The sequence below is a fragment of the Zobellia nedashkovskayae genome (assembly GCF_015330125.1).
Lineage (GTDB): Bacteria > Bacteroidota > Bacteroidia > Flavobacteriales > Flavobacteriaceae > Zobellia > Zobellia nedashkovskayae.
Genome location: NZ_JADDXR010000002.1, coordinates 2,133,847 through 3,056,592, shown reverse-complemented (window position 1 = coordinate 3,056,592; position 922,746 = coordinate 2,133,847). Strand labels below are relative to the sequence as shown.

The 922,746-nt window shown below is 37.1% G+C and carries 751 protein-coding genes, 13 tRNA genes, 4 rRNA genes, 1 other RNA gene and 2 riboswitches (2 of these 771 cut by a window edge); of the genes, 358 read left to right on the top strand and 411 right to left on the bottom strand.

What is annotated here, in order from left to right; translation table 11 throughout:
* Positions 1-394: the final stretch of a sulfatase gene (locus IWB64_RS12790; RefSeq protein WP_317171975.1), read on the top strand. 1,007 nt of this gene lie to the left of the window's left edge; only the last 394 of its 1,401 coding nucleotides appear in the window; its start codon lies off the left edge, out of view; it ends in the stop codon at positions 392-394.
* A 12-nt stretch (positions 395-406) separates the two neighbouring features.
* On the opposite strand, the gene IWB64_RS12785 is transcribed toward IWB64_RS12790, so the two are convergent.
* The 5 genes from IWB64_RS12785 to IWB64_RS12765 all read right to left on the bottom strand — a co-directional run bounded on the left by IWB64_RS12785 (position 407) and on the right by IWB64_RS12765 (position 4,992).
* A complete protein-coding gene (locus IWB64_RS12785; protein WP_226975876.1) occupies positions 407-1,396 on the bottom strand; it encodes a L,D-transpeptidase in 990 nt (329 codons plus the stop codon).
* Between the two features lie 53 nt (positions 1,397-1,449).
* A complete protein-coding gene (locus tag IWB64_RS12780; RefSeq protein ID WP_194534362.1) occupies positions 1,450-1,848 on the bottom strand; it encodes a SpoIIAA family protein in 399 nt (132 codons plus the stop codon).
* 116 nt (positions 1,849-1,964) lie between these two features.
* Complete coding sequence (locus tag IWB64_RS12775) at positions 1,965-2,639, bottom strand: ABC transporter ATP-binding protein (protein WP_194534361.1); 675 nt, start codon at positions 2,637-2,639, stop codon at positions 1,965-1,967.
* A gap of 11 nt (positions 2,640-2,650) precedes the next feature.
* The gene (locus tag IWB64_RS12770) at positions 2,651-3,913 is read right to left on the bottom strand and encodes an ABC transporter permease (protein WP_194534360.1); all 1,263 of its coding nucleotides are present in this window, start codon (positions 3,911-3,913) and stop codon (positions 2,651-2,653) included.
* Positions 3,910-4,992 carry an efflux RND transporter periplasmic adaptor subunit gene (locus IWB64_RS12765; protein ID WP_194534359.1) on the bottom strand — a complete coding sequence of 361 codons (1,083 nt, stop codon included), beginning with the start codon at positions 4,990-4,992 and terminating at the stop codon, positions 3,910-3,912. The genes IWB64_RS12770 and IWB64_RS12765 overlap by 4 nt, the downstream gene beginning before the upstream one ends.
* A gap of 212 nt (positions 4,993-5,204) precedes the next feature.
* Here IWB64_RS12765 and IWB64_RS12760 point away from each other — a divergent pair, with 212 nt between their 5' ends.
* Positions 5,205-7,712 (top strand): cation-translocating P-type ATPase, encoded by a 2,508-nt coding sequence (locus IWB64_RS12760; RefSeq protein WP_194534358.1) that lies wholly within the window; start codon positions 5,205-5,207, stop codon positions 7,710-7,712.
* 39 nt (positions 7,713-7,751) lie between these two features.
* On the opposite strand, the gene upp is transcribed toward IWB64_RS12760, so the two are convergent.
* From upp to trxA, 3 genes are all read right to left on the bottom strand, one after another.
* Complete coding sequence (gene upp / locus IWB64_RS12755) at positions 7,752-8,405, bottom strand: uracil phosphoribosyltransferase (RefSeq protein WP_194534357.1); 654 nt, start codon at positions 8,403-8,405, stop codon at positions 7,752-7,754.
* 220 nt (positions 8,406-8,625) lie between these two features.
* Positions 8,626-9,624, bottom strand: a complete 999-nt coding sequence (locus IWB64_RS12750; RefSeq protein WP_194534356.1) for a Tll0287-like domain-containing protein — start codon at positions 9,622-9,624, stop codon at positions 8,626-8,628.
* Between the two features lie 31 nt (positions 9,625-9,655).
* A complete protein-coding gene (trxA, locus tag IWB64_RS12745; RefSeq protein WP_194534355.1) occupies positions 9,656-9,955 on the bottom strand; it encodes a thioredoxin in 300 nt (99 codons plus the stop codon).
* A 169-nt stretch (positions 9,956-10,124) separates the two neighbouring features.
* On the opposite strand from trxA, the gene IWB64_RS12740 reads away from it, so the two are divergent.
* The 10 genes from IWB64_RS12740 to IWB64_RS12695 all read left to right on the top strand — a co-directional run bounded on the left by IWB64_RS12740 (position 10,125) and on the right by IWB64_RS12695 (position 19,126).
* Positions 10,125-10,973: a universal stress protein gene (locus tag IWB64_RS12740; protein ID WP_194534354.1), complete on the top strand. Its 849-nt coding sequence runs from the start codon at positions 10,125-10,127 to the stop codon at positions 10,971-10,973.
* Positions 10,974-11,036: 63 nt separating this feature from the next.
* On the top strand, positions 11,037-11,876 hold the full coding sequence (locus tag IWB64_RS12735; RefSeq protein WP_194534353.1) for a universal stress protein: 840 nt from the start codon (positions 11,037-11,039) through the stop codon (positions 11,874-11,876).
* Positions 11,877-12,022: 146 nt separating this feature from the next.
* Complete coding sequence (locus IWB64_RS12730; RefSeq protein ID WP_194534352.1) at positions 12,023-12,928, top strand: mechanosensitive ion channel family protein; 906 nt, start codon at positions 12,023-12,025, stop codon at positions 12,926-12,928.
* Positions 12,929-12,961: 33 nt separating this feature from the next.
* Entirely contained in the window at positions 12,962-13,801 is an 840-nt protein-coding gene (locus IWB64_RS12725) for an ATP cone domain-containing protein (protein WP_194534351.1), read from the top strand.
* 3 nt (positions 13,802-13,804) lie between these two features.
* Positions 13,805-15,175 carry an MBL fold metallo-hydrolase RNA specificity domain-containing protein gene (locus IWB64_RS12720; protein ID WP_194534350.1) on the top strand — a complete coding sequence of 457 codons (1,371 nt, stop codon included), beginning with the start codon at positions 13,805-13,807 and terminating at the stop codon, positions 15,173-15,175.
* Positions 15,176-15,257: 82 nt separating this feature from the next.
* The gene (locus tag IWB64_RS12715) at positions 15,258-15,680 is read left to right on the top strand and encodes a hypothetical protein (RefSeq protein WP_194534349.1); all 423 of its coding nucleotides are present in this window, start codon (positions 15,258-15,260) and stop codon (positions 15,678-15,680) included.
* Between the two features lie 148 nt (positions 15,681-15,828).
* Positions 15,829-16,464: a hypothetical protein gene (locus tag IWB64_RS12710; RefSeq protein WP_194534348.1), complete on the top strand. Its 636-nt coding sequence runs from the start codon at positions 15,829-15,831 to the stop codon at positions 16,462-16,464.
* A 149-nt stretch (positions 16,465-16,613) separates the two neighbouring features.
* A complete protein-coding gene (locus tag IWB64_RS12705) occupies positions 16,614-17,042 on the top strand; it encodes a DUF1801 domain-containing protein (RefSeq protein WP_194534347.1) in 429 nt (142 codons plus the stop codon).
* A gap of 6 nt (positions 17,043-17,048) precedes the next feature.
* Positions 17,049-17,630 carry a YdeI/OmpD-associated family protein gene (locus IWB64_RS12700; protein ID WP_194534346.1) on the top strand — a complete coding sequence of 194 codons (582 nt, stop codon included), beginning with the start codon at positions 17,049-17,051 and terminating at the stop codon, positions 17,628-17,630.
* Positions 17,631-17,689: 59 nt separating this feature from the next.
* Positions 17,690-19,126, top strand: coding sequence for a nucleoside hydrolase-like domain-containing protein (locus IWB64_RS12695; protein ID WP_194534345.1), 1,437 nt, complete (start codon positions 17,690-17,692; stop codon positions 19,124-19,126).
* 5 nt (positions 19,127-19,131) lie between these two features.
* Here IWB64_RS12695 and IWB64_RS12690 read toward each other — a convergent pair whose 3' ends face one another.
* The 32 genes from IWB64_RS12690 to IWB64_RS12535 all read right to left on the bottom strand — a co-directional run bounded on the left by IWB64_RS12690 (position 19,132) and on the right by IWB64_RS12535 (position 68,405).
* The gene (locus IWB64_RS12690; protein ID WP_194534344.1) at positions 19,132-20,295 is read right to left on the bottom strand and encodes an alpha-hydroxy acid oxidase; all 1,164 of its coding nucleotides are present in this window, start codon (positions 20,293-20,295) and stop codon (positions 19,132-19,134) included.
* Between the two features lie 66 nt (positions 20,296-20,361).
* Positions 20,362-21,681 (bottom strand): L-fucose:H+ symporter permease, encoded by a 1,320-nt coding sequence (gene fucP / locus IWB64_RS12685; protein WP_194534343.1) that lies wholly within the window; start codon positions 21,679-21,681, stop codon positions 20,362-20,364.
* A gap of 8 nt (positions 21,682-21,689) precedes the next feature.
* On the bottom strand, positions 21,690-22,475 hold the full coding sequence (locus IWB64_RS12680) for an SDR family oxidoreductase (protein ID WP_194534342.1): 786 nt from the start codon (positions 22,473-22,475) through the stop codon (positions 21,690-21,692).
* A 16-nt stretch (positions 22,476-22,491) separates the two neighbouring features.
* Positions 22,492-23,346: a fumarylacetoacetate hydrolase family protein gene (locus tag IWB64_RS12675; protein ID WP_194534341.1), complete on the bottom strand. Its 855-nt coding sequence runs from the start codon at positions 23,344-23,346 to the stop codon at positions 22,492-22,494.
* Positions 23,347-23,400: 54 nt separating this feature from the next.
* Complete coding sequence (locus IWB64_RS12670) at positions 23,401-24,177, bottom strand: SDR family NAD(P)-dependent oxidoreductase (protein ID WP_194534340.1); 777 nt, start codon at positions 24,175-24,177, stop codon at positions 23,401-23,403.
* 7 nt (positions 24,178-24,184) lie between these two features.
* Positions 24,185-25,510, bottom strand: a complete 1,326-nt coding sequence (locus IWB64_RS12665; RefSeq protein ID WP_194534339.1) for an L-fuconate dehydratase — start codon at positions 25,508-25,510, stop codon at positions 24,185-24,187.
* Positions 25,511-25,814: 304 nt separating this feature from the next.
* On the bottom strand, positions 25,815-27,656 hold the full coding sequence (locus IWB64_RS12660) for an arylsulfatase (protein WP_226975875.1): 1,842 nt from the start codon (positions 27,654-27,656) through the stop codon (positions 25,815-25,817).
* Between the two features lie 67 nt (positions 27,657-27,723).
* The gene (locus IWB64_RS12655; RefSeq protein WP_194534338.1) at positions 27,724-29,229 is read right to left on the bottom strand and encodes a RagB/SusD family nutrient uptake outer membrane protein; all 1,506 of its coding nucleotides are present in this window, start codon (positions 29,227-29,229) and stop codon (positions 27,724-27,726) included.
* 16 nt (positions 29,230-29,245) lie between these two features.
* Positions 29,246-32,389: a SusC/RagA family TonB-linked outer membrane protein gene (locus IWB64_RS12650; RefSeq protein WP_194534337.1), complete on the bottom strand. Its 3,144-nt coding sequence runs from the start codon at positions 32,387-32,389 to the stop codon at positions 29,246-29,248.
* A 410-nt stretch (positions 32,390-32,799) separates the two neighbouring features.
* Positions 32,800-34,209 (bottom strand): sulfatase-like hydrolase/transferase, encoded by a 1,410-nt coding sequence (locus IWB64_RS12645; RefSeq protein WP_226975874.1) that lies wholly within the window; start codon positions 34,207-34,209, stop codon positions 32,800-32,802.
* A gap of 49 nt (positions 34,210-34,258) precedes the next feature.
* Positions 34,259-35,854 carry a sulfatase family protein gene (locus tag IWB64_RS12640; protein ID WP_194534336.1) on the bottom strand — a complete coding sequence of 532 codons (1,596 nt, stop codon included), beginning with the start codon at positions 35,852-35,854 and terminating at the stop codon, positions 34,259-34,261.
* 91 nt (positions 35,855-35,945) lie between these two features.
* Positions 35,946-37,760, bottom strand: coding sequence for an alpha-L-fucosidase (locus tag IWB64_RS12635; protein ID WP_226975873.1), 1,815 nt, complete (start codon positions 37,758-37,760; stop codon positions 35,946-35,948).
* A 54-nt stretch (positions 37,761-37,814) separates the two neighbouring features.
* Entirely contained in the window at positions 37,815-39,155 is a 1,341-nt protein-coding gene (locus IWB64_RS12630) for an alpha/beta hydrolase family protein (RefSeq protein ID WP_194534335.1), read from the bottom strand.
* A gap of 262 nt (positions 39,156-39,417) precedes the next feature.
* Complete coding sequence (locus IWB64_RS12625; protein WP_194534334.1) at positions 39,418-40,287, bottom strand: AraC family transcriptional regulator; 870 nt, start codon at positions 40,285-40,287, stop codon at positions 39,418-39,420.
* Between the two features lie 31 nt (positions 40,288-40,318).
* Positions 40,319-41,794, bottom strand: coding sequence for a sulfatase-like hydrolase/transferase (locus tag IWB64_RS12620; RefSeq protein WP_194534333.1), 1,476 nt, complete (start codon positions 41,792-41,794; stop codon positions 40,319-40,321).
* A gap of 32 nt (positions 41,795-41,826) precedes the next feature.
* Positions 41,827-42,591 (bottom strand): SDR family NAD(P)-dependent oxidoreductase, encoded by a 765-nt coding sequence (locus IWB64_RS12615; RefSeq protein ID WP_194535883.1) that lies wholly within the window; start codon positions 42,589-42,591, stop codon positions 41,827-41,829.
* 32 nt (positions 42,592-42,623) lie between these two features.
* Entirely contained in the window at positions 42,624-43,454 is an 831-nt protein-coding gene (gene kduI, locus IWB64_RS12610) for a 5-dehydro-4-deoxy-D-glucuronate isomerase (RefSeq protein WP_194534332.1), read from the bottom strand.
* A gap of 19 nt (positions 43,455-43,473) precedes the next feature.
* Positions 43,474-44,787: a sugar porter family MFS transporter gene (locus IWB64_RS12605; RefSeq protein ID WP_194534331.1), complete on the bottom strand. Its 1,314-nt coding sequence runs from the start codon at positions 44,785-44,787 to the stop codon at positions 43,474-43,476.
* A gap of 6 nt (positions 44,788-44,793) precedes the next feature.
* On the bottom strand, positions 44,794-46,002 hold the full coding sequence (locus IWB64_RS12600; protein WP_194534330.1) for a DUF4861 family protein: 1,209 nt from the start codon (positions 46,000-46,002) through the stop codon (positions 44,794-44,796).
* 30 nt (positions 46,003-46,032) lie between these two features.
* Positions 46,033-46,770, bottom strand: coding sequence for a DUF6250 domain-containing protein (locus IWB64_RS12595; protein WP_194534329.1), 738 nt, complete (start codon positions 46,768-46,770; stop codon positions 46,033-46,035).
* 66 nt (positions 46,771-46,836) lie between these two features.
* The gene (locus tag IWB64_RS12590) at positions 46,837-47,661 is read right to left on the bottom strand and encodes a 3-keto-disaccharide hydrolase (RefSeq protein WP_194534328.1); all 825 of its coding nucleotides are present in this window, start codon (positions 47,659-47,661) and stop codon (positions 46,837-46,839) included.
* Positions 47,662-47,819: 158 nt separating this feature from the next.
* On the bottom strand, positions 47,820-49,262 hold the full coding sequence (locus IWB64_RS12585) for a sulfatase (protein WP_194534327.1): 1,443 nt from the start codon (positions 49,260-49,262) through the stop codon (positions 47,820-47,822).
* Positions 49,263-49,395: 133 nt separating this feature from the next.
* On the bottom strand, positions 49,396-50,841 hold the full coding sequence (locus tag IWB64_RS12580) for a sulfatase family protein (RefSeq protein WP_194534326.1): 1,446 nt from the start codon (positions 50,839-50,841) through the stop codon (positions 49,396-49,398).
* Between the two features lie 296 nt (positions 50,842-51,137).
* Positions 51,138-52,361 (bottom strand): putative glycoside hydrolase, encoded by a 1,224-nt coding sequence (locus IWB64_RS12575; protein ID WP_194534325.1) that lies wholly within the window; start codon positions 52,359-52,361, stop codon positions 51,138-51,140.
* Between the two features lie 10 nt (positions 52,362-52,371).
* Positions 52,372-55,182 (bottom strand): hypothetical protein, encoded by a 2,811-nt coding sequence (locus IWB64_RS12570; RefSeq protein WP_226975871.1) that lies wholly within the window; start codon positions 55,180-55,182, stop codon positions 52,372-52,374.
* The gene (locus IWB64_RS12565) at positions 55,183-57,120 is read right to left on the bottom strand and encodes a heparinase II/III family protein (RefSeq protein ID WP_226975870.1); all 1,938 of its coding nucleotides are present in this window, start codon (positions 57,118-57,120) and stop codon (positions 55,183-55,185) included.
* A gap of 302 nt (positions 57,121-57,422) precedes the next feature.
* Positions 57,423-59,408 carry an alpha-L-fucosidase gene (locus IWB64_RS12560; protein ID WP_194534324.1) on the bottom strand — a complete coding sequence of 662 codons (1,986 nt, stop codon included), beginning with the start codon at positions 59,406-59,408 and terminating at the stop codon, positions 57,423-57,425.
* A 16-nt stretch (positions 59,409-59,424) separates the two neighbouring features.
* Entirely contained in the window at positions 59,425-61,797 is a 2,373-nt protein-coding gene (locus tag IWB64_RS12555) for a PDZ domain-containing protein (protein ID WP_194534323.1), read from the bottom strand.
* Positions 61,798-61,811: 14 nt separating this feature from the next.
* Positions 61,812-64,631, bottom strand: coding sequence for a heparinase II/III domain-containing protein (locus tag IWB64_RS12550; protein ID WP_226975869.1), 2,820 nt, complete (start codon positions 64,629-64,631; stop codon positions 61,812-61,814).
* Positions 64,632-64,675: 44 nt separating this feature from the next.
* A complete protein-coding gene (locus tag IWB64_RS12545; RefSeq protein WP_194534322.1) occupies positions 64,676-66,196 on the bottom strand; it encodes a sulfatase family protein in 1,521 nt (506 codons plus the stop codon).
* A 19-nt stretch (positions 66,197-66,215) separates the two neighbouring features.
* Positions 66,216-67,088 (bottom strand): alpha/beta hydrolase, encoded by an 873-nt coding sequence (locus IWB64_RS12540; RefSeq protein ID WP_226975868.1) that lies wholly within the window; start codon positions 67,086-67,088, stop codon positions 66,216-66,218.
* Positions 67,089-67,211: 123 nt separating this feature from the next.
* Positions 67,212-68,405 carry a glycoside hydrolase family 88 protein gene (locus tag IWB64_RS12535; protein WP_194534321.1) on the bottom strand — a complete coding sequence of 398 codons (1,194 nt, stop codon included), beginning with the start codon at positions 68,403-68,405 and terminating at the stop codon, positions 67,212-67,214.
* A 742-nt stretch (positions 68,406-69,147) separates the two neighbouring features.
* Here IWB64_RS12535 and IWB64_RS12530 point away from each other — a divergent pair.
* Positions 69,148-72,417 (top strand): SusC/RagA family TonB-linked outer membrane protein, encoded by a 3,270-nt coding sequence (locus IWB64_RS12530; RefSeq protein WP_194534320.1) that lies wholly within the window; start codon positions 69,148-69,150, stop codon positions 72,415-72,417.
* Positions 72,418-72,459: 42 nt separating this feature from the next.
* Entirely contained in the window at positions 72,460-74,256 is a 1,797-nt protein-coding gene (locus IWB64_RS12525; protein WP_194534319.1) for a RagB/SusD family nutrient uptake outer membrane protein, read from the top strand.
* An 85-nt stretch (positions 74,257-74,341) separates the two neighbouring features.
* Here IWB64_RS12525 and IWB64_RS12520 read toward each other — a convergent pair whose 3' ends face one another.
* Entirely contained in the window at positions 74,342-78,496 is a 4,155-nt protein-coding gene (locus IWB64_RS12520; RefSeq protein WP_317171974.1) for a hybrid sensor histidine kinase/response regulator transcription factor, read from the bottom strand.
* 295 nt (positions 78,497-78,791) lie between these two features.
* On the opposite strand from IWB64_RS12520, the gene IWB64_RS12515 reads away from it, so the two are divergent.
* Together IWB64_RS12515 and IWB64_RS12510 are read left to right on the top strand one after the other, a co-directional pair.
* The gene (locus IWB64_RS12515; RefSeq protein ID WP_194534318.1) at positions 78,792-79,169 is read left to right on the top strand and encodes a hypothetical protein; all 378 of its coding nucleotides are present in this window, start codon (positions 78,792-78,794) and stop codon (positions 79,167-79,169) included.
* Between the two features lie 81 nt (positions 79,170-79,250).
* Positions 79,251-81,548 (top strand): TonB-dependent receptor, encoded by a 2,298-nt coding sequence (locus tag IWB64_RS12510; protein ID WP_194534317.1) that lies wholly within the window; start codon positions 79,251-79,253, stop codon positions 81,546-81,548.
* 84 nt (positions 81,549-81,632) lie between these two features.
* Here IWB64_RS12510 and IWB64_RS12505 read toward each other — a convergent pair whose 3' ends face one another.
* The 8 genes from IWB64_RS12505 to IWB64_RS12470 form a co-directional block, all read right to left on the bottom strand.
* Positions 81,633-81,839, bottom strand: a complete 207-nt coding sequence (locus tag IWB64_RS12505) for a YgaP family membrane protein (RefSeq protein ID WP_194534316.1) — start codon at positions 81,837-81,839, stop codon at positions 81,633-81,635.
* 18 nt (positions 81,840-81,857) lie between these two features.
* Complete coding sequence (locus tag IWB64_RS12500) at positions 81,858-82,163, bottom strand: hypothetical protein (protein ID WP_194534315.1); 306 nt, start codon at positions 82,161-82,163, stop codon at positions 81,858-81,860.
* 12 nt (positions 82,164-82,175) lie between these two features.
* Complete coding sequence (locus tag IWB64_RS12495; protein WP_194534314.1) at positions 82,176-85,409, bottom strand: efflux RND transporter permease subunit; 3,234 nt, start codon at positions 85,407-85,409, stop codon at positions 82,176-82,178.
* Positions 85,410-85,548: 139 nt separating this feature from the next.
* Positions 85,549-86,631, bottom strand: coding sequence for an efflux RND transporter periplasmic adaptor subunit (locus IWB64_RS12490; RefSeq protein WP_194534313.1), 1,083 nt, complete (start codon positions 86,629-86,631; stop codon positions 85,549-85,551).
* Positions 86,632-86,674: 43 nt separating this feature from the next.
* Positions 86,675-87,976: a TolC family protein gene (locus IWB64_RS12485; RefSeq protein ID WP_194535877.1), complete on the bottom strand. Its 1,302-nt coding sequence runs from the start codon at positions 87,974-87,976 to the stop codon at positions 86,675-86,677.
* A 169-nt stretch (positions 87,977-88,145) separates the two neighbouring features.
* The gene (locus tag IWB64_RS12480) at positions 88,146-88,340 is read right to left on the bottom strand and encodes a DUF6132 family protein (RefSeq protein WP_194534312.1); all 195 of its coding nucleotides are present in this window, start codon (positions 88,338-88,340) and stop codon (positions 88,146-88,148) included.
* Entirely contained in the window at positions 88,340-88,477 is a 138-nt protein-coding gene (locus IWB64_RS12475; protein ID WP_194534311.1) for a hypothetical protein, read from the bottom strand. Before IWB64_RS12475 ends, IWB64_RS12480 begins: the two co-directional genes overlap by 1 nt.
* Before the next feature lie 57 nt (positions 88,478-88,534).
* The gene (locus tag IWB64_RS12470) at positions 88,535-89,989 is read right to left on the bottom strand and encodes an NAD(P)/FAD-dependent oxidoreductase (RefSeq protein WP_194534310.1); all 1,455 of its coding nucleotides are present in this window, start codon (positions 89,987-89,989) and stop codon (positions 88,535-88,537) included.
* Positions 89,990-90,467: 478 nt separating this feature from the next.
* Between IWB64_RS12470 and IWB64_RS12465 the strand changes: the two genes are divergently transcribed.
* On the top strand, positions 90,468-93,707 hold the full coding sequence (locus tag IWB64_RS12465; protein WP_194534309.1) for a ligand-binding sensor domain-containing protein: 3,240 nt from the start codon (positions 90,468-90,470) through the stop codon (positions 93,705-93,707).
* 302 nt (positions 93,708-94,009) lie between these two features.
* Complete coding sequence (locus IWB64_RS12460; protein ID WP_194534308.1) at positions 94,010-94,642, top strand: CPBP family intramembrane glutamic endopeptidase; 633 nt, start codon at positions 94,010-94,012, stop codon at positions 94,640-94,642.
* Between the two features lie 338 nt (positions 94,643-94,980).
* Here the strand turns inward: IWB64_RS12460 and IWB64_RS12455 are convergent, their stop codons facing one another.
* Positions 94,981-95,400, bottom strand: coding sequence for a winged helix-turn-helix transcriptional regulator (locus IWB64_RS12455; protein ID WP_194534307.1), 420 nt, complete (start codon positions 95,398-95,400; stop codon positions 94,981-94,983).
* An 87-nt stretch (positions 95,401-95,487) separates the two neighbouring features.
* On the opposite strand from IWB64_RS12455, the gene IWB64_RS12450 reads away from it, so the two are divergent.
* The 7 genes from IWB64_RS12450 to IWB64_RS12420 all read left to right on the top strand — a co-directional run bounded on the left by IWB64_RS12450 (position 95,488) and on the right by IWB64_RS12420 (position 101,988).
* The gene (locus tag IWB64_RS12450) at positions 95,488-96,183 is read left to right on the top strand and encodes a hypothetical protein (protein ID WP_194534306.1); all 696 of its coding nucleotides are present in this window, start codon (positions 95,488-95,490) and stop codon (positions 96,181-96,183) included.
* Between the two features lie 311 nt (positions 96,184-96,494).
* Positions 96,495-97,664, top strand: a complete 1,170-nt coding sequence (locus IWB64_RS12445; RefSeq protein ID WP_194534305.1) for a DUF3095 family protein — start codon at positions 96,495-96,497, stop codon at positions 97,662-97,664.
* A gap of 110 nt (positions 97,665-97,774) precedes the next feature.
* Positions 97,775-98,344: a Crp/Fnr family transcriptional regulator gene (locus IWB64_RS12440; RefSeq protein WP_194534304.1), complete on the top strand. Its 570-nt coding sequence runs from the start codon at positions 97,775-97,777 to the stop codon at positions 98,342-98,344.
* A 57-nt stretch (positions 98,345-98,401) separates the two neighbouring features.
* Positions 98,402-98,824 carry an SRPBCC domain-containing protein gene (locus IWB64_RS12435; RefSeq protein WP_194534303.1) on the top strand — a complete coding sequence of 141 codons (423 nt, stop codon included), beginning with the start codon at positions 98,402-98,404 and terminating at the stop codon, positions 98,822-98,824.
* A 258-nt stretch (positions 98,825-99,082) separates the two neighbouring features.
* Positions 99,083-100,693, top strand: coding sequence for a hypothetical protein (locus tag IWB64_RS12430; protein WP_194534302.1), 1,611 nt, complete (start codon positions 99,083-99,085; stop codon positions 100,691-100,693).
* Between the two features lie 246 nt (positions 100,694-100,939).
* Positions 100,940-101,401, top strand: a complete 462-nt coding sequence (locus IWB64_RS12425) for a mobile mystery protein A (RefSeq protein WP_194534301.1) — start codon at positions 100,940-100,942, stop codon at positions 101,399-101,401.
* Positions 101,392-101,988 carry a mobile mystery protein B gene (locus tag IWB64_RS12420; protein ID WP_194534300.1) on the top strand — a complete coding sequence of 199 codons (597 nt, stop codon included), beginning with the start codon at positions 101,392-101,394 and terminating at the stop codon, positions 101,986-101,988. Before IWB64_RS12425 ends, IWB64_RS12420 begins: the two co-directional genes overlap by 10 nt.
* Before the next feature lie 32 nt (positions 101,989-102,020).
* Here the strand turns inward: IWB64_RS12420 and IWB64_RS20440 are convergent, their stop codons facing one another.
* A complete protein-coding gene (locus tag IWB64_RS20440) occupies positions 102,021-102,350 on the bottom strand; it encodes a Crp/Fnr family transcriptional regulator (RefSeq protein ID WP_317171973.1) in 330 nt (109 codons plus the stop codon).
* A gap of 198 nt (positions 102,351-102,548) precedes the next feature.
* Between IWB64_RS20440 and IWB64_RS12410 the strand changes: the two genes are divergently transcribed.
* Genes IWB64_RS12410 through IWB64_RS12395 form a run of 4 tightly spaced genes read left to right on the top strand, consistent with a single transcriptional unit; the run spans position 102,549 to position 105,622 of the window.
* Entirely contained in the window at positions 102,549-103,499 is a 951-nt protein-coding gene (locus IWB64_RS12410) for an SDR family oxidoreductase (protein ID WP_194534298.1), read from the top strand.
* Between the two features lie 33 nt (positions 103,500-103,532).
* Positions 103,533-104,138 carry an SRPBCC family protein gene (locus tag IWB64_RS12405; RefSeq protein WP_194534297.1) on the top strand — a complete coding sequence of 202 codons (606 nt, stop codon included), beginning with the start codon at positions 103,533-103,535 and terminating at the stop codon, positions 104,136-104,138.
* A gap of 58 nt (positions 104,139-104,196) precedes the next feature.
* A complete protein-coding gene (locus IWB64_RS12400; RefSeq protein ID WP_194534296.1) occupies positions 104,197-104,709 on the top strand; it encodes a hypothetical protein in 513 nt (170 codons plus the stop codon).
* 1 nt (position 104,710) lies between these two features.
* Positions 104,711-105,622, top strand: a complete 912-nt coding sequence (locus IWB64_RS12395) for a helix-turn-helix domain-containing protein (RefSeq protein WP_194534295.1) — start codon at positions 104,711-104,713, stop codon at positions 105,620-105,622.
* Positions 105,623-105,657: 35 nt separating this feature from the next.
* On the opposite strand, the gene IWB64_RS12390 is transcribed toward IWB64_RS12395, so the two are convergent.
* The 5 genes from IWB64_RS12390 to IWB64_RS12370 form a co-directional block, all read right to left on the bottom strand.
* Positions 105,658-106,290 (bottom strand): Crp/Fnr family transcriptional regulator, encoded by a 633-nt coding sequence (locus IWB64_RS12390; protein WP_194534294.1) that lies wholly within the window; start codon positions 106,288-106,290, stop codon positions 105,658-105,660.
* 13 nt (positions 106,291-106,303) lie between these two features.
* Positions 106,304-106,498 carry a YgaP family membrane protein gene (locus IWB64_RS12385; RefSeq protein WP_317171999.1) on the bottom strand — a complete coding sequence of 65 codons (195 nt, stop codon included), beginning with the start codon at positions 106,496-106,498 and terminating at the stop codon, positions 106,304-106,306.
* 116 nt (positions 106,499-106,614) lie between these two features.
* Positions 106,615-106,884 carry a heavy-metal-associated domain-containing protein gene (locus IWB64_RS12380; RefSeq protein WP_194534292.1) on the bottom strand — a complete coding sequence of 90 codons (270 nt, stop codon included), beginning with the start codon at positions 106,882-106,884 and terminating at the stop codon, positions 106,615-106,617.
* A 53-nt stretch (positions 106,885-106,937) separates the two neighbouring features.
* On the bottom strand, positions 106,938-107,282 hold the full coding sequence (locus IWB64_RS12375; protein ID WP_194534291.1) for a rhodanese-like domain-containing protein: 345 nt from the start codon (positions 107,280-107,282) through the stop codon (positions 106,938-106,940).
* Between the two features lie 161 nt (positions 107,283-107,443).
* Positions 107,444-108,859 carry an MBL fold metallo-hydrolase gene (locus IWB64_RS12370; protein WP_194534290.1) on the bottom strand — a complete coding sequence of 472 codons (1,416 nt, stop codon included), beginning with the start codon at positions 108,857-108,859 and terminating at the stop codon, positions 107,444-107,446.
* Positions 108,860-109,276: 417 nt separating this feature from the next.
* Here IWB64_RS12370 and IWB64_RS12365 point away from each other — a divergent pair, with 417 nt between their 5' ends.
* The 9 genes from IWB64_RS12365 to IWB64_RS12325 all read left to right on the top strand — a co-directional run bounded on the left by IWB64_RS12365 (position 109,277) and on the right by IWB64_RS12325 (position 117,552).
* The gene (locus IWB64_RS12365) at positions 109,277-109,564 is read left to right on the top strand and encodes an EF-hand domain-containing protein (RefSeq protein ID WP_226975867.1); all 288 of its coding nucleotides are present in this window, start codon (positions 109,277-109,279) and stop codon (positions 109,562-109,564) included.
* Positions 109,565-109,606: 42 nt separating this feature from the next.
* Positions 109,607-110,608 carry a YHYH protein gene (locus IWB64_RS12360; protein ID WP_194534289.1) on the top strand — a complete coding sequence of 334 codons (1,002 nt, stop codon included), beginning with the start codon at positions 109,607-109,609 and terminating at the stop codon, positions 110,606-110,608.
* Positions 110,595-111,248: a hypothetical protein gene (locus tag IWB64_RS12355; protein ID WP_194534288.1), complete on the top strand. Its 654-nt coding sequence runs from the start codon at positions 110,595-110,597 to the stop codon at positions 111,246-111,248. The genes IWB64_RS12360 and IWB64_RS12355 overlap by 14 nt, the downstream gene beginning before the upstream one ends.
* 94 nt (positions 111,249-111,342) lie before the next feature.
* Complete coding sequence (locus IWB64_RS20435) at positions 111,343-111,711, top strand: EF-hand domain-containing protein (RefSeq protein ID WP_226975866.1); 369 nt, start codon at positions 111,343-111,345, stop codon at positions 111,709-111,711.
* 136 nt (positions 111,712-111,847) lie between these two features.
* On the top strand, positions 111,848-112,846 hold the full coding sequence (locus IWB64_RS12345) for a YHYH protein (protein WP_194534287.1): 999 nt from the start codon (positions 111,848-111,850) through the stop codon (positions 112,844-112,846).
* An 8-nt stretch (positions 112,847-112,854) separates the two neighbouring features.
* The gene (locus IWB64_RS12340; protein WP_194534286.1) at positions 112,855-113,460 is read left to right on the top strand and encodes a hypothetical protein; all 606 of its coding nucleotides are present in this window, start codon (positions 112,855-112,857) and stop codon (positions 113,458-113,460) included.
* A 374-nt stretch (positions 113,461-113,834) separates the two neighbouring features.
* On the top strand, positions 113,835-114,644 hold the full coding sequence (locus tag IWB64_RS12335) for a universal stress protein (RefSeq protein ID WP_194534285.1): 810 nt from the start codon (positions 113,835-113,837) through the stop codon (positions 114,642-114,644).
* Between the two features lie 55 nt (positions 114,645-114,699).
* Positions 114,700-115,065 carry an arsenate reductase family protein gene (locus tag IWB64_RS12330; protein ID WP_194534284.1) on the top strand — a complete coding sequence of 122 codons (366 nt, stop codon included), beginning with the start codon at positions 114,700-114,702 and terminating at the stop codon, positions 115,063-115,065.
* 114 nt (positions 115,066-115,179) lie between these two features.
* Positions 115,180-117,552 (top strand): glycoside hydrolase family 15 protein, encoded by a 2,373-nt coding sequence (locus IWB64_RS12325; RefSeq protein ID WP_194534283.1) that lies wholly within the window; start codon positions 115,180-115,182, stop codon positions 117,550-117,552.
* A gap of 225 nt (positions 117,553-117,777) precedes the next feature.
* On the opposite strand, the gene IWB64_RS12320 is transcribed toward IWB64_RS12325, so the two are convergent.
* From IWB64_RS12320 to clcA, 3 genes are all read right to left on the bottom strand, one after another.
* Positions 117,778-118,311: a hypothetical protein gene (locus tag IWB64_RS12320; RefSeq protein WP_194534282.1), complete on the bottom strand. Its 534-nt coding sequence runs from the start codon at positions 118,309-118,311 to the stop codon at positions 117,778-117,780.
* 46 nt (positions 118,312-118,357) lie between these two features.
* Positions 118,358-118,885, bottom strand: coding sequence for a general stress protein (locus IWB64_RS12315; RefSeq protein WP_194534281.1), 528 nt, complete (start codon positions 118,883-118,885; stop codon positions 118,358-118,360).
* 205 nt (positions 118,886-119,090) lie between these two features.
* Positions 119,091-120,422, bottom strand: coding sequence for a H(+)/Cl(-) exchange transporter ClcA (clcA, locus tag IWB64_RS12310; protein WP_194534280.1), 1,332 nt, complete (start codon positions 120,420-120,422; stop codon positions 119,091-119,093).
* A 195-nt stretch (positions 120,423-120,617) separates the two neighbouring features.
* Here clcA and IWB64_RS12305 point away from each other — a divergent pair, with 195 nt between their 5' ends.
* The 11 genes from IWB64_RS12305 to IWB64_RS12255 all read left to right on the top strand — a co-directional run bounded on the left by IWB64_RS12305 (position 120,618) and on the right by IWB64_RS12255 (position 131,865).
* Complete coding sequence (locus IWB64_RS12305; protein WP_194534279.1) at positions 120,618-121,394, top strand: MlaE family ABC transporter permease; 777 nt, start codon at positions 120,618-120,620, stop codon at positions 121,392-121,394.
* Positions 121,394-122,176 carry an ABC transporter ATP-binding protein gene (locus tag IWB64_RS12300; protein ID WP_194534278.1) on the top strand — a complete coding sequence of 261 codons (783 nt, stop codon included), beginning with the start codon at positions 121,394-121,396 and terminating at the stop codon, positions 122,174-122,176. Before IWB64_RS12305 ends, IWB64_RS12300 begins: the two co-directional genes overlap by 1 nt.
* Before the next feature lie 3 nt (positions 122,177-122,179).
* Entirely contained in the window at positions 122,180-123,160 is a 981-nt protein-coding gene (locus IWB64_RS12295) for an MlaD family protein (protein ID WP_194534277.1), read from the top strand.
* Between the two features lie 188 nt (positions 123,161-123,348).
* Positions 123,349-124,620, top strand: a complete 1,272-nt coding sequence (gene eno / locus IWB64_RS12290) for a phosphopyruvate hydratase (protein WP_194534276.1) — start codon at positions 123,349-123,351, stop codon at positions 124,618-124,620.
* A 92-nt stretch (positions 124,621-124,712) separates the two neighbouring features.
* Positions 124,713-125,165, top strand: coding sequence for a pyridoxamine 5'-phosphate oxidase family protein (locus IWB64_RS12285; RefSeq protein WP_226975865.1), 453 nt, complete (start codon positions 124,713-124,715; stop codon positions 125,163-125,165).
* A 484-nt stretch (positions 125,166-125,649) separates the two neighbouring features.
* Positions 125,650-126,921: a TolC family protein gene (locus IWB64_RS12280; protein ID WP_194534275.1), complete on the top strand. Its 1,272-nt coding sequence runs from the start codon at positions 125,650-125,652 to the stop codon at positions 126,919-126,921.
* A 19-nt stretch (positions 126,922-126,940) separates the two neighbouring features.
* Positions 126,941-127,867, top strand: a complete 927-nt coding sequence (locus tag IWB64_RS12275; RefSeq protein ID WP_194534274.1) for an HlyD family secretion protein — start codon at positions 126,941-126,943, stop codon at positions 127,865-127,867.
* Between the two features lie 22 nt (positions 127,868-127,889).
* Positions 127,890-128,819 (top strand): ABC transporter ATP-binding protein, encoded by a 930-nt coding sequence (locus IWB64_RS12270; protein WP_194534273.1) that lies wholly within the window; start codon positions 127,890-127,892, stop codon positions 128,817-128,819.
* Complete coding sequence (locus IWB64_RS12265) at positions 128,806-129,573, top strand: ABC transporter ATP-binding protein (RefSeq protein ID WP_194534272.1); 768 nt, start codon at positions 128,806-128,808, stop codon at positions 129,571-129,573. Before IWB64_RS12270 ends, IWB64_RS12265 begins: the two co-directional genes overlap by 14 nt.
* A 35-nt stretch (positions 129,574-129,608) precedes the next feature.
* The gene (locus IWB64_RS12260) at positions 129,609-130,724 is read left to right on the top strand and encodes an ABC transporter permease (protein WP_194534271.1); all 1,116 of its coding nucleotides are present in this window, start codon (positions 129,609-129,611) and stop codon (positions 130,722-130,724) included.
* 25 nt (positions 130,725-130,749) lie between these two features.
* The gene (locus IWB64_RS12255; RefSeq protein WP_194534270.1) at positions 130,750-131,865 is read left to right on the top strand and encodes an ABC transporter permease; all 1,116 of its coding nucleotides are present in this window, start codon (positions 130,750-130,752) and stop codon (positions 131,863-131,865) included.
* A gap of 143 nt (positions 131,866-132,008) precedes the next feature.
* Here the strand turns inward: IWB64_RS12255 and IWB64_RS12250 are convergent, their stop codons facing one another.
* From IWB64_RS12250 to atpD, 9 genes are all read right to left on the bottom strand, one after another.
* The gene (locus IWB64_RS12250; protein ID WP_194534269.1) at positions 132,009-132,899 is read right to left on the bottom strand and encodes a F0F1 ATP synthase subunit gamma; all 891 of its coding nucleotides are present in this window, start codon (positions 132,897-132,899) and stop codon (positions 132,009-132,011) included.
* A gap of 18 nt (positions 132,900-132,917) precedes the next feature.
* Positions 132,918-134,447, bottom strand: a complete 1,530-nt coding sequence (locus IWB64_RS12245; protein ID WP_194534268.1) for an alternate F1F0 ATPase, F1 subunit alpha — start codon at positions 134,445-134,447, stop codon at positions 132,918-132,920.
* Between the two features lie 16 nt (positions 134,448-134,463).
* The gene (locus IWB64_RS12240; RefSeq protein ID WP_194534267.1) at positions 134,464-135,234 is read right to left on the bottom strand and encodes a F0F1 ATP synthase subunit B family protein; all 771 of its coding nucleotides are present in this window, start codon (positions 135,232-135,234) and stop codon (positions 134,464-134,466) included.
* Between the two features lie 10 nt (positions 135,235-135,244).
* On the bottom strand, positions 135,245-135,511 hold the full coding sequence (locus IWB64_RS12235) for a F0F1 ATP synthase subunit C (RefSeq protein WP_158976526.1): 267 nt from the start codon (positions 135,509-135,511) through the stop codon (positions 135,245-135,247).
* Positions 135,512-135,584: 73 nt separating this feature from the next.
* Positions 135,585-136,310, bottom strand: a complete 726-nt coding sequence (locus tag IWB64_RS12230; protein WP_194534266.1) for a F0F1 ATP synthase subunit A — start codon at positions 136,308-136,310, stop codon at positions 135,585-135,587.
* 1 nt (position 136,311) lies between these two features.
* Positions 136,312-136,614, bottom strand: coding sequence for an ATP synthase subunit I (locus IWB64_RS12225; RefSeq protein ID WP_194534265.1), 303 nt, complete (start codon positions 136,612-136,614; stop codon positions 136,312-136,314).
* Complete coding sequence (locus IWB64_RS12220; RefSeq protein ID WP_194534264.1) at positions 136,607-136,939, bottom strand: AtpZ/AtpI family protein; 333 nt, start codon at positions 136,937-136,939, stop codon at positions 136,607-136,609. Before IWB64_RS12220 ends, IWB64_RS12225 begins: the two co-directional genes overlap by 8 nt.
* Positions 136,936-137,325, bottom strand: a complete 390-nt coding sequence (locus IWB64_RS12215) for a F0F1 ATP synthase subunit epsilon (RefSeq protein ID WP_194534263.1) — start codon at positions 137,323-137,325, stop codon at positions 136,936-136,938. Before IWB64_RS12215 ends, IWB64_RS12220 begins: the two co-directional genes overlap by 4 nt.
* 17 nt (positions 137,326-137,342) lie before the next feature.
* Complete coding sequence (gene atpD, locus IWB64_RS12210) at positions 137,343-138,812, bottom strand: F0F1 ATP synthase subunit beta (protein ID WP_194534262.1); 1,470 nt, start codon at positions 138,810-138,812, stop codon at positions 137,343-137,345.
* Positions 138,813-138,988: 176 nt separating this feature from the next.
* On the opposite strand from atpD, the gene ppsA reads away from it, so the two are divergent.
* From ppsA to glk, 6 genes are read left to right on the top strand one after another with little or no spacing between them, the layout of a single operon-like run.
* Positions 138,989-141,397: a phosphoenolpyruvate synthase gene (gene ppsA / locus IWB64_RS12205; RefSeq protein WP_194534261.1), complete on the top strand. Its 2,409-nt coding sequence runs from the start codon at positions 138,989-138,991 to the stop codon at positions 141,395-141,397.
* Between the two features lie 20 nt (positions 141,398-141,417).
* Positions 141,418-142,407: a 2-hydroxyacid dehydrogenase gene (locus tag IWB64_RS12200; RefSeq protein WP_194534260.1), complete on the top strand. Its 990-nt coding sequence runs from the start codon at positions 141,418-141,420 to the stop codon at positions 142,405-142,407.
* Positions 142,408-142,414: 7 nt separating this feature from the next.
* Positions 142,415-143,104 (top strand): 2,3-bisphosphoglycerate-dependent phosphoglycerate mutase, encoded by a 690-nt coding sequence (locus IWB64_RS12195; RefSeq protein WP_194534259.1) that lies wholly within the window; start codon positions 142,415-142,417, stop codon positions 143,102-143,104.
* A 31-nt stretch (positions 143,105-143,135) separates the two neighbouring features.
* Positions 143,136-144,089: a 1-phosphofructokinase family hexose kinase gene (locus tag IWB64_RS12190; RefSeq protein WP_194534258.1), complete on the top strand. Its 954-nt coding sequence runs from the start codon at positions 143,136-143,138 to the stop codon at positions 144,087-144,089.
* A gap of 10 nt (positions 144,090-144,099) precedes the next feature.
* Positions 144,100-145,146 (top strand): class I fructose-bisphosphate aldolase, encoded by a 1,047-nt coding sequence (locus IWB64_RS12185; protein ID WP_194534257.1) that lies wholly within the window; start codon positions 144,100-144,102, stop codon positions 145,144-145,146.
* A 12-nt stretch (positions 145,147-145,158) separates the two neighbouring features.
* The gene (gene glk, locus IWB64_RS12180) at positions 145,159-146,232 is read left to right on the top strand and encodes a glucokinase (protein ID WP_226975864.1); all 1,074 of its coding nucleotides are present in this window, start codon (positions 145,159-145,161) and stop codon (positions 146,230-146,232) included.
* 106 nt (positions 146,233-146,338) lie between these two features.
* On the opposite strand, the gene IWB64_RS12175 is transcribed toward glk, so the two are convergent.
* The 3 genes from IWB64_RS12175 to IWB64_RS12165 form a co-directional block, all read right to left on the bottom strand.
* Positions 146,339-146,770, bottom strand: coding sequence for a hypothetical protein (locus IWB64_RS12175; RefSeq protein WP_194534256.1), 432 nt, complete (start codon positions 146,768-146,770; stop codon positions 146,339-146,341).
* A gap of 56 nt (positions 146,771-146,826) precedes the next feature.
* Positions 146,827-147,612: a universal stress protein gene (locus tag IWB64_RS12170; protein ID WP_194534255.1), complete on the bottom strand. Its 786-nt coding sequence runs from the start codon at positions 147,610-147,612 to the stop codon at positions 146,827-146,829.
* A 138-nt stretch (positions 147,613-147,750) separates the two neighbouring features.
* Complete coding sequence (locus IWB64_RS12165; RefSeq protein WP_194534254.1) at positions 147,751-148,410, bottom strand: WG repeat-containing protein; 660 nt, start codon at positions 148,408-148,410, stop codon at positions 147,751-147,753.
* A gap of 307 nt (positions 148,411-148,717) precedes the next feature.
* Here IWB64_RS12165 and IWB64_RS12160 point away from each other — a divergent pair, with 307 nt between their 5' ends.
* The 12 genes from IWB64_RS12160 (at position 148,718) to IWB64_RS12105 (ending at position 164,604) form a co-directional block, all read left to right on the top strand.
* The gene (locus IWB64_RS12160; RefSeq protein WP_194534253.1) at positions 148,718-149,065 is read left to right on the top strand and encodes a carboxymuconolactone decarboxylase family protein; all 348 of its coding nucleotides are present in this window, start codon (positions 148,718-148,720) and stop codon (positions 149,063-149,065) included.
* Position 149,066: 1 nt separating this feature from the next.
* Positions 149,067-151,049 carry an ATP-dependent zinc metalloprotease FtsH gene (gene ftsH, locus IWB64_RS12155; RefSeq protein WP_194534252.1) on the top strand — a complete coding sequence of 661 codons (1,983 nt, stop codon included), beginning with the start codon at positions 149,067-149,069 and terminating at the stop codon, positions 151,047-151,049.
* A 272-nt stretch (positions 151,050-151,321) separates the two neighbouring features.
* Complete coding sequence (locus IWB64_RS12150; protein ID WP_194534251.1) at positions 151,322-151,708, top strand: hypothetical protein; 387 nt, start codon at positions 151,322-151,324, stop codon at positions 151,706-151,708.
* A 14-nt stretch (positions 151,709-151,722) separates the two neighbouring features.
* On the top strand, positions 151,723-153,405 hold the full coding sequence (locus IWB64_RS12145; protein ID WP_194534250.1) for an ABC1 kinase family protein: 1,683 nt from the start codon (positions 151,723-151,725) through the stop codon (positions 153,403-153,405).
* A gap of 28 nt (positions 153,406-153,433) precedes the next feature.
* Complete coding sequence (locus IWB64_RS12140) at positions 153,434-154,705, top strand: MgtC/SapB family protein (protein WP_194534249.1); 1,272 nt, start codon at positions 153,434-153,436, stop codon at positions 154,703-154,705.
* Positions 154,706-155,066: 361 nt separating this feature from the next.
* Entirely contained in the window at positions 155,067-156,668 is a 1,602-nt protein-coding gene (locus tag IWB64_RS12135) for an oleate hydratase (protein WP_194534248.1), read from the top strand.
* 63 nt (positions 156,669-156,731) lie between these two features.
* On the top strand, positions 156,732-157,295 hold the full coding sequence (locus IWB64_RS12130) for an HdeD family acid-resistance protein (RefSeq protein ID WP_226975863.1): 564 nt from the start codon (positions 156,732-156,734) through the stop codon (positions 157,293-157,295).
* Between the two features lie 131 nt (positions 157,296-157,426).
* Complete coding sequence (locus IWB64_RS12125; protein WP_194534247.1) at positions 157,427-159,367, top strand: oleate hydratase; 1,941 nt, start codon at positions 157,427-157,429, stop codon at positions 159,365-159,367.
* A 305-nt stretch (positions 159,368-159,672) separates the two neighbouring features.
* The gene (locus IWB64_RS12120; RefSeq protein WP_194534246.1) at positions 159,673-160,149 is read left to right on the top strand and encodes a Dps family protein; all 477 of its coding nucleotides are present in this window, start codon (positions 159,673-159,675) and stop codon (positions 160,147-160,149) included.
* Positions 160,150-160,170: 21 nt separating this feature from the next.
* Entirely contained in the window at positions 160,171-161,454 is a 1,284-nt protein-coding gene (locus IWB64_RS12115) for an Lcl C-terminal domain-containing protein (RefSeq protein ID WP_194534245.1), read from the top strand.
* A gap of 186 nt (positions 161,455-161,640) precedes the next feature.
* Positions 161,641-163,257, top strand: a complete 1,617-nt coding sequence (locus IWB64_RS12110) for a carbohydrate-binding domain-containing protein (protein ID WP_194534244.1) — start codon at positions 161,641-161,643, stop codon at positions 163,255-163,257.
* 15 nt (positions 163,258-163,272) lie between these two features.
* The gene (locus tag IWB64_RS12105) at positions 163,273-164,604 is read left to right on the top strand and encodes an Lcl C-terminal domain-containing protein (RefSeq protein WP_194534243.1); all 1,332 of its coding nucleotides are present in this window, start codon (positions 163,273-163,275) and stop codon (positions 164,602-164,604) included.
* Between the two features lie 52 nt (positions 164,605-164,656).
* On the opposite strand, the gene bglX is transcribed toward IWB64_RS12105, so the two are convergent.
* The 5 genes from bglX to IWB64_RS12080 form a co-directional block, all read right to left on the bottom strand.
* A complete protein-coding gene (gene bglX / locus IWB64_RS12100) occupies positions 164,657-166,930 on the bottom strand; it encodes a beta-glucosidase BglX (RefSeq protein WP_194534242.1) in 2,274 nt (757 codons plus the stop codon).
* Between the two features lie 255 nt (positions 166,931-167,185).
* Positions 167,186-167,551, bottom strand: a complete 366-nt coding sequence (locus tag IWB64_RS12095; protein ID WP_194534241.1) for a hypothetical protein — start codon at positions 167,549-167,551, stop codon at positions 167,186-167,188.
* Between the two features lie 184 nt (positions 167,552-167,735).
* A complete protein-coding gene (locus IWB64_RS12090) occupies positions 167,736-168,143 on the bottom strand; it encodes a hypothetical protein (RefSeq protein ID WP_194534240.1) in 408 nt (135 codons plus the stop codon).
* Between the two features lie 85 nt (positions 168,144-168,228).
* Positions 168,229-168,999, bottom strand: a complete 771-nt coding sequence (locus tag IWB64_RS12085; protein ID WP_194534239.1) for a sigma-70 family RNA polymerase sigma factor — start codon at positions 168,997-168,999, stop codon at positions 168,229-168,231.
* 170 nt (positions 169,000-169,169) lie between these two features.
* Entirely contained in the window at positions 169,170-169,676 is a 507-nt protein-coding gene (locus IWB64_RS12080; RefSeq protein WP_194551020.1) for a hypothetical protein, read from the bottom strand.
* Positions 169,677-169,836: 160 nt separating this feature from the next.
* On the opposite strand from IWB64_RS12080, the gene IWB64_RS12075 reads away from it, so the two are divergent.
* Genes IWB64_RS12075 through IWB64_RS12065 form a run of 3 tightly spaced genes read left to right on the top strand, consistent with a single transcriptional unit; the run spans position 169,837 to position 170,750 of the window.
* Positions 169,837-170,166: a YtxH domain-containing protein gene (locus IWB64_RS12075; RefSeq protein ID WP_155597202.1), complete on the top strand. Its 330-nt coding sequence runs from the start codon at positions 169,837-169,839 to the stop codon at positions 170,164-170,166.
* A gap of 6 nt (positions 170,167-170,172) precedes the next feature.
* On the top strand, positions 170,173-170,523 hold the full coding sequence (locus tag IWB64_RS12070; RefSeq protein WP_194534237.1) for a phage holin family protein: 351 nt from the start codon (positions 170,173-170,175) through the stop codon (positions 170,521-170,523).
* Entirely contained in the window at positions 170,520-170,750 is a 231-nt protein-coding gene (locus IWB64_RS12065) for a DUF6327 family protein (protein ID WP_194534236.1), read from the top strand. The genes IWB64_RS12070 and IWB64_RS12065 overlap by 4 nt, the downstream gene beginning before the upstream one ends.
* Before the next feature lie 20 nt (positions 170,751-170,770).
* Here IWB64_RS12065 and IWB64_RS12060 read toward each other — a convergent pair whose 3' ends face one another.
* The 8 genes from IWB64_RS12060 to IWB64_RS12025 all read right to left on the bottom strand — a co-directional run bounded on the left by IWB64_RS12060 (position 170,771) and on the right by IWB64_RS12025 (position 180,560).
* The gene (locus IWB64_RS12060) at positions 170,771-171,838 is read right to left on the bottom strand and encodes a response regulator (protein ID WP_194534235.1); all 1,068 of its coding nucleotides are present in this window, start codon (positions 171,836-171,838) and stop codon (positions 170,771-170,773) included.
* Positions 171,816-175,094 carry a PAS domain S-box protein gene (locus tag IWB64_RS12055; protein ID WP_194534234.1) on the bottom strand — a complete coding sequence of 1,093 codons (3,279 nt, stop codon included), beginning with the start codon at positions 175,092-175,094 and terminating at the stop codon, positions 171,816-171,818. Before IWB64_RS12055 ends, IWB64_RS12060 begins: the two co-directional genes overlap by 23 nt.
* A 242-nt stretch (positions 175,095-175,336) precedes the next feature.
* Entirely contained in the window at positions 175,337-176,113 is a 777-nt protein-coding gene (locus IWB64_RS12050) for a patatin-like phospholipase family protein (protein ID WP_194534233.1), read from the bottom strand.
* A gap of 69 nt (positions 176,114-176,182) precedes the next feature.
* Complete coding sequence (gene cls, locus IWB64_RS12045) at positions 176,183-177,619, bottom strand: cardiolipin synthase (protein WP_194534232.1); 1,437 nt, start codon at positions 177,617-177,619, stop codon at positions 176,183-176,185.
* Positions 177,620-177,652: 33 nt separating this feature from the next.
* Positions 177,653-178,243, bottom strand: coding sequence for a DUF6134 family protein (locus IWB64_RS12040; RefSeq protein ID WP_194534231.1), 591 nt, complete (start codon positions 178,241-178,243; stop codon positions 177,653-177,655).
* 338 nt (positions 178,244-178,581) lie between these two features.
* On the bottom strand, positions 178,582-179,016 hold the full coding sequence (locus IWB64_RS12035; protein WP_194534230.1) for an Hsp20/alpha crystallin family protein: 435 nt from the start codon (positions 179,014-179,016) through the stop codon (positions 178,582-178,584).
* Between the two features lie 496 nt (positions 179,017-179,512).
* Complete coding sequence (locus IWB64_RS12030) at positions 179,513-180,022, bottom strand: nicotinate-nucleotide adenylyltransferase (protein ID WP_194534229.1); 510 nt, start codon at positions 180,020-180,022, stop codon at positions 179,513-179,515.
* 133 nt (positions 180,023-180,155) lie between these two features.
* The gene (locus IWB64_RS12025) at positions 180,156-180,560 is read right to left on the bottom strand and encodes a hypothetical protein (RefSeq protein WP_194534228.1); all 405 of its coding nucleotides are present in this window, start codon (positions 180,558-180,560) and stop codon (positions 180,156-180,158) included.
* A 91-nt stretch (positions 180,561-180,651) separates the two neighbouring features.
* Between IWB64_RS12025 and IWB64_RS12020 the strand changes: the two genes are divergently transcribed.
* The 5 genes from IWB64_RS12020 (at position 180,652) to IWB64_RS12000 (ending at position 186,061) form a co-directional block, all read left to right on the top strand.
* Positions 180,652-182,163 carry a sensor histidine kinase gene (locus IWB64_RS12020; protein ID WP_194534227.1) on the top strand — a complete coding sequence of 504 codons (1,512 nt, stop codon included), beginning with the start codon at positions 180,652-180,654 and terminating at the stop codon, positions 182,161-182,163.
* 5 nt (positions 182,164-182,168) lie between these two features.
* Positions 182,169-183,221 carry a response regulator gene (locus IWB64_RS12015; protein WP_194534226.1) on the top strand — a complete coding sequence of 351 codons (1,053 nt, stop codon included), beginning with the start codon at positions 182,169-182,171 and terminating at the stop codon, positions 183,219-183,221.
* 95 nt (positions 183,222-183,316) lie between these two features.
* Positions 183,317-184,153, top strand: coding sequence for a universal stress protein (locus IWB64_RS12010; protein ID WP_194534225.1), 837 nt, complete (start codon positions 183,317-183,319; stop codon positions 184,151-184,153).
* Positions 184,154-184,351: 198 nt separating this feature from the next.
* On the top strand, positions 184,352-185,194 hold the full coding sequence (locus IWB64_RS12005; RefSeq protein WP_194534224.1) for a universal stress protein: 843 nt from the start codon (positions 184,352-184,354) through the stop codon (positions 185,192-185,194).
* 18 nt (positions 185,195-185,212) lie between these two features.
* Positions 185,213-186,061 (top strand): universal stress protein, encoded by an 849-nt coding sequence (locus tag IWB64_RS12000; RefSeq protein WP_194534223.1) that lies wholly within the window; start codon positions 185,213-185,215, stop codon positions 186,059-186,061.
* Between the two features lie 66 nt (positions 186,062-186,127).
* On the opposite strand, the gene IWB64_RS11995 is transcribed toward IWB64_RS12000, so the two are convergent.
* Positions 186,128-186,454: a hypothetical protein gene (locus tag IWB64_RS11995; protein ID WP_194534222.1), complete on the bottom strand. Its 327-nt coding sequence runs from the start codon at positions 186,452-186,454 to the stop codon at positions 186,128-186,130.
* Between the two features lie 242 nt (positions 186,455-186,696).
* Between IWB64_RS11995 and IWB64_RS11990 the strand changes: the two genes are divergently transcribed.
* The 5 genes from IWB64_RS11990 (at position 186,697) to IWB64_RS11970 (ending at position 194,918) form a co-directional block, all read left to right on the top strand.
* On the top strand, positions 186,697-187,536 hold the full coding sequence (locus IWB64_RS11990) for a universal stress protein (protein WP_194534221.1): 840 nt from the start codon (positions 186,697-186,699) through the stop codon (positions 187,534-187,536).
* Positions 187,537-187,697: 161 nt separating this feature from the next.
* Complete coding sequence (locus IWB64_RS11985; protein WP_194534220.1) at positions 187,698-188,534, top strand: universal stress protein; 837 nt, start codon at positions 187,698-187,700, stop codon at positions 188,532-188,534.
* A 424-nt stretch (positions 188,535-188,958) separates the two neighbouring features.
* Positions 188,959-190,269: an NAD(P)/FAD-dependent oxidoreductase gene (locus tag IWB64_RS11980; RefSeq protein ID WP_194534219.1), complete on the top strand. Its 1,311-nt coding sequence runs from the start codon at positions 188,959-188,961 to the stop codon at positions 190,267-190,269.
* A gap of 307 nt (positions 190,270-190,576) precedes the next feature.
* On the top strand, positions 190,577-193,600 hold the full coding sequence (locus IWB64_RS11975; protein ID WP_194534218.1) for a PKD domain-containing protein: 3,024 nt from the start codon (positions 190,577-190,579) through the stop codon (positions 193,598-193,600).
* A gap of 61 nt (positions 193,601-193,661) precedes the next feature.
* Positions 193,662-194,918, top strand: a complete 1,257-nt coding sequence (locus tag IWB64_RS11970; protein ID WP_194534217.1) for a hypothetical protein — start codon at positions 193,662-193,664, stop codon at positions 194,916-194,918.
* A 321-nt stretch (positions 194,919-195,239) separates the two neighbouring features.
* Here the strand turns inward: IWB64_RS11970 and IWB64_RS11965 are convergent.
* From IWB64_RS11965 to IWB64_RS11955, 3 genes are all read right to left on the bottom strand, one after another.
* Positions 195,240-195,317, bottom strand: a tRNA-Pro gene (locus IWB64_RS11965).
* A gap of 75 nt (positions 195,318-195,392) precedes the next feature.
* A tRNA-Ser gene (locus IWB64_RS11960) sits at positions 195,393-195,481 on the bottom strand.
* 184 nt (positions 195,482-195,665) lie between these two features.
* On the bottom strand, positions 195,666-197,714 hold the full coding sequence (locus tag IWB64_RS11955; protein WP_194534216.1) for an HD family phosphohydrolase: 2,049 nt from the start codon (positions 197,712-197,714) through the stop codon (positions 195,666-195,668).
* 121 nt (positions 197,715-197,835) lie between these two features.
* On the opposite strand from IWB64_RS11955, the gene IWB64_RS11950 reads away from it, so the two are divergent.
* Positions 197,836-199,008 (top strand): acetyl-CoA C-acyltransferase, encoded by a 1,173-nt coding sequence (locus IWB64_RS11950; RefSeq protein WP_194534215.1) that lies wholly within the window; start codon positions 197,836-197,838, stop codon positions 199,006-199,008.
* Between the two features lie 25 nt (positions 199,009-199,033).
* Positions 199,034-199,786, top strand: a complete 753-nt coding sequence (locus IWB64_RS11945; RefSeq protein ID WP_194534214.1) for a C40 family peptidase — start codon at positions 199,034-199,036, stop codon at positions 199,784-199,786.
* Positions 199,787-199,863: 77 nt separating this feature from the next.
* Here IWB64_RS11945 and IWB64_RS11940 read toward each other — a convergent pair whose 3' ends face one another.
* Together IWB64_RS11940 and gyrA are read right to left on the bottom strand one after the other, a co-directional pair.
* Positions 199,864-201,126, bottom strand: coding sequence for a tetratricopeptide repeat protein (locus IWB64_RS11940; RefSeq protein ID WP_194534213.1), 1,263 nt, complete (start codon positions 201,124-201,126; stop codon positions 199,864-199,866).
* Positions 201,127-201,169: 43 nt separating this feature from the next.
* The gene (gyrA, locus tag IWB64_RS11935) at positions 201,170-203,710 is read right to left on the bottom strand and encodes a DNA gyrase subunit A (protein WP_194534212.1); all 2,541 of its coding nucleotides are present in this window, start codon (positions 203,708-203,710) and stop codon (positions 201,170-201,172) included.
* A gap of 245 nt (positions 203,711-203,955) precedes the next feature.
* On the opposite strand from gyrA, the gene IWB64_RS11930 reads away from it, so the two are divergent.
* Positions 203,956-206,502: an ATP-dependent Clp protease ATP-binding subunit gene (locus IWB64_RS11930; protein WP_194534211.1), complete on the top strand. Its 2,547-nt coding sequence runs from the start codon at positions 203,956-203,958 to the stop codon at positions 206,500-206,502.
* Positions 206,503-206,704: 202 nt separating this feature from the next.
* Positions 206,705-207,106: an STAS/SEC14 domain-containing protein gene (locus IWB64_RS11925; protein WP_155597345.1), complete on the top strand. Its 402-nt coding sequence runs from the start codon at positions 206,705-206,707 to the stop codon at positions 207,104-207,106.
* An 82-nt stretch (positions 207,107-207,188) separates the two neighbouring features.
* Here the strand turns inward: IWB64_RS11925 and IWB64_RS11920 are convergent, their stop codons facing one another.
* Positions 207,189-208,742 (bottom strand): NAD(P)H-hydrate dehydratase, encoded by a 1,554-nt coding sequence (locus IWB64_RS11920; RefSeq protein ID WP_194534210.1) that lies wholly within the window; start codon positions 208,740-208,742, stop codon positions 207,189-207,191.
* 377 nt (positions 208,743-209,119) lie between these two features.
* Here IWB64_RS11920 and thrA (IWB64_RS11915) point away from each other — a divergent pair, with 377 nt between their 5' ends.
* The 3 genes from thrA (IWB64_RS11915) to thrC are packed head-to-tail and all read left to right on the top strand — an operon-like array spanning position 209,120 to position 213,785.
* Complete coding sequence (gene thrA / locus IWB64_RS11915) at positions 209,120-211,564, top strand: bifunctional aspartate kinase/homoserine dehydrogenase I (protein ID WP_194534209.1); 2,445 nt, start codon at positions 209,120-209,122, stop codon at positions 211,562-211,564.
* Positions 211,565-211,566: 2 nt separating this feature from the next.
* Positions 211,567-212,490, top strand: coding sequence for a homoserine kinase (locus IWB64_RS11910; protein WP_194534208.1), 924 nt, complete (start codon positions 211,567-211,569; stop codon positions 212,488-212,490).
* A complete protein-coding gene (gene thrC, locus IWB64_RS11905; protein WP_194534207.1) occupies positions 212,490-213,785 on the top strand; it encodes a threonine synthase in 1,296 nt (431 codons plus the stop codon). Before IWB64_RS11910 ends, thrC begins: the two co-directional genes overlap by 1 nt.
* 41 nt (positions 213,786-213,826) lie before the next feature.
* On the opposite strand, the gene IWB64_RS11900 is transcribed toward thrC, so the two are convergent.
* On the bottom strand, positions 213,827-215,440 hold the full coding sequence (locus tag IWB64_RS11900; RefSeq protein WP_194534206.1) for an aminopeptidase P family protein: 1,614 nt from the start codon (positions 215,438-215,440) through the stop codon (positions 213,827-213,829).
* A gap of 127 nt (positions 215,441-215,567) precedes the next feature.
* Between IWB64_RS11900 and gcvT the strand changes: the two genes are divergently transcribed.
* The 5 genes from gcvT (at position 215,568) to IWB64_RS11875 (ending at position 219,624) form a co-directional block, all read left to right on the top strand.
* Positions 215,568-216,653, top strand: coding sequence for a glycine cleavage system aminomethyltransferase GcvT (gcvT, locus tag IWB64_RS11895; RefSeq protein ID WP_194534205.1), 1,086 nt, complete (start codon positions 215,568-215,570; stop codon positions 216,651-216,653).
* A complete protein-coding gene (locus IWB64_RS11890) occupies positions 216,653-217,567 on the top strand; it encodes a glutaminase (RefSeq protein WP_194534204.1) in 915 nt (304 codons plus the stop codon). Before gcvT ends, IWB64_RS11890 begins: the two co-directional genes overlap by 1 nt.
* Positions 217,568-217,570: 3 nt before the next feature.
* Complete coding sequence (locus tag IWB64_RS11885; protein ID WP_194534203.1) at positions 217,571-218,392, top strand: sugar nucleotide-binding protein; 822 nt, start codon at positions 217,571-217,573, stop codon at positions 218,390-218,392.
* Between the two features lie 92 nt (positions 218,393-218,484).
* A complete protein-coding gene (locus IWB64_RS11880; protein WP_194534202.1) occupies positions 218,485-218,772 on the top strand; it encodes a 4a-hydroxytetrahydrobiopterin dehydratase in 288 nt (95 codons plus the stop codon).
* Positions 218,773-218,913: 141 nt separating this feature from the next.
* Positions 218,914-219,624: a YebC/PmpR family DNA-binding transcriptional regulator gene (locus IWB64_RS11875; RefSeq protein WP_194534201.1), complete on the top strand. Its 711-nt coding sequence runs from the start codon at positions 218,914-218,916 to the stop codon at positions 219,622-219,624.
* Between the two features lie 77 nt (positions 219,625-219,701).
* On the opposite strand, the gene IWB64_RS11870 is transcribed toward IWB64_RS11875, so the two are convergent.
* From IWB64_RS11870 to IWB64_RS11835, 8 genes are all read right to left on the bottom strand, one after another.
* Positions 219,702-224,228 carry a BspA family leucine-rich repeat surface protein gene (locus IWB64_RS11870; protein WP_194534200.1) on the bottom strand — a complete coding sequence of 1,509 codons (4,527 nt, stop codon included), beginning with the start codon at positions 224,226-224,228 and terminating at the stop codon, positions 219,702-219,704.
* Positions 224,229-224,449: 221 nt separating this feature from the next.
* Complete coding sequence (locus IWB64_RS11865; protein ID WP_194534199.1) at positions 224,450-225,478, bottom strand: hypothetical protein; 1,029 nt, start codon at positions 225,476-225,478, stop codon at positions 224,450-224,452.
* Between the two features lie 121 nt (positions 225,479-225,599).
* Entirely contained in the window at positions 225,600-226,133 is a 534-nt protein-coding gene (locus IWB64_RS11860) for a 1-acyl-sn-glycerol-3-phosphate acyltransferase (RefSeq protein WP_194534198.1), read from the bottom strand.
* A gap of 83 nt (positions 226,134-226,216) precedes the next feature.
* On the bottom strand, positions 226,217-227,344 hold the full coding sequence (locus tag IWB64_RS11855) for an iron-containing alcohol dehydrogenase family protein (RefSeq protein ID WP_194535871.1): 1,128 nt from the start codon (positions 227,342-227,344) through the stop codon (positions 226,217-226,219).
* A 6-nt stretch (positions 227,345-227,350) separates the two neighbouring features.
* Positions 227,351-228,052, bottom strand: coding sequence for an HAD family hydrolase (locus IWB64_RS11850; protein ID WP_194534197.1), 702 nt, complete (start codon positions 228,050-228,052; stop codon positions 227,351-227,353).
* Complete coding sequence (kdsB, locus tag IWB64_RS11845; protein WP_194535870.1) at positions 228,043-228,756, bottom strand: 3-deoxy-manno-octulosonate cytidylyltransferase; 714 nt, start codon at positions 228,754-228,756, stop codon at positions 228,043-228,045. The genes IWB64_RS11850 and kdsB overlap by 10 nt, the downstream gene beginning before the upstream one ends.
* Before the next feature lie 100 nt (positions 228,757-228,856).
* Entirely contained in the window at positions 228,857-229,426 is a 570-nt protein-coding gene (locus IWB64_RS11840) for a DUF4126 domain-containing protein (RefSeq protein ID WP_194534196.1), read from the bottom strand.
* A 107-nt stretch (positions 229,427-229,533) separates the two neighbouring features.
* A complete protein-coding gene (locus IWB64_RS11835) occupies positions 229,534-230,973 on the bottom strand; it encodes an ATP-dependent DNA helicase (protein WP_194534195.1) in 1,440 nt (479 codons plus the stop codon).
* Between the two features lie 101 nt (positions 230,974-231,074).
* Here IWB64_RS11835 and IWB64_RS11830 point away from each other — a divergent pair, with 101 nt between their 5' ends.
* From IWB64_RS11830 to IWB64_RS11820, 3 genes are read left to right on the top strand one after another with little or no spacing between them, the layout of a single operon-like run.
* Positions 231,075-231,728 (top strand): hypothetical protein, encoded by a 654-nt coding sequence (locus IWB64_RS11830; protein WP_194534194.1) that lies wholly within the window; start codon positions 231,075-231,077, stop codon positions 231,726-231,728.
* Entirely contained in the window at positions 231,703-232,536 is an 834-nt protein-coding gene (locus IWB64_RS11825) for a DUF3822 family protein (protein WP_194534193.1), read from the top strand. The genes IWB64_RS11830 and IWB64_RS11825 overlap by 26 nt, the downstream gene beginning before the upstream one ends.
* Complete coding sequence (locus IWB64_RS11820; RefSeq protein ID WP_194534192.1) at positions 232,536-233,084, top strand: RsmD family RNA methyltransferase; 549 nt, start codon at positions 232,536-232,538, stop codon at positions 233,082-233,084. Before IWB64_RS11825 ends, IWB64_RS11820 begins: the two co-directional genes overlap by 1 nt.
* 16 nt (positions 233,085-233,100) lie before the next feature.
* Here IWB64_RS11820 and rnpB read toward each other — a convergent pair.
* An RNA gene (gene rnpB, locus IWB64_RS11815) (RNase P RNA component class A) lies at positions 233,101-233,411 on the bottom strand.
* Between the two features lie 125 nt (positions 233,412-233,536).
* Between rnpB and IWB64_RS11810 the strand changes: the two genes are divergently transcribed.
* Complete coding sequence (locus IWB64_RS11810) at positions 233,537-235,366, top strand: DNA polymerase III subunit gamma/tau (protein WP_194534191.1); 1,830 nt, start codon at positions 233,537-233,539, stop codon at positions 235,364-235,366.
* Here the strand turns inward: IWB64_RS11810 and IWB64_RS11805 are convergent.
* From IWB64_RS11805 to IWB64_RS11775, 7 genes are read right to left on the bottom strand one after another with little or no spacing between them, the layout of a single operon-like run.
* Positions 235,355-235,717 (bottom strand): transmembrane 220 family protein, encoded by a 363-nt coding sequence (locus tag IWB64_RS11805; protein WP_194534190.1) that lies wholly within the window; start codon positions 235,715-235,717, stop codon positions 235,355-235,357. The two genes, IWB64_RS11810 and IWB64_RS11805, sit on opposite strands and share 12 nt — an antisense overlap.
* Complete coding sequence (locus tag IWB64_RS11800; protein WP_194534189.1) at positions 235,714-237,093, bottom strand: alkaline phosphatase family protein; 1,380 nt, start codon at positions 237,091-237,093, stop codon at positions 235,714-235,716. The genes IWB64_RS11805 and IWB64_RS11800 overlap by 4 nt, the downstream gene beginning before the upstream one ends.
* A gap of 3 nt (positions 237,094-237,096) precedes the next feature.
* Positions 237,097-238,290 (bottom strand): metabolite traffic protein EboE, encoded by a 1,194-nt coding sequence (gene eboE, locus IWB64_RS11795; protein ID WP_194534188.1) that lies wholly within the window; start codon positions 238,288-238,290, stop codon positions 237,097-237,099.
* A gap of 1 nt (position 238,291) precedes the next feature.
* Entirely contained in the window at positions 238,292-239,452 is a 1,161-nt protein-coding gene (locus IWB64_RS11790) for a 3-dehydroquinate synthase (RefSeq protein ID WP_194534187.1), read from the bottom strand.
* A 33-nt stretch (positions 239,453-239,485) separates the two neighbouring features.
* Positions 239,486-240,388 (bottom strand): UbiA-like protein EboC, encoded by a 903-nt coding sequence (eboC, locus tag IWB64_RS11785; protein WP_194534186.1) that lies wholly within the window; start codon positions 240,386-240,388, stop codon positions 239,486-239,488.
* Positions 240,388-241,296 carry a TatD family hydrolase gene (locus IWB64_RS11780; RefSeq protein ID WP_194534185.1) on the bottom strand — a complete coding sequence of 303 codons (909 nt, stop codon included), beginning with the start codon at positions 241,294-241,296 and terminating at the stop codon, positions 240,388-240,390. The genes eboC and IWB64_RS11780 overlap by 1 nt, the downstream gene beginning before the upstream one ends.
* A gap of 1 nt (position 241,297) precedes the next feature.
* Positions 241,298-242,155 carry an EboA domain-containing protein gene (locus tag IWB64_RS11775; RefSeq protein WP_194534184.1) on the bottom strand — a complete coding sequence of 286 codons (858 nt, stop codon included), beginning with the start codon at positions 242,153-242,155 and terminating at the stop codon, positions 241,298-241,300.
* Positions 242,156-242,332: 177 nt separating this feature from the next.
* Between IWB64_RS11775 and miaE the strand changes: the two genes are divergently transcribed.
* Positions 242,333-242,914 (top strand): tRNA-(ms[2]io[6]A)-hydroxylase, encoded by a 582-nt coding sequence (miaE, locus tag IWB64_RS11770; protein ID WP_194534183.1) that lies wholly within the window; start codon positions 242,333-242,335, stop codon positions 242,912-242,914.
* Between the two features lie 61 nt (positions 242,915-242,975).
* On the opposite strand, the gene ppk1 is transcribed toward miaE, so the two are convergent.
* The 9 genes from ppk1 to rpsA form a co-directional block, all read right to left on the bottom strand.
* Positions 242,976-245,078: a polyphosphate kinase 1 gene (gene ppk1, locus IWB64_RS11765; RefSeq protein WP_194534182.1), complete on the bottom strand. Its 2,103-nt coding sequence runs from the start codon at positions 245,076-245,078 to the stop codon at positions 242,976-242,978.
* A complete protein-coding gene (locus tag IWB64_RS11760; protein ID WP_194534181.1) occupies positions 245,079-245,564 on the bottom strand; it encodes a SixA phosphatase family protein in 486 nt (161 codons plus the stop codon).
* A gap of 63 nt (positions 245,565-245,627) precedes the next feature.
* Positions 245,628-246,275, bottom strand: a complete 648-nt coding sequence (pdxH, locus tag IWB64_RS11755) for a pyridoxamine 5'-phosphate oxidase (RefSeq protein ID WP_194534180.1) — start codon at positions 246,273-246,275, stop codon at positions 245,628-245,630.
* Positions 246,276-246,345: 70 nt separating this feature from the next.
* Positions 246,346-247,251, bottom strand: a complete 906-nt coding sequence (locus IWB64_RS11750; protein ID WP_194534179.1) for a ribonuclease Z — start codon at positions 247,249-247,251, stop codon at positions 246,346-246,348.
* Between the two features lie 5 nt (positions 247,252-247,256).
* Entirely contained in the window at positions 247,257-247,730 is a 474-nt protein-coding gene (locus IWB64_RS11745) for a DUF3291 domain-containing protein (RefSeq protein ID WP_194534178.1), read from the bottom strand.
* On the bottom strand, positions 247,727-248,059 hold the full coding sequence (locus IWB64_RS11740) for a ribonuclease Z (protein ID WP_194534177.1): 333 nt from the start codon (positions 248,057-248,059) through the stop codon (positions 247,727-247,729). The genes IWB64_RS11745 and IWB64_RS11740 overlap by 4 nt, the downstream gene beginning before the upstream one ends.
* Positions 248,060-248,066: 7 nt before the next feature.
* Entirely contained in the window at positions 248,067-248,993 is a 927-nt protein-coding gene (locus IWB64_RS11735; protein ID WP_194534176.1) for an aspartate carbamoyltransferase catalytic subunit, read from the bottom strand.
* A gap of 2 nt (positions 248,994-248,995) precedes the next feature.
* Positions 248,996-249,535 (bottom strand): bifunctional pyr operon transcriptional regulator/uracil phosphoribosyltransferase PyrR, encoded by a 540-nt coding sequence (pyrR, locus tag IWB64_RS11730; protein WP_194534175.1) that lies wholly within the window; start codon positions 249,533-249,535, stop codon positions 248,996-248,998.
* Between the two features lie 194 nt (positions 249,536-249,729).
* The gene (rpsA, locus tag IWB64_RS11725; protein ID WP_194534174.1) at positions 249,730-251,559 is read right to left on the bottom strand and encodes a 30S ribosomal protein S1; all 1,830 of its coding nucleotides are present in this window, start codon (positions 251,557-251,559) and stop codon (positions 249,730-249,732) included.
* A gap of 266 nt (positions 251,560-251,825) precedes the next feature.
* Between rpsA and IWB64_RS11720 the strand changes: the two genes are divergently transcribed.
* Positions 251,826-252,206 (top strand): LysM peptidoglycan-binding domain-containing protein, encoded by a 381-nt coding sequence (locus tag IWB64_RS11720; protein WP_194534173.1) that lies wholly within the window; start codon positions 251,826-251,828, stop codon positions 252,204-252,206.
* Positions 252,207-252,268: 62 nt separating this feature from the next.
* Here the strand turns inward: IWB64_RS11720 and cmk are convergent, their stop codons facing one another.
* The 3 genes from cmk to IWB64_RS11705 all read right to left on the bottom strand — a co-directional run bounded on the left by cmk (position 252,269) and on the right by IWB64_RS11705 (position 260,891).
* Positions 252,269-252,961, bottom strand: coding sequence for a (d)CMP kinase (gene cmk / locus IWB64_RS11715; protein ID WP_194534172.1), 693 nt, complete (start codon positions 252,959-252,961; stop codon positions 252,269-252,271).
* Positions 252,961-255,411 (bottom strand): endopeptidase La, encoded by a 2,451-nt coding sequence (gene lon / locus IWB64_RS11710; protein WP_194535869.1) that lies wholly within the window; start codon positions 255,409-255,411, stop codon positions 252,961-252,963. The genes cmk and lon overlap by 1 nt, the downstream gene beginning before the upstream one ends.
* A gap of 248 nt (positions 255,412-255,659) precedes the next feature.
* On the bottom strand, positions 255,660-260,891 hold the full coding sequence (locus tag IWB64_RS11705) for an Ig-like domain-containing protein (RefSeq protein ID WP_194534171.1): 5,232 nt from the start codon (positions 260,889-260,891) through the stop codon (positions 255,660-255,662).
* Positions 260,892-261,205: 314 nt separating this feature from the next.
* On the opposite strand from IWB64_RS11705, the gene IWB64_RS11700 reads away from it, so the two are divergent.
* From IWB64_RS11700 to IWB64_RS11685, 4 genes are read left to right on the top strand one after another with little or no spacing between them, the layout of a single operon-like run.
* The gene (locus IWB64_RS11700; protein WP_194534170.1) at positions 261,206-261,760 is read left to right on the top strand and encodes an RNA polymerase sigma factor; all 555 of its coding nucleotides are present in this window, start codon (positions 261,206-261,208) and stop codon (positions 261,758-261,760) included.
* A gap of 1 nt (position 261,761) precedes the next feature.
* The gene (locus tag IWB64_RS11695; protein WP_194534169.1) at positions 261,762-262,322 is read left to right on the top strand and encodes a hypothetical protein; all 561 of its coding nucleotides are present in this window, start codon (positions 261,762-261,764) and stop codon (positions 262,320-262,322) included.
* Positions 262,303-263,394 carry a hypothetical protein gene (locus tag IWB64_RS11690; protein WP_194534168.1) on the top strand — a complete coding sequence of 364 codons (1,092 nt, stop codon included), beginning with the start codon at positions 262,303-262,305 and terminating at the stop codon, positions 263,392-263,394. The genes IWB64_RS11695 and IWB64_RS11690 overlap by 20 nt, the downstream gene beginning before the upstream one ends.
* 33 nt (positions 263,395-263,427) lie before the next feature.
* Positions 263,428-264,150 carry a head GIN domain-containing protein gene (locus IWB64_RS11685; protein ID WP_194534167.1) on the top strand — a complete coding sequence of 241 codons (723 nt, stop codon included), beginning with the start codon at positions 263,428-263,430 and terminating at the stop codon, positions 264,148-264,150.
* A gap of 32 nt (positions 264,151-264,182) precedes the next feature.
* Here IWB64_RS11685 and IWB64_RS11680 read toward each other — a convergent pair whose 3' ends face one another.
* The 4 genes from IWB64_RS11680 to glgB all read right to left on the bottom strand — a co-directional run bounded on the left by IWB64_RS11680 (position 264,183) and on the right by glgB (position 270,827).
* Positions 264,183-265,520, bottom strand: a complete 1,338-nt coding sequence (locus IWB64_RS11680; protein WP_194534166.1) for an MFS transporter — start codon at positions 265,518-265,520, stop codon at positions 264,183-264,185.
* Between the two features lie 61 nt (positions 265,521-265,581).
* A complete protein-coding gene (locus IWB64_RS11675) occupies positions 265,582-266,391 on the bottom strand; it encodes a M48 family metallopeptidase (protein ID WP_194534165.1) in 810 nt (269 codons plus the stop codon).
* Positions 266,392-266,427: 36 nt separating this feature from the next.
* Positions 266,428-268,827 carry a glycoside hydrolase family 31 protein gene (locus IWB64_RS11670; protein WP_194534164.1) on the bottom strand — a complete coding sequence of 800 codons (2,400 nt, stop codon included), beginning with the start codon at positions 268,825-268,827 and terminating at the stop codon, positions 266,428-266,430.
* 101 nt (positions 268,828-268,928) lie between these two features.
* Positions 268,929-270,827, bottom strand: coding sequence for a 1,4-alpha-glucan branching protein GlgB (gene glgB / locus IWB64_RS11665; RefSeq protein ID WP_194534163.1), 1,899 nt, complete (start codon positions 270,825-270,827; stop codon positions 268,929-268,931).
* 189 nt (positions 270,828-271,016) lie between these two features.
* On the opposite strand from glgB, the gene IWB64_RS11660 reads away from it, so the two are divergent.
* The 5 genes from IWB64_RS11660 to IWB64_RS11640 all read left to right on the top strand — a co-directional run bounded on the left by IWB64_RS11660 (position 271,017) and on the right by IWB64_RS11640 (position 274,756).
* Entirely contained in the window at positions 271,017-271,562 is a 546-nt protein-coding gene (locus IWB64_RS11660; protein WP_194534162.1) for a hypothetical protein, read from the top strand.
* Between the two features lie 170 nt (positions 271,563-271,732).
* A complete protein-coding gene (msrB, locus tag IWB64_RS11655) occupies positions 271,733-272,230 on the top strand; it encodes a peptide-methionine (R)-S-oxide reductase MsrB (protein WP_194534161.1) in 498 nt (165 codons plus the stop codon).
* 51 nt (positions 272,231-272,281) lie between these two features.
* The gene (locus IWB64_RS11650) at positions 272,282-272,809 is read left to right on the top strand and encodes a DUF1572 family protein (protein ID WP_194534160.1); all 528 of its coding nucleotides are present in this window, start codon (positions 272,282-272,284) and stop codon (positions 272,807-272,809) included.
* Between the two features lie 165 nt (positions 272,810-272,974).
* The gene (gene lpdA, locus IWB64_RS11645) at positions 272,975-274,366 is read left to right on the top strand and encodes a dihydrolipoyl dehydrogenase (RefSeq protein WP_194534159.1); all 1,392 of its coding nucleotides are present in this window, start codon (positions 272,975-272,977) and stop codon (positions 274,364-274,366) included.
* A 102-nt stretch (positions 274,367-274,468) separates the two neighbouring features.
* The gene (locus IWB64_RS11640) at positions 274,469-274,756 is read left to right on the top strand and encodes a DUF3817 domain-containing protein (protein WP_194534158.1); all 288 of its coding nucleotides are present in this window, start codon (positions 274,469-274,471) and stop codon (positions 274,754-274,756) included.
* Between the two features lie 23 nt (positions 274,757-274,779).
* Here IWB64_RS11640 and IWB64_RS11635 read toward each other — a convergent pair whose 3' ends face one another.
* From IWB64_RS11635 to IWB64_RS11625, 3 genes are all read right to left on the bottom strand, one after another.
* Positions 274,780-275,298, bottom strand: a complete 519-nt coding sequence (locus IWB64_RS11635) for an outer membrane beta-barrel protein (RefSeq protein WP_194534157.1) — start codon at positions 275,296-275,298, stop codon at positions 274,780-274,782.
* A gap of 181 nt (positions 275,299-275,479) precedes the next feature.
* Positions 275,480-275,896: a type II 3-dehydroquinate dehydratase gene (aroQ, locus tag IWB64_RS11630; RefSeq protein ID WP_194534156.1), complete on the bottom strand. Its 417-nt coding sequence runs from the start codon at positions 275,894-275,896 to the stop codon at positions 275,480-275,482.
* A gap of 94 nt (positions 275,897-275,990) precedes the next feature.
* Positions 275,991-276,578: a porin family protein gene (locus IWB64_RS11625; protein ID WP_194534155.1), complete on the bottom strand. Its 588-nt coding sequence runs from the start codon at positions 276,576-276,578 to the stop codon at positions 275,991-275,993.
* A gap of 241 nt (positions 276,579-276,819) precedes the next feature.
* Here IWB64_RS11625 and xerD point away from each other — a divergent pair, with 241 nt between their 5' ends.
* Positions 276,820-277,716, top strand: a complete 897-nt coding sequence (xerD, locus tag IWB64_RS11620) for a site-specific tyrosine recombinase XerD (protein ID WP_194534154.1) — start codon at positions 276,820-276,822, stop codon at positions 277,714-277,716.
* 10 nt (positions 277,717-277,726) lie between these two features.
* Here the strand turns inward: xerD and IWB64_RS11615 are convergent, their stop codons facing one another.
* Together IWB64_RS11615 and IWB64_RS11610 are read right to left on the bottom strand one after the other, a co-directional pair.
* Positions 277,727-278,230, bottom strand: coding sequence for a hypothetical protein (locus IWB64_RS11615; RefSeq protein WP_194534153.1), 504 nt, complete (start codon positions 278,228-278,230; stop codon positions 277,727-277,729).
* Between the two features lie 113 nt (positions 278,231-278,343).
* Entirely contained in the window at positions 278,344-278,853 is a 510-nt protein-coding gene (locus IWB64_RS11610; protein ID WP_194534152.1) for a hypothetical protein, read from the bottom strand.
* A gap of 222 nt (positions 278,854-279,075) precedes the next feature.
* Here IWB64_RS11610 and IWB64_RS11605 point away from each other — a divergent pair, with 222 nt between their 5' ends.
* Positions 279,076-280,770 (top strand): glycoside hydrolase family 13 protein, encoded by a 1,695-nt coding sequence (locus IWB64_RS11605; RefSeq protein WP_194534151.1) that lies wholly within the window; start codon positions 279,076-279,078, stop codon positions 280,768-280,770.
* Here the strand turns inward: IWB64_RS11605 and IWB64_RS11600 are convergent.
* Positions 280,755-282,077 (bottom strand): NAD(P)/FAD-dependent oxidoreductase, encoded by a 1,323-nt coding sequence (locus IWB64_RS11600; RefSeq protein ID WP_194534150.1) that lies wholly within the window; start codon positions 282,075-282,077, stop codon positions 280,755-280,757. The genes IWB64_RS11605 and IWB64_RS11600 overlap by 16 nt on opposite strands.
* A gap of 321 nt (positions 282,078-282,398) precedes the next feature.
* On the opposite strand from IWB64_RS11600, the gene IWB64_RS11595 reads away from it, so the two are divergent.
* Positions 282,399-282,893, top strand: coding sequence for an RNA polymerase sigma factor (locus tag IWB64_RS11595; RefSeq protein WP_162524545.1), 495 nt, complete (start codon positions 282,399-282,401; stop codon positions 282,891-282,893).
* 12 nt (positions 282,894-282,905) lie between these two features.
* Entirely contained in the window at positions 282,906-283,553 is a 648-nt protein-coding gene (locus IWB64_RS11590) for a hypothetical protein (protein WP_194534149.1), read from the top strand.
* Here IWB64_RS11590 and IWB64_RS11585 read toward each other — a convergent pair.
* Entirely contained in the window at positions 283,550-284,365 is an 816-nt protein-coding gene (locus IWB64_RS11585; protein ID WP_194534148.1) for a lysophospholipid acyltransferase family protein, read from the bottom strand. The genes IWB64_RS11590 and IWB64_RS11585 overlap by 4 nt on opposite strands.
* A 25-nt stretch (positions 284,366-284,390) precedes the next feature.
* Positions 284,391-285,035 (bottom strand): NUDIX hydrolase, encoded by a 645-nt coding sequence (locus IWB64_RS11580; RefSeq protein WP_194534147.1) that lies wholly within the window; start codon positions 285,033-285,035, stop codon positions 284,391-284,393.
* On the opposite strand from IWB64_RS11580, the gene IWB64_RS11575 reads away from it, so the two are divergent.
* Positions 285,034-285,744: a peptidylprolyl isomerase gene (locus tag IWB64_RS11575; protein WP_194534146.1), complete on the top strand. Its 711-nt coding sequence runs from the start codon at positions 285,034-285,036 to the stop codon at positions 285,742-285,744. The two genes, IWB64_RS11580 and IWB64_RS11575, sit on opposite strands and share 2 nt — an antisense overlap.
* A 14-nt stretch (positions 285,745-285,758) precedes the next feature.
* On the opposite strand, the gene IWB64_RS11570 is transcribed toward IWB64_RS11575, so the two are convergent.
* Positions 285,759-286,376 (bottom strand): trimeric intracellular cation channel family protein, encoded by a 618-nt coding sequence (locus IWB64_RS11570; protein WP_194534145.1) that lies wholly within the window; start codon positions 286,374-286,376, stop codon positions 285,759-285,761.
* A gap of 78 nt (positions 286,377-286,454) precedes the next feature.
* Positions 286,455-287,171 carry an RDD family protein gene (locus IWB64_RS11565; protein ID WP_194534144.1) on the bottom strand — a complete coding sequence of 239 codons (717 nt, stop codon included), beginning with the start codon at positions 287,169-287,171 and terminating at the stop codon, positions 286,455-286,457.
* Between the two features lie 32 nt (positions 287,172-287,203).
* Between IWB64_RS11565 and IWB64_RS11560 the strand changes: the two genes are divergently transcribed.
* From IWB64_RS11560 to IWB64_RS11510, 11 genes are all read left to right on the top strand, one after another.
* Positions 287,204-288,163, top strand: coding sequence for a stage II sporulation protein M (locus IWB64_RS11560; RefSeq protein WP_194534143.1), 960 nt, complete (start codon positions 287,204-287,206; stop codon positions 288,161-288,163).
* A complete protein-coding gene (locus IWB64_RS11555; RefSeq protein ID WP_194534142.1) occupies positions 288,160-289,029 on the top strand; it encodes a hypothetical protein in 870 nt (289 codons plus the stop codon). The genes IWB64_RS11560 and IWB64_RS11555 overlap by 4 nt, the downstream gene beginning before the upstream one ends.
* A gap of 2 nt (positions 289,030-289,031) precedes the next feature.
* The gene (locus IWB64_RS11550) at positions 289,032-289,772 is read left to right on the top strand and encodes a DUF4129 domain-containing protein (RefSeq protein ID WP_194534141.1); all 741 of its coding nucleotides are present in this window, start codon (positions 289,032-289,034) and stop codon (positions 289,770-289,772) included.
* Positions 289,765-290,988 (top strand): DUF4350 domain-containing protein, encoded by a 1,224-nt coding sequence (locus IWB64_RS11545; protein ID WP_194534140.1) that lies wholly within the window; start codon positions 289,765-289,767, stop codon positions 290,986-290,988. The genes IWB64_RS11550 and IWB64_RS11545 overlap by 8 nt, the downstream gene beginning before the upstream one ends.
* Positions 290,978-291,976: an AAA family ATPase gene (locus tag IWB64_RS11540; protein ID WP_194534139.1), complete on the top strand. Its 999-nt coding sequence runs from the start codon at positions 290,978-290,980 to the stop codon at positions 291,974-291,976. Before IWB64_RS11545 ends, IWB64_RS11540 begins: the two co-directional genes overlap by 11 nt.
* Positions 291,977-291,978: 2 nt before the next feature.
* On the top strand, positions 291,979-293,310 hold the full coding sequence (locus IWB64_RS11535) for a DUF58 domain-containing protein (RefSeq protein WP_194534138.1): 1,332 nt from the start codon (positions 291,979-291,981) through the stop codon (positions 293,308-293,310).
* A 295-nt stretch (positions 293,311-293,605) separates the two neighbouring features.
* On the top strand, positions 293,606-294,139 hold the full coding sequence (locus tag IWB64_RS11530) for a hypothetical protein (protein WP_194534137.1): 534 nt from the start codon (positions 293,606-293,608) through the stop codon (positions 294,137-294,139).
* A 165-nt stretch (positions 294,140-294,304) separates the two neighbouring features.
* The gene (locus IWB64_RS11525; RefSeq protein ID WP_194534136.1) at positions 294,305-295,324 is read left to right on the top strand and encodes a DUF3500 domain-containing protein; all 1,020 of its coding nucleotides are present in this window, start codon (positions 294,305-294,307) and stop codon (positions 295,322-295,324) included.
* Positions 295,325-295,339: 15 nt separating this feature from the next.
* A complete protein-coding gene (locus IWB64_RS11520; protein WP_194534135.1) occupies positions 295,340-295,849 on the top strand; it encodes a DinB family protein in 510 nt (169 codons plus the stop codon).
* Between the two features lie 110 nt (positions 295,850-295,959).
* Positions 295,960-296,193, top strand: a complete 234-nt coding sequence (locus IWB64_RS11515) for a putative signal transducing protein (RefSeq protein WP_194534134.1) — start codon at positions 295,960-295,962, stop codon at positions 296,191-296,193.
* 69 nt (positions 296,194-296,262) lie between these two features.
* A complete protein-coding gene (locus IWB64_RS11510; RefSeq protein ID WP_194534133.1) occupies positions 296,263-299,673 on the top strand; it encodes a HEAT repeat domain-containing protein in 3,411 nt (1,136 codons plus the stop codon).
* A 61-nt stretch (positions 299,674-299,734) separates the two neighbouring features.
* Here the strand turns inward: IWB64_RS11510 and IWB64_RS11505 are convergent, their stop codons facing one another.
* Both IWB64_RS11505 and mnmA read right to left on the bottom strand, forming a co-directional pair.
* The gene (locus IWB64_RS11505) at positions 299,735-300,676 is read right to left on the bottom strand and encodes an NAD(P)H-dependent flavin oxidoreductase (RefSeq protein WP_194534132.1); all 942 of its coding nucleotides are present in this window, start codon (positions 300,674-300,676) and stop codon (positions 299,735-299,737) included.
* Between the two features lie 27 nt (positions 300,677-300,703).
* A complete protein-coding gene (gene mnmA, locus IWB64_RS11500) occupies positions 300,704-301,894 on the bottom strand; it encodes a tRNA 2-thiouridine(34) synthase MnmA (protein ID WP_194534131.1) in 1,191 nt (396 codons plus the stop codon).
* 224 nt (positions 301,895-302,118) lie between these two features.
* Here mnmA and IWB64_RS11495 point away from each other — a divergent pair, with 224 nt between their 5' ends.
* On the top strand, positions 302,119-303,480 hold the full coding sequence (locus tag IWB64_RS11495) for a fasciclin domain-containing protein (RefSeq protein WP_194534130.1): 1,362 nt from the start codon (positions 302,119-302,121) through the stop codon (positions 303,478-303,480).
* 399 nt (positions 303,481-303,879) lie between these two features.
* Here IWB64_RS11495 and yidC read toward each other — a convergent pair whose 3' ends face one another.
* The 3 genes from yidC to IWB64_RS11480 all read right to left on the bottom strand — a co-directional run bounded on the left by yidC (position 303,880) and on the right by IWB64_RS11480 (position 307,761).
* Entirely contained in the window at positions 303,880-305,733 is a 1,854-nt protein-coding gene (gene yidC, locus IWB64_RS11490) for a membrane protein insertase YidC (RefSeq protein ID WP_194534129.1), read from the bottom strand.
* 119 nt (positions 305,734-305,852) lie between these two features.
* On the bottom strand, positions 305,853-307,469 hold the full coding sequence (locus tag IWB64_RS11485) for a CTP synthase (protein ID WP_194534128.1): 1,617 nt from the start codon (positions 307,467-307,469) through the stop codon (positions 305,853-305,855).
* 58 nt (positions 307,470-307,527) lie between these two features.
* Positions 307,528-307,761: a DUF3820 family protein gene (locus IWB64_RS11480; protein WP_194534127.1), complete on the bottom strand. Its 234-nt coding sequence runs from the start codon at positions 307,759-307,761 to the stop codon at positions 307,528-307,530.
* 50 nt (positions 307,762-307,811) lie between these two features.
* Here IWB64_RS11480 and IWB64_RS11475 point away from each other — a divergent pair, with 50 nt between their 5' ends.
* Entirely contained in the window at positions 307,812-308,681 is an 870-nt protein-coding gene (locus tag IWB64_RS11475) for a hydroxypyruvate isomerase family protein (RefSeq protein WP_194534126.1), read from the top strand.
* A 31-nt stretch (positions 308,682-308,712) separates the two neighbouring features.
* Here IWB64_RS11475 and IWB64_RS11470 read toward each other — a convergent pair whose 3' ends face one another.
* Together IWB64_RS11470 and IWB64_RS11465 are read right to left on the bottom strand one after the other, a co-directional pair.
* Positions 308,713-309,459 (bottom strand): LytR/AlgR family response regulator transcription factor, encoded by a 747-nt coding sequence (locus IWB64_RS11470; protein ID WP_194534125.1) that lies wholly within the window; start codon positions 309,457-309,459, stop codon positions 308,713-308,715.
* A 7-nt stretch (positions 309,460-309,466) separates the two neighbouring features.
* A complete protein-coding gene (locus IWB64_RS11465; RefSeq protein WP_194534124.1) occupies positions 309,467-311,542 on the bottom strand; it encodes a tetratricopeptide repeat-containing sensor histidine kinase in 2,076 nt (691 codons plus the stop codon).
* Positions 311,543-311,783: 241 nt separating this feature from the next.
* Between IWB64_RS11465 and IWB64_RS11460 the strand changes: the two genes are divergently transcribed.
* The 4 genes from IWB64_RS11460 to IWB64_RS11445 all read left to right on the top strand — a co-directional run bounded on the left by IWB64_RS11460 (position 311,784) and on the right by IWB64_RS11445 (position 314,101).
* Entirely contained in the window at positions 311,784-312,473 is a 690-nt protein-coding gene (locus IWB64_RS11460) for a hypothetical protein (protein WP_194534123.1), read from the top strand.
* A 29-nt stretch (positions 312,474-312,502) separates the two neighbouring features.
* The gene (locus tag IWB64_RS11455; RefSeq protein WP_194534122.1) at positions 312,503-312,787 is read left to right on the top strand and encodes a hypothetical protein; all 285 of its coding nucleotides are present in this window, start codon (positions 312,503-312,505) and stop codon (positions 312,785-312,787) included.
* A gap of 108 nt (positions 312,788-312,895) precedes the next feature.
* Positions 312,896-313,384 (top strand): hypothetical protein, encoded by a 489-nt coding sequence (locus IWB64_RS11450; RefSeq protein ID WP_194534121.1) that lies wholly within the window; start codon positions 312,896-312,898, stop codon positions 313,382-313,384.
* A gap of 186 nt (positions 313,385-313,570) precedes the next feature.
* Positions 313,571-314,101: a hypothetical protein gene (locus IWB64_RS11445; RefSeq protein ID WP_194534120.1), complete on the top strand. Its 531-nt coding sequence runs from the start codon at positions 313,571-313,573 to the stop codon at positions 314,099-314,101.
* Positions 314,102-314,157: 56 nt separating this feature from the next.
* Here IWB64_RS11445 and IWB64_RS11440 read toward each other — a convergent pair whose 3' ends face one another.
* From IWB64_RS11440 to guaA, 4 genes are all read right to left on the bottom strand, one after another.
* Positions 314,158-314,643, bottom strand: coding sequence for a DUF922 domain-containing protein (locus IWB64_RS11440; RefSeq protein WP_194534119.1), 486 nt, complete (start codon positions 314,641-314,643; stop codon positions 314,158-314,160).
* Between the two features lie 29 nt (positions 314,644-314,672).
* Positions 314,673-315,077 carry an OsmC family protein gene (locus tag IWB64_RS11435; protein WP_194534118.1) on the bottom strand — a complete coding sequence of 135 codons (405 nt, stop codon included), beginning with the start codon at positions 315,075-315,077 and terminating at the stop codon, positions 314,673-314,675.
* Between the two features lie 95 nt (positions 315,078-315,172).
* Positions 315,173-317,344 carry a LysM peptidoglycan-binding domain-containing protein gene (locus IWB64_RS11430; protein WP_226975862.1) on the bottom strand — a complete coding sequence of 724 codons (2,172 nt, stop codon included), beginning with the start codon at positions 317,342-317,344 and terminating at the stop codon, positions 315,173-315,175.
* A 2-nt stretch (positions 317,345-317,346) separates the two neighbouring features.
* Positions 317,347-318,879 carry a glutamine-hydrolyzing GMP synthase gene (gene guaA, locus IWB64_RS11425; RefSeq protein WP_194535868.1) on the bottom strand — a complete coding sequence of 511 codons (1,533 nt, stop codon included), beginning with the start codon at positions 318,877-318,879 and terminating at the stop codon, positions 317,347-317,349.
* Positions 318,880-319,476: 597 nt separating this feature from the next.
* On the opposite strand from guaA, the gene IWB64_RS11420 reads away from it, so the two are divergent.
* Entirely contained in the window at positions 319,477-320,223 is a 747-nt protein-coding gene (locus tag IWB64_RS11420) for a carboxypeptidase-like regulatory domain-containing protein (protein ID WP_226975861.1), read from the top strand.
* A gap of 190 nt (positions 320,224-320,413) precedes the next feature.
* Positions 320,414-320,959 carry a pyridoxamine 5'-phosphate oxidase family protein gene (locus IWB64_RS11415; RefSeq protein WP_194534116.1) on the top strand — a complete coding sequence of 182 codons (546 nt, stop codon included), beginning with the start codon at positions 320,414-320,416 and terminating at the stop codon, positions 320,957-320,959.
* 10 nt (positions 320,960-320,969) lie between these two features.
* On the opposite strand, the gene bshC is transcribed toward IWB64_RS11415, so the two are convergent.
* A complete protein-coding gene (gene bshC, locus IWB64_RS11410) occupies positions 320,970-322,571 on the bottom strand; it encodes a bacillithiol biosynthesis cysteine-adding enzyme BshC (protein ID WP_194534115.1) in 1,602 nt (533 codons plus the stop codon).
* 151 nt (positions 322,572-322,722) lie between these two features.
* Between bshC and IWB64_RS11405 the strand changes: the two genes are divergently transcribed.
* Complete coding sequence (locus IWB64_RS11405) at positions 322,723-325,188, top strand: M14 metallopeptidase family protein (protein ID WP_194534114.1); 2,466 nt, start codon at positions 322,723-322,725, stop codon at positions 325,186-325,188.
* A 133-nt stretch (positions 325,189-325,321) separates the two neighbouring features.
* A complete protein-coding gene (locus IWB64_RS11400; protein ID WP_194534113.1) occupies positions 325,322-326,362 on the top strand; it encodes an MBL fold metallo-hydrolase in 1,041 nt (346 codons plus the stop codon).
* 59 nt (positions 326,363-326,421) lie between these two features.
* Here the strand turns inward: IWB64_RS11400 and IWB64_RS11395 are convergent, their stop codons facing one another.
* Positions 326,422-327,030: a DUF4337 family protein gene (locus IWB64_RS11395; RefSeq protein WP_194534112.1), complete on the bottom strand. Its 609-nt coding sequence runs from the start codon at positions 327,028-327,030 to the stop codon at positions 326,422-326,424.
* 213 nt (positions 327,031-327,243) lie between these two features.
* Between IWB64_RS11395 and IWB64_RS11390 the strand changes: the two genes are divergently transcribed.
* The 9 genes from IWB64_RS11390 (at position 327,244) to IWB64_RS11350 (ending at position 334,153) form a co-directional block, all read left to right on the top strand.
* A complete protein-coding gene (locus IWB64_RS11390) occupies positions 327,244-327,759 on the top strand; it encodes a GNAT family N-acetyltransferase (RefSeq protein ID WP_194534111.1) in 516 nt (171 codons plus the stop codon).
* 162 nt (positions 327,760-327,921) lie between these two features.
* A complete protein-coding gene (locus IWB64_RS11385) occupies positions 327,922-328,854 on the top strand; it encodes a DUF6929 family protein (protein WP_194534110.1) in 933 nt (310 codons plus the stop codon).
* Positions 328,855-328,954: 100 nt separating this feature from the next.
* Positions 328,955-329,284: an ArsR/SmtB family transcription factor gene (locus IWB64_RS11380; protein ID WP_194534109.1), complete on the top strand. Its 330-nt coding sequence runs from the start codon at positions 328,955-328,957 to the stop codon at positions 329,282-329,284.
* A gap of 47 nt (positions 329,285-329,331) precedes the next feature.
* Positions 329,332-329,799: a DUF6428 family protein gene (locus IWB64_RS11375; RefSeq protein ID WP_194534108.1), complete on the top strand. Its 468-nt coding sequence runs from the start codon at positions 329,332-329,334 to the stop codon at positions 329,797-329,799.
* Between the two features lie 30 nt (positions 329,800-329,829).
* Complete coding sequence (locus tag IWB64_RS11370) at positions 329,830-330,447, top strand: arsenate-mycothiol transferase ArsC (RefSeq protein ID WP_194534107.1); 618 nt, start codon at positions 329,830-329,832, stop codon at positions 330,445-330,447.
* 2 nt (positions 330,448-330,449) lie between these two features.
* Positions 330,450-331,499 carry an ACR3 family arsenite efflux transporter gene (gene arsB / locus IWB64_RS11365; RefSeq protein WP_194534106.1) on the top strand — a complete coding sequence of 350 codons (1,050 nt, stop codon included), beginning with the start codon at positions 330,450-330,452 and terminating at the stop codon, positions 331,497-331,499.
* Positions 331,500-331,689: 190 nt separating this feature from the next.
* Entirely contained in the window at positions 331,690-333,150 is a 1,461-nt protein-coding gene (locus IWB64_RS11360; protein ID WP_194534105.1) for a potassium/proton antiporter, read from the top strand.
* A gap of 46 nt (positions 333,151-333,196) precedes the next feature.
* Entirely contained in the window at positions 333,197-333,565 is a 369-nt protein-coding gene (locus tag IWB64_RS11355; RefSeq protein WP_194534104.1) for a hypothetical protein, read from the top strand.
* Positions 333,566-333,667: 102 nt separating this feature from the next.
* Positions 333,668-334,153 carry a hypothetical protein gene (locus tag IWB64_RS11350; protein WP_194534103.1) on the top strand — a complete coding sequence of 162 codons (486 nt, stop codon included), beginning with the start codon at positions 333,668-333,670 and terminating at the stop codon, positions 334,151-334,153.
* Positions 334,154-334,228: 75 nt separating this feature from the next.
* Here IWB64_RS11350 and IWB64_RS11345 read toward each other — a convergent pair whose 3' ends face one another.
* From IWB64_RS11345 to rimO, 4 genes are all read right to left on the bottom strand, one after another.
* The gene (locus IWB64_RS11345; RefSeq protein ID WP_194534102.1) at positions 334,229-335,227 is read right to left on the bottom strand and encodes an SMP-30/gluconolactonase/LRE family protein; all 999 of its coding nucleotides are present in this window, start codon (positions 335,225-335,227) and stop codon (positions 334,229-334,231) included.
* Between the two features lie 34 nt (positions 335,228-335,261).
* Positions 335,262-336,584 (bottom strand): GntP family permease, encoded by a 1,323-nt coding sequence (locus IWB64_RS11340; RefSeq protein WP_194534101.1) that lies wholly within the window; start codon positions 336,582-336,584, stop codon positions 335,262-335,264.
* 68 nt (positions 336,585-336,652) lie between these two features.
* On the bottom strand, positions 336,653-337,810 hold the full coding sequence (gene dgoD / locus IWB64_RS11335) for a galactonate dehydratase (RefSeq protein WP_194534100.1): 1,158 nt from the start codon (positions 337,808-337,810) through the stop codon (positions 336,653-336,655).
* Positions 337,811-338,027: 217 nt separating this feature from the next.
* On the bottom strand, positions 338,028-339,329 hold the full coding sequence (rimO, locus tag IWB64_RS11330) for a 30S ribosomal protein S12 methylthiotransferase RimO (RefSeq protein ID WP_194534099.1): 1,302 nt from the start codon (positions 339,327-339,329) through the stop codon (positions 338,028-338,030).
* A 121-nt stretch (positions 339,330-339,450) separates the two neighbouring features.
* Between rimO and IWB64_RS11325 the strand changes: the two genes are divergently transcribed.
* Positions 339,451-340,551, top strand: a complete 1,101-nt coding sequence (locus tag IWB64_RS11325; protein ID WP_194534098.1) for a serine hydrolase domain-containing protein — start codon at positions 339,451-339,453, stop codon at positions 340,549-340,551.
* Positions 340,552-340,557: 6 nt separating this feature from the next.
* Here IWB64_RS11325 and ftsY read toward each other — a convergent pair whose 3' ends face one another.
* From ftsY to recR, 11 genes are all read right to left on the bottom strand, one after another.
* On the bottom strand, positions 340,558-341,514 hold the full coding sequence (gene ftsY, locus IWB64_RS11320) for a signal recognition particle-docking protein FtsY (protein ID WP_194534097.1): 957 nt from the start codon (positions 341,512-341,514) through the stop codon (positions 340,558-340,560).
* Between the two features lie 178 nt (positions 341,515-341,692).
* On the bottom strand, positions 341,693-341,845 hold the full coding sequence (locus IWB64_RS11315) for a DUF4295 domain-containing protein (protein WP_194534096.1): 153 nt from the start codon (positions 341,843-341,845) through the stop codon (positions 341,693-341,695).
* Between the two features lie 37 nt (positions 341,846-341,882).
* Complete coding sequence (rpmG, locus tag IWB64_RS11310; protein ID WP_038234759.1) at positions 341,883-342,065, bottom strand: 50S ribosomal protein L33; 183 nt, start codon at positions 342,063-342,065, stop codon at positions 341,883-341,885.
* 11 nt (positions 342,066-342,076) lie between these two features.
* Positions 342,077-342,313, bottom strand: a complete 237-nt coding sequence (gene rpmB / locus IWB64_RS11305; protein ID WP_155597461.1) for a 50S ribosomal protein L28 — start codon at positions 342,311-342,313, stop codon at positions 342,077-342,079.
* Positions 342,314-342,379: 66 nt separating this feature from the next.
* Positions 342,380-343,630: a competence/damage-inducible protein A gene (locus IWB64_RS11300; protein WP_194534095.1), complete on the bottom strand. Its 1,251-nt coding sequence runs from the start codon at positions 343,628-343,630 to the stop codon at positions 342,380-342,382.
* Complete coding sequence (locus IWB64_RS11295; RefSeq protein ID WP_194534094.1) at positions 343,630-343,968, bottom strand: Hpt domain-containing protein; 339 nt, start codon at positions 343,966-343,968, stop codon at positions 343,630-343,632. Before IWB64_RS11295 ends, IWB64_RS11300 begins: the two co-directional genes overlap by 1 nt.
* On the bottom strand, positions 343,968-344,579 hold the full coding sequence (locus tag IWB64_RS11290) for a fumarylacetoacetate hydrolase family protein (RefSeq protein WP_194534093.1): 612 nt from the start codon (positions 344,577-344,579) through the stop codon (positions 343,968-343,970). Before IWB64_RS11290 ends, IWB64_RS11295 begins: the two co-directional genes overlap by 1 nt.
* A gap of 19 nt (positions 344,580-344,598) precedes the next feature.
* Positions 344,599-345,375: a 3'-5' exonuclease gene (locus IWB64_RS11285; RefSeq protein ID WP_194534092.1), complete on the bottom strand. Its 777-nt coding sequence runs from the start codon at positions 345,373-345,375 to the stop codon at positions 344,599-344,601.
* Positions 345,376-345,461: 86 nt separating this feature from the next.
* Positions 345,462-346,739 (bottom strand): hypothetical protein, encoded by a 1,278-nt coding sequence (locus IWB64_RS11280; RefSeq protein ID WP_194534091.1) that lies wholly within the window; start codon positions 346,737-346,739, stop codon positions 345,462-345,464.
* Positions 346,740-346,903: 164 nt separating this feature from the next.
* Complete coding sequence (locus tag IWB64_RS11275; protein WP_194534090.1) at positions 346,904-348,268, bottom strand: dihydrolipoamide acetyltransferase family protein; 1,365 nt, start codon at positions 348,266-348,268, stop codon at positions 346,904-346,906.
* Between the two features lie 83 nt (positions 348,269-348,351).
* Positions 348,352-348,972 (bottom strand): recombination mediator RecR, encoded by a 621-nt coding sequence (gene recR / locus IWB64_RS11270; RefSeq protein ID WP_194534089.1) that lies wholly within the window; start codon positions 348,970-348,972, stop codon positions 348,352-348,354.
* 57 nt (positions 348,973-349,029) lie between these two features.
* On the opposite strand from recR, the gene IWB64_RS11265 reads away from it, so the two are divergent.
* The gene (locus tag IWB64_RS11265; RefSeq protein WP_194534088.1) at positions 349,030-350,523 is read left to right on the top strand and encodes a sodium:solute symporter; all 1,494 of its coding nucleotides are present in this window, start codon (positions 349,030-349,032) and stop codon (positions 350,521-350,523) included.
* Between the two features lie 47 nt (positions 350,524-350,570).
* Here IWB64_RS11265 and IWB64_RS11260 read toward each other — a convergent pair whose 3' ends face one another.
* From IWB64_RS11260 to IWB64_RS11245, 4 genes are all read right to left on the bottom strand, one after another.
* A complete protein-coding gene (locus IWB64_RS11260) occupies positions 350,571-350,930 on the bottom strand; it encodes a CoA-binding protein (protein ID WP_194534087.1) in 360 nt (119 codons plus the stop codon).
* A 208-nt stretch (positions 350,931-351,138) separates the two neighbouring features.
* Positions 351,139-352,146 (bottom strand): 3-oxoacyl-ACP synthase III family protein, encoded by a 1,008-nt coding sequence (locus tag IWB64_RS11255; RefSeq protein ID WP_194534086.1) that lies wholly within the window; start codon positions 352,144-352,146, stop codon positions 351,139-351,141.
* A gap of 111 nt (positions 352,147-352,257) precedes the next feature.
* Positions 352,258-353,568, bottom strand: coding sequence for an ABC1 kinase family protein (locus IWB64_RS11250; protein WP_194534085.1), 1,311 nt, complete (start codon positions 353,566-353,568; stop codon positions 352,258-352,260).
* Between the two features lie 32 nt (positions 353,569-353,600).
* On the bottom strand, positions 353,601-354,260 hold the full coding sequence (locus tag IWB64_RS11245; RefSeq protein WP_194534084.1) for a TetR family transcriptional regulator C-terminal domain-containing protein: 660 nt from the start codon (positions 354,258-354,260) through the stop codon (positions 353,601-353,603).
* Positions 354,261-354,682: 422 nt separating this feature from the next.
* Between IWB64_RS11245 and htpG the strand changes: the two genes are divergently transcribed.
* Together htpG and IWB64_RS11235 are read left to right on the top strand one after the other, a co-directional pair.
* Positions 354,683-356,575 (top strand): molecular chaperone HtpG, encoded by a 1,893-nt coding sequence (gene htpG, locus IWB64_RS11240; protein ID WP_194534083.1) that lies wholly within the window; start codon positions 354,683-354,685, stop codon positions 356,573-356,575.
* A 395-nt stretch (positions 356,576-356,970) separates the two neighbouring features.
* Entirely contained in the window at positions 356,971-357,345 is a 375-nt protein-coding gene (locus tag IWB64_RS11235; protein ID WP_194534082.1) for a hypothetical protein, read from the top strand.
* Positions 357,346-357,399: 54 nt separating this feature from the next.
* On the opposite strand, the gene IWB64_RS11230 is transcribed toward IWB64_RS11235, so the two are convergent.
* Entirely contained in the window at positions 357,400-358,209 is an 810-nt protein-coding gene (locus tag IWB64_RS11230; RefSeq protein ID WP_194534081.1) for an inositol oxygenase family protein, read from the bottom strand.
* A gap of 44 nt (positions 358,210-358,253) precedes the next feature.
* Entirely contained in the window at positions 358,254-359,852 is a 1,599-nt protein-coding gene (locus IWB64_RS11225) for a solute:sodium symporter family transporter (protein WP_194534080.1), read from the bottom strand.
* Between the two features lie 333 nt (positions 359,853-360,185).
* Here IWB64_RS11225 and IWB64_RS11220 point away from each other — a divergent pair, with 333 nt between their 5' ends.
* The 3 genes from IWB64_RS11220 (at position 360,186) to IWB64_RS11210 (ending at position 362,097) form a co-directional block, all read left to right on the top strand.
* On the top strand, positions 360,186-361,007 hold the full coding sequence (locus IWB64_RS11220; RefSeq protein ID WP_194534079.1) for a hypothetical protein: 822 nt from the start codon (positions 360,186-360,188) through the stop codon (positions 361,005-361,007).
* Positions 361,008-361,105: 98 nt separating this feature from the next.
* Complete coding sequence (locus IWB64_RS11215) at positions 361,106-361,747, top strand: MOSC domain-containing protein (protein WP_194534078.1); 642 nt, start codon at positions 361,106-361,108, stop codon at positions 361,745-361,747.
* Entirely contained in the window at positions 361,744-362,097 is a 354-nt protein-coding gene (locus tag IWB64_RS11210) for a DoxX family protein (RefSeq protein ID WP_194534077.1), read from the top strand. Before IWB64_RS11215 ends, IWB64_RS11210 begins: the two co-directional genes overlap by 4 nt.
* 68 nt (positions 362,098-362,165) lie before the next feature.
* On the opposite strand, the gene IWB64_RS11205 is transcribed toward IWB64_RS11210, so the two are convergent.
* Positions 362,166-362,750 (bottom strand): hypothetical protein, encoded by a 585-nt coding sequence (locus tag IWB64_RS11205; RefSeq protein WP_194534076.1) that lies wholly within the window; start codon positions 362,748-362,750, stop codon positions 362,166-362,168.
* Between the two features lie 215 nt (positions 362,751-362,965).
* Between IWB64_RS11205 and IWB64_RS11200 the strand changes: the two genes are divergently transcribed.
* Both IWB64_RS11200 and IWB64_RS11195 read left to right on the top strand, forming a co-directional pair.
* The gene (locus IWB64_RS11200) at positions 362,966-363,853 is read left to right on the top strand and encodes an AraC family transcriptional regulator (RefSeq protein ID WP_194534075.1); all 888 of its coding nucleotides are present in this window, start codon (positions 362,966-362,968) and stop codon (positions 363,851-363,853) included.
* A complete protein-coding gene (locus IWB64_RS11195) occupies positions 363,853-364,452 on the top strand; it encodes an alpha-ketoglutarate-dependent dioxygenase AlkB family protein (RefSeq protein ID WP_194534074.1) in 600 nt (199 codons plus the stop codon). The genes IWB64_RS11200 and IWB64_RS11195 overlap by 1 nt, the downstream gene beginning before the upstream one ends.
* Before the next feature lie 186 nt (positions 364,453-364,638).
* On the opposite strand, the gene IWB64_RS11190 is transcribed toward IWB64_RS11195, so the two are convergent.
* Positions 364,639-365,409 carry a S1/P1 nuclease gene (locus tag IWB64_RS11190; RefSeq protein WP_194534073.1) on the bottom strand — a complete coding sequence of 257 codons (771 nt, stop codon included), beginning with the start codon at positions 365,407-365,409 and terminating at the stop codon, positions 364,639-364,641.
* 106 nt (positions 365,410-365,515) lie between these two features.
* Between IWB64_RS11190 and IWB64_RS11185 the strand changes: the two genes are divergently transcribed.
* The 4 genes from IWB64_RS11185 to IWB64_RS11170 are packed head-to-tail and all read left to right on the top strand — an operon-like array spanning position 365,516 to position 370,166.
* Positions 365,516-367,771, top strand: a complete 2,256-nt coding sequence (locus IWB64_RS11185) for a transglycosylase domain-containing protein (RefSeq protein ID WP_194534072.1) — start codon at positions 365,516-365,518, stop codon at positions 367,769-367,771.
* 35 nt (positions 367,772-367,806) lie between these two features.
* Positions 367,807-367,974 carry a DUF4177 domain-containing protein gene (locus IWB64_RS11180; RefSeq protein WP_194534071.1) on the top strand — a complete coding sequence of 56 codons (168 nt, stop codon included), beginning with the start codon at positions 367,807-367,809 and terminating at the stop codon, positions 367,972-367,974.
* 40 nt (positions 367,975-368,014) lie between these two features.
* Positions 368,015-368,818, top strand: coding sequence for a Cof-type HAD-IIB family hydrolase (locus IWB64_RS11175; protein ID WP_194534070.1), 804 nt, complete (start codon positions 368,015-368,017; stop codon positions 368,816-368,818).
* Between the two features lie 31 nt (positions 368,819-368,849).
* Entirely contained in the window at positions 368,850-370,166 is a 1,317-nt protein-coding gene (locus IWB64_RS11170) for a DUF819 family protein (RefSeq protein WP_194534069.1), read from the top strand.
* Between the two features lie 34 nt (positions 370,167-370,200).
* Here IWB64_RS11170 and IWB64_RS11165 read toward each other — a convergent pair whose 3' ends face one another.
* From IWB64_RS11165 to rpiA, 3 genes are read right to left on the bottom strand one after another with little or no spacing between them, the layout of a single operon-like run.
* The gene (locus IWB64_RS11165) at positions 370,201-371,166 is read right to left on the bottom strand and encodes an aldo/keto reductase (protein ID WP_194534068.1); all 966 of its coding nucleotides are present in this window, start codon (positions 371,164-371,166) and stop codon (positions 370,201-370,203) included.
* Positions 371,167-371,176: 10 nt separating this feature from the next.
* Positions 371,177-372,745 (bottom strand): protein adenylyltransferase SelO, encoded by a 1,569-nt coding sequence (locus IWB64_RS11160; protein ID WP_194534067.1) that lies wholly within the window; start codon positions 372,743-372,745, stop codon positions 371,177-371,179.
* Between the two features lie 51 nt (positions 372,746-372,796).
* Entirely contained in the window at positions 372,797-373,471 is a 675-nt protein-coding gene (rpiA, locus tag IWB64_RS11155; protein ID WP_194534066.1) for a ribose-5-phosphate isomerase RpiA, read from the bottom strand.
* 206 nt (positions 373,472-373,677) lie between these two features.
* On the opposite strand from rpiA, the gene IWB64_RS11150 reads away from it, so the two are divergent.
* On the top strand, positions 373,678-374,379 hold the full coding sequence (locus IWB64_RS11150) for a DUF4369 domain-containing protein (RefSeq protein ID WP_194534065.1): 702 nt from the start codon (positions 373,678-373,680) through the stop codon (positions 374,377-374,379).
* A gap of 44 nt (positions 374,380-374,423) precedes the next feature.
* Here the strand turns inward: IWB64_RS11150 and IWB64_RS11145 are convergent, their stop codons facing one another.
* From IWB64_RS11145 to IWB64_RS11075, 15 genes are all read right to left on the bottom strand, one after another.
* On the bottom strand, positions 374,424-374,693 hold the full coding sequence (locus tag IWB64_RS11145) for a hypothetical protein (protein ID WP_194534064.1): 270 nt from the start codon (positions 374,691-374,693) through the stop codon (positions 374,424-374,426).
* Positions 374,694-374,775: 82 nt separating this feature from the next.
* The gene (locus tag IWB64_RS11140; RefSeq protein WP_194534063.1) at positions 374,776-375,738 is read right to left on the bottom strand and encodes a type I phosphomannose isomerase catalytic subunit; all 963 of its coding nucleotides are present in this window, start codon (positions 375,736-375,738) and stop codon (positions 374,776-374,778) included.
* Positions 375,739-375,770: 32 nt separating this feature from the next.
* Positions 375,771-376,178 (bottom strand): 6-pyruvoyl trahydropterin synthase family protein, encoded by a 408-nt coding sequence (locus tag IWB64_RS11135; protein WP_194534062.1) that lies wholly within the window; start codon positions 376,176-376,178, stop codon positions 375,771-375,773.
* Complete coding sequence (gene idi / locus IWB64_RS11130) at positions 376,162-376,707, bottom strand: isopentenyl-diphosphate Delta-isomerase (RefSeq protein ID WP_194534061.1); 546 nt, start codon at positions 376,705-376,707, stop codon at positions 376,162-376,164. Before idi ends, IWB64_RS11135 begins: the two co-directional genes overlap by 17 nt.
* A 187-nt stretch (positions 376,708-376,894) precedes the next feature.
* Entirely contained in the window at positions 376,895-387,034 is a 10,140-nt protein-coding gene (locus IWB64_RS11125) for a DUF6923 family protein (RefSeq protein ID WP_194534060.1), read from the bottom strand.
* 317 nt (positions 387,035-387,351) lie between these two features.
* Positions 387,352-388,260 carry a PorP/SprF family type IX secretion system membrane protein gene (locus tag IWB64_RS11120; RefSeq protein ID WP_226976038.1) on the bottom strand — a complete coding sequence of 303 codons (909 nt, stop codon included), beginning with the start codon at positions 388,258-388,260 and terminating at the stop codon, positions 387,352-387,354.
* A gap of 50 nt (positions 388,261-388,310) precedes the next feature.
* Positions 388,311-390,338, bottom strand: coding sequence for a T9SS type B sorting domain-containing protein (locus IWB64_RS11115; protein WP_194534058.1), 2,028 nt, complete (start codon positions 390,336-390,338; stop codon positions 388,311-388,313).
* Between the two features lie 20 nt (positions 390,339-390,358).
* Positions 390,359-394,582, bottom strand: a complete 4,224-nt coding sequence (locus IWB64_RS11110; protein ID WP_194534057.1) for a hypothetical protein — start codon at positions 394,580-394,582, stop codon at positions 390,359-390,361.
* A gap of 100 nt (positions 394,583-394,682) precedes the next feature.
* Positions 394,683-400,040 carry a beta strand repeat-containing protein gene (locus IWB64_RS11105; protein ID WP_194534056.1) on the bottom strand — a complete coding sequence of 1,786 codons (5,358 nt, stop codon included), beginning with the start codon at positions 400,038-400,040 and terminating at the stop codon, positions 394,683-394,685.
* Positions 400,041-400,583: 543 nt separating this feature from the next.
* Positions 400,584-405,044, bottom strand: coding sequence for a Calx-beta domain-containing protein (locus tag IWB64_RS11100; RefSeq protein ID WP_194534055.1), 4,461 nt, complete (start codon positions 405,042-405,044; stop codon positions 400,584-400,586).
* A 341-nt stretch (positions 405,045-405,385) separates the two neighbouring features.
* A complete protein-coding gene (locus IWB64_RS11095) occupies positions 405,386-409,705 on the bottom strand; it encodes a lamin tail domain-containing protein (RefSeq protein ID WP_317171968.1) in 4,320 nt (1,439 codons plus the stop codon).
* 262 nt (positions 409,706-409,967) lie between these two features.
* Positions 409,968-415,493, bottom strand: coding sequence for a hypothetical protein (locus tag IWB64_RS11090; RefSeq protein ID WP_194534053.1), 5,526 nt, complete (start codon positions 415,491-415,493; stop codon positions 409,968-409,970).
* 325 nt (positions 415,494-415,818) lie between these two features.
* Positions 415,819-417,756, bottom strand: coding sequence for an OmpA family protein (locus IWB64_RS11085; protein WP_194534052.1), 1,938 nt, complete (start codon positions 417,754-417,756; stop codon positions 415,819-415,821).
* Positions 417,757-417,766: 10 nt separating this feature from the next.
* Positions 417,767-418,726: a PorP/SprF family type IX secretion system membrane protein gene (locus tag IWB64_RS11080; RefSeq protein WP_194534051.1), complete on the bottom strand. Its 960-nt coding sequence runs from the start codon at positions 418,724-418,726 to the stop codon at positions 417,767-417,769.
* 14 nt (positions 418,727-418,740) lie between these two features.
* A complete protein-coding gene (locus IWB64_RS11075) occupies positions 418,741-422,517 on the bottom strand; it encodes a T9SS type B sorting domain-containing protein (protein WP_226975860.1) in 3,777 nt (1,258 codons plus the stop codon).
* A 398-nt stretch (positions 422,518-422,915) separates the two neighbouring features.
* On the opposite strand from IWB64_RS11075, the gene IWB64_RS11070 reads away from it, so the two are divergent.
* Positions 422,916-424,505 (top strand): peptide chain release factor 3, encoded by a 1,590-nt coding sequence (locus IWB64_RS11070; RefSeq protein ID WP_194534050.1) that lies wholly within the window; start codon positions 422,916-422,918, stop codon positions 424,503-424,505.
* A 68-nt stretch (positions 424,506-424,573) separates the two neighbouring features.
* On the opposite strand, the gene IWB64_RS11065 is transcribed toward IWB64_RS11070, so the two are convergent.
* The 25 genes from IWB64_RS11065 to IWB64_RS10945 form a co-directional block, all read right to left on the bottom strand.
* Positions 424,574-424,885 carry a DUF3467 domain-containing protein gene (locus IWB64_RS11065; protein WP_194534049.1) on the bottom strand — a complete coding sequence of 104 codons (312 nt, stop codon included), beginning with the start codon at positions 424,883-424,885 and terminating at the stop codon, positions 424,574-424,576.
* A 55-nt stretch (positions 424,886-424,940) separates the two neighbouring features.
* Complete coding sequence (gene rpoC, locus IWB64_RS11060) at positions 424,941-429,239, bottom strand: DNA-directed RNA polymerase subunit beta' (protein WP_194534048.1); 4,299 nt, start codon at positions 429,237-429,239, stop codon at positions 424,941-424,943.
* A gap of 54 nt (positions 429,240-429,293) precedes the next feature.
* Positions 429,294-433,103, bottom strand: coding sequence for a DNA-directed RNA polymerase subunit beta (rpoB, locus tag IWB64_RS11055; RefSeq protein WP_194534047.1), 3,810 nt, complete (start codon positions 433,101-433,103; stop codon positions 429,294-429,296).
* Between the two features lie 143 nt (positions 433,104-433,246).
* The gene (rplL, locus tag IWB64_RS11050; RefSeq protein WP_155597509.1) at positions 433,247-433,621 is read right to left on the bottom strand and encodes a 50S ribosomal protein L7/L12; all 375 of its coding nucleotides are present in this window, start codon (positions 433,619-433,621) and stop codon (positions 433,247-433,249) included.
* 52 nt (positions 433,622-433,673) lie between these two features.
* Positions 433,674-434,189, bottom strand: a complete 516-nt coding sequence (gene rplJ, locus IWB64_RS11045) for a 50S ribosomal protein L10 (RefSeq protein ID WP_155597510.1) — start codon at positions 434,187-434,189, stop codon at positions 433,674-433,676.
* 28 nt (positions 434,190-434,217) lie between these two features.
* Entirely contained in the window at positions 434,218-434,907 is a 690-nt protein-coding gene (gene rplA, locus IWB64_RS11040) for a 50S ribosomal protein L1 (RefSeq protein WP_194534046.1), read from the bottom strand.
* A gap of 20 nt (positions 434,908-434,927) precedes the next feature.
* Entirely contained in the window at positions 434,928-435,365 is a 438-nt protein-coding gene (rplK, locus tag IWB64_RS11035; protein WP_155597512.1) for a 50S ribosomal protein L11, read from the bottom strand.
* Between the two features lie 67 nt (positions 435,366-435,432).
* Positions 435,433-435,984, bottom strand: coding sequence for a transcription termination/antitermination protein NusG (gene nusG / locus IWB64_RS11030; RefSeq protein ID WP_194534045.1), 552 nt, complete (start codon positions 435,982-435,984; stop codon positions 435,433-435,435).
* A 9-nt stretch (positions 435,985-435,993) separates the two neighbouring features.
* Positions 435,994-436,182: a preprotein translocase subunit SecE gene (secE, locus tag IWB64_RS11025; RefSeq protein WP_194534044.1), complete on the bottom strand. Its 189-nt coding sequence runs from the start codon at positions 436,180-436,182 to the stop codon at positions 435,994-435,996.
* Positions 436,183-436,203: 21 nt separating this feature from the next.
* A tRNA-Trp gene (locus IWB64_RS11020) sits at positions 436,204-436,276 on the bottom strand.
* Positions 436,277-436,345: 69 nt separating this feature from the next.
* Positions 436,346-437,533: an elongation factor Tu gene (tuf, locus tag IWB64_RS11015; RefSeq protein ID WP_194534043.1), complete on the bottom strand. Its 1,188-nt coding sequence runs from the start codon at positions 437,531-437,533 to the stop codon at positions 436,346-436,348.
* Positions 437,534-437,588: 55 nt separating this feature from the next.
* A tRNA-Thr gene (locus IWB64_RS11010) sits at positions 437,589-437,660 on the bottom strand.
* A gap of 69 nt (positions 437,661-437,729) precedes the next feature.
* A tRNA-Gly gene (locus tag IWB64_RS11005) sits at positions 437,730-437,802 on the bottom strand.
* 56 nt (positions 437,803-437,858) lie between these two features.
* Positions 437,859-437,940, bottom strand: a tRNA-Tyr gene (locus IWB64_RS11000).
* A 27-nt stretch (positions 437,941-437,967) separates the two neighbouring features.
* Positions 437,968-438,041: transfer RNA gene (locus IWB64_RS10995), tRNA-Thr, on the bottom strand.
* Positions 438,042-438,142: 101 nt separating this feature from the next.
* A complete protein-coding gene (gene hpf, locus IWB64_RS10990; RefSeq protein WP_194534042.1) occupies positions 438,143-438,445 on the bottom strand; it encodes a ribosome hibernation-promoting factor, HPF/YfiA family in 303 nt (100 codons plus the stop codon).
* A 40-nt stretch (positions 438,446-438,485) separates the two neighbouring features.
* Positions 438,486-439,376, bottom strand: coding sequence for a tyrosine-type recombinase/integrase (locus IWB64_RS10985; protein WP_194534041.1), 891 nt, complete (start codon positions 439,374-439,376; stop codon positions 438,486-438,488).
* Between the two features lie 150 nt (positions 439,377-439,526).
* Complete coding sequence (rpsU, locus tag IWB64_RS10980; protein WP_155597518.1) at positions 439,527-439,721, bottom strand: 30S ribosomal protein S21; 195 nt, start codon at positions 439,719-439,721, stop codon at positions 439,527-439,529.
* 137 nt (positions 439,722-439,858) lie between these two features.
* Positions 439,859-441,028, bottom strand: coding sequence for an acyl-CoA dehydrogenase family protein (locus tag IWB64_RS10975; protein ID WP_194534040.1), 1,170 nt, complete (start codon positions 441,026-441,028; stop codon positions 439,859-439,861).
* 11 nt (positions 441,029-441,039) lie between these two features.
* On the bottom strand, positions 441,040-441,936 hold the full coding sequence (locus tag IWB64_RS10970; RefSeq protein ID WP_194534039.1) for a ComEA family DNA-binding protein: 897 nt from the start codon (positions 441,934-441,936) through the stop codon (positions 441,040-441,042).
* A 21-nt stretch (positions 441,937-441,957) separates the two neighbouring features.
* The gene (locus IWB64_RS10965; RefSeq protein WP_194534038.1) at positions 441,958-444,030 is read right to left on the bottom strand and encodes an amino acid carrier protein; all 2,073 of its coding nucleotides are present in this window, start codon (positions 444,028-444,030) and stop codon (positions 441,958-441,960) included.
* A gap of 109 nt (positions 444,031-444,139) precedes the next feature.
* Positions 444,140-445,153 carry a potassium channel family protein gene (locus IWB64_RS10960; protein ID WP_226975859.1) on the bottom strand — a complete coding sequence of 338 codons (1,014 nt, stop codon included), beginning with the start codon at positions 445,151-445,153 and terminating at the stop codon, positions 444,140-444,142.
* Positions 445,150-445,377: a PspC domain-containing protein gene (locus IWB64_RS10955; protein WP_155597522.1), complete on the bottom strand. Its 228-nt coding sequence runs from the start codon at positions 445,375-445,377 to the stop codon at positions 445,150-445,152. Before IWB64_RS10955 ends, IWB64_RS10960 begins: the two co-directional genes overlap by 4 nt.
* Positions 445,378-445,451: 74 nt before the next feature.
* Entirely contained in the window at positions 445,452-446,726 is a 1,275-nt protein-coding gene (locus tag IWB64_RS10950) for a DUF2851 family protein (protein ID WP_194534037.1), read from the bottom strand.
* Between the two features lie 164 nt (positions 446,727-446,890).
* A complete protein-coding gene (locus IWB64_RS10945) occupies positions 446,891-447,202 on the bottom strand; it encodes a rhodanese-like domain-containing protein (protein ID WP_194534036.1) in 312 nt (103 codons plus the stop codon).
* Positions 447,203-447,362: 160 nt separating this feature from the next.
* Here IWB64_RS10945 and IWB64_RS10940 point away from each other — a divergent pair, with 160 nt between their 5' ends.
* The 11 genes from IWB64_RS10940 (at position 447,363) to IWB64_RS10890 (ending at position 456,546) form a co-directional block, all read left to right on the top strand.
* Positions 447,363-447,812: a MarR family winged helix-turn-helix transcriptional regulator gene (locus tag IWB64_RS10940; RefSeq protein WP_194534035.1), complete on the top strand. Its 450-nt coding sequence runs from the start codon at positions 447,363-447,365 to the stop codon at positions 447,810-447,812.
* A 36-nt stretch (positions 447,813-447,848) separates the two neighbouring features.
* Positions 447,849-448,424, top strand: coding sequence for a YceI family protein (locus IWB64_RS10935; RefSeq protein ID WP_194534034.1), 576 nt, complete (start codon positions 447,849-447,851; stop codon positions 448,422-448,424).
* 240 nt (positions 448,425-448,664) lie between these two features.
* Positions 448,665-450,062 (top strand): anthranilate synthase component I family protein, encoded by a 1,398-nt coding sequence (locus tag IWB64_RS10930; RefSeq protein WP_194534033.1) that lies wholly within the window; start codon positions 448,665-448,667, stop codon positions 450,060-450,062.
* A gap of 2 nt (positions 450,063-450,064) precedes the next feature.
* The gene (locus IWB64_RS10925) at positions 450,065-450,628 is read left to right on the top strand and encodes an anthranilate synthase component II (RefSeq protein WP_194534032.1); all 564 of its coding nucleotides are present in this window, start codon (positions 450,065-450,067) and stop codon (positions 450,626-450,628) included.
* A gap of 57 nt (positions 450,629-450,685) precedes the next feature.
* Positions 450,686-451,681: an anthranilate phosphoribosyltransferase gene (trpD, locus tag IWB64_RS10920; protein WP_194534031.1), complete on the top strand. Its 996-nt coding sequence runs from the start codon at positions 450,686-450,688 to the stop codon at positions 451,679-451,681.
* 23 nt (positions 451,682-451,704) lie between these two features.
* Positions 451,705-452,487, top strand: a complete 783-nt coding sequence (gene trpC, locus IWB64_RS10915; RefSeq protein WP_194534030.1) for an indole-3-glycerol phosphate synthase TrpC — start codon at positions 451,705-451,707, stop codon at positions 452,485-452,487.
* 82 nt (positions 452,488-452,569) lie between these two features.
* Positions 452,570-453,196 (top strand): phosphoribosylanthranilate isomerase, encoded by a 627-nt coding sequence (locus IWB64_RS10910; protein WP_194535864.1) that lies wholly within the window; start codon positions 452,570-452,572, stop codon positions 453,194-453,196.
* A 37-nt stretch (positions 453,197-453,233) separates the two neighbouring features.
* On the top strand, positions 453,234-454,418 hold the full coding sequence (gene trpB / locus IWB64_RS10905) for a tryptophan synthase subunit beta (protein ID WP_194534029.1): 1,185 nt from the start codon (positions 453,234-453,236) through the stop codon (positions 454,416-454,418).
* A 91-nt stretch (positions 454,419-454,509) separates the two neighbouring features.
* Positions 454,510-455,274, top strand: coding sequence for a tryptophan synthase subunit alpha (gene trpA, locus IWB64_RS10900; RefSeq protein WP_194534028.1), 765 nt, complete (start codon positions 454,510-454,512; stop codon positions 455,272-455,274).
* 25 nt (positions 455,275-455,299) lie between these two features.
* Positions 455,300-455,527: a hypothetical protein gene (locus IWB64_RS10895; RefSeq protein ID WP_194534027.1), complete on the top strand. Its 228-nt coding sequence runs from the start codon at positions 455,300-455,302 to the stop codon at positions 455,525-455,527.
* 47 nt (positions 455,528-455,574) lie between these two features.
* A complete protein-coding gene (locus IWB64_RS10890) occupies positions 455,575-456,546 on the top strand; it encodes a carboxypeptidase-like regulatory domain-containing protein (RefSeq protein ID WP_194534026.1) in 972 nt (323 codons plus the stop codon).
* A gap of 62 nt (positions 456,547-456,608) precedes the next feature.
* On the opposite strand, the gene IWB64_RS10885 is transcribed toward IWB64_RS10890, so the two are convergent.
* The 3 genes from IWB64_RS10885 to IWB64_RS10875 form a co-directional block, all read right to left on the bottom strand.
* The gene (locus tag IWB64_RS10885) at positions 456,609-459,155 is read right to left on the bottom strand and encodes a phosphoenolpyruvate carboxylase (RefSeq protein ID WP_194534025.1); all 2,547 of its coding nucleotides are present in this window, start codon (positions 459,153-459,155) and stop codon (positions 456,609-456,611) included.
* Between the two features lie 406 nt (positions 459,156-459,561).
* Positions 459,562-460,227: a uracil-DNA glycosylase family protein gene (locus tag IWB64_RS10880; RefSeq protein ID WP_194534024.1), complete on the bottom strand. Its 666-nt coding sequence runs from the start codon at positions 460,225-460,227 to the stop codon at positions 459,562-459,564.
* Positions 460,228-460,243: 16 nt separating this feature from the next.
* Positions 460,244-463,696: a pyruvate carboxylase gene (locus IWB64_RS10875; protein WP_194534023.1), complete on the bottom strand. Its 3,453-nt coding sequence runs from the start codon at positions 463,694-463,696 to the stop codon at positions 460,244-460,246.
* A gap of 194 nt (positions 463,697-463,890) precedes the next feature.
* Between IWB64_RS10875 and IWB64_RS10870 the strand changes: the two genes are divergently transcribed.
* Complete coding sequence (locus tag IWB64_RS10870; protein ID WP_081889188.1) at positions 463,891-464,019, top strand: 30S ribosomal protein THX; 129 nt, start codon at positions 463,891-463,893, stop codon at positions 464,017-464,019.
* Here IWB64_RS10870 and yaaA read toward each other — a convergent pair whose 3' ends face one another.
* The 3 genes from yaaA to IWB64_RS10855 form a co-directional block, all read right to left on the bottom strand.
* A complete protein-coding gene (gene yaaA / locus IWB64_RS10865) occupies positions 464,020-464,781 on the bottom strand; it encodes a peroxide stress protein YaaA (protein WP_194534022.1) in 762 nt (253 codons plus the stop codon).
* Positions 464,782-464,888: 107 nt separating this feature from the next.
* Positions 464,889-465,914: an RluA family pseudouridine synthase gene (locus tag IWB64_RS10860; protein WP_194534021.1), complete on the bottom strand. Its 1,026-nt coding sequence runs from the start codon at positions 465,912-465,914 to the stop codon at positions 464,889-464,891.
* A gap of 3 nt (positions 465,915-465,917) precedes the next feature.
* The gene (locus IWB64_RS10855) at positions 465,918-466,505 is read right to left on the bottom strand and encodes a PASTA domain-containing protein (protein ID WP_194534020.1); all 588 of its coding nucleotides are present in this window, start codon (positions 466,503-466,505) and stop codon (positions 465,918-465,920) included.
* Between the two features lie 94 nt (positions 466,506-466,599).
* Here IWB64_RS10855 and IWB64_RS10850 point away from each other — a divergent pair, with 94 nt between their 5' ends.
* From IWB64_RS10850 to IWB64_RS10830, 5 genes are all read left to right on the top strand, one after another.
* Positions 466,600-467,583, top strand: a complete 984-nt coding sequence (locus IWB64_RS10850) for a D-alanine--D-alanine ligase (protein ID WP_194534019.1) — start codon at positions 466,600-466,602, stop codon at positions 467,581-467,583.
* Between the two features lie 45 nt (positions 467,584-467,628).
* Positions 467,629-468,084, top strand: coding sequence for a pantetheine-phosphate adenylyltransferase (gene coaD, locus IWB64_RS10845; RefSeq protein ID WP_194534018.1), 456 nt, complete (start codon positions 467,629-467,631; stop codon positions 468,082-468,084).
* A 204-nt stretch (positions 468,085-468,288) separates the two neighbouring features.
* Positions 468,289-470,142, top strand: coding sequence for a PAS domain-containing protein (locus IWB64_RS10840; RefSeq protein ID WP_194534017.1), 1,854 nt, complete (start codon positions 468,289-468,291; stop codon positions 470,140-470,142).
* Positions 470,129-470,533, top strand: a complete 405-nt coding sequence (locus tag IWB64_RS10835; protein ID WP_194534016.1) for a response regulator — start codon at positions 470,129-470,131, stop codon at positions 470,531-470,533. The genes IWB64_RS10840 and IWB64_RS10835 overlap by 14 nt, the downstream gene beginning before the upstream one ends.
* Positions 470,534-470,567: 34 nt before the next feature.
* Positions 470,568-472,343, top strand: coding sequence for a M14 family metallopeptidase (locus tag IWB64_RS10830; protein WP_194534015.1), 1,776 nt, complete (start codon positions 470,568-470,570; stop codon positions 472,341-472,343).
* 3 nt (positions 472,344-472,346) lie between these two features.
* Here the strand turns inward: IWB64_RS10830 and IWB64_RS10825 are convergent, their stop codons facing one another.
* Positions 472,347-472,934 carry an NUDIX hydrolase gene (locus IWB64_RS10825; protein ID WP_155597546.1) on the bottom strand — a complete coding sequence of 196 codons (588 nt, stop codon included), beginning with the start codon at positions 472,932-472,934 and terminating at the stop codon, positions 472,347-472,349.
* 7 nt (positions 472,935-472,941) lie between these two features.
* Here IWB64_RS10825 and pyrE point away from each other — a divergent pair, with 7 nt between their 5' ends.
* Positions 472,942-473,583: an orotate phosphoribosyltransferase gene (pyrE, locus tag IWB64_RS10820; RefSeq protein WP_194534014.1), complete on the top strand. Its 642-nt coding sequence runs from the start codon at positions 472,942-472,944 to the stop codon at positions 473,581-473,583.
* Between the two features lie 7 nt (positions 473,584-473,590).
* The gene (locus tag IWB64_RS10815) at positions 473,591-473,983 is read left to right on the top strand and encodes an SRPBCC family protein (RefSeq protein WP_194534013.1); all 393 of its coding nucleotides are present in this window, start codon (positions 473,591-473,593) and stop codon (positions 473,981-473,983) included.
* Here the strand turns inward: IWB64_RS10815 and IWB64_RS10810 are convergent, their stop codons facing one another.
* A complete protein-coding gene (locus tag IWB64_RS10810; protein WP_194534012.1) occupies positions 473,984-474,715 on the bottom strand; it encodes a biotin--[acetyl-CoA-carboxylase] ligase in 732 nt (243 codons plus the stop codon).
* A gap of 93 nt (positions 474,716-474,808) precedes the next feature.
* On the opposite strand from IWB64_RS10810, the gene rsfS reads away from it, so the two are divergent.
* The 6 genes from rsfS to IWB64_RS10780 are packed head-to-tail and all read left to right on the top strand — an operon-like array spanning position 474,809 to position 479,600.
* Positions 474,809-475,192 carry a ribosome silencing factor gene (rsfS, locus tag IWB64_RS10805; protein ID WP_194534011.1) on the top strand — a complete coding sequence of 128 codons (384 nt, stop codon included), beginning with the start codon at positions 474,809-474,811 and terminating at the stop codon, positions 475,190-475,192.
* Between the two features lie 9 nt (positions 475,193-475,201).
* Positions 475,202-477,205: an ATP-dependent zinc metalloprotease FtsH gene (ftsH, locus tag IWB64_RS10800; RefSeq protein WP_194534010.1), complete on the top strand. Its 2,004-nt coding sequence runs from the start codon at positions 475,202-475,204 to the stop codon at positions 477,203-477,205.
* A gap of 58 nt (positions 477,206-477,263) precedes the next feature.
* Positions 477,264-477,878 carry an LUD domain-containing protein gene (locus tag IWB64_RS10795; RefSeq protein WP_155597552.1) on the top strand — a complete coding sequence of 205 codons (615 nt, stop codon included), beginning with the start codon at positions 477,264-477,266 and terminating at the stop codon, positions 477,876-477,878.
* A gap of 4 nt (positions 477,879-477,882) precedes the next feature.
* Positions 477,883-478,686 carry a phosphatidate cytidylyltransferase gene (locus IWB64_RS10790; protein WP_194534009.1) on the top strand — a complete coding sequence of 268 codons (804 nt, stop codon included), beginning with the start codon at positions 477,883-477,885 and terminating at the stop codon, positions 478,684-478,686.
* The gene (locus IWB64_RS10785) at positions 478,676-479,359 is read left to right on the top strand and encodes a phosphatidylserine decarboxylase family protein (RefSeq protein WP_194534008.1); all 684 of its coding nucleotides are present in this window, start codon (positions 478,676-478,678) and stop codon (positions 479,357-479,359) included. Before IWB64_RS10790 ends, IWB64_RS10785 begins: the two co-directional genes overlap by 11 nt.
* Positions 479,334-479,600, top strand: coding sequence for an acyl-CoA-binding protein (locus tag IWB64_RS10780; protein WP_194534007.1), 267 nt, complete (start codon positions 479,334-479,336; stop codon positions 479,598-479,600). The genes IWB64_RS10785 and IWB64_RS10780 overlap by 26 nt, the downstream gene beginning before the upstream one ends.
* 31 nt (positions 479,601-479,631) lie before the next feature.
* Here the strand turns inward: IWB64_RS10780 and IWB64_RS10775 are convergent, their stop codons facing one another.
* The 4 genes from IWB64_RS10775 to IWB64_RS10760 form a co-directional block, all read right to left on the bottom strand.
* A complete protein-coding gene (locus IWB64_RS10775; RefSeq protein WP_194534006.1) occupies positions 479,632-480,393 on the bottom strand; it encodes a creatininase family protein in 762 nt (253 codons plus the stop codon).
* Between the two features lie 74 nt (positions 480,394-480,467).
* Positions 480,468-481,736: a sterol desaturase family protein gene (locus IWB64_RS10770; protein ID WP_194534005.1), complete on the bottom strand. Its 1,269-nt coding sequence runs from the start codon at positions 481,734-481,736 to the stop codon at positions 480,468-480,470.
* 78 nt (positions 481,737-481,814) lie between these two features.
* On the bottom strand, positions 481,815-482,408 hold the full coding sequence (locus IWB64_RS10765) for a hypothetical protein (RefSeq protein WP_194534004.1): 594 nt from the start codon (positions 482,406-482,408) through the stop codon (positions 481,815-481,817).
* Between the two features lie 470 nt (positions 482,409-482,878).
* Complete coding sequence (locus tag IWB64_RS10760) at positions 482,879-485,509, bottom strand: valine--tRNA ligase (protein WP_194534003.1); 2,631 nt, start codon at positions 485,507-485,509, stop codon at positions 482,879-482,881.
* 199 nt (positions 485,510-485,708) lie between these two features.
* Here IWB64_RS10760 and IWB64_RS10755 point away from each other — a divergent pair, with 199 nt between their 5' ends.
* The gene (locus IWB64_RS10755; RefSeq protein ID WP_194534002.1) at positions 485,709-486,095 is read left to right on the top strand and encodes a DUF1573 domain-containing protein; all 387 of its coding nucleotides are present in this window, start codon (positions 485,709-485,711) and stop codon (positions 486,093-486,095) included.
* A 48-nt stretch (positions 486,096-486,143) separates the two neighbouring features.
* Here the strand turns inward: IWB64_RS10755 and IWB64_RS10750 are convergent, their stop codons facing one another.
* Positions 486,144-487,436, bottom strand: coding sequence for a PDZ domain-containing protein (locus IWB64_RS10750; RefSeq protein WP_194534001.1), 1,293 nt, complete (start codon positions 487,434-487,436; stop codon positions 486,144-486,146).
* Between the two features lie 177 nt (positions 487,437-487,613).
* Between IWB64_RS10750 and IWB64_RS10745 the strand changes: the two genes are divergently transcribed.
* The 9 genes from IWB64_RS10745 to IWB64_RS10705 all read left to right on the top strand — a co-directional run bounded on the left by IWB64_RS10745 (position 487,614) and on the right by IWB64_RS10705 (position 496,613).
* A complete protein-coding gene (locus tag IWB64_RS10745) occupies positions 487,614-488,804 on the top strand; it encodes a pyridoxal phosphate-dependent aminotransferase (RefSeq protein ID WP_194534000.1) in 1,191 nt (396 codons plus the stop codon).
* Positions 488,804-489,820 (top strand): UDP-N-acetylmuramate dehydrogenase, encoded by a 1,017-nt coding sequence (gene murB, locus IWB64_RS10740; protein WP_194533999.1) that lies wholly within the window; start codon positions 488,804-488,806, stop codon positions 489,818-489,820. The genes IWB64_RS10745 and murB overlap by 1 nt, the downstream gene beginning before the upstream one ends.
* A 210-nt stretch (positions 489,821-490,030) precedes the next feature.
* Positions 490,031-490,597, top strand: coding sequence for an RNA polymerase sigma factor (locus IWB64_RS10735; protein ID WP_194533998.1), 567 nt, complete (start codon positions 490,031-490,033; stop codon positions 490,595-490,597).
* A gap of 4 nt (positions 490,598-490,601) precedes the next feature.
* Complete coding sequence (locus IWB64_RS10730; protein ID WP_194533997.1) at positions 490,602-491,360, top strand: anti-sigma factor; 759 nt, start codon at positions 490,602-490,604, stop codon at positions 491,358-491,360.
* Between the two features lie 86 nt (positions 491,361-491,446).
* Complete coding sequence (locus IWB64_RS10725; protein WP_155597563.1) at positions 491,447-491,665, top strand: membrane or secreted protein; 219 nt, start codon at positions 491,447-491,449, stop codon at positions 491,663-491,665.
* 25 nt (positions 491,666-491,690) lie between these two features.
* Positions 491,691-492,245, top strand: a complete 555-nt coding sequence (locus IWB64_RS10720; protein ID WP_194533996.1) for an RNA polymerase sigma factor — start codon at positions 491,691-491,693, stop codon at positions 492,243-492,245.
* Positions 492,246-492,399: 154 nt separating this feature from the next.
* Complete coding sequence (gene lipA, locus IWB64_RS10715) at positions 492,400-493,275, top strand: lipoyl synthase (protein WP_155597565.1); 876 nt, start codon at positions 492,400-492,402, stop codon at positions 493,273-493,275.
* Between the two features lie 102 nt (positions 493,276-493,377).
* On the top strand, positions 493,378-494,388 hold the full coding sequence (gene gap / locus IWB64_RS10710; RefSeq protein ID WP_194533995.1) for a type I glyceraldehyde-3-phosphate dehydrogenase: 1,011 nt from the start codon (positions 493,378-493,380) through the stop codon (positions 494,386-494,388).
* A complete protein-coding gene (locus IWB64_RS10705; protein ID WP_226975857.1) occupies positions 494,385-496,613 on the top strand; it encodes a tetratricopeptide repeat-containing hybrid sensor histidine kinase/response regulator in 2,229 nt (742 codons plus the stop codon). Before gap ends, IWB64_RS10705 begins: the two co-directional genes overlap by 4 nt.
* Here the strand turns inward: IWB64_RS10705 and lpxK are convergent.
* Complete coding sequence (gene lpxK / locus IWB64_RS10700) at positions 496,603-497,601, bottom strand: tetraacyldisaccharide 4'-kinase (RefSeq protein ID WP_194533994.1); 999 nt, start codon at positions 497,599-497,601, stop codon at positions 496,603-496,605. The genes IWB64_RS10705 and lpxK overlap by 11 nt on opposite strands.
* Before the next feature lie 47 nt (positions 497,602-497,648).
* Between lpxK and IWB64_RS10695 the strand changes: the two genes are divergently transcribed.
* The 3 genes from IWB64_RS10695 to IWB64_RS10685 all read left to right on the top strand — a co-directional run bounded on the left by IWB64_RS10695 (position 497,649) and on the right by IWB64_RS10685 (position 500,049).
* Complete coding sequence (locus tag IWB64_RS10695) at positions 497,649-498,743, top strand: Nif3-like dinuclear metal center hexameric protein (RefSeq protein ID WP_194533993.1); 1,095 nt, start codon at positions 497,649-497,651, stop codon at positions 498,741-498,743.
* 5 nt (positions 498,744-498,748) lie between these two features.
* Positions 498,749-499,528 (top strand): zinc ribbon domain-containing protein, encoded by a 780-nt coding sequence (locus tag IWB64_RS10690; protein ID WP_194533992.1) that lies wholly within the window; start codon positions 498,749-498,751, stop codon positions 499,526-499,528.
* Between the two features lie 125 nt (positions 499,529-499,653).
* Positions 499,654-500,049, top strand: coding sequence for a DUF4174 domain-containing protein (locus tag IWB64_RS10685; protein ID WP_194533991.1), 396 nt, complete (start codon positions 499,654-499,656; stop codon positions 500,047-500,049).
* On the opposite strand, the gene IWB64_RS10680 is transcribed toward IWB64_RS10685, so the two are convergent.
* Both IWB64_RS10680 and IWB64_RS10675 read right to left on the bottom strand, forming a co-directional pair.
* Positions 500,046-501,386 carry an FAD-dependent oxidoreductase gene (locus IWB64_RS10680; RefSeq protein WP_194533990.1) on the bottom strand — a complete coding sequence of 447 codons (1,341 nt, stop codon included), beginning with the start codon at positions 501,384-501,386 and terminating at the stop codon, positions 500,046-500,048. The genes IWB64_RS10685 and IWB64_RS10680 overlap by 4 nt on opposite strands.
* 334 nt (positions 501,387-501,720) lie before the next feature.
* Entirely contained in the window at positions 501,721-502,269 is a 549-nt protein-coding gene (locus IWB64_RS10675; RefSeq protein WP_038234982.1) for a ClpP family protease, read from the bottom strand.
* Positions 502,270-502,677: 408 nt separating this feature from the next.
* On the opposite strand from IWB64_RS10675, the gene IWB64_RS10670 reads away from it, so the two are divergent.
* The 3 genes from IWB64_RS10670 to IWB64_RS10660 all read left to right on the top strand — a co-directional run bounded on the left by IWB64_RS10670 (position 502,678) and on the right by IWB64_RS10660 (position 506,801).
* Positions 502,678-505,110 (top strand): gliding motility-associated C-terminal domain-containing protein, encoded by a 2,433-nt coding sequence (locus IWB64_RS10670; protein ID WP_194533989.1) that lies wholly within the window; start codon positions 502,678-502,680, stop codon positions 505,108-505,110.
* A 10-nt stretch (positions 505,111-505,120) separates the two neighbouring features.
* Entirely contained in the window at positions 505,121-506,026 is a 906-nt protein-coding gene (locus tag IWB64_RS10665) for a PorP/SprF family type IX secretion system membrane protein (RefSeq protein WP_194533988.1), read from the top strand.
* A 94-nt stretch (positions 506,027-506,120) separates the two neighbouring features.
* Complete coding sequence (locus IWB64_RS10660; RefSeq protein WP_194533987.1) at positions 506,121-506,801, top strand: hypothetical protein; 681 nt, start codon at positions 506,121-506,123, stop codon at positions 506,799-506,801.
* A gap of 3 nt (positions 506,802-506,804) precedes the next feature.
* Here IWB64_RS10660 and IWB64_RS10655 read toward each other — a convergent pair whose 3' ends face one another.
* The 4 genes from IWB64_RS10655 to IWB64_RS10640 form a co-directional block, all read right to left on the bottom strand.
* The gene (locus IWB64_RS10655) at positions 506,805-507,959 is read right to left on the bottom strand and encodes an MFS transporter (RefSeq protein WP_194533986.1); all 1,155 of its coding nucleotides are present in this window, start codon (positions 507,957-507,959) and stop codon (positions 506,805-506,807) included.
* A gap of 127 nt (positions 507,960-508,086) precedes the next feature.
* The gene (locus IWB64_RS10650) at positions 508,087-509,151 is read right to left on the bottom strand and encodes a M12 family metallopeptidase (RefSeq protein WP_194533985.1); all 1,065 of its coding nucleotides are present in this window, start codon (positions 509,149-509,151) and stop codon (positions 508,087-508,089) included.
* Between the two features lie 193 nt (positions 509,152-509,344).
* Positions 509,345-510,616: a kynureninase gene (kynU, locus tag IWB64_RS10645; RefSeq protein WP_194533984.1), complete on the bottom strand. Its 1,272-nt coding sequence runs from the start codon at positions 510,614-510,616 to the stop codon at positions 509,345-509,347.
* A 56-nt stretch (positions 510,617-510,672) separates the two neighbouring features.
* Positions 510,673-511,140: a GNAT family N-acetyltransferase gene (locus IWB64_RS10640; protein WP_194533983.1), complete on the bottom strand. Its 468-nt coding sequence runs from the start codon at positions 511,138-511,140 to the stop codon at positions 510,673-510,675.
* Positions 511,141-511,208: 68 nt separating this feature from the next.
* Between IWB64_RS10640 and IWB64_RS10635 the strand changes: the two genes are divergently transcribed.
* A complete protein-coding gene (locus IWB64_RS10635) occupies positions 511,209-511,850 on the top strand; it encodes an O-methyltransferase (protein ID WP_194533982.1) in 642 nt (213 codons plus the stop codon).
* Here the strand turns inward: IWB64_RS10635 and IWB64_RS10630 are convergent.
* The 7 genes from IWB64_RS10630 to IWB64_RS10600 form a co-directional block, all read right to left on the bottom strand.
* Complete coding sequence (locus tag IWB64_RS10630; RefSeq protein WP_194533981.1) at positions 511,816-512,388, bottom strand: phosphatase PAP2 family protein; 573 nt, start codon at positions 512,386-512,388, stop codon at positions 511,816-511,818. The two genes, IWB64_RS10635 and IWB64_RS10630, sit on opposite strands and share 35 nt — an antisense overlap.
* Before the next feature lie 2 nt (positions 512,389-512,390).
* The gene (locus IWB64_RS10625; RefSeq protein WP_194533980.1) at positions 512,391-512,729 is read right to left on the bottom strand and encodes a Sec-independent protein translocase subunit TatA/TatB; all 339 of its coding nucleotides are present in this window, start codon (positions 512,727-512,729) and stop codon (positions 512,391-512,393) included.
* Positions 512,730-512,812: 83 nt separating this feature from the next.
* Positions 512,813-515,125, bottom strand: a complete 2,313-nt coding sequence (locus IWB64_RS10620) for a M1 family metallopeptidase (protein WP_194533979.1) — start codon at positions 515,123-515,125, stop codon at positions 512,813-512,815.
* Between the two features lie 60 nt (positions 515,126-515,185).
* Positions 515,186-515,692 (bottom strand): DUF6702 family protein, encoded by a 507-nt coding sequence (locus IWB64_RS10615; protein WP_194533978.1) that lies wholly within the window; start codon positions 515,690-515,692, stop codon positions 515,186-515,188.
* A 50-nt stretch (positions 515,693-515,742) separates the two neighbouring features.
* Entirely contained in the window at positions 515,743-516,567 is an 825-nt protein-coding gene (locus tag IWB64_RS10610) for a peptidase associated/transthyretin-like domain-containing protein (protein WP_194533977.1), read from the bottom strand.
* A 60-nt stretch (positions 516,568-516,627) separates the two neighbouring features.
* Positions 516,628-517,404 (bottom strand): carboxypeptidase-like regulatory domain-containing protein, encoded by a 777-nt coding sequence (locus tag IWB64_RS10605; RefSeq protein WP_194533976.1) that lies wholly within the window; start codon positions 517,402-517,404, stop codon positions 516,628-516,630.
* Complete coding sequence (locus tag IWB64_RS10600; RefSeq protein WP_194533975.1) at positions 517,391-518,140, bottom strand: hypothetical protein; 750 nt, start codon at positions 518,138-518,140, stop codon at positions 517,391-517,393. The genes IWB64_RS10605 and IWB64_RS10600 overlap by 14 nt, the downstream gene beginning before the upstream one ends.
* Before the next feature lie 329 nt (positions 518,141-518,469).
* On the opposite strand from IWB64_RS10600, the gene IWB64_RS20545 reads away from it, so the two are divergent.
* The 8 genes from IWB64_RS20545 to IWB64_RS10560 all read left to right on the top strand — a co-directional run bounded on the left by IWB64_RS20545 (position 518,470) and on the right by IWB64_RS10560 (position 535,033).
* On the top strand, positions 518,470-522,078 hold the full coding sequence (locus tag IWB64_RS20545) for a beta strand repeat-containing protein (protein ID WP_262893344.1): 3,609 nt from the start codon (positions 518,470-518,472) through the stop codon (positions 522,076-522,078).
* A gap of 5 nt (positions 522,079-522,083) precedes the next feature.
* Positions 522,084-523,238 carry a gliding motility-associated C-terminal domain-containing protein gene (locus IWB64_RS10590; protein WP_194533974.1) on the top strand — a complete coding sequence of 385 codons (1,155 nt, stop codon included), beginning with the start codon at positions 522,084-522,086 and terminating at the stop codon, positions 523,236-523,238.
* A gap of 451 nt (positions 523,239-523,689) precedes the next feature.
* The gene (locus IWB64_RS10585; RefSeq protein ID WP_194533973.1) at positions 523,690-530,445 is read left to right on the top strand and encodes a hypothetical protein; all 6,756 of its coding nucleotides are present in this window, start codon (positions 523,690-523,692) and stop codon (positions 530,443-530,445) included.
* Between the two features lie 4 nt (positions 530,446-530,449).
* Positions 530,450-531,610: a hypothetical protein gene (locus IWB64_RS10580; RefSeq protein WP_194533972.1), complete on the top strand. Its 1,161-nt coding sequence runs from the start codon at positions 530,450-530,452 to the stop codon at positions 531,608-531,610.
* Between the two features lie 77 nt (positions 531,611-531,687).
* Positions 531,688-532,845, top strand: coding sequence for a gliding motility-associated C-terminal domain-containing protein (locus IWB64_RS10575; protein WP_194533971.1), 1,158 nt, complete (start codon positions 531,688-531,690; stop codon positions 532,843-532,845).
* Positions 532,846-533,088: 243 nt separating this feature from the next.
* Positions 533,089-533,823 carry a M15 family metallopeptidase gene (locus IWB64_RS10570; protein WP_194535861.1) on the top strand — a complete coding sequence of 245 codons (735 nt, stop codon included), beginning with the start codon at positions 533,089-533,091 and terminating at the stop codon, positions 533,821-533,823.
* Between the two features lie 37 nt (positions 533,824-533,860).
* Entirely contained in the window at positions 533,861-534,625 is a 765-nt protein-coding gene (locus IWB64_RS10565) for a M48 family metalloprotease (RefSeq protein WP_194533970.1), read from the top strand.
* Between the two features lie 240 nt (positions 534,626-534,865).
* Positions 534,866-535,033: a DUF6747 family protein gene (locus IWB64_RS10560; RefSeq protein ID WP_194533969.1), complete on the top strand. Its 168-nt coding sequence runs from the start codon at positions 534,866-534,868 to the stop codon at positions 535,031-535,033.
* Positions 535,034-535,141: 108 nt separating this feature from the next.
* Here the strand turns inward: IWB64_RS10560 and IWB64_RS10555 are convergent, their stop codons facing one another.
* Positions 535,142-535,534, bottom strand: a complete 393-nt coding sequence (locus tag IWB64_RS10555) for an ankyrin repeat domain-containing protein (protein ID WP_194533968.1) — start codon at positions 535,532-535,534, stop codon at positions 535,142-535,144.
* Between the two features lie 345 nt (positions 535,535-535,879).
* On the opposite strand from IWB64_RS10555, the gene gpmI reads away from it, so the two are divergent.
* From gpmI to IWB64_RS10540, 3 genes are read left to right on the top strand one after another with little or no spacing between them, the layout of a single operon-like run.
* Positions 535,880-537,397 carry a 2,3-bisphosphoglycerate-independent phosphoglycerate mutase gene (gene gpmI, locus IWB64_RS10550; protein WP_194533967.1) on the top strand — a complete coding sequence of 506 codons (1,518 nt, stop codon included), beginning with the start codon at positions 535,880-535,882 and terminating at the stop codon, positions 537,395-537,397.
* Between the two features lie 33 nt (positions 537,398-537,430).
* On the top strand, positions 537,431-538,249 hold the full coding sequence (gene map / locus IWB64_RS10545; protein ID WP_194533966.1) for a type I methionyl aminopeptidase: 819 nt from the start codon (positions 537,431-537,433) through the stop codon (positions 538,247-538,249).
* Positions 538,250-538,291: 42 nt separating this feature from the next.
* Positions 538,292-539,062, top strand: coding sequence for a class I SAM-dependent methyltransferase (locus IWB64_RS10540; protein ID WP_194533965.1), 771 nt, complete (start codon positions 538,292-538,294; stop codon positions 539,060-539,062).
* On the opposite strand, the gene IWB64_RS10535 is transcribed toward IWB64_RS10540, so the two are convergent.
* The 8 genes from IWB64_RS10535 to IWB64_RS10500 form a co-directional block, all read right to left on the bottom strand.
* Positions 539,059-540,069, bottom strand: a complete 1,011-nt coding sequence (locus tag IWB64_RS10535) for an FAD:protein FMN transferase (protein ID WP_194533964.1) — start codon at positions 540,067-540,069, stop codon at positions 539,059-539,061. The genes IWB64_RS10540 and IWB64_RS10535 overlap by 4 nt on opposite strands.
* Positions 540,062-540,430 (bottom strand): Na(+)-translocating NADH-quinone reductase subunit F, encoded by a 369-nt coding sequence (locus IWB64_RS10530; RefSeq protein ID WP_194533963.1) that lies wholly within the window; start codon positions 540,428-540,430, stop codon positions 540,062-540,064. Before IWB64_RS10530 ends, IWB64_RS10535 begins: the two co-directional genes overlap by 8 nt.
* 112 nt (positions 540,431-540,542) lie before the next feature.
* Entirely contained in the window at positions 540,543-541,850 is a 1,308-nt protein-coding gene (nqrF, locus tag IWB64_RS10525; protein WP_194533962.1) for an NADH:ubiquinone reductase (Na(+)-transporting) subunit F, read from the bottom strand.
* A 2-nt stretch (positions 541,851-541,852) separates the two neighbouring features.
* Positions 541,853-542,590 (bottom strand): NADH:ubiquinone reductase (Na(+)-transporting) subunit E, encoded by a 738-nt coding sequence (gene nqrE, locus IWB64_RS10520; RefSeq protein WP_194533961.1) that lies wholly within the window; start codon positions 542,588-542,590, stop codon positions 541,853-541,855.
* Positions 542,591-542,611: 21 nt separating this feature from the next.
* Positions 542,612-543,259, bottom strand: coding sequence for an NADH:ubiquinone reductase (Na(+)-transporting) subunit D (locus IWB64_RS10515; RefSeq protein ID WP_194533960.1), 648 nt, complete (start codon positions 543,257-543,259; stop codon positions 542,612-542,614).
* A 1-nt stretch (position 543,260) separates the two neighbouring features.
* The gene (locus IWB64_RS10510; protein WP_194533959.1) at positions 543,261-544,010 is read right to left on the bottom strand and encodes a Na(+)-translocating NADH-quinone reductase subunit C; all 750 of its coding nucleotides are present in this window, start codon (positions 544,008-544,010) and stop codon (positions 543,261-543,263) included.
* 2 nt (positions 544,011-544,012) lie between these two features.
* Positions 544,013-545,287, bottom strand: coding sequence for an NADH:ubiquinone reductase (Na(+)-transporting) subunit B (locus tag IWB64_RS10505; protein WP_194533958.1), 1,275 nt, complete (start codon positions 545,285-545,287; stop codon positions 544,013-544,015).
* Between the two features lie 3 nt (positions 545,288-545,290).
* Positions 545,291-546,643, bottom strand: coding sequence for a Na(+)-translocating NADH-quinone reductase subunit A (locus IWB64_RS10500; protein ID WP_194533957.1), 1,353 nt, complete (start codon positions 546,641-546,643; stop codon positions 545,291-545,293).
* A gap of 152 nt (positions 546,644-546,795) precedes the next feature.
* Between IWB64_RS10500 and IWB64_RS10495 the strand changes: the two genes are divergently transcribed.
* The 5 genes from IWB64_RS10495 (at position 546,796) to IWB64_RS10475 (ending at position 552,066) form a co-directional block, all read left to right on the top strand.
* Positions 546,796-548,040, top strand: a complete 1,245-nt coding sequence (locus tag IWB64_RS10495) for a type IX secretion system plug protein (protein ID WP_194533956.1) — start codon at positions 546,796-546,798, stop codon at positions 548,038-548,040.
* Positions 548,041-548,070: 30 nt separating this feature from the next.
* Positions 548,071-549,198 carry a DUF3667 domain-containing protein gene (locus IWB64_RS10490; protein WP_194533955.1) on the top strand — a complete coding sequence of 376 codons (1,128 nt, stop codon included), beginning with the start codon at positions 548,071-548,073 and terminating at the stop codon, positions 549,196-549,198.
* Between the two features lie 11 nt (positions 549,199-549,209).
* Positions 549,210-549,596, top strand: a complete 387-nt coding sequence (gene apaG / locus IWB64_RS10485; RefSeq protein WP_155597605.1) for a Co2+/Mg2+ efflux protein ApaG — start codon at positions 549,210-549,212, stop codon at positions 549,594-549,596.
* Positions 549,597-549,805: 209 nt separating this feature from the next.
* Positions 549,806-551,434, top strand: a complete 1,629-nt coding sequence (gene pruA / locus IWB64_RS10480) for an L-glutamate gamma-semialdehyde dehydrogenase (RefSeq protein WP_194533954.1) — start codon at positions 549,806-549,808, stop codon at positions 551,432-551,434.
* Positions 551,435-551,553: 119 nt separating this feature from the next.
* On the top strand, positions 551,554-552,066 hold the full coding sequence (locus tag IWB64_RS10475; protein ID WP_194533953.1) for a DinB family protein: 513 nt from the start codon (positions 551,554-551,556) through the stop codon (positions 552,064-552,066).
* Positions 552,067-552,598: 532 nt separating this feature from the next.
* On the opposite strand, the gene rsmG is transcribed toward IWB64_RS10475, so the two are convergent.
* Positions 552,599-553,234 (bottom strand): 16S rRNA (guanine(527)-N(7))-methyltransferase RsmG, encoded by a 636-nt coding sequence (rsmG, locus tag IWB64_RS10470; RefSeq protein WP_194533952.1) that lies wholly within the window; start codon positions 553,232-553,234, stop codon positions 552,599-552,601.
* 107 nt (positions 553,235-553,341) lie between these two features.
* Here rsmG and IWB64_RS10465 point away from each other — a divergent pair, with 107 nt between their 5' ends.
* Both IWB64_RS10465 and IWB64_RS10460 read left to right on the top strand, forming a co-directional pair.
* The gene (locus IWB64_RS10465) at positions 553,342-554,445 is read left to right on the top strand and encodes a fatty acid desaturase family protein (RefSeq protein ID WP_194533951.1); all 1,104 of its coding nucleotides are present in this window, start codon (positions 553,342-553,344) and stop codon (positions 554,443-554,445) included.
* A gap of 92 nt (positions 554,446-554,537) precedes the next feature.
* Complete coding sequence (locus tag IWB64_RS10460; RefSeq protein WP_194533950.1) at positions 554,538-555,746, top strand: pyridoxal phosphate-dependent aminotransferase; 1,209 nt, start codon at positions 554,538-554,540, stop codon at positions 555,744-555,746.
* 81 nt (positions 555,747-555,827) lie between these two features.
* Here IWB64_RS10460 and IWB64_RS10455 read toward each other — a convergent pair whose 3' ends face one another.
* The 3 genes from IWB64_RS10455 to trkA all read right to left on the bottom strand — a co-directional run bounded on the left by IWB64_RS10455 (position 555,828) and on the right by trkA (position 561,148).
* Positions 555,828-557,978, bottom strand: coding sequence for a reprolysin-like metallopeptidase (locus tag IWB64_RS10455; protein WP_194533949.1), 2,151 nt, complete (start codon positions 557,976-557,978; stop codon positions 555,828-555,830).
* A gap of 330 nt (positions 557,979-558,308) precedes the next feature.
* A complete protein-coding gene (locus IWB64_RS10450; RefSeq protein WP_194533948.1) occupies positions 558,309-559,799 on the bottom strand; it encodes a TrkH family potassium uptake protein in 1,491 nt (496 codons plus the stop codon).
* On the bottom strand, positions 559,799-561,148 hold the full coding sequence (gene trkA / locus IWB64_RS10445) for a Trk system potassium transporter TrkA (RefSeq protein WP_194533947.1): 1,350 nt from the start codon (positions 561,146-561,148) through the stop codon (positions 559,799-559,801). The genes IWB64_RS10450 and trkA overlap by 1 nt, the downstream gene beginning before the upstream one ends.
* Before the next feature lie 215 nt (positions 561,149-561,363).
* Between trkA and ubiE the strand changes: the two genes are divergently transcribed.
* Together ubiE and porT are read left to right on the top strand one after the other, a co-directional pair.
* Positions 561,364-562,092: a bifunctional demethylmenaquinone methyltransferase/2-methoxy-6-polyprenyl-1,4-benzoquinol methylase UbiE gene (gene ubiE, locus IWB64_RS10440; protein ID WP_194533946.1), complete on the top strand. Its 729-nt coding sequence runs from the start codon at positions 561,364-561,366 to the stop codon at positions 562,090-562,092.
* Positions 562,093-562,171: 79 nt separating this feature from the next.
* Entirely contained in the window at positions 562,172-562,891 is a 720-nt protein-coding gene (porT, locus tag IWB64_RS10435; protein WP_194533945.1) for a type IX secretion/gliding motility protein PorT/SprT, read from the top strand.
* A gap of 6 nt (positions 562,892-562,897) precedes the next feature.
* Here porT and IWB64_RS10430 read toward each other — a convergent pair whose 3' ends face one another.
* Positions 562,898-563,620, bottom strand: coding sequence for a TrmH family RNA methyltransferase (locus IWB64_RS10430; protein ID WP_194533944.1), 723 nt, complete (start codon positions 563,618-563,620; stop codon positions 562,898-562,900).
* Between the two features lie 184 nt (positions 563,621-563,804).
* Here IWB64_RS10430 and tamL (IWB64_RS10425) point away from each other — a divergent pair, with 184 nt between their 5' ends.
* From tamL (IWB64_RS10425) to IWB64_RS10410, 4 genes are all read left to right on the top strand, one after another.
* Positions 563,805-566,417 (top strand): translocation and assembly module lipoprotein TamL, encoded by a 2,613-nt coding sequence (gene tamL / locus IWB64_RS10425; protein ID WP_194533943.1) that lies wholly within the window; start codon positions 563,805-563,807, stop codon positions 566,415-566,417.
* A gap of 182 nt (positions 566,418-566,599) precedes the next feature.
* Positions 566,600-567,667, top strand: a complete 1,068-nt coding sequence (gene fbaA, locus IWB64_RS10420; RefSeq protein ID WP_194533942.1) for a class II fructose-bisphosphate aldolase — start codon at positions 566,600-566,602, stop codon at positions 567,665-567,667.
* A gap of 41 nt (positions 567,668-567,708) precedes the next feature.
* Entirely contained in the window at positions 567,709-568,584 is an 876-nt protein-coding gene (accD, locus tag IWB64_RS10415; RefSeq protein ID WP_155597803.1) for an acetyl-CoA carboxylase, carboxyltransferase subunit beta, read from the top strand.
* On the top strand, positions 568,581-569,066 hold the full coding sequence (locus IWB64_RS10410; protein WP_194533941.1) for a hypothetical protein: 486 nt from the start codon (positions 568,581-568,583) through the stop codon (positions 569,064-569,066). The genes accD and IWB64_RS10410 overlap by 4 nt, the downstream gene beginning before the upstream one ends.
* A 155-nt stretch (positions 569,067-569,221) precedes the next feature.
* On the opposite strand, the gene IWB64_RS10405 is transcribed toward IWB64_RS10410, so the two are convergent.
* The gene (locus IWB64_RS10405; RefSeq protein WP_226975856.1) at positions 569,222-570,142 is read right to left on the bottom strand and encodes a DUF302 domain-containing protein; all 921 of its coding nucleotides are present in this window, start codon (positions 570,140-570,142) and stop codon (positions 569,222-569,224) included.
* Between the two features lie 251 nt (positions 570,143-570,393).
* Here IWB64_RS10405 and rpsO point away from each other — a divergent pair, with 251 nt between their 5' ends.
* From rpsO to IWB64_RS10350, 11 genes are all read left to right on the top strand, one after another.
* Positions 570,394-570,663 carry a 30S ribosomal protein S15 gene (gene rpsO, locus IWB64_RS10400; protein WP_194533940.1) on the top strand — a complete coding sequence of 90 codons (270 nt, stop codon included), beginning with the start codon at positions 570,394-570,396 and terminating at the stop codon, positions 570,661-570,663.
* A 194-nt stretch (positions 570,664-570,857) separates the two neighbouring features.
* Complete coding sequence (locus IWB64_RS10395) at positions 570,858-573,086, top strand: polyribonucleotide nucleotidyltransferase (protein WP_194533939.1); 2,229 nt, start codon at positions 570,858-570,860, stop codon at positions 573,084-573,086.
* A gap of 163 nt (positions 573,087-573,249) precedes the next feature.
* Positions 573,250-574,113 carry a sigma-70 family RNA polymerase sigma factor gene (locus IWB64_RS10390; RefSeq protein ID WP_155597623.1) on the top strand — a complete coding sequence of 288 codons (864 nt, stop codon included), beginning with the start codon at positions 573,250-573,252 and terminating at the stop codon, positions 574,111-574,113.
* Positions 574,114-574,347: 234 nt separating this feature from the next.
* The gene (locus IWB64_RS10385; protein ID WP_194533938.1) at positions 574,348-574,587 is read left to right on the top strand and encodes a VF530 family protein; all 240 of its coding nucleotides are present in this window, start codon (positions 574,348-574,350) and stop codon (positions 574,585-574,587) included.
* Between the two features lie 8 nt (positions 574,588-574,595).
* The gene (locus IWB64_RS10380) at positions 574,596-575,048 is read left to right on the top strand and encodes a tRNA (cytidine(34)-2'-O)-methyltransferase (protein ID WP_194533937.1); all 453 of its coding nucleotides are present in this window, start codon (positions 574,596-574,598) and stop codon (positions 575,046-575,048) included.
* A gap of 134 nt (positions 575,049-575,182) precedes the next feature.
* Positions 575,183-576,202 carry an adenosine deaminase gene (locus IWB64_RS10375; protein ID WP_194533936.1) on the top strand — a complete coding sequence of 340 codons (1,020 nt, stop codon included), beginning with the start codon at positions 575,183-575,185 and terminating at the stop codon, positions 576,200-576,202.
* Positions 576,203-576,298: 96 nt separating this feature from the next.
* Entirely contained in the window at positions 576,299-576,979 is a 681-nt protein-coding gene (rpe, locus tag IWB64_RS10370) for a ribulose-phosphate 3-epimerase (RefSeq protein ID WP_194533935.1), read from the top strand.
* On the top strand, positions 576,958-577,938 hold the full coding sequence (locus tag IWB64_RS10365; RefSeq protein ID WP_194533934.1) for a YpdA family putative bacillithiol disulfide reductase: 981 nt from the start codon (positions 576,958-576,960) through the stop codon (positions 577,936-577,938). The genes rpe and IWB64_RS10365 overlap by 22 nt, the downstream gene beginning before the upstream one ends.
* 101 nt (positions 577,939-578,039) lie before the next feature.
* On the top strand, positions 578,040-578,534 hold the full coding sequence (locus IWB64_RS10360; protein WP_194533933.1) for a hypothetical protein: 495 nt from the start codon (positions 578,040-578,042) through the stop codon (positions 578,532-578,534).
* A 79-nt stretch (positions 578,535-578,613) separates the two neighbouring features.
* Positions 578,614-580,533, top strand: a complete 1,920-nt coding sequence (locus tag IWB64_RS10355) for a tetratricopeptide repeat-containing sensor histidine kinase (protein ID WP_226975855.1) — start codon at positions 578,614-578,616, stop codon at positions 580,531-580,533.
* Positions 580,523-581,167, top strand: a complete 645-nt coding sequence (locus IWB64_RS10350) for a response regulator (RefSeq protein ID WP_194533932.1) — start codon at positions 580,523-580,525, stop codon at positions 581,165-581,167. The genes IWB64_RS10355 and IWB64_RS10350 overlap by 11 nt, the downstream gene beginning before the upstream one ends.
* Here the strand turns inward: IWB64_RS10350 and IWB64_RS10345 are convergent, their stop codons facing one another.
* The 3 genes from IWB64_RS10345 to IWB64_RS10335 all read right to left on the bottom strand — a co-directional run bounded on the left by IWB64_RS10345 (position 581,168) and on the right by IWB64_RS10335 (position 586,210).
* Positions 581,168-581,677, bottom strand: coding sequence for a hypothetical protein (locus IWB64_RS10345; RefSeq protein ID WP_194533931.1), 510 nt, complete (start codon positions 581,675-581,677; stop codon positions 581,168-581,170).
* 24 nt (positions 581,678-581,701) lie between these two features.
* Entirely contained in the window at positions 581,702-584,083 is a 2,382-nt protein-coding gene (locus tag IWB64_RS10340) for an outer membrane beta-barrel family protein (RefSeq protein ID WP_194533930.1), read from the bottom strand.
* A 135-nt stretch (positions 584,084-584,218) separates the two neighbouring features.
* Positions 584,219-586,210 carry a heavy metal translocating P-type ATPase gene (locus IWB64_RS10335; RefSeq protein ID WP_194533929.1) on the bottom strand — a complete coding sequence of 664 codons (1,992 nt, stop codon included), beginning with the start codon at positions 586,208-586,210 and terminating at the stop codon, positions 584,219-584,221.
* 575 nt (positions 586,211-586,785) lie between these two features.
* On the opposite strand from IWB64_RS10335, the gene katG reads away from it, so the two are divergent.
* From katG to IWB64_RS10295, 9 genes are all read left to right on the top strand, one after another.
* Positions 586,786-589,056 carry a catalase/peroxidase HPI gene (gene katG, locus IWB64_RS10330; protein WP_194533928.1) on the top strand — a complete coding sequence of 757 codons (2,271 nt, stop codon included), beginning with the start codon at positions 586,786-586,788 and terminating at the stop codon, positions 589,054-589,056.
* A 219-nt stretch (positions 589,057-589,275) separates the two neighbouring features.
* Positions 589,276-590,331, top strand: coding sequence for a YHYH protein (locus tag IWB64_RS10325; RefSeq protein WP_194533927.1), 1,056 nt, complete (start codon positions 589,276-589,278; stop codon positions 590,329-590,331).
* Positions 590,332-590,404: 73 nt separating this feature from the next.
* Positions 590,405-590,953 carry a hypothetical protein gene (locus IWB64_RS10320; RefSeq protein ID WP_194533926.1) on the top strand — a complete coding sequence of 183 codons (549 nt, stop codon included), beginning with the start codon at positions 590,405-590,407 and terminating at the stop codon, positions 590,951-590,953.
* Between the two features lie 234 nt (positions 590,954-591,187).
* Entirely contained in the window at positions 591,188-592,519 is a 1,332-nt protein-coding gene (locus IWB64_RS10315; protein ID WP_194533925.1) for a cytochrome ubiquinol oxidase subunit I, read from the top strand.
* Positions 592,520-592,522: 3 nt separating this feature from the next.
* Entirely contained in the window at positions 592,523-593,596 is a 1,074-nt protein-coding gene (gene cydB, locus IWB64_RS10310) for a cytochrome d ubiquinol oxidase subunit II (RefSeq protein WP_194533924.1), read from the top strand.
* Positions 593,597-593,607: 11 nt separating this feature from the next.
* Positions 593,608-593,907, top strand: a complete 300-nt coding sequence (locus IWB64_RS10305; protein ID WP_194533923.1) for a hypothetical protein — start codon at positions 593,608-593,610, stop codon at positions 593,905-593,907.
* A 144-nt stretch (positions 593,908-594,051) separates the two neighbouring features.
* The gene (locus tag IWB64_RS20540; RefSeq protein ID WP_262893343.1) at positions 594,052-594,177 is read left to right on the top strand and encodes a hypothetical protein; all 126 of its coding nucleotides are present in this window, start codon (positions 594,052-594,054) and stop codon (positions 594,175-594,177) included.
* Positions 594,178-594,274: 97 nt separating this feature from the next.
* Positions 594,275-596,839 carry a glycoside hydrolase family 3 protein gene (locus tag IWB64_RS10300; RefSeq protein ID WP_194533922.1) on the top strand — a complete coding sequence of 855 codons (2,565 nt, stop codon included), beginning with the start codon at positions 594,275-594,277 and terminating at the stop codon, positions 596,837-596,839.
* 525 nt (positions 596,840-597,364) lie between these two features.
* Positions 597,365-598,147: an SPOR domain-containing protein gene (locus IWB64_RS10295; protein WP_194533921.1), complete on the top strand. Its 783-nt coding sequence runs from the start codon at positions 597,365-597,367 to the stop codon at positions 598,145-598,147.
* A gap of 62 nt (positions 598,148-598,209) precedes the next feature.
* Here IWB64_RS10295 and IWB64_RS20430 read toward each other — a convergent pair whose 3' ends face one another.
* Positions 598,210-598,902, bottom strand: coding sequence for a helix-hairpin-helix domain-containing protein (locus tag IWB64_RS20430; protein ID WP_226975854.1), 693 nt, complete (start codon positions 598,900-598,902; stop codon positions 598,210-598,212).
* A 217-nt stretch (positions 598,903-599,119) separates the two neighbouring features.
* Between IWB64_RS20430 and IWB64_RS10285 the strand changes: the two genes are divergently transcribed.
* A complete protein-coding gene (locus IWB64_RS10285; RefSeq protein WP_194533920.1) occupies positions 599,120-600,082 on the top strand; it encodes a tRNA dihydrouridine synthase in 963 nt (320 codons plus the stop codon).
* A gap of 157 nt (positions 600,083-600,239) precedes the next feature.
* Here IWB64_RS10285 and IWB64_RS10280 read toward each other — a convergent pair whose 3' ends face one another.
* The 16 genes from IWB64_RS10280 to mraZ form a co-directional block, all read right to left on the bottom strand.
* Complete coding sequence (locus IWB64_RS10280; protein WP_194533919.1) at positions 600,240-600,563, bottom strand: hypothetical protein; 324 nt, start codon at positions 600,561-600,563, stop codon at positions 600,240-600,242.
* A gap of 247 nt (positions 600,564-600,810) precedes the next feature.
* Positions 600,811-600,884, bottom strand: a tRNA-Arg gene (locus tag IWB64_RS10275).
* A gap of 4 nt (positions 600,885-600,888) precedes the next feature.
* Positions 600,889-601,335 carry a GatB/YqeY domain-containing protein gene (locus IWB64_RS10270; RefSeq protein WP_194533918.1) on the bottom strand — a complete coding sequence of 149 codons (447 nt, stop codon included), beginning with the start codon at positions 601,333-601,335 and terminating at the stop codon, positions 600,889-600,891.
* Between the two features lie 99 nt (positions 601,336-601,434).
* Positions 601,435-603,402, bottom strand: coding sequence for a cell division protein FtsZ (gene ftsZ / locus IWB64_RS10265; protein ID WP_194533917.1), 1,968 nt, complete (start codon positions 603,400-603,402; stop codon positions 601,435-601,437).
* Between the two features lie 37 nt (positions 603,403-603,439).
* Entirely contained in the window at positions 603,440-604,777 is a 1,338-nt protein-coding gene (gene ftsA / locus IWB64_RS10260) for a cell division protein FtsA (RefSeq protein ID WP_194533916.1), read from the bottom strand.
* Positions 604,778-604,780: 3 nt separating this feature from the next.
* Complete coding sequence (locus tag IWB64_RS10255) at positions 604,781-605,500, bottom strand: cell division protein FtsQ/DivIB (protein WP_194533915.1); 720 nt, start codon at positions 605,498-605,500, stop codon at positions 604,781-604,783.
* Positions 605,490-606,842 carry a UDP-N-acetylmuramate--L-alanine ligase gene (gene murC / locus IWB64_RS10250; RefSeq protein WP_194533914.1) on the bottom strand — a complete coding sequence of 451 codons (1,353 nt, stop codon included), beginning with the start codon at positions 606,840-606,842 and terminating at the stop codon, positions 605,490-605,492. Before murC ends, IWB64_RS10255 begins: the two co-directional genes overlap by 11 nt.
* 20 nt (positions 606,843-606,862) lie before the next feature.
* Positions 606,863-607,966, bottom strand: coding sequence for an undecaprenyldiphospho-muramoylpentapeptide beta-N-acetylglucosaminyltransferase (murG, locus tag IWB64_RS10245; protein ID WP_194533913.1), 1,104 nt, complete (start codon positions 607,964-607,966; stop codon positions 606,863-606,865).
* The gene (locus IWB64_RS10240; protein WP_194533912.1) at positions 607,953-609,152 is read right to left on the bottom strand and encodes an FtsW/RodA/SpoVE family cell cycle protein; all 1,200 of its coding nucleotides are present in this window, start codon (positions 609,150-609,152) and stop codon (positions 607,953-607,955) included. The genes murG and IWB64_RS10240 overlap by 14 nt, the downstream gene beginning before the upstream one ends.
* A 13-nt stretch (positions 609,153-609,165) precedes the next feature.
* On the bottom strand, positions 609,166-610,500 hold the full coding sequence (gene murD, locus IWB64_RS10235) for a UDP-N-acetylmuramoyl-L-alanine--D-glutamate ligase (protein WP_194533911.1): 1,335 nt from the start codon (positions 610,498-610,500) through the stop codon (positions 609,166-609,168).
* A 1-nt stretch (position 610,501) separates the two neighbouring features.
* On the bottom strand, positions 610,502-611,722 hold the full coding sequence (gene mraY / locus IWB64_RS10230) for a phospho-N-acetylmuramoyl-pentapeptide-transferase (protein WP_194533910.1): 1,221 nt from the start codon (positions 611,720-611,722) through the stop codon (positions 610,502-610,504).
* A 36-nt stretch (positions 611,723-611,758) separates the two neighbouring features.
* Positions 611,759-613,222 (bottom strand): UDP-N-acetylmuramoyl-L-alanyl-D-glutamate--2,6-diaminopimelate ligase, encoded by a 1,464-nt coding sequence (locus IWB64_RS10225; RefSeq protein WP_194533909.1) that lies wholly within the window; start codon positions 613,220-613,222, stop codon positions 611,759-611,761.
* Positions 613,219-615,225, bottom strand: coding sequence for a penicillin-binding protein (locus IWB64_RS10220; RefSeq protein WP_194533908.1), 2,007 nt, complete (start codon positions 615,223-615,225; stop codon positions 613,219-613,221). Before IWB64_RS10220 ends, IWB64_RS10225 begins: the two co-directional genes overlap by 4 nt.
* Positions 615,225-615,551 (bottom strand): FtsL-like putative cell division protein, encoded by a 327-nt coding sequence (locus IWB64_RS10215; RefSeq protein WP_194533907.1) that lies wholly within the window; start codon positions 615,549-615,551, stop codon positions 615,225-615,227. Before IWB64_RS10215 ends, IWB64_RS10220 begins: the two co-directional genes overlap by 1 nt.
* A 38-nt stretch (positions 615,552-615,589) precedes the next feature.
* Positions 615,590-616,495: a 16S rRNA (cytosine(1402)-N(4))-methyltransferase RsmH gene (rsmH, locus tag IWB64_RS10210; RefSeq protein ID WP_226976018.1), complete on the bottom strand. Its 906-nt coding sequence runs from the start codon at positions 616,493-616,495 to the stop codon at positions 615,590-615,592.
* On the bottom strand, positions 616,473-616,946 hold the full coding sequence (mraZ, locus tag IWB64_RS10205; protein ID WP_194533906.1) for a division/cell wall cluster transcriptional repressor MraZ: 474 nt from the start codon (positions 616,944-616,946) through the stop codon (positions 616,473-616,475). Before mraZ ends, rsmH begins: the two co-directional genes overlap by 23 nt.
* Before the next feature lie 254 nt (positions 616,947-617,200).
* Here mraZ and IWB64_RS10200 point away from each other — a divergent pair, with 254 nt between their 5' ends.
* Together IWB64_RS10200 and yihA are read left to right on the top strand one after the other, a co-directional pair.
* On the top strand, positions 617,201-617,965 hold the full coding sequence (locus IWB64_RS10200) for an alpha/beta fold hydrolase (RefSeq protein ID WP_194533905.1): 765 nt from the start codon (positions 617,201-617,203) through the stop codon (positions 617,963-617,965).
* 38 nt (positions 617,966-618,003) lie between these two features.
* Positions 618,004-618,621, top strand: coding sequence for a ribosome biogenesis GTP-binding protein YihA/YsxC (gene yihA, locus IWB64_RS10195; protein ID WP_194533904.1), 618 nt, complete (start codon positions 618,004-618,006; stop codon positions 618,619-618,621).
* On the opposite strand, the gene IWB64_RS10190 is transcribed toward yihA, so the two are convergent.
* On the bottom strand, positions 618,618-618,998 hold the full coding sequence (locus tag IWB64_RS10190) for a GTPase (protein ID WP_194533903.1): 381 nt from the start codon (positions 618,996-618,998) through the stop codon (positions 618,618-618,620). The two genes, yihA and IWB64_RS10190, sit on opposite strands and share 4 nt — an antisense overlap.
* Positions 618,999-619,047: 49 nt before the next feature.
* Here IWB64_RS10190 and bla point away from each other — a divergent pair, with 49 nt between their 5' ends.
* Together bla and IWB64_RS10180 are read left to right on the top strand one after the other, a co-directional pair.
* A complete protein-coding gene (gene bla, locus IWB64_RS10185) occupies positions 619,048-619,800 on the top strand; it encodes a subclass B1 metallo-beta-lactamase (RefSeq protein WP_194533902.1) in 753 nt (250 codons plus the stop codon).
* Positions 619,801-619,830: 30 nt separating this feature from the next.
* Positions 619,831-620,544, top strand: coding sequence for a pirin family protein (locus IWB64_RS10180; protein WP_194533901.1), 714 nt, complete (start codon positions 619,831-619,833; stop codon positions 620,542-620,544).
* 9 nt (positions 620,545-620,553) lie between these two features.
* Here the strand turns inward: IWB64_RS10180 and gldC are convergent, their stop codons facing one another.
* On the bottom strand, positions 620,554-620,886 hold the full coding sequence (gldC, locus tag IWB64_RS10175) for a gliding motility protein GldC (RefSeq protein WP_194533900.1): 333 nt from the start codon (positions 620,884-620,886) through the stop codon (positions 620,554-620,556).
* Position 620,887: 1 nt separating this feature from the next.
* Positions 620,888-621,871: a gliding motility lipoprotein GldB gene (gene gldB / locus IWB64_RS10170; protein ID WP_194535857.1), complete on the bottom strand. Its 984-nt coding sequence runs from the start codon at positions 621,869-621,871 to the stop codon at positions 620,888-620,890.
* A 71-nt stretch (positions 621,872-621,942) separates the two neighbouring features.
* Here gldB and nadE point away from each other — a divergent pair, with 71 nt between their 5' ends.
* A complete protein-coding gene (gene nadE / locus IWB64_RS10165; protein WP_194533899.1) occupies positions 621,943-622,731 on the top strand; it encodes an NAD(+) synthase in 789 nt (262 codons plus the stop codon).
* Between the two features lie 168 nt (positions 622,732-622,899).
* The gene (locus IWB64_RS10160; protein ID WP_155597664.1) at positions 622,900-623,529 is read left to right on the top strand and encodes a response regulator; all 630 of its coding nucleotides are present in this window, start codon (positions 622,900-622,902) and stop codon (positions 623,527-623,529) included.
* Positions 623,530-623,616: 87 nt separating this feature from the next.
* On the opposite strand, the gene dnaG is transcribed toward IWB64_RS10160, so the two are convergent.
* Together dnaG and IWB64_RS10150 are read right to left on the bottom strand one after the other, a co-directional pair.
* Positions 623,617-625,596 carry a DNA primase gene (gene dnaG / locus IWB64_RS10155; RefSeq protein ID WP_194533898.1) on the bottom strand — a complete coding sequence of 660 codons (1,980 nt, stop codon included), beginning with the start codon at positions 625,594-625,596 and terminating at the stop codon, positions 623,617-623,619.
* A 67-nt stretch (positions 625,597-625,663) separates the two neighbouring features.
* Positions 625,664-626,935 carry a PQQ-dependent sugar dehydrogenase gene (locus IWB64_RS10150; RefSeq protein ID WP_194533897.1) on the bottom strand — a complete coding sequence of 424 codons (1,272 nt, stop codon included), beginning with the start codon at positions 626,933-626,935 and terminating at the stop codon, positions 625,664-625,666.
* 223 nt (positions 626,936-627,158) lie between these two features.
* Here IWB64_RS10150 and IWB64_RS10145 point away from each other — a divergent pair, with 223 nt between their 5' ends.
* On the top strand, positions 627,159-627,584 hold the full coding sequence (locus tag IWB64_RS10145) for a hypothetical protein (RefSeq protein WP_194533896.1): 426 nt from the start codon (positions 627,159-627,161) through the stop codon (positions 627,582-627,584).
* Between the two features lie 58 nt (positions 627,585-627,642).
* A complete protein-coding gene (locus IWB64_RS10140) occupies positions 627,643-628,251 on the top strand; it encodes an SIMPL domain-containing protein (RefSeq protein ID WP_194533895.1) in 609 nt (202 codons plus the stop codon).
* 116 nt (positions 628,252-628,367) lie between these two features.
* On the opposite strand, the gene IWB64_RS10135 is transcribed toward IWB64_RS10140, so the two are convergent.
* The 29 genes from IWB64_RS10135 to IWB64_RS09995 form a co-directional block, all read right to left on the bottom strand.
* Positions 628,368-629,345, bottom strand: a complete 978-nt coding sequence (locus IWB64_RS10135; RefSeq protein ID WP_194533894.1) for a polyprenyl synthetase family protein — start codon at positions 629,343-629,345, stop codon at positions 628,368-628,370.
* Between the two features lie 185 nt (positions 629,346-629,530).
* A complete protein-coding gene (gene rlmN / locus IWB64_RS10130) occupies positions 629,531-630,571 on the bottom strand; it encodes a 23S rRNA (adenine(2503)-C(2))-methyltransferase RlmN (protein WP_194533893.1) in 1,041 nt (346 codons plus the stop codon).
* 86 nt (positions 630,572-630,657) lie between these two features.
* A complete protein-coding gene (queA, locus tag IWB64_RS10125; protein WP_155597669.1) occupies positions 630,658-631,707 on the bottom strand; it encodes a tRNA preQ1(34) S-adenosylmethionine ribosyltransferase-isomerase QueA in 1,050 nt (349 codons plus the stop codon).
* A 171-nt stretch (positions 631,708-631,878) separates the two neighbouring features.
* Positions 631,879-633,108 (bottom strand): 3-phosphoshikimate 1-carboxyvinyltransferase, encoded by a 1,230-nt coding sequence (gene aroA / locus IWB64_RS10120; RefSeq protein ID WP_194533892.1) that lies wholly within the window; start codon positions 633,106-633,108, stop codon positions 631,879-631,881.
* A gap of 104 nt (positions 633,109-633,212) precedes the next feature.
* Positions 633,213-633,539 carry a nucleotide pyrophosphohydrolase gene (locus tag IWB64_RS10115; protein WP_194533891.1) on the bottom strand — a complete coding sequence of 109 codons (327 nt, stop codon included), beginning with the start codon at positions 633,537-633,539 and terminating at the stop codon, positions 633,213-633,215.
* The gene (locus tag IWB64_RS10110) at positions 633,505-635,568 is read right to left on the bottom strand and encodes a DUF3857 domain-containing protein (protein ID WP_194533890.1); all 2,064 of its coding nucleotides are present in this window, start codon (positions 635,566-635,568) and stop codon (positions 633,505-633,507) included. The genes IWB64_RS10115 and IWB64_RS10110 overlap by 35 nt, the downstream gene beginning before the upstream one ends.
* Positions 635,569-635,599: 31 nt before the next feature.
* The gene (locus tag IWB64_RS10105; protein ID WP_194533889.1) at positions 635,600-637,510 is read right to left on the bottom strand and encodes a DUF3857 domain-containing transglutaminase family protein; all 1,911 of its coding nucleotides are present in this window, start codon (positions 637,508-637,510) and stop codon (positions 635,600-635,602) included.
* An 80-nt stretch (positions 637,511-637,590) separates the two neighbouring features.
* Positions 637,591-638,043: a D-aminoacyl-tRNA deacylase gene (gene dtd, locus IWB64_RS10100; protein WP_194533888.1), complete on the bottom strand. Its 453-nt coding sequence runs from the start codon at positions 638,041-638,043 to the stop codon at positions 637,591-637,593.
* A 35-nt stretch (positions 638,044-638,078) separates the two neighbouring features.
* The gene (gene rsgA, locus IWB64_RS10095; protein ID WP_194533887.1) at positions 638,079-639,032 is read right to left on the bottom strand and encodes a ribosome small subunit-dependent GTPase A; all 954 of its coding nucleotides are present in this window, start codon (positions 639,030-639,032) and stop codon (positions 638,079-638,081) included.
* Between the two features lie 235 nt (positions 639,033-639,267).
* Positions 639,268-640,350: a bifunctional 3-deoxy-7-phosphoheptulonate synthase/chorismate mutase type II gene (locus IWB64_RS10090; RefSeq protein WP_194533886.1), complete on the bottom strand. Its 1,083-nt coding sequence runs from the start codon at positions 640,348-640,350 to the stop codon at positions 639,268-639,270.
* Complete coding sequence (locus tag IWB64_RS10085) at positions 640,350-641,210, bottom strand: prephenate dehydrogenase (protein ID WP_194533885.1); 861 nt, start codon at positions 641,208-641,210, stop codon at positions 640,350-640,352. The genes IWB64_RS10090 and IWB64_RS10085 overlap by 1 nt, the downstream gene beginning before the upstream one ends.
* Positions 641,211-641,233: 23 nt before the next feature.
* Positions 641,234-642,379: a pyridoxal phosphate-dependent aminotransferase gene (locus IWB64_RS10080; protein WP_194533884.1), complete on the bottom strand. Its 1,146-nt coding sequence runs from the start codon at positions 642,377-642,379 to the stop codon at positions 641,234-641,236.
* Positions 642,376-643,203, bottom strand: a complete 828-nt coding sequence (locus tag IWB64_RS10075) for a prephenate dehydratase (protein WP_194533883.1) — start codon at positions 643,201-643,203, stop codon at positions 642,376-642,378. Before IWB64_RS10075 ends, IWB64_RS10080 begins: the two co-directional genes overlap by 4 nt.
* A gap of 561 nt (positions 643,204-643,764) precedes the next feature.
* Positions 643,765-644,232, bottom strand: a complete 468-nt coding sequence (locus IWB64_RS10070; RefSeq protein ID WP_194533882.1) for a hypothetical protein — start codon at positions 644,230-644,232, stop codon at positions 643,765-643,767.
* Positions 644,233-644,343: 111 nt separating this feature from the next.
* Positions 644,344-645,585 carry a serine hydrolase domain-containing protein gene (locus tag IWB64_RS10065; RefSeq protein ID WP_194533881.1) on the bottom strand — a complete coding sequence of 414 codons (1,242 nt, stop codon included), beginning with the start codon at positions 645,583-645,585 and terminating at the stop codon, positions 644,344-644,346.
* Positions 645,586-645,668: 83 nt separating this feature from the next.
* The gene (locus tag IWB64_RS10060; protein WP_226975852.1) at positions 645,669-646,487 is read right to left on the bottom strand and encodes a head GIN domain-containing protein; all 819 of its coding nucleotides are present in this window, start codon (positions 646,485-646,487) and stop codon (positions 645,669-645,671) included.
* A gap of 13 nt (positions 646,488-646,500) precedes the next feature.
* The gene (locus tag IWB64_RS10055) at positions 646,501-647,565 is read right to left on the bottom strand and encodes an acyloxyacyl hydrolase (protein ID WP_226975851.1); all 1,065 of its coding nucleotides are present in this window, start codon (positions 647,563-647,565) and stop codon (positions 646,501-646,503) included.
* A 103-nt stretch (positions 647,566-647,668) separates the two neighbouring features.
* Positions 647,669-648,622 carry a methylenetetrahydrofolate reductase [NAD(P)H] gene (gene metF, locus IWB64_RS10050; protein WP_194533880.1) on the bottom strand — a complete coding sequence of 318 codons (954 nt, stop codon included), beginning with the start codon at positions 648,620-648,622 and terminating at the stop codon, positions 647,669-647,671.
* Between the two features lie 144 nt (positions 648,623-648,766).
* The gene (locus IWB64_RS10045) at positions 648,767-649,009 is read right to left on the bottom strand and encodes a hypothetical protein (protein WP_194533879.1); all 243 of its coding nucleotides are present in this window, start codon (positions 649,007-649,009) and stop codon (positions 648,767-648,769) included.
* A gap of 1 nt (position 649,010) precedes the next feature.
* The gene (metH, locus tag IWB64_RS10040) at positions 649,011-651,725 is read right to left on the bottom strand and encodes a methionine synthase (RefSeq protein ID WP_194533878.1); all 2,715 of its coding nucleotides are present in this window, start codon (positions 651,723-651,725) and stop codon (positions 649,011-649,013) included.
* A gap of 83 nt (positions 651,726-651,808) precedes the next feature.
* Positions 651,809-652,813, bottom strand: a complete 1,005-nt coding sequence (locus IWB64_RS10035; protein WP_194535854.1) for a homocysteine S-methyltransferase family protein — start codon at positions 652,811-652,813, stop codon at positions 651,809-651,811.
* A gap of 132 nt (positions 652,814-652,945) precedes the next feature.
* Positions 652,946-653,053: riboswitch (SAM riboswitch) on the bottom strand.
* A gap of 153 nt (positions 653,054-653,206) precedes the next feature.
* On the bottom strand, positions 653,207-654,268 hold the full coding sequence (locus tag IWB64_RS10030) for an NAD(P)/FAD-dependent oxidoreductase (protein WP_194533877.1): 1,062 nt from the start codon (positions 654,266-654,268) through the stop codon (positions 653,207-653,209).
* 2 nt (positions 654,269-654,270) lie between these two features.
* Positions 654,271-655,068 (bottom strand): uroporphyrinogen-III C-methyltransferase, encoded by a 798-nt coding sequence (gene cobA / locus IWB64_RS10025; protein ID WP_194533876.1) that lies wholly within the window; start codon positions 655,066-655,068, stop codon positions 654,271-654,273.
* Positions 655,069-655,070: 2 nt separating this feature from the next.
* Positions 655,071-657,161, bottom strand: a complete 2,091-nt coding sequence (locus IWB64_RS10020; RefSeq protein ID WP_194533875.1) for a HEPN domain-containing protein — start codon at positions 657,159-657,161, stop codon at positions 655,071-655,073.
* Positions 657,162-657,286: 125 nt separating this feature from the next.
* Positions 657,287-658,534 (bottom strand): sulfate adenylyltransferase subunit 1, encoded by a 1,248-nt coding sequence (locus tag IWB64_RS10015; protein WP_194533874.1) that lies wholly within the window; start codon positions 658,532-658,534, stop codon positions 657,287-657,289.
* 79 nt (positions 658,535-658,613) lie between these two features.
* On the bottom strand, positions 658,614-659,528 hold the full coding sequence (gene cysD / locus IWB64_RS10010) for a sulfate adenylyltransferase subunit CysD (RefSeq protein WP_317171998.1): 915 nt from the start codon (positions 659,526-659,528) through the stop codon (positions 658,614-658,616).
* Positions 659,529-659,588: 60 nt separating this feature from the next.
* Positions 659,589-660,212, bottom strand: a complete 624-nt coding sequence (locus IWB64_RS10005; RefSeq protein ID WP_194533872.1) for a phosphoadenosine phosphosulfate reductase domain-containing protein — start codon at positions 660,210-660,212, stop codon at positions 659,589-659,591.
* Between the two features lie 7 nt (positions 660,213-660,219).
* The gene (locus IWB64_RS10000; RefSeq protein ID WP_194533871.1) at positions 660,220-660,483 is read right to left on the bottom strand and encodes a DUF2061 domain-containing protein; all 264 of its coding nucleotides are present in this window, start codon (positions 660,481-660,483) and stop codon (positions 660,220-660,222) included.
* Between the two features lie 179 nt (positions 660,484-660,662).
* Entirely contained in the window at positions 660,663-661,073 is a 411-nt protein-coding gene (locus tag IWB64_RS09995) for an RrF2 family transcriptional regulator (protein WP_194533870.1), read from the bottom strand.
* Between the two features lie 414 nt (positions 661,074-661,487).
* Here IWB64_RS09995 and IWB64_RS09990 point away from each other — a divergent pair, with 414 nt between their 5' ends.
* The 4 genes from IWB64_RS09990 to IWB64_RS09975 all read left to right on the top strand — a co-directional run bounded on the left by IWB64_RS09990 (position 661,488) and on the right by IWB64_RS09975 (position 664,599).
* Positions 661,488-662,126 carry a hypothetical protein gene (locus tag IWB64_RS09990; protein WP_194533869.1) on the top strand — a complete coding sequence of 213 codons (639 nt, stop codon included), beginning with the start codon at positions 661,488-661,490 and terminating at the stop codon, positions 662,124-662,126.
* A gap of 338 nt (positions 662,127-662,464) precedes the next feature.
* Positions 662,465-662,893, top strand: a complete 429-nt coding sequence (locus tag IWB64_RS09985) for a hypothetical protein (protein WP_194533868.1) — start codon at positions 662,465-662,467, stop codon at positions 662,891-662,893.
* Between the two features lie 61 nt (positions 662,894-662,954).
* On the top strand, positions 662,955-663,815 hold the full coding sequence (locus IWB64_RS09980; protein ID WP_194533867.1) for an alpha/beta hydrolase: 861 nt from the start codon (positions 662,955-662,957) through the stop codon (positions 663,813-663,815).
* Between the two features lie 262 nt (positions 663,816-664,077).
* The gene (locus IWB64_RS09975) at positions 664,078-664,599 is read left to right on the top strand and encodes a hypothetical protein (protein WP_226975850.1); all 522 of its coding nucleotides are present in this window, start codon (positions 664,078-664,080) and stop codon (positions 664,597-664,599) included.
* Positions 664,600-664,641: 42 nt separating this feature from the next.
* Here the strand turns inward: IWB64_RS09975 and IWB64_RS09970 are convergent, their stop codons facing one another.
* From IWB64_RS09970 to IWB64_RS09935, 8 genes are all read right to left on the bottom strand, one after another.
* Positions 664,642-665,409, bottom strand: a complete 768-nt coding sequence (locus tag IWB64_RS09970; RefSeq protein ID WP_194533866.1) for a helix-turn-helix domain-containing protein — start codon at positions 665,407-665,409, stop codon at positions 664,642-664,644.
* A 45-nt stretch (positions 665,410-665,454) separates the two neighbouring features.
* Positions 665,455-666,597, bottom strand: a complete 1,143-nt coding sequence (locus tag IWB64_RS09965) for an MFS transporter (RefSeq protein ID WP_194533865.1) — start codon at positions 666,595-666,597, stop codon at positions 665,455-665,457.
* A 209-nt stretch (positions 666,598-666,806) separates the two neighbouring features.
* Positions 666,807-667,970, bottom strand: coding sequence for a trans-sulfuration enzyme family protein (locus IWB64_RS09960; RefSeq protein WP_194533864.1), 1,164 nt, complete (start codon positions 667,968-667,970; stop codon positions 666,807-666,809).
* A 53-nt stretch (positions 667,971-668,023) separates the two neighbouring features.
* On the bottom strand, positions 668,024-671,410 hold the full coding sequence (gene thrA / locus IWB64_RS09955) for a bifunctional aspartate kinase/homoserine dehydrogenase I (RefSeq protein ID WP_194533863.1): 3,387 nt from the start codon (positions 671,408-671,410) through the stop codon (positions 668,024-668,026).
* A 75-nt stretch (positions 671,411-671,485) separates the two neighbouring features.
* A complete protein-coding gene (locus tag IWB64_RS09950) occupies positions 671,486-672,760 on the bottom strand; it encodes an O-acetylhomoserine aminocarboxypropyltransferase/cysteine synthase family protein (RefSeq protein WP_194533862.1) in 1,275 nt (424 codons plus the stop codon).
* A 122-nt stretch (positions 672,761-672,882) separates the two neighbouring features.
* A riboswitch (SAM riboswitch) is annotated at positions 672,883-672,995 on the bottom strand.
* Between the two features lie 76 nt (positions 672,996-673,071).
* Positions 673,072-674,328: a methionine adenosyltransferase gene (metK, locus tag IWB64_RS09945; protein WP_194533861.1), complete on the bottom strand. Its 1,257-nt coding sequence runs from the start codon at positions 674,326-674,328 to the stop codon at positions 673,072-673,074.
* Between the two features lie 266 nt (positions 674,329-674,594).
* Positions 674,595-677,273 carry a carboxypeptidase-like regulatory domain-containing protein gene (locus IWB64_RS09940; protein WP_194533860.1) on the bottom strand — a complete coding sequence of 893 codons (2,679 nt, stop codon included), beginning with the start codon at positions 677,271-677,273 and terminating at the stop codon, positions 674,595-674,597.
* A gap of 48 nt (positions 677,274-677,321) precedes the next feature.
* The gene (locus IWB64_RS09935; RefSeq protein WP_226975849.1) at positions 677,322-678,176 is read right to left on the bottom strand and encodes a GLPGLI family protein; all 855 of its coding nucleotides are present in this window, start codon (positions 678,174-678,176) and stop codon (positions 677,322-677,324) included.
* Positions 678,177-678,372: 196 nt separating this feature from the next.
* On the opposite strand from IWB64_RS09935, the gene IWB64_RS09930 reads away from it, so the two are divergent.
* Positions 678,373-678,987, top strand: a complete 615-nt coding sequence (locus IWB64_RS09930) for a deoxynucleoside kinase (RefSeq protein ID WP_194533859.1) — start codon at positions 678,373-678,375, stop codon at positions 678,985-678,987.
* Between the two features lie 7 nt (positions 678,988-678,994).
* Here IWB64_RS09930 and IWB64_RS09925 read toward each other — a convergent pair whose 3' ends face one another.
* Positions 678,995-680,002, bottom strand: coding sequence for an App1 family protein (locus IWB64_RS09925; RefSeq protein ID WP_194533858.1), 1,008 nt, complete (start codon positions 680,000-680,002; stop codon positions 678,995-678,997).
* A 188-nt stretch (positions 680,003-680,190) separates the two neighbouring features.
* Here IWB64_RS09925 and IWB64_RS09920 point away from each other — a divergent pair, with 188 nt between their 5' ends.
* Positions 680,191-680,895 (top strand): energy transducer TonB, encoded by a 705-nt coding sequence (locus tag IWB64_RS09920; protein WP_194533857.1) that lies wholly within the window; start codon positions 680,191-680,193, stop codon positions 680,893-680,895.
* Between the two features lie 49 nt (positions 680,896-680,944).
* On the opposite strand, the gene IWB64_RS09915 is transcribed toward IWB64_RS09920, so the two are convergent.
* The 4 genes from IWB64_RS09915 to IWB64_RS09900 all read right to left on the bottom strand — a co-directional run bounded on the left by IWB64_RS09915 (position 680,945) and on the right by IWB64_RS09900 (position 687,857).
* Positions 680,945-683,320, bottom strand: a complete 2,376-nt coding sequence (locus IWB64_RS09915; protein WP_194533856.1) for a sodium-translocating pyrophosphatase — start codon at positions 683,318-683,320, stop codon at positions 680,945-680,947.
* 108 nt (positions 683,321-683,428) lie between these two features.
* Positions 683,429-683,956: an inorganic diphosphatase gene (locus IWB64_RS09910; protein ID WP_194533855.1), complete on the bottom strand. Its 528-nt coding sequence runs from the start codon at positions 683,954-683,956 to the stop codon at positions 683,429-683,431.
* 206 nt (positions 683,957-684,162) lie between these two features.
* Positions 684,163-686,664, bottom strand: a complete 2,502-nt coding sequence (locus IWB64_RS09905; protein ID WP_194533854.1) for a DUF5686 family protein — start codon at positions 686,662-686,664, stop codon at positions 684,163-684,165.
* A 215-nt stretch (positions 686,665-686,879) separates the two neighbouring features.
* The gene (locus IWB64_RS09900) at positions 686,880-687,857 is read right to left on the bottom strand and encodes a pyruvate dehydrogenase complex E1 component subunit beta (RefSeq protein WP_194533853.1); all 978 of its coding nucleotides are present in this window, start codon (positions 687,855-687,857) and stop codon (positions 686,880-686,882) included.
* Positions 687,858-688,031: 174 nt separating this feature from the next.
* Between IWB64_RS09900 and IWB64_RS09895 the strand changes: the two genes are divergently transcribed.
* The 8 genes from IWB64_RS09895 to IWB64_RS09860 all read left to right on the top strand — a co-directional run bounded on the left by IWB64_RS09895 (position 688,032) and on the right by IWB64_RS09860 (position 695,568).
* Positions 688,032-688,772, top strand: a complete 741-nt coding sequence (locus tag IWB64_RS09895; protein WP_194533852.1) for an electron transfer flavoprotein subunit beta/FixA family protein — start codon at positions 688,032-688,034, stop codon at positions 688,770-688,772.
* A gap of 107 nt (positions 688,773-688,879) precedes the next feature.
* Positions 688,880-689,848: an electron transfer flavoprotein subunit alpha/FixB family protein gene (locus IWB64_RS09890; RefSeq protein WP_194533851.1), complete on the top strand. Its 969-nt coding sequence runs from the start codon at positions 688,880-688,882 to the stop codon at positions 689,846-689,848.
* Positions 689,849-689,933: 85 nt separating this feature from the next.
* Entirely contained in the window at positions 689,934-690,563 is a 630-nt protein-coding gene (locus tag IWB64_RS09885) for a bifunctional nuclease family protein (RefSeq protein WP_155597711.1), read from the top strand.
* Between the two features lie 18 nt (positions 690,564-690,581).
* Positions 690,582-692,030, top strand: a complete 1,449-nt coding sequence (locus IWB64_RS09880; protein ID WP_194533850.1) for a NupC/NupG family nucleoside CNT transporter — start codon at positions 690,582-690,584, stop codon at positions 692,028-692,030.
* A gap of 107 nt (positions 692,031-692,137) precedes the next feature.
* Complete coding sequence (locus IWB64_RS09875) at positions 692,138-692,962, top strand: thymidylate synthase (RefSeq protein ID WP_194533849.1); 825 nt, start codon at positions 692,138-692,140, stop codon at positions 692,960-692,962.
* 74 nt (positions 692,963-693,036) lie between these two features.
* Complete coding sequence (gene egtB / locus IWB64_RS09870; RefSeq protein ID WP_194533848.1) at positions 693,037-694,197, top strand: ergothioneine biosynthesis protein EgtB; 1,161 nt, start codon at positions 693,037-693,039, stop codon at positions 694,195-694,197.
* A 49-nt stretch (positions 694,198-694,246) separates the two neighbouring features.
* Positions 694,247-695,218: an L-histidine N(alpha)-methyltransferase gene (gene egtD, locus IWB64_RS09865; RefSeq protein ID WP_194533847.1), complete on the top strand. Its 972-nt coding sequence runs from the start codon at positions 694,247-694,249 to the stop codon at positions 695,216-695,218.
* Positions 695,219-695,286: 68 nt separating this feature from the next.
* Positions 695,287-695,568: a DUF427 domain-containing protein gene (locus IWB64_RS09860; RefSeq protein ID WP_194533846.1), complete on the top strand. Its 282-nt coding sequence runs from the start codon at positions 695,287-695,289 to the stop codon at positions 695,566-695,568.
* A gap of 124 nt (positions 695,569-695,692) precedes the next feature.
* Here the strand turns inward: IWB64_RS09860 and IWB64_RS09855 are convergent, their stop codons facing one another.
* Both IWB64_RS09855 and IWB64_RS09850 read right to left on the bottom strand, forming a co-directional pair.
* Positions 695,693-695,992 (bottom strand): isoamylase early set domain-containing protein, encoded by a 300-nt coding sequence (locus IWB64_RS09855; RefSeq protein WP_194533845.1) that lies wholly within the window; start codon positions 695,990-695,992, stop codon positions 695,693-695,695.
* 169 nt (positions 695,993-696,161) lie between these two features.
* The gene (locus IWB64_RS09850) at positions 696,162-697,250 is read right to left on the bottom strand and encodes an aminotransferase class V-fold PLP-dependent enzyme (RefSeq protein ID WP_194533844.1); all 1,089 of its coding nucleotides are present in this window, start codon (positions 697,248-697,250) and stop codon (positions 696,162-696,164) included.
* Positions 697,251-697,308: 58 nt separating this feature from the next.
* On the opposite strand from IWB64_RS09850, the gene IWB64_RS09845 reads away from it, so the two are divergent.
* Both IWB64_RS09845 and IWB64_RS09840 read left to right on the top strand, forming a co-directional pair.
* Positions 697,309-697,698 carry a 2TM domain-containing protein gene (locus tag IWB64_RS09845; protein WP_194533843.1) on the top strand — a complete coding sequence of 130 codons (390 nt, stop codon included), beginning with the start codon at positions 697,309-697,311 and terminating at the stop codon, positions 697,696-697,698.
* On the top strand, positions 697,695-698,195 hold the full coding sequence (locus IWB64_RS09840) for a dihydrofolate reductase (RefSeq protein ID WP_194533842.1): 501 nt from the start codon (positions 697,695-697,697) through the stop codon (positions 698,193-698,195). The genes IWB64_RS09845 and IWB64_RS09840 overlap by 4 nt, the downstream gene beginning before the upstream one ends.
* Here IWB64_RS09840 and murI read toward each other — a convergent pair.
* Together murI and pafA are read right to left on the bottom strand one after the other, a co-directional pair.
* Positions 698,184-698,972 (bottom strand): glutamate racemase, encoded by a 789-nt coding sequence (murI, locus tag IWB64_RS09835; RefSeq protein WP_194533841.1) that lies wholly within the window; start codon positions 698,970-698,972, stop codon positions 698,184-698,186. The genes IWB64_RS09840 and murI overlap by 12 nt on opposite strands.
* Before the next feature lie 9 nt (positions 698,973-698,981).
* Positions 698,982-700,643 carry an alkaline phosphatase PafA gene (pafA, locus tag IWB64_RS09830; RefSeq protein ID WP_194533840.1) on the bottom strand — a complete coding sequence of 554 codons (1,662 nt, stop codon included), beginning with the start codon at positions 700,641-700,643 and terminating at the stop codon, positions 698,982-698,984.
* A 112-nt stretch (positions 700,644-700,755) separates the two neighbouring features.
* Here pafA and IWB64_RS09825 point away from each other — a divergent pair, with 112 nt between their 5' ends.
* Both IWB64_RS09825 and IWB64_RS09820 read left to right on the top strand, forming a co-directional pair.
* Positions 700,756-701,496: an MlaE family ABC transporter permease gene (locus IWB64_RS09825; RefSeq protein ID WP_194533839.1), complete on the top strand. Its 741-nt coding sequence runs from the start codon at positions 700,756-700,758 to the stop codon at positions 701,494-701,496.
* Complete coding sequence (locus IWB64_RS09820) at positions 701,493-702,260, top strand: ABC transporter ATP-binding protein (RefSeq protein ID WP_194533838.1); 768 nt, start codon at positions 701,493-701,495, stop codon at positions 702,258-702,260. The genes IWB64_RS09825 and IWB64_RS09820 overlap by 4 nt, the downstream gene beginning before the upstream one ends.
* A gap of 12 nt (positions 702,261-702,272) precedes the next feature.
* Here the strand turns inward: IWB64_RS09820 and IWB64_RS09815 are convergent, their stop codons facing one another.
* The 3 genes from IWB64_RS09815 to IWB64_RS09805 form a co-directional block, all read right to left on the bottom strand.
* Positions 702,273-703,754, bottom strand: coding sequence for a DUF389 domain-containing protein (locus tag IWB64_RS09815; RefSeq protein WP_194533837.1), 1,482 nt, complete (start codon positions 703,752-703,754; stop codon positions 702,273-702,275).
* 9 nt (positions 703,755-703,763) lie between these two features.
* A complete protein-coding gene (locus IWB64_RS09810; RefSeq protein ID WP_194533836.1) occupies positions 703,764-704,846 on the bottom strand; it encodes a mannose-1-phosphate guanylyltransferase in 1,083 nt (360 codons plus the stop codon).
* Between the two features lie 96 nt (positions 704,847-704,942).
* On the bottom strand, positions 704,943-705,545 hold the full coding sequence (locus IWB64_RS09805; RefSeq protein ID WP_194533835.1) for a SprT-like domain-containing protein: 603 nt from the start codon (positions 705,543-705,545) through the stop codon (positions 704,943-704,945).
* Positions 705,546-705,673: 128 nt separating this feature from the next.
* Here IWB64_RS09805 and eutB point away from each other — a divergent pair, with 128 nt between their 5' ends.
* Positions 705,674-707,989: an ethanolamine ammonia-lyase subunit EutB gene (gene eutB, locus IWB64_RS09800; protein ID WP_194533834.1), complete on the top strand. Its 2,316-nt coding sequence runs from the start codon at positions 705,674-705,676 to the stop codon at positions 707,987-707,989.
* A 2-nt stretch (positions 707,990-707,991) separates the two neighbouring features.
* Here eutB and IWB64_RS09795 read toward each other — a convergent pair whose 3' ends face one another.
* The 6 genes from IWB64_RS09795 to porV form a co-directional block, all read right to left on the bottom strand.
* Positions 707,992-708,672: an SDR family NAD(P)-dependent oxidoreductase gene (locus IWB64_RS09795; protein ID WP_194533833.1), complete on the bottom strand. Its 681-nt coding sequence runs from the start codon at positions 708,670-708,672 to the stop codon at positions 707,992-707,994.
* On the bottom strand, positions 708,672-709,721 hold the full coding sequence (locus tag IWB64_RS09790) for a M28 family metallopeptidase (protein WP_194533832.1): 1,050 nt from the start codon (positions 709,719-709,721) through the stop codon (positions 708,672-708,674). The genes IWB64_RS09795 and IWB64_RS09790 overlap by 1 nt, the downstream gene beginning before the upstream one ends.
* Positions 709,722-709,811: 90 nt before the next feature.
* Positions 709,812-711,437 (bottom strand): pyruvate dehydrogenase complex dihydrolipoamide acetyltransferase, encoded by a 1,626-nt coding sequence (locus tag IWB64_RS09785; protein ID WP_194533831.1) that lies wholly within the window; start codon positions 711,435-711,437, stop codon positions 709,812-709,814.
* 9 nt (positions 711,438-711,446) lie between these two features.
* Positions 711,447-712,442 carry a pyruvate dehydrogenase (acetyl-transferring) E1 component subunit alpha gene (gene pdhA, locus IWB64_RS09780; protein WP_155597729.1) on the bottom strand — a complete coding sequence of 332 codons (996 nt, stop codon included), beginning with the start codon at positions 712,440-712,442 and terminating at the stop codon, positions 711,447-711,449.
* A 157-nt stretch (positions 712,443-712,599) separates the two neighbouring features.
* Positions 712,600-713,082, bottom strand: coding sequence for a cytidine deaminase (gene cdd, locus IWB64_RS09775; RefSeq protein ID WP_194533830.1), 483 nt, complete (start codon positions 713,080-713,082; stop codon positions 712,600-712,602).
* A gap of 75 nt (positions 713,083-713,157) precedes the next feature.
* Positions 713,158-714,309 (bottom strand): type IX secretion system outer membrane channel protein PorV, encoded by a 1,152-nt coding sequence (gene porV / locus IWB64_RS09770; protein WP_194533829.1) that lies wholly within the window; start codon positions 714,307-714,309, stop codon positions 713,158-713,160.
* A gap of 465 nt (positions 714,310-714,774) precedes the next feature.
* On the opposite strand from porV, the gene gldJ reads away from it, so the two are divergent.
* Together gldJ and IWB64_RS09760 are read left to right on the top strand one after the other, a co-directional pair.
* Positions 714,775-716,445, top strand: a complete 1,671-nt coding sequence (gene gldJ / locus IWB64_RS09765) for a gliding motility lipoprotein GldJ (protein WP_194533828.1) — start codon at positions 714,775-714,777, stop codon at positions 716,443-716,445.
* 70 nt (positions 716,446-716,515) lie between these two features.
* Complete coding sequence (locus tag IWB64_RS09760) at positions 716,516-717,793, top strand: UDP-N-acetylmuramoyl-tripeptide--D-alanyl-D-alanine ligase (RefSeq protein WP_194533827.1); 1,278 nt, start codon at positions 716,516-716,518, stop codon at positions 717,791-717,793.
* Positions 717,794-717,859: 66 nt separating this feature from the next.
* On the opposite strand, the gene IWB64_RS09755 is transcribed toward IWB64_RS09760, so the two are convergent.
* The 5 genes from IWB64_RS09755 to IWB64_RS09735 form a co-directional block, all read right to left on the bottom strand.
* Positions 717,860-718,684: a mechanosensitive ion channel family protein gene (locus tag IWB64_RS09755; protein WP_194533826.1), complete on the bottom strand. Its 825-nt coding sequence runs from the start codon at positions 718,682-718,684 to the stop codon at positions 717,860-717,862.
* A gap of 20 nt (positions 718,685-718,704) precedes the next feature.
* Entirely contained in the window at positions 718,705-718,890 is a 186-nt protein-coding gene (locus IWB64_RS09750) for a hypothetical protein (RefSeq protein ID WP_155597736.1), read from the bottom strand.
* Between the two features lie 5 nt (positions 718,891-718,895).
* Positions 718,896-719,468 (bottom strand): RNA polymerase sigma factor, encoded by a 573-nt coding sequence (locus tag IWB64_RS09745; RefSeq protein ID WP_225901914.1) that lies wholly within the window; start codon positions 719,466-719,468, stop codon positions 718,896-718,898.
* 261 nt (positions 719,469-719,729) lie between these two features.
* Positions 719,730-720,026, bottom strand: coding sequence for a hypothetical protein (locus IWB64_RS09740; protein ID WP_194533825.1), 297 nt, complete (start codon positions 720,024-720,026; stop codon positions 719,730-719,732).
* A gap of 548 nt (positions 720,027-720,574) precedes the next feature.
* Positions 720,575-720,649: transfer RNA gene (locus tag IWB64_RS09735), tRNA-Val, on the bottom strand.
* A 445-nt stretch (positions 720,650-721,094) separates the two neighbouring features.
* Between IWB64_RS09735 and IWB64_RS09730 the strand changes: the two genes are divergently transcribed.
* Positions 721,095-722,465, top strand: a complete 1,371-nt coding sequence (locus IWB64_RS09730) for a c-type cytochrome domain-containing protein (protein WP_194533824.1) — start codon at positions 721,095-721,097, stop codon at positions 722,463-722,465.
* Positions 722,466-722,609: 144 nt separating this feature from the next.
* On the opposite strand, the gene IWB64_RS09725 is transcribed toward IWB64_RS09730, so the two are convergent.
* The 7 genes from IWB64_RS09725 to IWB64_RS09695 form a co-directional block, all read right to left on the bottom strand.
* Positions 722,610-722,687 (bottom strand) — tRNA-Val (locus IWB64_RS09725).
* 58 nt (positions 722,688-722,745) lie between these two features.
* Positions 722,746-723,957: a bifunctional folylpolyglutamate synthase/dihydrofolate synthase gene (locus IWB64_RS09720; RefSeq protein WP_194533823.1), complete on the bottom strand. Its 1,212-nt coding sequence runs from the start codon at positions 723,955-723,957 to the stop codon at positions 722,746-722,748.
* Positions 723,954-724,895: an energy transducer TonB gene (locus IWB64_RS09715; protein WP_194533822.1), complete on the bottom strand. Its 942-nt coding sequence runs from the start codon at positions 724,893-724,895 to the stop codon at positions 723,954-723,956. The genes IWB64_RS09720 and IWB64_RS09715 overlap by 4 nt, the downstream gene beginning before the upstream one ends.
* Positions 724,895-725,281: an ExbD/TolR family protein gene (locus IWB64_RS09710; RefSeq protein ID WP_155597740.1), complete on the bottom strand. Its 387-nt coding sequence runs from the start codon at positions 725,279-725,281 to the stop codon at positions 724,895-724,897. Before IWB64_RS09710 ends, IWB64_RS09715 begins: the two co-directional genes overlap by 1 nt.
* 10 nt (positions 725,282-725,291) lie before the next feature.
* Positions 725,292-725,984, bottom strand: a complete 693-nt coding sequence (locus IWB64_RS09705) for a MotA/TolQ/ExbB proton channel family protein (RefSeq protein WP_194533821.1) — start codon at positions 725,982-725,984, stop codon at positions 725,292-725,294.
* 51 nt (positions 725,985-726,035) lie between these two features.
* Positions 726,036-727,373, bottom strand: a complete 1,338-nt coding sequence (gene nhaD / locus IWB64_RS09700; protein ID WP_194533820.1) for a sodium:proton antiporter NhaD — start codon at positions 727,371-727,373, stop codon at positions 726,036-726,038.
* Positions 727,374-727,384: 11 nt separating this feature from the next.
* The gene (locus tag IWB64_RS09695; RefSeq protein WP_194533819.1) at positions 727,385-728,617 is read right to left on the bottom strand and encodes a Glu/Leu/Phe/Val dehydrogenase; all 1,233 of its coding nucleotides are present in this window, start codon (positions 728,615-728,617) and stop codon (positions 727,385-727,387) included.
* 274 nt (positions 728,618-728,891) lie between these two features.
* Between IWB64_RS09695 and IWB64_RS09690 the strand changes: the two genes are divergently transcribed.
* From IWB64_RS09690 to IWB64_RS09675, 4 genes are all read left to right on the top strand, one after another.
* Positions 728,892-730,034, top strand: coding sequence for an acyl-CoA dehydrogenase family protein (locus tag IWB64_RS09690; protein WP_194533818.1), 1,143 nt, complete (start codon positions 728,892-728,894; stop codon positions 730,032-730,034).
* Between the two features lie 314 nt (positions 730,035-730,348).
* Positions 730,349-734,857 (top strand): glutamate synthase large subunit, encoded by a 4,509-nt coding sequence (gene gltB / locus IWB64_RS09685; RefSeq protein ID WP_194533817.1) that lies wholly within the window; start codon positions 730,349-730,351, stop codon positions 734,855-734,857.
* A 9-nt stretch (positions 734,858-734,866) separates the two neighbouring features.
* Complete coding sequence (locus IWB64_RS09680) at positions 734,867-736,333, top strand: glutamate synthase subunit beta (protein ID WP_194533816.1); 1,467 nt, start codon at positions 734,867-734,869, stop codon at positions 736,331-736,333.
* A gap of 110 nt (positions 736,334-736,443) precedes the next feature.
* The gene (locus IWB64_RS09675) at positions 736,444-737,301 is read left to right on the top strand and encodes a DMT family transporter (RefSeq protein WP_194533815.1); all 858 of its coding nucleotides are present in this window, start codon (positions 736,444-736,446) and stop codon (positions 737,299-737,301) included.
* 8 nt (positions 737,302-737,309) lie between these two features.
* On the opposite strand, the gene IWB64_RS09670 is transcribed toward IWB64_RS09675, so the two are convergent.
* The 3 genes from IWB64_RS09670 to IWB64_RS09660 form a co-directional block, all read right to left on the bottom strand.
* Positions 737,310-738,431 (bottom strand): ThuA domain-containing protein, encoded by a 1,122-nt coding sequence (locus IWB64_RS09670; protein ID WP_194533814.1) that lies wholly within the window; start codon positions 738,429-738,431, stop codon positions 737,310-737,312.
* 21 nt (positions 738,432-738,452) lie between these two features.
* Positions 738,453-739,298, bottom strand: coding sequence for a sugar phosphate isomerase/epimerase family protein (locus IWB64_RS09665; RefSeq protein WP_194533813.1), 846 nt, complete (start codon positions 739,296-739,298; stop codon positions 738,453-738,455).
* Positions 739,299-739,502: 204 nt separating this feature from the next.
* Positions 739,503-740,384: an AraC family transcriptional regulator gene (locus IWB64_RS09660; RefSeq protein WP_194533812.1), complete on the bottom strand. Its 882-nt coding sequence runs from the start codon at positions 740,382-740,384 to the stop codon at positions 739,503-739,505.
* Between the two features lie 303 nt (positions 740,385-740,687).
* Between IWB64_RS09660 and IWB64_RS09655 the strand changes: the two genes are divergently transcribed.
* From IWB64_RS09655 to IWB64_RS09645, 3 genes are all read left to right on the top strand, one after another.
* Positions 740,688-743,888 (top strand): PVC-type heme-binding CxxCH protein, encoded by a 3,201-nt coding sequence (locus tag IWB64_RS09655; RefSeq protein WP_194533811.1) that lies wholly within the window; start codon positions 740,688-740,690, stop codon positions 743,886-743,888.
* A gap of 560 nt (positions 743,889-744,448) precedes the next feature.
* Positions 744,449-747,619 carry a SusC/RagA family TonB-linked outer membrane protein gene (locus tag IWB64_RS09650; RefSeq protein WP_194533810.1) on the top strand — a complete coding sequence of 1,057 codons (3,171 nt, stop codon included), beginning with the start codon at positions 744,449-744,451 and terminating at the stop codon, positions 747,617-747,619.
* A 21-nt stretch (positions 747,620-747,640) separates the two neighbouring features.
* Positions 747,641-749,149: a RagB/SusD family nutrient uptake outer membrane protein gene (locus IWB64_RS09645; RefSeq protein WP_194533809.1), complete on the top strand. Its 1,509-nt coding sequence runs from the start codon at positions 747,641-747,643 to the stop codon at positions 749,147-749,149.
* A 575-nt stretch (positions 749,150-749,724) separates the two neighbouring features.
* On the opposite strand, the gene rrf (IWB64_RS09640) is transcribed toward IWB64_RS09645, so the two are convergent.
* The 7 genes from rrf (IWB64_RS09640) to IWB64_RS09610 form a co-directional block, all read right to left on the bottom strand.
* Positions 749,725-749,834, bottom strand: a 5S ribosomal RNA gene (gene rrf / locus IWB64_RS09640).
* A 118-nt stretch (positions 749,835-749,952) separates the two neighbouring features.
* Positions 749,953-750,062: ribosomal RNA gene (rrf, locus tag IWB64_RS09635) — 5S ribosomal RNA — on the bottom strand.
* Positions 750,063-750,223: 161 nt separating this feature from the next.
* A 23S ribosomal RNA gene (locus IWB64_RS09630) occupies positions 750,224-753,059 on the bottom strand.
* Positions 753,060-753,261: 202 nt separating this feature from the next.
* Positions 753,262-753,338, bottom strand: a tRNA-Ala gene (locus tag IWB64_RS09625).
* A 123-nt stretch (positions 753,339-753,461) separates the two neighbouring features.
* Positions 753,462-753,535 (bottom strand) — tRNA-Ile (locus IWB64_RS09620).
* Between the two features lie 145 nt (positions 753,536-753,680).
* A 16S ribosomal RNA gene (locus IWB64_RS09615) occupies positions 753,681-755,206 on the bottom strand.
* Together the 16S, 23S and 5S rRNA genes with 2 tRNA genes alongside form the textbook arrangement of a ribosomal RNA operon.
* A gap of 970 nt (positions 755,207-756,176) precedes the next feature.
* The gene (locus IWB64_RS09610) at positions 756,177-758,177 is read right to left on the bottom strand and encodes a putative porin (RefSeq protein ID WP_194533808.1); all 2,001 of its coding nucleotides are present in this window, start codon (positions 758,175-758,177) and stop codon (positions 756,177-756,179) included.
* A gap of 249 nt (positions 758,178-758,426) precedes the next feature.
* On the opposite strand from IWB64_RS09610, the gene IWB64_RS09605 reads away from it, so the two are divergent.
* The 5 genes from IWB64_RS09605 (at position 758,427) to IWB64_RS09585 (ending at position 765,717) form a co-directional block, all read left to right on the top strand.
* Positions 758,427-759,026 carry a ribonuclease HII gene (locus IWB64_RS09605; RefSeq protein ID WP_194533807.1) on the top strand — a complete coding sequence of 200 codons (600 nt, stop codon included), beginning with the start codon at positions 758,427-758,429 and terminating at the stop codon, positions 759,024-759,026.
* 229 nt (positions 759,027-759,255) lie between these two features.
* Positions 759,256-760,596 (top strand): OmpA family protein, encoded by a 1,341-nt coding sequence (locus IWB64_RS09600; protein WP_194533806.1) that lies wholly within the window; start codon positions 759,256-759,258, stop codon positions 760,594-760,596.
* A gap of 18 nt (positions 760,597-760,614) precedes the next feature.
* Positions 760,615-761,313: a TapB family protein gene (locus IWB64_RS09595; RefSeq protein ID WP_194533805.1), complete on the top strand. Its 699-nt coding sequence runs from the start codon at positions 760,615-760,617 to the stop codon at positions 761,311-761,313.
* A gap of 71 nt (positions 761,314-761,384) precedes the next feature.
* Positions 761,385-762,776: a S8 family serine peptidase gene (locus IWB64_RS09590; RefSeq protein WP_194533804.1), complete on the top strand. Its 1,392-nt coding sequence runs from the start codon at positions 761,385-761,387 to the stop codon at positions 762,774-762,776.
* 238 nt (positions 762,777-763,014) lie between these two features.
* Positions 763,015-765,717 (top strand): CHAT domain-containing protein, encoded by a 2,703-nt coding sequence (locus IWB64_RS09585; protein ID WP_226975847.1) that lies wholly within the window; start codon positions 763,015-763,017, stop codon positions 765,715-765,717.
* A 3-nt stretch (positions 765,718-765,720) separates the two neighbouring features.
* Here the strand turns inward: IWB64_RS09585 and IWB64_RS09580 are convergent, their stop codons facing one another.
* Positions 765,721-766,461, bottom strand: a complete 741-nt coding sequence (locus IWB64_RS09580; protein ID WP_194533802.1) for a tetratricopeptide repeat protein — start codon at positions 766,459-766,461, stop codon at positions 765,721-765,723.
* A complete protein-coding gene (locus IWB64_RS09575; protein ID WP_194533801.1) occupies positions 766,461-767,030 on the bottom strand; it encodes an RNA polymerase sigma factor in 570 nt (189 codons plus the stop codon). The genes IWB64_RS09580 and IWB64_RS09575 overlap by 1 nt, the downstream gene beginning before the upstream one ends.
* A gap of 484 nt (positions 767,031-767,514) precedes the next feature.
* On the opposite strand from IWB64_RS09575, the gene IWB64_RS09570 reads away from it, so the two are divergent.
* Together IWB64_RS09570 and IWB64_RS09565 are read left to right on the top strand one after the other, a co-directional pair.
* The gene (locus IWB64_RS09570; protein WP_194533800.1) at positions 767,515-769,236 is read left to right on the top strand and encodes a hypothetical protein; all 1,722 of its coding nucleotides are present in this window, start codon (positions 767,515-767,517) and stop codon (positions 769,234-769,236) included.
* Positions 769,237-769,352: 116 nt separating this feature from the next.
* Positions 769,353-770,009 (top strand): collagen-like protein, encoded by a 657-nt coding sequence (locus IWB64_RS09565; protein ID WP_194533799.1) that lies wholly within the window; start codon positions 769,353-769,355, stop codon positions 770,007-770,009.
* A gap of 28 nt (positions 770,010-770,037) precedes the next feature.
* Here IWB64_RS09565 and lipB read toward each other — a convergent pair whose 3' ends face one another.
* The 3 genes from lipB to IWB64_RS09550 are packed head-to-tail and all read right to left on the bottom strand — an operon-like array spanning position 770,038 to position 771,686.
* Entirely contained in the window at positions 770,038-770,754 is a 717-nt protein-coding gene (gene lipB, locus IWB64_RS09560) for a lipoyl(octanoyl) transferase LipB (protein ID WP_194533798.1), read from the bottom strand.
* A gap of 27 nt (positions 770,755-770,781) precedes the next feature.
* Positions 770,782-771,519, bottom strand: a complete 738-nt coding sequence (locus tag IWB64_RS09555) for a hypothetical protein (protein ID WP_194533797.1) — start codon at positions 771,517-771,519, stop codon at positions 770,782-770,784.
* 11 nt (positions 771,520-771,530) lie between these two features.
* Positions 771,531-771,686 carry a YqaE/Pmp3 family membrane protein gene (locus IWB64_RS09550; RefSeq protein ID WP_081889202.1) on the bottom strand — a complete coding sequence of 52 codons (156 nt, stop codon included), beginning with the start codon at positions 771,684-771,686 and terminating at the stop codon, positions 771,531-771,533.
* A 218-nt stretch (positions 771,687-771,904) separates the two neighbouring features.
* On the opposite strand from IWB64_RS09550, the gene lysS reads away from it, so the two are divergent.
* Positions 771,905-773,596, top strand: a complete 1,692-nt coding sequence (gene lysS, locus IWB64_RS09545; RefSeq protein WP_194533796.1) for a lysine--tRNA ligase — start codon at positions 771,905-771,907, stop codon at positions 773,594-773,596.
* Between the two features lie 191 nt (positions 773,597-773,787).
* Positions 773,788-775,218 carry an SLC13 family permease gene (locus IWB64_RS09540; RefSeq protein WP_194533795.1) on the top strand — a complete coding sequence of 477 codons (1,431 nt, stop codon included), beginning with the start codon at positions 773,788-773,790 and terminating at the stop codon, positions 775,216-775,218.
* A gap of 99 nt (positions 775,219-775,317) precedes the next feature.
* Here IWB64_RS09540 and IWB64_RS09535 read toward each other — a convergent pair whose 3' ends face one another.
* Positions 775,318-775,725, bottom strand: coding sequence for a hypothetical protein (locus IWB64_RS09535; protein ID WP_194533794.1), 408 nt, complete (start codon positions 775,723-775,725; stop codon positions 775,318-775,320).
* A 462-nt stretch (positions 775,726-776,187) separates the two neighbouring features.
* On the opposite strand from IWB64_RS09535, the gene IWB64_RS09530 reads away from it, so the two are divergent.
* The 5 genes from IWB64_RS09530 to IWB64_RS09510 all read left to right on the top strand — a co-directional run bounded on the left by IWB64_RS09530 (position 776,188) and on the right by IWB64_RS09510 (position 780,599).
* Entirely contained in the window at positions 776,188-778,683 is a 2,496-nt protein-coding gene (locus tag IWB64_RS09530; RefSeq protein ID WP_194533793.1) for a zinc-dependent metalloprotease, read from the top strand.
* 267 nt (positions 778,684-778,950) lie between these two features.
* Complete coding sequence (locus tag IWB64_RS09525) at positions 778,951-779,106, top strand: hypothetical protein (protein ID WP_194533792.1); 156 nt, start codon at positions 778,951-778,953, stop codon at positions 779,104-779,106.
* Between the two features lie 174 nt (positions 779,107-779,280).
* Positions 779,281-779,724, top strand: coding sequence for a hypothetical protein (locus IWB64_RS09520; RefSeq protein ID WP_194533791.1), 444 nt, complete (start codon positions 779,281-779,283; stop codon positions 779,722-779,724).
* Between the two features lie 84 nt (positions 779,725-779,808).
* On the top strand, positions 779,809-780,336 hold the full coding sequence (locus IWB64_RS09515; RefSeq protein WP_226975846.1) for a MepB family protein: 528 nt from the start codon (positions 779,809-779,811) through the stop codon (positions 780,334-780,336).
* A 23-nt stretch (positions 780,337-780,359) separates the two neighbouring features.
* Positions 780,360-780,599, top strand: a complete 240-nt coding sequence (locus tag IWB64_RS09510; RefSeq protein ID WP_194533790.1) for a DUF1059 domain-containing protein — start codon at positions 780,360-780,362, stop codon at positions 780,597-780,599.
* 17 nt (positions 780,600-780,616) lie between these two features.
* Here IWB64_RS09510 and hemL read toward each other — a convergent pair whose 3' ends face one another.
* The 4 genes from hemL to IWB64_RS09490 all read right to left on the bottom strand — a co-directional run bounded on the left by hemL (position 780,617) and on the right by IWB64_RS09490 (position 784,062).
* Positions 780,617-781,897 carry a glutamate-1-semialdehyde 2,1-aminomutase gene (gene hemL / locus IWB64_RS09505; RefSeq protein WP_194533789.1) on the bottom strand — a complete coding sequence of 427 codons (1,281 nt, stop codon included), beginning with the start codon at positions 781,895-781,897 and terminating at the stop codon, positions 780,617-780,619.
* Positions 781,898-782,752, bottom strand: a complete 855-nt coding sequence (locus IWB64_RS09500) for a glucosaminidase domain-containing protein (protein ID WP_194533788.1) — start codon at positions 782,750-782,752, stop codon at positions 781,898-781,900.
* Positions 782,749-783,660 carry a 1-aminocyclopropane-1-carboxylate deaminase/D-cysteine desulfhydrase gene (locus IWB64_RS09495; RefSeq protein ID WP_194533787.1) on the bottom strand — a complete coding sequence of 304 codons (912 nt, stop codon included), beginning with the start codon at positions 783,658-783,660 and terminating at the stop codon, positions 782,749-782,751. Before IWB64_RS09495 ends, IWB64_RS09500 begins: the two co-directional genes overlap by 4 nt.
* Positions 783,661-783,732: 72 nt before the next feature.
* Positions 783,733-784,062, bottom strand: a complete 330-nt coding sequence (locus tag IWB64_RS09490; protein WP_194533786.1) for a hypothetical protein — start codon at positions 784,060-784,062, stop codon at positions 783,733-783,735.
* A 206-nt stretch (positions 784,063-784,268) separates the two neighbouring features.
* Here IWB64_RS09490 and IWB64_RS09485 point away from each other — a divergent pair, with 206 nt between their 5' ends.
* The 4 genes from IWB64_RS09485 (at position 784,269) to IWB64_RS09470 (ending at position 788,259) form a co-directional block, all read left to right on the top strand.
* The gene (locus tag IWB64_RS09485; RefSeq protein ID WP_194533785.1) at positions 784,269-784,427 is read left to right on the top strand and encodes a DUF5522 domain-containing protein; all 159 of its coding nucleotides are present in this window, start codon (positions 784,269-784,271) and stop codon (positions 784,425-784,427) included.
* 75 nt (positions 784,428-784,502) lie between these two features.
* Positions 784,503-785,060: a DUF4136 domain-containing protein gene (locus IWB64_RS09480; protein ID WP_194533784.1), complete on the top strand. Its 558-nt coding sequence runs from the start codon at positions 784,503-784,505 to the stop codon at positions 785,058-785,060.
* Positions 785,061-785,201: 141 nt separating this feature from the next.
* Positions 785,202-786,965 carry an aromatic amino acid hydroxylase gene (locus tag IWB64_RS09475; RefSeq protein ID WP_194533783.1) on the top strand — a complete coding sequence of 588 codons (1,764 nt, stop codon included), beginning with the start codon at positions 785,202-785,204 and terminating at the stop codon, positions 786,963-786,965.
* 37 nt (positions 786,966-787,002) lie between these two features.
* The gene (locus IWB64_RS09470; RefSeq protein WP_317171962.1) at positions 787,003-788,259 is read left to right on the top strand and encodes a glucuronyl esterase domain-containing protein; all 1,257 of its coding nucleotides are present in this window, start codon (positions 787,003-787,005) and stop codon (positions 788,257-788,259) included.
* 17 nt (positions 788,260-788,276) lie between these two features.
* Here the strand turns inward: IWB64_RS09470 and IWB64_RS09465 are convergent, their stop codons facing one another.
* The 5 genes from IWB64_RS09465 to IWB64_RS09445 form a co-directional block, all read right to left on the bottom strand.
* A complete protein-coding gene (locus IWB64_RS09465; RefSeq protein WP_194533782.1) occupies positions 788,277-788,891 on the bottom strand; it encodes a DUF4230 domain-containing protein in 615 nt (204 codons plus the stop codon).
* A 50-nt stretch (positions 788,892-788,941) separates the two neighbouring features.
* A complete protein-coding gene (locus IWB64_RS09460) occupies positions 788,942-789,913 on the bottom strand; it encodes a GSCFA domain-containing protein (protein ID WP_194533781.1) in 972 nt (323 codons plus the stop codon).
* Between the two features lie 62 nt (positions 789,914-789,975).
* Positions 789,976-790,404, bottom strand: coding sequence for a DUF3995 domain-containing protein (locus IWB64_RS09455; RefSeq protein WP_226975845.1), 429 nt, complete (start codon positions 790,402-790,404; stop codon positions 789,976-789,978).
* 82 nt (positions 790,405-790,486) lie between these two features.
* Positions 790,487-791,041, bottom strand: coding sequence for a Crp/Fnr family transcriptional regulator (locus tag IWB64_RS09450; protein ID WP_194533780.1), 555 nt, complete (start codon positions 791,039-791,041; stop codon positions 790,487-790,489).
* 24 nt (positions 791,042-791,065) lie between these two features.
* The gene (locus IWB64_RS09445; protein ID WP_194533779.1) at positions 791,066-791,737 is read right to left on the bottom strand and encodes an NAD(P)H-binding protein; all 672 of its coding nucleotides are present in this window, start codon (positions 791,735-791,737) and stop codon (positions 791,066-791,068) included.
* Positions 791,738-792,313: 576 nt separating this feature from the next.
* On the opposite strand from IWB64_RS09445, the gene IWB64_RS09440 reads away from it, so the two are divergent.
* The gene (locus IWB64_RS09440; protein WP_194533778.1) at positions 792,314-795,577 is read left to right on the top strand and encodes a ligand-binding sensor domain-containing protein; all 3,264 of its coding nucleotides are present in this window, start codon (positions 792,314-792,316) and stop codon (positions 795,575-795,577) included.
* 360 nt (positions 795,578-795,937) lie between these two features.
* Here IWB64_RS09440 and IWB64_RS09435 read toward each other — a convergent pair whose 3' ends face one another.
* Complete coding sequence (locus IWB64_RS09435) at positions 795,938-796,249, bottom strand: hypothetical protein (protein ID WP_194533777.1); 312 nt, start codon at positions 796,247-796,249, stop codon at positions 795,938-795,940.
* Between the two features lie 273 nt (positions 796,250-796,522).
* Here IWB64_RS09435 and IWB64_RS09430 point away from each other — a divergent pair, with 273 nt between their 5' ends.
* On the top strand, positions 796,523-797,083 hold the full coding sequence (locus IWB64_RS09430; RefSeq protein WP_194533776.1) for a hypothetical protein: 561 nt from the start codon (positions 796,523-796,525) through the stop codon (positions 797,081-797,083).
* A gap of 497 nt (positions 797,084-797,580) precedes the next feature.
* On the opposite strand, the gene alaS is transcribed toward IWB64_RS09430, so the two are convergent.
* Entirely contained in the window at positions 797,581-800,196 is a 2,616-nt protein-coding gene (alaS, locus tag IWB64_RS09425) for an alanine--tRNA ligase (RefSeq protein ID WP_194533775.1), read from the bottom strand.
* Between the two features lie 101 nt (positions 800,197-800,297).
* Between alaS and IWB64_RS09420 the strand changes: the two genes are divergently transcribed.
* From IWB64_RS09420 to IWB64_RS09395, 6 genes are all read left to right on the top strand, one after another.
* Positions 800,298-801,275 (top strand): M23 family metallopeptidase, encoded by a 978-nt coding sequence (locus IWB64_RS09420; protein ID WP_194533774.1) that lies wholly within the window; start codon positions 800,298-800,300, stop codon positions 801,273-801,275.
* Positions 801,275-801,604: a MerR family transcriptional regulator gene (locus IWB64_RS09415; RefSeq protein ID WP_194533773.1), complete on the top strand. Its 330-nt coding sequence runs from the start codon at positions 801,275-801,277 to the stop codon at positions 801,602-801,604. Before IWB64_RS09420 ends, IWB64_RS09415 begins: the two co-directional genes overlap by 1 nt.
* Before the next feature lie 84 nt (positions 801,605-801,688).
* On the top strand, positions 801,689-802,288 hold the full coding sequence (locus IWB64_RS09410; protein ID WP_155598241.1) for a LemA family protein: 600 nt from the start codon (positions 801,689-801,691) through the stop codon (positions 802,286-802,288).
* 3 nt (positions 802,289-802,291) lie between these two features.
* A complete protein-coding gene (locus IWB64_RS09405; protein ID WP_194533772.1) occupies positions 802,292-802,729 on the top strand; it encodes a TPM domain-containing protein in 438 nt (145 codons plus the stop codon).
* The gene (locus tag IWB64_RS09400; protein WP_194533771.1) at positions 802,710-803,510 is read left to right on the top strand and encodes a TPM domain-containing protein; all 801 of its coding nucleotides are present in this window, start codon (positions 802,710-802,712) and stop codon (positions 803,508-803,510) included. The genes IWB64_RS09405 and IWB64_RS09400 overlap by 20 nt, the downstream gene beginning before the upstream one ends.
* A 59-nt stretch (positions 803,511-803,569) precedes the next feature.
* Positions 803,570-803,797, top strand: coding sequence for a hypothetical protein (locus IWB64_RS09395; protein ID WP_194533770.1), 228 nt, complete (start codon positions 803,570-803,572; stop codon positions 803,795-803,797).
* A 291-nt stretch (positions 803,798-804,088) separates the two neighbouring features.
* On the opposite strand, the gene der is transcribed toward IWB64_RS09395, so the two are convergent.
* From der to IWB64_RS09375, 4 genes are all read right to left on the bottom strand, one after another.
* Positions 804,089-805,393, bottom strand: coding sequence for a ribosome biogenesis GTPase Der (gene der / locus IWB64_RS09390; protein WP_194533769.1), 1,305 nt, complete (start codon positions 805,391-805,393; stop codon positions 804,089-804,091).
* Positions 805,394-805,537: 144 nt separating this feature from the next.
* Entirely contained in the window at positions 805,538-807,070 is a 1,533-nt protein-coding gene (locus IWB64_RS09385; RefSeq protein WP_194533768.1) for a choice-of-anchor I family protein, read from the bottom strand.
* 107 nt (positions 807,071-807,177) lie between these two features.
* Positions 807,178-808,062, bottom strand: a complete 885-nt coding sequence (gene era, locus IWB64_RS09380; RefSeq protein WP_194533767.1) for a GTPase Era — start codon at positions 808,060-808,062, stop codon at positions 807,178-807,180.
* On the bottom strand, positions 808,049-809,413 hold the full coding sequence (locus tag IWB64_RS09375; RefSeq protein ID WP_194533766.1) for an alanine/glycine:cation symporter family protein: 1,365 nt from the start codon (positions 809,411-809,413) through the stop codon (positions 808,049-808,051). Before IWB64_RS09375 ends, era begins: the two co-directional genes overlap by 14 nt.
* 192 nt (positions 809,414-809,605) lie before the next feature.
* Here IWB64_RS09375 and IWB64_RS09370 point away from each other — a divergent pair.
* The 12 genes from IWB64_RS09370 (at position 809,606) to IWB64_RS09315 (ending at position 833,270) form a co-directional block, all read left to right on the top strand.
* A tRNA-Met gene (locus tag IWB64_RS09370) sits at positions 809,606-809,678 on the top strand.
* A gap of 565 nt (positions 809,679-810,243) precedes the next feature.
* Positions 810,244-813,045 (top strand): helix-turn-helix and ligand-binding sensor domain-containing protein, encoded by a 2,802-nt coding sequence (locus IWB64_RS09365; protein ID WP_226975844.1) that lies wholly within the window; start codon positions 810,244-810,246, stop codon positions 813,043-813,045.
* A gap of 238 nt (positions 813,046-813,283) precedes the next feature.
* Positions 813,284-816,430: a SusC/RagA family TonB-linked outer membrane protein gene (locus IWB64_RS09360; protein ID WP_194533765.1), complete on the top strand. Its 3,147-nt coding sequence runs from the start codon at positions 813,284-813,286 to the stop codon at positions 816,428-816,430.
* Positions 816,431-816,449: 19 nt separating this feature from the next.
* The gene (locus IWB64_RS09355) at positions 816,450-817,952 is read left to right on the top strand and encodes a RagB/SusD family nutrient uptake outer membrane protein (RefSeq protein ID WP_194533764.1); all 1,503 of its coding nucleotides are present in this window, start codon (positions 816,450-816,452) and stop codon (positions 817,950-817,952) included.
* Between the two features lie 18 nt (positions 817,953-817,970).
* Entirely contained in the window at positions 817,971-820,034 is a 2,064-nt protein-coding gene (locus IWB64_RS09350; protein WP_194533763.1) for a PKD domain-containing protein, read from the top strand.
* Between the two features lie 10 nt (positions 820,035-820,044).
* Positions 820,045-821,715, top strand: a complete 1,671-nt coding sequence (locus IWB64_RS09345) for a family 16 glycosylhydrolase (RefSeq protein WP_194533762.1) — start codon at positions 820,045-820,047, stop codon at positions 821,713-821,715.
* A gap of 143 nt (positions 821,716-821,858) precedes the next feature.
* Positions 821,859-823,181, top strand: coding sequence for a glycoside hydrolase family 2 TIM barrel-domain containing protein (locus IWB64_RS09340; protein ID WP_194533761.1), 1,323 nt, complete (start codon positions 821,859-821,861; stop codon positions 823,179-823,181).
* A gap of 468 nt (positions 823,182-823,649) precedes the next feature.
* Entirely contained in the window at positions 823,650-826,418 is a 2,769-nt protein-coding gene (locus IWB64_RS20580) for a helix-turn-helix and ligand-binding sensor domain-containing protein (RefSeq protein ID WP_194533760.1), read from the top strand.
* A gap of 305 nt (positions 826,419-826,723) precedes the next feature.
* Positions 826,724-829,798: a SusC/RagA family TonB-linked outer membrane protein gene (locus tag IWB64_RS09330; RefSeq protein WP_194533759.1), complete on the top strand. Its 3,075-nt coding sequence runs from the start codon at positions 826,724-826,726 to the stop codon at positions 829,796-829,798.
* Between the two features lie 11 nt (positions 829,799-829,809).
* The gene (locus IWB64_RS09325; protein WP_194533758.1) at positions 829,810-831,414 is read left to right on the top strand and encodes a RagB/SusD family nutrient uptake outer membrane protein; all 1,605 of its coding nucleotides are present in this window, start codon (positions 829,810-829,812) and stop codon (positions 831,412-831,414) included.
* Positions 831,415-831,518: 104 nt separating this feature from the next.
* On the top strand, positions 831,519-832,307 hold the full coding sequence (locus IWB64_RS09320; RefSeq protein ID WP_194533757.1) for a glycerophosphodiester phosphodiesterase: 789 nt from the start codon (positions 831,519-831,521) through the stop codon (positions 832,305-832,307).
* Between the two features lie 75 nt (positions 832,308-832,382).
* Complete coding sequence (locus tag IWB64_RS09315) at positions 832,383-833,270, top strand: glycoside hydrolase family 16 protein (RefSeq protein ID WP_194533756.1); 888 nt, start codon at positions 832,383-832,385, stop codon at positions 833,268-833,270.
* Between the two features lie 431 nt (positions 833,271-833,701).
* Here the strand turns inward: IWB64_RS09315 and IWB64_RS09310 are convergent, their stop codons facing one another.
* The 18 genes from IWB64_RS09310 to IWB64_RS09225 all read right to left on the bottom strand — a co-directional run bounded on the left by IWB64_RS09310 (position 833,702) and on the right by IWB64_RS09225 (position 866,271).
* Positions 833,702-836,008, bottom strand: a complete 2,307-nt coding sequence (locus tag IWB64_RS09310) for a family 20 glycosylhydrolase (RefSeq protein WP_194533755.1) — start codon at positions 836,006-836,008, stop codon at positions 833,702-833,704.
* Between the two features lie 44 nt (positions 836,009-836,052).
* Positions 836,053-837,354 (bottom strand): alpha-L-fucosidase, encoded by a 1,302-nt coding sequence (locus IWB64_RS09305; RefSeq protein WP_194533754.1) that lies wholly within the window; start codon positions 837,352-837,354, stop codon positions 836,053-836,055.
* 39 nt (positions 837,355-837,393) lie between these two features.
* Positions 837,394-839,058 (bottom strand): glycoside hydrolase family 172 protein, encoded by a 1,665-nt coding sequence (locus IWB64_RS09300; RefSeq protein WP_226975843.1) that lies wholly within the window; start codon positions 839,056-839,058, stop codon positions 837,394-837,396.
* 6 nt (positions 839,059-839,064) lie between these two features.
* Entirely contained in the window at positions 839,065-841,416 is a 2,352-nt protein-coding gene (locus tag IWB64_RS09295; protein WP_194533753.1) for a GH92 family glycosyl hydrolase, read from the bottom strand.
* Between the two features lie 21 nt (positions 841,417-841,437).
* Complete coding sequence (locus tag IWB64_RS09290) at positions 841,438-842,937, bottom strand: sulfatase family protein (protein WP_194533752.1); 1,500 nt, start codon at positions 842,935-842,937, stop codon at positions 841,438-841,440.
* Complete coding sequence (locus IWB64_RS09285; protein WP_194533751.1) at positions 842,934-844,790, bottom strand: family 20 glycosylhydrolase; 1,857 nt, start codon at positions 844,788-844,790, stop codon at positions 842,934-842,936. Before IWB64_RS09285 ends, IWB64_RS09290 begins: the two co-directional genes overlap by 4 nt.
* Before the next feature lie 3 nt (positions 844,791-844,793).
* Complete coding sequence (locus IWB64_RS09280) at positions 844,794-845,582, bottom strand: SGNH/GDSL hydrolase family protein (protein ID WP_194533750.1); 789 nt, start codon at positions 845,580-845,582, stop codon at positions 844,794-844,796.
* A gap of 11 nt (positions 845,583-845,593) precedes the next feature.
* Positions 845,594-848,284 (bottom strand): glycoside hydrolase family 3 protein, encoded by a 2,691-nt coding sequence (locus tag IWB64_RS09275; protein WP_317171961.1) that lies wholly within the window; start codon positions 848,282-848,284, stop codon positions 845,594-845,596.
* Between the two features lie 10 nt (positions 848,285-848,294).
* Positions 848,295-849,665, bottom strand: coding sequence for a sulfatase family protein (locus IWB64_RS09270; RefSeq protein ID WP_226975842.1), 1,371 nt, complete (start codon positions 849,663-849,665; stop codon positions 848,295-848,297).
* A gap of 17 nt (positions 849,666-849,682) precedes the next feature.
* A complete protein-coding gene (locus IWB64_RS09265; RefSeq protein WP_194533749.1) occupies positions 849,683-851,977 on the bottom strand; it encodes a glycoside hydrolase family 95 protein in 2,295 nt (764 codons plus the stop codon).
* A 79-nt stretch (positions 851,978-852,056) separates the two neighbouring features.
* A complete protein-coding gene (locus IWB64_RS09260) occupies positions 852,057-853,559 on the bottom strand; it encodes a sulfatase family protein (protein WP_317171960.1) in 1,503 nt (500 codons plus the stop codon).
* 124 nt (positions 853,560-853,683) lie between these two features.
* Entirely contained in the window at positions 853,684-855,312 is a 1,629-nt protein-coding gene (locus IWB64_RS09255; protein ID WP_194533748.1) for an alpha-L-fucosidase, read from the bottom strand.
* Between the two features lie 24 nt (positions 855,313-855,336).
* Complete coding sequence (locus tag IWB64_RS09250; protein WP_194533747.1) at positions 855,337-856,836, bottom strand: sulfatase-like hydrolase/transferase; 1,500 nt, start codon at positions 856,834-856,836, stop codon at positions 855,337-855,339.
* Positions 856,837-856,866: 30 nt separating this feature from the next.
* Entirely contained in the window at positions 856,867-858,513 is a 1,647-nt protein-coding gene (locus IWB64_RS09245; protein WP_226975841.1) for a sulfatase family protein, read from the bottom strand.
* A 236-nt stretch (positions 858,514-858,749) separates the two neighbouring features.
* A complete protein-coding gene (locus tag IWB64_RS09240; RefSeq protein WP_194533746.1) occupies positions 858,750-860,474 on the bottom strand; it encodes a RagB/SusD family nutrient uptake outer membrane protein in 1,725 nt (574 codons plus the stop codon).
* A 15-nt stretch (positions 860,475-860,489) separates the two neighbouring features.
* Entirely contained in the window at positions 860,490-864,077 is a 3,588-nt protein-coding gene (locus IWB64_RS09235) for a SusC/RagA family TonB-linked outer membrane protein (RefSeq protein WP_194533745.1), read from the bottom strand.
* Between the two features lie 151 nt (positions 864,078-864,228).
* The gene (locus IWB64_RS09230) at positions 864,229-865,431 is read right to left on the bottom strand and encodes a FecR family protein (protein WP_194533744.1); all 1,203 of its coding nucleotides are present in this window, start codon (positions 865,429-865,431) and stop codon (positions 864,229-864,231) included.
* 183 nt (positions 865,432-865,614) lie between these two features.
* Positions 865,615-866,271: an RNA polymerase sigma factor gene (locus tag IWB64_RS09225; protein ID WP_194533743.1), complete on the bottom strand. Its 657-nt coding sequence runs from the start codon at positions 866,269-866,271 to the stop codon at positions 865,615-865,617.
* A 581-nt stretch (positions 866,272-866,852) separates the two neighbouring features.
* On the opposite strand from IWB64_RS09225, the gene IWB64_RS09220 reads away from it, so the two are divergent.
* Positions 866,853-867,974: a methyltransferase gene (locus IWB64_RS09220; RefSeq protein WP_194533742.1), complete on the top strand. Its 1,122-nt coding sequence runs from the start codon at positions 866,853-866,855 to the stop codon at positions 867,972-867,974.
* A gap of 121 nt (positions 867,975-868,095) precedes the next feature.
* Here IWB64_RS09220 and IWB64_RS09215 read toward each other — a convergent pair whose 3' ends face one another.
* The 4 genes from IWB64_RS09215 to IWB64_RS09200 all read right to left on the bottom strand — a co-directional run bounded on the left by IWB64_RS09215 (position 868,096) and on the right by IWB64_RS09200 (position 870,222).
* On the bottom strand, positions 868,096-868,743 hold the full coding sequence (locus IWB64_RS09215) for a hypothetical protein (RefSeq protein WP_194533741.1): 648 nt from the start codon (positions 868,741-868,743) through the stop codon (positions 868,096-868,098).
* Between the two features lie 65 nt (positions 868,744-868,808).
* A complete protein-coding gene (locus tag IWB64_RS09210) occupies positions 868,809-869,195 on the bottom strand; it encodes a hypothetical protein (protein WP_194533740.1) in 387 nt (128 codons plus the stop codon).
* A gap of 13 nt (positions 869,196-869,208) precedes the next feature.
* A complete protein-coding gene (locus tag IWB64_RS09205) occupies positions 869,209-869,559 on the bottom strand; it encodes a YciI family protein (RefSeq protein ID WP_226975840.1) in 351 nt (116 codons plus the stop codon).
* An 81-nt stretch (positions 869,560-869,640) separates the two neighbouring features.
* A complete protein-coding gene (locus tag IWB64_RS09200; RefSeq protein ID WP_194533739.1) occupies positions 869,641-870,222 on the bottom strand; it encodes a Crp/Fnr family transcriptional regulator in 582 nt (193 codons plus the stop codon).
* A 246-nt stretch (positions 870,223-870,468) separates the two neighbouring features.
* On the opposite strand from IWB64_RS09200, the gene IWB64_RS09195 reads away from it, so the two are divergent.
* From IWB64_RS09195 to IWB64_RS09175, 5 genes are all read left to right on the top strand, one after another.
* Positions 870,469-872,313, top strand: coding sequence for a PLP-dependent aminotransferase family protein (locus tag IWB64_RS09195; RefSeq protein WP_194533738.1), 1,845 nt, complete (start codon positions 870,469-870,471; stop codon positions 872,311-872,313).
* Between the two features lie 56 nt (positions 872,314-872,369).
* On the top strand, positions 872,370-873,152 hold the full coding sequence (locus IWB64_RS09190) for an arylamine N-acetyltransferase family protein (RefSeq protein WP_226975839.1): 783 nt from the start codon (positions 872,370-872,372) through the stop codon (positions 873,150-873,152).
* A 63-nt stretch (positions 873,153-873,215) separates the two neighbouring features.
* Entirely contained in the window at positions 873,216-873,437 is a 222-nt protein-coding gene (locus IWB64_RS09185; RefSeq protein ID WP_194533737.1) for a hypothetical protein, read from the top strand.
* A gap of 216 nt (positions 873,438-873,653) precedes the next feature.
* Entirely contained in the window at positions 873,654-875,654 is a 2,001-nt protein-coding gene (locus IWB64_RS09180; RefSeq protein ID WP_194533736.1) for a DUF4962 domain-containing protein, read from the top strand.
* Between the two features lie 120 nt (positions 875,655-875,774).
* Positions 875,775-877,142, top strand: coding sequence for a DEAD/DEAH box helicase (locus tag IWB64_RS09175; RefSeq protein ID WP_194533735.1), 1,368 nt, complete (start codon positions 875,775-875,777; stop codon positions 877,140-877,142).
* 23 nt (positions 877,143-877,165) lie between these two features.
* On the opposite strand, the gene IWB64_RS09170 is transcribed toward IWB64_RS09175, so the two are convergent.
* Complete coding sequence (locus IWB64_RS09170; RefSeq protein WP_194533734.1) at positions 877,166-878,137, bottom strand: bile acid:sodium symporter family protein; 972 nt, start codon at positions 878,135-878,137, stop codon at positions 877,166-877,168.
* A gap of 376 nt (positions 878,138-878,513) precedes the next feature.
* Between IWB64_RS09170 and IWB64_RS09165 the strand changes: the two genes are divergently transcribed.
* Both IWB64_RS09165 and IWB64_RS09160 read left to right on the top strand, forming a co-directional pair.
* Entirely contained in the window at positions 878,514-880,238 is a 1,725-nt protein-coding gene (locus IWB64_RS09165; protein ID WP_194533733.1) for a purine-cytosine permease family protein, read from the top strand.
* 13 nt (positions 880,239-880,251) lie between these two features.
* Entirely contained in the window at positions 880,252-881,736 is a 1,485-nt protein-coding gene (locus IWB64_RS09160) for a mannitol dehydrogenase family protein (RefSeq protein ID WP_194533732.1), read from the top strand.
* Between the two features lie 41 nt (positions 881,737-881,777).
* Here IWB64_RS09160 and IWB64_RS09155 read toward each other — a convergent pair whose 3' ends face one another.
* Positions 881,778-883,709, bottom strand: a complete 1,932-nt coding sequence (locus IWB64_RS09155; RefSeq protein WP_194533731.1) for an endonuclease — start codon at positions 883,707-883,709, stop codon at positions 881,778-881,780.
* A 208-nt stretch (positions 883,710-883,917) separates the two neighbouring features.
* Positions 883,918-884,907 carry a 2-hydroxyacid dehydrogenase gene (locus IWB64_RS09150; RefSeq protein WP_194533730.1) on the bottom strand — a complete coding sequence of 330 codons (990 nt, stop codon included), beginning with the start codon at positions 884,905-884,907 and terminating at the stop codon, positions 883,918-883,920.
* Between the two features lie 321 nt (positions 884,908-885,228).
* On the opposite strand from IWB64_RS09150, the gene IWB64_RS09145 reads away from it, so the two are divergent.
* The 11 genes from IWB64_RS09145 to IWB64_RS09095 all read left to right on the top strand — a co-directional run bounded on the left by IWB64_RS09145 (position 885,229) and on the right by IWB64_RS09095 (position 894,411).
* Entirely contained in the window at positions 885,229-886,134 is a 906-nt protein-coding gene (locus IWB64_RS09145; RefSeq protein WP_194533729.1) for a YihY/virulence factor BrkB family protein, read from the top strand.
* Positions 886,135-886,287: 153 nt separating this feature from the next.
* A complete protein-coding gene (locus IWB64_RS09140) occupies positions 886,288-887,031 on the top strand; it encodes an SDR family oxidoreductase (protein WP_194533728.1) in 744 nt (247 codons plus the stop codon).
* Between the two features lie 23 nt (positions 887,032-887,054).
* The gene (locus IWB64_RS09135; protein ID WP_194533727.1) at positions 887,055-887,294 is read left to right on the top strand and encodes a DUF7218 family protein; all 240 of its coding nucleotides are present in this window, start codon (positions 887,055-887,057) and stop codon (positions 887,292-887,294) included.
* Between the two features lie 25 nt (positions 887,295-887,319).
* Positions 887,320-888,348 carry an AI-2E family transporter gene (locus IWB64_RS09130; protein ID WP_194533726.1) on the top strand — a complete coding sequence of 343 codons (1,029 nt, stop codon included), beginning with the start codon at positions 887,320-887,322 and terminating at the stop codon, positions 888,346-888,348.
* A gap of 154 nt (positions 888,349-888,502) precedes the next feature.
* Positions 888,503-889,108 (top strand): nitroreductase family protein, encoded by a 606-nt coding sequence (locus IWB64_RS09125; protein WP_194533725.1) that lies wholly within the window; start codon positions 888,503-888,505, stop codon positions 889,106-889,108.
* 56 nt (positions 889,109-889,164) lie between these two features.
* Positions 889,165-889,806 carry an NADPH-dependent F420 reductase gene (locus IWB64_RS09120; RefSeq protein WP_194533724.1) on the top strand — a complete coding sequence of 214 codons (642 nt, stop codon included), beginning with the start codon at positions 889,165-889,167 and terminating at the stop codon, positions 889,804-889,806.
* A gap of 116 nt (positions 889,807-889,922) precedes the next feature.
* The gene (gene hpf / locus IWB64_RS09115) at positions 889,923-890,222 is read left to right on the top strand and encodes a ribosome hibernation-promoting factor, HPF/YfiA family (protein ID WP_194533723.1); all 300 of its coding nucleotides are present in this window, start codon (positions 889,923-889,925) and stop codon (positions 890,220-890,222) included.
* 37 nt (positions 890,223-890,259) lie between these two features.
* A complete protein-coding gene (locus IWB64_RS09110) occupies positions 890,260-890,421 on the top strand; it encodes a hypothetical protein (protein ID WP_194533722.1) in 162 nt (53 codons plus the stop codon).
* A 42-nt stretch (positions 890,422-890,463) separates the two neighbouring features.
* On the top strand, positions 890,464-892,293 hold the full coding sequence (locus IWB64_RS09105; protein WP_194533721.1) for an SLC13 family permease: 1,830 nt from the start codon (positions 890,464-890,466) through the stop codon (positions 892,291-892,293).
* A gap of 9 nt (positions 892,294-892,302) precedes the next feature.
* The gene (locus tag IWB64_RS09100; RefSeq protein WP_194533720.1) at positions 892,303-893,202 is read left to right on the top strand and encodes a mechanosensitive ion channel family protein; all 900 of its coding nucleotides are present in this window, start codon (positions 892,303-892,305) and stop codon (positions 893,200-893,202) included.
* A gap of 108 nt (positions 893,203-893,310) precedes the next feature.
* Positions 893,311-894,411: an AI-2E family transporter gene (locus IWB64_RS09095; protein WP_194533719.1), complete on the top strand. Its 1,101-nt coding sequence runs from the start codon at positions 893,311-893,313 to the stop codon at positions 894,409-894,411.
* 57 nt (positions 894,412-894,468) lie between these two features.
* Here the strand turns inward: IWB64_RS09095 and IWB64_RS09090 are convergent, their stop codons facing one another.
* Complete coding sequence (locus IWB64_RS09090) at positions 894,469-894,654, bottom strand: hypothetical protein (protein ID WP_194533718.1); 186 nt, start codon at positions 894,652-894,654, stop codon at positions 894,469-894,471.
* Positions 894,655-894,878: 224 nt separating this feature from the next.
* Here IWB64_RS09090 and IWB64_RS09085 point away from each other — a divergent pair, with 224 nt between their 5' ends.
* From IWB64_RS09085 to IWB64_RS09025, 13 genes are all read left to right on the top strand, one after another.
* Positions 894,879-895,949, top strand: a complete 1,071-nt coding sequence (locus IWB64_RS09085; protein WP_194533717.1) for a DNA topoisomerase IB — start codon at positions 894,879-894,881, stop codon at positions 895,947-895,949.
* A gap of 186 nt (positions 895,950-896,135) precedes the next feature.
* A complete protein-coding gene (locus tag IWB64_RS09080) occupies positions 896,136-896,585 on the top strand; it encodes a ferritin-like domain-containing protein (protein ID WP_194533716.1) in 450 nt (149 codons plus the stop codon).
* Between the two features lie 74 nt (positions 896,586-896,659).
* Positions 896,660-897,400 (top strand): SOS response-associated peptidase family protein, encoded by a 741-nt coding sequence (locus IWB64_RS09075; protein WP_194533715.1) that lies wholly within the window; start codon positions 896,660-896,662, stop codon positions 897,398-897,400.
* Positions 897,401-897,567: 167 nt separating this feature from the next.
* Positions 897,568-897,729, top strand: coding sequence for a DUF1328 family protein (locus tag IWB64_RS09070; RefSeq protein WP_013992452.1), 162 nt, complete (start codon positions 897,568-897,570; stop codon positions 897,727-897,729).
* 27 nt (positions 897,730-897,756) lie between these two features.
* Positions 897,757-897,948, top strand: coding sequence for a hypothetical protein (locus IWB64_RS09065; RefSeq protein WP_194533714.1), 192 nt, complete (start codon positions 897,757-897,759; stop codon positions 897,946-897,948).
* 299 nt (positions 897,949-898,247) lie between these two features.
* Positions 898,248-898,811, top strand: a complete 564-nt coding sequence (locus tag IWB64_RS09060) for a helix-turn-helix domain-containing protein (protein ID WP_194533713.1) — start codon at positions 898,248-898,250, stop codon at positions 898,809-898,811.
* 9 nt (positions 898,812-898,820) lie between these two features.
* The gene (locus tag IWB64_RS09055; protein WP_194533712.1) at positions 898,821-899,267 is read left to right on the top strand and encodes a response regulator; all 447 of its coding nucleotides are present in this window, start codon (positions 898,821-898,823) and stop codon (positions 899,265-899,267) included.
* A gap of 5 nt (positions 899,268-899,272) precedes the next feature.
* Complete coding sequence (locus IWB64_RS09050) at positions 899,273-902,269, top strand: PAS domain-containing protein (protein ID WP_194533711.1); 2,997 nt, start codon at positions 899,273-899,275, stop codon at positions 902,267-902,269.
* Positions 902,270-902,476: 207 nt separating this feature from the next.
* Entirely contained in the window at positions 902,477-902,623 is a 147-nt protein-coding gene (locus IWB64_RS09045; protein WP_194533710.1) for a hypothetical protein, read from the top strand.
* Between the two features lie 43 nt (positions 902,624-902,666).
* A complete protein-coding gene (locus tag IWB64_RS09040; RefSeq protein ID WP_194533709.1) occupies positions 902,667-903,695 on the top strand; it encodes a helix-turn-helix domain-containing protein in 1,029 nt (342 codons plus the stop codon).
* A gap of 188 nt (positions 903,696-903,883) precedes the next feature.
* A complete protein-coding gene (locus tag IWB64_RS09035) occupies positions 903,884-904,477 on the top strand; it encodes a TetR/AcrR family transcriptional regulator (protein WP_194533708.1) in 594 nt (197 codons plus the stop codon).
* 65 nt (positions 904,478-904,542) lie between these two features.
* Complete coding sequence (locus IWB64_RS09030) at positions 904,543-905,001, top strand: hypothetical protein (protein ID WP_194533707.1); 459 nt, start codon at positions 904,543-904,545, stop codon at positions 904,999-905,001.
* A 2-nt stretch (positions 905,002-905,003) separates the two neighbouring features.
* A complete protein-coding gene (locus IWB64_RS09025) occupies positions 905,004-905,318 on the top strand; it encodes a DUF3817 domain-containing protein (RefSeq protein ID WP_194533706.1) in 315 nt (104 codons plus the stop codon).
* 60 nt (positions 905,319-905,378) lie between these two features.
* Here the strand turns inward: IWB64_RS09025 and IWB64_RS09020 are convergent, their stop codons facing one another.
* Positions 905,379-905,873 (bottom strand): YciE/YciF ferroxidase family protein, encoded by a 495-nt coding sequence (locus tag IWB64_RS09020; RefSeq protein WP_194533705.1) that lies wholly within the window; start codon positions 905,871-905,873, stop codon positions 905,379-905,381.
* Positions 905,874-906,090: 217 nt separating this feature from the next.
* On the opposite strand from IWB64_RS09020, the gene IWB64_RS09015 reads away from it, so the two are divergent.
* Positions 906,091-906,591 (top strand): Dps family protein, encoded by a 501-nt coding sequence (locus IWB64_RS09015; RefSeq protein WP_155598174.1) that lies wholly within the window; start codon positions 906,091-906,093, stop codon positions 906,589-906,591.
* 89 nt (positions 906,592-906,680) lie between these two features.
* Here the strand turns inward: IWB64_RS09015 and IWB64_RS09010 are convergent, their stop codons facing one another.
* The 6 genes from IWB64_RS09010 to IWB64_RS08985 form a co-directional block, all read right to left on the bottom strand.
* A complete protein-coding gene (locus tag IWB64_RS09010; protein ID WP_194533704.1) occupies positions 906,681-907,121 on the bottom strand; it encodes a BLUF domain-containing protein in 441 nt (146 codons plus the stop codon).
* 214 nt (positions 907,122-907,335) lie between these two features.
* On the bottom strand, positions 907,336-909,657 hold the full coding sequence (tamL, locus tag IWB64_RS09005; protein WP_194533703.1) for a translocation and assembly module lipoprotein TamL: 2,322 nt from the start codon (positions 909,655-909,657) through the stop codon (positions 907,336-907,338).
* A 1-nt stretch (position 909,658) separates the two neighbouring features.
* Complete coding sequence (locus IWB64_RS09000; RefSeq protein WP_194533702.1) at positions 909,659-914,665, bottom strand: translocation/assembly module TamB domain-containing protein; 5,007 nt, start codon at positions 914,663-914,665, stop codon at positions 909,659-909,661.
* Positions 914,666-914,820: 155 nt separating this feature from the next.
* The gene (locus IWB64_RS08995; protein WP_194533701.1) at positions 914,821-915,576 is read right to left on the bottom strand and encodes an alpha/beta fold hydrolase; all 756 of its coding nucleotides are present in this window, start codon (positions 915,574-915,576) and stop codon (positions 914,821-914,823) included.
* On the bottom strand, positions 915,577-916,020 hold the full coding sequence (locus IWB64_RS08990) for a hypothetical protein (RefSeq protein WP_194533700.1): 444 nt from the start codon (positions 916,018-916,020) through the stop codon (positions 915,577-915,579).
* 174 nt (positions 916,021-916,194) lie between these two features.
* Positions 916,195-916,704, bottom strand: a complete 510-nt coding sequence (locus tag IWB64_RS08985) for a peroxiredoxin-like family protein (protein WP_194533699.1) — start codon at positions 916,702-916,704, stop codon at positions 916,195-916,197.
* 245 nt (positions 916,705-916,949) lie between these two features.
* On the opposite strand from IWB64_RS08985, the gene IWB64_RS08980 reads away from it, so the two are divergent.
* The 6 genes from IWB64_RS08980 to IWB64_RS08960 all read left to right on the top strand — a co-directional run.
* Positions 916,950-917,768 (top strand): SDR family oxidoreductase, encoded by an 819-nt coding sequence (locus IWB64_RS08980; RefSeq protein WP_194533698.1) that lies wholly within the window; start codon positions 916,950-916,952, stop codon positions 917,766-917,768.
* 44 nt (positions 917,769-917,812) lie between these two features.
* Complete coding sequence (locus IWB64_RS08975; protein WP_194533697.1) at positions 917,813-918,631, top strand: SDR family NAD(P)-dependent oxidoreductase; 819 nt, start codon at positions 917,813-917,815, stop codon at positions 918,629-918,631.
* Positions 918,632-918,672: 41 nt separating this feature from the next.
* Complete coding sequence (locus IWB64_RS08970; RefSeq protein ID WP_194533696.1) at positions 918,673-919,149, top strand: hypothetical protein; 477 nt, start codon at positions 918,673-918,675, stop codon at positions 919,147-919,149.
* Positions 919,150-919,157: 8 nt separating this feature from the next.
* Complete coding sequence (locus IWB64_RS20535; protein ID WP_262886101.1) at positions 919,158-919,289, top strand: hypothetical protein; 132 nt, start codon at positions 919,158-919,160, stop codon at positions 919,287-919,289.
* A 1,293-nt stretch (positions 919,290-920,582) separates the two neighbouring features.
* On the top strand, positions 920,583-921,365 hold the full coding sequence (locus tag IWB64_RS08965) for a polysaccharide biosynthesis/export family protein (protein WP_194533695.1): 783 nt from the start codon (positions 920,583-920,585) through the stop codon (positions 921,363-921,365).
* Between the two features lie 5 nt (positions 921,366-921,370).
* Positions 921,371-922,746: the 5' portion of a GumC family protein gene (locus tag IWB64_RS08960; RefSeq protein ID WP_194533694.1), read on the top strand. 856 nt of this gene lie beyond the right edge of the window; only the first 1,376 of its 2,232 coding nucleotides appear in the window; it begins with the start codon at positions 921,371-921,373; its stop codon lies off the right edge, out of view.

Here is a 922,746-nt window from a genome sequence, read left to right as displayed (position 1 = left end):
TACAAAACCTCAAAGCAAAGCTAAACTTCTTGATGGTGTAAATCTTGAGCCTATTTTATATGGAGGCCAACTCGCTGAACGCAACCTCTATTTTCACTTCCCTATTTACCTTCAAAAGTATGACCAATTAAAAGACCAAGGCAGAGACCCTCTTTTTAGAACCCGCCCAGGTTCCGTAATCATTTCTGGAGAATGGAAATTACATGAATATTTTGAAGACGGAGAACTCGAACTCTATAATTTAAAAACTGGTATAGGTGAGAAAAATAACTTGGCAGAACAAAACCCAACTAAGACCAAACAGCTATACAAAGAATTGAATAAATGGAGAACGCAAACGAAAGCTCCAGTTCCTACTAAAGCCAATGAGGCCTATGACCCTACTAATTTATAGGAATAGTCATAGCTACTTCTCTACTCCATAAATATCTTTCAAAACAGAGACCACCGAGCCTTCAAAATGCGTATCAAGGTCATACCGTATTCTTACTTTCGTACCTAACGGAGCGTAGTAATAAATTACCCAAGCATCACCTTCGGCAGTGCCAATGCATCCATTGGAGTATGCTTTGCCCAAACTCTTGGGATTCGTGGTAGGATGAATCATTTGTCCGTTTCGGATGCCATTAATTTCGGTTTCCATCCATGGTATTTGTGGCATTTGTGTAAGTTTTCCATCATCACGATGTGTGGTATAAAATTGTTGTCCGTTTACAGGGTTATAAAAATCAGGATGTTTGGCATGTCTAACAATCATACCCTCTCCTGTTTTTGTTCTTAAATCCGTGACCCGTTCACCCATTTTCAGGTATCGCTGTTTGTCCTGTCCTACCCTTACGGTAAACTCATCCTTCAAAATAGAATCTTGATATATACGCAGCTTAAATTCCGGGATGTTCACATCAATCTCGGTATGGGCTAAATTGTCCAGTATACGGCAGGCTTTTGTAGAGTCCGGAAGATGTAAGACACTTCCTTTTGGCAGTGCGATCATTTGTCTTTGGTCATATACAAATGAATCTCTGGCCATCATACGGTAGTAATCCGTATTGGCCAGCGTATCTATGATCCAAGGATTGTTGCGCACTAACAAATGTTCGGATAGCGGATAGGGCACTACAGAATCATAACACACCACCAAAGAGTCTATATATTTAAAATACTCCGCTATTCTAACGATTCGGGATACGTTGATATCCTCGTATGTTTTTGGTTTTTTAATGGGTGAAGGAGCAGCTTCTTCTTCTTGGACTGGTTCTTTTTCAGAAACCAACTTGGCTTGGTCTTTGCACGACCCTATTCCTAAAAACACCATCGCTATAAAAACAGTATATAATAGCGCTTTTCGTTGTTGAAAGAAATTCAGCTTTTCCGGGGACTTTAAGATACGTAGCATGTTGTTATGACTATATGTAACTGGGTGATTTAACACCTAACTTTACTGTGATTCTAACTGGGTTCATATTCGTTAGGAGCTACAAATTGAAATGCCTCTTCTAGCTGTGTAATATCAAAATAACGTTCTTGATATCCTTTTTGTAGCCTTTCGAAAAAAATATTGTCAATAGGAATTAGGGCTTTTAAAATCTTAGAGTGTGCTACAATAGCTATATTTCCTATTTGCCTATAGTTTCTTAGAATCCAGATGATGTCTTCCATGAATACTTTTGTTTTACTCTTGCTTACATTTAGTTCGTCTAGTTTAACCAGAACATTCACGTAGTCAAACCCTTCTTCTACTTTTTCCTTAAAGAACTTTTGGGCCAGTTTTTCGTCTGTTCCCGTGAATTCATCTATGACTTCTAACGTAAGTGTATTTCCTTTGTACGTTTTTATTTTTTCAATCATGTCCTTAATTTTAAATGTACGGAAATTAGTCTAAACGGACTATTATAAACACATCAAAAGTAAGGGCTAAAATTCACCCATACCATGACCTGAGTCAGCAGAAAATAAAAGAAGATTTAAGAAATAATTTTACCGTCTTCCATCTGAATAATGCGATCGGTACGTTTGGCAAAATCCTCATCATGGGTTACAATCAATAGGGAAAGACCTTCTTCTTCTTTCAACTTTTTAAAAATATTGAACACGTTATCTGCATTGTGGCTGTCCAGATTTCCTGTAGGTTCATCTCCCATAAGAATTATAGGATTATTGATCAAAGCCCTGGCAATGGCCACCCGTTGCTTTTCACCACCCGAAATACGAGAAGCCCGTTGTTTGGCAAGATGATCTATTTTTAGCATTTCTAGCTTTTGCATGGCGTCTCGTTCAATATCTGAGTGCGATTTCTCATTTAGTTTCTTTGCAGGGAGCATTACATTTTCCAAAACACTGAATTCCGATAACAAATAATGAAACTGAAATACAAAGCCAATATGCTTGTTCCGGATGCGAGAAAAATCTTGATGCGGTTTTCCGGTAACCAATTCATGGTTCAGATACAATTCGCCCGTATACTCCGTATCCATCGTAGAAAGAATATAGAGTAAAGTAGATTTCCCCGATCCGGATTTGCCCATAATAGAGGCGAACTCCCCTACTTTTACTCCAAAAGAAATGTCTTTGAGCACATGAAAGTCTTTGGGCTTATAAAAATGTTTATTGATATTTTTTGTTTCAAGAACATACTCCATTGCTTCCTTCTTTAAGTTCCACGAATTATACGAACAGGGTCTATTCGCCTAGCTTTTGCGGACGGAAACCAACCAGCAATAAAAGTAGAGAGCAGCGCAAAAACGATTCCTATTACATAATACCCAATATTATAACTTATAGGGTATGTGGTTATCGTAGGCAATGCAGACGTTTCAAAAGCTACGTTATCTATTAGACGAGCTAATCCATACCCTACCACCAAACCCATAACACCACCAACCAACCCAATAATCATAGCTTGGCTTATAAAAATGAGCTGTACGTCCAAACCTGAAAATCCTATTGCTTTTAAAATGGCAATATCCTTCATTTTCTCATAAATAAGCATGTTCAGAATATTATAAATTCCAAACCCGGCCACAATCAATAAGGTAATGGAAACGGCATAGGTAATGAGATCTCTTATGTTAGAACCTGTCTCAAACTGTGCGTTGGCTTCATTAATATCCGTAGCCTTTATCGTGAACTGTTTTTGAAGGCGTTTTGCTAAAGCGGGGGCTAACGTAATATCATAAAGTCTAATATTAATATCCGTTATATAATTCTGTGCTTCGCCCATAATACGCTGTACTGTCTTAAGGTTGGCATAACTTTGAATGTTGTCTACATCTGCCACCCCACTTTGGTAAATTCCAACAATCTTGAGTGGAAAAATATCTCCGCCAACTGTACTTATCTGAACTCTTTCCCCAACCGATAAAGACATTTTTTTGGCAAGACCGGAACCTAATATAATTCCGTTATCGGTATTTTTGAGTGCCTCTGGAGTTCCTTGAGTAATATAATCACCCATACTGGTAAGCCTTGTTTCCTCCATAATATCCACACCCACCAAATTACCGCTTAAATCAATAGAACCGGACAAGTAGAAAATTTGCGCTCGTAGCTGGGGTGTTGCCCCTTTTACTTCTTTATCCTTTTTTAGGTACTTTAAAATGGGCAAGGCATTATGAATTTTCTTTTGGCTTTGCCTAGGCTTGATCGAGTGTACGATGTTGAAGGAATTTTTAAATTCATCATAAAGCGATACGGGTTGCGTTTCGCTAGGTTCAATTTCATTATACAGGTGAATATGCGGAGTTTGGCTCAAAACCATACCATCTAACATCTCATTAAGTCCGGTCATAAAACTGATCAGCGTAATATAAGCTCCAATACCAAAAGTAACGCCCAATGCAGCTGTTGCCGAGGACTTCATTTTTGTTACCAAATGGGTTTTGGCAATGTTCAATATGACGCTCCAATTGATCATTGTTCTGGTTTTAAAAGCTCGGTCTCTTCGCTAATACCTTTTGTGATTTCTATACGATCTAAGTTGTATAAACCCGTAGTTACCTCTACTGTACCATTGGCGGTCTCTACCTTGTTCCCATCAATTAGATAGTCTTTAGGAATAGTCAGTACATCCTTTCTTTTAGCAATGACAATGTTGCCCTCGCCTGCCAAACCGGGATATAGAATTTTTGGCGGATCGTCAAAACTGGCTTCTATCGTAAAAGTCTGTGAACGTTCATCTTTACGGGGAAAGATTTTATCTACCGTAGCCATAAAAACTTTGGATGGATAAGCATCTAGTGTAATCAACGTTTTTTGACCGAGGCTCAATTTTACAATATCTACCTCGTCTACCAACATTTTAATTACGAATACCGAATCGCTTCCAACTGCAGCAATGGGTTCCATAGTGCTTACGATTTCTCCGGTTTCTTTTAGAAGTTCATAGACCTTACCGTTTATTTTACTAGTTACCGTAAAGTCTTTGGTATTTATCTGCGCAGATTCATAATTGTTACGCGCTTGGCTCAATTGGGTCTTTAGTTCGTTTTTGGTACGGTCATATTTACTTTGTAACAAGTTTAAATTATTACGGGAAAGCTCATAGGCCAGTTTACGATTATCAAAATCTATTTTTGAACCTATTTCTTGTTCCCACAAACGTTTCTGTCTGTAGAAATTAATGGAATCATTATGAAAAGATAGTGTCGCTGCTTTTATTTCATCTTCTAAACCCGTGAGTACAGCGGCACTTCCGTTATAGTTTTCCTGTGCCAACTTCAGTGAAAGTTTCGCATTTTCCGTATTCAGCTTAGGTGTATTATTAATAATTTGAAGTAATGGCGTTCCCTTTTTAACCAAATCTCCTTCTTCCACCAAATTGCGGTCTAAAATTCCGCCTACGGCCGCATATACTTTATACAGGCTGTCTGGCTGAACGATGGCAGACGCATATACAGATTCCGTTAATTCTGTTTTTTGAGGAAATACCTTCTCTTGCTCGTCACCACAAGACTGTAATGCGATTATGAAAACTAGTATGAATAAATAGCGCATAGTATAAAATTAGCCAGTATTCAAAATAAAATGAAAATCAATTCATAGCATATGAGATAAATCATGTCAAAAACTATTGTAAAAGAATAATTTGTAATCCTAATTTTTAGCTATAGAAACCTCCGGAGATAACAGGCAAAAACTATTCTTATAAACTTATGTAAATCAGCTTAATAAATGTTATTTGATTTATTTTTATAAAAACTATACGCATGGCTGTCGAAAATTTTGGCATTAAGGGGTTGACCGATGAGCAAGTCGCAAATTCAAGAAAGGTTCATGGTGCAAATTCATTTACTTACAAAAATGAAAATGGATTTTTAGAAGCCGTAAAAAGCATCCTTAAAGAGCCTATGATTTTAATATTGTTGGTAGCCTCTTCCATCTATTTCATCACCAGAAATTTTGGAGACGGCATCTTTATGGTTGCAGCAATTATATTGGTTGGTTCTATATCTCTATACCAAGATTCTAGAAGCAGAAAAGCATTGGCAAAATTAAAGAACCTTACCGAACCCAACAGCAAGGTTATTCGGAATGGGGTAACTATGGAAATTCCAAGTGAGGAACTGGTTGTTGGAGATAGCCTTATGGTAGAAGAAGGAACCATGGTTCCTGCCGATGGTGCTATCGTACATTCCAACGATTTCTCCGTAAACGAATCCATCCTTACGGGGGAGTCGCTTTCCGTCTTTAAAGATGCCTCTTCTGCGAATAACTCTATTTTTAGTGGCACCACCGTAGCCAGTGGTTTGGCCATAGCCACAATTACAGCTATTGGTAACCATACCCAACTTGGCAAAATTGGTGATAGTCTAGATAACATTGAAGATGAGAAAACTCCCTTAGAACTACAGATTGCCAATTTTGTAAAGCAAATGGCCATTTGGGGAGGCATTACTTTTTTAATGGTCTGGGGAATTAATTATTTCAATTCTCATGATATTCTGGATAGTCTGCTCAAAGCCTTAACGCTTGCCATGAGTATTCTTCCAGAAGAAATCCCCGTAGCCTTTACCACTTTCATGGCCTTGGGAGCCTGGCGTTTAATGAAACTGGGAGTTGTGGTAAAGCAAATGAAAACCGTGGAAACTTTGGGTAGCGCCACCGTTATATGTACGGATAAAACCGGAACGCTCACCCAAAATAAAATGAGCCTCGCCAGATTATTTTCCATTAAAACTGGAAAAATAACTTCTACCGAAGCTATACTTGAAAATGAAGAAAAAGAGCTTATAACCATTGCCATGTGGGCTAGTGAGCCCATACCTTTTGACCCCATGGAAATTTCTCTGCATGACGCTTACGCAAAACATACAGATGTGGACGAAAGGCCAAAGTATCATATGATTCATGAATACCCTTTAGGTGGGAAACCGCCTATGATGACCCATTTGTTCGAGAATGAATCTAGGCAACGTATCATTGCCGCTAAGGGTGCTCCAGAGGCTTTGATACAACTCTCCAATCTGACTGTTGAAGAAAAAAAATCTGTCTACGCTACCATAGATGAACTTGGTAAGCAAGGGTTTCGCCTATTAGGTGTTGGTCAGGCTGTTTTTGAGGGAACCGATTTCCCAAAATACCAACAAGATTTTCCTTTTCAATTTAAAGGGCTCGTAGCCTTTTATGATCCACCAAAAGAAAACATTAGTCAAGTTCTTAAAGATTTTGATATGGCTGGGATAAATGTAAAACTGGTAACAGGAGATAATTCTGCCACGGCCGTAGCTATTGCCAAAGAAATTAATTTTATAGGGTACGATAAATGTATGTCCGGTGATGAATTGATGCAGCTTACCGATACCGAATTACAGAAGAAAGTGATAGATACGCAAGTATTCAGCCGCATGTTTCCAGAAGCCAAACTCAGAATTATAAATGCGCTAAAAGCAAATAATGAAGTAGTAGCCATGACAGGCGATGGCGTTAATGACGGCCCTGCGCTAAAAGCGGCACACATTGGTATCGCCATGGGAAATAAGGGTACGGAAATCGCCAAGCAAGCTGCCTCTTTAATTTTAGTAGATGATGACCTTTCTAAAATGGTAGATGCCATTGCCATGGGCCGGAAGATATACACCAACCTAAAAAAAGCGATTCAATATATCATCTCTATTCATATTCCTATTATACTCACGGTGTTTATTCCTTTGGCTTTACGGTGGATTTACCCCTCCATATTTTCGCCATCACATGTCATTCTATTGGAACTCATTATGGGACCTACCTGCTCTATCATCTACGAAAATGAACCCATGGAGAAAAATACCATGAACAAAAAACCAAGGCCGTTTACTACTACATTCTTTAAATTTAATGAGTTGTGGACCAGCATCATACAAGGTTTGGCTATTACTTTGGCTTCATTATCTGTTTACCAATATGCCGTAGGACAGGGTTTTGTTGAAGATACAACCCGCACAATGGTCTTTATGGTATTAATAGTTGCCAATATCTTTTTAACCTTAGTAAATCGTTCTTTTTATTTCTCTTTATTTACGACCTTAAAGTATAAGAATAATCTAGTAGGGCTTATTATAGGTACTACCGTTGCTTTGGCCGCTCTCCTACTCTTTATTCCGCCATTGACCGACTTCTTTGAGTTTAATACTTTGAGTGTAAATCAATTGCTTGTTAGCCTATTTGCAGGAAGTATCTCCGTGCTTTGGTATGAAGTCGTAAAATGGGGACAAAGAATAAAAGCCAAAAAAAGCTAATATAGATATGTAATGTTAAAATATAAAGCCAAAGACTTCCTAAAGCTTTTCGCCGTAGGCCAAATCCCCTGCATCTCCAATACCAGGCATAATGTACCCTCTTGCATTAAGTTCCGGGTCTATTGCAGAAATCCATAAATGGGTGTTTTCAGGGAATACCTTTTGTACGTGATCAATACCCTCTTGCGCTCCAATAACAGACACAATATGAATCTGAGAAGGTGTACCATGTTTTTTAAGTGATTTTAGTACATTTTCTAAAGTGCGTCCGGTAGCTAACATTGGGTCTGTGAGTACTAGTATTTTCCCTTCTAAGGAAGGTGCAGCAAAATAATTTACGATAACTTCAAAAGCATCCTCGGCTCCCTTGTGATGTCTATAAGCAGATATAAAAGCATTTTCCGCCTCATCAAAATAATTCAATAGTCCTTGGTGTAATGGCAATCCAGCACGTAAAATGGAACACAACACTATTTTATCCGTTGGCAGAGACATTTCTTTAGTACCTAAAGGAGTGGTTACCTCACTACTTTCATACTGAAACGATTTACTCATTTCATAACCCAGCACTTCCCCAATACGCTCAACATTCCGTCTGAAGCGCATCGCATCTTTTTGGATGTTTACATCTCTAATTTCAGCGATAAATTTGTTCATGAGCGAATTGCTTTCGCCAAGGTTATGGACTGTCATAGAATGAATCTGATTTGAATTATGGTTATAATTTATAACAAAAGTATGTTACTTTTTAAATATGCTCAAAAGGTACATCTAAATGGTAAACCGAGAAAAATTTAGCAATAAAAAAAGGGTCTTGTAGATTACAAAACCCTTTTTTCAACCATCTAAAAATAGATTCTGAAGAACTACCTATTTACTAATTATCTGTATTATACAATTGCTATTAATACAATTATTTATCACTATAAAATTCAATACTCCACATACCGCGTACTTGGTTTACATCGTAACCAAGTGCCATATCATTGGGGTACAGTTTATTCAATGCCGTCATGGTTTCTGGCAATACTTGTTTATTTGGTGTGCCATGACATTGTAAACAAAGTGCGTTGGTTGTGATCGGATAATAAAAAGACACTTCGCCATCTTTGGTTTCAACAACAGGTTCAATTTCATCACCAGATGCCACAACTTCTTTAAACCAGTCTATATATTCCAATTCCTTGGGTGTAGCTTTATTTTTAGGATTTCTTAATTTATCTGAAACTCTCTTAATAACGGCATTTTTCATCAAAGAAACGCTGTCCGTAATTTGCATAGCTTCAAGATTACAAAACCCAATAGCCCCAACAGTTCCTTTTTCCTGAATAGCTTTTGTTAGGCTTTGACCCAGTGCTTTCTTGGCTTCTTTTGCATAGGCCATGCCAATGGTTCCATACACTTTTTCCGGTCCTGGGCTCTCATAACAGTTACAATCTTCCAAACCCGTTCCTACCTTGTGCGAAGATTTAAAATATTCCTCAAAACCTTCGGGACGTTCCAATTCATTGTTGTAAATGTAATCTGCTATCTGGATCAAAGCATCCTCTCGATTTGGCAAATACGGCATTGGCCCAAACTCTTTGTGTGCTGCAGGTATCTTGGTTTCTGTTTCCGGATCATTTATCCACTTGATTAAAGCCTCCGTAAATTCCTGCTGTGAAACAGTAGAGTCTATGTAATGCCTTTTAATGGCTTCCATAGGTGGTGCAAACCTATCTGCCATTTTTGCCTTAGGATTATGGCACAAATAACATTCGCGCTCCATGATTACCTTTCCAGGGTGCGGTTCTTGAGTTTTAGCATTTTGGGTTACTTCAATGTTTTGGGCAGATTCAATTTTACCCTTCTGGTTTTCTTTACAACTAGAAAAGAAAATTACAATCAGTAAAAAAATGGAATATTTTTTCATATTTGGTAAGATTAGATACGATTAAATCGAATTAAGAATTCGACTTTACAATTTGTACGATGTCATTTTTTTGTAAAACACCAGATTGTCTCCAAACTTGTTTTCCGTTTTTAAATAACATCATAGTAGGCACACCACGTACATTATACGTGCTGGCCAAGGGCTGATTTTTATCCACATCTATCTTTACGATTTTTATGCTATCTCCCAGTTCTTCTTTTACTTGCTTTAAGATAGGCGCCAACATTTTACAAGGTCCACACCAATCCGCAAAAAAATCTACCAATACGGGTGTATCAGATTCTATTATAGTATTAAAACTGCTTTTCATTTTTCTTATTTAGATTTATAAAATTACTAAAAATTGACCTTGATTAAACTGACGTAAGTCATGGTTTTTAATATTCTTCTCAATTAACTTTATATATGGATCTTAAATTAAAAAGGCACTTCCGGAATAGTAATGTTTATAAGGATTGCCCAATTATAAAACAAACAAGATGAAAAATATATTGGTCGCCACGGACTTTTCAAACAATGCATATTGTGCTCTTTTTTATGCCACGCAAGTATTGAAGTCAATTAAATGCAACTTTTACCTTGTAAACGTGTATAATGACCTCACTCCTTTAATTGGAGGGAAATCAGAATTTTTGGTAGGTCAAAAACTACTGAACGAATTAGCTGCTACCTCTAAGGAAAAAATTACAGCTCTTAAGCATAGAATTACTTTAGACAATGAAAATCCTTTACACAAATTCGAGACCATTTCTAAAAAAGGGAATCTAATTAAAACCATACACCAAATGCTGAATGCATTTGAAATTGATTTGGTAGTTATGGGTAGTAAAGGTTATACGGGAGCTAAAGAAATTTTCTTTGGCAGCAATACCATTCAGCTGGCCAATACCATAACCCAATGTCCTGTTTTGACCATTCCAAAAGAACTAGATTTTGTAGCACCTACGGACATTGCCTTTGTAACCGATTATAAAAAAGGGTGTACAAAAAAAACTACAGCACCTCTTTTGTTCATTGCAGAACTCTTTAATGCCAAAATTAGGGTCATGCACATAAATGAAGAAGAGGAGCTAAGTAAAGAACAAGAGTCGCACAGAGAAATGCTTGAGCTATGTCTTAAAAATACAGAGCATAGTTCTCACTGGGTACAGGCTTTTGCTGATAAGGCCATGGTTATTGATGATTTTCTAAATAATAAGGGCGTAGATATGTTTGCTATGGTACATTATAAACACACCTTTTTTGATCGCGTATTACGTGAGCCTGTGGTCAAGAATGTAAGCATGTACTCTAATATACCATTTCTAATATTACCCTTTAAAGGCTAATTAACAGCCCAGTAAAAAAACTATTCAGGAATTACATTTAATACTCACTTAAGAAATAATATTATGTACAAAAGAATATTGGTACCTACAGATTTCTCCAAAAATGCCCTCAATGCGGTGCGGTACGCACTTGATTTATACGCAAAGTTAAATTGCGAATTTTATTTTTTGAATGTTTTTAAGCTAGAAAACTACACTACTGATACGCTCATTATACCCGAACCGGGCAGCGCGGAGTTTGAGGTTGCAAAAGCCAAATCAGAAGAAAATTTCGTGAAATTATTAGATATGCTTGCGCTACATCATGACAACCCAAAACATATCTACCACACCATACCAACTTTTACTTTTCTATCTGCTGCGATTAAAAAAACCATTTCAAATAAGGATATTGATTTGGTGGTTATGGGTACCAAAGGGGCATCTGGTGCCAAAGGTGTTATTTTTGGTAGTAATACCGTAAAGACTATGGAAATTGTTTCTGAATGTCCGGTTTTGGCGGTACCTAAAGAGGTACGTTTCACTTCCCCTAAAGAAATTGTTTTCCCAACAGATTTTAAATCGGTCTTTAAAAGGAGGGAGTTAAGATACCTCATTGAAATTGCAAAAATGCATGAAGCAACTGTTAGGGTACTTCATATTTCAAAAAAACCATTTCTAAAACCTGAGCAAGAAGAAAACAAACAATTGCTAAGAGATATTTTAGATGAAGTTGCCCACAGTTTTCATACGCTGACCGAAAAAGATGTAGCAGACGGAATTACCGCTTTTGTGGAAAGTAGAGATAGCGATATGATTGCTTTTATTAACCACAGACACTTTTTCTTTGAGAAAATATTTACTAAACCATTAGTCAAAGAAATAGGGTATGATGCTACTGTCCCTATTTTGGCATTGCATTAAAAGAACCTAACAATGAATTAAATAGGAACTTGGGTAAAGAAGAATACTTACAGAACCACTATTTTTTTTTAATATCTCAACCGTGGTCTTTGTATGATAAAAAGCTTCTCAATATCTCCGTATTATCAGTTTTATAAAAAACATTCATGGACGCACTACTCAATTTTCTAAAGGACCCACTAGCCGCAAAGGTTTTAAAACTTTTGTTATGGATTATCTTTATTGTTTTCTCCATTGGCTTTCTAAGGAAGCTGCTTAAGAAACGTATTAGTGATGTAACCATTAGGTACAAGGCTCAAAAGGGTGTTGAGCTGGTAGGTTACTTTTTGATTTTCTTTTTAATATTGATTTCTTTTACCGTAAAAAGTATAGCGGACTATACTATTATCATCGGTCTGTTTACTGCGGGAATTACCTTTACGTTACAAGAACTTATCTTGAGCATAACAGGCTCATTTTACATCTTTTTTGTCCGTGTTTATAAACCTGGTGATAGAATTGAGATTAACGGTATAAAAGGCGATGTAATTGATATTGATAGTATTTACACGACCCTTATGGAATTGGGCGAATGGGTAAGTAGCGATAACTATTCTGGGCGAATTGTAAAAATCAGTAATTCTTTTGTTTTTAAAGGTCCCATTAAAAACTACTCCATGGATTTTCCCTTTCTATGGGATGAGCTAAATATTATGATTACCTATGAGTCTGATATTGCATTAGCGAAAAAAATTATATTGGATGATGCTACAGAGCTACTTTCTGAATACACCAAAAACTCATTGACAAAATGGAAAGAAATGGTCGCCCATTATTATATTGAAGACGCTACTCTAGAACCAACCGTAGCACTAAAAATTACCGATAATTGGATTGAAATTAACCTAAGGTATATAACGGATTATAAACGACGACGCATTACAAAGAATCAACTTTTTGAGCGTATTCAACAATCAATATTCGCCTCTAACGGCAAAGTTGTGTTAGCCTCTACTACGCTACAATTACTAAAAATTCCAGACGTAAATGTTCAGGTAAAGAGCTCAGTGTAAAATAGATTTCATCCCCCTTTAATAACTCAACTTATGAAAAAGGAAATCGATATAATAAAATCATCAGGTGTAAAAGCCCATTTTTCTATGGATAAGCTTCGCAACTCCCTAAAACATACTGGGGCAAATCATGAGTTGGTTGAGCATATTGTCGATCAAGTACGCGATGAACTTTATGAAGGCATATCTACCAATGAAATTTACAACCGGGCCTTTGCCTTATTGAAAAAAAAGAAATCTGTTTTTGCTTCAAAATATAAGCTGAAAAAGGCTATTTATGAGTTGGGTCCAACGGGGTTCCCTTTTGAACGTTTTATAGGAGCCCTCTTAACGTATTCCGGCTATGAGACCAAGGTTGGTATCGTAATGGACGGTATTTGTGTTACTCATGAAATTGATGTAGTTGCCGAAAAAAATGGAACCGTAACTATAATAGAATGCAAATTTCATAGCGAAGAAGGTCGCAATTGCAATGTTAAAGTACCGCTCTATATACACTCGCGCTATAACGATGTAAAAGCACATTGGAAAACAAAAAAAACGGAGACCAAAACCCTGAACCCCGGTTGGGTAGTGACCAACACACGTTTTACTTCAGATGCCATAAAATATGGTAAGTGCGTTAATTTATACCTTTTAAGTTGGGATTACCCTTTAAACGATGGTATTAAAGACCGTATTGATAGGCTTAAGTTATATCCTATTACCGTTTCTACCATATTGACCAATCGTGAAAAACAATTCTTGCTGAGTAGAGATGTGGTACTCTGTCGTGAACTATGGAAAGAAAAATTCTTGTTGGACCATTTGGGAGTTTCTAATACGCGAAAGGCAAAAATATTAAGCGAGGTTGAACAACTCTGTAATCTTTAAGCTATGAACAAAGTAAAAATTCACTTTTTGGGAGCCTCCGGCACCGTAACCGGATCTAAGTTTTATTTAGAAACACCAGAACTTAATGTTATGGTAGACTGTGGTATGTACCAAGGCTTAAAAGAATTACGGCAATTGAACTGGGAACCCTTGCCTATTGATGTCTCAAAAATTGACGTAGTGTTACTAACACACGGGCATCTAGATCATACAGGATATCTTCCTAGATTGGTCATGCAAGGCTTTAATGGAAAAATAATTGGTACGCCCCCAACTTTGGCCATAACCGAGATCATTCTTTTAGATAGCGCTAAAATTCATGAAGAAGAGGCTGAACGTGCTAATAAAGAAGGGTATAGCAAACACGATCCAGCAAAACCTTTTTATACGCTTCGCGAAGCGGAAAGGGCAATAGACCTATTTTCTTCGGAAGAAAAAGATGAATGGATATCTCTTTCTGAACATGTTCGTTTCAGGTTCAATTTTAACGGACATATTATAGGCGCCACTTTTATAGAACTGGAGATTTTAGGAAAATTATTTGTTTTTTCAGGTGATATAGGTAGAGAGCATGACCCCCTATTGGCTCCTCCCGAGCATCCAAAATGGGTAGATTATCTTTTTATTGAAAGTACATACGGAAACAAGTTACATCCACAGGAAGATGTAGAACAAATCTTGGTTGACCTAGTTACTGAAACCATTAATCAAAGAGGAAACCTGATCATTCCATCTTTTGCTGTAGAACGTCTACAATCCCTTATGTACCTCTTATGGCAATTGTTCAAAAAGAATAGAATACCCAATATTCCTATTTTTATTGATAGCCCCATGGGCAATAATGTGCTGTCTGTTTTTCAACAATTTCCTGAATGGCACAAACTCTCAAGTAAGGAATATGCGGCCATGTACAGACATTTTAATATCATAAGTTCATATGCAGATACCTGGAAAACAATTGATGATACCAGACCAAAAATAGTTATTGCCGGTAGCGGTATGGTTACTGGCGGAAGAGTACTCACTTATTTAAAACAGTTAATGGGGCGTTCTTCCACAACGGTCTTAATGGTAGGACACCAAGCAGAAGGTACTAGGGGCAAACAACTATTAGAAGGCGCTTATGAATTGAAACTATTCGGAAAGTATTATCCTGTAAAATCAAAAATATATCACTTAGAAAGTCTCTCCGGTCATGCAGACCAAAAAGAGCTATTACATTGGATGCAAGACATTAAGAACATACCCGAAGAAGTTTTTCTTGTTCATGGAGAACCCTCTTCACTAGATGCTTTTAGAGTTAAGATTCGCGATGTATATAATTGGAATGTACACATTCCAAAACTAAACGAAATTAAAGAAATTATCTTATAATTCTGTAACTGACCCAAGTCATTGCCTACCATTCTAACCTGCCTTAATTTTAAACTATATAACGAGAGCTATGGTAACAAAAATGGAAACAGAAAAATTAAATTGGACAGGACAGAAAAATGAAGATGACCTCTATAAGGAAACTGAGCAATGGAAATCAAGCCTTAAATTTGCCGATAATGCAATTCTTTTTGTAGAACGTTTATTGAATTCGTATGTTTTTGAACCAGACACTCCTGATCTTTTTGAGTGGTTGCAAAACCACAAGATTAGATTACACAGGGTAAGAGCGGCAAAAAAAGAAATTCAAGAAGAAATCAGTCAACACAAAAATATGTTGGCCGGAATTTTAGAATCCGCTGCCGATTCTTGCGATATCAGTTTCCTTAGAAGACATGCCGTATTAAAGCAAAAAGTAAATGCGTGTACTAAGGATTTTAAGGACCTAAAGGCAGATGTATTTAATTATGCAGGAGCTATTCTTAGGAAGAAACGTAAACCTTAAATGTAATTTCACCTTATCTTAAGCTCTTTAAGAAATGACTATTGTCATTTTAATTTACCCTGATATATCTTACCTTGCGCCCAACTCTTATTGGGCGCAACTGCAAATAAGCGCAATTAAGAATAAGTTGAAAACAAAAAATAAGATTATGAAAAAACTCTCTGCACTACTCTTATTAGTTGTTTTAAGTTGTTCGTCAACAAGTTTGGTCGAAAATTGGAAAAACCCCGATATCGTATTGTTCGATGCTCAAAAAGTTCTTATTGTAGGTATGACCCAAAACCAAGATGCTAGGGAAAGTTTTGAAGCCCAACTACAAAAAGAGTTTACCAAAAGAAATGTAGAGGCCATGCAAAGCCTAGATGTTTTTGATGTATCCTTTACCGATAAAAGAAAAACAGAAAAAGAGCTGGATGATGTAGAGGAAAGTTTATTGGATAAAGGCTTCGATGCTATTTTATTTACCAAGATTACCGGTTCTGAAAACAGAGAAAGTTTTTTAAGTGCTATTTCTAGACTAGATAACCACAAAGGACGCTTCAATGATGATTATCTAGACAATCAAGATATTTATTACGATGATAATTACTACGATGATTTTAATGTTTACCATGCAGAAACTACGCTATACTGTATTTGTGCCGGTAAAGATAGGTCTATGATTTGGAGAGGCAGTATAGATATCTCGGATCCAAAAAACATAGAAAAGTCCGTAGATGATTACATTCAGCTTGTTGTTACCGCCATGGAAGAGCAAGACTTAATCTTTAGAAAAGAAAAATAGCTTTCTTTAAGTCGATTTTTTTTATCACTATTTTAGAATAGACTTGTTAAGGTTCTACTCTCCTACCAAGCTCTATTTTATTTCCCGATTGTATTTCCTAAATTTAGCTACTTGAATGACAAACCTGCCGTTCTAAATTCTAAAAATCCATGGAAGATTTGCAGCTAAAAATCAATCCTGAAGTAGCATTGGTTTTTAATAAATATCCAGAGACTGTTCGGAATCAAATGCTGACTTTACGAAAATTAGTAATTGAAACAGCTAAAAAAATTGATGGTATTGACCAGTTAGAAGAAACGCTAAAATGGGGCGAACCTAGTTACTTGACCAAAATAGGCAGCACGCTCCGCATGGATTGGAAAGCCAAATCTCCCGACCAATATGCCCTCTATTTTAAGTGTACTAGCAGATTGGTAGAAACCTTTAAAATCGTTTTTAAAAACACCTTTGACTTTGAAGGAAAAAGAGCAATTGTTTTTAAGCTAGATAGTGAAATCCCTACCGAAGAACTTACCTATTGCATAAAAGCTGCCCTAACGTATCATAGAGTAAAACACCTGCCTACATTGGGTATTTAAGAAGCTATGGCAAAAACGGAAATAGACAGCTACTGCCCTAAAAACCCTAAAGAGTGGCGGACATGGCTAGAAAAAAACCATATACAAGAAGACTCCGTTTGGTTGGTCATTCATAAAAAGAATACTGCTAACACCAATTTATCTTGGAGTGAAGCGGTTGACCACGCACTTTGTTTTGGTTGGATAGACAGTACGAAAAGAACGATAGATTCGGAGAAGTACAAACAGTATTTTTGCAAACGAAAAGCAGTAAGCAATTGGTCCAAAATTAACAAAGAGAAAATAGCGGATCTTATAAAAAAAGATCTAATGACCAATGCTGGCCACAAAAGTATTGCTATAGCAAAAACCAATGGTTCGTGGTCTATTTTGGATACAGTTGAAGCTTTAGAAATTCCACCAGATCTGGCGGAGGAATTGCAAAAAAGAAAAGGTGCCGAAGAATTCTTTACTATGTTAAGCAAATCTGCAAAAAAAATCCTGTTATATTGGGTAATTTCTGCCAAAAGAAAAGAAACACGCGCAAAACGAATTTTAGAAATTACAGTGAATGCCAGTAAAAACTTAAAACCAAAGCAGTTCAGGTAATACAAAAATAGCTACTTTTAAAATTCTAGTGGTTATCTCTACAACCAATATGCGCTATTATGAAAAAACTATTTTTCCTATTGTTATTCCTATTGAACTTTAGTGTTCTAACTGCACAGCAAACTCTTCAAAAAAATAGGGTAATTATATTAACTGATATTGAGGCAGACCCTGACGACGCCCAATCATTAGTCCGTTTGCTAGTATACTCCAATGAAATAGATATTAAAGGCATTGTTGCCTCCACCTCCTGCTGGCTCAAAAATAGCGTACACCCAGAATCTATAATCAGAATACTCCATGCCTATGCCAAGGTACAACCTAACTTAAAGGAACATCATCCGGATTTCCCTGAGGCAAGTAATTTGTTGGCCGTAGTAAAAACAGGCCTACCTGTATACGGTATGTTGGGTGTTGGAGAAGGAAAAGATTCCGAAGGCTCCGACTGGATCATTAAAAACCTAGAAGAAGATGATGAACGCCCGTTATGGATTTCTGTTTGGGGTGGTTCTACCACTCTGGCACAAGCGCTATTCACAATAAAAGCCACAAAAACTATAAAAGAACAAAAACGACTAATTTCTAAACTTCGCGTATATGCCATTTCTGACCAAGATGATAGTAGCATCTGGATCAGAGATAACTTTCGTGACCTCTTTTACATTGTTACTCCAGGAGACGATTATGATCGTGCCACATGGAACGGTATTAATAGTGTTGTCTCAGGCATTGACAATACTGAAATCAGCAACTCGTGGCTTGCAGAAAACATACAACAAGCACATGGGTCTCTTGGTGCCGCCTATCCCGATGTTGCTTACGGAATGGAAGGAGATACGCCTGCTTTTCTTTCTCTTATTCCTAACGGATTAAATTCCTCTGAACATCCCAATTGGGGAGGTTGGGGTGGTAGATACGAATTTTACAAACCTTACTTTTCTGGTCGAAAGCAAGGGAAATCCGGTGTGCCATTTGAGGTTGAAACCAGAAAAATATGGACCAATGCCGAGGACAGTTTTACGCCTTTTGTTACAAATGAATATGGAAGAACTATAACTTCAGATACTTTAAATTTCACAAGTGATAAGGTATCATTATGGCGCTGGCGAGATGATTTTCAAAATGATTTTGCCGCCCGGATGGATTGGTGTACGCTACCTTATGAAGAAGCCAATCACGCTCCAATTATTGTGCTAAACCATCCTGAGAACATTACTATTGAATCTGGTAAAAGTATCACTTTTGATGCCGCTAATTCTACTGATCCGGACGGAGATAACTTAAGTTATCTGTGGTTTAATTATCCTGAAGCCGGTACCTACGAAGAACCTCTATCTATTAACGGTGCAAAGAATCTACATTTCGCCAAAATCAATACACCAAGACTTAGGGAAGAGGTAACCGCTCATTATATTCTAAAAGTAACCGATAAGGGCGAACCTGCATTATCTAGTTACAAGCGAATTATTGTTACGATTAAACCCAAGGTTTATTAGCGTATTTATTTTTTAATCAAATGGTTTGGAAAATCTGAAACACGTTCACAACAAATCTGTTCCATTACCTGCTGTAATTCGGTTTTAAGTAATGATATGGTGTGGTTTCCGCCGTTGTTTCCTAAGGCACTTACACCGTACATAAACGAGCGTCCCATAAAAGTGAATTTAGCACCACTGGCCAAAGCTCGGGCTACATCAGGACCGGAACGTATACCGCTATCCATCATTACCGTTAGTTGATTACTATATTTCTCTGCTATTCTGCATAATGGTTTTATGGTAGATTCTCCCGCATCTAACTGTCTACCTCCATGATTGGAAACAATTACGCCATCTATACCTAACCTAACCGCTTTTTCGGCATCGGCTTCATTAGCTACTCCTTTCAGAACCAACTTGCCTTTCCACATATCCCGAATCGGTTTAATCTTCTCCTCATTCAATCTTCCCGAAAAAGTCTGATCCATAAACTTACCTAATTGTTTTAAATCCAATCCTTTGGGCATATAGGGTTTTAAGGTTTCAAAACTAGGTTGTCCGTGAATAAGCGTTTTCATTGCCCATTCTGGTTTGCCCATAATCTGAAGTATGTTTTTAACGGACATTTTAGGAGGCATTGCCAATCCGTTTCTAATATCTCGCGGTCTAAAACCAAAAGTAGGCACGTCACAAAGAATAACAAGAACTGGACATTCTGCAGCGGCAGCCCTTTTGATAATATCATCACGTAACGAATTTTCCGCTGGGTGATATAATTGAAACCAAGCATTACCTTCTGTTATCTCAGAAATTCGTTCAATACTACTGGTGCTTACCGTACTTAAAACAAAAGGGATATTATGCTCAAAAGCAGCTTTCGCTAAAATTTCAGGAGCATTAGGCCACATAAGTCCTTGTAGACCAACAGGTGCTATACCAAAAGGAGCATCATACGTGTGACCAAAAAGTTCCGTTTTCATTACAGACTCCGTATGCTTGCTTAGATAATAAGGCAAAAGTTCCACCTCTCGTATTTCAGCTGTGTTCTTACGTAAATTGACATCTTCGTTGCATCCTCCATCCAAATATTCGAAAGCAAATTTTGGAATCTTTTGCATCGCTTTATTCCGCAAATCATCAATAGAAGGATACCGAGGATCCAATCCTGTTTTAGATTTTTTTCCCATTGTAGTAAATTATAGGTAAAACAGCACAAATTAAAAGGTGCCGTTTAAATTTTATCAAAATAAATTCTATTCTAAATCGTATTTTTTATACGCTCTGTGACCATAAAAGGCTACCACAAAAAAGCAAAGCATAGGAAGTATAAACGAAAAGTTCACCTCTGGAACTCCTAGTATACGCACATCGCTATATCCAGTTCCACCAATATCTAATATTAAGCCTTGTAACATGGGCATAAAAGCACCACCTACTATAGCCATTACTAAAAAAGCAGAAGCAGATTTGGCATCATCTCCCAATCCTGTTAATGCAATCCCATAAATAGTTGGGAACATCAAAGACATACAGAAAGAAACCATAACCAGGGAATAAAGGCCACCTATACCTTCTATAAAAATCGTACCCGCACAGAAGACAATTGCTAATAAGGATAGCATCATTAACAGTCTTCCAGAATTGATGAACTTCATAAGATATGTACACAAGAACCTACTGACCAGAAAAATCACTAAGGCAGCATAAGCATAGTTAACGGCATCTCTATTGTTAATGCCAATGTTTTCTGCATACTGGTAAATGTACGTCCAGCACATAATCTGAGCACCTACATAGAACATTTGCGTAAGCATTCCGCCTACAAAACGTTCCTTTTTAAATATCCTCTTTATAGATTCTCGTAACCCTACTTGGTTTTCCGTCTTGCCCTCTGGCATTTTTACCATGGCAATCACCACTAACATGAAGATCACGAAGAGCCCCAGCCCTACGTAAGGGTTTCTAATCACCATTAAATCCGAAGTCTTAACAGCTGCTTTTGCAGATTCTGACAGGGTTTCATAGATATAAGAACCGTCTGGTGCCACATCATCTGATTGTAATGCTCCCAGTATAAAAAACTGTGCTACAAAAAGACCAGAAAGAGCTCCTAATGGATTAAAAGCCTGAGCAAGGTTCAATCGTAAAGTTGCTGTTTCCTCTGCTCCCATGGCCAAAATATATGGGTTAGCCGTAGTTTCTAAAAACGCAAGACCAAAGGTTAGTACATACAAGGCCAAAAGAAAGAATATATAACTTTCCATAGCTGCTGCGGGATAGAACATAAGCGCTCCCACTGCGTATAATGCAAGTCCGACTAAAATACCCACTTTGTAACTAAATTTCTTTACCACATAAGCTGCTGGCAATGCCATAGTAAAATAGCCGCCATAAAAGGCAGCTTGCACCCAAGAAGCTTGCGTATTATTAAGCTCCAAAATTCTTTTAAATGCTGCTACCATGGGGTTGGTGATGTCATTAGCAAAACCCCAAAGCGCAAATAAAGAGGTGATTAATATAAATGGGAAAAGTAATTCTTTAGCTACTACTGGTATTTTTTGTTCGGTTTTCATATGTAATCTTAAACTGTTATTGCCCTATCTAAATGTGTATATCCTCCATCTACAAAAAGTAATTGTCCTGTAGTATGGCTAGATAGTTCTGACAATAGAAAAACAACCGTATTGGCTATTTCTACAGCTGTCGTCATACGGTTACCTAATGGAATTTTATCCGTAATGGATTTCATTTTTTTCTCAGGTTCCGAAAATGTATTGATCCACTTTTCATACAGAGGGGTATAACATTCCGCAACTATTAAGGCATTCACCCTAATCTCGTAAGGCAAAAGTTCTACTGCCCATTCTCTGGTCAGAGCATTTCTTCCTCCATTGGAAGCTGCGTAACCAGATGTTCCCCCTTGGCCCGTAAAAGAAGTTTTGGAGCCTATATTTACAATGGCTCCTTTGCTCTTTTTAAGTTCTGGAAGGGCATACTGAGCCATAAGATAATAATGGACTAAACTTTTTTGAAGGGAAGCCATAAAGTCTTCGTAATTGCCATTTTCCAGACCAACCCCATCATTTACACCGGCATTGTTTACAAGACCGTCAATTCTACCAAAAGTAGCGATGACGTTTTCTACGGCTGCTTTACATTGCTCTGGATCTGTTAGCTCTGCAAAAGCGAAGCCTACTTTACCACCCGTTTTTTTAATCTCTTCTACCACCGCTAAGATACTGGGCTTGTTCCTGCCAATAATAAAAGGAATTGCCCCCTCTTGCAATAAAACCTGGGTAATACCAAGGCCTATACCTTTTGATCCACCAGTAACGATAATGACTTTATCCTTTAAGTTTAAATCCATATTTGTTTTGTGCTTGCTAATATGCTTTTGCCAGTTGTTTTGAACTTCCCAATCCTTCAATACCAAGCTCTACAACATCTCCTGCCTTTAAATATTTAGGCGGATTAAAACCTAAACCAACACCTGAAGGCGTACCTGTTGAAATAATATCTCCCGGTAATAGGGTCATAAACTGACTTATATAACTTATAACTTCTTGTATATTGAAAATAAAATCTGAAGTATTGCTATCTTGAATTTTTTCTCCATTTAACTTCAACCATAAATTAAGATTGTTTGGATCTTTAATTTCATCTGCAGTAGCGATAAACGGCCCTAAAGGAGCAAACGTATCACATCCCTTTCCTTTACACCATTGGCCTTCTTTCTCTATCTGAAAAGCACGCTCACTATAATCGTTATGCAAAACATAACCGGCTACATGGTCTAAAGCATCTTTTTCTTCTACATAGGAAGCTTTCTTACCAATAACAACGGCAAGCTCAACCTCCCAATCCGATTTTTCACTATTCTTTGGAATGATAACATCGTCATTTGGTCCTACAATAGCAGAAGTAGCTTTAAAAAAGAGTACAGGCTCCTTTGGAATTGTCATACCACTTTCTGCAGCATGCTTGGCATAATTTAGCCCCACACATACAATTTTTGAAGGGCGTACCAATGGCGAACCTAAACGCACATCATCAGAAACTATTGGACAATTTCTTTCGTTCTTTTCCAACCAATCACTCAATTCTTGTATGCCGTTACCTCCAAAAAATGCTTCATTATAATTTGCTGACACAAATTCAGAAACATCCAACCGTGTGCCGTTATCTAATTGTACTCCTGGCTTTTCTTCGCCTATACTCCCAAATCTTATTAATTTCATAGGTACTTTATATTTTAATACGTCTGTATATTTATTTTAAAAATCTTGTTTGTGCTACGAACCGTTCAAGGTAACAAATCCACCATCTATTGGGAAATTAGTTCCTGTGATAAATGAAGCTTCCTCTGAGCAAAGGTATACCGCTAAATTTGCGACTTCTTCTGGTTTACCCATTCTTCCAATAGGCTGAGTTTTGGATAACTTTTCAAAAATCTCTTTCTCTCTACCCGGGTAATTCTTATTGATAAATCCATCTACAAAAGGCGTATGTACCCTACCAGGAGAAATACAATTACACCTAATACCATCTGCCAAATAATCTTTGGCTACGGAATACGTCATAGTTAATACCGCACCCTTGGTCATGGAATAGGCGAATCTATCATTGATTCCTACTGATGATGCTATAGACGCCATATTTATAATTACGCCTCCTGTCTCTTTCAATGATCCAATACTAGCGTGCATGCAGTTGTAAACCCCTTTGATGTTCACATCATATAAACGGTCTAAATCTTCTTCTTGACAAACTTCCAAATTACCTATATGAGCAATACCGGCATTATTAATTAGAATATCGATTGGATTTTTTGCTGTTATGGCTTCAAATGCCGCACGAACTTCTTTCCGCACAGCTACATTGCAACTATAAGTGGAGGCAGTACCTCCCATATCTTCAATAAGTGATGCGGTCTCTTTTGCATTTTCTTCATTCATTTCTAGAATGTGAAGAATCGCACCTTGCTCTGCTAGCGCTAAGCAAATGGCTTTACCTATACCACTACCACCGCCAGTAACCACAGCTGATTTATTCTTTAAACTAAATTTCATAGGTGTTTTATAATGTTGTGCATAATTCCTTTTCCCAATAACTCCCGTTCGGAAAACTGTATTCCGCTAACGATTCAGGTTTCATTGTTATACTATACCCAGCCATACTTGGTGGCATATACGCACCATTTTCAATGACCACCGGATCAAAGAAATGTTCGTGCAAATGGTCTACATATTCAATAATACGATTTTCTAAAGAACCACTTACAGCAATATAGTCGATCATTGATAAATGCTGTACATATTCACAAAGTCCAACGCCACCTGCATGTGGGCAAACAGGTATATTAAATTTTGCCGCCATGAATAAAATGGCCAATATTTCATTGACACCTCCTACCCTACAACTATCTATCTGACATATTTCTATGGCGCCAGCTTGCATTAATTGTTTGAACATTACCCTATTCTGACAATGCTCTCCTGTTGCTACTTTAATAGGTGCTACTGCTTTTGCTATTTTGGCGTGCCCTAAAATATCATCTGGACTTGTAGGTTCTTCAATCCAATATGGGTTGAATTTTTTCAATTCGGCCATATTATCTATAGCTTCGTCCACATCCCATTTCTGATTGGCATCCATCATCAACCGAAGGTCATCACCAATTTCTTCGCGAATAATAGCAGCACGGCGCATATCATCTTGCAAATCCGAACCTACCTTAATTTTCATATGGTCAAAACCAGCCGCTTTTGCCTCTCTACAAAGCCTACGCATCTTATCATCCGAATACCCCAACCAACCGGCCGAAGTCGTATACGCTGGATAGCCATCTTGCTTTAGTTTAGCAATACGTTCTTGTTTTGAACTTTCTTTTTCCTTTAACATAGCCAATGCTTCTTGAGGAGTGATAGCATCTGTTATATAGGTAAAATCAACACAACGAACCAACTCTTCTGGAGTCATATCGGCCAGTAATTTCCATAGTGGTTTCCCTTCGGCTTTGGCGTATAAATCCCAGACGGCATTTACCATTGCTCCAGTAGCCAAATGAATAACTCCTTTTTCAGGACCTAACCAGCGTAACTGACTATCTCCTGTAATCATTTTCCAAAAGGCACCCATATCGGCCGTAAAGCTTTCCAACGTTTTTCCAACCACTAACGGGGCTAAGGATTGAATCGCTGCGGCACATAATTCATTACCCCTACCAATGGTAAAAGTCAATCCGTGACCTTCTAGTCCGTTGTCGGCATCAGTCTTTAATATTACATACGCCGCGGAATAATCTGGGTCTGGATTCATTGCATCCGAACCATCTAAGGACTTACTCGTTGGAAAACGGACATCTTTAATTTCAACACCCGTAATTGTTATTTTCTTTGACATAAATTCTTAATTAACAGTACAAACTTAAAACTTCACATTTTTCAAAACCACCAGATATTGCACCCAAAATGATACTTTTTTTGCCTTTAGGCATCTGTAGTCTATTTTTTAATCTAAAATCTATCAAAAGTAGTTATGCATCGACCTTATAGATTTGAAAATGTATTTTTCGAAACAGTACTTTTTTGAGATAAAAGGCTACTATATAAATTTCCCTATTATTCTTCCATAAACTAAAAACGTCACGGTCCAATCGAAATTGAACAGAAACATTTTCAGATTTATTTTTGTTCAGATTTAATTTTTACAACTTTTCTATATACACGTAATAGGCAGGATGCACCCTTTTGTCTTTGTCGATTAATTGCGCTTCCATATCATATTTACCTGCAGAAACCTTAGCGGTAAAGGACACTTCTTTTTGGCCTTTTTCAATTCTAGCGGTCTTTTCTAAGTCAGCTACATAAATATAGGCTTCTTCAAAATCGGATTTTGTACTCGCCGGCATAGCTCTTTCCAGTTCTATCCTTTGTTTTTCTGCAGGAAAGGTTGCGTTTATGGCCAAACCACTTTCCCGTGGAAAACGGCACAAGCTAATTTTATAATCGCCATCTTCTACAAATTCAATTTTCCAATTTCCTGAGGCTTGTGCTCCACTAGTTGCACCATATTGATGCCACATATGGCCGAATTTACCCGTCATCATATCATGTGATGAAATACGACTAGGATTATCTTCTGGCGAGCCAACTTTAATATAAGCGTAACGCTCATTAACGTTTTCATCCATGATGGACTGCCACCATTTTTCATAACCTACAGCCAACCTTTCCGCTACCTCAGGATGTTTGTCAAATACATTCGTAGTCTGACTGCGATCTTTATTCATATCATAAAGCTCCGTCCCATTTACCAAACGCCAGTTATCGTCCATAACAGAGTACTTTCTATATTTCACCAAATTCTGTAAGCGCTGGGTATCCATATATAAAATTCTATTTGGCCATTCCTCGGCTTCCTCATAAAGCAAAGGTTTTAGACTTTTTCCGTCCAATGGCTTCACCGGATTAAAATCAAAACCTAGAAGATCAACGAACGTAGGCAACAAGTCATAGTGTGCAACCAATTTATCTATATCCTTACCTCCTGTAAGTTCCCCATTTGGCCAACGGATTAGCAAAGGAACACGATGACCACCTTCGTACTCACTACCTTTACCTCCTCTTAAACCAGCGTCAAAAACTTTATTTCCACCAGCGGTACCATTATCTGTTGTAAAAATTAAAATGGTGTTATCTGCAATATCCAAAGCAGCTAACTTATCTTCCAAAAGCTTAAAATTGTCGTCTATATTGGTAATCATTCCGTAGAACCTTTGGAATTTTTCCTCCAATCCGTCTACGTCTTTATACATATCCATATACTCTTTTGGCACGTTCAAAGGGCCGTGAGGCGCATTGGTGGCGATATAACAAAAGAAAGGTTTATCCTTGTTGGTTTCTATGAAGTCCAATGCTTCCGAAAAGAAAACATCGGTACAGTAGCCTTCGTATTTTTCAGTTTTTCCATTATGCCAATACGTATCATCAAAATAATCATTGTTCCAATAATCAGGACCTTGGGTAATTCCCCCGCCTCCATGACGGACAACTTCATGAAAACCTCTGTCTTCCGGACGGTACGGATAATTATCTCCCAAGTGCCATTTACCGAACATGCCATTTGTATATCCGTTCTGCGCAAATATCTGTGGTAGTATTACCTCATCTTCAAAAAGTAATGAGCGTCCCGTAATGGTATGAAAAACATTTAACCTGTTGGTATGACGCCCACTCATTATAGCCCCTCTACTAGGTGCACAGGTTGTAGAAACATGATAATTGTTAAACCGTACGGCATCTTCATAAAAGGTGTCAATATTCGGGGTTTTGACATAGGGGTTTCCGTAACTTCCCAAATCTCCCATACCTTGGTCATCCGTGATTACGACAATTACATTCGGTTTTTCCTTGGATTTACTTTGTGCCGTCATTACTGCGGATGACGTACAAGCCAAAATCATGAAAACCGAAAGGCTCTTTGCTACAAAGCCTTGCTTATTTTGGTTGCCGAGCTTTCTATTGCTTTTAAATAAATTATGTTTCATTTTTATTCCCAGAGTTAAGTATTAGTTTTATTGAAAATATGACGATTTTTAAAAAGCTATCGCGTCATTAATATCCAGCATTTTGAACAAGATTCTCATTGTTACGAAGTTCATCCGTAGGTATAGGAAACAATAGTTCACGTTCCGTTAATGTTGGGCCATATGCAAATTGATGACCTACGAAATCTTCAAAAGTTCCCGTGGTAACATTAAATCCTTTTTTAAGCCTAACCATATCAAACCAAGTGACATTCTCATAACTAAGCTCGTGCCATTTTTCCTTCCAAATAGCTTCACGAAACTGGTCTTTGCTTAGTCCGGCCAAATCAGGAAGCTCCGCTCTAGTTCTAATTCCGTTTACAGCGTCGTATGCTGCTGCTGTAGGACCTGAAACCTCGTTGGATGCCTCGGCATAAATCAATAAGACTTCGGCATATCGAATCAAATCCCAATTTAAATCACTGCTTGCCGTATCAAGATTAGCAACAATATCAAAATGCTTATAGAGGAAGTACCCACCTAGAACAATAGTTTCATCCCTATCAAATTTTGAGGTATACGTGGTATAGTAAAATTCCTTTTCTGCTATCCTTTTATCTCCTTCATCATATGAATTTATAAAATCCAGATTGGCATAAATAGCACCTGTCTGTTCCGAATAAGCAGAAATATTCATGTTATACGGTATTACCAATGGCTGCCAATCAGAAGGGTCTACAAAAGCTTCATATTGAACCATAAAAATGTTCTCACCAGTATTATTCTGTTCAGGGTCATGTAAATCCGCATACGTAGGGAATAAGCTATATTCTGCCGAATCAATAACTTCCTTGGCTTTGTCCGCTGCTTTTTGATAGTACTCGTTACCCAATTGTAGAGGGTTACCAGCCATAGTCAAATACACACTAGATAGCAGCGATTTAACTGCACCTAAAGTTACTTTTCCGGTACCATCATTAAACGGAAGACCCGATGCCTCTGCTGTAGTTAAATCCTCAACGATTACCGCATAAATATTCTCAACCGTTTCTTGGGTGGCATATAGGTTTTCCGAACTCAAATCAATAGGGTCAGTAATTAAAGGAACACTACCAAAAATCCTTACAAGATTATAATAGTAATAGGCTCTTAAAAACCGAGCTTCTCCCAATAGTTGATTTTTTTGGCCTTCATCCATAGCTATATCCGGAATGTTAGCAATAGCCAAGTTCGCATTGGCTATACCTTGGAAACTACTATCCCAATATGATTTACCATAGGCATTATCTGACGTATTGGTCAAATTCCGAATGATATTGCTATTATCTGCCTGACCCAAATCACTATCTGCTAAACCTGTAGCAAATTCCAACATCAGCCAAGGACTACCGCCGTATGACCCTCCGCGGACGCTTCTGAGATTGGAATAGATGGAATAAACTGAAGTTTCTGCGTGCTCCGCAGTTTTAAAATAACTATCTGCAGTAATATTAGATGGATCGGTTTCTTCAAGAAAATCCGAACACCCCACTCCTATGATTAGCGAGAATCCCATCAAGACTACTTGAATTCTGGTTTTAATTATATTTTTCATGTTTGTCATTTTTTGTTTAGAAAGTTGCGTTCAACCCAATCATAAATACTCTAGGCTTTGGATATTGATCAAAGTTTACCTCTCCTTGTCCAAAAGTGTTATCACTAGTTTGCACCTCTGGATCATAACCTTCATATTTTGTACTTACAAAGAAATTTTGGGCCGATGTGTATATCTTTAACCTGCTTAACTTTAATTTCTCAGCTATATCCGGTGAGAAATTATATCCCAACAATAAATTTCTACCTCTAATGAATGACCCATCCTGAATCATGTGAGAGGTATCTAAATTATCATAACCGGCAGATACGGGTCTCCATTGAGCAATTTCCGTATCCTGATTTTCTGGAGTCCAAGCATCCAATACGGTAGCAAGACTGTTTGCAATACCTTGGCGATTCTCTTGCGGACGGGTAGTGATGTACATGATATCATTACCATACTGAAACTGTAAATCCACCAACAATTCAAAATTCTTGTAGCGGAAGGTGTTTATTAAGCTTCCGTAACCATCAGGAATTCCTTTACCAATAATAGTTCTATCGGCCTGATTGATAACCCCATCATCATTTCTATCTTCAATCTTAACATCACCCGGTAATCTAAAATATGTTGCGGCTTCATCGGCTTCATCGGTTCCCCATGTTCCCAGATTAACAAGGCCAAAGAATGAACCTACAGCCTCTCCTTCTCGAATTATAGTTCTACTAGAAAAAATATCACTTCCTCCAGAAAGCGCAACTACCTCATTTTTATTTATTGCAATGTTGAAATCGGTGTCCCAAGAAAAATTATCGGTTGTAATATTCTTAGTGCTCAAGGAAAACTCAATTCCCTTATTTTCCATACTCCCTATATTTCGGAATACAGAAGCATAACCACTGCTTGTAGGTACAGGTGAGTTCAATAACATATCTTCTGTTAACTTACGGTAAAGATCTACCTCAAAGGAAATTCTTCCATCAAATAAGCCAACTTCAATTCCGGCATCTACTTGATTTGTTTTTTCCCATTTTAAATCAGGGTTAGCCAAGCGGTCAATACCAATACCATTTACAACTGAATTATTAACCACATAAGCATAGTTTCCTAAACCCGGTAATGCTCCGTATGCAGGTATTTCCGAATTACCCGTAACACCGTAACTAGCTCTTAATTTAAGATTGGATATTGTTTTAGATTCTTTCAAGAAATTCTCTTCGGAAACTTTCCAAGCCAAAGCCGCTGAAGGAAAGAAAGCGTATCTATTGGTATCTCCAAATTTTGATGATCCATCTACACGACCTGTAACGGTCAGTAAGTATTTATTTTGAAGTCCGTAATTGATCCGTCCAAAATAAGAATTTAGGCCATAAGCAAAAGCACTTGACGTTGGATTGCCTACCACTGAACCCGCTCCTAAATTATCGAAGCTAAAAAAGTCATCCGAGAAATTTTCCGCTCGGGCACTAAATGCCGTATTATTTATATGTTGCCACGAAATACCCAATAACCCTGTTATTGAATGAGTTTCCGCTATTTCTTTTGAATAGGTCAAGTAATTTTCAAATTGCCAAGAAGTATACTCATTTGCTTCCCTAACAGCATAACCGTTTGTATTCGTTCCAATAAAACTTAGTTCACGGCCAGCATATTCATCCGTTTTTTGCTCTACGTTATTTACGCCTATGGAAGTTCTAAAATCCAGTCCTTTTGCTAAGGTTATATTAGCGAATATGTTTCCTAGTATGGTATTGGTGCGCAAGAATTTCTTGTACTCTTCCCCTACCCTAACTGGGTTTGGGCCTCCTTCCATTCCTGGATAATCTGCATTACTAGCCCAGCTTCCGTCAGGATATTTAACTGGAACAATTGGAATATTCTCGATCATATTTCTACCTACCCATGAGGCGTGAATGACTCTTTCTTTTTGATTATTATAACTAAGACTACCGCCTACTTTCATCCAATCCCTAATATTGGAATCAAAAACAAAACGACCAGAATATCTCTTTAACCATGAATCTTTCATGATACCTTCCTCGTCCATATAACCAAGAAACGCACCATAACTACCTTTCTCTGTTCCTCCGGTAAATGACAGTTGATGGTTCTGTGTGAAGGCCGCTCGGGTTACCTCATCTTGCCAGTCCGTATCATAAAGTGGATTGCCGTTGGCATCAAAAAGTTTTGGGTCGTTTCTTTTTAAAGCAGGGTCTGTATACTTGCCATTGGCAAAGCCCACTGCATCATATTTTTCTGCATTCTGATAGGCGACCTCTTCTATCATCAAAAATTGTTCGGAATTCAGTACGTCTACTTTTCTAGAAAGGTTTCCTAAACTGTAATAGCTATCATAACTAATTTTCCCTCCTGAGTTACTTCCTCTTTTGGTAGAAACCAGAATAACACCATTAGCACCCCTAGAACCATAAATTGCCGTTGCAGAAGCATCTTTTAGAACTTCAATTGAAGCAATATCATTAGGGTTGATATAATCTATTGGGGAACTGTTATTGCCTAATCCCGATGAGACCAATATGATTCCATCTACTACATACAAAGGATCATTAGAAAGGCTAACCGAAGAATTTCCTCTAATTCTGATATTGGATTTTCCTCCCGGTCTACCTGAATTAATAGATACGCTTACACCAGGCATTTTACCGGATAAAGATTGCGTAAGAGAAGCGGCCGGACGCTCTTGCAATTCTGCTGACGACACTGAACCAACGGCTCCTGTTAAATCACTTTTCTTTTGGGTACCGTAACCAATTACAACCACCTCATCTAAACTTGCGGCGTCTTCCTCCATGGTTACATCTATGCTACCAGATGCGCCAACCGTTAGCGACTGAGTTTTCATACCAATGTATGAAAAGACCAATACATCTCCGGAACTTGCAGCAATAGTATATTTCCCATCAAAGTCCGTTTGTGTACCTGTTGTTGTGCCGTCTATTAGAACATTCACACCTGCAAGTGGTATCCCCGCATTATCCAATACAGCACCGGTAATTTGCTGTTGAACATCTTCAAAATCAAGTTCTGAAGTTATGGGAGCGCTGCTCGCCTGAACTTCAGAGATTAATGCTGGCAAAAGGAATGCACAAAAGCAAACCTTTAAAACCTCCTTTGGGATAATTCCAAAGGGGTAAATTTTGGTTGTCCGTTTTTTCATTTTCTAGTAATTAAGTTAGTACGATTGGTTGGCGACTGCGAATTAAGTATATCGCAATAATGGCGTCTCAAAAAATTAATATAGCATATCAAAAAACTATATATTATCATTTTAATAAAATGACACAGCCAAAACTAAGAATGTAAAAAAGCTCTCACCACCAAAAAAAATACCAGATTCGATACTTTTTTTGCATAAACTGTATTACTTGCAGCTTTTTAATACGGTTTTCACTACTCTTTAATTTGATGAAATTCAATATTTTAAATACTTAATCCCATAAATACCTGAAAATTTCACTTCCATATTTTGTAGGTTCTGATACATCATTATTATAAAAAAAGCTCCACGTATGGAGCTCTCTTATTCGTATGAAATTGTACAATGATTCAATTCACTTTCTCTTGTAATTATTCATTTGTGGAACCTATTGAATTTCTTTCTTCTGAAAATGAATTAGCAGGTGGACTTGTTGGTAAGGATTTTTCGAATGTTTTGAACTTATCCATTAGTTCTCTCTTCTTTTCTGGATTTTCTGCCGACACATCTTTCTGCTCTGCCCAATCCGTAGAAATATCATATAATTCCGCTCTTCCTAGTTCTTCATTTGCCAGCAACTTCCAATTCCCTTCTTGTACACCTTCACTTGGCCAAAAATCAGGTCGATCATTGGGAAAACGCCAATCCCAAAAAATCGGCTTTTGTCTTTCAAAAGGTTTTCCCATAATAGCTGATACTATACTTACCCCATCAGGTTCATAATTTGCAGGATAGGTTGTATTCGCTAATTCTAAAAATGTGGGTAGCAAATCTACCGTAGCCAATTCTGTAGTTCTATCAACCACACCAGATGGAGTTTTACCAGGCCAGCGCACTAGAAACGGTATACGCACACCGCCTGCGAATAAAGAACGCTTACGACCTTTGAGTCCCCCTTCTCCTACAGAATAATAAGTTCCCATACCAGGGCCTGTAGAATTATCATCGGTAGTTTTAATTTTTCCAGTTATTTCCGGTCCGTTATCCGAAGAAAAAACTACCAATGTATTTTCATCTAAACTTAAATCTTTCAAGGTTTTAAATAACTCACCAATGCGAGCATCATACTCCGCTATCACCGCTGCATAAACCTGTTGTTGCTCCTTTAGATGAGCAAATTGCTGCATGTACTTTTCTTTGGGGTAATGCGGGGTATGCGTAGCGTGAATCCAAGCATTTACAAAAAACGGTTTGTCTTTGTTCCGTTTTACGAAATTAATCGTTTTATATAAGGTTGAGTCTGCCTGCATTTGATGTAGGTCACTTGGTAAATTAAATGCACCGTACTCATCATAACCGTATTCCAACGGACTCGGTGCATCTTTAACATGGGTATTGGAAAGATGCCATTTTCCAAAATGAGCAGTGGCATAGCCCGTTTCTTTTAGCATTTTTGGAAGTAAAGGTGCTTCAGGGTTTAACCAATCCGGCATGCCTCTTTTTATATGTGATTCCACAGATGCAAAGTGACCGTGTACACTCTGCCTTGCCGGAAATTGCCCTGTCATTACGGCAACTCTACTTGGCGAGCAAACTGGGTTTACCACAGAGAAATTTTGAAAATCGATGCCCTCTGCGGCCATTTTATCAAGGTTTGGGGTTTCACAAAAGGTACTGCCGTGAATACCTAAATCACCATACCCCCAATCATCGGCAAAAATGAATATGATATTGGGCCGCGTATCCTGTTCAACCGCTATCTCCTTTTTAGCTTCTTGTTTTTCTCCACACGAAAGAATCATCAAAGTGCTAAAAAGCAAGAGTCCTATTCCTATTTTCATTTCTTGTTTTTATTTGGTTCAGTAGTTGTCATATTCCTCCTATTTTGAGTTATGACTTTATCCAATCCGGAATGTCCCAACCTTCTTTTACATAAGATTGAGGTGTACCAGGTGTAGTTCTACCCTCTTCAATAATTTTGGTGATTTTCTGAGTAAGTCTTTTTACTACGTCCGGATTATCAAAATAAAGATTTGTAGTTTCTCCTGGGTCTTTCTCCATATTGTATAATTCGTATAGGGCTTCACCTTCTTTTGGCTCAATAATTTTAGGTTTTAAAGAACCTCCAGAGTCCCTAAACATATTTAGTTTCCATTTCCCTTCTCTAATCGCAAAACGACCCGAAACGGAATGATGAATTACAGCTCCTCTTACCGTTTTATCATAACTAGCCCCTTTTAGTATTGGTATTAAACTATAACTATCCTCACCTGCATTATCCGGAAGTTCTACCCCAACAATATCGGCAATGGTAGCCAAGTAATCCGTCTGGCAAACGGGCACATCTGACTTTTTCCCTGCTTGTATGCCGTTAGGCCAACGCATAAGAAAAGGAACCCGATGGCCACCTTCATAAATATCACGCTTGCCTCCTTTAAAATTGAAACTACTATAGTGTCCATATTTTTCTCGCTGATTAACGTAGTTGGTCTCCGCTCCGTTATCCGATGAAAAAATAACCAAAGTATTGTCTTCAATTCCATTTGCCTTTAAAGCCTCAAGCACTTGTCCAATCCTATAATCGGTTTCTTCCATAAAATCGCCATAATTTCCGCAATTACTCTGCCCTTGAAAATCAGGATGCGTACAATGCGGTAAATGTGGACTGGTCAATGGCAGGTATAAAAAGAACGGTTTACCCGCTTTGGCCTCCGTTGCAGATTCGCTAATATAATCCACAGCTTTATCAGCAAATGTTTTTAAGACCAACTCATCGTTAAATGAGGGTGCCACTTCTACCCAGCCACTTGTGCCTTCTTTACGCTCACTTATATAGGGTGGTGTCATTCTATACCCTTTCGGGTCAATACTATCACTAAATGCACGTGGTCTTTTATCCGCTTTCTTTTTAGTCCATAATACAGGAGGATCTAACACCTTGTCATTTTCCAAATACGTTAAAATGCCATAATTCATAGATGCCGGAATACCAAAATAATAATCAAATCCCTTCTCTATTGGACCATCTGTAAAGGGCTTTGACCAGTCACGGTCTTTCCCTAAGCTTCCTTCAAATTCCATTTGAAGATGCCACTTTCCTATCATGGCCGTTTTATAACCATTTTCTTGAAGTAAAGAAGCAATGGTCATCCTATCCTTTTCTATTAAACAAGGCCCATCAGCTCTTAAAACTCCTTCTTTTAAAGAGGTCCGCCAACTATAGCGCCCGGTTAGCAAAGAGTATCTAGATGGTGTACATACCGCATCACTGCTATGCCCATCTGTAAAAATAATGCCTTCATTGGCCAATTTATCCATATTTGGCGTATTGAATTTAGCATCGGGATTAAGTGCGCCAACATCTCCATAACCTTGGTCATCTGTATAAATGACAATTATATTGGGTTTCTGGATGTTTTGAGCACCTAGGGTCATTGAAAACAATAATAATAAAGTTCCAAGAGTTTTATGTTTCAATATTTTCATAATCAGTTTCTTTATTAGCTCTTTGAGCTTTTCTTTATACACCATCCATCCCATTTTTAGACATGAGGCACGGAGAGGGCTTTTTAAAGTATTACTCCATGCTTCCTTCTGGTGTCAACCGTATTTCTTTTAGACTTGCGTTGTTCTTTTTACCATCTACCAAGGAAACAGTTATAGTATGCTTTCCGGGTTTATTAAACTTTATAAGTCCCATTTCATAATAATTATATACCGCTGATGAATTTTGCTGATTCTGAACCACAACTCCCTCATCTGAAGTTATATTCCAAACTAAACGGCCTTCCCCTGCATAATTTAGTTCGGTTTGATAATAGCCTGGATCTTTAACTTCTATTTCCCAAGTCACTGTACTTCCTTCCTTCCAATCTTGAGCTTGCTCAATATGTTTCCATTCCCCAAATTTTTCCATCCATCTTTTCTCGGCAATGGCACAGCCTTCGGCCGTAGCAAAATCAACCGGCAGTACCGTAGAAAAAACAGGGTCTATACTATTGGATATAGCCACCTCAGGGCTACCCTCTATTTCTAATTCTATAACAGATATTAATTTTTCGTTCCGTCTTGCTGGTAATGAAATAGCTACCCAACCAGCATGTGTCGTGGTTTCCAATTTTTGACCTTTTCCATCCACTAATAAATCAGCAGACTTAATCGTATTCTTTAATCCTGGAAGCCATAGTTTACCATCTAACGGCCATTTGTAAACACAAAGGTTCAATTTGCCATCAGCCGCTATGGTTGCATCACCCCAAGGTAGTGCATGACCCCATGGTGAAGACCCAGTTTTATATATTACCTGAGGATACTTGCTAATCCATTCCCCTGAAGTTTTTAGCGATTCTTGGGCCTCCGCAGGAATTGTTCCGTCTGGTGCAGGCCCCACATTTAGCATATAAGTCCCTCCACGAGCCACAGTAGAAATAATACTTTTTAAAATCCGTTTTGGGCTTTTCCAATTTTGGTCGTACCAAGCGTATCCCCAAGAATCGTTGGTAACGTCAACAGTTTCCCAAAGTCCACCAATATTTTTTATGGGAATGTTCATATCCCCTAAAGATTTATAATCGCCTAAACCATGACCGGCCCGTCCAGAAATCATGGCATTAGGTTGATGTTTACGAACAACCTCAACTAATTCTTCCACATATTTTTTCTCCATATTACCTGGCGTATCGAACCACACCATGGCGATATCTCCATATTGGGTTACAATTTCTTTAACCTGCGGAAGACACTTTTCCTTGAAATAATAATCAAACCCAACTTCTTTTCTTTTCTCGTTTACCTTTGGTCCTCCGTTGCCTCCAGGAAATGTCCAATCTTGATTGTGCGAATAATAAAAGCCAAAACCAAGGCCCAGTTCCTTACATGCTTTTGACAGTTCCTTCATAGGGTCTCTGGCAAAAGGCGTGGCCTTTACAATATTGAAATCATTGCTTTTGGAATTGTACATCGCAAAGCCATCATGGTGTTTGCTGGTAACTACAATATATTTCATTCCGGCATCTTTGGCCAGTTGGGCAATTGCCATAGCATCAAAATTTACAGGGTCAAAAGTTTTTGCTTCTGCCATATACTCATCCACCGGAATATTTGCACGTCTAGGGTTCATTATCCATTCGCTAATGCCATAATACGTACTGTCTTTCCATGTATTGGCAATCTTTGAATAGATACCCCAGTGAATGAACATGGCGTAATTACCATTATCAAATAATTTTGTTCTAGAGTCCGGTGCGTTGGCTCCCAATGAATTTTGATGCCCCCACATCTCGTCCATATTTTCTCCTTTTTCTTTCTTTTGGCTGAATACAGAACCACTTTGAAAGAGGAACATCACAAATAATATCAACACTGTATTTACCTTGGTATTCTTAAGTTTCATTGGTTTGGACTTTAAATTGAATTCGATTAATTATAACACCTATTACTGACAAGTTTACGGACGATTACCATCCACTATTCTCATGGGTGAACTATACATTCTACCTTCTGAATTGATAATATTTATGAAATAAGCAACTGCTTCGTCAGGCAGCTTTGCTGAAATTGTTTTATTCGTATTAGATACATCTGCAGTGGTTTCGACCCACTGGTAACTGTCCTTTCCCCAATCACTAGTATCTGTGGTATAATACAAATACCCTTTATCTACTTTTCCTTGATATTGATACAACAACTTCTTGTTTTTGTTTTGGATGAGTTTTGGTAATTCAGGTGCAGTACCATTGTTTGTTATATACTCTGCAAACGTGTAAATTGACTCCGGTGCCCATCCTGCTTGATGACCATGTTTCATATTATGCCCAATGGATAGATATTTTTCGTTAGGGGAAGCTTCGTAGGTTTTAGTGAAGCTGTTCATAGTAAAGTGGAAATCATTGGTGCCATTTACAAAAAGTGTGGGTTGTTTTTGAAGTGGTACATATAATGAAGGTTCCCACGTATTCAAATAAAACGCTTGTTGTTCATTGTTCAACTGACCTAATAGATTACTATAATTAGGAGTTTCCTGTAAAAAACCACAACCGTAAACCGGTACAGCAAATGCATAGCGATTATCTACACCTGTTATGACATTAGTTAGAATACCTCCCCAAGAAATACCGGTAATCCCAATGTTATTTTCGTCTACATTTGGTAAGCTCTTCAATAAGCTTGTAGCTAGCATCACATCTGCAACTGCGTGAAAAAACCATTGATCTTCCAATTTTTCTACAATTACATCCTCAAAAAAACCTTGTCGCTTGGGTCCGGAATACTCAAAGGTCTGATACTCCTTTTTTTCATTCTCTCCGGTAATTTTATCTCCAGGAATTTGACCTTCCAAGGCTATTGCTATTGCAATGTATCCCCTGTTGGTCCATTCTTTGACCCAATCAACAAATGCGGTACCTCCACCTCCATGCACTAAGACTATTGCAGGGACTTTATCATTTTTAGTTAGGTTTTCGGGTACTCCGTACCAACTAAACACTTTTGTTGGTTTTCCTTTATAAGGTAGACCTTCATAAAAAATCCCCTTTATATTATCTTCTGATTTTTCAGCATCAAACTCATTGGTAAAATTGTACTTGGGGGTTTCTAATACACCACTTTCGATCAAAGTAGTTTTAACCCAGAAAGGACCTTCAGTACTATTTTCTAATAGAATTGTTTGCTTTTCAATTGTAGAAGTTTTGCTTTGTCCATTTAAAAATATAGCACTCACAATAAGCAAAGCACCTGTCAAAAAGCCTTTTGCATTAGATTGAAAAAATTTGAATTGATCTACCCGCATTTTAAAATTATGAAAAAGAATTTGTTTCGTACCACTCCTAATCCGAACACTATTTACAGTAATCGATTTAAAGTAAGATCAACTTGGACAAGGATTCTAAATAAGAAATACTTAATTAAATAAGCAAACAATTAGAATTACTTAAATAATTAGAGTGTTTATTATCAATATTATAATGTGGTTAAAACTAATAATCTATCGTGTGGTCAACTACCAAAAAAAATACAATTTCTGATACTTTTTTTGCACGCAAAGGCATTTTCTAGTTGTTTGAAGAATAATATTTTAAATAAGCAGAAGGTGCCATACCATGAATGGTCCTAAACTGTCTATTAAAATTAGAGATATTGTTAAACCCGGATAAGTACGCGATGGAAGTAATACTTTCCTTGTTTTCTAAAAGAAGTCTGCAGGCGTAGCCCACCTTTATTTCATTAAGATATCTGGTAAAAGATTTACTATGGGCTTTCTTGAAAAATCTGCTGAATGCAGATTTATTCATACCCGTCATTTCAGCAACATCGCTAGCGCTAATGCCATCATTGAAGTTTTCAAACACGTAGGCATATATTTTATCCATTCGCGAGTTATCTGCTTTTTGAAAAGCATTTACAAAGCTTGTACTTGATAATAACTGATAATTTTCTTGCTTTGATAAAGCAACCAAAACCTCAATAGTTTTGTATACACGCGTAGTTGTATCGTAGTTTTTTAGATTCATGATTTGACCTACCAGATCACTACTCAGTGTATTGAACTTAATACCTCTATTTGCCCGAATTAAAAGGTCGGAAATTTGTTTCATTTCTGGAATATCAAAGAAACCTTTTCCTAAAAAATCTCTAGTAAAGTGTATGGCCAGAGCCTCTGCCTCTAGTTTACTTTCTGGCTGAAAATAAACCTCATCGTTCAACCACATATGCGGAACGTTTTTGCCAATAAGTACCACTTCTCCCTCCTGAAATTTTTCTATACTATCCCCTATAAAACGTGTTCCAGAACTTTTTAGAATTACCACCAATTCAATCTCTGGGTGATAATGCCAAACCCTTAAAAAATTAGGGTACAGATTATGGTTGACCGAAAATGATCGGTCAGCTACAGATGCCCTATTTAATAAATGAAGTTTCATGTATTACTCTACTATTTATAAAACTGGAATCCTATTTTGCCGGTTGGTCCCAAAGCCTATAAGGGTCTTCATATGCTTCCATTTCAGTTAATAACAATGCTTCCATTTCTGCCAATTTATCGGCATACTTCGGGTTTTCGGCCAAATTGGTCAGCATTTCGCCTTCTTTCTTGTGTTCTTTTAAATATTCATTCGGATTTTCAGCCAGATCGAAAAGTTGTGTTTCGCGTACTGCACCATCCATTACATCATACTTGATTAATTTCCAGTCGCCTTTTTTAACCGTACGCATGCCTGGTTTTGTTCCTCCACAATACACACCATACATAACATCTCTAACAGTTTCTTTTTCACCTTCCAATACAGGTCTAAAACTTGTTCCCTCTACGGTTTCCGGAATCTCTATTCCTGCCAAATCACATAATGTAGGTAAGACATCCAATAAATAAACATTCCCTTTTGTGCGTTTACCGGATGGAAGTCCTGGTCCTTTAATAATCATGGGTACACGCCATGTATGCTCATATAAGTTTTGTTTCCCCATAAGTCCGTGTCTACCAATAGACATTCCGTGATCGGAAGTGTAAACGATATAGGTGTTGTCCAACTCGCCCATGGCTTCCAATTTTTTAAGCACTTTGCCCAACTGGATATCTATATTTTCTGAACAGGCATATTCTCTACCCAGCTCATTCCTTACGGTCTGCTCATCTCTATTTTTCCAAACCCCACTTACGCGTTCTTCATCACGAAGCTCAGGGTGACCATGGAAAAAAGGATGCGCTTCTAAATAATTATCTTGAAGCGGTGGTTGTTTATCATTAGCCGGAGGAAGACTATTCTTGTCTGTATGATTTACCGCTCCATATTTTTCCAATAACTCTGGAGTGCCATCCCGGGTATCATGTGGATGGGAAAATCCAAAATAAATGAAAAAAGGATTTTCTTCTTTAACTTTCTCACGATCTCCTAAATATTCTAAAACTTGTTTGGAGTGCCATGCACTTCCTGTCTCTTCAGTGCCCCCTCTTTTTACAGCATCGTGTACAACCGTAAACTGTTCGTTCGCTCCAGGATATGAGTTCCCTTTTTTACAAGTTCTCATAGTATTATAACCTGCTCTATTGAAAACAGCCCCAATGGTCTGCTTATCCAATTCATGAGGAGCCGTATTTTTTTGAAATTCTGCGCTAGGTGGCAAATGCCATAGCGTACGGCCTGTCATTATCATATGTCTGGAGGGTGTACATACCGCACCGTTCATAGAACCCATATGGTGGGCAGCTTCTATAACCGTACCTTCAGACGCTAATTTAGAAATTACAGGGGTTTCTAATATTGATTTTGGATCATACACCTGCAAATCGAAAGGCGACTGATCGTCAACCAAAACAAACAAAAAGTTTGGTCGTTTTTTAGTCTCCTTGTTTTTCTCTTGGCCATAGGCCGAAAAAGAAAGTGATAAGGCAATAAATACCAACGTGAAACCCTTGTAATCTATTTTCATTTCTAGCGTCTTTAAAGTTTGGTTATGTTTTGTTATCTGCCCATCCAGCCTCCGTCAACTAACATCACGGTACCTGTCATATAATTTGATGCTGGGGAAGCCAAGAAAACAATAGGTCCTTTAAAGTCTTCTGGTTCGCCCCATCTTCCTGCAGGAATCCGTTGTAAAATAGAAGTGCTTCTATCCGCATCTTTACGCAAAGCTTCCGTATTATCCGTTGAAATATAGCCCGGTGCAATGGCATTTACCTGTACACCTTTAGATGCCCATTCGTTAGATAATGCCATTGTTAATTGACCTATTGCCCCTTTTGAAGCGGCATAGCCTGGCACGGTAATACCACCTTGAAATGTTAATAAAGATGCTGTGAAAATAATCTTCCCGCTTCCTCTATTTACCATTTCCTTACCTATTTCCCTAGACAGGATAAACTGGGCATTTTGGTTTACTTCAATAACCTTGTCCCATAGTTCATCTGTATGCTCAGCTGCAGGTTGTCTTAAAATAGTACCTGCGTTGTTTACCAAGATATCTATCTTAGGATTTTCACTTTTTACTTTTTTAATAAAAGCATACAAAGCTTTTCTATCACTAAAATCACATTGATAGGCTTTAAAGCTTTTATTCAATTCCGTTATTCGCTTTTCTATTTTAGAACCGGAAAGTTCCAAAGTTGCGGAAACCCCAATAATGTCAGCACCGGCTTCGGCCAAAGCTTCGGCCATAGCAAAACCAATACCACGCTTACAACCAGTTACTAAAGCTGTTTTTCCTTTTAAATCGAATTTATTCAATATCATATTCGTTCTTCCTTGTGTTTGTTAAAATCTTAAAGTACGCCCTGTAAAGGTTCGCCATCCATATCTGTAAAAGCCTTGTTTTCTCCTGCCATTCCCCAAATAAATCTGTAATTACTGGTACCCGAACCTGAGTGAATAGACCATGGTGGAGAAACTACCGCTTCAAAATTTTTCATAGCAACGTGGCGTGTTTCCTGTGGCTGTCCCATATAATGCATTACGATATTATCACCAGGAATATCAAAATAGAAATAAACTTCCATTCTACGCTCATGCGTGTGCGGTGGGAATGTGTTCCAAACGCTTCCTTTTTTCAATTCGGTATATCCCATTACCAACTGGCAGCTTTGAATACCGTCTTCATGAATGTATTGGTACAATGTTCTTTCGTTACTAGTTTCAACAGCACCTAATTCCACTATATTAGCATCTGAGCGCGTTGCTTTTTTAGTTGGATATTCTTTATGCGCCGGAGCTGAATTCAAATAGAATTGTGCAGCATCAGAGCCATCTGCACTTGTAAAACTCACCTCTTTAGAACCTTTACCTACGTATAAGGCTTCTAAGTTTCCAAGTTCAAATACCTCACCATCTACGGTTACGGTACCTTTACCTCCAACATTAATGATTCCCAATTCTCTTCTCTCTAAGAAATAATCGGCTTTCAACTCCTCGTAAGTTGGTAATGAAAGACTTTGGGATTTAGGAAAAGCGGTACCATATATAAAACGGTCATAATGCGTATAGATTATTTTTATAGCATCTTCGCCCATTAGGTCTGAACTATGAAACTCTTTTCGAATTCTTTGTGTGTCGTATAATTTGGCATCATCAGGATGCACAGCGTACTTAACTTCCATATTTAAATTTTAGATTTTATTATTTTGTTATCATTTTCTGTAGTTCTTCTAAGGTCTTTCCTTTGGTTTCGGGCATCATAAATATGACGAATAGTAACTGTAGTACCATCATGCCGCTAAAAAAGAAAAACACGATTCCAGGGTTATCAAAACTACCCATGGCTATTGGCATAAAAAGCGTAATCAATGCAGCTAATACCCAGTGGGTAGAGCTACCAAACGACTGCCCTTGTGCTCGTAAATTCGTTGGAAATATCTCAGATATAAAGACCCAAATTACCGCTCCTTGCCCAATAGCGTGAGAGGCTATAAAAAGAAACAAGAAAATAGGCACCATTAGGCCTTGCCATTCTAATGTGAAAGCTACACCTACCATAGTCAATGATATAATATAGCCAATAGAACCAATATACATGAGTACTTTACGACCTACTTTATCAATTAAATAAAGGCCCAACAAAGTAAATATCAAGTTGGTTACACCAATACCAATACTGCTCAATAACGCGGTATTTTCTCCTAAACCTGCAGAACTAAATATTCGCGGTGCGTAATACAAAAAGGCATTAATACCTGACAATTGATTGAAAAAAGCAATTAAAAATGCCAGCATTAAAGGGAATTTGTATTTCTTGACAAACAAGGCAGATTTCTCTGTTTGTTCAACTTTTAGTTGCTCAATGACCGACTCATCCAATTCTGTTCCGGTAAGTTCCAATTGAATTCTTTTTGCCCCCTCTAAATCGTTTTTCTTTTCTAACAACCATCGTGGACTTTTAGGAACACCTATCATAGCTACAGTATAGATTAATGCAGGAAGTGCTTCTATACCAATCATCCAACGCCAAGGTTCTGATCCAAAATCTTTCAATAAATAATTGGATACGAAGGCGATTAAAATTCCGAAAACAATATTGAATTGATACAATGCTACCAATCTACCACGGCTTTTGGCCGGTGCTATTTCAGAAACATACGTTGGTGCGGCAACAGTTGATGCCCCTACTCCAAGACCTCCAAGAAAACGGAAGAAAGAAAATAAATAGGGATCATCTGCCAAACCTGAACCCAATGCTGATATAAAGTAGAGTATACCTATCCATAAAAGGGTGTTTTTTCTTCCTATTTTATCACAGGGAATGGATGCAAAAATAGCTCCCAAAACCGTACCCCATAATGCCATTGACATAATGAACGTACCATGAAAAAGGTCTGAAGTACCCCATAAAGTCTGTAATTGTTGGTCTGCACCAGAAATTACGACAGTATCAAAACCGAATAAAAATCCGGCTAAAGCCACCACAAAAGATGTAAAAAGCAACTTAGTTTTCATAGCGCTTTATTTAGATTTTTTAACTGAAACAGACAATGGACTAGACAAAACCTGAGACTGTTGTTTCAGTATATTTTCCCAATCTTCTAAAGAACTAACTTGTCCACTTTTATCCCAAGCGAAACCTGCATAATACGTCAGTTTTTCTTGAGGTTTGGTTATGATTAAAAGGTTGCTCTGATCTACAGCATCGGATTTGTAGATTATGGCATTTTGTACTATTGTAGGGTCTAAAACAATACCCTCTCCTACTTTAGAACTATCAATAGTCTCCCAGTGACGGAACCAGCCTTCTTCTTTATTTATAGCTCCTTCTCCCTCATTTTTATGTAACGTGATTCCCACCGTGTAATTAGGTACTTCTTTGTCCGAAGAAAGACCAATTTCGAACTTAGAAAAATTGGAACCCAAATCTAGAGTTACACGTTTCGTTTCTTTAATCCCATAAGGGCTCCACGGAGCATAATCTAATTCAAATACGGTTCGTAAAGGACCATCTGCCAAAGTTCTAGATGCTGTAAAATTATTGGAAACCAAAAGACTATCATTTTCCCAGACTCCTATGCCACCTGTACCTCTACTACCTCCAACATGATACGGGTCATAACCCTCTCCGCGATCTTTATGGTAAGCACCAGGTTTAGTTTCATGTGCCTTGTACCATTTGTTAATAATAGCTTTATCTGTTCGTTTTAACCACAAATCTATACCACTAGAAAGTGTGCTGCCAGACACACCTGCCAAGGCTTCTTTTTCTCCTGTAGGACCATACGTTCTAAAAGCTACTTTATCATTCTCCCACGTATAATCATCCGTTCTTTCCGGTACGAGACGAGAATAAGCAATGACGTCACTCTCTTCTGGTACTTTTATACTGTCTATAAGTATAGTGAACTCAGAACTACCATTAGCGGCAACCTCAGCTTGAAAAAGCAATTCGTCATTTGAACCGTCTTGATCATTGTCTACCCATTGGGTCCGTAAATAATCTTGTGCTCCAACTTTTTTAAGTCGGAGGTGTTTCTCATCAGTATTTTTAAGAACTCCGGACAAATCTCGAATGTGTACGCCCACGACTTCATTTCTAGGGAAATCAAGATTGTTTTTAACCTCTATAGAAACCGTTTCATTCTTAACTGTGGGCTCACAAGAAGCCATCAAACAGAGCGCGGATAGACAGGTGAATTTTAAAGGATGTATTAAGTTGATTTTCATTATTTTAAATTTAGTGTTACCGTGTCATTTTTATTCAAGACTATATACCTTGAAATTATCTATAGTCATGTGGTTGTTTACGGTTCTAAAACCGAAATAACCAGATGAATACGCGTTAGGATCATTAAACTCTACTATTAAATTTCCATCTCTGTAATATTTTATAATTCCGTTGTAGGCAATGATTTTAATTTGAGTCAATGTATTTGGCGTAATCAAATATTTCTCTTTTGATAGATCATTTTGCGGTAATAATGGTCGTTCTCCATCTCCGCTATACCTCCGGAAACGTGTTTTGGTATTATCGTGACCACCAACACCCATGTAGTACAGTCTAAGATGATCGTAATTGGAAAACTTGCCGCCTCGTTTAACCGAATTAGCAAAAAAATCATCAGGGTTTTCCATGTCCTTTGCCATCCAAAAGCAATTTAAATCAGATACACGATCCTGGGGACCACCTTCATCTATTACATAAGCTTCATAGGTTATCATAAGTGGACCTGTAAATTCCTTATTTAACCAAACCGTACAACCGGAAACATCTGTAATTTCCATTTTTCCATCTTTCAAGCCTACTGTACCACCCGGCATTTGCTCTACTTTCCAATTTTCAAGTCCCAATTCAAAAGAATCTAAATACATTAAACTTGCTTTAGCCGTAAATGTATCATTGATTTTAACCTGCTCTTCCTGTGCCCTAACAATCATGGAAACTGATATTAGGACTAAGCTTGCTACTATTTTACTTTTTATTTTCTCTATCATACTACATGCTATAGGCCCTACTTGTTTAAGGCTTCTTTCTCATTCAACGTCTCTAATTACTAAATCTTAATTTTTTAGAAATTTCTTTATTGCAATTGACTTATCTAATTCCTTTATCTTGATATTTCTGTAAAATATTTCGGCTGTTTCAGATTGAAATCCTATTATCCCTTCACTTACAGAAAGGTTTGTGGCCATATTTACAATCTTTCCGTTTAGCTTGTGAATAGTGTATTCATCTCCCATCACAATTATCTCACACTTATTCCATTCATCATTTAAAGCATTGTATTCCGCCTCTTTAGAAGCATGAAGTTCATTTTTACTTTGTTCCTTTTTCTTCCCTCCATTCTTTGGAGCACTAAAAGTTTCACCATCTGCAGAATACCAATCTAGAGTTGTACCTGCAGCCCAGAAATCTCCTGTATGATTTCTTTCTGTTAAATGGTTATACCGTACTTGATATTCAATGCCCTTAGGCCATACACTATCATCAAATACGTGATAATAACAACCGGCATCATATTGCCACTGATCAAAATTGTTCGTTATTTTCTCACCCCACTTATATTCAAATCTAAGAATATATTTACTATATTTTTTATCGGTATAAAAGAGGCCATGCGTGCCATTATCACCTGTATTAAGATTTAAACTATCTGGAGAATCTTTGAAAACATGTACCATTCCATCTTCAATAGCGTACACTTTTTGAGCCATTTCAGCATCTCCATTTCTTAACTTAAGATGCCATCCATTCCAATCCTTACCATTAAAAAGATCTACAAAACCTTTATCGCTAGATTTCTGAGCCTGTAGATTACAGAGTGTTACCATACAGGTAAAAACTACAATAAGTTGCAGATTAAAAATACTTTTTTGATCTTTCATTTTCTAATATTCTCGTTGTTTAGTTATTTATATGCTATTTCTACTGTGTTGAATTTCCTCTACAGTCTTTCTAGACTTACAAAATATGCCTCAAGAATTTCTTCCGCATCCAAAGTAAACCATGTCTGTAATTCTATTTTTACTCATCAAAAATTCTCTCATTTAGTAGCAAATATAAATGCCTTTTTTCCCATTTTGGCCACCATTTTATCCTTTAGTTGCTTCACCACCTCCGGGTTTTCTTCTGAAATATTAACTTGTTCCGCTGCAGCTGTTTGATGATCATATAATTCAACTTCACCGCCCTTATGTTGAACAAATCTGTATTGATTGGTTCTTATTGTTGTTGCATGAGATTTAAATGCAACTGCTTCATGGCCTTCTGCATCGGCATTTTCTACAATGGGTTTTAAAGATGTGCCTTGTGCAAAATCAGGAATTGGCAATGTGGTCATTTCACATAAGGTAGGAAATACATCTACAGATTCTACTATGGCATCCGTCATCTGTCCTTTATTATCCATAATTGGGTCATATATAATCAATGGAGATTTAAGCGATTCTTCAAATAGGCTGTGCTTTCCCCAAATAGCATGCTCGCCCAAATGCCAACCATGGTCTCCCCAAACTACAATGATGGTATTTTTATCGGCACCGGTTTCTTTCAGTTTCTTAATTATATCACCTACATGTTTATCGGCATAACTCACACAAGCTGCATAATACTTTTTAAGCTCTAATGCGAAATCTTTATCCTCGCGAGGGTCTTTACCCCAACGGTTATAGCCCATAAATTCTCCCGAATCATGCCAAGTGGTGACTCCTTCAGGCTTTCCAGGATGTAAAGCTGGTGGAATCTCCGCATTTTTATAGCGGTCTAAATAGCGTTTTGGAACCCCGAATGGCAGGTGTGGCTTTATAAGCCCAATGGCTAAAAAGAAAGGCTTATCGCCTTTTGCCAATTCACCTAGTTGTTTCAGCCCTTCTTCAGCTATATGTCCATCTGGATAACTTTTATCGTTTGCATCAACTGTCTCCAGCACATCTCTATCGTTGGCCGTCCGTACTTTTCCAAAGGACAAACCATGCATAGCGCCTTTTGGGGTTTCCCATTCAGCAACGGGCATTAAATGCTTATCCCAGGCATTGGGCATTTCAGGAATGTTCTGGTCATCCCAATTCTCACCACCTCTTCCTCCTGGGTGATGTGATACCTTCCCAACTGAAACCGTAGTATACCCATTGTTCCTAAACCATTCTGGCATACTAGCAGCTATACTTGCATTTTTTTCTTCAATTGCCTCCGCTCTTTTGAATAACGATTGATTGGATGCTCCTCTGTATTCCAACCCATACTGCCCAGTTAGAAAAGCATATCGTGAAGGTCCACAACTGGGAGAATTTACATAATGACGACTAAATGCACGTCCCACAGATGCTAGGCTATCTATATTAGGGGAGTGTACATAACTTGCCCCGAATGAATTGAGTTCCGGACGAAGGTCATCTACGCAAATAATAAGTACATTTTTTTGCTGAGCGACAACAAAGTTGCTAACCATCAACAGCAAAGTAAAAATCGTTATTAAGTATTTATGCATTAAACTGCTTCTTTTAATTTTAAAGTAATTATTTCTATTTTTTAGTACGAAAATGTTTAAAACACCAATTAGTGCCATAAAATAAAACCATACTCCATTTTCTGTTTTCAAATAGGCTCATTCCTTACTCTAGTTATTCGGTACTGTCCCAAATGTGACTTTCTTCTAAAAGAGCTTTATACTCTGTTTTAAGCAAAGCTTTCATTTTATTGAAAACCATAGGATTATCAACAACCAGATTGGATGACTCTTTGTTATCCACCTTTAAATTATATAGCTCAAAATCTGCCAATTCACTACTTTTAATCAGCTCTTCATTGCCTTTGTATATATTGTTCATATTTGGCAGATACTCCCCGTCCTTCTTTAATCTTGCCAGTATTTTATAATCACCATGACGCATAGCTACCTGGTGCTCATTTAAAGCATTATAAAAACCCCATATCAAGGGTTTCTTTCTTGTAAATTTCCCTTCATTAATAAGGGAAACAAAAGATTCACCATCAATTTTATTATCGGGTAGTTTGGCCCCTGTTAATTCACAAAGGGTAGGTAGAATGTCCAAAGTAGAGACAACGGCATCCGTAGTACCGTTATAGGTATCCTTGCCAATCCATTTTACGATTCCAGGAACACGAAAACCGGCTTCGGTGGTCCAAAGTTTTCGACCTTTTAGTCCGCCTGTTCTTCCAAAGGTCCTTTTAGCACCAGGATAGCGAGCTAAAGTTTCAGGGCCATTATCGGAAGTAAAGATGACCAGTGTATTATCTTTTCCATTTTCATCTAAGTATTTTAATAATCGGCCTACTGCTTTATCTACATTGGCCACATTAGCAAAAAATTGGGCCTCTGCTTCATTGTTCGCATATGGTAAATATTCCGCAACCAAATCTTTTGGTGATGCAATAGGTTCATGCGGTTCGTGAAAAGTTACTTGTAGGTAAAATGGATTATCATCTTCTCTTTTGTCTAACCAACTCATAGCTTCATCCACTACAATCTGACAACTGAAACCCTCTATTGGCCCCACATTCTCCCCATTCCTGACGAAATTTTTAGGGTTTTCATGACTAGGCGATGCATTGTTATGAGTAGCGAACCAATAATCAAATCCAAAATAATCTGGCTGCGGTTGAGCGGGATTATTAAAAAGTGAACTACAGTGCCACTTCCCCGCCAATGCCGTTGAATAGCCAACAGTTTTTAAACGCTCAGGTATGGTTTCTTCTCCTTTTTGCAAATGTACCAAATGACGTAAATCTTCGCTTTTTTTAGGACCAGGTATAAAATCATAGATACCTGCTTTATTTGGACTCCTTCCTGTCAACAATCCCACCCTTGATGGTGAACATACTGGTGCAGCTGAATAGAAATCGGTCATTTTAATACCGGTCTCCGCCAACTTATCAATATTCGGTGTTTTTATGGTTCTATGGCCATATGAAGACAAATCTCCATATCCCAAATCATCACATAAGAAAACTACAATATTAGGCTGAGAAGGTTCTTTCCCATCCTGTGCTTCAGTAGATATCACGGAAATTAGCAATACTATAAAAGAAATAAAACGAAGGTTCATTTCACTTAAAATTTATAAAGTTATATTTCAATGGCAATGTAATTCTAGTGATAGAAATAGCATATAAATTATATGCCCAATACTATAACTCATGATTTTTTTCCGTAAAAACGGGGTTATATAAGGTTTTGAAATTCTTAAGGAGTTTAGTTCTATATCCAAAATCCTAAAAACAAGAATTCAGCATAAAACTAACCTTTTATCTTTGCTCAACTGTCATGTACTCTCATGGTTTAGGCAATAAAAGTATTACTCAAAGCTATTAACACCCCTAAAAACTTTATTAGGACCATAAATTAATGCCAGGTTATTTTTGCCTTCCTTGCCTCAGTATCTACCCATACACTTGCATGTTCAAATTCACGGGTAAATTCCCACCCTTCCGGGTTTACACGTTTAAAAGCCCCTTTGGGTTTTCCTAATGGTTTTTGTAATGAAGGATAATCTACCAGATTACCATCTTCCAGGTTCCAACCCCAATTCCACTGAAAATAAGAATAAGGTTGAGCGCCGATAAGGTAACAGGCTTGATGAAATTCTAATTGATCATGAGACCTTTTCTCTATTCCATCGGTTTTTGTCGCTCCTGTTGTGATGTCATTTTTCCCTTTTCCTTTGGCTCCAAAACGATAAATTGAAATTTTCCCAGCCTTGGCAACGCGTTCCATAACGCCCCATTCTTTCAGTAGATTTTCTTTATTCGTAACAGAGGCATTATAATGCTCAAACATAAAGGCATCACAATATGGAAAAACCTCTTTTGTAGTGGCCGCATTGTTACCTACCAATATTTTATCCGGTCCCATTTGTTCTCTAAGAGCTGCCATCATTTTACCTTTGGCTTCAGCTAATGCAGTTAAATCATCCACCGGATAATTTGCATTCACGTCCACATTCATACGATCAATGAAAATACCGTCTGCACCTGAAATTTTAATACCTTCAACAGCCGATTGCACCCACCATTCACGAAATTCTGGATTCATAGCATCAAAATAGTATGAAAATGCCGGTCCTCTTGTTTTTTCCAAGAGTTTTCCAGTTTTAGGATCACGTGCCAAAAATTTGGTCAATTCTTCGTTTTTCGCAATGCCATCTGGTGTGAATTCTTTATTAAATCGTGGAAAGGGCCATGCCACATACGAATTGTAGTAGAACAACACTTTGATTTCAGGCTTTACTTCATGAAATGCTTCCACCTCATGCTTTGTACCCAATACCTGGTCACCAAGCAGATTGTATGCATGTGATTTCTCCATACAGATAAAATCGGTTCTATCTGAAATAAACTTGACTTCTTCAGGTTCTAAAACACGGTCAATATCACCAAAATGATAATACATTGGGGTCGTTTCCCAGCTAAATTTTGGAAAATAGGACTGCGCTTTAAAATCAGAACCATCACTTATAAATAATGATGATTGTTCCTGACCGCTGGAATGCAAGCAAACCAGAAATAGACTATATATTGTACATAATGCTTTGATTGACTTGGCCTGAAATCTTATTTTATTTTTCATTTTTCTTATTTTATTCTATTACAATTTTTCGCAATGTTCCGGTATCAAATTTCTTCTCTAAATTTTTATGCCTAATGCTAACCGGCACTTCGTTATTTAATAGCAGCTCACCTTGTTTTAATTCCAATACTACATTCCCAATTTCAGAAGCCAAAATAGTGTAACCTTTAGCCGAAACCTCTTTTCCGTTTCCTATAAAAACTACCCAATCTCCGTTCTTTTCAATCCCGACTAAAGTATAGGTGGCATCACTAGACATTGCTTTATAGTTTACTTTCTTGTGATTTCCAGAAGAGAAAACCATATCCTCACGACCGGATTTATGTATAATGTTCAGCCCCACGAATTCGGTATTTCCGTTTTCGTCATCGAAGCCTGAAATCTTCTCTATACTTTTCCCTTCGGCGGAAGTAAAAGGTTCATAGACCGAAACGAAAGGTTTTTCCCATGCAGGGCCATGTTGTCTGGCCGCAAAGGTCAAGTAAGGTTCTTCGTCTACTTCATACGGCAGGCCATGATTATTTTTAAACGCTTTGTTCGGCGGAGATTTTATGGAGAATACCTCACGCCCCTCCGTACCCTTCATCCATAAATTCATAAAAACATCATCCTCACCTTCGGGCATATCTATTTTCCATTCGGCTTGGTAATCTTCTTCTAGCTTTACCGATTTTTTATCCCACATGTAATCCAAGGCATAAAGGTGGCCGCCAGCGAACGCCATTTCTTCAATTTCGGTTAACTTCAGCGGATTTCCACCAACATCCATCACCTGCATACTTTGCCCTAGGTTATGGTAGTAATAGTCATGAAATTTATCGCCTTTGCGCTGTTTTTTAGAACGAAAAACATCAATATAATATCCGGTAGTTTCGCCTGTTTTAACAATACCTACCAACCTACTTTGATCACTTTGGGTTTCCGGTTCTAAAAAGTAAACCTCTGAATAGGTGATACCTTCGTAAAAACCGTCTTTCTGCTCCGATTTTGGGTATTCTCCCAGAACATCAAAGCCATGATAGCTCAACATTTCGGTGTACGAAGAAGCTCCATCTACCATTACCGTGTTATGAGCAGGAAACTGAGAATAGTATTCTAAATAGATAGGTTGCAAATAGTTAGCTCCCTTACCCGGGTCTGCACCTTGAACGAAGCCTTTTCCATAGAGTTCCATATTGATGCCATTAGCATGCATATGGTTTCCTAAAGAGCCATTTAAAGAGGCCATCATTCCATTTGTACCAGTGCCCATACGCTGCACATGCCAGCTAACACTTGGTGCATTAAAGGTCTGTGTGATATAATCTTTTATGTCATGCTGCTTATATTTTGGATTTAAAACTAACGGCTTGGCAGCAAAAAAAGAAGAGATACTTTTGTCTTTTCTACCGCTATTTTTACCTGATTGCTCATTGTCTTTTGCAAACAAGCGATACAATCCCGTAAAATCTTCTTCTAACTCATCGTCCCCATTTTTCTGGGCAATTCTAATCATATCCCCTATTGCCTCGGTACTTATAGGTCCGTAGTAAGAATCTCCAAATGCTACAATTTGATTGTTTGGAAATAAATACTGTGGCATCATTTTCACCGCTTTACTCATTACAGGAGTATACGGAAGAATATTATGATCAAATGTGTTATCGAAATCACGAATAAATTCGGTAAGACTACTTGTTACCCCGAGTGAATAACTAGGACATTCGTTCCAAACCCCATTACTTTCATCATAGCCGTAATCAATAAACTTTGATAGCGACCACTGCCTAGCGGAAGTAACATTTAAGATGTAATTAATATAATACTCACGTCCTTTTTTATCCTCATAATTTTCATCGTCTTGCAAAACCATGGCTGCTTTTAAGATGATGTTGGCTTGATGCAAATTCCAATTGTTCTGTGGTACTCCGTTTTTAATAACTTGATCTGTCCATCTTTTAATAGTCTTATCATACATCGCAATATTTTCTGGATGGTTGGCTTCTATATATCCATGTAAAAAATCATACAAAATGGATACTTCTCTCAAAGCTCTTTCATGTATCACCTGAAAATGTGTAAAACCAACAAGTGTTTGTATATGACCGTTTAGCAAGTCGATAGGCTCACTTCGATACGACATACCTTCCATATAGGTATGGAAAATATCATAAGCAAACTTTGCAAAATTTTCGTCATTCTCTAACCAATACAGAAAGGCAGCATCTCTAGCCAAACCAATAATATCTTCGTTAATAGAAACAATTATATTACCGGTTTCGGATTGTTCTGCCCATTCAAAAGGATGTCCTTCTTTTGTTTTATTCGGTAAATACAAACCTCTGGGGTCATCCATATACGGTTGTATATCTTCTAACTTAGGCTTAGCATATGGCGTGGCAGAATTACGAGAACCTGTAAATCGAACTGTCGGAACCGGAGCTTCACCGTCTGCATGAGAATAATCTACCCCATTTATATATATATTGGTTGATTTCGTTTTCCAGTACATCTGAAGACGAGATACCATCCATTCCGAATCAGATACATGACGCTCTACGTGTTCGTCAACTTCATCATGTAAACCTGCTAAAACATTTTTTGCCCACGCTTCTTTTTTGATGGTTTTCTGAAGGTCTTTCTTTTCAGCATTAGTGATGTACAACCTTGGGTACCCTTGCACCAAGTTTTCCGGTAATGGGATATCTGATGAGTTTTGAGCTGATATATAAGTGGTGAACAAATAGAAACCCAATACCACAGTGAATGTTCTATTGACAATTATTGATATTCTACTGTTTCTTGTCAACATTTCGGTCACTTTCTGTATATAATTATTCATCTATAATGGTGTATAGGTAATAGTTAATTTCCCTTCTTCAACTTGTGTTTTAGCATCAATTCCTATTCTGTAGGCAGGTCCGCCTTCTCTTAAATGCGCTACAGGAACAACCACGTCATTTATACTAATTTCAAAACCTTCACTCTTAATTTCAGCTTTTACTTTGTGATTTTTAGATGTTAGAATAACCGTAGTATCATCTATGATTTCATAAGTATTCAATGTCATTATTGCAGAACCGAAACTAACTGGTTCCGTTGCTATAAACTGATCTTCAATTGTTATACTACCCAAACCAGATTTATCATTAACCATAGTTCTTGTCAAAGTCTGTAACATAGGTAGTTCATAAGCTGGCATAATATTCATAATTACCTTGTCTTTATCTTCTTTAAATTCAGTTTCAATGATGATACCATTAAATTCTATTCCATTAAATTGTAAAGTGTTATTTATTATTGGAACAGGATGCCCCCAAGAACTTCTTGCTTTATTATCCGGCGAAAATGAACCTGCTCTGTAGGAAGGTGCGCCAATATCTCCTGTCATAATCTCATCATCTAGCACCAAGGTGTACGTGCCCACATCACTATGATTATGATTTTCTGCATTGTGCCCTGCTTTTACCGCAATAGAAAATGGAGCTTCTTGTTTACCTCTTGAAATCACCATTCCGAATTCATTGAAAAAAGTATGATTAGGCAATTCTGATGTAGTTGCCGTTTCCGCTACTTGAAACATATCTGTATTTTGCCAAGCTATTAGTTGTTCGGCGGCTTCTTCCATTCTGATTTCTGTGGGAGGAATAGCTCCATAATGTTTTGCCGATAGTACATTGGCAAAATTGCTTCCCTTGCTTGAAATAGACGAGACCCCATCTGAAAAAGGAGAACAGACCTTGTTCTGAATTTCAAAACCTTCAGGAAAATTGCCTACATTTTTCATTTTATCTGCATTATTAAAAGCAAATAAATCAATTTGACCATCTGTATAATCATGCAGTATTTGAGCTAAATACAAGTAGTGCCCAAAACCATAGCCCCAATATCCCAAACCTTCAGAGCAATAACCATCATCACCAAATCCACTTAAATAAAAAACCATGCTATTTAATGCCGAACCTACCGTTGCTAATCGTTCCTTATAATTTTCAGAACTCGTTATAGTGGTTAAAACTGTACCACTGGTACACACGGAATTCCAATTGCTTGTGCTTTTAATCCATTTGTTGTTCTCGTCTAAAAACTGAGTGCTTTTCAGATAGGTGTCAATAATTCGGTTTTGAAGGTTCTCATTGATTCTATTCTTTAAATCTACTGAGAGTTTATCTTCTAAAAGTGATTCGGCCAAGGCCAATACCGACCCAAATTTCCGCGCTCCCAAATCAATGGTCATACGTCTCCCTTCCAACACTCCGTTATCATTATCATCATGATTGGGATGTAACCATGATTTCATATCCATAATGGCATTACTGTAGCTGATGATTTGGGGTAAAAACCGACCATAATTCTCTAGACATTCGCCTAAAATAAAATGTTCAAGATGGTCCATAGTTCTATAATACCTTGGTTTATAAATTCCCCTGTTTCCATCTTTATTGGCCAAACGGTAAATACTATCAGTTATAGGCACTTCAGGTTTTTTGTCCAGTAATTCATTCGCTTTTACTAAGTAGTCTTGACCTAATTCAGAGTTTGCAATCGCATCCCAATAAGCTCTATCCGATATTTTTGGCGCTGGTTGAAAAGCTTCTTTAGGCATTACCTTTTTAAGCATTTCTATTTGTTCAGAAGACGGATAGATGATATCACTATCTGCCAGTTCTAGGTAAGTGGAAATATCTAAATGCCCAGAAGAAGTTTGCCCTAAAACATCTTGATTGAGAACAACCATCATTGTAAAGCAACACATAAATTGAAGTATTTTTTTCATCATATAGAATTAAGTATTGCCCTATGCCTAAGAGGACAAACTATAACATTGCCGATGGTTTTCATAAAAAAGCCAAGAACCAATTACATTACAATGTTATCAGTTCTTGGCTATATATAATATAATATAGTATTCAGGACATATAAATTATAGCCCATTACTTATATAATGGGCTATAAAGAGGTTATTCAAAATAAAAATCGATTGTTATTCTTATCAAAATTTCAATAATTTTTATACCTCTATTTTTTATATGACAGCGATTTTATATTTGCTTCTGCAAAATAATATTAAACTGTAGACTTCTATTTCTTCTTCATTGCTTTGGCAATAGCTTCCTTCACGAGTGGGGCCATAACATTATATCCATCAAGGTTTGGATGCACACTATCTCTACCATACTCGCTTTTTAAGCCTTTCTGTGCATCTACCATCGGCGTATAATAATCTAGGTAGACTATATTGTTTTTATCCGCATATGCCTTAATTTTTTTGTTCAGTTCAACTATCTGATCAGCAGGTGAAATAGACGGACTCCAAGAGTAACTATTAGCTGGTAATGCCGATGCCAGAACCACTTTAATACCATTCGCTTTGGCTAACTGAGCCATTGAGAATATATTCTTCGCAATCTGGTCCATACTGATGGGACCACGGTTACCTGCAAGATCATTAGTTCCTGCCAATATAACAACAGCCTTAGGGTTCAAATCAATAACATCTGGACTAAAACGCAACAACATTTGTTGTGTTACCTGGCCGCTTATTCCCCTATTGATGTATGATGGATTTTTTTCAAAAAACTCAGGATTATTTTTGCCCCAGCCTTCAGTAATAGAATTCCCCATAAAAACAACACGGTTCTCTTTTTTAGCAGGTGCTTTCAACTGCTCGTTTGCAGCTTTATATTTTCCAAAATTTGCCCAATCATCCTTAGACAGCAAAGTCATTTTAATGACGGTAGCGGCAGCGTCAAGTGCTATTTTTGGCAACTGAATGGTTAAACCTTTATCGGTAAGTCCTGCTTTTAATTTAGTTCCGTCTGCCAATAAAGTGGCTCTCTGTAATTTAATGTCGCTATTAATAACTAGGTTGCCATCTTCTGGCCAATCAAAAACATGAGCATAAAGAATATCATCCTTAATTGTATAACGGCCCCATTCAGGTCTATCATAAGGACTAGCACTACTTCCATAAATGGCTTCACCGTTTACCTCCGTCCAGTCTCCCATAGCTTTTAATCGCTCTACGCTCTCCGGTGGAAACTGACCAAGACCGTCAGGACCTATATTTAAAAGGAAATTACCTCCTTTGGATACGATATCAACCAAATTTTGAATTAGCTTTTCACTGCTCTTCCAGTTATCATCAGATGGTTTGTAACCCCAAGACCCGTTCATAGTCATACAAGACTCCCAATCAGAATCAATTCCCGTAGCTGGTATTTCTTGTTCTGGAGTACCAAAATCACCCGCAAAGTTCCCTTCTCGGTCCATACCTTCCATTCCCATACGGCCCTTATCTACTCTATTATTGATGATGGTATTGGGTTGAATTTCTCGGATAAAATCATACATTTCCTTACCCATTTCGGTGGTGTAATCCGCAATCCAATCTCCATCAAACCAAACTACTCCTATATCACCATAATTGGTCAATAGCTCTTTAACCTGTGGTTTTAGATAATCTTTAAAGTATTCTGGAAATTCAGGATTTACAACGGTTTGGTCTTTTTGACCTGCATTGTAATTAGGGAATAAATTGCCCTGTGCCTGAGGATGGTGCCAATCTACGATCGAATGATAAAAACAGAAAACAATATCTTGTTTTTTACATGCATCCGATAATTCTTTAATGACGTCTCTTTTAAAAGGAGACGAATCCATAATATCGTAATCAGATACTTTAGAATCCCACAGACCAAAACCATCATGGTGTTTTGATGTGATTACGATATACTTCATCCCGGCATCTTTGGCCATCGCTACCCACTCATCAGCATCAAACTTTACCGGATCAAATACGGGAGGTAATTTTTCATATTCTTCAATAGTGTAATCCAATTTGTCCATGATCCATTCGGCGCCACCACCGCAAACTTTTCCGTTTCTTTCACCACCCGGAATAGAATACACACCCCAGTGTATGAACATTCCAAATTTGGCATCACGCCACCATTCCATACGTTCATCATCCGACAGTTTTTTCACTTCTTTATCTTGAGCTAATCCTTTGCCCAAAGTCAACATCGCAACAAATGCGAACAATACCACTTTCATTATTACTTTCATTTTCTCGTACTTAAGGTTACTTCGTTCTAATAGATAATTTATGTTCAGATTGATTTCTAACTACAATAATGTCTAATTTCTCTTGTGTTTTAGATTCCAAAACAACTTTAAAAAAGTCTGTAATGTCTTTAACTTTTTCACCGTTGGCCTGTACTATTACATCCCCCATTTTTAGTCCGTTGTTCTGCACGGCAGGGCTTTCTGTCCAAACACTAAGTATAATTATGCCTTCGGTCGTATTTAAACCGTAGGCCGACTGTTCTTCTTTTGAGGATACATTTTTTAGTTTATTTCGCAACCAAGTCACAATTGGTGTAGTTTCCGTTTCCTTGTTTGATTCGTTCTTCAACACAGGTACTTCAGGTGTTTTAGCAAGAGCTTTCAATTCTGGTTTTTGCACGCCAAATTTGTCCATAGGGAAATTTTTAAATCCTATTTTTAAAGCAGGTGAGTTTTTAGTAACGGAAAAGTCAAGATGTAAAGGGTCCTTGAATAATGGATCCCCATAGGTACTGTTAAAATCCCTGTCATATACTCTAGATTTCATCAGGGTCACTTCATTAGGAAACAGATTATAGTCCAATTCCTTTCCCCAACCATCTAGTCTTATATCTTGATATGCCTTTTGTACAATATTGTGCCGAAACACATCTTGGCTATTTTTGAACCATACATGAGGGTGCAGTGAATTATTGACCATAATGTTATTTTCTGCGACCCTAGCAAATCCTTCCCTTAATTTAAGGCCGTTATTCAATAGCAAATTATTGTAGATATGGTAATTGGAAGACCCATCGTCTAAATCAATATCCCAACCGTGATCACAACGAAAACGGTTATTACGGATGATGGTAGTATGCACGGCATCCCATTTCCACATATCGGGGTTTGCATCAGTTAAACTATCCATTACCCCTCTTTTGGGATGCCAGAACCTATCTCTTCCCCATGAATTGAAAGACCCATGATCACTGGTCTCCAATACGGTATTGAACACATCATTGTATTCCAAAATATGTCCGCCCCACGTTCCGTCACCAATATTGATACCCGCCCTAGGCACATCATAAATGCTATTATGCCGAACGGTAATATCCATAGCCATGGAAATTTGAACGCCAGCAGTTTGCTTTTCTATTCTACCTATTCTGTAAATTAAGTTGTCCTCTACCAAGCATTCCCTTGGGTACAGTTCGTTTTTAGGACCTGATACGGTATCCATTTCGGTTACCGGAACGAACTCTTTATAATTAAAAGATGGAGACCTCACTGCCGAAGGGTCACCTATAAAAGAAACAGCACTAGCACCAGAATCATGAATATGATTTCCTTTGATTTGAAGGTTTTTATTATACTTACTTGCCAAGATTACATTGCCACCAAGGTTTGTAAATTCGTTATTGGTCACCATGCAATTCTCCGTTCCTTCAAAAAAAACGGCTCCACCACGGTATATCATCCAATCGCTTCTTAAAAGAGGCTCGTATTCGTCCATAAAAGTGCGTTGGGAGTTTTCAAATTTTAACCCTTCTATAGTTACATTTTTTACTGGATTCTCCAATGTACCCGTAACTTGAATTAGATTTTTCAAAACAGAAACCTCAAGTTTAGCTGTATTCAAATCCGTACCCTCCAAAGGCCAATAGTAAAGCTTCTTTTCCTCCGCATTCAAGTACCATTCTCCTGGGCTATCTAGTTCCTCAAAAATATTCTCCACCATTCGAAATTCTTTATGCGGCTCGGACGCCCTATTGTTTTGATGACCACCATCAAAAATTGGATTCCCATCGGTATCAAGACCTGTAATACGAAAATGGAAACCACCCCATCTACCGCCATGTAAGGCGTGAAAATAAGTTCCAATCGGGTTTTTCCATGATGCCACACGTTCTTTGGACAAAGCATCTTCGGCAAAGCCTTGCCAATACTGCGCGGCTTCATCGTAATTGGGGTATCGGGCTAATATCTGTGGTTTGCCGTTAACCACAAATTGGTCAAAACCTGAGGCTTGGTCCACATTGGCTACATAAATGTTGTCTTCATATTTCCTCCAATCTAAATGTATGGGTGCAGCTCCTTTTAAAGTAACTTCCGACGCACCCAAACCCTTGATGGTCAAATTACTCAACGAGGCAGGTATGGTAATGGGTTTAGTCAAATAATAAGTTCCTGGAAGGATATTGATAATTACATGAGCTTCCGGACTATCTTGTTTTAATTCCGATGCTTTTAGAATTGCTTCTTCTACGGTCTTATAACTGAGCTCACCTGCCTTATCATTTTCTGCAGCTTTAGAAACATAAATCTCTATGGGTTTCTCTTCTTGAGTACACGAAAAAAGAAGAGCCATAAAGCCGACCAGAAATAGTATTCTATTCAATTTTTGCATTTTATTCGGTCTTTTTAATACGTAATTAAAACCTTGTCATACACCTTGGACAGTTTAAACACGACTTGATTTGGGTTGTTCCTGTTGGTTGTTCCTTTTCGGCTTGCTATGAGTTTACCGTCTTTGTACAACTGTATTCCAGGTTGGCTCCCCTCCTTTGGTAGGGGCATATTGATGGTTATAGGATTGTCATTACTTACCGCATACCCATTCGTAGTTTTTTCAAGCGAAAATGAAAATGGTTTGCCCGATGAAACGATATCCCATCCATGCGATTCAAATTTTTCCATTCCCGATAAAAACATAAATTCTATATCAGCCTCATTATTAGTCAACCGTAATATAGACAGCAACCCTTTTTGATAGAAACCTTCTGTAGCTGCAATATCACTTTCCGAGGCATTTAAAACTGTACGATCTAAAGTGACTTTATCACTTAGTAAAACATCAATAATCTGTGTGTTGGGATATTCCTGTAAGGATGAAAAAGACACATTGGCTATGGGATTAGCTTTCCCTTCCATAAAAGGATTAAATATTACCGTAAAAGGATTTTCCCAAGCTGCTTCCTCTCTTTTTAAAATTAATGTAGGTACGGGTTTTTCAAGAATTTCTTTGGGAGCGGTACCTTCAGTAAGGGCATTAGATTTTGGTGAATTGACTTTATATATATTTTGGTCTTTGTTTCCTTTTACCCATAATTTCATGAAATTATCGGCCTTTTCACTGCTTTTTAACGTAAAAACAGCCTGAATATCACCAGAATTGATCACTTTACTTTTATCCGTAAAGTAATCATAGCCTTTTAAATCTCCCTTTTGAGAAGATAAATCATCGGTTAAAACTGTATTTAAAAGATTCTTTTTTGCATCAAAAATGTCTAATGATTGCCCTAAATTATGATAGATATATTCATGTTTCTGCTTCCCTCCTTTTTGTTTTTTAGAGCGAAATACATCAATAACATACGGTTTTTGGTTATTTGAAGCGATCACTGCCGTAAAACGCTGCTGATTCGAAATCGTCTTTGGTTCTACAAAGGATACGTTTGAAAAAGTTACTTTATCAAAAAAAGGTCTTTCTCCTGATTTAGGAAATACATTTTCTAGCTTAAAAGGAAAATACGTCCGCATTGCCGCATAATCCGATTTACCGTCTACGACTACCGTATTATGAGCAGGAAACCGTGAATAAAACTCCCTATGATTTGGATGCCAGTAACTAGAACCACGACCCATATCTGTACCTAACACATAATTGTTCGCATACAATTCCAATGAAATACCATTGGCATGAGCGTGATTACCAAAAGAACCCACTGTAGAAGCCATTACCGCATTATCAGCCTCTCCCATTCGTTGGTTAACCATACTAACGTTAGGCGCATAAAAAGTTGGAGATATGAGATCATCTGTATTTATATCTTCCGTAGGACCACCATCAATTAAATTGTCCGTGTAGAAAAACAACTCAAAGAAATCTTTTGCTTTTCGGTCGTACGAACCATCATTTACCATTCGCGATAAAAGGCCTGATATCAACTTTTCTTTATCCTTTTGACCGTACTTTTTATAGTTCGAAACTAAAAGCTCAAAATTTTCTGGGGGTAATATTTTATGATGTGAATCTCCAAAACCAACCATATAACCACTTGGAAACAAATACTGAAAAGAGGCTAAAGCCGCCCTTTCTACTATAGGATAATTAGCAAACTCATTGGCATTTGTAGCATGATCTAACAAAGTGAAGATTCGTAAAAAGGTAGTAATGACATGCACGGAATATGAGGCGCACTCTGGCCACATGGCGTTTTCTTGGTCGTAGACTAATAAGCTTTCTTTGATAGCGATTTGCCTATCTGTAGAAATATTAAAGGTGTGGTCTAAAAAATATTCTTGCCCTTTTCCGTTTTTGTAATTTTGGTTTCCCTCTAAAACCAAACCAATATAGGTAAGAAACCTAGCTTGGAATAAATTCCAATTATTATCAGGAATTCCCTTATTGATTATTTGGTCTCCCCATTTCTGAAGTACGGCTACCGAAGTGTCTAGTTTCTTATTATTCGCCTTAAAATAATTAAAGAGAAAATCATAGGTAGTAACCAGCGAGACTACAATGCCTTCATGAATAACTTCAAAGGTGGCGAGGCCAGAAATATTGTCTTGTGCCGATTTTTCCAAATCTATAGGAGCATCCCTATAATACATTCCCTCCATATAGGTAAAGAAAACGGGAGCAGCAAAATCGGCATACTTTTGTTCACCAGTAAACCAATGCAAAAAAGCGGCATCTTCCACAAGTTCCAAGATTTGCTCATTGATCTTATCAATTGCAAAACCTGATTTGGAAGGATGTACCCATTCCATTTTTCCTGTTTGTTTATGTTTTAAATATAAGCCGCGAGGGTCATCAGAATAAGGTTGTACATCCTCTAACTTGGGACGCACATAATCCGTTGCCCAATCTCTTGTGCCAGAATACCTAACCGTAGCCACAGGAGCTTTTCCTTCTGAATGCGAAAACTCACCTCCCTTTAGAAAAACTTTAGTGTGTTTGGTGTTCCAATTCATTTGAAGTCTTGAAACCAACCATTCTGGGTCATTTTCCCAATAGGTAATATACTTTTCTAAACGCTCCTTCTTTTTACTAACAAGTTCCTTTTTCCATTCAACATTTTCTACCGACTTTACAAAAACTTCCTTTTCTTGGTCAGTGACATAAATTCTTGGGTGATCTGTTGTTTGCCCAGTTACCATAATCGAAACAAATAAAACGCATGCCGAAATCCATAATTCCCTCCTTTTCATTTTAAGCATCGTCTTTCTAAAATTCATGCATATTCTATACTGTTTAACCAATTAGTTCAAAGTCTTTTAAATTAATATTGATTAGGGTGTTCGTAATCCCCTATTCTATGGTATACATTCCTTTTTAAAGGTATCTGCATTCCATCGCTATTTTCTAACCAATCATAAAGACTATTGGCAAAATCCTTTATCATGGGTTGTAATTCCGGCTTGTCTATAAGGTTGACTATTTCGTTAGGGTCATTCTCTATATCATAGAGTTCATTCGTATCCCAAATACCGTTATAGCGTATGTATTTATACTTATCTGTTCTCACTCCAAAAACTGTTGGTGTCATGGGAAAATCATACTCAAAATAATATTCGTAGAATATCTTATCGCGCCAGTTGTTTTCATCCCCTTTTAACAATTGAACAAATGATTTACCCGGCATATAATCTGGCTTTTCCAGTCCTGCACACTCTAAAATAGTGGGTGCTATATCTACATTCTGTACCATGCGTTCTATAGTCTGTCCTCCTTCAAAAATTTCTGGACAACGCACTAACATTGGCACTTTAACCGACTCTTCGTAAAAATGACGCTTGTCTATTAAACCATGTTCACCCCAACTAAATCCATTATCACCCATATAAATAACCATAGTAGACTCATCAAGACCATTGGCTTTTAACCATTCCATAACGGTGCCTACACTTTCATCAACACCCATTAAAGTTTCGCAATAGCGTTGCACCAAATCATCAAAAGTGCCATCTGCTGTGCCATGATACATATAATCTACACCATGCCAGCTATCCCGCTGTTTTTTAACCCATTCCGGCCAGTTCAACTTTTTATAGGCGCTACCAATAGTTTGGGTATACGAGTCTGGTTTTTCTATTTTTTTACCCGCATACATCCCCTCATGCCTCTTGGCAGGCTTAAACATAGCATGAACCGCTTTATGAGATAGATACATGAAAAATGGTTTTTCGGCATCTCTATTATCCAACCAATCAACTGCATGCTCTGTCAACAAATCAGTTACGTAAGTCTCCTTATCGTACTGTGTATTTTTTCCGTTGATGTTAAGGTTGGGCGCATAGTAATCTCCTTGACCAGCAAAGCTTTCCCAATGATCAAAGCCAGGTCTTGGGCTATCATTATGATCACCCATATGCCATTTTCCAAAAAAAGAAGTCTGGTATCCGGCCTTTTGAAGGTACTCCGGAAAGAAAGTCAAGTTCCCAGGATTAGGCGCTACATTATCTACAATCGTGTGCACATGAGAATATTCTCCCGTTAAAATACTGGCCCTACTTGGCGAACATAAAGACGTTGTTACAAAAGCATTTTTCATGTGTGCCCCTTCTGCTGCCATTTTATCCATATTTGGAGTCTTTAGCCACGGCACCTTACCTGTAAAGCCCATAAAATCATAACGGTGGTCATCTGTTAAAATAAAGATGACATTCCTTTTCTTTTGCCCTTTAACCTTCTTTAAATTGAGGTTAGTGGTTTTAACTTTTTGAGGTTGTTGAAATCCAAAACTAAGGTTTGGGGCTAATAACAACAGGGTAATAACAAAGACGACTATTTTATTTTTCATATGTAGACACTTAATATTTTTAGATTTGAGTTTTCCCTTTTAAAAATCCGATAGATTGCAAAAACTTATCTGCTTCCCTGGTAGTTTTAATATAAAACTCTCCGTTATTTTTAGATTTATTAAAAAAACCATGGATTTGATCTTCGTACAAAAAGAGGTCGCATCTGCTTCCTACCTCCTCCATTTTTGCTTTATATTTTTCCATTGTGGATACTGGTATTAACGCATCTTTTGTTCCTAGAAAAATTATGGTAGGCGCAGTACCTTTCTTTATATTATGCTTTGGTGATATCTCCATATGGCGGCCGTTCATTCGTTTGTATTCAAACCCATCAGGTCCATTATCGATTACCGGATTGTAAAGCACCAAGGCATTAGGTTTTGCACTTATAGAAAGGTCGTCTGTAGATTCATCCAATCCGTCTAAAGTTGCCGTTGCAGCAGCCAAATGTCCTCCAGCAGAACCCCCTGAAGCTATAATTTTATTAGGATCTATTTGAAATTTATCAGCATTACCCCTTACAAACCTCATGGCCGATTTTGCATCGCTTACGGATTCAAAGGGTGTAGTCTGGTGTCTGGATTTGACACGGTAATCAACCAAAAAACCAACCATGCCCCTAGTTGCGAAGTACTTTGCTTGGTCCTCAAATTGCTTTGTAGTTCCACCATTCCACCCACCACCAAAAAAGAATACTATTGCAGGGTATTCTTTCTTTGGTTTCATTTTATCAGGATATATCACTTGCATTTTTAAAGTATCACCGTCAATGATTTTATAGATAATCTCATTAGGCAAGGATGGAATGGGAGTATCTCTTTTTTGGCTGGTTGCTGTGGCCAAAACCAAAAACATTAATACAGGTAAGACTTTACTTTTAAAATTTTTCATTCGGTTTTTATTTTATAATTCACACCTCCCGTTAAATGTAGCAGCTATTCTTAACATAAAAGACCAATTTGTACTTCTACTTTATTTTTTTTGTTAGATAGAACCTCTAACACTTCATTACATTTATTTAGATGTTTCAAGTTTTTTCAACCGTAACAAGGCTTCCATATAGTAATAATCCGCATAAACAATAGGGATATCTATTTCGGAGTTATTTGGGTGATGCCCTGTAGAATGCAAAAGAAGAGATTGATTTGTATCACCACTATAATAAGGTTCACTAGATAATTTCTCTAATATTTTTTTTGCTGCATCAACATACTTTTGTTTTAAAACTGAATCTTCAACTAATTCAGAAAGCTCTAAAAAGCCACAAGCAGCCACAGCGGCGGCTGATGCATCCTTTGGTGAATTCGGAATCTTAGGATCATCAAAATCCCAGTAAGGAATGCCATCTTTGGGCAAGCGCTCTAAAAAATGATCCGATAGTTTGATTGACGTGTTTAAAAAATCTTTGTTACCCGTCTCTCTATAGGCCATGGCAAAACCGTAAATACCCCATGTCTGCCCTCTGGCCCACATAGAGTCATCTGCATATCCTTGGTGAGTCATCCCTTTTAGAAACTCTCCTGTTTCACTATCAAAAGATCCTAAATGAAACATAGAGCCATCTTCTCTAACTAGATAATCCATAGTTAACTGTGCGTGACTTTCAGATAGGTCATATAAATCTTTACTACCTCCATTCTTAGCCGCCCAAAAGAGCAGTTCCAAATTCATCATATTATCTACTATCGTATTATGATCAAATTCGCTTTTCTTAATAGGCCATGATAAAATACTACCCACTTTAGGGTTGTAAAGCGTAGCCAAAGTATCGGCAGCTGCCAACAATACCTTTTTATAATCTTCGTTACCCGTTAATCTATAGCCATTACCATAACTACAATACAACATAAAACCAATATCATGGTTTTCTGCGGGGCTATAAGCTATTGGTTTTAATGCCTCTGTAGATTTTATGGCACTCTCCTTTAATTCCGAATCGTTCGATTGCTCATAAGCGTACCAGAGTACACCGGGCCAAAAACCGCTACACCAATCACGAACACCCACCATTTCCCAATTGGTCTGCCCTTTTGGAATATTTCTAGGAAATTGATCTACGCTTTTTACCGTTTCTTGTACTTCCTTAATTTTCTTTACATTTTCGTCAAGCACCTTCTCGGCAGAGAATTGGACAACTTCCTTTTTTTTGGAAGCACATGAAAACATTAAAAACGAAACAAATAAAATTAAATGTAGCCTTACTCTCATCTGATATATTTTAGATATCCTGAGGATATCATTAAAGTTGATTTTTTAAAACGAAAAATTCTGAAACCATTAAACCCGGAATAAACTTACTTGGGTTTTTAGGTGGAATTTTAGCTCTGTACAATTTTACCGAGAATGATTATAAAGACTCATAAATTATGATTCATAAGCTATAAAATAATAGCCTTTTGTATCTATTAGGAGAGATATTTATGTACTAAGCATAAATATCTGTGCAATTTCATATGTTTTTTAAATTGCTCTATTTTAAGTTGAAAAAAGACTTTTTAACCTTAAAATTTTTTCTTGGCTTTTTGCAGTGATTAGATTTTAAGCATCCAAATATTTTAATTTCATATTCCGTTAGAATATCTCGCTACCCAAGAAAACAGTCCTATTTATAGTGCGTGCGAGCTAATCAAGACCGCTATAATTTAGACTTACCCATTTTACCTCTTCAAATACTATTTAAAATTGCATGGAATTTAACCTTAAAATGATGTAATCCTTGCACAACTCTTCGCTCTAGTAATTTGAAGTTTTCTACCCGCAATTTTTACGAATACCCTATTTTAAAGTCATTCAAACTGATAATGAACAATAATTTATAATCAATGAATGATAATTTATCGATACGGGCTTCAATTATTTTTAACATTGGCTTAACAATTTTTGAGTACACATAATCTACAGTATGAGTCCAAAAAAATTAATTCAACAAAAACTATTAAATAACACTTTTATGACCACTGAAAAAAGAAAACAAACCAACTTAAAGTATGTAGCTGGTCTATTAGGAATCTTAGGGTTTCTAATAAGCGGCGCATGTACAAATTTATACGCTGTAACAAGCAGTAGTATTAACCTGAACATTACAGATGTTCAAGATTTAACTATTACCGGTACTGTAATAGGTTCTGATGATGGTATGCCAATTCCTGGTGCAAACGTCATCGTAAAAGGAACTACAACAGGTACAACAACAGATTTTGATGGAAACTTCTCCATAAACGTAGCTTCTTCTAACAGCATATTGGTATTCTCTTCAATTGGGTTTGCTGCTAAAGAAGTGACCGTAGAAAATAACACAACAATAAACGTGTCACTAGATATGGATGTCGCCGCTCTTGATGAAGTGATTGTAGTGGGTTTCGGTACGGCTAAAAAAGAAACCTTAACAGGTGCTGTTGAACAAATTAGTTCTGAAGTTTTTGAAGATCGTGCGGTTAGTAATGTGGCATTAGCTTTACAAGGACAAACGCCAGGTCTTACTGTTAATAGATCTTCTTCAAGACCAGGTAATGAAAATGTTAATTTACAAATTAGGGGTGTTACTTCAATTAATGGTGGAAGCCCATTAATTGTAATAGATGGTGCGCCAGCATTTGACGACAGTGAATTTTTTCAAATGAACCCAGATGATATTGAAACTATTAGTGTTCTTAAAGATGGTGCCGCATCTATATATGGTTCTAGAGCAGCAAATGGTGTCATTTTAGTTACTACCAAAAAAGGTAAAGGTAAAATGAAAATTGAGTTCAATTCTAATACTAGAATGAATTTTCTAGGCTTGAAACCACCTTTTCCGTCATATCAAGAATACGGGCAATTATGGCTAGATACAGCAGAACAAGATTTAGCTGCAACTGGTGTTGCTAATTATTGGAACTGGGGAGAAGAAGCTTTACAAGGTATTGCATCTGGACAAGCTGGCTATTACGCAACTCCAATAGTTGACGGCTGGGGAGAAGGCGGATTCTTATATCTAGCGCCTGCAGATCGTTATGAAGATTTGTATGGATCTAACATAGGTCATCAACAAAGTTTGAGTCTTTCTGGAAGTTCAGACCAAGCAAGGTATCGATTATCTATGGGCGTATCTGAATCACAAGGTGCATTAAAAACTGCTTATGATGGTATAAAACAATTTTCGGTACGTTTAAATACAGATTTTGATATTACAGAAAGACTAAATTTAGCCACTAACATTTCATTACAAAAAAACCGTACATCTAGTCCTTCTTCAGGTTTTGGACGAGGCTTAGTTGGACAAGATGCCCCCATATTTCCTGCAAAAAATTCTCTTGGTCAATGGTATGGCAATTTTGGTCGATATTCTACAAATTCCATAGCCGCTACTAGTGAAGGTGGTAGAGACGATTTGGAAGAGAATATAGCAAAAATCTCTTTAAATCTTAAGTATGATCTTGGGTCTGGTTTTAGTGTAAATGCTACTGGAACATATAACCATGTAAATAGTAGACAAGATATTACTCAATTAACAGTACCAGTATTTGGTTGGGAAGGCGAAAGTTATAATGAAGCAGTAAATTCAACGTCAAGTATTGAAACTATACATCTCACTAATGAATATCAAACCTATGGTGGTTTCTTAAACTACGAGACTAAATTAGGTAAGCATAATTTTAAAGCTATGGTAGGCATGACAGCTGAACTAAATGAATTTGAAGGGCTTAGTGCAAAAAGAACTGATATTGTAAATGAAGGTGTGTTTGATTTAGCAGTTGCTTCAGGAGTTCCGACAATTGGCGGGGCTGGAAACAACAACAGCAGAGGCCAAGACCATGATGGCCTATACTCTTATTTAACAAGACTTAATTATGATTATAATGAGAAGTACTTGGTAGAATTAGTAGGTAGACGTGATGGTTCTTCTAGATTTGCTCCTGGATTTAAATTCAATAATTATGGAAGTGCATCAGTTGGTTGGAACATTCACAAAGAGAGTTTTTTAGAAAATCTTGAAAGTTTAAGTAATTTAAAGCTTAGAGCTAGTATTGGTTCTAGTGGTAATCAAGCAGGTATAGGTAGGTACGATTATGTGTCTACAATATCTCAAGGCACTGAACTTTTTGGTGAGGGAGGAACATTAAGTAATACTGCATCAGTTGCTGGTATAACAACTACACAACGCTCTTGGGAAGTTGTTACAATCAAAAATATCGCTATTGATTTTGGACTTTTTAACAACAAGCTATCTGGTACTTTTGAGACCTATGAAAGAGAAAACAAAGATATGCTTTTAGGCAGATCTTATTCTGCACTATTAGGTGGAGACGCCCCAGAAACAAATATTGGAAATTTAAAAACCACTGGTTGGGAAGCCATGTTAAACTGGAAAGATCAAAAAGGAGATTTCTCCTATAACATTGGTGTAAATATGAGTGACAACACAAATGAACTAGTTAACCTAGAAGGTGGCGGAGGCTCAATACAAGCAGGTTATAATGAGTTGGTTGAAGGTTTTCCTTTAAATTCCTATTTTGTATTTGAAACCGATGGCCTCTTCCAATCACAAGCAGAAGTAGATGCCTACAATGCCTTATATGATAAAGATGGCTCTTCAGTGCCTAATGGAGGAAACGCTCTGCGTGTTGGTGATACTAAAATAGTAGATTTAGATGGAGACGGTAGTATTAACGCAATAAACCAAGACAATGAAAAGGGTCAAGGTGATATTAAATATGTAGGAGATGCACAAACACACTATGTTTTTGGTATCAACCTAGGAGCAAAATATAAAGGTTTTGATTTTACCGCCTTTATGCAAGGTGCACTACAACAAAATGTACTTAGACAAGGAGTTAGTGCTTTTCCTTTTAATAATCCATGGCCTAACCAAACAAACGCTTATAATGGCCTTACTTGGACTCCAGAAAATACAGGTGCAACATATCCTAGATTAACAGCTCAGCGAACTCTTGCCCGATGGAACTGGTCTAACACAGATACATTTATTCAAAACAACAAATATATACGTCTTAAAAATATTGTTATAGGGTATTCATTACCTGCAGATGTTTTAGACAAGTTAAATATGGATAAAATACGTATTTATGTTTCTGGAAATGATCTTTTTGAGCTCAGTTCTTTGGTTGATGGTTATGACCCTGAAGACGGGAACGTTCCAACAGTTACCGAATCTAATGTACAACAATCAGTATACCCATTTCAACGAACTGTTGCTATTGGAGTTAATTTGGCATTTTAATCTTACCAAAAGACCACATTTAATTACTAAAAAAATATACAAATGAAAAAATTAATAATCCTATTTTCAGCAGCCGTATTCCTATTGATGAGCTGTGAAGATAAATTTCTAGATTTACAAGATTTAGATAGTGTTACGGAGATTGTCTTCTTTGACAATCCGCAAGATTTTGAAGATGGTGCTAACGATTTTTACAGTGGGCTACATTCGCCAAAAGCATCAAACCCTGGTACTGGAGACAATGACGGTTTTGCAGAAATTTCAGATTACGGCACAGAGTTAAACGGGTATGCGCAAGACTTTGGACAAGGAGTTAATAACCCAACATTTGAGGACTTGTATTGGAAAAATGCATACTGGTACCTTAGAGATATAAATACTTTAATTAAAAAAGGAGAAGAGTATGTTGCTAATGGCGGTAGTGCATCAGAGATAAGTGAATCTATTGCAACGGCTTACTTTTTTAGAGCATACCATCACTTTAGATTATTAAAACGTTTTGGTGGCGCTCCTATTATGACCGTAGTAGCTGGTCTAGATGATGAAGTTTTAGATTCTCCAAGAAATAGCAGGTATGAACTTGTAACACAAGTTTTAGCAGACTTAGATCTGGCTATTGCAGGTTTACCGGAAACAGCTGTGGGCCCTGATCTTGGAAAAATTAGTAGTATTGCCGCAACAGCGTATAAAGCTCGTGTACTTTTATTTGAAGGTACTTGGGAAAAATACGTAGGTACTGTTACCGACTTTGAAGGATCTGGTGGACCAACAGTTACCGCAGATGCTTATATCGCACAGGCAGTTACAGCAGCAAAAGAAGTTATAGATAGTGGTGCTTTTGAGATTTGGAACCAAAATGCAGACCCACTAATGGAAAATAATTCATATAAATGGTTGTTTTCTTTAGAAGGTGCAGATTCAAACCCTGGGGGCTATACCAAAGCATCAAATAAGGAATTCATAATACAAAGTATATTTGACCATGCAGCAAACGATCAAATACGTTCTCAATTTACGCAAATAAATGAAAGTAGAAACTCGGCTACACAAGTTGCGCTAGATATGTATTCGACTACAGATGGGTTACCACTAGTTGATAAAAATGATGTAGCAATAAATAGCCCTCTATTTGAAGGTTACGCTAAGCAATCAGACCAATTTGAAAATAGAGATCGAAGAATGTGGGCTAATTTTGGAGGGGGAACAGCACCCGTTGAAGGATCAAATGCAATTTTAGCAATTTCAAATGTTAATAATTCTAATTTATCCAATCAAAAATTCACTACTTGGAATAAGTATAGAAGTGTTCGCGAAGAATCTTATAATTATCCTCACTTAAGATATGGTGAAATATTACTTACCTATGCTGAAGCATTGTTTGAGCGTGATGGTTCTATTTCTGATGGTGATTTAGATTTATCTGTTAATCTACTTAGAAATAGAGCAGGCATTGCTCCTTTAACTAATGCATTGGTTACTTCCAATGACTTAGATATGTTAGATGAGATTAGAAGAGAAAGAACCGTTGAATTGTACATGGAAGATAACAACCATTGGAATGATATTCGACGATGGAACACAGCGGTAGATTTACTTAGTAACAACATAATCGGAGCTGTTATTGAAGGAACTGAATACGAAACTAATAGTGATCTTTTTGATCCATCCACCGCTATTTATGGCTTTGTAGATGATTACCCTTCTGGAGTAGGACCAGTACGTGCTTTAATAATTGACCCTGCAAGTTTTAGAACATATAATATTAAAAATTACTTGTGGCCATTACCATTAGAAGAACTTGTTTTGAGCCCAAGTTTGAAACAAAACCCTGGGTGGTAGTTTTACAATGATAATTATTTGAGTTAGTTTTGAGTTAGTTAGTCTGAAAAGCAGTTGTATTTATATACAGCTGCTTTTTTTATTTCTATTCGTTTTCTTGTTGCTCGGTAAATTCTGTTGGGGTTACTTTAAAAAGTTCGCGGAATGTTTTACTGAAGTACGCGGTAGAATTAAAGCCTGTCATATAAGATATTTCCTTTATTGAATATCTATTCTCTTTAAGTAATTCAGCAGCACGTCTTAAACGTACCGTACGCATATAATGGCTAGGATTTTTACCCGTTAAAGAGTTTATTTTTCGATATAACTGAGACCTTCCAATACCTAATTCTTTTAAAAGGTTTTCTTGCTTGAAGTCCATATCACCAACATTGTCCAGAATAGTTTTTGTGACCTTATCCAAAAACACTTCATCCATAGTATTGGTAGTAACTTCACTTGCGGGGAAAATACCTCCTATCTCGGAAAATCGTTGTCGTAGTCTTTTCTTTGTTTCCAATAAATTATTTATTCTAGCGATTAAAACCCTAGTAACAAAAGGTTTTGACAAATACCCATCTGCTCCACTATGATACCCCTCTACCCTATCGTCATCCAAGCTTTTAGCAGTTAATAATAACACAGGAATATGACAGGTTTCAAATTCATTTTTAAGTTTTTTGCAAAGTTCAAAACCATCCATTAAAGGCATCATTACATCACTTATGATAATATCTGGCAAATGCTTTTTGGCCATTTTTAAACCCTTCTCTCCATTCGCGGCCTGCTTTACTTGATAAAACTCTCTAAGGTCATTGACCAAATGCGTTCGTAACTCCTTATTATCTTCTACTACAAGAACTGTTGGGCGGTCTTTATCTCCTGTCTGTTCTTGAAAATCTTTGCTCGTCACCAACTCATTGGTCGTAAGCATTTCATACTCCACCGCTTTCATGGAATTAATACGGAACTCGTTCTTAATATTTTCGGTCTCCGTGGCTTCCTTATCAAGATTTAAAGGCAACCTAACTATAAATTTGCTTCCTTTTTTAGATTGACTTTCAACAGAGATATCGCCACCGTGCATTTCTACTAAAGCTTTACTAAAATTCAGCCCTATACCTGTTCCTGTCTTTGATGGATCTAAATTGTAGAACCTAGAGAAAATATTCTTCAATTGTACCTTATCTAGTCCTCTACCACTATCTTTTACCACAATTTCTACATAATCTCCCATCTTCTCTTTAGAAAAAAAGAGCGAATCGTATGTTGTTACTTTTTTAGTGACCTTATTTATGGATACGACAATAGTTCCTTCTGGCGGAGTGAACTTTATGGCATTAGAAATTAAGTTGGTTATTATTTTTTCGACTTTGTCTAAATCAAAATGAGCTTGTATTTTCTTTGAATCTGCCGTAAACGTGTAACTCAGCTCCTTTTGATCTGCCAAATCTTTGAATAGCATAAAAATATCCTCAGAAAACTTAACAATGTTACCTTTTTCTAATTGCAAAGGCATCATTCCAACATCCATCTTTCTATAGTCCAAAAGTTGGTTTACCAAATGCAATAATCTTCTGGCACTACGCTGTATGGTCTGTGCCGAGTTCATCATAGGACTGGACTCATTAATGCCAGAAAGTATCTTGTCTACAGGGTTTAAGATTAAAGTTAGAGGGGTTCTAAACTCATGTGAAACATTTACAAAAAACTGAAGTTTCATCTGATCCAGCTCGTGCTTCTGATCTTCCCTAACCTTTTGTGTGTAGTAATACATTATGGCCCAAAGAAGGAAACCACCGGTTATAGCATAAATAAAGTACATCCACCAAGTTTTCCAAAAAGGAGGCAGAATCTCAATATTCAATTTGGCAGAACCGGCATTGGCCCATTTTCCATCAACAGAAGATTTTACTTCAAATATATAGTCTCCCGGCTCTAGATTGGAATGGTTTACGACCCTATTGCTTCCTATGTTAACAAAGTCATCATCAAGCCCGTGCATTTTATATGCGTATTGCACTTGTTCTGGATTCTCAAAATTCAACGCCACAAACTCAAAAGAGATATAGTTTTCATCGTATTTCAATTTGATATTTCCAATAGAATCCAATGCACTGTTAATCAACACACGTTCATTTATAGAGTCGCCTTTGACTACTTTTTTGTTGTTGAGCTTAAAACTTGTAATTAATGGTTTCAACTTTACATCTGCAGGTAACTTTATATGATCTGGATGAAATATATTGAATCCGTTAAGCCCCCCTGCCAAGATTCTACCATCCTTGGTCTTATCTATAGATTTCGTTTGAAATTCCGTTCCTTGAACCCCATCATGGGCATTGAAGTTTCTGATCTCATTGGTTTCAGGGTTAAGAAAGGAAAGTCCACTTTTTGTAGTTATCCAAAAATTATGATTATCGTCTTCCTCTAAACCAACTACCAGATTATTGGGCAAGCCGTCATTAGAAGAATACGATTTAATATTTTTTAATTCATTATTAAGAACAATTATTCCGGAATCCGTACCCAACCAGATGTTATCGTTATGGTCTTCGGTTATATAATTTATCCTGTTTCCCTCTACACCAATTTCATTTACCCTTTCAAAATTTATTTCTTTTGGAGCAAACTCTTGAAGCTTATCTAGCTCAACCACATTTAGCCCAAGGGTAGTGCCTATTAACAAGCGTTTTTTAGAATCTACATAGAGATATAGGATAATATTACTAGTTAAACCTATATCCTTTAGAGACGTATTCCTGTAACTATTAAATATTCCCGTTTTAGGGTCTAAAAGATTTAGACCATCTGTACGCAAGCCTATCCAAATTCTTTTTTCAAAATCTTCCAAGCCTGCCCATACGGAGTTTTGACCTATGGATTTTGGGTTAAACACGTCATTTTCATACCGTTTAAAAACTTCCGTTTCAGGGTCAAAACTATTAAGGCCACCATCTAACGTACAAATCCATATTTTACCATCAGATGATTCAAACGTGTATAGGATTTTATTGGAAGAAAGCGAATTTTCATTCCCTGGAATATATTTATAATGCTTGTACGATTCATTTTGTTCATCAAATAAATTCAGCCCGCCATTGTATGCTCCCAACCATATACGCCCCTTAGCATCTTGCAGTACAGATTGTACTATCTTTTCACTAAGACCTTGGTCATTATTGGGTTGATGATAATAATGCCCAAAGGAATACTTTGATGGATCTAATTTACTTACCCCCTTATCATAACTTCCTATCCATAAAATATCATTTCGGTCCTCATATATTATAGAAGGCTTGTTATTGGCCAGTGAGAAGGGATCAAAAAGGTTATTTACAATCTGTTGGGTTATTTTTCCCTTTTTCTTATCATACAAATAAATGCCATGGCCATCTGTTGACAACCAAAAAATACCGCTCTCATCTTGATAGATATTGCTTACAGGAATATGGAAATCTACCAAAGAAAGATGCTCAAATTCGTTTTTGTCTCGAATCCAAAATATCATGTCAGACAGGTCATTTCCTATTAAAAAATCACCGTCGCTATCAATAAATACTCTTTTAGGTATATGGTTAAGTTCGTACGGATTTCCGCTATCAATAAATACTCTATCAAAATCATCCTTAGATCTATTGTATTTATTAAGATATTGCCCATCTGTTGTAATCCATAATTCTTCCTTATGGATTAGAATAATATTTACATTGTTAGAATCTAAAGATCTATCATTCGTACTATCGTTTAAATAGTATGAAAATTTTAAGTTCTGAAGCGTATCTACATTCGTAAGTTCAATTTTAATTACGCCATTTTCAGTAGCCACCCAAATAGCGTTCCCAACAGCGTCATACGCTACATCGTTTATAATTTTTCTTGGGCTAGTTGACAAGGATAACGGACCATAAAGGTCAATAAGCGTAAATTTATTGGTTTGTTTATCATAGACATTTAAACCATTATTGGTTCCCACCCATAATTTACCATGCCTATCCTCCGTAATGGTATTTATTCTATTATTACTAATGGAAGTAGTATCGTTTAAAACCGACCTAAATATTTCAAATTCATACCCATTATACCTATTTAGCCCGTCTATAGTTCCAAACCAAAGAAAACCTTCTTTGTCCTGAAATATCTCCGAACACGTACTGCTAGACAACCCTTCTGGGGTTTCAAAATTCTCGAACTTTAGCGTATTAAATTGCGCACTCAATGTTGTTGAGAGAAGTAAAAGGAATACATAAACAGGTTTCACGGTAACCATTTTTGAATTGGACTTTATTGTGTGCGTAGACAACAAATATAATTTAAGTGGAAAATCTACGAAAAGATGAGCTAGAACCACAGTGAAAAAGAGAATAATTTTAAGTAAACGGTAACATTATCCGGATATTTAGTGAGAATAAGATAGCATCTTCATATTGGATGGAAGCGTTAAAAATGAAATGGATTTTTATAAATCGGACTTTTTTATCCAATTATTTTCAAAAACTGACCATAAGGTGACTTTTGTCACATTCTAGATCAAAAGTTGCACTTAAATTTGCCCTGTGAAACCATCGCAACTGATCATATCAATACTATTCTTAGCCATAACCCTGGCAAGCAGTTTAAAGATTGCTGGGACTATTGGCTACTATACTTTGTTTACCGAGGATTTTATTGAAACCCTTTGCGAAAACAAGAACAAACCAGAATTACATTGTAATGGCAAATGTGCATTATCTCAGATAATTGGTCAAGATGGTCAAGAAAACAACGACCCCTTAAATCTTGATTTTCTAAAAATTGAAACCGTACTTTTTCTGCATTCCCTTTCTGAAGTGAGGTTTCCATCTGTCCTGACCGTACATAGTTTTGATTTAATCCATACGGATAATTATAACTTTCGTTTTTCAGACCGCATCAAGCATCCTCCCAGAGTCTAAAACTATACTCCACTTTCTTATTCCGAATGCTGACAACCGCATTCGATAGTATTTACACGTATAATTTTAAAGATTCCAATTATGAATTTCAAATATCTATTGGCATCCCTACTGTTTACTATTGGGCAATTAAGTATGGCCCAAAATTTCAACGGAAAGGTTTTAGATGGCCAAAATAGCAGTCCCCTCCCTGAAGCACATGTCATTGCTCAAAATGGTAAAGCTACCTACACAGACGCTGATGGAAATTTCCAACTCTCAATTCCTGAAAAAGGTACTACCGTTACCATCTCCTATATGGGATATAAAACCATACAACAATTTATATCTCCTTCTGATACCGTTAACCAATTTCTTATGGAAGAAGAACCCTTTGAAGTAAATGGGGTAATGGTAACCGGTAACGCAAAAATAGATCCCGTATTTGCCGTAGTAACCAATGACTACGTTAAGAAAATAGTGCAACCTAGAAATGTTGCCGACCTGTTCAATGACCTCAACGGTTTTTCCTTGATAAAACGTGGAAACTATGCTATTGACCCCTCATTTAGAGCTAGTCAATATGAACAATTAAATGTGCAGTTTGATGGTGGCACCAAGACAATGCATGCATGCCCGAACCGGATGGACCCAATTACTACCCATGTTATTCCGGAAGAAATAGAAAAAATAGAAATTATTAAAGGTCCTTATACCGTACGCTATGGAGCTACGTTTGGTGGTATAGTTAATTTGGTGACTCAAAAACCAGGGGTTGAAGACTACGGCATTAGCGGAAGCGTGCAGGGTGGTTATGAAACCAACGGAAACTCACTGGTTTCTATGGCACGGTTACAACAGGCCACAGAAAAATATGATGTGGTAGGCAACGTAGGCTTTAGAGATTTTGGTAATTATGAAGATGGTGATGGTGTAGAAATTCCTTCGTCTTTTAGGAGTTTGGATTATGGATTACGCGTGGGCTATAACTTTTCCGAAAACCAAAGGCTGCAAGCGCATTGGCGTCAATCATTCGGAAGAGACGTTCTACATGCCGGACTTCCTATGGATACAGAAACGGACGATAGTTCTATCTTATCTTTGGATTATAACTTAAATGGCCTAAGTGGTGTACTCAAAGGGTTAGACGCCAAAGTCTATTACAGTTATGTGGATCACTTAATGAACAATGCGCAGCGCCCAACTTTTATGATGGTAGATGCCGTATCTTCTGTAGATGCCGTAACCGCAGGAGGGAAATTGGAATTGGAGCTCAAACCTTCTGACAAACTAACCTTGTTTACCGGTATTGATATGCTTCATATTGCTAGAGATGGACAACGTACCAGGTTGGTGAAACAAAATGCTATGGGCACCTTGGTTACACCGATGGAATTTACCGATAAGGTTTGGCAAGATTCATATATCAACGATTTTGGATTGTTCGTAGAAGGAAAGTACCCTATCAGTCCTAAGACTATTTTAACGGCGGGTTTACGTTACGATGGAGTGATATCCGATATAAAAGATCCTGAAGCGGATTTTTCTGCATTATATACTGATTTAGACAAACGTACAGAACATAATATAAGCGGTACGGCATCTATTAAGTATGCCCTATCCAGTCAGTTTTTAATGGAGGTTGCCTATGGTAGAGGCGTACGTTCCGCAAGCATGGTTGAGCGTTTTATCAATCATTTTAGCGTTGGGCAAGATTCGTATGAATACATTGGCAATCCTAACCTTGATGCGGAGGTAAACAATCAATTCGAGGTTGGTTTTAAAGGGAAAATACCTTTGGAGGCCCATGGTTTGGACCAGTTTAATTATGGTAGTTCTTTCTACTATTCTTTCTATGAGAATTATATTGTGGCCGTAATAGATCCTACCCAAACCCGAAAGTTCATGCCTACGCAAGAACCCACAAGCGTAAAGGTTTTTAGAAATTTGGATGAGGCCTATAAAACTGGCTTTGAAGTAAATGCCGGAGTAGATTTTTTAAATAATTTCAATTTTACTACAGAGCTATCTTATGTCTACGCCAAAAATAAAGACTTAAACGAATCTTTACCCCTTGTACCGCCTTTGGTAACAAGATTTAAACTAGGTTTTGAAAAAGAAAAATTCTGGGCGAACGCCAATTATACCTTAACATCAAAACAAGATAACATTGCTGTTTCTTTTGGAGAAACTGTAACTGATGGGTATGATATTTTGGATGTACGCTTAGGCGTGGTTCCTTTTAAAAATGTAACTATTGGGGTTGCAGCTTTAAATGTGTTTGATAAAACATACAACAACCACTTAAATTTCTCTTACAACAATCAAGCTGATTTTGATAGTGTACCGATAAATGACCCCGGAAGAAATCTATCGGCTTTCGTTCAGTACAGGTTTTAATCTTATTATTAAACTAAAATGCCCCGTTGAACATAACCTTCAGCGGGGCATTTTTTATTTGATATGCCGTAAAGGTTCAGTAGCTTAAATACTACAACCTTTCCCTTCTTTCTTAACGCCTAACTTCACAAGGATAGTTTCTAACAAGCACCACTTTGTAAATGCCGATTGTATTAGGTTTACCCCTATGAATACCGTAAACCATAACCAATTTATACTTACGTATACGGCTAGAACAACGCTTAACAAAACCATTATACCAACGATAACTCTAAAATATGTATTTAGCATTTTCATTATTTTTTTAAATTAAATATACCTTTCAATAGGCACTACAGCTCCCTTAATAGGATTACTAGTTTTCAAGGTGGTATTGAATTCTCTGATCAGTATAAAAAGAGTATCAATTTTATCTTCTTCAACAAAAGAAAAGAACAAACTAGATTCTACTCCTTCTTTTTCGCTGGGAAACCAACTGGCCGCCCGTAACACTTCGGTATGATTTTTATACCCATCAATACCTGAACTGCTAAAGCTATCAATACCAGCTTTTTTGAATAGCCGCAGGACATCCTTTTCAAATTCCTCTACGACAGTTACTATAAGTAGTTTCATTTTTATCTTCTTTTAGTCCGCAATCTTATCTGTTGTTTCTTCTATTTTTACTTCAGGGTAATTCTTACGCTCTATTAGATAATAGACCAAAGGCACCACTAGCAAGGTCAATACGGTAGAGACAATTGTCCCACCCATTAAAGAAATTGCCAGACCTTGAAAAATTGGATCGAATAAAATAACAAAAGCTCCGATAACCACGGTTCCCGCGGTTAACAAAATAGGGGTTGTACGTACGGCACCAGCTTCAATTGCTGCTTGTTTTAAGGGAACACCCTCGTCAAGACGTAAGTTTATAAAATCGATCAGCAATACGGAGTTCCGCACCATAATACCCGCTAGGGCTATCATTCCAATAAAAGAAGTGGCGGTAAAGAACGCACCCATAATCCAATGGCCTAAAATAATTCCTATTAACGATAAGGGTATGGCTACCATCATTACAATAGGGGCTTTAAAGTTCTGGAACCATCCTACAATCAAGATATATATCAAAATTATGGCGCCTAAAAAGGCAATTCCCAAATCTCTAAATACCTCTAACGTAATCTGCCATTCTCCATCCCATTTTACGGTATAATCATCTTCAAATTCCGGCTGACCTAAATACATTTCGCTAATGGAATATCCTTGTGGGAGGGCTATCTCTTTTAGCTTTTCTTCCATTCCTAAAATAGCATATGCGGGACTCTCCAATTCTCCTGCCATATCGGCCATTACATACACCACTCTTTTTTGGTTTTTACGGTAGATACTCTTGGCGCTTGTTGTCTCGGTAATATGTACCAAGTCAGATATAGAGACCATATTCCCCTGTTTAGAGGTTACTTTTAATTGCGAAATATCAGCAATAGTAGATTTTTCCTTTTCGTCCAAAGCCAAAACCAGACCTACTTGGTCGGTCGCATCGGCATCGTATAGATTAGTTATCGCTCTATTGGATAATGCCATATTCATTGTGTAGGCAATTTGCTGCGGCGCAATACCATATAACATTGCTTTTTCCTTATCGATTTCGAATTGAAATTCGGTTTGGTCAGCTTCTACCATCCAGTCAATATCCACTACATCGTCCGTATTTTTTAAAATATTTTGAACGCTGTTAGCAACTTTAATCTGTTCCTCATAATCAGGTCCGTAAACCTCAGCAACAATAGTAGACAATACCGGAGGTCCCGGTGGAACTTCTACCAATTTTACGTTGGCATTATATTTGGCCGCAATTTTCTGAATATCAGGTCGTAGTAATTTTGCAATATCATGACTCTGGGCAGAACGTTCGTCTTTTCCAATAAGATTTACTTGAATATCTGCCATATTACTACCACCGCGCAAATCGTAATGACGTACCAAACCGTTAAAGGTTATAGGTGCTGAAGTACCCACATAATTTTGATAGTTCACCACTTCTGGTCGTGTAGAGAGGTACTGCGCAATTTCTTGGGCTACCACTCCCGTACGTTCAAGTGTAGTGCCTTCGGGCATATCTATAACCACTTGAAATTCGTTCTTGTTATCAAAAGGCAGCATTTTTACGGCTACCGATTCTGTAAAGAACAAGGCCATGGACCCTAAGAGCAACAAGAATGTTAATCCCAGAAACATCCAACGTTTGCCTTTGTTTTCAATAAGCGGACGCTCAAATTTGTTATAAACCCTATAGATGTAGGTATCTTCCAAAGGTTTTTGTGGCTTCTCTACTTGTCCTTTTTTGTCTTTTTCCCTTAAGAAAATATAGCCCAAATAAGGTGTGATCGTCAAAGCCACGAACAAAGACAAAATCATAGCAATAGATGCGCCAATAGGCATCGGAGCCATATACGGCCCCATTAGCCCAGATACAAAAGCCATAGGCAACACAGAGGCTATTACCGTAAAAGTTGCTAGAATAGTAGGATTACCTACCTCGTTAATGGCATACAATGCCGCTTGCTTAAAAGGCAGGCGTTTCATCTTAAAATGCCGGTGCATATTCTCGGCAATAATTATGGAGTCATCTACCACAATACCCGTTACGAAAACCAAAGCAAAAAGCGTAATTCGGTTTAAGGTATAATCCAGCATATAGTAGCTCAATAGTGTTAAGGCAAACGTTATGGGTACGGATAAAAATACCACCAAACCACCACGCCAGCCCATGGCCAACATCACCACAAGGGTTACGGCAATGATAGAACCTATAAGGTGTAACAATAGTTCAGACACTTTATGAGATGCCGTTTCCCCATAGTTTCTGGTAATTTCTACATGTACGTCATCAGGAATCAATGTACTGCGTAAATGCTCTACCTTATCGATTACGATATCGGCAATTTTCATCGCATCAGCACCCTTTCTTTTAGCTACCGAAATGGTAACCGCAGGGTATTCAGATTTGTAATCCGTTACCTTATCACTCGCCTGGCCAAAACCTAAGGATACATAACTCTGTGGAATTTCAGGACCATCAATAATACGGGCAATTTGCTTTAAATAAATGGGTTGGTTCTGTTGTACACCCACCACAAGATTCTCTACATCGGTTACCGATGCCAGAAAACTACCTGTATTCACCAAAAATTCGGTATCGTTTTTATCAAAACTTCCAGAACTTAATTGCGCATTGTTCGCCTTGATCATTTCAGAAACCGATAAGAAATCCAAGCCGCTAGCAGCCAGTTTATCCTTATCCAAAACCACACGCAACTGGCGGTCTTGATTACCAATTTTATGGGTAACCGCCACATCGTTTACTTTCTTAATCTCACTTTCTAGCTCCTGCGCCATTTGGCTCAACTGGTAGCCGTCATAATTTTCACTCCATAGGGTAAGGCCCAACATAGGTACATCGTCAATAGCCCTGGTTTTTACCAACGGAAACGTAACACCCTGCGGCATCTCGTCCATGTGCTTATTGATTTCATTGTACAATTTCACGAACGAGCGTTCAATATCCTCACCCACATAAAACTGCACGATCACCATGCCCTGCTCCTTCATGGAAGTGGAGTACACATACTCCACGCCTTTGATATTCGATATTAATTTCTCCAAAGGCTTTATCACGCGCGACTCTACCTCAGTAGGACTTGCACCGGGATATCCAACAAAAATATCGGCCATAGGCACGTCTATCTGGGGCTCTTCCTCCCTTGGAATCAAAAACGAACTGTACACCCCAATGACCATAAAAACAACCATTAACAACACTGTTAATTTGCTGCCTATGAACATTTTGGCAATTTTACCTGCTAATCCTTCTTTCATTGCTTTGTATCTTATATGGGCGTTCGGGCGGGCTTTTCACTTCTACTCCTCGCATTCTTTATCTGTAAGCAGATCAAGAACACTGTGGGGTATCCGTTGCAATCCCTAACGCAACCGCTCGTTATCTTTTGATTCTTATTTACTGTATGCTAACCTTTGCTCCGTTAAACAATTTTCCGTCAGAGGAAAGAATGTATTTTTCATCTTGGGACAGGCCGGATAATACTTCAACCTTATCGCCAAAAACACGTCCCAAACGCAACCAGCGTAATAAAGCCTTGTTGGTTTCACTTACCGTATACACACCGCTTAATTGTCCGTTTTCAACCAAAGCCTCCGTAGGAATCATAACCGCAGTTGTATTTGCTTTTCTTTCCACAGGAAACTGTACCGTAGCATACATACCGGATAAAATTTTGGCATCAGAAGCTTCCAACATTACTTTTACCAGATATTGACCACCTGTATTCTTTGCTGACGTACTTACTTCTACTACCTTTCCTTTTACGGATTTACCCAAGGATTTTACGAGTACACTTACTTCTGTATTGGGTTGGATTTCCAAAATCTCGGATTCAGGCACACTAGCCAAAACTTGATGTTTCCCAGGCGATTCTACCTCCAACAAAGGCATTCCCGGGTTGGCCATATCTCCCGCGCTTATAAATTTGCTGGTAACCACTCCGTTAAAAGGAGCGCGGATATTCGCATACCCCATCTGGGCATTTACACCGTTCTTCATTTGTTTAGCGCTCTCCAAACGGGCTTTGGCCATATTGTAATTAGCGGTTATATCATCCAATTCCTTTTGCGAAGCACTATTCTCATTGAACAAGTTCGTAAAGCGTTGGTAGTCTTTCTCTGCATTGGTATAGGCTGCTGTGGCTTCCGTAATTCCTGCATTTACCTGAGCTAATTTTGCAGAAACATCTGCATTGTTTACACTCAACAAGAGTTGACCGTTTTTTACCTTATCCCCTACTTTCACGTAAATCTTATCTACATACCCCATCATTCGGGTACTGATATTGGCACTTTTGGCCGCCTCGATTTTTCCGCTGGCCGTTACAAATGAATTTTCTGTATTTTCAGCAACTGCACGTACTTGAACAGGTACTGCCGGAGCGTTGTCCGCAACTGCTTTCGTTTCTTTTCCGCCACAGCTCGCCAAGGCAAGTGTTAAAGTTAAAACTGCTGCTATGCTATAATTTTTGTTTCTCATCGTTTTAGAATTAGGTACTAGGTAAAAAAGTATTCGTAGTTTGTTATCGGGTCAAAAATTGTACGTAAGCCAAGGCATAATTGTGTTGGAAAATAGTGCTGTAATATTCCAGTTGCTTTTGCGCATATTGGGTCTCGGCCATTAATAAATCCGTTGTTTTCTCCAAGCCTTGTTGAAAACGGTTGGTACGTATGCGCAAAGATTCTTTGGATTGTTCTAGGGCAAGGGCCGTAAGCTCCAAGTTGTTCTTGGCATCTTGGAGCGAACGTTTAGCCCTATTCAGCTCTACCTGACTTTCAGCTGTATATTGCTCTAATTGTATTTTTGATTTCTCGTATTCCGCTTTACTTTTTTGTGCTTTTCCAAAGCGCTTGCCGCCTTCTAGAATATTCCATTTTAACTCGGCACCGAACAAATAGCCGTTGGAAGCTCCTTGAAAAATTTCATCATCATGAAGTTCATAAGTTCCAAAGGCATTCAAGCGTGGTAAAAAACTCATTTTATCTGCCTTGTTCATTTGGCGATAAGCTTCACTTGCCGAAGTCATAGCTTGAATATCCGCTCGGTTTTCAGAAAACTCTTGTTGCCCTAAATCATTGACCGTTACGGTAAGTGAATCTGTAGGTTGCAAAATGGCATACGTGGTATCATCCATCAATACCGACAAATAATTTGAAGCATTTTCTATGTTACTTTTTGCATATTGCAACTGGTTTTCTATTTCACCTACACGCACCTGCACGGCAAGAACATCTGATTTCTGTAAATATCCTTGCTTAAAACTATTGTCTGCAATACGTTTGTTCTCTACTGCAGCTTCTTTTGCTTTTTCTAAAACCGCTACCGTTTTATAGGCCAACTGCAGTTGCATATAAGCCTTGTCTATTTCCAAAGACATATATTCCTGTGTACGTTCCGATTGAAATCTGGTAGCATTGTATTTGGACTTGGCCGCCTTTCGTTGAAAGATGCCATCAAAATTTATAAGTGGTTGCTGTACTTCCACCCGTGTAGCAAAATCTTCAATCTGACTAGGATTGTTTAACAAGTCCGGAGCAAAATCACCTGAAGTCAAAATAGATTGATTCAGTTTCGAACCAAAAGCCATTAACGGGTTGGTGGTTGCTATTCCCGTATGTGAAATTCCAATATTGGGCAACAGCGTAGCATTGGTTTGTTTATAGTCACCCAAAGCTACCAGAACATCCTGCTCCGCCATTTTAAGGGTGTTGTTATTTTCATTTGCCTTTGCAATAACCTCGGCTTTTGAAATGAGTATGGTTTCTTGCGCTTGTGCGGAAAAGGAACCTCCCAGAAAAATCAGTATCCAAAAAATATACTTCATCATTAATTTATTTTCTACAAAATTACAGTCAGCTTAATCGCTCCACAGTAACCTTTGTTACCATTCAAAAAAAGTAATGCATTGCTCAATTCTGCTAATAAAAAAAAGACCCTTCGTTTACCGAAGCGCCTTTCATTTACTTACCTATATAATCTAATCAATAACCGTTTTATTTCTTAGGAGATTTTACGAACATATTAAATACTAATCCTCCCATAAGAGCCCCATACAATGTACTGTTCAGAGGTTTAGAAGTGATGGCACAAGTACCAGAAACACAACCAATTTCCGAATAATACATATACCCGGCAATTGCTCCCACAGCAATACCAAGCAATGTTAGCCAAACTATTTTTCTTGTCATTAGGATGTTGTTTTTCGGGTGCCACCATGGCCTCCGGCCACAACAATCAATATCTTTAAACTCAACCAAATGAACTTGAAGAATTGAATAATGGGATTCCTCATAATGAATCGTTTTGATTTTGATATTCTTTTCATCTTTTTCTATTTTTAATTAAAACTCTTGCCAATAATAAATAACCGCTCACCTAATTTCTATTCAGGAATGAGCCACCAGAACGGCTTCATTTTGGCCTTATACATAAAGGCATAATGCAAGGCTAGTTTCAACCAATGACCAGCTAGGCCAATTTCTCCAAAAGTCTTGCCCAATTTTCTGCCGTGGGTATCCGGGTACTTTTCAAAATCGGGTACAATTGGGAAGGTGGTAATGCTTATTCCGCTTCCTTGGGTCATACCATACCCTGCAGAAGCAATACATGCCGCACCCATATTACCCATAGATCCTTTGTGCTGTAATTCTTTTTTTCCTTTAATAACATCTATAATATTATCCGCAACCAACTTGGCCGTAATTCCGGATGGCATTCCCGTACGTGGCGGTGCCGGAGAAATAGATGTTCCGTTTTTGCTTACCCTTGGTTTAGAAATGGCATGTGGTGGCGCAAAGGCAATACCTGGTGCGAATATATTTTTATATGACGGATTCTGATACGTTTCCGGCCAATCTTGCACGCTCCAATCTTCATAAGGTTTTGGCGTGTAATCTGCATCTACCAACATAAAGCCTTTAAAAAGTTTATCCGTAATCTCTACATTATTTTTATCGTAAGCCTTAAACCCATGACCTGAAAAAGCAGGAATCAGCATAGCAAAATCATAGGTTTCGGATTTTTGCTCGCCCTCCAAATTTTCATAGTGGGCTATGCCGTCTTCAATTTTATTTACTCCGGCGCCTAGAATCCATTTGATTCCTCGGTCTTCAAAAACCATTTCCACCATTTCGCTAGACTTCATAATGTTACTGCCATAGCTTAACAACACGCCATCCATACCAAAATCGCCCAATTGATATTCGTTCGAAATCCAAGTAATTTCAGCCATATCCCGCACATTATGTTTGTGAAGTTCTTTTTCCACATTTAAAATATACTCAAAAGCAGCTCCTTGGCATGTTGCCTTGGCATGGCCCGTACCTATTAATATTTTTACTTTTTCTCCCTTCTTCATTCTTTGAATGAGTTCGTCCAATCCTTGCCATGCATGCTCTGCATGGGTGTAGGTACAAATTGAATAGGTCTTATTGGTTGCGGGCAAAAGCCCTTCTGTTTGATCAAAAGCCAATTTTGGACCTGTTGCATTAATTAAATAGTCGTAGGTTACTTTTTCCGTCCTGCCTTGATCTTCCTTAAGAACGTACTGTATGTTTACATAAGGTTTTAAAGTTTCGGTATCTCCTTCTGGATGAAAAGTGGTCACCTTGGCCCTTTTGAAGTCAATGCCTTTTTTCTTATATAATGGTGTTAGGGGAAAAAGAATATCTTCCGATTTCATCCTGCCCACACCTACCCATATATTAGAAGGTATCCATTGGTAATTTCCGTTAGGAGAAACAACGACCACTTCATGTTCTTTTGACAACTTTCTCCTTAGGTGAGTAGCGGCCACATGACCCGCTATGCCAGCTCCCAGTATAACTATTTTAGACATTTTGTTTGGATTTTTTGTATGAAGTTTGTCCTCAAAAACAATAACCAACCAGATTATTATTGCCTAAGACCAACAACTCTAACACTGTAAATTTCAGTATTTCACTAGGCGCTCACAGCAACATTTGTTACAGAAACAATTGGTAAGGAAAGATATTTTTGTAGACTTATATTAACCGTTTCAATTCAAAATCTTTCATAAACATTACAGCATTCTGTAAGAATCAAATGACATTGTTATTTATATTGCCGTTATAGTCTTAACTTGGGTAGACTTGACAGAATAAAAAGCCTAATAGGATTATAAGTGAATTACAAATTTTAACAATACTAGAATTATAGAAAATGCAGGCGCATTTTATACCTCTTGAATTGGAAAAAGAAGTAATAGTAAAAGATACTATTACTTCTTAAAAAGAGTTTTAATTTTTGTATTGGGTCTTGTACAGGATGATTATACAGTGAAAAATAATTAATAAATGCAACGTTCTCTCCCTAGGGTATTATTAACCTCAGCGTTATTGCTCCTAATAACACTAGGAGTTAATGCTCAGTCTGATAATCAGTTTTTAGAGAAAATTGGCATTGAAAAAGGACTTTCCTCTAATTACCCTACTAGTCTTATTGAAGACTCTAAAGGGTTTATTTGGATTGGCACCAATAATGGATTGAACCGATACGATGGTTACAAACCAAAAGTATTTAAGTATGACCCAAACAATAGCAACACCATATCAGAAAATTGGATTACCAGTCTATTAGAAGATTCTAATGGCAATATATGGATTGGAACAGAAGGTGGCGGCCTAAACCTTTACAATACAACTACAGGCGCTATAACTAGATTTACCCATAAAAAAAATGATTCCTCTTCTATCAGTAGCAACGTAGTACACAGAATATACGAGGATAGTAAGTCCAGACTATGGATTGCCACAAAAAATGGATTGAATTTACTAAATCGTTCCAAAAAAAACTTTCAGCATTGGAAACAACCTAAAGCATGTCAAAATTGTGACTATTCTGTAAAATCGTTGACTGAAGATGACAAAGGAAATCTTTGGGTTGGTGACGAGTTTCAAGGGCTTTACTACTTTATCCCCTCTAGTGGTAAATTCACCAAAACTCCTTTAAGCGCTTCCAATGAAAATGCACTTCCTTCAGAATTTATAAATGATTTGTATTATTTAAATGGGTTGTTATGGGTTGGTACGGACAACGGGTTAGCAGTATTGAATACACGTACTGAACCGTTTAAAAAAATACCACTAGATGTAACTGATACATATTCCATTAACAAAATGTGTATATGGAGGATTTATAATGACCATAATGGTAGTATTTGGTTATCTACAAATGGTAGCGGCTTATTGAATTACAACATAGAAACCCACGAATTAAAAATATATAAGTCCGATGGAAACTCTGCATACAAAATAGGAAGTAATTCCATAGAGGATGTCATCGTGGATAAATCCAAAAATATCTGGATGGCTACCACAGGAAACGGCTTAAACAAATTTGACTTAAAAAATCTGAACTTTAGTCATTGGGAAAAAGACAACCATAATAGTAATTCATTGGTCCATAATGGCGTACGGGCAATGTTGCAAGATTTAGACGGTACTATATGGGTAGGAACCAACAATGGTCTAAGCCGGTTTAACCCAAAAACCAAGCTATATAGAAATTATATAAAGGATTTTAATTACAGAGGTGATGTTAATATTCCAAGAATCCGTGTTATTGAACGTTCAAAAAATAATGACATATGGGTAGGCACGCAAAGTGGTGGCCTCTATAAATACAATCCAAAGCAAGATAGATTTATCTTAGAATTGGGTTTTGTAAAAAACAGATTGGCAAATAGAATAGGGCATGTTCAAAGTATTTATGAGACGGAAGATAATATACTATTAATTGGAACTATAGGAGCTGGTATGGTTACCTACAATACAATTACAAATGAAATTAAGAGTATATACTCAAAAGATAACCCCAATAAAATCTTAACGAGCTTAACTGCATATTGCGTACTAAAATCTTCCAACTCAGAAATATGGATAGGTACTGACGAAGGGTTAATTTTGCTCAACACCCATACTTTTGAATTTAAATTATGGGAAAACAAGGAAGCTTGCGACAACTGCATTGTTGGAAATAAAGTTCGTTCCTTGTATCGTGATAGCAACAATAGCATATGGATTGGAACTAGAAGTGGCTTAGCTATATTTGACCCGGAATCTGAAAAATTTGAGCAATATACCGTAGCCGATGGCCTTCCCAGTAATATCATATTTGGAATTCTACATGGCGGGGATGGTAATATTTGGGTGACAACCCCCAATGGGCTGTCTAAAATAAACCCGCTTACCATGCAATTTAAAAATATTGCCATACCCGGAAATAATATTCTAGACATGGGAGGGCATGCTCAAGGCTTAGATGGGAATTTGTTAGTAGGAGGCACATCTGGGTTTACAATTTTTAACCCAAAGGATATCAAAAGCAATCCATACATCCCTAGCGTAGTTTTTACAGATATTAAAGTTAACAATGAATCTATAGCGTTTGATAAAAACGTTTCCGAATTGGATTCCATAGACCTATCCTATGACCAAAATAATTTAACCTTTGAATTTTCTGCTTTAGAATTTACAAATTCCAATAGCAATGCATACAAATACAAATTAGAAGGGTTTACTGATAATTGGATTGAGTATGGCAATAAACATGATCTTACTTTTACCAATTTAGATCCAAAAACATATGTGTTAAAAATTAAAGGCTCCAATAATGAAGGGGTTTGGAATGAACAAGAAACATCATTGACTATTAACATAAAACCACCTTTTTGGAAAACACTGTGGTTTAGAATACTTAGTGTTTTACTAATTCTCGGGTCTCTTTTTACAGCCTATTATTTACGGATTGATAGATTGAAAAAAACAGAAGCCATGCTTCAAAAAGAGGTCTCTAAACAAACAAAAGAGCTAGTAGAGAACAATAAAAAACTAGAGGAACTAGATAGAGAAAAGGACGGAATCATTGGGATTATGGCTCATGACCTTAGAGGTCCTCTTAATAACATTCAAGGTCTTAGTCAGCTTTTAGAAAGTAATGAGAACCTAGATAATGAACAAAAAACATACATTGGGTACATTCATAAATCTGTTAGAAATGGTAATAGCTTAATCACAAATTTGCTCTTTATGAGTAATGTTAATCACCCCGAAAAAACAATTGAATTAAAAGACATTGAACTTTCTGAATTTATAGAAGAATGGGAAAAAAGCTATATAACCAGGTTAAATGAAAAAGAACAAGAACTAAGGAAGTTTATTGATAAAAAACCACTCCTAATTCATTCGGACCAAAAATTGGTTACCCGCATTTTTGATAATTTAATGACCAACGCAATTAAGTTTTCAAACAAAGGAAATAAAATTGACCTATCCGTAAAATCCAGTAACGACTCCATAGTGATTTCATTTAAAGATTATGGCCCAGGCATGTCTGAAGCTGATAAAAATAAAGCATTTAAAATGTTTCAAAAACTCTCCGCACGACCAACCGATGGGGAAAGTTCCCATGGATTGGGCTTAGCTATTATTAAAACATTGGTTGAAAAGCTAGAGGGTTCAATTAAAATTGAAAGTGAACTGGGGCAAGGCACTGCGTTTATTCTCCGTTTACCTAAAGGTAAAAATGTAACCTAAGCTTAAATCATCAATTATAACTACAACAATTTCTTATGACTTTTTGGCTATATCGGAAGGTCTAAGATATTCTAATCTGCGAGTTCAGTTCTAGTTTACATATACAACTGTTGAGGGTATGCTGGGACTTTAATCACGGCTATTTTGTATTTGCCAACTTTACTACTTACTTTAGATAACTACACATAACTAGGCATATATTCCAAAAGTCACAGCAATCCTCCACTCGGGAGGCTGTGCCTATCGGCAGGTATACCCGGACCGTTAGTAAACATTTAAAATTAAGCAGCCAATCCAATTAAATGACCAAAAGGAATATCGTAATTGCATCCCCATTTTTCATTATTGCAACGAACTTTGGAGTTGCTTTTATTTTTGGAGAAATTATTGGGAAATGGGCATTTATACCAATGGTTCTCCTAGGATGGATTCTTTGGTTATTCTTTATTTTAAAATACGGAGGAGTCGACTCCATTAAAAAATGGTTAAAAAAATCGACTGGAGCATTCGGTTGGAATATTCTGGCAATATTTATTGGACTAATTCCCTTACCATTGTTTTTGATGCATTACGAGCTGCTAGACACATGGCAAATATGGCTGCCGTGGATTTTACTAGCATTAATTAATCCATGGATTGAGGAATTTTATTGGCGTGGACTTCTTTTGGATTACATGAAAGACTGGCCCAGTTGGACTTCAATCTTATATACTGGCATACTATTCTCCATAAATCACGCGGCATTCGGAATAAATTCTAACGTAAATAGTGGTTTAGAATTAGTTATTTCAACTCTAATTATTGGAGTTGTTTGGGCAATCGTTTACAAGAAAACAAAGAGTTTACGGTGGACAATATTTGCACATTTTCTTGTTGATTTTCTAGGAGTTTCTACTGCCGCTTTTTTGGATTTATATGAAAAAGGTAGCTGGTAGCAGAACGTAAATAAAAACTTTTTCCAATAAAACCTCCTATTAAATGCTCTTATCCAGACCCCTAAAGTTTATAAATATTCTCTTTTACCCTTAGTCACCTTACTTTGCTTTCATATATCTTGCCCACCCTCCTACTCGTAAGTAGTACTAATCATGAAACAAACACAACCATTCAATAAATATTATACATTTTGTAGGAATCAAATGGTATGAATATTTACATTTCAGGCATAATCTGAATGTATGTACACTTAACAGAGTGGTTTTTATTCCCTAGTATTTAGAGAGATGTACACTAATGTACATGTCCAATTGTAATTTGCCATTTAAAGTCAACCTTAACGGAAATTAATCGCCATAGAATTATAACTATCTTGAACTGATCTAATGATGGAAGACTTGTCTGAATCCAAGCCTTCTATATCATCTATTTTATTAAACTCTCGCATATGGTCATTGCCCCATAAACTGAATTCAATGATTATCGGGGTTAAACTAATTCCTTTTTGTGTTAACAAATAAATATTCTCTTTTTTGTTTTCAGGAACTTTTGTTTTAAATATCAACTTATAAGATTCTAATAGTCTTAATCGTGCAGATAAAATACTTGGTGCAATCTTTTCGTCCGAATTGGATATTTCCTTGAAGGTCTTTTTATGCTTAAGGAGCATATCTCTAATGATTAACAAAGACCATTTATCACCAATAACATCTAGTGTAGATGAAATTGGACAGCCTGAGCGAAATTCTTTTTTCATTTTGAAATTTATTACTATTAAATCGATAGTAATTGTTATTTTTGCTATCAAATTGATAGCAAAAATACGAATATTAAGATAGAAATTATGTTAGCAGGACATTTTACAACGGCATTAATAGCAAAACAAAAATTCCAAAAAGGAGCTTTGCTTTATTTTTTAATCATATCCCAATTACAGGATTTATTATGGTTTACCTTTCATTATTTAGGACTTGAACCTACCGACCCAAGTGATGCTTTTGATGCAACTTTACATAATATGGCTGTTGATATGCTTTATAGTCACGATTTGTTGCCTCTATTATTTTGGTTAGCTTTTGTATTTTCAATCGGAAAATTGTTATTCAAAAGCACACAAATAGGATTAGTAAGTATGGCTTTAGTCTCTATCCACTTTGTTTTAGACTTCCTTTCTGGTCATATGCATCATCTGTTTGGTGCTAATACAATGGAAGCTGGTCTTGGTTTGTATGCTTCTAGCCCCTATTTAGCAATTTTTATAGAAGCTATATTTAGCATTGTAGTACTTTGGTATTTCTTTAGAGAAGAAGCAAAAAAGGGAATTATACGAACCACTAAAAATAAAACAGCCATTATTTCTGTTTTCGCTTATGGAATAGTTTTTATGCTACTCATTGCAACACGTTCTTTTAGAGACCTATTTAATATTCCAGAATTTGATTTAGGCTTTAATACCAATATGCCTACGCTCATTTTTACTTATGGAACAATGCTTTATTGTTTGAACTATTTTGTACCTAAATTTAAGACCATAAAATAGTTACGATAATGAGAGTAAAAACGGCATACAAAAATGGTTATAATTAATGCGCGTTTTGGTACTTAACCCAAAGTTAAGTACTTTAAATAAAGTCTACGAAATCTTTTAGATTTAGCTGTACACTAAAAGGTGAAAAAATAAGGTTTTGGCTAAGTGCTTAATTAAAAAATCAGTTCTTTTTAATCTTGCACTAATCATAGCCCTGTGGTCAGACACAATTAAAAAACAAAATTTTCTTAATTAAATTTTCTTGAAAACACTTCTACAACCAAAATATTGTTTTACCCTAATGGTTCTCAAATAAGTATATTATGAAAGATACTTTATTTTATACAAATCTTGAAAATCACAAAGCCCCCGTAAATAAAATACTTTCCGAGGCTACCCTATTCAAAAAAATCCCTGATGACTGGCATATTGTAGTTACAGATATAAAAGGTTCTACAGCATCTGTAGAAAACGGATTTTCTGAAATAGTAAATTTAATAGCAACAGGAAGTATAATTGCTGCATTGAATATCGCTTCAAAACATACTATAACTATTCCTTTTTTCTTTGGTGGAGATGGAGCTACACTACTAATTCCATCTATTTTACTACCAGAGATCATGGACGCTTTGACTTTGCATAAAGAAAATATTCAAAAAGAATTTGATATTTATCTAAGAGTTGGGAGTGTTCCTGTTTCTCATGTATACAAAAACAACCAAGAATTAAAAATTGCCAAGGCAAGTATTACCAAATTACACACAATACCAATAGTTTTAGGCAACGGTCTGCATTTTGCGGAAAAGGAAATAAAATCTAGAGATAAAATTCTAGATCAAGCACATGCAAAAAAGACTGCTTTAGATTTAGATGGCATGGAATGTAGGTGGAACAAAATTCCACCACCAGAAAACTCAAATGAAGTAGTTTCATTATTGGTTAACGCCTTAATTGAATCAAAACAAGCTTCTATCTTCCAAGAACTGTTAGAAAAAACAGATGAAATATATGGTTCACTAAGTAATAGAAACCCTATTTCTGTACCTAAATTAAAATTGAAATTAAAATTTAATTATCACCAGATTAGAACAGAACTGAAAGCGAGTAATAAGAAATTTGGAGTTATAAACTTTTTGAAGGTATGGATAACTGGCTTATTTGGTAAATATTATTATTTGCCCAGTGCAAAAGGTAGAAAATATCTAAATGAGTTAACGCAATTATCCGATATTCTAGTAATTGACGGGCGTATTAATATGGTTATCTCCGGTACTACAAAGCAAAGACAACGGTTAACTGAATATCTAGATGAGTTAGAAAAAAAGGAACTGATTGTTTATGGTATTCATGTTAGTAATACCAGTATAATGTCTTGCTATGTTCGCAATAGAAATGCCAAACATATCCATTTTGTGGATGGTGGTAGTAGTGGGTACACCAGAGCTGCCAAGGTACTAAAAGAGAAAATACACCATATACAATTAAGTCTGTAAGAGCATGGGCAACTCAGATAAGAGTTCGTTTATACCCAAATATGGAGCGTTATTTTTGCTTATATTCATAATTCACCCGGTGTTTTTAATATTGAAAAAACCTCTGAAAATTGACAGAATTACAGAAATATATTACTTCCTACTTTGGAATCACCAATGAAAATATGGACCAAATAACTTCATTGTTCACAGAATCGGAACTCAAAAAAGGGGAATATTTTACAAAAACTGGTCAATATTGCCAAAAACTGAGTTTTGTTCGAAGTGGTTTTATACGAATTTTTGCAAATGCCAATGACAAAGAAGTTACGCAATGGATTTCTACAAAAGGTTATTTCATAACCGACTTGTACAGTTTTAGCTTTAAACAAAGAGCAAGATGGAATATTCAAGCATTAACGGATTGTGAACTCTACACAATCAATAAGGAAAACTATGCCCTTTTGAATAGTGTTGTTCCAAATTGGGCAGAAATGGAAAAACAGTTTATTGCAGGTTGTTTCGTTCAATTAGAAGAAAGGGTTTTTAGCCATTTATCCCTTAGTGCCGAAGAACGCTACAACCAACTTTTCGAGAATAATAAAGCACTTTTTAATCAAGTTCCGTTGCAATATCTCGCGTCAATGTTGGGAATGTCTCCCGAAACATTTAGCAGAATTAGAAACAAAAAGATTTCTTGATTTTTGTCAAGAGCAAAAACTCGGTTTAAGCCGAGCTTTGCCATATAAATTACTATTATGACAAAGCAGATTAAAACATCTATTACAATAAGCGCTAGTAAAGAAAGAATTTGGCAAGTCCTTACCGCCTTTGACAAGTATCCTGAATGGAATTCATTTATTAAATCAGTTTCTGGAGACGTAAAAGTTGGAAACCAAATTCAAATAAAATTGCAAGGAATGACTTTTAAACCCTTTGTATTGACCTTGACTGAAAACACAGAGTTAAAGTGGCTTGGTCATCTTTGGTTTAAAGGTCTGTTTGACGGAGAACACCTATTTAAATTGACAGATAACGGAGATGGAACTACTCATTTTGAACAGAGCGAGCATTTTAGCGGAATTTTGGTTAAGCTGTTTTCAAAGAGTTTAGACAAAGACACCAAAAATGGATTTGAACAAATGAACAAGGAATTAAAGTTACGTGCGGAAAAGCACTAAGCACAACAAAACCTCCCTGCCGTTCTCTAAAGCTAATTCGTGTTTTTTTAGCTTTCTCAAGCTTAAACATAAAATGACAACTCTTCAATAAATATTACGCCCTTCTGTAAGAATAAAATGACGCGAATATTTATATTGCAGGTACAATCTAAATCTGGGTAGACTTAATAAAGTTGTGTTATATTCAAGTATTAGTAGACATCCGTGCTGTTGTACATATACTATTGTTGTACTTCATTAAATAAACATCCCGAATAATTGAAAAACAGAAAAAAGATAAGCGATTTTGAGAGTAGAAATCCTCTTTCATTATTTTATGAATTTGGAATGTCTCCTGATGAATTAAAATCCGAAATCATAGAATGTTTTTCAACCTATTTTCAAAATAAACAAAGACTAAAAAAACATTCGTCAACTGACCTAGTTAATAATTGGCTCTCTTTCCTCCTAGTTCAAAATGATTTTCCAGAATCAATAAAAAATATTGACGTTATACTTCAAATATTTAATGATTCTAAAAATAGAAACTTAGAAAAAACACTTGAAGCATACAACTCTTGGTTACCTGAAATTAGCCAAGGGATTTCAAGATTTTGGACCTTATACAATAATCAAATAGACATTAAAAGTCTCTGTATTGAGGATTATTTAGAAGAATCTTTAAGAATAATTGGACAGACTATTGAAGGTATTTCTAAACCTTTTATTAAGTTAATATTTCATTTAAACAGAATAAAACGAAATAAACAGTCCGATTTTGCTAAAATCCAATCGATAGATTTAGGTGATATAATTGATGAATTAATCTCAACAACTGACTTAGATGATTTATTAATAATCTCCAGTCACTCAATCAGATTAAATCAATGGAGAAATATTGCTTATCACCACAACTCCAAAATTATTGATGGTAAAATTATTTGTTGGTATAAAAAAAGTGGAATAAATGAAGAGTTTCAAATATCAAAAGATGAACTATTTGAAACTTTAACTAAGGTCTTATTAACGTTTAAACTAATTCGAATTTCAGAAACTATTTTTTGTTTTGACAATATAAACGAAATACAGGAATTAAGAGACTCTATTGAAAAAGAGCCTTTAAGTATTAAAGATGAAGCAAAATTATTAGACTTTAAATCATCTTTAAGTCTTCAAGGTTTTAAAATAAAAAAACTAAAAACTAAAAATGATTCTTCAGTATTAAAATTAGTTGATTTGCAAGAATATGGGGATTTCCAAAAAAGAGCAATTCATTCTTCTCAATTTTTATATAATCTCTGGCTACATACAAACTCAAAAAAATTAACTGTAGAATATTGTGTATTTAATGGTGATAAGTTTTTAGTTTCGGAAATAGACTCTTCTGTATTTGCAAATCATACAGATGGCGATTTGAAATTATCTGAACTATTAAAAGATATTAATTTTTCTTTTATTTCAAAAAATTACACTCAAAACAAAGACCCTTTTGAAAACTTAAAACTAACAAAGGAAATAAAAGAGTATCCTCAGGAATTTTATTCTCAACAAGGAGAAAAACTTACAATCGAGGAATTTTCAAAGAAATTCATATTAAGCATATTTGCAAACTACTTAGTTTTCATTTCAGAAAACTATAACAAAAATGACATTCAAATTAACATTGGTTCGGACGGTTCAATGGCAATAGCAGATAAGAAAATATTATTAAATGTTCCTGCAACAATTAAAAATAAAGCATATCAATTAAAACTAATAGAATTGCTAGAACACGTAATTGACCTATACTCTACTGGTGAATTAAAACGTGAAATTGTTGAAGATGCTAAAATGAACAATAAATATTATTTCAAAAAGTCGTTAGTTAAAGACCAATTGAAAAACAAATAACGAAAGCACAACACCATATATAATTTATTACTAGTTTTAGCCTACTTACGAAAATCCTCGCAACTAATCATGCACAAACACGTTGACGGTAATTTAAAATCGCAATTTCACTAAACTTAATCATACATATTTGTATCTTTTTTAATACAAAAGAATACATATAAATATTCTTTTATTTTGTTTTTTATATGTATTTGTATACTTTTGGTGTTATTTACATACATATATGTATAAAAATGGTATCAAATGAGAAACAAGAAAAAACTCCTCATAGAACAATTAGATAAAAAATTAATACATTTTAAAGATGTAGCAACGGTTCTGGTTCCACAAAAAGGATGGGTTAATACCATAAGAACCAGTCTTAATATGACGAGGGAACAATTAGGAATCAAACTTGATTTAACTAAAGGGGCTATCCAAAAAATTGAAGAACGTGAGGCAACAGGTCAGATAACCATAAATAAACTAAAGGATGTTGGTAATGCTTTAGATATGAAATTTGTATATGGTTTTATTCCAAAAGATGGATCCATTGAAAATCTAGTCAATTTAAAAGCCGAAAAACTAGCCCGAAAAATAGTTTTAAGGACTAATCAAAATATGAAATTAGAGGACCAAGGAATTGGAGATGAAAAGATAACTGAAACCATAAAGGAGCTTGCTGATGAAATTAAGCGAGAGATGAAAAAATCATTATGGGATTAGAATTCGATTATAAAGATGGACAAACACCTTTAGACGAAGAAGAAAAGGAAGGTCTTAAAATAAAGTCTATCACTACTCAAGGAGAACTAGATGAATTTGAGCAATTAAACATTGAAAAAGCAGTTGAATGGACTATTCATTCAAAATTTAAGGTTGAAAATATTTTAACTGAAAAGTTCATTAAAAACTTACATAAAAGAATGTATAGTGATGTTTGGAAATGGGCAGGACAATTTAGAAAGACTGAAAAAAACATTGGAATTCCTTGGACACAAATTGGGCTTGAATTAAAAAATTTACTTGACGACACTAAATATTGGATAGATAACAACACTTTTCCACCTGAAGAAATAGCTATAAGATTTAAACATCGTATAGTATCCATTCATTGCTTTCCAAATGGAAATGGAAGACACTCTAGAATGATGGCTGATATTATCATGGAATCAATATTTGGAAATGAAATATTTAACTGGCACCAATCAAATATGGTTAAAGCTAACGAAACAAGAAAACAATATATAAAAGCCTTAAGAGAAGCTGATAATGGTAATTTCAAAAAGCTAATTAAATTTGCAAAAAACTAATGCCAAAACATTACACACATTTAACCCCCACTCTACAACTCAATAAGTTTTATATGGTACCGGTTTAGTTTTACCTTCCCCATATTTTCAAGTTTTTTGAGCAATCTAGATATTACTACGCGAGAAGTATGTAGTTCATAAGCAATTTCCTGGTGGGTACTATTAATGGTGGTGCTGCCCGTAACCCGAGATTTATTTTTCAGGTATTTTAATAGACGTTCATCCATATTTAAAAATGCGATGCTGTCTAGCGTTTCCAATAATTCATTAAGCCTATTATGGTAACTTTCTAGAATAAAATTACGCCAGCTTGGGTTGTTGGCCATCCATTCTTCTATTAAACCAGGGAACAACAGGATCAATAAGTCCGAATTAGAAAAATAGGGAAAAGAAAACCTAAATCTCAAAATACGATATGGTAATGAACAACCTTTCAAGGTTGAACAAATACCACTATCTCCCCAAAAAGTATACAAGATTCGAAAATGTGTGTAAGTAAGTTGGTGGCCCTCCATTTTACCTTTGTCCTACTCTATTGGATAGTTAAAAAATAGGATATAATGAATACAACACAATTTGGCGAACAAGGGTGGACACCCGATAGAATTATAAGTCTTAAAGGCAAAACATTCGTAATAACAGGTACTACAAGCGGTACAGGTTATGAAGCTGCAAAAATATTATTGAAAAAAGGAGCAACCGTGGTTATGTTGAACCGTAACCTAAAAAAGGCTACCGTTACCATAGCAACCTTAAAGCAAGAATTGGGTAATGCAATACCTATAACCAACATAGAAATGGACTTAGCATCCTTGACTTCTGTTAAAAAAGCTGCAGAAGAGGTGCTTAAAACTGTAACACAAATAGACGCGTTGCTATGTAATGCCGCCATAGCTCAAGTACCCAAACAAACCTTTACCGAAGATGGTTTTGAAAGTCAGTTAGGGGTAAACCATTACGGCAATTTTTTACTGCAAGCATTACTTTACCCTCGTATAGAAGAATCTAAGGGTCGTATTGTAACCGTTGGCAGTATGGGGTACACTATGGGAATTAAGACCATAAAGTTCGATGATATGAACTGGGACAAGAACTATGGTCCTAACGATGTATATAGCCAAAGTAAACTGGCGCAGATTATGACAGTTTATGAATTACAGGATAAATTAAAAGAGGCGGGTAAAACAACTGTAAAAGCATATGCCTGCCACCCAGGGGCATCTTCAACATCACTAATAAAAACCAGTGGAAGCTTATTGACAAGATTCATGTGGCAAATCATGAAATTGACACCAATGGTACAATCAGCAGAAAAAGGTGCGTATCCAGAATTAATGTGTGCTACAGAACCAGATTTGGCCCAAGAAGGTTTTTACGGCCCAACAGGAAAAAATTATTGGACCGGTCCGGTAGGAGAATGCAAGCTAGAGCCACACGCAAAAGATAAACCCATAATGGAAAAGCTCTGGTCAGTATCAGAAGATGCTGTTGGTTATGAATGGAATGTTTAACAGTTGGGTTCCAATAATTGAAATCTAAGAGAAATGAAGCGCATAAAATACATAAGAATAGTTGTTATATTATTAACGTCCATCAACGCTTTTGCACAAAGCCGAAACTATAAAACGAAAACCGCTAAAGATGGCAGGACTACGGTAAAATATGAACTGGTCAAAGAAGAGGAAGGAACCCATTTTTATTACGTTGCCCAGACCACAGCCAACATTACCTTAGATGAACTAGATGCCTATTTTTCCAATACGAACAATCATAAAAAATTCTTGAAAAGAACACCTGTTACCCAAGAAATAGAAAAAATATCGGGGAAGGAATGGTTGGCATATTATTATTTTGATGCACCATGGCCAATGGCAGATAGCGATATTGTCATAAAAATTGATCGGGTCAAAAAAGATGACATACTTATTTTTACAGCAACGGCAGTTTCAAACGATTATAAACAAGAAGATGTTAAGAGAATGGCTAACTACAAGGTTGTTTATGAATTTAAGAAAGTAGATCCGGACATAACCAAAATTACCTATACTGCAGATTATGTACCAGTGGGATATGTACCTAATCTTTTGGCTAAAATGTGGTTTCCAGAAGGTCCAGCAAATATTGTAAACAATATTGGGACAACGAAATAAGTATAAAAACCCAGTATAAATTTTAATTTAGTAGAATAGATTATCTAAAACATCAGCTATGGATATTTTAAAAGCAGCTACTGATTGGGCTAAGGCCGAAGTTTTTTCTACTCCGTTTTTCATGCTCTTCGGAATGGTATTTTTAGTGGCGAGTGTTGGGTTCTGGCAACTGGGAAAGACAGATATGGCAAGAGCCTACATTATACCAACATTGGTAGCAGGTAGCTTACTTCTGATAATTGGTTTGGGCTTATTTTTTACCAATAAATCAAGAATAACACAATTTGAAAAGGCGTACCATACAGATGCAGCTGCTTTTGTAGATGCCGAATTGAAGCGAGCCGAAGCTACCTTAAAAGAATATGACACTATAGTCTTTACCGCAATACCGATAATCATTATTGCCTGTGCATTGGTTCTATTGTTGGTTAGCAGCCCAATTTGGAGAGCGAGTATGATTACAACAATAGCGATGTTGGTCTCCATTTTGTTGGTTGACGGTACCGCACATGCCAGAATAGACGGTTACAATAAACAATTACAGTTGGCAGCAAAAGAAATGAACAAGTAATATGCAGCACTTTAAAACTTTATCGGCATTTTTGGAGTATTTAGAACTCCCTGGTCCAGAACACCCCATGTTAAGTGTGTTTTCTGCCACGGAAGATGGTTTTTTACCTTGCCCAAAAGAAAGTTCACCACCCATTACCAACGATTGCTATACGATTAGCTTTAAGAAGATTGTAAAGGGCGATTTAAACTATGGCAGAACAACATATGATTTTACCAATGGAGCTTTATTTTTCATAGCCCCTAGACAAGTATTACAGTGGGATAGTAGCGCAGTTTTTGAGCAAAATGGTTTTTCAATCAACTTTCATGAAGACTTTTTAAAAGGGACGGAGTTGGCGCATCAGATCAAGAAATATGGTTTCTTTTCGTATTCGGTGAACGAGGCACTGCACCTTTCGCCAAAGGAGGAAAAACAGATGGCATCAATTGTGGAGAATATTGAAATAGAATATCAAAACAATCAAGATGAATTCAGCAAAGACATTATCATATCGCAGTTAAGTACCTTATTGAAATATGCCAATCGTTTTTATGAAAGACAATTTTTGAATAGAAAAGAACTCTCTACTAGCTTGCTAGAGCGGTTTAACCTGCAAGTATCTCAATTTTTCGAAACTGGTCAATTACAGAAAAAAGGTATTCCTAGCATAGAGCAAATTGCAGCTAAAATATCCGTTTCTCAACGCTACCTCAGCGACACTTTAAAAAAGGAAACCGGTAAAACTACTACAGAGCATTTGCAATTACTATTAATTGATGAAGCGAAGAACCTGTTGTTACAACCCAGTAAAAGCATAGCAGAAGTAGCTTATGAATTGGGTTTTGAATATCCGCCCTATTTTTCAAGACTGTTCAAAAAGAAAGAAGGTATCAGTCCTACCGAGTACAGAGAAAAATATAAATTGAATTAAGCTATGGCAAGCTTTGCACGGACACAGAACTTAAATTACAACTCCACAAGTTTTATATGGTACCGGTTTAGTTTAACCTTACCCATATTTTCAAGTTTTTTAAGCAACCTAGATATTACTACACGTGAAGTGTGTAGTTCATAAGCAATTTCCTGGTGAGTACTGTTAATGGTAGTACTTCCCGTAACCCGCGATTTATTTTTCAGGTATTTTAGTAGACGTTCATCCATATTTAAAAATGCGATGCTGTCTAGCGTTTCCAATAATTCATTAAGCCTATTATGGTAACTTTCTAGAATGAAATTACGCCAGCTTGGGTAGTTGGCCATCCATTCTTCCATTTTACTAATGGGCACCATAATTAGTTTTGCTTCGGTTTCCGCCACCGCCCGTATTTCACTCTTTCTGTGACCTACACAGCAGTTCAATGTCATGGCACATGTATCGCCATGTTCAAGAAAATAAAGCAATAGTTCATCGCCTTTGGCATCTTCCCTTAACACCTTTACAACTCCTGATACCAACAACGGCATAGATTTAATGAACTCCCCTATTTCAATAAGTTGAAATCCTTCCGGTATTTCCTTAAACGTGGCAACATTATCGATTTCTTGAAGAAGTTCATCTTCAAAAATATGTCCGTAATTATCTTGTAATGGCTGGTTCATCTTAAAAATTTAATCACTCTTTAATTTTACAGGTTTTAAACCCAAAAATCGTGTATAACGGACAGAAACTTATAAAACTTGTTATAATAAAAATTGCAGCTACGGCTAACAGTACGTAAGCTAAAGTACCCCCTATACTACCTTGCCAAAATAAGAATCCTACAATAGCAGCAAATATAAATCTGATAATGCGGTCTGTACTACCCATATTTTTTTTCATAATATTCAGAATTTAGTTGATGATGGTTTTGTCTTAAAATACACTTAGGCTAACCTACTTTTTCATACCTTTTAATTTGTATCAACAGCCATTGCCTGTCTATACTATTTAGACATTTTTCCGCTTACACAGCTAGCAAAAGAAATTGCTTTTGAAACCATAGAATTTTCGCTATCGATAGACGGGTAACCCAATACTTTTAGTTTCTCCTTAACCATAAGTGCATCGTTCAAATCTTCGTGCATAAAAGATACCATAGAGGTTTCTACATCTACCGAAAGGTTGGATATGTTCTCTATTTCCGATACTCTAGAGGTAATAGTTTTGGCACAACCGCCACACTTTAAATTTTGTACTATAATACTTGTTTTCATATCACTGGTTTAGTTGGTTATACAAACGTTTAACCCATTTCTTATTTAGTAACTTATGACCACCTTGAATAGCCGCCTTTTAAATCAAAGATTTGCGTAAAGCCCATATCTAAAAGCTTTCTTGCTGCTTTCTGACTTCTTGCTCCTGAACGACAATACACGTAAACCGGTTTTGTCTTATCTAGGTTTCCAAAGGATTTTTCAAAATTTGCCTGATTAAAAAAATCGATATTCTTGGCGCCTTTAATATGACCTCCGCTAAATTCATTAGCCGTACGAACATCTACCAATTGCACTTTGCTACCTGAAATAGCTGTTGCGTACTCTTTTTTATCCAAGATTACTATTTTATCAGAGGCTTCACTTTTACTACCAAATATTGAACTTAAGAATGACATAGTTTTTATGTATTAAAGGAAGGATTAAAAAAAGGAAACGGTCTAATTAGCCCTGACCGTTTCCCCATAAATAACCAACCAAATTTTAATATTATTTTTGTTTTATCGCCAGAAATCCCATCTATTATTACAATAGAACTACTGGTGTTATAGCTTTTATTTTAAAGTAGTGTGGTAGGACAAACGTAGTCCGATACTTTTATGCCCGTATTTTTAATTTCTGCAAAGCCACCTTCTACATCCACAAAATTATCCCAACCTCTTTGTTTTAATATAGACGATGCAATCATACTACGATACCCGCCTGCACAATGCACCACAAAAGGTTTTTCTTTAGGAAATTGAGCCAAATGTTGGTTAATTTCGTTAAGCGGTACGTTAATAGCACCTATTACATGTTCAGAGTCAAATTCGCTTTTTTTACGCACATCTATAACCAATGGTTTTTCTGATGCATAGGCTATCTCTAATTCTTTAGGTGTGATACGATTAACGGTCTCTACCTCTTTCTTGGCTTCTTTCCAGGTTTTAAATCCTTCTTTTAAATAACCAATGGTATTGTCATAACCTACACGTGACAATCTGGTAATAGCCTCTTCCTGTTTACCGGGATAGGTAATTAAAAGGATTTCCTGTTTAACATCTGGAATCATCTCGCCTACCCATTGGGCAAAGCTTCCGTCAAGACCTATATTAACGCTATTTGGAACAAACCCTTTTGCGAAATCTTTGGCATCTCTAGTATCCAATAGCAGTGCTCCCGTTTCATTTGCAACCACTTCAAAAGCTTCTGCTGATAAAGGTTTTTTTGCACGGTCCATAACCGTATCCAAGCTATCGTATCCTTTAATATTTATCATAACATTCTGTGGAAAATAACTGGGAGGCGTGGTCAAGCCCGTCAATAGCTCTTTAATGAACTCTTCCTTGGTCATATCTGCTCGCAACGCATAGTTGGTAGCTTTTTGGTGACCCAAAGTATCCGTAGTTTGCTTACTCATCTTTTTCCCACAGGCAGAACCTGCACCATGGTTAGGAAATACAATTAAATCATCGCTAAGAGGCATAATTTTGTTTCGTAAGGAGTCATATAGATAACCTGCCAACTTCTCTTCCGTTAAATCTGCAACTACATGTTGTGCTAAATCCGGTCTACCTACATCGCCAATAAACAATGTATCTCCGGTAATGATTCCATACTCTTTTCCATTTTCATCTATTAGGAGATAGGTTGTACTCTCCATAGTATGACCAGGCGTATGAATAACTTTTATTTTATAATCACCTACATTAAAAACTTGTCCATCTTCTGCTATTATAGCATCATAACCAGGTTTTGCCGTTGGACCAAAAACAATCTCTGCTCCCGTTTTCTTTTTTAGGTCTAGATGCCCACTCACAAAATCTGCATGAAAATGGGTCTCGAATACATATTTAATTTTAGCATGATCATTAATTGCCCTATCTATATAAGGTTGTACCTCACGTAGTGGGTCAAAAATAGCCGCTTCACCATTACTTTCTACGTAGTAGGCCGCATGTGCCAAACATCCTGTATAAATCTGTTCTATTTTCATTATGCTTTGCTTTATTTGATTAGGGTAAAATTACAACGACTTGAAAATCTGCGAAGTAACTTTAGTTACAAAGCTCATAAACTTTGAGACATTTAAGAATGATATTCGTCAGTTTCAAAAAATAAATAACAACGCTTTAGGGTCATAAAAAGAATACGGATAATACCATTATCCGTTCTTCAAAATAAATTCAGATTGCACTTTATTTTTTTCCATGACCTAAATCATGATATCATTTTTCTTGCTACAATACCTTTACAACCAAGAAATTGCATATATCTATAGCATGCGTTAAACATTTTACAGTTCTATGGAGTCCATTCACTGAGAACTTCCGTTGATTCACTTAAAGTAGCCATTTCGTATGAAACCATTTCTAATATTTGTAATTGTAAAAATGAATCTAAAACTAAAAATATGAGTGCAAAAGCAATGTTGATAGGTGTAACCACTATCGCGATATTCGCAATGTCATGCAAGAGCCAACAAGCTAACAGTGAACCTGCAAAACAAGGTCCACCTTCTGTTGATGCAATTTTCACTAAAATGGATTCTAATAAAGATGGTCTTCTTTCTAAAACTGAAGTGAACGGTCCTTTAAAAGAAACGTTTACAGAGATTGATACCAACAAAGATGGTTTCTTAACAAAAGAAGAAGTGGAAAAGGCTCCAAAACCATCAGGAAAGAGACCTCAAAGACAATAAGCATTTAAAATAATCTCACTTATAATTTAAAATCTCCTTATCATGAAAAATACACTTTACATTACTTTAGGCTGCTTTGCTTTTCTATTCTCTTTAAATAGTTGTAGCAGTGATTCAGATGACGAATCTATTGACGATAGTGTTGATGAAGAAGTATCTACGGAACTTGTAGTAAATGTAGATCCTGACTACTTCACAACAGATAATTTAACCATAACAACCGTACCCTGCACCCTATCTGACGGTACAGAAACAGATTGTTACCAGATAGTAACCAGTAGCACACCTACTGATCATGAAATGGGTCCTTGGTGTCCTGATAATATTACGGACAATGCAGAGGCTGGAGGTATATGGTTGGATAGCGGAGAAGTTTACGATGTAGATGGCGCCTTTATTCAGAACATGGCCAATTTTTATAATGATGAGAAATGGCAGATGTATGATGATAATGGTGACATTTATGTTACAGAAACAGAGGATGATTGTATAAATGCCGCTAACCCAGATGTTGGTACGGAATATGAAAACTTCTGTGTAGAATGTATTCCTTCTTACATCACTGATCTTACGCAAACTTGGTTAATACCTATTACCCCTGTTTTACAATCCGAAAATGCCTATTTCTCTACAGGTGGTGGCGGTCCAATGACTGCAAGTACAATCCCATCTACGCGTGGTGTTGCACTTAACGGAATAGAATATTCAGCGCCAGCTCCAGTAAATAATATTTTAAGTGCCTATACCCTTGCTCCTTTTGATGATGCAGGTGGTCATATTAACGTACACCAAGGATACCATTATCATGCTGCTACAGGTTATAGCACTACCATAGACCAGGATGATGACCATGCACCATTAATAGGGTATGCAATGGATGGTAATGGAATTTATGAAATGTTAGATGCAGACGGTAACGAGTCTACAGATTTAGATGATTGTAGAGGTCACTCAGATGACACTAGAGGTTACCATTATCATATTGATGCTGCAGGAAACAATAACTTTATTAACTGTTTAAAAGGTGCTTATGTCATTGAATAAATCCAGCAAAAAAAATGGGTTGCTTGTAGCCTTCTTATGGCTACTGCTCCCCATGGTGGCCTTTGCCCACTCCCCTTCACAATCAAGTACCATTTTAGTGGAGGGTAAGAATGGCGTTTGGACGCTTCAAATAAGAGCTTCCCTTACGGCTTTTGAACAAGTGGTTCATGCGGAATACACAGCTGAAGGTTATAAAACACCAGAAGAATTTCAAGATTTAATGGGTACACTTTTATCAAGAAACCTACATCTGAATATTGATGCTAAAGAGATAAACCTTGCTGAACCTATAATTAAATTAGGACATGAAACCATTGTGGTCTATAAGTTTGTTCCCCCGGCAAACTTTGAAACCGTGAAGTTGCAAAATACGCTGTTCCAAGATATAAACAGAAGTGCCAGTAGCTTTATGGTATTGAAAAATGGCTCCAAAAGAAACTTGTTTTCGTTGGATAAAAAAAACCAATACGCAGCTCAGGTACATTTTGAAAACAATGAATTTGTACTTCAGGAAAAATCCATTGGTTTAGCTGGTATCTCTGTCAATTGGTATGTACTTGGTTTTGTATTGATACTCGGAGCTTTTGGTATGGCGAAGAAATTTAAATCGAAGAAAAAATACCCTTTTGCCAGCAATTAAATAATAAACGGCTCACTTTGGTTTTGATTATTAAGCTAAAATCTAGCTTATAATTTTCAAAATCTATCAGTTTAAGTTGATGTAAAATAAGTTTATGAAATATAGAAGCATCCTGAAAATCGGAATTATAACCCTTGGGTTGGCAGTATGTACAGCTTGTGGTTCAAAACAGAAGAAAGATCAAATTGAGCATAACCAAATTAATCAAAAACAAAATGAAAAACGGCCAAGCGAAGGAAGGGACGAAAAACATCAAAGACCTTCTTTAAAAGAAATGTTCGCAGAAATGGATAGCGACAAGGATGGCAGATTGTCTGAAAGCGAAGTGAACGGCCCATTAAAAAACGATTTTTCAAAAATAGACACCAATAACGATGGTTATATCGGAGAAGAGGAATTAAAAAATGCTCCAAAACCAGAACGTGGTCCATCACACGGTAAACCTCCAAGAAGTGCTGAGTAGTACGGAAAAATAGCACTTGACCTAGTATTCCTCTGCAGTGTTATTTAACCCTATGCTAATTGTAATAAACATATAACTTTAAAATGCCTTTGCGGTATTGAATCCGTACTAATTAATCCAATTAAAATAAATAATCATGATTAAATTCAATTACATCTTTGGATTCTTGACAGTTATTTCACTCAATTTTGGTTCATGTAGTTCTGATGACACTACAGATAGTGATACAGACACGGAAACCGACACAGAAACATCTACGGACAGTGGTGATTATTTAATTACAGAAGCGGCATTCAACAGCACCTCTCTAGTATCTTTTGAGACAGTTACCGCTACCCTAGAAGATGGTACAAGTGCAGAATGCTTTCAATTAACTTTTTCAAGCAACCCCGTAGAGAGTGGCCCTTTTTGCCCGGAAACTATCAATGATATTGGTGGCCTAGGAGTTTATGACGGAGATACAAATCCCGGTTTTCAAGTAATGAAAGCAGAATTGTTCAATGCTATGGAAGCAGATGGTTATGACATTGTGGATGACGAGGGCAACATTAATATTGATGATTTTGCTTCAGGGCCTGTTGATGGTGATTTATCCTATTGTTTGGAAGCTGCACCAGATAACAACCTGCAATTAACATTTTTGATTCCAACAACACCAAAATTGGCCTCTTCAAATAATGATATTGATACAATTGAGTTGGTCGGTGTTTCAATAGATGGTGCTCCTATTAACGGTGCCCCTCCTTCTGTAGCTAACCCAGGTAGAGAAAAAGCAGGTAACATTCCTTCTCTTGACCCTTGTGGCGGACATCATGATCCTGCGGGATATTACCATTGGCATTTTGTAGCAGAAACAATGAACCAGGTCTTGGAGGCTAATGACATAGCAGACGTTTCATGTACGTTGGTCGAACAAGTGGTTGACACCAAATTAATAGGTTTTGCAAAAGACGGTTTCCCAATCTATGCCTATGGGGTGGAACCAGACGATTTAGATGATTGTGGCGGAAGAACCGCAGCCACAACAGATTACCCAGATGGTACCTATCACTATGTTGCTAGTAATACAGATGCTCCAAACGTTCCAAAATGCCTTAAAGGCGTAGCGGCAAGCAATAACTTTAGTTACCAATAATAAGCGTTATGAAAAAGATTTTTATTTTTTGCTTACTTACTTTACTGACCATAAAAATGGCGTACGCCCACAATCCATTGTCGGCTACCTACTATTTAGAGGTCAAACAAGAATTGGGAATATTGAACGTTAGTGTGAGCCAAGCTGGTTTTCAAGAAGCGCTGAACAAACATTACCCAGAGGTTGAATTCGATAAACTATCAGCTATTGAATACAAGAAATTAGCAGTAGATTATATAAAAGGTAATTTTAATTTAACGGTTAACGGTAATCAGGTGCAGCTTTTAAATGGCGGACTAAAACTGGGAGACCATCAGACCGACCTTAAATTTATAACCTCAGATTTACCTGACGCGTTCAACACCTTAGCTATTAATATTGATGCTTTCAAGGAAAATGAACACCATCAAACGGTTTTTTCCTTATCTCTAAATGGCGTATCCGACAAGGTTATATTATCCGAAAAAAATAATTACGGTACTTCGGTTGAATTTGAAGACAGTAAAATGATAGCCAAAAAAGAAAGCTTCAACACAAAATATTTGTGGTTTTTTACTGCGATTCCTGTTATTATTGTGGGTAAAAAATTGTTCTCGTCTCAGAAGGATAGCTAATACGTAGCTATACAATTCATTTTTAATTCAATACCAAAAACAGCTATGCAATCTAAGATTGCATAGCTGTTTTTTTTATTTTAACGCAGATAGCGAATTTCCTTTCTACCACTATCCGTTCTTAGATTATAGCCGCCTTTCACCACCTTATTTTCTTTCATGACCTATGTCATAGTCAGTATTATCTTACTATAATATCTTTAGTATCTAGAAAACAAACTTGTAACGTTGGTAAAAACGCTAATAAGCATTGCAAAATGGCTTTTAAAATCGCGAAGCTTGTAATTAATAGTAAAGAAAGAACAGAAAACCTCAAATTAACAACTGGGATAAATAGCAACCTAAAAAAATTTAGACCTGAATAATTCTATAAAATGAAAAAAATTATAATTCCTACCGATTTTTCAGCAAATGCACAAAAGGCTATTGATTATGCGCTCCTTCTTTTCAAAAATGAGACTTGCACATTCTATATCCTACATGCTTATCATGATGCGCCTTCTGCCCCAGGGTCTAAAATGACCTTTCAGGAAGATTTAAATAAACTTGTGAAAGTATTACAAGCTCAAAATACGACCTACAATCATCGTTTTGAGGCTATCCTTGAAACCGATTCAGTTTTTAGCTTGACCAAGCGTACTGTTTTTAGCGAGAAAGCAGATTATATCTTTGTAGGAACAAAAGGGCTGTCTTCGCTCCGCGAAGCTTTTATAGGGACCAATACGCTTCAGCTCATTAGAGATATTACTAATTGCCCTATAATCTCCGTACCCTCTGTCTATACTATTAATAGTCTAAAGGAAATTGTTTTTGCAACTGATTTCAAACATACCTTCAAAACTGAAGAGCTTGCCCCTATTGTCCAAATGGCCCTAATCTGTAATGCCGATCTGAACATAGCTCATATTAAAACCGAAGAAAACTTGAGTGACGAACAAAAAATAAACAAAGAAGTATTGAGAAACGGGCTCAAGGGAGTAAAAGGTCATTTTTTTGAAATTGATCTTCAAGATTCTGTAGCCAATACCTTGGTTCAAATAAAAAAAACAAATCAAAATGTAGGTATGCTATCCATTTTAAAGACCAAGCACGGTTTTTTTCAAACCTTAACACGTGAGAACATCGTAAAAAGTATCGCTTTTAAAACTGAGGTGCCATTTATGGTTTTGCCACAAATTGAATAAAACAAATTATTTAGAAGAAGAAAACATTAAATAAATAGGTCTTAAAATCTAGGATATGGGGGAAATAGCTACATCAAAAAGACAGATTACATTTTACTATAGCTCAAAATCAATGCGGGCAAAACAAGCTTTGGCCTATGCTAAAGCAGAAGGGTTACCCATAGAAGAAATTGATCTTCTCAAAAATAAACTTACCGGAACACAAATCTTAGAACTAGCAGAACGACTACAATTAGAAGTGGCGGACTTGGTAAATAAAGAGATTGCAGCCTATAAAAAACACTTTGAGCAGTATAGTTTATCTACAGATGATTGGATAAAAATGATACGGTACAATCCTCAAATTATAAAACAACCTATTGCCCTACGTGGTAACAAGACCATTTTGGTCAAAACCCCTACAGATATAACTAAACTATAAATCCTACTGCATATAACGTCTACAATTAAATAGAATGGTATTGATATAACATTAAGAAGAGAGCGTACAAATGAAGCAGGAATAATTGAATATCAATAAATTACAATTTAAAATATGTCTCAGCAATCAGAGGCGCCCGGCGCACCAGGAATGGAGGCTAGATGGACTTCTAGTACAAAAACAGGAATAGGCAAAGCCCTTAATTTCGCATCAGATGTTACTTTTACCCTTAGTCACGGTATTCTTAACGAAGCTTACTACCCAAGAGAAGATATTGCGTGCATACGTGATATGGGCTTTGTTGTTACCGATGGCCATGAGTTTTTTTCAGAAGAGAAAAGAGATACCGAACACTTTATAGAAACACTTAAAGATGGTATTCCCGCATACCGTATGATAAATACGGACAAGTTCAATAAATATCAAATCACTAAAGAGGTCATTGTTGATCCATTTAGAAATACTATTCTCCAACATATAGTTTTTGACCAGAAAGACCCGGAAATTCCTTTACGGCTATTTGCATTACTGGCTCCTCACCTAAACAATGAGGGCGGCCACAACACCGGATGGGTTGGCCAATATAAAGGGGTTGAAATGCTATTTGCCCATAACGGAAACATTGCATTGGCTATGGCCTGTTCCTCAAAATGGGTGAAACGTTCCGTGGGGTTTGTAGGAGCGTCTGACGGTTGGAGAGATATTCGCCAACATGGAAAATTAGAATGGGAATATGATCTTGCCACTAATGGGAATGTTGCACTTACCGGAGAAATAGATCTTACAGAAAAAGATTTTGTTTTGGCTATAAGTTTTGGAAGAACCTATTTAGAGGCTGCTAATCACGCAAGGGCAAGTATTTTAAATGGTTTTGAAACTGCAAAAAGAAAATATATACAAGAATGGCAAACCTGGCAAGACACCCTACCAAATATACCTGCCTCAAATTTTAAAATGAGTGCTGCGATGTTACGTATGCACGAAGCCAAAAATTTTCCTGGAGGTATTATCGCTAGTCTTTCCATTCCCTGGGGAGGTACAAAAGGAGATTCGGACAAAAGCGGATACCATGTAGTTTGGCCAAGAGATTTGATAGAAACAGCGGGCGGATTTAACGCGCTGGAAACAAAAGCAGATGTATCCCGTATCGTAAACTATTTGATGTCTACCCAAAATGAAGATGGTAGTTGGCCACAGAATATGTGGTTACAAGGAGAACCTAATTGGGATGGTCTGCAGATGGATCAAATTGCCCTACCAATTCTGGAAATCCTCAAAGGTTACTTACGTAATACAATGGGAATAAACCGAATGAAAAGATATTGGCCTTTGGCAAAAAAAGCGATTACATTTCTTTTAAAGAACGGACCGTATACCAGTCAAGACCGTTGGGAAGAAGAGGGTGGTTTTTCTCCCTTTACGATGGCCACAGAAATTGCCGCCTTATTGGCCGGAGCCGAACTTGCAGAAATAAGTAACGAAAAAGATTTTGCCATCTATTGCCGGGAAACTGCAGATAGTTGGAACGATACTATAGAATACCGTACCTATGTTACGGGTACTCCCCTGGCCCAAAAACATGGTGTAGAAGGGTATTATATTCGTATAAATCCTTTTTCAGATATTCCTGCAACGGAACTGGGTGATCGAACTATTAAACTTAAAAACCATCATGCTGATTATGGAAAAACAAAACTAAGCGAACTGATCAGTGTAGACGCCTTGGCATTAGTTAGGTTTGGTCTTCGGGCAGCCGATGACCCAAAAATACTGAACACATTAAAAGTTATAGATGCGGAATTAAAGGTTGAAACTCCTAATGGAGATTGCTGGTACCGTTATAATAATGATGGTTATGGCGAGCAAGAAAACGGAGACCCTTATGATGGTACAGGAATAGGTCGTGCGTGGCCGTTGTTAACCGGAGAAAGAGGTCATTATGAAATAGCGGCAGGTAATATAGAAGAGGCTACTAAGCATTTAAAAGCTATGGAGGCTTTTGCAAACAACGGTTTATTACCCGAACAGATATGGGACAAAGCTGATATTCCCGAAAAAGGATTATTCTTAGGCGAACATACAGGTTCTGCCATGCCTTTAACTTGGGCGCATGCAGAATATATTAAACTCTGCATTTCTATACAGCACAATAATATTTTTGATATGCCCAGCCAAACTTTTGAACGTTACCAGAGGCGAAAAAAGAAATCAGATCATAAAATATGGCGTTTTGACAATGGAGCCAGAACACTTCCAAAAGGAAAAACATTACGAATTGAGACCTTAACGGAATGTACGGTGCATTGGACAGATGACGACTGGAAAACCACCTTTATCACAGAGTCCCAAAATATGAAATTTGGCATTTTCGTTACCAATATTATACCTACGACCACCCAGTCTACCTCATTACAATTTACATTTTATTGGAAAGAAGAAGACAAGTGGGAACAGAGAAATTATTCTGTGATCGTAGCAAATGAATAATGAAAGGTTGATGATTATGAAAACTCATTAAACCGTAGAATAATAAGATTACTCTTTAAAAAAAGTAGACATGCAGATGTCTACTTTTTTTTTGTTCTATATCATACATATTCAACAAAAAACAGGCAGTAGAAAGTGATATTCACCTCTGCTGCCTGTCTTCCAATTACCAACCAACTCTAAAAAATACCACTGTCTTAAAAAGCCACTGGTGTTTTTCTTATACTAAGCTTTTTTATGGTGATTTAAAATTTTGCCTTTTGCATTCGTATGCACATGTATTTTTTTACCATGGTTTTCTAGGATAACTCTATAACGTTTTTTTGCTTTTCCATTGCCCAATTGAACCATGTCGTAAGAATCTTTTTCAAATTTCCAATTTGGATATTCTTTTGCAATAGATCTGCTTACGGCATATGGTAGTGCTACATTTTTAAAATGCTCTGTAGTTTTAAGAAGGTTACCATCTCTGTCATAAGTAGCTGTCAGTTCTTTTCCTTTCTCTTTCATTATTATTTGAAAGGTATCGTAATCTGCATTAGAATCTATATTTGGGTTAATGTAAACATCTCCCTCTACATATTCTACAGGCAACGCATTGTACTCCACAATTGAGAAACCCGGAAAATCTTCTTCCACTGCGGTTACTACTAACTCGGGTACTTCTTCTACTTCTAATCTGGCTCTAAAGAGTAGGTCTTGTGCATTAGATTGAAAAGCCAATCCCATTAAAATAGCACTTAATATTACTGTTTTCATCTTTTAAAAATTTAATATAGATTTCAGTTAAAATTATTTTTAATACTTAGGCAGATACAGCTTCTTTTGAGTGAATATCTACCTCATCTGCAGATGAATCGGACATTATTTTTTTTGCTTTTTCCAAATCCTCAGAAGATCCGTGAGCAATAACTAAAAACTTATCTGCCTTTAAAGCGGTCTCGTACCGTAGCACACTATCCTTGGGTACTCCAATACCAAAAAGAGCTCCGCCAAGAGCAGATAGTCCACCAACAACAACTGCGCCTTCAAGACCACCTATTAATGATGATACGATTGGACCTGCCAACATAACTGGTCCTATGCCTGGTATTAAGAAAAAACCGGCGCCAAAAACAAGGCCCCAAATACCGCCCCAGAAAGCACCTGCAGATCCCCAGTTTTTCATTCTATCACCGGTATTGTAAAACCCGATAACTTTGTCTTCCTCGTGATAATCTTTACCAACGATAGAAAGTTTTTTCATATCAAAGCCTGACTGTTGTAGTTCTTTGACCACCTTTTCGGCTTTCTGATGCGAATCGCATATAGCGACTGTTACTCCATTTTTCATATGCTTCTTTATTTAGTTATGAATTAAATTTTAAATACTTATCATCTTTTGATAGGTCAAAATTATCTTGATTGATAAGCGATACGAATGACCTAGATCAGTTACCCTAGGTTTTAGCCTTTTTTTAACAAAGCAGTAATTTATTTTTGAGATTGATACGAGCCAGACAAACGAGGTTTCATATAGAAATAAAGAGTTACAATTTCTAAAGGGAGGTCTCTTCCTTATTCAAAATACGTTTAAGTAAAATGGAATAGATCGGTGCATTACCCAACATTGTGGTAAAGACGGAAGCTGTAACCGCAGTGAAAATCAATGGTAATATCAACTCATAATTTGCCGTCATTTCTACCGAAAGCGCCAAACCTGTAAGTGGAGCCCTAATGGTTGAGGCAAAGATGCCCGCCATACCGGCAACACCAAAAATAGCTGGATCAGGCACCAGATCTGGGAAAAAATGTTGTGCTACACCGCCAAAGAGCATCCCTAAAATGACCCCTAAAGTTATTAAAGGAGTAAAAATACCTCCTGGCACTCCTGAGCCGTAACTAAGAACAGAAAGAATAAAACGGACAACAAACAGCGCTAAAAGAAATTTCAACGTAAAAGAACTATTGTGAACATGTGAAATGGTGGTGTAACCTGCCCCGATCATATCTTCTGAATACAAACCTACCGCAGTAATGATTAAAGCCATACACAACGCAATGGTAACATAGCTTACTTTCATTTTTTTGAATAAATCCAAAGACCTAATCAATAACTTATTAAACATAATTCCAACAACACTTAGCACAAGTCCCAACAATACAAACAACCATATCCCGGATAATTCTTCAAAAGTGAAAATGGTTGTTTTAAGAATAGGTCCGCTCCCAACCAACAACCGTACTACCATATCTGCAGAACCGGCGCCGATCATAAGTGCTGCTAATGAATAAAAATTAAACTTAAAATGGCCGTTCATCTCTTCAATAACAAAAATAATACCTGCAAAAGGAGCGTTAAAAGCACTTGCCAAACCTGATGCCGCACCCGAGCTAATTAAAGGGTTGTCCTCTTCTGCAGATTGCTTAAAAACGTCTTCTGCCATCTTGCCCACGTTAGCACCTATCTGCACGGTTGGCCCTTCACGACCCAATAACAAACCACTACTTAAGGAAAATATAGAAGCGATAAATTTAATGGGCAAAACCCTGCGCCATCTCACCGGTCTTAAACCATCTAGTGCGCCTTCAATTTCTTGAATTCCACTACCAGCGGTTTCAGGAGCGTATTTCTTGACCAAGAATATTGAAAACCAAATACCAAAAAAAGTGAAAAGCGTAGGCCAGAGCCAATTTTGCCAAGCCTGATTAATCTCTCCTATTTGAAAAGTTGTCCTAAGCGCAGCTAAACGAGCAAGAATCAGCCTAAAAACAGAGCTCAACAATCCGGTAACCAAACCTACCAAAAGCGCATTAAACAAAAGTCTATAGTTACTGACATCTAAATCCACGAACCTATAGCCTACACGGCTTATTTTTCTATTGTTCATTGGTTATGCTAAAACTGTTTCCAAATTAAATATGGTGCTACAAAATTAGATGGTGCACACTGCATCTAGTATGACACAGATCAGTTGTTAAAGCACTATTTTTTATTTTTTTAGATATGACCCAAGTCATTCCTATTTGGTTGAAGGTCGTTTAATTTTGGGGGTCGCATACAACTACAAATTCAACAAATAGATTTGAAAATCAAGACTCCAAATAAGATAAGGCAATCCATAAATGAAATAGGGGAACTCTCCTATTTTGCAGGTCGTTTCTTTAAGGAAGCGTTACGGCCACCTTTTGAATTCAACGAATTTTTAAGGCAATGTTATCAAATTGGGTATAGATCACTAACCTTGGTCTTGGTAACGGGTTTCATAATAGGGTTGGTTTTGGATTTACAATCACGTCCTACAATGATTCAATTTGGTGCGGTTTCTTGGATGCCCAATATGGTGGGTATTTCTATCGTACGGGAGTTGGGCCCTGTTATAACGGCTTTGGTCTGTGCGGGACGTATTTCTTCGGGAATAGGTGCTGAATTAGGTTCCATGCGCGTTACAGAACAGATTGATGCCATGGAAGTATCTGGCACCAACCCTTTCAAATATTTAGTGGTTACAAGGGTTATGGCGGCTATATTAATGCTTCCGTTACTCGTAGTTGTAAGTGATGCCGTATCCCTTTTTGGTTCGGCTTTAATAGAAAACATAAAGGGAAACGTTTCTTTTCAATTGTATTTCAATACTATTTTTGACGCCCTGTCCTATACCGATTTAATACCCGCGCTCATTAAAACATTCTTCTTTGGTTTTGCTATTGGACTGGTGGGTTGTTTTAAGGGGTATTACAGTAAAAAAGGAACGGCAGGTGTTGGTGTAGCAGCAAATACGGCGGTAGTAATGACCTCTTTACTTTTATTCGTTATAGATTTTGTGGCAGTTTTTATATCCAACATATTTTTTGATGTGTAATGAAAGATCAAAAGAACATAGACGTAATGGAAAAGACTTCGGACCAAAAAGAAGTCATCATAGAAATTAAAGATCTCTATAAAAGTTTTGGTGACCATAAGGTGCTTGACGGATTTCATATGAAACTGTACAAGGGTGAAAATCTTGTAGTTATGGGTAAATCCGGCTCTGGAAAATCTGTCATGATAAAATGTCTAGTGGGTCTAATGCAACCAGATAGTGGTTACATTTCTGTTCTGGGAAAGGAAATAAAGAATTTAAATCGTGAAACCTTAGATGTGCTAAGGTCCGATATTGGATTTTTATTTCAAGGAAGTGCGCTTTATGATTCCATGACCGTACGGGAAAACTTAGAATTCCCAATGCGGCGTCACAAAGAAAAATTTGGCAACATAAAGGATACTACGCCACTAGTAATGGATGCCCTGGAAAGTGTTGGTCTTGCACATACAATTGACCTTATGCCAGAAGAATTGTCTGGTGGAATGCAACGTAGAATTGCCTTGGCCCGCACCTTGATTTTAAAACCTAAAATCATTCTCTATGATGAGCCTACAACCGGATTAGACCCAATTACATCCAAAGAAATTATTGAGCTAATGCGCAACATTCAGATAAAATATGGCACATCTTCATTAATCATAACACACGATGTGGATTGTGCTAGAGTCATTTCTGATCGGATGATCTTATTGGTAGATGGTATAAATTATGCAGAGGGCAAATACAGGGATTTGATACAATCAAAAGACCCTAAAATAGAGGCCTTTTTTAAAAAATAGATCATGGAAAAATCAGCATCGGAAAAATTTAGACTAGGAATTTTTGTTCTCATTGGATCGGTATTGTTAATAATAGTCATCTATATGATTGGGAACAAACAAAATATGTTTGGGAACACCTTTACCCTTAACGTTACTTTTGACAACATACGTGGGCTACAGAACGGTAATAATGTTCGTTATGCGGGTATTAGCATTGGTACGGTAAAAGATATTGAAATGATCAATGATACCACCATACAGGTAGGTATGCTTATTGACAACAAAATGCAAAAGCATATCAAAAACAATTCGATTGCCAATATTGGTTCAGATGGTTTGGTAGGTAGTATGATTATTAACATCGTTCCTGGTACCGGTGAAGCACCTTATGTTAAATCTGGCGATGAAATTAAGTCTTATAGCAACGCTGCCACATCAGACATGATGAATACCTTAAACGTAACCAATGAAAATGCCGCGGTATTAACAGAGCAATTGCTAACTATTACACGCTCCATAAATGACGGAAAAGGTACACTGGGCCGTTTAATTAATGATACCATTATGGGTCATAATTTAAACCAAACATTGATCAATCTAAAATACACCACTAATGATGCCCAAGAGACCATGCAAAAATTAAACGCACTTGTAGAAAGTTTTGATACCAAAGAAAGTGTGGTTGGAACTTTATTGAGTGATCCGCTCTCCGGAGAAAAAATACGTAACGTTCTTACCCATCTTGAGAATTCTTCCATAGAAATTGAAAAAACAGCTGAAAATCTCAACACTGTAGTTGATCGCATTAATGGTGGTGATGGGGCTATCAACTATCTAGCTACAGATACTACATTGGTACATCAGCTTCAAAATTCAATGAAAAATGTAGATGAAGGTGTGCTAAAATTCAATGAAAATATGGAAGCATTAAAACATAATTTCTTGACCCGTGGTTATTTCAAAAAACAAGAAAAGCAGAAAGAAAAAGTACAGAAAGAATAGCCTAAAACATAATCAGTTTGCTTTAAATTCATGCATTCATGACTTGTATCATACATCATTTTTGAATACTGTAATACCTTCATACCCTCAAAACAATTACAAGGAAGAAATTAGTGCTTCTCCCAATTGATTGCGATGTATATTTTTTTTACATAAAAAGGATAAAGTATCACTATATATTGAATAAAATGAATTCAAAAATCACATCTATTTCGGCTCTCGAGATATTGGACTCTCGAGGAAACCCTACATTAAAGGCGTATGTTACTTTAGATGATGGAACAAAAGCTTCTGCCTCAGTACCATCAGGAGCATCAACCGGTATGAACGAAGCGTTGGAACTACGTGATGACGAAAAACGCTACAGTGGAAAAGGTGTTCAAAAAGCCGTGGAAAACGTTAATAAAAAAATAGCTGCAGCCCTAATAGGAATGCATGCAGTTGACCAAAAAGATATTGATTATACCATGATAGAATTAGATGGTACCGAGAATAAATCTCAGCTTGGTGCCAATGCTATTTTGGGCGTTTCCATGGCAGTTGCTAAAGCAGCGGCCGTATCATCTAACCTGCCGTTATATAGATATTTAGGCGGATCCAATACCTTGCGTGTTCCCGTGCCGTGCATGAATATCCTAAACGGTGGCGAACATGCAGATAATAGTGTAGATTTTCAAGAGTTTATGCTCGTGCCGCACGGCGCTCCAAATTTTAAAGAGGGGCTTCGTTACGTTGCGGAAACTTTTCATGTACTAAAAAAACTATTGAAAGATAAAGGCCTGGCTACCAGCGTTGGTGATGAAGGCGGGTTTGCACCTAATTGCGCAAGCAATGAAATTGCGATAGAATTTATTATTGCAGCAATTGAAAAAGCAGGGTACCAACCTGGCAAGGATTTATCCGTTGCCATTGATAGTGCGGCCAATTCCTTTTCTCCTAATTTAGATAACAAATATAACCTTACCAAGTCCGGTGCGGGTAAAATGACAACTGATGAGCTTATTCACCTTTCTGGCGAATGGTTAAAAAAATACCCGATTATCTCTTGGGAAGACCCTCTTTCTGAAGGTGATTGGGACGGGTTTGCTAAATTCACTAAAAAATTTGCAGATAAAATTGAAGTAGTTGGTGATGACATTTTTGTTACCAACAGAAAATATATTCGTAGAGGAATTAGCGAGAAAACCGCTAATTCAGCGCTAATTAAATTAAATCAGATAGGTTCGGTAACAGAAACCATAGAAGCGGTGCGTATGTGCCGTGAAGCAGGATGGCGTTATTTTCTGTCTCACCGATCAGGAGAAACCGAAGATACTTTTTTAGCAGATTTTGCCGTGGCTATGGATGGTGGACACTTAAAAGCAGGTTCCGCATGTAGAGGCGAACGTGTTGCCAAATACAACCGTTTGTTAGAAATAGAACATGAGCTTAAAGGGCGCTCGGAATATTGTTGGAAATAAATAAGTATCTTATCAAATACAAGAACATTTCTTGGAAGTAAATGCTATATTTATATAGTTTAGATCATGCATTTTTATAATAAATTAGAATTATGATGGACATATCAGTTAGCGAAAGTACCCGCGTTCTTAGAAATAATTATAACGGTTATCTCTCCTATATTGCAGATGAAAAACCTTATGTGATTCCTATCACCTACTTTTTTGATGCTGAAGACAATAGTATCATAAGCTATACAGCAGAAGGGCATAAAATAGATGCCATGCGGAAAAATGATTCTGTTTCTGTACTAGTGGAACAAGTACATTCTATGGTTAATTGGGAATCCACTCTTATTCACGGTACTTTTGAAGAGCTTGATGGTTCTACAGCTAAGCAAAAATTACATTTGTTTACAGAAGGTATTAAAGCCATTATACATCGAAAAGAACATAAAAACCCTGAGTTCATCAATGAATTTTCTAGTAAGTCCTATACTAGAGGAAACCCTATTGTATACAAGATAAATATCCTTGAGATTACCGGTAAGCGTCGGGAGACTTAGAAAAAAATTTAAAAAATTAAATTGAATCAATTCTTGATGTTGATAGTTATCAAAAACTGTTTTAAAATGTGTTACGGTATTAAAACTCGTGATTCATTTTAAAACAGTTTTTTTATACCCAATCCTATTACCTGCCCTTCTTTATAGCCGTCAAAACGGACCTTATAATATAATAAATCTTTATTATTCTTCTCTGCGCATTGTGTGTCTTTTATCCATTTAGTATTCTCACTAACTAACCATTTAGCACAAGTCTTATTCCGTGTAACAAAGAGATCTTTTTAAAAGAAAAAACATAGAAAAAAGTGATATTTAAATAAGAAATAACTTACTAAAAATCATCGTAACTATTTAATAATCAAAATTATATAAATAATATTCTTCTGCATGATTTGTATCATAAATACAAATCATACTACCTCCTACTTTTGTATAAAATTAAGGCCGTCATCAGTAAAGATGGTTCGTACTAAAAGTCTATATAATGAAACGTTGCTCAATAATTTTACTAGCTATAATGCTCTTACCAATAAGCTGGGCCTATTCTCAAACTTTAGAATTAGACTACTGTCAAGAGAGAGCCAGATCTCTTAGTCCTATTAAAAAACAAGAGCTATTATACGAATCCCAAGCAAATTTGAATATTAAAAATTTGAATACTCTAAACCTACCGCAATCACGTTTAAATGGTACGTATAATTACCTATCGGATGTATTGGATATTGGTATTGATATTGCAGGATTGGATATTGCAGAAATCCCTCAAAATCAATACACCTTAACATTAGATATATCTCAAAAAATTTATGACGGGGGTTATGTAAAAAACGCCAAAAAAATGCAAGAAGCACAATTAGCTGCCAACGTAAAAGGAATGGAGGTTGATTTGTTTGAGATAAAGGGAATGATAAATACGCTTTATTTCAATGCATTGGTCTATCAAGAAAATGAAAAATTACTGGGAACTGTAGTTGATGAGTTGAATGGACAACTTAAAAAAATAATGTCTGCGGTAGAAAATGGTGCTATGCTTAAAACTAACGCCAATATTCTTAATCAGCAAATATTAAAAATTCAACAACAAATATTAGAAGTGCAATTAGGCCGTAAGGCGGTGATTGATATGTTAAGCGATTGGATAGGAGAACCTATTTCTCCTGATGCGGAATTTGCACTTCCCCTCATAGCAGACCAGGATTTAAGCCAAGATATAAGTAGGCCAGAACAGCAATATTTTGATTTGATGGAGGAAAATCTAGAGTCTCAAAAGAAAGTACTTAATGCCCAAGTTTTACCTAGTCTATCTGGTATAGCTCAATTAGGGGTTGGGAGCCCAAACCCTTTAAATTATTTTGAAACAGATGCCACAGAATATTATGTGGTTGGAGCAAGTTTGAAATGGAATTTTTGGGATTGGAAACAAACATCCCGAAAAAAGAAAGTATTAGAAATCAATAAAGAAATTCTCTCCAGCAAAAAAGAAGACTTTGAAAAGAAAATCAACATAGCATCAATTCGTGATAAATCTAGCATTGATACCTATAACCAACTTATAGAAAAAGACAAAAAGATATTAGAACTACAGGAAGATATCGTTAGAAAAAGCTATTCCCAATTTCAAAATGGTGTAATCACATCAACAGAATACATCATAGAAGTTAACAAAAGAACTGAGGCCCAATTGAATCTTCAGATACATGGAATTCAAAAAATACAATCAGAAATTAATTACCTGACCACTAAAGGAAATTTATAACAATTAAATAGATAAGAAAATGAAATATTTTATAGGTGTTATCATTTTATGCTTTGGACTTATAAGCTGCTCTGGCGAGAAATTATCGGATGCTTATGGGAATTTTGAGGCCGATGAAGTGATTGTGGGCTCTGAAGGCCAAGGCAAAATACTTTCTTTTAATGTAAAAGAAGGAGAGCAAATAAAGGCGGGTACAATAGTGGGTTATATTGATACTATGCAACTATCCCTTAAAAAACAACAGCTGATTGCCAGCATCAATTCGGTCACAGCTCAAACCATGGATGTTCAAAGTCAGTTAAACATTTACAGAGAACAGAAAAACAATATTCTACGAGAACAAAGAAGAGTAGAACATATGTTAAAGGATGAGGCCGCTACCCAAAAAGAATTGGACAATATAACTGGAAATATAGAGGTAGTAGACCGCGAGATTGAGGCGGCCCGTAAAAAACTGGAAACCGGTAATAGAGGCATTCTCAGCCAAATAGAGCCCATAGAAAAACAAATAGATCAGATTAATGATCAAATAAATAAGAGCCTAATTATAAATCCTGTTTCCGGAACGGTTCTTACCAAGTATTCCGAAGAAATGGAACTTGCTGGCTATGGAACTCCCCTATATAAAATTGCAGGTTTAGATAAAATAACGCTTAAGGTTTATGTAAGTGGTGACCAACTATCTCATATAAAAATAGGGCAAGAAGTAGAAGTGCTGATCGATGATACTAAAAAGGAAAACCGCTCTTTAAAAGGAACTATTAAGTGGATTGCTTCTGAGGCAGAATTTACGCCAAAAATTGTTCAGACCAAAGACGAACGTGTAGATATGGTTTATGCGGTTAAAGTGCTTGTATTAAATGATGGGTACTTAAAAATTGGTATGCCTGGAGAAATCAATTTCACGAGTAATTCCGAAAAAAACTCATCAGTTGAGAAAAAATAAATATAACAGTTAATACATAACGATGACTCCAATTTCAGCAAAAAATATTGTAATGAATTATGGTAAGGTCAAAGCACTGGACGCTGTTTCCCTAAAAGTGGAAAAAGGAGAGTTGTTTGGGCTTATTGGTCCTGACGGTGCTGGAAAAACCAGTCTTATTAAAATTCTAGGCACACTACTATTGGCAACTAGTGGTACTGCTGAAATAGAAGGGATGGATGTTGTAAAACAATACCAAAATATACGCCGACAAATTGGGTATATGCCCGGCAAATTTTCGCTGTATCAAGATTTAACGGTTGAAGAAAATCTTAACTTTTATGCCTCTATTTTTGGAACGACTTTAGAAGAGAACTACGACCTTATTAAGGATATTTATCAACAGATCGAACCTTTTAAAAAGCGAAGAGCGGGCAAACTTTCTGGCGGAATGAAACAAAAACTAGCACTTTCATGTGCCTTGATTCACAAGCCTAAAGTGCTGTTTTTAGATGAGCCAACCAGAGGTGTAGACCCTGTTTCCAGACAAGACCTTTGGGATATGCTTCAAAGCTTAAAGAAAGATAACATTACAATCTTGGTTTCTACCGCCTATATGGAAGAGGCCCTTCTCTGTGATCGAATATCCCTTATGGATCATGGTAAAATATTGGCTACGAACAGCCCTGACGGACTCATCGCGAATTTTGATAAGCCTTTGTATGCCATACGTTCTGGAAATTCCTTTAATATAATTAAAAAGCTAAAGGCTTATGAGCATGCCAACTCAGTTTATCCTTTTGGAGATTGGGTACATTATACGGACAAGCGTGATATGATTGATCCATTGGAAATAAAAACTTATCTGGAGAATAACGATACCCCCAATGTAGAAATAAAACAAATAAAAGCAAGCGTTGAAGATTGTTATATGTCACTTACCTCTAAAAACCAAAATTATGAGCCAGCCTGAAAAAACATATAGCATTAGTGTTGAAAATCTGACCAAAAAATTCGATGATTTCGTGGCAGTCGATAAAATTACATTCAATGTACAAAAAGGCGAAATATTTGGATTTTTAGGAGCTAATGGTGCCGGTAAAACAACTGCTATGCGTATGCTCATTGGGGTGTTAGAACCTACTAGTGGTAAAGGCCAGGTAGCAGGTTATGATATCTTTAAAAATTCTAGGAAGCTCAAAAAGCACATTGGCTATATGAGCCAAAAATTCTCTTTATATGATGATTTAACAGCAAAAGAGAACATGCGTTTTTTTGGTGGAATCTACGGTCTTACAAATAAAGAAATTAGTAGCCGAACCAAAGAATTACTAACCCATTTTGGAATGGAACATATTGAAAAAGAGCGCGTAAGCTCCTTACCCTTGGGTTGGAAACAAAAACTTGCGTTCTGTACAGCTTTGATGCACAAGCCGGATGTTGTCTTTTTAGACGAACCAACTAGTGGTGTTGACCCTTCAATAAGAAGACAATTTTGGGAAATGATATATGAAACCGCAGAAGGCGGTGTAACCGTTTTAGTAACTACCCATAATATGGATGAAGCTGAATATTGTCATCGAATATCAATGATGGTAGCCGGAAAAATGATAACAGTAGATACACCCCAAAACTTAAAAGATAAATATAAGCTTGAAACAATGGGAGAAGTATTTCTCCATTTGGCAAGAGGTTATGAAAAAGAACATGCAATTACTGCAAGCTGATCTGGCTTAAGTCATTGAAGTTATAACAAAGTAAAATGAAAAATTTCAAGATATTCAAAGGACTTGTTCGTAAGGAGTTTCTCCATATCCTAAGAGATTGGCGTTCCTTAACGATGCTATTGGGCATACCCATAGTCTTGGTACTGCTATTTGGTTCTGTAATGACCATGGAAATCAAGGATGCTAATATTGCAGTTGTAGATCATGCCAAGGACCACGATTCAAAAGAATTGATCAATTTAATTAGCACTTCTGAATTTTTTAAATTGGTAAAATACCTGGATACCTCTGATGAAATTGATGAAGAATTTAAAAAAGGTACCATTCGTATGGCCTTCGTTTTTGATAAAGACTTTGGCTATAAATTACACCACGAAGGTCATGCACAGATACAATTAATTGCTGATGGATCCAAGATATTGACCTCCCCTAGCCTTATCTCCTATGGTAAGATTATAATCAATAAACATATTGCAAGTAAAAATCCGCCAAGCAGAGCCGGATACTACATTATACCCACAGTACGTATGATGTATAACAAGAATCTTAATGGTAGGTATATGACGGTACCTGGTATTATGTCTACGGTCATTTTACTCGTAGGAGCATTAATGACCTCGTTATCAATTACTAAAGAAAAAGAGTTAGGTACTCTGGAGTTACTTTTAAGTACGCCTATAAATAGATTTCTAATCATGTTCGCTAAAATAGTTCCGTATTTAATAACCTCTTTCATTAGCGCATTATCCATTATTTGGGCAGCAAAATATGTATTTGAAGTACCTGTTTCAGGGAGTATGGGACTCTTATTATTAAATACTGTTCTCTACATTCTTACAGCTCTTGCCTTGGGGTTATTGATATCTACTTTCGCAAATTCCCAGCTAACAGCTATGATGATTACTATGACTTTGTTGATGTTGCCCACAGAAGTTTTATCGGGAATGACTTTCCCTACAGATAGTCTTCCGGTGGTATTACAATGGTTAGGGAAATTATTGCCTTCAACGTGGTTCAATATCATAAGTAAGGGCATCCTGCTTCAAGGTGCTAAGGGGGGTAGTCTTTTCTTTGAAACTGCCATGCTTGTAATCATGGTAATGGTGTTTTATTTCTGGAGTGTCATACGGTTTAAACCAAGACTCCAATAAGAATTAACATTTAAAATACAGAAAGATGCGTATCATAAGATTCATCATCGTTAAAGAATTTATCCAAATTTTCAGGAATCCGCTGTTGGTACTCATTATTTTGTCTCAACCTTTTATCCAAGTTCTCTTATTGGGTACAGCTGGAGGTGACATTAATTATGCTAGTGTTTATGTAGTAGACGAGGATCTATCATCTACCTCTAGAGAAATTATTTCTAAAATGAAGGGTTCAGATTTCTTTGATATCCGAGGGGCTGCTCTAACCATGGATGAAGCCTATAAGGTAATGGAGTACAAAAACATAAATCTGATTGTACATTTTCCACCAAATTTTGAAAAAAAACTTATTAAAGAACATAGTAGTAAAGTTCAACTAGTTACTAATGCCATTGATGCTATTACTGCCAGTCTTACCTATGCTTACTCCAGCGAAATCATAGGCGCGGTAAACAAAGATGTTGCCATAAAATGGAGTAAAAAAAGCCTGTCCAATAAAGCAGCAACAGTTAGTATTCCGTATTCTTACTGGTATAATAGAGCGCTGATCAGTCAGTATATCATGGTGCCGGCTATGTGCGTGGCAATGGTTGTTATGATTACAATACTATTGTCAGGAATGAATATCGTAAAGGAAAAAGAAATAGGCACGATGGAACAGTTAAATGTGACTCCCATGAGAAAGACTCATTTTATTATGGGCAAAATTATTCCTGTTTGGATTATTAACATTGTACTTCTTGCTATTGGTTTAATTTTAAGCAGCCTTGTATTTCACGTACCTGTAGTAGGAAGTCTGTGGCTTGTTTTCTTTTTATCCGGTGTTGTAATGTTTCTGCTTTTAGCAGTAGGCGTATTAATTTCGGTAATTTCAAATACCCAACAACAAGCCATGTTCTTCACCTTTTTCATCATCATGATATTTGTGATTTTTGGTGATTTTATAACGCCTATTGACAATATGCCCTCATGGGGTAAAGCAATGGCTGAATTAAACCCACAAGCCTATTATTCCAGAATGATTCACTTGGTAATTACAAAAGGTAGTGGTATAAAGGATATTTTACCTGACCTGTTAAAAGTATCTGGTTTAACCTTTGCTACCCTAGCTGTTTCACTATGGATTTTTAATAAAAAAGACTAAAGATGATAGGCTTAAATTTATGCCTCTACCACAATTACATCAAGAAAATCTTTAGATAAAATTGAAAATATAAACGCAAAAAATAAAGCAATCGTAATTAACGATTACCCTATTTTTTTTTTCTTATTAGAAGGAATTAATTCTTAATCTTTCTTTAAGGCCGTAAAACCAGAGACTACATCAAAAAGCTCTTCGTCTATGGAACTTTGTCTTAAACGGTGGTAGGTATTGCCAATATCATCTAACAGTTCTTCAATGTTTTTTTCTGCACGTTGCATGGCATTCAACCTACTTAAGTTTTCACTAGCTAATGATTCCGTACAGGTCTTATAAAGCGTTACAAAGAGATATTCTCTAATTAAACGGCGTATAAGCTTACTACTATCACCAATAACTTCAGGTTGTTTTTGAGTAGGCCATTTTAGCTGTGCTTTTTCCTGGCGCCATTCTGCATCTAGCGGAAATAGGCGTAATTTTTCTTGTTCGTAAGACCCTTCGTTTACCAAGTGATTATGGAAAAGGTAATACTCATCCACATTTCCATTTTCTTGGTTTTCCTCTACCTGTACCAAAATTGAACCAATAAGAGCGGTAATGGCATTTATAGAATTTGGAAGGTTAAACTGTTTGGTCACGGTCATTCCCATATCCGCTAGTAATAACGGTACCCGTACGCCAACGGTCCAGATTTCTAATTTACCTCCGTGAGTAGATAAAGATTCTTGGACGTATTCTGAAAGGGAGTCATTAAACTGCCCAACAAAACCTTGGTCTGATCCAAAAACAATAGCGCAAATAGACTTTTCTCTTTTAATACTGTTCTCGTTCTGTCTAGAATCCTGTTTGTCCAAACCAATAGCTTTTAAATAAGCTACAAGTCCTAAAGACACATTGGTCCAATAATCATCCAAAGATTCCATGGCCCTTTCATATTGACCAATATTAGCGGCAGCCATAGCCTTCATAGTACGCACTATGGAGTTTAGCTCTTTGGCTCCGGTAATCTGTCTTGTTAAGCTTTCCAACGAATCCATAGCTATTCTTTTTAGGAGTTACTCTGCCTTTTGAAATTCCTTGAGTGCAGTTTTTGTAGCCGCCAACATACTTTCTCGGCCCGTATCATCCAATCCTTTATTGGAATACAGACTTTTTTGAATAGCTTCTGGTAAAGTGCCTATACTTTTTATCACCGCCTTTTCTGCTTCGTGCATATTTTCAATTGTAATCGTATCAAAAAGACCTTGGGTTAGCGTTAGAAGTACCCCTATTTGTTCTACTACGGACAACGGTTGTAGTTCATTCTGTTTAAGAATCTCCCTAATACGTTTACCGTGTTCAATAACATTTTTTGTTTCTTCATCTAAATGAGAGCCAAAACGAGCAAAAGTTTCCAATTCTTCAAACTGTGAAAATCCTAGTTTTAAATCACCCGCAATGGCTCGGTAGGCAGGTAATTGTGCCTTACCACCAACACGAGAAACCGATTTACCAACCTCAACCGCAGGTAAAACACCTAACTCAAATTGTTTAGGCGACAGATAAATCTGCCCATCCGTAATTGAAATTAAATTGGTAGGGATATAAGCTGACATGTTCTGCGCTTCGGTCTCAATTATGGGAAGAGCGGTCAATGACCCGCCTCCAAGTTCTTCGCTTAAATGCGTAGAACGCTCCAATAATCGGGAATGGATGTAAAATATATCCCCAGGAAAAGCCTCTCGACCTGGCGGTCTTTTCAACAAAAGAGAGAGTTCACGATACGCCCTAGCATGGTTCGTTAAATCATCATATACAATGAGTACATCTTTACCTATTTGCATAAAATATTCTGCAATACTAGTGGCTGCATAGGGAGCAATATATTGTAATCCCGGAGAATCGTTTCCTTCTGTAACCATTACGATGGTATACTCCATTGCCCCATTTTCCTTTAAATCCGCAATAACTTTAGCTACCGCAGAAGCCCTTTGCCCAATAGCACAGTAAACACAGATAACATCTTTATCTTTTTGATTAACTATGGTATCCAATGCAATAGCGGTCTTACCCGTTTGGCGGTCACCTAAAATCAATTCCCGTTGTCCGCGTCCTATTGGAATCAATGCATCAATAACTTTAATACCTGTTTGCAACGGCATACTTACTCCGGAACGATCCATAATAGGTGTAGCGCTCCGCTCTATAGGCAATCTTTTCTCATAAGAAATAGCACCTTTATCATCCATAGGCTCTCCCAAAGGCCCAATTACCCTTCCAAGAAGTGCTTTGCCCACAGGTACATCCATCACGCGATTTGTACGTTCTACAAGGTCTCCTGCATTTAAATCGGAATCTTCTCCCAAGAGAATAGCGCCTATTTCGTCTTCTTCAATACTAAAGGCTATACCATACAAATTGCCAGGGAATTTCAATAGCTCCTCATAACCTACGTTTGGTAAACCTGACACCTTTACCACACCGGCAGAAACACTGGTAACACGGCCCACTTCTTTTGGCGCCAGATTAAACTCGTGATCTTTCGTATGTTTTGCAAGTTCATCAAACGTATCGTTCACTAAACTTTTATAATCCGTTGCGCCCATTTCATTTATATTTCGATTATTCTTTCGCTTCTATTTCAACCTTTTTATCTGCTTCAATATCTTCTTCAAAAGATTTCAAATAGTCCGTAACACTCCAAGATAATTTATAACCATTGGTTAAAACTTCAATACCTGTAATCAATTCCGGCCTAGTTTTAAACTCGTAGGTATTCTCGGTCTTCAATAACCCACTTATCGTTTTTTGAATGGAACCCTGTTGATTGGCAGAAAGGGCAAAAGCACTTTGTACCAATACGGGCTTACCTCCTTTTAGAGCCTCAGAAAATTTTGCTTTCTCCTGGGCTTGTAGGTCATTTATTTTTTTCAAAAAGACATCTACTGTTTGCCCTTCTAAGCTAACAGAAGAGAGGTCTGTCAATGTTTTTCTTGCTATGTCAAGAACCTCCCCTTTTAACCTTTTAGCCATATTATTATTTTTGATAGCTTGATCCTCGGCAAAAGCTTTTTCTAATCTATCTTTAAGCTCATTAGCCTCGTTTCTAGCATTTTCCTTTAGCTTATCTCCTTCGGTTTTGGCTTCCGCAACGGTCTTCTTCATTAATTCATCCTTCTCTTTATTGAAAGTTTCGTTTTTATGGTTGAATTCTTCTTTGGCTTGTGCTGCTTCTTTTTTCTGAGATTCAGCATCCAATAGTTTGTTCTTTATATTAGTTTCCCGTTCATCTATTGAAGATAAAATAGGTTGATAAAGAAAACGTTTCAATAACCACATTAACACCAAAAAATTGATGATTTGAGCTATAACAGTAAACCAGTCGATTTTCATATTTTAGGTATTAGGCGATGAAATGGTTCCAGAAAGGATTTGCAAAAATCAAGATCATTGAAATCACAAAACAATAGATTGCCAATGATTCTAGCATGGCCAGACCCACAAAAAGGGTACGCGTAACGGTCTGACTTGCATCTGGCTGCTGGGCCATTGAACTTAAAGCTGTTGAAATAGATTTACCCTGACCCAAAGCAGGTATCATACAGCCAATTCCTGTTGTTATTCCGGCTGTAATGATTGACACCATTGCGATTATTGTAGCATTGTCCATAATATTAAATTTTGTTGTTATACCAATTTTTAGTTTTGAATTAAATTTTGAAAAGGGATTTCTTCCCTCCTTATTAAGCTTCTATTACTGTTTTAGATTTATGATTTACTTGTTCCTTTCTTACTTTCTTTTTATCCGATTCTTCAGTTGCCGCAGCTATGTATACCGTTGCTAAAATGCTAAATATATAAGCCTGTATAACACCTGTTATAAGTCCTAACACGGTCATTAGCACCGGAAAAAACAATGGCGCTATACTCAAGAGAATGGTAACAATTAGACCACCGCTCATAATATTACCAAAGAGACGAACCGCCAAAGCCAACGTACGCGATATTTCGCTTATAATATTAAAAGGCAGCATAATGAATGTAGGCTCTATAAATGTTTTTAAATATTGAAAAACACCATTTTCTGCAATACCGAAAATGGGAGTTGCTAGAAAAACACATAGGGCCAAAGCTGCTGTTGTAGATAATGAACTCGTAGGAGGTTCATAACCTGGAAAAATGATACACAAATTAGCAAAGGCTATAAAAATGAAGAGCGTTCCTATAAAACCCAGAAATTTTTCGGATTTCTTTAGTCCAACCTCTTTTATCTGCTCGTTCATACCGGTCACTAGCATTTCTAAAATGCATTGCCACCGTGATATTTTTAAATCGGTACGTAGTTTTCTGGTTACCAAAACGGACACAAGCACCAATACAAACATTAATACCCAAGTGGTAACCAATGTAAGGTTGATGGTTATAAAGCCATTTTGCCAAAAAATCGTTTCGTCAGGACTTAGTTCCATCTTAATATTCTTTATCTAGTTTTATTGGTTTCATCTCTTTGATTTTAGTCATACGAATAACAATAAAACGAGTGACTATAAAACCTAAGAGACAAATCAACATATACTTAAAATTGTTTTGGCCCATGTAGTAAAAACCCAAAAGAGTAAGCCCCACTCTTATGAACAAACTTCCCAAATACCATAATACCGGCTTTTTGGAGGATAACATCTTTTTTGAAGTAAACCAGAGTCCTCCAAAAAATAGAAAACCCAAGCAAGAGCCGCCAAACAAAACCAATAAGGTCATTACTAAATCATTCATCTTTCTTATTTTTATGTTCGTGCATTGATTTATTTTCTTTGTCTATCCATTGCCATGCAAGAGCACAACCAACAAACAAACCCGCTAGCAATAAGGTTAGTGTCCAAGAAAAAGTCTGCGGATATCTCCGATCTAACCATACCCCAAACACGGCCCCTAATACGGTTGGTACGGCAACGGACCAACCCACCATTCCAAAAGTGCCAAAACCTCTCCATTCACTCCTTTTCTCTTCATTTCGGGCATATAGCATTTGTTTCTCTTTACTATCAACTTCATCTAAGAAGCCTTTCTTTCTTTTTTTATCCTCTATATTTTTGCTCATGATTGACGAAGTTTTTTAATACCGTGAATAAATTCACTTTCTAATTTGGCAACGGCCTTTCGTACATCTCTTTCCTCTTCATCTAAATTTCTAAACTGACTTTCTACAGCACTTCTGAGTTTTCCTAAATCAGCTCCTGCTATTGCATTTCGAACGGATATCTCTACAAAACCGTCCCTCTTCGTTAGTATACCTTCATCCATTGCTACGTAGTGATCTTGCCCTTCCCTTGTCTCATAGGTTAATATGCCAGGAACCAGTGCGGCGACACAATCTAACCTGTGGGGTAAAAACCCGTATGAACCCGCATTGGTATCTACCACAATACGCAGCACTCCAGAAATTTTAAGAAATATCTTAAACGGAAGTAAAATATGTAACTCCATTATTTTTAGATCTAGATTTATACTTTAGCGGTAGTATTTGTTTTCTCCTCATCAGTTTTCTTTCCCGCTTTCTTGGGTTCTTTTTTTGCCTTTTTTATGGCTTCATCAATAGTACCCACCATATAGAAAGCACTTTCCGGTAAATCTTTAAATTCATCTTTAAGAATACGTTCGCAACCATCAAGGGCCTCTTCTAGTTTTACTCCTTTCCCTTTAAGTCCGCTAAACTGTTCCGTTGTAAAGAAAGGTTGTGTAAAGAACCTTTCTAATCGCCTAGCTCGGTTTACCGTGGCACGGTCCGTTACAGAAAGTTGCTCCAAACCCAACATGGCTATGATATCCTTTAGCTCTTCATATTGAGCTAATGTTTGCTTTATTTGTTGTAAAAGGTGATAGTGACGTTCGCCAATAACACCTGGTGTTGCCATTTTTGAACTAGACTGCAATAAATCTATTGCCGGAAAAAGCCCCTCTCCTGCTCTTTTTCTTGATAAGGTAATTGACGCTGAGAGGTGGGAAAATGTATGTACCGCAGCAGGATCAGTAAGGTCATCTGCAGGAACATAAACAGCCTGTATACTGGTAATTGCTCCTGTATTGGTATTCGCAATACGCTCTTCGAATTTTGAAAGTTCCGTACCCAAAGTTGGTTGGTAGCCCAACCTTGATGGCATTTGCCCCATAAGACCTGAAACTTCCATACCAGCTTGAATAAAACGAAATACATTATCTACAAGTAAAAGCACATCACGATGTTCATCATCCCTAAAATATTCAGCCATTGTTAAAGCCGCATGACCTACTCTAAAACGTGCTCCAGGTGGTTCGTTCATCTGCCCGAACATCATCACCATATCTTTCAATACATCGGCCTTTTTCATATCATGGTACAACTCATGCCCTTCTCGGCAACGTTCGCCAATACCGCAAAACATACTTATACCTTGGTGATACCCCACCATGTTATGTATCATCTCTGTTAGCAATACCGTTTTACCAACACCGGCACCGCCAAACAAACCCGCGTTACCACCATGCTGTAAGGGAACCATTACATCAATCGCCTTTATTCCAGTTTCAAAAATTTCAGATTTTGTAGACCGTTTTGATAACGGTGGTGGCAATTGGTGTACACTTTTTCGGGATAATTCCGGTAAAGCTTCTCCATGATCAATAGTATTTCCAAAAACATCAAACATACGGCCCATAATCTCCTTCCCTATTGGAACGGATAACTGTCCACCATCCGTTTCGGCTCTCATTCCCCTTGCCAAACCTTGTGTTGGAGTTAAGGCTATACCTCTAATTCTATGATCATCTAATTGTGACAAAACCTCAATAGCAATGCCATTATCAGGCCCCGTATGTATTAAGGTATTAATTGAGGGTAAATCCTTATTGAACCAAATATCTACAACGCTTCCACGTACGGCAATTACTTTACCTACAATAGATTTACTGATGTTATTATTTATATCCGTTGCCATACATCTTTGCTTCTAAATGAAGTAGTAAAAGTATTGCCCCAAATTTCCAACTGAAATGATTTGGGTCATGCCATCTTTTTTTTCCTCCATGACCTAGGTCATTTACATTGGCAAGGAAACATCGGAGATTCGTAGTCTATAATCTTGGCCGGAAACGACCTTTTAAAAACATAGCGATGAAAAATTACATACGTCACTTTAGTGAAATTGACATTAACGATGTACCAACTGTAGGAGGTAAAAATGCCTCTCTCGGAGAAATGTTTCAAAAGCTAACCTCTAAAGGAGTCCAGATTCCTGATGGCTTTGCTACTACAGCAGAAGCGTATTGGCACTTTCTGCAAGAAGTACACATTCAGGAAGAGATTTTTGGTCTTTTAGCAAAATTGAATACTACAGATTTTTCGAACTTAAAGGAGATTGGTGCTAGCGTAAGGAAAGCTATTTTAGATACAGAACTTCCTAAAGATCTTAAAGACGCTATTGGAGAAGGATACGATGCCCTATCTAAAAAATATAAAGGTGATATTTCGTTAGCGGTACGAAGTAGCGCTACTGCAGAAGATTTACCCACGGCGAGTTTTGCGGGGCAACAAGATAGTTATTTGAACGTAAAAGGAATAAATCAGCTTGTTGATGCTTGTAAGAGATGTTACGCATCACTATTTAATGACCGTGCAATTAAATACAGAGAAGATAACAACTTTGACCATACTAAAGTAGCGTTATCCATTGGTATACAAATGATGGTGCGTTCAGATTTGGCAGCTTCCGGAGTAAACTTCACCTTAGATCCAGATACTGGTTTTGATCAAGTGGTAATGGTTTCCAGCATATATGGCTTGGGCGAAAATATCGTTCAGGGCAGCATTAATCCCGATGATTATTTTGTTTTTAAACCTAGCTTAAAAAACGGTATTGAACAACCTATTGTTTCTAGACATTTGGGTAGCAAAGAAAAAACCATGGTTTATGATAAATCTGGTAGTGGAACAATAAATCTTGATACTCCTCTGAAGAAACAAGAACAATATGTACTTACGGATGCAGAGGTGGTAAAACTGGCCCAATGGTCATTAATTATTGAAGACCATTACAAACGCCCTATGGATATTGAATGGGCTAAAGACGGACAAACAAATGAACTCTTCATTGTTCAAGCTAGACCCGAAACTGTTCAGAGTGCTAAAACGAATAAATTAAAAATCAACACCTATACCTTACTAAAAAAAGGCAAAGAACTTACTCACGGAATGGGCTTGGGTAACAAAATAGCTTCGGGAAAAGCCCGTATACTACATAGCCCAGCAGAATCTGATAAACTTCAAAAAGGAGAAATATTGGTTACCGAACGTACCAATCCCGATTGGGATCCGATTCTCAAAAAAGCAGCAGGTATTGTTACAAATCAAGGTGGGCGAACCAGCCATGCGGCTATCGTTGCCCGAGAAGTAGGTGCTGCTGCCATAGTGGGAAGTAACAATGCTACAGAAGTCATTAAAGACGGACAAGAAATTACCATTTCTTGCGCAGAGGGCGATACCGGTGTTGTCTATGATGGCCTTTTAGAATGGAATGAAACCGAAGTGGACCTAACTACCCTAGGAAAACCAAAAACGCAACCTATGCTAATTTTGGCTGATCCAGATCAGGCGTTTAAATTCTCGTTTTATCCTTCTGCAGGAGTGGGATTGATGCGTATGGAGTTCGTTATCAACAATTCTATTCAAATTCACCCTATGGCCTTGAAGCATTTTGATACGTTGAAAGACCAAGCGGTTAAGGATAAAATCCAGAAACTAACACACCACTATCCAGACAAGTCAGATTATTTTGTACACAAACTTGCCGAAGGTATTGGAACTATAGCCGCTGCCTTTTATCCAAAAGATGTTATTGTTCGTACCAGTGATTTTAAAACCAACGAATATGCCAGCTTAATAGGCGGTACTGAATTTGAGCCCGTAGAGTCAAATCCAATGTTAGGTTTTAGAGGTGCTTCTAGATACTACAATCCTAAATACCAAGATGCTTTTGCTCTAGAATGTAAAGCATTAAAAAGAGTACGGGAAACCATGGGGTTGATCAATGTAAAAATTATGATTCCATTCTGTCGTACGCTAAAAGAAGCTGCAAAAGTGTTAGAGGTTTTAGAAAAAAACGGATTGAAGCGAGGTGAAAATGGACTTCAACTTTACATGATGACCGAGATACCTAACAACATCATCTTAGCAGAACAATTTGCTGAATTCTTTGATGGATTTTCAATTGGCTCAAACGATTTGACACAATTGACTTTGGGTGTGGATAGAGATTCTGAATTGTTGAGTGACATCTTTGACATCAACGATATAGGAGTTAAAAAAATGATTGCCATGGTTATTCAATCTGCTCGTAAGACGAACACCAAAATTGGTCTTTGCGGTCAGGCACCAAGTGATTTTCCTGAGTTTGCCCAGTTTCTTGTAGAACAAGGTATTAACTCCGTATCCTTTAATCCTGATGCGTTGATTTCAGGTATTAAAAACATTAATAAAGCTGAGAAAAGCAAAACCGAATACGGTATGGCCGAAAGCAGTAATTGATATCACTTTAGAACTTAAAAATGAAAATAGCAATATTCAACGTCCATAATTGGGAAAGGGACTATTTGCAAAATGCCAATAATGACAAGCACACCTTAAAAATGTTTGATACCTATCTAACTTTAGATACGGTAGATTTAGCAAAAGGATGTGATGCCATATGCATTTTTACAGAAGACAATGCATCTGCACCCATCTTAGATAGGTTGCATGATCTTGGGGTTAAGTATGTAGCATTACGCTCGGCCGGTTTTAATAATATAAATGTGCCGCATGCAAAAAAGTTGGGTATCCGCATGGCGCGGGTACCCGAATATTCCCCCTATGCTATTGCTGAGTTTACGGTAGGTGTTATGCTTGCCCTAAACCGAAAATTGGTTAGAACGCACTACCGGATTATGGAAATGAATTTTTCATTAAATGGGCTAGTTGGTTTTGATATGAATGGCAAAACAGTGGGCATTATAGGCACAGGCAAAATTGGTCGTGTAGTGGCAAAAATTTTACATGGGTTTGGCTGTAAACTATTGCTTTATGACATTTTTGAAGATAAATCTTTGGTAGAAAAATATGATGCTACTTACACAGATTTAGATTCTTTGTGCAAGCAATCTGATATCATTACGCTCCATGCTCCTCTAAATGCAGAAACACATCACCTTATTGATGAGGCTAGAATTGCGGATATGAAAAAAGGCGTGATGCTAATTAATGCTGGCCGTGGCGGATTGGTAAAAACCCAAGATGTTATAAACGGACTTAAATCCGGCCAAATAGGCTATTTCGGGATGGATGTTTATGAGGAGGAAAAAGGTCTCTATTTTGAAGATCACTCTGAAGATATCCTCCAAGATGATTCCATGGCGCGTTTAATGACTCTTAGAAATGTGTTGATCAGCAGTCACCAAGCATTTTTGACAGATACAGCCCTTAACAATATTTCACGAATAACCTTTGACAATTTGGAATGTTTGGAAAAAGGAGATTCTTGTGTTAACGAGATAAAATAAGCCTAGCATGGGAAAATTAATATTGGTCAGGCACGGTAAAAGTCTATGGAACGTAAAAAATGTTTTTACGGGATGGACGGATATTGACTTGGCACCGGAAGGAATGGAAGAGGCAAAAAAAGCCGGGGAACTTATCAAATCAAATCTTATTGATATTGATATCTGTTTCTCCTCTTATTTAAAAAGAGCCATCCGTACCGCATGGATTCTATTGGAAACAGCAGAAATGATGCATGTAGACACCAAGTATAGCTGGAAGCTGAATGAAAGGAATTATGGAGATTGGCAAGGAAAGAACAAAGATGAAGTTCTAGAAGAAGTTGGAGAAGAATTCTTTTTGAGCGTACGTAGAGGTTATGCCACTCCCCCTCCTAGTCTTTCTATAAACGATAAACGAAATCCAAAATTTGATTCTAACTATAAAGCTTTGGATACCTCAGTTTTACCAATGGCCGAATCGCTTAAGGATACGTCAAAAAGAGTGGTCAATTACTTTTTTGAAGCTATTGCCCCAGAATTGGCAAAGGGTAAAACCGTATTAATATCCGCTCACGGAAATTCATTGCGCGCTCTTATAGAGTATCTAGAGCATATATCTTCCGAAGATATTGCAAAGGTAGAAGTAGCTACAGGTGATCCACACTTGTATGAGTTTGATGGTAAGCTAAATGTTATAGAACATTACCAATTAAAATAGGACATACAAACTAGTATTAAAATTTATTCAAATGGCCCGCATAATAACGCTTACCGTAAACCCCGCAATTGATAAAAGCACTACTGTGGCAGGAATTGGCCCTAATACAAAATTACGTTGTACCCAACCCACTTTTGACGCCGGTGGTGGTGGGATAAATGTATCACGAGCTATAAAAAAGTTAGGTGGCACATCACTTTGCAGCTACTTTGCCGGTGGTCCTTCGGGAGCATATTTGAAACAACTTTTAGATGAAAAAAACATTGAACAATCCATAACTCCCATTGAGGGGTTTACGCGGGAAAACCTGGCGGTAACGGATACAAGTACCAATCAACAATACAGATTTGGAATGCCCGGCCCACCAATAAAGGAAGCAGAATGGCAAAATGCCTTAAAGCAATTGGAATTGCAGTTAAATAAGGGAGATTATTTAGTTGCAAGTGGAAAACTACCTCCCGACGTACCAGACGATTTTTATGTAAAAGTAAGCCGTATAGCAGAAAATAAAGAAGCACTTTTTATTCTTGACACTTCTGGTGATGCACTTATGAAAGCTGCAAAATCCCATGTTTACATGCTCAAACCCAACTTGGCAGAATTAGGTGTGTTATGCGGGGTTTCCTCCATAACAGACTTAGACCTGAAATCATTGGCGAAAGAATTTTTAAAAACTAATGATTGCCAAATTCTTGTGGTATCCCTAGGACCAAAAGGGGCATTACTAGCTACCAAAAATGAAATGGTACAAATACCAGCTCCTGTGGTTCACCAAAAAAGTACTATTGGTGCAGGTGACAGTATGGTGGCCGGAATGGTCATGAGCCTTATATGGGGCAAATCTTTAGTTGACATGGTTCAATATGGCGTGGCGTGCGGAACTGCCGCCACAATGCACCATGGCACACAACTATGTGTAAAAAAAGATGCGGACAAGCTGTATGAATGGATAAAACAGCAAACACCCGTTTTAGAAACAAATTAAAACACTACTGATGGAAATTGAAAAATATTTAAAAGAAGAAACCTTCTATCTACTAGATCACGAATGTATTACTATTCCTAAAGATAAAATCCACCTTCCAGGCCCCGATTTTAATGATAGGATTATGGCATCATCAGATAGATCAAACCGGGTTTTAGGAAGTTTACAACAACTGTTTGATCATGGAAGACTAGGTGGTACAGGCCATCTTTCCCTATTGCCGGTTGATCAGGGCGTAGAACATTCTGCAGGTGCAAGTTTTGCTCCAAACCCTGAGTATTTTGATCCTGAGAATATTGTGAAACTTGCCATTGAAGGGGGTTGTAATGCAGTAGCTTCCACATTAGGTGTACTAGGCGCAGTATCTAGAAAATACGCTCATAAAATTCCTTTTTTGGTAAAATTAAACCATAATGAGTTACTTACGTATCCCAACACTTTTGATCAAATTTATTTTGCACAGGTAGAACAGGCTTGGGATATGGGTGCCGTAGCCGTAGGAGCTACCATTTATTTTGGTTCACCAGAATCCGATAGACAAATACAAGAAACCAGCAAAGCGTTTAAGCGGGCACATGAATTGGGTATGGCCACTGTTCTTTGGTGTTATCTGCGTAATGACGCATTTAAAACAGATAAAGACTATTCCGTTAGTGCGGATTTGACAGGACAGGCCAACCACCTTGGTGTAACGATTGAGGCCGATATCATCAAACAAAAACAGCCAAGTAATAATGGTGGTTTTAATGCTTTGAAAAATTTCGGAAAAACTAGTGACCTTGTCTATAGTAAACTAACAACAAACCACCCTATTGACCTGACCAGATACCAAGTTGCGAACTGCTACATGGGGAGAGCTGGACTAATAAATTCCGGTGGTGCTTCAGGTGATGATGATTTTGCAGCCGCTGCACGTACTGCGGTAATTAACAAAAGAGCTGGTGGTATGGGATTGATTTCTGGTCGTAAAGCTTTCCAAAGACCTATGAAAGAAGGCATTAAACTTTTAAATCTTATACAGGATATCTACTTAGACCCCGCAATTACAATAGCTTAAAAACGAACTATTATGAAAATGACGGAAAAACCTTCCTTGCCCTTAACTCATAAATCTTTGATTCCTTTGGCAGTAGGCTCTAAAACGAGCTTAGGCAATATAAGCGGAAATGTGCTAGCGGGTGATATAGGAGGAACTAAAACGAATCTCGCACTTTACGAATTTAAAGATAGACACCTTTTTCTGGTCAAACAAAAATCATATAGAACAAAAAACCATTCCTCTTTATTAGAAATTATAGAAGATTTTGAAATAGAAGAAATGGCTAAGATAGATAGTATATGTTTTGGTGTAGCCGGTCCCATAACCAAAGGAAAAGTACACGGTACCAATTTCCCTTGGAGTATTGATACCAAAAAGCTCATCAAAGCACTTCATCTTAAATCCATTTTTTTAATAAATGACATGCAGGCCAATGCCTATGGGCTGGCCGCACTAGAGGAAAAGGATTTAGATCATTTAAAATATGGTTCAAAAATTGAAGGTAATGCCGTTATTATTTCTCCAGGAACCGGTTTAGGAGAAGCTGGTCTATTTTGGGACGGCTCTGCATACCATCCTTTTGCCACGGAAGGAGGCCATTGTGATTTTAGCCCAAGAAACGACTTTGACCTGGAAGTATGGAAATATTTTCAGCAGAAATATGGTCATGTCAGTTGGGAACGTTTACTATCAGGACAAGGTATACGTGATACCTATCAACTGATACGTAATGTTAGTGGCGAAAAAGAAACAGATGCTTTTAAAGCAAAAATGGCCAAAGAAGATCCTGCTGCTGTAATTACTTCAACTGCTTTGGGAGGTTCTGATGTAGTCTGCAGGGAAACCTTTTATCTTTTTGTTCGGTTTTTAGCAATAGAAACTTCTCAACTTGCCTTAAAATTCAAGGCTACCGGAGGAATTTATATTGGCGGAGGAATTATGCCCAAGATTATAAAAGGAATGAATAGAGAAGTATTTACAGATAACTTCATGCAGTCTGGACGTATGAACTCTCTTTTACAAATGGTTCCCGTAGATGTTATTCTAAACGACAATACAGCTTTGCTAGGAGCTGCATATTATGCGGCAATGAATCTTGAGTAACGTTCAATTTGAGGTAAAAAAGACAACAGGTCTTGAATCATAATGACTCAAGACCTGTTGTCTTTTTAGATGTTCTAAGATCTCTCTTTACCTAGTTCGTTCGTACTTACATTTTATCAACTTCTACATCTATTTCAATAACTTTAAACAATTCCCTTCTATTTCTTCTGGTGTTCCTAATAAATTTAGTCACTTCTTCTTCGAGTTCGTTATGCTCAACCCTGAACGTTTTATAATTTTGTTTTTCAGGATTATCAATGATTGCCGCTATATGTGATAAATGCTTGCCAACTCGCTCTAACAACTCATCACAATCTCTTGAATCCTTTAGGATACTTTCACCAGCTCTTCTTATGTTATCTAAATCTGCTTGTGCCTTTATCCATAAGAAATATTTATCCTCTAAATGTCTCAAAAATTTAAGATCATCCTTATAAAACAAAAGGTCTGACTTCCAGTGTTCCGTTAAAATATACAGTTCTTGCCAGTCACCATTTTCAATAAAATCACCTTTAGGCCTGATTCTAAAATTTTCCATGTCTTATATTATTAAAAAAAATAGCAGTATCTATTTTTACTTTTTTCTGGTACCTATTATTCTAAAACAAGAATGGGCACTTTAGAGTTTAGAATCAACATTTGCGTTAATTCTCCTTCAGTAGGCTCACTGCGCATAGTTTGATTTCTAGGAAGAATGGCCACAACATCAATATCATTCTTTATTGCGTAGGTATTTATCCCGTCTATAACATCATCGTTTTTAATGAAAACTCGCTCTTTATAAAATGTTTCTAGATAATATTCTATAGCATTTTCATTCTTCTCCTCTTCTTTGCTATACCCATAAATACCAGGCTGGTTTTCTATAGTCAACACATGTACCTTAGCATTACATTTCCGGGCTATCATTAAAAGTGTTCCCAATTTCTTAGTGTCATCAATCTCTTCCCTACCTATAACCAATGCAATATTTGTTAGTTTGTAATCTTGACAATCATGGGGAATAACCAAAACCGGACATTTTCCCTTTAAAACAAGGTGCGCGGTATTTGTATGTTCCTTAATTTCTTTTTTGTCTTTACCGGAAGTTCCCATAATGATAAGATCTATCTTATCTTTTTTCCGGATTTTAATTAAGGTTTCAATAAGCTTTCCATCTTGAATTTCCCACTCCAACTTATTCTTAAGAATACCTTCATATTCTTTCTCCAGCCTTTCAAAATTTTCTGGCAACAATTCAAGATTACAGTTTCCAGAAACATAAGCTAATACAATTTTAATATCGTCCAGTCTACCAACGAAACCTGCAGCATACTCTAATGCTTTTTTTGATGCCTGTGTAAAATCAAAAGGAATGAGTATTGTTTTAATTTTGTCCATGTTGTGTTACTTTAGGTATAGCTTTCGTAAGCCATACACTCAAATTTAATATTAGATTTTAAGAAACCACATGACTTTGGTCATGCGTGAATAGGTAGCGCATATGACCAAAACATACTAGTTAATTCATCTACTTCTTCAATCTTGAAGTTTAGGTTTAACAATTTTCCAAGTATTAGATTTTTCTTTTACCCCTAACAAATCTTTTGAAATCATCCTAGCTTGCAATTCAGGTAATTTAAATAGCTTTTTAGACATTACAATGTTCTGCCTTTCCTGTATGGGCCATAACATTTCACCTGCCTCGTTCACTACTACTTCGGTAAATTCGTAATCGTAAATTTTTAATTGGAATGGATTTTTTCCGCGTAATTCTTTGCTTTCATAAATACCCACTGCATGACCATCACTAAACTGGCTTACATTTAAAAATACGGGATCTACTGCCACATTACCTTTTTTGTCTATAAATCCGTAACGAGCAATACCATCTTCCTTAACTGTTTTTATGGTACAAAGTCCATCTTTAAACTTAGGCGAACCAATACCTTCTATACCAAAATTCTCCGTATTAGGAGTTTTGTTCCAAACCACATCTCCCCTAAACCCAATTACCAACTGACCATTTTCATCAATAAATCCCCATTGGTCTCCTTTTTTTACAGCTGCTAAACCTTCACTAAAAGGCTCTATCTGATCAAGTTCTCCTATAATAGGTTTATTGATGTCTTCTACTGATTGTGAAATACCCATAATAGGTATTGACAGTAATAACGAAATAATAAATAAGCGTTTCATCTCTAAATGTTTTTGTGTTCACTCAAAGGTATATGGGTCTTTTTCAATTTTAAATGACCTGCGTCAGGTGCCTATTCTTTTTGTACGATCATAACAAATCTTTCAAAATATCTCACCGTTACTTCAGTCTCAATTTATAATTATGAAAACTATCGCACCCCCTTGCTTCCTCCAAAACCCATAATTTCCTATAGACTACTGATTTAAATCATGTTAAAACTTATGGATTTAAAATAGCTTTGAACTAGTATAAAACACACTAGAAAATAGTATTTCTAAAACAGTATAAATTCTAAAATACTACGTCATGATAAAAGATTATGGAAAACACTATAACGACCTCACAAGATTAATAAAAGAACTAGGTAGCAGCATACCCGAAACTATAGGTGGCTTCAACAGCCTGCATAAGGCCAGTACTGCAGAAGGTGTACTATCTACCCAAACCAAGGAACTTATTGCCCTTGGAATTGCTATAACAGTTCGTTGCGACGGTTGTATTGCCTTTCACGTGCACGATGCCATAGAAGCAGGCGCTAGTTCCGAAGAAATTATAGAAACCATAGGCGTGGCTGTGATGATGGGTGGAGGTCCCGCTCTCATGTACGGTTGTGAAGCTTTGGAAGCATTAAACCAATTTGTGGTACTCCAATAATATGAAACGGCAACCAAATAAAAAAGACACCGGTACACCGGAGGACAAAAACCCAAAATCACCTTTTGGCGGATTCAATTCTAATTGGATTCTCATCTTGATTTTTGGGTCTTTTGCCTTGTTCACCTTTATCTCTAGCCCCGTTTCCGCTACAAAAGAAATAAGTTGGACGTTTCTTCAAGACTCGCTTTTGGCGAAAGATGAAATTTCAAAAATAATAGTGGTCAATAAGGAGTTTGCGGAATTTTATATTAAAAAAGACACCGCTGCAAATAAGGCTTCAAAAGATACAACCAAGAGTTTGTTTGGTAGTATTGAAGCTCCAAAATACAAAATGACCATTGGCTCTGTTGAGAATTTTGAAAATAAGTTAGAACAAGCGCAAAGTTCTTTTTCGTCTACAAATAAAATTGATGTTCAGTATCAAAACCGCACAAGTTGGGGTTCTACCCTATCGTGGATTTTGCCACTGGTTGTACTTATGGCATTCTGGTTTTTTATGCTGAAGCGAATGGGAACTGGCGGCGGCATGGGAAGTTCTATGATGAACATAGGAAAGTCTACCGCTAAATTAGCGACAAAGGATACCAAAAGCTCTGTAACTTTTAAGGATGTAGCAGGTTTAAAAGAGGCCAAAATTGAAGTCATGGAGGTCGTAGATTTTTTAAAGAATCCTGAGATGTATACGGAGTTGGGAGCAAAAATTCCAAAAGGAGTTTTACTCGTAGGACCTCCTGGAACAGGAAAAACCCTGATAGCAAAAGCAGTAGCCGGAGAAGCCCGAGTTCCATTCTTTTCTATGTCCGGTTCTGAATTTGTTGAAATGTTCGTTGGCGTTGGTGCATCTAGGGTACGTGATCTATTTAAACGTGCTAAGGAGAAAACACCAAGTATTATTTTTATTGACGAAATTGATGCAGTAGGACGTTCCCGTGGCAAAAGCGGTGGTTTTCAGTCTAATGATGAGCGTGAAAATACATTGAACCAATTGCTTACCGAACTTGATGGTTTTGGTCCTAATACAGGCGTAATTGTTTTGGCCGCAACCAACCGCCCAGATGTGCTAGATAAAGCATTATTGAGGCCGGGTAGGTTTGACCGGCATATATATCTAGAACTACCTACCAAGGATGAGCGCGAAGAAATATTCAAAGTTCACCTTAGACCACTTAAACTTGCGGGAGATGTAAAACCACATGATTTGGCTAAATTAAGTCCTGGATTTTCAGGAGCGGACATTGCCAATATCTGTAACGAAGCTGCACTTATTGCCGCTCGTAAAAAAGAGAAAAAAGTACATTCTCATGATTTCATGGATGCTAGGGACCGTGTTGTTGGAGGAATGGAACGAAAAAGTAAAATCATAGCCCCTAAGGAAAAAGAAACCGTAGCACACCATGAGGCAGGTCATGCCGTTGTAAGTTGGTACCTGAAGAATGTAGATGCTCTGGTTAAAGTCTCTATTATTCCAAGAGGAAAATCTTTGGGTGCCGCATGGTATTTACCAGAAGAAAGACAAATTGTAACCAAAGCCCAATTTATAGATCAGATGTGCGCTTCTTTGGGCGGACGGGCTGCTGAAGACATTGTTTTTAACGAGATTTCTTCAGGAGCTTTAGATGATCTTGAAAAAGCAACAAAACAAGCCTATGCCATGGTATCTTACTACGGACTGGACGAAAAAATAGGGCCAATCAGTTTTTATGATTCATCTGGGCAAAATGATCGTCTGGTGGGAAAACCTTATAGTGAATCTATGGCCAAGCTTATAGATCAGGAAGCTCAATCTCTAATTCTTAACGCCTATAAAAAGACTAAAGCTGTATTGGTTGAGCACAGAGAAGAGCTAGAGAAACTAGCCCAACATTTGCTTGAGCATGAAGTAGCGGAGAAAGAAGATTTAGAAGCCATTCTAGGAAAAAGAATAGAATTTATTCCTAATAATGTAGATGTAAATGACGATAACCAATTGTCTGTCATCTAAAATAAAGAAGCATTGTTTAATCAATCCATTTGAAAAAATGTATTGAAACGTTAGGTCATTTTTCAGAGGGTACATTATAAGTATAATGTACCCTCTTATTTTTTAAAATAATTTTCTAAACTAGATGTTCATATTTCCACATACTACATTTAAAGTTAACAATACTGGCAAAGTATGACTTGGGTCATATCTATTATGCTAGGAAATTTACACCTTTGAATATAGATTTTATTGTAAGTGAAATTCTTTATTAATAATTTTAAATACATGTTATGAAAACAGCAACAATTTACAATTCTGATTTACACTTTGAACATAAACAATGGGAATCTGAACTCGCTTTCTGGAAAGACGAATTAAAAACCTTCAATGACAGATTAGGTGAACTCCAAACTCGTTGGACAGATAAGGATGTACTTGCACAGCTAGAACATTATCAAAATGAATTTATTCTTCATGGCAATGTTATAGAAGATTTACAAGAAACGATTGAAAAGCATGAATTGAATATTTCCGAGCACAGTAATGATAAAGCTGACTCTATGGATGTTCCTATGTTTAATACACATACAGAGATTCGTGAAAAAATGGAAATCCAAAGACAAATTTACGCTGATCTTAAAAAGAATTTTTTCCGGTTTCTGTCAAAATACATGTAACAAACCCATTAAATATGGCTGCATTTAAAATTCCGAAACAAAAAGAAATAAAAAGGTACGCCACTCTATTCAACGTCCTCGCCAAATATGGGTTTGAGGACGTTTTGGTAAATAGCGGTATCACAAAGGCGATTCCAAAAAGTTATTTGAACGGACATCCCGATACCGAAAAAAACCTTTCTTTTTCAACATACGAACGTATTCGTATGGTGCTCGAAGAACTGGGACCAAGCTATGTAAAGCTAGGCCAGATTTTCAGCAATCGGGAAGACATGCTTCCACCTGAGCTCATAAAGGAATTAGAAAAATTACAAGACCACGCTCCTAATTTAAAAAACTTTGATGTACAAAAAACTATTGAAGACGAGCTGGAAATCACCTTGTCCGATTATTTCTTGTCCGTCAATCCAGAACCTTTAGCGGCAGCATCTTTGGCCCAAGTACACCGTGCAAAATTATTGAGCGGAGAAGATGTGGTTCTTAAAATTCAGCGCCCTAATATAGAAGAAGTCATTGAGAGCGATTTGTTGATCATGAAACAAGTTGCCAGAGCATTGGAGAAATATAGTACCCAAGCACAAGCTTTACAACCCGTGCGCATTATAGCATCTTTTGAACAAAGTATTCGGGAAGAACTTCAGTTTTTACGAGAAATGGATAATACCGAAAAATTCGCTCGGAATTTTGAGGGTAATGAAATGATTCATGTTCCGGTAATCTATCGTCCGCTGTCTACAAATCGTATTATATGCATGGAGTTCATTGACGGGATAAAAGTATCTGAAATTAATACACTTAAAGCTGCAAACATAGATCCGATAGCAGTAGCCAAAGTTGGAGTTGACCTATATATAGAACAAATTCTTGAGCATGGTTTCTTTCATGCGGATCCACATCCGGGAAACATATTTGTACTTCCAACTACGGGCCAAATTTGCTTCTTAGATTTTGGTATGATGGGTACCGTAATGCCTAGCGATAAAGAAGCCCTTGGCGACCTGCTACTCTATTTCTTAAGAAAAGACGTCAAGAAAATTATTATTTTACTTGAGAAGATTGCAGTTAAAACAGATATACCCGATTACAAAAAACTAGAACAAGATTTATACGAACTGGTTTCTGGAGTAAGCGACATCTCGCTACAAAATGTAAAAATAGGAACTATTCTCACCCAGTTCAAAACCGTGTTGTACGAGAATAGAATCATCCTACCACACTATCTATATATGCTGATAAGAGGACTTATTATTATAGAGGGCGTAGGCAGAAAATTAGATCCATCTTTTAACATTACGGATAATTTAGAACCTTATACCTCTAAAATTATCCGAAGAAGATTTAGCTTAAAACGGCTATTTAAAAAGAACCTAAGTCGTTTTCAAGATATTAATGACCTCATAGACACCCTACCCGATGATATCAACGCCATCCTTAAAAAAATAAAAGATGGTAAACTGGTGGTGATTCACGAACACAAAGGGTTAACAGAGTTTCAAACGGCAATAAGTAAATCTGTCAACCGATTGGTCTTTGCTGTAATCATAGCCGCCCTTTCCATTGGGTCTTCAATCTTGGTTATGGCAAAAATGCCTCCCCTTATAAACGGTATTCCATTATTGGGAGCTATTGGTTTTGTGTTATCGGCTGTATTGGGTTTTTACATTGTAATATCCATATTTAGGAACGATCAATTTTAAGTATTAGAACCACTAATCTAAAAACTGGATGATAAAGTTTGAAGGTATGAATGAATTTATGGACAGCTATCTTCTAGGTGTGCTCATAAGTATGGGAATTGGTTTGATCATTGGCTTGGAAAGAGAATATGATAAGTTAAAAGACCAAGGGTTTGCGGGTATCCGTACTTTTCCCATTGTTGCCATATTAGGTTTCGCTTTAGAAAACCTGACCGATAAATTTACCGTTTGGATATTGATCGTTAGTTTAGGTGCTTTTATATTGTTTTTGGCAGTTAATCGTATGTATCGGAAACAGGAAGAATATGGTAAAGGGCTAACCACCAATTTAGCCTTGATCGCTACGTTTGTTTTGGGTATTATGGTATCTGCAGAGTATTATAGAGATGCCGTTGCCACAGCAGTTATAATAGTAACTTTACTTTCATTAAAAACCAAATTCCGAACGGTTATCAGTAACATTACTTCAGAAGAACTTTTTGCTTTTATTAAATTCTCTATTATATCACTTTTGATTCTGCCTTTTCTTCCCAACAAAGTCTACGGCCCCAGTGATTTATTGAACCCGTTTGAAATTGGATCTATAGTTGTAATCGTATCTTTTTTGAATTTCATAGGCTACTTCCTGGTCAAATATGTAGGTTCAAAAAGGGGCATATTATTAACAGCTATTCTAGGTGGTCTTATATCTAGCACAGCGGTAACTTGGAGCTATGCCTCCCGAAGTGAAGAATCTCCCGAGCTCTCAAAAAAATATGCAGCAGGTATCATTATTGCTTCCGCAATTATGTTTCCCAGACTTGCACTTTTGACGTATATTTTTAATGGAGACCTTCTCATGTATTTGGCACTCCCCTTTTCCCTTTTGACCATAATCTGTATAGTAGTCTCGTTAGTCCTCATCCAAAGAGATACAAAAAAACCAGATACCAATATTAAGTTAGGAAACCCGCTTAACATATTAAATGCTATTGGTTTTGGAGCTATTTATGTCGTAATCCTGTTTGCCGTTTTCTATAGTAATAAGTTTTTTGGCGAAAGTGGTCTGTATTATTCCGCCTTAATTTCAGGGTTAGCAGATACGGATGCTATTACCATAAGCATGGCAAAATTTTCATTGGATTCAGAAAAACTAGAATTAGCTTCACTGGTTATCATTGCTGCCATTTCAAGTAATATGCTCGTTAAGTTAGGCATCAGTATATTTAAGGGCTCGAAAACTACAGGAAAGCTCGTAGGCTATACATTTGGCTCCATCATTCTCGTAGGTGTTATCTATATCCTTTCCAACAACGTTTAATCGTAGGTCCAAAAGACATCCACCTATATAGAATTTCTATTCCGTCTTCACCTAGATGACTAGCTATTATTTTCTTCAAATTGTTACCTAAAATTCAATTGAAATTACATGTTTTTTTCGTGTACCTGACCTAGGTCAGGTTATCATATCTCGCCTTCCTATAACTTTGAATACGGTTTTTTTAAGTAGGCTTTTAAGTGAGTGGAATTGTAAACTTGAAACCCCTATTAAAACTAAGAAATCATACAAAATAAAGTAGCTCTTAGATAGACTAGAAGACTTTAATGAGGCGATAATGATGCTGAAGAAACTTACTGGCCCACTATGAATTACAATAAATAATAATCTAAAATAATTTATTATGGATATTCAAAATAGTGATAGAAAAGCGTACTTCATTGGTGGTGGAATAGGATCACTGGCCGGAGCGGCATTTCTAATTCGTGATGGTGGAGTATCAGGCAGCAATATTACAATCTATGAAAGTTTACCAGTCTTAGGCGGTAGTTTAGATGCTGGAGGAAATCCTGAGCAAGGATATACGCTGCGTGGTTCTCGTATGTTAACCTTAAACATTTATGAATGTACTTGGGCGTTATTTAATACAATTCCGTCACTTACAGACCCCAATACCTCTGTATATGAAGAAACCGTTGCGTTTAACGAACGTGTGAAATCTAATGCAAAAGCACGTCTTATAGATAAGAATCGGGCAATTGTTGATTCTTCTAAACTTGGTCTTACCATGGCCAACCGTACGGAGCTTCTTAAATTAAGTGAGTCTAGTGAAGATAAACTAGGGAATACTTCAATTTACGATTGGTTTACACCTTCTTTTTTTGAAAGCAATTTCTGGTATATGTGGCGAACAAGTTTTGCGTTCTCCCCTTGGCATAGTGCTGTAGAATTTAAACGCTACTTGCACAGGTTTATGCAAGAGTTCCCAAATGTTGAAACCATGACAGGTGTTAGACGTACGGTATACAACCAGTATGATTCTATGATTTTACCTTTAGAAGTTTGGCTTAAATCTCATGGTGTCAATTTTATGAGAGGCAGTACCGTTACTGATTTGGATACAGAATTTGGTCTTGACCCAAAAACAGGAAGCAAAAAAGTAATTGTAAAAAACCTTGTTTACGAAAATGCAGGAAATAACAAAACAATTAAAATTAACGATGACGATTTGGTATTCTATCAAAACGGCTCAATGACAGACGCTTCTAGTTATGGTTCCATGACAAGTGCTCCTAAATTCTATACAAAAGCAGATAGCCAAGGGTGGACCTTATGGGAAAAATTAGCTAAAAAATACCCGGGATTTGGCAAACCTGAAGTATTCAATTCCAATATAGCACAATCGTTTTGGGAATCTTTTACAGTAACCTTAAAAGACACCGCTTTCTTTGACCAGATGGAAAAATTCTCTGGAAACAAAGCAGGAACAGGTAGCCAGGTGACACTAAAAGACTCTAATTGGTTCATGAGTTTTTCATTAAACCAACAACCACATTATAAAGACCAACCATCAGATGTACAGGTATTCTTTACCTATGGTCTGCACCCAGACCGAGTTGGTAATTTTGTTGGCAAACCAATGACGGAATGTACAGGAGAAGAAATTCTTAGAGAACTCGCTGGTCATTTAAAATTCGATTATGATATTGTTTTTGGCAATGCCATTTGTATACCATGTAGAATGCCCTATATCACCAGTATGTTCATGCCACGTTTAAAAACGGACAGACCTTTACCAGTACCCAAAAATTCAAAAAATCTAGCATTTATAAGCCAGTTTGTAGAAATACCGGATGATGTTGTTTTTACTGTTGAATACTCCGTTAGGGCTGCTCAGATGGCAGTATATGAATTACTTGACATCGACCTGGAAATTCCGCCAATAAACAAATTCGATAAAACATTAAAAGTGGAATTGGAAACCGTTGCGAAGGCATTTCATTAAATAAAAATAGATTGTCTTTAGCAGTTTAAAATGTAGTAGAACTAGAGATAAAAAAAAATAATTATGAACACATTATTGGATTCGACTCAAAAAGCTATTAAGAACTGGTGGATATCTATTTTAGTGGGTATTCTATACCTATTTATTGGGGTGTGGGTAATCCGTACCCCATTAGAAAGTTATTTATCCTTAAGTATGCTTTTTAGCTTTTTCATTTTAGCATCCGGTATATTCCATATCGTCTTTGCTATTTCAAATAGAAATGTAATGGAAGGTTTGAACTGGTACTTGCTAGCAGGTCTTTTAGACCTGATTGTTGGCACATTACTTTTGGTTCATCCACTTATGACCATGATGCTTTTACCCATATTCGTGGGTTTTTGGCTACTGTTTCAAAGTATTCTGAGTCTCGGCCTTTCTTTTCAACTAAAGGTATTTGGGGTTACCCGATGGGGCCTGCTTATATTTTGGGGCATAGTAACACTCCTTCTTTCCCTTTTAATTTTGACCTACCCTTTTTACGCGGGACTGAGCTTAGTGTATATGACTGCCTTCGGGTTTATTACGGCTGGGGTATTTAGAATTTTCTTGGGCTTTGACCTTAAAAAAATGGGCAAAAATCTATAAGACAACTTTAAGAAAACACTATAGTCAATTAATTAGGGGGCTCCAATATAAAGGACAGGTTTATCATAATACAATGCGTTCACTGCTATTAAATTTAAAAGCAGTATCACTTAAAAATAAAATTAGAAAACATGGGAAAAATAACAGAAAAATTCGACAAAGTATTAAATGCTTCACCATTCCCTGGACAAGTAGATCATGCTCCAGATGCTAGTAAAGAAGTAGTACGCAATTCTAAAGATCAACCCATGCCTTTTGCTGATCTTACAGGAAATTACCAACGTAATAAAGGTATACCTCCTAAATCTTTCAAAAACAGTAAGGTTTATATTGTTGGGACTGGTATTGCCGGTCTGTCTGCTGCATATTATTTTATAAGAGATGGACACATACCCGGAAAAAATATAATTTTTCTTGACAAAATTGCCATTGAAGGTGGTTCTTTAGATGGATCAGGAAATGCTAAAGATGGCTACCTAATAAGAGGCGGTAGAGAACTGGAAATGAACTATGAGAATCTATGGGATATTTTTCAAGATATTCCTGCTTTAGAAATGCCAGCACCTTATAGTGTTTTAGACGAATTTCGTTTATTAAATGATAACGACCCCAATTATTCAAAAGCTAGATTAATTCATAATAACGGGGAAGTACTAGATTTTAGTAAATTTAATTTAAACAAACTAGATCAATTAGCTGTTGTAAAACTTTTACTAAAAAAGAAAGAAGAGCTAGATGATGTTACCGTCGAAAGTTATTTCAGCGATTCATTTTTTAAAAGTAATTTTTGGACACTATTTCGTACCATGTTCGCTTTTGAAAACTGGCACAGTCTACTAGAGTGTAAATTATATATGCACCGATTTTTACACCGTATTGACGGTTTTAATGATCTATCATGCTTGGTATTTCCAAAATACAATCAGCATGACACCTTTGTAAAACCATTAACAGAACATTTAAAATCTAAAGGAGTTAAAATTCAGTTCAACACTTTCGTTAAGGATTTAGATGTACAAATAAATACGGAAGGTAAAGTTGTTAAAGGCATTATTACACAACAAGAAGATAAAGAAATAACAATCCCTGTAACTGAAAACGATTTTGTGATCGTTACCACAGGTTCAATGACAGAAGACACTCGTTATGGCGATAATACAAATGCACCAATAGAGGGAATTGATAGTATTAAAAGTGGTGAAAGTGACGGATGGCAGTTATGGAAAAACTTAGCTACAAAATCTATTGAATTTGGTAAACCTGAAAAGTTCTACAGTTCTGTTGAAAAATCTTCTTGGGAATCTGCAACATTAACATGTCGCCCATCAGCTTTCACCGAAAAAATAAAAGAATACTGTGTAAACGACCCCTATTCTGGAAAATCGGCAACCGGAGGGATTGTTACTATAACAGACTCTAACTGGTTAATGAGTTTTACCATTAATCGCCAACCGCACTTTCCTGAACAACCAGATGATATTCTGGTGATATGGGTGTATGCTTTATTTATGGATAAAAACGGGAACTATAGTAAAAAACCAATGCCACAATGTACAGGTAATGAGGTTTTAGCTGAGTTATGTTTTCATATTGGTTTAGAAGATAAAGTTGATACTATCATTAAAAATACCATTGTTAAAACTAGTTTCATGCCATACATTACCTCAATGTTTATGCCTAGGGCTGCAGGAGACAGACCAGAAGTTGTACCAAATGGTTCTAAGAATTTAGGTCTTGTAGGGCAGTTTGTAGAAACGCCTAATGATGTTGTGTTTACCGTAGACACTTCAATTAGAACTGCTAGAATAGCTGTTTATAAATTGCTGAACCTTAATAAGCAAGTGCCCGATATTGCTGCTGGTCAGTATGATATTCGTCAACTATTAAAGGCTGCTAAGGCATTAAACGATTACAAACCTTTTCCTGGAGAAAGTGTTCTAAAACGTGTACTTAAAAACACTTACTTTGAACATATTTTACCTGAAGGAGTAGAAGACGAAGAGCAACATGATTCTTTTCTTTATGAACAGTTAGATAAAATTAAAGGGTGGGCAAAAGAGCTAACCCATTAACTTTTTAAAGGGTTTTGGTCATATTAAAAAACAGAAAAATCATTGACCATTATTACGCTTCTTTTTACACTATTTATATTTAAAAAATACAGATTTAGCAACTTTAGTTATTTGCTAATCTGTATTTTTTTATTCTTAAACGTCTAAAAATAGGGGTGTCACAGAGTTTTTCGGCTTCTATATTTTTCCTGTGCATCTTACCTTGGTTATAAAATTTTCTTAAAAATCCTCTACATGATTTGAATCAGTTTAATAGCTTTTGAATCATAATATCTTTGAAGAAATATTAATCAATATCTACAAAAATGAAAACACCTAACATTGGAATTTCAGCAGAAAATAGACAAGCTATTGCAGATCAATTATCAAAAATATTAGCAGATGAATTTGTACTCTATTCAAAAACTCTAAACTTCCATTGGAACGTAGAAGGACCCGATTTTCATTCGGTACACCTTTATCTAGAAACGTTGTATGAAGAGCAACAAGAGGTGGTTGATACCGTAGCTGAAAAAATACGTGCATTGGGTCATTATGTACCAGCAACATTAAAAGACTATTCTCAATTGACACATCTTACGGAAAAGGCGAAAGGCGGCAATGACAGTCAAAGCGTATTCGCAGAATTATTAGAAGACCACGAAAGCATTATCATTTTTCTACGAGAAGAAATAAAACCAATTTCAGACAAATGGCAGGCTGAAGGTATTAGTGATTATGTTACTGGCTTAATGGAAGAACATGAGAAAACTGCTTGGATGCTACGTTCACATTTAGCATAATTTAAATTAAACAGATCCATTATGAAACGGATTGTAAAACCTAAAAAAAAGACATCAATCGTATTCGGGTTTTGTTGTGTTCTCATAGTCATTGTTTTGTTATTGAGCTCTGGTAAAAACTCAAGGCTTAATAGTATTGTACATAATGACAAGAGTAATTTAGATTACCCTATTGTTGGTACAAATCAGAGTAAATTCTACGACAACAGTACTGAAATTAAAGCACCAGCTATTGGTGATGATTTTTATGGACAAAATGCAAATTACCCTGGTAACATCCCTAAATACAAAGATAATGATGATGGTACGGTAACTGATCTAGTTACGGGTTTAATGTGGCAGCAGAGCCCCGACACAAATGGCGATGGAAGAATTACGGCAAGTGATAAAATGACTTATAAAGAGGCAGCAGCTGGTGCTGCTTCTTTCAATTTAGGTGGCTATACAGATTGGCGATTGCCTACCATTAAAGAACAATTTTCTTTAATAGTTTTTAGTGGTGTTGACCCTAGCGGTTATAATTCTTCATCTTTAGAAGGGTTAATTCCTTTTATAGATACCGATTATTTCAAATTCGCTTACGGAGACACCAGTGCAAGAGAACGAATTATAGACTCTCAATATGCTAGTTCTAACATGTATGTGGGTGGAGATTTGTTATTCGGCGTCAATTTTGCCGATGGTCGTATAAAAGGTTACGGATTAAGGATGCCATTTGGTCCCGGTGATAAAACGTTTTTTGTAACCTATGTAAGAGGGAACAAGAATTACGGTATCAATAATTTTGAAGATAACGGCAATGGCACCATCTCAGATAAGGCTACAGGTCTCATGTGGATGCACAACGACAACCAAAAAGGCATCTTATGGCAAGAAGCATTAAACTATGCCGAAAACTATGAATTTGCAGGGTATTCTGATTGGCGGTTGCCCAACGTAAAAGAACTACAAAGTATCGTTGATTATTCCCGTTCCCCTAACACTTCAGAATCCGCAGCAATAGACCCACTTTTTAATTGTTCTGAAATCATAAATGAAGCTGGTCAAAAAGACTACCCTTTTTATTGGTCTAGTACAACACATTCTAACTGGTCTACTGAGGCAAAAGGTAGAAACGCATCTTATGTTTCTTTTGGTAGGGCCATGGGATATATGGATGGTAAATGGATGGATGTACACGGAGCAGGTGCGCAGCGTAGTGACCCAAAAATTGGTGACCCTAAAGATTGGCCCAAAGGCCACGGCCCTCAAGGTGATGCGCAACGAATCAATAATTATGTACGGTTGGTTAGAGATTTAAAATAATAATAACTCAGCTAATGCAAGCCATGATTATTCTATGCAACACATACAAGCACACAATTTTCGAAAATTAATAAAAACAGAAATATATCATAACATCTAGTTTACAGAGAACTAAAGGGCATTCACTGAAAACTCAAAATTGCAATTAAATATTTACTAATATTTATACTATAAAAATAAAGAACGATGAAAAATATAATAATTAAAAAGAATATCAATTTACTCCTTATTGCATTAGCATTTAGCGCTTCAATATTAACTTTTAGTTCATGTAGCGATGATGATGAAGATACTGTAATGGTAGATGAAGAAGTAGTTGATGATGACACTTCTATTACCATAACAAACACAAACACCTCTGGAACGGCTGAAGGAGATACCGATAATACAGGTGCGGATGAAGATGATTTAGTAGAAAATGCAACTTTTGAAAATACCGTACAAATTGTATTTTCTAACGCTTCGGCTTCAATTACAAACCCTGTTCCTGATGATGTGGTTATTACACAAGATGGTGCCGACGTTACTATTAATTCCACTATTTCAGAAGTGGCTTACGAAGTATCTGGCACAACAACAGATGGTATGCTAAAAATTTACAGTGATAAGAAATTCAAATTATCGTTAAGTGATTTAAGTATCGCGAATACTGATGGTCCTGCGGTCAACATCCAATCTTCTAAAACCATTTTTGTTGTTTTGGAAGGTACAAACAGCCTGACCGATGCATCAACTTACAGTAATATTCCTGATGATGAAGATGCAAAAGCAACATTTTTTAGCGAAGGGCAATTGGTTTTTAGCGGTTCAGGAGCACTTAACGTTGCAGGAAACTACAAGCACGGTATCGCAAGTGATGATTATATTAGGGTAATTAGTGGAACAATCACAGTTACAGAAGCAGCATCTGATGCCATACACACCAACGATTACATTATTGTAGACGGAGGTACACTTAATTTAACAGCAGATAGCGATGCAATGGATTGTGAAGAAGGCTATATTATTATCAACGACGGAACCTTTACTATTAATGCAATTGATGATGGAATTGCAGCTTCGTATGACATTGACGACGAGGAAGAACCCGATGATTCCATTACTCCCTATGTAACAATTAATGGAGGTGATTTTGAAATAACTACTTCAGAAGGCGAAGGTATAGAAGCAAAAGGAACATTGACCATTAATGACGGTACAATGAACATCAATTCATACGATGACGGTCTTAATGCAGGTGATGATATATATATTAATGGAGGAAATATTTATGTTTACGCCACGCTTAATGATGCCATTGATAGTAACGGAGGAATTACCATTACAGGTGGTACAACCATTGCCATAGCAGTTCGTACCGATGAGCCCGATGGTAGTTTTGATTGTGATGATAATACATTTAAAATAACTGGAGGAACAATCTTAGGGTTAGCACTAAATACTTCATTCCCTACAGAGAGCGAAAGCACACAAAACGCAGTAATTTTTGATGGTGTTAATGCAAATCAGTTATTAAACATACAATCGGAAGATGGTACGGAAGCCCTTACTTATGAAGTACCCTATAGCGTAAATACAATTATTTATTCCAACGCAAAATTAGAAACAGATCAAACGTATACTATCTATACCGGAGGAAGTGTAAGCAATGGCACTGAAGTTAATGGATTATACACCTCTGGAACTTATAGTGGAGGAACAGACTCAGGTGATTCATTTACAATAAGTAGCACGGTTACACAAATTGGAGGAGAAATGGGACCAACAGGAGAACCAGGTACTGGCGGTCCAGGAGGTAATTAACTTTAGAAAATAATCATGAAAAATTTAGCAACAATAAAAACGGCAAATTTGCTAAGTATGTCCATCATATTGTTTTCAGCATTGGCATTTGTTTCTGGTTGTAAAAATAAGGAGAACAAAAAATCTCAAATCACTATTTCCAAGGATAGCCTGAAAACTAACAACTATGTACAGATTGCAACGGGACAGTACACTTTGTATGACAATGATGGAAATGTGCTTGATGCTATCTCTGAAAGTGATTCTCTTTATGGTCAAGATGCTAATTATCTGAAAGGCAAAAAAATGTCCTTTACCAAAAACGGGAATGGTACTATTACAGATAATAACTCAGGGCTCATGTGGCAAGAAATTCCAACTTCAGAGGGCTTTAATTGGCAAGACGCAAAAGAGTATTGCGAAAACTTAGAGCTAGGTGGTTATGACGATTGGCGAATGCCATCGGCAAAAGAATTATTCTCCATTAGTAATTTTAATTCTGGATGGCCGTATTTAGATACCAATTATTTTTCCCTTGTCAACAATGAAGAGGTAGATAAAAGTGAACAATACTGGTCTAGCAATACATATGTTGGTCACACAGAAGAAGGTGGTTACAATGCTGCTTTTGGTGTAAACCATGCTACAGGGCATATAAAGGCCTACCCGGCAGCTGCGCCAGATAAGGAGAAAGACCATAAAGGTCCACCTCCAAATCGCCAGCCTCCTCCAGGACAAGGGGAACCTCCTGAAAATGGAAGACCTCCCCAAAATGGAAGACCTCCCCAAAATGGAGAAAGACCCACGGGCAACCCACTACTGAAGCATGTGCGTGCAGTTAGAGGTACTGTTTATGGAACAAATAATTTTACCGATAATAAAGACGGAACTATTTCTGATAACGCTACAGGCCTTATGTGGACAAAAGGCGATAGCGGAAAAGGTCTAAATTGGAAAGATGCTTTGGTTTATGCCAAAAATGCTAACATAGCTGACTATACCGATTGGCGTTTGCCCAATGTAAAAGAATTACAAGGTATTGTAGACTACTCTTTTTCACCAAATGCCAAAGACAGTAAAAATAAAGGTCCAGCTATTGACCCTATATTCAATTGCACACCGATTTCTAATGAAGCCGGCACTGATGATTTTGGTTATTATTGGACCAGCACTTCTGCGCATTTTAGAAGTGGCGAGCCTTACTTTTACGCCTGGTATGTTGCTTTTGGCATGGCAGTCAACAACGAAGGAAAAGATTTTCATGGTGCCGGTGCCGTACGGTTCGATACCAAATACGAAGGCGGTAATTTAGGTGAAGGCGGTGAGCGTACATACAATTATGTTCGCCTCGTTAGAAATATTAATTAACAATAGCCTCTGCTTTTTTAGTTATTAAAAATCAGAGGCTATTGTTTTTATTTTAGTTTTTTAATGCGAAGTCCGACTCAAGTTTGGTATTGGAACTTCCTCCTATAAAAACTTTAAAATCACCTGTCTCAGCTTCCCATTTATTATTTGCAGAGTAGAATTCTAGTTTCTTCGCAGAAATGGTAAAGCTCACATTTTTAGTCTCGCCAGGTTTTAGAGAAACCATTTTAAAATCTTTTAATTCTTTTACAGGTCTTGCTCTACTGGCGAATAAATCTTGTATGTATAGCTGAACAACTTCTTTGCCTTCGTATTTTCCTGTATTAGATAAATCAAAACTGACATGTAAATCTCCTGTTCTACTTAGTGATTCTGCGCTCAACTTTAAATTATCATAGGTAAATGAGGTATAACTTAAACCGTATCCAAATTCATATAGAGGCGTGTTTACTTCATCTGAATAATGCGTCCAAAAAACCAAATCATTACCAGGGTTAGTGGGTCTACCCGTATTTAAATAATTATAGTACAATGGTACCTGCCCCACATTTCTCGGAAAAGTCATAGGCAATTTACCACTTGGGTTATAATCTCCATAAAGTACTTTAGCAATAGCATCACCACTAGTTGAACCCAATTGCCATGCTTCTACTATGGCAGGTATATTTTCATCTGCCCAATTAATAGCCAAGGGTCTTCCGTTCATTAAAACCAAAACTATATTCTTATTTACGGCATATACGGCTTCCAATAATTCTTGTTGCAGACCTGGTAAATCTAAACTAGCCCTACTTCTACCCTCACCTGATTGAAAACCATGCTCACCCAGAACCATGATTACTACATCTTTATTTTTAGCTACTTCTACAGCCTCGGCAATACCAGACCTATCTGTTGTATTAATATCAAGTTCAGATATAAATGCCTCTATACCCTTTATAAACTCTACTCCTTTTTCATGATGTAGTTTATTGCCTTTATATTTCTTTAAACCTTCGATGACCGATACTGCAGAATTATCTTCTGCGGCAAGTCTCCAACCTCCTAGCGGGCTATTCTTATCAGCTGCCAAAGGACCAATAACAGCAATGTTCATTCCCTTCTTTTTTAAAGGCAATAATTGATTTTCATTTTTAAGAAGCACTATAGACTTTTTTGCCATATCAAGCGCTATCGCTTTGTTTTTATCGCTTCCTATTACATTTTTTTCTCGCTCTTCGTTACAATATTTATAAGGGTCATCAAAAAGACCTAATTCATATTTTACCCTTAAAATTCGTCGAACGGCATCATCAACTTTATCAACGGAAACTTTTCCCTCATTTACCAAATCTTTTAAATGCTTGACATATAAATACGATTCCATATCCATATCACTACCGGCATTTGCAGCACTTTCTGCAGCAGCTTTTCCGTCTTTAGAATACCCATGAGCGACCATTTCAGCCATTGAACCCCAGTCAGAAACTACAAAACCTTGATAGTCCCATTCTCCTTTTAAAACATCTCTTTGTAAAAAAGAATTGCCGGTTGCGGGTATACCGTTAATTACATTAAATGAATTCATGAATGTTTTTACATCAGCTTCTATAGCTGCCATAAACGGTGGAAAAATAGTATTGTACAAAGTTGACGTACCTACATCTACCGTATTGTAATCTCTACCCGCTTCAGAAAAGCCATACCCAGCAAAATGTTTAGCTGTTGCCGCAATAGTATTTGGTGCAGAAAGGTCTTCTCCTTGAAACCCGGTAATTCTTGCCTTGGCTATTTGACTACCCAAATAAGGATCTTCACCTGCGCCTTCCATTACTCTCCCCCATCGTGCATCTCTTGATATATCTACCATTGGGGCAAAAGTCCAGTTTATGCCCGTTGCAGACGCTTCATCAGCAGCCATTGCTGCAGAAGCTTTTATAGCCTCCATATCCCAACTAGCAGATTCTGCCAAAGGTATTGGGCTTTGTGTTCTATATCCATGAATTACATCAAAACCTATAATTAAAGGAATTCCTAAGCGGGATTCTTCAACTACAATCTTCTGTACCTTGCGAACTTCTTCTACACCTGTAACGTTTAACATAGAACCTACCCAACCGTTTTTAAGATGCTCGAATTTACTAGAGGCATCCCCTTCTTCTGGAACAGGACCTGTAACATTCCAAAAACCATTATACTGGTTCATCTGGCCAACCTTTTCCTCTAAAGTCATTAAGCTAATTAAAGAGTCTACTTTCTCTTCAATCCTATTATCAAGATTCATTTGTGCATTAGTATTTTGGCAGAATGCCATTAAACCGCATCCAATAATTAAAATTTTTTTCATACTGTTCTGTTAAATAAAAGGGCCGTGTTCCGAAAAATTAATCGAACCCAGCCCCCAATTTAATCTAAAATATTGATAAAAAAATAATCAATCAATACTATGACATCTTTATATTGCAATAGAATTAGTGTAAAACATCTCTACAAAAAAAATCACTTCATCTTTTCACTTATTTAAAAAAAGCATTGAAAAAAAAGTATTATATCCATTTTATCACCCTATAACAACCTAGATTAAAAAACAGAAGTTCTGTTCCTAATGTGCATTATTACCACCCATGAAACTCTCTAAAACTTTGAGTTGCCACTTACCTACTATTGAAAGTTTGGTTTCTGCATTCATTAATACAAGACCATATCCTAAACGAGATAATTTACAGTCACTAATGATTTCATTATCTATACTACTGAAAACAGGCCTGAAATGCTCTCGTAGATTCATTTTAGAAGACTTTGCCACATTCATTGCTCTTTCTACCGCAGAGCTAATTTGCTTAGGCGATAGTCCTTTATATAATAAATCGCTAGCGAAGAAATGCATACGCAAACCATAATAAAAATCCGTGAAATTGTTAATGCTGTCAGCGGTTTGGTTTTCTTTCCTATAAATAGAGATTTGCATAATAGAATTAGTTTAGAACATTTTATAATTTGATTTAGAAATAAACAAGCCGAGATCATTTTTTTAAGAACTTATTTTCTCAATATTTGACTCGGCTTGTTCTAGTAAATAGCGCAAATAATTTGCGCTTCATTTGCTTAAAGAGATTAAATCCCCACAATCTTTATATCTCCAAGCTAAAAAATTAAAGACTTTTTACATATCCGAAAACCATCTTTTTGAATTGACGAAAGTTACTTGTAAAACCTTCCATCCTTTTTTTAAGTTGACGGTGCTTATCTCTATAATCGGCATCTGCCAAACCTTTTTCACCTAGTTCTAAACGAGACAGCAGTCTTTCATGTTCTTCTATGTCATTGGCTAGATAATCGAACAATTCTTTATGTACGGTATCTAGATTTTCAAGTATTTGACCATAGGCTGTTTGGGCAGCATCATTGGTCTTTCTTTTCTCTATTAAATCAGCAAAAAATCTAGTCTCGTCTTTATAAAAGGCTATGTTGCTCAACCATTCCTCACTTTCAAAATGAAGAACGTCTAACCCGGCACCTAATAATAATTCTGTTTTTGGATTCAACGTTTTTGTTTTCATAATGCACTATTTAAATTTGTTGTTTTATAAGTTACCTGGTACAATAGGCTTACCTTTTATAGCCCCAAAATGTTAACCAATCTACTTATTTTTCTATCTCATACCTATTGAAAAAACTAGCTTCAAGGCTCTTACGGGCATTATCTAAAAGTACTTTTACCTCATCTATACTTTGATTACGAATCATGGCTATTTGACTAATAGAAAATTCATATTCCGTAGCTAATTCAAACACAGTACGCATTGGCATTGGCAAATAATGCAAGACCATAGTTACATGTCTTTTAATGCTCTCTTTATCTAAATCCTTATCTATCTTATCCATGAGTTCTTTTTTATCATCTTCGATAAAAACATGGTTCAATAGGTAATCATTTTTAGGATATGAAATATCATCTAGCTCATCTATCATAACTAAATCCCCACCGCCATCTGTACTGAATTTTTCTTCCATCTCATCCCATTCCGGACGAGAATAATCATCAATGTTTTTCAAGAAATAATCATCAAAGTCTTCATTTAGAATGGTGTCCTCTAAAAGTTCATCTGCTTTTTTAAATAACCAAGGATGAAGATCATCTTTACCTCTAACCTCTTCAAAATGATCAAACACTACAATAAAGAGTTGGTCAATAAAATCATCTACTTCATACTTCCCTTTTGGAAGGTTTCCTTTAGTTAGGGCAGTTGCCATTCTTTTGGTAACGTAATGTTTTACTTGTGTTAAGTCTTTTAATAGTAAATTATTAAATAAGGACTTATCACCCTCCTTTTTGAAGTGTTTTAAATCTGAAAACGTACTTGCTACAAATACATTAAATTCCTTTTTACTTTCATAATATTCAAGAGTGTCCATGTTGTGTGCTTTAGATTAAAATACGATATAAAAATGCGTATATATGAGGTGAATTACTATGACCTAGGTCAGCCATTCCAAAATAAAACCGATTTGACTCTTTAAATTGTTTCTGAAAAATCTAATCATTAATCAGCTGTATTACTTTCTTATAGTGCTCAGTCTATTTATTAATTACCTAATTTATCTTCCAGTTGATTTCCTAATTGATTTTTCAATTTTTGAATATCCAAACGGTTTCCTCTGGCTACCAATAAATACGTTTTACCCTTTAACTTATTAATACTAGCTATGGTATCTGTTTCAGTTATACCAAGCCCTCTCAGTATTCCATATGGACCTCCATATAATTCTCCTATACCTCTTTTACCCACAGAATTTTGGAATGTCTCAACCAAAAAACCTGCTACAAATAAGCGACCTAACTCAGGATTATAAAAAGTATCAAAAGCAGTATTAGGCGCAAGTAACTCGCTAAAAAAGCGTCTTAATTGGTATTCTATAGTTGTCAATTCTTTACTCTTATTTATATGATCTTCTCCTACATTTCCGATTACCGATACGGCCATTTTATCAAACTCTATTTGGCGGACGGTTTTTAAGGCTTTTTCCAAATCCGAAACCTGTTCATACGGTTTCAGAAAAATTTGTTTTTGTTCTGATTGTGACATGTCCATTTTAATAACAATTTAGAGATAGCTAAGTTTGGTCAGGGGCGTTCTCTGTGGTAAAATTACAAGTACATATTTTTAATCGTACTGACCTAAGTCATGAAGTCAAAAAATTAACTTAGCTAAATTTGTTGTATAGATTAAATACTAATTAAAAATTTATATCATGGCAAACGATAGTGGAAATGTACTTCTAGCATTATTAACAGGAGCAGCAATTGGTGCAGGCTTCGGAATATTATATGCTCCTGAAAAAGGAGTTGAAACAAGACATAAAATCAAAGACAGAGCTTTGGAAGCCAAACATGATCTTTCTGACCGCGTAACCCACGCCAAAGATGAGCTGACTAAAACAGCCAACGAAAAGAAAGAAGATTTTGAACGTAAATTAGATGAGACTATTAGCCATATGAGCTACAAAGCAGATGATATTATTGCAACTTTGGAACGCAAATTGGAAGAGCTTAAAAAGCAAAACGCACAACTACACAAATAATGCATTATGGCATTTGAATCATTAAAAAAAGACCTCGTTGACGTAGATACAGATATGAGGTCTTATCTTGAAACTAGCGAAGAATATTATAAACTGAAGGTTTTTAAAGTTCTAATGGGCATAGTTACGGCTATAACACAGTCTTTGTTCATTGGAGCTGTGGTATTTCTTGCGCTATTTATGCTATCTATTGGAGCATCTATTGCTCTTAACGAGGCAATGGGTAATTTCTATTCCGGCTTCTTAATTGTTGGTGCTTTTTATATTCTAGTTGCCATTTGCAGCTATGTATTTAGAAATGTTCTCCACAGACCTTTATTGCAGAATTTTTCGGAACATTATTTTAACAGACCATGACAAAAAAATACAGCTCATTTTCTGAAATTGATAACGATTTAAGAATCTTAAAGCTTCAGCAAGAAATTGCAAAAGAAAATTTGAAGCTTGATTTTAAAAATACAAAAAGTCATTTGAGCCCTGCACAAATGGTAAGCACCACCAGTTTTGGTGTTAAACAACTAGCGGTAGATTTTGTCTTGAGCAAAGGGTTAGATTGGCTTCATAGGTTACGACGCAAACCATAGCCAAAAACAACTTCTGTATACTACCCAAAATCTGCAACCTGCTGTAATTGCTTTTTATCCGAAAGTATAATTCTACGAGATTCTCCTAATTGAATTAATCCTTTATCCTTAAAACTTGAAAGGACGCGTATGGCAGTTTCTGTAGCTGTACCTATTAAACCTGCAAAGTCTTCTCTTGAGATACTGATGCCCATATCATCATCTTTAATAAGTCCTTTATCATATAATTCTAAAAGTGCTGTAGCTGCTCTTTTACGAACCGAGTCAAAAGCCATACCCATTAGCTGCTCCTGCATATGTAATACATTATTGGAAACCATACCAATGAACTTATGAGACACCTCTTTGTTATTGAATAAAAGTTGTGTAAAATCATCTTTAGGAATAGCGCATATCTCGCAATTGGTGAGTGCCACCGCTGTTTCTGTATATAAGCCTGAATTACCTAAAACGCATAGCTGGCCTATGAAATCTCCGGCTTTGAACATACCCGTAACATACTCCTTACCATTTTCATTATGCTTGTATGTTTTAACTTCTCCACTTTGAATAAAATACAGGTTATGAGCCATACCGTCTTCATAAAAAATCTCTTCTTTTGCTTTGTATCGGTTCAATTCTCGATCTTCAGAAAGGTCTTTTAAATTTTGATATTTTGACGCCTCCTTTATAAATTCGTTAAGGCCTTGAACACTTCTTGAAAATTCTTTCCGTAAAAAAGAGCTCTTTTTAAGCCTAGCCTCTATAGCCTCAATTAAATCTTGTGCTTCAAAAGGCTTGGTCAAATAGTCATCTGCTCCCATGGTCATTCCCTTACGAAAATCTGCCTTTTCAGATTTAGCGGTTAGAAATATAAACGGAATGCTAGCTGTGGTTTGATCCTCACTTAATTGTTCAAAAACTCCATAACCGTCTAATTCTGGCATCATTATATCGCAAAGAATAATGTCTGGCATAAATGATATTGCTTTTTCAACACCAATCTTACCGTTTTCCGCAGTAGTAACTTCATAATTCTCTAATTCCAGAATTTCCGCGGTCATTTCACGAACATCTAGATTGTCTTCAATAAGTAGTATTTTTTTCATCTTTCAATAGATTTAAGGGGAGTTCTATGGTAAAAGTTGTGCCTTGGTCAAGATTACTCTTAAAGGTAATGTTTCCTTCCATTAAAAGAACATACTGTCTTACAATGTTCAATCCCAACCCTGTACCCTCATAATTAGCAGCATTTTTAGCTCTATAAAAACGCTGAAACAAATAGCTTTGATCTTCGGCAGGTATGCCAATACCTTGATCCGTAACTTCAATAAAAAGATTGGTGGTCTTCGTATCGATTTTTAGAGATATTTTTGTGTTCTCATGTGAATATTTAATGGCATTAGACAACAAATTATATACAATATGTCTTAAAAGTTTGGGATCAAGCTGCACTTCTATATTAGATTGACTATTGATAATCTCAATGACCTGTCCTGCTTTTTTGACCCCCTGTATCTCTTCTACCAAAGATTCTAAAAACTCAATCAAATCAAATAAAGTAGGTTGTGATATTACTTTTCCTTCTTCCAACTTACTCAATGATAGAAAGTCATTCAAAATTCCCACTAAGTTTTTAACACTGGTTTTAATCTTACTTATATATTTTTCTCTTTTTTCTTCCTGCCCAGCTTCATTCTGCCTTTCAATAAGATTTGTGGCAGAAAGTATGGTACTTAATGGCGTCCTAAACTCATGCGAGGCCATTGAAATAAAGCGAGATTTCAATTCATTTAGCTCTTTTTCTTTTTCTAATGTATTCCTAATCTCAACTTCTACCCTTTTCTGATCGGAGATATTATTATATACGATTAATGCCTGCTTTACTTCTTGCTCTTCATTGAACAAAGGTGTTGTGTTAACTAAATAGGAATTGTCTTGTATTATTAATTCAAAAGAACAATGTTTTCCGTCTAACGTTTTTAGTAGCTTTTCCTTAATTTTTTTACGCAAGTCAATATCTACATGTTTTAAATCATCAAGAGTATCACCAACATTAATATTCTCTCTAAAACCAAGCATATCTAAATCCTCTCCTTCATGAAATAAAATTCTAAGGTCTAAATTAACCACACTAACAAAACCACCTGGAAAATTTTTAAAAATAGTCTGTAACAGCTTTTGACTGGCAATAGAACTATTTTCGGCTGTTTTAGTAATTTGGATTTGGTCTTCAAGACTTAAATTGGACTCTACCAATTTCTGAACCATATCCTTTAGCTCCACAGTACGGTCAGCTACCTTACTCTCTAATGCTCCCGCATAAGCAGCCAATTCTTCCCTACTGTTTTTTAAAGCAACGCCTTCATTGTGTTGGTCAATAGCCACACTTATGGCCTGCGTTATGTTGTAAAGGATTTCTTTTTCTGTATCAAGAGGTGTTCTAGAAACGGGAAAATAAATAGCAAAAGTTCCCAACAATGCCTTATTGGATGAAAATATAGGAAATGACCAACAAGCTTTAATATTGTCTTCCAACGCCAACTCTCTAAAACCTTCCCACAGCGGATCATTAAACGTATCTGAAACGATTACCTCTTCTTTTAAATATGCGGTTGTTCCAGAAGATCCATTTCCTGGACCCACAAACATATTATCTATAGCTTTCGTATAGCTTTCGGACAGGTTGGGTGCCGCCAATTTCTGTAATTTTCCAGATTCTTTATCCAATAAAAGTATAGAGCCTTGGCAGTTTGGAATGGCCGTTTCTATAATCTCTATAATCTTGAATGCTATACTTTTTAATGGTTCATGCTGAATAATCATATCCATAACATGAGACTGTCCTATTTTAAAGAACTCATTTATTTTGTGGGTAGTTACATCGTTTTGTACCCCAACAAAATGGGTCATTACCTTTTTGTTATTGTATATAGGCGTAATACTGATATCATTCCAAAATAAAGAACCATCTTTTTTATAGTTACGCAATACCACACGGCATGCTTCCCCTTTTTCTATGGCAACAGACATTATTTTAATTTCATTCTGATCCTTATCTTCATCTTGTAAGAAACGGCAATTTTTGCCCATGAAATCTACTTTCTCATACCCTGTTATTCTGGTAAAAGCTTCATTACCATAAATAATAGGGAAATCTGGCTTTTGGGTATCGCAAATAATAATGCCACTAGCTGTTGCTCCCAATGCACGATTACGAACATATAAAATATCTTCTATTGCTCTCTCTTGCGTGATATCCCTAATAATGGTCAAAAGCTTATTTTTGCCCAAAGGCACAATCCTACCTTCATAAAACTGCCTTCCGTTTTCTCCATTAAAATCATACTCAACAAACTGAAGTTCCCCTGTTTCAATAGTTTTATCCATTCCCTTACGTACAGCCTTTGCTATATGATCAGGTAACAGTTCATTAATATACCCGCCTATTAAACCATTGGGCGAAGCAAAAAGTTTTTCAGGCTCTGGGGCATAACTATCAAGAAACTTACCTTCATGATCTAGAATAAACATCATGTCTGGCAATGCATTTAACAAAGCCTTGTTCTTAGCTAAATTTTCTTCTAGGCGCTGTTCTATTTCTTTTTGTTCTGTTATATCTTGTATGGTTCCGAACCATTCCAGAGGCTTACCACTGGCATCATAAGATGTTTTACCGTGAGCTGTAATATATCTTACCGTACCATCTGCTCTTACTATTCTTACATTATCTGAATAAACCGTGGCATTTTCAATCGCAAAATCTACAGATTCTTTAGTCACTTGCCGGTCATCAGGATGAATAAAGTTAAAAGCAGTTTCTTCAGATAGTTGCGCATCACCAGGTGGCAGACCACATATTCTATAAAACTCATCAGACCAATTTCTTTCACCTGTCTTCAGATTCCAGAACCAACTACCAACATGAGCTAGACTTTGAGCCTCGTTCATTTTTTCTGTATTGATAGCTACTTTTTTCTGAGATAATAATCGATCTGTAATATCTATTACAAAAGCTACTACAAAATGCTCATCCTTTATATCTGTTGGGCTTAGACTTATTTCTACTGGAATTTGTACCCCATCTTTCCTAAGTCCCCATAATTCTTCTCCTTTACCCATAGCCCTACTTGAGGGAGATTTCGCAAAACCTTTTCTATAATTTTCATGAGATTTTTCAAATTGATGCGGAATAAGGTTTTCCACTTTTTTACCCACCAACTCTCCTAGTTCGTAGCCGAACATTTTTTCAACTGAAGGGTTCGCCTTGATAATTTGGCCTTGCTCACCTACTACCAAGATACCTTCTACCGAGGATTCAAAGATACCCTTGAAGAGTTCACTATCTTTAAGTTTTTCTACCATATACCCAGGGTAAGTGTCTTTCTTTACAGACTAATTTAACGAAAAGGAAAGGACTGCGGTAGAAGTTTAGTCCTAAAAAAATACACCCAGATGCTAAGCCCCAATTATAGAGATAGCGTACTTTGCTAATTAATATTAGAAAAAGAGCGTCCATGTACATTTTTAACAAATATATAGTTGCCCTTCCTGCAAAAATATGACGCTTGTCATGTTTTTGGCTTTATCCTCTAGACTACACCTAACTAATCTATTTTAACCGGAAACGTACCTCCGTTTTCATCAAGAATTTTCTTTGTAGTCAGGTAACCTAAATCAAATATGACATCAATACTATTCATATCAAACGTTCCAAATTCCGATAGACCTTCGGGTAAGATAATCATATCACATTCATTAAACTTTATCATAGATTCCGAAGTAGACTTTAGTTTATAGGCTCGCTCAACAACTGTATAAGAATGTTTTAAATCTTCTATTGTTATTTTTTTTAAGGCATTTACATAGCTTCCAATAATCTTATCGCAGTGCTTCTTAAGCGGCTCTATGGGGAAATTGTTTAAAACGCCACCATCTACATAATAAGAGTCTCCTATTTTCATAGGCGTGAACATTCCCGGAAAAGTAGCAGAAGCAAGTACGGGACGAATAACCTGCCCTTTATGAAATACTTTTAGGGTGCCTTTTATAATGTCCGTAGCGGTTACGTAAAGTGGTTTTTTTAATGCGCTAAAATCATCCTCAGGGAAAAATTCCTTGAAATTATCATAGTATTTTTCAGTATCAAAAAAACCAGGTTTACTACGGGCGTAGTTGTGAGTACGAAAAATAGGAATAGTCTTGAAAAAATGTAACATTTCTGACCAACTGGCACCACTAGCATAAAGCGCACCTACAATGGCACCAGCACTTGTGCCTGCTATGTGTGTGGGAAAGATATTGTATTCTTCCAAGGCTTTAATAGCACCTATATGAGCTACTCCCCTAATTCCTCCTCCAGAAAGTACAAGACCTATGTTCATTTTTGTTTTTACTAGCTTGTTAATATATAAAGTACGCTATCTGAAAGGTATTGAAAATTGAGCAAGCCTTTACAAGACCGGACTAAAAACTTTAGCAAACCCCTCTTTTAAACGGTCTAATTTGGGCCTTTTTTTAAATTCATGATAATCCATTTGCTGGCTTATTTTACAGTCCTTTAAAAAATCATGTTTCAATTGCTCGGTAAGTTCTTTATCGTATGCTAAAATATTCACCTCATAATTCTGCTCAAAACTTCTGACATCTAAATTGGCAGTACCTATGGTTGTTAACTGATCATCTGAAAACATGACTTTACTATGTAAAAAGCCATCAGGATACAAATAAATCTTTATACCAGCCTCCAGAAAATTTTCAAAATACGATTGCACACTCCACTTAACCAAAAAACTATCGGAATTGGAAGAAAGCAAAATCCTTACGTCTACACCGCCCAACGCAGCCACTTGTAAAGCTTCCATAATTGCCTCACCTGGAATAATATAAGGGTTAACAATATATACGTATTTCTTGGCACTATTTATCAATGAAAAATAAAGTTGATGTACCGATGGAAAATCAGAATCCGGGCCGCTTGATACCGTTTGAACAATAGATTTCCCTATTTCCGGTATTGCAGAAAAATAGCCCAAGGTTAGAATATCATCCTTACCACTGGCAAAATTCCAATCCATGGCAAATACTGCTTGTAAACTACTGACTACTGGACCCCTAAGTCGCAAATGCATATCATGCCATGTTCCTAAAACAGGATCTCCGTTAAGGTATTTATCCGATACATTAATACCGCCCGTAAATGCGGTAAGACCATCAACCACAACTATTTTTCTATGGTTTCTGTAGTTAATAGAAGATAGTAACCTCTTAAATCGTATGGGTAAAAAGCCATACACCTCTATACCCAATTTCTTTAGATGATTTATATAAGTCTTGCTTAGCGTATTGCTTCCCAAGCCATCATACAAAAAACGCACTTCTACACCTTCTTTTCTTTTCTTTTGTAAAATAGAAAGGAACCTATCTGCCAATTCTCCTTCCTCAAAAATATAATATTGAATGTGTATAAATTTTTTAGCACTTTCCATAGCCTCAAAAATAGCCTCAAAAGTTACCGGGCCATCTTTAAGCACTGTCAGCTCATTACCCTGACTAGGCAAGAAATTGGAGTTTTTAGCTATAAGCTTCACCAATTTTATGTGGCTTTTTATCGGAGCAGGAATGGTTAAATCTTCATCGTCATCAATATCATCATAGTAGTCCTTTACCGTTTTAAGATATGCCGTGATTTCTTCGGTCTTTTTAAGTCTGTAAAACTTGTTTTTACGTCTGTTGCGGCCAAGAACATAGTAAAACAACATTCCGCCAACAGGAATTGTAAAGATGGCCAAAAGCCAGCCTAAGGTCTTTGTTGGACGAATACCGTACAGCAGTAACCTTACCACTAAGAATAGGGCCAACGAGAAATATATAATAAGAGCGATGGTCATATTCTGGATATTAAGTGAGTAGGGATTAACGGTTTAGTCCCGGATACGTATTGCAAAGCTTACCAAGCCACCATCAATATCTGCTTCATGTAAAATACCATTTTTATAGAAGTACATATTCTCTTTGCCATTGGCATTAATTTTCTTGTACTTATGATTTCCTAAAGAAACAATAGTATTCATGGTACCATCTTGTTCAGAATAACATTTTTTAATATTCTTGGGCTCCTTAAAATACATTAATACTGTGGTATATTGAATAGAGTCTTGTAAGGTACTTTCTTTTTTATTTTTTATAATTTGGTATTGAGTGTTTTGCCATAAGGTACTTGTTTCTGCATGTTCTCTACTATTGACCACAATGCTAACCTTGGCCTTTTTGAGCATAGCTTTACTAAAAGTAACATCATATTTATAATCTACTTCTATTGTTGTTAACAGCCTGGTCTTGATGCTTGTAAAACTCTGATATGTAGTTACATTTCCTTTTGTTTTTTGGTGTGTGTCCAAACTACCAATTATCTTATCCTTCATGATAATGTCATAATGTAATGTAGTAGCCAAGAAAATTGAATCGCTGCTAAAACCCATTAAAAAGATAAGCCAAATAAAATGCTTGAACATAATGCTTTTATTTAATTAAAAGAATCTGTACTTAGGTGCAAATTACCGTTTAATACACAGTATACCTCTGACATATATCATGTAAACATACCTTAGCATTACTAGATATAGACTTGAAAACAACCTTAAGATAATTTCTGAAAAAAAAGTAATAAATCTAAGTTCCTATCAAAGTTATAAGGAACTTATGCGGCCTTGCCTATGACCCCGAGGAGATGAGAAGAGAGTTTTAGGTGGAGTTTTTAATACATAAAAAGAAAAAATGCCCTCAAATCTAACTTAATTACATGGACGCATCTAAGTTTTAATAGGAAGGCATTTCTAATGGTTAGTGCTTGCTAGTTAATCTCTACTGTTTTAGGTTCATGTTTTTTAGCACTTTCTTTTTTAGCTAACTTAAATTTAAGAATGCCATCTTTATATGCTGCTTTAATTTCTTCGTCCGAAACGCTCTCTGGTAGTCGGAGCGATTTTTTAAACGAGGTATAACTAAACTCCTTGCGGCTATAATTATCTTCCTCCTCTTCTTTTGAGTTTGAATTTTCTGCCGAAATGTTCAGACATCCATTCTCAACACTCACATTAAAATCTTTCTTGTCATAGCCAGGTGCGGCTAGTTCCACCTCAAAATTATCATCGTTTTCCTTTACGTTCATGGCGGGTTCTTCAATTTTATTCAACCAAGAACCTCCATTAAAAAAATCATCGCTGTTAAAGAAATCAGGAGTTACCAGATTTCCCCAAGGTTTTCTATTAAATTTTACTAGTGACATAATTCTAAAATTTTAAGTTAAACAATTACATATAACAAAATTATTGAAGAAGAAGATTCAAAAGCATGATTTAAATCATAGAGATAAAAAAAATGATATTCTAATGGTAATATTCCACATGTTACCATTATAAAGTTGACCAATTACATGGTACAAGAAAGAAAACTATTATAGAATTTTTAAATTGAAGAACCGCTCTAGATATAGAGTGTCAAAATATAAAAGCAGGAATAAGATAAGCGATGAAAAAGTAAGCTTGCAGATTTAAACTATCTTTTGGAAGATCTATTTATAGTATAAATTAAATCAAGAGATCGATAACAAGTCCAATAGTATTTACACATATTTATTTGATAAAAAAAGACTGCTCGAAATTAAGTCTTCCGAACAGCCTTATCAACCACCTTGTAATTTTAATTACCTTTTAAAAGTAAAAATGATTTTAGAATTAGCTCACCTTAAAGTTCGCTTTGCTTTAATCTTTAAAAGAATTTTATTAAAGAAATTCTCCCTTTTCATTAAGTTTCACACGTAAAGTTTTATCCCCGTTTTCCAACTTAACTTTATAAGTTTTATTAGCACCAAGGCCATCCTTGTAATTCACTAGATAAACATCTTTAGTAGTTTTCCATTCAGGAAAACGATCTAAAATTGCAGTTTTTACCGAAGTAGGTAAATTAATGTTTTTGAACTTTTCTGCTGTACGCAATAGTTTACCATCCTTGTCATAAGCCGCTAGGATTTTACCTTCAGGAATAAAAAAGGTTACGTTGTAAAGGTCATAATCATCTTGGTAAAAGTCAGAATCCTTTACATCATAGGAAGCCGCCTTTCGCTCCAATAATTCAATTGGCACTGATGCCACTTCCATTGTGTTCACATCGTTCAAGTACTTATAATTGGTAGCATAAACGATTACTTCACTTAATTGCTCTGTTTTGGGTACTTGGGCAAATACTTGTGCAGTTAACCCAATCGCCATAATACTTAACATAATTTTTTTCATGATACATGAATTTAAATTTGTATTTCAGTTAATAAAAATGAATCTTCTCTGAGATTCAATATATCAAAAGTAAATAGCTTGTTTTATCCGTATAATGATCTAGGTCAGTTGATTAAAAAAATAAAGTTTCTTATCAATCCCTTAAAAGCAATGCTAATTTGGCTAGAATAATAAGTTCTGCTTTGTTGGTTCCCGAAAATGACTTGGCTATGGAATGTGCGGTATCCGCAATTAAAATTTTCACCTGTTCTGGAAAAAGTTTTAAATGTTCTGTATAATATTTTGCAAAATCTTGAAAACACTGTTCACTTTCCCCATCATTTTCCAATAGCCAGTCAAACACCGTTTCTATCTGGTAGGCAGCATCAGCGTTGTACCTATCTTCTATATCGTCAACAGCTAACCAACTCTTTCTTATAATCTCCCTTAGTTTGTCTAGTTCTTTAATATGCACCGTACGGTCTGTCATGGCAATGGCATAAAACAGTTTTCCTAGATTTTGGTAGAATTCAATGCCTACCTTATTAGAATTTAACATTTTCGTACATTTAAAGATTACTGAATGAAAGTATGTGAAATGCCCACTCTTTTCTATGACAAAAATCAGTTTAATGGTTTAACTTTATTTTATGAACATTTTTCAAAAAAACAGTGAAATTTTCAATTTGCTTGCTGAGGGCGTTTCCGAGGGTATTATTGTGGTTAATAAAGAGCAAGTTATTGTTATCTCAAATTCATCTGCAGAGGAAATGTTCGGCTATGAAAAAGGAGAACTTTTAGGAAAGCCTCTAGACACACTAATTCCCCAAAGGTATCACAAGCATCATGACCAGCATGTAGACCATTTTATTTCAAAAAGTGAGAAGCGACAAATGGGCCATGGTAGAGACTTGCACGGTATTCGTAAAAACAAAGAAGAATTTCCTGTAGAAGCCGGTTTGAATCCGTTTGAATTAGATGGCTCCGTTTTTGTAATGGCTTTGATCATAGATATTACGGAGCGTAAAAAGAGGGAACAGGAATTAAGTCATTGGGCACGGATATTCAATGAATCTTTAAATGAGATTTATACTTTTGATGCAACATCCTTTATCTTTAAAGATGTTAATAAAGCAGCACAGCACAATTTGGGTTATTCGTTGGACGAGCTCCAAAAAATGACACCTTTGGACATCAAACCTCATCTTAAACAATCAGAATTCGTAAAAATTATTGAACCTCTTGTAAATGACGATACAGGAAAAATAAAATTTGAGACTACCCATTTGAGAAAAGATGGTTCTACTTACCCCGTAGAGGTGCATCTACAACTTTCCAATACTGGCCAAAACCAGAGTTTTGTGGCTATGATTTTGGATATCACAGAACAAAAAAACTATACTGAAAATTTAGAAAGAACCGTTCAAAAACGTACGCTACAGCTAACGGAAGCATTGGAAAATGAAAAAGAACTGAACGAACTAAAAACGCGTTTTTTATCTTTAGTTTCGCATGAATTCAAGACTCCACTAAGTAGTATTCTTACCTCAATTACACTATTGGGCAAATACAAACTTACGGAACAGCAGGAAAAACGTGATAAACACGTAACCACCATCCGCAAAAAAGTAAAATATCTGGATACTATTTTGAATGACTTCCTTTCTGTGGAACGATTAGAATCTGGAAAAGTCAATTATAATATTGAGGAATTTCCGCTAAGTAAACTGGTAAACGAGGTAGTGTACGACGCTAATATGCTACTCAAAGCCGGGCAAAAAATACATTACCCAGAAAATATAGATGACGTTTTTATAGAGTTTGATGAAAAAACACTAGAGCTCGTTCTTTCTAACCTTATACATAATGCTATAAAATATTCCCCTGAAGATTCAACTATTGATATACTGGTAAAAACAAATCCCAACACCATTGAATTGCAGGTAAAGGATAACGGCATTGGTATTCCCGAAGAAGATCAAAAACATATTTTTGATCGTTATTTTAGGGCAGAAAATGCCCTATTGACACAAGGCACAGGTATTGGCTTAAACATTGCCAAACAGCACTTAGAAAATTTAGGCGCATCCCTAATCTTTAAAAGTCAGCAGGATAAGGGTTCTATATTTATCGTAAATATCCCCAAAGAACAGAAAACCTAGAGAAAATGAAGACTATTTTATTAATTGAAGACGATAAAGCACTAAGGGAAAACACCGAAGAACTTCTAGAGCTTTCCAACTATAACGTAATTACCGCTCCAAATGGAAAAATAGGTATTCAGCTAGGTATAGAAAAATTACCGGATATCATTATTTGCGATATTATGATGCCAGAAGTAGATGGTTATGGCGTTCTAAAAAACCTGTCTTCCGATGAAAGAACCAAGCACATTCCATTTATATTCTTATCTGCAATAACGGAGCATAAGGAAATTAGAAAAGGAATGGATCTGGGTGCTGACGATTATTTGACCAAACCTTTTGAGGAAGATGACTTGATAAGTGCCGTAGAAAGTAGGTTGGCAAAGGCTAAACTATTAGGTGGTATGGTTGGAGATGGAGCTTTAAAGTCAGAAGCTTCCGAAGAAGAGATGCGTACCCTAGAGGAACTAAAAGCCTTTTTCAATCAAAATGGAGAGGCTTCAAGCTTTGGTATAGGAAAGACTATTTTTAAAGAAGGTTCCCGGTCAGACACCATATACCTTGTGTTAAAAGGCCTTATAAAAGGTCATACTATGGATGGAGATGGCAAAGAATTAATTACTTCCTTATACCACGCCGATGATTTTTTGGGATTCACTTCTTTTGTGAGTCAGATTCCCTATCAAGAATCCGCTACCGTTATTGAAGATGCTGAGCTAGCCGCTATTTCTAATCAAAATCTACAGGAAATTTTGAAAAAAAATAATACTATTTCCTTACAACTTATGGAACTTCTGTCCCAAAATATTACCGAAATAAAAGCGCAATTATTTCAAATGGCCTACAGTTCCGTTCGGAGAAAAACGGCCCAAACACTCATACAGTTTGCCCAGGTAATGAACACAAATACTGAAGGTTCTATCAAAATTTCTAGAAGTGATTTGGCCAGTGTAGCTGGCATTGCTACAGAAAGTCTAATCAGAACACTATCAGGTTTTAAAAAGGAGGGGCTTATTGAAATTGAGGGACGGAATATTAAAATAAAAGAATTGAAAGCACTTCAATATGTAAATTAGGAATTGCTGCATTTTTATTTCAAAAATATGAGGCATGATAAATATCATATTTTAAAAATAGACACAGCTCTATCTTTGGTTTGTAGCTTAAACTAATGCAAACTATACTCATACCTACAGACTTTTCCCATAATTCTTGGAACGCACTTGCCTATGCAGTTAAATTGTTCAAGGACGTGCCTTGTAATTTTTATATTCTTCATGTAGGTGCTTTAAGCCAATCTAGCGTAAAAGGCAACTCGTTTTCGTTACCTATGAGTAAAATAACTCCTTCCATAAAGGAGAAGTTAGAAGATGTATTTCAAAGAATAAAACAATTGCCCATTAATAAAGAGCACCATTTTGTTGCGCTACAAGATTATGGTAATCTAGTTAGTATTTTACGGAAGACCGTAGAAGAAAAAAAAATAGATCTTATTGTCATGGGAACCAAGGGTGCATCTGGCATTCAAGAATCTGTAATAGGAAGTAATACGGGAGATGTTATAACCAAAGTGGCCTGTAACCTTTTGGTAGTTCCGGAGAATGCCAAATTTAACAGCCCCAAAGAAATAGCTTTTCCCACAGACTATAATATTTTTTATTCTCATGCTATTTTAGAAACCATATCTAAAGTACTGCATATGTGCAAGGCCAATCTGCAGGTCATACATGTATCTAACATTAAAAAAGAGCTCAACCCCACACAAAAAATAAACCAGACATATTTACAAGATTATTTAGAAGAACTTTTCGCAAAATCTTATAGCTTTCATAATCTGAAAGATAAAAATGTAAAAACGGCTATAGATACATTCACTAAGAATGGAAATATAGATATGGTAGTCATGGTAGCAAAAAACCTTAACTTTCTACAACAATTGTTGTTTGATTCTACCATAGAAAAATTAAGTTTCCATACTACGCTGCCCTTGTTGGTATTACATGAATAATATTTTTTCCTTTATCTCATTTTAAAACCTTAGCCTTAACATATTAGTCATAGACCTAAGGGTACAACTATTAAGTTTCTAAACTCCGTCTCGCGGCTTTAAATTCTGGAGTAAGGTTTAACTACTACGACTGATATAAATCATAGGTTTTGTGTTATTACAGGACTACTTTAGAGTGGACTTCTAAACAACTAACACATGAGAACTGTATTAATTCCTACTGATTTTTCAGACAATGCAATGCACGCAATAGACCATGCATTGAATCTCTACAAATGCGAACGCACTACTTTTTATTTTCTTCACGCCTATGCAGATGAAGTGTACGGACCGTTTAAAAAAAGCGGAGAATCTATTAAAACAACCGAAAAAATCATAAAAAACAAAACGGAAGAAGCACTTAAAAAACTAATCTTAAAAGTCAAGGATAAAACTCATAACCCAAAACATTCTTATGAATCAGTCTCCGCTTTTGAGTCTTTAGTTGATTCGGTTAATGATTTTGTCAACCAGGCCAATATAGATTTGGTTGTAATGGGTACCCAAGGTCAAACGGCTGATAAGAAAATTACTTTTGGAAGTCATACCGTACAGATATTCAAATATGTGAAATGTCCTGTTTTGGCTATTCCACAAAACTATACATACCAACAACCTAAAAAAATATTGTTTCCAACAGATTATATGCTGCCTTACAAAAGACGGGAATTACGTCTTTTAAATGATATAGCGGCCGAATTTAAATCTGAAATACATTGTCTTTACATTTCAGATTTTGAGGATTTAAGTTATAGACAACTGGATAATAAGCGATTTTTAGAAGAAACTTTACCTAATTCCTACCCTTATTTTGAAAGAACGCCCGTAAAGAATAAAGCTGAGGCTATAATGGAATACATTTCTCAGAACGAAATGAATTTATTGGTAATGGTAAACGCTAGACATTCGTTTCTAGAAGATATGTTATACAAATCTACTATTGATGATATAGGGCTAGACTTAAAACTACCGTTTTTGGTAATGCAGAACTTACCGCGGTAAAACCAAAAATGTAAGATTATGAAAAAAATTCTATTGCCCACAGATTTTTCAGATAATGCATGGAATGCCATATTTACGGCTGTAAAGATGTATGCCAGTATAGAATGTCAATTTTACCTGTTGCATGCCTATGAGCCCAATTCGTTAAATTTACTTGGCCGTAAAAACACGGAACGTCTTGGGGTCATCTACAATTCATTAGCGGAATATTCCACACAAGAATTGGAGAAAATTTTGGATTATTTGCATAAGAATCATACAAATCCAAACCACAGCTTTGAGTCTATTTCAAAACCAAGAACCTTAGAGGAAGCCATTCAAGAAACTGCATCATCTAAAGATATAGATATTGTTGTGATGGGCACTCAAGGAGCAACGGGTGCCAAGGAGATTTTTATGGGAAGTAATGCGGTAAAAGTTCTTAAGAAAATTAAAAACTACCCTGTGTTGGTAGTCCCCTCCGAATACAATTTTCAAAATTTGAAAACATTGGTCCTACCCACCAATTATACGCAAACCTATAGAAAACAACAACTATCTGCCCTAACCGAATTGGTTACAATTTGGAACGCCAAAATACAGATTTTACACGTAACTGCAGAGTTTGAGCTAAATGATATACAAAATGATAATCGCGAAGTTTTAAAGAATTCTTTTTCAACTTTGGACTATTCCTTTTATAATGCTGAATTTGAAGAAGACATATCCCATAGTATTGAAAAGTATTTATCAAAAAATACAGTGGATCTAATGGCGATGATACGTTACGAACATACGTTTTGGGAGAAAGTTATTGGCGAACCGGTTATAAAGAAGATAACTTTTCATTCTAAAATACCAGTTTTAATACTTCCAGAATATGTATGAATTACAGAGCTATAAATTTTAAAATAACAAAATCAAATATGGGTTAAAAACAAAAAGTTACACTTTTCATAAGCTTTCTGGTTTTTCTCTTTGCCAAGTTATTGGCGGATAGGGTTTTCTTCCCCTTGCTTGATAAATTGGAAAACTTTCCTTTCTATTAGCAGCTGCTTTTTTTGAAAATTGATTCGTATGGCTTTGAATAGGATGACCTATCCTATTCAATTCCTTTTTTACTTGATCAAATGCCTTCTGGTTATTGTATAGGAAACCAATGACACCTTGCTCTATATCTACATCAATAATTCTAATGTTCAATATGCGACTCAAATTACGCACCACAACATCTTTACTGGCGTTGGAATCCAAATTTTTAAGAGTTGCTAGAGCTTTCATGGTTTCTGAATTTTGGGTAATTTAAATTAAAGCATGCATGCAAAAAATGATATATATCAGTTCAATAGAAAAAGTGTTGTTTTATTTCATATTTCCATTCTCATAACCTGTTTGGCTCTTTATTAAAATTTCTTTTCTCCCCTCATTTTTCAAAAGCTTGTTTCCGTTGCCGTATGATATTTATCATTGCCAGAAAACCAAATGCCAATTACTTTTAGAATACCATACATAGAACCAAAACAATGAAAAACATACTGATACCTACTGATTTTTCCGACAACGCCTGGAACGCCATTGAATACGGTATTGCCTTTTTAAAAAAAACAAAATGTAAGTTCCATATCGTACATGTAAATCCTATTGCTTCATTTTCAGACGGTGAAGTGGCCATGTATGCATCACAAGAAGTTTTTAGGGAAAGTTTAATAGAAAAAAGCTTAGAAAAACTTCAAAAATTACTTGAAAAAATAGAACGTCTGCCACTGAATACAAAACATACCTTTTATACCTCGGCTTTTTATGGATTCTTTACAGACTATATAAAGGAGGAAGTAAAAAATAAGGACATTGATTTTATCATTATGGGAACCAAAGGTGCAAATGGCATAAAGGCCGTTTCCATGGGTAGCAACACGGGTAATGTAATAACAAAGGTTAAGTGCCCCGTTTTGGCCGTACCCCAGAATGCGGAATATCATAGACCAAAAGAAATTGTTTTTCCTACGGACTATTATTTAAGCTACGATATTAAAGTGTTAGAAAATATAAAAGAATTGGCATCATTAAACCACTCCACAATACGTTTTCTATATCTCTCAAAAGCAGGAGAAAAACTAACCCAGGAGCAAACAAAAAATCAAGAATTTTTAAGCGGTTATTTTTCAGAAATTGAAAATAGTTTTCATAAAATAACCGGAGAAAAACTTGAAACGGCCGTACAATGTTTTACAGAAAGTAGAAAGGTAGACATGATTGTTATGGTTGCAAAGAACCTAAATTTTTTGGAACGGATTCTTTTTAAACCCAAGGTGGAAAAAATAAGTTATCATATTACTATTCCATTTCTAGTCTTACATGAATAGAATACTAAAAAGAGTTGATAACGGTTGCGAAGAACAACCCAATATTATATGCTTCTATTTACCTCTACCCCTAAAAAAACTAAACTCTTTAAACTGACCATAATCATAGTTTTTTGAATACTATTCCTGTAGATTTATACTTAAAATTAAACGCAAGGGCCATGAAACGAATTTTACTTCCTACTGATTTTTCAGACAACTCATTTGAAGCCATCCGTTATGCTTTGCAGGTATTTAAGGAGATAGAATGTACATTTTTTCTTTTGCATACCTATACTCCCCCTGTATATCAAACGGAATATCTTATAGGCAGTTCTGGGCAAATTGGTTTGGGCGATGTAATGCGTGAAACCTCTCAAACACAGTTAGAACAATTACAAAGCCGTTTGGAAAAGGAATACAAAAACCCTAATCATACTTTTGTAGTCCATACAGCTTTCAACACCCTATTAGGAGAAGTTACAGATACAATAGAAAAAGAAAATATAGACTTAGTGATTATGGGTACTAAAGGTGCTACGGGAGCTACGGAAATACTTTTTGGCACCAATACCGTTCACGTAATTAAAAAAGCCAAATGCCCCGTAATAGCAGTACCCCCAAAATTTGAGTATGAAGCTCCGAAGGAAATTTTATTTCCCACAGATTTTGAAATTGAGTACAAAAAAGAAAAATTAGAAGTCCTTTTAACAATTGCCGAAAAATATCAATCTAGGATTAACATCATGCACGTTCGTACAGGTTTAGACCTTACAAACACACAGAAAAAAAATAAAAAAGAACTTGAAGAACTTTTGGATAACAGGAGTCTTTTTCATGATATACCAGACAATACAATAACCGATGCGGTCAATGAATTTCAACTCAAACAAAGAGTAAACCTATTGGTCATGGTACAAAACAAACATACATTTTTGGAGCGTCTTTTTATAGAGCCGGTCATTAAGAAAATTGGGTTTCATATTACGGTGCCCTTCATGGTCATTCCCCAAGTATAGTTTTAAGAAAAACTTATCAAATACATAACCTGTCAGGATATTTCAAAGCTTTGCTTGATTTAGAACTTTCTCAAAATAAAATCGGGCATTAGAATACACCTTTAAATTTTTAAAGCTATAAACCACTTTTTTTAAGGGTATTGTGATTTAATAAATAATTTTATTGGATAACATGGCTATTTAATAAAACCTACTTGAAATTGTTTTCCAAAATGCACAATCCGCTATTGATCATATATTGTTTAGATGTCAAAGAAAGTTTTGGCATGTTGAACATTAGTCTTTTTAAATCTGCCTTAAAAGGTATTGGAACTTCAAAAAAATAACATCTAAATCAACTTTAACACAATTATACGTAACAAATGTTACAGTATTAATAAAATTTAGATATTAAGTTTACTGTATTAACAATAAACTAATAAAAATGAGTTCACATCATCAGGTGTTAATTATTGGCGGAGGCTCAGCAGGAATTATGGTGGCTGCACAGCTTCTAAGGCAGAAAAAGATAAAAGACGTTGCTATTATTGAACCAGCCGACACGCATTACTATCAACCGGCATGGACATTGGTAGGTGCAGGCACCTATGATTATAGCAAAACAGCAAGACCTATGTCTTCCATCATCCCTAAAGAAGCTACTTGGATAAAAGATAAAGCAACTGGTTTTGATCCAGAAAATAATACGGTACATACAGAGTCTAAAGGAGACATTAGCTATGATTATTTGGTGGTGGCCCCTGGCTTAGCCTATGATTTTAGTTTAGTCCCTGGTTTAGGAGAGGTAATAGATAAAGGAGTGGTTTGCAGTAACTACACAGACCCCAAACATACTTGGGAGGTTATAAAAAATTTTACAGGGGGAACAGCCTTGTTCACACAACCTACAACACCCATAAAATGTGGTGGTGCACCACAGAAAATAATGTACTTAGCAGAAAATCATTTTAGAAAAAGTGGCGTGAACAAAAAAACCGATATCATATTCGCTACCGGTGGTACCGTAATTTTTGGTGTAAAAAAAATTGCCAAAACTTTAATGGAGGTGGTAGATAGAAAAGACATCAACCTACGGTTTCATCATAAATTAGTTGCCGTAGATGGCGAAAAACAAATTGCTTGGTACGAAATGGGGAAAGAAATTACGGCAGGCGGATGCGTTGTAATTTCTAGCAACGAAGAAGATGACTTAAAACTGGATGAATCTTTTCAATACAATTATAAAGATGTTGAAATGACTAGAGATGGCAACCGTTACGGTATTCATTATGACATGTTACATACCGCTCCCCCATCTGTAGCCCCAAAATTCGTTAAAGATTCCCCTTTGGTAAATGATGCTGGCTGGTTAGATGTTGATCATCAAACCATGCAACATAACAAGTTTTCTAATATTTTTGGATTGGGCGATGTAGCAGCCTTACCCACAGCAAAAACAGGAGCTGCCATTCGTAAACAGGCACCAATTGTTGTTGATAATATCGATTTATTAATAAAGCAGGACAAAATGGGAACTAAAGTCTATAATGGTTATTCTTCCTGTCCGTTGGTAACAGATTATGGTAAAATGGTCTTAGCAGAATTTGATTATCAAAATAATTTCACCCCAGACCCAAAATTAAAACAGATGTTTATTTCAGATTCTTCAAAAGAACACTGGAGACTCTGGATGCTAAAAAAATATGGCTTACCCCATTTGTATTGGAATAAAATGATGAAAGGTAAACATGTTTAAAACCTTCTTCTAACGTAGAAACTAACTCAAATAAAAAATCCTTCAGGCAAGCCCTGAGGGATTTTGGCTTTTATTCCCTTTTGTAACAAGGGTTACTTACCGTTATGCAATTCACATATACCTTTACTATAATTTAACAATCGTAAAAACGTATTAGTGGTTAACATTTCAAGATTGCTAAGGTGAGTTTGATTTTATGACATCAATCATATTTTATGATTTTTAAGGTCCTTAGATTTATATTTCTATTGATTTGGAGTTATTGTAAAACTAATAGCTTCAAATTTTAAAAAAATTGCTAACCACAATGAATTTGACTATAAAAAATGCATGTGTCAGTAGACAAAAATGGATTCTGGCCTTATTTTACAGTCTTTTTATTGGATTATTTTTTAGTCCATTACAGGCACAAATAGATTTTTCGAAAAGTAATCTAAACTTTAATGGTTTTGGTTCAGCCCCTATAACCACATCTTTAACATTTGGACCTGACGGTCGCTTATATGTATTAGAATATCCGGGAACAATTTATGCCTTAACCGTAAAGCGGAATGCCTCAGATAATTATGAGGTAATTGCAAAAGAAACAATTACAGGAGTTAAAAGTATACCAAATCACGATGACGATGGAACTACTTGCAGTGGACCTTCAGGAAGTTGTAATAGTAGAGAATCAACTGGTTTAGCAGTTTCCGGTACTGCTAAAAATCCTATTTTATATGTTACCTCTAGCGATTATCGTGTGGGTTCTGGTTCTAATGGTGGTTTTGGAGATGTTAATCTTGATACCAACTCTGGTGTAATTACTCAACTTACATGGAATGGGATTTCATGGGATGTTATAGATTTGGTCAGAGGTTTACCCCGGTCGGAAGAAAATCATGCGACCAACGGACTTGAGTTTACCACAATTAATGGTATCGACTATCTTATTGTTGCACAAGGTGGGCATGCAAATGGCGGTGCAGCATCTGTCAACTTCAGCTATTTATGTGAATATGCTTTGTCGGGAGCTATACTTTCTGTCAACTTGAGCGCTTTAGAAAAAATGCCTGTTCTAAATGATAATGGAAGAAATTACATCTACAATTTACCAACATTAGATGACCCTACCCGTGCAAATGTTAATGGTATAACGGACCCTAACAATCCCTCTTATAACGGTGTGGATATAAACGATCCTTGGGGTGGCAATGATGGTCTTAACCAAGCAATTGTTGTTCCAGGAGGACCAGTCCAAATATTTTCTCCTGGCTATCGCAACCCATATGATTTAGTAGTAACAGAAAGTGGTGCTGTTTACACTACTGATAACGGTGCAAATGGTGGTTGGGGCGGTATTCCTGTAAACGAGGGAAGCGCAACGGTAACGAACGCTTATGATGCAAATGAGCCAGGGAGTGACTCCTCCTCATCTGCTGATGACGGTGAGTTCATGAACAATACCGATCATTTACAACTGATAACTACAAATAAAGACAATTATAATTTTGGGAGCTTTTATGGAGGTCATCCTAATCCAATAAGAGCAAACCCCGCGGGTGCCGGTCTATACACAGCTCCCGCAAACCTTGGAACTGTTGGGGCTGTATTCCGTACGCAAAAATATGATCCGAATTCTTCTACTCCAGGCTCTACAGCTGATGTAAATATTGCATTACCGGCAAACTGGCCACCCGTTCAAACGGCAAATAGTGTTGAGGGTGACTGGCGCGGGCCAGGAATCTCAAATCCTGATGGGCCAGATGATGACCCTATTACAACATGGGGTACAAATACCAATGGAATTGATGAGTATACCGCCTCCAATTTTGGGGGCGCCATGAAAGGAGATCTTCTTGCTGGTTCTAGTCGCGGGATTTTGCGTAGGGTAGAGCTTATGGCCGATGGTACATTAAAAAAATTTACACCTGAATTTTTAGGTGGAATTGGTGGTAATGCCCTTGGGGTAACTTGTAATGGTGATTCTGAAATATTTCCCGGCACCATTTGGGCAGGAACTTTAAATGGTAAAATTGTGGTTTACGAACCTATGGAAGGAGAAGCGCTAAATTTTCCTTTAAGAATCAATGCAGGTGGACCCGAAGTAAGTCTCAATGGAAATCTTTTTGGCGCGGACAACTATTTTTTTAACGGACAGAGTTATACTAACACTAGTACCAAAATACCTGAATTATACCAAACAGAGCGCTTTGATTCTAAACTAAATCTTGATTATAAAATTCCTGTTCCAAGTGGTAATTATCAAGTAGTACTGCATTTTGCTGAAATTTACTGGGGAGCAGCTGGTGGAGTTGCCGGTGGTATAGGAAAACGGGTTTTTGATGTAAATATTGAAGATGTTTTGGTTTTAGATGATTATGATATTATTGCTGATGTAGGTTCCGAGACACCAGTAGAAAAAACATTTTTGGTTACTGTATCTGACGGTGAACTTAATCTAAACTTTTCAGCATTGGCAAGTACAGGTGGTATAAACAGCCCTAAAGTTTCGGCCATTGAAATATTGACTGACTCAAATGAATCGCCGGTCGCAATTGCTAGTGCAGAAATAATAAACGGAACTGTTCCATTAAACGTAACCTTTACCGGTGACAACTCAACTGATGATATAGAAGTAATTAGTTACTTATGGGATTTTAAAGATGGTTCTACATCTTCCTCCGCAAATCCCAAACATACGTTTACAAGCGCCGGTATTTATGAAGTAGAATTGACCGTCCAAGATTCAGAAGAACTTACCAATTCAACCACCCTTACTATAACCGTAGTTGATAACCAAAATCAGGCTACAGTAAGCGGTATAAATGCAAGCCCTGATAATGGCACAGCTCCATTATTGGTGTCTTTTACCGTTTTAAACCAGGTAGATGATGTTGCAACAACAAGTTATTTATGGGATTTTGGAGATGGTTCCACATCATCATCTGAAATGGAACCAAGCCATGTCTTTAGTGAAAAAGGTATCTACGAAGTCTCTTTAACAGTCAATGATGAGCAAGGTCTAAGCCATACCCAAACTACAACCGTTACGGTTATAGACGAAAAAAAAGAGGAAGAGACTATTGTTGGTATACTTATGAAAAACCCTGTCAAAGAGGTGGCTCAAGTTCGTATAATCGATAATGGTACCGATATGGTCAAAGTCTTTAAAATATATCTACATGATTCCTCCGGAAGAATTGTAGGCATATATAATGCAAAAGATATAGTATCGAACGGATTATATCAAATACCTATAGCCTCATTGAGTACAGGTCAAATCTATTATTTAAGTTTTGAAATGGATAAGGGTAAACGGCTTGTATTTAGTATGCTGGTAGACAATTGATAGATAAAGACAATAGTAATATAAAGTACACCTACGTATTTGAAGAGTAGTTGAACACATTATGATAAAGAAAAGACATAATTTAAAAATAACCTTGGTATTTATTATAGCCATGTTACTTGTTGGACTCTATTCATGTAATTCGAATTATTTAGATGATTTTGAGGATTATGACATTGATACAGATGGTGATGGAATTTTTGATAGCCAAGAAGTATTAAATGGCACAGACAAGAACAACCCATGTGACCCTTCTCACGATGTACAGTATTCTTCGTTCAACTCATCTAATTTAGTATGGTTGGCCGGTGACTGCGATGGTGATGGGTTGATTAACGGAGATGAACTATCGGTTGGGAATAATCCTTATGGCGATCCTATAATTAAGAATTTTGCAGTGCCAGAGTTTCTTCCAAACTTATCCCAGCTAAAGTTGTTTAAAGGTAATATGTCCGATTTACAGCTAAACGACAATGTATATGAATATGATATGAGCACTCCTCTTTTTACCGATTATTCATATAAACTTCGTGTAGTGGCCGTACCAGACGGTACACAAATGATGTACAAAGGAGATAACTTATTAGATTTTCCTGATAATACAATACTAGCAAAGACTTTCTACTACCTAAATGACGAAAGAGATTCTTCCTTAGGAAAAAAATGTATTGAAACTAGGGTATTGATTAAAAAGAATGGGGAGTGGTTGGTTCGTAATTATTTTTGGAACGAAGATCAAACTGATGCCGTATTGGATGATGATGCACACGGTCTTCAGGTAGATTGGATTGATGACCTAGGAGTTTCAAGAATAGTAGATTATGTAGTTCCTTCAAATACTATGTGTGTGCAATGCCACGAGCTTAATGAGAAAATCGTACCTATTGGACCAAAAGCTAGAGCAATGAATTTTAATCATAATGGGCAGAATATCCTTCAATTTTTTAAGGATAATAATATGCTTGCCGAAGCTCCGGAGGTTTCACAGATTCCTACACTTCCTGATTGGTCAGACACTAGTTTGACTTTGGAGGAACGAGCAAGAGCTTACTTTGATGTAAATTGTGCCCATTGTCATCAAAAAGGGGGCTCTTATAACAGAGATTTCGGAGATAAATTCTATTTTACTTTTGAAACCCCATTTACAGAAAGTAATATTTATGTAGAGCGTACGCAAATTAGTGATCGAATGGGTACTGCTATTCCTGGCTATTTTATGCCCCTAATTGGTACGAGCATCAAACATGATGAAGGTATTGACCTTATCAACACCTATTTGGATTCTTTGGAACAAGAAGGGAAGTCGAAAGCAAATTGAATTATAACTAAATTTTTTAAGATAAAAGATATTACAAGCTTCAGAAAATTGAACAACCCTGTGAAGAGGTAGTATGTTATTTTTTAATCGATATTTATTTACGTTGGAGCTATTAAAGAAACACTAGCACCTTCTAACTGAATTTTTAGAATCAATCTGTATCCGTATTCCATTAGATAGCACTATTGTAGTTATATAATAATTAAAGATATCCTTGTTCACCCATTTCACACTAGAAAGTGTGGTTTAAAATGATATCATACAAAACCATTGTAAAACAAAAAACCTCTTAAATCATATGATTTAAGAGGTTTAGTAAAATGGTCGGGGTGGCAGGATTCGAACCTGCGACCTCCGCGTCCCAAACGCGGCGCGATAACCGGGCTACGCTACACCCCGATAATGTGATTATCTTCTTTTATTCACTACTTGAGAAATATTTTCTGCCCTCGCAATTTGCTTTGACAGCTATTGCGGAGAGACAGGGATTCGAACCCTGGGTAAGTGTTTCCACCTACGACGATTTAGCAAACCGTTCCTTTCGGCCACTCAGGCACCTCTCCAGTAATCTCTTCAAAGAACTTAATTTCAGCACCGTTAGGTGGTTAAAATTGCGGTTGCAAATGTATATTTTAGTATTCAATTTCACAACTATTTCTTTTCTTTTTTTAAAGAAATTTAAAACTATTTTAAATCGATATATAAAAAACAATAAAGCATCGGCTTTCGAATGTTTCTACCGCCTTATTATTCAGGATATTCCACGCGTAAATGATAAATATTTATCAGTTTTTGTTTGAAAATCTTTTTTATCGCTTCAATCTCTTTAAAGGTAATATTGGCATTTAAAAACTGTTCAGCGCTCATTTGTCCCGCTACAATTTTATCTACAAAATCTTCAATGATGCCAGAAGTTGGGTTTTTTAAACTTTTAGAAGCCGCCTCTACGGAATCTGCCATCATTAGTATCGCCGTTTCTTTTGAAAAAGGTATTGGTCCTGGGTATCTAAAATTTGCTTCATCTACGTCCTCGTCTATTTCCTGCTGCTTTTTATAAAAGTAATAGACCAAACTAGTACCATGGTGAGACCTTATAAAATCTATAACACGATCAGGAAGTTTATTTTTCCTAGCCAGTTCAATTCCATCAATAACATGATTGATAATTATCTTAGCACTTTCCTTTGGAGCCAACTCATCATGCGGGTTCACATTTGTTATTTGGTTCTCTGTAAAATAAGTTGGGTGGTTCATTTTACCAATATCATGATATAATGCCCCTACCCTAACCAACATAGCATTAGCCCCTATTTCATTGGCTGCTGCTTCCGCAAGGTTAGCAACCTGCAATGAATGATGAAAAGTGCCTGGCGCCTTGTTAGAGAGCTCTTTTAACAGTTTGGAGTTAGTATCAGACAATTCCAATAGAGAAACATCAGAAACCAGCCCAAAGACCTTCTCGTACACATAGATCAATGGTTGAACAAAGAGTGTGATCATTCCGTTTAATAAGAATAGTCCCAAAGTAAACCATTGTATATTATCTAAATTGCCTTCATGTATAATATGGAACGCTAAATATCCCACCACATAAATCAGCGTAATCTGACCGACAGATATAAAAAGGTTTGCCCTTTTATATAATTCAGAGACCGTTAATATGGTGACAATACCAACTATTATCTGTAGAAAGATGTATTCGAAACTGTTAGGCACTACAAAACCCAATATAAGCACGGTTAGCACATGAACAAAAAGGCCTAACCTTGCATCAAAAAATGTTTTGAGTACCAAGGGTAAAATACATATGGGCACTACAAATACAAAGGCTTCGTCATATTTAACCACCATGGTGGTGACGAACACCATAAAAAGAATATTAAAGAAAATAAATGTAACCTTGGTATTGTTCTCAAAATCATCTTTTCTATATTTCTTAAGAAAAAGAAAGAGCATCATAAGCACCAATGCTACAAGAACAGTATACCCAAAAAGTATAAAGTAATAGTTTTTGGCTGTCCAAAGTTCAGACTCAAACTCTGCTTTTAACGAGTTTAAAATAGTTAGGTTCTCCGCCTCAACGACCTCCCCTTTTGCTATTATAAGTTTTCCCTCATCTACTGCCCCCCTTGTATGCGATATACCTGATAGCGCTTCGTTTAAGGCTCTTTCAGATAAATTTTTATCATAAATGATATTAGGCTTAACAATATCAAGAAAGAGATCTTGGTATTCACGCACGTAGGTGACCAAATCTTTTTCTTCAAGTATTTTCTGAAGTCCCTCTCTTAAATTTCTAATTTGAATAAGACTACTTAACTGAACAGTTTCCGCCTGATTATCTCTCACAAGATAGAGTTGGTCTTTAAGCCTTCGCTTATTTGACTGGGCTAGAATTCCGTTTTTGTATAATTTCTTAAGAATATCTTTTCCTGCAGAATCCAAAGCTTCCAAGGCACTTGCACTAAATCTTTCGCCTGTAAATACCTCATAAAATTTCTTTTCATACTCCTTGCTAACCGCATCCTGTACAGAAGGATCCAACCGGTAATAATCTATTTGATTATTAAGAAATTCGGCCTTTTCTTTCGAAATATCTTCATTGTCCTTCTGAATCGAAAAATCAAAGGGGGCATACAAATTTTCGTATTGCCAAGGTTTCCCTTTTTGAAATTCATATTTAAATTTTCCTCCTTTTGGAAAAAAGAAAACAATACAGGCAACCGATACCAAGTATAAAAAATACTTATATAGAAGCGATTGGTTTTTAAAAACTTTATCCAGAATATTGCGCATGGGCTTGGTATCTGAGTCAAAAATAGAAAATTATAAACTTCCGACAGGCTTTTCTAGAAACAACGAAATGTATTGCCTATTAATTTCTTAGTTTTGCAAGACGAGAAACTCATGCTTTAATATGAAAAATGTAGTTATAGTATCTGCCACAAGAACCCCTATTGGGAGCTTTATGGGAGCTTTATCCACAATTCCAGCACCAAAACTTGGAGCTACAGCCATAAAAGCGGCACTTGCCAAAATAAATCTTGACCCCAAATTAGTTGACGAAGTCATCATGGGCAACGTGGTTCAGGCCGGAACAGGCCAGGCACCAGCCAGACAAGCAGCTATTTTTGCCGGAATACCGGACAGCGTGCCATGTACTACTATAAATAAAGTTTGCGCTTCGGGTATGAAAGCAGTTATGCAAGCAGCTCAAGCAATAGCTTTAGGAGATATTTCAGTTGCAGTTGCAGGTGGGATGGAAAATATGAGTCTTATTCCTCATTACGTTCATATGAGAACCGGTCAAAAATTTGGTCCTGCTACATTGGAAGATGGCATGCAAAAAGATGGTCTTGTAGACGTTTACGACCAAGAAGCAATGGGTGTCTGTGCTGATGCATGTGCTGCAGAGTACAATTTTAGCCGTGAGGACCAAGATAATTTTGCAATTCAATCCTATAACCGGTCTGCGGAAGCGTGGAAAAGCGGAAAATTCACTAATGAGGTTTCTCCTGTAGAAGTACCTCAACGCCGTGGAGAACCAATCATTGTTTCTGAAGACGAGGAGTTTAAAAACGTAAGAATGGATAAAATTCCAGCATTACGCCCAGCATTTTCAAAAGACGGTACGGTTACCGCAGCAAACGCATCTACTATTAATGATGGTGCAGCTGCACTAGTATTGATGAGTGCGGAAAAAGCAGAGGAACTAGGTTTAAAACCTTTAGCAACCATAAGAGGTTACGCTGATGCAGCACAAAAGCCAAAGTGGTTTACCACTGCACCTGCTAAAGCACTTCCCAAAGCTATTGCTAAGGCTGGTATTTCAATAGACGATATAGACTTTTTTGAATTCAACGAGGCTTTTTCAGTAGTTGGGTTAGCCAATATGAAACTACTAGGATTATCGGACACCAATGTAAATGTACACGGCGGTGCCGTTTCATTAGGGCATCCTTTGGGTTGTTCAGGTGCACGTATTCTTATTACGCTGCTTAATGTTTTGGAACAAAATAACGCTAAGATAGGTGCTGCCGCAATATGTAATGGCGGAGGTGGCGCTTCTGCAATAATTGTAGAACGATAAAGAATACCTTCATTTAACCAACCATATGCAATACGGAATTTGTCCCTTAAGTATAGTTTCCGTTCGCGTAAATGCCGATGAGACTTCAGAAATGGTCTCACAACTGGTATACGGCGAACACTTTAAAGTCTTAGAGCGCAGGAAGGCTTGGAGTCGTATTCGCGTTGCTTTTGATAAGTTTGAAGGATGGGTGAGCAATCACCAAATGAATTTAATATCGGAAGAAGCTTATAATTCTATTGAATCTTCTACTGATATAGGCTACACCTCAGACCTCATTTCTTTCGTGGAAACTGAAAATTCTATACTTTTACCCGTTATCCTTGGATCCTCTACCTGTAACTGTGCTGTGCTTTCGCACACTTTTGATGGGAAGACCAACGGTAACAAAAAAGACAAAACAGAACTTATACAAACTGCCCTACTATACCTAAACGCGCCCTATTTATGGGGAGGAAAGACTCCTTTTGGTATTGATGCCGCAGGCTTTACCCAAATGGTATATAAGATAAACGGATATCGTTTGTTAAGAAAAGCCGCAGAACAATCTGGACAAGGTCATGCATTGAGTTTTATTGAAGAAACTGAAGCAGGAGATTTAGCTTTTTTCGATAACAATGAAGGCGATATTTACCACGTAGGTATCATAATGGAAAACAACTACATAATTCATGTAGACGGAAAAGTACGAATAGACCGTATAGACCATACTGGCATATTCAATACTGAAATAGGCAACTATACGCACAAGCTAAGGGTCATAAAACAAATCGTTTAGCCAATAGAAACTAAAGCAAATAAAAAATCCCCTAGGAAATTCCTAGGGGATTTTTTTATGATTGTGTTATCGACAAATTACTCGCCTAACAACTTTTTTACTCTTAAAAAGTTATCATTGTCGCCCATTGCGCCATAGATATTTTTTAATTGAGTTAAGATGCCTTGGTTATCAGGATTCAATTTCAACGCATCTTCCAATACAGTTGCTCCTTCTTTAAAAAGGTTATCTTTCTTTTCTTTTAACTCATCGTAACGAGCAATATCTTTTTTAGAGTTACCCAAAGAGTTCATCTCGTCAATAAGACCATTACCCTCGTTTACGTAAGTTGTAGAAAGGTTTAATTGTGCGTTAGTATATCCAGGATTGATTTCTAAAGCTTTCTTATATGATGCTCTAGCATCTTCCAAGTTACCTTGCTCCATGTTGATCACTCCAATGTTGTAATGCAAATCTGGATTATCCGGTGCAACAGATGCAGCCTCTGCCATTAAAACTTTAAACTGGTCTTTATCGCCCATTTTGTAGTACAAATTGGCTTCGTTCAAGATTAAATTAACATCTTTAGGATCGTTAGCTCTTGCAGCTTTATAAGCTTCTAAAGCTTTATCATCCTGACCTAATTGAGTATAAATTAAAGCTGTATTCTTAACGATTTCAGCCTTTTTAGATGGAGATTTCTCATCTTTAGGATCTTTATAAGTTCCTGACTTAACCATTAAGTCTCTCTGAGTCTTATCCATCTCTTCTTCCGTACCAGTCTCTACGTTAGTAGCCTTATAAATCACACCACTACCGTCATAACCAATTTCTTGAAGTTCGTTATAATAAGTCAATGCTTCCTCATAATGACCACCATTTACAGCGCTACTAGCTGCATAATAAAGGTAAGAAGTATCTTTTGGGCTAATTTTATAGCTTGTGTATAACTTCTCAGCAGCTTCTTTAAACTTTTTGTTACCGTTATCCTCTACTGCAGAGTTTACTAAATCGGCACTTAAAGCAGACATGTGCTGTTGAGTTTCAGCAGAATACTTTTTCTTTCCGCTTGCTTCCTCAACTGCAATTACTTTTTGATAAGCATCTGCAGCTTTTTGAAAAGCAGTTGCATCTCCTTTTTTTGCTAAATCGGCATAAGCTTTACCACTTACGAAGTAATACTGTGCCTGTAACTTTGGATCTGCTCCTGATATAGAACCAGAAACAGCTTCAAGTGCACTACTAGCTGATGCGGCATCGCCGGCTTTCATAGCCTTTTCGGCTGCTTTTATTTCGTTCTTCTGTGCGAATCCTACCATGCAAAAACAAAGGCTCGCGACTAATAAAAATCTACGTTTCATTTTCAAATTAATTAAATATTAGTGTTATAATTATGGTTCAAATTTATTCTTCTTCTGTTCCTTCTGCCTCATCATTATCAAGAGCCGTGCCACCTTCTTCGGCATCCACGTCTATATCTAACAGATCAGCCTCTTCCAATTCATCTTCATCCTTCATAACCTTGGCCACAGCTGCAATAGAATCATTACCCTTAAGGTTGATCAAACGTACCCCTTGAGTAGCTCTTCCCATAACACGAAGATCTTCAACACTCATACGAATTGCGATACCTGATTTATTGATAATCATCAAGTCATCTGAGTCTGAAACATTTTTTAAAGCAACAAGTCCACCTGTTTTTTCAGTAATAGAAATAGTTTTAACTCCCTTACCACCTCTGTTGGTAATACGGTAATCATCTATATTAGATCGTTTACCATATCCATTTTCAGAAACAACAAGAAGGTTTTCTTCCATATCATGAACGGACACCATACCAATAACTTCATCGTTATCATCGGCTAAAGTAATACCACGCACACCAGAGGCATTTCTACCCATTGGTCGTGTCTTACTTTCTTCAAAACGTATGGCCTTACCAGATTTCAAGCCTAAGAATATTTGGCTTGCACCAGTAGTCAATTTTGCTTCTAGCAACTCATCATCTTCGCGAATACCAATGGCATTTATACCATTTTGTCTAGGACGTGAATATTGCTCCAAGCTTGTTTTCTTGACCACACCTTTTTTGGTAGCCATAATAACGTAGTGACTGTTTACGTATTCCTCATCCTTAAGATCTTGAGTACAGATAAACGCCTTAACGTTATCATCTTGCTCAATGTTAATAAGGTTTTGAATTGCCCTACCTTTTGAAGTTCTACTACCTTCCGGTATTTCGTAAACACGCATCCAGAAACATTTTCCTTTTTGTGTAAAGAAGAGCATGTACTGGTGGTTAGTTCCTATGAACAAATATTCTAAGAAATCTTCATTTCTTGTGGATGATGCTTTTTGACCAACACCACCTCTGTTTTGTGTTTTATATTCAGAAACTGGTGTTCTTTTAATATATCCGGCATGAGAAATAGTAATCACTACTTGCTCATCAGGAATCATATCTTCGATACTTAAATCCCCTCCGGCCAAATTAATTACAGAACGACGCTCATCACCATATTTTTCTCTAATTTCTATGAGCTCTTCCTTAATAATATCCATTCTTCGCTCTTTTCTAGCCAAGATGTCTTTAAGGTCTGCTATAGTCAAAATAACCTCATCGTATTCAGCACGTAATTTGTCTTGTTCAAGACCCGTTAACTGACGAAGTCTCATTTCAACTATCGCTTTTGCTTGAATCTCGGTAAGCTTAAAGCGCTCCATCAAGTTTTCTCTAGCTTCATCTGCATTAGATGATGCTCTTATGATAGCAATTACTTCATCTATATTATCAGAAGCAATAATTAAACCTTCTAAAATATGGGCACGAGCCTCAGCTTTCTTAAGTTCAAACTCTGTACGTCTTACAACTACTTCGTGACGGTGTTCCACAAAATAGTGAATCATCTCTTTTACGTTCAACAACCTTGGACGGCCATTTACCAACGCAATGTTATTAACACTAAAAGAGTTTTGTAATGCCGTATACTTATATAAGGTATTAAGAACGATGTTTGGAATAGCATCTCTTTTCAAAATATAAACGATACGCATCCCGTTTCTATCCGATTCATCCCGGATAGTCGATATACCTTCTATTTTCTTTTCGTTGACAAGATCGGCAGTTTTCTTGATCATATCTGCCTTATTGACCTGATATGGAATCTCGGTAACGACTATACACTCCCTACCTTGAACCTCTTCAATAATAGCTTTGGCTCTTATTTTTACTCTACCTCTACCGGTATGAAAAGCCTCTTTAACGCCTTCATAACCATAAATAGTCCCTCCTGTAGGAAAATCCGGTGCTTTAATATAGGTTATGATCTCATCGATCTCTATATCATTGTTTTCGATATAGGCAATAGTTCCGTTCACTACCTCTGTAAGGTTGTGCGGCGGCATATTAGTTGCCATACCTACTGCAATACCTGAAGCTCCGTTTATCAACAAGTTGGGTACACGGGTAGGAAGAACCGTAGGTTCTTGCAAAGAATCATCAAAGTTTAATTGATGATCTACAGTATCCTTATCTATATCCGCCAACATGTCATCGGCGATCTTTCGCATCCTTGCCTCAGTATAACGCATAGCCGCAGGGCTATCACCATCTACCGATCCAAAGTTACCTTGCCCATCTACAAGCATGTAGCGTAAACTCCACTCTTGCGCCATACGCACCATAGAATCATAAACGGACGTATCACCATGAGGGTGGTACTTACCTAAAACCTCACCTACAATACGTGCAGACTTCTTATGAGAGCTACTGGAACGAACTCCAAGCTCATGCATTCCGTACAACACCCTTCTATGAACGGGTTTTAGACCATCCCTGACATCAGGTAATGCACGTGACACAATGACTGACATCGAATAGTCGATGTAAGCAGATTTCATTTCGTCTTCGATGTTAATCGGGATCAATTTTTCTCCTTCTGCCATTTTTAAATCCTAGAATTACTTTAGTTAAAAAACATGCCAATATACGTAAAATGATAGCCTTTAAAGCACATACGGCTTTCTTTATTAAACAATTTATCAACACTTTTTTTTACACTAAAAATTGTCGGTTCTCATTAACACCTATTCCTTTTTCATTATTTCCGGATACTTTATCTAATATTAGGTACACTATTTGCGTTAGATTGGTATAGTTTTAGTAATTTTATAGATGAAAGGATAAATTTATGGATGATAATTTTTCACCGAGAGTAAAAGACGTAATTGCTTATAGTAAAGAGGAGGCGCTACGGTTAGGCCATGATTTCATTGGTACCGAGCATCTAATGTTAGGGCTTTTGCGAGATGGTAATGGCAAAGCAATTAGTATTCTTGACGCTATGGAGGTCGATTTAGATCATCTTAGGCGAAAGGTTGAAATTCTTAGCCCTTCCAATCCAAACCCGAATAGTTTACAAAAAGATAAAAAGAACCTGCATTTGACGAGGCAGGCAGAGCGAGCCCTAAAGACTACGTTTTTAGAAGCTAAGCTTTTTCAGAGTTCCTCGATCAATACTGCACATTTATTATTATGTATTTTGAGAAATGAAAATGACCCCACCACGAAACTACTTCACAAACTGAAAGTAGATTATGATGGTGTAAAGGAACAGTTTAAATTTATGATCACAAGCGATGATGATATTGTAGACGCACCAACTTCCGAATCGTTTCCTAGTGAAAACGAAGATAACGAAGGTAAAGAAGGTAGCTTTGGAACTGCAGCCGGACAAAAAGGAAACAAAAAATCAAAAACCCCTGTACTTGATAACTTTGGTCGTGACCTAACGCTTATGGCGGAGGAGGACAAACTTGACCCTGTAGTTGGCAGAGACAAAGAAATTGAGCGTGTTTCACAGATTCTAAGTAGAAGAAAGAAAAACAATCCTTTACTAATAGGTGAACCTGGTGTTGGTAAAAGTGCTATTGCCGAAGGTTTGGCACTACGTATCATAAACAAGAAGGTATCACGTATTTTGTATAATAAAAGAGTTGTAACTCTTGACCTGGCTTCTTTAGTGGCAGGTACAAAATACCGTGGCCAGTTTGAAGAGCGTATGAAAGCGGTCATGAACGAACTTGAAAAGAATGATGATGTTATTCTTTTTATAGATGAGATTCATACCATTGTAGGTGCCGGTGGTGCCACAGGTAGCTTAGACGCGTCAAATATGTTCAAACCTGCCTTGGCAAGAGGCGAAATTCAATGTATTGGAGCCACTACGCTAGATGAATACCGTCAGTATATAGAGAAAGATGGTGCACTAGAAAGACGTTTCCAAAAAGTTATTGTAGAACCTACAACCGTTGATGAGACGATTGAAATTCTTCATAACATCAAAGCAAAATATGAAGACCACCATAATGTAACCTATACAGACGAGGCTATAATTGCTTGTGTTAAGTTAACCAACCGCTATATGACGGACCGTTTCTTACCGGACAAAGCTATTGATGCCCTTGATGAAGCGGGTTCTCGTGTTCATATTGTAAATATGGATGTTCCTAAACAGATTCTAGAGCTTGAGAAAAAGCTTGAAGATGTTCGTGAATTAAAAAACAGTGTAGTTAAAAAGCAGAAGTACGAAGAAGCTGCCAAATTACGCGATGATGAGAAGCGTCTTGAAAAAGATTTGGCTTCTGCGCAAGAAAAATGGGAAGAAGACAGCAAATTACATAAAGAAATAGTTAGTGAAGACAATGTTGCCGATGTTGTTTCTATGATGAGCGGTATACCCGTAAACAGAATAGCACAAACAGAAAGCAATAAATTAGCTGAACTACCGGACCTTATTAAAGCCAATGTTATTGGTCAAGATGAAGCGGTTGCGAAGGTTGCGAAGGCAATTCAAAGAAACCGTGCTGGGTTAAAAGACCCGAACAAGCCTATTGGTTCGTTCATTTTCTTAGGTCAGACCGGTGTTGGTAAAACTCAATTGGCCAAGGTATTGGCACAACAACTCTTTGACTCTGAAGATGCGTTAATACGTATTGATATGAGTGAATACATGGAGAAGTTCGCTATTTCTAGGCTAGTAGGTGCACCTCCGGGATATGTAGGCTACGAAGAAGGTGGCCAATTAACTGAAAAAGTTAGACGTAAGCCTTACTCGGTTATTCTATTAGATGAAGTTGAAAAAGCGCATCCAGATGTATTTAACATGCTGTTGCAAGTTTTAGATGATGGTTTCCTTACGGATAGTCTAGGACGTAAAATAGATTTTAGAAATTCTATTATCATTATGACTTCTAATATCGGAGCACGTAAATTGAAAGATTTCGGTCAAGGTGTTGGTTTTGGAACTTCAGCAATGAAATCTCAAGAAGATAGTCATCAGAAAGGTGTTATAGAAGGAGCACTTAAGAAAGCATTTGCTCCTGAATTTTTAAATAGAATAGATGATGTTATTGTTTTCAACTCGTTAGAAAGAGAAGACATACACAAAATCATTGATATTGAGCTTCGCAAATTGTTTGCTAGAATCAAGGATATTGGATATGAACTAAACCTTACTGACAAGGCCAAAGACTATATTGCAGACAAAGGTTTTGACAAGCAATATGGTGCCAGACCGTTAAAAAGAGCTATTCAAAAGTATATTGAAGATGCTCTGGCCGAAGAGATAGTAAATTCTAAACTTGAAGAAGGAGATACTATCCTAATGGACCTAGACGAGAAGAAAGAAGAACTTACTATTGAAATTAAAAAAGCAGAAAAATCTTCTAAATCATAAACTTAACGTAAGAAATGTTAGCAAAGGGAGTCAATTAAATTGACTCCCTTTTTTCTTATGATAAAATTTCAACGTAAGAAACACTACACAATACTATTCTGGCAATAGCACTATAAACGATATTTACGCTTTTAATCTATTATTTTTTACAATAGATTAGGATACATCTACATTCGTCTCAGGACATTATAATATATTTAAAATGAAAGTGAGACGACCAAAGAAGACTATCATAGTCAGGGAGTATCAATTAGATGTTGGAAAAATACAGGTTTACGAAAACTATATGGTTTCGCTGTTTGATGAAGGGGCAACACTTACATTAGAGAGAGTATACCAAATAATAGGGATTTCAGAAATTCATTTTAGGGATAAAAACTTTGGCTATATAAGTCTGAGAAAAAATTCCTATGCCGTAGACCCTACTATTTACACCTATTTGAGACAACTAGACAACCTTAAGGCATTAGCAATTGTTTCCGTAAAAGAAATAGACATGCATAACTTTAAGATTGAAAAACTTTTCTATAAAAAACCAATGAAATTCTTTATTGAATTTGATAATGCAGTCACTTGGGTCAAACGACGTGTGAAAGCAAAATAGTATTATATAACTCTACCAAAAACAAAAAACCTCAAGACTTTGAAATCTTGAGGTTTTCGTTTTTCTATCTCTTATTAGCGGGCTATTCTGGCGGCGCTTCATTTTCATTAACTTCAGGTCTACTTTCTGGCTGCGCGAATAAATCTATAAAAGCGGATCCAATATCATTAATAACATTAGTTGCCGTGAGTGCTTGGTATCCTGTTTTATCAACAGCAATATCTCCTGCCCTACCATGTAAATACACTCCAAATACAGCCGCATTTAATGGACTATAGCTCTGAGTAATCAATCCTGTTATCATACCAGTTAAAACATCACCGGTACCAGCTGTTCCCATCCCTGGATTACCTGTCGTGTTTACATAACCCTTTTCATCATAGATCGTAATGGTATGCGACCCTTTTATTACTAGAATGCAATCGTATTGTTTAGAAAATTTCTTGGCTTTGTCCAGCTTATCAAAATCATCTTTCCACTTTCCTATCAAACGTTCCAATTCTTTTGGATGTGGTGTCAATACACTTTGAGCAGGAATCTTTTTAAGTAAGCTTTTGTTTTCTGAAAGAATATTAAGGGCATCTGCATCAATTACTAGGGGCTTTTTATTTTTACTTAAAAATTCATCTAATGCTTTTACCGTGCTCTGATCTTTTCCTAACCCTACACCAATACCTATTACCGTTGGATTAATATCAAATTCAATGTTAGTAATATACTTTTCATCGGCATCGGTCAAAACCATTGCTTCTGGAAAATTGGTTTGAAGAGGAATATATCCACATTTAGGAACGTAAGCCGTTACCAAACCGCTACCAGTTTCCAAACAAGCCTTTGAAGCCAAATTAACAGACCCTATTTTCCCGTAACTACCACCTACGATTAAACCATGTCCATGAGTACCTTTATGCGAAAATTTCTCTCTCGGAATATAAACCGGAAGCATTTCATTTTTACCTATTAACTCATAATACGTTTCAGTATTTGCTAAAAATTCAGGATCAAGACCGATATCTAAAACTTCCCATTGTTGGGTAAAAATACCGGTTTCAGGTAAGAAAAAAACCAATTTCGGAACCTGAAAACTTAATGTATGGTTTGCTTTTATTACCGCTTTTTCATCTTTCGGAACCTTATCCGTAAACAATCCTGATGGAATATCTACAGAAAGTACAAAAGCTTCTGATTTTTGAATATGCTCAAACAAGTTAACAACCCAAGAATCGGGTGCACGATTCAAGCCTATTCCAAAAATGGCATCTACCACTATATCTTCACGACCTATTTCTGGTAAAACCGAATTTTCCTCAAGAAATTCAGGCCAAATTTTTCTATCTTTTAATCGGTCTAGGTTTACTAAGAAGTCATCTGAACGTTTCTTGCTATAGTTTACAACGTACACGGCTATATTATATCCATGTTCTTGTAGATGGCGTGCCAAAGCAATACCATCTCCGCCATTATTGCCAATACCACAGAACAAGTGAATTTTTACCGGTCCTCCTTGAATTCTTAAATGCAACCAATTGAAAAGTTGAACGGCCGCACCTTCCATTAATTCATTACTAGAAATATTATTCTTTTTTATTGTTGCCTTGTCGGCTTCATAAATTTGCTTTGCAGAGAAAATTTTCATGTATAAAATTGTAGAATTATCTGGTTTTTAAATATGTACTTAGTTGTTGATTGTTACTTCTGTATTAAAAACAAGGGTTTACAACCATAAATCCTTGCAGAAATCTCACAAAAATTTGAATAATGTAAGTAATTAACATTAACGCTTAATAACTAACAACAAAAATTTGATTAAGAATCCAAAAGTACTACTTTTGATGCTTTCATTTTTACTATGTATCAGCATATCGCAAACATATCAACTGAATTTTTCTTCACGACCAATGGTTCAATCAACACGTTTGGCACCACCACCCCTTTGGGGTAGACAAAAACATATCAGTTCGCTATTGCGTTATTTCGCATTCAATCTATTTTTAAGAGTTAATTTCATCTAACATGAAAGTTTTAAAATTCGGCGGCACTTCTGTTGCCAACGCCTCCAACATATCATTAGTAAAAAATATTGTTGCCAATACAAATACCAATAAGACCATTGTGGTGGTATCAGCTTTTGGTGGAGTCACAGACCTCTTATTGAATGCGGCACATTTGGCTTCAAAACAAAGTGAAGGGTATAAATCAATTTTAAAAGAAATTGAAGACAGACACTTAGAGACTGCCAAGGCACTTATTCACGTCAATGCTCAAAGCAAGGTACTTAGTAAAGTCAAAAGTGAACTCAATACTTTGGAAACACTATTGGAAGGTGCGTTTCTAATTGGCGAAATTACTCCTCGACTTTCCGATAAAATTGTAAGCTATGGCGAACTTTTATCATCATATATCATTAGTGAGTATTTTGCACAAGAAGGCTTGAAAGCCGGATATGTAGATAGCAGAGAGCTCATCAAGACCAATGAAGTTAATGGCAAAGCCACGGTTAATTTTAATTTAACCAACGCTAATTGCACAAATTTTCTTGATAAAGACAAACACCAAGTTATTGTCATGGGAGGTTTTATTGCTTCCTCTGAAAACGGGAACTCCACCACTTTAGGACGTGGAGGTTCTGACTATACAGCGGCTATCGTTGCAGCAGCGATCAATGCTGAATTCCTAGAAATTTGGACAGATGTTAGCGGTATGTATACTGCTAACCCTAAGTTGGTAAAACAGGCTAAAGCAATCCCACACATATCTTATGAAGAAGCCATGGAGCTTTCTCATTTTGGAGCCAAGGTTTTATACCCACCAACCATTCAACCGGTATTGGCTAAGGGTATCTCTATAGTAATAAAAAACACTTTTGAACCTGAAAATGCAGGTACATTAATTACCAAGAACAAAAACGAAAAAGGTAAGACCGTACGCGGTATAAGCCATGTTGAGAATATTGCTCTTTTATCTCTGGAAGGACCGGGAATGGTAGGTATCCCAGGGACTTCAAAACGATTTTTTGAAGTACTTTCCCAATCAGAGATAAGCGTTGTACTTATTACTCAAGCGTCTTCTGAACATTCAATCTGTGTAGGTATTGCTGCCGATGATATTGATAAGGCTACCGAAGTTGTGAACGCCGCTTTTGAATATGAAATTGAACGTGGAAAAATAAAACCTGTAATAGCCGAAAAAGATTTGGCCATTATTGCTCTAGTTGGTGACAATATGAAAAGCCATCAGGGTTTGAGCGGTAAAATGTTCAGCACTTTAGGGAAGAACAATGTAAACCTAAGGGTTATTGCACAGGGAGCATCTGAGCGAAACATTTCTGCAGTCATTAAAAAAGATGATGTCAAGAAGGCTCTTAATGCCCTTCATGAAGAATTTTTTGAGGAAAACATAAAACAGCTGAACTTATTTGTTATGGGTGTTGGTAATGTGGGTTCAAAATTTTTGAATCAAGTTTATCAACAAAAGAAATTTTTAAAGGAAAACCTAAAATTGAATATCCGCGTAATAGGAATGTCCAATTCGCGAACCATGGTTTTTGAAGAGAATGGAATTTCTCTTAAAAACTGGGAAGAAGCTTTAGCCGGTGGTCAAAAAGCCGATAAAGTGGAATTCATGAAAAAGGTGAATGAACTCAATTACCGTAACAGTATTTTTGTTGATAATACGGCTAGTGAAGAGGTTTCAAAAACATACAATACCTATCTAGGAAATAGTATTTCTGTAGTTACTTGTAATAAAATTGCATGTTCTTCCGCCTACGAAAATTACCAAGAATTAAAATCGCTTGCTAGAACTTACAATGCTCCATTTTTATTCGAAACTAATGTGGGTGCAGGATTACCAATTATTGATACATTAAAGCATTTAATTGCTTCTGGTGATAAAATTCTTAAAATTCAAGCGGTACTTTCTGGAAGTTTGAACTTTGTATTTAACAATTTTAATGATAAAACTACTTTTCATGATATTGTAAAACAAGCCCAACAAGAAGGCTATACAGAACCAGACCCTAAGATTGATTTAAGTGGTGTTGATGTAATGCGAAAAATATTGATTTTAGCTAGAGAAAGTGGGAATCAATTAGAGATTACAGATATTGCTAACAAATCTTTCTTACCACAAGAAAGTTTGGATACGGATAATAACGAAGACTTTTTTGCTACGCTCATAAAGCATGAAGATGATTTTCAGGCCATGTATAAAGAAGCTAATAATGCCAACAGCAAGCTAAAATATGTTGCCCAGTTTGAGGACGGAAAAGCAAGCGTAGGTTTACAAGCTATACCAAAAGGTCATGATTTTTACAACTTAGAAGGCAGTGATAATATCGTGTTGTTCTACACAGAGCGTTATCCTAACCAACCTATGATCATAAAAGGAGCAGGTGCAGGTGCAGATGTTACAGCATCAGGTATTTTTGCCGACATCATCAGAATCGGAAATTTCTAATCATGAAGGAAATCAAAGTTTTTTGCCCTGCCACTATAGCAAATGTTTCGTGTGGATTTGACGTCCTAGGTGTCGCCCTTGATAATGTAGGCGATACAATGGTTGTTAGGAAAACCCAAGAAAAAGGTATCCGAATCACCAAACTTGAAGGTCAAGATTTACCTATGGAAACGCTTCAAAATGTTGCAGGCGTAGCAGGTTTGGCTCTTTTAGAAAAAAGCGATTACACAGGTGGATTTGAAATAGAAATCTACAAAAAGATTAAAGCCGGTAGCGGAATTGGAAGCAGTGCCGCAAGTTCTACTGGTGCCGTTTGGGCCATGAATGAACTTTTAGACAGACCGTTTACCACGCTTGAGCTCGTTAAATTTTCTATGGAAGGAGAAAAACTGGCAAGCGGAGTAGCTCATGCAGATAATGTAGCTCCTGCCCTATTTGGTGGTTTTACATTAGTACGTAGTTATGACCCACTGGATATTATTCCAATTCATACGCCAATAGAATTACACGCAACTGTAATTCATCCACAGATAGAAGTTAAAACATCAGATTCAAGGAAGATACTTAAAACCAATATTACCTTGGCGGACGGTATTAAACAATGGGGCAATGTTGGCGGACTCATAGCTGGTCTGTTTACTGAAGATTATGACCTCATAGGCCGTTCATTGGAAGATCACATTGTAGAACCTATACGTTCCATACTTATACCTGGTTTTGATCAAGTAAAAAGTGAAGCCCTAAAGGCTGGTGCCTTAGGTTGTGGTATCTCAGGCTCGGGTCCATCTATATTTGCGTTCAGCAAAGGGATAGATACCGCAAATGAAGTTGCCGCAGCAATGAAAGAAGTATACAAAAACATCGGTATTGATTATGATGTTCATGTATCTAAAATTAATAGTGAAGGAATTAAGACCATACAGTAATGAATTTTTACAGTCTAAACAAAAAAGCCCCTGAAGTTTCATTTAAAGATGCCGTTATTAAAGGTATTGCGCCTGACAAAGGTCTTTATTTCCCTGAGAAAATAGAACCGTTGCCTAAGCGTTTTTTTGAAAATATTGAAGATTTAACGGACCATGAGATTGCCTTTAACGCAATTCATCAATTCGTATCCAAAGAAATACCGAATGAAAGGCTTCGTGAAATCATTGCCAAAGTACTTGACTTTGAGTTTCCTGTTGTAGAAATCGAAGAAAATGTGGCTACTTTAGAACTTTTTCATGGGCCAACTATGGCTTTTAAAGATGTAGGTGCCCGTTTTATGGCCAACTGTTTGGGTTACTTTTCAGAAGGAGAAAAACAAGATGTAACCGTACTAGTTGCCACTTCTGGAGATACCGGAGGGGCAGTTGCCAATGGATTTTTAGATGTAGAAGGTGTTCGTGTAGTGATTCTATATCCTAACGGTAAAGTTAGCGATATTCAAGAAAGACAATTAACCACTTTAGGTCAGAATATAACCGCTCTTAAAGTTGACGGTACTTTTGACGACTGTCAAAAAATGGTAAAAACTGCATTTTTAGATGAAACCCTTCTGGAAAAAATGCAATTAACTTCGGCCAACTCCATTAACGTGGCGCGTTGGTTACCACAATTATTCTATTTTCTATTCGCCTATAAACAAGCGAAATCAAAAGGAAAAGAAATCGTTTTCTCAATTCCAAGCGGAAACTTTGGAAACGTTTGTGCCGGAATGGTAGCACAGCGTTTAGGCATGCCTGTAAAGCATTTTATAGCTTCTACCAACGTAAACGACACCGTACCCGAGTTTATGAAGACTGAGGAGTATAAGCCAAAACCATCTACAGCAACCATTTCAAATGCTATGGATGTGGGTGATCCAAGTAACTTTATACGGATCAGACATTTGTACCAGGACAATTTTGAGGCACTAAAAGAAAACCTTTCTTCGTATTCCTTTTCAGATGCCGAAACTAGAGAGACCATGAAAAAAATATACGGAGAAAGCGGATATGTTGCGGACCCGCATGGAGCTGTAGGCTATTTAGGGCTCAAAAAATATCAAGAATCGCATCCTGATGTTTATGGTATTTTCTTAGAAACCGCGCATCCTGTAAAATTCTTAGATGTTGTGGAAGAGACCATTGGCAAGTCCGTTGCTATTCCAGAACAAATTAAAAAGGTAATGGACAAGGAAAAGAAATCCATTGCAATAAAAGAATATGACGAACTGAAACAGTATCTCTTAAACAGGTAAAACCAAAAATCCCCTAAAGAAGTTCTTTAGGGGATTTTTTATTACTTCAATGTCGGAAGTTCAAACTTATCCAACGGACTTGGTTGCTTCATTATTTTTTCTATTTCCTCGGCTTTTCTTGGTGCCATTGCCGATAAATTTACCGGTCCTTCTTTTGTTATCAGAATATCATCCTCTATTCGCACCGCAATACCCCACCATTTCTTATCACAATCACTCCCTTCAGGAATATAAATACCGGGCTCAACAGTAATTACCGTATTCTCTTTAAAAGGCTGATACGTACCTTTATCATGAACATCTAGGCCTAAGTAATGTGAAGTACCATGCGGAAAGTATATCCGCGCATCTTCCTCTTTAGTTATAATTCCCAATTCCATTAGACCTGCAGTAACTACTTTACTGGCCACTTCACCTGGAGCTTGAAACGGAGCACCAAGAATACTAGCTTTAATTCCCGCTTCCTGTGCATCGTATACAATATCGTATATCTGTTTTTGTTCTTTTGAAAACTTTCCGTTTGCCGGTATCGTTCTTGTAACATCTGCAGTGTATCCATGATATTCAGCACCTAAATCCATTAAAATCAACTCTTCACCTACTTTAGGTTTGTTGTTTTCAATATAGTGTAAAATACATCCGTTGTTCCCTCCGCCTACAATAGAAGGGTATCCTTCATATTCTGCTCCATACTTTTTATACACATATTCATGTACACCTTGAATTTCCGTTTCCGACATATTTGGGTGCATAGCTTTCATTACCTCAACTTGGCCTACCGCAGAAATTTCAATAGCTTTTTTTAAAAGCACCATTTCTTCGGCTGATTTGGTTTCCCGCAGCGTGGCCATAATTTCGTTAAGCATAGAAGAATTCAAATTATTTGCCTCCAATTTTAATGTTACTTTCTCTTTTATTTCACTTCTTAATTTGTCGTCCTCAGCATTTACAAAACCGTTTATGAGTTCATCTTCTTGCAGCTTTTCATCCCTACTAAGATAACGTCCTAAAACCTGCGCTACATTTGCGCTGTTCTCAACATCCGTAGACGTAATCATAGAATAGAATCTATCCTTTGAGCTATCAAAATCAGCCGGGTATTTTGCTTTCGTTTTAAATGTTTGTATTAAATCGAACAAATCAGCCTCATCACTTGAATCACGAAAATCATTCTCAAAGTCAAAAAACAACACCTTATCAAACTGTTCAAAATTTACTGGTATATCCTTAAACGCACTTCCGTTAAAAGCTGTTGCGAAACCCAATTTACTCTTTACCCCTTCTATACCCAATCGTTTTCCGTTCCATTGCTCCGCTCTTGGGTCCCGTTCTTGCACATATAATATTTCATCATTACTAACCCCAGCAACTTCTTGGTTCTCAGAAAAAATGAGCAAAACTGCATTAGGTTCGTTGTAGCCCGTTAGGTAATAAAAATTAGGGTCTTGATGATAGACATAATCTACGTCATTTGCACGATTGCGAACCGCATTTGCAAAAAATACGGCCACACTATTAGCGGACATCAATTCCCTCACTGCCTCTCTCCTACCTTTATGAAAATCAGCCGAAAGAAAATCCGTCGGTTCATCTTGCGCAATGCCTGTCAAAGGCGCCTGCAATAACGCCACCAATAAATAAAGAAGTCTCACCATTATGTTTGTTTTATAGAATTAGTTTAAAGTTTGGGTAATTTACAAAGATTGTGTAAAACATAACAAAGCGCAATTATACAATAGTTAAATATTTCAATAGCTTTGTACATCTAAATATACAAGTACGATGAAAAATACTGCATTAACCCAGACCCATATAGCTTTAGGAGCTAAAATGGTGCCCTTTGCAGGGTATAACATGCCTGTTTCTTATGAAGGTATAAATGTAGAACATGAAACAGTTCGTAATGGTGTAGGCGTTTTTGACGTTTCGCACATGGGAGAATTTTTAATTGAAGGACCAAAAGCCTTAGAGCTAATTCAAAAAGTATCTTCCAATGATGCTTCTAAACTAACCATTGGTAAAGCCCAATATAGCTGTCTTCCTAATGAAACAGGTGGTATTGTTGATGACCTTCTTGTATATCGCATTAAAGAAGAAACCTATCTTTTGGTAGTAAACGCTTCCAATATTGATAAAGATTGGTCGCATATATCAAAATACAATGAAGAGATAGGCGCAACTATGCGTAATATTTCAGATGGATTCTCGCTCTTAGCTATTCAAGGTCCTAAAGCTGTTGAAGCAATGCAAGCCTTAACTTCGGTTGATTTATCCAGCATTAAATTTTATAATTTTGTTGTTGCTGATTTTGCTGGATTAGGAAATGTAATCATATCTGCCACGGGATATACTGGTTCTGGTGGATTTGAAATCTATTGTAAAAACAGTGAAGTTCAACAAGTATGGGACAATATTTTTGAAGTTGGCGCCGCTTACGGCATTAAACCAATTGGCCTTGCTGCTCGTGACACCCTACGTCTTGAAATGGGCTATTGTCTTTATGGAAACGATATTGATGACACTACATCTCCCTTTGAAGCTGGTTTAGGATGGATTACAAAATTCACTAAAGATTTTGTGAACAGTGAATCCTTAGCTAAAATAAAAGCACATGATCCAGAACGTAAACTTATTGGTTTTGAGCTAGAGGAAAGAGGCATACCAAGACATGGTTATGACATTGTGGACGGCCAAGGAAAAACTATTGGTATTGTAACCTCGGGAACTATGTCTCCTTCACTAGAAAAAGGAATTGGATTAGGTTACGTTCCTCAAGTTTTTTCTAAAGTTGGTTCTAAAATACACATTCAAGTTCGTAAAAAAGCTATACCCGCAACGGTGGTAAAGCTTCCATTCTACAAAGCATAATGGTAAATTATCAAACCATAATAGACAACATTGTTGCGAACTCCAAAGAAACAACAAACAGAGGTGTTGTAGCTTCGTATATTCCAGAACTAGCTAATATTAGCTTACATAAGTTTGGTATTCATATTCTAGATGCAAACCAGAAAAGCTATAGTTCCGGAGAAGCATTGGAAGGCTTTTCTATTCAAAGTATCTCTAAAGTACTAGCACTTGCTTTCTCTTTTGGCTTGGTAGGAGATGAATTATGGAAAAGAGTTGATGTTGAGCCTTCTGGCGACCCGTTCAACCACCTGTCTCTTTTAGAACTAGAAAATGGCATTCCTAGAAACCCTTTTATAAATGCAGGAGCTATAGTAATTGCAGATATTCTGGTATCTCACCTAAAAAATCCAAAAGAAGAATTTTTGAGTTTTGTTCAAGAACTAACAAATGACTCCTCTATTCGCTATAATGAAAAAGTAGCGTTGTCCGAAAAAAATACAGGATTTAAAAACTATGCCGCGGCCAATTTGTTGAAATCCTATGGTAATCTCAATAATGATGTCGAATCTGTACTTGATATGTATTTTCATCAATGTTCATTGGAAATGAATTGTAAACAATTGACAGATGCCTTTTATATTTTCATGAATCACGGTAAATGTCAAAGAGGAAAAAGTTACCTTAACATAAACCAGGTAAAACGTATAAATGCATTAATGTTAACTTGTGGTTTTTATGACGAAGCTGGAGAGTTTGCATTTGAAGTTGGTCTTCCCGGAAAAAGTGGCGTTGGTGGCGGAATAGTAGCTTTGCTACCTAATGTATATTGTGTAGCTACCTGGTCTCCTGGTTTAAACCCAAAAGGAAACTCTAAATTAGGAATGGCTGCATTAGAAGAATTAACAACCAAAACAGGACACTCAATTTTTTAAAGATTGGATATAAAAAAAATTTTAATACTTGGGGGAAGTGGCTTTTTAGGTAACGCTATTTATAAGGAACTATGTAACTATTTTGACACTTATGGAACCTATAATTCAGCTAGGCGGTCGTTTGAAGACAATAAGCAATTCTTCAAATACGATATGGAGGAAGATGATGTACATGAAATATTAGAAAAAGTCCGGCCTAATGTAATCGTTTCTGCCGTTAGGGGTAATTTCGCAGCTCAAATATTGGCTCATCAACATATTGTTGAATATTTAAAAGAGAACGATTGTAGACTATACTTTCTTTCTTCTGCCAACGTCTTTGATGCCTACAGAAAATACCCATCTTACGAGCACGACAAAACACTTTCCGAGAGTGTTTATGGAAGGTTAAAGATTAAAATCGAAAATATGCTGCTTAGGCTGCCGCAAGATAAAATGGGAATCTTACGTATTCCAATGGTTTTTGGAAATAGCTCTCCGCGGATAAAAGATATTAAAAATTACATTTGGGATAATGCCCCTGTTGAAGTTTTTCCTAATCTGGTTTTGAATGTTACCAATGATGACAAACTAACCCAACAAATCCACTATCTCATTAACAGAGACAAGACAGGAATCTTTCATTTGGGTAGCAAAGATCTTGTGCACCATGAAGATTTCATAAAAGAAGTAGTAGAACGCATTGGAGAATTTAGTCCTATTTACAAACGGATATTTACAACTAACGACGAGAGATATCTTGCCGTTCTACCGAAAGACAATAAATTGCCAAAAAATTTACAATACGGATATCAAGATATTATTGAACATCATGTAATACGTTAATCTTAAATTAGGCTCCTTTCACTACTCAAAGAATTTGAATTGCGTAATTTATGAGAGCTTACTAGTTATGAACAAAAAAAATTCAGAATCCTATGAAAAAACTATCGGAACAAGAAATAGAAAGCCAACTTACCAAATTAAGTGGTTGGGAATATGTTGATGGTGCCATTGAGACTTCTTTTGAATTCAAAGATTTTAAAGACACATTCTCTGTTATGACCCGCATTGCTTTTGAATGTGAAGCTCAAAGCCATCACCCAGATTGGAGCAACGTCTACAATTCTTTACATATTAGACTTAACACCCACGATGCAGAGGGCATTACTGAAAAAGATTTTAAGCTGGCACAAAGCATAGAAGAGATTATAGATAGTGAATAAAAAGTTGATAAAGGGTTCTCCTTCATTGGTTCAAAAACGATACTAAGTAAAGTTCTTTTGAATTGATGAAGTTCAATTCCTTGTAACAGTTGTCATTTTTATTAAATTTACTACCTTCAACAAATATATTACACATAGATTATGGGAAGAGCTTTTGAATTCAGGAAAGCACGTAAAATGAAGCGATGGTCGGCAATGTCAAAAGCCTTTACGCGAATTGGTAAGGACATTGTTATGGCAGTAAAAGAAGGAGGACCGGATCCGGATTCCAACTCTAGACTGCGAGCCGTAATTCAAAATGGTAAGGCCGTTAACATGCCTAAAGACAATATTGAGCGCGCTATTAAAAGAGCCTCAGATAAAAGTCTGGGCGACTATAAAGAAGTACTTTTTGAAGGTTACGCTCCGCATGGCATTGCTATACTTGTAGAAACTGCTACAGATAACAATACCCGTACCGTTGCAAATGTTAGAAGTTATTTTAATAAATGTAATGGTAATTTGGGTACTTCAGGTTCGGTAGAGTTTATGTTTGACCATACTTGTAATTTCAGGATTCCTGCTGAAGGGATTGACCCTGAAGAATTAGAATTGGAGCTTATTGATTTTGGCGCAGAAGAGGTTTTTGTTGATGACGATGGCATCCTAATTTATGCTCCTTTTGAAAGCTTTGGTGCTATTCAAAAAGAATTAGAGAATAGAGAAATAGAAATTCTATCATCTGGCTTTGAGCGTATTCCGCAAGTAACCAAAGCACTTTCTGAAGAAGAAGCTGCTGATGTTGAAAAACTTTTAGAGAAAATTGAAGAAGATGATGATGTACAGAATGTATATCATACAATGCAAGAGTAATTTAATTCTTTGCTTATAAAAACAAAAAAGCGACCATTACTGGTCGCTTTTTTGTTTTAAAAAATCTATATTATTTTCTATTTCATAATTACCATCTGTTTTTGGTACAGCATTCCTTGAGCGTCTAGTGACCTGATAAAGTAAGTTCCTGAAGGAAGTTCTTCTACGTTTAATAAGTACTCCCCATCATCAGATACGGCTGATCCACTATATGAATGTACCAATCTTCCAGAAACATCAAATACATTTATCTCAGTTAATTGAACCGGTTTTTCAAAACTTAATATTGTTTCAGCTATCACAGGATTTGGGGATAACATAGGCGTATTTGTTATTATTCCCTTTCCACTATTATTATCAAAAGGCACCTCTAGCGCTTCACAGCCTAGGCCAGCATCATTTATAATCCAATGATAAGTATCTATTAATTGTTGACGTGCGTCAGCTCCTCCACAGTATGCTATGTTATCTGCGTCTAAAGTAATATTCTGTATTAAATCATCCTGTTCCGCCCACCCGATTAGGGTACTATCATAATTTGATGAGCTCAAACCTGAATCAGAAAATACACCCGATAAGTTTATCACCTTAGAAATATCAAAGGAGGATAGATTTTGATTGAATGAAATCGCATTGAAAAATGCATATTCTAGATTGATAAGACTACTAGTATCCCACTCATTTATGTTTTGATTGAAAGAGTCCGCTGCAAAGAACATAAAACTCATATTAGTAACCCTGCTAGTGTTCCATTTACTTATATCTTGATTAAAGCTATCCGCGTCAAAAAACATTTGCCCCATATTAGTAACGAAACTAGTCTCCCATTCGCTTATATCTGTATTGACACTATCAGCATTTCTAAACATACCATATAATGAAGTTACATTAAGTAAATTAGGAGAATCTGTGGCTAAAATTTGAACATTCTCACAATTCGCAAAAGCAAAAAACATAGTACTCCAAGGCATATCTCCCCATTGATCTACAGATAAAAGCTTATTCTTATCTCCAGAATCACCAAATGCTATTTGAGGATAAGAACCTGTAATACTTACTTGATACGTACCTGTAGTTACATAAGTATGTGTAATTTCTCCTGTAACCCCTATATCTAAAGTGCCATCTCCCCAATCAATGTCGTAATCATAAGTTTCTCCAGAAGAAGTAGGTATCGTTATTTGGTTGTTATTTGACAACCCTATGTTATCCGTTTTCCAACTAGTTACAAATGGTGATGTGTTAATACAATTTAAACCGCTATCAATTATGTTCCAATTATTTATATCAATTAATTTTTGTCTAGCAAATACCCCTTCACAATAATTTAAACCAGTTGCATCTAAGCGAAAATTAGTTAACTCTTCTTTCTCTGACCACGAAATGAGCATACTATCGTAATTCTCTACACTAATACCAGAATAAGGAAATGTCTGAAACATCCAAGTAATTAAAGAAAAATCCCAATCCGAAAGATCCTGATTAAAAGCTGATGCTTTATAAAACATACCATCGATATTTGTTACTTTACTAGTATTCCAAATACTAATGTCTTGATTGAAAGACTCTGCTTGATAAAACATATAACTCATATTGGTAACATTACTTGTGTCCCAATTACTAATGTCTTGATTAAAGGAATCCGTTTTATAAAACATACCCGATAAAGAAGTAACACTACTAGTATCCCAACTACTAATATCTTGATTAAAATTAGATGACTCACTAAACATATAACGCATATTGGTAATTGTACTAAAATCCCAAGTATTCAGATTATTATTTATGTTATCAACACTTCTGAACATAGTTGAAAGAGAAGTTACGTTAGATAAATCAGGAGCGTCAGCTGCTAATATTTGAAGATTAATACATCGATCAAAAGCAGCTGCCATGGAAGACCATTGTATATCTCCCCATTGATTTATAAATAGTATTTTCTCTAAATCTTCTAAATAAGTGAAATGTATCCTTGGAAAATCTCCAGAGATAGAAATTTCATAGGTTCCAGCTATTGCATAAGTATGTGTTATCTTTCCTGTTACTCCAGTGTCTATAGTACCATCACCCCAATCAATGTCATAATTGTAAGTTTCCTCTGAAGAAGTTGGTATTGTTATTTGGTTATCTTCTGAAGTTCCATCATTATCTGTTTTCCAAGTGGTAATAAAAGGGCGTTGAGAGTTTTTGCAATCAGCAGTTATTCCTCCATCTGAAATATTCCATCCAAATTCATCTTCTAATTTATATAAGTAATTTTCGCCTTGGCAATATTGGCTGTCACCAGCATCGAAAGTTACTCCATTTTTTAGCTCTTGATTACTCCATCCTAATAATAGTTTATCATAATTTTCAGTGGAAAGGATTACACCCGAAAACATCGAGAACATACTTTCGGCATTTTCTACATTCCAGCCTCCTACATTTTGATCAAAAGAAGTTGCCCCTCTGAACATGTGGCTCATATATTTCACCTTAGAAGTATTCCAGCTCGAAATATCTTGGTTAAAAGAGGATACGGATAGAAATAAATTTCTCATATTCAAAACATTAGATGTATCCCAATTACTAATATCACCATTAAAAGCAATTGCACTTTCAAACATTGAACTCATGGTGCTAACACTACTTACATCCCAATTGTTGATATCTTGATTAAAACTTATAGCTCTATTAAACATATTTGCCATTGTAATAACATTAACCACATCCCAGTTATTTATATCTTGGTTGAAATTGCTAGCTGAGTAGAATGTATATGCCATATCGGTAATATTACTAGTATCCCAAGAATTTATTGTTGAATTCCATTTTAGGTTGGAACAGAACGCAAAAGTGGTATCAAATGATGTTACGTTTGTAAGATTAGGAATATCAGTTGCCTTAATATCTAGATTAGAACAACCGTTATATGCCGAATGGAAAGAAGCCCAAACATTATCACCCCATTGTTCAACTGTAAGAAGTTTTTTTTCGTCATTCTCTCCAGAAAAACCAAAATATATACCAGGAAAATCACCAAATATTGATACTTCATAGGTACCAGGAATATCATAGGTATGGATAGCATCTTCAGTTAAGCCCGAGGTAGTTGTTCCATCACCCCAGTCGACTGTATAATCATATTCAAAATCAAAAAAACTTGCATTTTCATAAGTATGAATAGTAATTTGATCATCTCCTGATATTCCTGGATTATCAGTTTTCCAAGTAGTCACAAAAGGCCTGAATTCATTAATTTTGGCCTCATTGATTCTGAACTCAGAAATACTGTTCCAGTCATTGTTCTCCTGTGAATTGCCTTGGCCTATATAGCGCAAGTACCTTGCACTTTGCAACGGAAAGCTATAAGCCTCCAAAGATATGGAAGTGCCACTGCTCCTTTGGCCTTCCAAAACGTTAGTCCAGTTAGAACCATCATCCGATACGGCAAGGTCGAAACTACTGGACCTTCGGTTTCCCGAGAAAAAGGCGATCTCCACATCGGACACGTTCTTGGTCTCCCCAAGATCAAAGGTCATCCATTCACCCAAACCGTTGGAACTCCATCGGGAATAAAAATTGCCGTCCATAACGTTGCAGGGGCCGTTGCCGTCGTCCGAACTGACTGAAATCCGAACGGGAGCGATTCCCGTACTCGGCGAAGAATCCAGACAATCCCTTTCAGGTAAAACAAACTTGTTTATTCGGAATTCCGTAACTCCTCCTAAATCATTATTGTCTTGGGAATCTTGAACCGTATATCGTAAATACTTGGTATTTTGGACGGGAAAATTAAATTTTTCCAAGGCCAGCGAGGCTCCGCTGCTAGACCCGTCCTTTAGTGCCGTTGTCCAGTTAGAACCATCATCCGATACTGAAATATCAAACACGCTAACCCTTATATCACCTGACAAAAAGGCTATTTCAACTTGGTCTATTTCACTTGAACCATCCAATTCAAAAGTTATGGATTTGCTCGAAAAATTGCTACTCCAATAGGAGACCAAATCATTGTCCATCACATTACAGGGACCGTTGCCCTCATCTGAAACAGCATTAATTCTTTTTGGCACTATGCCGGAAGAGGGACTTGGTTCAATACATTCAACTTCAGGTAGTCTTGGTTCGTTTATTCTGAACTCAGAAATACTGTTCCAGTCATTGTTCTCCTGTGAATTGCCTTGGCCTATATAGCGCAAGTACCTTGCACTTTGCAACGGAAAGCTATAAGCCTCCAAAGATATGGAAGTGCCACTGCTCCTTTGGCCTTCCAAAACGTTAGTCCAGTTAGAACCATCATCCGATACGGCAAGGTCGAAACTACTGGACCTTCGGTTTCCCGAGAAAAAGGCGATCTCCACATCGGACACGTTCTTGGTCTCCCCAAAATCAAAGGTCATCCATTCACCCAAACCGTTGGAACTCCATCGGGAATAAAAATTGCCGTCCATAACGTTGCACGGGCCGTTGCCGTCGTCCGAACTGACTGAAATCCGAACGGGAACGATTCCCGTACTCGGCGAAGAATCCAGACAAATGTTTTGGCTATTACCCTTAAAAAAGGTTATAGTTAAAAGAATCATAAAAATAACTACACGGGGGTTTGAGTAAAGTTTTATCATATAATTGGTTGGTTAGCTAAATAGCATCAATAAGTAAAAATCTGTGTAATGTAATGAAAATAATATTTGTAAGATATTACTTCGATATAGATATTAATCCAGCGATACAGATAATCGATTAAATGTCTTTTAAACACGTTCATTTACGCTCAATTTTATAACCAAAAAAAAAACGACCCTTTCAGGTCGCTTTTTCCAAACTTAATAATATTCTTTTTCTTTTATTTATTCGAATAAAAATAAAGTGAAGAAGCGGATGCTAAACTATTATTCACTGAAGGAGCAACATCTCCGCCTGCATCTGCATTTGAGAATGCCAATATACGACCGCCACCATTAGCGGCCTCTGCTATAAATACCATTTCCGAATCAGCATCGTACTCAGCTGAAACCGGGTTACCTAAGAAGGTACTAGCACCGGCAACTCTAATTTGATTATCGGCAACTACCATAGTTTCACCATTTGCTACAGCGCTGAATTTAGAATCAAAATCAGAAATTATATGAAAGGCACCATCTGAATCGGAAGCGGCATCACCCACATCTGTAAGAATCATTGTTCCATTATCATAAGCCAATCCATGTGTACGAACAATACCTTCTATAGTAATACGTTTGGAAGCACTTACTGTTGTAGTTGCTGTATTCGTTGCTACAAAATCAGTAAACACGGCTAGTTCATTCGTTTTGTCTACTACGGCATACAAATCATCCCCAACCATTTCAATACCCCAAAGGGCAAAATCGGTAGTAATTACGTTTCGTAAACTTATTTCACCATTACTTCTAGTATAGATAAACAACCTTCCATCTGGTGTGTCCGCATTGCCATCTACATCTGCATTATCAGCAACTATAATATAGTTGTCGTTCACTGCAATATCTCTCGGGCTTTCTAAATCCGACGAGCTTGAAATTGAAGCCGTAACAGTTGCGTCGACTAAGAAAGTTGATATGTTGGCAAATGCATTTAATTGATTTGAAGATCGTGACGCCTGAATAATTTCATCAGTATTCTCATCATAATAAATTCCTTCTGCAGCTGTTGATGTAGTTGTTAAAGTACTTGCCTCCCCACTAATCATATCATAAACAGTAACGTTACCATCACTATTGTTTGAAGCAAATAACTGTACTTGCTCATCTTGTTGCTCCGTGTCTACTGTATCATCATCATCTTTGTCGCATGAGGTCATTACGAATGAACCTAGAGTCAATACTAAACCGAGTTTTATTACATTTTTTTTCATCTGTTCGTTTTTTTATTTGCTCATACTTACGTAGAACGAACTAGATGGTTTTAAAAAAAATCATAAAACAGGACAAATAAAATATAACATCTTGATAAATAGCACTATAAATACCTAAAAATTATCGAGATTTCTTCCCTTTTACGCCCTCAAAGAATTTTTTATAAACTTTAAAATCAGCCTCTTTATCATCTGTAGTATACAAAGGTTCTGAAATCTTGACCTGCTTTTTGCCAAAATCAAAAGCTATTAAAACTATAGGAACATTGGCTCCTTTAGCAATGTAGTAAAAACCGGTTTTCCATTTAACTACCTCCTTCCGGGTACCTTCTGGAGCAATCGTTAACCTGAATTTTTTTCGTTTTTCAAACACCTTTACTGTAGCCGAAACCATATCATTATTCTTGGTACGATCAATAGGTTCTCCTCCTAATTTTCTAAATATAAATCCAAAAGGAAAAGTAAAAAGACTCTTCTTACCAACAAAATTAATTTCTTCGCCCCATACCTTTCTGATAAGGAGTCCTAAGAAAAAATCCATATAACTTGTATGTGGCACTACTGCAATTACAAACTTATCTATATGACCGGGAAATTCGCCCACCATTTTCCAGCCCATCAATTTGAAGTATATAAAACGAGCTAATTTTTGCATGAGAGTATATAGAGCTTTAAGAAGGTGAAACCAGGGTTACCATCTAAGATAACCACCTATTTTACTATAAAAAAAATATAATACTAAATTTTTCTGTAGATGGATTCTAACTTTTCAGGAGTAATGATATCTCGCCAGTTCTTACCTAATGCGTTTTCCCATAATGGAACCATATTCATTGCCACGGAAATCATAGTTTCAAACTCTGCTTCACTTAGATTAGCGCAGATACCAGTTGGTAATTTAATATTATGTTTTTCCTTCATTTTATTGAAAAGATCTACGCCTTCTGGGTAGAACTCTTCAAGATGTTGAAACACTAAACAATTACCAATACCATGTTTGACCCCCAATAAATAACCAAGACCATAACTCATAGCATGTGCCACACCTACTTGAGAATAAGCAATGCTCATACCTCCGTGCCATGAAGCCATCATTAGTTTATCTCTTGATTCCTCTGCCGGTAAATCTCCTAAGTAAACTTCTTTACATAATTCTAAGGCTTTCTCTCCATAGCTTTGGCTAAAAGCATTTAAAAATGTTCCCGTAAGTGATTCAATACAATGTATATAACAATCCATACCTGTATAGAACCATTGCTCTTTTGAGACTCCTTGGGTCAAATCCGGATCTAAAAGCACTTGACCAAAAGTAGTATGGTCTGAATTGATACCTAGTTTCTTATCTGGACCCAATAAAACCGTAGTTCTAGAAACCTCTGCTCCTGTTCCACTTATTGTAGGTATACCTACGTGGAAAATTGCCGGCTTTTGAACTAAATCCCATCCTTGATACTCTGAAGAACTTCCGTTATTAGTTAGTAAAATCGATACCGCTTTGGCTAAATCCAATAAAGTCCCACCTCCAATACCAACAATTCCCGAAGGTAAATCTTGATATTCTCTTTTAATTTTATCTACTAAAGCGTCTACTTGTACCGTTTTAGGTTCTTCTTCCGCTGAGATGAATATAATTTGATCGTTAAAAATCAGTGGAATTCTTTTTGCCAATTCCGTATTTTCAAAAACATCATCAACTAAAAAAATAAAAGGAGCATCGGAATGTTTTCGCTTGGGCATTAAGATATCTCCCAATTGATTAAAACTTCCCTTGCCAAAAACTACTCTAGGCACCATTGGAAAATTTCTAAATTCCGTTTGTTTACCTACAATTGCTTTTTTTACCTGCATTTCTTTTTTTACCTCCATCATAATCTATTTCAAATACTCCAATATATCTGATAATTTATTAATTTTCAGATAATTATAATCCCCATCATTAACCTTAACTTGTTCATGTTCCCAAGTTGTATGAAAAGGAACATGCACTGCCTGTGCTCCAATTTCAATTAAAGGCAACACATCTGATTTTAATGAATTCCCTATCATTAAAAACTCATTTACATCAATCTGTAAATGGTCCAACAAATGCTGATAATTTACTTCCTTTTTATCACTCAAAACCTCTACATGATGAAAAAATTCAGATAATCCGGATCGTTCCAACTTTCGTTCCTGATCCAAAAGATCTCCTTTAGTAAGCACTATTAACCGGTAATTTCCGCTTAATTTACGTAAAACTTCTCTTACACCATCTAATAATTCAACAGGTTGACGCAACATTTCTTTACCTAGATTCAAAATTTCTTCAATCGTTGCTTGTGAAACCCTGTTATTTGAAAGTTTTAATGCAGATTCTACCATAGAGAGCATAAAACCTTTTACACCGTAGCCATAAAGCTCTAGGTTATCGATTTCCATTTTAAACAGCTCTTGATCTATGGTATTCATGGTTTCGTAACCTTCCAAAAGCTTCCCGAATTTTTGTTCGGCATCTCTAAAATAGGTTTCGTTTACCCATAAAGTATCATCGGCATCAAAGCCAACCACTGTAATTTGGCTATAGTCTACTTCCATGCTTGTTGTGCTCTTTTCAAATCTTCCGGAGTATCTATTTCTATTCCCGAAACCGTAGTTTCCACCATTTTAATCTTCTTTCCGTACTCTAGGTAACGAATAGCCTCAATTTTTTCAATAGCCTCTAAAGGCAGCATTGGTAATCTTTGAAAAGCCATTAAAGCACTTTTTCTAAAGGCATAAATACCCTTATGCTTATAATAAACACTTTCAATATCTTTATTTCTAGGATAAGGAATTACTGAACGTGAAAAATACAAGGCAAAATTACGGTTATCCACAATGACCTTTACCGTGTTTGGATTGTTTATTTCTTCTTCATCAGTAATCCTAACCATTAAGGACGCTAAGTCTATTTCTTTTTCCGTATCGTTTTTAAATACCTCCAAAACGCTTGCCAAACTTTCTCTATCCGTAAAAGGTTCGTCTCCTTGAACGTTTACAATAATATCAACATCCATATTGGTAACTGCCTCAGCAATTCTATCACTACCACAATCATGCTCCTTCTGACTCATTAGTGCTTGACCACCTGCATTGGTTATGGTATCAAAAATAACATCACTATCGGTCACTACATAAACCTCGTCAAATAACTTGGTTCCTATTGCTGCTTCATAAGTACGGAGTATAACAGGTTTTCCCGATAGGTCCTGCATTAATTTTGCAGGGAATCTAGATGCCGCGTAACGGGCCGGTATCATGGCTATTATTTTCACTTTATATCCTTATTATCGTTTGCTACTATATTTTTTTCTATCTGCGGTTTACGAAAAAGTAAAAATATCGTAAGCCTCTTAATCATTAGTTTTCTCTTTTGGGCCTTAACTTTCTATAAATGCGAAAAATAAAAACCAAAATAATTATTACTAAAATTACACCAAGTACTGGCGCAAAAATGGATGCCGTGGCTACAACCACCGCTGTACCTGTTTCTACTGTTGAAACTATAGGATTAGCCAAACCTCCTGTTGTAGCCGTAGAAGCCAATCTACCTGTTGCTCCCGCACCCTTAATTGCAGTAGCTGTTCCTCCACCCGCAATAATGGCTAATGACCAAGTAACCACAGGATCTAAATCTGCCACTGTAGAAACCATAACGGCCGTACCGGCTATAGCAGCCAAAGGCACTGCAAAGCTATCTAAAAGATTGTCTACGAAAGGTATAAAATAGCCGAAAATTTCTACTAGGGTTGCAACTCCCAGGGCTATCACAGCTGCAAAACTTCCTATCCACTGCCAGCTTTCATTAAGTTCCCAAACCCCCGTGTAAGAAGCTAAACTTAAAGCAAATAGCGGCAAGAAAACACGAAACCCCACAGATGCAGCAAGGCCAATGCCTAAAAAAATACTGATTATGCTCTCTGACGTCATAGTATTACTAAATTATAGTGGTCCACACAAGGTTAAAATGGAGTGTTTCATTCACCAAAAGAATGTAAAAACCCATAAATTAACACTTTGCAAAGACGCAATTTAGCCTATTCCTCACCAACAAAAAAATCGTCCTTGAATCCTATGAGATACAACTGCTTTTTTGCCCTTGTAACGGCTGTATACAACCAACGGAGATATTCTTTATCTACTCCATTAGGTAAATAGGGTTGTTCAACAAAAACAGTATTCCATTGCCCACCTTGAGATTTATGGCACGTAATGGCATATGAAAATTTTACTTGCAAGGCATTGAAATATTTATTGCTCTTTACGCCCAAAAATTTCTTGTATTTTGATGACTCATTGGCAAAGTCCTTCATTACCTCTTGGTAGAGCCTATTCCCCTCCTCATAAGGTAAAGACGGTGTTTCGGCTTTAATTGTATCCAACAACAAAACGGTCTCAAAAGGTTTTTGATTGGGGTAATCTACCATCTGCACCTTTACCTCGGCAAATCTAAAACCATACAATTCCTTTATAGCAAATAACTCCAGAACCTCTATAACATCTCCGTTAGCTATAAAACCTGCTTCGGTATTAGGGGACAACCAAAAATAATTGTTCTTGACTACCATCATATAATCACCAACCGCAATCTCATTTTCTAAAAACAATATTCGGCTCCGGATATTCTCGTTATATAGATTGGCTCTTTTATTAGATCTTACTATAAAAGCCGTTTCCTCTTTCCCATTTTCCGAGTAGCTCGTATCAATAGCTTCCTGTATTTCATAACCATCTACAAGCCTTACGATATCTTTGAAATTACTTAAATGGAATTTAAATTCATCCGTAAAATTACTTTGCAATTGCTCCCTGAGTAATGTGGCATTTACCAAAATACCTGAATCTTCTGCTTGGCGCACTACTTCATCCAATTCCAACCGTATAACTTCCTTATCGTAATTCAATGCTAATTTGTCCGCGTCTAAAGCGGGACTTATATTTAAGTGTACTGGTGGTAACTGAGCAGTATCGCCTATTAAAACAAGCTTACAATTATGACCGGAATACACGAACTGAATTAAATCATCTAAAAGAGACCCATTACCAAATAGCTTTGAATCTGTTGGTGCATCCGGTATCATAGAAGCTTCATCCACTATAAAAATGGTATTTCTATGTTTGTTAGGTGCTAAAACAAATTGAATACCACCTCCTCCTTGCTTTTTAGGGAAGTATATTTTCCTGTGAATGGTAAAAGATTGCGTATTCGCATAGTTAGACATCACTTTTGCCGCTCTTCCTGTAGGTGCCATTAAAACAGCTTTCATGGTGGTCTTCCAAAGGCTATTGACCACGGTACCAACCAAGGTGGTCTTACCGGTCCCAGCAAAACCTTTAAGTAGGAACACATCGTCCTTTCTGTCAGAAAGTATATACGTGGCTAGCTTTTGTAATGCTATTGCCTGCTTGAGTGTAGGCTCGTGTGGAAATTTCTCTTTTAGTATTTTGTAAAATGATGCATCGTTCAACGTTATCATAGGTATCAAAGATAAACAGGATTTTTACGAGAAAAACTTTTGCGATTGAAAAAAAATTGTAGATTTGTCACAACCACTTAAATATAATTAACACTTAAGAAATGAAGACCATAATTCAAATTGTACTGTGGGTAGCATGTGCAGGTTTAGCATACGCTATATACCAATCAGTTACGGGACCTATAGAGTTCAACAAAGTAAAGGAAGAACGTTACGGGCAGGTTATCGCTAAGTTGAAAGACATTAGAAACGCTCAAGAGGCCTATAAAACCGTAAACAAAAAATACGCCAAAGATTTTAACAGTTTGATTAAGTTTATCGACACTGCTGAGTACACTATCACTCAACAACGTGATTCATCTTATATGGAATTTGATAAAACATATCAAATTGACCTTTTAAAAGAGGTTAAAATCATTGATACATTAGGCGCTGTTTCGGTAAAAGATTCTCTTTTTAAAGGAGACAACCGATACAAAACTCTTATGGAAGTTCCTTTTGCACAAGGCGGAGAGAAATTTGAAATGAAATCTGACGTTCTTACTAAAGGAAGCTATAAAGCTCCTGTTTTCCAAGCTAAAGTAGATAAGTCAGTTGTGTTGTATGATCAACCTGAAACACTTCTTAAGAAAGAAAAAGCAGAGATTGGTGTTGAAGAAGTTAACGGAGCATTTATAGAAGTAGGTTCTCTTAACGAAGTAAGTACCAGTGGAAACTGGCCCCCTATATATGACAAAAAAGGAGACGAAAAATAATACTGGAAAACCAGTGGAGAATTTTAAAAAACTGTCCATTCAAGTTAGCTTGAATGGACTTTCTTTTTGTGTATTTGACACAGTAGCCAATACAATCTTAAATTCAGAAAAGGTTGTTTTTGCAAAAGAGCTTACGCCCTATGAAATCTTAAAGAGACTGAAGCTTCTCTTTTCTACTCATAATATAGAAGAAGATCAATTTTCTGAAATTGTAGTAGTACACAGAAATAACTTGTTCAGTCTTGTACCACAAGCTTTATTCAACGAAGACGAACTGGCCAACTACCTAAAATTCAATACTAAAATATTGGCCAATGATCACTTAGCCTTTGATGAATTGGAAAGTTATGAGATCAACAACGTTTATGTTCCTTTTGTGAACATCAACAATTACATCTATGATCTTTTTGGTGAATTCACCTTTAAGCATAATGGTACCGTAATGGTAGAGTCGTTATTGAACAACCATTCCGCAAGTAAAGAAGCAATGTGTTATATACATACCTCGCAACGCCAAATGGATGTTACCGTTATAGGTTCAAAAAAGCTTTTACTCTTTAATAGCTTCAACTTTGTAACCAAAGAAGATTTTCTCTATTACTTGCTTTTTACGCTAGAACAACTAGAACTTGACACAGAATCGGTTTCGATAAAACTCTTTGGTGATATTGAAAAAGATGATGATATTTATGACCTTTGCTATAATTACGTAAAGGATGTCTCCATGTTCTACCCTTCATTTACTGAACATCCGGGCATAGACAGACCAGAAGAAACTATTGATTTCACCGTAATAAACGCTTTTTAATGCGCATCATTTCAGGTTTACACAAAGGAAAGCGAATAACTGCACCTAAAAAACTACCCGTTCGCCCAACAACGGACATGGCCAAAGAAGCATTGTTCAACATTTTGAACAATCGGTATTACTTTGATGACCTAGTTGTGCTTGATTTGTTTGCCGGAACAGGAAACATCAGTTACGAGTTTGCTTCTAGAGGTACGAAGCAGATAAGTGCCGTGGATGCAGATTATGGATGTGTGAGATTCATTAACGAAACATCGGATGCCATGGAAATGGGTATTGCTGCGTATAAGAGCGATGTTTTCAATTATCTTGAAAAGTCTCGGGAAAAAGCAACTATTATATTCGCCGATCCACCATACGATTTATCTTTAGAATCTTTCGAAAAGATACCGAAACTAGTTTTTGAAAAAGAATTATTATTAGAGAACGGTCTACTGGTAATAGAACATGCTAGCCAAATGGACTTATCTCATCTGGACAATTTTGTTGAAAAGCGAAAATATGGAGGTAGTATTTTTAGCTTATTCGCAAATCCTAGCGAAGACTAAAACCCATAATCAGAATAAAAAAAGCAGGCCCATAAGCCGGATTCTGTTAAGTCCCTGAGGACTCCCCTATCATTTATCTAGTACTAACATTACTATTAGTATCAAACCGCCTACCCTTCGGCTCGAGCGTACAGCCCTCAAGCACCGATTTACATGACGTTTCACCGCATAGAGTTTACCTGGTTTCACTACAGCATTACCTGTACATACTTTCTGCTGCACTTGTCCTTTCCGATAAACGGACGACGGGCGTTACCCGCTATGCTGCACTATGGTGTCCGGACTTTCCTCTCCCGTTTTCACGGCAGCGATAAGGAGACCTGCTTAACGTGCTAAATTAGTACAATTGTTGATAAATAAAGACTTTATCCCTTCGAAAAAAAAGGCTCTTATCATTCCTATATTTATATTTGTATAATTGAGTTGACGTAAATACTAAACCCTAGTTTTTTTTGGAACCTTTTATTGTATCGGCACGTAAATATAGACCTCAGACATTTAAGGATGTTGTGGGGCAACAGGCCATTACTAATACCCTAACCAACGCCATTGAACATAATCATTTGGCACAGGCCCTTTTATTTTGTGGCCCCAGGGGTGTTGGTAAGACTACCTGCGCGCGTATTCTTGCCAAACAAATAAATTCCGACGGAACAGAAAGTGAAGATGAAGATTTTGCATTCAATATTTTTGAGCTTGATGCTGCCTCTAATAACTCTGTAGATGATATTCGTAGTCTTATTGACCAGGTACGCATACCTCCCCAAGTTGGCAAATACAAAGTATATATTATAGATGAGGTGCACATGCTCTCACAATCTGCCTTCAATGCTTTTCTAAAAACACTTGAAGAACCCCCAAAGCATGCTATTTTCATCCTGGCCACCACTGAAAAACATAAAATAATCCCAACGATACTTTCTCGTTGTCAAATATTTGATTTCAAACGAATTACAGTTAAGGATGCTGCCCTATATTTGAAGTACATAGCCGAAAACCAAGGTATAGTTGCAGATGATGATGCTTTGCATATCATAGCTCAAAAAGCCGACGGCGCCATGAGAGACGCCCTTTCTATTTTTGATAGGGTTGTTAGTTTTTCAGGAAAAGAACTTACAAGAAAAGCCGTAACCGAAAACCTAAACGTTCTAGATTACGATACTTATTTCTCAGCAACAGATTTTATTTTAGAGCACAACATTCCACAGTTACTACTTTTGTTCAACAAAACCTTGTCATTAGGTTTTGACGGACATCATTTTATAAGTGGCTTAGCTTCCCATTTCAGAGACCTAATGGTTTGTCAACATCAAGACACCATTAATTTGTTGGAAGTAGGTGATGTAGCTAAACAGAACTATTTAGAGCAATCTAAAAAGACCTCCATGCAGCTTCTTATGCAAGCTTTGAACATAGCCAATGACTGCGATTTAAAGTACAAGACCAGTAAAAATCAACGATTGCTGGTAGAACTTACTTTAATGAAATTAGCTTCAATTGGATTTGAGGCCGAAAAAAAAAACTCTGAATCTGACGTCCTAGACGGTTCTACTATTGATTTTATTGCACCTGCATCCTTTTTTAGAGGAAATGGCTCTGTTAAAAAAACTTCCGAGGAAACCACAACTTCTCCAGGTCATACAAAATCAGCTACTCCAGCACCTGTTGAAGTTAAAAAACAGGAAGCCACAAATTATCAGGCAGAGGAGACAAAACAATCATCAAACTCTTTAGCAGTTGCCGAACCTAAGGCAAAAGAGACTACTCAAACACCTAAATCCGAACCCGCTCCGGTAAATAAAATTAACATTGGTGGTGGAAAAAGGGTTTCTGGACTCTCTATTTCTAGTCTAAAAGCAAAGAAAGAGCATGAGCTAAGCCGTAAAGATGATACTATTGACGAAAGTAAACTTCCTAAAGATGCCTTTACCGAAGAGGCTATGCAAAAACATTGGGCCGATTTTGTTCATAAAATCGATATAGATGGTAAGAAAATACTAGCATCCAACCTTAGCGTAGATATACCCAAGTTAGTTCAAGACAAAACCATTTGGATCGAATTGCCTAACGAAACAATGAAAAAGGAAATTGAGCGAGAGCAATATGGCCTTATGGAACACTTAAGAAAAAATCTCAACAATTATTTCATTGAACTTAAGATTACGGTTAACGAAAAAATAGCTAAAAAATTCGCGTTTACACCTGAGGAAAAATATGAAAAACTTAGGGAGAAGAATCCTGCTATAGATTTGCTTAGAAAAACTTTTGATTTAGATCTTTAATCCCCTTTTTACAAAACGAATTCGTAGAGCGTACAACAGCATTACCACTGCTATAATTAGCAAACCACAAGCTTCTCTACCGCGTTCAATATTCTCTATATCTCCTTCTCCAATAGTAAAACCTTGAAATTGTGCAGGCCATTGACTATAAGCACCTGCCGCTGCCAATAGAAAGGAAAAAATTGTTATCAAAAACGGTAAACGGTTTACCACAAAAAGAACCGATATAAAAGCAGCTAAGCCATAAATAATAAACCAAATAGTAGCATCTGGGTCGTTATATTGTAGATATGCCGCCCAAGTAAAAAGAACTGCAAATACAGAACCTACTATTTTAAAGAAAGACTTCATTCTTCTTCGGTTACGTGTTTCTTCAAGATACTATATACATCAGTCGCTTTAATATCATCATTAAAGACACTGTTAATTTGATCTGTAATCAAGATAGGAAAATCTGCTTTGTCTTCCGGTATTCTCCCGTGCGAACCTTTTACTAAGGTTGCATCCAACGGAATTATATTCATTACCGTCCTGAACCCCATTTTCTTCTTAAGCAACATAGCAACAACCTTCGCCATTACTAACTTATCCTTAGGATTCGTCAACATTTCTACAGGGTCATAACCTGGTTTCTTATGAATATCAACCATGCGAGCATAGTCCGGTGCTTTAGCGTCATCCAACCAGAAATAATACGTAAACCAAGAATCAGCATCTGCAACCACAACTAAATCACCGCTTCTTTCATGATTTAATTTAGCCTTCTCAAGCTCTTCGCCCATAAGCACCCTCTCAACTCCGGAAACTGTTTCCAGTAAAGCCTTAACCTCTAACTTTAGGGAAGGATCATTTAAATAAACATGTGCTATTTGGTGATCAGCCACTGCAAAAGCCTTGCTTTGGCCTGCATCTAAAAGCTCCAACCCTCGTTCTTCACGAATAGCTATATACCCCTTAGAACGTAAAATTCTATTCAAGTGAATAGGATTGTTCACATCTGTAATACCATATTCAGAGAGTAACACAATTCGTGCATTACGCTTTTGAAAGTGGTTCACCAACTGCTCTACCACCCCATCTATTTCTTTCAGGTCTTTTTTAATCTTATCAAAATTGAGTCCGTGGCGTTGCAAATTATAGTCTAAATGTGGAAGATAAACCAGAGACAAGGTAGGATTATGCATCTCATCTGTACGTATGGCTGCATCTGCAATCCATTTACTAGATTTTATTGATGTCTTTGGGCCCCAAAATTGAAAGAGCGGAAAAGTACCCAACTCATTTTGTAATGTATCCCTTAATTCAGGAGGATACGAATATACATCTGGAATTTTTCGGCCATCGGCCAAATAATTAGGCCTTGGTGTTAAACTGAAATCAACCCTAGAATACATATTGTACCACCAAAAGTGATTCGCGCATGTAAAATGCTCGTCTTCTTTCTTTAGCTCGTCCCAAAGTTTTTCACTCTGTACCAATTTATTGGACTGGCGCCAGAATTTTACTTCGCATTCATCTTTAAAATACCACCCATTACCCACAATTCCATGTGCATCAGGCGTTTTCCCTGTTAGGTAGGTTGACTGCGCCGAACATGTTACTGCTGGCAAAACCGGATTTATATAAGCAGATTTACCTTTTTTTAAAAAAGCTTCAATAAACGGGGTATGCTCCCCAATAAGACGTTGGGTCAAACCCACAACATTAATCACTAGTGTTTTCTTCATCTTCTAGAACTTTTCTACAAACCAATCAATCTCTCTAATAATAGACTCGGAAAGGTCTTTTTTCAAAGCAGACGGAAGCACATCCCAAGTATAGGTTTCAATTTCCAAATGCTCAGAAACAGGATGGTCCTTTATATATTTCATCACTTTTAGAATATGGTCTTGCGTAGAATCTAACGCACCAAAACGTTCTAAAAATATTGGCACATGAAAATGTGCCCGTAACTCTTCAAATTCTCTTTTATTCTCAAGTACAATAGGCAAATCATTGTAAGTTTTCACCTTTCCATCTACCTTTTCTGTTACTTGATGAAGGTATGTAGGTTCATCAAAAAGTGTCAAAGCTTCCCATATCTTATCATTTCCTGAAGGATTTGAAAGAATCTTTAATGCAGCACTTACTTGGATTTTTCCTATAACAATTCCCGCTTTCGCGAACTTCTCAAAGGTATCTGTGGGCTCCTCATAAGCTAATGAAAAATGACAAATATCGTAACAAACCGTAAGATAACGGCGTATTATTTCATCCGAAATATCAGCATTTACACCAAGTTTATCAACAATTACAGCTATTCCAATAGGGAATAGGTAATCTGCAAAAAACTGCAATACCTCATCACTGTTCTCTAACATGCCATCTGGTTCCGGTTCAATATCAAGATGTAGATACTTCCCCGTTTCTTGTTCTATATTATAGAGATGAATGGCAATCTCTATCATGTTTTTTGCTCCAGTTTCGAAAGCTAATTTTGTAGCTTCTTCCGTAGCATGCCAATATTTATAACTTATTGGAGATGTTGAAATTCCACCGGCAATACCCTCTGGAATCAAAGCTGCCAACTGATCGAACATACGTTTGGTATAAATAAGCCTTTCCGGAGTGGTCCAATCTGGCGCATGAACATCATCTTTAACCCGTTCATTATGAAAATTACCATACGGAAAACCGTTCATGGTAAACACATAAACCTGATTATCAACTAACCATTGTTTAAACTCGTTCAGATTTCCGTTCAGAGCAAGCTCTTCGCTAGCCTTATTAGATAATCGTAAACCAAGTCCGAAAGGCTCATTAGGAGATACCTTTTCCTTTATCTGTGGAACGTGCTCTTTAAGACTGTCAAAAGTAGTCTTCCAATCAAATCCTGGATGGATATTGGTGCAATATGTAAGTTGAAAATTGTTATCTATACGCAAGCTACTCTACTTTAAGTTTTGAAATTTCGTTTACCAAATCCAATGCCTTTTTCATAATCTGTAGGTCAATTTCGTGAACATCATGTTTTACACCTATATCTGAAATAAGAGTTATCGTAAGTTCTCCACCTAAATGCTCCCTAAACTCTTCTATTCCATTAAGTAATTCATCTACCTCTTTTTCTGTGGCCAACGGAAAACTCAAATCGAAACCGATGTTCTGAAAAACACGAACCACACGATTTAAATCGGCCTCATTAATCAAACCAATTAAATGAGCATAGACTACATCTAAAACAATACCCTTTGCTACGGCTTCACCATGACGAAGCTCGTAGTTAGTCATATATTCCAATTTATGTGCTGCCCAATGACCAAAATCCAATGGTCTAGAAGAACCACTTTCAAAAGGGTCACCACCTTGAGCAATATGGTGCATATGCATTTCTGCACACCTATAAATGGTATACTGCATGGCTTCCATATCTCTATCTCTCAATAAATGTGCATTTTTTTCTACGTATTCAAAAAAGACAACATCTTTGATCAATGCAACTTTTAGGGCCTCAGAAATACCCGAAATCCAATCGCGTTGTTCCAACGTTTTAAGGAAATCAGTATCGTTAATAATAGCATATGGAGGGGCAAAAGTTCCTATAAAGTTCTTCTTGCCAAAGGCATTCACGCTATTTTTAACTCCCACAGCAGAATCATCTTGTGAAAGTACCGTAGTAGGAATACGAATCAACTTAACACCTCTATGTGCTATTGCCGCAGCGTATCCTGCCATGTCTATTACAGCGCCTCCACCGATAACAACAACAAATGAATGGCGACAAATAGCATACTCGCTAACTGCCTTGAGGATATCTTCAACTTGACTTTCATCATTCTTGCAAGCTTCACCACCTTGCACCACCATACTTTTCATAAGAACCAGATTCTCTTGGTAATGTTGACAGTAGGCTTTTATATTTTTAATAAGGTCCGGGTGAGCAGCAGCTACCCCATCATCAACAACAAAAAGAAGCTTTACGGGCTCATTTTTATATGCCTTAATAATATCCTTGAACAAGGTATTCTCTGTACCGAACAAATTTTCGGTAAAGTGGAGGCCATATTGATACGAAACCTCAAATTTTTGCTCTATAGTTTTAAACATCGTATATCTTTTGAAGGCCGATAAAAATTGACCTTAGGTAACGGCAAACACTTTAGATAAGCCTTTTGAAACAGGCAGTAATGCCAATATAATTAATCCATACCACCAGTCGAAAAATGCAACGGCGATAGATGAATCCAATAAGATTAATGCTATGACACCTGCCATAACAGCTTTTTTAATATTATCTGGTGAGTTTACGGAGTGTGCCTTTATTAAAGGTCTAAAAACCGTGAACGCAAACAATACTAAAAACAATAACGGAAATAAAAGGGCATCCGTATGTAAAAAGGCCATAGTTGCTACAGCTAAAATAACTGTGCCGTACAACACTCCTGCCAACACAATGTGATTTTTGTTTTTCCCATGTACTTCCCCTCTGCTTATCAGCGTAATAGCAAAGATATATACGATTGGAATAATGGCCATAAACCAAGAATTGAAATTACCTAAAATAGACATGCCCAACAGCAAATTTATACCTCTACACAAACCCATACTTAACGGACCAAAAAAATCATACTTTTTAGCGATTGCATCGTATAAAAGAATTGCCAAAGCAAGTGCTACGGCTACTATACCAGAAGTTCTTGAGACCAAAAAAGCTAATAACACCCCAATAACTAAGGTTAACCCGCCATACAGAGCAGCCGAATTGAACGAAACTATACCGCTAGGAATAGGTCGCTCAGGACGTTCTACCTGATCAAGCTCAAAGTCAAAGACATCATTAAGAATAACCCCGCCGGCATAAAGAAACACCGATGAAAATACTAAGTACAGAATATTTAGTAAAAGACTAGACTCTATAAAACCGTCTTGAATGCCCCCCATAAAAGCACCTCCAATAGCCACACCTGCCAAAATATCGGCGGCAGCTGTGGGTAAATTAGCAGGTCTTGCCAATCGCGCATAACCAAGAAACGTGCGATTCATTATTTAATCTGATCAGAATCTACTCTAGGCTCTTGCCCCCTTAGAACGCTATTATCATTATAAAGTTGGGCTTGGTTAATACCTTTTGGATTCAACCAGTGCTCTTCTTTCATCTTGCCATTTGTACCAAAAATATCTAACGCATTCTGGTAACAGGTTTTAACAACGTCTTCTCTTGCAATCCCTCTTTTTAGCATAAGGTTTGCGGTTTTTGGCACTGCTAAAGGATCACTAACACCCCAATCTGCAGAGCTATCTACAATAATATTAGCACTACCGTATTTTTTAACGACCTCTACCATTCGTTCGTTACCCATTTTTGTTTTTGGGTAAATAGTAAATGCAGCAATAAAACCTCTATCCAAAACGTCTTTAACCGTTTCTTCGTTATTATGATCAATTACCACTTGCGATGGATCCAAACCATGCTCTAAACAAACCTCCATACTTTTTAAAGTACCTGCTTTTTTATCACGGTGAGGCGTGTGTACTTGAACGACCATACCCAATTCTTTAGCCATCTCTAGCTGCATACGGAAATACTTGTCTTCCGCTGGGGTTTGGTCATCATAACCTATCTCGCCAATGGCAACAACATTCTGTTTATGGACGTATAGAGGCAAAAGTTCAATAACCTGTTCCGCCAAAGCTTCATTGTTTGCCTCCTTAGAGTTTAAACCAATTGTACAATAGTGATGAATACCAAATTGACTAGCTCTAAAAGGCTCCCAACCAACTAAACTACTGTAATAATCTTGAAAAGAACCTACTTGAGTTCTTGGTTGTCCTAACCAAAAAGAAGGTTCTATTATTGCAACAACCCCGGCTGCGGCCATAGCTTCATAATCGTCTGTGGTTCGCGATGACATATGTACATGCGGGTCGATTATCATCATTTTATCTTCCATACTAATCTTTTATATTTTTCCAGGTAATATTTTCGTTCGCTACTTGAGCTTTCAACTCGGGATGCTTTGCCAATAATTCCTTAGCCATAGGCTTTTCAGAAGTATAACAACATAGTGCCGCTACTTTATTTTCAATAGGATTCTCGCTGGCAAACAAGCGCTCTATATCTTTCAACAGATTTTCATCTAAAAATGCGGCTACAGGTCTCCAAAATAATGGTTCTATTTCTCGTGACGCTGCCCATCGTTCATGTGCATAGTCAGATATAATACGTGTCAAATCCTTATTCGCTCGCTCATCAATACTTAAAATGGTCGAAAGGTCTAACTGCATAAAAGCGGCCTTAAGAAACATTTGGTTCCATTGTTGATCATTAAAGTATTTTGCCGGATACGGATTCTGCATGCTTATCGCCTCGAATATTGTGGCAATGTTCGTACGTAATGCTTCTACTGCAGTCTGCTTATAATTTTCGGCATCAGGTAACAGAACAAGATACTTTAGAAAAGTTTCAAGCTCCCCGGTATCTGCAACCTGAATTAAGTTAGCCACTTTAGGTACAAAGAAATCTGAGTCTGCCTTCAATACCTTTATCAAAAGATAAATCCGAGCTATCTGAAGAGTCGTGGCATTCTGCGTTCGCAAATATTGGGTTACTTCATCCGTATCTGAACTCAGATTCAAAACTGCGTCTGAATCAATTTTACTAGCCAAGAGGCTATAAGTCATATAAAGGTCCTTTGTAGAACTTGAGCCAACGATTTGCTCTAATTTTGATTGTAACCATGAATCTGTGGCAGCGTCTAAATTCCTATTCAATAAAGACTGAAGCTCTTGGTCTAATTTGGTTAATTCCATAATCTGTTATTCGGGTTTCTTGACAAGTGGTAACAACCCTATTTTTAGTGCCTTTCGTCATGATAAAAAACAACTATTCACAAAACTAATTATTCTTTGGAGAAACAAGATATATTAGATGCTAAATTCTAGTTATAGTTTACAACTATTCTTGCTAATTTTACGAAAAACATAATTATGCTAGGCCTGAAGTTACCAACTGATCCAAGATGGGTGAATATTGTTGAGAAAAACATAGATGAAATTTTAACGGACCATGCGTACTGTGAGCAAAAAGCAGCAAGCACAGCCATATCATTAATTATAAGTTTTCCGGAATATACAGAGCTCGTAGAGGAGATGATCGCACTTTCTAGAGAAGAAATGGCCCATTTTAAAATGGTACATGACCGAATTACGGACAGAGGACAAACTTTAGGGCGTGACAGAAAGGACGAATACGTACTTCAGTTGATTAAATTCTTCCCAAAAGGCGGAAGCCGCACGACCCAATTGGTTCATCGTCTTTTGTATGCCGCATTAATTGAAGCGCGCAGTTGTGAGCGCTTTAGATTACTTTCAGAAGAATTAGAAGACAAAGAACTTGCAGAGTTCTACCACAAGCTTATGGTAAGTGAAGCGGGTCATTACACCATGTTCTTGCAATTTGCTAGACAATACGGAAATCGTACAGAAGTAGATAAAAAATGGCAGGAGTTACTGGATTATGAGTCTGGAATAATGAAAAATCTAGGAAATAAAGAAAGTATTCACGGATAAGAATTTCAAGTTTTAGGCAGGATAACTATCCATGCCTAAAACTTGAAACCTTCAATTATTTTTACTCTACGATAGGAGTATCGGCGTCTAATTTATTTTTATAATAATCATACGTAGCAAACTGAGACCTTAACTTGGGCTTATCGTTTACACGATATGCATTATCCTGCTCTTCATTGAAAACCCTGGCTTTAACATTATCGTTCCAAGAGATTTCATAGGTATCCAACAATTCCTTTTTTACATCTTCATCGTAAATAGGACAACCTACCTCTACCCTATTCTCTAGGTTACGAGTCATGAAATCTGCCGACGAGATAAATACGCGTGTATCTCCGTCATTACAGAAAATAAATATGCGTGGATGTTCTAGAAATTTATCGACAATACTGATTGCTTCAATATTTTCGCTCATCCCTTCTATACCAGGAATCAAACAACAAATACCGCGTACAATCAATTGTATCCTAACACCGGCGTTACTGGCCTCATACAATTTATCTATCATCTTGTACGAAGTAAAGCTATTCATCTTTATTTTGATGAAAGCCTCCTTACCCGCCTTAGCATTCAAAATTTCTTTATCAATCAGTTTAAGAAAGAAAGATTTAGTGTAATGCGGAGACACTATTAAATGCCTGTACTTGTTGATTTTGTATGTAGTTTCAAAGAAATCGAAAACCTTGTTCAATTCTTTTAAAATAGGCTCGTTTGCCGTGAACAATGTGTAATCTGTATAAATTTTTGCTGTTGATTCGTTAAAGTTACCCGTACTTATAAAACCATAACGTTTTATAATTCCGTTCTCTTCCCGCTCAATCATACATATTTTACTATGCACTTTTAGACCAGGCACACCAAAAATAAGTTTCACTCCTTCTGCCTGAAGTTCTTCTGCATATCTAATGTTAGCCTGCTCATCAAAACGTGCACGTAATTCTATCTGCAAGGTTACCTGTTTCCCATTTTTTACGGCGTTTGAAAGACATGCCGCTACTTGAGAATCATTAGCAAGACGATAAACTGTAATTTTAATCGCTTTTACTTTTGGATCAAGAGCTGCCTCTCGTAAGAATTTCAATACATAGGCAAACGTTTGGTATGGTGTGTATTGCAAATAATCTTTCTCCGCTATTTTCTCTAAAAGACTGCCTTCTAGACTTAGCCCTTTTACCGGTAGCGGAACTATCTTATCATACATTAGATCTTGTCTCCCCAAACTAGGAAAGCTCATGTAATCCCTCTTGTTATGATACCTTCCTCCAGGAATAACACTATCCGCATCTTCAATTCCCATTTTATCCTTTAGAAAATCTAACGTATCCGCTTCTATATTCTTGTCATAGACAAAACGTACTGGATCACTAATTTTTCTGTGCTCTACACTAGAGTAAATTTTCTCAATAAAACTCTTACTTAAATCATTATCTATATCAAGTTCTGCATCTCGCGTAATCTTGATCATATGAGAAGAAATGGACTTGTAATCAAACATTGGAAAAACGCTATCCATACAATACCTAATTACATCATCTAAAATAATGATGTAATTTTTATTACCTTCTTTAGGAAGTACCACAAAACGATCTATACCTTTTGGAATCTCAATTAAAGCGTATCTTTTCTCTCTTTTCTCATAGGTAAGTTTAGTGTGATCATCACTCTTCAACACCATTTTTACAGCCAAATAAGCAGCTGTATCCTTCAACATAGGAAATTCTGCCAAATCATTTAAGATAATGGTCATGAGCTGGGGACTCACTTTTTCATTAAAGTAGCTTCTGGCGAACTCTCCTTGCTTTTCAGAAAGTTCATTTTCATTCAACAAGTAGATATCTTGTTCTTCCAGTTCGTTTTCAATGTTCTTGAGTATCTCAACACTTTTACGCTGTTGCTCTATAACGAACTTGGTAATTTCCACTAGTAAATCTTTGGCCTTTTCACCACCCAAAACACTTTTACCAGATTTTCCCGCTTCAAAAATACGTTTTACAGTGGCGTACCGGACCTTAAAGAACTCATCTAGGTTATTAGAAAAAATACCCAAAAAACGGAGACGTTCAATTAACGGAACGTTTTCATCCTCGCACTCTTGAAGCACCCTTTCGTTAAAACGTAACCAACTTATCTCTCTGTTTATATATCTAGTTTTAGTCTTTATCATTTATCTAAGGTCTTTCGGGAAAATTGTCTGTTTGGTTGTTCCTTTTTCAACTAAATTCCAATTATCAACATTGAAATTCAGATGTACCAGCCCACTGGTGGTTACGTTGTCAATATAGGAATTTCCCAAAGAATTGGCAACATGTGTAAAAGCATGATTATGCCCAAAAATCAGTACTGAATCTAAGGATTCATCAAGATTTGATATAAATTCGAAAACGGATTCTCCCGAAAAATCATACAACTCGTTTTTTATTTGTACGGAAGACAACGGTAGGTTTAGCTGCCTAACAAAAATCATACAGGTATGTAACGCCCTATTAGCAGGACTTGAGAAAATAGCATCTACTTTTTGGGTTTGAGATTTAAATTCCGAGGATACTAAAAGAGCATCGTTCACCCCTCTTTCCTGAAGCGGCCGATCTTTATCACTCACCGAATAATCCCAGGAAGATTTGCCATGCCTGACCATTATCAATGTTTTCATTTAACCAAAATTTTAAGTTTTAAAAATGTTTTGATAGCGCTTCATCCGACCTAAGTGAACCGATCAAGGTGCCAAACGTTCCATTTTCCAATCTAAATTATCTATCAAAGCGTATCTAATACGATCATGCAAGCGATTTGGTCTTCCCTGCCAGAACTCCATAGATTGAGGTTTAATAATGTATCCGCCCCAATTATCTGGCCGTAAAACCTCTTTATTCTCGTATTCGTCCTCTAATTTCTTCAAACTATTCTCTAAAACCTCCCTAGAAGAAATAACAGAACTTTGCGGAGAAACCAAGGCACCCAACTTACTACCCTCTGGGCGTGACTCAAAATAACCATCAGATAAATTTTCTGCTACTTTTTCGGCTTTACCCTTTATAATAATCTGCCTTTCCATATTAGGCCAAAAGAAAGAAATACACACATTAGGATTAGCAGCAATGGCTTTACCCTTCTCGCTGTTATAGTTTGTATAAAAGATAAATCCTTCGTAGGTAAACTTTTTCAATAGCACTACCCTGCTTTTGGGATAGCCATCCAAACCAATAGTAGAAATGGTCATTGCATTAGGCTCATCTACTCCGTCCGCTGCTTCGGTTTCATAGAACCATTTCTGAAATAATTCCATTGGATTGTCAGAAATAGAACCCTCCAAAAGGGCGCTTTTTTCATATGATTTTCGGTAATCTCCTAAATCTTTTTGCATAATCTTCTTTGCTAAAATCCTTTTACCCAAAGTTCAGCAAAAGATTGGTAACGAAGAAGTAGGAAGGAAACTAAAACTCAAAAAACTTACCATCATCGGCAAGCTCAACATTTGGGAAGATTTCCAAGGCTTCTTCTTTAAAAAGCTCAATGGATTTGTAACGCGTAGAATAATGCCCTAAAATGAGTATCCCCACATTGGCGGCTTTAGCAATAGCCGCTGCTTGCTTTGCTGTGGAATGTTTTGTTTTTACCGCTAAATGTGCCTCAGATTCTAAAAATGTAGATTCATGATACAATGCTGTTGCGTTTTTAATTTGATATACTATATCTGGCTTATACCCCGTATCACTACAATACGCATAACTTTTTGGAGCTGGCGGATCAAAACTCAATTCTGAATTTGAAATTATAGTACCGTCATCCAGCGCTACATCTCTTCCATTTTTAATATTTTGAAAATATGCTTTATCAATCTTATATTTCTCAACAGCTTCTGCATTAAGTTTGCGCTCACCTAATTTCTCTTTAAAAAGAAAACCGTTGGTATACACTCTATGACTTAAACGAATGGTCTCTACCGTAACTTTATCATTCTCAAAAATAACCTCCGGCTCCTTACTGGTAAGCTCATGAAAATATAATTGATAATTGGTCCATGAATCTCCGAGCTTCAACAAAAGCGTAATAGCCTCTTTAATTCCTTTTGGACCGTAAATATGTAATTCCTTATCTCTTCCTAACAAACGAAAAGTTGAAACAAGACCGGGCAAACCAAAAAAATGGTCGCCATGCAAATGAGAAATAAAAATATGGTTGATACGAGAAAACTTCATCTTATGTTTCCGTAACTGTACTTGCGTGCCTTCTCCACAATCAATCAAAAACATATGATTTCTGACCTCCAACACCTGAGAAGTAGGGTTGGTCATTGTTCGTGGTGTTGCTGCGTAGCAACCTAGAATCTGAAGTTTCATTTTTTCTAGTTCTTAGGCGAATATATTAGCGCGTCTTCAGCTGTAAATTGCCCTTTAAAACTAAAAGCATATGGAGATTCTCCGTGGTCGTTAAGATATTGAAGACGCTCTTTTGCTTCTTCCGGAGTGGGCTCATGACCTTCCTTAGTATACCATAAACACATGTGCATGTCAGACATGTTATGAAACCATTCCTTTTTTCTTTTCATGACTCCGGCATGCTGCGAAGCATATGTAAAATTGAATAAGGCTTCTTTAGATTCCCAAACAGACATATTAATGATCAGAAAATTATCCTCAAAAACACGCAGTGCAGTAGCATCGTTTTCTTCACCTTTTAATCTCCAAACAAACCCTGTACTTTTATCCGCAATGGCATTTATACGGTCTAGGTCGTTAACAAAATCAGCCATTACAGGACTGTCTATAGGGGCTAACATTTTAGCAATGTTTACTTGAGCTAGGTGGTAGTTACTCATAAATCTAAATCTCGTTCTATTTCTTCCATTTCTATAACATCGCGTGCTTCTTGAATAGTTGGCACCACTATTATAGCGTCTGGCACCTCATCATAAGAAACTTTGTCGGTTACCAAAACAAAGGATTTCTTGGCTTTTTTATGCAAATCGGAAATCTGCAAAAACTCAAGAACATCATCTGCCTTTAGTTTTGAAAAGGAAAAAAGGTTTATGATAATATTGTCATTTTTTATTTTTGGATAAGCGTCATTTAAGTTTTTCAAGAAAATAGAAAGTGTGGTCTTTTCTTGAGAAACGATGGTCGTGGTACCGTCTGATTCAAAAATCATACTTTTATTATTTTATTTTTGAAGCTAATAAATAAATCACTGCCATACGAATGGCAACTCCATTTTCTACTTGATTTAATATGATGGACTGTCTTGAATCAGCCACATCACTTGTAATTTCAACACCTCTGTTTATTGGTCCAGGGTGCATAATTACAATCTCTTTATCTAAACTATTAAGTAATTTTTTGTTAACACCAAATTGCTGTGTGTACTCCCTTGTTGTGGGAAAATAACTAATATCTAGTCTTTCATTCTGAATACGCAACATGTTAGCCACATCACACCAATTTAAAGCCTTTCTTAAATCAGCCTCTACCGTTACTCCTAAAGATTCTATATGCTTCGGAAGTAAGGTTTTAGGTCCGCAAACTTTTACATTTGCCCCTTGTAATTTTAAAGCGAAAATATTAGATAACGCTACGCGGGAATGCAAAATATCACCAACGATCACCACATTTTTACCTGCTACGTCTCCTAACTTTTCACGAATAGAATATGAATCCAAAAGTGCCTGTGTAGGATGCTCATGCGCGCCATCTCCTGCATTTACTATGGATGCCTTTACATGTTTTGAAAGAAATATTCCAGCACCAGGATTAGGATGGCGCATAACCACCATATCTACCTTCATAGAAAGGATGTTATTGACCGTATCTATTAATGTCTCCCCTTTTTTTACAGATGATTGTGCCGCTGAAAAATTAATGACATCCGCAGAAAGTCGTTTTTCAGCAAGTTCAAAAGATAATTTTGTTCGGGTACTGTTCTCAAAAAAGATATTGGCAATAGTAATATCTCTTAAAGAAGGAACCTTTTTAATAGAACGGTTGATAACTTCCTTAAAATGGTCTGCGGTCTCGAAAATGAGTTGAATATCATTCTCATTTAAGTATTTGATTCCTAATAAGTGTTTTACACTCAGTTCAGCCATTTCTATTTATTTATCAAATATATCGCGTCTTCACCGTCATTCTCTTTCCAAAGAACCTTAACCTTTTCCCCGTTTATAGCATCTACTTGCCGCCCACGGTAATTAGGTTGAATAGGCAAATGTCTACTAAAACGTCTATCAATTAGTGCCAACAACTCTATCTCAGATGGCCTCCCAAATGATTGTATTGCCGTTAAGGCCGATCGGATACTACGGCCCGTATAGAGCACATCGTCTATAAGCACCACTTTTTTATCCTCAATTAGAAAATCTATCTTGGTTTTGGTTGCTTCTAGCGTCTTATCTCCTCTTCTAAAGTCATCTCTATAAAAAGTGATATCCAGAAAACCGAGTTTAATTTCCTTTACGCCATACTCTTCTTGCAATATTCTCTTCAATCTTTCTGCCACAAAAATACCCCTAGGCTGAAGGCCTATGAGGACGGTATCTTTAAAGTCTAAATGATTTTCAAGGAGTTGACATGCCAAACGATGGAGTATGATGTTTATTTCTTTTTCAGAAAGAAGTACTTTTTGACCCATACTGCTTTATTGCTTTAGCTTCACAAAAATAGGGAATTCTGCTTACAAAAAAAGTGACATTTAAAATGTATGTTCTTTTCTTATGAACTATTAAAAATTTTGAAAGAAACCCATTGTCTTCCAATAGGCTTAAAACCAAAAAAAATCCCCATAACCAAAAGGTTATGGGGATTTTATATAAATTGATGTAAGATTTAACTCTTACCTTCCATCTTATCCTTCAATGCTTGAAGAGCTTCGTTAGCATCACCTAATGTTGGCTTAGCTTCGTCTGCAGATGCAGCAGATTTCTTTTGCTGTGCTTTAACGTTACGTTGCTCTTCCTCACGGAAAATAGCAGTGTGACTTGCAACAACACGTTTGAAATCTTTATTGAATTCAATGATCTTAAATTCAGCTTCGTCTCCTTTGCCTAATTTCTTACCATCTTCCTTCTCTAAATGACGTTGCGGAACGAAAGCAGTGATATCTTCATTAAAGTCTATTGTAGCACCTTTATCAACGATATCGGTAATAGCAGCTTTATGAATAGTATCTACGGCAAATTCAGCCTCGTATTTATCCCAAGGGTTCTCAGTAGTCTGTTTGTGACCTAAGCTAAGCTTACGACCAGCAACATCCAACTCTAACACTTCAACTTCCATTTTGTCTCCTACAGAAACAAACTCAGATGGGTGCTTGATTTTCTTAGTCCAAGAAAGGTCAGAAATATAGATCAAACCATCAATACCTTCTTCCATCTCAACAAAGACACCAAAGTTGGTAAAGTTTCTTACAATACCTGAATGTTTAGAACCTACAGGATATTTAGTAGTAATATCTGTCCATGGGTCTGGAGTCAATTGCTTGATACCAAGAGACATTTTACGATCTTCACGATCCAATGTCAACACAACAGCTTCTACTTCATCACCAACTTTCACGAAATCCTGAGCTGAACGCAAGTGCGTAGACCAAGACATTTCAGAAACGTGGATCAAACCTTCAACACCTTCAACAACTTCAATAAATGCACCGTAATCTGCGATTACAACTACTTTACCTTTTACTTTGTCTCCAATTTTGATTTCTTCGCTCAAGGCATCCCAAGGATGTTTCTCCAATTGCTTCATACCCAACTGGATTCTAGATTTGTTCTCATCAAAATCAAGTATAACAACGTTGATTTTCTGATCCAATTCTACAACCTCGTTCGGGTGGTTGATACGGCTCCAGGAAAGATCCGTAATGTGTACCAAACCATCAACACCACCAAGATCAACAAACACACCGTAAGAAGTAATGTTTTTTACAACACCTTCTAACACCTGTCCTTTTTCTAATTGGCTGATGATTTCTTTTTTCTGTTCTTCGATATCTGCTTCGATCAACGCTTTGTGAGATACTACAACGTTTTTGAATTCATGGTTAATTTTAACCACTTTGAATTCCATTGTCTTACCAACATACTGATCGTAATCACGAATAGGCTTCACATCAATTTGAGAACCTGGTAAGAAAGCTTCGATGCCAAAAACATCTACAATCATACCACCTTTAGTTCTACATTTAACGAAACCACTAACAATTTCTTCATTATCGTGGGCCGCATTTACACGATCCCATGCCATAATGGTTCTAGCCTTTCTGTGAGAAAGTACTAATTGACCACTTTTATCTTCACGGATATCAATAAGAACTTCAACCTTATCACCCACTTTTAAGTTTGGGTTGTAACGGAATTCATTCAAAGAAATAACACCTTCAGATTTAGCATTGATATCTATAATCGCCTCACGGTCGGTCAAATAGACAACTCTACCTTGAACTACCTCTTCATCGGCAGTATCTACGAAGTTTTCAGCTACCAACTTTTCGAATTCCTCTAGTTTAGAGTCATCTACTTTTTCAATACCTTCTTCGTACTTCTCCCAATTAAAGTTTTCCAAAAATTCTTTTGGATCTTGTTTAGGGGCTTGTTCTTTTACTTCTTGTTTTGCCGCAGTAGTATCCTCTACCTGGGCAGTTGTTTTTTCTTCAGCCATTTGCTGATTATAAATTTGTATTCTACGACGTCACAAGAGTTAAACAATAATCGCAGAAGTTGTTATATGTAATTTTTTTATCTTTCCTTTTCGCTCTTGAATTCTTTGTAAAAAAGGAGTGCAAAAATACATCTTTTTTATTAGTTTACCAATCCTTCTTATGATACCATTCTTTTTACGACCTTTTTTTAACCTTTTTATACGTAAAACCGTGGTTTTATCGTTATCTTAGGGACAATAATATTAACCATTAAAAAGTATTAAGTATGAGCGTAAAAGCAAAATATCAAGAAGTTTTAAATCTTGGTGAACAATTGGGTATAAAAAACGGAGACGTTTCTGAAGAAAACGGTGTGCTGAAAATTAAAGGCGAAGCTGGAACCCCATATGAAAAAAACTTGCTTTGGGATAAAATTAAGCAGTTAGGTGGCGAAAGTCCTTCTGACGTAAAAGCTAATATTTCTGTTACGGATTCTTCTATCTATGCCAGACACACTGTTAAAAGCGGTGAATCTTTGAGTAAGATTGCAAAACAATATTACGGAGACCCAATGAAATACAAGCAGATTTTTTCTGCCAACACTGGCGTATTGAGCAACCCAGATGTAATTCAGCCTGATCAGGTTTTAGTTATTCCAAATTTATAAGGAATAGTATACAACCAATTAAATAAAAAAAAACCTGCCAGATTTATATCTGGCAGGTTTTTTTATACTTTTTCAATATAGCGCTCGGCTATACTCAACAGCCGTTCAAACTGCTCTTTGAGGCCCATATCGCTATTATCAAACTCTATAGCGTCATCTGCTTTTCGTAACGGGGAAAACTCGCGATGCGAATCTATAAAATCACGTTTTTCCACATTTTCCAGTACATCCTTGTATAAGACTTCCTCTCCTCTATCCAACAACTCCTTATATCTCCGGGTAGCCCTTGCCTGAGGTGATGCGGTCATAAAAACTTTTAATTCTGCATCAGGAAAAACTACGGTACCAATATCTCTACCATCCATAACAATTCCTTTTTCTTTGCCCATACCCTTCTGCATCTCCACTAACTTAAAACGCACCTGTTCAATCTCGGCAATTCTACTAACAAATTTAGAAACCCGCATAGTGCGTATCTCTTTCTCTACGTTCTCATTGTTTAAGTACATTTCAGAAAATCCTAATTCAGAATTAGGAACAAAGTGTAACTTTATTTTTGGTAATAGTTTTACCAAATCTTCTAACCGCTCTTCTCCGTCTCCAATAAAATTATTGCGCATAGCAAACAATGTTATTGCTCTGTACATGGCTCCCGTATCTACATAAACGTAGCCTAATTCTTTGGCCAATTGTTTAGCCAACGTGCTTTTTCCTGTGGAAGAAAATCCATCTATTGCAATCGTAATCTTAGACATTAGAGTTTTTTTGCGTTCTTAACTTTTTGATTTGTAATGGCTAAATCTACCACTTCATGCATGTCTGTAACATAATGAAATGTAAGACCCTTAAGATACTCTTTTTTAATTTCTAAAATATCTTTTTCGTTGTCTTTACAAAGAATCAATTCTTTAATCCTCGCTCGCTTAGCAGCAAGAATTTTCTCTTTGATTCCACCAACAGGCAATACTTTACCTCTAAGTGTTATCTCGCCAGTCATAGCCAAACTCTTCTTAACCTTTTTCTGGGTAAACAAAGATACTAAAGAGGTCAACATTGTAATACCTGCACTAGGCCCGTCTTTTGGAGTAGCACCTTCAGGCACGTGAATATGAACATTATATTTATCAAATACTTCGGGATTTATTCCAAATCTTTCCGCATTGGACTTAATGTATTCCATGGCAATTGTTGCCGATTCCTTCATTACCTTACCTAAGTTTCCGGTAATGTTTAAAGTGCCTTTACCTTTTGATAAGATAGATTCTATAAAGAGAATATCACCTCCAACACTTGTCCAAGCAAGACCGGTTACAACACCTGCTACATCATTATTTTCATACTTATCACGCTCTAACCTAGCTGGCCCTAAAACCTTTTCGATTATTTCATTGGTGACTTTTACTTGGTATTCCTCTTCAAATGCAATATTCTTGGCCGCATAACGCACCATTTTTGCAATTTGCTTTTCCAAAGAACGCACGCCAGATTCACGCGTATAGCCTTCTACTATTTTTTCTAATTGAGGTTTTGCTATAGTCAGGTGCTTAGCAGTAAGACCATGCTCTTTTAACTGCTTTGGAAGTAAATGCCTTTTGGCAATTTCCACCTTTTCCTCAATAGTATAACCTGTAACGTTTATGATTTCCATACGATCACGAAGCGCAGGCTGGATTGTACCTAAGTTATTCGCCGTTGCTATGAACATCACTTTAGAAAGGTCATAACCCATCTCCAAGAAGTTATCATAAAACTCACTGTTCTGTTCTGGATCTAAAACCTCTAGCATAGCAGAAGAAGGATCTCCTTGACTACTACTGGATAATTTATCTATTTCATCTAGAATGAAAACCGGATTGGATGTACCCGCCTTTTTAAGGCTCTGTACAATTCTACCTGGCATAGCCCCAATATAGGTTTTACGATGCCCACGTATTTCCGCTTCATCTCTTAATCCTCCTAAAGATATTCTTACATATTCTCTACCTAGAGCTTCTGCTACTGATTTACCCAAAGAGGTTTTACCAACCCCAGGAGGTCCGTATAAACACAGAATTGGAGACTTCATATCGTTTCTCAGTTTAAGAACTGCTAGATATTCAATAATACGACGCTTCACATCCTCAAGACCATAATGATCACGATCTAATATTTTCTGCGCCCGTTTTAAATCGAATTTATCTTTTGAAAACTTGTTCCAAGGTAAGTCTAGAAAAAGGTCTAAATAATTTCTTTGAATAGAATACTCAGCAACCTGAGGGTTCATTCGTTGCATTTTGGCCAATTCTTTATCAAAATGCTCTTTTACCTTAGCATCCCAATTTTTCTTCTTGGCCTTTTTACGCATCTCAAAAATCTCATCATCATGCGAAACTCCACCCAATTCTTCCTGAATGGTTTTCATTTGCTGATGCAAGAAATACTCACGCTGTTGTTGGTCCATGTCATTTCTGACCTTAGACTGTATATCATTCTTCAACTCCAATTTTTGAAGCTCAAGATTCATGTGCTTTAGTGTAGCAAGCGCTCTTTCTTGGAGGTTATTTATCTCCAATAATTCTTGTTTTTCTTTTACCCCAAGGTTAAGATTAGACGAAACAAAGTTGATTAAAAACGAATTACTCTGAATATTCTTTATGGCGAAAGAAGCCTCACTTGGTATATTAGGATTATCTCGAATAATCTTTAGCGCCAAATCTTTAATAGACTCAATAATCGCTAAAAACTCAGGTTCTGCCTGATTAGGCCTTTCCTCATTAGTATCCCTAACCGTTGCGGTCATATAAGGTTCCTCCGTAAGCATTTCTGCTACTTCAAAACGTTTTTTACCCTGAAGTATAACCGTTGTATTTCCGTCAGGCATTTTTAGCACCCTTAATATACGTGCAACTGTACCCAGAACATTTATATCGTTCACCGTTGGATTTTCAGTGTCCTTATCCTTTTGAGATACAACACCTATAACCTTAGAACCTTTGTTCGCATCTTTTATTAAATTGATGGATGAATCTCTACCAGCTGTAATAGGAATAACAACTCCAGGAAACAAAACGGTATTACGTAAAGGCAGTATAGGAAGTGTCTCAGGCAAAGCCTCATTATTCATTTCTTCCTCATCTTCTGCAGTCAAAAGGGGTATCAGCTCAGCATCCTCATCAATGGCCTGTAGCGACATATTGTCAAAATTCGTGAATTTAGGATCTCCCATAGTATTATTTGCGGTCATTCTGTCATTTTAGTGACAGAACCCTTAGTTATCTATTAAAATCATATTCATTAAAAGCGCTGTTATCATTACTGTAACAACTAATAGCGCCTTTTCTATCTGTCCATAATTGGCAATTCTTATGCCATACCATGCTACCTTCTACAAAATCTTCCTTCACCACTAAAAACCCGTTAAAATAGACAAAGCCCTAAGAAAGGGCTTTGTCTATTTATAATTTAAATTCAAAATTATTTTTTCAAAAACCGTTTTGTATAGTTTTTTCCATTTATTAAAGTGATATGTAATTGATAAACTCCTTTTGTAAGCATAGAAACATCTAAAGACTGTGTATCATAACTATATGCGTTTTCAATATTCTTAGTATTAAGTACCTGTCTACCTTTCATATCAAAAATAATTATCTTAGAAATCATCTCCCTAGGCATTCCCATAATTTGTACATTATCCAACACTGGGTTGGGAGCCAAAAGAATATCGTCTCCATTTTCAGAATAAGTCATATAACTATCTGGTGTAATAGAACCTTTTAAAGACGTAGCATTCGAGGTTAAATCACAAGACATTACCTCTACTTCAGATAAGTGAAGTATTCCGTTACCCGAAAGTTGAATGCGAACATACCTACCTTCTGTTACTAATTTTAAAGTTTCCATAAGATTGGCATTCCCTTCAAAATAATATTCAAAAATATTCTCATCTTGTTGTAAAGATTCTAATGAGGCTCCCACAGCAAAAGGTGTTTTTGAGATAAAAATATAGAAATTGTTCAAACGCGATTCAAAACCGTTGCTTCTATTGTATAAGTGTATTTCTTCAACCCCTCTTTCTTTTCCTAAGTCTAATTCCCACCAAGGTCTATTTTCATTAGTGGTATGCTGAAGGTCACCGGACCAGGGAGATTCTCCTTGAATATTCCCATCGATTGCAGCAGATGCATACCCATTGCCATAGGTACTAGACTGAGTAGCTGTTCCATTTATCGCCAAATTAGCCATCACACAACCCGAATCACTTAAAATATTAACCTTGATTTCAATAGTTTTTGATTGAAAACAACCGGCACCACTATTATGTGAGTACGTAACCGAATAACTACCAGGGCCTATTGAAGGGTCAAAAGTACCGTCAGAACTAAAGCCTGACCAAATTCCCCCGTCTATATTAGCAATTAATGTCTGCAATCCATCCGTACTAGCAAAAGGTCCTACATTCTCGAATACTATCTCCTGATTATCCTCACATTGCGACGAGTCCATTACACAACCCATTACCTCTACTTCCGACATATGTAAAATTCCAAAGGAGGAAAGTTGAATCCGCAAATACCTTCCTTCCGCGTCAAACCTCAAGTGCTCCTCAAGACCAGCTTCCCCACTAAAATGGTATTTGTAAATATTGTTATCCTGCTTTAATGACGCAAGCGAGATTCCTGTCTCAAAAGGTGTTTGGGAGACAAATACGTAAAAATTGTTTAACCGTTCCTCTAAGCCATTCGCACGATTATAAATGCGTAATTCTTCTATGGCACTGCTCGTTCCCAAATCAAGCTCCCACCAAGGTTTATTCTCATTAAGGGTATGCTGAAGACTTCCTGTCCAAGGAGAAGTCCCCTCTGTTTCTCCATCTATTGCAACAGAAGCAGTGCCATTACCATATGTACTAGACTGTACGGCAGTACCATTAGCTGCTATATTAGACAATACACAACCTCTACTCCCGAGTGTGTTTACCCTTATTTCCGCTGTTTCAGTTTGTATACACCCTTTCCCGTTATCATATGTATATGTTACCGAATAAATACCTTCTCCAACACTTGGATCAAAAGTTCCATCTGTGCTTATTCCTGACCAAGTACCACCTGTTGGCATTGCTTCTAGAGTCTGTATCCCATCTGTATCAAGATATGGCCCTATTGCTATAATACTTGGAGGGTCAATACCCGTACAAGAACTATTAACGGTTATATCTCGGGTATATGATTGGATACAGCCAATCCCATTATCAGAAGTATAGGTAACAGAATACGTACCAGGACCCTTACTGGGGTCAAATGTTCCATCAGTACTTGCTCCTGACCAAGTACCTCCCAATGGAGTCGCTTCTAATATTTGTATTGTGTCATTAGCTATAAATGGACCCGAAGGACGTATGTCTGGAGGAAGGACACCTTCACATTTAGAGCTACCTAAAAAGCATCCTTGTACTTCTACTTCTACCAGATTTAAAATTCCACTACTTGATAATTGAATTCTAATGTATCTACCATCTGTATTTAAAGGAATCGTTTCTTCTAAACCAGCTTCTCCTTCAAAATAATACTCAACTATATTACCATTGCTCATTAAACTTTCTAATGTAGCTATTGAAGAAAATGGTCGTCTTGATACAAAAATGTGAAAATTATTCAATCTAGATTCTAAACCATCTCCTCTATTAAAAATTTTTAATTCATCAATTATGTAATCTGACCCTAAATCCAACTCCCACCAAGCCGAATCTTCATTTGTTGTGTGCTGCACATCCGGCACCCATGGGGAAGTACCTGTTGTAATCCCATCAATGGCTATAAATGCTTTTCCATTTCCATATGTACTGGATTGAATTGCTGTTCCTCCCAATGCTACGTTTGAAAAAGTACAGCCACCATCTACGACAATATTTGCCCTCGCTGTAAATGCTCCATCATTGGTTTTAGCTGTAATTATTGCAGTTCCAGTAGCTATAGCTGTCACCTTACCATCTGAGTCTACAGTTGCAACTGATGGGTTATTCGTTGACCAAGTAACAAGTTGGTTTTCTGCATTTGAAGGAACTACTGTAGCTATTAGCTCTTGTAATTCACCCGAATCTAATTCAACAGCCTCTTCCGATAAAACTACGCCCGATGTCAAAACTAAAGGCATCCCAACCAATATAGACTCTGCTACTGAGGGTACACCTTCATTGTTTAAGGCAAATAACATATAATATCCAGGGGGCAATATATTTCTATCTGGAATATTCAGACTATAATTTCCATTACCACTAAAACTAATAGGTACTCTTCTTTGCTCATTATTTGTACTGTGAGTAGAAGAAGACATTCTAATTAAACTAAATTCTGATATATCATCACTTCCTGAAACTTGAATTACACTATTATAATCCGCAGATTCTGGAGCGTTTATAGTGGGCCTATCCGCCAAATCACCATTTGAATCAAATAAATAAGGAGGACTGAATATTTCAGCGTCCAAGTGATTCGAGCAACTATTACATAAACCTCCCCCTCCTGCAAATACTCTTCCATCTGCCTGTAAAATGGAAACACTATGATAAGTACGCGGTACGTGCATACCTGCCAAGGTTCGCCAGCTATTGGTTTCGGGGTTATAAACTTCTGCATCTAACCTTGCACCATCATCCGTGAAAACCCTAGCTGTACTAAGGCCTCCTGTAACCAAAACCTCTCCATTTGGCAATACTACACTATTCTGCATTGTTCTGCTAAAGGAAAGATTATTTACTGTAGGTATAACTACTACATTGTTTTCATCATTAATATCAATTACAAAAGAATTATCCTTAGCCGCATCACCACTTGCATAAGAGGTAGCGCCCCCAGTTTTTAATAATTTTCCAATATCGAACATTACCGTATTCCCTTTCATTGAATATGTGTCGTTCAATCTTTTTCCAGCTTCTTCAAAAGATCCTTCTCCACTTACATCTATCCAATGCATCTCCTCTCCTGGGCCAGCATGAAAAATCTTTCCATTAGGTGCTGCCCACAACCAAGCATGATTATCGGCTCTATACACCCCTTCTTCCTCAAAGGCTAAGTCATTTGAATTGAAAAGAATATCACTCTTCAAACCAGGTAAAATTTTCCAACCCCTTTCCTGCCTCCATATTTCAGCGATTTTTTCGCCATTTGGTGCTAATCCACCACTCCAAGACCCTCCTATTACCATTGCAGAACCATCTGACAGGGTAACGGCACTATGATATCCTCGCCCAATGTTCATATTGTCCATTGGCATCCAGGTGTCTGTTGTATAATCATATAAAGTTGCCTTTGGATTTGAAGAGCCTCCCGTAACCAATATTTGTCCGTTTCCTAAATTATTAACCCCCGGGCAGAACATGTCATGATTGGTGGTTGTTACTTTCTCCCCCACTGGCTGTCCATTCACACCTAAAAAAGGGTCAAATATTTCTGTATAAGTAAAACCATCAGCACCACCAAAATAATTCTTATACTTTGAGGACCATGTGATTAATCTTCCATCTGGAAGGTTAGCAACCGCTACAGGAACTATTCCAAAAGGTATGGGTTCGCTCCATCTACCTACTTCATTTAAAGGCTTCTTCACAGTGATTGAAACATTATCCATGAATCCACCGCCATTAGTAGTTGCCATGACTTGGGCGACACCTGCACTAAGTGCAGTCACAATACCCAAAGAATCCACAGAAACAATCGTTGGGGAATCCGTGGACCAAATGATATCTTTATTATCGGCATCGGAAGGAAATAAGGTTGCCGTTAGCATTGCATCGAATCCTTCAACTATTTCCAAACTGTCAGGAACGATCTCTATTCTGGTAACCTGTATCGGCGCTCTTAAAACTTCCACAAAAGCACTCGAAATGAAACCGCCGTCATCAGTAGTTGCCATGACCGAGGCCGTTCCCGGAACTAGTGCCGTGACCGTTCCCAAGGTGTCCACAGAAACAATCGTTGGGGAATCCGTGGACCAAATGATATCTTTATTATCGGCATCGGAAGGAAATACGGTTGCCGTTAAAATTGCATCGAAGCCTTCAACTATTTCCAAACTGTCAGGAACGATCTCTATTCCGGTAACCTGTATCGGCGCTCTTAAAACTTCCACAAAAGCACTCGAAATGAAACCGCCGTCATCAGTCGTCGCCATGACCGAGGCCGTTCCCGGAACTAGTGCCGTGACCGTTCCCAAAGTGTCCACAGAAACAATCGTTGGGGAATCCGTGGACCAAATGATATCTTTATTATCGGCATCGGAAGGAAATACGGTTGCCGTTAGCATTGCATCGAAGCCTTCAACTATTTCCAAACTGTCAGGAACGATCTCTATTCCGGTAACCTGTATCGGCGCTCTTAAAACTTCCACAAAAGCACTCGAAATGAAACCGCCGTCATCAGTCGTCGCCATGACCGAGGCCGTTCCCGGAACTAGTGCCGTGACCGTTCCCAAAGTGTCCACAGAAACAATCGTTGGGGAATCCGTGGACCAAATGATATCTTTATTATCGGCATCGGAAGGAAATACGGTTGCCGTTAGCATTGCTTCGAAGCCTTCAACTATTTCCAAACTGTCAAGAACGATCTCTATTCCGGTAACTGGTATTTGACTCTGTACGTTTACACTAAAATTTAATACTAATACAAAAATGAAGAGCTTACTCGACAAAAGAAGATTTATTCCCTTAATCATCTCAATTTGGTTGGTTAGATGTGATTCATAATTAATTTACCAATCCTTAATTTTCATCCATAAAGAGGCTTTTTGGTAAAAAGCAGACTTTTGACAAATAATTTATTACAAAACTCTTCTATAAGAACAGTTTGAAAAATTATAAAAAAAAGAATTTAATTGGGGGATTCGACAAAATTAAACTATGCATTAATATTGCTATTCCGGTTATCGTTTAAAGGACTTTTAAATTCGACGAATAGTAACATGATTTTTTTTTACATCAACTGTAACAATCCATAACTTACATCATCTATAAAGAAACCATTCACTTTTTGAGCCAAGAAAGAGAACATATTGATGCATTATTACAATTGTGTCTAGACGGAAAGCAAAGTGCCCAGCTCGAGGTTTATAATCGGTATTACAAAGCCATGTACAACACGGCAGTACGAATTGTAAAAAAGAGCGACGAAGCCGAAGACGTCATGCAAGAATCATTTCTGAGCGCGTTCACGAAACTTCATACGTTTAAAGGCGAAGTTGCATTTGGTTCTTGGTTGAAGCGTATTGTAATAAACAACAGCATTTATCAGTACAGAAAGCAGCAGAAAAAAAATGAGGTTGCTTTAGAAGATGTGTTGTACAAGGTCGAAGATAACGAAATAGGTATTGCCGACTCTCATGCGTTTACAGAACCGAAGGCTCAAAAAGTGATGGAAACCATGAAGCGATTAAAAGATAACTATAGAGTTTCTTTGACCTTACATCTTATTGAAGGTTATGATTATGAAGAAATATGTGAGATCATGAATATTAGTTATTCAAATTGTAGAACTACTATTTCTAGAGCTAAGGAAAGCTTAAGAAATAAAATGACGGAAGCTTAAGATGAAAGAAGATAATATAGATAACCTGTTCAAAAACCTAGAAGGTTCTTTTGACCTTGAGGCTCCTGCCCATGGTCATGAACAACGATTTTTGGAAAAGCTAAATGCCCGAAAAGGCATTAAGACCTTACCAAGTAAAAACAAGGCATGGTGGAAACCTTTATCCATTGCAGCTTCAATCGCCATTGTATGTGCAACTACATTTGGGATATTTAATTCTCAACCTTCTTTAGAGCAACAGGTTGCAGAAATATCACCAGAAGTATCACGTACAGAGTTTTATTTTGCCAGTCTTATTGAGGAGCAGGTTAATGAGCTTAAAAATGAAAGTACGCCCGAAACCAAAAAGATTGTTGAAGACACTATGGTACAGCTTAAAAAGCTAGAAAACAATTACAAAAAACTAGAACAAGACCTTATTAACGGTGGTAACAGCAAGCTTCTTTTGAGCGCTATGATAACCAATTTTCAAACTCGTATTGACCTCTTACACGAGGTCCTCAATACTATTGAATCTATAAAAAACTTAAAAAATTACGATAATGCAGAAACAACTATATAACTTCATTGCTATACTTTTATTCATGCTTCCCGCTTTCCTTTTAGCAAATAATGGGGAGTTAAAAGGCAAGTATAAAAAAGAAAAGACCATAAAAAAAGAGTTTGAGGTAAATAGCGATGCCCTGTTAGAAGTCAATAATAGCTATGGTAACCTGAATATTATTTCTTGGAACGAAAACCGTATTCTTATTGAGGTTCACATTACGACCAATAGCAACAATGAAGAAAAGGCCCAAGAGAAACTAGATCAGATTTCTGTGGATTTTGAATCTAGCCAAAGTGCCGTATCTGCAAGAACTATTTTTAACGAAAGTAGAAGTAGATGGGGTTGGAACTGGGGCAATAGCAACAACGTGAATATGCAAATTAATTACACCATTAAACTTCCTATTAAGAGTAATATTGACTTGGATAATGATTACGGCAGTATTAGCATTGATCGTATTGACGGCCATGCAAAAATAAGTTGCGATTACGGCAGGCTAGATATTGGAGAGCTTCGCGGACGTAACAACCAGTTAAATTTTGATTACACCTCAAAATCTACTATTTCATATATGAACAGTGGTAAAATCTCAGCAGATTACTCGGGATTCAATATAGAAAAAGCAGGGGATTTGATCATTAGTGCGGACTACACCAACAGCTCTGTAGAACAGATGGACAACCTACAATACTCCAGTGATTATGGCAAAATAGAAATTGGAGAAGTCAATAACATAGAAGGTAATGGCGATTATATAAATGTGCAATTAGGAACAATTCATGGTAATGTGGATATCTCGGCAGACTATGGCTCATTGAAAATTGCAAACATGGCAAGTGATGCCGGAAACATGCAATTAAATACGGATTATACAGGAGTAAAAATTGGGTATTCCCCGGACTATCATTTTAATTTTGAAATCAGAACCTCATACTCGGGTGTGAGTGGTAAGGACGATTTTGAAATTAATATTAGTGAAGAAAAAAACACAAGTAAGTATTATAAAGGCTTTTATGGTTCTGACAATAGCGGCAATTCCGTATCTATTTCAAGCGACTATGGCGGCGTATCATTTTATAAGAATTAAATCATCATCAAAATCAAATTAAAACAAACAGTCATGAAAAATTTTATCGTATTAGGTTTAGCATTAGTAACATTATCCTGTTCAGCCCAATGGGGAAAAGGTGTAAGAGGCAATGGAAAGATAGTTTCCATAGAACGAAACGTTAGCGACTATGATGCCATTACCATTTCCGGGTCTTTTGATATTGACTTAGTTAGTGGTAGCGAAGGAGAACTTGTGGTTAAAGGAGAAGAAAATCTATTGGAATACATTATTACAAAGGTAGAAAATGGCAAGCTAATTATTAAAGTAGAAAAAGGGGTTAATCTAAAACCCTCATTGCACAAGGGAGGCTTACATGTACAAGTTCCCGTAGAGAGCATAGATGCTCTTAGCTTGTCTGGTTCTGGAGACATTGTTGGTCATACGACACTAAAAACAGCTGATTTTAAAACTTCCATGTCCGGTTCTGGAGATATAACTTTAGATGTGGATACTGAAAATTTAACCGCCAGCATGTCCGGCTCGGGAGATATGAACCTCAGCGGCAATACTCGCGATTTTAAAGCTACAATTTCTGGCTCAGGAGATATTAAGGCCTATGATTTAATTGCCGATAATGTAGAAGCTACGGTTTCCGGTTCAGCCGATATCAAAGTTACTGCCAATGAAAAGTTGAAAGCAAGGGTTTCTGGTTCGGGTGATATTCATTATCGCGGCAATCCCAAAAAAGTAGATACAAAAACATCTGGTTCAGGAGATATATCTGGCGAATAATACATCAAAAAGCGAATACTATAGTCATCAAATTAAGCCTCTTCTAAAGGGGCTTTTTTATTGACCCTTGTTAAAAGAAACATCCCTATTAAGAAAAATAAGCCTAAAAATATTATTGAATATCTAATACTTCCGGTTATCTGAGCTATATAACCATAACTCAACATCCCGATAACAATACCTATTTTTTCTGAGACATCGTAAAAACTGAAATAAGAAGTGGTGTCTACCGCATCCTTAGGCAAAAGCTTGGAATACGTAGATCTAGACAGAGATTGTATACCACCCATCACAAGACCAACTGCCGCAGCGGTAATGTAAAACTCCATTGGAGTTGTTATTGTGTAGGCAAAAATGCAAATGAAAATCCAAATTAGATTCAAAACAATTAATGTATTGATGTTCCCAAAATGGGAGGAACAGCGCGATGTTACGAAAGCTCCCAAAATCGCCACAATCTGAATGAGCAAAATACTTACAATAAGCCCCGTAGTTGAATCCGTTGTACCCCAATCAAGTTCTTCTATTCCAAAATAGGTAGCAATTAGCATAATAGTCTGTACAGCCATACTGTACACAAAAAACGCTCCCAGATATCTCTTTAATGGTACGTTGGTTTTGATTTTCTCCCAAATAAGCTTCAATTCTTTAAAACCGTTAAATAGAATATCTTTTGTAAAAGCCTCCTTTTTATTTCCTTTTGGCAAGTGGTAATAACTATACTGACTAAAAACAATCCACCATATGCCCGTTAAGACAAACGAAAGTCGGGTTGGTGTGGATTCATCTTCAAAACCAAATGAATCAAACTTTAAAATCATGGCCAAACAGATAATCAAAAGCACCACACTACCAATATAACCCAAAGAATAGCCTTTAGCACTAATAGCATCTTGCTGCTCCGGAAATGCTATATCTGGCAGATAAGAATTATAGAAAACAAGGCTAGACCAAAAACCAATCAATGCGGTAAAATAACAAAGCAACCCAAACCATAGGTAATCCATACTAAACCAATACAACCCTATACAAGATATGGCTCCCAAATAGCAAAAGAACTTCATAAAGATTTTCTTGTTGCCCACGTAATCTGCTATTCCGCTTAAAAACGGGCTCAGAAAAGAAACCACCAAAAATGCCGCTGCAGTAACATAACTGATTAAAGTATCATTATTAAAATCGGTACCCAAGAAGTGAACCGTATCGTCTAGAACTCTACCTTTCTCATCTTTAACCAAGGTAAGCGCTCCATAAAAAATAGGAAATATTGCTGACGAGATTACGAGGTTGTAAACTGAATTGGCCCAATCATAGAACGCCCAAGCATTCAGAAGTTTTTTACTTCCTTTAGGAAGGTTGGTTTTTGGCATAATGGTATAAAAAAACCGTTCTTTTTGAGAACGGTTTTAAATATACAATAATTGTTATGATTTACTGAAAAGAGGTAACTCCAAACTTCTTAGCTTCAGCTCTAGCTGCGGGAGCCCATTCAGTAAGATTCTTGATTCTAGTATCATTAGAAGGGTGCGTACTCATGAATTCCGCTGGAGCATCTCCTCCACTGTTGGCTTTCATACGCTTCCACAATTCTGCTGCTTCTGTTGGATCGTAACCCGCTATTGCCATAATCTGCAAACCTATGCGATCTGCTTCGGTTTCGTGACTTCTACTAAAAGGTAACATTACACCAACTTGAGAACCGGCTGCATAAGCTTGATTAAAAATTGCTAATTTTTGAGGGTCTTTAATAGCTACGCTACCAGCAACAGCACCTGCCTGCTGTAAGACACCAGCACTCATACGTTGCGCACCGTGATCAGCCAATGCATGTGCAACTTCATGGCCCATTACAACCGCAATACCCCTTTCACCTGCGCAAATAGGTAATATTCCTGTATAAAAAACAATTTTACCACCTGGCATACACCATGCGTTTACAGTTTCATCATTCACTAAGTTATATTCCCACTTGTAATCTTTAAGGTAACCTGCATACCCATTTGCAGTCAACCATTTTTCAGCAGCGGAAGATATCCGTTGACCGACTTTGGTTATCATTTTTGCTTCTGCTGAACTTTCTACCACATTATTCTCGGTTAAGAATTGGTCGTACTGCGCAAATGCCGTCGGAAAAATTTGACTGTTTGGGTAAAAATTCAATACTTTTTTTCCTGTAAACGGATTCGTTTTACATGAAGCGACCCCCAAGAAAAGGGCTAAAACTAAAATTATCTTTCTCATTATGGTTGTGTTTATACCTGCAAATTACAAAAAAACTTACTCTTCGGTAATTCGTAATTGGGTAAAGTCTTTGCTCACATAGATAATATCATCTCCATTAGGCATAACATCCTTTATGGCAACTTTTTCATTATCTATCTCTACTTTTCCAATTTTGAATGGAAGCCCATGTAATTTAATTTTAAATGTTTCATAGGTGGTAATAAAAGCACCATCCTTAAACTGCTGAATGGTCATTTCTTTTTCTTTACCTAAAAGCTTAAAGTTCCGTAAACTAAATTTACCGTTCTCATAAGCATAACCATCTTCCGCATCTTCATAAACAGTAGAGTTCTCAGTTCCTTCAGTAAAGTAAACATCTAAAATCAATTCCTTGATCTCAAGCTCACCTACATACTGTTGCACAGGATATTTTGGAATTATGGCACCAGCCTTTATAAACAAAGGAACCATATCAATATCCGCAACTACCCATTTCTCTTTTCCACCCTCTATAACCTCATCAGTCCAATAATTGTACCAATCACCTCTAGGGATGTACATTCTACGTCCTTTTGCATTTGGTTCTTGAATTGGGCAAACTAAAATTTGCTCTCCAAAAATGAACTCATCAGTTCTAAAATGTGTTTGTGTATCCTCTTGATCGTAACAAACAATAGGCAATAACATTGGTGTTCCCTCTTTTGAATATCTCCAGAACATGGTATATAAATAGGGCAGTAATTCGTAACGTAGCTCTATGAACTTTCTAACAATGTCTGTAATTTCTGTTCCAAAAGACCAAGGCTCTTGGTCTCCGTGATCTCCACTGGAGTGGACTCTACAAAAAGGATGAAAAATACCTAACTGGATCCATCTTGCAAAAAGCTCACCGTTAGGCTGCTCGGCAAAACCTCCAATATCAGAACCTACAAAAGAATAACCGCTCATACACATACGCTGCATTTGAACATTGGCTATCCATAAATGTTCCCAAGTGGCAACATTATCACCTGTCCAAGTTGAAGCAAAGCGCTGCGTACCCGAATAGGCTGCTCTTGTAATTACTAAAGGTCTTTTAGGGTATACATATCTTTTTACACCTTCATAAGTAGCTCTTACCATTTGCATTCCATAAATGTTATGCGCTTTTCTATGGCTACTAGGGTGACCATCATAATCATGACGTGTATCTAAAGGAGCAGTTTTAGTAGGTACTTCCATAACAGCCGGTTCGTTCATATCGTTCCAAACGGCATGTACACCAATCTCGGCCATGAATTCCTTATATAGCTCTGCCCACCACTCACGTACAGCTGGATTGGTGAAATCTGGGAAATTGCACTCTCCAGGCCATACTTTTCCTTTCATTCTTGGACCATCTGCACGCTTACAGAAATAATCGTTTTCTACAGCTTCTTGATATATCCAATAATCTTTATCTACTTTAATACCCGGATCGATCATGACTACGGTCTTAAATCCGTCTTCATATAATTCATCGATCATACGTTTGGGTTCGGGAAATTTCTTTTTATCCCAAGTAAAACACCTAAAACCATCCATATAATCAATATCCAAATAAAGGGCATCACATGGTATCTTAAGGTCTCTGAACTGTTTAGCTATTTCTTTTACATTACTTTCTGGGAAATAACTCCATTTTGACTGGTGATACCCCAAAGCCCACAAAGGTGGCAACTCTGGTGCTCCCGTCAAATTGGTATATGCCCTTACTACTTTATGCATTTCCGGGCCGTAAAAGAAGTAATAGTTCATTTCTCCGCCATCTCCCCAAAAACTTGTAGTAGAACGACGTTCGTGAGCAAAATCAAAATGAGTCCTGAAACTATTGTCAAAGAAAACACCGTAAGCTTGTCCACTATGCAAACCTATATAGAAAGGTATTGCTTTATAAAGTGGGTCTTGATCTTTAGCGTAAGCGTATTGATCCATCACCCAGTTATTTACTCTTTTCCCTTTAAGGTTACTATGCGTGGCTTTATCTCCCATACCATAGAAACTCTCGGTATGTTGGGTGATTTTACTCATTTTCACGGTATTACCACCGTGCTCATAGTTTTCTTCCCAATGAAAACCTAGTTCGTCTTCATTGATGATATTACCGTTTAAATCGGATATTTGAGTACGTAATGTTTTTTTATCAATGAGTACCTGTAGTTTAGAGGTCTCAATTATATATTCGGTTTTTGTTTCTAAACAGTCTAAGTGACTGTAACCCCTACTAGCATTAGGGTCAATAGCATAGGAAAAATCCGGCTGAAACGCATGATCAGTTCCATATCGGAACCGTATGGTTCTATCTTGAATTACCGTGATTTCTAAAACTACTCCGTTTTCAGTTGTGAAATAGAATTTATCTTTATCCTTTACAAAGTTAACAATCTCATTGGGGTAAAGATTTCCTTTATATTCTAACTCGGTATTGGTTATCATAGGTTCGGTGTTTGAAAACTAACAAAAAAAACAAATTTAAGCCTTAAAAACGAAATGCATGCATAACAATTAGCAACTATTATGAATATCGCAAGGCAGCCCTATTGAAAAATAACAATACTTAAAGGTGGAATAGTCAATTCTATAGATTGTTCACGCCCATGCCACGCTATCTCCTTTATTCCTGAAATTTTTGGATCCGTACCAGATCCTCCGTATTTTTTATCGTCACTATTTAAGATAATTGTTAGCTTACCAGAATTTTTTGGTATTCCTATTCTATAGTTCTCTCTAGGCACTGGAGTAAAATTACAAGCAACATATAACTCATCTTCCGCATTATTACCTCTTCTTATATAAGTTAGGACAGAATTTTCATGATCTCCATAATCTATCCACTGAAAACCATCGGGGCTAAATTGCTTTTGGTATAAAGCTGGGTAATTTTTATAAATACTGTTCAAATCTTTAATAAGCTCTTGCACACCACTATGTACGGCATACTCCGTTAGATGCCATTCTAAACTTTTCTGAAAATTCCATTCGCTGGTCTGGCCAAATTCACCTCCCATAAAAATAAGATTCGTTCCAGGGTGCGTAAACATATACCCAAACATTAAACGCAGGTTAGCAAAACGCTGCCACTCATCACCAGGCATGCGGTACACTAATGATTGTTTACCATATACAACTTCATCATGTGAAAATGGCAACATATAATTTTCGGTAAAGGCATAAGTTGCACTAAATGTAAGATCGTTTTGGTGGTGTTTTCTATAGATTGCTTCTTTTTTGAAGTATTCTAAAGTATCGTGCATCCAACCCATCATCCACTTCATTCCAAAACCTAAACCTCCATACATAACAGGTTTTGAAACTCCGGAAAATGCTGTTGATTCTTCTGCAATAGTCTGTACATCTGGAAAACTACCGTAAACCGCCTCGTTAAACTCACGAATGAAAGATAAGGCTTCAAGGTTTTCGTTGTTCCCGTACATATTTGGCTCCCACTCCCCTTCTTCTCTAGAATAATCTAAATAAAGCATGGAGGCTACGGCATCTACACGCAAGGCATCTGCATGAAATTGATCCAACCAAAAAATTGCGTTACTAATTAAAAAGGCACGAACTTCGTTTCTTCCGTAGTTAAAAATCAAACTCTTCCAATCTGGGTGATATCCTCTTCTTCTATCCGGATGCTCATAAAGATGTGATCCATCAAAAAAGCCAAGGCCATGTGCGTCTTCAGGAAAATGTGAAGGCACCCAATCCAATATAACCCCAATTTCTGCTTGGTGCAATGCATCTACCAGTAATTTAAAACCTTCTGGATCACCAAATCTAGATGTTGGTGCAAAGTAGCCTGTAAGTTGGTATCCCCATGAAGGATCGTAAGGGTATTCCATTATAGGCATAAACTCTATATGAGTAAAGCCCATGTCTTTAACATAGGCTACCAAATCTATGGCCAATTGTTCGTAAGTAAGAAAGTTTCCGTCCTTATCACGCTTCCAAGAACCTAAATGTACTTCGTAGACAGAAAAAGGAGCGTCAAGCGCATTTTTCTCTTTTCGAGTGTCCATCCATTTTTTATCCTTCCATTCATAATCCGCCTCCCAAACAATGGATGCAGTTTTTGGAGGATGTTCACAATATCTTGCAAACGGATCGGCCTTTTCCGTGACCGCACCGTGATTATTAGAATATATTTTATACTTATAAATTTCACCTACACCTACTTCAGGAATAAAGCCTTCCCATATACCGCTGCCATCCCATCTTACATTAAGCATATGTACATTATCGTCCCAATCGTTAAAGTTACCAATAACCGATACTGCGCGAGCAGACGGCGCCCATACAGCAAAATAAGTACCCTTTACCCCGTTCAATTCCATTGGGTGGGAACCTAGTTTCTCATATAATCTAAAATGTTTACCTGATTTAAAAAGATCAATATCAAAATCGGAGAAAAGACTAAAAACAGTTACTTGTGGCATAGTGTTCGATTAGTTAGGTAATACTGACAAATCTAAGGAACTTTACAAAAAAGCTTACATATTTGTTAATTAACTTTGGGTCAGTATATCAATGTTACAAATAAAAGATACGAATTATCCGAAAATGGAACGCTTTTTGAAAAAAGAATTCTAATTATGTTTAAAATTATCAACTACAAAATCAATATTATGAAAAAATCACTTCTCTTACTCGGTACGCTTTTTACAATTCTATTTATTTCATGTGAAGGCCCAACTGGCCCTGCGGGGTTTGATGGACGTGATGGTGCGGATGGCGCAGCTTTTGAAGCTGCCGCTTTCGAAATTGAAATTGATTTATTGCTAAGTTCCAATTTAAACAGGTACGAGTTTTTATTTGAACCTTATCCTTCTGATATCAGTCTTCGTTCCGGTGATGCTATATTAATATATAGATTAGAAGAAGTTAGTGATGGTTTGGATGTATGGCGTCAGCTACCCCAACCATTTTTCAGTGAAGAAGGTCTGTTTTATTACAACTTCGATTTTACTCAAGGTGATTATAGTATTTTTGTAGAACCAGAATTTGATGCTACTCTTGTTCAATCAGGTTTTATAGAAAACCAGATTTTTAGAATTGTAATTGTACCTACAGACTTTGATGCAACTGCCAAAACAGATAAAAGTAATATTACTGCCGTATTGAGCAGCATAGGCCTTACAGAAGCCGATGTTATTAAAACATCATTTAAATAAGACTATTTCTTTAAAAAATTTAATAGACACCCTGCCCCTAATGGAGCGGGGTGTTTTTCTTTTAAGCCTAAATAAAACCGTTTCTTAAAACTATCGTAAATACCTATAAATTTGAAAGGACCGAGTTTCTCTTTCGTCTAATTAAGAACTTATAAAAAAATTAAAGAGCTATGTATAAAAATATATTAATCGCAATTGCTTTCGTACTTGTAGGCTGCAAAGGAAATTCCCAGAAAAAGGAAACGGTACAAGAAACAACAGATAAAAAAGAAACAAATTTTAGCGTAGTAAAGACGGATGCCGAATGGCAAAAAGAACTTACACCAGAAGAATTTTATGTACTTCGCAAGGCCGCTACGGAAAACCCTTTTACTTCGGATATATTGGAGAATAAAAAAGAAGGTACTTACGTATGTGCTGCTTGTGGTACTGAGCTTTTTAAAAGTAATACCAAATTTGACTCTGGCACAGGGTGGCCTAGTTTTTATGAGGAAATAGAAGGAAATGTTGGGTACGATGTGGACTATAAAATAGGATACAAAAGAACGGAAGAGCACTGTGGCACTTGTGGAGGACATTTAGGTCATGTTTTTGAAGATGGTCCGGAACCAACTGGTTTAAGACATTGTATTAATGGTGTAGCATTAGATTTTGTGCCTGCAGAATAGTGTAAATGCTACGGTAATTCAATAATTTTATATTGAAAATCACCTTTGAGCATGGACTATCCTAATAATTTTATAAAGAGTGTACTTTTTGAATTCAATCGATATAAATCAATGGGCGACGGTACCTTTCTACAGCTCAACGATGAAGATATACACTGGAAATTAAACGAAGGCGACAATTCTATTGCATTAATAGTAAAGCATATGTCTGGTAATATGCTTAGCAGATGGACAAATTTTCTAACCGAAGACGGAGAGAAACCGTGGCGAAATCGGGAAGATGAATTCACTAACCCCTGCAAGACTAAAATAGAAATGCTGGCCGGCTGGGAAGAAGGTTGGCAATGTCTTTTTAAAGCTTTAAACTCAGTTACATCAGATAATTTTGACACAACAATAAAAATAAGAAATGAGAGTCACACAATTGTAGAGGCAGTTCATAGGCAACTAGCTCATTACAGCAGTCATATAGGTCAGATTGTACTTTTAGGTAAAATGATAAAAGCCGAAGATTGGACCTCTCTTTCTATACCAAAAGGCTACTCAAAAGAATTCAATAAAAACATGTTTAAGAAGTAAGCTGTTACACATGCCACAAAATGTTAGTTTAACACACTACGAAACAAGTCCTTTTTCGCACTAGACTTCAATTTTCGTATTAATCTTTCCGTTAGGTTTTGTACTTTTGCAGCTGCTTAGCTAAGGCGGGCTTATTAAATACACAACAGCAAAAAAATAAAAAATATGAGCAATTTCGATGTTATTGTTTTGGGTAGCGGACCCGGAGGATATGTTACCGCTATTAGAGCCTCTCAATTAGGTTTTAAAGTAGCCATTATCGAGAAAGAAAATTTAGGTGGTGTTTGTTTGAATTGGGGTTGTATACCTACCAAAGCATTATTGAAGTCTGCTCAGGTTTTTAATTACCTTCAACATGCTGAAGATTATGGTCTTTCTGCTGAAAATGTAGATAAAGATTTTGATGCCGTGGTAAAAAGAAGCCGTAGCGTTGCCGATGGTATGAGCAAAGGTGTTCAGTTCTTGATGAAGAAAAACAAAATTGAAGTAATCAAAGGTTATGGTACTTTAAAGGCTGGCAAGAAAGTTTCTGTTAAAGATGCTGATGGCAAAGAAACTGAATACAGTGCAGAACACATTATTATTGCTACTGGAGCTCGCAGCCGTGAGTTACCTAGTTTACCACAAGATGGTAAAAAAATTATTGGGTATCGTGAGGCTATGACCTTAAAAGAACAACCAAAATCTATGGTTGTTGTAGGTAGTGGTGCTATAGGTATTGAATTTGCCTATTTCTACAATGCTATGGGTACGGATGTGACTGTAGTAGAATATTTGCCTAGCATTGTTCCGGTTGAAGATGAGGATATCTCAAAACAATTAGAACGTAGCCTAAAGAAAGCCGGTATAAAAATTAAAACTTCTGCAGAAGTTACTTCTGTTGACACTTCAGGCAAAGGCATAAAAGCAACTGTAAAAACTGCTAAAGGCGAAGAAGTTATAGAGGCAGATATTGTTCTTTCTGCTGTTGGTATCAAAACCAATATTGAAAACATAGGTCTTGAGAATGTTGGTATTTCTACCGATAGAGATAAAATATTAGTAAACAATTACTACCAGACAAACATACCAGGTTACTACGCTATTGGCGATGTAACTCCAGGTCAGGCACTAGCACACGTTGCTTCTGCCGAAGGTATTCTTTGTGTTGAAAAAATAGCTGACATGCATGTTGAGCCGTTAGATTACGGCAACATTCCTGGATGTACGTATTGTACTCCTGAGATTGCATCTGTAGGTCTTACTGAAAAACAAGCAAAAGAAAAAGGGCTAGATATTAAAGTTGGTAAATTTCCTTTCTCGGCAAGTGGTAAGGCAAAAGCAGCTGGTACTCCTGACGGTTTTGTAAAAGTTATTTTTGATGCTAAATATGGTGAGTGGTTAGGATGCCATATGATTGGCGCAGGTGTAACTGATATGATCGCTGAAGCTGTTGTTGCAAGAAAACTAGAAACTACAGGTCATGAAATCTTGAAAGCTGTTCACCCTCACCCAACTATGAGTGAAGCTGTTATGGAAGCTGTTGCAGCTGCTTATGACGAGGTAATACACTTGTAATATTTAATAATAAATTATAAATGGGCCTATAAGATTGTTTTTAAAACACTTCTCATAGGCCCATTATTTTTTTCAGAACGAACACATTAAAATCCATTCCGTATGCTAAGTTTTTTTCGGGTTATAGCAGTTTTAGAAGGTATCTCTTATTTGGCTTTGTTTGCCATTACCATGCCGTTAAAGTATTTGGCAGATTTACCTATGCCCAATAAATATGTAGGGTACGCTCACGGTGTGCTATTCATAACCTATGTTATTTTGGCCGTTGTACTATGGATGGAGCAAAAATGGAGCATTAAAAAAGGAATTATAATATTAATTGCTTCCCTTCTACCCTTCGCCACTTTTTACGTGGAAAAAAAGTACCTAAACGATGCCGCTGTTGCGTAAGCGTACGGTCTTATTCAACTAAATTATCTGAAATGTCTTGCTGATAAAAAGGTATAGACAAAACCCATTGTAATCGTAGACCAAGTGCTGTCGTTTATGGTGATACCAGTGTACGAAAAGTTAAGTTCAGATTTTGGTCCCACTTGGAATCCTATTTGAGGGCGATAATAAAGTCCGCCGTCATTTCCTTCATTTAACCCAAAAGCGTTTCCGATGTCTCCTCCAATAGAAAATGTTTTTGAAGGCCACAATCTAACTGAAGCTGCAAGAGGTAAAAACTGAACGCTAGGATAGTCTATAGTAACATTCTGACCGGTAAAGGTTTCGGCAAAGCCGTGAATTATACCTGCCTTTATTCCTAGGTCAAATACTTTGTTCGGAGCCCACATATAGCCCACATCGGCGCCAATAACGACACTAACATAATCATTATACTCTCCAATAGGCATACCGGCGTGCGCGCCAATTTTAAAGCCTTCTTGGGCAAACATTGAAATACATGAAAAGGTAAGGGTCAGAAATAAACAGAAAGATTTGATCATGGCAATTTGAAATTTGGTTTGTGCTTGGTTGTTTGGTAAAACTAAAGGCTAAACGAAGTTCATTACCTTTTTGTTGTAGCTACAAATCAAAAATCGATGTGTGACAGAAGTCCTAACTGCTTAGGATAAGCTTCTTTGAAGCTAGAAAACTTACCTAAATAAAATCTAAATAGAAATTAACTTACTTCAAAAAACTCTGAATGGCCAAATCATAACTCTGTAGACCAAAGCCAAGAATCACCCCTTTTGCAACGGGTGAGATATAGGATACATGCCTAAATTCTTCGCGCTTATGAGTGTTAGAAATATGAACCTCAACAACGGGCGTAGTCACCGCTTTTATAGCATCGCCAATACCCACGGAAGTATGCGTGTAAGCAGCTGCATTTAAGACAATACCGTCATAGGAAAAACCTACTTCCTGTATTTTACCAATAAGTTCACCTTCTATATTGGATTGAAAATATTCCAGTTGCACGTCTTTAAACTGGAACTGTAAATCAGCAAAATAATCTTCAAAAGTTTTGTTGCCGTAGACTTCAGGCTCGCGCTTGCCCAACAAATTCAGGTTGGGACCATTGATTATGATTAATTTCATACTTCAAAAATAAACTTTTTACTGTGATTTTTAACGACACCAAAGAAAAACGACCGCTCAAGGCGGCCGTTTAATTCTATGTTATATTTTATTGTTACAAAAAGTAAACGGCACCTACAGATACAGCTCCATTATGTGTTCCAGAAAAATCCAACACTTTTGAAAGTCCAAAACCTAGTCTTAACTGAAAATAGAAGTTTTCGTCCATTCGGTATCCTCCACCTAAATTAATCCCTAAATCAGTTGAATTTGTGTCTTGTCCATTTAAATCTTCGTCCCAGTTATCTCCTAAAAGAAATCCTACTTGAGGACCAAGTTCAACTGCTACCTCATCTGTAATATGATATTTTGCCATAAGGGGGATTTGTACGTAAACCAAACTCACGTTAGAAGGACCTAAATCTGCGCCTTGTAAAGCAAATACTAACTCTGGTTGCACATAAAAATTATCCGCAACTGGTATTTCAACGACACCTCCAATAAAAGCACCCACTTTCGCTGAAGTATTGTCCGCATTCTCACCAAGCAAAGTCGTAAAATTAATCCCTGCCTTTCCCCCAAAAGAAATTTCGCCTGTATTAAGTCCGCTTGAGGGACCAGTACCTTGTATTACCGTTTGTGCACTACTACTTTGAACTCCAAAAAAAACTAACGCTGCAATAGCGTAAAACTTAATTTTCATGATTACAGTTGTTTAATGAACCTACTTTAGTTTGTTATTACTCCCTACTGTTATATTATATACAGGTTTAAAGGAGGAGGAAATAAACAAATTCAGAATTGGTCCGTAGTTATATCACAATCAAAGATAGAAAACTTTACTTAGCGTCAATTCTTTAGATTAAAAATTGATAAGATTTTTATTTTTTGCCCACTATTCAAAAATGAATTGTATTGCGTCTAGCAATAGTTAACTTTACGCTATGAATTGGGATCAAGCACTTCAAGACTACGGGCATTATCTTAGAATTGAACGAGGACTCTCGGACAACTCTATTAAAAATTATAATTGGGACATCACGAAACTCATTAATTTTTTAAAAGATAATTCACTGAGTGACAATCCTGAACGCATACCAAAAGAAACATTACAACAATTTATTTATGAAATAGCAAAGACCATGAACCCTAGGTCTCAAGCACGGATTATCTCAGGCCTTAAGAGTTTTTTCAACTATTTGGTATTTGAAGATTACAGAAAAGACAATCCTATGGATTTGATCGAGTCACCCAAAATAGGTAGAAAGTTACCTGATACCCTCTCAGAAGATGAAATCAATAAAATTATAGAAGCCATAGACCTTTCTAAAGCAGAAGGTGAGCGCAACCGGGCTATGCTTGAAACTCTTTATGGATGCGGGCTTCGGGTCTCCGAATTGGTAGATTTAAAAATCTCTGACTTATTTTTTGAGGAAGATTTTATAAAAGTCACCGGTAAAGGAGATAAACAACGTTTTGTACCTATTAGCGAGGTGAATAAAAAATACATTGCCATTTACCAAAAAGAAGTACGGGTACATCAAGATATTAAAAAAGGGTTTGAAGACATCTTATTTTTAAACCGAAGAGGAAGACAACTTACCCGCGCCATGATTTTCACCATTATAAAGCGCCTTGCCGTAGAAATTGACCTTAAAAAAAGTATTAGCCCGCATACCTTTAGACATTCTTTTGCAACGCATTTATTACAAAATGGAGCCGACCTTAGAGCTATTCAACAAATGTTAGGACATGAAAGCATCACTACTACAGAAGTTTACGTGCATGTAGATCGCACACACCTTACAGAGGTCATGAACAAATACCACCCAAGGAAGTAGAATACAATGGTTAAAATTTAATTTTACTCTTTACTGATAATAAACTTGGCATTCCATAAGCACCAAGGTTGGACTTATTAAAATTTAGGTCGTGGTTAACCTCCATCATAACATTTTTGTTAACATCATAACCAAAACCGTTAGTCATTATATAACGTGGCTTGGCAGTATCAAAACCATGTTTATCCAATTCCCGTTCCATTGCCAATCCATTTACAAAATACAGCTTATCGCTAACATAATTTTTGAGTCGTATTGATACTTTCTGAACATCAAAAACTCTATATGTATCGTAATAATTTTGGAGTTCCACCATGAATTTATCATCCAATTTATACCCTATTGAATATTGCGAATGAATTTCATTATCCATAAAAACGGGATAAGCAAAGCCATCCGTATAAAAATCGGAAGTTTCCGTAGACTCTACATAATCTTGATTTGAATTTGGATTTTGAGCTCTTCCTATTACCATGCAAAGGAAAAGAAATACAATTCTAACAAGTGTAATCATAGATTGGTTTTGATTCTTTAAATATAATCAGATATTTCAATAGTATATATTGATTATCAAAGTTTTAACCTTTTAACAAACCTAAGGTGTTTGACCTATAAATTAAAAATATCCTAAAACTTATATTTGCTTAAAACCCGAAATAAGCTTGCTTTCCCAATTGCTTGATTTTCCTTCTTATTCATGTTCTTATCATAGCGGGCTTCAATCATAAAATTAGAATTTACATCGTAGCCCGCCCCCGTTGACATCATAAACTGTGGTTTTGAGTTTCCAGCCTCATACTTACTAATTGACCTTTCCATAGCCACTCCATTTACTAAGTAGAGCTTATCACCTAAATAGTTCTTAAACTCCAACTCTAAACGCTGTATGTCATTTGTGCGATACGTATCATAATAGTGGTTAAGCTGAATAAAGAATTTTTCGTCCAATTGATATCCTAACGTAGATTGGGTATGTGTTTCATTATCCAAAAAACGAGGATAAGAAAAACCGTTTGTATAGAATTTAGAAGTTGTTGCAAATTGATATTGTGTAAAATCTATGTCCGTAACAGGATTTTGAGCTTTGCCTATTGCCATACAAAGGAAAATAAATACAACTCTAACAAGTGTAATCATTGATTGGTTTTACTTGGATAAATATAATAATACCTCTCATTAAATAAAGTTATTTCTGACAATTTTAACCTTTCAATAAAAGGTTAAAATTTAACCATATAACTCCAAAAATCTTATTTATAAAAAAATTTATGAACCGAAAACGTTGTAGTACTATCCCATTTGCATTAAACATATTTTCTTTCATTTACTAACTCTATATTTATTCTCAAATAGTTGGAAATGAGCAAGAGTACCGAAAGAAAATGGTGGAAAGAAGGTGTTGTTTATCAAATTTATCCTAGAAGTTTTCAAGATACCACCGGTAATGGTATTGGCGACTTACAGGGCATCATCAAAAGACTTGATTATATTCACAGTCTTGGTGTAGACATCATTTGGCTCAACCCTGTGTATACCTCTCCAAACGACGATAATGGTTACGATATTTCTGATTATAGAAATATTATGGCCGAGTTTGGTACTATGGCCGACATAGATCAGCTAATGGCAGAAATGAAGAAAAGAGATCTTCGTTTGGTCATGGACCTTGTTGTGAATCATAGTAGTGATGAGCACGAATGGTTTGTTGAATCCAGGAAGTCCAGAGACAATGAGTATCGGGATTATTACCACTGGTGGCCAGCCGAGAAAGGTACGCCTCCAAAGCGTTTTAGTTATTTTGATGTAGACAGTAATGCCTGGAAATATGATGAACCTACAGATGCATACTACCTCCACTATTATTCGGCAAAACAGCCAGACCTAAAATGGGAGAACCCAAAAGTAAGGGAAGAAGTATATGACCTTATGAAGTTTTGGTTTGACAAAGGTGTTGACGGTTTTCGTATGGATGTAATCTCAACTATATCCAAAGACACCGCTTATCCAGAACTTCCAAAGAAATACAACGGAGATTTTATTCCATATTATGCTGATGGACCTCATCTGCACGAGTATTTGCGAGAGATGAATAAAGAAGTTTTAAGTAAATATGATGTCATGACCGTGGGTGAAGCTCCAGGCGTTATTCAAGATCAAGCTTTAGACTTCGTAGATGAAGACCGAAATGAACTGAATATGTTCTTTCATTTTGACCTTATGGGACTTGACCGTGAACCTGGCGAAACTTTTAAAATGAGCCAAGAGCCATGGAAACTAACTGAATTTAAAAAAATATTCTCTGAATGGGATACAATTTTTGCTAAGAAAGGCTGGGGTAGCCTATATTTAAACAATCATGATTTTCCAAGAAGTGTAAGCCGTTGGGGTAACGATTCTAAAATGCACTGGCAAAATTCTGCCACTTTATTACAGACTTTTTTACTTTCTATGCGAGGTACTCCTTATTTTCTGTACGGAGAAGAAATAGGTATGACCAACATTAAATTTGACCGTATAACGGATTATCAGGACATTAACACACGTACACGTTATAATGGCATAAAAAAGGCTGGTGGCGACCTAGAAGACTTCCTAAAAGACGAGAAAAGAGCAGGAAGGGACAATTCCAGAACCCCAATGCAATGGGACACCAAATTAAACTCCGGATTCTCTGAGGGTAAAACATGGCTTAAGGTGAACGAAAATTTTAAAGAAGGTATTAATGTTGCCGAACAAGAACCAGAAAAAGACTCTGTTCTAAACTATTTTAGAAGTATGGTTCAGGTTCGCAAGAATCACCTTGCGCTTGTATATGGTGATTACCGCATATTATTGGCGGATAACGAGCAGATTTATGCCTATTTGCGAACATGGGAAAATGAACGCTTTGTAGTACTATTAAATTTTTCAACCAAAAGAAGCTCGGTTACGGTAGATGAAGTTGACTTTGATAAGGCCCATCTTATAATTTCCAACGACGATGCAGAAAACAACAAAACCGATAATAATTTTGAGCTTACGCCTTACCAAGCCGTAATCTATAAAGTCTTCTGATCTTTGAATAAAGAATAGTCGCGTTGGTAGGGACGTATAATCAAGCGTGCTTCCCTATCAAAACGCACATAATTATATACCCAGTTTACAAATACCACTACTCTATTTCTGAAACCTATTAGAAAGAAAAGGTGAACGAACATCCAAACAAACCAAGCAAAAACTCCTTGAAACCTGTAATTTTTCATATCTACTACTGCCTTATTACGGCCCACGGTAGCCATGCTTCCTTTGTCTTTATAAATAAATGGCTGCATAGGTTCTTTACGAACCAATCTTAATAAATTATCTCCTAAATTCCTTCCTTGTTGAATAGCGGGTTGCGCCATCATTGGATGACCATGCGGGGTATCCTCCGTTTGCATGCAAGCTATATCGCCAACTGCAAAAATGGCATCCTGACCTAAAATCTGATTGAACTCATTTACTTTAAGTCTATTACCTCTTACCAAAAACTCCTCGGCATCTAATCCGCCTATGGGAACACCTTTAACTCCCGCTGCCCATACCAAAGTGGCAGCCTCAAATTTCAGTTCTGTTTTAGTATCTGCCGTTTTACCATCATAACTGGTAACCCGTGTGTTTTTCCAAATATGTACACCAAGACTTTCTAAAAATTCTTCCGCCTTTTTTGAGGCATTATCACTCATTCCCTTCAATATTCTATCACCAGATTGCACTAGATTAATTTGTGCCCTTCGCGTATCTAAATCTGGATAATCTTTTGGAAGAATTCCTTTCTTAATTTCAGCCAAAGCTCCAGCAAGTTCAACACCTGTAGGTCCTCCACCAACAATAACGAAATTCATAAGCGCATCCCGCTCATGAAGATCATCCGTCAAAAGTGCCTGCTCAAAATTCTCCAATATTAGACTTCTCAGATTTAGAGATTGTGGAATAGTCTTCATTGCCATACCATTGGCCTCTATTGCTGTATTACCAAAAAAATTGGTTGTGGAGCCAGCGGCTATTACCAAATAATCATACCCTAATTCACCAATATTGGTTATTATAGTTTTTGATTCAGGCGCTACCGATTGCACCTCTGCCAACCGAAAAAAGAAGTTATTATAATCCTGTAAAATCTTACGAATAGGATATGCAATAGAATCTGGCTCTAAACCACCTGTAGAAACCTGATAAAGAAGTGGTTGAAAGGTGTGATAGTTATTCTTATCAAGAAGTACAACTTGCACTTCTTTCTTACTTAATTTTTTAGCTAAGGCTACTCCCCCAAAACCCCCACCAACAATTACGATTCGTGGTAAGCTAGATTTAGGTAAGTTAAGTGCATCTGTATCTGACATGTATCAAAATATCGGCAAAATTAAACATTCATAGATTACCCCAACCGATAAACTATGGGTTTTATTATATTTAAATCAGTAAAAAACGTAAGAAAATTCACTATTTTGCATGATTTGTTCCTTTCTCAAATCAATCAAGAAAAACTAAAAGAGAAAATAATCCATAAAATTTCTTCAATTTACATCATCATAACCCTCTAAAAATCAATCTAATTTCATTCATTACTTTCATAAACTCAAATTTAAACTCAGCACATATAAATTTATGTGTAACAATTAATCCTTTTGGACTACCTATAGTCTAACAACCTACCAACTGGAGTGAATAACGAACTGGAACATCAATTTGTGACGGAACTTGAGAGCAATCAAAACATTGTTCACAAGGTCTGTACATTGTATACCAACGATAGAGATTCGCACAACGACCTGTTTCAAGAAATTACGATACAACTATGGAAAGCTTACCCAAAATTTAGGGGAGAGTCCAAATTTAGCACGTGGATGTACCGTGTGGCATTGAATACAGCAATTACACTATACAGAAAATCTAAAAGACGTGTTCAGACGCAAGACTATGAATCGGTAATTTTTAAAATTAAAGCCGACGAATACGATGCTACTCAAGAAGAGCAATTAAAGCTCATGTACAAGGCTGTAAAACAACTAGGCGATATAGATAAAGCACTGGTTTTTTTATACTTGGAGGATAAAGATTACCGTGAAATAAGTGAAACACTTGGTATTAGCGAAGTAAATGCGCGAGTGAAGATGAATCGTATCAAGAAAAAATTAAGAACCGTATTGAATCCTTAAGGAGATGATATTATGGACGAATTAGACCTTTTAAAGAAAGATTGGCAAAAGAAGGGAGATCAACTTCCTAAATTGACCTATAACGATATACACAATATGACATGGAAGAAATCCTCTTCCATAGTCAAATGGATACTAATTATCAGTATTCTAGAAATTGCGTTACCTAACCTTCTCTACTTAATACCCTCCTTTAGACAAAGTATGGGCATCTACGAAAATACTATCGTAGACAAGTACTTTTTAGGTATGACCGTTATTTACTACTTGGTCGTTTTTTACTTCATTTACCAATTCTACAGACGATATAAAGAAATATCCGTATTGGATAGCGCCAAAGGTCTTATGCGCAAAATCATTAGAACAAGAAGAACTGTAAAATATTACGTGATATTTTCGTTATCTACCATACTTGTATTCATAGCAATAGTCATTATAGGCATTTACCTAAATGATAGTTTTATGGATAATTTTACGGAAATGGCAGGTGACTCTAAACAGGTTTCGCCAGAAAAACTAAAAACAACCTTAATGATTTCTATGGCTGTTTTAGGGGTAGTTATGATAGCTTTCTTTGGAGGAGTCTATTTTCTCCTATACGGTCTGCTACTTCGTAAGTTGAAAAAGAATTATAAAGAACTAAGAAAATTAGAAGTCTAGATTTTATGTCTATTCCGGTATCTTCTTAACTCATTTTCTTCTTCGTAAGCCATTAGATCTTTTTTAGAAATTACCTTTAAGAAAGATGGGTGTTGCTCAATAGCGTATTCTAGTTTCTCTATGATAGAATCAAAAGATTCGTTTTCATAGTCTATATCTAAGGGCTCTTTAATTACTATGGATTGAAGAATACCTTTCTTCTTAATACGAAGTCCCTTTTTATCAAAAGAACGTCTAAAACCATCAATAACTACAGGAACTACAACTGGTTTGTATTTTTTGATAATATGTGCGGTACCCTTTCTAAGAGGCTTCCAAGGTGTTGTGGTTCCTTGTGGAAAAGTAATTACCCAACCATCTTTTAATGCCGTCCCGATACTTGAAATATCGCTCATTTTCACCTGTCTGTTAATATCCTTTCCTTCTGCACGCCATGTACGTTCTACACTCACAGAACCTGCATAAGCAAATATTTTAGTCAGGAGGCTCTTTTTCATGGTTTCCGCTGCTGCCACATAGTACATGTTCAACTTAGGGTTCCAGATATAACCTACATTTTTAATATTGTTATCACGCCCTTTGAGACTTGCATTAAACACGTGAAACATGGCAACAACATCTGCAAAGTAGGTCTGGTGGTTACTTACAAAAAGTACATTCCTTTCCGGAAGTGACCGGATAATATCCGATCCCTCTATTTCAAGACTGTTAAATCGCTTATACCTAGAATGCGTAACTAACCCAATAAGACGGATAAGCCACTTTTTTAGAAATAAGATATGTCCGAAAGGATTTTCCTTAAATATGCCCATAGAAAGCAAAAATACGAATTTACCCCTATAAAACCTGTTGTAACAAGGCCTTGATTTCACTAAGCATCATTCCTGTTGCACCCCAAACTGTATAACCATTTAATTTAAAGGCAGGTACGGGCACGTTTGAAGCATAGGAAGTAGTCATTTCTTCGGTAAAAATATTAGTATCATCCATAAAATCCATCAACTGCACCTCAACTAATTCCTCAACTTCAGTTTCTTGAAGTAAAAAAGGCTCTGAACCATTGTATAGCCCCATAAATGGGTGAACATCAAAATTACTGGGTGGAATATAAATCTCCGTTAACGATTTAATTACCTTTATGCTCTTTGGCTCTACCCCTACTTCCTCATGAGTTTCCCTCAGCGCCGTGGCCATCATACTAATATCTTTTGCTTCTACTTGCCCCCCTGGAAAACCAATCTGGTTGGAGTGTACATCCTTAGGATGGCTCTTTCGTAAAATGAGCAATAATCGCGTTAAATTGTCCGCATCCGGATAAAAAAGGGCCATAACAGCAGCTTTTTTAGTTATTTGAGGTTTTTTACGAGCAGTCTGTAACTCCTCTAATCTAAATTGAGGAGCCATTTTTAAATGCGATGCCTCACCAGGTAAAGGCAGATTCTTTATTTTTGGGATTCGAATAGAGAAATCATCAAAATTCATGACAATCAGAAATTCATTTATTCTAACAATATTACCACTTATTTTTCTGGCTTCCTGTGGCGAAAGTCCTAAAGAAAAGCAAAAGTCTATCGTACAAACGGAAGCTAAAAAAGATTCCGTTCAAATAGATTCTACTGAAATAAAAAAAGAAAAAGAGTTTGTACTCACGGAAGAAAATGCCATAGACTTTTTCTTTGAATATCAAAAAGACCTTAAAGTTGATAAAGTTAAAATTACCACACGATTGGGAAGTTTTACAATTCAACTGTTTGATAATGTCCCCTACCATAAGGCCAATTTTATTTATTTAACCCGAAAAGGTTATTTTAAAGACACCCAATTTCACCGTATTGTCAAGAATTTTATAATTCAGGGTGGAAATTCCGATGATGTAAAAACAGGAAGAAAACGAAGTGAAATAGGACGATACTTACTCCCTCCAGATACTAGAAAAGGTCATAAACACCATAGAGGCGTAATATCTATGCCCAGTAGTGAAATTAACAATCCACATATGCTGGCATCACCTTTTGAGTTTTTTATTGTGGTAACAAAACCAGGATCATATCATTTAGATGGTGATTTTACCCCTTTTGGAAAAGTCATTGAAGGCATGGACGTTGTGGATAAAATAAACAGTGTAGAAATTGGTGAGGGCGATTGGCCTTCCCAAAATATATACATCCAAAACGCTGAAATAATAGAATAGATTAAATAGATAGTCTAACGCTCTATTTTTCTATAAACATTGGGCAAGGCTATACCAAACTTAACAGCCAATAGACGGGTAATTATAATTATCATGATGGCTCCAACATACGCATAAGCGGCGTCAAAAGGCAAAAGCACCAATACAAAATAACTAATACCCCCCATAATGCATGCCGTAGCATAAATCTCTTTTCTTCTAAAAATCACTGGAATCTCATTACAGAGCATATCGCGAATAACGCCACCAAAACAAGCTGTAATTGTTCCCAAGGCAATACACATTACAGGTAACAAATCTGCTGCTAATCCTTTTTCTATACCAAGCATAGTAAAAAGGCCAATACCAATAGTATCAAAAAGAAACAGGGTTCTTCTCAAATATTTTAACTGCTTTACAAAAATTACGGAAAAGATAACCGCTCCAGCAATAACCGTTATGTAAATGGGTTCGCGCATCCACAATACTGAAGTATTACCAATAAGCATATCACGAAGTGTACCGCCACCCACCGCAGTAACAAATGAAATAATAAAAATCCCGAACAAATCCAGTTTTTTATCCATTGCCACCAAGACCCCAGAGATAGCAAACGCTATGGTACCTAGAATATCAATTAAAAAATAAAACATGTGTTAAGAAAAGTTTTGAGTGTGTTTTACAATTACCATAGGCTACCACACTCTTCTTATTAAACTACAATACCGTAATTAAAGCTGTTGCGTGTAATAACTATAATCCTTGATTATCCGGTCTACAAAATCAATAGGATTCATTTCCGAAGCAATGTTCGTTACCTTTTTAATTTGGTCGCTCAAAGATACAATTACATTATGATTACCGTTACGTTTTGCTGCATCGTAAAATTCTTTTATCGTCTGCATTTCACGGTCTTTAAAAATAGTTACTTGTGGAAATTGTGGCTTATAATCTTCTGGTAAATCCCGTAACAAAGTATCTTTTAAAGAAATACGCTTTTTTTCGCTGATTACAGTTGTTCCTGCGGCTATATCTCCCACCCTTTGGCCGTTACCACGAATTAAAATTGTAAGTACCGCAACACCTCCGGTAGTTAAAACAACATCAATAATACGCAAAATCCACCTTACAAAGTAGCTCGAGAAACCCGGTTTTGACCCATCTAATTTCACTACCCGAATCTTCATTACGGTTTTACCTACTGTTTGCCCGTCCATAAAGGTTTCTAGTAACACATAATATAAAAAGGCAGGCAGGCTAATGAGCATATAAAGCGCCCACATATCCCCAAATTCTATATCTAAGGCAAGTAACCCTATAATCATTAATATAGTGTAGGCTAGGATAATTAAACTATCCACAAGATATGCCAACATGCGGTCTCCAAGATGAGCTGTACGCTGGTTGATGGTTATATTTTGGGCTGTTTCTATTTGAAATTGTTCCATAGTTTCGTTTCTTTGGTATAAACCAAAAGTTGATGCGCGAGGCCGCCTTTGTAAAGCAAAATAAAGACAAATGGGCTACTTTTGAAAATGCCTTGTCGAATAAAACGGCTTTGACCCCTGATAAATTGTCCGATCTCTATATTGAAATCACGGACCATCTTAGCTACGCTAAGACCTTTTATGCAGGTAGCAATACCGAATTTTATCTGAATACCTTAGCCTCACAAGCCCACCAAAAAATCTACAAGACCAAACGCGAACCCAAGAACCGAATTCTAGAATTCTGGAAAACGGAATTCCCAACGATGTTCTACCATCACCAGCGCGAATTGCTTATCGCCTTTCTTGTATTCTTTTTCTTTAGTTTAGTAGGTGCTTTTTCAGCGGCTAACGAAGGTACGTTTGTTCGTTCAATTTTAGGTGATGGTTATGTAAATATGACCTTAGAAAATATTGAAAAAGGGGACCCTATGGCCGTTTATAAGCAAATGGGAGAATTTAATATGTTCTTGGGTATTACCATTAACAATATTCGCGTGGCGCTCATGGCTTTTGCCTATGGTATTTTATTGGGTATTGGCACCTTGTTCGTCATGATGCAGAACGGAATTATGCTTGGTAGCTTCCAATACTTCTTTTATGATAAAGGTTTGCTTTGGGAGTCTGTAAGAACCATTTGGATACATGGCACCATAGAAATAGCAGTTATTATAATTGCTGGTTGTGCAGGATTAGTACTTGCCAACGGCATTTTATTTCCAGGAACGTATACCAGACTTGAATCTTTTAAGCGAGGCGTCCAAAACGGTTTGAAAATTATGCTTAGTACTGTACCATTTTTTATCATTGCCGGCTTCTTAGAAGGTTTCGTTACCCGTCATACAGAAATGCCGGACGCTTTGGCCATTCTCATTATTTTAGTCTCTCTAGCACTAATTCTTTTTTACTACGTTATATATCCTAAACGACTCAACAAAAGACCAACCCCATGAAACAGTTTATAGAGTTTAAGAAACAACGAGAAATGAGCCAAATCCTATCCGACACCTTTGGCTTTTTACGCAACGAATTCAAAACATTTTTTGGCGTGTTTTTTAAGATAATAGCTCCCTATTTGGTAGTTATGCTTATTAGTTATGGCACTTATATGTTCCAAATAGGCGATATGATGAACCTTACTATGGCTGGTTCAACTTCAGTAATAAATGGTTTTGCAACTTTTATAGTAGTTCTGGTATTTATAATTGCTACCGTAACTACCTATGTTATGTCACAGGCCACTACCTTATTTTATATTAAATCTTACATAAAACATAATGGTAACATAGATTTTATTGAAATAAAACAAAATGTATACGGCTCATTCTGGAAGTTTATAGGTCTAGGTTTTTTAGTAGCTATCTGCGTAGGTTGTGGTTTTCTTTTCTGTATTATTCCAGGTATTTATCTATATGTACCCCTTGTACTATCATTCAGTATTTTAGCTTTTGACGGTAAGAGTGTTTCAGATGCTTTTAGTGATAGTTTTACTTTAGTCAAGGAGTATTGGTGGATAACTTTTGCTTCTCTTTTCGTGGTTGGCATCATCGTAATGGTTTCCAGTTATGCTTTTGCCTTACCTGCTACCATTTATACTTACGCTAAAATGGGAATCCTCTCAGGAGAAATAGACGCTGAGAATTTTACGGTAGCAGACCCTGTTTCTATTATATTGGGGATTATTAGTACGCTTGCCCAATTTCTCCTGAACATTATATCTGTTGTTGCAAGTGTTTTGATTTATTTTGATTTAAACGAAAAAAAGAACTTTACAGGTACTTACGAACGCATAAAAAATCTTGGAGGAACCGACGAATAAATATGCGGAAACTGCATTTCTTCTTATTGCTAAGCCTATGTTGCGCGGGATTTTTATCCGCCCAAAAAGATTCTTTAGGGATTGCCTATGATACAGTTGCGCTTAAAGTGAAAACTATAAGCGATTCTGACCTGAGCAAATTTTACGAAGACAATGCTTTTAAATACGAGGTAACAGAAGCAGAACGTACTTGGTGGGATGACTTTAAAAGTTGGCTAAGCAATTTAATCTTACGCATTTTAGAGGGTATTTTTGGTGTAGAAGAAGCTTCAGGTATTCTTGCTACATTCTTACGTCTGGTACCGTATTTACTTTTAGGCGTCCTTATTTATATTCTTATTCGGTTTTTCCTGAACATTAACGCCAGTGCGCTACGACAGGCCAAAAGCAACAAGGCTTTAGTTTCATTATCCGAAGAAGAACATATTATTAAAAATGAAAACATTCAAGACCTCATTCAAAAAGCACTTGCTAAAAACGACTTCCGTTTAGCGGTTCGTTATTCTTATTTGCAGGTTCTAAAACTACTTAGTGAGAAAGAACTTATTTCTTGGGAACCCCAAAAAACGAATGACGATTATATAAAAGAAATTTCAAAGACAGAGCTTAAGAATCCATTCATCAATATAACTCGTTTATATGATTTTACTTGGTATGGAGATTTCCATATCACAGAAATAGAATATTCAAAAGCAAAGAAAACCTTTCTATCCATAGAAAAAATCATACGCACAAATGGATAAGAAAGGACTAAAATATATAATCATTGCCGTAGCTACAGTAGCATTGTTGATGGTTATGCAATACAACCGTCCCAAAGAAATAAACTGGACCAATTCTTACGTGGCCAAACATAAGATACCCTATGGCACTTTTGTTTTGAACGATGTTATGCAAAACCTGTTTAAAGACAAGATTCAACAAGTAAACATTCCTCCTTTTGAGTTTCTAAAAGAAAATGAAGACATTTCGGGAACCTACTTTTTTGTAAACAACAATGTAAGTTTTGGAGATACAGAACTAGCCTCTCTCTTAGATTGGGTAGATAAGGGAAATACTCTTTTTATTGCATCAGAAAATTACGAAGAGCAACTTCTGGATACATTAAAAATAAATACTGCCAGCCTATTCAGCGGACTGGACAACATACGTTCTCACAAACACAGATTAGTCAACCCCCAACTCGCTTCTAAAGACGGTTACTTTTTTAACAAGGAAGACTATGTTACCTATTTCCAAGAGTTTAAAACTGATGCTATGACCATCTTGGGAACCGTCACCAACATAAATAATGATAATACGGATATAAAAAAAGAGCAAGTAAACAACGTAGTCAAAACTTCATTTGGTAAAGGAGAAATCATTTTGAGTACTTTTCCGAAAGCCTTTACCAATTATTTTATTTTAAAGGACAACAACAAACAATACACAGCAGGTATCCTTTCTTACCTTGACGACTCCCGAACGATATATATGGATAATCATTATAAAAGTGGGAAATCCGTTTACACCTCCCCTATGTATGTCTTTCTAAATACCAAGGAATTCAAATGGGCCTATTATCTTGCTTTGATTGGCGTGGTTATTTATGTCTTTTTTGAAGGAAAGCGTAAGCAAAGGGCCATACCGGTTATAAATCCTTTAAAAAATCAGACGCTGGCCTTTACTCGTACCATTGCAGATATGTACTTTGAAAAAGGTGAAAGAAAGCAAATTACCGAACATAAAATTGCTCATTTCTTAGAATACATCCGTTCCCGTTTTTACATGAGCACCCTAAATAGAGATGATTCCTTCTATACCAATTTAGCTATGCGCAGTAATCATAGTAAGGAAGAAATAAAAGCACTTTTTTCACTTATAGAACAATTGGAAGCAAAAGATAATTTGACCGACATTGAATTACAAAAATTGAATTCGGCCATAGAAAATTTTAAAAAGAAATCACATGGAAAATAATGAGATGCAAAACGAAGACCTCAACTTCAATAACCGTATTCCGTTAGAAGATTTAAAGAATGCCGTTGATGGGATTAAAAGGGAACTTTCAAAAGTCATTATAGGGCAAGAGAATTTTATAGAACTTCTCATTGTCTCTCTTTTAGTTGATGGTCATGTTCTTATTGAAGGTGTACCAGGTATTGCCAAAACTATTACCGCAAAACTTTTTGCAAAAACGTTGAAGACGGATTTTAGTAGAATTCAGTTTACACCGGATTTAATGCCCAGCGATATCCTTGGTACTTCTATTTTTAATGTAAAGACTTCTGAGTTTGAATATAAAAAGGGCCCTATTTTTTCTAATATTATTCTGATTGATGAAATAAATCGGGCTCCGGCAAAGACTCAAGCGGCCATGTTCGAAACCATGGAGGAGCGCCAAGTAACTATGGATGGAACCACCTATAAAATGAAAGCACCTTTTATGGTATTGGCCACACAAAACCCTATTGACCAAGAAGGTACTTATGCCCTACCCGAAGCGCAACTAGACCGATTCTTATTTAAGATAAAAGTGGAATATCCTTCACTGGAGGAAGAAGTTTTGATTATCAAAACCCACCACGAACGTAAAGGAGCTATCGTAAAAGAACTCATAGATGGAGTACTAACACCAGAACAATTAGCTGGTTTTAAAACGAACATTCAAGACGTTATTGTAGAAGAAAAGATTATTAAATACATTGCAGAGATTATTTCCAAAACAAGAAACCATCCACATTTATATTTAGGTGGTTCTCCTAGAGCTTCCATCGCCACATTAAATGCCGCAAAAGCCTTCGCTGCAATTAGTGGGCGGGATTTCGTTACCCCAGAAGACATTAAAAAAACATTGGTGCCAGTTCTTAACCACAGGGTAATTCTAACTCCTGAACGTGAGATGGAAGGCATGACTACGGAAAGCGTAATTCAAATGATAACAGAGTCGGTAGAAATTCCGAGATAAGAATGCAATTTTTAAAATCGTTCTACATACACAACGTTTTCTTTAGGTATATAGCTATTCTATCGGCTAGCTTTATACTCAGCTATTGGATACCCGTGCTCTACCCTATTACTTGGCTTCTGAGCATACTTTTAATTACACTATTTTTATTTGATGCATACCTCCTCTATACAGCCAAAAAGGGAATCGTAGCATCTAGAATATTGCCAAAAAAATTATCTAACAGTGATTTAAACCCTGTTTTAATAAAGTTTGAAAGCCACTATGCATTTCTTACACAGGTTTCAATTATAGATGAGCTGCCTGCTCAATTTCAAAAGCGAGATTTTGACCATAAAATCAGTTTAACCAAAGGAGAGAAGAAAGAATTTAAATATACGGTTAGACCTGTTGACCGTGGAGAATATGTTTTTGGGAACTTAATTGTTTTTGCTTCATCGCCTTTAAAAATAATTAAAAGAAAATTCGTTTTTCAGAAAGACCAGATGGTGCCAGTGTACCCCAGTATCATCCAAATGCAGCAGTATGACTTTTTAGCAATCAATAACCGACTGACGGAAATTGGATTAAAAAAAATACGTAGAATTGGGCACACCCAAGAATTTGAGCAAATAAAGGAATATGTTCAAGGAGATGATTTTAGGACCGTTAACTGGAAGGCTACGGCCAAACGGAACCAACTAATGGTCAATCAATACCAAGATGAACGCTCACAGCCTATTTATTCAGTTATTGATACAGGCCGAGTAATGAAAATGCCTTTTAACGGACTAAAATTATTGGATTACGCCATTAATTCTGCTTTGGCTTTTTCTAATGTTGCTTTAAAACGGAATGACAAAACGGGCATGATTGCATTCTCAAAAAAAATTGAATCTTTTGTTCCTGCCATTCAAAAAATCACCCACTTAAATACCATTTTAGAAAAGCTTTATAATATTAATACCCAGTTTACCGATGCAGATTATGGCATGCTCTACGCTCACGTAAAAAGGAACGTAAACCAAAGAAGTTTACTCCTCCTTTACACCAACTTTGAGCATATATCAGCTTTAAAAAGACAGCTTCCTTTCTTAAGCGCAATTGCCAAAAAGCATGTGCTGGTGGTCATATTCTTTGAGAACACAGAATTGGACACTTTAATTTCTAAAGACGCCCAAGACCTACAGACCATTTACCATAAAACTATAGCCGAAAAATTTACGTTAGAAAAACGTTTAATGCAGAAAGAACTTCAGAAATATGGTATTCAGACCATCCTAACCAAGCCGGAGAACTTAACTATGAATACCATTAATAAGTACCTAGAAATCAAGGCTCGGGGGCTTCTTTAACCATCTTCTTTAAATACAATTGTCCACCACAAAGAATAAAGTTCAAAAAAGTTGTTAACAAGTTATCACCAACACTCATGTTGATAACTTTAAAATTAATTTACAAGCAATTCGCAACCCTATTAATCGCAAGTGTTGACCGATAAAACGTGTTACTGATAACCCCCATTTATAGCCCAAGCATCGTTTAAGTGGTCGAAAATATCGGTATAATTCTGTAAATTGCATTCCCTACCAGGTATGTAAATTACCACCCCTATAAAATCTAATTACGAACCAAACCTATAGAACAGGAATGAAAAGTGCATCGCCGTTAATTGCTAAGTCGTCCCCAACCTTTTTCAAATCTTTACAGCCTGAACCAAAGTATAGATTTCATCTTGTAGATTTTAAAAATAAAGACTACAAAACCGATTTGCTTTTGTCGCAGACCAGATGTGATTTAGAAATTTCATCTAAGGGGATTATGGTTGTAGGGAACTTTGATAATCATGAAAGTATAATTCCTCTTTTAAAGAATGATATAGAGTCAATTAGTTTGGTTAGGGGAAAGGAAACAATAGACACATTTTATCTATCACCAATGCAAATTCTAATGAGAATGGGAGTACCTGCTCGCGTATCTCGTTTTTTTAAGGTCTATTCTTCAGAGTACAAAATTTCCGCGACTCAGATTATCATTAAATGCAAAGAGTACCAACTAAAATTAATTACCGACGGTACTAATTTTGAAACTTTATTACGCACTTTTACGAAATCTGGATATTCAGAAGAACTAAAACTTATGAGTAAACCTTCTCTAAACCTATTAAACTACAGCGTATATTAATTACTGGAGTTCTATTCCCGTTAAATAGCTATAAAATTGGTTTCTATTAAGTTATATTTTTTACACTGAGGTCTATTGTGGTTGGTTACCTTATAGCTAGTTAATTTACTAACAGTTTATTACATTTAAAGCTTACTAGCACTTACGCTATAAGAAACAAGAGTAATGAGACTCAAAAAACTGTTATTATCACCTCTCTGCATTTTACTCTTTGCAACAGGACACACTCAAGAATTACTCACGCTAGCCCAAGATTTTCTCAATACTTTGGATGCAGACCTTCTAGAAAAGGCCCAGTTCCAAATTGATGACGATGAACGTTTTAATTTTAACTATGTACCGCTCGCAAGAAAAGGACCAACTTTTAATGATTTTAATACGAAGCAAAAAGAAGCCGCAACCAACTTATTAAAAGCATCTCTTAGCCAAGAAGGTTTCCGTAAAGCGTCAGAAATCATGGCTTTAGAAAACATACTAGCCGTTCTAGAGAAAAATAAGAACAAAATGCCAGATGGGACTTCTATGCGAGATGCCCTTAACTATCACTTCTCTATTTTTGGAATACCAGAAAAAGGAGAATTTTGGGGATGGCGGTTTGAAGGCCATCATGTGTCTTTAAACTTCGTTGCTTCAGAAGACACCATACTATCTGCCACACCTTCTTTTATGGGTTCTAACCCTGGTATTGTGCCTAGTGGAAAATTACAAGGAAAACAAGTGCTTAAGAAAGAGACGGAAATAGGTTTTGAACTTCTTAACTCGCTATCCAAAGAACAACTTACTCAGACGGTATTTTCTAATGAGGCCCCTTATGAAATATTTACGAAAAATAATAGAACCGTATCTAACTTAAAACCCAACGGAATTCTATTTTCTGATCTATCACAAGATCAAAAAGGCATCTTTCTAAAACTCTTAAACCTCTATTTAAACAACTACGAAGCAGAGTTTTCAAAATCGCTTAAAGTAAAAATTAAAGACGCAGATATAGATCAGCTTTCTTTTGCTTGGGCGGGCAGCTTAAAACCTGGTCAAGGACATTATTACCATATTCAAGGACCTACCATTTTAATTGAATATGATAATACTCAAAACAATGCCAACCACGTACATACCGTAGTTCGCGATTTAACCAATGATTTTGGTCAAGATATTTTGAAGCAACATTACGACCACAGCCATTAAACCTGGACAAAAACCATGCAAAATTCTAAACCTGAAGTCTGGCTCCGCGGACCTGTACCAGAAATTCCATTGCTATTGCAACCTGCTGCACATGCACTATTACAATCTTCCGAGGAAATAGAGCGCTATTTGCTTGATTTTCCGGAGGACAAATTATGGACCAAAATTGCTGGAAGAGCTTCAATTGGGTTTCACTTACAGCATATTACCGGAGTGCTAGACCGTATGATGACTTATGCTAAATCTGAAAATTTATCAGAATTACAATTTAACTACCTCTCTCAAGAAGGAAAGTCTAATGAAAAACTTCATACAAAGGACCTTGTCATCAACTTTCAAAATAAAACTGATCAAGCATTATCGTTTTTTAAAACCCTGACAGAGGCTACTTTAAGAGAAGAGCGTACAGTAGGAAGAAAAAAACTTCCGTCAACAACTTTAGGACTTCTTTTTCATGCGGCAGAGCATAGCCAACGCCATGTGGGTCAATTATTGGTAACGGCAAGTATGCTTTCTTCTTCCTAAAATCTGAGACCCTATTTACGCAACAATTTTATCGCATTAAAAATTAACTTTTTATCGGGCTCTAAACTAGCCATAACACACTAACTTCATATTGTTATAAAAATGATACTATGAAATCTAAAGAAGTTAAAATTTACTCAGGAAACCGCTTTACAGCTCAACGTATACAAGAAAAATTGAACGAAGTTGGCATTAGCCCAATTATCAAGGATGCCTCTGAATCTGCCCGTCTAGCAGGGTTTGCTGCCAATATTAATGGTGAGCTAGATATTTATGTAAGAAATGATGAAGAAGAAAAAGCTATGATTATTGTTAGAGCCATAGCTGCTCAACAAAAAGACTAGCTAGTCCTACCTTCTGTATTCATTATTTGCTATTTTTAGCAGCTACATACCAATGAATACGAAACAACAATGACACTCAACACCAGACTCACCAGCTTATTAGCGTTAGCGCTTCTTATTACCTCATTTAGTGCTTGCGAATCAAAACCCAAAAAACCAAAGGAAACCCCATTGGTTATAACTGAGGATTCGCTTACGGAAGTAAGTAGAGCAAAAGAAATTCGCGAAAGCATTAGTCCAAAAGTCGCAGGCGGACTTGAATTGACCCTCTGGGCCTCAGATTCTTTGGCACCTGATCCTATTGCTATGCAAATAGATGATAAAGGTAAAGTTTACCTCACACGTACCAATAGGCAAAAAAACTCGGAATTTGATATCCGCGGGCATCAAGATTGGATGACATCTTCAATTTCTCTACAATCCGTAGAAGACCGTCGGGAATTTTTACATGAGACATTCGCTCCAGAAAAAAGTGAAGAAAACGAATGGCTTCCAGACCTTAACGAAGATGGGAGTCACGACTGGAAAGATCTTACCGTTGAAAAGGATGAAATCTGGATGTTGGAAGACAGTAATAACAATGGTATTGCAGATAAATCTACCCGAATTCTCGAAGATTTTAATGATGAGATTACAGATGTTGCTGGTGCACTTTTAGTTCGTGAGAACGATGTATTTGTTGGCGTAGGTCCAGATATGTGGCGCATGACAGATACTAACTATGATTTAATTCTAGACGAAAAAATGTCTATTGCTCATGGATTTGCCGTGCATATTGGTTTTGCTGCTCATGGAATGTCCGGTGCTATTGAAGGTCCCGACGGTAAAATTTACTGGGGTATTGGCGATATTGGCGCTAACCTTACTACAGTAGATGGCGAAAAAATAAAATACCCCAACCAAGGGGTTATTGTACGTTCCAATCCTGATGGAAGTAGTTTTGAAATATTTGCAAGAGGTTTGCGTAACACTCATGAATTTGTTTTTGATGCCTACGGAAATATTATTTCTTCAGATAATGACGGCGACCATGCTGGCGAAAGCGAACGACTTGTACATTTGGTAGATGGTTCTGATTCTGGATGGCGTTCTAACTGGCAATATGGTAAATACACAGACCCCAAAAACAATGGCTATAAAGTTTGGATGGACGAAAAGCTTTTCACTCCACGTTGGGAAGGCCAAGCCGCTTACATTGTACCTCCTATTAAAAATTTTCATAACGGACCTACCGGAATGACTTTTAACCCTGGTACAGCTTTAGGTAAGGATTGGCTCAACAAGTTCTTTTTAGTAGAATTTGTGGGTAACCCTGACCGATCTAATATTTGGGCCTTTGATTTAAAACCGAAGGGAGCTTCTTTTGAGCTTAATACTGATGAAAGTATTTTAAGCGGAGTTCTACCAACTGGAATTCAATTTGGCCCTGATGGTGCCATGTACGTTGCCGATTGGATTACCGGATGGGGTACTAAAAACTATGGTCGCGTTTGGAAACTTGATGTTAGCGATTCTAAAAATGACCTCGAGAAAGAACGAAAAGAAACCGAACGTCTAATGACCTTAGACTATAAAGAGCAATCCACAGATGAGCTGGTAAAATTGCTTTCTTATGGTGATATGCGTATTAGAAAGAAAGCTCAGTTTCAATTAGTGAAAAATGGTTCTAAAGGCTACAAAGCACTTAAAGAAGTAGCTGCTGATAATGCAAATCAATTTGCCCGTATCCATGCTATTTGGGGTATCGGTCAAGTTGCCGATAAAGATGCTTCACAAGCAGAGCCACTTGTTGCCCTTCTAACCGATAATGACCCAGAAATTATTGCCCAAGCCGCCAAGGTTTTAGGAGATGCAAAATATATTGATGCCGGTTCTAAATTGATTCCGCTTTTAAAGCATGATAATTCGCGTGTAAAGTTTTTTTCCGCCCAAGCTCTGGGTAGGTTTAAAACCGAAGCGGCCATTCAGCCTTTATTGGATTTAATTGTAGCCAATAGCGATGAGGATGTGTATTTGAGACATGCAGCTGTTTTAGCATTATCTAGAATAGAGAATACAGAATCTATTACGACTTTGGCACATAATCCAAACCGAAGTCTTAGAATAGCGGCGGTTCTTATTTTACGTAGACTACAAGACCCTGCCGTTGCCCAATTTCTAAATGATGAGGATGAATATATTGTTACGGAAGCCGCAAGGGCCATTAATGATGATTTTTCTATTGATGCCGCACTTCCCGCTCTTGCCGATATGCTAACCGTAGAAAAATTCAATTCAGAACCTTTAATGCGTAGGGCTATTAATGCAGCACTTCGTGTAGGAACTGACAAAGAACTAGAAAATCTTATCGCCTTTGCTAAAGATAAAAACAGATCCAATACACTACGAGGCGAAGCACTTGCCACTATTGGTACTTGGGCAGAACCTTCTGTACTGGATCGAGTAGATGGCCGTTTTAGAGGAGAAATCAAAAGAGACCCTAATCTGGTTAAGCAAAAAATAGAAAAAGATATTCCAAGTTTCATTGAAGATACAGATACGGATATCCTTATCGGCATTTCTAACACCTTGGCCAATTTAGGAATAGACTCTCATAACGATGCTCTTTTTGCTGTAATGAAAAAACATAAGTCGGCTAAAGTACGTTCAGAAATACTGAAAGCATTAGGGGCTCTCAACTTTGATAAGATTGAAACCGCCATGCAGTATGGTATGAAAGACGGTAATAAGGATGTGCGAACCACGGCCATAAGTCTTATGCCTAAAATGGATATTTCAAAAGAAAATCTGCCGGGCATCGTTACTCCAATCTTCAAGAAAGGTTCGGTACGTGAGCAACAACAGTTATTGAGTGTTTTAGGTGAATTGCCAATTGAAAAAAGCGGAGAACTACTAGGAAGCTTAGTCAAACAAGCTTCTGCAAATCAGCTGAAACAAAGTGTTATCCTAGACCTTATTGAAGCCGTTGAAGCTACCAAAGACGAAAGCTTAATTGCACAATTAAAACCATTAAAAGAAAACGAAAACTCCGTGGATGCCTTTAAGGAAACCTTAGTTGGCGGTAATTATAGAGATGGTAGAAATGTCTTCAACAAGAATCCAACGGCCCAGTGTACCCGATGTCATTCCGTAGGTAGCGGAGGTGCTGATGTAGGACCTCGACTTGCAAATATTGCTAACATACTTAGCCGTGAACAAATTCTAGAAGCGCTTATTGAGCCTAACGCACGCTTAGCTCCTGGTTATGGAAGTGTTGTTCTTACCTTAAAAGATGGTTCAAAAGTAAGTGGTATACTAGAAGCAGAAACAGATGAGGAGATAACCCTAAAAACGGGAGAAGCAGAACCTTTGGATATTCATATTTCAAGAATAGAAAAACGCGAAAATATGCCTTCGGCTATGCCGCCAATGGGCCGTATGATATCCAAAAGAGAATTAAGGAACTTAATAGAGTATCTTGCGAGTCTTAAAGAAGGTTAATTAACCTCAACAAAAAAATCCCTCCACTTGGAGGGATTTTTTTGTTTTAAAGCTTTTGTACTTATAAAGAAGCAACTTCCTTTTTAGCTACTTCAAATTCAGCCATCATATCACTTACAATAGTTGCCGCTGGTTTTATTTTGTGAATAAGCGATGCTACCTGACCTATTTCTAACTCACCCTCTTCCATATCACCTTCAAAAATACCTTTTTTGGCTCGGGCTCTTCCCAATAAAGAAATCAAATCTTCTTTTGAAGCACCATTAGCATAGGCATTCTGAATATCTTGATAAAATTTATTTTTTATAAGCCGCACGGGAGCAAGTTCTTTTAACGTAAGCTGCGTATCCCCTTCTCCTGCTTCCACCACTTTTTCTTTAAAGAGTAGATGTGAAGAAGCTTCATCACTAGCCACAAAACGGCTACCTACTTGCACTCCATCCGCACCTAAAATCATTGTAGCAAGCATGGCTGCACCAGTTGCTATTCCACCTGCGGCTATTATGGGAATAGTTACTTTTTCCTTTACAGCAGGAATTAAAGTAAGCGTAGTTGTTTCATCTCGGCCATTATGTCCACCCGCTTCAAAACCTTCCGCAACAATAGCGTCTACACCAGCCTCTTGAGATTTTAGTGCAAACTTTAAGCTACTGACTACATGAACTACCGTGATGCCTTTTTCCTGTAAATAGGAGGTCCATGTTTTTGGATTACCTGCGGAAGTAAAAACAATTTTAACTCCTAGCTCTACAATTATTTCCATCAATTTATCCAAATCAGGATAAAGCATAGGTACGTTTACTCCAAAAGGTTTATCGGTTGCTTGCTGACATTTTTGAATATGCTCGCGCAATACCTGCGGATACATACTACCGGCACCAATCAACCCCAAGCCTCCTGCATTGGAGACAGCAGAAGCTAAACGCCAACCACTGGTCCAAATCATACCTGCTTGAACAATAGGATATTTTATTCCGAAGAGTTCTGTTATTCTATTTTGCATGGATTGAATATATTGAAAAACTTCCTATTAGGAAATTACACCAGAGCCAATAAGTTCATCGCCAAGGTACCATGCAGCAAACTGACCTTCCGTTATAGCCGATTGTTTTTCTTCAAAATCTACATACAATCCACCAGCAACTTTATAAATAGTAGCTTTTTGTAATGACTGGCGATATCTAATACGTGCCATTACTTCAAGAGTTTCATCTTCTTTCAGCGCTAAATCTCTTCGTACCCAATGTAACTCTTCATCCGTAATAAAAAGCGTTCTTCGGTACAAACCTGGGTGCGATTTACCCTGACCCGTATAGATTACATTTTCATGAACGTCCGTATCAATAACGAACAGCGGTTCTTTGGTACCTCCTACATCAAGTCCTTTTCGTTGTCCTTTAGTAAAATAGTGGGCTCCTTGGTGGTCACCTACCACTTTTCCATCAGCAACATGATAGACTGGTTTTTCAGCGTAAAAAGACAGCTCCGCCTGTTTATTTTCAAATTGAGGCAATTCTTTTTGATATTGCGAAATATCAGAAGGTACCTCAACAATCACTCCTTTTTTAGGTTTTAACTTTTGCTGAAGAAATTCTGGTAAACGTACTTTCCCAATAAAACAAAGCCCCTGAGAATCCTTTTTATCTGCAGTAATTAAATCATTATCTGCAGCAATTTTACGTACTTCGGGTTTATTCAAATGTCCGATCGGGAACATCGTTTTTGATAATTGTTCTTGTGAAAGCTGACAAAGAAAATACGACTGGTCCTTGTTATCATCCTTACCCGCTAAAAGCTGATAGGTTTCAGAACCATCTTCAGTCTTAATCGTTCCTTTTCTACAATAGTGACCAGTTGCCACGTAATCTGCACCCAACTGTAAAGCAATGTCCATAAAAACATCAAACTTAATTTCGCGATTACAAAGCACATCAGGATTGGGTGTACGTCCTCTTTCATATTCCGCGAACATATAATCCACAATCCGCTCTTTATATTGAACGCTTAAATCTACGGTCTGGAAAGGTATACCCAACTTCTCGGCCACAATTAAAGCATCATTACTATCTTCTAACCACGGGCACTCTTCTGAGATAGTTACCGAGTCATCATGCCAATTCTTCATAAACAAGCCTATTACCTCATACCCTTGTTCTTTTAAAAGGTATGCGGTTACACTTGAATCCACTCCTCCTGAGAGGCCTACAACTACTTTTTTCATGCTCAATAATAAGATTGCAAAATTAGTCAATAAACACGGATTGTACCTTTTCAAATACAATTTTAGTATTTCCTTAAAACCAAAAGTGTTCAACTTTTTTTGAAAAGAGTTAAACAAAATGATATTTTTATTATAAATTGCCTCAAATTTAATTTAGAAAAGTGGTTTAGAATGAACCCATTTTCCGTTCTGGCCATAAAATATGAACTATTAATATATGTATTATGATTCTCAACAATTTTAAAGGTATTTTACCCCTAGCCCTAGCTTCCATCTTTTTTGTGTCATGTAGTGATGATGACAACGCACCAGAAATTCCAATGGAAACTGAGACCGACATTGTAGATATCGCTATTACCGATTCTAACTTATCTATCTTAGTAGAAGCCCTTACCAAAGCTGAATTAGTAGCAACTCTGCAAGGAGATGGTCCCTTTACTGTTTTTGCTCCTACCAACTCTGCTTTTGAAGCTTTCTTAACTGATAATAATTTTGCTTCTTTAGACGATATTCCACAGGAAACCTTAACACAAGTTCTACTAAACCATGTGGTAAGCGGAGATGTGAAAGCCGCAGATTTAGAAACTACATATTACTCCTCTTCTTCAACCGCTGGTGTTGATGGTAAAAACTTAAGCTTATATGTAAACACTGCAGATGGTGTAACTATAAATGGTTCTGCTGTATCTACCGCAGATATTGAAGCCTCTAATGGAACTGTTCATGTTGTAGATAAGGTAATAGGTTTACCAAATGTGGTAAATCATGCTACCTACAATAGCGCTTTTACTTCATTGGTGGGCGCATTGACCACGGATGGCAATACAGTTTTTACCGATTTACTTAGTGATGCCGAACAGAAATTTACTGTGTTCGCTCCTACTAATGACGCTTTTACTGCATTTGAAAATCCAAGTGAAAATGATTTGAACGCCATTCTTGCTAATCACGTAATTGGCGGTGCAGCTTTGGCAGCTGGTGATTTAAGCAACAGCTATGCAAATACAGCAGCTGCAAACGAAGATGGTGATAATTTGAGTATTTATGTAAACACTGATGATGGAGTTACGTTAAACGGTATTAGTACCGTTATCATTGCTGATGTAGTAACTACTAACGGTATCATTCATGCAGTTGATACAGTAATTGACCTACCAACAGTAGTAACATTCGCAACTGCGGACAGTGAGAATTTCTCTTCTTTAGTTGGTGCTCTTACTACAGAAGGACAACCTGATTTTGTATCTATACTAAGTTCAACAACAGAGAATACTCCATTTACTGTCTTTGCTCCCGTAAACAGTGCTTTTGCAGCGTTAGCAGAGGTTCCTACAGGAGAAGATTTAACCGCTGTTCTTACACACCACGTAATTGCAGAAGCCAACATAGTTTCTGGAGATTTAAGTGATGGATTGGTTTCCCCAGCTACACTTCAAGGAGATGCCTTAACTTTTATAGCATCTGAAGAAACTTTTGTAATTACCGATGGAGCCGGTAATATGGGAATCAATATTGTAAAGGCAGATGTTCAAGCCATAAATGGAGTAATCCACGCTATAGACACCGTTCTTATTCCTGGTTCATAATACCAACAAACTAAAATTAGTTCCCCCCAACATAAAAGCCGCTAGTATTAGCGGCTTTTTTTATTCTCAAATTTGGTACACTTTAAATTTTCATCAAAATATAATCGTAAAAAAAAATGAATCTAAAAATCTCATTTTAAAACGTTTATACTTCATAATTTTAATGTGGTTCAACTGATTTTATTTCCACTTTATTTCATATTAAAAAAACCAAACAACATAGCTATGCAAGTTAGCATACAAAAAAGAGGACTTGACAACTCTCTTTTTTTTAAAGCTTGGTTTATCTGCATCTTTACAATCCCAAATCTTACCAAACCAACCTAACTAATGCAAAAAACCCTGACAGATATCTGTCAGGGTTTTTATTTACTTTAAACTCTATATAATTTAGACTTTTTATTTTTTGTCTATTTTCTTCTGATTTTCAGCCTGCTCCATCATCTCACGCATCTTTTTCTGAAACTTATTCTCTTTCTTAGGCTTTTTCTTGTTCTCCTGTATTTGCGCATGAATTTTCTTGTCATCCAAGATAAAATTCTTGATTACCAACATAATACCAATAGTAATCATGTTAGATACAAAGTAGTACAAACTAAGTCCACTTGCATAGTTGTTGAAGAAGAACAACATCATTAAAGGCATTAGGTACATGATAAATTTCATGTTAGGCATACCTGGTTGTTGTGGCATATTCTGACCTGTAGTCATCGTCATATAAAAGAATATAGCGATGGAAGCCAAAATTGGAAATAAACTCACGTGATCTCCATAAAATGGAATATGAAAGGGCAAGTTAGCAACAACATCATATGATGATAAATCATCTGCCCATAAAAAAGATTTCTGACGCAATGCGAAAGAAGTTGGGAAGAACATGAACAATGCATAGAAAATAGGCATCTGCAGTACAGCAGGAATACAGCCACTCATAGGGCTCACACCAGCTTTACCATAAAGCTTCATAGTTTCTTGCTGCTTTTTCATAGCATTATCCTTATACTTCTCTCCTAACTCTGCAAGTTCAGGTTTTAAAACCTTCATCTTAGCTTGAGACAAATACGACTTATAAGTTACAGGAGACATTGCCAATCTAACCAAAACGGTCATAGCAACAATAGCCCAACCAAATGGTAAGACAGAACTTAAAAAGGAATAGAAAGGATTAAATAAATAACGGTTTAACCAACCAAAAATACCCCATCCAAAAGGAATAGAATCATCAAGACCCAACTCTTTATATTGGCTCAACACCTTTATATCCGTAGGACCATAATACCAGTGCATATTCTGAGCCAACTCACCTCCTGTTAATTCCAAAGGCATTGTTGCACCAAATAATTTGGTAAATTTGGTATCTTTACTTTCTTCTTCAACTAAATTCTTAGAAGTGAGCTCTGCAGTCTTAAAGTTAGTTTTACCAACTAACATAGAGCTAAAAAAGTGTTGTCTGTATGATAACCACTTTACATCTTCTTCTTTTTCATCATCATCACTAGCAAGCGAAAGGTAACTTATCTTACCATCTTCATGGCTATAAGTCAATTCCGTATACTTGTTTTCGTATTCTACACTTTTGTTATGGCGTATACCTTTTAGGTCCCATTCTAAATCTACAGGTCTACTATTGTCTATAATGCCACTAAGTCCTTGCGAACGTATAGTAAAATCTACAAGGTATTCCCCTTCTTTCATTTCATAACGGTGCTCCAAAAAGTTATTCGGACCCGCTTTGGCTTTCATTGAAAGTACCTTACTCCCATTATTTTCGGTTAAAGACGGCTCAAAATAAAGGTCTTTAGTATTTAGTACTCTATTATCCGAAGTGGTAAAATTTACACCAAAAGAAGCGTTGCCATCATGTACCAAGTACACAGGAATAGAATCATACGTATGATATTGTTTCATACGTGCCTCTACTATCTGACCACCTTTATTACTTATTTCAAGAGAAACTAGTTCGTTCTCTAATTTAGTGATCTTATCGGATGGCTGCGTATACCCAAAAGCACCTATTTTACCTTGATAATTAGCAACGGCAGTAGAATCTTGAAGATTAACCACTGGCGATTGTTCAATTTTTTCAGATGGTAAGACTTCTTTGCTTTCCTCTTTTACAACCTGCTCTTGTTTTGCTTTTTCAGCTGCTTGCTCTTCAGGAGTGGGCTGATTCTGATAAAACATAAATATCAATATTCCAAAAATCAGTACAAAACCGATTATAGAATTTATATCTACTTTCTTTTCTTCCATCTAAATAATTGTTATTAAACCGATTGCTTCAAAATCAAATCGGTCATGTACAAGGGTTTGGTTTAGTCAATTAGCAAATATATGCCCAATTGTCCAGATTATGCCAGAATGGCATTATTTTATTGCTTTTTATGTTTAAGTGCTGCTTTTACAAACCCTACAAACAAAGGATGCGGACTGTCTACCGTACTTTTGTATTCTGGGTGGTATTGAACACCTACAAACCAAGGATGCTCTGGTATCTCAACAATTTCAACAAGACCTGTTTCTTTATTAATACCCGTTGCTTTAAGACCTTTTGCTTCAAGTTGCTCTTTAAAATCACTATTAAACTCATAACGGTGACGGTGTCTTTCTGATATGCTATCTGCTCCTTTATAGATTTCTTTGGCCAAACTACCATCTAGAAGTTCACAATCCCACGCTCCTAATCTCATGGTTCCTCCTTTATTTACAATGGTTTTTTGCTCCTCCATTAAATTAATAACAGGATTTGGCGTCTTTTCATCCATTTCCATAGAGTTGGCATCTTTTAAGCCCAACACGTTACGAGAGTACTCAATTACCGCCATTTGCATACCCAAACAAATACCTAAAAACGGAATTTTGTTTTCGCGGGCATATTGCACAGCTCTAATCTTACCTTCTATACCCCGTTCACCAAAACCTGGTGCTACCAGAATACCATCTAAATCCTTCAACAATTTATCAAGGCTTTTCCCTGGTAAATGTTCGGAATGAATAGATTTTACATTTACACGAACTTCATTAACTGCACCTGCGTGAATGAAAGATTCTAAGATAGATTTATAGGAATCTTGAAGTTCAACATACTTACCTATAAGGCCAATGTTAATTTCGTTTTTAGGATTCTTATGCTTATCCAAAAATTCTTTCCATTGGGCAAGGTCTGGTTCTATGATATCTGCCAATGCCAATTTCTTAAGCACTACAGTATCTAAACCTTCTTCTTGCATCAATAACGGAACGTCATAAATAGTAGAAGCATCAATAGATTGTATAACTGCTTCACGCCTTACATTACAGAAAAGCGCTAGTTTTTCTTTTATCTCATCAGAAATTTCATGCTCCGTACGACAAACTAACACATCTGCCTTGATACCACTTTCCATTAAAGTTTTAACGGAGTGCTGCGTTGGTTTTGTTTTTAATTCGCCTGCTGCGGAAAGATAAGGTACGAGCGTCAAATGAATAACAATACCATTGTTATCACCAAGTTCCCATAGTAACTGCCGTACAGCCTCTATATAGGGTAAGGATTCGATATCACCTACCGTACCTCCTATTTCCGTTATTACAATATCATATTCACCACTATTACCCAACAACTGAACGCGGCGTTTAATTTCATTGGTGATATGAGGTACTACTTGAACGGTCTTACCTAAAAACTCCCCTCGGCGTTCTTTTTCAATTACGCTTTGATAGATACGACCTGTAGTTACATTGTTGGCCTGAGAAGTACGTACGTTCAAGAAACGTTCGTAGTGCCCAAGATCCAAATCGGTCTCTGCTCCATCGTCTGTTACATAGCATTCGCCATGTTCATACGGGTTTAGCGTACCTGGATCTACGTTGATATACGGGTCTAATTTTTGTATCGTTGTCTTGTAGCCACGTGCCTGTAGCAATTTGGCGAGCGATGCGGCTATGATGCCTTTCCCTAAAGAAGAAGTAACACCTCCCGTAACGAAAATATACTTTGTCTGCGACATATTGGTGTTCTTTGTTACGGGGCACAAAGATATAAATCCCCCTTGGAAATCATAGGCTTTACCTAGGAAAATCTTTTTGAATCCGATAAATTAACGGCTCTAGGCCATTAATCTTAATTTCTAGCATGGATTTAAGGAGAATTCCTAATTTTCCTTCAGGAAAACCTTTCTGTTGATACCATATGAGATAGGGTTCGGGAAGATTCACCAAATACTTCCCTTTATATTTTCCAAACGGCATTCTATAATGAGCCAATTCTATCAATTTCTCTTTATCCGGAGCTATATTCATTTTTAAATCTAAATATTTTATCTTTATTTCCGCTTAATAGCCAAAAAATTATGAAAAGAAGAAAATTTATCGGTACATCTGCCGCCGCATCGGTTGGATTGGTGGCCTGCAAAACTACGAATGCGATGGCACCTTCTACTACAGAAAGCGTAAAATTAAAAGAAAATATCAACCATAGTGTTTGTCGCTGGTGTTATGGAAAGATTCCTTTGGAAGATTTCTTAAAAAGCCTGAACGAACTTGGCATCAAAGCAATGGACCTTACAGGCCCAGAAGAATGGCCTATAATGAAAAAATATGGTATTCATTCCTCTATGTGTTGGGGAGCCGGTTTTGGTATTGAAAAAGGCTGGAACGACCTTTCTCTACATGAAGAACTGATAGCGGACTATTCGCAACATATTCCAAAAGTAGCTGCTGCCGGGTACACCAACCTTATCTGTTTTAGCGGAAACCGAAACGGTATGGACGATGCAGAGGGATTAAAAAACTGCGCAGAAGGACTTAAAAAAATAATGCCGATTGCAGAAAAGCACGGCGTTGTTCTTCAAATGGAGCTTTTAAACTCTAAAGTGAATCACCCAGATTATATGTGTGATACCACCCCATGGGGGGTTGAACTTTGTAAAGCTATAGGTTCCGAGAACTTTAAATTGCTTTATGATATTTACCATATGCAAATTATGGAAGGTGATATTATTCGCAACATTCAAGACTACAATCAATATTTTGGTCACTACCATACCGGAGGAAACCCTGGTAGAAATGAAATAAACGATACTCAAGAGCTTTTTTACCCTGCTATAATGAAAGCGATTCTTGCAACTGGTTACACAGGCTATGTTGCTCAAGAATTCATACCCACATGGGACGATAAAATTGCTGCCCTTAAAGAGGGTATTACTATTTGTGACGTTTAAAATTTACCAACCTCCCTTCGGGGAGGTTTTTTTAACTCATTAATTTTTTCAAAAAGTCTTCTTTTCTTCGCACAGCAACTTCTATGTGCGAGCCATCGTTCATTAGCGCATAACCTCCTTTACCTTTTACATATTTATCTACAAAGGTTAAATTAATAAGATGTGATTGATGTGTTCTATAAAAATGATGTTTTTCTAAAAGTGCCTCAAAATATTTTAATGTTTTTGCTACGGTCAGTTTTCTATCGGTCTTTAAAAATAAGTGTGTGTAGTTGACGTCTGATTGACAACGTACGATATCATTTATTGCAATCATAGATAGCCCGTCTACGGTAGGAACTGCTATTTTCTTAAAACCACTTGCTTTCCTATCTTTTAAATTATGGAACAGAACTTCCATTTTTTCTGAAATCTCTTGTAAAGAAATTTTCTTATTCAACTTCCCAAGCGCAATATTCAAATCATCTTCATCAATAGGTTTTAAAAGATAATCCAAGGCTGAATATTTAAAAGCTTCCAAAGCATAATTATCATATCCCGTAGCAAAAATCACTTCAAAATTAATGTTCGGTACAGCTCGGAGAAGTTCAAAACCGGTTCTATTATGCAATTGCACATCTAAAAAAACCACTTGGGGACTGTACTTTTTTATAGCTTCCAAACCCTCTTGAAAAGTAGAGGCCGTTTTAAGTACATTAATAGTATCAAACGATTTCAACAATAACAGCAATCTGTTTTGACAGTGCTTTTCATCATCTATGATAATTGCATTTAACATATAGTAGTTAGAATTGAAGTTCTAAAGGTAACTTTAGCTCAACACGAAATCCTTCTTTCTTATCGAACATGTGGATACTTCCGTTTTCCTTTTTTAATTGATTTATTATATCTAGTCTGTTTTTCGTTATTTTCAACCCCATTGAGGTCTTACCCATTGTATTGGTACCATTCTTTCGCCCTACTCCATCATCATCTACGGTACAAACCAAAAACTGATTTTCGATTTTAACGGACACATCGATATGGCCCATCGTCTTTTTTTGAGATATACCGTGCCAAATACTATTTTCTATAAAAGGTTGTAAAATTAATGGCGGAACCATAGTATTCTCTACATCCACGTTATCGTCAACCTTGAAACTATGTAAAAATTTATCTTTTAAGCGCAGGGATTCTATTTCCATATAAAGCTCCGTAAGGTTGATATCTTCTTCTAAGGAAATCCATTTTTTCTCAGAACTCTCTAAAATAGCCCTAATCAACTTAGAAAATTTTATAAGAAAGTTATTTGCAGTCTTCACATCGTTCTTAGCCATATAATCACTTATGGAATTCATAGCATTGAATATAAAATGTGGATTCATCTGTGATCGCAATGCCTTTAACTCTGTCTCCGCTACTTTGGTCTTGAATTCCGAGAGCTTCTTTTCAGACATTACTTTTTCCCGTTTCCTGTATAGCTGAAAAGCTACTGTTGAAAACAAAACAATTAACAAAGCCCCTATGGAAAGTCCTGTAATCATTAAATGCTGACGTGCCATCTCTGCTTTTGAAACGGCTTGTTTCTTTTCATAGTCAGATTGCAGTTCTGACTTTTCCTTTTCGTATTCATAATCGGCCTCAAGAAGGGCTATTTCCTCTTTCTTTTCGGCAGAAGAAAAACTATCACGTAAAACTACAGCCTTCGTTTTATTAGTGTAGGCTCTTTTGTAATCACCCATTTTAACTTGCAAGATCGCTAACTGATCTAGCGCGTTAAACTGAAGGTTTATACTACCTGCTTCTTTTGCATATTGAAAAGAACTTTCATAGTTTTTCTCAGCCAGTTTAAAATTTACATCTTCACCAAGAGCGTAACAATCTCCCAAATTACGATGCACTATTGCCAAGTTGTTCGTGTTCTTTAGTTTTTCATAAATTTTTTTAGTCTTATTAAAATAGGGAATGGCTTCTATATAATCACCCATTTCAACAAACGCAATACCCGTATTGGTAAGAGCACTGGCCATACCCCTCTCATTGCTATTTTTTTCCATAATATCATAAGCTTGCTTATAACTTTCAATGGCTTTTTTAGAATCACCCTTATGGTTGTAGACCCTTCCAAGATTAGTGAGTGCATTAGCCACCCCTTCCTGAAAATCATTCTCCTTAAAAAAATCTAAAGCTTGCTTTTGATAGCCCTCAGACTCATCAAATTTTTCTAACCTAGCATACAACAGACCAATGTTGCTAAGAATGGAGGCATATTGCTTGTCACCGGTTAAATTTAAGTCCTCATAAATACGTTTGGCATCAAGATAGCTTTTAATAGCTTTGGGGTACTGAGAAAGATACATGTAGTTTATTCCTATACTGTTCAACATTTTAGCCATCAGAAAACTATCCTTCTCCTTCTCAAAAATTACATAGGCTTTTCTATTATTATCGTTTGCACGGGCATAGTCAGATTCATTAAAGTACACCAATCCTTTGTTATAAATTAGTCTGGCCACACCCTTTAAATTATTATTTTTCTCCCTTATCTCCATAGCCCTATCATAGGAGTCCAGTGCTAATGAATCTTCTCCAATGGCACTATAGTTGTGACCTTGATATGCATAACTGGTTGCTATAGCTTTGTGATTTTCAAGTTCAAAACCTAGACGTAGGGCTTCTTTAGATAATTTAATACCGGTATTGGGATCAATAGAATAATATGTATATACTAACTCATTTAAAACATTCAACCTAACCGAATCTTTTACTACTGTTTTTTCAAGGAGAGAATTTAAACTATCTATTTTAGCGTGTTGCGCACTTAAGCCAAGTACAGATAAGAAGAACAATAAGACAAGCACTTTTATTCTGTATAAAGGCATGGATAATAGATGTTTGTTCAACCTCAAATTTAACAGTTTATCAGAAACGAGCACTACGCTAGCCTGAAAATATATGGGTAAACTGTTCTTTTTGAGGTTTCTACACAATACAACATACAGATTACGATTACCTTAAAAAAACCTACGCATATCTTGCGCAACATCACAGTTAATAAATGCTAATCGGAAGCTATGCATGTTGTTATTACTTTCATCACACCAAACCAAACAACCAATTGTTATGGAACAGAAAAAAATTTACCAGCGCTTTCTCCTAATTTTTATCCTTATTCCATTTTGCTTATTTACAGGATGCGAAAGTCACCCAGCAAATGACCTTGCGGAAGACCTTACAGACCAAATAGAAGATATAGACGATAAAACCGAAGAAGAAGAAGAAGAAGAAGAAGAAAACGATCAGGAGCAGCAGGAAGAGGAAACCGTATACACCGGTTCCATGACTGCTACGGCCAACGGAGAAGAGTTTCAATCTTCAGAAAGTCTTGAACAATTTATAACTACTCCCTCTAGTATTACAAAAAATGATGGAATATATATGGTATACATTTCCGGATTTGACATAAGCTTAGGTTTTGAAAATACTAAAGCAGTTATAATATGGGCGGTAGGAGAAGATTTTTCCTCCCTAAAGATTGGCAAAACATGGGATTCACCTCTAGTAGACTTTCTTCATGAAGGAGTGATTGCCAATTATTACGAAGCAGATGTGACAGATGATGATGATGATGATGATGACAACCCGAACCTTGAAGAAGTAGATAATATATATCTAAAAATTACCGCGATTGATTTCGAAAATCAAAAATTTTCTGGTGAGTTCAGTTTTGCAGGAAAAACCGAAGAGGGTACATCCATTGACGTAACCGACGGCAAGTTCGTTGACTATCATTTTGACTACAACGAACAATAACCAACAATTCATAAAATCCAACCAACACCATGAAAAAATCATTATTCTATTTTGCAGCTTTTCTTTTAGCATTAGCAATGTTAATAAACTGTTCAGTAAAAGATGCGGTAGACGACCTTAGCGAAACACAAAAAGCACTTGACTGTGCCAACTTAATGTTAGACATAGACGAAAAGTGGAACGACCAAGACCGGAATTGCACCGAAATAAATGCTGATGTAGCCAGGATTTTAGATACCTGTAACGATTTTATAGATGCAGAACAAAAAACACAATTAGAATTTTATGCCGCTAATTGCGACGCAACTAATTAATTCAATAAACCAAACTTAACCTCAAAATGTTCTTAATAGATGAACCGCCTTCTAATAAATCTTCAACACTATCGCACTAACCTACTTTTGCTTGGCTTAAGTTTATCTATGGCCTGCAACAATGACTCTACGAATGAAGAAGGCAGTTCTGACAACCTAAATGCTTCAGGAACGATACAATTATCCGGAGATGAAACATCAGATATAGGCTCTTCTTTAAAAATTGGCAACATAGCCACGGGGCGGTCAGATCTAACAGGAAATAGCAAAACCATAATCATTACCGACGATAAAACTAAAATAGACGAAAACGGACCTATTCCTAGTGACCTCCAAAACAACTTCATTATTATTGGACTAGACCTTGGAGAATCATCAACAAGTGATGCCAGCAAATCATTATCCATGAATATTACAATAGATGGCACAGAGTATAAACATGCTTGTGCTTCACCTAACTTTGGGTCTTTTATAGATTGTGGTTCTAATTATTCAATAGATTTTGATAAAAAAGAAGTTATATTTTCAGAAACTACAGTTATCAATACAAAAACGAATGCAATTTTGACCATGAATGGCACCGTATTGTGGAAATAACTTTCAACCAAAACAAACTTCAGCCCAAATTCCTTTACCTACCTCAACACCAAATACATCCAAGCTAAGAATTCAATTTTACGACAAACTAAAAAATAGAAGCAGAAGGAATGTTATTTAAAATATGTGTGTATTTTTACCCCAGCATTATTTCTAAATAACGACTTTACACTAAACATTACTAAAATGAAAAAAACAATTACATTATTAGCAACCTTTGCCTTCTTAGTACAATTTGCTTCTGCCCAAGAGTTTGAAGTAGGTACAAATGCCATTAACGCCGGTATTGGTCTAGGAGGTTATTATGGAGGATACTCTACCTCTACTCAAAGTCCTGTTTTTAGCGCTAGTTACGAAAGAGGTGTTTGGGATGTTCCTGGTCCTGGTGTTGTAAGTCTAGGAGGTTACCTTGGTTATAAAAGATTCACTTATGACAATGATTTCTTTGGTAATGATTATAGCTGGTCCTATACAATTATAGGTGTACGCGGAGCTTACCATTATACAGGATTAGATGTTGATAATCTTGACGTTTATGGTGGGGTTATGGCCTCTGTTAGACTTCTAGGCGGAGATGAATTTAGCGATTTAAACAGCAGACCAGGTGCTACAGCTTTTGTTGGTGGGCGTTGGTATTTTACGGATAGCATTGCCGGTTTTGCAGAAGCTGGTTATGGAGTTGCCTTTTTAACTATAGGCGCATCTTTCAGGTTTTAAGAAATCAAAAAAAATAACAAAAAGCCTTCTTAGAGTTCTACTCTGAGAGGGCTTTTTTATTTAAGAGCAGTTTTAATCTGCTGGTTCCAAAGTATTTGTTTTTCCAAATCTTGAGAGAAATTGGTTTCCCTATCGTATTTATTCTGAAAATCATTCAACTCTTTTAGAATAGTCTTGTAAATGACTTTCACTTCCTTCTTGGCATTCATCGTAAACTGAGCCTCAGAGAGCCGCTCCCGCATTTTTCTTGCATAGAGCTCTGATATATCAAAGTGTAACTGCTCATGGCTTAAAATAACGGAATCGCACACCTCTGGACGATACCATGATTTTCCAGGAATAAACTCACTCTTAACTACAAAATCTAGATATATCTGACCATCTTTCTTAAAAGAAGAAAATGAATAACTAACTCCACTTGCAGTTGTAGCGGCGGCCCAATGGGTTTTAAAATAAGTTCCTTTAAAATCTGACCATTGCAACTTTCTATCTGCGCTCCAAGTAATTGTTTCCTCTTCTTGAGAAGAAACAGTTCCGAACATACAAAAACAAAGTAAAAAAAGACCGTGTTTTAAAGTTCCCAATGGAATGTTATTACTTTTTCTATATCTGGATGCAAGCTGTAAAGTACAGGACACGTGTTAGCGGTATTCTCTAAAATCTTCCTTTCCTTATCGGAAGCGATAGAAGGCAAAATCAGTTTCGCTTCAATTTTAGATATTCTTCTTGGCTCGGCAGCCATGTGTTTTTTAATTTCAACGGTAGAGCCCTCTAATCTCAATCCCATACCCTTGGCTTTAATTCCCATCATGGTAATCATACAACTTCCCAATCCGGTTGCCACAGTGTCCGTTGGCGAAAAGGCTTGTCCTAGCCCGTTATTATCTACAGGAGCATCTGTAATAAAAGTATCACCAGACCGCATATGTTCGCAAGTGGTTCTTAAATCTCCGTTATAGGTTACTTTTGATGTCATACTAACTTAGGGTTTAGAATTAATAGCTCTATTCGTAAGCTCTAAGTTAGTACTACCTCATATAAAAAAGAAATTAATTTCAGTGATTTCTAGACTTACTCAATTTCTTGAATACGAAGGTCTTCAAACATTAGAATGTATGATGATTGATTAAAATATCCTGAAGCACCCTCCTTTTCATAGTCGAACTTACTACCAGAATATTCAGTTTCACCAATAAACTTAGAAGCTTCCACCATATTATTCTTATAAGCCAACTTCAATAAAATATCGAAAGTAAGATCAAAACCACGCACGGCATACCTATCTGGCGTGGTGCCAAATCTTTTTTCGTAGCGTTTAGAAAAAGAATCGTTAGATCCTATTTTATATACGGAAGGATATGTAAAGTGTAGGTTGGATAAATGGGAATTACTGATTACCTCATTATCAAAAGCATTGTTCTTGTTCGTTGTGAACATGCGCACCTTTCTATCTTTTATGTTCATTGAATTCAAAATAGAACTCACACTTGACACCAATTTAAAATTATCAGTTTCCACGAACACCCAGTTATCAGCTTCTTCAGAAAGAAGTTCTGTCAACTTCTCTATATCAATACCAATATTTTTCTCTTCCTGAGTTACTTTTAAAGTATCCGCTCCAGGGAAACCTAACAACAATTGCTCCTTAACCTTTTTATTCTTGTCATCTGCAATTATGATTACATGCTGTTCAGCATTGCGCTTACCCTGCACATACTCAATCATATGATTACGAAGCACCTCATCAGAAGTATAAGAAAAAAATACATTAGCCAAACTCAAATCGCTCTTTGCAGGAATAGGCGCCACAAGAGATACTTTCTTACCACTTGCTCTTAGCGCAGTTTCTTTCATAGACGGCATATCTAACGGTCCAATGATTGCACCATAGCTTGAAAGGTTCTCTAGCTGTAAAATTTCTTTAGTCCTATCTAAGTTCAATTGGTTATCAAAAGTCTTGACATCTACTGAAATTCCTAAATCTGCAATAGAATCAATAGCAACCAATGCACCTGAATAAAGACCTAAGCTATACTTAAGACTATTTCTTTTATCAATGATATTCGCCACACGGTCCTTATCACTCAGGTCTAACTTATCTAATCTAAAAGGCAAAAGAAACATCAACTTTGGTTTGTTCTGCACATCTATGCTATCCACAAGGTTGATTTTATCCAAGACCAGTGAATTACGAACTTCAAAGTTACCCTCTTGATCTTTTGGTAGTTTTAGAATCATACCTGCTTTCAGCCCTTGGGCCAAATCCGGATTCAACGCTAAAAGTTCTTTATAGCTTACACCAAATTTACGAGTAAGTGAAAATTCTGTTTGCTTTGGCTTAACTTCATAAAAGTTATAATTGTCCGTGTTGATTACACCACTATTCGCTTTTTTCTCAGGAATACGGATAACCATACCTTCTTTCAACCCACCTCTTTCGGTAATTTCAGGATTCAAACGAACAATCTCATCTGACTTCACACCAAATTTTTGTTCCAACTGAAAGAAATTCATTTTTGGCGGAACTGTATATGAAGTATATAATTGGGTTTGCTGGTTTTCAACAGTGCTTCCTGCAATTTTAGGCAACATTAACTCTTGACCTACCGCTAAGTAATCATTAGACCCAGAAAGCTCAGGATTTAAGACTACCATGCTATCTACGGTAATACCATACTTATAAGCAATACTCCATCTGGTTTCTTTGGGAGCTACCTTGTAAGTATCAAAATTACTCTCATCTATTACAACTTCTTCTTCCGGTTTAACCCTACGGTATTTTGGGATCTTTAGAGTCATCTTTCTCTTCAACTGAGAAGAGTACAAATCTGGATTGTATTTTTTAATTGCCTCTTCGCTAATATGAAATCGCTTGGCAATGCTATATAAAGTCTCCTTTTTCTTTACTCGGTAAGACGTAAAACCAATAGGCTCCTCTTGCTCTTCTACCCCTTCTTTCTGAACCGTAGGACTCTCCACTTTTCTAGTAGATTGTGCTGCTACAGCCTTAGCTTTACTATCCTTAGGTATAACCAATATAGTATTAGCTCTCAGCTCATCACCTCGTTTTACTTCCTTATTTAATTTAAGTATAGTTTGAGCATCTACTTTATACTGTTTTGCTATATCTTCTAGGGTCTCACCCTTCTTAACTGCATGCGTTGTGAACTTCTGTGCGGACACTTTACATGCTACAAAAACAAACAATAAAAGCGTTAGGCTAACTTTAAAAAACTGATTCATATTTATTCCCATTCAATGGTTGCTGGTGGCTTAGAGCTTATATCGTAAACGACTCTGTTGACCCCAGGCACTTTGTTGATAATATCGTTTGATGTCTTTTGTAAAAACTCATAAGGTAAATTCACCCAATCCGCTGTCATACCATCGGTACTCTCTACAGCTCGTAAAGCTACACATTTTTCATAAGTCCGCTCGTCTCCCATAACCCCTACACTATTAACTGGTAGAAGCATGGCTCCCGCTTGCCAAACCTTATCGTAAAGACCCCAATCCCGAAGTCCTTGTATAAAAATATGATCCACCTCTTGTAGTATAGACACCTTTTCTGGCGTAATGTCACCCAAAATACGAATTGCTAGTCCAGGACCAGGAAATGGATGCCTTCCTAAACGCTCTTCTCCTATAGCCATACTCTTGCCTACACGGCGAACCTCATCTTTAAATAACATTCGTAAAGGCTCCACAATTTTTAATTTCATAAAATCTGGTAAGCCTCCTACGTTATGGTGACTCTTTATAGTAGCTGAAGGACCGCCCGTTGCCGAAACCGATTCTATCACATCTGGATATATAGTTCCCTGCGCCAGCCACTTAACATCCTGTACCAGATGAGCCTCATCATCAAAAACCTCTATAAATGCATTACCAATAATCTTACGTTTTCTCTCTGGGTCACTCTCTCCTGCAAGGGCATCCAAAAAGCGTGCCGAAGCATCAACACCCTTTACATTTAACCCCATATGTTCATATTGATCAAGAACATCTTGAAACTCGTTCTTCCTAAGTAGACCGTTATTAACAAAAATACAGTAGAGGTTCTTGCCAATAGCTTTATGCAGAAGCACAGCAGCCACGGTAGAATCTACACCACCGGACAAACCTAGCACTACTTTATCATCACCAATTTTTTCTTTCAATTCAGATACGGTCATATCTACGAATGCATCCGGAGTCCAAGATTGGTCCAACCCAGCGATATTTACTAGGAAGTTTTCTAGTATTTTTTTACCATCTTTAGAGTGATAAACTTCTGGATGAAACTGAATAGCGTAAGTACTCTCGTCCTCAATTCTATATGCAGCATGTTCAACATCATGTGTACTAGCTAAAACCACTCCATTTTCAGGAAGTTTTTGAATCGTATCACTATGGCTCATCCACACTTGGCTACCTTCTAAAACACCTTCAAAAAATGCTTCGTCTGACTTGATATAGGATAGATTTGCACGACCATATTCTCTTGTATTTGATGGCGCAACATTACCACCTCCAAAATGAGCCAGATATTGTGCACCATAACAAACAGCCAATAAAGGCTTCTTTCCTCTAATCTCAGACAAGTCTGGATGCGGTGCATCATCTGCACGTACCGAGAACGGCGAACCTGATAGAATTACCGCTTTATAGGACGATAAATCCTCCGGAGGCTTGTTATATGGCTTTATTTCACAGAAAATATTGAGTTCTCTAACCCTTCTAGCGATGAGTTGCGTGTACTGAGAACCGAAATCTAGTATAAGGACGTTGTTTTGCATGGGCAAAAATAGCAAATTCCATTCTCCCGAAAACACTCTTTTCACATATTTATAATCGGGTTTTTAACAATCACCTAAAATAGGAGAATCAATACGATAGAGAACAAGCTAAAATGAAAATTAAAATTCTTACAAATCAGCTAAAAACACAACTCCGTAAAAATAGAATAGCCAATATTTTCATAAACTCTAAAATGGATAACAACTCCACATTTTCAGATTTTTTCAGAAAATTTTCAAGGAATCAGTCAAAATAGGAGCCCTTTTACCAAAATTAGCTAAATGTGATTAAAAACTTTATATAATTATATTTAATATACTGGATTTTAAATTATTAATACCTTTCCTACAAATTGTTAAATTATGTTAATTTTAGCAAAAATCACCCACTTTATCACCAAATTAAGCTGAAGTTAATTTTGGACCTTCAAAAACACAAACTTTGTTTTCAACCTGCTTTGGCCATTTTTTTATTTATCTTTTCGTTAACAGCCTACTCTAAAGTTTATGACTTTCTTGCGTAAGAATTTACTGCTATACCAACATTTCATCAATGCATAAAAGCAGTGTTCTCATCAATCAAAAAACAAACATATCTTGAAAAAAGCTATCTGCTGTACTTCATTTTTTCTTGTCTTTTTTCAACAAGGTCACGCAAAAATGAATCGACTCCCTTCCGGGTTTGAAAAAGGAATTCACAAAAATTTACGACCCCCTCTCATATCAGAAAACAACTATCTTCCTCCCGATCAAGCCAAAAAAAAGTATACCATTAGTGGGTATATTACTGAAAGTGGAAGTGGTGAAAATCTCTTGGGAGTTTCCGTTTATGTACCCGAATTAAAATTAGGAACAACAACTAATGACTATGGGTTTTTCTCTTTGACTCTTCCCCAAGGAAATCACGAAGTGGTCATTTCATACATTGGTTATGGAAACGAAAAGAGGCAACTAAATTTATTGGAAGACAAGATTCTTTCTATAGCGTTGAAACCTTCCACCCAAAATCTTGAAGAAGTAGTGGTCACTGCAGATGAAAGGATAAAAGAAAGCAAAGTAACTCAAATGAGTAAAGTGCAGATCAATCCTGCGGACATCCAAGACATTCCTGCATTACTGGGTGAAAAAGATGTAATGAAGACCTTGCAGCTCATGCCGGTTATTCAAGGTGGTAAAGAAGCTCTTCATTTGAACCGCCGTGCAACCTATTTAAACAATTATAACGATGATAATCCATTTGTGGAGTACAGTATTGCTCCAAATTATATTGAAGGAGAAAATGGTGTAGGGGTATTTGCAGGTTATCAACTGACTGAAAAAGTTTTTGAATATGAATTAAAATAAAAATCTTAAAAAAGTAAAAGTCCGGGATACCAAACCCGGACTTTTCATCAAAATCAAAAAAACCAACCTAAACACATGAAATCGTTTAAGAAAAAAACTTTTTCATAACATTTTTACTAATAACACTCTACTTGCCAAATACCCTACCCCTTTTTAAAAGTTTTTTCTACTTTTATTAAAAAGCACACAAATGACTTCTACTTTTTGGGATGAAACCCTAGCCGAAATAAAGAAAGGAATAACTGAAAGAGGACATCCATTTCGGTTTTTTACACTTGCCACCATAGATGAATCAGGCTCACCAAGCCAACGTACTGTGGTCTTCAGACATTTTAATGATAATTTAAGTCTGGTGTTTTATACGGATGAGCGCTCACAAAAAGTAGATGAAATAGACAAAACCAGAGCTATTAGCCTATTATTCTATCATCCTGAAAATCTTTTGCAGATTACCATAAAAGGTAAAGCGTCCGTAATTACAGATTCTGAAGTATTAAAAGAATATTGGAGTGCAGTACCGGATAGCAACAAAAAAGATTACACAACCCATGTAGCACCCGGAAGTACCATGAAAAACCCTGATGCTTTAGAATATTTAAACGGAGACCATCATTTCTGCGCCATACAAATTGAACCCACCAGCATTGAGTACCTTAAATTGAAACGTCCCAACCATATTAGGGTACTTTTCACTAAAGACAACACATCTTGGGAAGGTAAATTTTTAGCTCCTTAGAAGCCCACTATTACATTTTTACAATTGTGAATTCTTGTTGTAACGGTTTTAAAGTATCTAAGAGCATAGGCACTAAATCTTCTCCTAACTCTAAATACAGTTCTGAGAAGTTTACGTTACGTTCTTGAAGTGATTTGTTTGGAAAAAGTTCGTTCTGAATTTCAGTCATGCACAACACATGGTCCTTAAGCTTTCGTTTTTGAGCTTGCAGAAGTCTTTTTTCTAGATTGTCTAGACCTTTCTTTTGTTTCACCTCTTGAGCCTTTACAGCTCCCAAGAAAGAGGCATCAGTTTGTTCCGCCAATTCATACATGGCTTTAAATTGCTCTTCTAACTGTTGCTTTTGAGGCGTAAAGTCAATATCTATATTAGATATCTCTCTTATCTTTTTATTAATGAAGCTACTTTGTTTTAAAAAGAGGTCCTCAACAGAGAGATTCATTTTAGCTAACTTTTCCGTTTGTTTTTCAGTGACTACCAAGGCAGAATTTCTAAGCGACAAAACCGGAAAAGGTACTTGCATAGCTTCAAACATAGTTTTAAGCTCTAACCAATATGCTATTTCTCCACCTCCACCTATATAACATAGATTAGGCAAAATAATTTCTTGATATAAAGGCCTCGCTATTACGTTGGGCGAAAACCTTTCTGGGTATGCTTTTAATTCTTTTTGTAATTCTTCTTTAGTAAAACGAATATCTGTATCGTTTATAAAGTATACTCCATTTTGCTCTACAATTCTTTCGCGAAGTCCGTCTTTCAAATAAAAATAATTGATTTCACGTGGGTTAACTTGCACGCCATACTTCTTATCCAAAGCTTCAAATTCTGCTATCGTTTCAGAAACTTTTTGATATGCTAGTTGGTCAAAAATATCTTGCTGAGCATAAGGAACTAAAAGGCTTTTCAAATTCCTATCATCTCCATCAACAATAACCAAACCTTCCTTGCCAAAAAGTTCATTTGCCAAATAACGTGTAGCGTCTGCTAAATTAGTATGTTCTAAATATGCTTTCTTAAATAGCTCTTTTAGAGCCATAGCGTTGGTACTGTTTCCAATTTGATTTGAAAATGCCTCAAAAATCTCCTCCAGACCTTTTGTATCTAAATGACCTACGGCTCCAGATGCCGTTCTGTTCCATTTTAGTTTTTTACCTTGATAGTTAAAGTAATTGATTTCTTCAAAATCATGGTCCTCCGTAGCCATCCAATATACAGGCACAAAATTGTATTTTGGATATGCTTTTTTAAGTTCTTTGGTAAGATTTATAGTGGAAACTATCTTATATAAAAAGTATAGTGGGCCAGTAAAAAGATTTAATTGATGCCCCGTTACTACGGTAAACGTGATTGGCTCCTTCAATTTCCTAAGGTGCGTCTGAGTTTCATTAGTAACACTAAAACCCTTGTATTGTTTCTGTAATGCTTCGTAAAGAACTTCTCTGTTTGTATCAGGAAAACTAGTAGCCTTTTCAGCTATTTGAGCTCCAAAATTCTTAAGGTTTGGAAACCGGTTATAAAAGTTACGTATCTGCGGTTCTTCAGCAAGATAATCGCAAATAAATTCTGAAAAATAGCCAGTTCTGTAAAAAGGTAAACAATCAATCTCCATAGGGGTGTAAATATAAAACTCTTCGCCAATGCGACTTCCTAAAAATACGTTAATTACTTTAACCTATTTTTCATACCGGTAGCGGAAAATCCATTCCTTTATTACTCAATATTCATTAGCTTTGGTAGCATTCCATGTAAATACCTTACATATGAAGTTTTTCGCATCTATTGCTTTCCTATTTATCTGCCTTACCATCAAGGCCCAAGATTTAAAATCTCCTTCTGAATTTTTAGGTTACGAACTGGGCACACAATTTACCAGACACCATCGTGTAGTTGACTATTATGAATATTTGGCCAAAACGAAGTCCACTCGCGTACAACTAGAAAATTATGGCGAGACCAACGAAGGAAGACCCTTATTTCTTGCCTATATATCCTCTTCTGAAAACATAAAAAATTTAGACAGCATACAACAAGAACACCTTAAAAATACCGATGGCGAAGGCAACCCTACCACTGCTATCGTATGGATGAGCTACAACGTACATGGTAATGAAAGCGTAAGCACGGAAGCTTCCTTGAAAACGGTTTACGAACTTCTAACCAACAAATCTGAATACCTAAAGAACACCGTAGTTATTATTGACCCTTGTATGAATCCTGATGGACGAGAGCGCTATGTTAATTGGTACTATCAATTTAAAAACTCACCTAATACAGTAGATCCAAATAGTAAAGAGCATCACGAGCCTTGGTTAAACGGAAGAGCCAATCATTATATGTTTGATTTAAACCGAGACTGGGCTTGGCTTACACAAACAGAGAGCCAACAACGTATAAAATTCTATAATAAGTGGTTACCTCATGTACATGTAGATTTTCATGAACAAGGAGTTGACAACCCGTATTATTTTGCTCCTGCAGCAGAACCTTTTCATGAGGTAATAACTGATTTTCAGAGAGAGTTCCAAACTACTGTAGGGAAAAACCACGCCAAGTATTTTGATGCCAACGGATGGTTTTATTTTACAAAAGAAGTTTTTGATTTGCTCTACCCTAGTTATGGCGATACCTATCCTACTTATAACGGAAGTATTGGAATGACCTATGAACAAGGTGGTAGCGGACGTGCCGGTTTAGGTGTAATAACCAGTTTGGGCGATACCCTAACCTTAAAAGACAGGATTCTACACCACCATACTACAGGACTATCCACCTTAGAAATAGCATCGCAGAATGTATTGCGACTAAATCAGGAGTTCAAAAAATTCTATCAACCCAAAAACTACAAGTATAAAAGTTATGTACTAAACGGTAATCCTGATAAGTTAAACGCACTGACCAAATTATTGAAACAACACGAAATTGAATATGGTTGGGCAACGGGTAAAACCGCAAAAGGCTTCAATTATAGCACAGGTAAAAACAGCCCCATAAAAACTTCTGCAAACACTCTAGTAATAGGTACGGATCAAAAAAAATCGACGCTCGTAAAAGTACTATTTGAACCTAGTACAAAACTAAGCGACTCGCTTACTTACGATATTACCGCTTGGTCCTTACCCTATGCTTATGGGCTAGAAGCAGTAGCTTCTGAAACCAAAGTGAATGCCAATTTAGATGTAACCGAAAAGGCTTCTCTAATTCCTGAAAACTCTAACATAAACAAAGAAGCCTACGCTTTTATAGCAGAATGGAACAGTTTTAGTGATGCTCAATTTTTAGCGGAGCTCCTTAAGAACAATATTAAGACCAGACATGCTAAAAAACCTTTTGGCCTAGATGGTAATCAATATGAACGAGGTACCCTCATTATTACCAAAGCAGATAATAAAAACACTCCTGATTTCTTGAATACGCTGTCCGCCGTAGCTGCTAAACATGCAAAGACCTTAAAAGCTACATCAACAGGTTTTGTTGAAGACGGTAAGGATTTTGGTTCTCATTCTGTACAGCCGCTAAAACAGGTTAAAGTTGCACTTCTCTCAGGAAAGCCTACCTCTACTTTAAATTTTGGTGAAATTTGGCATTTTTTCGAACAGCAATTACAGTACCCTGTAACCATTCTTGATACCGATTATTTTAAAAATGTAAATCTTTCCGAATACGATATCCTGATTTTACCAGATGGAAATAATTACACCAAGTTCCTTAGCTCCCGTAGAATGGATGAGTTAAAAGATTGGATTAATGACGGAGGAAAACTAATAGCTCTAGGTGGTGCCTTAAAAGCACTTTCTAAAGAAGAGAAATTTAACTTAAAGCCAAAAGAAACAGATAAGGACAGTATAGCTTTAGTTCCTATATACGATCACAACCAACGTAATCAGATAAGAAACGAAATAACAGGTGCTATATTCAAAACCAAAGTAGATCAAACACATCCATTGGCCTATGGTTATGGCGACTCCTATTTTAGTCTTAAACTAGGAGGTACTGCCTACAATTATCTTGACAAGGGTACCGTAGTGTATCTTGACCCAGACAGTACCACACCAGCAGCTGGTTTTGCTGGTAGTGAAGCTCAAGAAAAAATTGGTGGGACATTAGTTTTTGGAGTTGAAAAATATGGTGATGGCCAATTGATTTATTTTGTTGACAATCCTTTATTTAGAGGGTTTTGGGAGAATGGTAAGTTGTTCTTTGCCAATGCTCTTTTTATGGTCGATTAGGTTGATAGTACAATTTTCAAACACCCTTCATCAATTAAAGAGATTACCACTTCTTGTTTTATTTTCTAAATTTAAGAAAGTCTTATACCCCTGACGAACACCTATCTTTGTGCTCTTAAGGCATACTTTTCAAATGAAAAACTTTAAAAAACAATTTGGGGGCAAATTAACGGATACGCTAACCGAACGCTACAACCAATCCGAAAACTGGAAAAACGGCAAATTTCTTAATCTTGAAGAAACTAGCATGTCTATCAACTTTTGGGAGATTCCTAAACTTTTATACAAGCAGTTTAGTGATAAGGAAAAACGAGAGCCAGCAGAATCGTTGCCTATTATTCCCTTCAACAAGAAGTCCTTCCTGTTAGATGACATCAACTTTAAATACATTTGGTACGGGCACTCGGTTTTATTAATGCGAATGAATGCAAAGACCATTTTAATAGATCCAATGTTGGGGCCTAATGCATTGCCTATTGCGCCATTTAAGACCAAACGCTTTTCCGAAAACACGCTGAATCTAATTGATGATTTTCCTGAAATAGACCTCATGTTGCTAAGTCATGACCATTATGACCACCTTGATTATGACAGCATTCAAAAATTAAAAAATAAAACCAAAGAATATTATGTTGCTTTGGGTGTTAAACGCCACCTAGTAGCCTGGGGAGTAGATCCAGAATTGATTACAGAATTTGACTGGTGGAACGATGCTACCTATACGAACATCAAAATTACCTTTACACCCAGCCGTCATTTTTCCGGCAGGGGGTTGACCGACCGGTCCAAATCACTTTGGGGTGGATGGACGTTCAAAACTAAAAATCAAAATATTTGGTTTAGTGGCGATAGCGGTAATGGCACTCATTTTAAAGAAATTGGAGAGAGACTAGGCCCTTTTAATTTTGGTTTTATGGAAAACGGCCAGTATAATGAGAAGTGGCATCAGATACATATGTTTCCTGAAGAAAGTATTCAAGCAGCATTAGAGGCAAAAGTTAGGAAGGTTATGCCGGTACATTGGGCGGGCTTTGCTCTGGCACAACATGATTGGACAGAACCTGCAGACAGATTCCAAGAAGCTGCAAGTAAAAATAACCTAGACGTTTCTTTTCCAAAATTGGGAGAAATATGTTCTATAGAAGACCTAAATAACAAACCATGGTGGTCCTAAAAAATATAGCTTGTGCTTGACCCGAGTCTAATAGAGGGTGAAATTATCTAATACGAGTATTAATATAAAATTGTGAAGTACCCATAAAAACATACGCCTAGACCTATAAATGCAACGCCTACCATAAAAGCCGTAAAAACCTCCTGCATTCTCCGGTTTTCATCAATAATAAGGCCTAGAACCCCAAATAGAATACCTATCTGAAGAAACAAAATACCGATATCTATTTGTGATACCAACTTCCTATTAGCAAGACCAATGTCTTCCCAAGTTCGTAACCCAACAATCTGTCCCATTTCGCCATCAAGGTCTTGTGACCATGAAGCACGGGGAATATTATTAGACCCTAACAAAATCTCGGTCTTTTCCTCATCATATTTTCGGATGAGATCTTCGGTCATATGAATTCTAAAATCTAATTGTTCCAACTTTTCCTCTGCCACTAGACCTGTGCCGCGTAAAGATTCTAAATAATCGCGTTGGTTTTCTTTTAAAATTTGTTTTATACTTTTAGCATTGTACCAGCTAGAATAGCTCACATGCTTATAATTGGCATTGGCGATCTTCTCTTCTAAATTACTATTGACTACTTTCATAACAGCCAACAATGCGACGAGAATTATAATTATTGCTCCTCCCCTGTTTTCTATTTTATTATTTTTAGGCATTACTCTGTATTAAAGACTGATTTGGTTTCGGTCGGGATTAGACTCCTAAAAGACTAGTCCCATTTATTATACGTAAAAAATCTCATTAAAGTTGGCGCATAAAAACTATCTACTAGTCTTTTTTTAAAACCCTCTCATTTTAAAGAAAAATCATAGTCAATAGTTATAAAAACTTACAAAAATTAACAGTATATACTTACCAAATTATATTTGATGACTTTTGAAACAATAAGATTAAAACTAAGACCGACTTCAGAAGAAGATGCAGATTTCATTTATAAATTGTTCAATAACCCAGATTGGATAAAATACATTGGCGATAGAAATATACATAGCACTACCGAGGCCAGAAGCTATATACAAGTTAAAATGATGCCTCAGTTCAAAAGACTAGGATTTGGCAATTACACCGTAATACGTAAATCTGATGGAGCTAAAATTGGGTCTTGTGGTTTGTACGACCGAGAAGGCTTAACGAATATTGATATTGGATTTGCTTTTCTTCCCGAATATGGAAAACAAGGTTATGCTTACGAAGCGGCATTCAAACTAAAAGAAATGGCTTTTCAACAATTTAACCTTAATAACCTTATTGCCATAACCAGAAAAGAGAACAAATCTTCTCAGAAACTTTTAAGAAAATTAGGGTTTTATAAAACCGGCACTGTTGTCCTTCCAGCTGAAACTGTAGAATTAGTATTGTTCTCAACTAACAAAAGTTCTTTTTAAATACTGAAGATTTGAAAAACAAGGTGTTAAATCAACTCAAAGACAAATACTCTTTCATTAATACCTCTTAAATTTGCATTCCAAAATCAAAAGCAATTAAATCTTGCCTTAGGCGTCTCTTTACAAAAAGAGATTTTATTCTATATCACAGTTATTGTCCAAATGAAAAGTATCCTTTTTTCTTTACTACTGACCCTTGCGACTACTTGCAACAGACAACATTTAGAACTTGAAGTTTTAGATACTACATTACTTAAAAATGTTCCCAGTGCTTCTGGTATAACCAAAGCAGGTAACAGTTTTTATGTGGTGGGCGATGACTCCCCATATTTGTTTGAAGCAACAGGAGATGGTAAAATAGTAAATCAAACAGCCATTTATTCTACAGAGCTTTTAAACGGAAATAGACTGGACAAAGTGAAAAAGCCAGATTTTGAGGCTTTGGAAACCATTAATAAAAATGAAATTCTTGTATTTGGCTCTGGAGCAAAATCTCCTGAAAGAGATATTTTTCTTCACATTTTCTTAAAAGATAGTATGACCATAGAAACCTATGAAATTTCTGAATTCTATAACCATCTAAGAAAGCTTGATGCATTAAATGGCGAACATTTAAATATAGAGGGTGTAGCGCTGTTCCATGATACTATTTACCTATTTAACCGAGGAAAAAATATCATCTTTAGTTTTAACTATTTAAACTTGATTGGGTATCTAAAGGATACTAAACCTTTTCCTGTACCACAAACTATAGAATATAAACTTCCTGAAATAGATGGTTTTCAATCTGGGTTTTCTGGAGCTACTATTTTAGAAGAAGAAAATCTAGTCATCTTTACCGCTTCCGTAGAAAAAACCGGGAGTGCCTACAGAGATGGAGAAATAGCTGGGAGCTTTATTGGTGTCATCCCCATTGTTAATGGCACTTTCTCTAAAAAATATAGTGTTGCCGCTATTCCTAATACAGACGCACCTCTAAAAGTGGAATCGGTTACTGTAGCTGAAAAAACTACCGATGGCAAAATAAAACTTGCATTAGTTACCGATGACGACAAAGGAAACTCATTGCGATTAAACTGCCTTTTAAAGCTTTAACTTCAGAACTTTTTTTATTCAAAATTCTGTTAAAATTTTTCTTTTTCTTTATAGCATTGATATTAATCGTAATATTGCAATATACTTATAAAAGAAATGAATGGGATTAGCTAAAACTGAAATATTTACAGACCTTCAAAATGAAATTGCACTTTATGCCAAGGTTTTTGGGCATCCCGCTAGAGTTTCTATTTTACAGCATTTGTTTAAAATAGATACCTGTGTTTGTGGAGATTTGGTAAATGAAATAGGTCTTGCACAACCTACCATTTCACAACATTTAAAGGAACTTAAGAATCTAGGCCTTATACAAGGTACCGTAGATGGTACTAGTGTTTGTTATTGTATTCACAAAGAAAACTGGACGCAGATGAAAGAGGTCATGCTTAAATTCTTAGATCAAGACCTTCCCAAAGCAGATTGTTGCTAAAAAATTTAGATGCTTTTATCGTAAAATTACAATAAATAAATACTCACATGAAACTATCAGAAATTAAATCAGAGCTTTCAAAATTAGATAAAATAGCTTTTCAATTACCTAACGGAGAGTTGGTTCCAAACCACTTTCATGTAACGGAAGTAGGTAAAATAACCAAGCACTTTATTGATTGCGGAGGAACGGTTCGTAAAGAAGAGGTGGTAAACTTTCAGCTTTGGAATGCAGATGATTATGATCATAGACTGCATCCGGAGAAATTAACTCACATCATAGAACTTTCTGAAAAAACTTTGGGAATTGGCGATTTGGATATTGAGGTGGAATACCAAGGAGATACAATAGGTAAGTTTGGGTTAGATTTTGACGGCACCAACTTTCTTCTGACCACAAAACAGACCGATTGTCTTGCTAAAGATAATTGCGGTATTCCTGCCGAAAAACCAAAATTACAATTCACAGATTTAGGTCAAGGTAGTTCTTGTGACCCTAATAGCGGCTGTTGCTAGTCTAAATGTTTTATATATAAAAATAACCGAATGAGCACTTTTGAAAAGATTGAAAATACCATCAGTTCTTTAAAAACCGATTCTATTTCGAACGAACGAAAAGAAACGTTACAACCACTAATAGATTTTATACAGGATAAAGTCAAGACTAATGAAGAAATACGCCTAAATTTTATCTGTACCCACAACTCGCGCAGGAGTCACCTATCTCAAGTTTGGGCACAGACCATGGCGTACCATTTTAATATTCAGAATGTCTTTTGTTATTCTGGAGGAACTGAGGCTACGGCCCTATTCCCTATGGCTGCGGAGACCCTTAAGAATACCGATTTTGAAGTTGTAAAACGTTCCGATGATAAGAACCCTGTTTACAGCATAAAATATGCAGCAAACGAGCATCCTGTTATCTGTTTTTCAAAAACTTTAGATGATGATTTTAACCCACAATCAGGTTTTGCCGCTATAATGACATGTAGCCAAGCAGATGGTGGTTGCCCTTTTATTGCAGGTGCAGAAAAGCGTATCCCCATTACTTTTGAAGACCCAAAAGCTTTTGATAATACCCCTCAACAAGCAGAAAAGTATCATGAAAGAAGTATTCAGATTGCTACAGAGCTCTACTTTGTTTTTTCAAAAATAAACGCATAGAAATGGCAAAAAAACTTAGCTTTTTAGATAGTTACCTTACCCTTTGGATTTTTGGCGCCATGATAGTTGGGGTTGGTATTGGTAATTTTTTTCCTAAATTTCCTGAGCTCATAAATTCCGCCAGCAGCGGCACAACGAATATACCTATCGCCATAGGTCTCATCCTTATGATGTACCCGCCCTTGGCTAAGGTTAACTATGCTCTGCTGCCCAAGGTCTTTAAAAACGTAAAAATACTATCCATTTCATTAGTTCTGAATTGGATTATTGGACCTATTCTTATGTTTTTATTGGCTATTACCTTTCTTCAAGATTACCCCGAGTACATGGTGGGTTTAATCTTGATAGGGCTAGCACGTTGCATCGCTATGGTATTGGTCTGGAACGACCTTGCCGAAGGCAGCAGTGAATATGGGGCCGGCTTAGTAGCATTGAATAGTATTTTCCAAGTGTTCGCCTATAGTTTCTATGCCTATATTTTTATAACCGTGTTGCCTCCTTATTTTGGTTTTGAAGGGGCTATTGTTGATATTTCAATTGCCACAATTGCCGAGAGTGTTGCCATATACCTTGGGATTCCTTTTGTTTTGGGGATATTGAGTCGTTTCGTTCTGGTTCGTTTAAAAGGAGAAGAATGGTATTCAAAAAAGTTTATTCCTACTATTTCACCCATGACATTAATTGCTCTTCTTTTTACAATCGTCGTGATGTTTTCCTTAAAAGGCGAATTAATTGTTGAAATACCTATGGATGTGCTAATTATTGCCGTACCTCTTCTTATCTACTTTGCCATAATGTTTATCATCGGTTTCTTTGTAACTAAAGCAACAGGAGCAACGTATGACAAAACCACCGCAGTTGCTTTTACGGCTGCCGGCAACAATTTTGAATTGGCCATTGCCGTTGCTATTGCTGTCTTTGGATTAAATTCAGGTCAGGCATTTGCAGGGGTCATTGGGCCTTTAGTAGAAGTTCCCGCTTTAATACTGCTTGTTCGCGTTTCCTTTTGGCTTAGAAAAAGATATTATAACAAGGAGAAAAATCTTGTTTAACGAACGCTTTTGGTCTACCGTTACTATCATAATAAACATGTCTTTCATAAAGCTGTGATAGTAACGGTATTACTTTGAATAAATTAACTAAATATTTGTTTATCGGATTAACAAGTCCTCTTCAATTTTGATTGATTACCTTAACAAGAAATGATATCTTGCATAGATATTTTTTAAGGACGCAAAAGGAATGAATCTTACTATTGAAAATATTGTATTAATTGGGTCTTTACTGCTATTCATTAGTATTGTAGTAGGTAAAACATCATATAAATTTGGGGTGCCTACCTTATTACTTTTCCTTATCATCGGAATGTTGGCCGGTTCGGAAGGTATAGGAGGTATTGTTTTTGACGATCCAAAAATTGCCCAATTTATTGGTGTAGTATCATTAAATTTTATCCTGTTTGCTGGAGGTTTGGATACCAGTTGGCCAGCCGTAAAACCAATTCTTAAAGAAGGTATTCTACTTTCTACTTTGGGTGTATTACTCACCGCGGTATCTTTGGGTATTTTTGTTCATTTTGTAACGGATTTCACCATTTATGAAAGTTTACTGCTAGGGTCAATAGTTTCCTCTACTGATGCTGCAGCAGTTTTCTCTATTTTACGAGGTAAGAGTCTTGCTTTGAAAACTAATCTTAGGCCAACCTTAGAGCTAGAAAGCGGTAGTAACGACCCCATGGCTTATGTACTTACCATTGCTTTTCTTTCTTTGGTTGTGAACAAAGACCAAAGTTTAATGTCTATCATTCCCCTATTCCTGCAGCAAATGATTCTTGGTGGTGCGGCAGGCTTCGGTTTTGGTAAATTGAGCAAACTGGTCATCAATAAAATTAAACTAGATTTTGAAGGTCTTTACCCAGTGTTGGTTATTGCTTTAATGTTCATCACCTTTTCTGCTACGGATTTTATAGGTGGTAACGGATTTTTGGCTATTTACATCTGTGCTGTTTATTTAGGAAATCAAGACCTAATCCATAAAAAAACCATCTTTCGTATGTTTGATGGTCTGGCTTGGTTGATGCAAATTGTACTATTCCTCACTTTAGGCCTTCTGGTTTTCCCTAGTCATGTTGTGCCCTATATAGGTATTGGTCTCACCATTTCACTCTTCTTGATTTTTATAGCAAGACCTGTTGGTGTATTTATTAGTCTAATGTTCATTAAGATGAAACTGCGGCGGCGCTTCTATATTTCTTGGGTAGGACTCCGTGGTGCCGTTCCTATAGTATTCGCAACCTATCCCCTTTTGGCAGGCATAGACAAAGCGCATATCATTTTTAATATCGTATTCTTTATATCGGTTACATCGGTGCTCATACAAGGAACAACGTTAGCGTTGGTTGCCAAGTGGCTGAATGTTGGTCTTCCTGAAAAATCTAAACGTATTTACGAAAAAGAAAAATTTCTTGAGGAGATACCAAAGGCCGTCATGAAAGAAATTATCATTACACCCCAATGCTTTGCTGTAAATAAAAAGATAGTTGATTTGAGTTTTCCAAAGAATGCCATCATCGCTATGATTAAAAGAGCAGACGTCTATATTACACCAAATGGATCTACAGTTATTGAAAGTGGGGATACCATGGTAGTTCTTTCCGATAATATGGAAGGTCTAGACCAGGTACAAGAATGTTTAAATCAATAACGTTTTTTTGGCATTTGCAGATCAATATAATTTTACCTTTGTGCCAATGAAATCGGTTAAACAACTATTTGGTTTATTCATGCTTACAGCAATTTATTGCTGTGCCCTTGGCATGGGCCTAAATCCCGACCGAACCATTACGGCAGAAAATAGTAGTAACCATTCTCAAAAAGAATCGGTTTCTGCGGTTAATGCTAAGCTTTATTGCCATACTTCAGAATCTGAAACTATAATAGATGCCCCGTCTAATTGTACCCAGAACACACTTGACGGCTCATATAAACTTTGGGGAACACAAAAAATAAGCGACCGTGTTTTTGAAAGTACGCTGGCGCAATACACTCGTTTTTCGCAGAATCTTCTTATTTCTAAGCGAAAGACAGACATTATATTCCCTTTTCATTACTTCTGGTAAATCCGTTTTTTTAAGTAAACGACGCCAAATTTTTTATTTGGCATTTTAACATTGGGCTTGCGCTATGCATTGCCCTATTTATCAATTATAAAACTTAAAAAAATGAATTTAGATTTAGGCACAACCCTTATTGGAGCCATATCAGCAGTAATATGTGTAACTCCTTTTGTTTTAGTTACCAGAAGTGTAAAGAAAAGAGAAAAAGAAATGCTCCGTTCGTTAAATGATTTTGCAGACCGAGACAATTGCAAAATACATGAACATGAATACATGGGCGATTTTATAATAGGAATGGACACCAACAAAAATGTTGTCTTTTTCTATAAGGAGGAAAAAAATGAAGTGGAAAAACTATCCGTTGACTTGAAAGATGTTAAAAGTTGCAAAGCATCCAAAATAGGAAAGTCCGTTCGTAATAATGGAAAGGTAGAACAGACCATAGAACGTATTGAATTGGTTTTCATAACCAAGGCACCCACAGGTCGTGATGTTGTTTTTGAGCTTTTCAACTCTCAGAACAACTTACAACTGAACGGAGAGCTGCAAACAGCCGAAAAATGGGCTAAGATGGTCAATGATATCGTATAATTTGTAATTATTACGAAATATAAAAACCCCCACAGCATGCTGTGGGGGTTTTTGTTTCTTAAAAAAAATAAGTATTTATTTGAGCGAAACGGTTAGTACATAATCATCTGCAGTCAGGTAAAGTATTTTTTCATCTTTCCCAAAAACACAATTAGCTGTCTTTTCACCAGTATGTATTCTGGCTATCGCTTTTCCTGATTCATTAAAAAGCCAAACGCCCCCTGGACCTGTAGCAAATAAATAGCCTTTACTATGCATTTTCATACCATCTGGCAAGCCCTGTTGTCCTTCTTTCCCTACTAGCTCGGTTACATCATAAAACATTTTTTTATTATCGACCTTGCCTGGTGCAAAAATATCATATTGGTACCATACCGCATGTTCAGGATTAGATACTGATACATATAATTTAGAGCCGTCATTGTTAACTGCAACACCATTAGGTCTAGACAACTTGTCTACTAAAATAATTTCACCAGTAGTTTGCAAACAGTAAACTCCTTGGTAGTCCAGTTCTTTTTGTTCGTCGTCCATCTGTTTTGGCAGTCCGTATGGCGGATCGGTAAAATACAGATTCCCCTCAGCATCAAAAACTCCATCGTTGGGGCTATTAAAACGTTTCTCCTCAAAAGAATCGGCCAATGCTTCATACTCTGCTTTTGGGGAATTCAACGTACTTTTCATTTTAGCTACTCGTCTTTCACCATGCTGCATCAAAACCAGTTCCCCATTAGGACTTAAGAGCAATCCGTTAGAACCCGGTTCTGCTCCATAATCGCTTGTACCCAAATATCCAGAAGGTTTTAAGTACTCACTAGTTTTTCCTGAAGCATCAATTTTAAAAACTGTATTGTTCGGTATGTCCGAAAATAGAAGATAATCACCATCGGCAATCCACAACGGACCTTCCGTCCAAGTAAATCCGCTTCCTATTACTTTTATTTCAGCATTGCCATCAATAACCTGTAAAGCTTCGTCATCCATTATTTCAACGGAGAAAGAATGCTCTTTTTCTTGAGAAACCAATACATTATGAAGCCCTAGAATTAAAATAAGTACAGAGATTTTTTTCATAAGCCTGGGATTAAAATATAATATCGCTTTCATATCAACTCAAAATTTTTGAAATACAAAATATCAATGTCATGGCAGATGTGCCCAAAATTAAGGTTCCAACCGTTTGTATCTGATTTCCTTGTTTTACATCCATACCCGTTAATTGAGTAAACACCCAAAAGAAGCTATCATTAGCATGCGAAACCACGGTAGAACCTGCACCTATGGCCAGAACAGTCATTGTTTTCATAAAAGCTTCATCAAGTCCAAGTGCAGGCATCATTGGGGCGACTATAGATGCCGTGGTTATTAAAGCAACAGTAGATGAGCCTTGTGTTGTTTTTAAACAAGCTGCCAGCAAAAAAGGAAAAAACAGACCGATAGACATTCCCGAAAAGCTTTCTGTAATCATATCTGCAAAACCCGAATTCTGAAGCATGGCGCCAAAAATTCCACCAGATCCTGTAATTAAAATAATAGGAGCTGCAATGCGCAAAGAATCGCCCAACCAACCAGTGGCCGAATAAACTCGTTGGTCTAATTTTTCCGGTAAGAGTAATGATAGGATAACCCCAATTAAAAGGGCAATAACGGGTGTACCCAAAAAAGCAATGATTGGATATATGGATAAACTAACAAGATTGAACTCAGGATAATCGAAAACCGATTTTAATACAATTAAAATTATTGGAACTACAATGCACAACAATGAAAGTGATAATTTAGGACGATGGATGATATCTGGAGCTACTTCCATTTGAATTGGAATATCTACTTTAGAGGCAATTTTGGTTGCAAAAAAATAACAGCTTACTAATGACAGTGAACTAACAATCAATCCCCATAAAATTACACTTCCCAATTCTGCATTCAAAATTCCCGCTGCGGCAATAGGTCCCGGTGTTGGCGGCACCATTACATGTGTTGCCGTAAGTCCCAAGGCCAAAGCAGCTGTAGTGCCTGCATAAGCTACTTTTGCCTTTTTGGAAAGTGCCTTATTCAATGAATTCATGATAATAAAAGCACTATCCGCAAACACGGGAATAGATAGGAGATACCCCGTTAGCATCATAGCTAAATGAATAGATTTCTCACCAATTAGCTGAATCATACGGGTAGCGATTACCATGGCCCCTCCTGATTTTTCCAAGACCGTACCAATGGCCACACCAAAAAATATAATTAGGCCTATTTTACCCATTATACTCCCGAAGCCATTATTAACAGAATCTATAATAGCCTCAACGCTCATTCCGGTTATAAATCCATAACCTATGGCAGCCAATAACAGCACAAAAAAGGGATGAATCTTCCAGCGAACAATGCCCAGAATAATAAATGCAAGAGCGCAGACCAAAGCAATAATATAAAGCATAATCGGTTGGTTTAAGTTCTCTTAATTTAAGAACTAAATCGTTCAAAAACTGTTATTTAGCTAGTTTTTTACCATTCGGCAAAACTACCGTCTTCATTTCTCCATACAGGATTTGACCAGTTATGGCCAATTTTCTGACCTTCTCTTAGTTTTTCTTCATTCATATCAACCCCTAAACCTGGTTTCTTTAGAAGCTCTATATAACCATCTTTTACATCAAAAATTTCAGGATTATCCATGTAATCCAACAAATCAAAGCCTTTGTTGTAATGTATACCCAAACTGCTTTCTTGGATTACGGCATTAATAGAATTAAAGTCTACATGTAAGCATGAAGCAAGAGCAATTGGGCCCAACGGGCAATGAGGTGCCAAGGCAACATCATAAGCTTCTGCCATAGCAGCAATTCTACGTACTTCCGAAATTCCACCAGCGTGACTTAAATCTGGCTGAATAATATCTACCGTACCCCTGTGTAGAAGTTCTTTAAAATCCCAACGGGAAAACATACGCTCCCCTGTGGCAATAGGAATACTGGTATATGGATAGATATGGTCAAAGGCCTCTTCATTCTCGCTCAAAACGGGTTCTTCAATAAACATGGGGCTGTAAGGCGCCAATTCATCAATTAAGCGCTTGACCATACCCTTGTGTATTCTTCCGTGAAAATCAAGCCCAATGTCTAAAGTATCGCCAAATTCTTCGCGAAGCAATTTAATGTTGTCTGCAACAGTTTTAATTTTTTGCAATGAATCTATCCAAGCAAAAGCACCTGTAGCATTCATTTTTACTGCCTTATAACCCTGTTCTACTTTTTCGCGTGCCTGCTCAAGAACAACTTCTGGGTGATCGCCACCAATCCAACAATACATTTTCATTTTCTTACGGACCGCTCCTCCCAAAAGGTCATAGACTGGTACACCAAGGTGTTTTCCTTTGATATCCCAAAGGGCTTGATCTATACCTGAAATAGCACTCATAAGAATAGGGCCTCCACGATAAAATCCTCCTCCATAGAGTGTTTGCCAGATGTCCTCTATATCATTGGCAGAACGACCAATAAGATATTGTGATAGTTCTTGAACACAAGCTTCTACCGTAGCAGCTTTACCTTCTACAACGGGCTCTCCCCAGCCTATGATGCCGCTTTTTGTGGTTATTTTTAGAAAAAGCCAACGCGGTGGCACCTTAAAAAGTTCTATTTTTTCAATTCGCAAGTCATCCATAGTAGTCTACTAAAGTTCTTAAGGTTGATTGATTAAATTCAATTGACAGGCTATACTATCAAAAATTGATTTCCCTAAAGTAGTGAATAATTTTGAAGTGTAATTAATACGTTTAAAATAACACCTAAGAAATAGTAACTTCTTAACACAAAAAAACCTATCCACTATTGGACAGGTTTTAAATTTTTATGAAATAATCCTAAAATGATTTATTTAACTATGCAGGCTCACCGTACAAATCAAAATCGGCAGCTTCTGTAATCTTAATATTTACGAACTCACCTTGTTTTAAATAGAACTTAGTAGCATCTATCAAAACTTCGTTATCAACATCGGGAGAATCGAATTCCGTACGACCAACAAAATGATTTCCTTCTTTACGGTCTATAATACAACGGAAAGTCTCTCCTATCTTATTTTGGTTCAACTCCCATGAAATCTGAGATTGTAACTCCATTATCTCATTAGCCCTTTCTTGCTTAACATCTTCAGGAACATCATCTTCCAATGAATAGGCATGCGTATTCTCTTCATGACTATACGTAAAACAACCTAGGCGCTCAAAACGCATCTCGGCCACCCAACCTTTTAAAGTCTGGAAATCTTCTTCCGTTTCTCCAGGATATCCAACTATCAACGTAGTACGAATAGTCATTTCAGGCACGGCAGCTCTAAACTCTTTCAACAATTTTGTTGTTTTAGCCTGTGTAGTACCGCGACGCATACTTTTTAATATGGAATCTGAAATATGTTGTAATGGAATATCTAAATAATTACAGATTTTAGGTTCTTCCTTCATAACATCTAACACATCTAAAGGAAAACCTGTTGGAAAAGCATAATGCAATCTAATCCATTCAATACCTTCTACTTTTACCAAAGCTTGTAACAGTTCAGCTAAGTTTCTCTTCTTGTATATATCAAGACCGTAATACGTTAAATCTTGAGCAATAAGAATAAGTTCTTTTACACCTTTTGCCGCTAATTTTTCGGATTCAGTAACCAAATCTTCAATAGGCGTACTGCGGTGCTTACCCCTCATAATAGGAATAGCACAGAATGAACAAGGCCTATCGCAACCTTCTGCAATCTTAAGATATGCATAATTTTTTGGAGTAGTCGTTAAACGTTCACCAATTAGTTCATGCTTATAATCTGCACCAAGAGCCTTCAATAAATTAGGCAATTCACTGGTACCGAAATATTCATCTACGTTCGGAATTTCTTTTTGTAAATCGGGCTTGTATCGTTCACTAAGACATCCGGTTACAAATACCTTATCTACTATACCTGCCTCTTTTTTCTGAACGTATTCTAAAATAGTATTGACACTTTCTTCTTTTGCATTCGCAATAAATCCGCAGGTATTGATTACCACAACATTACCCTCCTCTTCATGCACTACTTCTTTGTCGTTGGCACGCAACTGCCCCATGAGTATTTCGGAATCATACACGTTTTTCGAGCATCCCAAAGTGACTACATTTATTTTATTCTGCTTCTGCGTTTTCGTTCTCATAACTAGAAATTGAGCGCAAAAATACAACAAGATGAACGAACAGCTTCCTTTTGGTACGATTTCTTGTTGAATTGCGTTAAACTACCATAACAAGTTGATGTCTAACAAGAAAACCAAAGTCATGAAATATTCAACTTCTACTATACTGAGCATTATTTTAGTAGTACTCGCTAGCTGTTCCAAAGACAAGGTAGAACCCGAAATAGAAATAGAAACGGAAGTAAGAGACATGTACTATCCCGCGGTAGCAGATACCGAATGGGAAACGATAACCCCAGCTGAACTCAACTGGAACGAGACTGAAATAGAAGCGTTGTATACCTATTTAAAAAATAACAAGACAAAGGGATTCATGGTTTTGGTAGATGGGCGCATTGTCATAGAAGAGTATTTTAATGACCATAATGCAAATGCACAATGGACTTGGTTTTCCGCCGCCAAAAGCTTAACTGCTACCATTGCCGGTATTGCCCAAGAGGAAGGCTTACTCAATATTGGAGATAAAACATCTGATTATCTTGGCATGAACTGGAGTTCGCTATCTACAGAAAAAGAAGACCTAATTACGGTACAACACCATCTAAGTATGACTACCGGTCTCACCGATAATGTGGGAGATTATATTCCATGGGTATGCACCACACCAAATTGCTTAGACTATACTGCAGATGCCGGAACACGTTGGGCCTACCACCAAGGCGCTTTTATACTCCTTCAAGATATTCTTAACCAGACTACAGGTGTAGGCTTTCAAAGCTATGGAAAAACTAAACTTGAGGACCGAATAGGAATGGAAGGGAATTGGACGAAAGCACTAGGGCTAAACATTTATAATAGTAACACGCGTAGTATGGCTAGATTTGGATTACTTGCACTAAATAAAGGCACTTGGGATGATAGTACGATTCTTAGTGAAGACTATTTCAATGAAATGACCACTACTTCCCAAGAACTAAATAAAAGTTATGGTTATCTCTGGTGGCTTAATGGAAAGCAAAGTTATATGGGAACCACTTCACAAGAAGTAGTAGAAGGAAATTTAATACCAAACGCACCATCTGATTTATTTGCAGCGTTAGGCGCAAATGACCAGAAAATTTATGTAGTGCCTAGTAAAAGCTTGGTAATTGTTAGATCTGGTGAAACCGCTGGAGAAACCCAATTAGGACTTTCTAGTTTTGACAACGAATTATGGGAAAAATTGAATGCTGTTATGAATTAAATATAATTATACATTAAAAAATGAATCTACAAACTCATGCTTATTAAACACCTGTAAATCTTCAATACCCTCACCTACTCCAATATACTTCACAGGAATTTGGAATTGATCAGATATACCAATAACAACTCCTCCTTTTGCTGTACCGTCTAATTTAGTGACCGCTAATGAAGTAACTTCTGTTGCCTTGGTAAATTCCTTGGCTTGTTCAAAAGCGTTTTGGCCTGTAGAACCATCAAGCACCAACATAACTTCATGAGGCGTATGGTCTACCACTTTTTGCATAACTCGTTTTACCTTGGTCAATTCGTTCATTAAATTCACCTTATTATGAAGACGACCTGCAGTATCTATGATAACAACATCTGCATCTTGTTTAACTGCTGAACTTAGCGTATCAAAAGCAACTGAAGCTGGATCACTACCCATACTTTGTTTTACGATTGGTACATCAACTCGATCTGCCCAAACTTGTAATTGGTCTATGGCCGCAGCACGAAAAGTATCTGCCGCACCTAAAACTACTTTTAAACCTTGTTTTTTAAACTGATAGGCCAATTTTCCAATGGTTGTAGTTTTACCAACACCATTAACACCAACTACCATAATTACATAAGGCTTCTTGTCTTTTGGAACTGAAAATTCCGTTTCGCTTCCAAGATTGGTTTCTGAAAGAAGACCAGAAATTTCTTCCCTAAGAATTGTATTGAGCTCCTCCGTGCCCATATATTTATCCTTGGAAACACGAGCCTCTATACGCTCTATAATTTTTAAGGTAGTTGTAACTCCTACATCTGAAGAAACAAGAACTTCCTCCAGATTATCCAATACATCATCATCTACTTTAGACTTACCCGCAACAGCTTTACTAAGCTTAGAGAGAAAGGATGTTTTGGTTTTCTCTAAGCCCTTATCAAGGCTTTCCTTTTTCTTTGAAGAAAATATATTCTTGAATAAACTCATGTGTTCTTTGTATTAATAGTCTCAAAGATAATAAAGTAAGGTGGAAGTTTTTACTTTAAATGATACTACAATTACTTGAAAGGGACCTACTACTAATGAGTGCTTCCTTAACCTAGATATGAACCCACAAAAAAAGCCCCTTCTTAACGAAGAGGCTTTATAATACTTTAAAAGTATCTTACTTTTTAGACAACCAATCGTTAACCGATTCTGGGGTCATAACTGACTCAACAAAAGTATATGATCCACTTTTTGCTGATTTCACCATCTTAATGGCTTTTGTCAATCTTTTTGAACTTGTCTGTAAACTTGCTACCGTCTTTTTTGCCATGACTAATATGCTTTTATGTTCTCGTTAAAACGAAAACTTATTTAATCTCCTTATGGATTGTCATCCTCTTCAAAATAGGATTGAACTTTTTAATCTCCATTCTTTCCGGAGTGTTCTTTTTATTCTTTGTAGTAATGTACCTTGATGTACCTGGTTGTCCCGATTCTTTGTGCTCGGTACATTCCAAAATTACTTGTATTCTATTTCCTTTCTTTGCCATCGTATTCTAGCTTATTTTACCAATCCTTCTGCCTTCGCGTCTTTCAAAACAGCAGAAATACCCTTTTTGTTGATAATTTTCAACGCCTTTGCAGAAACCTTTAAGGTTACCCAACGGTCCTCTTCGGGAATATAAAAACGTTTCTTAGAAAGATTAACATTGAATCTTCTTTTAGTCTTATTTATAGAAAACGATACGTTGTTTCCAAACATCGCTCTCTTTCCCGTAATTTCACAAACTTTTGACATGCCGCTGATTTTTCTTTAAACAGGGTGCAAATTTATGTCATTTTTATGGATGCGCAAAACAATATTTCAGATTTTTGAAATTTCTTTTTGCAATAGCTCTAAAGCCTTGTTCACAGCCTTCTCCACAATGCGCTCTCTATGGTTGCCCATATTGAATTCTTGAGCATAAACTCCATTAGGAGATGCTATAGCAATGAAGACCGTTCCAATCTCTGCATCCGAGTCACCTTTTGTAGGACCGGCATTTCCTGTAGTAGCTATTGCATAATGGGTTTTGAACAAATGCCTTACGTTTTCTGCCATTTCCTTAGCTACTTCCGCGCTCACTACTGAATACTTTTCTATTACATCACTAGGAACCTTTAGAATATTTATCTTGGCCTCAGTGGCATAACTCACTACACTACCTTTAAAGTAAGCTGACGCTCCTGGCAAGGCAGTTAATTGCTCCGCTATTTTACCTCCCGTAAAACTCTCTGCTGTAGACAGCGTAAATCTTTTCTCAGTAAATAGTTTGGCAACCACTTGTTCTAAAGTCTCCTCGTCTTCGGTACCATAAATAATATCGCCAATTAGCGGATATAGTTTTTTTAACTCTGCTTCTATGGTATCTTCTAACTCTTGCTTATTTGGACCCTTAGCACTCAACCGCAACCTTACTTTCCCAAGATTTGGCAAATATGCCAATTTGATAAACGCAGGTAAATTGTTTTCCCAATCTTCTATTTTTTCAGCAATAGCACTTTCACCTAAACCGTAAGTAACAACAGTTCTATGCAGAATAAAAGGGCGATTAAAATCGGTAATGATTCTTGGAATGACCTTATCAGTCATCAAATTTTTCATTTCATAAGGAACTCCGGGCAGCGAAACAAAGGCTACGCCATCTTCTTGAATCCACATGCCAGGCGCAGTACCAAATGCATTCTTTAGAACTGTGGCTTTGGATGGCACCAAAGCTTGTTTTCTATTAATATCAGATATAGGCGTAGAGGTAATATACTTTTTAAAAAGCTCTTCCACATGTGCTAGAACACCTGCGTCTTCTACCAAGGTGTCGTTAAAAAACTCACATAAGGTATGTTTGGTAATATCGTCTTTGGTCGGACCAAGACCTCCGGTAATGATAACCACCTGAACTCTCTTTTTAGCGTCTTCTAGCGCTTGAAGAATGTGTTCCTTATCATCTTGAATTGAAGTGATCTGATAAACAGAAACCCCGATTTTATTAAGTTCTTTGGCTATAAAAACGGAATTGGTATCAACAATCTGACCAATTAGAATTTCATCGCCAATAGTAATAATTTCAGCAAGCATCAGATATTGAAATCTTTTTTCAACTCAGATACCACCTGATGTATATCTTTTTTCAACAGAGGAAAAACCACTTGTATCTCGGACATATTGGCTTCTGCCTTCCCTAAAGTTTCTATTTGTAGGGCTGCAGCACGAGTCTGCTCCATACCCAACAGATCAACATTAGGCTTAATTTTATGTGCTAATTTGTAAACCTGGTCATGGTTTTGCTCATTTAATGCAATTTCAAGAAGCTCAAGATCCTGCGGCACTTCTTCTAAAAATACTGAAATAACAGAGTTGATGAAATCTTCATCTCCTTCAGCCATCTCATTGATTTTATCAAGATTGTAAATCATTATTTTACTTTTAAGTGGAAAAGTTCACGACCCTCCAGAACCCCCGAAAGGTAGTCATTTGCTTCAATTCTACCAACACCGGCTGGTGTTCCAGTAAAAATTACATCGCCTTTTTTTAACATGAAAAATTGAGAAACATACGAAACGAGCTCATCTATCTTCCAGAGCATGAGGCCAGTATTCCCCTTTTGCACTTCTCTTTCATTCTTCAATAAAGAGAAATTTATATTGTTTAAATCCTTAAAACTTGTCTTTGGAAGCCACTCTCCTATGACCGCTGCACCGTCAAAACCCTTTGCTTTTTCCCAAGGAAGACCTTTTTCTTTTAATTTGGATTGCAGGTCTCTAGCCGTAAAATCTATGCCCAGACCTATTTCATCGTAATAATTGTGAGCAAATTTCTCACTAATATGCTTTCCTACTTTTTTTATCTTAACGAGCACTTCAACTTCATAGTGCACGTCTTTGGAAAAATCAGGGATATAAAAGTCCTGCTCTTTGGGCAAAATTGCAGAATCTGGTTTGATAAAGACCACAGGTTCTTCGGGCCTCTCATTAGCCAACTCTTCTATATGCTCAGTATAATTCCTACCGATACAGATAATTTTCATTGAAACTTTTTAAAATTCTCTAACCTAACTTGTTGTTGAGCTGACTCAATTTAACTTGTGTCAACACCTTTTTGGTATACAGGGGAAAATCGGCATTTAAAATCCACCCGAAGTAGCCGGGTTCTTTCTCTAGTACATCTAATACTTTTCTGCCTTTATGTTTGCCAAATGCAAAAACCTCAGCACCATCTTCATCATATCCTAAGAAGCCCGCAAAATCTGCAAACTGCCGATGAGTAGAAAATTCAGCCAATTTTTTAACATTATTCTCTAAATCTGGGTACCTATCTAATTGAGACAACAACACCTCATAAGTAGCCAGCGTATCTGCTTCGGCACTATGGGCATCGTTAAGGTCTTTATCGCAATAAAACTTGTATGCCGCTACCAATGTTCGTTTTTCCATTTTATGGAATATAGTTTGAACGTCTATAGAAACCATACTCTTCATATCAAAATCCAGCTCGGCACGCAACATTTCTTCAGCCAATAGAGGAATATCAAAACGGTCAGAATTAAATCCGCCCAAATCGCAATCCTTTATCATGGCATAAATAGTCCTAGAAAGGTCTTTAAAAGTTGGCTCGTTGGCCACTTTTTCGTTGGAAATACCGTGAATAGCAATTACCTCTTCCGGTATTTCCACTTCTGGATTTACCAACCAAGTCTTACTTTCCTTATTCCCGTTAGGATATACTTTTAAAACAGATATTTCTACAATTCGGTCTTTGGCAACATTGGTACCCGTAGTTTCCAAATCAAAAAAACAAATGGGACGCGTGAGATTAAGCTCCATGTTTTTCGCTATTTTTTTAACAAAGATACTATTTAACAAGGTTCAAGAAAACATATCCATACTTTTCTTAATAAAGAAAATAACCACTACAACCTGGTGTTTATAACATTATTAAAAGCGGAGCCAAAGGTATAACTAAGCCCTACGCTAAGGCTGGTCTCATAATCTGTAGCAATTTGCTTTTGTTGCAACAATACATCTTCCAAAGAAGCATCTCCACCAGGCAAGTTTATTTGATCACGAATTAACTCGAACCTTCCTGAAAACCGGGCTGCAAGACCCTTTAAAAGACGCACGGAAAAACTTCCGTTCAACTGAATTCTATTCTTGGTAAAGTCATTTAAAAAGGTAGAGCCAATTAAGCGGGCATATACATTGCCCCACGGCTGACGGTATCTTACTTGTACATCTAAAGAATGACTAAAGACACCTTCCGCCTCTTTGAGATAAATAGTTGGCTCTATATAATCATTATGGAAATAGCCAATTTTGTAAGCGAATACAATCTCTCTACGAAGTACTTCTTTATAAGGATAAATGTTGTATTCAATAGCTGGCCTTGCATAGTATCTAAAGTCTAGATTCGTAAAGGTATTATGTTGCACGCCACCAAAAACACCTGCAGACCAATGATCGGACAAACTTGCAACAATACTAGCATCTGCAGAATACCTAAAGCGCTCACTTGTAAAAATTTCATCATCGTTGACGATTTCCTTATTTGCTTGGTTAATTTGCAAATCACTACGGATCCGTAGTTTTTCCGTTACATGATCACTTTGAAAACCCAATTCATATTCAAACTCTTTACGGCTAGATTCCCTTTTAATCTTTGCCTCTCCGTAAACTTCAAAAATCCAATTGTTCCAAGGATCTCTAAAATCAATCTCTTGAATTTCTCCAAGACCTTCCTTATTTACGGTGTACGTGATATTTTCTGCCAGGTCCGACTCTAAAACGTACTGAAGAAGTCCTGATTGCACTTTTTTCAAAAGCCCCTTACGGACCTCATCATCAGTCATACTAGCAGTACTATCATAGGTAAGCTTGCCAAGAATATCTTTGTAATCATCTACACCCTCAAATTCTAACATGTACGTTCGTCCACCACTACCATTGGTAACGTCATAAATAAACAGTTTGATATTGGCTTGCCCCTGATCACGTACGTGACTGACATAATTGATTTCCTGCCGTAGATAGTTCTTCTCGCAGTTGCAATCTATATATAGGTTTAGTGGAGCTTTCACCTCTTCACCTCCACTCTCTTCTTGTGCAAGTAAAAAAAGAGGGGTGCTAAATAAAAAGAAGCATAACAAATTTAGAATTTGTCTTGATGACGTATTGAGATTTCTATTTGGCATTGTTGGTTTAGGAGGCCTTATGGATACTTATCTATCGCATGAAAATAAGATTATTAATCTATTAACAGCTAAAGCGGACCAAAAACCCAAAATAATTCACAGATTTTAAAGAAATATAACTTTAAAATAAGAATGCTTCAACAGAAAAGTGTGTATAATACACTTTATACCTCCCTATCTACATCCCAGGCTTCCAAATAATCTGCAACTGCTTTTGCAAACATACTACCCAATGCACCATTTACCACTCTATGATCGTAACTATGAGAAAGATACATCTTACTTCTAATTCCTATGAAATCTCCTTCTGGAGTTTCTATTACCGATGGAATTTTACGAATAGCACCCAGTGCAAGAATACCCACTTGAGGTTGATTAATAATTGGCGTTCCAAAAACACTACCAAAAGTACCTACATTGGTCACAGTATATGTCCCATCTTGAACTTCATCTGGCTTAAGTTTATTTTCTCTAGCCCTAGACGCCAAATCGTTTATGGCTTTAGCCATACCTACCAAATTCAACTGGTCTGCATTTTTTATTACCGGAACAATAAGATTTCCATCCGGTAAAGCAGCTGCCATGCCTATGTTGATGTTTTTCTTTTTAACAACCGTATCGCCAACTAGCGAAATGTTCATCAAAGGATATTTTTTTAGGGCCTTAGCTACCGCTTCAATAAAGATTGGTGTAAAAGTCAACTTCTCACCTTCTCTCTTTTCAAAAGAGCTCTTTACCTTATTTCTCCAATTTACAATCTTAGTGACATCTACCTCAATAAAACTCTGAACATGTGCAGAAGTAGACACACTGTCTACCATATGCTTGGCTATCATTTTACCCATTCTGCTCATAGGCACAACCTCACCATCGGCACCCTGCGCTATACCGGAACCATTGGTTGGTTTAACCTCTGAAGGCTTGTGGTTTGCAACAGGAACTGCCGCTACCTTTGGAGCAGAAGTTTTTTCTAGTGGCTGTTCAACCTTTTTAACCGCGCCATTTTCTAAGTAGGCCAGAATATCATTTTTAGTAACGCGACCTTCATTTCCCGTTCCCGTTATCGTATCAAGTTCAGCAACAGAAATACCTTCTTGTTTTGCTATATTTTTCACCAAAGGCGAATAAAAGCGCTCAGAAGATGATTTTTGATTATGATGTACAGGTGCACTTACAGCATCTTTGGCCACTTTTACAGTTTCCTCTACCATGGCAGCAGATTTCTCAGCACCATTTGATGCAGCAACCGGTTCGCTTTGAACAGCGGACTGCGCTACGTCAATAGATTGTTCTGTTTCAATAATCGCTACGGTATCACCCACTTTGATTACATCGTCTATATCAAAAAGCTTTTCGATTAAAATACCCTCCACTTCACTTGGAACCTCTGAATCTACCTTATCAGTAGCTATTTCAAAAATAGGTTCATCCAATTCAATAGTATCACCAACTTCTTTCAACCAAGTGGTTAACGTTGCTTCCGCAACACTCTCACCCATTCTCGGTAATTTCAGTTCAAACTTTGACATATTCTTATTTTAGAATGCTTTTACTCTAATTTTGTCGCAAAAATACCAAAAAAAACACCTATCGGTTATATTTGTCACATTATTTAATTCGCTTTTAACGAACCTTCAAATGGAATACGGTTTAATATGCTCCGTCCTAGTGTGACTTCATCGGCATATTCCAGCTCATCGCCCACGGCTATTCCTCTGGCAATAGTTGAAGTATTAATATCTAAACCGTTTAATTGCTTATAAATATAAAAATTGGTCGTATCACCCTCCATAGTGGAGCTTAAGGCAAAAATAAACTCCTTAACTTCTCCTTTTTGGGCCTTTTCTACCAAAGAACCAATAGTTAAATCTTGAGGGCCAATCCCTTCCATAGGCGATATTTTACCACCTAGAACATGATATAAGCCTTTGTACTGACTTGTGTTCTCAATAGCCATAACATCACGAATATCCTCAACAACGCAAACCAAACTCCTATCCCGTTTGGGATTGGCACAAATTTCACACACGGCCACATCTGAAATGTTATGGCAATTTTCGCAAAATTTTATCTCACTACGCAAGCTTAACAATGAATTTGAGAGCCTTTCTGTCTGTTCTTTAGGCTGTTTAAGCAAATGAAGAACCAACCGAAGTGCCGTGCGTTTACCTATTCCTGGTAATTGCGACATTTCGTAAACGGCATTCTCGAGAAGCTTTGAAGAAAAATCCATAGTCACAAAATTACGTACTATTTTTACTTTTTGTACTTTGGTTTTAAATTTTATTACATGACCGCCACGCACATCCTAATCTTAATAGGTGCTTATTTTCTCTTACTTTTATTGATATCCTATTTTACAGGAAAAAACGATTCTAATGTTGACTTTTTCAAGGCGGGAAAATCTTCTCCTTGGTACTTGGTTGCTTTTGGAATGGTAGGTGCCTCTCTTTCAGGAGTTACCTTTATCTCTGTACCCGGTTGGGTAGAAGCTTCTGGCTTCAGTTATATGCAAGTGGTTTTTGGTTACTTGGCAGGTTATTTTGTCATAGCCTTTATTCTACTGCCCATCTATTACCAACTGAACGTTACCTCTATCTATGAATATTTAAAAAAGCGTTTTGGTATCGTAAGTTATAAAGTGGGCGCAGTGTCTTTCTTTATATCCAGGGTTCTGGGAGCTTCCTTTAGGCTGTTTTTGGTAGCAATTGTTCTACAACAATTTGTATTTGATGAACTAGGCGTACCGTTTGAGGTTACGGTTATCCTCTCTATTTTATTAATATGGATATATACTTTTAGAGGCGGAATAAAAACAATTGTCTGGACAGATACCCTCCAAACGGCCTTTATGCTTTTATCCGTTGGGCTGAGCATTTATTTTATAAATCAGAAATTAGATTGGACTTTTACGGAGTTCCTGGCATCCGAAGAATTAAAGCAGTACAACCAAATACTATTTACAGATAGTTTTTTTGACAAGAACCACTTTCTAAAATCCTTTTTTGGAGGTATGTTCATTACCATTTGCATGACCGGTCTAGACCAAGATATGATGCAGAAAAATCTTACTTGCAAATCGCTTAAAGACGCCCAGAAAAACATGATTTCCTTCAGTTTGGTTCTAGTCGTTGTGAATTTTATTTTTCTCTTGCTAGGAGCCCTTTTATTTATCTATGCGGCCAAATTCAACATTGCTATTCCATTAATGGATGGCCAACCCAAACCCGATCTTCTATTTCCAGAAATTGCAATGAACAGTGGTTTGGGAATGGTTGTTGCCGTTACCTTTATGCTAGGATTAATAGCTGCGGCTTATAGTAGCGCAGATAGCGCATTGACTTCCTTAACAACCTCTTTTTGTGTAGACTTTTTAAACATTGATGAAAAAGCCAAAAAAGACCAAAACAAAATAAGAAAGACAACACATGTAGGGATGAGTATTCTTTTAATTATAACCGTTATTCTGTTCAAGTATATTTTAGACCGAAACGTTATAGACGGCCTCTTGACCGTTGCCACATATACTTATGGTCCTTTATTGGGACTATTTACCTTTGGTATATTCACAAAGCATTCAATAAAAGATAATTATGTATGGATTATTGCCTTATTGTCCGTTCTCTCTATTATAGGGTTTACGAACTTGCCAACGGAATATTTAGGCGGTTACAAATTTGGGTATGAATTACTACCTTTGAACGGATTATTAACTTTTCTAGGGCTTTGGCTGATTAGAAATAAGAATCATACAATAACAACTGATAAAAATGTAACTTCCTAAATGTTAAAGTTTTATAGGAAAAATCTTACGTGTATTTCATCGATCATTTAATATTGACCGGTTGCCAATAAGACCAAAGTACATGCCTCTACCGCCTCAATCCCTTCTTTTTGCAGTGTTGCGTAGAATTCAGGATTTTCCGTTCCCGGATTAAAAATGACTCGTTTTGGACCTATTTGTAGGATTTTGTCGATATACTCAGGCTGACGAGCAGCTCCTATGTATAAAGTAATGGTATGAATATTTTGAAAATCATTTAAATTGGTCTTTATTTGTGTTTCCCTGATTTTGCCCTCGCGTAAACCAAATGCTTCAGTTTTGATATTATGATCTAATAGCCTATTTACGGCTAGATTACTATATCTACTGGGTTTAAGGGAAGTTCCGAAGACTAGTGTTGTTTTCATATGTTAAATATGATGTTAAAGTTCATTAAAGATGTAACTTTTGAATAAAATATCCGTCTATTGTAAAACTGGTATTAAAAGAACAGCATTTCAAAAATATTGGTCGGTGATAATGCTATATGTTTATAGTTAATGGTTAGTGTTTAGTATAGCAGCATCAACGACAGAAACCCCGATGGAGACATCGGGGTTTTGTTTTGCCATAAAGTTACCATTTTATAATAGCGCTACCCCAAGTGAAACCACTACCGAAAGCGGCTAGTACCACTAAATCTCCTTCTTTAATCTTTCCGTTCTCCCAAGCCTCTGTAAGGGCTATGGGAATAGATGCTGCGGTAGTATTACCGTATTTCATAATGTTATTAAAGACTTGATCATCTCCAAGCCCAAACTTCTTCTGTATAAATTGAGAAATACGTAAGTTAGCTTGGTGTGGAACTAACATATCAATGTCTTCCGGCGTAAGGTGATTGGTTTTTAAACCTTCCATTATCACCTCACTAAATCTAACCACGGCATTTTTAAATACAAACTGACCGTTCATATGAGGATAGAATGATTCATCGTTAGGATCATTATCTTCAATAATATCTGTAACCCAACGCTTACCCATACCTGGAGCTATCAACGATAATTCCTCTGCATGTTGACCTTCACTATGCAGATGTGTAGAAAGTAGCCCTTTTGAATTATCTTCTTCCCTACTCAATACTGCTGCACCTGCTCCATCTCCGAATATAACCGAAACAGATCTACCTCTTGTGGTCATATCAAGACCATGAGAATGCAACTCAGAACCAATTACAAGAACATTCTTGTACATGCCTGTTTTAATATACTGATCAGCCACACTTAACGCGTAAATAAAACCGGAGCATTGGTTTCTTACATCTAAGGCACCAACCGTTTTAATACCTAAATCTCGTTGCACTAAAACACCTGGACCAGGAAAATAGTAATCTGGACTTAGGGTCGCGAAAACGATAAAATCAATATCATCTTTATCAATACCTGCACGTTCAATAGCGATTTTCGCCGCCTTAACACCCATGGTTGTAGTAGTGTCTCCACCTTTTACCACGTGTCTTCTTTCTTTAATACCCGTTCGTTCTTGAATCCACGCATCGTTGGTATCCATTAACTTGGCCAAATCATCATTGGTCACTACGTTTTCGGGTACAAAATATCCAAGTCCCGTTATTTTTGAATTATACATAGAAGGTTTTTTTAAAATTTTAAAAGCTACAGCCTTAAACCATGCTGCAAAGTAACCCGTAAATTTCTAAGATAAGCAAAATAAATAGTATGAATTTTAACGCGGTAAAGTTTAAGATATGTATTGCTTATAACTATTTACTTCAATTTTTGCCTTTAGGTCGTGCAGTAAATTATAAAGACCAAAGAAAGTCCTGTTCATATACAGGAAGTGCTTAGACCCCCTATTACCGTTCATCTTTCGTATTTGACTATCATTTGAATAACGTTCGCTTAAATCGGCTATTTTATCCCAAAAATCATCTGCACCAAAATCAAAGTTGTCCTCATGGAACGGCGAAGTTAAGAGTGTAAGCATTTCTTTAAAAAGTGCTTTAAAGAATTTAATTTCTTCTGGAGTATCGGTTTCAGTTAGTATTTCTAACTCGTAAAGTTTCTCCATAAAAACCGTATCGTTTTCTATATTATGCTTTTGCGCCAATTCAAAATAAGGCACATAGAACTCATTGGGAACTTCTTTGATACAGCCAAAATCTATAGCAATTAAAGTATGGTTTTCACTTACCAAAAAGTTTCCTGGATGCGGATCGGCATGAACTTTTTTAAGCCCGTGAATCTGAAACATGTAGAAATCCCAAAGGGTCTGGCCCAATTTATTACCAACTTGCTCATCAAAATCCCTATTAGTGAACTCACTCAAATGTTGACCGGACATCCAATCCATTGTAATGATACGCTCACTAGATAGTTCTTCATAATACTTAGGAAACTCAAGATTCTTTATAACCGAACAACTTTCCGTTATACTAATGCTTTGTTCTATTTCCAAAAAATAATTAGTTTCTTCAATAAGCTTATTTTCTACCTCTTTAAAATACTTATCGGAGTCCTTTCCTTTTAGATTAAACATTCTAATAGCAATGGGCTTCACCAATGACAAATCACTAGAAATACTTTGGGCTACTCCTGGATATTGAATTTTAACAGCCAGTTGTTTACCATTTTTTGTTGCTTTATGAACCTGACCAATACTAGCGGCATTTATACTATCCTTTTCAAAAGTATCGAACAACTCTTCAGGATACTTTCCCAAGTACTTTTTAAATGTTTTCCTTACTAATGGCGCTGAAAGCGGCGGTACCGAAAACTGAGAAAGAGAAAATTTATCTACATACGCCTTAGGCAATATATTCTTCTCCATGCTAAGCATCTGGGCCACTTTTAAAGCGCTACCCTTTAGACTTTTTAGTCCATCGTAAATATCTTCTGCATTGCTTTCGTTCAGTTCGTTTTTATCCATTTCAGGATTAACCAACTTTTTACCTAAATACTTTGCATAGTTACCTCCTATCTTCACACCCGTTTTAACCAATTTGCTGGCTCTTTCTATCTTACCGGTTGGTATACTATCAAGTGTCTTCATATATTTTCTTTTGAAAGGGTAAATTCCACTAATTACGCAAATGTTTCTTTATACAGGAATTTCCCGAAATCAATAATATTATCTAGCGGTGTATTATCAAATATGTCAAATATGGTATTGATTGATTTTTCAATGGCCATATCCGTTTTTTCAAATCCTGCAGAATTATCATCCATCCAAAATTTAAGAACGAACAAGAATTGCAACCACGCTCCTTCTGAAAAAAGTTGTGGATTATATTTGGTGATTTTCAGGTTCTTCTCTGCATTTGCATCATCTATAAGACCAGTTGCAAAACCTTTTATGTGCTTGCGCAGGCCTTTTAACTGTTCAAGATTTTTGAGTGTACTGCTATTCTGCTTTAAAGCAAATAAGACATAACTACGGTTTAGCGTAAGCATCTCAAAGAACGTGTAGAAAAAAGTGAGCATTTTCTCCTTGTTCGTAAAACCTTCGTATTCCTTGTTTTTATTCAGAAGAGCTTCCGTATTGGTGTAGAATTTATTCCAAATTTCCTTCTGTAAGCTCTCTACAGAGCCAAAAAAGGCGTAAAAGTCTGCCTCGGGAACCTTATTCTCCTTACAGAATTTATAAATGGATTTCGGAACGCTTTCATGCTCCAAAACATAATCCATGTACATTTCTATAATAGTATCTTCTGTAATTTTTTTTGTTTTCGTTTTTGCTACCATCTTGAACAATTTTATATATTAAAATTACGCCTAAAGTGCCGCATTTACTGTTAACGGTATACCAATTTTCTTGCATAACACAAAACGTGCTTCCCGGAGAAAGCACGTTTTAAAACAACCTAACCAATAAATGATTATAAACATGATCTTGATTAAAAACTCTCTCTTTCACAGCAATCTTAATCACATCTCCAACAAAGATATAAAATGTTTAACGAATTTAAAAATAAATTAAACAAAATAAATTACTATACTTATTTCGTCACACTAATATGTCAGTTTGTCATAGTCTTCATATGTGGTATTTTTTTTGACAACCACTACGCAGGTAAACACTACCAGATTCTTCTATGCAGAAGATTGAAACTAAGTATTAAACAAAGTTCTAGCTCTGGCGAGAACATTTCTAAAATTTATAATTTATGTCTACAGGTAAAATCAATGTTTCGGTGGAGAACATTTTTCCGCTGATAAAGAAATTTTTGTACAGTGACCACGAGATCTTTTTAAGAGAGCTCATATCTAATGCAACAGATGCTACCTTAAAATTAAAACACCTTACCGCTATTGGAGAAGCCAAAGTAGAATACGGCAACCCAATGATTGAGGTTAAGATTGACAAAGAAGGTAAAAAAATACATATTACAGACCAAGGTATTGGTATGACCGAAGACGAGGTCAAAAAATATATTAACGAGCTAGCCTTTTCCGGTGCTGAAGAATTCTTGAACAAATATGAAGATGGTGCTAAGGAAAGCGGTATCATAGGTCATTTTGGTCTTGGTTTCTATTCTGCCTTTATGGTAGCCGAGAAAGTAGAAATTAGTACCAAGAGTTTTAAAGAAGGTTCTGAAGCAGTTTTATGGAGTTGTGATGGTTCTCCAAACTTTACTTTGGAGCCAGGCGAAAGAAAAGAGCGTGGTACAGAGATCATTCTTCATATTGCCGAAGATTCTACGGAGTTCCTAGAAGAAGGCCGTATTAATGAGCTGTTGAACAAGTATAACAAATTCATGCCTATTCCTATTAAATTTGGCATGAAAACGGAAACTTTACCTAAGCCAGAAGATGCTAAGGAAGAAGACCCTGCTCCTACACAAGAAGTAGACAACATCATTAATAATCCTAACCCAGCTTGGACCAAACAACCGGCAGATTTAGATGATAATGACTACAAAAGCTTCTACCGTGAGTTATATCCAATGCAGTTTGATGAACCATTGTTCCATATTCACTTAAACGTAGACTACCCTTTTAACCTTACTGGTATTCTTTATTTTCCAAAGATGACCAACGATCTTAACCAACAGAAAGATCGCATACAACTGTATCAAAACCAAGTTTTCGTCACTGATAACGTAGAAGGTATTGTACCGGAATTTTTGACTATGCTACGTGGTGTGATTGATTCTCCGGATATTCCGTTAAATGTTTCTAGATCATACCTTCAGGCAGATGGTGCTGTAAAGAAAATATCTTCGTACATCTCTAGAAAAGTTGCCGATAAATTAAATTCGCTCTTCAAAAACAGTAGAGAGGAATTTGAGCAGAAGTGGAACGATATTAAAATCGTTATTGAATACGGAATGCTTAGCGATGATAAATTCTTTGAAAAAGCAGACAAGTTTGCACTCTACCCTACTGTAGATGGTAAGTATTTTACTTTTGAAGAACTTCAAGAAAAAATTAAAGGAAACCAGACTGATAAGGACGATAAGCTAGTAGTTCTTTATGCTTCTGACGAGGTTGCTCAGCACAGTTATATTGAAGCTGCAAAAGCTAAAGGATACGAAGTTCTGTTGATGGATTCTCCTATTATTGGTCATTTAATGCAGAAATTGGAAACGTCTAAAGAGAAGCTTTCTTTTGCCCGTGTAGATGCAGACCATTTGGATAACCTTATCAAAAAAGAGGAAAATCAAATCTCAAAATTATCCGATGAGGAAAAAGAAACCCTTAAAAAGAACCTAGAAGAAGTAATAACAGATAAAAGTTACACCGTTCAGCTAGAAGCTATGGATAGTGATGCTTCTCCTTTTATCATTACGGAGCCTGAGTTTATGCGTCGTATGAAAGAGATGCAACAGACCGGTGGTGGCGGTGGTATGTTTGGTATGGGTGCCATGCCAGACATGTACAACCTTATCGTAAACACAAATTCTGAATTGGTAGGTGAAATATTAAATACCAAAACAGCTAAGAAACGTGAAAGGTTAATTAGCCAGTCTATTGATTTGGCCCGTCTTTCTAAAGGCTTGTTGAAAGGTGAAGAATTGACAAACTTCATTAAGCGTAGCTACGAGATGGTGAAGTAATATTAAACAAATACACTTACAAAAACGTCCAATTGCTGAGTTCAGCAATTGGACGTTTTTTCTTGTTAAAATTCATATCTTCCGAGAAAATATGTGAGGGTATGGATTACACTAAGACTTTGGTCGAAATCCCCTTCTGGTATTATCCAGATTAAACGTTTTAAAAAAGAAAATACGGTATTCCTAATAATGGATTATTAAAAAATAACATACTTAATTTTCATAGTTTTTTTATTATAATTTCACAAAACAATTATATTTTGTGCTATCTGTCTTTCTTTTTTACGAAATGTTAAGCAACTTTGGAAAAGGAATTAATGTATGTAAGATATAATTAGAGCTTCTTCTTTTACCCTAGGTAATTGCTCTTTTAGTTAAACAAAGTATATTTATTTATGGTTATTACAGAACTTAATCCAAAAGGCCAATTTGAAAATTGGGATAAAAAGAAGTTGAAAGAAATCAAAGAAAAAAAATTTGATAATAAAATCGGTAACATCCTTTTTGAAAATAATGACCTTATTTTAAGCGAAATTGCTCTAAAACCAAAAGAACGTTTGCCTTTTAGATTGCACCAACGTGACTGTAGCTGTACTAGTTTTACTGATGGCCTTCTAATTTCGCGAAATATTAATGGTCAAATAGCGCTGTTACGTATTGAAAAAGCCAAGTGTTTCTATTGGACCAGTAATAATGGAGAAATGATTAATGACCTTGAAAATATTGGAGAGAACACGGTCATAATTAAGATATTAGAAATGAAACCTTAACGGCTACTCCAGACCGTGAAAAGCAACCGTTTCAAAATCTTTTCCGAATGAATATTACCAATAAATAGGTCCTTTTCCCAAGTATTTTTCAGCAATTGGTTGGTAATAATCTCTTACATCCTCTAAATCATAGATTTTTTGACACTTTGTATACAGGTCATATTTATTAAAATCTTTAATAAGTTCTAAATATTCTTTATCTCCTTCATTTAGAAGTTCTTTATAGCTCCCGCCTGTGTGCCAAGGATAAAAAGAGTGGTAACGTATCATAACCATAGCCTCTTTGGGCAAATTGTTTTCTTTATGGTTTGAAAGAACCTGAAACAGATACTCATCATGGCCCCAAGCCAAATCAAGATTATCCATACCACATTCTTTTTCATAAATTCCTGTTGGCGTATTATAACGAGTATCCGCCATATCTGGATTCAACTTATTAAACTCAGGATAGACACACGTATCTGGCAATTCGCATCCTACCACAAATACATCTCCTACAGTTCCCCATTGCTCATCTTGGCTGGTACCATCTTCATCACTTCCCCATAGGAACATCACTTTTCCTAAATCGTGAATAAGACCTGTAAGCTGCATCCAATCCGGACGGTTGTCCGCTCTAATTGCTTCTGCGCTTTGGATTAGGTGCTGTACGTTTGGTAAATCCAAATCTGGGTCACTTACATCTATTAAATCATTTAAGTGCCCCATAGCCTCCCATAAATCCATAGGCTTGTCAAACGTCAAATATTTCTTATGCATACGTTGCACATAGTCTACAGTTTGCTTTTTACGCATTTTTCTATAATGCTCCTTAACAGCCGCCGACACATCTACAGCTTCATAATCTCTGAACGTTTTTTCCATCTTTAACAATTTAATTTTTAACTACTTACAACAACTATTTTAGTCTACACATTACCTAAAACAAGGTACAAAATAATCGTAAATGACACTAGAAAGAGACTAAAGGGCTTGGCATACCTCCAAGGTTTGAGGTTTAAAATACCCGCATCTTTCATTATAAATCTTTCTTCTTTTTTTCCTAAGGCCGAAACCACGTGCATAACTACTATATTCAGCACAAACTCTATTCCCCAAATATGTATAAAATGAAGATTCACTTCAATTACATAATACATAACCACATAGAATACCAAACCGAACATTAGTCCCGCTTTTGCCCCTATGGCGGTAACTCTTGGGAATAAGAATCCAGCAATAATTACACTAGCAATGGGTATAAAAAATATTCCGTTAAGCTGTTGTAGTAATTGGTAGAGACCATCGGGCGCATTGGCAACAAACGGGGCTATACCTATGGCCAGAACGGCCAAAATAGCAGATGTACTTTTACCTATGATTACCAATTTTTTATCACTGGCATCTTTCTGAATATACTTTTTAAAAACATCTAAACTAAACACCGTTGCCGCACTATTCAATGCACTATTAAACGTACTTAAAATGGCACCCATCATTACCGCAACAAAAAAACCCGTAAGCCAGAGTGGCAAAACTTTTTTCACCAAAAGCGGATATACATTGTCTGGATTATCATAAAGACTCTCTCCAAAATAATAAAAACCGATAAGACCTGGCAATACAATTACCAAAGGAACCAATATCTTAAGCAAACCGGTATATAGCAGTCCTTTTTGGGCTTCTTTTAAATTTACCGCTCCCAATACCCGTTGTATAATAGATTGATGCATGGTCCAGAAATAAATCTGATTTATCATAAGACCCGTAAACAAAACCTCAAAAGGTAATATCGCAGAACGTGCTCCCTCTCCTACTCCAGATTCATCACTTACTACGTTGAATTTTTCTGGACTATGGTTAAAAACCGTCGTCATTCCTTCAAACACATTTCCATCTCCAATACTCAATAAAGCTAAAATAGGAACAAGCAGACCGGCTACTAAGAGACCAAATCCGTTTATTGTATCTGTATAAGCTACCATTTTCAATCCTCCAAAAATGGCATATACAGCACCAATGGTACCTACTACTATAATGGTTATCCATATACCATCGCTTTGGGCAACATTCAATAATTCTGAGATTTCAAAAATTGCTTCAATATTTAAAGCCCCTGTATACAGTACAATAGGTAGCAGAGTGGCCACAAATGAAATAATTAAAAGCAACGCAACAAAGGTGCGCGTGAGACCATCAAATCGTTTTTCTAAAAACTCGGGGATAGTTGTCAATCCCATTTTTAAATACCGAGGTGCAAAATACAAAGCTGCAATAACCAAAGCTAAAGCAGAGGTTACTTCCCAAGCAACAATAATTGCTCCATTCCTGTATGCAGAACCGTTCATCCCCACCAAATGTTCTGTAGAAATATTGGTTAGTAATAATGAACCAGCAATGACAATTCCTGTTAATGACCTGCCTCCTAAAAAGTAACCGTCTTTAGTATTCAGTTTATCGCGCCTAAGCTTGTATGTAGCATAAAAAGCGACAAAACCGGTGAAGAGTAAAAATGTCAATAACGCCATAAAAGGGATGAAATAGGATTAGATTGAAAATAAATCCTGTACTTATATGTCAAATAAACACAAATAAACTGAATAAATTAGGAATTTTGCTGATTTTTCGTGTGCGCAAACGAAACTTTAGCATAAAATCTAATCTATCCAACCAAAAACTTGGGTTGCTAGAGTATGCGTAATTTCAAATAGGTTGTTTACCGTTGAAGTATAAGAATTGTACCAACCAAAATTGGCAACCCTACCTCTATTGAATGGAACGGTTAAAAATACCAGAAATCCAGTATTTTATAATTTGTAGTGGGTTTGTACTTTAGCAACGAACCACAAATAAACTTTAAAATGAAATATTCTAAACTGCTGTCATTGTTTTTTATAGTAATGTTCTACTCCGCAAATGCCCAGAATGCATCAGACGAGATTTTCATGACCAATGGAGAAACTATAGCCGTTAAGGTCTTGAGAGTTGAGCCCAATACAATTACCTATAGTTACATAGGAGAGGACTTGGAAAACGTTGTCAAAAAAGAAGCAGTTCATAAAATTACTTTTAAAAGTGGTCGAGAACAACTCTTCTCACAGTCAACTACCGGGCGCCAATCTATAAGTCCAGATTTTGAGTTCCCCACAATGAAAAGTAATGAGGGAGCTGTACTACCTTTTGAATTTGTTTTTGACGGCACCGAAGCTCCCGAAGAGGGATTTGAAGCTCAAGAGTATTACTACCATAACCTTATGCGTAAACCCGAGAGAAATACAATTACATACCAAGATGTAGATGTTACCTTAAAAAGATTGCGCGAAGCGGGCATTACTAAAGCTAATGATTTACGAAACTATGAAATGACCGAAATTGCCAAAATTGTTGGTGCAGGCGTTTTAGTAACAGGCAAAATTACTGTGGACTACCGTAGTACAACCTCATCTTCATCAGGCTCTAGTACTACAAAAGTAGACACCAAGAAAAAAAAAGTGAAAACATATTCATCAGGCTCCAGCAGATCTATGGATGAGTTTGATACTAAGGTCCTTTTTAAAATTTATGATAAAGATGGAAATAAAATTGTAGATGTTAACCGTGTTCCATTTATGGCTACAACACGCGATAACTATATAACCGCTTTGAATTACTTAATGAAACGTACCCCATATTACCAGAAGTAGTGCACGTAAATTAAAATAGCTAAAGAATCATCGTACTATAATTTTTTAAACCGCAGTTATCATTCGTTAATTGATGATGGTTTGTCTATTTTTAATTCATGAAAATTATCTCTACCAATATTGGCCGTCCAACCACTATTACTTGGAACGACAAGGAAGAACAAACCGGAATATTTAAATACCCGGTAGATGAACCTCTTTTTTTAGGTAAAACAGATGTGGCCAAAGACACTGTAATAGACAGAAAGCATCATGCAGGTGTAAACAAGGCCTGTTTTCTATTTTCAGTAGACCATTATGATTATTGGAAAAGCATATATCCTGATTTGGATTGGAATTGGGGAATGTTCGGAGAAAATCTTTCGATTAGTGATTTTGATGAGTCTATAATCCGTATTGGAGATATTTACAAATTAGGAACCGCATTGGTACAAGTATCGCAACCAAGGGAACCTTGTTATAAATTAGGAATTCGATTTAAAAATCAGAGTATTTTAAAACAGTATATAGATTATGGTTTTCCAGGAACATACGTACGTATCCTAGAAGAAGGAGAAGTAAAAAATGGCGACGAATTGGTGTTGGCAGAACAGTCAGAAAACGGCCTTACCGTGAAAGATTTTTTTGAATTATTATTCATGCGTAAAAAAGACCCTAGAATACTACAATTGGCTTTGAACAACGAATCTTTACCTGATTATAAACGAGAACGTTTAAAGAAATACCTACCTAAATTATGAATTACCCTTGGCATTTATATGTAATGGGAATAATTTATGTGATGGGCGGCATCATGCATTTTATAAAACCTAAGGCGTATATGAGGATTATGCCTCAATATTTACCTAATCATAAACTATTAGTGCAACTGAGTGGTGTTGCCGAAATAATTTTAGGTGTAGGCGTTTGCCTTCCTTTTACAAAAGACTATGCTATTTACGGGCTTATTTTAATGTTAGCGGTATTCTTACTCGTGCATTTTTATATGCTGTCTAGTAAAAAAGCTTCCGCGGGATTCCCTAAATGGTTATTACTATTAAGATTGCCCTTGCAATTTGCTCTAATGTACTGGGCGTATAATTACCTGTAAGCACAAAAAAAGCCCCTAACGCTCTCAACAACATTAGGGGCAATTAACTCAACTCAACTTAAACTTCCTTAGTTTACCGTAACAGCTTTGTAATAGGTTTCTTTGCTGTCTCTTACTACAACTGTGTACTCACCGTCGTAGGCTTTGGTAAAATCAAATGCTTTTTCGATAACCATCTCGCCTTCTCTTTTTTCAGAGAAAACCAATCTGTTACTGCTATCGTAAACTTTAATGTCAACATCTTCGCTGTTCAGGTTCAATAGATTTAGATAAACCATTTTTTCTTTTACTCTAAAAACTGGTTTACTGTTTTCTTTTCTATCGATTACCTCTACATCACTTCCGTTTACTTTAATGGTATAAGCTACAGAGCTTAAATCATCTTCAGATTTAAAGAAGTAAAGACCATCTTTAAGGTTAGAAAGGTCAAATTTCTTGGCATAGCCTCCTTTTTCAACAGTTTCAAAGAATATAACATTCTGCTCTGCGTCCATAAACTTGATAGTTGTTCTTCCCGATTGGGCATCTAGTTCGTAAACAAAGCTTTTTACATTTTCATTTGGTACAACACTAAGTTTGGGTTCGTTAGCCATGCCTACAGTCGTAGTGAATAATAAAGCGATCATTGCGGCGGTTCTTACTACTTTTCTCATATCGTTGTTGTTTAATATCCTGCTGTCACACAGGGTAGGTTAATAATATACTACAAACATACCCCCGATATCTTGCTCTCACTACTCCACAATTCGCCAATAACTGTGCTATTTTACCATTGTATATATACAAAAACACCCTTTGGGGTAATATTGAGTCTATTTTGGTTAATTTTGCAAAGAACAGTAGAAATCCCCTTTTTTAATTTTGTATTATGAACAAACCCCCGCAAACAAATCAGAAGCCCGCTTTTGAGGTCATTGAACCTAGTTTTGGGCATTCTTATACGTATCAAAGATTTGATGCGAGTAAGAACAATAAGAACAATGTATGGCATTATCATCCTGAGATAGAACTGGTTCATGTATATGGTGGATCGGGAAAAAGGCAGATTGGTAGTCACGTATCCTATTATTCAAAGGGAGACCTTATATTAATAGGTAGTAATCTCCCGCATTGTGGTTTCACCAACTCTCTTACGGATAATGAGAGCGAAACCGTAATACAGATGAAACTGGATTTCTTAGGAAACGATTTTTTTGATATTCCTGAGATGAAAAAAATTCAATCACTTTTTGAAATGGCCAAGGGTGGTATTGCCTTTTCTGGAAAGACTAAAAGAAAGATAGGCGAGAAAATGCAGATTCTGGAGTATCAGACACATTTTCAGCGTTTGCTTTCTATTTTAAATATTTTAAACGAACTGGGTAATTCCAAAGAGTTTAAAATTTTGAATGCCGAAGGTTTCTCTATGGAGACCGAAGTAAAAGATAATGACCGCATCAACGTAGTCTTCAATCATGTAAAGAATAACTTTAAAGAAGAGATTACACTAGATGAAATAAGTAATATGGTAAGTATGACCATACCCTCATTCTGTCGTTATTTCAAAAAAATTACCAATAAGACCTTTGTTCAGTTTGTTAACGAGTATCGTTTGGTGCATGCATCCAAGCTTTTAGCGGAGCAACCTTTAAGTATTACCGAAGTTTGTTTTGAAAGCGGATTCAATAATTTCTCGCATTTCAACAAGCAGTTCAAAGCCTTTACGGGACAAAACCCATCTGAATATAGAAACGAACTGAAAACAGTTCTTAAGTAATGGATGGTCTGTTCTCAGATGAAATAGACTTAAACCTACCGGATAGTGATATTATTTATTACCCGAATTTTATAGGTCAGAAAGAGGCTGATGCATATTTTGATTTGCTTCGAAATAAAACCCCATGGCAGCAAGACGATATTACCGTGTTTGGAAAAACCTATGCCCAGCCACGGCTTACTGCTCTATATGGTAACAATGACAAACCCTACTCGTATTCAAAATTGGTAATGGTGCCTCATTCGTTTACTCGGGAACTTATAGAAATTAAAGAAAAAGTAGAAACTAAAACTGATGCAACGTTCACGACCTGCTTATTAAACCTCTATAGGAACGGGCAAGATAGTAACGGTTGGCATGCAGATAATGAGAAAGAGTTGGGTAAAAACCCAATTATTGCTTCGTTGACTTTAGGTCAAGAACGATTTTTTCACCTAAAACATAGAACGAATAAAAATCTGAAAAAGAAAATTCTTTTGAAACACGGTAGCCTTCTTTTAATGAAAGGAACTACGCAAGAACACTGGCTACACCAAATATCAAAAACTGCAAAAACTGTTGACGAACGCATCAACCTAACTTTTAGAATTATTATATAAAAAAATCGACCATTAAAAATGGCCGATTTTTTTATACCCTTTACATATGAGAAGATTGCTGCCTTTAGCCACCGGGTGCCGGCTAATGTCCTCACAACCATCTACTCTAATATAACCTCAAATTGGGCCTTAATGTATAATGTTTCGTTGAACGTAAGCGTTTTTTTGATAAATGGTAAAAAAGGTTTAGAAAAGTTCATTCAAGACCTTAGCTAAGCGCAATCCGCCTTTTTGTAGTTGGTTTTCAACAGTACCCCACCAATCATAACTGTAGCGGTAGTACAATTTCTCTCCCGATTCTACGGAATCGTACAATTTACCAGCTATTTCTTGAGACTCTTCAACCCAGTCTATAATGGTACCTTGTTGAATAAACTTTACCTGTTCTTTTGAAAGTTCTGGAAGACTAGACGCCAATTCCGTATAACTCATTCCATATGAATTAATCATATTAGAATCCCAAAGCCTATGTAAATTGGTGCCCTCATTGAACCACTGCAACTGAATATCATTACCCCCTTTATCTTCAAAACGACCCACGTGCATTGGTTGATGAAGGTCACCTATCAAATGTACCAACATTTTAAGGTAAAAGACTTTGTCTTCCTTTTTGCTGTTCTCATCTTTAATTATCTCAATACATTTGTTAATACCCGTAATAAGATCGCCATTTTTACTAGGTTCAATATCTGCGTAATCTTTTCCTTCAGGAATATTCACATAATGCCAGGCACTAAATTCTTTGTAAGCCCTGTCGGCCTTTATATCATCTGCAAACGTAGATACATAAGCTAAGCTCTCTCCGTTCAGTAATTTTTTTAGAGCCTTCTTTGTTTTTTTTGAAAGATGGTGCTGCGCTACTTCGCCAACGGTACGGTGTCCGGTTTTTGACCATTCCCCATCGTTTGCGTTAGAAAGTGTTGTTATTAAGAACAGAAAGAATACTATTTTTCGCATGAAATAAATTTAGCCGCAAAAGTAGAAAATTGAAGTTGAATCTATTGTTAAGAAACTCAAGTGTTTCATTTTTTAATTTGATATTGCACTCACAAAATTTATCGATTTGATTTTAAAAAGAATAAAGCCCTCATTTTTAAGATATATCTTACTAGCCGCAATCGCCTTTGTGGTATTCTTCTTTGTTTTTATTCTCAGTATTTACTGGGGAGCTTGGGGCAAAATACCAGGCAAGGAAGAGCTTTCTGACTTCCAATACCAAAGAGCTTCTGAAGTTTATACCGCAGACAGTGTACTTATTGGTAAGTATTATTTATTTGATAGGCAACCTATTGCTTTTGAGGCTATTCCTAAAAATGTACTGAACGCCTTGGTGGCCATTGAAGATGAACGTTTTTACGAGCACACCGGTATTGACTACCCCAGTTTAGGGCGCGTAGCTGTAAAGACTTTACTTATGCAGGACCAATCCGCAGGTGGCGGAAGTACTTTAACACAACAGCTTGCTAAAAATTTATACCCCCGTAGGGATAGAAAAAAGGCAAATATTGTAGTCGATAAAATAAAAGAGATGTTCATTGCTTCCAAACTGGAAGACATTTACTCCAAAGACGAAATTCTTACCCATTACCTAAATACCGTTTCCTTTGGCGATAACACTTTTGGGATAGAGAGTGCTTCGCTTAAATTTTTCAATAAGCAAGCCAAAGACCTCACAGTTGAGCAAGGTGCTGTTTTGGTAGGAATGCTGAAAGCTACCTACGGCTACAACCCTCGTATATTTCCGGAGAGGAGCCTGACCCGTAGAAATTTAGTATTGTTATCCATGGCGAACAACGATTATATTTCCGCAGAACAGAAAGATAGCCTTACCAATATCCCAACAAAATTAGACTATCGCGACTTTGATAACAATTCTGGACTGGCGCCTTATTTTAGGGAAGAAGTTAGAAAGCAATTGCTAAAATGGAATGACAAGCAGAAGGAAGAAGGTAATGAATACAATATTTACACTTCCGGTCTAAAAGTATATACCACCTTGGATTATAATATGCAATTCTGGGCAGAAGAAGCCATGCAGGATCATATGAAATCGCTGCAAAGTAGTTTTGAAAAAAGCTATGGAAAAAATGCACCATGGCTAAAAAACAAAAAGCTAATTGAGAAGGTGGTCAAAAATTCCGATGTTTATAGAAAGCTTAAAAAACAAGGTTTGGAACATCAGCAAATTATGGATTCCCTCAGTTTAAATAAAGAATTAGTATTGACGGATTGGGATGGCGAGAAGACCCTAAAAGGTAGCTCTATAGATAGTATTGCTCATTACATGAAAATTTTGAATACCGGTTCTTTAGCACTGGACCCAAAAACAGGTGCTGTAAAAACTTGGATTGGTGGTGTAGATTTTGAACACTTTAAGTACGACCATGTTGCACAGAGCAAACGCCAAGTAGGTTCTACCTTTAAACCTATTGTCTATACCGCAGCGTTGGAAACGGGCACTTTACCTTGCACCTATTTCTCTGCAGAAGAGGTAGAATATGAAAATTTAAAAGGATGGACACCAAGTAACTCCGGTAAAAAAGACGAGGCCTATCTTAACTATTCCATGGAGGAGGCACTAAGCCATTCCGTAAATACGGTAGCGGTAAAAGTTCTGGAAAAGGCGGGAATCCAAAACGTTATAACCATGGCAAAGAACATGGGTATTTTCTCAAAATTACCTGAACAGCCGTCACTAGCATTGGGTACCGGAGAAATTTATCTTAATGAATTAGCCGGCGCATATGCAAGTTATATGAATAATGGCAAAGCAGTTCTCCCCTACCTCATTGAAAAGATTACCGATAGAAAAGACTCCGTTTTAACCAAATTTGAACCAAAAAGAGCTAAAACAACGGCTTTTTCGGAAGAAACAAGGCAAATTATGGTAGAAATGATGAAAGGTACTATAGATAAGGGTACAGCCTCTAGAATACGTACAACCTATAAACTGAACAACGCTATTGCCGGGAAAACCGGAACCACTCAAAACAATAAAGATGCATGGTTTGTGGCAATTATGCCAAAATTGATCCATGTTACCTGGGTTGGACTGGACAATCATGAAATTGGATTTAGAAGTACCAGTTTGGGACAAGGCGCAAATGCCGCCCTCCCTATTTTTGCCAAGTGGATGCAGGAAATGAACAAGCATTCATACTATAATGAAATTACCCAAGCACAGTTTAAACGCCCCAATCCAGCAACTTTAGAGATGCTAGATTGTGAACCCGTAAAACGTGATGGCTTCTTTAAACGCTTGTTTAAAAATCCCGATAAGAAAAAGACAAAAGCTTTCAGGAAAAGGAATTCTGGCTAAAGCTTTATTTTTAAATAAATCTAAACTTGTAATTCATGAAAAAATATAAAATTGTTACTCAAAAAATTGGGCTTTTAAAAAATAATGACGCCGAATTTGAGATTGAACTCAATGCGTTGGCACAAAGAGGATGGCGTGTTGTAAGTGTCGTGTGTATGGAATTACAAAGTTTAAAAGCTGTTCTTGAAAGAGATGAAGCATAATAAAAAGCATATTTAGAATCTTAAATAAAAACTATACCCTTTGAAATACAAAATACTCTGCTCCGACTTAGATGGCACTTTATTAACCACAAAAAGCGATGTTTCCGAACTTACAATTGCCGAAATTGATCGCATTAAATCACATTTAAAAGTCATTTTAGTATCAGCGCGTATGCCTAGTGCTATGACCTATTTGCAAAAAGACCTGGCTATTGAAGAACAACCTATTATTTGTTACAATGGCGCCTTGATACTTGATGGAGACAAAGAACTTTCTTCCGTACATATTGGCACGCAGCATCTCCAGCAAATATATGAGCTGGCAGAAGCCAACAATACTCAACTCGGTTTGTACTATAAAAATGAATGGTATGTAGTAGTAGATTCGGAACGTGTTCAAAAGGAGATTAGATACACCAAGACCTCTCCTGTTTTTAGACCTACACCAGAAACTCTTTCCGATTGGAAAGGTCGCGAAATTGGGGCACACAAGATAATGCTCATGAGCACTAAAGAAAGTGCTGATATCCTTTACCCTGCTTTAGAAGAAAAATTGGGTGAACATCTCAACCTATATCGCTCTAATGATACTTTAATTGAAGTGGCTCCAAAATCCGTTTCAAAACTATCGGCTATAAAATCATTGTTACAAGAAGGTGAATCTCTTGAGCATGTCATCTCTTTTGGTGATAATTACAATGATATTGAAATGCTTCAAAATAGTGGCCATGGGGTTGCAGTGGGTAATGCTCGTGAAGAAGTAAAAGCTGTTGCCAATGCCGTAACCCTGTCCAATACAGAAAATGGCGTGGCACACTATATTAAAAAGCATCTGGTAATTTGATTATATTTGAGGAAAAGTACCCAAAAATTATATGACCGAACCTCTTCTACCCACTCCGCTAATAACCGATGATACTGTTGTTTTTGGACTCTTGGCGCTCTGCCTAGGCTTCATTTTTTATGGCTCATCTAAGAACACAGGCTTCTGGAGTAAATTCTACGGTATTGTTCCTGGCGTGCTCATGTGTTACCTTTTACCTGGTATACTGGCTTCTACAGGAATTGTTGCCGAAAAATGGGAAACCCTAAGCGAAACAGGTGAAATCATAACTCACACTTCTAGTCTGTATTATGTTGCCAGTCGGTATTTGCTACCTGCGGCTTTAGTACTCATGACGTTGAGTATCGATTTAAAGGCGATTATGAATTTAGGTTCCAAGGCATTAATCATGTTTTTAACCGGTAGCCTTGGTATTATTATTGGCGGACCAATTGCTATTTTAATCGTCTCTATTTTTTCTCCCGATACGGTGGGCGGAAATGACTTTGATGCTATATGGAGGGGACTTTCTACCATTGCCGGTAGTTGGATCGGTGGTGGCGCTAACCAAGCTGCCATGTATGAAATCTTCAAATACAATCCTGAGAAATATGGTGCTATGGTGCTGGTAGACATTGTTGTCGCCAATATCTGGATGGCCGTTATTCTGCTGGGTGTAGGCCGTACCAAACAAATTGACAAATGGCTTAAAGCCGATACTTCTGCTATTGAAACGCTAAAAGTAAAGGTGACCGCCTTTGCCGAAAAAATTACCCGTGTACCTACCTTAAAAGATTATATGATGATGCTTTGCTTTGCGTTTACCGCAACGGGTATTGCACATTTTTTCGGGAATAATATTAGCGCAATGTTGACGAATTCTTTTGAAAGCGTTCGTGATCAAAAAAGCTTTCTATCTTTCTTGGGCTCAAGTTTCTTTTGGATGGTGGTCATTGCTACTGCCGCAGGTATAGCATTGTCATTTACCAAAGCTAAAAACTATGAAGGTGCCGGTGCCAGCAAAATTGGCGGAATGTTCATTTATCTTCTTGTAGCGACCATAGGTATGAAAATGGACCTTGGTAAAGTACTTGAAAACCCGGGCTTGATTGCCATTGGTTTTATATGGATTTCCATTCATGCAGGACTATTGATCCTTGTAGCAAAACTTATAAAGGCTCCCTTCTTCTTCTTAGCAGTAGGTAGCCAAGCTAATGTAGGCGGTGCTGCTTCGGCTCCTGTTGTAGCTGCGGAATTTCACCCATCGTTGACTTCCGTTGGGGTGCTTCTAGCTGTTTTTGGTTATGTGGTAGGTACTGGTGGCGCACTGTTGTGTGCCTATTTGATGGAGGTTGCTTCGGCACTTTAGATTTAAAACCAACTATTCATCAGCGAATCATACCTTAATCCCAACTCAACTGGCTGCGTTCCTCCCAGTATACTTTGGAGTTTACTTTTTCCTTTGTAAGTTCTGCTAGTTCTTCTTCGTTTAAAGTGAAAGAATTCGCGTTTAAATTTTGTTCCAACTGATTAATATCTGCCGCTCCGCTCAAAACATAGTCGGGTTGAATGGCATCCATAACATAACGCAGAGCAACGGCATCCACGCCTACTTGGTGCTTTTCCGCCAAAGTTTCTAACGTAGCATATAAAGACTGGTATTGAGGATATTTGTCGTTTTTAAAAACCCGGCCATTGGCCATGGCTTCTTTTATAATCAGCTTTTTACCTTGTAACTTTATATCTCGTAAAACAGGCAAGACCGCTTGTTCCAACATATTATAAGTTACCTGGAAACTGTCAAAAACCACCTCGCCATCTATTTGTATTTGCAATGCATTTTCAATAACCTCTTTTTGATTTGGTCCACTAGTGGAAATACCTATTTTGAGCCCAATCATCCTTTTTAACTCCAATAGCTTTTCCAACACAGGCTTATTCTGAAGTACCTTACTTTCAAAAGTCGCGGAATGAATTTGGTAGTATTCTAAAGAAGGAAGCAGGTATTGTGACACCTCCCACTGCTCAATAAGCTTCTCCCGAGAGTGTTCTTTTACTTCATGAGCACCTTCATAGCCCAACTGCCAATTGGCCACATAGGTATACCCCCATTTTGTACCCAAGATCACATCTGTATGTTTACGGCTATCGTTCCAGTTTTTTAAAAATTCTTCGCCTTTTCCGTAGGACGGAGCCGTATCAAAATAACGTACGCCGTTCTCGTAAGCAGCATCTAACACTTTAAAAGCATTAGCCTTGAAAGCAACTTCAGACTTGTCCCTATCTAAACTATCAATATTTATATATTCCGGGCGGCCCAAAGCGGCCATACCCAACCCTATTTGAGTTTTGGATGTATTCTCTGTCATATATTTTATTTTACGAACTGCAAGACAACATGGAACATCCTACTTTGTTACGCGCCCAATCCGGACGTTTTGCAAACCATTTTTCATTCTCCGGTTGCTCATCATACGGTTTTTTCAACAGTACAAACAATTCATCAATTAGAGTGTAATCTCCTTTATCAGCTTCATCAATCGCCAATTGCGCCATGTAATTACGCAACACGTATTTGGGATTTACCGCATTCATTTTTGCCTTTCTTTCCGTATCCAAAAGTGTTTCTCTTTCCAATCGATTTTGATAGGCAGCAAGCCAAAGCGTCCATTTATCTAATACTTCACCCTTTACCTCATCTGGAGCATAGAAAGCATCCCCAACAATTTTCATAAACGAATCTACGTCACCGGAGTCCTTTTTAAACTTGGCCAAGTTCCGGAAGAACAAAGTCATATCGGTTTCAGTAAGCTGTAGATTTTCTTCTAAATCATTCAGCAATTGTTGGTCCAAATCATCCTTTTCATAAAGTCCGATTTTAGACTTCATCATATCCAAATACTTCTCCTCGAACTTCGTTTTGAAACCTTCCAAAACATTCTCCAAAGGTTCCGCTTCTTCTATCAACGGAAAAATAGCATTGGCCAATTGGTATAAATTCCACAACCCAATATTAGGTTGATTCCCGTACCGATATCTACTATGTTGACGGTCCGTAGTATTTGGCGTCCATCCGTGGTCATAACCTTCTAACCAACCGTAGGGGCCGTAATCTATGGTCAAACCAAGAATGGAAAGATTGTCTGTATTCATTACACCGTGTACAAAACCCACACGTTGCCAGTGTACCAACATCTCCAAAGTAGTATCTGCCACAGCCTGAAAAAACTGTGCATACGTGTCTTTGGAAGGCTGCCCTAACTCAGGAAAAAAGTGCTTTATGGTATAATCTACCAACATTCTCATAGTTGCGGTATCTTCCCGCGCAGCAAAAATCTGATAGTTCCCGAAACGAAGAAAAGAAGGTGCTATCCGGCTAACGACTGCGCCTTTCTCATAAGCTGCATTCCCGTTATAAAGCACATCACGAAGTACTTGATCACCGGTTAACGCTAATGACAGCGCTCGCGTTGTAGGAACGCCCAAATGGTACATGGCCTCACTACACAAATATTCACGAATAGATGAACGCAAAACTGCAAGTCCGTCTGCTGTTCTGGAATATGGAGTTTCACCAGCACCTTTTAATTGCAGTGCCCAGTGTTTTCCGTTATGTTCTATTTCTGTTAGGTTAATAGCTCTACCATCTCCCAACTGCCCAGCCCAATTACCGAACTGATGACCGCCATAACACATGGCATACGGAGTGGTCCCTTCTATAACTTTATTCCCTGTAAAAATTTTTAGAAATTCTTCGCTTTTTATGTCTTCTTTGGAAAAGCCCAGTTCGTTGGCCATTTCTGGCGAAACATGAACCATACTTGGATTGGCCGTCTGTTTAGGAGTAGCATATGAAAAGCAGGCTTTTTCAACCTGTCTTCTGCTATTTTCCATAATTGGATCAGCTGGCAATTCTTTATTAAAAGTCTCTTGTATGTTGAATTTCATCTATTTCTTTTTTTTGCAATTTTTTCACCTCTCCTCAAAAAAACGGAGCGGTTACTTTTTAAAGGTAACAACCTTGTTTCCCTGCCCCATTAAAATAATATCTGTAGAGGTTAGGAAAAATCCGGTTTCGACCACACCAGGAATTTGAATGAGCAGATTATTTAATTCTTGTAAATCATCTTTTTGAAAAATATCAACATCTATAATGCAGTTATTCTCATCGGTCTTATATACCTCATTATTCTTCATGCGTAATTGTGGTTTCAAATCCATATTATGCAATTCAGAAATAATAATCTCTGTAGCAAAAGGTATGGTTTCCACAGGTAGTTTGAATTTTCCTAAACGGTCTACTTTTTTACCTGAATCTGCAATAATGATATTAAACCTTGAATTATGGGCCAATATCTTCTCTCTGAGCAAGGCTCCTCCTCCACCTTTTATCAATTGAAATTTAGGATCAAACTCATCGGCTCCATCAATATTAATATCCATGGTTCCTGCATCATCCAAAGAAATTAAAGATATACCAGCTTGTTTGGCCAGTTTGGCCGTAGCATCTGACGACGGTATGCCTTTCATTATGAGTCCGCCTGCAACTCTTTTACCAAGCTCCGCTATCATAAACGCCGCTGTAGACCCTGAACCCAAGCCCACTAACATACCATTCTTTACATAATCTGCGGAAGCAACAGCTGCTATCCATTTTTCATTTTCAGCGTTCATGAGATACTTCTTATAAAAATTAGCGATTGAAAAGGTATTGAATTATTCGCAGAATCATGTCTCCAATCAGTCGTAATCCGAGCTGTATTCTTTCATAATATCAACACAAAAATACAGTACCATTTGATAACCTCTCATAGATTTAAAAAATAGCTTCTAAAGGAAACCAAAAAATTTACAGATATTTGCGCCACCAAAAACTGAACATGAAAAACATAATTCTTTTAAGTACAATCTCTCTTCTGTTGCTTTCTTGTGGAGGCGATACCAAAAATACCATGACCGTAACCGGAAATGTAAAAGGACTTAAGAAAGGTACGCTCTACCTTCAGCATGTGCCTGACTCGGTTTTGACTACCATAGATTCTTTGCAAATAGAAGGTAATGGCAATTTTACCTTTACAACAGAACTTGAAAGCCCGGAGATTTTCTATCTCTACTTAAGTAAAAAAGATGCCAGCGATTTAAACGACCGTATTACCTTTTTTGGTGAACCTGGTACGATTAGCATAAATACGTCTTGGAACACTTTTGACACGAATGCAAAAATAACTGGTTCTGAAAGTCAAGAAAAACTGGAAGAATACAGAAAAACAATGTCTCGGTTTAATATGAAGACCTTAGAAATTGTTCAAATGGCGAATGACCCTAATAATGTTTTGGATTCATTGCAATTAGACTCTGTTCAAACGTTGAGTGATAAAAATGTACAACGTGGTTATGCTTTCTCTGTTAACTTCGCAATCAATAACAAGAACTCATATATAGCTCCTTATATAGCATTAAATGAAGTGCCTGATGCTAATGTTAAATATCTGGATTCAATTTACAACGTATTATCTCCCGAAGTATCGGAATCCAAATACGGCAAGCAATTAAAAACGTACTTAGAAAGTATTAAAAAGTAAAAAAGCCCGCAATTGCGGGCTTTTTAATTTAATTCTCAGAAGGCTTAACCTAATTTGTTCACCTTTTCAACAAGACCAGTAGCCTTTGTTTCCAATTCTTTACGAACATCGTTTAAGTGTTTCTTTCTGTTATCAACACCTCTTTGGTTCACTTTCTGAATAAGGTTGTCAAAAGTCTCGATAGCTTCATCAATTACTTTTGCTCCTTCTTTAGACTCTTGGTCAGCATTTGCAGCCTCTACTATGTATACCGCTTCAATGATGTCACCTAAGACATTATTAATATCTTTCTTTAATTCTTTTACACTTGCCATTATCAATAAATTTTACGCAAAAATACGCTATTTATAATCAATTTGTATAGAAAATATTTATCCCTAAACGCAATTTCACCCTTTAAATGGTTACTTCTAAGAGCTTAGCCCCTTGCGTTGTAATTTTAATGGTATTGGATGCAGCTGGTAAAAGCGTAGTTTCTCCCTTTTTAATTTCTACTGAACCGTTTTCATTAGCTATAGTAGCCGAACCACCAACACACATAAAAATAGTGAACGAATCACGATCAGTTACATCTTGCGTTAAATCAGAATTTAAGTCTAAGAAGTCGGTTTTAAAATAAGGACAGTCTACCATATCATTTACGGTATTCTTATCGTTTTTATACTCTACTTTAAAATCGTCTTTCTTATTATAATCAATTGCATCCAACGCTTGCTCTGTATGCAATTCTCTAAGATTTCCGTTTTTGTCTTTTCTATTAAAATCAAAAACACGATACGTAACATCTGATGTCTGTTGGATTTCTGCCAAAAGAACCCCTGCACCTATGGCATGAATCTTTCCTGTATTTATAAAAAAGGTATCGCCCTCTTTTACCTTTTCATAGTTCAAAAGGTCTAAAAGCGTATCATTTTCAATACTCTTTGCATATTCCTCTTTGCTAACGTCTTTGTTGAAGCCAACTATTAAGCTAGCATCATCATCAGCATCCATAACATACCACATTTCAGTTTTTCCGAATGAATTATGGCGCTTTTTAGCCAAATCATCATTAGGGTGCAACTGAATAGATAAGTCCTGTTTAGCATCAATAAACTTGATTAGAATTGGAAAATCAGTTCCAAAACGCTTATAAACACTCTTACCCAATACACCCTCTGGGTCCTTTTCAATAAGCTCTTGTAGCGAAGCTCCCGCTAAATCTCCGTTGGAAACCACAGAAATATCACCTGGGACAGTTGAGAGTTCCCAACTTTCGCCAGTAATATCATTTTCAATTGGTTTGCCCAAAACATCTTTAAGTTTGGTTCCGCCCCAAAGGCGCTCTTTTAAAATAGGATTGAATTTTAAGGGATGCATAGCGTTTGTTTATGGTTATTTAGTTTTTTGTTCTAACCAGAAAAGGTTACAAAATTTCGGGGTGTTTCATATAATACAACTTCAAGCTCGTGCTTTTCGTTGATGTGAGGTCGTAATTTTTTCCAAATAACAATAGAGATATTCTCTGCAGTTGGATTTAGGTCTTTAAATTCAGGAACCTCAACATTTAGATTTTTATGATCCAAAGCATCTTCTACTTTTTCCTCTATCAAATCTTTTAATACTTTCATATCCATCACAAAACCAGTTTCCGAGTCAATTTCACCGGTAACACTCACAATCAACTCATAGTTATGACCATGGTAATTGGGGTTATTACACTTTCCGAAGACCTTGGTATTTTTATCATCGTTCCAATCTTTGTGATACAAACGGTGAGCGGCATTAAAATGAGCCTTTCTACTAACCTTTACTTTCATCTTCAGTTGCGTTTTGGCCTATGTGATCATAAAATTTTTCGAAAATAATTTTGAACCAAGCGGTATACGTATCAGGGTTATTGGTAATATCTTTTTTGACATCCTCGGGCTTCATCCATTTCCAATCCGCTACCTCGTCAGGATTAATTTGCGGATTGCCTGTATAGTTACCCATCATTACATGGTCTAGCTCATGTTCCGTAAGACCATTGTCAAAAGGTGCTTTATAAATAAAAGAAAACAATTCTTTGAGTTCCGTTACAAAGCCCATCTCTTCTTGTAGCCTTCTTTTTCCCGCTTGTATATTACTTTCACCAACACGTTGGTGACTGCAACAGGTATTGGTCCAAAGTTGAGGAGAATGGTATTTGTGCGATGCTCTTTGCTGCAACATGGTTTCACCCTTGTCGTTCATTACAAAAACAGAAAATGCACGATGGAGCACAGCTTTCTCGTGAGCTTCCATTTTAGGCATCGTACCTATTTGATTATTGTCTTGGTCTACCAAGATTACTTCTTCTTCTTTCAATACTACTATTTTTCTTTAGAGGGAATAAAGACGTTCTTCAATTACAAAAATAGCACCTTTACATTAGTATCGTGCCAACAGCTTAATAAAATATAGTTATAGAACTATTAATACCTGCCTTTTAAAAAAGAAAACCCCTGAATTTGAATTCAAGGGTTTTTGTTTTGGTATTATTTAAAAACGGACATTAGTTAAGATAGATATACCCCGAAAGTGTCTTGTTATCTCCCGTTGTATCTTCATAATTCAAAATATAAAAATAGGTTCCGCTAGGTAGTCTTTCGTTTTTCCCTGCTGTAAGTCTCGCTGATGAATATCCATTAAAATAGTTGGTTAACGAGTCATACGATTCTGTGCTGAAAATCAATATTCCCCATCTATTATAAATCTGAATATTGTTATTAGGCCTCACGTCAAGACCAGTAATAATCAATGTATCATGTGCTCCATCTCCGTTTGGAGTTACTACATTAAATACCTCAACCTCTATGTAAGGGTCTTCTAAATAGTTAGGGATACCGTTGTTGTTTTCATCATCGTTCGCGTAGTTACCATCTGAATTGGTATCTTCTTCAAGCGTTGGGATACCGTCATTATCATCATCTGTATCACGATAGTCCGACTCATCGTCACCATCCGTATTTGGAAGCATGGCAAACGGATTATCTATTTCATCATTTACATCCTCATCTATAGCCTGTAGACCTTCATAACCATCATCAAGTCCATCGTTATCTTTATCCGAACCTATGAACGTCTCATCTGCTAAACCATCTTGGTTTTGATCGTGAGCCTCTATTGCATCTGGAACATTATCATTATCACTATCTAAATCTAAATAATCTGGTTGATCTTCGCCATCTGTATTTACAGGAACCAAACCTAAGTCCGTCCCGCTCTCATAGGCGTCATCCAATCCATTATTATTAGCATCTACAAGATTTGGCTCAATATAACCAGCTGTAGTCTGTGCTTCCACATTATCCGGTATACCGTCATTGTCACTATCAATATCTAAATAATCTGGATATGCGTCACCGTCTGAGTCTGTAGGGTTAGTAGCTGGGTCGTTATCTCCATCTGCATTTAAATCCTCAACATTATCAATAATACCATCATTATCACTATCTATATCTAGGCTGTCATCATCATCAATAATAGTTCCTATTGCGGTATCGGATGTATCACCTACTGTACCTGCATCTACACTTAAGATTGATATTGTAAAATCTTCATCTAATTCATCAAAAGTATCATCCGTAGTTGGTACATCTATATTAATTGTAGTTGTACCTGCCGGAATAGTTGCTTGAATATTGCTAGTTGTATAATCATCATCATCTGCCCTACCATTGGTAAAAATGAATGTTAGGGTGATATCTGTTGTGCTGGCATTACTTAAAGTTACCGGAAAGGAAACGTTGTTACCTTCTATAGCACTAGCTTCGTCTATGATTATTGTTGGTGAACCATCGTTATCTATAATCGTACCTGTAGCGGTATCCGATGTATCGCCTACTGTACCTGCATCTACACTAGCAATTGCTATTGTAAAGTCTTCATCAGATTCGTCAATAGTATCATCCGTAGTTGGTACATCTACATTAATAGTCGTGGTTCCTGCTGGTATTGTCACTTGAATATCAGTAGTGGTGTAATCTGCATCATCTGCCGTACCATTAGTTAATGTCAACGTTAACGTAATATCTGTTGCACTAGCATTACTTAAAGTTACCGGAAAGGAAACATTATCACCCTCTATAGCACTTGCATCATCAATAGTTACATCTGGATTATTTAGTGTGTCAATATCCGTAGCAGAATTATCTGTTGTATCTGGGTCAGTTGAATTTACAGGATTTTGTATACTAACAGTATTGGTTAAATCTCCCGTAAAAGTTGTAGGAATACTAACCGTTACAGTATACGTAACTGTACCTCCAACCGGTAAACTAACTATATCATTAATTACACCGGATTGAGTTCCAGAAACTGTAGTAGTACTTCCTGAAGAAGCTACAGCTGAATAGGAAACGTTTGCAGCTGGAATGCCTGTTGGCGTATCCGTTACCGAAGCTCCGATTACACCAAACGGACCATTATTACTCGCCACAATTGTATATGTGGTATCCGTTCCTGGGACATAAGTTGTGGTTCCATTTGTTTTTGTGACCGACAAATTGGCTTCAAAAATAATAGCTGCCGTAACACAATGCGCTCCATCATTGTGTGTTGCCGCACTTGATGATGAAATTAGTGTACGTTCTCCCGTTAGGACATCAAACTGATAGAATCCTCCCGTATTTAAATTACCATATATTTCTCCTGTACTACTAGCGTACATAGCTCCAAATAAAGTTAAGCTATTGGTACTTCCTATTGTTCTTACCGATCCCGTTGCCACATCTAAGGTAATCAGTGCTCCAGCATTTGCTCCTGTTTGCTGTACGGAGTAAATTAGATTATCTGTAATACTGTATGCAAAATCATTTGCTACAATGGTCTGGTCTAAGTTTATTGCCGTTGCAGTTTGCGTAAGTATATCAATCTGATAAACAATTGACGAAGGACCATCTAATTGTACATAATAATTACCGTTGTCATCTATTTCTCCTGAAGAGTATAAACCGCTTGGTAATCCTGTAATAGCTCCCAATCTAATAGTTACTCCATCTGCGGCTATCTTAATTAGCGTATTACTGTTTTCTTCTATCCCATAAATAAAATCATCTATTGGATTGTACCCCATGGCATTGTATTGAATACCGTGCGAGTTATCTCCTACTGGAGAAATCGTGAAAGGATTTGTTGACGATTCTATATCATAAAATGTAGTTGCCGTAGCTGTTTCATGTTGACTTAGATACAAGCTTTCATCGCATGAGAAAGGCAATAATATGGTATTATCATCTCTAAAATCTACATCGCCACCAGTAGTTGCATCAGAATCGTTATCCGGTAAAATTACCGGCCCCGTTAACGGATTATCTATTGTTCCACTAACATCAGAATAATCTATTGTAGCATCCGTAGCATCATCTAAACCATCGGTATCAGAATCATTACCTGTTAAAATAATGTTGGCTTCTACAGTATCATTTGCTCCTTCATTATCAGAATCCGTATCTAAATAATCTGGATTGTCTGCGCCATCTGTATTTGTTGGAACAAGACCTGAAGTGTAGGCTGTATCAACACCATTGGCATCTACAGTTGCATCTGGAAGAATGTAACCTATAGTAGTTTGTGCTTCCACATTATCAGGAATACCATCTCCATCACTATCTAAATCTATGAAATCAAATATAGTATCCGTATCATCGGCACTTTCTGACAAAGTATAGTTTACAGCTCTGTTATCTACAACAGACTGAACACTATCTGGAATACCGTCTGTACCAGAAACACCGTTTAGAACACCATTTGTATGTGCTTGTCCATGACCTGCTTCAACCGCATCATAGATTCCATCATTATCACTATCCAAATCAAATGCATCTACTACACCATCATTGTCTGTATCCCTACATGCTCCGGGCGAACTATATTTAAGGCTAACTAAATCCAAAGCTGCCCCAGACCCAGTATTAGCTCCAAAAGGTTGAGCCGAAAACCGCACCGTAATCTGTGTTGTAGTTGCTATAAAAGTACGTTCCTCATAAAACCAGTTTTTTGGACCTGAATAGCCCCCTACTTCACCAGTAGCTATGGTTGTTAAAGTTTCATCTAGAATAGCAATACTATTAGAGTCTATAACATCAAAATCTAAAGTTACGGTCTGTCCACTTAGATGTCCTATATCTTCTCCCCAGTAAAATGAGAAAGTATAACTTTCACCAATTATTAAATCTACTGTTTGCGTCAATTCATTAGATACGCCACCGGTAACGTTATTATTCCCCACAATATCTATGTATTGAGAACCATTAATGGCAGGAGCAAAAGTAGCTGTCCCGAACGAACCGCTATTAACCCAACCATCTAAGTTTTGCGTATAGTTCCAAGCAGACAAGGTATTCGTATTATAGGTTGTACCGATAAAAGTTCCGTTTGAACCAGTAAATCCGTCAGGAAAAGTAACAGGATCTCTAAAATCATCTTGTTCAAAAGAGCCGTTTATAATGAAATTACCACAACCTTCGTCTGTATCAAGAATACCATCATTATCATCATCTAAATCTGCATCATCTACTATACCGTCATTATCATTATCGGGTCTGTCATCTGTAAGATCCCTAAAATCTACATCACCACCTGTAGTCGCATCCATATCAACATCAGGTAATATTTCAGGTGCTACTAATGGATTATCGATAATTCCACCAACATCTGTATAGTCGGAAGTGGCATCTGTTGCATCATCTAAACCATCATTATCACTATCTACACCACTTGGTCTAAGGCGTGCCTCTGTTGTATCACTGACGTTATCATTATCAGAATCTAAATCTAAATAATCTGGATTGTCTGCGCCATCTGTATTTGTTGGCGTTATTCCTTCTCCTGAACCTGGAGAAATTTCATAAGCATCATCCAAACCGTTCCCGTCTGAATCCACTCCACTTGGAGCTATATAACCGATTGTTGTTTGTGCCTCTACATTATCTGGAATACCGTCATTGTCGGCATCTAAATCATAAGCACTTGGTAAAGAGTCTACATCAAAATCGCAATCTATTTGAGGCCAAACCCCCATTCCTTCGTAACGAACAGATCCTTCTCCGTTTGTAACATCATAAATTAGCGTTAATGGAAAAGTGGCTGTAGCTAAATCTATAGTTAAATTCCATCGAGAACTTTCAACATCATCTTGCGGTAGATGAGTCATATCTAAATGTAATGTACTATTGTTTGGTACCAATTGACCATCCGAGAAGTTAGTTATTTCATTTAAAGGATCATACAAAATTGCCGAACCCGCACCTGAAGACCAGGATATAGTCATGTCCTTTGGAGCATTGTTTGCTGGATAAACAGAACCTGGGGCTGCACTTCCTATTTTTATACTCTTCATAACACCATTTACTGGTGACTGAATTTCATAGGTTATATTTTGAATGGTATGATCCCCAATTCCAGGAGTATCTGGATTTTGATTAAACACCAACTGAAGCCCTTCTGTAATATTAGTATTATTTTGATTGACTGGCCAAGGTGTTGTAGATACCGTAAAGTCTGAGACAAATGAATTTATACTGGTGAACCTACCCGTAACAGAATTTGAATAATTACCTGTTAAAACTTCACCTACAATTAAACCACATTCGGTTATGTCTAAAATACCATCATTATCATCATCTATATCTACGGCATCGGGAACACCGTCATTATCGGTATCTGTTCTATCGTCTGTAGTATCTCTAAAATCTACATCGCCACCAGAATTTGCATCTAAATCTACATCCGGCAAAACAACCGGGAAGTTTAGTGGATTGTCAATTGTTCCACTAGTATCTGTATAATCTGCAGTGGCATCCGTTACATCATCTAATCCGTCATTATCAGTATCATTTCCTGTTAAGGTTATGTTGGCCTCTGTAGTATCATTTGCTCCTTCGTTATCAGAATCCGTATCTAAATAATCTGGATTATCCGTACCGTCTGTGTTAGTTGGGACTATGCCTGAAGGATATGCTGTATCAACGCCATTAACATCTACAGTTCCGTTTGGAAGAATAAAACCTGTAGTTGTCTGCGCTTCTACATTATCTGGCAAGCCATCTCCATCACTATCTAAATCTAAAAAGTCTAGAATAGTATCTGTATCATCTGCGCTTTCGGTAATGGTATAGGTAACTGTAGCCGCCTGACTATCATCAGACTCCACTCCGCTAAACAAACCGTTAGCACCAAAATCTGCTGGTAAACCATCTATTAGGCCGTCATTATCAGTATCTAGTTGTGAATGACCTGCTTCGATTACATCAAAAATTCCGTCATTATCCGAATCTAAATCTAATGTATTAGGTACACCATCTCCATCTGTATCGCAATTTTCTACTTTTATACCATAGTCTACACTCGCTAAATTATCTCCATAAATTCCATCATTATAATAGAAATATAAAGGTCCGGTGGTAGTTGATACAGGAATACTGTTGGCCACTAAAGGATCCACAGGACCTAATAACTCATCTACACCATCTTCATAAGTGCCGTTTGCATTAGCATCAATAATACCGTAAAAAACATAAAAGCCTCTATTTACCAAACCACCTGTTACCGCAGAATCACCGGCATTATAAGTGAAGTCAGAATTATAAACAGCCGTTGCACCATTAAGAGTTGCCCCTCCACTAGTTGTGTTCGTTAAATAAATATTAATCGTTTGTCCAATGAAAGGACCATCAACAGCTACTCCAGTAAGAATACCGCCAGTTGATACGTTTTCAATATCCAATATATATTTAATACCAGCTTGTAGGGTGGTATTAGCATTTTGTAAAGTACTCAGATTGGAACTTATATTTTGGCCCGTTATAATATTCCCGCAAATATTTTCGTCTGTATCTAAGATACCATCGTTATCATCATCAAGGTCTACTTCATCCGGAACACCGTCCGTATCATTATCAGGTCTTTCATCCGTAGCATCTCTAAAATCTACATCACCCCCTGTATTTACATCCTGATCTTCATCTGGAAGCTGTACCGGAGCTGTTATAGGATTGTCTATTGTACCTCCTGGATCTGCATAACTGGTAGTATTCGCATCCGTAGCATCATCAAGGCCATCATTATCTATATCGTTTCCGGAAAGCGTTATTCCCCCCTCTGCAATATCATTTCCACCTTCATTATCAGAATCTAAATCTAGATAATCAGGGTTGTCTATTGCATCTGTATTGGTAGGGGTAACACCCCCTAAATAAGCAGAGTTTACACCATTGTTGGTAAGGTATGTAGCTGCATCATCTGCATTAGGTGCCGTATATCCTAAAGTGGTATGAGCTTCCACATTATCTGGAATACCGTCTCCATCACTATCCAAATCCAAGAAATTAGGATTAAGATCTGAATCATCGGCGCTTTCAGCTATATCATAATTAATTGATGAATAATCCGGTGTAAGTCTAACCACATCTGGAATACCATCTGCACCAATTGTCCCGTCTAAACGACCTGCTGTGTGCGGTTGATTGTGCCCAGCTTCTACAGCATCGTAAACACCATCGTTATCACTATCTAAATCTAATGAGTTAACTATACCGTCATTATCAGCATCTGCGTTTGAAGAAAAGCCCGTATCAACACAATCATAATACCCTAAATTCAGATTGGTCCTGATTTCCCCATCTTCATTAACATTAGAAAAGTGACCTAAGGTAAAAGTCAATGCATTGAATACCCCATTAAAACGAACCAATCCCGTTCCTCGGGTACTTGTATTATTGAATGAGGTTCCTATTCTGCTATCAGCTACGTAAAAATCTCCATCTGTGTATACCACATCCATATCAACCCCCACATTTGTCAGCTCATAATAGACACTACGTCTACCAATACCAGGCGATGACTTAAGATTCCCAAAATAAATGGTAGGATTTTTAACTGGATTAGGAAATGTAATGGTCAAAGTAGCATGCTGACCCACATTACGATCCGTATTCATGACCATCATCATATGCGTTTGAGCACCTTGAAATTCTGCACTTACGGGGTATGCCACCGTATTATTAAAATCTGGACTAACGGAGGTATCTAATGTGATACCGTTCAATGTCTGCAAATCCCACGTAATGCCAGAAGAAGTTGTATTTATTTGAGTTGTGGTATGCGTGTTAACTGTGTGTGCACCGTCTACCAAAAAGGTTTCCGTACACTCAAACATACTACCTTGTTCATGAATATCTGGAATACCATCATTATCATCATCTAAATCAACAACATCTACTACCCCATCATTATCGGAATCTAGACGATCATCAGTAGCATCTCTAAAATCTACATCCCCACCAGTATTTGCATCCCCATCAGTATCCGGTAAGGCAATAGGGTTGCTCAAAGGATTATCAATCGTACCAGCCGGATCATCGTAACCTGAAGTATATGCATCCATATTATCATCAAGGCCATCATTATCTATATCGTTTCCTGAAAGTGTTAATTCTGCTTCCGCAATATCATTTCCACCTTCATTATCAGAATCAAGATCTAAATAATCCGGATTATCCGTAGCATCTGTATTTTCAGGAGTGATTCCGCCTAAATATGCAGAGTTAACTCCATCGTTACTGCGAAATGTAGCTGCACTATCTGTATTTGGAGCAATATAACCCAATGTAGTCTGCCCTTCTACATTATCCGGAATACCATCGCCATCACTATCTAAATCTTTATGATCGGTTATACCGTCATTATCAAAATCCGCTAGACAAAAAGTAGGTTGAATAAATCGTGTGGTTGAAGTTGATGGGTGATTAAAGATTAGCACAATGCGACTAACAGGTCTTTCAAAATAAAAATAGATGGCTCCATTAACATCATCCGCAGGGTCATCTCCGTCTGAGTTTACAGAACCGGCCTCAAAGTCATTCCCTGTTTGAGTAATTCCAGAACCTACTAAAATAATACCTTCCGAATCTAAATCGTAAAGTACATTACTATCATCATAAATTTCAATTGTATATTGAGTATTGTTATCAAAATCGGTCATCTTAAAAAAGACGTTTTCAATAGGCGTACTATAGGTTGAAGTTAAACTTCCCGTATCACCTGCTTGGCCTTCTATGCGAATACCATGCCCGTTTGCGCCAGCATCATAGGCGTAGATATTTGTACTTGCCGCTTTGCTAACAGTATACATAATATCTGTTCCCACGAGTGGATATGTTGTATCGGTAATAGCATTACCAATACCAACTGTTCCTGAAATATCAGTATTCTCACAACCTTCAACCGTATCTAAAATACCATCGTTATCATCATCAAGATCTACACCGTCTTCTACACCGTCCCCGTCAGTATCCGGACCACTCATGTCATCTAAACAAAGGGTAAATGTATCCGTAGTAGTAATATATCTGTTATCTACAGTAATATAATATGTTGCTCCCGGCGTTAAACTCCAGTGTCTAAGTCTTAAATCATCTTCTGGGTCCGAGTAGGTAGTACACGCTAATTCCGTATCGCCATCAGCTTCCCAAAGAGCCATATAAGCATGGCGCAAGGTTCCTTTGCTACCTCCCCTATCAAGGTTTACTTCTATTCTACCTGATGGAGGCGCCACAAAACTGAACCATTTATTGTGGTTTACTAAATCTAACCAGCAAGAACCTGTGCCTTTATCAAAAGTAGCACCTAGTGTTGTATAGGCCGCATCCGGAGAACATCCTCCAATAAAACCAGTTACATCTGTTGCTCCTTGATAATAATCATCGGTAGCTTGATCGCTCAAGCATAATGAAAAAGTATCTAAGGCATGTATGTATCTATTATCTACCGAAACATAGTAAGAAGTACCAGGAGTTAAACCCGTTGCTAAAAGGGAAATATCATCATAATCGCGCCCTGTTCTGTAACTATTACATCCCAATTCAATGGAGCCCGTACTATCCCACAAAGCTAAATAAGCAGTCTGCAAGGTTCCTTTTTCATCGCCTGTATTTAGTTTTACTTCTATATTTCCTGTAACTGGAGCTGTAACTTCAAACCAAACGTTTCTATTTGGACCTGTACCCCAACAGGAAGCGGCATTCCTATCTGCGGATGCTCCCAACGTAGAGAAAATAGCATCGGCAGAACAACCGTTCATAAACGAATCTATGTTTAATGCTCCTTCTAAATAATCATAAGTTGGTGTATCGCTAAGGCAAAGTTTAAAAGTCTCCGCTCCTCCCGAAGTCGGATAACGACGATCAACGGAAAAAAGATAGGTATCTCCCGGGGTCAATCCACTTTGTAATATTGAAATATCATCGCTAACGGTCGTAAAAGAACTACATGCAATTTCCGTAGTACCCGTGGCATCCCATAATGCCATCATCGCATACCGCATATCGCCGGTCATGTCCCCTATTATAGTTCCACGATCTAAATTTATCTGTACCGTTCCAGTAGCACTTGCTACAAAGCTGAACCACACATTGGCGTTGGGACCTGCAGGCCAACATGAGCCCGCAACCCCGTCTGGGGTAGCATCTAAAGTATTGTAAGCCGCATCTGCAGAACAGCCATTAATTGAAAGAGGGGTAGCATTCGCTATAGCATCGTTTGCAGGTTGTGCCCATAAAGACTGCCCCATAAATAAAACGAATAATAGCAGAAAACCGAAATATCTAGGGTATTCTCCAAAAAACGTAAAATTTCTTTTTCGTTTGACGTGCATATACTAAGCTGCTTGGTTGGACTATTTTAACGAAAATCTCTTGTTAATATTGTTAAAATTAGCCTTTGAACATATCTATACAAACCACTTAATCACAGACTAAGAACTTATAAAATTAAGAGCAAGCAGCTCCTAGATTTCAACTTTTGTTGTGAAACGGTCTAAATAAGGTGTGAAAGAGGTAATATCCTATGGAAGCCTTTATTTATAGGGTATACGAAAACTAATTACAATCGTCAAAATATGCAGAAAAGCCAGTTATTGCAATTGAAAAAAGATTGCAGAATTTTAAAATTTATTCTTAGTGAAGAAATATTTTAAAAGAAACGAGGTGATTTTAAGTTACCTTTTGTGCTGATGAAATCATATCGTAAAATAGCCTCAAAAGAACCTGAATTAAAGACCGCTTTACCCAGTTCGGTAACTTCACGATCGTAAGCAAGACCAATTAAGAATTTGTTAGAAATATTGAAACCTACCATGCCGCTGACTGCCGCATCCCAACGGTAAGCTGCCCCAAGAATAAATTTTTCACTGAACATAAAGTTAGCAGAAATGTCTACTTGCAAGGGTGCACCTGTAACCAATTTGGTCAACAAGGTGGGTTTAAATTTTGTGTTATCATTCAAATCCCAAACATATCCTGTAATAAGGTAAAAATTCATTTGTTCTTGTGCAGTAGTTGGGTCAGAGCCTTCTTGAAAATGAAGGGTCTGTAAAATTCGAGGTACAGAAAGACCTGCGTAAAACTTTTTAGTATGATAATAGACCCCTGCACCAAAATTGGGTGAAAACTTATTTTCTATATCATTCTGTAAGCTGTTATCCGTAGTAAATTGATTCAGTTCTGAAAAACGAACATCTAGTAAATGCGCACTACCCTTTAATCCAAAGCTTAGTCTACCTTCAGAAGAAGTATAAACGGTATAGGAGAAATCTATATCTATGTAGGTTTCAGAAGTAGGTCCAATTTTATCATTTACAATAGATGCACCCAAACCTACACCTCTATATCCTATAGGCGAATGTATATTAAACGTCTGCGTTGTAGGTGCTCCATCAAGACCTACCCATTGCGAACGGTGCAAAAGGGCCGTACTTATATGTCCTCTTGAACCTGCGTAAGCGGGATTTACACTTACAGTATTGTACATATACTGCGTATACTGGGAATCTTGTTGAGCTATGGCGTTTTGAGTTGTTGCCATAAATAATAGGGCAAGCATTACACCAAGTTTACGAGCGGTTTTTCTGAGATTTGGGATCATCGTTACTGCTATCTGTTAATATATATGTATCCTGAAAGTGATTGTTGTTCACCCTTAGCATCTTTGTAATCTAAAATATAGAAGTACGTACCTACCGGTAGTTTTCTATCTGCATCAACGGTTACTCTTCCTTGAGAGGTTCCGTCAAATACATTTCCTTCGGTATTATAGGCCTGTGTAGTGTAGACCAAAACACCCCATCTATTATAGATCTTAATTGAATTATCTGGGTATTTCTCTAAGCCTTTAATCGTAAGCACATCATGCGCTCCATCATTATTAGGCGTAACCACGTTAAATACTTCAATAGGATCTTCTTCTGCATTTGGCTCTAGATATTCAGGTATTCCGTTACCATCTGAATCATCATTGGCGTAATTACCATCAATATTTATATCCTCATCCTTACTCTGGATGCCGTCATCATCATCATCTGTATCTCTATAATCAGATTCTCCGTCACCATCTGTGTTCGGTAAATCATTATAAGGGTCATTTATTTCATCGTTGACATCAAGATCAATCGTAGTTTCTCCTTCATAGCCATCATCAAGACCATCACGATCTTTATCAGAACCAATTAATACAACGTCAGGAATACCATCTCTGTTGTGATCATGTGCTTCTATTCTATCTGGAATGTTATCATTGTCACTATCCTCATCTACATAATCCGGTAAATCATCGCCATCTGTGTCTTCTGGAATAATGCCCAATAATCCATTATTTTCATACGCATCATCTACACCATTACCATTTAAATCTACACCGCTCGGAGCTACATAATCAATAGTTGTCTGGGCTTCTACGTTATCAGGAATACCATCATCATCACTATCTATATCTAGGTAATCTGGCACACCATCATTATCTGTATCCGTAGGATTGGTTGCTGGGTCGTTATCGGCATCTAAATTCAAGTCCTCAAAACTATCTAAGATTCCATCATCATCCATATCAAGATCAACCTCATCAGTCACCAAAATAGTAACTGTAGCGGTATCACAATTACCTGCGGTATCACAAACGGTATAGGTGAATGAATCCGTACCATCAAAATTTTCGTTAGGTGTATAGGTTACCAAATCATCAGACGGGTCATTAGGTGTTCCTCCATCATCTAATGCCAATGTTCCATTAGATGGGTCAGTTGTTGTTAAGGTTCCTACAGATGGAATATCATTATCATTTGCAAGAATATCCAATACAATTGGCGTGTCTTCTGCAGTTGCAACGCTATCATCTATAGTATCCAAGATAGGAAGCACATCTACTGTAACGGTAGCCGTACTACAATCTCCAAAAACATTACAGATGGTATAATTGAACGTATCCGGACCGTTATAATCTGGGTCAGGAATATAGGTTACAATATCGTCGGTAGGGTCGTTAGGTGTTCCGTTATTATCAATATTTACCGAACCATTGGCCGGATCGGTAGTCGTAAGATTACCCTCGGTAGGCAGTTCACTATCATTATTAAAAATATCGACCACAACGGAATCGTCTTCATCAACTGTAACAAAATCATCAACAAGAATAGCAGACTCATCAATACAGACCACGGTAAAACTGGGTAAATTTTTATTATTTCCTGCTTTGGTAATAGTCGCTATATAGCGCTCCACATCTTGTGTTGCAATTACCATTGGTGCACTTTGATCACCTGGCAAAGGAGGATTCCAACTAACGGTCGCTCCCGCAGAAAGGTTATCTGTATTATCGCTAATATCTAAAGTAACCTCATTATATGGCGAATTACAATTGGTAACTATAAAATAGCTGGTTGCATTCTTACCACATAAAGTACCATCATAGGTTGCAAAATAAATTCCTTGATCATTCACCTCTAAGAAGGGGTCCGTACTTAAAATCGTACTTGTATCCTGTGCCTCATACCAACGAAAATTGGTTCTGGTCTCTTCTGCTGTATCATCCGGAGCCCTTAATAAATACTGAGCGTTAGATACTGCAAGTCCCAGTATAGTAAATACTATACTGAGGACAAGCTTTTTATATGTAGACTTTGCTTTCAAATCGATCGGTTATCGTTAGATTATTTTACTACAAAAACTACATTGATTAGTGAGTTGTAACTAGCTGGCTGACCAATAACATCATACGTCATAACACCAGCAGCGTTTACATTTACATTAGCAAACACAGCTGTATCATAAAACGTTACGTAGTAATACAACTCTGTATTAGTGTATGTTGGAATAGCTGCTGGTGCAGAAACACTAGCTACCATAGGCGAACCATATTGAGCAACATATTGAGCGTGTAAGTCTATAGTTCTTCCCGTACCATTTGTAGAAGCATCTACTTCTATAGAAGGTGGATAGAAAATCTTAGAAGCTTTTAATGAATTCACTTCAACAAGGTCACCATCAGCCTCAACTCCAAGTAGTGAAGTTGCTGTACCCGTTATAGCATTTGATCCGTAATCAGAAAAACGTACTGTACCACCTTCTACATCTAATCTGGCATCTGGTGAACTGGTACCAATACCTACTTCATCGGAAGAAGCATCTGTAAATAATAAAAATGTTTCAGTGTCTCCTTCAACTCTCATATCACTATTTGCTCCCCTTTCATTTACAACCAAACCATCATACATTCTTACATTTCCATTAAAAAATGTTCCTAAGACATAGTCGTTACTCCAATTAATACGCAAATAATTATCGTCAGTTGCCCTCAAAGTATTCTTACCGTTCATGTATAGGTAATCATTTATTTCAACATTACCCTCTACATCTAAAGCTCTATTATTTGTTATAGTAGTTGTACCAATACCCACATTTCCTTCCGTAAAGATATTGTCGGTTATGGCGTCTGGAGCAGATGTACCACCTACTTCATACCAGTCATGATCAGCTAATCCACTTAAATCAACACTATTTCCTGAAGTTGCAGGATTAGTTAATGTAAGAGTTGAGCCGGTTAATTCTAAATCCTGTAATTCGTTCGTTGCATCAGAATCAGCATCCCTAATATCTATTGTTGTATTTGTACCATTATTAATTTGTACTTCAACCGATTGATTAGGTACAACAACAGCGCTAGTAAGATTTTGATCATCTGTTGCTGGATCACCTGCTGGGCCTGTTGCTCCTGGAATTCCTTGGTCACCCTGGTCTCCTTTTTCTCCTTGAATCCCCTGGATACCTTGAATACCTTGATCTCCTTGGTCACCCTTTTCTCCTTGAATTCCTTGGATGCCCTGATCTCCTTGGTCACCCTTTTCTCCTTGGATACCTTGGATTCCTTGATCTCCTTGGTCTCCCTTTTCTCCTTGAATACCCTGGATGCCCTGATCTCCTTGGTCACCCTTTTCTCCTTGGATACCTTGGATGCCCTGATCTCCTTGGTCACCTTTTTCTCCTTGAATACCTTGAATGCCTTGATCTCCTTGGTCACCCTTTTCTCCTTGAATACCTTGGATGCCCTGATCTCCTTGGTCACCCTTTTCTCCTTGGATACCTTGGATGCCCTGATCTCCTTGGTCACCTTTTTCTCCTTGAATACCTTGAATGCCTTGATCTCCTTGGTCACCCTTTTCTCCTTGAATACCTTGGATGCCCTGATCTCCTTGGTCACCCTTTTCTCCTTGGATACCTTGGATGCCCTGATCTCCTTGGTCACCTTTTTCTCCTTGAATACCTTGAATGCCTTGATCTCCTTGGTCACCCTTTTCTCCTTGGATACCCTGGATGCCCTGATCTCCTTGGTCACCCTTTTCTCCTTGAATTCCTTGGATGCCCTGATCTCCTTGGTCACCCTTTTCTCCTTGGATACCTTGGATGCCCTGATCTCCTTGGTCACCTTTTTCTCCTTCAATTCCTTGGATACCTTGGATGCCCTGATCACCTTGGTCACCCTTTTCTCCTTGGATTCCCTGGATGCCCTGATTTCCTTGGTCACCCTTTTCTCCTTGAATTCCTTGGATGCCCTGATCTCCTTGGTCACCTTTTTCTCCTTGAATACCTTGGATGCCCTGATCTCCTTGGTCACCTTTTTCTCCTTCAATTCCTTGGATGCCTTGATCTCCTTGGTCACCCTTTTCTCCTTGAATTCCTTGAATTCCTTGGATGCCTTGATCTCCTTGGTCACCCTTTTCTCCTTGAATACCTTGGATGCCCTGATCTCCTTGGTCACCCTTTTCTCCTTGAATACCTTGGATGCCCTGATCTCCTTGGTCACCCTTTTCTCCTTGGACACCTTGGATGCCCTGATCTCCTTGGATACCTTGGATGCCCTGATCTCCTTGGTCACCTTTTTCTCCTTGAATACCTTGAATGCCTTGATCTCCTTGGTCACCCTTTTCTCCTTGAATTCCTTGAATTCCTTGGTCACCCTTTTCTCCTTGAATTCCTTGGATGCCCTGATCTCCTTGGTCACCCTTTTCTCCTTGGACACCTTGGATGCCCTGATCTCCTTGGATACCTTGGATGCCCTGATCTCCTTGGTCACCCTTTTCTCCTTGGATACCTTGGATGCCCTGTTCTCCTTGGTCACCTTTTTCTCCTTGAATACCTTGGATGCCCTGATCTCCTTGGTCACCCTTTTCTCCTTGAATTCCTTGGATTCCCTGATCTCCTTGGTCACCCTTTTCTCCTTGGATACCTTGGATGCCCTGATCTCCTTGGTCACCCTTTTCTCCTTGAATACCTTGTGGGCCAGAGTCGGGGTCAATCCAATTATAAGTGCCCGTACCATCAGTTGAAAGTACTTGTCCGTTATTTCCACCTGTTGGTAATTCTATTTCGTTTTGATCATCCTTATCCCCATCTACATAATCAACCGTAAAGTTTCCTAATCCATTATCCGTTACTGTGATATCGTTTGTACCAACTACTGTTTCTCTATAATCGGATAAATCAATCGCCGTAGCGGTAGGATCATCGCTTAAAGTAAGGTTGTCACCTGTTAAGCTCAAATCCTGAAATTCATTCGTTGCATCGTTATCGTTGTTCGCAGGAATCGTTATTGACAAGTCAAAATCGTCTCCCGTTCTCACAACATCCACAGAACCGTCCGCTGATGCTACTGTTTGTATTTCATTCGTAATATCTCCATCTACTTCAGTTCCGGTAACTACATAAGGACTGGCCGAAGTTCCATCTCCGCTTACTGTATTGATTCCTGCTCCGGTTACTTCTGTTTCGGAACCATCGGCAGCAGCGACAGATAAATCATAATCATCGCCTGACGGTGTTAATGTTACCGAACCATCGGTTGATGTTAATGTCTGTATTTCATTCGTAATATCTCCATCTACTTCCGTTCCGGTAACCACATAAGGACTGGCTGAAGTTCCATCTCCGCTTACTGTATTGATTCCCGCTCCGGTTACTTCTGTTTCGGAACCATCGGCAGTAGCGACAGATAAGTCATAATCATCGCCTGTCTGACCTAACGTTACCGAACCATCGGTTGAAGTAATTGTTTGAATTTCATTGTTTGGATCTGGATCCGCATCTGGACTCGCATTTCCTCCTACTTGTTGCCAAGTTGTACCGTCGTAAACATATAATTGTCCTGTTAAAGTATCTACATATGTTTCTCCAGTGTTTGTTCCTGTAGTTCCTGTCGCTGCTGGTGTACCTGCATCAACAAAAGTAAGTTCATTCGTAATATCTCCATCCACTTCCGTACCGGTAACTACATAAGGACTGGCCGAGGTTCCATCTCCGCTTACCGTATTGATTCCTGCTCCGGTTACTTCTGTTTCGGAACCATCCGCAGCAGCTACGGATAAGTCAAAATCGTCTCCAGTTCTCACTACATCTACAGAACCATCCGCTGATGCCACTGTCTGGATTTCATTCGTATCATTATTCGCATAAGGACTCAAATCAATCGCCGTAGCGGTAGGATCATCGCTTAAAGTAAGGTTGTCACCTGTTAAGCTCAAATCCTGAAATTCATTCGTTGCATCGTTATCGTTGTTCGCAGGAATCGTTATTGACAAGTCAAAATCGTCTCCCGTTCTCACAACATCCACAGAACCGTCCGCTGATGCTACTGTTTGTATTTCATTCGTAATATCTCCATCTACTTCAGTTCCGGTAACTACATAAGGACTGGCCGAAGTTCCATCTCCGCTTACTGTATTGATTCCTGCTCCGGTTACTTCTGTTTCGGAACCATCGGCAGCAGCGACAGATAAATCATAATCATCGCCTGACGGTGTTAATGTTACCGAACCATCGGTTGATGTTAATGTCTGTATTTCATTCGTAATATCTCCATCTACTTCCGTTCCGGTAACCACATAAGGACTGGCTGAAGTTCCATCTCCGCTTACTGTATTGATTCCCGCTCCGGTTACTTCTGTTTCGGAACCATCGGCAGCAGCGACAGATAAGTCATAATCATCTCCTGACGGTGTTAATGTTACCGAACCATCGGTTGATGTTAATGTCTCCGCTTACTGTATTGATTCCCGCTCCGGTTACTTCTGTTTCGGAACCATCGGCAGCAGCGACAGATAAGTCATAATCATCTCCTGACGGTGTTAATGTTACCGAACCATCGGTTGATGTTAATGCCTGTATTTCGTTTGTAGCATCGGCATCGGCATCCTGGATATTTATTGTAGTAGAACCACCTCGTTCTAAATCGATATCTACGGTTTCGTTTGGCGTTCCAACTGCACTACTTACTTGTTGGTTATCACTTGCGTTCGCAGCTAAATCTTCTAATGCTTCCTGTACTGTAGTTTCATTTACTGTATCTCCATCTACATCAAAAGGAGTATTCAAAGCTACTTCCGTGGCATCTTGAATCTCATTTGTGGCATCTGAATCCGCATCCTGGATATTTATAGTAGTAGAACCACCTCGTTCTAAATCGATATCTACTGTTTCGTTTGGTGTTCCAACTGCACTACTTACCTGTTGGTTATCACTAGCATTGGTAGCTAAATCTTCTAATGCTTCTTGAACTGTAGTTTCGTTTACCGTATCTCCGTCAACATCAAAAGGCGCATCTAAAAGAACTTCGGTAGCATTTTGCTCATCTAAATCAATACTACTGATTTGATATGGACTGGCCGTAGAACCATCTCCACTTACCGTAACATTAGCATTACCTGATTCAACTTTTGTTTCCGTACCATCTACAACAGCTACAGAAAGGTCATAATCATTACCTGAAGGTGTTAATGTTACCGAACCATCTGTTGATGTTAATGTCTGTATTTCATTCGTAATGTCTCCATCAACTTCAGTACCTGTAACCAAATATGGGTCAGTAGATGTACCAGAGCCAGATACTACGTTGATGCCTGCTCCGTTTACAATAGTTTCAGAACCATCGGCTGCAGCAACTGAAAGGTTATAGTCATTACCAGAAGGAGAAACTGTAATAGAACCATCCGTAGAAGTAATTATCTGTATTTCATTATTTGGATCACCATCTAAATCTGGTGATGCATTACCACCTACTGCATTCCATGTAGTACCATCGTAGACATATAATTGTCCCGCAACCTCATCTACATAAGTAACCCCACTGTTACTTGGTGTAACTGTTGGAGAACCATTACCCAATAAAGTAAGTTCGTTAGTTACGTCCGCATCGGCATCTTGGATATTTATTGTAGTAGAACCACCTCGTTCTAAATCGATATCTACCGTTTCGTTTGGTGTTCCTACGGCACTACTTACCTGTTGGTTATCACTAGCATTGGCAGCTAAATCTTCCAAAGCTTCCTGTACCGTAGTTTCGTTTACCGTATCTCCGTCAACATCAAAAGGAGCATCTAAAAGAACTTCGGTAGCATTTTGCTCATCTAAATCAACACTACTGATTTGATAAGGACTGGCGGTAGAACCATCTCCACTTACCGTAACATTAGCATTTCCTGATTCAACTTTTGTTTCCGTACCGTCTACAACAGCTACAGAAAGGTCATAATCATTACCTGAAGGTGTTAATGTTACCGAACCATCGGTTGATGTTAATGTCTGTATTTCGTTTGATGCGTTTGCATCGGCATCATCTACATTTAAATTAATTGCATTTCCTTCTGATATACTAACATTTCCTGGATTACCATCCGTACTTAACGTTTGATCATCACTGGCATTGGCAGCTATATCTTCCAACGCTTCTTGTACCGTAGTTTCGTTTACCGTATCTCCGTCAACATCAAAAGGAGTATTCAAAAGCACTTCCGTGGCATCTTGAATCTCATTTGTGGCATCGGCATCGGCATCTTGAATATTTATAGTAGTAGAACCACCTCTTTCTAAATCGATATCCACTGTTTCGTTTGGTGTCCCAACTGCACTACTTACTTGTTGGTTATCACTTGCGTTCGCAGCTAAATCTTCTAATGCTTCCTGTACTGTAGTTTCATTTACTGTATCTCCATCTACATCAAAAGGAGTATTCAAAGCTACTTCCGTGGCATCTTGAATCTCATTTGTGGCATCTGAATCCGCATCCTGGATATTTATAGTAGTAGAACCACCTCGTTCTAAATCGATATCTACTGTTTCGTTTGGTGTTCCAACTGCACTACTTACCTGTTGGTTATCACTAGCATTGGTAGCTAAATCTTCTAATGCTTCTTGAACTGTAGTTTCGTTTACCGTATCTCCGTCAACATCAAAAGGCGCATCTAAAAGAACTTCGGTAGCATTTTGCTCATCTAAATCAACACTACTGATTTGATATGGACTGGCCGTAGAACCATCTCCACTTACCGTAACATTAGCATTACCTGATTCAACTTTTGTTTCCGTACCATCTACAACAGCCACAGAAAGATCATAATCATTACCTGAAGGTGTTAGCGTTACCGATCCATCTGTAGAAGTAAGTGTCTGTAATTCATTATTTGGGTCTGGATCAGCATCTGGTGCTGCACTACCTCCGACTTGCTGCCAAGTTGTTCCGTCAAAAACATATAATTGTCCCGCAACATCATCAACATAAGTTACCCCTGCATTTGATGGTGTTACTACTGGTGCGCCACTATCAATTAAAGTAAGTTCGTTCGTTTCATCTTCATCAGGATCGGTAGAAGTAACCGTATAGTTTCCATTTCCGTCATCAGCTACTGAAATAGCACCTGTTCCAGCAATAACTGTTTCTACAAGTGATGATAAGTCAACACTTGTGGAGGTGCCTCTTTCTATATCTATTTGAAGTTGATTTGTTTCACTTAAAGTTGCACCGGTTAAATTCTGATTATCGCTGGCGTTGGCTGCCAAATCAATAATAGCTTCTTCCACTGTTATTTCATCTACACTATCACCATCCACATCTAAGGGAGTCGTCAAGTTGACTTCCGTTGCTTCTTGGTCATCAGTACCATCAAAACTCGTTGGCGTTCCATTCTCTGATGTATAGGTATAGTTTACACTATCAGCTGTGGACAATGTTGTAATCGTTTCATCTATTTCTGTAAACGTTCCATCGGCTTGTGTTACCGTGGCAATTAGATTACCGGCAACAACATCCGTAATAGCAATGCCGTTCGTGTTAATGTCAACATCCGTTCCATCTCCATTGGTGAATCGGTAAAGACCGCCACCTAAATCCGTGATATCTGATTTGGCTACGGTTACACTGTTTCCGGCCTCATTTACTAAAGTGATGTTACCGTCATTATTATCCTCTATTCGTACGATGCTCTCTTGAATGGAAACCGTTGTTCCGTCTTCTTTTTCATAAAGACCTATTTCATTTCCACTAGTTGAAGTACCGGTAATATTTGTTATGGTTTCATTGATATCCGTGGTAGAACCATCTGCCTCATTAACCGTTGCAATACGATTACCTAATATGACATTATCTATTGACATACCATTGGTGTCAATGGTAACATCCGTACCATCACCGTTTGTAAACTGGTATACACCTCCACCTAAATCCGTGATATCTGATTTGGCTACGGTTACACTGTTTCCGGCTTCATTTACTAAAGTGATGTTACCATCATTATTTTCCTCTATTCGTACGATACTCTCTTGAATGGAAACCGTTGTTCCATCTTCCTTTTCATAAAGACCTATTTCATTTCCACTAGTTGAAGTACCGGTAATATTTGTTATGGTTTCGTCTATTTCCGTAAACGTTCCATCGGCTTGTGTTACCGTAGCAATTAAATTACCGGCAACAACATCCGTAATAGCAATGCCGTTCGTGTTGATATCTACATCGGTTCCATCTCCATTGGTGAATCGGTAAAGACCGCCACCTAAATCCGTGATATCTGATTTAGCTACGGTTACACTGTTTCCGGCTTCATTTACTAAAGTGATGTTACCATCATTATTATCTTCTATTCGTACGATGCTCTCTTGGATAGAAACCGTTGTACCGTCTTCTTTTTCATAAAGACCTATTTCATTTCCACTAGTTGAAGTACCGGTGATATTCGTAATTGTTTCATTGATATCCGTGGTAGAACCATCTGCCTCATTAACCGTTGCAATACGATTACCTAATATGACATTATCTATTGACATGCCATTGGTATCTATTGTCACATCTGTACCATCACCGTTTGTAAACTGGTATATACCGCCACCTAAATCCGTGATATCTGATTTGGCTACGGTTACACTGTTTCCGGCCTCATTTACTAAAGTGATGTTACCGTCATTATTATCCTCTATTCGTACGATGCTCTCTTGAATGGAAACCGTTGTTCCGTCTTCTTTTTCATAAAGACCTATTTCATTTCCACTAGTTGAAGTACCGGTAATACTTGTTATGGTTTCATTGATATCCGTGGTTGAACCATCTGCCTCATTAACCGTGGCAATACGATTACCTAATATGACATTATCTATTGACATGCCATTGGTATCTATTGTCACATCCGTACCATCACCGTTTGTAAACTGGTATACACCGCCACCTAAATCCGTGATATCTGATTTAGCTACGGTTACACTGTTTCCGGCTTCATTTACTAAAGTGATGTTACCATCATTATTTTCCTCTATTCGTACGATGCTCTCTTGAATGGAAACCGTTGTTCCGTCTTCTTTTTCATAAAGACCTATTTCATTTCCACTAGTTGAAGTACCGGTAATATTCGTAATTGTTTCATTGATATCGGTTGTTGAACCATCTGCCTCATTAACCGTTGCAATACGATTACCTAATATGACATTGTCTATTGACATGCCATTGGTATCTATTGTCACATCCGTACCATCACCGTTTGTAAACTGGTATACACCGCCCCCTAAATCCGTGATATCTGATTTGGCTACGGTTACTGTTGCTCCTGATTCATTGGTTAGCGTAATGTTACCATCACCAGCATCACTGATAGTAGTAATTGTTTCATTGATCGTAACTAAATCACCGTTTTCATTTTCATAAACACCAATAGCATTTCCTAATGCAGCCGTTCCCGTTAAGGTAGTTATGGTCTCTACCGGAAGGGTAACTGTTGCTGTACCTCCATTTTCGAGTGTAAGAGAAAGTTCTCCACTTACATTATCAAAAGTGAAATTTTGAAGTTGTTGGTCATCGGAAGAGGTCAACTCCCAAGAATCGCCATCCCAGAAATAAATCGTTCCAGTATCGGTATTGACATAAATATCGCCAATATCCGCTCCTGCAGGAGTAGGTAACCCTGGAGCGGTAACATCTGTTCCGCTTAACACCTCGCAATTACATTGGTCTTCTAAACTGACCGTAGTCTGTGCAAATGTTAATCCGGAGATTAGGAAAACTAAGAGTGTAATTATTCTTTTCATGACCATTACTTTACTTAAAATCATATTGTTCAAAATTTCTTCATAGCTACTTGAACAATCGTTACAAGTAGCGAACTATTTTAAACTAAAATTAAAGCTGAAATCTTACCCGGGACATTGTACTTTTTGAGTACATTCTTGGTATGGTGAAGAGGAGGTTGGTACTTCCTAAATGCCATTTGGTTTTAAAAAAAACCTATGTCAAAATTTGGTTAAGTTATTCAGTTTTTGGGTTGTGTAGAATCAATTCGATTGAATATGATCCAATTACACTTTACAAAATTAACCTTAGAGTTAGCAACAGAAAATAATTGTTGTATAAGTGTTAATTCCTATTGTATAGGTAGAGAAAGCTGAGGTCTTGGTGTTTTTTTTTCTTGTGTCGCTCGTCGATAAGTTCAATAACAGAACTGACTTACGAACTATACACCTCAAAATAAAATCGTTGAAATGCGTCCTTTTTGACACTAAGTGTAACATTAATTTTTATTGACCTAGAAGATAATTTCAGCTCTTTAATCGAGCTCAAGCAAAAAGAAAATACTAGTTAGGTTTTACTCTATATGTAATTCTTCTATTAGTAATTACGGTATAGCCTTTGACCGTACTTAATGGGGAAAATTCAGATGTTGAGTTGGCTAAAGTTGCCGTTGTAGTTATCGTTTTTCCTAACGATATACCGGAAGGCAATGGAATACTAAATTTAAACTTATTAGTATTGTCTGTGTTATTGTCTTCGTCCGTATAGGTAGTACTGTTTGATTCCAAATCTGAAGCAGAGCCTTCTACCATAGTATTAAGGTAGCGTTGCCCCTCTCCGTAGTCATATGTCAATCCTAGTGTATTATCTCCAATAGTTGCCGTACCTTCATTAATATCTGTAGCAAACAGCTCTATAGTTGCTCCTGGTCTTGACCATCCTTCTACTATCAAGTTTGTTCCTGAAACATACGCCCCAGTAATTATGGGGAAGTTCAACAAGCCATTTGGACCATTGTCACTATCTCCTGAATCATTGATTGTTACACCATCATCATTTAAATCAATACCCAAAGCATCAACAGCCGTACCATTTGCGTAAATGGAGTTTTGACTTATTAAATTTGATGTACCGTCAACAATTGCAATACCTGCGCCACCATTTTGATAAATAATATTATTAGAAATAGATGAATCATCACTTTCTATCTTAATTGCCATTTGTTGTGGATTTCCTTGACAATCACCTCCATCTTGCCCTGAAGTTGTTAAGGAATTTTCTGTTATTACAACACCGGTTACTTTATCTTCTACATCAATTGCAGTGGAAGCTGATGCTTCTATTAGATTTTGTTGAATAACTACACCTGAACCATCTTCCAGTAAAATAGCGTCATCACATGGTGAACTACCATTATTTTCAAAATGGTTATTTTGAATTAAACTTGAACTACCACCATCTATTAATACTGCTGATTCTAAAATTGTTGCAAGATAATTTCCATTTACATTAATTTGCCCATCTTTATTTTCTACACCAACATCTATATCTCCCGAATTATTACCTAATGCATTCACGCCAATTAAATTCTGGGTAATTTCTATTGAACCATCTTCTACAACTATGGCTGAAGACTTATCTGAAAAAATCGCTAAATTTCTTATGATCACATTATCACCCTCATTAATGAAAACGTCGCCATCTTCTCGATGAACTTGAATTTCCGGTCTTTCATATGTTGGTAATATAGCATTGGAAATACCTACCGTATCACCACCTGAACCCACTACACCTGTATTTGTATCACCAGAATATGCTGTTTGCGTTCTACCATCTATAATGGTAGTACTACCTGTTATTACCGATAGAGGATCATTTTTAGAAATTTCAATATCAAAGTAACCATTTGTGAAATTAACATCTGCGGTTCTGCCAAAAGAATCACCTGTGGGTGGTATCATGAAAATTGAGACATCTTCTCCTGCGGCCGGGTCAAAGATTGAATTAGATTCTATATCCAGACCTGCTTCTCCTAATGTATTACTATTTAAAATAAATTGTTCTAATGAACCTTGACCAAATACATTCGTGTTTACGATTGTATTAAAATTATATCCAAAATCAATATTTGCAACACCACTACTGGCTATACTAACTAAAGATAAACTTTGGGAATCATCAAATACGCCTAATGCCGAATCACTAAAAGCCGTGGGGTCTGCACCACCTATTTCATTTAAAACCTCTATAATATTTGAAACTTCGCCATACGTTCTAAAAGTCTGTACAGGAACACAGGTTGTGCAGTTAATACCACTATCCCTATTTGATCTTACTGTAGAGTTTACCAATTTTACATAGTAATCTCCATCTGCCATACCTCCAAAACTGTAATCTCCACTAACTTTTGAAGTTGTTCTTCGTACAAAAGTCCCATCGCTTTCGTATAATTCTACAATAGCGCTAGATATACCCACACCATTGGCATCGGTCATATTTCTACCTTGACCACCACCATAATTAACATCTTCAAAAACGGTACCCGCAATAAGATTAGAAGGTACCTTCAATACCACTGCCGCAGATATCAGGAAATCTTGACCAACATCTACATTTGCAGTTACCTGAGAATCTCCAGGAGAGATATAAGTAGAAATATCATACGTATCTAAATCAACGCCATATGTTGTATTTACATTATAATCTGGTGTTGTAGTATTATCATACATGGTAGAATTGTATGCATTATTCCCTGTTTGACCACCATCTCCGGATAAAGTAAAATCTTGATTTGCCTGATTCGTTATCGATAATCGTTCCCCGTTAGGATTAGTAGTACCAGAGCTATTACCATCTAAAGTTGAATCTCCTTCCCATGATAAAAATGAAGCTTTTGCTCCTGCACCGGCAATTGCATAAAAACTATCCAGTGTAAATGAATTACCATCATTGCTTAAACCATCAAAACCTTGATATAGGTTAATGTTTACCGCAGGAAGATTAGGATCTTCATAAAAAACAAATAGTGTCCAACCTCCTAATACAGTTGCCGATGAACAATAGGTATTTGAGTTATCTACGGATAAACCTGAAAAATCAAAAACATTTGTAGACGGATCTGCTACACCCGCTACAATATCTGTGACATCACTAACATAGCCATAAAAATTTCTATTGGTAAGTGTTGTTTGATACTGAAAATTTGCATTAACAGTTTGTCCTTCAAAAGTTACACTACCATCAACTACTGTACTTGAATGAGCCCAATACAAATATGCCTTTTTAATAGTACCTGTGTTTGGTATAGGCGCAATCAATGTATTTGATGATGATGTTGTTATAGAACAAGCATCCGTATTGTTATCATTTGTTCTTAATGAACCTCCTGTTGTAGAATAATCATAATACCCATCAAACTCTTGAAATAGTGTTAATGGATCATTGGCTAAAATTTGAGAATTTATATAACCATTGGCAGTGTCACTATAATCTACAGTGGCGTATTGGGCTGTTGCATCAGAAAATCCAACAGTAAAAAATTCTACTAACTCTGGTACTCCATCATCTACGATAGGTACTGAAAAGGTTTGAACATTACCCACTTCTCCTGTAAATGTAAGTGTACCGTTTACGGAAATATAATCACTACCATTATTTGCAGTACCATCACTTACCATATACTCTACGGTAAACGGAGTTTCAACAAAGCCAAAAAACCAACTATAGCCATGACGGTCACGCACATGGGTCACGGTAAAAATAGCACTACCAGAGTCTTCATCTACGTATACATCTTCTACCACAATCTTTGGTCCTGGAGGAGAACAACTAACAGTTGCTTGCCAACCGTTACCAGTAGTGTTGTTGTTAGACGTAAACCTAAATGTTAAACATCCATTAGCATTGGTTGCAAAAATTTGTGTTGGTACATTATCATTATCATATTGCCCTATTAAAGTGGCTCCGGTATTATTACCATCATACACATAAAGAATATCACCTGATATAACATCAAACTGGTCAAAATTTACCTGGGTATAATTGTCCGCAGTATCAGGACAGATGGTATACACCAAATCTTCATTATCGGAATAATTACTTATACCACCAGAATCTAAAAATATGTCATCACAAGTAGTTGCAGAGCCCCCATCGTTAATAATTAAGGCATCATTAGCTAAAATTGTACCAATGGCCGTATCTGTAATATCTACATTGGGATCTGAGGTTGAAGTGAAAGAAAAACTAAAGGTTTCATCGCCTTCAAATATGGTGTCATCGGTTATAAAAATAGTTATAGTTTCCGTATCCCAAATGGTTCCATCAAAATTTAAGGTGCCGCTTGATGCCGTATAATCTTGACCGGCGGTTGCAGATATATTAGTTGTTGTATAATTAACACTGTAAGGTCCGCTAGCAGCACTACCACCATGTCTTACGGTGAAGGTTGCAGTACCAGCATTTTCATTTACAGTAACGTCATCAACAAGTACTTCTGAACCAAATGTTGCAGAAAATTGAACATTATCAATAAATATGGTATCATTGTTTTGCCAATTTGTATCACCACGATAGAATATGATAGCAGGATTAGAAGCGATTTCGGCAGCCGTTAAATTATAGGTTAACGAACCTGTTCCACCATTAATTCTTTGAACAAAACCCCATTGATTAGTATCTGCATTATATATATACACGTCTATTGCCTCACCTCCTGCAGAATTGGCATCATAATCTAAAGTTAAGGTAGCGGATGAAGCCCCTGCTAAAGGCACAAACCTATAGATATAACTACTATCCATATTTCTAAAACGTAACTGACCACCAGTAATTTGTATACGACCACCCCAGGCATTACCGTCATCATTTTGCTCTATCCAATCAGAACTAAAATTTTGAGTTCCTTCATTACTTCCGTAAAAAGTGCTTGTAAAAGTATCCAAATAGGTTTCCTGTGCAACCAGCTGAAATGAGAACAGCAGCGCAATTAATACAAAAAGAAACTTAGTAGGGTTTAAGAGCATTTATAATTCCTATGTATGACTTTAAAAATCTGAGTATTACATGAACAGACTTAATAACACACAAATGTATTGGCAGCAAGCTGGCTACTGAAAAAATTGTTGTGTAAATGCAAAATGTATGTACCACTGGTATGTTTTGCAGTGTCACTGTTTATAAAACAAAACCGAATTACTACTAAAACACACACCTAATCGATAAAATACAACTCTCTATTTGTAGTCAGCAAAGCCAAAAAACATCTGCTATTATTTAGAATTTAAATTGTTTTGGCCAATCTAAAACGATTGTATTACACTCGGAAATAGTATCAAAAACTGAAGAAGGTTTCTATCTAAAAAAATCAATTCTTTTTTACTCGATAGGTTATTCTTCTATTGGTAATTACTGAAGTGGCGGCAACTGTTAAAATAGCGGTATTGGATGTCTCGCTCGCACATATAAAAGTTGAACTTGAAATAACAACCCTATACTGGTTTCCATTATCGGAAGGAGTAACATTAGTAATCGTTAAAGTAGTTGTATTTGTGCCTGAATGAATACCCGTATCTGTCAAATCTACCCAACTACTGCCATTATAAAACTGCCATTGAAATGTATCCGTATTTGTTGTAACTATAGTGAAACTACCAGTACATCCGGGGCATATAGAAATATCTGCAGGTTGTTCTGTTATTGTAGGTGCACCTGCTTCTTGATAATCATAGCTACTATTACCGTCAATATCTTGTGGAACCGAATAGGAAGCTGCAGTTACGAGACCATTTGCATCTATACTTGGAGGCGATCCAATATCATAATACTCATTATCTCCCCCATCCGCATTCGCATCTGCGTAGGCTTCGTTAGCATCACTACACCCATCATTATCGCTATCCGTATCTAAAAAATCTGGGTTTTCAGCACTATCAGTATTAGTTATACTATAATTCAAAGTTCCGCTTTCAGCGGAAGTTTCAACTACATCAGCAAGACCATTGTCACCATAATTTCCGCTCACAACACCATTAACATGTGGACTATTGTGACCCGCTTCTACCGCATCATAAATACCGTCATTATCACTATCTAAATCAAGATAATCAGGAATGCCGTCAGAATCTGAGTCAACACCGTACACTGTAGGGTTTTCATAATTAGTCAAACAACTAAATTCGATATTATGTTGCCTACCTCCAGCAGATGCTCCTGCCGATCTAGCGACAACACCAACACGAATTGAAACTTCTGATTTGGAGTTATAACTTACACCAAAATTCACTTCTGGATTACTATTGCCAGCACCATCATACTCATTTGTTCCAGACGTACCTACCGTCCAAGAGTTATCTATGGTCATGGTGAGTTCTGTTGGATCGGAAACAATATAGTTCGTTGGATTATCGCTCCACGATTGCTCTGCATAATTACTGTTTCCATCAATATCATTAAAATTCATGAAGAACTTTTCAACCACTGCCGGTGTAGTACCTCCACTATTTACAAAACGGATAGTATATTCAATATAACCAACATCTCCCACGTTGGCCAGATTGAAAGAAGTCTGAGGTCTAAATGCATTTGCTTCTGAGTCATTATTATCTAAAGCAGCAACCGTTGCATTGTTCGTTTGAGCTATGGTTACCAAAGCATCAATGCCTGTAGTAATGTTTGGTATTCTATATACTGCACCTTGTTGCAGTGCAGTACCAGAAACTAAGCTTGCTGTTGCACTGAAATCTAATAAGGTTTCTCCTGTACAATCACTCTGTGAATTATTAGCAGCCGAACTTAATTCATCTTCATCTGGAATACCATCATTATCATCATCTAAGTCATTAGCATTGGCAATACCATCATTATCATTATCGAGTAAAATAATTAGAATAGCACTTTCCGAGGTTCTTGAAATACAGCTAAAAGACAAATCGGAAACCACCACTCTATAGTAATTGCCATCTAACGAGCCAGGGACATTGGTTATAGTATAACTGCTATTGTTTGCACCTGAAATATCAGTATAGCTGAGTCCATTATCAATACTAAGTTGCCATTGATACCTAAGATTGCCACCAGTAGCTTCTACCAAGAAAGTGGCATCGGCACCTTGTACTACATATACATCTTCCGGCTGATTTGTTATGGCTGGGGCAACTCCAGATTCTCTATAATCATAAACGGAATTACCATTTTCATCCAAAGGTGTAGTATAGCCGTCTGAATTATCTACAACTACTCCCGTAACTGTGTCATATCCCGTTCCTGACAATTCCCCTGAAATTGTACTACTCTCGCTATAACCAGCCTCTATTACATCATTACAACCATCTCCATCACTATCTAATTCAATAAAATCCGGCATACTATCGGAATCTGAATCGCTTATTGTATAATTCACCACACCACTATCCTCTTGTCCTACATCTTGAACGGAATCAGGCACACCATCTGAGCCAACAACTTCTGTTAATCTACCATCGGTATGTGTTCCTTCATCATGACCGGCTTCTACTACATCGTAAATGCCATCATTATCACTATCTAAATCGAAAACATTAAGAATACCATCTCCATCTGAATCAGAACAGCCCGTAGTTAAAATTACATTATCAACATACATCATATCATGATTTCCTGATGTAGAAATACCATCAAACCTTAATGTAATTGTATTTGATACTGGAGTAAAAACAAAAGTTCTTGAGACCATATTTGAAGTAGCGTTCCCATTTTGAGATTGCCCCCCATTAGTTGCTACTATTTGGTTTGATGTTTCTGAGAACATTGTGGCGCCATCAACTAAAACATTTAAGGCAACTTCGTTATTGTAACTAGTATTCGCACCTACATTAAAAGTTATACTATTTTCACTGCCTGCAGATACATTAATTGTTTGGTAGAATGATGCTGTACCGGTTCCGTTCCATTGAGGAAACCAAGCTCTATTTGCGTCTAAATTCCATTGGTTTCCACTACCCGTCCAACCAGGGTTATTAGCATCTGAATAGAAAATCCAATTTGAAAAATCTCCGTTGCCGACTAAATTTGACGTACGTAAACACTCGTCTTCATCTAAAATACCATCATTATCATCATCCAAATCTACCGAATCTGAAATACCATCTTTATCTGTATCTGGATCATTATTATCTCCACCAGGGCTTGCTATTCTTGCTGAGGTATCGGTATCATATGTTGGTAAATAACCACTACACCTACCCGATGCTTGAGCACTTGTTGTAGGCTCCCAGCAATCAGAACTATCACCATCAACTCCGTTTGGACTTAAACTTATGGATTGTCCATCTCCTGCGTTATCTAATGTTGCTTGAACACTAGTATTCCAGATAACAGGAAGTGGTGGTTGGTTTATTCCACTATTTGTTCCATAAGCTATATAATCAACCAAGGTTGTATTAGAATCATACAACCATATGTCATCACCAGTATTGTTCAGCTTTGATGTTTTGTCTAACCAAGCCTGAAATGTTGCATTGGGTGCATTTTTTGATGTACTTTGAGAACCAACCCATATAACCGCGTAGTCACCCGGTTGTAATATGGTAGACCCTGAGCATATTTGCGAACCACTGCAACTAAATAAAAATGGATCTGAATTACCTGTAATACTCCCAGAAAAATCAATTTCATCAACTACAAATAAATTACCATCCATCAATTTCCACCCTGCTAAATCAACAGCTGTAATTCCTGCATTATAAAGTTCTATAAATTCATCGTTTCCTTCTGCTCCAGAACTTGTTTCGTCAAAAAGTACTTCGTTAATTACAATATTGCCTTGCTTATCATTTGCATCTAGACATAAGGTAAAAGTACCTGCCGAAAATTCACTGGTAACATCTATAGAAATATAATACGTATCTCCAGCAGTTAATCCTGGAACCCCAAGCGTAACATTTGCATATTGACTTGAATACCTTGTACTACTCACCTCGGTAGTACCATCTGCTTCCCAAATGGCGATTTGTGTTCTATACTGGTTTCCTTTTGGTCCGTTTGCCACATCACCAATATCTACAGTTACATTAAACTGATCAGTATTTGGTGCCGTAAACTTAAACCAGCGGTTTTGTACTGGGCCACTATTATCCCAATATAGGCCAGCATTTCTATCTGGTGTTGCTCCATCAGTAGAAAACTCAGCATCGTTTGAACAGTTATTAATTAGATAATCTACATCAATTGCCCCTTCGTAAAAGTCATAATTTACTGCATCATTTAAACAAAGCGTAAATGTACCTGGAGAAGAATTATTAAAACCATCTACAGAGATATAATAGGTATTTCCTACGGTTAAACCTATATAGTCCACATCAACGTCAACGTCAGTAAAAACGGGGTAGTAATTATCACTAGTAAGTTCAGTAATACCATCAGCTTCCCATAGCGCTAACTGAGTACGAGCCTGGCTTCCTTTAGTCCCACCAATATCAACAGTAATATTTATCTGATTTGTAGTAGCAACAAAACTAAACCATACATTATGTAGCGGACCGCCATTGTTCCAATTGCTTCCAGCATTTAAATCAGGTGTAGCACCTACTGTAGTGTAAGCTGCATCAGCAGAACAAGTATTTATTAGGGACGATACATTTATTGCGTTTGCATAATCATCATTAGAGGGTTGGGCAAAGCATTCCACTGTCATTAAAAATATAATCACAGTTGATAAAATAACTTTAAAAGCGAAGCTAGTTTTTAGTAAAAATCTAATCATGTAAATGATTATATTATAATAGGAGGTGCTTTTTGTTTAAAAACACTTTTCCCCAGTTACAATATTACGCTATACATCTACCAGTTGAAACATATTGTTGTGAAGAGCACTAATAGTGATGTCTGAATAAAAAACAAACTCAACTACTTAGTTACCAATAATTTACATAAGTAGTGAATTTTATAAGATTCTACCTACTTTTAAAAAATTAATTTTTCTTGACCCTAACCGTAATTCGTCTATTGGTAATCACAGATTTAACTTTAATTGTAAGCAAAGCTGCATTTGAATTTTGGGCAGCACAAGTAGTCAACTTACTCGAAACTAAAACTCTATATTGAAAATTATTTTGAGTTAAGTCTACTGCAATAACATTTAAGGTAGCCGTTTGAGCACCTGAATAATCAGGTCCATTAGAGATATTATTAAAAGTAACTCCACCATCTGTACTTTCTTGCCATTGAAACATATCTGCATTAGTCGAATTCACCGTAAAAATGGCGTTGTCATTAACAAATACAGATTGATATATAGGCTGCGTGTCTATCGTAGATTCAGGAATTTCAGAAATGACATGTTCCCCTAAATCTATGGGACATTGGTTATTGCCCCATCGCGCCCATAAACGATACGAACCAGAGGCTAAATTTGAATACGTAACAGATCCGCTATTATCCGGTACTGAGGATTGATAAGAAGCTTGATTATCCAAACTAAACTCAATAGATGATCTATTTAAATTATCAGGAAACGTAAAGTTAATCTCTCCATTATCTAAATTACAAGTGGATGATGTAAGGTTAACGGTAGGATTTGGTGATGGGTAGACTTTTACCTGAACGTCATCAGACATGATACAACCATTAGGAAGTGTTACGGTAACCGTATATATTAAATTGGTTATAATTGTAATATCAGCCCCCGAATATGTAAAAGTAGGCTGTGCAGCTCCTATATTGTCTAAAAAGGCAGTTTCAGCGGCTGTTGCACCTGCCCACGAATAACTATAATTAGGATTTGAGGTTTGACCTATTTGAATAGAATCAGACACTTCGCAAACCGTTACATCAGATCCAGCTAAGCCAGAAAGGCTTGAAGGCGAAATCATTTCTGTTTCTGAAGTTACACAAGCACATGAGTTATTTGATGATTCAATTACAAGCAATATATTACAAACCCTGTCTGGGGATGTAATAAAGTCAATAGTCCCATTAACCGAACTTGTTGCTGGAATCTGAACTGTCATCGTTTTAGTGCCTATTAAAATATCTCCAGCAGAGAAGGCCCCATTAGTATCCGCATCATAATACGCTGAAACAATAGTACCAGTTGGCATAACAGTACTAGATGTGTTTTCAATTGAAAAATTGGCACTAACATTCTGATCATTACCACTTACCATTGCGGCTGTAGACGTAGAACTTATTAGTAAGGTAGATTTTTCGACAGAAATTGTTTCATCAGTCTGCGCCGTAACACTTTGAACTACCGGACAACTTGGTCCACCTGATCCTGAACAGTCAATACTTTGTTCTATTCTAGTAGCTACGTTTAAATCATAATTTTGACAACTCACATCTTCAGGTGAAACAACTTCAATTTCAAAATCGAAGGCAATAAGAGAAGTGACCCCTACTCCATCGGGAATTTGCCATTTTAATATGCGGGTGCCCGCTACTGGATCGGTTGATACTGTTGGTCCTGCAGAAGGACCATTCGTACCTGCTACATACGAACCTGCTACATAATTAAATGCATCGTCAATTGTAGCCACAACAAATTCAATATCGCCATCACTTTCAATACCCTGGTTGGTAATTTCTACCGAAATACCTTCAGTTTCATTACATGCTTGAATAGCATTATCATCAGAAGTGACCGAAATATCGTAATCAATATTAGAAGGTACTTGTGTAACATTTACAGGATTGGTTTTAATTTCACTCTGACCATCATTAGGGTCAATGGCTTGTTGACAACCAGACTCCGCATTTATTTGCGTAATTATCTTACTACCGGATACATAATCGCAGGTAAATGACAATTCAAAATTCACCTTAAATTCATTAGGCTCCGGAACAGATACACCTGGTAATCCGTTGGCACCACTTATTGGGCTTCCAACAATTGCAGAAATATCTATTGAATATGTATTTGTACCCGCATTAAAAAGAATCAGACCTGAACCTATTGCATAATCTACTGCATCATAAGTCAAAACCCCTGAAGTATTATCGAGTACCATACCAACAGGCAATTTAATATCTGCAGCCAAGGCGTAAGCAAAGCCATTGGCGGCATTGTTCACGTCTATTGAATACGGTACAACATCGCAGAAATCATAAGTAGCTGGAGGTACACCAAGAGCTGTAGTTACATTAATAGAGGGGTCTTGGGTACTTAATGAAAGTTGAATCACTTCCTCGCTACAATTGTAATTACTACCAGAATTGCCTAAAGGATAACCCGTATCAGGATCGGTAGGGTACTGACTACAATTTTGTCCAACCCGGATATCAAAACTATCCGTACCACAAACGGTAAAATCGTTAGATCTAATTTCTAATTGTTTACCTGAGCTAGATATGTCTCCAACTTGTGCCCAATATTTTCCAGTACCATATCCAATAAGGGGTATTTCTGTTGTGCTATCCCAAAGTGTTGGAACAATATTGTTATTTGTAATTTCTATAGCAATCCACGTATTCTGCAAAAAAGCCCCACCGGAGGTTGTATTATTTATATCAACCACCCATTCTGCGTTCTGCGTGTTTGTAGAAATTGTAGGTGTAGGTGAACTAACCGTATAACTTAGAGGTAAATATTGTGTATTTCTTACGTTGGTTGATCTTCCCATATTGATAGACCTTCCCGGTAAACTTACATTTCTGAAAATTTCAAACTCGGTACTTGGTAAAACAATAATACCCAATCTTTCATCGGAAAAAGACCAATCTTCAATAGTGCAATTTGCAACAACATTAAAATTAACGTCTTTAATTGCGTAGCTAACGGAAGCTTTTTCTTTTGACCAAGAGCCGTCATTCGTCCAGCTGTACCTATGAAAGCCTGGCTCTGCATTATAGGTAATAACAGGATCTGCTATATCATGTAGAAACTCTCCATAACCTCTATAACTGGAGGTTCCAGATACATAATCAACTCCAACTGGAACTAGAATATCTACTACTTTAGGTATGGCAAAATTTCGAAATTCATTAGGGAAAAGGTCACCTAATACAGAATAGGTTGCATGATGAAACCGTATTCCCATTCCAAACTCATTACAACCGTCAATGGTTAAACTTTGTTGTACTACTTGTGTAGTTGGTACATCTTTATAAGCTAAGACCCCAAACTCTTCGGTAAGAAAATTACAAGTATGTTCAGTCGGATTAGCAGCAGAAGTTACAGGAGAAGAAGCCAAAATTCCCGTCATAGGCATATACCTAGTATAGGAGATAGAACTATTTTCAGAAACTTTTAAATCTACATCTATAATATATCTATCACCAAGTCCCGGTGTTATTGTAGAAAAATCTCCACCCAATATATCTACCGAATGATTGCTTTTTCCTGCATTATTCTGAACATAAGAATACTGATCTAGATTATTTGATATTGTTGATGTGCCTCCACCACTAGGAAGGTATTCAATTTGTATTGTCTTTATACCACCATCCGATTGTGTACCAAACCAGTTATTCGTATCATATTCCAGCAGTGCTTTAGCAGAAGAAAGGTTTGTTTCATTTACATCAATCTCAACATGCCATCTAACCATATCACCCTCAAGTACATGATCTAAGCGAAGACCTGATGTATTTGCCGGAATTGGCGTAGTTTCAGTCATATCAGTATACCCTAAAGTAGTACGATCTAGAGAAAAATTAGAAACACAAACCGCTGGTCCACTACTTGGACAGGTGACTGTAAAGGTAGGACCATCTTCACAAATGTGAACAGGTTCATATGTGGAATCACCTTTTAAATGATATTCGTAAGATATACCTCCAGCAAAACTACCTGAACAAGCTGGATCGACCATTAATGGAATTTTTGGATTTCTACTAATTAAATATCCATACGTAGGTGCAGAAATAGAAGAGTATATTGCAACTCCTGTTCCTGAATTAAAACTAATTAAATCAAAAGGTTCCGATTCCCATAATCCGTTCCCATTGGGTATGATACCTGGAGGTAAAGTATAGTGTACTTCCCAGTGCATTCCCGGAATACTTGTAGTTGTTGGCGTTTGGCTACTTGAAGTACTTATAAAAAAATCGAAAGTATCTCCTGGACCAAAATTAGCACTTCCACTAGATGAATTTATATTTGTTGCAATTGACTGCGTGTTGTAAAAACTCCAAGGACGCCACGTATTCAATCCATTATTAGGCACATTCAAGCTTGTTGAATTACCACATTGATCTTTATATTCGTAGGCCCAACGTACCATTGAATAACCTGCATTCATGCGATCACAAGCTGTATCATTATTGGAATCTAATAGATAGTTATATGCTAGTTCTGCTTCTAAGACCAATGAGTTTCCGACTGGTAAATCATCAAAAAAGCCATCTCCATCTAAATCTTCCAAACCTACTCCAGCCCCATCAGGATCTGTTGTCAATTGAAAATCGGCAAAACTTCCTTCTGTTCCTTGGTTGGCAAAAGATGTCCCATCTACATTAAAATTTGACCAAGTATAAATGTTATAATCAACGGGAATATAGGTCGCACCTCCATTACTAAAACCTAAATCAAGCGTAAGATTATAAATGTCTCCAGCACCTGTGCCATCATTTCGTAATAAGAATTCAGCGGTATCGGTAGTAGTTAGTCCTGGCCAAGCTCTTTTAACGACTCTAGTATACAAATCAGGTGCTCCTGAAGCTAAAGCAATACCGGACGTAGAAGTATTACCGGATTCACATGCGTTGGCACCTGTAATACAACCACCATAAGCTGCTTGATAAGTAATGGTTTCTCCCGCTCCAGATGGGCAATTGAGAAGTTCAGCGGTTACAGTCACTGAAATATTTTCACTTTGTTCGAAGCGCGAATCGTTATCACCAATTGTAGAAATTTCAACAGCACTTAATTCAAGTGTATCTGTAACAATACCACCAACTACAGCACCTAAAGAAAAAATTCCTGTACCATTATAAGTTAGAGAAATATTATCAGAATGTTGAATATAAGCTACCACATTATTACTGTAGGCATTATTATTTACTGGATCATTACCAATTGTAAATGTAAAATCTTGAGTTTCTTTTACACGTAAAGATGCGGACAAGGGTATAATAGCATTATCTACTTCCAAAGAAGAATACAAAACTGATGGATAATCAACCGTTGTAGAAATAGAAGGATTACTAATGAGCGTGTGTTCAATTTCAGGGTCTACCATTGTTGAGCAACCTGTTTGAACCGTATAGGATATATCTATAAAACTTATCGTTCCGATAAGAGGCGCAGCAATAGTAAATATTGGGTTTTTAGGATTAGTGGCGTCTACTGACACCCCTGCAACAGGAGATACCAACGCCACAAACTCTGATTGGGCAGGCAATTGAACACTTACTTGTTCATCCGATCCAGTGGTACCATAGAGCCTAAATTGAAATGTAGACGAATCACCACACGCAATGACCTCAGTTGGAAGATCAGTTGACGGGTTAACCACAATATTTTGCGCTTTTAGACCTGCTGTGCTCAAAAGAAGCATTGCTACTAAAATGTAAAAGAATTTTATCGGGCTATACAACATCCTATGTACCTACAAATAACTCATCATATTAGTCAACAGAATTGATTGACACAGTTATTAGGTAAATATATCTGTACTTAATTTGCTATGAGAAAAATTGTTGTGTAGACCTAAAATGTAGGTGTAACTGGCGTTTTATCCAATGTAAGCAGATTTACAAAAACGCCTAAACACCTGAAAACATTACACCCTATCGATTAAATACCAATCTACACAATGATGTTTTAACAAAAAAAGGCAGCTATTAAAATAGCTGCCTTTCCTAATTTATGTAAAATAAACTTTATTCTAAAATAATGAATTCTGATCGTCTGTTCAACTCATGGTCTTTATCAGAACATTTTACGCCATTGGAACATTTGTTAATTAGTTTTGTCTCTCCAAAACCTTCTCCATCCAAACGTTCTTTAGCTATTCCCTTTTTCACCATATAATTTACAGTAGATTCAGCTCTTTTTTGTGAAAGCCAAAGGTTATAGGAATCCTTACCTCTACTATCCGTATGTGAATTTACCTTGATTCTTAAACTTGGATATTTTTCCATGGCTGCGATTACTTTCTCAACCTCTATTTCAGAATCTTTACGAATGTCATATTTATTAAAGTTGAAGTAGATAGTACTTAACTGTAATAATTTGGCTAAATCATCTCCAAACCCAGCTGTTATAGAGCTTCTCTCTAAATAAAAATCTATTTCTTTAGGTTCTCCATCAGATTTCCCTAAGTATTCTTCAGAAGGCACATAACCCTCTGTCATAGCTCTTACGAAGTTGCCTTGTGTACAATCTATTAATAAATCATATTTACCTTCAGCATCAGTAATAGCAGACATGATTTCCTCATTATTCTCGTCTATAACTTTAACGGATGCACCAATAAGTGGTTCGTTAGAAATCTTGTCTCTTACCACACCAGAAATAGCTTGCTCACAATCAATAAGCAAAGGCTTCGTTTCTAAAACAGCGTAAATATCATCAGCGCCTCGTCCTTCTGCTCGGTTAGAGGCAAAATATCCTTTTCTTGTGTCTTCATTAAAAATGAATGTAAAATCATCCATTCGTCCGTTTACCGGTTCTCCAACGTTCATTACATTCCCGTCCAATCTATCATTGGCTATTTTAGAGGCAAAAATATCTAAGCCCCCAAGCCCCGGGTGTCCATCAGAAGAAAAATATAAAACATCTTCACTAGTTACAAAAGGAAAGGTTTCTCTAGCCTCCGTATTAATCACTGGACCTAGATTTTCAGGTGTTCCATAAGTTCCGTCTTCATTTATGGTCACTTTAAAAATATCAGATTCACCTAAAGTGCCTGGCATATCTGAAGCAAAGTACAATGCCTTTCCGTCTGAACTTAATGTTGGATGTGCTACTGAGTAATCATTACTATTAAAAGGTAGCTCTTCAATCTCAGACCATACGCCTTCCACCATTTTAGCCTTGAATATCTTAAGACGTATTACTCCCGTTTCGTCTTTTACATACTTACCTTCCTTAAAGTTATTTCGAGTAAAATATAGTATGCTGCCATCTTTACTTACTGTAGAAGTTGATTCATGTAATCTTGTATTAACGTGATCACCGAATTTAATAACTGTCCCTTGTGAAACACTATCTGCATTTACCTTATATAAGTCTAGAAAATCTTTAGAATTCCATGTGTGACGGTAGCGCGCAAAATTTCCGGTATCCCTATCCGAAGAAAAAATAAGGCCTTCTTTATAAAAAGAAGGTGCAAACTCTGAATATGGAGAGTTGTACTGAAAAGGTGATACATTGTATCTTCCTGAATTTCTTTTGATATCATTTAAATAGTCTTCCTCATCTTTATAAGCAGTTGCTCTAGCATCATCAGAAGTAGCCTCCAAGAATTTGGCCATAACAGCTTTGGAACCCTCGTAATCTTCTAAGGTTTTTAAGGTTTGTGCGTATCTAAAATAATACTCTGGACCAATTTCATCCGGATACTCATCTACTAATCTTTTATACGTATTGGATGCATCTTCATAATCTGCATTATAATAATAAGAGTTGCCTAATTTCTTGAGTAAGTCTGCAGAAGCATACCCGCGATCCAACACCTTTTTATAAATGTCGATAGCAGGGCTGAAAGAATATTCGTCATATTTTTCATTGGCCTTGGTGATTAACTTTTCTTGGGCAAAAACACTTACGCCCATCAAAAAGACCAAAACAAATAGAATGTGTATTTTTTTTATCATAAGGCAAGGTTTAGAAGAAACGAGGAGAAACCAGTTTTTCAAATGATTTTACCAGTTCCCATCTTAGAAAAATTTCAAAAGATCCGCTATTGAACTGAGTACTACCAAAATCGGTTGTTTCTTTATCATAAGCCAATCCTAACATAATTTGATCAGACACTTGAAAACCAGCTAATGCACTTACGGCAGCATCCCATCTGTAAGCCGCACCAAAAGAAAACTTGTCTGCAAAAAGAAAGTTAGCAGATACATCTACCTGAAGTGGCGCGCCACCAACAACTTTTGTTAAAAGCGCTGGTTTGAACTTAAAATTATCATTCAAATCAAATACGTAACCCGTAATTAAATAGAAGTTAACACGGTCTTTAGCCAAAAAATCAATATCATTCGCGTCGGAGTTAGAGGTATCAAAATGTTCTATCTCCAATAAATTAGGTGCAGAAAGACCTGCATAGAACTTATCTGTATGATAGTACATACCCAAACCTACGTTTGGTGAGAATCTATTTTCAATATTATCCGTTCCTACAGCCTCCTCAAATCCGGGCCTTTGTCTTAATTGGTCAAAATCCAAATTAAGGATATTACCTCCCAATTTCAATCCAAAAGATAGTTTAGCTTTGAGAGAAACGTCTATTGAATATGAAATTAACCCATCAATATAAGTCTCTTGAACCGTACCCTCCCCTATCTTATCATTAACTATGGACAATCCGTACCCCACATTACTATTTCTTATGGGAGAATGTAGGTTTAAAGTAAATGTTTCCGGTGAACCGTCTAAACCTACCCATTGTGACCTGTAGAGTCCTGCTATACTAAGCTGCCCTCTAGAGCCCGCATATGCCGGATTAACGCTCATAGTATTGAACATATATTGAGTGTATTGAGCATCTTGCTGGGCCGAAGCCGTTTGACAATAGATCAACACCAAGAACAGGGCCGCTAGTAGTTTGTTTTTTATAATCATGCCTACTTTATAGATTACTTGCTAATGTAAATATAACCACTATCAGTTATATTCTCGTCGTTTACAGTGGTGTACTCAAAGATATAATAATACACGCCGGCAGGTAAATAGTCTTGCCCAGCTATAGTAGATCTTCCTTTTGACCTACCATCAAAAACATTGTTCTGATTATTATAATCTTCACCGTCATACACAGCTATACCCCATCTGTTGAATATCTGAAGTTTATTGTTCAATGCCTTGTCTACATTTTCAATCCACAAGAATTCATTTTTCCCGTCACCATTAGGTGTCACCATTTGCATTACTACAATCTCTGTTTCCTCTTCAGGGTCAAGGTATGAAGGAATACCGTCATTATCACGGTCATCATCTGTTGGATCACCGTTACCATTACCATCTTCATCAATAGTATCGATTCCATCGCCATCATCATCTATATCACGATAGTTAACATCTTCCGTACCATCTGTATCAGGTAAATCCGTTGCAGGGTCGTTAATTTCATCATGAACATTAAAACCATCACTTACATTAGAACCTTCATACCCATCAAGAAGACCGTCATTATCAGTATCTTCTACCGTAGGCAACTGGTCTGGCTCACCATCAAAGTTGAAGTCATTTCCTTCATTATTATCAGGTACTAGGTCATTATCACTATCTGAATCCAAATAATCCGGCTCATCTGTTCCATCTGTATTTACAGGTGTAAAACCATCAGGATAAGCAGAGTTAACACCATTATTTTCGATAGTTGTTGCTTCATCATCTTGATTTGGAAGAATAAAACCATCAGTCGTTTGAGCTTCCACATTATCTGGAATACCATCGTTATCCGCATCAATATCTAAATGATTAGGGAAACCATCGCCATCTGTATCTAATGGGTCTGTTAACGGGTTATTATCTCCATCCGTGTTAGGATCTTCAACCGTATCCAATATACCATCATTATCATCATCTAAATCTACCATATCCGGTACACCGTCACCATCGGTATCAGTTGTAGGAATGTTATCCGTAGGATCTAAATAGTTAGGAATACCATTTCCATTACTATCGTCATTGGTAGGGTCACCATCTTGATCTATATCTTCATCTGGAGTATCAATTCCATCACCGTCATCATCCAAATCACGATAGTTTACATCTTCTGTACCATCTGTATCCGGTAAATCGTTTGCAGGATCGTCTATTTCATCGTTTACATCAAAACCATCATTGACATCGCTTCCTTCATAACCATCGTCCAATCCATCACCATCTGTATCTACACCAGTGTAGGTTTGGTCAGGAGCACCATCGAAGTCAAAATCATTACCTTCATTATTATCAGGCACCGTATCATTATCACTATCTAGGTCTATATAATCTGATGTACCGTCTTCATCTGTATCAACTGGGGTTAAACCATCAGGATATGCAGAATTCAAACCGTCATTAGCTATACTTGTTTCTTCATCATCTTGATTAGGTGCTATATAGCCATCTGTAGTCTGAGCCTCTACGTTATCTGGAATACCGTCATCATCAGAATCAATATCCAAGTGATTAGGAATACCATCCTCATCTGTATCCAAAGGATTAGTCAAAGGATTATCATCACCATCCGTATTAGGATCTTCTACAGCATCTAAAATACCATCGTTATCATCATCTAAGTCAGTTACATCAGGTACTCCGTCTCCGTCAGTATCTTTTGTAGTGTCTTCATCAAAATCAAGATAATCTGGTGTACCATCTTCATCCGTATCATCATTGGTTGGGTCACCATCTTCATCTACATCTTCATTTGGCGTATCAATACCATCACCGTCATCATCCAAATCACGATAGTTCACATCTTCTGTACCATCTGTATCCGGTAAATCATTTGCAGGGTCGTCTATTTCATCGTTAACATCATAACCATCGTTGATATCACTTCCTTCATAACCATCGTCCAAACCATCACCATCGGCATCCGTACCTAAGTAAGTCTGATCAGGAGAACCGTCAAAATTGAAATCGTTACCTTCATTATTATCAGGCACATCATCATTATCACTATCCGCATCCAAATAATCTTCTACATCACGATCATCTGTATTGACAGGTGTTAATCCATTAGGATAAGCTGAGTTTAAACCGTCATTAGCTATACTAGTTGCTTCATCGTCATCATTTGGAGCAATATAACCATCTGTTGTCTGAGCCTCTACATTGTCAGGAATACCATCATCATCAGAATCAATATCTAAATGATTTGGAACACCATCTTCATCTAAATCGTAAGGATCTGTAAGTGGATCGTTATCTCCATCAATATTAGGGTCTTCTACTGTATCTAAAATACCATCGTTATCATCATCTAAATCCGTTGCATCTGGCACGCCGTCACCATCTGTATCTGGTGTAACATCTAGGGTTGGGTCTAAGTAGTCTGGAGTTCCATCTCCATCTGTATCATCATTAGTTGGGTCACCATTTTCATCTACATCTTCATTTGGTGTATCAATACCATCACCGTCATCGTCTAAATCACGATAGTTTACGTCTTCCGTACCATCTGTATCCGGTAAATCGTTTGCCGGATCATCAATTTCATCGTTTACATCAAAACCATCATTAACATCACTTCCCTCATAACCATCATCCAGTCCATCACCATCAGTATCTATACCAGTATAGGTCTGATCAGGATTACCGTCAGAATTAAAATCATTGCCTTCATTATTATCAGGAACTGTATCATTATCACTATCAAAATCTATGTAATCTGGTGTACCATCTTCATCTGTATCAACTGGTATTAAACCATTAGGATATGCAGAATTTAACCCATCATTAGCAATACTTGTAGCTTCATCGTCTTCATTTGGAGCAATATAACCATCAGTAGTCTGAGCCTCAACATTGTCAGGAATACCATCATCATCAGAATCAATATCTAAATGATTAGGTATACCATCCTCATCTGTATCCAAAGGATTGGTCATAGGGTCATTATCACCATCTGTATTTGGATCTTCAACAGCATCTAATATACCATCGTTATCATCATCTAAATCTGTAGTATCCGGCACCCCGTCTCCGTCAGTATCCTTATCAGGACATTGAATAGGAATAATGCTTAGATGTATTCCGTTAATTGCAGCATCAGAAGTAGTGTAAAATTGAACTTCATTAACTAAATCTTGAGACTCCCAAGTAAAGCGACTATCTGAATTTATATCGCTATCAGTAGTATTTTCAACATAATAGTCATTTCCATCATTACCTGAAATAACACCATTAGGCAAAGTATTTGGTCGAATATACGTTACATCATCAAGGGCGATAATACCATCTCTATGATTGGCATCTACTCTAACAGAATGTTCTGCAAGAATTCTAACCGGAACTGTACCTGAAAAAGAAAAAGTAGTCGGAACAGTGTTATTTACCTCAAAAGATCCTCCAGAACTTTTAGTATTTGCTCCATTAACAGATACTATAACACTACCAACAGGAAGGCCCCATTTTGAACTTAAATCAACATTTTCAGCAGATAAGCTACCGTCCTGAACACCATCAGCAAATCCAAAATCTCGCCCTGAGATTTCTTTTTTTCCCAATTCCATGCAACCTTCTGTATCAGAATCTGCAACAAGTATAGTGTTAGTTTTATGAGCCTCATTTCTATTAGAGTTCTCAACATCGCCAATAGTAACGAAAGAAGAACTCAGGCCAAAAACGGCAAGAGCTAAGGTATACGTAACGGTCTTAAAAGCACCGTTTTTAAAATTCAATAGAGTAAAGTTTTCCATACATGTTTAGTTTTTATTAAACTAATCACCATGGCCTGTAGGTTTGATACGTATAAAGTAAGAAGTTGGGGGCTTCAATTTGGATGCAAGATATATTTAATATTTCGTTAACCAAATTCTTTTGATTCTAGAAATTATGATTTACCCTTTAAAAACCTAAATATTCGGTAAAGGACTTAAATTAAACCTGTTTAACGAATAACCACATCGACGAAAACAACAAAAAACCATACCCTTATCTCACTAAATCGAATTTTCAGGTAGTTCATCGATATACTGCAATCCGACACTAAAGCATAAATTAAGTTAATCTTCTATCACTTTTAGTACTTTGTTATTAACCTATCTTCTGTTCTAAATAAACTATAATTTAATGTATTTTTGCACAAATTTTCTTCATGAGTTTTAAAGATGAGATTCAACGGCGTAGAACTTTCGGAATTATATCCCACCCAGATGCAGGTAAGACCACATTAACAGAAAAACTTCTGTTATTTGGTGGGGCAATTCAGGAAGCAGGTGCCGTAAAAAACAATAAAATAAAAAAAACCGCTACCAGTGACTTTATGGAAATAGAGCGCCAACGTGGTATTTCTGTTGCTACATCTGTACTTGCTTTTATATATAAGAATAAGAAAATAAATATTCTTGATACGCCAGGGCACAAAGATTTTGCCGAAGATACATTTAGAACACTTACCGCTGTAGATAGTGTAATCGTTGTTGTTGATGTTGCTAAAGGTGTTGAAGAGCAAACCGAAAAATTGGTGCAAGTGTGCCGAATGCGTAACATACCCATCATTGTTTTCATAAATAAATTAGATAGGGAAGGACGTGACGCTTTTGACCTTCTTGATGATTTGGAGCAAAAACTTGGACTATCAGTCACTCCTTTGAGTTTCCCTATTGGTATGGGATATGATTTTAAAGGAATCTATAATATTTACGAAAAGAACATCAATCTGTTTAGCGGCGATAGCAAGAAAAATATTGAAGAAACCATTGCTTTTGATTCTATTGAGAGCCCAGAACTTGAGAAAATTATTGGCAACAAAGCTGCAGAAGAACTACGTGAAAATATAGAATTAGTAAAGGGTGTGTATCCTGACTTTGACAAGGATAAATATTTACAAGGTACACAACAGCCTGTATTCTTTGGTTCAGCTTTAAATAATTTTGGAGTTCGAGAACTATTGGACTGCTTCATTGAAATTGCTCCTCCACCACGCCCTAAAAAGGCCGAGGAAAGGGTAGTTAATGCGAATGAAAAGGAAATGTCCGGCTTTGTATTCAAAATACATGCGAATATGGACCCGAAGCATCGTGACCGACTAGCTTTTATAAAAATTGTATCAGGTACTTTTGAACGGAACAAACCATATCTACATGTTAGAAATGGTAAAAAACTGAAATTTTCGAGTCCAAACGCGTTTTTTGCCGAGAAAAAAGAAATTGTAGATATATCGTACCCTGGAGATATTGTAGGGCTTCATGATACTGGTAATTTTAAAATTGGTGACACACTTACTGAAGGAGAAGAACTCCATTACAAAGGCATACCTAGTTTCTCTCCGGAGCACTTTAGGTACATTAACAATGCCGATCCAATGAAATCTAAGCAACTTTACAAAGGTATTGACCAGCTGATGGATGAGGGTGTAGCACAGTTATTTACTCTTGAATTAAACGGAAGAAAAGTAATAGGTACCGTAGGAGCTCTCCAGTTTGAGGTTATTCAGTACCGTCTTGAGCATGAATATGGTGCCAAATGTACGTATGAGAACTTCCCCGTGTTTAAAGCATGTTGGGTAGAACCATCAGACCCTAAAAATGACGAGTTCAAGGAATTCAAAAGAGTGAAACAGAAATTTTTAGCTAAAGACAAGAGAAACCAATTAGTTTTTCTAGCAGATTCTCAATTCTCATTGCAGATGACTCAACAAAAATACCCTAGCGTAAAACTACATTTTGTTTCTGAGTTCGATTAAAAACAGAATATATATAAAATAAAAAAATCCCCTTTGTTTCTACAAAGGGGATTTTTTTTATCAGGAGCTTAAGCCTCTCCAATAGGCCCAAAATTCATAGGTATAGGAGGTTGCTCGTAGTCCTTAATAGTACCATGTGCCGCCTCAAAACGCTTTACATTATCATTCAAAGCCTTTAAAAACTTTTTGGCATGTTGTGGTGTAAGAACTATTCTACTCTTCACCTTAGCTTTTGGAGCACCTGGCATCATACTAATAAAATCGACTACAAATTCTGATACAGAATGGTTGATAATCGCCAAATTAGAATAAATACCTTCCGCCGTTTTCTCATCAAGCTCAATATTAATCTGGTTTTGCTTTTGTTCTTTTTCGCTCATATTTTAAAAAAATAAACCCTCAATAGAAATTATTGAGGGTTTGAATTATTTGAGTTTAAAATTTCAAGGCTTCCTTGCGTGCCATGATTTCATCATACTCTTCTTTAGAGCCTACAATGATGTTCTCATAGTCCCGCATACCCGTACCTGCTGGAATTTTATGTCCAACAATCACATTCTCTTTCAGGCCTTCTAATGTATCTATTTTACCGCTTACCGCAGCTTCATTCAATACTTTAGTCGTTTCTTGGAAAGATGCTGCAGATATAAACGATTTAGTCTGTAAAGACGCACGTGTTATACCTTGCAATATAGGCGTAGCAGTAGCTGCAACTGCATCCTCTGCAGTTACTAGATTCTTATCGGTTCGTTTCAAAACAGAATTTTCATCTCTTAATTCACGAGCTGTAACAATCATACCTGCTTTAAGGTTTTCAGAATCACCAGCTTCAACAACAACTTTCTTTCCAAAGATTTCATCATTTTCTTTAATGAAATCATCTTTATGAATCAATTGATTCTCTAAAAAGATGGTGTTTCCTGGATCTTGAATACGAACTTTACGCATCATCTGTCTAACAACAACCTCAAAATGCTTGTCATTTATCTTTACACCCTGTAAACGATATACTTCCTGTACTTCGTTCACCAAGTACTGCTGAACAGCAGATGGGCCCTTAATCTTAAGAATATCCTCAGGAGTAATAGAACCATCTGATAATGGCATACCTGCACGAACGTAATCGTTTTCTTGAACCAAAATCTGATTAGAAAGCTTCACCAAGTATTTCTTGACTTCACCTAATTTAGATTCTATAATGATTTCACGGTTACCTCTCTTGATTTTCCCAAAAGAAACAACACCATCTATCTCAGACACAACGGCTGGGTTAGAAGGATTTCGTGCTTCAAAAAGTTCAGTTACTCTTGGAAGACCACCCGTAATATCACCCGCTTTTGCAGATTTACGAGGTATTTTCACAAGAATCTTACCTTCTTTAATCTTATCACCATCATCTACCATGATGTGTGATCCAACAGGAAGGTTATATGAACGTAAAGTTTCTCCTTTACTATCTTGAATCAAAAGAGTTGGTATCAACTTCTTGTTACGAGATTCCGAGATAACTTTTTCTTGGAAACCAGTTTGTTCATCAATTTCAACTTGATAAGTAACACCCTGATCAATATTCTCGTAAGCTATCTTACCTGGAAACTCAGAAACAATTACACCGTTATATGGATCCCAAGAACAAACAACATCGTCCTTAGCTACTGTTGCTCCGTTTTCAACAAACAATTGCGAACCATAAGGTATGTTATTTGTACTTAACGTAATACCAGTTTTCTTATCTACAACCTTGATTTCCGAAGTTCTAGAGATAACAATTACAGCTGGTTTGCCTTCGTTGTCTTCTCCTAAAACAGTTCTTAAATCTTCTATTTCAGCTACACCACCAAATTTAGCGATTAACTTGTTATCCTCAGAAATGTTACCCGCAATACCACCCACGTGGAAGGTACGTAATGTAAGCTGTGTTCCTGGCTCACCAATTGACTGAGCAGCTACAACACCAACAGCTTCACCTCTTTGAACCATTTTATTGGTAGAAAGGTTACGACCATAACACTGAGCACAAATTCCTTTAGGAGCTTCACAAGTTAATGCTGAACGTACTTCAACTTTTTCAACAGGAGACTCTTCAATTCTCTTCGCGTCAATTTCCATTATCTCCTGACCAGCAGAAAGTAATTGTTCTTGCGTTAATGGATCATATACATCATGTAAAGAAACTCTACCTAATATACGTGCTCCAAGAGACTCAACAACCTCTTCATTCTTTTTCAAGGCAGAAACTTCAACACCTCTCAAAGTTTCGCAATCTGTAATATTAACTATCACATCTTGTGAAACATCTACCAAACGACGTGTTAAGTAACCTGCATCTGCCGTTTTAAGAGCAGTATCAGCAAGACCTTTACGAGCACCGTGAGTAGAAATAAAGTATTCAAGAATTGAAAGACCTTCTTTAAAGTTAGATAAAATCGGGTTTTCAATAATCTCACCACCACCGGCAGTAGATTTTTTAGGCTTAGCCATCAAACCACGCATACCTGTTAACTGGCGAATTTGTTCTTTGGAACCCCTTGCACCAGAATCAAGCATCATATACACAGAGTTGAAACCTTGTTGATCTTCACGAATACGCTTCATTGCCAATTCGGTCAATTGGGCATTTGTGGAAGTCCAAACATCAATTACCTGATTGTAACGCTCGTTGTTGGTAATAAGACCCATATTATAGTTGGCCTTAATTCCATCAACTTGTACGTTAGCTTCAGAAATCATTTCATGCTTTTCCTGCGGTATAATAATATCACCTAAACTAAAAGATAGACCACCTTTGAAGGCGAAATCATATCCCATAGTTTTAATCTTATCTAAGAAATCTGCTGTAGTAGGCACATCAGTAACTGCTAAAATTCCCCCGATAATATCTCGTAAAGATTTCTTATTTAATACATCATTAATGTATCCAGCAGCTTCTGGAACTTCCATATTAAACAAAACTCTACCAACCGTAGTAGGTATAATTTTATTTACTAACTCACCTTCTTCATTGAAGTCTTTTGCTCTTACTTTTATCCCAGCATTTAAGTTAACCATTCCTTCATTAAAGGCAATCTCTACCTCTTCGTAAGAATAGAAAGTTAAACCTTCGCCAGCAATAGGCACTTCTGGAGTTGATTTTCTCTCTTTGGTCATATAATACAGACCCAATACCATATCCTGAGATGGTACAGTAATAGGAGAACCGTTAGCAGGATTCAAAATATTATGAGAAGCCAACATTAATAATTGACACTCTAGAATTGCTTCTGGTCCTAAAGGAAGGTGAACCGCCATCTGGTCACCATCAAAATCCGCGTTAAATGCCGTACATACCAATGGGTGAAGACGAATAGCCTTACCTTCAATAAGTTTTGGTTGGAATGCTTGAATACCTAAACGGTGTAATGTAGGGGCCCTGTTCAACATTACAGGGTGTCCTTTCAATACGTTTTCAAGAATATCCCAAACAACGGGTTCTTTTTTATCTATAATTTTCTTAGCAGATTTAACTGTTTTTACGATACCTCTTTCTATCAGTTTTCTGATAACAAAAGGCTTGTAAAGCTCGGCAGCCATATCTTTAGGAAGACCACATTCAAACAATCTCATTTCAGGTCCAACAACGATTACCGAACGTGCAGAATAATCAACACGTTTACCCAATAGGTTTTGACGGAAACGTCCTTGTTTACCCTTTAATGAATCGGAAAGCGACTTTAACGGTCTGTTAGATTCGGTTTTTACAGCTGAAGCTTTTCTTGTGTTATCAAAAAGAGAATCTACTGCTTCTTGAAGCATACGTTTCTCATTTCTAAGAATTACTTCAGGAGCTTTAATCTCAACTAACCTTTTTAAACGGTTGTTACGAATAATAACTCTTCTGTAAAGATCATTCAAATCCGAAGTTGCGAAACGACCACCATCTAGCGGCACCAATGGACGTAATTCTGGCGGAATCACCGGAATTACCTTCATAATCATCCACTCAGGTCTGTTGTCTCTATTTTCTTGAGACTCACGAAGCGCTTCAACAACTTGAAGCCTTTTTAAAGCCTCAGTTTTTCTTTGCTTGGAAGTCTCTGTATTTGCCTTGTGACGTAACTGGTATGATAGTTCTTTTAAGTCGATACGAGCTAAAAGATCTATAAGACATTCCGCACCCATTTTAGCGATAAACTTATTAGGGTCCGTGTCATCTAAATACTGATTTTCAACAGGAATAGACTCCAAAATAGTCAAGTACTCCTCTTCGGTTAAGAAATCCATTTTATTGATTTCTTCACCTTCAGCGCCTTTAGCTATACCTGGTTGAATTACTACATAACGTTCGTAGTAAATAATCATATCCAATTTCTTGGAAGGTAGTCCCAAAAGGTAACCTATTTTATTTGGTAACGAGCGGAAATACCAGATATGAGCTACAGGAACCACCAAGTTGATGTGCCCTACTCTATCTCTACGTACTTTCTTCTCCGTAACCTCAACACCACAACGGTCACAAACAATACCACGGTAACGAATTCTCTTATATTTACCACAAGCACATTCGTAATCCTTTACAGGACCGAAAATACGCTCGCAAAAAAGACCGTCTCGCTCCGGCTTGTGCGTTCTGTAGTTGATAGTTTCAGGCTTAAGAACCTCTCCTCTTGACTCCGCCAAAATTGCTTCTGGTGAGGACAATCCGATAGAAATCTTATCAAACCTTTTTATTGGATTATTATCTTTTATTCTAGCCATAATCTAATGGTGATACTAATTAAAATGTGTGTTCTTCAATCGCTACAATCGATTCTATTCTTCCAAACGGATGTCTAAGCCCAAACCTTTAAGTTCGTGCATCAATACATTGAAAGATTCCGGTAAACCGGGTTCTGGCATGGTTTCGCCCTTAACTATTGACTCATAGGTTTTAGCTCTACCAATAACATCATCCGACTTAACGGTCAATATTTCACGTAAAGTTGCCGAAGCACCGTATGCCTCAAGAGCCCAAACTTCCATCTCTCCAAAACGCTGACCACCAAATTGTGCTTTACCACCTAATGGTTGTTGTGTAATTAAAGAGTATGGTCCTATAGAACGTGCGTGCATTTTATCATCTACCATGTGACCAAGTTTTAGCATATAAATCACACCAACTGTTGCTGGTTGATCAAAACGCTTACCTGTTCCACCATCATGAAGATAAGTATGACCAAATCTTGGAATACCAGCTTCATCTGTATATTCATTTATTTGATCTAAAGTGGCACCATCAAAAATTGGAGTACCAAATTTCTTTCCTAGCTTCAAACCTGCCCAACCTAATACGGTTTCATAGATCTGACCAATATTCATACGAGAAGGTACACCCAATGGATTCAATACGATATCTACCGGAGTTCCATCTGCCAAGAAAGGCATATCTTCTTGACGAACGATACGAGATACAATACCTTTGTTACCGTGACGACCCGCCATTTTATCACCTACTTTAAGCTTACGCTTTTTGGCAACATAAACTTTGGCCAATTTCATAATTCCAGCTGGTAATTCATCCCCAACGGAAATTGTAAACTTGTCTCTTCTCAAGTTTCCTTGAAGATCGTTCAGTTTTATCTTATAGTTGTGAAGCAAATCGGCAACAGATATGTTTGTATCCTTATCCATTGTCCAACTACCACCTACCAAGTGAGCAAAGTCATCTACAGAGTTTAACATTTTAAGCGTGTATTTCTTGCCTTTTGGCAATACTTCTTCACCTAAATCGTTTAATACACCTTGAGATGTCTTACCGTTGATTAAAGTAAAAAGTTTCTCTATCAAGACGTCTTTCAACTCTTGGAATTTCACTTCGTACTCTAACTCTAACTTATTAAGTTCTTCTTTATCTTCAGAACGCTTACGCTTATCTTTTACCGAACGAGAAAACAATTTCTTCTCGATAACAACACCATGTAATGATGGAGATGCTTTTAAGGATGCATCTTTTACATCACCTGCTTTATCACCAAAAATTGCTCTAAGTAATTTCTCTTCAGGAGTTGGATCAGACTCTCCTTTTGGAGTAATCTTACCAATTAAGATATCACCAGGCTTAACCTCGGCACCGATACGAATCATACCGTTTTCATCCAAATCCTTAGTAGCTTCCTCAGAAACGTTAGGAATATCGTGAGTTAATTCTTCAGCACCTAATTTAGTATCTCTAACCTCTAAAGAATACTCATCTACGTGAATAGAAGTAAAGATATCTTCACGAACTACTTTTTCCGAAATTACGATTGCATCCTCAAAGTTATATCCTTTCCAAGGCATAAAAGCCACGGTAAGGTTACGCCCTAGGGCTAATTCACCTTTTTCAGTTGCATATCCTTCACAAAGAACCTGACCTTTTTTAACCTTATCTCCTCTTCTTACAATTGGCTTCAGGTTAATACTAGTACCCTGGTTAGTTTTTCTAAACTTAACCAAGTTGTATGATTTTGAATCTTCTTCAAAACTAATCAAACGCTCAGCATCAGTACGATCATACTTAATCGTAATCATCTTAGCATCTACATACTCTATAGTTCCATCTCCTTCTGCATTTATCAATACTCTAGAATCAGAAGCAACCTGACGCTCAAGACCTGTACCAACAATTGGTGCTTGTGGTCTTAACAATGGCACCGCTTGGCGCATCATGTTAGATCCCATCAACGCACGGTTGGCATCATCATGTTCCAAGAAAGGAATTAGTGATGCAGATATAGATGCAATCTGGTTAGGAGCAACGTCTGTATAGTTAATTTCAATCGGATCTACTACCGGGAAATCTCCTTCTTCACGAGCAATAACCTTATCCGTATCAATAGTACCATCTTCTTTCATTGGAATGTTAGCCTGGGCAATTTTCATTCCTTCTTCCTCCTCTGCACTTAGGTAAACGAATTCTTTCGTATTTACCTTAGCATTATCCACCTTGCGATATGGAGTTTCCAAGAAGCCCATTGGGTTTACTTTAGAAAATACCGCTAACGAAGATATCAAACCAATGTTTGGACCTTCAGGAGTTTCAATAGGACAAAGTCTACCGTAGTGTGTATAGTGAACATCACGAACCTCAAAACCAGCACGCTCTCTTGAAAGACCACCTGGCCCTAGTGCAGACAATCTACGCTTGTGCGTAATCTCCGCTAATGGATTTGTTTGATCCATAAACTGAGACAACTGGTTAGTACCAAAGAATGAATTAATCACAGAAGACAATGTCTTCGCATTAATTAAATCAATTGGAGTAAACACTTCGTTATCTCGAACATTCATACGCTCACGAATAGTTCTTGCCATACGGGCAAGACCTACACCAAACTGAGATGACAACTGCTCACCAACAGTACGAACACGACGGTTAGAAAGGTGATCAATATCATCAATCTCTGCTTTAGAGTTGATAAGTTCAATTAAATATTTAATAATAGTAATAATATCTTCTTTGGTCAAGACCTGCTTGTCCATTCCGATATCCAACTGTAATTTCTTGTTCATTCTGTAACGCCCAACTTCACCTAAGTTGTAACGTTGATCAGAGAAAAATAATTTATCAATAATCCCACGTGCAGTCTCCTCATCTGGCGGCTCGGCGTTCCGTAATTGACGATAGATATGCTCAACAGCTTCTTTTTCAGAGTTTGTTGGATCCTTCTGTAATGTATTGTGAATTATAGAGTAATCTGATTGTGCATTGCTAACTTTATGAAGAAGGATGGTTTTAACATCAGCATCTATAATTTCGGCAATGTGTTCTTTTTCTAAAACAGTATCACGATCTATAACGATTTCGTTTCTTTCAATAGAAACAACTTCGCCAGTATCTTCATCAACGAAATCTTCATGCCAAGTGTTCAAAACCCTAGCTGCCAATTTACGTCCCAATACTTTTTTAAGACCTGCATTTGAAACCTTAACCTCTTCTGAAAGGTCAAAAATTTCAAGAATATCCTTATCCCTTTCAAAACCAATAGCTCTGAAAAGAGTAGTTACAGGCAACTTCTTTTTACGATCAATGTACGCATACATTACACCGTTTATATCTGTTGCGAATTCTATCCAAGAACCTTTAAAAGGTATTACTCTGGCAGAATATAATTTAGTTCCGTTCGCATGAAATGACTGACCGAAGAAAACACCTGGTGAACGGTGCAACTGAGAAACTACAACCCTTTCCGCTCCGTTGATAACAAATGTACCACTAGGTGTCATATAAGGTATAGTACCCAAATACACATCTTGCACGATAGTTTCAAAATCTTCGTGCTCAGGATCGGTACAGTATAATTTTAATCGTGCTTTTAACGGAACACTATAGGTAAGACCACGCTCAATACATTCTTGGATAGAATATCTTGGCGGATCTATGAAGTAATCTAAAAATTCAAGTACGAACTGGTTTCTGGTGTCCGTAATAGGGAAGTTTTCCATGAAGGTATTGTACAAGCCTTCATTGCCTCTTTCGTCAGATTTCGTTTCTAGCTGAAAAAAGTCTTGAAACGATTTTATCTGAATGTCCAAGAAATCCGGATAAGCCGGTGTGTTCTTAGCGGATGCAAAATTTATTCTCTCAGTCTGTTGTGTGAACATCTATGGACAGTATTTTGAACGTGAATACTAAATTCGGGTCGTATATCTCATCATATACGTGGGTCTTACTTGTATAAAAAGGCTTAGGTCTAGCTCCGCCGGAGCGAGGAAAGACCTAAACCAAATTGTTATGGTTGCTGATACTATTTAAGCTCAACTTCCGCTCCTGCTTCTTCCAAAGATTTTTTGATTCCTTCAGCTTCGTCTTTAGTAACACCTTCTTTTACAGCTTTAGGTGCGCTATCAACGATATCTTTAGCATCTTTCAATCCAAGACCAGTCAATTCTTTAACCAATTTAACTACAGCCAGTTTAGAACTACCTGCTGCTTTTAAGATTACGTCAAATTCTGTTTGCTCATCAGCAGCTTCAGCAGCGTCTCCGCCACCAGCGGCAACAGCAACTGCAGCAGCTGCAGGCTCTATACCATATTCATCTTTTAATATATTAGCTAACTCATTTACCTCTTTTACGGTTAAGTTAACCAATTGTTCTGCGAAATCTTTCAAATCTGCCATTTTACTATCGTTTAATAAATTTTTAAAATATACTTAGTTTACTAGTGCGTTCTTATCTTTCTGATAATGTCTTAAGGATACCTGCTAGTTTACCACCACCAGATTTAAGTCCAGAAATAACGTTTTTGGCTGGAGATTGTAACAATCCTATAACCTCACCGATCATTTCTTCTTTAGACTTAATGCTTACAAGTGCATCCAAATTCTCATCACCAATATATACCGCTTCTTCTACGAAGGCTCCTTTCAACAAAGGCTTATCAGACTTTTTTCTAAAAGCTTTGATAATTTTTGCTGGAACGTTACCCACTTCTGAGAACATCAACGAAGTATTGCCCTTAAGCACTCCGGGAAGTTCACCGAATTCTCTTTCGGAAGCTTCCATTGCTTTTGCAAGCAATGTATTTTTGACTACTGCCAGTTTAACATCTGCTTTAAAACAAGCTCTTCTCAAATCTGAGGTCTGCGTTGCATTCAAGCCCGATATATCAGCTAAATAAATAGTTGCATTATCGCCTAACTGTGAAGTCAAATCCTGTATTACGTTTGCTTTTTCTTCTCTTGTCATACTGTAAATTTTGAACTACCCAGTTCGATTAAACTGTCTTTGGATCTAACTGAACACTTGGGCTCATGGTACTTGACATGAAAATACTTTTCATATAAACACCCTTAGCAGCAGCAGGTTTCATCTTAACTAAAGTGTCTAATAACTCTCTAGCATTTTCTTCCAATTTATCAGCAGAGAAAGAAGCTTTCCCTACAGCAGCATGAACGATACCTGTTTTATCTACCTTAAAGTCGATTTTACCAGCCTTTACTTCTGATATCGCTTTAGCGACATCCATAGTAACTGTTCCTGTCTTTGGATTAGGCATAAGACCTCTTGGTCCTAAAACTCGTCCTAAAGGACCTAGTTTACCCATTACGCTTGGCATAGTGATGATTACATCAACATCTGTCCAACCGCCTTTTATTTTTTCCAAATACTCATCCAACCCAACAAAGTCAGCACCGGCTTCCGTAGCCTCTGCTTCCTTGTCTGGTGTTACCAAGGCCAAAACCTTAACATCTTTACCAGTACCATGAGGAAGAGTAACCACCCCACGAATCATTTGGTTTGCTTTTCTTGGATCTACACCCAAACGCACTGCCAAATCTACAGATGCATCAAATTTTGTATTGGTAATCTCTTTTACCAAAGCAGCACCTTCAGCTACAGAATAAAGTTTGTCTTTATCTATCTTAGCGTGGGCGTCTTTTTGTTTCTTAGTTAATTTTGCCATTTCAAATTGCTTTTAAGATTTTAGAAAGGTCGCTTACCTGCAACTTTTAGACCCATAGACCTTGCTGTACCGGCTATCATGCTCATTGCAGATTCTACCGTAAACGCATTAAGGTCTACCATTTTGTCCTCGGCAATTGTTTTAACTTGATCCCAAGTAACATTACCAGATTTTACACGATTAGGTTCGCCTGATCCTTTTTTAATCTTAGCCGCTTCCAATAGCTGAATTGCCGCCGGTGGTGTTTTTACAAGGAAGTCAAAAGACTTATCCTTATATACGGTGATAACAACAGGTAATACTTTACCCTGTTTGTCCTGCGTACGAGCATTAAACTGCTTACAGAACTCCATGATGTTAACACCGGCAGCACCTAAGGCGGGTCCAACCGGTGGCGACGGATTCGCTGCACCTCCCCTAACTTGTAGTTTAACTACTTTACCTATTTCTTTTGCCATTGTTTAAAATTAAATTTCAGCTGTATTATTTTGGAAGCAACACAACTTTAAATATGTAACACTTAACTTATACTTTCTCTACTTGCATATAACTGAGTTCCAATGGTGTTTTTCTTCCGAAAATCTTAACCATAACCTCTAGCTTACGCTTCTCTTCGTTGATTTTCTCAACAGTACCATTAAATCCATTAAACGGACCATCAATAACCTTAACCGTTTCACCATGAGTGAAAGGTATAGCTACCGTATCCGTATTAACAGCCAATTCATCTACCTTACCTAGCATTCTGTTCACTTCGGCTTTTCTCAATGGAACAGGATCACCTCCTTTTGTCTCCCCTAAGAAACCGATTACGTTCGTAATTGAACGTACAATGTGAATCATTTCACCACCAAGGTTAGCTTTTATCATTATATAACCAGGAAAATAAACTCTTTCTTTATTAACCTTTTTTCCGTTACGAATCTGAATCACCTTTTCAGTAGGAACAAGGATATCCTCCAAATAGTCAGAAAAACCATGGCGCTCTACTTCACTCTCAATATAGCCTTTGATTTTATTCTCTTGGCCACTGACAGCTCTCACTACATACCATTTCTTTTCCAATACTTCTGACATAGCAACCGACTAGTTTAAGATGTTATCGAAATACAAACGAACCAATTTGCTGAATGTACTATCCACACCCCAAGTCGCCAAAGCGAACAAAATAGAAAATACCGCAACCACTACCATAAGGTTAGATGATTCGGCTCTTGGAGGCAAAGTAACATTGTTACGAAGCTCTTCTATAGATTCTTTTATATACGTTAACATAATGATTCTTACTTAAATTCGCACGGGAGGAGAGACTCGAACTCCCGACACCTGGTTTTGGAGACCAGTGCTCTACCAACTGAGCTACACCCGTTTATAATTGCATTTAAAGGTGTCCTACAAAAGCAGAACACCCTTAATTACATTATTCCTATATAATAAATTAATCTATAATCTTAGTAACCTGACCGGCACCAACTGTTCTACCACCTTCACGGATAGCGAAACGTAGACCTAAACTTAAAGCAATTGGTTGAATCAACTCAACTGTAATAGTAAGGTTATCACCAGGCATTACCATCTCAACTCCTGCAGGAAGTGCAATGTTACCAGTTACATCCGTAGTTCTTACATAAAACTGTGGACGATAGTTATTATGGAATGGCGTGTGACGACCACCTTCTTCTTTTTTCAAAACATAAACTTCAGCTTCGAATTTAGCGTGAGGCTTAACAGAACCTGGCTTACAAATAACCATACCTCTACTAATCTGTGCTTTTTCAATACCTCTTAACAAGATACCTACGTTATCACCAGCTTCACCTCTATCCAAAATCTTACGGAACATCTCAACACCAGTAACAGTAGAAGTCAATTTCTCAGCTCCCATACCGATAATCTCAACAGGATCACCTGTATTAGCAACACCAGTCTCAATACGACCAGTTGCAACAGTACCACGTCCAGTAATTGTAAATACATCTTCAACAGGCATCAAGAAATCTTTTTCAACATCTCTCTTTGGAAGTTCGATCCAGTTATCAACAGCCTCCATCAATTCCATTACCGTGTCAACCCATTTTTGCTCACCGTTCAATGCACCTAATGCAGAACCAGCAATTACAGGACCATTATCACCATCGTACTCGTAGAAAGAAAGCAATTCTCTTACTTCCATTTCAACTAGTTCGATTAATTCCTCATCATCAACCATATCCACTTTGTTCATGAATACAACAATTCTAGGAATACCAACCTGACGTCCTAAAAGGATGTGCTCACGAGTTTGTGGCATTGGACCATCTGTAGCTGCAACAACTAAAATAGCACCATCCATCTGAGCAGCACCAGTAACCATGTTCTTTACGTAATCCGCGTGACCAGGACAGTCAACGTGAGCGTAATGACGATTAGCTGTAGAATACTCTACGTGTGAAGTGTTAATAGTAATACCTCTTTCTTTTTCTTCAGGAGCGTTATCGATAGACTCGAAACTTCTCAATTCAGAAAGACCTGCGTTTGCCAAAACCGTAGTAATAGCAGCAGTTAATGTAGTTTTACCGTGATCCACGTGTCCAATAGTACCTATATTTAAGTGCGGTTTGGAACGATCAAAAGTTTCCTTTGCCATTTTTAATGAATTTTAATCTTAGTTATATATTAGTGTACAAATAATGCCTTTGTTGAGCCAACGACGGGAATTGAACCCGTGACCTCTTCCTTACCAAGGAAACGCTCTACCCCTGAGCTACGTCGGCTTATTAGGTTCAAGGTTCAAGACTAATGCCAGTAGATTAAAGACTACAAACATTACCTTGGCTTATTAGAGCGGGAGACCGGGTTCGAACCGGCGACATTCAGCTTGGAAGGCTGACGCTCTACCAACTGAGCTACTCCCGCAAATTTTAATAATCCAATATTTCAAAACCCAATAAATTTGGGCCGCTAAAAAAAAGTGGGGAGAGCAGGATTCGAACCTGCGAAGACGTAGTCAGCAGATTTACAGTCTGCCCTCGTTGGCCGCTTGAGTATCTCCCCAAACCAATTTTTTTTAAAGAACTTAAGAGCCGATGGAGGGACTCGAACCCACGACCTGCTGATTACAAATCAGCTGCTCTAGCCAGCTGAGCTACATCGGCCTTTCTACGCTGTTTCCGGCATAAAAAAGTCCGCTATTTCTAACGGACTGCAAATGTATACGTTTTTTTGTTTATTCAAAACAAAAAATGAAAAAAATTTATCAAGCTTGTACACGAGATTTTTCTTTATGTTTTATTAGCTTCCTTTCCAAGGAGTTACAAGCAGAGTCCACTGCCTCCTCAAATTTCTTACATTGCTTTTTTATCATGAATTTATCGCCAGGTATATTCAATTTAATTTCTACTATCTTATTTTCCTTTGAACTGGTGTTCTCCACCTTCATATAAACATCTGCACTAATTACCTTATCGTAGAAGGTTTCAAGCTTATCAAGTCTGGTCTGTAAAAAGTCGATAAGCGTTTGATCCGCATTAAAATTAACTGATTGCGCATTTACTTTCATAGGTTATAGTTTTTATGTTAAACAATGTAAAATCACCCAATTACTTCTTACCCCTAGGGTGAGCCTTGGCGTGCACCTTTTTTAGCTCGGCAATACTATTGTGAGTATATACCTGTGTAGACGCTAAACTTGCATGACCCAACAACTCTTTTACAGAATTCATATCCGCCCCTTTATTCAGCAGATGGGTCGCAAAAGTATGCCTAAGAATATGAGGACTCTTCTTTACCTTAGACGACACCTTACTAAAATACTTATTTATTAATCGATAAACAAGGTTTTCATATAGTTTATTACCCGACTTCAACAAAAAAACAAATGCTTCATCGGTTATTTCTTCAAGTGCTTTCCTTTCCTTCAAATACACCTCTAAAAGTATTACGACAGAAGGCAACACTGGTAGAATACGCTCTTTGTTTCTTTTTCCCAAAACCTTTAAAAGTTGTTGCGAAACATCAATATCTATCATTTTCAAATTAATTAGCTCTGCCCTACGCATGCCCGTCGTATACAACAACTCAATAATGAGGCGATCCCTAACTCCCTCAAAATCTTCTGCAAACTCAATTTGAGAAAGCACCTTTTGCATTTCAATTTCCGAAAAAGGAACTTCAATTTTCTTTGCGGTTTTAAGAGCCTTATGCTTAGCTAACGGATTTACCTCTATAGCTCCTATATTTTGAAGAAATTTATAGTACGCTTTTAGAGATGCCATCTTCCTGTTTACAGATCTATTAGAAACGCCAGAATCCACCAAACTTACAATCCAACTCCTTACAATCCCATACGCTACAGCATCAATATTTTTATCATCGTAATTATGGTCACAGAAATCAACAAAAGCCTCCAAATCTCTTTTATACGCTGTTACCGTATGAACGGAATAGTTCTTCTCTAAAGCTAGATATGATATAAAGGGTTCCAAAGACATACTACGAAGTTAGTAAAGTTGACAACAAAGGGCAGATTTAACAACGCTAAGAGGAAATAGACATTGTAATTACATGGAGAAAAATATTTTAAACAAAAAAAATCCCATCATATGATGGGATTTATCTATTTGTACACTACACAAGATTTATCAGATTTCTTCTTTATCTCTTAAACCTTGAATGTATTCTGCTTTCTGTATCTGCGCTCTGCGCTGAACTGAAGGTTTTGTGAATTGTTGACGCTTACGCAATCTGCGCATCGTACCCGTTTTATCAAATTTACGCTTGAAACGTTTCAAAGCGCGATCGATGTTTTCTCCTTCTTTTATTGGTATAATTAACATTGGCTACAACCTCCTTTCTTTATGATTAAGGCGGCAAATATATAAACTAATTTACAATTGAGCACTACTTATTTTTAAATATACCAGAAAACGGCGTATCCAAAAAAACATGAACAACTCCTCGGTCTATATATCCACTACTCTTTTGGCATTCTATATTCTTTTTTATCTATAACAATTTTTGCAATTATCTCTTTAAGTATTTCAGAGGTCCCACCTCCTATTGGCCCTAAACGACTATCTCTAAACATGCGTGCCATAGGATAATCTTCAATATAACCGTAACCTCCTAAGAACTGCAAACAGTCATAAGCAACCTTATCTGCCATTTCAGTGGACTTTAACTTAGAAATAGTGGCTTCTCGAACAACATATTCACCTTTGCCCATCTTATAAACTACGCCGTAATTATATTGCTTACACAAATCCATATCCGCATGCAGATCTACAAACTTGTGTCTTAACGCCTGATACTGATTGATAGATTTACCAAACGTTTCCCGCTCGGACATATATTGCTGTGCATAGTCCAAAGCCCATTCTGCTCTGGCATGAGCATTGATACCCATCACCAAACGTTCTAAAGCGAAAGCTTCCATTATAAAAGCGAAGCCTTTTCCTTCCTCACCCATTAAATTGCTTGCTGGTATTTTTACGTTGTCAAAAGCAAGCTCTGCAGTATCTGATGCACGCCAGCCCAATTTATTCAACTTATTGGCCGAAACACCTTCCTTATCCAAATCAACAATAAAAATACTTATTCCTTTATTACCCGCAGACGGATCGGTCTTTGCCGCAAGAATACAATAATCTCCATAAACACCATTAGTAATAAAAGTCTTTGATCCGTTTATTATATAACTATCACCTTCTCTTACCGCAGTCGTTCGCATGCCAGCAACATCACTACCACCAAAAGGCTCCGTTACACCTAAACAACCTATTTTTTCACCATGCACACTTGGAATTAAATATGCTTTTTTCTGTTCGTCATTTGCATTTGTGTTCAAATGGGTCATGGCCAAATAGGCATGCGCCCACATGGCAGCTGCAAAACCACCTGAATTTATCCTCTGGAGCTCTTCCAGAAATATAACCGTATAGAAGAGATCCAACCCTAAACCATCATAAGTTTCAGGGGTTGCGAGACCAAAATAGCCCATATCACCAAATTTTTTCCAAATAAAGGATTCTATGGTTCCCGAAGCTTCCCATTTATCTATATGAGGTACTACTTCTTTCTTTAAAAAATCTCGGAGACTCTCTCTAAATAATTGATGTTCTTCCGTAAAGTACATGCTTTGCATTGCAATTAAATTTATAGGGTCAAATATAACTTAATTCTATCAATCTTCTCAAATGGAAAATCTTCTATTTTTGATAATTCATCAAAAGAAAGTATAGTTCCTTTGTCAGTTCTGTAATTTACTATGCCCTCAGAGACACTTTTTTGAAGATATACTAATTTAGATAGATTTTTAGCTGATGCTGTATTTATGTTAATTTTCTCGATAATTGGTTTTTTCAGCACTTGAAATCGTTTCAAAGTTCGTTCTACAACTTCAGGCTCCAAACCATACACATCATACAATTGTTCATTTACCAAAAACCCTCCTAACCTATCCCGAAATTTTACAATTCTAGCAGAAAGCTTTTCACCAATTCCGTTAATTTGCCGAAGTTCTTCAATAGTTGCAGAATTTAAATCGGAAACTGCAAATTTTGATTCCGCCTTTCTAACACCTCTTTCTTGTTCTGTAGATGATCTTTTATAAGATGAAGTGGACTTTGCTTTGCGCTGCGTCCATTCAGGAAACTTAAAATAAGGAGAAATTATTTGTAGCAAGGAATCTGAAACTTGGGTTACTTTTTGAAAGTCTTCTGCCGAATTTACAAATTTTCCATTATTTCTGAAATCATGTAACCTATCAATTTCTTCTACGGACAACCCCAAGGTATAGCCCTTAAAGTCCGTTATATAATTAGGATTAAAAGGGTAAATCTTAATAGAGTCTTTTAGTTGCTCCCGAACCTTTAGACTATCTATCCGTGCTTGTAATGGTTCATTCTCAATAAAAGAATTATTAATCTCAGCAGCTCCGGATGAACGAAGAACGAAATATGCTAACTGAAGCGTTACTATTATGAACAGCAAATAAAAAACCCCACTTCGTTCTTGCTTATTGAACCTGAAGTGGGATTTGAAATTTTTCATCCGCTAAATAAGATATATTAACTATTCCTTAGCGGTTATCTGCTTTTTAAAAAGTTCGTTTTTCTTAAGTTTCTTCCAGTATGTACCTAAGTCGCTCTTAACCTCACCCGACATGATATAAAGACCAATGATATTTGGGAACGACATGGCCAGAATCATCATATCTGAGAAATCCAATACAGCTCCCAAACTAACAGAAGCGCCAATAACTACAAATACTAAGAAAAGCATCTTGTAGACCATCTCTGATTTTTTACTTTTTCCAAAAAGGTATGTCCAAGCACGCATGCCATAGTATGACCATGATATCATTGTAGAAAAAGCAAAAAGGAATACCGCTAAAGCCAATACGTATGGAAACCATGAAATTTGGCTTCCGAATGCATCTGAAGTCAACTGTGCTCCTGCCATACCTTCTACTTCGTGCATACCTGTAAAAATAAGCACGAGAGCTGTAAGCGTACAAACTACCACCGTATCTAAGAAAGGCTCAAGAAGAGCTACAAAACCTTCTGATGGAGGATGATTGGTTTTTGCAGTACTATGCGCAATGGCCGCGGAACCAACGCCCGCCTCATTAGAGAAGGCCGCCCTCTGAAAGCCAATTACCAGAACACCTATAACCCCACCTTTTAAAGCAGATGGACTAAAAGCTCCTTCCCATATTGCCGTAAATGCAGGCCCTATGTTTTCAATGTTCATAATAATCACTGCCAAAGCCGCTATGATATAAACCGAAGCCATTAAAGGAACAATCTTACCCGTAACATTAGCTATACTATTAATTCCACCTATAATTACAACACCTACAAGAATTGCCGTAACAACACCAAACCAAAATCCTTGACCAACCAAAGCTGGAAATTGTCCTGCCAATTGCTCAAAAGATTGATTCGCCTGGAACATGTTTCCACCACCAAAAGATGCGCCAATTGCCAAGACAGCAAAGAAACCTGCTAAGACTTTACCAAAGCCTTTCATACCACGCTTCTCTAGTCCGTACCTTAAATAATTCATTGGGCCTCCAAAAACCCTTCCATCTGGTAATATATCTCTATATTTTACACCTAACGTACATTCAACAAATTTAGAAGACATCCCCAATAAACCACAAACAATCATCCAAAATGTTGCTCCTGCACCACCTAAGGAAACGGCTACTGCAACACCCGCAATATTACCGAGCCCTACTGTACCTGATACCGCTGTTGCCAAAGCCTGGAAATGTGTTACTTGACCAGGTGCATCAGGATCATCATACTTTCCTCTTGCTAAATCAATAGAGTGCCCAAAGCCTCTAATATTAATAAAGCCCATTCTAATCGTAAAGAAAGTAGCTCCTAAGACCAACCAAATTACAATAAAGGGGATAGGCTTAGTAATTGGGTCTCCATTTGGATGTACCATAACCAAAGGCTCATCATACTTAATTTCTGCTAAGTAATGCGCGCCCGACTCAATAACATGTTTTGCATTTTCAGAATTGTAAATGACTTTACCTTCACTTACCAAATACTTTAATTCTCCAGTAACAGTAGCAGTGACAGTTAAATCTTGTTCATCATTACTCGAAACTATAGCGATATTATCACCTTTCTTGACCTTAGCTCCTTCAGGCTTCAGCCATTTTTTGAGAACGAATCTATTTTCAGTTTCATTGGTCCACCCCGGGGTACCCACCAATTTAACATCTGCGTAAACTACAGGATCATAAATCCCTACAGCAGCAAAAGGATCCCAAAAAAGTATAGCACCCAATGCGCTTACCGCAGGGGTCATTGTACCATTAAAAATTTCAGCTATTGCTGCGGGTTCTATTTCAAATACTTTTGTTTCCGAATTACCCGCAGAATCGGTAATCAATACATCATAAGGCACACCTTCTACAAGCCCACTGGCTCTTTTAGAAGACAAAGCAGTTGACTGATTACTCCATTTATAAACATATGGAGGTGTCCCTCCCGTTACATCTAACTCAATAACACCATCGTTTATTTGTGCTGACGGATTGTAAACCTTGCCTTTTACAACAAGTTCTTGAGAAAAGGCCACTACACCAAGTAGTAGGAAAAACAATAAGGTAAATTTCTTCATATGTATTTTTGTCGGTTCAGTGCTCATCAATGGTTTTAACACAATTGCGGCAATATCATAAAAAATAGTAACACAATCAAATAATAATGTTCAATTAACGTAGATGGGATTAACCTATCTTAAACATTTCATTTAATTTCCGTATTTGCTCTGGCCTACCCAAAACAATAACTTTACTCATTGGTTGCAATTGTAAATCTGCTTCAGGATTAATGATGTAATTACCATCCGGTTCTATGTAACCAATTATGGTACAGCCTGTTCGTCTTCTAAGATCTAAATCACGCAAAGAATTACATTCCACTTGTTCTTTAAAATCTTCAATAGCAACCTCTTCCAAATTGGTGGTATGTTCGCCTTCTACACCCAGCTTATCCATAAAAGTAATTAAGTCAGGCATTACAATCAATGAAGCCATATGGTCTCCACCAATTTTATCTGGCATAATTACTTTATCGGCGCCGGCCAAAAGCAATTTTTTCTGTGAAGTCTGCAAAGATGCTCTGGTAACTATAAAAAGTGCTTTGTTCAATTGTCTTGCAGATAACACTACAAAAAGATTGGTAGCATCATCGGGAAGTGCTGTTATCAGATACCTAGCACGATTAATACCTGCTGCTTGTAAAACTTCGTCTTCGTTAGCATCGCCTTCCACAAATAGAACATCTTCATCATATTTTTCAATAACCTCCTTATCCCTTTCGATAATTACAAATGACTTATTGTAGGCTGTCAATCGTTTAACGGCCTGCATTCCGTTTCTACCAAAACCACATACAATAACATGATCAGTAAGGTTTTCTATCTTATTTTTCACTTTTTTGTTTTTTAATTCCTCTAGTGAATTTCTACTCAAAATATATTCGGTAATAACCGAGATAGCAAATGCAAAAATGAAAATACTAAGTATAATCAATACTACAGTGAATAATTTTTCTTGGGTATCCATTGGCCCAACTTCGGAAAAACCTACAGTAGTAACTGTAATAATGGTCATGTAAAGCGCATCTATCCAAGAAAGCTCCGATAGAAAACGATAACCCAGAACACCAATTATTAGCACGCTTGACATTAAAGTCAGCGCTATATTCATTCTAGACTGAAAGAATTGTGTAATCTTCATAAATCAAAAACGGAAGTACGTTTTGTATACATCAGATCTTTTATTCCTAGCCAAAAAGCCAAAAACAAATAAAGTGCAAAACCAAAACCAAGGGTTACAAAAGTTAGATAGATAAATGATGTACGGACTACTCTAGCCCTAATACCTAATCTTTCCGCAATTCTACGGCATACCTCAAAACCACGTTTCTGAAAATAATAAAGTAATTTGTAGAAAATGTTCATATTAAATCTGTGTATAGACAGGACAAACTCTTAAAAGAGTATTTATCATAATCAAGAAATCAAATTTAACCATTTCAACGCAATAAACTAGTACCTATAACACATTGCAAACATTTGTTTTGAGTACAATACTCATTATACAGTTGCAACAAAGCTTGACTCTCTTGCGCACTGGCAACAACGAGACCGTGTGTTTTAAAATTACGCACTACAGTATTTTCTTCTTTTTTAATTTTTGAGATGATATGAATAATGCTCTCATTAACATCCCTACCCTGGTATTTGGCATAACAAAATTGTAGTGGTAAAATAGCATTGACCATCAATAGATCAATGAACTTTGGGGTAAGTTTTTTTGTATTCTTTTTTGATTCCTTACCAAATGTAAAATGATTGTTCCAATACGGGCTAGCAGAAACCCCAAACAACATGTACATTTCATCTACACCTGCTGCCGTTACTACTTTTTGAAACAATGATGAATGTGTAGCGTATAGATTAGCCAATTGCGATAAGCGGATAGTTGGGAAATTGGGCGGTCTTAGTTTGAAGAATTGTGGTTTCAGAACGCTTTTATCATTTAAATTATATTTTTTCTTCTGGTAAGCGTACTCTTTTTTGAGTTGTATATAGTTTTCATCCAAGACTTCTTCATCTTCTAATAAATGAGTCATACCAAACAACAAGCTCTCCATCTGAAAAACATTCTCTTGCTGTTTTCTAAAAACAGAAAAATCAAGAGCAGAACCCAAGCTTAAAAAAGATGCTCCATTTATCTTAAGTCCAAAAGTCTTTAAAAGCAAAGTAAAAAGAACCTGCTCCCAATCATTGTTGGATTTTTTCAAAAGGTCAAATACAAATTCGGCTTTCGCCTCTAGCCTTTCAAAATAAAGTCGCTCTAACCAATTTTTAACCAAGAAATCATCAACGTCTTTAATGTCTTTTTCGCAGTTAATAAAACGTGTTTCATTTTTATCGAATAGCTTTTGATAGGATTGCAAAAGCTGTAATGGAATGTACTTACGAAGTTCTAAGGTGGGAATACTACTATTATCATTTCTAAAAACCTCGCCATCATCCTCCCAAACAACATGAAGAATAACATTATTATAGTTCTCATCTTCCTCATGATGATGCGCGTACCAGTCCGAAGATTTTAGATGCATCTCTACATTACCTGCCCAAACCTGATCATCAATATTTATTTTAGCATTAAAGAAATCAGGGCCTGCCAACAAGTTGTGCGTACCAAAATCTAAAAGAGACACACGTTCTCCTTGGGTGGTTTCCAAGTCGGTAAGCTGTAATTTTTTATACTTCCAAATAAAATGAAGAAGGTCTTCACGCATGGCACACTGTTTATCTTTCGTTTGCACAATGTAGATACAATATTTGTAAAAACTAAATTACAAGAAACAACAAATCCCCAAAGACACCTTTACAAGACACCTATTGAGGACTCTATTTTCTCTAGTTTTTGAAACTTACTTAGATGAACGTAATATAAAATTAACTACTCTCCTTCTATTGCTCCGTCCCAATTCATGAAACCACCTTCCAAGTTATAGGTATTCTCAATACCTACACTATTCATAATGGCACAGGCCTGACCGCTTCGGTTACCACTACGGCAATACACATAGTAGTTCTTACTCTTATCAAGCTTTTCTATTTCGTTCAAGAAATCTTGTCCCAAATAAAAATCTATATTAGTAGAATTAGGAATATAACCTTCTTCTATTTCTTGTGGAGTTCTAACATCTAAGATAAGCGCATTGTCATCTTTTGCCAATTGCTCTTCCCACTCTTCTTGTGATAAATTCATAACGTTATTTTTTATCGCTACCGCGAATATCAATTAAAACTCAAAATTACGGTTTTTGACGCAAAGGCATTTCCTAAATATTTAACAAAAAATTACCTGTCGCAAATTTCATCACATCAAACATTAAATATACATTTGTATATACAATAGTTGTATTGACATGAATGTTGAAGATATTATAAAGACAGAAAAAGAAATTCCTCTAAAAAGCCGAACGCTGATTCACTTTTTATTGGTCAATAATACAATTACAGAGGCTTTAAGCGCTGCTCTAAAACCTTACGGCGTATCATTACAACAGTTTAATGTACTGCGCATTTTAAGGGGCCAAAATGAAAAACCAGCAAGTTTGGCCACTCTTAATGAGCGTATGGTCACCAAAATGAGTAATACTACCCGTTTAGTAGATAAACTTTTATTAAAAGGGTATGTAGAAAGAAAGGTTTGCCCATCGAACCGACGAAAGGTTGAAATACGTATAACAGAAGAGGGACTTCTTATTTTGAAAAAAATGGATACCTCAATGTCCGAAGCTGAAGATAATGTGCTTCAAAATCTATCGGACAAGGAAATGGAGCAACTGAACATATTGTTCAATAAATTTGAATAGAAACACTAATTATTAATTAAATTTTAAACATCGATTATGAAAAAAGGAGTATTTAGTTTAGCACTAGCCCTAGTATTTGGAGTTGCAACAGCAACAGAGCCTGTGGCAGAAGAGAAAAAAGAAGTAAAAACAGAAACAAGTACAGTTACTTGGAAAGCATATAAAGTGACTGGTTCTCATACTGGTACTGTAAATTTAAAATCAGGTTCCTTGGCTTTTGACGGCGACAAACTTACCGGTGGTGAATTTGTGGTAGATATGACTACTCTTGTCACTACTGATCTTGAAGGTGAGTCAAAAGGGAAACTAGAAGGACATTTAAAATCCGAAGATTTCTTTTCTACTGAGAAAAATACAGAAGCCACATTGGTTTTCACTGGTGTTGAAGCCACTGGCAAAAACGCATACGAAGTTACGGGAGACCTAACTATTAAAGGTATTACAAAACCCATAACTTTTGACGTATCTGTTTATGGTAGCAAAGCAACTGCTTCTGTAAAAGTAGACAGAACTGCTTATGACATTAAATATGGTTCAGGTAGTTTCTTTGAAAACTTAGGTGACAAGGCTATTTATGACGAGTTTGACCTTGTTGTTGATTTAGAATTCTAAATTATTTTTACAATAAAAAATTTAAGCCCTGCTTTCATTGTGATTGCAGGGCTTTATTTTTTCAAACAATCGGTTTGTGGTTTTAAAAATGATTTCTATATTTGGACCAATGAACAGAAATAACTCAAATACTTGGTGGTGGAACAACTCTCGACAGATATCGTGAGCTAGCATCATTGTAGTAAAACTATATAAAGGCTTGTCATCACGACAAGCCTTTTGCATTTGAATACTATCAACATGAAGTACAAATTAAAATCTTTTCACAAAAAAATTCTTGCAGATACAATCACGCCGGTAAGCGTTTATCTCAAAATTAGAGATCGTTTTCCGAATAGTATTTTGTTAGAAAGTAGTGACTACCACGCGGCGGACAATAGTTTTTCTTACATCTGCTGCAACCCCATTGCTTCTATAAAAATTGAGAACGAAACTATTGTTGAGCACTTTCCTGACCAAACTTCCAATGAAACAGAAATTACTAAGGACACAGACGTAGTAAAAGTTCTTCATGATTTTAGCAAAAAATTTGAAGCTGAGGAAAGTGATTTCAAATTCATAAACAACGGTATTTTTGGATACATGGCCTACGATGCCGTGCGTTACTATGAAGACGTTAAAATTAGCAAAAAAGACAATTCCGTTTCCATTCCTGATATCTATTATGCGGTTTACCAAAATATCATCGCAATAGATCACCAGAAAAATGAAGCTTATATTTTTGCACATTGCTTCAACACAGAAGAAAACACAACCGAAATTGCTCATATTTTAGATGTACGCACTTTTGCTTCCTATAAATTTACTTTAGATGGCGAGGCCACTTCTAATTTAGAGGATGAAGAATATAGAGAGCATGTACGGTTAGCTAAAAAGCATTGCCAACGCGGTGATGTTTTTCAACTAGTATTGTCTCGCCGTTTCTCTCAAGGTTTTAAAGGAGATGAATTTAATGTGTACCGAGCGCTACGTTCTGTAAACCCATCCCCATATTTGTTTTACTTTGATTATGGCGATTTTAAAATATTTGGAAGTTCTCCTGAAGCTCAACTTATTGTAAAAGACGGTAATGCCGAAATTCATCCTATTGCGGGAACTTTTAAACGTACCGGAAACGATGAACAAGACGCCATCTTAGCAAAAGAACTTACGGAAGATGATAAAGAGAATAGTGAACATGTAATGTTAGTTGATTTGGCCCGAAACGATTTGAGCCGAAACGGAAGTATGGTAGAGGTTACCAATTACAGAGAGGTACAGTTCTTCTCTCATGTTATTCATTTGGTATCAAAAGTAATGGGGAAAAAGAAGAAAGATATCCCTACCATGAAAGTAGTGGCAGATACTTTCCCAGCAGGTACTTTGAGCGGTGCACCAAAACACATGGCCATGCAGCTTATTGAAAAATACGAGAAAACCAGTCGCGGTTATTATGGCGGCGCCATTGGTTTTATGGATTTTGATGGCAATTTTAATCACGCCATTATGATTCGTACATTTTTAAGTAAAAATCACCAGTTGCATTACCAAGCAGGTGCAGGTATTGTCGCTGCCTCAAACCCTGAAGATGAACTGCAAGAAACTTATAACAAATTGGGCGCACTTACCAAAGCTTTGAAAATAGCTGAAACTATATAACGATGAAAAAGATTTTAGTAATAGACAACTACGATAGTTTCACTTACAATTTAGTTCATTATTTAGAGGACTTAGATTGTCAGGTTACTGTAAAACGTAACGATCAACTAACTTTAGAAGAGGTAGATGCTTTTGATAAAATTGTACTATCGCCAGGTCCCGGTATTCCAGATGAAGCAGGACTTCTAAAAGAAATCATTGCCAAATACGCGCCTACTAAAAGTATTTTTGGAGTTTGTCTAGGACAACAGGCCATTTGCGAGGTTTTTGGTGGCTCTCTAATCAATCTAGAAGACGTTTATCACGGTATAGCCACTGAAATAACACTAATAAAAGACGACGCTAATTTTGAAGGTTTACCTAAAAAATTACTGGTTGGGCGCTACCACTCTTGGGTTGTGGACCCCAATTTACCGGAAAGCCTAGAAGCTACTTCTGTTGACGAAAACGGTCAGATTATGTCACTTCGCCATAAAGTTTTTGATGTTTCTGCAGTGCAATTTCATCCGGAATCGGTTTTGACTCCTGAAGGCAAAAAAATTCTTGCCAACTGGGTAAAAAACTAAATTAAGAAATCGCACGAAACATATTAAATAGCACCTCATAGTAGTAAGAACAGTACCATGAAAGAAACATTAAATAAGCTCATCAATCACGATATTCTTCCTAAAGAAGAAGCAAAACAAGTGTTGGTGAACATTGCAAAAGGAGATTACAATACAAGTCAGATAGCCGCATTTTTAACGGTTTATATGATGCGTAGCATTACTATAGATGAACTAGAAGGTTTTCGTGACGCACTTTTAGAGTTATGTTTAGCCATTGACCTTTCCGAATATAACCCTATTGACCTTTGTGGAACAGGTGGTGACGGAAAAGATACGTTCAACATCTCTACTTTATCATCATTTGTAACGGCAGGTGCCGGTGTACATGTTACTAAACATGGTAATTACGGAGTTTCTTCAAAATGCGGAAGTAGTAATGTAATGGAGTTTCTAGGAATCAAATTCAGTAATGAAGCCAACTTCCTAAGAAAATCTATTGATGAAGCGGGTATTTGTGTGCTACACGCTCCTTTATTTCACCCTGCCATGAAAAATGTAGGTCCTATTAGAAAAGAATTGGCCGTAAAAACATTCTTCAACATGTTAGGGCCAATGGTAAACCCTGCTTTCCCAAAGAATCAAATAGTGGGTGTATTCAATTTAGAGTTGGCCAGAATGTACGGCTACCTCTACCAAAATACAGACAAAAAATTCACGGTGCTCCATGCATTGGATGGATATGACGAAATATCGTTGACGGGAAGTACAAAAACCATTTCCAATACCCGTGAAAGCATGCTTAAGCCTGAAGATTTTGGGGTGCAGAAAATTATGCAATCCCAAATTGTTGGTGGCGATTCTATTGAAGATTCTGCACAGATATTCATGAACGTACTACAAGGACGTGGTACAGAAGCTCAGAACAATGTAGTATGTGCAAATGCTGGAATTGCAATTGCAACGGTCAAGAATTTAAGCCCTAAAGAAGGTTTTGAATTGGCCAAAGAATCTTTGTTGGCCGGTAAAGGCCTAAATGCATTAAGAAAGTTGCAAGAATTGAGCAAAAATTAAAAGTAGCCGCAAAGAACAGAAATATGAACATTCTAGATAAAATAGTAGCCGACAAACGTAAAGAAGTAGACTTAAAAAAGTCTCTTATACCGGTTTCACAATTAGAAAATTCGGTAATGTTCTCTCGTAACACGGTTTCTTTGAGTAATGCGCTTCGCAATAGTAGTTCTGGCATTATTGCGGAACACAAGCGTCGTTCGCCATCAAAATCAGAAATTAATCAAGGTCTGAATGTTCAAGATGTAGCCACAGGATATGAAAATGCAGGAGTTTGTGGTATGTCCGTTTTAACGGACGGGAAATATTTTGGCGGTTCTTTAGACGATTTGATATTGGCTCGCGCAGCAGTGCAAATGCCTTTATTGCGAAAAGAATTTATCATTAACGAATTTCAAATATTAGAGGCCAAAGCGCACGGAGCAGATGTTATTCTTTTGATTGCAGCTATTTTATCCAAAGAGGAAATAAAGACCTTTTCAGAACTTGCAAAAAGTCTTGGTTTAGATGTATTATTAGAAGTACACAACGAAGCCGAACTGCATAAAAGTATTATGCCCAGCCTTGACATGTTAGGTGTAAATAATCGAAATCTAAAGACTTTTGAGGTTAGTTTAGAAACCAGCAAAGCGCTTTCTAGATTAATTCCAGATGAGTTCGTAAAGGTTTCCGAAAGCGGAATCAGTTCTATAGAGGCCATTAAAGATTTAAAACCTTATGGCTACCAAGGTTTTTTAATTGGTGAAAATTTTATGAAGACCGATAACCCTGGTGCGAGTGCAAAAGAATTTATAAATCAATTGTCGTAATTGCGACCCAACAGTAATGGCTAAAATGGACTATAATTATTCTACCAAAAAAGAGCGGCCTTCTACCGTGGAAACGGCACCCTTGAAATTGAAAGTCTGTGGTATGAAAAAAAATACGTCCGAAATTGCCGGTTTAAAACCCGATTACCTAGGCTTTATTTTTTGGGATAAATCAAAACGACATTTTTCAGGCCCTATGGCCGCAGTGCCTCACACCATTAAAAAGGTAGGGGTATTTGTAGATGCTAGTATTCAAACGGTTCTTAATAGAATTGAAGACTATAATCTTTTGTTAGTACAATTACATGGTAAAGAAACTCCTGAATATTGTGCCGAACTTAAGCAAAAAGCAAAGCAGATTCAGATTATAAAAGTATTCTCTATAAAAAATGATTTTGATTTTGATCTTTTGAAACCCTACGAAGGTGTATGTGATTTCTATCTTTTTGATACTAAAGGAGAATTGCCCGGGGGAAACGGTTATGCTTTTAATTGGGGCGTTTTACAGGACTACCCCTCTACGAAACCTTATTTTCTGAGCGGTGGCATTGGCTTAAATGAAATTGATTCCCTGAACGAATTTATGAAAAGACCGGAAGCAAAATACTGTCATGCTATTGATGTGAACAGTAAGTTTGAAATAGAGCCTGGGTTAAAAGATGTTGAGAAAGTAAAAGAATTTAAAAAAGAACTTGGCTTAAAACAGTAGTTCATCTGTTCTATGCCAATACCTAATACGAATGACTATGAAAACGTATCAAGCGGACGAAAAAGGATATTACGGTGAGTTTGGAGGCGCATTCATTCCTGAAATGCTCTACCCGAATACAGAAGAACTCAGGCAGAACTACATCCGTATCATGGAAGAACCTTCTTTTAAAAAAGAGTTTGACCAATTACTTAAAGATTATGTGGGGCGTCCTACTCCACTTTATTTTGCAGATAGACTTTCAAAGAAATACAATACCAAAATATACCTAAAACGGGAAGACCTTTGTCATACAGGAGCTCACAAGGTAAATAATACCATCGGGCAGATTCTTATGGCCAAGAAATTGGGCAAAAATAGAATCATAGCAGAAACCGGTGCCGGACAACATGGGGTTGCCACCGCTACGGTTTGCGCGCTTATGGGTATAGAGTGCATCGTTTACATGGGCGAAATAGATATTGCACGTCAAGCCCCTAATGTGGCCCGTATGAAAATGTTGGGTGCAGAAGTCAGACCAGCACTTTCTGGTAGTAGAACTTTAAAAGATGCCACCAACGAGGCTATTCGCGATTGGATTAATAACCCCGTAGATACACATTATATTATTGGTAGTGTTGTGGGTCCACACCCCTATCCTGATATGGTGGCGCGGTTTCAATCTGTTATTTCCGAGGAGATCAAATGGCAGTTAAAAGAAAAAGAAGGTCGTGAAAACCCTGATTATGTAGTGGCATGTGTTGGCGGAGGAAGTAACGCAGCTGGAGCTTACTACCATTATCTAGACAATCCTGATGTTGGTATTATAGCTGTAGAAGCTGCTGGAAAAGGAATAGATACTGGCGAAAGTGCTGCAACATCTGCATTAGGAAAAGTGGGTATCATTCACGGTAGCAAAACCTTATTAATGCAGACAGGTGACGGACAAATTACAGAGCCGTATTCTATTTCTGCAGGATTGGATTATCCTGGTGTTGGTCCTATGCATGCCAATTTATTTACTTCTGGAAGGGGTGAATTTATATCTATTACAGATGATGATGCCATGAATGCAGGTTTACTCTTATCTAAAATGGAAGGTATTATTCCTGCTATAGAATCTTCGCATGCACTTGCAATTCTTGAGTGCCGAAAATTCAAGCCTGAGGACATTGTGGTCATCAACCTATCTGGTCGTGGTGATAAAGACCTCAACAATTATATTGAATATTTTAATCTATAAAATATATGGGGGAAGTTTCATGAATATGATAACATATGTTGTTGACTAACTTACTCCATCCTATTAAAAAAGGAAAAACAGATTTGAAACTATGGCAAATAGAATCAACACAAAACTGAAAGAAGATGGAAAATTGCTTTCCATATATTTTACGGCAGGATACCCAAAATTGGCTGATACCGTAGAAATCATTCAACAGTTAGAGAAAAACGGAGTAGATATGATTGAAATTGGCCTTCCGTTCAGTGATCCACTGGCAGATGGACCAACCATTCAAAAAAGTTCCACAGCAGCGCTTAAAAATGGCATGACTACCGAAATTCTTTTCAATCAATTGAAAGATATTAGAAAATCCGTTTCCATTCCACTTATTATCATGGGGTATTTTAATCCTATGTTTCAATATGGCGTTGAAGCGTTTTGCAAAAAGTGTCAAGAAATTGGCATAGACGGACTTATTATACCCGATTTACCTGTAGATGTTTATCATGAAGAATATCAAGAGATGTTCGAAAAATACGGACTCATCAATGTATTCTTGATTACACCGCAGACTTCTGATGAACGTATTCGTTTTATTGATTCAGTCTCAAACGGATTTATCTATATGGTAAGTTCGGCAAGTGTTACAGGAGCCCAGTCTGGATTTGGTGATGAGCAGCAAACTTATTTTCAACGAATTGCAGATATGGAACTAGATAATCCTCAAATAGTCGGTTTTGGAATAAGCAACTCCGAGACTTTTGAGCAAGCCACAAAATCTGCAAAGGGTGCCATTATCGGCTCTGCCTTTATCAAACATTTAAATGGTCATGGTGTGGACGGAATTTCAGCGTTTACAAAAACTATTAGATGATAGGCTTCAATTAAAATACACGTTAATGAAAGACCTTATTAACAACTGGAAGATTGTAATACTGCTCTGCCTCACTATTGGCCTTGCTCCCTTTTTTCCTGAGCCTCATATTTGGGGTAAGGTTAAATGGATAATGGGCGGCGCGATAAATATGCAACTCAAAGATTGGTTTGATGTCCTATTACACGGTTTTCCTTTTATTTTATTACTTCGGCTTTTAATACTGAAAATCAGTAAATCCCGTTCTCAATAAAGTACACGCCTTTAACGGCAATTTCTCCGTACATAATTGTTTACGCCATGAAACGATACATATTAGTTCTTTTCTTTCTCGCCGCCTGCTACGGCAATGCGCAAGAAATCAAAATTATAGATACTAAAGATAGTTCTCCCATTTCTTTTGCCACGATATCATTTGGCGATGGGTTAGGCACTTTTGCTGATGAAGAAGGCCTTTTCATTTTTTCTCAAAAGAAATATCCGGATATAGATACTCTTTATATTTCCGCACTTGGATATAGAGAGAAAATGGTAACTATAGCTAATGAGATTAATGCAGCAACCAATATTGTTTCTCTAGACCCGGAAGTTTCACAACTTGGAGAAGTCATAGTTTCAGCTCCTAAACAAGGAAAATTTAAATTCAGAAAACAGAAGGCAGAAACCCATAAAGACATTTTTGCTTGTTGGTTACCAACCGTAGAAAGTGAAGTAGCGGTATTATTTAATAGATATGAAAATAACGTATCGCAAATTTCTAAACTGTATCTCCCCGTTAATGCAGAATCTGAATACAAATCTAAGGGCAAAGGAAAATTTGCTACTATTTTTAGAGCTCAATTCTACGAAAACAATAATGGATCACCAGGAGCCGGTATTCCCTACGAGAACGTAGTTTTTGCCATGGATGAAAAAGCCGATAAGGTTTTTGAGCTGGATTTACTATCCAAATCTATTTTTATACCCGAGTCTGGCATTTTTGTTTCTATCCAAGTTTTAGGATATGCCAATACTAACGGAAAACTAGTTGAGACCAAAAAATACCGAGAAATAAAGACTGCCCGAGGTATTCAAAAAATATCTACCTCATTCCGACCCTTATTACCATTCGTAAAAGGTGAAGCTAATCAAAGGACTTTTGTACGCCGCATATTTTTTAACGATAAAAAATGGCAAGTTTTTGACCGCAACTATAATCCCAACTCAAAATTACTTCAAAGCGGACATCGCAATTACGGTATGGGTGCTGAGTTTAAAGTTTATGAGGATTAAGAAAGCAAAATCACTTTACACTAAAACAAAAAGCCCTTACTTTAAAAGTAAGGGCTTCATTTTTATGCTGAGTTTCTACTGGCATTAATATTACCGTAGAGCGAGCGAGTGACGATTTTTTCATACTCGTCTTTAAACCCTTTATCTTGTCCTATTTTCTGCAATGCAAACTGCTGAATAACCAATAACGGAAGAACAATATTCTCACGTATTCTGATTGACTCACGAGAAATAGCTTCATTTTCCATCAAAATTTTACTTCCTGAAATCAGAAGTAACATTTTCTTAGATAATAGATATTCTTCATGAAGAATATTCCAAAAAGCGCCATACTCTTCATCCTTCTGCATATAGCTCGTAAGCTCAAAATAACATTTAGAAAGAGACATCATACTATTGCTCATCAACGCTTTAAAGAAAGGAACTTCTTTATACAGTTTTTTAAGCTCTGACAGTCTGCCTTCATCCTTAATAGTTTGAATAGCTGTCCCCAACCCAAAGTAACCAGGAACATTTTGTTTCAACTGACTCCATGAACCTACAAAAGATATAGCTCTTAAATCAGAAAGCTCTAACTTTTTCTTATTACCTCTCTTACCCGGTCTACTGCCAATATTTGCTTTTTGATAGTATTTTAAAGTACTTCGGTTCTCTAGGTACGGCATGAATTTATCATGCTGCTTAAGGGCATCATACTTACCAAAGCTCAACTCAGAAAGTTGCTCTATTAGTTTTCTATGCTCTTTAGAAATCACATTCTCTTTACCAAAAAGGTTATTTGAAAGTCCCGCAGTCAATAATTGCTCACTGTTGTGAATAAATTGTTCCTTGGTACCATATGTACTTGTAATAGTTTGACCTTGTATGGTCAACTGAATTTCATGATTGGCAACAGTCTTAGTCTGTGCAGCATAAAAACGATGTGTTTTACCACCACCACGTGCCGGTGGGCCACCACGTCCATCAAAGAAAATAGCGTTGAATCCATTTTTATCACAGACTTTTGACAGTGTTTCCTTAGTCTTGAAAATAGCCCAGTTGGCTTTTAAATAACCACCATCCTTGGTTCCATCAGAAAAACCAAGCATAATAGTCTGCTTCTTATTTCTTCTTTCTAAATGTGCATTGTATTCTGGTAAATCAAAAAGTGTCTGCATAGTATTCTCAGCACCGTCCATACCAATCATAGTTTCAAACAAAGGCACAATATCAAAACTGATTTCTTCTTTCTTCCAGCCACACCATCTGAACAATCCAAAAACGAATAATACTGAAAATATATCCTCAGAGTTACTAATAATATAACGATTACAACCGTCTTCACCATTAGCATCCTGAATACCTTTTAATTGTTTTATATTAGTTATGGTATCCTTAATTATATCCTCAGAATAATCAGCTGCATTAACTGTTATATCTCTGTTGATAATAATATCAATCAATTCATCCTGCGAAAGCTCATTGATATCTTCCTTAATCAACTTATTCTTTTTCAGAATAGTTTCAACTGCCAACAAATGCTTGCTGTGATCCTGTCTAACGTCTAACGTAGCAAAATGGGTCTTGAAAATTTTAACCTTATCAATAAATTTTTCTAAATCCTTTAAATAAAGGCTATGATATTTATTGACCAATAACTCTTTTGTATCAAGTAGTGGTTGTAAAATATCATCATATCCTACTGTTTTTTTAGAATCGAACATCGCAGCATACAAGTTCCTTCTAAGCTTTTGCAACGGTTCTTGAACATCTTTAAAGGTTAACTTCTCTTGAATGATTTTTAAATCATTGTAGTAGCACTTCATTAAGGTAACACGAAGTTCATCTGAAACATCTTTAGTAATATCTGCAGTTACAAAAGGGTTACCATCACGGTCTCCTCCAGGCCAAAAGCCTAACTTCATGATATTATGATTCTCAAAATCTGCTTTGTTGATATTCTCTTTAATATAAGAGTATAAATCACCCACCGCATTGTAATAGACATGACGCAGAAAATAAATAATATTCTTTGCCTCATCTAATGGTGTAGGTTTTTTAGAGTTAATCAAAGAGGTAAGACCTAATTGCTGTAGAGCAATATCAATATCATCTATCTTATCCTCTAATATAAGAGAACGTAATTTTTCAATTATATCTAATATCGCTGGGGTATAGAACTGGGTAGGATGCGCAGTAAGTACTAAACGTGCGCTAAAAGTAGATAGCTTTTTAGATACCTTGTCCCAACTTTTGTTTTTATCAACTAACTGAAAGTAATCCTTTATAGATAGTGAACTTGTGTGCTCCTGTAGCTTAGGAAAAGCAGCATCCTCAACACTATCATACAAAACCACCTGTCTTTCGACATATTGGATGATTTTGAACATAAAATCGATTTGATCCTTCTCTGATTTTATTTCCACGTAATTCTGAAAAAACCCTTCGAGAATTTCTTGAGGGTTAAGACCAGAACTTAAGCCTTTTTGGCATTGATCCAACAATAATGGAATAAGCATACCCACATTCTCAATATCCCGATAGGGCAAATTTAAGAACAGACTATTGTAAACATTAAACTTATTGTTGACCGATGTTTTAAACTCAACCAATCTTTCTGAATGCGGCATAGGTTATATTAAAATTTAAAGACAATTATATATCGATTTCGATTCGTAAATATCGGTAATAATCCACGACTATTACCACTCCAATACGTCTTATAACAAAAATACAGTGCTACACCACAAAAACAACAACCTTGACAACAATAATTACCCAGAAGTAGAACAAGGCAGTACCTTTACCATGTAATTAATACCGAATCAAAATTTTTCATTTTCATATAGTGTTCTCGTAAAAGAGTCTTGTCGTAACCGATGAGACTCTTTTTAGTTTATGACTATTTCATTGGTGTTTTTTTAAGCGGAAATAAGATAGATATCTTAGGAAGTAAACTACCTCAAGGTAAGCCCATTAAGCATTAAAAGAAATACATTTGGATTTCGAGGCAAGCCTTAGATCATTTAATCTTGATTATCGAGTAAAAAAATCGCGGTACTGCATAACCCGAAAATCCAATGTGTTAAAATTGACATCTGCAGCTTTCATCCGTTTATAAGAGTCCAAACTGCCCACCGCCCTATTTGCCGCTCCTGATGGCGCCGTTAGAGAAACGGTTCGTATGATACGTTTTGATTCAGGAAGTTGTAGTTCGTACACACGTGGCACTTGGTCAGAAATCGTTTTCAATTTTAATCCTGAAGCTTTCAAAAGTTTTCTAAAGAAGTATTCTGGTCCGTTTTTGCTGTTACCGCCCATGAAGAGAACCGTTTTTAGGTTCGGATAAATTTCTAAATAGTTAACTACATCTCTTAGCTGAACATTTTGCATTCCCAAATCTGAAGCATCTACTTTATCCCGCTCCGCGGCTTCTACAATATCACAAACCGCAATTTTATTTGAGAGCAAGAAGTTCTTGCGTTGCTCAATGGCCAAATTGGTATTTTCATATACCAGACCTAAATCAAAAATACGATCTAAAATAGGCCACAACATACCATTTCTACTGCCATAGCAAAAATCTACATCATCTATTTTCAGTTCTCCAGTCGTGAATCTAGGCGGCGGTAATGTGCCGACAATCAGCTTTTCCGCTTGCTCAAAAATGAAAGGCTCATAAGGATGCGTGTGTGAAAACATAAGTACAAAAGTATACCTATTTAAGGGTCAACACCAAATCTTCCGAATTAACCAAAGAACCACCTTTCAATTGAATTTTAGCGACAACTCCTTCCTCTGTTGCTGTTACCGTGGTTTCCATTTTCATGGCCTCGATAACAAACAGCGGTTGATTTCTTTTGACTTCCTGTCCCGTTTTAACCAACACATTAGATAATAGCCCCTGCAACGGTGCTCCAATTTGTTTTGGATCGGCTGAGTCTGCTTTTATGTTTTCTTGCTTTTCGACTTTTACAGACGTATCCTTTATCAGTACATTTCTAAGCTGTCCATTGATTTTAAAGAAAATACTAACGTTTCCAGCTTCATCTGGTTCACCCTTAAGCATCAAAGAAATCAAAACGTTCTTTCCGCCTTCAAGTTCTACCATAATTTCTTCGCCCACATCCATACCATAAAAGAAATTTTTGGTAGGTATGTTCACTACATTGCCATATTTTACATGGTTGTTATATGCATCCGTAAACACTTTTGGATATAATTGATACGAAAGTAAATCGGTCATTTCAAGTGGTCTACCCATTCCCTTACTAAACTTTCTTTTAAAAGCTTTGAACTCCTTATCAAAATCTATAGGTTCTAGATGCGCATTAGGTCTATTGGTATATGGTTTCTCATCCTTTAAAACAATCTTCTGTAATTTCTTAGGGAATCCACCAACAGGTTGCCCTAGGTCTCCCCTGAAAAAGCTTTTTACAGATTCCGGAAAGGAAATATCCTCACCTTTTTCCATTATATCAGCCACAGTAAGGTTATTACTAACCATGTATTGGGCCATATCGCCTACTACCTTAGAACTTGGTGTAACTTTTACAATATCACCAAACATTTGGTTAACCTCAGCATACATTTTAGTTACGTCCGTAAACTTGGTTTCAAGACCTAATGCAATAGCTTGACCTTTTAAATTGGAATATTGTCCCCCAGGAATTTCGTGGTGATACACATCTCCCGTACCTGACTTCAATCCAGATTCAAAAGTGTAATAATAATTTCTTACACCTTCCCAATAATCAGAATACTCGGCTAACTTATCAGTATTCATTTTGTTCTCTCGCTCATTAAAGCGCAACATCTCAATAACCGAGTTAAAGTTAGGTTGTGAGGTAAGCCCCGAAAGACCTCCTAAAGCAACATCCACCACATCTACACCAGCTTCAATCGCTTTTAAATAGGTAGCGGTCTGCACCGAAGAAGTATCATGCGTGTGCAAGTGAATAGGAATGTTGATTTCTGATTTTAATGCTGAAATTAACTCAAAAGCTGCATTTGGTTTTAAAAGTCCTGCCATATCTTTTACACCAAGAATATGGGCGCCGGCATTCTCTATATCCTTAGCTAGTTGTATGTAGTATTTTAGGTCGTATTTTGTTTTGGAAGGGTCTAAAATATCACCTGTATAACAGATGGAACCCTCTGCTAGGCCTCCCGTTCGCTTTCGCACATGTTCAATACATGGCGCAAGGGATTTCATCCAATTTAATGAATCAAAAATCCTAAAAACATCTACTCCAGTATTCCAGGATTCCTCTACAAATTTTTCGATTAGGTTATCAGGATATGCGGTATATCCAACTCCGTTAGAGCCACGAATAAGCATTTGCAGCAATACATTTGGCATGGATTTTCGCAAAAGGGCTAAACGTTCCCAAGGATTTTCATGTAAAAACCGTAAACAAACATCAAAGGTGGCACCGCCCCAAACCTCCATAGAAAATATCTCAGGATGGTTTTTAGCGTAACCTTCGGCTACTTTCATCATATCTACCGTTCGCATACGAGTTGCCAATAAACTCTGATGGGCGTCACGCATGGTAGTATCCGTAAAATGTACTTTTTTCTCCGCTTTCAACCACTGGGAAAATTTCTCCGGACCCATCTCGGTCAACAAATCTTTTGTTCCCTTAGGAAAGCTGTCTGTTTTTAAAAACGATGGAACTTTCGGTTTTGTGAATTTTCGGTTAGGGTCATAATTTTTAACATCGGGGTTACCGTTTACAATAGTTTCCCCTATAAAAGTAATAAGCTTGTTAGCTCTATTTCTAGGCTCTACAAACTCAAAAAGTTTAGGTTCATTTTTTATAAAATTAACAGTTACTTTTCCCTCCCGGAAAGTATCATGCTTTAGGATATTATCAAGAAAAGCCATATTGGTATTTACACCACGAATACGGAACTCTGCCAAAGCACGTCTCATTTTTCTACAACAGCCATCTAACGTTCGGCTGCGTGCAGAAACCTTTACCAACATAGAATCGAAGAAAGGAGAAATAACCACGCCTTGATAAATGCTTCCCGCATCTAAACGAATTCCAAAACCAGAAGCACTTCTATAGGTAGTTACTACGCCATAATCTGGCTTAAAGTCATTGGAAGGGTCCTCTGTAGTAATTCTACACTGCAGTGCAATACCATTTACCTGAACAGATTCTTGACTAGGTATCTTAATCTGGGTATCCGATAACTTATACCCGCCAGCAATAAACAGTTGTGCCTTTACCAAATCTATATTGGTTATCATTTCTGTAACCGTATGCTCTACCTGTATACGAGGGTTTACCTCAATAAAGTAAATACTGCCATCATCATCTACCAGAAATTCTACTGTACCAATGTTATTGTAATTGACCGCCTTGCAAATATCAATTGCATATTTATAAAGACTGTCTTTTGTCTCTTGAGGAAGCCCTATGGATGGTGCAAATTCTATAACCTTCTGATACCTTCTTTGCACCGAACAATCACGTTCGAAAAGGTGAACTATGTTACCATGGGTATCTGCAACTATTTGTACTTCTATATGTTTTGGGTTCTCAACAAACTTCTCCAAGAAAACGGTATCATCGCCAAAGGCGTTCAACGATTCTCTTTTAGCTTCTGGAAAGCCTTTTTCTAGCTCTTCTTGAGTTCTAATAACTCGCATTCCACGACCACCACCACCAGAAGCTGCTTTCAACATTAACGGATAACCAATTCTTTTGGCTTCCTTAATGGCTATTTTTACATCTTTTAAATCTTTATCACTACTTTGAATAACAGGAATATTATTCGCTACGGCTACCTCTTTAGCAGTAATTTTATCTCCCAGTGCTTTTAATACAGATACTTTAGGCCCAACGAAAACAATACCGTTATCCTCACATTTTTGAGCGAACTTGGCGTTTTCAGATAGAAATCCGTAACCTGGATGAATGGCATCTACATTATTCTCTTTGGCCACCTTTATAATGGCGTCAATATCCAAATACGGTTTTAGCGGTTCGTTGTCTTCCCCTATTTGGTAGGATTCATCAGCTTTATAGCGGTGTAAGGAATACCGGTCTTCATAGGTATAAATACCCACTGTACGCACTCCAATCTCAACACAGGCCCTGAAAATACGTATAGCAATCTCTCCTCTATTCGCTACTAATACCTTTTCTATCTTCATTTGTGCGTTGTTTAAATTCGTATACAAAAACTGATTCAAACAAACTTAACTTTTTTGACGTAGGATAGCAATATGTTATCCTTATTAATTAAAGGAATTTTGTGACGCTTCTTTAATCCAATAAAGTTGTTTTTAAACACTTCATTTGAAGTTGTAAATCTAAAACTGTATATTAAAACAAAGAATGAAAAGATATGGGACGAGGAGATAAAAAATCAAGAAGAGGCAAAATAGCAAATCGCTCTTTTGGGGCAAGGCGACCAAGAAAAATCAAGAGACGCCCTACCGTGGAAGAAAAAATTGATATTAAAAAAAAGAAATAATTATCTAATGAAAACGGGTTCGTTTTCTTTTACGGTATGTGCTTCACTATATTCATACTCGTCATAGTTGAACCCCTTAAGATCATCTAACGTGTTTACATCTTTATCTATGATGTAACGTACCATAGAACCACGGGCTTTTTTAGCATAAAAGCTGATTATCTTAAGCTTGTCATTCTTCCAGTCTTTAAAAACGGGACTTATTACAGGCACCTTTAATGCCTTTTTATCTATTGCACTAAAATATTCGTTACTGGCTAGGTTGATGAAAAGTTCATCATCTTTCAACTCTGAATTTAATTCATCGGTTAAAGTCTTTTTCCAAAATTCGTAAAGATTCTTCTTTCTACCCACTTTTAGTTGTGTACCCATTTCCAAACGATAGGGTTGCATTAAGTCTAAAGGACGTAAAAAGCCATAAAGACCAGAGAGAATTCGTAGTTTTTCTTGTAGTTTCTCCACATTACGCGCGGGCATGCTATAGGCGTCTAAACCTTGATAGACATCACCATTAAAAGCATAAATAGCAGGACGGGCATTTTTCAATGTAAAAGGAACCTCAAAACTTTGATTCCTTTCATAATTAAGCTGTGCCAATTTATCTGAAATACCCATCAGTTCAGATAGGTCTTTAGGGTTTTTCTTGGCTAAAATTTTGTTCAGCTTTAAGGCTTCATCTAAAAATTGAGGCTGTGTTTCCCTAAATCTGGGATAATCTTTATCAAAATCCAATGATTTTGCAGGTGAGATAACAATTTTCATACTAGTATCTATTTTCAAAAACTTAAGGTAAAAATACTGATGATTATCAACGCGACCTAAAGCTAAAGAAAAGAGTTATTGATATTGGTATCAATGTTATTTATAAGTTAACTGCTGTGATGTGAGTAATGTCTCCATTTCTCAATACACTCTACCATATCTTGAGGAATTTCAGAATCAAATCGCATAGTTTCTCCAGTTACAGGGTGTACAAAACCTAACGTTTTGGCGTGTAATGCCTGGCGCGGTAAAATCTTGAAAGCATTATCTACAAACTGTTTATATTTTGTAAATGTGGTTCCTTTTAAAATTTTATCACCTCCATAGCGCTCATCGTTAAAAAGCGTATGGCCAATATATTTCATGTGCACTCTTATCTGATGGGTACGGCCAGTTTCTAATTTGCACGAAACTAAAGTAACATAACCTAACCGCTCTATTACAGAGTAATGCGTTACGGCTTCTTTACCTTCATCTCCATCAGGAAAAACATGCATCTGAAGACGATTTTTAGGATTTCTTGCAATATTACCTTCTATAGTACCTTCTTCATCTTTAACATTACCCCAAACCAAGGCAACATATTCCCTTTCAGAAGTTTTATCAAAGAATTGTTTCGCCAAATGCGTCATAGCTGCTTCCGTTTTGGCTACCACCAAAAGACCTGAAGTATCCTTGTCTATACGGTGTACCAGACCAGGGCGCTCATTACTATTTGTAGGTAAATCTTTAACATGGTGTAAAAGTGCATTTATAAGAGTACCAGTATAATTACCATGGCCAGGATGTACTACCATGCCAGCAGGTTTATTAACTACTAGCAGAACATCATCCTCATAAACAACATCTATAGGAATATCTTCTGGAACCAAAAGAAATTCATGAGGTGGATGTTCAAACAAAACCTTTACCTCATCATTTGGTTTTACCTTATAATTTTGCTTTACGATAGTCCCATTAACCCAAATATGTCCGCTTTTAGCAGATTGTTGAATTTTATTTCGGGTAGCGTATTCAATAAAGTTCATTAAGAATTTATCTACTCTTAATGGCTCTTGCCCTTTAGAGGCTATGACACGGTGATGCTCAAAAAGCTCGTCATCGTTTAATTCTTGATTTTCTGGTGTTTGCATGTATTATTCTGAATCTGCTTGAACCCTTGCTTTATCCGTTATAGAACCATTGCCACAAACCAATTCTACTTTTGAAGTTTTAGGAAGTTTATCACCAGGTTTAATTTGTTTGCCTTTATACTTTATATAGTAGACCATGTCTTTACCCAACTGATCTATATACGTAACGCGTTGCACGTCTAAACCAACGGCGCGAAGCATAGACTCTGCATTACGTTGTGTAACTTGTATAATATTAGGTACAGAAACCTTTTTATAACCAGATGGATTTACCGTAAAGTAAATTTTACGATTTTCCTTTACCTTATTACCTGCGGGAGGAGTTTGCTCAATAATAGAGAATCTAGGATAATCCGGATTGAAATTAGCAGAATCCAAGACTTCGTATCTTAATTTTGCCTCCTCTGCAGCTTCGCGCATATCTGGTACAGACATTTTAGCAAAGTCCGGTACTTCAACAAATTCACCATGATTTGTGGTTGAACTCAACCAACGTAACGTAAAAAAAACAAAGAGTATCAAAACCAATATGGCTAGACCTATTTGAATAAAAAATACCTTACTTTTTAAAAAATTGAAAAAATTACGCATCGGGTTCCTTTTAACGCAACAAATATAGTGAACTCGTGTTGCTTTTTTTGTTTAATTTCGGTTTCGTTTTATTGAGTAAATTTTAAACGGTCGTATGAAGAAAAATATTGCCATTATTATGGGTGGTTACAGTAGTGAATATAAAATTTCGCTAAAAAGTGGAAATGTGGTGCATACCTACATTAATAAGGAAAGGTTCAATACTTACCCTATCCATATTTTTAAGGATAAATGGGTCTATGTTGATGAGAGCGAAAAAGAACACCCCGTAAATAAAAACGATTTTACCGTAAACCTAGGAAATGAGACCTTGAGTTTTGACTGTGTGTTTAATGCAATTCATGGCACACCGGGAGAAGATGGACTTATGCAAGCTTATTTTGAGCTACTGAGTATGCCACAGACGTCTTGCGACTATTACCAATCTGCTCTTACATTTAATAAGCGAGACCTTCTAAGCGTTCTAAAACCTTACGGAATAAACGCTGCGGCGTCATATTATTTAAACTTAGGCGATAAAATAGATGAAGAGGCGATAATCGAAAAAGTAGGTTTACCTTGTTTTGTAAAAGCAAATAAGGCCGGAAGCAGTTTTGGTATTTCTAAAGTTCATGAAAAGGAGAGTCTAAAGAGTGCCATAGAAAATGCCTACAAAGAAGATGATGAAATTATCATTGAATCTTTTCTAGACGGTACAGAAGTTTCAGTTGGTGTGATAACCTATAAAGGCAAAACAAAAGTTTTACCTATAACAGAGATTGTAACAGAGAACGACTTTTTTGATTACGAAGCAAAGTATGAGGGTAAATCTCAAGAAATTACTCCCGCTCGTATTTCCAAAATACAGCAAGAAAAGGTTGAAGAACTTGCCAAACGTGCATACGAGGTATTAAAAATGAAAGGCTATTCCAGAAGCGAGTTTATTTTTATTGGTGACGAACCCTACATGTTGGAGATGAATACCACGCCTGGTCTTACTACTGAAAGTATTTTACCGCAGCAGGCAGAAAAGGCCGGTATTACACTAGAAGAATTGTTTACTAGTGCCGTGGATGAAGCTTTAAGTAAAAAAATATAACTTTACAAGAACGGGCAAACTAGCTCCAAAATTTCTACAGAACATATGAGACGCGCTATATTTCCAGGTTCATTTGACCCACTTACCTTAGGTCATTCTGATATTATTCAAAGAGGTATCACCCTTTTTGATGAGATTATAATAGCTATTGGTGTAAATGCCGATAAAAAGTATATGTTCTCATTAGAAGAACGTATGAAGTTTATTGTAACCGCTTTTAAAGATGAACCAAAAATAAAAGTTCTTACATACGAAGGTCTTACAGTAGATTTCTGTAAGAAAGTAGATGCCAATTTTATTTTAAGAGGCTTACGCAATCCTGGAGATTTTGAATTTGAAAAAGCTATTGCGCATACTAACAGAAAATTATCTGAGATAGAAACCGTTTTTTTACTCACAAGTTCAGGAAAATCTTACATTAGTTCTTCTATCGTTAGAGACGTAATTCGTAACGGTGGCGACTACACTAGCCTTGTGCCCGATACTGTACGCATATCTTAAATTTTTAAATTTATTTCTGAATATGATATTTCAGGGGGAGGTATTGTTATAAATTATTTGTATTTTGTAGGTAAATACAACAAAAATGATTTTTTAATCAAGCCAAACATCCTATTATCCTAACATCACAACGAGTTTGATACTATTCACAACAAAGGTTTAGTTATCACGCCAAATGCGCCTAGTTTAGTAAGAAATTACCACATGACCTTGAACGGAACCAAAACCAAACTGAATAACCCCCTTGTAAAACAGCTGCCAACGGCCACTGTTTTCACGAACAAAAAGTTCGAGGTTATTTATGCGTCCGACAAGTTTATGAGTGACTTTTCTTTTGAAGCTAAAAACACTTTTGGCAAACCAATCAATGAACTTTTTACAACTCTTAGTGATAATTGGGAGAAAAAGCTTTACAATTATCTTACGGATGAGTCTCATCATGCTAATTTAAATTACACCTTAAAAAGTGCTGCAGGTTCAAAATGGTATAAATGGGCGTGCACAGCATGGCAAAATGATACGGCTGAGACTATTGGTCTTATTATAAATTTTGAAGATATTACTACAAACAAACTCAAAAATGAACAAACAGATAGACTTCAATCCCTTTTGGATGCTATGTGCGAAATTAGTCAGATTGGAGTTTGGGATTACGATATTTTAAATGACAAACTCGTATGTTGCGATGTAATTCGTAAAATATATGAAGTTAATGAAGATTACGAATTTACATTTGATGCTGCCATTTCTTCCTATAAAGATGGATATAGCAGAAACACCGTATCTATGCTTGTTCATGAAACCATGAGCAAGGGTACAAAATGGAATGAAAAATTACAGTTCAAAACCTACAAAGGAAAAGAAATTTGGGTTCAGATAGCCGCTATGCCTACTTATTTAGATGGCAAAATAGTTGGCGTTAAAGGAACTTTACAAAATATTGAAAAGGAAGTACAATCAGAGGCTAAGACCAAAGAAAATGAACTTTTGCTTCGTACACTTATTGACAACTTACCATTAAACGTATTTATAAAAGATACTGAATCTAGAAAAATTCTGGTCAATAAATCGGAATGCGACTACATGGGAGTTGACAGTCCCGATGAATTATTGGGAAAAAGTGATTTCGACCTTTTTAATGATGAGGTTGCATCTCTTTCCAGAGCTGAAGACCTGCAGGTAATGGAAACTCTTATTCCTATATTAAGCAGAGAGACTATAAACGAAACTAAAGATGGTAGAATTGCTACTTTTCTTACCTCTAAAATACCTTTAAAAGGAAACAACGGTAAAGCTCAGGGTCTAGTAGGCATCAGTATGGATATCTCGGATATCAAGCAAAAAGAACAAGAATTACGTGACCTTATTAACGTTACCTCACAACAGAACAAGAAACTGGTAAACTTTGCTCACATTGTTTCTCACAATCTGCGTTCACATACCGCTAACTTCTCCATGTTATTGGATTTTCTTACCAACGAAAAAAACGAGGAAGAAAAGACCCATATTGTAAAAATGCTTACACATGCATCAGATAATTTATTGGAGACATTAGAAAACCTGAATGAGGTAGTAGCAATCAATACCAACATTAATCTTGAGCGTAAACCTATTCGACTAAATCAGCGCATAGTTTCCGTAAAACGAAATCTAAAAGAATTCTTAGTTAACAATAATGCTAAAATAATAAATGCCATATCAGAGCATACGGCAATCAAAGTTATTCCTTCATATATAGACAGTATTCTCATGAATTTCATTACAAATGCTGTAAAATATAAACACCCGGATAGACCACCATTGATTACGTTGAGTGCAACAAGTGAAAACGGATTTATAGTTCTATCTATTGAAGATAACGGCTTGGGTATTGACCTTAAAAAATACGGAGAGAAATTATTTGGCATGTACAAGACCTTTCATGATCATAGTGATTCTAGAGGCATTGGTCTTTACATAACCAAAAATCAAATAGAGGCAATGAACGGCAAAGTGACAGTTGCTAGTGAGGTAGGCGTAGGTACTACCTTCAAAATATATTTTAATGAACAAAATTGAAAGTATTTGCATTATTGACGATGACCCTATTACCGTTTTTGGCATTCAAAAGATGTTAAGTCTTGTGGTTGATTGTAATGATATTACCGTATACCGTAATGGCAAGTTCGCAATAGATGGTATTAAAAAGAGAATTGAAGAAAATAAAAAAGTTCCTCAGGTAATTTTCTTGGACATTAACATGCCAATTATGGACGGCTGGCAATTCCTAGAAGAATTTATTACCCTAAACCTAACAGATAAGGTAAGAGTAAACATTATCACCTCTTCTATTGACACTATAGATTTACAAAACTGGGAAGGTTTTAAGAAAAAAACCGCCCATACCATTACCTTCAACAACAAACCCATCCGTAAAGAACACGTTGCCGAGATTACCAAAATTGCATAGTATAAGCTTACCTGTTTTTGCTTATTTTTGATATATGCGACGAATATCTACGAATATTAACCCCTTCTTATTTACCATCCTTTTGGTAGTCGTACTCGTTTGTTTTTCATGCGAAACGGAACATCAAGACAAAACAGCAGATTACAAAACTCATTTTGAACTTAGCAATGGTACTGAAACTGCCACATATCTAGAAACAGTTGATTTCTATATTCGCTTAGCCAAGGAGTTTCCTGAAATAAATATGCAGACTATTGGTGATACAGATAGCGGTCACCCACTACATATTATCACCTATAACCCCGACGGGGACTTCAACTTTCAAAAAATAAGCGACAAGAAAACTATTCTTTTCATCAACAATGGCATACACCCTGGCGAGAGTGATGGTATTGATGCTACAATGATGCTCTACAGGGATTTTGCTACTGGCAAATTAAAGGCGCCAAAAAATACCATATTGGTCACCATTCCTATTTATAATGTTGGTGGGGCACTTAACAGAAACAGTACAACGAGAGCAAATCAAAACGGACCAAAATCATACGGTTTTCGTGGTAATACGTTAAACTACGACCTCAATAGAGACTTTATTAAGGCAGATACAAAAAATGCGCGAACATTTTTTCAAATCTTCCATATGGTTAACCCTGATATTTTTATAGATAATCATGTAAGCAATGGGGCAGATTACCAATATACTTTAACCCACCTTTTTACACAACATAATAAAATGGGTGGTGAGTTAGGTAATTATATAAATAATACAATGATGCCATCCTTAGAAAAATCTTTGCAGGATGCAAAATGGGATATTACTCCTTACGTAAATGTTTTTAACGAAGTACCAGAAAAAGGATTTTCTCAATTTATGGATTACCCAAGATACTCTACGGGTTACACCACATTATGGAATACTTTTGGCATGATGGTAGAAACTCACATGCTTAAACCTTACAAGCAAAGAGTGGAAGGCACTTATACTCTCATGACTAAAATGATTGATCTAACGGAGACGGATTATAAACAAATAAAACAACTTAGGGCAGAAGCCAAACACAGACATAAAGATTGGACCCACTACCCCACCAAATGGCAGGTAGATACAACAAAGACAACAACTCTAGATTTTAAGGGTTACGAAGGTGACACACTTACCAGTGAAGTTACTGGATTAACGCGCCTAAAATATGACAAGACCAAACCTTTTACTAAAAAGGTGGCCTATCAAAATTTTTACAAAGCTGTTGATTCCGTGGTAATTCCAGAAGCCTATATTTTAAAAAAAGGATGGCATAAAGTCCTTTCCCTATTAGAGCTTAATAAAATAGACTACAACACCATAAAAAAAGACACACTAATAACTGTACAATCATATAAAATAGATAGCTACAAGACTTTAGACTACCCGTACGAGGGTCATTACCCACACTATGACATTAAAGTATTGAACTCAACTAAAAAACAAACATTTCAACAAGGGGATATTATCATTCCTACCGAACAAGAAGGTATCAGGTATATTTTAGAAACCTTGGAACCTGAAACCAAAGATTCTTTTTTTAATTGGAATTTTTTCGATTCGGTTTTACAACAAAAAGAAGGTTTCTCTCCGTATGTTTTTGAAGATGAAGCAGCAAAACTGCTGGAAGAAAATCAAATATTGAGAGACAGTTTCCTTTCAAAGAAAGCCAATGACTCAACATTTAGCACCAATTGGTACGCGCAACTAGATTGGCTTTATAAACATTCGGACCATTATGAAGCGGCCCATTTGCAATATCCGGTATATAGAATAATGAAAAACTAAAGCTTATGCCCCAAAAAGGATTTTTATGTTGTTGTAAGAATTTAAGAGCGCTTCTTGAATCTTTTTGGGACCTTTCCACTTTGCTTTAATTATTCCTTCCTTCTTTTCTGGCTTAAGTTTCCCCATAAAACTAGTTCTCATAGCATACCAATGCACCTCTTTTAGAGTATATACACCATTATTGCTAAATATATGATAGGTAATTCTAAGGAAGTTCTCTATCCGTAAATCTTTCACACCAGTTTCCTCCATAACTTCTCTTATGGCACAAGCTTCTATAGACTCACCTTTATCCAATTTTCCCTTTGGTAAATCCCACTTATCATTTCTATAGATAAACAGTACCTCTCCCAGGTCATTGGTAACCACTCCACCAGCTGCAACTACTAGTGGAATTTTATGAGTGAACTTCTTAAGAATATCCTCATGATTAGGGTGATATATATACGCTTCAGTCAATTTTTTCTTCCTCAACGCCTTTATTGCTTCTTGAATAGAAGCTTCGTTTAGCAAAAAATATTCACCACCTCCGGTTTCCGAGAGTTTATTTGTTAAGATCAAAGGCAATTCGTTCACAAAAACTTTATACATTTGCGTCATGGTTTTAGACAAAAATACCGCCAAGAAAACGGCCGAACTTCTATTGCAAATTAATGCAATTAAGTTGAAACCGGAAAATCCTTTCTCATGGGCTTCCGGATGGAAATCTCCAATCTATTGTGATAATAGAATAATACTCTCCTATCCTGCCATTAGAAACTTCGTTAGGGAAGAAATGGCAAAGCAGGTAGAAGCGCTTTATGGCAAACCGGATATTATTGCCGGAGTAGCCACTGGCGCTATAGGAATAGGGGCTTTAGTTGCAGATTTTTTAGGACTTCCTTTCATTTACGTAAGACCTGAGCCAAAATCTCACGGAAGAAAAAACCAGATAGAGGGGCAATTAGAACCCAACCAAACTGTTGTAGTTATTGAAGACTTAATTAGTACTGGAAAAAGTAGTTTGAATGCTGTAGACGCTTTAACAGAGGCTGGCGCCAATGTTAAAGGCATGTTGGCCATTTTTACTTACGGTTTTGATGTTGCGCAAAGTAATTTTGAAGAAAAAAATGTTTCTTTAAATACACTGAGTGACTATGAGCATCTAATTGAACAAGCTTCAGACACTAAATTTATTAAAGAAGATCAGTTAAACACCTTATTAGAATGGAGAAAAAATCCATCTAAATGGCAACAATAATATTAATATGCACATAGAAACACCTCAAAAAGATATTCCAAAAGGAGATAAAGAAGTCTATGATTTCTTGACCGACCTAAAGAATTTTGAAAAATTGATGCCGGATAATATCGATAAGTTTGAAGTAATAAACGAAGATCGATTTCTTTTTGCACTAAAAGGTATGCCTCAAATTGTATTGGAGCGTCAAACCCAAACACCTAACAGTCAGATTATTTTAGGTGCTGCAAGCGATAAATTGCCATTTACACTTACTGCGGATATTGTTTCCGTAAGCGATACTGAAAGTAAAGTTTCTTTAAGTTTTGAAGGTCAGTTTAACGCTATGATGGCTATGATGATCAAACACCCAATAACAAATTTCATGGGTACTTTGTCCGACAACTTAACTAAGATTTAATTAGTAGAGCAATTTCACCTCTTTAATATCAAATTCTTTTAGCACGTTGTCCTCAAGCGTTATTTGAAGTCTCCCGGTTGGTGAAACTCCACGAATAAAGCCCATGAACAATTCATTTTGCTTATTCTCAAAAGTTGAGGGTTTGTCTTTTCTAAAAAGAACTTGCTCATATGCTTTCCAGAGATTTTCCTTGCTATCAGCATTCGACTTTAAAAAGACGGATTTTAGGTTTTTTACAACCTCATGTAGTAATTCGTCTAAGTCAAAATTGCTCCCGAGTATCAGTTTTAAAGACGACGCATTTTCCAGTTCACCAAAGAAGGTTTGGTTAACATTAAGGCCAATTCCTATTATAGCCGTATTTATTAAATTTCCAGAAAGGATATTTTCAATAAGAATACCACAAATTTTTGAAGTACCTGACAGAATGTCGTTGGGCCATTTTATGCTTAAATCCGGTACTTGATGTGCTCTTAAAGTTTTATAAACGGCTAACGCTACACAAATATTCAAAATAAAATAATCAGTAACACTCAAACCCAAATCCTGCCTTAACACACTAAAAGTAAGGTTTTTACCGGAATCAGATTGCCATTTAGCCCCCATTTGCCCTTTGCCTTTTAGCTGTTCTTTTGCGGTAATTACTGTAAAATCAGCCCATAGACCATCGGACAACAAACGCTTTAAATGTGCGTTTGTAGAGTCCGTGGCATCAAGTTTGATTATGTTCATGCTAGGCATATTTAGAATATATTGTATCTATTATAAAAAACTAGGTCTAAAAGAACAAAAAAATAATAACTTTGTACAAACTAAAATTTTTGAATGCAAAAAAGCAAAGCCAGTGCAGATGAACTAATTGCATTGATATTACAGGGAATAGAAGAAGTTAAGGGTCATGATATTTATTTACTTGATCTTAGAGATATAGAAAACACAGTTTGCGACTACTTTATAATTAGTAATGGTACTTCAAACACACACGTAAACGCCATAGTAGGGTCGATTCGTAAAATCGTTAGTAAAGCAATACAAGATAAACCTTGGCATGTAGAAGGCGAAGATAATGCCGAATGGGTGCTTATGGATTACGTAAACGTTGTTGTACATGTTTTCCAAAAACATATTCGGGAGTATTATGATATTGAGGGCCTTTGGGGAGATGCTAAAGTGACCAAGATAGAAAGTAGTAGCAGTTTGAATCAGTAAAAAAAAATAATGGCTAAAGATAACAACACGAATACAAAGAAACCGAAGTTCAGTTCATGGTGGATTTATGGATTGATTGCAATACTTTTAATTGGTTTTCAATTTATAGGTAGTGGCAACTTAGCCAGCACCAAAAAGACAACAACTTCAGAGTTACAAGAATACCTTAGAAATGGTGATGTCAAAGAAATTATGATCATTACCAATACCCGTCAAGCTAAAGTCTTTCTTACAGACGAAGCCATGGCAAAGGATGTTCATAAAGATGTAGCTGAAAAGCCACTACTTCCTTCAACAGGTGTTGTTCCGCAATATGTTTTGGATTATGGTGATTTACAGAACTTTGAGAATGAAATCAAAAATATAAAAAAAGAAAACAACCTAGATACTATTGTCGATTATGATACGGACAATAACTATCTAATGGATCTTCTTTTAGGTATATTACCTTTTGTTTTAATAATTGGTATTTGGATTTATTTGATGCGTAGAATGTCTGGCGGCGGCGGCGGCGGTGCTGGTGGTCAACTTTTTAACATCGGCAAATCTAAAGCAAAGCTTTTTGATGAAAAGACAGACACTAGAACATCTTTTAAAGATGTTGCAGGCCTAGAAGGCGCAAAAGAAGAAGTTGAAGAAATTGTTGAATTTCTAAGAAACCCGGACAAGTATACTTCTCTTGGTGGAAAGATACCTAAAGGAGCCCTTCTTGTAGGTCCTCCGGGAACGGGTAAGACCCTTTTAGCCAAAGCTGTTGCAGGAGAAGCCAAAGTACCTTTCTTCTCTCTATCTGGTTCTGATTTCGTAGAAATGTTTGTTGGTGTAGGTGCGTCAAGAGTACGTGACCTTTTCAAACAAGCTAAAGATAAATCACCTGCCATTATATTTATTGATGAGATAGATGCTATTGGCCGTGCACGTGGTAAAAACAACTTTACCGGTTCTAATGATGAACGTGAAAATACGCTCAACCAGTTACTTACTGAGATGGACGGTTTTGGAACAAACACTAATGTTATTGTATTAGCTGCTACCAACCGTGCAGATGTATTGGATAAAGCATTGATGCGGGCTGGACGTTTTGACAGACAGATATATGTGGACTTACCGGATATTAGGGAACGTGAAGAAATTTTTGAAGTTCACCTAAGACCTATTAAAACTGCTGAAGCTTTAGATACAGAATTTTTAGCGAGACAAACACCTGGTTTCTCTGGTGCGGACATTGCCAATGTTTGTAATGAAGCTGCATTAATTGCTGCAAGAAAAGAGAAAAAAGCCGTTACTAAACAAGATTTCTTGGATGCCGTTGACAGAATTGTTGGTGGATTAGAGAAAAAGAATAAAATAATTACTCCTGGTGAGAAGGAAACTATTGCTTACCATGAAGCGGGTCATGCCACTACAAGTTGGATGCTTGAGCATGCTGCTCCATTGGTAAAAGTAACTATCGTTCCAAGAGGGCAATCCTTAGGTGCTGCGTGGTATTTACCAGAAGAACGCCTAATTGTTCGTCCAGAGCAGATGCTAGATGAAATGTGTGCTACCATGGGAGGTAGAGCTGCTGAAAAAGTTATTTTCAACAAGATTTCTACAGGAGCTTTAAGCGATTTGGAAAAAGTAACTAAACAAGCCAGAGCAATGGTAACCATCTATGGTCTTAATGACGAGATTGGGAACGTTACCTTTTATGATTCTTCAGGACAAGATTCATACGGTTTCTCCAAACCTTATAGTGAGGATACTGCCAGAAAAATTGACAAAGAGATATCTAGAATTATTGAAGAGCAGTACCAAAGAGCTATTCAAGTATTGACCGATAATAAAGATAAGCTTACTATTCTTGCAGAAAGATTGCTGGAAAAAGAGGTAATCTTTAAAGAAGATTTAGAGAAGATTTTCGGTAAAAGAGATTTCGGTGAAGAATTCGATAAAAAAGGACAAGAAAAAATTTCTACTAAAAAATCATCCGCCGAGGATACGTTAGCAGAAGAAGGTGAGGAAAATAAATAAGAATATTTAGCGTTTTCTTTAACTAGAGGAGAACACGCATTGAGTTTTATAAGAGCAAATGGGGCTATTTGACAAATTATTCGGCGGTGGTAAGCAAAAGAAGGTTTCCAAAGAAACAGCGGAAACTAGAGGTGCGCATATGCCCGACCTGAACATTCCTGTAGATGAGAAATTTACCATACATTTTAAACAAAATGGTGGTAAATTTCTTTACTGCGATTCTTTTTCAGAAATTTCTCAAGCGGTAAAGAATATCGTTAATGAGAATAGCTGGCAGGAACACCCCTTCTATGTCATGAACCCAAAGCTCAAAGAAAAGTTCGCAAAAGAAAACATTAGCTTTACAAATACTAGCAGAGATAGTGAAGTCTTTTTCACCACTTGCGAGCATTTAATTGCTCAAAATGGATCTATATTGGTTTGTTCTAATCAACTAATGGATAAAAAGCTTAACGAACTACCTTACAATGTAATCGTATTTGCTACCACTAGTCAACTAGTGGAATCTATAGGTGAAGGCTTAAAAACGATTAAGAAAAAATACGGTCATAATATTCCCGCAAACATTACTACACTAAAGCACTTTCAGGCAAACGAAGGAAACTCAGATGATTTCCTAACTTACGGAAGCAGTTCTAAGAACCTGTACCTTTTACTTTTGGAAGACCTATAATAGTATGAAGGAAATTTTAAGGCGGTCGATTACAGGAGTTGTTTACATCTTTTTATTATTGTCCGTGGTCTTTTTAAGTTCGGATGCTTTCGACTTTTTATTTATGATATTTGGACTTGCCTGTCTAAATGAATACAAAAAACTTGTTGGGTTAAAGGGACTCCATATTTATGGAGCCTATTTAATATTGTGGTGGGCCTATATATATTTCGTAAGTGATATGTATCTGGTTTACATTCTTTTAGGGTGTACTCTAGCCGTAAACTTTATGCTTCTGTTTTTTCTTTTTTCTAAAAGGACTAAACTCTTTAATACAATTCAAAAATTTCTTATTGGCTTATTCTATGTAGGAGGCGGTTGCATTTTCCTTACAATGATTCCATATACCAATAATGACTTTGCCAAATTTTTAATTATAGGTATTTTTATCTTAATTTGGGTAAATGATTCGTTTGCTTACATTGTTGGTCGTAGCTTTGGGCGCACAAAGTTGTTCTCTGCGGTATCACCAAAGAAAACAATTGAAGGTGCACTTGGTGGTTTAGTTTTCGCCGTTGGAACGGCTTATTTTATGGCTAAGTACGAGCCCATCTTAAATCCCCTGCAATGGGTTATGTTGGCTATTGTAATTGTAGTTACGGGGAACTTAGGTGATTTAATTGAGTCAAAATTTAAAAGAACGGCAGGCGTAAAAGATAGTGGTGCTATTTTACCTGGCCATGGCGGCATGTTAGATCGCCTAGATAGTTTAATATTTGCCGCACCTTTTGCATACTTAACTTTAAAAATTTTCGCACATGTTTCATAGAGAGGGTCAAAAAATTATCCTGATCACCTTTTTTATTGTGGCTTTAGTTGTACTTGGCTCTCAATATGCTATTGACATTCCATGGCTACGGTTGGGAATTCAATTAATTGCTCTCGTGTTTTTAATTTTGATTTTGCAATTCTTTAGAAACCCTACACGTAGGGCAGCAAAAAACTTTGATGACATCTTGGCGCCCGTTGACGGAAAAGTAGTTGTTATTGAAGAGGTTGAAGAAACCGAATACTTTAAAGACAAACGTATACAGGTTTCTATTTTTATGTCGCCTATAAACGTTCATGTTACGCGTTATCCCGTAAGCGGAAGTGTAAAATACTCAAAATATCATCCTGGTAAATATTTAGTAGCTTGGCACCCTAAGTCCAGTACAGAGAACGAACGAACAACTGTAGTTATACGGACACCTAAATTTGGAGATATCCTTTACAGACAGATTGCTGGTGCCTTAGCGAGACGTATTGTCAATTATGCGGAAGAAGGTGATAACGTTCAGCAAGGTGAAGATGCAGGTTTCATAAAATTTGGGTCAAGAGTTGATTTGTTTTTGCCGTTAGACTGTGCAATTACCGTAAAACTAAACCAAAAAGTAATCGGTGCAGAAACGTGTGTTGCCGCAGTTCTAAAAAAGAATGAAGAAGGAGAAATTACATACTGATTTCGACAAGGCGGTAGAGTTCATGAATAACTTTACCGAACCTCTGCCGGCCGATCTACTGCTTAAGCTATACGCTTATTATAAAATAGCGAATAGAAACTATAGCAATCCGGGAAGTAGAACTCCTTTGATCAATGCTTTTAAAGCCAATGCACTAATTCAGGCTAAAAACATTAAGCGAGATGATGCTATGAAGGCATATATTAAACTCGTTAAAGTTGAAGTTAGAGGTAAAGAATAATTATTACTTTTTTCAACTATTGTAGCCTGTTTTATTCGTAAAGGTCTTCCGTATCCGCTTTACAGAGTTCATAGATAAAATCGCCCATTTTCTGGGTAACATCATTAAAGAACCGCCCCCCTTTTTCTTTGGTAGATTTATGTGGGTTACCTACACCAGTATCTTCACTTATTTTTGACCACTCTCTTTCTGCCCAAGCCCAACCTTCTGAAAAAGATTGAATTTTATATTTTTTAGAAGCTCCATCTCCCCATTTTTCTCTTGGTAATACCAAATCGGGTCGTAAATGAAGCATGAGACTAGTTTCCATTTCATCTGCATGGTCTCCTTTTTCATCAAAATACAAATCCTTGTTCAACACCCCTGGAAAGAAGCAAAAGCTGATAAACATTTTAGGGAATTTATATCCCAGCTCACGAACCAAAGGTTTGAAGTTATTACCGCCATGGCCATTAAAAATAAGTAATTTATAAACACCTTGTCTATTGAGCACTTCTACTATATCAGTCAAAATAGCGAATTGCGTACTTGGATTTAAGTTAATATCTAGATAAATATCAGACTGCCCTGTATTAACTCCAAACGGAAGCGTGGGCAACACTATAGGCTTCCCTCCTTTCTCCCACGCTACACGTGCAGATTCTGCAGTCATATGGTCTGCTTGATAATTATCCGTAGCATAAGGCAAGTGGTAATTGTGTGCCTCGGTTGCACCCCAAGGTAATATGGCTAAATCGAACTTTTCATCCTTTAAGGCTTCCCAATTCGTTTCTGCTAAAATAAAAGGTCTCATAACCGTGTTAAATTAAAAGTTTGATACAGCTCTTTTCTTTAAAAGGCTCCTAAAATTATCTTTGTTAAACCCAATTAGGCTATTGTATTTTTCTTTATAGTGGAAGATTCAAAATACGTGAAATATAATCCTGAAAATATAGTAATTAAAAAGTAAAAAACAACAAGCCAACTCCCAAAGGATATATAGTAATTCATGCCAAACCAATCTCCTGTAAAAATTATCAATACTAAGCCCAGCACTCCTCTAAATAATTCAACATAAGCAGCGTGTTGCTTTCTATCCATTAAAGTAGTGTACCCATAAATACCAGTAAAAACTATAAATCCAAAAAGTAAAAGACCGCTAACTCCTATAGTCTCAAAATTATAGAACATGAACCATAACAAGAGAGTGGTAGCTATCAATTGAAAAACCACATAGAATTTTAAAGCATTAGATGCAGGTGTTTCATAGCGTGTAAATCCATATACATCTCCAATTATGGTTATTGGATATTTCTCTTTGACATCATCAGGCCTCCAGCCCGTTGGCATAAACCAAATACGAAATTTATCATAGTAGCTTCTTGTACGCCAAGCATCTTGTAACAACCGCCAGAAATGTTGAAAATTAATAGGTATTGGATTCCAAGTTGAAGCTGGTTTTAATACACCGTATTGAGGTGGAACATCCTTTAACTCTTCTTGAAAAGTACCAAACCACCGATCCCACACACAAAGAATTTGCCCTAAGTTCTTATCTATATATTCAGGATTTATAGCGTGGTGCACTCTGTGCTGGGATGGTGTAACAATAATATATTCCGCCCAACCCATTTTACCTATATGTTGGGTATGATACCAAAACTGTGCAAAAAGATGGACAGGAGCCAATATGGCTATTACTTCGTTGGGAATACCCAAAATAGCTGCAGGAAGTATTAACAATGGAAAATATCCTACTAAATTAGAAATGGGCTGTCGTAAAGCGCAGGCTAGGTTAAACTCTTCACTACTATGATGTATAACATGTTGATTCCAGAAAAAATTTATTTTATGATTTAGACGATGATTCCAATATCCTGCAAAATCAATGACAATAAATGCAACAAACCACAATAGCCACGTACTCTCCATTTTAAATACCGCTAAATGTTCCAATAAAAAAGGATAGGTCACCAGGATAAAACCTAGGCCTAAAGTATCTTTTATAATATTTGTAAAGCCCGAGCTTATACTCGAAACTGAATCCATTACTTTATGCTTTTGATTTTTGATGAAATATCCATAACCTATTTCAACAGCTAGTAGAGCCACAAAAAATGGGATTGCATATAAGAGTGCCTGAGCATACGTTTCCACTTAAAGTAGATTAAGTTAAAAGAAAATGAAACTATAATAAACAACAGAATTTAGTCGTTTTTTCTAATTGGTCCTAATTTAATTAAAAGGACCTACCATAATATGAGCGCGAAAAGTACCAGGATCCATTAACCAAGGCATCCCTTTTTCATGAGGCTTTGATGGTAATCCAGTGGATTCTACCGTAGCAAATGGAGTGTATATAACATATCGGTATTGTCCATCTCCCAATTCACCTGTTTTCTTATCGTAAGCCTCGTCACTACCGTAATAAATATAAAGCATACTTGGCACTATAGGCATCTGCCATTTACCTGCAGCAACCTCGGCTCCTTGAATTTCTCTTTTTTCTTTTGTGTTTTTTCCTTCTGCGGTCAATTCTCTACCCCTTTTCATAAAAGGTTCCAATGTTTTGGAATAACATGCCACACTCACTCCTTCTTTTGTTGGGTCATCGCCAATACATACTAAATTATTGGTTCCCTCCCTCAACACCACCAAATTCCCCGAACTATCATACCCATAGACAATGGCAGCATCTTTATCTGCTTCTGGCGCAGGCAGAACCGCTGTTTTAATTTGAATTTCAGGTGATAGAATTTCGGTCTCAGCTTCTTGTGAAGTCACAAAAAAAACTGATAAAAGAGCTGCAAAAAATGTTATCTTTTTCATGTTATGTTGGTTTTACATAAATATAAACATGAAAAATTAAATAAGAAGATATACTGGCTAAAATTTACTTGCAATACAAAAAAGAAGGACCCCGAAGTCATACAATGGGGGAACATTTAAAATTATGACAATTGGGGCCTCCAATGACTTAAGCAGATCAGACAAATCTTAAAAAACATGTACCCAAGTAAGAATATGGAGCTATACAAACTAATTTTCGATGTCGTTAAAATCTCAAGACATAACAATATACGGTCATAAATGAATTTCAGTTCATTTGGTAGTTCGTAATTCACGTTTCAATCACTCAAGACCTACGAAAAGAATAAAAATGAATCAAAAGAATAGTATGTTTTTAAAATCATTTAATAACAAAAAGTAATTAAAGCACTCCTGAGGGTTACTTAACAGAACAGCCGGATATTCTAATAAAAGAATATCCGGCTGCATTAATTTTTAAGAAAAAAAGCTTACTTCAAACTTGCCAAACTTTTCTCTAGTGTTTCTATTTTTGCCTCAGCATCTGCTTGCTTTTGGCGCTCTATAGTTATCACCTTTTCTGGTGCATTGTTTACAAAACGCTCATTAGATAGTTTCTTCTGAACAGATTTCAAAAAGCCGTTGGTATACTTCAACTCTTCTTCAATCTTTTTAATTTCGGCCTCAACATCAATTGCGCCGCTCATTGGAACAAAGTACTCGTTGCTTTTTACACGGAAAGATAAAGCACCTTCAACCGTAGCATCAACATAAGCAACTTCACCAACATTGGTCAGCTTCTCTATAACCACATCCCAAGTTTTAGCAAAATTCCCTTCGTTGAGAACCATAAGCTCTAAACTCTCTTTCATTGGAATATTCTTTTCTTTTCGAATATTCCGAACACCGGACACCACTTCTGCAGCCACATCAAAACTTTCTATAAGCGCTTCATCTACCTTCTCTACTTTTGGCCATTTAGAAATAACCAAAGCATCTTCCGGTGTGCGTTCTGTAATGTGTTGCCAAACTTCTTCTGTCAAGAAGGGCATAAACGGATGTAACAGTTTTAAATTCTGTTCAAATAAAACAATTACTGCTTCATAAGTAGTTCTATCTATAGGTTTCTGATAATCTGGCTTAATAATCTCCAACAACCATGAACTATAATCATCCCAAACCAACTTATAAATTGCCATTAAGGCATCTGAAATACGATACTTGCTAAAATGGTCTTCAATCTCTACTAAGGTTTTATTGAATTTAGCTCTATACCATTCAATACCTAATCTTGATGCTTCAGGTTGTGGCAAATCTGCAATCTCCCACCCTTTCAACAATCGGAAACCATTCCATATTTTATTGGCAAAATTCTTACCTTGCTGGCATAAATCTTCATCGAACATTAGGTCGTTACCCGCAGCAGAGCTTAGTAAAAGTCCAACACGAACACCATCTGCTCCGTAGTCTTCTATCAACTTAAGTGCATCAGGAGAATTTCCTAGCGATTTAGACATTTTTCTACGCTGCTTATCACGAACCAACCCAGTAAAATACACATTTTTGAAAGGCCGTTCATCACGGTATTCATAACCAGAAATAATCATTCTAGCTACCCAGAAGAAAATAATATCTGGACCGGTCACCAAATCATTGGTTGGATAATAGTAATTTATCTCTTTATTATCCGGCTCTAAAATGCCGTTAAAGACACTAATAGGCCATAACCAAGAAGAAAACCAAGTATCTAGCGCATCTTCATCCTGCCTAAGGTCTGCCTCTGTCAAATTGGCATTTCCTGATTTCTCTTGAGCCAATTTTAAGGCTTCAACTGCAGTTTCTGCTACTACAAAATCTTCTTGTCCATCACCAAAATAAAAGGCAGGAATCTGCTGTCCCCACCACAATTGGCGCGAAATATTCCAGTCGCGAATGTTCTCCATCCAATGACGATAGGTATTCTCGAACTTTTTAGGGAAGAATTTAACCTCTTCCGTTTCAAGAACAGCTTTGATAGCCGGCTTTACCAAATCTTCCATCTTTAGGAACCACTGATCACTTAAACGAGGTTCAATAACAGCTTTAGTACGTTCTGAAGTACCTACTTTATTAACGTAGTTCTCCTTTTTGACCAAAAATCCTTTTTCTTCAAGCTCCTTGGTAATTTCTTTTCGAACTACAAAACGGTCTTTTCCCTCATAATGCAATCCAAAAGAATTTAGCGTTGCATCTGCGTTAAAGATATCTATAGTTTCAAGGCCATGCTTTTCACCTAAAGCCTTATCATTAATATCGTGGGCTGGCGTTATTTTCAAACATCCCGTACCGAATTCAATATCTACATACTCATCTTCTATGATAGGTATCACCCTACCTGATATAGGAACAATTACTTTTTTACCCCTTAAATGATGATACCTTTCATCATTAGGATTAATACAGATAGCCGTATCCCCTAATATAGTCTCAGGCCTTGTCGTAGCAATGGTTACGCGCTCATCAGAACCTTCAATTGGATATGACAGGTAATATAAAAGCCCCTGTTTTTCCTCATAAATTACTTCTTCATCGGAAAGTGTCGTCTGCGCTTCTGGGTCCCAATTTACCATACGGTGCCCTCTGTATATCAATCCTTTATTGAATAAATCAACAAATACTTTAATGACCGATTTATACATATCGTCATCCATGGTGAATTTGGTACGATCCCAATCACACGAAGCACCTAATTTTTTGAGCTGACCAAGAATAACCCCACCATACTCATCTGTCCAATCCCACGCGTGTTTTAAAAACTCTTCGCGAGTTAAATCGGCTTTATCTATGCCTTGGGCTTTCAATTTTGCCACAACTTTAGCCTCTGTAGCAATAGAAGCGTGGTCCATTCCCGGTACCCAACATGCATTCTTACCCATTAAACGGGCCCTTCTGGTCAATACATCTTGAATAGTGACGTTCAGCATATGCCCCATATGAAGCACTCCGGTTACGTTAGGAGGAGGAATTACAATAGTATAAGGCTCTCTTTCATCTGGGGTAGATGAAAAATAATCATGCTCCATCCAGTAATCATACCAGTGGTTTTCAGCTTTTAGGGCGTCATATTTAGAAGGGATATCCATATTTTTGGAACGGTTTTTGTCTAAGGATTGACGGTCATAACAATAAAGACCGAAATAAGAAGTTACGTTATATATAATTTATGGCAATTTTGCCTAGTTTCAAATACGAAACAAAAATAAGTAACGTTAACAGATAACAAAAGAATTTTGGAGGTTCATCTTAAAAGATTTATTTTTGAAATTCCCTAAATTTAATAAAATGAAAAAAATTGTACTCGTATTATTTGTTGGCCTAATGGGATTATCCCTTACCGCACAGGACAAGGCCGCTAAAATCGAATTCAAATCCGAAACCGTAGACTACGGTGAAATTCAAAAAGGAGCCGATGGCGTCCGCGTTTTTGAATTTACCAATACCGGCCAAGCGCCTTTAATTATTAGCAAAGTAAGCTCTAGTTGTGGTTGTACCATTCCTAAAAAACCTGAAGACCCAATTTTACCGGGTAAGACAGGAGAGATTTCTGTAAAATATGACACCAACCGTGTAGGTCCAATTAGAAAAGCAATAACCGTTATTTCTAATGCAGATACACCTACTAAGGTTCTTAAAATTAAAGGTGAAGTTAAAGCCGCGGATGGCAAATAACATTATCTAAAAATTTAAATTAAACCCCGATCGAAAGATTGGGTTTTTTTATTTGAGCATATTCTTAAGAACAAAGGAGAAGAGCAAATCAGAATTATACCGTTCAATAAGTAATTTAACACGTTTCCCTTCTTTTTCATTGATCATCTCCAGAATATCTTGAAGCTTATAACGGTGAATTTTTTTACCGTTTACCGCCAAGATAACATCACCCTCCTTCAGGCCCGCTTCATGCGCGGGGCTCCCTGCCCTAATGGCAGACACAATAATTTCTGGAGCAACACTTAATCTAGTCTGACCCTCAAAAAGCAACTGCACATTACCAAAATCGCTTTTATGATTATATACTACTCCTTGGTCATCCGCAATACTTTCCGCTATATAACGAATGCCTTCATGTTGCAGGTCTAATCCAGATAGGTTGTATTTAAAAGGTTTGCCAAAGTTAGAATTCTTGCTGAAGGTAATACGGTTTCGTTGGTAATCAAAGACCACATTAAAACGCTTTAAAACGCAGCCACCAATGCTACCATTACGCCCCGTTAGATTCTTCAGTTCCCGCATAGATTCTTTATCGGGAAAAGCAGCTTTTGCATCGTTTAACATAAAACGACCTATACGCAGGCCATCTACTTTGGTTCTTTTTCCATAAATGTTACCGTTAAGACCTTTACCCAAAAAGTCGTCATAATGCTTATCGGGCACATCTATAGAATCATTCTTAAAAAGCCAGAGAGCATCGCTACTTCCGGTATCCAGCAAAAGCCTTACAGAAAACTCTTTTCTATCTTTTAGATAAAGCCCCGTATTTAGATACGCCTTTTTAGACCTGATAGATAATGGCAGAACCTGCTTGTTTTTATTTTTTGAATACACATAACTTTCTGAATCTCGGAATTTAATGGTCTTGCGTATATAATTGATATCAACTACAAAATCCCTAAAAAGATCGTATCCAATAATACCATGTACAGGAATACCCATGGAAGTTGAAAAATTAATACTTTTATCCATCACAACGAATAGCTTTTGGTCTTCGTTGGTTATATTTTTTAATCGAAATTGGTTTCCATTAGAAACCAGTGCCTTTATAGGAACATCACCTCCAAAGCCTTTTATGGTAATCTCAGAAACATTGTTTATTTGAATAGAATCTTTCTCCGATATATTGAACAGTATAGGTGTGCTCACCCCAGAATCCAATAGAAACGATAATTCAGTGCCATTTACTTCAATGGGCACTACAATTAAATTATTTATTAGCTGAAACTTTAATTTTTCAATTTTTTGACCTTTGGGCAAGTTGAAGCCCTGTGCTGTTACCAAAGAAGATAGTAACATTAAAAAAAAGATGATATGTAATCGTAGCGTTTTCAACTTTTCTCATTTTTCCCTTTATAATTTACGATATTTATAAATACATCTGTTCTTTTTTAACAAATTATCAATAAACGATTTTCCCATCTGGTATGGTTTTCTCATTTGGTTTCCTCATTTTTGTAACTAAATTGAACCTATATGCCATCAGTATCACATAAAGGGCTTTCTATGCCCGAATCTCCTATTAGAAAATTGGTTCCCTATGCAGAAGAAGCAAAGAAAAAAGGGGCAAAAGTAATTCACCTCAATATTGGCCAACCGGACATAAAAACGCCCCAGGTAGCGCTAGATGCGGTAAAAAATAATACACTAGAAGTTATTGCCTATAGCCGTACGGAAGGGTCAGAAGAATACCGTGAAAAACTTGCGGCTTACTATGCCAAAAACAATATTCACGTAACAGCTAAAGATATTATAGTTACCACTGGTGGGTCCGAAGCTTTGGCTTTTACTATGGGCAGTATTGCGGATAATGATGATGAAATTATTATTCCTGAACCTTTTTATGCCAACTACAACGGTTTTGCAACCGCAACAGGGGTAAAAGTTGTTCCTGTGATATCTCATATCGATTCTAATTTTGCCCTCCCGGCCATTGAAGAATTCGAAAAGTTGATTACTCCCAAAACCAAAGCAATTCTTATATGCAATCCTGGTAATCCTACAGGATACCTGTATACTAAAGAAGAAATCAAAAAACTGGCTGCAATCGTTAAAAAACATGATCTATTTTTAATTGCAGACGAAGTATACAGAGAGTTTACCTACGACGGAAAAGAACACTACTCAATTTTACAAGAAGAAGGATTGGAAGAGAATGCCATTATCGTAGACTCCGTTAGCAAAAGATACAGCATGTGTGGCGCTCGTATTGGGTGCCTGGTTACAAAGAATAAAGATGTTATTAAGACAGCTCTAAAATTTGCCCAAGCAAGATTATCACCCCCAACCTACGCGCAAATTGCTAGTGAAGCCGCTTTAGAAACACCTCAAAGTTATTTTGATGACGTAAAAGAAGAATATGTAGGTCGTAGAAACGTGCTTATTGAAGAACTAGAAAAAATTGAAGGTATTAAAGTAGGTAAACCACAAGGTGCTTTTTATTGCATTGCAGAATTACCTATTACAGATGCCGATGATTTTGCACAATGGTTATTAGAAGATTTTAGGTTGAACAATGAAACTGTTATGGTTGCACCAGCAGCAGGATTCTACGCTTCGGAAGGACTTGGGAAGAACCAAATTAGAATTGCCTATGTTCTGGACAAAGAAAACTTAAAGAGAGCCGTTAATATACTAAAGGAGGCGTTAAAAAGTTATATAGCTTAATGGAGGTTACCAAAGACATATCCCTTAAATCATATAACACTTTCGGAATTGATGCAAAAGCTCAATTCTTTATTGAAATTAATAGTTTGGAGGACCTTAAAGCGGGGCTTCAACTAGATGGTTACCCAAACAAATTTGTTCTCAGCGGTGGAAGTAATATGTTGATTACCGATGATATAAATGCATTGGTAATGCACATTAACTTAAAAGGCAAAGAAGTCATTGAAGAAAGTGACGACAACGTCTTTTTAAAAATCATGGCAGGAGAAAATTGGCACCAAATGGTGTTATGGACGCTAGACAATGGTTATGGCGGACTAGAGAATATGTCTCTTATTCCTGGCAATACAGGTACTGCGCCAATACAAAATATAGGTGCTTACGGGGTTGAGTTAAAAGACAATTTCGTTTCCTGTGAAGCAATGCATATTGAAACGCAAACCTTAAAAACCTTTTCAAAAGAAGATTGCCAGTTTGGTTATCGCGATTCTTTTTTCAAAAACGAAGGAAAAGGAAAATATATTATTACTTCGGTAACCTTTCAACTAAGCAAAAACAACCATAAGAAAAATACATCTTATGGAGCTATTGAAACCGAACTTGAAAAGATGGGAATTTTAAACCCCACTATAAAAGATATTTCAAATGCTGTAATAGCAATTAGGCAAAGTAAATTGCCGGATCCCGCAGTTTTGGGCAATAGCGGTAGTTTTTTTAAAAATCCGGTAATAAGTATCGAAGAATACAATAAATTCATTGCTCTACACCCAGAGGCTCCATCCTATAAAATTACGGATGAAAGTTTTAAGATACCCGCAGGTTGGTTAATTGAACAATGCGGTTTTAAGGGTAAGAGATTCGGTGATGCAGGAATTCACAAAAATCAGGCATTAGTACTTGTTAATCATGGTACAGCTACAGGTCAGGAGATACTAAACTTAGCCTATAGAATAATTGATGAAGTGAAGAAGAAATTCGGCATTAGTATATCACCGGAAGTAAACATCATAAAATAAATAACCCCCAAAGATAAATCTAGGGGGCTATACCAAACCAAACTAACCAAAAATTAAATGTGCAGTTACCAAGTGCACATTTATATTATTAATATTTTAGAAAACGTCTATATAAAAATCAATTTTATAAATTAGCGTTTAAACATATACGGTATTAGCAATTGAATTGGATGCCCAAACATTCATTTTTTTTGACTCCGGCACTATAACATGAGTACACTACTGGAAAAACATATTGTAGAACTACTTCAGGAAAGAGATGAAAAAGCCATTTCACTCTTGTATGAGCATTATGGCGACACGCTTTTGGGGGTGGCCAACAAAGTAGTTCGAAATGAGGAATTGGCACAGGATGTATTACAGGAAAGTTTTATCAAAATTTGGAAAAAATCTGATTCGTACGACTCGTCTAAAGCAAAACTTTTTACATGGTTATTTCGTATAACACGCAATACTGCAATAGATAAATTAAGAAGTGTTAATACAAAAAGCGATAAGGAAATCCAAATCGATGTTTCTGACGTATATAATTTAGGCGTCAACAGCATAAGACCAGAGTTTATGGACGTCCGTGAAAATTTAGAGAAAATAGAGACCAAATACCAAATTGTGTTGGATGCCTTGTTTTTTGAGGGGATGACACAACAGGAAGCGAGCGATGAGCTTAATATTCCGTTGGGAACTATCAAATCTAGATTAAAGATCGGACTTAGGGAACTCAAGAAAATTTATGGCCCAACAATGTTGTTGTTGTTATCAATAAACCTGATATCCTAATACCATGAAAGAAAAGATAAAACTATTTTTAGACTCCGATTTACTGGAAAGCTATCTTTTGGGTGCTACAACGACTGAGGAAACATTACAAGTAGAACGTTACTTATCTATGTACCCAGAAGTTCGTAAAACTTATGAAGAGTTGCAAGACAACCTAGAAACGTATGCAAAAATGCATGCCGTTAAAGCTCCAGAAGCCCTTAAAGAAAGAATACTTTCAAGTATCAATAAAGAATCTAACTTTAAAAGAAATTTTTACCGCATGGCAGTTGCTGCCAGTTTTGCCGTATTAATTTCTGCAGGTTCTTCTTATTTCTTCTGGGATCAAAATCAAAGCTTACAATCAGAGAACTCTATTGTTAATAATAAAATTGACGATTTAGAAGAAACGATGCGCGCGCAGTTAGAAGATGTTAGAAACCAGTTCATTGTACTTCAAAATCCAGAAACTAAAAAATATACGGTTAAAGGAAACAGAAAAGCACAGGAACTTAAGGCCGTTGCCTATATAAACCCTGTTAAGAGACTTTCTTACCTTAATGTAAGTAAGCTTCCACATTTACCAAAAGACCAATGCTACCAAATGTGGACCGAGGTTAACGGTGAAATGTTAAACCTTGGAATTATCAAAGAGGCCAACAGTCAAGAAAAATTATTGGCACTACCTTACGCAGAAGATGCTGTAAGTTATATTACTATTGAGCCTAAGGGAGGAAACAAAAGCCCGTCCGTAGAAAATATAGTAGCGAATATAGCATTCTAAGCAACCATCTTATTTAAGATATCATTAAGCCCCGAAACTTCCGTTTCGGGGCTTAATTTTATATCTTTGTCTCAAAATTCATCTATATGAAACTCATATTATTGACAATTGGTTTATTGGCATTAGCATTTGCAGGAATAGCCATTAAAATCTGGGCAAAAAAAGACGGTAAATTTGCAGGCACCTGTGCTAGTCAAAGTCCTTTTTTGAATCAAGATGGGCAAGCTTGTGGTATGTGCGGTAAATTACCGAGCGAACAAGACTGTAAAAATGAAGACAACATAAACCTTCAATCTTCAATTTAAATTTTCATTTTCAAACTAACTACTCTTGGCAAAAGCCGATGACAATATTCAAATTACCATAAAAAAAGCCCTTGCAGGCAGCCAAATTGCTTACAGCACACTTTTAGATACTTTCTGGAACGGCGTTTACGGTTTTCAGCTAAAACGCACTGAAAATGAGAGTGATGCGGAAGATATTACCGTGCAGACTTTTTCAAAGGCGTTTGATAAATTAAGCACCTATAATGCCGATTACGAGTTTAATACCTGGCTAATTACCATTTCAAAGAACATACACGTAGATTTAATTCGGAAGCGTAAAAGGAATCTTGAAACCAGCGGAAATCAAGATGCGGTTAAAAAGGTATTAGACGATGCACCATCTGGAGAAGATCAATTAATTAGAGAGCAGAACTTGGCTACCCTTTTAATGCATATTAAAAAACTGAAGCCGCATTATCAAGAAGTCATCAACCTGAGGTATTTTAAAGAATTGAGCTATGCGGATATAGCGCTAGAACTTAATGAACCTATTAACAACGTTAAGGTTAAACTATTAAGAGCGAAAAAGCTTCTAGCTGAAGTCATTCAGAAAAAGTAGGAATCTCTCTACCTGAATTAAATATCAAATTCTATTTTGATGAGGTATTATCTTAAATCTCACAAAAAGTGCTTTTTAGTTAAAAGCAAAAACCACTCATTAGCATCGGTGCTGCAACGCTAAATCGTATATTTGTACAAAATTGCACTAAACTATGAGCACAGATACTATAGGTAACGTTATTCCTCCCAAAGGCAAACCAAAATGGCTAAGAGTTAAGCTTCCTACAGGTAAAAAGTATACTCAACTTAGAAGTTTAGTAGACAAATACGACCTTCACACCATCTGTACGTCTGGTAGCTGCCCAAATATGGGTGAATGCTGGGGAGAAGGTACAGCTACATTTATGATTCTTGGAAATGTTTGTACTAGATCATGTGGTTTTTGCGGTGTTCAGACCGGTCGTCCAGACACCGTAGATTGGGCAGAACCTGAGAAAGTAGCTCGTTCAATTAAAATAATGGGCATCAAACATGCCGTTATTACTTCTGTAGACAGAGATGATTTAAAAGATATGGGCTCTATCATTTGGGCGGAAACCGTAAAGGCCATTCGCAGAATGAATCCCGAAACGACCCTTGAGACATTGATTCCTGATTTTCAAGGAATAGAAAGACATTTAGATCGTATTATAGAAGTAGGTCCCGAGGTTGTTTCCCACAATATGGAAACCGTCAAAAGGCTTACTCGTGAAGTGCGTATACAAGCAAAATATGAACGTAGCCTTGAGGCTTTACGATATTTGCGTGCCAATGGTGTAAACCGTACTAAATCTGGAATTATGCTAGGTTTAGGGGAACTTGAGGAAGAAGTAATAGAGACCATGAGGGATTTGCGCGATGCCGATGTAGATGTAGTCACTATTGGACAATACCTTCAACCTTCCAAAAAACATTTACCTGTAAAAGAATTTATTCTTCCAGAGCAATTCAAAAAATATGAAGAAATAGGCTTAGAAATGGGCTTCAGACATGTTGAAAGTGGTGCTCTAGTGAGATCTTCTTACAAGGCCCACAAACATATACACTAATTGCTTTTTTTACACTGAGGATTGATAATCCGTATAATAACAATTTCACTGTCAAATGAAAAATAGCTTTAGATATTTTATTCTTTAGCCATCACCTGTTTTATGAAGAAGACCAATATAGGCATTAACGGATTTGGCCGAATAGGTCGAACACTTTTTAGGCTTTTAGACAAACACCCCAATCTAAATGTAGTTGCCATTAACGATTTGGCAGATGCCCGAACACTATCACATTTATTAAAATATGACAGTATTCACGGGGTTTTTAATCACCAGGTCAGCTATAAAGAGAATACAATTCTTGTAGACGATAAATCTATCGCCTTAACCAACCACAAAACTCCTAACGACATTAAATGGTCTGATTATGATGTAGATATTGTGGTGGAATGTTCAGGGAAGTTCAAAACCAAAGAAAGTCTTGAGCCACATTTAGCAAACGGGGCCAAAAAAGTGATTTTATCCGCTCCACCTGCAGATGATGATATTAAGATGATTGTGTTGGGCATTAATGAAACTACTATAAATGCTGACGATGATATTATTTCAAACGCATCTTGTACAACCAATAATGCGGCACCAATGATCAAAATAATTGATGATCTGTGTGGCATAGAACAAGCTTACATTACCACAATACATTCGTATACCTCTGACCAAAGCCTTCATGACCAACCACATCATGACCTTAGAAGGGCTCGTGCGGCTTCGCAATCTATTGTTCCCACAACCACGGGTGCGGCAAAAGCGCTTACGAAGATTTTCCCTCACTTAGCAGACGTAATTGGTGGGTGTGGAATTCGTGTGCCAGTGCCAAATGGATCTCTAACAGATATTACTTTTAATGTTAAAAAGGAAACATCTATAGAAGAAATAAACACCGTTTTCAGAGAAAAAGCAGGCAAAGAGTTCAAAAACATACTTTTATACACAGAAGATCCTATAGTATCAATAGACATAAACAATAGTTATTATTCTTGTACGTTTGACTCTATGATGACTTCGGTTATCGGAAAAATGGTCAAAATTATTGGTTGGTACGATAACGAAACCGGTTATAGTAGTAGACTTATAGACCTTATTTTAGTACTTAAAAGAAATAAATACGTTTGAAACTAGATTTTCTACATAACGGCTTAAAAAGAATCTTATCAATATTCGTATTGATTTGGGTTGTGCAAAACGCACAGGCCCAAGATAGTCTTATTGTAGAAAATAGTGATGTTCGTATCTACTTTGAAGAAGCGAGAGCTTTCCGTAATAGAGATCAAACGGACTTAGCTCTTGAAGCCCTAGAAAAGGCATCAAAAGTAGCAGAGAAAAATGAAGATGTAAAAGCACTCATAGATTGCTATCACAAATTTGCTCTTGTCTATCTGAAACTTAAAAAAGAAGAGACTACATACTTTTATTGGGACAGAGCAAAGGCATTGCTTAAGGACATAGAATATCCTTATGGTAGCGCTATGCAAAAATATATTGAGGCCATTTTACTCTTTCATGACGAGAAAAATTTTCAAGCTATCTTCATGCTTAATGAAGCTAAACAGCTCAATAACGATCGTAATTTCTTTAATAATATATTACTGGCAGAAGGTAATATCTATCTAAAACTAGAAAAATACGATAGTGCCACAAAAAATTTCAACTCGCTTATTATCAATACGGATATTTACGAAAGTGATTATCTGGCCACTAGAGCTTATCTAGGTTTAGCCCAACTAAACCTTAGCACCGAAAAATTAGTAGAAAGTGCGGAAAACGGCGAAAACGCCCTGAAATTGGCAAAAAAGAATAAATTTTTCAAAGAAATATGGGAAGCCAATGAAATGCTCACCACGATTTACGAGAGGCTTGGTAAATATGATAAATCGCTAGCTAACAACAAAGACCTTTTACAAATTCGCGATTCGCTCTTCAACATTGCAAAAATGAAGACCGAGGCAAAAACCGCGGAAAAAATTCAGTTCGATTTTATGAGCGATGAAATAAAGCGCCAAGAACAAAAAATTGAAGAACTGAACGAATCAAAGAACAAGTCTGATATTACCATAATATTGACTTCTGCCCTATTAATAATCATTACGCTTTTGGCAGTTTCATTATTTAGAAACAACCAAATAAAATTAAAAACCAACGATTTACTTCAGACTAAAAATAATGAACTAAAGGCTGCCAGAGATGCTGCTGTAAATGCTATGGAAGCTAAGACAAATTTCTTGTCTACGGTTAGCCACGAATTAAGAACACCACTCTATGCAGTAACAGGCCTTACGCATTTACTCTTAGAGGAGAACCCAAGCAAGGGTCAGAAAGAACACCTTAAAGCTTTGAAATTTTCAGGTGATTATTTGTTGAACTTCATAAACGACATCCTGCAAATTAATAAAATTGACGCCGATAAATTGGAACCTCTTAATGTAGAATTCAACCTGAAAAAAGTACTTCAGGAAGTTATTGACTCCCTTAAACAAGGAGCACAGACTAACAATACCACACTCATTTTAGATTACGATACGAAAATACCTTATCACCTGATGAGCGACCCGCTAAAACTATCTCAGATTTTTCTGAATTTAGTAGGTAACGCTTTAAAATTCACCAAAGGTGGCGAAGTTAAGGTCACTGCCAAATTAATGAAGAAGGATGATGAAGATGTCACGCTTTATTTTGAAGTAAAAGACAACGGTATAGGTATTGCAAAAGAGCAACAACAGAACATCTTTGATGGTTTTGAACAAGGTTCAATACAAATAAACAGAGAGTACGGTGGTACTGGTCTTGGTCTTACTATAGTTAAAAGTTTATTAGGCCTTTTTGAAAGTAAAATAGAACTAGAGAGCGAATTGGGTGTTGGAAGTACATTCTTCTTTCAACTAGCAATGAAGGGCAAGGATAGTATTGTAGATGATATTCCGTTTGAAGTAACTCCTCAAGATTTTAAATTTGAGGGCTTAAATATTCTAATTGTTGAAGACAACAAAATAAACCAAGTCATCACCAAAAAAATGCTTACCAAAAAGGAGATTACGAGCGACATTGCAAACGACGGTGGCGAGGCAATAGATATGGCTCGTGAAAACTACTATGATGCTATTTTAATGGATATTCATATGCCAGGTATTGGCGGTGAAGAAGCTACGATTGAAATTAGAAAGTTTGATATTGTCACCCCTATTATAGCTCTTACCGCTATTTCTTTAGACGATAGTTTAGAAAGTTTCTATGCTGCTGGCTGTAATGATGTAGTTACAAAACCGTTTAAACCTGAAGTCTTCTATCAAAAAATAGGCGAAAATATTTTCAATAAAAAAGAGCTTAAAAACACTACTTCATAAATTCTTGCAATCTTACTTTTAAGACCAACTCCCCATCATCAAAAAACTGATGCTTTACGGGAATGAAATAAAGATTACTCACCTTATCTTTTAGGCGAACAAAATCTTTTTCCGTAGTCAAAATACATTTCTTTTCTCTTAGAATATCTAATTCTGAATTACTGAAATCATGATGGTCTTTAAACTTTAAATGCTCAAATCTCAATCCTTTAAACTTCAAATAATCAATTAATGGCTGTGGATTGGCTATACCAGTAACCAAGGTAACTTTTTTGGTCTTTAAATCATCTAACGAAATAGAATCATCAACTGCCGTTAAACTATCATCATAGGCCAAGTAAGAGAACAATACTTTTTGACGAGGTTCTGGTTTCAGTTTTGCCATTATTGCGTTCCGAGCATCAACACTTAAATTACTAGGGCATTTCGTCACCACTATAACCTCTGCCCTACTAGCCTCCTTTTTACTATCCCTTAAATTTCCTGTTGGCAAATACCAATCATCAACATAAAGATTACCAAAAGAAGTCAGGAGTATTGAAAATCCGCAAATAACCTTACGGTGTTGGTAGGCATCATCCAATATGATAACGTCTGGCTTAGAACGTTTTTCTAAAATTTCTATTCCATTTCTTCTGTCTGCATCAACAGCCAAATTTATATCGGAAAATTTAGAAAATATTTGAAAAGGCTCATCACCCAAAGTTCCCACAGTAGCACTATCATCAGCCAAAACAAATCCTTTTGACTTCCTGCGATACCCCCTACTCAGCACGGCCACTTTATAATTGTCCTTTAACAAAGCAACCAACAGCTCTACCATAGGAGTTTTACCAGTACCACCGGCACTTAAGTTTCCTATACATATAGTAGGTGTTTCAAAACTTTTAGAACTAAAAATTCCTTTATCGTAGAAATAATTCCGCAAGTAAACCACCAACGCATAAACCAATGAAACGGGAAATAATATTTTTCTGAGTAGTTGCACGAAGGCGAAATTATAATATTTTATCTTTAGACCTCATAAAAATAGCAATGACCGTAAAAGAAGTTACAGATATTATTGAAGATTTAGCTCCTTTACCCTATGCAGAAAGCTTTGATAACGTTGGTTTATTGGTTGGTGATGGCAATGCAAAAGTTTCGCGTATACTCGTAACTTTAGATACTTTAGAGAATGTTGTTGATGAAGCAATTGCCAATAAATGTAATCTAATTGTCAGCTTTCATCCTATTATTTTTGGGGGATTGAAAAAGCTTACTGGAAAATCCTACGTAGAACGTGTAGTTATAAAAGCTATCAAAAATGACATTGCCATCTATAGCATGCATACCGCTCTAGATAACGTACCAGAAGGCGTAAATGCTAAAATCTGCGAAGTTCTTGGAATAAAAAATCCTAAAATATTAATACCACAGAAAGAAACCATTAAAAAACTAACCACATACGTCCCTGTGAAGGATGCAGAGACCCTCAGAGAAGCACTTTTTGATGCTGGAGCAGGAAATATAGGTAATTACAGCAATTGTAGCTTTAACGCTAACGGACAGGGCAGTTATAAAGCTGGAGAAAAGGCCAACCCTACAATTGGTGAAATAGGAAAAATCCATTACGAAGAAGAGATTCAATTAAACATTACCTTTTCTAAAGCAAAACAGGCAAAAATAATGAAAGCCCTATTTACTTCGCATCCCTACGAAGAAGTGGCTTACGAAGTAATTACATTAGAAAACAGCAATCAGAATATTGGTTTAGGCATGGTGGGCGAACTTGAAACCGCAATGGATGATATGACTTTTCTAAAAATAGTAAAGCAAAAAATGGGAGCTGAAGGTATTCGCCATTCGGAATTATTGAACAAAAAAATTCAAAAAGTCGCTGTTCTAGGTGGCAGTGGTGCTTTTGCTATTGAAGCCGCCAAAGCCTCTGGTGCTGATATTTTGATTACTGCGGACATTAAATATCATGAATTTTACAAAGCGGAAGGCAAAATGATAATTGCGGATATCGGACACTATGAAAGCGAGCAGTTTACAAAAAACCTTTTAGTTGACTATCTTACGAAAAAAATCCCTAATTTTGCAATCCGTTTATCGGAAAGTAAAACCAATCCTATCAAGTATTTATAAAGTATATGGCAAAAAAATCAGAAGCAACGGTAGAGGAAAAGTTAAGGGCATTGTACGACTTGCAATTGATTGATTCAAGAATCGACGAAATACGTAACGTACGAGGCGAACTTCCTTTAGAAGTAGAAGATTTAGAAGATGACGTTCTTGGTCTTAAAACTAGATTGGATAAGTTGAAAACAGATGTTGAGACTATCAATTTTGAGATTGGTGCCAAGAAGAACCTTATTGATGAGGCTAAAGCACTTATAAAAAAGTATACTGAACAACAGAAGAATGTTCGTAACAGTAGAGAATTCAACTCTATCAGTAAAGAATTAGAATTTCAAGAACTTGAAATTCAATTGGCTGATAAGAACATCAAAGAATTCAAGGCACAAATAGATCAGAAAAAATCAGTTGTTTCCGAAACGAAAGAACGTTTATCTGAACGTGAAACGCATTTGAAGCATAAGAAAAGTGAACTTGATGCTATTTTGGCTGAAACCGAAAAAGAAGAAAAAGCACTTTTAACACAATCTGAAAAATATCAAGGTGATATTGAAGAGCGTCTTGTTAAGGCATACACTCGTATCCGTAACAACGTGAAAAACGGTTTAGCAGTTGTTCCAATCGAAAGAGGAGCTTCAGGTGGATCTTTCTTTACTATTCCACCACAGGTACAAGTTGAGATTGCTTCTCGCAAAAAAATCATTACTGATGAACATAGTGGTAGAATCTTAGTGGATCCTGTACTAGCAGAAGAAGAGCAAGTTAAAATGGGTAAAATGTTTACTAAAATGTAGTAGCCCATTTTTCTAAAAAATAAAAGCCATCCTCTTTTTAAGAGGGTGGCTTTTTTAGTATATTGGGTATTGAAGGAAATTCACTTATGCAATTCATTAAATTCTCAATATTAACTATAACACTAATGGCTTATACCCAAACGTTTGGACAAGACCTGGATAGTTATAAATGGAAAAATCGCCTTCTACTCTTTGTTGCACAAGATATTGACGGTGATGCTTTAAGCACAAACCTAACTACATTTACAAAAGAGCAAAAGAAACTCACTGACCGCGACCTTGTTCTTTTTGTTATGAATCCCAAAAAGGTGAATAACCAAGACGGTAGTAAATCAAACTTAGATGCAGAAATGGTTTACAAGCAGCTAAAGCTAACTCCTGATTTTGAAGGTGTTTTGTTGATAGGGAAAGATGGCGGCATTAAGCTAACACAGGCTTTTCCGCTAACACCAGAGGCCGTATTCGATAAAATAGATGGTATGCCAATGCGCCTATCAGAAATACGCAGTAGAGAAGACTAAATCAAGTCTAGGATTTTCTGTTCTACTTCTTTACTGTCCCATTTTTCCTCAATGTTAGGTATTTGCATTACTTCTTGCATAATTTCTTCTTGGGCATCACCCATAGCCAATGCCTCTGCATAAGGTCTATTAGAAAAAGTAACCCTAGAATATGCCGGAATCCATTTATCTGGATGCAAATTGGCAAAATGTTTTTCAATTTTTTTCTGTAATAAAAACTTTGGATTGGCAGTTTTACTACTCATTTCTATAAAGTTACGATAGCTAAGTTCTGCTATTGCATCAGCATTGGGCTTTCGATCCTGCTGATAGTCTTTAAAAATAGCTTCCCAATTATCGCCATGCTTTTGGATTTTTTGTTTTAGCACAAAAATATCTTCAAAGCCAGCGTTCATTCCTTGACCATAGAATGGAACTATAGCATGGGCAGAATCTCCCACAAGAGCAACTTTGTCCCAATACGTCCAAGGATAACATTTCATGGTTACCATAGCACTTGTTGGGTTCTTAAAGAAATCTTCCGTAAGATTCTCTATCTCTTTTCTTACATTTGGAAAATAGGTCTTAAAGAAGACTTTTGCCTGTTCCTTGGTCTGTATACTATCAAAAGATGTTTCGCCTTCAAAAGGCATAAATAAAGTACACGTAAAACTACCATCTAAATTAGGCATGGCAATTAACATGAACTTGCCACGAGGCCAAATATGAAAAGAATTCTTATCTAACTTATGGGTACCATCTTCATTGGCAGGTATAGAAAGTTCTTTATAACCAACATCTATAAAGTTTTGGGAATAATCAAAACGGCTACGACGTTGCATTTTATGGCGTACACGAGAAAATGCCCCATCACAACCAAAAATAATATCGTAATTGTACTCTTTCCACTCGCCTTTCTCCGTGTCTCCCGTAAACAAAGTAGCTTCGGGCAGGTCCACATTCCATACTTTTTCATCAAAACGAAACTCAACTCCAGCATCTTCTGCTAAGTCAATCATTTTTTTGTTCAACACACCCCTAGAGATAGACCATATGGCCTCACCTTCTTTTCCGTATTTTTGAAAATAAATGGGCTTATCTATTACGTGCATGGCACGCTTATCTAAAGGAATTGCTATTTTCTTTATTTCTTCTTCTATACCAACTTCGGCTAATGACTGCCAGCCTCTATTGCTCATCGCCAAGTTTATAGAACGTCCAGAAAATTTTATATTTCTAATATCCGGTCTTCTATCAAAAACGGTAATGGTATGACCCATTTTTTTGAGATAAATTGCCAATAAAGACCCGACAAGACCCGAACCTATTATGGCTATATTCTTGGAGATTTGTTTCATAATAATTTCAAATGATGAGAAAAACGTAAATAGTAAATGTACTAAATTCTATCACAGTCTCTACATACAGGGTAATAGACCACAGAAACAACTTAGTTTGTTATGCAAGTGCATGGCGTAGACCAGAGTGATCAATATTTAAATTAAGTCTAAAACCATGATGTTTCTGGCTACGAGTTTATTATTTTTTTAACAAAAGACGGACATCCTCAGGACTTTGTTGGCACGTAAATATTATGAAAATTCCGCGAGAGCGTCTATATATATCCAAAAAAAAAGTCCTTCATAATTTCTATATTACGAAGGACTTTTTGATTTTCTTAAGCTGTAGTTACTATTCCAAAATACCGTCTACGATGCCATAAGCAATCGATTCTTCAGCATTCATCCAATAATCCCTATCAAAATCTTTCAATACCTTTTCATAATCTTGCCCACAATTGTCCGCTAAAATACGAGCACTCAATTCTTTGGTCTTAATAATTTCTTTGGCCTGAATTTCAATATTTGAAGCTTGACCTCTTGCACCACCACTAGGCTGATGAATCATAACCTGTGCATGTGGCTGAATAAATCTTCTACCTTTTTTTCCAACAGAAAGCAAAATAGACCCCATAGAAGCAGCAAGACCGGTACAAATTGTAGAAACCGGACTTTTTAACGATTTTATGATGTCATACATTGCAAAACCAGAAGTAACATAACCCCCTGGGCTATTAATGTACAACTGTATTTCTTTATTATTCTGCATATCTAAATACAACAAACGATCAATTACGTGCTTAGCAGAATCATCATCTACCATGCCCCATAAGAAGACTTTTCTTTCTTCTAACAATTTTTCGTCTATCGCTTCTTGAACTTTTCCTTTTTTAGAACTCATTTCCTATTGTTTATACATATCAAAATTAAACAATTTATCTGTACCAAAACAGTGCATATCTAATATCGATACAATTACCTTTTATCGTTTTTTTTAACGGTCTATCCATAACGATCAAAATATGCTTATCGATATAATTGCACAACTCATCTATAGATAAATGCTACTGGCGAAAATACGAACCGTTCATCGGATAGTATGTGTGTTAACAGTACTTTAAGTGAACTTTACATATATCAAACAAGAATTATGCTATAAAATTACAGCACTTTTTTATCCCAAATAACCTAGTTGCTACAAATTGAACTTGACCTTAATTACACCATTACAAAACTATACAGGTAAAGACCGTATTGTAGCTTCTAATTATATGTCAAACAATGAGGATTGTTAGACGAACCTATAATTATGAAGAAAATTTTACTTTCCAAAAAAGCATTACGAACTGCCGGGCTATTCATGCTCCTATTGGCTTTTAATTCAGCTAATGCGCAGCTTCAGAAGGGGTTTACCCCTCGGTATTCAGAAACTATAACTGGTGATTTCACTATGATTGCCAATAATGTACTTTCCCGGCATGCAACAAACGCATACAACGGAAACGGCAGTAATCATGACTTTTCAGACAATGTTTTTGTTGATATTGATAGTGACCCTACTACTTTTAATTCCAGTAGCGCCAACTTGGCCAACCCATCTCCGGGAAGTTCATGTATGACAATAGAACGTGTCTTTCTTTATTGGGCAGCAGCCGATAAGGAGTATGAAGTAAATAGCTCAGGAACAATTATTGCAGGTACCGGAGGTGTTGAACCTTCTTGGAACTTTAATGATATAAAATTAATGTTACCGGGATCTAGCTCCTATGAAGCAACGATTACGGCAGACGAAGTAATTTACCGTGGTAGAGATGACCATTTTGTAAACGACCCTTATATCTGTGTGAAAGATATTACTAGTTGGGTACAAGGGTTAAGTGACCCTTTTGGAACCTACCAAGTAGCCAACGTTAAGGCTACAGAAGGACAATTACTTTCTCACGGTGGCGGAAGAACAGGTACTTCTGGTGGATGGCAAATTGTTGTGGTTTGGCAAAGCCCCCTTATGCCGCAGAAACATATCACTCTTTTTGACGGGTATGCACATATTACAAGTTCCGAAAATAATTTTGATATCACATTCGACGGTTTTCAGACCGTACCTAACGGTGATGTAAAGGCTAATATGATTATGGGTTCTCTTGAAGGAGACAGAGGTATTTCTCGTGATCAACTGTTAATGTTAAATACCTCAAACACATGGGAACCTTTATCGACCCCTATAAGACAGCCTAATAATTTTTTCAATAGCTCTATTACCACCCATGGTAGTGATTTCTTAGACAGAATACCGGCCAGTTCCAATACTTTGGGGTATGACGCTAGTCTGTTTGATTTAGATAACAAAAACAACTCTCTTATAACAAATAATCAGACCTCAGCAACGGTAAGAATGACATCGGACCAAGAGGTTTATGGTCTTTACCTTTTGGGAATGGCCGTAGAGGTTTATGAACCTTCTTTACACTCTTTAGATTTGTATGCAACCCCATCTGACGAAAACCCACGTACGGGAGAAACCGTTCAAATCTATTTGGATGTAGCGAATACAGGAAATGATAATATTAGAGATTTATCTTTTACCACTACTGTTCCAGAAGAGATGGATTTTATTGGAGTAGAACCTTTACCCAGTGAAATAACATATGATTTTAATACAATTACCCGTGTACTTACATTTAATATCGCAGATGGGTTAACAGATGTTACAAGTGCTCCATACACGATTCAATATTCGGTGAGAGTTAAAGATGATGCTTATTTTTCAAGTATTCCAGCCTGTACATTTAACTCTGAATCGCAGACCTTGGCGACATATATGGGTGAAATTAATATGACCCAACAAGTATCTAATAGTTCGTTTACTTTTGACGACTGTGGTATTGGTAACGGAGACCCAACTAGCATAGTAATTCATATTACCGATGTACAAGCACCTGTATTTGCAGAAAACCTGCCAGGTGATATAACGGTACCATGTAACGGTGTTCCTGACGCGGCTACATTAACAGCTATCGATTATTGCGACCCTAACCCTTCTACTACATTCACAGAAACGGCCACTAATGATCGAAGCTGTGAAACTGGATATGACATTACTAGAACGTGGACAGCTACAGACAACGCTAACAATACGTTTACTCACACGCAAATCATAACTGTAATTGCTGATGAATGCATCATGGACGAAGAACCGCCAACTTTTATTGAGGAACTTCCTGAAGATATGACCGTAGATTGTGACGCTATTCCCGATGCAGTATTATTGACGGCAATAGATAATTGTGACACTGACCCAGAAGTAACTTTTACAGAAACTGCTACTAATGACAGGGATTGTACAACAGGTTACGAAATTACTAGAACGTGGATCGCTGTTGACAATAACGGTAACGAAACCGTTCATACCCAACTTATTATTGTTGAGGCTGATTTACCTTGTGATATTGAAAACTTAATCATTTCTAAAACCATTACTGCCAACGGAGATGGTATTAATGACCTCTTTGAAATTACCGGATTAGAAGGATGCGATTACACCTATCACTTGAAAGTTTTTAACCGTTGGGGCAATATTGTCTATGAAAATAACGATTACACTAATGATTGGAGCGGAATTGCACCGCAAAATTCTTTAGGCAAATCGGGTATGCTTTCTTCGGGAACGTATTACTATATCGTCGGGTTTGGAAATAATGAAATAAAACCAGTAAACGGATATATTTATATCGGTTCAAACTAAAAAGGCAACCATGACAGCACTTAGAAATTACCTAGCAACTTTGGCGGTATGCTGTGCCTTTTTTTCAAATGCACAACAGCTTCCACAGTTTACCCAATACGTTTATAACACCATGTCTATAAATCCGGCATATGCAGGTAGCAGGCAAACATTGAATGCTACCGCTTTGCACAGGAACCAATGGGCCGGTATAGAAGGGAACCCTACAACAAGTACGCTATCTGTACATACACCAATACGCTTTAGTAATATTGGGGTTGGCCTATCTTATATAAATGACCAATTAGGTTTTGAGAAAACAAATTATATCTACGCAGATGTTTCATATACTGTTCCATTAAGCGGAGATGTAAATATGGCGCTTGGGCTAAAAGGTGGTGTTACTAATTATAAATTAGGAACACCAGACGAAAGTGACCCTTTCTTTTTTGATGGCTTCTCTAAATGGAATCCTAATATGGGTGCCGGTATTTATGTAAGCTCAAACAAATGGTACCTAGGTGCATCAGCTCCTAGAATATTAAATACAGATTTAAACAACGGCGAATTTGTTGCCTTGGAACGCAACAGCTATTATGCTATTGGTGGTTATGTTTTTGATATTGGTCAAACTACAAAATTCAAACCAACGGCCATATTAAAATATACCAACGGCGCACCTGCCTCTTATGATGTAACAGCTAATTTCCTTTTCTACGAAAAATTCTGGATAGGAGCTTCATATCGTTTTAATGATTCTGACAGCTTTGGTGTATTGATGGATTATGCCATTTCGGACTCGTTTAGAATTGGGTATGCTTATGATTTACCTACCTCAACCTTTAGGCCTTATTCTGGAGGAACACATGAAGTTATTCTTATCTACGAATTGTTTAATAGAGGATTAAAGGCAATGAAATCTCCTCGTTACTTCTAAGATATTCTTCATTTTTCAGCAATTACTCCGTAATGATTTTCAGCCAAGTGCTTGCTTTGAGCAAAAGCATTTATCTTTGAGAAAAATTTCAGCTATGGCAAAGTACTTTTCCGCATGCATTCTTTTTACAATTCTTTTTATCAGCTGTAAAGAAACCAAAAAAACAGAATCACCTCAACCTGAGAAAGAACTTACCATTCTAGAAAAAATAGCGTATGCCAACGGCTATGAAAACTGGAACAAAGTTGATGAGCTCAAATTCACTTTTAATGTGGACCGAGATACTTCTCACTTTGAACGTACGTGGATTTGGAAGCCGAAAACGAATCAGGTAACAGCCATATCCGCAGAAGATACCTTAGTCTATAACAGAAAAGATATGGATAGTACCGCCTATAAAACCAATGGCGGCTTCATTAATGATAAGTATTGGCTAATAGCTCCCATTAACATTCTTTGGGATAAAGATGGAAGTACAAACGAATTTACACCAAGTGCCGAAGCCCCTATTAGCAAAACATCCATGCAAAAACTAACGGTCGTTTACAAACAAGACGGCGGTTACACCCCTGGTGATGCTTATGATTTTTATTTTGGTGATGATTATCTCATTAAGGAATGGGTCTTTAGAAAAGGTAATCAGGCAGAACCTTCTATGAGCACTACTTGGGAAGATTATACTGATGTTAGCGGACTTAAAATTGCCAAAATGCATCAAAATGAGGATGGTAGTTTTAAACTCTACTTTACCAATCTTAAAGTAAAAACAAACTAATTATTAGGCTTTTTTTCGATTTCGATTTAATTTAAAAGTTGCTGCCAGTACAAAAAGGGCGCAAGCAAACAGAACCACAAAGCAAGTTTTTAAGGAAGAACTATCGGCAATGAATCCTAAAATTGGAGGGGCGACTAAAAAGCCGGTATAGCCAGTACCTGCTATAAATGATACACTTTGTGAAGAATCTACACCCTTAACTTTGCCTCCAATACGAAATACCTCGGGTACCATAACTGAAAATCCGAGTCCGCTTAAAGCAAAACCAGAAATAGCCATATACGTTTCCGTACTCAAGACCATTGCATATCCCAGTAACACCAAAACAGTGGCAAAGGTTACCATTTTTACCGATCCAATTTTTTCGCTGATACCATCACCAAGAAAACGTCCCAAAGTCATAGTCACCTGAAAACCTAAGAATCCAGCTCCCCATAACACTTCGGGCGCTAAACTTATTTCTTTTAAATAAAGTCCGCTCCAGTCTACAATTGCTCCTTCGCTTCCCATGGCAACGAATGAAATCAACCCTAAAAACAACATCGGCTTAAAAAGTTTTAAACTGAATGGCTCTTTTTCCTCAACTGCTGCAACTACTTTTTTATACTTTCCGTGAAAAATAAAATTGACAACCAAAACCAATAAAACGGCAATTAGCATATGCAAGGGCGGATTATCTAATGGTCCGATAAGAAAGCTACCAAGCCCTGCCAATACGCCACCCAGACTAAAAAATCCATGGGAAGCACTCATAAAACTCTTCTTGTCTTCTTTTTCAAGTTCGGTTACCAAGGTATTCATAGAAATATCGGTAAAACCGTTAGCCGCCCCAAAAAGAAACAGCGCCCCCATAAGCGTATAATAGTTAGGAGCCAATAAGGGTAAAAGTGCTGCCACGCTACTTAGTACCACTCCGTACCAAGTAGCCCTCCCCACCCCTATTCTATTAATGATTGATGAGGCTATGGGAAAAACCGTAAAGACCCCAAGCGAAAGAAAAAATATAGCAAGCCCCAATTGAGACTTATCTATTTGAAGCTGTTCTTTTACCGCTGGTATATAAATAGCCCAAGTACCAAAAAGAATATTTATACTGGCAAATACCCAAGCAGCACCAAAATAACGGGGATTTGTCAGAATAAGACGAAGAGATTTCATATTGGGTATTTGCTACGAAGGTAATTGAAATACTAGTGTCCAAAAACGAAAAAAGACCACCTTTTTAAGATGGTCTTTCTTTTTTGTAACGGGTAATGATTCACCCTATTTTAGCCCCTGGTTGGTATTAATTACAACTTTTTATGTAATTCCAACGCGTATAATCTCTTTGGTATACCCGGCTATAATACAATACATAATCACCTACGCTATATGCTTTATTGGAAACATAATTAGCGGCTGTATCGCATAAATCTTCTTCTTTAGGCTCGGGATCATCACCTCCGCCACCAGCAGAAGGATAAGCAGCGTTAGTTCCTTGTATATCCAATGTAGACAATCTGGCTTGTCGCTGTGGTAATGTGTTCCCACTAAGATCAGTAATGGTTGGTTGTCCGTTTTTACTGAAAGTATAACTACCGTACATCATAATTGAATTTACATCAAAAGTCCCGGTAAGAAAAGTTGCAGAAGTACTCTTATAGAACTGGTCTTGGGCATTAGATTGGATATTCTCTGTTTTAATGATTATATGATTATCTCTGTCTGACCTATTCTGTTCGTGAATGTAGCCTAATGTGTGACCAAGCTCATGAATGATAACTACTGCTGTAGCACGAGTACCTAATTGAATGTACCCACGAGAATTATACATCCCTAAAGTTGCCACTCCGGAGTTACTGTTAGAACCCGAAGAAGATATGGTCACGTAATTAGATTGATTGGTGCGTTCTTTAAAACTAACATTGGTCTTGTTAGACCATTCGTCAAAAGACTTTTGCAACTCACTTTGTACACTAGAGCTCAAACCGTTAATTACATAATAAACGGTATTATCCGTCCATTTTCTAACGCCACCGCCTAGGGCTAAACCAGAAAGCTCTTCGCCGGGAACAGGATTTGGGTTATAGGCATCAGGAGAATCAGCAAGTTGATCTTCAAATAGTCGTGCATCGGAACCAGCCAAGCTGTAAGTACCATCATCTTCTAAAGATACTTGTACGGCATCACCCATAAAATATTTAGTAATAAATTCTACATCTTGAGCATCTTGATTTGCCGGAACTTCCGTTTGGGGAACTAAAGAAGTTTCGGCATCAAGTTCAGCAGTTTCATCGGAACAGGAAACCATTGCCAATGTACTTACTACCATAGAAAGCATAAGACGAGTAGGAAACGTTTTGTTTTTCATTTTTTTCAATTTAGTGTTCATTTTAAGTTTTGGGGCCAAAACTTACTTTTTATGTACGGGAATAACCACCGATATGGTCGACGAATGGTCATTATTATCGATGAAATACACTAATTAAAAATGTAGAAAAAATGAAATACCTCTCCAATCCCAATAGAATAGGGAGAAAAATACAAATTGAAAGAAACAGATTTTATACCGTCTTAATACCTTCTTTTAAGATTTGACCAAAACGATACATATCTTCATATGAGCAATAAAATGGTGCTGGGGCTAGACGGATTACATTGGGTTCACGCCAATCTGTAATGACACCGTTTTTCATTAAGTAATCAAAAAGTGACTTACCTTGTCCGTGAAGAAAAACGGACAACTGTGTACCTCTATCTTTAGGCGTAATAATCTCAAAAGAAGTCCCATCCATTTCGGCGTCTATTTCTTGAAGAACAAATTCTAGATAAGCTACGATACGGTCTCTTTTATCCATCAAGGCATCCATACCCACTTCCTCAAACATCTCCAAAGAAGCCAAATAAGGTGCCACAGATAATACCGGAGGATTACTCAACTGCCATGCATCGGCATTTGCCATGGGTTCAAATTCGGGTTTCATTAAAAACCTAGTTTCCTTTTTAGTTCCCCACCAGCCCTCAAATCTAGGAATGTCCTTTTTATTCAGATGACGTTCATGTATAAAAACACCTGAAGCATTACCAGGGCCACTATTCATATATTTATAACTACACCATGCTGCAAAATCTGCATCCCAATCGTGCAATTTCAATTCAATATTACCTGCTCCGTGTGCCAAATCCCAACCCACATTGGCACCAACAGCCTTACCGGCTTTGGTAATGGTTTCCATGTCAAAAACCTGACCGTTGTAATAATTAACTCCACCTATAAGAACTAGAGCTAGTTCATCACCTAACTCCTCAATTTTTTGCAAAACATCTTCGGTACGCCAGAAATTTTCACCTTCTCTTTTCTTTACCTCAACCAAAGTATCGTCCGGATCAAGACCATGATGCCTCACCTGACTTTGCAACATATATTGATCCGATGGAAATGCCTTCTCCTCACAAAGTATTTTATAACGTTTGCTTGTAGGCCTATAAAAAGTGACCATCAAAAGGTGAAGGTTTACCGTAAGGGTGTTCATTACGGAAACCTCTTCTGTCTTTGCCCCTACCACTTTTGCTAATGGAGCAGCTAACTGCTCATGATAATCCCACCAAGGTTTTTCTGAATGAAAATGACCTTCTACAGCAAGATTCTTCCAATCCGTCATGATCTCATCAACAAACCTTTGAGTTCTTTTGGGTTGTAATCCGAGCGAGTTTCCTGTAAAATAGATAACCTGTTTCCCGTTCACTTTAGGAAAGTAGAATTCATCACGATAGCTTCGTAATTTATCTTCGCCATCTAGTTTTTGGGCAAACGCTAAGGTGTTCTCAAATTTCATAAAGCAGTTTTTATCAAAAATACAATTTAGGAAAGGATATTTAAACTATTGAAGCGCTACTTTGGGTTAACAATTCTCATCTCAACAATGTGCGCCTTAAAACCTACTTTTTCATAAGCTCTAATGGCTCCAGCATTATCATCGTACACGGTAAGACGTATTTCAGAAATACCTTTCGACTTAGACCAATCCTTTAGCGCTTCTACCACTTTTTTATTTAGCCCTTGGCCTCTAAAATTAGCATCCGTATACATAAAACCTAGATAGCTATATGCTTCATGTTCCAAATACGATTTGGATTTTCTAATTTTAGCATACCCCGAAGCAACAAGTTGTCCTTCGTGTTCAATTACCACAACCTCTGCCTCATCACTTGTAATTAATTCACCCAAATCATAGTAACTGATAGGGTCTTCTTTTAGGGTTGGGTCAAAAGGTCTTTCAAAAGCAATGATGCCTTGTTCAAATTCTAGTAAAGTATTTAAATCGTCTAGTACCGCACTTCGTGTTATAAATTCATTCATAGTTTCTACGGGTCCGTTTTACAGTTACGAAGTTCTAAAATACTATATATTTGCACAAATTACAGGTCATGCATTTCTTATCTTCAGATTTAGAGGATTACATTCAAAATCACTCAGAGAAAGAACCCAAATTGCTTCAGGAACTTACTAGGGAGACACATCTTAAGGTAGTGCGCCCACGTATGCTTACAGGTCATTTTCAAGGCAGAGTATTGAGTGTATTATCAAAAATAATCTATCCTAAGAATATTCTTGAAATAGGCACTTATACAGGCTACTCAGCCCTTTGCCTTGCAGAAGGTATGCAGAAAGACGGCCAGTTGCACACCATAGATATTAATGAGGAACTCCAAGATATTCAGGAACGCTATTTTTCACGTAGTGCGTACAAGGACCAAATTATACAGCATATTGGCGATGCTAAAAACATCATACCAAAACTTGAAACTACCTTTGACCTTGTTTTTATTGATGCTGAAAAAAAGGATTACCCTGATTATTTTGAACTGGTCATGGAAAAGACTCGGCCAGGTAGTGTTATACTATCTGATAATGTATTATGGTCCGGTAAAGTAGTTGAGCCTGTAGATAAAAAAGATAAGGTGACACCTATTCTGTTAGACTTCAACAAAAAATTAAAAGAAGACCCACGAATAGAAACAGTATTACTGCCTATTAGGGACGGCTTAACCCTAAGTAGGGTGCGATAAGGCGAACGTATAGCATATAGAAAAGCCACGCCGAGAAAACACCTACAGATGATCCCACAATGATATCTATAGGAAAATGTACTCCAACAAAAATACGACTGGATACAAAAAGTATTGGCCAGATATAGAACAGCCAGCACCATTTAAAACGTCTTCTTAAAAACAACACTACAATAGTAGTCACCGAAAAAGAACTAGAAGAATGACCGGAAAAGAAACTAAAGGTTGAAGATGGTTTAAGAATACGAATCAGCGTATTTATATTCTCATTGTTATTGGGCCTTGTACGTGCCACGACCTCTTTGGTCAAGTCTGTTATAGTTGAAACAAAAAACAACATTAACAGAATAGTGATGACCACAAAGACAGCTTCTTTCTTTGGATACTTTAGAAAAATTAAAACGAGAAATAAAATAAAAAGGGGAATCCAAGTGGAGAAGTGTGTGACGATAACCCAAAATTGGTCATAGTCTTCAATGCCTAAATTATTGAGATAAATAAAAGTTTCCCTATCCCATTCTAAAATACGATCAAGCAAACCTAACTTCTTTTGATACTTCCAGTAACATCATCAACGCTCTTTTTCACGTCGCTTACTCCTTTTTTAAGGTCGTTACCGATTCCTGAAGTTATATTGTCTTTAACATCATCTATATCCTTTTTGATGTCTTTAATGAAGCTGGTATCTATACCCTGCTTATCTGCACTCTTTTGAATTTCTTGTTTAATATCTTCTGTAGCGTCTTTTAATTGACGCATACCCTTGCCCAGCCCCTTGGCTATGCCAGGAATCTTATCGGCACCAAAAACCATTACCACGATGAACATGATAAAGAATATTTCACCTCCGCTAATGAATAAAAAGTACAATGAATACATATCACAAATATAATAAAGTTTACATAGAAAGACCTGTCAGGCTAAGAAAACCTAACAGGTCTTTTTGTGATATTAACAAAAATTTATTTGCCTTTAACGGCATTTTCTTTCATCTTCTCGAAATCCGATTTCTCTTCTTTCTTAGGCCATGCGTTATTAGACGTATCAATGTCCGCAGTTTCAGCCTTTGGATCAACAATAACACCAGTAAGTTCTGCCTGTGACGATATCACCACACTTACTTCTTTATCATTCTTTCTCCAAATTTCAGGTGGGTAAGTAATATTTTTAGTAGTACCATCTGCATAGGTGTACTCTACAATTAATGGCATTGGTATACCACCTGGCTTATCATAAGTAACCTCGTAGAAATACTTAGGCTCCTTAACAGCTGCTCTTTCGTCTGCTGTTAAATTATCCATCATAAATTCTTTGAGCGACTGTGAGTTTTCAGAAGGTGCATTCCCTTTTAAGTTAGGGTCCAAATCATCGCTTCCTTCCTCTGCCAAATAAACTAATGGAGGTAAATCTTCTTCAGAAATACCACGAACAGCCATATACTCTTCCATTTTTTTGCTTGGCTTGTCCGCTACATAATACTTTTTAATTCCTTTTACACCTATATCCACAAAATCCGTGGTATAGAACCATCCTCTCCAATACCAATCTAAGTCTACTGCAGAAGCATCTTCCATAGTTCTAAAGAAATCTTCTGGAGTTGGGTGTTTAAACATCCAACGGTGAGAATATGTTTTAAAAGCATGATCAAAAAGCTCTCTACCCATTACAGTCTCACGTAGAATATTCAAAGCTGTAGCTGGCTTACCATAAGCGTTGGGACCTAACTGATACACATTTTCAGGATTTGACATGATCGGTGCAAGCGTACTCTGATCTCCTGCCATGTAAGGAACAACTTTAGATGGGTCTCCTCTTCTTGAAGGATACTTATCGTTTGGCGCAATTGCTTCTGGAAATTTTTCCCCAAATTCTTGCTCCGCCATGAATTGCATAAAAGTATCTAAACCTTCATCCATCCAACCCCATTGGCGTTCGTCAGAATTAACGATCATTGGAAAAAAGTTATGACCCACTTCGTGAATAATTACACTGATCATACCGTATTTTACACGATCGGAATAGGTACCATCTTCGTTAGGACGACCATAGTTCCAACATATCATTGGGTACTCCATACCTTGTTGTTTGGCATGTACCGATATTGCTTTAGGATAAGGATAGTCAAACGTATGTGAAGAGTATGATTTTAATGTATGCGCTACCGCTTTAGTAGAATACTCCTCCCATAACGGGTTACCTTCTTTTGGATATAGCGAAACTGCCATAACATCTTTGCTGCCAACTTTCACGGCCTGCATATCCCAAATAAATTTTCTTGAAGTAGCAAAACCGTAATCTCTTACGTTTTCTGCTCTAAACTTCCAGGTCTTTTTCTTTTCAGAAAAACCTTTTTCTGCCTCTTCGGCTTCGGCTTGGGTTACGATTACTACAGGTTTGTCATACGACTTCTTAGCTTTTTCGTAACGCTTCATCATTTCTTTCGAAAAGATATCTTTTCTATTCTGAAGTGTTCCCGTAGCATCTAAAACGTGATCTGCAGGTACGGTAATATTCACATCATAATCACCAAAAGTAAGGGCAAATTCACCACTACCCCAGAACTGATGGTTCTGCCAGCCTTCTACATCACTATATACCGCCATTCTTGGAAAGAACTGTGCAATAACATAAGCGCGGTTGCCATCTTTAGCGAAATATTCAAAACCAGAACGGGCTCTGTTTATGGTGTGATCAGGAATATTATAATTCCATTTTATTGAAAATGAAATCTGTTCTTTGCTTTTTAATGGTTTTGGAATATCAATACGCATCATGGTTTGGTTGATGGTATATTTTAAAGGTTTTCCGTTAGCATCTTTCACATAGTCTATATTGAATCCGCCATCAAAAGGCTCTGTCATATATTTCTGTGCGAAAGTACCGGCAGGTTCTGCCATTGGCACACCACCACCATTACGCAGTGGAGATTTTGAGGTCTTAGCACGTACATTCTGATCTAATTGTAACCAAAGGTATTCCAGGTCGTCTGGTGAGTTGTTGGTATAGGTAATTGTTTCTGTACCAAAAATCTTTGCATTTTTATCATCAAGCTCAATATCCATCTTATAATCGGCCTTTTGTTGATAATATTCCGGACCCGGAGTACCCGATGCAGAGCGATAATTATTAGGAGTTGCGAACTCTTCGTATAACTGTTTGAATTTACTTTGGTTGTAATGGCCTGGTTCCTTGTCTGCATTAACGCCTTCTTGTGCCATAAGAACACTGGCAAATACAAAAAGTAACGAAGCTAGACCGTACTTTAATCTGTTCATATATCAATGTGGTTTTAATCTTTGAAAAGTAGAATATTTTAAGGAATAGTTACCTTAATGTTATAATTTTAACATTCCTTTAGTACGCGATTTTACCAAAACAAGGCTCTTTTTATCAAATCCGAATTTAAAGTGCACTACATTTTGCTGATCCTCAAAAAGGTCCATCAACATTTCGTTCTCAATTTGCACAGATTTAACCGTTTCTAAGTCAATATTGGGTACTTCTATGTAAAAAACAACTACATCTGCATCATACTTCTTACCAATATAATCATAAGAGGCATTTGCGCCGTTTACCTCTATTACAAATTTTGACCGGAGGTATTTTTCTAGATATTCATCGGCCAATGGTGATTCTTCCTCCGTTGCTAATTTAGATTTCACATCATACCGTTCTAGAAGTAATTTATCTAGGTCATCTATAAAAACACGTGAAGTAATTTGTATTGCCTTGTCTTTTTCAGAGTAGTTTACGTTGGTTACGCTAACGTAAAATTTATGTGCAGCCGAAAACGCTAGCAATGGAAGGACTAATAATATCAGGAACTTTTTAAAAGACTTCATAATCTCATTTTCTACTGCAAAAATAAGCAAATGTTATGCCAAAAACAGTATTAGTCCAACCCGTTGTTTTTTCTGTAAACGAGACTTTTCTGTGACATTAACTTATATAACGAAGCCATGTCACCTGCGTTTGCGAGTTCCTTAAAATCAGCATCAATCATACAGTAGTTCAAGAAATCATTAATTTTATGTTCTGGAATTTTCAGGGTATTCATAAAAACGAAATCCGTAAAAAATAACCGTATCTCATCTATTTGCCCAACCTCTTTTTCTAAAGTCGCATACTTTTTTAAATCTTTGGTCTTCCCGGATAAATCATCATATATCCTCACTAACTTTAGATTATGGGAGATTTTTGGCTTAAAAGTGACTGTATCATAACCTGAAGCTAAATCTAGATATTTATTTAATCGAAGTGTTTCTCCCACCCCATCAGGTCTACGCCTAGCCTTTCTATTTTCTAAACCCAACGATTGAGATGTTATTACTGAACCAACAGGAACTCTATTTAAATCCCTACTCATATCTCCTGTTAAACTATATGGGGTTACCACTACCTCCTCTAACTGAGTTAAGACTTCCTCTAGGGGAACTACCAGTAATTTACTTCCTAAAATAGCTGTTGTAACTACTATTTCTTTCTTTTTGAATTGCACAGCCGAAAAAACCAAGGTGTCATTAAGCTGGACTTCAATATCAAAAAAACCATCGGTAGTTGTAATTGTGGCTCTATTTGAGGTTGTATTCAACACATGTGTGGCAGAAACATCACCATTCTTACTATACACGTGTCCTTCTAATGAAAATTGGGCTTGAGACATGGTTCCCACCATTGCCAAAACACTTACAGAAAATAATTTATGCAATGGTTTCATATGATATTATTTTAGCAAACAACTAAAGCGTTAATTGCTTTCTATCACCTACATCATCATCTACTCTTCATAATTCTTAAGGTACACAATACTCTTCTTCTTCATATAACCCCATATTTTTATTCTATCATGGGTATCTACAATTTGTTGAAAAGCGACATCTACTTCACAGAAGTACATAAATTCTTCAATCTTATCTTGGGGAATTTTTAATTCGGTAGTATAAAGTGAGTCCGCATAAAATTCACGGACACGCTGCGTTCTGGCATATGTGTTATTCCGCTTTACCCGTGCCTTAAGCATTTTTTTTCGGCCCGTAATCATATTGATGAGCGGATCAAAACTCATGTAAGGGTTTGCCGTTGCCGCTTTAAATTCTCTTTCTGCCTTAGTCATAGGAACTACATACGCATTGGGCAGCCCCATTGTTGAAGCCGTAATAACTGGTTCCGTTTTCAAAGTTCTAAGGTCACTTGCTATATTCCCGGATAGACTATACGGCATAACCACCACCTCATCTAATTCTGTCAAGGATTCTTCTAGTGGTATCATTAGAAGTTTGCTTTCAAGAAGACTAGGCGTAATTACAATTTCCTTGCGTTTATATTGCACGGCAGAAAACACCAAGGTATCATTAAGCTTAGCGACAATAGTAAAAAAACCATCAATGTTCGTAATTGTGGCTTTTTTAGTAGTTGTATTTAAAACGTGAGTTGCTGCCACATCACCATCTTTACTAAAGACGCGACCCTGAAGTTCATCAGAAAAGAAATCTTGAGCGGATAGTCCCGTCAAGAGAAAGAAAAAAAATATAAAAAGAAGTTTATTTCTCTTCATTCATTAGTTCTCGGTACGCCTTGCTTTTGTTAACCAAAAAATCGATCAGCTCAAATTCGTTTTTCTTTAGAAGCAATGCGTATTCAGGTTCGTGGGTATCTAAATATATTAGAAAATCATCTATAGAGGCTTGAGGTAACTTAAGATCGGCTACAAAAAACTCATCATCATATACCTGTCTTAGCACTTGACTCATTTTCATTCGTGGTTTCTTATCAGCAGTATCCCCTTTTCCGGCTTTAGCCAACGCCTTAAAAATATTTACAAAATTAAGTCCGTCTTTCATTCCTCTTTCTGACTCACTTAACGCAATATTTTCTACCTCGGTAGAGCGATCTATATCATACTCAACCTTTTTAAACTCCTCATTCTGCAACCTAAGGAACTTCTCTTCGTTCTCTGGGCTTACGACCACTTCATCTAATTCAGTAACCTTTTCGTTCACTTCAACTACCAAACGGCCATTTTTAATAATCTCTTCGGTAACTTTAAGTACTTCCAGATTATAGTTTACTGCGGTAAAGGCCAATTCATCACCGGCTTTAGCCATTATAGCAAACTGCCCTTCTTCATTAGAAATTACTGCGGTCTCCGTGGTAATGTTTATAACGTTTTCATTAGGTACACTTATATTTCTGTACAATACCGTACCACGTAATAAGGAGCGGTCATCATCTTGAGCGTTTACAGATAAGAAAGTAAAAAGTATACATACTAGAGTAGGGATAATCTTCATTTGGTTGTTTTATAAGTAGTCTTGTAAAAGACGTGGTTTTTTGAAATCAATTTCAGGGCAACTTTATAAGGAGTACTTTCGTACAATAAATAGAGTTACCAGTTTTTTAAATTAAGTGGTTAAAGGAAATACATGTTTTGGTCTTAAAAAAACCACGGTGGCTAAACTTTTGTTAATTCGTAAAATAACTAAAATCTATGTTGTAACTACCTCATTACTAACACCCATAATCCTTTTAGCTAGACTTACACGTAGTTTGTCTTGTTAATTTAGATAAGTTCCAATATAATTTTATTTTTGTTTACCCTAAAATTTTAAATCGCAATTGTATGCAAAAGCGCATCTCGATACCGTTATTTTTTATCGGTTTTTTCCTCATCAGTTTTGCTCAAGCTCAAGTAAAAATAGGTGATAACCCCCAAGTTATTGACCCCAGCTCTATTCTAGAACTAGAAAGTTCAGATAAGGTATTGGTCATTACAAGGGTAGATTCTCTACAAATGACCACCATAGTACCCAACCGCGGTGCCTTAGTTTATAACACTACGGCAGATTGTGTTTATTATTATGATGGTACGGCTTGGGTTAGTATGTGCGATGGTGTTGATGGCGGTGCTCTCACAGCTACGCCTATTGTAAATAGCGAAAGTACTATTGTAATCACCCCTACCGCAGGAGGTAACAATATAGAAATAGCTCCTAATAGTATTTCTAGTGATCAAATATTGAACGGAGGTATTAACGGAGTAGATATACAAGATGGATCTATTGGAAGGGGAAAATTAGCTCCCAATGCAGTAGATAAAGCCAGAATTGCTGAAAATGCAGTTGGCCCTTATGCTATTGATCGCGACAGCCTTCCTTTAAGCTTCTTTAATAACGATATTGGTTTTATTACAGGTACCGATATAGTAAGTGGCGATGCTGACAATGCTATTGAGGTTGGAACCGATAGCGGAGCCTTTTTTGATGCCACACCACTTGAAACCAGCATTGCAGCCAATGCGACAGCCATTGCTGCGAATAATGATAACAGTCCAACCAACGAATTACAAACTTTAAACCTGACCGGATCTCAACTTTCCATAAGCGGTGTTGCTGGTTCTGTTGATTTACCTACGGCAAATGGATCCGATACCAAAATAACTGAGGGGGATAACGTAACCATTCAAGGAAATGGCACGACTGCCACTCCTTATGTAATAAATTCTAACGAAGTTGATGGAAGCGTTACAAATGAATTAACGGATCTTGATTTTGACCTAGCAACAAATATTCTTAGCCTTTCCAATAGCGCTACTACTGCTGGAAGTAGTGTAAACTTAAGTTCTTTAGCTGGTGGCGGTGGAACCGCTGATGGTGTTATTTCAGATGTAGTATATACTGCAGCAGATAACAACCTTACTTTTACAGGAACAGGTGGCGGCTTTAACGGAGTTATTAACTTAGATGATTTAGACGGAGGCGGTACTGGAACAAACCAAACAGCAGCTGAAGTACCAGTAACCCTTGCAGCAACAAATTACACAGCAGCCTCACAAGATGTTGAAGCTCATTTAGCCGGTATTAATACTGCTTTAGCTAGTGCGGGAACGGCTCAAAATTTGAGCCAAGTTTTAGCAACAGGTACTAGCGCAGGAAACTTACAGATAGCCGATCTTGCAGAACCCACCTTGGACCAAGATGCTGCTACCAAAGCATATGTTGATGCAACTGTGGCCGCTGGAGGAGGATTAACTGACGGAAGTATTTTAATTGGAGGTACAGGTAATATCTCACAGCAATTAGAAATTAGTGGTGATGCTACTATGGATAATGCCGGAGTTCTTACTATTGAGGATGACGTAATTGAATCCGCTAATATTTTAGATGAGACTATTGAATTAGGAGATTTTAGTGATATGGGAGCAAATGCAGATGGGCAGGTAATGAGATGGAGTGAAACTAATGGTAATTGGGAAATTGCTCCAGTGGCTAGCCATTCTGGCCAGTCGAAGTCAATATTTTTTGCTGATGACGAGGGTGACCCAGCTCAAGCGTTTCACCCTACCAGTGGAAATCCAAGTTTAATTTGGGATTATGATGCTCGTATAGTCTCTGGAACAGCTTACGGAGCTTTAGGTATTGGTTTGGATGGTAAGATTATTAACAACAATGTAAAAGTTCACATTATCGATAATGTTGATGGAGATATATCCTATCCGTTAGAAGTACACAACGGATTGGAATCCTTAGGATCAGGCGTTGGGATTTTGTTTTCCGCGGATAGATTTGCCGATGGAAAAGGAGCGCTAGTTTTGGAGCGAACAGGGGATTTTGGAGTAGGGGATTTTCATTTTATGCTTAATCAAAATAATGAAGCAAAGGAAGCACCACAAGTTGCTTCGGACAAAGCCTTCACAGTTAAAAACAATGGCGATATACAATTATATGGCGGTATAGATGTTGATGGAACCGCAACTGGTCTTGGTACTCCTGGCCAAGTACTTACATCTACCGGAGCTGGTGTAGAATGGGGAACTGGTGGAGGAACAAGTACAGTAGTTACTGATGGTACTACTATAACAGGTGATGGTACGGACGCTGCGAGTGCTATTAGTATAGTGGACGATGCAGTTACCTCTGCTAAAATTGCAAATGCAACTATCGCTCTTGAAGACCTTAGCCCAATGGGTGCTACTGTTAATGGAGAAATATTAAAATGGGATCAAGACAATTTAGTTTGGACAATAGGCACAGATGACTCATCAACAGGTATAAGCGCTGTAGCCGTTACAACTTCATTCACAGGTGATGGAACTACAGGTTCTGAACTTGATATTGCCACTGACGTTATTACTACAGATGAATTAGCCGTTGACGCTGTCATTGCAGAAAACATTATTGACGAAGCCGTCACATCTGCAAAAATTGCAAATGCAACTATCGCTCTTGAAGACCTTAGCCCAATGGGAGCAACCACAACAGGACAAGTTTTAAAATGGGATCAAGATAATTTAATTTGGACTATTGGAACAGATGACGGTGGAGCAGCTGCTACTCCTTATACAGCCGGAGCAGGACTTGCTTTGTCTGCAACTAATGAATTTATTGTAAATGATTTAGCTGGTGATGTTGCTGGACCAACTACAGCGACTGTAATTGCAACCGATGCTATTACAGCAGATAAAATAGCTACGGGAGCAGTAAATACTGATGAGATTGCAGCAGGAGCAGTAGTAACAACCAGTATTGCAAACAATAATGTAACTCCAGATAAAATTTCAGAAGGAACAGATGGCCAAGTATTAACCACAAGTGGTACAGATGTAGTTTGGGCAGCAGTAAGTGGGACTAATCTTTCTACAGCGGATTTAATTCAGACATCTGGGCAAAATAGAACTTATGATTTAAATGGTTCTAATTTATTTTTTGATGGAACAGGACTGATTGGAATAGGAACAACTACCCCCTCTAATAAATTACATGTTGCTGGAGAAATTCGAGCAGAAGGTATTAATTCAGCTGGCGGCACTGTTGGATCTCCAGCTTATAGTTTTAGTACAGGAACAGACAGTGATACTGGCATGTTCAGACCTGCGGCCGATGAAATCGGTTTGAGTGTTGGAGGTATAGAGGCTTTACATATTGAAGAAGACACTGGTTTAACTAATGTAACTGTTACCGGAGCATTTTCAACGAATATAAGACGAGAAAACGCAGGAGGAGCAATTACCATTGCAGACGATGACCATACTGTAATAATTATTTCAGCAACCTCTGTTAACTTACCTACTCCTACAGCTAATACGGGTAAAGTGTATATATTAAAGAATATTACAGGAGGACCAATAGGGATTGATTCATTTACAAATGATATAGGCAATCCAAGTGTTAGTCTTAATGAAGGTGTTACCCAATTACAAAGTGACGGGACTGATTGGCAAAAAATCAACTAAGCAAAATGACAAAACACATCTTATACATAGCGGCTCTAATTTTGGCATCGGGCGTACAGGCACAAGAAGCTTTGTACAATGCCGGTAACCTCCGTATTCATGAAGGTGGTGTCCTGGGTTTTCATACCGATCTAATTAATGATGGTAGTTTTGATGAAAATCTGGGCTTGGTCGGTTTTTACGGAGATGACTTTCGCACCATAAGTGGCAGCTTACCCGCTACCCTTTATGATGTAGAATTTGTAACTGGTACTGCTACTAATGTGCAAACCTCCCTAAACGTATTAAACAACGCTAACTTTATTACCGGAGATGTCATTACCGATCGCGCACAACCTGCTATTACCCTTAACTTCTTGGCAGATGCTTTTCCAAATGGCCAGAGTGATATTAGCAAAGTAGATGGTTATGCCAGTGTAAACGATCAACAAAATTTTATTTTCCCTGTGGGAGATACGGAACAATTGCGTCCTTTAATATTAAGTTCAGAAGGTGTTAACACCTTGGCAAGATGTGCCTACTTTTTAGAAGACGCTAACAGCCCTACTACGCTATCCGGTTCATTTAACACAAATAATAAAGCCGCAGAAATTGGCGATATCAGTATAGTAGAATTTTGGCATTTAGAAGGTTCCACACCTTCTTCCATACAACTCTCTTGGAACGAGCGTAGTAACATTGGCATTTTAACCGATGATGTAAGCGAAATTGCCATTGTAGGTTATAGCAAAGCAACCAATAGTTGGGAAAGCCTTAGTGGTTCGGCACCTGCAGGAGATTTAAACGAAGGCATTGTAGCTTCCGGTTCTTTTATTCCGGACGATTATGAAGTACTTACGTTTGCCGCCATGGGTGAACCTAGAGATTTTTTAGAGCTAGAAAATTATTTTGTTTCTCCTAACGGCGATGGTATTAATGATTTTCTTGAGATTCCGGAATTGACGTTATCACCCAACAATTTTGTACAGATTTATAACCGTGAGGGACTCAAAGTTTTTGAAAAGTCGAATTATACAAATGAGTTCAACGGACTTTCAACACAAAATAATTTTGTCGTAACAAGAGATCAAGGCCTTCCTTCTGGGGTGTATTTCTATATTGTTACACTAGACGATTTGGACCTTGAATTCCAAGGATTTTTATATTTGGCGAACGATTAATTTCTAAAAAAAGAGGTCCATGGACCTCTTTTTTTTATACCGTTCATCGATCTTTTACACAATACCCTCCTACTTACATTTTTTTCTTACAACTTTTTCTTCCTAAGACACTACACTTTCCCTTCACTTCACAACAAATAGTGTGCAGTTCGTCGATCAGACTTTAATTTTACATAAAAAAGATTGAAGAAGCTTTGATAAAGGATAATCTACTATCAAAAAATAACACGCTATTCGCACAATCAAATTTGTAAGAATATTCTGTTATTTTTTTAAATTAAAAAGTTGATTCCATACTCCTTGCCTCCCTACAAGGATTAGCCATAAGCGAATCTAAATTCTTCTTCAAAATTATTTGAAACCAAACTTTTGGATACATTTTTCAAAAGTCAACTATAACAGACCTACCATTTATTCTCATAATAAGTGGTTATAAATTCAAAAAATGAAGATGAAACACGTTCCCCTCGTCGTACTTCTCTTTTTAAGCCACTTAGCGTTTTCGCAGGTAAAAATTGGAGATAACATAAATCAGATTGATGCGGCCTCATTAATGGAATTAGAAAGTTCCACTAGAGTATTTGTGGTAACGCGCGTTACCAATGCCCAAATGAACAGTATTATCCCCTTAAATGGCGCATTGGTCTTTAACACCGATCAGAATTGCCTCTTTCAATACAAAGGTAATATTTGGTCCAGTCTATGTGTTAACATTGCGGCTGGGGAAACCATCACCGCATTATTGGATAATAATGATGGTACCGTAACCTATACCAATGAAGCGGGTATTTCTGCTGTAATTTCAAAAGCAAACTTAGTAGACAATCTAGATGGTAGCTATACTTTTAGTAATGGTACTAATGCAATAAACTTTGTTGGTACGGACAACCAAAATCTGGAAAATGCTAATTTAGACGCTGCAACCTCTCTTTTAAATATTGATATTGAAAACGGAAATAACACTACTGCAGACCTTTCTGCTTTGGAAGAATCCGCGGATATCACTGCAGTTCAAGACGATGTTGATGCAAATGAGGCGGATGCAGATGCGGCCATACTTGCAGTTCAAAACGATGTTGATATAAATGAGGCCGATGCGGACGCGGCCATCGCTCTAAAAGAAGATGTCGCCAATAAATCCACAGACGTTACTCTTGCAGACCCAACCGATACCAAGTTCCCAACGGAACTTGCCGTCAAGACCTATGTGGACGGACAAATTGCCGCTACCGCAGATGACGATATTACAGCAGCGACTATAGATGTTGCCAGCGTTTTGAAAATTGACGAAGGAGCAACTTCCGTTACCGTTGACCTTTCTGCTTTGGAAGAATCTGCAGATATTACTGCCGTTCAAAACGATGTCGACACAAACGAAGCCGATGCGGACGCAGCCATCGCTTTAAAAGAAGATGCCGCCAATAAATCCACTGACGTTACTCTTGCTGACCCAACCGATACCAAGTTCCCGACGGAACTTGCCGTCAAGACCTATGTGGACGGACAAATTGCCGCTACCGCAGATGATGATATTACTGCAGCTTCAATAGATGCGGCCAGCTTATTAAAAATAGACGAAGGTGCTACCTCGGTAACCGTTGACCTTTCAGATTTGGAAGAATCCGCGGACATTACTGCTGTCCAAAACGATGTCGATGCAAACGAAGCAGATGCGGATGCAGCTATACTTGCCATTCAAAACGATGTCGATGCAAACGAAGCGGATGCGGATGCAGCTATACTTGCCGTTCAAAACGATGTCGACACAAACGAAGCCGATGCGGATGCCGCCATACTTGCCGTTCAAAACGATGTCGACACAAACGAAGCAGATGCTGATGCGGCCATCGCCCTAAAAGAAGATGCCGCAAACAAATCGACTGACGTTACCCTTGCCGACCCTACAGATACCAAGTTCCCAACGGAACTTGCCGTCAAGACTTATGTGGACGGACAAATTGCCGCTACCGCAGATGATGATATTACTGCAGCTTCAATAGATGCTGCCAGCTTATTAAAAATAGACGAAGGTGCCACTTCCGTTACCGTAGACCTTTCAGCTTTGGAAGAATCAGCGGATATCACTGCTGTCCAAAATGATGTGGACACAAATGAAGCGGATGCGGATGCAGCAATACTTGCCGTTCAAAACGATGTCGACACAAACGAAGCCGATGCGGACGCTGCAATACTCGCAGAAACAAACAGAGCAACTGCTGCCGAAACTGCTATCCAGAATGATGTTGACCAGAACGAAGCAGACGCCGATGCTGCAATTTTAGCCGAAACAACTAGAGCTACTGCCGCTGAAACTGCTATCCAAAACGATGTAAATCAAAATGAGGCAGATGCGGATGCTGCTATCGCATTAAAAGAAGATGCCGCAAACAAGTCAACCGACATTACTCTTGCCGACGCTACCGATACCAAGTTCCCAACGGAACTTGCTGTTAAGACTTATGTGGACGGACAAATTGCTGCCACGGCAGATGATGATATTACTGCAGCTTCAATAGATGCCGCAAGTGTTTTAAAAATAGACGAAGGTGCTACTTCGGTTACCGTTGACCTTTCAGCTTTGGAAGAATCGGCGGACATTACTGCTGTCCAAAATGATGTCGATGCAAATGAAGCCGATGCAGACGCGGCCATACTTGCCGTTCAAAACGATGTCGACACAAACGAAGCCGATGCGGATGCAGCAATACTTGCCGTTCAAAACGATGTCGACACAAACGAAGCCGATGCGGACGCAGCCATTGCGTTAAAAGAAGATGCCGCCAATAAATCCACAGACGTTACTCTTGCAGACCCTACAGATACCAAGTTCCCGACGGAACTTGCCGTCAAGACCTATGTGGACGGACAAATTGCTGCCACGGCGGATGATGATATTACCGCAGCTTCAATAGATGCTGCCAGCGTGTTAAAAATAGACGAAGGTGCTACTTCGGTTACCGTAGACCTTTCAGCTTTGGAAGAATCAGCGGATATCACTGCTGTTCAAAACGATGTGGACACAAATGAAGCGGATGCAGATGCAGCAATACTTGCCGTTCAAAACGATGTCGACACAAACGAAGCCGATGCGGACGCAGCCATTGCGTTAAAAGAAGATGCCGCCAATAAATCCAAAGATGTTACTCTTGCAGACCCTACAGATACCAAGTTCCCGACGGAACTTGCCGTCAAGACCTATGTGGACGGACAAATTGCCGCTACCGCAGATGATGATATTACTGCAGCTTCAATAGATGCTGCCAGCTTATTAAAAATAGACGAAGGTGCCACTTCCGTTACCGTAGACCTTTCAGCTTTGGAAGAATCAGCGGATATCACTGCTGTCCAAAATGATGTGGACACAAATGAAGCGGATGCAGATGCGGCCATACTTGCGGTTCAAAACGATGTCGATACAAACGAAGCGGATGCCGATGCGGCCATCGCTTTAAAAGAAGATGCCGCCAATAAATCCACTGACGTTACCCTTGCCGACCCAACCGATACCAAGTTCCCAACAGAACTTGCCGTTAAGACCTATGTGGACGGACAAATTGCCGCCACTGCAGATGATGATATTACAGCAGCGACTATAGATGCTGCCAGTGTTCTGAAAATTGACGAAGGTGCTACCTCCGTAACAGTCGACCTTTCAGATTTGGAAGAATCCGCGGACATTACTGCGGTCCAAAACGACGTTGATGCAAACGAAGCCGATGCAGATGCAGCTATACTAGCAGTTCAAAATGATGTCGATGCAAACGAAGCAGATGCCGATGCGGCCATACTTGCTGTCCAAAACGATGTCGATGCAAACGAAGCAGATGCAGATGCGGCTATACTTGCCGTTCAAAACGATGTCGACACAAACGAAGCCGATGCGGACGCAGCCATCGCCCTAAAAGAAGATGCCGCAAACAAATCGACTGACGTTAACCTTGCCGACCCAACCGATACAAAGTTCCCAACAGAACTTGCCGTTAAGACCTATGTGGACGGACAAATTGCCGCTACCGCAGATGATGATATTACTGCAGCTTCAATAGATGCTGCCAGCTTATTAAAAATAGACGAAGGTGCCACTTCCGTTACCGTAGACCTTTCAGCTTTGGAAGAATCAGCGGATATCACTGCCGTTCAAAACGATGTCGATGCAAACGAAGCCGATGCAGATGCAGCTATACTAGCAGTTCAAAATGATGTCGATGCAAACGAAGCAGATGCTGATGCAGCTATACTTGCCGTTCAAAGCGATGTCGACACAAACGAAGCCGATGCGGACGCAGCCATCGCCCTAAAAGAAGATGCCGCAAACAAATCAACTGACGTTACCCTTGCAGACCCAACCGATACAAAGTTCCCAACAGAACTTGCCGTTAAGACCTATGTGGACGGACAAATTGCCGCCACTGCCGATGATGATATTACAGCAGCAACTATAGATGCTGCCAGTGTTTTGAAAATTGACGAAGGTGCTACTTCCGTTACCGTAGACCTTTCAGCTTTGGAAGAATCAGCGGATATCACTGCCGTTCAAAACGATGTTGATACAAACGAAGCAGATGCAGATGCAGCTATTCTAGCAGTTCAAAACGATATTGATACAAACGAAGCGGATGCAGATGCAGCTATTCTAGCAGTTCAAAACGATATTGATACAAACGAAGCGGATGCAGACGCGGCCATAGCTTTAAAAGAAAATGCAGCTAACAAGTCTACCGACACCAATCTTGCCGATGCTACTAATACCAAATTCCCGACGGAACTTGCCGTAAAAACCTATGTAGACGGGCAAATAACACTAAGTGCAGATGATGACATTACAGCTGCTTCTATAGACGCTGCCAGTGTATTAAAAATAGACGAAGGTGCTACTTCGGTTACCGTAGATCTTTCAGCTTTGGAAGAATCTGCAGATATCACTGCTGTTCAAAACGATGTTGACCAAAATGAAGCCGACGCAGATGCAGCCATCGCATTAAAAGAAGATGCCGCAAACAAATCGACTGACGTTACCCTTGCAGATGTTACCGATACAAAGTTCCCAACAGAACTTGCCGTAAAGACCTATGTAGACGGACAAATTACGGCTACTGCCGATGACGATATTACTGGAGTAACCATAAATACATCAAGTATATTAACAATTAGTGAAGGTGGAACTTCAGTAACCGCTAACCTTTCCGCTTTAGAAGAATCAGCAGATATTACCGCAGTTCAGAATGATGTTAACCAGAACGAAGCCGATGCCGATGCTGCTATTTTAGCAGAGCAGTTAAGAGCTACAACAGCCGAAACCACACTTCAAAATAATATCGATCTAAAAGAAGATGCCAATAACAAATCTGCAGATGTAACTCTTGCAGATGCCTCAAACACCAAATTCCCAACAGAATTGGCTGTGAAAACATATGTTGACAATCAAGTTGGAACGGTAAATAGCCTCACAAACGGAAATATTTTTGTTGGCGACAACAGTAATATCGCTCAAGGAGTAGCAATGAGCGGAGACGCTAACATATCTAACACCGGAGTTTTAAGTATTGCGAACGATGCGGTGACCGCTGCCAAAATCAATGTTGATGTTGCCGGTGCTGGATTATCTCAGAACGCCACTACTGGAGCTTTAGAAGTAGATGCCTTGAATATTTCAGATTTAGTTACGGGGAATAAAATTGCAACCATAACGCAACCTGATGCAAGTACCGTTGCTATTAATGAAACCATAACTTCGTTTGAAGAAGTTACCGGAAACAGAAGTACACTTCGTTTTAATAATGAAGCTGGAGGAACAGATGATGTTACCAGTGTGGTAAGAAGTGTAAATGGTGTTGTGCCGGCTGCAAACGGTAATGTTGCCGTAATCCTTTCCAGTACCTCAACAGGACTTGAAGCCAACCTCCCTGCAACAGGTGTAGATTCGGATATTTATATCGTTTCCGGGGAATCTGGCTTAACTGCAGATAGAAATGGGGTTGCTTTTATTTATGATGATGTGACCGGGTGGCAAGAAGTAACTACCGACCTTTCTACAAACGATGCTCGGTATTTGAATGTAAACGGAGATGCCATGGCAGGCACATTGTCTATGGCCAGTCATCCTTTAACCAATTTATTAGACCCATCAAACGCGCAAGATGCAGCTACTAAAAATTATGTAGACGGTTTAGCAAGTGGTGGTATCACCTCTACTGATCTAGTGGTAACCAACGGCGCTAATTCAACTTTTGAAGATGTTACTTTAACTATTGCCAATGGTGCTGTAACTCCTTTAAAAATAGCTGCGGGAAGCAATAACCAAACTTTAGTAACTGATAATACAGGTTCTGTTTCTTGGATAGATTCCAACACGTTCACCCATACGGGAACAACAGGTTCAGTCTTCTTTGCCGGCGCTACGGGAGAGCCTACAGAAGATAACAATCAACTATTTTGGGATAGTGTAAACAACAGATTAGGCATTGGTACCGATACCCCTACTCACAAACTACAAGTTAGCGGCCAAGTTAGAGCTACTTCCTTTGCCAATGCAGACGGTACTGCAAATGCTCCTTCTTATCGCTTTAATAGTGATTCGGATATGGGAATGTACAGGTTAGCCGCTAATCAATTAGGCTTCTCTACCAACGGAACAAATGCCATGCTAATAGATGCATCTCAAAACGTAGGTATTGGTACGGTTACTCCAGACGAAAGTCTTCATGTAGCTAATAATATGCGACTAGATGGCAGTTTTGAAGACAAGGATGGCGAAGCTGGAACAGCTGGCCAGGTATTATCATCTACTGCAACAGGAACAGATTGGATAGACGCTCCTTCATCAGACCCAAAGATTAGCACTGATGCTGGAAACAGTGTGACCGCAGGTACGGACGCAGGTGTCTTTTACGAAAGTCCTATTAAAGCTTTTGCCAAAATTTCTAGCACAGGTACAGTCGTAAAAGGTACTTCCGGAATCACAATTACGAAACAAGCAGGTTTAGGGCATTACATTGTTACACTGCCAGCTGGCGCAACATCAGATTCTGATTATATTATTCAACTATCACAGATTGGTAGAGGTGGAAACGGAAACGATGATCCAGGTATATCTTATTTCAATCAAACCACTACCACTTTTGAAGTTATTATTGGAGACAATGATAATGGAGCTGGTGACCGCATACGATTTGATTCTGAATTTATGTTCACCATTTTAGACCTATAAATAAATGAAAAATCTATTATTTATATTTCTGCTTTTAGTAACGAAAGTAGCTTTTGCGCAAGTTCCTAATGCCAATGAACTGATGAACATACATACTGCTAATACAGCAGAGATTAATGCTATTGTTAGTCCGGTTGAAGGTTCTTTGATTTACAATAGCAGTGATAAACTACTATATCAATTTAACGGAACTATTTGGCAAAAACTTACTCCTGAAGGGAATGAAACAAAAATTGTTGCTAATGATAATGTTAGTATAAGCGGAACCGGAACAACCGCAGACCCATATGTTGTTTCCTCAATTAAATCTACTTTTACCACTAATCCTGATGGATCTTTTACTTTTTCTAATGGTATTGACCCTGATGTGAATTTTAGTCCCACTGTACCAGGTAACACGCCTATTGTTTCAAATTCTAATGCCGGAATAGGTAACTGTTCTCAATTTCAATTTAACGAAACCAGAAATCTTATAATTCAAGGTGCCTATTTCGATGGTGCTTCTACTGTTGCCGTTGCAGGGCAAACCATAAATTCTATTGTTATAAATAGTTCTACCCAAATTACGGCTAATATAACTTCTGGATCAGCTTATGGAAATTTTGATATTTCCGTTACCAATAACGCAGGTTTAGGTACATTGAGCGGTGGATTTGTATTGCAACCAATTACTCCCCTTTCCTCTAACACCATTTTGAATACGGATATGGTGGTAAGTGGTTTGATTACCTATGATGGGAACGAACTACTAAAAACAGGCTCTGCGGGCTGGAATGCGCAAGGATATAGTTTAAATCATGAAATTAAGCCAACCATTGGCGGAAGGTTGGATTTTACGCCAAATCAAACGAACTTATTAGGTATGGTTGGATTAAGTTATACACCTGCATCAAGTGCATCTTATACGAATCTTAATTATGCAATGTACCTAGTATCAAATTCCCAAATACAAATTAGAGAGAATGGCGGAAGTTTAGGTTACGTCTCAAGTTATGCTATAGGGGATGTGTTAAGTATAGATATAGACTGTTTAGGAACGGTTACTTATTTAAGAAATGGAAACGTTATTTATACCTCCTCCAAAAAGGCAGTGAATCCGTTGTACTTTGATTCTTCTATTTACCATGTAGGAATGGGGATAACAAACATACAAATGACATACTAAGGATGGTAAAAAAGTTTAAGTCGTTCATTTTTATCAACTTGTATATTCACTTTGTAGTTTAGCAATAGATATTAAACATGAAAAAACACATAATAATAATTGGTAGCTTGGTCTTAGGTATATGCACTAATACCCTAACGGCACAAGACTCATTTCATAATTTTGGAAACATGAAAATGCATGAAGATGCGCAGATTGGTTTTTACCAAAATTTAATTAATGATGGCTCCTTTGATGATAATAAGGGTCTAGCTGGTTTTTATAATGAAGATATTGCCTATATAAGCGGAGCTTTCAGACCTGTTTTTAAGGACTTAGAAATAGTTGTGGATAATGACCTGATTTTAGAGGTCGGTATTGGTATTACCAATAATAGTAATTTTATTTCGGGAGACTTGGTTACCCCTAGGTTCCTTATTGACACCAATATAGAATATATAGATAATGCCTTTTATAATGGTGATATTAATTTCACCAAAGTAGATGGATATTCAGCTGTAAGAAATAAGCAAGATTTTATTTTTCCGATAGGTCATTTTGATAAATTAAGGCCTTTAAAACTATCTTCTAATCAAATTAACGAAAATGCCAAGTCGGCTTACTTTTTCGAAGACCCTAATCATCCATCTACCTTTCATACCACATTTAGCACAGAGAATAGAACTGATATTTTAGTATCTGTAAGTAATGAGGAATTTTGGGATTTAGACACAGAGGTATCATCCAAAGTTACCTTAGGTTGGGATACGGATAGTAGCCTTTCTAGTTTTATGGATGAAGTTGAAAACTTAAGAGTTGTAGGTTGGCATACGGAACACAGCATTTGGGAGGATTTAGGTAATACCGCTATGGAAGGAGATTTTAATGAAGGTGAAATAACATCAGACGTTTTTATACCAGATGACTATACCATTATTACTTTTGGTGGAAGCCTTAGCAGACAGACTGTTGATTTGGGTAATTATCTAATGACACCAAACGGAGACGGAAAAGCTGATTTTCTTGTTTTAGATGCCGTTTCTTTATCACCTAATAACCAACTTACTATTTACAATAGATGGGGACGCGCCGTTTATGAAGCCACTGACTACGACAATACTTTTGGGGGTACAGCCAACGTTAGTAGTGTAGTTGCTACCTCAAAGAAACTACCCGCTGGAGTTTATTTCTACATAATTGACTTGAAAGATATTGATGTAAAACATCAAGGATTCTTGTATATAAATCAAGAATAATTTTTTTAAGAAAATATCAATACAATTTTAATCTCACCAAATGAGGTTATGACTTTAAAATAATTTTATACAAAAAAGATTTCTTTATTAAAGAGTTCTAATAAAGATATGTAAAGATCATGCCCTACTTTACAAGATTTGTCCCATCATAAACGTTATCAATATAACCACAATCTATTCTTGGCATCAAATTTGAATATCTTTGCCTAGATTGTGAACACGATTAAATTCAATAATGGTATGATGGAACGACGAGCATTCATAAAAAAGAGCGGTGTTGCTGGCCTAGCTTTGGCAGCTTTACCCAATTTAGCATTTTCTAAAGATTTTGAATATAGTATCTTAGAGTTAATGGGTAAGACTGATATTAAACTCTATGGTAAGGGTATTAATTTGCGCAAAGAAGCACATGATGCCTTTGTGGAAATGAAGAAAGCCGCATATAGTGATGGTATAGACCTAAAAGTGGTTTCTAGCTATCGTAATTTTGAGCGCCAGCGTTCTATTTGGGAACGCAAATACCTAAAATATACGGATGACAGTAGCATGACTCCTTTAAAGGCCATTGATAAAATTATAGAATATTCTACCATACCAGGAACTAGTCGTCATCATTGGGGAACCGATATAGATATTGTTGATGGGAACCGTAACGTAAAAGGAGATATGTTGGTACCTTCTAAATTTGGTGAAGGAGAACCTTATGCCGATTTCAAAAAGTGGATGGATGAAAATGCTAAGACTTTTGATTTTCATTTAGTATATACCGATGTACCTGGCCGCAGAGGGTTTAAATATGAGCCATGGCATTTTAGCTACGCACCTATTTCTGTTCCTATGCTAACAGAATTCCGCAGAAAAAACATCATGCAATTATTGAAAGATGAAGATTTTTACGGTAGCGAACATTTTACAGAAGGCTTCTTAACCAATTACATACAAGATAATATCTTAGATATCAATACAGATCTTTTATAGGTCTTTTGTATATTGAGCTGATAAATAACACTATACCATGCGCGGAGGAAGTTGGAAAATAAGGATATTCATTGGCTTGGCTATTGTAGCATTTGCGTTTATAAAACGCTGCAGCAGTAAAGAAGAAAATAAATATACCGGAAGAGTACAAACTATTAATATGAGTGCCGAACAAGAAATTGCTATCGGTCTACAAAGTACTCCAGAAATTGCCCAGCAGTATGGCGGATTATATCCTGATGAAAAATTACAAGCATATGTAGATCAAGTTGGTCATAAACTTGTACAAAACAGTATTGCCAGAGAAACTCCGTATGCATATGACTTTCACCTTTTGGCAGATGATCAGACCATTAATGCATTTGCATTACCCGGAGGTCCTGTTTTCATTACCTATGCCCTATTCAGACAATTAAACGAAGCGCAATTGGCAGGCGTACTTGGTCATGAAATAGGCCATGTTATCGGAAGACATTCCGCAGAACGTATTGCCGAAGGCGAATTTTGGCAAACCTTATCCACTGGAGCTTCTGTAGGTGGCGATATGGGAGGATTAGTTGGCGGAATTGGCCAAAATACCCTACTTAAAAATGGTCGTGGTGATGAATTGGAAAGCGATGACCTTGGCGTTCTTTTTATGATAAACTCTGGGTATCAACCTGAAGAAATGATTCACGTTATGGAAATTTTAAAGGCTGCGGCAGGACCTGATCGTGCTCCAGAATTTCAAAGTACACACCCAGACCCAGAAAACAGAATCGAAAAAATACAGGAGTCTATAGAAAAGTACCGTAACCAGTAAGACTTCTTAAAGCATATCTAAAAGGCGCTTAAAACGAAATTATTTCGTTTTAAGCGCCTTTTGCATTTTATTTCAAAAATGGCATGAACTGTTGTTAAATTCGTTGAAATGCAGCGTGTTGTATCCTTATTTATCTATCTTTACACCTCCCAAATGCTACCGTTGCTAATGCAGCAATTTAACCATTATAGCTTTTACAATAACCAATGCCCCTAGACAAGGCATCTAAAATAAAACTATATGGGAACACTATCGCACTTTAAAAATTTATATACCGAAGCATTTGAGAACTGCAAACCTGAATTAGTAGTAATACTTCTAAAGGCATATTCGGTATTTTGTGGATTAATGTTGTTTATGGCTGTTTACGCGTTTGTAGACAGAGCTATTAACGGATTTGATTTTTAATTCGCAGCGCTTTACTGCTCTTTTACGAGAAACTATATGAAAAAAACCCGACCATATTAATATGGTCGGGTTTTTAGTTTTTCATAGCAATTGGGATAATTCAAATTTTTAGCTTCCCATCGCTGTTTCAATTACTCTTAAGGCATCAGTAGCATTAGAAAGTTCTGCATATTTTTCAATAGAGTGTCCTTTATCGCTTTTGATTTTAAGATTAGCACCATTATCTATCAATAGTTCTAAAATTTCGGCTTTGTTATAACGAGCAGCAAAAATTGCCGGTGTCATACCTAAAGATTTTTTGTTGACGTCCTCGCCAAGCTCTATAAGTTTCTTTACAGTTTCCAAATCTCCTTGCATAATTGCTTTACAGAAAGAATTTAGTTCTACAGTGTCAAACATTTCAAATGCTGGCGCATCTGTAGTTGTAATTGTGTCATTGGCCATTACGGCAGTAGTTCCGACCAAACAGGCCATTGCGAAAGTTAAAAACGTTTTTCTCATGATGAATGATTTAAATTGATGAATATTTATTGATTGTATAAAGATAGACTGGAATTTTGCGAAGTTGTTACAACTTGGGGGTCATAATAACTTAATTTTAACACTTTCATATTTTACTAATATTCATTTAAATTATTGATAACGCTTTAATAACAACCATTATACAATGCTTTCCATAAGTAGATAAAAAGAGGTAATCCCTCTAGTCGGCAATTTAGAAAACCTCGTTTAGGCCAAGAAAATGTGGCATCTCTAACAATGCTAAAATCGCATTAAAAAAGCATCGCTATAATTGGCATTTCCTCTTGGATCACAGTACTTTTGATAATCTAATTTATCATAGCCATGAACAAAAAAGTAATACTTATGATTCTTGACGGTTGGGGAAAATCTCCCAATCCCAAGGTCTCCGCGGTAGACAATGCAAATACTCCATTTGTTGACTCTCTTTATAAAAACTACCCAAATGCAAACCTTCTTACGGATGGTATGAATGTTGGTCTTCCTGAAGGTCAAATGGGGAATAGTGAAGTAGGACATATGAACCTTGGTGCGGGACGTATCGTTTATCAAGATTTAGCTAAAATAAATCTGGCTGTAAAAGAAAATACGCTTAAAGACGAGAAAGTCTTGAAAGATGCTTTTGCTTATGCCAAGAAAAATAACAAGCCGGTACACTTTTTAGGATTGGTAAGTAATGGTGGGGTTCATAGCCACATCAACCACATTAAAGGACTTATTAAGGCCGGAAATGATTCTGGCGTTAAAAACATGTTCGTTCACGCCTTTACCGATGGTAGAGATGTTGACCCGAAAAGTGGAAAAGGTTTCTTGACCGATCTTAGTGACTTTTGTACCGATAAAAACACAAAATTGGCTTCTGTAGTAGGAAGGTATTTTGCTATGGATCGTGATAAGCGCTGGGAACGAGTGAAAAAAGCCTACGATGTTATGGTGAATGCCGAAGGCGAAAAAACTACTGACATTGGCGCTAAAATGCAAGAAAATTATGATAATGGCGTTACTGATGAATTTATTGAGCCTATCGTAATGACGGATAGTAATGGAAATCCTGTTGCTAAAATCACAGAAGATGATGTAGTTATTTTCTTTAACTTCAGAACTGATCGTGGCCGTGAACTTACTGAGGTACTAAACCAAGTGGATATGCATGAGCAGAACATGCATAAATTAAATTTATACTATGTTACGCTAACAAACTATGACGCATCTTATAAAGGTGTTCATGTAGTTTACGATAAAGCAAATATTGAAGATACCCTTGGTGAGGTTTTAGAAAGAGCACATAAAAAGCAGATTCGTATTGCAGAAACTGAAAAGTATCCACATGTTACTTTTTTCTTTAATGGTGGACGGGAAGAGCCGTTTGATGGTGAACAACGTCTTTTATGTCCTTCTCCTAAGGTTGCCACTTACGATTTGCAACCAGAGATGAGCGCTTACGAAATTAGAGATGCTATTATTCCTGAATTGAAAAAAGGAGAAGTTGATTTTGTTTGTTTGAACTTTGCCAACCCTGACATGGTAGGCCATACAGGAGTTATGTCTGCTGCCATTAAAGCCTGTGAAGTGGTTGATGAATGTGCAAAAGCTGTAGTAACCGCAGGTCTTGAAAACGGGTATACTTCTATTGTAATTGCCGATCACGGTAATTGCGAAACCATGATTAACCCAGATGGTAGTCCAAATACGGCCCATACCACTAATCCTGTTCCGTTGATTTTGGTAGATAAGGACATTAAGAAGATTAAAGATGGTGTTTTAGGCGATATTGCTCCAACCATTTTGAAATTACTAGGTGTTCCACAACCTAAATTAATGACAAGAGAATCTCTTGTATAAAGAATACCATCAAATATTTTTACCTTTGCCGCTATGATTAAATTAAAAACACCCGAGGAAATAGAACTAATGCGTGAAAGCGCCCTAGTAGTATCAAAAACCCTGGGCATGCTGGCATCGGAAATAAAACCAGGTGTCAACGCTCTATTTCTTGATAAATTAGCAGAAGAGTTTATACGGGAACAGGGCGCTGAACCAGGTTTTCTAGGCATGTACGACTTTCCGAATACATTGAATATGAGTCCTAATGCTCAAGTGGTACATGGTATTCCGAACAATGAACCATTAAAAGAAGGCGATATTATTTCCGTGGATTGTGGTTCTCTTAAAAATGGTTATTACGGTGATCATGCGTATACTTTTCCTGTAGGAGAAGTAGCGGAAGAAACTAAAAAGCTATTAAAAGTAGCTAAAGAATCATTGTACTTGGGAATTTCAGAATTCAAAGCTGGAAATCGCGTTGGCGATGTTGCTTTTGCCATACAGAATTACTGTGAAAATCATGGATACGGTGTTGTTCGTGAATTGGTAGGTCACGGATTGGGCAAAAAACTTCATGAAGGACCGGAAATGCCAAACTATGGAAAACGTGGTAGGGGAAAACAATTTAAGGAAGGCCTTGTTGTTGCTATTGAACCTATGATCAACATGGGAACAAGACGTATAAAACAATTAAAGGACGGTTGGACCATCTTAACAGCAGATGGAAAACCAAGTGCGCATTTTGAGCACAACGTAGCCATAGTTAATGGTAAACCTGAATTACTATCTACGTTTCAGTACATTTACGAAGCTTTGGGTATCGAAACTGATGAAGAAGACAATTTCCGCAAGGAAAAAATTGTTCTTTAAATTAGGGCGAACAAAGTTAATTTGTGCAAATTGATGTAATACGTGTCCAAAATTTTCAAGTTTATTCTGAATGCCGTTCCTAGGCCCTTACTTATTAAACTAAGTTACCTGGTACGGCCCATACTAGGACTGTGGATGCGCGGTAATCGTTACGAGGACCCTATTGACGGCAAAAAATTTAAGAGCTTCCTGCCTTACGGCTATGAAAGCCCAAGAGAAAACGTACTCTCGCCTTTTACCTTATCACTAGAAAGGCACCGTTTGTTATGGCTCTACTTAAAAAACGAGACCAACTTTTTTACCGAGAAGCTAAAGGTGCTACATTTTGCTCCCGAACAGGCATTCTACAAACGTTTTAGAAATCTCAAAAATCTAGAATATATAACTACTGATCTTTTATCCCCATTAGCGGATGTGAAGGCAGACATTTGCGATTTACCTTTTGAAGATAATTCCTTTGACGTTATTTTCTGTAACCATGTTCTTGAGCATATTCCTGATGACACCAAAGCCATGCAAGAATTGTATAGAGTTCTTAGAAAGGGTGGTTGGGCTATTTTACAAATCCCTCAAGACCTTGATCGTAAAACTACTTTTGAAGACAATTCCATTACGGACAAAAAAGAACGCGCCAAAATATTCGGCCAGTATGACCACGTACGGATTTATGGTTGGGATTATTTTGAAAAATTAAGAAGCATAGGTTTCATTGTGGAAGAAGTAGACTATACCGCAACGCTTTCTTCAGAAGACATAGACAAATATCGCTTAGCTAAAGGTGAAATAATTCCTTTGGTAAAGAAACCGCTTTAGTTTTTTATTACCAATGCTTCAAAACCAGGCGTCATGAATTCATGCGTTTCTCCCTTTTCATCTATAAAAATAATATAGGCTTCAAGTTCCCGTTTTACGGTCAATAGCTTAAGCACCTTATCCAAATCCATCGCCATAAAAGAAGTAGCATATGCATCTGCCTTTGCACAATTATCTGCTAAAACCGTTGCTGCCAATGTATTTGCATTTTTTGTATATCCTGTAGTTGGATCAATAGTATGAACATATTTTAGCCCTGTTACCGGGTCTTCCCTAAAATGTCTATAGTTTCCAGATGAAGCCAAGGCTCTATCCTCTAGAAGAATGGTAGCTTTCAATTTTCGTTCATTTTCAATTGTAGGGTCATCTATACCTACAATCCATGGTTTTTGTTTGATTTGGTTCTGGCCTTTTGCTACCAACTCCCCTCCTACTTCTAATAAATAATTTTCAATACCCTTGTTATCCATAAGCTTTGCCAGCCTGTCTATGGAATATCCTTTAGCAATAGCATTAAAATCAAAATAGATATTAGGGTTGGATTTACTTATGGTATTTCCTTTCGTAAGTTCTACTTTATTAAAACCTACATATTGTAACAAGCTATCTACACGAGTGCTATCCATCTGTATCTGCTTTTCTGGACCAAACCCCCAAGCATTTACCAATATGCCCACAGTAGGGTCAAAATACCCTTCGGTAGCTCCGTAGACCTCGTGAGACAATTCAAAAACTTCTTGAAACATGTGATCAACTACTACAGTAGAATCACCTTGATTAATCTTAGAAATATCCGATGCAGGAATATAGGTTGACAATGAATGATTAATAGCATCAAAAACAGAATCTACTTGCTGTTGAAGATCCAATTTATCTTGAGACAAATAGATAAGATTATAGGAAGTACCCAACGCACCTCCAGAAGTTTCATTTCTAACCATACCTGACGGATTACCTCCACAGGAAAGTAAAAACAAAATACTTATAAAAGCTAAAAATCTATTCATCTTTAATTTCAATTAAACCAATATAATCTACCACATAAGCCTCATCTAAATACACCGGCAACTCTTGGTTTTCGGCATTTGAAAGTCCTACACCCGCATAATACGTTCTGGCTTCCTGTTTATCCGCATGCTCCTTCATCTTAGCCATTAACGCCTCATCAAACCTACTGGGATTCTCAGGGTAAGCTACATAACGAACAGTGATAAAATGCAACACCTTATCTTTCAAACATACAAACTGCGGATTTCTTTTGGGTTCGCTATTTACTCCCATAAATTCAAAACCTTCAGCTTCCAGTTCCTTCCCTACGATATTCATAGCAAGGTTATGTAATTCACGTTCCGATAATGGTTTGCCCATAACTCTTAAAAATTAGGTCAAAAAAAACCGATGCGCAAACATCGGTTTTTTATTTATTTGATTTGCTAAGGAGTTAAATTTAAACTGTACTCCTTCGCTAATAAAAATCTTATTATCCACCGAAATCATCAAAGCGGATATGCTCATCGGGAATACCGTAGTCTTCACCCATTTTCTGCACTGCTTTGTTCATCAATGGAGGTCCACAGAAATACAATTCAATATCTTCCGGAGACTCGTGAAGGCTTAAATAGTTATCAATAACACAATTGTGTATGAAACCTACAAAACCATCACCAGGAGCATCTATATTCTCTTTAACCTTCCAATTATCTTCTTCAGCAGGTTCTGAAAGTGCCAAATAGAATTTAAAGTTAGGGAAGTTTCTTTCTAATTCTTTAAAGTGCTCAATGTAGAAAAGCTCTCTTTTAGAACGGCCACCATACCAATAGGTAACCTTTCTATTCGTCTTTAACGTATTAAACAAGTGGTACAAATGCGAACGCATTGGCGCCATACCTGCTCCACCACCAACATAAAGCATTTCTGAGTCAGACTCATTAATAAAAAATTCACCGTAAGGACCTGAAATAATTACATCATCACCAGGTTTCAAATTAAATATGTAAGAAGAAGCAACACCAGGGTTAACATCCATCCAACCATTCTTAGCACGATCCCATGGTGGGGTCGCGATACGAACGTTCAACATAATCTCTCTACCTTCAGCTGGGTAAGAAGCCATAGAATAGGCTCTCTCAACAGTCTCAGGGTTTTTCATTACTAATGGCCAAAGATTAAACTTGTCCCATTCAGCTTGAAATTTATCTGGAGTTTCGTGCTCTTCTGGGTGAGCTGTAATATCAATATCAGCATACTTAACCTCACATTGAGGAATTTCAATCTGAATATATCCACCAGCTTTGTATCCCATATCCTCAGGAATCTCAACTACAAATTCCTTGATAAAAGATGCTACGTTGTAATTACGAACAACTTTACCCGGCCATTTTTTAATCCCGAATACCTCCTCAGGAATTGTGATATTCATGTCCTGTTTCACTTTCACCTGACAGGCTAAACGTGCACCTGAATTCAATTCTCTTTTAGAGAAGTGAGGCGTTTCCGTAGGAAGTGCTTCACCACCACCAGAAAGTACATGACACTCGCATTGTATGCAAGTACCACCACCACCACATGCAGATGGTAAAAATATTTTTTGGTTACCTAAAGTAGTAAGTAATGAACTACCTGAACCAACTTCAATTTTCTTTTCTCCGTTAATTGTAATGGTAACCGGCCCCGAAGGAGATAGTTTTTCTTTGGTGAACAATAAAAGGGCCACCAAGACCATCAATAGTATCAAAAAGGCGACAACGGTGATTAAAATCGTTCCTCCAGTACTTGCAGCTAATAGCATATCTATTTGTTTATGGCGTCGTTATAAGAGATTTCCTTGGTATCAATCTCTTCTTTAATTTTTTTCTTCTCTATCACTTTTTCAGCAGTAGTTTCTTCAACTGGTGCAGGAGCATCATCGCCACCTGTTAACATACCTCCAAAACTCTGAAAACCAATACCCATTAATCCGGTAATGATAAAAGTAATTCCCAACCCACGTAATGGAGCAGGAACGTTTGAATATCTGATTTTTTCACGAATCGCGGCAATAGCCAAAATAGCTAAGAACCAACCAATACCAGAACTAACACCATAATTGAATGCTAGACCCAACGTTTGAATATCTCTAGCCTGCATAAAAAGTGACCCCCCTAAAATAGCACAGTTTACTGCTATTAAAGGCAAGAAAATACCTAAAGAGTTATATAGCGAAGGTGAAAATTTCTCTACCACAATCTCTACCAACTGAACCATTGTTGCAATGGTCGCGATAAAAAGAATGAACGAAAGAAAGCTTAAGTTATAATCTGCGTATTCAGGTCCTAACCAGACCAATGCACCGTCTCTTAATAGATACTGATCCAATAACCAGTTTAAAGGAACGGTAACGGCAAGTACAAAAATTACAGCAGCTCCTAAACCTACAGCAGTGGCCACCTTTTTGGAAACCGCCAGGTAAGAACACATCCCCAAGAACACGGCGAACACCATGTTATCTATAAAGATGGATTTAAAAAACAATTCAATATGCTCTAACATAATTCTATCTTTTTACCTTAATTAATGATCTTCGACCAATGCCGGATTTCTTGAACGTTGTACCCATATGATAATACCTACAACAATAAGAGCCGCCGGTGGAATAATCATAAAACCATTGTTTTCATACCCTGTAGCATAAAGACCTGTCTTTTCAATAGGGTTTCCTAATACAGGATACCCGAACAAAGTTCCAGAACCGAAAAGCTCCCTAAAGAAACCAACGATTATTAAAATTACACCGTACCCAAGTGAATTCCCTATTCCATCAAGAAAAGACCTCCACGGACCGTTTGCTAAAGCAAAAGCTTCAAAACGTCCCATAATAATACAGTTGGTAATAATAAGCCCAACGAATACAGAAAGTGTTTTACTCAGTTCATAGGCGAATGCCTTCAAGACCTGATCCACAATAATTACCAATGTGGCAACTACGATCAATTGAACGATAATTCTAATTTTTGATGGAATAATATTTCGCATCAATGAAATAACAACGTTACCCATAGCAAGTACGAACAGTACCGAAACAGCCATTACTACAGAGGCTTTTAACTCTGCTGTAATTGCTAAAGCGGAACAAATACCCAATACCTGTATAGTAATAGGGTTATTATCTGCTAGTGGATCCGTTATTAGATGTGCATCCTTCTTTGTTAATAGTCCCATATTATTTTGCGCTAACGGTTTGTAAATAGTCTTTATAGAGTTTTAAACTCTCTTTGATCATAGCAGAAACGCCATTACCTGTAATAGTAGCACCAGCTAAAGCATCTACCTCATTATCATCCTTGGTGTTGTTTAGAGGGTCATTATTACCTTTTGCCACAGCTATACCGGCATACTCCGTTCCCTTTAAAATGCTTTCACCTGTAAAGTCATCCATAAAGTAACGTTGCTTTATATTTGCCCCTAAACCTGGAGTTTCACCCTTATGGTCAAAATAAACACCCTGTACAACCATTTTATCATCTAGCGCAATGAAGCCCCAAATAGCATCCCAAAGTCCTTTTCCGTACATAGGAATGATGTAGTATTTCTTACCATCTTTCTCTCCTATCATCAAAGGAAGCTTTGCGGTTCCACCCTTACCGGCGATTGCCATTTGCTTTTTCATGTCGATTAGATAAGCACTGTCATCTTCGGTAATTTTATCACCTTCAATAACCAATTGCTCTTTGATATAGCTTTTAAACTCATCTTCTACTTTATCGGTAGAAACAAAATTTACACTACCCTCATCAACATTATCATTTACACCCATGGCGTAAAGAATGTTCTGTTGTTTCTCGAACCGTTCGTTCTCGGTTATTCTATCTTTAAGACTAGACGCCGCAAAAGCTAAAATAGAACCTACTACCACTACCATAATGGCAGCGAAAATAACGGTGTATGAATTCTTATCTGTATTGATTGCCATAATTATACGGTTTCTGCGTGAAGTTCGTTTGCCTTGCCAGCTGAATCTTTTGGCAAGATGGTTGCATTTTTCAATCGTTTCAATCTACGTTTTACGTTTCCACGAACCACATAATGGTCAATTGTTGGAGCAAATACGTTCATTAGAAGTATTGCCAAGAAAACACCTTCTGGATATGCCGGGTTGAACACACGAATCATTACCGAAAGGAAACCAATGAAGAAACCATAGAACCATTTACCACGATTTGTTTGTGCTCCTGTAACAGGGTCGGTTGCCATATAAACAATACCGAAAGCCAAACCACCAACAATAAGATGTTGCCAGAAAGCAAAGCTCATTAGACCGTAAAATTTACTTGTTTCGCCAATCCATCCTTGATCAACTATTCCATTAAAAACTAAGCCCATTACCAAAGAACCTATTACGGCACTCAACATAATACGCCAGCTAGCTATCTTACTAAAGATTAAGAACAACCCACCTAAAAGGATTAAGAAGGTTGAAGTTTCACCAACTGAACCAGGAATAAAACCAAAGAACATATCTGAAACTGTATAAGACATTTCCGCTCCTTTATTCTGTGCCAAATATCCTAAGATAGTCTCACCAGAAATAGCATCAGGACCACCAGCGCGCTCTACAGCTTGGTAAACCCAAACCTTATCACCACTCATCCAAGTAGGATAAGCGAAGAATAAGAATGCTCTAATTGTAAGGGCTGGGTTAAGAATGTTCATTCCTGTACCGCCAAACACCTCTTTACCTATAACCACACCAAAAACAACGGCTACAGATAACATCCAAAGTGGCGTATCTATTGGTACAATTAACGGAACTAGCATACCTGTTACCAAGTATCCTTCTTCTACTTCATGACCTTTAATAACAGCAAAAATAAATTCTACCAAAAGTCCTACTCCATAGGATACAACTACCAACGGAAGCACTTTTATAATCCCGATCCAGAAATTGTCCCAAGTAAGAAAGTCGTTCATTAAAGAGAATTCCTGTGGAAACCCATTAATAGCAGAAAAATGCTGATACCCTGCATTAAACATTGAAAAAATCAATACCGGAACCAAGGCCATAATAACCGTATTCATGGTACGCTTTAAATCATCTGCCGCTCTAACATGAGAACCTGAATGTGTTGTCTCATCAGGAGCAAATAAAAATGTGTGCAGTGCATTAAATGCAGGTGCCATTTTCTTACCGCGATAATGGTGCTTTAAAATGTGCAGCCTTTTCTTGAAAGTCAGTTTTTTATCACTCATCTTTTATCCTATTTCTTTATGCAATAGATCTAATCCTTCTCTAATAATCTGTTGATGCGGTTGTTTTGAAACACAAACAAACTCAGTCAACGAGAAATCCTCTGGTGCCACTTCATAAAGCCCCAGTTGCTCCATCTCATCCAAATCTTTTATCATACATGCTTTAAGCAACTGCATAGGAAAGATATCCAATGGAAATACTTTTTCATACATACCAGTTACCACAAACGCACGATGTTCTCCGTTTGTATTGGTAGTAAGGTCGTACTTTTTATTTGGTTGCATCCAAGAGAATGTTAATGCTCTTGTAGCCGATATTTTTTTGAATACAGGCTTGTTCCATCCAAACAATTCATAATCGTCTCCTTCTGGAATAGCAGTTACCGTATTATTATAATACCCTAAATGACCATCTGGAGCCGATTTTGATCCCGTAAGAACATCACCATTTATTACTCTAAAATTATCTCCTTCTACACCACTAGCGTATAAGAAGGTAGAGATTTCAGTTCCAATCTTGGTTGTATAATATTTTGGAGCTTTAACCGAAGAACCTGCCAAAGCAACAGTACGTTCTGCATTAAACTTACCGGTCAACAACAACTCACCAATTATCACCAAATCCTGAGGTGTAACCGTCCAAACTGTTTCTCCTTTATTAATAGGATTTATTCTATTAATCTGCGTACCCACTAAACCAGCTGGGTGCGGACCAGAAACCTTATGCAATTCAACCCCTTTTAAACCGGCCAATGGTGAATTTTCAGATTTCCCAACGGAAACATGAACCTTGCCTGGCGTTAATTTATCCAAAGCGGTAATTGCAGCTTGAAGCTCTTTTTCCTTCCCTTGCAACACATAGTTTAAGTCTGCTGCCAAAGGTGCCGTAACATAACCTGAAACAAAAATTGCTTTAGGATTTGCATCCGGATCTGCAACAATATCGTACGGGCGTTGTTTAATAAAAGGCCAAACACCGCCTTTTAAAAGGTATGCTTTTACCTCTTCCTTAGAAGCACTTTCAACATTCAACAAATCGTGTACAACAGCTGCCTGCTCTTTATCTGCCAAAATCTTAAGTGAGAGAATGCGTCTTCGCGCTCCTCTTACAATCTCAACAAGTTCACCACTTACCGGTGATACGAAAAGCATGCTTTCCCTGTTTTTATTGTAAAAAAGTGGTTCTCCCGCTTTGACTTCAGCACCCTGTTTTACCAACATTTTGGGTGTGACTCCGTGAAAATCGCTTAAGCCAATAGCATAAACGTTACTTAAAACGGCTTTTGATGTAGTTTGCTCTGCAGCTCCAACAAGATTTATGTTCAAGCCCTTTTTAATCCTGATGTCTTTAGACATATTGTTCTAGACCTTAGGTTAACAAAATTTGCAGCAAAAATAATACTAAAAGGATTGTTTTCATAATAAATGCCTAGAAATTTAGACATCATACCGATCAAAATTTTTTAGGTACGCTTTTTGTTTACCTTTACCTCAAAAAATAGCCGGTAATGCGCTTGAATCTTATACCATTTTTTTTCTTCTTTCTGACATCTTCATTATGTGCTCAGGTTCAATTAGAGGTCAACCCGCCCGAGAACATTAAAACCGTAATTTTTGGAGGACCCACAGAGGACCAATTCCCTGTCATAGAGCTTGGAGAGACCATGAAACTGGAGTTTGATGACATTACCGCCTCCGAAAGTGATTACTACTACAAAATCATTCACTGCAACTACGATTGGCAACCTTCTCAACTTTTAAAATCACAATACCTTAGTGGCGTAGACAACCAACGTATTACAAATTACGAGAACAGCTATTCTACCCAACAGTCTTATTCTAATTATAAATTATCAATTCCCAACGATAATGTAGGCCTAAAAGTTAGTGGAAATTACGTTCTAGAAGTATATAATGACAATTATGAACTTCAATTTTCAAGGCGCTTCGTTGTTTACAAGGATTTAGTAACCGTAGGAGGAGTTGTTAAACGCTCTCGCGATTTTAATTTCATAAACGAAAAACAAGTAGTTCAATTTAGTATTAATGCTGGAAATTTTCAACTAGTAAATCCAAAGAAAGAAGTAAAAGTTGCCATTTTACAAAATCACCAATGGGAAACGGCACTTTATGATGTAGCGCCTCAATATACAATAGGTACCGAATTGGTATATAAATATGACCAAGAAACCAGTTTTTATGGCGGTAATGAATTTTTAAACTTTGACACTAGTGACCTTAGGGCTCCTACCTCACAAATCTCAAAAATAGAAATTAACGACCTTTACGACCATTATTTATTTGTAAATAGGTACCGAGCAGATAATGAATATACGTACTACCCAGATATTAATGGTGATTTTCTTGTCCGTACACTACAAGGAGATGACTACTCTAGGGAGGCGGAATACACCAGAGTCCATTTTGCTTTGCCCTATGATGAAAGATTGGGATTAGACGAAGTTTACGTTTTCGGAAAGCACAACAACTATGCTTTAACTGAAGAAAACAAGATGGTCTACAATGAGAACAATGGCATGATGGAAGCCGAAATAAAACTCAAGCAAGGCTTCTACAATTACAAATACGTTATAAAACGTGAAGATGGTACAATAGAAATTAATACTATTGGCGGTAATTTTCATTTCACGGAGAATAACTATTTAATATTGGTGTACTATAGAAATTTTGGCGATTTATACGACAGCATTATTGGCGTTGGGTCCGCAAACTCTAGAAATATCAGTAATTAGATTATATTTATCCTTAATTCTTTTGGATAAATGACCAACAAGCTCTCCGACTCAGGAAAAGGAAGGTACAAATTGAACTACAGAGGTACTAAATGCCTTAATTGCGGGCACCCTTTGGACATGAGCGATAAATACTGTCCTAATTGCTCTCAGGCAAACAGCACCAAGAAAATAACCCTTAAAGATTATTTAGATGAATTTTTCGGAACTATAATTTCGTACGATTCACGATTGCTCCGTACGCTATCCACCCTATTAATCAAACCAGGAAAAATAACAAAAAGTTATATAGATGGAAAACGTATTTCTTACACCAATCCATTTCGGTTTTTACTTAGTCTTGCCATAATCTTCTTTCTTATCATTAACCTTAGCGGTAATTTTTCAAAATACGACAGGTATGGAACTAATGACATTTCTGAAATAGAAGATTTTGCCAGCGAATGGACAATGGACATAGATACTACTGATGCCATTGAACTTTCTCAGCAGTTGGATTCCATTAAAACAGCTATAAATTATGATGGATATAAAAAACAAAAGCATGAACGCGATTCTCTCATACTTCTTGACCCGATTGCTTATTTTGAGAAAATCGACCAAGGCTCACTTGGAGAACGAAATAATCAAAAACAAGCTTTTTTCTCTACCATTTTAAATCGTGATACCATTTACGATTTTCAAGATCTGTTAAATAAATACAAGCTTCCCGAAACTTTTGAAAATAAATTGATATTCAACGGTATGAACGGGTTTCATAAATTTAAAAAGTCGCCCGGAAGTTTTCTTAGTGCATTAATTTCAAAATTACCGTTCGTCGTATTTTTCTTTTTACCAGCCTTTACCGTCTTCATTTGGTTGATATATGTCAGAAAAAAATACAGTTATACCGATCATTTGATATTTAGTTTTCACAACACCGCATTATTATTTATCTTGCTCATTCTTAGCTATTTGATTGATTCAATTTTCAAAGTAAATAGTAATTGGATTTTTATTTTAATTTTTGCGATATACCTTTTTATAGCTATGCGAAATTTTTACAGTCAAGGCATATTTAAAACTATTGTTAAATATCTTTTTCTGAACACTATTTTTTTTATATTGGCTATTATTACAACGGTATTACTTTTTACCGGTAACATTATTACCTTTTAGAAGGAAAACATATGATCACACAAGTAACTAAAGGCATTAAGATTTCAGTAAACACTAGTTTTGAAGGAACCTTCTTCAAGAACTATAAGATGCACTTTGCTTTTGGCTACACGATTACTATAGAGAATCAAAGTAAAGATTCTGTTCAGCTCACCTCTCGTCATTGGAAAATATACGATGCTCTTAACGAATTAGAGGTGTTAGACGGCGAAGGCGTAATTGGCAAAAAACCAGTTATAAAACCTGGAGAATCGCACACCTATACATCTGGCTGCCTTTTAACTTCGCCTATTGGAGCAATGAAAGGTCATTATAATATGGTCAACTTTAGTTCTACCGAAAAATTTAGGGTCTATATCCCTACTTTCAAATTTCATGCACCTTTCGCATTAAATTAGACCATCCTCTTTCAATTTCCATAGCTTTTTACGCTTTAACCTAGCAATCTGGTAGCATATAGTCCCCTATGTGGTTTCATTTCACATATGCATTTATTTCATTAAGGTTTTTTTAGCATAATCCTTTTGCGTCATTAGTGCTTAGGCAGTTTTTTATTCGCACTAAGAATCCTACCTTTGCGCTCTATTTTTAACTTAATAAAAGCATTATGGGCAAAGGTTTTTTTCATGTACCGACAGCGATTAACGAACCAATAAAAAGTTATGCGCCGGGCACTTCTGAAAGAGAAGAAGTTCTTGAACAGTACCGTTCTTATTTTAACGGTAGCGTAGATGTACCATTATATATAGGTAGCGAAGAAATTAAGACAGGGAACACCAAGCCTATGTCTCCTCCACATGACCACAAACATATTGTAGGTCAATATCATGTTGCTGAAAAGGCGCATGTTACAAAAGCTATTGACAATTGTTTAGCTTCAAGGTCTGCTTGGGCAGATTTAACCTGGGAGCAACGTGCTGCCGTATTCTTGAAAGCTGCAGAATTGATTGCAGGGCCATACCGCGCCAAGATCAATGCTGCAACCATGATTGCACAATCAAAAAACATATACCAAGCTGAAATTGATGCAGCCTGTGAGTTGATTGATTTTCTACGTTTTAATGTGGAATACATGTCACAGATTTACGATCAGCAGCCAGATTCAGCAGAAGGTATTTGGAACCGCGTAGAATACAGACCTCTTGAAGGTTTCATATATGCTATTACTCCTTTTAACTTTACAGCTATTGCCGGAAACCTTCCTGCAAGTGCTGCAATGATGGGGAACGTAGTTGTTTGGAAACCTAGTGATAGTCAAGTTTTCTCTGCTAAGGTTATTGTTGATATTTTCAAAGAAGCCGGTCTTCCTGATGGCGTTATTAACGTAGTTTATGGTGACCCAGTAATGATTACTGAAACTGTTTTGGCTAGCCCAGACTTTGCAGGTATTCACTTTACAGGTTCAACACATGTTTTCAAAGAATTATGGAAACAAATAGGTAACAACATTCACACCTATAAAACATATCCAAAAATAGTTGGTGAGACCGGTGGAAAAGATTTTATCGTTGCACACCCATCAGCAAAACCTCAACAAGTAGCTACGGCAATTGTTCGTGGTAGTTTTGAATTTCAAGGACAAAAATGTAGCGCAGCTTCTCGTGTTTACCTCCCTAAATCACTTTCAGAAGAAATTCTTGAGTCTGTAAAGAAAGATATAGCATCTTTCAATAAACCAGGTAGCCCAGAAGACATGTCTAACTTTATAACAGCAGTTATTCACGAAGCCTCTTTTGATAAACTGGCAAAGTATATTGATCAGGCAAAGAAAGATGACAATGCAGAAGTTATTGCAGGTGGAAACTATGATAAGTCTAAAGGGTACTTTATAGAACCCACAGTTATTCTTACTACAGACCCAAAATACACTACAATGGAGACCGAATTGTTCGGTCCTGTTGTTACTATTTATGTTTACGAAGACAAGGACTGGTCAGAAACCTTGAAATTAGTTGACGGAACTTCTGAATATGCATTAACTGGTGCAATTCTTGCAACAGACAGATATGCTATTGACGAAGCTACAGTAGCGTTACAAAATTGCGCAGGTAACTTCTATATTAACGACAAGCCTACTGGTGCCGTAGTTGGTCAGCAGCCATTTGGAGGAGCTAGAGCTTCAGGAACAAATGACAAGGCCGGTTCTGCACAGAACTTGTTGAGATGGGTTTCTCCTCGTCTTATAAAAGAGACTTTTGTAACTCCAATAGACTACAGATATCCTTTTTTAGGTTAGAATAAGTAACATTTTACACTGATAATCAGTATTTTATTATCAATTTTTATTAGATTCCCCAATTCCTCGATTATCAAATCATGGGTTGGGGAATTTATTTAACCACTAAAACTAAGAAAATGAAAAAACTAGTAGTAGCGGCATTCTTAATGGTAGCAACCATGACGTTTGCGCAAGAAAAATTAACACAGAACACAATTCAAGGAGTTTTACAAGGAAATCAAGGACAAGTAGTTGCTTTGGCAGAAGCTTTTTCAGAAGAGCAATATGATTGGCGCCCTACGGAAGGTGTAAACTCGGTTGCAGAAGCATTATTACATGTTGCCGGAGGCAACTATTATTTAGCTTCTAAAATGGGTTTTGCTCCACCAGAAGGGGTGGATGTAATGAATCTATCAAAAATTACAGGAAAAGAGAACATCATTGCTGCTCTTAAGCAATCCAACGAATTTGTTCTGGAAAAGGTAGTTCTGGTAGAAGATGACCAGTTTGCAGAAGAGGTTGATTTTGGTTTTGCCAAAATGAATATGCTTGGAGGCCTATTGGCAATAATGGAACACAACGGAGAGCACAAAGGGCAACTAATAGCTTACGCTCGTTCCAACGGAGTTACACCACCTTGGAGTAAATAATCACTTCAAAAGGATAAAAAAAAGTCCCCTGACACAAATGTGTCAGGGGACTTTTTTGTGACTGAATTTCAAATTTCATCGATGAACTACACAATTTAAGTACTTAGTTAACGTTATGTTTACATTAAAATAACATAATAGCGGTATTGTAAACTTATAAAGACTTTAGAAAAGCACACACATAAAACATAAATTATTTATTTACAACTAGTTACAATACGTTTCTCACTATTAACTTTTGCCGAATTAAAGGCTATTTCAACAGTCTAGAAGTCTCATTTTCAACCCAAAACATAAATATAAACAGCAGTAAAATACTTTTAATGTAAATTTAACGTTAAGTAATTGTAAATTAAACGTATTAATTACGTACTTTGTATCAACTGTAAAAAATGGAAAATTATGAATATGCAGAAAATATACAGTAAATCACGAATGATTACAGACTGTCTAATCATACATGTATGGGGGCATTTAAAAATTTACGCAAAGAAATATAGAAGGTCATATTACCAACTATTGAGCTTATAGTTTAGCCCTTGAATTTCATAGGTAAGTATACTACCTTTTTAGTTTCAAAGAAGGGATCATCAAAATAGTCGGTAAGGTCATACATTTCTATGGCCTTATATCCTTCAAGCTCCTCAGCCAAATCCCCTCCTTTTAGATAAAGAATTCCGTTTCGTCTCTCGTGTTGTGATTCTTTCTTTATTTTTCCTTTCACCCAGTGTACAAAAGTTGGCATTGCAGCAACTGCCCTACTTACGATAAAATCATATTCACCTTTGGTTTCCTCCACTCTGGCATTAATAGCAGTCACGTTATCAAGCTCTAAGCCTTCAACAACCTCCTTAACTACCTTTATTTTTTTCCCAATAGAATCTACTAAAGTAAATTGTACCTCAGGAAATAATATAGCCAAAGGAATACCTGGAAAACCACCACCAGTACCTACATCAAGAACCGAAGAACCATCTTTAAATTGCTGAACCTTAGCTATTCCGGTTGAATGTAGAACGTGTCTCAAATAAAGCTCATCTATATCTTTACGAGAAACCACGTTTATTTTTTGATTCCAGTCTTTATACAACTCTTCTAGCAATATGAAGCGTTTTTGTTGAAGATCTGATAAATTGGGAAAATATTTAAAAACTAATTCGGCAGTCATGCGTATCTTTGTATAGTTACAAAACTACTATATTCATCGATGAAATAGCATTTTCTCGACATTTAAAGCTGTGCATTTCTTCGATATTTATTTATAATACTACTTATATGGACCAAAAAACAATACGATTCTCCAGAAAGGACTCTGCTCAATTCTTCAGGACGTTGAATAAGCGTGTAAACGACTATTTTAAAGACAATAAATTAAAAAAAACAGGTAATTGGCGCTTGCACGTTAAAACAGTAATCATGTTCGCCCTTTTCCTGACACCTTATTTTTTGATTCTAACCTTAGGACTTCCCATTTGGGCTAATCTTATCCTAACTATTGTTATGGGTGTTGGTATGGCCGGCGTAGGTATGAATGTTATGCATGATGGTAACCATGGCGCCTATTCCAACAAGAAATGGGTTAACAAAATCATGGGCGGCAGTATTTATATTTTAGCTGGGAATGTCTACAATTGGCAAGTTCAGCACAACGTACTGCATCATACGTATACCAACATTCATGAGCACGACGAAGACATGGAAGCAGGTCGTATTCTTCGTTTTTCGAAACATGCAGAATGGCAAAAGCATCACAAATTTCAACATTTTTATTCTGTTTTACTTTATGGCCTATTAACTTTTAACTGGGCCATTACTACAGATTTCCAACAAATGTACCGTTATATGAAACGCAAACTTGCCTATGGAAAACTCCCAAGTGCAGCAGTAAACTGGAGCACCCTTGTTATTACAAAAATTCTATACATAACTATCTGGATTGTTCTTCCCCTTATTTTTGTTGATATGGCTTGGTGGATGATTCTTATTGGTTTCTTTATCATGCACTATGTAGCTGGTGTTATTTTAAGTGTGGTCTTTCAATTAGCCCATATTGTTGATGATGCCGATACACCACTGCCTGATGCATCTGGCACCATGAAAAATACTTGGGCTATACATCAATTATTTACAACGGTAAATTTCGGTACTAAAAATAGGATAGTAAATTGGTTTACAGGTGGTTTAAATCACCAGGTAGAGCATCATATTTTCCCTAACATTAGCCATGTACATTACACAAAAATTGCAGAAATTGTGAAAGAAACAGCAAAAGAATTTAATTTGCCATACAACGAGTATGAAACTACTCGAAAAGCTATAATTTCGCACTTTAAACATTTAAAGGAGCTTGGTAAAAGACCTACCATGAACCTACAATAGACGCAATTAAAGAAATTTTATTAACACGAATAGTTTAAGATAACTGTCAACTATTTATTTAAATTATTCAGTGTACAAACCTTAGCTTTATTATGACACCATCAACTGCTACAAAAAATCAACTATCTGACCGCATAAACAGCCTTACGCCTTCGGCTACTTTGGAAATGGCTGCTAAGGCACGAGAATTACGTGCAGCGGGAAAAGACATTATCGGTTTAAGTTTGGGTGAGCCAGATTTCAACACACCTGATTATATTAAAGAAGCCGCAATAAAAGCGATTAACGAAGATTACAATTCATATACACCCGTAGATGGATACGTAGATTTGAAGACCGCTGTTATTACTAAATTTAAGAGAGATAACGGCATCAGTTATGAGCCTTCTCAAATTGTAGTTTCAACTGGAGCAAAACAAGCACTATACAATGTCGCACAAGTTATTTTAAATGAAGGCGATGAAGTTATTTTACCTTGTCCTTACTGGGTAAGCTATAGTGATATCGTTAAACTGGCTGATGGTGTACCTGTAGAGGTCGCTACAAGCCTAGAAAGCGATTTTAAAATGACTCCTGAGCAATTGGAAGCTGCAATTACACCAAAAACTAAAATGCTTTGGTACAGCTCTCCTTGCAACCCAAGTGGCTCTATCTATAGCAAAGCGGAGTTACGTGCTTTAGCAGACGTTTTACAAAAATACCCACAGATTATTGTGGTTAGTGATGAGATATACGAACACATCAACTACGGTGTAACCGAGCACGCCTCTATGGCTGCTTTTGACGATATGTTTGACCGTACCGTTACGGTAAACGGAGTTGCGAAAGCATTTGCAATGACCGGTTGGCGTATCGGCTATATTGGTGGACCAGCATATATAGCTCGTGCTTGTAACAAATTACAAGGACAGGTTACTAGTGGTGCCAACTGTATAGCACAACGTGCAGTAATCACCGCATTACTTGAGTCTCCAGACCGCATAAAATACATGGTAGACGAGTTTAAAGAGCGTAGAACAATCATTCTTGAACTTTTGAATGCTATAGACGGATTTAAATGTAATGAGCCAGATGGTGCTTTTTATGTATATCCTGATGTAACTGCTTATTTTGGAAAAACCTTGAATGGCGTTACTATAAACAACGCTTCTGATTTTGCCTTATACCTTTTAGAGTATGCAAACGTAGCTACTGTTACCGGTGATGCTTTTGGAAATGGAAACTGTATTCGTATTTCTTACGCTGCAGCGGAAAAGGAAATTAGAGAAGCTATTTCTAGGATTGAGAAAGCTTTAAAATAATATCCTTAAGTTATCATACTTAATTGTAAAAAGGGAGGACATTTAAACGTCCTCCCTTTTCATATATAAATTTTCCTTCTACTAGTTACCTCTATATTTATTGAGGTCTTTTTCTATCTTATCTACCTTTTTGCCGCTGTCATTAGACTTAATAAAACTGATAATCTCATTTAGATGCTCACTACTAGATGCTGCCCCGTAAGTTTTAGCAAATTGCTCAGTTCTAGTGGTTGCAATATCTATTAAAGACTGTGCTTTTTTCTGATCAGCCGTAAGAGTTTTAAAACCTGCATTTTCTTGAGAAGCACTTTTTACCATAGCCTGCGGTGTATCTTCTTTAAAGCTCATCATCTTATAATCTTTCATATAAGGCATTGCCAAGGCCATTGCAGCATGTATAGAAGCATTGCTCTCCGGTACAGTTTCTACAACTTTCAGTAAAGCATCATTACCGGATTCAAGCACACGACTACCGTTAAAAAATAGAACACGAGCAACTTCTTCTGTAAAATATTGATTTGCCAACAACTGAGTTTCCGTTGTTTTAGGTAAAAGTACCTCTAAATCAACATTATTAGAACCGTACACCTGATTATCTCTTTCTACCATAACAGTAATTTTATAGCTTCCGCTATCTTTTATATACCAACCATCTGGGCCTGCAGAAATAAAATGCTTTTGCGTTATACTCTCATTAGGTAAAAGTATCTGCTCCTTTTGATTCAATAGATACTCTACAAAACTACGAACCTTTGAAACCTTACCATTAGGACCTTGAATAAGAACCATAACGTTTTTAAGGTTATTTAAAAGATGCTTATTCACTGCCATTGGTGCTCCTGAAGAATTACTCAATTTAAGCTCTAAATAGACCGGCTCTAGAAACTCCACTACCTGATTGTCTTGAACTACGCTTATCTCTAGCGATAATCTGTTATCTGTAACTATATGCTCATCTTCAAAAGCATGATTATCAAACCAATCACTATTACCCATTTCCACAAAATTGTTAGGTGCATGCCTCAAAAACAAAAGTTCATTATCTGTAAATCTAAAATCGAAATCAGAATAAAAAGCATTTTGACCTCCACTTACATTATAAGGGTAATTCATGAAACTACGATCTTCCGGATTATTAACTAATGGAATCCAAGAAGAGCCAAAACCAGGATAATTTTTCTGCCATGAATGTGCCAAATTAAAGGCATGACCCATCTCGTGAGCCGCTGTCCAAAACTTGGAACGCTTAACAAAGGCTGCCGGATTGCTATCTCCCGCCGGTGCATCATTAATAAACGATTCATAGAAAATTGCCGTTCCCTGTCTGTGATTAGGTCCTATATCATCGAACATAATACCCCCTAAACCGGACCCCATATCATGTTGTTTGGCAAAGAAAGTCCACAAAGCCCATTTAGGAGCAGCACTAAATTTTGACCAATACGCCTGCATAGCATCGTGCATTTCCATATTACTCCACTTACCATTAGCGCCTTTTAATGACGAAAGAACCTCATCATCACCAGACCGAGAAACATTGAAACCAGCCCGTTGATACACCTTTGGTAAACTTAAATTCTCATTGGTTAAATCTGATGGTCTGTTCGGGTGATCATGTGTATTAATATCCAATACCGGTTGCACACCTTCTTCAAAATCAAATTCAAAATCAATCTTTCTGTAATACGAACTACTAAAATTGTATGTCGATATTTTTTGTGTTGCCCCTCCTCCATAAAAAGTTACTTTAGCTTTTTTATTCTTAGGAAAAATAGAATTCACAAGTTCTATTTTCAAGTATTTATAACCAAAGGAAGTCACGTTACCATGCTTAAACCAAATTTTCCCTAAATACCCGTTACCGGATTTACTCAATTTAGCCACATAATGAACCCCAGGAAACCTTAAGTAACCGCTAGCAGTCATTAATGGGAACTGACCATCAATATCCAGTCTAAATTCTTCATAGGAAAAGAAGGGTATAATTGGCAAACTAGCCCGTTCTTCTTCATTTAGAATATCCAAATCTATGGCACTTTCCATGCCTGTTGGTTTTGACTTTATCGGTATTTTAGGAAATACCGGATAGAACTTACTTTTTTTAATATACAGACCACTACTTCTGTACCAAAGTGGTAAAAACTGAGCCTGTTGCTCTAGCCCTTCAGGAGTCATTTCTCCCTCCAAATCAACTACATTTTCAATACTTGAATCTAAAACTTTTTTTCCCATAATAAGCATCTTTTATATTAATAAAACTTGTTGCTATAAACTTCAAAATATAAGATGAAATACATCTCAATTTTGTCAGGGGAAAGTTGAAAAATGAGTCTGTAAGAAAAGGAAATCACATGTAACTTACAAACTACTCTTTATATCAAAAGTTTATAAATGTAAGATTTTAACTACTTGAAATAATGAATAATGTATAAATAGGTATATTAAAATGACAAACTGCTTGAATGTTTGTACAAATGGAGAAAATTATTTCAAAAAATAGAGCAGCAAACTAACAGGAATATACGTGTCTAATTTTAAAAAACTATCTTGAAAACATGTTAACTAAGTACGCTTCCAGAAATATGGAGTAAGCAGAATAAGCACGGTAAAGAGCTCCAATCTACCTGCTAGCATAAGAAAGCCACACCACCATTTTGCAGCATCTGGTAAACCGTTAAAATTGCTTAGGGGATAGAGCCCACCAAACGCAGGACCTACATTACCCAAAGAAGAAGCTGAACCACCTATAGCGGTTACAAAATCGATACCCATAGCACCAAGTACTAAAGCCCCTATGATAAAAAGTAGCATATAAAGCACAAAAAAGGCAATGATATTATATACAATTTGCTCTTTAACGGTCTTATTATTATACCGTACGGGAATAATTGCATTAGGGTGTAAAGTCCGTTTAAACTCCAACAGTCCGTTTTTAATAATCAGAACGTGACGCATTACTTTAATTCCTCCTGAAGTAGAACCAGCCGACCCTCCTAAAAACATTAACCCAAAAAAGAAAACGGTCATAAAAGGCGTCCAACTTGTAAAATCCGCAGAAACAAAACCTGTAGTAGTTATTACCGAAATTACCTGAAACAAGGTATGTCTAAAAGCACTTTCCCCGCTACCAAATACCATAGGATGATAATGGCTAATAGGCACTTCCGCTTTTAAATAAACTACCAATGCAGCCACAATAGTAAATATCACAACAAAACCGGTGTAGTATCTAAACTCCTCATCTTGAAGCACCCGTTGTACCTTGCCCTTAAAGGCAAAATAACTAAGTACAAAATTGCTTCCGGCAAGAAACATAAACAAGATAATAATATACTGTATTAACGGTTGGTCATTCCAGTAGGCCACACTTAAATTCTTGGTTGAAAAACCACCTGTAGACAAAGTTGCCAAAGAATGGTTTATGGCATCAAAAAAGCTCATCCCCGCTAATTTTAAAAGCACGGTTTCCGCCAAAGTATAACCCACATATATCAACCAAAGACGTTTGGCTGTATCCGTAATTCTTGGATGCAGCTTATCTGCACTGGGACCGGGTGCTTCGGCAGCGAACAACTGCATACCACCAATACCTAACAAAGGTAAAATAGCGATGGCCAAAACAATAATACCCATACCTCCTATCCAATGTGTAAGACTACGCCAAAAAAGTATACCCTCGGGCATAACCTCTATATCATCTAAGATAGAAGCTCCTGTGGTGGTGTATCCTGAAACAGTTTCAAAAAAAGCATTGGTAACCGTAGGAATAGATCCTGAAAACAGATAGGGCAACATCCCAGAAAAGGACATTACCAACCAGCCAAAAGTTACGATAATGTATCCTTCTCTTCGCTTTACTTCTTTTTTATGCCCTCTTGTGTAGAACATGGCAAATGTACCTACGAACATAGTTGTAATTGCCGCGAGAGCAATACTTAGTGTAGCACCATCATTATAGATACCACTAACCAAGGTTGCCAATAGCATAAAGGCACCGTTGCAAAGCAACAACAGCCCCATGATATGAAATATTATTTTTGAGTTTAACTTCATTAAAGAAACAATCGTTCTATTTTAGGAATGGCTTCCGGCAAGCAACAAACCACAACGCGGTCTCCTGCTTTTATTTCAAAGCCCCCTAAGGCAATGATCCCTTCTTCACCACGAATAACTCCACCTATGGTGGCAGCTCTCGGAAATTTTAGCTCACGAATAACACTACCCGTAACCCTTGAGTTGGGCTTAACTATAAATTCCAGAATCTCCGCATTCAAGTTATTCAAGCGCATTAATGCCACAACTTCTCCTTTACGGATGTGTCTAAAGATATTATTCGCTGCAAGTAGTTTTTTATTTATCAACGTATCAATACCTATGGAATGAGATAATTGAAAATAGTCCATATTCTCAACCAAAGCGATGGTTTTCTTAATATGCTTTGATTTCGCTACAAGACAAGACATAATATTTGTCTCCGAGTTTCCTGTAACGGCTATGAAAGCGTCCATAGACTCCAGGCTCTCCTCTTCTAACAATTCAACATTTCGTCCATCCCCGTTAATAACTAGGGCGTTTGGAAGATCATCTGCCAAATCAAAAGCTTTTTCCTTATCCTTTTCTATAAGCTTTACGTTAAACTTACTTGCACAAAGATCTCTAGCAGCTTTAAAACCGACTTTACTTCCTCCTAGAATCATTACGTTCCTAATAGATTCTTTCTTTTTTCCCGTAAGTTTATACAGTTGCTCTACTCCTTCTTTTGTTGTAATAAAGTAAACCTGATCACCGTGTTTGAAAACGGTATCACCTCTAGGCACTACTGTATATTGGGTTCCGGTTCGCTGTAAGGCTATTGGCATAAAATTAAGCTCAGGAAATACTTTTGCAGCTTCTTTTACCATTTTACCTACAAAAGGAGCAGAAGCAGGTAGAGATACCCCTACCATAATCAGTTTTCCGTCCTCAAACTCGTATGTATCGTTAAAAGCCGACTTATTTAAGAGAAGTTGAATTTCCGCCGCAGCCAACTCCTCAGGAGATATCAATTCATCTATACCAAGTGCCGGAAAATTAATATCTTCCTGGCTCTCAATAAATTCAGTATTTGAAATTCTCGCAATAGTTCGTTTACATCCTAACTGCTTAGCCAACATACATAAAGTAATATTGGTCGTTTCTGAAGATGTAACACCTATAACCAATCTAGAATTTTGCACATCGGCATCTCTTAGAACAGAAATAGAAGTCGCATCACCACGCAGCACACGTATATCCAAGTGAGTATCGGCATAGGCCAAGCTCTCTTTTCTCGTATCGATGAGCGTAATATCCTGGGATTCGTAAGAAAGCAGTTTAGCCAAGTGAAAACCTACTTCACCAGCACCTGCAATTATGATTTTCATGTATTAGCAACTTAGTTCGGGTCTGCAGTTTATAAACCCTCTATGAATGTAAAAACCACTTCGTAGTTTATATTTTGCTGCGCAAAATTACGTAATATTTTGGTTGACTATTTAAAATGGAGCTAAAATGCACTTTACCTCTACAATGTAATCATCACTTTGCTTAAACGTTTACTTAAAACGATATTGTATCTTTGCCCAAAAAATTGCCCACTATGGCTAAAAAGGTTACGCCCTACAAAGATTCTGAGCTTGGTAAAAAAGACCAAGTCACCCAAATGTTCGATAATATATCGGAAAATTACGATGGCCTTAATAGGGTTATTTCTTTTGGTATTGATATTAAATGGCGTAAACGGGTCGTAGCCATTTTAACTGCGCAACAACCTAAAAACATATTAGATATCGCTACTGGTACAGGCGATTTAGCTATAAACCTAGTGGAAACCGGAGCTAAAAAAATAGTAGGTCTGGATATCTCTCCTGGAATGCTAGAGGTTGGCAAGAAAAAAATAACACACAAAAAGCTGGATAGTACGATTGAAATGGTTGTTGGAGATAGTGAAAACCTTCCTTTTGAAGCCAATAGTTTTGATGCTATTACCGTTGCTTTTGGGGTTCGTAATTTTGAAACACTAGAGAAAGGTCTTAACGAAATATATAGAGTTCTTGCCCCTGGTGGTACTTTTGTAGTTCTTGAAACTTCCGTTCCTACCAAAACCCCTTTCAAACAAGGCTATAATCTATACATTAAATATATGTTGCCTGCCATTGGAAAACTATTTTCCAAAGACAAATCTGCTTATACGTATTTAAGCGAATCGGCATCTGTTTTCCCCCATGGAAATGCCTTCAACAATATTTTACGTAAAATCGGGTTTATAGAGGTAGAGAACAAGCCTCAAACATTTGGGGTTGCATCTATATATGTTGCTACTAAATAATTTCACAGCCGATAAAGCTAATAAGAATAGCGGTTCGACATTTTTCAATAAAAAAAGCGAACGGATAATATTTTTTTGAATGAAAAGATTTTTTTTGCTTTTGGGAGGTATTTTATTCCTATCCCTACCGGCCAATGCCCAATTTAACCCAAACCCCGTTCTAAATATTGAGAACAAGGATAAAAAATTACTGAACTACGGTTATTTTTTGGGCTTTAACAGATACGGTTTTAAGTTTGATTATAAGCAAGACCAAGGCAACCAAAATACTGATATCCAAGTTTTAGAATCTACAGGTTTTAATGTAGGTCTTATTGGCGAACTACGTCTGAATGAATTTCTGGATGTACGTTTTGAACCTGGATTGTATTACAACGCTCGTACTTTAGGTTTCCCAGGTTTTGAAGCCACAGAAGAAGGGGAAAGAAATGCTATCACTGAAGTAAAATCTACTTATATTAATTTTCCAATCTTGCTGAAAATAGGGACACGCCGTTACGGTAATTTTAAACCCTTTTTAGTGGCCGGCCCATCTGCCTCTCTTAATCTTGGAAGTAACGAAAAGAGTCTGGACGATAACAGTAGTGGTACTTTTAGAATGAATAAATGGTCTTACAATTACGAGCTAGGATTTGGAATAGATTTCTATCTAGAGTATTTCAAATTCACTCCTTCTATTCGTGGAGTATTTGGATTGACTGACGAGATTGTGCGAGACAATGACCCCAATAGTCAATGGACAGGAAACATAGAGTCGATGAAGACCAGAGGGCTTTTCATTAACTTTACTTTTGAGTAAAGCTATCTAGCTTCGTCTAATTTCGTTTAACAAAATAGCGGTAGCTGTAGCCACGTTAAGGCTCTCAGTTGTACTTTCCCCGAACTGTGGAATGCTAATTTTTTGAGTCACTAAAGCTTCTACTTCTTCCGAAATGCCATTGGCCTCATTACCCATCACCAATATTCCGGTTTTAGGTACCGTTGCGCCATATACTACATCACCTTCCATAAAAGCACCAAAAACTGAAACTGGAGCATTCTTCAAAAAGGTTTGTAAATCTGTATAACCCATATTTACTCGTGAAATTGAGCCCATTGTAGCTTGTAGTGTTTTAGGATTATAACAATCTACCGTATTGGAAGAACAAACCAAATGTTCAATTCCAAACCAATCACACAACCTAATTATAGTACCTAGGTTTCCCGGGTCACGAATATCATCTAACACAACTACCCACCCATCAAAATTTGGCTTTCTGGTTTCAGGAATCTCAAACACGCCTATAATTTTATTAGGCGCGGTAAGCGCACTCATTTTTTTGAGCTCGGCTTCGCTAACATGCTCTATAATATCAGTAGTACCTAAATTTATTTCCGCATCTGAACTGAATATAGTATTCACCTTAAAATCAGAGTTAACTAGCTCCCGAACAACCTTTATTCCTTCTGCCACGAAAAGATTATGAAGATTTCGGTACTTTTTTTGATGTAGACTTTTTACAAGTTTGATTTGATTTTTTGAAACCATAGCAATCTATACTTCTATCAATGATTTTTATTCGTACAAAAATGTTAATTTACCCCTATCATTCAACTTACATTGGAAAAATAAGCTCTCCGGATCACACAAAATGGCTCATCCCCTTAGAAAAACTTATATTTTAAGCTTCAAATAAAAAAGTTTAAATGAAATCAATGTATTTTTGATCTCTATGGGCAAAACGTTACGCTATATTAATACCGCTGCTAAAATAAGCCTATTATTTGTAGTTCTGGTAATCAACTCGTGTAACACGCTTAAACGGGTTAGCGAAGATGAATTCTTGCTTAAAAAAAATACCATCTACGCGGATAGTGCAGAAGTAAAGAACGAAGACATAGAAAGCCTAATCGTTCAAGAACCCAATACCACAATTTTGGGCTACCCATTGCGACTAAATCTATACAACCTTGCTAAAAAGAATCCCGATTCTTCATACAACGCCTGGTTAGACCGAAATGAAAAACGCGAACGAAAACTCATTAACTTCCTTTCTAAAAAACAAGTTGACCGTCTTGGAGAATCTTTTCTGGTGAGCGGTCTTAGTGAATGGCTTAAAAAAATTGGCGAAGCTCCATCTACTCTAGATACAACAAAAACAAAACGTACTCTAGAAAGACTGAGTGCTTATTATGGCAGCAAAGGCTATTTTAATAACAACACGAGCTATGAAATAGATACCATAATAAAAAAAAGAAGAGCTTCTGTTTCCTATAAAATAGATCTGGGCAAACCTTTTATGATTGATTCGGTATCACAAAGAATAGCATCAAATGCCATAGATTCTATCTACACGCTTCATAAAAGCGAAGCATTTGTTCAAGATGGAGAGCAATTTGACCTTTCCAAATTTGCAAGTGAAAGAGAGCGCTTGAGTAATATTTTCAGAAACTCGGGTATTTATAATTTTCAAGAAAGCTCTATTTCTTACGACATCGCCACGGATACTACCAAACTGGCCAATGATCAAAAAATGAACATTGAGCTGAACATAGATGATTTCAAAAAACGAGGAGATAGCGCAGTAACCAGTTCTGAATACAAGGTGTACAGGTTTGACAAGATCAATATTTATACAGATTTCCTATACAATGAAGACGATAGCGAACAGAAATTTATTAGCTATGGAGACTATACCATCTATTATAGAAATAAATTAAGATTTAAACCTAAGACTTTGGCCAATGCCGTGTTTTATGAAAAAGACAGTATTTATAAAGATATAGATCGTACGCGTACCTACAGACAGATAACCAACTTGGGTGTTTTTAAATATCCTACAATCACATCAACTCCTAACGACAGTTCCGCTACTTTGGATGCTAATATCTATTTGGCAGCCAGGCCAAAATATTCCCTAGGAACATCTTTTGAAGTTACGCGTTCTAACATTCAACAATTTGGACTAGCATTAAGTCCATCATTACAAGCAAGAAATCTGTTTGGCGGAGCTGAAAATTTAAATCTATCAGGTAGACTAAGCATTGGCTCATCTAATGACCCAAGTATAATAGATAACCGGTTTTTTAATATTCAAGAATTTGGTGCGGACCTTACTTTGGATATACCTAGAATCTGGTTACCCTTTATTAACACTAATAAATTCATACCCAGCTATACCTTACCTAGAACACGTATTTCTATTGGTACAAGTTTCCAAAAAAATATAGGTTTAGACAAACAGGCTTTCAATACCGTTTTAGGTTATAACTGGGTTCCTTCTGATTTTATAAAGCATGATGTTGAGTTGCTAAATATTCAGTTTGTTAGAAATGTGAACCCAGATCGGTTTTTTAATGTCTATGGAAACTCTTTCAGCCAGCTAGATGATGTTGCCGATAATTTTGATAGCTATAATGATACTGTTCTCTATCCTGAGCTAACAAGTTATTTTGAAACTACTGAAGACTCTGAAGACCCTAGCCTTCGTATTCCGACAGGAACTACAAATTTTACCGAAGCTATCCTTTCAAGAACGGTTCCCAGCACTACAGATGAATACCAAACCGTAAGCCGTATTGAAGAAAGAAGGGAGCGTCTTACCGAAGACAACCTAATCTTTGCCAGTAACTATACCTTTAACCTAAACAATCGGAAAGGTCTTACAGATAATAATTTCTTCCAATTCCGATTTAAGCTAGAAAGTGCCGGTAATGCATTATCGTTACTTTCAAAAGTAATCCCGTTTAACACAGATGCCGATGAAGATGAATTGGTTTTCAGCGTTCCTTATAGCCAATATATTAAAACAGAATTTGACTACGTAAAATACTGGGCCACTTCAAGAACCAACGTTTTGGCGTTTAGAAGCTTTTTTGGTATTGCCATTCCTTATGGAAACTCAGATAACATTCCGTTTGTTCGTAGTTACTTTGCAGGCGGCGCTAACGATATTAGGGCCTGGTCTCCCTATTCACTTGGACCGGGACGTACAGACGCCATCAATGACTTTAATGAAGCAAACCTAAAAATAAGCCTCAACCTAGAATATCGTTTTCCTGTAATAGGGAACCTTAAAGGTGCCTTTTTTGCCGATGCAGGAAATATTTGGAACGTTTTTGATAATGTAGAAGACCCAGAAGCTACTTTTACAAGCTTAAAATCACTTGAAGATATTGCCTTAGGCACCGGTTTTGGACTCCGATACGATTTCACTTATTTTGTATTACGTGCAGATTTAGGTTTTAAAACTTACAATCCCGCTGAAGAAATCTCAAAAAGATGGTTCAGGGACTATAATTTTGCTAACTCGGTTTTACAAATTGGTATTAACTACCCTTTTTAATTCAAGGGTTAGAAACCCAAACGCACTTAAGTCCTACAAAGAATATGGCTCTAAAACACCCGTTTTATAACAATATTAAGCCACAAACTTCATAAACTTATAAACACCAATCTTTTTAGACCTATTTATTTTATTACATTTGTTCTATTGATTTTTCACATATAATTTAGACCACAAACATTATGGCTCACAGTATAAAACCAGGTGTCGCAACAGGTGACGAAGTACAAGCAATCTTTAACTATGCTAAAGAAAAGGGGTTCGCTCTTCCAGCAGTAAACGTTATTGGTTCTGACACAATTAACGGTGTCCTAGAAACAGCAGCAAGCTTAAATGCTCCTGTAATTATTCAATTTTCTAATGGCGGTGCTCAGTTTAACGCTGGTAAAGGTCTATCTAACGATGGTCAAAAAGCAGCTGTTCTTGGTGCCGTAGCAGGTGCAAAACATGTACACCAATTAGCAGAAGCTTATGGTGCTACTGTAATTCTTCATACAGACCACTGTGCTAAAAAATTATTGCCTTGGATAGACGGACTATTAGATGCTAGTGAAAAGCATTTTGCCGAGACTGGAAAACCTCTTTACAGCTCACACATGATCGATCTTTCGGAAGAGCCTCTTGAAGAAAACATCGAAATCTGTAAAGGTTACTTGGAGCGCATGAGCAAAATGAACATGACGTTAGAGATCGAACTTGGTATTACAGGTGGTGAAGAAGATGGCGTTGACAACTCTGATGTTGACGATTCTAAATTATACACACAACCAGAAGAAGTAGCTTACGCTTATGAAGAACTTTCAAAAGTAAGCCCAAGATTTACAATTGCAGCTGCTTTTGGTAATGTTCATGGTGTATATAAGCCAGGTAACGTAAAGTTGACTCCAAAAATCTTAAAAAATTCTCAAGAATATATTTCTAAAAAATACAATGTAGAGCACAATCATATCGATTTTGTTTTTCACGGAGGTTCAGGCTCTACAGTTGAAGAAATCAGAGAAGGCATTAGCTACGGAGTTATTAAAATGAATATTGACACTGATTTACAGTACGCATTTTTAGCTGGTGTTCGTGATTATGTTCAAGACAACAAAGACTACCTTCAAACCCAAATTGGTAACCCAAAAGGTGCTGATGAACCTAACAAAAAATTCTACGATCCAAGAGTTTGGTTACGTGCAGGAGAAAATACTTTTGTAGAGCGTTTGAAAAAAGCTTTCGAAGATTTAAATAATGTAAATACCTTATAATATAATAGGTACTATACATCCCTAAAACTAATATGGAAGATATGACGGCTTGGTTCAGAAGAAAAGAAAAGGGAATACAAACGGCTACCGAAGAGAAAAAAGACACGCCAAAAGGGTTGTGGTACAAATCTCCAACGGGAAAAATCGTTGAATCAGAAGTACTTGCCAAAAACTATTATGTAAGCCCAGAAGACGATTATCACGTTCGGGTAGGTAGTAAAGAGTATTTTGAAATACTTTTTGATAATAACAAATTCAGGGAACTGGATGCTAAGTTGACATCAAAAGACCCCTTAAAGTTCGAGGATACCAAAAAATATTCTGACCGCTTAAAGGCCGCTCAGAAGAAAACAGGACTCAATGATGCTGTGAGAACCGGTTTTGGAAAGTCCTTGGATAAAGATGTCGTTATAGCATGTATGGATTTTAATTTTATTGGCGGATCAATGGGTAGCGTTGTAGGAGAAAAAATTGCACGCGCCATAGATTATGCTATAAAAAGAAAAGTTCCGTTCGTAATGATATCAAAATCTGGTGGTGCGCGTATGATGGAAGCTGCCCTGTCTTTAATGCAACTGGCCAAAACATCGGCTAAGTTAGCTCAATTGGCAGAAGCAAAACTTCCATACATATCACTTTGTACCGATCCTACTACAGGAGGTACTACGGCGTCTTATGCAATGCTAGGGGATATTAACATATCAGAACCTGGTGCATTAATAGGTTTTGCAGGACCAAGAGTTGTAAAAGAAGCTACGGGAAAAGAACTTCCTGATGGTTTCCAAACAGCAGAATTTGTAATGGAACATGGTTTTCTAGATTTTATCTCGCACAGAAGAGACTTAAAAAAGAAAATCAATCTTTATATTGATTTAATTCAGAACATTCCAGTAAGGACTGAAAAGGCTTCAGCATGAAACCATTAGTTATTGCACTAATTTCATTTTGGTTTTTATGTTGTTCAACTGATAAGGAAAAAATGCTTGCCGCAGAATCTGACGCGGCAAGCTTTTTATCTGATAAGGCAGGAGTTATTGGAGTTACCATTTCAGGAAAAGAGAATTCATATACCTTTAACACCACTGTTCAAAGCCCAGATACGGGCTGCGATCAATATGCAGACTGGTGGGAAGTAATTGATTTGAAAGGAAATCTCATTTACCGAAGAATACTAACCCATAGCCACGTAGACGAACAACCCTTCTCCCGTTCGGGAACAAGCATTCCATTAGAAAAAAACGCCCAAGTATATATTCGCGTACATATAAACTCCTTAGGCTACGCCTCTGAGGTTCAAAAAGGTTCGGTGGAAAATGGTTTTATGGCAACTCAACTAGACGTGGAATTTGCCAAAGAGTTAGAAAAAGTAGAACCACTTCCTTCAGGATGTGATTTTTAAAAACGAATTTCATAAGAAATCTCTTTTGACCCCAATAAAGAAGCACTTCTTACGAGTCATAACATTGTAACAGAAAGTAAACTCTCCATATATTTCATCAAAAAAAAAGCCTCACTATTTCTAGCGAAGCTCAATTTATTTTTAACAGCTTATATCTACTCCTCTGAAGCAGTATCGGCAAGACCTTGCAAGACTGTTAAAACAATTTCCAAAGTTGCATCACTATCTATAACAGCATGCCTTGATACAAATAACTCAGGGTTATTAAAAGCTATTTTAACCTCACCTTCAGCATTTTCATACACCAATATTTTTTGCGGTAAATCAAGAGCTGAAGTTTGGCTCTTTTGCATCAGCGTTGTTCCCAGATTTGGATTACCAAAAATAATCACTTTAGTAGGAAGTAATTCTAACCCTACATTAGCAGCATTTGCTTGATGGTCTAACTCAGCTACAATTGTGAGGTTTTCGTTACCATCAATTACACTCCTTATATCATCATAAGTAGCATCAAATGTTTGATCGCTTAAAATGGTAGTTACATTGTAATTAGCAACTACGTCACTAGGCTGTTCGGTTACATCTGCAACGGCCGCATTTTCACTTAAGCTTTTCAAAGCCGTTGCAATCGTTGGCAAGGTGGCTACATCTCCAAGCGTATGTCTGTTGGCTAAATAAACGGTAGAATTATATCCTACAAAAACCTCACTACTATCATTTTGATAGACCAAAATACGTTGCGGCAAATCTAAACCAGCTTGCTGATTTACTTGCATTAGCGGTGTGCCCAAATTAGGATTACCAAAGAAAATTATTTTAGTCGGGCTCAACTCCAAATCAACAGAAGCCGCATTAGCCTCATGATCTACCTCGGCAACAATTTTAATATTTTCATTAGCTTCTAAACTGGCCGTCAATACAGTATAGGTATCGTCAAAAGATTGTGTACTTTTTACATAATTCATACCTACCACATCTGGATTGGTATCTATAGTCTCTGGCTCGTTTGTTTCATCATCCTCACAAGCAACAAAAGTAAATGTCAAAAAAAGTAATGTCAAAAATTTCAAATTCATAATCCTTTAATTTAGGGCAATCTTAAGTCTGGGTTCTATGTTCTCTTTTTAAGATTGTAGTTAATACTTATAAGATATACGCATATTACCATTAATCAGTTTTTTCTCTAATGCTAAATTTTTCTAATCGTTAAAAGCTGTTAATGTATTTTATTCCCCAAATCAATTGTTTTTAGCGCATTAATTGTATCTTTGCCGCTTGATTGAAAATCAATCATATATACATAAAAATCATTTAAAATAATATTGGAATGTATTTAACGAAAGAAGTAAAAGCCGAAATCTTTACGAAATACGGCGGAAAAGCAGAGAACACTGGTTCTACTGAAGGTCAGATTGCATTGTTTACACACCGTATCAATCACTTGACTGGTCACTTGAAGAAAAATCACAAAGACTTTAATACTGAACGTTCTTTAGTAAAGCTGGTAGGTAAAAGAAGAAGCTTACTTGATTATATGATAAAGAATGATATTGTTAAATATCGTGAGCTTATTGTAGAGTTAGGTATTAGAAAGTAATATTCCTAGGGGCTGAAAATTTTCAGCCCCTATTTTATATAAAGTCCTTATTGTTTTAAGGCAAAACTAAAAGCTGCACACAGTTTTTCATTGGTCAAGTGCTATCAGCACACACAACAACACAACCTTCTGGCCTCAACAACCAGACGACCATTGTTTAACAGTCCGCCCGTTAGCGGATACAAATCAATTTTATGATTCCAAAAGTATTTAGAGAGGTCATAGACCTAGGTGATGGTAGAGAAATTTCTATCGAAACCGGAAAATTGGCAAAACAAGCTCATGGCTCTGTTGTTGTACAATCTGGAAAATGTATGCTATTGTGTACAGTAGTTTCCAATTACGAACAAAAAAATCTTGGTTTTCTACCCTTAACAGTAGATTACAGAGAAAAATTTGCTGCGGCAGGACGTTACCCAGGCGGTTTCTTTAAAAGAGAAGCAAGACCAAGTGACGGTGAAGTATTGACTATGCGTTTAGTGGATCGTGTATTACGTCCTCTTTTCCCAAAAGATTATCAAGCAGAAACACAAGTAATGATTCAGTTAATGTCTCATGATGATGATGTTATGCCTGAAGCTATGGCCGGTTTAGCGGCGAGTGCTGCTATTCAATTATCTGATTTCCCATTTGAATGTGCTATCTCCGAAGCTAGAGTTGGTCGTGTTAATGGTAAATTTGTAATTAACCCTACACGTGCTCAATTAGCTGAATCCGATATTGAAATGATGATTGGAGCTTCAGCTGATTCTGTAATGATGGTTGAAGGCGAAATGGATGAGATTTCTGAAGAGGAAATGGCTGATGCTATCAAATTTGCTCATGAAGCTATAAAAGTACAAATTGCTGCTCAATTACGTTTAGCAGAAGCTTTTGGCAAAAAAGAAGTACGTGAATATGAAACTGCTGAAGTTAACGAAGATTTAGAAAAAAGAATCCACGATTTAACTTACGATAAATGTTATGCCATTGCCAAGAAGGGAACTTCTAAAGCAGAACGTAGTAATGCATTTGCTGAAGTAAAAGAAGAAGTTAAGGCTTCTTTTACTGAAGAAGAGATGGAAGAATTTGGACATCTTGTTGGTGGATACTACAGACAAGCAGAAAAAGCAGCTGTTAGAGATCTAACATTAAACGAAGGTTTACGTTTAGACGGTAGAAAAACTGACGAAATCAGACCAATTTGGTGTGAGGTTGATTATTTACCATCAACACACGGTTCTGCAATTTTTACACGTGGAGAAACTCAAGCATTAGCTACAGTTACCTTAGGAACTTCTAGAGATGCTAATAAAATAGATATGCCATCTTATGAAGGCGAAGAGAACTTCTATTTACATTATAACTTCCCTCCTTTTTGTACAGGTGAAGCTAGACCAATTCGTGGAACATCTCGTAGAGAAGTTGGTCACGGTAACTTGGCGCAACGTGCATTAAAAGGAATGATCCCTGCGGATTGTCCTTATACTGTTCGTGTTGTATCTGAAGTATTAGAATCTAACGGTTCTTCTTCTATGGCAACAGTTTGTGCCGGTACAATGGCTATGATGGATGCCGGTGTGCAAATGAAAAAACCAGTTTCTGGTATTGCAATGGGATTAATTTCTGATGCTGAGTCTGGAAAGTATGCTGTATTATCTGATATTTTAGGTGATGAAGATCACTTAGGAGATATGGATTTTAAAGTTACTGGTACTGCAGATGGTATTACGGCTTGCCAAATGGATATTAAAGTAAAAGGATTGTCTTACGAAATTCTTGTAAATGCTTTAAAACAAGCCCGTGAGGGTCGTTTACATATCTTAGGTAAACTTACTGATACGATTGCTACACCAAATGCCGAAGTTAAAGAACACGCGCCTACAATGGTTACGCGTAGAGTTCCTAACGAATTCATTGGTGCTTTAATTGGACCAGGTGGTAAAGTAATTCAAGAGATGCAAAAAGAAACTGAGACTACTATCGTTATTAACGAAGACCCAGTTACTGAAGAAGGTATCGTAGAAATTTTAGGTGTAGGTAGTAAAGGTATTGATGCTGTTATGGCAAAAATAGATTCTATTCTATTTAAACCTGAAGTAGGAAGCGCTTACGAAGTTAAAGTCATTAAAATGTTAGATTTTGGTGCTGTTGTAGAATATCAAGATGCTCCAGGCAACGAAGTATTGTTACACGTATCGGAATTAGCATGGGAAAGAACTGAAAATGTTACCGATGTTGTAAACATGGGAGATGTTTTTGATGTGAAATATTTAGGTACTGACCCTAGAACTCGTAAAGAAAAAGTTTCTAGAAAAGCTTTATTACCAAAACCAGAAGGTTTTGTAGAAAGACCACCACGTAATGATAAAGATCGTGGTCGTGGTAGAGATGACAGACGAGGCGGTAGCAGAGATAACCGTGATCGTAAACCTAGAGACTAAGACCTCTAATTTTAACACATATTTAAAGCCTCAACTTGTTAAGTTGAGGCTTTTTTGTGCGACTCATCTAAAAAGTGAAGTTTTTTACGTCCGTTTGTAACATTTCTGGCTTTTTTGCGTATAAGTATATGCAGTCTATGCAAACTGAACCTAATTTATTTACATGAGACAGCTTAAAATTACAAAACAGGTCACCAACAGGGAGACCGCATCTTTGGACAAGTACTTGCAAGAAATAGGCAAAGTAGACTTGATTACGGCAGATGAAGAAGTAGAATTGGCACAACGTATCAAGGCAGGCGACCAGATCGCTCTTGAAAAACTCACAAAGGCCAATCTTCGATTCGTTGTATCAGTTGCCAAGCAGTACCAAAACCAGGGACTTACTTTACCCGATTTAATTAACGAGGGTAACCTTGGCCTTATTAAGGCCGCACAACGTTTTGACGAAACAAGAGGATTTAAGTTTATTTCTTATGCTGTTTGGTGGATTCGTCAATCTATTTTGCAAGCTTTGGCAGAACAGTCTCGTATTGTACGTTTGCCATTGAACAAAATTGGTTCAATCAACAAAATTAATAAAACCTTTGCTTTTCTTGAGCAGGCGCACGAACGTATGCCTTCTCCTGAAGAAATTGCAAAAGAGTTGGATATGACTGTTGAGGACGTAAAGCAATCGCTTAAGAACTCTGGCCGCCATGTATCTATGGATGCTCCTTTGATCGCTGGTGAAGATTCTAACCTTTATGATGTACTTCGTAGTGGTGAATCTCCAAACCCGGACAAAGAATTATTACACGAATCTTTGCGTACAGAAATTGAGCGCGCTTTAGAGACTTTAACGCCTAGAGAAGCAGATGTTATTCGTCTTTACTTTGGCCTTGCCGGACAACATTCAATGACTCTTGAAGAAATTGGTGAAACTTTTGAACTTACTAGAGAGAGAGTTCGCCAGATTAAGGAAAAAGCTATTAGAAGATTGAAACATACTTCTAGAAGTAAGATTCTTAAAACCTATTTAGGTTAAAAAATCTAAAAAGTTACACGTTAAATATTCCTTAAATTGGAAATTTGGCATATATATTGTAATTTTAAAAGCAACAACAGTTTATCATGACTGTTCGTTTTTTGATTGATGAATAAACTCCGGCTGATTACCGGAGTTTTTTCATTTAAAATATTTTAGAAGTCAACAAAAAGAATCTATTTTTAAATAAATCATCACTTTCAAAAAACGTGGTTTTAAACTAAGAAACATCTTATGGAATCTGACAATCAAATACCCGAGGGCCAACCTAACAACCCACTACATGGGGTTAAGTTAGTTGACATTTTAGAAAAACTAACGGAAAAATACACTTGGGAAGAATTGGCAGACCGCATAAACATCAATTGCTTTAAAAGTAATCCCACGGTGAAGTCATCGCTTAAATTTTTAAGACGTACGCCATGGGCAAGAACCAAAGTAGAACAGTTATATTTAAGGTCTTTTCATAAATAGATAATTGTATGCCCTTTAACATTGTACTTGTAGAACCAGAAATACCTAATAACACCGGAAATATTGGCAGGTTGGCACTTGCGTCAGGTTCTACGCTTCATCTTATAAAGCCATTTGGTTTTGAATTAGATGACAAACGCGTAAAGCGGGCCGGTCTTGATTATTGGCAACACCTTGATTTGCGTATTTATGAGAGTCTTGAAGACTTTTTATCGCAACATGGCAACAGGAATTTGGTGTTCTTTTCTAGCCATGGCACAAAAAACCATTGGTCCATACCCTTTAAAGACGGGCAATTTCTGGTTTTTGGTAAAGAATCGGTTGGATTACCTTCTTCCCTACTCTCTTCCTATAAAAATGATTTGTATAAAATTCCATTGTATAGTGAACACGTGCGGAGTTTAAACTTGGCTAACGCAGTCGGTATTGCGGTCTATGAAGGCCTACAACACATACAATAGAAAGTAGGCCGTTCAATGGGTTACTGGTACATAATTCTCCACTTGGTAAATTGTTAAAACCTGAAACCTTTATAAAAAAACACTTAAATTGAGTGGTAAATCCCTCATTTCCAAAAACAAAATGCAATTGCTTTATGAAAGACACTTCAATCCAAGCCTTTATTCAGGATTTACCCAAAACCGAACTCCATTTACATATTGAAGGTACTTTTGAGCCTGAGCTCATGTTTAAGATTGCAAAACGAAACAACCTTACTATCCCATATGCGGATGTTGACGAACTAAAAAGAGCCTACAGTTTCAATAACCTTCAAGAGTTTCTGGATATTTACTATGCCGGAGCATCGGTGCTAATTAAAGAACAGGATTTTTACGACCTTACGTGGGCTTATTTAACAAAGGTTCATGAGCAAAATGTAAAACATGTAGAGATATTCTTTGACCCTCAAACCCATACAGATCGTAACGTTCCCTTTGAATATGTATTAAACGGAATTTATAAAGCGTTAGAAGATGGAGAAAAGCAACTAGGTATTAGTTTTAAACTCATTATGAGTTTTTTGAGACATTTAGATGAAGCATCAGCCTTTAAAACATTAGAACAGGCTTTGCCTTATAAAGACAAGATTGTGGCCGTAGGGCTTGATTCTTCAGAACTAGGTAATCCTCCATCAAAATTCAAGAACGTATTCCAAAAAGCCTTAGAAGAAGGTTTTCTGACCGTTGCCCATGCAGGCGAAGAAGGTCCTTCAGAATATATTTGGGAAGCTCTAGATTTACTCAAGGTTACACGAATAGATCATGGCAACCGTTGTCTTGATGATTCTAAATTGATAAAGCGGTTAGCAGAAGAGCAGATGCCTCTTACCCTGTGCCCTTTATCCAATCTTGAGCTTAAGGTAATTAAAGATTTAAAAGAATATCCTTTGGTTAAAATGATGGAATACAATTTACTAGTCACCATCAACTCTGATGACCCTGCCTATTTTGGGGGTTATATGAATGAAAATTTTGGGGGTATAGCCAAGGCTTTAAACCTTTCTAAAACGCAAATTGCCGAATTGGCCAAAAACGGATTTAAAGCGAGTTGGTTATCCGACGAGAAAAAAGAAAGCTATTTAAACGAAATTGAATCGCTTCTTCAGAATAACTAATACTGCAGCAACATTGGCCGGTCTTTAGCTGCTATTGGTTATCCCGTAAAATCACAATTCATTACTTTTGTATAAATTCTATTTAACACAAACAAAATGAGCAAAACAAAAATTGCACCTTCTCTTCTGGCAGCCGACTTTGGCAACTTGCAGCGTGATATAGAAATGGTAAATAATAGTGATGCAGATTGGCACCATATTGATATAATGGACGGTGTTTTTGTTCCAAACATATCCTATGGAATGCCTGTGGTTAAGACTATTGCCCAGCATGCAACAAAGCCTTTAGATGTGCATTTGATGATTGTTGACCCTGACCGCTATATTAAAACTTTTGCGGAGTTAGGCGCAACATACCTTACGGTTCATTACGAAACCTGCCCTCATTTGCACAGAACCATTCAGGCCATAAAGGCAGAAGGCATGAAAGCTGGTGTGGCTTTGAATCCTCATACTAATGTGAACTTGCTTAAAAATGTCATCAAAGATTTGGACCTTGTACTTATTATGAGTGTCAATCCTGGATTTGGAGGGCAAAGTTTTATAGAAAATACGTATGAAAAGGTTCACAACATTAAAGAACTTATTAAAGAGTCTGACTCTTCTGCTTTAATAGAGGTTGATGGTGGTGTAAATTCTAAAAATGCCAAAGCACTTATAAAAGCAGGCGCAGATGTTCTTGTGGCCGGCAGCTTTATTTTTAAGACCGACGATCCAACAAAAACAATTCAGGAACTTAAAAAATCTACAGATAGATGGAGCATTTTCGAATTGTAATTATAGGAGGAGGACCAATAGGAATAGCATGTGGGCTTGAGGCCCAGAAAAAGGGTTTGAGCTACGTAATTCTTGAAAAAGGACCTATAGTAAACTCGTTGTTCAACTACCCGCAAAACATGCAGTTTTTTTCTTCTTCGGAAAAATTGGAAATAGATGATATTCCCTTTATAAGTACAGAAGCAAAACCCAAAAGAAACGAAGCTTTAGAATATTACCGAAGAATCGTTACTTCTAACAAGCTAAATATTAAACTTTTTGAAAAGGTAAAAAAAGTTGAAAAGGTTGAGAATGGGTTTTCAATCGTTTCTGAAAAAAGCAACTATACAGCAGATAAGGTAATCGTATCCACTGGGTTTTATGATTTACCCAATAAACTAAACATCCCTGGGGAAGATTTACCTAAGATTGCCCATTACTATAATGACCCACATTTTTATGCTAATCAAAAACTAGCCGTAGTAGGTGCTAGTAATTCAGCTATTGATGCCGCTCTTGAATGCTATCGCAAAGGTGCGGAAGTTACGTTAATCATAAGAGGCCATGAAGTAGGACCACGCGTAAAATATTGGGTAAGACCTGATATTATAAACCGCATTGAAGAAGGTAGTATTAAGGTGTATTATAATTCAAAATTGAAAGAAGTACGCCAAAGCGGAATCATAATTGAAACGCCAGAAGGTAACGTCTCATTAGAAAACGACTTTGTTTTAGCATTAACCGGTTATATGCCCAATTTTGAATTCTTGACGAATATGGGTGTTGAGCTTTCTAATGACGAAAAAAAACTACCTCAATATAATCCTGAAACCATGGAAACCAATGTAGCTGGTATTTACTTGGCAGGCGTTATCTGCGGTGGTATGGAAACCCATAAGTGGTTCATAGAAAACTCTAGAATACACGCCAAAATAATCATCTCTTCTATTCTAGAAGAAAAGGAAATCAGTAAAGTTTAAAATTCACATACCCCCTTTTTCAGGGGGTAACTTTTCACTGTTCTAGGTATATTTTACAGTGGTACAAAACATGACATTTGTACCAACAAAGAATCTGAACAATGAAATACATTTATCCAAAACTACTTCTTGTCTGTCTAGCTCTGGCCATCTATTCCAAAAATAAACCGGGCAAAGACAAAAAACTACCCCATTCAGAAGAAACCAAAAGATATTCATTATTGGTGCAGAGAGGTGCTTTTCATTTTGATTCATTTAAAATTACCAAAAACAAAATCTCGCACATACCCGGCATATCTTCTAATTTTGAAACCACTACTTATAACAAGAACAGTCAGTCTTTTTTAGACAGTTTGCAGACTTTAGGATTTTTCAAAAAAATAGAGGCTAATGGTTTTTGGAACCTTGAGACACATTATGGCTCAGAAACATCCTGTACCAGCCAACTTATAGTGACGCTAACTACTAATGAGAAGTCAAAAACCGTAATTTGCGATGATTACCAGACGGATTGTCCCAAGCTCATAAAATATATAGAACAAAAAGTTGTTGAATTGGAAGGAAACGATTTAAAACGAATCTACTTACCAGGATAAAACCATACTACTGAAAACAAAATATAAATTTTATATTACTCCTGTACTGGGCTTATACAAGCTTTGCAGCTTAGCAATTTTGCTCTGCTTTTCTAATCTATATGCTCAAGAAGCAAGCAAAGATTCGGCAAATACAGACCGTCCGCAACGGGTTACCTTTTCTACGATTCCTAACACAAGGGAAGACTCGTTATCTCCCTACTACGAAGCATTGAAAAATGCAGATTATGGAAGTCAGCGGTTTTCTGTTTTTGAGCAATTGGCAGAACAGCATATCAAAAAAGGAAATACAGATTCTATTTTACATTATGGCAACCTTTACGTAAAAGAACTGGGTAACTGGGAAAAATCGGATGCCTCCAAGAACTTACATTATGCCAAAGCCCATTACTTTTTGGGTATAGGAAGTCATTTTAATGGGCTTCTAGATAAATCTATTGAATGGCACATTAAAGGCTTGCAAGATGCAGAAGCGGCAAATTCAAATGAATATCAATACAAGAATAAAATAGGTCTTGCCCATAATTATATTTTAAAATCAGAAGCAGATAAAGCCATTGCTATGCTCACCAAAGCAATAACTAATTTTGGTACTGAGTTTCCTGAACAGACCATACAAGCTCGTATTTTATTGGGCAACGCTTATCTTAGGAAGCAGGCCTACGTACGCGCTAAGAAAGAATTTGATGAAGGGTTACGCATGGCCACAGACTTCAAAGATTTAGAAAAAGAACTGACTGTAAAATTAGAAATCGCCAAACTTGCGGAGGCACAAGCAGACTATGAGAAAGCATTTGAAGGTTATGAATCTGTTCGAAATGAAGCGCTTTCCAATAGTTTTACCGCCATTTATTTTGAAGGTTCCCTACTATTAGGCAGACTGTATTATAAGGAAGAAATGTATGAAACCGCCAATATAGCATTAAGCGTTGCCTACATTAACGCTATAAACCGTGAAAATTTGCAGTTTCAAAGAGAAGCATTACTTGTACAAGCCCAAAGTTTTTCTAAGCTAGAAGACTATAAAAATGCTTACGCCATAATGACCCAACTTTTTGGTGTGAACAACCAAATTAGTACCAAACAGCAGCGCGAAATTATAAAAGAACTTGAGATACAATACGAAACCCTTCAGAAAGAGAAAGCAATTTCTAGCCTAGAGGAAGATCAAATAGAAAAAGCCGCTGAACTTGAAAGACAAAAAACCATCAAAAACGCTTTTCTCATTGGCTTCTTAATTATATTGATTCCTGTAATTGCACTACTCTATGTCTACTATCAAAAAATACAGACACAAAGTGAACTGACCAAAAAGCAAGAAGAAATAAACAAGCAAAAAGTCACCTCGCTAAAACAAGAACAAGAATTAAACCTCATCAAAGCCGCTATTGAAGGGCAAGACGAAGAACGGAAAAGAATTGCCCAAGAATTACATGATAGCATTGGTGGAAACCTAGCAGGAATAAAACTGCAGGTATCTACTATGGCCAGTGATTCTAATAAATGGAAAGAGATTAATGGCCAGTTAGATGAAACCTACCAATTGGTTCGGGATATATCTCACACGCTTATTCCAAAGAAATTTAAGCAACATGCTTTTACAGATTTGATTCGGGAATACATAAAATCGATTTCAAGCAGCGGAAAAATAAAAATTGGTTTTTATCCGCATCCAGAAGTAGATATAAATGCGTTGGACGAAAAAGTCCAAATGGAGCTTTATAAAGTGGTTCAAGAGTTGATGACCAATACACTTAAACACGCGGAGGCCAGTAATGTAGACATACACCTTAGTTTGCTTAATAAAGAGCTGTCACTTCTTTTTGAAGACGACGGACAAGGATTTGATGTTTCGGAAGTTAAGGAAGGCATTGGTTTTGAAAACATACGCAGTAGAATCAACCAATTAAACGGTTCACTTCACATCGACTCATCAAAAAATAGGGGTACCGTGATTTCCATAGAAATCCCCATAAAAACAACATCCCATGAAATATAATCTCATCATTGCAGATGACCATAAAATGTTCATTGATGGTCTACTGAGCATCTTGAGCGACGCACCTGAATTTTCAGTAACTACTACAGCCAAAAATGGAGCGCAAGTCATCAAATACCTTGAAATTAATGGAACCAATGAGCTTCACCTATTGATTACCGACCTCAGCATGCCAGAAATGGACGGAATTGAGCTAAACCGTATGGTAAAAGAAAAGTACCCTAACCTAAAGACCTTAGTAGTAAGTATGCATATTGATGGAGGTATGATCGAGAAACTTATTCAAAACAATGTAGATGGTTATGTACCCAAAAATGCCGAAAAAGAAGAACTTTTAACTGCTATGCGGACTATAGTTAAAGGTGAAAAATATTTTTCGCAGGAAATAAAACGCGCCTATACCAATGCTATGTTCGAGAACAAAAAGCAAGAAGAGGTAAACCTTACAGACCGCGAAAAACAAGTGCTAAAACTTATTGCCAATGAATATACTACGCAAGAAATTGCAGATGAACTTTTTCTAAGCAAGCACACTATAGAAAGTTACCGTAAAAATCTCATATCAAAATTACAAGTGAAAAATTTAGCCGGACTAACCAAGCATGCTATTAAAATAGGTCTTCTAGATTCTTAGTTAAACAAAGAGTAGAATAAGCGTAAGCACGAGTCCGCCTAAAGCAAAATAAAGACCTTTCTTAAATATAGGAGCACTAGGCCTGAACATCCAAAATGCAGATATTACAAAGAACAACAGTGACGCTCCAAAGAAAATATTCAGAAAAAACAAAGGCTGGCTAGAAGTTGCCTTATGTATTTTGGTCATTTTACCTATTACGAAAGGCAGCTTTTTCTCTGTATATGATGCAACCCCAGTTTTGCTATTATAAGAACCACCTTCAAAATAAATGATGCCTCCCTCTTCTTTTTCTACCTCAAAATGTTTGATTTTAAGAGCCTTTCCTACATCATCAGCTTTTATGTTGGGTTTTAATGTTTTCTCTGCCGCAACTTCACTCTTAAGAAAATCGGTATCCCTGAAAATTAGAATTATACCGCTAATTGCGTACATAGCCATTATACCAGCTAAGAAAAAACCTAGATATCTGTGGTAGGTACGCATTTTTTCTTCCGTTTTTCTTCCCATTATTTTTACTATTTATTAATTGGTTTATCTTCTTCTACCAGAGTATTCCATGGCCTCGCCTTTTCCAAAACCATAACTGAAGCCAAAAGTAATAAACCTACCACGTTGTCTATGGCTGTAAGTTGAAAAAGTTTCTTGTAAAGTTTCTGTTTCATTTACCCGCGAAGCAAATAAATCCCTCACACTAAAATTTACTACGCCTTTTCCTTTCAATATTTTCTTGCGTGCACCTAGATCTAAAAATAAGTTATCGCTCGTGTTTCCTTGTACTGTTTCATAACTACTTTGGTAATTCCCGGTAGCTTCAAAATCAATATCTGCAGGTAGTTTAATTTTAGTCATCACTTTAGCAGACCACCTATCCGCATTAAAATCAAATACTTGCGTATCTAAACTCCCCTCCCTTACAAATCTATTATAGTTTAAATCACTAGTAATTGAAAACCATTTTAAAGGGCTATACTTTCCATTGAACTCTATACCCGTGGCCTTGTTCGTGCCAATGTTTTCTGGTTTGCTAATGGTAACATCATCTTCATAGGTATAAATAGATTCAATTACCTCTGTTGTGTAACGGTGATAAACACTAAAATTAAGTGATGCTTTACCCAAAACATAAATACTGGTAACCTCATAAGAATCTGTATATTCTGGTTGTAAGTCTGGATTACCTTGGCGGATATTAAAGTTATTTCTAATATTGAAGAAAGGATTCAAATCCCACAAATCTGGTCTATATACTCTACGCGAATATCCTGCCTGCATAGAAACCCTATCACTAAATTTATACGAAGAATGGGCACTTGGAAAGAGGTTGGTATACTTCTGATCATTCTTCTGATCTGTATTTTTCAATAAGGTATTAAGGTTTGTATTTTCCATACGAACACCAGCTTTAACACCCCATTTTTCACCTTCGTATGCTCCGGTACCATAAGCTGCTAAAACCTTTTGGTCATATTCAAACACATTGGTCAAACCTTCATTGGAGACAAAAATGTCATTTTCTAAATCATCAACTTCGTAATCATTGCTTACATCGTTCATTACATATTGACCACCAACCTCCATAGTCCATTGTTCATTGAACGGACGAGTGTAATCTAATTTAAAAGTATACTCAGCTTCCTTAAACTCTGTTCGGGTTCGTTGTTTAGCATCACTATCATCACCAGAAATAGTTACGTCGTCAAAATCGGAAGATTGATCCTTACCAAAAAAATTCCCCAATGCACTAAATAAAAGGTCATGATCTTCATGGTCTTTAAAATCGCTTTTATATTGAAGCTCATACTGATATTTAGGGTTGGTAGCTTCAGTAGTTTCTGTACGTTCCCATTCGGAAACTAATTGGTTATCTGCATCTCTAGATTCATAATTGGTTTGCGAAGGCTGATCTTCTATTTCATAGGCAAAATTCCCAGAAAGGGTCAATACATTGTTTTCATTGATGTAATAGTCCGTGCCAAGAATAATATTATAAAACTCTTCATTTCTAAACTCCTCTCCTATTGAAGAAATGGACGTACCGTCTATCAGGTTTCGGTTAATGTTTTCCGTATCGTTAGGTAATTCCCGATAACCAGCGCCCAGCTGACTAAATAGATTAAAGCGTTCCGTACGGCGATTTAAACTTAATCCAAAACTATGATTGTCCGGTGAACCTGTGTTTAGACTTATAGAACCGTTAAAGCCTTCCCGCTCTTCTTTTTTTATGACGATATTGATTATTCCCGAAGTACCCTCTGCATCATATTTAGCAGAAGGATTGGTAATAACCTCTACCCTCTCTATCATATCTGAGGTAATCGTTCCCAAAGCATTTCCACCCTCGCCGGTAAGAATTGAAGGTTTTCCATTTATTAACACTTGTACTCCTTGACTTCCGCGTAAGCTAATCTGTCCTTCAATATTTACATTTACCGATGGTACATTATTCAAAACCTCTAATGCACTTGCCCCAGTACTACTAATATCCTTGCCTACATTAAATACGCGCTTATCTAATTTGAATTGTGTTCTTGATACTTCCCCTTCAACAACAACTTCTGAAAGCTGTTGAGCATCTTGATTCAATTTTACTTGCCCCATATCAATAACTCCGTTTGCGGGCACGAGATTGTCGAACCTTTTTTTCTCAAAGCCAATAAAACTAATTTCAATAAAGTAGTTCTGAGCAACAGTCTTTAAACTAAATGTACCGTCATCTAAAGTGGTAGTACCTGTAATTCCCTTTTGTGTGGTTTTATCTCCTATTAAAACTGTAGCGAAAGCCACTGGTTGCCCACTAGATTGTTCAACGACAGTTCCTACAATTTCAATCTCACCATCCTGGGCAAGATTTATGTTTGTAATCAGTAACGCCAAAAACAGGGTAAAAAAAGTGGAGTTAAGTTTTAAATGCATGGTATGGGTTGTTTGGAATATAAAAATGCATTAAAAAAACCATCCCACAGAACTCAATAACAGCAATTTAACAATTTTAACAATCTTGCTCTAGCCTGAGAAAACCAGTACATTAAAGGAATTTTAGCTATAGTATTAATCCCATTTCATATGCTGCAAACGCACTGCATTTAAAATAGCAAGTATAGCTACACCAACATCGGCAAAAACAGCTTCCCACATAGTAGCAATTCCAATAGCACCAAGAAATAGAACAATTGCCTTAACCCCAAATGCTAAGCCAATATTCTGCCATACTATTTTACGTGTTGATTTGCCAATGGCAATGGCCTGTGCCACCTTGCTAGGTTGATCTGTTTGAATAATTATATCCGCTGTTTCTATGGCTACATCACTTCCCAAACCACCCATAGCAATACCAACATCACTCGCGGCCAATACGGGCGCATCATTGATACCATCTCCAATAAAAGCTACTAATGCACCGGGTATATTTTTTAAGTTTTCCACTTCATTCAGTTTCTCTTCTGGCAACAATCCGCCTTTGGCATTATTAATTTCAAGTTCTTTTGCTACTTCCTGAGTAATTGAATCCTTATCTCCAGAAAGCATTATGATATTTGAAATACCTGCTTTTTTTATTTCTTCTATAGCCCTATGGGCATCGTCTTTAAGTTCATCGGCAATAGTAACGTAGCCAGAAAACTTGTCATCTATACCTACCATCACCATAGTTTCTACAATGGCCCGCGTTTCTTCAGGAATTGTAATTCCGTGAGCTTCCATTAAAGCTTTATTACCTACCAATACATTTCTGCCATTAACAGTACCTTTTAATCCCTTTCCCGCAATTTCTGAAACCTTGGTAGCTATATAATTCCCTGCTTCATCTTGTTTATAGGCTAAAATGGCTTTTGCTATGGGGTGTGTTGATTGGGATTCCATAGCCATGAGATAATCCATAAAGTCCTTATTATAGGACGCACTGCCCTCTACTTTAGCTCCGCCAGAGACAACTATGTCCTTGATTTTAAAAACACCTTTTGTAACGGTACCTGTTTTATCCATCGCTACCGTGTTAATTTTTGTCATAGTATCTAAAAAGGAAGCACCTTTAAATAGAATACCATTGCGGGAGGCCGCACCTAACCCACCAAAATACCCAAGAGGAATTGAAATAACCAATGCACAAGGACAAGAAACCACTAAGAAAATAAGTGCACGATACAACCAATCCTCAAATACATAATCCTCAACAAAAAAGAATGGTAATAAGGTTAGGCCTATAGCCAAGAAAACAACGATTGGCGTATAAATTTTAGCAAATTTCCGAATGAACAGTTCCGTTTTGGACTTTCTTGCCGTAGCATTTTGCACCATGTCTAGAATACGGGCAATGGAACTATCCTTAAACTCTTTAGTAGTTTCTACCTCAATTACGCCATCTAGATTAACACTACCTTCAAATACTTTCTCTCCTTTGGTAATTGATGCTGGTTTACTTTCTCCTGAAATAGCAGCAGTATTCAAACTAGCCCTATTAGACAACAATTTACCATCCAACGGAATTTTCTCTCCCACACGCACTTGCAATCGCTCCCCCACTAATACAGTTTCGGGAGCAACGGTTACGTAGTTGCCATTTCTTAATACATGAGCAGATTTTGGCCTAACATCCAACAAAGCTTGAATGTTACCTTTTGCACGCGAAACTGCTGCATCTTGAAACAATTCTCCCACCGCATAAAAGAGCATTACGGCAACCCCTTCTGGATATTCACCAATGGCAAAAGCTCCAATAGTTGCAATAGACATTAAAAAAAACTCTGTAAAAAAACTCCCTTTTAGAATATTATTCCATCCCAACTTTACCACAGGGAATCCCACAGGGATATAGGCAACTGAATACCATATTATTCTTACCCAACCCTTAAAGAAGACCACATTAAAATAATCTAATGCAATACCAATCATCAATAAAATAAAACTACCTATTGCAGGAATATATTGCTTAAACCCATTTGTTGCATTCCCATGGTCGTGACCATGGTCATGGTTACCACAACAATTTTCATTATCTCCAGGAGTGGTAGTATTTTTTGAAGTTATATTTTTCTTAGTTGCCATCATTACTACATTTATCCATTCAGAATTACAAAACCAAATTTCAGCTGATCCATAAGAAAGTATACTAATACTAATCTGGAGTCTCTAAAACAAGAATTTTTACCTCAAAATGAATTTAAAATTACAACCCTCTACCAAACAAATAGCCAAACAATACTTTTTTCACACATCATTAACATAAGAAATCTTGCTTTGCAGATTAGGTTTTAACTAGATGTACTAATTCTACTAAAAAGTCACTTATTTCTGGGGTCGTTGAAAACCGGACTTTCATTGATACTCCAGGAAAAACTAAAGAAGCCATATTAAAATAGTTCCAAAAATACATGAGGATTTAGTTATCTAAGTTGTATTTATTTTAGTATTGAAAGGAATTATTTTCATCTTCCTGATATTTTTACTTTAATTTTAAGGGGTAAGTTGGTTTACCATTAGCATTAATTATGAAATATTAATTTTCTATAAAAAATACTTATAGTTGGATAAAATATGAAAATAACTTAATCGAATTTATAAAAGACAACTAGGGTAAATTTGATGAACAAGAAATAATAAACTCCTTAAACATTTTAGATATGGAAAATGACAAACATTTGAACTCATCGGATGATGAAAGTAAATGCCCTCATCACCAAGAACAAGCTTCACCTATTTCAGAAGAAAACAATGAACACTCACACAGCCATGGTTCTGCGGGAGGCAAATGTCCTGTAATGCATGGAGGAAACACATCAACCAAAGCAAATGTTATGGATTGGTGGCCCAATGCACTTAATCTTGATATTTTGCATCAACGTGATACCAAAATAAATCCTTTAGGTCAAGATTTTGATTACCATGAAGAGCTTAAGAAATTAGATATTGAAGCTCTTAAAAAAGACATGCATGCTTTAATGACGGATAGCCAAGATTGGTGGCCTGCAGATTGGGGTCATTATGGAGGTTTGTTTATACGCTTGTCTTGGCACTCTGCTGGTACGTACCGTACATCTGATGGTCGCGGTGGCGGCGGTTCAGGTAATCAGCGTTTTGCACCTCTAAATTCTTGGCCGGATAATGTTAGCTTGGACAAGGCAAGAAGATTATTATGGCCAATCAAAAAAAAATATGGCAATAAAATTAGTTGGGCAGATTTAATAGTTTTGGCAGGAACCATAGCCTATGAAGATATGGGATTAAAAACCTATGGCTTTGGCTTTGGACGTGAAGATATCTGGAGTCCTGAAACAGACACCTATTGGGGAGCCGAAAAAGAATGGTTGGCCCCTAGTGATGAGCGTTATGACAACGTAGATAAACCTTCAACTATGGAAAACCCTTTAGCCGCGGTACAAATGGGGCTAATTTATGTAAATCCAGAAGGTGTTAACGGAAAACAAGACCCTTTAAAAACAGCTGCTCAAATACGTGAAACTTTTGCACGTATGGCAATGAACGATGAAGAAACCGTTGCTTTAACGGCAGGCGGACATACAGTTGGAAAAACTCACGGTAATGGCGATGCCAGTATTTTAGGCCCAGAACCTGAAGCTGCAAGCGTAGAGGAGCAAGGTTTAGGCTGGAGTAACCCTACCAAATCAGGAAAAGGACGCTATACGGTAACTAGTGGACTAGAAGGTGCTTGGACAACCAATCCTACGAAATGGGATGGCGGCTTTTTTGAAATGTTATTTAACCATGAGTGGGAACCTCGCAAGAGCCCTGCCGGAGCTTGGCAATGGGAACCAGTAACTATTAAAGAGGAAGATAAACCTGTAGATGTTGAAGATTCTAGTATCCGTCTTAATCCAATGATGACAGATGCCGATATGGCTATGAAGGTAGACCCTATTTACAAGGACATCTCTTTAAAGTTCATGAAAGACCAGGAGTACTTCTCCGAGACTTTCGCCCGTGCTTGGTTTAAATTAACACATAGAGATATGGGACCAAAAGCCAATTACTTTGGTACAGACGTACCTCAAGAAGACTTAATTTGGCAAGACCCAATTCCTGCAGGTAAAACAGAGTATGATGTAAACGCTGTAAAAACTAAAATTGCTGCATCAGGATTATCTATTCCTGAAATGGTAAATACAGCCTGGGATAGTGCGCGTACGTACCGCGGTTCTGACATGCGCGGTGGTGCTAATGGTTCGCGTATTCGTTTAGCTCCTCAAAAAGACTGGGAAGGAAATGAACCAAAACGCTTGGCTCATGTTCTATCCGTTTTAGAGCCTATTGCTGCCGAATTCGGTATTAGTATTGCAGATACAATTGTTTTGGCAGGTAATGTGGGCATAGAGCAATCTATTAAAGCTGCAGGTCTTAATATTCCCGTTCCATTTGCACCCGGGCGTGGAGATGCTACGGATGAAATGACAGATGCTGATTCTTTTGAACCTTTAGAACCTTTAGCTGATGGTTATCGTAACTGGAGCAAAAAAGAATATGTTGTAAGTCCAGAAGAATTAATGCTAGACAGAACCCAACTAATGGGCTTAACTGCACCAGAAATGACAGTACTTGTTGGTGGTATGCGCGTGTTAGGAACAAATCACGACAACACAAAACATGGTGTTTTTACTGATAAAGTTGGTGTCTTAACCAATGATTTCTTTGTTAACCTAACTGATATGGGCAATACTTGGAAACCTACTGAAAAAGGTCTTTACGAAATTCGTGACCGTAAGACGGGAACTGTAAAGTGGACAGCTACTCGTATGGATTTAGTTTTTGGCTCCAATTCTATTTTACGTTCGTACTCCGAAGTTTACGCGCAAGATGATAGTAAAGAGAAATTTGCAAGAGACTTTGTAAAAGCCTGGACAAAGGTTATGAATGCTGATAGGTTTGATTTAAATTAGAAAACTACAGCAAGTAATTTATTAATATGTCAGCGGCTTCGGTTCTTTACCGGAGCCGCTTTTTTATGAGCCATTTTCAGAAGAGAATTTAAGTGTTTTCAGATGCTTAAACCATTCATTTGTGTACTTTTATAAAGTCGTATTATTTTGAGGTTTTACTTTTGAGAATAAAATTAAATCCAACTAGCGTATTTCATCAGAACCACATAACTAACCATCATGATAAAAAATCAATTTAAACTTCTCGCTTTAAGTTTATTACTAATAACAGGTTTTATAGCGTGTAAAGACAATAAATCTAGCGTAACAGATGATAAAGTGACTATCTCTGTTAAGAGCGAAAACTTTCTTTCTGGTGGATTAGCCGAACCTATTGTAATAGAAAGTAGAACCCTATCTGATGGTTCCACTGCAGATTGTTATAAAATAGTAGTTACCTCAACCCCCACAGATCACGAAATGGGACCTTGGTGCCCCAGTAATATTTCGGACGATGCATCTGCTGGTGGTATTTGGTTGGAAGATGGAAAAGTGTATGATGTAGATGGTGATTTTGTGAAAAATTTAGCCACCTTTTATGAAGATGATACCTGGATGTTATATGATAAGGAAACTGGCGAAATCACCAAAACAAAAAACCTACAAGAGTGCAAAGAAGCCGCAAACCCAAATGTAGGAGAAGAATATCAAAATTATTGTGTTGAATGTCTGCCTTCTTATATATCCGATATCCAACACACCTATTATATTCCTGTTACCCCTAAAAAAGCGGTTACCCCTTACACATTCTCAAGTAGACCAGGTGGCGGACCTCCTCCTGGAGCTGACGGACATGAAAGACCTGAACGACCAGAAGGCGGACCTAAAGGACATGGAGGTCCAGAAGGAAATTCAACTATGCCTTCAGATAGAGGATTAGCGTTTAACGGTGTGGTTTTTAACGCTCCTGCACCTGTAGATAATATTTTAGGCGCTTATACCTTAGCTCCATTTGACGATGCTGGTGGGCATATAAATTTGAATGCGGGTTATCATTACCATGCAGCTACAGGAGTTTCTAAAAAAATAAAACAAACAGATAATCATTCTGCCATGATCGGTTATGCCTTTGACGGATATGGAATATTTGAAAATACAGATGCAAACGGAAAAGAATACACAGATTTAGATGAGTCAAGAGGTCACTATGATAAAGTAAGAGGCTATCATTACCATGTAGACAAAGCAGGTAACAATAACTTTATTGACGGTCTACGAGGAGAATATGCACTTTAGAAAACCTATACTGCAACTTTTCATTTATTGTTTAATTCTAGGGAGCAAAGTAATATTTGCTCACAATCCGGATTTGTCTAATATTATAATTTCCAAAACTGATAGTGGGCAAATAATTTTACAAATCAACAGCTCATTAACCGCTTTTCAACAAGAAATTATTTACATAAACGGAGAAGGTGCTTACCAATCTCCAGAAGAATTTCAAAACCTTGTTCTTAATCATTTTAATGCTTCTTTTTCAATTATAACAAATGAGAAAGACACGCTACAATTTAAAAATCCACAGGTTTTTCTAGGTCATGAGACTAAATTAGTTACCGAAATTATTGGTCTACCAGAAACGGTAACTGCTATCCATTTAAAAAATGAAATATTTAAAGATATTCATAACAACCAATCTGTAGTTATTTTTTTATTAGATGATTTTCCAAAGAAAAAATATACGCTAAACAATACTAATAAACATCAGATAGCGATAGAACTTAAAGACGGAAAGTGGATGGAATTGAAAACAGTAAAAACTGATTTTAATTTTAAATACGTAGCGTACATAGCAATTCCTGTAATTGCGCTTTTGGTATTTTTTATAGTTAGAAAAAGAAAAAATATCAGTTCATAAAAGCTAATATTTTTCATATTCATCCAGTTGTACAAATTAAGGCAACAGTAATATTTAAAGCATACCTACCGCAATATTATCTTGATGGTTTAAATAAAAAGCCCATAATTTACTGCCCGCCCACGCATTGCACTCCATTACGAAACCTCTTCTTAAATTTATAACTAAAAGTGTAATCAATGTTACCCTCAAACTTGGCTTTATAGGTTATTTTTGCCCATATAATTTCATCTTATGGAAGACATGATTTTTTATGATAGATTGCAGTTTGCATTTACTATCACATTCCACTATATTTTTCCTCAATTAACAATGGGATTGTCATTATTGATAGTCTACTTTAAATGGAAATATCTCAGAAATAAAATTGAAAAATATAACGATGCCGCAAAATTTTTCATGAAAATTTTTGCCATCAATTTTACAATGGGCGTAGTTACCGGGATTCCTATGGAATTTCAATTTGGTACCAACTGGGCAAAATTTTCTGAGTTAACAGGTGGCATAATTGGCCAGACCTTAGCTATGGAAGGTATGTTCTCCTTCTTCCTAGAATCCTCTTTCTTGGCACTCTTTATTTTTGGAGAAAAACTAATGGGACAAAAACTACATCTCCTAACAGGATTTTTAGTATTCCTCGGGTCTTGGGCAAGTGGTTGGTTTATTTTAGCCACCAACGCTTGGATGCAACACCCGGTAGGTTATGAAATACTGGATAATGGCAAATTTGTATTAGAAAACTTTTCCGCTCTTTTTGGTAACCCTTGGCTCCTACCCGCCTTTTTACACAATCAGTTGGCTTCTGTTGTTACCTCTTCTTTTGTGGTAGCCAGTATAGGTGCTTTTTACGTTTTAAGAGAAAAGCAAATCGAACACGGTAAATTGTTTTTAAAGACTGGAGTTATTTTTGGTTTGGTTTCTAGTGTTTTGGTAGCTTTTCCAACAGGTGATTGGAATGCCAAAAATGTTGCACAGTATCAACCCGCTGCTTTTGCCGCAATGGAAGGTATTTTTGAAACTGAAAACGCAGGAGCGGAAATTGTACTTATTGGTCAGCCCAATATGGTAGAGAAAAAGCTTGATAATAAAATTGCCGTTCCCAACATACTTAGTTTTTTAACCTATCAAGAATGGCACAAGCAAATTCCTGGAATGGATAAATTTAAAAAGGAAGATTTGCCAGATAATATTCCCGCACTGTATTATTCTTACCATATCATGGTTGGTCTGGGCACCGTTTTTATGGGTATTATGGCTTTGGCCGTTTTCTTTTTGTGGCGCAAAAAATTATACAAAGCAAAAGGATTACTTTGGACTATTATGTTTTTGGTACCGTTTCCTTATATAGCAAACCTCACCGGTTGGTATGTAGCGGAATTAGGAAGACAACCATACTTGGTTTATGGCTTATTAAGAACAGTAGATGGTATTTCTCCCACAGTTTCATCTGGTAACACCTTATTTACTTTACTTGGTTTTGTTGCGCTATACATGCTTTTAGGCCTATTATTCTTAATCTTAGTTGGCAAAACTATTAATCAAGGTCCTAAACCTCAAACACATTAAATTATGGAAACATTTTGGTTCATAGCAATTGCTATTGTTTTAGCGGTTTTTTTCGTTTTAGATGGTTATGATTTTGGCGCAGGAATAATTCACTTATTCTTAGCAAAAACTGAGAGCGATAAAGAGGTCATTGCAAAATCTGCTGGTTTATTTTGGGACTCTAATGAAGTTTGGCTAGTAGCAGCCGGAGGTATGCTTTTTATGGCTTTCCCAACATTTTACGCGTCCGTTTTTAGCGGATTCTATTTACCCTTGATCATAGTTTTATGGTTAATTATTTTTAGAGCGATTGGGTTAGAATTTAGGGGCCAATTTAACTTTCAAATGTGGAAAGATATTTGGGATAAATCTTTTGGCGTTTCTAGTTTATTATTAGCATTATTTTTTGGGATTGCCTTGGGCAACATTGTTAGAGGCGTAAACCTAGGAGGTGTTGAAAACGGAGTGTCTATTTATGAAGGACATTATTTTTTCTTACCCTTATGGGATAGTAGTTTTAGTCCGCTAAGCGAAACACCCGGAATTATAGATTGGTTTACAATTATTATAGGTTTAATATCTGTGGTTACTTTGGCTATTCATGGTGCCAATTGGATTATTCTAAAAACCAATTCATCTATAAATGATAATCTCAAAAACGTTATTTTTAAGCTGAATATAGCGCTTGCGGCACTAACCCTATTTTCTTTAGTAGTATGGAAAACAGTAAACCCTAACTCACTAGATAACTTTGCACATAAACCTTATTTACTAATCTTCCCTATAATCTACTTAACAGGGTTAGTAGGTTTGTTTTTTATTAAAAAACTAAAGAAAGATATCCACGGTTTTGCGTTATCTACTTTATTAATACTAGGAGGAATTACGTCCTCATTAGCATCCTTGTTTCCTGTTATTTTACCATCTGTAAATTCAATAAACGAACCTTTAACCATTTACAATACCGCTTCATCTGAGTATGGTTTATCTGTGGCATTAACTTGGGGCATTCTTGGTTTTATCCTAATTTTCATATACATGATTGTCCAAAAAAGACTAATGGCCGGAAAAATAGACAAGATGGATTACGGTCATTAAGCGCAGTAGATATGACAGATACTTTAATTTCTCTGATAAGTATTTTCATTGGTATAATAGGAGCTAATGTTACAGCCTCCATTTTTAAAAAATATTCCTTTGGTGTAATAGGGAATACCATAGCCGGTGTTTTTGGTAGTATACTTTTAATCAAATTGTTTGGCAGGCTAGGTTTCTCCCCTCAACTAATAATGTATAAGGGCAATTTTCATCTTAGCCTATTTATTATAAATTCTATAGTTTCATTTGTTGGAGGAAGTCTTGCCGTAATCCTGATATCTAAACTGAAGAATAAAATGAATAAATCCTAGGAGTAATCCTAACAAAAACTATTTACTTCAAAAAACACACATACAACCAAAAAAGCCTCATTATGAGGCTTTTTTGGTTTAAGCCTAATATTCAATTAGTTTAGTGTAAAAACAAAACTAGTAGGAAAGTTTAAATAAAGATATATGTTCTTCAATACCACAACAAGAATAGGTAAAATACTCATGGTTAATACCGATTTAGAAAAAGAGAGAATAAAAGAATTTATTGATATCTGGGTAAAGTTGGAAGAATATGAAAATAAATTATAAGCTAGCTAATTAAATTTAGGTTTTAGAAATATAGTACCTTATACCAACATCCTAACAACCACCGACTATAATATAAATACCAAAAAAAAACTACACTATGCACACTAACAGGTCTTCACTCTTGTACATTTCGCTCTTATTCGTTGTCCCTATTCTATTTTTGGGCTGCACGCAATTAAAAACACCTGTAGAGTCACCCAAAGTAATAGATACCGATAAAAAAATGGACGAAGCTGAATCAACAACAGAAATTAAGGTTCACCCAGAAGATTGGGCAATCATTAAACCGTTACCATTAAACCCAGCTATTGAAGCACAAATAGATGAACTATTGCCTAAATTAACTTTGGAACAAAAAGTAGGTCAGGTTATTCAAGCAGACAATGGATCTATTACTCCAGAAGAACTAAAAAAATATCGTTTGGGATCTATATTAAGTGGCGGTAATTCAGCACCGGGACCACTACCCTATGCAGACAGCAAAACATGGTTGGCAAAGGCCGATGAATATTATAACGCCTCCATTGACCCCGAAGGCGTAGAGGTCGCCATCCCGTACATATGGGGAATTGATGCAGTACATGGTCACACTAACCTACGTGGTGCAATTGTCTTTCCGCATAACATTGGACTTGGCGCCATGCACAACCCGGATTTAATTGAAAAAATAGCCTCGGTAACTGCTCACGAACTTACGGTCTCAGGTCACGATTGGACCTTTGCACCAACGTTGGCGGTACCTCAAGACCTGCGCTGGGGAAGAAGTTATGAAGGATTTTCTGAAGACCCGGCAATCGTTAAATCGTACGCAGACCGTATTGTATATGGCCTACAGGGTCGTATTGGAGATAAAGATTTTATGGGTGATGGCCACGTGATATCTAGTGCTAAACACTTTTTAGGTGATGGAGCCACAGAAAATGGAGTTGATCAAGGTAATGCCAAGATTAGCGAAAAAGAATTACGAGATGTCCATGCCCAAGGGTACTATAGCGCTATACCTGCCGGGGTACAGACCGTAATGGCCTCCTTCTCTAGCTGGGAGGGCAGAAAACTGCACGGCGATAAAGAACTATTAACAGACGTACTAAAAGGCAGAATGGGCTTTAATGGCTTTGTTGTTGGAGATTGGAATGGTCATGGTCAAGTTCCCGGATGTACAAATACAGATTGCGCAGCATCTTTAAATTCAGGTTTAGATATGTATATGGCTCCTGATAGTTGGAAAGGATTGTATGAAAGCACCTTACAGCATGTGAAGGACGGAACCATCCCAATGAGCCGTTTAAATGATGCCGCACGCCGTATCCTAAGAGTAAAAATTGCCTCTGGAATATTTACCAAAGGAGCACCAAGTACCCGTAAAAATGCAGGTGACGAAAATTTATTGGGCCTTCCTGAAAACAGGGCCATTGCACGGCAAGCTGTACGGGAGTCTATGGTTTTACTAAAGAATAACGGTGGTGTATTACCACTAGATGCATCAAAAACTATTATGGTAATTGGTGATGGGGCAGATAATATTGCTAAAATTAGTGGAGGCTGGACGCTTTCTTGGCAAGGTACAGGCCATACCAACGATGAATTCCCTAATAGCCAAACTGTATTAGACGGTATAAAAGAAGCTGTAAATGCAGCTGGTGGAAAAGTAATCTTTTCGGCAAATGGTGAATCTAATGAAGCAGTTGATGTGGTAATAGCCATATACGGAGAAGACCCATATGCTGAGTTCCAAGGAGATTTAGAAAATCTGGATTTTGTTCCAAATGGTTTTGACACCAACACATTAGACAAGTTCCGCAGTAAAGGTACTCCTGTAGTGTCTGTATTTTTATCTGGGCGACCACTATGGGTTAATCCAGAGATAAATAAATCAGATGCATTTGTTGCCGCGTGGTTACCGGGTAGCGAAGGTGGTGGTATATCAGATTTATTATTCAAAAGAGACCCATCATATGAATTTACTGGCAGCCTATCTTTTGCATGGCCAAGCAACGCAGTGGTATCCGCAGACTTGGCAACACGAGAATCTACAAAATTGTTTGAGTTAGGTTATGGCCTCACTTATGAAAATGATATGGTCATAGATCAACTTTCTGAAGATTCTGGTCTAGAGAATACGGAGGTAGTCTCAACAGGTGTATTTTTCAATAAAGGTACAGCTGTCGCTCCCTGGAATTTATGGCTTAAAACAGGCGACTTGAACAAACAAATCGGTAGCTTCCCTACGTCTGTTGGAGGCTTGCTAGTCAGTAAGACTGACCATACTGCGCAAGAAGATGCTTTACGTATTAATTGGACGTTACCAGATTATGATCAACTTCTTGTAAGTACAGCTTCTCCTAGTAATATGAGCCGTCAAACAAATGGAGCAATGGAACTGACCTTTTTCGCTAAATCCTTCAAAAGCAACGATGCCTCTGTTAAAATCGGGATGTGCAGTGAAGGCGCCACTTGTGACCAAACATTGGATATAAATATAGTAGCCAATGAATGGCGAGAATATAGAATTAGCTTAAGCTGCTTTGCTACTTTGGGTATTGATATGAGTAAAATTAGCAGTGCATTTATGATAACCGCCGGTGAAGGCACTGATATTGGACTTAGTCAGATTCGTTTAGAATCAGACATTGATGCTAAACCAGGCTGCAGTGGTATGTAATAATTTCCTTCCTTGATAATCTGGATAGAAAAAAAATAAAGAGTAGTAATTAACTGAAAAAAACTCTAATTCTTAAATTAATTTCAAAGAGGTAAATGACAATGTCTTTACCTCTTTTTTAATGCAAAATAATATTGATGCCCAAAAAGAGGTGATTTTTCATTTTAAATGCAAGTGTCAATACTATCCTTATTTGCTCCTTGTGATATTGCTCAAAAGACTAAAAGTAACATCCATAAAGTAGGAATTACAATCCACACATGACTAGTATTTTGCAGACAGGAGAAAATTCCCCTCTATATTACTTTTAAATTTTACAACCCATTTCTCTACAAAATATTAACTATTTAAATAGTGAAAGCGAAACGAAAATTGAGAGAATTATAAAAACAATTCGCCAATGTACTAAGCATAAATACCGACTATAATGATTGGGTAACAAGGTATAAATCAACAAAAAGCAACATTATACCTTATATTTACATTTCTAGATAACCTAACCAGTTTTAACTATAAACCACAACTATGAATCCTAAAAAGGATGTTTTTGAAACTTCAGAAGAAAAATGGAATTTTATAATTGCTTTAATCGTCATTGGCCTCTTCTCCGTATTCATCTATCAATTTTTCTTTAAATCTGAAGAAAATCTGGTAGCTGAAACACCAACTGATTTGGATGAATCACAAATAGAATCCGCTTCTTATTCCAAGATAGATGAAAAAGAAAACCAATATCTCTATGTAGGTTCCAAAACCTATGAATTGAAGAAAATAAAAACCGAAGATGCGCATCTGATAGAAATAGACAGTGCCGTGGTCATCTCAGATATTATAAATAGTAAGCCTGTTGTTTTAGAAACTGTTTTAGAAACTGAATCTTCGGACAGCAAAACTATAGCACCAATTGATGAACAAAAAGAAGATTTGGAAATTACGGAGCCCTCTAAAGACAAAATGAGTATTAAAGATACTATTGCAACGCCAGAAGCTTCATCAGAAACAGACGTAAAAGCACCACCAGCTATCGAAAGAGCTCAGGCCAAGCCTGAGCGTAAAACCGATTCCCAGACAACCAACCTAACATATAACTGTGTTATAATAGTTGGTGTTTTCAGAGAGCAAAACAATAAAATTGCCATTATCGAAAAACTGAAATCAATGGGTTACAATTACTCAGAAGGTGTTTTACGAAAAGGTATGAACTATGTTGGCGTACCTACTGCCTGCAATGATGAACCAGGAAAGCAAAAACTTTTACAAGAACTGAACATTGCTTTTGGTATAGATTCATGGGTTAAGAAACTTTAGTCTAAAGCAAAAAAAAAGCCGTAAAAGTTAACTTACGGCTTTTTTTTTCTTCAATCAGAAACTTATTTGCCCCCGTCTAGTTTATCCTGTAACTTTTTTAATTCATCCCATTTATCGGCACTAGCTAATTTAGCTTGTTTTGGCCAAGAACCTGGTTTATGCATAGTATAACGAGGTCCGGCTTCTTTTAAAATACCTTCTAGAACCTTAACCGTTGTTTTACTTAGTTTTTCAAAAGTCCCAATACCTTTCTCTGTTAAAATAGAAGCTATTTTAGGTCCTATACCTTCTATCTTTTTTAAATCATCTTTTTTCGCTTTAGAAACAGGTTTCTTTACAACAGGTTTCTTTGCGACAGGCTTCTTAACAACCTTTTTTACTGGTGCTTTTGCGACCTTTTTTACAGTTTTCTTAACTGGTTTCTTTTTTTGCTCAGGCATTGAGCTCAAATCAACCACACTATTATCTACACCATCATAAGGGGAAGGTACATACGCATCTGCATCGTGGTCATTGAACCAACCTTTATCCGTACTCAAATAACGAAACTCATAACTTTTTCCAATCTCAAGCTCTATAGTCTTGGAATAAGAGCCGTTCTTTTTATCCATTTGATACGAACTGTCGTTAGTCTGCCAATTATTAAAGTCACCCAACAACAAAACATCCGATGCACTTGGAGCTTCGGTTTTTGCAACCTTGAATGTTACTAAAGCATGTGAACTCTTACCTTTTGTCTTTTTTACTAATGCCATATGTCTAGAATTTGTTTCTTATATAAAAGTAACACAGAAATTACTCATTTCCATAAACTTAGGTTAACAAATTCCTTATTTTAATTCATTACAAACAAATGAAGCCCTTTTAGAGAACTATATCTCATAAAAAAACAATTGGAAAATATCGCTTACAAGCGATTCCTAAGCGGTAATCTTAAGCAAAAAGCTATCTTTACGCCTTCAAATTAAATGAATGCCCTACACACTATTATCCTCCCCGTTACAAGGTTTTACAGATGCTACTTTCCGTAATGCACAACAGAAGTTCTTTGGAGGAATAGATACCTATTACGCACCGTATATTCGGTTTAATAGGAAGATGATCATAAAGGGTTCGTACCAACGAGATTTAAACCCTGAAGCAAATACCACTTTAGAACTTATTCCACAAGTAATGACAGCGGATGTTGATCATTTCATATTCGTTATAAAGTACATTCAATCATTAGGGTACACAGAACTTAATTGGAACTTGGGTTGCCCCTACCCCATGGTTACCAATAGCGGAATGGGTTCTGGTCTTATTTGTAATACTGAAAAAATAGACCACATTTTAGATCGCGCACATAGTGAAACAGATGTTACCATCTCTATGAAAATGCGTCTTGGCTATGAAAATAGTAATGAAATATTAGATGCTTTTCCCATTCTAGAAAAGTACCCTCTTAAAAATGTAGCCATTCATGCCCGCCTTGGAAAACAATTATACAAAGGTGGTGTAGATCTTGACGCTTTCCAGAAGTGTATAGACGTCGCTAAGCACACTTTATACTATAATGGTGATATAACTAGTGTTGCCCAGTTTAAAGCAATGCGAGAGCGGTTCCCTTCTATTGAACATTTTATGATGGGCCGCGGTCTTATTGCCGATCCTTTTTTACCAAGTATGATTAGGGCAGACACTACAGAATACCCAGCTGATAGATGGAATATTTTTAGGGAATTTCACGACACCATTTACCAACAGTATGATGCCATGCTTTCCGGGCCAACGCCCATTAAAATGAAGATGCTTGGTTTTTGGGAGTTCTTCTCTCAATCTACACACAATCCGCAGAAAGTCTATAAAGCCATTAAAAAAGCTGGTAACCCGTTTAAATATAAGCAAGCTGTAGGAGAAATTATGGCCGCTCAAAAAAGACAACCCAAAGCATAATTTATTTTTAGTATACCCAGCTTAACAACCAATACAAATCTTCCAACTACAGAATAGAAAAACAATTGAGTTAAAAACTTTATAGGCTATGCAGAAAATGATAATCTGTTTTAATCTATTTAATAATTTCTACCAATTTTCTATTTATCTATTGAAATCAACCACCTAAACATCCATCAAAATTTGGACAGATATGCGGTAACAGAATCCAGACATGAATAAAAAATAGGATAATAAAAAGTAATCCTATTAATAAGGCATGACTAATATAAACCTCATCTCCCGCAGGCTTGATTACTGGCCACAACAAACCAAAAACTCCCGTTACAAACAAAAAGAAAGGTATACCCGAAGAAAAAATAAGAAACTGAACACTAAATTGATCTTTCAAGGCACCATAAAAAATAAATCCTATAACTAAAGATAGAATTAATAAAATCCAGTAAACTTTTTTTCCTGTACCATTTTTAACTGTAGCCATGATATATGATTTTTTAATTAGCACTACATAAAAGTACTGGGAATCAAGGCAATATTAAATGACCTACATCATACAATGAGGTTATTAGCAAAAAATGAGTTCGTGTAATTCTATCTTAACCATTAACACTGTTGACCTAAGAATTCTATTACAGGTATCTTAAAATCAATGAAGGTTGTAGTTAAATGTAGAATACTTTGAAACAAAAAAAAGCTACTAATTAAAATTAGTAGCTTTAAAAATAAAGTGACCCCGGAGGGATTCAAACCCCCAACCCTCAGAGCCGAAATCTGATGCGCTATTCAGTTGCGCCACGAGGCCAATTTTATGCTAATTTTTGTTTTACTATGGCAGAAATGGTTTTACCATCGGCCTGACCGGCCAATTCTTTGGACACCATGCCCATGACCTTGCCCATATCTTTCATTCCTGATGCTCCTGTTGCATCTATAGTTTGTACTACTACTTTTTCTATTTCTTCTTCAGTAAGCTGCTCAGGCAAAAACTTTTCCAATACCGCTATCTGTGCCAATTCTGGCTCAGCGAGGTCTTCTCTACCTTGTTCCGTAAAAATAGCAGCACTGTCCTTACGCTGTTTTACTAGCTTTTGAACAAGTTGAATCTCATCATCTTCCGTCAACTCCTTATCAGTACCACTGGTCTGTGCCATAAGCAAGGCAGACTTAATGGCGCGTAGCGATTCTAAAGCAACTGTATCCTTTGCTTTCATTGCCGCTTTCATCTGCTCCATTACCTTTTGTTGTAAGCCCATGACATTTTTATTTAGGATTGCGAAGATAAAAAATAAACCCGAAAAAAAATTAATTTTCTCGGGTTTAAACTTGAGTTCGTTAAGTTTACTCTAAAATCTTTAATCTACGTTATCATGTAGAAAAGAATTGTTAGAACGCAACCGAATTTCATCGTTGCTATCCTCACCTAGCGTAGTTCTAGAAACCTTGCCTTCTTCTCTTCTTGCATCGCTTAAATCAATACCTTGACGCTTGTATGCCGGCTCTTTTTCAATCTCGTCAATACTGCTTACGCTGTTCTGAAACTTATAATTGAAATCCTTTAATTTTCTTCTTCTCTCGTCAGCTCTTTCTCTTAATAGCTCATCAATTGGACTATCCATAGGATCTACTGCCGCATGGCTCTGTGGAGTTACGTCCTGCTCTTCAACAGGCTTAACTTCCATAGTAGGCTCACGTCTAATAACCGGTTGCGGTTTTGAAGCTGGAGTAGGTTTTGGAGCTGGCTTAGCATTGCTCAATTTATCCTCCATTTCCATATAATCATCCAAACTATAGCGTTTTTCACCTTGTTCGTTATATTCTAGAACTGGGATAACTTCTACATGACTATCAACCTCTATATCCTTTACATCCTCATCAAGACTAAATGTTATTACATTGTCTTGCTCTTCTTCGTCAACTTCTTCTTTCTTAGCAAAAGGCAAATCAAAACTCATGGTAATCTGCTCTTCTTTCAACTTATCATAAGATACGGTCATAGGGTCAACAACCTCCATATCATTAATAGAATCTTGAGCATTTACGATTACAAAATCATCCTCAGAAGTATTTACTTCGGCAACCTCTTCTAAAACTTCTTCGTAAAAAACGTTGAAATTCTTAATATAGCTAGTTGTTTCGATTAAATCCATGCCCGGCTCTTCTCGCACATCTTCTTCTTCAAGTGTATGCTTAATTACCGGTGCTACTTCCTTTACTTTTTCGATAGGTAATTGATGAACGATATTCTTTCTAGCCGTTAAATCATGCTGAGCTCGTTGCTCATCTTCTAACGTGTGGATAATTTTTTTTGTTTCGGTATTTACAATCTCATCCTGTTGATCTACATCAAAACCCGTAGCAATAATAGTTACTGCTATAGACTCGCCTAAATCTTCATCCTCACCTACACCCATAATGATGTTGGCACCATGACCTGCTTCAACCTGAATATAGTCGTTGATCTCACCAATCTCATCGATGGTGATTTCTTGTGAACCAGAAACGATAAGTAACAATACGTTTTTGGCACCACTAATTTTGTTATCGTTCAACAACGGAGAATCCAAAGCCTTTGTAATGGCTTCATGAGCTCTTGCCGAACCAGTTGCCTGAGCAGACCCCATAATAGCAGTACCGCTATTAGAAAGTACAGTCTTGGCATCTCTAAGGTCAATATTCTGAGTATAGTGATGTGTAATTACTTCTGCTATACCTCTAGCTGCAGTAGATAATACTTCATCTGCTTTAGAGAAACCTGCTTTAAAGCCTAGGTTACCGTATACTTCACGAAGCTTGTTATTGTTTATAACAATCAATGAATCTACATTGGCACGCAATTTTTCAATACCTATACGTGCTTGTTCGCAACGCATTTTACCTTCAAACTCAAAAGGCATGGTAACGATGCCCACGGTAAGCACGTCCAATTCTTTTGCTTGTCTTGCAATAACAGGAGCAGCACCGGTACCGGTACCACCACCCATACCAGCGGTAATAAAAATCATCTTGGTAGTAGTGGCCAACATCTCTTTGATCTCCTCCATACTTTCCAAAGCAGCCTGTTCACCTACCTCAGGGTTGGCACCAGCACCCAAACCTTCTGTTAATGAAACACCCAATTGTATTTTTGTAGGCACAGAACTATTGTTCAAGGCTTGCGAATCTGTATTACAGATTACAAAATCTACGCCATTGATGCCTGACTGAAACATGTGGTTAATTGCGTTACTACCACCGCCTCCTACGCCAATTACTTTAATTACATTGCTTTGATTCTTTGGAAGATCGAAAGATATCCCATCAAATTCCGTGTTGTTGCTCATAGTGTGTTTTATTACTGGTTAATGTGTGTGTCGTTTTTTACTCGGCGTTATCTAAAAAGTCTTTCAACTTTTCAGACCATTTGTCAAATACCGATTTGCGTTCTTGTTGAACTTTTGCCGAATTTAATTGCTGATGTTCTTCTTCTTCATGGCCTGCCATAACAAGTTCTCCATCGTCTACAAGCTCTTCTTTAACTTCAGCTTTACTTTTTTTCTCACTCTCTACTGCATTCATCAAAAGACCAACAGCGGTAGCATATAGCGGACTGGCGATTTCGGCATCTGAATCGCCTGCCAAATGTTCATTAGGGTACCCAATACGTGTATCCATACCCGTAATGTATTCCACTAATTGCTTTAAATGCTTCAACTGGCTTCCACCACCTGTAAGAACTATACCTGCAATTAGTTTCTTTTTTTGTTCATCATGGCCGTAATTCTTGATCTCTGCATAAACTTGCTCTACGATTTCAACAACACGTGCATGAATTATTTTAGATAGGTTTTTAAGGGTAATCTCTTTTGGCTCCCTACCTCTTAAACCGGGTATTGAAACTATTTCATTATCCTTGTTTTCACCTGGCCAAGCGGAACCGAACCTTACCTTTAAAAGTTCTGCTTGCTTTTCGATGATAGAGCATCCTTCTTTGATGTCTTCGGTAATTACACCACCACCAAAAGGGATTACGGCCGTATGACGTATGATACCATCTTTAAAAATGGCCAAATCCGTTGTACCACCTCCTATATCGATTAATGCTACACCTGCTTCTTTTTCTTCTTTGCTCAAAACGGCATCAGAAGAAGCTAAAGGCTCCAATGTAATATTACCTAAATCCAGGCCGGCACTTTTGATACATCTCCCCACATTTTTGATAGAGGAAACCTGACCTACTACCACATGAAAATTGGCTTCAAGACGGCCACCGTACATACCTATCGGTTCTTTAATCTCTGCCTGTCCGTCCACTTTATATTCTTGTGGAAGTACGTGAATGATTTCTTCACCTGGAAGCATTACCAACTTATAAACCTGGTTACAAAGCTTATCCAAATCCTCTTCATTGATAACCTCTTCAGAATCTGCCCTAGTGATATAATCGCTATGGTGCAGACTTCTTATATGTTGCCCGGCAATACCCACAACAACAGATCCAATTTTCAAACCTGAATTAACTTCAGCTTCTTCTACTGCCTGTTGTATGGATTGGATAGTTTGTGTAATGTTATTTACAACACCACGGTGTACACCTAAACTTTTAGATTTACCAATACCCAAAACCTCAATCTTACCATACTCGTTTTTCTTACCGATTATAGCTACGATTTTGGTTGTTCCAATGTCTAATCCTACCGAATAATTACCTACTTCCATAACTTAATTTTTGGTGCATACTACTTGATTGTCAAACTCTAAATTAACAACATCATAGTTCTGCAGAGTTTTGTCTTTATTTGCCTTGGCGTAAAATGCCTTGAAATTGCTAAACTTTTCTTTCAACCTTTCTACATCTCCCAAATTGACAACAAACTCTTCGGTTCGAAAACGAAGTTGATACTTCTCTTCATTTACGATATGCAACCCAATGATGTTCTTCTTAAGAAACTCGTCCGTATTGATATAATTCAAAATTTTATAGACATCTGCTAAGCCTTCATCTGTTGTGCGACCTGTGATCATGGGTACACGTGCTGAGTAGCTATTTGACAATGGCATTTGCTTTCCATCCTCGTCAAGATAAAATTTTGAATCCCCTTCTACACGTCCGATTGGTGTACGCTGAATGATTTTCGACGCTAATTCACCGCTTACTGTAAGAAAAACTTGGGCACTTTTTACCATTTTGTTGGCCTCAATGGCCTTCTCGATGGTATTCAAAGCTAATTTTTCTTTAGGCATGTTTTCCAGGCTACCGAATTTTTGTATTAACAATTTATTAACCGCTCCTTCGGTGATAAATAAATGTTGATTTTCTACAAATTCAATCGCAATTCCCTTTACGCTTCTATCCGCACTTCTTTGGTTAGAAAATGCGTAAAGCCCCGTTATTACAACGATTAAGGCCAAAAGCTTTATGTAGTTATAATTAATGTGCATTTTGCAATTCTTTTGTGATCTTACTTACCTCTAAACCTATGTCTCCAGCACCCATGGTGATAAGTACTTGTGGGTTTTGCTCTTTTATCTCGTTTATTAATTTGGATTTCTGAATTGTTTTTACTTTGGTATTATTCATTTTCTCCAACAACCATTCCGAAGTTATCCCTTCTAACAGTTTTTCTCTTGCTGGGTAGATATCTAATAACAATACACTGTCAAATCTTGAAAGACTTTTAGCAAATTCATCTGCGAAATCTCTAGTTCTTGAAAAGAGATGTGGCTGAAAAATTGCTAATGTCTTTTTATTAGGGTGCATTTCTGCTACCGCATCATAAACTGCATTTATTTCTGTAGGATGATGTGCATAATCGTCTATAAAAATAAAATCTTCTGTTTTTATTTTATATGAAAACCGTCTTTGAACACCTTTGAAAGTTGCCAATGCATTCGCTAATTTATTTGCGGATACACCTGCGTGCAAAGCCATAGCAAAAGCTACCAGTCCATTTAGTAAATTATGTCTTCCCGGCTTATTGAATTTTACATCAATCAACGTTGCGTCCGGCATTACCAAATCAAAAATATAACTGCCGTTCTCTATTTTAAGATTAATGATACAGTAGTCCGCATCATCATCAATACCATAAGTTATTCCCTCTAGAGGCAAACCCTTGCGCACAAAAAGCGCTCCATCTGGCGCTACTCTATTGGTAAATTCGATAAACGATTTTTGCAATTCTTCTGAGCTACCGTAGATATCTAAATGGTCTGCATCCATAGAAGTAATACAGGCCACATTAGGGAACAACCTCAAGAAAGACCTATCAAACTCATCGGCCTCTACTACAGAATAATCAGTGCCTTCAAAAACAAAATTGCTGTTGAAATCTTCTGATATCCCTCCTAAAAACCCAGTGAAATTTACTCCGGTTTCTTTTAGCAAATGCGCCAAAATACTTGTGGTAGTTGTTTTACCGTGCGTACCGGCAACCGCTAAACAAAAGCTGTCTTTGGTAATGAGTCCCAAAACTTCGGAACGTTTTTTAATTTCAAAACCATGGGCCAAGAAGTATTGATACTCCTCATGCTCTACAGAAACTGCAGGCGTATATACTATAAGCGTGTTTTCTTTATTCTTGAAACCGTCAGCAACTGCAGTAATATCATCTTGATAATGAATAGCCATACCTAGGCCAGAAAGCTCTTCTGTAAGTGGTGTTTGCGTTTTATCGTAACCAGCAACATGCTTACCTATGAACTTAAAATAACGTGCCAGAGCAGACATACCTATACCTCCGATGCCAATAAAATATACGTTATGTATGCGTTTTAAGTCCATTTCTACAAATTCTCATGCCTTTATTTACTGGTGGCATTCCCAATTAATTTTTCTATTTCGTCAACAATATCTTTTGTTGCATTGGGTAACGCTAATTTCTTAATGTTATCTCCCAAATTCTTTTGCTCTACTTTATCTTGAAAAAGTTCAGAAAACACGTTTTCAAACTTCTCATCCAGCTCACTTTCTCTCAACAATACGGCTGCATTCTCATTTACAAGCGCACGCGCATTTTTTGTCTGATGATCCTCGGACACATTAGGCGAAGGCACGAATATTACCGGCTTACCCACAATACACAACTCCGAAACCGAACCTGCACCTGCACGTGATATTATCATATCTGAAGCGGCATAGGCGTAATCCATACGGTTCATAAAATCTAGCACTTTAACCGTATCTGAGTTATATTTAGCATACTCCTCTATGTAAAGCTTACCGCACTGCCATATTAATTGCACTCCGTTTTTCTTGAAAAATTCAAGGTTCTGAGCCACCAACTGATTGATTCTTCTTGCCCCAAGGCTACCACCTAAAATTAAAAGTGTAGGCACTCCAGTATTCAATCCAAAGAAATCCAACGCTTCACTTTTATCCGCAGACATTTCCACCAAATCTCCACGAACGGGATTTCCGGTCTTCACAATTTTATCCTTTGGAAAAAATCGTTCCATCTCATCATAGGCCACACAAATCTTAGCCACTTTATCTTTCAATAATTTATTGGTAATACCGGCATACGAATTCTGCTCTTGCAATACGCAAGGCACTCCTTTACCAGCGGCAACCCTTAACATAGGACCACTAGCAAAGCCACCTGTACCAATCACGGCATCAGGTTTAAATCTTCGCACTATTTTACCAGCCTTTATCAAACTACTTATCACTTTAAAAGGAAACATTAAATTTTTAAGGGTCAGTTTCCTTTGTAACCCACTAATCCATAATCCTTCGATTTCGTAACCTGCTTGAGGCACTTTTTCCATCTCCATTCTATCTTGAGCGCCTACAAATAAAAATTGCGCATCAGGATGTCTTCTTTTCAATTCGTTCGCAATAGCGATTGCTGGGTAAATATGCCCACCTGTTCCACCACCGGAGAGTATAAATTTATAATTGCCCACTTAGTACTTCTAAAGGATTCGTTTCATCTATATCTGCGGATGATTTTTCCACACTTAAATTTTTATTGCTCACACTCAAAATAATACCAATGGCCAAACAGGTCATCCAACTACTGGTACCACCACTACTTATTAATGGTAACGTTTGCCCAGTAACAGGAAAAAGCTCTACCGCCACGGCCATATTTATTAAAGCCTGAAAAACTATAGGAAGTCCTACACCAAGCACCACGAGCTTTCCAAAAATATAAGTACTACTATTGGCCACTACCACTATACGAAACAGTAAGAACATATAAAAAAACATGAGTGCAAAACCGCCAACCAGACCATACTCTTCAACGATAATGGCATAAATAAAATCTGATGAACTCTGTGGTAAAAAGTTCTTCTGAACACTTTTACCAGCACCCTTACCAACAATACCCCCGGTAGCAATAGCAATCTTGGCACGTTCAATTTGATAGTCGGCTTCCGTATCTTCTGAATCCGCAAAATTTTCTACTCTACTTATCCATGTATCTACACGGTTGGGAAACAACCCTGGAATAGCTTTGGCCGTTAGTATAAAAAACGCAAGACTCAGTACACTTGCTCCAATTATTCCTAATAAATATTTAATGGGATACCCTCCTAGAAAACACAACAAAATTACCATAGAAAAGATGATAGCCGCCGTTGAAAAGTTTGCCGGTAAAATGAGGGCTACCGTTAGCAAAACAGGAATCCACAAAGGCAAAATACTTTCTTTAAATGTGACTTCCTTATGACGAACTTTACTAAGGTAACGAGCCACATATATCATTAGCACCACCGCAGCTAGGTTAGATGTCTGAAACGAAATACCAACTATGGGCACACTGATCCACCTACTGGCATTAGCACCACCTATTGTTGTTCCTTGAGCTAATGTAAACACTAATAAAACCAAAACTAAAGGCATGGCAATTAGTGATAATCCTTTAAAGAAATGTGAAGGAATACGGTGTATTCCGTAAATAATTCCAAAACCTAGAGACAAGAGCAATGCATGTTTTACCAAATACCCAAAAGTAGTTCCGTTCCCCACTACATAGACTAGATTACTACTAGCACTATATACCGGCAGAAACGAAAATAAACCCAAGAGGGCCGCAATGGCCCAAATAGCTCTATCCCCTTTGATATTTTCAAAAAATGCGTTCACTGCTTACTCTTATTTATAATGATTTTACTGCTGCTTTAAACTGATCTCCACGGTCTTCATAGTTCTGAAACAAATCAAAACTGGCACATGCTGGTGATAACAAAACGGTATCTCCACGTTCAGCAATTTTGTAAGCTACTTTTACAGCTTCTTCCATAGCAAAAGTCTCTACCATAAGATCAACTACATTGCCAAAGGCATCTTTAATCTTCTCGTTATCCAAGCCCAAGCAAACTATGGCTTTTACTTTTTCGCGTACTAACGGCATCAATTCTTTGTAATCATTTCCTTTATCTTGCCCACCAACAATCCATACAACAGGTGTTTTAACACTATCCAACGCATAGAATACAGAGTTCACGTTAGTTGCCTTAGAATCGTTTATATACTGTACATGGTGTATTTTTAATACATTTTCAAGACGGTGGGGCGCTCCTTGGAAATTAGCAATACTCTCACGGATTGATGCTTTTCTAATGCCTACTAACTTTGCCGCAGTCATTGCTGCCATACTATTTTTTAAATTGTGTTTCCCTTCTAGTGCTAATGTCTCTTTTGTCATTTTCAATGTCTCGTTATTTGTGTTCAGTATAATAGTGTTGTTCTGTAAATATGCGCCTTGTTCCATTTCTCGCTTAATGGAAAAAGGGAGCAGTTTTGATTTAACGGGGTGCTTTTGAAGCCATGCAATAATTACAGGATCGTCTGCGTCGTATATTAAATAGTCTTCTTCGGTCTGGTTCTCCGCAATGCGGAATTTTGAAGCGACATAATTTTCAAATTTGTAATCGTACCGGTCCAAATGGTCCGGAGTAATATTTGTTAGAATAGCGATATGCGGTTTAAAATCTATAATACCATCCAACTGAAAACTGCTGATTTCTAATACGTAGAAATCAAAATTGTTTTCTGCTACCATTTTAGCGTAACTATCACCAATGTTACCTGCCATACCCACATGAAGACCGCCTTCTTTTAAAAGGTGATTAGCCAACATAGTCGTGGTGGTCTTTCCATTACTTCCTGTTATACCGATTAAAGTAGCATCTGTATATTTTGATGCAAACTCAATTTCAGAAATAACAGGTATTACCTTTTCGTGCAATGCCTTTACCAACGGAACCGTATCTGGTATACCTGGACTCTTCATAACCAAATCGGCATTCAGAATCTTTGCTTCCGTGTGCTTTTCAGCTTCCCAATCAATATCAAAATGTTCAAGAACGTTTCTATATTTCTCTTTAATTTTTCCTCTATCAGATACAAAAACTTCGTACCCTTCTTTCTTACCCAAGATTGCGGTGCCTACTCCACTTTCGCCTCCTCCTAAAATTACTAGCCTCTTCATCTTATCTTACTTTCAAAGTGACTACGGTAATAATGGCTAATAGAATACCCACAATCCAAAACCGTGTTACGATCTTGCTTTCGTGATAACCCTTAACTTGGTAATGATGATGAATGGGAGACATTAAAAACACCCGTCTTCCTTCTCCAAATTTCTTTTTGGTATACTTGAAATAACCTACCTGTATCATAACCGATAGTGACTCGGCAAAGAAGATTCCACATAAAATGGGAATCAATAATTCTTTTCTAATTATTATCGCGATGACGGCAATGATTCCTCCAATAGTTAAACTACCCGTATCACCCATAAAAACCTGCGCAGGGAAAGCGTTGTACCAAAGAAAACCAATCAATGCACCCACAAATGCTGTAATAAAGACTACCAGCTCACCTGAATTAGGTATGAACATGATATCTAGATAATTTGAAAATATGACGTTACCTGACACCCATGCAAAAATGCCGAGCGTAAAAACAATGATTGCAGATGTACCTGCTGCCAAGCCATCAATACCATCAGTAAGATTGGCTCCGTTAGAAACTGCAGTAACAATTAGTATTACTATAGGAATGAATATTAACCAAGCGTAATCTTTAGCACTTTCTCCTGCCCAACTAATGAAATCACTATAATCCAATTCATTATTCTTGAAGAAAGGAACTGTAGTTTTTACTGATTTAATCTCTAGCCCCATAACATCACGAACCTGTAGTTGCTCTGTAATCATTGTACTAGAATCTTCTCTCATGGTTACCCCAGGATGAAAATACAATGTTGCTCCTACCCCAAGACCCAACACTACTTGACCTAAAACTTTAAACCTACCTTTAAGCCCGTCTTTGTCTTTTTTGAATACTTTAATGTAATCATCAGTAAAACCAATAAAACCCATCCAAAGTGTAGTGACAATTAATAAGATGATATATATGTTATCCAGTTTAGCAAACAACAACACCGGAATTAGGGTTGACATAATTATGATGAGCCCACCCATAGTTGGTGTACCCGCCTTTTGCTTTTGCCCTTCTAAACCAAGATCTCTTACACTTTCTCCTATTTGTTTCTTCTGAAGAAAAAGAATAACCCGTTTACCGTATACCGTAGCGATAATTAGCGAAGTAAGAATAGCCATAGCAGCCCTAAAGGTGGTGAACTGAAATAAGCTCGCCCCTGGCAACTGGTATTGTTTCTCTAAATATTCGAATAGGTAGTATAGCATCTTTTAAGCTTCTGGTCTTTTATATATTTGGTCTTGTTATTTATCCAAACTCTTCAAAATCTCTTTGACCATTTCAAAATCGTCAAAGTGAATTCGTTTTCCGTTGGTTTCTTGATACGTCTCATGGCCTTTACCGGCAATGAGTATGATATCTTCAGCATTGGCCAATTGGCATGCTGTTTTTATAGCCTGTTCCCTATTTTCTATGGATAGGATTTTCTTTACGTTCTGTGGCTCCACACCTTCTTCCATGGCTTCAATTATGGAAGATGGCGATTCGCTTCTAGGGTTATCCGAAGTAAAAATGGCCTGGTTGCTCATTTCTGAAGCGATATGACCCATTACCGGACGCTTTGATCTGTCTCTATCGCCACCACACCCCACAACGGTGATGACGTTTTCATTTCCAGTTCTCAAAGTACTGATTGTTTCCAGCACATTTTTTAACGCGTCCGGCGTATGGGCATAGTCGACTATGGCAGTAATCTTTTTACCCGATATAAAATATTGGAAGCGACCGTCTACATTTTCAAGCTCGCTGAGCAACCTTAATGTTTCCAAGGTTTCCATTCCCAACAAATCCGCTGTAGCAAAAATGGCTAACATGTTATAAGCATTAAAATGCCCAATTAGCCTTGACCACAATTCGTGGTCGTTTATTTTTAACAACGTCCCGTCAAACTGACTCTCCAAAACCTGTGCTCTATAATCAGCATAAGTTCTAAGAGCGTACGTATATTTCTTTGCCTTTGTATTCTGAAGCATAATAGCCCCGTTCTTATCATCAATATTTGAAATAGCAAAAGCATTTTTCGGCAATTGATCAAAAAGAATCTTCTTGGTATCTCTATACTCGGCAAACGTTTTATGATAATCCAAATGGTCATGAGAAAGGTTCGTGAAAATTGCCCCTTCAAAAACCAACCCTTGTGTCCTTTTTTGATGAATACCATGAGAACTAACTTCCATGAAACAAAACTCTACACCAGCCTCATTCATGAGATGCAAATGCTCGTTAATCGTCAATGCATCCGGAGTGGTGTGGCTTGTAGCATACACTTCTTCATCTACCATTATTTTAATAGTAGATAAAAGACCCACTTTATACCCTGCCTTTTTAAACAACTGGTACAACAGACTAGAAATGGTGGTCTTACCATTGGTGCCCGTAACACCAACCAGTTTTAAGTTTTTAGAAGGATTGCCGTAAAAATTAGACGCCATCATAGCCAATGCCGTGTTGCCATCCTTTACTTCTACATAAGTAACCCCTTCAACCGTCTGATCAGGTAATTCCTCGCAGACAATAGCTTTTGCACCAAGATCAATTGCTTTAGCTATATATAAATGGCCATCGGTCAATGTGCCTTTAATAGCCACAAAAACATCATCCATCTTGACCTTTCTAGAATCAAAACAGATGTTATCCACCAATACATTGGTAGAACCGATTACATCGGTCAGGCTTGCCCCAAACAATATGTCTTTTAACAACTTCACGATAGCTCTAGTGTAATTTTCTTAGTATTCTTTATATTCTCTCCTTGAGAGACGGATTGTCTTTTTACTTTTCCATTACCTCTTACTTCTACCTCTATACCAAGATTCTCAAGAATTGAAATAGCATCCATACCGCTCATACCCTTTACATTAGGAACTTCTTTATAGTTCTTTTGAGCTTCGGCATAATATCTTTGATACGATTTATCCAACCGTTCATCTTTCATCTTCTCCATATCTACCTCATCTACTAATGGTGAAGTGGCATACACTTTTTGAGCTACAGATTTAAACACAGGACCAGAAACATCTGCTCCATAATAACCTACACTCTTATCTGGCTCATGAATTACTACAATACAAGAGTACTTTGGGTTTTCAGCAGGAAAATAGCCTGCAAAAGATGATATGTATTTTAGTTTATCTGGATCTTTAGACACATAGTTCTTTTGCGCCGTACCCGTTTTGCCCGCCATAGAAAAATTAGGCGAATACAAACCGTGACCTGTACCGTATTCTTTTTCGACTACGTTTTTCAAAAGCTTCTGAACCTTAGCTGCTGTTTCTTTTGAACAAACCGCTTCATTAATAACTTCCTTATCGAACTTTCTAATGGTCTGATCCCATTCCTTCACTTCTTTAATCAACCTTGGCTTTACCATCTCACCATCATTGGCAATAGCATTATAAAAGGTCAATACCTGTAAAGGTGTCATAGAAACCTCATACCCATGAGACATCCACGCTAAAGAAATACCTGACCACCCCTTATCACCAGGAAATCTAATAACAGGCTCACCTTCGCCTTTAATAGGTAAATCAAGCTTTTTATTAAGATTCATACTCATTAAACGGTTGACGTATTTTTCAGGGTCGTTCTTGTAATTGTTGTGAATCATTTTTGCAAAAGCAGTGTTTGAAGAAACTTCAAAAGCATGACCAACAGATATTTTTCCATAACCACCCCACTTAGAATCTTTTACGATTCTGTCATAGATTTTCCACCTACCCTTTTCCGTATCGATTACCGTACTGGTATCAATTACCTTATCCTCAAGAGCAGCAACAAGCGACATTAATTTAAACGTAGATCCTGGCTCACTAGATTCACCTACTGCGTAATTCAATCGCTCGTAATATTTACCAGCTTCCGTTCTACCCAAATTAGAAATAGCTTTCACCTCTCCGGTTTCTGTTTCCATTACAATAACACAACCGTGATCGGCCTTATAATGCTCTAATTGCCCTAGCAAAGCATGGTGGGCGATATCCTGAATATTAATATCAATGGTAGACACCAAATCATATCCGTCTTTAGGCTCAACAATATTCTCCCACCCAATTGGCTTCCACTGGCCTTTGGCAATTTTCTGCTTTAATCTTTTTCCTTGAACTCCTCTTAAATATTCTCCATATGCTCTTTCCAAGCCAACACCGGAGTAATACCCTTCATCATCTACATTCTCGTAACCAACACTACGTTCGGCAATTTTACCTAACGGGTGTTCTCTTACGGTTTTCTGATCAATGATTAACCCGCCTTTGTATGGGCCCTTATTGAATAAAGGAAAATCCTTTACGGTTATATACTCAGAGTAGTCCAGATTTCTAGCGATAAGCGCGTATCTGTTTTTATTCACTTTAGCCTTTCTCAATAACTTCTGATAATGAGAAGACGGCTTGCCTAACATTTTTGAAAGTGCATTGGATAAAGGCACAATATTCTGTCTAAAATCCTCATCACTTACCGTAACTGCATCAAAACGGATGGTATAACGAGATACTGATGTTGCCAAAAGGCTTCCATCATCAGAATACAGATTACCACGGTTCGGAGCTATAGTGAACATTTTCTCGGTTCGCTCCATAGCTAAGGCCTTGTACTTATCGCCTTGTGCAAACTGGATATTCACCAATTTAAACAGTACCGCGATAGCGAACAGGAACATAAACGCCGTTACGACGTACACCCGGGTTAATATGCTTTTTTCCGTTACAGCCACTACTCTTCTATCTTATTAGACTTAACTCTTATTTGCTTGGGTGGCACCTGCGAAGGAAACAACCCTTTTTCTGAAACTATATTCATAACAGTAGACTCCAGTTTTAACTGCTGCACATCTGAACGTGCATCCACAAACTCATTACGTAGTTCTTTTACCTCTTCGTTCAATGCAGCTATTTGATGCACCTTTTTGTCTGCACTGTGTGAGCTACCAATCATTATAGTTGCAAGAAAAGAAGTGAAAATGATGAACAGCCAGTTCTTAGGAGCATCATCGCTCACCAAAAACCTACCTTTTAATATGTTCAACAAACCTTTTTTCATGTCTTATTTCTCTCTTTTCAATTTTCTTACTTCAATACCTATATGCGTTCTGCAATTCTCAATTTAGCACTGCGAGCGCGGTTATTCTTTGAAATTTCTTCTCTGGATGGAACGATTAGTGGCCCAACTTTTTTAAACGGAACATCTATATTTCCATAAAAATCTTTTGGAGCCTCTCCTTGAAACTGTCCTTCTCGTATAAAACGCTTCACCAACCTATCTTCCAAAGAATGATAACTGATAATGCTTAACCGTCCACCAACATCTAACAATTCCGGTGTTTGAAGCAAAAACTCTTCAATAACCGCTATCTCCTGATTAACCTCAATACGAATGGCCTGATAAATCTGAGCCAATATTTTATGTTCTTTTGCATTGGGCAAAAATGCCCGCAACACCTCTTTTAATTTTTCAGTTGTTTTGATGGGCTCCTCTTCTCTTTTCGCCAAAATGGTCTTTGCCATGGCATTTGCATTTCGCAAATCGCCGTATTGAAAAAGAACCTTTCTTAAATCATCATAATCATACGTATTCACCACATCGTAAGCGGACAAAAGATTTCTTTTGCTCATACGCATATCCAAATCCGCATCAAACCTAGTTGAGAACCCGCGTTCCGCTTTATCGAACTGATGCGATGAAACACCATAATCGGCCAAAATGCCATCTACTTTCCGAATGCCATAGAACTTCAAAAACTGCTTGACGAACCTGAAATTCTCGTTGATCAACGTAAACCGCTCATCACCTAAAGTGTTTGCAAGTGCATCTTCATCTTGATCAAAAGCAAATAGTTTCCCTTTGCTCCCCAACTGCTTTAATATTTGTTTAGAATGTCCACCACCACCAAAAGTGACATCAACGTAGACTCCGTCTTCCTTAATATTGAGCCCGTTTACCGACTCCTCTAATAAAACTGGATTATGATACATAGCTTTCGTCATCTCCGTCATCGCCCATTACCTCTTCTGCTAATTCGGCAAAATCCTCTGCGGTTTCTTCTAATACTTTTTCGTAACTATCCTTGTCCCAAATTTCAATAATGTTGATTGCCGAACTTAAAACCACTTCTTTAGAGATATTAGCAATCTCAACAAGGTTTTTAGGAATCAACATTCTACCTGTACCGTCTATTTCAATAACCTTTACACCGGCAGAAAAACGACGGATAAAATCATTATTCTTTTTCTTGAAACGGTTCTTCTTGTTCATTTTCTCCATAAGAAGATTCCACTCCTCCATTGGGTACAATTCTAAACATGGCTGAAAAACAGATCTTTTGATGACAAAACTTTGATTCAAAATAGGAGACATCTGATTTTTTAGGGCAACCGGGATCATTACCCTACCTTTGGCATCGGCCTTACAATCGTATGTTCCAATGAAATTTATCACTTAAAAAAGCTGTTTTACAATACTATAACTCAAAACTACACATTTTATTACCACATTTTACCACTAATTACCACTTTGTTAATAACTAGTGGGTTTTGGGCATAAATTCTAGTCAAAATTTCACCCTAAAAAAGTGTGTTTTTAAGTGTGGAATGAAAAATTATAGCCAATTCTCGCTTTATTGGTCTATACTTGTATTAAAGTCATAATAGGATAATGCCTATCTTTGACGAACAGACCAAGAAGTATCTTGAATGGAAGAAAATTTAATTACAGAAGGAAAATTCCGGTATATAGAAATAGGTGAAGGTACACCTATCATTATTTTACACGGTCTTATGGGAGGGCTTAGCAATTTTCAAGGTGTTTCCGAATACTTTCCTAAAAAAGGCTATAAAATTCTCATACCAGAACTGCCTATTTACGACATGCCAATGCTTAAGACGAACGTCAAGCAATTTGCTAAATTCTTAGCTAAATTTATTGAGTTCAAAGGGCTAAAAGATGTTATATTATTAGGTAATTCACTTGGAGGCCACATAGGTCTTTTGCACACCAAACTTTACCCTAAATTTGTAAAGGCACTAATCATTACCGGAAGCTCGGGATTGTATGAAAGCGCCATGGGAGATGGTTATCCAAGACGTGGCGACTATGAGTTCATAAAGAAAAAAGCACAGGATGTTTTTTATGACCCCGCTATTGCTACCAAAGAAATTGTAGACGAAGTCTTTGCAACTGTAAACAACCGCGTAAAAACCTTAAAGACCTTGGCAATTGCAAAAAGTGCAATACGTCATAACATGGCTAGTGACCTTCCTAAAATGAATACGCCAATATGTATTATTTGGGGGAAAAACGATACAGTTACACCACCTGATGTTGCAGACCTTTTTCATGAGCTACTACCTGATTCTGACTTGTTCTGGATCGATAAATGTGGCCATGCCCCTATGATGGAAAACCCGGATAAGTTCAACGAAATTTTAGACGGTTGGTTAACCAAACGAGGATTTTAACCACCGCAACTACAAGCTTCTTAAAATAAATTTACAAGGTGCACATTAAATCGGCAAAATTTATAATCAGTAATACCGATGTGGCAAGATGCCCCAACGAGCCCCTACCAGAATACGCCTTTATTGGTCGTTCTAACGTAGGTAAATCTTCATTGATCAATAGTCTTACCGAAAGAAAAAGCCTAGCAAAGACCTCTGGTCGCCCTGGAAAAACACAATTAATCAATCACTTTAAAATCAATGAAAATTGGTTTCTGGTAGATTTACCTGGCTATGGTTACGCCCGAGTTTCCAAAAAGAGTAAAAGTACTTTTCAGAAATATATAACTGATTATTTTGTAAAACGTGAGCAATTGGTTTGCGCTTTTATTTTAGTGGATATCCGTCACGAGCCTCAAAAAATAGACCTGGAGTTTATGGAGTGGATGGGCGAAAACAACATTCCGTTCTCTATTATTTTTACCAAGGCAGATAAAATAAAGCCAAAAGTAATAGAAGAAAATGTAAACAAATACATTGCGGAGTTATTAGACGGTGTTTGGGAGGAAGCTCCTTCTTACTTTATCACCTCCTCATCCAAAGGCTATGGCCGTGATGATGTATTGAACTTCATAGACAACATCAATACCGACTTTTTCAAAGCCACTAAGATTTAAGCTTTTGTTCTTTCCTGAATAATTTTCGTTAGCGATTCTGCATCCTCAAGATTATTCATTTCCTTCGTACCTACAAAAACTTGCAAATCGTTATCTACCTGAGCCAGAATTATAGGAAAAGTATACTTATTCCCAAATTTAGAGGCATACTGCTTCTTATATTCATCTTTATGAAGAAACTCCATTTCTAGATTGGTTTCCTCTCTAAATTTTTTCCAAACTTTATCTTCCGTAAAAACTCCAAAAGTTATATCGCACAGCTTACAATCATAGGTACTTGGACTCAAAATCTTATGAGCACTATCCAACAATGCATTTTTTAAACCTGAATCTGCATTATAAATAAAAATGAGTTTTTGAATATTTGAATCTTTCATTATTGTAAGTTAAAACTATATATTTATATAACTAAAAAGAGCATGAAATATGACCTACAAATTGCCCATATCAATTTTGTTCTGCGCTTTCATATTGCTAAACTGTAAGTCACATAAAACTCAAACAACTTACAGTAGCGAAACCTTAAAAATAATTCCTGTTTCCAAAAATAGCTTTATTCACATCTCCTATTTATCTACAAACGACTATGGAAAGGTAGCTTGCAATGGACTTGTTTATATGAATGACGGTGAAGCTATAGTTTTTGACACCCCTACCGACACCGAAACATCAAATGAACTGATACAGTGGATTACAAAAACTAAGCATCATAACATAAAAGCAGTGGTTGTGAATCACTTTCATGATGATTGCCTTGGGGGCATAGAAGCTTTTAATGAACTAAATATTCATTCCTATGCAAACAATGCAACCATAGAGCTCGCCAAAAATGAAGGAAATCCAGTCCCACAAATTGGCTTTGACACAGAAAATGAACTGACTCTAGGAAATCAAAAAATATTCAATAGGCATTTTGGAGAAGCACATACTAAAGATAATATTGTAAGTTATATACCCAATGAGCATTTACTCTTTGGAGGCTGCCCCGTTAAATCGCTCAACGCCACCAAAGGCTATCTTGGCGATGCGAATGTTGGAGAATGGAGTAAGACTATTGCAAAAATAAAAACAGCTTATCCAGACCTTAAAATCGTTATTCCAGGACACGGGGATTATGGTGGCATAGAATTACTGGATTATACCATTACTCTATTTAAAACAGGACAATCTCCAAAATAGAACATTTATAAACTTAACCCTATAACCCTTATGCGCACTACACTCCACAAAGCAGATACCAGAGGTCATGCCAACCATGGCTGGCTTAACAGCTATCACACTTTCAGCTTTGGCAGTTATAATAATCCAGACCGGATGAGTTTTGGTGTATTACGAGTTTTAAATGATGACGAGGTAGCTGCAGGCATGGGTTTTGGCACCCACGGACATAGCAATATGGAAATCATCTCCATTCCCTTAGAAGGTGACCTAGAGCACAAAGATGACATGGGAAACACAACGGTTATTCGCCAAGGCGATATACAGGCCATGAGCGCAGGAAATGGGATACAACATAGCGAAAAGAACAAAAGCCACAACCAACAGGTAAAGTTCCTGCAGATTTGGATTCTTCCTAACAAGGTTAATGTTACCCCTCGTTATGATCAGATTACTCTAGCTCAGGGCAGTCTAAAGAACAACTTACAGCAAATTGTTTCTCCCAATACAGATGACGAAGGTATTTGGATTCATCAAAACTCTTGGTTTAGCTTAGGAGAGTTTGATAAAGACGAAGCAAGCACCTACACTCTAAAAGATACCGCCAACGGAGTTTACATTTTTCTATTGGAAGGAAAAAGTACCGTGAACGGTATTGCGCTAGAAAAAAGGGATGGCCTTGGTATTGAAGATACTGATAAAATTGACATCACTTACAATGAAAACTCAAAAATCCTTTTGATGGAAGTGCCTATGACCAACTAACAATAGGTATTATTTTAAATCTAGTTTTTCAGCAAAGTATGCACAGAAATCTTTCATAGTAGCCGTCATTTTCTCGTCTTGAGTGGCTTTCATGAAAGTATCTGACAACGAAACCAAAGTCTGATGAAAAAACAATTTCATTTCATCAACAGGCATATCTTTTGTCCAAAGGTCAATTTTAAGCGACTCTTGATTTTTACTATCCCAAACAGATAAAAGCATAGCTTTTGCCTTTTCATTCTCTATACCGCCATCTTGTGCAGACCACGTAAGCTCTTCAGGTACTTGATTCTCATCTAAACCTACCCTTAACGTTATTTCTGAAGTATGAAGTTTTGACATATTATTTTCTTGGTTTGTAATTTGATTTTTTAAATATTTCCTCTGCTGGCAAGTTCAACATTTGTTGTAACGTTACCTCATTCTTATCCATAAAAGAACGTACAATCTGCCATCCTACATAGCGACCTATACGTCCGGGTGATTCATTATCCAACTCTAATCCAAATTTAGAAAATGGGGCCGGATCTAGAAATCGTCTACCCAAAGTATTTTCTGTACTGTATAAATACTCACTCTCAATAAAATTACGCCAAATAGCCTGTTCATTGGCTTCAGCCCATAAAAATTGGTCTTCTGAATAATTTATTTTTTGAGCATCCGTCGCTAATGGCAGTAATTTATCTTTCAAATACAATTCTTTTCCATAATAAATAAGCTGCGCAAGAAATGTACGTTCTCGAGGCCTAGGCACTACCTTTTTAGCAAAGGCACTTGCCACATCAACAGCCAGATATTGACTATCTAAATCTGCACTTATATAATTTTGAATGTCGTGATAAAAACGATGTTCAGGACCCAAATAATTATCCAACCCAATAAGAAGAAGGGTATCTGTTAAGATTATACGATTGCTATAGTCCACATCCGAAATTACCGTAACCACCTTGGGAGTATCAAACTGTGGATAGTAATATTTAATATGTTTGAATAAAAGTTCCAAAGATTCTTCTTCTTGGGAAAAATCCGAAAACTTTTTTTCTACTTCAGATAAGAGTTCTATCTGAATGGTATCTTTCATTTTAGCTACCCAAATACTATCTGCATATTGTACTGGGAACAGATATGGATATTTACCCTTTAAAGCAGGGAGACTCTCTGGAGTTGCAGCAGCAAACTCAGAATCGAACCTATCTACTAGTAGTTCTACATTTATCTTCTTGACATCTTCAGAGACCTTTGGACTCTCATTACAACCTAAAAACAAGACTGAAATTATAAAAATGGCAAAAACAGGGACATAATTGCAAAGTAATTTCCGATACATTTCAATATTTAACCGCAAGACGTTATTTTTAAGCTCACAAAGTTAGTCGATCTAGACATAATGAACATCCTATGCAGACAGAAAAGGTAGTAGATTACATAGTAAACTGGTTAAAAGAATATGCAGTAAATGCAAATATGAAGGGTTTTGTCATAGGAATATCCGGAGGAATAGACTCTGCGGTTACTTCTACACTATGCGCCAAAACCGGTCTTGAGCTTATGTGCCTGGAGATGCCCATACACCAAGCTGAGAACCAAGCGTCTCGTGCTTCTAAGCATATTGATTGGCTACAGACCAATTTTGACAAGGTCAAAAGACAGCCAGTTAACCTTACTCCCGTATTTGACAGCCTTATAGCTACCCTTCCTGCAGTAGAGAATGAGGAAGAGCGTTTCATGTCCTTGGCAAATACCAGGGCACGCTTACGGATGACCACCCTTTATTATTTTGCTGCTTTAGAAGGCTATTTAGTGGCCGGAACAGGAAATAAGGTAGAAGATTTCGGCGTAGGATTTTACACCAAATATGGAGATGGAGGCGTAGATTTAAGTCCAATTGCCGATCTTTTGAAGACTCAAGTTTATGAAATAGCCAACTATTTGAATATCAATATGGATATTCAAAAGGCAGCTCCCACAGATGGACTATGGGGAGACGACAGGACTGATGAAGATCAGATAGGAGCTAGCTACCCTGAGTTGGAATGGGCTATGGAAATGCAAGATAAAGGTAAAAATGTAAGCGATTTTACTGACAGAGAGAAGGAAGTCTTTCTTATTTACACAAAACTTAATACAGCTAATAAGCACAAGATGAATCCGATACCTGTTTGCGAAATTCCGCACAGGCTTTTTTAGCAATTAATCCGTAAATACGGTAATCTAATCGAATAAATTCATAAAACAGGCCTATTTAGTGAAAAAAACACCAGTTTTGTTTAAAGAATTAGATTTTTAAACCTTACATTGCATGTCAGTATTTTAGACGTACGATTAACGTTTATAATCTAGATTAAAACTATCAACATGATTAAAGTATTGATTGCAGACAACCATCCTATTATTAGAATGGGAGTGACAAATGTTCTTGAATCTGCTAATGGATTTGAAATGGTGGGTGCGGTAGCCACCACTTCTGAACTCTTCGAGAAATTGGAGAGTGTAAATCCTGATGTAGTAATGCTGGAGATGGACATTCCGGAAATCAACGGAATCGCCACGCTGCGAAAAATCAAAAAAGAGTACCCAAGTGTTAGAGTATTAATGTATAGCGGTCAATCTGAAGACGTATATGCACTAAGTACAATTCGCGCAGGTGCCTTTGGATATCTTTCAAAAGCTTCAGACATAGACTACATCATAACAGCAGTTAAAAAAGTAAGCGAAGGCAATATGTTCATTACAAATGAACTTGCGCAACGTTTAGCTTTTGATGAAGGTACCCAGAAACCAAGAAGGTTCTTTAGAAAACTTTCTACTCGTGAGGTTGAAGTACTTAAGTTATTAGCCAGCGGAAAGCGTAACAAAGATGTTGCCATCGGTTTGAACTTAAACGAAAAAACAGTGAGCACCTACAAGGCTCGTTTGATGAAGAAATTGAACGTAGACAACATGGTAGATCTTTTGCAACAAGCAAAAGCACTAGAACTTTATTAAAAAGTTTACATTCGTAACACGTACAAACCCTGATGATTTCCGTTAGGGTTTTTTTGTGCCTAATTTTTAATGTTCACGAAGTTATAGTTAAGAAAATACTCGATTCAATTTCTTATTGAGCAGCTTATTGAGCTGTAAATAGTTCATGATTTCCTCTAGGGTTTCCCTATGGTCTTCTACGCTTTCTTTGGTATTATCTTGCAAAGCGGTCATGCGCTTTTTAATGAGAAAACAACGTAAGGTCAAAATAGTCTCGCTTACCAACTGCGCTACCCCTACTTCCTTTTTTTTAGGATAGATATCTTTCCGTTCCCAACTATGTAATGTATATTTTTCTTCCTCCATTAAGATTGAAGAAATTTCGGATACCAACTGTTGATCAAGGCCACTCAGAAATTTACTTATAGTAAAGTCTGCCTCTTGATTCAATGCCTCAATAAGTTTAGAATAAATCTGCCGAAACTGTTCATTGGCCAATTCAATCTCATCATCCTGAAGATCTAAATAAATCTTTTCGTAAACTTTAGCTTCAACAGATTCCGGTTCCAACACCAAATCACCCGATTCACTTTCTTTCAGTACCAAATCTTCAAATTCTTCCTTTTCACCTCCGTACAACAATAATAACTCTATAATCTTGCGCTCCAACAAATATTGTACATCTACTTTTTCCTGCGGAGCTTCGTTCTTAACTACATCAAAGGCTTTTTGCTCTGGTTTTTGATTTTTAGAAGCATCCGAAGATTCTTTTTTACCCATCTGTGCCAGTGTACTGAATAGCACACCTTCCGATACCTTCATGATATTGGCACACTCCTGAATATAGATTTCCCGCTTTATGGCATCCGGTATTTTTGAAATACTCTGTATGATATCCCTAACCGTATCCGCTCTCTTTATAGGGTCGTTGGCTGCTTCTTGAGCCAAAAGCCCCGCTTTAAACTGTATAAAATCCTGTGACTTTTCCTCTAAGTAGAGCTGTACATCTTCTAGGGCATTATTCTTGGCAAAACTATCTGGATCCTCCCCTTCTGGAAAAGTACAGACCTTTACGTTCATTCCTTGCTCCAAAATCAAATCTATACCACGTAAAGATGCCCGTAGACCCGCTGCGTCGCCATCAAAAAGAACAGTGATGTTTTTGGTTAACCTATTTATCAAGCGAATTTGATCAGGTGTCAATGCCGTACCACTAGATGAAACTACATTATGGATTCCCCTTTGATAAAACTGAATAACATCTGTGTAGCCTTCCACCAAATAGCAATTATCCTCTTTGGCTATAGACTGTTTGGCATGATAGATTCCGTAAAGCACCTTGCTCTTATGGTAAATATCGCTTTCTGGAGAATTCAGATATTTGGCTGCCTTTTTATCATTTCCAAGAATACGGCCTCCAAAACCCAATACTCTACCACTCATAGAGTGTATAGGAAACATTACCCGCCCTTTAAAACGATCGAACGTCTTAGGGTTATTTGGGTTCTGAGCGTCTTCTTTAACGATTGTAAGGCCTGTTTGCTGCAGGTACTTTAATTTATACCCGTTATCCAAAGCCGCCTTGGTAAAACCATCCCATTGATCCAGACAATATCCAAGATTAAATTTTTTTATAATCTCTTCAGTAAAACCTCTCTCCTTAAAATAGCTAAGCCCAATGGCCTTGCCTAATTCCGTATCCCAAAGCATTTGAGCAAAATGCTTTTGGGCGAATTCCGAAACCAGATACATACTTTCACGCTCATCTGCTTCTTGCTTTTGCTCATCAGTACGCTCGGTCTCCTCTATTTCAATATTATACTTTTTAGCCAAGTACTTTATAGCCTCAGGATAAGTAAAGTGCTCATGTTCCATTAAAAACGCTACCACGTTACCCCCTTTTCCACTACTAAAATCTTTCCAAATCTGCTTTACGGGAGACACCATAAAACTTGGTGATCGTTCATCAGAAAAAGGACTAAGTCCCTTAAAGTTAGACCCTGATTTTTTCAATTGTACAAAATCGCCAATAACCTCCTCTAAACGGGCGGTCTCGTAAACTTTATCAATTGTGTTTTTTGAAATCAAATCAGTTAAAAATAAAAATAGTGTCTAAAGATAAGACACTATTCCACATTTAAAAATTAGGATTTATCTAATTAGCTTTAATTCTCCAAATTATCCCGCTATCATCATCATTTACCAGAAGAGAACCATCTGTTGCCACCGCAACACACACAGGCCTTCCATACACCTCACCAGCCTCCTCATTTGCAATAAAACCAGAAAGAAAATCTTTTGGCGCTTGAGGCTTGCCATCAATAAAAGGCACAAAAACCACCTTATAACCAGAAAACTGAGCTCTGTTCCAAGAACCATGTTGACCCACAAACGCCCCATTACTATATTTTTCAGGAAACTGATTTGCTTTATAAAAAGTTAAACCTAAAGAAGCGGTATGGCTACCCACTGGAACATCCGGAATAATTGCCTTATCTACCAGATCTTGGTGTGGGTCATCTTGCCAGCGTGGATCATTTATACTACCATAATAGCTATATGGCCAACCATACCAACCACCTTTCTTAACACTTGTGATATAATCTGGCACTAGGTTATCTCCTATTTTATCCCGCTCGTTTACTGCTGTCCATAATTCTTCTGTCACTGGGTTCCAATCCATACCAACTGGATTCCTCAATCCATCTGCATAAACGATTTCTCCCGTTCCATCTAAATTGACTTCAAGAATATTGGCTCGTCGCTCTTCTTTCTCCATTCCTTGTTCACCCACGTTGCTAGCCGAGCCAACAGAAATATAAATTTTATCTCGGTCCTTATTGGTAATTATATTACGAGTCCAGTGATTATTATAACCACTAGCCGAGAGTTCCACTATTTTCTCCCCATCGCCTCTAAGTTTTGTTTGACCTTCCTTATAAGGATAACGATATAGCCCATCCGTATTTGCTATGTAGAAAAAATCATCAATTACCAACATACCAAAATTCTGGTTGAGACCCTCTTTAAAAAGATAGCGATTATCAACGATACCATCTTCATCTGAATCCCGGAGCAATGTAATTTGATTGGCGCTGTTCTTCGTATCTGCTTCCGCTACAAATATATCATCATTAGGTGCGATATATGTCCACCGTGGATGTTTCAAATCATCCGCAAATCTTGTTACTACGAAACCTTCAGGCGCAACTGGTATTTTGTCTTCTGGCCAACCTATTACTTTGCTCTCCTTCGTGACAGATTTAGATGAGAAAGGCGCCACTAGCTCTAAAGACCCTATGGCTGTTTTTACTGTTGTAGGGCCGCTATTCGCTAATTCTTTTTTTTCCTCCTTTGAAACCTTCGTTTCTTCTTTGCAAGCAACAAAAGAACTACAGACCAATAAAAGTAAAAGTATTTTTTTCATATTAGAAATTTTGAATAAAACTAATATTACCTCCTGTGAAGCGATTGCTTTATCCAAATGAATACAGGCTCTATCAATCCATATTTAAACAACAACCCTATCTTGTTACCCCCTATTTTCAGGGATATCATTTTCGCTAGCGAAAGGGAATTTTACCAGGATTCATTATCTCAACTTTGTACCATAGATTTTTAACCCTATTACAAACTTAAAAAACAAAATTATGATCTGGGGAATTGCATTAGTCTTATTAAGTATCGTAGCTGTACCATCTTTATTATTATCGAAAAAACCAAACGCAAAAGAACTCTTGGAAAAAGTAGAACCCTACCAAGGCTGGATTGGCATTATATTCTGCTTTTGGGGCGTCTGGGGTATCATTACGGCCATTTTAAACTTAGGATGGTTAAGTACATCACCAGTTTGGTGGATTACTTTTTTAGCAGGTAATCTAGTTTCTGCAGGATTGGGTTTCATGTTAGGCTCAGGTCTAATCAATAAATTTTTCTTATCCAATAATGCAGCGGCACGAGTTAGAGCGGAAGAGCTACGAGAAACAATTGCTCCTAAACAAGGAAAACTAGGACTATTGGGCATAGCTGTAGGAAGCTGGATGATTATTGCTTCTTTTTTATTCTCTGTAGCATAAGTTTCTATTCACTAAAACCGTTAAACAATTAAATCAACAACTTTATAAAAATAACATCATGAAAAAAGTAATAACAAGTATAATATTAATGGTATTCTCATTTATGGCCTTTGCCCAAAATAATTCTAAAAATAACATTAACGTTAATGGCGCTTACGAGTATAGTATTTCCCCTGAATATTCCAGCAAAATGATTGTAAGCCTTAATAATGTGTATTACGATGCACAGACCATGAATATTGAAGAAGTAAAAAATAGATATATTGAAAATTTGGCCAAAGCAGGTATAAAGAAGGAACAGCTTAAAGAAATGCCTCTTTATTATGCGCTTATCGGTTACGAAAAAGAAGGTACCGTTTATGAGTTCAAAACGAAGTCTATAGAAGAAATGGAGAAATTTCTTAATGTAAAAGCTATTGGCGTTACCCGTTCAGACACAAATCTTGAAGCTCAATTGAGCGACGAGCAAATGGCTGAATACGCAAAACTAGCTTTTGACGATGCCAAAGTTAAAGCGACCGCTATTGCACAAAAAATTGGAAGAAAAATTGGAGAAGCTATATACATTAACGATACGAATCCACAGAAAATAGCAGAATCTATGTACTACGGAAACTCAGAACAAAAGAAAATGTATTACTTATCTGTTTCTTTTGAGTTGTTATAAAGTGTGATTATTTATTAGAAAAATTAAGCCTTCGTAGAATCCCTCAATCATGGTATTTTAACGGAGGTTTTTTTTACTGATATTTTGAAGTCAATAAAAACTAAAGGATAATGAAATTACTTTTTTCGGTCCACCACGTAGTTCACCATTAATTCAAGTGAATCTCTATAGGTTGATTTTGGATAAGTAGATAGTATTTTTAACGCCTCTTCCTTAAAATGCAGCATTTTTTGAACAGCATAATCTAAGCCTCCATTATCCTTTACAAAAGCAATAACTTCTTTAACTCGCTTCTTATCTTTATTGTGGTTTTTCACCGAATTGATAAGCCACTTTTTATCTGATTTTGAACAAACATTAAGTGTATGTATTAAAGGCAAGGTCATTTTTTGCTCTTTAATATCTATTCCTGTAGGTTTTCCTATTTTCTCTTCCCCATAATCAAAGAGGTCATCTTTTATCTGAAAAGCCATCCCACAAAGCTCACCAAACTTTCTAAAGGTTTCCACATCTGATGATTGTGGTTGAACTGAACAAGCTCCCAAACTACAGCACGCAGCAATTAAGGTGGCGGTCTTTTGACGGATGATGTTGTAATACACATCTTCGGTAATATCCAAACGTCTTGCTTTTTCAATTTGCAGCAATTCGCCCTCACTCATTTCGCGTACTGCAACGGATATAATTTTAAGAAGATCAAAATCTTCATTATCTATAGACAGCAAAAGTCCTTTTGACAATAGGTAATCACCCACCAAAACAGCAATCTTATTTTTCCATAGGGCGTTTATAGAGAAAAAGCCCCGGCGCTTATTGCTTTCATCAACTACATCATCATGCACCAAAGTAGCTGTATGAATGAGCTCTATTACCGATGCACCACGATAGGTACGCTCGTTAACCTCACCATTGTTGAGCATCTTTGCCGTAAGAAATACGAACATGGGCCGCATTTGCTTACCTTTTCGGTTTACAATGTAATAGGTTATGCGGTTCAGTAGCGCAACTTTTGAAGACATCGCCTCACGGAACTTTTCCTCGAAAATTTCCATTTCGTGATTTACAGGCTCCTTAATTTGCGATACTATTTTCAAAAATTCAAGTTTTGTTTGCTACCTATTTTAAGCGCATAAATTTAGGTAAAAAGAAAAGAGTACATCGTATGCTCACATCAGTAATCACAAAAAGCATAAAAGTTATACCTATATAAATTTCAATGTAAGAAATATGTACTAATTGAAGCAGAAATATAAGTACAAGAATTTGAATTGCCTATTGCTTATTGCTTATTGGCCAACTGACCACAAGCTGCATCAATATCTTTACCTCGTGACCTTCTTACAGTTACTACAATACCGTTTCTTTCCAAGGTATTCACGTACATATCTATTGCACTATTTGAGGCCTGTTGAAACTCACCATCATCTATAGGATTGTACTCAATAAGATTAACTTTTGAAGGCGCAAATTTACAGAAGCTCACTAAGGCATCCACATCAGACTGAGAATCATTAATTCCCTCCCAAACCACATACTCATAGGTAATCCTACTTTTTGTTTTGGAATACCAATATTCCAATGCTTCTCGCAAATCTGCTAAAGTAAAAGTAGCGTTGAAAGGCATAATTGACGTACGAATCTCATCAATAGCAGAATGTAACGAAACCGCCAGTTTAAATTTCACTTCATCGTCTGCCATTTTACGTATCATCTTGGGTACGCCAGATGTAGAAACGGTAATACGCTTAGGAGACATACCTAAGCCTTCCGGAGAAGTAATCTTGTCTATGGCTTTTAATACATTGTTATAATTCATGAGCGGCTCGCCCATACCCATAAAAACAATATTGCTCAAAGGTTTATCAAAATACAGGCGACTCTCATTATCTATGGCAACCACCTGATCGTATATTTCATCAGGATTTAGATTACGCATACGTTTTAAACGCGATGTTGCACAAAACCGGCAATCAAGACTACAACCAACTTGACTAGATACACAAGCCGTAGTTCTGGTTTTAGTTGGAATAAGAACCGATTCCACCACTAAATCATCATGCAAACGAACGGCATTTTTAATCGTGCCATCACTGCTGCGCTGCATTAAATCTACCTTAATGTGGTTGATCACAAAATTAGCTTCTAGCATATCTCTAGTCTCTTTTGAGAGGTTAGTCATCCCCTCAAAAGAATGAGCCGCTTTCTGCCACAGCCATTCATACACCTGATTACCACGAAAAGCCTTGTCTCCATTAGAAACAAAGAAATCGCGTAATTGTTCTTTAGTAAGTGCCCGTATGTCCTTTTTTTGTGCCTTCACATTTTAGAAGCTAAAAACCCTTCTATACTTTTCAATAAAATATAAAGAAGGGTTTTAAAATTTATGTTTTTACCAGTTTGGTAAAACTAGATAATTAGCATTGCATCACCATAAGAATAGAACTTGTACTGCTCTAAAATTGCCTCTTTGTATGCTTTCTTCATCAAATCATGACCTATGAAAGCAGATACCATCATCAACAAAGTTGATTTTGGCAAGTGAAAATTAGTAACCATACAGTTAGCAATACTGAATTCGTATGGAGGAAAGACAAACTTATTTGTCCAACCATCAAAAGTATTCAATGTATGTTGAGAAGAAACCGCACTTTCAAGTCCACGCATTACTGTAGTACCTACAGCACAAATACGTTTTTTCTTTTTCTGTGCATTATTAACTATCTCCGTAGCTTTCTCATCAATAAAAAGCTCTTCGCTATCCATTTTGTGCTTAGACAAATCTTCAACTTCAACAGGATTGAAAGTACCTAAACCAACGTGAAGCGTTACTTCTGCAAAATCAACTCCTTTAATCTCAAGGCGCTTTAATAAGTGCTTTGAGAAGTGAAGACCTGCAGTTGGTGCTGCAACAGCTCCTTCATGCTTTGCATATATAGTTTGGTAACGGTCCTCATCTTCCGGCTCTACATCTCTCTTGATATATTTTGGCAACGGAGTTTGACCTAATTCACGAAGTTTTCTTCTAAAATCGATATACGAACCATCATAAAGAAAACGCAATGTTCTACCTCTAGATGTTGTATTATCAATAACCTCAGCTACTAACGTCTCATCTTCTCCAAAGTACAATTTGTTACCGATACGTATTTTACGGGCTGGATCAACAAGAACATCCCAAAGACGTTGTTCCTCGTTTAATTCACGCAGTAAAAACACTTCGATTCTTGCACCAGTTTTCTCCTTATTCCCGTATAAACGAGCAGGAAAAACCTTGGTGTTATTCAAAACCATTACATCGCCTTCATCAAAATAATTGATAAGGTCTTTGAACATTTTATGTTCTATTTTTCCGGTTTCACGGTGAATAACCATTAGTTTGGACTCATCCCTGTTTTCAGCAGGGTACTCGGCCAATAAATTATCAGGTAATTCAAAATGGAAGTGCGATAGTTTCATCTATGAAATTTAGTTAAGAGTTTTGCGGTTGCAAATATACGATGTGCGGATAGGGGTTGTCAAGTAAAACACCGATTATATTGACACATACCTTTTTACCATCGTCAATTAATTAACCAACTAATTACAAAAAAGCAAAATTATACCCGCAAGAACTTGAATTGCAAATACTTATACAGATTTAGACACAAACCCCAATTTCTCTAAATCTTTCCAAAAATCTGGGTACGATTTTGAAACTACTCCTGCATCATTAACAAACAACGGCACTTTCATTGCCAAAGGAGCAAATGCCATTGCCATTCTATGATCATTGTAGGTATCTATAGCAATATCCGTATGCATTGTATCAGATAAACTTAATGTCAGCTCTTTGTCCGTAACCGTAATGTTCGCACCAAGTTTTGAAAGTTCTGTATGTAATGCTTCCAGGCGATCAGTTTCTTTAATTTTAAGGGTATGAAGTCCCGTCAAATGACACTCCATTCCCAAACCAAAACATGTAACAGCTATGGTTTGGGCAATATCAGGCGCGTTGCTCAAATCAAATTGAACCTTTTGCTCTTTCGGGTTTTCAGTTTTTCTAAGAATTACACTATTTCCTTTGAATTGGGTCTCTACGCCAAATTCGGTATATAACTCCTGAAGCGCGCTATCCCCTTGGAGGCTATTATTTTTATATGCGGATAAAGTAATTTTACTCCCCACCTCACTCAAAGCTACAATACTATAATAGTAAGAAGCAGAACTCCAATCAGACTCAACCACCAAATTAACATTCTCAACACTTGGTTTTGGAGAGACCTTAATCGTGTTTCCTTCAAATGAATTTTCAACACCTATTTGAGATAAAAGAGCCAATGTCATTTTTATATAAGGAACAGAGGTAATCTTGCCCACCAGTTCCAATTCTAAACCATTTTGAAGGCTTGGAGCAATCAACAAAAGAGAAGAAATATATTGGCTACTAATATTAGCAGGAAGGCTTACTTGGCTTTTTACCAGTTTCTTACCTTTTATACGAATTGGAGGATATCCATCATTTTTTTCATACGAAATTTCAGCACCTAAATTCTGTAACGCTTCCACCAAAACCTTTACAGGCCTTTCGGTCATACGTTGTGACCCTGTAAGGGTTACTTCTTTTCCTTCTTGCGAAGCAAAATAACCAGTAAGAAAACGCATTGCGGTACCAGCATGATGAATATCTACTACGCCGTTCTCTATCTTAAGTCCCTTTTGCATAACCTCGGCATCATCAGAATTTGAAAGGTTTTCTATGCTAATATTCGGGTACAACGCTTGCAACAACAAAGACCGGTTAGACTCACTTTTTGAGCCAGTAATCTGAATGTTATTATGTAGTAATTTGTTTGACGGAGCGGATAGGTGTAGTTTCAAAAGCTGTTCTCTTTAATAGATTCTTAAAATAGGTAGATTTGCTTCCAAATCTACCTCTCTACCCTAATGTAGACAGGGTAAAATTCAAGTTGCCAAATATAGCACTATTTAAGCTTTTCATTATTGTGATGACGGTCATGATCTCGTTTTGTTTTCAAATCGAGTTTTTTGTCAAAAGCATCTTGAAGGTCTACACCTGTTTGATTAGCCAAACAGAGCGTAACAAAAAGAACATCGGCTAATTCTTCTCCAAGATCTTTATTCTTGTCCGACTCTTTTTCACTCTGCTCACCATACCTACGCGCAATAATACGAGCCACCTCACCTACTTCTTCCGTAAGTTGTGCCATATTAGTAAGTTCGTTAAAATAACGAACGCCGTGCTCTTTGATCCAGTTATCTACCCTTTCCTGAGCTTTCTGTAGTTCCATTAGAAGTAATTTTTGATAAAACTACTTTTTCTGTTTGTTTTTCAACGATATTTTTAAACAATTCTTTTAAGCCATTATAGTAGTTTGCAGGTATCACCGCTTGGTTTATCTTAACATCAACCCTAAGTTGTAATGTCGTTCCATTATCAAGAATCTGATATTGAAATCCTCCTATTTTATCAACCATTGTCAAATTCTCATTTTCCGGTAAAGATGTGACTTCGTAACCTTCAGGAATGGTAATGTTCACTATATATTTCTCTCGCCAAGGAAATGTAAAATCTATTGGATATTCTCTTTCTTCCAGTTTAAAAGGGTTTTCGTTCATCGTAAGATGAAACAAAGGTGAAAAGTATATTTTATCCCCCACAACGTCTGCTTGATTGTCTAAAGAAAAACTATAACTCTCTAATATAGGCTTACCTTTACCGTCTTTATTTTTAATAGAGTAATCAGATATTTCCATTCCATGGTTTTTGTTTTCCAATTTCTCTAGGTAATCATCTTCAACACTATTTGCATATTTATTTCTGAACAAATAGGCATTATAGTCTTTATTAGTATGCCTTTGCTTACCCTCTATACTCCCATTTTCTTTTAACCTAACACTTAATTGTACACTTTCCTCAGAAAGGTTGTAAGGAAAAAGATTTACGGAAACTGAAGACCCATCTTTTTGAATCTTCTTTCCGTACCAGTTTAGCGCTCGTGTGGGTAATAAATTAGGTCTAGCATACTTGTTGGTTGCATCTAACAATAGTAAATTTCCATCCATTTCAACCGAAGCAATTACGTAGTTAAAACCTTCTCTAGTGGGAGACATTGGCACCCCATGATTTCTTGTACTTACCAATACAGGGTTAGCGTTCAGGCCAGCTCCTTGGAGCATTGCGGTTAATATAAGATTGATGTCTGCTATATTTCCAGTTCGCTCCTTATAAGCAGTTTTAACTCCTTTATCTACATAATATCCGTATATATTATTCCAATTCATGCGCCCCTGCACATGTGAGAAGATAGCCCCCATCAATTCAGTCTCAGTCGATGTTTTACCCCGTAAAATTTCGAGGTCATCTTTAAAATATTTTGTAGATTTTAATTGCCCTCCAAAACCATCACTTTTATATATTTTCTTAATTACATCTTCCCATGTGGTGGTATAATTTTCCTGTAGTTGCTGAGGAAATTTTACATACTGAAGTTCATAGTTTACCGAACTTCTATAATTATCCATATCGTTCACGTAAGGCTCCTCATTTAAAGCAGGTACGTTGGTCATATTATAATCTGTAGTATTTACTTTATAATCTATACTTTGATTTGAGTATTCTGTAGATGTTGCTCCCCATCCTCCTCCACTTGTAGTTCTAGATTTATTTGTGAAATTTATTTTATCAGACTTTGTACTATACTTTGGATTCACCGCTAGATATCCTTTCATGTTTGGTTTAAAAACAAAATACTCTGGAGCTGAAATACTGATTTCTTGCTGTTTTATAGGTATGTCATATTGAAGTGCAATTTCATCTATTGAATAATAGAAGGGCGATGTTATTCTATATTGATACTCAATTACACAACCTTCTTTTACATTTGGAAGTGTAAATTTTTCTTCATTTCTATATTTATTCAATTCAGTAGTGAAAACAGCGGATTTTTCCATTTTGCTCTTTTCAATTTTACCATTCTTCCATGAATAGGTGTATGCTTTTAACCCAGAAACAGTTTCTATATCATTATTATTTCTGTATAACGACTGAGATACCGTGGCATAATCAAACCCTGCTTTATCATAGATTTTAATTCTCTCAAATACTTCTGTAACCACATTAAATCCAGTGCCACTACTATATTTAAATCTAATTTCCTTACTTCTATACAACACAGTAGCAGCAGCAGAAGAATCACTAGGATTAAAGGTTTCCTTTATCTCTTCTTCGGAAACTTTTCCGAATTTAAAATCCTGTGCGTTTCCAGAAAATGAAATGGTTAGAAGAACCAACAAAGCGGTTGTTCGAAATTGTATCATACGAATTGGTTTTTTAAGTAAAGAGGTTTGGTTATTTTTTAAGAAGAACAATCTGTGCGTTATCCGCACTTGCAATTTCTTTTCTAAAATCGCGATATTCTTTATATTTATCCTTTGGGTAATACCCTTTTTTAAGCAAAAATCTTCTTTTTAATTTCACAGAATGATTATCTGTATTCTGCTCAAAACTTACGGAATACGTGCCAAATTCATTTTCAATTTCCTTAGCGTTTGGCAGCGCCTCTACTATGTACCCTGTAGGAAGTTGTATTGTAAAAATATCTTCATCTAAAAAACCTCTTTGAATTTCAAAAGGCAATTTTCTATTACGATAACGATCAGGTACAACATTTTGATTATTAAACGCATTTGCGGTAAATAGAATTCTATCTCCACTAATTGAAGCATAGTTTGATGCACTAAGGGAAATGTCTTCAGTAAAGACTACATCGTTTGTATTGTTATCAAAATGATAGTTTGCAACAGCTAGGTTGTTAATGGAACTCCACCTACTCTTAAACTGCTTTACAATATCCTCATCCATTTTTTCCTTTAACCTAAAATGCGCGTTATACTGGCTTCCTTTTGTCACAAGATGTGTTTTGCCGGAAATACTACCATCAGGCTTTAATTCATATGATGCCATAATAGATTGATAATTATCTTCATTAACGTAAGCCGTGGTTGTTACGATGTCGCCTCCCTCGGGTTTTACAATCATCACTTTTCTATCGTCTGTAAAAGTCCCAATATATCCAAACGGGAGAATCTGGGATGTACAATCTACCCAGTAGTAAGTTTCATTATATGGGATGGCTAAAATAATATGATTGCCCTGGGCTAAATCAGCAAAATCATCTTCAAAATCAACTTTATCTCCTCCGGCTTGCACGACAGCGTAATAGGATGTAACCCCCACTTCTTTTAAAAGTGCTTTAGTATAGTTAGAAAGACCTTTGCAATCACCATACTTTACTTTATCTACCTCAATTGCCGAAATGGGCTGTAGGCCGCCAATACCAATTTGGACGCTAATGTATCTTGTATTATCCTGAACGTATTTATAAATGATTTTCGCTTTTTCAAGATCATCATCTACCCCCAAAACCAACGCCTTCGCTTTTGCTACAGTTTGCGGACTAAGTTCATCTCTACCTGATAAAAGGTTATTATCCACCCAAGACCCCATATCCTTCCAGTTACTAATAGATGCATCAAATCCTTTATAATGAAAATTAGGTATCCGAGCCATTAACTTAGGACTGATTTTCTCAAAAGACGGACTCATACCTTCCCTTTTCATAGCCGGAATAGTTTGGGCCGTGTAGGTTATAGAATTATTTGTTTCCTTTTTATCAAATTCTAAACTCTCTAGATTTTTTTCATAAATTACGGGTTTTTGACCTGCATCCGCATAAACTATAGAATAATGACTTTTTTCAACACTTACTGTAAATCCGCTTAAAAAATACCAAGAGGGAATAGACCCGGTATCAGATGTTTCGTATTCATAATTAAATTCTATAGTGTATGGATAACTTATAGGAGTGTAATTATAGTACAGTTTGCGATAGTCAATATACAGTGAAAAACCATCTACGGCATTTACGTCTTTAAAATCCTTTTTCTTGATTTTTTCAATCTCGTTGCCAACTGCATCGTAGACCACGATATTCATGCTCTTTATTTTCTTTGAACTATCATATCCCAGACCAGTTCGAGCATTACGATTGCCTAGTTTATTTAACACCGTAATAACCTGTTTGTTTTTAACGGTCATTTTTTGTTGAGACAGAATCTCAACATCTAATTGATCTAGACGAACAACGGCATTTGCGTTTTCCGTTAAAACTTTATTAATAAAAAGGGAATTGTATTTTAATTCTTGCGCATAGGAAAGAGAGCTCAAGAATAGTAGAGAGAATAATAACGATAGTCGCATTGATTGGTTTTGGTTGTGAAAATCCAACGTAAAACACATATTTTTCTTACAAAGCGAAGAAAAAAATCGACGAAACGACGTTATTCCCTGTTTTTTGTATCTATTGCAATAGTAACCGGGCCATCGTTTAACAAATCTATCTTCATATCTGCTCCAAAAATACCGGTACCGATTTTCTTGCCTAAATCTATTTCTACCTGCGCTATAAACTTTTCATATAAAGGAATAGCAATATCAGGTTTTGATGCTTTTATATACGAGGGTCTATTGCCTTTTTTAACAGCGGCATGCAATGTAAACTGACTTACAACAATGGCATCTCCCCCATTATTCATAAGCGATTCGTTCATGACACCATCAGCATCACTAAATATTCTAAGATTTACGATTTTGCGAGATAGCCATTCAATATCTTCTTGACCGTCTGCATCTTCAATGCCCAGTAATATTAGAAGTCCGTTTTGTATTTCTGAAATTATTTTGCCGTCTACTGTTACACTGGCTCTTGAAACTCGCTGAATAATGGCTCGCATTGCTCTTAATCTGGTATTTCTAATTCTTCTAAATGCTATTTTTTAACGTCATGAATATCAACCCTGTAATTCTCATCATCGCCGGTTATCATTTGCACATAACTTCGGTAACGGCTCCAAGCTACTTCATCATTCTCCAACGCATCTTTTACCGCACATTTGGGTTCGTCTATATGTAAGCAGTTATTAAACTTACAATTCCCTTTGAGTTTGAAGAATTCAGGAAAGTAATCTCCTATTTCCTCCTTTTTCATATCAACGATACCAAAACCTTTAATACCCGGTGTATCTATAATACGAGCACCAAAATCTAAATCAAACATTTCGGCAAACGTTGTAGTATGTTGACCTTGCAGATGTTGCCCAGAAATTTCCTTAGTTTTTATGTCAAGTTTAGGCTCTAGGGTGTTCACTAATGTAGATTTACCTGCACCCGAATGACCTGCAAACATACTTGTTTTACCAAGCATCATTTCTTTTACCTTGTCTACATTTTTACCGGACTTCGCCGAAATACCAACACAGGTATAACCTATTTTTCTATACAGCTCTGCCAAGTACTTAATCTCTGCCAACTCTTCAATAGCGTAGCTATCTACTTTGTTAAATAGTAAAACAGCAGGAATATCATAAGCTTCGGCAGTAGCCAAGAAACGGTCAATAAAAACAGTGTGGGTTGTTGGGTTATTTAAAGTAACAAGCAAAAATACTTGATCTAAGTTGGCCGCAATAATATGCGTTTGTTTTGAAAGGTTTACGGATTTCCGAATGATGTAATTCTTACGGTCATCAATGCTATGAATGGTTCCTACAGTAGCATCACCTAATTGTTCTATCTCAAACGCCACTGTGTCGCCAACTGCAATAGGATTCGTACTTTTTATACCCTGAATCCTGAATTTTCCCTTAATACGGCATTCGTAATATTCACCATCTTGTGCTTTTACGGTATACCAACTCCCAGTAGATTTATATACGATTCCTTTCATGCAGTTACTTGGTTTTCAAGTAGAGTGCAAAATAACGCTTTTTTATGCTAAACATGGCCTTCATTAGGTTGTTATAAGGTTTTGTTGATTTCATCTAGTTCCCGTAAACTCCCAATAACATTTCTAAAATAGTTTCATTGAAGTATATTTAAATCGAAAAAATCATATTCCTCCATAAAAAAACACGGCTCATCAAAAGATAAGCCGTGTTTAATAAATGTGTATATAACTAATACTAGCCGTTTACAATCTTCTCTTGATGATTGATAGATTCTTGGTGAATGGCCTTAAACATCTTAAGAATAAATTCTTCGCTCAATCCTTTTGATTCCCCTTCAAGAATCATAGCACCAAGAATTTGGTTCCATCGGTTAGATTGTAGCACTGCTACGTTCTTTTGTTTTTTCAACTCACCAATACCATCTGAAACTTTCATACGTTTGCCCATAGCCTCGATCAACTGATTATCAAGAATATCTATCTGAGCTCTTAAATTGCTCAACTTAGCATTGTATTCTGCTTCACTATCAGTTTCTTTTCTGATTTTTAGATCCCTCATGATTTGCACCAATTTTGCTGGTGTTACTTGCTGAGCAGCATCACTCCAAGCATTGTCAGGGTCAAAATGAGTCTCGATCATTAAACCATCAAAGTTTAAATCTAATGCAGTTTGCGAAACATCAAAAATCATGTCGCGATTACCGGTAATATGTGAAGGATCACTAATCAATGGTAAATCAGGAAATTTATTTTGAAACTCAATAGCCAATTGCCATTCAGGAATGTTTCTGTACTTTGTTTTCTCATAGGTAGAGAAACCCCTATGAATAGCTCCTAATTTTTTGATTCCAGCGGTATGTAAACGCTCTATACCACCTAACCATAAAGCTAAATCTGGGTTAACCGGATTTTTCACCAATACAATCTTATCAGTACCTTCTAAGGCATCTGCTAATTCTTGCATGATAAATGGACTCACAGTTGAACGTGCGCCAACCCACAACAAATCTACATCGTGCTCTAATGCCAACTCTACATGCGCGCGGTTAGCAACTTCTGTTGCCGTTTTCAAACCTGTCTCTGCCTTAACTTTTTGCAACCACTTTAAACCAAGTGCGCCAACACCTTCAAAGTTACCTGGTCGTGTTCTTGGTTTCCAGATACCCGCTCTGTAGTAATTTACATCGGTATCTTTTAACTCGTGCGCAATACGCAACACTTGTTCCTCGGTTTCAGCACTACATGGCCCTGCTATTACTAGTGGATGGTCTAAACCCATATCATCCAACCATGTTCTCATTTCTTTTGAATTCTCCATTACTTCTTGTTTAGTGGTATTCCGTTTAAAATTTCCTTTATTTTATTAGTGTCGTTCATTTCGTTAAAAATTCCCGTGTAATCTCCTTTTTCCAGCAGGTGTTTAAACTCCTGTAGGTTTTGTATATATTCGGTCAAAGTTTCGACCACATTCTCTTTATTCTGTTCAAAAATAGGCGTCCACATGGCCGGTGAACTCTTTGCTAACCTAACCGTGCTCTCAAAACCACTGCCCGCCATGTCAAAAATATCACGTTCATTTCTCTCTTTATCAATTACGGTCTTTCCCAACATAAAAGAGCTGATGTGTGACAAATGAGACACGTATGCAATGTGCTTATCATGTGCTTCTGGATTCATATAACGAATACGCATTCCTATCTCTTGAAAAAGCTCTAGAGCCCTTTCTTGAAGTTTAAAAGCCGTTTTTTCTACCTCGCAAATAATATTGGTCTTACCTACATATAAATTTTCAATAGCTGCCGTGGGACCTGAATGCTCGGTACCCGCAATAGGATGCGCTGCTAAATAATTTCTGCGCTTTGGATGTGAATCTAATGTTTTACAAATCAAACTTTTTGTAGATCCACCATCAAAAACCACGCAATTATCATTTACTGCATCCAATATTTTTGGAAGCTCTGTAATCATTACATCTACAGGAATACTCACAATAACCATATCTGCAAGACCCAAGTCTGCATAACTCGATTCTAAATCTATTACACCTAAATCTAATGCTTCCTTTATATGCGAAGCACTTGTATCTACCCCGTAAATTTTGCTCTCTGGACGTAGACGTTTGATGTCCTTTGCGAAAGAACCGCCTATTAACCCAACACCAATTATAAAAACGTTCATTTTATCAACTATAATTCGCCTGTCTAAAACCGACTAATTGCTTCTTTAATTTTATCTTCTGTCACACATAATGAGAAACGAATATATCCTTCGCCATTACTTCCGAAAATAGTTCCTGGCGTAATGAAAAGATTCTTTTCATACAATACCTCATCTATAAATTCTTCGGCAGATTTGCTTCCTTCCGGCAATTTTGCCCAAATAAACATCCCAACAGCATCAGCATCGTACGTACAATTTAACTTGTCCGCTAATTGGTACATTAATGCTCTCCTAGAACTATATAGCTCATTCAACTTATCAAACCACTCTTGACCACTTTTCAGTGCCTCAATGGCTCCTTTTTGTATTCCGTAAAACATACCGGAATCCATGTTGCTTTTTACCTTTAGTACCGCATTAATATGTTCTGCACTACCTAAAACCATACCTACACGCCAACCGGCCATGTTAAAGGTTTTACTTAAAGAATTAAGCTCCAACGCTACATCTTTTGCCCCATCAACAGCCAAAATACTGGCTGGCGAATCATTCAGCACAAAACTGTACGGGTTATCGTTCACCAAAAGAATATCATTCTTTTTCGCAAAAGCAACCAACTTTTTAAACTGGGCCTTTGTGGCCGTTGCTCCAGTTGGCATGTGTGGGTAGCTCGTCCACATAATTTTCACCTTAGTTAAATCATGCTCTTGTAATTCTTCCAAATCTGGGAACCATCCGCTTTCTGCAGTCAGGTTATAATATTTAGCCTCTGCGCCTACCAATTTTGTAACCGACGTATATGTTGGGTATCCTGGATTAGGAATTAAAGCTATATCGCCTTCATTTAAAAAAGCCATACTAATATGCATAATACCTTCTTTGGAGCCCATTAATGGTAAAATCTCCGTAGATGCATCTAGCGTAACTCCAAATTTTAAGTTATAAAAGTCAGCTACGGCCTCACGTAATTCAGGTAGACCTTGATAACTTTGGTATTGATGCGCGCCACTTTCTAAAACGGCATCTTGAATGCTTTTAATTATTGATTCAGATGGAGCCAAGTCAGGACTACCGATACCCATATTGATAACAGGTCTTCCTTCGGCAATCAAACCACGTACCTCTCTAAGCTTCTTTGAGAAGTAATATTCTTCAACTGTATGTAAACGATTAGCCGTCCGTATCATATTCTAGCATTTTTATATTCACCCAATACCTTAAAGTCTTCAGCCATGATGTTCAACAGTGCTTTTGCCTTGTCAAAATTGTTGTAATCTTCAAAAGTTACGTCCACAAAAAACGCATACTTCCATGGTGTCTCTATTATGGGCAACGACTGTATTTTTGTCAAATTCAATCTGCAATCGCTCATGACATTAAGCACAGCCGCAAGACTTCCGCGTTTATGGTCTGTTACGAAGCGTACCGAAGCTTTGTTAATTTCCTCTTTTGGAAGCTCCTTATTTTTTGTTTTTACAATGATAAAACGGGTTGCATTATTTTGAATGGTCTGTATGTTGTCCGCTACGATGTCCAAATCATATAAACTGGCCGCGACTTCCGGTGCTATTGCTGCAATATGTGTCAATTGTTGGTCCTGAATACGCTTTGCAGTTTCGGCCGTATCTACATCTTCCACCATTTTAATATGCGGATAATCACCAAAAAATTCCTTGCATTGCAGTAATGCCATTGGGTGTGAACGAACCTCTTCTATATCGGATATTTTTTGCCCCTTTAAAACCATCAAATTGTGATGGATGTTTAGGTAATGCTCCCCTACAATATGTAAGTCTTTATGATAAACTAGTGCGTAATTGGGAATGATTGAGCCTGCTATGGAATTCTCAATAGCCATTACTCCTATATCTGCCGTTTTTTTCAGTAGTTGGTCCACCAAGAAATCAAAAGACATGCATTCAACCATATCCACATTATCGTCAAAATACTCTCGAGCCACTTGATGGTGGTTAGATCCCTTAATTCCCTGAATGGCTACTTTTAATTTCATAACTGACTTTCTTCTTGGTGATGACAAATTTTTAAACTGATATTCCGAATAGATATTGAACAAAAAAAGTCCCGTTTTACACGGGACTTTAATTTGTTTATATCATGCAATATTTTACAACAGTCCCATACCTCTCTTAAAAAAGAAGTAAAAATAAAAACCGCTAAAAAAGAATTGCTTTGTCATAACACACTTAAACTTCGGCTAAAGTAACAATTAAATTTAAAAATAAACTGATAGAGCACATTTTTTTCAATTTTATATCTAACTCGCAGTCAGACTATGGCCTAATTTTGAATTCCATAGTTCTCATACTCGTTAAAAAAATACAATATTACTTTATCTCTTATTTTTAATGGAGCACTACGCTAAACTTTTAGTAAGCTCCTTGCAGAACCCTTTTATTAAAAGAAATACCTAACATTTCTTTGCTGTATCATATTTATAAGCGTTATCATTATCACCAAAAATATTAAAAGCTTCTTAGCAGAACTTACATCTAAACAAAAAAAACCTGAAGTCATAAATTGACTTCAGGTTTTTTGAATATGATGAGTTTGATTAAAACTTCAAAGCCAATCCTACTCCATTTTCATTAACAGCAGGCACCATCCGGAACGAAGTTCCGTTACCAACACTATCATTATAGTTCAATATTGCTTCTTTTTTGTTTTTCATGGCATGGTGAAAGAAAATAGAACCAATGATTGCCGTTCCTCCAAAAGCAATTGCAGGTGCGACTACACTCTTATGGTCGTTCTCATTCACTAAGAACCAAATTGCCGTTCCAAAATTTGCAGCTCCGGCTATCATACCTCCAAACATTTGTTTCTTGGATTTTTCCCAGTTCACTTGCGCGACTTGGCTCTCGGACATTATTTTGTCAATTTCTTTCCAGGTCAATTTATCTTTGTCTTGATAAAATTCAGGACCCCACATTCCTGAGAATGAAGTTATTTCCTGTGCTGTCATAGTCAAGGCAAAAAGCCCGCATCCAAGAGTTAAAATGATTAATTTTAAATTTTTCATAGCTTTTTTTTATAAAGCTAAATCATTTGAACACAGTAGTCAACCCTTTAACTCTGAGAAAAGCAGATGAATCAATTATTTACGTATTAGAATTAAAATCCAGTCCAAAACTTACTGAATAGCTTCATCAGAAGAAATAAGATGGCTTATAATTTCATCTAGTTCAGGTTGGATTTTAGGATTTGTACAGTTGGTTAGAATAGAGAATACCATTTGTTCCTTAGGATATACAAAGAAATTAGAGTACCCGCCAACACCATTACCCACATGACCGTAAAAAGGCCTTCCTTTTGAATCTTCACTCACTTGCCACCCTAAACCGTAATAAACAGAAGCACCATTAACCTTTTGAGCCGTAAGAAACTCGTTTTGCAGTGCACTATTCAAAACTTGACCATCAAGATAAGCTTGCCCAAATTTGGCTATATCCTCTGTTGTAGAAAGAAAACCACCACCCGCCAATTTGTAGAAATTATCTACGGGGATAGCCTTCCTAAATCCTAATCTGTTTTTGGAGTAGAAAGTCACCACATCGCTTGCTCTCGACTGCGATCGAGCTGACGCTGCATTGTTCTCATGAGAAATGGACTGCGCTTCTGGAGTAGGCTCCTCATCTTGCTCATCAAAACTGAATTGAATTTGACCTGATTCTTCAATTAATTCAGAATTTGATTGTTGTTCCTCTTGTTGACCAGACTGAGCGTAGTACAAGTCAGGCCAAAACGTATGGTCCATTCCCAACGGCTGCAAGACTTTCATTTTAACATATTCTTCAAATGGCACTCCGCTCGCCTCCTGCATTGCCAAAGAAATCAGAACCCAGTCAAAACTATTGTAGAGATAGTCCGTTCCCGGTTTAAAAAGGAGTTCATCATCCTTAAAAAGCTCAATACTCTCCTTAATAGAATATGGTTTATTAAGCCCATACTCAGTACCTCTATACCCTCTTATTCCCGCAGTATGGCTTGCCAATTGACGAATAGTAAAGTCGTTTTTCTTTTTTGGGTAATACGGAACATATGTATAAAAAGAAGCATCCAAATCTATTAATCCTTCTGCTACCATATGTGCTAAGGCAGCAGCCGAAATAGGTTTTGAAACACTGGCAATTCTAAAAACCGAAGTTTGAGTATTTATGGAAGTTTTCTTTTCCATATCTTCAAACCCATATCCTTTTTGAAAGTAACGCTCTCCGTTTTTTAAAACGGTAATTGCCAACCCCGGAACTTTTTCATCTTTGACCAAGCCCGTTAAAAGAACATCGGCAGCAACCAATCCGTTCAGTGAAGGTTCATCACCTAGAATGTGCTTTTTTGCGAGTAGGTTTTTAATATATTTTAGAATCGGATTCATATCGCTTTTTGATCAGGGCAAAGTTACAGATTGCATCTGTGCGCATACCAATTTCACTTACAGAACTTTTGGCTAAGAAGAAATTACTCAAACACCAATCGCCCTTTATACAACTCTTCCACATCAACTTCCGCAGGTTGGTTTGAACTAAAAACATCACCAACTCCACGAATTACACCTTTTATAGACTGCTGCGGGTTAACGAACATATCATTTGAGCCTCTGTGATTTAGTGTCACGTTTTGAGCTAATAAATCTGCAGCATCAATTCGCGAGTCTCCCGCTGCTACAGTCAAGCTTAAGTTATCTGTAGCACCTTTCAATTTAAAATAAGCTATACCATTCACCACTACGCTCAAGGTTTCAGTGTCTACTTCTAAATCAAATTCCCCATCTGTAGTTTGCGCTTCTGGATCGGCAAAACTTTCTGACAAGAGTGTTAACCGTGAATATCCCAAGACACCATCACTCGTAATGGGCCAGCCTGTACTACTACGTATCTCGGTAATATTAGGTGAGGTTACATAGATTTTTGTAACACCATAATCTCTAAAGTAATTGCAATCATTGGTATCCCGTAAAAGCAAACGTCCATCTACAACCTCTGCAGTAACTTCGTTTCGTAATACACTTCCGGTCTCAATTTCAACCTTCTGTACTGCTCCCTGTTTTACGATTAACGTAACGTTTTCAAAAACCGTAATCTTGGTGAAATCATCAACAGCGACTTCTTCACGAACAATATCACCCGTATTCTGAAAACAGTCCGAAGCATTTTCTCCGTTGCACGAAAAGAACAAAACAATACCACACAGCATTACAAAAAAACGAGACATACGCATAACCGCACCAACACCTAAAAGTGTGGTTCTGCTTTCTCTGTTTTTTAATTCTCTTACCATATTTCGTACCACTTTACAATCTAACGCCTATTCCAAATTCAACAGCTTCCGCTGCAGCGCCATGTGACTTTAGGCTTACAACGCCAAACACTTTCTTTCCAAAATAACGTTTCAAACTAACACGGTTATATACCTTTCCTTCAAAATCAAAAGGGTAATACACATAGTAACCCAATTGGGTTCCTATAGAAAGTTTATTGATAAAAAGTTCGTGACCTACAAAGATGCCCACCCGTTTAAAATCGGTATCTGGGTCAATATTATTTTCTGGAAATGCAATGGTTTGATACTCTATGAGCTCCTTTAAAAAGTTACTAAAAAAAACATCTGCACCTAACTGAATGGCACTTCTACGGCCTAACCGCTTATCTGCATAACCAGAGAAAATATAGAATGGATACTGGCCATGACCTATATTATCACTTTGGTTTACTCCTGCTCTAAAAATAAGATTATATTTAATTGGCTCGGTGACCCTCACCTTCTCTCGCAGTATATATTCTGTGTCTTTACCTTCTAAAGTATATGTCAATCCTGCAGTAAAAGCAAAAGTATTGGTAGAGGTATTAGGTGCCTTTACGTTTGCATTTGAGAAATGCATAATAGAAATACCGGCCTTAAAACCTAGACCCTTATAAATATTCTCTTTGTGATAATTTAGCATTACATAGTTAGAGCTCAATATTCTAGTACCATAGGCATTGTTCCTAAAATTGGTCTCCCGGTCATAAGGGTTGGTCATATATGCCAAACCTTGCGCTACTCTAAATTGAAGATTTCGTTTTAAAAAGTAAAAATTAAAATGTGCATATACAGCATAGGCCTCCCCCAGAACAGAACTGTTGGTGTTTTGGTAGATAAAGGAACCTCCCAAGTCTGGATAGTTGTACAACTGTTGCCATTCTTCAAGACCATAGGTCTTTCTGTTGTAGGCCAATATAAGACCCGCAGGGTGACCCTTAATTAAATGAGAAATATCCGGATTGTGCAGGATAATGGAACCGTAAAACTGGTCCGCTTCAAACGTATAACTGTTAAGTCTGTCGGTTTCTTGCGAAAAGCAATATCCAACACACATCAGAAAAAATAAAAACACCCTTGGGCCCATGGAGCGCAAAAATAATACTATTCGTTATTTTAAACCCAAGGTTCGGCCATATTTTCTTACAACGTTTGTATTTCTAAAAAAGCTGCTCTGCAATCGCTTTAATATTATCAGATTTACCCATTGAATAATAGTGCAATACGGGCACGCCCGCAGCTTTCAACTCTTTAGACTGCTGTATAGCCCATTCTACTCCAACCTTGCGCACATCTTTGTTAGAAGAGCAATCATCAACAGCATCAATAAGGTCCTGCGGCAAATCTATTCTAAAGACCTGTGGCAATAATTGCAAATGCCTTTTAACTGCAATTGGCTTAATACCCGGTATAATAGGAATGGTAATGCCCATTTTCTTGGCCGCGTCTACAAACTCAAAATACTTCTGGTTATCAAAAAACATCTGGGTTACTACGTAATCGGCACCGGCATCTACTTTTTCTTTCAGTCTTCTTAAATCTGATTTTAAAGAAGGAGATTCCAAATGTTTTTCAGGGTATCCTGCCACACCAATACAGAAATCTGCACAATTATCACTATCTACCGTATCGTGTAAATAATTACCACAGTTTAATTCATGTACCTGTTTTACTAAGTCTACAGCATAAGCATGCCCGCCTTTTGTTGGCTGAAAATATTTTTCATCTTTCATGGCATCACCACGCAATGCCATAATATTATCAATACCTAAGTAATGACAATCCACTAATAAATACTCTGTTTCCTCTTTCGTAAACCCACCACAAAGCACGTGTGGCACGGTATCTACATCATACTTATGTTTTATAGATGCACAAATTCCCACAGTACCAGGACGCATACGTGTCAGCTTTTTATCTAACAATCCGTCACGTTCCAAGTAAACGTACTCCTCACGGGAAGTAGTCACATCAATAAACGGAGGATTGAACTCCATTAAAGGATCAATGTTATCGTAAAGCTGTTGTATCTGGTGCCCTTTAACCGGTGGTATAATTTCAAAGGAAAATAAAGTTTTGTCCTTTGCTTTTTTTATGTGGTCCGTTATTTTCATGTATGCTGCCCTTTAAAATGGGAAATTTAATTTTTACTCTATTTTATTGCGTTCAAGCAGGCTATTCGCTAAATTTTTTAAAGCCAAATGGACTTCAAAAAGATATCGCTGCTATCCCTAACGCTTCTCTTTACTTTAAACTAATTATACGTCCGTGAGCATTTGCTTCACCTCTTCGTAACTTTCTAGGTATTCCCAATACATCCATCTGCCATCTAAATAATCGGTCAAAATATATTTTTCGCTTACCGATTTTATGCGATTCACCGCTACCAGCTTTTTAGAAAAACCTTCTACAACAATTCTTTCCTCAATTTCCTTATTATTCTGGTCATAACCATGGCTAATCCTAAAACTCCCCATGCTTACCTCTATGTATTTTTTCATATCAGTCATCTGCAATATTGGGAGCCAACCACTTGGTAGCCTTTTCCAGAGTAATACCTTTTCTTTCTGCAAAATCGGATACTTGATCCTCCTTAATTTTACCTAAACCAAAATATCTAGCTTGCTCATTTCCAAAATAATATCCAGAAACCGATGATGCAGGCCACATGGCTAAACTATCGGTGAGTTTTACTCCTATTCGTTCCTCTACCTTAAGCATATCCCAAAGCGTTACCTTTTCTAGGTGATCAGGACAAGCCGGATACCCTGGCGCAGGACGAATACCTTTGTATTTTTCGTCAATTAATTCGTCATTTTTCAGATGTTCATTAGCGGCGTAGCCCCAATATTTAATCCTAACCTCTTTGTGCAAATACTCAGCAAATGCTTCTGCCAAACGATCACTTAATGCTTTTACTAAAATGGAATTGTAATCATCTAAGTTTTCGCGATACTTATCGGCCAATTCATCGGTACCAAAACCTGTGGTTACACAAAAACAACCTACATAATCTTCCTTTCCCGTTTCTTTTGGAGCAATAAAATCCGATAAGGCATAATCGGGTACACCTTCACGTCTTTTTAATTGCTGGCGTAAGGTCCTAAACGTATACTTTTTAGTTTCCTGACCATCCTCAACATCTACTTCAATGTCATCATGATTGGCTAAGGTATTGGCCGGAAAGAGTCCAAAAACCCCTTTGCCCGTTAATTTCTTACCCTTAAGAATATCATTCAACATTTGTTTTGCATCAGCAAAAAGCTCAGTAGCCTGTTCACCAACTATCTCATCCGACAATATATCTGGATATTTACCGTGTAGCTCCCAACTTCTAAAAAATGGAGTCCAATCTATAAAAGGAACCAATTTTTCAAGGTCTACCTCTTCAATAACTTGAATACCTAACTGCTTAGGCTTTACAATTTCAGTAGCGTTCCAATCAATTTTAAACCTATTATCCCTAGAGGCCTCAATAGTTTTATATTCTTTCTTCTGAGTACGGCTCAAGAACTTCTCTCTGAAAACATCATAGTCCTCTTTGATAGTTTTTTTATACGTAGCCGAAGTTTCTTTTTTCAACAGATCACCCACTACGGTAACCGCTCTTGAAGCATCGTTTACATGCACAACGGCCTCACTATATTGTGGATCGATTTTTACTGCCGTATGAGCCTTACTGGTAGTTGCCCCACCAATAAGCAAAGGCAGTTTAAAGTTCTTCCGTTCCATCTCTTTAGCCAAATGCACCATCTCATCAAGAGAAGGTGTAATAAGTCCGCTAAGACCAATTACATCTACATTATGCTCAATAGCCGCCGCAATTATTTTTTCTGGTGGCACCATGACACCTAAGTCAACAATTTCGTAATTGTTACAGGCCAAAACTACGCTCACAATATTTTTACCAATATCATGAACATCTCCTTTTACAGTGGCCATCAAAATCTTACCATTCCCCTTATCGTCTCCGACCTGAGGGTTTTTTAATTTTTCTTCTTCAATATAAGGTAGCAAATACGCAACCGCTTTTTTCATTACACGTGCCGATTTTACCACCTGCGGCAAAAACATTTTTCCGCTTCCAAAAAGGTCACCTACCACGTTCATACCGGCCATTAAATTGCCTTCAATAACCTCAATAGGCTTATCTGCTGCAACACGAGCCTCCTCAATATCTTCTAATATAAATTGATCTACTCCTTTTACTAAAGCTCTCGTAATTCTATTCTGCAAAGGCTCCTCGCGCCATGAAAGATCTACCTTGCTTTCTTTAGCCTTACCCACAACAGATTCTGCAAAATCCAATAACCTTTCCGTAGCATCATCTCTACGATTAAGAATTACGTCTTCTACACGCTCTAATAAATCCTTTGGAATGTCATCATAAATCTCCAACATGGTTGGGTTGACAATACCCATATTCATACCTGCTTTAATAGCGTGGTACAGGAACACAGAATGCATGGCCTCACGTACGGGATTATTCCCCCTAAACGAAAACGAAACATTACTTACCCCACCACTAATACTAGCATGAGGCAAATTGTCCCGTACCCATTTGGTAGCTTTTATAAAATCGATGGCATTTAATTTATGCTCATCCATTCCTGTTGCTACAGGAAATATATTAAGGTCAAAAATGATGTCTTCCGGTGCAAAACCAACTTGGTCTACTAGTATATCATAAGATCTTTTAGAAATCTCAATTCTTCTATCATAATTATCGGCCTGACCAACTTCGTCAAACGCCATTACAATAACCGCTGCACCGTATCTCTTTACTAATTTAGCGTGATTGATAAATTCTTCTTCACCTTCTTTTAAACTGATGGAGTTTACCACGCACTTACCCTGAACCACTTGAAGACCTGCCTCAATAATATCCCATTTTGAGCTATCTATCATAATAGGCACCCTAGAAATATCCGGTTCAGCAATAACCAGGTTCAAAAACTTGACCATGGCTTCTTTACCATCGATCAAACCATCATCCATATTAATATCGATGATTTGGGCTCCACCTTCTACTTGATCTCTAGCAACGTCTAATGCTTCTTCGAACTTTCGTTCTTTAATGAGGCGTAAAAAACGCTTTGAACCGGCAACATTGGTTCGTTCTCCCACATTCACGAAATTGCTTTCAGCAGAGAGTACCAAAGGTTCTAAACCTGAAAGTTTAAGATATCTTGCTGGTATGTTTGAGTTATTACTCATAGTATCTTCATCATTTTTTATAATACGTGATGAATCCGTTTATTTATTTTTTACAGCTATTTACTTGGTTGGCAACAACAAAATTATTGTCCGGTAACGGGTAACGACCTTGGATCATACTTTTTTACCAAATCAGCAATTTCCTTAATATGTTCCGGTGTAGTACCGCAGCATCCACCAACGATATTGACCAAACCTTTTTCTACATATTCTTTTATCTGCGCCGCCATTTGTTCCGGCGTTTCATCATATTCTCCAAAAGCATTTGGTAAACCGGCATTAGGGTGAGCTGAAACAGCATGCTCCGTTTTAGTAGACAACACTTCTAAATGTGGCACCAATTGGTCTGCTCCTAATGCACAATTAAAACCAACGGATAAAATTGGAATATGCGAAACAGAAATCAAAAATGCTTCGGCCGTCTGTCCTGATAAGGTTCTACCAGAAGCATCTGTTATTGTCCCGCTTACCATTATAGGCACATCTATATTACGTTCTTCTTTTACTTCTTCTATGGCAAATAATGCGGCTTTCGCATTCAATGTGTCAAAAATAGTTTCCACCATCAACATATCTACTCCGCCATCTAACAAGGCTTCTACTTGTTGTTTATAAGCAATTCTTAACTCATCAAAAGAAACAGCCCTATAACCAGGATCATTAACATCAGGAGACATGCTTGCCGTCTTATTAGTAGGCCCTAAACTTCCCACAACAAAGCGCGGTTTATTAGGTTCTTTGGCCGTAAATTCATCTGCAACTTCCTTAGCAATCCGCGCAGATTCAAAATTCAAGTCGTACACTAATTCTTCCATACCGTAATCTGCCATGGCGATTGTTGTACTAGAAAACGTATTGGTTTCAACTATATCCGCTCCCGCAGCAAAGTACTTTCTATGCACCTCTGCTATAGCTTCCGGTTGTGTTAGGGATAATAAATCATTATTACCCTGTACCGGAGATTTCCAATCCTTAAAACGCTCACCGCGAAAATCTTCCTCGGTAAATTTATAGCGTTGCAACATCGTACCCATGGCACCATCTAACACTAGTATGCGTTCCTTTAATATTTCTCGAATATTTTTCATTTCTTTTCCTCCTTCTAATTGAGCATTCATTTATAATTGAATTTGATATATAAAACATCAAAAACATTATTTAAAATCAACCTACAAACAATTATCAAGCAAAGGAATAAGGACAAATATAATTGCCTCTCTTTGTTATCTGTCCTACAAATATGTAGGATAGAATGTAGCACCTTCTTTATAAGAAAAGGGTTGCCAAGGTTTCACAGGGTCTAATCCCTCCGCCTTTCTTGATAACAGTCACGTATTTTAATGAACGATTTGCAAAGTAACGCCACATCTAGTTCAAAACCAAAGAAACCTAGCTGTTTTTGGCCCTACATATTTCACAAAAACCTTCTGTTATATTAGAATAACAGAAGGTTTTTACTAATTATGAACACTAATAATTACTTAAGAAATACTTTGAACGACCTCTTTTTTGGCCTCTTTCTTTGTACCGTCAAATCCTTCTACTCCACCTACAGTGGTGTATTTCATAACGTATCTTTTACCTGGATTTATCAATTTATACGCAAACTGACACATTACCGCAGCCTCATGGAAACCTGATAAAATCAGTTTTAATTTGCCTTCGTATGTATTTACATCTCCAATAGCAAAAACTCCCGGTATGTTTGTTTGGTAATCTTTAGCGTTGTTTACCTTGATAGCATTTTTCTCAATCTCTAGACCCCAATCACCGATTGGCCCTAATTTTGGAGAAAGACCGAATAACGGAATAAAACTATCTACCTCAACATAGCTCTCTCCTTTTTCGGCATCGTTATGCTTAACAACAACTGCCTCTAAATGATCATCGCCATATAGTTTCTTCACCTCAGCTTCGGTGAACAATTTTATTTTTCCTGCTTTTGCCAATTCTGCTGCTTTTTCAACAGAATCCAAAGCTCCTCTAAACTCATTTCTTCTGTGTACCAAAGATACTTCAGAAGCTACATCGGCCAAGAAAATAGCCCAGTCCAAAGCAGAATCGCCACCACCGGCAATAACCACTTTTTTGTCTCTGTACACTTCAGGGTCTTTAATGATGTAAGCAACACCTTTATCTTCAAAATCCGTAATGTTCTCAATAGGTGGTTTTCTAGGTTCAAAAGAACCAAGTCCGCCAGCAATTACAACTACAGGAGCGTGATGCTTTGTACCTTTATTCGTAGTTACGATAAAAGAACCGTCTTCTTGCTTATCCAAAGTTTGAGCACGCTCACCCAAAGTATAACCCGCCTCAAATGGTTTTATTTGCTCCATAAGGTTCGTTACCAAATCTCCTGCAAGAATTTCCGGGAAAGCCGGGATATCATAAATCGGTTTCTTTGGATATATTTCCGAACACTGCCCACCTGTTTGTGGTAATGCATCTATCAAATGGCATTTTAATTTCAACAAGCCTGCTTCAAATACTGTAAAAAGACCTGTTGGGCCTGCGCCTATGATGAGAATATCTGTTTTTATCATAACTATTTACTTAACTGTAATTCTTGATTCTGGGCAATGGATAAAATGCCCGCCCTGTGTTTTACTACTTCACCTATTATAATTATTGCTGGATTGGTCAATTGTTGCTTTTCCACATCATTTTCAATGGAAGCAATAGTACCTACTGTAATTCTTTCGTCTTTCCTGGTCCCGTTTTGTACGATAGCAATTGGGGTTTCAGATTTACCTTCTGTTTTGAACAATTCCACTATTTGCGATAGCTTGGACATGCCCATCAAAATAACGACTGTAGCATTACTTTTTGCAGCTAAAGCCACATCTCCTGAAAGTTTATGTTCTTTAGTTGTTCCGGTAATCACCCAGAAACTTTCGGAAGCACCTCTTTTAGTAACCGGAATATTTTGAGATGCAGGAACCGACAAACATGAGGATATACCAGGAACCATGGCTACTTGCAACCCGTGAGCTGCAGCGTATTCCATTTCTTCGGCACCACGACCAAATACAAATGGATCTCCTCCTTTTAAACGCACCACATGTGCATTGGTTTTAGCTCTCTCTACAATCAATTCGTTTATCTGTTCTTGTTGGTATGCATAGCATCCTTTTCTTTTGCCTACAAAAATCTGTTCGGCTTTGGGGGCATAATCCAACAGCTCAACCGACACCAACGCATCGTATAACACTACATCTGCACTAGCAAGCGCCTTGATGGCCTTGAGCGTTATGAGCTCAACATCACCAGGACCTGCTCCTACAACCGTAAAGCGACCGCCCTCGTTAGATAAAGTGTTATTATTTTGGTTGGTATATTTCATGCTTAAGCTTCTGCTAATTCTTGTTGTCTAAACTTTTCAACTGCTTTTAAAAATACCTTGGCATCTTCTAAGTAGCTTTTTGCAAAAGCTTCCGTTGGTTCGTTCTTATTCAGTTTTAAAACAAGTTCTTCAAAACCTTGACCTAAATCTATTCTGCCAGAGGCAACAAATTTTTCATCAAAATCCTTAATGATACTTGCATGCGTGTTCACTTTCGCTTTCTCGGAAGTCAACATTGCTTTTGCAGAGTTAACCATTGAAGAATACGAATGGTAGATACTTGCTGCCCATTTGTTTTCGTCAAAAGACTCTTGTGCTGTCTGTATTTTCTCTTCGCTTTCAAAAAGTAAGGTTGCAATAAGGTCAATTACCACACCGGCACACTCACCAATACCAATCGCTTTTTCATAACGTTCCGTGTTACCCCAGTCGATAAAATCTTCTGCAGTAAGATTATCAACGTCAGAAAGTGGCGTCAGAAAATCATAAAAATACATCTGACCTTTCTCTTCGTAATAATCAGCATACGACTTTCCGTTTCCGTTTTGGTCGTAATCGTCCAAAATCAATCGTAATGCTTGAGGACCTCTTTTAGAAGGTACTTTCACTACTTTATCGGCAAATCTTCCGTTACCGTTTCCATCGGTACCACCACCCAACAATACTTGAAGTGCCGGTGCTACCAATTTATCCTTTGTTCTAACACTCATTCCCTGAAAACCGATATTGGCCATGTTATGCTGACCACAGGCATTCATACATCCGCTAATTTTAATTACAACATCAGGGTTGCTGATGTACTGCGGATACTCCACTTTCATAATTCTTTCTAATTCCTCGGCAATACCTGTACTACTGGCAATACCCAAGTTACAAGTATCCGTACCCGGGCAAGCTGTAATATCTATAGCTTTGTTATAACCGGCCTCAACAAAACCTAATTTCTTTAATTCATTATAGAAAAAAGGAACCAAATCGTTTGCTACATAAGGAATCAATATATTTTGACGCAAGCTCAATCTTAATTCGCCAGCAGCATATTGCTCTACCAAATCCGCCAACAATCTTGCTTTATCTGTATAAAAATCTCCTAAAAGCACTTTAATACCAATTGCAGAATAACCTTCTTGTTTCTGAGGAATAAGATTTGTTGACTTCCAGATTTCAAAAGCTTCCGTATCTTCTATTTCCACTTGAGGTGCATCAACTTTAGCCACCTCCACTTTTGGATATGCAGCTTCATCAATAGGATATATTTGAACAGGAATCGCTTTTTGCTCTTCTTCCAATAAAGCTTTAAATCCATCAAGACCTAAGTCTTTCAACAAAAACTTCATTCTTGCTTTGGCCCTACTCTTTCTTTCGCCATAACGGTCAAAAACACGAACCACACCTTCCATTAAAGGAATAATTTTATCTGCTGCAAGAAATTCAAAAAGCAGCTCGGCGTGACGTGGCTGAGAACCTAATCCACCAGCTAACATTACTTTAAAACCTTTTACACCATCTTGTATTTTAGCGATAAAACCAAGATCGTGCATGTATGAAAGACCTGTATCCGCATCACTAGCAGAAAAAGAAACCTTAAACTTACGCCCCATTTCTTGACTGATCGGGTTACGTAGGAAATATTCAAAAAGTGCATGTGCGTAAGGCGAAACATCAAATGGCTCATCTATATCAATACCTGCAGTTTCACTAGCCGTTACGTTACGCACCGTATTACCACAAGCTTCACGAATGGTAACATCATCTTTCTCCAACTCCGCCCAAAGTTCTGGTGTACGGTCTAGATCAACATAATGAATTTGGATATCCTGACGTGTAGTAATATGTAATCTACCTCTAGAATACTCATCAGAAACATCACTAATACGCTTTAACTGCTTAGAAGTAACCTTACCGTACGGCAATTTAATACGAATCATCTGTACCCCTGGCTGACGCTGACCGTAAACACCTCTGGCCAAACGCAAACTGCGGAACTTTTCTTCGTCTAAATTACCTTCTTTGAACTGGCGTATTTTAGCCTCTAGGGCCAAAATATCCTTCTCAACTATCGGGTTTTCTATTTCTGTTCTGAAACTCTGCATGCTGTATCTCTTCTAGTTTCTTACCTTTTTATAGGTAGATTTATTAATTGTATATTTTTTCTATAGGTTTTATAGAGCTGATTAAATCAACACGACTTAGCCTTTTTAGTTTAATGAGACACTTCTTAGCTTATGAAGCCTGCTCCTACTGTACTATTGGTCTGCGTATCTATTAAGATGAACGAACCATTGGTACGGTGATCTTTAAACTTATCGTAAAAAATAGGCTTGTTTAATTTGAAGGTTACCTGAGCAATATCATTCATGCCCAACCCATCTACATCCGAATCAATACCTGAATAATCTGGATTAATTTTGTGGTGAATGTTATCTACTTTGGCCAATACTTTGTTCACACCATGCTGTACAACGTATTTCTTACCTGTAGTCAGTTTATTTGAATCCATCCAAGAAATGGTAGCCGTAAACTGCTTTTCTATAGTAGGCATCTCGTCAACTTTTACCAACATATCTCCTCTACTGATATTGATTTCATCTTCAAGAGTTATCGTTACAGATGATCTTCTTGAAGCCGTCTGGTATTTCTTATCGTGAAAATAAATCTCTTTAATTTTAGATCTTGTCTGAGACGGAAGTGCTACCACCTCATCACCAACGCTTAGTTCACCACCGTAAACTTTACCAGCGAATCCTCTAAAATCATGAAAATCTTCTGTCTTTGGACGAATAACATACTGAACTGGGAAACGTGGCGTACCTACGTTAAAAATATCTTTGCGGTCTAAAGCTTCGAAATGCTCTAACAAAGTAGGGCCTGTATACCAAGGTGTCTTGTCTGTTTTATTCACTACGTTATCACCTTTAAGGGCGCTAACAGGAATGAATGTAATCTTCTGATCTTGGTAATCCCTTTTTGCCATCAATTCCTGAAAATCGGCTTTAATAGCATTATAAGTTTCCTCAGAATAATCTACCAAGTCCATTTTATTAATAGCCACTACCACGTCTTTAATGCGCAATAGGTTATTGATAAAAAAGTGACGGTTCGTTTGCTCTATAACTCCTTTTCTAGCATCGATTAAAATAATCGCTGCTTGTGAAGTAGAAGCACCTGTAACCATGTTACGTGTGTATTCTACATGCCCGGGAGTATCCGCTATAATGTAACTTTTCTTTGCAGTTGAAAAATAGATGTGTGCTACATCTATTGTAATACCTTGCTCACGCTCGGCCACTAGACCATCTGTGGCCAATGAGAAATCTAGGTAGTCATACCCTTTACTCTTACTGGTCTTTTCTATGGCTTCTAGCTTATCGCTAGTCAATGATTTTGTATCATACAGAATTCTACCGATCAAGGTACTTTTTCCGTCATCTACACTACCTGCTGTTGCTATTTTTAATACGTCCATCTTCTTTGGCTGTAGGCCCTGAGCATAATACTCCTGGCATTTTTAATCAATTTTTTAAACTAGTTCTCTTTTGAGAATCCTAAAAGTACCCTTGTTGTTTTCTTTTCTCCATTGCCGCTTCTGACCTTTTATCGTCAATACGGGCTCCTCTTTCAGAAATACTAGAATCTCGAATCTCTTCTACAACAGACTCAATATCGGTAGCATCAGAAAACACAGCCGCAGTACAACTCATATCACCTACAGTACGGAAACGCACCATACGCTCTAAAACCTCTTCGTCTTCTTCTTGGTATACATAATCAGAATGTGACCAGATCAAACCATCACGTAAGAATACTTTACGTTTATGTGCAAAGTAGATAGAAGGTATTTCAATCTCTTCTTCTTTAATATAAGACCAAACATCTAGCTCCGTCCAGTTAGAAATTGGAAAAACACGTACGTTCTGACCCAATTCTATCTGACCGTTTAACATATCAAAAAGCTCTGGACGTTGGTTACGCTCATCCCACTGACCAAAATCATCACGTACAGAAAAAATACGCTCCTTTGCTCTTGCCTTTTCTTCATCTCTACGAGCACCACCAACACAAGCATCAAACTTGAATTCCTCAATAGCATCTAATAATGTAGTTGTCTGCAAAGAGTTTCTACTTGAGTACCGACCTGATTCTTCTTTAACCTTACCTTGATCAATAGAATCCTGAACATTTCTTACGATAAGCTCAAGACCTAACTCCTCTACCAATCTATCTCTAAACTCAATAGTTTCAGGAAAGTTATGACCTGTATCTATGTGCATTAAAGGGAAAGGGATTTTAGCTGGCCAAAATGCCTTTTGTGCCAAACGCACCAATGTGATGGAATCTTTACCTCCGGAAAATAAAAGTACCGGTCTCTCAAATTGAGCAGCTACTTCTCTAAAGATGTAGATGGCCTCATTTTCTAAGGCGTTGATGTGTGATGTATCTTGGCTCATAATTTTTTGAATATATTGTTCGCTACTGCTATGCTTCTATTATTATTTTTTCGCTTAAAGCGGAATGTCTTTTTAAGTATGTAACCCACATTCACGATTCTCAAGAACCTTTGTTGGATCAAAATATTTATGTTCGTTAGGCAATTGTCTTTCTTCCAAATAGGTATCTAACTGAGCATCGCTCCAATGATAAAACGGACTCACCTTAAGAACACCGTCTCTACTTACACTCAAAATATCTAATGAATCTCTTAAAGCAGTTTGTCCTTTTCTTAAGTTGGTAAACCAAACATCTGGCTTGTGCGCCGCCATAGCCCTTTTAAAAGGCTCTAATTTTACCTGTTCGGTAAAAACCGCATGCTTTGGGTCCTCTATTTGAGGTATTCCCATTACACTATCCCGATGTGCGCTAGTTTGTTTAGGCACATACAAGTCTATATGAAGACCTAATTTCTCAATAATTTCTTCTGCATGTTTATATGTATTTGGCGTATTATAACCTGTATCGCACCAAATTACTGGAATATCGTTCTTAACATCGGCTACTGCATTTAAAATAGCAACTTCGTAAGGTCTAAAGTTGGTAGTAACTACCGCATTTTTGGAGTTCTCAATAGCCCAATCAATAATAACCGATGGGTCTGCCTCTTTAAAACGCTCGTTAAGCTTTTGGATTTCTTTTTCTGAAAAACTCATATCCTATTTATTTACCCCAATTAATTTTATTCCATAAACGCTCGTGAAAGAAGTATAAGAACATCTTAGTCACAAAATCTACGGAGGCAATAGAAGCCGCAATAGCCACCTCACTAGTTAGCAAATAAGAAACTACTAATGTATCTAGAGTTCCTATAACCCTCCAGCTCACCGCTTTGGCGATACTACGCACAGGCTTTTCAGATTTTTGGTCTTCTGAAAACTTTTTCTTGGAAGCTGCTTTATCTAAAATCAATTGATCTACAATCATTTTCGTGTTAATCTTATTACCCTATCAATCTAATAGAGTAAACAAATGTAGTACATTTATATTGTGTTAGACGGCTAAAAATAGAAGAATTTACTTTTACCCTATAGATTTAGTAGATTATTAATAAACAGCAATAAATTTTGAAGATTTTTCACCAGATTCAGGTGATGATTGGAAAATCAGACTATTAAATCGGCCAAAGTGTTGTTACGGTACACCTCTAAATTGGCATCGCGCACCATAAGCATGAGCTTATTTACAGAGCATGTAGCCTCATCTGGGCAGTCCGCACATTTTTCGTAGAAGTTGAGACTCACACAGGGAACCATGGCTATAGGGCCTTCCAAAATACGCATAACATCTGTCATTAAGACCTCTTTTGGGTCCTTAATTAAGTAATAGCCACCACCCTTACCTTTCTTAGATCCTAAAAATCCGCTCTTGCGAAGTGACAATAAGATACTCTCCAAAAACTTTTGAGAGATATTCTCTGCCTGGGCTATTTCAGATATTTGTACTGGCTGCTTGTCTTCCTGTGAAGCCAAGTAAGCTAGTGCCTTTAACCCGTATTTTGTCTTTTTTGAGAGCATGGGGTAAATATAGCAAAAATAGACGGAAACGTAGTTATATCGTGCCTTCTGTAAGATTTCATAATGGCTAATGTTTACCAATCGATAACCTATAAATTGTATTCATAAAGAAATACCGTAGTATTAGCCGTATCTTTTTAAGATTCTTTCCATAACAGCTGAGTATCTAAATTTTCACTACTCCGCATATACTTCAAATATTACCTAAACGTTAAATCGCCCTAGAAACCAATGATTTAATTACAAAATTTTGTAATTGAATACCTATTAATCGTAATATTGCAATTAATATGCAACGATAACATTTTGTACAGGCAAACTAAGTATTTAAATTCTTTATGATTTTTACTTAAAAAATTTAATTTTATTAATCGTTTTATTGCAATGAACAAATTAATTAAAAACAGAAACCTTATGAAAACAACCATCCCAATGGTGGCGCTGTTCCTTTTATTTCAGCAAACCATAACCGCTCAAAACCTCAACAATAAAGTAGAACAATCCATTGTTACCATTGGCACTACGCTAAAGGAAATCCCAGCCGAAAGGCTATTATTATTAGACCAAGTAGCTTATAGTTTATTCAAGAAATCCAACAATAACAAAAAAACTCTGGTGGTATTTATAGACCAAAGTAATCAAGAATTAAGTCAACTCGCTTCCATTTGGCTTAAAACGGGCTTGTTCTATTACGGACGCCAAGATAGGTTCAACATTCAATCAGCAGGTATAAATCCTAAAATCAAGGCCTTATCAAGTATTGCTTCTTTAAATGATTACGGATTTAAAACTAGAAAGGTTAGAGGAGAACATCCCATGACATATAAAATTAAGTACGGCTCTGGCAGTTGGCTTGCTTTCCCAAAAGCTTTAAAAAGCTTACCTATAACTAAAAATGACCCATTTAAAATAGTACTTGAACAAACCCATAATATTCAAGATGAGGATTCCGTTGAACTATTCATTTCAGAACCAAACTCTATTGCTAGGGAAATGCTATATATAACCACCCGTATCAACCACCTCATAAACACCTCTGCAAAAACCCAATAACCATTTTTAAAAAGGGCTTCTAAGTGAAGTCCTTTTTTTATTTAAAAATAAGCATGTCATCAATTGTAAGTCTACTACAGTGCATACTACTTAAAATTACTATTAAATATTGAATCAATCAGTCCTTTACTCCTACCAACCGAAAAATGATTTTCTAAATACTACCGTATTGACAGAGTTTATGCGCCACAGTCTTATTCCAAATTGATCAAGTGCTTACAGGATTGCAGCAAGTTTGTGTCAATTCCTAAATACATTGGAAACCAATGTATAAGATTTTACTTATTTTAGTTCCGGTCTTATAAAGATATGTGTAAAGCATTAAGCTAAACTAGAAAATGAACATACGGTACAAAAAGAAAAGATTAAGAGTAAACCTTTTTATATCTATTGCTTGGGGAGTCCTAGTAATATTGACACTTTTCTTCAGCAGTAAAAGACAATGGTTTGATTATACATATTTTGTAATATTCATTTTGTACCTAGCCCAATATATTTATGAAAACAAAAAACAATACTTGACTATTGAAAATGGCACTATCAGTAAAAACCTTTTATTTCAGACTAAAAAAATGAATTTGAATGAAATTACCCAAATCAAAAAATTTGCTGGAGATTATATATTGAAATCGAAACTAGAAGAACTGACCATTAATACTCAAATCATAGATGAGGATTCTATAGCCGATTTAGATGCTATTTTAGAGCAACTGGAATTACCAGTGAACAGAACACCTTATGCAAGACCTATAGATATTAATATTTAATGTATCTATTACTAATAGTCGTCATTAATTTATTAGCAAGGTGCATTCAAAGCTTATTTAAATGAAGAAAATAAAAATTATAGGTCTTGTTGTTTTAATTCTATTAGCAGCTTACACGGTTTATGTTTATCAGTCTGACCGATATGTAAAAGCTCTAATCACTAACGATGAATCAACATTATTTTACAGACCTGATACTGAAGTTGGCAATATGACCAACTTAGAATATTCAGAGAGTATCTTAAAAGTAGAAGATTCTATTATCATTCACACCTATCTTTTCTATCCAAAAACAGCACCTAAAGCCAATATATTTTTGATTAGAGGAAACAGTGGTAATACCAGCACTTACAAAGATTTAATTAAACCCTTAGTAAATAATGGGTTCAGGGTATATTCTACGGATTGGCGAGGGTATGGAAAATCTACAGGAAAACCCGGTTACAAGGGTATTATGAAAGATACCGAAGAAGCATTCACGGATTTTTTGAAGCATGTTAAAAATGACAGTATCAAAACCGTAGTATACGGCATGTCTTTAGGCGGCCAAGTTGCCGTTAAGCTTACCAAAGACAACCCTGATAAAGTAGACGTTTTGGTTTTGGATGGTTCTTTAGCATCTGCCCACAGCTTTATTGAAGATAATTTTCAGGGATTATTGATGCGTAATTTCATTAAAGATTCCACAGAATATAATCAAGATTATCTGGCCATTAGAGATATTTCGGATATCAACAATACTCCAAAGTTAATCATCCATAGTAAAGAAGATAGAGCTGTGCCGTTTGAGCGCGGACAATCCATTTTCAATTTAGCTAAAGAACCAAAAACCTTTTGGAAAACAAATACAAAGCACATTCAAACCCTTAAGGATTTACCGGGAGAGACTGTTGAGAAGCTTAACGCGCTACTGGAGCAATAAAAGTCAACATTTGACATTATCAATCAAATTTCGATTCAACCCCTAATAACTACAGTTCGGAAACATCTTCTTTTAAAAACCATGGTATTGTCCGAGTTTTACTCTAATAACCAATACAACTACCATGGAACAAACAATAAAAATCCTCATTTACATTCACGCTTTCTTAGGAGGAGTGGGATTGATTACCGGTATTGGAAGTATCATTGTTTAAAAAGGCAGCTCCTTACATAAGAAATTAGGCAAGTTATTTTCTATAGGCATGATTGGCAGCTCAGTAATTTCTATGCCAATAGCCATGATGCCAAATCATGAAAATCTATTCTTGCTACTAATAGGCTTGTTCACTGTATATCTAGTTTTAATTGGTAATCGTGCGTTGGCTTTCAAGATAAAAACTAAAGCCAACGTTGTAGACAAAGTAATTTCAGGGAGTATGCTTTTCTTTTCGATACTAATGCTGGGCATTGGTTTGTATACCTTTTTGAAAACGAATACTATGGGTATATTATATGTATTCTTTGGAGGATTTGGACTTCTCCTAACTTTAAAAGATTTTCAGTTTTATAGAAATCCCCAGAAGACCAAAAACGGGTGGCTACTATCTCATATTGTAAAAATGATAGGTGCCTTAATCGCTTCTATAACGGCATTTATTATTGCCGGCCTCAGTATTGGAAACCTCATTGCTTGGACACTTCCTACTGTTCTTGGAACTATCTATATTATCTATTGGAAAAGGAAGATTAACCCAAAAACAGTGGCTGCAAAACACTATAAATAGATACTGATTACATCATTTTGGCACCATAAAAGAACAAGAGACCTACTCACGGTGCTCCAACCTATATGTAGACGGACTCTTCCCCACTGCTTTTTTGAAGAATCTGGAAAAACTACTGAACGAATCAAACCCTAACAAAAAAGCCAGTTCTTTAATGGTTATTTCGCTTTTGATTAGTCGGCGTTTAGCTTCGGTTATCTGACGTTGTTGGATAATCTGTTTAGCGGTCATGTCCAACTTCTCTTTTAGAATTTGATTGAGACGTTTTTCACTAATTCCTATTTCAGCTGCATAATACGTAGATGCCGTTTGCTTCAGGAAAGAAGTTTCCATTAGCTCTAAAAATTGAAAAATTCGCTTTTGATTCTGGTCCTGCCCCAGAAAATCTTTATTTTGAAAACGAATGAGATTAAGGAACATCAACTTCAATAAAGTCTTTAGCATGATATACGAAGAATTGGGGTTATTGTATTCTTCGGTTATAAGCAGCATTACTTGTTGAACCTGTTTTACTTGCTTAGATATGTTTAAAACTAATTGAGGCGAACGGTTAAAAAGTGACATTACATCTAACGCATACTCAATATCATCTTCTTCAATTAAGTCTCTTTCAAAATTAATTAGCGTGCCATTTTGCGAATCAAAAGTCTGATTTTTAAAAGATTCATTTAAGGGTTTAAAATGTATTCCCAATGTCTTTTCAGGAGAGAGCTCAAAGTAAATACCGAACGAATTGACCGAAAGCATTTTTGTTTTCTGGTCAGGTTCCTCTATAATTTGAATTTTATTCTCCCAAACTTCTCTAGCCATTTTTTCTTCGTACCTATTTCAAAAGTAGTTAGAAAAAAAATAGAACTATTGCTGGTCTATTTTCTTAAAAGCATAGAACAGACCTACGGCTATAAGAAAAGCCAATACAGCGGCAACCGTATAAATGGTTTTATAGTCATCGGATACGTAATCTATAAAAGTGGATAAAAATTGCCCGCCAAAAACTCCCATAGAATATAAGCCCAAATTTTTGCCCAGATTAGCACTAGAACTTGCTTCAATCATCATATGATTCAATAATGGAATGGTAAAACCAAATCCGATTCCTATAAAGGTGGAAGTCAATATTAAAAACACAACAGTACCTGAAGTCACCAAGCTTATATAACCCAGTAAAAAAAACAAAAAGCCTATAACCACTGTATTTTCGGCTCCAAATCTTGCAACCATCTTTGGCATTTGACTTGCCGTTACCACAGCTACCACCGAGATAAACGCCATATAATACCCAATTAAAGATTCACTAAACCCGAAGCTCTTGGGCAAGTAAATTGGCAAGGTCACAAAACTGACAAAGAACAATACCATTGCCAATAAAGCTGCCAAAAAAATCATTTTCACCTTGGCACTGTCTTCTTTTTCCAGAGGCAAAATTTCTTCCTCAGGTTCTATTTTGCTGGAATAATTGGGCAATGTTTTCAAAACGAACAAAAAACAAACAAGGGCTATAAGGTAAATGTAAAATGGGTATTGCCAATTCAACTCTCCTAAAACACCTCCGATAGACAAAAAGATTACGCCGCCTAATTCTACGGCCATACCTTGCCATGCAATGAGTTTCATTCTTTTTTCCCCTGTAAAACAGTCAGCTATAAAAGAACCTACTGATATTTGAATTGCCACAGTAGCACCACCCAAAAGAAACCGATCTACAATTAAAACATAGTTGTTGTTGATAAAAGCCCCAGCGACACCTAATAGCGCGTAAGGTATTAAGCCAAAGCATAACATTTTGAAAGCCCCGATTTTTGGCAAAAAACGACCCGCCAAAGGTGCAAAAACAACAACACCGAGTGAAGGAAGGGTTATAAGCCAACCCGGGGAATAGTTAAAATTTAAGTGCTCTATTATTCCTGATAGTGATGGTGCAATTACAGCACCCACCATTATGATTAAACTACTAACAAAGAGTAATGTAAAAATTCCAAAATTGGTTATTTTTTTCATAGTACAAAGTTGCAACTATGCTTTCTGACTTATTTGACCGTTTTTCTAAAAAGATATACCAAAATGGAAACAAGGTAAGTTATGCTGGTCGCAGCATGTATCTCCGGTTAAAAGCTTTAGTCAACACTTTAGAACAAAAAAGCTTCCCAATTAGGAAGCTCTTTTTTGTTTAAGTAAAATATAAAATTAGGTTTTAAAGTATTACTTCTCTACCCTAACGCCTGAGAAATATCGGCAATGATATCATCTATATGTTCTAAACCAACTGATACGCGGACCATACCATCTGTAATGCCCGTTTCTGCTCTTTCTTCTACGGAAAGCTTACTATGAGTAGTAGAGGCAGGATGCGTTACTATACTACGTGCATCACCCAAGTTAGCCGAAAGCGATAACATTTTTATAGAGTCGAAAAACTTTTGTCCGGCTTGTAGTCCACCCTTAATCTCAAAAGCTACTACACATCCACCAGCTTTCATCTGCTTTTTAGCAATTTCATATTTTGGATGCGATTTTAGAAATGGATATTTAACCCAGTTTACCTTGTCATTAGCTTCCAAAAATTCAGCTAATTTTAATGCATTCTCACAATGACGGTCAACTCGAACGGCCAGTGTTTCCAAGCTTTTAGAAAGTACCCAAGCATTAAAAGGCGACAAGGCAGGCCCAGTAATTCTAGAAAAGCGATATACTTTCTCAATTAATTCTTTAGACCCCACTGTAATACCTGCAAGTACACGTCCTTGCCCGTCCATTAATTTCGTTCCGGAGTGGATTACCAAATCTGCTCCAAATTTAATAGGCTGTTGCAAATACGGTGATGCAAAACAATTATCTATGACTAAAATTAGATTATGCTTTTTTGCAATCTTTCCTAAAGCTTCCAAATCCAATATATCTACACCTGGGTTAGTAGGAGACTCTGCGTATATAATTTTGGTCTTTGGCGTAATCAATCCCTCTATAGCATCTAAATCATCAATCTTAAAATAGGTGTGATCAATATTCCATTTTGGAAAAAAGTTGGTGAACAACGAATGCGTTGAGCCAAAAATATTTCGTGCAGAAAGCACATGATCTCCGCTATCTAAAAGTGCAGCCAACGTAGAAAATACAGCAGCCATACCGGAAGCAAAGGCAAACCCATTTTCGGCACCTTCCATCTGGCATACCTTCTCTATGAATTCTGATGAATTCGGGTTTGAATAGCGTGAGTAGATGTTTCTCTCCTTCTCCTCCGCAAACGAAGCGCGCATATCTTCTGCATCTTCAAACACAAAACTAGAAGTCATGTACATTGGTACAGAGTGCTCTAAATGTTTAGTGCGTTCCAACTGAGTTCTAATGGCGTTCGTTTCAAATTTCTTTTCCATGATCGTGTAATTTACAGAAAGAGAACTTTCTCTACTGTTTCAAATTTATTTTATTATCCTTTTTCGGCTATTCTGAGGATATCCCCAAAAACACCTCTTGCCGTAACCGCTGCTCCTGCTCCTGCTCCTTGAATCACCAACGGGTTTTCCCCATACGATTCCGTATATATTTCTATTATAGAATCGGAACCTTTTACTTGTCCCAATGCGCTTTCTTTTGGCACCGAAACCAATTTTACATCCAGTATACCTTTCTCTTCTTGAAGGTTTCCGTGTAAATCGCCCACATACCTAAGTACATGACCTGGTTTCTGGTTCTTTTTAATTTCGTTGAACTTCGCATCTACCAAATCTAAGTTGTCAAGAAAATGGTTGACATCGCCATCTCTCAATTCTTCCGGTATCAGGTTTTCAATATGTATATCCGAAAACTCGTTGCTCAAATCCAATTCTCTGGCAAGAATCAACAGCTTTCTACCTACGTCATTACCTGAAAGGTCCTCACGAGGGTCTGGCTCTGTAAAGCCGCTTTTCATTGCCGCCCTTAATATGTTCGAAAATGGCTCTTCGCTCTCAGAAAAAGTATTGAAAATATAACTTAACGAGCCCGAGAACACACCTTTTATACCTGTGATATTTTCACCTGAAAGATGTAATAAACGTATCGTATCTATTAACGGAAGACCAGCACCTACATTAGTTTCATACAAGTATTGTTTCTGATGTTTATCCAGTTCTTCTCGTAATAACTGATAATAATCAAAGCCTAAGGTGTTCGCTATTTTATTGGACGAAACAATATCAAAACCATTTTCTACAAACTCAAAATAATGCGCTACAAAATCACTGTTTGCCGTATTATCTACAACAATCAAGTTTTCTAAATGGTGCTCTTTAGTATAAGCAATAACATCTTCAACGCTATAAGCAATACCTTTATCCTCAATGGCGGATTTCCAGTTTTTAGGAATTCCTTTTTTATTCAATAAAATCTTTCTAGAATTGGCTACAGCAAAAACATTCAGGTCTATACCTTTTCGTTTTTGTATGGTTTTAGTCGATTTTAAGATTTGGTCAATAAGCGTTCCTCCAACATTTCCGTGACCAAAAATCACCAAATTCACCTTTTTACTGATTCCAAAAATCTGACCGTGCATTACATTCAATGCTTTATTCAAATCAGATTTTCTTAAGACAAGACTCACGTTCTTGCCAGATACCGTATTATTAAAAAGTAGTGGTGCTATCTGATTTTTAATCAAAGAGTTGTAAGGTCTATGGAACGTACTCAAGTCCTGACCCACAATTGATATAACCGAAACCTCATCCAAGACCGTAATCATGTTAATATCCTTGGACTGATAATCGCTTTCAAATTCTCTATCTAAAGCTCTTTTAGCTTCTAGTGCTTGATCAGCATTTACAACCAACCCAATACCTCGCTCAGAAGAACCTTGCGAAATAATACTAACACTTATATTGCTTTTTTGGAGTGCGCTAAAAATACGGGCATCCACCCCTACTTTACCCAAAAGACCTCTACCCTCTACATTAATTAAGGATACATTTTCAATAACAGATAGCGATTTAATACCACCCTCTTCGGTCTTTGCACTTATTAATGTCCCTTCATTATCATTGTTGAACGTATTTAAAATACGCAGCGGAATATTCTTTTCCAGTAATGGAATTATGGTTTTGGCGTGCAAAATAGTAGCACCAAAATTAGCTAGTTCATTCGCCTCTCCGTAAGAAAGGTGAGAAATACGTTTAGCATCGGACACCAAATCAGGATTAGCTGTGTAAATACCATCTACGTGGGTATAATTCTGAAGTTCTTCTGCATTCAAGAAATTAGCAAACAACGCTGCAGAATAGTTACTACCGTTACGACCTAAAGTGGTAGTTTCTCCTTTTTCATCAGAAGCAATAAAACCTGTAATAATAGGCACTTCATCCGCATCTAGCTTAGCAAAACTTCGTAACACATACTCTTTTGATAAAACTTCATTAACAGAAGCATCGCCAAAATTAGAATCGGTTTTTATCAGTTTTCTAGCATCAAGCATTACGGCTTTTACACCTTTCCCTATCAATAATTTAGTGACCAATTTTGCAGAGATAAGCTCGCCAAAAGACAATAACTGGTCTTTTATTTTTAGGCTGTAATCTCCCAAAAGAGAAACTCCTTCAAGCAACTTTGCGAGGTCTTTGAACTCCGCCGAAAGGTTAACGTTCTTAAATGTATGCTTCTGATATTTTTCAAAAGCCTCAAAATCCTTATAATAGTTTTCGCCATTGGCTGCCTTTTCTAAAATAGCTTCCAATTGGTCAGTTCCCTTTGCTCTAGCAGACAGAACTACGGCAATATTTTCACCTTCTTTTACTTTGCTAGAAATAATTTCCAAGACACGTTCCAACCCTTCACCATTGGCAAGTGATTTTCCACCAAACTTCAGGACCTTCGCTTGTTTTGACTTTCCATTGGTACTAAAAATAGGTTCCAATAGCCTTTCCATCTGTTCAAACTCAATCAAAAAAGCATCATGCCCATGAAGAGAATGTACCTCACCATAAGTCACGTTACCATTGGCCTGTGCTAACCGCTTAAAGGTTTCTTTATTTTCTTTTGCCGTAAAGAACAAATCAGAATCTACCCCAATAATATGAATGTTTACATCACTGTTTTGAAGGTCGATAAAATTCTGTTCCCCATCTCTCATGACATCTATAGTCTTGAGTAATTGGTTCATGAGCTTATAGGCCGAAAGCTGAAAACGTTCTTGCAGCTTTTCTCCATGATGTCTTAACCAGCTCTCCACATTAAAAACCTGAAGCTCTTCATTAGTGCTTCTTTTGAAACGTTCTTTGAACGATTCAGGTGTACGGTAACAAAGCATGGCATGCATACGTGCATCATGAACAGGCTGCTTACTATTTACCAAAAACTGCTCTTGAATCTGACAGTTCCCTATCAACCAATCCGTAGACTTCCAATCAGATGCCACAGGAATGAGATGTTGCATCATTTTAGGATTGATGGCAGCCATTTCCCAGGCAATTCCTCCTCCTAAAGAGCCACCCAAAAGCGCGAATAATTTCGTGATTTCAAGTTCGTGAAGCCCCAACAAGAAAATTCTTGCAATGTCTCCCGCTACGAAATCTTTATAATTATCGATAATGAATTTATCGTCTCCGTTACCGGGAATATTAAACGATAATATCGTGTATTTTTTGGTGTCAATACATCTGCCTTCGCCAATAAGTGCAGACCACCAACCGCCTTTTCCTGTAACATTAGAGTTACCGGTTAAAGCATGGTTAACCTGTACTATGGGTGCAGTGTGCAATTCTTGACCAAACAACTGATAAGACAACTCAATATCTTGAGTTACCCCACTAATTGTAGTATAGTTTGCTAATTTCAAATGATGAAGCATACGACTTGTATTAGACCTACCCGACATAACACCGGGTTAGGTCTTATTAATTTCTAATAGAAAAACTTATATTATTTAGAGTGCTGCGAAAGCATTTTCCAAATCTGCTTTTAAATCCTCTATATCTTCTAAACCAACTGACAAACGAATTAGATCTTGACCTACACCAGCTGCTTCTAGTTGCTCTGCATTTAACTGCTGATGCGTTGTACTAGCTGGGTGGATAATCAATGATTTGGTATCGCCAATGTTAGCTAATAGAGAGAAAATCTTGGTAGCATCGGTAACTTTTTTAGCCGCCTCAAAACCTCCTTTTATTCCAAACGTAACTAATCCACTTTGTCCTTTTGGTAAATACTCTTTGGCTAAATCATAGTACTTACTACTCTTAAGACCTGGGTAGTTTACCCATGCCACTTCTTCTCTTCCTTCTAACCAAGTGGCCAATTCTAGAGCGTTTACACTGTGTTGCTTGATACGCACGTTCAATGTTTCCAAACCTTGTATAATCTGGAATGCGTTAAACGGACTCAAAGCTCCACCAAAATCACGCAATCCTTCCAAAATCAATTTAAAAGTAAAAGCAGCTGCACCTAGAGCTTCGCTATAAACCAAACCGTGGTAACCTGCGGATGGCTCAGTAAATTCAGGGAATTTTCCGTTAGTCCAATCAAAAGTTCCGGCGTCAATTATAGCTCCCCCTAAAGAAGAACCATGACCACCAATATATTTAGTAAGTGAATGTATAACCAAGTTAGCACCATGCTCAATAGGATTCAAAAGTGCTGGTGAAGCCACTGTATTGTCTACAATAAAAGGCACCTGTGCCGCTTTAGCTTGTTTTGAAATCGCTTTTAAATCTAGTACATCCAATTTTGGATTACCTAACGATTCTACAAAGAAAGCCCTTGTATTATCCTGTACTGCTTTTCCAAAACTTTCTGGATCAGAAGCATCTACAAAAGTAGTAGTGATTCCCAATCTTGGCAAGGTAACATTCAATAAATTGAAAGTACCACCATATAAACTGCTGGAAGCCACAATATGGTCTCCCGCTTTTAAAAGTGTTAATAAACCTGTAGAAATAGCAGCAGTTCCCGAAGCAAAAACTACAGCTCCTACCCCACCTTCTACGGCAGCCAATCTATCTTGAAGAATTTGATTGGTAGGGTTGTTCAATCTAGTATATATAAAACCAAGTTCTGCTAACGAAAATAAATTAGCCGCATGGTCTGTATCATTAAAAACATATGATGATGTTTGATAAATAGGTACGGCACGTGTTCCTCCTGTTTGTGCGGGATCATGTCCGGCATGTAAAGCGTTGGTTGAGAATTTCTGGTCACTCATAATCTTAGATTTTTAATTGTTATTTAAAATAATTAAAAGCCCAACCCTAAACTGCAGCCTGCAATTAGGTAAAATATCAAAAGAGTTATAAGAAGGCAAAAGATTAGTATGAGTAATCTATTTTGTTATCTGTCCCAATATTATAGGGATAGAATGTAGCACCTTCTCTGCGCAAAGAAGCAAAGGGTTGCTAAGGTTTCAAAGGGTCTATTCCCTCCACCTTTCTTGATAACTATTCAATACGTGTTTGAACTTTTGTGAATGCAAATATATAGTCGGTTAATTTAAATTCACCAACATTTTTGAAAAATTTATAAATTAAAGGCTTTTTTCACCTCATCTACCATGTCCAATTTCTCCCAAGTAAATAATTCCACTTCTTTCTCAATACGACCGTTGTATGGCGATTCAAAAACCTTAGTTACTGTTCTTGGTTCTTTACCCATATGACCATAAGCTGCAGATTCTAAATAAATAGGATTACGCAACTTTAAACGTTCTTCAATAGCATGTGGACGCATATCAAAAAGTGTCTTCACTTTCTTGGCAATTTCACCATCAGAAAGGTTAACGTTAGATGTACCGTACGTGTCTACATATATAGAAGTAGGTTCTACCACTCCAATAGCATAACTAACCTGTACCAAAATTTCATTGGCAATACCTGCTGCTACTAAATTCTTAGCAATATGGCGTGCTGCATAAGCGGCACTTCTATCTACCTTACTTGGGTCTTTTCCACTAAAAGCACCACCACCATGGGCTCCTTTACCACCATAAGTATCAACAATTATTTTTCTTCCTGTAAGTCCAGTATCACCATGAGGCCCACCAATCACAAACTTTCCGGTTGGGTTGATGTGATATTTAATCTTATCGTCAAACAAATCCTGAGTTGCCTTAGGCAATTGCGCAACAACTCTTGGAATTAAAATTTCTACAAGGTCCTTTTTGATTTTCGCCAACATAACGTCATCATCTGTAGTAAAAGCATCATGTTGTGTAGAGATAACAATAGTATCTATTCGTTGAGGCACATTATCATCGGAATACTCAATAGTAACCTGAGATTTGGCATCCGGTCTTAAATACTCAATGATTTTACCTTCTCTACGCAAGTCTGCTAAATTCTGAAGAATTTTATGGGAAATATCTAACGCCAAAGGCATGTAGTTTTCCGTTTCTTTAGTAGCATAACCAAACATCATACCTTGATCTCCTGCTCCTTGTTGTTCTTTTTGACCACGATCAACACCTTGGCTAATATCTTGCGACTGCTCATGAATAAGAGAAATAACTCCACAAGAGTCTCCACTAAACTGGTATTCTCCCTTGGTATAACCAATTGCGTTTATTACATCTCTTGCAATGGTTTGAACATCTAAATAAGTATCACTTTTAACCTCACCGGCTAAAACTACCTGACCTGTGGTAACCAAAGTTTCACAAGCAACCTTGCTTTCTGGATCAAAAGCCAAAAAGTGATCCAATAAGGCATCGCTTATTTGATCGGCAACTTTATCAGGGTGTCCTTCGCTAACAGATTCGGAAGTAAATAAATATGGCATAACAAACTTCTATTTTTATAAAAGGATTTGAACGGAATGCCAGAAGAAGATGATGTGAAAATATTCAACATCAACTGCTTTAGCATTTTTTTTGTTTCATAGTCTATCTCAGACTCAAAACAGAGGTTGCAATCAGTCAAATCCCTCCTCTTTATTTATAACTAGGACGCAAAAGTATAAAAAATGTTTAGTTGAATATATTAATATCGTGTTATTTATTACCTCAATTAATAAATATCATATTTAAGCCCCTTGTTTATTATGGATTATAGGTCATATTTTACAGAGAAAAGTATGTAGCGAGGCTGTACAAAATAGGTTTCTGTAGTAAAAAATAAATCATTGGTGCTATCTCTATTCAATGTTGTGGTATTTAGAAGGTTGGTGCCTTTAAGACCATACTCCCAATGGCTATCTTTTTTCTGATAGGTAATATTGGATTCCAAAAAACTATAGGTATTGGCTATGGTATCTTCCTTGTCTGTATAATTATAATAGTCATAATCAATATTAAAAATAAAATTCTTCAGAAAAGTGGCATCAAACCTAGCATAAGGCCTACTTGTAAAATATGTAGTCTCTAAATTTCCGTTTTCATAATTGTTTACGGTGTACCTATACCCCAATTCTAAATTGGGTGCATTTTTGAAATTAGTAGACAATGCGCCTGTATAGTTCTGCGTAAAAGAATTGGATGTACGTTGTTGATTATCTATTAAATTATTGGTTGTAGACCATGACACATTCCCTCTTACGGAACCTTTTATCTTGCCAAATGTACGTTCATAATTCCCGCTTGCGGATAATGATTCATCTTCAAAATTGGAATTGATAGTTGTACTCACCCTATTAATACCAATAATATCTGCGCTACTTTTTAGCGCATCTATTCGTTTGGTATAGGCTACATTAGCAAAAATATTGGTTAAATTGAACATATTGAAACTAAAGAAATTCAACGATAGATTGTGATTAAGCGCACTTTCTAAGTCCCTGTTGCCACTATAAAGCGAATTATAATTATTAAGAACATACCCTTGCGCAAAATTACTAACATCTGTAAAGGACCTTGTTACCCGGTAATTGAAACGTATATTTTCTGATTTTTTCAACTGGGCATTAATATAAAGGTCGGGTAATAGAGAGGTGAGATTATCCTCTACTACAGTTCCTAATTGCTCATTCTTAACATTGAATTGATGAAGTGTAACACCTGGATTGAAAGTAAAAATTCCCGCGATAACTTTATAATGAAGTCCCAAATACAAGTCTGAAACATTAAAAGTTACGTCATTACCAAACTCATCGTCAGTCATATCCAGTGTATCTTCATTATCTAAAATTTGAAAAATGTTAGAATTAAAATTTTGATGACTCTGAGTTGTACCTAATGTAAGATTAAGGTTACTCTTTGAGCCAAGCACACGGTAATAATCAACCTTTGCATCTACCTTATTAGTGATTACATTTTTAGATTGATTTATATTATATAGGTTTTGATTTTCATCAACCGGGAAAATATCAGCGAAGGCAAATTCACTTCGAATTGCTTCGTAAAAAGGGTCTTCATCTTGATACAAATGCTGTGCCTCTACCGCAAAAATGTTCTTTTCGTTTAATGTATAGTAAAGGTTAAGATTCTGATTCACCGCTAAAGGTCTTTGCTTTTTAACTTCGGAGATCTCGTCAGTAATATTGGATATGGAAAGTACGTCTACCTCTTCATTATCATCGGATTGCTTTAAAAGCGCGTCATAATCTAATTGAAAATTAGCATTAGATTTATATCTAGCACTAAATTTTGCTAACCCAAGGTGTACCGTCTGATCGGTATTTGTTGTGGCATTTTCTACATCATTGCTGGCGATATAGGTAGTATTTCTCTGAGATTTCATTAAGGTTCCCGTATAGGAATAAATCCCAAAACCACTTAAGTCTAGAGTCTCCGTTGGAGCATAACTAAAGTTGGCCGCAGCAAACTTGGTATCTATGTCATTAGCTCTATTGTTCTGTGCCGTAGAAAGACCTAATCCATCAGCGCCGGTTGTTATTGAACTACCTCCCCTTGAGTTTATATTTCTAAAACCACCGGTAAAATTTCTATAGTCATTCCGGGTAAAAGGAACTTCGCCTAGATTGTTTAAATCGGTAATAATATTAATGCTGTATTTGGGACTGTAATAGAAAAGTTTAGGGTGTGCTAGATATCTATCATCAGGACCAAAGCCCGCCGTTAACTCTCCAAACCAAAAATTCTTTTTCCCTTCTTTCAGCCTAATGTTCAAGGCCACATTATCATCATCATTAGTAAGGCCTTTCATTTGAGAAACCTCGTTGAAATTTCTAAGAACCTCAACTTTACTTAAGGCGTTCGCCGGAATATTTTCAACGGCTAACTTTGTATCGCCATCAAAAAAATCTTTCCCTTCTACCATAACCTTGCTAACGGTCTTCCCTTCTACCTCTATCTGGCCATCATCGTTTATCTCTATACCTGGAAGATTCTCAAGAACATCTTTCAACTTTTTTTCGGTACCGGAAACAAAAGCATCCGTATCATACACAATAGTATCGCCTTTTACAGAGACGGGCATTTCATAAGTAACCTCTACCTCATCTAATTGGCTTGCTTGTTCCTGCATGACAATATCCTTAACGGCATCAGCATCTGTTGCGGTAAACGTAAATGACTCGGTCTTAAAACCCAAGTAACTAACCTTTACTGTGTATTGAAATCCAGGTTTTAGCTTTAATTTGTATAGACCAGCATGGTTGGTAATACCATACGATTCCAACCCCTTTGTTTCTGTATTTATGGCAATAACGTTAGCCATATCCACACCCACATCCAGACTGTCCTTCACCGTACCGGTCAATGAAATCTCTTGAGCAACACCCATTGTTACCATGGAAAGGAAAAAAACAAACAATAAAGTATTCCTCATTACAAATTTGTTAGATGCAACTTGATATTAGTTTTTAAATAAGGCATATTATTGAGGCCGGCCGTCTCCTCGTCCACGTCTATTTCTAAAGTTTTCGCGCATCTCTTTCATCTTCTCCTGCGAGATTTCGTCATATTCTGCCTGAGTGACTTTTTTTCCTTTGCTTGGTGCTTTGATTTCTATTTTCTCAGATGGGTTTAAAGTAATTTCCGAGCACACTATGGTTGTGATATCATCACTTACAGCGAGTATTAGCCCAGGAAGTCCCCAATAGGAAGAAGGACCTTGGTTAACAGGTATCTCTGGAGTATACCATGCTACAATCTCAACTTCCTTTATAATAAATTCCTCTTCTTTTTTCTCGCCTTCTTTCTTCTCCAAATCACTTGGACGTCGAAAAACAGCTCTCATGTTAGGACGTTTTATAGTCTTTACAGCCGTAGCCTTGAAAGCCGTATAATTCCCTATCTGTTTGGTGTCACTTTCTAATTTCCAATCTAGTTTTTCCAGTTCATCATCAACTAGAAAAATTTTACCCAAAAGCTCGTTTTTGATTAAATATCTCTGGCTTTTAATATCCTTGTACAAATCGCCTCCGGAAGCCATCATAGCACCAAAACGTGGTCCTCTACCGCCTTCTCTTCCTCCCGGTTGCTCTAACTGTTCTTCTTCCTCGTATATAGATTCTGTCTGATTGAAAGTTAGTTCAAAGGTTTTTTCATTGGCCTTTTTCATCCGCTCCATTATCTCTTTCTTACGGTCTTCCGGTATTTTTCTGCCACCAAAATCCATATTTACCTGTGTTTTACTCTGGTACGTTGCTTTCCCTTGAAAATCTTGCGCATACGAACTAGCGCATAGTAAAACAACAATTAAACCTATAGACCACTTATCTTTCATCATAATAGTTTGTTAGATTGATTTTAAGACTGTGAAAAATACATTTGGTTTAATCCACCTAGCAAAAGAAAATAAACGCGTCTTTAAACATTTTTTCCTCCGTGCTAGAAATATTTTTTTTCTTCATACAGTTATCTCGTATCTTGTACCTTCTAATTGTTCTGAAAACAACAACACAACCATTAATTAATTTAGCTCTATGCACATAGCAGTTGCCGGAAATATCGGCGCGGGAAAAACCACCTTAACTAGATTATTAGCAAAACATTATAACTGGGAAGCCAATTTTGAAGAGGTTGTAGATAACCCGTATCTTGATGATTTTTATAATCAAATGGAACGTTGGAGTTTTAATCTTCAAATCTACTTTTTGAACACAAGGTTCCGTCAAATCCTTCAAATAAGGGAAAGTGGCAAGGATATCATACAAGATAGGACCATTTACGAAGATGCCTATATTTTCGCACCCAACTTGCATGCCATGGGCCTTATGACCAATAGGGATTTCACTAATTACCAAAGCCTTTTTGAGTTAATGGAAAGCCTTGTTCAACCTCCTGATCTTCTTATTTATTTGCGAAGCTCTATTCCTAATTTAGTTAAGCAAATACACAAAAGAGGCCGTGAGTATGAGAACAGTATTTCTATAGACTACTTAAGCAGGCTTAACGAACGGTACGAAGCATGGATTCATGGGTACACAAAAGGAAATCTTCTTATTATTGATGTAGACAATCTAGATTTTGTTGATGAACCGGAAGATTTAGGTACAATTATCAATAAGATTGATGCAGAGATTAACGGCTTGTTCTAGGCAAAAATCACTTTATAAAACCATTTTCTTTAGCATGGGCAATGGCCTGTTCACTACTTTCCACCAATAACACTGGTGTTGTTTTGTAACTTTTAAACAGTCCGCCTACACGCTCCATTTTTCTTTTATGAGCTACACTTCTTAAATAAATTGCGCTGACTTGGTTAGGGTACAGCTCTGCTATTTCTTTGTAAATATCTGCGTCGTGCTCACCACTATCTCCTATTAAGATGAACTTTAGATTGGGATAGGTTGTTAAGATATTGAGTATTTCCTTTTGTTTTTGAGGTTTTTCCGCTCTTGATTTACCACTTCCCAATCTTGGAAAATTTCGTAAAAGAATAGGGCCTTTTGGAAAATCGTTCTCTTGAAGAAAAAGCTCTAGATAACGGTATAAGTTCCATGGACTATGGCTTACGTAAAAGATTGGATTGGCAGCTTCCCCTGACTTTCCTCTGTGCAACAAACTATAAAACTCTGCCGCACCCTTAAGTGGTGTACGCTTACTTGCGCGTTTAAAAATGGTATTCACCACCACGCGCCACTTTAAAGAAGATACCACACCCGTATGTAAAATGGTATCATCTATATCACTTATAACTCCAAATTCTGCATTTTTAGAAGGAATTAAAACCTCACCTGGAAAGCGGTTTTGATGAAGTATTTCTCTACGCAAAGCACTATCATCATATGCAATTTCATAGTTTAACCACCCTTCTTGATTAGTAAGTTGACCTAAATTCTCTAGGTATTCATCAAAAACATAATATCCCCTCTTATCGGTTTTACCCGATAATGTTCTACCATCTGATAGTTTTACCTTCACGGAGGTATTTCTAATTTCATCGGTTTCAAATCGTTTGTAACTGTTCCAAATCAAATTAAAAAAACCTTTTTGGGACAAATCTATTTCTTCGTCCTCCAAAGCTCGGCCGCGCGCATAAAAGTGCGAATCCGTACCATAACTCTGAAAAGCGATAATCTGCAACTTGTCTTTCTTCCCGAATAAACCCATAGCATCAAATATACTTAAATATAGTACTTAGACTGGACCTAATAAAAAACTACAAGTGCTCAAAAGTAACGTTCACGCAACCAAAGGCAGGTTTCCCTCAATGGTGGTTTTTTAGAAAAGAGTTCAGCAGTAAGTTTAAGTATGTTTAACCAAATCTATTCTGCAGATAGACGCTAAAATTCAAAAAAATGAAGCCAAAGAAAAATCCACAAAAGGACCTGAACCGCAACCGACCCATATATTTTCTATTTGGGCTGCTATTTGTACTTATGTTAACCCTAGCAGCATTTGAATGGAAAACCTATGATCATTCCTATGACTATGATATTTCTATGAATATTAAGGATGAGTTAACTGAAGAGCTACCCATTTTGGTAGAGTTCAAAACACCACCTCCTCCTAAACAAATTCAGGCGCCACCTATTATTGAGATAATTGATGATGAAGACGAAGAAATAGAAGACGTAATTGAATCTTCCGAAACAGACCAAGAAGAAAAAATCTTAGAGGTCTCAGATATTGAAGTAATGGATACCGATGAGCCAGAAGAGATGTCCTTTATGGTTATTGAAGATGTACCGGTTTTTCCCGGATGCGAAAATAAACAGAACAAAAGAGCATGTTTCCAAACAATGATGAACAAACACATTGCAAAAAACTTTAGATATCCTGAATCTGCACAAGAAATGGGCATACAAGGCAGGGTGAATATTATGTTTGTTATACAAAAAGACGGAAGCATTGGCAATTTACAATTGCGAGGACCGGACAAAAGCCTTGAAAAAGAAGCCAAAAGAATAATAGATAAACTACCTCAAATGGAACCTGGAAAACAGAGAGGAACCCCAGTGAGAGTACCTTTTAGCATCCCTATAAACTTTAGACTTCAATAAATAAAAAGGGACCATTTTCATGGTCCCTTTTCATATATATTAGGCTAAGTTATTTTCGAATATCAACGTTTTCAACAGTGATTTCGGTGTCTTTTCCTTTGTTCAATTCAACGCTTTCCTCAAAAGCCATCAATTGACTTTTTACATCTGATTGAGTTCCTTTTAAAATTTTCTCCTGAGATAATTTTTCACCGTTAACAACTGTAGTATATGCAATTGTTGCCTCGGCCATTTGTGAGTCAAGATCATTCATTTCAATCCTAATCTCTTTGTTATTATCTACACCGGCCATGCCAGTAGCTTCCATTGCAATACTTGGCGCAATAACCAAAGCCACAACCGACATCAATTTTAAAAGAATATTTAAAGAAGGCCCCGAAGTATCTTTAAATGGATCACCCACCGTATCACCTACAACGGCTGCTTTGTGTGCATCCGTACCTTTACGACCATCAGACTCAATCATCTTCTTAGCGTTATCCCAAGCACCACCAGCATTAGACTGGAAGATTGCCATTAGCACACCACAAGTTGTTACACCAGCCAAGAGGCCACCTAACATTTCAGCACCACCAATAAAACCAACAGCTACTGGAACAACAATAGCCAACAGACCTGGTAAAACCATTTCTCTAATAGATGCTTTTGTAGAAATATCAACACACTTGTCATATTCCGCATACCCATCTGCTGCGTCAAAAATAGCACGTTGTTCTGGTGTCGCTTTTGACATATCTGAATCTACCTCTCGCATTACCTGTAATGCGGCTTTTAACTGAGGAATATCTCTAAATTGGCGTCTTACTTCTTCGATCATTGCCATTGCAGCACGACCCACCGCATTCATTGACAAAGCAGAAAAAACAAAAGGAAGCATTCCTCCTACCAAAAGACCAGCCATAATTTTTGGCTGAGACACATCTATAGAGGTTACATTGGCCACTTTCATAAAAGCAGAAAATAAAGCTAAAGCGGTTAACGCAGCAGAGGCAATTGCAAAACCTTTACCAATAGCTGCTGTAGTGTTACCTACGGCATCTAATTTATCTGTACGCTCTCTAACTTCCTTAGGAAGTTCTGCCATCTCTGCAATACCACCAGCATTATCAGATATTGGGCCGTAAGCATCAACAGCCAATTGAATACCTGTATTTGCCAACATACCTACTGCAGCAATTGCGATACCATATAAACCTGCAAAATGATGCGATACTATAATTGCAGCTGCAATTAATAAAATAGGAATCATCGTAGACATCATACCCACACCTAAACCTGCTATAATATTTGTTGCCGCACCAGTTTCTGATTGAGCAACAATAGAATTAACCGGTTTTGAACCTGTACCTGTATAGTATTCTGTAATCTTACCTACACCTAAACCAGCAATAAGACCAGCAAGAGTTGCATAGAATATACCCATTGCACCCATTGGCAAACCATCAATAGATTCTGGAATTAAAGAAGTAATAATAAAATATGAAGCCACTACCATTAGACCGGCAGAACCAAATTCACCAATATTCAAAGCAGTTTGCGGGTTTCCACCATCTTTAACTTTCACAAAGAAAGTACCTATGATAGACATTAAGATACCAACAGCCGCTAACACCAATGGAAGATATACTGCACCTAAACCTGCAAAATCCGGAGTAATAATAAATGCACCCAATACCATGGTACCTATAATAGAACCTACGTACGATTCAAATAAATCGGCACCCATACCGGCAACATCACCAACATTATCACCAACGTTATCAGCAATTGTAGCAGGGTTTAAAGGATGATCCTCAGGAATACCCGCTTCAACCTTACCTACTAAATCTGCTCCAACATCCGCTGCTTTGGTATAAATACCACCACCTACTCTAGCGAAAAGTGCAATTGAAGATGCTCCTAAAGAGAAACCTGAAAGAACATTAAGTACTAAACTTAGATTTTCAGCACCAGGCCACATAGATTGATAGAACATGAACAAAAGACTAAGTCCTAAAACTCCAAGTCCAACAACACCTAGTCCCATTACGGCACCACCGGCAAAAGCAACTTCCAAAGCTTTACCTAAAGAGGTTTTAGCAGCTTGGGTTGTTCTAACGTTTGCTTTTGTAGCAACTTTCATTCCTATGAACCCTGCTAAAGCTGAACAGATTGCGCCTACAATAAAGGATAGGGCTACCATACCGTGAGAACCTTCTTCGTTACTTCCTTTGAAAAACAGAAGTATAGCTACTGCTACCACAAAAATTGCAAGAATTTTGTATTCGGCTTTTAAGAAAGACATTGCACCATCGGCAATATTCTTTGCTATCCTAGCCATTTTTTCGTCACCAACTTCTTGTTTGGTTACCCACAAGTCCTTGACGAAAACGAATACCAGGGCCAGTATTCCAAATACGGGCAAAAATTTCACTACTAATTCCATTTTAGTTGTTGTTTAAGGTTTCTAATGACAACTAAAGTAATGAAATTGATCTTATAAAAAAAAGCCTTTTTTATTGCTAAAAAAGGCTTTTTAAAGAGTAATTATTATTTATATCGTAAAAGTACGTGTCTTTTTAAATTCGCTATTATCATAACGTTCTACGCATTCATGATAGATTTTAACGGCTTCTTCAGCATCACCCCATCCACCGGTATCAACTTTCTTCTTTTCTAAATCTTTATAGACTTTAAAGAAATGCTCGATTTCCTTTAAACGGTGAGGATTCAAATCACTAATGTCGTAATTGTTACTCCATATTGGATCTGAAACCGGTACACAGATAATTTTTTCATCCGGCCCTTTTTCATCGGTCATATGAAAGACACCAATTGGTCTTACTTCCATTACTACCATAGGATACGTTGGCTCTGCTCCCATTACCAAAACATCCAGTGGATCTTTGTCCAGCGCTAAAGTCTCAGGAATGAAACCATAATCACCAGGATACATCATTGACGAAAAAAGCATACGGTCAAAACGTATTTTATGTAATGTAAAGTCGTATTCGTATTTATTTCTACTTCCTTTTGGAATCTCTATTAAAACATCAAAAGTTATATCAGCTTTTTTTCCCATTTTTTAGGTTTATTTTACAACCGCTAAGGTACAAAAATGCATACGTGTCAACCCAGAAATACAAAAAAACATCTGTTTTTGCAGTAAAAAATCAGAATGAACAAATTATTGGAGAGTTGTTTACAGCACTAGACATTTAAAAGTTGAAAAACGTAAACAACTACAAATGAACAAAATACACTTATTCATTCAATTAAAGTACTTTGTTAGAAGTCAAATCCGAACGTTCCTGTAATACTGAAAGGACGAGCATCTGGAGCATCTAAATAATTACCTCTAAAGTTAAAATCTATTCTAAGAATCTTAAAAATGTTACCAATCCCTAACGAATACTCATAGTAGATTTTTTCAGATGGCGCCTGTAATGGTGTATTTATTGTAGCTGGTAAGCTCAAAGCTTTGTTTTCATCAGACAAATCTCCCCAGACTCCCCTAAGTCCTATAATTTCACGCAGATTAAGCTTTCTTAACAAAGGAATTCGCGAAAAAATACGGCCGTTAAAATTATGCTGTAAGTGTAATGCAACATAAGTATCGGTAACAAACTCATAGAAATCAAGATTAGGAAATGTTCCATAGTTTGAAAAGAATGTCTGGTTACCTGGCACTACATTTAATAGTCCCAAAGGCACTGTATTAAAGGTTTTACCCATTTCTAAAGTTGAGAACAATCTACCAAAACCACCTATTTGCCAAGGCTGACTATAAGAAAACTGCAATTTGCTATAGCTAAAATCACTATCAAAAACTACATCTACACCTTTCGTATAGCTCAATAGTAACGTACTGTAATCTTCGTTCATTCCCTTACGTTCCACGCCATAACCTATAGTTCTTTTGCCAGGCGTATAAACTACCAATGCATTAAAATCGAACTGGTTTATCTCTGACGAGATTCCCGTTGGAGAATCTGCATCTACATAATCTAGACTAAAATCATCCGGTAAGGCCGAGCTTAACTTTCTAAACGTTCCTCCTATCCCAAGCCTAAGGTTAGTTACCGGTTCAATTTCTATATTGAATTTGCTCAGGTTAATATTCGTTAGCCTATTATTAGCCCCTACAGTCACCAATGAAGACGACGCTATACTTCTACCGAGGACGTCATTCGTAGCTGTAAGACTCACTCCTAGCTGCTCAATATCTCTCCGGTTACCACCTGAAACAATAAGTCTGCTCTTTTTGTCAAGTAATATTTTACCGGACATACCGTGCTTAAATTTTTTATCGGTGAAACCATAAGCGGTATACCCTTCGACACGCCAAAGGTCATTTTCTCCAAAATAGGAACGCGCACCTATGCGAAAACGTGGCCCTTCGGCTTGATTATAACCAAAAACATCATATACGGAACCAATGTCCATGTTCCACTTATCAATTTCAACATAACCACTACCCAAAATACTGACCAAATTGTAGTATGACCTAAATTTTGGTACGGTCTTTAAGGTATCCAATAACTGATAAATTCCTTTTTCATCCTTATTTAAACTCTCCAACCTACTATTCTCCCAAAAAGTACTATCACGATTTAAGACCGCGGTGTCATAAGGGTTACTCTCTGTCTTGTAAAATTCTTTTGGTTTCTTTTGATCAAAAGTATAATTATCAAAAACGGTAGTACGCTTACCATACATACCTCTTGATTCTTCCTTCTTCTGAAAACTAAAATCACTCATCATATAATCCCGCTTCAAAAGAAACACAGAATCATTAACTACTTCAAAATCTTGCTCAATATATATTTCTTTGACCCAGTTGATGTTGGCACTTTTGGTCACTTCTAAATTGATGTTCTTTACAGCGTATGTAGAATCGTTCACCCAGAAATCACCTTTAAAAGTAAGTTCGTTCTTTCTTCTTGGGTAATAGACAATGTTGTAACACCACTTATCCTCAATAAACGCACTATCGCGCAGGGCATAGTTATAAACGTCAACCCCTGTTCTTGACAAAGGACTGGTAAAACTTTTATCAAAAAACTTCAGGTAATTATCATAGATATCATACTCTTGATACAGATCCGCAACAAAAGCAATTATTGATTGATTGTTATCAAAACCAGAGTTTTTATTACCTAGAATCTCTTCTTTCTCTTCATTAAGGCGATTATCTCCGTAGACTTTAGAGAACGTTTCGTTCAAAAATATTGGTAAATAGGTTTTTCCTGTAATACGTGAAGTATCTAAATCCTTAAAGACAAACTCAAGACCCTTAAATATCTTTTTCTTCATTAGGGCGCTATCAATAGTATTCAGGTCAAATTCTACCTTCTCATACTTCTCAAAAGCATATTGGTTAAACTTCCGTAGACCGTTCTCCCGTTTTTTTGCCCATATTTTTCTCAGTATATCTACTGCAGGATTATTTTTCTTAGACTGCTTTCCTCCAACAAGAACTACCTCATCTAACTGTTGAGAGGACTCCTTCATTACGACCTTCATCTTATAGGTCACTTTTGTAGTTAGCGGAATTTCTACACTCTCGTACCCTATAAAAGAAATAAGAAGGATGGGGTGGTCATCTTCTGACTCCATATAAAAGTTACCATTATCATCGGTAATAGTACCTTCATAAGAACCTTTAAAAAGTACATTGGCAAAAGCTACCGGCTGGTTATCTTCGTCAATAACAATACCACCTACTTTGGTTTGCGCGCTGGCAACCAAAGAAAAAAGCAGTACAACAAATAATAGAAGGTTTTTCATCTAAGAAATTTTCTCTGTACCATATAAACAAATAATGTACCAGAACAGATTTTATTGTAATTCTTGGTTTGTTTTTACATAAAAATTAAAGCTCGCTTCTATTTTCTTGCTAGTAATATGTATCTAAGCCAAAAACATTGAACCGAACTACTAAAAAAAATGCTTCGCCGACACTAAGTCGGCGAAGCAAAAGTATCTTTACAAATTTGATATACCTATTTGTACATCACTTTCTTAACAGCGTTAACCACATCTGTATGATTTGGTAACCATTCCGCCAACAAAACAGGAGAATACGGTGCAGGTGTATCTGCCGTGTTTATCTTCTGTATAGGTGCATCTAAAAAATCAAAAGCATGAGATTGTACATGGAAAGTTATTTCAGAGGCAACATTACCAAAAGGCCAAGCTTCTTCTAAGATAACTAAACGATTTGTTTTCTTAACCGATTTTAAAATTGCTTCGTAATCCAATGGCTTAACGGTTCGCAAGTCAATAATTTCACAGCTAATTCCTTCTTTTTGAAGTTCATCAGCAGCTTTATCGGCCTCTTTTATTATTTTACCAAAAGAAACGATAGTAACATCACTACCTTCTCTTCGGATATCTGCAACACCTAATGGAATTGTATAATCTCCTTCAGGTACTTCACCTTTATCGCCGTACATCTGCTCGGACTCCATAAAAATAACAGGATCGTTATCACGAATAGCCGCTTTCAACAATCCTTTTGCATCTGCAGGATTGGAAGGAACAACAACTTTTAGCCCTGGACAGTTAGCATACCAGCTTTCAAAAGCTTGTGAGTGCGTAGCACCCAACTGACCTGCAGAACCTGTAGGACCTCTAAAAACAATAGGACAAGGAAACTGCCCACCCGACATTTGACGGATTTTAGCTGCATTGTTGATGATCTGATCGATACCCACCAAAGCAAAGTTAAAAGTCATAAACTCTATTATCGGACGACAACCAGTCATTGTAGATCCTATACCTATACCTGCAAAACCTAATTCTGCAATAGGCGTATCTATAACACGCTTGGCACCAAACTCATCTAGCATTCCTTTAGAAGCTTTATAAGCGCCATTGTATTCGGCAACCTCTTCTCCCATCAGGTAAACTGACTCGTCTTTTCTCATTTCTTCCGACATCGCCTCAACGATGGCTTCCCTAAATTGTAGTGTCTTCATATTATATGGAGTATCTTTTTATTATGTGCGTTAAAAACGCAAGCAAAAATAGGAAAATATATGTCAAATAATAGGCTCTAGGAATCAAAATAAGTTATAAAAAATACTATGCATGCATAGTATTTTTGAAAAAGATTACATATCTTCGTCTAGATTATAAATAGCTTTATAGACATGAAAATATTAGTTTGCATAAGTAATGTTCCTGACACGACCTCCAAAATTAACTTTACGGATGGCGATACAAAGTTTGACACCAATGGTGTACAGTTCGTAATAAACCCTAACGATGAGTTTGGTTTAACGCGTGCCATGTGGTTTAAAGAAAAGCAAGGAGCTACAGTACATATCGCTACAGTTGGCGAAGCTAGCGTAGAACCTACAATGCGTAAGGCACTTGCCATTGGCGCAGATGAAGCCATTAGAATTAACGCTGTTCCAACAGATGGTTTTTTCGTTGCCGAGCAATTGGCCAACGTAATTAAAGACGGTGCATACGACCTTATTATCGCTGGTAGGGAAAGTATTGATTATAACGGAGGAATGGTTCCAGGAATTTTGGCCACTCTTTTAGAAATGAATTTTGTAAATACTTGTATTAGTCTTGAGGTTGAAGGCACTACAGCTACTGCTATAAGAGAAATAGATGGCGGAAAAGAAACTGTACAAACTTCACTTCCCCTAGTTATTGGAGGGCAAAAAGGACTTGTACAAGAGAGCGACCTTAAAATACCCAACATGCGTGGTATTATGATGGCCAGAAAAAAGACACTTACCGTGATAGAGCCTGTTGGCGCTACAGTTACTACTAAAGACGTTAAATTTGATAAGCCAGTAGCCAAAGGAAGCGTTAAATTGGTTAATTCAGCTGAAGAATTAGTAGAATTACTTCACAATGAAGCCAAAGTAATTTAGGTACTATATATAGGTTGCAGTTTTCTAGATGCTGGGTCTTTAACCAAATCACAAGAAACTACCATATACAGTTAAGCTTTATCTCTAAAAAATAAAACAATACACAAATGTCAGTATTAGTATATACAGAATCCGAAAACGGAAAACTCAAAAAAAGTGCTTTTGAAGTGGCATCATATGCCAAAGCAGTAGCGGACCAATTAGGTTCATCAGTTACCGCAATTTCTTTTAATACAACTAGCAACGATGAACTAGGCACTTATGGCGTTTCTAAAGTATTGAATGTAACAGATGACAAATTAGCTACATTTAATGCTCTTACCTATGCTAACACCATTGCACAGGCGGCAAAAAATGAAAATATTCAGGTAATTATAGTAAGTTCAAGTACGAACAGTAAATTTTTAGCTCCTATTCTGGCGGCTAAATTAAAAGCTGGTTATGTACCAAACGTTGTTGCCGCTCCAGAAAGCACTTCACCGTTTACCGTAAAGCGTACCACTTTTAGTAACAAAGGTTTCGCGCATACCGAAATTACCACGGAAACTAAGATTATTGGTGTTTCTAACAATTCTTTTGGCTTAAAGGAAAATCAAACAACTGCAGCAGTTGAGGCTTTTAACGCCGATTTAAGTGATGCTGATTTTTCGGTGAAGTCCATTGAAATAGATAAAGTTGCCGGTCAAGTTACTATTGCAGATGCAGATATCGTAGTTTCTGGTGGAAGAGGTCTAAAAGGACCTGAAAACTGGGGAATGATAGAAGAACTTGCCGAAGTTCTTGGTGCAGCTACAGCTTGTTCCAAGCCAGTTTCCGATATGGGATGGAGACCTCACGGAGAACATGTTGGACAAACAGGAAAGCCAGTTGCGGCTAATCTTTATATAGCAATAGGTATCTCAGGTGCCATTCAGCATTTGGCAGGAGTTAGTTCTTCAAAAACAAAAGTAGTTATCAACTCTGACCCCGAAGCCCCATTTTTCAAGGCTGCAGACTATGGAATTGTAGGCGATGCCTTTGAAGTAGTACCTAAACTCATTGAAAAATTAAAAGAATTTAAAGCGCAAAACGCTTAATTTTCGTTAATTTGCGCTTATTAAAGGGCTGTTTAAATGTATGGTTCGCCCGTATTTAAACAGCCTTTTGTATTTTAATGATTCTATGAGCTTAGTCAGGTTAAAAATAAAAGGTATTTCCTATAGCCAAACACAGAATGGAGCTTACGCTCTTATTCTTAACGAAGTGGAAGGCGATCGTAAACTACCCATTGTCATCGGTGCTTTTGAAGCGCAGTCCATTGCCATTGCACTTGAGAAAGAAATAAAGCCGCCAAGGCCTTTGACTCACGATTTGTTCAAAAACTTTTCGGATCGCTTTGATATTGTAATCAAACAGGTCATTATCCACAAGTTGGTAGACGGTGTTTTTTACTCTAGTATCATTTGTGAGCGCGATAAAATTGAAGAGATCATAGATGCTAGAACGAGTGATGCCATTGCATTAGCACTTCGATTTAATGCTCCAATCTTCACGTATAAGACCATTTTGGACAAAGCAGGGATTTTCCTTAAGTTTTCGTCAAAAGACAAGGACAAAGAAGAGACTGACGATAGTATTGTGGTTGATGAAATTTTGCAAGAAGGCGAAACCGTAGAAATAGAATCTGGCGCGACAGATGGTTACACTGAACTTTCTATTGACGAGCTCCACAAAGAATTAGACCTAGCCGTCAACAATGAAGATTACGAAAAAGCGGCTAAGCTACGTGACGAGATTTCCAAAAGAAACTGATAAACAAGCAAGTACCCTATGAAAATCAACCTTTGGATTGTTCTACTTGCCCTATTTATTTTTTTTCCATCCATAGCACAAGAAGCGATTGCAGTGCCGGCCGCAGAAACGGCTGCTATAAATGATATAGTTTCACAAAACACCAATCACATACAACCTAATGCAGGCTTTAGCTTAAATAGCTTAGGTCGCGGTATATTAGGTATGGCCGTACTTTTACTCATTTCATTTTTATTCAGTTCAAATCGCAGAGCCATCAACTGGAAAACCGTTGGTATTGGCCTTACACTGCAATTGGTGATTGCTATAGGCGTACTGAAAATTCCATTTATTCAAAGAGTATTTGAATCCATTGGTGAAGTTTTCATCAGTATTCTAGGTTTTACCCGTGCAGGAAGTAAATTTCTATTTGAAGGTTTGGTGGTTGACACCGGTACATTCGGTTATATTTTTGCCTTTCAGGTATTACCTACCATTATTTTCTTTTCCGCACTTACCTCTTTACTATTTTATTTGGGTATCATCCAAAAGGTAGTAAGAGTTCTAGCTTGGATGCTTTCTAAAACCCTGGGCATTTCTGGAGCGGAAAGTCTATCTGTTGCCGGAAACATCTTTTTAGGACAGACCGAAGCACCGTTATTAATTAAAGCTTACTTGGAAAAAATGACCAAGTCTGAAATTCTTCTAGTGATGATAGGCGGAATGGCTACCGTTGCGGGCGCTGTTTTAGCTGCCTACATTGGGTTCTTAGGAGGAGAAGACAAGGTATTACAGTTGGTATTTGCCAAACACCTTTTGGCGGCATCCGTTATGGCCGCACCAGGCGCCATTGTAATTTCAAAAATATTATATCCACAAACAGAAGCAGTAAATACAGATGTGGCCGTATCTTCTGAAAAGATAGGTTCAAATGTCTTGGATGCTATTGCTAATGGTACGACAGAAGGTTTAAGATTAGCTGTTAATGTTGGGGCCATGCTTCTAGTTTTCGTGGCTATGATTGCCATGTTAAACGGAATTTTAGATTGGATTGGTGATTTGACTTCCCTTAACCAATGGGTAGCTCTCAACACGTCTTACGATAAATTTTCATTGGAGGCCATTCTAGGAACTGTCTTTGCTCCATTAATGTGGCTTATTGGCGTTGCTAACGAAGATATTATGCTCATGGGACAACTCTTGGGAATCAAGCTTGTAGCTAGTGAATTTGTAGGTTACATCCAATTAGCCGAGCTAAAAGACATGGCTACTGGAGCAAGTTTTTCCTATAACAAATCTGTAATTATGGCAACCTATATGCTTTGCGGGTTCGCAAACTTTGCATCCATAGGCATACAGATTGGTGGCATTGGCTCATTAGCTCCTAGCCAACGCAAAACCCTTTCCGAATTTGGCCTTAAAGCAGTTCTTGGTGGTTCTATCGCTTCCTTGTTATCTGCTACTATTGCAGGTATGATTTTAGGTTAAATCAGTACTCTTGATTTCAACAGAGATTATTTTGGTTAATAAATCTCTAATAACTACAACAAGTAGACCTTGAGCTTTTACCTACAAAATTCTATTTTTGCCCCACTATGAAACAATACCACGATTTACTAAAGCACGTACTAGATAACGGAAACCAAAAAGGAGACCGTACAGGAACAGGAACTTTAAGCGTTTTTGGACATCAAATGCGTTTTGACCTAAGCGAAGGTTTTCCTATGGTAACTACCAAAAAGTTACACCTGAAGTCTATTGTTTATGAATTGCTTTGGTTTTTGAAAGGTGATACGAACATTAAATACCTTCAAGAAAATGGTGTGCGTATCTGGAACGACTGGGCAGATGAGAATGGAGACTTGGGTCCTGTTTACGGCCACCAATGGCGTAACTGGAACAATGATGAAATTGACCAGATCAAAGATGTTATTGAATCATTAAAAAACAACCCTAATAGTAGACGTATGTTAGTTTCCGCTTGGAACCCAAGCGTACTTCCCGATACATCAAAATCATTCTCTGAAAACGTCGCCAATGGTAAAGCTGCGCTTCCACCATGTCATGCCTTTTTTCAGTTCTATGTGTCCGATGGCAAGCTTTCATGTCAACTTTACCAACGTAGTGCGGATATCTTCTTAGGCGTGCCTTTCAATATTGCCTCATACGCTTTATTCACTATGATGATGGCACAAGTATGTGGTTATGAAGCTGGTGAATTTATTCACACTTTTGGAGATGCCCACATCTATAATAACCACATGGAACAGGTAGAATTGCAATTGAGTCGTGAAACTCGTCCGCTACCCAAAATGGTTATCAACCCTAAAATAAAAGATATTTTCGATTTTAGTTTTGAGGATTTCAGTTTAGAAGATTATAACCCTCACCCACATATTAAAGGAGCTGTTGCCGTATAGCGTTCACCAAAAACACTATTGAGTCCACTGCGTACTTTCTATAATCCTTATATTTATAGGATATTAGATTTGCTATGACCTTGACTGATTCCCTTGTTGATTTTTTTTTAGAGACCCGTATACACACAGAAAACATTTGTAAACCTCTAGAAATCGAAGACTATGTAGTGCAACCTATTATAGACGTTTCTCCTCCAAAATGGCATCTAGGACATACAACTTGGTTTTTTGAAGAATTCATTCTTAAGCCCCATTTTAAGGACTATATAATTTTTGACGAAGATTTCTCCTTTGTATTTAACAGCTATTATGAAACTGTGGGCAAACGCGTGGTACGTTCTGATCGAGGCAATCTATCTAGACCTTCTGTAGAAAGTGTTTATTCATACCGCACGCATGTAACTGAAGCCGTTAAAAATCTATTCACTACAACACAAAGTCAAGAATTATATGACCTATTAGAAATAGGCATACATCATGAGAAGCAGCACCAAGAATTACTTTTAACCGACATTAAGTTTATTCTAGGTAACAATCCGCTACTTCCTGTCTATTCTAACAGCTTTACGGAACATTCCGTTAAAACTGAATCCCAAGAATGGATTTCTATGGATGAAGGTATCTATGAAATTGGTCATAACTCTGATGCGTTCTGTTATGATAATGAATTGGGAAGACACAAGGTATATTTGCATCCATTTAAAATCTCGAGCAACTTAATTACCAATCAAGAATACATTGAATTTATTGAAGCTGGAGGCTATAAAAAGTTTGACCTCTGGCACGCTGAAGGTTGGGATTGGGTGAATCAAAATCAAATTTCTGCTCCATTATATTGGCATTCAATTGATGGAGTTTGGCATAATTACACGCTAAACGGACTTCAAAAAGTTACACCCGAAGCTCCTGTGACTCACATTTCATACTTTGAAGCATTTGCTTTTGCCCAATGGAAAGGATGCCGTCTTGCCACTGAATTTGAGTGGGAAGCCGCCCAAACTAATTTCTCTTGGGGACAACGTTGGGAATGGACTGAAAGCGCTTACCTCCCCTATCCCTTCTATAAAAAAGCGGATGGAGCTCTTGGCGAATACAACGGAAAGTTTATGGTAAATCAGAAAGTATTGCGCGGAGGGTCTGTCGCAACTCCTATACGCCATACAAGACCTTCCTATCGTAATTTCTTTCAAACTAGTCTTAGATGGCAATACACTGGATTACGATTGGCCAAATAATTTTTATATCTACACGTATAGTTTTCTGAAAATTTCCGACTTAAACAGCATGCAAAAATCAACCAAAGTAATTTTCACAACCCAATTTGAAGAAGAAGTCCATGCTGGGCTGACTGATTTTCCCAAACATTTATCATCTAAATATTTTTATGATGAAAAGGGAGATAAGCTGTTTCAGGATATCATGCACATGCCAGAATACTATCTAACACAAAAAGAATACGATATTCTTTTGAACCATACAGCAGAAATAGCTGAGCTTTTTGCTTCTGGAAATCCTAAATTTAAACTTATAGAATTGGGCGCAGGTGATGGAAAAAAGACCAAAATTCTACTAAAACACCTATCTGAAAACAATTTCGATTTTAAATATCAACCTATAGATATTAGTCAGAATGTACTTAATGGCCTAGAAAAATCACTGCAAAAAGAGTTTCCAAATGTTTCCGTAGAACCTCAACAAGGTACTTATTTTGAAGCTTTGGAAGAAATAAATTCAGAAAACGGAACCAAGAAGGTTATTCTTTTTTTAGGTTCAAATATTGGAAATTTACTTCATGAACAAGCTATAGATTTTCTTAAAAATGTTCAAGAACTTATGCAAGATGAAGATTTATTATTCATAGGTTTTGATATGAAGAAAAACCCGCAAACTATACTAGACGCCTATAATGACCAGACCGGTATTACAGCAGCATTCAATAAAAATGTTTTAGCCCGAATTAACCATGAACTAGGCGGTAATTTTGATTTGGATAAATTTCTTCACTGGGAAGTGTATGACCCAGAAACCGGTACTGCAAAGAGCTACTTAGTATCCAAAGAAGATCATACGGTAAGCATTGACAGGTTAGACGTACTAATAGATTTTAAAGAATGGGAAACGATACACACTGAAATTTCTCAAAAATACGATGATACAGTTGTTGCTTGGTTAGCAGAAGAAGCTGGTCTAAAAATAGAAACAGAATTTTGCGATACAGAGAAGTTCTACAAGAATTTTGTATTGAGAAAAAGATAACAATAGCTAACCGATCAAGATACAGTTAGGAATCAGCCATATTTAAAATTGGCTAATAATTTATTGATATGAAAGCAATTTGGAACAATACGGTAATTGCCGAAAGTGATGAAACAGTAGTGGTAGAAAACAATCATTATTTCCCTGCTGAAAGCATCAAAAAAGAGTACTTCAAAAGTAGTGAAACACATACTACTTGCCCATGGAAAGGCCAGGCCCATTATTATACCTTAGCGGTAGGCGGCAAAGAAAACCCTGATGCAGCATGGTACTATCCAGAAGTGAGTCCGCTTGCCAAAGGCATTAAAGGACGTGTTGCTTTCTGGAAAGGAGTTACCATAGAAGCATAAAAAATAAAACTAATCAAAAAAGGTACACAAACATTTCAATAATGTGTTTGTACGATTAGATTGATTATAAAAAAAGCCGGAGCATTTTCATGTTCCGGCTTTCTATATTTATCTAACGAAAAGATTATAGATCCAGAACTGCATTTTCGCCGCCTGCAAAATCATTCCACTGGTAACGATCAGCTTCTGTCTCGTTAACGTAATTTCCGTCTATAATATACTTAAATTCAAAAGAAGTTTCTTTAGGAAGCTCCATGGCACCTTTAAAACTACCATTTTTCAATTTCTTCAATGAACTTGCTTTGTTAGCTTTCCAATTGTTGAAATCACCTACTACTGCTACTTTTGTTGCTTCTTCCGCAGGTACCGTAAAAGTTACTTTACAAACGGGTTTTGTTTTTAAATACTGTTTTGAAATTGCCATTATGTATTATTTTAAATTGATTTTTTTGTTACTTAATTAAGAGGCAAAACTAATATATTAAAATGCTCATATACAATGATTAACGCATTTTTATCATTTTCGCAATATTCACTTAACAAATAGTGTACAGACGTAAAAAAAGCGTCTATATTCATTACTTTATCAAGCTCTATATTGCTGTCCTTAAGATTTTTACAACCTCGTTAATATCTTCTTCCGTGTTATAGAAATGAAAACTAAATCTAATACCCTCACCACGCTGCGAACAGATGACTCCGTTCTCGGTTAATTTTTGAAAAAGAGCGTTATCTCCCTTAATATTAAATATGGTACTATGGTCTTTCCTTCCAACAATTACCTTAGACAAAAGATCCAATTGACCAAACTCTTGTTGCGCCTTGTTAGAGAGTATTTTTAATTGCCCCTCAATTGGTTGTTTACCTAAAGTATTCAAATACTCTAAAGAAAATTTTAAACTCCCAAAAGTTAACGTATCCAAATGCCCTGGCTCAAAATGATTAGCAAATGGTATCCTGTCTCTAGCACCTAAATCATGTCTTGAAGCATTAAAACCAATTACACGTATGTCAAATGCTTCCTCAACTCCATCCTTAAATATCATAAATCCATTTCCGTAGCCAGACAATAACCACTTGTATGCACTTGCTCCAAGTATGTCTACAGGTGAACTTTCAAAATCAAAATCTTCAGTACCGCAGAACTGTGTCCCGTCTGCAATAATCTTCAAGTTAGGAAATTCCGACTTAACTTTTGTAAGAAAATTCATATTAATTTTAAATCCATTAGTCCACTGAACTAAACTTAAAGCCAATATTGATATATCCTCTTTCCTAATTGTATCTAGAATGTTCTCCTCTAAATTCTCATTCAATTCTACATAAAAGACTTCAAAACCCCTAAATTCAAAAGACCAGTTCACTGACGGATAATCGTCTTTCATTAAAAGTACTTTATGTTTTCTATCCAATCCTTCCAGAAGCATATTCAACCCAAGTGAGAAATTTTGAACTAAGGATGTGTTCTCTTTTTTCGCACCAAAAAAATTTGCTATAGTTTCACGAGTTTCCGAAACTGTTTTCATGGCCACTTTGTTTCTAAAGTTACTACCTCCTATTAAATAATCTAAGTCATGCTCTTGTCTCCACTCCATTAAATCATCACTAAGTAATCCTGCCGAGGCAGTATTTGCATATATGTACTGACTTAGAACAGGAAAGTGTTTTCGGGTATTTTTCATCTCGTATTTTCTGTGTCGGCAATTGCCTTATCTTTGTAGTCTAAAGGTAACGATTCGTATGTTCTCTAAAAACAAAAACCGGTCTGAAGTAGAGCTTGAGCAACACGAAATGCTCGAGAATGCCCAAACACGTATCAAACAAAAGAAGCGCCTATACGTTCATTTTGTCATCTTCCTTATTGGTAGTGTCTTTATGATTCTAATTAATAAGATTCTAAAATATGGCGACACCTATGATTGGTTTATTTGGTGTATAACCTTCTGGGCCTTCTTATTTATTATTCATGCTTTTAATGTTTTCGTAACCCAAAAATTTATGGGTAAGGATTGGGAACGCGCCCAACGTGAAAAACTTGTAGCCAAACAAAAGAAACGCATTTCAGAAATACAAAAAGAAATAGAGACCGATTTTCCGCTTGCTCAGATCAATAAAAAAATTGAACCATGAACAATATCATAGCCATGATTGCAGCAGCGGCGGAAGATAATGCCCTTGGTAAGGATAATGACCTTCTTTGGCATTTACCGGATGACTTTAAAAGGTTTAAAAGCCTTACCTCAGGCCATACCATTATTATGGGCAGAAAAACCTACGAGAGTTTTCCTAAGCCACTTCCCAATCGCAAGCATGTGATTATAACCCGGGATAAAAACTACACTGTGGATTTTGACGCATGCATTGTTGTACACTCCCTATCGGAAGCTTTGGAACTGGTAAAAGATGAGCCCTTATCCTTTATCATAGGAGGAGGCGAAATCTATAAATTAGGAATGGAGCTAGCCAATAAAATTGAACTTACCCGAGTACATGGCACTTTTGAAGATGCCGATACTTTTTTTCCAGAAATAGATGAAACTATCTGGGAACTTGCTACTGAGCAGTACCACCCAAAAGATGAGAAACACAAATACGCATTTACGTATCTGACCTATCTAAAAATCTAGTTGACCTACCGAGATATTCTGAGCCACACCTTCTACAAAATTTTGTAATACCTCTGGACTTACATTGGTATAAAACTGATGCCTTACAATTTTTTCCGAAGTATTTAGAATATCATTTTTTTCTAAAATTGCTTTCACCTGTCTAGCTACCGCCTCACCTGAATCAATAATTTTTACATGGTCCGGTAATATGCTTTTTAGTGTTGGAATTAAGTACGGATAATGCGTACAGCCCAATACCAAACAATCCATGCCCTGATCAAGCATGGGTGCTACATAGGTATTTAAAAGCTCTCTAGTTTCTTCCGCGTCCACTTTACCATTTTCTATTAGCGGAACTAAACCTGTACCTTCTTGCTCTATAATTTTAATACCGTTGGCATGGTTTTCAGAAGTACTATTAAAAAGACTACTAGAAAGCGTTCCCTTTGTTGCCAGCACACCAACTATCTTAGATTCAGATTGTAATGCAGCCGGCTTAATTGCAGGCTCTATACCTATAAAAGGTAAATTGTAATTTGCCCTTAAATATGAAATAGCATTTGTTGTTGCCGTATTACAGGCAACAACTATAATCTTACATCCCTTCTCTAACAAAAGGTCTGTATTCTTAATGCTCAGTTGAAGAATCTCTTCTTGGGATTTCTCTCCATAAGGTGCATTCTTACTATCCGCCAAATAAATGGTATTCTCATTGGGCAATAATTTTTGAATTTCTTTCCAAATGGAAGTCCCTCCTACCCCAGAATCAAAAACCCCTATTGGTTGATTGCTCATAGTTATCTTTTATTCTAGCACCTGAACTATAGGACTTCCTGTAGCACCGCTTGGAAATGCAATTCCTAATAATGAGGAAACCGTAGGCGCTACGTCATCTATTTCAGTTCTCTCTACTGTGCTTCCATGTTTAATTCCCGCTCCATAAAAAAGCAACGGAACATGTGTATCATAAATCTGTGGAGAACCGTGGGTAGAACCTGTTTTAGGGTAAGAAATAATACCAGGAGATAATACTACCAATACATCTCCTGAATGTTTTTGGTTATAGCCATTTTGAAGAATATAAGGAATACCATGTGTATAATCATTCTGCCACATTTGGTAAGCTGTATATGTCCGGTCTATTCCTTTATAGGTCAACAGTTCCTTAGCTATAGCTTCCTGAACCTCTTGAACACTTAAATCTAAATTCTTAATGATTTTATGATCTAAGAAATATTGGTAATTAGAAAAATTCTTAACGATATCTGTCGTACCATAATTAAACTGCAAAAACTGGGTAAAATTAGCTTTCATACTTTCCCAATCAATATAACCGGCGGGTATTTTTTGATCCTTAAGATATGCAGGAACATCTATTGCAGCATGATCTGCTGTCAAAAACACCGTATACTCCCCTTTGCCTACTTTACGGTCCAACTCTTTAAAGAGGCGTTCCAAGTCTTGATCTAATCGTAAATACGTATCCTGTACTTCTTTAGAATTAACACCAAATTTATGACCTACGTAATCTGTACTAGAAAAACTAACTGCCAAGAAATCAGTTATATCATCAGAACCCAGCTGCTCAGCTTCCAATGCAACTATAGCGAAATCTGCTGTCATACTATTACCAAAAGGTGTTGCTTTTAGCATCTCGTATTTTCCATTCTCGTCCCAAAGTTTTGGTATGTTATGAGGAAAAACAGAAGACTTCTCTCCTTTAAACAAACCTTCATAAGCATTATAATCAACACCACTTTCAACATAATCTTTTAGGTTCTTCAAAGTCTTCCAAGGCTTTTTATATACATCGAACGATTTTTCCGTATTTAATTTTTCAACCCAATTAGGCAATTTATCCATATAGTAAGAACTCGTAATCCACGAACCATTACTAAACCAATAAGCTCCGTTAGCCGTATGACCACCAGGCAATATAGCTCCCCTATCTTTTAGAGCAATAGCAATAGTTTTACCCCTCATTTGCGTATGCAATCTAAGTTCGTCCGTTATAGTGGTTACAGCCATTCTGTGAGGCGACATTTTTCCCGCGTCAGAAGTAGTTCCTACCGAATTGTAAGCAGGGTCCCCGGCGCAGTACACGTCAGTCTCCGTAGTTTTATCGTACCAATCATTACCAATTATACCGTGCACGGCTGGCGTTGTACCCGTGTATACAGATGTGTGACCAGGCCCAGTACTCGTAGGTGCATAGTTATAATGATTGTTCTTACAGTTAAATCCTTCGTTCACCAAACGTTTAAACCCATCATCACCATATTGATCCCAAAAACGGGTGATGTAATCATACCTCATTTGATCCACAATTATACCAACTACCAGTTTTGGATTGGTTTTTAAAGGTGCTTCAATTTGTTCTTTAGATTTTTTCTGACCGAAGGAATTGGAAGGTAAAAAAGCGATTGTAAATACTGAGAAAAATAAGATGAAATAATTCTTGCACATAGTTGATTTGTTGAGATAACAAAAGTAAAGAAATTCCCCTTTTAAACTAAAAATGCAAGTTAAATGAAATCCTTTATTGCTATTTTTGTTAGGATATACCTATTTTCATCCCATGAAACACCTAGCATCGATTGGCAGATATGCCATTATGATAAAAGAGGTCTTTAAGAAACCTACAAAATGGCGCATTATGAAAGCGCTCATTTTGAAAGAAATAGACGAACTCATCTTTGGATCACTGGGTATCATTATTTTTATTTCGTTCTTTATAGGAGCGGTAATAACAATACAGACCGCTTTGAACCTTACCAACCCAATAATTCCAAAATATCTTATTGGTTTTACTGCTAGACAATCATTGATTTTAGAATTTTCACCAACCTTTGTGTCCATCGTCATGGCTGGTAAAGTGGGGTCTTACATTACCTCAAGCATAGGATCAATGCGTGTGACCGAACAAATAGACGCCCTAGATGTGATGGGTGTAAATGCGCTCAACTACCTGGTCTTTCCTAAGATTATTGCCATGCTTTTCTATCCGTTTGCCATAGCCATCTCAATGTTCGTTGGTATTTCTGGAGGATGGATTGCAGGAGTCTTTGGTGGATTTCTTACCAGTGCCGACTTTGTTGAAGGCCTTCAATTAGATTTTTCCCCATTTCAAGTCACCTATGCTTTTATAAAAACTCTAATATTCGCATTTGTTTTGGCTACGGTACCTTCCTATCATGGTTTTTATATGAAAGGTGGGGCATTAGAAGTGGGTAAGGCCAGTACAACTGCTTTCGTATGGACGAGCGTAGTAATAATTGTATCGAACTACATACTCACTCAACTCTTATTAGGCCAATGATAGAAGTAAACGACATACACAAATCTTTTGATGACGCCCATATTCTTAAAGGGGTTACAACAAGTTTTCAAAAAGGGAAGACCAATTTAATCATTGGACAAAGTGGATCCGGTAAAACCGTTTTTCTGAAGTGTCTTTTGGGTCTTTTCACCCCTGAAGAAGGTACGATTAGTTACGACGGAAAAATATACAATGAACTTACTGACGAGCAAAAAAGAGATTTACGCCAGGAGATGGGTATGGTTTTCCAAGGTAGCGCCTTGTTTGATTCTATGTCCGTAGAAGGCAATGTAAAATTCCCATTAGAGATGTTTACGAAACAGTCTAAATCCGAAATGCAGGACCGAGCGGATTTTGTTCTAAAACGGGTAAATCTTGTAGATGCACATCATAAGTTTCCTTCTGAAATTTCTGGTGGAATGCAAAAGCGTGTTGCTATTGCGCGTGCCATTGTAATGAATCCAAAATATCTTTTTTGCGATGAACCTAACTCAGGTCTTGACCCCAAAACGGCTATAGTAATAGATAACCTAATTAAAGAAATTACGGAGGAATATAATATCACCACGATAATCAACACTCATGATATGAACTCGGTGATGGAAATAGGTGAAAAAATTCTTTTCTTAAAGGATGGATTAAAAGCATGGGAAGGCACTAATAAAGAGATATTCAAAACCGATAACGAGACTGTTACCGATTTTGTGTATTCCTCTGATCTCTTTAAAAAAGTACGTCAAATGTACATTGAGGAAAGAAATTAAATCTTACGCATCCTATTTAGAAGCTCCACGCAATTGAATGGTAGTATCCTTCAATCGTACTTTTAACCATTCGTAAACCCTCTTGTTTTCTGATTCAATTTTACTGGAAGCTAAACCTTGTTTCCATTTCACTTCAAAAATAGTTAGGGTATCCGTCTTATTAAAATCGGTAATTACCGCATTATCATATTGCAACGAGGCTAAATTCTCATAATTAGCCTTGGCCTCAGCGCTTATATCTTTAAAAGGTATTTGCTTTTGTTGAGAAGCATTCTTTTGCAAACGAGTAACCTCAGCTTCTAAGAAAGCTATTTTCTCCGCTTTACTGGACAATTGGTTTTTCTGGGATTCATAAAGCTCATTAACATATTTTAATTGATCTACTTGCTCATTCTGTGAGCCTTGAATAACGTGGAGTTCCGTATTAGTAAGACGTTTGTAATCATCATCTTCTTTCAACATCGTATTCCATGTTGAAATTATATTTGCTGGTATAACTTCATTACCCATACAAACCAATTCAATCACTGGCTTTTCTCCCTTATTATACTTAATACTGGTAAAATTATCAAGATATCTTCCACCATCCGTAAATTTATACCTACCTATTGTTTCGTTTACAAACTCATTTGCCTGCTTTTTAAACATAGATTCTTGAAAAGCCTTGTAGAAAGTCCTTCCAGCAGGTATCATTACCAATAAAGCTACAATAGAGGCAATACGTGCAATACGCCTTCTCTTTGCAGAATTAGCATAACGCACCATTGGAAACTTCAAAAGTTTGATGGTCAAAAAAGTTGCCAGAGCAATAAATATTGTATTTATCGTAAATAAATACATAGCTCCAATAGCGTAACCCGGATTACCTATTGCCAGACCAAAACCCACGGTACAAAGGGGTGGCATTAAAGCCGTAGCAATAGCCACACCAAAAATAACACTCGCTATCGTACCTTTTTTTGCCCTTGCTATTACCAGTGCCAAACCACCAAAAAAGGCAATAAGCACATCACGAATATCCGGCGCAGTACGCGCAAGAAGTTCTGAAGATTCATCTTGAATAGGGAAAAATTCAAAGAACAGGTATGCAGTCAATACGCTGAGCACAACCATAACCGCAAAATTCTTTAGCGATCGTCTTAACGTGTCAATATCATTAATGGCCAAAGACATCCCTATACCTAAAATAGGACCCATTAGTGGCGAGATTAACATGGCACCAATAACTACTGCCGTAGAATTTGCATTTAAACCAATTGATGCGATAAAAATAGAACAAATCAAAATCCACGATGTATGCCCTTTAAAGGGTATATCCGCAATTATAGCTTCCTTGGTGGCCTCTTGATCCGTATTCTCACGAATATCCAATAATTCACGCATGAATCTTCGCAAGCTTTCCCAAAGACCTTTAGCATCCTGCTTAACGGCCTCTTGACTCTCTGTTGGTTCCTCGGTGGGCGTAATATTATCTTGATTCAGTTTATCGCTCATATTGTACTTTTATGCGTACTCATCTCCATATGCATCTTTAACCTCTCCCAGTACTTTCTTAATATCCTGTTCTTTGGATTTTGGATATATTAAGAGTACCTCTTCTTTGTCTACGATGATATAGTCATTAAGACCATCTACAACAACAACTTTACCTTTTGGAGACCTAATCATATTTCCGGAAGCGTCTGCTGTAATGACCTTACTATTTACTATTGCATTATTGTTTTCGTCTTTATCCAATTTATCGTACAAAGAACCCCACGTACCCAAATCGTTCCAATCAAAAGTTGCGGGAAGCACAAAAATGGATTTAGAATTTTCCAAAATCGCATAGTCAATAGAAATATTCTCTGCTTTTGGATAGTTCTCTTTTATAAACCCTTTTTCTTCGCTAGTATTGTAACAAGACATACCTGATTCAAAAAGTGAATACTGCTCAGGTTGATAGTTTTTAAAGGCATTCACGATAGTTTTAACACTCCACATAAAGATTCCTGCGTTCCACAAAAAATTACCTTGCGCTAAAAATTCCTTCGCTGTTTCGTAATCGGGCTTTTCTCTAAATTGATTTACTTTCTTTAAACCTTCTGTACTTTCCTTCTCATATTCTATATACCCAAAACCTGTATTCGGAAAAGATGGTTTGATACCTAAAGTACAAAGAACATCCTCTTTCTCACATTTTTCAAAACAAGTAGTAACATCTCTGGCAAAAGCATCTTCATCCTCTATCCAGTGATCACTAGGCGCAACAATCATAACGCCATTTTCGTTCATTTTTTGAATCTTCAATGCGGCGTATAAAATACAAGGTGCCGTATTCCGCATAGCTGGCTCAAGAACTACTTGGTCTTGTTTTACTAACGGAAGTTGCTCCAAAACCAAATCATTGTAACGCTCATTGGTTAAAATGAGAATGTTCTCTGTAGGCACAAATTTATTAAGACGTTTAAAGGTTTTCTGGATTAAGGTATCTCCTGTACCCAACATATCATGAAACTGCTTTGGGTAAGATGATGTACTAATTGGCCAAAATCTTGAACCGACACCACCGGCCATTAAAACTGCGTAATAATTTTTGTTCTTCATTTCTTAGTTGCTATTAAAACCGAAAGTCAAGAGACTTACCTAGTTCTTATTTAAAGTTACTTATTTTCTTGTTCTTAATACTATTTCTTACAAACATCATTCAAAAACTAATTCAACCTCAGCATTAGGTTGAAAAAGATACATACGGCCGGTAGCTACTTCTACACACTCATACCGCTTTACCCTTCTATTTCCCATTTTATATAATTTTCCGTTGTGTATACGAAAAATACTACCTAACGGCACTTCAAAAACGTAAGTTCTATTTGTTTGTTGTTCATCAAAATGTTTCAGGGCTATTGACAATCTGGCATCTGTACTACTACTTGCTTTTGGATTCTTAAAATGATTTGCCAAAAGGGGTAACAATTGAGTGGGAAATATTTCTGGTCGAATGAACGGCAACATCAGATATTGAAAAATTTGCTTCCATTCTGCCCCATGCGGTTTTATACTTCTACCATACTTTTCAAAAGCCACCAAATGAGCAATTTCATGTATTAGCGTTATTAGAAACCTATATTTATTGAGATTTGCATTTACGGTTATCTGATGCATTCCGTTAGGCATCCTACGGTAATCTCCATGGCGTGTAACCCTTTCATTAACCACCTTCAGATTTACACCTGTTTTCTGAATCAACTCTAGACATGACCCTATAGCCCTTTCGGGGAGATATTTCTGTAACACACTTCTCACTCCGGACAAAAATAAGGGAACTTCATTAATAAATCGTTAAGTGAATGAAAGGCTTCGTCAAAAATATTTAACTTAGAGTACTCACCTTACTATTAAGGCTATTGTTTAAACATTAAAGATAGAGGTATATGGGCAGTATTAGCAGAAAGCAATTCTTAACGAGAATGGGTTTACTCGGGGCTTCAGCAGCATTTTTAAGTCAAAATCAACTATATGGCCAACTTACTTCAGTAACACCAAACATAAGTGTAACGCTTTCAGAAGTACATAAAGGTGAATCTATTTTTGAATATATAAAGCGTCTAAACGGTGATTATAACATCACATTGCATAGACAAATTATAGGAGCCGCTAATGAGTTCAAAGAAGGAGACTTAAGTTTAGGTGTAGCGGCCGCTGACTCAATTTCTCGAATGAGAGCAAAAACTTTACTTGGCAATACAAAAATTAATGAGCTAAATGATATATCGGTCTATCAAGATGGCATTACGGATATAATCGGTTCATCTACAGAAAGAAATCGCAAAGTCGATAACTTTACAATGAACCAATTAAAATCATTCATCTTAAAAAAATCTGAAAGTGAAATTAAAAGAATAATGCCAGCACTTCAAAGTGACATTATCGGCTGCTTAGTAAAATTAATGACCAACGAAGAGCTGATACAGGTTGGTCAAAAGGTATTTAACCCTCTGCCAAAAAGTAACATTGGAAGCAAAGGCTACTTGAGTGCTCGAATTCAACCAAACTCACCTACCGATAACGAAGAAGACATTCTCTGGCAAGTATTTGACGCATGGTCTTATGGTGTAGGTGACCTAGTATTAGGCACCAACCCAGTATCAAGTGAAATAGAATCGGTTGCAAACATCGAAAAGACCTTATATGAAGTTTTAAGTGTTTTTAAACTTGAAGAAACATTACCTAATTGCGTACTATCTCATATAGACGTTCAAGCAGAAGTAGAAAAACTATACCCTGGTACCACGGGCATTTGGTTTCAAAGTCTAGCAGGTACTGTAGATGCTAACACCACTTTTGACGTTAGTATTGAAAAAATGCAACAACATGTCGCAAATCGAACTAAACAATTTGGACTATATGCCGAAACCGGACAAGGAGCAGATTTCACGAATGGCCATGGAAAAGGTTTTGACATGGTGTTGCACGAAGCACGTAAATACGGATTCATAAGAGCATTAAAAGCTCAGGTCAAAAATAGCAAACCTAAAGAAGACACTCCTTGGTTTCTTGTAAATGATGTAGCTGGGTTTATAGGACCTGAGGTTTTCAAGACAAAAGAACAGTTAGTTCGATGTTGTCTTGAAGATACGGTCATGGGTAAACTTCATGGTCTCACCATTGGTTTGGACATTTGCTCAACATTACATATGGATGTTAGCCTTGAAGATTTAGATTGGTGTATCTCACAAATTATGCCTGCCAATCCAGCTTATTTGATGGCATTGCCCACAAAGAACGACCCTATGTTAAGCTACCTTACAACTTCTTTCTCTGACCATATTCGCATACGTGAACAGTTTGGCTATAAAGTAAATGATGCCATGTGGGACTTTTTTAAAGAAATTGAAATAATAGATTCAAACAACAAACCTACCAAGCATTTTGGAGATCCACTTTGGGTTTTCTACAAATATTGCAAAGCTAAGGGAGACAAGCGAAGCATGTTGGATATCTACGATGAGGGAAAAACTACAATGCACAACATACGACAACGGGGTATTCCGTTAGCCGAAGGGTATGGAAAGAATATTTACGATCTTGAACCTGAACTAGAGAGAGAAGTAAGGTTACTCTATGAGGATGCCAAAATAAGTTTATGGACAGAGATAACCCCTGACTTTATGGCAACCGTACCAGAAGCAATAGCTATAACGACGAACTCAACAGATAGGAAAGATTATGTTTACCATCCAGAATCTGGCGAAATCTTAGCTGAAACCGCTATTAGACGACTTGAAAATCTTCGCATTTCGTGGGCTGAACAAATACCCGATATTCAATTCATAATATCTGATGGCCTTAACCCAAGAGCACTGATGGATGACGGTCATCTTATACCATATATCGATAGCTTAAAAACTACTTTAAAAAATAGTGGATACTCGGTGAGCTCAAAGAACATTGTAATTAAACATGGCAGAGTACGTGCAGGGTACGCTTGCGGAGAAATACTTTTTGGAAAAAGAAACACCTCGGAAAGTAAAGGTATTGTGCATATTATAGGAGAAAGACCCGGTTCTGGACACCATAATTTTTCAGCCTACCTAACTACAGCTCCAACTAGCACTTGGACGAATAGTGGCACTGTAGACCACAATATATCAAAGGTAGTTTCAGGCATATCAGACACTTCATTGACACCTAAAATTGCAGCAAAACAAACTAAGACCATTTTAGATAGAATGTTTACTGTTATATAATACTATGGCGTACTATTGCTAACCTGCAGAAGTTTGCCGTTGTAAAACTGATGCCCCGTTAGCGCAAAGTTTTTGATATATTGAGCCATTTGCAAAGCAGTAGTCGGGGCTTCATAACCCGGGAACGCTTCTTCTAACATCTCGGTCTGTACCGCCCCTAATGCCAACACGTTAAATGAAGGTCCGGTTTCTTTGAATTCTTCCGCCCAAAGTTCTGTTAGTGTAATAACAGCTCCTTTACTAGAACTGTAAGCAGACAGGCCAGGAAACTTAACGCTACCTTGAACCCCGCCCATAGAACTAATAGTTATGACATGCCCATCTTTAGGCATTTTAGGAGTAACTCTTCTTGTCATTTCCGCAACCCCAAATACGTTTACTTTATAAACGGCCTCGAACTCCTCAACTATAGTTTCTAGAAAAGGTTTGTTCAATAACCTTCCTGCATTATTAATAAGCAAGTCTACGGTTTTAAAATTTTCATCAACAAAATCTTCCATCTTCTTAAAATCAGAAGGATTGCCAAGATCAAAAGGAAAACTGAAAATATTCTTGTGGCCTAATTCGGAAATAGGTTTGTCGTTACGCGATAAAGCCAAAACTTTATGACCGTCATTAGCAAACAATTGGGCTAGTTCAAAACCTATACCTCTGCTTGACCCCGTTATGATAACATTTGCCATTAGTTATATTTAATTTCTTTGGTTGGTGCATTAACAACTCCCTCAATTACTGGGATACTCTTATTTATTAAATTGGCCATATGTCCAAAATCCATTTCTGAAAGCTCATCACCTACTTTATGATAGTGATTAAAGTTCGTGAAGTCAAACGTACTAAAAGTCTGAGACGGCACACCAAAAGCTTCATGAAAAGGATAATTATCAGACCTTTTGAAAAGATTAAACTCTTTTGCTTTTGGAAGGAAACCTGCATAGGTGTCATCTGAATAGCTATTTGCTACATCAGCCATGTTCGATTCTTCAAAGCCTGTCAAATACGCCAAATAATCTTTACCGACCAATGGAACACCTACCATTTCATAGTTAATCATCGCATAGAGATTAAGATTTTCCTCTTTAAGTTTTTGCGCCAAATGTTTTGAACCGAGTAATCCTTTTTCTTCAGCCGTAAAAAGCACGAACATCATACTACGTTTGTTGGTTTTTGCTTCACCAAAATAACGTGCCAGCTCTAATACGGTGGTTGTACCTGTGGCATTATCATTTGCGCCATTAGCTATCTTATCTCCATTCTCCTCTGCAATCAGACCTATGTGATCATAGTGAGCACCAATGATTACAAACTCATTTTTTAATTCAGGGTCATTACCCTCAACCACGCCTACTACATTGAATGCAGGTTTTTCATAGTCAGCAAGGTTATCTCTATACGTTTCAAAATATGGCTTTAAATTATTCTTTGAAAAAATATTTTCTATAAACTCCGCCGCCTTTTCTATCCCTTCACTACCAGTATCTCTACCTCGCAGTTCATCTGAAGCTAAAAAGCTCATGATAGCACCTACTTTTTCTGCACTACAAAATTGATTTTGCGACGTACTTATCGCACTATCTATACCACTAAGATCATCTGCCTTCTTGGGTACTTCCATTAAACTGCGATCAAATTTTACCGCTTCTTCACTTTGAAGGGTTACCGATTCATCAATTTTTGAAGAACCGCATGATAGGACCAACATACCGGCTAAAAACAGAAAAGACTTTTTCATAGGTGTTATAATTTTAAGGTACAATTTAGAAATAAAAAAAGGCATCCCGAAATAACCGAGATGCCTTTATTATAATAGTTTGCGATCTGTTTAAGCCAGCATAGTTACCGGGTTTTCCAAATACGCACGTAATGTAGATAAAAATTGAGCTGCCGTAGCACCATCAACCGTTCTATGGTCACATGCCAAAGTTACTTTCATTGTGTTACCCACAACAATTTGACCTTCTCTAACCACTGGTTTTTGAACTATAGCACCTACAGACAGAATTGCCGAGTTAGGCTGATTGATAATTGAAGTAAACTCTGTAATACCAAACATACCCAAGTTAGAAACCGTAAACGTACTTCCATCCATTTCTGCTGGAGTCAATTTTTTGTTTCTAGCACGACCGGCCAAATCCTTAACGGCTGAACCAATCTGAGTCAAACTCAATTGCTCTGTAAATTTCAATACAGGAACAACAAGACCTTCGTCTACCGCTACAGCAACACCAACATGTACATGATGGTTATAACGTGTAGTATCCCCGTTCCAAGTAGTATTAACTTGTGGGTGCTTTTTCAGTGCCATAGCACAGGCTTTCACAACCATATCGTTAAAAGAAACCTTTGTATCTGGCAATGCGTTGATCTGCTTTCTAGAAGTCATAGCATCACTCATATCTACCTCTATAGTAAGATAATAATGAGGTGCGCTAAACTTAGACTCTGACAATCTTTTCGCTATGACTTTACGCATTTGCGAATTCTTCACCTCTTCCGAGCTTTCTTCTCCTACTGGTAAAATTACCGGAGCACTTACAGGTGCAGCGGCTTGAACAGCAGCTTTTGGAGCCTGAGCAGTTGCAGCAGGCGTATAACCTTCTACATCTTTTCTAACGATTCTTCCGTTATCCCCAGAACCTTTAACGCTAGATAAATCAATGCCTTTTTCTTTAGCAATTTTCTTAGCTAGAGGAGAAACAAAAATACGCTGACCATCGTTTACCGGTTTTGACGCCGAAGTATCTTTGGCAGCTTCTTTCTTAGGCTCTTCTTTCTTAGCATCTGAAGACGCTGCTTTTGCACCAGAAGACGGCTTAGCATTAAGCACAGCATCAACATCTGTGCCTGCAGGTCCTATAACGGCCAATACAGCATCAACCGGAGAAGATTCTCCCTCTTGAATACCTATATATAATAGGGTACCTGTATAGAAAGATTCAAATTCCATTGTAGCTTTATCTGTTTCAATTTCAGCTAAAATATCACCTTCTTCTACCGTATCACCAACTTTCTTCAACCAAGCAGCAACAGTACCTTCTTCCATAGTATCACTAAGGCGTGGCATCTTTACGATTTCAACACCTTCAGGAACTTCTGCAGAAGCATCATCGGAACTTTCAGAACTATTACTCTCTGGCTCACTAGCTTCCTCAGTATCTTCATCTTCCGAAGTACTTGCACTACCATTTAAAAGTGATGAAATATCCTCTCCTTCTTCGCCAATAATAGCTAACAAAGAATCTACCGGGGCTCCGTCTCCTTCTGCAATACCAATATGCAACAAAGTACCTTCATAGAAAGACTCAAATTCCATTGTGGCTTTATCCGTCTCTATTTCTGCAAGTATATCGCCTTCCTCTACTTTGTCACCAACGTTTTTCAACCATTTGGCTACGGTACCTTCTTCCATGGTATCGCTCAAGCGGGGCATGTTTATTACTTCTGCCATTTTAGCTAATTATTTATGTTCTACAAATGGAAAATCTTCTTGCTCATAGACCATATCGTACAATTGCTGTACTGGTGGGTAGTCAGATTCGTCTGCGAATTTCTCACATTCTAAAACCAACTCTTTAACCTTTTTGTCTATTGCCTTTATATCTTCTTCGGATGCGTAATTATTCTCTTTAATAATATCGAGCACTTGAGTAATAGGATCTATCTTCTGATATTCCTTTACCTCATCCTTAGTTCTATAATGCTGCGCATCTGACATAGAGTGACCTCTATATCTGTATGTTTTCATTTCAAGAAAAGTTGGTCCACCTCCAGAGCGTGCTCTATCCACAGCTTTACTAACTTCCTGAGCTACGGTAACAGGATCCATACCGTCAACAGGACCACATGGCATCTCATAACCCAAACCTAGTTTCCAAATTTCTGTAGAATACGATGTTCTTTCTACTGAAGTACCCATGGCATAACCGTTGTTTTCACAAATGAATACAACTGGAAGTTGCCAAAGCATAGCTAAGTTCAATGCTTCATGAAACGCACCTTGACGTACAGCTCCATCACCCATATAACATAAGGTAACATTATCTCTACCAGCGTATTTATCTCCAAAAGCCATACCAGCGCCTAAAGGAATTTGCCCCCCTACGATACCATGACCTCCGTGAAAACGGTGCTCTTTAGAGAAAATATGCATTGATCCTCCCATACCTTGAGAGGTACCTGTAACCTTACCATATAATTCTGCCATTACTCTTTTAGGATCCACACCCATACCAATGGGTTGCACGTGATTCCTATAAGCCGTAATCATACGGTCCTTAGTTAAGTCCATTGCATGCAACGAACCAGCCAAAACCGCTTCTTGACCATTATACAAGTGTAAAAAACCTCTAACTTTTTGTTGAATGTATACCTGTGCAAGCTTGTCTTCGAACTTACGCCAGAACATCATATCTTCATACCATTGCAGATATACTTCTTTAGTTATTTTTTTCATTGATGCTAATAATTTGGATTCTTGGTTACAACATCCTGACAATTCCACTTTATTTCACGGAACGGACCAGAAAGGCAAAAATACATATTAAATTAATAGTTGAAAAAAATAGATGTAAAAGGTTTGTTAGAATTTATCCTAAGGTTACCAAGAACTGTTACAAAAAGGAACTATCGAAGCCTAGAGGCAGAATATCGGCCATAGAATTACATTTAAAGACTTTTCCTTTTTCGCCCATCATCATTAATGCTATGGGCTTTTTTTGCTTGACTTCGTATTCAGAAATAGCTTGCCTGCAGTTACCGCAAGGTGCTGCTGGATCAGTTAATTGATAATTTACAGATGTAGCCGTAATAGCAATAGCTTTAAAAGCCACGCCAGGATATTTAGCTCCTGCATAGAAAATTGCTACCCTTTCAGCACAAAGACCTGAAGGGTATGATGCATTTTCTTGATTATTACCAATAACAACCTCGCCATTTTCTAGAAGCACTGCCGCTCCTACTTGAAAATTAGAATATGGAGCGTAGGCATTCTTCCTAGCCGCAATAGCATCTAACATTAATGCGCCATCTTCTTTTGAAAGTTCTTCAATAGAATCAAAAATGGTCAATTCAAAAGTTATGTTCTTTTTTTGCATACTTCATTTAGTGAGGCCCTAAAATAAGAAAACCTGCCGTACGGCAGGTTTTCTTATTTTAAATTTATTAATTTCTTAATCATTATAGAATTCATCCCCTAAATTAAAGGTCAAAGAGAAACGAAGTGAATTTTCTACTGGATTGGTAATTTTAGATGTAGAGAATAAATAAGACAAATCTATCTGCGCAGATTTAAATTTAAATCCTGCACCCATGGTAAAATACTTTCTAAACCCTTTTACATCGCTTTCATTAAAATAGCCCGTACGGAACATAAAAGCATCTTGATATGTGTATTCTGCACCTAAAGCCCATGTCATTTCTTTTAGCTCTTCGCTAAAACCATCAGGAGCATCTCCAAAAGATTTAAAAACTCCGCTTAAAAAGCCAATGCTTTGGTATTCGTCGTTATCAACAGAATTTAATTCACCGTCACCATTAAAATCCTGAGGTGTTGGAACCAACAGTTTATTGAATTCAGAAGTTAAACCGATAACGTTATCTTGGTCAAGAATAAAATCGAAACCAAAACCAAACTTTAAATTAGTTGGAATAAAGTTGTCTTGTCCATTTTCATCATAAGCTATCTTACCACCTAAATTTGAAATATTGAAACCTGCTCTCCAACGGCCATCAAACGTATTATAAGCTATCTCTCTTGAACGATAAAATCCGGCCACATCAACTGCGAAAGTACTCCCAGGCTTAGAATCTACATTAGTATCATTCTGGAATTTCAGGTTAGACCTGATATACCTACCACCTACAGCCATTGAAAACGTAGGGCTCAATTTTAACGAATATGACCCGTCAAAAGACAATTCATTAGGCTTTACTATTGTTCCGATATCATCAAAAGTCTGTCTTAGCTCTATATCTCCCAAAGTAAAGTACCGTAGACTAACAGCGAAAGCGCTCTGGTCGTCAATTTTATTAAAATAACTAGCATTTAAAAGACCAATACCCGAAATAGAATTACTCAAATAAGGCGTATACCCCATACCAATACCCATTTTACGTTCTGCAAACGCAAATTTTGCAGGGTTCCATTGTTGCGAATATGCATCTGTTGAAGTGGCTACACCTAAGTCACCCATACCTGCTGCTCTGGCATCTGCCGTTATATTCAGAAAAGGAACTGCAGTGGTAATCACCCGATCACCTATTTCTTGGGCCGATATTTTACCTGCAAGCACAAGCAAAACGAGTATTGAAAGTTTTTTCATTTTTTAATAGAGCTAAATTTAGTCGGTCAAATATTACAATATAGTGCTACCATCTAAAAAAATATTAGATGTATTACATGTAAACGGCCATTTAAGGAATATCTTGCATAAGAAATACAATATTTTTAAATTTTCGTTTCAAATTAAAATCGGTGTACAAAGTACGTACATCTTTTGTAATTTCGCATTCCTAAAAAAATATTAGGTTCGGCACACATTTTTTTAAGCAAAAGAAATACATGTGCCCATACTATAAAGCTATTTGTACCGTTATGATTTTTAAGGCGGCTTAGGTTATTTAAAAACACAATAGCTCCTGTTTGACAAAATAATTTTTGGCAAATAAAATATTATGTGCAAAACATCGTTTTATATGCCGAAAGTGATACTAAAAATTAATCAAAATAAAATAACCAACTGCGCTACCATTTTAGCAGTGGTACTATTTGAACTCAAGTCCTAATTATGAAAAAACAGTTTATCAAAGTTGTACTTTCTTGTGCAGTACTAGCAGGAGGTTTTACAGTTACCAGCTGTAAGAAATCCGGTTCTTCCAAAGATGTGTCGAGAGCCACAGGTTGGAAAATAAATGCCAAAGAAGGTGGTTTTCAATACAATACGGATTTTAAAGAACAAGAAACTGCTCCAGGTCTTGTATTTGTTGAAGGTGGTACTTTCACCAAAGGTAAAGTACAAGATGATGTTATGCACGATTGGAACAACACTCCAACATCGCAACATGTTCAGTCCTTTTACATGGACGAGACTGAGGTAACTAACGTTATGTACTTAGAGTACCTTGATTATTTAAAGAGTGTTTACCCTCCAGAAGACCCAAAATATACAAATATTTACAAAGGTGCTTTGCCAGATACATTGGTATGGAGAAACCGTTTAGGGTTCAACGAAACCATGACCAACAACTATTTAAGACATCCTGCTTACGCAGAATATCCTGTGGTTGGTATTAACTGGGTTCAAGCAACGCAATTTGCCGAATGGCGTACAGACCGTGTAAACGAAGTTATGCTAGAGAGAGAAGGTTATTTAGCAGAAGATGCAAAGTACAAAGCTGCCCAAGGTGACGTTCAAGGTACTTTCAGTACGCAAGCTTACCTTAATAGACCTGAATCTGTTTATAATGGTCAAATAGATTCTTTACAGGGTAAAGCAAAAAAAGACAGCGTAAATACATTTGCAAAAAGAAGTAGCGGTGTAATTATGCCAGAATACAGACTACCTACAGAGACTGAATGGGAATATGCCGCACAAGCAAACCAAGGTACTCGTGAATATAACAATTATAGAGGTAGAAAAAAATATCCATGGGATGGTGATTACACCAGAAACGGACAACGTGTAGGTAGAGGTGATCAGTTAGCAAACTTTAAGCAAGGTAAAGGAGATTACGGCGGAATTGCTGGATGGTCTGATGATGGTGCCGATATTACTGCTCAAGTAATGTCTTACAAGCCTAATGATCTTGGTCTTTATGATATGGCCGGTAACGTTGCTGAATGGGTTGCTGATGTTTACAGACCTATAGTAGATGATGAAGTAAGTGATTTCAACTACTACCGTGGTAACATTTATATGAAAACTGCAATTGGCGAAGATGGAAAGGTAAACATTCTTAGAGATTCTGTAATGTATGATACCCTACCAAACGGTAAAATAGTTGCCATGAATCTTCCTGGAGAAATTAAAATGGTACCTGTTGATGAAGAAGAAACGTATTTAAGAACAAACTTCTCTTCAAGTGACAACAGAGGTTACCGTGATGGTGATGCAGGTTCGTCTAGATTCTTTGATCAATTTAGCGATGATGATGAGGAGCAAGAGGACAGCAAAAAAATGTACAACTCACCAAAGCACAGTGTTGAACGTGATTCAGCTGGGAAATTAATACGCCAGTATGACCACTCAAACAACAGATCAACCTTAATAAATGATGAAGTAAGGGTTTACAAAGGTGGTTCATGGAGAGATAGAGCATATTGGTTAGATCCAGCACAAAGAAGATATATGCCACAATATATGGCTACCGACTATGTTGGTTTCAGATGTGCAATGTCTAGAGTTGGTTCTAAGTCTAAAACTAAAAACAAAACACCAAGAGGCAAAAAAGTAAGATAAGCTCTTAAAAATATAATTTTCTAGAAAGTCCCGGTACATTATGCCGGGACTTTTTTTATACTTTTACTTTATGAAAACAGCGCAATTGCATAGTATCTTTTTACAGTTCCCTGAAATATGTACTGATACTAGAAAAATAAAAGAGAATAGTATTTTCTTTGCCTTAAAGGGAGAAAACTTTAATGGAAACAAATATGCATCCGTAGCATTAAAAAATGGCGCCGCATATGCCGTTATTGATGAAAAAGAATATGCAGAGTCTGATAAACATATTTTAGTTGATGATGTATTGAAGGCACTTCAAGAGCTGGCTTTCTTCCACAGAAATCATTCCAATGCTAAAGTCATTGGATTAACCGGAAGCAACGGCAAAACCACTACCAAGGAACTAATTAACGCGGTACTATCAAAAAAGTACCGAACCGTTGCCACGAAAGGCAACCTCAACAATCATATTGGCGTCCCCCTCACCCTACTCTCTATAAAAGAAGACACCGAAATTGCTATTGTGGAAATGGGTGCTAACCATCAAAAGGAAATTGAGTTTCTATGCAGTTTAGCGCAACCAGATTTTGGATACATTACAAATTTTGGAAAAGCCCACATTGAAGGTTTTGGAAGTGAGGAAGGCGTTATTAAAGGCAAGAGTGAACTCTATGATTTTCTCATTAAAAACGATAAGCATATTTTCATGAATGCAGACGACCCTATCCAACTTCAAAAGCTGGGAGGGTACATTAAAAAATACGGCTTTAGTACTGATAAAAAAGATTTCTATAAAATAGAGTTTTTAGGGGCAAACCCTTTTGTAAAAGTAGGTTTTGAAGATAATGACATAGAATCGCAATTGATAGGTAGCTACAACTTTACAAACTGTGCCGCAGCTATTCTTATGGGTAAATATTTTAATGTTCCTATAGATAAAATTAAGGAAGCCATAGAAAGCTACTCCCCTACCAATAACCGTTCACAGATTATTAGGCGTAACAAACACCAGATTATACTTGATGCTTATAATGCCAACCCCACAAGCATGAAAGCCGCTCTTGAAAACTTTTCCCAAATGGAAGGAAATCACAAAATTGCATTTCTGGGAGATATGTTCGAATTAGGAAGTATTGCTCCTATAGAACACCAGAACATAGCTAATTTAGCTACAAAGCTAAAATTTGATGAGGTAGTACTAGTGGGCGAAAACTTTAACCGTGTTGACACAAATCTTAAGAAATACAATTCGTTTGAAGAGCTTAAAAATTTCCTCAATGACAATCAGCTAAATTCAGAAAGTCTTATACTTATAAAGGGATCGCGAGGTATGGCTCTAGAACGAATTTTAGATATTATCTAATTGTCTTAAACAAGAAAGGGCGGCACTCCCTAAAGCACCGCCCCAACTATCTATTTATTTAAAATACTATCCTAACTTAACTCTGTTTTCTACAATTTCCTTTATAGGAACAATTAGCTTACCTTCTTTTGTATTTAAAGTTACACTTATATTATCTATTGCTTCAATAGTGCCCTCTATATCAACAAACTTAACTTTATCGCCAACGGCATAATTTTTTCTTGCATAAAAAGTCTTCAACAAACTCTCTACCACATTTCTAGACCCAAGACCTAGTCCTAAAGCAAAGGCTAATAAGAATGCCCCTAGGATAAGGGTAAAATTACTAGTGAACATAGAAGTATCTATACCCGCTTGGTTTAGTGCGGTAATTGTCACGAAAATTATAATGATGTAAAAAACTATACTACTAACGAGCTTACCCCCTCCAAAACCCATAGAGTCAAAGACACTTTTTAAGGCAGATTTTATAAGTTTAGCAGCATACAATCCGATCATTAGAATGACCATAGCGCTAAGCAAAATAGGCAAGTAACGTAATAGGTTAGCAATCTCCTGCGATATGATGGTCAACTCTACAATATCTGCAGCAACGATTATGAAGACCAATAAAAGAATGTACTTTACAAATTGCAGTAAAACTTTTTCAATATCAATCTTAACATTACTATCGCCAAACAACTTAGCTTCATTGATTTTATCCGAAAGCTTACTTAGTTGTGCAATTTTAAATACCTTCTTCAAAACAAAACGCACTATCTTACTAATGGCCCAACCAATTAGCAAAATCACTATTGCACCTATAATATTAGGCAATGCAGAAGCTATATCACTTATGATTGAGGTTAAGGTATTAAAAGCTAAATCTTGCCACTCTGAAACTTTATCCATGTTCTCTTAGATGTTACGCGTTAAATAATGTCGGGGTTAGTTTTGAATATATCTTCTATTGCAGACTTATAGTTACATGTGAACAGGTTGGCCATGTCCATAACAAGTTTAGCCGAAGCTATATCATCCATAACCTTCTTTTTCAAATGGGGAGGAACCTCATGTAGCGAGTCTTCCATTTCCTTAAATGGGTTTTTCTTTTCCATAGACGTTATGGTATTTTATTATAAGCTTCCACTATACGTGACTTAGCTCGTTTCAGCCGCATTTTTACGGCACTTTCACCAACATCTAAAATTGAGGTCAGTTCTTTTATCGATATATCGTCTTGATATTTTAAAAGCAATATTTTTTTGTCCTCGGGATCAATTAATTCCAAGGCTTTTTTAAGTTTTTCCGAACGCATATTCGCTATTTCCGCATCGTCATCCACAACTGCCATAGGCTTTGTGGATTCGGAAATAGAATCCGACTTATCGCTCATTAACCTCTGTTTATTCCTGTTTACATAATTCACACAAAAATTATAGGTGAATGCGTATACCCAGGTAGAGAATTTTGATTTTCCCTTAAAACTTGACAGTTTTACAAAAAGCATCAAAAAAACATCTTGCGTCAGATCTTGAGCTTCTGCTTGTGAATTGGAAAAACTGTAACATTTATTATATACCCTTTGAGCATACCTATCGTAAAGCACGGCAAACAGCATGGCATTATTATGCCTGGCTATTTTTCGCACGAGCTCTTCATCCGACATTGACTCCGGTACTACTTCTGTTTCCAATATTTGGTATAGGTTGCTTGTTACTTAATTGCGGTCCATAAATAGATAAAAAATCTTTTCATGAATCTTAACAGACTTATCAACGACATGCAAAGGTAAAAATATACCATCAAGAATTACCCTCAAAATTGAAAAGTAATTGGCGAGACTTCTTATTGATACAAATACATGTTTGCTACATATTTCAAAGAACGTCTAAAAAAGGCATTTGCCTTAACATTAAATAGATATTAAAAACCGACTCTTAATTTGAAATAAAAATTAAACATTCAATTTTTCATGTCTTCTGCGATAGGTTTTTTCTATCTTTTGCATTCTTTTTTGCCGCGCCTTTTCATTCTCAAGACTTAAAGCTTTTCTTTCCTTGGCCGCAGCCTCATCCGCAAGACCCAAGGATTTTGCCTCATTGATCACAGAATCATCCGCAAAACCTATTGGCTTTATATCTTTAGTCACAGCATTTGGTGAAAAAAGGATATTTGGTAACATTACTACCATACCCAATAGGAATATGGCAATACTTATACTGAAAAAAACAAAAACAAGATCATTCATCATATAGTAATTTAGTTAGTGTATATATTTAGACCCAACATTTATTAAAAAGTCACATCAAATAATATACTTCTACAAATACGATAGATAAAATTTAGAAAATCAATCAAAAGTAAGGACTACTATTGAAGCTAGATAAAACTGAAAAGGCCATAAAAAATACCATTGGAACAGACAGATACTAATCTAATCGTTCTTTTACATTTTTTCTCAATTTAACCTTTCTTCGTGATCGTGAAGAACTTTTACCTTCCTTGATATATTTTTTAGATGTTAATACAGAAGGTATTACAAATAACACTATGACCAAGAAGATGATCAAACTAATAATTAAAAGTAGAATAAATGGATTAAACACAGTTAGTAATTAACGGGTTATATACCTAGTAGGAAACTACTTAAGTTAAAAAGTCACTAAAAAAAGTGTAAATATTTATTTATTCCTCAAAAAAGAAAAGGTTTTACACTTGTAACCATACTAAAACATATAACTATACTATTCGCGAAGACAAAATGCGAATCTTGGAAATTTGTAAGAAAGTGAACTTATGTGGGACATACTGGATTCGAACCAGTGACCTCTGCCCTGTCAAGGCAGCGCTCTAAACCAACTGAGCTAATGACCCTTAAATAGAAGGCCAAAGGTAAAATTAATTTCGGATTAAGAAAACATTAATTGAATGACTTCATGCCTTCAACCCACTTCCTAATCTTTCAGCACTTATGGTCAATGGCTTATCAACTTAATCAAACCTAAAGAAATTTTCTAAAACTATTTTATTCACAGTAACACTAATAGTTTATTCCAAAAATAATCTACCAATTAAATAATTTATTAGATGCACAAAAACTGAACATTGCATATTTTGACCATTTGTTACCCTATTGCTAACATCAGGAATATGTATTTTGCACTAATCGCATTAGATTTACTAAGTTTCATAAATAGATTACTAAACAATTGCATAAAAGTTAACTGTATAGCTTCTACCACCCGCTCTTAAACAAAGAAAAAGATTAATTGAAATCAATCTATTACCAACTGAAATAGTAAGATTAGAACTAACAAATATGATTGCACTAGAATTCACAACATTTATAGGTCGTTTTCATCCCCTCTTTGTACACATGCCCATTGGCTTTCTCTTTCTAGCCATTGCATTAGAATGGTACGAAAGCCTCAAAAAAACCAAGGTTAAAAGCAAATTAATTCCTATAGCCTGGTTATTAGGAGCATTGTGTGCCGCGGGAGCTGCTGTTACAGGTTGGTTCTTGGGCGAAACAGGCCTCTACGAAGAAGAGTATCTATTTTCACATAGATGGCTTGGCATAGCCCTTGTTGTCGTTGCATTCATAGGGTGGTATTTAAAAAGTAAACCAAAGGCTTTCCCCATTAAACTACAGCACGGCTTTAACATCCTCTTATTAGCTATGTTGTTTATTGAAGGCCACAAGGGTGGGAATTTGACACACGGTGAAACTTATTTAACGGAATATGCTCCTGCTCCCATTCAAAAACTATTAGGCAGCACGGAAAACAAAGACGCTCTTCCAAAGTTTGCTAACCCTGATTCCGTTCTGGTGTATGCCAATTTGGTAGCACCAATTTTTGAGGCTAAATGCGTTGGTTGTCATAATGATGAAATCAAAAGAGGCGGACTTAATATGAGCCATCTGGATTCTTTACGAATGGGCGGTGATAGTGAAAATGTTATTGTAGCAGGAAGTACGGAAGAAAGTGAGCTGTTCAGAAGGATTACGCTCCCACCAAAGAATATTAAATTCATGCCCCCCACCAACAATGCCCTCACCTACGATGAGATTAAAACTGTGGAATGGTGGATTGAACAAGGTGCTCTTTTTGAAGGGGCACTTACCAGCTTAAAAATAACGGAAAATATAAAACCCGTTTTACTTAGGCGCTATGGTTTAGACACCAATCCCAAAGCCTGGTACGAAACAGTACAACTTCAAAAATTGGACAGCACCCAACTATCAAGTCTGGTGCAACAAGGTTTTGAAGTTAAAACATTGGGTCCTGAAAACTCATTATTAGACATCAAATACTCTGGCTCCGATCTGACCAAAGAAAAACTATCTGAACTTGAAAAAATAAAAGAATATATTACATGGCTATCTCTTGCCAATAGTAATGTTACAGATGAATGGCTTTCTAGTGTTTCACAGTTTTCTAATCTTACCCGTCTACAATTAGAAAAAACAGAAATATCGGATAAAGGAGTGGCTCATTTATCCAAATTGAAGCATTTAGAAGCACTTAATTTATATGGTACCAAAGTAACTGATGCCTGCCTACCCGATATAGAAAAAATAAGCAGCCTTAAGCGTGTTTATTTATGGCAAACAGGTGTAAGTGCCAAAACGGCCAAAAATATACAAGAGAATAGCGAGAAGCTAAAAATTGTAATCGGAAAAGGCTAGATAACGCAATAACCTTTGAAACTAAAAAATCTCATCTAATTGAATTAGATGAGATTTTTTTTATGAAACATCAGCATTGATATTAGCGGACTAAAAACGTCCAAAAATGAAAAAATCCTCAAACATTTTAATGCTTGAGGATTATGGTGGGCAATGAGGGATTCGAACCCCCGACCCCCTCGGTGTAAACGAGGTGCTCTGAACCAACTGAGCTAATTGCCCTAAAAGGTGTGCAAATATAAGACTCTTTTTGAGTTCTCAAAAGAAAAAAGAAAAAAAATTAAATAACTTCTGAAACAGTGAACGTACTACCTCCAACAAAGATGAAGTCCTCAGGTCCAGCATCTGCCAAAGCACTGCTATAAGCAGCCTTAACAGCCGTAAAGCTTTTACCAACCAGCCCAAATTCTTTAGCCCTGTCTACCAACTCATTAACTTCTAATCCACGTGAAATTTCTGGAGATGTAAAGTAGTATTCTGCGTCTTTCGGAAACAATTGTAATATGGTATTTAGGTCTTTGCCTTTTACAAAACCAAGGACTATAAATAATTTTCTAAATTTTTGCTGCTTTACCTGATTTATAACAATAGAGAGACCTTCTTTGTTATGTGCGGTATCACAAATAACCGTTGGGGCAGTTTTTAGTTGCTGCCACCTTCCCATTAAACCTGTGTTTTGTACTACTTTAAGAAGTCCAGAACGTAATTGGTCATTAGTTATGGTAAAACCACTGAGCTGTTCTATAACAGCCATTACTCCTTTTACATTCTTTTCTTGATATACACCTAAAAGCGAAGTTTCATACACCTCATCAATTTCTTGTTCGGCATAAATAAGCTTTGCATTTTTTGATTGAGCAACATCTTGAAAAGTTTCTGCAGTCTCCGCCAGAAACTCGCTTACCACTACTGGCACACCTTCTTTAATAATTCCCGCTTTCTCAAAAGCAATCTTAGGTAACGTATCACCTAACATATCTACATGATCAAAACCTATGTTAGTAATAAGGTTTACTTCTGGTGTTATAATATTGGTAGAATCCAACCTTCCTCCTAATCCAACCTCAACAATGGCTATATCAACCTTTTCCTCAGCAAAATAATCGAAGGCCATACCTACGGTCATTTCAAAAAAAGATAGATGATGATTTTCAAAAAAAGATTGATTATTTGCTATAAATTCAATCACAAAGTTTTCATCTACGCAATTGCCATTTACACGGATACGCTCTCTAAAATCTTTTAGATGCGGTGATGTATATAAACCAACTTTATAACCCGCTTCTTGAAGAATGGATGCCAACATATGACTGCTAGAACCTTTGCCATTGGTGCCACCAACATGGATGCTTTTGAATTTATTTTCTGGATTACCTAAATAGTTTGCGAAGTTGCGAATACCATCAAGTTTGGCATTATAGGCTTGCTTTCCTTTTTGCTGATACATTGGAAGTTGTGTAAACATCCAATCTAAAGTTTCCTGATAGGTCACTCTCCCAATTTAAAGTTGACTACCACAAAACCTACTTGCTGACTTGGTGCATTGGAATCTAGATTCCATTTGTGCTTCATAGCTGTTTTCTTTGCAGGATCCAATAAGCAAGGACTATTATTAGTAGTTCCTTTAACGCCTGGCGTGGCACTTACAACATTTCCATTCCGGTCCACAATGATTTTCACCACTACTCTACCCTCTTCGTTACATTGTTGTTTAACTTGACCTTTACCAACCAAAGAACGGCCGTTTAGTCCGTAACCGCCAGTTCCGCTGCCAGAACCCGGACTTCCATAATAACTGGTTGCATAAGGGTCACCATCAGGTTGTCCTTTATCTCCTGCTCTATTATCGTCACCTTCACTGCCTGATGCATTACCATCAGATTTACTGATACCACCAATAAGGGCATCAAGCTTTTTCTTTTTCGCTTCTTGTTCTTTACGCGCTTTATCTTCTGCAGCTTTTTTCTCTTGTGCTTTTTTAGCAGCTTCGGCCTTTGCTTTTTTCTGAGCGTCTTCCGCCTTTTTCTTAGCAGCCTTCTGAACATCCTCCGCTTTTTTCTTAGCTTCCTCTGCCTTTTTAATTTTGATGGATTCTTCGTTCTCTTGCGTCAATACCTTTTCCGCTGGAGCTTCTTTAGCAACGACTTCCTCAGGTACATCTTCTGCAACCTCCTCTATCTCTTCTACAACTTCTTCTTGCTTTGAAGGCTCAACGGGTGGTGTATCCAAAGGTTCTGAACGAATCTTCTCTTTAGGCTGTACCTTTCCATTACCAAATTCAGTTGTACCGAAATTAACGGAAATTCCATTTTCGATAGGTGGGTCCATATAAGTAAGGCCTATATAGAATAATACAAGCAAGAGTACACTTAGTAGAAATGTAGTAAGTGTAAATGATTTTTTTTTGTGTCTCGTGTCTAGGAATGACATTAATTGGGTCGCACAGCCAAGATTACCTTATAACTATTTCTGTTGGCAATATCCATAACGTTCACCGCTTCTTTGATGGCAACGCTTTCTTCTGCCCTTAAAATAATAGTGGGTTTATCTTGTCCTTCTAGTGCCTTTTTAAGTTCAATTTCTATGTATTCTCCGTTAATCTTCTCGTTATTTACGTAATACTGTAAATTCTTATCTATACTTACAGATACGTTTTGTGTATTCGTAGACTTACCTTTTGCTTTTGGAAGTAATAAATCCAACGCATTAGGAGAGTTTGCGGTAAGCATGAAAAATATCAATAACAGAAATACGATATCTGTCATTGAAGACATGCTAAAATCTGGACTAACCTTGTTTCTTCCCTTTAATTTCATGTCTCGAGAATTATAAAGGTTCGTTCAACAAGTCTAAGAAATCTACGGCATTAGCCTCCATTTTATGAACCACTTTATCGGTTCTATTCACCAAGTGATTATATCCTATATAAGCTATAATACCAACTATCAATCCGGCAACGGTAGTTGTCATTGCAGTATAAATACCAGATGCCAATGAGCCCATTTCAGCTTGACCACCACTGGTTGCCATTTCGTGAAATGCCAAAATCATACCAATTACAGTCCCTAAAAACCCAATCATTGGCGCAGCACCGGCAACAGTTGCCAAAATACTTACGTTTTTCTCAAGTTTATAAACCTCTAAGGTTCCAGCATTTTCAATTGCGGTATTAATGTCATCCAAAGGCTTCCCTATTCGGGAAACTCCTTTTTCTGTCAATCTCGCTACGGGTGAATCCGTCTGCGCGCAAAGCAATTTTGCAGCATCTAAATTACCATTGGTTACGTAATCACGAATCTGGTTCATGAAATTACCGTCTATCTTCGAGGCCGCTTTAATAGCAAATATGCGCTCAAAGTAAATATAGAGTGCCACAAACAGCATAATAAAAAGCACCGATATAATGAGTACACTTCCTGTACCGCCATTGAATATCAAATCGATTACAGAAAGTGTCTTCTCTTCTGACATAACATCCGCAGCTGCAGGATCTTGCGCCATATCTTGAAATAACATCATAGAATTCTTAGGTATTAGAGTTGCCTCTATAACGGTATTTTGTCGATTAAATTATGCGTTCAACACAAAATCTCTTAATAAAATAAAAGTAACCGCTCCTGAAACAAAACCGATCAACGCCAACCATGAAATTTTCTTTAGATACCAGAAAAAATCAATTTTTTCCATACCCATAGCAACAACACCTGCAGCAGACCCAATAATTAACATACTACCACCTGTACCAGCTGAATATGCAATGAAGTGCCACAATGGATTATCTAATGGTTCTGAGAACATTCCCAAACTTGCCGCAACTAAAGGTACATTATCAATAACAGCAGAGCCAATACCAAATAACATAACAACAATGTCTGTGTTAGGAATAGCTTCGTTCAGAGCCTCTGCATAGTGAAACAGCATACCTAAGGACTCTAAAGCAGCAACCGCTAATAATATACCCAAGAAGAATAAAATACTTGGAAGTTCAATTTTAGATAATGAAGCGTGTACCGGACTGTGATGACCTACCGTATCATCACCTTCACCTTCAACATTTGATAAACTGAATTTTGAATTACTATATATTTCAGCAAATGTCGCTACAACCGCTAAAGAAAGCATCATACCAACGTAAGGTGGCAAATGCGTAACTGTTTTAAAGAACGGAACAAAGACAATTGCACTCAAGCCCAAATACAACATTGTTGCGCCATATTTAGATTTAGGCTCCTCCAAAGCTTCTATATCACTATCAAGAGTACCAGTAAAAGCCTTAAACCTACTTGCTATCAATACCGGAACCACCATACAAACTATTGATGGTATAAGAACGTGCTCTACTAATTGTAGTGCAGAAACTTTGTTTGCAATCCATAACATGGTAGTAGTAACATCACCAATTGGCGACCATGCACCACCAGCATTGGCGGTAATGATAATCATACCCGCAAACCATAAACGCGTATCCCTATCTTTTATCACTTTTTGTAATATCGTAATCAAGACGATAGTAGCAGTTAAGTTGTCAATTATAGCCGAAAGAATAAAGGCCAATATAGAAAATAACCATAAAAGTTTTCGTTTGCTCTTAGTTCGTATAAACCCTTTAATAGTTGCAAATCCATCAAAATAATCAATGATTTCCACAATGGTCATCGCCCCCAGTAGAAAGACTAGTATTTCTGCGGTTTTACCTAAATGATGGAGTAAGATCTCATCAATATGTGTCGGCTCAAGCTCCCTGAGCTCGGTATTGACTTCAAAAACATCCATGTGGGTAAGGGCTATAATAGCCCAAAGGATGGCCATCATGGCTAAAGCCGGAATCAGCTTATCTATTTTGAGGTTATGCTCTAGGGTAATCGCAAGATATCCTGCGAGAAATACAATGATAATAATGGTCTCCATACTCGTTCTATTTATATTAGTTGTTTCAATGCAATTTCAAATGCCGTTTGGCTGATATTCTCTTTCGAGGGGTTTTGTTTATAAATATTCAAAATAGCTTTTCGGATGGTCTCCGAAGTGTCACTAAAGATAAGCTCATCGTCAATACCTACTCTTTTTTCCATGAAGTAAGCAAAAACACGGGCCATCCCGCAATTGGAAATAAAATCTGGAATTAGGCTAACCTTACCATCCGTATATTCCATTATAGGTCCAAAGAAAATTTCTTTATCTGCAAAAGGCACATTGGCCCCGCATGAAATAACTTCCAAACCTGTATCGATCAAACTACTAATCTGATCTTTAGTTACCAAGCGAGATGCAGCACAAGGTGCGAAAATTTCTGTTTGCAAAGACCATATACGTTCATTAATTTCCTTAAAGGGGATCATTTCATCTGCACTCGCGATTAGATTATTCCCATCTTTATTAAGAAAGAAGGTTTTTATTTCGTCAAAAGAAAATCCTTCTTCTTTGATTACGCCTCCAGCTCTATCAATAATACCTACTATTTTAGCTCCCATTTGGGCTAAATAGTAAGCAGCGGCACTACCTACGTTTCCAAAACCCTGGACTACCGCTCTTTTTCCGACAACACTACCACCGTAAACGTCATAATAGTGTTTTACAGCCTCAGCAACGCCATAACCTGTAATCATATCAGCAACAGTATACTTTCTTGAAACTTCAGGAGAATAATTAGTATTCTCCAAAGCTTTGATTACCCCAAGACGCAATTGTCCAATTCTGTTTATCTTGTCTGCTTCGCTCGGTTTAAAATGCCCGTTAAAAACTCCTTCTTGAGGATGCCAAACACCGGCATCTTCAGTAATAGGAATAACTTCGTGAATCTCATCTACATTGAGATCTCCACCCGTACCATAGTAACTTTTCAATAATGGCGATACCGCATGGTACCAGCGCTCAAGCACTCCTTTTTTTCTTGGATCATTAGGATCGAAGTTTATTCCTGATTTGGCACCACCTATTGGCGGACCCGAAACCGTAAACTTAACTTCCATGGTTTTTGCCAGAGAAAGCACTTCATTCATATCCAACCCTTCTCTCATTCTAGTGCCACCTCCTGCCGCTCCACCTCTAAGGGAATTTATAACTGTCCACCCTTCGGCTTCGGTCTCACTATCTTTCCAATTAAAGACAATTTCAGGCGCCTTATCCTCATATACTTGTAATAACTCTTTCATTTTTAATTGATTTAAATAACATTATGACTCCAATTCCGCTTCTCTGAAAACTTCTCTTTCTCTACGCCAAAACGGCGTTACTGCTGTGTCATAATCTTGCGTTTAAATCAATTCGGTAAACCAATTCAACAAATATAAAAATTTGGCTTGGGATACAAAGTTTTTGACAGCTTATGAATGATTAATTTTTAAAAAAAATTGCTTCCAATGCTAGGTGTCAAATTTATTACAGAAGCTTATATTTGTAGAAGCTCAAAAAAAAGACGTAAAAATTATGGATTTCTCATTATCGGAAGAACATTTAATGATTAGACAGGCTGCGCGCGATTTTGCTCAAAACGAATTGCTGCCCGGCGTTATTGAAAGAGACGAAGCTCAAAAATTCCCAACTGAACAAATCAAGAAGCTAGGTGAACTTGGTTTTTTGGGAATGATGACGGACCCAAAATATAATGGTAGCGGTATGGACACCCTATCTTATGTTATTGCCATGGAAGAACTCTCAAAAATTGACGCTTCGGCATCAGTTGTAGTTTCTGTGAACAACTCACTTGTTTGTTGGGGCCTGGAGGCTTTTGGAAATGAAGAACAAAAGCAAAAATACTTAGCACCCTTGGCTTCTGGAGAAGTTATTGGGGCATTCTGCCTTTCTGAACCTGAAGCGGGAAGTGATGCGACTTCGCAAAAAACGACTGCTATAGACAAAGGAGACCATTATGTATTGAACGGCACTAAAAACTGGATTACAAATGGCGGTACGGCTAGCACCTATATAGTAATAGCCCAAACGGATAGAGAAAAGGGACATAAGGGCATTAATGCCCTTATCGTGGAGAAAGGAATGCCCGGATTTGAAATAGGACCCAAAGAAAATAAATTGGGCATCCGCGGAAGCGATACCCACTCCCTTAACTTTAATGATGTTAAGGTTCCCAAAGAGAATAGGATCGGCGAAGATGGTTTTGGCTTTAAGTTCGCTATGAAAACCCTAGCCGGTGGACGAATAGGCATTGCCGCCCAAGCTCTGGGTATTGCAGCAGGTGCTTATGAAATGGCTCTGAAATATTCAAAAGAAAGAAAAGCTTTTGGCACAGAAATATCCAATCACCAAGCCATAGCTTTTAAACTTGCAGATATGCATGTCCAAATTGAAGCCGCACGTAACTTAGTTTACAAATCTGCTTGGGAAAAAGATCAAGGGATGAATTATGATTTATCTGGTGCAATTGCCAAACTTTATGCTTCGCAAGTTGCAATGGACACTACTATTGAAGCGGTACAGATTCACGGAGGCAATGGTTTTGTTAAGGATTACCATGTAGAAAGGCTAATGAGAGACGCCAAAATAACACAGATTTATGAAGGGACTTCTGAAATTCAAAAAATCGTAATATCAAGAAGTATTTTAAAAGAATAAAATTCTATAAGGGGTTAACCCCCGTTAAATGTATCACGTTTTCAGTCAAAACAAGGCTAAACAGCACAACACCATTCAAAACAGAGGGGGTTAACTTCAAAATTGAAGAAATATAACAAATACCCCCTCAAAAAACCTTTCACAGGTCTGTTGAATGTCCTAATTTTACCATTCTGATAAATTTAGCTCGCATAAAAATCATATCTGAATATTTTTCAACGTTTTATTCTAAACGTTGAATTTTTATTTGATTTGAAAAGAATGACTGCTAATTATTCATCAGAAATGCTATTTTTGAATAAATACCACAATTTATGACGTTGAAGAAGCAAGGGTTGTACCTACCGGAATTTGAACATGACAACTGTGGCGCAGGTTTTATCTGTAGCCTTAAAGGAAAGAAGTCTAATGATATCATCCATAAAGCACTAGAGATACTAGATAAATTAGAGCACCGTGGAGCGGTAAGTTCTGATGGAAAGACTGGTGATGGTGCGGGTATCCTTATAGATGTACCACATGATTTCTTTAAAGCGGTTTGTGATTTTGAACTTCCTGAACCAGGTGAGTATGCAGTAGGTAACATATTCTTACCACAAAAAGATAATCAGCGTGATTTCTGTATTTCTACTTTTGAAGAAAACATAAAGAAACAAGGCTTAAATTTATTAGGATGGAGAGATGTTCCGGTAAACAGATCTATTCCTGGCCGTGTTGCTATGGAAACCGAGCCTTTTGTAAAGCAGATTTTCATTGCTAAGGAAAATCCTGAGCAAGACTATTTTAATTTCAACCTTAAATTGTTTATCGCAAGAAAAGTCACGGAGCATGCGGTAATAAATTCAAAACTTTCGGAAAGCCAGTTCTTTTATGTACCTAGTCTTTCTACAAAAATTATCATATTTAAAGGGCTTTTGATGCCTAAAGACATCAGCCTATATTATAAAGACCTAATGGATCCTCGTGTGGTAACCCGTTTATCATTGGTTCACCAACGTTTTTCCACTAACACCTTCCCTACTTGGGATTTGGCACAACCTTTTCGCTACATGTGCCACAATGGTGAGATAAACACACTTCGTGGTAACGTATCAAGAATGCGCTCACGAGAAGAATTATTGAAAAGTGATTGGTTTGGAGATGAAATAAAAAAGATCTTGCCTATTATACTTCCCGGAAAATCAGATTCTGCCACTATGGACATGGTTGTAGAACTTTTATTGATGACAGGAAGGTCTCTACCTGAAGTAATGATGGTATTGATACCAGAAGCATGGGAGAAAAACCCAGATATGTCGGAAGCTAAAAGAGCTTTCTACGAGTATCATTCATGTATGATGGAACCGTGGGATGGTCCAGCATCCGTACCTTTTACCGATGGAAACTATATTGGAGCAGTACTTGACCGTAATGGTCTACGCCCATCTAGATACACAGTTACCAAAAATGATTATGTAATCATGTCATCGGAAACTGGTGTACTAGACATCGCTCCTGAAAACGTAGAGTTTCATGGAAGACTTGAGCCAGGAAAAATGTTCTTGGTAAATATGGAGGAAGGCCGCATCATAAATGACGAAGAAATTAAAGAAGAGATTGCCGCTCGCCATCCATATAAAAAATGGTTAGACAATAACCTAGTTCACTTAAAGAATATACCTTATAATGATTGTCCGTTATTTTTAGGCGAAGCTTCTCTTGAAAAACGTAAATCTGTTTTTGGTTATACCCTAGAGGATATCAATACTATTATCCTTCCAATGGGTAAAACTGCCAAGGAGCCAATTGGCTCTATGGGCTCGGATACACCAATTGCGGTGCTTTCTGAGCGTCCACAGCTGATTTACAATTATTTCCAACAGTTATTCGCACAGGTTACCAACCCTCCGTTGGATGGTATTCGTGAAGAATTGATTACTGATATCAGTCTTACTTTAGGTAGTGATCATAATATATTCGAATTCTCTGAATTACATTGTCGTAAACTGAAGATTCAGAATCCGGTTATATCCAAAGAAGATTTAGATAAAATCAAAAATTACGACGCTAGTCCAGATTACAAAGTGGTTTCCATTCCTATGCTATACGAAATAGAAAGAGGCCATAATGGAATAGAAGATGCATTAGAGTCTGTTTTAGACCAAGCTTCCAAAGCTATTGATCAGGATGCTAATATTATTATTTTATCAGATAGAAGCGTAAGCGAAACGATGGCGCCAATACCTGCGCTTTTAGCATGCTCTTACGTAAACAGTGGCCTTCAGCGCCTAGGCAAACGTAATAAACTAAGTATCATAATAGAATCTGCTGAACCTAGAGAAGTACACCACTTCTGTCTACTGTTCGGTTTTGGCGCCAGTGCTATTAATCCGTACTTGGTAAACGAAATTATTGGTGAACAAATAGAAGAAAACAATATTACCGATTTCACTGCTGAAGAAGCCATTAAGAATTATAACAAAGCTGTTGGAACAGGTATTCTTAAGGTAATGAACAAAATTGGTATTTCTACTTTGAATTCTTACCGAGGTTCTCAACTTTTTGAGTGTATTGGCATCAACACCAAAGTAGTAGAAAAATATCTACCAAACACACCTACACGTATTCAAGGTATAGGTTTGTATCAAATTGAAAAAGAAGTAGCCAAGCGCCATAAGAAAGCGTTCAGCACACAAGAAATTGCGGCTAATCTAGATCTCGAAATTGGTGGAGAATACCGCTGGAGACGTGATGGAGAAAAACATATGTTCAACCCGTTAACTGTAGCCAAATTACAGAAAGCTGTACGTGGTAACGAAAATGACACCTACAAAGAGTACGCTCAAATGGTGAACGAACAGTCTAAAAACTTGATGACTATTCGTGGATTGTTTGAATTCTCTAACTATGACCCTATTCCTTTAGAAGATGTAGAACCGTGGACGGAAATCGTAAAACGTTTCAAGACCGGAGCAATGTCTTACGGATCTATTAGTAAAGAAGCTCACGAAAATTTGGCTATTGCCATGAACCGTATTGGCGGAAAAAGTAATTCTGGTGAAGGCGGAGAAGATGCTGAGCGTTTCTACAAAAATGCCACAGGTGATTGGAGGAACAGTGCTATAAAACAAGTTGCCTCAGGTCGTTTCGGTGTAACTTCCGATTATTTGACCAATGCAAAAGAAATACAAATTAAGATGGCACAGGGTGCTAAACCAGGCGAAGGTGGTCAACTACCTGGTCCAAAGGTTAACCCATCCATTGCTAAAACTAGAAACTCCACTCCTTATGTAGGATTGATTTCACCTCCACCACATCACGATATTTACTCAATTGAAGATCTTTCGCAATTGATATACGATTTAAAATCGGCTAACAGAGAAGCGCGTATAAACGTGAAACTGGTTTCCGAGGTTGGTGTAGGTACTGTTGCCGCTGGGGTTTCTAAAGCAAAAGCAGATGTTGTTCTTATTTCCGGATTTGACGGAGGTACTGGAGCTTCTCCATTAACATCATTAAAACATGCTGGTCTACCTTGGGAACTTGGTATTGCGGAAGCACAGCAGACTTTGGTCATGAACGACCTTAGAAATAGGATAGTTCTTGAATGTGACGGTCAGCTTAAAACTGGTCGTGACGTTGCTGTAGCCTGTTTACTAGGTGCGGAAGAGTTTGGTTTTGCAACGGCTCCACTTGTTGCATCAGGTTGTATTATGATGCGGGTTTGTCATTTAAATACCTGCCCAGTAGGTATCGCCACACAAAACCCAGAACTACGTAAGAAATTTGCTGGCAAGCCGGAACACGTTGTTAACTACATGTATTTTGTAGCACAAGAATTACGTGAGATCATGGCGCAGTTAGGTTTCAGAACTATCAACGAAATGGTTGGTCAGGTTCAGAAATTAGACCGTAAGAAAGCAATTGATCATTATAAATCTGCAGGAATCGATTTAACTCCGATTTTATATCAGGTTGATGTACCGGCAGGAACCAAGTTTTACAACACACAGCAACAGACACACGATATTGATAAGTCAATAGAATTTGAAATTATCGCAAAGGCAAATCCATCTTTATTTAGAAAAGAAAAACTAACGTTAGAATTTCCTATTAAAAATACGGATAGAGCTGTTGGAGCGATTATCAGTAATGAAATTTCCAAAGTATACGGTGCACAAGGGTTACCAATAAACACTTTGAGATTAAATTTTACAGGTTCCGCAGGACAAAGCTTTGGTGCTTTTGCAACTAGAGGTTTAACAATGACCGTTAACGGAAATACCAACGATTACCTTGGCAAAGGATTATCTGGTGCTAAATTGGTTATTAAGGTTCCTGAAAAATGTACCATTGTACCGGAAGACAACGTAATTACCGGTAACGTTACCCTCTATGGAGCAACGGCTGGACGCGCTTATATAAATGGTAGGGCAGGTGAACGTTTCTGCGTTCGTAACTCAGGTGCCAAAGCGGTAGTAGAAGGTATTGGTGATCATGGTTGTGAATACATGACCGGAGGTGTTGCCGTAATTCTTGGAGAGGTAGGAAGAAACTTTGGAGCAGGTATGAGTGGTGGAATAGCCTTCATATATGACCAGAATGGCACCTTTAAGAAGAAATGTAACAACACTGACCTAAATTTATTGGAGGTTACTGAAGATAATGACATTAAAGAATTGAAAGATTTAATAGAAAGTCACTATAACTCTACTTTGAGTCCGCTAGCACAGCGTATTTTAGAGAAATGGGAAGATTGCCTACCTAAATTTATCAAGGTCTTACCTGAAGAATACAAACAGGCATTACTACGTATGGAAAGAGAAAAATTAGAAACTATTTAAAATCGAGAAATGGGAAAGATTACAGGATTTTTGGAATTCGATAGAAAAGTAGAATCATACGCGCCTGTTGAAGAACGCGTAAAAAGTTATCATGAGTTCACCGTTCCATTGAATGAGCCAGAACTTAAAGATCAAGGTGCAAGATGTATGGACTGTGGCATTCCTTTTTGCCATAGTGGTTGTCCATTAGGTAACTTGATTCCAGACTTTAATGATGCGGTATACCGCGGAAAATGGGAAAAAGCAGCTACAATTTTGCACTCAACGAACAACTTCCCGGAATTTACCGGCAGACTTTGTCCGGCACCGTGCGAAGAGGCTTGTGTTTTGGGAATCAATGAAGACCCAGTTACTATAGAGAATATTGAGAAGAATATTGTAGAAACCGCCTTTAAAAAAGGATGGATAGTTGCTGAACCACCAGGTAAGAGAACGGACAAAAAAGTAGCTGTAGTAGGTAGTGGGCCTGCAGGTCTTGCTGCCGCACAACAACTAAACCGTGCTGGACACCATGTTACTGTTTTTGAAAGAGACGAAAAACCAGGCGGATTATTACGTTATGGTATTCCCGACTTTAAGATGGAAAAAAATGTCATAGACCGTAGACTTAAGGTTCTTGAAGAAGAAGGTATTGAGTTTAAATGTGGAGTTAATGTGGGAAAAGACATTTCTGGCGAACAACTTCAGAATGATTTTGATGCCGTAGTACTTTCAGGAGGCGCTACTGTTCGCAGAAATCTACCTATTGAAGGTGCAGACCTAAAAGGTGTTGTACAGGCTATGGATTTCTTACCACAAAACAACCGCAGAGTAGATGGTGTTAAAACCTTTGAAAATGAAATAATGGCCACTGGCAAAGATGTTGTTGTTATTGGTGGAGGTGATACTGGTTCTGACTGCATAGGTACTTCAATTAGACACGGAGCAACTTCCGTTTCAAACTTTGAGATTATGCCTATGTCCACTACTGAAAGACCCGAAGGACAGCCTTGGCCTTTTTGGCCTATGCGTTTAAAAACGAGTACTTCTCACAAGGAAGGTGCCGAACGTTTTTTCAGCATATCTACCAAAAAATTCTTAGGGGATAAAGATGGTAATCTTACCGGACTAGTTACTTCTGAAGTGGAATGGATTAAAACACCAGGACAACGACCACAACTAAAAGAAGTTCCTGGCACGGAGAAAGAATGGAAATGTGAACTAGCTCTTTTAGCATTAGGATTTACTGGTTCCGAAATGACGATTGCTGAGCAATTAGGCATTGAAGCAGATGCAAGAACTAATATCAAAGCTAGCGAAGAAGATTATAAGACCAATGTACCAGGGATATTTGCTGCGGGTGACCAAAGACGTGGTCAATCACTAATTGTTTGGGCTATTTCAGAAGGTCGTCAAGCCGCTTATCATGTAGATAAGTATCTAATGGGAGAATCTGCTCTACCTTTAAAAGGCGAAGGAGATTTACCAAGGGTATAACCTAGGGTTAGTTTTATAGACAATAATTTATATGATCCAACCCAATAGTATTGGGTTGGATTTTTTTATCCAGTACATCCCCGTAGTAAAAGCCATACAGGTTTCCTATTATGAACATTAAAAAAGTTCTCTTTTACATGATAATTAGTGCTTTGGCATTCACCCTAATGAATGTTGCCGTAAAACAATTACAGCACTATAGCGTTTATCAAATTGTTTTTTTTAGAGGTTTCGGTTCTTTTATACTTACCATGGCTATCCTAAAACGACTGAAAATTCCCGTTTTAGGAAACAATAAAAAACTATTGGTACTTCGTGCAATTGTAGGCACCAGCTCAATGACTCTTTTCTTTATGTCATTAAAATATCTATCTGCTGGTACAGCTGTTTCATTGCGTTATTTGGCTCCTATTTTTTCGGCCATTTTTGCCATATATCTATTGAAGGAGAAAATAAAACCTGTGCAATGGCTATTCTTTATAATTTCATTTATAGGTGTTTTAACCTTGAAAGGCCTTGACTCCAACCTTGATAATACAGGGCTTCTTTTAGTGTTTGGAGCTGCACTTCTTAGCGGACTGGTATATATTATCATCAGTAAAATAGGAAAGAGTGACCACCCTATTGTAATCGTAAATTACTTCATGTTTACCGCCACTATATTCGGTGGTGTTTTCGCTATTCCTTATTGGCAAACTCCGGTTGGTATTGATTGGTTGTTCCTATCCACACTAGGATTCTTCGGATTCATAGGGCAACTATATATGACAAAAGCCTTTCAAATAGCCTCTAACAACCTTGTAGCTCCCTTTAAATATTTAGAAGTATTATTCACGGGACTCATCGGATTTATGTGGTTGGGCGAAGTATACACCATCTGGAGTTTAGTGGGTATACTTTTAATAATCACAGGCCTCGTAATGAATGTTGCTTACAAAGCCCGCGATAAAAGATATACTTTTAAATAAATATAAGCCTACTCAAAACTCTCAACACTAACCTGTTTTGCTGGCCAGTACTCAGCTTTTCTAAATTCAAATTTGGTAGGATTATAATCACCTACTATAGTAACGTCTGCCTTTTCTGGAATTTGTAAGTCAAGTCCCCAGAATATGCCATTGACCAATAATCTTCTTGTACCTTCTATTAATAGATCATTAGCAGCACCTACAGTAGATGTAAATGCTTTTCCTTTTACACCACCTGGTAGTTGATAGCTCTTTACCCAAGTAACTGGCATTAATTCATCACCCAAATTTTCACCATCTTTATTTGTTGTTGCAATTTCATCATCCGTAGGTCTCATTCCGTAGAAAACATCACTTTCGTCATATTCTCCTTTTCTATTCATCACTTGCCCTAAAATTATAGGCTGTGAATCACCCGGAAGTGGAAGTGTAACGCCATATACATCACTAGCTCCCCAGACGTCCCCATCAGAAATTCCATTAGTGATACCCGTAGTATTTGCCCCTATAGCAACCATACCTTTAGTACTTTGATGTTTGTGGTGCCCGTGATGATTTATCCAAGTTTCACCAAGTACTAAGCGACCAAAACCACCATCCCATTCGGTCTTATCTCCCTTATAATTGAAACTATAATGTGCGTATTGCGAATCAGAATCTTCTGGGAAATTGAAACCATGAGTTGCCGTTCTTAATCCCATAACCGGTTTACCGGATTTTAGATAATCATCTATATATTTCATTTGATTATCTGGAAGTGCACGGAACCGTGTGAAAACCACCATCATATCTGCCGAAGTCAAAGCTTCCAAACCTGGTATATTTTTACCATAATTCGCGTTTACAATGCCTGGCTTATCCTCTTCTTGAGCAAAAAGAACGGTACATTTAAAACCATGATGTTTAGATAAAATTTTTGCCAGTTGCGGTAAAGCTTCTTCTGAACGGTACTCCTCATCTCCCGAAATCATTACAATATGTTTTGCATTTTCATCGGCACCCTCAAAGGTTAGCCATTTTTTGGGAGAATTCACCTCTTGAGCCATTTCAGGTTCTTTAGTACTTGTATTTTTCTGCTCTTTACACGCAAATAAAATTAGACAAATTACGATTGGTAATACATTTTTCATTCTGTTCAAGTTTAGAGATGCTTATTTGGTAATTCCTATGCCTTCGGATATGAGCTTAAATCCTTCTGTATATACTTCTTCTACCGGAGAGTAGTTACGCCAAACATTAATAGCATTTGCAAACTCTGGTATGGTTGTGCTAAAAGCTTCAATAGTAACCCATCCTTTGTACTTAATATCATTTAAAGCGGAGAAAACATCTGGCCAATTTACTTGTCCCCTACCCGGTGTTCCTCTATCATTTTCACTTATGTGCACATGTTTCAAATAAGGAGCTATGGTTCTAATAGCACCAGATTGACTTTTTTCCTCAATATTCGCATGATGCGTATCAAACATAGCACCCAAATTTGGATGGTTTACTTCCTTGACCATATCACCTAAATCTGCCATAGTATTATATAGATAACACTCAAATCTATTTACAGCTTCTGGAGTAAGGATAATATTGGCTCCTTTGGCATATTCAGCAGCTTTAAACAACATCTCATTACTCCACTTCTTTTCCTCTAAGGTTGGTGGTTTTCGTGTAAATAAAGCAAAGGTGGAATGAAAAGGTCCGCATAAGACTTCTGCATTAGCAGCCGCTCCCATATCAATTGACCATTTTAAGCGTTCTAAACCAGCTTCCCTGACTTTCTTATCTGGACTAGCTATATTTTGATCGGCCGATAGGGATGCTACTCCAGTAACCCCCATATTTATACCGGAAAAATGATTACCTAATTCTGAATAATATTTTTTACTGCCCTCTCCAAAGAAGAGTTCAATACCGTCATACCCGGTTTTTTTTAAATCATCTACAATACCAAAGTGCTGCTCGGTGACGTGATTCGTCCAAAGCAACATATTCATTCCTATTTTCATTATATAATGGTTAGTTAAAAATCTGGCGTAAAATTTCCTCAGGTAAAATTTAAATCTGTCGTCCTATATATTCAGTTTTTCGACTTAAAATTTCGGTCAGCGAACAAATTTAGGACTAAATGAAACTTGAAAATTCCTATATCTTCTTAAAGACTGGTACTTTTTTTTCTTTTTAAATGTTACACACTGTTCAATTTTGTCCTGTTATACTGGTTTTTGAATGTTTAAAAATAACTTGCGATATTCAAGCGGACACATCTCTGTAATAGATTTAAACTGCCTATTGAAATTAGACAATGCGTTATATCCACATTCATAACTTATTTGCGAAATATTAAAATTATCCTCTAAAAGCAATTTCCTTGCATGCCCAATGCGTATCTCATTAACAAAGCGTGTAAAGGTCTTATTGGCCCTTGGTTTAAAATATCTACAGAATGATGTGGTGGTCATATTTAACAAACCGGCGGCCTCATCTAAAGATATACTGGTCTTAAAATTCGTGATTACATAATCATATACTTTGCGCATTTTTTCGGCATCGCCTCCTTTAAACGCATTCATATAATTTGGACTGGCCAATATTGTATATTCTTTACTATTGGCTAACGTATCTAAAATTTCCAGAAGTTTTAGAATTCGCTTGAAGCCTTTTTTCTGATCAAGCTCTAAAAGAAACTTAATTATCATCTCCCTTGTTTCTCCATGAAACTCTATTCCTCTTAAGGAATTTGCTACAAGTTTATTTATTTTATAAAACTCCTCCATCTCAAGAAGTGGCTCACTTAATAGTACATGATCAAAGTAAATCACTAATCCTCTAGTAGACAACCCGCTGTCTTTCTTAAAATAAGCATTATCGTTTCGCCATAGATGCGGTAGGTTGGGGCCTGTCATAACCAAATCACCCTTCTTAAAATTATGCACATGGTCACCAATAAAACGAGTTCCCTCACCCTCCATGATATATGAAATCTGGAACTCAGGATGAAAGTGCCAATTGGGGTTAAAAAAAGGACCAATAAGGTCTTTGTAAATAAAAGTTTCCTTAGGCGTCAATGTCTTTTCAATACTAGGAGCACTCATAAATTTTCTTTAATAATTCATTTAAACATCAATATAAGATAAAAAAGTACCGACTTTTAATAAGATACAGGATAAATTAATTCAAAATCTATCATAGTTTTGTCTACACTCACACTAACATTCTAATTTATTTGATAATTTTTTGAAAATAGTTCAACTATTTTAAATACAAATTCCGATATTAACAAGTGTAAAAAGTACAATAATAACTTAAACTTATTAATTTTAAGCAATTCAATTAAAATAATACCTAAAACTAAACCAATATCAACTCTTTGCTTAAAACAAATCATTCTACATATTATGAAAATCATTAATAAAATCGGCCTAGGAAAGCTCATCCTGACTTGTGCCGTCGCAATGTGCTTTATAGCATGTAGCGAAAAAGAAAACAAAACCTTAACCGTAGGAAAAAATTCCCGCATTGTTTTAGTTGGAAACAATTTAGGCTCTAGGATGATGGAATTTGGTCACTTTGAAACAGAGATGCAACTAAGGTTCCCTAATGATTCCCTATTTATCAGAAATATGGCAGATGGCGGAAACACTCCGGCGTTTAGACCTCATGCTGCACGAAAGTCACCGTGGGCTTTTCCCGGCGCTGATAAATTCGAGCACGATTCAGGAAGTAAAATACATTTTATTGAAGATGATAAAGGACATCAGTCAGGTAGTGTAGGTCACTTTCCTACTCCAGATGAATGGATTACAAGCTTAAAACCGGATATTATCGTTGCCTTTTTTGGTTATATAGAGTCTTTTGAAGGTCAAGAAGGTCTTGAAAATTACAAAGAAGAGCTTCGTGCATTTATCAAACATACTATAAATACAAAGTATAATGGTATTGCACCACCGCAATTAGCAATTGTTTCTCCAATTGCCTTTGAAAATCTATCTAATAAGATGGATTTACCAGATGGTACTCAGGAAAACAAAAACTTGGCGCTCTATACTGAGGCAATGAAAGAAGTAGCTAATGAAGAAGGCGTTCTCTTCGTAGATGCTTTTGATGCTTCTAAAAAATGGTACGAAACCGAAGATCAAGACCTTACGCAAGATGGATTTCAACTAACAGATTCAGGTTACAAAAAATTCGGGAAGTTATTGGCCGATGATATTTTTGGAAGTAAGCAAACTGACGAAACCAACCGCCAACTCGTACACGATGCCGTTACAGAAAAAAACTGGTTTTGGCTAAATGATTTTAAGATACCTAACAGTGTTCACGTTTACGGAAGACGCTACGATCCTTTTGGACCAGATAACTACCCTTTTGAAATTGCCAAAATTCGTGAAATGACCGCTATACGAGATACTGCTATATGGGAGGCAAATCATGGTAAAGAAATGGATTTAGTGGCTGCAGATGCAAAAACTAAAAAACTTCCAGAAGTAGAAACAAACTATAAAGAAAGTGTAAAGAACGGAAACCCTGAATACTTATATGGTGAAGAAGCCCTTGCACAAATTAAAACAGCTCCTGGTTATAAAGTAGAGCTCTTTGCTTCAGAGGAGCAATTTCCTGATTTGGCAAATCCCGTTCAAATGTCTTTCGACAATAAAGGAAGGTTATGGGTTGCAGTAATGCCAAGTTACCCTCATTATAAGGCCGGTGATAGCAAACCAAATGACAAGCTTCTGATTTTTGAAGATACAGATGGTGACTATAAAGCTGATAAACAAACTGTTTTTGCAGACGGTTTACACCTTACTATTGGTTTTGAGTTTGCTCCAGAAGGAGTTTATATGTCTCAGGGAAACAACTTAATACTGTTGAAAGATACCGATGGTGATGATAAAGCCGATAAAAAAGAAATTATCTTAAGCGGGTTTGATGATCACGACACCCATCATGCAATTAGTGCTTTTACTACAGACCCATCAGGAGCAATCTATATGGGAGAAGGCACTTTTCTTCATTCTAATGTAGAAACCGCTTATGGTAGTATAAGAGGTACAAATGGTGGATTTTATAGATATAGCCCACAAAGACATCACTTAGAACGTACGGCACAACTTGCTATCCCAAATCCATGGGGTATTGCTTTTGATGAATGGGGACAGCCTTTCTTTGAGCATACTTCCGGACCTGCGGCTACTTGGATGATGCCAGGTACTATTATTCCGCGTTATGGTGTTAGCTCACCAATCCCAGAAAATTTAATTGAAAAAGATCACCTAGTACGTCCTACTTCAGGGTTGGAATTTGTTTCTAGCAGCCATTTCCCAGACAATGTTCAAGGTGATATGCTTATCAATAACACCATAGGGTTTAGAGGGACAAAACAACATAAAATGGTGGATGATCCAAAAACTGCGGGTTACCTAAGTGAGCACAGACAGGACCTTATTTTCTCGGATGATAAAAACTTCAGACCAGTAGATATGGAATTTGCACCTGATGGTTCACTCTACTTTTTAGATTGGAGCAATGTTTTGATCGGTCATATGCAACACAACGCACGTGACCCGCTAAGAGATCATGTTCATGGAAGAATATATAGAGTTACATACCCTTCTAGACCATTAGTTAAACCTGCAAAAGTTGCCGACGCAACTATTGAAGAATTACTAGAGAATTTAAAACTTCCTGAGTACAGAACTCGTTACCGTACTAAAAGAGAATTACGTGCACGGGATGCAGATGAAGTTTTAGCTAAGTTAAAACCATGGGTTGCGAATTTAGATAAAAACGATGCGAATTATGAGCATAATTTATTGGAAGGCCTTTGGGTTACTTGGGGATTAAACAAAATAGACAAAGATTTATTAACCCAATTACTTCAGGCAAAAGACTTCAGGGCTCGTACTGCGGCGGTTGAAGTACTGAGATATAACGGTCACCAAATTGACAATCAAGCAGACTTGTTAATGCAAGCCGCAAAAGATGATAACCCTAGAGTGCGTCTTGAAGCATTAGTAGCTGCATCTAGATTAGGCAAGGATATTGGTATTCCTATTATTACTGAAGCAGGAAAAAAAGGACTTGACAAATGGATGGAACGTCCTTACGAGGCAGCGCTGGCACATTTAAATGGCCATAGAGCTGGTGAAAAACCTAAAGACGTAATTGAAACTGACCTAAAGGGAAAAGATTTGGAGCTTTTAATGGCAGGACAAGAAATTTACGAGCGTGACGGCTATTGCGCCACATGCCATCAACCAGATGGGCAAGGACTTACTGCTTCCGGATTTCCACCTTTAGCGGGTTCTAAATGGGTAACCGGTAGTGAAGAACGATTAATAAAATTAACTACAAAAGGAATCATGGGACCTATTGAGGTTAAAGGAAAAAAATACCCTGGTCAAGTACCTATGACGCCATTCGGGAAATTACTAAATGAGGAAGAAACTGCAGCTGTACTAACTTACGTTAGGAATACTTTTGGAAACAAAGCATCTGCCATTTCTCCAGAGAAAGTAAAAGAAGTTCGTGAAAAAATAAAAGATAAGGAAGGTTTCTATTCTCCAGAAGAATTACTTCTGGAACATCCTATGAAATAATTAAACAAATACCATTCTACCATTATTAAAAAAGGGGACATTCATTTGAATGCCCCTTTTTTATTTACCGCACAATCGCAAATATATTTCAGCAATTCTTCAAAACAGGACTTTTCTAGATTTTAGTAAAATTCCTACTATTTTATCTCATTAAAAAATCAACAAAATCTTCATTCCTACATCAATAGCATAATCATTTCGATGACTTCTCAATTTAATATTCAATACTAACGCAAGTCAATTTTTAAAGATTATTACAACACAAGAATCCCCCCTTCTCTCTGTTTATTCATATAAAAAAGATGTCATAAATATCATAAAAGCTCACATATGAAGTAGTGAAATGACTTCAAAACTTAAATACCATTTCTCAGATTCTCAAAATATTAATTTAACAAATGATTAATTCCTAAAAAGATATATCACATAATACGGAATTACCAAAATATGTCAAAAAAATACCACTAATTGCAAATTAATAGGTGTCATCGCTTCCTTCATTCAATTACATTTGAGACCAAATCCCCCTTAACTGATTCATCAACCTAAACAATTAAACTATGATTTCACTCTCATCATCTTTTAAGATCAAACACGTTTGCTTCTTATTAGGTTTTCAAATTGTATGTCTCCAAACCGCTTTTGGAGCAAGCATCTCTGTCAATAGTATCGATGGTTATGCTAACAAAAACAACGCAGTTCGGTATACGCTTCCGAAGACACAAAACAATGTGATTACAGGTACTATAAATGACCAAGACAATCAACCGCTACCTGGTGCCAGTATTATTGAAAAAGGTACAACAAATGGCGTGACAACAGATTTTGACGGTAATTTTTCTATTGAAGTAAGTAGCCAAGATGCGGTGCTGCTTGTCTCCTATATCGGCTATTCACCAAAAGAAATTTCCGTTAATGGTCAGGACAATATTACCGTTAGCCTTGAGGAAAATGCTTCAGCTTTAGACGAAGTAGTTCTTATTGGTTACGGTTCTCAAAAGAAAAGCGATTTAACCGGCGCAGTAGGTTCGGTAAAAGCGGAAGAACTGGCAGAAAGGCCAGCAGCTTCAATGAATCAAGCCATTGCAGGTAAGGTTTCCGGTGTCAACATAACTTCTGGATCAGGAAGACCCGGAGGTAGAACTGTGGTAAGAATTCGTGGTAATACTTCGGTAAGTATTGCTAACACACCGCTATACGTAATTGATGGTGTTATTCTTAGTGCTGCTAGCTTACCAAACGGTAGTACACCAATTGACTACATGAACCCTAATGACATTGAATCTATAGAAGTTTTAAAAGATGCTTCGGCAACAGCAATTTATGGAGCAAGAGGCGCAAATGGGGTTATTTTAGTAAGTACAAAAAGGGGTACAACAAATGGCGGAGGCCGTCTTAATTACGATGTAGATTTTAGTATAGGAACGCTACCAAAAAAACTTAATTTACTAAACTCAGAAGAATTTCTTCAAGTTGAGGAGACAGCATATGCAAATGCAGAGAAATTTGACCCTGAAGGATGGGCTGGTGGAAGATATACAGACCCTACACTAAAGAGAACAGACCCTAGACTTTTTGACTCAGAAGGTAATCCACTATATGATACGGATTGGCAAGATGAAGCCATAAGAACCTCCTACACACAGAATCATCAACTATCTTTTACAGGAGGCACTCAGAAAGGCAATTATGGTCTTTTTATGGGTTTCCGTGATGAGCAAGGACTAATTGTAGAATCATGGCTAAAGCGATATTCGGCTAGGTTTACTATGGATTCCGATATTACGGATTGGCTAAGAGTTGGTGGTAGTTTAGGATATAACGACCAAAATGAAAAGCAAGTAGACCAACTTGGAGGTGGTGGTATCACAACAATGAGACAGGTGTATGAAGCACTTCCTATAATTCCGGTTACATATGAAGATGGCAGTTGGGGCTCCAATTTAGACTATCCTGGCATGGAAGGTGGCGGAAGCCCTGTTGCGGTTGCTAATGACAGAAGATATTTTCTTAAAACACAATCGCTTATAGGTAATTTTTATAGTAATATTTCTTTACATAAAAACTTACAGCTGCGTACAACACTTGGAGCTAATGTAATAAATCAAAGAAACGATTACTATGGGGGTAAAGATTTACGATATATTGCCCAACCAGACGGTAATGCCTATGTGGAAAACGGCCGTTACAATTCGTGGCAATTTGAAAACTATCTGACGTATAGTAAAGATTTTGAAAATGAAAATTCATTGACCGCCATGGTGGGGTTGTCCTGGCAACATATAGATGAATTCAAGTCAAAGGCAGAAACTAGAGGATTTGCAGATGATTTTTATAGTTTTAACAATCTTGCCGCCGGTTCTAGTCCCCAAACACCTACCTCTAGTAGTATTGCCTACGGATTAAATTCTTATTTTGGACGTGTAAATTACAACCATCAGAACAAATATTTATTAACCATAACAGGTAGAGCTGATGGTTCTTCAAAATTTGGTCCTGAAAATCAATTTGCCTTTTTCCCATCCGCAGCATTGGCATGGAGAGTTTCTAATGAAGATTTTTTATCTCAAAGTGAAACTATCTCTAACCTAAAAGTAAGAGCAAGTTACGGTGCTACGGGTAACTCTGAAATTCCTGCATATAGATACTTAGCGGGACTCGAAAGTGGTACCGTTATATTTGCTGGTGATCGTGCTTCTTATAGTATTCCACAGCGTATGGCCAACCCTGATTTGAGATGGGAAAAAACAGAGCAAGTAGATGCCGGGCTTGAATTAGGCCTTTTTAATAATCGTATTTCTCTAGAAATTGATGCCTATCGTAAATTAACTACGGATATGCTCCTTGACGCCCCTGTTCCTTCAACTAGTGGATTTACAAATGTATACCAAAATGTGGGGAGCATGGAAAATAAAGGAATTGAAATCACCTTGAACACTACCAACATAGATAACGAAGTTTTTGGATGGGATTCAAATTTTAATATTTCCATCAATAAAAATAAAGTAGTTGCACTATCAGGAGGTTCTGATATTTTCTTGGGATCCACACTCATTCGTGAAGGTGAACCAGTAGGGACCTTTTTCGGCTATATTGATGAGGGTACTTGGAATACAGACGAAGCTGCTGAAGCAGCCATCTACGATAGACTTCCTGGTGATATAAAATATAGAGACCTAAATGATGATGGGGCTATTAATAGTGATGACAGAGCTATTCTAGGAAAAGGTATACCTGATGGGTTTGGAACTTTTTCCAACACATTTAGATATGGTAACCTAGAACTTTTGGTAGACCTACAATTTCAATATGGCAATAGTATTATGTACCGTGATGAACATTCCGCAGAAGATCGGCAAACTATAGCTAACAGCTTCTCAACAGTTTTAAACGCTTGGACACCGGACAATCAAGATACGGATATTGCTCAAATAAGGCCTATTGCTGCGGGTTATGACACGAACAATGATTCTGGAAAGTTAAAAGATGCTTCTTTTATTAGAGGCAGAAACTTAATGCTTTCTTATGTTTTTGAACCTGAACTTACAGAACGTTTGCACTTAAAGCGCTTAAGATTATACACCTCGGTACAGAACTTTTTTGTATCAACAAAGTATCCCGGATATGACCCTGAAAGTTCTAATGGATCACAGGCATTCGACCAAGGATATTCACTATACGATTATCCAAGACCACGTACATTCATGATAGGGCTTAATGTTGGATTGTAATAATATTAAAAAGATAAAAAAATGAAAACCTATAAAAACTTTATAAGAACTATAGTGGTCCTGACCGCTGTATCGCTTACATCTTCCTGTAGTGACTTTTTAGATGAAGAAGACGAATCTAACTTTACTACCGACACTTATTTTACAAAGGCAGAACATGCTGAAAGTGCAGTAAATGGAATCTATGAACCTCTAGTACCAATTACAAATAGTGGTTTTGGAGGTGGAACGTGGTTAATGCTTGAATTTGCAACAGGTTTAGCAAATACTTCATTAGGTCAGGCTACCAATATTTACTTGGTAAAAGATTTAATCAATAATTCAGACAACGGATATGGTAGTAGTTATTGGAACGAATATTACACAGGTATATCAAGAGCTAATTTGGCCATTGAGAAAATACCTGAAATAAATATGGATGAGACCGAAAAGCAAAATTACCTAGCTGAAGCCAAATTCTTTAGAGCTTACTATTATTTTGGTTTGATACGTATGTTCGGCAATATTCCTATTATAACCAATTCAGTGGATTTAGCGTCCGAACAATTATATCCAGAGCAAGCTACCGCTGAGGCAGTTTATGATCTAATAATAAGTGATCTTACAGAAGCAGAAAACTCTAGTTTGCCATGGAGAGATGAATCTGGTAGAGTTTCTTTGGGAGCAGTAAAAACTTTATTGGCAGATGTATATTTGACATCAGCAGGTTACCCACTTCAAAAAACGGAAAACTTCCAACTTGCGGCTAACAAGGCAAAAGAAGTAATAGATTCTGCTCAATACACCATATTCGATTCATATGATGATTTACATGATCCTGCAACCAAAAATACTGGTGAATATATCTTCATGACTCAATTTGCCGCCAACATTCAATCAGCCAATTGGCAACCCGCTATATTACCCTATAACTTAGGAATCTCTGCTTACTCCGCCCAAACAGGTGGCATATTCTCTACTAATGAGTTTGCAAATTCATATGAAGTAGATGATAAAAGAGCAGAAGAAAAGCAATTCTATTTCACAAGTTATTCACTAGAAGCAGATAGAACTGACAGTGTCAATCTAGGAGCACCTTATATATTCAAGCATTTTGATATACAAGCAAATGAAGACAGTGCCCAATCCGATTTAAACTGGTGTATTTATAGATATTCTGATGTATTATTAATGTATGCAGAAGCAGCAAATGAAGCAGAAGGTGCACCCTCTGCAGATGCATACAGTGCGGTTAATGAAATAAGACAACGTGCTGAAGTTCCAGATTTAGCCGGTTTATCCCAAGATAATTTTAGAGATGCGGTACGTATAGAAAGAATTCATGAGTTAAGTTTTGAAAATAAGACCTGGTATGATATGGCTAGATGGAGAAAAGCTTATAACCCTGAGACAAACCAACTTGAAGACTTCGTAGGTCATAACTTCTCATATTTACCCAATAAGGCCTTAACAGAAAGAGAACTTTTGTTCCCGATTCCTACGTCAGAGATGCAAAACAATCCTAATCTAACACAAAATGCGGGTTACTAGTTAGTCCAGATTTTAAAGGTTTTTCTTTAGTAGTTAGTTGATAGTGATAATACCCCTTGGTACTGGCCAAGGGGTATTTTTTTTTTGACATGACTGCAACAGTACTCATAACATCTTCGTGAGAATTGATTGGTAGAAAAATATACCTGAATAAATCCATATAAAACATAACAACCCTCACCTTTATCATTTAGACCACATACAATAACAAGTTAACGTGTGTTACAAATTTTAATACAAAGACAAGATAACCAATAGAAAACCCATATAGATATCACAATGAAAAACACCTTAAACCGAAACAAGAAAATTGAAATAGAGAAAATTACCTTTTAAATTGATTACTTGATACATATACATTCCCGGAGCTTTTGTGGAGTAGATATTTAGCTTCACTTATAACAACACCACCATTAACAATACTGTGCTGAATATAAATCAAAAAAAGGTTTTTCTTATAGATGTAACTAAGCAAGAACCTAGGATAGATAAGGGAAATAATTGGCCCAGTAGCAGGGACTGGATTTGGGATAAAAAAAAGGTCCCGATCAGAATGAACTGATCGGGACCTCGAAGTAAGGCGGCTTCCTACTCTCCCACCTGTTGGCAGTACCATCGGCGCTAGCGGGCTTAACTTCCCTGTTCGGAATGGAAAGGGGTGGGCCCCGCCGCCATGGCCACCTAAATCTTTAATATCTTAAATACCAGGGCACTTGGGCCTAGGTATGACATAATAATGGGACAGGTCCGAAGAAAAGANAAAAAAAAGGTCCCGATCAGAATGAACTGATCGGGACCTCGAAGTAAGGCGGCTTCCTACTCTCCCACCTGTTGGCAGTACCATCGGCGCTAGCGGGCTTAACTTCCCTGTTCGGAATGGAAAGGGGTGGGCCCCGCCGCCATGGCCACCTAAATCTTTAATATCTTAAATACCAGGGCACTTGGGCCTAGGTATGACATAATAATGGGACAGGTCCGAAGAAAAGAAAACAGCGCTTCCTTTAAGTAAAAAGGACGGATTTCATAGAGAAAAGGTTGTCGCCCTTCCTTACCGAAGTAAGGAAGGGACTTATATTGCGCAAGCCGTACGGGCAATTAGTACTACTCGGCTACGGACATTACTGCCCTTGTACCTATAGCCTATCAACGTGGTAGTCTCCCACGGCCCTTTAAAGAAATCTCATCTTGCGGTTGGTTTCGCGCTTATATGCTTTCAGCGCTTATCCAATCCCGACATAGCTACCCGGCAATGCCCCTGGCGGGACAACCGGTGCACCAGCGGTCGGTCCGGCCCGGTCCTCTCGTACTAGGGCCAGGTCCGCTCGAATTTCTAACGCCCGCAGTAGATAGAGACCGAACTGTCTCACGACGTTCTGAACCCAGCTCGCGTGCCACTTTAATGGGCGAACAGCCCAACCCTTGGGACCTTCTCCAGCCCCAGGATGTGACGAGCCGACATCGAGGTGCCAAACCCCCCCGTCGATATGAGCTCTTGGGGGAGATCAGCCTGTTATCCCCGGCGTACCTTTTATCCTTTGAGCGATGGCCCTTCCATGCGGAACCACCGGATCACTATGCTCTTGTTTCCAACCTGTTCGACCTGTATGTCTCACAGTCAAGCGCCCTTGTGCCATTGCACTCTACGTACGATTGCCGACCGTACTGAGGGCACCTTTAGAAGCCTCCGTTACTCTTTTGGAGGCGACCACCCCAGTCAAACTACCCACCACGCACTGTTCCCTCTTGGAGGGTTAGGCCCCGGACAAGCAAAGGCTGGTATTTCAACGGTGACTCCAACACACCTGGCGGTGCGCCTTCAAAGTCTCCCAGCTATCCTACACATTGCTTGACCAAGGTCAATACGAAGCTATAGTAAAGGTGCACGGGGTCTTTTCGTCCCACTGCGGGTAACCGGCATCTTCACCGATACTACAATTTCACCGAGCTCATGGCCGAGACAGTGTCCAGATCGTTGCACCATTCGTGCAGGTCGGAACTTACCCGACAAGGAATTTCGCTACCTTAGGACCGTTATAGTTACGGCCGCCGTTTACTGGGGCTTCAGTTCAATGCTTCCTCCCGAAGGATTCACATCTCCCCTTAACCTTCCAGCACCGGGCAGGTGTCAGGCCCTATACTTCATCTCTCGATTTTGCAGAGCCCTGTGTTTTTGATAAACAGTCGCCTGGACCTCTTCACTGCGGCCCACAATAAATTGTGGGCGACCCTTCTCCCGAAGTTACGGGTCTATTTTGCCTAGTTCCTTAGCCATGAATCTCTCGAGCGCCTTAGAATACTCATCCCAACCACCTGTGTCGGTTTACGGTACGGGCCGCACATCTCGCTTTTCTTGGAAGTCGATACGCTGGATTATCACCTTGGCCGTAGCCTCGGTGTACTATCGCGGTGTTACCACTCGCTTCAACGTACAATTCCGTCTGTACGCACCAACTTCTCGCCTCCGTCGCTTTCAATGATGTGCGGGTAGCAGAATATTAACTGCTTGTCCATCCACTTCCCCCTTCGGGTCTGCGTTAGGTCCCGACTGACCCCCAGCTGATTAGCATAGCTGGGGAAACCTTGGTCTTTCGGCGTGCGGGTTTCTCGCCCGCATTATCGTTACTTATGCCTACATTTTCGTTTGTAGCTCCTCCAGCATCCCTCGCAGGTACACCTTCAACGGCACTACAATGCTCCCCTACCCCTTACAGTAAACTGTAAAGCCATAGCTTCGGTAATATGCTTATGCCCGATCATTATCCATGCGGAACCGCTCGACCAGTGAGCTGTTACGCACTCTTTAAATGAATGGCTGCTTCCAAGCCAACATCCTGGCTGTCAATGCAGTTCCACCGCGTTTTTTCAACTTAGCATATATTTTGGGACCTTAGCTGATGGTCTGGGTTCTTTCCCTCTCGGACATGGACCTTAGCACCCATGCCCTCACTGCGCAGAAACGTTTTATAGCATTCGGAGTTTGTCAGGAATTGGTAGGCGGTGAAGCCCCCGCATCCAATCAGTAGCTCTACCTCTATAAAACTATCTACACGCTGCACCTAAATGCATTTCGGGGAGTACGAGCTATTTCCGAGCTTGATTGGCCTTTCACCCCTACCCACAGGTCATCCCAAGACTTTTCAACGTCAACGGGTTCGGTCCTCCACTATGTGTTACCACAGCTTCAACCTGCCCATGGGTAGATCGCACGGTTTCGCGTCTACTACTACTAACTATGGCGCCCTGTTCAGACTCGCTTTCGCTACGGCTCCGGACCTGAAGTCCTTAACCTTGCTAGTAAAAGTAACTCGTAGGCTCATTATGCAAAAGGCACGCCGTCACCCCGAAGGGCTCCGACCGCTTGTAAGCGTATGGTTTCAGGATCTTTTTCACTCCGTTGTTCACGGTTCTTTTCACCTTTCCCTCACGGTACTGGTTCACTATCGGTCTCTCAGGAGTATTTAGTCTTGGCGGATGGTCCCGCCGGTTTCACACAGGGTTTCACGTGCCCCGCGCTACTCAGGATACCGCTATCTTGCAGCTCTTTACCTATACCGGGCTATCACCGTCTTCGGCCAAGCTTTCCAACTTGTTCTAGTTCATTACTGTTCGAATGTCGCGGTCCTACAACCCCGCACATGCCGGAACATGTACGGTTTGGACTAATCCGGTTTCGCTCGCCGCTACTCCCGGAATCACTTTTGTTTTCTCCTCCTCCGGCTACTTAGATGTTTCAGTTCACCGGGTTTGCCTCCTTACGGATAACATGTCTTCAACATGCTGGGTTGCCCCATTCGGATACCTGCGGATCATATCGTGTGTGCCGATCCCCGCAGCTTTTCGCAGCTTATCGCGTCCTTCATCGCCTCTGAGAGCCTAGGCATTCCCCATACGCCCTTATCTAGCTTGTCGCCAGACCTTTTATTCTATTCGTATTTCGTACTCTTTACTTAAAAAATTCGTGTTTTCTTCTTTTTCAGTATGTATATCCTAAAATATACATCCTGTCCCAATATGTCAATGAACTTGTGGCGAGTTACCACCGATAATCAAAAATTATCCCTGTGGCTCCTCATGTAATACGTCGCGATAAATTAATATCCCCAAGCATTACCTGGTGGAGAATATCGGAGTCGAACCGATGACCTCCTGCGTGCAAGGCAGGCGCTCTAGCCAGCTGAGCTAATCCCCCATATACTAGTAGTTAGTATACAGTAGTTAGTAGTTAGTACCCCCAACTACTACTCAACTTCTAGAATTTCCTTCAATCTTGTATTCTTAATGAACGTGCGCACCTAACAAAAGATGCAATCTGTAGTCCCAGGCAGACTCGAACTGCCGACCTCTACATTATCAGTGTAGCGCTCTAACCAGCTGAGCTATGGGACTGTCCCTACCACTCTTAGTACTTCGTACCAAAAGAAGTATTATATATCATTAATGTGGAGACTTGCTTCTTTTAACTTACAGATAGATGAAATTATATTAGAACGAGGTGTCGGGGCCTTCGAAAATTCTTAGGTCGACGCTCTAGAAAGGAGGTGTTCCAGCCGCACCTTCCGGTACGGCTACCTTGTTACGACTTAGCCCTAGTTACCGATCTTGCCCTAGGCCGCTCCTTACGGTGACGGACTTCAGGCACTCCCAGCTTCCATGGCTTGACGGGCGGTGTGTACAAGGCCCGGGAACGTATTCACCGGATCATGGCTGATATCCGATTACTAGCGATTCCAGCTTCACGGGGTCGAGTTGCAGACCCCGATCCGAACTGTGACCGGTTTTGTGGATCCGCTCTGCGTTACCGCATGGCTTCCCGCTGTACCGGCCATTGTAGCACGTGTGTGGCCCAGGACGTAAGGGCCGTGATGATTTGACGTCGTCCCCACCTTCCTCACGGTTTGCACCGGCAGTCCCGTTAGAGTCCCCGACATGACTCGCTGGCAACTAACGGTAGGGGTTGCGCTCGTTATAGGACTTAACCTGACACCTCACGGCACGAGCTGACGACAACCATGCAGCACCTTGCAAATTGCCCGAAGGAAAAGGTATCTCTACCCCTGTCAAAATGCATTTAAGCCCTGGTAAGGTTCCTCGCGTATCATCGAATTAAACCACATGCTCCACCGCTTGTGCGGGCCCCCGTCAATTCCTTTGAGTTTCATTCTTGCGAACGTACTCCCCAGGTGGGATACTTATCACTTTCGCTTGGCCGCCCAGGTCTCAAGGACCCGGACAGCTAGTATCCATCGTTTACGGCGTGGACTACCAGGGTATCTAATCCTGTTCGCTCCCCACGCTTTCGTCCATCAGCGTCAGTATATAGTTAGTCACCTGCCTTCGCAATCGGTGTTCTATGTAATATCTATGCATTTCACCGCTACACTACATATTCCGGCAACTTCACTATAACTCAAGACCGACAGTATCAAAGGCAATTTTACAGTTGAGCTGCAAACTTTCACCACTGACTTATCGGCCCGCCTACGGACCCTTTAAACCCAATAATTCCGGATAACGCTCGGACCCTCCGTATTACCGCGGCTGCTGGCACGGAGTTAGCCGGTCCTTATTCTTACGGTACCGTCAGTGGGGCACACGTGCCCCTTTTTCTTCCCGTATAAAAGCAGTTTACTACCCATAGGGCATTCTTCCTGCACGCGGCATGGCTGGATCAGACTCTCGTCCATTGTCCAATATTCCTCACTGCTGCCTCCCGTAGGAGTCTGGTCCGTGTCTCAGTACCAGTGTGGGGGATCCCCCTCTCAGGGCCCCTACCCATCGCGGTCTTGGTGAGCCGTTACCTCGCCAACTAACTAATGGGACGCATACTCATCCCCTACCGTAACCTTTAACTATAAATACGATGCCGTAAGATAGTACTATGTGGTCTTAATCCAAATTTCTCTGGGCTATCCCACAGTAGGGGGTAGATTGTATACGCGTTGCGCACCCGTGCGCCGGTCGCCGACATCTAGCAAGCTAGACTCGCTGCCCCTCGACTTGCATGTGTTAGGCCTGCCGCTAGCGTTCATCCTGAGCCAGGATCAAACTCTTCATCGTTGTTTCATTATATATTATAAGTCTATCAACCTTAGATCGTTCCTCCCGGCCCCGACTCTCATCCTAAAATAAAAATCTTTCTGTATGTTGTTCTCGTAATTCTATCGGAACGAAAAGGTTTCCCTCTCCGTCCCTTTTACGCTGTCTCCACAATATGTCAAATGAACTTCCAAATTCCTATCCGGTCTCCCGGTAACGCCTGTCAAACATCTTACTGTTTGCCTAAGCGGCTGCAAATATACAACTGTTTTTTAAACCGGCAACTTTCTTTTGAAAAAAATCAAAATCTTTTTTCCCGACCACAAAAACAACAACTTACAAGGAACGTTTACTCTTTATTAACCCACACTTAACAAACATCTTCGTGCCTGTTTAGCGGGGTGCAAATGTAACACCCTTTTTTAATTACAACACAATTTTTTTACGATAATTTCGTTTTTTTTCGNTTGCCTAAGCGGCTGCAAATATACAACTGTTTTTTAAACCGGCAACTTTCTTTTGAAAAAAATCAAAATCTTTTTTCCCGACCACAAAAACAACAACTTACAAGGAACGTTTACTCTTTATTAACCCACACTTAACAAACATCTTCGTGCCTGTTTAGCGGGGTGCAAATGTAACACCCTTTTTTAATTACAACACAATTTTTTTACGATAATTTCGTTTTTTTTCGTTCCGCCATCGCATAACTCTGAGTATGAGCACCCAACATATCTCAACCCTTTTCTGTTTTTGAGCATTACAGTACACCTATATAGTTTCACAACATGGCCCTTACTTGATAATCATATTTCCAGCGCTCCCCGCTCTACTGCTTAAACCTGACTATTTGAGGTGTTTTATTACCTGATGGCTCCTATGAACCGTAGAAAGTAGTTGAATATCTAACTGGATATTTTGCCAACAATAAGATTGTTCGTGAAATATTGGCGCCCTAATACCTTAAAAAGGTTCCATAGAAATCAAAACTCTAAGAAAAGAAATTCCACACTAAGCCAAAACGGATCACAAAATCGCGATATGGATAGTTAGGTGCAGAGTAATATGTAGGTTCACTATTAAACAAAGAATTAAAATGCTCTGCCTTTAAGTAGATTCTTGTCTGCTGAATCTTTGCATTTATGAAAAAATCCAACATAGGGAAGTTGCCTAACTTTTCATCATTCTGAAGATAGAACTCACCCAATAGCGAGTTATAGGCGTCCATATTATATGCCGTGAAATATTTGAGGGTTACCCCCGTCTGCAAAAACATAGCTTTCTTAAAAACATCGGAAGAGAAGTACAAGGTATTCCTGGTAACCAACTCAGGCACGTTAAGTACTTGATTAGCTTGCGATACATTTTGATACATGACCGTATTGTTCAATGAAAACGAACCAAGTTTAAATTCTTTACTGTATTTGATTTTGGTATGATTAAGTACATTGTTTTCCTGTAGCGGACGTATGGTAGCATTTTCCTTTCCGTCTTCAATGGTTTGGGACGGGTCTTCTCCAAAGTAACTGTAATTATCTACTGTGGAATAGCTAACCATAAGATTACCCCATAGCTCAGATTCTAAATCTAAACGTAACCCGTAGACTTGTTCCTTTTCAAAATTATCAATATTTAACCAATTGTAATTTTCATAATCACTTTGATATAACAAGTAATTAAAATCGGGCATTTTTGATGAGCCAAAAGCAGCTACTGTTACTTTATGCTTATCATTTAACCTATATGATGCAGAAGCGTTCATTTGGTTACCTCCAAGCTCACCAGACAAATTATACTTTGCCATGGCTTTCAATTGAAAACCTTTTATACGTTTCTCATACTCCGCTCCAACAGCTATTTCTTCACCCTTTAATCTGCTGGGTATTGTTACTCCCTCATCATTTATTAATATACTATTGAAAAAGTAGGTGTAATTGTAAAGCGAGACATTACCCTGAAGTCTACCTAGGGTTGCATTATAAAACTCTGCATTAACTTGATTGTACATTGTTTTTAAACTGGCTTTGTCCACAATTGGCGAAACCAAATTATCTCCATAATACTCATTAGGAGTAGTTTGATTAAAAGCGTAGTATTTGGTTTCATAATTAAACTGATGACCAATTCCCAAAGATGTTTTCTCTTGGCTGCTGGAATCCTGCTCCTTTCTTATCAACTTATATAAATGATCATAAAAGTACCGCTTACCCAATATCCTGCTAGATGCATCACTAAAACGAACATCGACCTTTACCCTATTCGTAAATTCCGAGTCCCCGGATTCAAATTGAGTTTCTTCACTTATAAGCCCGCCGTTTTCTTCATTATCAATATCTTGGGCAGCTATGTGCGCGCGTAAGCTATATCTATTATTCTTGGTTACATAATTCGTGGTCGCCCTAAAATTACCTGATTCCGCCTGGTTATACTGGTATTTACCCAAAGAGCGAAAACCCTTATAGGCTAAAGAGAAATTGAGTCTTTTTGAGGTATTGAACGCCAAGCTAGCATCTAACAATTGCCCTTCTTCTAAAGTGGTCTTAAAAAACAGATCGGACATAGGTGTAGCTACGTTATAGTACTTTATGTCTTCTTTTTCAAAATAGCTAGTATGGAGTGCGCTTGCCCCTAGTCCTGGATATAAGTTATTGGAGTTAAAATCAACCCCTAACTTATTGTATGGTTTACCAATATTGGCAAAAGGCATGAGTTCAAAATCATCCTTTCTTAAGTAATTGTATTTATACTCTTTTTGAATGGTAAGCGTGGTATCCAAAAAAACGGTATCTCTGGCAAAAGTAATAATCTTATAATCCTTGATGGTAAGCGGTTCCAGTTCAGGTTCCTCTTCTTTTTCTTTTGGTCCTAACCTTCTAGGCATGCCACGAACGGCCGAGGTATCTATATCTCTAGGGGGAGGAATAGAATCTTCTTGTGCGAAGAGTTGAATACATGAAAAATGCAATAAAAAAATTAAGAGAAAATATTTCATTGAAGCTAGTTACAGCGGTAAAGTTAATTTTTTTAGTTCGTAATTAAATGTGAAAATTTAATAATGCTATCCCAACAGGGTATCTAACTCCTTTTTTGGATGATATCTGCATTACCTATAAGGTAGAATACATCTTCCTTTTTTTCAATCCATCAATCTTTATTCAACTAAATATCGATTATCATTTTTGTCGTTCAAAAGTATTTACCGATATTTCAAAAATAAGTCGATTTACAGTAAGAACAAACCATGTTAAAGTTATATCACGAATTACCATTAAACGAAGCCGGAACCGATGAAGCAGGAAGGGGTTGCCTGGCCGGACCTGTAACAGCTGCCGCCGTTATCTTGCCAAAAGGTTTTACCAATACCATGTTGAACGATTCCAAACTTCTATCTCACCGAAAGCGAGATTTACTGAGACCTATTATAGAATTAGAATGTTCTGCCCATGCCGTGGCTCATATATTTCCTAAAAAAATTGATGAGATCAATATTCTTAACGCATCCATACTGGCTATGCACAAAGCTATTGAACAACTAAAAACTCCTCCAGAATTCATTATCGTAGATGGTAACAAGTTTAAACCTTTTAAAGACATTCCTCATGAATGTATTATTAAAGGTGATGGGAAATATATGAATATTGCCGCGGCCTCAGTTTTGGCAAAAACGTATCGTGATTCGTATATGGACGTTCTCCATGAGGAATTCCCCATGTACAATTGGAAAAAAAACAAGGGCTACCCTACCAAAGAACATCGCGAGGCCATCAGAAAATATGGAATAACTAAATACCACCGGATGAGTTTCCGATTACTACCCAATCAACTTGGAAAAGACTTTTAATTCTTTTTTCTTACAACCCGTAATTGACCTAATTTCTCCATCTATATAGTTTTTAATACCATTTATACAGTTTTCGCATCCAACAAATACAAGTCTTTATTATAAAAAGGCCATTTCGTTTAGCTTTGATGTTAACCTTTTAAGGGGTTATACACTAATGTTCGGAAGAATGTCAATTTCTAAATCCTTGACATACACCATAATTATTGTATTACTAAACATCAAGTACATGAAAACGTTAGGACACTTGCTTAAATTAATCTTACCTGTAGTATGCATTCTTTTTACCTGTCAAACCAGTGATGCCCAAATTTTACGAAAATTAGGAAAGGTTGCAGAAAGAGCAGCAGAAAGAACGGTTGAACGCAGGGTAGAAAAAGAGACCTCCGAAAAAACAGATCAAGCTCTTGATAGTATTTTGGAACCTGGAAGCGGAAAGAAAAAACAGAAAAGACCTTCCCAGCAAAGCGGCAATACCACTAATGAAGATGAATCACCCCATTCCAATGAAGAAATCAATCCCAATACACAAACTTCTAGTGAGTCGGGACCACAGTCTATAAAAGTCTATAGTAAGTTTGATTTTGTGCCTGGAGACAAGCCTATCTTTGTTGACGATTTTTCAGATGAATTCATTGGCGATTTTCCCTCTAAATGGAACACCAACGGAAGTGGTGAACTTGTTACCATAGAAGAACACCCCAACAAATGGCTAAAACTTTTACCAGGGCATAATACTGCATACATTCCAGATTTAACAAATTTACCGGATGAATTTACTTTAGAATTTGATGTTGTTGCAACCGGATTGGATAACAAAACCTCTTCTCAGTCTTATTTAGGTATAGTTGTGAGTGATAACAATACCTTTAAAAAAGGTGCCAACTTGGGTAGGGTAGAATATTCTTTCTGCCAATTTATAGACCGCGGTGTTGTGGTTGAAAACAACATCTCCTCAAAACGGGTAATTAGAAATGAAGTAGGTGCCGATATACGGAATGTGGTTAATCAAAAGCACCACGTTTCCGTAGCAGTAAACAAAGAGCGCTTTAGATTATGGATAAATGAAAATAAATTTATTGACGTCCCAAGGCTACTACCTTCTAATGTACAGATGCAAGGCATAAAATTTACGCTTCGAGGAACGGACACAGAAAAGGAGTCTATACTTATAGGTAATATAAAAGTTGCCAAAGGAGGGGTTGATTTACGGAGGCAGCTACTAGCTGATGGAAAAATATCTACCAACGGAATTTTATTCGATAGTGGATCGGACAACATTCAGCCTCAATCTATGGGTATCATCAGACAGATTTATCAGGTTCTTCAGCAAGACGAAGCAATACAATTAAAAATTGTTGGTCATACTGATGCTGATGGAGACGATACCAAAAACATGAAATTATCTCAAAACCGGGCCGAAGCTGTTAAGAATGCTTTAGTCTCTATATATAATGTCTCATCAGATCGCCTATCCACTAATGGTAAAGGAGAAACGGAGCCCGTAGGCGATAATTCATCGGCGGACGGTAAGGCTCAAAACCGACGTGTAGAATTTATTAAAGTATAAAAAATTAAAAAGAAAACTATGAAAAACCCTCTACTCTTTACATTTTTATTTCTTCTCTTTATCGGATTTGCTTTTGGGCAAGACAGTTGCAGTAAATTCTATCCTCTAAAGGAAGGAAGTACTTTTCAATATACCAATTACGACAAGAAGGGCAAATCTGATGGTACCGTAAACTATACTGTATCTGATGTTCGTTCCGAAGGCTCTGCTTCTGTGGCTACTTTTGACATGAAGCTTACAGACAAGAAAGGAAAAGAAATATTTGAAACTAACTATTCCTTTAGCTGTGAAGACGGCGTAGTCAAGATTGACTACCAATCGCTTTTTCCATCACAAATGATGCAACAATACTCAGAAATGGGTTTGGAGATGGATATTTCAGGAACTGATATAGAACTGCCCAACAATCTTAGTGAAGGTCAAGAATTGAACGATGCCAATGTTACGGTTGCTATGAATATGTCTGGTATTAAAATGAATGTAACAGTTGATCAAACGAACAGAAAGGTAGAGAAAAAAGAAAACGTTACTACGGCTGCAGGCACTTTTGAGTGTTATTTGATTACCGAAAACAGCATCACTAAAACTATGGGTGCTACTATTGAAATGAAATCTAAACTCTGGCTTGCGGAAGGTGTAGGCATGATAAAACAAGAATCTTACAAAGGCAATGGCAACCTCATCAGTAGGTCTGAGCTAAGCGCTTATAATGAGTAATATTATCTGTTAACCTTTACCCAAGCTAGAACATTAAATTAAAACAATAATCAACCTTAATACCCTCAACTATGAAAACGAAAATTACATTTCTGCTATTAATGACCATTATACTGTCTTCTTGTACAAAAATACCCTATGGACAAGTTCCCGATGATGACGAGCCTAACTCCAATATCACATATCAAGACATAAACGTAGATGAAGGTATTAGCAGTGAAGAAAAAAAAATTTTTATCTCGCCGAATAATGTAATCGTAAAATATCAACCACAAGTTACACCTGAAGAACGCGAGGCTATTAGAGATAAATATCCCATTATTGAATTTAAACAATGTGACTGTGGAGACACTAATATTGAGTTATGGATTTTTGACCCGAACATTAGTGAAGTAGAAATTGAGGGTGTGGTAGAGCGCCTTTCAAGAACAAGCCCAAGAGGCACAACACGCGGAGAAAGGTCTTTTGACATAGAGCTTTCACCAGTTGGTCCTTATACCGTTCAAGGGCAAGGTGTTGATGGGGAAGAGGAAGCGCTCATAGCAAATGCAGGTAATTCTAAAATAAATATTGCTGTTATAGATACTGGGCTTGATTTTTACAGGTATCTATTTACAAATGAACCTAAAGAATTCCTTTTCCCAAGTGGCAGATTTGGAAGTTGTTACCCAACTACATCTGGTTGGAACTTTACTCAAGAACCTAACAACCGATATTTTGCAGACGGCAATGGACATGGTACATACATAACCAAAATTATTACCGATGAACTTGATAGCAAAAACCTCAATTATTCAATTTTACCATTAAAAGTATTTGATGATGCCGGAAAAGGTTCCTATTGGAATGTTCTATGTGCACTATCTTATATTAAACAACTGAACCAAAACGGTGCTAACATCAGTATTGTCAATGCAAGTTTCGGAGGGGAAATGCCCCGTGAAATATTTGAAGAACCTGCACCAGGTGACCAAAAAAATATCTTTGCACAGACTATAGAGGACCTTAACAGGGCTGGCGCATTAGTTATTACTTCCGGAGGTAATGACAATAAAGATGTTGATCAAGGACCAAATGGAGACTTTATTTCATCATTTAGGGAGACCAACATACTTACCGTAGGCGGTTATGAATACGACACAATAAATCCAGGTTCGTTACCTATTAAATTGCATCCGCTTTCTAACTACGGCAGTAAAGGGAGTATAGATATCGCTTTAGCGTTTAATGATTACAGAATTATTTTGGATAATTCCGATCCCTCTTTAAAAAATAGAGTTACCCTTCAGGGTACCTCATATGCTACAGCAGCCATGTCGGGAATTGCGGGATCAGTAATTAATCAGGTAGGTAGAGTACCTGCTGAAGAATTAAAGAATCTAATTTTCAACTTAGCCATAGAAGCACCTGAGCTTGATGGTAAGATTGATGAGAGAAGGGTGATTCCTAGAGCTACGAACTAACGAATCATAAACATAAAACAAAAAAGAGCCCATGTGTAACATGGGCTCTTTTACATTTCTGCTTACTCCCACTTTTACAAATAAGTATTTCACCATAAAATTCTTTATATATTTAGATTATTATTGACGTCCTAATAATCTATTTTTCAAAACCTGCATAGTTTTAACTCGAATGATTTCTTATATGCTAAACCTTAAATTTAACTGTGTTATAGTTTTCTTTTTCAGTTATATCTGTATGGCTCAACAGAACACGTTGGTTAAAATCATTAACGCCGATGAAAGTAAGGAAGTCATTCAAAAAAAAATCGATTCATTTTTTTCTGTTAACTCAGAAACAATGTCTCCTTTAGAACTAGCAAATTGTTATCACGATGTAGGCAATAAATGGTACCATGAACAATGGTGGAATGATGGTAAAAAGGGTGATATTATAAATGCAATCAATTACACAAAGAAGGCTCTAGAAATAAAGACAGGTTTAAAAGATTTGGAAAAAGGTTCTTTAGACAATACCTACTACAACCTAGGTGTTTTTTACTATTTGAAAGGCGAAATATACAACGCCATAGAAACCTACAATTATATAAATGATAACGGTACTGATGTTGAATGGATACAAAATGCAAGGCTTGAGCTTGGTTATCTTTATTTAACAACAGGTGATTTCTATAAAGCTTTGGATCGTTTGGCCGAGATGATTTCTCTTTACGATGGTGTTTCCTTTGAAACAATAGATGCCAGGAGAATAATAGATGCCAGAATAATGATGGCGGAGACGTATGCCGAAATGGGACTGAGCGAATTTTCAGATGAGATACAGTATAATTCAAATAAAGCAGACTCTCTTATTAAACTTCACAATGAACCCCACGAGCAGTTTAAAAGACGCATAGACCATTTAGAAGGAAATAGACTTCTGGAAACTGGCAATTATGAACTAGCAATCACCAAACACCAAGAAGTACTTAAAGACTCTGCAAGTTTACAACTAAAGGATATAGCAAATATTAACAACAGTATTGGTTATTCTTACTTTAAATTAAAAAACACTGAAAAAGCTTTAAGGCATTTAAACAAGTCGATAGCTATTGCCGAAGACTATTCCTTACCATATGAAAACTTGGGAGATCTCTATCTACACCAAAATAATTTCAATAAAGCGTTAAAAAATTATCAAAAAGCAATTTTTTTAAAAATCGATACTAGAGAAGATTTAGAAATTGATGCACTTCCCAGTATTAAAACTCTGGAACTTTCAACTCAAAAATTATTCCTTCTAAGTCATATTATAGCCAAAGCAAACGGTTGGTTGAAGTTTTATGAATTCGAAAACAACAAAGACTATTTAAATCAGGCATTAAGTACATTTAGACTGGCGGATCAGCTAGTTGATGTTATTCGCTCAGAAAGTACTGAATACCAATCAAAACTTTTTTGGAGAGAAAAAGGAGCTTCGTTATATACAAAAGCAGTAGAGGCTTGTTTTTTACTTACCAAACCAGAAGAGGCTTTTTACTTTATGGAGCGTAACAAAGCCTTACTTCTTCTTGAAGACATATCAAATGAGCAAGCAAAAATTATCACTAAACTTCCAGACTCTATTGCACAACGCGAATTTAATCTTAAACAGGCCATATTTCTATCTGAAAACGAATTACAGACCAATCCAGATTTAGAAAAAACAGAACTTAAGATATTTAAAAATAAGATTTATAACGCCAAGAAAGCTTATAATGATTTTACAGATTCGTTAAGTGTCATATCACCGGAATATGCAAAACTAAAAAGTAAAGCAGAGCTTCTGACCTATAAGGATTTTAGAAAAAATTATATCTCAGATGATGAAGTAGTATTACAATACATTCTAAACGACCAACAAGGCTATGGACTTTTGACTACGGAAAAGCATACCCAGTTTTTTAAATTTCAAAATGCCCCCGATCTAAACCAAGACATCATAAAATTATACGAGAGTCTTACAAACCTTAGGTTGAATCGTGATGAGATTTCTGCGTATAACCAACTTTCCTTAAATGTTTTTGAACAACTGGTACCGAACCAGGTTTACAGTGGCCTAAAAGGTAAAAAACTCACCATCATACCTGATTACATTTTACAACAGATTCCTTTTGAGGCTTTTGTTATTGAGAACAAACCACCCAAGTACTTTATTGAAGATACAGAAATTAGATATGCGTACTCTATGTCCTATTTGGATGCCAAATCACATATGCTAGGAACTCCCAAAAAAGAACTTTACGCAGTAGCTCCTATTCAATTTGCAAGCTTGGGGCTACCCAGTCTAATCTTTAGCGGTGCCGAAATAGAAGAGATTCAAAAGATTTTCCCAGGAAACATTGCATTAAAAGGTGAAGCAACAAAAGCTGCTTTTACAGCTAATTTTAAAGATTATAGCATTGTACACCTATCTACCCATGCAGATATAGGAGAAAATGAAGATCCTTGGATTGCTTTTAGTGATGATAAACTATTTCTAAATGAAATTTATGCCACTAAAAACCAAGCAGAAATGGTTGTTTTAAGTGCCTGTAATACCTCTATTGGAGAATTAAAAAAGGGTGAAGGTGCTATGAGCTTGGCAAGAGGCTTTTTCCATTCCGGAGCTAAAAGCGTAGTGTCTTCGCTATGGCCTACCTATGACAAAAGCAGCAAAGAACTAATGACCTCATTTTATTCAGCGCTTAGTGAAGGGGCTACAAAATCTGCCGCTATGCGAAAAGCTAAGGTAGATTACATCCAAAAATATCGCGAAAGTGCTATAGCCCCTGCCTATTGGGCTGCTCTTATTGTAATTGGTGACAATACTCCTTTAAGGAACAATACAGAATTCATGCCGTATTGGCTTTGGGCAATTTCTGGTATTCTAATTTTGGCTACTCTTTACTTTTTGGCAAAAAAGAAGAGGTTAAAAGGCTAGTCCTTATTTTAGCTCATCTAAAAGATTTTCAGCATCCGTTTTCTTATACCTGCCATCTGCAATTAAAAGGTTTAAAGACTTTGTAGCTTTATCTTTCTGTTTTTCTTTTAAATATGAAAGTGAAACATACCATAATGCTTGCGGTGCAAACTCTCCTTTACCTTCTATCACCTTATTAAAAAGAGTGATTGCTTCTTCTAATTGATTGTTTTTTAAATACGACTGTGCCAAATAGAAACTGATATTTTCAGAATCAGAAGTTTCTTTTAACTCCGTAAAAAGCTGAATTGCTTTTGTATTGTCATTAGTTTCGTAGGCCGCATAGGCTTCACGCTCCAAAGAACTATCTGTATCCGCCCCTCTAGTAATAGCATAGACCGTGTTAGGGTATTCTTGAAAATTATCATTGTAAAGAGCATTGTAATCAGTGCCCGAGAAATTGTTGTAACCTAACCATCCTAAACCTATTAATAAAGCTACGGATGCTGCCATAGCCCATTTTCGGTAATTTGTTCGTGGTAATGTTTTAACAGGAACATCATTTATCTCTTTTTCGTAACCAATTAGTTTGGCTTTTAAATTATCAGATTCCTTATTACGGATGACCTGTTTAAGGTCATTCTCAAAATCGAATTGCTTCTTAAAGTCCATATCGGTTTTCATCAATTCATTGAACTGCTGTTCTTCCTGAACCGTTAATTGGTTAGAAAAATAATTATATAATAAATGTTCTTTATCCATCATTAGTAGGTATTTGCTTGGATTTTTTCTTTTAAAGTTTTCATACAGCGCGATTTTGCGGACTTTACCACATTCTCACTATTGTAGTTTTTTGCTTCCATTATTTCTTGAATGGTAAAACCTCGGTAATAAAATAACGTCAGTAATTCTTGGCATTTATCACCCAAAGAGCCAAAGTGTTTTTTTAATAATTCTTGTTCTGTAGTTAGGCTCTGTTTTTCCATTTCAAAAGTATTCACTTCGTCATCAACCTCTGCCACCCTAGACAAATCATAATCACCAGAAACCACTTTTTTATTCTTCCGCATCTTATCAAAGATTAAATATTTACCAATGGAAAACAGATATGTAGAAATACTACTAGATAAGCTCTCTAACTTTCCGCTCATGACATTATTATAAAAAATAACGTAAGCATCCTGATATATATCTATGTTTTCTTCTTCCGAAAGGTTATAGCGCCTAGCAAAGTTTAAAAACTTTAGGCGATTAGATTCATATACCTGCTTAAGCAAGTAATCTGAGCCCTTTCGTAAATCTTCAAGCGTTATTTCTGCCTGTATATTTTCCATTTAATGTATATGTAATGAGAAGGTTAACAGTGATGGCATCTAATTTAACATTTTTTGTTTGCCTCGTCTCAAAAACTAAAGATTATTTAGAAAACAGAACATCCGCCACCAGAGAAGTAATCTACTTCCTATGTGGTGAATAAGTAAAATACCCCATCCATGTTAACCTTTATCATTTTTTGAACATAAATAGGGGAACCATAAAAATGAAAAATATGAACACCTACGAAAAATTAGAACTCATAAAAAGAGTATTGATCCTAGCCTTTACGGCATCTCTGTTTGTTCTTTTTAAGCTGCTCACTTAAAGTATATGCTTAGATATACGAGTAACCCCCAAAACTCATCTCAGATACAGAACTCTAATTGAATGCCATTACACCTATATATAAATGTATCCACAAGATTTTGTAGTCCTTAATAACTGAACTGCATATCTCTCTAAAGTTTTAACACTAAAGCATATTCTTTTAAAACCACAATTATGAAAAATGTAAAATCTATTATCTATTTATTAGCAGTTGTATTTTCAATGACAGGATGTACAGACGACGACACTGCGGAAGAACCTTCAAAAGTTACTGCAGTGAGGCTTGGAGCGGTCTCTGACTTTACCGGACCCTGCTCCAAAAAAATTGATTTTGAAGCAGAAATAGATGCCGATGGACCTATGACTGTAAGCTATACATGGTTAAGAAGCGATGGGGCCACTGCTCCGGAAAACTCTATTACGTTTGAAGAAGCAGGAACTAAAAAGGTTACTACATCATGGACTCTTGGTGCAAACGGAGAATCTTATGAGGGCTACTGGCAACAACTAAAAGTCATTAGCCCAGAGGAAATTCTTTCTAATAAAGCCGAGTTTAATTTACACTGTGAAGAAGAAGAAGAAGAAGCTGTAACAATCACCACTACTACCGCTGTTGTAGGAGAAAATAGTTTTACTGGGCCCTGCTCCAAAAAATTTGATTTTGAAGCAGAAATAGATGTTGATGGTCCAACAACTATAACATATACATGGTTAAGAAGCGATGGAGCAACTGCTCCGGAAAACACTATTACGTTTGAAGAAGCAGGAACTAAAAAGTTTACTACATCATGGACTCTTGGTGGAAGCGGAGAATCTTATGAGGGCTACTGGCAACAACTAAAAATCATTAGCCCAGAAGAAATTCTCTCCAATAAATCCGAGTTTGATTTACATTGTGAAGAAGATACAGTAACCATCACTGCAACTACCGCTATTGTGGGAGAAAATAATTTTACCGGACCTTGTTCCAAAAAATTTGATTTTGAAACCGAGATAGAAGCAGACGGCCCAACAACTATAACGTATACATGGTTAAGAAGCGATGGGGCAACTGCTCCGGAAAACTCTATTACATTTGAAGAAGCAGGGACCAAAAAAGTAACTACATCATGGACTCTTGGTGGAAGCGGAGAATCTTATGAGGGGTACTGGCAACAAGTAAAAATCATTAGCCCAGAGGAAATTTTCTCTAATAAAGCCGAGTTCAATTTATATTGCGAGTCAGAAGAGAATGTTGAACTTGTCTCTCTCAGTCCTGACTCACCCTCCACTCTATTTTTGGGAGAGAAGGTCGAGTTTACCTTTAACTATATAACAAGCGAGGCCGCTGGTGTTAGAATATTCGGTAGACCAATGACCGATGGCAGTCCAACACCAGGCTACGCGGCACATGGGTCACCCTTACACGCCACTGGCGAAGGCTCTTCTAATGGGTATTTCACCATACAGGAGAATTCCCAACATGTAGACCAAATACGATTTCAAATGTGGGATGCCGATCAGAGCAATCTTTTGTATGAGTTCTTTATAGATGTTGACTATCAATACCTTGCCCATAGAGTTGTACTAGATAATTTAGAACCAGGTACGAATTCAACATTAGTGGAAGGAGAAAGGGTAAATTTTGATTTCCATTATAAGACAAATGAGCCTGGTGGAGTTAGAATCTTCGGCAGACCGTTTACTAACGGAAGTCCTACCCCTGGCTACAAAGCACATCCATCGGGCATCCATCCTGTGGGAGAAGGAAACGGTAGTGGGTATTTCACCGTCAGTATTGCCGAGACTATAACCCCACATGTTGTTGACCAAATAAGGTTTCAAATGTGGGACGCAGATCAAAATAATCTACTGTACGAGTATTTTGTAAACGTAGACTACGTGTTTACAGAATAATGAGAAAACAGAACAAAAGTAGAAAACCGAGGCTTACACCTCGGTTTTTTTATGGTGTATGTTAACCTTGGTATAGTCTACAACATAAAATACTAAATACATAAATTACAAGCATTATGAAAACTACGTTCAAATATTTCGGAAGCATGATTTTTTTATTAGTGTTGGTTTTAGCATCATGCACAAAAGAAGGACCAGAAGGCCCCATGGGAGCAACAGGGTCTATTGGACCTGCAGGAATACAGGGCGAACAAGGAGAGCCAGGCATTGCTGGACAAAATGGTGTTGATGGGCAAGATGGCACTGACGGACAAGATGGTATTGATGGTCGGAATGGTGTTGATGGTCAAGATGCAGAATTTAGCCCCACATTTTTCAAAGTTAGAGGTAACGGTTTTGCCGTAAAAGACTTGGATGGTGGCACTACCATAGAAACCGATATATGGGATCTTGTAGATTTTGACTCTGCAAATGGCTTTAACACTTCTACAAAACGTTATGTTGTGCAAGAAACTGGCTATTATTTCCTGCAGGCTTATATTCGACACTCAAATGCCGTAACTGATGCCTTTTTTAGGATACAATTTAATATAGACAGGAATGCAAGGTATACACAGAATGTTGATGGGGATGATATAAAGATAAATGTAAGTGGTATTTATCGTTTAACTGAAGGTCAAGAAGTATTTATAGTTTTACGCAATTTTTCCGTTGGCTCTGATGTTCGCATAGATGGCAATGGAAGTTGGTTTGAAGGATACAAAATCAACTAAAAACAATATTTAAACAAAAAACCGAGGCTCAAACCTCGGTTTTTTGTTTTATCAATTCAGCCTCAAAAAGATTTTCAAAATGTTTCTGAAGTTTTTGCTTTACCTCTTCCAAGTCAACCTCCTGTATTCCTAGTTCTACATTTAAAGAAGTAACCGCCTTACCTTTTATCCCACAGGGAATCATTAAATCAAAATAACCTAAATCGGCATTTACGTTTAAGGCAAAACCGTGCATGGTTACCCAACGGCTGGCCCGTACGCCCATGGCACAAATTTTTCTGGCAAACGGCGTGCCCACATCTAACCAAACTCCGGTTTCACCTTCGGAGCGTTCCGCTTTAAATCCGTATTCGGCTAAAGCAAGAATGACCATTTCTTCTAAAAATCTAAGGTATTTATGGATATCGGTAAAGAAATTATCAAGATCTAAAATAGGGTAACCAACTATCTGCCCAGGTCCGTGATACGTAATATCACCTCCTCTATTTATCTTATAAAATTTGGCGTTTTTTGCAGCAAGTTCCTCTTTGCTTATCAAGAGGTTGGCAAAATCGCCACTCTTCCCTAAAGTATACACATGAGGGTGTTCTACAAACAAAAAGTGATTGGGAGTGGGTTCATTAGCCGGCCCACGACGATTACTGATTTTTACATCTACCGTTTGTTTAAAAAGCTCTTCTTGGTAATCCCAAGTGTCCTTATAGTCTTTCAACCCTAAATCCTGTAAATACACCTTCTTGTTCATGGTACAAAGATAAGAAAAGGTAATGGCCTATTTTTCTAACTCTACCTCTATCAAAATTGACTCCGGGTCCTTTATCATATCTAAAAAGTTAACCTCATAAATCATGGTTTTCCCATCCATAGAAAAAGTGGCTTCTTCCACATTGGTAGACTTTACTCGTCTTGGAAAGTGGTATTTAAAGGTGTATGTAGAGCTGGACAAGAACATTTCCGCAGTTTCAAGACTATCTATACTTTTCTGAAACAATTCAGTATCCGTTATCGTCGCCTTACGCTCAAACTTGCCCTTTTTAAAAGTATAATCAACCTGAGTTGCTTCATTAGCGGAATTTTTTGGCATAGGCTTACTACCTGCTGCAGGACCTATGGAACTAGCACTCTGGAAAGCGTTAAAAGCATCGTTCACTTCGGATACATCCTTAAAATCCGTAAACATTTCAAAATTCATAATACCCTTTTCGGCATCCATCATCATGTGAAGACTAAAAGGTTCTAACTTTTTAAGTTCTGCTTGTTGTTCTGGGGATAATTGGGCAATACTATCCTTTTTCTCCCGCAGCAAATCTTTAAAAACAATAGTAGAATCAATAACCTCCTCTAATTGGGTTGAATCTGATGAAGGCAACATTTGTAACATCTCTCCCCCATCAAAGCCAATGTTCATCTTTCCTGTTCCATCTGCTTTAAAATGGATTTCTTCGGTAAAATTGCAGGCTACAAAAAGCACAGTGATAAACACCGTTGCCAAGATTCTAAATAACTTCATAGAATATTATTTTAATTGGGGTTGTTCAATATGACCAATGCAGCAATGACACCAGGTACCCAGCCGCAGAAAGTCAAAAGTAGAACAATTAGAAAAGACCCACAACCTTTACCGATAACCGCAAGCGGAGGAAAGACAATAGCTAATAATACACGTAAAAAACTCATTCTGATTTGATTTTATTGATTGATGATGTACTTATATGACGCAATAACAATCAACTTGTTACAAATTTCAACTAAAAATTGATAGGCAACTACTCGCCATTTCATCCTAATCATTTATCACATTCATACAAACAGAATGCCAAGCTTATAATTTCATATTACTAGATGCATATAGTAAACTTCCGATAGCTTATATTTGCAGCCTTAAATAGTAAAAAATGCAACTGTCGGAACAAGAAATTATTAGAAGAGAAAAATTGACCAAATTGCGCGAATTGGGCATTAACCCCTATCCCGCTGCTTTATACCCTGTGGATGCAAATTCCAAGGGAATTAAATCCGATTATAAGGAAGGTAAGAAGGTGGTCATTTCAGGTAGATTGATGTCCCGAAGAATTCAAGGCAAGGCTTCTTTTGCCGAGTTGCAGGACAGTGAAGGCCGCATTCAAGTTTATTTTAACCGGGACGAAATCTGTACCGGAGAAGATAAAGGTCTTTACAATGACGTTTATAAGAAATTATTAGATATAGGTGATATCATTGGTATTGAAGGTGAACTTTTCACTACTCAAGTTGGTGAGAAAACGGTTATGGTCAAAAACTTTTCGCTTTTGAGCAAATCGTTACGCCCATTACCTTTACCCAAAAAAGATTCTGAAGGCAAGGTTTTTGATGAATTTAATGACCCAGAAATGAGATACCGCCAACGGTATGTAGATTTGGTGGTCAACCCAAAAGTAAAAGAAACCTTTATTAAACGTACCAAAATTACGAACAGTATCCGTGAGTTTTATAATGAAGCTGGATACTTAGAAGTAGAAACTCCTATCCTTCAGCCTATTCCAGGTGGTGCCGCTGCAAGACCGTTTTTAACGCATCACAATGCATTGAACATGCCTTTGTATTTGCGTATTGCAAACGAGCTCTATCTAAAAAGATTAATTGTTGGCGGATTTGATGGTGTTTATGAGTTTTCCAAGGATTTCCGTAATGAGGGAATGGATCGTACCCACAACCCAGAGTTTACCGTAATGGAACTTTATGTTGCTTACAAGGATTACAATTGGATGATGGATACCACCGAGAAGCTATTGGAAAAAGTAGCTCTTGATGCTAACGGAACTTCTAAAGTTACAGTAGGTAAAAATGAGATTGAATTTAAGGCGCCTTACGCTAGAGTGCCAATTTTAGAAGCGATAAAAATTCATACGGGTAAAGATGTTGCTGGTATGCCAGAAGACGAACTTAGAGAAACGGCAAAAGGTCTTGGTATTGAAGTTGATGCTACCATGGGTATTGGTAAGTTGATAGATGAAATCTTTGGTGAAAAATGTGAGCATCATTATATACAGCCTACATTCATTACAGACTATCCGAAAGAGATGAGTCCGCTTACCAAAGAACACAGAGATAATCCTGCACTTACGGAACGTTTTGAATTAATGGTTAACGGTAAAGAACTGGCAAACGCCTATTCTGAGTTGAACGACCCAATAGAACAACGCGAACGTTTTGAAGAGCAACTAAAACTTTCTGAAAAAGGCGATGATGAAGCAATGTTCATTGACCAGGATTTCCTGCGTGCTCTTGAGTATGGTATGCCTCCTACATCAGGTATTGGTATTGGTATTGACCGTTTGGTGATGTTAATGACTAACAATTCATCTATACAAGAAGTGTTGTTCTTCCCGCAAATGAGACCTGAAAAGAAAGCAATAGAATTAACTGATGAAGAAAAAGCAATTGTGGAGCTACTTAAACCCTCCGGTGCTATGGAATTAGCAGACTTAAAAACAAAAGCTGGACTTAGCGGTAAAAAATGGGATAAGTCTATGAAGGCTTTATCTAAACACGGACTAGTTTCCGTAGCTGTTGAGGGAGACAATAAGACGGTAAAGCTAAAGCAATAAAATAGCTGTTTTTTATATAAAAGGGTGGATCCATCACTAATGGATCCACCCTTTTTTTTTTGATATCTACTCACACTTTTTACTTCCTTCTCTTTGGTTAAATGCTATTTTACACGGAGTGCCATGAACAACTCATATTAATTTCCAAAAACAAAAGAAAAAACATAGCTTAGGAGCACCAATTAAAAACTATGGAATTCAGCAGAAAAGCAGGACTATTTTTAGGCCCTATTCTTTTTTTCGTTATTCGTTTTTTGCCCTTTAATCTGGTCTCCGAAAAAGGAGATGCTGTAATTGCAGTTGCCGTATGGATGGTAATCTGGTGGATAACAGAAGCTATTTCAATTTCAGTAACCGCGCTACTACCCCTACTCCTCTTTCCTTTTCTTAAAATAATGGATATTGGTGATGTGGGTGCAAATTACGGTAGCCCTATAATTTTCTTGTTCTTTGGTGGTTTCGTATTGGCCTTAGCCCTCGAAAAAGTAAATCTCCATAAACGGATTGCCCTGAACATTATAAAAATTACCGGTACAACTCCCAATAAGGTGGTACTAGGATTTATGATTGCTACCGCATCCTTAAGCATGTGGATCAGTAATACGGCCACCACGGTGGTAATGTTGCCTATTGCAATGTCCGTTATCAATCTTTTGGTAAACGATGCAGACGGTTTTACAAAGAGTGATAAGAATTTTGCCCTGTCGGTAATGTTAGGTATTGCTTTTTCGGCCAATGCCGGGGGCGTTGCCACTGTTATTGGTACGCCGCCTAATTCTGTTATGATAGGTCTACTAGAAAACGAATACAATATTGAAATATCCTTTCTAAAATGGATGGTGATCGGAGTTCCCTTTTCAGCCTTAATGATTTGGATCAGTTATTTGGTTTTGGTCAAATGGATGTATCCCAACCGCGACCTTGTATTTTCTGCTTCTAAAGACGTCATCAACAACGAATTGAAAAAGTTGGGGCCTATGAGCGGAAAAGAGAAAATGGTGCTCTGTATTTTTGGAGTAACTGTTTTTCTATGGATTTTTAGAACGGTCATAAATGGTATTTTCCCCACATTAAAATTAAACGACACCATGATTAGCATCATGGCCGCAATAGCTATGTTCTCCATACCTTATAATTTGAAAAAGGGCGATTTTATTATCCAATGGAAAGACACCCAAAAATTAGCTTGGGGTATACTAGTTCTTTTTGGAGGAGGCTTGGCACTCGCAAAAGGCATGTCCGTAAGCGGTATTGTAGATATGGTTTCTGCAGCAATTGGCAATAGTCATGTGAGTATTTTATTCACCGCCATTCTTTTAATAACGCTCATGCTCTTTATGACAGAGCTTATGAGTAACGTAGCTTTAATTGCCGTACTTGCCCCCGTGGTAGCCGGTATTGCTATTGGGTTGGATATTCCCGTACTCTATTTATTAATTCCGGTTACTATAGCCAGTAGTTGCGCCTTTATGCTTCCTATGGCCACACCGCCAAATGCTATTGTCTTTGCCAGTGGCTATGTAAAAGTAAACGAAATGGCAAGAGTAGGGGTTATTTTGAATCTCATAGCCGTGGGCTTATTAGTCTTGATGTTTCAATTTGTAGTCCCCTTGGTGTTTTAAACGAGATAATTCCTCAAAAGAGCATCAGACAGTATATAAAACACAAAACCCCTGTTTATAACAGGGGTTTAGCTAGCTAATTCAAATAATTTACAATGGTTAATTGTTCCTTATATACGGATCAAAGCCGTTGGGTAGATGTTTTTTTGTATCAAAATCGAAAGAAATTTCGTCGTTTGCATCAATGTAGTTGAAACCTTCTACATTATTAGGATATGCGTACGCGTTAAAATCCTGTGGAAGGTATTTCTTAGTATTCAGAATGACATTATTATCCGACTCAATAAAAGGAATTGCACCTAAATCGACATAAATATCATTAGCATCGAAGTTTTCCGGCAGATAATCTGCAGTATCGAAGCCTAAATCAAAATCGGTATCTTCATCAATATAATTAATAGAATGAATAACCGTATCATCTTTTTCGGTTAATGGATCAGCTGCAAAAACTCCGTTTGCGAATATAAGACCCAATATCATACTTATTTTTAAACTCTTGTTAATCATAACTTGGTAAATTTATTTACGAGTCTATATAACGCCGAAACATCTCTTTATTGTTCTTTATATTTTGTGGGAGCTTTCCTAAAAAAGCCTAAATAATCAAATTCGTAAAATGTGAATCAAAACTATAAGAAGTTCGCATTTTAACATCTAATAATTTGCTAGACACTCACGGTTTGAAGGGAATTTTTATTATAGAAAAAAGTATATTTTTTTTCTGACTAGCAGCACGTTACAAGTAGCAGATACGGGTCATCGGTATTTTGTGCTTTTCATCGGCACTCTAAAAATTACAATTTTTCAAAAATGGTAATGAGCTGTCTAATTCACACCCAATAATCCCTTAACCAACCTTAAAAGGTAAAGGCACAAAAATGTTATATTTACGATTGTTAATAGGATTGTCATGTAATCATGACCTTACGCTGTTTCATCACACATCAAAACATTATAATAAAAGCTTACATGTTCAAAAACGTATTTACCAAAGTAGTTTTCTCATTACTTCTTATCACTTCCCTGTCAGCCGAAGCTCAAATTTTTAAAAAGAAGAATGACAATACGGAGAAGTCAGATAAAAAAGAAGATGACAAAAAATCTAAAATAAAGCCATACGGCAAGGTCATAACCAAAGACGCAAAAACGGATAAAGGCCTTTTTGACATACATATTGTAGAGGAAGATCACTTTTATGAAATACCAGATTCGCTTTTCAATAAAGAAATGTTGATGGTAAGTCGGATTTCAAAGACGGCCACAGGCATTGGTTTTGGTGGAGGCAAGATTAACACTCAGGTACTTCGTTGGGAAAGGAAGCCTAAAAAAGTTTTGCTTCGTGTTGTTAGCCATGAGGTTGTTGCCGCAGATTCCTTACCAGTGCATGAGGCTGTGGTAAATTCTAATTTTGAACCGGTTCTTTTCGCTTTTGATATCATGGCTATAAAAAAGGACACTGCAAACCCAACTACGGTCATTCAGGTAAATGAACTTTTTGAAAAAGATGCACAGGCTTTGGGCATGCCGGATTCATACAGAGAAAAATATAAAGTCTCCCGATTAGATGAAACAAGAAGCTATATTGAATCTATTAAGAGTTATCCTTTAAATGTTGAAGCACGCCACGTAAAGACCTACTTGGCGAAAAAGCCACCCAGCAATGGTAGTCTTGGTTCTATTTCTATAGAAATCAACAACTCTATGATACTCTTACCAGCCGAGCCTATGAGACGTCGTGACTTTGATGAGCGTGTGGGGTGGTTTGAAAGTGCCCAAACGGATTATGGTTTGGACGCTCAAAAAAGTAAAACAGTAAAGTTCCTGGATCGCTGGCGCTTAGAAGTCAAAGATGAGGACTTGGAAAAATACAAAAGTGGCGAGCTGGTAGAACCTAAAAACCAGATTATATATTATGTAGATAGAGCTACGCCAAAAAAATGGCTTCCTTATATAAAGCAGGGTATTGAAGATTGGCAGGTTGCTTTTGAAGAAGCAGGTTTTAAAAATGCCATCATTGCCAAAGAACCACCTTCTGTACTGGAAGACCCAGAATGGTCTCCTGAAGATGTGCGTTATTCTGTAGTCCGTTATCTGGCCTCACCAATTCCAAATGCCAACGGACCACATGTAAGCGATCCACGAAGTGGCGAAATATTAGAATCTGACATTAACTGGTATCATAATGTAATGACCTTATTACATAACTGGTTTTTTGTACAAACAGCAGCTATTAACCCTGATGCTAGGACTACAGAGTTTAAAGATGAAACTATGGGACGGTTAATTCGTTTTGTTTCTGCTCATGAGGTTGGTCATACTTTAGGGTTACCTCATAATATGGGTAGTAGTGTTGCCTACCCTGTAGATTCGCTCCGATCAGCTTCTTTTACTAAAAAATATGGCACGGCCCCATCCATAATGGATTATGCCCGTTTTAATTATATAGCCCAACCGGAGGATGGAGATGTTGCTCTGATGCCTAACATTGGTATTTATGACAAGTATGCCATTAAATGGGGATACAAGCCTATTTTAGATGTCTCTGCAGAAGAGGAAAACAAAATTCTTGATAGTTGGATTTTAGAGCATGCGGGAGACCCATTATATCGTTTTGGACATCAACAGGTAGGTGATGTTGTAGATCCAAGTTCGCAAACGGAGGATTTAGGCGATGATGCCATTAAAGCTAGTTTATATGGCATAGAAAATTTAAAGCGTATTGTACCCAACCTTATTACCTGGACGAAAGAGGATGGAAAGACGTATGAAGATCTTGAAAAAATCTACGGTCAGGTTGTCGCACAATTTCAGCGTTATATGGGTCATGTATCTAATAATATTGGTGGTGTTTACGAATATCAAAAAACCTACGACCAAGAAGGTGCGGTTTATATACCGGTAACTAAAGAACATCAGCAAGACTGCATGATTTTTTTACAAGACCAACTATTTGCCACGCCAGAGTGGCTTCTTGACCATAATATTTTCAACAAGATTCAATATTCAGGTTTTGTGGAGGAGATTAGAGCCATGCAAACTAAAACTTTGGATAATATTCTCAGCCTAGGAAAGCTACAACGTTTGGTTGAAAATGAAACTGCCAACGGAGCGGAAGCTTACCAATTAACAAATATGATGAGCGAGCTTCGCGGTGGTATCTGGTCAGAATTAAAAAACGGTGAAAATATAGATACCTATAGAAGAAACCTTCAAAAAGCACATGTTGAAAGGTTGAACTATTTGATGACCGCAAAAGACCAAAAAAAACTACCTGACTTTGGAGGCTATCAAAAATCGACAGTTGTACATACTAGTCAATCGGATATACGTTCAGTGGCCCGTGCAGAGTTACAAATTTTACAGCGAACCATTGAAAATGCCATTACAAGAACTTCAGATAGCATGAGTAAGTATCACTTACAAGACGTTAGTGACCGTATTGAGCAGATTTTAGATCCTAAGTAACCACATATTTCAGTATGGCGCCAATGATGTTTTACGCAAGCATTATTACCGCCGTACTGTATATTATTAGGATAATGCCATTTACTGTTAGAAAAAATGAACTTAATTCCTCAAAACATCGACGAACTACATCACGTATCGATGAAGGGAAATTGCAGACAACAACTTTGGGATAGTTGACCACAAACCATGGTCGCTTTACAACAACCTTTTTTTCCGCCTTCTTCTTTTCCCTAGATTAGTATAAGAATCAGAAAAACATACCCCATGTCTCAAAAACTAAAAAGTTCTTTATACCTAGCCGGATTCGTAATTGCATCATTAGTTTATTACAATCAAACCAATTCTGACCAATCTCCCCAGACGGTAGAAATGGCATCGGCAGATATGGAACAAGTTAGCTCTGCAGAGGCATTGGACTAAAATATTTAAACACTGAACGACCTACTTTGTGAGGGCGAAGAAATAATTTCTTCGCCCTTTTTTTTGCTATAAAGTCAACCTCTCCATCCTGTTAATTATTCCATAAATAAGATAACCTGGTTAAACCTTATTGATTCTTCTCACTCTAAGTAGTATAATCTTAAACAAAAAAACATGAAAAAGATAATTGTAGCATTAGTATGCATGGTAGGGCTTACCGCAATGGCCCAAAAAGAAAAAGGTCACGGTAGAGATGGTATGAAAGACTTAACTGCGGAACAGATAGCAACTCTTCATACGAAGAAAATGACCTTGGCATTAGACTTAACATTGGCCCAACAAGAGAAAGTAAAAGCTATTACTTTAGAACAGGCAAAAGAACGCAAAGCAAAATATGCAGAACGCAAAGCACAGAAAGAAGAAGGCGAACGTAAAAAGCCAACTTCAGAAGAGCGTTACGCTATGGAAAATGCCAAATTGGACAAGATGATTGCACAAAAGGCTGAAATGAAAAATATTCTTTCTGCTGAGCAATACGAGAAATGGCAAAAAATGGATAAGCAAAGAGGTAATAAACATTCCAAGAAAGGAAAAGGAGAACGAAAATCAAGAAAGTAGGGGATTATTTTTATATAGAAAAGGGCTGCATGTACGTGCAGCCCTTTTTTTGTTTTCCAGCCTAATGCTTATTTAGCTATTTTTATGCTACATCAAAAAAATAACGACCAAAGAGTAATGACCAAAGAGTTTGAACGTATTGTTTCTAGAGTATATAAACCATCTTATTTATCTATTTCTGAATTGGAATTAGAAAAAGAGAGTAAGGAGTATGAGGCTTGTAGATTTCAATTGAATAGTAAAAGCATTATTTTTAGAAATGCCAAAATCACACCTAAGAAGGTTGGTCAATTCGTTACTTTTTGGAAGCGAATTGAAAATGGCCCTATTTGCCCATTTGAAGAAAGTGATTTATTTGATTACTTCGTAATTAATGTAGGTAAGGGAGATTTAATAGGGCAGTTCGTATTCCCTAGAAACGTACTACTTGAAAAGGGAATAGTTTCAACATTAAAAAAGGAAGGTAAACGTGGTTTTCGCGTGTACCCTTTGTGGGATAAAGCAACAAGCAAACAAGCGCTAACCACCCAAAAGTGGCAGCTGAATTATTTTTATCAAATAGACAAAAAAATAGATGTAAATAAAGTACTTACCTTATACAACGAACTCTAATATTTACTAAAAACCCTTTTCTTATGAAAACAATGACATGCAAACAACTAGGCGGTGCTTGTGACATGGAATTTTCTGCAAATACATTTGAAGAAATTGCCGACTTAAGTAAAACCCACGGTATGGAGATGTTCCAAAAAAAAGATTCCGCCCATCTAAAAGCAATGGGCGAGATGCAAAATCTTATGAAGTCTCCAAATGGAATGCAGGACTGGTTTGAAAACAAAAGAAAAGAATTTGCTTCAATGCCAGATAGAGACTAACATTCCGTAAAATAGATTTATAATTCTACCTTTTTCAATGCTGCTACAGTCTCATCTATATCCCCATAGGTTAGCGCGTCATTTAAGAAATAACTTTCAAATGCACTTGGCGGCAAGTAAATTCCGTTTTGTAGCATCCCATGAAAGTACTTTTTAAAGGTCTCATTGTTGCCTTTTGCGGAGCTGTCAAAATCAACTACAGCATCTTCAGTAAAATGTACGGATATCATACTTCCAAATCGGTTAATTTGATAAGGAACTCCTTTAGTTTTTAAAACCGCATCTAAACCTTCATGAAGGTAAGCAGTCTTTTTAGCCAGACTTTCAAAAACTTCGGGCTTCTTATTCAATTCCGTAAGCATTGCCAAACCAGCAGCCATGGCTAGTGGGTTACCACTTAAAGTTCCTGCTTGATAAACTGGTCCTTCTGGCGCCAAATGTGACATAATTTCTGTTTTAGCTGCAAAAGCACCTACAGGTAAACCTCCACCGATCACTTTTCCAAAACAAACAATATCCGCATCAATGCCTAGCGCTTCTTGAGCACCACCTTTTCCTAAACGGAAACCGGTCATAACCTCATCAAACAACAACAAAATCCCTTCTTGGGTACAGAGTTCACGAAGTCCTTTTATAAATTCTTCCGTAGGAACTATACATCCCATATTACCTGCAACCGGTTCAATAATTACCGTTGCTATTTCACCTTTGTTAGCAGCAACTAGTGCACGAACACTTTCTATATCATTGTAAGTAGCCAAAAGAGTGTCCTTGGCAGTACCTTCTGTTACACCAGGACTATTAGGGCTACCAAAAGTTACGGCACCACTACCCGCTTGTATTAAAAACGAATCTGAATGACCATGGTAACAACCAGCGAATTTTATAATCTTATCTTTACCTGTATACCCACGAGCCAAACGCACGGCACTCATACAAGCTTCCGTCCCGCTGTTTACAAATCTTATTTTATCAATATTAGGCACCATAGATACCGCCAATTGTGCTAACTGCGTTTCAATTTCTGTAGGCATCCCAAAAGAAGTACCTAGTTTTGCCTTCTCAATTACCGCATTAATTACGGGTTCGTGAGCATGACCTAAAATTAACGGACCCCATGAAGCGATATAATCGATTAATCGATTATCATCTTCATCATACAAATAAGCCCCTTTTGCTTTTTTTACGAAAATAGGGTCTCCTCCTACGGCCTTAAAAGCGCGAACTGGTGAGTTGACTCCCCCTGGAATATATTTTTGCGCCTCAGCAAATAGGGCGCTACTTCTTTGATATAACATCTATTTATTAAAATTTTCTGTCTTAACGGTAAGTTCTTGACCTACATCTAAATTACTATCATACATATAGTTCCATCGTTTTAAATCCTCTACGGAAACTGAATATGACCTAGAAATAGAATACAATGTATCTCCCTTTTGAACCACATGCACTTTGTTCTGAGTACTGGCTACTATTACCGGTTCTCCTTTTTGTTGACTATAACCTTGCTTCGCTATTTCTGTATCATACTTGTACAGCTCATACCGTTCAATTAATGAAATAAGCTTTTGTGGATAATGCTTATCCGTAGCATAACCAGCCTGTCTTAGGCCTTTGGCCCATCTTTTGTAATCATCGTTCCTATAATCGAATAAAAAACCATAACGAGAACGGCCTTTTAAAAAGATACTGTGATCCCGGTAGGAATACATAGGATGATTATATTTTCTAAAGCATTCTCCTTTTTCATCATCATCATGAAAATCATAATCACCTTCCCAACCAGTATGGCATTTAATACCAAAATGGTTATTTGTTTTTAAAGCTAAAGCTCCTTTTCCTAGTCCACTTTCCAACAAACCCTGGGCCAACGTAATACTTGCCGGTATACCAAAAGCTTTCATTTCCATTTGGGCAACCTCATAAAAAGTCTCTACATATTCTTCTGGAGACCCAATACTAAAACGCAAGAATTCTCCTGTATCTTCAGGCATCGGATAAAGGCCATCGTCTGGTTTTTTAGTCTCCTTTTTTACAACAACTACTTCTGTTTTCTTTTTTGGAGCCTCACTTCTGGTCGCAACCGTACGCTTCGCTTTACATCCAATAAAAACTATGCTGAAAAGTGATAATACTATAAGTCTACGTATCATATATCTATTAATGGTAGATTTTTCTTTAGTAAATTACGGTTCATCCCGTCAATACCTTGGAGTCCTCCACTATGGATTGCCAGTATTTTTGTATTAGGAGGAAAATATCCTTTCTGAATTAAATCTAAAATACCATATAGCATTTTCCCGGTATAAATGGGATCTAAAGGTATTTGAGTGTTTAATTTGAAATTGTTTATAAAACTTACCAACTCTTCCGTCACCTTTGCGTAACCTCCAAAATGATAGTCTGTTACCAACTTCCAATTTTCTCTCAATGCAAATTTACAAATATCTTCTTGTAAAAAATCTCCTTTAAGTGCGGGAAACCCTAAAACTTTTTGTGGCGCAAATGCACCATTACTAATCCCTGCTATGGTACCACCCGTACCAACGGCACAACATACAACATTAAAATCGGTATCACTTGTAGTTAGAATTTCTTCACAGCCCTTTATAGCCAAAGGATTGGTTCCGCCTTCTGGCAAAAGATAAAAAGCACCAAATTCTTCTTTTAATTCATCAATAAATTCTGGAGTATCTTTTTCTCGGTATGCTTCCCTAGAAACAAATTTGAATTGCATACCATGGGATTCCGCTAGTTTTAAAGTACTATTCTCTTGCCATTTTTGGGCAAGTTCCTCGCCCCGTATAATTCCAATAGTTTTTAAACCATGAATTTTACCGGCGTAGGCCGTAGCCGCAATATGGTTGGAAAAAGCCCCGCCAAACGTAAGAAGCGTATCAAAACCTTGGGTCTTTGCTACTTTTAAATTGTATTTAAGTTTTCTGTATTTATTCCCAGAAATTAAGGGGTGTATGCGGTCTTCCCTTTTAAGAACAAGGGATACTCCTTTCTGGTCAAGAATGGGTAAATGTACTTCTTGATTTTCGGTCGTTACGCGCATACTTTACAAAAGTAGGGCGAAAAACAGTGCTATTAAAGTGAAGTGTTAATTACGTAAGCTGAATTACAACATCTATTTTGTAAGATATTTGATAAAACTAAACGCTGTACGTTCACTGGTATAATTCAGATTTTTCTCGTTCGAATAGGCTTCCCTTTCAAAACTAATATTCTGGTATGCCTTATAACTATCAAAATAAACAGCCGTTCGTATGAGCCATTCTGAGATATAGAGGAAGTAGAAAAAAACAATCAGCAATTCTTGTTGTTGCTTTAAGTGAATTTTCTCATGATTGATCAATACAATATCCTCTTTGAGTTCGTCATGTTTTAAAATGATGAAGGGCCAAAGTGATAGACCAACATAGTTCTTATAAAAAAAATGTCTGAAAACTAAGATCATAATCAAAGGTTTAAACGGCACTTAATAGAGTTAATTGTTATTAAGCCGTCATTTTCGATAACACAACATTGCTGCCAATAATTATAATGATTCGTTAAAATACTCTTAAACGTACTTAAAATGTACGGTTTTAAAATCGTTTTTGGTTGTTTGCCAACTAAATGGAGTAATTTTATACTCAAGAAATACAATGGAAAAAGGAGTTGATGAAAGAAATAATTCCGCCTGAGGAAGGCGATTTTTACTTATCAGAAGAAGGGTATCGGGTATTTACCCAACAGTATCATCTAAAGAGAGGTTACTGTTGCGAAAGTGGTTGTAGACACTGCCCTTATGGTTTTGACCCCAAAACGAACCGCCAATAAAACCGTTGTTCGGCATGATTTTTGAGACTACCTTTTACGAAAATGATGTATTAACACCAAATACTATACTTTGTTATGAAAAAGATTAAAATCCTAGTGGTACCCATGCTTGTGTTGCTATTCTTAAGCTCCTGTACTTCTGTACGCGTGCTTTCTGATTACGATAAAGAAGCCAATTTTGATAGTTACAAAACGTATGCTTTTTATAAAACAGGAATTGACAAAGCTCAGATTTCGGATTTGGACAAAAAGCGAATTCTACGTGCTATTGAAGCTGAAATGACCAATCGCGGTTTTTCAAAATCTGAAAATCCAGATATTTTAGTGAGTATATTCACTAAAGAAAAAGAACAAGTAGATATTTACAATAACTACTGGGGCGGCGGCTGGGGCTGGAACCCTTATTATTGGGGTCCTGGTTGGGGCGGAGGCGGCAATAATGTTAGCACCCGTACCGAAGGTTCTTTGTACATTGACCTAGTAGATTCTAAAACTAAAGAATTGGTGTGGCAAGGTAAAGGAGTTGGTAATTTGAATAATATTAGCAATATAGAAAAGAAAGAACAACGCATACGCGAGTTTGTTTCTGAAATTTTGATGCAATACCCACCTAATCCGGTTGCCGCTAAGTAAAACGATCTCAATTCGTTGAAATATATTAAAAAGCTCTTTTATTTTAAAAGGGCTTTTTTTACGCAGCAGTCCCACCCGTCCAAATTGAATGCTAATATTCCTCTACCCTTTTTTGTATCTTTATATAGAAAACCTTTTAGCATGACGTACACTAGTAATCCTGTTCTTGACAAACTTCCTGCACATTTGCAGCAGTATATTAAACCGCAAGATTATGGTGAATATTCGTCTATTGACCAAGCCGTTTGGCGTTATGTGATGCGTAAAAATGTAGATTACCTTAGTAAATTTGCCCACGCTTCATACTTAGTTGGGTTACAAAAAACCGGTATTTCTATAGACCATATCCCAAATATGTACGGCATGAACCGTATCTTAAAGGAAATAGGTTGGGCCGCAGTTGCGGTTGATGGTTTTATTCCTCCATCTGCATTTATGGAATTCCAAGCGTACAATGTACTAGTTATTGCTTCCGATATACGACAGTTAGATCATATAGAATACACCCCTGCACCAGACATTATTCATGAGGGCGCAGGGCATGCACCTATTATTGCCAATCCTGAATATGCAGAATACCTGCGTAGATTTGGTGAGATTGGTTCTAAGGCAATTTCAAATGCGAAAGATTATGAACTCTATGAAGCGGTACGCCACCTTTCCATCATAAAAGAAGCCCAAGGTACCCCACAAGAAGATATTGATAAGGCCGAAAAGCATATTGATGACCTGCAAAATAACATGGGAGAACCCAGTGAAATTGCACTTATTAGGAACTTGCACTGGTGGACCGTTGAATACGGACTTATAGGCACACCCGAGAACCCTAAAATATATGGCGCCGGACTTCTTTCCTCTATTGGAGAAAGCGCATGGTGCATGACAAATGAAGTAAAGAAAAAACCGTATTCCATAGATGCGGCCTATACCTCTTTTGATATTACGCAACCACAACCTCAGCTTTTTGTTACGCCAGATTTTGCTTACCTAAGTCAAGTTTTAGAGGAATTTGCAAACACTATGGCTTTACGCCGTGGTGGGTTAAGTGGTATAAAAAAGCTTATTGCATCTAAAGAATTGGGCACTATTGAACTTAGCACAGGACTTCAGATTTCCGGTAATTTTGATAGTGTAATTGAACACGAAGGCAAACCTGTGTTTTTTCAATCTAAAGGCCCCACAGCACTCTCCTTTCGTGATAAAGAGCTTGTAGGACATAGTATTAAACAGCACGCCACTGGTTTTGGTTCTCCATTAGGAAAACTAAAAGGAATGAACTTGGCCATTGAAGACATGAGTCCGCTTGATCTCAAAGCCTATAATATTTTCGAAGGACAACAGATTTCCCTAGAATTTGACGGTCATATAAAAATAGCCGGAGAAATTATTACTGGAACGCGCAACTTACAGGGAGACATTATTTTAGTCACTTTTAAAAATTGCTGTGTCACCCATAATGACAAAGTCCTTTTTGAAAGTAACGACGAGCTTTATAGTATGGCCGTAGGTCAAGAAATAGCTTCTGCCTATAATGGTCCTGCTGATTTGAATAGTTTTGATTTGGTTACCCATGAGGTTTCATCAACTACAATAAAATCTAAAAGCAATGCCTCTCACACCAAATTAGAGCAATACTACGAGCAAATACGTCATTTCAGGGAAGGCAAAAATAGTACGATTTCTAGACATAAGGTGTTTGAAGCAATAAGAGATAATTATCCTAATGACTGGTTATTGCCAGTTGAGCTATACGAACTTGCCAAAGAAAACGGAGACCATGAATTTGCCCATGAAATTTCAATGCATTTACAGACCGTAAAATTAAATAACCCTAAGGTAGGCCATTTGATAGATGATGGACTGGACTTGGTAAACCATAAATGTAAAACTGAGAAATTGAAATAAACCAACATTTTCTTTATTGACACCAAACCAAACAACCGTGAAACCACTATTCCTACTACTTTTTACACTGATTACATCAGCACTTACGGCGCAGCCGGAAGCCAATTATGATGAAACCAAAGTTCCTAAATTTTCAGTACCTGACCCTCTTGTTACTTTTGGAGGAGAGGCTATTACCGACAGCCAACAATGGGAAGAAAAAAGAAAGCTAGAAATCTATCAATTTTTTGAAAAGCAAATTTATGGCAAAGTACCTGCCCTATTGGACGAGTATTCGTTTAAGGTCATTGAACAAGATAATAACGCACTAGGCGGAAAAGCACAACGCAAGCAAATTGCCGTAGGTATAAAGAAAAACAACCGCTCCTTAAATTTCAACATCCTACTTTATCTTCCTATAGGCAATGAGAATGCACCTGTATTTCTTGGCTACAATTTTCACGGAAACCATACCGTGACAGATGACCCAAATGTTATTATTACAGAAGCATGGAACGAGAATAATGAAGATTTAAAAATCAGAAACAACAAAGCAACAGAAGCTTCGCGAGGCGTTAGAATGAACCGTTGGGCTATAGATAAAATGTTAGATAAAGGTTATGGCATAGCAACAGTTTATTATGGTGAAATAGACCCGGACAAAAATGATTTTTCGGATGGGTTACACAGTTTGTTTTATGAAGAAGGCCAGACCAAACCAAAGACCAACGAATGGGGCAGTATAGCCGCATGGGCCTATGGTCTTAGCCGCGCCATGGATTATCTTGAGAATGACACAAATATATCTAATGTTATCGTTTTTGGACATTCTAGATTGGGGAAAGCAGCACTTTGGGCAGGCGCAACAGACCTTCGTTTTGCGGGTGTTATTGGTAACGATTCAGGTTGTGGTGGCGCTGCATTATCAAAACGTAAGTTTGGAGAAACCATTGGTCAAATCAACACTTCGTTTCCGCATTGGTTTTCTGAGAGTTTTAAAAAATACAGTAATAAGGAAGAAATGTTACCAGTGGACCAACATGAACTATTAGCCCTTATTGCTCCAAGACCTTTATACGTTGCAAGTGCCGTTGAGGATGAATGGGCGGATCCAAAAGGGGAATTCCTATCTGCACAATATGCCACAAAAGTATACGAGTTATATGATAAAAAGGGAATTTCTTCAACTGATGTGCAAGAAGTTAATCATCCTATTAAACAGACCCTAGCATATCATATGAGAAGTGGAAAACACGATGTTACCGATTATGATTGGGATCAATACATTGCTTGGGCCGAAACTTTTGCAAAGTAAGATTTCATGAAGCAGCTCTATTCTTTAAAAAACACTTCGGGTAAATCCTTATTTACGGTTTTATCATTGTAGACCAGTGTCCATCCCAATGAGTTCGTAAGAATGTAAAACTTCTGCAGCTCACTTATCAAGCGATTTTCGGCATTGGTTTTTAATGCAGACGCTTCTACCTTTTTCATCAGTGAAGCATTTACATTTTTCTTGATTTTATTATAATCGCTCGCCTCAAACATGTTCAGGTAATCTGAGCTAACATCATAATATTCAAAATCAGGACTAATTTTCACTTCCGGTTCCGGTATGCTTTTGATGTGTAAGGTTTTACTAGACTCATCTACCTCAAAATCTATCTTACTCAAATCATAAGCTATGGTAACATCTGCATTTACAACAACTAGCGCTTTTTTTTCTGCAGATATAAAAGGCCCGAAAAGCATTTTAGAATCTTTGTAGTTGTACACTTCTGCAAAATGACCTTCTGTAACAATTAACTTGCTTACATTGTCTATTTGCGTTTGAATAAGCATGCTGTTTTCTTCCAAGATAGATTTCTCCTCCTTGTCATCAGCACACGAACGGAACACTAAAACTACTGCCAAGGTAATAAGAACCCCTACAAATACTTTTTTCATAAGATGAAGTTACAATACATATTGAAATTGACGAAAAAGAAAAAGGGAATCTAAGACTCTAGGTTTTGGTGGTCGAAATCCATAAAAGGAAAACGCTTTTGAACGTTCGTTATTTTGAGCTCTAATGATTTTAAGAATTTTAAATGCTGTTTTGATTCTGGATGAAATGGTCTATGATTTAGCCCTTTTTGAATGGCATCAACCAATATCATAGATTCCTGGGCTTCTTTATTAATCCAAACGGACATAAACTTCTCCCATATATAATCTATAGCCAATTGACTGGGATGTACCATATCTTCTTTATAAAAGCGATAATCCCGCAACTCGTCCATTTGTAACTCATAAGACGGAAAATAGTTCATATTGAACTCAGAATTATCCATCAACTCATGTATTGCAGTTATCAAATGTGCTTTGCTACGTTGGTTTTCGACAAAACCATCCTTGATATGCCGTACCGGTGAAACCGTAAAAATTAATTGTGCTCCAGGGTTTATGGCGGCAACACCAACCATTATATTTTTTAGGCTGCTTACAATTTCATCTACCCCTAACAGCCCTTTAGCGAACTCTTTTTGAGGTACCTTATGGCAATTGGCCACCATATTATCGGTTTCAAGATGGCGATACACCCAAGCCGTACCTAGCGTTATGAATATATGAGTTGCTTTTTCAAGCTGTTCTCCAGTACTCTCAATTCCATTATTAAGCGATACCAGTAACTCTTCTTTAGAAACGGAACTTAAATCTGAATGAGCGTCATAGCATTGCCATCTTTCATTGTTAAAAAACACATCGTCCTCTGTATAGGCCTTTTTTGAAATTGCACGAGTTACTAAATTCTCAATAGCCAACGGATGGAACAAAATACCAAACGGGTTCTGAAAAGACCTAAACTTATAATACTTGAACTTCTCCCCTATATTTTCCGAGAAACAAGAACCCATCAAAACCGATCGACTTCCATAATCGATTTGGTTTTCAGCCTTTTCTAAAGGTATTTGGGTTTGGAGTATCATTGTGTCTTTTTTACTGTTTAAATCCTAAATAATAATTCTACTATATTTTTTTATTTATTATATCAATTCATAAACTGTATCAATATTCCTACTACACCTATCCCTAAGCATAACGGAGAAAACAGCTTCGAATCCGCCTTTGAAAACTTGGTATTTTTAACTTTCTTAAAAAAGCCGACATACTTAAATTCTCCTACAGACCTTAGAATAAAAATAGTAGGAATAAACCAGTACGCGAAATTTATACCCCTAAAAGGAGCTTCAACATTTATAAGGCCAGATTTCATAAAATAGAATAACCCGAATACAGTTAAAATCAGCGCTACTAATAAGGTTGCAATTTTAGGAATTGAAATCATGGCTTTCTCATTTTCTCGTGTTGGAATAGCATTCTCCAATGCCCAAGTACCGCCAAAAAGCCAATAGAAATGGAAACCGCCAAGTACAATAAAAACTAAGAATAGAAGTAAAGATAAAATCATGACCATCATAAATTTGCTGTTTTAGATATTCGGTATTCGATTCGAACAAATTTCTAGCAATATGATGGAATCACAACTTAACACAAGGTAATTAATGTTTTGACAATTGATTTCTAATCCTACTTAGTGACTGTGGCGTTATACCCAAATAACTGGCAATATGTTTTAAAGCATATTTTTGAAAATAATCAGGATTATGCTTTAATAAGAGCATATATCGTTCCGTTGGGCTTAAAAATAATAACTGTTCTGTTCTACGTTTACTGTTTATAAATATCTGCTCGCTTATGATTCTTCCAAATTTATTCCAATAAAAAGAGGTTTCATAAAGGTAGTAGAGTCCGGTTCTGTTCAAAAGAATGGCCTCTCCCCTCTCTATGGACTGAATCCACAATGTAGAAGGATCTTGGCTTATAAAACTCTCGTAATCCGTGATAAATTCGTTTGCAGACCTTAATAGCAAATTGGTTTCCACTAGTTGATCATCCATATGATAAGACCGTACAGAACCCGATTTAATAAATGCAATGAAACTACATATTTGCGGAGGACATAGCAACTGCTCTCCTTTTTCAAATTTTACGATTGACAAATGAGGTTTTATCACTTTCCAATCTTCCTCAGCAATGGGAAGAATATGGTTCAATATGTGTTTTAGTGTTTCGATAGTTTAATTATAAAAATCATCCCACTGAAGCACTTCGTATACATCACCTTTATTGTAGATATTATTGGCCATTGCCTGCCCTAGAATATGTACGGGTACACCTCTATATTTTCGTAACCCTCCCAAAAGTATGGGTTTTAGTAAAGGCCAGACTTTTAAGGTAATCGCCTGCCCAATGCCGTAACGATTGGTTGGTGTTAAAATCATGGAAGGTTCAAAAATACTGAGGCGGTCAAAATGCAATGCTTTTAACGCTTCTACCAATTCTCCTTTTGTACGAAGGTAAAAAGATGATGAAGTTGGACTAATACCTACAGAGGCTAACAATTGAAAATGTTTCACTCCTGCTTTTTTACAGGCCGTTGCAAAATCTAGAACTGCAGTTTTATCAATTTTAATAAATTCTTCTTTGCTTATTTTTGAAGGTTGGCCTACCCCCAGTGTACAAATAGCCGTTGTGTGTCCTTGTAAAAAGTTCTCGTAAGAACTAGCATCTGTGATGTCTATATTGTGCTGTTCTACAATAGCATTGTCTAGATCAGAAATGTGACTTCTGCCAAGCAAAGTAATTTTTTGAATGTTCTTACCTTGCAGAAGAGTGCCCAAAGTTTCTGTACCTACAGCCCCGCTTGCGCCCAGCATTACCACGTATAACATGTTAGATTCTGAATTCATGCTCTATTATAATTCTTCTGCTAAGTTCGTTTATTTATAGCTCCTTTGGAATGGTTTTGACAGACTTTGAGTATACTTATTCAAAGTCATCTGAGAGAATACTAAGGTTTTTTTATTCAAAGTTAAATCTATAAGATTTAATAATATTATAAATATAAACAGACCCAGTTGAATAAACCACAAGTCTATATTAATTATAAACTGTATAATTCGCGTACTTTTATTTTAACAAATTCATGGCACTAGTATAAACTAGCTCCTCTCCCGTTTCTGACAGATTTTTAACCGCAGGTTGCATTTCGCAAAGAACCAGGAGCTGAATTTATCCTAAAACATCTTCTCATTTTAAATTGAATTAAAAAAATTAACATTTCCCCGCTTTAAAATACCTGGTAACAAGTAATTACGCCCAGCAACGTACGTATTTTAAGTATCAAATAATCTATTAATTTTTATATCATAAAAAAATCTAAGACCTTTAGTGAATTTAATGGACAACTTAATATTAAGTTTTATTTGGAAGTAATTTCTTACCTTTAAATGCGCCCTAAACAAGTATATTACAAAAGGATAAAAATGGTATTAAAATATTTTTTTAAGATTCTTACCTTTTATATTCTTCTCCTTTCCTTATATACGGTTCAATCTCAGCATAAAGAATCCCTTATTTTTCAACATATTGAAAAGGGAATATCCCATAGTACGGCAACCATTCTTTTGGAAGATAGTTACGGTTTTATTTGGATTGGAACTAGAAATGGCCTGAACAGATATGATGGAAAAGACTTTGAAATATTCAATAAAACTACAGATAGTGTAACCGGCCTTACTCACGAGTATATAGTTTCTTTATACGAGGATGATGAAAACTTATTAATTAGTACAAACCATGGCTTAAGTTTATATGACCGCAGTTTAAATCTGGTCATCCCTTATCCGTTCAAGAAAGAAGCAAAGAAGATTGAATCTAAAAGGTTTGAATGGGTAATTAGACTAAATGACTATTTATGGTTAGGCACTGAAAAAGATGGGTTATTTAGGTACCAGCCAGAAACCGGAAAATTAAAACAATTTAAGCTTCCTGATGATTACGTAAAACTTAAGAATAGAAGAGTTGACAAAATTATTAAAGTAATGCCTTTGGATGATGAGCGTATGCTTGTTATTTCCACATACAATATTTTAGTGATAAACAGGGAAATGGAAATCCTGAGTAAGCTTCAGGAAACAGATGAGATTGTTACTGCCACACCACTAGAGAAAAACAACTTTTTATTGGGCACGATTAGCGGGGTCCTAGTAGAATTGAAAATAGATAGCTCCTTAGGGTTTCTTACCAAGAAAAAAGATATAAGCCCAGGCTTTAGCATACGTTCCTTAACAAAGAATAATAATGGAGAATTATGGATAGGTACTGAAAATAATGGCTTGTTTATCTATACCAAAACTCTAGAACCCATACAACACATAGAATATAATGTGTCTAAGCCAAATTCCATTTCAGGTAATTCCATTTGGTCTCTTTTATGCACCCGTAATGGCGTTATGTGGGTAGCTCCCTATAAAAGCGGTCTCAATTTTTATGACCCGGAATTTTTTAAATTCAAACACATTACTTCTGACCCATTCAATTCTAAATCTTTGAGTAATAAATTAGTGAATTGTTTTAATGAGGATACGAAGGGAAAGATATGGATAGGAACCGATGGCGGCGGATTAAATTGCTGGAACAGAACTTTAGACACATTTGAGCATTATTCATTAAAGGATAAAAATTTTGGTAGCAACGTGGTACTTTCATTACTGCAAACAAAAAAGAATGAATTGTGGGCTGGCACATGGACAAATGGTATTGTCGTTTTCAATACGGATAGCAAGAAATTTGAAGAGCTAAACACTCAAAATTCATTTTTGAAATCAAATACCGTAGTTGATCTCTTAAAAGATAGGAAAGGCCGTATCTGGATCATAAATTATTTTGCAGGCGTGCAAATTTTTAATCCACAAACAAATAGTCATGAGAATATTGATCTTACCTCCCAATTAGACGGTACGGAAATTAATTCGTTAAATAGAATATTTGAAGATAACAAAGGTAATATTTGGATTGGCAGTCTAAACTCTGGATTACTTAAATTGACAGAAAGTGATGGTACTTGGAAAAGTACACATTATCATAGTAAAAATTCATTAAGCAATAATTTTGTCAACTCCATTATACAGGATAGTGAGAATGTTATTTGGGCAGGTACTCAAGGCGGACTTAACAAATATATGCCTGAAAGTGATTCCTTCCAATCCGTTAAAAAGTCAGACGGACTTAAAAATGATGCCATTAAGGAAATTATAGACGATAAGAACAAACGCTTATGGTTAAGTACAGAAGAAGGTATTATTAGGTACAATACCAGTACTGGAAAAACAATAGATTATGATGTAGGTGATGGTCTGCAGGCCAACCAATTTAACCCAAATTCATCTTTAATCACTAGTAAAGGTGAGTATATATTTGGAGGTGTAAACGGGTTTAACATATTTACCGCCAGTGCCGTTGCAAAACAAAAAGACAAGCTTAATTTATTTATTTCCGATCTAAAAATTTTCAACAAATCTGTATTACCCAATGATGATTTTGGGGTTTTAAAAAAGGATATTAGCCAAGTAGATTCTCTTACTCTTAACTATGATCAATCTGTTATTAACATTGATTTTAAGGCCCTTACCTTTCGCCGTCCGGAAAGTGTAAATTATGCTTTTTACCTAGACGGTTTTGAAAAAGATTGGAACTATGTAGGCAACAATCCAAGTGCTACATATACCAATCTAAATCCTGGAAAATATACGTTAAGAATCAAATCTACTAATTCTGACGGGGTTTGGGTAGATAACGAATTAGATCTTCATATGACCATTACCCCTCCATATTGGGAAACGTGGTGGTTCCGGTCTTTAATGGTAGCCCTAGTTTTATTGGTCCTTTATCTCGCCTATTATCTTAAATTAAGAAGTATTAAAAAAAATCAAAGAAAACTAGTACTAAAAGTAGCGGAACGTACTAAAGAATTAAGGCTTCAAAAAGACAAGCTTATAGAAGCGGCAAATGATCTAGAATCCAAAAACGAAGAAATTCAGCGCTTTACCTTTGCAATTTCCCATGATTTAAAAAGCCCACTAAACAATATTAAAGGGATTGCCGGTCTTGTACCAATGGCAATTGAGACAGAAGATTTTACTACTGTAGAAGAGTACTTAAGTTTAATAGATATTTCCTGTGACAACATGAACGAATTGATTTCGGACATCACCAAAATTGCAAAACTGGGTAAAATTGAAAATAACAATGAGCTATTAAACACCAATGAAATATTAAATTTGTCTAGAGATCTTATCAAAGGGAAACTTAACAAAGAAAATATTGAGCTTACAATTGCTCACGACCTACCCGAAATATTTGGAGATCGCAAAAGAATAACCCAAGTTTTTGGCAACTTCTTAGATAATGCCATCAAATACATGGGAGACCAACGAAACCCTAAAATAGCTGTGGAATATATTGATAATGGAGACACAAATAGCTTTCTAATACGTGATAACGGATCAGGTATGGATGAGCGGGCCTTAAAAAAACTATTTACACCTTTTGAACGTTTTCACAAAAATACAACAGGAACAGGGTTAGGGCTATATATGATTAAAAAAATTGCGGTTTCACATGGCGGAACCATAATGGCAGAATCAGGAGGCAACGGAAAAGGAACTACTTTTAAACTTATTCTACCAAAAGCCGAAATAGCAAAGCAAAAAGCTTTAAACAACAATAAGCTTTCGGTTAAGTATTAAACACCAATAGTTTAAACTGGCAATTCTTTTTTTAACTGTTGAAAATTGGACTAAGGTTTTTCAATAACAGAAGTACAATTAAATACAGAATAACTGAATGATATTGATTAATATCATATTTCTGTTTCAATATGATACTTAGTTTTGAGGATGTTTTAAGATAAATGTAAAATGAGAGGTAGTTCAAATACTTTGATTTATGTTATTGCCGGCATTATTCTTCTTCATTTTGTTGTTGGCTTTATCTGGCTTATTTACAAATTGAATAAGAAAAAGAAAGAGTAAGTCATTTATAAACATACTCCCTATTGGAATTAAAAATTTGAGTTTTGATTTGGCCTTTGGTTTCATCTCAATCTTTTATTTGCCAAGTATGCTTTTAACCCACTCTATACACTCTGCTTCATCAATAATAGACCATGAATGAGGATGCCTTTGCCCATCACTCCGGTAACCCGTTCCTAATGTTTGTATAAACTCGGCTTGTTCATTGCCCAAAATGAGCAATCTCTTGATTAGCTCTGAGGTTGCAATAAAATTTTGATTTTTTGCACTTTGAAATCTGTTTTGCAAACGCCATGCTATATCAACATCATGATACGTTCGTACTGCAATATTTTTTAAGTGCATTTCATTCTCTCCATATTCCGTATTCATTGAAAAAGGGTTCATTTTAGCATAGGTTGATACATTTTCACTAGAAGCACCATACCGCGTGGTTAACAAATCAGTTACCGATTCTGCTTCCTGCTCTTCAACATTATGGTTTTATTCACCGATATACATTGCATTTGTGACTAACTTTTAACCATTCATACCAGAAAAGAAACCAACTGTACAAAATGGAATTACTTCGAGGAGATTTCTTGTTAGTTTAGATTGAAATAACAGTTAGGTTTAGACGAACTATCAGTTTTAAATTAATTAACCTAAATTATTCTGATTATGAAAAAATTAATATTTAGCACCAAATTTATTTTAATATCCTTTTTAGCTAGTTTAATATTCTCCTGCTCCTTAGAAGATGGAGTTACTGGGCCTGCTGGGCCTCCAGGAGCAAATGGTTCAGATGGCAATGCCAACGTCCAGACATATTTATATGACATTTCAACTGAGACAGGAGGAAATATTGCAGTAGATGTACCGGAATTAACCCAAGATGTGATTGATAATGATTTAATTATTGGTTATTTAAAAACTCTGAATGGTTCTGACATTCCTGTTCCCGCTGTACGATATCTTGATGCCGGATATGGTCGCAATTTCATGGATATAGGTGTAGAAATCGATTTGGGTAGATTCTGGTTATATTTTCACGAAGTGGGAAGCAATGCTTCTGCAACCTTTGGGGCTGGTTATATAACAAAACTTAAGGTTGTTATAGTAAAATCTAATAGTACCACCGAGAAGTCTGGGGCTGCAACTCTAAGAGCCCAGTTAAAAAGAGATGGCGTAAATCTTAGTGATTACAATGCGGTGATGGAATATTTTGATTTAAAACATTAGAAATTTGAAAATCAAATCCAGACTATAAGTTTTATTCAAATCTAATCAATACATAAAATTTCGACTTTATAAAATTACACAAACATGCTAATTGAAAATTTTTGAAAGCCATTTTAGTTAAATTACTAAAAGTCAATCTATGTACCAGGTATATTTGAGTGATTTCCCTTTGCTAAGTATTATGAAAAAAGTCACCTACCTTTTTTGGTTTGATTTTAACTTTAATCAGTTTAAAACATTTTTTCTAAATTATACATATAATCCTGTAGCTAAAAAGAAAGTAAAGGAATTATAAATATCAGTTGAATGGCCATTCCATATATCACCTACAATCATTTTTTTAATACGATATAACATTTTCCGAACACTGTTCTCTACCTGCTATACTTTACTTAAACGCTAAAGGTCCAGGCAAATTTATTCATTTGCTACTATTATATTACAATACATTCTTAAAAACAAAACGCCTCGCTAATTTATAGCGAGGCGTTTCTCTTTTACTTTAAATAGTCTTTAGCTTTGGACAGGGCCTCTTCTATACCTTCTGGCTTCTTACCACCAGCGGTTGCAAAGAAAGGTTGGCCACCGCCGCCACCTTGGATGAATTTACCTAATTCCTTAACGATAGTTCCAGCATTTAACCCTTTTGATGCTACCAGTTCTTTTGAGATATAACAAGACAACAACGCTTTTCCGTTCTGGTCCATAGCAAAAAGAAGGAAAAGGTTATTTTTGTTCTGACCCATTTCAAAACTCAAGTCCTTAATTCCAGAAGCATCTAAATCTATCTTCTTAGCCAGAAATTGAACACCGTTTACTTCTTCCAGTTCATTTACTAAATCCCCTTTTAGGTTTTTAGCCTTGTCTTTCAAAAGTCCTTCTACCTCTTTTTTCAACTTTGCATTTTCTTCCTGCAAATTTGAAACTGCCTTAACCGTGTCTTGGGCGTTATTCAATAACCCTTTCATGTCGGAAATGATTCTATCATTCTCATTATAGAAATCCTTAACGGCATCAGAAGTTATCGCTTCAATTCTTCGTATCCCTGAAGCTACCGCACCTTCTGATTTAATCTTAAAATGCCAGATATCTCCTGTATTCTTAACATGGGTTCCACCACATAGTTCAATAGACTGCCCAAAACGGACTGTTCGTACCGTATCTCCATATTTTTCGCCAAAAAGAGCCATAGCACCTGCTTTTACAGCTTCTTCCATTGGTATATTTCTATGTTCCTCAAATGGCAATTGTCCTTCAATACGTGCGTTTACAAAACTTTCTACCTCACGAAGTTCTTCCGGAGACACTTTAGAAAAGTGAGAAAAATCGAATCGTAAATATTTAGAATGCACTGCAGAACCCTTCTGCTCTACGTGCGTACCAAGTACTTCTCGTAAAGCTTGGTGTAGCAAATGCGTAGCCGTATGATTAGCCTGAGTACGCTCTCGTTGTTTCTTGTCCACTACCGCTTTGAACGTTCCGCTTATATCTTTAGGGAGGTTTTTGGTAAAGTGAATGATTTCACTGTTCTCCTTTTTAGTATCTAAAATATAAACTACATCGCCATTGGGCATTTCTAAATACCCTTTATCGCCAACTTGGCCACCACCCTCTGGATAAAAAGGGGTTAGATTAAAGACTAGTTGATATTGTTCTCCCGCCTTTTTTGAAGTTACCCTTCTATATTTTACAAGTTTTACATTAGACTGAAGCACGTCATAACCAACAAACTCCTGTTCTAAATCTTCTGAAAGTACTTCCCAATCATCTTTAGAAATCTCTGAAGCCGATTTTGAGCGGTTCTTCTGTTCCTGCATGGCTACATCAAACCCTTTCTCATCTAGGCTTAATCCTTTTTCAGAAAGAATAAGAGCTGTTAAATCTATCGGAAAACCATAGGTGTCGTATAATTCAAAAGCCTTTCTACCATCAACCTCTTTTCCTTTTACATTGGCTATTACCTGATCTAAAAGAACAAGACCTTGCTCCAACGTTTTCAAGAAAGAATACTCTTCTTCTTTGATTACGTTTTCAATCAACTGCCGTTGCTCCTTCAACTCAGGGAAAGCTTCACCCATACTTTCGGTAAGTTCGCTTACCAAACGGTACATAAAAGGTTCTTTGGTATTTAAAAAAGTAAAGCCATAACGTACGGCACGCCTTAAAATACGTCTGATTACATAACCTGCTCCCGTATTGCTTGGCAATTGCCCATCTGCAATAGAAAAAGAAACGGCACGGATATGATCTGCAATTACACGAATGGCAATATCGGTCTCTTCATCTTTACCGTACTTGCTATGTGTTATAATCTCTATTTCACGAATAATAGGTTTAAAAACATCTGTATCGTAGTTAGATTTCACATCTTGAAGCACCATACACAAACGTTCAAAACCCATTCCGGTATCTACGTGTTTTGCTGGTAACGACTCCAATGAACCATCTGCCTTACGATTGTACTGCATGAAAACCAAGTTCCATATCTCAACCACCAGTGGGTGATCTGCATTAACTAACGAAGCCCCGGAAACTTTGGCTTTTTCTTCCGCAGAGCGAATATCCACATGAATCTCAGAACAAGGACCGCATGGGCCTTGATCGCCCATTTCCCAGAAATTATCTTTTTTATTCCCTAAAATAATTCGATCTTCAGGTACAATGGCCTTCCATAAATCAAAGGCTTCGGTATCTAACGACAAGTTATCTGCATCTTTACTTCCTTCAAAAACCGAAACATAAAGGCAATCCTTATCAACCTTTAAAACTTCCGTAAGCAACTCCCATGCCCATGAAATAGCCTCGGCTTTAAAATAATCGCCAAAACTCCAGTTCCCCAACATTTCAAACATCGTATGGTGGTAGGTATCCTTCCCTACTTCCTCTAAATCATTATGTTTTCCACTAACACGCAAACATTTTTGAGAATCTACAACCCTAGTGTTTTTAGCAACAGTATTCCCTAAAAAGAACTCCTTAAACTGGTTCATTCCCGCATTGGTGAACATAAGAGTAGGGTCATCTTTGATGACCATTGGAGCAGATGGAACTATTTTATGTCCTTTTTCTTTATAAAAATTTAAGAATTGAGATCGGATTTCCTTGGAAGTCATAGAGAATTATAAGGTTTTACAAAAATTAGCGTTTTAAAGGAAAGTATTTCTATATTTGTTTATCCCGCTAAAACAGCACAAAAATAGGATAAAATAGATACATGTCTAAGGTAAAGTATTATTACGATCCAGATACGCTATCGTATCGCAAGATAGAGGCCAAAAAATCTCGCCGCTATCGTAATATCGCACTATTTTTTATAGGTTCATTTCTTTTTGGTTTGATGTGCTTGGTATTCTTAATGAACACCAACCTCATTAACACGCCAAGAGAGCTTTCGCTTTCGCGCGAAGTAAAAAACTATGAGCTTCAGTTTGAACTTTTAAATCGAAAGATGGGTCAAATCGAAGAGGTTTTGGCTAACATAGAAGACCGAGATAATAACATCTATCGTTTATATTTTGAAGCAAACCCCATACCCGAAGAACAGCGAAGAGCTGGTTTTGGAGGTATTAACCGTTACAAATCATTAGAGGGCTTCAATAATTCCGAAATGGTTACCGCAACGACCAAACGTCTGGATATTATTAAAAAGCAAATGTCCATTCAGTCCAAATCGTTAGATGAAATCACGAAGCTGGCAGAAGAAAAAGAAAAGTTCTTAATGGCCATTCCGGCTATTCAACCCGTTACCAATGAGAGTCTTAAACGTATGGCTTCCGGTTTTGGATGGCGTTCAGACCCTTTTACCAAAGCACGTAAACTGCATAGGGGTATGGATTTTTCAGCTCCAAAAGGAACACCGGTCTACGCACCTGGTGATGGTAAAGTAACCCGTGCAGATAATGGTTCGTCCGGTTATGGGAAACACATACGCATAAATCACGGTTACGGATACAAAACTCTTTATGGGCATCTTAGCGAATACAATGTAAAAAAAGGTCAAAAAGTGAAACGTGGAGATTTAATTGGTTTTGTAGGTAATACAGGCCGTTCAGAAGCTCCGCATTTACATTACGAAGTTTGGAAAGATGAAGAGCGCATCAACCCTATAAATTTCTACTACGGCAGTTTAACCGCAGAAGAATTTGAGAATATGCTTAAACACGCAGCACAAGAAAATCAATCTTTGGATTAATGCAAATAGATCTCCCAGAAAAAAGGTACTATGGCATTGGCGAAGTCGCCAAGGCTTTTGACGTAAATACTTCCCTAATACGTTTTTGGGAGAAAGAATTTGATGTACTCAAGCCAAAGAAAAATGCCAAAGGCAACCGTAAATTCACACCGCAGGATATTGACAACCTTAAACTTATTTACCACTTGGTAAAAGAGCGTGGTTTTACCTTAGATGGTGCAAAAACACATCTTAAGGAGAACCGTCAAAAAACACTAAACAACTTCGCTATTATTGACAAATTAGAGCGAATTAAAGTTGAATTGACTAAAATTAAAGATCAACTGTAACTTTTTGACCAATTTATGGTCTAATGTATTGAACACACTGTTTTGCTGATTACAGCACATTAACTATAACCTAATATTTTTAAAATGAAAAAAGGATTAATCGTACTTATCGTACTAGGAGTCATTGCCGTTGGCCTATACCAATGGGCTGTTGGTTTTAACAATACCGCAGTAACCTTAGAAGCCAACGCAAAAACGTCTTGGTCTAATGTAGAAAGTGCCTACCAACGTAGAAACGACCTTATTGGCAACTTGGTAAAAACGGTACAAGGCGCAGCAGATTTTGAACGTGGAACACTTACAGATGTTATTGAAGCCCGTGCAAAAGCTACGTCGACCACTATTGATGCCAATAACCTTACGCCAGAAAAAATGGCCGCTTTTCAACAAGCACAAAGTGGACTTACAGGTGCTTTGAGTAAATTAATGGTAGTAGTGGAACGTTACCCAGAACTTAAAGCAAATCAGAACTTCTTAGAGCTACAAGCACAATTAGAAGGTACGGAGAACCGTATAAACGTTGAACGAAACAAGTTTAACGAAACCGTAAATCTTTACGACATACACATCTCAAAATTCCCAGGGTCATTCCTAGCAGGTATTTTTGGATTTGAAGACATGGCACGCTACAAAGCTGACGCAGGTTCTGAAAATGCACCTGATGTTGAATTTGATTTCAAATAGCATATGTCAAGAGTAGAAGCATTTTTAACGGCAGAAGAGGAGCAAGAAATTGTTGCGGCTATACATAAGGCCGAGAAAGACACTTCTGGCGAAATTAGGGTGCATATTGAGCCGCACACACGCCTAGACCCTATTGAAAGGGCAAAAGAAGTGTTTCTACTCTTGAAAATGGAAAACACCAAAGAAGCCAATGGAGTTTTGGTCTACGTTGCAGTAAACGATAGAAAATTTTCCATATACGGAGACCACGGCATTAACAAAGTTGTACCCGATAATTTTTGGGACACTACCAAAGATGTCATTCAAAACCAATTTCAAAAAGGAAACTTTAAGCAAGGTATCATAGATGGTATCTTAAAAGCCGGTATAGAGCTGCAAGCACATTTTCCTTGGGAGCACGGTGATAAAAATGAACTTAGCGATGAAGTATCTAAAGGGTAGTCTACTCGTAATCTTACTCTGTTGCTATAATCTGGTAACGGCTCAATATCAGATTCCTGATAAGCCGAAAGAACAGACTAGCGTTTACGATTATATTAATCTACTGAGCGCAGGTCAAAAACAGACTCTGGAGCAAAAACTGATTCACTATTCCGATAGTACCTCAACACAGATAGTTGTTGCTATTATCAGTTCTACAGAAGGTGAAAACATTAACTTTCTAGGAGCGCAATGGGGAGATAAATGGGGAATTGGCCAAGCCGATGACGATAATGGAATCCTCATACTATTAGCCAGAGACGACCGAAGAATAGCTATCAACACAGGGTACGGAGTAGAATCTAGACTTACAGACGCTCTATCCCGTAGAATTATAGACCAGGCAATAGTTCCGTATTTTAAACAAAATGATTACTACGGTGGCTTAAACGCCGGTTCTGACGCTATTTTTCAAGCACTTAATGGTGAATTTAAAGAAGACCGTTCTTTTGACGATGGCGGTAGTTTTCCATTAGGTAAGTTTCTACCGTTTATTATTTTCTTCGTTATTCTTATGATTTTATCCAACCGCAACAAACGTGGTGGCGGTGGCAAAAACGGTGGAAAACGTGGTAACGGCTTAGACCTTTGGGACATTATCATCTTAAGCAACATGGGCCGCAGTGGTGGTTCCGGAAGCTTTGGAGGTGGTGGTTTTGGAGGAGGCTCCGGTGGTGGCGGATTTGGCGGTGGCTTCGGAGGTGGAGGTTTCGGAGGCGGTGGCGCTTCGGGAGGATGGTAATTTAATACTGCTTAAAACGCAACCTTTCCCTACGCATGCTATCTTTTAAAAAAAATAACATGTCCAGACTAACTTTCTTACTACCCTTGTTTCTTCTTCTTTCTATGTGTTCATCTGATGACACAGAAGATTATGACTGTTCAGCAGTATTATGTGTAGCTGATTTTTCAGAACTACACCTCGAACTCATAGATAGTGAGAATAGTGAAAATCTACTAACTAATGAGACCTATACCGCCTCTGACATTTCAATTTCAGGAAATGAAACCATAGAATTTTCGATTTAAGATATAGCAGAAAAGAAAATTTTAACTCTTTCTGACTCCGAATGGGAAATAGGCACTTACAATTATGTTTTAACTGTTGGAGATTCAAATAGTTTTGATATAACATTAAAACTCGCCCGTACAGATGGTGAAGGTTGCTGTTCTAATACGCTACTTATTGAATCTTTAGAAATTGACGGCGAAATTCAAGAAGACAACTCCACATTATTCAAAATCCCAATAAATAACCTAGACTAATCTAAATCACTTACAGGGATTATGTATACTATCTAAAACTACTTACAACTAGTTTTATTTCTTTCTCATATATATTGTAATGGGCACACCATTAAAATCAAAATTCTCTCTTAATTTATTCTCTAAGAACCGCTTGTAAGGATCCCGAACATATTGTGGTAGATTACAGAAGAAAGCAAACTGAGGATAGTTTGTAGGCAACTGCGTAATATATTTGATTTTTACGTATTTATCTTTATAAGCTGGCGGTGGTGTCCGTTCTATAACTGACAGCATAACATCATTAAGCTGACGCGTTTTTATTTTTTTAGAACGACGTTGGTATACCTCAACAGCTGTTTCAATAGCTTTATATATACGTTGCTTGGTTAATGCTGATATAAAGAGAATAGGCACATCTACAAACGGCTCCATTGCTTTTTGAATGCGCTGGGTGTATTGTTTCATGGTATTCGTTTCCTTATCCTCTATCAAATCCCATTTGTTCACCAGAATAACAATACCCTTGTTATTACGTTGGGCCAACCAGAAAATATTTTCTACCTGACCATCAAAACCACGAGTGGCATCCAACATCAACAAACAAACATCACAATGCTCAATGGCACGTACAGAACGCATAACAGAATAAAATTCCAGGTTTTCCTTTACCTTGGCTTTTCTTCTGATCCCTGCAGTATCTACAATATTAAAGTCAAACCCAAAACGGTTATACTTAACATCTATACTATCTCTAGTAGTACCTGCAATATCCGTAACAATGTAACGGTCTTCACCAATTAAAGCGTTTATGAATGAGGATTTACCTGCGTTAGGTCTCCCTACCACCGCAAATCTAGGTAGCTCATCCTCTTCTTCTTCATGCTCTGGAAGTACTTCCACTAAAGCATCAAGCAATTCTCCCGTTCCACTACCATTAATACTGGAAAGGGTAAAATATTCACCTAATCCCAAAGAATAAAACTCAACGGCATCTTCTGCACGCTTGGCATTATCTACTTTATTAACAGCCAAGAAAACAGGCTTCTTAACTCTACGTAGCAAGTTGGCCACATCTTCGTCCATACCTGTAATACCACTTTCTACATCTACCATAAAAATTATGGCATCCGCTTCCTCAATGGCAAGTTCTACTTGTTTATCTATCTCCTGCTCAAAAATATCATCGCTGCCTTGCACATAACCCCCCGTATCTATTAGCGAAAATTCTTTTCCATTCCAATCACTTTTACCATAATGGCGATCTCGGGTAACCCCACTTACGGCATCGGTAATAGCTTCCCTTCGTTGAATCAAACGGTTAAAAAACGTGGATTTCCCTACGTTCGGTCTCCCTACAACGGCTACAATAGCACTCATACTTCCTAATTTTGCTGCAAAAGTAATATTAATCCCGATGGAATCGTAATTCTAAACGACTAATCGTAAGGAAATTAAAAAGAGAATCCCCAAATCTCAACATGAAATTCGGGGATTCTATTATTTTCGAAAGGTTAAAACCGACTATTTTATCTCATAAATTGAAACGGTATTGGACACCTCATTTGTGATAACCAATAAATTCTCTCCATTAGGCGACTCATCCGAAGGTATAACCAAAAGACCTTCTGGGGCCACATCCTCCGTATTAAAAATCCATCTTAAAAATTCAGGAGCAGATGGATTGGTGATATCATATACCATAGCACCACCTGTTCTTTCAAGTCCCACGAATAACAAAGTAGACTCACCAATTTTTAATGTAGTTACAGATTCTGGTTCCGCACCTTTATCATCACTTCTATCGTCTACCTCACCTTCATCATTATTAAATAAAGCCGGTGCAATTTCTAGTGTTTTTCTTCCGATCTCATCTCCGCTATCATAAACTATTTGCCCTTGAGGACTCCAGATTGTAAATGAACGAGCTCCGTAAGAATAGATTTTATCAAAATCACCATCGCCATCCGTATCTCCATTTGCAGTAGTTGTTTTCAATCTACCAAGATTCTCTTCTGCCTGCAATTCTTCGGCATTTGGAAAAGCTGTTGCGTCCAACTCTAAATCCTCTACCCTTTCTTCTTCAGAATAGCCATCATAATCGCGAGAATCGCCTTCATTAGCAGAAATGATATACCCCGCTCCTCCTATTTCAGCATAGGTAATGGCATCTGGCATATAAAAACCTAGAACGGGCCAAGTTTGAAAATTTCCTATAATATCATCTTTATTACTAGCGTCCATAGCATTTTCAGAAAGCGAGTGATCTTTAACACCCAATCCAAAAACATCCGTTAAGGTCATTGCAGTTAAATCAACCACGGCCATACCATTGTTTTCCTGTAAGCTGATGTACGCATATTTACTATCTTCCGAAACAGCCACATATTCTGGCTCAATATCTTGGGCAACCGTAGCTCCAGGACCAAAAACCCTAAACTCGTTACCGATAGTTTGTCCGTTATAATTGGTAAAAAACAACGTATTTATCTCATTCTTCTCCACATCTATGATACTTATAGAACCTTCCGGATCTACCGTATAATCATCATTTGGCTCACCTTCATTAGCTGAAATAATGTATTTCCCATCAGGGCTAAAAGCAACCATATCCGGCAATGCACCAGCAGAATAAGAATTAGATAAGGTCATGGAAGCTGTATCGTATACCTCTATAGTACCATCTGCTTGTTTATTTTCGTTTTCTACCGCTATTGCCAATAGACCGTCATGAACCGCAACACTATTAGGTGTCCCCGTTAAGGGAATAGAAACTTGTTTGGAAGGAGCTGAAGGTTGAGAGATATCCCAAACGGAAACTTCACCTTCTGTAGGATTAACAACAAATAGTTTACCAGTAACGGCATCAAATGCGCTAATTTCCGCGAAGCCTTCATCACCGGTACCATTTACGAATCCACCAATTTTAGTAAAGGTAAGTTCTGAAGTATTTACTGTTGAATCTTGGTCTGGATGACCAACAAGTTCTTCTACTTTTTCACAGGAAAAAGTTGTTAACGCAATAAGGGTAAGCGAAATGCTTTTAATTTTTTTCATCTTCAAGGTTGGTTATTAATCCCCAAAGATGAAATTCCACGGTCACTTAAAGGTTAGCTTAAGAACAACCAATGTTTAAAAGAACGCTACTAAATCGTTAAGAAGTTTTAGTTATTGTAACCAAAGCGTTTTAGCTGACGAGCATCACTACGCCAGTTTTTATTGACCTTCACGTACAATTCTAAATGCACTTGTTTGCCAAAAAACTTTTCTAGGTCTTTACGGGACTCTACTCCTACCCTTTTAAGGGCACTACCTTTATGACCAATAATGATACCTTTTTGAGAATCGCGTTCTACCATAATAACCGCTCTCATTCTAATGATATCTTCATCTTCAAAAAATTCTTCGGTATCGATCTCCACAGAGTAGGGAATCTCTTTTTTGTAGTGCATTAAGATTTTCTCGCGAATAGTCTCGTTAACGAAAAATCGTTCGGGCTTATCCGTCAGTTGGTCTTTAGGATAATATGCAGGTGCTTCTGGAAGCAATTCTATAATACGTTCAAAAACATTCTTAATATTGAAGTTCGATAAAGCTGAAATAGGATGTAATTCTACCGTTGGAAGCATTTCTTGCCAATACTGAACTTGTTCCTCCAACAATTCCTGTGTAGTGATATCCACTTTATTCAGCAGTAATAAAACCGGAATCTTACTGTTCTTTATCTTTTCGAAGAATGCTTCATCTTTTAAAGCCTTTTCACCTATTTCTACCATGTACAAAAGTACATCTGCATCTTCAAAAGCCGACTTTACAAAATTCATCATGGAAGATTGTAGTTCGTAAGCCGGTTTAATGATACCAGGAGTATCGGAAAGAATCACCTGAAAATCATCCCCATTAACAATACCAAGAATACGGTGTCTTGTAGTCTGAGCCTTTGAGGTAATGATAGATAACTTCTCGCCTACAAAAGCGTTCATCAAAGTAGACTTGCCCACGTTGGGGTTGCCAATAATATTTACGAATCCTGCTTTATGCTTTTGCATCTTTAATTTTTTTAAAATAGTCGGCCGCCGCTGCATTTACTTTCGGTGCCAGTAATAAAACGGCAATCATATTCGGTATGACCATAAGCGCATACGATAGATCTATCAGGTTTTTAACCAAATCTAACGAAGCTACTGCTGCAAAAATAATCATGATTACGAAATACCAATTGTAAAACTTCCCAATTTTTGCATTAGTCAAGAAAGAAAGGCATTTTACACCATAATATGAGTAGGTAAACAAGGTAGACATGGCAAAGGCAGTTACAATTACCATTAGCAAAACATCACCATAACCAAAAAGTGTAGTTTCGAACGCGGAAAGCGTCATTACAATTCCGCTACCTTCTTCTAAATAAGCGCCGCTTAAAATTATAACAACTGCTGTAAAGGTACATACCAAAATAGTATCTATAAATGGACCTAACATTGCGACAAGACCTTCCTTAATAGGATTATCTGTCTTTGATTGCCCGTGATACATAGGAGCGCTACCCAAACCTGCTTCATTAGAAAACATAGCCCGGCGGACACCTATTATAACCAGCCCCCAGAAACCTCCGGTGACTATAGTATTAAAGTTCCATGCTTCTGTAATTATTAATTTTAAAGATGGAATAATTTGCGAAGCATTCAATACCATCACTATCACAACAGCTATTAAATACACCATTACCATAAAAGGTACAATAGCAGATGCTACTTTAGCTATTTTTTCTAATCCTCCAAAAATTACGAATGAGGTAACCAAGGCAAGAATTACCCCAATACTCAACTTCCAATTCATCTCACTCATCTGAAAAAGTGTTTCGGAAGGTTCTACTACACTCATGAAAGTTTCCGTAAACTGATTAGCCGTAAATACTCCCAGAAAACCAAACAACCCACAGACCGCAAAAAATATAGCCAATGGTTTTGCCTTTGGGCCAAGGCCTTGTGTGATGTAATACATTGGGCCACCCTGCAATTTACCATCAGAATCCGTACTACGGAACATAACCGCCAGACTACACGAATAAAATTTGATACACATACCGATGATTGCGGTAACCCAGATCCAAAAAACAACACCGGGACCGCCATCATGGATAGCAATAGCTACACCAGATATGTTTCCAAGACCTACCGTAGCAGCAACTGCCGCGGAAAGCGCTTGAAAAGAACTAACATCACCTTCCGCTTTATCATTATCATACTTACCCGCCGTAATTGCAATGGCGTGGCCAAAGAAACGATAGGGTAAAAACTTAGAATAAAATACTAAAAAAAGTCCTCCACCAATAAGTAAGAGAAACATTGGCCACTCCGTATAAGGCAGTGCGGCAGAAATAAAATCGTTTATTGTATCCATAAATAGGCTTGCAAGCTCCTAAGGTATGGAATTTGGATATTTTTTAAGGTATGCTAAAAAAGTTTCTGCCCTAAGTTTGGTTTTAAGTAAAAAACAGTTGTATATTTGCAGCCCGTTACAAATAGTAGCGCACCTTTATCTCGTCAGCTTAATGACCTGTAGTCGCAAGACAAGTGAGATAAAAACCCATATCGCGGGGTAGAGCAGTAGGTAGCTCGTCGGGCTCATAACCCGAAGGTCGCTGGTTCGAGTCCAGTCCCCGCTACTAGAGAAGATAAGCCTTTTAGGAAACTGAGAGGCTTTTTTTATGTCTTGCACTTCCGTATAACTATACTCCGTAAGCAAAAGCGTAAACATTTTGCCTCATGAAAATTAACTATGTCGAACCTGCAATTCATACAGTGGTGTCAATGTTTACAAGTGGCCAAGCCTATAAAAAAATGAACGAGAAGCTACTCTGGAAAAATCTTGGTTCATTTATTTTTCATTTCATACCAAAGACCGATAAATTAAAATATACAAGTAAAACTGCGACAACCAAACCGAGTTTGAAACACAGAAAGACTAAATTTCCGATTTTGACATAATGCCTATTCCAACCATCATATAAACTCTGTAATATAATGTTTACAAGCTCTATACTGTGGAGATGGTAAATAGTGTAAACCTACAAAGTGCTTTAATTTTTATTATAAACCTCTTTATTAAGACAATTTCCTGCCCAATAAAGAGTTCGCACTCCTGGCTTACCTTGGAGCTATTGGTATATCCGACATACATATAAGATAATAAATCCTATATTTAGTATAGACATATTAATATTGAATCATTTGAGAGGTTTTATTATAATAATTTTTTTATCATTTTCTTTTGGTACTTTTTCCCAAGAGCTACCTCCTATTCAAAATTATGGTCCAATTGATTATGGGTCAGGAAATCAAAACTGGTCGGTTTCCCAATCGGATGACAAGCACATTTATGTCGCAAACAATAATGGTTTACTTGAATTTAATGGAACTAATTGGAAATTGTACCCATCTCCCAACGGAACATATCTAAGATCTGTTAAAGTTATTGGCTCTCGTATCTATACGGGTAGTTATATGGAATTTGGGTTTTGGAAGGAGGATGAATTCGGTAATCTTAAATATTATTCCATATCTACCAAACTTCAAATCCCGCTGATAGAGGATGAACACTTTTGGAACATATCGGAATTTAAAGATTGGGTATTATTTCAATCCTTAGACCGCATATACATATACAATACTGTTGACGAATCGTTCAAAATGCTCGAAGCCAAAACCACTAGAGCCGAGATTCTAGAGGTTGGAAACAGGGTCTACTTTCAAAAAATCAACGAAGGTATTTTTACAATTGAAAACGGAAAACCTGTGCTGGTATCTGATGATATCGTCCTGAAAAGCGATATAGTGGTTGGCGCTTTTTCCATACGGGAAAGCACTTTATTAGTGACTGAGCAAGGGGAGTTTTATTTTTTGGATAAAAATGGTCTTCAGAGATGGAATATCTCGGCCGACAATGAGTTGGCATTGATAAAAGTATATAGTAGTATAAAATTAAAAGATGGTTCATTTGTTTTGGGAACTATTTCAAACGGGATTTATCATATTGACGAAAATGGAAATATTATTGCCAGAATCAATCAAGAGAAAGGTCTGAACAATAATACAGTCTTATCTCTTTTTGAGGATGTAGACCGTAATCTTTGGTTGGGCCTAGACAATGGTATTAGTGTTATAAACCTAAATTCACCCTTCAAGGAGTATATTGATCAAGTTGGAAGAATAGGTGTTGTATACACTTCAAAACTGTTCAATGGTTTTAGGTACTTAGGAACGAATCAGGGCTTATTTGTTAAAAGAGAAAATGAAGAAAGTAATTATAAACTGGTAAAAAATACGGAAGGACAAGTATGGGTCTTAAAGCAAATTGGGGAGGAACTTTTCTGCGGGCATAATTCGGGAACGTTTGTAATTAATGAGGATGTGGCAGACCAAATTTCTGAGTTACCAGGAACATGGGATGTTAAACAGATTCAATCGAACAAAAATCTATTGCTTCAAGGAAATTATAAAGGATTGAGTGTTCTTGAACGAACAGATGGCCGTTGGCGATTTCGTAACAAAATAGAGGGATTTAATAGTTCTAGTAGATTTTTTGAGTTTGTAGATAATCACCGCATTCTAGTAAATCATGAATACATAGGCATTTTTGATATCGAAATTGACAATGAATTTAAGAAAGCGCTAAACATTAAAAAAGAGCTCTCAAAAGGCACCGGATCAAGTTTGGTTAAATTCAATGGCGAAATAATATATACTACCGTCAATGGGGTTTTTAAATTCGATAATAAACGGCAAAATTTCATTTCTGATACGCTTTTAACAGCTAATTTTTTTAATACCGATGATAATATCATAGGAGTGCTTACTCCCAATGAAAGTACTGGAAAACTTTGGGGATTTACAGATAACAACATAATATACGCCACACCCGGTCAATTCAACAGTGATCTTGTAGCCAATAGAATTCCGATACCCAAATCCTTCAGAAACAGTATGGGTGTTTTTGGGTTTGAATCAATAACCCATTTAAAGGATGAACTTTACTTAATAGGGATTTCTAATGGGTATGTTACACTGAATTTGAATAAATTAAAGAAGCATGAATATCATATCTCTATAAATTCGGTTTCAAAAGAATTTTATGATGCTGATAAAATAGCTGTAAAAATTAATGGGTATAACGAGTTTAAATATTCAGAAAACAATTTAAACTTCGACTTTAGTGTACCCGAGTTCGATAAATTTACCGAGGTGTCTTATCAATATCAACTAGACGGGATTTACGATGAATGGAGCAATTGGTCCACCCTGCCTCAAGTATCGTTCAAAAATTTACCCTATGGTAATTATACATTTAGAGTAAGAGCAAAGGCAGGAAATACCCTCACAAACAATACAGCTTCATTTAAATTTGTAATCGCAAGACCTTGGTATTTATCCAACCTGGCCATTTTAGGTTATTTTATTGCTCTTGTTCTCATTACCGCCCTGATTCATAAATTATATAAAAGGCATTACAAAAAACAACAAGATTTGTTGATGAAAGAAAGCAGAAAAAGGCTGAAGCGTAAAAAACTAAAAGCGCAAAAGGAGATTGTCCAAATTAAAAATGAAAAACTACAAAGTGAAATAGACAGTAAGAATAGGGAACTTGCCGTATCTACCATGAGCCTTATTAAAAAGAACGAATTTTTAAATACAATCAAACAACAATTAAAGGAGAACAATGATAACCCAAAAATAAAATCGGTGATACGGACAATAGACCGTAACATTAATAACGCCGATGATTGGAGACTCTTTGAAGAAGCTTTTAACAACGCGGACAAAGACTTCTTAAAGAAAGTAAAAATATTGCACACCGAACTGACTCCTAATGACTTGCGTTTATGTGCTTACCTAAGACTAAATCTATCTTCCAAAGAGATAGCTCCATTACTCAATATTTCAAGCCGTAGTGTAGAAGTAAAACGATATAGACTACGCAAAAAAATGGCCTTACCGCATGGAAACAACCTTACCGATTACATCTTGAATCTTTAGAAAGCACAACACCACTTCTTTTTACCACAACATTACCCATACAAATAGAGTTTTCTTAATCTTTTGTTAATCATTTATAACTCCTTCGATATTACGAAACCCGCAATATTATAGGTCTTTATCACCAAATATTCATTTTATAACATACTTTTTTTAGGTATGTATAATTTTTGTTGGGGTGTACTTTTTGGATTCACACTCTCTAAGAAATAAATTGTGATTTCAAAATATACTACAAATGAAGAACACTTTTATTTTTCTTATTCTACTATGTTGCATGCCAACATTATATAGTCAAGATCTAACGATTAACGGAGTTGTAAAAGATGCTAGTTTTAATGAGCCATTGCCTGGTGTAAGCATAATTATTAAGAACACCACAACAGGAACCGCAACAGATTTTGAAGGTGTCTTTTCCCTTAAAGATATCTCGCAAGGAGATATTCTCATCTTCTCTTATTTGGGTTTTATTACCCAAGAGGTTACCATCCAGAATTCTGACAACCTTACCATTATAATGCAAGATGATGTAAGCGCTTTGGAAGAAGTAGTGGTTGTTGGCTATGGAACTCAAAAAGTAACTAAAGTTTCCGGTGCTATTTCTACGGTAAAAGCAGAAGCCATTGAAAAACTAAAGCCATTACGAGTAGAAGAAGCTCTACAAGGTAGTGCCTCAGGGGTATCTGTTATTCAAAGTGGATCACCGGGTAGTAAGCCAACCGTATTAGTACGTGGTATTCCTTCTTTCTCCGGTGTTGACCCTGTAGTTATTATTGATGGTGTACCACAAAGTTTAGACGACTTAAATTCTATAAACTCAGCAGATATTCAATCTCTTAATATTCTAAAGGATGCCGCTTCCACGGCCATCTATGGTGTAAAGGGAGGAAATGGTGTTATTGTAGTAACTACTAAAGGAGGTAGAAAAAATTCAAAAACAGAATTTAACTATAGTACTTATACAGGTAACCAATCTGTCATTAGAAGACTAGGGTTGTTGAATGCCTCTGAATATGCTGTAATGGCCAATGAAGGAAGTACCGCCGCAGGCGGAAATTTGATTTACTCTAATATTTCCAATTTAGGGCAGGGTACAGATTGGCAAGATGAAATTTTTAAAGATGCCGGTATAACTTCACATACCATATCGGCTAGAGGAGGGTCCGAAAACGTTGGCTATTTTTTATCTGCCGGATATTTAAGTCAAGGCGGTGTAGTTGGTGGCAGTGATAAGTCAAATTTTGATAGACTAAACGTTACGGCAAATTTAGATTTCCAATTAACTCCAAGATTAAAATTTCTACTTAACACTAGTTATGCTAACATAAAAAGTAAATCTATAGCAGAGAATTCCTTTAACTCTATTCTAGGTAATGCCGTAAATTTTGACCCAACTGTAGCCCCCTACAACACAGACCCTAATGACGTTGCTACATATGGATATAGCAACTTGTTGTTATCTGAGATTTTTAATCCGGTACAACGGTTAGAAAACACTTACAATAGTAACAATGGAGATAAGTTATATGGTAAGTTCGAATTTCAATATGATATTTTGGACAACCTCAAAATAACCTCAAGATTAGGTTATACCAAATGGAATCAAGTAAGTAAAGAATTTACACCACTCACCTATTATGGTCCAAATAATGTATCTAGTGACTACAATTCAGACGGTTCCATTAAAACTCAGGTAGTTGATAATGGAGATGATACTAGTAGTATTATTCCTTTATTTCATAATAGTGTGACTGAGAAGGAAGAATCTAATTTTAGTTATACGTTCGAAACCTTTGCGAGCTACAACTTCATCTTAAATGAAAAACACAATTTTGATGTTGTTTTAGGAATTTCAAGAAGTAAATCTACAGGTGACGAAATAAGCGTAACACGACAAGACGTAAGAGATAACTCTTGGGATTGGGCTGATATTTCTGCTGCGACAGGAGTAAATACCGAGTTGAACATAAACGCCTATACGGGGTCAAGCAGCCAAGATCTAGAGCGTAGGAACATGTCATACTTCAGTAGAATAAATTATGATTATGCCGGTAAGTACTTAGCTTCATTTTCTGCAAGACGTGATGGTTCCATAGCCTTTGGAGATGATAATAAATTTGCGAATTTTTATGCAGGTTCATTAGGCTGGGTTATTTCTAATGAAAGCTTTTTCAATGTGAAGGACATTAATTTATTGAAGATTAGAGGAAGTTATGGTACAGTTGGTAACGAAAATATAGACCCACAGTATGTAAGCATTACCGTTGGAGGACCAAGTTATAATACAACGGCAAATAGTAATGGATATACTTTTGGAACTGAATTTGTTTCTGGAGCAACTGTAAATTCATTTAGCAACCCAACACTCAGTTGGGAAGAACAAACGCAATATAACATAGGCTTTGATGCTACATTATTTAATGACTTATCTATAACTGCAGATTATTTTAATAAATCTGTTGATGGATTGTTGTTTACAGATGCACCGCCTCTTTATGCCGGAACATCAGAACCTGTTCAATCCAATATTGGTAGCACAGAAAGTAAAGGTGTTGATTTAACCATTGGGTACAGTAACGGCAATTCTAAAAATTTTAAATTCAATACCTCTATAACTTTTACAAGTTCTACCAACTTAGTTACGGAAACAAATAGCGATGGTACGGCATTTGTACCTGGAGGTTCTATTTTTAATGGTCAAGCCCACGATATTACACGATTTGAAAAAGGCTTTACACCAGGATATTTTTACGGTTATCAAACGGATGGATTATTTCAAAACCAAACTGAAATTGCAGCACATGCAACCCAAACTGGAGCGCAACCGGGAGATATCCGCTTTGTAGACTCCAACAATGACGGTATTATTAACGATGATGACAAAACCAAAATAGGAGATCCCTTTGCAGATTTTACATTAGGTTGGAATTTAGGTTTTGATTTTAAAAACTTTGACTTCAGCATGTTTACCTATGCTTCTGTAGGTAATGATATCTATAGAGCGTATGAACGTAATGCATTGTATACGAACAAAGACAGAAGTATTTTAAATAGGTGGACGGGAGAAGGATCAACAAACGATGCCAAAAACCCACGTTACACTTTTGCTGATACAAACAGTAATATAAGACCTTCAGATAGATATGTGGAAGATGGCAGTTTTGTAAAAATTAAGAGTTTAATGTTAGGTTATACGTTACCTGAATCATCAAATACCTTTTTTAGCAAAATCCGTATTTATGCTCAGGCTAAAAACCTTGTATCGCTTACAGAGTATACCGGCTATGATCCTGAGATTTCAGGGGGCATTTTAGATACCGGTATTGACAGGGGTGCATATCCGCAAGCACGAACATTATTAATTGGTTTAGATCTTAAATTTTAATACCCGAAAAAATAACAGTATGAAAAATATAAAAAACAGTATTGGGTTAATCATCATACTTTCAATCTTTGTTGGTTGTTCAGACGTTGTTGAATTTGACCCGCATGATGAGTATGCCGTAACAGAGGTAGATTATTTGAGAACAGAATCAGATTACCAAACTATGGCCGTAAGTTGTTATACACCAACACAATGGCTAAACGGCATCGTAGTTCTTGGCGATATTGCATCGGATAACGCCGTTGCAGGAGGTGAAAATGCTTCGGATGTACTTACGTTACAAAATATAGACGACTATGACTATCAATTATTAGCAAATAATAGCACGCTAGAAGATTTATGGAAATCAGCTTACGAAGGGGTAAACAGAACTAATTACCTTATTGATTATAAGGATGTTAATTTATTAGGCGAGACTGTTGAATTTGATGGTAAAGAAGCCATGTATGGCGAAGTACATTTTTTACGAGCTTATTATTATTTCAATTTAGTCAAAATGTTTGGAGACGTTGTACTCTTCACGGATTATAAGCTAGGATTAAATGATTTTGGAACCTTACAAAGGTCTCCAAAAGCAGATGTTTACGCACAAATCGAATCAGATTTACTTAACGCTATAGCTATATTGCCATCAACGGCATCTCAACAAGGGAGAGTTACCATATATGCCGCTCAAGCTTTACTGGGTAAAGTATACTTATATCAAGATAAATTTGATTTAGCCGCTACTATGTTAGAAAATGTAGTGAACGGCCCATTTAGTTTGGTTTCCAATTTTGATGATATATTTCTTTTAGAAGGAGAAAACGGACCAGAATCAGTTTATGAAGTACAGTATTCAAATGGTTCCCCTTATTACAACTGGGGTGGACAAACTAGAGGTCAAGGAAATTATGCCGTACAACAATGCGGGGTAAGAGGATTTAACGGTACTGAAGATATGCCATACAATTCTGGTTGGAGTACGAACCTGCCAACACAAGATTTGGCAGCTGCTTATGAAGATGGTGACCAAAGAAAAGATGCAACCGTTTTTGATGTTGCAGCGTATGCAGAAAACAATCCCAACCTTAATGTAACATACCAAGTTGCCCCATTCAAAAATACAGGTCTGTACAACAAAAAGTATTTACCTAGAAAAGGGCAGACAAGTGGGCAACCAGAGTTGAATTACGAAAACAATCACCGTATAATACGCTATGCAGATGTTTTGTTAATGGCTTCGGAAGCAAATTTAAGAGCATCCGCAGTTAATCAAGCAAAAGCACAATCATATTTAGATATGGTTCGCGACAGAGCCTTTGGTGATGAAGACCATCGTATTACTGCAACATCGCAAGTTATTTGGAACGAGAGACGTTTAGAGCTTGGCATGGAAGGAGATCGCTTTTTCGATTTGGTTAGAACAGGGCAAGCTGCTACAATCTTAGGAAGTGGCTATAGTTCAGCTACAAATGGGTTATTTCCAATTCCTCAAAGAGAGATAGATATTTCCGGGTTATCACAAAACGAGGGCTACTAAAAAAATAAAATACATCTTATGAAAGCATTTAAATATATAATAACCGCCATTATACTTAGTACTCTAGTCTGGAGTTGTGAGAATGATACCTTTGGAGAAACAGACTTTGTGAACGGCATTACAGCACCAGCCAACATTTCCGCTGGTGTAAACGTAACTCCAGATAATACAGGGCTAACGAAGATTACGCCAACAAGTGATGGAGCGGCAAGTTACAGTATAGATTTTGGCGATGGGTCAGAACCTTCTGAATCATTGACAGCCGGAGAATATGTAGAACATATATACGCCGAAGGAACTTATGAGATTAAAATTACAGCTACTAGTGTAAATGGTAAATCTGCGACAAATACACAAACGATTAACGTTTCGTTTAAAGCACCTGAAAATCTAGTTATTAATTCAGAAATAGACGGCACGAATCCATTTTTACTAAATGTGACCGCATCTGCCAATTTCGCATCTAGCTATTTGGTATACTTTGATACTGCTAACCCTGATGAAGAAGGTACTCCACTAGAAATTGATGGAGCAATAAGCCACGAATATCAAGGTGTAGGCGAATATACCATTAAGGTTGTAGCCTTAAGCGGTGGTACCACAACTACTGAATTAGAACAGTTAATCACTATTTCCGCTCCTGTAGAACTGCCTATTGATTTTGAACTTTTTGATGATTCGGTATTTATTGGTTTTGGTGGGGCTTCGGCAGCTGTAATAGATAACCCCGACACAAACGGAAATGATTCGGCAATGGTTGGTCAAATTGTCAAAGGTGGTCCTGAAGTATGGGCAGGTAATGTAATTACCTTATCAGCTCCTATAGACTTTTCTATCAAGAAGGTTATAAATGTGAAAGTTTGGTCGCCAAGATCGGATGGAAAACTAGTATTGAAAATTGAAAACCTTGATGATAGCACTATTAATATTGAAAAGGAAATTACCTTATCTGGCAATAGTACGTGGGAGGAAGTTACTTTTGATTTCTCAGATATTGATGAATCCCAGTCATATCAAAAACTAGTTTTCTTTTTTGATTTTGGTGCTGTAGGAGATGGTGGAACAGACTGGACCTTCTATATAGATGATATTACACAAAACATACCATCAAGCGGGGCTACGGGATTGCCCGGTCAATGGATAATGGCTCCGGAAGGAGGCGCTTTAGGTGTAGGTCCAGCCTTTGGCGACACAAGCTGGTGGAACTGTGATGACGCCTGTGTTGCTGAAAGAGCGTGTTTTTATGATGATATATACATTTTTGGACAAGATGGCTCTTTCAAAAATGATTTGGGAACAGAAACCTGGACTGAAGCTTGGCAAGGTGGTACAGACTCATGCGGAACGCTCATAGCGCCACATGACGGCTCAAATCCGGCAACCTACACATATGATGAAGGAGCCGGTACCATTACCCTAAACGGAGTTGGTGCGTTCATAGGAATTCCTAAACCTTATAATGGAGGAGAACTAGCAAGTCCTGCAGATGCTCCTGCTTCAATAACTTATAACATTGAGTTCTTAGATAATGACACGATATCTTTTACCATCGATGCTGGCGGCGCTTTTTGGCATTATAAACTAATAAGAGCCGGCGAGGTTACAACACCCTTAACGGGAACGTGGCAAATGGCCCAAGAAGGAGGCGCTTTAGGTGTGGGGCCGGCAAATGGAGATACAAGTTGGTGGAATTGTGATGCAGCCTGTGTAGGCGTAAGAGCATGTTATTATGATGATTTGTTTGTATTTGGTGCAGATGGATCTTTTCAGAATGTTTTAGGAACTGAAACTTGGACCGAAGCTTGGCAAGGTGGTGCAGATTCTTGTGGAGCCCCCGTTGCGCCACATGATGGTTCTGTTTCTGCAACATATACTTATGACAGTGGTGCGGGCACATTTACCCTTAATGGTAAGGGGTCGTTTATTGGAATACCAAAACCTGTAAATGGTGCAGAACTGACAAGTCCTGATGATGCACCTGATGCTATTATTTATAATGTCACTTTTGATAACGATAATACGATGAATGTTAGCATTGACGCTGGCGGAGCTTTTTGGCAATACAAGCTTGTAAAAATCTAAAAAAATAATTATGAAAAACATGAAATACTATATCGGGTTGGTTTTGACACTAATGCTAGCTTCTACAAGCTGTCAAGAAGATGATGCAAGAGTTGGCGAAATCATAGCACCTACTAACGTTAGCATCGCTGCAGAAATAGTAGGGGCCGATGCGGATAATCCTTATGGTGATGGTAGTGGTACCGTTAATTTTACATCTACGGCAGATGATGAAATAACTTATCAATTCCATTTTGGTGATGGTAGTGAAGGACTTTCTCCTACAGGTGAGATAGAACATAGATTTAGTGTTACTGGACTAAATACGTATACGGTTGTAGTTAATGCTGTTGGTACTGGTGGAGTTATATCTAGCACTTCCATGAATGTAGAAGTATTTAGCTCATTCTCAGACCTTGAAGCAGTAAATATGTTAGCGGGAACGGTCTTAGGCGAAACAAAAACATGGTACTGGGCTTCTAATATTCCAACACACGTAGGTTTAGGTCCTGTGGAAGAAGATTATGGAAACGGTGAATTTGCCTATGAAGCATGGTGGAACTCAATTGGGCCGTGGGATGAAGAGAAATCTTGTATGTATACCAATGAATTTGTATTTACACGGTTAGAAGAGGGTCTTACTTTTGAACAAACAGAAGGTCCGGCATTTATTCCTGGCACATATGCCGGCGTTATTGGCGTTGATGGCGATACCTGTCATGACGAAAGCGTAGCCACAACAATGTTCGGTCTTAAAAGTGTTACATTCGGACCTTCAACGTCCAAAGCAGCTTTAGAAGGTACTTACAATGAACAACCTTATAGAGGAACCGCTTTTGAAATATCTGACGGTGGATTTATGGGATGGTATGTTGGAGCAAGCTCTTATGATATTATTTCGGTTACCGAAGATTTTCTTGAAGTTAGAATTATTGAAGCTGGTGGAGTCAATGCTTGGTATCAAAAATTCACTTCAACTAGACCCGTAGAAGGAGAGGATGGTTTTGAATCGGTCTATGACAATTTAATTTGGGCCGATGAGTTTGATGTAGATGGAGCACCTGACCCAAACAATTGGGGTTATGACCTAGGTGCCGGCGGTTGGGGAAATCAAGAATCGCAAACCTATACCAATGAATTGGAAAATGCACGAATTGAGGATGGTATACTAAAAATAACCGCAAAAGCTGACGGCACGGGCGGATATACTTCAGCACGATTAAAATCTGAAAACTTACAAGAATTCACCTACGGTAGAGTTGAAATCAGGGCTAAGTTGCCATCGTCAGAAGGAACCTGGCCAGCAATCTGGGCATTGGGCGCTAATTTTGATACGGTAGGTTGGCCAGCATGTGGTGAAATTGATATTATGGAGCAAACAGGGAACGATAAGAGTACCACTTTAAGCACCCTTCATTTTACCGAAAACTTTGGAGGTGAAGGAGTAACAGGTTCGACCGAAGTTACTAACTCCACTTCCGAATTCCATAATTACACTGTAGAATGGACCCCAGATAATATACAATTTTTGGTAGATGACAACCCTGTGCATAACAGTTTTGACAACACTGAGAGTACACCATTTAATGATGATTTCTTTTTTATCCTAAATGTAGCTATGGGCGGTACACTTGGAGGAACAATCGATTCTGAATTTGCAGAGGACACTATGGAAATTGATTATATAAGGGTTTATCAGTAATTAATTGCTGTTAGTTCTACCTGCGGTGTTTAAGACTAGTTATGTACAAACTGGTGTTTCATTGCAAAACTTGTTGTAGGCAAACACAAAAACAACATTTTGTAAGGGCCGTTAAAGAAGTAATAATTGGAAATTAAGTTAAAATGAAACGATCATTATTTTTTCTTCTTGTCTGCATAGTCGCTTCCTGCAAGCAAATTGTCGAAAATAAAGGCAATCAATCCATGTTACAGAAGAATGTAGAGACGCCAGCAAGAGTTGAAATAAGCAAAAAAGGCGAGAAATATAGATTGTTGGTCAATAGCGAGGAATTTTACATAAAAGGTGCCGGCCTTGAATATGGTAATGTGCCCGCATTGGCCGAACATAATGCAAATTCATTTAGAACTTGGCGTACTGAGAATGGTCAAAAATCGGCGAAGGAGGTACTTGATGAGGCCCACAAAAATGGAATCATGGTAACAATGGGTATTGAAGTTGGCAGGGAACGTCATGGGTTTGATTACGATAATGAAGTCATAGTCCAAAACCAACTTAAAGATATCAAAAACAAAGTACTGGACATAAAAGATCATCCAGCTCTATTGATATGGGGTATTGGTAACGAACTTAACCTTCATTATAAAAACCCAAAAGTGTGGGATGCCGTAAATGATATATCTAAAATGATTCATGCCCTAGACCCTAACCATCCTACCACAACTAGTCTAGCAGGCTTGTCTCAAAAAGAAGTGGACTATATTAAAGAAAGGTGTCCAGACCTAGATATTTTATCGGTTCAAATGTATGGCGACTTGCCCAATCTTCCCTATTTAATTAAAAAGTTTGGGTGGAACGGCCCTTATATGGTTACTGAATGGGGAGCCACCGGTCATTGGGAGGTGCCAACGACCGATTGGGGAGCTCCTATTGAAGAGAATAGCTCTTTAAAAGCTAACAATTACTTAAAACGATATCAAGGAGGAATTGCAGCCGATTCCCTGCAATGTATAGGTTCGTATGTTTTTCTTTGGGGAAATAAGCAAGAACGTACACCTACTTGGTATGGTATTTTCTTGGAGAATGGCAAGGAAACGGAATCTGTAGATGTAATGCATTATCTATGGAACAGGAAATGGCCTGAAAACAGAACACCTAGCATAGAAAAATTCGTAATTGAAGGTAAAACGGCATACGACAATGTAACATTAGAGGTAAAAAAACAGTACAGTGCCCTTCTAAATGTAATGGACCAAGAAAAAGATTCCATTACCTATTCTTGGGAAATAATGCGCGAGAGTACCGATTTAAAAGACGGAGGTGACCATGAAATTCGCCCAAAAGTCATAGAAGGATTGATAGTATCGCAAAAAGAAAATAAGATTATATTTAATTCCCCACCCAAAGGAGCCTATAGATTATTTGTATATGCCTCCGATGGAAACAATCAGGCCGCTACCGCCAACATACCATTCTTAGTTGAATAATTGTTGGAAGACCGCTTTAAAAACCTCGTAAAAGAATTTTGTTTTTTTAAACATTTAGCTCAATACTAAACCTAGTTACGATTTTACAATTTCATAACAGATGAACCATGAGTCCAATAAAAATCAGGACAGATAGCTCATAACCCTAAAGTTTCTGGTTCGAGTCCAGTCCCCCATTACTCGAGAAGACAAGCCTTTCAAGAAATTGAGAGGCTTTTTTTATGTCTAATTTTCCTTACTTAATTCTGAAAATGGAAAACCAATACTGCAAGCACCCTTACATGGTTTACATTTTTGATAGGTTGAGTCCAAATTAAATAAACTATATTATCTATGACAAGGTCCGTCACCAAATTACATATTTATAAATTTGTTTGATGAACTATAGATTACACCATATAAAACATGCTTAACTCCGTAGCCTTAAGTTTTGAAAGATATTATAAACTTTCAGTCATATTTTTTTTAGTGTTTCAATTCCTACACTCTCAAGAAACACCCCCGATCATTAAGTTTTCAGCTTCAGAATATGGCGCCGAGAATCAAAATTGGGATGTAACACAAAATCCTCAAGGCAACATATATGTGGCCAATAATGAAGGGCTATTAGAATATGATGGTTCGAGATGGGCTCTATACCCCTCGGTCCACAATGCTGCAATTCGTTCATTATCTTCCTATAAGGACAAAATCTATACAGGTAGTTATATGGAATTTGGTTTTTGGACCAAAACGGATAAAGGGGTTATGGACTACCAATCTATCTCCAACTCCATAAAAAAAGAGTTATTCGAAGATGAAATCATATGGAATATTGAAGGTCTAGATAAATATGTAATTTTTCAATCTTACAATCGCCTTTATTTTTATGATACCGATTCAAAAGAGTTGAACTTTACTACGGACAAAGAAAACAACTATAGATTATTCAAGGTTGGCCAGAAAATTTATCTTCAGAAATACGATGGAAGAATATTTAATCTTGAAAACGGAACGGAAAAATTAATCGCCACCATACCGAAAAACCTGAACATAAAATTTCTACTTAACATCTTCTCCGTAAATGATGAGCTGGTAGTATTGACACGAACAAAAGGACTGTACAAAATAGAAAATCAAACACTTAAAAAATGGAATATTCCTGCCGATACGTTACTTAAAAACACACGCGTATTTAGAGGTATTCAATTAAAGGATAAGAGTTTTATGTTGGGTACCATCTCAAAAGGCATCGTTTCAATGTCAATAGATGGCCAAATAACCAGTTTAATTAACCAAACGAATGGTTTAAGCAACAATACCGTTCTAAATTTATTTGAAGACGCCGACGATAATATCTGGGCCGCCCTAGACAATGGCCTGGACTGCATAAACAGGCAATCCTATATAAGAGAATATAATGACCGAGACGGTACTTTTGGAACAACCTACGCCTCTATTATACACAATGAAAAACTCTATATTGGCACTAATCAAGGACTGTTCTATAAAAATATCGATTCTGATGAAAGTTTAAAATTTATCAAAGGGACAGAAGGACAAGTTTGGTCACTTTACGCCGCGAAGAGTCAATTACTATGTGGACACAATAACGGAGTCTTTTCCATTAACGAAAATAAAGCATCATTAGTTGCGCATATTGATGGGGTTTGGAACTTTAGGGCTATTCCTAATCAACCGGACAAGCTTCTTCTAGGGCATTATTCGGGCTTGGCGATTATGAAAAAAGATGGAAACGTTTGGAGTTTTGATCATAAAATAGAAGGATTTGAAATTTCCTCTCGTTTTTTTGAAATTCTAGATACGCATGAAGTTTGGGTAAATCATGAAACCAAAGGAATCTATCGCTTGGAACTAAATAACGACCTATTGTCTTTTAATTCCGTTACTCTTATTCCTGACATAGAAAAAAGTAAGGGTTCGGGAATAATAAAGATGGGTCACGATTTACTCTATACAAACCACAAAGGAATTTTCAAACTTGAACCCAGCTCAAAAAGTTTTATTAGAGATTCAACTTTGAGTCGACTTATCCCACATGGAGAATACCTATCGGGCAAATTAGTATTTGACAAAAAAGAGCGACTATGGAGCTTCAACCAAAACCATATCGCCTATACCCAAAAAGGGCCTTTGAACAATATGGTGACCTTCAACTCCATTCCCATTCAAAACAATTGGAGGGAAATGACCCTTAGCTTTGAAAATATCACCCAATTAGATAACAACAAATACCTGATAGGTAAAACTAATGGATATCTGCTAATAGACCTTGACAAGATTCCGAACAATTCCCATCAACTAGTTTTGGAAAAAGTCAACGTTACAAAAAATGAGAATAGTACCAAGAATGTTTCTAAACTTGACAAAGGTCAGTTTCAGTATAAAGAATCAACCCTCAACTTTAATTACAGCGTTCCTCAATACAACAAGTACGCCAACGTTAGCTATCAATATCAACTAGAGGGACTAAACGATTCATGGAGCGAATGGACCTCAACACCATCCATAACTTTTGAAAAGTTGCCATTTGGAGATTACGTATTCAGGGCACGTTCAAAAATTGGAAGCCATGAATCAGTGAATACAATACAATACAGTTTTACTATAGCCAGACCCTTTTATCTCTCCAACATAGCTTTATTGGCTTACGCCCTAGTCATATTTTGCCTTGGCCTGCTTATCCACAAATCCTACAAAAAGTACTACCGTAGACTAAACAGAAAAGCGATGCTTGAAAGTCAACGAGAAATACAACTGAAATATATTAAAAGTGAACAGGAAATGATACGCCTTAAAAATGAAAAACTAAACCAAGAAATTGAAAGCAAGAATAGCGAGTTGGCCATTTCCACAATGAGCTTGGTGAAAAGAAATGAATTGCTGAGAAGGGTTAAAAAAGAACTAAAAAAAAGCAATGATATTTTCAATAAAACCCATCCAGTTGTAAAACTGATAGACAAAAATTTAAACAGTTCTAAAGACCGAAAAATTTTCATGGAGGCATTTAATAATACCGATAGGGAATTTTTAACAAGAGCCAAAGAACTTCATCCCAATTTATCATCAAACGATTTAAAATTCTGCGCCTATCTACGCTTAAACCTTTCATCAAAGGAAATAGCTCCACTACTAAATATTTCCGTAAAAAGTGTCGAAGTAAGGCGTTCTAGGTTACGAAAAAAACTCGATTTAAAAAGAGAAACAAAACTTACGGACTACATTCTCTCTGTTTAATAGTTAAGATAACCCAAATAACACCACTACATTAACCCTACAAATTTTCTAAATTCTCTTTTTTAACTACCTTTTTTTATTAGTTCCTCAAAAAATTGAGCGGCATGAAGTCCTATAAACAATAGGACTTAAAGAGCATACTGGAGTTCTGTTTTAATATGTATGTTTTTGTAGGGTCCTGTTTTCTTTTTCAAAAGATAAATCTCTCTACTTTGGTAACAGATGGAACTTCATGTTCTTGTTATACAACAATTTACAACTGTCTAAAAAAACCCAACTTTAGTTTTGAACAAAACCAATACGCTATGATTACCAAATTATTTAACCCAAGAAAAAAGCTAATGTGGCTTTTGCTAAACATCTTTTCTGTTGTAGTGCTCTACTCTCAAGACCAGAAGAAAATAACAGGATTAGTTCTTGATCAAAATGGAATTCCCTTAGCCGGGGCCTCAATAGTGGTAAAAGGTACAACCCAGGGTACATCTACCGATTTTGATGGTAATTTCATCTTGAATGCTCCTTTAGATGCCACTACCTTAACCGCTTCATATATTGGTTATGCCAATGCAGATGTGCCTATTTCCAAGGGTCCTATAACTATTACTTTACAGGAGGATTCCAGTCAACTGGAAGAAGTCGTTGTTGTTGGTTATGGTACTCAGAAGAAAAGTGATGTAGTCAACGCGGTAGCCACAACGGATATTGAAAAAGCCATATTGACACCGACAGCAGATGTCAATGAAATGCTTAGAGGTAGAATAGCTGGCTTACAAGTAGATGTAGGAGGAGGTACTTTAAGACCTGGAGGCACATCAAATATCATCTTTAGGGGCCAAGGTTCTATTGAGGGTAGCGTTAGTGCCATTTATGTTGTAGATGGCATCATCAGAGATGGAGGAATTGAAGATATAGATTCTGATGATATAGAATCAATGGAGTTCCTAAAAGATGCATCTGCACAAGCTATTTACGGCTCAAGAGGGGCCAATGGTGTAGTTCTAATTACTACCAAGAGAGGCAAAAGCGGTAAAGTCAGTGTAAATTATCACGGGTTTGTATCATCAAAATCCATAGAGCGTAATTTTGACGTCTATAACGGACAAGAGTTTGCCCAATTAAGAAGAGAAGCAGCTAGGTCTAATATTGCAGATGGATCTTACCCTAACGAAGAGGATATCTTTTCTGAATTAGAATTGGCCTCTTTAGCTAATAACGAATTCATTAACTGGGAAGATGAGTTGGTAAAAAGCGGTTATGTAAACAGTCAGTCGGTTAGCGTAAGTGGCGGCACTGAATTTACCAAGGTTTTCGGTAGCGTTAATTATTTTAAAGAAGAAGGTATTATTCCAACTTCCAATTATACTAGAAAAACGTTACGTTTAAATGTAGATCAAAAAATCAGTGATAAGTTTTCAGTAAATTTTGATCTAAACATCTTGAACGATGATACCGAAAGGGCTGCAAACGTAAATGTAATCACAACTTCACCTTTGGGCAGGGCCTATGATGAAGATGGTAACCTAACACAATTTCCAAGTGGCGAGGAACTGTCCGCAGTAAACCCTATCTGGAATTTAAGGGAGCAAGATAATGATGAAAAGGGAAATGATTATGTAATAAATATTACTCCTATTTGGCAGATTACCAAAGACCTACAATATCAATTAAAGACCAACCTTACCAGAAGAACATCGGAAAGAGGACAATATCAATCTTCATTAAGTTCCGCCGGCGATGATGTCAATGGTATAGCTAGAATTGACAATAGTTTGATAGAGTCTTATTTGATAGAAAATATATTAACCTATGACAAGGCCTTTAATGAAAATAATAGGCTTAATTTGACTTTCGTTCAATCTTCACAAGAAAATAAGTACAGTAGAACATTTACCGAAGGACAAGGTTTTACCAATGAAAGTTTAAGTTATGACGGTATTTCAAATGCTGTAGGTAACGTAACTGTTGAACGCGACAAAAACCAGCAACGGTTGGCTTCCTTTATGACTAGGGCCAGATACAACCTCAACAATAAATATCTATTAACTGCAACGGCTAGGGCCGATGGGGCTTCCGTTAATTCACAAGATAATAAATGGAGCTTTAATCCCGCAGCTTCCTTCGCTTGGAAAATACATAATGAGGGTTTTTTACAAGATGTAAATTCTGTTCAAGAACTAAAATTCAGGGCTAGTTACGGTTCCTTAGTAAATGATCTTGGGCGTGCTTATACTTCTTTATTTACCGCAGATGGGCAAAACTATACTTTTGACGGCGAATCCTTTTCAGGCTACTCACCTTCTGTAATTCTTCCGAATACCGATTTGAAATTCGAAAGAATAACAACACTAAACCTAGGCCTTGATTTTTCGCTGTTCAATAGGCTTTTAACAGGTAATATTGATTATTACGATGCCAGAACAACGGATTTATTGCTCCGCCGAGGGGTGCCTTCTACCACAGGATACCAATACACCTTCTTTAATGCAGGGGAACTCCAAAATACCGGTGTGGAATTAAATCTGACGGCCAATATTGTAGATAACGATAAATTTAAATGGTCGGTTTCAACTAATTGGTCCACGAACAAAAACAAATTACTGGAACTCTATAATGATGGAGACAATAACCCGGTTACGACAGATGATAGCTATGGGTATTACGTAGGACAACCCGTTGGAGTTATTTATCAATATGAGTTTGATGGCATCTGGCAAGAAGGAGAAGATTTTGCCAATGCTCCACAGGCAAACCCCGAATCGGCGTTACCTCAGGAAAACCTTAGACCAGGCGATATTAAAATCAAAGATACTAACGGGGTAGATGCTAATGGCAATGAAACTGGAATACCGGATGGAAAGATAACACTTGAGGATCGAGTATATAAAAAATCCAATCCAGAATGGTTCGGTTCGTTATCCACTACTATAGCGTATAAAGGTTTTGATTTGTTTGTAGATTTCTACGCTGTTGAAGGTACTAACAAAGTAAATCCCTTTTTGTCTGATTTTAATAACGGCGGCACTCTTTCTGGAAAGCTAAATGGTGTAAAGGTAGATTATTATACCCCCGAGAATCCGTCCACATCATTTCCTAGACCTGATTTTGACAGTACTCCCCTATATTTAAATGCATTGGCTGTAAGAGATGCGTCTTACGTAAGATTAAGGACGGTTAGTTTAGGGTACACATTGCCCAATGCTATAACTTCCGATTTAAACCTTGAGCAAATTAGGTTTTATGTTACCGGAACCAATTTGTTCACCAATACCGATTATATCGGCTATAGTCCTGAAGTTAATATTAGAAGTACCTTTTCAAATGCCGACACTGGCTATCCAGACGCAAGAAGTTTCACTTTTGGTTTAAGGGTTAAATTTTAAAATAAGAAATTATGAATACCGAAAAACTATACATAAAATTAAAGAAGGGATTTACCCTACTAACGGTAGTATTTATAGCCGTATCGTGCGATGACTATTTAGAGGAACAACCGAGCACCTTAATAGATTCTGATTATATATATACTACCGAGGACGGATTAAAATCAGGCGTGGTAAGCTTATATAAGTTCAACAGGGATAGATATGATAACAGCACCGAAGATTTTATGGGAGCTGTCTTAATGTCTTCCCGAAGCGATCTTGCATTTAGTAGAACGGGGTATACAGGGTTAATGGGCAGATACGAAAGAGGAGTCTCTCCTGTAGATCAAGGCGCTAATTTTGTATCCTCGTTATTTTGGAAGCATTTTTATAACATTACAAATAAGGCCACTGAAATCATTAATGCTGCCGAGGAATTAGAAGAAATTGATGACGATACAAGAAACAAAGTTTTAGCCGAAGCCAAGTTTTTTAGATCCAACTCCTATTTTTATTTATATAGGATGTTCAATAACATTTTCGTTACAACTACTACGGTTACGGTAGATAATGCTTTTGATGTTATTAATGATAAATCATCCAAGGAAGAAATCTTTGCACTATTAAATAGTGACTTGGATTTCGCTATAGAACACTTGGAATGGAACGATACCTTTGGCCGCGTAACAAAAGGGACGGCAAAACACCTGAAAGCCAAAGTGGCCATGTGGGAAGGCGATTGGGAAGAGGCAAAGTACCAAGCGGTTTCGCTTATTGAAGAAGGGCCTCATAGCTTAATGCCAACAACGGAAGAAGTTTTTTCAGGTGATAGAAATAACGCAGAAGCATTGTTCGTCGTACAGTCTCAAGATGATCTATTGGGTGGCGGAGACAATACCATGATGAATGCCAACTATGTTACCCAATACTTTCAGATTTCCGGTATAGAGGCTAATATAGCCCAAGGTGGCAGAGGATTCTCCAGGATATTACCAAATCGATATTTACTAGACCTTCTAGCAGAGGACCCAAATGACACAAGGGATGACGATACTTATTTTAGATTAAAATACTATTACACTTCTGGCGACAGCATCAACCAAGAGATTAAAATCTATAAACCTATTACGGATTTGAGCTCCCCTAGCGACACCTATACCTCATACTACCAAAGACTTCATCCATCATGCATAAAGTTTGCCCAAGAAGACGATAACCCAAATTCTTATCTTCAAAGAAGCAACATATTAGCTTATAGATTGGCTGAGACCTATTTGATAGCGGCAGAGGCTATTATGCGATCCAGCGGAGACCCTTTACCTTATTTAAATGCGGTAAGAACTAGGGCGGGAGCCAGTCCCATAACCACTATAGATGAACAAGCTATCTTAGATGAACGGGCACGAGAACTTGCCTTTGAAGGGGAACGATGGTTTACTCTCAAAAGAATGGGACAAAACGTTATTGATAAACAAATAACAAATTATGCAGGTGATGGTGAATATTTTCCGGACAATTTAGGTGAAAAAGACCCACGTACAAATTGGAAGCCTTATTACATCAATTTTCCTATTGCACAGATTGATCTTGATTTGTTAGGCCCTGGCTATCCACAGAATGATGGTTACAATTAAAATACCCGAGTAAAAATTAATTTAAGTTGAGTTGAGTTGAGTTGAGAAGTTTGGGCATGGATCTTTTGATCTGTGCCCAAATATTAATGTTTAAAATGTAACGTATGAGATTTATTTTTTTATTGATGACAATGGTACTAGTTGGTTCTTGTTCCTCTACAAAAAAAACATCCGGGTTGTCCCAAAATAAGGTGGTAGCCCACAGAGGTGCATGGAAGGCCAAAAACTTACCGGAAAACTCCATTGCAGCTTTAAAGGAAGCTATTCGGATGCAATACGCAGGTAGCGAATTTGATGTACGTATGACGGCAAACGATTCTTTAATAATTACTCATGACCCAGATTATGCCAACCTAAATATCGAAGATACCTCTTATGAAAATCTAATCAGATTTCCTTTGAAAAACGGCGAAATACTACCTACCCTAAGACAATATATTGTAGCCGGCTTGCAAAACAATACGACTACCCGTCTTGTTTGCGAAATAAAACCTTCAACAAATAAGGAAAGGGGAGTTTTGATTGCAGAGAAAGTTTATAAGTTAATAGATGAACTCAAAGCACAACATATGGTCATCTACATTAGCTTTAGCTATGATATTTTAAAAAGATTGGAAGCACTGAACCCTGAAGTACATACGCAATACCTTGATGGAAGCAAATCTCCTGAAGTATTAAAACGAGATAGTATTGATGGTGCGGATTATTATTTTTCTGTCTTTAAAAAACATCCCGAATGGGTAATTAGTGCCAAAAAAAATAAAATAGCCCTAAATGCCTGGACGGTTAATGAGGAAGATGACATGGAGTGGTTCTTGAAAAATGATTTTGATTTTATCACAACGAACGAGCCAGAATTGCTACTCAAAATATCATCGCAACCCAGAAAATAGTACTTCTATGAAGAATTTAGTTACAACCTCTACACTCTCCCGAAGTTTCTTATCTTGTATATATAACTAAGACTCATGCAAAAGCCCCCTAATTTCAAATACCTTCTAATTTTAATTTTTGTAGGACTTATTGATGGCAGTTGCGAAAGCAACACTAAGAAAAACACAAACACTGAGCCAGGTGAAGAATCGCCCGAAGCCTACACGTTGGTATGGGCGGATGAATTTGATGGTACTGGTAAACCAAAATCTGCTAATTGGGCTTACGAAACAGGTTTTATTAGAAATAACGAAGCACAGTACTATACTAACGACCCAAAAAACGTTCGTATCGAGGATGGCTTTCTCATCATAGAGGCCCACAAGGAAAAGGTAATAAACGAGGCATTTGTTTCTGAAGAAACCGACAACTGGATAAAAAATAAGGAGTTTGGAGAATACTCCTCCGCCAGCTTAACTACCAAGGGTATAAACGAATGGAAATATGGCAAAGTCAGTGTTCGGGCCAAATTACCGAAGGGTACGGGAACTTGGCCGGCTATTTGGATGTTGGGCGAAAATTGGAAAGAAGTAGGTTGGCCAAAATGCGGTGAAATAGATATCATGGAACACGTTGGCTATCAAAACGATTCGATTTTCGGTACCGTTCATACTACATCTTTCAACCACATTAAAGGAACCGAAGTTGGCAAATCTGTTTTTATAGAAAATCCTTACGATGATTTCCATGAATATTCGATTGAATGGACACCAGAGAGAATAGATTTTATTCTAGACGGCAGCGTTTATCATCACTTTATAAACCTCCACAAAACCAATGCAGAATGGCCTTTTGACCAACCGTTTCATCTAAAATTAAACCTAGCCATTGGTGGTAGTTGGGGAGGACAAAAAGGTATAGACGATAGCATCTTTCCACAACAAATGATAATTGACTATGCTAGGGTATATCAACAAGAGTAAATTATAAATATTAAAATTCATAAGAAACGATATGTAAAACTCCTCTTAGTCATATTTCTAATCATTAATTTATGTCACTCAATACCGGAAATACTATCTTTCAATTTAAATAACCTTCGCTAGACCAATGACAGACTCTATAATAGATTCTAACGTATCTTTTCTATTTTCAAAACGGTAATATTCTAGCAAATTTTCTATATTTTCTATTGTGGTTTTGAATTGCATCCAATCAATAACCATGCTTTTGGTCGTTAGGTACAAATGCCCATTTATTTTGGTGAATATGGTAATCCCATGCAAATCATTAGGCCATTAGGTAGAAATAAAGTCACTTTCCTGAAAGTGATAATGTATTTTTTTTAAAAAATATAAATTGTTATAGCACATCCTTTGCTGTTCGTTTTAAAGTTAGGAGAGGTCGTAAACCGCTAAAATCCACTAACCCTACTATTCATCGGCAATAGCTCTTCTCCTTGCCTAGCATATTTAACACTCATAACCCTTGGATCGTCACTAGGTCTATATTTAATTAAGATGGGATGCCATCCTTTTTTTAAAGCTACTTTACCATGTCGTTTTCGTGGGCCGTGCCAGCCGCCATTGTCAACAATCAGTTCGTCACCTATCAATAAATGGTCTCCGCCATCAGAACGTGTTTCAAACTCATAAACCGCATCTTCTTCTGCGTGAAAATAGCCTTGAAACACTAAATTAAAGCTTTTCTCTTCCTTGAACCCTGCCAAATCAACACTATCTACCTTTTCCCCTTTTAAGTTGGTATCCGGTTTTAGACTTTTCACCTCCTTATGTTTTCCTTTAATAACAAACCTTTTCAATCCCTTGGTTTTAGGAACTTCGTTAGATGCTTCCCGGTATGTTGTCCGGGTTACTTTTGTAGACTTTAGGTCATTGAATATTTTACCCCTGTATGCTCTTGCTTTTATTGTTACAGTGTCTTCAACCAAGAATGGCTTTTCATATTTAATGGATTCTGGTGTTGGTACGGTTCCATCCAAAGTATAAAAAATCTCAACTCCTTCTAGTGGATAAGCTAGTTTTAACGGCACCAATGCACTGTCTACAATGGCTATTTCTTTATCCAATCCTTTGACGGCGGGTATGTAATAATGGACATCTAGAACATCTAACCTCTTGTACTGCTTTTCTACTCTTGAATTAAAGTCGTCAAAACTCTTAGTCTCAGCTGAAGCCCAACCGTTTTCAGCAACTGCCAATATTCTTGGAAAAGCTTGGTACTGTAATCGTTTAAAATTAGGTATCCATTCCGACCATAAATTGGCCTGGATACCTAGCACATTTTTTGATTGTTCTTCTGTAAAATTTTCAGGCACGGGCTCGTAATTATAGATTCTTTCTAAAGGATTTCCTTCATTTAAATAATCAAAATAATATGCGTCTGTTGTTGTAATTATGGTTTCATTTCCATTTTCAGCTGCCTTTTCCAGGGCATCTGGCCTCCAGCCCCTCCACCACATAATGGTAGCTTCTTTGGTTAGACCGCCTTCTACAATTTCATCCCAACCCAATAATTTTTTCCCTTTGGAGTTTAAAAATTGCTCTATATCCCTATTAAAATAAGACTGCAATTCGTGCTCGTCTGACAGACCGTGTTTTTTAATTGCCTTTTGGCAATGCGGACACTTTTCCCACGATTTAATATTGACCTCATCTCCACCAATGTGAATGTAATCCGAAGGAAAAATTTCAGCGACTTCAGATAAGATATTCTTCATAAAATTATAAGTCGTTTCCTTACCTAAACAAGCAGGATAAGTAAAAACCGTATCCCAGCCAGAATCTTCGTTACACGATAAATAAGGATAATTATCTATAGCAGATTTGAAATGGCCCGGCATATCAATTTCAGGGATAACGGTAATGCTTCGCTCATCTGCATAGGCTATGATTTCCTTGATTTCTTCTTGAGTGAAAAAGCCACCGTATTTTCGTTCTCCATCAACTTCTTTGAAATTGGATTCGTCTATTTTATAAAGCTCATTTTCAACGGCTCTGGTATTACAAATAGTATCTTGATTATTGGGAATACGCCACGCACCTTTTTCCGTCAATAACGGATACTTTTTTATCTCCATACGCCAGCCCTGATCATCGGTAAGGTGCATGTGATAGGTGTTCATCTTGTAGAGCGCCATATAATCCAAAAAGGATTTGACCTCGTCCATTTTGAAAAAATGACGACTAAAATCCATATGCATTCCTCTCCACTGAAAGCGTGGCTCATCACTAATGGCCACTGTTGGAATCAGCCATTCTGCTTTAACTTTTTCTGCAGATTCAATTTCAGCAGGAAGCAATTGGCGTAGGGTCTGGACAGCATTGAAGAATCCGTTTTCATGGGATGCTTCAACCGTAATTTCATTCGGATGTACATCAAGCATATATTCTCCCTTTTTCATACCTGAAATAGTAGTAAAAACTATGCTTTGCTCAATACTTTCGGCCGTGTGTTCTAAAGAAAATCCAGCAGCTTTAGAAAACAAGTTCGTCAAAGAATTTGCCGCTTTCTTGTGCATTTCATCACTGACAACCAATTTGGTATCAGATGTAACCCTGAAAGAACCTTCACCCAAATCAAAACTTGTTGGCTTGGGCAGTAATGAAATATCTTCTTTTTTAAACGATGGGTTAGGTGATGTACATGCAGATAACACTGTAATTAGTGCCAGTGCTAAGAATAATTTCTGATTCTTCATTTGTAAGAATTTCATATTTGAACGCATAAGCGACATCTTGTTTTCTATCTGATTTCCATTTTGAAAATAGTATCGATACTTTCGTCATCAAGTGATGCAGGATATAGAAAAATCCCCTCTTTAACTTGCTTGAATTTAATTTTGGTAGCACCATCAAAAGAAGAAACGGACTTTATCTTTTCCATAAGTTCAGGAATAAAAATGTAGGGTTCGGTAGGAGCGTCTAAAACGTGAACGTATAAGGTATTTTCTTTTTTAGTAATTGTTCCCCAATCTTGAGTTTTGATCACACCCCCTCTTGTTCCGTAAATAGACTCCCCATATTTTGTGGCCCACTCTCCCATTTCTTTCAATGTAGATACAAATTCTGGTTGAATTTCGCCGTTTGGCATAGGGCCTACGTTAAGTAAAAGATTTCCATTTTTTCCTGCTGCCTTTACCAAAAAATGAACCAATTGTTTCGTGGTCTTAAACTTTGTGTCGTTTAAATCAAAACCCCATGTTTTAGCCATAGTAGCACAAGATTCTAAAGGCAATGGGCTAATCTCTACACCAGCGCTATATCCTCCTTTATTCTCTCCTGGTAAATCCCTTTCAAAGGTTTGAATATCTTCTCCCGGAATAGGCTGTATGTGGTGATTGTTCGCAATTAAGGTATTTGGACTCAATTCATGAATCAACGAATAAAGTTCATCATAATTCCAATTGGCCTTTTTTCTATCCCAATGTCCATCGAACCAAATACAGCCTATTTCGCCATAATTGGTAAGTAGTTCCGTAAGTTGCGCTTTCATGAATTTCACATAATCGCCCCAAGCTTCTTCATCGCCTTTTTTTCCATTTTTATAATCGTCACGTGCCCAATCTAGAAGTGAGTAATAGAAATTCAATTTTATGCCTTCCTTCTTACAAGCCTCAGCCAACTCTTTTAATGGATCTCTATCAAATCTGGTTGCATCTATAATGTCATAGTCGGTAGCATCCGTATCGAACATGCTAAAACTATCATGGTGTCTAGAGGTAATAGTTATGTATTTCATACCTGCAGCCTTAGCAATTTTTACCCATTCATCGGCATCAAAATCCTCTGGGTCAAAAAATTTAGGTAGTTTTTTATACGTATCCAGCTTTATTTTCTGTTGGTACATCACCCATTCTCCATCACCTAAAACGCTATATACGCCCCAGTGAATGAACATACCAAATTTCATATCCTGAAACTCTTTTCGAGCCTGAAGATTACCTTCTGTAGGTGTGTACTCTGGCATAAGGTATTCGTATTTTACCTGTGCGCCAACTTGGTTCACCATTATGGTTAATACGGCTAATAAAAGTAACTTTTTCATCTGTTCAGTTTAATTTCTAGTTAATCTCTTTAATATTAATTATTCCTCTATAATTATTTTGGTGGCACCCAACAAATCTTTCACGGCCTCCGGGTCTCCTTTTCGATTCGATTTTGTAGCCGCATCGCCATACCAATATACCCCTACACCGTATTCCATATCACAATCAGTCCAGCTCCAAATTTCCATGTCTAGTTGCAGCGAGCTGCCAAATGGCATACCGTCCAAAGCACGGGTTCGTGTTTCCGTACTGTATTTTTGGGTGTTTCTATCACCAATCTCCGCTTCGGTTTTTCTATTGATTTTATTGTATTTATTGGAGTTTGGCTGTGCATGAAATGGGTGCTCATAAAAATCATTGCTCATGCCTCCCCAAGAATATCCATAATAGTCTTCTGTTCCGGTTCCGAAAATCGAAGGAAAATCTTCTCCATCTACCCAAATTTTTTCATCACCTTCGCCCCACCATCTCTTTACAGGATTCCATATGGTTAAAGCATCACCTACATACACTCCCCTACCTTTTAGCGTAACATAATTCCAATCTGAAAACGGTCTTGTTGAAACCGGATATTCACCTCTCCAAGCTGCATTAAAATACATGCTATTTTTATCCCAGGTATAAGCGCCAACTACAGCTTCTAGGTTTATATTAATAGGATTATTGCCAAGATTAATAACAGAGATTTTTCCATTTTTTTGATATGGCATCACCCATCTACTGGACATCGTTCCGTCATTTGCAACAGTTCTGTACCACCCTTGAAAAGGGTTTAAACCAATACCGCATCCAAAAAAATCGCCAATAGGAATCCATACTGTTTCTTGCCCATCAAACTCCATTTTTAAAACTACCGATCGTGTAATCGTAGAATCTTTATAACTATCTAATTTTAATGATAAACCTCGAACAGCATTTGTACCAGAAGTTAATTCAACAGATTTTTCTTCACCTGTATTTAAGGTTTCCGATAATGTAAAATGTTTTCCTTCTGTTATTTTTTCCGGAGCCAATAAAGCATCACCCACTTTTTTAATTAAAGTATTTTCCTCTTTAAAATCTTTAAAAGTGAAGGTTTTAATTTTGGTTCCCTCATCATACTCGCGATACGTGAATTGATAGAAAAATGGTTTTTCGGTTACTGTTATCTTACAACTTTTGGCATAAGGAATAGGAAAAAAAGAAACCGATGATCGCAATGATTTATGGGCAAAAGGAAAAGGAAACAAACCTGTGCCATTCAAAAGTCCCAACATATTTCCTTGCAAAGTTGGTTCTTTAGCTCCGTCTAAATAAATTTTGACAATACTGGTTGTTGTTGGTTTTTGAGCGTTTAAAAAAGGCATCCATGTACGAACTATAGCACCAGGACCTTGATGATCCATTATTACCCATTCTTTTTGTCCGTTAATTTCTTCGGTTCGAATGAAATTTTGATCTTCTTCTTTATTTTTTCTGTTGAAATCTTGATTTATAAACCAGCCAACCGTATCATTTGTTGTTTTTGATGCTCTGTTGTAACTACTTTCTTGTTTTAAACGAAAATCCTTTGTTGGAAATTTGGTTATTGCATCGCGATCTATCATTTCATTTAATAATGACGAAATGCTAATTTTATCTTCTTGGTCTTTGCTTTGAGAACATGAGCCCAAAAACAGTACAAGTACAGTAATACGTGCGGTATTAATTATCAAATTTTTCATTACATCTTATTGTTTTACAGGTTCTGGTCCCATCTCCATTTCTAATATACCTCCCCGGGTTATTTCATCATGGGTAATCCAATACCTATCTAAATTTTTGCCATTTAATTTCATGGACTGTATGTAGATATTTTTTTCTGAATTGTTGTTTGCTATAATTTTGAAGGTTTTACCGGTATAATAATCGCTATCTAACTTGATTTCGACTTCGTTGAATACTGGACTTGTTATTTGATATTTATTATCACCAGGATTTATAGGGTGAATTCCTATGGATGCTAAAACATACCAAGCGGACATTTGCCCTACGTCTTCGTTTCCACACAATCCAAAGGCATCAGTTCCATAGGCATCATTACAAATAGTTCGTGTATATTTCTGCGTTAGATGCGGCATCCCTGCTTCGTTTAACATAAATGGTACATGGTGTACCGGCTCATTTGGGTGGTTGTAATAATTATTCCACAGAAAATCTTCTGGAGTGTTATCAAAGAACGAAACCAGTTCATCTTTAAAAGCTTCTTCCCCTCCCATTAAATCTTTTAAACCATCAATATCATGCGGAACGAACCATCCTTGTTGGTATGGATTACTTTCTATACAGCCTTGACCATGTTTTGTTTTCCCTTCCCAATCTAACCACGTACCTGTACTATCTTTTGCCCTGAACCAACTAACCTCATCGTTCCAGATGTTTTTATAGTTTTTACTACGTTTAAAATATTCACTGGCTATTTCTTTTTTTCCCAAAGACTCGGCCATAGTAGCCAAACACCAATCGGAATACGCGTATTCTAAGGTTTTTGATATATGCTTATTTGAATATCCCAACTCGCCATTTCCTGTATTATTAACCGTATTTAAAGAATATTGAAATGCTTTTTCCACATCGTAATTACGGATGCCTTTCTGGTACGCATCGTTAATTACGGAAACCGCAGGATTACCTAACATAACCCCTGAATACGAGTTTAGCATTTCCCAACGTGGTAAATATTCGCGACCACTCAATTCTGCCATTTGTAAGAGTGAATTAATCTCGTCATTTACTAAGCTTGGATTAATAATGGTCTGTAAAGGAAATTGCGAACGGAAAACATCCCAACCACTAAAAATGGTACGGTATGTAAAATCTTTGGTCTGGTGTACTTTTTTATCGGCACCCATATAATTACCATTTACATCGGAAAATGCCCTTGGGTCTATTAAAGTATGATAAAGAGAGGTGTAAAAAATGGTTTTCTCTCTATCCGAAGCTCCTTTCACCGAAATGTTTTCTATGGATTTGCTCCAAAGAGCTCTAGCTTCTTGTCTGGTTTTATCAAAATCCCAGTGATTAATATCGTGCTCTAAATTCTCTTTAGCTCCGTCTATACTGACAAAGGAAATCCCACTCTTTACTAAAACTTCCTCACCCTCTTGAGTATTAAAGTTTGAATAGAAACCTAGATGCTTTCCTTGCATTTCTGTTTTATTCGTATAAATCTTGGCGTTTTTTACCGCATCTTGGTAGTTGTCCTTTCTTATCCAACGCATTTTTCGTTTTACATCAGGTAAATCTGCACTCCAAATACCATAATCCTTTAAAGGTTTGCTAAACTGGCAATAGAAATAAACCACATAATCGGCATTACCCGCACCTGCTCCCCAGCCACCACCTTCTGGCGGACATTTCATCCAACCCTCAATCGTATTTTCGTTTACTATTTTTATGTATTGCTCTGTTGATGTTCCACCAACTCTACGCGATAAATCAATCTGTACACGAGAACTATCGCTTTCAGGATACGTAAACCGAATAATTCCGGCTCTTGGTGCTGCTGTAAGTTCTGTTTTGACTTTATAGTCGTCTAAGGTAACCGCATAATAACCTGCCTGAGTAATTTCGCTATCATGAGAATAACGGGAACGGTAACCACTTTCCGGTTCCTCGGGTACACCACGATTTGTTTGTAATGCGCCTACCGTTGGGGTAACCAGAAAATTACCCAAATCTCCAAACCAGCCGATTCCGCTCATGTGAGTAAAACTGAATCCTTCCATAGTTGGGTGTTCGTAAGAATAACCCGGTCCATTATCACCTCCCGTAAACGTATCCGGACTCAATTGTACCAGACCAAATGGTGTGGCCGCACCAGGAAAAGTTTTGCCAAAACCATGGGCATCTTTTGACTTTTTACCATACGTGACCGCACCGATTATAGGGTCTATATAATCCACCGCCTGCTTTCCGATTTTCTCTGCTACTTCATCTTGCTGAACTATCTTTTTCTCTACATTTGAGGAAGAACAGGCTATAACGAGACTAGATAATAGTACGCTAACACAAACTAATATTTTAATATTCTTAACCTTCATATATACCCTTGGTTCTAATTTTTAGTGTGCTGCAGCTTGTTTCGCTCCATTTTTCTTGAAGATATCTACGAGTACATCATTATCTTGTTCCGTTCCTGAAGTTGACCGTCCGCTTTCAACGATTTCTACCAACTCTGTGGTTAGATTTTCTACCAACTTGGGATGTTTTGCGGACACATTTGTAGTTTCACTAGGGTCTTTCCGCATGTTGTATAATTGAATGGCCGGCAATCCTTTTTCAATAGCTTTATTATCCTTTGGATTACTCCACCCCCCGGAGCCAGGTGTAAGCTCTAATTTCCATTTCTTATTACGTATAGAAAACTTGCCGTTAATAGAATGATGCACCACCAACTTGTAATCCGTTTTGGTTTTTCTATTTTTCAATATAGGCAGTATGCTGTACGAATCTACCCCTGTGGAATCATCTAGGGCAACACCGGCAATTTGTGCAACGGTTGCCATTAAACTAGTTTGGGAGATAAGCTGATTATTGGTAGTACCGGGTTCTATTACACCAGGCCATTTCACGATAAACGGAATCCGATGGCCACCTTCCCAAATATCCGATTTATAACCTCTAAAATCCGCACTTGGATAGTGACCATAATTCTTTTCCAATTGTTTTGCTTTTGAAACTGGTTCCGAACAACCGTTATCACTGGTAAAGAACACCAAAGTATTGTCCGCAATGCCATTTTTTTCCAATGCATCCAAAACTCTGCCGACTACATCATCCGTTTCCATCACAAAATCCGCATAAGCACCCATACCGCTTTTTCCTTGCCATGCTTCGGAAGGTACTACCGGACTATGTGGTGAGTTTAAAGCTAAATACATAAAGAATGGTTCTTTAGATTTAGACTCCCTATCTATGTATTCTTCTGCATGAGCAGCTAAAAACGGTAACATTTTTATGGGCTCCATTTTATTGACTACTTTATCATCTTTAATTACGGTTTTCATAACTCTAGAATGATGAAAACCAATATAAGAATCGAAACCACGTGAGATTGGTCCGTTAGGTACGGTTGATCCAATTGCCGGTCCCACAACCTTTTTACCATCATATACCTGTACAGGATTACCTTCGTTATCCACAAACTTAAATCCAAGATGCCACTTGCCAATAGCCGCTGTTTTATATCCAGATTTTTTAAGCATTTTAGGAACCGTCATCCGGTCTTCTGAAATTAGCGGCTCTAATTCATCGCCACCACTTAAGACACCTTGTTGCAACCTAGAACGCCAAGAGTAACGGCCCGTTAAAATCGCATATCTTGATGGTGTACAAACTGCCGAGGCTGAATGTGCATCGGTAAACGTCATAGATTCTTTAGCAAAAGCATCAACTTGAGGTGTTAAAATTTTTCCTTTTTCAGGGTTTAAAACTTGAATATCTCCATAGCCTAAATCGTCACATAATATATAAACGATATTAGGCTGTTCTTGCGCCTGTATTAGTTGAAATCCAATTAGAAATAATACTACCGTTCTCACTATCAATTTAATATTTCTCATTTTAATCTTATTTCCAATACTTTGCCCAATAGTTTGCCATCCGCATTAAAAATTCCTGCTTTCAATAGGGTTTTGGCTTCTGTTCTAAATTCACTAATATATTTTTCACTCTGATAGGTAGGGTTTTCACCATCAAGTGTGTAATGAATAGCATTGCCTTCTGTTTCCGTCTGTAGATAAACAATCGCTTGATTTTTTAATTCGTCTATAGCATATGAAGGGTAAACACTGAATACACTTTTAGAGACGTTAATACCTGTCTTTTCTAATTTTTCAAAATGATACGCTCCTAGTGCATTCTGAAATCTTAGCCAGTTTTTATTTTCAGGTTTACTCCACGACACCTCTGCACTTGCCAGAGCACGCGGGTATAACATGTATTCGTTATGTTCTTCAGTAGGGGTGAATTCTGCCCACAGACTTGCCTGATTACCAAGAACCAAAGCTTGTTGTTCAGCCGTTAATTCTTTAGGCATGGGGTCATGGCTGTACACTTTTGATACCGGAAGTACTACTTTAGGCCCTTCTGGCTCAGAAATTGTAGCACCTTGAATCTGACTTATATACATATATTTATAGGAAGTCATTATCGTTGGATATCCATTTTGGGGAGCTGTAATTTGAGGAGTATAGGTACCTCTTCTCCATGCCATAATGGTAGCGCCAGGCGCACCGTTTCCACTTAAAATTTCATCCCAACCAATCATGGTCTTCTTTTGTGCTTTTACTATTTTATGTATTTTCTGAATGAAATGACTCTGCAACTCTTCTTCATCTTTAAAATCGTTATCCGTTTTTACCTTTTGGCAGTACGGACATTTTTTCCAATTGCTTTTATTACACTCATCACCACCAATATGGAGGTATTCTGAAGGAAACAACGCAGCAATTTCCTCAATTACACCTTCCAAAAATTCGTATGTGTATTCTTTTCCGGCACAAACAGCATTATCTGGAGCCTTACCTCCTACGGCTACTTCAAAATTAGCCTCTGCATCATTATAACAGAATAACTCTGGATAAGAGGCTACCAGTGCTTTACTATGACCGGGAATATCTATCTCTGGAATTACCTCTACATTGCGAATTTTGGCGTAGGCTATAACTTCTTTTATATCTTCTTGAGTATAGAACCCTCCTACGGTTTTAGGTTCTTCTGCAGTCGCCTTATCGCGTTCCCACCAGGTGATTCCTGTTCTATCTCCTCTCCATGCACCTTTATCTGTAAGGTTTGGATATTTTTTAATTTCTATGCGCCATCCTTGATCATCAGTCAAATGCCAATGAAATTTATTTACCTTATATGCTGAAAGCACATCAATCTGTTTTAAGATATATTCTTTAGTCTGAAAATGCCGAGACACATCTAACATAATTCCGCGCCAACCAAATCTAGGATTATCCGTAACCGACATGGCTGGTATCTCTATTGTTCTTGAATTTTCTATAGGAAAGGTTTGTCTTAAAGTCTGAAAACCATTGAAAAGTCCTGGGTAATCCTTGGCCGTAACCGTTATTGATTCTGGCGTCACCTCTAGTTGATAACCTTCATCCTGTAATTCTGATTTCTTAATTAATTTAAAGAGAATATACTTTTCGTCACGATTTGCTTCTTTGTAGGAATATGTCAGGTTTAGCTTTAAATCGTTTTGAAACTTTTCCGCTAAATAAGGAATTAACGTTCCCTGTAATTTTTTGGGCACAATGACTTTTACATTTTCATCTAGCTGAAAAGCTCCTTCTGTAAAAGAAACAGACTCCGGTTGCGGTATAAAAAAAGATTCCTGAGCGAAGGCCGGCAAACCAAAGACCAAAGTAGAAAAAACGATTATATAACTTATAAATTTATGCATGTATTACTGATTTAATTGTTCCAAAATTACTTGCGCAACCCGCTTGCCCTGCTTTGTTCTTCCTAGTTGGTTGTAATGAACATTTCCGGGTTCTACCATCCATTCTTCATGATGCGGCAAAGTGTAATCGTATAGGTCGTTTATACTTATAGCTGGATAATTTTTTAAAACCTCTCGAGCCGCAACATTGTATTTTATGGCATCTCCGGCAAACCTACCATTGGCATTTTCCGGTACCGGGGTCGTGGTCGCGAAAATCAATTTTGTATTAGGGAATTTGCGTTGAAGGTATTCGCATATTGCCGTAAGATTTTCTTTGTATTTTGAAATCTCAGAGACTACTTTACCATCCTCTTTATCTAGTCCATCAGGACCCATATATTTTAAATCGTGAAGCCCCACATTAAAATGAATTACGTCCCATTCAAAATCCCAACCTCCTTTTAAATAGGGCTTGAACATGGTTTGTTCCATTTTATCCATTTTAGCTATAAAATCATTGCTAGACATACCGTTTTGGTAAATTCTAAAAACCGCGGCTTTGGCCTCAAGTTCCTTTCTTACCGAAGGCGTATATCCTATTGAAATAGAGTCTCCGTACAACAATACATTAGACAGCCCTTTCTTTGGATATACATAATGAAAAACAGGGTTGGCATGTGATCTTAATTCTTCCCAAGCAGCTTTGGCCCTATCATTCTCCTTTTTTGTTGCACAAGAATATACCTGAGGTAGCAATGCCAAACCGACACCACCTACGCCTACTTTTTTCAAAAAATCCGATCGTTTCATTCTATCTATCTTCAATTAGCATTCACTTTCACAAACCCTCTCAACCTAATATCCTTGGAAGAAGACCCGAGCATAATTCTAAAATCTCCGGGTTCTACAATTCTATTTAAATCAATATTAAGCATGGAAAGTTCTTCTTCTCCAAGCTCAAAAACAACATTTTTAGATTGACCAGGTTCTAGTGAAATACGCTGAAAACCCTTTAATTCTTTAATCGGTCTTACTACAGAAGCCAACTCATCTCTTATGTACAATTGAACCACCTCATCACCAACAACAGCTCCGTTATTTTTAATAGAACAACTAACCGTTACACTTTCATTAGCGGTTATGGTCGCTTTACTAAATTTTAAATTGGAATACTCAAAAGAGGTATAACTTAGACCATAGCCGAACGGAAACAAAGGTTGCCCTGTAAGATTATGGTAATTGTCGCCCCTACCAGTGGGCTTGTTATTATAGTACAAAGGACATTGCGCTACATCTACAGGAAAAGTAACCGGTAATCTTCCTGCAGGATTGACATCACCAAAAAGAATATCGGCAAAGCCATTACCGCCATTTTCACCGGAATACCATGCCATCAAAATTCCGTCTACATCGTCAATCCAATTTGCCATGGTTATTGCGCTACCACCTACTAATACTACTACAGTTGGGGTACCCGTTGCCGCCACCGCTTTTATCAATTCTTCTTGATGACCGGGCAAATCCAACAGTGCACGATCACGAAACTCCCCTTCATTTATACCTGCAGTAACCACAGCTATATCTGCATTTTTAGCCGCTTCTACGGCATCGTTTATCTGCTTTTTATATTCTTGTACAATACCGGCATCCCAAACCAATTTTATTTTTGTGTTTCCAGCAGATTCGTAAAACTCAACTCGGATATCGTACTCCTTATCCTTTTCAAATTCAAAAGGTTTTACAATGGTATTATATGATTTTTTTTTCCAATTGTCAATGAACAATTTACCATCTAGATACATGCGATAACCGTCGTTGCCCTCGACTCCAATATTGACGTTACCATTTTTTGGACCTTTTACTTTTCCGTTCCAACGAACAGAAAACCAATCGTACGGCAAATCTTCGTGTGGAGAAAAAAGTGTCCATGAAAAAGCTACCTCCTTATCTATGCGTTCTACTCTTGGTTTACCTGTCAATGCTATATTATCAAAATATGCGGCGGAAAGCCCTTCTACTTTCTTCCCTGATTTTTCAGTCGATAAAAAGTCTTTTTTAACAATTGTGTAGTTTTCTTCTTTTATGGACACTCCTGGGACATACTTTATATTACCCTGTCCTGCCTTTGACACCAAACCATCGTAGATAGAGACAATTTCATTCCCTGGTCCACTGTAACCACCCAATCTTGCCGCTTTGGCATCGTATCCGATAAGAGCTACTTTTTCCTTTTTATCGATAGGCAAAACTTCATTTTCATTTTTTAGCAATACCATGGATTTTGATGCAGCTTCGCGTGCCAAATCTTGATGGTCTTTATGACCGTTCCAAAAGGCGGCATCTTTTGCATTTACATATGGGTCTTCAAAAAGTCCAAGCTCAAATTTGGCTTTTAATATCCTGGAAACCGCTTCATCTATGGCCTTTATATCTACCATTCCCTTTTCATAAGCTTCCCAAAATAAAGGATAATGATTATAGCTTGTTTGGAATAACACATCCAAACCAGCCTCAACAGCATCTTCCGTAGCCTCTGCATAATCTTTGGCCGTAAAATGGAGCACATTGGCGCCACCAGTAGCTCCGGCGTCAGAAATAACAAAGCCTTCAAACCCCCATTCTTCTTTTAATTTCTTTCTTAAAAGCCATTCGTTTGATGTACAGGGTACACCGTTCAAAGAGTTGTAAGATGTCATAACAGAACGTGCGCCCGTTTCTTTAAATACCGCTTTAAAAGCAGGAAAATAAACTTCTTCAAGAATACGCTCATTAAAATCAATTGGATAACTATCTCTACCACCGGCACCTACATTGGCCACAAAATGCTTGGGTGTTGTAATGACCCCTTCGCGCTCAAATGCCCCGATGTACGACTTTGCCATTTGTGTGGTCAAAAAAGGATCTTCTCCATAGGTTTCTTCGGTACGACCCCATCTAACGTCTCTTGCAATATTCAGAACTGGTGAGAGAATCTGACGTATGCCCCTAGTTTTTGTTTCTTTTGTAACGGCACGCCCCACATTGCCCACCAAAGTGGTATCCCAACTTGCAGCTAACGCTATTGCTTGCGGAAACACCGTTGCTCCATCACGAGCCAAGCCGTGTAACGCTTCATTAAAAGGAATAATCGGGATACCCAATCTTGTCTCTTCTAAGAAATATTTTTGAATCTCATTGATTTTATTGGTCATTTCCTCCGCACTCCCAGACGGACCGTAATCCATCAACTGTTCCGCGGCATTATCATTCTTACCTTTTGAGGAGACTTGAAAACCAAAAATACCATGCTTGTATTTTTCCTTCCCATCAGACAAATCTCCCGGGATCATGAACATTTGCCAGAATTTTTCTTCCAACGTCATTTTGCTTAAAAGATCGTTTACACGATCCTCTATTGGTGCATCGGGATTTTTATAAATAGGCGTTTTTCCTTCCTCGTTCGTATAGGCAAAAATGGCTATGACTGCAATGGTAAAGAATACAACTTTAGTAATTTGATTCAGGTATTTCACTCTAGATTATTTAGTATTGATATCTATTGACATCTGTTTTTAATTCCGCATCAAAATCTTCTAACATCTTAGTCAGCTCTTTTACTTTTTTGGGATTGGAAGAGGCAACATTGGTCGTCTCGGAAATATCATCGGCCAAATTGAAAAGTTCTATTTCCCCTTCAACTCTACGTAGTTTCCAATTTTCTTTCCGAACCGCTTCTACAATGGTATCCTTGTAATAGTAGAAACCCGTTTTTGTGTGTGGTGATTTTTTGTTTTTCCCCTGTAGAATAGGCCATATATTATTACCGTCTATCTTTTCATCGGGTAGCTCGCTATCCGTTAGATACGCTACAGTAGGTAAAATATCTATAGTAGATGTAACTTCTGAACACACGGTCTGAGCCGGTATTTGTCCTTTCCATTGTGCAATCATCGGCACGCGCATACCACCTTCATAGGTATTGAACTTGTACCCTCGTAAAGGATATGCACTACCACCATGTCCATTTTTAAGTTTCCACGGCCCATTGTCAGATGCAAAAATGACCAAGGTATTATCATCAATCCCCAAAGTCTCCAAGGTTTTTAAAATTTCACCCATGCTCCAGTCCAATTCCTCTATAACATCACCATACAATCCGCGGGCACTCTTTCCTTTGAAATTTTCAGAGGCGTATAAAGGAATATGTGGCATGGTTTGGGCAACATAAAGAAAGAAAGGATTGTCTTTATTATCCGTAATAAAACCAAGCGCTTCTTCTGTATATCTTTGCGTTAGCGTCGTCTGGTCTACAGGATATTCTATAACCTCATCTTGTCTGAACAAAGGTACTTGTCCTTTTCTCCATTTCTCTTCCCGTAGGCTATCTATGGTCATTCCCTCTCTAAAAAGAATATTTTCAGCCACTTTAGATTTTGGATTAACGGACATATCATTACTAAAAGGAATGCCATAATAAGAATCAAAACCTTGTTTTATTGGTAGGTACTGTGCCTCATCTCCAAGATGCCATTTTCCTATACAAGCGGTTGCGTAGTTTTTAGTTTTAAGCATATCGGCAAGCGTCAACTCTTTATTGGAAAGGCCACCTTCTCTATTTGGCCATAACACTCTAGGCACGTTTACCCGAACTGGGTACGCTCCGGTCAACAAAGCAGCTCTAGAAGGAGAACAAACTGGAGATGCGGAATAAAAGTCTGTAAACCTCATTCCGTTTTCCGCCATTCCATCTAAATTGGAGGTCTTAATTAATGGAGAACCGAACACCCCAACATCTTCATACCCTTGATCATCAACGAAAAATATAATTACATTCGGTTTTTTGGTTTTATTCTGTCCCAAAACATTAGGAACCGCTGCAACCAAAAACATAAAAGAAAGTACTAATAATCTCATCTCTTTATTTTTACAAGCTATTTTAGCTCTTTGTTAAACTTATATTTTTTACCAACTTCCGTCCCGAAGGCTATGGTTTTCCCTTTATATTCAATTTTACAATCAGACCCGTTTTTAGACAAAACTTCTAAGGATTCCATTTCTGAATCTTTCCATTTTAGGGAAATTTCAAAACCACCACGGGCTACTAGACCTGATATTTCTCCATTTGGCAATGCATCGGGAAGGGCAGGTAAAATTTCTATTTCTCCCATTTGACTTTGTACTAGCATTTCTAAAATGCCAGAAGTGCCGCCAAAATTTCCGTCTATTTGAAATGGTGGATGTGCATCAAAAAGGTTAGGATACGAACCTCCACTTGTCTCGCGTAAAGGCTCTTCTGCAGGACTCAAAAGTTTATGCATTAATCTATACGCTCTATTACCATCTTTGAACCTGGACCAAAAATTGATTTTCCATGCCAAGCTCCATCCTGTTCCGTTATCGCCTCTATATTCCAAAGATTGTTTTGCCGCTTTCATCAATTCAGGAGTTTCTTCCCAATTGATTTCGTTTCCAGGGTGTACTGCCCATAAATGAGATACATGTCTGTGGTGGTTCTCAGGATCATCACGGTCCTCCATCCACTCTTGTAACTGACCGTGTTTACCTATTTTATTAGGTGCTATTCTGGGTAACATATCAGATAGCTTTCCTGCAAAACCTTGGTCTTCTTCCAAAATTTCAGTAGCAGAAATAACTGTTCTGAACAAAGCTCTTATCAATTGATGGTCCATTGTGGGGCCTGCTACCAAACCTCCTATTTCTGGAGAGTTAGATGGTGAACTGATAAGATATCCTGTCTTGGGGTCTTCGTATAAAAATTGAGAATAGAACAATGCCGATTCTTTTATAATAGGAAAATACTCTCTAAGAAATTCTTTATCTTGGGTAAAGAGGTAATGCTCCCAAATATGCGAACTCAACCATGCTCCTCCTCCTAACCAGATACCATGGTGAGATGCATTTACCGGTGCAGCTCCACGCCAAATATCTACGTTATGGTGCGCAATCCACCCTTCTGCGTTGTAATGTTCTTTTGCTACGGTTTTACCGGTTTCAGAAAGGTCTTTTATCAATCCAAATAAGGGTTCGTGACATTCACTAAGATTAACCATCTCCGCCGGCCAATAGTTCATTTCTACATTTATATTGGTGGTATAACTGCTGAACCAAGGTGGATTTAATTTGTGGTTCCAGATACCTTGTAAGGTAGCTGGTTTTGTACCCGGTCTGCTGCTTGATATTAGCAAATATCTAGCATACTGCACATAGAGCGCCACCAATTGTGGGTCATTGGGGTCTTTCCAGAAATCATAGATGCGCTGGTTCGTTGGCTTTTTGGACCGCCCATTATCACCTAAATCTATTTTTAAACGATTATAAAGTGACTGGTAATCTTCTATATGATTTTTTTCAATGCTACTAAATTTCTCTCCTTCAATTTTGGACAATACCTCATCTACTTTGGCTTCCGGGTTTCCTGTAACGTCGTTGTAATTCACATAATTGGTAGCCGCTGTCAAGTAAATGGTAGCCCATGAAGCTTTGGAAATTGTTAGTTTACCTTCTATAGTTGTCAACTTTCCATCAGTTTGTACCTTGAATGTAGCTACCCCTCTTAATGCCCCGTCTTTTACTTTTACCTTAAGGGTCTGCGATGAACCTGCAGAAGTTACCTGCTTATCTTCATGCAAGGCATCCATCCAAACCTCAAAATTCAAAACTTTGGACTTACTGGATGAAACTTGTACGGCCAATAACTGATCAGGGAAACTAGAAAGGACTTTTCTCTCATAATCAACACCATCTACAGTATAAGAAACACTACTAACGGCATTGGACAAGTCCAGTTTTCTATTGTAGTTTTCAAAATTTTTATGGTTTGGAAAATTTAAATATAAATCACCGAAAGGTTGATAAGGAACCTGTTTAATAGGCACGCTCATAAATTCATTCGTAGCTAAATCCTGAGCTTCTAGTTGCTTTCCTTCCGAAAGTAATTTTCTTATTTCCGCTAGATGCTCGCCAGCGCCTTTATGTGCATAATCATGTGGTTCTCCTGCCCAAAGCGTTTCTTCGTTAAATTGAAGATGTTCTTGCTCCACACCACCAAAAATCATTGCTCCAAGGCTTCCATTACCAACTGGCAAAGCTTCGGTCCATTCTGTGGCAGGCACATCATAGGATAAGTGCATATTTTCTTGTCCGCTTAGAAGTACAGGACCAAGAATGAGTACCCAAATAAGGGTGAATTTATTTATACTTTTCATATAGTGTTCTTTTTACTACTATGTATCTCGTAAGTTCTGGATAAACCAATAAAAAATTCTCAAATCAGATTTTTAGCGGTTATTCATTCCAATACGCTTTGATAATTTCAAGTACTTCGGCATTCTCCTTATCTGTATCTCCCAATGCTTCCCTTTGAGCTAGAATCTCAGTTTTCATCTCTGTGATGATATCCTGATATTTTTCATCTTCATATGCATTGTGCAATTCATTCGGGTCTTCTTGCAAATCATAGAAATCCCAATATTGAGTAGGTTGCTCTTCAGCTGTATACTCGTTAACTTTTAATCCATTTCCGTAGAAAAATGCAAGCTTATAGCGTTCGCCCCTAATACCAAAATGACCTGGGCGATCTTTGGAATGGTCCCAATACCGGTAGTAGCCATACGTCCTCCAATCATCCGGAGTATTGCCCTTTAAATTTTCCCGAAAACTGCGGCCTTGCATTGTTTCCGGATAATCTATACCGGCATAATCTGCAAAAAGTGCCGAGAAATCTGCATTCTCTATTAAGTCCTTGTTTCTTGCTCCAGCCCTTATTTCTTTTGGATACCTGATTACGAAAGGCATGTGAATAGATTCTTCAAAAATTAACCGCTTGTCAAACCAGCCATGTTCCCCTAAGAAATAACCTTGATCCGCAGTGTAAATGACCACTGTATTCTCTGCAAGACCGGACTCTTCCAGATAATCTAAAAGCTTACCAATATTATCATCGGCGGCAGCCCCACAGCGCATAAAATCTTTAACGTATTTCTGATAGGTCTTGTACCGTGCTTCATCGTTCGATAGTCCGTCTACCGAAAATGGCAAATCAGGATAATTCATAAAATCTTTTCGCAATGATGGGTCTGCCGTGGCCTCTAAATAGCGTTTTTTTAGATTATCAATAGACTGTCCTTTGAAAGACCTTCCTGTAGTTTCTGCGCCTTTATCATAAATTGAAGCTGGTACTGGAATATCTACATCTTTGTTTAAATCGCTAAATCTTTCCGGGTAATCAAAAGGTTCGTGGGTAGCTTTAAAGTGGCACATGGCCATAAAGGGTTTATCCTTATCCCTGTTCTCTATCCAATCAATAGTTTTATCCGCTATTAAGTCTGTGCTAAATCCTTCATATTGTTTTCCTCCAGCATAGTAATCTTCCCAGTTTTCTTTGGTTTTCATTACGGGATTCCAATACTCACCTTGACCTGGAAGCACACAATAGTAATCAAAACCTGCAGGCTCTTGTTTAAGATGCCATTTACCAATTACCGATGTTTGATACCCTCCTTTTTGAAGCTCTTTGGCAATGTTGTTATATTGAGGAGACAATCCGGCACCTAAGGTTGTCACGCCATTAACGTGGCTATACTGCCCGGTAAGAATTGTTGCTCGACTAGGAGTGCAAATGGAATTTGAAACCAAGCAATTTTCAAGTACCGTGCCCTCCTTTGCCAACCTTTTTATGTTGGGCGTATGTACATAATCTTCTAAAATACCACCATAAATCCCCCAAGCTTGAGACGTATGGTCGTCGGCCATTATAAAAAGAATATTAGGTTGGGTTTTTTCCGCCACTATACTTTTTTTATCTTCTTTACACGACGAAATTAGTAGTGTTATCGTACACAAAAAAATAGCCTTTTTTAATATTATCATAACAAGTCTATAGTTCATAGGGTATGCTGTTTTGGTTTGTGGTTTAATAGGTAACATTTTTAAACTCTGCTTTATATACAATAGGGTAACTTCTACCATTAATGACGGATACATTTACCATTGCCCCTACCTCTGATTGCATAAATTCTACCTTTGTGTTGGTATCAAGACGAATCAGTGATTTTAACTTCCCTGGATTTGTTGACTTGCCAAGCCCTAGAGTGGGAATTAGTAATTTTCCCTCCTTGGGATTGAGCGAGATGATGTAAAACACATTGTCGTTGGTAGTAAAACGTACTTCATCATTAGCATACTCGGGGGAAGCCGTTGTTCTTTGGTTGTAATGTTCCCCTTTATGCTTCATGGTTGCCGCATTCTCATCAACATTTCTTATCTCACCGTTTGCTATAAGTGAGCTGCCTCCTCTTACACTAACACCGTCTCCATACACGTTCCATGGTCTAGTTTCGTAAATGGCTTCTCCGTTAGTTTTTAACCAATCTCCCACAATATCTATAATCACTCTTTGTTCACTAGGGATGGTTCCATCAGGATGTAATTCTATGTTTAAAAGGAGATTTCCATTTTTACTTACTGCATCTATCAACATTTCTAAAATGGTTCTTGCATTATGGGTAAGGTGTCTATCTTTTTTATAGAACCAATCGGTGAAAGTAATTTCAGATTGCCACGGCTCTTTTCTTAAGGTATTACTTCCACCACTTTCCACTTCGTTAACCGTTCCGGGAACCCGTCCTTTTAGCAACATTACAGCTTCAATACTTCCATTTTGTAACAGGCTATTGTTATATAACCTTCGGCTTACTTCTTTACCGTGTTCGCCGTATGAAAATTTACCTCCATCATAATACAAAAGGTCAGGTTTATACGTATTTACCAATTCTAAATGTCGTTTTTCCCAGTTTTCTTTGATGGCCTCAATTACCTCAGCAGTTCTTTTTTCAGGAATAGGACCGTACAAATCTGCTGGATCTAGCCCATCCCACCATTTGCCTTTTCCATCTTCTTTTGTGAGCCTACCATCGTAGGGAATTCCTTTATATTCGCCACTTTCATCTGCCCCAAAAACCGGTTTCCACCATTCTAAATGTCTGTTATCATGACTGGTTACCCCAAATTTTAAATTGGCCGCTCTAGAGGCATCCGCAAACTCTTTAATGATATCTTTCTTTGGACCGACCTGAAACGAGTTCCATGGGTGATATGTAGAATTGAACAAATCAAAATGGTCATGATGATTGGCTAATGCTACAATATATTTGGCTCCGTTATTCTTGGAAAAATCAATAAGCTCTTCTGCATTAAAATTCTCTGCTTTCCAAGAATTGATAATATCTTTAAAACCGAATACCGAAGGATGCCCGAATGTTTTTAAATGATATGGATTTGCCATTTTACCAAACACCTGTTTGCCCACATCTTTCATGTACATATGCCTAGCATACCATCCCCCACCTTGCTCAGGTACACTTTGTGGACCCCAATGAAACCAAATTCCGAATTTAGCATCCCTGAACCATTCTGGACACGAATAAGATTTGGCCAACTCATCCCATTCTAAATTCTTATTAACCTCTTGAGCTTGTGTATAAAATACACAAAGCGTAAAAAAACTCAGAATACCTCTTCTTAAAAATGATTTCGTTTGCATTATCATGCCATTTCTCGCTACTTATTACTCTGATTGTTCCAAGCTATATAAACCGAACATTTCTTCATTTAAATCAGCTGGATCCCCGGTTTTTTTCATTAATGATTTCAGTTCAATCAGTAAATCAGATTTCTTATTTTTGAACTCTAGATATGAAATTAGATTTTCCATTTCCCAAGGGTCGTTTTTTATATTGAAAAGCTGATATGTAACTTTACCATCTTTACTGCTAACGATTAGTTTATAATCTCCTTTACGAACTGCTCGATGTGCCCCTCTTTGTGTTGGCTTTTTATCACCAGGCCATGCATTATAAGCATAGAGCATTGATGGTCTGACCTGCTTTTTATCACCAGATAAAATTGGACTTAGATTTTCTGTTTGAATAGATTCTGGTATGTCAATATCTACTAATCCGCAAAGTGTAGGAAATACATCATGCAGATACGCGAACGCCTCTCTTTTTTGATTTTTTGGTATTCCTGGGCCTACAAAAATTAATGGAACTTTTATACTATGTTCATAAACGCTTTGTTTGCCCAACAAACCATGTTGCCCCACTGCAAGGCCGTTATCGCCAGAAAAAACTATAATCGTATTATCCGCTTTTCCTGAAGCTTTCAATGCTTCTAATACTCTTTCAATTTGAGTATCTGTAGCGGTTATCATAGCATGATAATCTGATATATGCTTCTTAACCTCCTTTTTGGTTCTTGGAAAAGCAGCTAACTTTTCATCGCGTATTTTCATATCGGCAATGGGAAAAGGGTGCCCTTCCATAAAATTCTCAGGAACTTTGGTTTCTTCCTCCAAATACATAGCATGGTATTCTTTTGGAGCGGTCCTGGGATCATGCGGTGCCGTAAAGGCTACGTATATTAAAAAAGGACTATCAGATTTATCATCTTCTAAGAAATCGATAGCTGCATCAGCAAAAAGTTCACTAGAAAATTTCTCTTCATTGATATAAGGTTTAGACCAGCCTCTTTCCTTATTGAAGTCTTTGACCTTTGTACCAAAATGTTTAGTCATTCCTCCTAAATACAATGATTTACCTTCATCAAACCCCTTCTCTACCCATTGCACGCCGTTATGTTGTTTTCCAGTAGCGAAAGTATGGTATCCGTTAGCCTTAAAATATTCTGGAAAGGTCAAATGCTTTGAGACTCCTTTTAAACTATCGGCAACTGAGAACTGCGCATATACATTAGGTTCTAGATTAAAATAATGACGACCCGTCATTAACATTGCCCTACTAGGCGAACAAACAGCACCATGGGGTGCTCCCAAAATATAAGAATTGGTAAACGAGGTGCCTTGTTCCATTAAACCATCTAAAGCAGGGGTCAAGACCTCTTCTATTCCTAAACTACCAACGGATGTATAGCGTTGGTCATCAGTAAATAAAAAAAGTATATTAGGCTTATCCGATTTTGCAACAGTTTTGGTTTCAGCCTTACATCCTACAAAGAGTGTAATAGCTAATAACAGCCTGTAATAGTTTGAGTTGATTTTGTACTTCATTAATTTATGATTCAACTTTTATCGTTTTCCTCATTTCTCTATTCCCTTCGCATCTAAAAACCGCTCTAAATTCTGTTGGGTCAATTCATCACTATCCCCATATTTTTTACGTAAATCTTGAAGCTGTTTATGCATATTTTCTTGAACCGATGCATATTCAGGGTTATCATATAGATTTTTCATTTCTGTGGGATCTTGTTCTAAATCATACAATTCCCATACATCAATATCATAGTAGAAATGAATGAGCTTATACCTATCTGTCCTAATGCCGTAATGCCGTTTTACTTTATGTTCCGCAGGATATTCATAATACGTATAGTAAATAGCATCGCGCCATTCTGAAGCTTCACCAGAAACTAATTTTCGGAACGATTCTCCTTGTATGTCTTTCGGTATTTCAACGTTTGCATAGTCCAAGAATGTTGGGGCAAAATCAATATTCTGAATCAAGTTGTTGATTTTTGAACCTGCTTTTATCTCCTTTGGATACTTCATTAAAATTGGAGTTCTAAAGGACTCTTCGTACATAAAACGCTTATCGAACCAACCATGCTCTCCCAAATAAAAACCTTGATCAGAAGTATATACTACAATCGTATTTTCTTCTAATCCGTTTTCCTTCAAATAGTCTAAAACTTCACCAACGCCATCATCAACAGATTGAATTGTACGTAAGTAATCTTGCATATACCTTTGATATTTCCAAAGCGCTAAATCCTTACCCTCTAAATTCTTTGATTTAAAATCCTTAATGATTGGATCGTAATACGCATCCCAAGCCTTTTTTTGTTCATCAGTCATTCGGTCATACTGCCTTTGGAACATTCCACGATAAGGAGTTTTAATTTCTTTTTCCTTATCGAGCATTTTTAAATCATACACCAAATCCATGTCTTTGTAGATACCCATTTCTTGGTCCGCGGCAGCTGGCCTGCCTTCATAGTCATCAAAAAAATTATCCGGTGGTGTAAATTGAGTATCGTCAAATAAAGTAAAGTACTTTTCTTCTGGCATCCATGTTCTGTGCGGTGCTTTTTGATGGTACATTACCATAAAAGGTTTTTTCTCATCTCGTTTCTTATCTAACCAATCTAAGGTTAAATCTGTGGTTACTTGAGTGATATAGCCTTGATACGTTTTTTTGATTCCGTTCTCAATAAACTCAGGTGAATAATATTGACCTTGCCCTGGTAGCACATTTGAATAATCAAAACCTTGTGGGATACCATCTAAATGAATTTTACCTATCAAAGCAGTTTCATAACCCGCTGTTTGTAAGTGTTTGGCAAAATTATCTTGACTCCAATCAAAAGGTAATATATTATCTACCTTACCGTTCATGTGGCTATGTTTACCGGTGAGCATTGCCGCCCTACTTGGTGCACATATTGAATTGTTGACATATCCTTTGGTGAACAATGCACCTTCGTTTGCAATTCTATCAATATTAGGGGTATTATTTAAACCATGACCGTAAGCACTTATGGCTTGGTACGCATGGTCATCGCTCATTATAAAAATGATATTCGGCGGCTGTTCCGTTTTTTTATCGTCAACTTTTGTTTGGCAACTTGCAAACAGAAGTGTTAAATAAAACAGATTAAAAAATAGAGCTCCTTGGTTAACTTTACCCTTTCGGTAATACATTTTTTTCAGCATTATCAAATTTTTCATTAATGATAGATTGTCTTTTCATTAGTTCTTAAACCCTACTTAGGTGCCAAATTATTCACTATCCAATTAATATCTCCGTTATCTTTAAAGGAAAGTAATAAGTAACTTAAACACTCTTGGTGCAAGGCAAATAAACTCAAGTAAAAGTTATAAAAAAAGGGAGGAACAACCTCCCTTTCTCTACTTAATAAACTAACAAACCGAGGGAACTAACTAACATTTTTATTTTGTACTATTTACCAACCTGGAGTCTGTTCTAGGTTAGGGTTTAAAATAAGTTCGTCCGTTGGTATAGGGCTTAAATACCCTCTAGTTGGATCAAAGTTGTAGTTTCCAAAATTACTAAACGGTAATAAAAAGCCATCGCTATCCAAGGGAGTTTCGACAGATACAGTGTTCACTATACCATCGTTATAAAATGCACCTCTTGGTTGATCACCATCAAATAATGCATGTGCTCTCCATCTCCTTAAGTCGTTTGTTCTAAATCCTTCTGCCATAAGTTCAACAGAACGCTCTCTTCTAACTTCATATTGAATAGGAGTTAAATTGTAGCCATAATCTGGCCAGTTAGGATCTACAGCAATGTTGGACAATGTAATACCGGGCATACCAGCACGGTCACGCAATAGATTTATAGATATATCTAAATCTGATTGCGTAATGGTACCTAATTCAGCTTTCGCTTCTGCAAAAATTAACAATGCTTCTGCGTAACGCATAATAATTCTTGACGTATTCTGAGTAAAATCATCAACATCACCGTCATAGTTTACGTTTCTGTACTTCTGACTTTCATAACCTGTATTGCCCGTGTTTGCATCACCAAAGTCTGGAAATTCCCAAAGTAAAGTCTCTCCATTTCGTATTTCCACCACGTCGCCAGGAACCATAATTAATTCAGCTAATCTTGGATCTCTGCCAATTTCAATAGTGTTTAAGTCTAAATTACTTCCATCAACATCACTTAAAGCAGTAGGTAAACCATCCGCAGCCAAATAACTATCAACCGCAAATTTAGTGTAGCCACATCTATTGGGCCATGATATCTGTAACACATTTGCCAGGCCTAATGAAACCGCATCATAATCTTTCCATAACAATACCTCTGTATTGTTAGCCAAACCAACTTGATTAAATAAACTTGCATAGTCGTTGTGTAAAGAAAATACACCGCTATTCATTACATCTTGCGCTGCATCTGCTGCTATTTCAAGAAAACGACTACCATCTGATCCTGCAACACCTAAAGGGGTGTTGTTATGGTATTTTTCCCAAGTACCTTCATACAAAGCCACTGTTGCTTTAAACAGTTGCGCAGCTTCTCTACTTACTCTTGGAGCATCAGGAATTTCTGAAAAAGATAGCATTAGACCAATTGCAGTGTCTAAATCTGAAAGAATAAAATCCGCAACTTCGTTTCTTGGGTCTCTAGCTGCAAAAACAAATTCCTCATCGTCAGCGGTAAAACTGTTAGGGAATATTGGCACATCTCCATACCTTGTTAATTGAAGAAAATAATAGTAGGCTCTAAAAAAATAGGCTTCTCCAGAAAATTGGTCAATTAAAGCTTGGTCCGTATCATCAATAGATATAGGTTGATCTAAACGATCTATAAGAAAGTTTATTTCCCTCACCTCATCCCAACTCCAATTGGTGCCCGCGCCAAAGCCGGAACCAGAGGTTGGCAAATCATAAGCTAATCCGCTGAGTCCATTGCTCGGGGCTTCAGTCGTCCCCATATCCGTACTACTATCAGGTAAAATGTTGAAACCAACATTAAGACCTTGCCAGCCCGGTAAGTCATTATAAAACCCATTTACAGCTGTTCTAAGGTCATTAGAATTTTGATAAAAAGTAACTTCGGAAATTTCATCTAAAGGCGGCTTATCTAAGTAATCTTCACAAGCTGTTAAAGAAAATATTGCACTTAGAATAAGTAGTTTATATATATTTTTCATAATTATTCTTTTTTTTTAAAATGAGATATTTGCTCCAAACGACACTATTTTGGATAATGGATAGGATGATGCGCTACCTACTAGGTCACTATTACCAGCAAAATCCCTCACCGTCTCAGGATCAAAAAAGATCAAATCAGAAATAGTAAATAAATTTTCACCTGTTACGTACAATCTTATATTGCTAATATTAAATTTATTAGTTAAATCTGAAGGGAGGGTATATCCTATCTGTAAACTTTTTAATCTAGCATAGGCACCGCTTTGTATAAAGTGCGTTGTATTTTGATTGTAGTTTTTATTGGTTCTACCTCCACCATTTAAATAAGGTTTTGGAAAATAAGCATCTGTATTGGCACCTAACGGATTAGTCGTATCTTCTGGTCTCCAATAATCTAAATGGCCTTCCCAAACAAAAGCATGGAAGGGACCATTAGATGGACCTCTAAATCCTTGAGAATTTCCTGTAACTAAATTTACGTCACGTTTTCCTACTCCTTGTAAAAAGGCATTGAAATCAAAATTTTTATAATTCATACCCACTGTAAATCCGTATTGGAAACGCGGTGTACTATTACCTATAACTTTAAGGTCTCCACTATCGCCATCTGCATTATTACCGTTATCTATAAGACCATCACCGTTTTGATCGACATATCTTAAATCTCCAGCTTCATAAGCATTTCCGTTAATAAAGGATTGATCTACTCCTGCTGTGTATGCGTCAGCTTCTTCGTTGCTTTGAAACAAACCATCAGTTTCATAACCATAAATAGCTCCAAGATCTTGACCTTCGAAGAAACTGTTCAAAATACTACCTTCATTAGGGTAGTCTACAATCGTCTGCTTATAATCATTAAGAACACCTCTAATACTATATCCAAAATCTCCTAATTGCTGTCGCCATGTTACTTCTAGGTCAAAACCTTGCACTCTAGATGTTCCAACATTACGAAAGGGAGGTGTAACCCCAAGCTGTGATGGCAAATCTAAACCTGGACCGGTCATGTCCTCGGTGTCTATTCTGTACCAAGAAAAAGCCATGTTCAACTTATTGTCAAAAGCACCAAAATCTAAACCTATATCTGTTGTGGTCACAGTTTCCCAAGTTAAACCTTGACTTGCTAGGTCGGGTGTTGAAGAAAAAATACCCTGTTGCCCATTAAATAAGAAGCTAGTTCCAGGTGTATTTATAGGAATAGTAGATAGATATCTGTAGAGTTCTACATTCTGATTTCCTAAAGAACCATAAGACCCTCTTAATTTAAAAGTGTTGATTTTATCAATTGGCCAAAAATTTTCTTTGGCAATGTTGTAACCAACGGAAAAACTAGGTAATCCTACCCATTGATTTCCTGGTGCAAATCGAGAAGAGCCATCCCTTCTATAAGTAAACTCTGCAAGATACTTTTCTTTATAATTATATCTCAACCTACCAAAATAACCTACAGTAGTAAAGTCCTGGATAATCTCGTCATTAATTATTTGATCATCGTCTAATGCAGCACTGAGAGAAACTATATCGTTTGTAATTAAATAATCTGTTGTAGCTTGGAGAGAATAAACATCGGTTATCTCGCTTTGAAAACCTGCCGTTACATTAAAATTATGGTTATTTACAGTTTTATCATAATTGGCATAGATATTTGGCGAGAAATATTCAGTTCTAGAAACTGTTGGTGAGTACGACGTTTGTTGTTGAGAAATTCTATCAACAAGACCATTTGGGACAACTTGTTGATGCGCCAAAATAGTCTCTTCCCTAAAGCCATTATTTCTTCTATAATTTAAATCTACATTTAATGTAAGATTCTCTGTGGGTCGAATAATGAATTTAGGTGCAAGAATAATTTGATCGGTCCTAGTCTTTAAACGTTGAAACTCCCAAAATGGATAATAAGTATGTTGTAATAATTCTTCACCATAAATTGGATCGAATTGTGGTAGTGTAGGTTTTATTTTAGTAATTAAATCAAGAACTCTGGTTTTATTTCGTAAATCCGTTCCCTGACCAGTTTCTGAAGGAAAATCAGTAAAACTTTTTAAATACTTAGTATATAATTCTACTGTTAACCATTCATTGGCTTGTGCACTGAATTTTGCATCTATATTGTATCTCTGAAAAGATTCGTCTCCTACTTTTAGTAAACCCTCTTCATCATAAGCACCCGCAGAAATATAATAGTTCACTTTTTCGGTACCACCGGATATACTTAAATCATGTTTTGTTCTTACCGCAGATTTTTTTAGAATAATCTCATCCCAGTCCGTTGCGCCCGTACCTTCGATACCAATTGTCCCATAATTCCAAGCGTTCCCAGTAGCATTGCTCTCTATAGAAGGTGCACTACCTGGATTAGCCATATTAGCTCTTATATTGGCTAAGTCGGTCTCGTCATAATAAACTCCCTGACCATTGTTAATACGGGCATCATTAATAGTATAAGCAAAGTCAATAGGACTCGCAGCATCTGGATATGACGTAGGGGATGAAAAAGCTACATTTGAGCTATAGCTTATTCTAGCCTTTCCATTTGAAGCTTTACCACTTTTAGTGGTCACCAAAATAGCACCTGAAGCGGCATTTGAGCCATATATGGCAGCGGCAGCGGCATCTTTAAGTACAGAGACAGATTCAATATCTTGTGGGTTAATATCGTTTATTTCCATACGCACTCCGTCTACAAGTACTAAAGGACCGCTGTCTCCTATAGCACCAGTTGCACCACTTGTTAAGTAACCACGAATGTTGATATTAGAATCAGCACCAGGCTCACCCCCAGCTGTAGAATTAGTAATAAACAAACCAGGCACCGTACCTTGTAAAGATTGTACAGCATTAGCAGTAGGTCTATCTTTGAAAACTTCAGCATCTACTTGCGATACTGCTGCGGTTAAATTCACCTTTTTCTGAGTACCGTAACCAACAACTATTACCTCTTTTAATTCTGAAGTATTTTCTTTTAAAGTTACTACTACTTCATCCTTGCCATCTACAGGAACTTCCTTGGTGGTAAAACCAATATAGGATATCTCCAGTACAGCATCTGCACTACCTACTTCAATAACGAACTCACCATCAAAATTTACAGTAACTCCGTTAATCGTACCTTTTTCAAGTACACTAGCCCCAGATAATGGTAAGCCATTTGAATCATAGACCTGACCACTAACTTTAAATTGCTGTTGAATTGGACCGTCTACATAGTTGCCCTCATCTACATTTTTTTCTTCACCCTTTAAAGGGGTTAGAATAATTTGCTTCTCTAGAACCTTATACTTGATAGTGCCTTTAGAGAAAATTCGTTGTAGAATTTTATCTATATTCTCTTTGTTAGCTTTGATACTAATAGACCCAATTGCTTCAAGGTCTTCTTTGCTATAAAAGAATTTAAATTCGGATTTTGACTCTATTTCCGCAATAACATTGAGCACGGATACGTTGTCAAGATCTAAAGAAATCTTGGTTTTTTGGGCATATCCTACATTAGCTTGTAGCTGAAGTAATGCGGTAAACAAGAACAATAACGATAATTTCATCTTTAAGTCGAATTTTGGAAAAATATACTTCCAACCTCCAGGAGTGTTCCTTCGTTTTTTCATAATTTTGAATTGATTTTAGTTGTTAAGCGACTAGGTCATTTAAATTTTCGGAAAGTGCTGCAACACTTTCCGATTTTTTTTGTTCAAATCATATGCACATATTTAATTTTTAGGTTTGGTCACTTTTGGCACCACACTGATGCTCCAAAGGTTAATTTAGGCTCTCTTGGTTTTTGGTAATCGTAATTTTATCTGCATTTATAGCGTAGTCAAAAGGAGTATGTTCACTACAGATTTTTAATATCTGCTCAAGTGTTTCTCCATCAAAAGACCCTGTGAATCTTTTGTCGCCCAATGCCACATATTTATTTTCTATAGTCACATTAAAGTTTCGCTCCAGTTCATTTAATATTAAGTAGAACTGATCATCTTCAAAAAGTAGTTTATCTTCTTTCCATGCTATATATTTATCAATGCTTACGGTACTAACACCTATCTCATCGTTTTCAAATACCGCACGTTCGCCAGGCTTAATTTTTACTAATTCGGTCATTTCGTTTTCATCAGATTTAAAAACGACTACACTCCCTTCGACCAGTACAGTAGAAGTGTTGTTTTCATTCATGTAACTAGAAACATTGAATTCCGTACCTAGTACTCTAGTATCCATATCATGGGTCACTACTGTAAAGGGTCTTTCAGTGTCTTTTTCAACCGAAAAATAAGCCTCACCATCCAAGTATACATTTCTAGGCATTCCCTCTATAAAATTTACAGGATATCTAAGCTTTGAGCCCGAGTTGAGAAACACATGAGAACCATCCGAAAGCTGTAACTGAAACTTTTTCCCATAAGGCACCGTTAGTTGATTGTACACCAGTTTTTGATTTGGCGCATCGTTTTCTGCATAATTCAATAAGTTCTGTTGTTGTTGTACTACCAAATTACCATTAGCATTGGTAACAGCCCCAAAAGCCTCTTCATCCAAAATTTTGAGGGTTCCATCTTCAAGTTCTAAAGTAATTTGAGCTGGTGCGGCGGTAGTTGATGCAAGGTTAGTGTTAGCATAATAGACAGCTAGGGTGGTTACCATAATACCCACAAAAACAGCCGCTACTTTTAAGATAATACCTTTTTTGGAGTTTCTTTGGTTTATAGCTAAATTGGATTCGTTTGCTCTTCTTTCTACAATGTTTCTCCACATTGCGTCAAAATCTTTTTCAGGAAGCTTACTCTCCTCAGTATTGAGTAATAACACTAACGTTCGAGCCTTTTTTACAGTCTCTAATTTATGAGGGTAGTCTTCCAACCAGTTACTCCAAAAATTATCACACATTTCATCAGAACCTAACACCCACTTCTGGAAGTATTCATCTGCAATAAAATTCTCTTCTGTATAGTTATTATACCTCATTTCCTACAATTGACTATCTAATATTTTCCTTGTCTATATAGTAAGAGGGGATTAACATAAATTTTACTTAAAAAAAATATACCTTTTTTAAGTAAAATTTAACAATACCTCTGATAATAGGCATTTACAGGCTTAGAATCTTTATTCTTATTTAAAAAAATTGTGTAGAACAGAAAGAAATTGTTAAGAAATAGGAAAAATGAAAATTAGACACAGAGTTACCCAATGTTGTCTTAGAAGTTTAATAGTATGGGCCATTAGATTGTAAGTACCTTTTTTATCCAATGACATTATTTCAGAAATTTCATTGTACGTTAAATTACCGTAATACTTTAAGTGTATAATTTCGCTTTGCTTGTCATTAAGTTTGCCCAACGTTTTGAGCAACTTGTTTCGCTTTTCGTCAAAAAGTTGCTTTTCAATAAGGTTAATTTCTGCAGAATTTGTTTCTCTATGAACAATTTCCAACTCAAAATTAGCACTTGATCTCTTTCTTTTTTTTACTGTTTGGGAAATTAGTTTTCTTCTAATTGACTTGTATAAATAAGATTTTATGGAGCGCACCTCACCCAGCTTCTCTCTTGCATCCCAAATTTCAACAAAAAGGTCTTGAATAGCATCTTTGACCAACCCTTTATCATGAACCAATTTAATACCATAACTGTATAGGCGCTGAACATTATCCTTATAAATTGTGGCAAAAGCAGTTTCATTACCCCTTTTGAACTCTTGCCAAAGTTGATAATCAGAAGATTCATAACTGCTTGCATCACTTTTTGAAACACCTGAGCCACGTTCCTTTAAATATTCTTTATCGCTATGTAATAAATCAGTATTCAAATTTAATAGATTGACATTTATTCAAGGTTTGAGTGTGAAAAAGTAAAGAAATTTATTCAAAAAACAACAATGCGTTAAATTTTTATTACCATTTAACACAAATACTTTATTTTTTAAAAAGTTAAGGCCTTATTTTTATAGTCAAATAATTATACTTTTGCTCTCTTTTAGGTTTACCAAATACCACTTCAGGTCATAACCTCGTACAAGATTTCTTGCTTCAAAACGCGATATGTTAATATATAGATTAGGTATTACCGCAATAATCAGAAAAAGAAATAGCTTCAACAATCTCATACATCTTCCAAATAAAAAGAATTAGGTTTTCCCGTTCAAGTCAATCTATTTTCATTTATTATCATCCCGGTGCTGGTTCATAAAGAGGTATCTTTGTCCTCGTATTATTTTTCAACACCCCTTCGCACTAGCGAATTGATAAGGCTATTTTCAGTCCTTATTTTGATTAATAAAACGCTAGCAACCAATTTAATGCCTGATTGCTAGCAAGTAACTCATGTAGTGGTTTTAATCCTTACGCTTTGCTCAGTTCATTACTTTGCAATTCGTTTCAATTCAAAAAAATGGCGCTTTCAAAATCTACAGTAAATAAAACTTCAAAAAAAGAAGATAACAAGTCTGAGCCAATTCTTGTAAACAAGCCAGAACCTTTTGTATCTGAAACAGGAAAACCCATAATAGTCTTTGACGGCTCTTTAGACCTTAAGCGTACTATTAAAATTTTAGAAGGTGGCAAGCCTATTTTAATAACCGCTTTTTATAGTGATGGCTTACTCCTTCTTAAAGAGTTGCAATTATATCTCAAGAAAAAGCTACCCAATAAAACCCTTAAAGAACAACACCAATTCCGTTCTGCTTTTCACAAACTTTCAAATCTAGTTTTAATAGAAATTGTAGACCATAAACTGGCCGTAAAAAAAGCGCCTTCCATTGGTTGGTTAGAAAAATTATATCCAGAGGACAACAATTTTATATTATCCTTTCCGCAAGTTCAAGGCCTAAACAGTGCTTGGCAATGGTACAAAAACGGAATTACCACTCCTGTATTACGGAACAAAATACACCCTTATTACGGTGTATATTTCTCCACCCGTTTTGAAAAATTGATTCTTTTTGATAATTGGTTAAAACGTTATGAAGGACCTAAAAAATCTGCTATTGATGTAGGCGTTGGCACTGGCGTATTATCCTTCCAGATGGTTAAGCATGGCTTTCAAAAGGTTTTTGCCACGGATACAAATCCTAATGCTATTATTGGTTTAAAAGAACACATGGGTGATACCAAACTCTCCAGAAAAATTGAGCTAGATTATGGTTCTCTTTTTGGAAAATGGGATAAACAGACCGAATTAATTGTTTTTAATTCGCCTTGGCTACCAAAAATAGATAGTTCGGATAAAAACGACGAGGCTGTTTATTACGATAAAAACCTGTTTCCTGATTTTTTTGCTGCTGCAAAAGAGCGCTTGTTACCAGACGGAAAGCTTGTAATTATATTTTCTAATATAGCCCAGTTAACAAAGTCAACAAAACAACACCCTATTAAGAAGGAACTGGAGTCTGGTGGCAGGTTTAAATTAGAAAAGTCTTGGACAAAAGATGTGAAGGTTAATTCTAACAAAACAAAAGAGGACAAAGATTCTCGACCTACCGAAGAAGTAGAGCTTTGGGTATTGACGAACTAGTCCCAAATAGCTTTTTTCATTCTGCATGTTAGCTTTAAAGCCATTTTGAATTGGTATTTGATTTTGATAAATCTTGCTCTTCCTAGAGCATAAAAAACTACAACCGTTCCATGAACAGCTTTTATTTTTGACTTATCTCATTTCTAATAGATAGAATATGGGACAGGTAAACAATGGGAACAATATAACCTGGTAAATAGATATAAGGGAATTTCAATAGGGCTATGTTAGGTTGATCGAATGCGAATTGCTGTATTGGTAATGGAGATGATAGAATTGCAATCACAACAATAATCGTCAAGAAAAGTATACCAATAGAATTCCATAGTATTACAAACAGTTTTGACAATTTGTTTCTTGTAATTAGAAGATATATGAGAATTATTAATGCTGAAACCCCAACTAAAATATCAAAATTATAACCGGTAAAGGTCATCAATTCCGGAATTAACTTTCTTAAAAAGAGTTGATACAATACTAATTCCACTGGTATTCTCAAAATATGTACGGCCAACAACTTGTTGGAATTCAAGCCATCTTTCTGGACTATTTTATAAAAATATGTAGCCATCACTATACCCAAAAAAATTACCAGTAAAAATCTTGGAGGCTTGGTTTCTGTATTTTCAAAAAATCCGAAATACGCCAGTACTCCAGTAACCAAAAGTAATATAACACTCAAAATCAGGACTTTCCTATTTTGGCCAGTTCCAAAATAGAAGAGAACTAGCGATAAAATGGTAATGAGTATAAAAATTAGACTGAGCATTTTTAAAGTTATTTCCCAAATTGATTTAAGTGATGGTTGGTGTGCTTGTAAACAAATTGCCCGATTTACTCTTTACTCATTTTTCCAAAAAACGGATGTACAAAGTTGGTGTTTGAAAATGTTGGATATTCCCATAACAGATCAATCCATTTCCTTTGTTCATTTTCAAAATTTCCGGTTCCTATAATTTTCAGTTCAGGATGGGTGGGTTGGTTTTTCTTTATGGGCTTTTCATCCTTTAAAATTCCCTTTAAGGCCTTTGAACCAAACAACCGGCCAATAAATAAACGTTTGTAATTTTTCTTCCCTAGAAACATCTCTTCACCCAAGCAGCAGTGTTTCACCATTTGATAGGCATTCATTTTACCCCATTGCGCAGTGTCATTAGCTTCTAATGTATTGATTCTTAACACCAACTCTTCAACTGTATTTTGGTTAAATATCGTTTTCATATAAGTACGTGTTTTAAGATTCCATGGGAATAACATTCCTGACCTCAACAGACCCACCTAGTGTTAGAATAGGACAATTTTTAGCCATTTCCGTAGCATCCTTTAATGAAGAGGATTTCACGACCATATTACCGCTTAAGGTTTCGTTATTAGAAACATTAATATTGTTTTCAATACGCCCATTTTTATGTATTAGATTCCCTTCAAAACCTATTCTGGAAGTACTTACCAATTTAGCCTGCGAAGCAATAGTGCCTATAAAGGCACCCCATTCTTTCTGCATTCTAGCAATTTGTGTTGCAGTAGGCTGTTTCTTGCTCGGTTCCATACGGAAGAGAAACATAAATTCTTTTTGATTTTCCATTCGTTTACAGTTTTACCAATTATCTATGTTGTAAAGTTGCGAACAACGGAGAATATAAAACTTGTCCTATGGCAAGAAAATCTATTCCTCAGAAATTTCTTTCCTGAGCCTACTTAGAGAAGTGTCCGTAATACCAAGAAAGGAAGCAATGTGCTTTAAAGAAACATTTTGTATTACGTGTGGTTTTTCTTTCATCAGCCTTAAATACCTATCCTTCGCCTGATCAGCAATCATGGATACACTTTGCTGTTTTAGTGAAAAGTAACTACTCACAAGGGTTGTACGGCCTTGCTCCCTAAAACTTCGGATGTTATGAAAAAGAGTTTGAAACGTATCAAAATCTAATTGCCAACAAACACAATCCGTTAAAGCCTGAATATTTTCCCTTGTGGGGTTTCTCAGAAAAAAAGATGTCCAGTCAATAACAATATCTCCCGTAGAATAGAAATTAGTTGAAATATCATTGCCTTCTGTATCCACAACATAAGAACGTACAAACCCGCTTTCTACAAACCAATAATAATTTTCCGTAGTGCCTTCTTGTAAAAGAAAATCGTTCTTGGAAAATGAAACTTGTTTGAATTTGGGAAAAATAATATCCCTTTCTTCAGCGGAGAAATCTTGAGCTTTGAAAATGTTATTTAAAAAATGTTGTTCATTCATTTCTTGCATTTCTATTGGGTGGTTTCTTTAACCATGCAAAATACATTTTTACAAAACTATATTGGAATCCAAATTTATATTTTGCTAATCTATTATAACCAACCACTTCACTTCTGCCCTAAGCCATTTCAAATTAACCTAACGTGCTATCTTTAAAGTATCATAAATGCAATACAATTAAACCCTTTATAGCACTTAAAAAAAACTTATTAATGTATATTACCACTCTATTTAAGGATGAAAGTTATGGGAGATAGTAAACTGCTAAATTATATTAAAGAAGTACTGGAAAATATGCCTGCTGGATGGTTGAATCTAACAACCCACAGGCTAGATATTTATAATGAAAGTTTAGCTAAAACTCAATTTTTACATCAGTTTGAAGCCTTATTTAATAAAGCCAATTCCACTCAATCCGCCCTAAATGAGTTACCCACCGCTTACGACTATATTAGATTGGGCCACCCTTTATCTTGTATTCTAGAGTGGGTAATTGCTCACTTAAATAATCTGAAAGCAGATAATGTAATTAGCTTTTCATCAAAGACGATTCCCGTTTTAGCCATTTTAAGAAAAAACTTGTTAGAAGGTAACAACACCCAAATCATCTATACAGATGACTTGCCAACATTTTTTAATGCCGAAGTTGTAAAGCGGGTGTATGGCTATAAGTTTGAATTGAAAAAAATTGAAAAAGCTTCAACTATTACAAAGTTTGATGGCAGTACCATCTTCATTTCGCAACAAGAAGAAATTGGTTCAATTGACCATAATCCAAATATTGATTTTTACGTCAACCTTAATTCTAAACTAGGCAGTATCCTAATTATAAATGGTAAGGAAAATGAGAGTTATATTTCAGATATTCAGCATGTAAGAAGAAGGGAAACTATTGCCATGACACCGGCAAATTCTATAGTTGCCTTAAAGTCAATCATCGGGCAATCTTCTACCAATACTAAGATAACCAGCACGGAGACTAACAAAACGCTAGTCTTAAATTCAATTGCAACCGTTACTGGTTCCAATACAAAGGCATTACTTGCTTCTAGCGGACTTTCTATGCAGTATGCCATTATGATGGGTCTAATTCATGATGCTTTAGACAACCATAAAGGAAAGGCTATAAAAATCATTGTTCCGCCTAATTGTTATGGTGGCACCAATGACCAAGCAAGACGTGTAGCTGCTTGTATTGACAATGTAGAAATCGTGGATTTACTTGTGGATGGTGCTAATGATATGGTACAGAGTATTGACACCATTTTAAATAACATAGCTCACGAAGATGCCGTTCCCTACATCATTGCAGAAATCCCAACAAACCCTAGAGTAGAAGTTCCAAACCTCATTAACTTAAAGGCTGTTTTGAGTCAAGAGCGAAAAACGGATAGTGGTGAGATTGCAATTGATCCCGTTTTTATTCTAGATCAAACATTTTGTCCTAATGTTCACTTTCTAGGCGAGAATGCCATCCTATCTACCATTAGAACCATTTCATATGTTAGTGGCTCTAAATTTCCTAGCGGCGGCCAATGTACTGCTGGCTATTGCGTAGGAAATACAAAAACGGAAGCTTTGATGGACAAAATAGACATGCATTTAAGACTTTGCGATAATGAAGCTACAGATTATCAAGTTGAAATATTGGCAAAGCAATTACCTTCTATGAATGAAAGAATTTATGATGCTTATAAAAACACTCGCGAATTTGTAAACTATATCCACGAGACCTTACCAGGAGCAAAAATCAATTTTGTTTCAGAAGAACTGGCATCAGAAGGGTTCACGCCATCTGTTTTTTCATTAGACCTGCCCACTAAAGGTAATACCCCTGAGGAAAAAGAAGCGTATAAGAGAGCGCTAAACCTGAAGTTAATCAACTTAATGATTACCGAAATTCCTAACGAGAGCAAGTTCTGTGTGAGCTACGGGCAGTTAAACGGTTGTTACTGGACAATACCCGCCACTTCTACTCAAGGAACGACTAAAGAGGGCGATAAAGATTACATCGTAAGAGTATCACTTTCACCAAGTTTGGACCTTGACCATCACAAAAAAGTGTTTTTAAAATTTGTTGAAAGTATTTAATTTTGGTAGAAGAAATACTCCTACCCAAGAACTAAGAAACAGCTGGTTATGTAGCTATGAAATACATTAGCACCATGGATATAAGGCCGTATTTAAACCGAATAAACTTTACTGACTCTCCGGAAGTCAACAAACGTGTTCTTTATGAACTTCAGAAAAAGCACCTTCTAAATATTCCGTTTGAAAATTTGGATATCCACTATGGAAGAGAAATAAATCTTTCAATAGCTCATATTTATAAAAAAATAATCATTGAGAACCGTGGTGGATTCTGTTACGAGCTAAACGGGCTATTTCATCAACTTCTAAAAGAAATTGGTTTTAACGCAAAACTGATTTCAGCTCGCGTTCATGTGCAAAATGAAGAATATAGTCCTGAGTATGACCATATGGCCATTATCGTTAATTTGGAAAACCAAGATTATTTGGTAGATGTTGGTTTTGGAAAGTTTACATTAGAACCGCTAGAATTAATACCAAACCAAAAGATTACCGATACTCTTGGCCAGTTTCAATTCGACACCTATGAAAAGGATTACTACCGCATAAATGAACTAAAAAGCAGTGACTTAATTCCGCAATATATTTTTAAAACTGACCCACGCGAACTTTCTGAATTTGTTCAGAGATGTGAATTCCACCAGACCAGCGATGAATCGCATTTCAGCAAAAAGAAATTAATATCCATTACAACAAATGAAGGAAGAATAACGCTCAATAATTCACAGTTAAAAATTACCAAAGCAGGAATAGAGGAAGAGGTAAGGTTTAAGGAAAGTGAGTTTGAAACAAAATTGAAGCACTACTTTGACATAGAAATTAGAAAAGATAGTTACTAATAAAGTCTAAAACCATTCCAAACCTATCTCAACTCTAGTATCTTGCAATAATAAACTGTCATTATGAAATTAAACTTATTGTCTTGCGATGCTCAAAGACCAGATAAAAGAGCAATAGTCCAATGTATTACAGAGATTTCTAATGTAGGTAGCTCTTTAGCTCATGAACTTACCGATATCCTTTTAGAAGGAGATGCTGTAGACATTGAGGTTGAGGATAAAAATTCTGGTTCTGCCCTAAGAGCGTTGCGTAAACTGAATGTTGATTACGAAATAATAGAATAAACGAAAACTGAATCCCTTTTCTTGACAACACTCTATTCTGGATATATCAATCACCTCGTTCTAAATTCACAAACTACATCGTTACGTTTCTAAAAAGCTAATTGTTCAATTCCTAGGGATTATATTTTAGTTTTTGGAATGTTGTAATCTTTCGCTTAGGTTTGATTGCTTGTACATTAAATGTTTCAAGCCTTTATCTCAACAAAACGAAATATTATGTACAAGAAAGTATCTATTTTTTCCCTCCTCCTAAACTTATTGCTAACGAGTTTCACATTTGCTCAAGACACGCAAGAACTCGAAGCCGAACAGGCTGCAAATGAAAAATTAAAAGGTGAAAGCGTGCTTGTTAGTTTGATGAAGACAAAAAATTCTTCATTGAAAAAAGAACTTGAAGGTGTGCATCCAAGAATTTTTCTAACACAATCTGAAATTGAAGGGTTAAAAGATAAAACCAAATCACAAAAAGAACTCTGGCAAACTGCTCTTTCCAGGGTTAGGGCCATGACTATTGAACCAACACCTGCACCAGCACAGGACCGCAGGGTTCAAAATCCAGTCGGACTAGGAATTCCCGAAGCAGCTCTTGCCTATAAAATAACAGGCGAAAAAAAATACTTAGATGCAGCCAAGAAATATATGGAAGCTGCACTTTCCTATAACGTTTGGGGCTATCTATATAACAAACCAGATGTTGATCTAGCTGCCGGCCATCTACTTTATGGCTTGGGTTGGGGGTACGATTTACTTTACCACGATTTAACTCCTACTGAACGCGAAAAATACAAGGCAAAATTAATACGACAGGCTAGGTTGTTGTATGATTTTTATAAGCCAAAATCAGGCAAAACATACGCTTATAGTCAAAATCATACCTTTATTCCCATGACCGGTTTGGCAGTTGCCGCGTATGCACTACAAGGTGAAACGCCTGAAGCAGATGATTGGGCTGCTTTACCACGAGCAATTTATGAAGGTGTTTTAGGAACCTATTCTGATGACGGGTTTTACTATGAAGGTATTGAATATTGGATTTTTTCCACACCATGGCTTATTCATTATTTAGATGTGCAATTGCATGCTACAGGAGAGGACCTATTTGAAGCAGCACCAGGTTTAAAATTGATTCATAAATATATAGCCCACGCAACATTACCAGGCGGTGAATTCCATTTTGATTATGGTGATACCTACACCGGTGGACTTACACGATCTAAAAAAAGTGAAGACTATGGTCGAGAACGTATAGACGGTCACTTTCAGAGTAGTTATAATATTTTATATAATCTTGCCAACAAATTTCAAAACGGGGAAGCACAAGGTGTTGCCAATTGGCTGAAGGAGAAAGGGCAAGTAAGCGCAGAAGAAATGTGGACTTTTATTTGGTATAACCCTACCGTAAAAACTATACCTATTGAAAAACAAGAAACATGGCACTATTTCAAAGACCACGATGTTGTTTTTTGGCGAACAAGTTGGAACAATGATGCTACTGCATTTTCATTTAAATGTGGACCTTCCGAAGGTCACTCTGCATTAGAAAAACAGATAAAATATCCAGAATGGCGTTTATCTAGCGGTCATGCACATCCAGACGCAGGCAGTTTTATCATTTGGGCCAACGGAGAATATTTAACCGGAGATTCTGGTTACGAAGGACTCACAATGACACAAAGTCACAACACTCTTGTATTTGACGGAAAAGGACAGAATCATGAAGGTGAAGGGCATGATATTTTTTACGGTATTCCTTATGAGAGAATCAATAAAATTAGAATTGTAGATGCTCAGTTAGATGCTAATCAAATTTCTATTTTAGCAGATGTTACCGCAGCGTACGAACCTGAGGTTGGGGTAAAAAAATTCACTCGTAAGTTTGAATTTAAGGCTCCGGGTAGTTTTACCATAACCGATGATGTTGAAACAAATTCCCCTAAAATTATCACTTCGTTTTTACACGCAGATAATGCTATAAATCAGATTTCAGAGAACACATTTGAATTTGAGCCTAAAGAAACGAGCCTTTTGGTAAAAATTATCGCTCCTAAAATATTTGAAACAAAAGTGGATGCTAATATTTTAACGGCACCAGGAAAACCAGGATTTGTAGACGAAGGTGGTGATGAAGAAAGAGGTGTAAAGCTGGCAATCACAACAAAGGAAAAGGTTTCTGCAGCTGAATTTGCAATGAAGTTAACCATTAAGAAAGAAAAATAAATTCAGGCATTAGATGGTTTATCAAGCAAAAGCACTCTTATGGTATGAACTAAAAGACACTTTGACGTTTATTGGTACAAATGCCCTCACTTTCAGATTTTTCTTGATTACTTTTGCAAAATGAATACTTTCGAAGATTTCAAAATTAAAAAGCAGTTACAAAAGGCTATTGTAGATTTAGGGTTTGATGAACCAACACCTATTCAACAAGAGTCTTATTCCCCCATCCTTGGCGGCACTGATTTTGTTGGTATTGCCCAAACCGGAACTGGAAAGACAATTGCATTCCTTCTACCTATTTTGCAGGATTTGAAATATTCTGATCAAAAACACCCTAGGGTTTTAATCCTAGCGCCTACTAGAGAACTAGTAATTCAAATAGTAGAGCAAATAGAAAAACTAACGCCATATCTAAGTGTAAGGGCACTGGGTGTGTACGGAGGCTCTAACAATATAAACAATCAGAAAAGAGCTGTAGCGGAAGGTCAAGATATTATTGTAGGTACGCCTAGAAGATTATATGACTTGGTGCTTGCTAATGTGTTGCGATTAAAATCAATTAAAAAATTGGTTATTGATGAAGTTGATGTTATGTTAGATTTTGGCTATAAAACGCAGCTAAGGAACATCTTTGAGTATCTACCAACAAAGCGTCAGAACATCCTTTTTTCTGCCACTATGACTACTTACGTAGACCAATTGATGAACGATTTCCTAGTTAACCCGGTTAAAAAAACCATTTCTATAAGTGGTACACCTTTGGAAAGTATTAGTCAAGAAGCCTATGCTGTTCCTAATTTCTATACCAAGGCCAACTTATTACATCATCTGTTAGAAGATAAAGATGAGTACAACAAAGTATTAATCTTTGTGGGTAGCAAGATCAGTGCAGATAGACTTGCTGAAACATTAGAAAATTTTGAATCTGAAATTTCTGTAATTCACTCAAGTAAAGAACAAAACCACCGTACAAAATCCATTGAGAAATTTGAAAACGGTAAAAGTAGAATCCTTATCGCGACAGATGTAATTGCTCGTGGTATTGATATTGATAAAATAAGTACGGTAATTAGTTTTGATACACCTTACTATCCTGAAAATTACATCCACCGAATTGGTAGAACCGGTAGAGCTGGTGAACAAGGAAGGTCTATTCTATTTTACAATGAAAAAGAGACCGAATTAAAAGAGGCTATTGAAAGCTTAATGAACTACAAAATACCTTTTAATGAGTTTCCCAAAGAAGTAGAAATTAGCTCTGAACTAACACCTGAAGAAGACGTTAAACCGGTAGACCCTCACGCAGAGTTAGCTGACGATGATTCTCCTATTCAAAAAGGAGCTTCCTTTCATAAGAAATCAGCCAAGAATAGCAAAGTACAAGCAGAGGTAAAAAGCTACGAGAGAAAAATAAAAAAGAAGTACAAAAAGCCACAAAAACGAGGCGATAAAATCCAAAACAAAAACAGTAGCAAGAAGAAGTGGTAACAATTTAAGCCACGGATTAAAAACTACTCCGTTATATTCTTCCTACTCATTCTAGATGCCACCGTACTGATTATTAATAATTGTATGGCATGAAATAGCATAAGCGGCAAAAGGATTATGCCTATAGAGGCTAGCTTTCCAAATATTATTTTAGAAAATACCGTTCCGTGTACCAATGATTTTTTTGTACCACAAAACTGGGCCGTAATTTGATCTGCAGTATTAAACCTCATCTTTTTTGCTAAGAAACCCGTTAAGAAAAACACAATCCCGAACAATATCAAAACGGCTACAAAAAGCATCAATAAATCCAAAATAGATACCGTACTGAATATATCTCCTTCAAATGATTCCGCAAAACTCTTGTAGATTATAAGAAGGATTACAGACTTATCAAACAAGGTTAAGCGCTTATTATGTTTTTGAGCAAATTCTCCCAAAAAGCGTTGCAGAAGAATACCCACCACTACCGGTAAAATTATTTGAACAAATAGTTTTATATAAATATCGGTGAAATCAAAATCTGTCTGCGCACTCTGAACAAACAAGCCCATCCACAAAGGAGTAAGAACAACACCTATTATCCCAGATATACTGGCATTAAAAATAGCTGCCGGAATATTACCCTTTGCTATAGAAACCATTACAACAGATGAAGATACGGTTGATGGTAATGCTGCCAAGAAAAAAAATGCCAACCAAATGGTTTCCTGTGCTTCGTTTTGAATAAATGGCCGAAAAACCAAAATCAATAACGGAAATATTAAAAAGGTAGATCCTTGTACCAGAACATGTAATTTCCAGTTCTTAATTCCTGCTTTTAATTTTGCCGGACTTAATTTAAGTCCGTAGAAGAAAAATATAAGCGAAATTCCAATAGCACTAATTGTGTCGATTGGAATTTTACTTTCAGGTGTTCCCCACTGCGGAAAAACATACGCTATGCCAATTACCGCGATAACAGATAGCACAAATCCATCAATCTTTAATCTCATACATATTTTCTTTGTTACGCTGTGCTAAACAATACTATTTATCGGAAAACAGGGAAAAGGCCCAACAATAATAGTAACTATCGCCTTTTGAATCCTACTACTTTTGTAGTACCTTTTATGGCAACATATTTAAATTTTAGCAAAAATACTGCAGGAACAATTGTTAACCTGCTCTTTCAATATTTACTTTAGCCCTATTCCATAATTTAATTTTAAATGTTAACGATTCAATCGTGAATTCTCTAAATTTCTCAAAAAAGAAACATAAATAAAAGTTATACGAAAAGCTTTTGTTAAGTTAGCAGACTGAGACAGAATATTTCTCATTCCGGCTTAGTTCCTTTAAAACATTAAAATATTTAAACCACCTAAATTTATGAACGCTTCGGAAGATTATAGCGCATTAAAAGAACTGAATGAGGAACAGCTACCAATTTCAAAACATAAATTACATGGTTGGGCACATTTTTTAGGCTTATATGCAGGTGAGCATGTTGCAGCCACGGAATTTGTTATTGGCGCGACCTTTGTTGCGCTTGGGGCCAGTACTACAGATATAATATTGGGCCTCTTAGTTGGTAATATTTTAGCGATTTTAAGCTGGACCTTCATTACTGCGCCTATTGCGGTAGATACCCGCCAGAGCCTTTACACCTATTTGAATAAAATAGCAGGCGATTCAATGACCAAGCTATACAATTGGGCTAACGTAATTATATTCACCGTAATATCTGCGGCCATGATTACAGTTTCATCCACAGCAGTTAGATTCGCATTTGATATCCCGGCACAACTCAATTGGTATCCTACAAATGCATTTTTTGTGATAGTGGTGCTTTTAGTGGGTACTATAGTTGTTTTTGTAGCCATGTACGGTTTTAAGGCTGTTTCTGAATTTTCCAGTATTTGTGCCCCTTGGCTTTTTGTTATGTTTAGTAGCGGAGCTCTTGTGCTTATGCCTGCTTTATCTGAGGCGGTTATAGGTAAAACCGAACTAAACGGGTGGAGCGACTTTTTACTTATCGGGGACCAATCTATTTGGACCGGTATAAACAGTGCTGGAGAACCCGGCATAGGTCTACTGGAAGTTATAGGATTTGCATGGGCGGCAAACACCATTACTCACTTTGGGTTAATAGATATGGCATTACTCCGTTATGCAAAGAAAAGTTCATATGGTCTAGCTACCAGTTCGGGTATGTTGTTCGGACATTTTGTTGCGTGGATCAGTGCAGGTATTATGGGTGCAGGTACGGCTGTTTTATTAAAGAAAAGCATTACTGAACTTGACCCTGGCGATGTGGCATACTACGCACTTGGCCTTTCTGGTTTTGTTATCGTTATCATTGCTGGATGGACCACCGCCAATGCCAACCTTTATAGAGCAGGATTAGCTGCACAGGCCATATTCTACAAACATTCAAGAAGAAAAACAACTATGGTGGTGGGTATAGTTACCGTTGTGGTGGCGTGCTTCCCATTCGTATTTACACAAATGCTCCCCTTATTGACTTACGCAGGACTGTTGGTTGTACCTGTTGGTGCCATTGTTTTTGCTGAGCATGTAATTTTTCCGCGTATAGGTCTTACCAGATATTGGGTATCCTATAAAAACTTAAAAACTAGTGTTCCTGCCGTGGCTTCTTGGGGGCTAGGATTGGTCTTTGGTTTTGGTCTCAACGCCATGAACGTTATATCTTTCTATTATTTATTTATTCCTACCTGGATATTTACCATCTTACTCTATACACTTTTGGCAAAGAAATATGGTGCAGCAGAAAGTTACCCAGAAGAAGAAGCACTTGACAAACAACGAAATGAGAAAATAATAGCTTACCAAGATGAACAAGCTGAAAATGACCCTCCTCATTTGGATGATAAATCCGGGTTTACCAAACTACTACGTGTAGTTGCCTATGGCAGCTTAATCATTACTATGGTTCTTGCTATTATCACCATGTTCTGGAGCCCAGATATGGCGCAATACGAAATTAACCGGGATATTTTTTACACCTATGCATTTATCTGCACATTAACGTATTTTGCAACGGCCTATTGGGTGTTACAAAGAAAAAAAGTATTGAACAAAAGCGACCATTAAACGCACACTTATCATGAAGGAATCTATAGAATTAAATCAAAAAAATCTATCTCGTCTACCAAAGGACATCAGCATACCAAAATACGACCGTGATTCGGTTACGGCAGGAATCGTTCATATTGGTGTAGGCGGCTTTCATCGTTCACATGAAGCTGTTTATACAGATATGTTATTACATGGACCAGATGCTTCCTCTTGGGGTATTTGTGGAGTAGGTCTTAGAGAAGGCGACCGTCACATGGCAGATATATTGAAAAGACAAGATCACCTTTATACTTTAATTGTCAAACATCCGGATGGCAAGGTAGAAACCCAAGTAGTAGGCTCCATTATAGATTTTATGCTTTCTGTGGATAACCCACAAGCCGTTATCGATAAAATGGCCGATAAGGATATTAAAATTGTTTCCCTGACCATTACTGAAGGTGGCTACAATTTTAAGCCGTCAAACGGCGAATTCGATTTTGATAATGCAGATGTAAAATACGATTTGGCCAACCCCGAAACTCCTAAAACTGTTTTTGGGTATTTGACTGCGGCTCTAAGAAAACGTAAAAACGCAGGTATTCCAGCCTTTACCGTTCAGTCTTGCGATAATATTCAGCATAATGGTACTATGACCGCTAAAATGCTCTCTGCTTTTGCTGAGAGACAAGACCCGGAATTAGCGCAATACATAAAAAAAGAAGTGCGTTTCCCTAACGCAATGGTAGATAGAATTACTCCGGTTACTACCCAAAAAGACATGGATTACCTAAGCGAAACGTTTGGTTTGAAAGATGAATGGCCAGTAACCTGTGAGCCTTTCCACCAATGGGTAATTGAAGATAACTTCAGTAATGGCCGTCCTGCATGGGAAAATGTAGGTGCGCAGTTTGTTCCTGATGTTACGCCTTATGAGAAAATGAAAATCCGCCTGTTAAACGCAGGGCACTCCGTTCTTGGACTACTAGGCTCCATTCAAGGATTTGATACTATTGACAATACCGTTTCGGACCCCCTTTTTGGTAGTTATCTTCGGAAATTCATGGATATTGAAGTAACCCCAGTACTGGATACAGTAGAAGGCGTAGACTTAAATGCTTACAAGGATAGTTTAATAGAACGTTTTGGCAATCCAAACATAAAAGACAACCTTGCTCGTATCTGTCTGGAAAGTTCTGCTAAACTTCCCAAATTCTTAATCGCTACCATTCATGATAATCTAGCAAACGGTGGTAGTATTAAATATGCAACCCTTGTAATTGCGGCGTGGTGTTATTATAGTGATAAAGGAGTAAACCAACACAACGAACCTCTTGATATTGTTGATGCTATGAAAGACGAGCTACATGAAGCGGCAAAAGAGACAGCTAATGATAAACTTTCGTTTTTGAAGTTGGAGTCTATATTCGGTAATCTAATTGAAAATCAAAAATTCACCGAACAATATGCAGAAATGATTGATGTAATCTATGCCAACCCGAATGTATCAGAGCAAATGAAAAAGATGGTATAGCGTAATACATCATGGCCCAATAGGTATATGAAACCCAAGAACTATTCTTTAATCAATCTTTTGAATATTTTATTTTCATCTTTCACAAAATATAGTACATAAACCCCAGTTGGAAGTGATTGAAGATTAATTCTTGGTGTTATCATACCTGTTTGCACCGCATTACCAATAGTATCATATATCGTGTAGATACTGTTATCATCCGCATCTATTACTATAATATCACTAACAGGGTTTGGATAAAAACCGTTCTCAATTTTTTCAAAATTAAAATCATCATCAACTTGTCCGAAGGAGTTTAAATTCACTTTTAATGAACTACTTCCTAAACAAAAATCTTCGGTTATTGAAGTAGAAAACTCACCTCCCGATTCCAGTACAGCTCCCGTAACACTATTGGTAAGGGTATATGACCCATTACCATAACTACAGCACATACCATCACCATAACTATCATTAAAGGTTAAAGAATAACAACCATTTTCCAATTCTAAAGGCACATTTAAAGTGGCACCCTCGGCTTGGCCGTCATAACTTCCCCCAGAAGAAACCAGGGTATTACTACTGTTTCGTATTTCCCAACTTGTTTCTGCAGGGTAGTTATCAAAAGTTATACTAAGATTTACGTTAGAAGAACTAGACCCACCACCACTACTATTAGAAGAGGTTAACCGTATGTTGTCTATTGCTATGTCCCCCTGCCATGTTGTGCCGGTTAAACCATTAAATCTAAGTTGCACCTTTTGTTCTAAATAATCTGCTAGACTTACGGTTGCGGTTTGCCATGTGCTACCCTGATTGCCTACTTTGCTCCAAATTGTTGTCCAGTTTGTACCATTGGTACTTGCTTCTAAAGTAAGGCTACCCATAGTACTAGAACCAAATATAGTATAGGCAAAGGAAAATAATGCCTGATTTGAAGAAATAGTAAAACAAGGACTGTTTATAATGGCTCTTTTATTGGAATAATTAGGACTTGAACTTTCCATAAATAGATAATAGGAACCCAGATCCGCAGCTGAAGGTCCTGTATTACTAGAAGGTGTGCTTCCGGAATTCAACGTCCAATTAAAATCATCGTTAGTACCCTGGCTCCAATCACCCAAAGAATTTTCAAAGCTTTGATTATAAGGAAAACTCGAAACTGTTGAATTGCACACAAGACCTGTATTACCGCCGCCAGTATCGCCAAACCGATCTTCCGCTTGAGGGCCTCCCCATATAGCCGTAGCAAAAGCCGGGTTATCTATAAAAGGGTTTCTATTTCCTTGAATATTTTCCAAAATTGGGTTTCGTTGTATTTCCAATGTGGAAACGGGATCTTCAGCATTCCAATCCAAAAATAATTGTATCATATTGGAATCACCTGAAACAGCCGTTCCTATACCTACATTATTCGGCAAACATCTATCTCCGTAACGGATGTACATATACATAATCATACGTGCTACATCACCTTTAAATTCCTCACCAGGATACCAATGCCCTTGGGCCGTTGTTCCAGAATTGCCTGATCCATCGGCAAATTTTCTATTAGATCTACTTGAGTTTCTAGACACATCCGAAGGTCGCAAATGATGGGCATCTGCTCCAGGACCGGAAGTACCTAAATTTGGAGTTCCTAATGATTTAGGGTAAACATGTTCCCTATTCCAATCACTAGCACCTCCTCCGTTATCATTTACCCCTCTTGTGCGATCCGTATTGGAAGTATTGTCATTATCATTGAACCCATAGACCAAAATTACGTTTGAACTATTCGCCGGGTCAATATCCGTTTGTTTTAACGCCTCCCATACACCTGGAGTATAGGACAAAAATGTAGTATGTGTTTCCGTAACCTTATCACCAAGCTCGTTCAATAAATTTTGGCCTGAAAGCTCAAGGTTTACATCATTGTAATATGATGGAATTTGGCTAAACGACAGTATAGAAAATAGAAAGAATATTAGAAGGGGAACTTTCTTCATCATGGTCAAATTATTGGTTGATTAATATTTCCTAAAGATAATTTTATAATAATTCAACTTGGCAACAGTAGGATTATTAAATTATTAAATAAAGATTTTATATACAATAAATCGGTTTTTTTGCTCTATTTATTTACACCTATTTTAAATCTGAAATATAAAGTGACCAGATGCTCATACTTTTTACCCTCCAGTAACTGCCACTCCTTCCTTATCTAACCACGTTTTTTAATTCCGTATTATTTTCAAAAGACTTTATATTTTCAAGTGTTATTATGGTAATTTGATTCATTGCTTCTTTGGTAAAATATGCTTGATGCGAAGTTATCAGAACATTTGGAAAACTTAATAACCTTAAAATCATATCATCTTGAATGATATGTTCAGAAAGATCTTCAAAAAACAGATTTTCTTCCTGCTCGTAAACATCTATTCCTAAATATCCGATTTTTCTATTCTTCAGTCCCTCAATTGCTTCCGCTGTATTTATTAATGCTCCGCGACTGGTATTGATAATCATTACACCATCTTTCATTGATGCTATGGAGTTTTCATTAACAATATGTTTGGTATGTTTATTTAAGGGGCAATGCAACGATATGATATCCGCTTGTTTTAAAACTTCTTCTAAAGGCAAAAACTCTACGCCAAGTTCAATTAATTCATCGTTCTTAGAAATATCAAACGCCAGAATTTTACATCCAAAACCTTTTAGTATTTTACAAAAAGTTGCTCCAATTTTACCTGTTCCAATAACCCCAATAACTTTATTATTCAGATTAAAACCGATGAGGTTCTTTAATGAAAAATTCCCCTCTCTAACTCTATTATATGCTTTATGGGTTTTTCTATTTAATGTTAAAATTAGGGCTAGAGCATGTTCCGCTACCGCTTCCGGTGAGTATGCAGGCACCCTAACCACTTTAATGTCGGCTTTTTCAGCAGCTTCTAAATCCACATTATTATATCCCGCACATCGCAATGCAATCAACTTGACACCATTTGAAGCAAGAATTTGTATGGTCTCTTCATTAACCACATCATTTACAAAAACACAGACTACATCACAATCGGCAGATAACCTGGCCGTATCCGCGTTTAGTGCAGTTTCATAAAACGAAAAAATGTACCCATACTTTTCGTTGTACTTTTCAAAATATTCTTGGTCATAAGATTTTGTACTAAATACCGCTATTTTCATACTATTTTTTTTGAGAATAGATTATAATTTGAAGATAAGTATAACCATCAAATTATTATAGGCACAAACTGTTCAAATAAAATTTATGAAACAAATAAGTAGCGTAACATTACATCATAATCTGTCTTAAATAACATTCACGAAATGGCTGCAAGCGCCACCTTAGAATAAAATATCCTACAATATCTCTAAAAATGAACCAACATCCTGTCCATATTATTCAATCGTATTAAAACATTAAGCATATCGGTTAATGGTTTGGGACCGGTCTAGGTAATTTTATCCCAAAACTATGGCTAGCCACTGTAGAGTATCCAGATTATGACAGTTACCGAGACCGATAAAAAATTCAAGTTAAAACATCTACCCAAATTAATTGTTGATACCTATAAAGCATGGGAAGCAGATGATCCTTTTCGCCTTAGCGCGATAGTGGCCTACTATGCGGTGCTTTCACTACCCGGACTTTTGGTCATCATAATTAATGTTGTAGGTTCTGTTTGGGGTACGGAAATCGTGCAGGGTGAATTAACGCAAGAAATATCAAGTGCCTTAGGTCGTGATGCTGCTGAAGCTATACAATCTATGATGGTTGAAACACAAAACAAAGACCGAAGTACGGTTGCTAGTATTTTAGGTATTGGAACCCTAATTTTTGGTGCTACCGGAGTTTTCTATCACTTACAACTTTCTCTTAATCAAATTTGGGGCGTAGAACCCAAGCCTGATTCAAACTTTATTAAAATGCTTATTGATAGAGCTAGAAGCTTCGCTTTTATTCTTGCTATAGGTTTTTTATTACTGGTCAGTTTTTTGGTTACCGCAGCCATTTCAGCACTTAACGCTTATATCCGCAGTATACTACCAGAAGTGATTATCTATATAGCCTATGTTCTAGATTTTGTGGTTTCCGTGGGTATAGTTACGGTGCTTTTCGCTCTAATTTTTCGCTACCTTCCCGATGCTAAAATACGCTGGAAAACAGTTTGGATAGGTGCCCTTATAACCGCAGTTTTATTTGTTTTGGGTAAATCCTTATTAGGTTATTATTTTGGCGAGGCAGACCCTGGCTCTACTTATGGTGCTGCAGGCACTATAGTTTTAATTCTCTTATGGGTTTCCTATTCTTGTTTAATTCTATTTTTTGGTGCTGAATTTACTTGGGTCTATGCCAAACGATACGGTCATGGCGTACCACTTAAATCTTCAGAAGAACTTATTGAATAACTAGGTTTTATTAGGCTTACCTAAAAGTTCAGTCCACCTCTACCCTATCATTTTTACGGTTATAGTCAATATTTATTTTGATGTGATTAAGCTATGCCGTGAGTTATTGAAATCTTTACATCAGTTAAATAGTCAATTTATAAAATAAGAAAAATGGACATAAAAGGAAAAGTAATCATCATTACAGGAGCATCTAGCGGAATAGGTGAAGCTACAGCACTAAAACTCTCTAAGGAAGGAGCCAAAGTAGTTCTTACGGCCAGACGTGAAGAAAAGCTAGAAGAGTTAAAGAAGAAAATAGAAGATCAAGGTGGTGAGGCATTGATAGTAACCGGAGATGTTACCAAAAAATCTGATTACGAGGAGTTGGTCAAAAAAACACTTGAGGAGTTCAAAACTATAGATGTACTAATTAATAATGCAGGTTTAATGCCTCTTTCTTTTGTTGAAAAATTAAAGACGGATGAATGGGAAAAAATGGTAGATGTAAATATTAAAGGTGTTTTAAACGGAGTTGCCGCAGTACTGCCAACTATGATTAAAAATAAAGGCGGAAACATCATCAATATATCTTCAAGCGCAGCACATAAATACTTCCCAGGAGGTGCAGTTTATTGCGCGACGAAATCTGCAGTAAAAATGTTCTCTGAAGGTCTGCGACAAGAACTTGCACCCAAATATGGAATTAACGTCACTTCCATTGAGCCAGGAGCGGTATCCACAGAACTTACGAATACCATAACCGATGAGGATATTAAAGAGATGTTCAAGGATATGCAAAAAATGACTTTTCTTGAAGCAGAAGATATTGCCGAGGCTATTTACTACACACTGGTACAACCAGCAAGGGCTAATATTAATGACGTTTTTATTATGCCTACACAACAGCAACAATAGGTTAAAAATATAAATAAACAACAATGGACATTCCTAGCATTAAGAACGAAGACCAATATGAGGCGCTCCGTGAAAAAGGATATAGTAAGGAGAAGTCTGCCCGTATAGCTAATTCGCCTAACAGTGGTAAAAAAGGCGGCAAGGCACAACCTTATGAAGAACGGACGAAAGAAGAGCTCTACGAACAAGCCAAAAATATTGGTATTGACGGGCGATCAAAAATGAATAAGGCAGAACTTATCCATGCTTTGAGAAACAACTAATATAAAACCCTAATTAATAGAGCTAATGAAAACTATAAACCCCAAAGTAATACGCCAGCTTTTTGTGCTATTGTTAATAGTATTGATTGGCGGACTCATATTTCAAGAAATGGCGCCCTATTTCTCTGGGGTTCTGGGCGCCATTACTTTGTACGTTCTACTAAAGAGACCCATGACCAAACTGGTCAAAAAAGGATGGAAGCCTAATTTAGCTGCTAGTTTATTGATGTTCGTTTCAGTACTGATTATACTTATACCGGTTTCTGGAGCGGTTCTTATGTTGGGTAATAAGGTGAGCGAAGCGGTCAAAAATTCCGAAAAGGTTACCAAAGCTCTAAAAACACAACTACAGAGTGCAGAAAATTATGTGGGTTATGACCTGTCTTCTCAAATAGATGTCTCCAAAGTATCTGGTTGGCTATCTGATAGTTTACAGGGGTTTGCGGGTAGTACGTTCACTTCTGTCATTGCTATAGGTATTATGTATTTCTTTCTATATTTTATGTTGACGAACCGCAAAGAAATGCGCGAATCACTTTACGAATACATTCCTATCAGTACAGAAAACTTAAAAACTATTGGAAGTAAAATAAGACGGATGGTACGTGCCAATGCTCTTGGAATTCCTTTGGTCGCTATTGCCCAGGGTGTAGTAGCCCTCATTGGTTTTCTCATCTTTGGTATTGAAAATCCCTTCTTTTGGGCCGTAATCGTAGCTATAGGTTCTATGGTTCCATTTGTTGGTAATATGTTGGGTACATTACCTGTTTTTCTTTTGGCTTTATCAGCGGGTGACTTCTTTCAGGCTTGGGGCATACTTATCTACGGTATAGTTGTAGTAGGTTCAACTGATAATATTATCAGGTTATATGTGTTAAAAAAACTGGATGACGTACATCCTTTAATAACTATGATCGGTGTACTTATTGGCATACCCCTTTTCGGATTTATCGGTTTGATTTTTGGTCCATTATTCGTGAGTCTCCTTCTAATCATTGTGCAGATTTATAAGGATGAATACGGTAAAGAAAGTAACGATAGCATAGCCGTATGATTTAATCTAGTTCAAACCAGTTACTAGCATTTACACTAAAAATTAACGGTATTACGCTTTGCTATAGCTCATTTGCTTTAGCACTAACAATGCCTTTTTTTGAAGCAATCTACATTCGTATATATTCTTATTATCGCAATAAAATTGTATAGAGATGAACGATGAAGAAAAAATTAGACTAGAAAATATAGCAGATACCGAGTATGAAATATTCCCGCTATTAAAGCAAAGATACAGCCCAAGAATTTTTAAAGAAAATTTCCTTACTGAAACGCACACCCATCAACTTTTTGAAGCGGTACGTTGGGCCCCAAGCTCTAATAACCTGCAACCATGGCGATTTATCTATGGAGAAAGAGGAACTGACGCCTATAAAGAAATATTTGATTGCTTGAGCGATTTCAACAAGAGTTGGGCAGGGAATGCACCATTATTGGTGCTAGCTATTTATAAAACGAATTTAGATAATGGTGATAAGAATTTTCACGCTCCTTATGACCTAGGATTGTCACTAAGTAACATGGCGGTTCAGGCACAATACTTAGGTATCGGAATTCACCATATGGCAGGTCTTGATTGGAAACAGGCCGAGAAAACATTTAATGTCCCAAATGAATACCACATAGCTTCTGCACTTGCTATTGGATACTACGGTGGTGATATAGACAAATTATCAGATGATTTAAAAGTGCAGGAAGAGGCCGATAGAAAAAGAATGCCTTTATCCAGTTTTGCATTTAACCGTAGCTGGAACGGGTAGATAAAAGAATTAAAAAAGATTTTCCGCAACAGCGGATATAATATAAAAGAAAAGTTATGAAAATAGGAATAATAGGTAGTGGAAATATAGGTGGGAATTTAGGAAAGCATTGGGCAAAAGCCGGGCATGAAGTACTCTTTAGCTCACGTCATCCAGAAGAACTAAAAGGGTTAGTTAGCGAGGCTGGGAACAACGCACAAGCCATGAGCATCAAAGAGGCTTTTGAAGCTAACGCAGATGTCTATTTACTGGCAATGCCTTTTAAGGCGGTAGATGAGTTGGCAAAAACATATGCTGCACAATACAGTAACAAGCTCATAATTGATGCAACAAATCCCTATCCGGAACGAGATGGCGAAATGGCCCAAAAGGTAAGAGATGCCAATTATACGGCATCAGAATACACAGCTATGAAATTCAGCTCAGCAAAAACAGCAAAAGCATTTAACTCTATAAAAGCAGAACATTTGCGAGATAGAGCTTTTAGAAGTACCGATAAACTAACTATTCCTTATGCATCGCAAGATATTGAGAGCAGGTATGTTACAAAAAAACTAATAGAGGATATGGGTTTTGACACACTTTACGTGGGCAATTTAACGGATACAAAAATCATGGATCCTGACCAAGAAATTTATGGCAAGTCTTTATCTCATGATGAATTGAAGCAGTTGGTTGACACCATAAGAATGTATTAGAAAGATTACTTCTAAATCTCCCTGATTATGAAGATTTAGTTTCCTGTAAATAAGGAATAAAAAAGAATGGAAGAAAATTCCACATATCAAAAAATATAAAACTAAAAATAGAGAACATGCAAATCATTTACGAATATCACGATGTATCCGGCAGTGAACGTTTAGAAGGGCTGGTAAAGGAAAAACTAGAAAAATTAGAACATAAATATGACTTTGTGCACCGTGCGGACATCTTCTTCAAAAAGGAAAACCGTAGTGACGGTCAAGAAATGTTTTGTGACATCCGCTTGAGTATGCCCGGACCACGAATTTTTGCTTCATCTAATGCTGAAACTTTTGAAGCGGCCATGAACGAAACCGTTCGTGATTTACAAGATCAGTTGAGAAAAGTAAAGGATAAGATGTCGGCCCACTAGCCGTCATCTTATTAATCTATAACTAAAAAAGCTAAATATGAAACCGACATCATTTATTGGTATTGCTTCGGCATTGGCCAACAGTAGAAAACTAAAACTTGCTTTGGTAGGTATGCAATTCGCCTATTTAGGATACAAATTGCTACAGAACAAAGAAACTGCTAAAGGCAAGAAAAAAAGAAAAAAACTTAAAGCATAACTAATAAGGCAATGTACATGAATTGCAGCGCCGCAAAAAAAAATGACTTGGGAAATAACCTTAATGTTTTGTATACTACTGGTAACGGTAGTACTTTTTGTGTTTGAAATATTTCCAGTAGATAAAATAGCATTTCTTATTATTGTATCTTTAACCCTATTGGGTTTGGTAAAACCAGAGGAGGCTATTAGCGGTTTCTCCAATAGTGCTACCATTGCGGTGCTTGCTTTAATGATTCTAGCGATTGCATTAGAAGAAAATGGTGTTATTGGTTGGTTGGCATCTAGTATGGGGCGCATTAAAGGGTTACCCTTATACGTAATGGCCCCTGTGTTTATGTTCGTAACTGCAGGTATATCTGCATTCATTAGTACCACGGCCGTTGTTATTGTTTTTATAAAAATTGTAAATCAGCTTTCGGAAAAATATAATGTTTCACAGAGTAAGCTACTATTGCCTATATCCTTTGCGGGTATTCTAGGTGGATCTTGTACTTTAATGGGTACTTCAACCAACCTTATCGTAAATTCCGTAGCAACAGATTTAGGTGCGGAAAAGCTAGGCTTCTTTGAGTTTTCTATGTTGGGATTAATTTTTCTAGGACTTTCTATAGTTTACCTAACACTTACCTTAAGATGGTTACCATGGGGGAAAAGCAAAACTCTTGATGATGATTATCATTTAAACAATTATGTTACCAATGTGCATATTAATGCCGACTCCAACTTGGTGGGTAAGACGATCCAAGAAAGTTTTCTTTTTGAAAACCCTGAAGTTTCGCTTCTAAAGCTAACAAGGGACAATAAAGTGCATAATTCTCCAGGAAAATATATCACTTTCAAGGCAAATGATGAACTCCTATTAATGTGCGACCTTAAGAATTTAGCTCGTATAAACGAATCGGAAAACCTCAGCCTAAACGAAAAAAAATATTTTGCGCCAATACAGAGAATAGAACCTAATGATGCACAAACGGAACAAAAAGAGAGTGAAGTAGACACCCGTATTTTTGTAGAATTACTTATGCTTCCCGGGGCTCAGTATCTTGGCAAAACCTTAGGCGGACTAAGAAACCTGATGATGCAAGACATTCTGCCTATCGCCATAAAAAAGAGAAAAACGTTGACCAATTTAAAAGATAGACTGGTACGGAGCAGCATGAACAAATTAGTGCTAAAAGTGGGAGACCGTTTGCTTCTAGAAACGTCAAAGGAAAAGTTGGAAACCCTTAATAAAATAGAGAACGTAATCCTTCTTCAAGAATTTGACAATGTAAGTTCCAACTCAAAATATAAGCGCTATTTCTCATTGGGTGTTCTTTTACTTGTAATAGGTCTAGCCGCTTCTGGTGCCTTATCTATAATGGTTAGCGCGCTTACCGGGGTCTGTATACTATTACTGACCAACAATCTTGACCTAACCACAGTCTACAAAAAAGTAAACTGGCAGATTTTCTTTTTATTGGCCGGCATGATTCCTTTGGGCGTTGCTATGCACAATACCGGTGCGGATGCCTTTATTTCTGAAAAACTACTGGGTTTTCTCTTTGACCAACCGGGATATGTGGTAATCGGAACTCTATTTTTCTCTACTATGATCTTAAGTGCAGTTATAAGCAACAATGCTACAGCAATTATCATGACGCCTATTGCCATGGCCGTAGCACAGGGTATGCAATTAGACTTTAAACCTTTTATACTGGCAGTGATGTTCGCTGCAAATTTTAGCTTTTTTACACCTGTAGGGTACCAGACCAATACATTGATATATAGTATGGGCAATTACAGATTTAGTCATTTTTTGGGAATTGGAGGCATTTTAAGTCTCATTCTAGCATTGGTGGCTACTTTTTTATTAACCAATATGTTATAAAATTAAAATATGGAAAATAAATTCTCAATAGAAGATTCAATAAGCAAATTGTGGGACAAGTTAGCGGGGTGGCTAGATGCCATTATATTAAAACTTCCCAACATTGTTATGGCCATTTTTATCATGGTCCTGTTTTATTTCATTGCGCGGGGCATTCGTAAACTAATGCAAAAGTTTTTGCTCAACCGTATAAGTCAGCAATCCATTCAAGATATTATTGCACGATTTGTTTTCTTGGCCGTTATTTTGGTGGGCTTCTTCGTAGCCCTAGGTGTATTGGAGCTAGATAAGGTTCTTACCAGTATTCTTGCCGGTGCAGGTGTTGTTGGTTTGGCCATTGGCCTAGCGTTACAAGGAACTTTAAGCAACACTTTTGGTGGACTTATCCTTTCTTTCATGCCCAAAATAAATATTGATGATTTTATTGAGAGTGATGGCGTTAAAGGTTTTGTTTCGGAAATTAGTTTGCGCAATGTTGTCGTACGCCAACCAGATAATAATTACGTAATCATTCCCAACTCTAAGTTTGTAGAAGGGTCTTTTAAAAACTACTCCCTTAGTAACAGAAGTCGCATAGTGGTTAGTTGTGGCGTTGGTTATGAGAGTAAATTACAAGAAGTAGAGGATTTGGTTGTAAAAATTATTGGCGAGAATTTCCCTCAAAAAAATAACGAAGCAGTACAGTTTTACTTTACTGAATTTGGAGACAGCTCCATTAATTTTATGGTCCGTTTTTGGATTGATATGAAGGGAGCGCAACAAGAACACGCTGCCAGACATGAGGCGGTTAAGTTAATTAAATCTCACTTTGATGCAAAAGACATCAATATCCCTTTCCCTATCCGAACATTGGATTTTGGCAAGAATACTTTAAATATGAATACCAATTCCATTAAAGCGCAATCCTAGAGTAGGAAAGAGGAAAATAAATTTGCAGTATAATGATAGCGACAATAGATTTTAAAGGTTTAGATAATAGCCAATTTAAAGTATATTCAATATATCTAAAACCAACATATGAAATCTAACGAGATAGCTAGTGGAATTCTAAAGGCAATAGCTGCAGTATGCGGCTTTCTACTGCTTCTATTTTTGCTCTACCAACTGCAATCCATTGTGGCATATTTGGTCATATCGGGTGTTGTAGCCCTTATAGGCAGGCCAATTGTTATTTTTCTAAAGAAACACTTTAGACTACCCAATATCATGGCTGTCATTCTTACAATGCTTTTATTAACCACTCTTTTTGGAGGTGTTATTGCGTTGATTGTGCCACTCCTTACCGAACAAGGAAAAAATCTATATCTATTCGATTTTGGTGTAATTCAAGCTGAATTTGACAAACTGTATGTCATGGTTTCCGAGTATTTTGGTACAACTAAAAAAGTGGTAGAAGATTTAGTGCAAAATGCCGCTTTAGATGAAAACGCGGTAAAAGGATTGGGCAAAGACTTGGTGCCCTCATTCTTTAAATCTATTCTGCAGGTGCTAGACAATATTGGTATTGGGCTATTTTCCGTTTTATTTATTTCGTTCTTCTTTCTTAAAGATAGTAAGATTATCCAACGGTCTATTTTAACAACGGTGCCCGATAACCATAGAATGAAGACGATGCGCTCCATTTCAAAAATTAAAAACCTATTGTCCCGTTATTTCGTTGGGCTTTTGTTTCAACTGTTTATTCTATTCTCGCTATACGCCATAACCCTGATTTTGGTAGGACTAGAGAACGCCGTACTCATTGCTTTCATGTGTGCCCTGTTCAATGTTATTCCTTATTTAGGACCAATGATCGGTGCCGTAATTATGATAATGTTTACTATTACCAGTAATCCTGGGGTAGATTTTAGTACCCTAATTCTACCAAAAGTGGGCTATGTAATTCTTGGTGTAACAATTGGTCAGCTTATAGATAATTTTTTCTCGCAGCCTATTATATTCAGTAATAGTGTAAAATCGCATCCGTTAGAAATCTTTCTAGTGATCCTATGTGCGGGTTTGCTGTTCGGAATTGTGGGTATGATGTTGGCTGTACCAGGGTACACCGTTCTAAAGGTGATTCTGAAACAATTTGTCTCTAAAAACAAAATAGTTACAGCCCTAACTAAAGGGCTGTAACTTATATTTTTTCTTCTGTAAAAAGCTTTAAATTCTGATGTAACTAAACCCATTTACTTAGAAAGCTACGCCAGACATAATAAGTGCTATTGCTAAAATAACTAAAGCGGCTACGATGATAAAGAATCCTTTTTTAGTGATGCCATTTTTCTGAAAGATGTACTCTTCCTTAGGGTCGTGAGCTTCCTTTGCAAATTCGGTTTTTTCATTTCTTATTTTCTCGTCTTTCACTGTATTTTCCATATTTTTTTATTTTTCGATTTACTTAAAATTCTTGAAAAACGACTCATATTCACTCAAAATCATGAGTTTTACATCGTTTTACTCTAATATACATGCATTTTTCACTTAATTGAACCGTTTTACCAAAACGGTTAATCTAAAAATTGATTGAGCTCAAACCGGATATGATATTAGAGATATCTTTAACTTCATCAACATATTATAACCATCAACCCCTTACACAGATGACCAAAGAGAAACTATTAAGTCAGTTATTGAGAGCACCTGAATTGGCTATCGAAAATCTCAATTTGGTATATATTGATAATGGGAAAATGCCAATCTCTCGCCTTAGAAAAGGAAAGAGTTTCATCTACCACTACAAACAGAAACCCGTAACGGACAAACAAGAACTAGAGCGCATTACCAGCTTAGTTCTACCCCCTGCATGGGAGGATGTAAAAATCACTGACTTATCTAACGGCCACTTACAAGCAGTTGGCAAAGACCTTAAGAATAGAAAACAATACCGGTATCACCCTACATGGGTAAAAATTAGAAAGCAGACCAAGTTCTATAAAATGGCCTTGTTTGGAAAAAAGATTCCCCTTATTAGAGCACAGGTAGAAAAAGACCTTTCTCTAAAGAAATGGTCAAAAGAAAAGGTTGTCGCCCTTATCATTAAATTAATGGATGAAACCCATATACGTATTGGCAACGAGCAGTATGCAAAACGCAACAAATCATACGGACTTTCTACCATGCGCAAAAGGCATGTAGAGGTTTTTAAGAACAATATTAAGTTTGAGTTTGTAGGTAAAAAGGGCAAGAAGCACTCCGTTACAGTTCGCAACAAAAAACTGATGCGGCTTATTAGCCGTTGTGAGGACATACCGGGTTGGGAGCTTTTTCAATACTATGACGAAGATGGCGACAAACAATCTGTAGACAGTTCTATGGTAAATGAGTATTTACACGATATAAGCGGAGAATTTTTTACCGCTAAAGATTTTAGAACATGGGCCGCATCGGTAGTGTTTTTTGATACGTTACTAGATCTAGGCCTTGCCGAAAGCCAAAAGGAAACCAAAAAAAATCTGCTCGTAGGTTTTGATGCCGCCGCCGCTGCACTGGGAAACACAAGAAACGTATGTCGTAAATATTATGTTCATCCCGTTTTGGTTACTTCTTATGAAGACGGGTCCTTAAAAGAGTGGTTCGACAAGACGGATAAAAGTAATTCTAAATCCGAACATTTCTCTACTTCAGAAATGGTCATGCTTGAGCTCTTTGAGCAGTACACTCCCCAGTTTTAAAGGTCTTTTACATTAAAACATAGCTACACGCCTTTTAAATCTGCACTTTACGGATTGCATCAATAATTGATTTTTTCAGATAAAGACTAACAAAGACATCCTTGTAAATTTACTATCAGTAAGTAAGATGCTATGCGGCACGCATCCCCCAAAAACAAGTTGCCGCTCATTTAAATTGAAATTATTATGAGTACATACAGTGAAGAAGTACAGACAAAATTGAATAATATATTAGAAAAAACATACGATGCAGAAAAAGGCTTTAAAAAGGCGGCAGAACATGCTAAAAGTACCGATCTGAAAACATTTTTTAGTCGTAAGGCAGATGAGCGTTATACGTTTGGACATGACCTAAAATCTGAAATTGTGCGTTATGGACAAGATTTTGACAAAGGAGGAAGTGCCACCGGAGCAATGCACCGTGGATGGATGGATGTAAAAGCTTGGTTTAGCGCAGACAATGACGAAGCTATGTTGGAAGAATCCATTACTGGAGAAAAAGCTGCGGTAGAAGAGTATAAAGAGGTTCTAAACGAAGTTTCTTTACCAACTACAACTGTTACACTGCTTACCAAGCAGATGAACAAAATAAGTACTGATCTTAGCAGCATCAAAAGATTGGAAGACGTACTGTAGAAGTAGTACAGAAAAATTAAAAGGGATGCAAATGCATCCCTTTTTTATATTTCACTAACTATAGAAAGATACCTATGTTCAATAAATTATCCATTAGGGCAGATAGACAGCAGATTGAAGAAACCTACGGCGCCCTTTTTCAATTTCCTGACATCTATAGACCTAGACAAATTATAAACGGGCTTGAAGAAAGTACCGTACCCATTATAACCTCAAAACAGCAAAATACTATATCTACATCTATCTGGGGAATTCTACCTAAGAAATTCCAGGGAGATTGGGCAAATTTTCAAAAACATGTAAATACGTTAACCATACCGTTAGCCTCTTTACAGACAAAACCGTGGTACGCCCATACTGATGATACCGATCGATGCCTCATACTCGTAACTGGTTTTTTTACCACCTTTATCTCAGATGGAGAACTACTCTTTTTTCATATGACTCAAAAATCTGGCGAGCCATTTAGTCTTGTTGGTATTTACAATGAGTTAGAAGATGGCTTTATAACTAGTTCCCTCATAACAGATAAGGCCAATAGAACCATTACAGAAGTCCATAATATTGGCGACCAAATGCCAATTGTGGTTCCTAGTTATCAACAAAAAGATTGGTTAGACCATAAGATTTCGGTCCGTGAAATAAATACCGCTGCAGCTACAAGTAACCTGAAAGCTGAGCCGGTTTCAGAAGATTTTTTCGAAAATTTGCATACTGATGCTACTGAAAATTTATCTGGTTTAGACAGAGAAGATTTTCTTCCAACCACGTTACATGATCTATTGTACAGTAACAGCATAAATCTAAGTAATTAACCACTAACCAGCTTATATACTAACCATATTTTAGCCGTCACCCCTGTTGTTTAAAGGTAAAATATAAATTTATTGCGACAATCGAAACCCTGAACATACTGCATCTTTGTAATATAGCAGTCGGATAAGTACGACACTAAAAATTACTAATCTAAAAACTACATACTATGTTACGTTGGACAGTCACTTTTGTAATCTTGGCAATTATAGCCGCAATATTTGGATTTGGTGGAATAGCAGCTGGAGCTGCAAGTATCGCCAAAGTATTATTCTTTATTTTTCTAATCCTTTTCGTGATTTCATTATTCACCGGAAAGAAGACCGTATAATTTTATTAATTCAAAAACTCTAAACATATGAAACGCACACTATATTTAATGCTATTTGTCTTGATGACCGCATCTGTATCTACGCTAACAAGCTGTAGAGATGAACCAAAGGATACTGGAGACAAAATAGAAGACGCAATTGACGATACAGGAGATGCCATAGAAGAAGGCGCCGAAGACGTTGAGGACGGTATTGAAGATGCCGTAGACGATAATTAAGATTAAAGTTTGGTTGATTGTTAGATTGGGCGTTTCCATATGGGAACGCCCAATCTTTTTATATACCTGCCCAAGTTTAGCATTAGTTGAACGAACAAAAACTACCTATTTTATCTTCATAAAATACAGATTTCATCTATGCTTTTTATTTTTTGTTTAATCTAAAAGAACCAAACACGAACAAAAAATCGTAATATGTTATGCTTTTAATTGGCAACTGGTTTTAAGGCGACAGTTTTAAAATAAAGTACATATCTTTCATATACCTAAATTGATTCATTTATACTGTAATTTTAAATATGACTTTCTTTGTAAAATATGATTTTGACCTAGCCTGCAAGACCCTATTAAAGGAACATCTTGATGCTTTTGAAATAACCTATTCTTTAGGTAGTATGGGTGAAGTTAAAATTAAGGGCGGTCTATCTGACGAACAACGAAATTCTCTTGCAACTTCTTTAAAAAGATATGGAATTGAAATTCTTGATAGTCAAAAAATTACTTTAGTAGAACGCATAAAGAATGCTATTGATGAACTTTTAAAAGACAAGGATTTAAAATCAATAAAGGTTTCGACCTATTTATCCGACAATCTTCATTACTCTTATGCACACCTCTCTTCTATTTTTTCGGAGAGCACTTATACCTCAATTGAAAATTATATTATCTTACGTAAAGTAGACTTGGCAAAAGAGTTGATCTGCAATACAGACCTTACACTTACAGAAATTGCTTTTAAACTCAATTACAGTAGTGTAGCACATTTGTCCGGGCAATTTAAAAAAACCACCGGCCTTACCCCAAGTAGTTTTCAGAGAATAATGAAAAAGAAGATTAACTATACCGTTAACCCCAAAACGTAAAGCTTACCTATGGACACCAAACTATTGAACATTGCCTTGGCAGATGATGATGAAGATGACAGAATGCTTTTTAGTGAGGCTATTGATGAAATTGGCATAAAGACCAAATTATCACTTTTTAAGCATGGGCAGGAATTGATGGACTATCTAACCTTACCCAATGTTGTATTGCCCAATCTCATTTTTCTAGATTTGAACATGCCCATAAAAAATGGTATGCAATGCCTAAAGGAGATACGGGAGAATCCAGACCTAAAAGACCTATGTATTGCCATATATTCTACTTCCTCATCGGAAAAAGATGTAGAGGAAACTTTTCTGAATGGGGCAAACATTTATCTAAATAAGCCCAATAACTTTGTTAAATTGCAAGCTTCTGTAGAACGAGTGCTGCAGTTAAATTGGCAGTATCACACGTCTAATCTTAACAAGGACACCTTTCTATTTCGCATATAGAGCTTATGGACTTCAAACGAATATATTCCTCTTCCAAGACCTACATAGCTTTACTGTTCGTTGCTTTTGTTATTATTCTGTTTACGGCCAGTATGGCTTACTATCAGATTATGCGCATGCAAAATCTAGGTGAAAAAGTAGCGCATACATTACAAGTCAACAATGCCATTAGTGAGCTCTCTACCCATTCCACTTTAGCGGAATCCGAAGAGTTTAGAGCACAAATCCAAAATACATCTGAGAACAACACCGTATTTGCTGATTATGTTGAAGAAGGCGAAACTATACTAAAAACACTTCAAGACCTAACCCAGGATAATCCTTCTCAGCAGATTCGTTTAGCTCCCATGACGGAGCTCATGGACACCTTGCATAACGAACTCAAACTCTTAGCAGAACATCCCAATGAGGCAATTAGCGAACTCAATGAGTCCGAAAAAACTAAGAAAAGTGACATCAACTTTACACTGTACCGCATTAGGAACATAAGAAACCAAATGCTGGCCGAGGAGCGACTTTCCATCAAAAAAACAAGGGAAGAATACAACGCCAATAAATATCTTGCTCCGTTTACTTCTTTACTTTTAGCTTTCTTTGCCCTTCTTGTTTTTGTATTGGCTTTTCTAAAAATATATCGAAACAAGTTACGCATACGCCAATCAGAAAATTTTCTTAGAAGTGTACTCGCCACCACAGATAACATCATCAATTATTACGAGCCTATTTATGATAAACAAAAGGACATCATAGATTTTGAAATCATTTTCGCCAATGAATGTAACCGCGATTATTTAGGACTTGACCCTAATGAAATTATGGGCAAACCCGTATCTGAGGTCTTTCCTTTTTTAATGATAAATGGCGAATTTCAAAAACTAGTTCAGTGCTTTCAAGCAAAGGAAAAAATTAGCTTAGACAGAGAAATTTCTGCAAAAGGAGAAAAATTATGGTTTAAATCTTTCCTAACCCCCTTAGCGGAAGGAATTATGGTTACCGCTCGTAATTCTACTGCTGAAGAAAAAGCAAAAAAAGAACAACTGTTACTTAACCAACGGTTAGAGGAGCAGAACTTAAAATTATTGGACAACCGTGCTTTTCTGAATAATATTTTTAGAAGTATTTCTCACGTGGTCATGAACTTTGAGAGTGTCAGGGACAAAAGCGGAAAAATCGTAGACTTTAAAATTCTCTTCATTAACGATAAAATTTCTCCCATTACCGGAGATTTACCGGAGGAAATCACCAACAAAAACATTTCGGAAATTTTCCCGACCGTGTTTGAATCTGAGATATTTGGTTATTTAACAGGTGTAGTTGAAACTGGTGTACCCACCTCGTATGAAGTTCCTTATTCCGCTATAGATGGAAATGAAAAATGGTTTAGTGCTACAGCAAATAAATTAGGAGATGGAATAACTCTTACTACTAGGGAAGTTACTGAGGAAAAAGAAAAAACGAACCAACTGGTACAGCTAAACACGCAGTTAGAGACCCAAAACTCAATTTTTATAGATGCGGAGAATGTAGCGAACATAGGTAGTTATATTTGGTATTTAGATAATGGCGAAGCCTCAATTTCAGATAATTTTTATCGCATCTTAGGATACGAGCCCAATGCTTTCAAAATAACCTTTGATAGCTATCGCAGATTTGTTCATCCCGATGACATAGGAATCTATGACCGGTTAGGAGAGGAAACCATTGAATACGGCAAATCAAAAGTATCTGGCTACCGCATCGTTACCAAACAGGGAGATATAAAACACATAGAGCTTAATGGGCGTGCACTTATCAGACATGGAAGAAAAGCATCGGTAGGTGTTATAGTAGATGTTACTGAAGAAAAGCAAAACTCGGACCGTGTCATAGAGCTCAACCAAGAACTTTCTATTCAAAACTCAATTCTTACCGATGCCGAAAGAATTGCAAAAATAGGAAGCTTTGTATGGTATGTGGGAACTGATGAAATTGAACTATCGGATAATTTTTACCGAATGCTGGGTTACGAACCTAAAGGATTTGAAGCGTCATTAGAGCAGTTTGCCGAATTTGTACATCCTGATGATTTACAAATGTATGAGCAGAGCATTGAAAAATCCACGAACCAGCTGACCGTAGAGGAACACCGCTACCGAATTATCTGCAAAGGCGGAGAAATCAAACATTTAAAAGTAAACGGCCAGTTCATTTATAAAGATAATGGACGAATTATGTCTGGCGTTGCCCAAGATATCTCTTTAAGTATTGCTGCAGAAGAGAAACTGCACGCCAGTAATATGCAGTTACAGCATAGTAATGCAGAGTTAGAATCTTTCAACAGGGTGGCTAGCCATGATTTGCAGGAGCCGCTTAGAAAGACTCAAATGTTTATTTCTCGCATAGAAAGCACAGAATTAGACAATCTGTCGGACAAAGGTCGTGTCTACTTTCAGAAGGTGGTAAACGCTGCCTCTCGTATGCAGTCTTTAGTTATGAACTTACTGACGTATTCCAGAATAGATTCAAAACATGAAGATTTTGAGCTTATAGATTTGAATGAGGTATTAGAAAAGGTAAAAGAAGACCTCTCTTCTACTATAGAGAGTACCGGCGCTATAATTAAGAGTGAAGACCTCCCTAAGCTAGGAGGTGTATCCTATCAGCTAGAGCAGCTATTGAACAATCTTATATCTAACGCTCTTAAATATAAGGTAGCAGATGTAAAGCCATCCATTACCATCCAGGCAGAGAAAGTGCATTCCAAGCAAATTCCAGAAAACTTTTTTAAAACGGCAAACAACTATTATAAGATAACCGTAATAGATAATGGTATTGGTTTCTCTACTGAACATTCAGATAAAATATTTGAAGTATTTCAAAGGCTACACCAAAAATCAGAATATTCAGGTACTGGCATTGGTCTTGCCATTTGTAAAAAAATAGTAGAGAACCATCATGGATTTATATACGCTACTAGTGAAGTAGGTAAAGGTTCTGCATTCATTTTCTACTTACCCGCCTAGTTTCCACTACTCCTTTTATAGAAATCTTCCACCGCTTGTACAAGCGGTGGAAAAGAGAATTACATCCCTAAGGCTGAATTTTAGGACATTTTAACGCCTTTTTGCGCTTAAAGCGACAATTCTATAACACAAAGCAATAATTGTGTAACACCAAAAGTGCACTCTCCCACGATCTTTGTACCAGAACAAATAATAAATCTGGTATCTATGAAAAATTTAATTGAACAAGTCTCTGAGCAACTGGCAAGAGTCGGTCGTGTAAGACCTATTCATGAATATTCTAATAATGATGCGACACCAGAGAACTTTATAATTGGGATGACCAATTCTAATCATCAATCATTAAAAGCATAATCAATTTCCGTTAAAGGAAATTAACAACCTAAAAAAACACATTATGAAAACTATCACACTATCATCTGCAGCTATTAAAAATATGTTTCAACAACTTCACCAAAATTTTGGTGGTTCACTTTCAGTAAATGTTAAAGAACACATTTTAACCCTTGATAACGAATTAGGCAGAGGCCATATTAGAGGGATAACTTTTAAAGGTGGTATTTCTTATTTAGAATTTGATATGGAGTTTAACGAAGACTTTACCCTAAAAACAGGTTCTGATGAAAATGCACCAATTTGTTTCGCATATTGCTCAGCTGGTAGAATTGCACATAGCTTTGATAATGAAACTAAAAAGAATGTTTTAGAGAACTTTCAGACGGGTATTTTAACAAACGCCAGTAATTCTGATAATGTTCTTTACTTCCAAAAAGATGTGCGTGTTAAGACATCATTAATTGTAGTTAGAACTGCAGCTCACGGAGATACTTCTAAGAAAAACGGTTTAAACTATAGGCTGCAAGAACTTATCTTAAATGGAAAGCCTGCAGAGAATAGTATATATATTGGCTCTTATAACCTAAAAATTGCCGATCAAATCAGTCAACTTAAGGCTATCAAACAACAAGGTATCGTAAGAAGCTTATTGATCGAAGGTTTAATACATATGATTTTGGCCCTAGAGGTACAACAACATACAGATGACCTTAAGAATCAAGAAAATCAAACAGGTAGTTTAAATATGAGAGAAATGGAATCTGTGAGAGAAATTTCAGATTTCGTGAACAACTATCCAGAGAGACAGTTATCTATTTCGGAGCTTTGTCGTAAATCAGGATTATCTCCATGTAAATTACAAGAAGGTTTTAAATTAATGCATGGTACTACGGTTACAGATTACATTAGAGAGGTACGTATTTTAAAAGCCGAAGAACTTATTAAAAACACAGATTTGAACATTTCTGAAGTAGTATATAGTATTGGTTTCACAAGCCGTAGCTACTTTTCAAAAATATTCAGAAACAAATATAACTGTAGCCCTAAGCAGTATAAAGACAAGCAAAATATGGTAGCTGCGTCTCTATAAGAATTTTGGTTAGAATAGTTTGGTTGTTAATAATGGTAACCGGCACTTTTAGTGTCGGTTTTTTTATGTCTAAAAGTTAATGTTGCTCGTAAAAACCACAAAATTTGCAGTTTCCTTTATGATAAATATTGGACTAACTCATTAGTTTTTTTATGTACTTTGCGTTTCATACTAATTAGTATCTTTTTATGACTAAAGCATCCAATACCCGGCACACTATTCTTGAGAAAGCTTTTGACTTGATTTACAAAAAGGGTTATCAGTCAACTAGCATTGATGAAATTATAGCAACTACAAAAGTAACAAAGGGTGCTTTCTATTATCACTTTAAAACCAAAGATGATATGGGAGTTGCAATTATTAATGAAATTGTAAAACCTAACATGCACGATGCTTTTATTATTCCCTTACAAAACAGTTCAAAACCAGTTGAGGATATTTATTTGATGACCAAAGCCCTATTATTAGAGACTCCTTTCCTAAAACTTGAATATGGTTGTCCCGCAAGCAACTTAACCCAAGAAATGACTCCTTGGAATTCCAAATTCTCGGAGGCACTTAATGAGTTAGTATTAGCATGGCAAACTGCAGTAGAAAACAGTATTAAGAGAGGAATAGAAAAAGGTAAAATCAATAGCGCTGCAAACCCAAAACAGGTGGCTTTGTTTATAATATCCGGTTATTGGGGCATTAGAAATTTTGGTAAAGTGTCTCATAGCACGGATTGCTATTACCTTTATTTGGAGGAACTTAAGTACTACTTAAAAAATCTTAGTCAATAATTTCAAATGGAACATACTAGTTAGTATGTTTGATTATATTTGCATTAATATTGAATTCATTATTAATGTATCAAACCCTTACATTTTTACATTCCATAGTCCGTTGGCTTGTTTTACTCAGTATCCTCTACGCTATTTTCAGAGCCTATAAAGGCTATTTTCAAAATTTACATTTTACTAAGACCGATAACCTGGTTAGACACTGGACTGCAACCATTGCCCACATTCAGTTAGTTGTTGGTATTATTCTTTATGTAAAAAGTCCCATTGTAATGTATTTCTGGAAGAATTTCAGTCAAGCATTACACCATTTTGACAGCCTGTTTTTTGGCTTAATTCATAGCAACCTAATGTTATCAGCCATTGTACTATTGACTATTGGATCTTCATTGGCAAAACGGAGAATGAGTGATAAAGAAAAATTTAAAACCATGTTGGTATGGTTCTCTATTGCACTTTTTGTAATTGTGATAGCCATACCCTGGCCCTTTTCACCTCTAGCAAACAGACCTTATATTAGATAATTATGATAGATTTATTTAAAACTAAACTAGGCCGACTTAGAATTATCGGGTTTTTGGAAGGTATCTCACTTTTAATACTTGTGTTCGTTGCCGTTCCCATGAAATATTTCTTTCTAGACCCCAGCCTAACAAAATCACTTGGACCAATACACGGGGCACTGTTCTTGCTTTTTATAATAAATACTGTTGGTGTAGGAATTGAGCAAAATTGGAGATTTCGCAAGACAACATGGAAGGTTATTTTGGCCTGCTTCATCCCATTTGGCACATTTTATATTGATAGAAAAATTTTCAGCCAACTTTACTCTGCGAGCTAAAGAGGTAAATCTGCCTCACTTTTTGATTTAAGAAGAACATGTAATTAGCAAATGCAGCAATTAGACGTTTCCGCCAATGGCTTTTTTATTCAATCGGGTTTCAGCAAATTTTTCTAAGGTATCGTCTGCATCGTACTCTTCATTTAGAGTCTTTTGCAATGTTTTTGCAATTTTCCTGAGCCCTAATTCTTTCGCAAAACGAACCGCACTACCGTAGCCAGAAATCTCATAATGCTGTACACGCTGTATTTCTGCTACTAGACCTACGTCCATTACCTCATCATTTTCTACCTCTTCTATAAAATGTTTCGCCTCTTTGATAAGTCCTTTCATAGCTTGGCAGGTTTCCCCGGTAGGCGATATACTTAATTCGTCACAAATATTTTCTATTCTACTTTTTTGCTCTTTTGTATCTTCCAACTGGTTTTCAAAAACTTGCTTTAATCCTTCATCATTAGCATGTTCCATTATATCTGGTAAAGCTGCCAAAAGTTGGGTTTCTGCGCTATATAAATCTTTAAGCTGATACTCGAATAAGTCGTTTAACGTCTTCATATCTCTTTTCGTAACTTATTAATACTCCTTAATCCTAATTTTAAAAATAGCCAAAAACGTTATGCTGAATTGACTTATTTGAAGAAAAAAATGCTGTAATAGCAAGCAAAAATCTCTATTTAAAGATAGATTTTTTTGGAGTAATTAATAACTTTTTCAGGTCAACCCAAAGAGAAGTTCGGTCGTAAATTGTACTTGAATCTAAAAACAAAATATCATGGAGGTTAAAGAAGCCCAAAAAGCCGAGATAGGCATAAAGAAGTCAAATCGTGAAGCAGTAGTAAAAATGTTACGCCAATTATTGGCCGACGAGTTTTTATTATACACAAAGACACGTAACGCACACTGGAACGTAGAAGGTATAGATTTTCATACCAAGCACGTTTTCTTTGAAGAAGAGTACGGAAAATTGGAAACATTTATTGATGAAGTAGCGGAACGTATCCGTATGCTGGGGTTCTATTCTCCGGGTACTTTAAAAGAATTTTTGGAATTGTCTCATCTTGAAGAGAACAAGCCTGATCAAACAGACAGCGCAAGCTTTATGACCGCCTTACTAAAGGACCACGATAAAGTAATTAAGTTTATAAGAGAAAGTATTGGAGACAACGCAGAAGCCCATAATGATGAAGGTACTGCAGATTTTATAACAGGTATTTTACAAGCTCATGAACAAATGGCTTGGATGTTGAGAGCATCATTAAAGCAATTTGATTAATTGTTAAAAACTGTACAAACAAAAAACGGCAATTTCATTGCCGTTTTTTTTATGCTTTTTATTCCGTGAAACAAAGTGTTATACCCAGTTTATATATGATCCGGTGGTGTGGTAATTAGCAATTTCATGCGTTTCCAGAAAAGAATTGCGGTTTGATTGGAATGCACCGTTAAGTCTGCCAGTAATAACAAGTTCCTTTTGAACTGTTCGTACTCGTTTCTATTTGCTTCATTATCATCTATAGGATAATAGACCATTCCCCAATTTGGAAAATTACGCTTCTCAATTGGTCCTTCAGACAAGAGGTAAACCTCTTTATGACGCTTATCTTTCTTGACTTTTTCAAAAAGGTCTTTAACGTTTTCCTTATCACCTTCTAAAATCTGAATAAATCTTCTTTTATAGAAAATAAGACAGCCTGTAATGTCATTCTGACTATTAAACAATTTAGCAGTGGCCAGAATAGCTTCTACATCGGTAATAGTCAATTTTTTAATTGCTTTTGATTCGTAAGTTAGGGTATGTATCAAAATAGAAGGAAGTATTTCAGCTGGCGACTATTATGGCAAATAGGGCAAAGCACTCATTAAAACTCATAATTATCTTCACTTTTCTACAACTGAAGTACCCAGTATGAAAAAAAGATTGGAATAAGATAGCAAAAGTAAAGCTTATTACTATTATTTTTCCAGATTAACCCAAAAAAACATAGCTATTGTCAGGCACAAAGCTCAAAACACCAAATTAAAAAGGATAACCAATAGCAAAATTAAAGACCAGATTGCCGCTTCCACCTCCAAAGAAAGGCGTACGCAATCGCTCTCCTTCATCATTATAAGGAACCTGTAATGGCGAAGCAAGATCAAAACGGATTACAAAACTCTGTATATCTACCCGAAGTCCAAAACCAACTCCAATACCCAACTCCTTCATCCAATCGGAACCAAAGGTTCCTTCTGACATTAATTCCTCACTCAAAGCTATGCTATCTTCATCATCGTCTTCGTCTATTTCTACCTCGCTAGTCAACCAAATATTACCGGCATCTACAAACAAAGCTCCTTTTAAATAAGACCAAATAGGAAAACGATATTCTAGATTGGCCTCTAGCCTAAGGTTCCCGGATTGATCGTAGTAAGAACTGGTACTATCTTCATCACTTACAAAAGTACCAGGCCCTAGGGACCTAATTTCAAATGCACGAACACTATATGGACCGCCAGAGTAGAATTGTTTTACAAAAGGCAATGTTGTAGAATTGCCATAGGGAATACCCCAGCCTGCGTACAATCTACTTACTAGAGCGCTTTCTTTGCCCCATTTCAAGTAATACCTAAAATCTATATCTGCTTTAGCATATTGTGCATATTCCAATCCAAAAACGGAACTCTTTCCTCCACTTAACAAGTTTAGGGTATTACCTGCAATATCTAAACTTGTAGACACGTAAATGGGGCGGTCTTTATTATCATCAACCAACTCATTATAGGTAAAAGTATAATTGATACCAGCAATGAACTGCTGTTCAAAACTACTGCTCAAATAAGAGTTTTCATCCAAAATTTCCTCAAACTCTTCTGTGGTATCTGCAAGGTTCACATACGTAATACTAATAGGATTCAATTCGTGATAAACGAACTTATTTGCTTTCCATGTATACCCAAAAGAAGTATTAAAGGAGGTCAGGGTATAATAATCGCTCCTTAGTAAAATATCGCCTCCCAAACTTATTTTGGTCTTTGGAACGGAATAGTTAAATCTGCTAGGCGAAAAAGGCACTAACCTAGGTAACAATAAATTGGCCGTCAGTCCGCCCGCAATACTGGTTTGCCCTGCATCATCCCCTCCAGATATTTGGCTTTCATAGGAAAAATCTCCTGTGAGACTAAACGTTTCGCCTCCATTAAATATGTTACGATTGTTATATGTAGCAGCTATTCCCGGCCCCGCGTAGCCATTAGATTTTGTTAGGACCTGTAGTTCCGTACGGATAGATCTTTTTGTTAAAGGCGATAAGAAGATGTCTGCATTTAATGAACCCTGATCTTCAATATTCGTGGTATCTGTTTCATTAAACCTAATGTTTACAAACTTATAACTACCCAAAGCGGCTAACCGGTTGCTTGTAAGCCGCGCAGTTTCTGAATTGTATGACTCTCCTTTTTCAAAAAGAATGTAAGGCTCCAATTTTTTTGGTTTAAAAAACTCCTCATCTTGAATAAAATAAATCCCATTTTCCTCTGTAACTGCAGAAGGCTGTGGCAAGCTATCGTTTTCAATGGAATAATTGGGGTAAACCGCAATAGAATCAATACGGTACGGAACGATAGATTTCTTTGGTGTCCCTTTTTTCAACCGAAGAAACAAATCGAATTTTCTACTATCATAGCGATTGGTATCTGCCTCAAAAATGAGAAAGTCAGAATTAAAATTATAGTATCCTTGACTTTTAAGATGAGTATCTATTCGCTCTCGTTCGTACTTCAATAATTCCAAGTCAAAACGCTCTCCAGCCTTTAGCTTTGTACCAGTCATAGCCGTCTCTATTTGGTCATAAATGGGTAGAGTATCCCTATCAATCTTCCATTCCTGCAAAGTATAGGGCTTGGCCAAATCCGCTTTATATGTTACCGAAGCGTACTTTTTAGTACTATCTATTTCCGAAGCAACTTTACTGTAGAAAAATCCCCGGTTATCAAGACGGTTGAGCATTAGCTCTTCCATACGGTTCGTATTTACATCACTTAAATACACTGGCTCTTCACCAAATTTTTTATTTAGCCATTTATTGAGGAAACCTGGCTTTTTCTTCTGGGCCTTATAGTGGTAATAAAGCCCCAAGCGCATTCCTAAAACATCTGAATTAGGGGCTGGGGTAATCAAAGTTCCTAACTCTTGTTCTACTGGTTTTAAAGCCCGTTTTTCCTCTTCCGATTCTACCTTAATTTCCGTGCCGCTAAACAAAATTTCGCCCTCAGGTATATACTTTCCAACACTACATGCATATTGCATCGTTAAACAGAGGAGTATAAAAACTCGAAAAATAGATGTTGTTCTCAACTTCATATTACTTATCTTCCTTTGGTTGATTCTCCTCTTTATCCGCTTCCTTTTTCTTTCCTTTCTTATCGGAATCCTTTTTAACGGGGCTGAACAACTGACTAAATTTATTAAATTCCCTATTAAAAATAACCGCCATTCCGGTCACAATTAACTGGCCGTCAATAATATTTTCATATTCACTCTTACGAAATCCGCGTAAGCGATACCTACCATCTTTGGTAAGCGTGTATTCCAAACTTACATTTCCTATTATAGACGTGGCCTCATCTTCTGATTGCGCGCTACCTTCAACATCTACAGCACTACCCGCAGTCACCACCAAACGATCATCAAACAACTTTTTCTTTGCACTAATGTTCAATTGCGTCCTATCTTCAGGGCTATCGCCTTGGTAATCCGTAAAACTGTCTAAATCAAATCCTACCTCAACACCTGTATTACCAAAAACTTTATCCGAGAATGAATTGAGCTCACCAGAAAGCACCTTATTAACGTTATCCCGAGCAATTGCCGCTGTTCCTCCCGAGCTACCGTCACTACCAGAATCTGGATAAAATCTGCTCAAAGCCAATAGTGAAAAGACCTGTTTGTTCAGTTCTGCTTCTTGGCTGTTCAATTGCTGAACACGTCCATAAACGGCACCACTTAAGGCTCCCTGTTCATCTTCTGGCATATCTAAACCAAAGGATAGCTCCGGCTGCAAAAGCTCGCCATCTACATTAAGATATACAATAAAAGGCAGCACCTCATTATATTTTGAACTAACGCTCAAATCTTCACTTGAGGTAACGGAAGACATTAAAGACTCTGCAGACGTTTCTATATTATAGATTGCCGTCACATCTAATTTTGCATCCGTGGGGTCTCCTTGCCATGTAATTGTACTACCAGGTTTGATTTCAAACCTGCGGTTTACAAGATTGTAAAGATTGGTCTCATAGTGTCCTGATTTTAACTCATACCTCCCGGAGAGGTTTATTCTTCCATTAGGCTCAACGTTTAGATTAAGAGCTGCATCTCCAGAAACTTCCAGATTATCTCCCGTTCGCTCATCTATGATTATATGAAAATCCGCATCTTCGGCAATTTCCAGTACTGCTCTAATATCCATTCCCTTAAAAAGGGAAGGTGTTTCTTCTTGGTCGCTTTTCGTTAAAATAGCATCAGGGTTCTCACGGTTTACAAAAAGCACAACGCCATCACGTTCCTCAACATCCAATTGCGATTCCGGCACTACGTAGGTAACATCCGTAATTTTCCGAACACGTAGTTTGCCACTTATCTTTGGAAGGTCCAAGTCTCCCTCTACCTTTAGGTCTGCATCCAAACTGGCAGTACCGTAATACAACTCATTATCTTCTTTCGAGGAATTTAACACCCGGAAGTTTTCCGCTGTCAACTTTAAATCAAAAGAAGGGTTTAACAAGTCTTTTGTGAGTACGGCACCTTGTACGGTAAAATCGCTACCATCTGCATCCGTGATTTCAAAACTATCAAAATACACACCATCAGTGTCCAATTTTAGTTGTTCATCCGTCACTTTAAAAACAGAATTTACCTCAGCCAAATTAAAATCTACACCGGTAAAGTTTATAGTTCCAGCATATTCTGGCGAAGCTGTAGTACCGGAAACATTTACTTTTCCCGATAATGCACCGTGAGAATCTTTGATGACTCCTTCTGTAAAAGCTTCAATTGTTTTTAGTTCTATCCGGTTTAAATCAAGGTCTAAATTTAGCTTAGCTCCTGTTTCCGCCGCGGCATAGTCCCCTTTCAAGTCCAAGTCTGCCCCACCACCTTTTAAGGCCAAGTTAAAGTCGTATGCAGCATTACCGGTAGAATTTGCTTTTAGGGTAAGATTACCCAAAGGGTTTTGTAACGCCTCCAAAGAATTGATTTTAAAATCTGCAACCAAGCCTGTAGCACCAAAAGGATTTTCTATAATTAAATCGCCCTTTACCAAACCGGATGCCAAGGTCTCATCAGGATTTAAAAACCCCAAGAAAGTCTGTAGTTTAAAATTATCGAATACAATTCCAATATGCTCCTTTGCTTGATTAGGCAATTGGTCGCTGATGGTTAACGACTGTTCATTGCGCGTAAATTTCATGTTTTTTAATCGCAACAATTGTTCCCCTATAGCAATTTGATTATCCTCTGGAACTGACCATTCTTTCTTGTTCAAAACCAAGTTGGATGGGTCTATATGAATAAGCGTTGTATCTTTTGAAAGGGTGAGTTGGGAAGAGACTTTTGCAATATCCACACTATCATCCATAGCTACAAAATCTAAAAACAACTTTTTGTTTTTCAGATCGCCCTCCAAATAAGTTCTTTTTATATGTATAGGATCTGATACAAGACCTGCAAAACCTGCCGTAAAATTTAGGTTGGTAGCATTGCCCGTTACTTTTGCATTCAAACTATCTATAGAACTGCCTTGATATGAAATGGCCGGCACATGCAAATTAGCATTCAGTTTCTTGGTAAGTGCATCAAAATCTGCCTCTACCAAAACCGAATCCAAGCGGTCCACATCTCGTAAAAACACTTCCGTAAGAAAAGGCGTTGGAGATAATTTCATATTCATTTTAAGCTGTACCGAATCTGGTGCTATTACCTCATCTGTAGCATCTTTAAAGTAATTTTCAAATTGACGGGTAAGGGCGTCGCTCAAAGCTTGTGGCGGAGCGTTAGACTTTAAGCTCCCTACCAAGAAATCACTATTTACCGTAACATCCGTATTGGCTTTATCTATAGCCGATTTTAGATTAACCGGGCCCATTTGGTACTGCTCATTATCGTAGACCGCTACCCCATTTTTAATCTGGGCATCTATCTGGTAAGCTTCTGCATTCCCGCTATACTGCGCATTCAACTGAAGTCCCACCTTTACACCTTCTTTTGTAACTCCCAAAGCGTACAAATCAGCGCCAATAACATTCAAATCTAAATCTAGTCTTGAGCTTAGCGAATCTAAAACAACATTGCTTTTGGCTAAAAAATTTAGATTATCATCTTTAAAAGAGAGGTCAATTACTCCTTTTCCATTTTCAATATCACCTTTCAGCTTTAAGGCTGAAAAATCATAATTACTGAGAATTAGTTGGGTAAAATCTGTTTTGATTTTTGCATCAAGATTATTGATATCACCACCCCCAGAAGCATCCATAGTAAAAGAAACAACGCCCAATTCCGGATTGTTCAACAGTTTATCAATTTGAAGGCTGTCTACTTTTATGTTTCCATCAAAACGCATCTCATTACCATCTTTATAAGCACCATTCGCAGTAACTGCACCTTCAGGAATTATCAATGCTGCCGTGGCACTTAGGTCGTCTACTCTTCCTTTGGCCTGAGCATTAAGGACTATGGTCTTTGGTAACGTAACACCCAATTCTTGTTCAGAAACAAATTGCGCTACATCTTCTTTTACCGTATTCAGTTTTATGGTTTCAAAGTTGAAGTACAACGAATCTGGCTGTATTACATTTTGTAAGTTACCTTGAGCAGCAAACCGCGTAGTCTCTCCCCAGTTTAAATCTATATTTTTTATATCTATTTTCTGTAAAGTTCCCTGTGCTGAAATTTCACCCTCAATCAGATGCTTTGAAGCTGCCTGCAAATAGGTATTTTCCGCAAGTTCCGGTTGTAAAGTGAATGCATCGTTTAAATTGAGGTATATCTCTTTAAGCTTAACGTCTACCTGAGTCTGCTCTGGTGCATCCATCAATTTTTCTACAGATGGATAATTCAATGTCATTTGTCCTGCTAAAGAACTTTCGTTTACGAGCAGTTGTAATTCTTCCAGTGCAGCAGAGGTATCATTTACATTAGCATTGAATTTTAAGCTTTTTAACGCAATTCCGCTTTCTTCTAAAAAAGAAAAAGCTTTGAGGTCTATTTTTACTTTTTTAGGCTGATAGTTTACATCATTCGCCTGAAGTTTAAAATCAGAAAGTGAGATGGCATTCGCATTAAACTTGCCTTTTTGCGGTTCGGCCGTTCCCATGGCATAGACAATCCTATTATCTTGAAAATCGATTTCATCTGCGCTCACCAAAAATTTAGGCCACTCAAAAGCAGCATCAGAAATATTCGTTGCGGTTAAATCTACTTTATCGTTGGTAGCGGGAAGCCGCAGGGAGATCGAGGAACCTTTTAGTGCAATTCTATCTACCTCTATATTATTCGTTGCCAAATCTGCTTTTGGCAATTCCAATTCAAAATCTTGAAGGTCTAGTTTGGCATTAATAGTATCAGGAACCGAATTATAATCTGCTTTTACATTTTGAAGCTGAAGACTATTCACTGCAAAGTATGGCATGATACTTTCTGTAGCATCTTCCGATACAAAAGGTTTCGTCTGTTTGTAGAAAATCTCTGTGTTGGATAATTTCAGTCTATCTAATTCAAACCTTAGCTTATCCAAATCAGTTTCATCGGCATCCAAAACCAACTCACCAAGTTGAATACGACTATCAATTCCTAAAAATTGGTCGTCATAGTCAATCTTAAAATCTTTGAAATCTAGTTCGCCAATGCTAATTTGCATGGGCTCCGTATCTGTAGTAGTTGTGGTAGTATCTGCAGGCGCAAAAGCATCAACCAAAAAAGTAAAATTAAAATCTTCTGATGCTTCTTCTCTTCTAATGTTTGCTCGGAGTCCTTCCCAAGTAGCCGACTTTAAGCTCAGCTCATTACTAAAAACCAAAGGTGTTAGTGGAAGGTTCATTTCTAAGTTTTTAGAATAGATAAGCGTATCGCCTTTGGTATCTTCCAAATACAATCCCTCTAAAAAAACATTCCCTGAAAAAGTAAGAAACAAACGGTCTATCTCAACTTTCGTGTTTGTCTTTTGAGAAACGTAATTGGTTAGTTTGCCAACTATAATATCCTGTCCCCATTGGCTTCGAATAAAAAGCACAATACCAAGAAATATAAGCAGGACTACTAAGGACACTCGTCCTAAGCGCCGCAATCCCCTATTTTTTCTTTTCTCCTTTTGCATAAAGGGCAAAGATCAGTAATAAGCGCATGATTTCTACACTTTTAACAATCATATATTAACTTATTTACTTTTGATGTTGATGATATCTGCCCTTTGCAGTGATTTGGGCTTATTTAAACATATATAAACTGGCAAATTAGCTTCTTTAGAAAGCTTTATTTGTTAATTTTTTTGATAATTCTGGCTAGTTTTCGCGGAGCTTCCATAGGAATCAAGTGTCCTACTCTGCTTAACGCCACTGTAGAAGGGCTACTAAGATTAGGAAGTACCTCATTATAAATGGCATCGGTAGAAATTACAGGATCGTCATTAGAGAAAATAACATCTGTTGGAATATTAAGCCCCTTAATTCGTTCGGCAATATTATTTTTCATGCCCACGTTCAACCACCATTTCCATGTAGTGTCTTCTATTCGTAGTTGAGAATTAACCGCGTACAACAACTTTTTTTTACCTAATTTTTTCTTCGTACCATTATGCACCGTATTTGCAGCTTCGGCTCTATCTGGGTGGTTCAACATGCGCTTACGCTCCTCATCAGGCATGTTTTCTACGGTAGGTGGCGATGGGGCTATTAACATTAATTTACTGGGTAAATTAGCATTTTTAATCTGTGCGGCATAAAGCACCAGTTTAGCGCCCATAGAATGTCCGCAAAGTATATAGTCCTTCAATTTTAGCTCATCAATACAGACATTTATATACTGTGCCATGCCGTAAATGGAAGGTTCTGCAAGAGGCTTTGTTCCTCCAAAACCTGGTAAGTTTAGCATGATGCAGGTATATTTTTTACGTAGTCTTCTGGCCAGCCACTTCCAACTTCCGGCATCACCTCCAAAATAATGTACAAACACAATGGTTTTCTTTCCCTTACCTATTTTCTCATATCTCAACCCTGTGTATTCGTCCATTTATAATTCGTTTAATACGTCTTTAGTAATGCTAAGTTTTTTCAATCTTTTTCTATGGTCTTTAAAGAGCGTTTCTAAAGGAGAAGAAAAAAGCAAATCTTCAGTAATATAACCTATCTCTTTAAGTGCCTTTTCATCCTCTTTTATCAACATGCTATTAAAGGAGTTTAAATTTCTACAGGAAAATAGTTTTTCATCCATATACCAACTAGTTAAGGCCTTACATCTATAAGCCGGAACATAAGGTAATTTTAAATTGGGATTTATAAAATGATTGACTAGTTGCGCCTGCGTTAATTGCATTTCTACCACTCTTGATTCCAATAATGTCTTTCCAAAAGCTAATGAAGACCTTTCCTGAAGTTTTTCAAGATTTGTTAAAGCCTTACAGACCTTGTTAAAATAGATTTTTACTTTCCGATACATTTTATAATCCAGTTCCATAAGCCTTTAAATTTAGTAGGTTCTCTGCCTCACAAAAGGGAACGTAGTCCCCCTCCTACTTAAAGTTACGAAATAGATTTTGAGTTTAGCCAATAGATATAAGATTGAATGTACCTATTGACATATTGAGATTATTTGTTCTAAAAAAACCTCAAACTGGCAAGTTTTCCGACTTTACTCTCCTCCTCTAGCTGGATAATCGTTCTTTTCTATATAATCTATTGCATTCAATATATCTTTCCAGTTTGGACGCGCAAAAGGCATGGTTTGCACAGCACTTGCATACAAGGTATTATCCGGTCTTACCAGAAAAACACCAGGCTCAGAAAACATATCTGGCTCCGAATCCTTTATTCCTTTAGAAACAAATAACCCCCAGTTGCGAGCTTCCTCAATAGACAGTCCGTAGGCAATAGGCAATTCCGGAACGTCCCATTCCTTACCCGCTTTCTTGGAGCGTTCTTCACTATCACTACTAATAGCTACTACATGAGCTCCCCTGTCGGAAAAATCCTTTAATTTCTTTGCTAGCTCCTCTAAATAGTTTTTACAGACCGGACAATGCAATCCCCTATAAAATACCAGCACTGTAAAGGATTTGCTTTTTTGAGCGGCCAAGCTCCATCTGGTATCATTTATTAGTGGTAATTCTATTTGGGGGACTTCTGTTTTGGGTTTTATCATCATTCTATATTTTGTATTTCGTTTTATTTTCATGACAATGATAGCAACTATCATCACTCTCACAAATTAACGGGAACAGGATTCCTTATGTAGACTGAATAACGAAAATTAATGCCGTTAAAACAAAAGTGAACCACCTGACTACAATCCCTTTACCTGCTAATTGCATTGAGCTATCAATTTTATGTATAGGACAATCCTAGCACAGTTTACCAATGTAATTTTATCATCAAATTACATAAGAAATGCAAAAACCAAATAAAAGGCTCGAAAACCAAACCTGTATTATAACCGGTTCTAGTAATGGCATAGGTGCCGCCGTTGCAAAGGCCCTAGGTGCAGAAGGCGCCAATATCGTGGTGAACTATAGAAGCTCAAAAGAAGCTGCGGAAGAAGTAGCAGATGAAATCAATAAGAATCCAAAATCTGGAGAAGCTATAGTTCTACATGGTGATGTCAGTAAAGAAGAAGATGTTAAAACGCTTTTCAAAAAGACTATTAGTCATTTTGGTACTGTAGATGTCTGTGTTCCCAATGCAGGCCTACAGATAGATCACCCATTGCATGAAATGCCGCTAGACGCTTGGAAAAAAGTAATAGACGTAAACCTTACGGGACAGTTCTTGTGTGCCAAGGAAGCTATTATTGAATTCATGCGCAGAGGTATGCGTAAGGACGTCTCCAACTCATTGGGAAAAATAATTCACATGAGTTCTGTACATGAAGAAATTCCTTGGGCCGGGCACGCAAATTATGCCGCGTCAAAAGGAGGATTACTTATGTTAATGGAGAGTATTTGCCAAGCTTACGCACCTCATAAAATTAGATGTAATAGTATTGCTCCTGGCGCTATTAAAACAGATATTAATAAAGATGTTTGGAGTACCAAAGAAGGTAAGGAAAACATGCTGAAACTTATACCCTATAAACAAATTGGCGTACCGGAGGATATTGGTAGTGTGGCCAGCTGGTTGGCTTCGGATGAATCTGAATATATAAACGGAACTACCATCTTCGTGGATGGTGGAATGACATGTTATCCTGGTTTTACCACAAACGGATAGTATAAAAAATTGAATTAAATAAGTACAAATTAAAAACGATTACAATGGATTTAAATATAAAAGGAAAAACAGCTCTCATAACAGGCGGAGATTCAGGATTAGGAATAGAAACCGCTAAATTTTTAGCGAGAGAAGGGGTAAATATTATCCTATCGGACAGAGAGAATGGCAAGGATTTAAAAGATGCCGTTAAGCAAGTTGAAAAGGATGCTAAAGATGGCGCCAAGGTAATGGGCATTGCTGCTGATATTTCTAAGAATCAAGAAGTCTTGGATTTAGCAAAAAAGGTAGAAACCGAATTTGGGGGAGCACATATTGTTTTTCATTCGGCCGGAGCAAGAGGTGCCGCTGGTGATTTTCTAGAACTGACCGATGAGGATTGGATGAAAACTATTCAGGTAGACTTAATGGGAGCCGTTCGTATTGCTCGGGCGTTTGTACCACAAATGCAAAAACTAAAATGGGGTCGTATGGTTATGGTAGCAAGTGAAAATGCTTTTCAGCCTTATGTAGATGAAAGCCCGTATAATGCCTGTAAAGCTGCTATTATAAACCTTTCAAAATGTTTATCTAGAGCCTATTCAAAAGAGAACTTATTATTTAATTGTATATCGCCCGCTTACATTGAAACGCCTATGACAGATGCCATGATGGAAGATTTGGCCAAGGAAAAAGATATCTCCGTTAAAGAAGCTGTAGAATGGTTCGTGAAAAATAAGAGACCACATATTGCTATGGAACGTAGAGGAAAACCAGAAGAGGTTGCTGCCGTGGTAGCTTTCTTGTGTTCTGAACACGCTAGTTATGTAAACGGTACCAACGTGCGAATAGATGGTGGTGCTGTAGAATCTGCTTTCGGGTGATTAATAGCTAAAACGAATGTAGAACCTTTAAATCTAAAAACATGGAACGAGAACGAACCGCATGGGAAAATGCACTTAATGAACTTATAGCGCAAGCACACGCTTGCGAGCGCACTTATGGTACTTTAATACAGTCGGACCGGTACCCTACATGGCAGGCCTATTTCAAGAAACGCCATTTTGAAGAAAAGGATTTTGAGAAAATATTAGCAGACGAATACCACGCGATCACCCAAAATGAAATTCCAAATTCTATTCAGACAGATACTCCTATCTTTGAGTCAGTTGAAAAACAGCTGTTGGAAAAAAACTTATCAGACAGAGAAGTAAATGTGTTACTTACGGCCAACGAACAAGATCTTGTTTTACATTATCAAAACCTGTTGGCTTTTAACAATTTACCTAAGACAACAAGTGCTTTACTCCAATCTCAGGCAGAAGATTTAAATAACACCATTCAAAGCCTAAAAATGGAATATAATACCAAGTACAAAACAGGAACTATCAAAACACAATAAACAACGTTATGAAAAATATTCTGAAAGCAATTTTGGCCGGTTGGGGCGCAAAGAAAATAGGAGGTGGCAAATGCGGTTGCATTGGCGGAATCTTTGTATTCATTATTCTATATTGGCTATTGGGCTACGTAATCAATTAATTACTAGCAATAGAGTCAATCTTGATTCCTTTTGAATCAAAGCCGGTTGTAAGACTTTCGGATATTTGTAACTCATAAGTAGGTTGAATATCTATCTCAACATAGAGATAGTTATTATATAACTCGGAAAGGGAGCGTTGGGGAACGCTCCCTTTTATTTTGCCCATATTTTTTTATATGGATGCCAAAAAATACTTCACTATGCTACACATTCAGAAGATGCTAATTAAAAGCCTTGTCTTTTAAGAAAAAATCAAAAAATTGAGGGGTAAATTCAAGCATTTTCAATAATCTATTGCTAAAGTACTTTTCAACACATTTTAATCTCATTATTTTCAAGTCAGGCCCGGTATAACTGACATGATAGCTTATAATTTATTTTCATTAAAAATAAATAAATTATTACCTCCCCGTAAGTACTAAGAACACAGGGACCTTCTGAAATTGAGTACTGAAAAATTCCAAATAAATCATGTTGCCTAATGGTTAAATTATGACATTTTATTTGGCCATGCTACCCGAAATCCTATATTTGCTCTTATAATTAACATCTCCCCCTAAAGCTCAATAATCTCTTACAGGACACGATGTAGAAGATTATTAAACTTGTATAAATTTGCTTTTGACACGCTTTACGTCAAGTAAATTTTTATAAGAGCTTTATTTCTAAAATATCCGATATGAATCGCAAAAAGCGGTTTTAAGTTTTATCGAATATTTGATTGCTGACAATCATAAGAAATGGAGAAATGGGGAACTTCAAAATAAAACTAGACTGGATTATTATACCGATAATGGTACACTTTTGTACCGTTGACGGTTTCAGCTATTCGTTTACCTTACAAACCTATTTTTACAATCCTTATTTCCTAGATAATAACATCTATTGGTTTCTAATTATTTATGGTTTAAATTTTTATACCGAAAAACAAAAAGAAAGTTCTTCCGACGACATATATATTGGCGATCAACTCTACTTCAATTCTTGTATTCCATATTTCTTCTTATTAGCCAAAAAGAAGAACATATATAAATCTCAAAAATGGCAGCCCTGTATCTTCTTACAGATTGGTAAAATACTAAAAGCTTGCCGCATACAGTTCAACAATCTTAAAGTGGTTCTTTGCCTCACAGACTGTTTTAAAAGCGAAAAATTTAAAAATGTCTCTTATCTAAACCAACAAGGTAATCACCCCATTACTAATTTTCTGTACAATAATATTATTCCCATAAAAATCTTACCCGTTCAAACTCTACATAAAGCTGTTATCAAACTTTAAACAAATAATCAATATGTTCCAACGCTTTAAGACATTTTTATTCTTAGCATTATCTAGTATTATGCTCTTCTCTTGTATGAGTAACAAGAGTACTATTTACATTAATAATCCCAACCTTAACCATGAAGTACCGGTAACGATTATGGATACTATAATTGAGTATCAACTTCAACCAAGAGATGTTTTAAATGTCCAAATTAAAACCTTGGATGCAGCTAGCTCCGCCTATTTTAATCTCCAATCAGAGAATACTTTTCAGCAGTTTAGTCCTGCAGCCTTATATCTTGGCGGATATTCAATTATGAAAAACGGCAGTATCAACCTTCCTGAAATTGGACAAGTAACCGTTGCTGGGCTTACTCTATCAGAAGCAGAGGAAGAAATTCAAAAAGCAGTAAGGCGTTATCTCCCTAATGCTAATGTAATCGTAAAGATGGTAAGTTTCAAAATATCAGTTCTTGGAGAAGTTAACGCACCTGGCTATTATTATATCTACAATGAACAAGCAAATCTACTAGAAGCACTTGCATTAGCAGGTGATATGACCCTCTTTGGAAACCGGGAAAACATTACCATTCTTAGACAAACCAAAACGGGCATGAAAGGGATGCTTCTTGACCTTAGAAACCCCAATATTTTTAGCTCGGAATACTTTCAATTACTTCCTAATGACATGGTCTATGTACAACCAAGAAAAGAGAGAAATCAACGAGATAACCTCAGCACATTCAACCTATTAAGCATTGTTTTTGGAGCCATTTCCTCGGTCGTACTTCTTTTAAACTATACAAACTAATACAGATGGTGAATAGAAACTCTCTAAATATCGATAAATTTTTATACGTACTTCGCCACAACTGGTTCTATATACCTCTGGCTCTCAGTATAGCCCTTATTTTGGCTATGATTACCATACAGAAAGTTGGCAAAAATTATAAAATTGAAGCTTCACTACAAATTCAAGATCAAAGTTTGAGTACGCATAGTGGTCAGCAAGAACTTTTTTTGAAAGGAGCTGAACTTTTTTCTTCAAACACTAATGTGGCGGATGAAATGGGCGTAATTACTTCACTTTCTACTATTGCCGAAACATTACGGGACATGAATTCTCATATTACCGTGTTTACCCCTCACCCTGGTATTTTTGGTATAGGAACAAAATATGATGAGCTCAAGGTCCCTCCTTTTCAAATAAAATTGAAAGAAGGCTTTCCGCAAGTGACAAACATACCTGTAAAGATTACATTCCTCAATAATGGCACTTACAGGGTTCAGGCTACCATTGAAAAGGGATCTCTTCTATTTCAATCGAGTACTATTGATTCTAAGTTCAATACCTCATTAGATAAAACCACAATAGACAAAACATTAAAACTTACGCAGCCGTACAGTGACAACTATCTAAATTTCAGTATTGACCTTCAAGGAAATACCCCTCCTTCTGTTACAACTGAATACTCTTTTGTAATTAATGAAATGCGCAGCTTGGCAGAATCTTTTCGAAACAAAATATCTGTAGAACCCATTTTTGACGGTGCAAGCATTTTAAATATAGGTAGCTCTTCAAGTTATCCTCAGCAAGAAATTGATTTCATAAATAATTTGATGAAGACTTATATAGCTAAGAGCCTATCAAAAAAGAATCGTCTTGCCCAAGAAACCATAGCTTCCATAGACAAGCAATTGGATATAGCCGTGGACACACTATCAAATATTGAAGGGTCTCTAGAAGATTTCAGATCAAAAAACGAAATTATTGACATAGCCAAAACGTCCGAAAATCTTAATGAACAGTATACGGACCTTAACGAGAAAAAATCAGATTTTTCGGTAAAGATTGAATATTACCAATACCTAACTAATTCCTTATCCAACAATGTAGATATTGATGAGATGAAATCGGTATCCACTGCGGGTATTGAAGACCCTGTTCTTAGTAACTTACTTATAGAATTAAATGCACTAATTAGAGAGCGTAGTTCAATTGCGTTTTCTTCAAGTAAAGAAAGCCCTGTCTTAAAAGGCATTGATCAGCGTATTAAAACAAGTCGATCTGCTGTAATGAACAATGTAAAAAGCTTGCTTAACTCTTACACCATAAACCTGCGCAACCTAGAGCAAAGGCTAAACAAAATTAACTATCAAATTTCACAGCTTCCGAAAGGGGAACGCAACTT

Coding starts and splice junctions, on each gene's coding strand:
- IWB64_RS10535 (WP_194533964.1), bottom strand. CDS start 540,069: ATGAATAGATTTTTAGCTTTTATAAGTATTTTGTTTTTACTTTCCTGT.
- IWB64_RS11685 (WP_194534167.1), top strand. CDS start 263,428: ATGAAAAATTTTATCGTATTAGGTTTAGCATTAGTAACATTATCCTGT.
- IWB64_RS09875 (WP_194533849.1), top strand. CDS start 692,138: ATGAAACAATACCACGATTTACTAAAGCACGTACTAGATAACGGAAAC.
- IWB64_RS10035 (WP_194535854.1), bottom strand. CDS start 652,813: ATGAAAAATATTCGAGAAATATTAAAGGAACGCATACTAGTGTTAGAT.
- IWB64_RS10555 (WP_194533968.1), bottom strand. CDS start 535,534: ATGAGAAAAACGTTTTTAACTTTCGCAATGGCCTGTTTGGTCGGAACT.
- IWB64_RS09035 (WP_194533708.1), top strand. CDS start 903,884: ATGACTAAAGCATCCAATACCCGGCACACTATTCTTGAGAAAGCTTTT.
- IWB64_RS09985 (WP_194533868.1), top strand. CDS start 662,465: ATGAACATACGGTACAAAAAGAAAAGATTAAGAGTAAACCTTTTTATA.
- IWB64_RS12165 (WP_194534254.1), bottom strand. CDS start 148,410: ATGAAACGCTTATTTATTATTTCGTTATTACTGTCAATACCTATTATG.
- IWB64_RS10345 (WP_194533931.1), bottom strand. CDS start 581,677: ATGGGAAGAAAAACGGAAGAAAAAATGCGTACCTACCACAGATATCTA.
- rplA (WP_194534046.1), bottom strand. CDS start 434,907: ATGGCAAAATTAACTAAGAAACAAAAAGACGCCCACGCTAAGATAGAT.
- IWB64_RS10200 (WP_194533905.1), top strand. CDS start 617,201: ATGGAAGAAAATTTAATTACAGAAGGAAAATTCCGGTATATAGAAATA.
- IWB64_RS12650 (WP_194534337.1), bottom strand. CDS start 32,389: ATGAAAAAACGGACAACCAAAATTTACCCCTTTGGAATTATCCCAAAG.
- IWB64_RS09055 (WP_194533712.1), top strand. CDS start 898,821: ATGGACACCAAACTATTGAACATTGCCTTGGCAGATGATGATGAAGAT.
- IWB64_RS09125 (WP_194533725.1), top strand. CDS start 888,503: ATGAACGATGAAGAAAAAATTAGACTAGAAAATATAGCAGATACCGAG.
- IWB64_RS09400 (WP_194533771.1), top strand. CDS start 802,710: ATGAAGTATCTAAAGGGTAGTCTACTCGTAATCTTACTCTGTTGCTAT.
- IWB64_RS10065 (WP_194533881.1), bottom strand. CDS start 645,585: ATGAATCCGATTCTAAAATATATTAAAAACCTACTCGCAAAAAAGCAC.
- IWB64_RS11355 (WP_194534104.1), top strand. CDS start 333,197: ATGAAATCGGTTAAACAACTATTTGGTTTATTCATGCTTACAGCAATT.
- IWB64_RS10070 (WP_194533882.1), bottom strand. CDS start 644,232: ATGAAAAATTTAAAATTAATCATTTTAACTCTTGGATGCGGGCTTTTT.
- dgoD (WP_194534100.1), bottom strand. CDS start 337,810: ATGGATGACTTGCGAATTGAAAAAATAGAACTTTTTAAGGTGCCACCG.
- IWB64_RS12725 (WP_194534351.1), top strand. CDS start 12,962: ATGAAAAAGGAAATCGATATAATAAAATCATCAGGTGTAAAAGCCCAT.
- accD (WP_155597803.1), top strand. CDS start 567,709: ATGACGGCTTGGTTCAGAAGAAAAGAAAAGGGAATACAAACGGCTACC.
- IWB64_RS10285 (WP_194533920.1), top strand. CDS start 599,120: ATGCCCTACACACTATTATCCTCCCCGTTACAAGGTTTTACAGATGCT.
- IWB64_RS10110 (WP_194533890.1), bottom strand. CDS start 635,568: ATGATACAATTTCGAACAACCGCTTTGTTGGTTCTTCTAACCATTTCA.
- IWB64_RS10030 (WP_194533877.1), bottom strand. CDS start 654,268: ATGATAAAAACAGATATTCTCATCATAGGCGCAGGCCCAACAGGTCTT.
- IWB64_RS12565 (WP_226975870.1), bottom strand. CDS start 57,120: ATGATGAAAAAAATACTTCAATTTATGTGTTGCTTTACAATGATGGTT.
- IWB64_RS08985 (WP_194533699.1), bottom strand. CDS start 916,704: ATGATAAAACCCAAAACAGAAGTCCCCCAAATAGAATTACCACTAATA.
- IWB64_RS09550 (WP_081889202.1), bottom strand. CDS start 771,686: ATGAGTTTTTTACGTGTATTATTAGCTATTGTCTTTCCTCCGCTTGCG.
- IWB64_RS09895 (WP_194533852.1), top strand. CDS start 688,032: ATGAAAATATTAGTTTGCATAAGTAATGTTCCTGACACGACCTCCAAA.
- cdd (WP_194533830.1), bottom strand. CDS start 713,082: ATGCAAAAAAAGAACATAACTTTTGAATTGACCATTTTTGATTCTATT.
- IWB64_RS12750 (WP_194534356.1), bottom strand. CDS start 9,624: ATGAAAAAATATTCCATTTTTTTACTGATTGTAATTTTCTTTTCTAGT.
- IWB64_RS12270 (WP_194534273.1), top strand. CDS start 127,890: ATGACTCCAATTTCAGCAAAAAATATTGTAATGAATTATGGTAAGGTC.
- ubiE (WP_194533946.1), top strand. CDS start 561,364: ATGGCTAAAAAGGTTACGCCCTACAAAGATTCTGAGCTTGGTAAAAAA.
- IWB64_RS08980 (WP_194533698.1), top strand. CDS start 916,950: ATGCAAAAACCAAATAAAAGGCTCGAAAACCAAACCTGTATTATAACC.
- murC (WP_194533914.1), bottom strand. CDS start 606,842: ATGGACTTAAAACGCATACATAACGTATATTTTATTGGCATCGGAGGT.
- IWB64_RS09165 (WP_194533733.1), top strand. CDS start 878,514: ATGAACGCTTCGGAAGATTATAGCGCATTAAAAGAACTGAATGAGGAA.
- IWB64_RS11250 (WP_194534085.1), bottom strand. CDS start 353,568: ATGAAGACACTTGATAGTATACCAACCGGTAAGATAGAAAGAGCCAGC.
- IWB64_RS10460 (WP_194533950.1), top strand. CDS start 554,538: ATGACACCATCAACTGCTACAAAAAATCAACTATCTGACCGCATAAAC.
- IWB64_RS11360 (WP_194534105.1), top strand. CDS start 331,690: ATGAATCTTACTATTGAAAATATTGTATTAATTGGGTCTTTACTGCTA.
- nusG (WP_194534045.1), bottom strand. CDS start 435,984: ATGTCAGAAGTATTGGAAAAGAAATGGTATGTAGTGAGAGCTGTCAGT.
- IWB64_RS11255 (WP_194534086.1), bottom strand. CDS start 352,146: ATGTATAATTCAAAAATAACGGGACTTGGATATTTTGTACCCGAAAAC.
- IWB64_RS10650 (WP_194533985.1), bottom strand. CDS start 509,151: ATGAAAAACAAAACGTTTCCTACTCGTCTTATGCTTTCTATGGTAGTA.
- IWB64_RS12090 (WP_194534240.1), bottom strand. CDS start 168,143: ATGAAAACAAAAACGTTGAATCCAAAAACAGAATTATTATTAGGTGCC.
- IWB64_RS11890 (WP_194534204.1), top strand. CDS start 216,653: ATGGTAAATTATCAAACCATAATAGACAACATTGTTGCGAACTCCAAA.
- kduI (WP_194534332.1), bottom strand. CDS start 43,454: ATGGAAGTTAAGTACGCTGTGCATCCTGATGATGCCAAATTATACGAC.
- IWB64_RS12025 (WP_194534228.1), bottom strand. CDS start 180,560: ATGTTAAATTCTAATAAGGTAGGCATTGAATTCTACCAAAATCTAGGA.
- IWB64_RS09885 (WP_155597711.1), top strand. CDS start 689,934: ATGAGCTTAGTCAGGTTAAAAATAAAAGGTATTTCCTATAGCCAAACA.
- IWB64_RS10875 (WP_194534023.1), bottom strand. CDS start 463,696: ATGAAGATAGAAAAGGTATTAGTAGCGAATAGAGGAGAGATTGCTATA.
- IWB64_RS09095 (WP_194533719.1), top strand. CDS start 893,311: ATGAAATCTAACGAGATAGCTAGTGGAATTCTAAAGGCAATAGCTGCA.
- ftsH (WP_194534010.1), top strand. CDS start 475,202: ATGGCTAAAGATAACAACACGAATACAAAGAAACCGAAGTTCAGTTCA.
- IWB64_RS09045 (WP_194533710.1), top strand. CDS start 902,477: ATGAAAAATTTAATTGAACAAGTCTCTGAGCAACTGGCAAGAGTCGGT.
- thrC (WP_194534207.1), top strand. CDS start 212,490: ATGAATTTTTACAGTCTAAACAAAAAAGCCCCTGAAGTTTCATTTAAA.
- cydB (WP_194533924.1), top strand. CDS start 592,523: ATGGAAACATTTTGGTTCATAGCAATTGCTATTGTTTTAGCGGTTTTT.
- gap (WP_194533995.1), top strand. CDS start 493,378: ATGAAGAAGACCAATATAGGCATTAACGGATTTGGCCGAATAGGTCGA.
- IWB64_RS11395 (WP_194534112.1), bottom strand. CDS start 327,030: ATGCCTAAAAATAATAAAATAGAAAACAGGGGAGGAGCAATAATTATA.
- IWB64_RS10665 (WP_194533988.1), top strand. CDS start 505,121: ATGACAGCACTTAGAAATTACCTAGCAACTTTGGCGGTATGCTGTGCC.
- IWB64_RS11995 (WP_194534222.1), bottom strand. CDS start 186,454: ATGAAAGCTCTAGCAACTCTTAAAAATTTGGATTCCAACGCCAGTAAA.
- IWB64_RS12225 (WP_194534265.1), bottom strand. CDS start 136,614: ATGAATGATTTAGTAATGACCTTATTGGTTTTGTTTGGCGGCTCTTGC.
- IWB64_RS09595 (WP_194533805.1), top strand. CDS start 760,615: ATGAAAAACCCTCTACTCTTTACATTTTTATTTCTTCTCTTTATCGGA.
- IWB64_RS10675 (WP_038234982.1), bottom strand. CDS start 502,269: ATGAGTTCTAAAAAAGGAAAAGTTCAAGAAGCGATAGACGAAAAATTG.
- IWB64_RS10830 (WP_194534015.1), top strand. CDS start 470,568: ATGCGACGAATATCTACGAATATTAACCCCTTCTTATTTACCATCCTT.
- IWB64_RS12590 (WP_194534328.1), bottom strand. CDS start 47,661: ATGAAAGATCAAAAAAGTATTTTTAATCTGCAACTTATTGTAGTTTTT.
- IWB64_RS09695 (WP_194533819.1), bottom strand. CDS start 728,617: ATGAAAGAGTTATTACAAGTATATGAGGATAAGGCGCCTGAAATTGTC.
- IWB64_RS09210 (WP_194533740.1), bottom strand. CDS start 869,195: ATGAAAACGATATTTAACCAAAATACAGTTGAAGAGTTGGTGTTAAGA.
- IWB64_RS12500 (WP_194534315.1), bottom strand. CDS start 82,163: ATGAAACTACTTATAGTAACTGTCGTAGAGGAATTTGAAAAGGATGTC.
- IWB64_RS09510 (WP_194533790.1), top strand. CDS start 780,360: ATGAAAACAATGACATGCAAACAACTAGGCGGTGCTTGTGACATGGAA.
- IWB64_RS12085 (WP_194534239.1), bottom strand. CDS start 168,999: ATGGACACTCTTGAATATTATGAAAGTAAAAAGGAATTTAATGTATTT.
- IWB64_RS10620 (WP_194533979.1), bottom strand. CDS start 515,125: ATGAACAGATTAAAGTACGGTCTAGCTTCGTTACTTTTTGTATTTGCC.
- IWB64_RS10815 (WP_194534013.1), top strand. CDS start 473,591: ATGCACATAGAAACACCTCAAAAAGATATTCCAAAAGGAGATAAAGAA.
- IWB64_RS09395 (WP_194533770.1), top strand. CDS start 803,570: ATGTCCAGACTAACTTTCTTACTACCCTTGTTTCTTCTTCTTTCTATG.
- IWB64_RS11805 (WP_194534190.1), bottom strand. CDS start 235,717: ATGAAGTCTTTCTTTAAAATAGTAGGTTCTGTATTTGCAGTTCTTTTT.
- IWB64_RS09135 (WP_194533727.1), top strand. CDS start 887,055: ATGGACATTCCTAGCATTAAGAACGAAGACCAATATGAGGCGCTCCGT.
- IWB64_RS09455 (WP_226975845.1), bottom strand. CDS start 790,404: ATGATGGTCATGATTTTATCTTTACTTCTATTCTTAGTTTTTATTGTA.
- IWB64_RS09130 (WP_194533726.1), top strand. CDS start 887,320: ATGAAAACTATAAACCCCAAAGTAATACGCCAGCTTTTTGTGCTATTG.
- IWB64_RS11430 (WP_226975862.1), bottom strand. CDS start 317,344: ATGAATCAGTTTTTTAAAGTTAGCCTAACGCTTTTATTGTTTGTTTTT.
- IWB64_RS12230 (WP_194534266.1), bottom strand. CDS start 136,310: ATGGAACTAAGTCCTGACGAAACGATTTTTTGGCAAAATGGCTTTATA.
- arsB (WP_194534106.1), top strand. CDS start 330,450: ATGGCAAAAAAACTTAGCTTTTTAGATAGTTACCTTACCCTTTGGATT.
- IWB64_RS09965 (WP_194533865.1), bottom strand. CDS start 666,597: ATGAAAAAAATAACCAATTTTGGAATTTTTACATTACTCTTTGTTAGT.
- IWB64_RS11515 (WP_194534134.1), top strand. CDS start 295,960: ATGAAATCTAAAGAAGTTAAAATTTACTCAGGAAACCGCTTTACAGCT.
- trpD (WP_194534031.1), top strand. CDS start 450,686: ATGAAAGAAACATTAAATAAGCTCATCAATCACGATATTCTTCCTAAA.
- IWB64_RS09195 (WP_194533738.1), top strand. CDS start 870,469: ATGGGAGATAGTAAACTGCTAAATTATATTAAAGAAGTACTGGAAAAT.
- IWB64_RS10600 (WP_194533975.1), bottom strand. CDS start 518,140: ATGAAGATTATCCCTACTCTAGTATGTATACTTTTTACTTTCTTATCT.
- IWB64_RS10835 (WP_194534016.1), top strand. CDS start 470,129: ATGAACAAAATTGAAAGTATTTGCATTATTGACGATGACCCTATTACC.
- IWB64_RS10840 (WP_194534017.1), top strand. CDS start 468,289: ATGACCTTGAACGGAACCAAAACCAAACTGAATAACCCCCTTGTAAAA.
- IWB64_RS12555 (WP_194534323.1), bottom strand. CDS start 61,797: ATGCAAAAATTGAATAGAATACTATTTCTGGTCGGCTTTATGGCTCTT.
- IWB64_RS12655 (WP_194534338.1), bottom strand. CDS start 29,229: ATGAAAAATATAATTAAAACCAGAATTCAAGTAGTCTTGATGGGATTC.
- IWB64_RS10005 (WP_194533872.1), bottom strand. CDS start 660,212: ATGAGTTTTTCAGAAAAAGAAATCCAAAAGCTTAACGAGCGTTTTAAA.
- IWB64_RS09710 (WP_155597740.1), bottom strand. CDS start 725,281: ATGAAATTAAAGGGAAGAAACAAGGTTAGTCCAGATTTTAGCATGTCT.
- IWB64_RS09880 (WP_194533850.1), top strand. CDS start 690,582: ATGAAAATCAACCTTTGGATTGTTCTACTTGCCCTATTTATTTTTTTT.
- IWB64_RS10965 (WP_194534038.1), bottom strand. CDS start 444,030: ATGAAGAAATTTACCTTATTGTTTTTCCTACTACTTGGTGTAGTGGCC.
- IWB64_RS09600 (WP_194533806.1), top strand. CDS start 759,256: ATGAAAACGTTAGGACACTTGCTTAAATTAATCTTACCTGTAGTATGC.
- IWB64_RS11520 (WP_194534135.1), top strand. CDS start 295,340: ATGCAAAATTCTAAACCTGAAGTCTGGCTCCGCGGACCTGTACCAGAA.
- rplK (WP_155597512.1), bottom strand. CDS start 435,365: ATGGCAAAAGAAATAGGTAAAGTAGTTAAACTACAAGTTAGGGGAGGT.
- IWB64_RS10730 (WP_194533997.1), top strand. CDS start 490,602: ATGAAAGAAAAGATAAAACTATTTTTAGACTCCGATTTACTGGAAAGC.
- guaA (WP_194535868.1), bottom strand. CDS start 318,879: ATGCAAAACAACGTCCTTATACTAGATTTCGGTTCTCAGTACACGCAA.
- IWB64_RS09305 (WP_194533754.1), bottom strand. CDS start 837,354: ATGAAAAAGTTACTTTTATTAGCCGTATTAACCATAATGGTGAACCAA.
- IWB64_RS09155 (WP_194533731.1), bottom strand. CDS start 883,709: ATGATGAAGAAAGTTCCCCTTCTAATATTCTTTCTATTTTCTATACTG.
- IWB64_RS11120 (WP_226976038.1), bottom strand. CDS start 388,260: ATGCTTGCCCTATTATTTATGGCAACAACTCAAAACGCCATAGCTCAA.
- IWB64_RS11465 (WP_194534124.1), bottom strand. CDS start 311,542: ATGCCTTTATACAGAATAAAAGTGCTTGTCTTATTGTTCTTCTTATCT.
- apaG (WP_155597605.1), top strand. CDS start 549,210: ATGATCACACAAGTAACTAAAGGCATTAAGATTTCAGTAAACACTAGT.
- IWB64_RS09175 (WP_194533735.1), top strand. CDS start 875,775: ATGAATACTTTCGAAGATTTCAAAATTAAAAAGCAGTTACAAAAGGCT.
- IWB64_RS11440 (WP_194534119.1), bottom strand. CDS start 314,643: ATGTTCGGAACTGTTTCTTCTCAAGAAGAGGAAACAATTACTTGGAGC.
- IWB64_RS09270 (WP_226975842.1), bottom strand. CDS start 849,665: ATGAGATTATTAGTACTTTCTTTTATGTTTTTGGTTGCAGCGGTTCCT.
- IWB64_RS11615 (WP_194534153.1), bottom strand. CDS start 278,230: ATGATTACACTTGTTAGAATTGTATTTCTTTTCCTTTGCATGGTAATA.
- IWB64_RS09070 (WP_013992452.1), top strand. CDS start 897,568: ATGTTACGTTGGACAGTCACTTTTGTAATCTTGGCAATTATAGCCGCA.
- IWB64_RS09960 (WP_194533864.1), bottom strand. CDS start 667,970: ATGGAAAAGAAATTTGAAACGAACGCCATTAGAACTCAGTTGGAACGC.
- IWB64_RS12690 (WP_194534344.1), bottom strand. CDS start 20,295: ATGGGAAAAAAATCTAAAACAGGATTGGATCCTCGGTATCCTTCTATT.
- porV (WP_194533829.1), bottom strand. CDS start 714,309: ATGAAAAAACTTTCAATACTCGTTTTGCTTGTGCTTGCAGGTAAAATA.
- IWB64_RS11135 (WP_194534062.1), bottom strand. CDS start 376,178: ATGAAAGTAAAGGTTAGTAGAAAGGCTCATTTTAATGCCGCTCACCGT.
- yidC (WP_194534129.1), bottom strand. CDS start 305,733: ATGGAAGAAAAGAAAGTAGATATAAATTCTATAATCGGTTTTGTACTG.
- rpsU (WP_155597518.1), bottom strand. CDS start 439,721: ATGTTAATTATACCAATAAAAGAAGGAGAAAACATCGATCGCGCTTTG.
- IWB64_RS12330 (WP_194534284.1), top strand. CDS start 114,700: ATGGGGGAAATAGCTACATCAAAAAGACAGATTACATTTTACTATAGC.
- trxA (WP_194534355.1), bottom strand. CDS start 9,955: ATGAAAAGCAGTTTTAATACTATAATAGAATCTGATACACCCGTATTG.
- IWB64_RS08965 (WP_194533695.1), top strand. CDS start 920,583: ATGTTCCAACGCTTTAAGACATTTTTATTCTTAGCATTATCTAGTATT.
- IWB64_RS11835 (WP_194534195.1), bottom strand. CDS start 230,973: ATGATAACGTTGAACGATGCATCATTTTACAAAATACTAAAAGAGAAA.
- IWB64_RS12675 (WP_194534341.1), bottom strand. CDS start 23,346: ATGAAATTAATAAGATTTGGGAGTATAGGCGAAGAAAAGCCAGGAGTA.
- IWB64_RS12535 (WP_194534321.1), bottom strand. CDS start 68,405: ATGAGAGTAAGGCTACATTTAATTTTATTTGTTTCGTTTTTAATGTTT.
- IWB64_RS12710 (WP_194534348.1), top strand. CDS start 15,829: ATGAAAAAACTCTCTGCACTACTCTTATTAGTTGTTTTAAGTTGTTCG.
- IWB64_RS10505 (WP_194533958.1), bottom strand. CDS start 545,287: ATGAGTGATAAAAAACTGACTTTCAAGAAAAGGCTGCACATTTTAAAG.
- IWB64_RS12600 (WP_194534330.1), bottom strand. CDS start 46,002: ATGAAAATCAACTTAATACATCCTTTAAAATTCACCTGTCTATCCGCG.
- IWB64_RS09660 (WP_194533812.1), bottom strand. CDS start 740,384: ATGAGTGCTCCTAGTATTGAAAAGACATTGACGCCTAAGGAAACTTTT.
- IWB64_RS10690 (WP_194533992.1), top strand. CDS start 498,749: ATGGCAAAAAAATCAGAAGCAACGGTAGAGGAAAAGTTAAGGGCATTG.
- IWB64_RS11105 (WP_194534056.1), bottom strand. CDS start 400,040: ATGAAAAGAATAATTACACTCTTAGTTTTCCTAATCTCCGGATTAACA.
- IWB64_RS12005 (WP_194534224.1), top strand. CDS start 184,352: ATGAGAACTGTATTAATTCCTACTGATTTTTCAGACAATGCAATGCAC.
- IWB64_RS12425 (WP_194534301.1), top strand. CDS start 100,940: ATGAGAAACAAGAAAAAACTCCTCATAGAACAATTAGATAAAAAATTA.
- IWB64_RS10515 (WP_194533960.1), bottom strand. CDS start 543,259: ATGGGACTATTAACAAAGAAGGATGCACATCTAATAACGGATCCACTA.
- IWB64_RS09980 (WP_194533867.1), top strand. CDS start 662,955: ATGAAGAAAATAAAAATTATAGGTCTTGTTGTTTTAATTCTATTAGCA.
- ppsA (WP_194534261.1), top strand. CDS start 138,989: ATGAAAAATTACATACGTCACTTTAGTGAAATTGACATTAACGATGTA.
- IWB64_RS12640 (WP_194534336.1), bottom strand. CDS start 35,854: ATGAAAATATTGAAACATAAAACTCTTGGAACTTTATTATTATTGTTT.
- IWB64_RS10785 (WP_194534008.1), top strand. CDS start 478,676: ATGTTTCATAGAGAGGGTCAAAAAATTATCCTGATCACCTTTTTTATT.
- htpG (WP_194534083.1), top strand. CDS start 354,683: ATGTCTACAGGTAAAATCAATGTTTCGGTGGAGAACATTTTTCCGCTG.
- IWB64_RS09385 (WP_194533768.1), bottom strand. CDS start 807,070: ATGAAAAAAATTAAAAGCATTTCGCTTACCCTTATTGCGTTAACAACT.
- cmk (WP_194534172.1), bottom strand. CDS start 252,961: ATGTCTAAGATTACGATTGCAATAGATGGATTTTCTTCCACAGGAAAA.
- hemL (WP_194533789.1), bottom strand. CDS start 781,897: ATGTTATATCAAAGAAGTAGCGCCCTATTTGCTGAGGCGCAAAAATAT.
- ftsA (WP_194533916.1), bottom strand. CDS start 604,777: ATGGAAGTAGGTAATTATTCGGTAGGATTAGACATTGGAACAACCAAA.
- IWB64_RS10695 (WP_194533993.1), top strand. CDS start 497,649: ATGACCGTAAAAGAAGTTACAGATATTATTGAAGATTTAGCTCCTTTA.
- IWB64_RS10680 (WP_194533990.1), bottom strand. CDS start 501,386: ATGAAACAAATCTCCAAGAATATAGCCATAATAGGTTCGGGTCTTGTC.
- IWB64_RS12480 (WP_194534312.1), bottom strand. CDS start 88,340: ATGACAAGAAAAATAGTTTGGCTAACATTGCTTGGTATTGCTGTGGGA.
- yaaA (WP_194534022.1), bottom strand. CDS start 464,781: ATGAAAATTGTTATCTCACCTGCAAAATCATTGGATTTTGATAAAGAT.
- IWB64_RS09590 (WP_194533804.1), top strand. CDS start 761,385: ATGAAAACGAAAATTACATTTCTGCTATTAATGACCATTATACTGTCT.
- IWB64_RS12765 (WP_194534359.1), bottom strand. CDS start 4,992: ATGCGCTATTTATTCATACTAGTTTTCATAATCGCATTACAGTCTTGT.
- IWB64_RS11080 (WP_194534051.1), bottom strand. CDS start 418,726: ATGATTATAAAAAACAAACTACTAGCGGCCCTGTTCTTGGTGTTGATC.
- IWB64_RS09845 (WP_194533843.1), top strand. CDS start 697,309: ATGTTCTCTAAAAACAAAAACCGGTCTGAAGTAGAGCTTGAGCAACAC.
- atpD (WP_194534262.1), bottom strand. CDS start 138,812: ATGGCAACGGATATAAATAATAACATCAGTAAATCTATTGTAGGTAAA.
- IWB64_RS11735 (WP_194534176.1), bottom strand. CDS start 248,993: ATGGCTGAACTGAGTGTAAAACACTTATTAGGAATCAAATACTTAAAT.
- IWB64_RS09240 (WP_194533746.1), bottom strand. CDS start 860,474: ATGAAAAATATATATAAACTACTTATTCTAAGTGCAATATTTTCTTTA.
- IWB64_RS11370 (WP_194534107.1), top strand. CDS start 329,830: ATGAGCACTTTTGAAAAGATTGAAAATACCATCAGTTCTTTAAAAACC.
- IWB64_RS12280 (WP_194534275.1), top strand. CDS start 125,650: ATGAAACGTTGCTCAATAATTTTACTAGCTATAATGCTCTTACCAATA.
- IWB64_RS10660 (WP_194533987.1), top strand. CDS start 506,121: ATGGCAAAGTACTTTTCCGCATGCATTCTTTTTACAATTCTTTTTATC.
- IWB64_RS10780 (WP_194534007.1), top strand. CDS start 479,334: ATGAAGAAGGAGAAATTACATACTGATTTCGACAAGGCGGTAGAGTTC.
- IWB64_RS12035 (WP_194534230.1), bottom strand. CDS start 179,016: ATGTCACTAGTAAAATTTAATAGAAAACCTTGGGGAAATCTGGTAACT.
- IWB64_RS11140 (WP_194534063.1), bottom strand. CDS start 375,738: ATGCATCCCTTAAAATTCAATCCTATTTTAAAAGAGCGCCTTTGGGGC.
- rpmB (WP_155597461.1), bottom strand. CDS start 342,313: ATGTCAAAAGTTTGTGAAATTACGGGAAAGAGAGCGATGTTTGGAAAC.
- IWB64_RS12510 (WP_194534317.1), top strand. CDS start 79,251: ATGAATTTCAAATATCTATTGGCATCCCTACTGTTTACTATTGGGCAA.
- IWB64_RS12315 (WP_194534281.1), bottom strand. CDS start 118,885: ATGAAAAATGGAGTAACAGTCGCTATATGCGATTCGCATCAGAAAGCC.
- IWB64_RS11235 (WP_194534082.1), top strand. CDS start 356,971: ATGGTTATTACAGAACTTAATCCAAAAGGCCAATTTGAAAATTGGGAT.
- IWB64_RS10975 (WP_194534040.1), bottom strand. CDS start 441,028: ATGCAAAGCATGTACTTTACGGAAGAACATCAATTATTTAGAGAGAGT.
- IWB64_RS09420 (WP_194533774.1), top strand. CDS start 800,298: ATGTCTAAGGTAAAGTATTATTACGATCCAGATACGCTATCGTATCGC.
- miaE (WP_194534183.1), top strand. CDS start 242,333: ATGCTAGGCCTGAAGTTACCAACTGATCCAAGATGGGTGAATATTGTT.
- IWB64_RS09990 (WP_194533869.1), top strand. CDS start 661,488: ATGAAAACAACCATCCCAATGGTGGCGCTGTTCCTTTTATTTCAGCAA.
- rplL (WP_155597509.1), bottom strand. CDS start 433,621: ATGGCAGATTTGAAAGATTTCGCAGAACAATTGGTTAACTTAACCGTA.
- IWB64_RS12505 (WP_194534316.1), bottom strand. CDS start 81,839: ATGCTAAATACATATTTTAGAGTTATCGTTGGTATAATGGTTTTGTTA.
- IWB64_RS10495 (WP_194533956.1), top strand. CDS start 546,796: ATGCGCTTGAATCTTATACCATTTTTTTTCTTCTTTCTGACATCTTCA.
- eutB (WP_194533834.1), top strand. CDS start 705,674: ATGGGCAGTATTAGCAGAAAGCAATTCTTAACGAGAATGGGTTTACTC.
- IWB64_RS12320 (WP_194534282.1), bottom strand. CDS start 118,311: ATGAAAACAGTAATATTAAGTGCTATTTTAATGGGATTGGCTTTTCAA.
- IWB64_RS11860 (WP_194534198.1), bottom strand. CDS start 226,133: ATGCAAAAATTAGCTCGTTTTATATACTTCAAATTGATGGGCTGGAAA.
- IWB64_RS11265 (WP_194534088.1), top strand. CDS start 349,030: ATGACCGCCACGCACATCCTAATCTTAATAGGTGCTTATTTTCTCTTA.
- IWB64_RS12245 (WP_194534268.1), bottom strand. CDS start 134,447: ATGGGCGCAACGGATTATAAAAGTTTAGTGAACGATACGTTTGATGAA.
- IWB64_RS09315 (WP_194533756.1), top strand. CDS start 832,383: ATGCAAAAGCCCCCTAATTTCAAATACCTTCTAATTTTAATTTTTGTA.
- lipB (WP_194533798.1), bottom strand. CDS start 770,754: ATGAACAAGAAGGTGTATTTACAGGATTTAGGGTTGAAAGACTATAAG.
- IWB64_RS10970 (WP_194534039.1), bottom strand. CDS start 441,936: ATGAAAAATTTCAAATCCCACTTCAGGTTCAATAAGCAAGAACGAAGT.
- IWB64_RS10160 (WP_155597664.1), top strand. CDS start 622,900: ATGATTAAAGTATTGATTGCAGACAACCATCCTATTATTAGAATGGGA.
- IWB64_RS10755 (WP_194534002.1), top strand. CDS start 485,709: ATGAAAAAAATTGTACTCGTATTATTTGTTGGCCTAATGGGATTATCC.
- IWB64_RS11150 (WP_194534065.1), top strand. CDS start 373,678: ATGAAAAACATAATTCTTTTAAGTACAATCTCTCTTCTGTTGCTTTCT.
- IWB64_RS09750 (WP_155597736.1), bottom strand. CDS start 718,890: ATGGAAAAGAAAAACCCATTTAAGGAAATGGAAGACTCGCTACATGAG.
- IWB64_RS11635 (WP_194534157.1), bottom strand. CDS start 275,298: ATGATCAAATCTTTCTGTTTATTTCTGACCCTTACCTTTTCATGTATT.
- IWB64_RS10080 (WP_194533884.1), bottom strand. CDS start 642,379: ATGATACGGACGGCTAATCGTTTACATACAGTTGAAGAATATTACTTC.
- IWB64_RS10335 (WP_194533929.1), bottom strand. CDS start 586,210: ATGGCAACTAAGAAAAATATAACTTCAAAAAATACTACCACTCCTGGA.
- IWB64_RS09820 (WP_194533838.1), top strand. CDS start 701,493: ATGATAGAAGTAAACGACATACACAAATCTTTTGATGACGCCCATATT.
- IWB64_RS10670 (WP_194533989.1), top strand. CDS start 502,678: ATGAAGAAAATTTTACTTTCCAAAAAAGCATTACGAACTGCCGGGCTA.
- tamL (WP_194533703.1), bottom strand. CDS start 909,657: ATGAAGTTGAGAACAACATCTATTTTTCGAGTTTTTATACTCCTCTGT.
- IWB64_RS09430 (WP_194533776.1), top strand. CDS start 796,523: ATGAAAAAATTAATATTTAGCACCAAATTTATTTTAATATCCTTTTTA.
- cls (WP_194534232.1), bottom strand. CDS start 177,619: ATGACCATCGCTCTTATTATATATTTCTCGTTGGCCCTATTCTTAGTG.
- IWB64_RS12345 (WP_194534287.1), top strand. CDS start 111,848: ATGATTAAATTCAATTACATCTTTGGATTCTTGACAGTTATTTCACTC.
- IWB64_RS10655 (WP_194533986.1), bottom strand. CDS start 507,959: ATGAAATCTCTTCGTCTTATTCTGACAAATCCCCGTTATTTTGGTGCT.
- IWB64_RS10380 (WP_194533937.1), top strand. CDS start 574,596: ATGCCCTTTAACATTGTACTTGTAGAACCAGAAATACCTAATAACACC.
- IWB64_RS12030 (WP_194534229.1), bottom strand. CDS start 180,022: ATGAAAAAAATTATGTTAAGTATTATGGCGATTGGGTTAACTGCACAA.
- IWB64_RS11375 (WP_194534108.1), top strand. CDS start 329,332: ATGAAACTATCAGAAATTAAATCAGAGCTTTCAAAATTAGATAAAATA.
- IWB64_RS10615 (WP_194533978.1), bottom strand. CDS start 515,692: ATGAAGTCTTTTAAAAAGTTCCTGATATTATTAGTCCTTCCATTGCTA.
- IWB64_RS12390 (WP_194534294.1), bottom strand. CDS start 106,290: ATGAACCAGCCATTACAAGATAATTACGGACATATTTTTGAAGATGAA.
- IWB64_RS11340 (WP_194534101.1), bottom strand. CDS start 336,584: ATGCTTTATATTATTGCTTTGGTCTGCGCTCTTGCATTTATTATTCTG.
- gldC (WP_194533900.1), bottom strand. CDS start 620,886: ATGTCAAAACTTCATACTTCAGAAATAACGTTAAGGGTAGGTTTAGAT.
- secE (WP_194534044.1), bottom strand. CDS start 436,182: ATGTTAACGTATATAAAAGAATCTATAGAAGAGCTTCGTAACAATGTT.
- IWB64_RS09185 (WP_194533737.1), top strand. CDS start 873,216: ATGAAATTAAACTTATTGTCTTGCGATGCTCAAAGACCAGATAAAAGA.
- IWB64_RS11680 (WP_194534166.1), bottom strand. CDS start 265,520: ATGCCAAAAACCAACCTTCCTAAAGGAAGTAAAAAACTTCTGAATGCT.
- IWB64_RS12445 (WP_194534305.1), top strand. CDS start 96,495: ATGAAAGATACTTTATTTTATACAAATCTTGAAAATCACAAAGCCCCC.
- IWB64_RS10475 (WP_194533953.1), top strand. CDS start 551,554: ATGAAAAAACTAGTAGTAGCGGCATTCTTAATGGTAGCAACCATGACG.
- rpe (WP_194533935.1), top strand. CDS start 576,299: ATGAGCAAAACAAAAATTGCACCTTCTCTTCTGGCAGCCGACTTTGGC.
- IWB64_RS08970 (WP_194533696.1), top strand. CDS start 918,673: ATGGAACGAGAACGAACCGCATGGGAAAATGCACTTAATGAACTTATA.
- IWB64_RS11970 (WP_194534217.1), top strand. CDS start 193,662: ATGATAAAGAAAAGACATAATTTAAAAATAACCTTGGTATTTATTATA.
- IWB64_RS12775 (WP_194534361.1), bottom strand. CDS start 2,639: ATGGAGTATGTTCTTGAAACAAAAAATATCAATAAACATTTTTATAAG.
- IWB64_RS12055 (WP_194534234.1), bottom strand. CDS start 175,094: ATGGTAGAAAAACTTAAAGATAGTGAACTCTTCAAGGGTATCTTTGAA.
- trkA (WP_194533947.1), bottom strand. CDS start 561,148: ATGAAAATCATAATTGCAGGTGCTGGTGAAGTAGGTTTTCACTTGGCT.
- IWB64_RS09575 (WP_194533801.1), bottom strand. CDS start 767,030: ATGGAAAATATACAGGCAGAAATAACGCTTGAAGATTTACGAAAGGGC.
- IWB64_RS10605 (WP_194533976.1), bottom strand. CDS start 517,404: ATGAAGAGAAATAAACTTCTTTTTATATTTTTTTTCTTTCTCTTGACG.
- IWB64_RS11745 (WP_194534178.1), bottom strand. CDS start 247,730: ATGAGTAACTACCACCTAGCTCAAGTAAACATTGCTAAAATGTTAGCC.
- IWB64_RS10925 (WP_194534032.1), top strand. CDS start 450,065: ATGAAAAAGATTTTAGTAATAGACAACTACGATAGTTTCACTTACAAT.
- IWB64_RS10375 (WP_194533936.1), top strand. CDS start 575,183: ATGAAAGACACTTCAATCCAAGCCTTTATTCAGGATTTACCCAAAACC.
- IWB64_RS10295 (WP_194533921.1), top strand. CDS start 597,365: ATGAATCCTAAAAAGGATGTTTTTGAAACTTCAGAAGAAAAATGGAAT.
- ftsY (WP_194534097.1), bottom strand. CDS start 341,514: ATGAGTTTATTCAAGAATATATTTTCTTCAAAGAAAAAGGAAAGCCTT.
- IWB64_RS12070 (WP_194534237.1), top strand. CDS start 170,173: ATGGCATTTGAATCATTAAAAAAAGACCTCGTTGACGTAGATACAGAT.
- IWB64_RS10140 (WP_194533895.1), top strand. CDS start 627,643: ATGAAAAAAGTAATAACAAGTATAATATTAATGGTATTCTCATTTATG.
- IWB64_RS11170 (WP_194534069.1), top strand. CDS start 368,850: ATGACCGAACCTCTTCTACCCACTCCGCTAATAACCGATGATACTGTT.
- IWB64_RS09815 (WP_194533837.1), bottom strand. CDS start 703,754: ATGAGCGATAAACTGAATCAAGATAATATTACGCCCACCGAGGAACCA.
- IWB64_RS12660 (WP_226975875.1), bottom strand. CDS start 27,656: ATGAAACATAATTTATTTAAAAGCAATAGAAAGCTCGGCAACCAAAAT.
- IWB64_RS12235 (WP_158976526.1), bottom strand. CDS start 135,511: ATGGACAATGCTACAATAATCGCAATGGTGTCAATCATTACAGCCGGA.
- IWB64_RS11750 (WP_194534179.1), bottom strand. CDS start 247,251: ATGAAACTTCAGATTCTAGGTTGCTACGCAGCAACACCACGAACAATG.
- IWB64_RS09925 (WP_194533858.1), bottom strand. CDS start 680,002: ATGGGTTTATTCGGGAAGAAAGACAAGTTGCAGATTATCGCTTTTCAG.
- pyrR (WP_194534175.1), bottom strand. CDS start 249,535: ATGGGTCAAAAAGTACTTCTTTCTGAAAAAGAAATAAACATCATACTC.
- IWB64_RS10580 (WP_194533972.1), top strand. CDS start 530,450: ATGAAAAATCTATTATTTATATTTCTGCTTTTAGTAACGAAAGTAGCT.
- IWB64_RS12715 (WP_194534349.1), top strand. CDS start 15,258: ATGGAAACAGAAAAATTAAATTGGACAGGACAGAAAAATGAAGATGAC.
- IWB64_RS10610 (WP_194533977.1), bottom strand. CDS start 516,567: ATGAAACCATTGCATAAATTATTTTCTGTAAGTGTTTTGGCAATGGTG.
- dtd (WP_194533888.1), bottom strand. CDS start 638,043: ATGCGAGCCATTATTCAGCGAGTTTCAAGAGCCAGTGTAACAGTAGAC.
- map (WP_194533966.1), top strand. CDS start 537,431: ATGATTAAATTAAAAACACCCGAGGAAATAGAACTAATGCGTGAAAGC.
- ftsH (WP_194534252.1), top strand. CDS start 149,067: ATGAAACGGCAACCAAATAAAAAAGACACCGGTACACCGGAGGACAAA.
- IWB64_RS11455 (WP_194534122.1), top strand. CDS start 312,503: ATGAAAAAATCATTATTCTATTTTGCAGCTTTTCTTTTAGCATTAGCA.
- IWB64_RS09485 (WP_194533785.1), top strand. CDS start 784,269: ATGAAAGAAATAATTCCGCCTGAGGAAGGCGATTTTTACTTATCAGAA.
- IWB64_RS10635 (WP_194533982.1), top strand. CDS start 511,209: ATGCATTTCTTATCTTCAGATTTAGAGGATTACATTCAAAATCACTCA.
- IWB64_RS10465 (WP_194533951.1), top strand. CDS start 553,342: ATGGACCAAAAAACAATACGATTCTCCAGAAAGGACTCTGCTCAATTC.
- gldB (WP_194535857.1), bottom strand. CDS start 621,871: ATGTATCGGAAATTACTTTGCAATTATGTCCCTGTTTTTGCCATTTTT.
- lipA (WP_155597565.1), top strand. CDS start 492,400: ATGAGCACAGATACTATAGGTAACGTTATTCCTCCCAAAGGCAAACCA.
- IWB64_RS11880 (WP_194534202.1), top strand. CDS start 218,485: ATGAAAAAACTATCGGAACAAGAAATAGAAAGCCAACTTACCAAATTA.
- IWB64_RS12450 (WP_194534306.1), top strand. CDS start 95,488: ATGTTAGCAGGACATTTTACAACGGCATTAATAGCAAAACAAAAATTC.
- rsmG (WP_194533952.1), bottom strand. CDS start 553,234: ATGACTGCCGAATTAGTTTTTAAATATTTTCCCAATTTATCAGATCTT.
- IWB64_RS11445 (WP_194534120.1), top strand. CDS start 313,571: ATGAAAAAAACAATTACATTATTAGCAACCTTTGCCTTCTTAGTACAA.
- IWB64_RS11575 (WP_194534146.1), top strand. CDS start 285,034: ATGACAATCAGAAATTCATTTATTCTAACAATATTACCACTTATTTTT.
- rpsO (WP_194533940.1), top strand. CDS start 570,394: ATGTATTTAACGAAAGAAGTAAAAGCCGAAATCTTTACGAAATACGGC.
- IWB64_RS12160 (WP_194534253.1), top strand. CDS start 148,718: ATGATAAAAGATTATGGAAAACACTATAACGACCTCACAAGATTAATA.
- IWB64_RS10270 (WP_194533918.1), bottom strand. CDS start 601,335: ATGGGCTTACAACAAAAGGTAATGGAGCAGATGAAAGCGGCAATGAAA.
- gpmI (WP_194533967.1), top strand. CDS start 535,880: ATGAACAAAAAAGTAATACTTATGATTCTTGACGGTTGGGGAAAATCT.
- IWB64_RS09020 (WP_194533705.1), bottom strand. CDS start 905,873: ATGAAGACGTTAAACGACTTATTCGAGTATCAGCTTAAAGATTTATAT.
- IWB64_RS12410 (WP_194534298.1), top strand. CDS start 102,549: ATGAATACAACACAATTTGGCGAACAAGGGTGGACACCCGATAGAATT.
- pafA (WP_194533840.1), bottom strand. CDS start 700,643: ATGTGCAAGAATTATTTCATCTTATTTTTCTCAGTATTTACAATCGCT.
- IWB64_RS20430 (WP_226975854.1), bottom strand. CDS start 598,902: ATGGCATTAGTAAAAAAGACAAAAGGTAAGAGTTCACATGCTTTAGTA.
- IWB64_RS09680 (WP_194533816.1), top strand. CDS start 734,867: ATGGGAAAGATTACAGGATTTTTGGAATTCGATAGAAAAGTAGAATCA.
- IWB64_RS12470 (WP_194534310.1), bottom strand. CDS start 89,989: ATGTCTAAAATAGTTATACTGGGAGCTGGCATAGCGGGTCATGTGGCC.
- IWB64_RS09320 (WP_194533757.1), top strand. CDS start 831,519: ATGAGATTTATTTTTTTATTGATGACAATGGTACTAGTTGGTTCTTGT.
- IWB64_RS12050 (WP_194534233.1), bottom strand. CDS start 176,113: ATGAACATAGGTCTTGTACTTTCTGGAGGAGGAATTAGGGGAGTAGCT.
- IWB64_RS09160 (WP_194533732.1), top strand. CDS start 880,252: ATGAAGGAATCTATAGAATTAAATCAAAAAAATCTATCTCGTCTACCA.
- IWB64_RS12105 (WP_194534243.1), top strand. CDS start 163,273: ATGAAAAATTTAGCAACAATAAAAACGGCAAATTTGCTAAGTATGTCC.
- IWB64_RS11670 (WP_194534164.1), bottom strand. CDS start 268,827: ATGATAACCAATACCGAGTTAGAATATAAAGGAAATCTTTACCCCAAT.
- IWB64_RS12325 (WP_194534283.1), top strand. CDS start 115,180: ATGTCTCAGCAATCAGAGGCGCCCGGCGCACCAGGAATGGAGGCTAGA.
- IWB64_RS10745 (WP_194534000.1), top strand. CDS start 487,614: ATGCCATCAGTATCACATAAAGGGCTTTCTATGCCCGAATCTCCTATT.
- upp (WP_194534357.1), bottom strand. CDS start 8,405: ATGACAGTCCATAACCTTGGCGAAAGCAATTCGCTCATGAACAAATTT.
- gltB (WP_194533817.1), top strand. CDS start 730,349: ATGACGTTGAAGAAGCAAGGGTTGTACCTACCGGAATTTGAACATGAC.
- IWB64_RS11925 (WP_155597345.1), top strand. CDS start 206,705: ATGAAAGTGAGACGACCAAAGAAGACTATCATAGTCAGGGAGTATCAA.
- IWB64_RS11790 (WP_194534187.1), bottom strand. CDS start 239,452: ATGTTTAAAACTATAGAGCAAAAATTTGAGGTTTCGTATCAATATGGC.
- IWB64_RS12475 (WP_194534311.1), bottom strand. CDS start 88,477: ATGAAAAGAATATCAAAATCAAAACGATTCATTATGAGGAATCCCATT.
- IWB64_RS12135 (WP_194534248.1), top strand. CDS start 155,067: ATGGATATTCAAAATAGTGATAGAAAAGCGTACTTCATTGGTGGTGGA.
- fucP (WP_194534343.1), bottom strand. CDS start 21,681: ATGAAAACCGAACAAAAAATACCAGTAGTAGCTAAAGAATTACTTTTC.
- IWB64_RS12680 (WP_194534342.1), bottom strand. CDS start 22,475: ATGGATTTAAACTTAAAGGATAAAGTCATTATCGTTACTGGTGGATCA.
- IWB64_RS11980 (WP_194534219.1), top strand. CDS start 188,959: ATGAGTTCACATCATCAGGTGTTAATTATTGGCGGAGGCTCAGCAGGA.
- IWB64_RS12635 (WP_226975873.1), bottom strand. CDS start 37,760: ATGAAACTTAAGAATACCAAGGTAAATACAGTGTTGATATTATTTGTG.
- IWB64_RS09535 (WP_194533794.1), bottom strand. CDS start 775,725: ATGATTAACAAGAGTTTAAAAATAAGTATGATATTGGGTCTTATATTC.
- IWB64_RS12540 (WP_226975868.1), bottom strand. CDS start 67,088: ATGAAAAATTTTAAAAGTAAAGTCTTACCTGTATTAATGTTTTTGGTT.
- IWB64_RS11475 (WP_194534126.1), top strand. CDS start 307,812: ATGAAAAGAAGAAAATTTATCGGTACATCTGCCGCCGCATCGGTTGGA.
- rpmG (WP_038234759.1), bottom strand. CDS start 342,065: ATGGCAAAGAAAGGAAATAGAATACAAGTAATTTTGGAATGTACCGAG.
- IWB64_RS12275 (WP_194534274.1), top strand. CDS start 126,941: ATGAAATATTTTATAGGTGTTATCATTTTATGCTTTGGACTTATAAGC.
- IWB64_RS09675 (WP_194533815.1), top strand. CDS start 736,444: ATGAACATTAAAAAAGTTCTCTTTTACATGATAATTAGTGCTTTGGCA.
- queA (WP_155597669.1), bottom strand. CDS start 631,707: ATGAAACTATCGCACTTCCATTTTGAATTACCTGATAATTTATTGGCC.
- IWB64_RS11065 (WP_194534049.1), bottom strand. CDS start 424,885: ATGAGCGAAAAAGAACAAAAGCAAAACCAGATTAATATTGAGCTTGAT.
- IWB64_RS10305 (WP_194533923.1), top strand. CDS start 593,608: ATGACAGATACTTTAATTTCTCTGATAAGTATTTTCATTGGTATAATA.
- IWB64_RS11585 (WP_194534148.1), bottom strand. CDS start 284,365: ATGGGCATATTTAAGGAAAATCCTTTCGGACATATCTTATTTCTAAAA.
- IWB64_RS11780 (WP_194534185.1), bottom strand. CDS start 241,296: ATGGAAGATAAAATGATGATAATCGACCCGCATGTACATATGTCATCG.
- IWB64_RS09655 (WP_194533811.1), top strand. CDS start 740,688: ATGAAAATCATTAATAAAATCGGCCTAGGAAAGCTCATCCTGACTTGT.
- rplJ (WP_155597510.1), bottom strand. CDS start 434,189: ATGACAAGAGAAGAAAAAGCAAACGTAATACAGGATTTGACTTCACAG.
- mnmA (WP_194534131.1), bottom strand. CDS start 301,894: ATGAAAAAAGTAGTTGTAGGCCTCTCAGGAGGAGTGGATTCAAGTGTA.
- IWB64_RS10530 (WP_194533963.1), bottom strand. CDS start 540,430: ATGGGCAAACCATTATCGGAACGTGAATTACATAACCTTGCTATGAAT.
- IWB64_RS09850 (WP_194533844.1), bottom strand. CDS start 697,250: ATGAAAAATACCCGAAAACACTTTCCTGTTCTAAGTCAGTACATATAT.
- IWB64_RS11400 (WP_194534113.1), top strand. CDS start 325,322: ATGAAAAACTTTAAAAAACAATTTGGGGGCAAATTAACGGATACGCTA.
- fbaA (WP_194533942.1), top strand. CDS start 566,600: ATGGCTCACAGTATAAAACCAGGTGTCGCAACAGGTGACGAAGTACAA.
- IWB64_RS09350 (WP_194533763.1), top strand. CDS start 817,971: ATGAAAGCATTTAAATATATAATAACCGCCATTATACTTAGTACTCTA.
- tamL (WP_194533943.1), top strand. CDS start 563,805: ATGGGCAAAACGTTACGCTATATTAATACCGCTGCTAAAATAAGCCTA.
- ppk1 (WP_194534182.1), bottom strand. CDS start 245,078: ATGATAAAGACTAAAACTAGATATATAAACAGAGAGATAAGTTGGTTA.
- rpsA (WP_194534174.1), bottom strand. CDS start 251,559: ATGGCTGAAGAAAAAACAACTGCCCAGGTAGAGGATACTACTGCGGCA.
- mraY (WP_194533910.1), bottom strand. CDS start 611,722: ATGCTATACTACCTATTCGAATATTTAGAGAAACAATACCAGTTGCCA.
- rpoB (WP_194534047.1), bottom strand. CDS start 433,103: ATGTTCACACAACAGACTGAGAGAATAAATTTTGCATCCGCTAAGAAC.
- IWB64_RS10015 (WP_194533874.1), bottom strand. CDS start 658,534: ATGGACGTATTAAAAATAGCAACAGCAGGTAGTGTAGATGACGGAAAA.
- IWB64_RS12355 (WP_194534288.1), top strand. CDS start 110,595: ATGTCATTGAATAAATCCAGCAAAAAAAATGGGTTGCTTGTAGCCTTC.
- IWB64_RS09340 (WP_194533761.1), top strand. CDS start 821,859: ATGAAACGATCATTATTTTTTCTTCTTGTCTGCATAGTCGCTTCCTGC.
- pruA (WP_194533954.1), top strand. CDS start 549,806: ATGGGCAAAGGTTTTTTTCATGTACCGACAGCGATTAACGAACCAATA.
- IWB64_RS10450 (WP_194533948.1), bottom strand. CDS start 559,799: ATGAAGTTAAACTCAAAAATAATATTTCATATCATGGGGCTGTTGTTG.
- IWB64_RS09520 (WP_194533791.1), top strand. CDS start 779,281: ATGAAAAAGATAATTGTAGCATTAGTATGCATGGTAGGGCTTACCGCA.
- IWB64_RS12190 (WP_194534258.1), top strand. CDS start 143,136: ATGGCCCGCATAATAACGCTTACCGTAAACCCCGCAATTGATAAAAGC.
- trpB (WP_194534029.1), top strand. CDS start 453,234: ATGAAAACGTATCAAGCGGACGAAAAAGGATATTACGGTGAGTTTGGA.
- katG (WP_194533928.1), top strand. CDS start 586,786: ATGGAAAATGACAAACATTTGAACTCATCGGATGATGAAAGTAAATGC.
- IWB64_RS12460 (WP_194534308.1), top strand. CDS start 94,010: ATGACCAAAAGGAATATCGTAATTGCATCCCCATTTTTCATTATTGCA.
- IWB64_RS11640 (WP_194534158.1), top strand. CDS start 274,469: ATGCTAAGTTTTTTTCGGGTTATAGCAGTTTTAGAAGGTATCTCTTAT.
- IWB64_RS11875 (WP_194534201.1), top strand. CDS start 218,914: ATGGGAAGAGCTTTTGAATTCAGGAAAGCACGTAAAATGAAGCGATGG.
- IWB64_RS12465 (WP_194534309.1), top strand. CDS start 90,468: ATGCAACGTTCTCTCCCTAGGGTATTATTAACCTCAGCGTTATTGCTC.
- IWB64_RS12490 (WP_194534313.1), bottom strand. CDS start 86,631: ATGAGAAACAAAAATTATAGCATAGCAGCAGTTTTAACTTTAACACTT.
- IWB64_RS12075 (WP_155597202.1), top strand. CDS start 169,837: ATGGCAAACGATAGTGGAAATGTACTTCTAGCATTATTAACAGGAGCA.
- IWB64_RS10560 (WP_194533969.1), top strand. CDS start 534,866: ATGGGAACACTATCGCACTTTAAAAATTTATATACCGAAGCATTTGAG.
- IWB64_RS12115 (WP_194534245.1), top strand. CDS start 160,171: ATGAAACGGATTGTAAAACCTAAAAAAAAGACATCAATCGTATTCGGG.
- IWB64_RS10735 (WP_194533998.1), top strand. CDS start 490,031: ATGAGTACACTACTGGAAAAACATATTGTAGAACTACTTCAGGAAAGA.
- clcA (WP_194534280.1), bottom strand. CDS start 120,422: ATGAACAATAGAAAAATAAGCCGTGTAGGCTATAGGTTCGTGGATTTA.
- IWB64_RS10000 (WP_194533871.1), bottom strand. CDS start 660,483: ATGATTGTAGATCAATTGATTTTAGATAAAGCAGCTTCCAAGAAAAAG.
- IWB64_RS09030 (WP_194533707.1), top strand. CDS start 904,543: ATGTATCAAACCCTTACATTTTTACATTCCATAGTCCGTTGGCTTGTT.
- IWB64_RS11865 (WP_194534199.1), bottom strand. CDS start 225,478: ATGAAAAAAAATGTAATAAAACTCGGTTTAGTATTGACTCTAGGTTCA.
- IWB64_RS09205 (WP_226975840.1), bottom strand. CDS start 869,559: ATGGAAAATCAAAAAGAATTTATGTTTCTCTTCCGTATGGAACCGAGC.
- IWB64_RS12570 (WP_226975871.1), bottom strand. CDS start 55,182: ATGAATAATTATATACAGAAAGTGACCGAAATGTTGACAAGAAACAGT.
- IWB64_RS11850 (WP_194534197.1), bottom strand. CDS start 228,052: ATGGAAGTAGACTATAGCCAAATTACAGTGGTTGGCTTTGATGCCGAT.
- IWB64_RS12560 (WP_194534324.1), bottom strand. CDS start 59,408: ATGAAAGTAATAATGAAAGTGGTATTGTTCGCATTTGTTGCGATGTTG.
- IWB64_RS09740 (WP_194533825.1), bottom strand. CDS start 720,026: ATGATGAATGATCTTGTTTTTGTTTTTTTCAGTATAAGTATTGCCATA.
- IWB64_RS09645 (WP_194533809.1), top strand. CDS start 747,641: ATGAAAACCTATAAAAACTTTATAAGAACTATAGTGGTCCTGACCGCT.
- IWB64_RS10930 (WP_194534033.1), top strand. CDS start 448,665: ATGAAGTACAAATTAAAATCTTTTCACAAAAAAATTCTTGCAGATACA.
- IWB64_RS10985 (WP_194534041.1), bottom strand. CDS start 439,376: ATGTCTTTGGAACCCTTTATATCATATCTAGCTTTAGAGAAGAACTAT.
- IWB64_RS09840 (WP_194533842.1), top strand. CDS start 697,695: ATGAACAATATCATAGCCATGATTGCAGCAGCGGCGGAAGATAATGCC.
- IWB64_RS10055 (WP_226975851.1), bottom strand. CDS start 647,565: ATGTGTGTTGGATATTGCTTTTCGCAAGAAACCGACAGACTTAACAGT.
- IWB64_RS09495 (WP_194533787.1), bottom strand. CDS start 783,660: ATGCGCGTAACGACCGAAAATCAAGAAGTACATTTACCCATTCTTGAC.
- IWB64_RS09325 (WP_194533758.1), top strand. CDS start 829,810: ATGAATACCGAAAAACTATACATAAAATTAAAGAAGGGATTTACCCTA.
- ftsZ (WP_194533917.1), bottom strand. CDS start 603,402: ATGAGCAACAACACGGAATTTGATGGGATATCTTTCGATCTTCCAAAG.
- IWB64_RS11975 (WP_194534218.1), top strand. CDS start 190,577: ATGAATTTGACTATAAAAAATGCATGTGTCAGTAGACAAAAATGGATT.
- IWB64_RS09265 (WP_194533749.1), bottom strand. CDS start 851,977: ATGAAAAGTATAAATAAATTCACCCTTATTTGGGTACTCATTCTTGGT.
- pdxH (WP_194534180.1), bottom strand. CDS start 246,275: ATGCAAAAAGATTTAGGAGATTACCGAAAATCATATGAAAAAAGCGCC.
- IWB64_RS12630 (WP_194534335.1), bottom strand. CDS start 39,155: ATGCGGGTAGATCAATTCAAATTTTTTCAATCTAATGCAAAAGGCTTT.
- IWB64_RS10725 (WP_155597563.1), top strand. CDS start 491,447: ATGAAACTCATATTATTGACAATTGGTTTATTGGCATTAGCATTTGCA.
- IWB64_RS10045 (WP_194533879.1), bottom strand. CDS start 649,009: ATGAAAAAATACATAGAGGTAAGCATGGGGAGTTTTAGGATTAGCCAT.
- rsmH (WP_226976018.1), bottom strand. CDS start 616,495: ATGACGAAAGCTATGTATCATAATCCAGTTTTATTAGAGGAGTCGGTA.
- IWB64_RS09890 (WP_194533851.1), top strand. CDS start 688,880: ATGTCAGTATTAGTATATACAGAATCCGAAAACGGAAAACTCAAAAAA.
- IWB64_RS12405 (WP_194534297.1), top strand. CDS start 103,533: ATGAAGCGCATAAAATACATAAGAATAGTTGTTATATTATTAACGTCC.
- IWB64_RS10855 (WP_194534020.1), bottom strand. CDS start 466,505: ATGCGTAATTTTTTCAATTTTTTAAAAAGTAAGGTATTTTTTATTCAA.
- IWB64_RS11190 (WP_194534073.1), bottom strand. CDS start 365,409: ATGCGAAAAATAGTATTCTTTCTGTTCTTAATAACAACACTTTCTAAC.
- IWB64_RS09415 (WP_194533773.1), top strand. CDS start 801,275: ATGCAAATAGATCTCCCAGAAAAAAGGTACTATGGCATTGGCGAAGTC.
- der (WP_194533769.1), bottom strand. CDS start 805,393: ATGAGTGCTATTGTAGCCGTTGTAGGGAGACCGAACGTAGGGAAATCC.
- IWB64_RS10325 (WP_194533927.1), top strand. CDS start 589,276: ATGATAAAAAATCAATTTAAACTTCTCGCTTTAAGTTTATTACTAATA.
- IWB64_RS12620 (WP_194534333.1), bottom strand. CDS start 41,794: ATGAAAATAGATTACAAGGGTTTCACGTTGGTATTTATTGCCTTATCA.
- IWB64_RS09235 (WP_194533745.1), bottom strand. CDS start 864,077: ATGAAAAAACGAAGGAACACTCCTGGAGGTTGGAAGTATATTTTTCCA.
- IWB64_RS09490 (WP_194533786.1), bottom strand. CDS start 784,062: ATGATCTTAGTTTTCAGACATTTTTTTTATAAGAACTATGTTGGTCTA.
- IWB64_RS09665 (WP_194533813.1), bottom strand. CDS start 739,298: ATGAAAATAGGAATGAATATGTTGCTTTGGACGAATCACGTCACCGAG.
- IWB64_RS09795 (WP_194533833.1), bottom strand. CDS start 708,672: ATGGCAAATGTTATCATAACGGGGTCAAGCAGAGGTATAGGTTTTGAA.
- IWB64_RS11840 (WP_194534196.1), bottom strand. CDS start 229,426: ATGACGTCAGAGAGCATAATCAGTATTTTTTTAGGCATTGGCCTTGCT.
- IWB64_RS09515 (WP_226975846.1), top strand. CDS start 779,809: ATGCTACATCAAAAAAATAACGACCAAAGAGTAATGACCAAAGAGTTT.
- IWB64_RS09555 (WP_194533797.1), bottom strand. CDS start 771,519: ATGAAGTTATTTAGAATCTTGGCAACGGTGTTTATCACTGTGCTTTTT.
- IWB64_RS09580 (WP_194533802.1), bottom strand. CDS start 766,461: ATGATGGATAAAGAACATTTATTATATAATTATTTTTCTAACCAATTA.
- murB (WP_194533999.1), top strand. CDS start 488,804: ATGGAGGTTACCAAAGACATATCCCTTAAATCATATAACACTTTCGGA.
- IWB64_RS12420 (WP_194534300.1), top strand. CDS start 101,392: ATGGGATTAGAATTCGATTATAAAGATGGACAAACACCTTTAGACGAA.
- IWB64_RS11470 (WP_194534125.1), bottom strand. CDS start 309,459: ATGTTAAATGCAATTATCATAGATGATGAAAAGCACTGTCAAAACAGA.
- IWB64_RS09975 (WP_226975850.1), top strand. CDS start 664,078: ATGATTGGCAGCTCAGTAATTTCTATGCCAATAGCCATGATGCCAAAT.
- metF (WP_194533880.1), bottom strand. CDS start 648,622: ATGAAAATAACGGACCACATAAAAAAAGCAAAGGACAAAACTTTATTT.
- IWB64_RS11560 (WP_194534143.1), top strand. CDS start 287,204: ATGCGCGAGGCCGCCTTTGTAAAGCAAAATAAAGACAAATGGGCTACT.
- IWB64_RS10810 (WP_194534012.1), bottom strand. CDS start 474,715: ATGAACATAATCAAACTTGATGCCACGGACTCTACAAACGCACATTTA.
- IWB64_RS11480 (WP_194534127.1), bottom strand. CDS start 307,761: ATGAATATAGCTCCGGATAAAGAGAAATTGATAGAATTGGCTCATTAT.
- IWB64_RS09915 (WP_194533856.1), bottom strand. CDS start 683,320: ATGGAATTAGTAGTGAAATTTTTGCCCGTATTTGGAATACTGGCCCTG.
- IWB64_RS09150 (WP_194533730.1), bottom strand. CDS start 884,907: ATGAAAATAGCGGTATTTAGTACAAAATCTTATGACCAAGAATATTTT.
- IWB64_RS09100 (WP_194533720.1), top strand. CDS start 892,303: ATGGAAAATAAATTCTCAATAGAAGATTCAATAAGCAAATTGTGGGAC.
- rpoC (WP_194534048.1), bottom strand. CDS start 429,239: ATGGCTAGAATAAAAGATAATAATCCAATAAAAAGGTTTGATAAGATT.
- IWB64_RS09905 (WP_194533854.1), bottom strand. CDS start 686,664: ATGAAAAACCTTCTATTATTTGTTGTACTGCTTTTTTCTTTGGTTGCC.
- IWB64_RS09445 (WP_194533779.1), bottom strand. CDS start 791,737: ATGAATTCAGAATCTAACATGTTATACGTGGTAATGCTGGGCGCAAGC.
- IWB64_RS11920 (WP_194534210.1), bottom strand. CDS start 208,742: ATGAAAATTTTCTCTGCAAAGCAAATTTATGAAGCCGACAAGGCAACA.
- IWB64_RS11990 (WP_194534221.1), top strand. CDS start 186,697: ATGAAAAACATACTGATACCTACTGATTTTTCCGACAACGCCTGGAAC.
- nhaD (WP_194533820.1), bottom strand. CDS start 727,373: ATGGAGACCATTATTATCATTGTATTTCTCGCAGGATATCTTGCGATT.
- IWB64_RS11555 (WP_194534142.1), top strand. CDS start 288,160: ATGAAACAGTTTATAGAGTTTAAGAAACAACGAGAAATGAGCCAAATC.
- IWB64_RS10510 (WP_194533959.1), bottom strand. CDS start 544,010: ATGGCAATCAATACAGATAAGAATTCATACACCGTTATTTTCGCTGCC.
- IWB64_RS09935 (WP_226975849.1), bottom strand. CDS start 678,176: ATGATGAAAGATAAGTGGTCTATAGGTTTAATTGTTGTTTTACTATGC.
- IWB64_RS11125 (WP_194534060.1), bottom strand. CDS start 387,034: ATGCACGTCAAACGAAAAAGAAATTTTACGTTTTTTGGAGAATACCCT.
- IWB64_RS11165 (WP_194534068.1), bottom strand. CDS start 371,166: ATGACAGAGAATACATCCAAAACTCAAATAGGGTTGGGTATGGCCGCT.
- IWB64_RS09610 (WP_194533808.1), bottom strand. CDS start 758,177: ATGAAATATTTTCTCTTAATTTTTTTATTGCATTTTTCATGTATTCAA.
- nqrF (WP_194533962.1), bottom strand. CDS start 541,850: ATGCTATTAGCTGCAAGTACTGGAGGAACGATTTTAATCACCGTTGTC.
- IWB64_RS11610 (WP_194534152.1), bottom strand. CDS start 278,853: ATGATTACACTTGTTAGAGTTGTATTTATTTTCCTTTGTATGGCAATA.
- IWB64_RS09280 (WP_194533750.1), bottom strand. CDS start 845,582: ATGAAACGATCGGATTTTTTGAAAAAAGTAGGCGTAGGTGGTGTCGGT.
- IWB64_RS11955 (WP_194534216.1), bottom strand. CDS start 197,714: ATGCGCAATATTCTGGATAAAGTTTTTAAAAACCAATCGCTTCTATAT.
- IWB64_RS10060 (WP_226975852.1), bottom strand. CDS start 646,487: ATGGTAAGAGAATTAAAAAACAGAGAAAGCAGAACCACACTTTTAGGT.
- IWB64_RS09090 (WP_194533718.1), bottom strand. CDS start 894,654: ATGGAAAATACAGTGAAAGACGAGAAAATAAGAAATGAAAAAACCGAA.
- IWB64_RS10405 (WP_226975856.1), bottom strand. CDS start 570,142: ATGAATTTGAAATTTTTGACATTACTTTTTTTGACATTTACTTTTGTT.
- IWB64_RS09475 (WP_194533783.1), top strand. CDS start 785,202: ATGACGTACACTAGTAATCCTGTTCTTGACAAACTTCCTGCACATTTG.
- IWB64_RS11800 (WP_194534189.1), bottom strand. CDS start 237,093: ATGAAGAAAACACTAGTGATTAATGTTGTGGGTTTGACCCAACGTCTT.
- IWB64_RS10825 (WP_155597546.1), bottom strand. CDS start 472,934: ATGTATAAAGTTTTTGTGAACGAATTGCCTTTGATCTTAACAAATAAA.
- IWB64_RS11950 (WP_194534215.1), top strand. CDS start 197,836: ATGAAAAATGTAGTTATAGTATCTGCCACAAGAACCCCTATTGGGAGC.
- IWB64_RS10365 (WP_194533934.1), top strand. CDS start 576,958: ATGGAGCATTTTCGAATTGTAATTATAGGAGGAGGACCAATAGGAATA.
- IWB64_RS09105 (WP_194533721.1), top strand. CDS start 890,464: ATGACTTGGGAAATAACCTTAATGTTTTGTATACTACTGGTAACGGTA.
- IWB64_RS12595 (WP_194534329.1), bottom strand. CDS start 46,770: ATGATAGAGAAAATAAAAAGTAAAATAGTAGCAAGCTTAGTCCTAATA.
- IWB64_RS09050 (WP_194533711.1), top strand. CDS start 899,273: ATGGACTTCAAACGAATATATTCCTCTTCCAAGACCTACATAGCTTTA.
- gcvT (WP_194534205.1), top strand. CDS start 215,568: ATGAAAAATACTGCATTAACCCAGACCCATATAGCTTTAGGAGCTAAA.
- IWB64_RS10340 (WP_194533930.1), bottom strand. CDS start 584,083: ATGCATTTAAAACTTAACTCCACTTTTTTTACCCTGTTTTTGGCGTTA.
- IWB64_RS11720 (WP_194534173.1), top strand. CDS start 251,826: ATGAGCGTAAAAGCAAAATATCAAGAAGTTTTAAATCTTGGTGAACAA.
- pdhA (WP_155597729.1), bottom strand. CDS start 712,442: ATGAAAAAAATAACTAAAGAAGTATATCTGCAATGGTATGAAGATATG.
- egtD (WP_194533847.1), top strand. CDS start 694,247: ATGCAAAAATCAACCAAAGTAATTTTCACAACCCAATTTGAAGAAGAA.
- IWB64_RS12065 (WP_194534236.1), top strand. CDS start 170,520: ATGACAAAAAAATACAGCTCATTTTCTGAAATTGATAACGATTTAAGA.
- IWB64_RS09435 (WP_194533777.1), bottom strand. CDS start 796,249: ATGAACCCTTTTTCAATGAATACGGAATATGGAGAGAATGAAATGCAC.
- IWB64_RS09220 (WP_194533742.1), top strand. CDS start 866,853: ATGGCGCTTTCAAAATCTACAGTAAATAAAACTTCAAAAAAAGAAGAT.
- IWB64_RS12255 (WP_194534270.1), top strand. CDS start 130,750: ATGCGTATCATAAGATTCATCATCGTTAAAGAATTTATCCAAATTTTC.
- IWB64_RS09120 (WP_194533724.1), top strand. CDS start 889,165: ATGAAAATAGGAATAATAGGTAGTGGAAATATAGGTGGGAATTTAGGA.
- IWB64_RS11300 (WP_194534095.1), bottom strand. CDS start 343,630: ATGCTTGCTGAAATTATTACTATTGGCGATGAAATTCTAATTGGTCAG.
- IWB64_RS11210 (WP_194534077.1), top strand. CDS start 361,744: ATGAATTACCCTTGGCATTTATATGTAATGGGAATAATTTATGTGATG.
- IWB64_RS12260 (WP_194534271.1), top strand. CDS start 129,609: ATGAAAAATTTCAAGATATTCAAAGGACTTGTTCGTAAGGAGTTTCTC.
- IWB64_RS10895 (WP_194534027.1), top strand. CDS start 455,300: ATGAAAGACCTTATTAACAACTGGAAGATTGTAATACTGCTCTGCCTC.
- IWB64_RS10090 (WP_194533886.1), bottom strand. CDS start 640,350: ATGGAGAATTCAAAAGAAATGAGAACATGGTTGGATGATATGGGTTTA.
- IWB64_RS12645 (WP_226975874.1), bottom strand. CDS start 34,209: ATGAAAATAGGAATAGGACTCTTGCTTTTTAGCACTTTGATGATTCTT.
- IWB64_RS11405 (WP_194534114.1), top strand. CDS start 322,723: ATGAAGTTTTTCGCATCTATTGCTTTCCTATTTATCTGCCTTACCATC.
- IWB64_RS11390 (WP_194534111.1), top strand. CDS start 327,244: ATGACTTTTGAAACAATAAGATTAAAACTAAGACCGACTTCAGAAGAA.
- IWB64_RS11565 (WP_194534144.1), bottom strand. CDS start 287,171: ATGGAACAATTTCAAATAGAAACAGCCCAAAATATAACCATCAACCAG.
- IWB64_RS09760 (WP_194533827.1), top strand. CDS start 716,516: ATGAAAACAGCGCAATTGCATAGTATCTTTTTACAGTTCCCTGAAATA.
- IWB64_RS12435 (WP_194534303.1), top strand. CDS start 98,402: ATGACAAAGCAGATTAAAACATCTATTACAATAAGCGCTAGTAAAGAA.
- IWB64_RS11590 (WP_194534149.1), top strand. CDS start 282,906: ATGGACGAATTAGACCTTTTAAAGAAAGATTGGCAAAAGAAGGGAGAT.
- IWB64_RS10955 (WP_155597522.1), bottom strand. CDS start 445,377: ATGAACATTTTCTACAAATTACTTTATTATTTTCAGAAACGTGGTTTT.
- IWB64_RS12485 (WP_194535877.1), bottom strand. CDS start 87,976: ATGAAGTATATTTTTTGGATACTGATTTTTCTGGGAGGTTCCTTTTCC.
- IWB64_RS10350 (WP_194533932.1), top strand. CDS start 580,523: ATGAAATATAATCTCATCATTGCAGATGACCATAAAATGTTCATTGAT.
- IWB64_RS09285 (WP_194533751.1), bottom strand. CDS start 844,790: ATGCATAAATTTATAAGTTATATAATCGTTTTTTCTACTTTGGTCTTT.
- IWB64_RS10410 (WP_194533941.1), top strand. CDS start 568,581: ATGAAACCATTAGTTATTGCACTAATTTCATTTTGGTTTTTATGTTGT.
- IWB64_RS12530 (WP_194534320.1), top strand. CDS start 69,148: ATGACCACTGAAAAAAGAAAACAAACCAACTTAAAGTATGTAGCTGGT.
- IWB64_RS09825 (WP_194533839.1), top strand. CDS start 700,756: ATGAAACACCTAGCATCGATTGGCAGATATGCCATTATGATAAAAGAG.
- IWB64_RS11900 (WP_194534206.1), bottom strand. CDS start 215,440: ATGGTGAGACTTCTTTATTTATTGGTGGCGTTATTGCAGGCGCCTTTG.
- IWB64_RS11230 (WP_194534081.1), bottom strand. CDS start 358,209: ATGGAAAAAACGTTCAGAGATTATGAAGCTGTAGATGTGTCGGCGGCT.
- IWB64_RS09940 (WP_194533860.1), bottom strand. CDS start 677,273: ATGAGGAATACTTTATTGTTTGTTTTTTTCCTTTCCATGGTAACAATG.
- nadE (WP_194533899.1), top strand. CDS start 621,943: ATGCAGACAGAAAAGGTAGTAGATTACATAGTAAACTGGTTAAAAGAA.
- IWB64_RS09970 (WP_194533866.1), bottom strand. CDS start 665,409: ATGGCTAGAGAAGTTTGGGAGAATAAAATTCAAATTATAGAGGAACCT.
- IWB64_RS11545 (WP_194534140.1), top strand. CDS start 289,765: ATGGATAAGAAAGGACTAAAATATATAATCATTGCCGTAGCTACAGTA.
- IWB64_RS09375 (WP_194533766.1), bottom strand. CDS start 809,413: ATGGATACAATAAACGATTTTATTTCTGCCGCACTGCCTTATACGGAG.
- IWB64_RS12185 (WP_194534257.1), top strand. CDS start 144,100: ATGGAAATTGAAAAATATTTAAAAGAAGAAACCTTCTATCTACTAGAT.
- IWB64_RS09015 (WP_155598174.1), top strand. CDS start 906,091: ATGGAGGTTAAAGAAGCCCAAAAAGCCGAGATAGGCATAAAGAAGTCA.
- IWB64_RS12720 (WP_194534350.1), top strand. CDS start 13,805: ATGAACAAAGTAAAAATTCACTTTTTGGGAGCCTCCGGCACCGTAACC.
- IWB64_RS12380 (WP_194534292.1), bottom strand. CDS start 106,884: ATGAAAACAAGTATTATAGTACAAAATTTAAAGTGTGGCGGTTGTGCC.
- IWB64_RS10795 (WP_155597552.1), top strand. CDS start 477,264: ATGGGGCTATTTGACAAATTATTCGGCGGTGGTAAGCAAAAGAAGGTT.
- IWB64_RS12040 (WP_194534231.1), bottom strand. CDS start 178,243: ATGTTCAAGCATTTTATTTGGCTTATCTTTTTAATGGGTTTTAGCAGC.
- IWB64_RS09190 (WP_226975839.1), top strand. CDS start 872,370: ATGAAATACATTAGCACCATGGATATAAGGCCGTATTTAAACCGAATA.
- IWB64_RS12525 (WP_194534319.1), top strand. CDS start 72,460: ATGAAAAAATTAATAATCCTATTTTCAGCAGCCGTATTCCTATTGATG.
- IWB64_RS10765 (WP_194534004.1), bottom strand. CDS start 482,408: ATGAAAAAGATAACATTTTTTGCAGCTCTTTTATCAGTTTTTTTTGTG.
- IWB64_RS08995 (WP_194533701.1), bottom strand. CDS start 915,576: ATGGACGAATACACAGGGTTGAGATATGAGAAAATAGGTAAGGGAAAG.
- IWB64_RS12130 (WP_226975863.1), top strand. CDS start 156,732: ATGAACACATTATTGGATTCGACTCAAAAAGCTATTAAGAACTGGTGG.
- IWB64_RS11910 (WP_194534208.1), top strand. CDS start 211,567: ATGAAGGAAATCAAAGTTTTTTGCCCTGCCACTATAGCAAATGTTTCG.
- IWB64_RS10760 (WP_194534003.1), bottom strand. CDS start 485,509: ATGGATATCCCTTCTAAATATGACGCCCTAAAAGCTGAAAACCACTGG.
- IWB64_RS11605 (WP_194534151.1), top strand. CDS start 279,076: ATGAGCAAGAGTACCGAAAGAAAATGGTGGAAAGAAGGTGTTGTTTAT.
- IWB64_RS11275 (WP_194534090.1), bottom strand. CDS start 348,268: ATGTCAAAGTTTGAACTGAAATTACCGAGAATGGGTGAGAGTGTTGCG.
- IWB64_RS10075 (WP_194533883.1), bottom strand. CDS start 643,203: ATGAAATTAAAAGTAGCCATTCAGGGAATTAAGGGATCTAACCACCAT.
- msrB (WP_194534161.1), top strand. CDS start 271,733: ATGTATAAAAATATATTAATCGCAATTGCTTTCGTACTTGTAGGCTGC.
- IWB64_RS11650 (WP_194534160.1), top strand. CDS start 272,282: ATGGACTATCCTAATAATTTTATAAAGAGTGTACTTTTTGAATTCAAT.
- IWB64_RS12365 (WP_226975867.1), top strand. CDS start 109,277: ATGAGTGCAAAAGCAATGTTGATAGGTGTAACCACTATCGCGATATTC.
- IWB64_RS10455 (WP_194533949.1), bottom strand. CDS start 557,978: ATGGGAAAAAAAGTTTTAGATTCAAGTATTGAAAATGTAGTTGATTTG.
- IWB64_RS10255 (WP_194533915.1), bottom strand. CDS start 605,500: ATGCACATTAATTATAACTACATAAAGCTTTTGGCCTTAATCGTTGTA.
- IWB64_RS12370 (WP_194534290.1), bottom strand. CDS start 108,859: ATGAAAATAGAACAGATTTATACAGGATGTTTGGCACATGCGGCCTAC.
- IWB64_RS11315 (WP_194534096.1), bottom strand. CDS start 341,845: ATGGCAAAAAAGACGGTAGCAAGTTTACAGACAAGTTCAAAAAGATTG.
- IWB64_RS09810 (WP_194533836.1), bottom strand. CDS start 704,846: ATGAAGAACAAAAATTATTACGCAGTTTTAATGGCCGGTGGTGTCGGT.
- lysS (WP_194533796.1), top strand. CDS start 771,905: ATGCAACTGTCGGAACAAGAAATTATTAGAAGAGAAAAATTGACCAAA.
- cobA (WP_194533876.1), bottom strand. CDS start 655,068: ATGAAATATACCAACCAAAATAATAACACTTTATCTAACGAGGGCGGT.
- IWB64_RS09785 (WP_194533831.1), bottom strand. CDS start 711,437: ATGGCAGAAGTAATAAACATGCCCCGCTTGAGCGATACCATGGAAGAA.
- IWB64_RS09360 (WP_194533765.1), top strand. CDS start 813,284: ATGAAGAACACTTTTATTTTTCTTATTCTACTATGTTGCATGCCAACA.
- IWB64_RS12740 (WP_194534354.1), top strand. CDS start 10,125: ATGAAAAATATATTGGTCGCCACGGACTTTTCAAACAATGCATATTGT.
- IWB64_RS10570 (WP_194535861.1), top strand. CDS start 533,089: ATGGAACGACGAGCATTCATAAAAAAGAGCGGTGTTGCTGGCCTAGCT.
- IWB64_RS09480 (WP_194533784.1), top strand. CDS start 784,503: ATGAAAAAGATTAAAATCCTAGTGGTACCCATGCTTGTGTTGCTATTC.
- IWB64_RS09345 (WP_194533762.1), top strand. CDS start 820,045: ATGAAAAACATGAAATACTATATCGGGTTGGTTTTGACACTAATGCTA.
- IWB64_RS09330 (WP_194533759.1), top strand. CDS start 826,724: ATGATTACCAAATTATTTAACCCAAGAAAAAAGCTAATGTGGCTTTTG.
- IWB64_RS09410 (WP_155598241.1), top strand. CDS start 801,689: ATGAAAAAAGGATTAATCGTACTTATCGTACTAGGAGTCATTGCCGTT.
- IWB64_RS11245 (WP_194534084.1), bottom strand. CDS start 354,260: ATGGTAGCAAAAACGAAAACAAAAAAAATTACAGAAGATACTATTATA.
- IWB64_RS09200 (WP_194533739.1), bottom strand. CDS start 870,222: ATGAATGAACAACATTTTTTAAATAACATTTTCAAAGCTCAAGATTTC.
- IWB64_RS11325 (WP_194534098.1), top strand. CDS start 339,451: ATGAAATATTCAACTTCTACTATACTGAGCATTATTTTAGTAGTACTC.
- lpdA (WP_194534159.1), top strand. CDS start 272,975: ATGAGCAATTTCGATGTTATTGTTTTGGGTAGCGGACCCGGAGGATAT.
- IWB64_RS12020 (WP_194534227.1), top strand. CDS start 180,652: ATGAACATTTTTCAAAAAAACAGTGAAATTTTCAATTTGCTTGCTGAG.
- IWB64_RS11345 (WP_194534102.1), bottom strand. CDS start 335,227: ATGAAAAAAATCTCTGTACTTATTTTAATTCTAGGGCTTCATAATGTA.
- IWB64_RS11180 (WP_194534071.1), top strand. CDS start 367,807: ATGAAAAAATATAAAATTGTTACTCAAAAAATTGGGCTTTTAAAAAAT.
- IWB64_RS12300 (WP_194534278.1), top strand. CDS start 121,394: ATGAAAGATCAAAAGAACATAGACGTAATGGAAAAGACTTCGGACCAA.
- IWB64_RS12580 (WP_194534326.1), bottom strand. CDS start 50,841: ATGAACCTTCGTTTTATTTCTTTTATAGTATTGCTAATTTCCGTGATA.
- IWB64_RS09540 (WP_194533795.1), top strand. CDS start 773,788: ATGGAATTCAGCAGAAAAGCAGGACTATTTTTAGGCCCTATTCTTTTT.
- trpA (WP_194534028.1), top strand. CDS start 454,510: ATGGCAAATAGAATCAACACAAAACTGAAAGAAGATGGAAAATTGCTT.
- IWB64_RS11625 (WP_194534155.1), bottom strand. CDS start 276,578: ATGAAAATTAAGTTTTACGCTATTGCAGCGTTAGTTTTTTTTGGAGTT.
- tuf (WP_194534043.1), bottom strand. CDS start 437,533: ATGGCAAAGGAAACTTTTGATCGTTCCAAACCGCACTTAAATATAGGT.
- IWB64_RS12175 (WP_194534256.1), bottom strand. CDS start 146,770: ATGGAAAATTTTAGAATCAGGCCTAAAGGTGATTTTATTGAAAATGGT.
- coaD (WP_194534018.1), top strand. CDS start 467,629: ATGAGACGCGCTATATTTCCAGGTTCATTTGACCCACTTACCTTAGGT.
- IWB64_RS12250 (WP_194534269.1), bottom strand. CDS start 132,899: ATGGATTCGTTGGAAAGCTTAACAAGACAGATTACCGGAGCCAAAGAG.
- IWB64_RS10395 (WP_194533939.1), top strand. CDS start 570,858: ATGATTCCAAAAGTATTTAGAGAGGTCATAGACCTAGGTGATGGTAGA.
- IWB64_RS11295 (WP_194534094.1), bottom strand. CDS start 343,968: ATGATTTACAATCTTGATAAAATCAATGAGATGGCTGAAGGAGATGAA.
- IWB64_RS10885 (WP_194534025.1), bottom strand. CDS start 459,155: ATGCCGCATTCAGAAAGATTGGTTGAGTTTAAAACATCGGTCAACAAT.
- IWB64_RS09000 (WP_194533702.1), bottom strand. CDS start 914,665: ATGCAAAAGGAGAAAAGAAAAAATAGGGGATTGCGGCGCTTAGGACGA.
- IWB64_RS12335 (WP_194534285.1), top strand. CDS start 113,835: ATGAAAAAAATTATAATTCCTACCGATTTTTCAGCAAATGCACAAAAG.
- IWB64_RS11145 (WP_194534064.1), bottom strand. CDS start 374,693: ATGGCAAGTGTAAAAGAATTAAAGAAAGATATTAATAATGTCTTAGGT.
- aroQ (WP_194534156.1), bottom strand. CDS start 275,896: ATGAAATTAATCATAATCAATGGTCCCAACCTGAATTTGTTGGGCAAG.
- gldJ (WP_194533828.1), top strand. CDS start 714,775: ATGAAAAAACAGTTTATCAAAGTTGTACTTTCTTGTGCAGTACTAGCA.
- IWB64_RS09530 (WP_194533793.1), top strand. CDS start 776,188: ATGTTCAAAAACGTATTTACCAAAGTAGTTTTCTCATTACTTCTTATC.
- IWB64_RS12125 (WP_194534247.1), top strand. CDS start 157,427: ATGGGAAAAATAACAGAAAAATTCGACAAAGTATTAAATGCTTCACCA.
- IWB64_RS12170 (WP_194534255.1), bottom strand. CDS start 147,612: ATGGACAAAATTAAAACAATACTCATTCCTTTTGATTTTACACAGGCA.
- IWB64_RS10575 (WP_194533971.1), top strand. CDS start 531,688: ATGAAAAAACACATAATAATAATTGGTAGCTTGGTCTTAGGTATATGC.
- kynU (WP_194533984.1), bottom strand. CDS start 510,616: ATGAAATTTGAGAACACCTTAGCGTTTGCCCAAAAACTAGATGGCGAA.
- IWB64_RS11825 (WP_194534193.1), top strand. CDS start 231,703: ATGACAAAAAAGGAGACGAAAAATAATACTGGAAAACCAGTGGAGAAT.
- IWB64_RS09790 (WP_194533832.1), bottom strand. CDS start 709,721: ATGAAAAAGTCTTTTCTGTTTTTAGCCGGTATGTTGGTCCTATCATGC.
- IWB64_RS10360 (WP_194533933.1), top strand. CDS start 578,040: ATGAAATACATTTATCCAAAACTACTTCTTGTCTGTCTAGCTCTGGCC.
- IWB64_RS12285 (WP_226975865.1), top strand. CDS start 124,713: ATGATGGACATATCAGTTAGCGAAAGTACCCGCGTTCTTAGAAATAAT.
- IWB64_RS09300 (WP_226975843.1), bottom strand. CDS start 839,058: ATGAAAAATTTGATAATTAATACCGCACGTATTACTGTACTTGTACTG.
- rsfS (WP_194534011.1), top strand. CDS start 474,809: ATGCAAAAAAGCAAAGCCAGTGCAGATGAACTAATTGCATTGATATTA.
- nqrE (WP_194533961.1), bottom strand. CDS start 542,590: ATGTTAGAGCATATTGAATTGTTTTTTAAATCCATCTTTATAGATAAC.
- IWB64_RS20545 (WP_262893344.1), top strand. CDS start 518,470: ATGCAAAAGCGCATCTCGATACCGTTATTTTTTATCGGTTTTTTCCTC.
- IWB64_RS10880 (WP_194534024.1), bottom strand. CDS start 460,227: ATGTTTTCACACACGCATCCTTATGAGCCTTTCATTTTTGAGCAAGCG.
- IWB64_RS09920 (WP_194533857.1), top strand. CDS start 680,191: ATGAAGCCAAAGAAAAATCCACAAAAGGACCTGAACCGCAACCGACCC.
- IWB64_RS12240 (WP_194534267.1), bottom strand. CDS start 135,234: ATGAAAATCGACTGGTTTACTGTTATAGCTCAAATCATCAATTTTTTG.
- IWB64_RS12785 (WP_226975876.1), bottom strand. CDS start 1,396: ATGCTACGTATCTTAAAGTCCCCGGAAAAGCTGAATTTCTTTCAACAA.
- IWB64_RS11740 (WP_194534177.1), bottom strand. CDS start 248,059: ATGATTTTTGAATCAGACGGTACCACGACCATCGTTTCTCAAGAAAAG.
- IWB64_RS09040 (WP_194533709.1), top strand. CDS start 902,667: ATGAAAACTATCACACTATCATCTGCAGCTATTAAAAATATGTTTCAA.
- IWB64_RS11695 (WP_194534169.1), top strand. CDS start 261,762: ATGAAAGAAGATAATATAGATAACCTGTTCAAAAACCTAGAAGGTTCT.
- IWB64_RS11495 (WP_194534130.1), top strand. CDS start 302,119: ATGATTCTCAACAATTTTAAAGGTATTTTACCCCTAGCCCTAGCTTCC.
- IWB64_RS12400 (WP_194534296.1), top strand. CDS start 104,197: ATGGATATTTTAAAAGCAGCTACTGATTGGGCTAAGGCCGAAGTTTTT.
- IWB64_RS11760 (WP_194534181.1), bottom strand. CDS start 245,564: ATGAAAACATTGATAATGGTCAGGCATGGCAAATCTTCCTGGGATTAT.
- IWB64_RS12015 (WP_194534226.1), top strand. CDS start 182,169: ATGAAGACTATTTTATTAATTGAAGACGATAAAGCACTAAGGGAAAAC.
- IWB64_RS10585 (WP_194533973.1), top strand. CDS start 523,690: ATGAAACACGTTCCCCTCGTCGTACTTCTCTTTTTAAGCCACTTAGCG.
- IWB64_RS09245 (WP_226975841.1), bottom strand. CDS start 858,513: ATGAAAAATTTGATAATGCTGAAAAAAATGTATTACCGAAAGGGTAAA.
- IWB64_RS12375 (WP_194534291.1), bottom strand. CDS start 107,282: ATGTCATTCTTAAGTTCAATATTTGGTAGTAAAAGTGAAGCCTCTGAT.
- IWB64_RS09250 (WP_194533747.1), bottom strand. CDS start 856,836: ATGAAGTACAAAATCAACTCAAACTATTACAGGCTGTTATTAGCTATT.
- IWB64_RS09310 (WP_194533755.1), bottom strand. CDS start 836,008: ATGAAGAATCAGAAATTATTCTTAGCACTGGCACTAATTACAGTGTTA.
- IWB64_RS11505 (WP_194534132.1), bottom strand. CDS start 300,676: ATGCAAAATAGAATAACAGAACTCTTCGGAATAAAATATCCTATTGTT.
- IWB64_RS11820 (WP_194534192.1), top strand. CDS start 232,536: ATGCGCATCATTTCAGGTTTACACAAAGGAAAGCGAATAACTGCACCT.
- IWB64_RS10590 (WP_194533974.1), top strand. CDS start 522,084: ATGACAAAACACATCTTATACATAGCGGCTCTAATTTTGGCATCGGGC.
- IWB64_RS12340 (WP_194534286.1), top strand. CDS start 112,855: ATGAAAAAGATTTTTATTTTTTGCTTACTTACTTTACTGACCATAAAA.
- IWB64_RS10085 (WP_194533885.1), bottom strand. CDS start 641,210: ATGAACGTTTTTATAATTGGTGTTGGGTTAATAGGCGGTTCTTTCGCA.
- IWB64_RS10950 (WP_194534037.1), bottom strand. CDS start 446,726: ATGCGTGAAGACCTTCTTCATTTTATTTGGAAGTATAAAAAATTACAG.
- IWB64_RS12080 (WP_194551020.1), bottom strand. CDS start 169,676: ATGGACATGTCACAATCAGAACAAAAACAAATTTTTCTGAAACCGTAT.
- IWB64_RS10940 (WP_194534035.1), top strand. CDS start 447,363: ATGAATGTTGAAGATATTATAAAGACAGAAAAAGAAATTCCTCTAAAA.
- IWB64_RS11550 (WP_194534141.1), top strand. CDS start 289,032: ATGCGGAAACTGCATTTCTTCTTATTGCTAAGCCTATGTTGCGCGGGA.
- metK (WP_194533861.1), bottom strand. CDS start 674,328: ATGCCATATTTATTTACTTCCGAATCTGTTAGCGAAGGACACCCTGAT.
- IWB64_RS09670 (WP_194533814.1), bottom strand. CDS start 738,431: ATGAAAAATGTATTACCAATCGTAATTTGTCTAATTTTATTTGCGTGT.
- IWB64_RS11090 (WP_194534053.1), bottom strand. CDS start 415,493: ATGCTTCTTTTGAGCACAGCAGGTCTAAAAGCGCAAAATATTGTGGTT.
- IWB64_RS11690 (WP_194534168.1), top strand. CDS start 262,303: ATGCAGAAACAACTATATAACTTCATTGCTATACTTTTATTCATGCTT.
- IWB64_RS11380 (WP_194534109.1), top strand. CDS start 328,955: ATGGGATTAGCTAAAACTGAAATATTTACAGACCTTCAAAATGAAATT.
- IWB64_RS12360 (WP_194534289.1), top strand. CDS start 109,607: ATGAAAAATACACTTTACATTACTTTAGGCTGCTTTGCTTTTCTATTC.
- IWB64_RS11415 (WP_194534116.1), top strand. CDS start 320,414: ATGACTTCTACTTTTTGGGATGAAACCCTAGCCGAAATAAAGAAAGGA.
- IWB64_RS09570 (WP_194533800.1), top strand. CDS start 767,515: ATGAAAAATGTAAAATCTATTATCTATTTATTAGCAGTTGTATTTTCA.
- IWB64_RS11195 (WP_194534074.1), top strand. CDS start 363,853: ATGGATGGTCTGTTCTCAGATGAAATAGACTTAAACCTACCGGATAGT.
- IWB64_RS11350 (WP_194534103.1), top strand. CDS start 333,668: ATGAATTTAGATTTAGGCACAACCCTTATTGGAGCCATATCAGCAGTA.
- IWB64_RS09080 (WP_194533716.1), top strand. CDS start 896,136: ATGAGTACATACAGTGAAGAAGTACAGACAAAATTGAATAATATATTA.
- glk (WP_226975864.1), top strand. CDS start 145,159: ATGAAAATGACGGAAAAACCTTCCTTGCCCTTAACTCATAAATCTTTG.
- IWB64_RS12695 (WP_194534345.1), top strand. CDS start 17,690: ATGAAAAAACTATTTTTCCTATTGTTATTCCTATTGAACTTTAGTGTT.
- IWB64_RS09705 (WP_194533821.1), bottom strand. CDS start 725,984: ATGATGTTATTTCAAGATATGGCGCAAGATCCTGCAGCTGCGGATGTT.
- gyrA (WP_194534212.1), bottom strand. CDS start 203,710: ATGGCAGAAGGAGAAAAATTGATCCCGATTAACATCGAAGACGAAATG.
- hpf (WP_194534042.1), bottom strand. CDS start 438,445: ATGAAAGTAAATGCGCAATCAGTTAATTTTAATGCGGATCAAACGCTT.
- IWB64_RS10850 (WP_194534019.1), top strand. CDS start 466,600: ATGAAGAAAAATATTGCCATTATTATGGGTGGTTACAGTAGTGAATAT.
- glgB (WP_194534163.1), bottom strand. CDS start 270,827: ATGCCACAAGTAACTGTTTTTAGTCTTTTCTCCGATTTTGATATTGAT.
- IWB64_RS11830 (WP_194534194.1), top strand. CDS start 231,075: ATGAAGACCATAATTCAAATTGTACTGTGGGTAGCATGTGCAGGTTTA.
- IWB64_RS10790 (WP_194534009.1), top strand. CDS start 477,883: ATGAAGGAAATTTTAAGGCGGTCGATTACAGGAGTTGTTTACATCTTT.
- IWB64_RS11870 (WP_194534200.1), bottom strand. CDS start 224,228: ATGATAAAACTTTACTCAAACCCCCGTGTAGTTATTTTTATGATTCTT.
- eboC (WP_194534186.1), bottom strand. CDS start 240,388: ATGAATCGCACGTTTCTTGGTTATGCGCGATTGGCAAGACCTGCTAAT.
- IWB64_RS12150 (WP_194534251.1), top strand. CDS start 151,322: ATGAAAACAGCAACAATTTACAATTCTGATTTACACTTTGAACATAAA.
- IWB64_RS10390 (WP_155597623.1), top strand. CDS start 573,250: ATGAGACAGCTTAAAATTACAAAACAGGTCACCAACAGGGAGACCGCA.
- IWB64_RS09025 (WP_194533706.1), top strand. CDS start 905,004: ATGATAGATTTATTTAAAACTAAACTAGGCCGACTTAGAATTATCGGG.
- IWB64_RS09715 (WP_194533822.1), bottom strand. CDS start 724,895: ATGTCATTCCTAGACACGAGACACAAAAAAAAATCATTTACACTTACT.
- IWB64_RS12220 (WP_194534264.1), bottom strand. CDS start 136,939: ATGAGCAAAAATATAGAGGATAAAAAAAGAAAGAAAGGCTTCTTAGAT.
- IWB64_RS09525 (WP_194533792.1), top strand. CDS start 778,951: ATGTCTCAAAAACTAAAAAGTTCTTTATACCTAGCCGGATTCGTAATT.
- hpf (WP_194533723.1), top strand. CDS start 889,923: ATGCAAATCATTTACGAATATCACGATGTATCCGGCAGTGAACGTTTA.
- thrA (WP_194533863.1), bottom strand. CDS start 671,410: ATGCTTCATCATTTGAAATTAGCAAACTATACTACAATTAGTGGGGTA.
- IWB64_RS12215 (WP_194534263.1), bottom strand. CDS start 137,325: ATGGAGTTACATATTTTACTTCCGTTTAAGATATTTCTTAAAATTTCT.
- IWB64_RS09995 (WP_194533870.1), bottom strand. CDS start 661,073: ATGCTCTCAAAAAAGACAAAATACGGGTTAAAGGCACTAGCTTACTTG.
- IWB64_RS10870 (WP_081889188.1), top strand. CDS start 463,891: ATGGGACGAGGAGATAAAAAATCAAGAAGAGGCAAAATAGCAAATCGC.
- IWB64_RS12145 (WP_194534250.1), top strand. CDS start 151,723: ATGGCTGCATTTAAAATTCCGAAACAAAAAGAAATAAAAAGGTACGCC.
- IWB64_RS12780 (WP_194534362.1), bottom strand. CDS start 1,848: ATGATTGAAAAAATAAAAACGTACAAAGGAAATACACTTACGTTAGAA.
- IWB64_RS11525 (WP_194534136.1), top strand. CDS start 294,305: ATGAGACTCAAAAAACTGTTATTATCACCTCTCTGCATTTTACTCTTT.
- IWB64_RS11075 (WP_226975860.1), bottom strand. CDS start 422,517: ATGGAAAACTTTACTCTATTGAATTTTAAAAACGGTGCTTTTAAGACC.
- bglX (WP_194534242.1), bottom strand. CDS start 166,930: ATGAAAAAAATTTTAATTATTGGATGCGGTTTAATGGCATTCTGCCAA.
- IWB64_RS09255 (WP_194533748.1), bottom strand. CDS start 855,312: ATGCAAACGAAATCATTTTTAAGAAGAGGTATTCTGAGTTTTTTTACG.
- IWB64_RS11200 (WP_194534075.1), top strand. CDS start 362,966: ATGAACAAACCCCCGCAAACAAATCAGAAGCCCGCTTTTGAGGTCATT.
- IWB64_RS09860 (WP_194533846.1), top strand. CDS start 695,287: ATGAAAGCAATTTGGAACAATACGGTAATTGCCGAAAGTGATGAAACA.
- IWB64_RS11100 (WP_194534055.1), bottom strand. CDS start 405,044: ATGCTCTTAAACCCTACTAAGTTTCTTTTTGTATTAATTGCGCTGCTG.
- IWB64_RS10935 (WP_194534034.1), top strand. CDS start 447,849: ATGAAAAAAGGAGTATTTAGTTTAGCACTAGCCCTAGTATTTGGAGTT.
- IWB64_RS12000 (WP_194534223.1), top strand. CDS start 185,213: ATGAAAAAAATTCTATTGCCCACAGATTTTTCAGATAATGCATGGAAT.
- IWB64_RS12455 (WP_194534307.1), bottom strand. CDS start 95,400: ATGAAAAAAGAATTTCGCTCAGGCTGTCCAATTTCATCTACACTAGAT.
- IWB64_RS10685 (WP_194533991.1), top strand. CDS start 499,654: ATGGCTTATACCCAAACGTTTGGACAAGACCTGGATAGTTATAAATGG.
- IWB64_RS12760 (WP_194534358.1), top strand. CDS start 5,205: ATGGCTGTCGAAAATTTTGGCATTAAGGGGTTGACCGATGAGCAAGTC.
- IWB64_RS11775 (WP_194534184.1), bottom strand. CDS start 242,155: ATGGAATTAACCAAATTAGACCAAGAGCTTCAGTCTTTATTGAATAGG.
- IWB64_RS20435 (WP_226975866.1), top strand. CDS start 111,343: ATGAAATATAGAAGCATCCTGAAAATCGGAATTATAACCCTTGGGTTG.
- IWB64_RS11855 (WP_194535871.1), bottom strand. CDS start 227,344: ATGGAGGTAAAAAAAGAAATGCAGGTAAAAAAAGCAATTGTAGGTAAA.
- IWB64_RS10625 (WP_194533980.1), bottom strand. CDS start 512,729: ATGTATTCATTGTACTTTTTATTCATTAGCGGAGGTGAAATATTCTTT.
- IWB64_RS11660 (WP_194534162.1), top strand. CDS start 271,017: ATGAAAAAATCACTTCTCTTACTCGGTACGCTTTTTACAATTCTATTT.
- egtB (WP_194533848.1), top strand. CDS start 693,037: ATGACCTTGACTGATTCCCTTGTTGATTTTTTTTTAGAGACCCGTATA.
- IWB64_RS09180 (WP_194533736.1), top strand. CDS start 873,654: ATGTACAAGAAAGTATCTATTTTTTCCCTCCTCCTAAACTTATTGCTA.
- IWB64_RS12110 (WP_194534244.1), top strand. CDS start 161,641: ATGAAAAATATAATAATTAAAAAGAATATCAATTTACTCCTTATTGCA.
- IWB64_RS12385 (WP_317171999.1), bottom strand. CDS start 106,498: ATGGGTAGTACAGACCGCATTATCAGATTTATATTTGCTGCTATTGTA.
- alaS (WP_194533775.1), bottom strand. CDS start 800,196: ATGACTTCCAAGGAAATCCGATCTCAATTCTTAAATTTTTATAAAGAA.
- IWB64_RS09855 (WP_194533845.1), bottom strand. CDS start 695,992: ATGGCAATTTCAAAACAGTATTTAAAAACAAAACCCGTTTGTAAAGTA.
- IWB64_RS12585 (WP_194534327.1), bottom strand. CDS start 49,262: ATGCATAAATACTTAATAACGATTTTTACTTTGCTGTTGATGGTTAGC.
- IWB64_RS12200 (WP_194534260.1), top strand. CDS start 141,418: ATGAAAATAGCAATATTCAACGTCCATAATTGGGAAAGGGACTATTTG.
- IWB64_RS10180 (WP_194533901.1), top strand. CDS start 619,831: ATGCGCACTACACTCCACAAAGCAGATACCAGAGGTCATGCCAACCAT.
- IWB64_RS12700 (WP_194534346.1), top strand. CDS start 17,049: ATGGCAAAAACGGAAATAGACAGCTACTGCCCTAAAAACCCTAAAGAG.
- IWB64_RS09215 (WP_194533741.1), bottom strand. CDS start 868,743: ATGCTCAGTCTAATTTTTATACTCATTACCATTTTATCGCTAGTTCTC.
- IWB64_RS10280 (WP_194533919.1), bottom strand. CDS start 600,563: ATGGCTACAGTTAAAAATGGTACAGGAAAAAAAGTTTACTGGATTTTA.
- rimO (WP_194534099.1), bottom strand. CDS start 339,329: ATGAGAACGAAAACGCAGAAGCAGAATAAAATAAATGTAGTCACTTTG.
- IWB64_RS12730 (WP_194534352.1), top strand. CDS start 12,023: ATGGACGCACTACTCAATTTTCTAAAGGACCCACTAGCCGCAAAGGTT.
- bshC (WP_194534115.1), bottom strand. CDS start 322,571: ATGGAGATTGATTGTTTACCTTTTTACAGAACTGGCTATTTTTCAGAA.
- IWB64_RS11450 (WP_194534121.1), top strand. CDS start 312,896: ATGGCCTGCAACAATGACTCTACGAATGAAGAAGGCAGTTCTGACAAC.
- IWB64_RS12140 (WP_194534249.1), top strand. CDS start 153,434: ATGATAAAGTTTGAAGGTATGAATGAATTTATGGACAGCTATCTTCTA.
- IWB64_RS11510 (WP_194534133.1), top strand. CDS start 296,263: ATGACACTCAACACCAGACTCACCAGCTTATTAGCGTTAGCGCTTCTT.
- IWB64_RS11070 (WP_194534050.1), top strand. CDS start 422,916: ATGAGTTTTAAAGATGAGATTCAACGGCGTAGAACTTTCGGAATTATA.
- IWB64_RS12705 (WP_194534347.1), top strand. CDS start 16,614: ATGGAAGATTTGCAGCTAAAAATCAATCCTGAAGTAGCATTGGTTTTT.
- IWB64_RS11260 (WP_194534087.1), bottom strand. CDS start 350,930: ATGAAAACAACACTAGTCTTCGGAACTTCCCTTAAACCCAGTAGATAT.
- IWB64_RS11535 (WP_194534138.1), top strand. CDS start 291,979: ATGCAATTTTTAAAATCGTTCTACATACACAACGTTTTCTTTAGGTAT.
- IWB64_RS10775 (WP_194534006.1), bottom strand. CDS start 480,393: ATGAGACCTTTTATTTTAGCAGAAACGAATTGGGAAGCCTTAAAGGAT.
- IWB64_RS12495 (WP_194534314.1), bottom strand. CDS start 85,409: ATGAAAGAAGGATTAGCAGGTAAAATTGCCAAAATGTTCATAGGCAGC.
- IWB64_RS12605 (WP_194534331.1), bottom strand. CDS start 44,787: ATGAAAACTAAGTTGCTTTTTACATCTTTTGTGGTGGCTTTAGCCGGA.
- IWB64_RS09605 (WP_194533807.1), top strand. CDS start 758,427: ATGTTAAAGTTATATCACGAATTACCATTAAACGAAGCCGGAACCGAT.
- IWB64_RS09085 (WP_194533717.1), top strand. CDS start 894,879: ATGACCAAAGAGAAACTATTAAGTCAGTTATTGAGAGCACCTGAATTG.
- IWB64_RS10960 (WP_226975859.1), bottom strand. CDS start 445,153: ATGAAGATTACACAATTCTTTCAGTCTAGAATGAATATAGCGCTGACT.
- IWB64_RS12545 (WP_194534322.1), bottom strand. CDS start 66,196: ATGAAAAATAAAATAGTCGTCTTTGTTATTACCCTGTTGTTATTAGCC.
- bla (WP_194533902.1), top strand. CDS start 619,048: ATGACCTACAAATTGCCCATATCAATTTTGTTCTGCGCTTTCATATTG.
- IWB64_RS10150 (WP_194533897.1), bottom strand. CDS start 626,935: ATGAAAAAAATACTTTTACTTTTATTGGTCTGTAGTTCTTTTGTTGCT.
- IWB64_RS10300 (WP_194533922.1), top strand. CDS start 594,275: ATGCACACTAACAGGTCTTCACTCTTGTACATTTCGCTCTTATTCGTT.
- IWB64_RS10750 (WP_194534001.1), bottom strand. CDS start 487,436: ATGTTACTATCTTCTTTGGTAACAGCACAGGGCTTCAACTTGCCCAAA.
- IWB64_RS09170 (WP_194533734.1), bottom strand. CDS start 878,137: ATGAGATTAAAGATTGATGGATTTGTGCTATCTGTTATCGCGGTAATT.
- IWB64_RS11580 (WP_194534147.1), bottom strand. CDS start 285,035: ATGAATTTTGATGATTTCTCTATTCGAATCCCAAAAATAAAGAATCTG.
- IWB64_RS09650 (WP_194533810.1), top strand. CDS start 744,449: ATGATTTCACTCTCATCATCTTTTAAGATCAAACACGTTTGCTTCTTA.
- IWB64_RS09950 (WP_194533862.1), bottom strand. CDS start 672,760: ATGAGTGACCAGAAATTCTCAACCAACGCTTTACATGCCGGACATGAT.
- IWB64_RS09465 (WP_194533782.1), bottom strand. CDS start 788,891: ATGAAAAAAGTATTTGTAGGGGTTCTTATTACCTTGGCAGTAGTTTTA.
- IWB64_RS12120 (WP_194534246.1), top strand. CDS start 159,673: ATGAAAACACCTAACATTGGAATTTCAGCAGAAAATAGACAAGCTATT.
- IWB64_RS08975 (WP_194533697.1), top strand. CDS start 917,813: ATGGATTTAAATATAAAAGGAAAAACAGCTCTCATAACAGGCGGAGAT.
- IWB64_RS11225 (WP_194534080.1), bottom strand. CDS start 359,852: ATGGCGTTATTGACATTTTTACTCTTCACCGGTTTTGTCGCTTTTTAT.
- IWB64_RS09060 (WP_194533713.1), top strand. CDS start 898,248: ATGACTTTCTTTGTAAAATATGATTTTGACCTAGCCTGCAAGACCCTA.
- IWB64_RS09585 (WP_226975847.1), top strand. CDS start 763,015: ATGGCTCAACAGAACACGTTGGTTAAAATCATTAACGCCGATGAAAGT.
- IWB64_RS10105 (WP_194533889.1), bottom strand. CDS start 637,510: ATGCGACTATCGTTATTATTCTCTCTACTATTCTTGAGCTCTCTTTCC.
- recR (WP_194534089.1), bottom strand. CDS start 348,972: ATGGATTTTTCTTCAAAGCTTCTCGAGAATGCCGTTTACGAAATGTCG.
- IWB64_RS12670 (WP_194534340.1), bottom strand. CDS start 24,177: ATGAAATTTAGTTTAAAGAATAAATCAGCTGTGGTTACTGGCGGTGGT.
- IWB64_RS12665 (WP_194534339.1), bottom strand. CDS start 25,510: ATGTCAAAGAAAATAACAATTACGGGTGTTGAAATTAAAGATGTCCGT.
- IWB64_RS08990 (WP_194533700.1), bottom strand. CDS start 916,020: ATGGAACTGGATTATAAAATGTATCGGAAAGTAAAAATCTATTTTAAC.
- IWB64_RS12770 (WP_194534360.1), bottom strand. CDS start 3,913: ATGATCAATTGGAGCGTCATATTGAACATTGCCAAAACCCATTTGGTA.
- IWB64_RS09730 (WP_194533824.1), top strand. CDS start 721,095: ATGATTGCACTAGAATTCACAACATTTATAGGTCGTTTTCATCCCCTC.
- IWB64_RS12010 (WP_194534225.1), top strand. CDS start 183,317: ATGCAAACTATACTCATACCTACAGACTTTTCCCATAATTCTTGGAAC.
- IWB64_RS11285 (WP_194534092.1), bottom strand. CDS start 345,375: ATGGAGCTTAATCTCACGCGTCCCATTTGTTTTTTTGATTTGGAAACT.
- IWB64_RS10215 (WP_194533907.1), bottom strand. CDS start 615,551: ATGAAAAAAGGTTTGTTGAACATATTAAAAGGTAGGTTTTTGGTGAGC.
- IWB64_RS09290 (WP_194533752.1), bottom strand. CDS start 842,937: ATGAGAAATATTAAATTGATAGTGAGAACGGTAGTATTATTTCTAATT.
- IWB64_RS11705 (WP_194534171.1), bottom strand. CDS start 260,891: ATGATTAAGGGAATAAATCTTCTTTTGTCGAGTAAGCTCTTCATTTTT.
- IWB64_RS11215 (WP_194534078.1), top strand. CDS start 361,106: ATGAAAATTATCTCTACCAATATTGGCCGTCCAACCACTATTACTTGG.
- IWB64_RS12395 (WP_194534295.1), top strand. CDS start 104,711: ATGCAGCACTTTAAAACTTTATCGGCATTTTTGGAGTATTTAGAACTC.
- IWB64_RS09930 (WP_194533859.1), top strand. CDS start 678,373: ATGCACATAGCAGTTGCCGGAAATATCGGCGCGGGAAAAACCACCTTA.
- IWB64_RS11930 (WP_194534211.1), top strand. CDS start 203,956: ATGGATGATAATTTTTCACCGAGAGTAAAAGACGTAATTGCTTATAGT.
- IWB64_RS09110 (WP_194533722.1), top strand. CDS start 890,260: ATGAAACCGACATCATTTATTGGTATTGCTTCGGCATTGGCCAACAGT.
- IWB64_RS11985 (WP_194534220.1), top strand. CDS start 187,698: ATGAAACGAATTTTACTTCCTACTGATTTTTCAGACAACTCATTTGAA.
- IWB64_RS11600 (WP_194534150.1), bottom strand. CDS start 282,077: ATGTCAGATACAGATGCACTTAACTTACCTAAATCTAGCTTACCACGA.
- rsgA (WP_194533887.1), bottom strand. CDS start 639,032: ATGAAAGGAATCGTATATAAATCTACTGGGAGTTGGTATACCGTAAAA.
- eno (WP_194534276.1), top strand. CDS start 123,349: ATGAATTCAAAAATCACATCTATTTCGGCTCTCGAGATATTGGACTCT.
- IWB64_RS11280 (WP_194534091.1), bottom strand. CDS start 346,739: ATGCCAAATAGAAATCTCAATACGTCATCAAGACAAATTCTAAATTTG.
- IWB64_RS12550 (WP_226975869.1), bottom strand. CDS start 64,631: ATGAATTTTAGAAAGACGATGCTTAAAATGAAAAGGAGGGAATTATGG.
- IWB64_RS11460 (WP_194534123.1), top strand. CDS start 311,784: ATGGAACAGAAAAAAATTTACCAGCGCTTTCTCCTAATTTTTATCCTT.
- lon (WP_194535869.1), bottom strand. CDS start 255,411: ATGGGAGATCCTAAATTCACGAATTTTGACAATATGTCGCTACAGGCC.
- IWB64_RS09690 (WP_194533818.1), top strand. CDS start 728,892: ATGGATTTCTCATTATCGGAAGAACATTTAATGATTAGACAGGCTGCG.
- IWB64_RS11530 (WP_194534137.1), top strand. CDS start 293,606: ATGAAAAGTGCATCGCCGTTAATTGCTAAGTCGTCCCCAACCTTTTTC.
- IWB64_RS09460 (WP_194533781.1), bottom strand. CDS start 789,913: ATGATACTCCAAACCCAAATACCTTTAGAAAAGGCTGAAAACCAAATC.
- IWB64_RS10115 (WP_194533891.1), bottom strand. CDS start 633,539: ATGGAACTACAGAAAGCTCAGGAAAGGGTAGATAACTGGATCAAAGAG.
- IWB64_RS09295 (WP_194533753.1), bottom strand. CDS start 841,416: ATGAAGGTTAAGAATATTAAAATATTAGTTTGTGTTAGCGTACTATTA.
- IWB64_RS09900 (WP_194533853.1), bottom strand. CDS start 687,857: ATGAAGACACTACAATTTAGGGAAGCCATCGTTGAGGCGATGTCGGAA.
- IWB64_RS11940 (WP_194534213.1), bottom strand. CDS start 201,126: ATGAAACGTAGATTTTTATTAGTCGCGAGCCTTTGTTTTTGCATGGTA.
- IWB64_RS09440 (WP_194533778.1), top strand. CDS start 792,314: ATGGTATTAAAATATTTTTTTAAGATTCTTACCTTTTATATTCTTCTC.
- IWB64_RS09230 (WP_194533744.1), bottom strand. CDS start 865,431: ATGAGGTATAATAACTATACAGAAGAGAATTTTATTGCAGATGAATAC.
- IWB64_RS20540 (WP_262893343.1), top strand. CDS start 594,052: ATGTTCTTCAATACCACAACAAGAATAGGTAAAATACTCATGGTTAAT.
- IWB64_RS10890 (WP_194534026.1), top strand. CDS start 455,575: ATGAAACGATACATATTAGTTCTTTTCTTTCTCGCCGCCTGCTACGGC.
- IWB64_RS11485 (WP_194534128.1), bottom strand. CDS start 307,469: ATGTCGCAGACAAAGTATATTTTCGTTACGGGAGGTGTTACTTCTTCT.
- IWB64_RS11160 (WP_194534067.1), bottom strand. CDS start 372,745: ATGAAATTCAACATACAAGAGACTTTTAATAAAGAATTGCCAGCTGAT.
- IWB64_RS10945 (WP_194534036.1), bottom strand. CDS start 447,202: ATGAATTTATCACAAGAAGAGTGGGAAGAGCAATTGGCAAAAGATGAC.
- IWB64_RS11205 (WP_194534076.1), bottom strand. CDS start 362,750: ATGAGAAAAGTAGTAAGAACCGCCGCAATGATCGCTTTATTATTCACT.
- pyrE (WP_194534014.1), top strand. CDS start 472,942: ATGGTTTTAGACAAAAATACCGCCAAGAAAACGGCCGAACTTCTATTG.
- IWB64_RS11540 (WP_194534139.1), top strand. CDS start 290,978: ATGGAAAATAATGAGATGCAAAACGAAGACCTCAACTTCAATAACCGT.
- kdsB (WP_194535870.1), bottom strand. CDS start 228,756: ATGATACCGGCCCGTTACGCGGCATCTAGATTCCCTGCAAAATTAATG.
- trpC (WP_194534030.1), top strand. CDS start 451,705: ATGAACATTCTAGATAAAATAGTAGCCGACAAACGTAAAGAAGTAGAC.
- porT (WP_194533945.1), top strand. CDS start 562,172: ATGAAAAGATTTTTTTTGCTTTTGGGAGGTATTTTATTCCTATCCCTA.
- IWB64_RS11220 (WP_194534079.1), top strand. CDS start 360,186: ATGAAATATTCTAAACTGCTGTCATTGTTTTTTATAGTAATGTTCTAC.
- IWB64_RS09075 (WP_194533715.1), top strand. CDS start 896,660: ATGTTCAATAAATTATCCATTAGGGCAGATAGACAGCAGATTGAAGAA.
- IWB64_RS10020 (WP_194533875.1), bottom strand. CDS start 657,161: ATGCAGAGTTTCAGAACAGAAATAGAAAACCCGATAGTTGAGAAGGAT.
- IWB64_RS09355 (WP_194533764.1), top strand. CDS start 816,450: ATGAAAAATATAAAAAACAGTATTGGGTTAATCATCATACTTTCAATC.
- IWB64_RS09145 (WP_194533729.1), top strand. CDS start 885,229: ATGACAGTTACCGAGACCGATAAAAAATTCAAGTTAAAACATCTACCC.
- IWB64_RS10190 (WP_194533903.1), bottom strand. CDS start 618,998: ATGAAAGATTCAAATATTCAAAAACTCATTTTTATTTATAATGCAGAT.
- IWB64_RS09755 (WP_194533826.1), bottom strand. CDS start 718,684: ATGGATAAAGTTTCAGAGTGGCAAGATTTAGCTTTTAATACCTTAACC.
- IWB64_RS12095 (WP_194534241.1), bottom strand. CDS start 167,551: ATGCAAATCTCTATTTATAGGAAAGAAAACCAAACCGCTGACAGCATT.
- IWB64_RS12575 (WP_194534325.1), bottom strand. CDS start 52,361: ATGAAAAATAAAATAAGATTTCAGGCCAAGTCAATCAAAGCATTATGT.
- IWB64_RS10315 (WP_194533925.1), top strand. CDS start 591,188: ATGGAAGACATGATTTTTTATGATAGATTGCAGTTTGCATTTACTATC.
- IWB64_RS10490 (WP_194533955.1), top strand. CDS start 548,071: ATGACCAACAAGCTCTCCGACTCAGGAAAAGGAAGGTACAAATTGAAC.
- IWB64_RS12265 (WP_194534272.1), top strand. CDS start 128,806: ATGAGCCAGCCTGAAAAAACATATAGCATTAGTGTTGAAAATCTGACC.
- IWB64_RS10640 (WP_194533983.1), bottom strand. CDS start 511,140: ATGAATGAATTTATAACACGAAGTGCGGTACTAGACGATTTAAATACT.
- IWB64_RS10385 (WP_194533938.1), top strand. CDS start 574,348: ATGGAATCTGACAATCAAATACCCGAGGGCCAACCTAACAACCCACTA.
- IWB64_RS09910 (WP_194533855.1), bottom strand. CDS start 683,956: ATGGGAAAAAAAGCTGATATAACTTTTGATGTTTTAATAGAGATTCCA.
- thrA (WP_194534209.1), top strand. CDS start 209,120: ATGAAAGTTTTAAAATTCGGCGGCACTTCTGTTGCCAACGCCTCCAAC.
- IWB64_RS12195 (WP_194534259.1), top strand. CDS start 142,415: ATGGGAAAATTAATATTGGTCAGGCACGGTAAAAGTCTATGGAACGTA.
- IWB64_RS09500 (WP_194533788.1), bottom strand. CDS start 782,752: ATGATACGTAGACTTATAGTATTATCACTTTTCAGCATAGTTTTTATT.
- IWB64_RS12060 (WP_194534235.1), bottom strand. CDS start 171,838: ATGAAAAAAATACTACTTATTGAAGACAATCTAGATGTTCGTGAAATG.
- IWB64_RS09565 (WP_194533799.1), top strand. CDS start 769,353: ATGAAAACTACGTTCAAATATTTCGGAAGCATGATTTTTTTATTAGTG.
- IWB64_RS10860 (WP_194534021.1), bottom strand. CDS start 465,914: ATGCAAACACCAGAAAATCAAGAATTAAACGATGACGAGCTTTTTGAG.
- rpiA (WP_194534066.1), bottom strand. CDS start 373,471: ATGAACGCTGAAAATGAAAAATGGATAGCAGCTGTTGCTTCCGCAGAT.
- IWB64_RS11945 (WP_194534214.1), top strand. CDS start 199,034: ATGCAATACGGAATTTGTCCCTTAAGTATAGTTTCCGTTCGCGTAAAT.
- IWB64_RS11085 (WP_194534052.1), bottom strand. CDS start 417,756: ATGATAAAAAAAATACACATTCTATTTGTTTTGGTCTTTTTGATGGGC.
- metH (WP_194533878.1), bottom strand. CDS start 651,725: ATGAGTAATAACTCAAACATACCAGCAAGATATCTTAAACTTTCAGGT.
- xerD (WP_194534154.1), top strand. CDS start 276,820: ATGAATTGGGATCAAGCACTTCAAGACTACGGGCATTATCTTAGAATT.
- IWB64_RS10430 (WP_194533944.1), bottom strand. CDS start 563,620: ATGGTTTCAAAAAATCAAATCAAACTTGTAAAAAGTCTACATCAAAAA.
- IWB64_RS10500 (WP_194533957.1), bottom strand. CDS start 546,643: ATGTCTAAAGACATCAGGATTAAAAAGGGCTTGAACATAAATCTTGTT.
- IWB64_RS10145 (WP_194533896.1), top strand. CDS start 627,159: ATGATCTGGGGAATTGCATTAGTCTTATTAAGTATCGTAGCTGTACCA.
- IWB64_RS12735 (WP_194534353.1), top strand. CDS start 11,037: ATGTACAAAAGAATATTGGTACCTACAGATTTCTCCAAAAATGCCCTC.
- IWB64_RS09140 (WP_194533728.1), top strand. CDS start 886,288: ATGGACATAAAAGGAAAAGTAATCATCATTACAGGAGCATCTAGCGGA.
- IWB64_RS20535 (WP_262886101.1), top strand. CDS start 919,158: ATGAAAAATATTCTGAAAGCAATTTTGGCCGGTTGGGGCGCAAAGAAA.
- IWB64_RS10565 (WP_194533970.1), top strand. CDS start 533,861: ATGCGCGGAGGAAGTTGGAAAATAAGGATATTCATTGGCTTGGCTATT.
- IWB64_RS12295 (WP_194534277.1), top strand. CDS start 122,180: ATGGAAAAATCAGCATCGGAAAAATTTAGACTAGGAATTTTTGTTCTC.
- IWB64_RS11675 (WP_194534165.1), bottom strand. CDS start 266,391: ATGAGAAAGATAATTTTAGTTTTAGCCCTTTTCTTGGGGGTCGCTTCA.
- murD (WP_194533911.1), bottom strand. CDS start 610,500: ATGAAGAGGCTAGTAATTTTAGGAGGAGGCGAAAGTGGAGTAGGCACC.
- IWB64_RS09405 (WP_194533772.1), top strand. CDS start 802,292: ATGTCAAGAGTAGAAGCATTTTTAACGGCAGAAGAGGAGCAAGAAATT.
- IWB64_RS11570 (WP_194534145.1), bottom strand. CDS start 286,376: ATGTTTTATTTTTTAATTGATATTCTAGGTACCATAGCGTTTGCTATC.
- murI (WP_194533841.1), bottom strand. CDS start 698,972: ATGAGCAATCAACCAATAGGGGTTTTTGATTCTGGGGTAGGAGGGACT.
- IWB64_RS11435 (WP_194534118.1), bottom strand. CDS start 315,077: ATGACATCAAAAGTAACCTATAACGGAGATTTAAGAACCACTTGCGAA.
- IWB64_RS11290 (WP_194534093.1), bottom strand. CDS start 344,579: ATGAAAATTATCTGTATCGGTAGGAATTATACTGAGCATATAGAAGAG.
- IWB64_RS09065 (WP_194533714.1), top strand. CDS start 897,757: ATGAAACGCACACTATATTTAATGCTATTTGTCTTGATGACCGCATCT.
- IWB64_RS12625 (WP_194534334.1), bottom strand. CDS start 40,287: ATGAAACTTCATTTATTAAATAGGGCATCTGTAGCTGACCGATCATTT.
- era (WP_194533767.1), bottom strand. CDS start 808,062: ATGCAAAAGCATAAAGCAGGATTCGTAAATATTATTGGCAACCCCAAC.
- IWB64_RS11385 (WP_194534110.1), top strand. CDS start 327,922: ATGAAAAGTATCCTTTTTTCTTTACTACTGACCCTTGCGACTACTTGC.